Source organism: Pontibacter ruber, from assembly GCF_023630205.1.
Lineage (GTDB): Bacteria > Bacteroidota > Bacteroidia > Cytophagales > Hymenobacteraceae > Pontibacter > Pontibacter ruber.
Genome location: NZ_JALPRR010000002.1, coordinates 113432 through 1036177 on the forward strand (window position 1 = coordinate 113432; position 922746 = coordinate 1036177).

782 protein-coding genes, 7 tRNA genes and 1 pseudogene (2 of these 790 only partly in view) are annotated in these 922746 nt (G+C 48.4%); 419 read left to right on the top strand and 371 right to left on the bottom strand.

Going from position 1 to position 922746, the window contains the following annotated elements; all coding sequences use genetic code 11:
- Window positions 1–383 carry the 3' portion of a DUF2461 domain-containing protein gene (locus MJ611_RS07350; RefSeq protein WP_250428997.1) on the top strand. Its footprint begins 298 nt before the window's first position, so only the last 383 of its 681 coding nucleotides appear in the window; its start codon lies beyond the left edge, outside the window; it ends in the stop codon at window positions 381–383.
- A gap of 98 nt (window positions 384–481) precedes the next feature.
- Here the strand turns inward: MJ611_RS07350 and MJ611_RS07355 are convergent, their stop codons facing one another.
- The 8 genes from MJ611_RS07355 to MJ611_RS07390 all read right to left on the bottom strand — a co-directional run bounded on the left by MJ611_RS07355 (window position 482) and on the right by MJ611_RS07390 (window position 7722).
- Entirely contained in the window at window positions 482–1153 is a 672-nt protein-coding gene (locus MJ611_RS07355) for a hypothetical protein (RefSeq protein ID WP_250428999.1), read from the bottom strand.
- A gap of 296 nt (window positions 1154–1449) precedes the next feature.
- Window positions 1450–1977, bottom strand: coding sequence for a DinB family protein (locus MJ611_RS07360; protein ID WP_250429000.1), 528 nt, complete (start codon window positions 1975–1977; stop codon window positions 1450–1452).
- A 218-nt stretch (window positions 1978–2195) separates the two neighbouring features.
- Window positions 2196–2975 (bottom strand): LolA-like protein, encoded by a 780-nt coding sequence (locus tag MJ611_RS07365; protein ID WP_250429001.1) that lies wholly within the window; start codon window positions 2973–2975, stop codon window positions 2196–2198.
- Between the two features lie 63 nt (window positions 2976–3038).
- The gene (locus MJ611_RS07370; protein ID WP_250429003.1) at window positions 3039–3365 is read right to left on the bottom strand and encodes a hypothetical protein; all 327 of its coding nucleotides are present in this window, start codon (window positions 3363–3365) and stop codon (window positions 3039–3041) included.
- A gap of 203 nt (window positions 3366–3568) precedes the next feature.
- Window positions 3569–4012, bottom strand: a complete 444-nt coding sequence (locus MJ611_RS07375) for a nuclear transport factor 2 family protein (protein ID WP_250429005.1) — start codon at window positions 4010–4012, stop codon at window positions 3569–3571.
- 164 nt (window positions 4013–4176) lie between these two features.
- Complete coding sequence (locus MJ611_RS07380) at window positions 4177–5508, bottom strand: hypothetical protein (RefSeq protein WP_250429006.1); 1332 nt, start codon at window positions 5506–5508, stop codon at window positions 4177–4179.
- Between the two features lie 2 nt (window positions 5509–5510).
- A complete protein-coding gene (locus MJ611_RS07385) occupies window positions 5511–6989 on the bottom strand; it encodes a cellulose synthase family protein (RefSeq protein ID WP_250429008.1) in 1479 nt (492 codons plus the stop codon).
- Window positions 6990–7014: 25 nt separating this feature from the next.
- Window positions 7015–7722: a glycosyltransferase family 2 protein gene (locus MJ611_RS07390; RefSeq protein ID WP_394802160.1), complete on the bottom strand. Its 708-nt coding sequence runs from the start codon at window positions 7720–7722 to the stop codon at window positions 7015–7017.
- Window positions 7723–7867: 145 nt separating this feature from the next.
- On the opposite strand from MJ611_RS07390, the gene MJ611_RS07395 reads away from it, so the two are divergent.
- Window positions 7868–8344: a peroxiredoxin gene (locus MJ611_RS07395; protein ID WP_250429009.1), complete on the top strand. Its 477-nt coding sequence runs from the start codon at window positions 7868–7870 to the stop codon at window positions 8342–8344.
- Between the two features lie 625 nt (window positions 8345–8969).
- Here MJ611_RS07395 and MJ611_RS07400 read toward each other — a convergent pair.
- From MJ611_RS07400 to MJ611_RS07415, 4 genes are all read right to left on the bottom strand, one after another.
- Complete coding sequence (locus tag MJ611_RS07400) at window positions 8970–9893, bottom strand: alpha/beta hydrolase family protein (protein WP_250429010.1); 924 nt, start codon at window positions 9891–9893, stop codon at window positions 8970–8972.
- A 187-nt stretch (window positions 9894–10080) separates the two neighbouring features.
- The gene (locus tag MJ611_RS07405) at window positions 10081–12582 is read right to left on the bottom strand and encodes a cation-translocating P-type ATPase (protein WP_250429013.1); all 2502 of its coding nucleotides are present in this window, start codon (window positions 12580–12582) and stop codon (window positions 10081–10083) included.
- A 155-nt stretch (window positions 12583–12737) separates the two neighbouring features.
- On the bottom strand, window positions 12738–16382 hold the full coding sequence (locus MJ611_RS07410) for a T9SS-dependent M36 family metallopeptidase (RefSeq protein WP_250429015.1): 3645 nt from the start codon (window positions 16380–16382) through the stop codon (window positions 12738–12740).
- A 581-nt stretch (window positions 16383–16963) separates the two neighbouring features.
- Window positions 16964–18313, bottom strand: coding sequence for a neutral/alkaline non-lysosomal ceramidase N-terminal domain-containing protein (locus tag MJ611_RS07415; protein ID WP_250429016.1), 1350 nt, complete (start codon window positions 18311–18313; stop codon window positions 16964–16966).
- 265 nt (window positions 18314–18578) lie between these two features.
- On the opposite strand from MJ611_RS07415, the gene MJ611_RS07420 reads away from it, so the two are divergent.
- The 5 genes from MJ611_RS07420 (at window position 18579) to MJ611_RS07440 (ending at window position 24245) form a co-directional block, all read left to right on the top strand.
- Window positions 18579–20834: a Tex family protein gene (locus MJ611_RS07420; protein WP_250429018.1), complete on the top strand. Its 2256-nt coding sequence runs from the start codon at window positions 18579–18581 to the stop codon at window positions 20832–20834.
- A 313-nt stretch (window positions 20835–21147) separates the two neighbouring features.
- Window positions 21148–21717, top strand: a complete 570-nt coding sequence (locus MJ611_RS07425; protein WP_250429020.1) for an outer membrane protein — start codon at window positions 21148–21150, stop codon at window positions 21715–21717.
- A gap of 200 nt (window positions 21718–21917) precedes the next feature.
- On the top strand, window positions 21918–22559 hold the full coding sequence (locus tag MJ611_RS07430) for a porin family protein (protein WP_250429022.1): 642 nt from the start codon (window positions 21918–21920) through the stop codon (window positions 22557–22559).
- A 145-nt stretch (window positions 22560–22704) separates the two neighbouring features.
- Window positions 22705–23454, top strand: a complete 750-nt coding sequence (locus MJ611_RS07435; protein WP_250429024.1) for a YgaP-like transmembrane domain — start codon at window positions 22705–22707, stop codon at window positions 23452–23454.
- Between the two features lie 188 nt (window positions 23455–23642).
- Complete coding sequence (locus tag MJ611_RS07440) at window positions 23643–24245, top strand: hypothetical protein (protein ID WP_250429026.1); 603 nt, start codon at window positions 23643–23645, stop codon at window positions 24243–24245.
- 85 nt (window positions 24246–24330) lie between these two features.
- Here the strand turns inward: MJ611_RS07440 and MJ611_RS07445 are convergent, their stop codons facing one another.
- Window positions 24331–25767, bottom strand: a complete 1437-nt coding sequence (locus MJ611_RS07445; protein ID WP_250429028.1) for an FAD/NAD(P)-binding protein — start codon at window positions 25765–25767, stop codon at window positions 24331–24333.
- Window positions 25768–26327: 560 nt separating this feature from the next.
- Here MJ611_RS07445 and MJ611_RS07450 point away from each other — a divergent pair.
- From MJ611_RS07450 to MJ611_RS07485, 8 genes are all read left to right on the top strand, one after another.
- Window positions 26328–27215 (top strand): membrane-binding protein, encoded by an 888-nt coding sequence (locus tag MJ611_RS07450; protein WP_250429030.1) that lies wholly within the window; start codon window positions 26328–26330, stop codon window positions 27213–27215.
- Window positions 27216–27331: 116 nt separating this feature from the next.
- Window positions 27332–28054: a head GIN domain-containing protein gene (locus MJ611_RS07455; RefSeq protein ID WP_250429031.1), complete on the top strand. Its 723-nt coding sequence runs from the start codon at window positions 27332–27334 to the stop codon at window positions 28052–28054.
- Window positions 28055–28074: 20 nt separating this feature from the next.
- Entirely contained in the window at window positions 28075–28662 is a 588-nt protein-coding gene (locus MJ611_RS07460) for a hypothetical protein (RefSeq protein ID WP_250429033.1), read from the top strand.
- Window positions 28663–28819: 157 nt separating this feature from the next.
- Complete coding sequence (locus MJ611_RS07465) at window positions 28820–29032, top strand: hypothetical protein (protein WP_250429035.1); 213 nt, start codon at window positions 28820–28822, stop codon at window positions 29030–29032.
- 61 nt (window positions 29033–29093) lie between these two features.
- Complete coding sequence (locus MJ611_RS07470; protein WP_250429037.1) at window positions 29094–30002, top strand: M20/M25/M40 family metallo-hydrolase; 909 nt, start codon at window positions 29094–29096, stop codon at window positions 30000–30002.
- Between the two features lie 703 nt (window positions 30003–30705).
- The gene (locus MJ611_RS07475; protein WP_250429038.1) at window positions 30706–31464 is read left to right on the top strand and encodes an outer membrane beta-barrel protein; all 759 of its coding nucleotides are present in this window, start codon (window positions 30706–30708) and stop codon (window positions 31462–31464) included.
- 127 nt (window positions 31465–31591) lie between these two features.
- Window positions 31592–32614, top strand: coding sequence for an SDR family NAD(P)-dependent oxidoreductase (locus tag MJ611_RS07480; RefSeq protein ID WP_250429040.1), 1023 nt, complete (start codon window positions 31592–31594; stop codon window positions 32612–32614).
- 59 nt (window positions 32615–32673) lie between these two features.
- Complete coding sequence (locus MJ611_RS07485; protein ID WP_250429042.1) at window positions 32674–33210, top strand: NUDIX domain-containing protein; 537 nt, start codon at window positions 32674–32676, stop codon at window positions 33208–33210.
- An 83-nt stretch (window positions 33211–33293) separates the two neighbouring features.
- Here MJ611_RS07485 and MJ611_RS07490 read toward each other — a convergent pair whose 3' ends face one another.
- The gene (locus tag MJ611_RS07490; RefSeq protein ID WP_250429044.1) at window positions 33294–34010 is read right to left on the bottom strand and encodes a hypothetical protein; all 717 of its coding nucleotides are present in this window, start codon (window positions 34008–34010) and stop codon (window positions 33294–33296) included.
- A 71-nt stretch (window positions 34011–34081) separates the two neighbouring features.
- A complete protein-coding gene (locus MJ611_RS07495; protein WP_250429046.1) occupies window positions 34082–35923 on the bottom strand; it encodes a glycoside hydrolase family 3 protein in 1842 nt (613 codons plus the stop codon).
- A 195-nt stretch (window positions 35924–36118) separates the two neighbouring features.
- Here MJ611_RS07495 and MJ611_RS07500 point away from each other — a divergent pair, with 195 nt between their 5' ends.
- The 5 genes from MJ611_RS07500 (at window position 36119) to MJ611_RS07520 (ending at window position 40048) form a co-directional block, all read left to right on the top strand.
- Window positions 36119–36937: a rhomboid family intramembrane serine protease gene (locus MJ611_RS07500; protein WP_250429048.1), complete on the top strand. Its 819-nt coding sequence runs from the start codon at window positions 36119–36121 to the stop codon at window positions 36935–36937.
- A 24-nt stretch (window positions 36938–36961) separates the two neighbouring features.
- Window positions 36962–37693: a TVP38/TMEM64 family protein gene (locus MJ611_RS07505; RefSeq protein ID WP_250429049.1), complete on the top strand. Its 732-nt coding sequence runs from the start codon at window positions 36962–36964 to the stop codon at window positions 37691–37693.
- A 312-nt stretch (window positions 37694–38005) separates the two neighbouring features.
- Window positions 38006–38509, top strand: a complete 504-nt coding sequence (locus MJ611_RS07510) for an RlpA-like double-psi beta-barrel domain-containing protein (RefSeq protein WP_250429050.1) — start codon at window positions 38006–38008, stop codon at window positions 38507–38509.
- A 64-nt stretch (window positions 38510–38573) separates the two neighbouring features.
- Complete coding sequence (locus MJ611_RS07515) at window positions 38574–39407, top strand: ion channel (RefSeq protein WP_250429051.1); 834 nt, start codon at window positions 38574–38576, stop codon at window positions 39405–39407.
- A gap of 77 nt (window positions 39408–39484) precedes the next feature.
- Window positions 39485–40048, top strand: coding sequence for an HD domain-containing protein (locus tag MJ611_RS07520; protein WP_250429052.1), 564 nt, complete (start codon window positions 39485–39487; stop codon window positions 40046–40048).
- Between the two features lie 76 nt (window positions 40049–40124).
- On the opposite strand, the gene MJ611_RS07525 is transcribed toward MJ611_RS07520, so the two are convergent.
- Window positions 40125–40316 (bottom strand): hypothetical protein, encoded by a 192-nt coding sequence (locus MJ611_RS07525; protein ID WP_250429053.1) that lies wholly within the window; start codon window positions 40314–40316, stop codon window positions 40125–40127.
- A gap of 247 nt (window positions 40317–40563) precedes the next feature.
- Between MJ611_RS07525 and MJ611_RS07530 the strand changes: the two genes are divergently transcribed.
- Entirely contained in the window at window positions 40564–41520 is a 957-nt protein-coding gene (locus MJ611_RS07530) for a sterol desaturase family protein (protein ID WP_250429054.1), read from the top strand.
- A 66-nt stretch (window positions 41521–41586) separates the two neighbouring features.
- On the opposite strand, the gene MJ611_RS07535 is transcribed toward MJ611_RS07530, so the two are convergent.
- The gene (locus tag MJ611_RS07535) at window positions 41587–42015 is read right to left on the bottom strand and encodes a hypothetical protein (RefSeq protein ID WP_250429055.1); all 429 of its coding nucleotides are present in this window, start codon (window positions 42013–42015) and stop codon (window positions 41587–41589) included.
- A 119-nt stretch (window positions 42016–42134) separates the two neighbouring features.
- Entirely contained in the window at window positions 42135–43184 is a 1050-nt protein-coding gene (locus MJ611_RS07540) for a nucleoid-associated protein (protein ID WP_250429056.1), read from the bottom strand.
- Between the two features lie 287 nt (window positions 43185–43471).
- Between MJ611_RS07540 and MJ611_RS07545 the strand changes: the two genes are divergently transcribed.
- Complete coding sequence (locus MJ611_RS07545; protein WP_250429057.1) at window positions 43472–44149, top strand: porin family protein; 678 nt, start codon at window positions 43472–43474, stop codon at window positions 44147–44149.
- A 108-nt stretch (window positions 44150–44257) separates the two neighbouring features.
- On the opposite strand, the gene MJ611_RS07550 is transcribed toward MJ611_RS07545, so the two are convergent.
- Entirely contained in the window at window positions 44258–44974 is a 717-nt protein-coding gene (locus tag MJ611_RS07550) for a response regulator transcription factor (RefSeq protein WP_250429058.1), read from the bottom strand.
- Window positions 44975–45040: 66 nt separating this feature from the next.
- Window positions 45041–47131, bottom strand: coding sequence for a sensor histidine kinase (locus MJ611_RS07555; RefSeq protein WP_250429059.1), 2091 nt, complete (start codon window positions 47129–47131; stop codon window positions 45041–45043).
- Between the two features lie 389 nt (window positions 47132–47520).
- On the opposite strand from MJ611_RS07555, the gene MJ611_RS07560 reads away from it, so the two are divergent.
- Window positions 47521–48471: a T9SS type A sorting domain-containing protein gene (locus MJ611_RS07560; protein WP_250429060.1), complete on the top strand. Its 951-nt coding sequence runs from the start codon at window positions 47521–47523 to the stop codon at window positions 48469–48471.
- Window positions 48472–48586: 115 nt separating this feature from the next.
- A complete protein-coding gene (locus MJ611_RS07565) occupies window positions 48587–49594 on the top strand; it encodes an alpha/beta fold hydrolase (RefSeq protein WP_250429061.1) in 1008 nt (335 codons plus the stop codon).
- A gap of 10 nt (window positions 49595–49604) precedes the next feature.
- On the opposite strand, the gene MJ611_RS07570 is transcribed toward MJ611_RS07565, so the two are convergent.
- On the bottom strand, window positions 49605–49838 hold the full coding sequence (locus tag MJ611_RS07570) for a hypothetical protein (RefSeq protein ID WP_250429062.1): 234 nt from the start codon (window positions 49836–49838) through the stop codon (window positions 49605–49607).
- A 169-nt stretch (window positions 49839–50007) separates the two neighbouring features.
- Between MJ611_RS07570 and MJ611_RS07575 the strand changes: the two genes are divergently transcribed.
- Window positions 50008–50775, top strand: coding sequence for a DUF547 domain-containing protein (locus MJ611_RS07575; protein WP_250429063.1), 768 nt, complete (start codon window positions 50008–50010; stop codon window positions 50773–50775).
- A 101-nt stretch (window positions 50776–50876) separates the two neighbouring features.
- A complete protein-coding gene (locus MJ611_RS07580) occupies window positions 50877–51248 on the top strand; it encodes a hypothetical protein (protein ID WP_250429064.1) in 372 nt (123 codons plus the stop codon).
- An 84-nt stretch (window positions 51249–51332) separates the two neighbouring features.
- Here the strand turns inward: MJ611_RS07580 and MJ611_RS07585 are convergent, their stop codons facing one another.
- From MJ611_RS07585 to MJ611_RS07600, 4 genes are all read right to left on the bottom strand, one after another.
- On the bottom strand, window positions 51333–51710 hold the full coding sequence (locus tag MJ611_RS07585) for a hypothetical protein (protein WP_250429065.1): 378 nt from the start codon (window positions 51708–51710) through the stop codon (window positions 51333–51335).
- A 385-nt stretch (window positions 51711–52095) separates the two neighbouring features.
- On the bottom strand, window positions 52096–53394 hold the full coding sequence (locus tag MJ611_RS07590; RefSeq protein WP_250429066.1) for a DEAD/DEAH box helicase: 1299 nt from the start codon (window positions 53392–53394) through the stop codon (window positions 52096–52098).
- Window positions 53395–53704: 310 nt separating this feature from the next.
- Window positions 53705–54115, bottom strand: a complete 411-nt coding sequence (locus MJ611_RS07595; RefSeq protein WP_250429067.1) for a response regulator — start codon at window positions 54113–54115, stop codon at window positions 53705–53707.
- Window positions 54116–57463, bottom strand: coding sequence for a PAS domain S-box protein (locus MJ611_RS07600; protein ID WP_250429068.1), 3348 nt, complete (start codon window positions 57461–57463; stop codon window positions 54116–54118). It abuts the gene before it with no gap.
- 392 nt (window positions 57464–57855) lie between these two features.
- Between MJ611_RS07600 and MJ611_RS07605 the strand changes: the two genes are divergently transcribed.
- Both MJ611_RS07605 and MJ611_RS07610 read left to right on the top strand, forming a co-directional pair.
- Entirely contained in the window at window positions 57856–60093 is a 2238-nt protein-coding gene (locus MJ611_RS07605) for a heavy metal translocating P-type ATPase (protein ID WP_250429069.1), read from the top strand.
- A gap of 37 nt (window positions 60094–60130) precedes the next feature.
- Window positions 60131–60340, top strand: a complete 210-nt coding sequence (locus MJ611_RS07610; protein WP_250429070.1) for a heavy-metal-associated domain-containing protein — start codon at window positions 60131–60133, stop codon at window positions 60338–60340.
- A gap of 218 nt (window positions 60341–60558) precedes the next feature.
- Here MJ611_RS07610 and MJ611_RS07615 read toward each other — a convergent pair whose 3' ends face one another.
- The 3 genes from MJ611_RS07615 to MJ611_RS07625 all read right to left on the bottom strand — a co-directional run bounded on the left by MJ611_RS07615 (window position 60559) and on the right by MJ611_RS07625 (window position 68473).
- On the bottom strand, window positions 60559–60756 hold the full coding sequence (locus MJ611_RS07615; protein ID WP_250429071.1) for a transmembrane 220 family protein: 198 nt from the start codon (window positions 60754–60756) through the stop codon (window positions 60559–60561).
- Between the two features lie 157 nt (window positions 60757–60913).
- The gene (locus MJ611_RS07620) at window positions 60914–61924 is read right to left on the bottom strand and encodes a PorP/SprF family type IX secretion system membrane protein (RefSeq protein WP_250429072.1); all 1011 of its coding nucleotides are present in this window, start codon (window positions 61922–61924) and stop codon (window positions 60914–60916) included.
- Between the two features lie 6 nt (window positions 61925–61930).
- Complete coding sequence (locus tag MJ611_RS07625; RefSeq protein ID WP_250429073.1) at window positions 61931–68473, bottom strand: Ig-like domain-containing protein; 6543 nt, start codon at window positions 68471–68473, stop codon at window positions 61931–61933.
- 1060 nt (window positions 68474–69533) lie between these two features.
- Here MJ611_RS07625 and MJ611_RS07630 point away from each other — a divergent pair.
- From MJ611_RS07630 to MJ611_RS07670, 9 genes are all read left to right on the top strand, one after another.
- Window positions 69534–70928, top strand: coding sequence for an undecaprenyl-phosphate glucose phosphotransferase (locus MJ611_RS07630; protein ID WP_250429074.1), 1395 nt, complete (start codon window positions 69534–69536; stop codon window positions 70926–70928).
- Entirely contained in the window at window positions 70918–71739 is an 822-nt protein-coding gene (locus MJ611_RS07635; protein ID WP_250429075.1) for a WecB/TagA/CpsF family glycosyltransferase, read from the top strand. Before MJ611_RS07630 ends, MJ611_RS07635 begins: the two co-directional genes overlap by 11 nt.
- Window positions 71740–71770: 31 nt before the next feature.
- Complete coding sequence (locus tag MJ611_RS07640) at window positions 71771–72019, top strand: hypothetical protein (RefSeq protein ID WP_250429076.1); 249 nt, start codon at window positions 71771–71773, stop codon at window positions 72017–72019.
- Between the two features lie 141 nt (window positions 72020–72160).
- Window positions 72161–72964 carry a glucose-1-phosphate cytidylyltransferase gene (gene rfbF, locus MJ611_RS07645; protein WP_250429077.1) on the top strand — a complete coding sequence of 268 codons (804 nt, stop codon included), beginning with the start codon at window positions 72161–72163 and terminating at the stop codon, window positions 72962–72964.
- Between the two features lie 47 nt (window positions 72965–73011).
- Entirely contained in the window at window positions 73012–74103 is a 1092-nt protein-coding gene (locus MJ611_RS07650) for an NAD-dependent epimerase/dehydratase family protein (RefSeq protein WP_250429078.1), read from the top strand.
- 10 nt (window positions 74104–74113) lie between these two features.
- The gene (rfbC, locus tag MJ611_RS07655; protein ID WP_250429079.1) at window positions 74114–74677 is read left to right on the top strand and encodes a dTDP-4-dehydrorhamnose 3,5-epimerase; all 564 of its coding nucleotides are present in this window, start codon (window positions 74114–74116) and stop codon (window positions 74675–74677) included.
- Between the two features lie 39 nt (window positions 74678–74716).
- Window positions 74717–76039, top strand: coding sequence for an NAD(P)H-dependent oxidoreductase (locus tag MJ611_RS07660; RefSeq protein ID WP_250429080.1), 1323 nt, complete (start codon window positions 74717–74719; stop codon window positions 76037–76039).
- Between the two features lie 68 nt (window positions 76040–76107).
- Complete coding sequence (locus MJ611_RS07665; RefSeq protein ID WP_250429081.1) at window positions 76108–76896, top strand: nucleotidyltransferase family protein; 789 nt, start codon at window positions 76108–76110, stop codon at window positions 76894–76896.
- A gap of 14 nt (window positions 76897–76910) precedes the next feature.
- Window positions 76911–78107, top strand: a complete 1197-nt coding sequence (locus tag MJ611_RS07670; RefSeq protein ID WP_250429082.1) for a glycosyltransferase family 4 protein — start codon at window positions 76911–76913, stop codon at window positions 78105–78107.
- 82 nt (window positions 78108–78189) lie between these two features.
- Here MJ611_RS07670 and MJ611_RS07675 read toward each other — a convergent pair whose 3' ends face one another.
- Genes MJ611_RS07675 through MJ611_RS07685 form a run of 3 tightly spaced genes read right to left on the bottom strand, consistent with a single transcriptional unit; the run spans window position 78190 to window position 82119 of the window.
- A complete protein-coding gene (locus MJ611_RS07675; RefSeq protein ID WP_250429083.1) occupies window positions 78190–79431 on the bottom strand; it encodes a glycosyltransferase family 61 protein in 1242 nt (413 codons plus the stop codon).
- Between the two features lie 36 nt (window positions 79432–79467).
- On the bottom strand, window positions 79468–80631 hold the full coding sequence (locus tag MJ611_RS07680) for an alginate O-acetyltransferase AlgX-related protein (protein WP_250429084.1): 1164 nt from the start codon (window positions 80629–80631) through the stop codon (window positions 79468–79470).
- Window positions 80632–80643: 12 nt separating this feature from the next.
- Entirely contained in the window at window positions 80644–82119 is a 1476-nt protein-coding gene (locus tag MJ611_RS07685; RefSeq protein WP_250429085.1) for an MBOAT family O-acyltransferase, read from the bottom strand.
- A 351-nt stretch (window positions 82120–82470) separates the two neighbouring features.
- Here MJ611_RS07685 and MJ611_RS07690 point away from each other — a divergent pair, with 351 nt between their 5' ends.
- Window positions 82471–84153 carry an SGNH/GDSL hydrolase family protein gene (locus MJ611_RS07690; protein ID WP_250429086.1) on the top strand — a complete coding sequence of 561 codons (1683 nt, stop codon included), beginning with the start codon at window positions 82471–82473 and terminating at the stop codon, window positions 84151–84153.
- 296 nt (window positions 84154–84449) lie between these two features.
- Window positions 84450–86834, top strand: a complete 2385-nt coding sequence (locus MJ611_RS07695) for a LamG-like jellyroll fold domain-containing protein (RefSeq protein ID WP_250429087.1) — start codon at window positions 84450–84452, stop codon at window positions 86832–86834.
- Between the two features lie 133 nt (window positions 86835–86967).
- Here the strand turns inward: MJ611_RS07695 and MJ611_RS07700 are convergent, their stop codons facing one another.
- The 10 genes from MJ611_RS07700 to MJ611_RS07745 all read right to left on the bottom strand — a co-directional run bounded on the left by MJ611_RS07700 (window position 86968) and on the right by MJ611_RS07745 (window position 102243).
- Window positions 86968–89727 carry a PA14 domain-containing protein gene (locus MJ611_RS07700; RefSeq protein WP_250429088.1) on the bottom strand — a complete coding sequence of 920 codons (2760 nt, stop codon included), beginning with the start codon at window positions 89725–89727 and terminating at the stop codon, window positions 86968–86970.
- Window positions 89728–90462: 735 nt separating this feature from the next.
- Window positions 90463–91737, bottom strand: a complete 1275-nt coding sequence (locus MJ611_RS07705; RefSeq protein WP_250429089.1) for a glycosyl hydrolase — start codon at window positions 91735–91737, stop codon at window positions 90463–90465.
- 6 nt (window positions 91738–91743) lie between these two features.
- Window positions 91744–92583 carry a glycosyltransferase family 2 protein gene (locus tag MJ611_RS07710; RefSeq protein WP_250429090.1) on the bottom strand — a complete coding sequence of 280 codons (840 nt, stop codon included), beginning with the start codon at window positions 92581–92583 and terminating at the stop codon, window positions 91744–91746.
- Window positions 92584–92595: 12 nt separating this feature from the next.
- Window positions 92596–93843: a glycosyltransferase family 4 protein gene (locus tag MJ611_RS07715; protein WP_250429091.1), complete on the bottom strand. Its 1248-nt coding sequence runs from the start codon at window positions 93841–93843 to the stop codon at window positions 92596–92598.
- A gap of 11 nt (window positions 93844–93854) precedes the next feature.
- Window positions 93855–94790, bottom strand: coding sequence for a nucleotide-diphospho-sugar transferase (locus MJ611_RS07720; protein WP_250429092.1), 936 nt, complete (start codon window positions 94788–94790; stop codon window positions 93855–93857).
- 60 nt (window positions 94791–94850) lie between these two features.
- Window positions 94851–96149, bottom strand: a complete 1299-nt coding sequence (locus tag MJ611_RS07725; protein WP_250429093.1) for an O-antigen ligase family protein — start codon at window positions 96147–96149, stop codon at window positions 94851–94853.
- A gap of 16 nt (window positions 96150–96165) precedes the next feature.
- The gene (locus MJ611_RS07730) at window positions 96166–97410 is read right to left on the bottom strand and encodes a glycosyltransferase family 4 protein (RefSeq protein WP_250429094.1); all 1245 of its coding nucleotides are present in this window, start codon (window positions 97408–97410) and stop codon (window positions 96166–96168) included.
- A 45-nt stretch (window positions 97411–97455) separates the two neighbouring features.
- Window positions 97456–98982, bottom strand: a complete 1527-nt coding sequence (locus MJ611_RS07735) for a lipopolysaccharide biosynthesis protein (RefSeq protein WP_250429095.1) — start codon at window positions 98980–98982, stop codon at window positions 97456–97458.
- A gap of 107 nt (window positions 98983–99089) precedes the next feature.
- A complete protein-coding gene (locus MJ611_RS07740) occupies window positions 99090–101465 on the bottom strand; it encodes a polysaccharide biosynthesis tyrosine autokinase (protein WP_250429096.1) in 2376 nt (791 codons plus the stop codon).
- Between the two features lie 4 nt (window positions 101466–101469).
- A complete protein-coding gene (locus MJ611_RS07745; protein WP_250429097.1) occupies window positions 101470–102243 on the bottom strand; it encodes a polysaccharide biosynthesis/export family protein in 774 nt (257 codons plus the stop codon).
- Window positions 102244–102658: 415 nt separating this feature from the next.
- On the opposite strand from MJ611_RS07745, the gene MJ611_RS07750 reads away from it, so the two are divergent.
- Window positions 102659–103654, top strand: coding sequence for a polysaccharide deacetylase family protein (locus MJ611_RS07750; RefSeq protein ID WP_250429098.1), 996 nt, complete (start codon window positions 102659–102661; stop codon window positions 103652–103654).
- A 62-nt stretch (window positions 103655–103716) separates the two neighbouring features.
- Here the strand turns inward: MJ611_RS07750 and MJ611_RS07755 are convergent, their stop codons facing one another.
- Entirely contained in the window at window positions 103717–104364 is a 648-nt protein-coding gene (locus MJ611_RS07755) for a class I SAM-dependent methyltransferase (RefSeq protein WP_250429099.1), read from the bottom strand.
- A 152-nt stretch (window positions 104365–104516) separates the two neighbouring features.
- Here MJ611_RS07755 and MJ611_RS07760 point away from each other — a divergent pair, with 152 nt between their 5' ends.
- On the top strand, window positions 104517–104654 hold the full coding sequence (locus MJ611_RS07760) for a hypothetical protein (RefSeq protein WP_250429100.1): 138 nt from the start codon (window positions 104517–104519) through the stop codon (window positions 104652–104654).
- 18 nt (window positions 104655–104672) lie between these two features.
- On the opposite strand, the gene MJ611_RS07765 is transcribed toward MJ611_RS07760, so the two are convergent.
- The 8 genes from MJ611_RS07765 to MJ611_RS07800 all read right to left on the bottom strand — a co-directional run bounded on the left by MJ611_RS07765 (window position 104673) and on the right by MJ611_RS07800 (window position 114074).
- Window positions 104673–104888, bottom strand: a complete 216-nt coding sequence (locus MJ611_RS07765) for a hypothetical protein (protein ID WP_250429101.1) — start codon at window positions 104886–104888, stop codon at window positions 104673–104675.
- 283 nt (window positions 104889–105171) lie between these two features.
- Window positions 105172–106473 carry a sensor histidine kinase gene (locus MJ611_RS07770; RefSeq protein WP_250429102.1) on the bottom strand — a complete coding sequence of 434 codons (1302 nt, stop codon included), beginning with the start codon at window positions 106471–106473 and terminating at the stop codon, window positions 105172–105174.
- The gene (locus MJ611_RS07775) at window positions 106457–107836 is read right to left on the bottom strand and encodes a sigma-54-dependent transcriptional regulator (RefSeq protein ID WP_250429103.1); all 1380 of its coding nucleotides are present in this window, start codon (window positions 107834–107836) and stop codon (window positions 106457–106459) included. Before MJ611_RS07775 ends, MJ611_RS07770 begins: the two co-directional genes overlap by 17 nt.
- 57 nt (window positions 107837–107893) lie before the next feature.
- The gene (locus MJ611_RS07780; RefSeq protein ID WP_250429104.1) at window positions 107894–109075 is read right to left on the bottom strand and encodes an ABC transporter permease; all 1182 of its coding nucleotides are present in this window, start codon (window positions 109073–109075) and stop codon (window positions 107894–107896) included.
- Window positions 109072–110313 (bottom strand): ABC transporter permease, encoded by a 1242-nt coding sequence (locus tag MJ611_RS07785; protein ID WP_250429105.1) that lies wholly within the window; start codon window positions 110311–110313, stop codon window positions 109072–109074. The genes MJ611_RS07780 and MJ611_RS07785 overlap by 4 nt, the downstream gene beginning before the upstream one ends.
- Before the next feature lie 2 nt (window positions 110314–110315).
- Window positions 110316–111020 carry an ABC transporter ATP-binding protein gene (locus MJ611_RS07790; protein WP_250429106.1) on the bottom strand — a complete coding sequence of 235 codons (705 nt, stop codon included), beginning with the start codon at window positions 111018–111020 and terminating at the stop codon, window positions 110316–110318.
- 276 nt (window positions 111021–111296) lie between these two features.
- Window positions 111297–112763, bottom strand: coding sequence for a TolC family protein (locus MJ611_RS07795; RefSeq protein ID WP_250429107.1), 1467 nt, complete (start codon window positions 112761–112763; stop codon window positions 111297–111299).
- A gap of 66 nt (window positions 112764–112829) precedes the next feature.
- Window positions 112830–114074, bottom strand: a complete 1245-nt coding sequence (locus MJ611_RS07800) for an efflux RND transporter periplasmic adaptor subunit (protein WP_250429108.1) — start codon at window positions 114072–114074, stop codon at window positions 112830–112832.
- A 291-nt stretch (window positions 114075–114365) separates the two neighbouring features.
- Here MJ611_RS07800 and MJ611_RS07805 point away from each other — a divergent pair, with 291 nt between their 5' ends.
- The 4 genes from MJ611_RS07805 (at window position 114366) to lepB (ending at window position 117753) form a co-directional block, all read left to right on the top strand.
- A complete protein-coding gene (locus MJ611_RS07805; protein ID WP_250429109.1) occupies window positions 114366–114812 on the top strand; it encodes an Imm51 family immunity protein in 447 nt (148 codons plus the stop codon).
- A 126-nt stretch (window positions 114813–114938) separates the two neighbouring features.
- Window positions 114939–115727: a DUF4261 domain-containing protein gene (locus MJ611_RS07810; protein ID WP_250429110.1), complete on the top strand. Its 789-nt coding sequence runs from the start codon at window positions 114939–114941 to the stop codon at window positions 115725–115727.
- Window positions 115728–115825: 98 nt separating this feature from the next.
- A complete protein-coding gene (locus tag MJ611_RS07815; RefSeq protein ID WP_250429111.1) occupies window positions 115826–116512 on the top strand; it encodes a DUF4272 domain-containing protein in 687 nt (228 codons plus the stop codon).
- Between the two features lie 140 nt (window positions 116513–116652).
- Entirely contained in the window at window positions 116653–117753 is a 1101-nt protein-coding gene (lepB, locus tag MJ611_RS07820) for a signal peptidase I (protein WP_250429112.1), read from the top strand.
- Window positions 117754–117963: 210 nt separating this feature from the next.
- On the opposite strand, the gene MJ611_RS07825 is transcribed toward lepB, so the two are convergent.
- Window positions 117964–118395, bottom strand: coding sequence for a lipocalin-like domain-containing protein (locus MJ611_RS07825; RefSeq protein WP_250429113.1), 432 nt, complete (start codon window positions 118393–118395; stop codon window positions 117964–117966).
- A gap of 564 nt (window positions 118396–118959) precedes the next feature.
- Between MJ611_RS07825 and MJ611_RS07830 the strand changes: the two genes are divergently transcribed.
- Window positions 118960–119562, top strand: a complete 603-nt coding sequence (locus tag MJ611_RS07830; RefSeq protein WP_250429114.1) for a short chain dehydrogenase — start codon at window positions 118960–118962, stop codon at window positions 119560–119562.
- Between the two features lie 171 nt (window positions 119563–119733).
- Here MJ611_RS07830 and MJ611_RS07835 read toward each other — a convergent pair whose 3' ends face one another.
- Both MJ611_RS07835 and MJ611_RS07840 read right to left on the bottom strand, forming a co-directional pair.
- Complete coding sequence (locus tag MJ611_RS07835; RefSeq protein WP_250429115.1) at window positions 119734–121320, bottom strand: amidohydrolase family protein; 1587 nt, start codon at window positions 121318–121320, stop codon at window positions 119734–119736.
- A 192-nt stretch (window positions 121321–121512) separates the two neighbouring features.
- Window positions 121513–122433, bottom strand: coding sequence for a bestrophin family protein (locus MJ611_RS07840; protein WP_250429116.1), 921 nt, complete (start codon window positions 122431–122433; stop codon window positions 121513–121515).
- Window positions 122434–122691: 258 nt separating this feature from the next.
- Between MJ611_RS07840 and MJ611_RS07845 the strand changes: the two genes are divergently transcribed.
- A complete protein-coding gene (locus MJ611_RS07845; protein ID WP_250429117.1) occupies window positions 122692–124470 on the top strand; it encodes an aminopeptidase P family protein in 1779 nt (592 codons plus the stop codon).
- Between the two features lie 256 nt (window positions 124471–124726).
- Here the strand turns inward: MJ611_RS07845 and MJ611_RS07850 are convergent, their stop codons facing one another.
- On the bottom strand, window positions 124727–126811 hold the full coding sequence (locus MJ611_RS07850) for a T9SS type A sorting domain-containing protein (protein ID WP_250429118.1): 2085 nt from the start codon (window positions 126809–126811) through the stop codon (window positions 124727–124729).
- 470 nt (window positions 126812–127281) lie between these two features.
- Here MJ611_RS07850 and ctlX point away from each other — a divergent pair, with 470 nt between their 5' ends.
- From ctlX to rluF, 3 genes are all read left to right on the top strand, one after another.
- Window positions 127282–128214, top strand: coding sequence for a citrulline utilization hydrolase CtlX (gene ctlX, locus MJ611_RS07855; RefSeq protein WP_250429119.1), 933 nt, complete (start codon window positions 127282–127284; stop codon window positions 128212–128214).
- Window positions 128215–128341: 127 nt separating this feature from the next.
- Window positions 128342–129253: an AEC family transporter gene (locus MJ611_RS07860; RefSeq protein WP_250429120.1), complete on the top strand. Its 912-nt coding sequence runs from the start codon at window positions 128342–128344 to the stop codon at window positions 129251–129253.
- A 155-nt stretch (window positions 129254–129408) separates the two neighbouring features.
- A complete protein-coding gene (rluF, locus tag MJ611_RS07865; RefSeq protein ID WP_250429121.1) occupies window positions 129409–130431 on the top strand; it encodes a 23S rRNA pseudouridine(2604) synthase RluF in 1023 nt (340 codons plus the stop codon).
- 64 nt (window positions 130432–130495) lie between these two features.
- On the opposite strand, the gene MJ611_RS07870 is transcribed toward rluF, so the two are convergent.
- From MJ611_RS07870 to hemN, 3 genes are all read right to left on the bottom strand, one after another.
- Window positions 130496–131140: a hypothetical protein gene (locus tag MJ611_RS07870; RefSeq protein WP_250429122.1), complete on the bottom strand. Its 645-nt coding sequence runs from the start codon at window positions 131138–131140 to the stop codon at window positions 130496–130498.
- A 58-nt stretch (window positions 131141–131198) separates the two neighbouring features.
- Entirely contained in the window at window positions 131199–131738 is a 540-nt protein-coding gene (locus MJ611_RS07875) for a CopD family protein (RefSeq protein ID WP_250429123.1), read from the bottom strand.
- A gap of 732 nt (window positions 131739–132470) precedes the next feature.
- A complete protein-coding gene (gene hemN / locus MJ611_RS07880; RefSeq protein ID WP_250429124.1) occupies window positions 132471–133850 on the bottom strand; it encodes an oxygen-independent coproporphyrinogen III oxidase in 1380 nt (459 codons plus the stop codon).
- 211 nt (window positions 133851–134061) lie between these two features.
- Here hemN and MJ611_RS07885 point away from each other — a divergent pair, with 211 nt between their 5' ends.
- Window positions 134062–135171 carry an alanine racemase gene (locus tag MJ611_RS07885; RefSeq protein WP_250429125.1) on the top strand — a complete coding sequence of 370 codons (1110 nt, stop codon included), beginning with the start codon at window positions 134062–134064 and terminating at the stop codon, window positions 135169–135171.
- Between the two features lie 161 nt (window positions 135172–135332).
- On the opposite strand, the gene MJ611_RS07890 is transcribed toward MJ611_RS07885, so the two are convergent.
- Window positions 135333–136193, bottom strand: coding sequence for a M28 family peptidase (locus tag MJ611_RS07890; RefSeq protein WP_250429126.1), 861 nt, complete (start codon window positions 136191–136193; stop codon window positions 135333–135335).
- 172 nt (window positions 136194–136365) lie between these two features.
- On the opposite strand from MJ611_RS07890, the gene MJ611_RS07895 reads away from it, so the two are divergent.
- Window positions 136366–137193 (top strand): glycoside hydrolase family 25 protein, encoded by an 828-nt coding sequence (locus tag MJ611_RS07895; protein ID WP_250429127.1) that lies wholly within the window; start codon window positions 136366–136368, stop codon window positions 137191–137193.
- 56 nt (window positions 137194–137249) lie between these two features.
- Here the strand turns inward: MJ611_RS07895 and MJ611_RS07900 are convergent, their stop codons facing one another.
- Window positions 137250–138047: a hypothetical protein gene (locus tag MJ611_RS07900; protein WP_250429128.1), complete on the bottom strand. Its 798-nt coding sequence runs from the start codon at window positions 138045–138047 to the stop codon at window positions 137250–137252.
- Window positions 138048–138422: 375 nt separating this feature from the next.
- Window positions 138423–140234, bottom strand: a complete 1812-nt coding sequence (locus MJ611_RS07905) for a glycosyltransferase family 2 protein (protein WP_250429129.1) — start codon at window positions 140232–140234, stop codon at window positions 138423–138425.
- A 225-nt stretch (window positions 140235–140459) separates the two neighbouring features.
- Between MJ611_RS07905 and MJ611_RS07910 the strand changes: the two genes are divergently transcribed.
- The 3 genes from MJ611_RS07910 to MJ611_RS07920 all read left to right on the top strand — a co-directional run bounded on the left by MJ611_RS07910 (window position 140460) and on the right by MJ611_RS07920 (window position 143534).
- On the top strand, window positions 140460–141797 hold the full coding sequence (locus MJ611_RS07910; protein WP_250429130.1) for a glycoside hydrolase family 2 TIM barrel-domain containing protein: 1338 nt from the start codon (window positions 140460–140462) through the stop codon (window positions 141795–141797).
- A gap of 228 nt (window positions 141798–142025) precedes the next feature.
- Window positions 142026–142781, top strand: coding sequence for a nucleotidyltransferase (locus MJ611_RS07915; RefSeq protein WP_250429131.1), 756 nt, complete (start codon window positions 142026–142028; stop codon window positions 142779–142781).
- Between the two features lie 3 nt (window positions 142782–142784).
- Window positions 142785–143534, top strand: coding sequence for a metallophosphoesterase family protein (locus tag MJ611_RS07920; protein WP_250429132.1), 750 nt, complete (start codon window positions 142785–142787; stop codon window positions 143532–143534).
- 641 nt (window positions 143535–144175) lie between these two features.
- Here MJ611_RS07920 and MJ611_RS07925 read toward each other — a convergent pair.
- On the bottom strand, window positions 144176–145576 hold the full coding sequence (locus tag MJ611_RS07925; protein WP_250429133.1) for an alkaline phosphatase family protein: 1401 nt from the start codon (window positions 145574–145576) through the stop codon (window positions 144176–144178).
- A 561-nt stretch (window positions 145577–146137) separates the two neighbouring features.
- Here MJ611_RS07925 and arsC point away from each other — a divergent pair.
- The gene (gene arsC / locus MJ611_RS07930) at window positions 146138–146479 is read left to right on the top strand and encodes an arsenate reductase (glutaredoxin) (protein WP_250429134.1); all 342 of its coding nucleotides are present in this window, start codon (window positions 146138–146140) and stop codon (window positions 146477–146479) included.
- 84 nt (window positions 146480–146563) lie between these two features.
- On the opposite strand, the gene MJ611_RS07935 is transcribed toward arsC, so the two are convergent.
- The 8 genes from MJ611_RS07935 to gluP all read right to left on the bottom strand — a co-directional run bounded on the left by MJ611_RS07935 (window position 146564) and on the right by gluP (window position 152666).
- Window positions 146564–147205, bottom strand: a complete 642-nt coding sequence (locus MJ611_RS07935; protein ID WP_250429135.1) for a hypothetical protein — start codon at window positions 147203–147205, stop codon at window positions 146564–146566.
- Between the two features lie 173 nt (window positions 147206–147378).
- On the bottom strand, window positions 147379–147738 hold the full coding sequence (locus MJ611_RS07940) for a DUF4180 domain-containing protein (protein ID WP_250429136.1): 360 nt from the start codon (window positions 147736–147738) through the stop codon (window positions 147379–147381).
- 122 nt (window positions 147739–147860) lie between these two features.
- The gene (locus MJ611_RS07945) at window positions 147861–148400 is read right to left on the bottom strand and encodes a HEAT repeat domain-containing protein (RefSeq protein ID WP_250429137.1); all 540 of its coding nucleotides are present in this window, start codon (window positions 148398–148400) and stop codon (window positions 147861–147863) included.
- Window positions 148401–148484: 84 nt separating this feature from the next.
- On the bottom strand, window positions 148485–148991 hold the full coding sequence (locus tag MJ611_RS07950) for a hypothetical protein (RefSeq protein ID WP_250429138.1): 507 nt from the start codon (window positions 148989–148991) through the stop codon (window positions 148485–148487).
- Window positions 148992–149371: 380 nt separating this feature from the next.
- The gene (gene bla / locus MJ611_RS07955; protein ID WP_250429139.1) at window positions 149372–150466 is read right to left on the bottom strand and encodes a subclass B3 metallo-beta-lactamase; all 1095 of its coding nucleotides are present in this window, start codon (window positions 150464–150466) and stop codon (window positions 149372–149374) included.
- 168 nt (window positions 150467–150634) lie between these two features.
- Complete coding sequence (locus MJ611_RS07960) at window positions 150635–150991, bottom strand: methylglyoxal synthase (RefSeq protein WP_250429140.1); 357 nt, start codon at window positions 150989–150991, stop codon at window positions 150635–150637.
- A gap of 241 nt (window positions 150992–151232) precedes the next feature.
- A complete protein-coding gene (locus MJ611_RS07965; RefSeq protein ID WP_250429141.1) occupies window positions 151233–151481 on the bottom strand; it encodes a hypothetical protein in 249 nt (82 codons plus the stop codon).
- A 51-nt stretch (window positions 151482–151532) separates the two neighbouring features.
- Entirely contained in the window at window positions 151533–152666 is a 1134-nt protein-coding gene (gene gluP, locus MJ611_RS07970; protein ID WP_250429142.1) for a glucose/galactose MFS transporter, read from the bottom strand.
- A 397-nt stretch (window positions 152667–153063) separates the two neighbouring features.
- Here gluP and MJ611_RS07975 point away from each other — a divergent pair, with 397 nt between their 5' ends.
- From MJ611_RS07975 to MJ611_RS08005, 7 genes are all read left to right on the top strand, one after another.
- On the top strand, window positions 153064–155868 hold the full coding sequence (locus MJ611_RS07975; protein WP_250429143.1) for an alpha-amylase family glycosyl hydrolase: 2805 nt from the start codon (window positions 153064–153066) through the stop codon (window positions 155866–155868).
- 1031 nt (window positions 155869–156899) lie between these two features.
- A complete protein-coding gene (locus tag MJ611_RS07980; protein ID WP_250429144.1) occupies window positions 156900–159914 on the top strand; it encodes a SusC/RagA family TonB-linked outer membrane protein in 3015 nt (1004 codons plus the stop codon).
- A gap of 19 nt (window positions 159915–159933) precedes the next feature.
- Complete coding sequence (locus MJ611_RS07985) at window positions 159934–161529, top strand: RagB/SusD family nutrient uptake outer membrane protein (protein ID WP_250429145.1); 1596 nt, start codon at window positions 159934–159936, stop codon at window positions 161527–161529.
- A 112-nt stretch (window positions 161530–161641) separates the two neighbouring features.
- On the top strand, window positions 161642–162658 hold the full coding sequence (locus MJ611_RS07990) for a SusE domain-containing protein (protein WP_250429146.1): 1017 nt from the start codon (window positions 161642–161644) through the stop codon (window positions 162656–162658).
- Between the two features lie 120 nt (window positions 162659–162778).
- The gene (locus MJ611_RS07995) at window positions 162779–165247 is read left to right on the top strand and encodes a glycoside hydrolase family 31 protein (RefSeq protein ID WP_250429147.1); all 2469 of its coding nucleotides are present in this window, start codon (window positions 162779–162781) and stop codon (window positions 165245–165247) included.
- Window positions 165248–165333: 86 nt separating this feature from the next.
- Window positions 165334–166908: an alpha-amylase family glycosyl hydrolase gene (locus tag MJ611_RS08000; RefSeq protein ID WP_250429148.1), complete on the top strand. Its 1575-nt coding sequence runs from the start codon at window positions 165334–165336 to the stop codon at window positions 166906–166908.
- 48 nt (window positions 166909–166956) lie between these two features.
- Entirely contained in the window at window positions 166957–168141 is a 1185-nt protein-coding gene (locus MJ611_RS08005) for an aldose epimerase family protein (RefSeq protein WP_250429149.1), read from the top strand.
- 325 nt (window positions 168142–168466) lie between these two features.
- Here the strand turns inward: MJ611_RS08005 and MJ611_RS08010 are convergent, their stop codons facing one another.
- From MJ611_RS08010 to MJ611_RS08025, 4 genes are all read right to left on the bottom strand, one after another.
- Entirely contained in the window at window positions 168467–168811 is a 345-nt protein-coding gene (locus tag MJ611_RS08010) for a hypothetical protein (RefSeq protein ID WP_250429150.1), read from the bottom strand.
- Between the two features lie 6 nt (window positions 168812–168817).
- Entirely contained in the window at window positions 168818–170416 is a 1599-nt protein-coding gene (locus tag MJ611_RS08015) for an FAD-dependent oxidoreductase (protein WP_250429151.1), read from the bottom strand.
- A 193-nt stretch (window positions 170417–170609) separates the two neighbouring features.
- Window positions 170610–171464, bottom strand: a complete 855-nt coding sequence (locus tag MJ611_RS08020) for a cyanophycinase (RefSeq protein ID WP_250429152.1) — start codon at window positions 171462–171464, stop codon at window positions 170610–170612.
- Between the two features lie 105 nt (window positions 171465–171569).
- A complete protein-coding gene (locus MJ611_RS08025) occupies window positions 171570–172796 on the bottom strand; it encodes an alpha/beta hydrolase-fold protein (RefSeq protein WP_250429153.1) in 1227 nt (408 codons plus the stop codon).
- 163 nt (window positions 172797–172959) lie between these two features.
- On the opposite strand from MJ611_RS08025, the gene MJ611_RS08030 reads away from it, so the two are divergent.
- Window positions 172960–173496, top strand: a complete 537-nt coding sequence (locus MJ611_RS08030) for a YceI family protein (protein ID WP_250429154.1) — start codon at window positions 172960–172962, stop codon at window positions 173494–173496.
- 106 nt (window positions 173497–173602) lie between these two features.
- On the opposite strand, the gene MJ611_RS08035 is transcribed toward MJ611_RS08030, so the two are convergent.
- A complete protein-coding gene (locus MJ611_RS08035; protein ID WP_250429155.1) occupies window positions 173603–175906 on the bottom strand; it encodes a nitric-oxide reductase large subunit in 2304 nt (767 codons plus the stop codon).
- Between the two features lie 251 nt (window positions 175907–176157).
- On the opposite strand from MJ611_RS08035, the gene nadA reads away from it, so the two are divergent.
- The 9 genes from nadA to MJ611_RS08080 all read left to right on the top strand — a co-directional run bounded on the left by nadA (window position 176158) and on the right by MJ611_RS08080 (window position 187646).
- Window positions 176158–177201, top strand: a complete 1044-nt coding sequence (nadA, locus tag MJ611_RS08040; RefSeq protein WP_250429156.1) for a quinolinate synthase NadA — start codon at window positions 176158–176160, stop codon at window positions 177199–177201.
- Window positions 177202–177218: 17 nt separating this feature from the next.
- Window positions 177219–178754, top strand: a complete 1536-nt coding sequence (nadB, locus tag MJ611_RS08045; RefSeq protein WP_250429157.1) for an L-aspartate oxidase — start codon at window positions 177219–177221, stop codon at window positions 178752–178754.
- Window positions 178755–178950: 196 nt separating this feature from the next.
- Window positions 178951–180495 (top strand): sensor histidine kinase, encoded by a 1545-nt coding sequence (locus MJ611_RS08050; RefSeq protein ID WP_250429158.1) that lies wholly within the window; start codon window positions 178951–178953, stop codon window positions 180493–180495.
- A gap of 10 nt (window positions 180496–180505) precedes the next feature.
- Window positions 180506–180955: a response regulator gene (locus tag MJ611_RS08055; RefSeq protein WP_250429159.1), complete on the top strand. Its 450-nt coding sequence runs from the start codon at window positions 180506–180508 to the stop codon at window positions 180953–180955.
- A 190-nt stretch (window positions 180956–181145) separates the two neighbouring features.
- On the top strand, window positions 181146–182372 hold the full coding sequence (locus MJ611_RS08060; RefSeq protein ID WP_250429160.1) for a hybrid sensor histidine kinase/response regulator: 1227 nt from the start codon (window positions 181146–181148) through the stop codon (window positions 182370–182372).
- A 2-nt stretch (window positions 182373–182374) separates the two neighbouring features.
- The gene (locus tag MJ611_RS08065; RefSeq protein ID WP_250429161.1) at window positions 182375–183436 is read left to right on the top strand and encodes a response regulator; all 1062 of its coding nucleotides are present in this window, start codon (window positions 182375–182377) and stop codon (window positions 183434–183436) included.
- A gap of 641 nt (window positions 183437–184077) precedes the next feature.
- Window positions 184078–185346: a glutamyl-tRNA reductase gene (gene hemA / locus MJ611_RS08070; protein ID WP_250429162.1), complete on the top strand. Its 1269-nt coding sequence runs from the start codon at window positions 184078–184080 to the stop codon at window positions 185344–185346.
- A gap of 186 nt (window positions 185347–185532) precedes the next feature.
- Window positions 185533–186606: a ribosome small subunit-dependent GTPase A gene (gene rsgA / locus MJ611_RS08075; protein ID WP_250429163.1), complete on the top strand. Its 1074-nt coding sequence runs from the start codon at window positions 185533–185535 to the stop codon at window positions 186604–186606.
- 32 nt (window positions 186607–186638) lie between these two features.
- On the top strand, window positions 186639–187646 hold the full coding sequence (locus tag MJ611_RS08080; protein WP_250429164.1) for a zinc-dependent alcohol dehydrogenase family protein: 1008 nt from the start codon (window positions 186639–186641) through the stop codon (window positions 187644–187646).
- A 16-nt stretch (window positions 187647–187662) separates the two neighbouring features.
- Here the strand turns inward: MJ611_RS08080 and MJ611_RS08085 are convergent, their stop codons facing one another.
- From MJ611_RS08085 to MJ611_RS08095, 3 genes are all read right to left on the bottom strand, one after another.
- Window positions 187663–188352: a hypothetical protein gene (locus tag MJ611_RS08085; RefSeq protein WP_250429165.1), complete on the bottom strand. Its 690-nt coding sequence runs from the start codon at window positions 188350–188352 to the stop codon at window positions 187663–187665.
- Window positions 188353–188544: 192 nt separating this feature from the next.
- The gene (locus MJ611_RS08090; protein WP_250429166.1) at window positions 188545–189021 is read right to left on the bottom strand and encodes a GyrI-like domain-containing protein; all 477 of its coding nucleotides are present in this window, start codon (window positions 189019–189021) and stop codon (window positions 188545–188547) included.
- Between the two features lie 104 nt (window positions 189022–189125).
- Window positions 189126–190130 (bottom strand): hypothetical protein, encoded by a 1005-nt coding sequence (locus MJ611_RS08095; protein WP_250429167.1) that lies wholly within the window; start codon window positions 190128–190130, stop codon window positions 189126–189128.
- Window positions 190131–190427: 297 nt separating this feature from the next.
- Between MJ611_RS08095 and MJ611_RS08100 the strand changes: the two genes are divergently transcribed.
- Window positions 190428–191156 carry a Mut7-C ubiquitin/RNAse domain-containing protein gene (locus MJ611_RS08100; RefSeq protein ID WP_250429168.1) on the top strand — a complete coding sequence of 243 codons (729 nt, stop codon included), beginning with the start codon at window positions 190428–190430 and terminating at the stop codon, window positions 191154–191156.
- Window positions 191157–191205: 49 nt separating this feature from the next.
- Here MJ611_RS08100 and MJ611_RS08105 read toward each other — a convergent pair whose 3' ends face one another.
- Together MJ611_RS08105 and MJ611_RS08110 are read right to left on the bottom strand one after the other, a co-directional pair.
- Window positions 191206–192000 (bottom strand): DUF6544 family protein, encoded by a 795-nt coding sequence (locus tag MJ611_RS08105; RefSeq protein WP_250429169.1) that lies wholly within the window; start codon window positions 191998–192000, stop codon window positions 191206–191208.
- Window positions 192001–192119: 119 nt separating this feature from the next.
- Window positions 192120–193421: an NCS2 family permease gene (locus MJ611_RS08110; protein WP_250429170.1), complete on the bottom strand. Its 1302-nt coding sequence runs from the start codon at window positions 193419–193421 to the stop codon at window positions 192120–192122.
- A gap of 462 nt (window positions 193422–193883) precedes the next feature.
- Here MJ611_RS08110 and MJ611_RS08115 point away from each other — a divergent pair, with 462 nt between their 5' ends.
- The 9 genes from MJ611_RS08115 (at window position 193884) to MJ611_RS08155 (ending at window position 210449) form a co-directional block, all read left to right on the top strand.
- Complete coding sequence (locus MJ611_RS08115) at window positions 193884–196859, top strand: SusC/RagA family TonB-linked outer membrane protein (protein WP_250429171.1); 2976 nt, start codon at window positions 193884–193886, stop codon at window positions 196857–196859.
- Window positions 196860–196882: 23 nt separating this feature from the next.
- Window positions 196883–198352 carry a RagB/SusD family nutrient uptake outer membrane protein gene (locus tag MJ611_RS08120; RefSeq protein ID WP_250429172.1) on the top strand — a complete coding sequence of 490 codons (1470 nt, stop codon included), beginning with the start codon at window positions 196883–196885 and terminating at the stop codon, window positions 198350–198352.
- Between the two features lie 26 nt (window positions 198353–198378).
- On the top strand, window positions 198379–200025 hold the full coding sequence (locus MJ611_RS08125; RefSeq protein WP_250429173.1) for a glucoamylase family protein: 1647 nt from the start codon (window positions 198379–198381) through the stop codon (window positions 200023–200025).
- 10 nt (window positions 200026–200035) lie between these two features.
- Entirely contained in the window at window positions 200036–201469 is a 1434-nt protein-coding gene (locus MJ611_RS08130; RefSeq protein ID WP_250429174.1) for a glucoamylase family protein, read from the top strand.
- 42 nt (window positions 201470–201511) lie between these two features.
- The gene (locus MJ611_RS08135; protein ID WP_250429175.1) at window positions 201512–203257 is read left to right on the top strand and encodes a family 43 glycosylhydrolase; all 1746 of its coding nucleotides are present in this window, start codon (window positions 201512–201514) and stop codon (window positions 203255–203257) included.
- Between the two features lie 54 nt (window positions 203258–203311).
- Complete coding sequence (locus tag MJ611_RS08140; protein WP_250429176.1) at window positions 203312–205495, top strand: glucoamylase family protein; 2184 nt, start codon at window positions 203312–203314, stop codon at window positions 205493–205495.
- A 67-nt stretch (window positions 205496–205562) separates the two neighbouring features.
- Window positions 205563–207902 carry a beta-glucosidase BglX gene (gene bglX / locus MJ611_RS08145; protein WP_250429177.1) on the top strand — a complete coding sequence of 780 codons (2340 nt, stop codon included), beginning with the start codon at window positions 205563–205565 and terminating at the stop codon, window positions 207900–207902.
- 87 nt (window positions 207903–207989) lie between these two features.
- Window positions 207990–208787: a carboxylesterase family protein gene (locus tag MJ611_RS08150; protein ID WP_250429178.1), complete on the top strand. Its 798-nt coding sequence runs from the start codon at window positions 207990–207992 to the stop codon at window positions 208785–208787.
- Between the two features lie 144 nt (window positions 208788–208931).
- A complete protein-coding gene (locus tag MJ611_RS08155) occupies window positions 208932–210449 on the top strand; it encodes a malate:quinone oxidoreductase (protein WP_250429179.1) in 1518 nt (505 codons plus the stop codon).
- 130 nt (window positions 210450–210579) lie between these two features.
- Here the strand turns inward: MJ611_RS08155 and MJ611_RS08160 are convergent, their stop codons facing one another.
- Both MJ611_RS08160 and MJ611_RS08165 read right to left on the bottom strand, forming a co-directional pair.
- Window positions 210580–210963 carry a DUF3037 domain-containing protein gene (locus MJ611_RS08160; RefSeq protein WP_250429180.1) on the bottom strand — a complete coding sequence of 128 codons (384 nt, stop codon included), beginning with the start codon at window positions 210961–210963 and terminating at the stop codon, window positions 210580–210582.
- Window positions 210941–211741, bottom strand: coding sequence for a HipA family kinase (locus tag MJ611_RS08165; protein ID WP_250429181.1), 801 nt, complete (start codon window positions 211739–211741; stop codon window positions 210941–210943). Before MJ611_RS08165 ends, MJ611_RS08160 begins: the two co-directional genes overlap by 23 nt.
- A gap of 296 nt (window positions 211742–212037) precedes the next feature.
- On the opposite strand from MJ611_RS08165, the gene MJ611_RS08170 reads away from it, so the two are divergent.
- Window positions 212038–213483, top strand: a complete 1446-nt coding sequence (locus tag MJ611_RS08170) for a M16 family metallopeptidase (protein WP_250429182.1) — start codon at window positions 212038–212040, stop codon at window positions 213481–213483.
- 3 nt (window positions 213484–213486) lie between these two features.
- Window positions 213487–214896 carry a M16 family metallopeptidase gene (locus MJ611_RS08175; protein WP_250429183.1) on the top strand — a complete coding sequence of 470 codons (1410 nt, stop codon included), beginning with the start codon at window positions 213487–213489 and terminating at the stop codon, window positions 214894–214896.
- A 116-nt stretch (window positions 214897–215012) separates the two neighbouring features.
- Here the strand turns inward: MJ611_RS08175 and MJ611_RS08180 are convergent, their stop codons facing one another.
- The 3 genes from MJ611_RS08180 to MJ611_RS08190 form a co-directional block, all read right to left on the bottom strand.
- Entirely contained in the window at window positions 215013–215492 is a 480-nt protein-coding gene (locus tag MJ611_RS08180; protein ID WP_250429184.1) for a phospholipase D-like domain-containing protein, read from the bottom strand.
- 209 nt (window positions 215493–215701) lie between these two features.
- The gene (locus tag MJ611_RS08185) at window positions 215702–216775 is read right to left on the bottom strand and encodes a 3-oxoacyl-ACP synthase III family protein (RefSeq protein ID WP_250429185.1); all 1074 of its coding nucleotides are present in this window, start codon (window positions 216773–216775) and stop codon (window positions 215702–215704) included.
- A 169-nt stretch (window positions 216776–216944) separates the two neighbouring features.
- Window positions 216945–217595 (bottom strand): CatA-like O-acetyltransferase, encoded by a 651-nt coding sequence (locus MJ611_RS08190; RefSeq protein ID WP_250429186.1) that lies wholly within the window; start codon window positions 217593–217595, stop codon window positions 216945–216947.
- A 172-nt stretch (window positions 217596–217767) separates the two neighbouring features.
- Here MJ611_RS08190 and MJ611_RS08195 point away from each other — a divergent pair, with 172 nt between their 5' ends.
- The 4 genes from MJ611_RS08195 (at window position 217768) to MJ611_RS08210 (ending at window position 226346) form a co-directional block, all read left to right on the top strand.
- Window positions 217768–218394 carry an OB-fold-containig protein gene (locus MJ611_RS08195; protein WP_250429187.1) on the top strand — a complete coding sequence of 209 codons (627 nt, stop codon included), beginning with the start codon at window positions 217768–217770 and terminating at the stop codon, window positions 218392–218394.
- A 5-nt stretch (window positions 218395–218399) separates the two neighbouring features.
- Window positions 218400–220535, top strand: coding sequence for a flotillin family protein (locus tag MJ611_RS08200; RefSeq protein WP_250429188.1), 2136 nt, complete (start codon window positions 218400–218402; stop codon window positions 220533–220535).
- A 204-nt stretch (window positions 220536–220739) separates the two neighbouring features.
- Window positions 220740–221282: a DMP19 family protein gene (locus MJ611_RS08205; protein WP_250429189.1), complete on the top strand. Its 543-nt coding sequence runs from the start codon at window positions 220740–220742 to the stop codon at window positions 221280–221282.
- Between the two features lie 96 nt (window positions 221283–221378).
- Entirely contained in the window at window positions 221379–226346 is a 4968-nt protein-coding gene (locus MJ611_RS08210) for a DNA repair ATPase (protein WP_250429190.1), read from the top strand.
- Between the two features lie 82 nt (window positions 226347–226428).
- Here the strand turns inward: MJ611_RS08210 and MJ611_RS08215 are convergent, their stop codons facing one another.
- The 6 genes from MJ611_RS08215 to hrpB form a co-directional block, all read right to left on the bottom strand.
- Entirely contained in the window at window positions 226429–227064 is a 636-nt protein-coding gene (locus MJ611_RS08215) for a hypothetical protein (RefSeq protein WP_250429191.1), read from the bottom strand.
- A 152-nt stretch (window positions 227065–227216) separates the two neighbouring features.
- Window positions 227217–227714 carry a DinB family protein gene (locus MJ611_RS08220; RefSeq protein ID WP_250429192.1) on the bottom strand — a complete coding sequence of 166 codons (498 nt, stop codon included), beginning with the start codon at window positions 227712–227714 and terminating at the stop codon, window positions 227217–227219.
- Between the two features lie 142 nt (window positions 227715–227856).
- Window positions 227857–228294 carry a GerW family sporulation protein gene (locus tag MJ611_RS08225; RefSeq protein WP_250429193.1) on the bottom strand — a complete coding sequence of 146 codons (438 nt, stop codon included), beginning with the start codon at window positions 228292–228294 and terminating at the stop codon, window positions 227857–227859.
- Window positions 228295–228624: 330 nt separating this feature from the next.
- A complete protein-coding gene (locus MJ611_RS08230; protein ID WP_250429194.1) occupies window positions 228625–229314 on the bottom strand; it encodes a helix-turn-helix transcriptional regulator in 690 nt (229 codons plus the stop codon).
- A gap of 98 nt (window positions 229315–229412) precedes the next feature.
- Window positions 229413–230846 carry an APC family permease gene (locus tag MJ611_RS08235; protein WP_250429195.1) on the bottom strand — a complete coding sequence of 478 codons (1434 nt, stop codon included), beginning with the start codon at window positions 230844–230846 and terminating at the stop codon, window positions 229413–229415.
- A gap of 401 nt (window positions 230847–231247) precedes the next feature.
- Window positions 231248–233794: an ATP-dependent helicase HrpB gene (gene hrpB, locus MJ611_RS08240; protein WP_250429196.1), complete on the bottom strand. Its 2547-nt coding sequence runs from the start codon at window positions 233792–233794 to the stop codon at window positions 231248–231250.
- Between the two features lie 328 nt (window positions 233795–234122).
- On the opposite strand from hrpB, the gene MJ611_RS08245 reads away from it, so the two are divergent.
- Both MJ611_RS08245 and MJ611_RS08250 read left to right on the top strand, forming a co-directional pair.
- Complete coding sequence (locus MJ611_RS08245; protein WP_250429197.1) at window positions 234123–234656, top strand: glycine zipper domain-containing protein; 534 nt, start codon at window positions 234123–234125, stop codon at window positions 234654–234656.
- A 122-nt stretch (window positions 234657–234778) separates the two neighbouring features.
- Complete coding sequence (locus MJ611_RS08250; RefSeq protein WP_250429198.1) at window positions 234779–235237, top strand: YybH family protein; 459 nt, start codon at window positions 234779–234781, stop codon at window positions 235235–235237.
- A 95-nt stretch (window positions 235238–235332) separates the two neighbouring features.
- Here the strand turns inward: MJ611_RS08250 and MJ611_RS08255 are convergent, their stop codons facing one another.
- Together MJ611_RS08255 and MJ611_RS08260 are read right to left on the bottom strand one after the other, a co-directional pair.
- Complete coding sequence (locus MJ611_RS08255) at window positions 235333–235920, bottom strand: pseudouridine synthase (RefSeq protein ID WP_250429199.1); 588 nt, start codon at window positions 235918–235920, stop codon at window positions 235333–235335.
- 107 nt (window positions 235921–236027) lie between these two features.
- Window positions 236028–236615, bottom strand: coding sequence for an NADPH-dependent FMN reductase (locus MJ611_RS08260; RefSeq protein ID WP_250429200.1), 588 nt, complete (start codon window positions 236613–236615; stop codon window positions 236028–236030).
- 378 nt (window positions 236616–236993) lie between these two features.
- On the opposite strand from MJ611_RS08260, the gene MJ611_RS08265 reads away from it, so the two are divergent.
- Complete coding sequence (locus MJ611_RS08265) at window positions 236994–237230, top strand: hypothetical protein (RefSeq protein WP_250429201.1); 237 nt, start codon at window positions 236994–236996, stop codon at window positions 237228–237230.
- Window positions 237231–237369: 139 nt separating this feature from the next.
- Here the strand turns inward: MJ611_RS08265 and MJ611_RS08270 are convergent, their stop codons facing one another.
- Both MJ611_RS08270 and MJ611_RS08275 read right to left on the bottom strand, forming a co-directional pair.
- Window positions 237370–237921, bottom strand: coding sequence for an SAM-dependent methyltransferase (locus tag MJ611_RS08270; RefSeq protein WP_250429202.1), 552 nt, complete (start codon window positions 237919–237921; stop codon window positions 237370–237372).
- Window positions 237922–238013: 92 nt separating this feature from the next.
- Window positions 238014–239420, bottom strand: coding sequence for an APC family permease (locus tag MJ611_RS08275; protein WP_250429203.1), 1407 nt, complete (start codon window positions 239418–239420; stop codon window positions 238014–238016).
- A 512-nt stretch (window positions 239421–239932) separates the two neighbouring features.
- Here MJ611_RS08275 and MJ611_RS08280 point away from each other — a divergent pair.
- The 6 genes from MJ611_RS08280 to MJ611_RS08305 all read left to right on the top strand — a co-directional run bounded on the left by MJ611_RS08280 (window position 239933) and on the right by MJ611_RS08305 (window position 246309).
- Complete coding sequence (locus MJ611_RS08280; RefSeq protein ID WP_250429204.1) at window positions 239933–242143, top strand: acylase; 2211 nt, start codon at window positions 239933–239935, stop codon at window positions 242141–242143.
- 262 nt (window positions 242144–242405) lie between these two features.
- Entirely contained in the window at window positions 242406–243008 is a 603-nt protein-coding gene (locus tag MJ611_RS08285) for a DedA family protein (protein ID WP_250429205.1), read from the top strand.
- Between the two features lie 137 nt (window positions 243009–243145).
- Window positions 243146–243952: a carbon-nitrogen hydrolase family protein gene (locus MJ611_RS08290; protein WP_250429206.1), complete on the top strand. Its 807-nt coding sequence runs from the start codon at window positions 243146–243148 to the stop codon at window positions 243950–243952.
- 117 nt (window positions 243953–244069) lie between these two features.
- Entirely contained in the window at window positions 244070–244960 is an 891-nt protein-coding gene (locus MJ611_RS08295; RefSeq protein WP_250429207.1) for a polysaccharide deacetylase family protein, read from the top strand.
- Window positions 244961–244970: 10 nt separating this feature from the next.
- Window positions 244971–245300 (top strand): hypothetical protein, encoded by a 330-nt coding sequence (locus tag MJ611_RS08300; RefSeq protein WP_250429208.1) that lies wholly within the window; start codon window positions 244971–244973, stop codon window positions 245298–245300.
- The gene (locus tag MJ611_RS08305) at window positions 245293–246309 is read left to right on the top strand and encodes a CobW family GTP-binding protein (RefSeq protein WP_250429209.1); all 1017 of its coding nucleotides are present in this window, start codon (window positions 245293–245295) and stop codon (window positions 246307–246309) included. Before MJ611_RS08300 ends, MJ611_RS08305 begins: the two co-directional genes overlap by 8 nt.
- A 14-nt stretch (window positions 246310–246323) precedes the next feature.
- On the opposite strand, the gene MJ611_RS08310 is transcribed toward MJ611_RS08305, so the two are convergent.
- The 3 genes from MJ611_RS08310 to MJ611_RS08320 form a co-directional block, all read right to left on the bottom strand.
- The gene (locus MJ611_RS08310) at window positions 246324–247148 is read right to left on the bottom strand and encodes a Cof-type HAD-IIB family hydrolase (RefSeq protein WP_250429210.1); all 825 of its coding nucleotides are present in this window, start codon (window positions 247146–247148) and stop codon (window positions 246324–246326) included.
- A gap of 270 nt (window positions 247149–247418) precedes the next feature.
- Complete coding sequence (locus MJ611_RS08315) at window positions 247419–248744, bottom strand: inositol-3-phosphate synthase (protein WP_250429211.1); 1326 nt, start codon at window positions 248742–248744, stop codon at window positions 247419–247421.
- A 279-nt stretch (window positions 248745–249023) separates the two neighbouring features.
- Entirely contained in the window at window positions 249024–249626 is a 603-nt protein-coding gene (locus tag MJ611_RS08320; RefSeq protein WP_250429212.1) for a histidine phosphatase family protein, read from the bottom strand.
- Window positions 249627–250012: 386 nt separating this feature from the next.
- Between MJ611_RS08320 and MJ611_RS08325 the strand changes: the two genes are divergently transcribed.
- Window positions 250013–251122: a polysaccharide pyruvyl transferase family protein gene (locus MJ611_RS08325; protein WP_250429213.1), complete on the top strand. Its 1110-nt coding sequence runs from the start codon at window positions 250013–250015 to the stop codon at window positions 251120–251122.
- On the top strand, window positions 251119–252504 hold the full coding sequence (locus tag MJ611_RS08330) for a Coenzyme F420 hydrogenase/dehydrogenase, beta subunit C-terminal domain (RefSeq protein ID WP_250429214.1): 1386 nt from the start codon (window positions 251119–251121) through the stop codon (window positions 252502–252504). Before MJ611_RS08325 ends, MJ611_RS08330 begins: the two co-directional genes overlap by 4 nt.
- Window positions 252505–252604: 100 nt before the next feature.
- Here MJ611_RS08330 and MJ611_RS08335 read toward each other — a convergent pair whose 3' ends face one another.
- The 4 genes from MJ611_RS08335 to MJ611_RS08350 form a co-directional block, all read right to left on the bottom strand.
- Entirely contained in the window at window positions 252605–253525 is a 921-nt protein-coding gene (locus MJ611_RS08335; protein ID WP_250429215.1) for a glycosyltransferase family 9 protein, read from the bottom strand.
- A 56-nt stretch (window positions 253526–253581) separates the two neighbouring features.
- Window positions 253582–254466, bottom strand: a complete 885-nt coding sequence (locus MJ611_RS08340) for a glycosyl hydrolase (protein WP_250429216.1) — start codon at window positions 254464–254466, stop codon at window positions 253582–253584.
- 769 nt (window positions 254467–255235) lie between these two features.
- Window positions 255236–255667 (bottom strand): hypothetical protein, encoded by a 432-nt coding sequence (locus tag MJ611_RS08345; protein WP_250429217.1) that lies wholly within the window; start codon window positions 255665–255667, stop codon window positions 255236–255238.
- A 221-nt stretch (window positions 255668–255888) separates the two neighbouring features.
- Window positions 255889–256821: a DUF808 domain-containing protein gene (locus MJ611_RS08350; protein ID WP_250429218.1), complete on the bottom strand. Its 933-nt coding sequence runs from the start codon at window positions 256819–256821 to the stop codon at window positions 255889–255891.
- A 914-nt stretch (window positions 256822–257735) separates the two neighbouring features.
- On the opposite strand from MJ611_RS08350, the gene MJ611_RS08355 reads away from it, so the two are divergent.
- The 4 genes from MJ611_RS08355 to MJ611_RS08370 all read left to right on the top strand — a co-directional run bounded on the left by MJ611_RS08355 (window position 257736) and on the right by MJ611_RS08370 (window position 267933).
- Complete coding sequence (locus MJ611_RS08355) at window positions 257736–263051, top strand: carboxypeptidase-like regulatory domain-containing protein (protein ID WP_250429219.1); 5316 nt, start codon at window positions 257736–257738, stop codon at window positions 263049–263051.
- A 348-nt stretch (window positions 263052–263399) separates the two neighbouring features.
- Window positions 263400–265832, top strand: coding sequence for a TonB-dependent receptor family protein (locus MJ611_RS08360; protein WP_250429220.1), 2433 nt, complete (start codon window positions 263400–263402; stop codon window positions 265830–265832).
- Between the two features lie 240 nt (window positions 265833–266072).
- Window positions 266073–267188: a sensor histidine kinase gene (locus tag MJ611_RS08365; protein ID WP_250429221.1), complete on the top strand. Its 1116-nt coding sequence runs from the start codon at window positions 266073–266075 to the stop codon at window positions 267186–267188.
- A gap of 16 nt (window positions 267189–267204) precedes the next feature.
- On the top strand, window positions 267205–267933 hold the full coding sequence (locus MJ611_RS08370; RefSeq protein WP_250429222.1) for a LytR/AlgR family response regulator transcription factor: 729 nt from the start codon (window positions 267205–267207) through the stop codon (window positions 267931–267933).
- Between the two features lie 149 nt (window positions 267934–268082).
- On the opposite strand, the gene MJ611_RS08375 is transcribed toward MJ611_RS08370, so the two are convergent.
- Window positions 268083–268409 carry a plastocyanin/azurin family copper-binding protein gene (locus MJ611_RS08375; protein WP_250429223.1) on the bottom strand — a complete coding sequence of 109 codons (327 nt, stop codon included), beginning with the start codon at window positions 268407–268409 and terminating at the stop codon, window positions 268083–268085.
- Window positions 268406–268954 carry a DUF4142 domain-containing protein gene (locus MJ611_RS08380; protein ID WP_250429224.1) on the bottom strand — a complete coding sequence of 183 codons (549 nt, stop codon included), beginning with the start codon at window positions 268952–268954 and terminating at the stop codon, window positions 268406–268408. Before MJ611_RS08380 ends, MJ611_RS08375 begins: the two co-directional genes overlap by 4 nt.
- A 190-nt stretch (window positions 268955–269144) precedes the next feature.
- Here MJ611_RS08380 and MJ611_RS08385 point away from each other — a divergent pair, with 190 nt between their 5' ends.
- The 4 genes from MJ611_RS08385 to MJ611_RS08400 all read left to right on the top strand — a co-directional run bounded on the left by MJ611_RS08385 (window position 269145) and on the right by MJ611_RS08400 (window position 274572).
- A complete protein-coding gene (locus MJ611_RS08385) occupies window positions 269145–271571 on the top strand; it encodes a TonB-dependent receptor (RefSeq protein ID WP_250429225.1) in 2427 nt (808 codons plus the stop codon).
- Window positions 271572–271610: 39 nt separating this feature from the next.
- Window positions 271611–272429 (top strand): hypothetical protein, encoded by an 819-nt coding sequence (locus MJ611_RS08390; RefSeq protein ID WP_250429226.1) that lies wholly within the window; start codon window positions 271611–271613, stop codon window positions 272427–272429.
- A 977-nt stretch (window positions 272430–273406) separates the two neighbouring features.
- Window positions 273407–274327: a lytic transglycosylase domain-containing protein gene (locus MJ611_RS08395; protein WP_250429227.1), complete on the top strand. Its 921-nt coding sequence runs from the start codon at window positions 273407–273409 to the stop codon at window positions 274325–274327.
- A gap of 62 nt (window positions 274328–274389) precedes the next feature.
- Window positions 274390–274572, top strand: coding sequence for a hypothetical protein (locus tag MJ611_RS08400; RefSeq protein ID WP_250429228.1), 183 nt, complete (start codon window positions 274390–274392; stop codon window positions 274570–274572).
- Window positions 274573–274634: 62 nt separating this feature from the next.
- Here MJ611_RS08400 and MJ611_RS08405 read toward each other — a convergent pair whose 3' ends face one another.
- The gene (locus MJ611_RS08405; RefSeq protein ID WP_250429229.1) at window positions 274635–275348 is read right to left on the bottom strand and encodes a LytR/AlgR family response regulator transcription factor; all 714 of its coding nucleotides are present in this window, start codon (window positions 275346–275348) and stop codon (window positions 274635–274637) included.
- Window positions 275335–276408: a sensor histidine kinase gene (locus MJ611_RS08410; protein WP_250429230.1), complete on the bottom strand. Its 1074-nt coding sequence runs from the start codon at window positions 276406–276408 to the stop codon at window positions 275335–275337. Before MJ611_RS08410 ends, MJ611_RS08405 begins: the two co-directional genes overlap by 14 nt.
- A 211-nt stretch (window positions 276409–276619) precedes the next feature.
- Between MJ611_RS08410 and MJ611_RS08415 the strand changes: the two genes are divergently transcribed.
- Complete coding sequence (locus MJ611_RS08415; protein ID WP_250429231.1) at window positions 276620–278485, top strand: alpha-amylase family glycosyl hydrolase; 1866 nt, start codon at window positions 276620–276622, stop codon at window positions 278483–278485.
- 38 nt (window positions 278486–278523) lie between these two features.
- Window positions 278524–279663, top strand: coding sequence for an acyltransferase family protein (locus tag MJ611_RS08420; protein ID WP_250429232.1), 1140 nt, complete (start codon window positions 278524–278526; stop codon window positions 279661–279663).
- Between the two features lie 139 nt (window positions 279664–279802).
- Here MJ611_RS08420 and MJ611_RS08425 read toward each other — a convergent pair.
- Window positions 279803–279874, bottom strand: a tRNA-Glu gene (locus MJ611_RS08425).
- 202 nt (window positions 279875–280076) lie between these two features.
- On the opposite strand from MJ611_RS08425, the gene gap reads away from it, so the two are divergent.
- From gap to MJ611_RS08445, 4 genes are all read left to right on the top strand, one after another.
- Complete coding sequence (gap, locus tag MJ611_RS08430) at window positions 280077–281075, top strand: type I glyceraldehyde-3-phosphate dehydrogenase (RefSeq protein ID WP_250429233.1); 999 nt, start codon at window positions 280077–280079, stop codon at window positions 281073–281075.
- Between the two features lie 187 nt (window positions 281076–281262).
- Window positions 281263–282108, top strand: a complete 846-nt coding sequence (locus MJ611_RS08435; protein WP_250429234.1) for a universal stress protein — start codon at window positions 281263–281265, stop codon at window positions 282106–282108.
- 154 nt (window positions 282109–282262) lie between these two features.
- Entirely contained in the window at window positions 282263–283153 is an 891-nt protein-coding gene (locus tag MJ611_RS08440) for a diacylglycerol/lipid kinase family protein (protein WP_250429235.1), read from the top strand.
- Window positions 283150–283497 carry a translation initiation factor gene (locus tag MJ611_RS08445; protein WP_250429236.1) on the top strand — a complete coding sequence of 116 codons (348 nt, stop codon included), beginning with the start codon at window positions 283150–283152 and terminating at the stop codon, window positions 283495–283497. The genes MJ611_RS08440 and MJ611_RS08445 overlap by 4 nt, the downstream gene beginning before the upstream one ends.
- Before the next feature lie 87 nt (window positions 283498–283584).
- Here MJ611_RS08445 and MJ611_RS08450 read toward each other — a convergent pair whose 3' ends face one another.
- From MJ611_RS08450 to MJ611_RS08470, 5 genes are all read right to left on the bottom strand, one after another.
- Complete coding sequence (locus MJ611_RS08450) at window positions 283585–284010, bottom strand: hypothetical protein (RefSeq protein ID WP_250429237.1); 426 nt, start codon at window positions 284008–284010, stop codon at window positions 283585–283587.
- A gap of 270 nt (window positions 284011–284280) precedes the next feature.
- Entirely contained in the window at window positions 284281–285018 is a 738-nt protein-coding gene (kdsB, locus tag MJ611_RS08455) for a 3-deoxy-manno-octulosonate cytidylyltransferase (RefSeq protein ID WP_250429238.1), read from the bottom strand.
- Window positions 285019–285164: 146 nt separating this feature from the next.
- Window positions 285165–285434, bottom strand: coding sequence for a hypothetical protein (locus tag MJ611_RS08460; protein WP_250429239.1), 270 nt, complete (start codon window positions 285432–285434; stop codon window positions 285165–285167).
- 128 nt (window positions 285435–285562) lie between these two features.
- Window positions 285563–285901 (bottom strand): hypothetical protein, encoded by a 339-nt coding sequence (locus MJ611_RS08465; RefSeq protein WP_250429240.1) that lies wholly within the window; start codon window positions 285899–285901, stop codon window positions 285563–285565.
- An 80-nt stretch (window positions 285902–285981) separates the two neighbouring features.
- A complete protein-coding gene (locus MJ611_RS08470; RefSeq protein WP_250429241.1) occupies window positions 285982–287328 on the bottom strand; it encodes an NfeD family protein in 1347 nt (448 codons plus the stop codon).
- A gap of 103 nt (window positions 287329–287431) precedes the next feature.
- Between MJ611_RS08470 and MJ611_RS08475 the strand changes: the two genes are divergently transcribed.
- From MJ611_RS08475 to MJ611_RS08485, 3 genes are all read left to right on the top strand, one after another.
- Entirely contained in the window at window positions 287432–288208 is a 777-nt protein-coding gene (locus MJ611_RS08475) for a DUF4905 domain-containing protein (RefSeq protein WP_250429242.1), read from the top strand.
- 15 nt (window positions 288209–288223) lie between these two features.
- Complete coding sequence (locus MJ611_RS08480; RefSeq protein ID WP_250429243.1) at window positions 288224–289273, top strand: septal ring lytic transglycosylase RlpA family protein; 1050 nt, start codon at window positions 288224–288226, stop codon at window positions 289271–289273.
- 877 nt (window positions 289274–290150) lie between these two features.
- Window positions 290151–290927 carry a TIGR02757 family protein gene (locus MJ611_RS08485; RefSeq protein ID WP_250429244.1) on the top strand — a complete coding sequence of 259 codons (777 nt, stop codon included), beginning with the start codon at window positions 290151–290153 and terminating at the stop codon, window positions 290925–290927.
- 513 nt (window positions 290928–291440) lie between these two features.
- Here the strand turns inward: MJ611_RS08485 and MJ611_RS08490 are convergent.
- Window positions 291441–292121, bottom strand: a complete 681-nt coding sequence (locus tag MJ611_RS08490; protein ID WP_250429245.1) for a hypothetical protein — start codon at window positions 292119–292121, stop codon at window positions 291441–291443.
- A gap of 61 nt (window positions 292122–292182) precedes the next feature.
- The gene (locus tag MJ611_RS08495) at window positions 292183–292638 is read right to left on the bottom strand and encodes a YhcH/YjgK/YiaL family protein (protein ID WP_250429246.1); all 456 of its coding nucleotides are present in this window, start codon (window positions 292636–292638) and stop codon (window positions 292183–292185) included.
- Between the two features lie 166 nt (window positions 292639–292804).
- Here MJ611_RS08495 and MJ611_RS08500 point away from each other — a divergent pair, with 166 nt between their 5' ends.
- Window positions 292805–295216, top strand: a complete 2412-nt coding sequence (locus MJ611_RS08500) for an endonuclease MutS2 (protein ID WP_250429247.1) — start codon at window positions 292805–292807, stop codon at window positions 295214–295216.
- A 64-nt stretch (window positions 295217–295280) separates the two neighbouring features.
- Here MJ611_RS08500 and MJ611_RS08505 read toward each other — a convergent pair whose 3' ends face one another.
- From MJ611_RS08505 to murB, 5 genes are all read right to left on the bottom strand, one after another.
- On the bottom strand, window positions 295281–295718 hold the full coding sequence (locus MJ611_RS08505) for a hypothetical protein (protein ID WP_250429248.1): 438 nt from the start codon (window positions 295716–295718) through the stop codon (window positions 295281–295283).
- A 155-nt stretch (window positions 295719–295873) separates the two neighbouring features.
- The gene (locus MJ611_RS08510; RefSeq protein WP_250429249.1) at window positions 295874–296311 is read right to left on the bottom strand and encodes a hypothetical protein; all 438 of its coding nucleotides are present in this window, start codon (window positions 296309–296311) and stop codon (window positions 295874–295876) included.
- Between the two features lie 370 nt (window positions 296312–296681).
- Window positions 296682–297101, bottom strand: a complete 420-nt coding sequence (locus MJ611_RS08515; protein WP_250429250.1) for a hypothetical protein — start codon at window positions 297099–297101, stop codon at window positions 296682–296684.
- Between the two features lie 213 nt (window positions 297102–297314).
- Complete coding sequence (locus tag MJ611_RS08520) at window positions 297315–297752, bottom strand: hypothetical protein (RefSeq protein ID WP_250429251.1); 438 nt, start codon at window positions 297750–297752, stop codon at window positions 297315–297317.
- A 99-nt stretch (window positions 297753–297851) separates the two neighbouring features.
- Window positions 297852–298868 carry a UDP-N-acetylmuramate dehydrogenase gene (gene murB, locus MJ611_RS08525; protein ID WP_250429252.1) on the bottom strand — a complete coding sequence of 339 codons (1017 nt, stop codon included), beginning with the start codon at window positions 298866–298868 and terminating at the stop codon, window positions 297852–297854.
- A 331-nt stretch (window positions 298869–299199) separates the two neighbouring features.
- Here murB and MJ611_RS08530 point away from each other — a divergent pair, with 331 nt between their 5' ends.
- Window positions 299200–300393 carry a THUMP domain-containing class I SAM-dependent RNA methyltransferase gene (locus MJ611_RS08530; protein WP_250429253.1) on the top strand — a complete coding sequence of 398 codons (1194 nt, stop codon included), beginning with the start codon at window positions 299200–299202 and terminating at the stop codon, window positions 300391–300393.
- Between the two features lie 5 nt (window positions 300394–300398).
- Here the strand turns inward: MJ611_RS08530 and MJ611_RS08535 are convergent, their stop codons facing one another.
- The 6 genes from MJ611_RS08535 to MJ611_RS08560 form a co-directional block, all read right to left on the bottom strand.
- Window positions 300399–301034, bottom strand: coding sequence for a DUF4349 domain-containing protein (locus tag MJ611_RS08535; RefSeq protein WP_317233141.1), 636 nt, complete (start codon window positions 301032–301034; stop codon window positions 300399–300401).
- A 230-nt stretch (window positions 301035–301264) separates the two neighbouring features.
- Window positions 301265–301429, bottom strand: coding sequence for a hypothetical protein (locus tag MJ611_RS08540; RefSeq protein WP_250429254.1), 165 nt, complete (start codon window positions 301427–301429; stop codon window positions 301265–301267).
- 35 nt (window positions 301430–301464) lie between these two features.
- Window positions 301465–302061: a hypothetical protein gene (locus MJ611_RS08545; RefSeq protein WP_250429255.1), complete on the bottom strand. Its 597-nt coding sequence runs from the start codon at window positions 302059–302061 to the stop codon at window positions 301465–301467.
- Window positions 302062–302309: 248 nt separating this feature from the next.
- The gene (gene murA, locus MJ611_RS08550; protein WP_250429256.1) at window positions 302310–303614 is read right to left on the bottom strand and encodes a UDP-N-acetylglucosamine 1-carboxyvinyltransferase; all 1305 of its coding nucleotides are present in this window, start codon (window positions 303612–303614) and stop codon (window positions 302310–302312) included.
- A gap of 3 nt (window positions 303615–303617) precedes the next feature.
- The gene (locus MJ611_RS08555) at window positions 303618–304298 is read right to left on the bottom strand and encodes a DUF4290 domain-containing protein (RefSeq protein ID WP_250429257.1); all 681 of its coding nucleotides are present in this window, start codon (window positions 304296–304298) and stop codon (window positions 303618–303620) included.
- A gap of 148 nt (window positions 304299–304446) precedes the next feature.
- Window positions 304447–306687 carry an ATP-dependent helicase gene (locus MJ611_RS08560; RefSeq protein ID WP_250429258.1) on the bottom strand — a complete coding sequence of 747 codons (2241 nt, stop codon included), beginning with the start codon at window positions 306685–306687 and terminating at the stop codon, window positions 304447–304449.
- A gap of 279 nt (window positions 306688–306966) precedes the next feature.
- Here MJ611_RS08560 and MJ611_RS08565 point away from each other — a divergent pair, with 279 nt between their 5' ends.
- Both MJ611_RS08565 and MJ611_RS08570 read left to right on the top strand, forming a co-directional pair.
- Window positions 306967–308676 carry an ankyrin repeat domain-containing protein gene (locus MJ611_RS08565; RefSeq protein ID WP_250429259.1) on the top strand — a complete coding sequence of 570 codons (1710 nt, stop codon included), beginning with the start codon at window positions 306967–306969 and terminating at the stop codon, window positions 308674–308676.
- A gap of 553 nt (window positions 308677–309229) precedes the next feature.
- Window positions 309230–309817 carry a DUF3109 family protein gene (locus MJ611_RS08570; RefSeq protein ID WP_250429260.1) on the top strand — a complete coding sequence of 196 codons (588 nt, stop codon included), beginning with the start codon at window positions 309230–309232 and terminating at the stop codon, window positions 309815–309817.
- A gap of 77 nt (window positions 309818–309894) precedes the next feature.
- Here the strand turns inward: MJ611_RS08570 and MJ611_RS08575 are convergent, their stop codons facing one another.
- The 10 genes and pseudogenes from MJ611_RS08575 to MJ611_RS08620 all read right to left on the bottom strand — a co-directional run bounded on the left by MJ611_RS08575 (window position 309895) and on the right by MJ611_RS08620 (window position 316937).
- On the bottom strand, window positions 309895–310782 hold the full coding sequence (locus MJ611_RS08575) for a dienelactone hydrolase family protein (RefSeq protein ID WP_250429261.1): 888 nt from the start codon (window positions 310780–310782) through the stop codon (window positions 309895–309897).
- 137 nt (window positions 310783–310919) lie between these two features.
- Window positions 310920–311057 carry a hypothetical protein gene (locus MJ611_RS08580; protein WP_250429262.1) on the bottom strand — a complete coding sequence of 46 codons (138 nt, stop codon included), beginning with the start codon at window positions 311055–311057 and terminating at the stop codon, window positions 310920–310922.
- A 171-nt stretch (window positions 311058–311228) separates the two neighbouring features.
- Window positions 311229–311507: a hypothetical protein gene (locus MJ611_RS08585; protein ID WP_250429263.1), complete on the bottom strand. Its 279-nt coding sequence runs from the start codon at window positions 311505–311507 to the stop codon at window positions 311229–311231.
- A 79-nt stretch (window positions 311508–311586) separates the two neighbouring features.
- Window positions 311587–312114: a DUF6252 family protein gene (locus tag MJ611_RS08590; RefSeq protein WP_250429264.1), complete on the bottom strand. Its 528-nt coding sequence runs from the start codon at window positions 312112–312114 to the stop codon at window positions 311587–311589.
- A 177-nt stretch (window positions 312115–312291) separates the two neighbouring features.
- Window positions 312292–312990: pseudogene (locus MJ611_RS08595) on the bottom strand (DUF6340 family protein); the annotation flags it as partial.
- Window positions 312991–313011: 21 nt separating this feature from the next.
- Window positions 313012–313224: a hypothetical protein gene (locus MJ611_RS08600; protein ID WP_250429265.1), complete on the bottom strand. Its 213-nt coding sequence runs from the start codon at window positions 313222–313224 to the stop codon at window positions 313012–313014.
- A gap of 93 nt (window positions 313225–313317) precedes the next feature.
- A complete protein-coding gene (gene accC, locus MJ611_RS08605; RefSeq protein ID WP_250429266.1) occupies window positions 313318–314661 on the bottom strand; it encodes an acetyl-CoA carboxylase biotin carboxylase subunit in 1344 nt (447 codons plus the stop codon).
- 124 nt (window positions 314662–314785) lie between these two features.
- A complete protein-coding gene (gene accB, locus MJ611_RS08610) occupies window positions 314786–315286 on the bottom strand; it encodes an acetyl-CoA carboxylase biotin carboxyl carrier protein (protein ID WP_250429267.1) in 501 nt (166 codons plus the stop codon).
- Between the two features lie 3 nt (window positions 315287–315289).
- On the bottom strand, window positions 315290–315853 hold the full coding sequence (efp, locus tag MJ611_RS08615; protein WP_250429268.1) for an elongation factor P: 564 nt from the start codon (window positions 315851–315853) through the stop codon (window positions 315290–315292).
- A gap of 406 nt (window positions 315854–316259) precedes the next feature.
- Entirely contained in the window at window positions 316260–316937 is a 678-nt protein-coding gene (locus MJ611_RS08620) for an RNA polymerase sigma factor (protein WP_250429269.1), read from the bottom strand.
- A gap of 116 nt (window positions 316938–317053) precedes the next feature.
- Here MJ611_RS08620 and MJ611_RS08625 point away from each other — a divergent pair, with 116 nt between their 5' ends.
- A complete protein-coding gene (locus MJ611_RS08625) occupies window positions 317054–317497 on the top strand; it encodes a hypothetical protein (protein WP_250429270.1) in 444 nt (147 codons plus the stop codon).
- Between the two features lie 180 nt (window positions 317498–317677).
- On the opposite strand, the gene MJ611_RS08630 is transcribed toward MJ611_RS08625, so the two are convergent.
- From MJ611_RS08630 to MJ611_RS08655, 6 genes are all read right to left on the bottom strand, one after another.
- Window positions 317678–318676 (bottom strand): beta-ketoacyl-ACP synthase III, encoded by a 999-nt coding sequence (locus MJ611_RS08630; RefSeq protein WP_250429271.1) that lies wholly within the window; start codon window positions 318674–318676, stop codon window positions 317678–317680.
- Between the two features lie 140 nt (window positions 318677–318816).
- Window positions 318817–319758 carry a phosphate acyltransferase PlsX gene (gene plsX / locus MJ611_RS08635; RefSeq protein WP_250429272.1) on the bottom strand — a complete coding sequence of 314 codons (942 nt, stop codon included), beginning with the start codon at window positions 319756–319758 and terminating at the stop codon, window positions 318817–318819.
- A gap of 49 nt (window positions 319759–319807) precedes the next feature.
- Window positions 319808–320005, bottom strand: coding sequence for a 50S ribosomal protein L32 (gene rpmF, locus MJ611_RS08640; protein ID WP_250429273.1), 198 nt, complete (start codon window positions 320003–320005; stop codon window positions 319808–319810).
- Window positions 320006–320060: 55 nt separating this feature from the next.
- Window positions 320061–320612, bottom strand: coding sequence for a YceD family protein (locus MJ611_RS08645; RefSeq protein WP_250429274.1), 552 nt, complete (start codon window positions 320610–320612; stop codon window positions 320061–320063).
- A gap of 65 nt (window positions 320613–320677) precedes the next feature.
- Complete coding sequence (pdxA, locus tag MJ611_RS08650) at window positions 320678–321700, bottom strand: 4-hydroxythreonine-4-phosphate dehydrogenase PdxA (protein ID WP_250429275.1); 1023 nt, start codon at window positions 321698–321700, stop codon at window positions 320678–320680.
- Window positions 321701–321706: 6 nt separating this feature from the next.
- Window positions 321707–323140, bottom strand: a complete 1434-nt coding sequence (locus MJ611_RS08655) for a leucyl aminopeptidase family protein (protein ID WP_250429276.1) — start codon at window positions 323138–323140, stop codon at window positions 321707–321709.
- A gap of 158 nt (window positions 323141–323298) precedes the next feature.
- On the opposite strand from MJ611_RS08655, the gene rsmA reads away from it, so the two are divergent.
- The 5 genes from rsmA (at window position 323299) to MJ611_RS08680 (ending at window position 327754) form a co-directional block, all read left to right on the top strand.
- The gene (gene rsmA, locus MJ611_RS08660) at window positions 323299–324078 is read left to right on the top strand and encodes a 16S rRNA (adenine(1518)-N(6)/adenine(1519)-N(6))-dimethyltransferase RsmA (protein WP_250429277.1); all 780 of its coding nucleotides are present in this window, start codon (window positions 323299–323301) and stop codon (window positions 324076–324078) included.
- A gap of 2 nt (window positions 324079–324080) precedes the next feature.
- Window positions 324081–325433: a magnesium transporter gene (gene mgtE, locus MJ611_RS08665; RefSeq protein WP_250429278.1), complete on the top strand. Its 1353-nt coding sequence runs from the start codon at window positions 324081–324083 to the stop codon at window positions 325431–325433.
- A 131-nt stretch (window positions 325434–325564) separates the two neighbouring features.
- On the top strand, window positions 325565–326524 hold the full coding sequence (locus MJ611_RS08670) for an NAD(P)-dependent oxidoreductase (protein WP_250429279.1): 960 nt from the start codon (window positions 325565–325567) through the stop codon (window positions 326522–326524).
- A gap of 351 nt (window positions 326525–326875) precedes the next feature.
- Complete coding sequence (gene greA, locus MJ611_RS08675; RefSeq protein ID WP_250429280.1) at window positions 326876–327349, top strand: transcription elongation factor GreA; 474 nt, start codon at window positions 326876–326878, stop codon at window positions 327347–327349.
- Window positions 327350–327352: 3 nt separating this feature from the next.
- Complete coding sequence (locus MJ611_RS08680; RefSeq protein ID WP_250429281.1) at window positions 327353–327754, top strand: HIT family protein; 402 nt, start codon at window positions 327353–327355, stop codon at window positions 327752–327754.
- Between the two features lie 82 nt (window positions 327755–327836).
- Here MJ611_RS08680 and MJ611_RS08685 read toward each other — a convergent pair whose 3' ends face one another.
- The 4 genes from MJ611_RS08685 to ruvC form a co-directional block, all read right to left on the bottom strand.
- Window positions 327837–328862, bottom strand: coding sequence for an MlaD family protein (locus MJ611_RS08685; protein WP_250429282.1), 1026 nt, complete (start codon window positions 328860–328862; stop codon window positions 327837–327839).
- The gene (locus MJ611_RS08690; protein ID WP_250429283.1) at window positions 328863–329636 is read right to left on the bottom strand and encodes an ABC transporter ATP-binding protein; all 774 of its coding nucleotides are present in this window, start codon (window positions 329634–329636) and stop codon (window positions 328863–328865) included.
- Window positions 329637–329642: 6 nt separating this feature from the next.
- A complete protein-coding gene (locus tag MJ611_RS08695; protein ID WP_250429284.1) occupies window positions 329643–330461 on the bottom strand; it encodes an MlaE family ABC transporter permease in 819 nt (272 codons plus the stop codon).
- Window positions 330462–330695: 234 nt separating this feature from the next.
- Entirely contained in the window at window positions 330696–331268 is a 573-nt protein-coding gene (ruvC, locus tag MJ611_RS08700; protein WP_262921633.1) for a crossover junction endodeoxyribonuclease RuvC, read from the bottom strand.
- 25 nt (window positions 331269–331293) lie between these two features.
- Between ruvC and MJ611_RS08705 the strand changes: the two genes are divergently transcribed.
- The 12 genes from MJ611_RS08705 to MJ611_RS08760 all read left to right on the top strand — a co-directional run bounded on the left by MJ611_RS08705 (window position 331294) and on the right by MJ611_RS08760 (window position 342815).
- Window positions 331294–332283 carry a lysylphosphatidylglycerol synthase domain-containing protein gene (locus tag MJ611_RS08705; protein ID WP_250429285.1) on the top strand — a complete coding sequence of 330 codons (990 nt, stop codon included), beginning with the start codon at window positions 331294–331296 and terminating at the stop codon, window positions 332281–332283.
- Entirely contained in the window at window positions 332196–333410 is a 1215-nt protein-coding gene (locus MJ611_RS08710; protein ID WP_250429286.1) for a glycosyltransferase family 2 protein, read from the top strand. The genes MJ611_RS08705 and MJ611_RS08710 overlap by 88 nt, the downstream gene beginning before the upstream one ends.
- On the top strand, window positions 333410–333667 hold the full coding sequence (locus MJ611_RS08715) for a hypothetical protein (RefSeq protein WP_250429287.1): 258 nt from the start codon (window positions 333410–333412) through the stop codon (window positions 333665–333667). Before MJ611_RS08710 ends, MJ611_RS08715 begins: the two co-directional genes overlap by 1 nt.
- On the top strand, window positions 333668–334840 hold the full coding sequence (locus MJ611_RS08720) for an ABC transporter permease (protein WP_250429288.1): 1173 nt from the start codon (window positions 333668–333670) through the stop codon (window positions 334838–334840).
- Window positions 334833–336056, top strand: coding sequence for a PP2C family protein-serine/threonine phosphatase (locus tag MJ611_RS08725; protein ID WP_250429289.1), 1224 nt, complete (start codon window positions 334833–334835; stop codon window positions 336054–336056). The genes MJ611_RS08720 and MJ611_RS08725 overlap by 8 nt, the downstream gene beginning before the upstream one ends.
- Before the next feature lie 94 nt (window positions 336057–336150).
- A complete protein-coding gene (locus MJ611_RS08730) occupies window positions 336151–336783 on the top strand; it encodes a polysaccharide deacetylase family protein (RefSeq protein ID WP_250429290.1) in 633 nt (210 codons plus the stop codon).
- Window positions 336780–337871, top strand: a complete 1092-nt coding sequence (locus tag MJ611_RS08735; protein ID WP_250429291.1) for a glycosyltransferase — start codon at window positions 336780–336782, stop codon at window positions 337869–337871. The genes MJ611_RS08730 and MJ611_RS08735 overlap by 4 nt, the downstream gene beginning before the upstream one ends.
- 595 nt (window positions 337872–338466) lie before the next feature.
- A complete protein-coding gene (locus tag MJ611_RS08740) occupies window positions 338467–339231 on the top strand; it encodes a TatD family hydrolase (RefSeq protein ID WP_250429292.1) in 765 nt (254 codons plus the stop codon).
- Between the two features lie 2 nt (window positions 339232–339233).
- A complete protein-coding gene (locus tag MJ611_RS08745; protein WP_250429293.1) occupies window positions 339234–340301 on the top strand; it encodes an asparaginase in 1068 nt (355 codons plus the stop codon).
- Window positions 340302–340371: 70 nt separating this feature from the next.
- Window positions 340372–340459: transfer RNA gene (locus tag MJ611_RS08750), tRNA-Ser, on the top strand.
- A 731-nt stretch (window positions 340460–341190) separates the two neighbouring features.
- Window positions 341191–342090, top strand: coding sequence for a KPN_02809 family neutral zinc metallopeptidase (gene ypfJ / locus MJ611_RS08755; RefSeq protein ID WP_250429294.1), 900 nt, complete (start codon window positions 341191–341193; stop codon window positions 342088–342090).
- 197 nt (window positions 342091–342287) lie between these two features.
- Complete coding sequence (locus tag MJ611_RS08760) at window positions 342288–342815, top strand: YcxB family protein (protein ID WP_250429295.1); 528 nt, start codon at window positions 342288–342290, stop codon at window positions 342813–342815.
- 600 nt (window positions 342816–343415) lie between these two features.
- Here the strand turns inward: MJ611_RS08760 and MJ611_RS08765 are convergent.
- Window positions 343416–343850, bottom strand: coding sequence for a hypothetical protein (locus MJ611_RS08765; RefSeq protein ID WP_250429296.1), 435 nt, complete (start codon window positions 343848–343850; stop codon window positions 343416–343418).
- Window positions 343851–344141: 291 nt separating this feature from the next.
- Here MJ611_RS08765 and MJ611_RS08770 point away from each other — a divergent pair, with 291 nt between their 5' ends.
- Window positions 344142–344693, top strand: a complete 552-nt coding sequence (locus MJ611_RS08770) for a TetR/AcrR family transcriptional regulator (RefSeq protein ID WP_250429297.1) — start codon at window positions 344142–344144, stop codon at window positions 344691–344693.
- Window positions 344694–344759: 66 nt separating this feature from the next.
- Here MJ611_RS08770 and MJ611_RS08775 read toward each other — a convergent pair whose 3' ends face one another.
- Both MJ611_RS08775 and MJ611_RS08780 read right to left on the bottom strand, forming a co-directional pair.
- Window positions 344760–345803, bottom strand: coding sequence for an LLM class flavin-dependent oxidoreductase (locus tag MJ611_RS08775; RefSeq protein WP_250429298.1), 1044 nt, complete (start codon window positions 345801–345803; stop codon window positions 344760–344762).
- Between the two features lie 31 nt (window positions 345804–345834).
- Entirely contained in the window at window positions 345835–346482 is a 648-nt protein-coding gene (locus MJ611_RS08780; protein ID WP_250429299.1) for a DsbA family oxidoreductase, read from the bottom strand.
- Between the two features lie 443 nt (window positions 346483–346925).
- Here MJ611_RS08780 and MJ611_RS08785 point away from each other — a divergent pair, with 443 nt between their 5' ends.
- The 4 genes from MJ611_RS08785 to MJ611_RS08800 all read left to right on the top strand — a co-directional run bounded on the left by MJ611_RS08785 (window position 346926) and on the right by MJ611_RS08800 (window position 350758).
- A complete protein-coding gene (locus MJ611_RS08785; protein ID WP_250429300.1) occupies window positions 346926–348203 on the top strand; it encodes an acetyl-CoA hydrolase/transferase family protein in 1278 nt (425 codons plus the stop codon).
- Window positions 348204–348512: 309 nt separating this feature from the next.
- Entirely contained in the window at window positions 348513–349049 is a 537-nt protein-coding gene (locus tag MJ611_RS08790; RefSeq protein WP_250429301.1) for a YceI family protein, read from the top strand.
- A 144-nt stretch (window positions 349050–349193) separates the two neighbouring features.
- On the top strand, window positions 349194–350129 hold the full coding sequence (locus tag MJ611_RS08795; RefSeq protein ID WP_250429302.1) for a ring-cleaving dioxygenase: 936 nt from the start codon (window positions 349194–349196) through the stop codon (window positions 350127–350129).
- 2 nt (window positions 350130–350131) lie between these two features.
- Window positions 350132–350758 carry an alpha/beta hydrolase gene (locus tag MJ611_RS08800; protein WP_250429303.1) on the top strand — a complete coding sequence of 209 codons (627 nt, stop codon included), beginning with the start codon at window positions 350132–350134 and terminating at the stop codon, window positions 350756–350758.
- 133 nt (window positions 350759–350891) lie between these two features.
- On the opposite strand, the gene MJ611_RS08805 is transcribed toward MJ611_RS08800, so the two are convergent.
- Entirely contained in the window at window positions 350892–351122 is a 231-nt protein-coding gene (locus tag MJ611_RS08805; RefSeq protein WP_250429304.1) for a hypothetical protein, read from the bottom strand.
- 510 nt (window positions 351123–351632) lie between these two features.
- Between MJ611_RS08805 and MJ611_RS08810 the strand changes: the two genes are divergently transcribed.
- The gene (locus tag MJ611_RS08810; protein WP_250429305.1) at window positions 351633–352043 is read left to right on the top strand and encodes a SpoIIAA family protein; all 411 of its coding nucleotides are present in this window, start codon (window positions 351633–351635) and stop codon (window positions 352041–352043) included.
- Between the two features lie 148 nt (window positions 352044–352191).
- On the opposite strand, the gene MJ611_RS08815 is transcribed toward MJ611_RS08810, so the two are convergent.
- The 5 genes from MJ611_RS08815 to MJ611_RS08835 form a co-directional block, all read right to left on the bottom strand.
- Window positions 352192–352452, bottom strand: coding sequence for a hypothetical protein (locus MJ611_RS08815; protein ID WP_250429306.1), 261 nt, complete (start codon window positions 352450–352452; stop codon window positions 352192–352194).
- 236 nt (window positions 352453–352688) lie between these two features.
- Window positions 352689–353780 (bottom strand): ABC transporter permease, encoded by a 1092-nt coding sequence (locus MJ611_RS08820; protein WP_250429307.1) that lies wholly within the window; start codon window positions 353778–353780, stop codon window positions 352689–352691.
- Window positions 353777–355150, bottom strand: coding sequence for an ABC transporter permease (locus MJ611_RS08825; protein WP_250429308.1), 1374 nt, complete (start codon window positions 355148–355150; stop codon window positions 353777–353779). Before MJ611_RS08825 ends, MJ611_RS08820 begins: the two co-directional genes overlap by 4 nt.
- Window positions 355151–355159: 9 nt before the next feature.
- Window positions 355160–356812 carry an ABC transporter substrate-binding protein gene (locus MJ611_RS08830; RefSeq protein ID WP_250429309.1) on the bottom strand — a complete coding sequence of 551 codons (1653 nt, stop codon included), beginning with the start codon at window positions 356810–356812 and terminating at the stop codon, window positions 355160–355162.
- A gap of 146 nt (window positions 356813–356958) precedes the next feature.
- Window positions 356959–357117, bottom strand: coding sequence for a hypothetical protein (locus MJ611_RS08835; RefSeq protein ID WP_250429310.1), 159 nt, complete (start codon window positions 357115–357117; stop codon window positions 356959–356961).
- Window positions 357118–357461: 344 nt separating this feature from the next.
- On the opposite strand from MJ611_RS08835, the gene MJ611_RS08840 reads away from it, so the two are divergent.
- Genes MJ611_RS08840 through MJ611_RS08850 form a run of 3 tightly spaced genes read left to right on the top strand, consistent with a single transcriptional unit; the run spans window position 357462 to window position 361863 of the window.
- Window positions 357462–358952 carry a hypothetical protein gene (locus tag MJ611_RS08840; protein WP_250429311.1) on the top strand — a complete coding sequence of 497 codons (1491 nt, stop codon included), beginning with the start codon at window positions 357462–357464 and terminating at the stop codon, window positions 358950–358952.
- Window positions 358953–358986: 34 nt separating this feature from the next.
- Window positions 358987–360492: a hypothetical protein gene (locus tag MJ611_RS08845; RefSeq protein WP_250429312.1), complete on the top strand. Its 1506-nt coding sequence runs from the start codon at window positions 358987–358989 to the stop codon at window positions 360490–360492.
- A gap of 54 nt (window positions 360493–360546) precedes the next feature.
- Entirely contained in the window at window positions 360547–361863 is a 1317-nt protein-coding gene (locus MJ611_RS08850) for an MFS transporter (RefSeq protein ID WP_250429313.1), read from the top strand.
- A gap of 115 nt (window positions 361864–361978) precedes the next feature.
- On the opposite strand, the gene MJ611_RS08855 is transcribed toward MJ611_RS08850, so the two are convergent.
- Window positions 361979–363643 (bottom strand): amidohydrolase, encoded by a 1665-nt coding sequence (locus MJ611_RS08855; RefSeq protein ID WP_250429314.1) that lies wholly within the window; start codon window positions 363641–363643, stop codon window positions 361979–361981.
- Between the two features lie 9 nt (window positions 363644–363652).
- Complete coding sequence (locus tag MJ611_RS08860) at window positions 363653–364426, bottom strand: AMP nucleosidase (protein ID WP_250429315.1); 774 nt, start codon at window positions 364424–364426, stop codon at window positions 363653–363655.
- Between the two features lie 69 nt (window positions 364427–364495).
- On the opposite strand from MJ611_RS08860, the gene MJ611_RS08865 reads away from it, so the two are divergent.
- Complete coding sequence (locus tag MJ611_RS08865) at window positions 364496–364957, top strand: type I restriction enzyme HsdR N-terminal domain-containing protein (protein WP_250429316.1); 462 nt, start codon at window positions 364496–364498, stop codon at window positions 364955–364957.
- A 602-nt stretch (window positions 364958–365559) separates the two neighbouring features.
- Here MJ611_RS08865 and MJ611_RS08870 read toward each other — a convergent pair.
- From MJ611_RS08870 to MJ611_RS08880, 3 genes are all read right to left on the bottom strand, one after another.
- On the bottom strand, window positions 365560–367425 hold the full coding sequence (locus tag MJ611_RS08870) for an LTA synthase family protein (protein ID WP_250429317.1): 1866 nt from the start codon (window positions 367423–367425) through the stop codon (window positions 365560–365562).
- Window positions 367426–367662: 237 nt separating this feature from the next.
- Window positions 367663–368775 carry an alanine dehydrogenase gene (gene ald / locus MJ611_RS08875; RefSeq protein ID WP_250429318.1) on the bottom strand — a complete coding sequence of 371 codons (1113 nt, stop codon included), beginning with the start codon at window positions 368773–368775 and terminating at the stop codon, window positions 367663–367665.
- Window positions 368776–369111: 336 nt separating this feature from the next.
- Window positions 369112–369894 carry a DUF1573 domain-containing protein gene (locus MJ611_RS08880; RefSeq protein WP_250429319.1) on the bottom strand — a complete coding sequence of 261 codons (783 nt, stop codon included), beginning with the start codon at window positions 369892–369894 and terminating at the stop codon, window positions 369112–369114.
- Window positions 369895–370087: 193 nt separating this feature from the next.
- Between MJ611_RS08880 and MJ611_RS08885 the strand changes: the two genes are divergently transcribed.
- Window positions 370088–372496, top strand: a complete 2409-nt coding sequence (locus tag MJ611_RS08885) for an alpha-ketoacid dehydrogenase subunit alpha/beta (protein ID WP_250429320.1) — start codon at window positions 370088–370090, stop codon at window positions 372494–372496.
- Between the two features lie 81 nt (window positions 372497–372577).
- Here the strand turns inward: MJ611_RS08885 and MJ611_RS08890 are convergent, their stop codons facing one another.
- Window positions 372578–373147: a hypothetical protein gene (locus tag MJ611_RS08890; RefSeq protein WP_250429321.1), complete on the bottom strand. Its 570-nt coding sequence runs from the start codon at window positions 373145–373147 to the stop codon at window positions 372578–372580.
- Between the two features lie 75 nt (window positions 373148–373222).
- Between MJ611_RS08890 and MJ611_RS08895 the strand changes: the two genes are divergently transcribed.
- The 3 genes from MJ611_RS08895 (at window position 373223) to MJ611_RS08905 (ending at window position 375331) form a co-directional block, all read left to right on the top strand.
- Window positions 373223–374218 (top strand): acyl-CoA synthetase family protein, encoded by a 996-nt coding sequence (locus tag MJ611_RS08895; RefSeq protein WP_250429322.1) that lies wholly within the window; start codon window positions 373223–373225, stop codon window positions 374216–374218.
- Between the two features lie 70 nt (window positions 374219–374288).
- Window positions 374289–375179, top strand: a complete 891-nt coding sequence (locus MJ611_RS08900) for a zinc-dependent peptidase (protein WP_250429323.1) — start codon at window positions 374289–374291, stop codon at window positions 375177–375179.
- Window positions 375143–375331 carry a hypothetical protein gene (locus MJ611_RS08905; protein WP_250429324.1) on the top strand — a complete coding sequence of 63 codons (189 nt, stop codon included), beginning with the start codon at window positions 375143–375145 and terminating at the stop codon, window positions 375329–375331. The genes MJ611_RS08900 and MJ611_RS08905 overlap by 37 nt, the downstream gene beginning before the upstream one ends.
- Before the next feature lie 136 nt (window positions 375332–375467).
- Here MJ611_RS08905 and MJ611_RS08910 read toward each other — a convergent pair whose 3' ends face one another.
- Window positions 375468–376634, bottom strand: a complete 1167-nt coding sequence (locus MJ611_RS08910) for a sigma-54-dependent transcriptional regulator (protein ID WP_250429325.1) — start codon at window positions 376632–376634, stop codon at window positions 375468–375470.
- A gap of 113 nt (window positions 376635–376747) precedes the next feature.
- Window positions 376748–377641: a transglutaminase gene (locus MJ611_RS08915; RefSeq protein WP_250429326.1), complete on the bottom strand. Its 894-nt coding sequence runs from the start codon at window positions 377639–377641 to the stop codon at window positions 376748–376750.
- A gap of 387 nt (window positions 377642–378028) precedes the next feature.
- On the opposite strand from MJ611_RS08915, the gene MJ611_RS08920 reads away from it, so the two are divergent.
- Window positions 378029–379396, top strand: coding sequence for an alpha/beta hydrolase family protein (locus tag MJ611_RS08920; protein ID WP_250429327.1), 1368 nt, complete (start codon window positions 378029–378031; stop codon window positions 379394–379396).
- Window positions 379397–379529: 133 nt separating this feature from the next.
- Here MJ611_RS08920 and MJ611_RS08925 read toward each other — a convergent pair whose 3' ends face one another.
- The 5 genes from MJ611_RS08925 to MJ611_RS08945 all read right to left on the bottom strand — a co-directional run bounded on the left by MJ611_RS08925 (window position 379530) and on the right by MJ611_RS08945 (window position 385358).
- The gene (locus tag MJ611_RS08925) at window positions 379530–380663 is read right to left on the bottom strand and encodes a hypothetical protein (protein ID WP_250429328.1); all 1134 of its coding nucleotides are present in this window, start codon (window positions 380661–380663) and stop codon (window positions 379530–379532) included.
- Between the two features lie 96 nt (window positions 380664–380759).
- Window positions 380760–381551, bottom strand: coding sequence for an FRG domain-containing protein (locus MJ611_RS08930; protein ID WP_250429329.1), 792 nt, complete (start codon window positions 381549–381551; stop codon window positions 380760–380762).
- Window positions 381552–381990: 439 nt separating this feature from the next.
- Window positions 381991–383052, bottom strand: a complete 1062-nt coding sequence (locus MJ611_RS08935) for a PA0069 family radical SAM protein (protein WP_250429330.1) — start codon at window positions 383050–383052, stop codon at window positions 381991–381993.
- Between the two features lie 576 nt (window positions 383053–383628).
- Window positions 383629–384900: a Y-family DNA polymerase gene (locus MJ611_RS08940; protein WP_250429331.1), complete on the bottom strand. Its 1272-nt coding sequence runs from the start codon at window positions 384898–384900 to the stop codon at window positions 383629–383631.
- Window positions 384897–385358 carry a LexA family protein gene (locus MJ611_RS08945; RefSeq protein WP_250429332.1) on the bottom strand — a complete coding sequence of 154 codons (462 nt, stop codon included), beginning with the start codon at window positions 385356–385358 and terminating at the stop codon, window positions 384897–384899. Before MJ611_RS08945 ends, MJ611_RS08940 begins: the two co-directional genes overlap by 4 nt.
- Before the next feature lie 153 nt (window positions 385359–385511).
- On the opposite strand from MJ611_RS08945, the gene MJ611_RS08950 reads away from it, so the two are divergent.
- Together MJ611_RS08950 and MJ611_RS08955 are read left to right on the top strand one after the other, a co-directional pair.
- Window positions 385512–386015, top strand: coding sequence for an AAA family ATPase (locus MJ611_RS08950; protein ID WP_250429333.1), 504 nt, complete (start codon window positions 385512–385514; stop codon window positions 386013–386015).
- A gap of 199 nt (window positions 386016–386214) precedes the next feature.
- Complete coding sequence (locus MJ611_RS08955; protein WP_250429334.1) at window positions 386215–386745, top strand: DUF4142 domain-containing protein; 531 nt, start codon at window positions 386215–386217, stop codon at window positions 386743–386745.
- 80 nt (window positions 386746–386825) lie between these two features.
- On the opposite strand, the gene MJ611_RS08960 is transcribed toward MJ611_RS08955, so the two are convergent.
- Window positions 386826–387002, bottom strand: coding sequence for a hypothetical protein (locus MJ611_RS08960; RefSeq protein ID WP_250429335.1), 177 nt, complete (start codon window positions 387000–387002; stop codon window positions 386826–386828).
- Between the two features lie 6 nt (window positions 387003–387008).
- On the opposite strand from MJ611_RS08960, the gene MJ611_RS08965 reads away from it, so the two are divergent.
- From MJ611_RS08965 to MJ611_RS08990, 6 genes are all read left to right on the top strand, one after another.
- Window positions 387009–388250: a pyridoxal phosphate-dependent aminotransferase gene (locus tag MJ611_RS08965; protein WP_250429336.1), complete on the top strand. Its 1242-nt coding sequence runs from the start codon at window positions 387009–387011 to the stop codon at window positions 388248–388250.
- 99 nt (window positions 388251–388349) lie between these two features.
- Window positions 388350–389459 (top strand): efflux RND transporter periplasmic adaptor subunit, encoded by a 1110-nt coding sequence (locus MJ611_RS08970; RefSeq protein ID WP_250429337.1) that lies wholly within the window; start codon window positions 388350–388352, stop codon window positions 389457–389459.
- On the top strand, window positions 389456–390715 hold the full coding sequence (locus MJ611_RS08975; protein WP_250429338.1) for an ABC transporter permease: 1260 nt from the start codon (window positions 389456–389458) through the stop codon (window positions 390713–390715). The genes MJ611_RS08970 and MJ611_RS08975 overlap by 4 nt, the downstream gene beginning before the upstream one ends.
- Before the next feature lies 1 nt (window position 390716).
- Window positions 390717–391397, top strand: a complete 681-nt coding sequence (locus MJ611_RS08980) for an ABC transporter ATP-binding protein (protein WP_250429339.1) — start codon at window positions 390717–390719, stop codon at window positions 391395–391397.
- 509 nt (window positions 391398–391906) lie between these two features.
- A complete protein-coding gene (locus tag MJ611_RS08985; RefSeq protein WP_250429340.1) occupies window positions 391907–392929 on the top strand; it encodes an NADP-dependent oxidoreductase in 1023 nt (340 codons plus the stop codon).
- A gap of 69 nt (window positions 392930–392998) precedes the next feature.
- Window positions 392999–394156 carry an iron-containing alcohol dehydrogenase gene (locus tag MJ611_RS08990; RefSeq protein ID WP_250429341.1) on the top strand — a complete coding sequence of 386 codons (1158 nt, stop codon included), beginning with the start codon at window positions 392999–393001 and terminating at the stop codon, window positions 394154–394156.
- Between the two features lie 208 nt (window positions 394157–394364).
- Here MJ611_RS08990 and MJ611_RS08995 read toward each other — a convergent pair whose 3' ends face one another.
- Both MJ611_RS08995 and MJ611_RS09000 read right to left on the bottom strand, forming a co-directional pair.
- Window positions 394365–394511 (bottom strand): hypothetical protein, encoded by a 147-nt coding sequence (locus MJ611_RS08995; protein ID WP_250429342.1) that lies wholly within the window; start codon window positions 394509–394511, stop codon window positions 394365–394367.
- Window positions 394512–394551: 40 nt separating this feature from the next.
- The gene (locus MJ611_RS09000; RefSeq protein WP_250429343.1) at window positions 394552–394920 is read right to left on the bottom strand and encodes an STAS domain-containing protein; all 369 of its coding nucleotides are present in this window, start codon (window positions 394918–394920) and stop codon (window positions 394552–394554) included.
- 567 nt (window positions 394921–395487) lie between these two features.
- On the opposite strand from MJ611_RS09000, the gene MJ611_RS09005 reads away from it, so the two are divergent.
- The gene (locus MJ611_RS09005; protein WP_250429344.1) at window positions 395488–396024 is read left to right on the top strand and encodes a DUF4142 domain-containing protein; all 537 of its coding nucleotides are present in this window, start codon (window positions 395488–395490) and stop codon (window positions 396022–396024) included.
- A gap of 124 nt (window positions 396025–396148) precedes the next feature.
- Here the strand turns inward: MJ611_RS09005 and MJ611_RS09010 are convergent, their stop codons facing one another.
- Window positions 396149–396754 carry a TetR/AcrR family transcriptional regulator gene (locus MJ611_RS09010; RefSeq protein ID WP_250429345.1) on the bottom strand — a complete coding sequence of 202 codons (606 nt, stop codon included), beginning with the start codon at window positions 396752–396754 and terminating at the stop codon, window positions 396149–396151.
- A gap of 459 nt (window positions 396755–397213) precedes the next feature.
- Between MJ611_RS09010 and MJ611_RS09015 the strand changes: the two genes are divergently transcribed.
- On the top strand, window positions 397214–397459 hold the full coding sequence (locus MJ611_RS09015) for a hypothetical protein (RefSeq protein ID WP_250429346.1): 246 nt from the start codon (window positions 397214–397216) through the stop codon (window positions 397457–397459).
- A gap of 116 nt (window positions 397460–397575) precedes the next feature.
- Here the strand turns inward: MJ611_RS09015 and MJ611_RS09020 are convergent, their stop codons facing one another.
- The gene (locus MJ611_RS09020) at window positions 397576–398925 is read right to left on the bottom strand and encodes a 4Fe-4S binding protein (RefSeq protein WP_250429347.1); all 1350 of its coding nucleotides are present in this window, start codon (window positions 398923–398925) and stop codon (window positions 397576–397578) included.
- A gap of 8 nt (window positions 398926–398933) precedes the next feature.
- Window positions 398934–400310: an NAD(P)/FAD-dependent oxidoreductase gene (locus tag MJ611_RS09025; RefSeq protein WP_250429348.1), complete on the bottom strand. Its 1377-nt coding sequence runs from the start codon at window positions 400308–400310 to the stop codon at window positions 398934–398936.
- 424 nt (window positions 400311–400734) lie between these two features.
- On the opposite strand from MJ611_RS09025, the gene MJ611_RS09030 reads away from it, so the two are divergent.
- Complete coding sequence (locus tag MJ611_RS09030; RefSeq protein ID WP_250429349.1) at window positions 400735–401199, top strand: hypothetical protein; 465 nt, start codon at window positions 400735–400737, stop codon at window positions 401197–401199.
- A gap of 141 nt (window positions 401200–401340) precedes the next feature.
- On the opposite strand, the gene MJ611_RS09035 is transcribed toward MJ611_RS09030, so the two are convergent.
- Complete coding sequence (locus MJ611_RS09035; protein WP_250429350.1) at window positions 401341–401574, bottom strand: hypothetical protein; 234 nt, start codon at window positions 401572–401574, stop codon at window positions 401341–401343.
- A 64-nt stretch (window positions 401575–401638) separates the two neighbouring features.
- Entirely contained in the window at window positions 401639–402334 is a 696-nt protein-coding gene (locus MJ611_RS09040) for a hypothetical protein (protein WP_250429351.1), read from the bottom strand.
- 80 nt (window positions 402335–402414) lie between these two features.
- On the opposite strand from MJ611_RS09040, the gene MJ611_RS09045 reads away from it, so the two are divergent.
- The 3 genes from MJ611_RS09045 to MJ611_RS09055 all read left to right on the top strand — a co-directional run bounded on the left by MJ611_RS09045 (window position 402415) and on the right by MJ611_RS09055 (window position 404555).
- Entirely contained in the window at window positions 402415–403119 is a 705-nt protein-coding gene (locus MJ611_RS09045) for a hypothetical protein (RefSeq protein ID WP_250429353.1), read from the top strand.
- A 102-nt stretch (window positions 403120–403221) separates the two neighbouring features.
- On the top strand, window positions 403222–403779 hold the full coding sequence (locus MJ611_RS09050) for a hypothetical protein (protein ID WP_250429355.1): 558 nt from the start codon (window positions 403222–403224) through the stop codon (window positions 403777–403779).
- Between the two features lie 206 nt (window positions 403780–403985).
- A complete protein-coding gene (locus tag MJ611_RS09055; RefSeq protein ID WP_250429356.1) occupies window positions 403986–404555 on the top strand; it encodes an SRPBCC family protein in 570 nt (189 codons plus the stop codon).
- Window positions 404556–404584: 29 nt separating this feature from the next.
- On the opposite strand, the gene MJ611_RS09060 is transcribed toward MJ611_RS09055, so the two are convergent.
- The 10 genes from MJ611_RS09060 to MJ611_RS09105 form a co-directional block, all read right to left on the bottom strand.
- Window positions 404585–405034 carry a DUF421 domain-containing protein gene (locus MJ611_RS09060; protein WP_250429358.1) on the bottom strand — a complete coding sequence of 150 codons (450 nt, stop codon included), beginning with the start codon at window positions 405032–405034 and terminating at the stop codon, window positions 404585–404587.
- A gap of 10 nt (window positions 405035–405044) precedes the next feature.
- Window positions 405045–405545 (bottom strand): hypothetical protein, encoded by a 501-nt coding sequence (locus MJ611_RS09065; RefSeq protein ID WP_250429359.1) that lies wholly within the window; start codon window positions 405543–405545, stop codon window positions 405045–405047.
- 239 nt (window positions 405546–405784) lie between these two features.
- The gene (gene dapA / locus MJ611_RS09070) at window positions 405785–406654 is read right to left on the bottom strand and encodes a 4-hydroxy-tetrahydrodipicolinate synthase (protein WP_250429361.1); all 870 of its coding nucleotides are present in this window, start codon (window positions 406652–406654) and stop codon (window positions 405785–405787) included.
- Window positions 406655–406839: 185 nt separating this feature from the next.
- Entirely contained in the window at window positions 406840–407505 is a 666-nt protein-coding gene (locus tag MJ611_RS09075; RefSeq protein WP_250429363.1) for a DUF6624 domain-containing protein, read from the bottom strand.
- Between the two features lie 153 nt (window positions 407506–407658).
- A complete protein-coding gene (locus tag MJ611_RS09080) occupies window positions 407659–408384 on the bottom strand; it encodes a LytR/AlgR family response regulator transcription factor (RefSeq protein ID WP_250429365.1) in 726 nt (241 codons plus the stop codon).
- A 4-nt stretch (window positions 408385–408388) separates the two neighbouring features.
- Window positions 408389–409408, bottom strand: coding sequence for a sensor histidine kinase (locus MJ611_RS09085; protein WP_250429367.1), 1020 nt, complete (start codon window positions 409406–409408; stop codon window positions 408389–408391).
- Between the two features lie 580 nt (window positions 409409–409988).
- Window positions 409989–411998, bottom strand: a complete 2010-nt coding sequence (gene ligA, locus MJ611_RS09090) for an NAD-dependent DNA ligase LigA (protein ID WP_250429368.1) — start codon at window positions 411996–411998, stop codon at window positions 409989–409991.
- Window positions 411999–412143: 145 nt separating this feature from the next.
- Window positions 412144–412644: a DUF4920 domain-containing protein gene (locus MJ611_RS09095; protein WP_250429370.1), complete on the bottom strand. Its 501-nt coding sequence runs from the start codon at window positions 412642–412644 to the stop codon at window positions 412144–412146.
- Between the two features lie 92 nt (window positions 412645–412736).
- The gene (locus MJ611_RS09100) at window positions 412737–415118 is read right to left on the bottom strand and encodes a patatin-like phospholipase family protein (RefSeq protein ID WP_250429372.1); all 2382 of its coding nucleotides are present in this window, start codon (window positions 415116–415118) and stop codon (window positions 412737–412739) included.
- Complete coding sequence (locus MJ611_RS09105; RefSeq protein WP_250429373.1) at window positions 415097–415663, bottom strand: hypothetical protein; 567 nt, start codon at window positions 415661–415663, stop codon at window positions 415097–415099. Before MJ611_RS09105 ends, MJ611_RS09100 begins: the two co-directional genes overlap by 22 nt.
- A 255-nt stretch (window positions 415664–415918) precedes the next feature.
- Here MJ611_RS09105 and MJ611_RS09110 point away from each other — a divergent pair, with 255 nt between their 5' ends.
- Window positions 415919–416569 (top strand): cytochrome c oxidase subunit 3, encoded by a 651-nt coding sequence (locus MJ611_RS09110; protein ID WP_250429375.1) that lies wholly within the window; start codon window positions 415919–415921, stop codon window positions 416567–416569.
- 2 nt (window positions 416570–416571) lie between these two features.
- On the opposite strand, the gene MJ611_RS09115 is transcribed toward MJ611_RS09110, so the two are convergent.
- Window positions 416572–418764 carry a gliding motility-associated C-terminal domain-containing protein gene (locus MJ611_RS09115; protein ID WP_250429377.1) on the bottom strand — a complete coding sequence of 731 codons (2193 nt, stop codon included), beginning with the start codon at window positions 418762–418764 and terminating at the stop codon, window positions 416572–416574.
- Between the two features lie 130 nt (window positions 418765–418894).
- Complete coding sequence (locus MJ611_RS09120; RefSeq protein ID WP_250429379.1) at window positions 418895–419503, bottom strand: hypothetical protein; 609 nt, start codon at window positions 419501–419503, stop codon at window positions 418895–418897.
- A 197-nt stretch (window positions 419504–419700) separates the two neighbouring features.
- Here MJ611_RS09120 and MJ611_RS09125 point away from each other — a divergent pair, with 197 nt between their 5' ends.
- A complete protein-coding gene (locus MJ611_RS09125) occupies window positions 419701–420177 on the top strand; it encodes a GreA/GreB family elongation factor (RefSeq protein WP_250429381.1) in 477 nt (158 codons plus the stop codon).
- A 158-nt stretch (window positions 420178–420335) separates the two neighbouring features.
- Here the strand turns inward: MJ611_RS09125 and MJ611_RS09130 are convergent, their stop codons facing one another.
- The 3 genes from MJ611_RS09130 to MJ611_RS09140 all read right to left on the bottom strand — a co-directional run bounded on the left by MJ611_RS09130 (window position 420336) and on the right by MJ611_RS09140 (window position 422511).
- Window positions 420336–420767: a DUF2147 domain-containing protein gene (locus MJ611_RS09130; protein ID WP_250429382.1), complete on the bottom strand. Its 432-nt coding sequence runs from the start codon at window positions 420765–420767 to the stop codon at window positions 420336–420338.
- Window positions 420768–421450: 683 nt separating this feature from the next.
- Entirely contained in the window at window positions 421451–421825 is a 375-nt protein-coding gene (locus MJ611_RS09135; protein ID WP_250429383.1) for a hypothetical protein, read from the bottom strand.
- Between the two features lie 125 nt (window positions 421826–421950).
- Window positions 421951–422511 (bottom strand): C40 family peptidase, encoded by a 561-nt coding sequence (locus MJ611_RS09140; protein WP_250429385.1) that lies wholly within the window; start codon window positions 422509–422511, stop codon window positions 421951–421953.
- A gap of 292 nt (window positions 422512–422803) precedes the next feature.
- On the opposite strand from MJ611_RS09140, the gene MJ611_RS09145 reads away from it, so the two are divergent.
- Complete coding sequence (locus tag MJ611_RS09145) at window positions 422804–423223, top strand: hypothetical protein (protein WP_250429387.1); 420 nt, start codon at window positions 422804–422806, stop codon at window positions 423221–423223.
- A gap of 103 nt (window positions 423224–423326) precedes the next feature.
- On the top strand, window positions 423327–425135 hold the full coding sequence (locus tag MJ611_RS09150; protein WP_250429388.1) for a M61 family metallopeptidase: 1809 nt from the start codon (window positions 423327–423329) through the stop codon (window positions 425133–425135).
- Window positions 425136–425225: 90 nt separating this feature from the next.
- On the opposite strand, the gene MJ611_RS09155 is transcribed toward MJ611_RS09150, so the two are convergent.
- On the bottom strand, window positions 425226–425957 hold the full coding sequence (locus MJ611_RS09155; protein ID WP_250429389.1) for an SIMPL domain-containing protein: 732 nt from the start codon (window positions 425955–425957) through the stop codon (window positions 425226–425228).
- 250 nt (window positions 425958–426207) lie between these two features.
- Between MJ611_RS09155 and MJ611_RS09160 the strand changes: the two genes are divergently transcribed.
- Window positions 426208–426654 (top strand): hypothetical protein, encoded by a 447-nt coding sequence (locus tag MJ611_RS09160; protein WP_250429390.1) that lies wholly within the window; start codon window positions 426208–426210, stop codon window positions 426652–426654.
- 28 nt (window positions 426655–426682) lie between these two features.
- Here MJ611_RS09160 and MJ611_RS09165 read toward each other — a convergent pair whose 3' ends face one another.
- A complete protein-coding gene (locus MJ611_RS09165; protein ID WP_250429391.1) occupies window positions 426683–428107 on the bottom strand; it encodes a Glu/Leu/Phe/Val family dehydrogenase in 1425 nt (474 codons plus the stop codon).
- Between the two features lie 272 nt (window positions 428108–428379).
- On the opposite strand from MJ611_RS09165, the gene MJ611_RS09170 reads away from it, so the two are divergent.
- A complete protein-coding gene (locus MJ611_RS09170; protein WP_250429392.1) occupies window positions 428380–428877 on the top strand; it encodes a hypothetical protein in 498 nt (165 codons plus the stop codon).
- Between the two features lie 74 nt (window positions 428878–428951).
- Here MJ611_RS09170 and MJ611_RS09175 read toward each other — a convergent pair whose 3' ends face one another.
- Window positions 428952–429554 (bottom strand): FKBP-type peptidyl-prolyl cis-trans isomerase, encoded by a 603-nt coding sequence (locus MJ611_RS09175; protein WP_250429393.1) that lies wholly within the window; start codon window positions 429552–429554, stop codon window positions 428952–428954.
- 142 nt (window positions 429555–429696) lie between these two features.
- Window positions 429697–429828: a hypothetical protein gene (locus MJ611_RS20555; RefSeq protein WP_262921635.1), complete on the bottom strand. Its 132-nt coding sequence runs from the start codon at window positions 429826–429828 to the stop codon at window positions 429697–429699.
- A gap of 490 nt (window positions 429829–430318) precedes the next feature.
- On the opposite strand from MJ611_RS20555, the gene MJ611_RS09180 reads away from it, so the two are divergent.
- Complete coding sequence (locus MJ611_RS09180) at window positions 430319–431875, top strand: FMN-binding glutamate synthase family protein (protein WP_250429394.1); 1557 nt, start codon at window positions 430319–430321, stop codon at window positions 431873–431875.
- A gap of 6 nt (window positions 431876–431881) precedes the next feature.
- Window positions 431882–432292, top strand: coding sequence for a nucleoside diphosphate kinase regulator (gene rnk / locus MJ611_RS09185; RefSeq protein ID WP_250429395.1), 411 nt, complete (start codon window positions 431882–431884; stop codon window positions 432290–432292).
- Window positions 432293–432376: 84 nt separating this feature from the next.
- On the opposite strand, the gene MJ611_RS09190 is transcribed toward rnk, so the two are convergent.
- The 3 genes from MJ611_RS09190 to MJ611_RS09200 form a co-directional block, all read right to left on the bottom strand.
- Complete coding sequence (locus MJ611_RS09190) at window positions 432377–432532, bottom strand: hypothetical protein (RefSeq protein ID WP_250429397.1); 156 nt, start codon at window positions 432530–432532, stop codon at window positions 432377–432379.
- A gap of 138 nt (window positions 432533–432670) precedes the next feature.
- A complete protein-coding gene (locus MJ611_RS09195; RefSeq protein WP_250429399.1) occupies window positions 432671–436057 on the bottom strand; it encodes a methylmalonyl-CoA mutase family protein in 3387 nt (1128 codons plus the stop codon).
- 155 nt (window positions 436058–436212) lie between these two features.
- A complete protein-coding gene (locus MJ611_RS09200; protein ID WP_250429400.1) occupies window positions 436213–436773 on the bottom strand; it encodes a DUF1003 domain-containing protein in 561 nt (186 codons plus the stop codon).
- A 236-nt stretch (window positions 436774–437009) separates the two neighbouring features.
- Between MJ611_RS09200 and lepA the strand changes: the two genes are divergently transcribed.
- From lepA to MJ611_RS09225, 5 genes are all read left to right on the top strand, one after another.
- Window positions 437010–438794 (top strand): translation elongation factor 4, encoded by a 1785-nt coding sequence (gene lepA, locus MJ611_RS09205; protein ID WP_250429402.1) that lies wholly within the window; start codon window positions 437010–437012, stop codon window positions 438792–438794.
- A gap of 167 nt (window positions 438795–438961) precedes the next feature.
- Entirely contained in the window at window positions 438962–439474 is a 513-nt protein-coding gene (locus MJ611_RS09210) for a class IV adenylate cyclase (protein WP_250429404.1), read from the top strand.
- A 28-nt stretch (window positions 439475–439502) separates the two neighbouring features.
- The gene (locus tag MJ611_RS09215; protein WP_250429405.1) at window positions 439503–440384 is read left to right on the top strand and encodes a bifunctional 5,10-methylenetetrahydrofolate dehydrogenase/5,10-methenyltetrahydrofolate cyclohydrolase; all 882 of its coding nucleotides are present in this window, start codon (window positions 439503–439505) and stop codon (window positions 440382–440384) included.
- 784 nt (window positions 440385–441168) lie between these two features.
- Complete coding sequence (locus MJ611_RS09220; protein WP_250429407.1) at window positions 441169–441822, top strand: 7-carboxy-7-deazaguanine synthase QueE; 654 nt, start codon at window positions 441169–441171, stop codon at window positions 441820–441822.
- 6 nt (window positions 441823–441828) lie between these two features.
- A complete protein-coding gene (locus tag MJ611_RS09225; RefSeq protein ID WP_250429408.1) occupies window positions 441829–443757 on the top strand; it encodes an OmpA family protein in 1929 nt (642 codons plus the stop codon).
- 76 nt (window positions 443758–443833) lie between these two features.
- Here the strand turns inward: MJ611_RS09225 and MJ611_RS09230 are convergent, their stop codons facing one another.
- Window positions 443834–444298, bottom strand: coding sequence for a hypothetical protein (locus MJ611_RS09230; RefSeq protein WP_250429410.1), 465 nt, complete (start codon window positions 444296–444298; stop codon window positions 443834–443836).
- A gap of 279 nt (window positions 444299–444577) precedes the next feature.
- Here MJ611_RS09230 and MJ611_RS09235 point away from each other — a divergent pair, with 279 nt between their 5' ends.
- The 7 genes from MJ611_RS09235 (at window position 444578) to MJ611_RS09265 (ending at window position 451102) form a co-directional block, all read left to right on the top strand.
- Window positions 444578–445093: a c-type cytochrome gene (locus tag MJ611_RS09235; RefSeq protein ID WP_250429412.1), complete on the top strand. Its 516-nt coding sequence runs from the start codon at window positions 444578–444580 to the stop codon at window positions 445091–445093.
- Window positions 445094–445120: 27 nt separating this feature from the next.
- A complete protein-coding gene (nosZ, locus tag MJ611_RS09240; protein ID WP_250429414.1) occupies window positions 445121–447166 on the top strand; it encodes a Sec-dependent nitrous-oxide reductase in 2046 nt (681 codons plus the stop codon).
- 146 nt (window positions 447167–447312) lie between these two features.
- Complete coding sequence (locus tag MJ611_RS09245) at window positions 447313–447924, top strand: hypothetical protein (RefSeq protein WP_250429416.1); 612 nt, start codon at window positions 447313–447315, stop codon at window positions 447922–447924.
- Complete coding sequence (locus MJ611_RS09250) at window positions 447921–448382, top strand: nitrous oxide reductase accessory protein NosL (RefSeq protein ID WP_250429418.1); 462 nt, start codon at window positions 447921–447923, stop codon at window positions 448380–448382. The genes MJ611_RS09245 and MJ611_RS09250 overlap by 4 nt, the downstream gene beginning before the upstream one ends.
- Window positions 448366–449661, top strand: a complete 1296-nt coding sequence (locus tag MJ611_RS09255; RefSeq protein ID WP_250429420.1) for a nitrous oxide reductase family maturation protein NosD — start codon at window positions 448366–448368, stop codon at window positions 449659–449661. The genes MJ611_RS09250 and MJ611_RS09255 overlap by 17 nt, the downstream gene beginning before the upstream one ends.
- Window positions 449624–450331 carry an ABC transporter ATP-binding protein gene (locus MJ611_RS09260; RefSeq protein ID WP_250429422.1) on the top strand — a complete coding sequence of 236 codons (708 nt, stop codon included), beginning with the start codon at window positions 449624–449626 and terminating at the stop codon, window positions 450329–450331. Before MJ611_RS09255 ends, MJ611_RS09260 begins: the two co-directional genes overlap by 38 nt.
- A gap of 3 nt (window positions 450332–450334) precedes the next feature.
- The gene (locus tag MJ611_RS09265) at window positions 450335–451102 is read left to right on the top strand and encodes an ABC transporter permease subunit (RefSeq protein ID WP_250429423.1); all 768 of its coding nucleotides are present in this window, start codon (window positions 450335–450337) and stop codon (window positions 451100–451102) included.
- Between the two features lie 103 nt (window positions 451103–451205).
- Here MJ611_RS09265 and MJ611_RS09270 read toward each other — a convergent pair whose 3' ends face one another.
- The 4 genes from MJ611_RS09270 to MJ611_RS09285 form a co-directional block, all read right to left on the bottom strand.
- A complete protein-coding gene (locus tag MJ611_RS09270) occupies window positions 451206–452375 on the bottom strand; it encodes a proline dehydrogenase family protein (RefSeq protein WP_250429424.1) in 1170 nt (389 codons plus the stop codon).
- Between the two features lie 349 nt (window positions 452376–452724).
- On the bottom strand, window positions 452725–453174 hold the full coding sequence (locus MJ611_RS09275) for a 6-pyruvoyl trahydropterin synthase family protein (protein ID WP_250429425.1): 450 nt from the start codon (window positions 453172–453174) through the stop codon (window positions 452725–452727).
- On the bottom strand, window positions 453171–454991 hold the full coding sequence (locus MJ611_RS09280; protein ID WP_250429426.1) for a nitronate monooxygenase family protein: 1821 nt from the start codon (window positions 454989–454991) through the stop codon (window positions 453171–453173). The genes MJ611_RS09275 and MJ611_RS09280 overlap by 4 nt, the downstream gene beginning before the upstream one ends.
- 41 nt (window positions 454992–455032) lie before the next feature.
- Entirely contained in the window at window positions 455033–456223 is a 1191-nt protein-coding gene (locus MJ611_RS09285) for a proline dehydrogenase family protein (protein WP_250429427.1), read from the bottom strand.
- A gap of 326 nt (window positions 456224–456549) precedes the next feature.
- Here MJ611_RS09285 and MJ611_RS09290 point away from each other — a divergent pair, with 326 nt between their 5' ends.
- From MJ611_RS09290 to MJ611_RS09300, 3 genes are all read left to right on the top strand, one after another.
- Window positions 456550–457185: a thioredoxin family protein gene (locus MJ611_RS09290; protein WP_250429429.1), complete on the top strand. Its 636-nt coding sequence runs from the start codon at window positions 456550–456552 to the stop codon at window positions 457183–457185.
- 93 nt (window positions 457186–457278) lie between these two features.
- Window positions 457279–457722, top strand: coding sequence for a hypothetical protein (locus MJ611_RS09295; RefSeq protein WP_250429431.1), 444 nt, complete (start codon window positions 457279–457281; stop codon window positions 457720–457722).
- Between the two features lie 5 nt (window positions 457723–457727).
- Complete coding sequence (locus MJ611_RS09300; protein ID WP_250429433.1) at window positions 457728–459047, top strand: hypothetical protein; 1320 nt, start codon at window positions 457728–457730, stop codon at window positions 459045–459047.
- Window positions 459048–459069: 22 nt separating this feature from the next.
- Here MJ611_RS09300 and MJ611_RS09305 read toward each other — a convergent pair whose 3' ends face one another.
- On the bottom strand, window positions 459070–459462 hold the full coding sequence (locus MJ611_RS09305) for a group III truncated hemoglobin (RefSeq protein ID WP_250429434.1): 393 nt from the start codon (window positions 459460–459462) through the stop codon (window positions 459070–459072).
- A gap of 222 nt (window positions 459463–459684) precedes the next feature.
- On the bottom strand, window positions 459685–462978 hold the full coding sequence (locus MJ611_RS09310; protein ID WP_250429436.1) for a vitamin B12-dependent ribonucleotide reductase: 3294 nt from the start codon (window positions 462976–462978) through the stop codon (window positions 459685–459687).
- Window positions 462979–463201: 223 nt separating this feature from the next.
- On the opposite strand from MJ611_RS09310, the gene ric reads away from it, so the two are divergent.
- The 6 genes from ric to MJ611_RS09340 all read left to right on the top strand — a co-directional run bounded on the left by ric (window position 463202) and on the right by MJ611_RS09340 (window position 467794).
- On the top strand, window positions 463202–464155 hold the full coding sequence (gene ric, locus MJ611_RS09315) for an iron-sulfur cluster repair di-iron protein (protein ID WP_250429438.1): 954 nt from the start codon (window positions 463202–463204) through the stop codon (window positions 464153–464155).
- 208 nt (window positions 464156–464363) lie between these two features.
- Entirely contained in the window at window positions 464364–464867 is a 504-nt protein-coding gene (locus MJ611_RS09320) for a hemerythrin domain-containing protein (RefSeq protein WP_250429440.1), read from the top strand.
- 3 nt (window positions 464868–464870) lie between these two features.
- Window positions 464871–465692 (top strand): DUF2249 domain-containing protein, encoded by an 822-nt coding sequence (locus MJ611_RS09325; RefSeq protein WP_250429442.1) that lies wholly within the window; start codon window positions 464871–464873, stop codon window positions 465690–465692.
- A 2-nt stretch (window positions 465693–465694) separates the two neighbouring features.
- Window positions 465695–467011, top strand: a complete 1317-nt coding sequence (locus MJ611_RS09330) for a hypothetical protein (RefSeq protein ID WP_250429444.1) — start codon at window positions 465695–465697, stop codon at window positions 467009–467011.
- A complete protein-coding gene (locus MJ611_RS09335) occupies window positions 466980–467300 on the top strand; it encodes a metal-sulfur cluster assembly factor (RefSeq protein WP_250429445.1) in 321 nt (106 codons plus the stop codon). The genes MJ611_RS09330 and MJ611_RS09335 overlap by 32 nt, the downstream gene beginning before the upstream one ends.
- A gap of 38 nt (window positions 467301–467338) precedes the next feature.
- Complete coding sequence (locus MJ611_RS09340; protein WP_250429447.1) at window positions 467339–467794, top strand: RrF2 family transcriptional regulator; 456 nt, start codon at window positions 467339–467341, stop codon at window positions 467792–467794.
- A 162-nt stretch (window positions 467795–467956) separates the two neighbouring features.
- On the opposite strand, the gene MJ611_RS09345 is transcribed toward MJ611_RS09340, so the two are convergent.
- Entirely contained in the window at window positions 467957–469243 is a 1287-nt protein-coding gene (locus tag MJ611_RS09345) for a citrate synthase (RefSeq protein ID WP_250429449.1), read from the bottom strand.
- A gap of 495 nt (window positions 469244–469738) precedes the next feature.
- Here MJ611_RS09345 and yjjX point away from each other — a divergent pair, with 495 nt between their 5' ends.
- A complete protein-coding gene (gene yjjX, locus MJ611_RS09350) occupies window positions 469739–470302 on the top strand; it encodes an inosine/xanthosine triphosphatase (protein WP_250429451.1) in 564 nt (187 codons plus the stop codon).
- A 49-nt stretch (window positions 470303–470351) separates the two neighbouring features.
- Here yjjX and MJ611_RS09355 read toward each other — a convergent pair whose 3' ends face one another.
- The 3 genes from MJ611_RS09355 to MJ611_RS09365 all read right to left on the bottom strand — a co-directional run bounded on the left by MJ611_RS09355 (window position 470352) and on the right by MJ611_RS09365 (window position 473224).
- Window positions 470352–470723, bottom strand: a complete 372-nt coding sequence (locus MJ611_RS09355; RefSeq protein ID WP_250429453.1) for a hypothetical protein — start codon at window positions 470721–470723, stop codon at window positions 470352–470354.
- 504 nt (window positions 470724–471227) lie between these two features.
- Window positions 471228–472406, bottom strand: coding sequence for an amidohydrolase (locus tag MJ611_RS09360; RefSeq protein WP_250429455.1), 1179 nt, complete (start codon window positions 472404–472406; stop codon window positions 471228–471230).
- 155 nt (window positions 472407–472561) lie between these two features.
- Window positions 472562–473224: a transmembrane-type terpene cyclase gene (locus MJ611_RS09365; RefSeq protein ID WP_250429457.1), complete on the bottom strand. Its 663-nt coding sequence runs from the start codon at window positions 473222–473224 to the stop codon at window positions 472562–472564.
- 644 nt (window positions 473225–473868) lie between these two features.
- Between MJ611_RS09365 and MJ611_RS09370 the strand changes: the two genes are divergently transcribed.
- From MJ611_RS09370 to MJ611_RS09380, 3 genes are all read left to right on the top strand, one after another.
- Entirely contained in the window at window positions 473869–475797 is a 1929-nt protein-coding gene (locus MJ611_RS09370) for a PrkA family serine protein kinase (protein ID WP_250429459.1), read from the top strand.
- Between the two features lie 131 nt (window positions 475798–475928).
- Entirely contained in the window at window positions 475929–477194 is a 1266-nt protein-coding gene (locus tag MJ611_RS09375) for a YeaH/YhbH family protein (protein WP_250429461.1), read from the top strand.
- A 250-nt stretch (window positions 477195–477444) separates the two neighbouring features.
- Window positions 477445–478959 (top strand): SpoVR family protein, encoded by a 1515-nt coding sequence (locus MJ611_RS09380; RefSeq protein WP_250429464.1) that lies wholly within the window; start codon window positions 477445–477447, stop codon window positions 478957–478959.
- A 450-nt stretch (window positions 478960–479409) separates the two neighbouring features.
- Here MJ611_RS09380 and MJ611_RS09385 read toward each other — a convergent pair whose 3' ends face one another.
- A complete protein-coding gene (locus tag MJ611_RS09385; RefSeq protein WP_250429466.1) occupies window positions 479410–480660 on the bottom strand; it encodes a cysteine desulfurase-like protein in 1251 nt (416 codons plus the stop codon).
- Between the two features lie 881 nt (window positions 480661–481541).
- Window positions 481542–482009 (bottom strand): MaoC family dehydratase, encoded by a 468-nt coding sequence (locus MJ611_RS09390; RefSeq protein ID WP_250429467.1) that lies wholly within the window; start codon window positions 482007–482009, stop codon window positions 481542–481544.
- A gap of 292 nt (window positions 482010–482301) precedes the next feature.
- Here MJ611_RS09390 and MJ611_RS09395 point away from each other — a divergent pair, with 292 nt between their 5' ends.
- Window positions 482302–483198 (top strand): aldo/keto reductase, encoded by an 897-nt coding sequence (locus tag MJ611_RS09395; RefSeq protein WP_250429469.1) that lies wholly within the window; start codon window positions 482302–482304, stop codon window positions 483196–483198.
- Between the two features lie 68 nt (window positions 483199–483266).
- Here the strand turns inward: MJ611_RS09395 and MJ611_RS09400 are convergent, their stop codons facing one another.
- From MJ611_RS09400 to MJ611_RS09420, 5 genes are all read right to left on the bottom strand, one after another.
- The gene (locus tag MJ611_RS09400) at window positions 483267–483569 is read right to left on the bottom strand and encodes a hypothetical protein (RefSeq protein ID WP_250429471.1); all 303 of its coding nucleotides are present in this window, start codon (window positions 483567–483569) and stop codon (window positions 483267–483269) included.
- A 47-nt stretch (window positions 483570–483616) separates the two neighbouring features.
- Complete coding sequence (locus MJ611_RS09405) at window positions 483617–484510, bottom strand: phosphorothioated DNA-binding restriction endonuclease (RefSeq protein WP_250429473.1); 894 nt, start codon at window positions 484508–484510, stop codon at window positions 483617–483619.
- A 6-nt stretch (window positions 484511–484516) separates the two neighbouring features.
- Window positions 484517–485551 (bottom strand): competence protein CoiA family protein, encoded by a 1035-nt coding sequence (locus MJ611_RS09410; RefSeq protein WP_250429474.1) that lies wholly within the window; start codon window positions 485549–485551, stop codon window positions 484517–484519.
- Window positions 485552–486088: 537 nt separating this feature from the next.
- A complete protein-coding gene (locus MJ611_RS09415; RefSeq protein WP_250429475.1) occupies window positions 486089–487228 on the bottom strand; it encodes an MBL fold metallo-hydrolase in 1140 nt (379 codons plus the stop codon).
- A gap of 364 nt (window positions 487229–487592) precedes the next feature.
- Complete coding sequence (locus MJ611_RS09420) at window positions 487593–488984, bottom strand: undecaprenyl-phosphate glucose phosphotransferase (RefSeq protein WP_250429476.1); 1392 nt, start codon at window positions 488982–488984, stop codon at window positions 487593–487595.
- A 745-nt stretch (window positions 488985–489729) separates the two neighbouring features.
- Here MJ611_RS09420 and MJ611_RS09425 point away from each other — a divergent pair.
- Both MJ611_RS09425 and MJ611_RS09430 read left to right on the top strand, forming a co-directional pair.
- A complete protein-coding gene (locus MJ611_RS09425) occupies window positions 489730–492174 on the top strand; it encodes a LamG-like jellyroll fold domain-containing protein (RefSeq protein ID WP_250429477.1) in 2445 nt (814 codons plus the stop codon).
- Window positions 492175–492210: 36 nt separating this feature from the next.
- Window positions 492211–494964 carry a right-handed parallel beta-helix repeat-containing protein gene (locus tag MJ611_RS09430; protein WP_250429479.1) on the top strand — a complete coding sequence of 918 codons (2754 nt, stop codon included), beginning with the start codon at window positions 492211–492213 and terminating at the stop codon, window positions 494962–494964.
- A 65-nt stretch (window positions 494965–495029) separates the two neighbouring features.
- Here the strand turns inward: MJ611_RS09430 and MJ611_RS09435 are convergent, their stop codons facing one another.
- The 16 genes from MJ611_RS09435 to MJ611_RS09510 all read right to left on the bottom strand — a co-directional run bounded on the left by MJ611_RS09435 (window position 495030) and on the right by MJ611_RS09510 (window position 514523).
- Window positions 495030–495842, bottom strand: a complete 813-nt coding sequence (locus MJ611_RS09435; protein WP_250429480.1) for a hypothetical protein — start codon at window positions 495840–495842, stop codon at window positions 495030–495032.
- A complete protein-coding gene (locus MJ611_RS09440; protein ID WP_250429482.1) occupies window positions 495832–497226 on the bottom strand; it encodes a purple acid phosphatase family protein in 1395 nt (464 codons plus the stop codon). The genes MJ611_RS09435 and MJ611_RS09440 overlap by 11 nt, the downstream gene beginning before the upstream one ends.
- Window positions 497227–497675: 449 nt before the next feature.
- Window positions 497676–498563 (bottom strand): aldo-keto reductase family protein, encoded by an 888-nt coding sequence (locus tag MJ611_RS09445; protein WP_250429484.1) that lies wholly within the window; start codon window positions 498561–498563, stop codon window positions 497676–497678.
- 2 nt (window positions 498564–498565) lie between these two features.
- A complete protein-coding gene (locus tag MJ611_RS09450; protein WP_250429485.1) occupies window positions 498566–499579 on the bottom strand; it encodes a Gfo/Idh/MocA family protein in 1014 nt (337 codons plus the stop codon).
- A gap of 1 nt (window position 499580) precedes the next feature.
- On the bottom strand, window positions 499581–500267 hold the full coding sequence (locus tag MJ611_RS09455; protein ID WP_250429486.1) for a WecB/TagA/CpsF family glycosyltransferase: 687 nt from the start codon (window positions 500265–500267) through the stop codon (window positions 499581–499583).
- Window positions 500268–500666: 399 nt separating this feature from the next.
- Window positions 500667–501254 (bottom strand): acyltransferase, encoded by a 588-nt coding sequence (locus MJ611_RS09460; protein ID WP_250429487.1) that lies wholly within the window; start codon window positions 501252–501254, stop codon window positions 500667–500669.
- A 4-nt stretch (window positions 501255–501258) separates the two neighbouring features.
- The gene (locus MJ611_RS09465) at window positions 501259–502173 is read right to left on the bottom strand and encodes a glycosyltransferase (RefSeq protein ID WP_250429488.1); all 915 of its coding nucleotides are present in this window, start codon (window positions 502171–502173) and stop codon (window positions 501259–501261) included.
- Window positions 502160–503437, bottom strand: coding sequence for an O-antigen ligase family protein (locus tag MJ611_RS09470; RefSeq protein WP_250429490.1), 1278 nt, complete (start codon window positions 503435–503437; stop codon window positions 502160–502162). Before MJ611_RS09470 ends, MJ611_RS09465 begins: the two co-directional genes overlap by 14 nt.
- Window positions 503438–503451: 14 nt before the next feature.
- Window positions 503452–504558 carry a glycosyltransferase gene (locus MJ611_RS09475; protein WP_250429492.1) on the bottom strand — a complete coding sequence of 369 codons (1107 nt, stop codon included), beginning with the start codon at window positions 504556–504558 and terminating at the stop codon, window positions 503452–503454.
- A gap of 246 nt (window positions 504559–504804) precedes the next feature.
- Complete coding sequence (locus MJ611_RS09480; protein WP_250429493.1) at window positions 504805–505713, bottom strand: glycosyltransferase family 2 protein; 909 nt, start codon at window positions 505711–505713, stop codon at window positions 504805–504807.
- Window positions 505710–506609: a glycosyltransferase gene (locus tag MJ611_RS09485; RefSeq protein WP_250429494.1), complete on the bottom strand. Its 900-nt coding sequence runs from the start codon at window positions 506607–506609 to the stop codon at window positions 505710–505712. The genes MJ611_RS09480 and MJ611_RS09485 overlap by 4 nt, the downstream gene beginning before the upstream one ends.
- A gap of 95 nt (window positions 506610–506704) precedes the next feature.
- Window positions 506705–507517 (bottom strand): AAA family ATPase, encoded by an 813-nt coding sequence (locus tag MJ611_RS09490; protein WP_250429495.1) that lies wholly within the window; start codon window positions 507515–507517, stop codon window positions 506705–506707.
- Window positions 507518–507523: 6 nt separating this feature from the next.
- On the bottom strand, window positions 507524–509014 hold the full coding sequence (locus MJ611_RS09495) for an oligosaccharide flippase family protein (protein WP_250429496.1): 1491 nt from the start codon (window positions 509012–509014) through the stop codon (window positions 507524–507526).
- Window positions 509015–509023: 9 nt separating this feature from the next.
- Window positions 509024–510853 carry a hypothetical protein gene (locus MJ611_RS09500; RefSeq protein ID WP_250429497.1) on the bottom strand — a complete coding sequence of 610 codons (1830 nt, stop codon included), beginning with the start codon at window positions 510851–510853 and terminating at the stop codon, window positions 509024–509026.
- 170 nt (window positions 510854–511023) lie between these two features.
- Window positions 511024–511917, bottom strand: a complete 894-nt coding sequence (locus MJ611_RS09505) for a ParB N-terminal domain-containing protein (protein ID WP_250429499.1) — start codon at window positions 511915–511917, stop codon at window positions 511024–511026.
- 275 nt (window positions 511918–512192) lie between these two features.
- Complete coding sequence (locus tag MJ611_RS09510; RefSeq protein ID WP_250429501.1) at window positions 512193–514523, bottom strand: GumC family protein; 2331 nt, start codon at window positions 514521–514523, stop codon at window positions 512193–512195.
- Window positions 514524–516408: 1885 nt separating this feature from the next.
- Here MJ611_RS09510 and MJ611_RS09515 point away from each other — a divergent pair.
- The 5 genes from MJ611_RS09515 (at window position 516409) to MJ611_RS09530 (ending at window position 523250) form a co-directional block, all read left to right on the top strand.
- Entirely contained in the window at window positions 516409–519582 is a 3174-nt protein-coding gene (locus tag MJ611_RS09515) for a transglycosylase domain-containing protein (protein WP_250429502.1), read from the top strand.
- 223 nt (window positions 519583–519805) lie between these two features.
- Window positions 519806–519997: a hypothetical protein gene (locus tag MJ611_RS09520; RefSeq protein WP_250429504.1), complete on the top strand. Its 192-nt coding sequence runs from the start codon at window positions 519806–519808 to the stop codon at window positions 519995–519997.
- A gap of 3 nt (window positions 519998–520000) precedes the next feature.
- Window positions 520001–520144, top strand: a complete 144-nt coding sequence (locus tag MJ611_RS09525) for a hypothetical protein (protein WP_250429506.1) — start codon at window positions 520001–520003, stop codon at window positions 520142–520144.
- Window positions 520135–520326, top strand: coding sequence for a GNAT family N-acetyltransferase (locus MJ611_RS20675; protein ID WP_394802161.1), 192 nt, complete (start codon window positions 520135–520137; stop codon window positions 520324–520326). Before MJ611_RS09525 ends, MJ611_RS20675 begins: the two co-directional genes overlap by 10 nt.
- A 332-nt stretch (window positions 520327–520658) precedes the next feature.
- Window positions 520659–523250: a phosphoenolpyruvate carboxylase gene (locus MJ611_RS09530; RefSeq protein WP_250429508.1), complete on the top strand. Its 2592-nt coding sequence runs from the start codon at window positions 520659–520661 to the stop codon at window positions 523248–523250.
- Between the two features lie 92 nt (window positions 523251–523342).
- On the opposite strand, the gene mnmE is transcribed toward MJ611_RS09530, so the two are convergent.
- The 9 genes from mnmE to MJ611_RS09575 form a co-directional block, all read right to left on the bottom strand.
- On the bottom strand, window positions 523343–524722 hold the full coding sequence (gene mnmE, locus MJ611_RS09535) for a tRNA uridine-5-carboxymethylaminomethyl(34) synthesis GTPase MnmE (protein WP_250429509.1): 1380 nt from the start codon (window positions 524720–524722) through the stop codon (window positions 523343–523345).
- An 859-nt stretch (window positions 524723–525581) separates the two neighbouring features.
- Window positions 525582–526127, bottom strand: a complete 546-nt coding sequence (locus tag MJ611_RS09540) for a thioredoxin family protein (protein WP_250429511.1) — start codon at window positions 526125–526127, stop codon at window positions 525582–525584.
- A 76-nt stretch (window positions 526128–526203) separates the two neighbouring features.
- A complete protein-coding gene (locus MJ611_RS09545; protein ID WP_250429513.1) occupies window positions 526204–527100 on the bottom strand; it encodes a metal ABC transporter permease in 897 nt (298 codons plus the stop codon).
- Window positions 527101–527189: 89 nt separating this feature from the next.
- Window positions 527190–528473 carry a metal ABC transporter permease gene (locus MJ611_RS09550; protein ID WP_250429514.1) on the bottom strand — a complete coding sequence of 428 codons (1284 nt, stop codon included), beginning with the start codon at window positions 528471–528473 and terminating at the stop codon, window positions 527190–527192.
- Window positions 528474–528601: 128 nt separating this feature from the next.
- Window positions 528602–529396, bottom strand: coding sequence for a metal ABC transporter ATP-binding protein (locus tag MJ611_RS09555; RefSeq protein WP_250429515.1), 795 nt, complete (start codon window positions 529394–529396; stop codon window positions 528602–528604).
- A 12-nt stretch (window positions 529397–529408) separates the two neighbouring features.
- Window positions 529409–530341: a metal ABC transporter solute-binding protein, Zn/Mn family gene (locus tag MJ611_RS09560; RefSeq protein ID WP_250429516.1), complete on the bottom strand. Its 933-nt coding sequence runs from the start codon at window positions 530339–530341 to the stop codon at window positions 529409–529411.
- A 12-nt stretch (window positions 530342–530353) separates the two neighbouring features.
- Window positions 530354–531010: a metal-dependent transcriptional regulator gene (locus MJ611_RS09565; protein WP_250429517.1), complete on the bottom strand. Its 657-nt coding sequence runs from the start codon at window positions 531008–531010 to the stop codon at window positions 530354–530356.
- A gap of 110 nt (window positions 531011–531120) precedes the next feature.
- Window positions 531121–532119, bottom strand: coding sequence for a 3-oxoacyl-ACP synthase III family protein (locus tag MJ611_RS09570; protein ID WP_250429519.1), 999 nt, complete (start codon window positions 532117–532119; stop codon window positions 531121–531123).
- Between the two features lie 96 nt (window positions 532120–532215).
- Window positions 532216–533343, bottom strand: coding sequence for a glycosyltransferase (locus tag MJ611_RS09575; RefSeq protein WP_250429521.1), 1128 nt, complete (start codon window positions 533341–533343; stop codon window positions 532216–532218).
- A 50-nt stretch (window positions 533344–533393) separates the two neighbouring features.
- Between MJ611_RS09575 and MJ611_RS09580 the strand changes: the two genes are divergently transcribed.
- Entirely contained in the window at window positions 533394–534206 is an 813-nt protein-coding gene (locus tag MJ611_RS09580) for a 2,3,4,5-tetrahydropyridine-2,6-dicarboxylate N-succinyltransferase (RefSeq protein WP_250429523.1), read from the top strand.
- A 269-nt stretch (window positions 534207–534475) separates the two neighbouring features.
- On the opposite strand, the gene MJ611_RS09585 is transcribed toward MJ611_RS09580, so the two are convergent.
- Window positions 534476–535381, bottom strand: a complete 906-nt coding sequence (locus tag MJ611_RS09585) for a 3-hydroxybutyryl-CoA dehydrogenase (protein WP_250429525.1) — start codon at window positions 535379–535381, stop codon at window positions 534476–534478.
- 444 nt (window positions 535382–535825) lie between these two features.
- Here MJ611_RS09585 and MJ611_RS09590 point away from each other — a divergent pair, with 444 nt between their 5' ends.
- Complete coding sequence (locus MJ611_RS09590) at window positions 535826–535978, top strand: lmo0937 family membrane protein (RefSeq protein WP_250429527.1); 153 nt, start codon at window positions 535826–535828, stop codon at window positions 535976–535978.
- Between the two features lie 72 nt (window positions 535979–536050).
- Entirely contained in the window at window positions 536051–536200 is a 150-nt protein-coding gene (locus MJ611_RS09595; protein ID WP_250429529.1) for a lmo0937 family membrane protein, read from the top strand.
- A 78-nt stretch (window positions 536201–536278) separates the two neighbouring features.
- On the opposite strand, the gene MJ611_RS09600 is transcribed toward MJ611_RS09595, so the two are convergent.
- Both MJ611_RS09600 and MJ611_RS09605 read right to left on the bottom strand, forming a co-directional pair.
- Complete coding sequence (locus MJ611_RS09600) at window positions 536279–536947, bottom strand: outer membrane protein transport protein (protein ID WP_250429530.1); 669 nt, start codon at window positions 536945–536947, stop codon at window positions 536279–536281.
- A 63-nt stretch (window positions 536948–537010) separates the two neighbouring features.
- The gene (locus tag MJ611_RS09605) at window positions 537011–538639 is read right to left on the bottom strand and encodes an ABC-F family ATP-binding cassette domain-containing protein (RefSeq protein ID WP_250429531.1); all 1629 of its coding nucleotides are present in this window, start codon (window positions 538637–538639) and stop codon (window positions 537011–537013) included.
- A gap of 317 nt (window positions 538640–538956) precedes the next feature.
- On the opposite strand from MJ611_RS09605, the gene MJ611_RS09610 reads away from it, so the two are divergent.
- Window positions 538957–539430, top strand: a complete 474-nt coding sequence (locus MJ611_RS09610; protein ID WP_250429532.1) for a DUF4199 domain-containing protein — start codon at window positions 538957–538959, stop codon at window positions 539428–539430.
- A 38-nt stretch (window positions 539431–539468) separates the two neighbouring features.
- On the top strand, window positions 539469–539927 hold the full coding sequence (locus MJ611_RS09615) for a DUF4199 domain-containing protein (RefSeq protein ID WP_250429533.1): 459 nt from the start codon (window positions 539469–539471) through the stop codon (window positions 539925–539927).
- 82 nt (window positions 539928–540009) lie between these two features.
- On the opposite strand, the gene MJ611_RS09620 is transcribed toward MJ611_RS09615, so the two are convergent.
- Complete coding sequence (locus MJ611_RS09620; RefSeq protein WP_250429535.1) at window positions 540010–540240, bottom strand: hypothetical protein; 231 nt, start codon at window positions 540238–540240, stop codon at window positions 540010–540012.
- Window positions 540241–540562: 322 nt separating this feature from the next.
- On the opposite strand from MJ611_RS09620, the gene MJ611_RS09625 reads away from it, so the two are divergent.
- Window positions 540563–540964: a hypothetical protein gene (locus MJ611_RS09625; RefSeq protein ID WP_250429537.1), complete on the top strand. Its 402-nt coding sequence runs from the start codon at window positions 540563–540565 to the stop codon at window positions 540962–540964.
- 51 nt (window positions 540965–541015) lie between these two features.
- On the opposite strand, the gene MJ611_RS09630 is transcribed toward MJ611_RS09625, so the two are convergent.
- Window positions 541016–541405, bottom strand: a complete 390-nt coding sequence (locus tag MJ611_RS09630) for a hypothetical protein (RefSeq protein WP_250429538.1) — start codon at window positions 541403–541405, stop codon at window positions 541016–541018.
- 265 nt (window positions 541406–541670) lie between these two features.
- Here MJ611_RS09630 and MJ611_RS09635 point away from each other — a divergent pair, with 265 nt between their 5' ends.
- Window positions 541671–542486: a murein L,D-transpeptidase catalytic domain family protein gene (locus tag MJ611_RS09635; protein ID WP_250429540.1), complete on the top strand. Its 816-nt coding sequence runs from the start codon at window positions 541671–541673 to the stop codon at window positions 542484–542486.
- Between the two features lie 89 nt (window positions 542487–542575).
- On the opposite strand, the gene MJ611_RS09640 is transcribed toward MJ611_RS09635, so the two are convergent.
- A complete protein-coding gene (locus MJ611_RS09640) occupies window positions 542576–542767 on the bottom strand; it encodes a hypothetical protein (protein WP_250429541.1) in 192 nt (63 codons plus the stop codon).
- Between the two features lie 306 nt (window positions 542768–543073).
- Here MJ611_RS09640 and MJ611_RS09645 point away from each other — a divergent pair, with 306 nt between their 5' ends.
- Window positions 543074–543883 (top strand): M48 family metalloprotease, encoded by an 810-nt coding sequence (locus tag MJ611_RS09645; RefSeq protein WP_250429543.1) that lies wholly within the window; start codon window positions 543074–543076, stop codon window positions 543881–543883.
- 150 nt (window positions 543884–544033) lie between these two features.
- Here MJ611_RS09645 and MJ611_RS09650 read toward each other — a convergent pair whose 3' ends face one another.
- On the bottom strand, window positions 544034–544219 hold the full coding sequence (locus tag MJ611_RS09650) for a hypothetical protein (RefSeq protein ID WP_250429545.1): 186 nt from the start codon (window positions 544217–544219) through the stop codon (window positions 544034–544036).
- Window positions 544220–544399: 180 nt separating this feature from the next.
- Between MJ611_RS09650 and MJ611_RS09655 the strand changes: the two genes are divergently transcribed.
- On the top strand, window positions 544400–545326 hold the full coding sequence (locus tag MJ611_RS09655; protein WP_250429546.1) for a diacylglycerol/lipid kinase family protein: 927 nt from the start codon (window positions 544400–544402) through the stop codon (window positions 545324–545326).
- Here MJ611_RS09655 and MJ611_RS09660 read toward each other — a convergent pair.
- Both MJ611_RS09660 and MJ611_RS09665 read right to left on the bottom strand, forming a co-directional pair.
- Window positions 545319–546551, bottom strand: coding sequence for a metallophosphoesterase (locus tag MJ611_RS09660; RefSeq protein WP_250429548.1), 1233 nt, complete (start codon window positions 546549–546551; stop codon window positions 545319–545321). The two genes, MJ611_RS09655 and MJ611_RS09660, sit on opposite strands and share 8 nt — an antisense overlap.
- Before the next feature lie 30 nt (window positions 546552–546581).
- Window positions 546582–547217, bottom strand: a complete 636-nt coding sequence (locus tag MJ611_RS09665) for an LON peptidase substrate-binding domain-containing protein (protein ID WP_250429550.1) — start codon at window positions 547215–547217, stop codon at window positions 546582–546584.
- Between the two features lie 198 nt (window positions 547218–547415).
- Between MJ611_RS09665 and mtgA the strand changes: the two genes are divergently transcribed.
- Both mtgA and MJ611_RS09675 read left to right on the top strand, forming a co-directional pair.
- Entirely contained in the window at window positions 547416–548150 is a 735-nt protein-coding gene (gene mtgA / locus MJ611_RS09670) for a monofunctional biosynthetic peptidoglycan transglycosylase (protein WP_250429552.1), read from the top strand.
- Entirely contained in the window at window positions 548140–548595 is a 456-nt protein-coding gene (locus MJ611_RS09675) for a YybH family protein (RefSeq protein ID WP_250429554.1), read from the top strand. The genes mtgA and MJ611_RS09675 overlap by 11 nt, the downstream gene beginning before the upstream one ends.
- 270 nt (window positions 548596–548865) lie before the next feature.
- On the opposite strand, the gene MJ611_RS09680 is transcribed toward MJ611_RS09675, so the two are convergent.
- From MJ611_RS09680 to MJ611_RS09690, 3 genes are all read right to left on the bottom strand, one after another.
- Window positions 548866–550005 carry an App1 family protein gene (locus tag MJ611_RS09680; RefSeq protein WP_250429556.1) on the bottom strand — a complete coding sequence of 380 codons (1140 nt, stop codon included), beginning with the start codon at window positions 550003–550005 and terminating at the stop codon, window positions 548866–548868.
- Between the two features lie 43 nt (window positions 550006–550048).
- Complete coding sequence (locus tag MJ611_RS09685; RefSeq protein WP_250429558.1) at window positions 550049–550873, bottom strand: M48 family metalloprotease; 825 nt, start codon at window positions 550871–550873, stop codon at window positions 550049–550051.
- 285 nt (window positions 550874–551158) lie between these two features.
- Complete coding sequence (locus tag MJ611_RS09690; protein WP_250429560.1) at window positions 551159–551572, bottom strand: hypothetical protein; 414 nt, start codon at window positions 551570–551572, stop codon at window positions 551159–551161.
- A 145-nt stretch (window positions 551573–551717) separates the two neighbouring features.
- On the opposite strand from MJ611_RS09690, the gene MJ611_RS09695 reads away from it, so the two are divergent.
- Entirely contained in the window at window positions 551718–552800 is a 1083-nt protein-coding gene (locus MJ611_RS09695; protein ID WP_250429561.1) for a DNA topoisomerase IB, read from the top strand.
- A 165-nt stretch (window positions 552801–552965) separates the two neighbouring features.
- Here the strand turns inward: MJ611_RS09695 and MJ611_RS09700 are convergent, their stop codons facing one another.
- Window positions 552966–554561: a hypothetical protein gene (locus MJ611_RS09700; protein ID WP_250429563.1), complete on the bottom strand. Its 1596-nt coding sequence runs from the start codon at window positions 554559–554561 to the stop codon at window positions 552966–552968.
- A 48-nt stretch (window positions 554562–554609) separates the two neighbouring features.
- On the bottom strand, window positions 554610–556262 hold the full coding sequence (pgi, locus tag MJ611_RS09705) for a glucose-6-phosphate isomerase (RefSeq protein WP_250429565.1): 1653 nt from the start codon (window positions 556260–556262) through the stop codon (window positions 554610–554612).
- Window positions 556263–556568: 306 nt separating this feature from the next.
- On the opposite strand from pgi, the gene ppsA reads away from it, so the two are divergent.
- The 6 genes from ppsA to MJ611_RS09735 all read left to right on the top strand — a co-directional run bounded on the left by ppsA (window position 556569) and on the right by MJ611_RS09735 (window position 565541).
- Window positions 556569–558980, top strand: a complete 2412-nt coding sequence (gene ppsA, locus MJ611_RS09710; protein ID WP_250429566.1) for a phosphoenolpyruvate synthase — start codon at window positions 556569–556571, stop codon at window positions 558978–558980.
- A gap of 44 nt (window positions 558981–559024) precedes the next feature.
- Window positions 559025–559204, top strand: coding sequence for a hypothetical protein (locus MJ611_RS09715; protein WP_250429568.1), 180 nt, complete (start codon window positions 559025–559027; stop codon window positions 559202–559204).
- 340 nt (window positions 559205–559544) lie between these two features.
- Entirely contained in the window at window positions 559545–560324 is a 780-nt protein-coding gene (locus MJ611_RS09720) for an HAD family hydrolase (RefSeq protein ID WP_250429570.1), read from the top strand.
- A gap of 142 nt (window positions 560325–560466) precedes the next feature.
- The gene (gene otsB / locus MJ611_RS09725) at window positions 560467–562077 is read left to right on the top strand and encodes a trehalose-phosphatase (RefSeq protein ID WP_250429571.1); all 1611 of its coding nucleotides are present in this window, start codon (window positions 560467–560469) and stop codon (window positions 562075–562077) included.
- Window positions 562070–564475, top strand: coding sequence for a glycoside hydrolase family 65 protein (locus tag MJ611_RS09730; RefSeq protein ID WP_250429573.1), 2406 nt, complete (start codon window positions 562070–562072; stop codon window positions 564473–564475). Before otsB ends, MJ611_RS09730 begins: the two co-directional genes overlap by 8 nt.
- Window positions 564476–564602: 127 nt before the next feature.
- Window positions 564603–565541: a 1-phosphofructokinase family hexose kinase gene (locus MJ611_RS09735; protein ID WP_250429575.1), complete on the top strand. Its 939-nt coding sequence runs from the start codon at window positions 564603–564605 to the stop codon at window positions 565539–565541.
- A 59-nt stretch (window positions 565542–565600) separates the two neighbouring features.
- On the opposite strand, the gene ygiD is transcribed toward MJ611_RS09735, so the two are convergent.
- The 5 genes from ygiD to MJ611_RS09760 form a co-directional block, all read right to left on the bottom strand.
- On the bottom strand, window positions 565601–566434 hold the full coding sequence (gene ygiD / locus MJ611_RS09740; RefSeq protein WP_250430040.1) for a 4,5-DOPA-extradiol-dioxygenase: 834 nt from the start codon (window positions 566432–566434) through the stop codon (window positions 565601–565603).
- Window positions 566435–566580: 146 nt separating this feature from the next.
- Window positions 566581–567174 carry a Crp/Fnr family transcriptional regulator gene (locus MJ611_RS09745; RefSeq protein ID WP_250429577.1) on the bottom strand — a complete coding sequence of 198 codons (594 nt, stop codon included), beginning with the start codon at window positions 567172–567174 and terminating at the stop codon, window positions 566581–566583.
- A 101-nt stretch (window positions 567175–567275) separates the two neighbouring features.
- On the bottom strand, window positions 567276–568346 hold the full coding sequence (fbaA, locus tag MJ611_RS09750) for a class II fructose-bisphosphate aldolase (RefSeq protein ID WP_250429579.1): 1071 nt from the start codon (window positions 568344–568346) through the stop codon (window positions 567276–567278).
- A gap of 134 nt (window positions 568347–568480) precedes the next feature.
- Window positions 568481–569890: an exonuclease domain-containing protein gene (locus tag MJ611_RS09755; RefSeq protein WP_250429581.1), complete on the bottom strand. Its 1410-nt coding sequence runs from the start codon at window positions 569888–569890 to the stop codon at window positions 568481–568483.
- A gap of 131 nt (window positions 569891–570021) precedes the next feature.
- Entirely contained in the window at window positions 570022–571194 is a 1173-nt protein-coding gene (locus MJ611_RS09760; protein WP_250429583.1) for an AI-2E family transporter, read from the bottom strand.
- Between the two features lie 358 nt (window positions 571195–571552).
- Between MJ611_RS09760 and MJ611_RS09765 the strand changes: the two genes are divergently transcribed.
- The 8 genes from MJ611_RS09765 (at window position 571553) to rplT (ending at window position 581509) form a co-directional block, all read left to right on the top strand.
- Window positions 571553–573415, top strand: a complete 1863-nt coding sequence (locus MJ611_RS09765) for a DNA topoisomerase IV subunit B (protein ID WP_187029796.1) — start codon at window positions 571553–571555, stop codon at window positions 573413–573415.
- Window positions 573408–576155, top strand: coding sequence for a DNA gyrase/topoisomerase IV subunit A (locus MJ611_RS09770; protein ID WP_250429585.1), 2748 nt, complete (start codon window positions 573408–573410; stop codon window positions 576153–576155). Before MJ611_RS09765 ends, MJ611_RS09770 begins: the two co-directional genes overlap by 8 nt.
- A 64-nt stretch (window positions 576156–576219) precedes the next feature.
- Window positions 576220–577002 (top strand): tetratricopeptide repeat protein, encoded by a 783-nt coding sequence (locus tag MJ611_RS09775; RefSeq protein WP_250429586.1) that lies wholly within the window; start codon window positions 576220–576222, stop codon window positions 577000–577002.
- 159 nt (window positions 577003–577161) lie between these two features.
- Complete coding sequence (locus tag MJ611_RS09780) at window positions 577162–578229, top strand: tetratricopeptide repeat protein (RefSeq protein ID WP_250429587.1); 1068 nt, start codon at window positions 577162–577164, stop codon at window positions 578227–578229.
- 41 nt (window positions 578230–578270) lie between these two features.
- Window positions 578271–580208 carry a threonine--tRNA ligase gene (gene thrS / locus MJ611_RS09785; RefSeq protein WP_250429588.1) on the top strand — a complete coding sequence of 646 codons (1938 nt, stop codon included), beginning with the start codon at window positions 578271–578273 and terminating at the stop codon, window positions 580206–580208.
- A gap of 118 nt (window positions 580209–580326) precedes the next feature.
- Window positions 580327–580851 carry a translation initiation factor IF-3 gene (gene infC, locus MJ611_RS09790; RefSeq protein WP_250429589.1) on the top strand — a complete coding sequence of 175 codons (525 nt, stop codon included), beginning with the start codon at window positions 580327–580329 and terminating at the stop codon, window positions 580849–580851.
- Window positions 580852–580874: 23 nt separating this feature from the next.
- Entirely contained in the window at window positions 580875–581069 is a 195-nt protein-coding gene (gene rpmI / locus MJ611_RS09795) for a 50S ribosomal protein L35 (protein ID WP_250429590.1), read from the top strand.
- 95 nt (window positions 581070–581164) lie between these two features.
- Window positions 581165–581509, top strand: coding sequence for a 50S ribosomal protein L20 (gene rplT / locus MJ611_RS09800; RefSeq protein WP_250429591.1), 345 nt, complete (start codon window positions 581165–581167; stop codon window positions 581507–581509).
- Window positions 581510–581586: 77 nt separating this feature from the next.
- On the opposite strand, the gene MJ611_RS09805 is transcribed toward rplT, so the two are convergent.
- Together MJ611_RS09805 and MJ611_RS09810 are read right to left on the bottom strand one after the other, a co-directional pair.
- Window positions 581587–582855 carry a pyridoxal phosphate-dependent decarboxylase family protein gene (locus tag MJ611_RS09805; protein ID WP_250429592.1) on the bottom strand — a complete coding sequence of 423 codons (1269 nt, stop codon included), beginning with the start codon at window positions 582853–582855 and terminating at the stop codon, window positions 581587–581589.
- Window positions 582856–583050: 195 nt separating this feature from the next.
- Entirely contained in the window at window positions 583051–583332 is a 282-nt protein-coding gene (locus MJ611_RS09810) for a hypothetical protein (RefSeq protein WP_250429593.1), read from the bottom strand.
- 361 nt (window positions 583333–583693) lie between these two features.
- Between MJ611_RS09810 and MJ611_RS09815 the strand changes: the two genes are divergently transcribed.
- Both MJ611_RS09815 and MJ611_RS09820 read left to right on the top strand, forming a co-directional pair.
- Entirely contained in the window at window positions 583694–584596 is a 903-nt protein-coding gene (locus tag MJ611_RS09815; RefSeq protein WP_250429594.1) for a cyanophycinase, read from the top strand.
- A gap of 315 nt (window positions 584597–584911) precedes the next feature.
- Complete coding sequence (locus MJ611_RS09820; protein ID WP_250429595.1) at window positions 584912–589867, top strand: PAS domain-containing sensor histidine kinase; 4956 nt, start codon at window positions 584912–584914, stop codon at window positions 589865–589867.
- A 195-nt stretch (window positions 589868–590062) separates the two neighbouring features.
- On the opposite strand, the gene MJ611_RS09825 is transcribed toward MJ611_RS09820, so the two are convergent.
- The 4 genes from MJ611_RS09825 to MJ611_RS09840 all read right to left on the bottom strand — a co-directional run bounded on the left by MJ611_RS09825 (window position 590063) and on the right by MJ611_RS09840 (window position 591841).
- Window positions 590063–590497: an STAS/SEC14 domain-containing protein gene (locus MJ611_RS09825; protein WP_250429596.1), complete on the bottom strand. Its 435-nt coding sequence runs from the start codon at window positions 590495–590497 to the stop codon at window positions 590063–590065.
- A gap of 239 nt (window positions 590498–590736) precedes the next feature.
- Entirely contained in the window at window positions 590737–591015 is a 279-nt protein-coding gene (locus MJ611_RS09830; RefSeq protein WP_250429597.1) for a hypothetical protein, read from the bottom strand.
- Between the two features lie 162 nt (window positions 591016–591177).
- Window positions 591178–591483: a hypothetical protein gene (locus MJ611_RS09835; RefSeq protein ID WP_250429598.1), complete on the bottom strand. Its 306-nt coding sequence runs from the start codon at window positions 591481–591483 to the stop codon at window positions 591178–591180.
- Between the two features lie 284 nt (window positions 591484–591767).
- Window positions 591768–591841 (bottom strand) — tRNA-Met (locus MJ611_RS09840).
- Between the two features lie 136 nt (window positions 591842–591977).
- Between MJ611_RS09840 and MJ611_RS09845 the strand changes: the two genes are divergently transcribed.
- From MJ611_RS09845 to bshB1, 8 genes are all read left to right on the top strand, one after another.
- Window positions 591978–592382: an START-like domain-containing protein gene (locus tag MJ611_RS09845; protein WP_250429599.1), complete on the top strand. Its 405-nt coding sequence runs from the start codon at window positions 591978–591980 to the stop codon at window positions 592380–592382.
- Between the two features lie 104 nt (window positions 592383–592486).
- A complete protein-coding gene (locus tag MJ611_RS09850; RefSeq protein ID WP_250429600.1) occupies window positions 592487–593905 on the top strand; it encodes an LptF/LptG family permease in 1419 nt (472 codons plus the stop codon).
- 116 nt (window positions 593906–594021) lie between these two features.
- Complete coding sequence (gene rpsO / locus MJ611_RS09855; RefSeq protein WP_250429601.1) at window positions 594022–594297, top strand: 30S ribosomal protein S15; 276 nt, start codon at window positions 594022–594024, stop codon at window positions 594295–594297.
- A 136-nt stretch (window positions 594298–594433) separates the two neighbouring features.
- Window positions 594434–596575 (top strand): polyribonucleotide nucleotidyltransferase, encoded by a 2142-nt coding sequence (gene pnp, locus MJ611_RS09860; protein WP_250429602.1) that lies wholly within the window; start codon window positions 594434–594436, stop codon window positions 596573–596575.
- A gap of 188 nt (window positions 596576–596763) precedes the next feature.
- On the top strand, window positions 596764–597627 hold the full coding sequence (locus MJ611_RS09865; RefSeq protein WP_007656436.1) for a sigma-70 family RNA polymerase sigma factor: 864 nt from the start codon (window positions 596764–596766) through the stop codon (window positions 597625–597627).
- Window positions 597628–597775: 148 nt separating this feature from the next.
- Window positions 597776–598714, top strand: a complete 939-nt coding sequence (gene trxB / locus MJ611_RS09870) for a thioredoxin-disulfide reductase (protein WP_250429603.1) — start codon at window positions 597776–597778, stop codon at window positions 598712–598714.
- 145 nt (window positions 598715–598859) lie between these two features.
- Entirely contained in the window at window positions 598860–599909 is a 1050-nt protein-coding gene (locus MJ611_RS09875) for a peptidoglycan DD-metalloendopeptidase family protein (RefSeq protein WP_250429604.1), read from the top strand.
- A 10-nt stretch (window positions 599910–599919) separates the two neighbouring features.
- Window positions 599920–600639, top strand: coding sequence for a bacillithiol biosynthesis deacetylase BshB1 (bshB1, locus tag MJ611_RS09880; protein ID WP_250429605.1), 720 nt, complete (start codon window positions 599920–599922; stop codon window positions 600637–600639).
- Window positions 600640–600717: 78 nt separating this feature from the next.
- Here bshB1 and accC (MJ611_RS09885) read toward each other — a convergent pair whose 3' ends face one another.
- On the bottom strand, window positions 600718–602226 hold the full coding sequence (gene accC / locus MJ611_RS09885) for an acetyl-CoA carboxylase biotin carboxylase subunit (RefSeq protein ID WP_250429606.1): 1509 nt from the start codon (window positions 602224–602226) through the stop codon (window positions 600718–600720).
- A 214-nt stretch (window positions 602227–602440) separates the two neighbouring features.
- Between accC (MJ611_RS09885) and MJ611_RS09890 the strand changes: the two genes are divergently transcribed.
- Window positions 602441–603679: an aminotransferase class I/II-fold pyridoxal phosphate-dependent enzyme gene (locus MJ611_RS09890; protein ID WP_250429607.1), complete on the top strand. Its 1239-nt coding sequence runs from the start codon at window positions 602441–602443 to the stop codon at window positions 603677–603679.
- Window positions 603680–603785: 106 nt separating this feature from the next.
- Complete coding sequence (locus tag MJ611_RS09895; protein ID WP_250429608.1) at window positions 603786–603983, top strand: histone H1; 198 nt, start codon at window positions 603786–603788, stop codon at window positions 603981–603983.
- A gap of 84 nt (window positions 603984–604067) precedes the next feature.
- Here the strand turns inward: MJ611_RS09895 and tyrS are convergent, their stop codons facing one another.
- The gene (tyrS, locus tag MJ611_RS09900) at window positions 604068–605372 is read right to left on the bottom strand and encodes a tyrosine--tRNA ligase (RefSeq protein WP_250429609.1); all 1305 of its coding nucleotides are present in this window, start codon (window positions 605370–605372) and stop codon (window positions 604068–604070) included.
- Window positions 605373–605836: 464 nt separating this feature from the next.
- On the opposite strand from tyrS, the gene MJ611_RS09905 reads away from it, so the two are divergent.
- The 11 genes from MJ611_RS09905 (at window position 605837) to trmB (ending at window position 619133) form a co-directional block, all read left to right on the top strand.
- Window positions 605837–606946 carry a phytase gene (locus tag MJ611_RS09905; RefSeq protein WP_377494909.1) on the top strand — a complete coding sequence of 370 codons (1110 nt, stop codon included), beginning with the start codon at window positions 605837–605839 and terminating at the stop codon, window positions 606944–606946.
- 169 nt (window positions 606947–607115) lie between these two features.
- On the top strand, window positions 607116–607490 hold the full coding sequence (locus MJ611_RS09910; RefSeq protein ID WP_250429610.1) for a hypothetical protein: 375 nt from the start codon (window positions 607116–607118) through the stop codon (window positions 607488–607490).
- Between the two features lie 364 nt (window positions 607491–607854).
- The gene (holA, locus tag MJ611_RS09915) at window positions 607855–608901 is read left to right on the top strand and encodes a DNA polymerase III subunit delta (protein ID WP_250429611.1); all 1047 of its coding nucleotides are present in this window, start codon (window positions 607855–607857) and stop codon (window positions 608899–608901) included.
- Between the two features lie 245 nt (window positions 608902–609146).
- Window positions 609147–612230: a tetratricopeptide repeat protein gene (locus MJ611_RS09920; protein ID WP_250429612.1), complete on the top strand. Its 3084-nt coding sequence runs from the start codon at window positions 609147–609149 to the stop codon at window positions 612228–612230.
- A gap of 54 nt (window positions 612231–612284) precedes the next feature.
- The gene (locus MJ611_RS09925) at window positions 612285–613976 is read left to right on the top strand and encodes a TonB-dependent receptor (protein ID WP_250429613.1); all 1692 of its coding nucleotides are present in this window, start codon (window positions 612285–612287) and stop codon (window positions 613974–613976) included.
- 9 nt (window positions 613977–613985) lie between these two features.
- Entirely contained in the window at window positions 613986–615164 is a 1179-nt protein-coding gene (locus tag MJ611_RS09930) for an HU domain-containing protein (protein WP_250429614.1), read from the top strand.
- Window position 615165: 1 nt separating this feature from the next.
- Window positions 615166–615876: a MotA/TolQ/ExbB proton channel family protein gene (locus MJ611_RS09935; protein ID WP_250429615.1), complete on the top strand. Its 711-nt coding sequence runs from the start codon at window positions 615166–615168 to the stop codon at window positions 615874–615876.
- 2 nt (window positions 615877–615878) lie between these two features.
- On the top strand, window positions 615879–616280 hold the full coding sequence (locus tag MJ611_RS09940) for an ExbD/TolR family protein (protein WP_250429616.1): 402 nt from the start codon (window positions 615879–615881) through the stop codon (window positions 616278–616280).
- Between the two features lie 13 nt (window positions 616281–616293).
- Window positions 616294–617169 carry a hypothetical protein gene (locus MJ611_RS09945; protein WP_250429617.1) on the top strand — a complete coding sequence of 292 codons (876 nt, stop codon included), beginning with the start codon at window positions 616294–616296 and terminating at the stop codon, window positions 617167–617169.
- 11 nt (window positions 617170–617180) lie between these two features.
- Complete coding sequence (locus MJ611_RS09950; protein ID WP_250429618.1) at window positions 617181–618473, top strand: bifunctional folylpolyglutamate synthase/dihydrofolate synthase; 1293 nt, start codon at window positions 617181–617183, stop codon at window positions 618471–618473.
- Window positions 618474–618479: 6 nt separating this feature from the next.
- Entirely contained in the window at window positions 618480–619133 is a 654-nt protein-coding gene (gene trmB / locus MJ611_RS09955) for a tRNA (guanosine(46)-N7)-methyltransferase TrmB (protein WP_250429619.1), read from the top strand.
- A gap of 142 nt (window positions 619134–619275) precedes the next feature.
- On the opposite strand, the gene MJ611_RS09960 is transcribed toward trmB, so the two are convergent.
- Window positions 619276–619896 (bottom strand): phosphoribosylanthranilate isomerase, encoded by a 621-nt coding sequence (locus tag MJ611_RS09960; RefSeq protein ID WP_250429620.1) that lies wholly within the window; start codon window positions 619894–619896, stop codon window positions 619276–619278.
- 238 nt (window positions 619897–620134) lie between these two features.
- On the opposite strand from MJ611_RS09960, the gene mnmA reads away from it, so the two are divergent.
- From mnmA to MJ611_RS09985, 5 genes are all read left to right on the top strand, one after another.
- Window positions 620135–621280 carry a tRNA 2-thiouridine(34) synthase MnmA gene (gene mnmA, locus MJ611_RS09965; protein ID WP_250429621.1) on the top strand — a complete coding sequence of 382 codons (1146 nt, stop codon included), beginning with the start codon at window positions 620135–620137 and terminating at the stop codon, window positions 621278–621280.
- Window positions 621281–621286: 6 nt separating this feature from the next.
- On the top strand, window positions 621287–622015 hold the full coding sequence (locus MJ611_RS09970; protein WP_250429622.1) for a hypothetical protein: 729 nt from the start codon (window positions 621287–621289) through the stop codon (window positions 622013–622015).
- A 1-nt stretch (window position 622016) separates the two neighbouring features.
- Window positions 622017–623675 carry a S8 family serine peptidase gene (locus tag MJ611_RS09975; RefSeq protein ID WP_250429623.1) on the top strand — a complete coding sequence of 553 codons (1659 nt, stop codon included), beginning with the start codon at window positions 622017–622019 and terminating at the stop codon, window positions 623673–623675.
- A gap of 64 nt (window positions 623676–623739) precedes the next feature.
- Window positions 623740–624396: a ribulose-phosphate 3-epimerase gene (gene rpe / locus MJ611_RS09980; RefSeq protein ID WP_250429624.1), complete on the top strand. Its 657-nt coding sequence runs from the start codon at window positions 623740–623742 to the stop codon at window positions 624394–624396.
- Window positions 624397–624411: 15 nt separating this feature from the next.
- The gene (locus MJ611_RS09985; RefSeq protein WP_250429625.1) at window positions 624412–626850 is read left to right on the top strand and encodes a TonB-dependent receptor; all 2439 of its coding nucleotides are present in this window, start codon (window positions 624412–624414) and stop codon (window positions 626848–626850) included.
- Between the two features lie 81 nt (window positions 626851–626931).
- Here the strand turns inward: MJ611_RS09985 and MJ611_RS09990 are convergent, their stop codons facing one another.
- Window positions 626932–627804, bottom strand: a complete 873-nt coding sequence (locus MJ611_RS09990) for a DUF2911 domain-containing protein (RefSeq protein WP_250429626.1) — start codon at window positions 627802–627804, stop codon at window positions 626932–626934.
- A gap of 1744 nt (window positions 627805–629548) precedes the next feature.
- On the opposite strand from MJ611_RS09990, the gene MJ611_RS09995 reads away from it, so the two are divergent.
- From MJ611_RS09995 to hisB, 5 genes are all read left to right on the top strand, one after another.
- Entirely contained in the window at window positions 629549–632224 is a 2676-nt protein-coding gene (locus tag MJ611_RS09995; RefSeq protein WP_250429627.1) for an HYR domain-containing protein, read from the top strand.
- 355 nt (window positions 632225–632579) lie between these two features.
- Window positions 632580–633431: an ATP phosphoribosyltransferase gene (gene hisG / locus MJ611_RS10000; RefSeq protein ID WP_250429628.1), complete on the top strand. Its 852-nt coding sequence runs from the start codon at window positions 632580–632582 to the stop codon at window positions 633429–633431.
- Complete coding sequence (gene hisD, locus MJ611_RS10005) at window positions 633431–634723, top strand: histidinol dehydrogenase (protein WP_250430042.1); 1293 nt, start codon at window positions 633431–633433, stop codon at window positions 634721–634723. The genes hisG and hisD overlap by 1 nt, the downstream gene beginning before the upstream one ends.
- Entirely contained in the window at window positions 634716–635780 is a 1065-nt protein-coding gene (gene hisC, locus MJ611_RS10010) for a histidinol-phosphate transaminase (RefSeq protein WP_250429629.1), read from the top strand. Before hisD ends, hisC begins: the two co-directional genes overlap by 8 nt.
- 88 nt (window positions 635781–635868) lie before the next feature.
- Complete coding sequence (gene hisB, locus MJ611_RS10015) at window positions 635869–636963, top strand: bifunctional histidinol-phosphatase/imidazoleglycerol-phosphate dehydratase HisB (RefSeq protein WP_250429630.1); 1095 nt, start codon at window positions 635869–635871, stop codon at window positions 636961–636963.
- Window positions 636964–637030: 67 nt separating this feature from the next.
- Here the strand turns inward: hisB and MJ611_RS10020 are convergent, their stop codons facing one another.
- Window positions 637031–637438, bottom strand: a complete 408-nt coding sequence (locus tag MJ611_RS10020; RefSeq protein ID WP_250429631.1) for a hypothetical protein — start codon at window positions 637436–637438, stop codon at window positions 637031–637033.
- A 654-nt stretch (window positions 637439–638092) separates the two neighbouring features.
- Here MJ611_RS10020 and MJ611_RS10025 point away from each other — a divergent pair.
- From MJ611_RS10025 to MJ611_RS10060, 8 genes are all read left to right on the top strand, one after another.
- Complete coding sequence (locus MJ611_RS10025) at window positions 638093–639502, top strand: anthranilate synthase component I family protein (protein ID WP_250429632.1); 1410 nt, start codon at window positions 638093–638095, stop codon at window positions 639500–639502.
- A 1-nt stretch (window position 639503) separates the two neighbouring features.
- Complete coding sequence (locus MJ611_RS10030) at window positions 639504–640067, top strand: anthranilate synthase component II (protein WP_250429633.1); 564 nt, start codon at window positions 639504–639506, stop codon at window positions 640065–640067.
- Window positions 640068–640156: 89 nt separating this feature from the next.
- A complete protein-coding gene (trpD, locus tag MJ611_RS10035; RefSeq protein WP_250429634.1) occupies window positions 640157–641167 on the top strand; it encodes an anthranilate phosphoribosyltransferase in 1011 nt (336 codons plus the stop codon).
- Window positions 641168–641211: 44 nt separating this feature from the next.
- A complete protein-coding gene (trpC, locus tag MJ611_RS10040) occupies window positions 641212–642027 on the top strand; it encodes an indole-3-glycerol phosphate synthase TrpC (protein ID WP_250429635.1) in 816 nt (271 codons plus the stop codon).
- Window positions 642024–642656 (top strand): phosphoribosylanthranilate isomerase, encoded by a 633-nt coding sequence (locus MJ611_RS10045; RefSeq protein WP_250429636.1) that lies wholly within the window; start codon window positions 642024–642026, stop codon window positions 642654–642656. Before trpC ends, MJ611_RS10045 begins: the two co-directional genes overlap by 4 nt.
- Before the next feature lies 1 nt (window position 642657).
- Window positions 642658–643851: a tryptophan synthase subunit beta gene (gene trpB, locus MJ611_RS10050; RefSeq protein WP_250429637.1), complete on the top strand. Its 1194-nt coding sequence runs from the start codon at window positions 642658–642660 to the stop codon at window positions 643849–643851.
- Window positions 643841–644623, top strand: coding sequence for a tryptophan synthase subunit alpha (gene trpA, locus MJ611_RS10055; protein ID WP_250429638.1), 783 nt, complete (start codon window positions 643841–643843; stop codon window positions 644621–644623). Before trpB ends, trpA begins: the two co-directional genes overlap by 11 nt.
- Window positions 644620–645630: a bifunctional 3-deoxy-7-phosphoheptulonate synthase/chorismate mutase gene (locus MJ611_RS10060; protein WP_250429639.1), complete on the top strand. Its 1011-nt coding sequence runs from the start codon at window positions 644620–644622 to the stop codon at window positions 645628–645630. Before trpA ends, MJ611_RS10060 begins: the two co-directional genes overlap by 4 nt.
- Before the next feature lie 368 nt (window positions 645631–645998).
- Here the strand turns inward: MJ611_RS10060 and MJ611_RS10065 are convergent, their stop codons facing one another.
- Entirely contained in the window at window positions 645999–648047 is a 2049-nt protein-coding gene (locus MJ611_RS10065) for a S9 family peptidase (protein WP_250429640.1), read from the bottom strand.
- Window positions 648048–648385: 338 nt separating this feature from the next.
- Between MJ611_RS10065 and hisH the strand changes: the two genes are divergently transcribed.
- The 4 genes from hisH to hisIE are packed head-to-tail and all read left to right on the top strand — an operon-like array spanning window position 648386 to window position 651118.
- Window positions 648386–648967 carry an imidazole glycerol phosphate synthase subunit HisH gene (hisH, locus tag MJ611_RS10070; RefSeq protein ID WP_250429641.1) on the top strand — a complete coding sequence of 194 codons (582 nt, stop codon included), beginning with the start codon at window positions 648386–648388 and terminating at the stop codon, window positions 648965–648967.
- Window positions 648964–649686 carry a 1-(5-phosphoribosyl)-5-[(5-phosphoribosylamino)methylideneamino]imidazole-4-carboxamide isomerase gene (hisA, locus tag MJ611_RS10075; protein WP_250429642.1) on the top strand — a complete coding sequence of 241 codons (723 nt, stop codon included), beginning with the start codon at window positions 648964–648966 and terminating at the stop codon, window positions 649684–649686. Before hisH ends, hisA begins: the two co-directional genes overlap by 4 nt.
- On the top strand, window positions 649680–650438 hold the full coding sequence (hisF, locus tag MJ611_RS10080; protein ID WP_250429643.1) for an imidazole glycerol phosphate synthase subunit HisF: 759 nt from the start codon (window positions 649680–649682) through the stop codon (window positions 650436–650438). The genes hisA and hisF overlap by 7 nt, the downstream gene beginning before the upstream one ends.
- Window positions 650439–650470: 32 nt before the next feature.
- Window positions 650471–651118: a bifunctional phosphoribosyl-AMP cyclohydrolase/phosphoribosyl-ATP diphosphatase HisIE gene (gene hisIE, locus MJ611_RS10085; protein WP_317233142.1), complete on the top strand. Its 648-nt coding sequence runs from the start codon at window positions 650471–650473 to the stop codon at window positions 651116–651118.
- 127 nt (window positions 651119–651245) lie between these two features.
- Here hisIE and smc read toward each other — a convergent pair whose 3' ends face one another.
- From smc to MJ611_RS10100, 3 genes are all read right to left on the bottom strand, one after another.
- Window positions 651246–654782 carry a chromosome segregation protein SMC gene (gene smc, locus MJ611_RS10090; RefSeq protein ID WP_250429645.1) on the bottom strand — a complete coding sequence of 1179 codons (3537 nt, stop codon included), beginning with the start codon at window positions 654780–654782 and terminating at the stop codon, window positions 651246–651248.
- Between the two features lie 88 nt (window positions 654783–654870).
- Complete coding sequence (locus MJ611_RS10095) at window positions 654871–655023, bottom strand: hypothetical protein (protein WP_250429646.1); 153 nt, start codon at window positions 655021–655023, stop codon at window positions 654871–654873.
- A gap of 7 nt (window positions 655024–655030) precedes the next feature.
- Entirely contained in the window at window positions 655031–655621 is a 591-nt protein-coding gene (locus tag MJ611_RS10100) for a hypothetical protein (RefSeq protein ID WP_250429647.1), read from the bottom strand.
- Window positions 655622–655819: 198 nt separating this feature from the next.
- On the opposite strand from MJ611_RS10100, the gene MJ611_RS10105 reads away from it, so the two are divergent.
- Complete coding sequence (locus tag MJ611_RS10105) at window positions 655820–656332, top strand: hypothetical protein (protein WP_250429648.1); 513 nt, start codon at window positions 655820–655822, stop codon at window positions 656330–656332.
- 83 nt (window positions 656333–656415) lie between these two features.
- On the opposite strand, the gene MJ611_RS10110 is transcribed toward MJ611_RS10105, so the two are convergent.
- From MJ611_RS10110 to pckA, 3 genes are all read right to left on the bottom strand, one after another.
- On the bottom strand, window positions 656416–657078 hold the full coding sequence (locus tag MJ611_RS10110; RefSeq protein ID WP_250429649.1) for a DUF4159 domain-containing protein: 663 nt from the start codon (window positions 657076–657078) through the stop codon (window positions 656416–656418).
- Between the two features lie 60 nt (window positions 657079–657138).
- Window positions 657139–657855, bottom strand: a complete 717-nt coding sequence (locus tag MJ611_RS10115; protein ID WP_250429650.1) for a 16S rRNA (uracil(1498)-N(3))-methyltransferase — start codon at window positions 657853–657855, stop codon at window positions 657139–657141.
- A gap of 176 nt (window positions 657856–658031) precedes the next feature.
- Window positions 658032–659648, bottom strand: coding sequence for a phosphoenolpyruvate carboxykinase (ATP) (gene pckA, locus MJ611_RS10120; RefSeq protein ID WP_250429651.1), 1617 nt, complete (start codon window positions 659646–659648; stop codon window positions 658032–658034).
- Window positions 659649–659866: 218 nt separating this feature from the next.
- Between pckA and MJ611_RS10125 the strand changes: the two genes are divergently transcribed.
- The 7 genes from MJ611_RS10125 to MJ611_RS10155 all read left to right on the top strand — a co-directional run bounded on the left by MJ611_RS10125 (window position 659867) and on the right by MJ611_RS10155 (window position 666672).
- Entirely contained in the window at window positions 659867–661312 is a 1446-nt protein-coding gene (locus MJ611_RS10125) for a peptide MFS transporter (protein ID WP_250429652.1), read from the top strand.
- A gap of 265 nt (window positions 661313–661577) precedes the next feature.
- On the top strand, window positions 661578–662750 hold the full coding sequence (locus MJ611_RS10130) for an HlyD family secretion protein (RefSeq protein WP_250429653.1): 1173 nt from the start codon (window positions 661578–661580) through the stop codon (window positions 662748–662750).
- 8 nt (window positions 662751–662758) lie between these two features.
- Window positions 662759–664912, top strand: a complete 2154-nt coding sequence (locus MJ611_RS10135; RefSeq protein WP_250429654.1) for a peptidase domain-containing ABC transporter — start codon at window positions 662759–662761, stop codon at window positions 664910–664912.
- A 12-nt stretch (window positions 664913–664924) separates the two neighbouring features.
- On the top strand, window positions 664925–665245 hold the full coding sequence (locus MJ611_RS10140; RefSeq protein ID WP_250429655.1) for an HTH domain-containing protein: 321 nt from the start codon (window positions 664925–664927) through the stop codon (window positions 665243–665245).
- Between the two features lie 72 nt (window positions 665246–665317).
- Window positions 665318–665530 carry a hypothetical protein gene (locus MJ611_RS10145; protein ID WP_250429656.1) on the top strand — a complete coding sequence of 71 codons (213 nt, stop codon included), beginning with the start codon at window positions 665318–665320 and terminating at the stop codon, window positions 665528–665530.
- 78 nt (window positions 665531–665608) lie between these two features.
- Complete coding sequence (locus MJ611_RS10150) at window positions 665609–665809, top strand: hypothetical protein (protein ID WP_250429657.1); 201 nt, start codon at window positions 665609–665611, stop codon at window positions 665807–665809.
- Between the two features lie 290 nt (window positions 665810–666099).
- Window positions 666100–666672, top strand: coding sequence for a hypothetical protein (locus tag MJ611_RS10155; RefSeq protein ID WP_250429658.1), 573 nt, complete (start codon window positions 666100–666102; stop codon window positions 666670–666672).
- 114 nt (window positions 666673–666786) lie between these two features.
- On the opposite strand, the gene groL is transcribed toward MJ611_RS10155, so the two are convergent.
- The 8 genes from groL to MJ611_RS10195 all read right to left on the bottom strand — a co-directional run bounded on the left by groL (window position 666787) and on the right by MJ611_RS10195 (window position 674694).
- The gene (groL, locus tag MJ611_RS10160; RefSeq protein WP_250429659.1) at window positions 666787–668421 is read right to left on the bottom strand and encodes a chaperonin GroEL; all 1635 of its coding nucleotides are present in this window, start codon (window positions 668419–668421) and stop codon (window positions 666787–666789) included.
- 37 nt (window positions 668422–668458) lie between these two features.
- A complete protein-coding gene (gene groES, locus MJ611_RS10165; RefSeq protein ID WP_211214327.1) occupies window positions 668459–668749 on the bottom strand; it encodes a co-chaperone GroES in 291 nt (96 codons plus the stop codon).
- Between the two features lie 260 nt (window positions 668750–669009).
- On the bottom strand, window positions 669010–669399 hold the full coding sequence (gene secG / locus MJ611_RS10170) for a preprotein translocase subunit SecG (protein WP_250429660.1): 390 nt from the start codon (window positions 669397–669399) through the stop codon (window positions 669010–669012).
- 1 nt (window position 669400) lies between these two features.
- Entirely contained in the window at window positions 669401–670714 is a 1314-nt protein-coding gene (locus MJ611_RS10175) for a hypothetical protein (RefSeq protein WP_250429661.1), read from the bottom strand.
- Window positions 670715–670743: 29 nt separating this feature from the next.
- Entirely contained in the window at window positions 670744–671271 is a 528-nt protein-coding gene (lptE, locus tag MJ611_RS10180; protein ID WP_250429662.1) for an LPS assembly lipoprotein LptE, read from the bottom strand.
- Window positions 671255–672526 (bottom strand): sigma-54 interaction domain-containing protein, encoded by a 1272-nt coding sequence (locus tag MJ611_RS10185; RefSeq protein ID WP_250429663.1) that lies wholly within the window; start codon window positions 672524–672526, stop codon window positions 671255–671257. The genes lptE and MJ611_RS10185 overlap by 17 nt, the downstream gene beginning before the upstream one ends.
- 96 nt (window positions 672527–672622) lie before the next feature.
- Entirely contained in the window at window positions 672623–674065 is a 1443-nt protein-coding gene (miaB, locus tag MJ611_RS10190; protein WP_250429664.1) for a tRNA (N6-isopentenyl adenosine(37)-C2)-methylthiotransferase MiaB, read from the bottom strand.
- Between the two features lie 179 nt (window positions 674066–674244).
- Complete coding sequence (locus MJ611_RS10195) at window positions 674245–674694, bottom strand: YkvA family protein (protein ID WP_250429665.1); 450 nt, start codon at window positions 674692–674694, stop codon at window positions 674245–674247.
- A 208-nt stretch (window positions 674695–674902) separates the two neighbouring features.
- Here MJ611_RS10195 and MJ611_RS10200 point away from each other — a divergent pair, with 208 nt between their 5' ends.
- Window positions 674903–675484 (top strand): SRPBCC family protein, encoded by a 582-nt coding sequence (locus MJ611_RS10200; RefSeq protein WP_250429666.1) that lies wholly within the window; start codon window positions 674903–674905, stop codon window positions 675482–675484.
- A gap of 87 nt (window positions 675485–675571) precedes the next feature.
- On the opposite strand, the gene MJ611_RS10205 is transcribed toward MJ611_RS10200, so the two are convergent.
- Entirely contained in the window at window positions 675572–677002 is a 1431-nt protein-coding gene (locus MJ611_RS10205; RefSeq protein ID WP_250429667.1) for a PhoH family protein, read from the bottom strand.
- A gap of 313 nt (window positions 677003–677315) precedes the next feature.
- Here MJ611_RS10205 and MJ611_RS10210 point away from each other — a divergent pair, with 313 nt between their 5' ends.
- The gene (locus MJ611_RS10210) at window positions 677316–677759 is read left to right on the top strand and encodes a toxin-antitoxin system YwqK family antitoxin (RefSeq protein WP_250429668.1); all 444 of its coding nucleotides are present in this window, start codon (window positions 677316–677318) and stop codon (window positions 677757–677759) included.
- A gap of 54 nt (window positions 677760–677813) precedes the next feature.
- Here MJ611_RS10210 and MJ611_RS10215 read toward each other — a convergent pair whose 3' ends face one another.
- Entirely contained in the window at window positions 677814–678434 is a 621-nt protein-coding gene (locus MJ611_RS10215; protein WP_250429669.1) for an AlbA family DNA-binding domain-containing protein, read from the bottom strand.
- Between the two features lie 285 nt (window positions 678435–678719).
- Window positions 678720–679097, bottom strand: coding sequence for a DUF3127 domain-containing protein (locus MJ611_RS10220; protein WP_250429670.1), 378 nt, complete (start codon window positions 679095–679097; stop codon window positions 678720–678722).
- Window positions 679098–679277: 180 nt separating this feature from the next.
- Between MJ611_RS10220 and MJ611_RS10225 the strand changes: the two genes are divergently transcribed.
- Window positions 679278–680207 carry an isoaspartyl peptidase/L-asparaginase family protein gene (locus MJ611_RS10225; RefSeq protein WP_250429671.1) on the top strand — a complete coding sequence of 310 codons (930 nt, stop codon included), beginning with the start codon at window positions 679278–679280 and terminating at the stop codon, window positions 680205–680207.
- Between the two features lie 55 nt (window positions 680208–680262).
- Here the strand turns inward: MJ611_RS10225 and MJ611_RS10230 are convergent, their stop codons facing one another.
- The gene (locus tag MJ611_RS10230; RefSeq protein ID WP_250429672.1) at window positions 680263–681153 is read right to left on the bottom strand and encodes a cyanophycinase; all 891 of its coding nucleotides are present in this window, start codon (window positions 681151–681153) and stop codon (window positions 680263–680265) included.
- A 350-nt stretch (window positions 681154–681503) separates the two neighbouring features.
- Here MJ611_RS10230 and MJ611_RS10235 point away from each other — a divergent pair, with 350 nt between their 5' ends.
- Window positions 681504–681995: a YciE/YciF ferroxidase family protein gene (locus tag MJ611_RS10235; RefSeq protein WP_250429673.1), complete on the top strand. Its 492-nt coding sequence runs from the start codon at window positions 681504–681506 to the stop codon at window positions 681993–681995.
- Window positions 681996–682160: 165 nt separating this feature from the next.
- Here MJ611_RS10235 and MJ611_RS10240 read toward each other — a convergent pair whose 3' ends face one another.
- On the bottom strand, window positions 682161–684062 hold the full coding sequence (locus tag MJ611_RS10240; RefSeq protein WP_250429674.1) for a M1 family metallopeptidase: 1902 nt from the start codon (window positions 684060–684062) through the stop codon (window positions 682161–682163).
- A gap of 339 nt (window positions 684063–684401) precedes the next feature.
- Here MJ611_RS10240 and MJ611_RS10245 point away from each other — a divergent pair, with 339 nt between their 5' ends.
- From MJ611_RS10245 to MJ611_RS10315, 15 genes are all read left to right on the top strand, one after another.
- Complete coding sequence (locus MJ611_RS10245) at window positions 684402–686135, top strand: L,D-transpeptidase family protein (RefSeq protein WP_250429675.1); 1734 nt, start codon at window positions 684402–684404, stop codon at window positions 686133–686135.
- Between the two features lie 42 nt (window positions 686136–686177).
- Complete coding sequence (locus MJ611_RS10250; RefSeq protein ID WP_250429676.1) at window positions 686178–686717, top strand: cupredoxin domain-containing protein; 540 nt, start codon at window positions 686178–686180, stop codon at window positions 686715–686717.
- Between the two features lie 637 nt (window positions 686718–687354).
- Entirely contained in the window at window positions 687355–687789 is a 435-nt protein-coding gene (locus MJ611_RS10255) for a helix-turn-helix domain-containing protein (RefSeq protein WP_250429677.1), read from the top strand.
- A gap of 178 nt (window positions 687790–687967) precedes the next feature.
- Window positions 687968–688672: a Crp/Fnr family transcriptional regulator gene (locus tag MJ611_RS10260; RefSeq protein WP_250429678.1), complete on the top strand. Its 705-nt coding sequence runs from the start codon at window positions 687968–687970 to the stop codon at window positions 688670–688672.
- A gap of 416 nt (window positions 688673–689088) precedes the next feature.
- Entirely contained in the window at window positions 689089–691494 is a 2406-nt protein-coding gene (locus MJ611_RS10265) for a heavy metal translocating P-type ATPase (RefSeq protein WP_250429679.1), read from the top strand.
- 86 nt (window positions 691495–691580) lie between these two features.
- Window positions 691581–691772 carry a cbb3-type cytochrome oxidase assembly protein CcoS gene (gene ccoS, locus MJ611_RS10270; protein ID WP_250429680.1) on the top strand — a complete coding sequence of 64 codons (192 nt, stop codon included), beginning with the start codon at window positions 691581–691583 and terminating at the stop codon, window positions 691770–691772.
- A 146-nt stretch (window positions 691773–691918) separates the two neighbouring features.
- On the top strand, window positions 691919–694111 hold the full coding sequence (gene ccoN / locus MJ611_RS10275) for a cytochrome-c oxidase, cbb3-type subunit I (RefSeq protein WP_250429681.1): 2193 nt from the start codon (window positions 691919–691921) through the stop codon (window positions 694109–694111).
- An 89-nt stretch (window positions 694112–694200) separates the two neighbouring features.
- Window positions 694201–694398 (top strand): hypothetical protein, encoded by a 198-nt coding sequence (locus MJ611_RS10280; RefSeq protein WP_250429682.1) that lies wholly within the window; start codon window positions 694201–694203, stop codon window positions 694396–694398.
- Window positions 694395–695618, top strand: a complete 1224-nt coding sequence (locus MJ611_RS10285) for a c-type cytochrome (protein ID WP_250429683.1) — start codon at window positions 694395–694397, stop codon at window positions 695616–695618. Before MJ611_RS10280 ends, MJ611_RS10285 begins: the two co-directional genes overlap by 4 nt.
- A gap of 290 nt (window positions 695619–695908) precedes the next feature.
- A complete protein-coding gene (gene ccoG, locus MJ611_RS10290; protein ID WP_250429684.1) occupies window positions 695909–697312 on the top strand; it encodes a cytochrome c oxidase accessory protein CcoG in 1404 nt (467 codons plus the stop codon).
- An 89-nt stretch (window positions 697313–697401) separates the two neighbouring features.
- Window positions 697402–697872, top strand: a complete 471-nt coding sequence (locus MJ611_RS10295; RefSeq protein ID WP_250429685.1) for a FixH family protein — start codon at window positions 697402–697404, stop codon at window positions 697870–697872.
- A gap of 4 nt (window positions 697873–697876) precedes the next feature.
- A complete protein-coding gene (locus MJ611_RS10300) occupies window positions 697877–698590 on the top strand; it encodes a sulfite exporter TauE/SafE family protein (RefSeq protein WP_262921637.1) in 714 nt (237 codons plus the stop codon).
- A 112-nt stretch (window positions 698591–698702) separates the two neighbouring features.
- Complete coding sequence (locus tag MJ611_RS10305) at window positions 698703–699620, top strand: universal stress protein (protein ID WP_250429687.1); 918 nt, start codon at window positions 698703–698705, stop codon at window positions 699618–699620.
- A gap of 59 nt (window positions 699621–699679) precedes the next feature.
- Window positions 699680–700048: a cyclic nucleotide-binding domain-containing protein gene (locus tag MJ611_RS10310; protein ID WP_250429688.1), complete on the top strand. Its 369-nt coding sequence runs from the start codon at window positions 699680–699682 to the stop codon at window positions 700046–700048.
- A 195-nt stretch (window positions 700049–700243) separates the two neighbouring features.
- Entirely contained in the window at window positions 700244–701077 is an 834-nt protein-coding gene (locus MJ611_RS10315) for an ion transporter (RefSeq protein WP_250429689.1), read from the top strand.
- 45 nt (window positions 701078–701122) lie between these two features.
- Here MJ611_RS10315 and MJ611_RS10320 read toward each other — a convergent pair whose 3' ends face one another.
- The 3 genes from MJ611_RS10320 to MJ611_RS10330 form a co-directional block, all read right to left on the bottom strand.
- Complete coding sequence (locus MJ611_RS10320; RefSeq protein ID WP_250429690.1) at window positions 701123–705469, bottom strand: PAS domain-containing hybrid sensor histidine kinase/response regulator; 4347 nt, start codon at window positions 705467–705469, stop codon at window positions 701123–701125.
- 193 nt (window positions 705470–705662) lie between these two features.
- Window positions 705663–707021 (bottom strand): sigma-54-dependent transcriptional regulator, encoded by a 1359-nt coding sequence (locus MJ611_RS10325; protein ID WP_250429691.1) that lies wholly within the window; start codon window positions 707019–707021, stop codon window positions 705663–705665.
- Window positions 707022–707447: 426 nt separating this feature from the next.
- A complete protein-coding gene (locus MJ611_RS10330; protein WP_250429692.1) occupies window positions 707448–708278 on the bottom strand; it encodes a DUF1206 domain-containing protein in 831 nt (276 codons plus the stop codon).
- Window positions 708279–708483: 205 nt separating this feature from the next.
- Here MJ611_RS10330 and MJ611_RS10335 point away from each other — a divergent pair, with 205 nt between their 5' ends.
- Window positions 708484–709092 carry a DUF4136 domain-containing protein gene (locus MJ611_RS10335; RefSeq protein ID WP_250429693.1) on the top strand — a complete coding sequence of 203 codons (609 nt, stop codon included), beginning with the start codon at window positions 708484–708486 and terminating at the stop codon, window positions 709090–709092.
- Window positions 709093–709119: 27 nt separating this feature from the next.
- On the opposite strand, the gene MJ611_RS10340 is transcribed toward MJ611_RS10335, so the two are convergent.
- The 3 genes from MJ611_RS10340 to MJ611_RS10350 form a co-directional block, all read right to left on the bottom strand.
- The gene (locus MJ611_RS10340) at window positions 709120–711114 is read right to left on the bottom strand and encodes a cation:proton antiporter domain-containing protein (RefSeq protein ID WP_250429694.1); all 1995 of its coding nucleotides are present in this window, start codon (window positions 711112–711114) and stop codon (window positions 709120–709122) included.
- 176 nt (window positions 711115–711290) lie between these two features.
- Window positions 711291–711944 carry an HD domain-containing protein gene (locus MJ611_RS10345; RefSeq protein ID WP_250429695.1) on the bottom strand — a complete coding sequence of 218 codons (654 nt, stop codon included), beginning with the start codon at window positions 711942–711944 and terminating at the stop codon, window positions 711291–711293.
- A 107-nt stretch (window positions 711945–712051) separates the two neighbouring features.
- Window positions 712052–712543, bottom strand: coding sequence for a hypothetical protein (locus tag MJ611_RS10350; RefSeq protein ID WP_250429696.1), 492 nt, complete (start codon window positions 712541–712543; stop codon window positions 712052–712054).
- Window positions 712544–712756: 213 nt separating this feature from the next.
- Between MJ611_RS10350 and MJ611_RS10355 the strand changes: the two genes are divergently transcribed.
- From MJ611_RS10355 to MJ611_RS10490, 28 genes are all read left to right on the top strand, one after another.
- Window positions 712757–713593, top strand: a complete 837-nt coding sequence (locus MJ611_RS10355) for a DUF481 domain-containing protein (protein WP_250429697.1) — start codon at window positions 712757–712759, stop codon at window positions 713591–713593.
- Window positions 713594–713728: 135 nt separating this feature from the next.
- On the top strand, window positions 713729–714511 hold the full coding sequence (locus MJ611_RS10360; protein WP_250429698.1) for a polysaccharide biosynthesis/export family protein: 783 nt from the start codon (window positions 713729–713731) through the stop codon (window positions 714509–714511).
- Window positions 714512–714755: 244 nt separating this feature from the next.
- A complete protein-coding gene (locus MJ611_RS20625; RefSeq protein ID WP_250429699.1) occupies window positions 714756–716948 on the top strand; it encodes a polysaccharide biosynthesis tyrosine autokinase in 2193 nt (730 codons plus the stop codon).
- Between the two features lie 102 nt (window positions 716949–717050).
- Window positions 717051–717995 carry a GDP-L-fucose synthase gene (gene fcl / locus MJ611_RS10370; RefSeq protein WP_250429700.1) on the top strand — a complete coding sequence of 315 codons (945 nt, stop codon included), beginning with the start codon at window positions 717051–717053 and terminating at the stop codon, window positions 717993–717995.
- A gap of 96 nt (window positions 717996–718091) precedes the next feature.
- The gene (gene gmd / locus MJ611_RS10375; RefSeq protein WP_250429701.1) at window positions 718092–719204 is read left to right on the top strand and encodes a GDP-mannose 4,6-dehydratase; all 1113 of its coding nucleotides are present in this window, start codon (window positions 718092–718094) and stop codon (window positions 719202–719204) included.
- 113 nt (window positions 719205–719317) lie between these two features.
- Window positions 719318–720169: an ABC transporter permease gene (locus MJ611_RS10380; protein ID WP_250429702.1), complete on the top strand. Its 852-nt coding sequence runs from the start codon at window positions 719318–719320 to the stop codon at window positions 720167–720169.
- Between the two features lies 1 nt (window position 720170).
- Complete coding sequence (locus MJ611_RS10385) at window positions 720171–721460, top strand: ABC transporter ATP-binding protein (RefSeq protein WP_250429703.1); 1290 nt, start codon at window positions 720171–720173, stop codon at window positions 721458–721460.
- Window positions 721461–721472: 12 nt separating this feature from the next.
- Entirely contained in the window at window positions 721473–722558 is a 1086-nt protein-coding gene (locus MJ611_RS10390) for a DegT/DnrJ/EryC1/StrS family aminotransferase (protein ID WP_250429704.1), read from the top strand.
- 3 nt (window positions 722559–722561) lie between these two features.
- Window positions 722562–723272, top strand: coding sequence for a WbqC family protein (locus tag MJ611_RS10395; RefSeq protein ID WP_250429705.1), 711 nt, complete (start codon window positions 722562–722564; stop codon window positions 723270–723272).
- The gene (locus MJ611_RS10400; RefSeq protein ID WP_250429706.1) at window positions 723259–724239 is read left to right on the top strand and encodes a hypothetical protein; all 981 of its coding nucleotides are present in this window, start codon (window positions 723259–723261) and stop codon (window positions 724237–724239) included. Before MJ611_RS10395 ends, MJ611_RS10400 begins: the two co-directional genes overlap by 14 nt.
- Window positions 724217–724765, top strand: coding sequence for a GNAT family N-acetyltransferase (locus tag MJ611_RS10405; protein WP_250429707.1), 549 nt, complete (start codon window positions 724217–724219; stop codon window positions 724763–724765). Before MJ611_RS10400 ends, MJ611_RS10405 begins: the two co-directional genes overlap by 23 nt.
- 108 nt (window positions 724766–724873) lie before the next feature.
- The gene (locus MJ611_RS10410; RefSeq protein ID WP_250429708.1) at window positions 724874–725902 is read left to right on the top strand and encodes a hypothetical protein; all 1029 of its coding nucleotides are present in this window, start codon (window positions 724874–724876) and stop codon (window positions 725900–725902) included.
- Window positions 725903–725953: 51 nt separating this feature from the next.
- Window positions 725954–726829 (top strand): glycosyltransferase, encoded by an 876-nt coding sequence (locus MJ611_RS10415; RefSeq protein ID WP_250429709.1) that lies wholly within the window; start codon window positions 725954–725956, stop codon window positions 726827–726829.
- Window positions 726795–727508, top strand: coding sequence for a DUF1919 domain-containing protein (locus MJ611_RS10420; protein ID WP_250429710.1), 714 nt, complete (start codon window positions 726795–726797; stop codon window positions 727506–727508). Before MJ611_RS10415 ends, MJ611_RS10420 begins: the two co-directional genes overlap by 35 nt.
- Before the next feature lie 340 nt (window positions 727509–727848).
- A complete protein-coding gene (locus MJ611_RS10425; protein WP_250429711.1) occupies window positions 727849–729036 on the top strand; it encodes a glycosyltransferase family 4 protein in 1188 nt (395 codons plus the stop codon).
- 9 nt (window positions 729037–729045) lie between these two features.
- Window positions 729046–730773, top strand: a complete 1728-nt coding sequence (locus MJ611_RS10430) for an asparagine synthetase B family protein (RefSeq protein ID WP_250429712.1) — start codon at window positions 729046–729048, stop codon at window positions 730771–730773.
- A gap of 31 nt (window positions 730774–730804) precedes the next feature.
- The gene (locus MJ611_RS10435; protein WP_250429713.1) at window positions 730805–731839 is read left to right on the top strand and encodes an NAD-dependent epimerase/dehydratase family protein; all 1035 of its coding nucleotides are present in this window, start codon (window positions 730805–730807) and stop codon (window positions 731837–731839) included.
- Entirely contained in the window at window positions 731823–732710 is an 888-nt protein-coding gene (locus tag MJ611_RS10440; RefSeq protein ID WP_250429714.1) for a glycosyltransferase family 2 protein, read from the top strand. Before MJ611_RS10435 ends, MJ611_RS10440 begins: the two co-directional genes overlap by 17 nt.
- Window positions 732711–732744: 34 nt before the next feature.
- Complete coding sequence (locus tag MJ611_RS10445) at window positions 732745–733911, top strand: glycosyltransferase (RefSeq protein WP_250429715.1); 1167 nt, start codon at window positions 732745–732747, stop codon at window positions 733909–733911.
- A gap of 7 nt (window positions 733912–733918) precedes the next feature.
- Complete coding sequence (locus MJ611_RS10450; RefSeq protein ID WP_250429716.1) at window positions 733919–734890, top strand: glycosyltransferase family 2 protein; 972 nt, start codon at window positions 733919–733921, stop codon at window positions 734888–734890.
- 11 nt (window positions 734891–734901) lie between these two features.
- Window positions 734902–736023 (top strand): glycosyltransferase, encoded by a 1122-nt coding sequence (locus MJ611_RS10455; RefSeq protein ID WP_250429717.1) that lies wholly within the window; start codon window positions 734902–734904, stop codon window positions 736021–736023.
- Window positions 736024–736047: 24 nt separating this feature from the next.
- On the top strand, window positions 736048–737055 hold the full coding sequence (locus MJ611_RS10460; RefSeq protein ID WP_250429718.1) for a CgeB family protein: 1008 nt from the start codon (window positions 736048–736050) through the stop codon (window positions 737053–737055).
- Window positions 737056–738180, top strand: a complete 1125-nt coding sequence (locus MJ611_RS10465; RefSeq protein WP_250429719.1) for a glycosyltransferase family protein — start codon at window positions 737056–737058, stop codon at window positions 738178–738180.
- A 12-nt stretch (window positions 738181–738192) separates the two neighbouring features.
- On the top strand, window positions 738193–739578 hold the full coding sequence (locus MJ611_RS10470; RefSeq protein WP_250429720.1) for a hypothetical protein: 1386 nt from the start codon (window positions 738193–738195) through the stop codon (window positions 739576–739578).
- Between the two features lie 9 nt (window positions 739579–739587).
- On the top strand, window positions 739588–740568 hold the full coding sequence (locus MJ611_RS10475; RefSeq protein WP_250429721.1) for a glycosyltransferase family 4 protein: 981 nt from the start codon (window positions 739588–739590) through the stop codon (window positions 740566–740568).
- Entirely contained in the window at window positions 740568–741737 is a 1170-nt protein-coding gene (locus MJ611_RS10480) for a glycosyltransferase family 4 protein (protein ID WP_250429722.1), read from the top strand. The genes MJ611_RS10475 and MJ611_RS10480 overlap by 1 nt, the downstream gene beginning before the upstream one ends.
- Window positions 741734–742300, top strand: coding sequence for a WcaF family extracellular polysaccharide biosynthesis acetyltransferase (locus MJ611_RS10485; RefSeq protein WP_250429723.1), 567 nt, complete (start codon window positions 741734–741736; stop codon window positions 742298–742300). The genes MJ611_RS10480 and MJ611_RS10485 overlap by 4 nt, the downstream gene beginning before the upstream one ends.
- Before the next feature lie 41 nt (window positions 742301–742341).
- Window positions 742342–743085, top strand: coding sequence for a glycosyltransferase family 2 protein (locus MJ611_RS10490; protein WP_250429724.1), 744 nt, complete (start codon window positions 742342–742344; stop codon window positions 743083–743085).
- Between the two features lie 73 nt (window positions 743086–743158).
- Here MJ611_RS10490 and MJ611_RS10495 read toward each other — a convergent pair whose 3' ends face one another.
- The 4 genes from MJ611_RS10495 to MJ611_RS10510 form a co-directional block, all read right to left on the bottom strand.
- The gene (locus MJ611_RS10495; RefSeq protein ID WP_250429725.1) at window positions 743159–744145 is read right to left on the bottom strand and encodes an SDR family oxidoreductase; all 987 of its coding nucleotides are present in this window, start codon (window positions 744143–744145) and stop codon (window positions 743159–743161) included.
- 71 nt (window positions 744146–744216) lie between these two features.
- Window positions 744217–745524: a nucleotide sugar dehydrogenase gene (locus tag MJ611_RS10500; RefSeq protein ID WP_250429726.1), complete on the bottom strand. Its 1308-nt coding sequence runs from the start codon at window positions 745522–745524 to the stop codon at window positions 744217–744219.
- Between the two features lie 346 nt (window positions 745525–745870).
- A tRNA-Asp gene (locus MJ611_RS10505) sits at window positions 745871–745944 on the bottom strand.
- A gap of 48 nt (window positions 745945–745992) precedes the next feature.
- Window positions 745993–746066: transfer RNA gene (locus MJ611_RS10510), tRNA-Asp, on the bottom strand.
- Window positions 746067–746287: 221 nt separating this feature from the next.
- Between MJ611_RS10510 and MJ611_RS10515 the strand changes: the two genes are divergently transcribed.
- The 5 genes from MJ611_RS10515 (at window position 746288) to MJ611_RS10535 (ending at window position 750420) form a co-directional block, all read left to right on the top strand.
- Window positions 746288–747238, top strand: coding sequence for an acetyl-CoA carboxylase carboxyltransferase subunit alpha (locus tag MJ611_RS10515; RefSeq protein ID WP_250429727.1), 951 nt, complete (start codon window positions 746288–746290; stop codon window positions 747236–747238).
- A 233-nt stretch (window positions 747239–747471) separates the two neighbouring features.
- Window positions 747472–748314, top strand: a complete 843-nt coding sequence (locus MJ611_RS10520; protein ID WP_250429728.1) for an MBL fold metallo-hydrolase — start codon at window positions 747472–747474, stop codon at window positions 748312–748314.
- 4 nt (window positions 748315–748318) lie between these two features.
- Complete coding sequence (locus MJ611_RS10525) at window positions 748319–749098, top strand: patatin-like phospholipase family protein (protein WP_250429729.1); 780 nt, start codon at window positions 748319–748321, stop codon at window positions 749096–749098.
- A 142-nt stretch (window positions 749099–749240) separates the two neighbouring features.
- Window positions 749241–749789, top strand: coding sequence for a hypothetical protein (locus MJ611_RS10530; protein ID WP_250429730.1), 549 nt, complete (start codon window positions 749241–749243; stop codon window positions 749787–749789).
- A gap of 79 nt (window positions 749790–749868) precedes the next feature.
- Window positions 749869–750420 (top strand): 1-acyl-sn-glycerol-3-phosphate acyltransferase, encoded by a 552-nt coding sequence (locus tag MJ611_RS10535; RefSeq protein WP_250429731.1) that lies wholly within the window; start codon window positions 749869–749871, stop codon window positions 750418–750420.
- Between the two features lie 181 nt (window positions 750421–750601).
- Here MJ611_RS10535 and MJ611_RS10540 read toward each other — a convergent pair whose 3' ends face one another.
- A complete protein-coding gene (locus MJ611_RS10540) occupies window positions 750602–751462 on the bottom strand; it encodes an alpha/beta fold hydrolase (protein ID WP_250429732.1) in 861 nt (286 codons plus the stop codon).
- 4 nt (window positions 751463–751466) lie between these two features.
- Window positions 751467–752036, bottom strand: a complete 570-nt coding sequence (locus MJ611_RS10545) for a TetR/AcrR family transcriptional regulator (RefSeq protein ID WP_250429733.1) — start codon at window positions 752034–752036, stop codon at window positions 751467–751469.
- 146 nt (window positions 752037–752182) lie between these two features.
- Between MJ611_RS10545 and MJ611_RS10550 the strand changes: the two genes are divergently transcribed.
- The gene (locus MJ611_RS10550; RefSeq protein ID WP_250429734.1) at window positions 752183–753886 is read left to right on the top strand and encodes an AsmA family protein; all 1704 of its coding nucleotides are present in this window, start codon (window positions 752183–752185) and stop codon (window positions 753884–753886) included.
- Between the two features lie 25 nt (window positions 753887–753911).
- Here MJ611_RS10550 and MJ611_RS10555 read toward each other — a convergent pair whose 3' ends face one another.
- On the bottom strand, window positions 753912–755690 hold the full coding sequence (locus MJ611_RS10555) for a chloride channel protein (protein WP_250429735.1): 1779 nt from the start codon (window positions 755688–755690) through the stop codon (window positions 753912–753914).
- A 194-nt stretch (window positions 755691–755884) separates the two neighbouring features.
- Between MJ611_RS10555 and MJ611_RS10560 the strand changes: the two genes are divergently transcribed.
- Window positions 755885–756691: a metallophosphoesterase gene (locus MJ611_RS10560; protein ID WP_250429736.1), complete on the top strand. Its 807-nt coding sequence runs from the start codon at window positions 755885–755887 to the stop codon at window positions 756689–756691.
- On the opposite strand, the gene mnhG is transcribed toward MJ611_RS10560, so the two are convergent.
- From mnhG to mbhE, 7 genes are read right to left on the bottom strand one after another with little or no spacing between them, the layout of a single operon-like run.
- Complete coding sequence (gene mnhG / locus MJ611_RS10565) at window positions 756688–757095, bottom strand: monovalent cation/H(+) antiporter subunit G (protein WP_250429737.1); 408 nt, start codon at window positions 757093–757095, stop codon at window positions 756688–756690. The two genes, MJ611_RS10560 and mnhG, sit on opposite strands and share 4 nt — an antisense overlap.
- A 3-nt stretch (window positions 757096–757098) precedes the next feature.
- The gene (locus tag MJ611_RS10570) at window positions 757099–757368 is read right to left on the bottom strand and encodes a monovalent cation/H+ antiporter complex subunit F (protein ID WP_250429738.1); all 270 of its coding nucleotides are present in this window, start codon (window positions 757366–757368) and stop codon (window positions 757099–757101) included.
- Window positions 757365–757862 carry a Na+/H+ antiporter subunit E gene (locus MJ611_RS10575; protein WP_250429739.1) on the bottom strand — a complete coding sequence of 166 codons (498 nt, stop codon included), beginning with the start codon at window positions 757860–757862 and terminating at the stop codon, window positions 757365–757367. The genes MJ611_RS10570 and MJ611_RS10575 overlap by 4 nt, the downstream gene beginning before the upstream one ends.
- A gap of 1 nt (window position 757863) precedes the next feature.
- Window positions 757864–759360 carry a proton-conducting transporter transmembrane domain-containing protein gene (locus MJ611_RS10580; protein WP_250429740.1) on the bottom strand — a complete coding sequence of 499 codons (1497 nt, stop codon included), beginning with the start codon at window positions 759358–759360 and terminating at the stop codon, window positions 757864–757866.
- The gene (locus tag MJ611_RS10585; protein ID WP_250429741.1) at window positions 759357–759731 is read right to left on the bottom strand and encodes a Na+/H+ antiporter subunit C; all 375 of its coding nucleotides are present in this window, start codon (window positions 759729–759731) and stop codon (window positions 759357–759359) included. Before MJ611_RS10585 ends, MJ611_RS10580 begins: the two co-directional genes overlap by 4 nt.
- 4 nt (window positions 759732–759735) lie before the next feature.
- On the bottom strand, window positions 759736–760284 hold the full coding sequence (locus MJ611_RS10590; protein WP_250429742.1) for an MnhB domain-containing protein: 549 nt from the start codon (window positions 760282–760284) through the stop codon (window positions 759736–759738).
- Window positions 760281–762596: a hydrogen gas-evolving membrane-bound hydrogenase subunit E gene (mbhE, locus tag MJ611_RS10595; protein ID WP_250429743.1), complete on the bottom strand. Its 2316-nt coding sequence runs from the start codon at window positions 762594–762596 to the stop codon at window positions 760281–760283. Before mbhE ends, MJ611_RS10590 begins: the two co-directional genes overlap by 4 nt.
- A gap of 194 nt (window positions 762597–762790) precedes the next feature.
- Between mbhE and MJ611_RS10600 the strand changes: the two genes are divergently transcribed.
- Window positions 762791–763714, top strand: a complete 924-nt coding sequence (locus tag MJ611_RS10600) for a universal stress protein (RefSeq protein ID WP_250429744.1) — start codon at window positions 762791–762793, stop codon at window positions 763712–763714.
- Window positions 763715–763716: 2 nt separating this feature from the next.
- On the opposite strand, the gene nhaA is transcribed toward MJ611_RS10600, so the two are convergent.
- The 4 genes from nhaA to MJ611_RS10620 form a co-directional block, all read right to left on the bottom strand.
- Window positions 763717–765093, bottom strand: coding sequence for a Na+/H+ antiporter NhaA (gene nhaA / locus MJ611_RS10605; RefSeq protein WP_250429745.1), 1377 nt, complete (start codon window positions 765091–765093; stop codon window positions 763717–763719).
- A 102-nt stretch (window positions 765094–765195) separates the two neighbouring features.
- Window positions 765196–765822, bottom strand: coding sequence for a carbonic anhydrase (locus tag MJ611_RS10610; protein ID WP_250429746.1), 627 nt, complete (start codon window positions 765820–765822; stop codon window positions 765196–765198).
- 93 nt (window positions 765823–765915) lie between these two features.
- A complete protein-coding gene (locus tag MJ611_RS10615; RefSeq protein WP_250429747.1) occupies window positions 765916–766989 on the bottom strand; it encodes an alanine racemase in 1074 nt (357 codons plus the stop codon).
- A gap of 3 nt (window positions 766990–766992) precedes the next feature.
- Entirely contained in the window at window positions 766993–767445 is a 453-nt protein-coding gene (locus tag MJ611_RS10620; RefSeq protein ID WP_250429748.1) for a GNAT family N-acetyltransferase, read from the bottom strand.
- Window positions 767446–768172: 727 nt separating this feature from the next.
- Between MJ611_RS10620 and MJ611_RS10625 the strand changes: the two genes are divergently transcribed.
- Window positions 768173–769423, top strand: a complete 1251-nt coding sequence (locus MJ611_RS10625; RefSeq protein ID WP_250429749.1) for an aspartyl protease family protein — start codon at window positions 768173–768175, stop codon at window positions 769421–769423.
- Between the two features lie 13 nt (window positions 769424–769436).
- Here the strand turns inward: MJ611_RS10625 and MJ611_RS10630 are convergent, their stop codons facing one another.
- Entirely contained in the window at window positions 769437–769658 is a 222-nt protein-coding gene (locus MJ611_RS10630; protein ID WP_250429750.1) for a hypothetical protein, read from the bottom strand.
- Window positions 769659–770314: 656 nt separating this feature from the next.
- Here MJ611_RS10630 and MJ611_RS10635 point away from each other — a divergent pair.
- The 8 genes from MJ611_RS10635 (at window position 770315) to argH (ending at window position 778801) form a co-directional block, all read left to right on the top strand.
- Window positions 770315–770980, top strand: a complete 666-nt coding sequence (locus MJ611_RS10635; protein WP_377496525.1) for a GNAT family N-acetyltransferase — start codon at window positions 770315–770317, stop codon at window positions 770978–770980.
- Between the two features lie 6 nt (window positions 770981–770986).
- Window positions 770987–772183, top strand: a complete 1197-nt coding sequence (locus MJ611_RS10640) for an argininosuccinate synthase (protein ID WP_250429752.1) — start codon at window positions 770987–770989, stop codon at window positions 772181–772183.
- Complete coding sequence (argC, locus tag MJ611_RS10645; RefSeq protein WP_250429753.1) at window positions 772183–773184, top strand: N-acetyl-gamma-glutamyl-phosphate reductase; 1002 nt, start codon at window positions 772183–772185, stop codon at window positions 773182–773184. The genes MJ611_RS10640 and argC overlap by 1 nt, the downstream gene beginning before the upstream one ends.
- A gap of 179 nt (window positions 773185–773363) precedes the next feature.
- Complete coding sequence (locus tag MJ611_RS10650; protein WP_250429754.1) at window positions 773364–774512, top strand: aspartate aminotransferase family protein; 1149 nt, start codon at window positions 773364–773366, stop codon at window positions 774510–774512.
- Complete coding sequence (locus tag MJ611_RS10655; RefSeq protein WP_250429755.1) at window positions 774512–775465, top strand: Rossmann-fold NAD(P)-binding domain-containing protein; 954 nt, start codon at window positions 774512–774514, stop codon at window positions 775463–775465. The genes MJ611_RS10650 and MJ611_RS10655 overlap by 1 nt, the downstream gene beginning before the upstream one ends.
- A gap of 6 nt (window positions 775466–775471) precedes the next feature.
- Window positions 775472–776278 (top strand): acetylglutamate kinase, encoded by an 807-nt coding sequence (gene argB / locus MJ611_RS10660; protein ID WP_250429756.1) that lies wholly within the window; start codon window positions 775472–775474, stop codon window positions 776276–776278.
- Entirely contained in the window at window positions 776271–777332 is a 1062-nt protein-coding gene (locus tag MJ611_RS10665) for a M20 family metallo-hydrolase (RefSeq protein WP_250429757.1), read from the top strand. Before argB ends, MJ611_RS10665 begins: the two co-directional genes overlap by 8 nt.
- 137 nt (window positions 777333–777469) lie before the next feature.
- Window positions 777470–778801, top strand: a complete 1332-nt coding sequence (gene argH, locus MJ611_RS10670; RefSeq protein ID WP_250429758.1) for an argininosuccinate lyase — start codon at window positions 777470–777472, stop codon at window positions 778799–778801.
- A 57-nt stretch (window positions 778802–778858) separates the two neighbouring features.
- Here the strand turns inward: argH and MJ611_RS10675 are convergent, their stop codons facing one another.
- The gene (locus MJ611_RS10675) at window positions 778859–779545 is read right to left on the bottom strand and encodes an MCP four helix bundle domain-containing protein (RefSeq protein WP_250429759.1); all 687 of its coding nucleotides are present in this window, start codon (window positions 779543–779545) and stop codon (window positions 778859–778861) included.
- A gap of 193 nt (window positions 779546–779738) precedes the next feature.
- Between MJ611_RS10675 and MJ611_RS10680 the strand changes: the two genes are divergently transcribed.
- The 7 genes from MJ611_RS10680 to MJ611_RS10710 all read left to right on the top strand — a co-directional run bounded on the left by MJ611_RS10680 (window position 779739) and on the right by MJ611_RS10710 (window position 786166).
- Window positions 779739–780464 (top strand): C39 family peptidase, encoded by a 726-nt coding sequence (locus tag MJ611_RS10680; RefSeq protein ID WP_250429760.1) that lies wholly within the window; start codon window positions 779739–779741, stop codon window positions 780462–780464.
- 3 nt (window positions 780465–780467) lie between these two features.
- A complete protein-coding gene (locus MJ611_RS10685) occupies window positions 780468–781937 on the top strand; it encodes a RimK family protein (RefSeq protein ID WP_250429761.1) in 1470 nt (489 codons plus the stop codon).
- Window positions 781930–783186: a carboxylate-amine ligase gene (locus tag MJ611_RS10690; protein ID WP_250429762.1), complete on the top strand. Its 1257-nt coding sequence runs from the start codon at window positions 781930–781932 to the stop codon at window positions 783184–783186. Before MJ611_RS10685 ends, MJ611_RS10690 begins: the two co-directional genes overlap by 8 nt.
- A complete protein-coding gene (locus tag MJ611_RS10695; RefSeq protein ID WP_250429763.1) occupies window positions 783180–783878 on the top strand; it encodes an N-formylglutamate amidohydrolase in 699 nt (232 codons plus the stop codon). The genes MJ611_RS10690 and MJ611_RS10695 overlap by 7 nt, the downstream gene beginning before the upstream one ends.
- Window positions 783879–784054: 176 nt before the next feature.
- Window positions 784055–784651, top strand: a complete 597-nt coding sequence (locus tag MJ611_RS20715) for a YqaE/Pmp3 family membrane protein (RefSeq protein WP_317233138.1) — start codon at window positions 784055–784057, stop codon at window positions 784649–784651.
- A gap of 182 nt (window positions 784652–784833) precedes the next feature.
- On the top strand, window positions 784834–785784 hold the full coding sequence (locus MJ611_RS10705; protein ID WP_250429764.1) for a DnaJ C-terminal domain-containing protein: 951 nt from the start codon (window positions 784834–784836) through the stop codon (window positions 785782–785784).
- A gap of 28 nt (window positions 785785–785812) precedes the next feature.
- Window positions 785813–786166 carry a hypothetical protein gene (locus MJ611_RS10710; protein ID WP_250429765.1) on the top strand — a complete coding sequence of 118 codons (354 nt, stop codon included), beginning with the start codon at window positions 785813–785815 and terminating at the stop codon, window positions 786164–786166.
- Here the strand turns inward: MJ611_RS10710 and MJ611_RS10715 are convergent.
- Window positions 786163–786906, bottom strand: coding sequence for a pseudouridine synthase (locus MJ611_RS10715; RefSeq protein WP_250429766.1), 744 nt, complete (start codon window positions 786904–786906; stop codon window positions 786163–786165). The two genes, MJ611_RS10710 and MJ611_RS10715, sit on opposite strands and share 4 nt — an antisense overlap.
- A gap of 120 nt (window positions 786907–787026) precedes the next feature.
- Between MJ611_RS10715 and MJ611_RS10720 the strand changes: the two genes are divergently transcribed.
- Window positions 787027–787296 carry a hypothetical protein gene (locus MJ611_RS10720; RefSeq protein WP_250429767.1) on the top strand — a complete coding sequence of 90 codons (270 nt, stop codon included), beginning with the start codon at window positions 787027–787029 and terminating at the stop codon, window positions 787294–787296.
- 15 nt (window positions 787297–787311) lie between these two features.
- On the opposite strand, the gene MJ611_RS10725 is transcribed toward MJ611_RS10720, so the two are convergent.
- The gene (locus MJ611_RS10725; RefSeq protein WP_250429768.1) at window positions 787312–787575 is read right to left on the bottom strand and encodes a hypothetical protein; all 264 of its coding nucleotides are present in this window, start codon (window positions 787573–787575) and stop codon (window positions 787312–787314) included.
- Between the two features lie 96 nt (window positions 787576–787671).
- Entirely contained in the window at window positions 787672–788094 is a 423-nt protein-coding gene (locus tag MJ611_RS10730; RefSeq protein WP_250429769.1) for a hypothetical protein, read from the bottom strand.
- A 194-nt stretch (window positions 788095–788288) separates the two neighbouring features.
- Here MJ611_RS10730 and MJ611_RS10735 point away from each other — a divergent pair, with 194 nt between their 5' ends.
- From MJ611_RS10735 to MJ611_RS10755, 5 genes are all read left to right on the top strand, one after another.
- Window positions 788289–788702, top strand: coding sequence for a hypothetical protein (locus tag MJ611_RS10735; protein ID WP_250429770.1), 414 nt, complete (start codon window positions 788289–788291; stop codon window positions 788700–788702).
- 140 nt (window positions 788703–788842) lie between these two features.
- A complete protein-coding gene (locus tag MJ611_RS10740; protein WP_250429771.1) occupies window positions 788843–789115 on the top strand; it encodes a GIY-YIG nuclease family protein in 273 nt (90 codons plus the stop codon).
- Window positions 789116–789314: 199 nt separating this feature from the next.
- Entirely contained in the window at window positions 789315–790310 is a 996-nt protein-coding gene (locus MJ611_RS10745; protein WP_250429772.1) for a cation diffusion facilitator family transporter, read from the top strand.
- A 185-nt stretch (window positions 790311–790495) separates the two neighbouring features.
- Window positions 790496–791179 (top strand): peptide-methionine (S)-S-oxide reductase MsrA, encoded by a 684-nt coding sequence (msrA, locus tag MJ611_RS10750; RefSeq protein ID WP_250429773.1) that lies wholly within the window; start codon window positions 790496–790498, stop codon window positions 791177–791179.
- 137 nt (window positions 791180–791316) lie between these two features.
- The gene (locus MJ611_RS10755) at window positions 791317–791724 is read left to right on the top strand and encodes a phage holin family protein (RefSeq protein WP_250429774.1); all 408 of its coding nucleotides are present in this window, start codon (window positions 791317–791319) and stop codon (window positions 791722–791724) included.
- Between the two features lie 80 nt (window positions 791725–791804).
- Here MJ611_RS10755 and MJ611_RS10760 read toward each other — a convergent pair whose 3' ends face one another.
- Together MJ611_RS10760 and MJ611_RS10765 are read right to left on the bottom strand one after the other, a co-directional pair.
- On the bottom strand, window positions 791805–792167 hold the full coding sequence (locus MJ611_RS10760) for a DUF779 domain-containing protein (RefSeq protein WP_250429775.1): 363 nt from the start codon (window positions 792165–792167) through the stop codon (window positions 791805–791807).
- A gap of 63 nt (window positions 792168–792230) precedes the next feature.
- On the bottom strand, window positions 792231–793763 hold the full coding sequence (locus tag MJ611_RS10765) for an aldehyde dehydrogenase family protein (protein ID WP_250429776.1): 1533 nt from the start codon (window positions 793761–793763) through the stop codon (window positions 792231–792233).
- A 127-nt stretch (window positions 793764–793890) separates the two neighbouring features.
- Between MJ611_RS10765 and MJ611_RS10770 the strand changes: the two genes are divergently transcribed.
- Entirely contained in the window at window positions 793891–794817 is a 927-nt protein-coding gene (locus MJ611_RS10770) for an AraC family transcriptional regulator (protein WP_250429777.1), read from the top strand.
- Window positions 794818–794819: 2 nt separating this feature from the next.
- On the opposite strand, the gene MJ611_RS10775 is transcribed toward MJ611_RS10770, so the two are convergent.
- From MJ611_RS10775 to MJ611_RS10800, 6 genes are all read right to left on the bottom strand, one after another.
- Window positions 794820–795881, bottom strand: coding sequence for an oxidoreductase (locus MJ611_RS10775; RefSeq protein ID WP_250429778.1), 1062 nt, complete (start codon window positions 795879–795881; stop codon window positions 794820–794822).
- Window positions 795882–795997: 116 nt separating this feature from the next.
- Window positions 795998–796648 carry an NADPH-dependent F420 reductase gene (locus MJ611_RS10780; RefSeq protein WP_250429779.1) on the bottom strand — a complete coding sequence of 217 codons (651 nt, stop codon included), beginning with the start codon at window positions 796646–796648 and terminating at the stop codon, window positions 795998–796000.
- A gap of 378 nt (window positions 796649–797026) precedes the next feature.
- Window positions 797027–798160, bottom strand: coding sequence for a tetratricopeptide repeat protein (locus MJ611_RS10785; protein WP_250429780.1), 1134 nt, complete (start codon window positions 798158–798160; stop codon window positions 797027–797029).
- 71 nt (window positions 798161–798231) lie between these two features.
- A complete protein-coding gene (gyrA, locus tag MJ611_RS10790; protein ID WP_250430044.1) occupies window positions 798232–800778 on the bottom strand; it encodes a DNA gyrase subunit A in 2547 nt (848 codons plus the stop codon).
- Between the two features lie 72 nt (window positions 800779–800850).
- Window positions 800851–801096, bottom strand: coding sequence for a hypothetical protein (locus MJ611_RS10795; protein ID WP_250429781.1), 246 nt, complete (start codon window positions 801094–801096; stop codon window positions 800851–800853).
- Window positions 801097–801239: 143 nt separating this feature from the next.
- Window positions 801240–802010 carry an SDR family oxidoreductase gene (locus tag MJ611_RS10800; protein WP_250429782.1) on the bottom strand — a complete coding sequence of 257 codons (771 nt, stop codon included), beginning with the start codon at window positions 802008–802010 and terminating at the stop codon, window positions 801240–801242.
- A 190-nt stretch (window positions 802011–802200) separates the two neighbouring features.
- Here MJ611_RS10800 and MJ611_RS10805 point away from each other — a divergent pair, with 190 nt between their 5' ends.
- Window positions 802201–802932, top strand: coding sequence for a hypothetical protein (locus MJ611_RS10805; protein ID WP_250429783.1), 732 nt, complete (start codon window positions 802201–802203; stop codon window positions 802930–802932).
- Between the two features lie 57 nt (window positions 802933–802989).
- Here MJ611_RS10805 and MJ611_RS10810 read toward each other — a convergent pair whose 3' ends face one another.
- The 6 genes from MJ611_RS10810 to MJ611_RS10835 all read right to left on the bottom strand — a co-directional run bounded on the left by MJ611_RS10810 (window position 802990) and on the right by MJ611_RS10835 (window position 808715).
- Window positions 802990–804006 (bottom strand): metal-dependent hydrolase, encoded by a 1017-nt coding sequence (locus tag MJ611_RS10810; protein WP_250429784.1) that lies wholly within the window; start codon window positions 804004–804006, stop codon window positions 802990–802992.
- A 253-nt stretch (window positions 804007–804259) separates the two neighbouring features.
- Window positions 804260–805426 carry a hypothetical protein gene (locus MJ611_RS10815; protein WP_250429785.1) on the bottom strand — a complete coding sequence of 389 codons (1167 nt, stop codon included), beginning with the start codon at window positions 805424–805426 and terminating at the stop codon, window positions 804260–804262.
- A gap of 180 nt (window positions 805427–805606) precedes the next feature.
- A tRNA-Thr gene (locus MJ611_RS10820) sits at window positions 805607–805679 on the bottom strand.
- Between the two features lie 58 nt (window positions 805680–805737).
- Window positions 805738–805810 (bottom strand) — tRNA-Thr (locus MJ611_RS10825).
- Window positions 805811–805938: 128 nt separating this feature from the next.
- On the bottom strand, window positions 805939–808113 hold the full coding sequence (locus tag MJ611_RS10830; protein ID WP_250429786.1) for a DUF349 domain-containing protein: 2175 nt from the start codon (window positions 808111–808113) through the stop codon (window positions 805939–805941).
- A 32-nt stretch (window positions 808114–808145) separates the two neighbouring features.
- Window positions 808146–808715, bottom strand: a complete 570-nt coding sequence (locus MJ611_RS10835; RefSeq protein ID WP_250429787.1) for a YqgE/AlgH family protein — start codon at window positions 808713–808715, stop codon at window positions 808146–808148.
- A gap of 312 nt (window positions 808716–809027) precedes the next feature.
- On the opposite strand from MJ611_RS10835, the gene pdxH reads away from it, so the two are divergent.
- From pdxH to MJ611_RS10855, 4 genes are all read left to right on the top strand, one after another.
- The gene (gene pdxH / locus MJ611_RS10840) at window positions 809028–809684 is read left to right on the top strand and encodes a pyridoxamine 5'-phosphate oxidase (protein ID WP_250429788.1); all 657 of its coding nucleotides are present in this window, start codon (window positions 809028–809030) and stop codon (window positions 809682–809684) included.
- Window positions 809685–809733: 49 nt separating this feature from the next.
- On the top strand, window positions 809734–811032 hold the full coding sequence (locus MJ611_RS10845) for a DUF1015 domain-containing protein (RefSeq protein ID WP_250429789.1): 1299 nt from the start codon (window positions 809734–809736) through the stop codon (window positions 811030–811032).
- On the top strand, window positions 810998–811570 hold the full coding sequence (locus MJ611_RS10850; protein WP_250429790.1) for a Maf-like protein: 573 nt from the start codon (window positions 810998–811000) through the stop codon (window positions 811568–811570). Before MJ611_RS10845 ends, MJ611_RS10850 begins: the two co-directional genes overlap by 35 nt.
- Before the next feature lie 105 nt (window positions 811571–811675).
- On the top strand, window positions 811676–812860 hold the full coding sequence (locus MJ611_RS10855) for a class I SAM-dependent rRNA methyltransferase (protein WP_250429791.1): 1185 nt from the start codon (window positions 811676–811678) through the stop codon (window positions 812858–812860).
- Window positions 812861–813431: 571 nt separating this feature from the next.
- Here MJ611_RS10855 and MJ611_RS10860 read toward each other — a convergent pair.
- The 7 genes from MJ611_RS10860 to sdaAB all read right to left on the bottom strand — a co-directional run bounded on the left by MJ611_RS10860 (window position 813432) and on the right by sdaAB (window position 820995).
- Complete coding sequence (locus tag MJ611_RS10860; protein WP_250429792.1) at window positions 813432–814841, bottom strand: methyltransferase RsmF C-terminal domain-like protein; 1410 nt, start codon at window positions 814839–814841, stop codon at window positions 813432–813434.
- 87 nt (window positions 814842–814928) lie between these two features.
- Window positions 814929–815324: a (deoxy)nucleoside triphosphate pyrophosphohydrolase gene (locus MJ611_RS10865; protein ID WP_250429793.1), complete on the bottom strand. Its 396-nt coding sequence runs from the start codon at window positions 815322–815324 to the stop codon at window positions 814929–814931.
- Window positions 815325–815329: 5 nt separating this feature from the next.
- Window positions 815330–816358, bottom strand: coding sequence for an acyltransferase family protein (locus MJ611_RS10870; protein WP_250429794.1), 1029 nt, complete (start codon window positions 816356–816358; stop codon window positions 815330–815332).
- Between the two features lie 79 nt (window positions 816359–816437).
- Entirely contained in the window at window positions 816438–817427 is a 990-nt protein-coding gene (locus MJ611_RS10875) for an NAD(P)H-dependent glycerol-3-phosphate dehydrogenase (protein WP_250429795.1), read from the bottom strand.
- A 15-nt stretch (window positions 817428–817442) separates the two neighbouring features.
- On the bottom strand, window positions 817443–818834 hold the full coding sequence (locus MJ611_RS10880; protein ID WP_250429796.1) for an efflux RND transporter periplasmic adaptor subunit: 1392 nt from the start codon (window positions 818832–818834) through the stop codon (window positions 817443–817445).
- A gap of 6 nt (window positions 818835–818840) precedes the next feature.
- The gene (locus MJ611_RS10885) at window positions 818841–820295 is read right to left on the bottom strand and encodes a TolC family protein (RefSeq protein ID WP_250429797.1); all 1455 of its coding nucleotides are present in this window, start codon (window positions 820293–820295) and stop codon (window positions 818841–818843) included.
- A gap of 22 nt (window positions 820296–820317) precedes the next feature.
- The gene (gene sdaAB / locus MJ611_RS10890; RefSeq protein ID WP_250429798.1) at window positions 820318–820995 is read right to left on the bottom strand and encodes an L-serine ammonia-lyase, iron-sulfur-dependent subunit beta; all 678 of its coding nucleotides are present in this window, start codon (window positions 820993–820995) and stop codon (window positions 820318–820320) included.
- A gap of 347 nt (window positions 820996–821342) precedes the next feature.
- On the opposite strand from sdaAB, the gene MJ611_RS10895 reads away from it, so the two are divergent.
- From MJ611_RS10895 to MJ611_RS10905, 3 genes are all read left to right on the top strand, one after another.
- Window positions 821343–822308 carry a tryptophan 2,3-dioxygenase family protein gene (locus MJ611_RS10895; protein WP_250429799.1) on the top strand — a complete coding sequence of 322 codons (966 nt, stop codon included), beginning with the start codon at window positions 821343–821345 and terminating at the stop codon, window positions 822306–822308.
- A 173-nt stretch (window positions 822309–822481) separates the two neighbouring features.
- Window positions 822482–824059 (top strand): NAD(P)/FAD-dependent oxidoreductase, encoded by a 1578-nt coding sequence (locus tag MJ611_RS10900; protein WP_250429800.1) that lies wholly within the window; start codon window positions 822482–822484, stop codon window positions 824057–824059.
- 104 nt (window positions 824060–824163) lie between these two features.
- Window positions 824164–824526, top strand: a complete 363-nt coding sequence (locus tag MJ611_RS10905; RefSeq protein ID WP_250429801.1) for a CoA-binding protein — start codon at window positions 824164–824166, stop codon at window positions 824524–824526.
- 158 nt (window positions 824527–824684) lie between these two features.
- Here the strand turns inward: MJ611_RS10905 and MJ611_RS10910 are convergent, their stop codons facing one another.
- Entirely contained in the window at window positions 824685–827195 is a 2511-nt protein-coding gene (locus MJ611_RS10910; protein WP_250430045.1) for an ABC transporter permease, read from the bottom strand.
- A gap of 147 nt (window positions 827196–827342) precedes the next feature.
- Window positions 827343–828056 (bottom strand): ABC transporter ATP-binding protein, encoded by a 714-nt coding sequence (locus MJ611_RS10915; protein ID WP_250429802.1) that lies wholly within the window; start codon window positions 828054–828056, stop codon window positions 827343–827345.
- A 148-nt stretch (window positions 828057–828204) separates the two neighbouring features.
- Between MJ611_RS10915 and MJ611_RS10920 the strand changes: the two genes are divergently transcribed.
- Entirely contained in the window at window positions 828205–828927 is a 723-nt protein-coding gene (locus MJ611_RS10920; protein ID WP_250429803.1) for an arylesterase, read from the top strand.
- A 183-nt stretch (window positions 828928–829110) separates the two neighbouring features.
- Here the strand turns inward: MJ611_RS10920 and MJ611_RS10925 are convergent, their stop codons facing one another.
- From MJ611_RS10925 to MJ611_RS10935, 3 genes are all read right to left on the bottom strand, one after another.
- Entirely contained in the window at window positions 829111–830283 is a 1173-nt protein-coding gene (locus MJ611_RS10925; RefSeq protein WP_250429804.1) for an efflux RND transporter periplasmic adaptor subunit, read from the bottom strand.
- A gap of 1 nt (window position 830284) precedes the next feature.
- Entirely contained in the window at window positions 830285–834676 is a 4392-nt protein-coding gene (locus MJ611_RS10930; protein WP_250429805.1) for a CusA/CzcA family heavy metal efflux RND transporter, read from the bottom strand.
- A 119-nt stretch (window positions 834677–834795) separates the two neighbouring features.
- A complete protein-coding gene (locus tag MJ611_RS10935; protein WP_250429806.1) occupies window positions 834796–835110 on the bottom strand; it encodes a hypothetical protein in 315 nt (104 codons plus the stop codon).
- Window positions 835111–835382: 272 nt separating this feature from the next.
- On the opposite strand from MJ611_RS10935, the gene MJ611_RS10940 reads away from it, so the two are divergent.
- The 3 genes from MJ611_RS10940 to MJ611_RS10950 are packed head-to-tail and all read left to right on the top strand — an operon-like array spanning window position 835383 to window position 837931.
- Window positions 835383–835916 carry an RNA polymerase sigma factor gene (locus MJ611_RS10940; protein ID WP_250429807.1) on the top strand — a complete coding sequence of 178 codons (534 nt, stop codon included), beginning with the start codon at window positions 835383–835385 and terminating at the stop codon, window positions 835914–835916.
- Window positions 835917–835929: 13 nt separating this feature from the next.
- The gene (locus MJ611_RS10945) at window positions 835930–836787 is read left to right on the top strand and encodes a hypothetical protein (protein WP_250429808.1); all 858 of its coding nucleotides are present in this window, start codon (window positions 835930–835932) and stop codon (window positions 836785–836787) included.
- A gap of 10 nt (window positions 836788–836797) precedes the next feature.
- Entirely contained in the window at window positions 836798–837931 is a 1134-nt protein-coding gene (locus MJ611_RS10950) for an outer membrane beta-barrel protein (protein ID WP_250429809.1), read from the top strand.
- A gap of 56 nt (window positions 837932–837987) precedes the next feature.
- Here the strand turns inward: MJ611_RS10950 and MJ611_RS10955 are convergent, their stop codons facing one another.
- Window positions 837988–838740, bottom strand: coding sequence for a TrmH family RNA methyltransferase (locus MJ611_RS10955; RefSeq protein ID WP_250429810.1), 753 nt, complete (start codon window positions 838738–838740; stop codon window positions 837988–837990).
- A 13-nt stretch (window positions 838741–838753) separates the two neighbouring features.
- On the opposite strand from MJ611_RS10955, the gene tamL reads away from it, so the two are divergent.
- The gene (tamL, locus tag MJ611_RS10960) at window positions 838754–841195 is read left to right on the top strand and encodes a translocation and assembly module lipoprotein TamL (protein WP_449580847.1); all 2442 of its coding nucleotides are present in this window, start codon (window positions 838754–838756) and stop codon (window positions 841193–841195) included.
- Between the two features lie 167 nt (window positions 841196–841362).
- Here the strand turns inward: tamL and MJ611_RS10965 are convergent, their stop codons facing one another.
- Window positions 841363–843441, bottom strand: a complete 2079-nt coding sequence (locus MJ611_RS10965; RefSeq protein ID WP_250429812.1) for an alpha-ketoacid dehydrogenase subunit alpha/beta — start codon at window positions 843439–843441, stop codon at window positions 841363–841365.
- A gap of 276 nt (window positions 843442–843717) precedes the next feature.
- Here MJ611_RS10965 and hemF point away from each other — a divergent pair, with 276 nt between their 5' ends.
- The 4 genes from hemF to MJ611_RS10985 are packed head-to-tail and all read left to right on the top strand — an operon-like array spanning window position 843718 to window position 848558.
- Window positions 843718–844620 (top strand): oxygen-dependent coproporphyrinogen oxidase, encoded by a 903-nt coding sequence (hemF, locus tag MJ611_RS10970; protein WP_250429813.1) that lies wholly within the window; start codon window positions 843718–843720, stop codon window positions 844618–844620.
- The gene (locus MJ611_RS10975; RefSeq protein WP_250429814.1) at window positions 844621–845196 is read left to right on the top strand and encodes a phosphatase PAP2 family protein; all 576 of its coding nucleotides are present in this window, start codon (window positions 844621–844623) and stop codon (window positions 845194–845196) included. It abuts the gene before it with no gap.
- A gap of 54 nt (window positions 845197–845250) precedes the next feature.
- A complete protein-coding gene (locus MJ611_RS10980) occupies window positions 845251–847623 on the top strand; it encodes a TonB-dependent receptor (protein ID WP_250429815.1) in 2373 nt (790 codons plus the stop codon).
- Between the two features lie 2 nt (window positions 847624–847625).
- On the top strand, window positions 847626–848558 hold the full coding sequence (locus MJ611_RS10985; protein WP_250429816.1) for a DUF4249 domain-containing protein: 933 nt from the start codon (window positions 847626–847628) through the stop codon (window positions 848556–848558).
- A 159-nt stretch (window positions 848559–848717) separates the two neighbouring features.
- Here MJ611_RS10985 and MJ611_RS10990 read toward each other — a convergent pair whose 3' ends face one another.
- A complete protein-coding gene (locus MJ611_RS10990; protein ID WP_250429817.1) occupies window positions 848718–849305 on the bottom strand; it encodes a riboflavin synthase in 588 nt (195 codons plus the stop codon).
- 242 nt (window positions 849306–849547) lie between these two features.
- Between MJ611_RS10990 and MJ611_RS10995 the strand changes: the two genes are divergently transcribed.
- The 3 genes from MJ611_RS10995 to MJ611_RS11005 all read left to right on the top strand — a co-directional run bounded on the left by MJ611_RS10995 (window position 849548) and on the right by MJ611_RS11005 (window position 851821).
- Complete coding sequence (locus tag MJ611_RS10995) at window positions 849548–850210, top strand: protein-L-isoaspartate(D-aspartate) O-methyltransferase (protein WP_250430046.1); 663 nt, start codon at window positions 849548–849550, stop codon at window positions 850208–850210.
- Between the two features lie 435 nt (window positions 850211–850645).
- Entirely contained in the window at window positions 850646–851176 is a 531-nt protein-coding gene (locus MJ611_RS11000; RefSeq protein WP_250429818.1) for an acyl-CoA thioesterase, read from the top strand.
- 9 nt (window positions 851177–851185) lie between these two features.
- Window positions 851186–851821, top strand: a complete 636-nt coding sequence (locus tag MJ611_RS11005) for a hypothetical protein (RefSeq protein ID WP_250429819.1) — start codon at window positions 851186–851188, stop codon at window positions 851819–851821.
- A 77-nt stretch (window positions 851822–851898) separates the two neighbouring features.
- On the opposite strand, the gene MJ611_RS11010 is transcribed toward MJ611_RS11005, so the two are convergent.
- From MJ611_RS11010 to alaS, 3 genes are all read right to left on the bottom strand, one after another.
- Window positions 851899–853011, bottom strand: coding sequence for a TlpA disulfide reductase family protein (locus MJ611_RS11010; protein ID WP_250429820.1), 1113 nt, complete (start codon window positions 853009–853011; stop codon window positions 851899–851901).
- 10 nt (window positions 853012–853021) lie between these two features.
- A complete protein-coding gene (gene gatB, locus MJ611_RS11015; RefSeq protein WP_250429821.1) occupies window positions 853022–854479 on the bottom strand; it encodes an Asp-tRNA(Asn)/Glu-tRNA(Gln) amidotransferase subunit GatB in 1458 nt (485 codons plus the stop codon).
- A 74-nt stretch (window positions 854480–854553) separates the two neighbouring features.
- Window positions 854554–857190, bottom strand: a complete 2637-nt coding sequence (alaS, locus tag MJ611_RS11020) for an alanine--tRNA ligase (RefSeq protein WP_250429822.1) — start codon at window positions 857188–857190, stop codon at window positions 854554–854556.
- A gap of 202 nt (window positions 857191–857392) precedes the next feature.
- Here alaS and MJ611_RS11025 point away from each other — a divergent pair, with 202 nt between their 5' ends.
- The 3 genes from MJ611_RS11025 (at window position 857393) to MJ611_RS11035 (ending at window position 859834) form a co-directional block, all read left to right on the top strand.
- Window positions 857393–857740, top strand: a complete 348-nt coding sequence (locus tag MJ611_RS11025; protein WP_250429823.1) for a MerR family transcriptional regulator — start codon at window positions 857393–857395, stop codon at window positions 857738–857740.
- Window positions 857741–857758: 18 nt separating this feature from the next.
- A complete protein-coding gene (gene dprA / locus MJ611_RS11030) occupies window positions 857759–858880 on the top strand; it encodes a DNA-processing protein DprA (protein WP_250429824.1) in 1122 nt (373 codons plus the stop codon).
- Between the two features lie 126 nt (window positions 858881–859006).
- Entirely contained in the window at window positions 859007–859834 is an 828-nt protein-coding gene (locus MJ611_RS11035; RefSeq protein WP_250429825.1) for an aminotransferase class IV, read from the top strand.
- 92 nt (window positions 859835–859926) lie between these two features.
- Here MJ611_RS11035 and MJ611_RS11040 read toward each other — a convergent pair whose 3' ends face one another.
- The gene (locus MJ611_RS11040; protein WP_250429826.1) at window positions 859927–862527 is read right to left on the bottom strand and encodes a SusC/RagA family TonB-linked outer membrane protein; all 2601 of its coding nucleotides are present in this window, start codon (window positions 862525–862527) and stop codon (window positions 859927–859929) included.
- 455 nt (window positions 862528–862982) lie between these two features.
- On the opposite strand from MJ611_RS11040, the gene MJ611_RS11045 reads away from it, so the two are divergent.
- Window positions 862983–866099, top strand: coding sequence for a M4 family metallopeptidase (locus MJ611_RS11045; RefSeq protein WP_250429827.1), 3117 nt, complete (start codon window positions 862983–862985; stop codon window positions 866097–866099).
- Between the two features lie 119 nt (window positions 866100–866218).
- Here MJ611_RS11045 and MJ611_RS11050 read toward each other — a convergent pair whose 3' ends face one another.
- The 5 genes from MJ611_RS11050 to MJ611_RS11070 form a co-directional block, all read right to left on the bottom strand.
- Window positions 866219–867418: an MFS transporter gene (locus MJ611_RS11050; RefSeq protein WP_250429828.1), complete on the bottom strand. Its 1200-nt coding sequence runs from the start codon at window positions 867416–867418 to the stop codon at window positions 866219–866221.
- 159 nt (window positions 867419–867577) lie between these two features.
- On the bottom strand, window positions 867578–868342 hold the full coding sequence (locus MJ611_RS11055) for an MBL fold metallo-hydrolase (protein ID WP_250429829.1): 765 nt from the start codon (window positions 868340–868342) through the stop codon (window positions 867578–867580).
- A 189-nt stretch (window positions 868343–868531) separates the two neighbouring features.
- Complete coding sequence (locus MJ611_RS11060) at window positions 868532–868894, bottom strand: hypothetical protein (RefSeq protein WP_250429830.1); 363 nt, start codon at window positions 868892–868894, stop codon at window positions 868532–868534.
- A gap of 8 nt (window positions 868895–868902) precedes the next feature.
- Window positions 868903–869697: a thymidylate synthase gene (locus MJ611_RS11065; protein WP_250429831.1), complete on the bottom strand. Its 795-nt coding sequence runs from the start codon at window positions 869695–869697 to the stop codon at window positions 868903–868905.
- Between the two features lie 122 nt (window positions 869698–869819).
- Window positions 869820–870098, bottom strand: coding sequence for a hypothetical protein (locus MJ611_RS11070; RefSeq protein ID WP_250429832.1), 279 nt, complete (start codon window positions 870096–870098; stop codon window positions 869820–869822).
- Window positions 870099–870205: 107 nt separating this feature from the next.
- Between MJ611_RS11070 and MJ611_RS11075 the strand changes: the two genes are divergently transcribed.
- The 4 genes from MJ611_RS11075 (at window position 870206) to MJ611_RS11090 (ending at window position 875873) form a co-directional block, all read left to right on the top strand.
- Window positions 870206–872461: an efflux RND transporter permease subunit gene (locus MJ611_RS11075; RefSeq protein WP_250429833.1), complete on the top strand. Its 2256-nt coding sequence runs from the start codon at window positions 870206–870208 to the stop codon at window positions 872459–872461.
- A 64-nt stretch (window positions 872462–872525) separates the two neighbouring features.
- Window positions 872526–873137 (top strand): hypothetical protein, encoded by a 612-nt coding sequence (locus MJ611_RS11080; protein WP_250429834.1) that lies wholly within the window; start codon window positions 872526–872528, stop codon window positions 873135–873137.
- Window positions 873138–873312: 175 nt separating this feature from the next.
- Entirely contained in the window at window positions 873313–875253 is a 1941-nt protein-coding gene (locus MJ611_RS11085) for an AAA domain-containing protein (protein ID WP_250429835.1), read from the top strand.
- Between the two features lie 107 nt (window positions 875254–875360).
- Window positions 875361–875873, top strand: coding sequence for an FKBP-type peptidyl-prolyl cis-trans isomerase (locus MJ611_RS11090; RefSeq protein ID WP_250429836.1), 513 nt, complete (start codon window positions 875361–875363; stop codon window positions 875871–875873).
- A gap of 166 nt (window positions 875874–876039) precedes the next feature.
- Here MJ611_RS11090 and MJ611_RS11095 read toward each other — a convergent pair whose 3' ends face one another.
- On the bottom strand, window positions 876040–876624 hold the full coding sequence (locus MJ611_RS11095) for an acyl carrier protein phosphodiesterase (RefSeq protein WP_250429837.1): 585 nt from the start codon (window positions 876622–876624) through the stop codon (window positions 876040–876042).
- Window positions 876625–876768: 144 nt separating this feature from the next.
- Here MJ611_RS11095 and MJ611_RS11100 point away from each other — a divergent pair, with 144 nt between their 5' ends.
- Window positions 876769–877269 (top strand): pyridoxamine 5'-phosphate oxidase family protein, encoded by a 501-nt coding sequence (locus MJ611_RS11100; protein ID WP_250429838.1) that lies wholly within the window; start codon window positions 876769–876771, stop codon window positions 877267–877269.
- Window positions 877270–877397: 128 nt separating this feature from the next.
- Window positions 877398–878153 carry a spheroidene monooxygenase gene (locus MJ611_RS11105; RefSeq protein ID WP_250429839.1) on the top strand — a complete coding sequence of 252 codons (756 nt, stop codon included), beginning with the start codon at window positions 877398–877400 and terminating at the stop codon, window positions 878151–878153.
- Here the strand turns inward: MJ611_RS11105 and MJ611_RS11110 are convergent.
- The 3 genes from MJ611_RS11110 to MJ611_RS11120 all read right to left on the bottom strand — a co-directional run bounded on the left by MJ611_RS11110 (window position 878150) and on the right by MJ611_RS11120 (window position 880288).
- Window positions 878150–878764, bottom strand: coding sequence for a LysE family translocator (locus tag MJ611_RS11110; protein WP_250429840.1), 615 nt, complete (start codon window positions 878762–878764; stop codon window positions 878150–878152). The genes MJ611_RS11105 and MJ611_RS11110 overlap by 4 nt on opposite strands.
- A gap of 63 nt (window positions 878765–878827) precedes the next feature.
- On the bottom strand, window positions 878828–879538 hold the full coding sequence (locus tag MJ611_RS11115; protein WP_250429841.1) for a DUF1003 domain-containing protein: 711 nt from the start codon (window positions 879536–879538) through the stop codon (window positions 878828–878830).
- Window positions 879539–879637: 99 nt separating this feature from the next.
- Entirely contained in the window at window positions 879638–880288 is a 651-nt protein-coding gene (locus tag MJ611_RS11120) for a DsbA family protein (protein WP_250429842.1), read from the bottom strand.
- A gap of 729 nt (window positions 880289–881017) precedes the next feature.
- Here MJ611_RS11120 and leuS point away from each other — a divergent pair.
- Window positions 881018–883783, top strand: a complete 2766-nt coding sequence (leuS, locus tag MJ611_RS11125; protein WP_250429843.1) for a leucine--tRNA ligase — start codon at window positions 881018–881020, stop codon at window positions 883781–883783.
- Between the two features lie 122 nt (window positions 883784–883905).
- Complete coding sequence (locus MJ611_RS11130; RefSeq protein ID WP_250429844.1) at window positions 883906–884754, top strand: universal stress protein; 849 nt, start codon at window positions 883906–883908, stop codon at window positions 884752–884754.
- Window positions 884755–884994: 240 nt separating this feature from the next.
- On the opposite strand, the gene MJ611_RS11135 is transcribed toward MJ611_RS11130, so the two are convergent.
- From MJ611_RS11135 to ispG, 5 genes are all read right to left on the bottom strand, one after another.
- The gene (locus MJ611_RS11135) at window positions 884995–885501 is read right to left on the bottom strand and encodes a MarR family winged helix-turn-helix transcriptional regulator (protein ID WP_250429845.1); all 507 of its coding nucleotides are present in this window, start codon (window positions 885499–885501) and stop codon (window positions 884995–884997) included.
- A gap of 242 nt (window positions 885502–885743) precedes the next feature.
- Entirely contained in the window at window positions 885744–886097 is a 354-nt protein-coding gene (locus MJ611_RS11140; protein WP_250429846.1) for an MmcQ/YjbR family DNA-binding protein, read from the bottom strand.
- A gap of 3 nt (window positions 886098–886100) precedes the next feature.
- A complete protein-coding gene (locus MJ611_RS11145) occupies window positions 886101–886265 on the bottom strand; it encodes a DUF6728 family protein (protein WP_250429847.1) in 165 nt (54 codons plus the stop codon).
- Between the two features lie 95 nt (window positions 886266–886360).
- Window positions 886361–887422, bottom strand: coding sequence for an acyltransferase (locus MJ611_RS11150; protein WP_250429848.1), 1062 nt, complete (start codon window positions 887420–887422; stop codon window positions 886361–886363).
- 3 nt (window positions 887423–887425) lie between these two features.
- A complete protein-coding gene (gene ispG, locus MJ611_RS11155) occupies window positions 887426–889399 on the bottom strand; it encodes a (E)-4-hydroxy-3-methylbut-2-enyl-diphosphate synthase (RefSeq protein WP_250429849.1) in 1974 nt (657 codons plus the stop codon).
- A 245-nt stretch (window positions 889400–889644) separates the two neighbouring features.
- Here ispG and MJ611_RS11160 point away from each other — a divergent pair, with 245 nt between their 5' ends.
- Window positions 889645–890004, top strand: a complete 360-nt coding sequence (locus MJ611_RS11160; RefSeq protein ID WP_250429850.1) for a hypothetical protein — start codon at window positions 889645–889647, stop codon at window positions 890002–890004.
- Between the two features lie 118 nt (window positions 890005–890122).
- On the opposite strand, the gene MJ611_RS11165 is transcribed toward MJ611_RS11160, so the two are convergent.
- A complete protein-coding gene (locus tag MJ611_RS11165; protein WP_250429851.1) occupies window positions 890123–892315 on the bottom strand; it encodes a glutamine synthetase III family protein in 2193 nt (730 codons plus the stop codon).
- A 257-nt stretch (window positions 892316–892572) separates the two neighbouring features.
- Here MJ611_RS11165 and MJ611_RS20635 point away from each other — a divergent pair, with 257 nt between their 5' ends.
- From MJ611_RS20635 to MJ611_RS11180, 3 genes are all read left to right on the top strand, one after another.
- Window positions 892573–894414 (top strand): LTA synthase family protein, encoded by a 1842-nt coding sequence (locus MJ611_RS20635; protein ID WP_250429852.1) that lies wholly within the window; start codon window positions 892573–892575, stop codon window positions 894412–894414.
- Between the two features lie 195 nt (window positions 894415–894609).
- The gene (mtaB, locus tag MJ611_RS11175; protein ID WP_250429853.1) at window positions 894610–895929 is read left to right on the top strand and encodes a tRNA (N(6)-L-threonylcarbamoyladenosine(37)-C(2))-methylthiotransferase MtaB; all 1320 of its coding nucleotides are present in this window, start codon (window positions 894610–894612) and stop codon (window positions 895927–895929) included.
- 84 nt (window positions 895930–896013) lie between these two features.
- A complete protein-coding gene (locus MJ611_RS11180; RefSeq protein ID WP_250429854.1) occupies window positions 896014–896643 on the top strand; it encodes an OmpH family outer membrane protein in 630 nt (209 codons plus the stop codon).
- A 172-nt stretch (window positions 896644–896815) separates the two neighbouring features.
- Here the strand turns inward: MJ611_RS11180 and MJ611_RS11185 are convergent, their stop codons facing one another.
- Window positions 896816–898060 (bottom strand): ABC transporter permease, encoded by a 1245-nt coding sequence (locus MJ611_RS11185; RefSeq protein ID WP_250429855.1) that lies wholly within the window; start codon window positions 898058–898060, stop codon window positions 896816–896818.
- 131 nt (window positions 898061–898191) lie between these two features.
- On the opposite strand from MJ611_RS11185, the gene MJ611_RS11190 reads away from it, so the two are divergent.
- On the top strand, window positions 898192–899457 hold the full coding sequence (locus MJ611_RS11190; protein ID WP_250429856.1) for an asparagine synthetase B: 1266 nt from the start codon (window positions 898192–898194) through the stop codon (window positions 899455–899457).
- 144 nt (window positions 899458–899601) lie between these two features.
- On the opposite strand, the gene miaE is transcribed toward MJ611_RS11190, so the two are convergent.
- The 3 genes from miaE to lpxK form a co-directional block, all read right to left on the bottom strand.
- Window positions 899602–900207: a tRNA-(ms[2]io[6]A)-hydroxylase gene (gene miaE, locus MJ611_RS11195; RefSeq protein WP_250429857.1), complete on the bottom strand. Its 606-nt coding sequence runs from the start codon at window positions 900205–900207 to the stop codon at window positions 899602–899604.
- An 18-nt stretch (window positions 900208–900225) separates the two neighbouring features.
- Window positions 900226–902112, bottom strand: a complete 1887-nt coding sequence (locus MJ611_RS11200) for a putative porin (protein WP_250429858.1) — start codon at window positions 902110–902112, stop codon at window positions 900226–900228.
- Between the two features lie 89 nt (window positions 902113–902201).
- Complete coding sequence (lpxK, locus tag MJ611_RS11205) at window positions 902202–903251, bottom strand: tetraacyldisaccharide 4'-kinase (RefSeq protein WP_250429859.1); 1050 nt, start codon at window positions 903249–903251, stop codon at window positions 902202–902204.
- Between the two features lie 132 nt (window positions 903252–903383).
- On the opposite strand from lpxK, the gene MJ611_RS11210 reads away from it, so the two are divergent.
- The 15 genes from MJ611_RS11210 to MJ611_RS11280 all read left to right on the top strand — a co-directional run bounded on the left by MJ611_RS11210 (window position 903384) and on the right by MJ611_RS11280 (window position 921696).
- A complete protein-coding gene (locus MJ611_RS11210) occupies window positions 903384–903851 on the top strand; it encodes a hypothetical protein (RefSeq protein WP_250429860.1) in 468 nt (155 codons plus the stop codon).
- A 99-nt stretch (window positions 903852–903950) separates the two neighbouring features.
- Window positions 903951–905063, top strand: a complete 1113-nt coding sequence (locus MJ611_RS11215; protein ID WP_250429861.1) for a Nif3-like dinuclear metal center hexameric protein — start codon at window positions 903951–903953, stop codon at window positions 905061–905063.
- A 3-nt stretch (window positions 905064–905066) separates the two neighbouring features.
- On the top strand, window positions 905067–905798 hold the full coding sequence (locus MJ611_RS11220) for a zinc ribbon domain-containing protein (protein WP_250429862.1): 732 nt from the start codon (window positions 905067–905069) through the stop codon (window positions 905796–905798).
- A 47-nt stretch (window positions 905799–905845) separates the two neighbouring features.
- The gene (locus MJ611_RS11225) at window positions 905846–907324 is read left to right on the top strand and encodes a tetratricopeptide repeat protein (RefSeq protein WP_250429863.1); all 1479 of its coding nucleotides are present in this window, start codon (window positions 905846–905848) and stop codon (window positions 907322–907324) included.
- 16 nt (window positions 907325–907340) lie between these two features.
- Window positions 907341–908642, top strand: a complete 1302-nt coding sequence (locus tag MJ611_RS11230) for an anthranilate synthase component I family protein (protein WP_250429864.1) — start codon at window positions 907341–907343, stop codon at window positions 908640–908642.
- Window positions 908643–908730: 88 nt separating this feature from the next.
- Window positions 908731–911037, top strand: coding sequence for a S46 family peptidase (locus tag MJ611_RS11235; RefSeq protein ID WP_250429865.1), 2307 nt, complete (start codon window positions 908731–908733; stop codon window positions 911035–911037).
- A 494-nt stretch (window positions 911038–911531) separates the two neighbouring features.
- Window positions 911532–913367 carry a cache domain-containing protein gene (locus MJ611_RS11240; RefSeq protein ID WP_250429866.1) on the top strand — a complete coding sequence of 612 codons (1836 nt, stop codon included), beginning with the start codon at window positions 911532–911534 and terminating at the stop codon, window positions 913365–913367.
- Between the two features lie 131 nt (window positions 913368–913498).
- Window positions 913499–915571: a cache domain-containing protein gene (locus tag MJ611_RS11245; protein ID WP_250429867.1), complete on the top strand. Its 2073-nt coding sequence runs from the start codon at window positions 913499–913501 to the stop codon at window positions 915569–915571.
- Between the two features lie 331 nt (window positions 915572–915902).
- Window positions 915903–916409: a hypothetical protein gene (locus MJ611_RS11250; protein ID WP_250429868.1), complete on the top strand. Its 507-nt coding sequence runs from the start codon at window positions 915903–915905 to the stop codon at window positions 916407–916409.
- Between the two features lie 110 nt (window positions 916410–916519).
- Window positions 916520–917056, top strand: coding sequence for a hypothetical protein (locus MJ611_RS11255; RefSeq protein WP_250429869.1), 537 nt, complete (start codon window positions 916520–916522; stop codon window positions 917054–917056).
- A 13-nt stretch (window positions 917057–917069) separates the two neighbouring features.
- Window positions 917070–917552, top strand: coding sequence for a YxiG-like protein (locus MJ611_RS11260; RefSeq protein WP_250429870.1), 483 nt, complete (start codon window positions 917070–917072; stop codon window positions 917550–917552).
- 73 nt (window positions 917553–917625) lie between these two features.
- Complete coding sequence (locus MJ611_RS11265; protein WP_250429871.1) at window positions 917626–918129, top strand: DUF695 domain-containing protein; 504 nt, start codon at window positions 917626–917628, stop codon at window positions 918127–918129.
- A 265-nt stretch (window positions 918130–918394) separates the two neighbouring features.
- Window positions 918395–919912 carry a trypsin-like peptidase domain-containing protein gene (locus tag MJ611_RS11270; protein WP_250429872.1) on the top strand — a complete coding sequence of 506 codons (1518 nt, stop codon included), beginning with the start codon at window positions 918395–918397 and terminating at the stop codon, window positions 919910–919912.
- 193 nt (window positions 919913–920105) lie between these two features.
- Window positions 920106–920843, top strand: coding sequence for a hypothetical protein (locus MJ611_RS11275; protein WP_250429873.1), 738 nt, complete (start codon window positions 920106–920108; stop codon window positions 920841–920843).
- A 106-nt stretch (window positions 920844–920949) separates the two neighbouring features.
- Window positions 920950–921696: a DUF72 domain-containing protein gene (locus tag MJ611_RS11280; protein WP_250429875.1), complete on the top strand. Its 747-nt coding sequence runs from the start codon at window positions 920950–920952 to the stop codon at window positions 921694–921696.
- Window positions 921697–921768: 72 nt separating this feature from the next.
- Here the strand turns inward: MJ611_RS11280 and MJ611_RS11285 are convergent, their stop codons facing one another.
- Window positions 921769–922746: the 3' end of a DUF5686 and carboxypeptidase-like regulatory domain-containing protein gene (locus MJ611_RS11285; protein WP_250429877.1), read on the bottom strand. Its footprint extends 1521 nt past the window's final position; the window shows 978 of its 2499 coding nt (coding positions 1522–2499); its start codon lies beyond the right edge, outside the window; its stop codon occupies window positions 921769–921771.

The following is a 922746-nucleotide window of genomic DNA, read 5'->3' on the forward strand; positions in this document are numbered from 1 at the left end:
CAGGCTATTACCTGCACCTGGCCGGCAACGATAATTCGTTTGTAGCCGGCGGCCTCTGGATGCCACCTGCCGATTACCTGAAAGCCGTTCGGCAGGAGATCGACTATAACCTGGAGGAGCTGGAAAGTATACTGCAGGAGCCTGCCTTTAAAGAGCGTTTTGGCAACATACAAGGCGAGCAGCTGAAAACCACTCCCAAAGGCTACGACAAAGAGAACCCGGCCATCGAATACCTGCGCTTTAAAAGCTGGAATGCAGTAATGCCGCTACCCGACAAAGTGGTTTTAGGAAAGGATTTTAAAGATGTGGTGCTGGAAGCGTTCAAGGCCGTGAAGCCTTTCAACGATTTCCTGATGGCGCCGCTGAAGGATGTGGGAGAGTAGGGAGATATTGAGTTGAAGGTGTAACGGGCTGAGCTTTGCGGTGGCATAGCTACCGTAAAGGTGTTGTTGTGCAACGTACTATTTCTATAAGCTATAGACTAAAATTTAAACCAAACAATTTTCAGTCCTTCTTTGGTATCCTTCAGCTCCATTTGGAATAAATCCAGCACCTCGTTCTCTGTGTAAACTCCACCAAAAATAAAGTACCCATCCTTAGTTGCCTCGTAAGAAACAATTCTGGTATCAACATACCCTTCATCAAGCCCACTCTTGATTTCATCAAACACAGCGTTAAACTGTTCTTGGTCTACGTCATTGGCTACCAAGCTATAGGCTGCTTGACTGTTGTCGGCGTAAACGTGTTCAACAAAGGGTCTTACTAATTCTGATATCTCAGAGAATTTAGGTGCTAATTGGGCTAGTTCTGCATGAGAATATTCGAAGGAAGTCGCATGGCTCTTTCCATTTTCCTTATCGCTAACTAATTTAATCTTGATGCTAGATAGTGAATCAACCTCCAGTCTCTGCTTTATCTGTAAGGCAGAACCTCTCGCAAAGTCTTCTTTAGGCACCCCATAGCTAAACAATGGGCTGTTAGTAAAAGAGAACTCTTTCGTTCGGTTATCTTCGTCATTTGTACTAGCTGTATAAGTTGCCGTGAAAACGCACAAACAGTTAATAGAGAAATATTGCATTTTGTCAGAAGAGCATGACAGCAGGAGTGTATTGAAAGTTAAGGCGATAAGAGCGTATCTAGAAGTCTTTTTCATTTTGTAATCTGGATGCTGCACAACTAGCTGCTAAACGGAAGTTTATTCGGCTTATCTGTCAAATCCGGCGGATAAACGGAGTAAACTTCCTGTTAATATAGTAAAATATAGTTTCTTTCTCTTCAGCCAGGCTTCGAAACCAGGCAAAGTATAACCGTATTGGAGATGGAAAACACCACGGGATAAGGTATGAAATGCGATAAAGTCAGACAGTGTTTCTATAGCTACATCAGCCTTAACCTTCCTGTAAGTATAAGCGCAGAATGAAAATGATAGCTACTAGGCTGTACTGTATTCTAAGTCAACCTGCCTCTGATCCATTTAATTTGCCCGTTGTGGTTGGATTCGTGCTCGCACACATGAAACCACTTGCAGAAGTTGTTGGTAGGGCCCCAGGGCCACTTCCTGTCCACGGCCATTAGCCAGGCATCGTCACGTTTCCTGAATTCGGTTAAGGTCTTTTCGCGCGTTTCTTCAAGTATGTTCTGGTAATAGTTAAGGCTGTTGCCTTTAATGTGCTTTCTGGCCGCAGCGCCCAGGTTCAGGGGTATGTCCCACTGCCTGTTTTCTGCTCTTTCCCAGGGCTTGCCTTCAAATGTATTTACCTGGTAAAACCTTTCAGTGGCTGCAAGGTGCAGCAGCATGGCGCCGATGGTATTTGCCTTCGCATCGTGCAGGTAGTCCAGTTCCTCTACCGTCATCTGCTGCACGGAGCCAAGCACCACCATGCGCATCCAGTTCATCATGGAAACCAATGTCCCGATCTGCGGCGAAAATCCCTGTCGTGGGCCTATGATATTGATGCCTTCCTCTATGCTGTTCATACCTGCCCCTGTTTGTGGTAAAAGACAAAATCCAGCGAATCCGGCAGTAAAGGTAGCTGTCGTCCTGATAAAGCACCTGCGGTCGATGAGTTGGGATTTGGCACTCATAAGTATAGGTTTGGCAGGAGCTAATAATAGAAAAGCCGTACACAAACTAATGTTGTATACGGCTTTTATAATTTGGAAGCAGTGCCCGTAAAGGCTTACAGGTTATACTTTTACCAGCGGGCTGAGCTGAACTGCTTGGGGTCGAACCAGCTTTTATCCGTTCTCTCCGGGAAGGAAATATTGAAGTATTCTTCGTACAGTGTTTTCTTGCCGTTTGTCTTGAAGACGATCTCGGTGGCCACCCAATTGTTGTTGATCTGCTTGTAGTTGTTGATCTCTACATCGCGTACGGCACCGTTGGAATTGATAATAGACCTGACGGTATAGAGCCGCTCTTTGTCAACCCAGAACTGCGTGGTGGTAGTGTCTGCGGCATTGCTTGTGCCAACTACATAAACCGGACGGCCCTGCCAGGTAGACTCAGTCATTTGCTGTAAGTTAAAGCCGAGCTGCTGCAGTTTTTCTGCTGTAACCGCCGGCTGCAGAAAGTATACATCAAAGCTCAGCAGCACGAGGTTGTGCACCATCGGGCGCTTGCTCTTTAGCTCGCCGTTGGCAAAGTTGTAAACGGAATCCTGGGCAAACAGAACGCCATTGCCTGTTTCGAAGCCATTAAAGCGAATGTGCAGGTTGCCCGGCTGGCTGTAGATCTCCTGCCATACTTCTTCTTTCGTTACCTGGTCGTTCTCGTAAAAAATGGCTTTCTGCTCGAAGGCAAAGTTCGGGTACCATTTGTCTTTCCACTTCTGGTACATGGCATTTACTACTTCGGTGCCATCGTTGAGGCGGGCGCTCTCCGGGCTCATCTTACGGGTACAGGAGGCGGCAAACAGCAGGAGAGGAGATAGGAGAACTAAAAGCAATTTGCGTGTAAAAAGGGTTTTTCTCATAGTTGTATAGGGTGTAAAATAAAATTGCGGCAATATACTTACCTGAGTTGAAGAAGCAGCTAATTAAACGTTCTCCGGATTTTTAGCAAGAGCTAAGCGCAGGCTAAACATTGCCAGCAGGATCGTTACAGGCGTGAAGAGCATCTTCTCCAGGTCGTTGTTGGAAAGAGCATTACCGGCTGTGTTGAAAAGGAACAGCACGAACATTACCCAAAGAGCAACAGAAGTTATCTTTCTGCTGATTCCGGTTTTCAGCATGCCGGCATGCTGGGCTACAATGGCTAGCATTACCAGGTTTATTGCCACGGATATGCCCTCAAAACGGAGCATCTGCGACGTGTTCTCCAATCTGCCTCCCCACACTGCGTCGAAAGGCACAACCCCCGTCATGATCAGCAAATGGAAAAGTATGAAGAGCGATAACAGAGATAGTAAGCCGTAGGTGGGGCTATGGGTTTTGTGTCGAAGGTGTGCATAGAAAGATCTGTAGAGTTTGGAGGAGTAAAGGATACTGCCTGCTTATTAGGCGGTATGTTGGTAAAGCTTCTTTTCTGTACTTCACCGTTGCTGCTATACTTGGCTCAGCCGGCGTTTTACTCCCCGAAATTATCGTAGTAAGTGAAGTCTTTTGTGATGAGTCCATCCTCAATTGTAAAGATCGTACAGATTGGCAATTCAAATTTGGATCCGTCCGGTGCAGTTCCGCGGGATACAAATTCCACAACAACATGCTTATCCCCGGAAGGATAGATCTGGACAACCTCGTCTTGTATGTCGGGGAACATGGTGCTGAGCTCGCTATACTTCTGAATTGTCTGCTCACGCGTCTGCTTTACAATTCCCTGTTCGAGTGAGGGGTCTTTAAAGTCTGCCGTTACCGTGTACATTCCGGCCATTTTCTTCCAATTGTGGTTATTGAAATGGCTATAGTATTGCTTTACGATCTCCATGTTTTCAGCACTCATCGATTGTTGGTTTTGGTTAGTACAGGAAGTAAGTATTACCAGGGCAGATAAGAATATCAGGATCTTTTTCACCGGTTGATCAGCTTAAATCAAAAGTATAGAAATCTGTTTCTGGCTTGTCATCGCTTCAGTGTATATAAGCAACCAGCGACAATACTGAAGTTATGATACTTCGGGTTAAATATAGGATAATCCTATTATTTAAATGCTATCCTTTTGTAAAATATTCCCAGAGATTACTTGGCCAGGTTTGCATACTTTTTCTGCTGCCGGTATAGGTATAACTCCACCCAAAGCCACAGGAAGACCAGGGTGTACTCTACTGCTACCAGCCAGAGGTTTTCGGTGTAGGCGCTGGTGCGGTAGGCGGAATAGCTGAAAATGGCCAGCCCTGACCAGACGGCTGCGTAGCGGAAGTGGCTCATGGCGGTGAGAGCCACCAGCGTGGTGATGTACCAGGGGTGTACCGTAGTGGAAAGGAACAGGTATACCGTAAGCGCTGCGGCCATGTAGCCAGCCAGCCTTCTTACAGAACCCAGGTATTTAACGGCAGCCAGCGCCAGCACCGTAGCAAGTATAGCCAGCGATAAAAGCGGCCCGATCACTGCGATCTGGTTATAGCCTGTCAGGCGGAAGCCTACCCAACGCAACAGGTAGTATACACTTGCATTAAACTCAAAGCGCTGGAAGTATAAATCTATACTTTGGAAAAAGTTGCCGAGCACCTCCGGAGTTAGCAGCGGAAAAAACAGCAGGACCAGCATTGCCAACAGCACCAAACCAAAAGCAAGGAAGCGGCCCGCACCAAGTTTGCGCAACACGAACGGCAGAAACATGAGCGGCAATAGTTTTGCGCCAATAGCCAGTGCGAAAGGAACTGCTGCAATCCGGTAGCGCTGGTAATGCAACTGGTACAAAGCTAATAAGAGGAAAAAGATCAGTAGCGCTTCAAAATGCAGGTTGCCTGTCAGCTCCAGTATAACGAGCGGGTTCAGGGCATAAAGCAGCATGTACCGGTCGGGCAGGCCCATGCGGCGCACCAACCGCAGCAGCAGGAAAACAGAACCAGCCTCAGCCAGAAGTATAACTACCCGCAATACGATCACACTTCCCAACATGCTGTTCGGGAAGAGCGCTGCAGCCAGCCAGAACACCGCCTGCAACACCGGCGGATAGACAGAGTAGTACTCCTTGGAGTTTAGCTGCTGAAACAACTCCTGTGTAATACCCGGCAGTGCGGGGGCAGCGTTGCTCAGGTAGTAAGAAGGCAGGTGCAGGTAAGGGTTTTCTCCGTTCAGCAGCAACCGGCCGTCCCACACAAACCGGAAATAATCGTCGGAAAGTGCAGGTATGGAAAAGAGGAACAGCAACCTGAAGAACAGGGCGGCCGCTATACCGTGCCAGACGTTAACTTTCTGGGTGGTAACATAGGCATACGCTCCAAAGGCAAGCAGCACCAACACCAGCAGTTGTGTAAAATTTTCTCGCGGCGTGGCATACCCCAGTGCCAGGTAGGCAAGGGCAGAAATTACCAAAGCAATGTAGGGCACCACATTTTTCCGGACCATACTTATGCGCGTCTGCTATGGAAAAGGGAATAAAAGGAAACGGAGCCAAAGCCTAGTGTCAACATCACATGGAAAGGCACCAGCCCGAAATCCTGCAGCCGGAAAGCCGTTACTATCCCATACCCGAAATATAGTGATAGTAGACCTTCCAGCAATGTTACCGCATTTATACTTGCCACAGTATAAGCATGTTGCCTCCAGGTGCCCCGGCACTGCACCAGGTTGTGTTTCGGGGTCCGGATGAAAGGTGTTTTTTTACCTGAATAGCCTTCCAGTACCGCTACACTGTTGTGCAGCGAAAGCCCCATCGACATGGAGAGGAACAGGAAGAACTCCGGTACAAAGCGTTTGGTGGTTAGCCACGCGGAGCGGGTTTCCTGGTAAAGGGCAGTCCAGTAAAAGGCCAGCAGCGAAAACAGGCTAAGTATGAGCAGCGATCCGAGTTTAAAAAGAAGCTCCAGCCCCGGCTCGTTGTGCTTGAGGTAAAGTATGGGTATGCTAAGTATAGCTGTGATCAACACACACACAAACACGCTGCTGTTGAGCAGGTGGAAGGTAGCGTGCAACTTGGTAAGAAAAGGTACAGGAGAGCGAAGAACCTGCAGCAGGTGTTTGCGGGCAGTTTCGGCGGCGCCTTTGGTCCAGCGGAACTGCTGCGATTTCAGGGCGCCCATGGCAGCCGGAAGCTCTGCCGGTGCTTCCACCTCTTCCAGGTACGAGAACTGCCAGCCCCGCAATTGGGCACGGTAGCTCAGGTCCAGGTCTTCGGTAAGGGTGTCGGGTTGCCAGCCGCCGGCATCTATAATGCAGTTTTTGCGCCACACGCCGGCCGTGCCGTTAAAGTTGATAAAATGCCCCCCGCTGTTGCGGCCGCTTTGTTCAATGGTAAAGTGCGCGTTCAGCCCGAAGGCCTGTAGTCTGGTCAGTAAAGAATATTCACTGTTCAGGTGTCCCCAGCGCGTTTGCACCACGCCGATGCGCTCGTGCGTGAAGGCAGGAATCGTACGCTGCAGAAAATCGGGAGCCGGTACAAAATCAGCATCAAAAATAGCGATGAAAGTGCCTGTTGCGCGCTCCAGCCCATACTGCAGCGCGCCGGCTTTGTAACCGGTACGCTCCGGCCGACGGATGTGCTCGAAGCGAATGCCGCTCTCGCTGTAGTCGCTTATTTTCTGCTGGATAAGGCTGCTGGTATCGTCGGTAGAGTCGTCGAGGAGCTGGATCTGCAGGAGGTGGCGTGGGTAGTCCAGGGCCGCAACCGCATCGATCAGCCGCTCCACTACATAGCGCTCGTTGTAGAGGGGCAGTTGCACTGTTACGGTCGGCCACTTCTGCGAGGCAGCAGGTGTTAATGGAGGTTTTTGCTTCTTCTTGCGGGTCCAGTACAGGTAGGTGAGGTGCAGCTGTACCAAGCTGTAGCAGAAAATAAAAGCCAGGCAGATGCCGTACACGGAGACAAGAAAAAGCTGAAAGATGTTCATGCCGGGCTGCTGGTATTATGTTTTGCTACAGGTATTTAAAAATAGTAAACAGGATCTTATAGCCTGCCATAACAGAGCCTTTCACCGTGCCCGATACTTTGGACACGCCGATGCGCTTGCGGTAGCTTACCGGCACCTCCGTAAACCGGATCTTCTGTTTGGCAGCCTTGGCCTGCATTTCCACGGTCCAGCCATAGTTGCGGTCGCGCATGCCAAGCTGCTGCAAGGCATCAAACCGAATAGCCCGGAAAGGCCCCAGGTCGGTGAAAGAAGCGCCGTACAGCCAGCGCAGCAGGGTAGTAGCCAGCCAGTTGCCGAAGATCTGCTGCGGCATCATGGAGCCGCCTTCGCGATCTCCCAGTGCCCGCGAGCCGATCACCATGTCAGTATGTCCATCCAGTATGGGTTGCACCAACAGCGGCATCTCTTCCGGGTAATCCGAGTAATCGCCATCTAAAAACACCAGTATAACAGGCCGCGTGGTGGTTGGTTTGGCAGCTGCATACGCAATGCCTTTCAGGCAGGCGTTGCCGTAGCCGGGGTTGGGTTCATCCAGTACGGTGGCTCCAGCAGCCCGGGCATTTGCTGCTGTCTGATCCGTCGAATTATTGTTCACTACAATTACCTCCTGCACCAGCCCCGAAGGTATGGCGGCAATCACTTTGGCTATGGATTCCTCTTCGTTAAAGGCAGGTATGACAACGTCGATAAGGGGCATGGCAGGTAGTTGCATGCGCAAAGATGCCTAATTTATACTTACGGAACTAAAACAGTGCGCCCATGATTTAGAATAAGGCCAGGTAGTACCTTTGCAGCAACTTTTTGAGAGAGCGAGGGTTATACTTAAGTAAGAAGTACACTTAACAGTTGAATTTAAGATGGAATTACAAGTAGGAGAAAAAGCGCCGGATTTCGAATTGCAGCGGCAGGATGGAGGCTTGTTTCGCCTTTATGATACGCTGAAGGAGAAGAATGTGGTGCTGTACTTTTATCCGAAAGATAATACACCCGGCTGTACAAAGCAGGCTTGTGAGTTTCGGGACCAGTACGAGATTTTCCGGGAGCAGGGGGCCGAAGTTGTAGGCGTCAGCTCCGACAGCCCGGATTCTCATAAGAAGTTTGAGAAGCAGTTCCGTTTGCCGTTCATACTACTGAGCGACAAAGGGGGTGGCGTTCGCAAACTTTTCGGTGTATCCCGCAAGTTCGGTATTGTGCCGGGACGTGTAACCTTCATCATCGACAGGACGGGTACAGTACAGTATGTGTTCAACTCGCTTACCAAACCGCTGGAGCACGTAGACAGGGCGCTTGACGTGCTGCGGGCACTGAACAAGCAACAAATGCAGAGCGCATAAAGGGTATGTAGGTATGTAAAACGCAAGCCGCAGGGGGTAAACCACTGCGGCTTTTTTGTTTAAACCTTTTTGTCATTTAGAATGCAATGAGAAGTCTAATACTTATAGCTGAGGTTTATACTTGATATCTGGCAAGCCTTCTCTTTGTAGCTACCTTCCTTTCTCAGTTTTACTTGCTTATACTTCCATAGCTGTCAATGGTGCGCTCAAGGCCGCGGGGCCTCATCCTCGGGCATCGCGCTGCTTTCGCTTCCTTTGCTCCTACGTCGCAATGCCTCGCTTGCGCTCGTCACCAGAACCTCTCGAGGCGCTCAACCCAAGGACTGCAAACGATACTTCTTCGTAAGCGACTATGCAACAGGAACAGTTAAGGAAACAAAAGCAAAATTCCCCTCTTGAGAGGGGTGCAGGGGTGTGTTTATACAGCAGCTATGAAAGATATACTTTAAAGTATGGAAAAAGCCGTAAAGCTCCCCTCCTTAGACAAGGAGGGGTTAGGGGTGATTGGAACATTATGAAAGTATAACTCCAGCTACACCAAAGGCTCATTCCCTCCTCGGAGGGGTGCAGGGGTGGGTTTATACTTTGTATGGAGCGTATGAGAATTGCATAGCCTGACCAAACCTTACACCTCCTCCACCGGCTTATGCTTTTCGAGCCAGCGGAGTATAGCCGGAAAATGATCGTGTGTGGCATCAGGGTGCGTCAGGATGTCGATGTGGCCGTAGTTGTGGAGGTTGCCACTGGCTTTACTGAGCACCCTGAATTCGCTTCGGTCGCAACCGGTTTCCAGCATCAGTTTCTCTACGTCTACCGGGTGGCCCAGCACATCGTCGGCAATGCCGGTCAGGTAGAGAGTAGGGGGTAACTGCGTGCGCTGCAGGGCTGCAGCATAGTCAAACTTATCTTCCCAGTCCAGCCAGCGGCGTTGCACCACCCACTCGTGCGTTTGCCGGTGCGTCAGCTTGGTCTCGCTGTCAGAGCCGATGCGCATGGCCTTTGCCGGCAGCGATCCCGCTACCGATACTACTGCTTTGGACAGCCAGTTCCACACCACATCCACCATCAGAAACTTCTTGAGGCTGCGGATACTGATGCGACGCTTGCTGCCAAAAAAGAACATGGCTTGCACCTTTACCGGAACCACCTGCCGGGCCAGGTAGGCCAGCATCAGCACCCCTCCCCACGAGTGTGCACCCCAGTACTGGGGCACGTCGCCTTTCAGCTCTTTTATCTTGTCTATAATGGCCGGAAAGTCCTCCCGCAAGGTATGCGTAAGGCCAAACGTGGAGCGGCGCGTGATACGGGGCGTACTCTTGCCGCGCCCGCGCAGGTCGGCCACAAACACATCGTAGCCGTGCCTGGCCAGGTAAGGCGCAAATCCTTTCTCTGACTTCGAATAAAAAATACGACCGTTCTCGATGGAGCCGTGCACCAGCAACACAGGCGCACCTTTGCCATCGCGACTGAAGCGCTTCAGGTGCAGTTGGTCTGTATCGGTAACCGGAATGTAGATCGACTCTTTTTGTAAAACTGCGTGGTGCGACATAAAGCAATTAAAGTATAGCTACCGGAATCATAATCCCGGACCTTATACGAAGGTACGTTGCCCGGGCTATACTTGCTCATTGCGTTTGATTTGCGTAACCGGCTAAACAGTGCGATCGTGGGCGGGAACGTCTTTCCATACTTAGTTATGCCTGAAGTATAACTGCACAAGTATAAAAGCCGGCTTATCACCGGATCTGCCTTCGGATAAGCTTATAAAACTCAACCCAGATCACCGACAGAAAAGCAGCGCCAGTCGCGTAAAGCACCAGATGGTATGGCACGTGCTCCACCTGAAACAGGTTTTGCAGCAGGGGGGTACGGTAAATCAGCACGGTCAGCACCAGCGTGAGGCCGATGACTAGGGGAATAAGGATGTTGTGGTAGCGCAGCGTTGTAAAGATGGTGTAGGTAAAAGACCGGTTAACCAGCGTCAGGAAGATGTTGGAAAGCAGCAGCGTCAGGAACGTAAGGGAGCGGGTGAGGGTCTCGCTGTAACCGGATGAAACTGCAAAGTAATACATGCCCAGCACGCCTGCCGCGATCAGCAGCCCTTGCACAAAGCTGATGGCCAGCTCCCGGAACGAAAGAAACGTGCTTTGCGGGTGCCGTGGGTCGCGGTTCATGACGTCTTTTTCCATCGGCTCGTTCTCGTAAATAATAGAGCAGGTAGGCCCCATGAGCAGCTCCAGGAAAATGACATGCACCGGCGTGAAGATATTCGGATACTTCCAGCCCAGCACCAGCGGGATGGTTACAGTAAGTATGATCGGGATGTGGATGGAGATGATGTAGCGTACCGCTTTTTTCAGGTTAGAGTAAATTTTCCGTCCGAGGCCTACGGCAAGCACCATCTTCTCCAGGTCGTCGTCGAGCAGGATCAGGGCGCCTGCCCGTTTGGCAATTTCGGTTCCGCGCTGCCCCATTACCACGCCAATGTGCGCTGCTTTCAGGGCCGGTCCGTCGTTTACGCCATCGCCGGTCATGGCTACTATTTCGCCGTTGTTTTGCAGAGCATGGATCAGGCGCAGCTTTGCCTCTGGAAACATGCGGGCAAACAGCTCCTTTTCCGATACCTGGCGTTGTAATTCCTCCTCAGGCATTTTCATCACGTCATTACCAGTCAAGTACGAACCGCAGTCCCGGAAGCCACTTTCCCGGGCAATGGCGCTGGCTGTTTCCGGGTAGTCCCCCGTTACCATTTTTACTTTAATGCCAGCCTGGTAGAACTGCTGCAGTACGTTTGCAATATTCTTTTTAGGCGGGTCGTAGAGGGCCACCAGTCCTAAAAATTCCCAGTCGAACTCTGATTGATCTTTGGGGTAATCATCTGCCTTAAAAGGGGTTTTTGCTACGCCTAATACACGATAACCCTCTGCTGCCAGCGCATGAATGGTGGCCTCCAACTGAGCTCTTGCAGCTGCTGGCAGGGCACATACCTCGATGATGCGTTCGGCGGCCCCTTTGCTGGCTACAATGCCTGCTCCGGCGCTGTTCTGGTACAGGTGCGTCATCATGGGCGGCTTGCCTGCCAGCGGGTATTCGTGCACCATGGTATAGTTGGGTCGCTCATCTGTGGGAATGGCGGCTGCATAGGCCTGGTGCAGGGCCTGTTCCATCGGGTCGAAGGGCGTTGGTTCGCTCGCCCACATGGCGTATTCCAGCACCTGGTGGCAGGCAGCAGAGGTGCATGCTTCCGTATTCAGAAGCTGGGCGGAGGCGTAATCGTATACTTTGGCCAGCTGCATGGAATTTTCAGTGATGGTGCCGGTTTTGTCGAGGCAGATGACGGTAGCGGAGCCAAGCGTTTCCACCGTTCTCAGGCTTTTGGTCAGGATGTTGTGCCGGATCATGCGCCAGGCCCCGATCGCCATGAATGTCGAAAAAGCAACCGGTATTTCTTCGGGCAGCACCGACATGGCCAGCGTAAGGCCAAAAAGCAAGCCCTGCAGCACATTTCCCGACTCGATATAATTCAGGAGCCACACCAGCAGGAAAGCCATAAAGCCAAACAGGGCCATGCGCCGCACAAATTGTGCTATCTGCAGCTGCAGTGGTGTTTCTGCTTCTTTCTCTGTTTCCAATGATTTTCCCAGTTTGCCGAGCTGCGTCTTCATGCCCACGGTTGTAACCTGAACGGTAGCCTGTCCCGAGGCCACAGTCGTGCCCATGGCCAGCTGGTTGTTATCTTCCTGGTTGTTTCGCACTACGGCATATGACTCACCGGTCAGCACAGATTCATCTACCGAAAAATCATGCGATTGGAGGATGAAGCCGTCAGCTGGGATCTGTTCGCCTTCGCGTACCAGCATCACGTCGTCTACTACAAGCTCTTCTGTAGGTATTTCCTGCTCCTTGCCATTGCGCACCACAGTTGCTCTTGGCTGCGAGAGCTTGCGCAGGGCATCAAGGGCATTCTTGCTGCGCACCTCCTGGAAAAACGAAATGCTTGACACCAGCAGAATAGCCACCAGCATCATGATTCCTTCGGCGTACTCGGCAAGTATAAAGTATAAGCTGCAGGCCACCACCAGCAGAATAAACATGGGCTCGGTAACAATGTGCCGGAGCATCGTGAGCAGGGGATGATGCCCCCCGCTAGTTAGCTTGTTTAGCCCATGCTGCTGCCTGCTTTGCTGCACTTCTGCATCGGTAAGGCCGGTAAAGTGGTTGTTGGTAGGAGCAGCCATAAGGTATTTCTCTGTTAGCCTCCTAAAGTATACGTATCGGCGAAAATAGGCTGATATAAAGTTGGTTATCGTATGATGCCTGCACAGTTGTTGTGTAAAAAAGAAAGCCACCCCGAACCTCGGGATGGCTTTGCATTAGGGTTTATAGTACTTGTTTACTTTCTGACAATTACTTTATGCGTTTCGGTCTTGTCTCCGGCCCTTATCGTGAAGAAGTATACTCCTGAGGACAAGCCATCTAATGACAAGTCTGTACCTGTTCCGGCTTCTTCAGCTGTCAGCTGCTTTTGCATCAGTTGCTGGCCGAAAGCGTTGGTTACTGTTATCATTACCGGACCTGTTGCTGGTTTTGCCAGTTTCAGGTGAATTCTGTCCTGGGCCGGGTTCGGATAAAGTATAGCGCTGGCTTGTTCCGGAGCAAGTACTGCTGAGGTGAGGGACTGGCTCAGGCTCGCGTTCTTCAATACCAGCGTTTCTACAGTAGCCTGTGCGTCTCCGCCAAAGCGTGAAGTAACGTAGGCAGTGTTGATCACAGAAACCGGGTTGCTCACAACATCCACATTGTCGACATACCAGCCGGTGGCGCCGGTCAGTACATCAGAACCCATGCGGAAGCGGATGAGCGCCTTTTGCCCTTTGTAACTGCTCAGGTCCACGATCGTCTGGATGTAGCCGTTGCTGCCGCCTGTAAAGGCTGGCCCTACGATGGTAGATGCGTTTGCCAGTGGAATTTCTCCGTTATAACCGTTCTGGATCATTTTGCTGCCCAGGTTGCTCCAGGTCAGGCCGCTGTTGGTACTGATCTCGACCACTCCGCCATCAAAACCTGCCTCGGTAGCAAAGCTGTGCCAGAAACGCAGCAACGCATTTTCTCCGATTGTTACCGGCTGCGCTGTTACCAGGTACTGATCGCTATAGGCATCCGGGTCTACAGCAAACCAGGAGGTGGTGCCGCTGAACGGGTTTTTCGTGCTGAGCTGCCAGTCGCTCAGGCCAAGGCCGTGCGAGGTTTTCCATTTTCCACCGCCATTTTCCATGTCATCCTGGAAGTACACGGTGGTGCCGCTGCCCTTGTTCACGCGTACTTTGAACGTGCGGTTGATGGTCTCGCCCTGGGTCATTTTCACCGACTTGAAGGTTACCACGCCGTTCGAAAGTTTTGGCGCATCTGCTGTAGACTCCTGTACAAAGACAGTACCCTCCGGAAGCGGGTTAGTTATACTTACTCCGTTCACAGAACTTGCTGTCTCGTTCTTTACGCTGATGTTGTAGGTCAGCACCTCGCCGTCCACTACAGGAGAAGGAGTTGCTTGTACTTTGATTGCCAGTTTCGGATTGCAGGAAGGCGGCATATCGAAAGCCTCAACACCATCCGTCAGGTCGTCGTTACTGCCCTGCTTGGCACTGTAGCCCAAACCTCGTTTGGCGAAGGCCCGCCAGATGTAGCACTGGTTCGCTCCGCCGTTGTTGATGCGGTCGGCAGCAAGTATGGCATCGCGGGCGTCGATAAAGCCAGGGCTGCAAGGCTGTAGTTTCAGGCCATCTATGATCAGCTGCAGGGCTAGGTTGTTGCCGCCTTTGCCGCTGTAAATGTTCGGATCGTAGCCGTACTCATCGATCAGGTTCCAGGTCATGTCCCACAGCATGGTTGCCCAGATAAAGCCTACCCCATGAGGTACAGAGATTTCGGGATTAGAAATATCCCCATAAGTATAAGGGTTTATGCCCATGTCGGTGCTGTAAGGTGCCGGACGAATACCGCCGCCATCGGTTGCTTCAGAAAGTACATAAGTGCCAATGCCACGGCGCTGCGGGCCTGTGTCGCCTGCTTTCATGGTCATGTACAGGGCAAAGAAGTCGCTCCAGCCTTCGCCGCCCTGCTCAGCGCCGGATAAGCACTGCGTGCTTGGGCCTCCGGTAAGTCGGGTAGAGATGCCATGGCCGTATTCGTGGGCGATGATGCCGTTGTCCAGGTCGCCGTCTTTCAGCGGAGGAACACCGCCTTCGCGCCGAACAGCTCCTGTGAGCCCCTGTGCCAGGGCAGCTTTCAGTTTATCGCCATCTGCCTTGCTGATCATGATAGCCGGAATGAGCACGGCGGTGCCTGTTTCATCACCACCCATCGATGCTGCAGGGCCATCTACGTTATTCACCACGATAACCGCTGTGGCACCCGAAGCCTGTGCATTCAGGGCCTTCTCAATAAAAGAACAATCGCCGCGGTCTACCATAGCAATATTGCCTGTGATGGCACTTTGGTTGGCAAATGGAACCGGTACCGAACCTTTTGGTAGAGTCGTGGTACCGCTGCAGCCTTTGCTTGGGTCTGCAAGTACGATCTTACCACTTACACCTGTTTCGTTGATGTCTGGGCCAAAGGCGGCCTGCACGCCGGTATAAGAACCTGCCACAGAAGACGGTGCCGAAATGTGCAGCAGCTTGGCTGGCAGCGAGGAGGTCCAGAGGTACATCTGCATACGACCCGGCACACCATCCTGCAGCGTCAGGAAGTTGGCATTGTTGGTGCCGCCGCCGTCCTGTGCCTCGGCCATTACACCGTCCAGCCCCTGACCTGTGCCGGAGAAGTTGGTCTGCTGAAAGTTGCCGCTTACTTCGTCAAAACCATACTGGTAGAAAACGTCGTGCATCAGGTTGTTCCAGTAGAACAGGTTGGTGGTAGCAGCCTGAACATACGTTGCCGGCTCCTGTGTGAAATCTATCGGGAAGTCGAATTTCAGGTCGAAACCGCCATCCGGGCTAATGCCGGCGTTGGCACCTGCACGGTCTTCGTAGGCATGTACGTTGTTGCCTTTGGTGATCGTATAGGAGAGGGTACCGTCGTTGTGCCATCCCAGTGGAGATGCTGCGGTATTTTCCTTTCCGGTAACCAGTGTTCTTTCGCCGTGGTTGGGTGTTTCGTAGGGTACATCAAATATGCGGTAGGTGCCACTGCTAGCGATCAGTTCGGCGGCACTGCTGGCTGTAGCTCGTGGGGCAAGCAATTGGGTATAAAAATCCTGCCTGGCTTTCTGCTGCGTCAGTTTTATACTTCCGGCTTCCTTTGAAGCCCGGTTCATACTTGCCTTTTCTGCTCCTGCCGGCTGGTCTGTTACTACTTCGGCACCCCATCGGTCGTGCACTACCAGGTCCTCCTGCTTCAGTACGTTGCCAGTGGCGGCATCCACGCGCGTGTTCCAGTAGTGCTGCGCATCCAGGTTGTAAATAGCCACTTCCCATGCCAGGCGTACCTCTCCATTCTTCATAGGCTGGTACACCAGTTTGGCCGGAATAGGCGATAACGAAATGCCGCCATCGCTCAGCACCACTGCTTTGGCTGCTGCCGTTACTTTGTCGGTAGGCTTTTTGTGCTCCTTTACCTCGATCGGCTTCTTGGTATTGAGCTTGAGGTGACGTGCTGCTGCCTGTGCTGCCTGGGGGGCAGATAAAGAGGCATTGCTGCTTTTGATAGTGCTCCGCAGGTTAGGAATAAAGCGGTTGCCCATGTTGATGACGTTACCCTCGCGATCGATGTTGATGTTGAGGTTGGCGTCCACCACCTCGATGCCCTGGAAACGCTGGCGCAGGTAAATGTGCGTTACACCGCTTTTCTTGCTTACATACTGGTCAGTTATTACATAATCCGAGAGGTCAGCAGTAGTTAGTTTATACTCAGCCTTGGTCTGGTCTATGTGTCGGAGGGCAATGTCTAGTGCCGATTGTGCATTTGCTGTACTTGTTAAGAGCATGAAGAGCATCATACCCAGCAGGCACAGCAAATTGTGCGTAGTTTTTAGTCTCATAAGCGGTGTCGTTTGTTTTAAAGGTGTTACATATGGTACTGTTTGGTAAGCGGATATTATCTGTTTCAATAGAAGGTATTTGTACTCTCAGGGTGAAGCCATCACTGGTTGGGTAAATAATGTTCTTTGAAAAGTGCAGTGATGTAAAGCCTGTTGCTTCGGGTTTTTTGTTCGCGATGAGATATTTACGAGGCCTGAAACATGTTGGATTCTGGCGTTATAACAATGGAATTATTGAAATAGTACTTTTCCAGAAAGATAAGACGTGTATTAAGAGCGAAAAAGAGCAATGGGAGGAGTGAAGTCATAAAATCTGCTAATCAGGCGGGAGAGGCATAGGGAATGCAATAACTGCAGCAGCAGTAGGGGAATGCAATTAAAAGATGTGGGGTGTTGGTAGTAATTTGTTTAATATTATAATTTTTTCAATAATGTATATAATCAATATTCAGGAGCTTTAGTACCCTTATTACAGGAGCGGAAGCAAGGTAATGGTAGTAGGAATTATACTTTTTTAGAAGAAAAATTTTTAGAACTGTTTTTTTAAAAACTGTTGCTCCGGATGGTTACTGCACCTCGCTTTAGGGTCTGTACAGCCCGATCATCCTACGGAGCACCTCCTGCAGGTAACTGCCGCTATGCGGACCGTAAAAGTTCATCGCCCTCGCCTCGTACTTCTTCAACTTGTAGTGTTCATCCGGAATGATGTAGCCCAGGTAGCCGCCGTTGAACCCTGTCACCAGCAGGTGCTGCTCTTGCTCTTTTGCCTGCTGCTCCAGTTCCGACATGAACTCCCCGGAATAATCAGCAGGCATACCCAGCATGATCGTGTTGCCGAGCTGCAGGCTGCTCAGGTAAGCCGGATATCTGCCAAACAAAGTATAAAACAGGCCAGGCGCAAAGCGGTGGTTGTCGCCGATGCGCCACTGGGGCTCAGGTAAGTAGAGCGGCAGGCGTGAGGAGCCGAGCCTGGACGTATAAGCTGTTTTTACTGCAGGAACTGCTGCCAGTATAAGCTGTGCCAGTGCCTGCCCTGTTTCCTGCACGCTTTCAAAGCTGTCGCCGTGGTGGTAGACGGCCCGGTGGCTGGCAACAGCCCCGGCCGAGAAAGCAGCAAAATCATACTTCTGTTCCAGAGCATATACCAGTGCGCCCGGGTAGTCGCGGGAAAGGATAGGCTGCATAGAGGGAAGTATGGTCGGGTGTGCGGCGAAAGTGCAAAGTATGGCAGTGCTGCCGGAGGCTTGCTCAAATTTCAGGAAGCGCAGCAGCGTGTCGCGGGCAGCCTCGGAGCCGGTGAGGCGGTTGCTAACCCATGAGGCGGCGTTTATACTTCCGTAGCCGAAGCGGGTGGGTTGCAGGTTAGCCTGCGCCAGTTTTATACTTTGCAGGATCTTCTCCGTCGTCTGTTGCACCACACGTTTTTTATACTTGCCTGCCATGATACGGCCCGCGAGCTTTTTGCCCCAGCCGCCAAAGCTGGTGTGGGTGTGCGTGGCAGTTAAGTATACCTGCTCCGGCCTTAGCCCATGTGCAGCATACTTTTGCTCCAGGGCAGCTGTTATTTCCATCGGCGCGATCAGCATGTCCAGCGCTACAAAGTATGTCTGGCTCTTGCCGTTATCAAAAGCAAAGGTGCGCACCCACACCGAATCGTGCACCTGGTTATACTTCATGCCGCGGCGTTTGCCGTAGCCGGCCATCGGTGTTCCAACTTCAGGTGTGATATTCACTTTTGCCCAGCCAGCCTGCAGGGTATCGGCCATGGTGGCTGGCTGCTGCTCCTGTAATCCTTTTAAGGTTTGGGTATAGTAGCTGGTCTGCTGGTACGGGGTGCGGTCCAGGCGCTGCACCACACAGGACGGTGCTACAAAGAGCAACAGCAGCCAGCAGAGGCTGAACAAGGAGGATTTAGGATAATTCGGGCGCATCAATCCGACTAAGATACGAAATTAAAGCAGCTGTGGCCTGAGCAGCAGAAGTTTAGCGTGCCGGTTAATTTACCCGGGCCAGTTGTTTCCGGTTTCAGGCAATATCCCTTAAATTTGGCGTTTCTATAATCCGGAATTATACTTCCGGACCTGTAAAAAAGAGCGGGCGGAGCAGCGGTGATAGGCTCATAATCAAGCATTCTATACTTTCCTGCACCTGCTTCAGTCCCTTTTTAAAGAGATTTTTGCGTCATTCCCAATACTTATGGAACCGAATATCGACCACTTATTAAAGATTGCCACCGAGCTCAGCATCACCATCAAACAGGTGGAGGCCACGGCCACCCTGCTGGACGAGGGAGCTACTGTACCGTTTATTTCGCGCTACCGCAAAGAAGCGACCGGCTCGCTGGACGAGGTACAGATCGCTGCTATCCGCGACCGTATGGAGCAGCTGCGCGAGCTCGATAAGCGCCGCGAAAGCATCCTCAAATCTATCAAAGACCAGGAGAAGCTGACGCCGGAACTGGAGGCGCAGATCCTTGCTGCCGAAACCATGGCTGCCTTGGAAGACATTTACCTTCCTTACAAGCCGAAGCGGCGCACCAAAGCCACCATTGCCCGCGAAAAAGGACTAGAGCCACTGGCACAGCGCCTGTTCGAGCAGGAAAACTTTGACGTAACGGCAGAAGCAGCCAACTATATCTCGGAAGAGAAAGAAGTAAAAGATACTGCTGAAGCGCTCGCCGGTGCCCGCGACATCATGGCCGAGTGGATGAACGAGAACGCCGAAGCGCGTGCCACCATGCGCCAGATCTTCGAGAAAAAGGGCGTGTTCAAGAGCCGCGTAATGATGGGCAAGGAAGAAGAAGGCCAGAAGTTCAAAGACTATTTTGAGTGGGAAGAGCCGATCGAGAAAGCCCCTTCGCACCGCATTTTGGCCATGCGCCGCGGTGAGACCGAAATGGTGCTCATGCTGAGTGCGCAGCCCGATGAAGAAGAAGCAATTGCAAAGCTGGAGTCGATGTTCGTGAAAGGCCACAACGCTGCTTCCGAGCAGGTGAAGCTGGCTGCCAAAGATTGCTACAAGCGTTTGCTAAAGCTGAGTATGGAAACCGAAGTGCGCCTGAGCTCAAAGAAGCGTGCCGATGAAGAAGCCATCCGTGTATTTGCCGATAACCTGCGCCAGCTGCTGTTGTCTTCGCCACTCGGGCAGAAAACTGTGCTGGCCCTGGACCCAGGTTTCCGGACCGGTGTGAAGTCGGTGGTGCTCGACAAGCAGGGCAAGCTGCTGCACAACGAAACCATTTATGCCCACTCTGGCCAGCGCCAGCAGGAAGAAGCAGCGCAGGCTGTCCGTTACATGGTTACCCGCTTCGAAGTAGAAGCCATTGCCATCGGCAACGGTACGGCCAGCCGCGAAACGGAAGCTTTTGTGAAGAGTCTGAAATTGCCGGCTTCGGTGCAGGTGGTGATGGTGAACGAAAGCGGTGCCTCAATTTACTCAGCCTCCGAAGTAGCCCGTGAGGAATTCCCGGATCAGGACGTGACGGTGCGTGGTGCCGTTTCCATCGGCCGCCGTCTGATGGACCCGCTGGCCGAATTGGTAAAGATCGATCCAAAAAGTATCGGTGTAGGCCAGTACCAGCACGACGTGGATCAAACTGCCCTGAAGCACTCGTTAGACGATGTGGTGATGAGCTGCGTGAACGCCGTGGGCGTGGAAGTGAACACGGCCAGCAAGCAGTTGCTGACCTACGTTTCCGGCCTGGGACCATCCTTAGCCCAGAACATTGTAGAATATCGCAACCAGAACGGGCCTTTCCGTACGCGCACCGAGCTAAAGAAAGTACCGCGCCTGGGAGATAAAGCTTTTGAACAGGCAGCAGGCTTCCTGCGCATCCGCAACGCTGCCAACCCGCTCGACTCTTCGGCGGTGCACCCGGAAAGCTACCCGATTGTGGAGCAGATGGCCAAAGACCTGGGCGTAACGGTGCAGGACCTGATCCAGAAAGAAGAGCTGCGCAAGCAGATCAACCTGAAAAAATACGTAACCGAAACGGTAGGTCTGCCGACCTTGCAGGACATCGTAAGCGAACTGGCCAAGCCAGGCCGCGACCCGCGCCAGACCTTTGAGGCGTTCAGCTTTACCGAAGGCGTGAACGAGATCAAAGACCTGCGCGAAGGCATGAAGCTACCGGGCATCGTGACAAACGTGGCAGCCTTCGGTGCCTTTGTGGACGTTGGGGTGCACCAGGATGGCCTGGTACACGTGAGCCATTTGTCAGACCGCTTTGTAAGCAACCCGCACGACGTGGTGAAAGTAGGGCAGAAGGTAGAAGTGACCGTGCTGGAAGTGGATGTGAACCGCAAACGCATCTCCTTAAGTATGAAAGGCGACCCTGCGGCACCTAAGCCAGCCGGCGGCGGTAACCGCAGCAAAGGCGGCAACAAGAAAGAAGAAGAGCCGATGAATGACTTCCAGGCGAAACTTGCCCAGCTGAAAGGTAGGTTCAAGTAAGCTTCTAGAGTATACTAAATATGGCTTTAAGCCCCGGTACTGCACAGGTACCGGGGCTTTTTTGTTTGGTAGTTACTAATAATTAAAGGAGGAGTGCAGGCAGGCGCTGAAATGGTGCAATTGGTTTTTTAGATATTTCGGGTATAAGGTGTTGTGATGTGTAACAAGCTGAAATTCAATTATCCGGTATTTTTTATGTTTAAGTGCGATAGAAAAGACATTATGGCATGGGAAAATTATATATATGGAATGCTTAATATTTAAAGTTTGATTTAGTATGTTTACCACATCAAATTCAACCAATCTACATTTTATGAAAAAATTATTACTATTATTTACAGTTATGTTGGCTTCTGCCGGGGCAGCTATGGCTCAGGGAGCAGCTCAGGATTCAACTCAAAATACAGTACAGGAGCAGAGCAAGATCAGGCTGAATGCTGGACTTATCTTCGGTTCTAAATCGGGTATGGACGACGACGGATCTGAAAAAGGCGGAATCGGTCTTAACGTTGGCGGAGAATATTTCTTTACAGATAAAATTGCAGCGGCTCCGAGCTTTGATTATTTCTTTAAATCAAGTGTAGAAAAAACATGGGTAAGAGTAAGCTCCCTGAACCTGGATGGCAGGTATTACTTTGCTGAAAATGGAGGAGCAAACTTTTATGGTATAGCCGGTATTTCGGTAGCTTTTGCAAAAGTTGGATACGATTACGGCGATTACGGCAAAGGCTCCGCCTCAGACAGTGAAACAGGCCTGAACATTGGTGCAGGTTTGGTTTATCCGCTGGAAAGCTTTGATTTCAACGCTCAGGTTAAGTACAATACGCCACTGGAACAGTTTGTTTTACAGGCAGGCGTATCTTTCCCGTTGAACCTTAAATAAGACACTCGCTGTAGTGCTACAGCTAAAAGTGTAAAGTATAAAAAGCCCCTGCTATACATTAGCAGGGGCTTTTTCTTTTCATTTAAATTAAAATCTGCCAAAGCCTCAAGTATAGCTATACTTTTGGTAATATAGACTTTATTCTATGTTCTGATTCTTTTTCAGATATTTGCCCCATCAATCACTTATCAAACCTTTTTATGAAAATCAAAATTTTACTATCCCTGCTGTTTGTAGTTGCTTTCGGGTATACTTCCTCGGCTCAGTCTGTTTCTGTTGGTCCTCGAGTAGGCGCAACGTTTGCAAAGATCAGTGTATCGGATGATGAAAACGGTATATCAAACGATGATATCAAGTATAACCCAGGCATACAGTTTGGTGCTGTGGCAAATTTCATGATCAACGACATGTTGTCTATTCAGCCTGAACTTCTTTACATTCAGAAAGGCTACAAGATCGGCGAAGACGAAGCTTACCTGAAAGGCAGAGCAAACTACATCGAGCTCCCTATACTGGCTAAAGTAGCTTTCGGAACAGAGCAGCTGCATGGTTTTGCAACTGGCGGTCCAACTGCCGGTTACTGGGCAAGCGGCAAAGCTTCTATGGAGTTTGATGGCACAAAAGCAAGTGAAGAGTATGAATTTGATGATGAGGATAACCGCTTTGAGCTTGGCGCCAGTTTTGGTGTAGGTATTGCCTACAAAGTTGGTCCTGGCGAGCTGAACCTGGACCTGCGCTACGGCCTTGGATTCACGAATCTGTACGATACAGAAGGCGACGGAAGCAAAACAAGAAACAATGTGCTTGGCATTTCGCTGGCTTACCTGTTCGGCGCTAAATAAGCTTTTAGCAAGTATAAAAAGGAAGCGGCTCCTGCTAATAGCAGGAGCCGCTTCCTTTTTATACTTGCTTGTACTCAACTAATCAGTATTTTACAGTAACTATACCAACTGTTTAAAACGTATCCTTAGAAAAACTATAAAAGCTATGGATACATACAATCCCAATCTTTCAAGAGCGCTGCACACGGAACATATCTCGCCGCCGGCAACAGGTTCTAGCCACATCAACGTGAGCACACCAGAGCGAATCGTATCGACAATAGGCGGTGCTGCCTTGTCTGTGCTCGGGCTCAAAAAGCCGGGTGCGCTTGGTATGGCAATGGCCACGGCAGGAGGCATATTGCTGTTCAGAGGAGCAACCGGCTATTGCCCGATGAACCAGTTGATGGGCCGTGACACCGCCGACGGGCACGACATCTCGATGGAGGTCGTGAAGACTATAACCGTGATGAGGCCACGCCACGAAGTATACCAGTTCTGGCGCCTGCTCGAAAACCTGCCGAAGTTTATGGAGCATCTGGAAGATGTGCGCCAGCTGGGGCCGCAACGTTCGCATTGGATCGCCAAAGTACCCGGAGGTTTGGGCAAAATAGAATGGGACGCAGACATAATCCAGGAAAAGGAAAATGAACTGCTTGCCTGGAGATCATTGCCCGAATCTGACATAGACAATGCCGGTGAGGTACGTTTCTCGGACGCGCCGGAGGGGCATGGCACCATTATACAGGCTGTGATTTCGTATAGTCCGCCGGCAGGCTCGGTAGGGGGGCTGGCTGCCAAATTGCTGAACCCGATGTTCAAAACAATGGTGGAGCGGGATCTTAGGTACTTTAAACGCTACATGGAAACCGGCGAGGCGCATCCAAAGCACAAGCAACCGCTAGGCAGCGCCTAATCAGAGTATAGCTCTACCTGAAAAGGAGCCATTTACAAGTATAAAGCCAGGTATAGCCGAACTATACCTGGCTTTTTTATGGTTAGAGTATACAGGGTGACGAGCAATCTGGCTATACTTGCCGGATGTAACGCAGGAGCATAGCTGGTGCGTTTTTTGCTTGTAAAAGAGGAAAAAGAAGAAATAAAATGAAAGATATAATTGCTTATGGTTTGCTGCTGTTGCTGGTACTGGCAACTTTTTCGTGCAAACAGGCGCAGGATATAAAAGCATTTACAGAGGCAAAGTATAGCCTGCAGGGTGTTTCGGATGTGAAGGTAAACGACATTGACGTGGAAGAACGATTGCAGGCGCAGCAAGGCCTGTCTTTTGGTGAGCGCGACAGCCTGTTGGCTGCCGTTACCAGTAACTCGTTGCAGGTAAGCTCTACGCTTGCCCTGCACGTAGAGCTGCAGGACTCTGTTGAAGACAGAAGCCTGACCGTAACCAAGCTGGAATGGCTGTTGCTGGTAGATGAGGAAGAGGCCCTGACCGGTACTATAAACGAAACCATTGTACTACAGGAAGGGCTCAACACAATCCCGATCAAAACACCGGTTGGGATTGCCGTATCAGAAAACCAGCAAAACTACGCCGGACTTAACCGCCTGATCAGCCTGGTAAGTAAAAAGAGCGATATCCGGCAGCACATCACCCTCAAAATAAAACCAACCATACAAACACCTGTAGGAGCTATTGAATCGCCCCGGTTTATTACCGTTTCTAAGCCGGCTGCACTGGCAAGTTTGTAAGGTCTGAAAAGTAAAAACCACTGCCGCAACAAGTAGAGCCTGTTGCGGCAGTGGATTTTTTATGTCCTGCTTTGTCAAATTCACATCAGGCGACTTGTACCGCTCTTTGGCTGGAGAAACTTTCCTGCACCAACTCCTGGGCCAGATTCTTTGCCTGTTGTCTGATTTCGCGGAGGGCAGTAGATTCGTACAGCATACTTTTGCGGGGTGGGCCCAATGTATACAAATTACTGATCGGTTGCCCGCTTTTGCGCAGCAACGTGCCATTGGCTGCTGTCATCAGGCCCAGGTAGAGCGGGTCTGGGGTGATCAGTTCATCCTGCAGGAGCTGCTGTACCAGCGGGTGGCTTACCTTCCGGAAGTCGGAGGTGGGGCCGGTACAGTTTATAACACGGGCTACTTCCAACGCTTCAACTTGCCGGGTTCCTCTTGGCCGAAAGTATACTTTGGCGCCTGTGGCCGTAGTTGCTGCATCAACCAGGTCAGCAGCTATGATCTTTAATTGCCCCTTGTCCTGCAGCTGCTGTAGCAGCTCTGCGGAGCGGGGCGGCATGCGGTGCCGGTGCGTTTCCCAGTAGGGCCGCAGGTGCCGCAGAAAGCGTTTCTTTTCTGAGAGAGGTAGCGCCTGCCAGATGGCAGGAATATGCTCGCGCAAGCCATCGAGCACGCTCCTCCAGCTATACCCCAGTACCTCCGCTTCCCGTATCTCCTGCCGCACAAACCGGAACAGGTCAAGTATGCTTAGGTGCGGATGTAGCGGCAAAGCCGGAAGCTGGTAGGGCCTGGTTTGTGTATCGAAAACCTGTGGCAGCATGCCGTGGCGGGACAGCACGTATACTTTACCCCGGTGGCCCATCTTGTCCAGCGTGCCTACCAGGTCGATCATGGTCAGGCTGGAGCCAATAAGCAGCACGGGAGCTTCTTTGGGTAGATCGGCCAAAGCCTCTTCAGACCAGGGCAGGGCAGCATATGCTTTGCTCTGGTAAAACGGCATGTTAGGTATGGGTACATCAGACGGGGCAAAGTTGCCCAGGGCCAGTACTACGTGATCGCTTTCTATACTCCTGCCATCGGCAAGGGTAACGAGTAATTTCTCTTGTGTTGTAATTTCCCGTTCTACAGCTATTGCTTCAGCCTGCAGTATGCTGAACTCTATCCCCTTTGCTGCACTTTGCCTGCCTTCCTGCAGGCGGGCATGCAGGTAATCGCCGAAAATGTAGCGCGGAATAAAATCGTTTTCTGAAACCGGTATACTTAATTGGGGTGTATAACGCTGCTGGTGCTGCTGCAGCCAGTCAACAAAATCCAAAGGCTTGTCGGGAAACAGGCTCATTGCCTTTGCAGGAACGTTAAGCGGCTGATAGGCTAGCTGGCTTGAGTAAGCCACTCCCCGAAAACACTGCTTTTCTACTTGCTCAAGGAGGTAAATTGTCATGGGGCTTTTGGCCTTCAGCAGCAACTGGATGGCAGTTAAAGTTCCGCTCAGACCGCCGCCGATAATGGTGACTGTTTTCGAAGACATAGATACAGCAGGCTTGATTAGATGTTATTACAAGTTCAAAACAGACAAGCTTATGCTAAGCGCCTGTAACTGGAGCAGTGTTGTAGTGGTAACTACCTGCTAGCTATGTAGATGAGCAATAACGGGAATTACGTCCGGCCGGCAAATAGGTTTTTACCTGAACCTAAATTATTCTTCTTTTCTGTATCGATTTGTGCCGTGACCTAACAGTACTGCTCTGGATAAAAGCTGTCCATAAAACCCTGTCTATACTTGCTCCAAGGCTATACAGCCTCGGGTGGATAGCACCTCTCTGAAGTTGAAGTGCAGGTAAAGCAGCACAAACATACTGAGTCTACTGCGTGATCTTTTGCAGCAGGATGAAAACAGTGATTTGGGAGCGGGAAAGGCAGAATGTTAAACTATAGTTAAAGTAGCCTGCATCGTGGCATAATGCTAAAATAAGTATGTTGTTGCGCCGTTGAAGAAATAGGCGCGGTGCCTGTGTTTTTGGCAAAATACTTGCTTCTGTATACGCAGCAGGTCAAACTTTCCTGTTACCACTTAAGCAACTACGAAGTATGAAAATAAACGCAAAGTACTCTTTTTATCTCCTGTTGTGGGCTATTGTGGCATTGCCAGTAGTCAGCCAGGCGGCTGCACCTGCGTCGGCCACTGCCACTGCACCAGCCGGTGCCCGCGACATCATCACCGAGATTATCGATGTAGTGGGGCTGAAGCCACGTTTTGAGATACGTTCGGCCAACATCGAGAATGCCGCAGCTGTTATTTACAACGGCAAGCGCTACATCCTCTACAACGAACGTTTTCTGGACGCGATCAACAATGCCGTGCACACCGACTGGGCCGGCGTAAGTATACTTGCCCATGAAATCGGCCATCACCTGAACGGCCATACATTGTCCCGCTCCGGCAGCAACCATGCCGATGAACTGGAGGCAGATGAGTTCTCAGGTTTTGTGCTGCGCAAGATGGGGGCAAGCCTTGATGAAGCGCAGGCAGCGATCAACCTGTTGTCGGAGGAGGAGCATACCCCAACGCACCCGGGCAGAAGCTACCGCCTGGCTGCCATCAGCAAAGGTTGGGGTAATGCCGACGAGCAGCTACTGGCCAGCAACAACAACGCACGGCCCGTGCAACCGGTAACCCGCACCGAGGCGCCGGCAAAAGCACAGCCAGCCACCCGGGCTGCTGCTACCCTCGACAGCCGCAATGTGTTGCGCAAAGTTACCTTTGCGGCAGCGCCGGATGAGGAGTTTTACCTGACACGAAGCATGCAGCTGGTACACCTTACCGAAGCAGGACCGAAGGTGATCGGCAAACTGGCCCGTACCAATAGCCGGCAGTATCCGTTTTACTTCGAAAGCAATTACATACAGCCGCTCTTTGTAACAGAAGAAGGCGTTGTGGTAAACAGGAGAGGGCAGGAGGTAGGATATTTCAGTTAAGCCGGACTTATTTTTGGTAACACGGCGATATTATTGAGTGAACAGCCGGAAAGCGTTTAGGTAGGCAAAAAGGGATTGGGTAATTTGCAGGCCTATCTACTTATTTACCTACAACTATGAAATTGATTAAACCCATCTTAAAAGGCTGCAGCCTGCTGCTGGCTGCAGCCCTCATTTTTTCCTGCGACGATGACGACCTCTGTATACGGGGCGAGGGGGATGTGGAAACACGCGTCGTGAACCTTGATTCTTTTGAAGGCGTTAAGGTAAACGGCGACAGCAAAGTATACGTCCGGAAAGGAGCCCAGCAGTTGGTGGAAGTAAAAGGTCAGCCAAACGTGCTCGACGAGCTGGAAACAGAAGTAAGCAACGGCATCTGGCAGCTTGAAATCGATCGCTGCCTGCGAAGCCACAAGACGGTGGAAGTATTTATTACCGTACCTGAGTTCAGGCATGCTGAGATAAATGGAGACGGCAGTATTGAGCTGGAAGAAAACTTTGAGGCTGCAGAATTTCAGGCGCTGTTGAATGGCTCCGGAAGTATAAAAGCGCTTACTGTGGCAGATAAAGTGATCAGCCGCGTGAACGGATCCGGTTACATTGATTTGGGTGGAGAAGCCCTGCAGCATGATGCTTTTATTTCGGGCTCCGGCAACATCCGGGCGTTTGATCTGCCTACCAAAACGACTACGGTGCAGATCTCTGCCTCCGGCAATGCCGAAGTAACAGTCTCTGAAACACTGGACGTAAACATCAGCGGAAGCGGTAATGTATACTACAAGGGAGATCCAACTATAACAACCCAAATATCCGGCTCCGGCAAAGTAATAAAACGCTAAAGGCCAAAGTATAAGAAAGTATGAAGTTGATAAAAAATATAAACTACCTGCTGGTATTCTGTGTGCTCGCACTGAGTATCAGCTGCAAAACACGAGATGACCTGCAGGCTTTTAAAGATGCTAAGTATAGCCTGGCAGGTATCGATCAGCTGCACCTTAACGGCGTAAGCCTGCTCGACAAGAAGCGCCCAGAGGACTTTAATTTTGCAGAGGCAGCCATGCTCTTTTCGGCAGTATCCGATAATAAACTGGCTGCCAATTCTACGCTCGGGCTGAATGTGGAGCTGGAAGATGGAAGCAAAGAGCGCAGCATGACGGTTACCCAGCTCAAATGGCAGTTACTGCTGAATGGAAAACAAACCCTGAGCGGCCTGGTAAACGAGCCTGTGGAGCTGCGTAACGGTTTGAACACGCTCTCCATTAAAACGCCTGTGCTGCTGGCCGAGGAGAACGGAAGGCCGGACTTCAATAACCTACTGGGTTTGTTAGGGTTGCTGAACAATCAGGATAAATCCAAGCGTCCGGAAGTTGTACTTCAGATAAAACCAACCATTCAAACTTCGGTCGGACCTGTCGAATTTCCCTCATTTATAAATATTCGGCAGTAAAAGAGGAGTAAAAGACGAACTTGCGAAAAAGGCGGCAAACGGAAACGATTGCCGCCTTTTTTGTGTTTTTCTCTTATCTGCAACTAAAACCAGAGAAGCTCCGTAGCGCGGGGCTTGCTATTTTAAATATCGTCTTTTAGCCAAAGAGATTAAAACAATGAAGTACGAAGTAACCACCACAAAAGACTTACAACAGCCTACTCAATCTGTAAAATCTTTACCTCAGAACCGCTGGGTGATGAGTGGCAATGTAGTGGAGCTGAACCGAAAGATTGTTCAATCGGAAGAAGCTGACACAGTAACCAAAACTACCTCATCTAACGAGCTGCCGCTGCGCCGTAAAAGCTGGATTCCGTGGCCTAAATTTTAATTGGCAGAAGCTATAGTTTGTGACAATATCCGGTGCTAACTTGGGTGTTTAAACACTTGCTATGTTAAAACAAATCGCCCTGGTTGCAGCCTTTGCCCTGTGCACGGCTGTGCCCGGATTGTCGCAAAAAGCTGTACTGGATAAGCAACAACTGCTACGAGATCTTAAAGTGCTCGCTGCCGATTCTATGGGGGGTAGGCTCAGCGGCACGCCCGGCAACAAAATGGCGCAGGAGTATATCTCGAAGCGTTTCAGCCAGATCGGATTACAGCCTTACAACAACACTTACAATCAGCATTTCCGGCTGGAGTCGCGGCGGATTGTGGTAGAGCAGGCTACCAACCTGGTGGGCTACATTCCGGGAAAATCCGGCAAGACCATTGTTATAACAGCGCACTACGACCATGTAGGCGAACGCGAAGGGCAGATCTATAATGGCACCGACGATAATGCGTCAGGCGTGGCAGCATTGCTGGCTGCCGCTACTTATTTCAAGAAACACAAGCCAAAGCATACCTTGATCTTTGTTGCCCTTGATGGCGAGGAGCTTGGTTTGCAGGGAGCAAATGCTTTCCTTAACAACCTGCCGGTTCCGAAGAAGGACATGTTGCTTAATGTGAACATGGACATGCTGAGCATCAACAACAAAGGCGAACTGTACGCCAGCGGCACTTTCCATAACCCGGCCCTGAAGCCTTACCTGGAGCAGGTTGATCCACGCCCGGAAGCAAAATTACTGCTCGGGCACGACCGTCCCGAGCAAGGGCAGGACGACTGGACCAAGCAGTCGGACCACTACCAGTTTCATAAGCGCGGCATACCTTATGTATACTTTGGCGTAGAGGATCACCCGCACTACCATAAACCAACTGACGATTTCAGCAACGTAAATACCGCTTTCTATCCGGACGCAGCCTCGCTGGTGATCGACTTCCTGAAAGTGGCGGACAAGAAGCTGGGGAAGAAATAAGGTAAAGTATAGTTGCTCTTGTCCAACAGCCAAACTCCCCTCCTTGTCTAAGGAGGGGAGTTTGGCTGTTGCTATACTTGGAAGTATGAATTTCATCGAGCAAGTATAAACACACCCCTACCCCTCTCAAGAGGGGAATCCTTCAATAGCCATAGTTGAAGTATAAGCTTTATAGCTGCAGGTATAGCACGGACAGGTCGCGACCTGTCCCTACAATAGGTTAAAGTTGCATAGCAGCTCACGAAGCAGAGTCATTTCCAGTCCTTGGGTTGAGCTTCTTTGATTTGTTGCGGTGCTGAGCTTGCTCAGCAGCCCGCAGCGTAAGCGAGGAGCAGCTTCAAATCAACAGCGCGATACCCCAGACGAGGCCCCGCGGCCCTGAGCGCACCAAAGTATAAAATGAAACAATAGGTGAGTTAGACTGAGGAAGGCAAGTAGCTACGAAGCAAAGGCTTGTTAGCTACAAGTACAAACCTCAGCTATAAGTATAGATTCCATACTACATTCTAAGTATAAATTTTGTTTATACTTTGTATTATCTCTATATAATGATGTAATTATTGTAAAAGCTTCATCCTTTTCGTATACTGGTCGTAGAAGCTAAATGAGTCACAAGGCTTCGTTATACTTGTCTCTGTTGTGCCGCACCAGGCAATCACTTCGACCAATAACCGTACTTGAAACACCTTACCCTACGCGGGATATGAACAGGAGCTCTTACCTTTTTATACTTTTCTTTCTGATTTCATCGCTGGCTGCTTTCCGGGCCGAAGCACAGAAACGTTTCCTGGGGATTGACCCGCGAAGCAAGGTGCCGGAGCGAGGCATTGTCATTCAGCTGACAACCGGCCTGGCCGCTGTTAAAAGCGACATCTGTGGCAGTATACCCTGCAACGACATCGGGCTGAATATCGGGGTAGGGGCCATGTATAAATTTACCCCCATGGTAGCGGCAAGTATAGAACTACAGCGCCTTAAACTGGGTGCCGAAGAAAAAACGCCTACAAAAGACCTGGCTTTCCGCTCAGAGGTACTGGAGCTGTCTACAACGTTTGTTGTGAACCTGCTCGACAGCTACAGTGGCTCCAACCTTTACCGCTCTTCGCGCAAGCGCTTTATCGTACCTTATGCTAAGGCGGGTATAGGTGCCGTGTACTACAAGCCTACGTCGTATCCTGCCTCACAGGGCAGCCTGGACGATTCTCAGACCACCTACGATCCGGAACGCAATTACCCTGCTGTTGCCGCTGTTATACCGTTTGGGGGCGGCATGCGCTTCCGCCTCAACGACCAGTTCAGCGTTGCCCCGGAAATACTGTATCATATTACCACAACCGACTACCTGGATAACATAGGGCCACGGCTGGGCAATGCGTCTAACAAAGATCATTATCTCACCGCTACTGTGAAGCTGCTCTATACGCCTTCCATCAAAAGCAGCATCTTCTCAAAGAAAAAATAACGCCTGATCACTTAGGCCGGCAGCATTCTTTTAACTCCTACCTGTACTTCCCGTAGAGAAAACGTCGGAGCAGTGGCAATTGCGTTGCTACAAAGCCGATTTTACTATCACTAACCAACCTACAACTATGGAAGCACAGCAAAAAAAGAATTTATGGTGGTTGGCCGCAGGAGCCGGAGCGTTGCTCGCCGCCAGGGCCATCGGTCGAAAACTGAATGCCTACGATTTCAGGAACAAAGTAGTGCTGATCACGGGCGGCGCAAGAGGGCTGGGGCTGGTTATGGCCCGGCAGTTGGCCGAAGAAGGTGCCCGCCTGGTGCTGTGTTCCCGCGACAGAACGCAGCTCGAAAATGCACGCATGGAGTTAGCCGGAAGCGGAGCCGATGTGCTGGTCGTAGAGTGCGACGTTACGGACCAGGACCAGGTAAACGGGATGATTGACGATGTACAGAACAACTTCGGACCGATCGATGTGCTGATCAACAACGCAGGCATCATCAGTGCAGGACCTGTGACTGAGATGACCGTACAGGAGTTTGACGAAGCAATGAAGGTGCACTTCTGGGGACCTTTGTATACAACGCTGGCAGTACTGCCTGCCATGCGGGCGCGTGGCGGAGGGCGCATTCTGAACATTTCTTCGATAGGCGGAAAGCTGGGAGTGCCGCACCTGGTACCCTACAGCGCCAGCAAGTTTGCGCTCAGAGGTTTTTCCGAAGCACTTCGTGCCGAACTGAAGAAATACAACATTATTGTTACCACAGCTACGCCAGGCCTGATGCAAACCGGCAGCCCCCGCCATGCTACTGTTAAAGGGCAGCACAAGAAAGAGTACGCCCTGTTTAAACTAATGGACTCAAGCCCGCTTACGTCTATCACGGCAGAACAATCGGCGCGCGAAATACTGGACGCCTGCCGCCACGGCGATGCCGAAGTGACCACCTCATTACCTGCTAAGTTCGGCTCCTTGCTACACAGCCTGACGCCGGAACTGACAACCGAGTTCTTTGCTTTGATAAACAGGCTGCTTCCTGGTGAAGGTGGAATTGGAAAAGGCAGGGCCAAAGGCTATGAGAGCGAAACGCCACTTTCCCAATCGGGGTGGACAGAGCGTACCCGGAAAGCAGAAATTCGAAACAACGAACTATAAACCTGATTATACTTTCTATCTTGCCACAAGAGAAAAGTGGCAGCTATACATTTCCCTTTATGAAGATAAAGAACAGAGAAAAAGCCTACGACGGCTATTTTAAAATATACAAATTAACCGTAGAACAGCACGGCCATACATTTGTGCGGGAGCAGTTTGACCGCGGCGATGCAGTGGCTGCCCTGGTATTTGATACGGAGCAGGGGAAGTACATACTTACCCGTCAGCAGCGCATCGGGCCGGAGTCGGAACTGGTGGAAGTGGTAGCCGGCATGGTAGACGAAGGGGAAGAGCCGGAAACAAGTATAAAACGTGAGATAGAGGAGGAGATCGGCTACCACGTGAATCACTTGGAGCACCTGCATACCTTTTACTCTTCGCCCGGAGGCTGCACGGAGCGCGTGTTTTTATATTATGCTGAAGTATCGGAGCAGCACGCCGATGGTGGCGGCAAAAAGGACGAGCACGAGCACATCGAGGTGGTGGCTCTTACCCCACAGGAGCTTGATAAGCTCGTTACGCCGGATGCCAAAACCATCATTGCCCAGCAATGGGTTCGCCTGCACCGCAAAAAGAAGTCAGAAGGTATCCATTAACGACACCTGAAATGCAATAACACAACAAAAGCTGGCCCTACAAGTCAGCTTTTGTTGTGTTAGGTCTTAGGAGTGAATACCTGCTATTTCCGCAGATCGCGCATCAGGCTTCCGGCATCGGCTGAGCCCTCCAGGGTCAGGTATTCTGCCTGCAATGACCTGATCTTCAGGTTATCTCCGCTTGCAATCTGGCCTTCAATTTCGCCTCTGCGCTGGTTTAGCTGTCCGTACACATAGTCAACGTAGTCCCAATCGCTCTGGGTCCATTTCTGGCGCTTTGCCCGCACCACACCCATAAAGGTAAGGTAAGCCTCGCGTATGTTCTGTGGCGAAATCTTGTTTATATCTTTGTATTCCCGCAGCAGTTGTTCCTGCCACTGGGTTAGCTTCGCTTTGTCGAGCGGCGTTTGCTGGCGGCGCTCCTGGCGCTCTTCCCATCGCTGGTAGCGGGATTTCAGTTGGTTGTATTCTTCTTTCGATTCTGCTGAAAGGCTGTCAATGTCCTCGTCGAGTTCGGCAGTGCGCTGTCTGAATTTCTCTTTTACCTCCGGCCAGTCTCTGCGTATGGCTGTGTCGGCACTGCCTGATTTTTCGTTCATCCAGCCCCGCAGTTCCTCCAGCCTGTCCTCGGCGGTTTTGCCTGTCCTGACTACGCGCGCGGTATCTTCGCGCTCGGCTGTATCCACGGTAATTTCTTCTGTGTCTTCCACGGTTCGGTTGCGCTCGCAGCTCAGCAATGCCAGGCAAAGGCAGAGTGCAGCTGCATACCGCATGGCATTATGAATAGGGTTTATTTTCATGGTTTTATTTTGGTTAAGGCTGATTTAGCGCCTGTTGGTCATACTTACGAAAACAGGCTGTTCAGGATACTTCAGAGTCCGGCAAGCAACGGTTTATCCTTGCTGATGCCGTCGCCATAGCGGAAATGTTTGTTAACCGTAACCGGTAGGATGCCCCGGGCCGGCAACCTTCCGAAAAGTAGCTGCGCAGCGGCACGCTGTGCCTGGGCTTGTGGCTGGTAGGCAAGCAACAGGCCCCGTGCTTTGTGTATGCCCTCGAACTGCGCTAAGGTATAAGCATTATCGAAAAAGGTGATAATGGACTTGTCGGAGGAGGCCAGTTCCCGCACAAATTCGGTAGCTTCCTCGGAGTAGCCAAGTTTGTTGCTGGGGTTTATACTTGGTCCGTACATACTTACCAGCACAATGTCAAAGCGCCTAAGCTGGCGTTTCAGCTTTCGTACCTCCTTCTCGTCTGCTTTCCTCGAGAGCACAAAATCCGTAGTATGGCGGGCATATTTTTTCACTTCCCGCTGAAAAATGGTTGGCTGTCTTGCCCCGATGGAAACTGTTGCTATTCTGTCCTTTCTTCTCTGGCGCACCGGTACTACCCGGTGGCGGTTCCGGAGCAAGGTTAACGCTGCTTCTGCAAGTGCCTGGTTGGTGCTGTCGGCCACCGCAGGGTTCAGGTCCTGGTAAAGGTTGTGCAGCTCTATCGGTTTATACTTATCCAGCCCAACCCATTGCTTTGCTGCCAGCATGCGTTTGCATCGGCGGTCTATGTCTGCCTGTTTGAGCTCGCCGCGGGCAATGGCCTCTTTAATGGCCTGTATGGCTTTGGGCACGCTGTTCATGCGTTCCAGCACGTCGTTACCCGCCATCAGGGCACGTGCTTCGGCTTCGCCCGGCGGAAAGTATTTGGTCACACCCTTCATCACCATGGCATCCGTAAAGATCAGCCCTTTGAAGTTAAGCTGCTGTTTCAGTAGTCCACTCACGATAGGCTTGGACAAAGTGGAGGGCAGGTTTTGTGTGGCATCGAGGTGCGGAATGTGCATGTGTGCCACCATGATGCCACCTACTCCGTGTTCAACCAGCTCTTTGAACGGGTACAGTTCCAGCGAATCGAGGCGATGCCGTTTGTGGTTGATGACCGGCAGGTCGTAATGCGAGTCGATGTCGGTGTCGCCATGGCCAGGGAAATGCTTGGCAGTGGCAATGATGCCGTGTGATTGCATGCCCCGCATGTAAGCCAGGCACTTGGCCGTAACATCCAGCCGGTTCTCGCCAAAAGCGCGGTAGCCAATAATGGGGTTGGCAGAGTTGTTGTTGATGTCGGCAACCGGAGCAAAGTTAACGTGCATGCCCAGGCGTTTGAATTCTTCGGCCACCTCTTCGCCCATGCGGTAGATGAGCCCGTTATCTTCAATAGCTCCCAGCATCTGCTGGAAGGGGTATTGTACTGTACTATCCAGGCGCATGCCGACGCCGGTTTCTGCATCCATCGAGATCAGCAGGGGCACTTTGGACGCAGCCTGGTAGCGGTTGGTAAGCTTTGCCTGGCGCACGGGTCCGCCCTGGAAAAAGATGATCCCTCCGATCTTATACTTCTGGATCAGGCGCATCACGTCGGCTTCATACTTTGGCCCCTTGTTCGAGAAAGCCTCTACTATCATGAGCTGGGCAATGCGCTCATCGGGTGTCAGGGTATTGAAAACAGAGTCTACCCAGGGCGAAGGGTTCTCGAGGGCCTCCACAAAAGACGTGGGGGCTACGTACTCCGACGGGAAAAAAGCCTGTGTATCCTTGTAGCTCTGACGCTGGGTGTCGGAGCCCTCGCAACCTCCCAAAAGCAATACCAAGAGGAACAGCAAAGGATAAAGCAGCCTTATGCGGGCTGGCAAAAGAGCAGGACAAGTAGGTTTTGTGCGCATGGTACCATATGGCTGCCCTCTGTTTTACTTACGTTTACGGGTACAGGTTTTGCATTTGCATAACCTGCTGTCCGGGGCAGCCGGAAAGGTTGATTACGGAAAAACAGCCAAAAAGGTGATTTTTAGGCTGTAGTTTTACCCGAACAAAGTATATTTAGCAGTAGACGCTGCCACAAACCCTAACAGATATACCCGATGCCACAGCATTTTTCAGGTAACGTATCGCCGGAACTGCAGGAAGAAAACAGCCGGTTTGCGCATAGCTTTCTGCCCGGAGCTTTGTTTGTAGCACTGCTGTGGCTCATAAGTTTACTGGAATACCTGACGGATGCAAACCTTTCCTGGCTGGGCATACTGCCCCGCAACTTTTTCGGATTGATCGGGCTGGTTACGGCGCCGCTCATACACGGTGGCCTGGTGCACCTGCTTTCTAACTCGTTCCCGCTGGTACTGCTCTCCGGTTTTATACTTTTCATGCACCGGCACATAGCTTTGCGTGTTATTGCCTTCGTGTATTTTTCCAGCGGGATACTGACGTGGTTTATCGGGAGGCCGGCTTACCATGTAGGCGCGAGCGGAGTAATTTACGGTTTGGCTGGTTTTCTGCTCTTCAATGGCCTGCTGCGCCGCGACCGGGCAGCCATGGCGGTGTCGCTGGCGATGCTGTTTTTGTATGGAGGTTTGTTCTACGGGCTGTTTCCGGAAGAAGAGCGGATTTCCTGGGAGGGGCACCTGGGAGGCTTGCTGTCAGGTTTGCTGGCCGCTGTCCTGTTTGTGGAAGATAAAGTTGCAGTACAAAAACCTGCTGACGAGGTACTGGAAGAAATAGCAACCCTTACTGTTTTGCAGCAACAACACTCGAGCAGCACCATCGGGAAAGATCTGTACAAGTATAAAATCAATTACCGGATCGCGCCTCCGGCAGAAAACCAGAAATTTCAACAACGATATGTTCTGAATAAACAAACGGGCATGGTAGAGCCGCCAACCCACGGGTATGGAGTTTCGTCTTGAGTAGGTGCACGTAAGCAGAATAGCATGAACTACGAACAGCAGGAGCTGAATAAAACCCAGATCAGGCAAAGCAGATTCCCCCTGATAATCACCTGCATTATCTTGGGCATACTTGTCGGGTTATACTTTATACTTCCCGGTTTTCAGGAAGGAGTTAAAACCGGCTGGGAGGTACTGAGCAGTGGCGAAGAAAAACGCATATCGGAATGGGTGAGCCAGTTTGGCTTCTGGGGTCCGTTGTTTATTGTACTGGCCATGGTTGCCCAGATGTTCCTGCTCGTAGTTAATGTGGTTGCCCTGATGCTGGTTGCCATCATTGCCTATGGGCCTGTGTGGGGCTCGGTTATAGCGGTGGTGGCCGTGCTGGTAGCCTCTACGGTTGGCTACCTGATCGGCCGCAGCATCGGGGAGGCGGGCATCAGCAAGCTGATCGGGGAGAAGGCGCAGCGAAAGGTAACCGGTTTTGTTGATGACTATGGCATCTGGGCTATCATCATCGCCCGTGTTTCTCCGCTGCTCTCCAACGATGCGGTTAGCTTTGTAGCTGGCCTTACCGGCATGGGTTTTATAAAATTCATGACAGCCACCTTCGCCGGAATCGTACCGCTTACCATCCTGCTGGCATGGCTCGGAGAGAGCAACGATCGCCTTAAGAACGGGCTGCTTTGGGTAGGCATCATTAGTCTTGTGGTCTTAATTGGCTACGTACTTTTCGACAAGTACCGGAACAAAAACCAGACTGGCCGGAACTTATGATCAACCTTCCCTTACCGCATCAAAGCTTCCCCGTCAGCAAGTATTTTCCGCCTACTTTTTTGTTTGGAAAGGCTGTTTTCCTCCCTTTTTCAGGACAGGAACAGGAGGCTGTTATTTATACTTAAATTGCTCATTGGGCAGCCCTTAAACAAGCACTAAAAAGGTGTGTTATTAGTAAAATTATAATGCAGATAAAATAAGTTAAAAATTAGGAATTTAAAGCGTTAGCCAAACATCGCAAAACCATTCTGTAAGTCCATCGTTTAAGCGGTTTATTGTTTTTAAAATGATGTTCAACGAAATGGATCGCTTATGTTTAGGGTAAAATTACTAGCAGCAGTATTCTCCATTTTTGTAGCGCTCGGAGAAGAATTCTCCCTCTTCGGAAAGGATATTTCAGAGCCCGAGAATGTAAAGGCCAAGCCGCTCGACTGGCCTCCGACACCTAAGACCTACACACCCGAAATTGACCCTCTTCCCGAGACTTTTACCGTTTCCGCTTCCGTATACTTCCCCGAGCCCGGCCAGACAGATTCCACCCCTTTTATTACTGCCGATGGCTCACGCATCAATCCTAAAAGCCCTGGTAAACACCGTTGGATCGCTATCTCCCGAGACCTGCATACCCGTTGGGGCGGAGACCTGGAGTTTGGCGATTCGCTCTGGGTCTCCGGTATTTCAGATGACCTGGACGGGCTTTACATTGTCCGTGATACCATGAACCGCCGCATCCGTAACCAGATCGACATTCTGGTAGGGCGCCACGAGAAGGTAATGGGCTTCTGGAACGACGTACAGATCGCCAGATTAGATTGACCTGCATCTTTCCGCGTGAACGAATCGGACCGGGTTGCGTACCAAAGCTGCAAACGCCTGAGGTATGCCCGAGGAGGATGAACTAAACGCAGAAAAAGAGCAACTGGAAAGTGAGCGGTATGAGCTCCTGAACCGCCTGCAGGATACCCTGGAAGGCCCGATGGTGGTGCTGGGCTTTGTATGGCTGGTGCTGCTGCTGATCGAATTGATCCGGGGACTCACGCCCATGCTGCAGCTGTTCAGTACCATTATCTGGGTCCTGTTTATACTTGATTTCCTGGTGAAATTCACACTTGCGCCGCATAAATCGGAGTTTATGCGGCGCAATGTGCTCACCACCATCTCGCTGCTGGTGCCTGCTTTGCGTGTGCTGCGGCTGGCCAGGCTCTTCCGCATACTTGGCACGCTGCGCGCAGCCAGAGGGTTACGGCTGGTAAAGGTACTGGGCTCGCTGAACAGAGGCATGCGGAGTTTGGGTGTGGCCATGCAACGACGTGCTTTTGGCTACGTACTGAGCTTAACGCTGGTGGTGCTGGTAACCGGAGCTGCCGGCATGTATGCCTTTGAGAATAATAGCGGCCTGAACACCTACGGCGAGGCCCTGTGGTGGACGGCTATGATGCTTACCTCGATCGGCAGCGACTATTTTCCGGAAACGGCTGAGGGCAGGTTCTTGTGCTTTGTGCTGGCCCTGTATGGATTTGCCGTATTCGGCTACTTTACGGCTACGCTTGCCACGTTCTTTATCGACCGTGATGCTGAGGCAACGGATGCAGAGGTAGCCGGTGCCCGCCAGGTAAAAGCCTTGCAGCAGGAAATACAGCTGCTCCGCGCTGAAGTACGGCAACTGCTGCAGGACAGGAATGCAAACGGCGACAGCCCTGATCCGGAAGTATAAATAACGTTGCCTGAGCCGGCGGTTTTTGCGTTCTGTGCAAAATGCCTATTTTAGTAGGCAAACCAATACCAAAGCGAATGACCAGAGAAGAAGCACTGACTATACTTCAGGAAATGACAAGCAGCGAAAGCCTGCTGCGCCACGCCCGCACCGTGGAGCTGGTAATGCGGGCCTATGCTAATAAGCTGGGCGAAAACGAAGAAGAATGGGGCGTTACCGGCCTGCTGCACGATGCCGATTACCAGGCCTACCCCGACCAGCACCCGAACGTGATCGTAAACCTGCTGCGCGAGCGTGGCGATGAAAAAATAGCCCATGCCATATCGGCTCACTATACCAAATGGGGTGTTTCTTACGACACTACCCTGGATAAAGGGTTGCTGGCCTGCGATGAAATAACCGGCTTTATAGTTGCCTGCGCACAGGTACGTCCGCAGCGACTGGAGGGGCTGGAAGCAAAATCAGTGATCAAGAAACTGGGCCAGAAAAGCTTTGCCGCATCCGTAGACCGCGACGAGGTGAGGATAGGAGCAGAGCAGTTCGGCGTAGACATGAAAGAACACATCGACTTTATCATACAGGTGCTCCAGCAACACCAGGACGAACTGCAGCTACAGCCGCAGGCCAGCTCGCAAGTATAAAGTAAGAAAGTATAAACTGAGGCAGTTGCAGTACAGACATAAAGTATGCTGTGCTGCAGCTGCTGCTTTTTTAAGTTCAGGCAGTGTAATGCTGCAGGACCTCGATTCCTTCGGCATCATTTTCTGCTTCTACCACTTCATTTATCACATACTGTATTTCCTGCTCGCTCCACTTTTCTTTTTCAGCTGCTTTTACAAAAATATCGAGGGCCACAAACCGTGAGGCTTCCACAGGGAGGATTGCTTTTACTTTTTTGGTGATGCGCATTTGAGTTGATCGTTAACGTTCAAAGGTACAAAGAAGTAGGTTCTCCGGAAGCAGTTCTGCCTTTGAGCGCTCAGTTTAAGCAATATTGCTGGCGGAACATTTGCCAGGACTGGGCTCTGCTGTACTTCCGAAAGTATGATTTCTGCTTTTGCAGTAGTTGAATTACGGCTTCTATTGCTCTCTGTTTTTTAACTCTGTTCCGATCCCTTCGTTCATAACAATACGCATGCAGCAAACGGGACAGAGTATGACGAAAGAGACTTTTACGCTTGAACAACTACAACAGCTCGATAACCTGACCATCCTGCACTATGCTACTCCGATCATAGTAGCCTCGGTGCTGCTGGAGTGGCTGGTGGGCGTTTATAAGAAAAGAGATTACTACGAAGGCAAGGATTTTCTGGCTGCCCTGGCTATTGGCGGTGGAAGTGCGGCGCTGGGAGCATTGTTGAAGGTATCGCTGTTCTCCATTGCCCTGGTAGTGTATAATATGGTGCCCTGGGCAATTCCACGGTCCTGGTGGGGATTTGTTGTATGCTTCGTGGTTATTGATTTTTGCCGCTACTGGGCGCACCGGCTGGCGCACGAGCAGCGCTTCTGGTGGGCCACGCATGTAACGCACCACTCCTCTACTAAAATGAATTTTGCCGTGTCCTTCCGTACCGGCTGGACCAACCACATCAAGTTTGTGTTCTTTTTTCCGGTGCCTTTACTGGGTATTGATCCGTTCACTTTTTTTGTCTGCCACCAGGTAGCGGTGCTCTACCAGTTCTGGGTACATACCGAACTCATCGGCAGGTTGCCGACACCCGTAGAGTATGTTTTTGTGACGCCCTCGCACCACCGGGTGCACCACGGCTCCAATGCCAAGTATATTGATAAGAACTATGGTTCCTCCCTTATTATCTGGGATCGTATGTTTGGTACCTTTCAGCAGGAGGAGGAGAAGCCGGTTTACGGCCTGACCACGCCGGTTACGTCCTACAATCCTTTTTACCTGGTTTTTCACGAGTGGGTGGCCATCTGGCAGGACCTGCGGCATGTAAGGTCTGTAAAGGAAGCATACCAGGTGCTTTTTAAGCCCCCCGGCGCTATCGTGACCGAGTACCAGCGAAAGGTTGCCACGCAGCAGGAACAGGATGAAGCAGAAGAGCAAGCAACTACAGAAAACGCCTCTGTTGCCCCTGCTACAGGAGTTGTTTAAGCAGTATAAAAACAGAAAGCATGGCCGAACGCCATGCTTTCTGTTTTTATACTATCCGGGTTATACTTAATAGCTTTGGTCTGGTTGTCGGTTGGCCGGGTTAGTCTGGGCTTCACGCGGCACACCCATTTTCTCTTCGCGTCGCTGCTGGTATTGTGCAAACTGCTGCGGCGTCAGGATGTCCTTGATCCGGGATAACCTTGTCTGGCTGATGACATCCATCTGCTGGGCAGCCTGTCTCGGGTCTGATTTATACTTCTCGCGGGCCTTTTCAGCGCTGCGCATGCTGTATAGGTTAATCTCTTTCAGCTTTTTGGCCTGATCCGGTGTAAGGCGCAGGTGCTTTACCATACCGGCCGTCATTTCGTCGGCGCGCTGCTCCAGGGTTTTAGGGGCACTCTGCGTTGTTTGCGGCGTCTGCTTCTTCGCAGCATTCTGCGCAAAAGTGGCGGTGGCAACAAATGCAAAAATCAGGGCGAGCGTGATTCTTTTCATATAGCTATTCATGTTTCGGGTTATAGGTGCAAAAACTGTTCCGATTAAACTATTACCTGCATGTTTTTCAACAAAGCCTGTGCGGCTATAGTTTCTGAGCCGGTGCAAGCGGTACAACGTCAGGACTCCGAGTGGAAGTATACTTTGTAGAAGTGCATGCCGCGTTCCTGGTCAAATCCGCGTTCTACGTACTGCTCGCTCTGCTCCGGGTTATAGCCGCTGAACTTGATCTCGATCTGCGTATCCAGCTTGATAAAGTTACGGAACTTGCGCTTCATGTTGCGCACCGTGTTCTTGTTGATGGCAAAATCGGTAAAACCCTCGATGTCGCGTTCTTCGGCAAATGCCTGGGTGTAGCTTTTAAAACGCTCGGCTGTTTCCGGCTCATCGATCACGCTGCTAGTGAATTCTTCCAGGTCAAACATTTCGCTTTTGGAAAAATAATCTACCGAGCGGCTGATGAAATCGACCTGCGCCTTTTTGCTTTCGGTTTTGGCAAACACCTCTTCCGAGAAATCCTTGCACAGGTTCAAAGCTGTCTTGGTATTAAAGTTGGTGTCCTTCAGCTCAGTTACATTCAGGAAATCCTCTTTCCAGAACAGGGCGTCGGTGCTGTTGGCGTCAACCAGCTTTACGCGGTAACCATCTTCTACTTCGGTGTTAAAGATGATGCAGCCTTTGTCCACGCTCTTCAGGTTAACGCCGGCGTGGTAGTCTACACTCAGGTCATTATCGCTGTCCTGGAAAGTAAGGAAGGTGTCCTTGTTTTCTGACTTAAAGATACCGATCGCATCTACGTATTCCTCCTCCATCAGACATCCTGAAAAATACGCCACGTACAGTTCGCCGCTCTTCACCTTCGGGTGGTCCGACTGCTCGTAGAGGTGGTTGAGGATGTGCACCGTGTACGCGTAATACTTTTCCGGCTCGTTAAACATGAGCGTGGCGTAAGCAAACAACTCGTTCAGGGTCAGGTCGGAAGTATGGGTAAAACGAAAGAACTCTTCCTGCTTGAAAGGGGAGAGGAAATAATTGCGCAGCAGGTCGTGCAACTCTTCGTCGCGCAGGTCCACCAGCTCTTTTGCTATTACCACGCCTTCCTCTTTGGCCTTGTTGCCTACCCGGTGTACCGCCAGTTTATTAAGGCGCACCTGTGTCTTCTCACTCATACTGCTGTTCTCTTTTACCAGCCGCGGATGCGGCCTTTAGGGCTGCAAAGGTACGCGTACGAGCGGCCCCTCCAAAGTACAGTTTCATAAAATCCCAGCAGGTAGAAGACTTTTATTGCAGGGGTATAACAGGAGTGTTAAATTTTATTTTATTGTAAATCAATGGTTTGTATGTGGTTGATGCATTTTTTAATGCCAAACATTCTTTTCTGGCACAGTTTTTCCATTCGGAGATTCTGAGCAGCGCAGCTTATTAATTTTTACAGGGAATTAAAATTTAGAAGATCATGAAGAGGATTTTTTTACTCATAGCTGTGGTGCTCGGCTTTATAGCCACCAAAGTAAATGCACAACAGCAGCCCGTGCGCTTTGGAGTGAAGGCGGGCGTTAACCTTGCAGAGTGGCAGGGCGAAACAGTGAACAGCGCACAGGATCTGATCGAATTATCGGATGGCTCGGTGAGCAGAAAAATGCGAGAAGGCTTCCATGTTGGTGGTTACATCGCCATACCTGTAGGTCCGGGGTTTGAGATAGAGCCTGGTCTGCAATACTCTCAGAAAGGTACCCAGCTAACCGGTAAGCTGCCTTTTAAGGAGACTGAATTCCTGAATGCCACAGCTACCATTACCAACAAAGCAGAATACCTTGACCTGCCGGTAGTTGCGAAACTTTACGTAGGCGAGGGGTTCCATATATATGCTGGTCCGCAGGTGTCTTACCTGCTTTCCAACAAGGTACAGGCACAGGCCGGTGCACTGGGCTTTAATGCCCTGAACCGGGAGTGGGACATGAAAGATGGTATCCGGGAATTTGACTTTGCAGTAACAGGTGGCCTTGGTTACAGGTTTGCCAATGGTTTTAACATCGGGGCCGGCTACGACTATGGCCTGGAGACCATCGACGACAAAGGAAATTTCGAAACGTACAACCGGGTGATCAAAGCCTCTGTCGGTTTTACTTTCTAAGAAGAGTTTATTAGTTTATGTTTAGTGTTTAGGTAAGATAAAAAAGCCCCTGTTTCAGGGGCTTTTTTCATGTCGTACAGGGACGGGAGCATGGGTGCCTGTTTATACTTACTGAAGCACTGCATGATCGTGCACGCACAGCCGGTAGCCCTGCCCGTGTATGTTGATGATCTCGACTGTAGGGTCTTCTTTCAGGTACTTGCGCAGCTTGGCAATGTATACATCCATGCTACGGGCTGTGAAGTAGGTATCTTCGCGCCAGATGCGTTGCAGGGCTATTTCGCGGGGCAGCACATCGTTCAGGTGCTGGCATAGCATCAGCAGCAGGTCGGCCTCTTTAGGCGACAGCTTCTGCTCGTGCCCCTGGTGGTGCAGCAGGCGCAGCTTTGGTTGCAGCACGTAGCTGCCGATGGTATACTCGGTTGGCTCCGCTTTTTCGGGTGTAACACCTCCTTTGCGGTTCAGCACCGCCTTTATCTTGTAAAGCAGCACTTCCGAATCGAAGGGTTTGGTGATGTAATCATCGGCCCCGATCTTAAAACCCTCCAGCATATCTTCCTTCAGCGTTTTGGCTGTCAGGAAAATGATCGGAACATTAGTGTCGAGTTTCTTGATCTCGCGGGCAAGCGTAAAACCGTCTTTCTCCGGCATCATCACATCCAGTATGCACAGGTCATACTTGCCTTTCCGGAATGCGGTGCTGCCCTGGTTACCATCTTTGCAGAGTGTTACCTCGTAGTCGTGCATTTCCAGGTAATCCTTCAGCACAATGCCAAAGTTCGGATCGTCTTCAGCCAACAGGATGTGTATTGCAGTATCTGCCATGGTAAAAAATTATTGTCTTACAGGTATTGACAAAGTTTATACTTTTAGAAGATGGGCAAGCGTGCTTTACGAAGCAAAAGGTAGAAACACCTCAAAACGGCTGCCTTTGCCCAATTCACTTTTCAGACGGATGTTGCCATGGTGTGCCTGTACGATCGCTTTGACGTAGCTCAGACCCAGACCAAAGCCTTTCACGTTATGCACATTGCCGGTTGGCACGCGGTAAAACTTCTCGAAAACGCGTTGCTGTGCCTCCCGGCTCATGCCCAGGCCTTTGTCTTCCACCGATAACACCAACCCTGTTTCGGTACTGTACGTGGTAAGGGTGATGTCGGGGCTGGCAGGGGAGTACTTGTTGGCGTTATCAAGCAGGTTGCAGATTACATTGAAGAGGTGTACCTCATCGGCCTGCAGCTCGTGCTCTGTAGCCAGCAAATTGGCAGTAATCTGCCCATTGCGCTGCTCCACCTGCAGGCGTATACTTTCCACAGCCCGTAGTGCCAGCGCATGTACATCCACCGGCTGGAGGGTCATCTTAAACTCATTCTTCTCCAGCAGCGCAATCTGCAGTACGCTCTCTACCTGCGCGTTCATGCGCTTGTTTTCTTCTTTAATGATGTTGGTATAGTAGCGGATCTTCTCCGGGCGTTCGTATACTTTCGGGTTTGAGATGGAGTCGGTGGCCAGCGAAATGGTAGCAATCGGCGTTTTGAACTCGTGCGTCATGTTGTTGATGAAGTCGTTCTTCATATCCGACAGCTTCTTCTGCTTGAAGATGATGTGGATGGTAGTGCCGAACGTAGCCACGATAACCAGGGTGAAGAGCGCAGAACAAAGCAGCATAAACCACAGCGACTGTATGGCATAGGCCTGGCTGTTGGGGAAGTATACGGCCAGGTAATCGGGCTTTTCGAAAATATCGTTCGGGAAGAGGCTCACTTTGTAATTGGAGAAAGGCACCAGGCCGGCCTGCACCACGTCGTAGGATGCCACGGTATCGCTCTTGCCAGATACTACCCAGTAACCGAAATCAGTACAGATGCCTTTATCGGCTAGCTCTGCCTGCAGCAGTGGCTTCAGGTTGCCCAGGTCGAGGCGCTTTTGCAGCGGCACGTCTTTGGCGACGTATTCCACCACCATTTTCTCCACCACGTCGTTGAGCTTCTCTTTTTTAACTTCCAGCTTATCTGGCCTTTGCTGTGCCTGTTCAGGTGCGACTGCGGAAATGGCAGGCTGCTGCTTTTTTACAGGCTTTGCTTTTCGGACAGGTCTTTCCTGAGGCTCGTTCTGCAGCATCATTTCCTGCATCGGAGTATTCCCCATGGGTTCTGTTCTGTACTGCGCCGCTCTCCTGTGATCATAAAAGAAAACGCTATCCGGGCGTATTGCGCTGACATGCAAGTTGGCAGGACGTAGTACAACAGCCGGGCGACTCATGCGCCGCAGACTATCCAGGTGCATGGCCAGTAGCTGAAGCTCTTCGATCGGGAACCGCATGGGCATTACCTGTTGCCGCATCAGGTATAACATGCTGTCCTGCATGCGCTCGGCGTAGCGCAATGCATCTTGTTGCTGCGCAGATAGCCACAGTGTATCGAAGCGGGTAACGGAACTGAAACTATGGAACGATGCCCGGTCTACCTGCGAGGTAACGGTGTTCCAGAAAGTCTGTGAAAACTGCTGGCCTCCGTTGTGTATTATTATAGAGTCGTAAGGAGAAAGTCGGATGAGGAGATCATCTTTCCTGTAACCTAACCGTGCTTTTGCCTGTTGTGCCGGCCAGGTGGGTTGTTTTGCACGGCCAGACTCCTGCGCCCGTACATTGTTTTGATCCGCTTGCCGGGGCGAGGAAGTATAGGATGTTTCAGGTATGCTTGCTGCCACCGCAGGACCAGCTTCCGGATATGGCGTTACAGGCTGTAGTTCCGGAAGAGCCGGCGGTTCGCTCAGGGTTGCAATCTGGTCTGTTACCACCGAAACGGCTTCCTGCGTTTCCAGCTTTTCAACTACTTTGGCCAATGCCTCGTGCACGCTGCGGTCAAACTGCTCCTGTTTTACCTTTATGGCATCCGTAATCCAGTACCACTGCAGGCCAACTACGCCCAGCAGCGAGATGCTCATCAGCACGATTACTCCTATGATTGTTCGTTTGCTCACAAAACAAATTTACATCATTGCAAACTGATATGCATTTATTTAACTTTTCTTTAACGGATTTTAACGGAACAGTGAGCTCGGTTGCCTCTGTACTTTGATATCTGATTTAGTATACTGTTAATCAATTGTATAAGTGCCAGGGCGAAGTTATACTTTAACTTTCCTTTAACACTCTTTAACCTCCCTTTAACTAAAGCCGATTTAGTTGGACCGTACATTTGTAATGTAGCTGACGGGCTATACCTGCTCTTATAAAACTATGAAAAAGCCTCCTGGAAAGGACCTCTGCGGCGCTAGCTAATACCTGGTGCCGCAGGCTAAAGGAGAAATAGCTCATAGTTGTATACCTGAAACGATACTTAACAGCGAGATCCAAAACCTGTAAAACTATGAGCATACCTTCTGTATTCCGCTTAATTGCCATGCTGGCTTTGTCGCTGCTGCTTACCTTATTGTCATACTTTAACGTGCAGGCTCAGGATAAAACAAAGGAGCCAAAGCAAATGCGCGTTAAGATTATCTGGGAGGCAGACGGTAAAAACGTGGTGACAGACACGGTGCTGACCGTTCCGGACCTGCAGGAATTACGCGCCACGCTGAAAGACCTGGAGTTAGACACTGCTGTCTTCAGAAGGCTACAGGAAAATGAACTCCGCATGCTGGATAAACTCGAAACTCTGCAGGATGGCGATACAGTGCACTTCAGGAAAATTGAACCGGATAGGCTTCATTTCGCAGATTCTGTTCGAAGCAGAGCGGGAGAAATACGTCGACGCCACGCTTCCGATGCACCGCGCATTATCATAGAAAGGCTAAACGGTAAGGTGGATTCGGCGCTGGCAAGAGGCCTTGAAAACCGCCTTAAAGTGATCACGGATGCGAAAACAGGGGAGAAGAAAGTATACCGGATTGATGAGAATGGCAAAGAAGAGGAACTAACCCGGATAATGCCAAAGAACAAAAGTGGCCGTAATAGGGCGGTCATTGTTGTGAGGAAGATGAACGTGCAGAACATTACCGCAGCGGATAAGCAAGCACTTAAAGATGCCGGAGCCCCGGTTGAAGTCAAACCTAAAGAAGAACTGAAGGTAGAGGAGATCAGCTTTTACCCTAACCCTAACAACGGCCGGTTTACACTCAACTTTGCCCTTGATAAAAAAGCTACTACTGTCGTCCGGATCATGGATAGCAAAGGAAACGAGGTGTTTGTGGATACAGTAGAAAAGTTGTCCGGAGAGTATAACCGCGAAATTGATCTCGGGCCGTTTGGTCCCGGCATATATTACCTGCAGGTGGCGCAGGGCAAACGTTATCATACCAAAAAGATAGTGGTTCAGTAAGCTTGAGTTGTGTTGTTTTTCAGGAGCCTGTGCCGTCGGTCATGGGCTCCTTTTTTTATCTCCCAACTATAAAAGCCATGAGCCAGTAAAAAGAGCTAGTTTAAAAGCGTTACCTATGAAAGCATCAAAATTTATACTTCTCTTTTTAAGTTACTGCGCCCTGCTAAGTATAACTGCACTGGCGCAGCAACAGCAAACTACCTACAATGCCACCCTCGACAAGTATAAATACCCTTACCCGGTAAAGCATTTCCCGGTAGGGATAGAAGGAAACAACTACAAGATGGCGTACATGGACGTGGCGCCTGCTAAAAAGGTGCCGAGCCCGCAGACGGTGGTATTGTTTCACGGCAAGAACTTTATGGGCGCCTACTGGGGCAAAACCATCAAATACCTTTCTGAGAACGGCTACCGGGTAGTGGTGCCTGATCAGATCGGTTTTGGTAAATCAGACAAACCGGACATCCACTATAGTTTTCACCAGCTGGCCTACAACACCCGAAAGCTGCTCGATACCCTGAAAGTAACTAATGCCGTTGTGGTGGGGCACTCCATGGGCGGTATGCTGGCCACCCGTTTTGCCCTGATGTACCCGGACTTTGTACAGAAGCTGGTGCTGGAAAATCCGATCGGGCTGGAAGACTACAAACGCTTTGTTCCTTACAAAACTATAGAAGAGCTGGAAAAGGAGGAGTTAGGCCGCACCGGAGCCTCGATCCGGGCGTACCACAAAACCTATTATCCTGTCTGGAAACCTGAATATGACGAATGGGTGCGCGTGCCGGCAGCCCAACTCAAAAGCAAAGACTACCCGCAGGTAGCCAAATCAGCGGCTCTTACTTATGCCATGATTTATGAACAACCGGTGGTGTATGAGTTCAGCGAACTGAAAATGCCTGTGCTATTGGTAATAGGGCAGGAAGACAGAACAATCGTGGGCAAGGGCTACATCAAAGACGAGCAGACGAAAAAGGAACACGGAAAATACCCGCAACTAGGGAAACAGACGGCCGAAGCCATTCCCAACGCTAAGTTATTGGAGCTACCTAAGATCGGGCATATTCCGCACCTGGAGGCTACGGAGCAGTTTCACAAAACGCTGTTGGAGTTCCTGAAGCAATAAAAGCAGACCCTTAGTGGTGGTGATGGTGGTGGTGATCGTCATCGCCCGGTTTGCTGTTGTAGTTGGCAACCGTACCGGCGCTAAAAAATACCAGCCAGCAAAGGTAAAGCGCGTCGAAGTTTTCGACCGTTTTGCCGATAATGGCAAGTATAAGATGCGCTACAAGCGTCATGATCAGGCCGGTTGCGGCCACAAACTGGTAGGAGTTCATCTCCCGTGGATCGTAAATTTTGGAAAGCTTCATGTACGCCTGGTTTCTTATACTTACCTCTAACACAAACAGAGGGGGAGTGGTGCCTTTCGTATTAAAAATTGTGGCAAAGATAGCAGAACGGTGCAGTATTTGTCTTTGGCTTCCTGCACATCAGGTTTTATTTTTCTATTTTTCCGGTCGCTATACTTATTATACTATTATGTCCAGACGCATTGCGGTTACGCTTAAAATTGTTGCATTACTTTTACTATTACAAGGGCGGCCTGCGGGCATTGCCAGGGCAAGTGCGCCGGTAGCAGAGATACAAGTAACGGGCTTTTATACGTTACTCGGTTCTTTCCTGCAAAAGCATGTGGAGGGTGGGCAGGTAAACTACAGCGCCATCAGCAAAGACCGGAAAGCGCTGCAACAGCTTGTGCAGCATGTTGCGGCCTACGACCTGCGAAAGGTCACCCCATCCGAAAAGAAGGCTTTTTACATCAATGCCTATAATGTGCTGGTCATACAAGGCGTGATGGACAGTTATCCCCTAAAATCCGTGATGGAGGTCTCCGGCTTCTTCGACAAGACAAAGTATAACGTAGCAGGCGAGCACCTGACGCTCAACGAGCTGGAAAACAAAAAGCTGCGGGAAGTATACAAAGACGCCCGCATCCACTTTGCGCTGGTATGCGCCGCAAAATCGTGCCCTCCTTTGCTGGGCAAACCTTACCTCCCGGCCACGCTGGAGCAGCAACTCGAAAAGCAAACAACACAGGCGCTGCAAGACCCGCAGTTTATACAAGTAAAGCCAAAAGAGGGGCAGGTGCTGGTATCGGAAATCTTTAAGTGGTATGAGCAGGATTTCCTGCAGGAGGCTCCCTCTATAGTGGCTTACATCAACCGTTACCGGCAGAACAAGATCAACCCGAAGTATAAAGTAGGGTACTATACTTACAGCTGGGATCTGAACCAGGTTAACAGGTAAGTACAGATGTTTTATGGTTGTTTTATTATGTAAAATAAAACAGGCGATTCCAACTACCGGTACTTCTGCGCGTATACCAATGCGAACTAAGTACTAGAATTATGGCAATTAGAGAAGAAGATCAGCAGAATACGCCGGATAAACCGGAAAATATATTTGATAAGAACCGTCAGAGCCAAACAAATAAAAACTACCCGGATCCATCGGCTAAACGAAATGTGGGCTATGGAGGCGACCTGGAGCGAAAGGGACAAAAAGATAAACTGGAAAACCTCCACATCGGGGGCAATGAGGTTACCGGCTACGGCGACAACAACCCGGATAGCGTTGAGGAGTTTGCTCAGGGACCGGGCTTTGAATACGAAGGCAGCGATACTGCCATGGACGACAGCATGAACGGAATCCGGAGCACGGACCAGCCGCTGGACAGCGACCATACCGAACCGAACGACGCAGACTACAGCAGAAGCTAGGAAAACAACACCTATTAGGCTATAAAACAGGATGGCCCGGTGCATTGCACCGGGCCATCCTGTTTTACCAGGTATAGCTTCGTATTACTCAGTGATTGCTACAATGTAGCGCACATTAGCAGTCTGTTTGTACTTGAAGTAAGCCTGCATCTGAGTAGGAGTTAAAAACTTACGGATTCTCTTGGTGAAAGCCTTTTCTACTTCCTCTGTTTTAGCCTCGCGGGAAATCACATCGTTGCTAAACGTTTGGGCAATTTCATCCAGTTTCAGCATTCGCTCGCGGTTCAACTTTTTAAGCTGAATGTATTCCGCTTCGTTCAAAAGAAGTTTGTTCGCCAGTGCACGCGTCGATTCAGTACATTTCTTTTCGATTTCAATCGAAATGTTTGATAAAGAAGCAGCAGAAGCAGAAGAGATAATAACGAAAAGAGAAACTGTGATAAAAAGTAGAAGTTTTTTCATCTTGGTTCTAAGGTTTTTTGATGTTGTTTGGTTTAGGTTTATAAAAGGATTATAAGTTCAAAGTAAGCTTTAAAGCATCCTCTTCCTGCCGCACAAATCTTATTAACATCTCTTGAGGTTTTGTACCTTATCCGATAAAAATTATGCTTTAATCGGGTGGTATGCTTTTGAGATGTGCAAATGTAATATAAATGTTTTAGAATATAAAAGTATCTCTATAAAATAATTTATACATTTTTTCAAAAACGTTCTATACTGCGTTTAAACCCATTTTTTAGGATAAAATAAGTATAAAATTGTTTGAACATCGGTGCTTTTTACAAAGCACAAAGCCCCAGTTATTTAAGTATAACCGGGGCTTTGAAGAAGAGATTGGTATTATCTTTTAGCTAGCTGGGTTTGGCTTTTGGCCAGTACCTTTGCGGCTGTTTGAATTCTTGTTTCGCCAGAACCCGCTTCGGCTTTTGCTGCGCTGCCCGTTTTGTGGTTTGTTGCCAGTATTACTGTTTGCCTGGGCTGGTTTGGCAGCCGCCGCCAACGTTACAGGAGCAGCAGCGGTAGATACGTAAGGATGATCTGTGTGCACCGCCAGTTCTTTTCGGATCAGCTTCTGAATGTCGCGCAGGTAAGGGCGCTCGTCCAGGTCGCAGAAGGAGAGGGCAGTGCCCACGTTACCTGCCCGGCCTGTACGGCCAATGCGGTGTACGTAGGTTTCCGGTTCGTTCGGCAGCTCAAAGTTTATCACATGCGACAGCTCTTCCACGTCGATACCGCGGGCAGCAATGTCAGTAGCAACCAGCACGCGGGTAGTGCCTGCCTTAAAGTTACTTAATGCGCGCTGGCGGGCATTCTGCGATTTATTGCCATGGATGGCCTCGGCCTGTATTTCGGCACGGTTCAGGTCTTTGGCAACCCGGTCGGCACCGTGCTTGGTACGGGTAAATACCAGCACACGCCCGATGTCAGAGGTTACAAGCAGGTGGCGTAACAGGTGGCGCTTATCGCTTTTCTCCACCATAAACACGGCCTGCTCTACTTTCTCGGCAGTAGAAGAAACAGGCGTTACCTCTACCTTCACCGGGTTTTTAAGTATGGTATCAGCCAATTTTTGAATTTCAGCAGGCATGGTAGCCGAAAAGAACAGCGACTGGCGCTGCTGTGGCAGCTGCGGAATGATTTTTTTAATGTCGTGGATAAAGCCCATGTCCAGCATGCGGTCTGCTTCGTCCAACACAAAGAACTCCACCTTTTTCAGGTTTATGAAGCCTTGCCCCATCAGGTCGAGCAGGCGGCCCGGTGTCGCAATGAGTACATCGATACCGCGGCGCAATGCATCGGTTTGCGGGTGCTGCGAAACACCACCAAAAATTACAGTATGCCGGATGTTGGTATACTTGCCATAGGCCTGAAAGCTCTCTCCGATCTGGATGGCCAGTTCACGGGTTGGCGTAAGTATAAGTGCTTTTATGCCTGAAGCAGGGCTTTTACGGCCCTGTAACAACTGAAGTATAGGTATGGTGAAAGCAGCTGTTTTGCCTGTTCCGGTTTGAGCGCAACCCAGCAGGTCCTGGCCTTGCAGCACGTAAGGAATGGCTTGTGCCTGTATCGGTGTTGGATTGGTATAGCCTTCTGCCTGCAAAGCGCGCAGAATAGGCTCAATTAATTGAAGATTGTTGAATGTCATGTGGATTTTGTAAACCAGTGTCAAAGGTAAGTTTATAATTTGGCTTCCGTCTTATTATTTATAGAGGCCTTTGGAAAGGATATAAACTTCTGTTACTGGAGGTCTGATTAGAACAGAGCCGGCTGCTTAATGATTCAATTTGGCTTTAAACAGCAGCTGTGGCGAGTATAGATCAGACTTAAACTGTTGCAGAGAAGTATAACTGTAGGTGTTAGAGCGGCGCGCCACGTAAAGGAAAGTATAAAAGCCAGAAAACAGATCGCCCTCAGTGTTGGCTGAGGGCGATCTGTTTTGTAAATGTATCAGGAGATCAGTTCACGAAGAACTCTTCCCGGATAAAATGAAGTATCTCGATCGAGAGCGGTTTTGAAAAGAAGTCTTTTACTTCTTCGTGGCTTTTGGCGCAGATAATGTCTTTTCTGTCGACAGCTGAAGACAGCATAAACAGGCAGCAGCGCTTGGTTACCTCACCGGGTAATTTGCGGTATTCATCTATAAAGCTCCAGCCATCCATGCCCGGCATGTTGATGTCGAGGAAGATCAGGTCCGGAAAAACAACTGGGCTGTTATGCGCCGCACTTCTTAAATGAGCCAATGCCTCCTCTGCACACTGAAAACTTACTACCTCTTCAGCAAAATTTTCATTCTTGATAATACTCTCGCAAACAAAATTATTCACCTCGTCGTCGTCAATCAGAACGACTTTTCGTAAAGGGCTCATCTATACTTTCTCTTTAAAATATATGCTAAAAGTTGTTCCTACGTTAACCTGGCTTTCGATCTCTACCCTGCCCCCAAGCAGTTCGGCCTGTGTTTTAACCAGGTGCAGGCCTAATCCTTTTCCTTCGGTTTTGGGGTGAAATCGTTTGTAGAGTCCGAAGACTTTATCTTTTTCCTTGTTGAGGTCAATGCCAAGGCCATTGTCGCTTACGCTTAGACAAATATAATTAGGAACTGAATAAGTTCTAAGCTGTAGTCGTAATTTTCTGTCAGGCGACCGGTACTTAAGCGCATTCGTTACCAGGTTCAGCATAATGCTGTGCACATAGCTCCGGACGGTAACCACGCTCGGTGCGTCTTCAAAATCGTGCTCCAGGGATACAGTAGAGGCGTCCACTTCACCGGAGAGGCTCTCCATGATATGGTGCAGCACGGTGGTAAAACATACTTCTTCCTGCACTTTGCCCAACTCACTGCGGATGGTCAGGATATCATTCAGGTCGCGGATGGTTGAATCCAGCAGCCGGGCTGATTTTACCAGGTTCTCGATCACGCGCTGGTTCATTGGAGCCTCGGGGCGTTCTTTGTCGTAAATGGAGCCCAGCCCAAGTATGTTGGCTATGGGCGCGCGCAGGTTGTGCGACACAATATAGGCAAATTGCTGCAGGTTTTGGTTTTGCTTCAGCAGTTGCTCGGTTAGTTCGGCCCGCTTGGCTTCTGCCATTTTATACTGCGTTATATCAGAAGCAGAGCCGTCGATGCGGTAAATAAGCCCATCTTCGTTTACCATAGGCGAGAGGCGGAACTGGATCCATTTCTGTTCCTGGTTACGATGTACTACGCGCAGCTCGAATTGCTGCCGCTTTCCTGCTCTCAGAGCCGGAAGTACCTGCTCTTTCAGGATGTGCCGGTCTTCTTCGTAAATAGATTGCACCCACAGGGTAGGATCCGCCAGGAAATCCTCCTCCGAGTAGCCGGTAAGTTCCTGACATTGCGGGCTAACGTAGGTGATGGTAAAATGCTGGTCGGCAGAGAAAATAACCTCAGGTATGTTCTCCAGGGTAGACTGCAGCAGGTTTTTTGCCTCCAGCACTTCGCGCTCGTTTTGTTTGCGTTTGGTAATGTCCTGAACCGATCCGGTAGCCCGTACCGGCTTTCCATGCTCATCAAACTCAATCTCACCGATTTCTACAACCATCCGCTCAGATCCATCCGGCATCAGAATGCGGTGTTCTATAGAGATGATGTCCTGTTCCCGGGCAGCCCTTTTGTAGCACTCCAGAACCATACTTCTTTCTTCCTGCGGAATGCGCAGCAGGGTATTCTGGAGGGTAGGCCTGAATTCATACTTCCGCACGCCGTAGATATCATACACACTGTCGGACCAGGTGAGCTGATCGGTAATAATTTCATACTCCCAGTTACCCAGGTGTGCCAGTTGCTGTGCCCGTGCCAGTTGCGACTCACTGCGCTTTATGGTTTCCAGGGCCTGCTTTTGCTCTGAGATGTTCAGCGTACTGAGCGAAACAGCCAGCACCTCGTTATCGGGGCCATGCACCGGCCGGTAAGCTACCTCATACCAATAGCCACCGTGGCCGCTTTCGTATATCATCGGGTTCCCCTGCATGGCCTTTGCGTGGTTTTCTACCAGGGTTTCTGCAAAAGATGGGTCAACGTACTCCAGTATGCTTTGCCCGATGCGCAGCTGCTTCAGTAAGTATGTTTTTACATCGTTTTCAGCTACTGCATTGTAAAGCAGCAGGTTCAGGTCTTTGTCGAGGAGGTAGATGGCCTGCGGTGAGCTGTTAAGGAGGGCGCGTAGATTTGCCTCACTTTTTATCAGCTGCTCCTGCGCTTCCTTCTGGCTTGTAATGTCGATCATGGTGCCATTCCAGGTAATGATGGAATCCTGCTTGAGGGTAGGCAGGCCATGTCCCCGCACCCAGGTCCACTTCTGCTGGCCGGGCTGGCGCAGTCTGAATTCGGTAACGAGCGGTTTCAGGCTGTGGTAAGAAACCTGAGTTGCTTTCCGGATCATCTTCAGATCATCCGGGTGGATGTATTTGTGCAATACCGTTGGGTCTGCGTATACTTCGGCAGGCGTAACCTTGTACAGGTCGCGGATACCCTCGCTGACAAATGGAAAGCTATACTTGTAGCTGGCATCCATCTGAAACTGGAAAACGGCTCCGGGAAGGCTGGAGCTGACCTCGCGCAGCTGCTGCTCGCTTTTCTGTACCATCTGCATGGCCTGCACCCGGTCCTCGATGTTCACGGTTACCACCACACGCGGATGGTATTCACCTATCTCCGGCAACGCCTCGGATCTTGTCTCGACGGTAAAGGTGCTGCCGTCTTTGCGCATGTGCTGCCAGTTCCCGCCTATCGAATCATGTTTGCCGGAGGATCCGAGCCGCTTTAGTAGCCTTTCTTTGTCTGCAGGAGGGCAGATTTCCAGTATAGAAGAAGCGAGAAATTCATCGCGGGTAAAGCCATATTCCTTCTCAGCGGCCTCGTTCACTTCCAGGAAGCGAAGCGAGTGCTGGTCGAACAACCACATGGGCAGGGGGTTGTTGTCGAAGAGCATTTTGTACTGCCGCTGGCTTTCGCTTAGGTCAAGTTCCAGTTTAAGCCGCTCTTTAATCTCTGCATTCAGCACCTGGTTATCACGCCGCAATTGCATGAAGATACGCCTAATGATCACCCCTGATGCAACTGTAAGCACCATTGCCAGCACCAAAAGCAGGTTATAGTTGCGGACGGTAGTCGTAATGGTGCTGAAAACGTCATCGCCGTTTTCGCGGGTTGTCTGCCGGATACTGTCGCTAAGCTGGAGCAGCAGCCGCTGGTGCGTATAGGAGGCGGGCGCCAGCGTGTGCTTGTTCAGAAGCTCTGCTTTGGGCTGCATGCTGCTGCGGCTGCGTTCCAGCAGGCGCTGTACGTATTCGTGGTAGGCCTGCCGTTCTTTGATAAATTCATTCAGAATAATGCGGCGCCCGTCGTTTTGGAGCAATTTGCTCAGCTGGTTGGTGTAAGTGATGTGGCGGGCATACCCTGCTTGTATCTGTTCCTCCGATCGGGCCTTTAGCTTAGGGTCGCCTGTGGAAAGGTGCCGCAGTACAGCCGTTTCGACCATATCCTCGTTGTCGTGCAGACTGCTGATAAGCTGTAGCTTGGTAAGGGCGTCAGATACAAGGGAATTGTATTGTTGCTGCACGTGGCGGGCACCTATAAACGACAAAGCACTCACCACCAGCAGCACCGCCAGCAAGGTGGAGAAGGCCAGAACCACATACTGTTCCGTATTGCCATTGTGTGAAACAATGTTATACTTCTTCTTAAAGATCATGCCTGGGTGCTAAGCCTGAGAGATAAAATTACGCAAATAGTAAGATTGAAAGGATTAAGTATAAAGATAGTCTCTGCAATTAACAAGTCATATCTTAAAAATACCTTCTTTAGTTCCGTTGCTGTTTTCTCTGTCTGACCAAAATTGAACCTGATCAGAAAGGGAAAACTGTTGCTTCAGCCATACTTGCTAGCAGATACTGGTTGTTTTGTTTTTTTGTGTATAGTATTGATGGTGTGTTATTTACCCTGTTATGAAAGAGCATGGATGCCATGCCGGACAGGATAGGGGAAAATCTGTAACTCTTTCCGGTAATTCTGTAACACCCCGGGGCTGCGGATGCTGTACCTTTGTAACATAAGATTTACTTTCAGGTAAACAGGAAAGATAAAATGGAAACGACAGCGACTATAAAGAATAAAAAGAAGGCGACCTTCCCCGTAGAAGGAATGACCTGTGCCTCCTGCGCGTCGAGCATAGAAAGTATGCTGCGGACCAGGGAAGGTGTACAGGAGGCCAATGTGAATTTTGCCGGTAAAACGCTGCAGGTGGCCTATGCGCCTGACCTTGTAACCCCGGCACAACTACGCGAAACAGTACAGGAAATCGGCTTTGACCTGCTGATCGAAAAGCAAACGGAAGAAGAACTGGAAGCGCGGCAGGCAGCTGCCTTAGCTAATCTGAAGCGGAAGACGATCGTTGCCGGCATTCTGGCTGTTCCGGTGTTTGTACTGGGCATGTTCTTCCATGATACTTTTAGCTGGGGAAACTGGGCCATGCTGCTCCTGACAGCTCCGATCCTGCTGTGGGCCGGACAGCGCTTTTTTGTAGGTGCCTGGCTGCAGGCCAAACACCTGCGCGCCAATATGGATACACTGGTGGCCCTCAGCACAGGTATCGCTTTTATCTTCAGCGTGTTCAACACTATATACCCCGAGTTTTTCCTGAGCCGGGGCCTGATGCCGCACGTGTACTATGAGGCAGTGGCCGTGATCATTGCCTTTATCCTGCTGGGCAAGTACCTGGAAGAAGGAGCCAAAGACAGAAGCTCAGCTGCTATTAAAAAGCTGATGGGCCTGCAGCCGAAAACGGTGCGGGTACTGCGCGAGAACGGCGAAGCCGAGATCAAAATTGAGGAAGTACAAGTGGGCGATAGGGTGCTGGTATTGCCCGGCGACCGCGTGCCGGTGGACGGCGAAGTAGCGTTGGGTGCCTCGTATGTGGATGAAAGTATGCTGAGTGGGGAGCCTTTGCCGGTGCAGAAACAGGCAGGCGACATGCTGTATGCCGGTACCATCAACCAGAAAGGCAGCCTGCAACTCATCGCCCGCAAAACCGGTGGCGAAACCATGCTGGCCCACATCATCAAAATGGTGCAGGAAGCGCAGGGCAGCAAAGCGCCCGTACAGAAGCTGGTCGATAAAATAGCAGGTATCTTTGTGCCGGTGGTGCTGGTTATCGCGGTACTTACCCTGGTGGCTTGGTTGGTGTTTGGCGGACAAGCTTACCTGACAGAGGCGCTGCTGTCGATGATCTCGGTGCTGGTGATTGCCTGCCCGTGTGCGCTGGGATTGGCTACGCCAACGGCCATCATGGTGGGAGTAGGCCGTGGCGCTGAGAGCGGCATTCTGATAAAAGATGCCGAAAGCCTGGAGCACGCACACCGTGTCAATGCCGTGATCCTGGATAAAACAGGTACCATCACGGCCGGCAAGCCAGCTGTTACGGACGTAGTTTGGGTAACGGCAGCCACCGACAGAGAGCACCTGGAGCAATTGTTCTTCTCCATGGAGGGGCAGTCAGAACACCCGATTGCGCAGGCGATTTATACGTTCTACCGCGAGGCAGGTGTCAAGTCGGTGCAGCCGGCGTACTTCAACAGCCTGACCGGTTTAGGCATTGAGGCGGAGTTTGCAGGCGAGCGCTACCTGGCCGGAAATGAAAAGCTGCTGCGCCAGCACAACGTAACCCTACCTGCCGAGTTAGTAGAAGCAGCCCAACAACTGCAGCAGGACGCGAAAACAGTGATCTTCTTCAGCAATGCGGAGCAGGCGCTGGCGGTATTCGCAGTAAGCGATCCGATCAAACCGACTGCTGCTGAAGGTATAAAAGCCATGCAGGAGGCCGGCCTGGAAGTATACATGCTGACAGGCGACAATGCCCAAACCGCCGCCGCTGTAGCGCGTCAGGTAGGGGTAAACCACTACCAGGCAGAACTGCTGCCACAGGATAAGGCTACCTTTGTGAAGCAATTGCAGGCCGAGGGCAAATCGGTAGCGATGGTGGGAGACGGTATAAACGACGCGCAGGCGCTTGCTACCGCCGATGTAAGTATAGCCATGGGCCAGGGCACGGATGTGGCGATGGATGTGGCCGGTATCACGCTCATGCGCTCCGACCTGACGCAGGTAGCAACAGCAGTGCGCTTGTCGCGGGCTACCGTGCAGACGATCCGCCAGAACCTGTTCTGGGCCTTCTTTTACAACGTGATCTGTATTCCGGTAGCCGCCGGTCTGCTGTATCCGTTCACGGGCTTCCTGCTCAATCCAATGATTGCCGGCGCCGCCATGGCTTTGAGCTCGGTATCGGTGGTAAGCAACAGCCTACGCCTGAGAGGCCGCAAACTATAAAGTATAAAATGTGTTTAGTTAATTAATTATGTTAAATATGAAAACCTATAAATTTAAAACAACCATCAACTGCGGAAGCTGCGTGCGTGCCGTAACGCCTCACCTGAACAACCTGGCAGGGGTAGAAGAGTGGAAAGTAGATACTGAGAATCCGAACAAGGTGCTGGAGGTGTCTACCGAATCATTGGACGCGCAAACCATCAGAAGCACCGTAGAGAAAGCGGGCTTCAAAGCAGAGCAGTTGTAAAATAAATCTGATATAAGTGTGCAGGAGGGCAGGTTGACTGATGTCAGCCTGCCTTTTTGTTAAAGAAAAGTATGGATCCTCTTAGAAGGTTTATCAGACAAAGCAAAGCCAGCCATTGACGCACTGACTATTCCCAGGCCCAGCGACTCCCGGGCTTCTTCAATGTTTTTAATATTACCTCTGCCTACTGTTAGCCCCTCATACTTTGCCTGCCATTGTTACACAGCTCCGGCGGCAGCTACAACGCAGGCAATAATTAAAAGTGGTCGACTAGCTTTACCATAAGCTGCCAGAAAGCAAAACGCTGCTGCAATCAGGTAAACAGCCACCCAAACTGCTGCGTCTGGGTCATTGTATTGCAGGGCGGCAAACACAATAAAGCAGAGGCCAAGTATAAAACCGATCACTCGTTTCATAAAATATCTATTGTTTATTATAGATATAGTTATACTTTAATTAAACAGTTATGGTTGTGGCTATGCGTTGAGAATCAGCCACAAATAAAAAAGGCAGCTAGAAGCTGCCCCTTTGATATAACATTCAACACAAAACTATACTTTACTATTTTAAACATTACCAGGCCCATTGCGGGCAAAGTACTCTGCTCGTATTCCGTAATTTGAAACCCAATACTACCTCGTGGCTGCCGGCGTTGCTGGTGCCCAGTGGCGAGGTGCCCGCGTCATAGGCGTAAGCTACATCCAGTAAATGACTCACGTTCAATCCTGCCATCGCCGAAAGCGACTCTTTGTGACGGTATGACATGCCCACCCACAACCTGTTTGCATAAATAGCCTTTACCGATGCATCTACCGAAACCGGGCTGGGTTGGGCCATTTTCACCATCACTGATGGAATAACCGCCATTTCCGGTGCCACATCGATGCGGTAGCCACCTGTTACGAAGTAGTGTTTCTGCAGGCTTCCCTCGTTATCGTCGCCGCTGCCGGTTGTGATCAGCTCGCGTTTGCTTGGCACCAGCTGTGCACCAGCCACACCAACATAAAACTGCTGCGAGTACAGCCAAAGTCCCATGTTCAAGTCAAACTTCAGCTCGTTTACACGTCCATCCATCAGTGCCGGATCGTTCTTGTCGATCACCCGGATAGAAGTAGGATCCAGGCTATACTGGATCAGGCCGGGAGCCACACCGGCCGAAAGGCGCAGCGTACGGCTAAGCGGCTGGTGGTAGGCATAGTTGAAGCTCACGCTGCTACGCTTCAAAGGACCTGTCCTGGTTGTCATGGCCGAAGCGCCGATGCCGTGGTGTGGCCGCACGCGGCGGTGCACGTTCTTTTTCGTAGGGGTTTCCTTGGCCGGCTTGCCTGCATAACCATACCTTACCGGTGTCACATCCTTCATAACAGGCATGTGGAAGGTGAGGTAATAAGACTGCGGCGCACCCTCCAGCCCCGACCACTGGTGCCGGGTACCCAGCTTCAGGTCACCGTAGTCCTCGATGCCTGCAATGGCAGGGTTCAGGAGGTAGTTGTTGAGCGTGTACTGCGAGTACTGCGGCTTCTGCTGGGCCAGTGCCTGACCGGCCAGTAGCAGCACAAAAACAAAGGCTAAAAGTTTTTGCATAGACGGTTATTTAACAATGGTGACGCTTCCTGTCAGCGGCTTTTCTGTTTTATCTAAATGAATGATGTAGTAGTATGTAGCCAATGGCAGTTCCTGCCCGTTCTGGCGTCCGTCCCATGGAGCCTTGTAGCCTTGCGAGCTGAATACCTCGTTGCCCCACTGGTTGAATACCTGCACTTTGCAGTTCGGGTAGCTTTCCAGGTTCAGGATCTCCCAGGTATCGTTCACACCGTCGCGGTTCGGGGTAAAGGTGTTCGGTACAAACACATGCTCCAGCACCGTTACCGTCACCTGGTCGGTGAACACGCAGCCTGTTTCCGTGGTCACGGTTACCGTATAGGTGGTGGTCTTCTCCGGCTTTACCAGCGGGTTAGCCACGTTGGCATCGCTCATACCCACAGCCGGTGACCAGGAGTAGCTCATGCCGCCGCTTGCCTCCAGCGTGGTGCTTCTGCCCCGGATGATGGTCACGTCTTCGCCGGCATTGGCGCTTGGAGCTGTAACCGTTACCGTTACCGCTTTGCGCTCGCTGGCACAGGATAAGGATACTTCCTGCACATAATAAGTAGTGGTACTGATCAGGATTGGTGTGGTGAAGCTGTCGCCCACTTTTACCGGATTGCCGCCTGTTGCTGACGTATACCACTCGAGCCTGCCGCCTTTTCCGGTGGCGGTAAGGGTGGTGCTGGTGCCGGAGCAGATGGTGATACCTTTGGCAATCGGTGATGCTGGCAATGGCGTGATGGTAACGGCTACTACTTCGCTTACCAGCCTGTCGCAGGACTCAGATGTTACCACACGGCGGAACCAGGTGGTTTGCGTCAGGGTGCCCGGGCTGTAGTGCTGCTGGTTAGAGGCACCTGCTGCTGTCATAAAACCTTTGTCCGGCCCAGCCGTGCTGCTCTCCCACAAATACGTATAGTTGCCGCTGCCGCCGGTTGGCAGGGTACCTGTCAGGGTAGTAGGGGCAGTGCCGTAGCAGATGGTCTGGCTGGTGCTGATCTTGTTGTTGGCCATCGGCGGCTTCACTGTAATCAGTACTGCTGCGCTGGTATCCGGATTAGGACCTGAAACCACCACACGACGGAACCATGTTGACTGCGTGAGGGCAGCCGGGCTGTAGTTCTGGCCGCTGCTGTTGCCAGGCGCCGTTACAAAACCAGTGTTCGGGCCTTTGGTGCTGGCAATCCACAAGTATAAATTATCGCCATCGCCGCCTTTTGGCACCGAACCGTTCAGCGGAGCCGGTTTGTTGCCCGCGCAGATGGTTTGGTCGGCATAGATATTATTGTTCGTAATGCCCAGGATCACATCGATTAGCACCGGCTCGGAAACCTGCTCGCAACCACCGGAGAACACGCGGCGACGAAACCACATCGGCTCCTGCAGCGGCTGTGGGCTGTAGTTGCGGCCATTGTTCAGGCCAGCGGCTGGCTGGTAATTGCCGTCCTTGGTCTTGCTGCTTTCCCAGGCATATGTATAGCTGTTCGGGCCGGCGCCTCCAGTTGGCAGGGTGCCGGTGAGCGGAGCCGGTGTCTGGCCGGCATAGATGCTCTGCTTCAGGCCGATGCTGTTGTTGGCAATGGCCGGCGAAACCGTGATGGTTACCACATTTGATACCTGCGAGCAGGCGCCTGATGTTACTACGCGACGGTACTGGGTAGTCGAGGTCAGTACACCTGGTGTCAGACTTGCAGAAGTGGCGTTGCTGATCTTGCGGAACACGCCGTCAGCACCTGCTGCTTCCCAGTAGAAAGTATACTTGGTGCCATCGCCGCCTGTCGGAGTTGAGCTGGTTATGGTAGCAGGTGCATTGCCGGTACAGATGGTCTGGTCGGAGGAGATGGTGTTGTTGGCAATTACCGGGTTTACCACCACACGCACTGGCTCGGACATGTTAAAGCACTCGCCGGCTGTTACCTTGCGGCGGAACCATGTGGTCTGTGTCAGCGCGCCCGGCTGGTAATTCATGCCGTTGTTTACGCCTGCTGCCGGTTCAAAATCGCGGCCGGAGCCTTCGGTACGGCTTTCCCACAGGTATACTGGCTGGTCGTTGCCGCCGGCAGGGCGTGCCGCCAGCAGCTGCGCCGGTTGCTCCCCTGCACAAAAGGTCTGCTCTTTCGTGGTGATGGTGTTGTTCGTGATAGCAGGTTGCACCACCACTTTAATGGCCATACTTACCGACTGCGCGCAAGGAGCGGAGTACACGGTACGTCTGTACCAGGTGGTGGTGCTAAGCGCAGCAGGAGCAGTATAATCCTTTTGGTTGTTCGTGCCGGCAGCTGAAGTATAGTTCACGCCGTCTGTGCTGCTTTCCCACAGGTAGGTATAAGAGCCTTGGCCGCTGCCACCTGCCGGAGCTGCCCCCGTAATCGTGTTCGGTACATCGCCTGCGCAGATGGTTGCCTTGGCAAGTATAAGCGTGTTGTTGCTGATGGCAGGCAATACTTCCACCTTCACCGCTGCACTTATACTTTCAGCACATGGACCGGAAGTTACCGCTCTTCTGAACCAGGTTGGCTTATCCAGCGCGCCCGGCTGGTAAGAAATACCTGTTGCGCCTGCTACAGGGCTAAATCCTGTCTCCGGACCTTTCTCACTGCTTTCCCAACGGTACGTATAAGTACCACTGCCATTTTCCGGCTGAGAACCAGTAATTAAGGCTGGCTGCTGACCGGCACAAACCGGGGCAGTGACGGTGGTAATGGAGTTGCTGCTGATGTTCTTGTTAACCGTTACCACAACGGCCTTGCGCTCGCTGCTGCCGCAACCGTTTACGTTCACCGCCTCCACATAATAAGTAGTAGTGGCATGGAGCGCAGGAGTCTTAAAGCTATAGCCTTCGTACAGGTGCGTATCGGCTGTGGCCGAAGCATACCAGCGGAAGGTGTTGGTCGAGTTGCTGTTCACGGTATGCGTGGCAGGGCTGCCTTCGCAAACCGTAACAGGTGCTACCACAGGCGTTGCTGGCAAGTCCACAACCGTTACTTCCACCACAGCAGAGTAGCTGATACACTCACCTGATACCACTTCGCGCCTGTACCAGGTAGTATTGGTAAGGACAGCCGGGCTGGTGTAGCTGGCTGCGGTATTGGCCCCCGGTGCCGGCTCGAAGGTAGCGTTAGGCCCGGCCGTGCTGTAGAGCCAGCGGTAGGTATAAGAGCCGCTGCCACCTTCCGGAGTCGCTCCGGTAAGTGTAGCTTTCGCCATGCCTTTACAGATGATCTGCTGACCTGCGATCTCGATGGTATTATTTTCGATAGCCGGCTGTACCGTGATCTGTACTTCGTTGCTGATGCTCTCGCCGCACGGGCCTCCGGTTACCACACGACGGTACCACATGGTTTTGTCGTTGATCTGCGGGGTGTAGTTCAGGCCGTTGTTGGTTCCTCTGGCCGGCTCGTAAGCGCCGCCTTGGGTACGCATTTCCCAGCGGTATACGTTGCTGTCGGTGCCACCCTCTGGGGGGCTGCCAACCAATACGGCCGGAGAAGAACCTTTGCAAATGGTCTGGCTGGAAGAAATGGTGTTGTTGGTGATCGGCTTGATCGTTTTCACTTCCACCACCGCGCTCACGATTTCAGCACATGGGCCTGAGGTTACCTTACGGCGGAACCAGGTAGTGGTGCTTAGCGTGCCCGGGCTATAGTTCTGAGCTGTGTTGTTGCCGGCTGCAGTCGTAAAGCTGCCGTTAGCGCCCGTTGTACTGCTCTCCCAGGTATATTCGTATACTTTGTTACCTCCGATAGGCATGCTGCCGATCAGTTCGCCGGCGGTGCCGCCCACACAGACAGGAGCCGTGGCGGTGATGGTGTTATTGGTAAGTGCCGGCGTAACGGTTACTTCCACGGCTGCAGAAGTATGGGAGCAGGAGGCCGAGACCACTACTCTTCTGTACCAAGTAGTTCGGGTAAGGGTGCTTGGCTTGTAGTCTTTGCCGGTTGCGCCGGTAATCTTTTCAAAGCCGGTTGTCGGGCTGGTGATGCTGGCCTCCCAGTAGTACGTATACTTGCCGTCGCCGCCCTGAGGAGTAGATCCGGTAATAGTAGCCGGTGCTTGGCCGTTGCAAATAGTTGGCACACCGGTCAGCGTGTTTTTATCCAGTGCCGAAAGTATGGTTACTTCTGCAGCTATCAAGGGGCTGTAGCAACCGTTCGTAACACCGCGTACATAGTAGGTGGTTTTGCCTTCCGGCAGAATCTCTGTCGTAAAAGCCTTGCCAATAGCCAGCAGTCTGGTGGCAGCGGCATCTTCATACCACTCATACTTGCCGGCGTTGCCTTCGGCTACCAAGGTAGCCTTGTTGCCGGTGCCGCAAAGGATAACAGGAGCTACCACCGGGGCCGGTGTGGCAGGGTATACATCTACTGTCACCGCGGTGCGGGTACTGGTACAGCCGCCGGCTATACTTGTCTGCACGTAAAATGTGGTGGTTTTCTCCAGTGCCGGCGTCGGGAATTCAGCACCTGTAAACAACAGGTTGCCACCTGTTGGCGCATCGTACCAGGCAATTTCACCCTTTGGGCTTAGAACACGAAGTATAGCACTGCTGCCCGGACACATAATAGTGACTGGCTCGGCCTTTGGTGGTTCCGGAAGAGTGTTTACCGTAACCGCCATCTGATCCGAAATTTCGCAGGTGCCGGCTTTATAAGTATAGGTTAGGGTAAAGGTGCCGGCAGCAGCCGGGTTAAAGGTGCCGTCGGCCTGCACGTGCGCAGAGCCGCTCCAGGTGCCGCCTGCCGGTAAGCCTTCCAGTTTAAAAGTGCCGCTGTTCAGGCAGACAATACGGTCGTCGCCGGCATTGACGACCGGAACCGGATCGATGGTAACCACCTGCGTAGCCGGTTCGGATTCGCCGCAGCTGTTGATGGCAACAACAGATACCTCGTAGGTGCCAGGCGTGGTGAATTCTATACTTGGATGGGCCGACGTGCTGCTGGTTCCCGAAGCAAATACCGCCTCCGCAGGGCCTTTTACAGACCAGCGGTAGCCGGTGATCTCGCCCGACTGCGCGTCGTAAACAGGCTGGTGATCCTTGTTAGCTTCCGAAAAAGAGATGGTTTGCGGACCGCAATAGGTATTTGGCTCCGGTAATTTTACAATCGGCTGGTCTGCTATAACAAGGGTTGTATCCTTGGTGCTGGTAATGCTGCAGTTGTTGCTCGTGATAAGCGATACTTTATACTTGCCAGCCTTTGTGAAGTTGAAAACCGGATTGGCCGAAGAAGCCTGGGAACCCGGCGCAAAGGCCCAGCCATCGGTAGCGTCTACCTGCCACAGGTACTGCAGGTCCTGCCCGGTGGATTTGTTAGTTGCCGCAAAGCTGGCAGGGGCACAAGTACCATTAAAGCTCAACGAGAAGTCTGCTTTCGGGATATCGTTTACGATGATGGTGCGCTCTTTGGTGCTGGGCATACAGGTAGAGTTCTGGTCCAGCGGCGTAGCGGTCAGGATAAGCTTGTACTCGCCTGGTACATCGAACCGAACGGTAGGGGAAGGCGTGGTGCTGTTGCTGGCTATGTAGGTCCAGCCGGTTGCCGGTTGTATTTCCCACTGTACTTTATACTTGTCGGTTCTGGAAGAAGCGTCGTAGCCGCTCTTTGTCTGGTCCTGTATCTTGATCGGAACGCCGATACACACCTTGTTTGAAACTGCAAAATCAGCCACAGGACCTTTGGAAATACGGATACCTGTAAAGGTGGCAATGGAGTTGTTACAAGGGTTGGTAGCGGTGCCGCGCAGCGTGAAGCCGTTTGGTTTGTCTTTCGACGACTCAGTAAAGGTATGGCGCAGAATTCGGTCGGCAGGCAGTTCGGAGTGCTTGTAGGTGATGGCCGGGGTGCCGTCGTCGAACTGGAACGTATAAACTGTGAGCGGAGAGTTGCCTTCCACACCCGTGATCTTGAACTCAAACGTTGCTGGTGCACAGTTGGTATTGTTGCCATCGCTGGTGATACCCAAACCAGGGTTACTGCCGATAAACACCTGTTCTGTGGAAGTGCCGGTGCAGCCATCTTCTCCGGTAGCAGTCACGATTATCTTAAAAGAGCCGGCCGAAGTATAGGTGTGACTGGCTGTCTCAAAATCTTTGTCGTAGGTGCTGATTTTGCCATCGCCCCAGTTGATGGTGTAGCTCTTGTTGGTGGCTTTGGTCTTCGAAGTATTCTGTACTTCCAAGTTAAACGAGGCTGCGCTGCCGGAGTAGCTACAGTAGGTGAAGAAGAAATTCGGGTCCTCGATGCTGGCGTCGGGGGTGCCGGCCACGGTAAAAGGCGCAGAGGTGCCTACGCAGCCCTCTGCTGTTGTGGTGGTAACGCTGTAATCGCCAGGTTTAGTGACGGTGATGGACTGGGAAGTGGCGCCGTTAGACCATTTGTAACTGGCGGCCGGGCTGGCCATAAGCACTACCTGTTCGTTCTGGCAAAGCGAAGCGTTGCCAGTAGCAGATATAACAGGGGTGCAGCTTTGCGCCAGGAGCTTGCCTGGGCAGAGCAGATAAAACAGGACGAGCACAGGCAGGAACATGCTCTTCTTTATCAGCTGCATATTAAGTTTTGGTAGTAGTTGGCTATAGTTAAATGTTGTATAGTCCTTTCGGAGCACAGTAAATCAGGCACGCAAAGTCTGTTCCTGGTTACCGTAGCCATGAAGCGGGCATAATAACCTGAAATAAACTATAGTGGGCTCAGTTCATGCAGCTCAGGACTGTAAAAAAGAAGTTAGGAGCGGGTGTATATCCTGCTTTCCTGGCTAAAAATATTAACCTTGAGATCGGGATACCGTATTGTGCAAATCAGAAATGGTGTATAGTTTATTCATAAATTGTACTTTAATAATATTTTAAATAAAAGTATTAATTAAGATGAGGCTCGCCTATAAAGGCATTGTGCATTTATATAGACTGACAAAGCACTAAATGATTGAATAAGTTCAATAACTAAAACTTTTTTTTGGTGCTATTCTTAGAGGGGTGAATTTGTACTTAGTTGTCTTTGTAGTTAGTTGTTGCTCAGGAGTGTAGGGCTTAGGTGAAAGGTAATGACAGGCTTGGGAGAATTGTACTCAAAAGATGAGGTAGGTGTACCTATTAAGTATAGGTTGGTAGAAAAAGTGCTATTTATTAAATTGCTTAATATCAGTAGCTTCCACTAAAATATTGCGTACGGCCACCCAGTATATCCTCCAGCCACTAAAAATGCTCTCCACCGCATAGATCATATTTGTTTCAGAACATCTTCTATATGTAGAAAAAATAATAGTGATTTTCTTATATATTGTCCTATTAAAATTTATTAATAAATGTCTTACTTTTTATAAACCTTCCCTTGTAGCAGCACGTATTTGAGGGTATGAATCTAGCTAATTAGATAAAGTTATATAAGAAATTAATATAACCATATACATTAAGAATAGTGTATTTTGAATATATAAAAGTTGCATGTGGTGTGTTAATACAAGGTTTGCCTCTTTCAACAAAAGCCGGAAACGCCTCCAACCTGTCCTGATATAATTTTTCTAATGTGATGCTAGAAACGCAGGGTTCCTCCTGTAGAAAAGGATTCTTAAATTATTTGCGGACATGATTAAAAAATTACAATAATAAGCTATGAACAGATACCGCCACTACTCTAATATCAATAGAATTTTTCTGCTGATACTAGATATCACACTTATAGCTTTTGCTTTCAAGATATCAAACCTCTTCCGATACGGTAACCTGGAGCTCGAACACCAATACAGCATCTTCTTTGTAATGTTTGGACTGATGTGGTGGATCGTATCCGGTTTCAAAAACTTCGTATTCCGGGTGGATGGGTTTGTGCCTTTAGAGAAAAAGTTTGCTAACCTGCTGAACGCTTTTATACTGCATGCTTTCCTGCTGGCCAGCTGCATCGTAATATTCAACTTAGAACAGTTGTCTCGTTTGCTGCTGTTGTATACTTACCTGTCAACAGCGCTCCTTATCGGCTTTAGCCGCCTGGTACTAGCGCAGGTAAATAAGTACTTCACGCGTTCGGATATGGCTTACTCGCGCTTCGTGATCGTAGGCACAGGACCTGCAGCGATAGCGCTGTACCAGACATTCAACAACAACGACAATCCGGGAACAAAATTCATGGGCTTTTTCGACGATGAGCCCGATATGAACAGCCCGTACAGCAACCTGGTAAAAGGAAGCGTGGATGATCTGAAAGAGTTTTGCCTGCAGAACAGCATTGATGAAGTATACTATACCTTGCCGCTCAACAACAAGGAGCAGATCGATGAGCTATCTGCCTTTGCAGATGACAACTTCCTGTACCTTAGAATAGTGCCTGATTTCAGTGCGATCGTGCAGCGGGATGTTAACATGTATTTCTACAATAACATCCCTATGATCAGCATCCGTAAGGAGCCGCTCGAAATGATCACAAACCGTTTGGTAAAGCGTGCCTTTGATATTGTGTTCTCGCTTGGGGTAATCCTGTTTATGTTCCCGATCCTGCTGCCAATCATTGCGCTGGCAATACGTATCAGCTCACCTGGACCAATTTTCTTCAAGCAATTGCGACCAGGTAAGAAAAACAGGCTGTTTGTGTGCTACAAATTCAGAACGATGCGCGTAAACAACCAGACTGAACTGCAGGCTACCAAGAATGATCCGCGTATTACGCGAGTGGGGGCTTTCCTGCGCAAAACAAACTTGGATGAGTTACCGCAGTTCTTCAATGTGCTACTGGGCGATATGTCGGTTGTAGGACCACGTCCTAACCTGGTGTCTCAGCTGGACCACTATTCAAAAGTGATTACCAAGTATAAAATAAGACACTTTGTAACACCAGGCATCACCGGGTACGCTCAGGTTAGCGGGTTCCGTGGCGAAACCAAGGAAGTGCATTTGATGGAGAAGCGCGTGGAGTATGATGTTAAATACATGGAAAACTGGAGTTTTATGATGGACATGAGAATAATTTTCCTGACTGTTTGGAATATGATTAAGGGCGAAAAAAATGCTTACTAATTCACCTGATATACTTACTGCCGAGGCAGCGCCTCCTTTAAAAGAGAAAAGGAGGCTGCTGACCTCCCTTATCTCGGCAGGTACTTTTAATAATTTCCTGGAGCATATTTTCTGGCTCACTGAAAACCGATCGTCCTCTTATGTATGTTTTGCCAATGTACACATGCTCGTAGAGTCGTATCGTGACAAGCATTTTAACGAGCTGCTTAACAAAGCCGATGTGGCCACTCCGGATGGAAGCCCGGTATCGAAAATAATGCACCTTTTCTACGGCCAGCAGCAAGACCGTGTAGCCGGTATGGACCTGCTGCCCCGATTGTTGCAGGAAGCAGCAGTACGTGGCAAATCGGTATACTTCTACGGCTCTACAGACCAGGTGCTGGAAACGGTAGTTGCCAAAGCCAGAGAGCAATATCCGGAGCTGCGCATTGCCGGTTACTACTCGCCTCCTTTCCGTCAGCTGACAAAAGAGGAAGATGAATCGATCACGCAGATGATCAATGATGCAAAGCCTGACCTTGTGTTTGTAGCACTGGGTTGTCCGAAGCAGGAACGCTGGATGGCCGACCATAAGGGAAGGGTGCAGGCGTGCATGCTGGGTGTAGGGCAGGCTTTCCTGACCTTTGCCGGGCTTGAGAAGCGACTTCCGAAATGGGCACGCGATCTGTCGCTGGAGTGGACGTACAGGCTGTACCTGGAGCCCAAACGGCTATGGAAGCGCTACCTGGTAACCAACAGCCTGTTTGTATTCCTGACGATGAAAGAGCTGCTGCAGCAGAAGCTGAAGCGAAGTTACCGCACCACCGGGTAACCAGAAACGGACAACTAGGGTAAAACCAGTAATGAGATGGCGGAAATACATAGAACACTATTATCGTTTCAGGTTGCCCTACAGCCATTACCGCGAGTGTGTGCGGCAGCACTATACCAATGCCAGGCTCACCAATAGAAGAAACCGCATCCCCTGCGAAGCCATGTTGCAAAGCCGTGGTTATACCAACTGTTTTGCCTGCAGCAACGGCCCTCAACTGTTCCCATCACCTACATCACACCTCCGCCCTTCTGTGGGTATCCGGGTGCTGACAAAATAAAACTAAAAAATAAAATTTAGTTACATCAAAATATAGCAATTGACGTATCAACTACAGTCTGTGTTAAAACATACCATTTCGTAATGCATAACACAGCCTGAAGTGTATAAACCAATTTGAAAACCTAAAACCCTTATAGAAATGAAAGCAGTTATACTGGCAGGTGGCTACGGAACCAGAATAAGTGAGGAAAGTGGCGTAAGACCAAAGCCTATGGTAGAGATCGGAGGCAAGCCGATACTCTGGCACATCATGAAAATATATTCATCACACGGCATAAACGAATTTGTTATCTGCTGTGGCTACAAAGGCCACATGATCAAAGAGTACTTTGCCAACTATTGCCTCTATAACTCCGACGTGACTTTTGACATGCGCAAAAACAGCATGGAAGTGCACCGCAACAACACCGAATCGTGGAAGGTAACACTGGTTGACACGGGCGAAGGCACCATGACCGGTGGCCGTCTGAAGCGCGTGAAAGACTACATCGGAGACGAAACCTTCTGCCTGACCTATGGCGACGGTGTAAGCGATGTGGATGTTACTGCCGCCATCAATTACCACAAAGAGCAAGGTACACTGGCTACACTTACAGCCGTACAGCAACCAGGCCGTTTCGGAGCCTTCACGCTCTCTAACGAAGCCAAGCAGGTGAGCCACTTCCAGGAAAAACCAGAAGGCGGCGACATGCCATGGATCAACGGTGGTTTCTTTGTATTGGAGCCCGGCGTGATCGACTATATAGAAGATGACAGTACGATCTGGGAGCGCGGACCTATGGAACGCCTGGCACAAGAGGGCGAGCTTTCTGCTTACCGCCACACCGGCTTCTGGCAGCCAATGGATACCCTGCGCGACAAGCACGTGCTGGAAGAGCTATGGCAAAGCGGTAAAGCGCCGTGGAATGTATGGCACAAAATGTTGTCAAACGCTATCAACTAATACCTCCCTTTTTATAAACCCCCTTTGTTGAAATATACCCGTAACGTATGAAAATCCTGATAACCGGAAATATGGGTTACGTTGGCCCTGGCGTTGTTAGCCAGCTGCGCGCTACGTACCCGCAAGCAACTATTATCGGCTATGATATGGCCTATTTTGCCTCCTGCCTTACAAATGCCCAATTCTTACCGGAAGCCAAGCTCGATCAGCAGCTGTTTGGAGATGTGCGCACCATGCCGGCAGAGGTACTGAATGGAGTGGACGCTGTAGTGCACCTGGCTGCCATTTCCAACGACCCGATGGGTACTAAATTCGAAGACATAACACTGGATGTTAACTATAGATCATCTATCCGTATAGCCGAAATGGCGAAAGCGGCCGGTGTGAAGAACTATGTGTTTGCATCGAGCTGCAGCATGTATGGCGCAGCTTCCGAGCAGGCGAAGACCGAAGATTCGGAGCTGAACCCGCTGACGGCGTATGCCCGCTCTAAGGTAGCATCTGAGAAGGAACTGGCGCCACTGGCAGGCGATGGTTTTACCGTAACCTGCCTGCGTTTTGCTACGGCCTGCGGCATGAGCGACCGTCTGCGCCTGGACTTGGTACTCAACGACTTCGTAGCTGGTGCAGTATCAACCGGTAAGATCAACATCCTGAGCGACGGCAGCCCTTGGCGTCCGCTGATCCACGTAAAAGACATGGCTCGTGCCATTGAGTGGGCGATCACGCGTGAACCTTCTAACGGTGGCGAGTTCCTGGCGGTGAATGCCGGCAGCAACGAGTGGAACTACCAGGTTAAAGAACTCGCAGAAGCTGTAGCTGAAGTAATTCCGGGTACGGAAGTAAGCGTGAACCTGGAGGCTGCTCCGGATAAGCGATCGTACCGCGTGAACTTCGACCTGTTCAAGTCTCTGGCACCTAACTACCAGCCACAGGTTACGTTAATACAGGCCATTCAGGAGCTCCGCGATGGTTTAACAACTATGGGTTTCAAAGACGGCAACTTCCGCAACTCGCAGTACATGCGCCTGATGGTGCTTACCAGCCTGCAGGAGTCGGAAGCGATTAACCAGCAGTTGCAGTGGAACCACAGCATCTCCAAAGTATCGGAGCAGGAAACAAAATTAGAAACAGCCTAACACCCAGCACATGATCTTTACAGAAACCAAATTAAAAGGTGCTTTTATCATAGATGTGAAGCGCCTGGAAGACGAGCGTGGCTTTTTTGGCCGCTCGTTCTGCCAGAAAGAGTTTGAAGAATTTGGACTAACCAATGACATTCGCCAGGCCAATGTATCTTATAACAAGAAGAAAGGTACCCTGCGCGGCATGCACATGCAATTAGCTCCGAATGAGGAGACCAAGCTGGTACGCTGCACACGTGGTGCAATTTATGATGTGATCATTGACATGCGTCCGGACTCTGAAACTTACAAACAGTGGATAGGCGTGGAGCTTACCGCCGACAACTATAGAATGCTGTTTGTGCCGGAAGGCTTTGCACACGGTTTCATTACGCTGGAAGATAACACCGATGTAACCTATAATGTTACTGAGTTCTATACGCCGGGTGCTGAACGCGGCATTCGTTGGAATGATCCTGCCTTTAACATCCAGTGGCCAATCGAGCCGGTTGTGATCTCTGAGAAAGATCAGGCACATCCTGATTTTGAAGAAGTATCCAAAGAAACTGAGGGAAAGCTGCTGGTTTAGTCCGGCAGCTTTTCTATATCCACCCTTAGCAAAACAAACATGATATTAGTAGATACCGCCCTGGCCAAGCGTCAGGCAGAAAACAATCCGATCCGGGTAGCCATGGTTGGCGCCGGGTTCATGGGCCGCGGCATTGCCCTGCAGATCTGCAACTATGTGCCGGGTATGGAGCTGGTGGCCATCGCCAACCGCGACATCGAGAAAGCAAAAAGAGCCTACACCGAAGCCGGTGTAGCAGACGTACAGGAGGCCAACAGCCTTTCCAAGCTAGAAGAAAACATCCGCAACGGCAAGTATAGCATCACCGACGATGCCATGCTGCTGTGCGACGCAGAAGGCATTGATGCCATCATTGAAGTAACCGGTGCTGTAGAATTCGGTACCAACGTAGCTATGCGCGCTATTCAGGGAGGCAAGCACATCATCATGATGAATGCCGAAGTAGATGGCACCGTAGGTCCTATTCTGAAAGTATACGCTGACAAAGCAGGCGTGGTGTTCACGAATGCCGACGGCGACCAGCCGGGTGTGATCATGAACCTGTACCGTTTTGTGAAGGGCCTTGGCGTGAAGCCGGTGCTTTGTGGTAACATCAAAGGCCTGCACGACCCGTACCGCAACCCAACTACCCAGAAAGGGTTTGCCGAGAAATGGGGACAGAACCCGTCGATGGTGACCTCGTTTGCCGATGGCAGCAAAATCTCGTTTGAGCAGGCCATTGTAGCCAACGGTACCGGAATGCGCGTAGGCAAACGCGGCATGCACGGGCCAACTGTTCCATCGGGTACGCCGCTGAAAGATGTGGTGCACAACCTGTACCCACTGGAGGAACTGCTGGAAGGACCGGGTATTGTGGATTACATCGTAGGCGCAGAGCCAGGACCGGGCGTGTTCGTACTGGGCACACACGACCACCCGACACAGCAGCATTACCTGAACCTCTACAAGCTGGGCGAAGGTCCGCTGTACTTGTTCTACACGCCGTACCACCTGTGCCACTTCGAAGTGCCAAGTACTGTAGCGCGTGCCGTGCTGTTTAACGACGCAGCCCTTACGCCAACGTACGGCCCATGTGTAGAAGTGGTAGCAGCCGCTAAAATCGACCTGAAAGCAGGCGAAATAATCGATCCGATCGGGCACTACATGACCTACGGCCTGTGCGAGAACGCTGACACTACGCAGCAGGAAAACCTGTTGCCAATTGGTGTGGCAGAAGGCTGTATCCTGAAGCACGATGTGCCAAAAGACCGCGTGCTGACGTATGACGATGTAATTTTGCCGGAAGGACGACTTGTAGACAAACTGCGTAAAGAGCAGGTAGCTTATTTCAGCAAAGAAGCTGCTAACGTAGAAGCTGTTTAAAGTATAACAAGCGCAAGTATAAGCAGGGACTCTTGCTTATACTTTGCATAAACGCCCCTGATTAAGGTATGGCGCAATGTATAAACCAGAGAGAAGTGGTGGGAATCGTGCCGGCCGGAGGAATGGCTACACGGATCTCACCACTTCCTTGTAGTAAGGAGCTGTTCCCGATCGGCTTTCGCGAAGGACAGGAAGGAACGCGGCCGATGGTTGTGAGCCAGTACCTGCTGGAGCAATACCGCACTGCCGGCGTAGAGAAAACATACATTTTGTTACGGAGCGGGAAATGGGATATTGCAAATTATTACGGCGACGGCACGATGGTTGGTCAGCGGTTGGCTTATCTGCTGTTGCACCAGACGCCCAGCGTGCCGTATACCATTGATCAGGCGTATCCTTTTGTAAAAGATGCCACGGTGATTTTCGGTTTTCCGGATATCATCGTGCAGCAGGCAAATGTATTTCAATCGCTGCTGCAGCGGCTGGAGGAGCGTAAAGCCGACCTGGTGCTGGGGTTGTTTCCGGTAGCGGAGCCGCATAAATGGGATATGGTATACCTCTCAGAAGGGCAGACGCGCGTACAACAGATCATACCCAAACCGGGACCTGTGGATGCCCGCTACTCCTGGACAGTAGCAGCCTGGTCACCAAAATTTACAGCGTTTCTGCACACGTACCTGGCAAGTATAAAAGATCATACTTCAGGAAGCGAACTGAGCCTGGGAGAGGTGATGCAGGCAAGTATAAACGCAGGTCTTGTGGTAGAAAGCGTGGTGTTTGAAAAAGGCACTTGCCTCGATATCGGCACGCCGGAAGACCTGCAGCGGGCAGTGCAGCAATACAGTGGCACTCCCTAGTAACAACATCGTACATGAGAATCTTATTCATACATAACAAGTACAAGGAGCGAGGGGGCGAAGACAGCGTTTTTGAAGCGGAAACTGAACTCCTGCAGGCGCACGGCCACGAGGTACGCTCACTGATATTCGACAACAGTGGCATTGATTCGCTGGCATCGGTACTGAAGCTGTCGTACAAGATGTTTTACAACTCGGATGCGGCTAAAGCGCTGGAAGCAGAGATTACTGCCTTCCGTCCGGAGGTGATCCACGTGCACAACTTCTTTTATGTAGCTTCTCCGGCTGTGTTCTTCGTGGCTAACAAGTATAAAATTCCGGTGTTTTTCACGGTGCACAATTTCCGGCTGATCTGCTCCGGGGCCCTGCTGCTGCGAGATGGTAAAGTATGCGAACAATGCGTACAAAGTATACTTCCGCTGCAGGGTATCATCCATGGCTGCCATCGCGGGTCAAAACTGCAGACGGCCCAGCTTACTTTCATGACCTCGTTCCACAAGTTGGTGGGCACCTGGCGGAACAAAGTTACCCGCTACGTAGTGCTGACAGAATTTGCCAAGCAAAAGCTCCTGAACTCCAGCCTGGGGCTGAAGCCGGAGCAGATTGTGGTAAAGCCCAATTGCGTGGACGACAAAGGCTACACTGGCCCGGAACAGCGCCAGGATTATTTCCTGTTCATCGGCCGCCTGACGGAAGAGAAGGGAATTGATGTGCTGCTGAAGGCACGCGATCTGGCTGATTTCCCAATCAAAATTATAGGTACAGGACCGCTGGCTCCTTTAGCAGAAGAGTATGCTGCCAAGTATGAAAACGTAGAATACCTGGGCTTCCGTGACAGCGGGTTCATCATGCAGATGCTGAAAGGAAGCCGAGCACTGGTATTTCCATCCATCTGGTACGAAGGCATGCCGCGCACCATACTGGAAGCCTACAGCACCGGCACACCGGTTATCGCTTCCGATATCGAAAACATCAACGAACTTGTAGCCGACAAGTATAACGGGCTGCATTTTAAAACCGGAAGTCCTGAGGCCTTGGCCGGGGTGCTGCAGAAGTATAACCCGGAAGCAAACGCCGAGCAGGCAGCGCTGTATGAGCAGGCAAGACAGACATTCCTGGAGAAGTATACCTACGAGGGCAACTATAACCAGCTGATCGGCTTGTACCGTAGCCTGGCGAAACAGGAAGAAGCACTGGAGCTGCATACTTAATCAGCCAACCTATCAGCTACTAAACAAGAGCGCCTCTGCATTTAACTTGCAGAGGCGCTCTTGTTATTTAGTGTGATGTTGGCTAGGCTACTTTGATGCGGCGTGTCTCTTTTTTCTCTTCTACAGCAACCCGTTGGAAGACGTCGAGCACTTTATCTACATCCACTTTCAGGTGCTGGCGCTGGCCCTGTGTTACATTTCGTACCTTCCCTGTGCTCTTACAGATAATGTACTCATAATCCAGGTCAACCTTATCGGCTATATCATAGAAAGGCTCTACAACAAAACCTTCGTTAAAGATCTCCAGTACCTTTGTGCCCGGTTTGCAGAACATCATACTGATCAGGCCTGCACCGGTGGCAGATACAACCAGTTTTGCTTTTGAAAAAAGTTTGATCTTCTCTTTCACCGACAGCTGGCTCGATACAATGGTTTTTACACCGTACGGTTCCAGTTTCTCCAGCAGCTCTTTCTCATTGAGTACATTCCTGATCTTGGAGTCGCTGCGGCTGATGTAGATGTAGGGGTCTTTTTCATCTTTACTTGTTGACTCCTCGTCCTCAACAAGCGGCAGGAAGGCGTCCCGGAGATATTGGCAGAGCCATACAGGCACCAGTGTATGGCTGCCGCGCGGCGCCGTGGAGGCCACTACACAATCGGCTGCAATATGCGTGTGCTGGTCGCCGGCAATAATTTTTTCGCGCGGGATGCCCAGCATGTCGAGCGTTTCAGTCTGGTAGTCGTAGTTGAGGCTCGGCACCAGGAACCAGTCTATCGTATCGTACAATCCGCTTTTGCGCAGCAAATGCAGGCGTGGCAGCACATCCAGGAACCAGTGGCTGATGTTGTTGATGCCTGCCCCGCCGGAAAGCAGGGAGAAGACGGTACCTTCATACTTTTCAGGGATCGTAAAGTAGCGTTGCTCAAAAATATTGTTGAGGTTTGGCTCCGTTACAATACCATAAGTCAGGTTCAGTGATACGTTTTCCACTACACGGTTGTACTGGCTGATGATGGCTACGCTGCTCTCGTTGTCCGTATAAACGCGCCCGTTGGGTACCTCCACGATCATGTAGTCGGTTTCGACACTGCGCTTGGGCTTCCAGTAATCAGAACAGGCCTGGTAGAGGTCCTCTGAAATATTGAGGGTGGTAACGTGGCTGGGGTATATGTTGTGTACGTTCACCTCCCGTTTGTTGATGATCGACAGGTCATTAAGGGTGATTCTGCACACTCCGCTGGGCTTGTAGCGTGTGTTATAGGGTACGAATTTGCCAAAGATCTTCTTCAGCTTTCGGGTGCCTTTCTTATACAAGGTTCTCATATTCATTTTTTCCGGTTTGTTAAGCTATACAACCTTTTATTCTGCAGGTTGATAGGTAGTTAAGTTGTTTTCAGTTTTATCTTTCCCGGTGTATCCTACCAGGTATTTCTCTTCTTTTTGTTCTGTGTTATACTTTGGGCTGTTGTTTAACTGCTGAGCCACCAGATTCGCCGCCTGTTTTACGGCGATATCGTTCCAGTGGCCATCGTCGTTGGGAAACAAAAACGTATTCTCGGCATGGTACATGTGTTCAAAAGTGCTCTGGGTGTCTACCACATCAATGTTGCGCTGGCGCAGTTCCGCGATCAGCCGTGGCAGGAAATCCGGTTTCCGGCGCGAAGGCAGCATCTGGTAGTAAATGTTTTCTTTGTTTGGTATCGGCAGGAATAAAAACCGCATGCCTTTTGCCTGAAGCACATTGCGGTAGCCTTCCAGCACATCTGCAATCTGATTTACTTCTTCCTGGCTGTAGGTCCGGTTGGCTGTATCGCCCTGTATAAAAAACTGGTTGTCGTAGGCAATGTATTCTTTCTTGCCCAGGGCACGGTCTATACTTGCCAGGGTGCGGCGGTAAAGCGCGAGTTTGGAAATGCGGTCGGCTGTAACGGCCAGGTGCGTAAGTACAGGCGATGAGCCAATAAGATTACCTGTGAAATCCCTTACTTTAGACTGAAAACCATTGGAGCCTACAGCTGGCAGGGCTGGTATACGGCGCTCGATGCTGGATACGATCACCACTTCCGGCGGATTTTGCTGAAAACGGCTGGTAGCCAGAAAGCGGTTCACGGTGGCAGGAGCAAAGGAGTATACTTCCTTGTTGAGCTGACGCTCCAATACCTCGGCCAGTGTTTCTTCCTGTGTCAGTTTTACTCCGGTGATGTTCGAATCCCCGATCAGCAGCACATCGCATTTCGAGTCGCGGTTGCGGTAGCCGTATGCATCGGTATACCACTCCACCACCTTCTTTTTAGCAAAAGAGGTGTGCGGGGCCAGTTCTCCCTCTTCTTCCATTTTGATGTACATGTTCGGGTAAAAGGGACCAGACATGATCTGCATCTCGTTTACGGCAAGCGTCTCCCATACTCTGAACGTAAAGAAATTAATGGGCAGCACAGCAGCCTCGATAAGCGGCCAGACTGCGAAGGGAAGTAGCAGCAAGGTTAGTTTCAGCAGCAGCTTTTTTACGCCAGTGTTTTGCATAACCTTATCTCTTTAAAACTGAAAGTATATAAACTCCTGATGTCCGAACTGCCCGAAGAGCAGTAGGACGATGATGGCCAGGTAGTACACGCTCCACCTCACCCAGGCCGGCCGCTGCAGGATGAGCTGCGATACGCTGCCGTTGCGCTGTATGAGATGCACTGTTTCCATCAGGATGATGGAGAGTACCGATACTGTAAATACTTTCACTCCCTGGTCTAAAAATAGAATATGGTTAATATTTACTGTATTCAGCTGTGTAATGTTACCTAATCCGGTAATGCTGTTGCGGATAATGTAATAAGCATCGCCGATGTTGTTGGCTCTGAAGAAAATCCAGGAGAAGCATACCAGTGCAAACACGGTCAGCACCTGCACCCATTTGTATACTTGCGGGTAGCTGGTAAGGCCGATCTGTTGTACCAAACGGTTGCGCTGTTCTTTTGTGATCATACCAAACACTTGGTACATGCCGTGCAGGGCACCCCATACTACGAAGGTCCAGTTTGCCCCGTGCCACAGGCCGCTTACCAGAAACACGATGAACAGGTTGTAGTACCAGCGCCACTTTACCACGCGGTTACCACCCAATGGAATGTAGAGGTAGTCGCGGAACCAGGTAGATAAGGAGATGTGCCAGCGGCTCCAGAACTCGGGTATGGATTTGGCAAAGTATGGGCTGCGGAAGTTCTCCATCAACCGGAAACCCATTACCTGGGCGGCACCGATGGCAATATCAGAGTAGCCCGAAAAATCGCAGTAGATTTGAAAGGCAAAGAACACGGTAGCGATAACGAGCGAAATGCCTTCAAAATCAACGGGGTTGTTGTATACCTGGTTTACCATCAGGGCAAGGTTATCGGCAATCATGATCTTTTTGAAAAAGCCCCAGGCCATTCTCCGCAGACCTGCCACTACCCGGCTGTATTCAAAGCTATGGTACTCGTGCAACTGCCCCAGCAAATTGCCCGCCCGCTCGATCGGGCCTGCCACCAGCTGCGGAAAGAACGTGACAAAGAGCGCAAAAATGCCCAGGTGCCGCTCTGGTTTTATACGACCATGATACACGTCTATCGTGTAGCTCATCGTCTGGAAAGTATAAAAAGAGATGCCCATGGGCAGGAGCAGCTCAAAGGCAGGCATGGCATAGGGCACATGCAGTGCCTGAGCGAGCTCGTGTGCGCTGTCATTAAAAAAGTTATAATACTTGAACAGGAGCAGAGTGGCCAGATTGGCAAACAAACTGATGCAGAGGTAAGGCTTTCGCTTTTCTTTCTCGCTGTCATCATACCTGCCCATTGCCCGGCTGCACAGGTAATCCACCATGGTTGAGAAGATCAGTATAACAGCGTAAGCCGGCTTCCAGGACATGTAAAAGTAGTAGCTGGCAAGAAGCAGAATCAGCCACCTTCTGTTAAAAGGAGTCAGGAAGTATAGCGTAACTACTACCGGAAAGAAAATAAAGAATTCAGTAGAGTTAAATAGCATACAAACAGTCTTAGGGTGTTAATAAAGCACAAATCGTTTCAGGCCAGCCATGCTGAAATAACAGGGTTTGCACTGATCTGAGTTGGGTGTTGGTCAGTATGATTTAAGTATATTATATAGTTGTTTGGCTAAAAGGTTGGGCTTTTGAAGCTATATTTTTTGTTTAAAATATAATTTAAGTATAATATATTGATTGTTAGTGGATTGCGTGTTGTATTTGATGGGGTATGTTGTAACACTAATTTATTATCCACTTAAAAAAGTGCAAAAAGTACTATGTAAATAAGAATAACCAACAGCGGAAACGGCCGTTTGAATACAGGCATTTCGACTATTACGTAATCTTGCAATATGCTCTACAATTACCCGGTGCGGAGCCATACAGTGCTGCTGTTGTTATCCTTGCTTTTTATCACCTTCCCTGCCCGTTCTGCTTTTGCAGCAAATGCTGTAAGGGTTGCGCCCTCTCTCAGGGGTGCGCTCAGCATCCGGTGGAACGCTGTAGAAGGTGCTTCACACTATGTTATAGAGCAGGCTGCAGCACCGGACGGTACGTTTACCAAGCTAACCACAGTTAATGCTCCGCTCACTACCTACCGCCATGCCGGACTTGGGTACAACCAGACAGTTTACTACAGAATACAGTATTACAACAGCGGGGCTCTGCTGGGTACCAGCGAGATCGTGAGTGGCACCACACATCCCGAAAACTATGTATACAGGATTATGCCCTTGGGCGATTCCAACACCTTCGGTACCAAAATTGGAGACGACGATAATAATGGTAATCCCATCACCCCCTACTCGGAACGTGTTGCCTACCGGGGTGAATTGTACAAGCTACTTGAAACTGCTGCCATACCTTTCGATTTTGTAGGGAGCCAGCATTCGGGTAGCACGTATGTGGCAGATGATGACAATGCCGGTTTTTCGGGTGCACGCGACGAAGATATTGCCAGTCTTCTGGAGCAGGGTTCTTATACTTCCACCGGTGGAAAACTGATAATAGGATCAAGTGGGCCCTACCTGGATGCCTACCAGCCGGATATTGTTTTGTTGCATGTCGGCACTAATTGGGTAGATGGAAGCGAGAACAACATGAACGACGTAAACCGTATCCTGGACCAGGTGGATGCCTACGAGGAAAAGACAGGCAGGGAAGTAACCGTGATTTTGGCTAAGATCCTGCAGCGGGTATGCTACACTGAAAATGGCGCCGACTATTGCCCGACACCAGATGAAACACAGGATACCTTCAAGTATAACCACAGCTTGCAGGCACTGGCAGAGAACCGGATAGCCTCCGGCGACAGGCTAAAACTGGTAGACATGGAAAAAGGGGCCGGAGTTATCTATAAGTATCCCGAACATGGAGGCGAAATGGCAGATTTCCTGCACCCGACAGCAAGTGGTTACCAGAAAATGGCCAGAGTATGGTTTGATGGCCTGGTTGAGGAATTGCAGGTTGCACCCTTGCCGGTGGAACTGATCTCCTTTAAGGCGCAGGTTGCGCAGGACAATGTGCTGCTGAAGTGGGAGACTGCGTCAGAAAAAGATAACAGCCGCTTTGTAGTAGAGCGCATGCAGGAGGGAGGACGCTTTACAGAGGTAGGGTCTGTGCCGGGCGCCGGTGACAGCCAGGTAAAGCTGAAGTATACTTATACGGATAACAGCGCACCAACAGGCACGCTCTATTACCGCCTCAGGCAGGTAGATGTCGATGGTAAATACGAATACTCCAACGTAGTGGCTCTGACAAGAAAAACTAGGTCTGATGTTAAAAAAGTATATCCGAACCCGGGCGACGGAAGGAGCATTTCGCTGCAAGTATCTGGTTTTGTAGCCAATGAGCTTTTAACGGTTCAGGTTGTGGATGGCATGGGTAGAAATGTATACACAGCTTCTCTTTCTGCCGACGCGCTTGGTACGGTTAACACAAGTATAAATTTTTCAACTCCGCTGCCCAAAGGGTTTTACATTATGCAGGTGGTAGCGCCCGGAAAAACAGAAAAGCTCAAGCTTGTTGTAGAGTAGCAGGCCTGCAGCTGTGTGCTTTAGGAGCAAACGAGCATAGCTTTTGTGCTACGTTGTTAAAGTATAAACAGCCTTAATTGGCAGGTTAACAGCATGATAAGTCTCTTTTATAACCTGTTTTGGGAATAGGCGTAATATAAAAGAATCCAAATAAATAAAAGTCCTTATATCTGTTTCCGGTAGCTAAACCACCCCTGTGCCGGCGATAGTATGTACTTGTTTAGCAATAACCCGTAAGCTTTCAGGAAGCCTGAATGAAAGTATTCACAGCTTGCAAAGCACATTGTATCAAACACATGGAGCATAACTACAGAACGTCCTGCCACTCGGTCCGGCGCAGGAGTTTGATAACTAAAATACGATCCTGCTCAAGGCTATTCCAACTCCTGAAATGCCAAAAGCACCAACTCCTGTTTCTCTCAGCACTCATCTTCCTGCTCAACATCTTTTCTGTTATCCCGGTAGCTGCTGCGGCGAGTGCACCGACTAATGGCCTGGAAGCGAAGGCAGCGCAGGCCGAATGCCCATCAGGGCTGGTGCACTACTTTGGTATGGACGAAACTGCCAGCGGCACTTACAAAGATTATACTTCTGAAGCAACTGCCACCTGTACTTCCTGCCCCGAACCTGCAGCAGGTATGTTCGGCGGAGCCCAGCGTTTCGATGGCGTTAATGATGGATTGGACTTGAATGAAGTAACCAACTTTCAATGGGGGCCTAACAGCAGTTTCACGATCGAGGTATGGATGCAAACCACTGGTAGCTCCTCTGATAACCGTGTGATAATCGGACGGAACGCGACAGACTCTAACATGATCTGGTGGCTGGGCGTTGATACGGATGGCTATGCCGTATTTGAGCTTCGGGACCGGAAAAGGGAGGGGCACAAGATCGGAGCTAGCGGTAAAAAAGTGAACGATGGCAAATGGCATCATGTGGCTGTGGTACGCGACGGCATACAGCGGCAGAACCGGGTGTACGTAGATGGTTTTGCAATCGCAGATTTTCCCTATACCTACACCGATAATTTTGAAAGCACAGTGCCTGTAAACATCGGTTATCTGGCGCTTAATAATGGCTATCGCTTTTCAGGATTGCTGGACGAACTAATGGTTTACAACAGGCCCTTAACTGAAAGCGAAATGCGCTCACGCTATAACAGCGGTGCCGGTAATTACTGCGGACCGCAGCAGGTTGCTCCATCCATTGTTTCCGAAGCCATTACGTACGGCGTAGCAGGGCAGCCTTATATTTACGATGTAAACGCCACCGGTACTCCAGCGCCAGCTTATACATTGGTTTCCGGCCCGGCAGGTATGACGATCAACGCTGCTTCGGGAGAGCTGACCTGGACACCTGCTGCAGCAGGTAAATTCAGCGTAACAGTACAGGCTGCAAACAGCACAGGGCAGGATAAGCAGTCCTTTGAGATCACAGTGAAGAAAGATATCGGGGAAACGGCCGGCCTGGTGCACCACTGGATGCTGCACGAAATCACCGGTACCCGCTACAAAGATTACTATACTCCCTACGATGCCACCGCTGACGCTGCTTCCAAACCTACTCCTGTAGCAGGGGTTATCTCTGGCGGCCAGCGCTTTGATGGCAAAATCAATGGACTGGATGTGATGCAGGGCAGAAACTTTGATTGGGAGCCGAATGATAACTTCACAATCGAACTATGGATGCGCAGCACCGCCAGTAAATCCGAGAACCAGGTGCTGATCGGGCGTTCTGCCAAAGAGTCGGCGGTGCACTGGTGGGTTGGCGTGGGTACAGATGGGACAGCAGGCTTTCAGTTACTGGACCTGGAATGGCAGGGAATTTTTGTTGGCGGCAGCGGTCCTAAGCTAAACGATGGAAAATGGCACCAGGTGGTAGCGGTACGAAATGCAGCGGCAGGTTCTACCAAAGTGTATGTTGATGGCAATAAAGTAGCGGAGGGAAGCTTTGCGCATAAGTATGGTTTTGCAAGCCTTGCGCCTGTAAACATGGGTTACCTGAATGAAGATTCGCGTTATCGTTACGAAGGCGATCTGGATGAGGTAAAATTATTCGGAAGAGCGCTCAGCGATGCGGAGATCAAAACACGGTACACACAGGTTTATAACGCGATTGTAGAGCTGATCCGGTTTGAGGGTAAGTATGCTGGTGGTGTAGTAGAACTGGATTGGGAAACTATCGCAGAAATAGAAACCGTAAGCTTTGGCATCGAGCGTTCCGCCAATACAGAGGATTTTACCCCGATCGGCGAAGTGCCGGCAACCGGCTCCAGGTCAACAGAAAATGTGCTGTACGATTACACCGATAAGGCGCCACTCAAAGGGAAGAGCTATTACAGGCTGAAGATCAACAAAAAGAACGGCTCTTCTACTTACTCCAACATTGTGATGGTAGAGTATGGTGGCGCGATTGCTTCCTCGTTTCAGGTGTATCCGAACCCGATAGCCAGGGGAGGGGAAGTTTCGGTGGAGGTAACTAACCTTGGCGAGAGCGAAGAAGTAACCTTTATGGTTACCGATATGGCCGGTAAAACCATACTGCAGGAAAAAGTGGTAGCCGATGAGCAGGGGCTTTTGACGCTTAAAGTGCCTGTTTCCGGAAACCTGCAGCCAGGCATATTTAATCTGACGGTCGTTACAAAAAACAAAACGATAAGCAGGAAGCTCGTGGCCTTGTAAGGACGGGTGTGGAGCAATACGCCATACTTCCGGCAAGCAAGGTTATACTTTATGCAGAGCTTGCAGGAAGTATAAAAACAAAAAGGCCCGTGAGATCACGGGCCTTTTTGTTTTTGGAGGGGGAGTATTATGTTTACTCCTTGATAATTTTGATGCTGCTGCTCTTTCCTTGGGTATCGGTGTACTTCAGGATGTACAAGCCAGCCTTTAGTCCTGCGCTGGCCAGGTTCAGTTCCAGCTTGTTGTTTACCAGGGCCAGGTCTTTGCGCTCTGTGTAGATCACTTTACCGGTCTGGTCAAGTATAACTACTTCCTGCAGCTTCACTTCCTGTGTACCGAAGTTCAGCGTGATCACGTCTTTGAACGGATTTGGATAAGCTGATACCTGGGTAAAGAACGGCTCGGTGTATTCTGCTTCTGATACAGACATAGCAGAGAGTGTTGAAATGCTTCCTTCGAAAGGAGACAATCTGCTGCCAGCGATCGGACGCTCATAGGCGCCGCTTGGCAACTGCCAGCCTACGGCCAGGTTGTCACCACCTTCTTCTTCTTTCTGCAGGGCCTCGATGTAGTAGCGCTTGCCTGCTTCCAGGTTCACCTTCACCGACTGCTGGGTAGAATATTTGGCCCACTCACGCGGGTTGGTCCAGCCGTTTACCGAAGCGATCTTCACTTTCTTGGCAGGATCTTCCGACGTACTCAGGTACAGCTCGGCGCTGTTGTCACCCGAGATCCAGAAAGTATAAGCGCCTGTTGCAGGAGCCGTTACGTAGCCACGGATACGCTGGCCGTAGTTGTCGGCAAAGTCACTTGGTGCTTCAAATAAGGTCAGCTCGTTGGTGCTGGTTGGTTTGTTGCTCACCGGGATGGTAGCAATGCCTTCTCCTGTTACATTGCTCCACAGGTCGCGGGTGATCTTGCCCATTACATAAGTTGGTACAGTAACTGCTACCGTTGCAGTGCTGCCCATAACAGACAGTCTGTTTCCGGCGATCGGACGCTCGTAGGTGCCGCTTGGCAGCTGCCAGCCCACGGCCAGGTTGTCACCGCCTTCTTCTTCTTTCTGCAGGGCCTCGATGTAGTAGCGCTTGCCTGCTTCCAGGTTCACCTTCACCGACTGCTGGGTAGAATATTTGGCCCACTCACGCGGGTTGGTCCAGCCGTTTACCGAAGCGATCTTCACTTTCTTGGCAGGATCTTCCGACGTACTCAGGTACAGCTCGGCGCTGTTGTCACCCGAGATCCAGAAAGTATAAGCGCCTGTTGCAGGAGCCGTTACGTAGCCACGGATACGCTGGCCGTAGTTGTCGGCAAAGTCGCTTGGCGCTTCAAACAAGGTCAGCTGCGTGCTGCTGGTAGGGTTGTTGTTTACCGGGATGGTAGCAATGCCTTCTCCTGTTACATTGCTCCACAGGTCGCGGGTAATTTTGCCAGTGCCTGTTGTAGTGGTTGTTGTGGTTGTAAGGCTTGGTGCAGTTGCTGTAGTAGCGGTTACACTGATGCCCACTGCTGCAGAAGTTTTAGTAGCACCTTTGTCGTCAGTTGCCTTTGCCGTTAAGCTGTAGCTGCCTGCCGGCACGTTGCTCCAGGTAAAGCTGTAAGGGCTTGCAGTAGCTTCGCCTAATTTGGTAGTACCCTGGAAGAACTCAACTCTTGCAACTTTGCCATCAGCATCTGTAGCAGAAGCGGTAAGTGTTACGGCAGCACCTTGTGTAAAGGTAGCACCTGCTGAAGGAGATGTTAACGTTACAGCCGGAGCCTGATTTGCAACAGCAGTTGCAGAGCCATTAGGGCCTAATACAATGCCATTCTGCTGAAGCTTCTGGTTCCAGCGGGTAAATTCGTCTGCTTCATGCTGGCGTGTAATCGGGTTTGGAAGCGCAGTGTTCGATGTGAAGCTGGCAAATTCCTGTACCGAGATATCATTGCGGTTATCATCCCAGCCCCAGGCTACAATACCCATTACGTTGTTGTCGATCGAGTTTGCGAACGTAGTGTTCTGCTTATAGTAGTCGTTGCTCCAGTAACCGGAAGTATACATGGCATACTTGCTGCCGTCCGGGAAAGTGGCTGCGTTAACGGCGCGGTTGTGGTGGTAGCGCAGGTTATTGCCACCGGCCATGCCCATAGAGTAGTTACCAAGGCCCACCAGGTGGTTTTCGAATGCTTCTACATAGGCTGGGCACACGTTGATGTCGCCGTCACCGTCTGTAATGATACCGCCACCGGAATAGGTAGAAGAGGTAGCCGGCACGGGGAAAGCCCCCTGGATGTAGTTGTTGTGGATCTTGATCGGTGAGTCCGAGGTACCACGCGTGTTGTAGATGTTGATGTTGTCTTCCACGGCCGAGTTGCCCGGCTCGTTGATGATCTGGTTCCAGGCAACTTCTACGTGACGGATGGCGCCTTTGAAGTTGAACTGCACAAACTGCACCAAATCTTTGCCCCCTTGTACACGGCCGTCGATGTTCTTGGCCTTGTTGTAGCGGATCTTGATGGTTTCCGAAGTGGTGCCGTTGCCGCGGTAGCTTTCCGCTACCGAAATGCCGGCTGTGCCTTCCATGTAGCAGTTCTCTACCACTACGTTCTTGAACACGTCCACGGTGAGGAAGCGGCGCGACTTCATGTAGCTGTTCCAGCTAGTAGGCGTCAGGCCGTAGCCGTTGGTGTGGCGCACGGTGATGTTGGCTTCATAGCCCCAGGATTTGATCAGGTAACCCGCCCCACGGATGTTGGAGTTGACAATGACTACCGGCTCAGACGTACGTACGTCCACGGCCGGTACTTCCGAGTCTCTCGACTCCCAGTTGCCTGTGTAGGTGCCGCCCTTGGTAATCACCAACGGACCGCTATAGGTCTGGGCAAAAATTTGTAACGGGGTTAATGCATACACAATGAGGGTAAGTAAAAGAACAGACAAGACCCTGCCTGCCCTCTTATTTGTGTAAGAGGTAATTGTATTCATCTTCTTTGGCTAAAAGTTGAAAAATTAATAAATTCTAATATACTCTTCTTGCTTCTGTTCCTTTGTGACTGTTGGCGCAATCACTTTTAGTAGGGTTGAAGCTGCTTTGCTTACATATCTGTTTTGATGGCTATCTTTAAAATGTTCATATATAAGTTGTTGCAAATATAGTAAGGAAAATTTTAGAAAAACTAACCTTTCCTTTAAAAAATCTTTATAAAATTATACGTACTTGACATATTTATATCTTTTAGTTGGTCTTGAAAGTGCCATACGTGTATGCTATAGCAATTTTTGAGCTGATATAGGGTTTCAAAAAAATGTAATATTTAGGAAAAATCACATTTAAATTTTATAATAATATAAAGTTTTTATATGGTAATTTGCTTTTGCTTGGTGCGAGTTCGCAAGAGGAGTGCTTTGTAAATTACAAATTTTAAACAGTTGAGTTTATATATAGATTAATATGAATATTTGTATAATGAGGCTGCTGTTGTCTTCCTGATTCACAGAGTTCCTGACAGCGTCAGCAGGTTCAAGGCTCCTGATCTCAGGATTACTCCGTCACTTTAAAGCCATATTTTACTACTAACAACAGAACATGACTCAACTAAAGTATGAAGCAGTAAAGTATAGGAGGGAACGAGGGGGAAAGCAATGTACTTAAAGCTGACTTGATAAAGCATTGTGCTTCTGTTTGTACTTAGATGGTGCCGGGCCAAGGCTGATCCCATGCATGGACAGTTTCTCCTGCCATTTCAGAAATTCTTTACGCTCGGTTTCTCTGGTTGCCTTATCCGGAAGTATAATGTTAGAAAAAGTACGGGCAAACACAGCCGTACTGTCTACTATTTCGTTGCGCCAGGTGCCGGACTGGCCTGTAACTGCAAGCGTGTTCCGGTAGATACGGTTGTTGAAGGTCGCGTTCTTCTTGTAGAAATCCCGGGCCCAGATGCCGCTGGTCCAGAATGGATATGCCTTGTTATCCTCAAACACGGCAGCTACAATTACCCGGTTTTCATAAATCTCGATGTTATTACCACCGGCAATGCCGACGCCATAGTTACCAAGGCCCACCAGGTGGTTTTCGAACGCTTCTACATAGGCTGGGCACACGTTGATGTCGCCGTCACCGTCCGTTATGATGCCACCACCGGAATAGGTAGAAGAGGTAGCTGGCACCGGGAAAGCCCCCTGGATGTAGTTGTTGTGGATCTTGATGGGAGAATCCGACGTACCACGCGTGTTATAGATGTTGATGTTGTCTTCTACGGCCGAGTTGCCCGGCTCGTTGATGATCTGGTTCCAGGCTACCTCTACGTGGCGGATGGCGCCTTTGAAGTTGAACTGCACAAACTGCACCAGGTCCTTGCCCCCTTGTACACGGCCGTCGATGTTCTTGGCCTTGTTGTAGCGGATCTTGATGGTTTCAGAAGTAGTGCCGTTGCCGCGGTAGCTTTCGGCTACCGAGATGCCGGCTGTGCCTTCCATGTAGCAGTTCTCCACCACTACGTTCTTGAACACGTCCACGGTGAGGAAGCGGCGCGACTTCATGTAGCTGTTCCAGCTAGTAGGGGTCAGGCCGTAGCCGTTGGTGTGGCGTACGGTGATGTTGGCTTCATAGCCCCAGCTCTTGATCAGGTAACCCGCTCCGCGGATGTTGGAATTGACGATCACCACCGGCTCGGAGGTGCGCACTTCCACGGCCGGTACTTCCGAGTCTCTCGACTCCCAGTTGCCTGTGTAGGTGCCGCCCCTGGTAATTACCAACGGACCGCTGTAACGTATAGGACCTGCTTGCTTTATACTTTCTTTAGCAGCAGGCGAGGGGAGAGGCGGCTGCTTAAAAAAGTAAACCATACTTACTGCAATGGCAGCAAGTATGGCTATGGTAAACAGCAGTAAATAAAGTCGCTTGTATTTCTTTTGCTTCGTCAAGTATACTTAGTGTATGATATACCCAAAGATCCTGCGGGCATAGCCGTTGGCCAGGTAATACGGGATGTAAGGCTTCGGACAGTTTTTCAGCGTAAAGCGGGTAAAGTCGCGCAGGTTGCCGCCACCTTTGATGTCGAACAAGTGGTTATAGAAGTTTTTGATGCTCTTTTTCTTGCGGTTCTTGCGCTCGCCGCTCTCCTCGGGGTAAGTATAAAGCTTGGCATCGAAGTTACAGTAGAGCTCAAACCCGGCGCGGGCGGCTGTATGCGTAAAATCGTAGTCGGCAACGTAGTGCGGGAAGTTGTTCTGGTCGAACAAGCCAATCCTGTCAAACACCACGCGCGGGATCAGCAGGCCACGGCCCGGCAACTGTGACACGCGGTGGATGCCGTGCTGTTGTTCTTTTGGCAGTTCCTGCAGCATGTGGCGTACCTTGTTCAGCTTGAAATCAATGATCTCGCCGCCGTAGATCGGCTCGCGTGTTTCCGCGTCCATTTCCAGGGCACCGATAACTGCTTCCGGTTTCACCTTAGCCCATTTGTAGGCATTCTCGATAAAATCAGGCGCTGTTTCTACGTCGTTGTTCAAGGTCATCACGAGTTCAGCTCCCAGTTTCAGGGCATGCTTGATGCCTTCGTTCACGCTGGCTGTCCAGAACAGGTTGCCGTCGCCGAACAGCACGTCTACTTCCGGAAATTCTTCGCGCAGCATATCAGCGGTGCCGTCGGTAGAGCCGTCGTCTACTACAATAGCTTTATAATTCTGGTTGGTTTGCTTGCGCAGCGAAAGCAGGCAGGCTTTGGTAAAGTGTTTTCGGTTGAATACGGGTATAACTATATAAATCATGTTGGGTAATGCTTAAGGATGAACGATTTCCATAGCAGCAGGCTGGCTAAACTTACTGTAAAAGCCTGCAATATGTTGTGTTTTTAGGGTCCAGGTTTGCGTTTTGGAGAAGGTATAGCCCTGGCGGCCCATCTCTTCGCGCAGCGCCGGGTTATCGTAAAGTTGCTCTACGGCCGTAGCCAGTGCTTTTACCGTTTGCTCCGGCGTGGTGACAGGCACTTTGATGCCGGCATTGTCCGGTACCAGGTTTTTACCGCCGTGCAGGTCCAGGGTGATGATGGGCAGACCATACGCCATGGCTTCCAGAAACTGGGCAGCAGAAGAGTCGCGGAGGCTGCAGAACATGAACAGGTCGCTTTCGGTGTAGGCTTGTTTCACCTCCTGCCACGGCACCTGTCCTTTCCATTCTACTTTTTCTTCCAGGTTACACTGTTTGATCCACTGCGGCACGAACTCATTCATGGGTCCTTCGCCCAGTATGGTCAGCTTGAACTTCACATCCGGCCGTACGCGGCCGAGTGCTTCCATTACCAGCGGCAATCCTTTGCGGGCAAACAGTCGACCTACCCACAGTATTTTCAGCTCCTGTGCAGGTGGCCTTACCGGGTATACTTCCGGGTAAAACTCCTCGGGCAAGCTGGTGTCCAGGAACATCTTGGCATTCAGTGCCCCGTTGGCACGGGCCATGTTATAGGTGTCTTCGTTGGTGGTAAGCACGAGCGAAGCGTGGCGCATGGCCTTCTTTACATTCGGGTTAAAGGCCTGCAGCAGCTTGCTCACGCCGGTGCGGAACAGCTCCATTTTCCACCAGCGGTAGAAATAGCTTTTGAAGGCGCGCGGTGCTTCCTGTCCGCCGCCGGTCGGGCCGAAGATCAGCGGCTTGTTCAGGCGCCAGAGGGCCGTACTCATCTGCAGGCTGCCTAGTGTTACGTGGTGCACCAGGTCAAAATTTACCTGCTTGTCCAGCTCTTTGGCCGCTTTATAGGCATTTTGCTGCCATACCATGTAGTGCAGGTACACACCCGGTTGGTATTTGTATACATCATCCACCCACTTAGGCACGGCTACAAACACCATGTGCAGGTTGGTCAGGCCCAGCTTTTCTACTTCCTGCTCAATTTTCTCTTTGCCCTCCACGGTGGTGAGGCACCATACCTCATATCCCATGCGGGCGGTGCTTACGGCCCAGTTCCAGCCGTTGCCGGGCTCGGAGCCACGGTGCGGTTCGCAGGCATAAGCCGATAAAAGTAATTTCATCATGGGGAAGTATACTATAAACTGAAGCTGAATAGGTTCTTGATTTTAGCACTTACCTTATCGCGCATCATGTAGTTGAAGTGCTTTTTGTCAGACTCTATGTCGCGGATAACAAAGCGCGGGTGGCGTAGCGGAAACTGTATCTCCTGTTCTTCTATCTGTGCCTTCTTATCGTGCAGGTTGAACGTATGGGTGGCATCGGTACCAAAGCCAATGTTGCGCACCAAGTTTACTTCCGGTACAATGCACAGGCCTGAGTTGCTGAAAACGGTGAACTCCCACTGGTAATCCCACACGTCGCCTTTCTGGATGTTGGCGTAGGTCTCGTCCATCTTGCTCAGGCGGTAGGCTGCTTCCAGCTTGTTCAAAAACAGGTCTTCCAAGTAGCCTTTTTGTTTGAGCTCCGGGTAAGAGGGCATGTTGTAGTCGTAGAGCTGCCAGGCTCTGCGCCAGGTGGCCCAGCCCCAGCTGTTCATCTTGTCAGAGAAGTAGTAGGAGTAGTCATTGTCCTTGCGCCAGCCGTGCAGGTAGTTGTTGCCGCTGATGTGCATCACACGGGTATCCTGTTTATACTTCTCCAGCAGCTCCTGGCAAAACCAGAAGAAGCTCTTCGATGGCAGGCAGTCGTCTTCAAGTATAATGCCTGTTTCTTCGTTTTCGAACAGCCAGCTAATGGCCCTGGAAGGAGCAACACCGCAGCGCAGGTTCTGCTCATGGAACAGCGTTTTCACTTCGCAATCCCAGTCTACCTGCTCTACGATCCTGCGTGTTTCAGCACAGCGCTCGGCATCGGTTTCTACATGCGGGCGCGGGCCGTCGGCAGCCACGTACAGGCGCTTGGGTTTTACTTCTCTTATGCGGTTAAATACCTGTTGGGTGGTGTGTGGTCGGTTAAATATGATCAGCAACACCGGAGTGTGCAAAGGGTCCTGAGAATTAGAAAATTGCATAGCAAAGGGTAAATAGCACGTTTGGTATATAGTACTGTTAATCTGAGGAGCAGGTTATACCTAAGGAATAATTAAATTGTTTCGGAGCGCCTGAAGCCTGTATTTTCTACGATGTGCAGCCTCCACCAGGAAGTTCGAGCGCTCCACCTTGTCTACTTCCAGGGTTGCAATGGCCCAGCCAAGTACGGCATAGAAAAACACCGGCAGCACATAGGAGATACCGAAAATAAAACCGCTCATGATAAAAGAAAGCAGCATGATCTGGTTTACTGTCAGGCTCTTTTTGCGCAGGCCGTTTACGGTGGCATACACCGCCTGCAGGCAATAAAGCACCAGGCCAGCCAAACCAGTATAGAAAAGTACGTCTACGTAAAAGCTGTGGAAGAAGTGACCATGCCCGTCTTCAAATACAGGTTTATCCAGGTCTTCGCGGTAAAATTGGATCGGCAGCTCAAATCCTTCGAAGCGCATGCCAAAGAAAAAGTTCTCCTGGATAAAAGGCAGGTACGAGAGCCATTGCTTGTAGCGCCATCCGCCTGTACCTTGCGAATCGAAGTTCTCCATATCCGAAAAACTCTCCTGGATCTTTTCGATGATCTCCGGGTGAATCGAAAAAATAAAGGCACTGCTCGCCAGGCCGGCAATCACCAATACGGTAATAATGGGCAGTATTTTACTAAGGTCAAGCGGAGTGTTGGTCTTGAACTTGAAAAGCAGGTAATAAATAACGAGCACCACGGCAGTCGAGATCCAGACGGTGCGGTGCTGGAAAAAGAAAATGGTAACCAGCACAAAAAAGGCCAGCAGCAGGCTCATGAGCTTTCCTTTAAAAAAGTAGTTGCTCAGGAAGTATAAAAACGGCAGCACCAGCATGTAAACGGATGTGGAGTGCACGCCCCGCTCGTGGTTGGTGAAGGACGATACGCTCAACGTATGCGGATTTACGATGAGTACATTCAGCCAGAAGCCGATCAAAGCAAACCATGCAATGTGCGAGAACTCGACGTAAAACGATCCTTTGTAGTAAGTATAAATCGCAAAGGAGTAATACAGCAGGAGTACCTTCAGAAACACGTGCGGGTATACCATCGGGGTATTATACTTGTAGTATGACTCAAACACCATCCCCAGCACATACAGGGTTGTAAAAAAGAAAGCAATACGCATGGGCGGCGACATGCGCATGAAGTATACCGCACTGTAAAGAAAAGAAATACCGGCCAGCGCTTTTACCATCATGTTGTTCAGGGCTCCCTGCGCCTCCAGGTTGTGGGGTGCGGCAAGCTCCGTAAACATGTTATCTGTTACAAAAAACAGGATAAGCGGAATGGCGAAAAGAAAATTATACTTTAGTTTCATGGGTTAGCTTGTATACCTATGGTATCAGCAAAGACGATACGTACGCCATTAGCGACCAGGATGTTCCGGTGATGTTAACACGGGTGGGCGCTGCTGAAACAGGTGATGGCTCTAGTTCTTTGCCCAAGATCTTGCTGTAAAAGGCCAGGTGCTTGTCTATCACTACCGGTTCCGAAAAGTTAGACTGGGCGTGTGTTCGGGCATTCTGTACGATTTCTTCCCGCAGCGACCTGTCGGAAAGCAGCTTGGCTACAGAACCGGCCATGGAATCAGGCGATTTGATGTCGCAGAGCAGACCGGCTTTGCCGTAGTTGAGCAGGTGTGGTACAAAGCCGCTGTTCTTGCCTCCTACAACAGGCGTACCTGCTACCATTGCTTCCAGCACGGCCATTCCAAACGATTCTTCATAGGAGGGGTGCAGCAATACCTTGGCGCCCGCTATGTGCTGGAATACTTCGTTAAAAGGCAATACACCGATAAATCGCACGCCGGCATCCAGGTTGTGCTTGCGGGCGAACTGGTGCGCCAGCCCGTTCTCTTCCATCTCCAGACCTACCAGGTGGTATTCTAGATCAGGGTAGCGCTCCCGCAACTTAGCGAACGCAAAGAGCGCGCCGTGCACGTTTTTACGCTTGGTAAAGCCCTGAATAGCCGACACAATATAATTGCCCTTTTCTGCATTCCGGTTTAGGCTGCTCTCCAGGTCGCTGGCGTAGAAGTTGTTGATGGTAACGGCTTTTGCTTTTTGTTTTCTGCCAAGTAGGCTGTACGTATAAGCAGAGTTGGCCATCAGGTGATCTGCTTTTTTCAGCACGATCTTATTCATGATCCAGCGGACAAACCGGAACATGTCCGGTTGCTGAAACAGGATCTTATGGGCATTGTCGTGTATACTTACAGCTGTGGGTATGCCGGTTTTCAGGGCTGCCCAGGCAAATTCGTAGGTCCAGAATGCACTGATAAAGTCAGCCGGGTGGGCCAGCATCAAGTTTTTGAGGTCTTCTATTTCGAAGTTGAAAAAGCGGCGGCCTGGTTGAGGTCTTTGTCTGCCTACGCATACTTTCAGGTTACCGCTCTCCAGCACCAGTGGCTCTTCAAGCTCTGTGGAGTTGGTATAGGCAATAACTTTATAGCCACGGCGTAGCAGGCCGTTTATAAAATGGGAGGTAAGTGGAAACGCATTGGTTGCGGGTAAATTAGTTTCTTTCAGATCCCACTCGAGTAGTCTTAGATCTACCGGCCCGCTAACTCCTATTATCATCTTGGTCTCTTTAATATTTTAAGAAGAATTATGCATGAGCTGGTTTCAGGCTCCTTTTACGATGTAGTTCCTGTACTTGCTTATAATTCTGTTGTAAAACGTATCGGCTCCTCCTGAAATACCGAGCTTTTCCAGCATAAGTTGCAGCTCTACCTTCAGTAGCTTGTGCGGGAAGAGCAACGTGAGTATAAGCAGCATAACAGCCCCTGTTACCATTTGTGCACCCAGGATCAGCCAGAACGGCATGTCGGCACCGCGTAGCAACGAGCTGACCAGGTAAATGCCAAGGGCGATGACCAACCCGTTGATAATGCCCGGCAGATAAATCGATATCTGTTGTCGGTACGAAAGATCCAGCACCCGGTTCATCACCCGCTGGTATAAAACAATGCGTACCAGTTCTCCCATAAAGACAGCCAGGGCAAAACCAATCAGGCCATAGTCACGCATCAGGTAAAAGAACCCGATGATAATGAGTATGAATGATACGTTCAGCAGGATCTTCATGTTAAGAACGGCTTTGGCATCGCAGACAATACCTGCAAACATGGTAATAAAGCTCAGCGGAATGGCCAGGCAAAGCACCTGCAGTACCGGTACCGACTCGGTCCACTGCGGGCCGAGCAACAGGTAAATAACCTCGGGAGCAGCCACCATCAGGCCCAGGCACACGGGTATAACCACGGCAGCCAGCAGCGTGATGCTCGAAAGGTACACCTTACCAAGCCGCTCGTTATCGGACTGCATTTTACTGAAAGAAGGAAACACCACTTTAACAAGGGTACGGGTGAGCATGTACATGGGCAGGTTTACCAGCATGTAGGCCCGGTTGTAGATACCCAGCTTGTGCGAGCCCAGTGTGCGGCCGATCAGGATCGTAGGCAGCTCGGAGCTCAGGAACTCAAGGAAGCTGATAACCGACATCTTGCTGCCATACTCCAGAAGCGATCTATATGCTTCCCATTTAAAGATTAGCACAATGTTGTGCCGCACCACGGCATACGAACCGATAGATACCAGTGCCAACTGCGCCAGCGATGCCAGCACCAGGCTCCATACGCCATAGTCCAGGTAAGCCAAAAGAACGCCAATGCCCAGGTAAGACACCACGTACGAGGCTGTTTCTAAAATGCTGATGACCTTGAACTGCATGTTGCGCTCCAGCAGGCTGGAGGCAGTGGCAGAGGCGCCGCTGATCAGAAAGGCCAGGCCCATTACCTGCACCACCGGTGCAGCCTCCGGGTTTTTGAAAAGCTGTGCCGCATATGGGCCCAGTAGCCAGGTCAGTACTGTAAAGAAAAGGCCAAGCAGAAACGAGGAGGTGAAAGCTGCCCGGATGTGTTCCTGGGTTAGGTCTTCTTTCTGGACCACTGCCTTATTCAGACCCAGGTTGGCAAAATAGTATCCGAAGCGCACGATAACGGCCGATATCGCTACCAAACCAAAAGCTTCCGGAGCCAGCAGCCTCGCCATTACGGAAGTATAGCCGATCTGCATGACCGCGTTTGCAATGGTTGCGGCCGTTCCCCACTTAAGTCCGTTTACTGCCTTCGAAGCTAAATCTTTACTCATCCCCTCTGCTCTGTATGATATTGTTCAGGAAACCGGTACAGACCATAGCATGGCCTGTACCGGTATTCTCTTTATAAATTTTATTGAAATGGCCTTGTGCAGCCAAGTTATACATAGTAATAGCTTGCCTTTTTCTTGTAGCCATACTCGTATGTATTGCTGTAGTCCAGGTCGTTGATCACCATGTAAATGTTCTTGATCTTTCTGGACAAGTATAGCTCGTTTACCTGGTCAAGGAGGTCTTTGGTGGTATACTTGTGCTTCACTACATAGATGTTTGTATCCATGTGCTTCATCAAAATAAAGTACTCGGATACAAAGCCGATCGGCGGTGTATCGATCACCACGTAATCGTACTCCTGCTTCAGCCTTTCGATCAGTTCGGTCATCTTAGAGAGCTCCAGCAACTGGATGGCATTATCCGGAATCGGGCCGCAGGAAATCACGTCCAGGTTCTCGATCTCTGTTTTCTGGATCACCTCATCAAGCGGCAGCCCCTGTGTCAGGTAAGAGGAGAGGCCGGCAGCGTTGTGCGTGTTAAAATACTTGCCGAACGTAGGCTTGCGCATATCCGATTCGATGAGCACCGTGCGTTTGCCAGACATGGCCAGCTCGCTGCTGAGGTTGACAGAAGTAAACGTTTTGCCTTCCCCGGAAATAGACGAGGTTATACCAATTACCTTGAAGTTCGACTCCGCCATCAGGTACTGCAGGTTGATACGAACAGACCGGAAAGATTCGGCTATGGCCGAGCGAGGGTTGTTCTTCACAGCCAGCTTATCTGATTTGCTGCCGTGCGCAATCACACCCAGGAACGGGATCTTGGTAATGGTAGCCAGATCGCTCTTGCCTTTGATGGTATCGTCTGCCTTGTCCATCAGCACGATCATGGCAGCCGGAATGATCAGGCCGATGATGAGCGCCAGCATGTAGATCATGTTTGGCTTCACGTTAACTGGGCCGGCGCTGCTCAGGGTAGCACGGTCCACCACTTTTTTGTCGGTGGTGTTGGTAGCCAGCGCGATAGCGGCGTCAGCACGTTTCTCGAGCAGGAACGAGTATTTCTTGTCGATAAATTCAGATTGGCTCTGCAGGTCGGTCAGGCGGCGTTCCTGTTCCGGTTGTTTGGCCAGATCGCCTTCTATACGGGCAATTCTTCTGTCTACATCCTGCAGCGAAATATCAGACGAACGGATCTGGTTTTTCAGGTTTGCTACAATGGCATTGCGTGTGCTGTTGATCTTTCCTTCCAGCACCTGCAGCATCGGGTTGTCTGACGTAGCATTCACTTTATACCCTGCCTTTTGCTTGTTCAGCTCCGACAATTCCAGGAACAGGCTGTTCAGGATCGGGTTTTGAATGCCGGCCACAGTCGGTGATACTGCCTGAGTCAGCTCGCTGCCGTTCTGGATCTGGTCCAGGATGTTTTCATAGTATATTCTATCGGTGCTGATTTTAGACTTCTCCGCTTCCAGTTGCGAGAGCTTCTCAAAGCTGATGTTGGACTGCATGCCAATATCTGAGATCCTGTTAGCCGAGCGGTAAGAGGACAGCGCCTGCTTACTCTGCTTCAGCGAGTCGGTCAGTGTGGCAATCTGCTTGTCGATAAAATCCAGTGTCTTGCGTCCGTTCTGGTTCTTTTCTTCCAGGTCGTTGGCTACATAGGCATCCATCAGGGCGTTGAGGAACAGGATCTGCTTTTCGGGTATGCTGCCCTTGCTCGATAGTGCCAGTACCCTCGATTCACGCTGCAAAGGCTGTACCCACAAAGAAGACTGTTGCTGGCCTACCTGGCTGTCCATGCTGTTGATTACAAAGTAGAACTTTTTCGCTGGGGTCTCATCAAATTCCTTTGCGCGCTCCAGTGTAAAGCTCATGTACTTGTCCTGGTATGGCTTGCCAAACTCCAGCACTTTCTTAAACTCCATCTCCGGCAGGTACTCCAGCGTGGTGTGGTTTTTAAAGTTGTAGCGGGCTACATCTTTTGCTTTCAGCGTCAGCTCATACTTGTTGTCCGGGAGGATGCGTATCTCAAAGGGGGCATCTACCAGCTGCTGATGGGAAGTGTCCAGCTTCACGATGTAGGGGGCACTTTTATACTGCTCCTCCACGATCAGGTCGGTTGCCTTGTTCAGCCAATGGTCGTTCACACGGTAGTATGATACAGAGAAGTCAACGTTCTGCAACGCTTTCTTTACCATGTCTGCGGACATCAGCAGGCCGATCTCGTCCTCTACCTTAATACCTTTTGGCTGGGAGCCTTCCAGCAGGTTCAGCAGTTCCTGCGCTTTTTTGGAGCCGGTATGCTGGTCGCCTAATAAAAGTGTAGCACTGAATTCGTAGACACGGTTAGAGCTTTTTACATATACATAAGCAGCAGCTAAGGAGATCAATGAGAATGCCAGGAAAAGGTACCATTTGGACCGAAACTTGAACAACCAGCTCTTGATGTCTATCTCATGCTCTTTATTTTGCTTTTTCATTATCTTATTCGAAATAATTTAATAGTAATACAGCTGTCGAGATGGCTGTTAACGCCACAGTAGCCACGCTTAAGCCAACCAGGTTGTCTCTCCTTACCTGTTTTTTTGATGGCTCTACATATAGTACGTCTCCAGGCATCAGGTAGTAGTAAGGAGATTGTACGATTTTGGGATCGGTAAGGTCCAGTAGCACCACTTCAGAGCCTTCCGGTTTCTGACGTATCAGCTTTACGTTCTGTCGGCTGCCACCAGTGGTCAGGTCGCCGGCCAAACTAAGGCCTTCCAGAAGGTTGGCACGCTCGTTATACACGAAAAAATGGCCAGGGTTACGCACTTCGCCCAGTACACTGATCCGGAAACTGATCAGCTTCACAATAACAGTGGCATTGCTCACATACTTGTCGAGGTTGCGCTGGATGAGGTCCTGCGTCTGGGCAGTGGTCATGCCGGCAACTTTCAGTTTGCCCACGGTCGGAAGTGTAATATTTCCTTCCTGATCGACAGAATAACCGCTCAGGTACATGCTGCCCGGATCGGAGATACCAAAGGCATTTGCGGGATCAATGATGTTAAAGATGTTCGACATTTCAGGCTGCACACTCTGCACCTTCACCGACAGAACATCGTTTGGCTGTAGCGTATAGGATTTGTACGTATTGGTGATCTGAGTAGGTACCTGGTCTTTAAAGTTTCTGTTCTGGAGGTAGACCAACTCTCTTTTAGACATACAGGATGTGGCGCTAATAATGATTATTAGAAAGTAGAGTAGCTTTCTCATGTTCTCTGGTTAAGGGTGGTAAGTCAGACCGAAGCTGGTCTTTGGTGGATTGTGTTTTTGTCCTAAATTTTACTTTTTCCTTTATATAGTAATAGGAATAGCTATAAACTAATTTCACCATATATACTTGGAGGTCCGGAAAAAGATTCTGATTTGAAATAATATTCTTAAAATTTAATGCAGGTATTCCCCTGTGAGCAAACAGAGGCGGTTTATAATGAGGAACTTACCACAGGCTCAAAATAAAAAATTGCATTAAAAACGGGTATGTAAAAGTTGGGAGAGTATAGAACTGAAGCCGTTTTGCTTTAAGAGCAGCAACCAACGGGTCGGGCTGTAAGTATAAGTAGCCGTGCAATGTTACACACACGCCTGCCTTCGGGCGGCGCACCCTGTCTTTATACTTTGTTATTGAATGAAAACATCTATACGAAAGGCAATACACCAGGTAGACGTGCTGCTGGCGCCTTTTATGTTATCGGCATTTAAAGAGCAGAATGCCTTTACTAGCTTTTTATTTCATGCCCTCTTCCAAAACAAGGAGGAACTGGCCCTGAACCTGGCAGACCCGCAACAACAGGTAACAGTAGACGTTTTCCGCCGCTTTGTGGAGTACCACCTGGAGAAGGGGTATACTTTTGTTTCGCCTACGGACGTACTCAAAGGCCTGGACCCGGACAAGAAATCTATTCTGATCACCTTCGATGACGGCTACTACAACAACCTCAGGGCGCTTCCTGTTATGGAAGAGTTCCAGGTGCCGGCCTTGTTCTTTATTTCGGCCAACCATGTGCTGAAAGGAAAAGCTTTCTGGTGGGATGTGGTATACCGCGAAGGGAAAAAGGCAGGCCGCTCCGATGAAGCCATCCTGGAAGAAAAAGCGCACCTGCTCACACTGACCGATGAAGAAGTTGACAAACACCTGATCCGCACCTACGGTGAGCATTGCCTGAAACCGGTAAGTGATACGGACCGGCCGCTTACGTCTGCAGAACTGCGCACGTTTTCGGAGCACCCGCTCGTGTACATCGGCAACCATACCTGCGACCACGCCGTGCTGACAAATTATACTTCAGCAGGTATGCGGGAGCAGATCGCCCAGGCACAGGATATACTGGAAGATATGATAGGCTACCGGCCTGCAAGTATAGCCTACCCGTGCGGCGAGTACAACGAAGATGTGTTGAGGGCTACGCAGGAGGAGGGGATTGTGCTGGGCATCACAACCAATCATGCCAAAAATGCCTACCCGAGCCTCAGCGACCCGAAAACCATGCTTACGCTGAACCGGTTTACCATCTGGGGAACAGAAGACCTGCAGGGCCAGTGCGACTTCTACCGTTCTGATTACCACCTGCTGGACAGCATGCGCGGTATCTACCACAAGCTGAAGCCTTCTGCTAAAGTGTAAACAAGTACAATCACTAGTATAAAAAGAGGGCCTCTGCTGTTGGCAGAGGCCCTCTTTTTATACTAGGCTACCGTCATGACGGGCCTGGCCCGCAGGAAATCGAAGATATGGGTGGACTCTGCAAAGGTCATGCGTTGTGGCAGGTTCTCGTAGGAATCCTTGTAGTATAAACGCTCGCATGTTGGTAAGCCGGTCGGGTCCTGGATTAGGTCGTGGTTCCAGCCAACAAGCAGCAACCCATCCGGCTTCATGATGCGATGAAGCACGTTATAAGTAGCTTCCTGCGCCTCTTTTGCGTCTACGCCATGGCCAAACACACCGTTTAGCAGCACAATGTCGCAGCTTGCAGGTTCCAGGTACTGGTCAATTTTAAGGATATCGGCCGTCAGGTGTTTGTCTGCTCCCCAGATGTCGTTTCGTTCATCAATATCAACCGTGATTATTTCTACACCTTTGTTAAAATGTTTGGGATAATCGCAGGTATACGGAGCGCATCCTACCATCAGTATTCTTCCCTGTTTAATGCGTCTTAATTTTGGCAAAAGCTGTTTTTCAAGCCAGACGCGGTCAGGCTGCCTGGTAAAGTAGCTGGTATCGATGTAATAATGCAGCAAAAGCCATCGCTTTACTGGCATGATCAGCTGCCTTCTGATCAGAGCACTGATATCAGCAGGTGGGTTTTGAAGTTGGTTTATAGAAGCTTGCATCATATTCGAGTACTTTTAACATGAAAAAAGAAGTACAAGTGGGTATAAGCTATACTCTATATCATTTACAGGGTTATTACTTTTTTAGGTTGATATCGATATACCTAAAGAATAAACGTGTAACGTGATAGCAGTTTGAGCCAACCCCTGCAGTGATGCAGCAATCGGAAGAGTCGTACTATTTTAACTTGTGGGGAATAACAGGTGATGACCCTGGAGGAGAGATCCCGAAAAAGAAAAGAGCCACCCCCGTAACCATGCGATGGTGCTGGGAGTGGCTCACCTTTGGCTAAAGGTTGAAACAAGCAATATTATTCAATCCACTTGGTTCTTCTCTGAGTTTGTCTTACTACAGGCTGCTGTTTCAGCATGCGCAGGCTATCAGAAGGCTTACGCACAAGTTGCTGTGCAAATCCTTCTGAGTGTTCCAGTATACCACCTTTCAGTCTCCATCCTTTAGGTAGAAAAATGGCAACCTCTGTTGCCAGAGCCTCCAGATCAGAGGCAACGATAATATTGTATTCCATCGTACTTATTACTAACTATAGAGACAATATACTAGCTTATAACATAGGTTGTATCGTCGCGCTACGAATTTTTTTGCTGTTGGTTTACATTCCTAAAAAATTTTAGCAATGCCTTACAATTGTTCAATTTAAAGCGCCTTTTATTGAGATTTATCTGGCAAACGCAGGTAAGGACTATATGAAAATTTAAAGAACGCATCCAGACTTAGATCAGCAATAACTTTGTTTGAAGTAATTGCCTGCTCCAATATGCCTTTATACCTGACTTGGAATAAAGTATAAATTATAACAGGTTGATAGTAAATAAGGTGAGGCCTTTTTGGTTTGTTTCCAGCGAGAAAGTATAACCATGACTTAAAAGTATTTCGCGGATCATCGTTAATCCTATACCTTGCCCGGTCTCTTTGGTGCTGAAAAACGGGGTGAAAAGCTGTGGGCGCACATGCTCGGGTATGCCTTCTCCATCATCTGTTATAATAAGCTGTAAAGGCTGCTGCTGCAACTCCACCCAAATATGGCCATCCTGCTTTACAGCTTCCATGGCATTTTTGAGAATGTTAAGCAGGGCCTGTTCCATCTGCTGTTCGTCCATAGGTATAAGTAGGGGTTCAGCTGGTGCTTTGAGACAAAAGGAAATGTGGCGAAGCTCCAGTTGCGACTGCATCAGGCGCTCGAGCCGTTGCAGCAGGTCCTGCACATTTACTGGCTTCTTGTTCGGAGCGGGCAGGCGTACCACATCGGCAAAGTTGGCCATAAACCTGCTCAGGTTTTTGTTGCGGTCGATGGCTACCTGCAGGGCATAGGTAAAGTCCTCGCGGTGTTCCTCGTCTATCTGCGGGGTATAGTATTGTACCGAGTCAAGTATGGAGTTGATGGCGCCTGTTGAATTGTTCACTTCATGCGACATCATCCGGATCACCTTCTCGTAAGCCTGCCGTTCGTTTTTGATGATGGCTTCCGTTAGCTCTTCTATAAGTATAAAATAGCGTTGAAAGCCGCGATCTATAAACTGGGCGCGATGGGCGCGGTAAGTGCGGATGCCGTTCATCCGGAAGGTATGCGGTTGCCCTGTCTGCACCTGGGTCAGCTCCTGTGCCCAGGCGTCAGGCAGGGCAGCCAGTGGTTTACCGGTCAGCTCTTTTGCAGGCAGGTTCAGGTAACGCTCGGCAGCCGGGTTTATACTTGCGATGTAGTTGTCGAAGTCCAGCAGGATGATGCCGGCAGGGGAGGCCTGGGTTATCTTCTCGAGTAAATAATGTTTCTCGGCCTGCGCCACCCGTTCCTGCCGCAGTTGGTCTATCATGCGGTTGTATACATCCACCAACTCGTCGAGCTCCGGCTGCCCCACGCGCACAAACTTGGTCGAGAAATCCTTGTCGCGGATGGACTCTATACCTGCCCGTATCAGGTTGAGCGGTTTGAAAAATGCACTGTACAGTTGCACCGTTATGATAATGGAGCCAAGCACCAGCAACTCCATGCCCAGGAACAGGATCTTGTTCTGCTGCAGCAGGAAGTAGGCCATGGCAGCCAGCAACCCGTGTACCACCACCGCAAAAAGAATGAACTTAGTCCTGAGACTCATACGGGATGCCGAATTTATCGAGGCGACGGTACAGGGCGGCACGGCTTACGCCCAGTGCCCGGGCCACTTTGCTGATATTGTTGTGGTAGTAGGCCATGGATTTCCGGATCATCGATGCTTCCATTTCGTCGAGCGTCATGGCGCCAACGGCTGGCAGGGTTTTGTCGCCGGCTTTTACGATGCCTTTCTGCGCCTGCCCCTGGAAGTCTTCCGGTATCAGCACTTCGTTTTCTGCTACCAATACGGTTCGCTCCACCAGGTTCTTCAGCTCGCGGATGTTACCCGGAAAAGGCAATTCCTTCAGCCACTGCAAAGCCTTCGGGCTCACTTCCAGCTCCGGACGGTGGTACGTCTGCTTCAGGTTGTTTACAAAGAACTGCACCAACAGCGGAATGTCGTCGGGGCGCTCGCGCAGGGCAGGCAGCCGTACTTTGATCAGGTTGATGCGGTAGAACAGGTCTTCGCGGAATTTACCTTCCTCTACCATCTGCTCCAGATTGCGGTTGGTGGCGCACACCACCCGGATGTCCAGTTTTCGGGAACGGCTGTCGCCTAATACCTCGTAGGTGCGGTCCTGCAGCACGCGCAGCAGCTTTACCTGGCTGTTCATGTCCAGCTCGCCGATCTCATCGAGGAAAATAGTACCCTTGTTGGCCATCTCGAAGCGGCCCACGCGGTCGGCTTTGGCATCGGTAAAGGCACCGCGTTTGTGTCCAAACATTTCGCTCTCAAACAGGCTGGAAGAAATGCCGCCCAGGTTTACTTTTATAAATGGCTGGGATTTGCGGAGGCTGTTGCGGTGAACAGCCTCCGCGATCAGTTCCTTACCCGTACCGCTTTCGCCTTCGATCAGTACCGAGGCGTCGGTCGGAGCGATCTGGCCAATCCTCTTTAAGATCTGCAGCAAGTGAGCGTCTTGCCCTACAATGTTGCCAAAGTTATATTGCAGATCCAGCTTTTTGCGCGTCAGGTTTACCTCGCTGGCTGTAGGTTGCTGCGACAGGCTCAGGGCCGTACGCACCGACTGCAGCAGGTACTCATTGCTCCAGGGCTTGGTAATAAAGTCGGCGGCACCCAGGCGCATTCCTTCCACGGCCAGGCTGATAGAGCCCCAGCCCGTGATGAGGATAACCGGCACCTGTGGCATCCGTTGCTTGAACTGGCCCAGCAGCTGCAGCCCGTCATGGCCTGTGGTGTCGATGGAGAAGTTCATGTCCATGATCACCAGTTCGAACGAATGCTGCTGCGCCAGCTCAAGCGCCTCTTTGGGCGAGGCTGCTTCTTTGGTCTTGAAGCCATGCTGTTTCAGCAATATGCTGAGCGAGGCACGAACGGCACTGTCATCGTCTATAATCAGGATCATGAAATCTGGAGCTGCTAAATCAGGTATAAAGATAAATTTTTTAAGTATAAATTGCTATTACTCTTCGTGCAGGGCAACGGCCGGATGGATGGCAGCGGCCTGCCGGCTAGGGTAGAAGGCACAAATTACCGTAAGCAGGTAGATGATTGCGACAGCACCCACTATAGCAATCGTGTACACCACCGATTCTATTTCGAATACCTGTAGCAAGGGAAGTTGCACGGCAAACACCACGCCCAGCAGCAGGCCTAACGTTGCCAGCACCAGCACCTCGCCTATGAACTGCCGGTAAATCTGACCGGAGGCGGCACCCAACGCCCGGCGCAGGCCTATCTCGCCGTGGCGACTGTTGATGTTGTACCACAGCACCCCGAACAGCCCAAGGGCCACATTCAGGATCAGGAAAGCACACACAAGACCCAGCGCAATCATCGGTACCAGGGTAAGTTTGGCTTTGTTCTGGCGCATTTTCTCCAGCGTGGATACTTCCATAGCCCAGTCCTTGCCGATTGCTGAAAGCTGCTTTACCATTTTTTCTTCAAAGTCTATACCTGTGCCTGGTTTTACCCGGATCAGCACTTCATTCCAGAAAGAATTGGGGTTCTTTTGCAGGTTAATGCGGGTAAAGAAGGCCGGTCCTTCGGCGGCGAACTCACTGCCGGCACGGAAATAGTCTGTGATGCCTACCACCTGGTAGTTTGTGGAGTCATTTACAGGAATAACTTTACCCAGTGCGTCCTCTTCGCCAAACAGTTGCTGTTGGAGCGCCTTGTTGATCACGATGGGCTCGTGGTGAGAGGCATTGTCCTGCGGTGCAAACCAACGGCCTTCACGCACCTGCAGCTGCATCACTTCATCATAATCATCCTCTACTTCATAAAAGTCTGCCATCAGATCTTTTACATTGCCATAAGACAGGTTATTGTTCATCTGGCTAAAAGCAAAAGGGGCATTGCTGCTGGAAAGGGAAACATGCTCTATTTCCGGGAAAGCGTGCAGCCGCTGCAGCACCTGCTCCAGGTTCTGGTGGTTGAGGGCGGAGGAGTCGGTAGAGGGCCGCATGGTGAGCAGCCACACATTTTCATGCTCAAAACCAAGCGGTTTGGTATAGTTGCGCACATTGTACACCACCAGGCTGAGCACCCCAAACAGCACCAGGAAGCAAATGAAAATTTCAGTGATCAGCAGGAAGTTGCTCTTCTTCCGGTTCCAGATCAGTTTAAACAGATGGCGTATCATTTCGAACCTCCTTTCAGCGCCTCTACGGCATGTAAGCGTGACATTTTATAAGCCGGGAATACTCCGGAAATCAAACCAAAAACAAGGCAAAGCAGCAGGCCGATCGCGAACACGCGCAAGTTGAGCCCCAGGTCTGCATACACAATGATGCCGCTGTTGTTGATATACCACAGCACCAGCGCTGACAGCACAAAGCCTAGCAAACCACCCAGCAGCGTCAGGAAAATATTCTCAATGATGAACTGCCCGATGATGGTGGAAGAAGTGGCGCCGAACGCTTTGCGTACCCCGATCTCAGAGGTGCGCTCCATGATGCGGCTGATGTTGATGTTGACCAGGTTGATGGTAGGCAACAGCATGAACAGAAATGCCAGGCCAGCCAGTATACCGTACAGTATACCAACACCGGGTTCTTTTCCATTGCCTAAAAAGGTGCGGGCAATGCTCTCCAGAAAAGTGTCCGGGAAGGAGAAGAGTTTGGTGCCTTTCTCCGGTTGCTGGCGTTCTACTTCCTGCATCATAGCCGCATACTCCGCTTTTATTTTAGGTATGTCCGCAGCCTGCCGTGCTTTGATGGTGGCAAAGTAAGTGCCTCTCAGACCGGGTTTACTAAACTCCTGGCTTTTAAGCGAAATGGGTACCCACACGTCGGCATAAGATTGAACGCGCAGCACCGGTACGTTTTCGACTACGCCTACCACTTTATACTTCACCTGGTCTACTACAATGTATTGCCCGATGGCCTGCGCTTCTCCAAAATACTGCTGGCGGGTATTCTCGTTGATCACAGCTACTCGGCTGGCACTCTGCACGTCCTGCTGCGTGAAAGCATTTCCCTCCAGGAAGTTAAAGTCCAAGATGTCCCAGAATTCCCGGTCGGTATACTTGATATCGAGCGCCAGCTTGCGGTTATTGATGTAGCTGTTCACCTGGAAAAACATAGAGTTTACCGATACCATTTCCGGTGTCTTCAGGGGGCGTATGTGGCGGTCAAAGAAGTGATAGCTGAGCGGACTGCTGCTGTTATACCCCTCCTTTACCTGCTCCCGCATCATATTTACAAAAAGCAGCTTATCTGTTTCGCGCTCTGGCATCTGCGGCCCGAAAGTATGGTCAAAAAGAGAAGTGGCCACCATCAGCACCATCAAGGTAAAGCTGATGCCGAAGAGGCTGATGAAGGTAAAGAACTTGCGCCGCAAGAGCACCTTCAAGGCTATTTTAAGGTAATTCTTCAGCATGGCTATACTTGTTGAAAGTTGTAGGTGGCTGTTTTGGCATCAGATACCTGCTGTCCGTCGAAGAAGCGGATGAGGCGCCCGGTCTTGTGGGCCATGTTCTCGTCGTGCGTTACCATCACGATGGTGGTACCATCTATGCGGTTCAGGTTGAGCAGAATGTTCATGATCTCTTCGCCCATTACCGAGTCGAGGTTACCGGTAGGTTCGTCAGCCAGTATGATTTCAGGCTGGCCGATCAGGGCGCGTGCAATGGCCACGCGCTGGCGCTGTCCACCGGAAAGCTGGCTGGGGAAGTGCTTGGTACGGGCGCTGAGACCTACTTTCTCGAGTGCGGTCAGAGCTAGTCTCCGGGTCTCGGACGCTGATGTGCCGCTGCGGTAGAGCAGGGGCAGCTCTACGTTGTCGAGCACGCTCAGGTCGTTGATGAGGTGGTAGCTCTGAAACACAAACCCCAGCTTCTGGTTGCGCAGGCGCGCCAGTTGTTTGTCCCTGTAGTTGCTGATGGGTGTGCCGTCGATCTCTACCAGGCCATTGGTAGGCTCATCGAGCAGGCCCATGATGTTGAGCAGTGTAGATTTGCCGCAGCCCGATGGTCCCATAATAGACACAAACTCACCCTTTGGTATCTCAAGGTTAACGTTGTGCAAGGCTACCGTCTCGATGGACTTTGTCTGGTAGACTTTTTCGATGTTCTTTAACGTGATCATAGTTTTATACTTGGTTCTGATATTGTTTTAATTGTTGATTGCTGCAGTGCTAAATTGTTGGTTTGCGAAACCGGGTCCAACCACCCCTGCCCCTCCTTAACCAAGGAGGGGAGCTTTTTCTTACTCTTTCTCCTTTCTTCCATTGTTCAAGTGCTTTTCCATTAATTGCTTTTTCTTTAGCTATAGTCATCACCGTCAAAAGTGGTAGTCCAAAGCTCCCCTCCTTGGTTAAGGAGGGGCAGGGGTGGTTCGTATATTCAGTTATTCAAAATTCACTCATTCAAAATTCGCCATAATCGCCTGCTGCTGTTCAAAATCATAGAGGGTGAGCTGGCGTAGGTTGTAATGTGCTTTCCAGAACTCGCTGAGCGAGGTGATGTGGGCGCGGCGGGCCTGGTCTTTTTCGGATAAGGCGATGTTTAAATCGGTGATGCTGATGCGCCCGATAACGAAGGTGTTCTTGGCGATGTCGTAACGCTCCTGGGCAATGGCGTCGGCTTCGGCAGTAGTGGTAATACGGGCCTTCAGGGTATTGTACTGGTTGACCTGCGTCAGCACGGCCTGCTCAAAGGTAGCCTCGTCCTGGTCCACGGTGTACTGTACCAACTGGCGGTTCATTTCAGCTACTTTATAGATCGAGCGTTGGCGCCCCCAGTCCATGATCGGCATGCTGAAGCCCAGGCGTGCCCGTTGCTGGTTATCAGGGGTTCTGTAGATATCAGTGAAGTTAGAACCGCGGTCGGTAAGGCCGAAGGTGGCGAACAAGTTAGCGTTTAAACCATTGTCGCCTTTTGCTTTTGCCACTTCACTCTCTGCTTCTAATAGCCTTCTTCTGAAATTGATGTCTTCTTTGCGGTTCTTCCTGGCTTCAGCTAGGGCTATATCAGGCGTAACGATCGTTGCCGGTACTTCTTCAGGAGTTTTGAGCTGGAGTTGGTCTGTGTCTTTCATGCCAATGTATGTTTTGAGGGCAAGGGCCGCGGTTTGCTGATCGAGGGCGGCCTGTGCCATGGCCAGTTCGGCATTCAGTACTGCCAGGCGCAGTTGCAGCAGGTCGTTTTTGGAGAGGCGGCCCAGCTTATACTTCTCATCCGCGATCTGGTAGAGGGTATCGTTGTTTGCCAGGTTCTTGCTGGCTATACTTTGGTTGGTTTGTGCCAGCAGCAGGTCGAAGTATAGTTTAGTGGCGGTAACGGCTATTTTTTCGCGCTCCTCCAGGTACTGGCGCTGCGACTCCTGGTAGCGGAGCGGCTCGATCTTTTTGGCCCAGGCCAGGTCGTTGTAGGCAAACAAAGGCTGTTCTATACCTATAATAGCCGGATTGCCGTTGTAGCGGGTCTGGTTGCTGTTAAAATCGTCGAAGCGTTGCATCACGGAGTTTACAAAGATGGTACCGCCCGTAGCGCTGATCACCTGGCTCATGCTCAAGCCCAGTTCGGCGTTGTTAATCGAAACCGGTTTGAATTCGGTAGTGCCGTCAGGTTGTGTGACCGGGTTAATGGTGCGGCTGAAATCAGGAAGTATGCCTGCCAGTTTTAGCTGCGGTTTGTAGTCAGATTTGAAGCTGCGCCACTGCCAGTAGCTATTCTCGCGGCTGGTCTCCACCTGGTGCGCTACCGCCGACTGCTCCTGCGCCAGGGCAATCACTTCCTGCAGCCCTAATTGGCGCGTGGCAGGCTGTGCTATACCCTGCACGCAAGGCAGAAGCAGTATCACAAACAACAAACAAAATTTAGTAGACATAAGACATAGGACTTAAGACACAAGACTTTTATTTCAACTCGAGACTCAGAACTCAGAACCCGCGACTCATTTCACTTTTATGCGGTCCATGTGCTGGTAATCTGCCATATCGGAGATCACTATTTCCTCGCCGGGCTGCACGCCGCTTTCCAGCTCTACAAAGTCCACGTTGCTGACACCGATCTTTGCGTCGCGGCGTATGAGTTCACCTTCCTGCAGCACGTATACCTGTGGCTTGCCCGTGTTTTTGAAGTAAGGGCCGTTCTGCACACGCAGGGTCTTGTTTCGGGCGGCGGTGCTCACGTACACATCCACGCGCAGGCTGGGGCGCAGCAGTTGGTGCGCTTTCTCATCCAGGGCCACAAAAAAAGTGACCGTGCCATTCTCTACAGTAGGTTTAATGGATGCGATGGTGCCCTTCAGGTCGGTATCGTTCACCCGAACGATGGCGCTGCCGCCGGGGCTAAGCTGTTCAGCGAAGGCATCCGAAATGGTGGCCTGTACTTTATAGCTGCTCAGGTCGGCGAGGCGGGCAATGATGTCGCCGGCATTCACATTGCTGCCGATCTCATTCTTCACCCATGTGATCACGCCGGGCTGTGTGGCGCGTACCTCGGCCTGTTCCATCTTGCGCTGCAGTTCTTCGATGGAGCGGCTCTGCATGGCCAGGGTGTACTTTAGCTCCTGCTCGTCGGCTTTCAGTAACTGGCGCTCGGTTATCATGTCGCGCTCAATCTGGGCCAGTTCCTGCTGCGCGATCTTCAGGTTAAGGTCGGCCTGTTTCACGCTTTCCTGCGTGCCGCCGCCTATTTTGAGTAGGTATTTTTCATCTTCGAGCTGCGCCTGCAGACTCTTGACGTTCATGCGCTTTATCTCCAGTTGAGAATTGAGTGCGTTGAGCTTCTTCTGCAGGTTGAGGTTCAGCTGCACCGTTTTGTGCTTGCTTTGTTCCTGTTCATCTTTCAGCTTATCGTAGGCCAGCTGGGTGAAGGCCCGGTCGAGGAGCAGGATCTGGTCGCCGGGTTGCACCTGCTCACCGGTGTTGTGCACCACCTGCTCAATGCGTGCCTGGATAGGGCTGGTGATCACCTGCTCATGCTCCGGCACCACCGTACCTGAAGCGGTGATGGTTGCTACTACCGGGCCTTCCTCTACCCGGGCAGTTCGAAGGCTGGCCCTTTCTATACTTGGGGTAATCAGGCCGCGAAAGCCAAAGATAGCTGCCACCACCAGGGCAACTGCTATACTTAGTTGCCAGATGCGTTTGCGCTTCCGGGCTTGTTGTGTGGTGGCTGATAATTCACGATCCATAGTTTTATTTTATACTTGCTCGTGAGAGTATAGCCAATTAAGGTGCCAGTTATGTAATTAATTGATTTACAGCTAATTGTGATGTAAAAAGTTGATTTTAAGGCTTTTGCAGGTGTTCAATACTGAACAGTTTGTGCGGTTTTGGGAGGGGAAAGATTGTCTTGGGTTATTTAAGATTTTAAGAAGTATATATGAAGAATTATATGTATTTTGAGAGGTTGTTATTTCTGTTAGCTGACGGATTGGGTGTATAGCAGGAGTAGCTAGTTAAAGTATGAATTTGAAAACTATATGAAACTTCTTTACACCTTTCTTTTTCTTATCCTTATGAGTTGCAGCGGAAACGGTCAAACAGCCAAAAATGATAAATTAGTAAAAGCTCTGAATAATTCAACATTAGAAACGAGAGGAAAACTTGTTGAAATCAGCCCCAATGAATATCGTCTTGACTACTATGATGTGCATGAAGAGGACAGTCATTTTGAATACTTGAGTGAAAAAGGATATCAGGGAGGAGGCCCAAGTTGGCTTGGAATCATATATGGAGCTATCCAAATGTCGGACCCAGCTATTCATTCTGAAATTAGTTTTGACGATGAAGCCGAAGGACTAGCAATCTGGAGCTCTGATAAAGAAAGTTTAGAAAAAATAGGGAGGTTAATCTATGTGGTTAAATCTGATGAGAACATCATGATGGAAGCCATAAAGGTAGCTGAGCAAGCTGGAGAAATGGAATAGGAGACAGTGTACAACAAAGTTCATAACATAGGTTTCGGTTATGCCTCCCCACATTATGCACGAGTATGTTAAGCAGTAAATAAACTAAAACAAACAATTACTTTACTAATTACTGGAAACTTTATCATGGGATTATTTAGCTTTTTTAAAAGAGAGAAAAGTAACGAATCGAACAAAAGTTCATTGATCTTGGGAATGGTGCTTTTAGAAGAAGCTGATTCACTTAATATAAAAGGAGTTGTTTCTGAGTTGAGAGGCAACTGGAAATTAGAAGTGGATGACAGTGAATCAAGTGATGAGTCATCTGTACTTGTGGTTGATGGTTATAGAGTAGCAATCGGAAACATGCCTGTCCCTATTCCTGGAGTTGAAATAGAGGAAACAGCTGCCTATAACTATCTGTGGCCAAATGGTGAAAAAGAAGCCACCAAGCATAAAGGCCATATTATATTGTCTTTGATGAATGGAGGAAAAGATCCTGTAGCTGAAAATCTACTTTTCAATAAAGTTGCCTCAGCAGTTTTGAAAAATAGTAAATCTTTAGGGGTGTATATAGGTGGACGATCCCTCTTAATAAGTAAAGATTTCTATTTAGGTAATACTGAAATAATGTCAGAAGAAGACTTGCCGCTGTATAACTGGGTTTACTTTGGGTTAAGACAAGAAAATGGAAAGCAGTCTATCTATACTTATGGTCTTGCCGAGTTTAATAAGAAGGAAATGGAGATCATCAACTCATCACGTACGCTGGAAGAACTGAATGAAATAATGTTTAATATGGCTCATTATGTCATAGCTCAAGATGTAAAGTTGAAAGATGGTGAAACTATTGGTATCTCAGCAGAACAAAAATTAAAGATCAAAGAGTCAAAAGGTAAGTTCCTAGAAGGTAATACCTTGAAAATAATATACTAAAATACAGCTTAGAACAAGGTGCAGCCATTATGCTCGGCTATACGAGTCTGCTGTATATACAAGTCGTTATAGCACATCTAATATCAAACTATAAGGAATTGAACTTTCTCAATTTATTCGGCACCAGTAAGCACAAAACAGCTGAGCAGCGAAAACAGCAGACAGAGAAAAACCTGAGAGAGTTGGGCGTGCCAGTTAACCCACACTTGCCTTTTGTTGAAGATTATGCTACAGCCAAGATAAGAAACAGCCAGGAAGTGGTCAGAAGGTTAATTATTCTATCTGTGATGGTAGACTGCGTGCATGCCTATGATGAGCTGACAAGAGAGAGTACAGTCGAATACTTCAAGCGCATGGGTTTGTGGGAATATGTCTCTGAAAATGAAAAAGTATACCTGCAGTCGAAGAAAGCCAATAAACAGTTTGAGAACGAATTAAGCTGGAGAACAGAAGCCATGAAAGTGCTGTTCTGGGCTTTGGGCTTTATTGAGAAACTGGACTTGCCTACAGAACAGGCTGATGTGTATAACGCGCATCAGGCGACACAAAGAAAGTATAAGTCACTAAAGGAGTTTATCGGAAAAGCCAAACTCAGAAGTACAGAAGAAATACTGGATGAGACGGACTTTATCTACAGAGCGCATTGGGCAGTCAGGAATGCAGAACTGCAAGGGCAGGAAGTGCCGGCTAACTTCAGCAGCGATATTGTCTACGAACGGCACTATGCCTTCAATTGGCTTACCTGTTATGCCGAAGACTGGGATGATATTACTTGTGATACATAAAAGAGAAAACTATACCTCATACACACCTTTGCGGTAGCATACCACCGAAAAGCCGGGTGCACGTTAGACAAAAAAGAAAACTACCTTAAACATACTTATGGCGTGAAGTCATGCCGGAACAGTGATTAAAGCCTATTCACATGCAAGTAAAGATCTGGGAGAAGAATCTGACTCAAACGAAATCTAAAAAGAAGAAAGGGTTTTTACGAGAATGGGGCGATGCCATACTTTTCGCTGTGGTGGCGGCCAGCCTGATTCGCTGGGCTACGTTCGAGGCTTATACCATTCCGACGCCTTCCATGGAAAAATCGTTGCTTGTAGGCGACTTTCTGTTTGTAAGCAAGCTGCACTACGGGCCGCGCACCCCCATGACACCGCTGCAGGTGCCGCTCACGCACCAGACCATCTGGGGTACCAACCTTTCTTCTTATTCAGACGCTATACAGCTGAAATCATACCGGCTGCCGGGGTTTTCAGAAGTAAAGCGCAATGATGTGGTGGTATTTAACTTCCCGCCGGAAGAGCAGCACCCTGCCGACCTGCGCACTAACTACATCAAGCGCTGCATCGGCATAGCCGGCGACTCCATCACGATCCGCGACAGGCAGGTATACATTAACGGAAAGGCCTTTGGAGAACCTGAGCAGGCGCAGTACAAGTACAACATCATAACAGATCAGCGGCTGAGCGAGAAGTTTTTCTTGGACCGGGGCATTCGCCTGCATGATGTGGTGTTCTCGGAAAAGGGCTATTTGCTGGATCTCATGCCAGAGCAGGCAACAGCGTTAAAGGCGATGAGCTTCATCAAGGATGTTGTCCTGTGGGAGCAGCCTGAGGCTGCTGACGCGGTTTTCCCGCATGTGCCGAGCAAGTACGCCTGGAACCGCGACAACTACGGTCCGCTGTACATACCAAAAGAAGGTGCTACGGTAGCCATCACACCGGAAACACTGCCGCTCTACGAGAAAGTAATACTTTCGTACGAGCACAACGAAAATGCCCAGGTACGCGACGGCAAGCTCTACATCGACGGCAAAGAAGCCAAGCAGTATACTTTTAAGCAGGACTACTACTTTATGATGGGCGATAACCGCCACAACTCGCTCGACTCCCGCTACTGGGGCTTTGTGCCAGCCGACCACATCGTTGGCAAAGCCGTGATGATCTGGATGTCTACCTATGAGTATGGGAGCTTTTTTGATAAAATTCGTTGGAGCCGCCTGTTTAACCCGATCGACTAGTTAAGCTTATAGATAGACCAGGAGCAGCTTTTCTTAATGGTTAAAGTGCATCGGGTCAAAAAGGAAGGAAGTATAATTTTATCTAATCAAACACATAAACCAATCAGCGGCTACGGCTAGCGCGCTTTTTGTACCAGCCATTACGAGCAATCGGAAATATATTAGTGTAAGAAAACTACTATACTTACAGGCTTCCCAGCATCAAAATCACTACTGCTTCCTTTGCCAGAGAAACTCATGTTGGGTTGTGCCAATGACAGGTGTACTCAATCTTAACTGCCCATCAGAGAAAGTATAATACCTGATCTGGTCATGGCCTACCCAGTTCGGGAAATGGGAAATTTGGATGTGGTGTGTGACCGCCTTTGCCGAAGTGTCTATCGTGTAAGTACCGCTATAGGCAAAAAAACCGTTGTAAGCAGATAAGATTTCTTCCGTAGTGCCCTGCAGGAAGTTACCGGAAGCGAACAGTTTTCGTTCCCGCTTCATCAACTCGACCATCATGTTTCCGTTAGGGTCATACAAAATCTGGCCAATGGCATCTTCTCCAAAAGGATGCGATTCCCGGCCATCTGCTTCCCGGGCTGTCCATTTTACAAGACTCCAAACGCCTATAAATTCCTTTGCTATATCCATATTCATGTTTTTAAAGATGTTAAGCGGCTGTTAAACTTTGATGTTTGTACAGAAGGGAAACGGAAGCACTTTCTTCCGCTAGAAGTGGGGCTTTCTTATGTCTGTTACTTGAGTAAAGCAAGCCTGTTGGGAGGCTCTTTCTTCAATTAACTAAACACAGAGTAAATGAGGGTGAGCGGGATGACTTACAAGTGCTGAGACCAAAGTCTGCTAACATAAGAACAGGTTTAACGCTGAGGACCTTTGCTAATTAATTACTCTGCAGATTAAGTTTTTGTTATCTGATTTATAGTCTAATTTATTGATAATAAGCAAATAACAGCTTTTTTGTCTCTGCAGCTAAGTAAGCCTGTTGTACTTTGAAAGCCCGATTGATAACCTACTTAGCCAGAAGTTGTGTATCGAGTAAAATGATCTGAAAATCTGCTTGATCAATATAAAGAGCAGTAGTTGCACGAGTGCAGATTTGGTGCAAATGCTGCATCAACAAATTCTCTTTAAACCATACTTGCTAAAATAATCTGCCGCATACCGTATACTCTAAAAACTTACTTAAAATCCACAGAAACTATGAAGATTCTATTAGTAGGCGGCACCGGCACCATCGGCAAAAGAATTTACTGGAGGCTACAAAACAAGCACGAACTGGTGACGGTTGGCACCAAAAGCGGCGATGTGCATATGGACATGACAGACCCCCATTCCATCGAAGAATTGTTTAACTCCGTCGGTAAGATCGATGCCTTGGTCGTGGCAGCAGGGGGTGCCCCAATGGCTTCATTAAAAGAGCTTACCCAGGAACATTTTTATGAAGGTATCCGCAGTAAAATGATGGGGCAGATCAACCTGGCACTTATCGGGCAGCGCTACATCAATGCCGGCGGAAGTATAACGCTCACCTCCGGAATACTTGCCGATGATCCGATCGCTATGGGAGTTATACTCAGTACGGTAAACGGTGCGGTAAATGGTTTTGTGGTGGGAGCCGCTGGTGAATTGTTCCGGCAAGGCATCCGCATCAATGTCGTAAGTCCGGGTGTAGTAGAAGATTCGATGGAGGCAATAGGCGGTTACTTTCCGGGGCATAACCCGGTACCGATGGAACGGGTGGTCAACGCCTATGTGAAAAGTATAGAAGGCGTACGCACAGGCGAGATCATCCGGGTATTCTAGGATCATACAGAAACCTTTTTATTTCTCGTTCTGCTGTACGATCCTGCAGATACAGCCTGCTTAAGAGTATGGCCGGTAAGTATAAAAGCCTCCTGAAGAAATGAGCATCTTCTGGAGGCTTTTTTAACGTTTTACCACTGCAACTGAACTACAGCAAGTATAGATTTATACTTACATACCCGGCTGCGTTACCTGGTAATTTGCCTTAGCTTTTTCAGCATCCACCATGCTCTTCACATCTGCCAAGAGCTGTTTGGCGTCGTACACAATGCCGTCTTTTACAGTATACTTCACGCCGCCGGCACGAATTACTTTTCCGTCTTTGGCCAGCTGAATGGCGCCTGTTCCGTAAAGTACCTGCAGGTTTTTCAGCGGATTCTCTTCCACAATAACAAAATCTGCCAGCTTGCCTATTTCTACGCTGCCGATCTCTTTCTCCATACCCAGAGCTGTGGCACCGTTAAGCGAAGCAGCCCTAATGATCTCCAGCGGGTGGAAGCCGGCTTCGCGGAGCAGCTCCATTTCGCGCACATACGCAAAGCCATACAGCTCGTAGATAAAGCCGGAGTCGGTACCCACGGTTACGCGGCCGCCGCGGTTTTTATACTCGTTCACGAAGGTCATCCAGAGGCGGTAGTTTTCTTTCCATTGCACTTCCTGCTCGGTGCCCCATGAATGCCAGTACGAGCCGTGCGAATGGCGGCTGGGCGCGTAAAAATCCCAGAGTTTGGGCATGGTGTAATCCTTGTGCCACTCGGCCGTACGCGCTCGCATCAGGTCGCGGTTGGCCTCGTAAATATTAAAGGTCGGACTTAGGGTAAAATCCAGCGAGATGAGTTCGTCCATTACTTTGCTCCAGCGCTCCGAGTGTGGGGCAGCAGCCTGTTTCCATAGCTTGCCTGCCTCGCTGAAACGGTCCTGCTCGTTCTGGTAGTTGTAATCCAGCGAGTAATCCTGCACGGTACGATCGGTGAACATAGCTTCTGGCAAACCATACCAGTGCTCCATGGAGGTCATGCCGGCGCGGGCGCTGTTCAGCACATTCCAACGGCTCACATCGGTCTGTGCATGGTGGGCCGTAGAACGCAGTCCTAATTTTTTATTTTCTTCTATGGCTGCCTGCATAATTTCGGGAGCAGCACCAAAAAACTTAATGCCATCTGCGCCAAGCTTTGCATTAGACCGCACCCATTCGCGTGCCTGTTTAGGAGTAGCAATTGGTTCTTTGCTACCCTGCCCAAAGGTGGTAAAAGCGATGATTCTGGGAGCCGTAATGCTGTTTTTGGCGCTTTGGGTTTTTAGCTCCAGCACTGTTTTTATACCCTCCATCGAGCCCGGTTCGCGGATGGTGGTAACGCCGTGTGCCATCCATAGTTTGAACACGTACTCCGGGCTGGCGCCTTTGTCTTTACCTCCGATATGAGCGTGTGTATCTACAAAGCCGGGCAAGAGGTACATGCCCTCCGCCTGCAGCTCTTTGCCGCCCGATTTCAGTTGCGGACGTCGGGCCGGGTCGATGGGGGTGCCTGGGGCGCCTACGTTCCGGATGGCTACAATGCGGTTGTTCTCCACTACGATGTCTACCGGGCCGGTAGGCGGGGAGCCGGTGCTGTTGATCAGGGTAACCCCCCGGATAATGAGTTGTGGCCAGGGGCCTTCGCCTTCTTTTTGCACGCCTGTTGCCGGGCTTTGGGCAAAGAGCTTAAACTGCACGAACAGGCTGAGCAGGACAAGGTAACCGGCTTTTTTGTACTTCATAAGATAACGGTTATAAGGGTGATAGTTCCGGTGGTAGCTGCTGCCGAAGTGCTGGGAACAAGCGCTTTGCAGTACTTCAGCCATACATACCGAATGCTTCATCAATATACAAAGTATATCTCATTTCCAATATACAGAGCTCTTATAAGTATAGCCGGGCAGGTATAGCTGAAGAGTAAATTCGCCTTTATCTTAATCTGAGATGTAGGCTTCTTTGTTCTGTGGGAAGGTGAGTGCCGGTTTACCAATAATTTCGAGGAGCGTGGTTTCGATCATTCTGCTCATCGTGTTCAGGGGCAGGTCGTTTGCTTCGGTGCCAAAAGGCTCTTCTATCTCGTTGATGATGGCATCGAGCGCCATAAAAGTATAACTTACAAAAACCACGAACAAAGGCGTCATCCAGCCGATACTGTCTACAAGGCCAAACGGCAGCAGGAAACAGTAAATGTACACCGTGCGGTGCAGCAGAATGCTGTAAGGATAGGGGATAGGAGTGCTGGCAATGCGCTCACAACCCCCTACAATGTTAGACAGCTCGTTGAAGTTCTGGTCAAAGGCTGTGAAAGTGATGGAATCCAACGCACCTGCTGCTCTGCGTTGCTGTACCCAGCTTGCCATTTCCTGTAAGATCATAATGGGTTTATACTTCACAGCAAGTAAAGCCTGCACCAGGTCCGGGGGAAGCAGGCGCTTCAGGTCGGGTGTCGGGTCCGTTTTGCGTAGCTGGTGGTTTAGGGAATAGGTAAAAGCAATCAGCAACTGCACAAAGTAGGCTACCTGTTCCGAGTCAGCCGGAAGTCCGCTCATGGTGGTTACCTGCCGCGCCAGCGAACGGGTATAATTGAGCAAAGCACCCCAGAGCCGGCGCCCTTCCCAGAAACGCTCGTAGCTGGCGCTGTTCCGGAACCCCAGGAATATAGCCAGCGCCACCCCGATCAGGGTAAAAGGAGCCGGGTTGAGCGGAATCTTATAGTTAAAGAACTCCCCATGAAAAACCACTACGATCAGCGACATCAGCCCAAGCAACAACAACCGGGGAAAGATCTGCTGTAATACAGAACCTCTCCAGACAAAAAGCATCCGGAGCCAATTATGTCTGGGCCTGATGATCATCTGCTGATCGTTATTTCAGGATGGAAATTATGTAGAAGATAGCGGAATAGCACGGGCGTTATTTTCAGAATGTATACGTTGCTTTAACTATGATTCCATTTGCATACTGCTTATAGCCTGCGTTCGTTTCGGCATGCTGCAAAAGCGATACCTGGCACGTATAAGTTTACCGAAGAGAACGTGCGAGTTTTAAAGAAGTCTGCTGCGCATTTTTCATCAGCTTTCCTTAATTTGCTCCTTCACAGACAAACTGAACCTATGAGCTATAAAGAAAGATTAGCGGGTATCCGTCAGCAGATGAAAGAGCAGGGCGTAAGCGCCTACATCATCCCATCGGCTGACCCGCATATAAGTGAATACCTGCCCGACCGATACAAGTGCATCTACTTTGCCTCCGGCTTTACCGGCTCGGCCGGCACGCTGGTAATTACTGAAGATTTTGCAGGCCTCTGGACAGATGCCCGTTATTTTGTGCAGGCCGAAGAGCAACTGGCAGGCAGCGGCTTTGAGCTGGTGAAACTGCAGGTGCAGCATGCCCCGGAATACATCGGCTGGCTGGCAGAGCGTCTGGACAAAGGGGCTGTGGTGGCTTATGACGCCAAGCTGATCTCGGTAGGTCTGGCGCAGTTACTGGAGCAGCAACTGGCTCCGCTGGGTATAGAACTGGCTACCGACCGCGATTACCTCGACCCGATCTGGGAAGGCAGACCGGAACTGCCAACAGCTCCGGCTTACCTGATAGGAGAGGAGATCACGGGCAAAGCAACCACAGCAAAACTGGAAGACCTGCGCGCAGCCCTGAAAAAGTACAGAGCCGATTACCACCTGATCTCGTCTTTGGACGATATGGCCTGGCTGTTTAACATGCGCGGCTCAGATGTGAAGTGCAACCCGGTGGTGCTGAGCTTTGCGCTCATCAGCCAGGACAATACCATCCTGTTCATCGACCAGGTGAAGCTAAACGAAGCAGATAAAAAGCAACTGATGGCCGACGGCGTGGAGCTGCAACCATATGAAATGGTAGAGCGCGTATTGGCAGAACTGCCAGCTGGTTCTTCCATCTTCATCGACCCGAAGCGCAACTGCTACGCGCTATACAAGCAGCTACCGAAAGGAGTGCGGGTGATACAGGATACCAACCCAACTACTTTCTTCAAGGCTGTTAAAAATGAGGTTGAGGTGAAAAACACCCGCGATGCCATGGTGAAAGACGGGGTAGCTTTAACGCGTTTCTTTAAATGGTTGGAGGAGAATGTGGCGAATGGCGGCATTACTGAAATGTCGGTAGCTGATAAAGTGCGTGATTTCCGTGCCGAGCAGGAAGGTTTTGTGGGCGAGAGTTTCGATACCATTGCCGGCTACAAAGCACACGGTGCCTTGCCACACTATAAAGCTACGCCGGAAAGTGATGTGGAGCTGAAAGCAGACGGCCTGTTCCTGCTGGATTCGGGCGGACAGTACCGCACCGGTACGACTGATATTACGCGTGTGGTATCGCTGGGCAACCTGACAGAAGAAGAGAAGATAGACTATACATTAGTGTTGAAAGGCATGATCGACGGAGCTACGGCCCGCTTCCCGAAAGGCACGCGCGGTTACCAGATCGACGCCATCACGCGTAAGCCGCTCTGGGACTATGCCCGCAACTATGGCCACGGCACCGGTCACGGCGTAGGCTTTTTCCTGAACGTGCACGAAGGCCCGCACGTGTTCAACCCGACACCAACACCTGTTGATATCGAGCTGGGTATGATCACCTCCGTTGAGCCCGGCATTTACCGTCCGGAACAGTACGGCATCCGTATCGAAAACCTGGTACTCACCATTCCGGATGAGACCAACGATTTCGGAGAATTCTATACGTTCGAGCACCTGACTGTAGCGCTGATCGACACAACACCGGTGAAAAAAGAGCTGCTGGAAGAGCGCCAGATCAAGTGGCTCAACAGCTACAACCAGATGGTAGTAGACCGCGTTGGCCCGCACCTGAACGAGGATGAACTGAACTGGCTGAAAGAGAAAGCAAAAGCGATCTAGAGAGTTCTGAGTCTCGAGTTGATTGAAGTAAACAGGCTATACTTGCTGGGGCAGGTATAGCCTGTTCTTTTCGTTAAGGTATTTTTTAAAAACCTCGCAGCGTGCGCAGCTCCTGCGAGTGTTTGATGTTGATACTGGAGGTTTGTTATAAAAAAATAAACAGCCACTTTACAGAACCTGTAAAGTGGCTGTTTAGCTAATGAAGCAATGTTTGCTATACTTGCTTCAGATTTTAAGTCAAGCTTACATCCGTTTTTTACTTTTCAAGTATCAGTCGTACCGTCTGTACCTTGTCCGGGGTAGTGAGGCGGAGGTAATACACACCCTCTCTGAGCTGCTCTCCTTTAAGTTCAAGTTGCACCAGTTGGCCTTCCTGTCCCTGACCCTGGGCCACCACGCCCAGCATTTTGCCGTTGGAGTTGTACAGCTCGAGGCGGTAGTCTCCTTCCAGTGGTAAACTAAACTCCACATCGGCCCAATCCCGGATAGGGTTGGGTTTCACTCTCAGCGGAATGGTCACAGTAACATTGTCTTCTGCTACCATACTGTTGCTGCAGTTACCCAGCCTATCTTGCTTGTGGTTGCGCAGGTGCGCGGCCACAGCCGAAGTAGAGATACAGAGCTGCTTGCCTTTGTGGCAAACCTGTACTTTGCCTTTACCGCAGTGAATATCCACTACCGTGATGGTAACCGAAGCCGTGGCCGAGCAGGCGCCGTTGTAAGCGGTAACGGTAATGGTATAGGTGCCGGCGGCGGTAGGGGTAAAGACCGGATCAGCTACCGTTGTGCTGCTTAAGCCAGTGGAAGGGCTCCATTCATAACTTTCTGCGCCACTTGCCACTAGCTGCACACTTTGCGCCCCGTAGCCCAGGTAAATGGTAGAAGGATCACCTCCAGTGTAAACGTCAGATGTTGGGATGACAGTGATGTATGGGGTAGGTGGGGTGCATGATTCTGGGCTTAGCTTTATGACCCAGTAGTCAGGGTCATCCCAGTCATCTCTACCGCGCCTCGCTTCGCTTTTGTCCCCACTAATGCCGGAACTAGAATGTCCACCTAGTATGTAACCTTCATCATTAGTTTGCATCAAAGAATAAAGTACATCAGACCTCTCACCTCCTAATGTTTTGTCCCACTCCCTTCCGCCATCTTTGTTTAGTTTTACTATCCAATAGTCAAAACTCCCTTTAGATGCTTCTGTCTTATACTTACTAATTCCAGATTCAGAGCCTCCACCTAAAATATAACCGCCATCAGATGTATGATAAAGAGAATAGAGCCAGTCATGTCCCTCACCGCCTATAGTCTTGTCCCATTTTATGTTGCCGCTTGCATCAACCTTTATCACCCAATAATCATCAAATCCTAAATTCATCTCTGTCTTGTCGCCGCTGATTCCGGAGGAAGAGAAACCTCCCAGGATGTAGCCCATATCATCAGTTTGCTGAAGAGACTGCAGTTGATCTGTACTGTTACCTCCATAAGCACGGTTCCATTGCTGCTCGCCTTGAGCATCTAGTTTTAATATCCAATAATCACTAATGAAAGTAAAAGAAGATGAAGAACCGCCTACAATATAACCACCATCCTCTGTCTGTTGAAGTGATGAAAAATGCTCTATATCATCGCCTCCAAATGTCTTATTCCACTCTATTTTACCGCTTGCGTCAGTCTTTACTACCCAATAATCTCCGTATCCAAAATGAATATCAGTCTTATCTCCACCAATCCCGGATAAGGAAGTTCCACCCATAATGTACCCACCATCATCAGTCTGTTGAAGTGCGGAGAGAGCATCACCTTCCTGCCCGCCGATTGTTTTATCCCACTCAATGTTGCCGCTGTGGTCGAGCTTAACGATCCAATAATCAGTACTTCCACGAGAGGCTTCACTTTTGTCCTCACTTATGTCTGAATCCGAAAATCCGCCTAGTATGTACCCTCCATCTTGCGTTTGTTGTACAGACATCAGCTGATCGTCCTTATTGCCACCAATAGTCTGCTCCCACTGCTTATTGCCTGTTGCATCAGTTTTCACTACCCAATAATCGCTGAAACATTCATCAGGGTCATCTGAATCACAAACCGTTTTGTTATCTTCACTTTTATCAACGCTTCGGTTGGAGTAAGACAGTCCCCCGAGTATATAACCTCCGTCCTTAGTTTGTTGTACAGACCTAAGCACATCATAACCAGTTCCTCCAAAAGTACGATCCCACTCCTTTACCGGTACCTGCGCCTGGAGTGTAAAGGACACTAGAAGTATAAAGGGAGACCATAAACATGTGAAGAATAAGAATTTTCGCCCCCTGGCAACTGAGTTAAAGTAAAATGTTTTCATAGTAGCGAATCCTGATAATTGAATAATTAAGGAAAAGACATATGCCTTGAGAAGGACTTTTTGACTGCCTTGGCAGTAGTAGCGAGCAGGAATAGCTTAATTATAGTTAGCAGGTAAGTTGGCCTGCTTCCTGTCATAGATTTGTGAAAGGATAGCACAGGTCGTTTGGTATGCGGGTGCTATGGCCGTTGGGCTGTATTACCGAAACAAAGGGTGAGTAGGATTGATATTTTAAAGTATACTTGTCAAAATTATTATTTGTTTATTTATATTGTAAAGAGGCAAATCAATGAAGTAACCGGTAAGGAAACTGCCGCTAAGGAGAAGAGATTTGTAAGCCTGCACGTTGTGTGCCAGGAGCAGGCAAAAATTATACTTGTTTGTTAGGCCACTTACTAAGCGTTCGAAGCTGAGTTATGTAAGTGGTCACGTTTTAGAATTAAGAACATTTATAGACATTACCAATTGCTATGAAACAAACCACCAGCACCATCCTGATGGTCGAGCCGGCCAGTTTTGGCTTTAACGAGGAGGCCGCCAAAACCAACGCTTTCCAGCGGAGGTTACCCGATTTTACACCCGGTCAGATACAGGATATAGCCCTGCTCGAGTTCCGCAATGCTGTGAATGAGTTGCAGGGGCTGGGAGTGGAGGTGCTTGTGATACGGGACCCTGAAAATGCAGTGACGCCTGATTCTGTTTTCCCCAACAACTGGTTCTCCACGCATGCAGAAGGCAAACTGATCACTTACCCGATGACAACGGCCGTCAGACGGATGGAGCGCCGCACAGACATCATACAACAACTGAAAGAAGCCTGTAAATGCAACGAGCATGTGGCGCTGGAGTACTTTGAATCGCAGGAAGAGCCGCTTTTCCTGGAAGGTACCGGTAGTATGGTGCTGGACCGGGTAAATAAGATAGCGTATGCCGCAGTCTCGCCCAGAACGGCCTTGGAACCGCTGCAGAAATTCTGCGATACCCTCGGCTACAGCGCTGTTACTTTCGAAGCCTATGGCCCGGCAGGTGAACTGATCTATCATACCAACGTGATGATGTGCATCGGTGCTACGTTTGCCGTGGTCGCCATGGATACGGTGGACGAGCAGGACCGCGAGAAACTGTACACGCACCTGACAACCAGCGGAAAAGAGATCATCGAGATCACGAAAGAACAAACTTACCACAGCTTTGCCGGCAACATGCTGCAGATCGAGAATAAGCAGGGCGAGCTTATCCTGGTTCTGTCGAAAGCTGCTTATGAGAGCCTCACAGAGCAGCAATTAGATCAGTTGAGAGCCCATAACGAACACCTGCTGGCCTTGCCCATCCACATGATCGAGAAAATAGGGGGCGGCAGCATCCGCTGTATGATCGCGGAAGTGTTTGTTCCAACGGCTTAATCCCATTCCACAACTATAACCGTATGCCTACAGGTATTTGGAGTGGGCTGCCTATGCTTGAAGTATAAACTTATGTGGCAGTCTGCTTCTTTATTTCCTGTATCTTGTTGCCGTTTGGCTGACCTGCATGAGTAGCATTATTTTACTTTTCCTGTGCCTGATCGTCGGGGTGTTGCTGCGCCGTGTGCCGGCGTTTCCCGCGAACACGCCTGTCGTACTGAACCAGTTTATCATTTATATTTCGCTGCCGGCACTGGCACTTTATGCTATTCCGGAGGTGGAACTCGATAACTCGGTTCTGCTGCCGGTGGGGGTAGCCTGGATTTGCTTTGCCGGTGCTGCGGCTTTCTTCTATTTTCTTGGGCGGCTGTATGGCTGGTCTAAAAAGCTGGTAGGCTGCCTTATACTTACCGCGGGGCTTGGCAATACTTCCTTTGTTGGCTTTCCTATTATTGAAGCGCTCTATGGCAAAGAGGGGTTACAAACAGCAATTCTGGTAGATCTGCCGGGCACTTTCGTGGTGGTCTCGACGCTGGGCATTGCATTGGCAGCTTATTTTTCCAAAGGCAAGCCCGACCTGAAAGCCATATCTCAAAAGATACTTACTTTTCCGCCTTTTCTTACGTTTGCGCTGGCCTTCGCCCTAAATGTGGCCAACCTGCATTTCCCGGATGAACTGAAAGATGTCTTCAACCGATTGGGCAGTACCGTGACGCCGATCGCACTGGTTTCAGTGGGTTTTCAGTTACGTATTGAGCGGCGCAGCAAGCATTGGCGTTTTCTGGCCTTGGGCTTGCTGTACCAGCTGATCCTAGCGCCACTACTCATTTTTATACTTTACGTGCTGGTGCTCGGGGAGCGGGGCAGGGTAGTGCAGATCAGTATCATGGAGGCAGGCATGGCCCCCATGATCACGGCCTCTATTGTGGCGATCTCTTACGGATTAAAGCCTAGGCTGGCATCCATGATGGTAGGCTTTGGCATTCCGCTTTCCTTCCTTACGTTGGCAATCTGGTATCTGCTGATAAGGGGTTTGTAGCACCGGATTCTATACTTGCTGATGCGCGTTACTAGGACTTTAACAACACAAGCCCCTTCGTGAAATAGCTATTTCTGAAGTTTTATCGTTATTTTGTAAGCGATACTTATACAGCCGGCTGGTGTTTATACTTGCCGGCTTTGGCAATACAGCACATGGCACAGCACTCATCTGACGGAACCCGTTTAAATAAATTCATCAGCGAAACCGGTACTTGCTCCAGGCGCGAAGCCGACAAGTTAATTGAGCAGGGGAGGGTGACCGTGAACGGAAAGCTGCCCGAAGTCGGAACAAAAGTTACAGCAAAAGACAAGGTGCGGATAGATGGCCGGCTGCTGGAGGTAGACCAGGTGGAGCCCGTATACCTTGCCCTGAACAAACCACCCGGCATCGAGACTACTACCGATACTTCCCAGAAAGACAACATCATCAGCTTTGTTAATTACCCCGAGCGCATCTTTCCAATCGGCCGCCTCGACAAGGATTCGGAAGGGCTGATTTTCCTGACTAATGACGGTGATATCGTGAACAAGATCCTGCGTGCCGGCAACAAACACGAGAAGGAGTACATCGTGACGGTAGACAAGCCCATTACGCCTGAGTTCATTTCCAACATGAGCAGCGGGGTATCCATACTTGGTGTAAATACGAAAAAGTGCTTTGTAGCGCAGGAGGGGCCGCAAAAGTTCCGGATCATCCTTACGCAGGGCATGAACCGCCAGATCCGGAGGATGTGCGAAGCCTTAGGCTACGAAGTGCAAACACTGCAACGCACCCGCATCATGAACATCACGTTGGCGAAGCTTCCGCTGGGCCAGTGGCGCGAACTCACCGAGTCGGAAGTAGCCATGCTCCAACGTATGGTTGCGGATTCCACTAAGACAGAAGAGGGCTCCGTAAGCAGGAAAAAAGCAGCTGCGCAACAGTCGCAAACTACCCAACCTGCTCAGAAGAGAACCCCAGCCGGCAGCAGACCGGCAAGAAAGGAAGGAGGGGCTGGCAAAAAAAGCAGCTTTGGCAGAAGTGAGGCAAGGGGAAATAGAGGGAAGAGCGGAGCTGCTAAAGGCGAATCAAAGGCAGGCGGATCCAGGAAATCCGGCGGAAAGAGCAGCGCCGGTTCGCGGGGAGCCAGCCGGAACAGCCCGGCAGCAAAGGGCAGTGGCAGAAAAAGACGCTAAGCAAAAGCCGGTGCACAGGGTATAAAAATCTACCTCATGCACCGGCTTTTGCTAAAATATACTTTTATTCTTCCTCAGAATCTCCCGGGTACGTATCCAGTTTTATTTTCTCGATCAGGAGGTAATTTTTGAACTGGTGGATAAGCCGGTCCATTTCTTTTTCTTTCTCCTCCAGGGCATCCACTTCCTCATCCGAGGTTTGCAGGACCGGGCGCAGGCGATCCAGACTATCGTTCATCTGCGCTATAGAAGACTCAACATGCTCAATCACTTCCGGGTTTTGCTCGTTCTCCAGTCCCAGCTGTAGTTCCTGTATGTACATCTCCAGGAACTCCACCATATGCCAGGGGTTGTTGGGCCTGTTCCAGGTGAAGGCGATGTTGCAGCGGCGGCACTTGTAGGTGTTGCATCGCCAGCCGTGGTCGTTGGTAGTGGTGCCGGTGCGCTTCAGCATATCGGCCTTCTGGCACTTCGGGCACTGGGCATTATCTTCAATAATGTTTTTCAGCCGCTCCCGCTTATCGAGTATGGCACTGCGGTTATGAGCGTGTGTGTAGAGTTGAGTTTCCAGGTTCTGGCAGGCGCTGGTCAGTTGCGTGTGCTCCGGACTCAGTTCACCTTCCGCCATCATTCTTTCCGCACGCTTACTGAAAAATCGGATCAACTTGATCAGTTCGCGCTCGTTTGCCTTCAGGTCCGGTTGCTTCATAGGTCGTTGTTTTTCTCAAAGGTAAGCATTCTGATGCTGGCACAAAACAGGCAAATGCTTAACCCTTGGTACCTGATTCGCGCACCCTTTTGTAAATACGGATGGCCAACATGAGCATAGCTGAAAACAGGATGAGGCCCAGTATGCCCCACAACATGCTAAGCGAGCTTTTGAGCACCACCAAAAATACAATGCTGATGAGAAAGAGCGTAGCCACCTCGTTCCAGATGCGCAGTTGCGTGGAAGTATACTTAAGGATACCCTGCTGTTGCTGTTTGAAGATACCATGGCAAAGGAAGTGGTACACGTACAAGCCCACCACAAACGCCAGTTTCCAGACAAGCCAGCCGGGGATGGAGCCGTACAGGTACAACATGGTCAGCCCGAAGATAAGCGTAAGTACAGCCGACGGCCACGTAATGCCATACCACAAGCGCTTCTGCATGATCCTGAACTGGTTTTGAAGTATACTCTTCTCGGGCTCCGGCTTCTCTGCGGCCTCGGCGTAGTAGATGAATAACCGCACGATGTAGAATAAACCTGCAAACCATGTAACCACAAAAATGATGTGCAGGGCCTTGATATAGAAAAAGCTCATGTGCTTATACTTGCGTTGTTGCTGACTGCAAAGGTAGTGGGAATTGTTATACTTGCTGTAAAGAACTATACTGTCATTTCGAGTGTAACGAGAAATCTGATTCTGTAACTTGGAACACTGCCAGATATCTGATACAGTTCTATAGCTGAGGTTTATACTTGTAGCAAACAAGCCTGCTGCTTCATAGCTACCTTTCTTCCCCAGTCCTACTTGCCTATACTTTCATCGTTAGCTTTGGTGCGCTCACGGCCGCGGGGCCTCGTCCTCGGGCATCGCGCTGTTGATTTGAAGCTGCTCCTCGCTTGCGCTGCGGGCTGCCCTTACGGGCACCGCAACAAATCAAAGGCGCTCAACCCGAGGACTGGGAACTACACTGCTTGGTAAGCGGCTTTGCAACTGGAACCCATGTGTAGGGACAGGTCGCGACCTGTCCGCGCTGTAGCTATGAAAGCATAATATCAAATATAGCAACAGGCCGTGAAACTCCCCTCCTTAGACAAGGAGGGGCAGGGGTGGTTGGATCACAGCAACTATAAAACTTATACTTGCAAAGAGGCATCAGGCAAAAATTACCCTCCTCGGAGGGGCTAGGGGTTGGTTTGTACTTTAGCTGATCCAGATTTCTCCTTTTGTCGAAATGACAAGAAGAGTGAACAATTGGGCAAGCCAAAACAAAAAACGGAAGACCAGGTAACTGATCCTCCGCTTCTGCTCCACCTTATACTTTTATACTTAAACCGATTTACTAAACACCGGTGTAGTAGGCTGGCTGGCCCAGAGGCGGGCATCAAGGCACATGGCAATGTTGCGCACGAATGGCTTGCCGGCTGGCAGCACCTGTATGCTCTTGTCCGTGTATTCTACCAAGCCATCTTCCGCAAGGGACTGCAGGCGGATGAGGGCATCTACAAAGTATGGCAGCTCTGTTGAGTCCCAGCTGGTAAAGTCGCGGCACATCAGGTTCTGGATGTGTTTTCGCAGCAGCATGTCTTCTTCGGTCAGCTCGTGGCCTTTCAGAATAGGCAGGTGCCCGGAGAACACAGCCTCCTCATACGCCTCTACTTCTTTCACGTTCTGCATAAAGGCAGTGCCGGTATCCGAAATGCTGGAGGCTCCTAAACCGATCAGCAACTCAGTGTGGCGTGGCGTGTAGCCCATGAAGTTACGGTGCAGGGTGCCTTTCGCGGAGGCAATGCAAAGCTCATCTTCCGGCAGGGCAAAGTGGTCCATGCCAGTTTCGATATAGCCGGCCTCCTGCAGCATTTCCCGGCCAAGCTCGTAGAGGCCACGCTTCACTTCCGGAACAGGCAGGTCGGCTTCGGAGTAGCGGCGCTGGGCTTTGCTCTTCCAGGGCACGTGTGCATAGCTGTAAAAAGCAATCCGCTCGGGGCGCAGCTCTTTCACTTTCTCGATGGTGTTGCGAACGCTGTCGGCCGTCTGGTGTGGCAGGCCGTAGATAATGTCGCCGTTAATGGAAGTATAACCAATGGTGCGGGCGGCATCAAAGATCTCTTTTGTCTTCTCAAATGTCTGGATGCGGTTGATCACGAACTGTACCCTCGGATCGAAGTCCTGGATACCCACGCTCAGCCTGCGGAAGCCCAGATCATACAGCACCTGCAGTTGCTCGGCATTGGTGGCATTGGGGTGTACCTCCACGCTGAAAGCGGCATCCGGTGTTGCTTCTGTTTTCTCCAGCAGCTTCTCCAGCAATGTTTTCAGGTTCTGCGCGCTGAAGAAGGTAGGCGTACCGCCCCCTAAATGCAGCTCCGTGATGCGGGGCTTTTCGTCGAACAGGGTCAGGTATTGCTCCCACTCCTGCAGCAGGGCGGCCATGTAAGGCTCCTCTACGGCATGGTTCTTCGTGATGCGCTTGTTACAGCCGCAGTAGGTGCACAACTGCTCGCAAAAGGGCAGGTGCAGGTACAAACTGATGCCTTCCTTAGAATTGGTTTTGCGGAAAGCCTGTTGCACATGTAGTTTCCAACGCTCCTCTGTCAGTGGCTTCTCGTCCCAGAAGGGAACCGTCGGGTAGCTGGTGTAGCGCGGCGATGGCACATCGTACTTTGCCAGCAACTCGGCAGGGGTAGGTATTGAAACAGGCGTAACCATATATTTTCCAGTTTGATTATTATGTAAAGTATAGAAGATTCCTTAACTGGTCTCCTCAACTGGTACAAAGGTCGGGAGTGAAAGGCCCGTAAGAAATGACATTTATCAGTACCAGTAGATGATTATTATCAATACTGGCTAATTCAACAGAAATTTATACTTTGCAGCACCCTGAGGTACAAAACACAGCAAACCCTAAGAAGATACAGCCATGGATATCGCCACGCCAACCTTACTGCTTGATGAAAAGAAGTGCAGACAGAACATTGCCATGATGGTGGAGAAGGCAGCACGCAACCAGGTCCGCCTGCGCCCACATTTTAAAACGCATCAGTCGGCGCAGGTAGGGGAGTGGTTTCGGGAGCAGGGCATCACGGCCATCACCGTGTCTTCGCTGCGGATGGCACAGTACTTTGCTGCCCATGGCTGGAACGATATCATGGTGGCCATTCCAATGAACATCCGGGAGATGGGCCTGGTAAACGAACTGGCTTCGCGGATACAACTGCATGTGGTGGCCGTAAACCCTGAGACGGTGGAAGCGTTGATTGGGCAGCTGCAATACCCGGTAAACCTGTGGGTGAAGATCGACACCGGCTATCACCGCACCGGCGTAACGCCGCACAGCCACCAGGAACTGGACCACATCCTGAATCTCACCACCAGGAGCGAACTGCTACGCTTCGCCGGTTTCCTGGCCCACGACGGCCATACCTATAAACAGACAGAGAAAGAAGAGATTCAAACCATCCATAACACCACGGTTTACCTGCTTAACCTGGTGCGCGATCGTTACAAAAACCACTTTCCGGGCCTGCAGCTTTCTTTGGGCGATACGCCTTCCTGCAGTGTGCTGGAAGAGCTGAGAGGGGTAGACGAGATCAGGCCCGGCAATTACGTGTTTTACGACCTGACGCAGCAGCACATCGGCTCCTGTACCTACGAGCAGATAGCAGTATGCATGGCCTGCCCGGTAGTAGCCAAACACCCGGACCGCAACGAGATCATCCTGTACGGGGGCAGCGTGCACTTTTCTAAAGACAACCTGCTCCAGGAAGACGGTTCTGTAATCTTCGGGCGCGTGGTAGAGTTTACGCCGCAAGGATGGTCTGCGCCCTTGGCTGATGCGGCAGTGGTTTCCTTGTCGCAGGAGCACGGGGTGGTGCGCATTCACAACAAGGCCCTGTTCGACCACTACAGGATCGGTGACGTAATGGGTATACTTCCCATTCATTCCTGCCTTACCGCCGATGTGATGAAAAGCTACCTGACACTGGACGGCAGGCGCCTGGAGCACTTGTCAGGTGTGCCACAATGGTGACAGGAAGTATAAAGCAGCTGTTTATACTTTGGAAGGCAATGATATGGCGCGAGCGTCCTCGCTCGTGACTTGCTATAGTGGGGCATCCGGCCCAGTTGGGTATGAAGTCCAAGTATAGCTAGTACACAACGAACTCAAAACCTCGGGCCACAAATTTATACTTACAGCCGGATAATGGCCTCGTAAGCTCCTTTTACCACGGCGGCCATTTTATCAAAATTCAGCGTGTCGATGGTATCGCTCGTCTGGTGGTAGTGCGGGTTGCGCAGGAAAGAAGAATCGTTGATCATGACGGCGTTGATGTCATACTTCCAGTAGTTGCGGTGATCGGAGAGGCCCACCAGGCCAAAGCCTTCCGGCAGGTTTACCGACTGCACATCAACGGTGGTTTGCTGCCGCATCAGGTCACGGACGTGTTCTGTGTACTTCTCCTGTCCGGTTTTGCCTACCACCACTATAAAATTGCCGGTATTGGGGTAGTATTTTGCCAGTTGGGGGGCCGGGAATTGCTGGGAGTTGGGCTCATCTGAAAAGTAGCCGATCATTTCATAACACACCATGGCCTTCACTTTTACGCCCTGCTTATGCAGCGACCGGGCATGGAAAGCGCTGCCCATGTCCTCGCTGGCAAAGAAGGGAGGCTCTTCCAGGCAATAGGCTACCAACTCGATGGGGTGGCGCAGGGCAGGCTTGTTCTGGTGCAGCAAGCGGGCAGTTTCGAGCATGCCGGCTACGCCACTGGCGTTATCGTCGGCACCCGGCTGGTTGCCGCACACATCGTAGTGGGCACCTACTACCAACCGCTCCTCTGCACTGTTGCCATCAAAATAGGCAATGATGTTCTTGTAGGTCCGGCCATCCACCTCATAAGGTTGCTCTTTCACCTGGCAATCAAGTTTCTCCAGTTCCGTTCTGATATAGGCAGCTGCCTCGTTCAGCGAATCCATGTTCATGTAATTTCTGGCCGGTGTAAGAGACGTCAGCGCGAGCACATCCTGGTATAATCTTTCCTTGCTGTTCATGAGTTTATTTTCACAAAATATGCTACCTCTTACGGCGAAGCTTATTGTTGCTGACGAATCCTTTACAAAAATCTGTAATCAGAAGTATGAAACTATACAGCTGATGTTATAAACCATTTGATTGGCGGCTTGGGTTTTCTCCTAAAATTATACCTTTGCAGTGGAGGTATACATGCAAACATCCAAGGCTCCTGTCAAAAAAGCACCTGTTAAGAAAGCACCCGTAAAGCGGGCACCTGCAAAGCGCAAAAAGCAGCAAAAAAAGCAGTCGCCTGTATTTTTCTGGGGAGGCATTGCTGTGCTGACCGCTATTGCCTTGCTGGTGCTGTACGTGGAGTTCTTCGTGGACAGAAAGGAGCCTACTGTCTGGCCGCAGGGGCTTAACGTACGGGGGATAGATGTATCCAAGTATCAGCGGGACATAGACTGGGTTAAGGTTCGGGAGAGCGAAGTAGGCTTTGCATTTTTAAAAGCCACGGAAGGGGCCCGGTTAAAGGACAGCCACTTTGCCCGCAACTGGGAACAGACGTACCAGGCAGGCATCATCCGGGGAGCCTATCATTTTTATGTGCCGCACCAGAAGCCGGAAAAACAGGCAAAGAATTTTATCAATACCGTAAAGCTGGAGCCAGGCGATCTGCCACCCGTGCTGGATGTGGAGGTAAGAGGGCGTAAACCGATCAAGGAGTTTCGCAGCGACCTGAAAGAGTGGTTGGTGCTGGTCGAGCGGGCGTATGGTGTTAAGCCGATCCTGTACACAGGCTATAGTTTTTACAAAGACCACCTGGAAGGCTATTTTGACGAATACCACCTCTGGATAGCCCACTACAAAGTGCCTGAACTGGCATTGAAACGAAACGACAAGACCCGGCTCGCGTTCTGGCAACACACCGATAACGGCGAAATTGACGGAATAGAAGGCACCGTAGACTGCAACATTTTTTACGGAAGCAGCCAGGAACTTCGCAACATTTGCCTTAAGCCTACAGCAGGCAAATAACAGAAAAGGCGCAGCTTCGTGCTGCGCCTTTTCTGCCTGTTCATACTTACGTCGTATTAGTAGCGTTCAAAATCTCTGATATCGCGGTTGTGGCTGTTGCCATAATCCTGTGGGCCGTAGCCGCCGCTGTAATAGCCACTCATGCCATACGGCATACCGGCGCTGCCTCTTTCTACTATACCATGGGTGCCGTAGTTGCCTATACTTGGGCCGTAGTCGCCCTGGGTGTAGCGGTCGTAGCCGCTGCCGATGTACTGGCCACGGTCGCCGCCGTAACTGGGCGAAGTATATTCGTCGCGCTCAAAATCATAGCGGCCCTGGCGTTGGCCCTGGAACTCTCTGTTCGCATACGAACCGTACAGGTCACGGTCTGAGCCTGATCTCTGGCCGGATACCCAGCCTTGGTTGCGCTGTTCCGAAGAAGACCTGTTCTGGTAAGCCGGGTGTCCGGCCGGGCTGTAGTGGTGCGAGCGGGCCTCTCGGGGCGAGCCCATGCCGCTGTCAAACTTATAGTTGGTATCGGAGTCGTAGTGCCGCTGAGACGAGTAGCCACCGCGTACATCTCCGAAGCCCTGTGCTCCGCCGTAGCTGCCCATGTTGCCGTAGTTGCGGGATGTGCTGTAGGTGTCATCGTCTGTGATGTTCACGCGCGAAAAGTTGCGCGAGCCACTCATCTGATTGCCCTGATTGCTGTAGGTATTCCTGTTCCCCTCATTGCCATAGCCGCCCCGTGCAGACGAGCCGTAATCTTCCATGTGGTGCCCGGAGTGCATTTCCGGGTGGCGGTACTCTTCAGAACGTCTTGTTCTGTAGCCGCCCTGCTGCTGGTTGTAATCTGATTCGTGTCTGTTCATAGCTTTCAGGTTTATGGTTTTACATAAGTACTGTAGCTATTGTAAACGGCAGGGAGCGGGAGGGGTTTATATTATATGGAACATGCCTGTGCGTAACCAGGGGCAGTATCGCTATACTTTTATACTTGAAAATGCCTGAAAAGCAGCTGCGTTTGGGTTGTTATCAGCTTCTGGCGGGTTTATACTTTAGTTCGGAGGCAGGGTAGTTTCATTTCAGAAAATGAAGCTGTAAAATCACTGTCATTCTGTTGAGAAACTTGGTAGAAGAGTGGTTAAGCTTACGCTACAGGCCCCACAAGATCCTTTCAGGATGACAAAAAAGAGAATGAAATGACCCAGAGTTCGGAGGGGCAGACAGAATGCGCAGAGCAGAATTTAATCCTTAAACTTTCGCAAGGCATCCTGCCATGTGCCGGATTTAAGGGTAACTGCTTTTTTGCCGGGCTCTTCAGTCTTTGTGGCTTTATCAGCCAGGAAGCGGGCCTTGATCTCATCGCCAAAGAACAGGTAACTGAGTGAGGCGCACGCAACCAGCAGCGTTATCACAAACGCCACCTGCCGGATACCGGAGTAGAAGCCATGCCGTGTGCGCCAGATCATGAGGCGAAGCGGCTGTAACACCGGTTGCAGTATGGCTGCATGTAAAATATGACGGCGCACCCAGTCAATCGCTTTTTCCTGCCCGATCACCACCACGCTGCCAAGTATGGCTACGTTCACCAAAGCAAACATTGCCATCATCTGCACATACGGGTTGTTGTACAGGTGCCCGTAAATGTGCTGGCTATAGAAAATTGCCCAGATGCTTACAGCAATTATAAGTATGTTTGGCAGGCTAAGTAACCAGTTGTTTTTCGGCTTATCGTCCTTCGGGGTTGGTATGTAAGGCACTTTAACGCGGAAGATGGAGTACACCAGGCCGAGGCAGAAAACCCACCAGGTACCGGTACGAAGTATACCGCCGAACATGTGGAAGCCGTTCTCATTTTTCTCGTGCAGCCAGCGCTGCGCATACTGCCGGATACTGATCGACATCAGGAAAAAAGGAGCGAACATGAGCAGAAACTCGCGCAGCGATACGTACCACGGAAACTCTGCCAGCACCAGCGACAATACTGGAATAGAAAAATCGATCAGGTTAAATACCCCGAACAGGTAGTACATGGGCAGCGTGAAATAATGTATGCGCTGGCGCCAGGTAAAGTTTTTGAACAGGAACGGGAACACAGCAAAAAGCAGCTCGAAAGTGCCTCGTGCCCATTTTATCTGCTGTTTGTAGTAGGCAGCCAGTGTGCCGGGCACCAGCCCGCGGGTCAGGATCTTAGGCACGTACACCGATTTCCAGCCTTTGGCATGCAGCCGCATGGCCGTGTGCATGTCTTCGGCCAAGCCGGGGGCATGGCCGCCAATGCTGTCAAGGGCCTTTCTGCGGAATGTACAGTTGGCACCAATGGCCTGTACGGTGCCGTGGCTGTTCATGCCCATCATCATGGGGCCATAGAAGCTATAGGTCTGTTCGGCAGCGCCGTAAGCCACCAGGCTTTCTTTTTGGTTATAATACGCCTGCACGCACTGTACATAGCCTATCTCCGGGTCCTCAAAGTACGGCAGCACTTCATCCAAAAATTCCGGTGCCGGCACGTGGTCCGGGTCCAGGATCAGGCAGATGTCGCCATCGGCCTGCTGCAGCGCATTGTTTACGTTACCAGCCTTGGCATCCACTTTTACCGTTCGCGTCACGTGCTTTACACCTAGGCGTGCACACACGGATTTCAGGTAAGGGTCATCTCCTTCGTCGCACAGGTAGGTGGTGTGCGGGTAGCGGATACGCTGAATGGCTTCCAGGGTATTCACGATCATGCTGTGTGGTTCGCCCGGGCAGGAAGTGGTAAATACGTCTACTTTATATTTTGTGCGCAGGGCAGGCTTCAGGGGCGTGCTCACGGAGTAATAATGATACCACTCGTGCAGGGTACGCAGCATCTTAAATCCTAATGCGGTGGTCAGGAGCCAGTAAAGCGGGGCATAGCCAATATGATCGTCATCGATGAACCAGTACAGGAACATCGCCATCGTGAGCAGGCCGACGAAAATCATCAGCCGTATGGTACGGACATCCTTAGGGTTAGGAGAAGCTTCCGGAATAACTGCTTGCTTTTCGCTCTTATGAGTAAAAGTGTCCAGCATGGTTTATGAGAATAATCTTGTAAAGGGCCACATATAAGTCCAACGGCACATGTTATCCTCGGTGGTTCGATTTAGGCGAGTCGAAGAACATATGCTTCCGTATACTCGTAGTTAGCTTCAAAAGTTCTTGTTAAAAGTATAATTATCTTTTTCTGATCTACCCCTTTTCCACTTTGCTAAATGTCTGAGTTTCGAACCCTTGGCCTAAAGGTTTGGCTATCAATTTTGTATATTTTTCCCTTCCTCTTATTTTCCTGTGGTGGCAATAACGCCGACAGAGAGAGTGCTTACCAGTCAAAAGGCAGGAAGGTGGAGATATTGGCGCACAACGGCGAGTACACCCTTTACCGCGATGGAGAGCCTTATTTTATAAAAGGAGCTGCCGGTTACGAGCATTTCGACCGGGTAAAAGCGTATGGGGGCAACTCGGTGCGTGTGTGGCACACAGAAGATGCGCAGAAAGTGCTGGACAGGGCGCAGGCGCATGGCCTCACGGTAACACTGGGGCTATGGATGGCCCGCGAGCGCGAAGGCTTTAACTACTACGACAAGGAAGAAGTACAAAAGCAGCTGCAGGAGCTCAAGCAGATTGTGTTACGCTTTAAAGACCATCCGGCACTGCTGATGTGGGGCGTAGGCAACGAGCTGTATGCCGACGGAGCCAATGTTAAAGTATGGAATGCCGTGAACGAGGTGGCAGTAATGATACACGAAGTCGACCCTGACCACCCCACAACTACTACCGTTATGAACGTGCCGCATAAGGTGGTCAACCTGATCAATGCGCGGTGCCCGGCCATTGATGTGCTGTCGATCAACTCGTTCGGGGCCATGGTAAACCTGCGCCAGGAGCTGGAACAAACCGACTGGAAAGGACCTTACATTATCTCGGAATTTGGCGGACGCGGCTATTGGGAGGCGTACACGACGTGGTGGTATGCACCCATTGAGCAGACCAGTTCTGAAAAGGCAGCTTTTGCCAGAGAGCGCTACCTGAGCACGGTGGCCGCTGATACGGGCAGGTGCCTGGGCTCTTATGTGTTTTTATGGGGCTACAAGTATGAAACCACTCCCACCTGGTTTAGCCTGGTATCGGAAGGAGGCGAAGAAACCGAGCTGATGGGTGTTATGCGGGAATTATGGACAGGCAAACCGAAACAGAACAAAGCCCCCTACATTGCTTACCTGCAGGTAGACAGTGCGTTTGCCTCCGATAACGTGTACCTGAAGCCCTCCGGAGAGTATACCAGCAATGTTTATACATTCGACCCGGAGGGCGATTCGCTGAACTTACGGTGGGAACTGCTCCCTGAAACGGTAAGTGAAGATGGCAACAGCATTAAAGAAGAAAAACCGGCCCCGTTGCCGGATGCGTTTCAGCAGGCTTCGGGCAGCACCGTGCGGCTGAAGGCGCCCGGCAAAAAAGGACCTTACAGGCTGTATGTGTACGTGTACGATGGCCAGGGCAACGTTTCTACGGCTAACTTCCCGTTCTATGTCGGCGACCGGCCAACCAAGCCCTTCGAGAAGAAGAAGACCGGACTTTTGTCGTTATTTCCCTAGATCGTACAATTTTTTTAGCTGCAGCATTCGTAAGCCAACGTATGTAATGGCTGCTTTTCCACTTCAATAGCACATTCCATAACAAATAATTAAGTAAATAAGTAAATGCTTCTACTCCGGCAGCAGGGCTGAGAAGTGCAAACTCTGGTTTGTCATACTTCGTGGGCAACCATCGTGGCCACTGCTTTGAGCGGTTTACAAGCTTTATTGTGTTAAATAGGAGCAACAATGTCGAAAGAAACAATTCAAAAAATAGATAAAAAAGAGCTGGCTGCACAGGACTTTTACCGTGAGGCACTGGAGCTTCTGGAGAAAGCAGACGCGCCTTTTCTGGTGGGTGGTGGATTTGCTCTGAAAGTATATACTGGTATCGATCGTGTCACAAAAGACCTGGATATATTTTGCAAGGCCGGTGAGTGCCCGCGCATCTTAAAGGTGTTATCGGAAGCAGGATATGAAACCGAAATAACAGATGCACGCTGGCTGGCCAAAGCTAAAAAAGGCGACCATCTCATCGACCTGATCTTTAATAATCCGGGCAATTTCTGCCCTGTAACCGATGTGTGGTTTCAGAAGGCAGTGAAAGGGGAACTATACGGGGTGCCGGTAAAGTATGTAGCGGCTGAAGAGCTGATCTGGTGCAAGACCTATGTGCAGAACCGGGAGCGCTTCGATGGCGCTGATATCAACCACATAATCCTACGTTATGGCAATAAGCTGGACTGGAAACGCGTGCTGCAGCACCTGGAGCAGCACTGGCACCTGCTGCTGGCTCAGTTCCTGAATTTCCAGTTCGTATATCCTTCTGAGCGCGATATCATTCCGCGCTGGCTTTTTGATGAGCTGCTGGCACGGGCGCAGGAACAATACGATTTGCCGGCACCACTGGAAAAAATTTGCAGAGGCCCTTTCTTCGACCAGACCCAGTACGGGCACGACATTACGGAGTGGGACTTTAAAGTTATGACCATAAGAACGATCTAACGCATGGACAATGAAGCAACCGAACCTGTTGTAAGAAGAATTGCAGCCGTAGGCGACATCCACATACGTGAAACCGACCGTGGCAAATGGTCCGACTATTTCCGGGATATCTCGGAGCAGGCGGACGTGTTGCTGCTGTGCGGCGACCTGACCGACACCGGAAGGGTAGAGGAAGCAGAAATTCTGGCAAAGGAGCTACGGACCTGTACCATACCTGTAATTGCTGTGTTAGGCAACCATGATTTTGACCGCGATCAGCAAAAAGGCATCCGCAAGACCCTGATCAAAGAAGGAGTGCAGGTACTTGATGGCGACTCGGTGGTGATCGGGAATGTAGGTTTTGCCGGCATCAAAGGATTTGGTGGTGGCTTTGACCAGGGCATGCTGGGCATGTTTGGCGAGAAGATGATGAAGGACTTCGTGCAGGAGGCCGTAGACGAAGCCCTGAAACTGGACGCAGCCCTTTCACGCCTGGACAGCGAGCACACTGGCCTGAAGAAGATTGTAGTGATGCACTATGCACCTATTAAGGCAACGGTGGTAGGCGAGCCTGAGCAGATCTTCCCCTTCCTGGGATCTTCGCGCCTTGCCGAACCAATCAACCGTCGGGATGTGGTTGCTGCCTTTCACGGGCACGCCCACATAGGAACGCTGGAAGGAGAGACCTCGCGGGGCGTAAAGATATTCAATGTATCGAAGCCAATACTTACCAAAGCCGGCTACCTGCTGCCGTTCTACATCTTTGAAGTATAAAGTATAAAATCAATAAACAAGAACAGCCGCTGAGTTATTAGCGGCTGTTACTTTTTATTGTAGCAGGTAAGGGGTGTGTTGTCTTTTGCTTCGTAGCTTTCTTTCTTCCTCAGTCTTACTTGCTACTAGTTTCATTTTACACTTTTGGTGCGCTCAGGGCCGCGGGGCCTCGTCCTCGGGCATCGCGCTGTCTAGCTTTCCTGCCTAACGGCTGCCACTATCGTGGCACCGGAAACCCAGAATGCGCTCAACCCAAGGACTGGAAACAGGTTCGATAGCAGAAGGCAGTGGCAATGCAACTGGAGCTATATGTAGAGACAGGTCGTGACCTGTCCGCACTATACCTGCAGCAATGAAACTCATACTTCAAAGAATAGCTACAGCCGTAAAGCTCCCCTCCTTAGACAAGGAGGGGTTAGGGGTGGTTGGACCACAGCAACCATGAAACTTATACTTGCAAAGGCAGATATTTCCCGCTAGGGAGGGGTAGGGATGTGTTTATACTTCGAAGTATAGCAAACCTTATGCTATTCCCTGTCTTTTCGGGCCAGTTGAGTCAGAGGCGTAACACCATTGTTAGGACAAGCCCGACTAACTAAAGAGCTACCCGATGAGGTGGATTTTGCCATTTGTTGCAGTGCCTACGCTGGCACTGCCTCCTGTTTCTGCAGTACGTTCAGGTGGTCGAGTATCAGGTGAAACACATCGGTGGCTTGTATAGTGGAGGGCAGCGAAACTTTGCTGTTTCGGGTAAGCAGCACCGGCCATTTCTGCTTATCCTCCGGAATCCGGCCATAAGAGCCTTTCACCAGGGTGGCGTCCAGCGGGGTGATGTCCATAAGCGTGCGGAAGCCCAGTTTCTTCTTGAGCAGCTTTCCGGCCACTAAAGGCATCAGGAATCTGATATTCGGGTCGGTGAACAGCTCTGCCGGATCGTAGCCCGGCTTTTTGTGGATCTCTACAGTTCGTGCAAAGTCAGGCGCTTTTATATCATCGAGCCAGTAGTAGTAGGTGAACCAGGAGTTTGTATCCGCTATGGCTACCAGGTCGCCGCAACGGTCATGGGCCAGGCTATACTTGTTGCGTTCATCTCCATCCAATACTTCCTCCACGCCGGGCACCTGCTCCAGAAGGCGTTTCACTTCTGCAAGTTCTGCCTTGTCTTTTACATAGATGTGTGCCACCTGGTGGTCGGCCACGGCAAAAGCCCTGCTTATACCGGCGTCTAAAAGCTCGGTGCCTCGCTCTTCGCGTACCGCAAGGTAGCCGGACTTCCGAAGTACCCGGTTCAGGTGCACAGGGTTGTTTACGTCCGATATACTATACTCTGAGAGCACGATCACCTGAGCGCTTCTTGCTTCATAAAAGCTGATCAGGTCGGCACATAGGGCATCAATCTCCTGCAGGTCGGTGGCAATGCGCGGATCAGAAGGACCCAGGCGCTGCAGGTTATAGTCGAGGTGCGGGAGGTAAATGAGCGTGAGGGTAGGGTTGTACAGATCATCAGTTATTTTGGAGGCTTCGGCTATCCAGCGGCTCGATTCAATGGAGGTTTTTGGTCCCCAGTAGCTGCACAGGGGGAAAGTGTTCAGCCTTTGTTGCAACATATCGCGCAGCCCGGCAGGGTAGGTATAGCAGTCGGGAAGTTGGCAGCCATCGGCCAGGTACTGCGGGCGGGGCGTCAGCGTGTAATCCGCAGACGAGTACATGTTGTACCACCAACACATGTTGGAGCAGGTAAAGCCGGGGTCAGCAGCTTTGGCAACCTCCCATACTTTCGGTGCCTGCACCAGCCTGTTCGATTGCCGCCAGAACCTGATCTCGCATTCGTCTTTAAAGTACCAGCCGTTGCCTACAATGCCATGCTCTTCCGGTAACTTGCCCGTAAGGTAGGTAGCCTGTGCGGTACAGGTAACGGCCGGCACTACCGGTTGAATGCTGGCGCTCTGTGCACGAGCAGCCCACTCGGCCAGGAAAGGCGTGTTCTCACCGATCAGCGATTGCGTAAGGCCTACTACGTTCAGTACTACCGTTTTCTGCATGGTTTGTCTGGTTTATAGTTTTTATAACCCTGTCCAGCTCCCGTTGTATCAGCAAACTCCGGCTGTTGTGTCAGCCAGTACAATGCTTCCGGGGAAGTTGCCCTTTGCAGAGGCTCCAGCAGAAATTGACGTGTCTGTTTTAGATCAGCCTGATAAACCGTCATGTTAAGCCGTGTAAAAGTGTTTCGATCTGATTCCGTTTTTTGTTTTGAACTGCAACAACTCTACTGTGTACTTATCCTGTAATTGTAACCAAGCCAGGTAGTTAGGTGTTGTTGCTGCTTTGATTTTAGATTCTAGAGAATACGGGATGTGCTGAAGCAGAGTTTAAAAGTTCTATAGAGTCTTTCTAATGTATAATTAACCTGTGCTAAAAGGCATTGTGGAAGGTTTAATTGCAAGTGCAAAGCGAGACGTAAAGGACGTATGCCTTTGAGTAGAGTTAGGGCAGCGGCAAGCGATAGCAGAACTGCATGCAAACAGGACAACGATTTATACTTGCCAGAGCAGGCATAGCGAAGAATTTTATACTTTTATACTTGGAACAAACCGGTTAAGACTATGCTGAAAATATATCATAACAACATGTGCAGCAAAAGCCGCCAGACGCTGCAACTCCTCCGTGAGAGCGGCCAGGAAGTAGAAGTGGTGGAGTACCTGAAGCATGCACCCACGGAGGAGGAGCTAAAGGAGGTGCTGCAAAAGCTGCAGCTCAGACCAGAGCAGCTGCTGCGAAAAGGGGAGAAGCTCTACAAAGAGCAGTTCGCCGGCAAACAGTTCTCCGACGCAGAATGGATCCGGATCATGTCGGAAAATCCGGTGCTGATCGAGCGGCCGATTGTGGTGAAGGGCGACAAAGCCGTGATTGGCAGGCCACCGGAAAATGTGCAGGCTTTGCTGTAAAGTATAGCTGAGATACTAGATATCAAAAACAGCAGCGGAGGAAGGTATACTTTCTCCGCTGCTGTTTTTGTTAAAAACTTACCTCTAGTTTATAGTATAGCTTAAGGTTATTTTCTGCAGGCCCGGCTGCAGGTGCCTTTCCAGCGTGTAGTTTCTGTCAGTTAATGTCTCTTCCGAAAAACTAATCACATCCGTACCTGTCTCCTCATACCTGCTGAAGTTGATTCTGTTTGCTTCAATATCCGACTTGAGCTCTTCATAGTTAAACTCATGATCGAGCACTTTCGCGATCCAGAGTGCTTTTGAGAAAACGTTACTCCACTTCGTGTAATCGGTTTTGTCGTTGCGGAGCCTGAACTCTACGGATACGGTAAAATGCTCGCACCCGCCACGGGAAATTAAGAGTGTATCGCCCTGGGGCAGGAGAAAGCTAGCCGTTCGCGTTTCCTGGTTCCACTTATATCCCTTCAGCGCAGCCACAACTCTTAAAAATTCATCTGTTTGTGTCGCCTGATCGAAGATACAGTCTTCTGCCTCAGCATCTTTTGGAGTAGCCTTCCCCGTGTTAACCTGTGCCGTGGCGTTTGGAGTGACCGGACTTACGGGAATGTCTGATGTTACGCCTGTGCTTTCCTCTGCTGGCTGCTCCGGTTTATTGTCCTGAGTAGCGTTGGAGCAGGAAGATAGAAACGCTATGAAGAGGAAGTAGAGTAAAAGCTTTCGCATAGATCAAGCTAACAGTTGTTTATGAAACTTTGGGGATTGCGGGATTCATAACTATTCGTCGACAAAAGTGCTGATGCGGAAAATGGATTTTGCTTAACCACTAATACCCGTTGTTTTATACACGATATCAGCGGGGCGTTGTACTCTTGTCTTTCTGTTCCCTATTCTTTCGATTAATGGGAGAGTATGTGTAATCCTTCTGTAACAGAGCTCACAAAATTGACTTGTTTGCCTTTATTGCTTTCGTAAATGAAGTCGGTAATGCTTTTGCCGGTATATTTTTTAAAATCACCCACAATAGCCAAACGAACACGATAATTGGAAAACTTTTGAAGTATTTCTCCCGCTACTCCGTTTTTCAGGTCAAAAAAATCAGGTGTGATATTCCTTTCGTGAATAATAAGTTTATCGAAGTCCTGGAAGTACAAATTCCCTAATAGGTTTACTCCATCTTCAATGTTATTAATCTCGGTGGCGTCCGAAATCACTTCGGCAATCTTTGTATTGTTGATATGGTGAACTTCAATTTCCATTTTGTCTGTCCATCAATTTGTATACCACCGCTTTTAAAAACGTCCGCTAACGGTATTCGTGCAGCTGATGGGCGAGGCATAGCCAAGCATATAGGCTGCACCTTGTTAGCGGTTAGTTCTTTTTAATTTTCCCCCTGTAAATAACTCATATAACCATCCACTGCATTTTGTATCATGTTTGGTACTTCTTCATACTCATAGTTCGGGCATTTTTTAGGGTGTAGTTTTATGTCTGCCCACATTTGATTTATTTCATGCAAATCTTCTTCTGAGAACTCAAACTCCTGTTCAGACAGAATTTCATAAGCACTGATTTTTGCTTCATAGCTTTCGTAGAAGAGTATTTTAAAAATCTCTTTTAAATTTTGGCTACAATCTAAGCCTTCCAATGCAAAGACCATAGTGCCATTATATTTATGGTTTTCTCTCTTGAATATAGATTCCAACAATGGCTCAACCGCTCTATTGTCTTTCATATCTTTTAGAGCCAGAGCTGCACAATTTCTTAGTATTGGGTCTTTAGATTTGAGCAGAGACAATAGAAATCCTAAAACTTCGTCTCCCCCAATTTCTCCAAGGCGATAAGCAGCAGTTCTCATTCTTTCCCATTCCTGTGAAAGAATATCTTGTTTTAACTGGTCAATTTCTTCTTGCTGTGTCAACTGTTCAATTTATAGTTGGTATTGCCGCTAACGGTCTGGGCTATGAGATGGCGAAGCTTCCTCATAGGTGTGGTTGGGGAGTAGTTATTCTTTTGCGAACTCAGAAATAAGAAGTGTATTATGCAACCCAATAGATGAGTGCTCATTTAGAAACATGCAGTAAAGTAATGCTCCTTTTCCCTTTTTTACTTCTTTATTGAATGGCTTTTCCAATTGCTGTTGTATTGGAGCCCAAAATTTCACTTCTCCTATTTGGAAGAGATACTCATTCTCAACAAGTCCGTCTAATTGTTCAGAGTTACCACCAAACAGTTTAAAAACGTTTTTCATTGACTTCATCACTTGTGCGTCCACTTTCCTTTTCTCGCCTAAGTATGTGGCGCTAAAACGGTATTTGTCAACTCTGGTGTAATATGCAGCTTTTCCTGAATTCGCTTCTATACTGTCAGCATATTGCTGTTCAAACTTTAAGACTTCTTCCAGATTCACCTTAGGATAATTTCTATTCCATTCTTCAAATCCGGTTTGGGGAAAACCTTTACCTGCAAAGGCGATAGTAATGATGAAAATTATAAGTACCTGTCTTATCATTTCTTTATTTGTAATTTACCCCAACGGGTAGTGTAAACAGCGTGCTAGGCCGTCGGCCGAAGCATGATGTATACACAATGTTATAGTGTTGTTTTATTCTTTTAAACAAAGGTAATATTCCAAGTTTCAGGTCTGTTTATTTTATCTCCTCACCCATACAGGTCGTATTTTATTTTTCTTTATTATCACACACATTCTTATTAGAGAATTAAAGCCCTGCGGTTTTATGCAACTTGTGTTTAGACTAAAAGTTTAAAAGCAAATTATCATTACGGTAGTTGAATTGATTAATTCAATAATATTTGCGAAATACTGATGTTAAGGCCTTTGTAGAGAGTACCATAGTTATCAAAACTTTATATCTTTTTAGACACAAGCTGTTATTTATCTAAGAGAGCTTTTCTAAATTTTTCCTCAGACTTATCAATATATTTTGAATAACCTTCCCTATCTATGAACGGTGCCACTGGGTCAGCAACTGTGTCCCTTTGTTTCAGCTTAGCAGCCATATCAAAAAAGCTCGCATGAGGCCCTAAGAAAATGTCAGTGGGGATACTTCTCAATTTTTTAAAGCTCAGTTTAAATTCCCTTTGAAGTTCAGCATCATACTTTTCTCCAAATAATGAACTTGGGATTACAGTAAGGCTGCTGGTGTTTACGGCAAGTAATTTTCGGTTACCATCTGTAACGGGGAAAGTCCAGGTGGTGCTTCCAGGCGTGTGGCCTGGTGTTATATGTGCCGTCAGTTCAATGGGACCCAGTACGATTTTGGTGCCATCTTTGAATTGATGGTCAATGTGAGGTGCAGGGTATTTGGCTAGTCCGGTGTATATTAGAAAATTCATCAAACCAATATTGCGTTTCCCAGCACCACCGGATTCAATTAATTCTGCGTCTGGTTCACTTATCCAAAGCTCTGCCCCCGAGGCTTCCTGTAGAGCAGCCAATCCGCCTGCGTGGTCTACGTGAGCATGTGAGTTAAGTAATATTTTTACATCAGTGATCTTAAAGCCGAGTATGCCAATATTTTTAATTATCATTTCGGTGTTACCTGGATAACCACCATCAATTAAAACATGTCCTTGGGAGCTAGTCAACAGAAAGGAAGTCATTTCTTTCGTGCCGACATAATAAAGGTTGCCGGCAATGCGAAACGGTTCTTGCCTTATCTCTCCGCCTTTATCAGAAACGGCTTTCCATTGAATTGAAAGAAATACCAATAATGCTGAAAATAATGTCAGAAACCCTAACCAAATTTTATGCTTAAGGCTTCTATGGCTTTTAAACGCATAAATGAAACGTGCCAATACTGCCCCTGATAATGAAGTTAGACACAGCACCAATATGATTCTCATACCCGGCGCTGAAAGAATCCAAGACAAAGCAACGACTAATAATATGGCAAGTAAGGCACCGACTAAAGTCCACTTTGGCAATGAGTTCTTATTTAAAAGACCTGATAGCGAGGTATTCATAGCTTTAAGGTTTAAATATAAAAGTACTTTGTCTGGCAAAGCTAAATATTTAGACCAGAAATCAAATTAATATTCACCTAAAGAATTATATTTAGATGCCCTATAACTACTGTATAAACGACAACATACGCTTATCTGCACTATGTACGTAAGTACTCTATCTCTAACCTACAGCACAATCTGATCAGCAGAGGCCCGGTTCAGCGCGATTGGAATGTTGTTGAGCACTGCCGTGCGGATGAGCGTTTGGATGTCGTGCTCGTGGCCGTGCGGTGTTTCCACATCGATAAAGAAAACAACCTTGTCGATCTGGCCCTGCAGGATCTGGGCTGCCAGCAATATGTCGCCGCCGCTTGGTCCGTGTCCGAACGCCTCTACGTTCATGTCCAGCAGGTCGTTGATCATTTTAGAGGTATTGGTGGTACCGATCAGGCGGTAAGTGCGCAGCGCATCCTGGTTGTTCTTTACCCAGTTCAGGAGTTCGGTCTTCTTGTTGTTATGGGCGATCAGTGCGAGTGTCTTCATCGTTAAGTTTTTTAAAGTTATAAGTATGCCCGACTTTACCCGGCAACTGTACCTGCAGTAAAAGTATAGGCACAAGCAAGTTACCAATTCAGTTGTATTAAGTATAGCACTGGCCAAATATTTTAGATGTTTTGCAGAGCGCCCGAAGTATAAACAAGGGAGCCGAATGATCTGAAGTATAAAACAAAAGCCCCGGCGTTGGTATACGCCGGGGCTTTTGTTTTATACGTTCTGCGTTAGCTTATTCTGTTGTCAGATCGGCCTCTACGTGCTTTGGCTTAGAGCCGAAGAAACCATAGTACATAATATACAGGTAGCAAGCCAGCGGCACCAGGAAGGACAGCTGCAGGTTGCCGGAAACATCTGCAATGTAACCTTGCAGTGGCGGAATAATAGCACCACCCACAATGGCCATTACCAGCAGCGAAGAACCCTGGCTGGTGTGTACACCCAGTCCGTGGATCGCCAGCGTAAAGATGGTCGGGAACATGATCGAGTTGAACAGACCGATTGCTACGACGGCCCACAGCGCTGTAGTGCCCTAAGCAAAGCTGGTTATTAGCAGCAGCACCATTACCGCACCTGCAAAGAAGCCCAGTGTTCTGTTTGGCAGGAAGCGACCCATCAGCAGTACAACAAAGTTCAGGACAATCAGGCCCAGCGTAATAAGTGCCTCGTTCAGGCCATACACGCTGAACATGGTTACGAACACAACCGCAGCGATCAGGCCCATTACAATGTATTTGGTGTTGCTGTTTCGGAACTGTGCCAGCGCCACCGCGCCAAAGAAACGGCCGATCATGGCACCACCCCAGTAAAAGGCCAGGTAGTGTTTGCCTTCCGCCTCGTCCAGGCCGGCAATTTCAGGAAGCTTAAAGAAGTTGATCAGCGTACTTCCGATGGCAACTTCACCACCCACATACATAAAGATACAGATGATACCCAGCACCAGGTGGCGGTATTTTAACGCTCCGGCGTCTGCAACGATCTTGCCTTCGCCGGAAATATGAGGCAGCCTGGATACTTTGATGAACACGGCCAGCAGCAGGAGCGCACCGGCAAGGCCCAGATACGGCATCTTTACCGAGTCGGCATTTGCTTCTGCCACGGCTTCGGCACCCTCAAAAATCAGGTAACCACCAATAAGCGGCGCTACCGTAGTGCCCAGCGAGTTAAGCGCCTGCGTCATGTTCAGGCGGCTGGCAGCTGTTTCGGGTGTGCCAAGTATGGTAACGTATGGGTTGGCGGCAATCTGCAGGATGGTGATACCGGAGGCCAGTACAAACAGGGCCAGCAGGAAGAAACCGTAGCTCTGCGTATCAGCAGCAGGGTAGAAGAGCACGCAGCCAGTGGCAGCCACCGTTAGCCCCACAATGATACCGTTCTTATACCCGATGCGCATGATCGGGTCGCCTTTTGTTACGGAGAAAATAAAGTAGAAGAGCGAGATGATAAAGTACGCTCCAAAGAAAGCCGTCTGGATCAGCATGGCCTGCCAGTTCTGCAAGGTAAATACCTGCTGCAGTTTCGGGATCAGGATGTCATTCAGACAAGTAATGAAGCCCCACATAAAGAAGAGCAGCGTTACGGTTACCAGGGGGCCTGTGTAGCTCTTGGTGGTGTCGTGGCCTGTTGCTGCCACGTTGGGTTTAGTTTGGGGTGAGGTTCCAGCCATTAGATTGTAGTTATGTTTGGGCTAAAAAGGGTCTTAAATTAAAGATTTTGTGAAGATATATCTATCGAAACGCATATTTTTATTCTGAAGCTACAGTATAGTGGTAACAAATCGGCAGGTATTGCTGCTTTTTAAAGTATACGTTTTTGTCTTTGTGTCTGATTATCAATTACAAATAACAACATGTCAACAGCATGCTCCTAAGCCATACTTTATTTTGAAATTTTTGTTCTGCATACCGTGCCGTACCGCATCCTCTCTTCGTACGTGTTCAGCCTGAAAGACCTGTTTGTCATTCACTAAATAAGTATAGTTAGCAGATGATAAATAATACTACATATAAATATTATACCTACTTTTAACGTGGTTTACTACACCTAAGCCCTATCATTTTACTATGCGGAAACTATACTTTTTATTCTTTCTTTTCCTTGTTGTTCATGTACAGGTAGTTGCCCAGGCTGTTACTACCAAGCCTTATTTCCCGTCAGCAGACCAGGAAGTTACTCTCATTTTTGACGTAACGCAGGCCAAAGACGCCCGTGCCAAAGGCTTGCTCGGCAAGACCACCGATGTATACTTGTGGTCAGGGGCTGGTTCTACGGCAACCGGCGACGCTTTCCAGTACCAGCCCGCGGGCCAGACCGACTTCTCGAAGCCTTTTAACCCGGGCAAGATGACGTACCTGGGCAACAACCGCTGGCAGATAAAGCTGGTGCCCCGCCAGTACTATGGTGTGCCTGCGGGTACGCCCATCCGTAAGCTCGGGGTGCTGCTCAAGAGCGGCGACGGCAAAGCCCAGACCGAAGACTTTTTTGTGACGATCTACGACGGAAGTATGAACGTAGCGCTCCGCACACCTGCGGAAAAAGACTTCTATGTAGATGCTAACACCCTGATCCCTGTAAAAGCGTACGTTTCGAAGAATTCGGATATCACCCTTAAAGTAGACGGAGCGGTTGTAACAACGGTACAGGACAAAGACTCCATTACCTATCAACTGAACGCGGGCAACCAGGCTGGTGTCAGAAAAACCGTTGTGCTGGAGGCCGTGGCTGGTTCAGAGAGCGCATCGGCAACTTTCAACTACACGGTGAAGCCGCAGCCGGCTGTTGCTGCACTTCCTGCAGGCATAAAAGACGGCATCAACTATACGGGTGGCAGCAGCGCGGTACTGTCGTTGTTTGCCCCGGAGAAAAGCTTTGTGTACGTGATCGGGGAGTTCAACAATTGGCAGCCTTCGCCCCAATACCTGATGAAGCGTACCCCGGACGGCACCCGTTACTGGCTGGAACTGACTAACCTGCCGGCAGGGCAGGAGGTAGCCTTTCAATACCTTGTGGATGGTACCATAGCCGTAGCCGATCCTTACGCTGAAAAGATCCTCGACCCGAACAACGACAAGTACCTGACCGCTGCCAATTACCCGAACCTGAAGCCTTACCCGCAGGGGGCTAATGGCATCGTATCGGTGCTGCAGACAAACCAGACTCCTTATAACTGGAAGGTAAAGAACTTCGAGCGGCCGGACCCCAAGAACATGGTGGTGTACGAGCTGCTGGTGCGCGATTTTGTGGCTACCCAGAACTATAAAACCCTTGCCGATACGCTCACTTACCTGAAAAAACTGGGCGTAAATGCCATCGAGCTGATGCCGATCATGGAATTCTCAGGGAACAACTCTTGGGGCTATAACCCGATCTTCTACTTCGCTCCGGACAAAGCCTACGGTACCGAAAACGATCTGAAAGCCTTTATTGACAAGTGCCACGAAAACGGCATGGCCGTGATCCTGGACATGGTGCTGAACCAGGCCGATTACGAATTTCCGTATGTGAAAATGTACTGGGACGGATCTAAGCCTGCTGCCAACAACCCATATTTTAACCAGCAGGCCACGCACCCTTACAGCGTGTTCTTCGATTTTAACCACGAAAGTGCCGCTACAAAAGCTTTTGTGGAGCGGGTGAATCGCTATTGGCTGGAAGAGTATAAATTCGACGGCTTCCGGTTTGACCTATCCAAAGGATTTACCCAGAAAAACACCGGCAACGACGTAGGTGCCTGGAGTGCCTACGATGCGACGCGTGTTGCTACCTGGAAGCGCATTTACGATGAGATCCGCAGCTACGACCCGACGGCTTACGTTATGCTGGAGCACCTGTCTGAGAACAGGGAGGAAAAAGAACTGGCTGACTATGGCATGCTGTTCTGGGGCAACCTGAACTACGACTACCGCAACGCGGCAAAAGGAAATGCTTCTAATTTCGAATGGATCTCTTATAAGCAGCGCACCTGGCAGCAGCCCTACGTGGTGGGCTACATGGAGAGCCACGACGAAGAGCGCCTGATCTACGATGTGGTGAAGAACGGCCGCTCGGAGGGTACCTACAACACCCGCAACCTGACCACTGCCCTGAACCGTGCAAAGCTGGATGCTGCTTTCTTTTTCCCGGTGCCTGGCCCGAAACTGATCTGGCAGTTTGGTGAACTTGGCTACGACGTATCCATCGACTATATTGGCCGCACCGACCCGAAGCCTATTCGCTGGGAGTATCAGCAAAATACAGAGCGTCAGAAGTTATACAAAGTATACGCCGAACTGATCAAGCTCAAGCAGACCTATCCTGTTTTCAAGACAACCGATTTTAACCTGCAGAGCAGTACAACCGTGAAGCGGCTTATCATGAAAGACGAAACGATGGATGTGTTCATCATCGGCAACTTCGACGTGAAGATACAGAGCCCGGAAGCCGGTTTCCCGATGGCAGGTAAATGGATCGACTATTTTACCGGTGAAGAGGTAAACGTTACAAACCCGTTGGAGCAGATCGTGCTGCAGCCGGGTGAGTTCCGCCTATATACTTCTGTGAAGCTTCCGACCCCGGAAAGCGGCCTGGTGCCATGGCAGGGAGTGGTGCTGGCAGCCGAAGACGAGTTGCCGGAAAGCCACACCGTACAGGTGTACCCGAACCCGGTAGAGCACACAACCGTGGTAGAGCTATCGGATGATTACCGTGGTGAGGTAGAGCTGCAGTTAAGCGACCTGAGCGGACGAGTGCTGAGAACAACGAAAACTGTAAAACACCAGCAACGCCTGCAGTACCCGTTGGAGCTACGCCAGGTAAAAGCTGGCACCTACCTGCTGCAGGTAAAGAAAGGTGAGCAAAGAGTTACAAAGAAGCTGCTGAAACTGAATTGATCAATTTCAGGGAAGTATAGCCTGAGCCTTCAAACGCCCGGTGCTATACTTTCCTGATTTCAATGCTCACTCAAAATATGGCTGAAACTTCTGCTTATACTTAGTAAGTGGATATGAGCATAAGTTCCCTTTGATTCGTTTATCGCTTGAATTACTTTTAATAAAAGGAAAGCATAAGTGAGGAGCGGTATTGGTATTGTTCTATTTAAATAACATTTTAAACAAAAATAAGCAAAGGCTGTACTATAGTTGTACGCTTTAGCTTAAGCTATAAAGGCAAGGTGTAACATAAGTTGATGTGATACCATTGATGGTATATTTATCATTGAATCAGCCTTTCTGTAAGCATGTAGTACAACAATAGCTTTACCTGAAATACCTGACGGAGTGATGATTGTGTAAGATGCTCAATAAATACCTTGAAGTAAATTTTTTAGTTTCGATTGGATAGACTATATTTAGTCATTTAAATATTGAACTTTTAAGCTTTAATCCAGTATAAAGCGGGGTTTATTGGTTTAAAACAGGGTGTGCCAGCATGAAAAGGGTTCTATAATAGCTTAGATGAAGGCTATATTTTTTTGTCAAATCGGTATGTACGTAAACCAACTTTTTTGTGGTTGGGGTGCACAGCTTTTTATTTTAGGACACATCTTATTCCAGAACCTTTCCAGGCATTTTTCCTTGCCTGCCCAATACCTGTTTAAGCATCACCCCAGTTTTTTAACAAGACCTTCCCAGTTATACATGTCTTTTACTATTGCCCTTACAGGATGCTTGATCAGCAGGAAGGGAGGCAGGTATTTTTCTCAAGATCTTACATGCATCTTTAAGAATAGTAACAACAGGTGTGCTTCGCAACTCAGGTTCTCGGAAGCCACATACATAGATTACCCTTACCCGTTCTTTCCTGCTACACCCAGGAGAAACGGGATTTTTTATACATCCTAAATGAGAGAATTAAACAGACTATTAATCAAAAATCTATGCGAAAAAAGTCTACAAAACGGCTAGGCAAATTTAGCTTAACTGTGGCGCTATGTTGCTTCTACATGGCTGGCAATGCCCAGAGCAGTAACAGCAACGGTGATATACTTGCGACAAATTATAAGATCGAGAAGACGAATCGGGCTTCCTTCCAGGAGGTAGCGGTGCGTGGTAGAGTAACGGATGAGAACGGTGGAGGCTTGCCAGGTGTAACCGTGGTGCTGAAAGGCACTACGAAGGGCACATCTACCGACGCAGACGGTAACTATACCATATCGGTGCCAGCGTCCGGTGGTACACTGGTGTTTTCCTTCATCGGCTATACTACGCAGGAGCAGGCCATCGGCAACCGTGCCACAGTAAACGTAAGCATGCAAACCGATACCAAAGCCCTGCAGGAAGTAGTGGTGGTTGGTTACGGTACCCAGAAAAAGAGTGATGTGACCGGATCGGTAACTTCCGTAACATCCGAGGACTTTGTAAAGGGCCAGGTAACCACTCCGGAGCAGCTCATCCAGGGCAAGGTAGCCGGTGTGCAGATTACTTCTAACGGCGGCGATCCAGGATCAGGAGGTCGTATTCGTATCCGCGGTGGTGCTTCCCTTAAAGGTAGCAACGATCCACTGATCGTGATAGACGGAGTACCGGTAGATAACAGTACGGTTGCCGGATCAGGTAACCCGCTTAACTTCATCAATCCGGATGATATCGAGTCGTTCAACGTATTGAAAGATGCATCGGCAACGGCTATCTACGGTTCGCGTGCATCGAACGGCGTTATCATCATCACTACCAAAAAAGGTAAAGCTGGTGATAAGCTTAAAGTAAACTTTACAACACAGAATTCTGTCTCTGACGTGACCAAAACAGTTGATGTACTTTCAGCTGATGAGTTCCGCAGGGTTGTGAACGAACGTGGATCGGAGTCTCAGAAAGCTTTGCTGGGTACTGCTAACACCAAATGGCAGGACCTGATCTTCCAGAAAGGTTTTACTACAGATAACAACCTAAGCCTTTCAGGTGCTTATAAGTCGTTGCCATACCGTATATCGCTTGGCTATCTCAACCAGGAAGGTATCCTGAAGACATCAGAGTTTCAGCGTACATCTGCTGCTGTTAGCCTGAACCCAAGCTTCCTGGACGACCACCTGAAAGTAAACCTGAACGTGAAAGGTGCTCTTACCGACAGCCGTTTCGCCGACAAAGGTGCTATAGGTGCCGCCATTGCTTTTGACCCAACTCAGCCCGTTTATCAGGAGAACAAGTTTGGTGGCTACTACCAGTGGACGAACGCAGACGGAAGCTTTAACCCATTGGCTACACGTAACCCATTGAGCTTACTGGAGCAGCGCAACGACCAGGGCGATGTGAAAAGAAGCATTGGCAACCTGCAGCTGGATTATAAGTTTCACTTCCTTCCGGAGCTGCGTGCTAACCTGAACCTGGGTTACGATGTAACCGACAGCGATGGCTCTACAAGCTTCCCGGCTACGTTTGCTCCAAACTTTGCCGAGGGTGGACGTGTAAGTTCTTTTGCACAAAAGAAAACCAACACGCTTACTGATTTTTACCTGAATTATGTAAAAGAACTGGGTTTCCTCCAGAGCAGAATTGACGCGACAGCCGGTTACGGCTTCCAGGAATTTGTGACCGAGAACCCACAGTTCCCGGTACTTAATGCAAAAGGTGATCTGATTACCGAAGCAGGCAGACCACAGGAAATACCTTATCGTCTGAAGTCTTACTTTGGTAGAATCAACTACTCTGTGATGGATCGTTACCTGTTAACAGCTACCATCCGCCGAGACGGTTCTTCCCGTTTCAGCGAGAACAATCGTTGGGGTACGTTCCCTGCGCTGGCTGTTGCCTGGAGAATCAACGAAGAGGCGTTCCTGAAAAACTCCGGTACCGTGTCTGAATTGAAACTGCGCTTGGGTTATGGTAAAACAGGACAGCAGGATATAGGTTCTTCGTCTAGCAGCGATGTATTCCCATATCTGTCCCGTTACACCTTGGGCGACAACACTGCGCAATACCAATTAGGCTTTGATGCACAGGGGCGTCCGGTTTACTATGCTACTTTCCGCCCTGAAGGGTATGATGAGAACATCAAGTGGGAGGAAACACAGACCTATAACGCCGGTCTGGACTTTGGCTTCCTGAATGGCAGAATCAACGGTAGCCTGGATTATTTCTTCAAGGATACCGAAGATCTTCTTGCTACTATTTCGGTTCCGGCAGGTACTAACCTGATCAATGAGCTGACCACCAACGTTGGCAACATGGAGACCAGAGGTCTGGAAGCAGCCCTGAATTTCGGTATCATTTCCAATGAGAAGTTAAATTGGGACTTTGGTGTTAACGGTACTTACATCAACCGTGAAATCACAAACCTGAGTAAGGTAAAGGATGAAAACTCGATTGGTTACCTGGTAGGTGGCATTGCTGGTGGTACTGGTAACAACATCCAGGTGAACACAGTGGGGTATGCGCCAAACGCCTTCTATGTATACAAGCAAGTGTATGACCAGAACGGAAAGCCGGTTGAAGGACTTTATGCTGACCTGAACGGTGATGGTATTGTAAACGAAAGCGACAAGTACCGCTACAAGAATCCGGAGCCAAAAGTATTCATGGGCTTTAATTCAGATCTGAATTACGGCAACTGGAACTTCAACTTTGTGATGCGCGGCAGCTTTGGCAACTACATGTACAACAACATCTACTCAAACAACGGTGCGTACAGAGCCTTCTCATTCTCCAATTACCTGACCAACGTGTCGCCAAACGTACTGGAGACTGACTTTGAGAACTTCCAGCTGTTTTCGGACTACTATGTAGAGAATGCCTCGTTCCTGCGCATGGAGAGTGCCAACCTGAGCTACAATTTCGGCCGCATCCTGAATGAAAAAGTGGGTGTGCGCCTGAATGCCGGTTTGCAGAATGCTTTTGTGATAACGAAGTATAAAGGCCTTGATCCGGAGATTGCAGGTGGTATCGATAACAACTTCTATCCAAGACCACGCATGTATACACTTGGCCTGAACATCGAACTTTAATTTTTAAGGAACAGAACCCATGAATAAGAGATTCATAAGAAATATTTTGATGGCAGGTGCGGTTACCATGATGGCAGCATCATGCGATCATAGCCTGGATATTGAGCCGAAGTATGATGTTGTGTCGGCTAACGTTTACAAAGATTTCAATAACTATAAACCGATACTGGCTAAGCTGTATGCAGGCTATGCCGTTACCGGGCAACAAGGCCCTACGGGTAAGCCAGACATTTTAGGTGGTGACGAGGGTGCTTCCAACTACCTGCGCCAGTACTGGCAGGCTCAGGAGCTGTCTACCGACGAGGCGGTAATTGCCTGGAACGACGGCAACCTCCGCGACCTGCACGAGATGGACTGGACGCCGGCAAACGAATTTTTACGTGCCCTTTATGACCGTATCTACTACCAGGTAGCCCTTACCAACGAGTTTATCCGCGAGTTATCCGATGATAAACTAGGCGAGCGCGGCATTACCGGCGCTAACCTGGAAGAAGCGAAATTTTTCCGTGCTGAAGCCCGCTTTCTGCGTGCCCTTAGCTACTGGCATGCACTGGACCTGTATGGCAACGTGCCGTTTGTAACAGAAAAAGAGAAAGTTGGGGCATTCTTCCCGGAGCAGACAAACCGCCAAGCGCTGTTTACTTACGTCGAGAAAGAACTGCTGGAGTTACAGAACGAGTTGATGCAACCTGCTCCGGGTAACATGACCAATTATGGCCGTGCTAACCAGGCTGCTGCCTGGATGCTGCTTGCTAAGCTGTACCTGAATGCGGAAGTATACACGGGCACTGCCCGTTATGCAGATGCTGCCAGCTATGCTAAGAAAGTGATCGATGCCGGCTATCAACTGGAGGAAGAATACGATAACCTGTTCCTGACTGACAACAACAAGTCGAGAGAGATTATTTTCCCGATTACGTTTGATGGTTTAAGAACAACGACTTGGGGTGGTATGACATACCTGGTACACGCACCGGTTGGTGGTAGCATGCCGGCAGCGGCATTTGGCATCAACGGTGGCTGGGCTGGTTTACGCACCACTAAAAACATCGTAAACCTTTTCTCTGACATCACCGGCGACACAGACGAGCGCGCCAATTTCTGGACTAACGGTCAGAGCCTTGAGATTAACGATATCTTCACGTTTACAGATGGTTATGCGATAACCAAGTATAAAAACGTAAGCTCTACCGGGCAGGTAGGCTCCGACCCAACAGGTAACCACCCGGATACAGATTTCCCGATGTTCCGACTGGCAGATGCATACCTGATGTATGCTGAAGCATTGTTGCGAAGCGGCAACAATGCTGCTGAGGCACTGCCGTATATCAATGCACTGCGCACAAGAGCCTATAATGGAACTGGCGGTAACATTACTCAGTCGCAGCTGACGCTGGATTTTATCCTGGATGAAAGAGCACGCGAACTGAAGTGGGAAGGACACCGTCGTACGGACCTGATCCGCTACAAGCGCTTTACAGAAGGCTCTTACCTGTGGCCTTGGAAAGGTGGTGTGAAAGACGGACGTGCAGTGGAAAGTTTCCGCACACTGTACCCACTGCCGACTTCAGACATCACAGCTAACCCTAACCTGAAGCAGAACACCGGATATTAACATGTGAATAAGTATGGCGCGGTGATAGAAGCCGCTCCATACTTTATACATCCATCATTATAGAAATGTATTTATGAAAACCTGGTACAATAGATTATTTATACTCAGTATCATGTCTTTATTGCTCTTCTCTTGCGAGAAAGATGAAGACCGTATAACCATCAGTACAGAAGGGGCACCGGCTCTGACCGCATCAGCCACAACCTTAGTGCTGACTCAAGAAAATGGGGGAGAGGAGGCCGTAAAGTTTTCCTGGTCGCCACTCAACCTGAAATGGAGTCAATCAGATGTTGCTTACAACGCTGTAAAATATACATTGCAGCTATCTCCTAAGGGAAGCAATTTTGCCACGCTTACCGAAGTATTGGCCGATACAGTAGAAAAGACTTTTACTGAATCGGAATTAAACGCTGTTCTTACCAAACTGGAGCTGCCTGCAGAAGCTGCAGCACAAGTAGATGTAAGGGTAAAAGCCACTTATGGAGGTAATGTGGAGGCAGTATATTCGGCTCCTGTTACACTAACTGTTACACCATACAAAGATATCCCTGTTTATCCGTCGCTTTATGTTCCGGGAGGTTACCAGGGCTGGAGCCCGGATGTGGCACCACGCATTTCTTCGGCTAAAGATGACCAGAAATACGAGGGATTTGTTAATTTTCAGGAGGCATCAGAATTCAAATTTACCAGTGCGCCAAATTGGAACAACACCAACTACGGAACCGGTGGAGCAGGTAAATTAAGCACTACTGGTGATAACCTGAAAGTTGAGGAGCCTGGATACTACCTGTTAAAGGCTGATACAAAAGGGTTAACCTGGGAGGCAATCAAAACTGCCTGGGGTGTTGTTGGCGATGCAACCGGCAGCTGGGATGTAGACAAAGACCTAACCTACGATGCAACGGAGAAAGTATGGAAAGCTACGCTACCGCTTACTGCAGGTGAGATCAAGTTCAGAGCAAACGATAAGTGGGATATCAACCTGGGCGATGAAAAAGATGACAGACCAGCAGATGGTGTTCTGGAGTTTGGCTCTGACAACATCAAAATTGAAGAAGCGGGTACTTACGAAATCACGCTTGACCTGAGCAATCCAGCTTACTACTTGTATAAGTTAAAGAAACAATAAAGCAAATACTGTTCGTTATTGGCAGTACTTATCAGATATATAAACCCGGCAACCTCAACTTGCCGGGTTTATTTTTAAATTAGTATTCCAGTATATCCTAATGAAAGAAAACCCGAAAGCATGAAGATTTCCTGCAAATCACTTTTCACCCTTGCTCTTTTATCCTCTTTTATCTTCCCGGCTTCGGCACAAAACAGCCCTGTAAAAGGGGTAGGCGCCATTAGCTCGGTAAACATACAGGGGCAGAAAGTAAACATCACCACCAATCAGAATGCGCATGTGGAGGTTACTGTTTACAGCCCGACCATCGTGCGCGTGCGCATGGACAAGCAACCCCTGGCCGCTGATTTCTCTTACGCTGTCATTGCACAACCAAAACAAACCAAAGCCAACATCACGCAGTCTGCCAACGAAGTAACCATTGTTACCGACTCGCTGCAGGCGCGTATTACCAAAAATCCGTTCGCCGTGGCCTTTTATACCCGCGATGGCAAAGTAATTAACCAGGACGAAGCCGGCCTGACTACTTCCTGGATAGGGGAAGAAGTAACCACCTACAAAAAAATGCAGGAAGGTGAGCGCTTCATTGGTCTGGGCGAGAAGACCGGCGGCCTCGACCGTAGAGGCAGTGGCTATACCAACTGGAACACCGATGCGTATGGCTACACGGTGGGGCAGGACCCGCTTTATGCTACCATTCCTTTTTACATCGGCATACACAGCGGCCTGAACTACGGCATCTTCCTAGATAACTCGTACCAAAGCGATTTTAATTTCGGTGCCAGCAACAACCGCTTCTCTTCTTTCGGGGCGCAGGGCGGTGAAATGGATTACTACTTCATCCACCACAAGAAAGTAGCCGACATCATTACTTCGTACACCGACCTGACCGGCCGCATGAACATGCCGCCGCTCTGGAGCCTGGGTTATCAGCAGAACCGCTACTCCTACTATCCGGACACTGAAGTATACCGCATTGCGCAGACGCTACGGGAGAAAAAGATACCGGCAGACGGCATCACCCTGGACATCCACTACATGGATGCCTATAAGCTTTTCACCTGGAACAAGGAGCGCTTCCCGAACCCGCGCCAGATGACGGACAAACTGCGCCAGATGGGTTTCCGTACGACTGTGATTGTGGATCCGGGCATTAAAGTGGAGGATGGCTACGCTGCTTATGAAAGCGGTAAGAAAGCTGACATCTTCCTGAAGTATGTGGATGGGCAGAATTACTCCGGGCAAGTATGGCCGGGCTGGACCCACTTCCCGGATTTTACGAGCGAGAAAGGCCGTGCCTGGTGGCGCAATGAAGTGAAGCTGTATGCCAACGATGGCGTGGACGGCTTGTGGAACGACATGAACGAAATCGCTACCTGGGGGCAGAAAATGCCGAACAACGTGCTCTTTGATTACGATGGCCACACCACAACGCACAAGGAAGGGCACAATGTATATGGCCTGCAGATGGCCCGTGCCAGCTATGAAGGCGCCCGGGAGCACATGGGCAACCGCCGTCCGTTCCTGCTTACACGTGCAGGCTTTTCAGGTACGCAACGCTATGCTGCCATGTGGACAGGCGACAACCGCGCCGAAGACAACCACATGCTGTTGGGTATCCGCCTGCTGAACAGTATGGGGGTTAGCGGCATGCCATTTACAGCCATGGATATAGGTGGCTTTACCGGCAATCCTTCGGTAGGCCTCTATGCCCGCTGGATACAGTTGGGAGCCTTTACGCCATACTTCCGTAATCACACCGGCGTTAACACCAAATCAGCGGAGCCTTGGGCCTTTGGCGAAGAGGTGACCGAGATTGCCCGTAACTTCATCAGCCTGCGCTACAAGCTGCTGCCTTACATTTACTCATCTTTCTACGAGGCTACCCAGAATGGCCGTCCGCTCATGCGTACTTTGGCTATTGACTATACACACGATGCCAAAGTATACAACAGCGAGTTTGACACGCAGTACCAGTTTGGCGAGGCATTCCTGATCATGCCTTTCGAAAGCGGCAAGAACTATGGCAAAGTATACTTCCCGAAAGGAAAGTGGTACAACCTGTACACAGGCGAGGTAGAGACGGGTAACCGGGAAGAGATGATCCCGATCGCTTTCAACAAGCTGCCGGTTTATGTGAAAGAAAGCAGCATAGTTCCGATGCAGTCGCTGATCCAGTCGACGATGGAGAAGCCGACCGATACCTTGACCGTGCATGTGTACAAAGGCGATGTGGCCAACTCGTTTGTATACTACGAGGACGACGGCGAAACCTACGATTACGAAAAAGACGCCTACTACAAGCGCACCATCAGCTACGATCCGAAGAAAAAGACCATCACGTTCGACAAAACAGATGGCTCCTTCAAATCGAAGTTCAATAATGTGAAGGTGGTGCTGCACGGCTTCGATGCCAAAACTAAGTATAAATTCAACGGCAGAAAAGCCGATGTTCAGGATGATCTTGCTTCCTTCCTGGCGCCGATCTCCCGGTTCGATCCGCAGGGTACATCTAACCCGGTAGAAGGCTACAAAGTGAAAAATGTTGTGGTGAAAAACAGCAACGATACATTTACCATCAGCTATTAATATCTTTGAAAGCATCCGCATCACTTGTTTTTGCGGATGCTTTTCTTTTATACTTTTAAAACAACATTTACAGGTTCCTCGAACTCATGAAAAAACTAAAATTACACCATTTCTTACCCTTAGCCGCTTTAGCCCTTACTACAGGCTGTAGTACGCCGGCCAAACTAGGTACAGACGCCGATAAGAAGGCAAGCGAATGGCCAAAAGGTGTTTCCTACGAGATATTTGTGCAGTCTTTCTGCGACTCCGATAAAAACGGCATAGGCGATATCAAAGGCATGACCTCAAAGCTCGATTACCTGGATGATCTGGGGATTGAAGCTGTCTGGCTGATGCCGATCAACCCTTCGCCATCTTACCACAAGTATGATGTAACCGACTACTATGGCATCCATCCGGACTATGGTACCATGGATGATTTCAAAGAGTTTGTGAAGGAAGCGCACAAGCGGGATATCAAGGTAGTGATGGACCTGGTGCTCAACCACTCCGGCAACGGGCATCCGTGGTTTAAAGAGGCCGCCAAAGATCCGAAAAGCCCCTACCGGGACTATTATGTGTGGGCGCACAAAGATGACCCGCAGACAAAAGGAGAGGGCAAAACCACCGGGGCCGACTCGTTTAACGTGAATCACTGGCACAGCGTAGAGGGCAGCGACTACAAGTACTTTGGTTACTTCTGGGGCGGCATGCCGGACCTCAACTTCGACAACCCGAAACTACGCGAAGAAACCTACAAGATAGGCAGGTACTGGCTGAAGGACGTTGGTGTAGACGGTTTCCGTCTGGATGCTGCACGCCACATTTACCCGGACGATCGTGAGAAAGACAACCACCAGTTCTGGGAAGAATTCAGAAGCGAAATGCAGAAAGTGAAGAAGGATGTGTACCTGGTAGGCGAAGTATGGGCTGAAGCCGAGACGGTAGCCCCTTATACCAAAGGCCTTCCTGCTTTGTTCAATTTCGAAATGAGCTGGGCCATTCTTAAGGCCCTGAACACAGGTCGAGGTGATTCGCTGGCCATAAAGCACGCCCAGATCATAGATATTTATGACGATGTTAACCCGGATTTTATAGATGCGACCATCCTGAGCAACCACGACCAGAACAGGATCATGAGCGAAATGAACGGCGACATGAACAAAGCGAAACTTGCGGCTGCGCTGCTACTTACGCTGCCGGGCTCTCCGTACATCTACTATGGCGAGGAGATTGGTATGAAAGGCAAAAAGCCGGATGAGGAGATCCGCGAGCCTTTCCTGTGGGATGTGAAAAGCAAGGATGATTGCCGTACTACCTGGATGACGCCGAAAAACAACACAGAACAAACCGTAACGCCGGCAGCCGTGCAGGCAGCAGATAAAGCTTCGATCCTGAACCACTATAAAACGCTCATCAGGCTGCGCAATAACAGCAAAGCGCTTACTTATGGTGCCATTGAGCCGATTCGTTTAGAAAACAAGGCGATCAGTGCCTTCTTACGGACAAATGAAGACGAGTCGGTGCTGGTGCTACATAACCTTTCCGGAGCAGCTACAAGTATAGAATTGCCGGCAAGCCTGAAGGAGCATAAATCTGTAGTTTTCCAGAATAATAATGCAAAGCTGTCGAGAAGCGCCGTTCAGTTGCCGGCTTACAGCACATTGATTCTGAAGAAATAAGTAGTTCTTTCAGCCACATCAAAATAAAACCATTGCTAAACAGCATTTATGAAAAAGTTTAAATCCAGTAATACACTTCTCCTGCTGGCTCTTTTCGGGAGCCTGAGCGTAAGTGGTTTAACAGGCTGCAACAGCCAGGAAACAAAAACCGAAACGGAAAACACTGCTGCCACTACAGAAGAGCAAGGTACCATGAAGATCAAAAAAGAACCTTTTGGCACTACACCAACCGGGCAGGAAGTAAGCCTGTATACCTTAACTAACAAGAACGGTGTAACGGTGAAGATCACCAACTATGGTGCTATTGTTACCTCCCTTACAACCCCTGACAAAGACGGGAAGATGGGCGATGTGGTACTTGGTTTTAACGACGTAAGCGGCTACATCCCGAACGATCCGCACATCGGCGGTATAATCGGGCGCTTTGCCAACCGCATTGCCAAAGGCAGGTTTACCGTTGATGGCCAGGAGTATAAACTGGCTACCAACAACGGCCCGAACCACCTGCACGGCGGCAACATCGGCTTCGACAGGGTAGTATGGCAGGCAGAAGAAATGCCGGATCAGAACGCCATCAAGCTGACCTATGTGAGCAAGGACATGGAAGAAGGTTACCCGGGCAACTTAGCGGCCACCGTAACTTATACGTTGACGGAAGACAACAGCCTGAAGATCGACTATACCGCCACCACCGACAAGGCTACACCGGTTAACCTGACCAACCACAGCTACTTTAACCTGAGCGCAGGGGCAGACAAGGACATCCTGAACGATGTGGTGCAGATCAACGCAGACAAGTATACAGCTTCGGATAAAGACCTGATCCCGACTGGCGAGCTTGTTCCTGTAAAAGGCACACCGTACGATTTTACCACACCGCAGCCGGTGGGCACGCGCATAAACAACCTACAGGGCTACGGGTATGACCTGAACTATGTGATCAACAACGGAAACGATAAGTTAACGAAAGCAGCTACAGTGTATGACCCTACCACTGGCCGGGAAATGGAAGTGCTTACAACACAACCGGGCATACAGCTCTACACGGCTTACCACCTCGACGGCAGCCTGACCGGGAAGAACAATACAAAGTATGAGCGTTACGCCGGTCTTTGCCTGGAAGCGCAGCACTACCCGGATTCTCCGAACCAACCGAAGTTCCCAAACACTGTGATCAAGCCGGGCGAGACGTACCAGGAAACAACCATCTACAAGTTCTCTGTTCGTAAGTAAGTATAAAGTATAATAGGTTTATACTTTTGAAAGCCGCTTCTCAGCTTGGGGAGCGGCTTTTTTGTCTTCTTATACTCAGCGCCCCCGCTCGCCTCTGGAGAGTGTGAGCTATTCAGAGGCCTTCTGCCCCATCTAAGAGAATAAAGTTGTTGCTACACTGCTTATACTTCTTAATTGGCTATGAGCGAAAAGTCCCCCTTTGAAGGGGGCAGGGGGGATGACAAGCATGCACACGTGGCGGGACGCCATTTAATAGCGCACACTCGCCAGAGGCGAGCGAGGGCTATTGTATAAGTACAGCTGTGACTATAGCATTACGAGTATGCTAGCTCCCAAAAGCAAACACCAGCAGCAGTACAAAGCCGGTGACAGCCAGCAAACCGTGCCCTACTGCCAGTAAAGGTGGAATAGGCCTGCCGGTCAGGTCCCGGAATAACATGTAAGCGCCACCCAAGGCAGCCAGCACAAACAAGATCAGGCTGTCCCAGGGGTTGGGGCCTCCCTTCAGAATATACACGATCAGCAGGATGATACCTACGGCAGCTAAGGGGCCATGCGTGAACACGATCGCCTTTGGCGTTTCTTTGCCTCTAAGCACAAACGTTAGCAGGTACATCCCGAGCAGGGCTGCCAAAGCGAAAAATTCGATTGCTATAAATAGGGTTGCCATGGCTGCTTAGGTTATCGGGTTGTTAATATCGCGCTGACCGGAGCGATGTTTTTCGCCTTCGATAAGGTGTTCGCCGGAAACGTCGATCTGCTTTTGCTCCAGGTTTGCAATGGCGGGTCCCTCGATCACGCTGCCATCGATCATGAAGCGGCTGCCATGGCAGGGGCAGTCCCAGGTGTTTTCAGCGTTGTTCCAGTGCACAATGCACTTCATGTGCGTACAGACCGCGGAGCAGGCGTGCAGCTGGTTGTTGGGGTTGCGGTACACAGCCACCTTTTCCCCGTCTATCTCCATGGTTTTGCCTTCTCCTGGCGCAATCTCAGAGAGGTGTTTTACATCGGCGCTAAAAGGCGTGTCCTTCAGGTATTGGGCTGCTACGTTTACATTCTCTTTCACAAAAGTCTTTGCTGTCGCCAGGTTGGTGCCCCGGGTCGCGTCGAATGCCTTTAACCAATTATTGTCTTTCCCTACGATCATATCCGATAGCAGCATGCCGGCCACGGTGCCGTAGATCAGGCCATCGGCATAAAAACCGGTAGCGATGTAGGTACGTTTGGCATCCTTGTGCGTTAGCCCGATGTAAGGTACCCCGTCGCCTGACCTGTAATGCTGGGCCGACCAACGGTACTCCACCGATGCCACATCAAAGTGCTTGCGGGCGTAGTCTTCCAGTTCGTTAAAATAATGCTGGTATTCCTGATGAGAGGCCTGGCCGGTTTTATGGTGGTTGCCGGCCACCATCAGCATGTCCAGTTTCATCGAATCGGTGCTGTGGGTGGTAATGGCCTTGTGCATGGTGTCGTTCTGCCAGAAATAAGCATCCGGGTAATCATCGTTCCGCAGCCTGACGGCCACCACATAGCTGCGGTGCGGTGCCGCTACGGTTTGCACCGTATGAATGCCAATGGGAATGTGTGTGGCAATGACGATCTGGCGGCAGGTTACAGTGCCGTGTTGCGTTTTAAGTAGGCAATGGTCTTTCTCTTCTTTCAGGTCGAAGACGGTGGTGTGCTCGTAGATCTGGCAGCCGCGTGCGGCAATATCCGTGGCAAGGCCCAGCACATAGCGAAGCGGATGAAACCGCGCCTGCCCGTGCATCCGGGCGGCTATCCGGATACCATCCTGGTTCAGGTACGGAACATTCTCTGTAAACTCGATGGGCATACCTGCCCGCTGCAATGCGTCTACTTCTTTCTCGATGGTGGACACCATGTTTTCTTCTTCCGTAAAAAAGTACCAGGGGCGGCGGGCGAAATGGCAGTCGATTTGTTTTTGCAGCGTTTGATGTTCAATAAAGTCCAGGGCAGCGGCGCGGGCGTATGCAACCGAGCTCATGGTTTCCTTATCCCGGCTATCGAGAATCTTGTGATAGTAAGCGCCTGTGGGTACATACAGGTTGCCGGTAGACCAGCCGGTGGTGCCTCCTCCAACTCTTCTGGCTTCCAGCACGGCTACGCTTTTGCCGGCATCCGTTAACTGCAGCGCCGTCGTGATTCCTGTAATGCCACCCCCGATGATGGCGACATCTACATCCAGATTGCCCTCCAGGGGCGGGAACTCAGGACGTTGGGGCGTGGTAGCCTCCCAGAACGATTGTGTTTTCATAGCCGTGATTTAAGTTCGTTAGCTATACATTAAAGTATAGCCTATACTTTGAATGTGATCTTCTTATTTGATGCTGCTTCAGGATGAAAGTTACAGCGGGTGCCTTCTTATTTTAGCGCTTACAGCAAGGCAAGTAGATAGGGGTGAAGCAATGGGTGATAGGAGGGGAGGGAACTGTGTAGTGGAAGTGAAACTATTCACCGATCTCACCTGAGTCGATCCAGAACTCCCTGCCTTTGGGTAATACATGCATGGTCAGGTTCTCCAGGCAAAGCGCCTCCCCTTCGCCAGCCTGTGCATAGTTGTTCGCCGTCAGCTTGCGTCCGTCGATCAGAATCACCAGTCCGGAGCCGATGGTCTCGACGCAATTCCCTTCCGTAATCAGGATACCGGTGTCTTCGCCCAGACCAATCCCAATATGGCTGGGGTTTGCTGCTATGGTTTCGATCAGTCGGGGAATCCGGCGGCGGTTTACAAAGTGCGTGTCAATTACGATCTGATCCAGAAGACCGAGCCCTTCCCTCAGGCTCACCATGCCTTTGATGAGCGGGATCGATTCCCTGGATCGTCCTATCATCGTATTTGCCAGGGCCATGGCTCCCGCACTGGTGCCGGAAATCAGGAACTTTTCTTCCTGTAAGTACCGGTTCCTGAGAAGTTGCAGCGCCTGCGATCCATGAAAAGCTTCTGCTATGCGCAGCTGATCTCCGCCCGTAAACATCACCCCGTTTGCTTTGGATAAACGGTCCAGGTACCCGCGGTTGTTCGCATCTTCTGTACTTTTAATGTGTAACACGCCCACGTTATCGCAGCCAAGCAGCAGGAACGCATCCATATAAGCCTGGCCAACTTCTTCCGGGATCAGGGAGGCCGTGGTTATTACTTCGATGCGGGTGCCAAGGCCGTAGAGTTCGTCGTGTATCCGGCGCAGTATGCCATGCTCGAAAAAGCGGATGCGGCTACCCAGTTCCTCATCCGCTGGCCTCGGAACAGATCCTTTGTCTTCGTTCCCCCCGATGGCCACTATCTTTCCTTTTGGAGCTTCCATTTGCTGATCCGATTTATACGTTAAACGTTGGATTTTGCAAATTTGATCTTGTATTTAAGGAGAAGTATGGGAGTGGATAGGAAGCCGGATTTATACTTTAGCAACTTACCTGCGGCGCGGCAGGCACAGTTTCAGGGCAGCAGGCATACGCCTGGCCCAGGCAGCTTCGTTGTGTTTGTCTTCAGGCGCTTTTACCCACACAAAGTCTCTGTTTTCTTTGTAGCCTTTCTGACGTAGCGCCGCCAACATATCGTCTATGCCGGGCTGCAGTCTTTCTTCCAGCTCAATGCCGCCGTTGTCGATGTAGAAGTATAGCTTTTTCTTTTTGCCGTTATAAGCAAGTACATCCTTTACATAATCGATGTGCTGAATTTTAAAGGCTGGCGACATGCAGATCGCTTTGGAAAAGACCTGTGGATACTCCCAAGTGAGCATGAATGCCATGATGCCCCCGGCGGAGGAGCCACCCACCAGGGTATGTTTCCGGTCCGGTTTGGTACGGTAGGTCTGGTCGATAAGCGGTTTAACCTCGTTCACGACAAAGTCCATGTAAGCGCTGCCTTTATCGCCGGGAATGTACTCTTCCATTCTGTCGGGCGTGTTGTAAATGCCGACTACAATTACCGGCTCTATGGCCTTTGCCCGGATCAGGCTGTCGCTGATCTCATCAATCCGCCAGTCTACGCCGTAGGAACTCGTGGCCGGATCGAAGACATTCTGTCCGTCGTGCATGTATAGTACCGGGTAGCGCTTGCTATTCTTTTCATTATACCCCGGTGGCAGCCATACCACCAGGTCGCGCTTGGGCAGACTACCACCGGCAAGATCTCTGTGGTATTTCAGGGTACCCGTAATGCCTCCTGTAAATGTTTTTTTCGCGTTGCTTTTGCTCCAGTGCTTTACTTCATCTTGTATGATCGTGTCGCCACTTACCCGGATGCTGAAATTAGGGAGCGGCTGTCCGCTAACGTTGGTGGCCTCAAGTTCCCAGGAGCCTAAGGTATACTTGTACTCTATTAACTGCGGCTCCTGCAACTGTACTTTTTTGCTCCAGGTATGATCGCCCTGGTATTCCATACTTACCTTTCCCGGATCCCAGCTTCCCAGTTGGCTGGTATTGCCGGTTATGTACACCGTGCTGCTGTCAGCAAGCTCCGGGGCATGAAGTATAAAGGTGATTTTAGGTGCTGTGTTTACACCAGCTGTCGCCTGTGCAAAAGCAAAAGAGATAAATAACTTAAAAAGTATGGAAAGTATAGCGATCCGCATGAGATGGTTTTTGTCAGGTATGGTACGGTGGGCGGAAGATACGAAAGGTATAAATATTACCATCAAACGAGCGTATCATCATTTCCGGTTAATTGAACAGGAGCAATATTGGTGTAGGTACAACGATTCTACATCGTATTCGTTAAGAACGGAACCTATAGATTTAAGTCCGCCTGCCTTAACTAATTGCAGGCCTTTAACTTGTGATACTAAAACATAAAAGTATATGGCAAAAGTAAAGTGGAAAACCGATCCGGCGCACAGCGAAATTCAGTTCAAGGTAAAGCACCTCATGATCACAACCGTTACAGGCTACTTCAGCAAATTTGACCTGGAGGTGGAAACAGAAGATGAAGATTTTACCAAAGCTTCCAGCATTGTGTTCACAGCCGATGTGAACTCGATCAACACCAACAACGAGCAGCGCGACACGCACCTGCGCTCGGCAGACTTTTTTGACGCCGAAAACCATGGCGAACTCCGCTTTGTAGGTAAAAACTACGAGGAAACAGGGGAGGGCAGAGCCAGGCTGCACGGCGACCTTACCATCCGGGGCACCACCAAGCCGGTTACGGTGGAGGTAGAGTACCATGGCATTGTGGTAGACCCCTACGGACAAACCAAGGCAGGTTTTGAAGTAAACGGCAAGATCAGCCGCAAAGAGTTTGGCCTGATGTGGGATGCCGTGACCGAAGCCGGCAGCGTGGTAGTAAGCGATGAGATCAGGCTGCACTGCGAAATTCAGCTGGTAAAGCAGGCGTAGGTTGTAAGCTTTACAAGTATAGCTTCAGAAACTATACTTGCCAAAACAAATAAAAAGCCGTCCGGATCATTCCCGGACGGCTTTTATACTTAGCGGCTAACCTGGCTTAGGCCTTTGCTTGTTTCTCTTGCTTCACGCTTGGGTACTGATCCGGCGTTACGTCAAAGTCCTCTTCCAAAGACCAGCCGGTTTTCAAGCCGATCACGAACCAGGCCAGCGCCAGCACGCCACCCGCAAAGATCGTATCACCTACTACGCGCAGCCAGCGCAACACTTCCATGGTATCGGTTTGCATGAACTCCATGGAGCGGGCGTACCACAAGCCGTACTCCACGCTGGCCCAGGTTTGCAGCAGACCGATCGGCAGCACACTGATCAGCACCATCAGCATCAGACCGATGTTAATGGACCAGAACGCGAAACTGATTACGCCGTCTTTCCAGCGTCTGCGGGCCGATAAGCCTTTCAGCACGAACAGCATCAGGCCGATACCCAGCATGCCGTACACCCCGAACAATGCGGTGTGGCCGTGCACCGGTGTGGTGTTGAGCCCCTGCATGTAATAGAGCGCAATCGGAGGGTTGATCACGAAGCCGAACACACCCGCACCTACGAGGTTCCAGAAAGCCACCGCTATGAAACTATAGATCGGCCATTTGTATGCCTTCATCCATTGAGTAGCACGGCTGATCTCCAGGTTGTGGTACGCTTCGAAGCCGATGAGTACCAGCGGTACTACTTCCAGCGCGCTAAAGGTTGCGCCCAGGGCCATCACCGAAGTCGGCGTGCCGCTGAAGTATAAGTGGTGGAACGTACCGATGATACCGCCAAAGAGGAAGATGATGGTAGAGAACAGCACGGTAGCTGTGGCCAGTTTGGTATCGAGCAGGCCCATGCGCACGAACAGGAACGCAATCACCACGGTAGCAAATACCTCGAAGAAGCCTTCAACCCACAGGTGCACTACCCACCAGCGCCAGTACTCGGCAATGGCCAGGTTGGTATGCTGTCCCCACATCAGGCCGGAAGCATAGAAGATGGCAATGGCAGCCGAAGAGATCAGGAACATGCCCAGCAGGTGGCGTCCTTCCACATCGTTTCTAAAAGCAGGTATGATAGCGCGTACCATCAGGCCCAGCCACAGGAACAAGCCCACCAGCAGGAAGATCTGCCAGAAGCGGCCTAAGTCTACATATTCATAGCCCTGGTGACCGAACCAGAAGTTCTCGCCGTAGCCCAGTTTCTGCATTACGCCGTACCACTGACCGGCCAGCGAACCAGCCACGATGATCAGCAGGCAGATGAAGAGGAAGTTAACCCCCAACTTCTGGAACTTAGGCTCGTAACCCGACACAGCCGGGGCAATGTATAAACCAGTGGCCAGCCAGGAGGTTGCGATCCAGAAAATAGCCAGCTGCACGTGCCAGGTACGGGTAATGGAATACGGCAGGTAATCAGCCAATGGGAAGCCGTAAAGTGCCTGTCCTTCTACGCCGTAGTGCGCTGTTACCACCCCCAGCGTTACCTGCACCAGTATCAGGGCGGTCACGATCCAGAAGTACTTCAGCGTCGCTTTCATGGATGGGGTTGCCTTCAAACCCAGCAAGGGATCCTGCTTTGGCAGTTTGGAAGTGTCGATGCCTTCCTCATGATTAGAAGCATAGTAGTAAGCCAGCAAACCAACGCCCGCGATCAGGATGATCACGCTGAAACCGGTCCAGATGATGAGGTCAGAGCTTGGCTCGTTGGCTACCAGTTTTTCGGAAGGCCAGTTGTTGGTGTAGGTGATCTTCATGCCGGGGCGCTCGGTTACGCAGGCCCAGGAGGTCCAGAAGAAGAAGGCGTTCATTTTGCGCATACGCTCCGGATCCTTTACGGTATTGTCAGCCATGGCATAGGCATCGCGGTGCTTGGCCAGTGCCGGATCGTTCATGAACAAACCAGTGTAATGTTTGCTTACATCAGCAATGGCTTCTGCACGCAGGTCTGAGATAGTCAGCACGCCAGTTTCCGGGTCGTAGGTGTTGGCGCGGATCTGCTTTTGCAGGCGGGCCTGCAGCATGGCCTGTAGTTCTGAATCCAGTTCGTCGTGTTTTACGCCTTTCTCCTGTTGTGCCCAGCTGTCGAGGAAGAACATGGCTTCTTTGTGCAGCCACTCAGCGCTCCAGTCAGGCGCTACATAAGCGCCGTGGCCCCAGATAGAACCCAGTTCCTGGCCACCAATCGACTGCCACACGTTTTGCCCGTCTTTGATGTCCTGTTCGGTGAAGAGCACCTTCCCGGAAGTGGTTACAACTTGCTTCGGAATAGGAGGGGCCTGTCGGTAGATCTCGGATCCGTAGTACCCGAGTACGGCAAAGGAGCCCACGATCACGGCAATGAACCCCAGCCATAGCTTTTTATACTTCATAAGAGTAAAAATTAATAGTTATCAGTGTAAGTTTTGTTTTCATCCTGAAGGGAGGCATTGATTGGGTTCGTTGATCACCCACCAAGCGCTTCCTTGTTTTCGGGTCAAAGGTCAGGAGGGAATGGCTCCGGAAAAATGACAAAAATCATTAATAAAAGATTTTAGGGTCTTTTAATATTGATCTTTGTCGCTTTACCTTTGTGAGGCAGGTAGCAGGTGTGTTGCCTATAGATAAAACCTACTTTTTAGTTATGCCTATCACACAAGTAAAGAGCAACTTTCTGGAGAAATTCATGATCATGAACCCGTATGCCGATCCGGCAGAGGAGGCGTCGGTGCAACAAATGGTGGAAGAAATACGCGAGCTGAAGCGGGAGAAGAACGCTGTCATCCTTTCGCACTTTTACATGGCGCCCGAGCTGCAGGTAAAGCACACGGACGGCGGCATTGCCGATTTTGTAGGCGACTCGCTGGGCCTGAGTGTGGCTGCTAAAAGCGTGGAGGCAGCCAACATTGTTTTCTGTGGCGTCAGGTTCATGGCAGAGACGGCCAAGATCCTGAACCCAGGCAAACAGGTGCTGCTGCCCAGTTTTGAGGCCGGTTGCTCGCTTGCCGAAAGTATAACCGGAGCCGATGTGCGCAAACTGAAAGCGCAGTACCCGGGCGTGCCGGTGGTGGCCTATATCAACACCTACGCCGAGACCAAAGCCGAAGCCGACATCTGCTGCACCTCCCGCAACGCCCTCGACATTGCCCGCTCGTTCGAAGGCGACCGGCTGATCTTTTTGCCGGACCTGTTTATGGGCCGAAACCTGCAAACCCGCATCAAAGCCGAAACAGGCAAGGAGCTTATACTTTGGGAGGGCAAATGCGAGGTACACGAGCAGTTCACATCGCAGCGCATCAATGGCCTGAAGATGATGTACCCCGAGGCGCAGGTGCTTGTGCACTGGGAGGTACCGGACAATACCGTAGCCGACGCCCTGACCGGAACAGGCGGCGTAGTGGGCAGCACATCCGACATCATCCGGTTTGTGGGCGAGAGCCAGACTAGGCAGTTTATACTTGGTTCGGAGTGCGACCTTGGCGCTACGCTGCGCGGGCTGTATCCGGAGAAAGAGTTTGTGGTGCCCTGCATCAAATGCCCGCACATGAAGCAGATTTCGCTGCAACGTACCCTGGAGGCACTGCGCGCAATCGGTACGGAAGCGGAGCGTAATTTTGAAATGACAATAGAGGAAGAAATACGCCGGAAAGCGCTGGTGCCCATTGAGCGCATGCTGGCCTTTGCTTAACGTATAAACTGCCAGGTATGACGCTGAAGTATGACTTCGTTGTTTTAGGCAGCGGCATTGCCGGTCTAACTTTTGCCCTGCATGCCGCTACGTACGGTACGGTGGCCGTGGTGTGCAAAGCCGGTGCCACAGAAACCAACACCGCCTACGCCCAGGGAGGTATAGCCGCCGTGCTGGGCGCTTACGACTCGTTTGAACAGCACGTGCAGGATACCCTGACAGCCGGTGCCGGACTGTGCAACGAAGCGGCTGTCCGCTACATGGTAGAGCAGGCGCCACAAGCCATCGGGTGGTTGCAGGCGCAGGGTGTTTTGTTTGACAAAAGCGACAGCCGGCAACTGGCATTGGGCCTGGAAGGCGGCCACAGCCGGCACCGCATTGCCCACGTGAAAGACCATACCGGCCTGAGCATACAACAGGTGCTGGTGCAGGCAGCGCGGCATCAACCTAACATTACCTTACTGGAGCACCACCTAGGAATTGACCTGCTCACAGAAAACCAGGTATGTTATGGGGTGGAGGTGTTGGATTTGAAAAATGGCGCCATCAAAACCATACTTGCCGGAGCTGTTGCATTGGCCACAGGCGGATCGGGCAGGGTATACCAGCACACCACCAACCCGGCCATCGCCACCGGCGACGGACTGGCCATGGCCTGCCGGGCAGATGCGGAGGTGACTAACATGGAATTCTTCCAGTTCCATCCAACAGCCCTTTACGAGCCTGGCGCAAAAGATACGTTTCTGGTCAGCGAAGCCTTGCGCGGAGCCGGCGCTGAACTGGTACTACCAGACGGCAACCGATTTATGCACCGCCATCACCCCCTAGGCTCCCTGGCTCCCCGCGATGTAGTGGCCCGTGCTGTGTACGAGCAAATGCAGCTGCTTAACAGCCCCTGTCTATACCTGGATGCACGCCACCTGCCAAAAGGTAAGGTGCAAAAGCAATTTCCGTTTATTACTACCAAGTGCAAAAGTATAGGCATCGATCCTGTTAATGACTTGATCCCAGTGGTTCCTGCAGCGCATTACCAGTGCGGCGGCCTTCAGACAGACCTGCACGGGCAGACCTCCCTAGCACGGTTGTATGCCATCGGGGAAGTAGCCTGCACCGGCGTGCACGGCGCCAACCGGCTGGCCAGCAATTCACTGCTGGAAGGTGTGGTGTTTGGCAAAAGTGCTGCAGTACATGCGGTTAGATTGCCAAAAGGTGTATCATACTTGCCAGACAATCAGGAAAGTATAACGAGTGAAAGTATACCTGCTGCAATGCGAACAGCAGCAAGTATAAAACAGCAGTTGCAGCACCTGATGTGGGAACATGCCGGAATTGTGCGTACCGTACAGGGGCTGCAACAGGCCATCAGACGGGTAGAAGCGCTTAAGCAGCAACTGCAACCCACCCATAATTTGGCCCCTACGTGCCAAGGTAGGATAGAAACCAAAAACCTGCTCACGGTGGCTGAGATCATCCTGAAGGCCTGCCTGAGCAGAACTGAAAGTATAGGCGGCCACTACATGGAACAGGTCCCTGAGCTTACCTTGTCGCATTAGCACACTCACAGACAAAGCTTTTTGCCGGAAGTAGCCGTTTTTATACTTCTTCGTATAGAGAGAAAAACTTTTTTACAGCGATACAGCCATTCGTATACTTTTCAGATACAGGCTGTTCAGGAGCCGGCCGGCCATTTCATCCGTCGATTCTTTGCCTGTAATCTAAAGGTAACTATCTTTATAAAAAACATTGCCCTTGAAAGAACACTCCCACAACCCAAACCATACCGTTGACGAAAAGTCGCTGCTGCAGGCCATTATCGAAACCGCACTGGATGGTATCATCACCATCGACCGCTATGGCATCATTGAAACCGTAAACCCGGCTGCTGCAAAGATCTTTGGCTACTCTCCAGAAGAGATGATCGGCAACAACGTGAACATGCTCATGCCGGAGCCTGACCACAGCCTGCACGATACCTACATCCACAACTATCATCGTACGGGCGTCGGGCAGATCATCGGGAAAGGGCGTGAAGTGCTTGGCAAAAAGAAGGACGGCACTGTTTTCCCGTTCATGCTTGGTGTCAGCGAAGCTACCGTGCAGGGGAAGCAGATCTTCACCGGACTTGTGCACGATATTTCGGAGCTGAAGAAGACGGAGGCCGCCCTGCGCGAAAGTGAGAGCCAGATCAATTCCATCATCCAGACCGCAGTAGACGGCATCATCACCATCGATATGCGGGGCATCATTGAGATGGTGAATCCCTCGGCTGCAAAGTTGTTCGGCTACACAGAAGATGAGCTGCTCGGTCAGAAGATCAACCTGCTGATGCCAGAGCCGGACCGCAGCCTGCACGACAACTACATGCACCACTACCACGAGACTGGCGAAAAACGCATCATCGGGATCGGGCGTGAAGTAACGGGCCTGAAAAAGGACGGCACTATTTTTCCGCTTTTCCTGAGCATAAGCGAAGTGTTGCTGGCAAAACGCAAAGTATACACCGGCTTTATACACGACATTACCCAGCAGAAGCTGAGCGAGGAGCGCCTGCGCCGCTATGCTGCCGAACTGGAGCGCAGCAACCGCGAGTTGCAGGACTTTGCTTATGTATCGTCGCACGATTTGCAGGAGCCGCTACGCAAGATACAGGCCTTCGGCGACAGGCTCAAAACCAAGGAGTACGAGCACCTGAGCGAACAAGGCAAGGATTACGTGGACCGTATGCTGAATGCTGCCTCCCGTATGCAGAACCTCATCAACGATCTGCTGGAGTTTTCGCGCGTTACTTCCAAGTCCAAGCCGTTCGTAAAAGTTGATCTGAACAACATCCTGAAGGAAGTGCTGTCGGACCTGGAGATCATGATCGAGAAAACAGGTGCTGAGATCAAGCACTCTGAGCTGCCGGTAATCGATGCGGAACCAACCCAGATGCGCCAACTGTTTCAGAATCTGATCAGTAATGCCATTAAGTTCCGGAAGGAAAATGAGAAGCCGGTGATCAATATTTTTGCAAAACACCTGCAGTTAAAAGCGCACCTGACCGGCACGCCGGGCGATGAACTGATCGAGCTGCACTTTGAAGACAACGGCATAGGTTTCGACGAAAAGTACCTGGACCGTATCTTCAACATCTTCCAAAGGCTGGAAGGTCAGAAGTATGAAGGCTCCGGCATCGGCCTTGCCATCTGCCGGAAAATTGCCATCCGCCACGGCGGCGACATTACGGCCAGAAGCCAGACGGGCATAGGCACCCGTTTTATCGTAACATTAGCAACAAAGCACATTCAGGAGTAAACATTAGATCATGACCCAAAATAAAAGACCCATTGTCATACTTATTGCCGATGACGATGCAGAGGACCGGATGCTGGTAAAAGAGGCGCTGCAGGAAAGCAGGCTTACCAACCATATACAGTTTGTAGAGAACGGGGAAGAACTGGTAGACTACCTACATAACCGCGGCAAATTTGCGGATAAAGAACAGTATCCGACTCCAGGCCTGATCCTGCTGGACCTGAACATGCCTAAAAAAGATGGCCGCGAGGCCCTGAAGGAAATAAAGTCAGACGATCACCTGCGAGTAATTCCGGTAGTGGTACTGACCACGTCCAAAGCCGAAGAAGACATACTCCGCACCTACGACCTGGGTGTAAGCTCTTTCATCACCAAGCCGGTTACGTTCGCATCGCTGGTAGACGTGATGAAGACCCTGAGCAAATACTGGTTCGAAATAGTAGAACTTCCAAAACCTTGAATGTTAGATAGGTAGAGAGTTAGAGAAGTAAAGAGTTAAACATTGAAAAGTGGTGCAGGAAACAGTAGCTATACTTTCTTCTAAAGTATAAAACCCTCTTTTTGAATCCCTCTCTAACCCCCAAACTCTTTACCTTTTTACTTTTCTAACTTTCTAACTTTCTAACTCCCAAACTCTCTAACTCCCCAATATGGCCGATAAGATACGAGTACTTCTGGTCGATGACGATGAGGATGATTACATCATCACAAAAGATATCATGCACGATATCACCGGGCGGAATTATATTCTGGACTGGACCTCGTCGTTTAACGAAGCACTGGAGCTTATCCGGCAAATGAAGCATGACGTGTACCTGGTCGACTTCCGGCTGGGTGCACACGATGGCCTGGAGTTGATCGCACAGGCAGTGGCAGAAGGCTATACGGCCCCTTTTATACTTTTAACCGGTCAGAGCGACCGGGAAACAGACGAAAAAGCCATGCGCGTTGGGGCCATGGATTACCTGGTAAAAGGTACTTTCACGCCCTTCGATCTGGAACGCTCTATCCGCTACAGCCTGGAGCATGCCAAAAGCCTGACCGAGATCCAGAAGCTGAACGAGGAACTGGAAGCACGCGTGCAGGAGCGTACCCGGGAGCTGGGCGAGGCCATCCGCAAGCTCGAACATTCCAACAAAAGCCTGAAAGCCGCTCAGCGCGAAATACAAAAGGCCCTGAGCAAGGAGAAGGAACTGCACGAGCTCAAATCCCGTTTCGTTACCATTGCCTCGCACGAGTTTCGTACGCCGCTGAGCACGGTGCTTTCTTCGGCCTCGCTTATCGGCAAGTATAAATCTGCTGAGGATGATGATAAACGGCTGAAACACGTTGACCGTATAAAGTCTGCTGTCAGCAACCTGACCTCCATCCTGAATGATTTTCTTTCCATCAGCCGTATGGAAGAGGGTAAGATCTATAACGTGCCGACCACGTTTGATCTGGTAACGTTTGCCGAAGAAGTCACCGATGAACTGCAGGGCTTTTTGAAAGATGGCCAGCAGATCAGGTACCGGCACATCGGCGATCAGGTAACAGTAAACCTGGACAAGCAGCTCCTGAAGAATATACTTTTTAACCTGCTCTCTAACAGCAGCAAATACTCGGGCGAGGACAAAACCATCTCCTTTACCACAGAGATTACAGAAGAAATTATTAACATTACTGTTCAGGACGAAGGCATCGGCATACCGAAAGCCGATCAGGGGCATTTGTTTTCGCCATTTTTCCGGGCTCAGAACGTAACCAACATTCAGGGTACAGGCCTGGGACTGAACATCGTTAAAAGATACGTCGAGATCATGGGTGGTACAATAAGCTACCAGAGTGAGCTCGGCGAAGGCACCACATTCACCATTACTTTTCCTAAAACAGTTTAGGCATGAAAAAGATACTGCTGATCGAAGATAATCAGGAAATACGGGAGAACACCGCGGAGATACTCTCGCTTGCAAACTACCAGGTGGTAGAAGCCGAGAATGGAAAAGTAGGAGTGGAGCTGGCCAAAGCAGAGCAGCCGGACCTGATCATCTGCGACATTATGATGCCGCAGCTCGATGGCTATGGCGTACTGCACATGCTTGGCAAGAACCCGGCAACCTCTAGCATTCCGTTCATCTTCCTGACTGCGAAATCAGAGAAAGACGATTTCCGTAAAGGCATGAACCTGGGCGCCGACGATTACCTAACCAAGCCGTTCGACGACCTGGAGCTGCTGGACGCGGTGGAAATGCGCCTGAAAAAGAACGAGATCCTGAAGGCCGAATTCAGCAAGACCGTGGAGGGATTGGATAACTTTATCCAGGAGGCAAAGGGGATGGAAGACCTCAACAAGCTTATCTCGGATAACCGCAAAGTGACGGTTTTTAAAAAGAAGCATAACCTGTTTCTGGAAGGCAATTACCCTAACGCGTTATACTTCCTGAGCAAAGGCAAGATCAAAACGTTCAAGTCGAATGAGGAGGGGCGGGAGTATATTACCGGCCTGTACAAAGACGGTGACTTTATCGGGTACCTGGATCTGATGGAGGAGAAACAATACCGCGAATCGGCGCAGGCCCTGGAAGATTCGGAAGTATACATCATCCCGAAGGACGACTTTTTCTCGCTGCTCTACTACAACCGCGATATTGCCAACAAATTCATCAAGATCCTGTCGGATAACCTGGCCGACCGCGAAGAGCGCCTGCTGAAACTGGCCTACAACTCGGTGCGCAAACGTGTAGCCGAAGCCCTGCTGCTAGTAGAAAAGCAGTTTAAGCAGACCGAAGGCGGCAAGCCTCAGATCTCCATTTCCCGCGAAGACCTGGCAAGTATAGTGGGCTCTTCCAAAGAAGCCGTGATCCGTACCCTGGCCGACTTTAAAGACGAAAAGCTGATCGACTCCAAAGGCAGCAAGATCACTATCCTGAACCTGGACAAGCTCGCCCGCATGCGGAATTAAGGTTGTCAGAATCAGGATCTACAGGATTAAAAGATTGGCAGGATTTTACTCACCCAGTACCAAAGCTACTGGCGCGAATATCTGATTCGTGACAAGCCTATAAGGTTGAGTCTCTGACTCAACTGGCCCGGAGGGCCTACACTATAGCTCGTTACGAGCGAGGACGCTCGCGCCATCTGAAAGTATATCCAGCTACTGCAAAAGAAGAAATTCCCCTCTCGGGAGGGATAGGGGTGTGTTTATACTTTAGTTGAAACAAATATCTCCTTTTGTAGCAACGCCGTATCATGCCGCAAGTTTAGCGTCAGCGCAACTTGTGGCTGCACATGAGGCCAGTTTGTAACTGGCGTGTTTCTCACAATTCTACTTTCGCCAGTTACAAACTGGCGCCATTCTCAACCACCAGTTACCGCTACGCTCAAACTGGCGGTATGTAAGGGGTATAGCTCCCTCTCCTGTTTTAGGGGTAGGGTCCTCTTTAAGAGGAGAGGGTTGGGGTGAGGTCATATCAACTCGTAACTCAGAACCCACGACTCAGAGACTCCTGTAGTTAGTGATATTAATCCTGAGCGAAAGTGACAATAGTCATATTTTCGAGTCGCAGATTTTGAGAACTTTGCATTGTAACCTGAGAGAAGAAAATGCAAAGCCAGTTCAAAGCACTTACTTTATCCTACAAGCATGCACCTATTGCTGTTCGCGAGGCAGTAGCCCTGAATGAGATCGCCTGTAAAAACCTGCTCGACAAGATAAAAGAATTTACCGGCGCACAGGACGTGTTGGTGCTTTCTACCTGCAACCGTACCGAAGTATACTACGCCTCCGCGCAAGACTACTCCAAAGAGATCATCAAATTGATCGCCATGGAGAAAGGCTTTATTGCAACGAAAGAGATTACGCCATACTTCAGGCACATCACCCGGCACGAGGACGCGGTAAAGCACCTGTTTTACGTAGCGCTTGGCCTCGAGTCGCAGGTAGTGGGCGATATGCAGATCCTGAACCAGGTGAAGAAAGCTTACCAGTGGGCCGCTGATGCCGACATGGCAGGTTCGTTCCTGCACCGCTTGCTGCACACCATCTTCTTTACTAATAAGCAGGTGTTTAACGAGACCAGTTTCTTCGACGGCGCTGCTTCGGTATCGTATGCGACGGTAGAACTGGTAGAAGAACTGACCAAACGCATGACAGACCCGCGCGTTCTCATGATCGGCGTAGGAGAGATCGGCGCTAATGTTTGCGATAACTTCCAGAAATCTAAGGTGAACAACGTGATCATTGCCAACCGCACGCACCACAAAGCCCTGGAGCTGGCCGAAAAAACCAACGCTACGGCTGTGTACTGGGAAAACGTATGGGAAGAGATCAAGCTGGCCGATGTGGTGATCTCCTCTGTGCCGGGCGACTGCTTCTTTATCAGCAAAGAAGAAGTAGAAAAGCAGGGAGAAGTAAACACCAGGTTTTTCATTGACCTGTCTATGCCGCGCAGTATCGACAGCGAACTGGCAACACTGCCGGACACACAAGTATACAACGTCGACAACATCCGCAACCGTGCTACCGAGGCCTTGGAGAAGCGCATGGCTGCCATACCGCAGGTGCAGGCAATTATTGCAGAGGCCATGGCCGAGTTCCAGTCGTGGACGCGCGAGATGGTGATGTCGCCGGCGATACAGCAATTTAAGAGCCGCCTGGAGCAGATACGCCAGCAGGAAATTGCCCGCCACCTGAAAAACCTGGGTGCCGAAGAGCGCGAGCTGGTAGAAGGCATTACCAAAAACATCCTGAACAAGATCGTAAAACTACCGGTGCTGGAGCTGAAAGCTGCCTGTCAGCGTGGCGAATCAGAAGCGTTGCTAGAGGGCCTGAGCGCCCTGTTCAACCTGGAAAAGCAGGAAGCAAAAGTATAAACTATAATAACGGACGCATGACAGCCTCCCGGCCATTTGGTTGGGAGGCTGTTGTGTTTTAGGCCAGAGCAGTTTGTACTTCCTGAATGGCCTCGTTTTCGTAAACTAAAGAAACACAGTATACTACACCGTCTACTTCAGGATGTACTATAGTTCGAGTGTGCCTGGTAATTTTTTACATGAAAAATGGAAATGAAGCTGGAGGATTTGGGATATAGCGACGCGCTGGAGAGGTTCAGGATCGAGCACCATCTCCGAGACTTTGAGATCGGAAGGGTTATCGCAGAGCATAAAGAACGCTACACGGTTAAGACAGCTCAAGGAGAATACGACGCCGAAATTACGGGCAACATGCGGTTTGCTGCCCGGGGCCGCGAAGATTATCCTGCTGTCGGGGATTGGGTGGCAGTGGCAACCTATGATCCGGACCTGGCCATTATTCACGCGATCCTGCCCAGGTTTTCCGTCCTAAAAAGGCAGGCAGTCGGGCAGTTCGGCGAAGTGCAGCTCATCGCTACCAACATTGACTACGCCTTGATTGTGCAGGCCCTCGACCGGGATTTCAACATCAACCGGCTTGAACGGTACCTTACCATCTGCCATGCTTCAAAAGTTGAGCCTATTATCATACTTACCAAAGCTGATTTACTGGATGAAAAACAGATCAAAGAGATTGTAGAAAGTATAAAAGCACGTGTTAAAGATGTTCCGGTAATAGCCATAAGCAATGAGACACGGCGCGGGTATGAGGAGCTGACCAGGTTAATAAGGAAGGGCAAGACCTACTGCCTGCTTGGCTCATCGGGTGTCGGAAAGTCTTCTTTGCTGAATGCTCTCTCCGGCGACACCGTGATGAAAACCGGTGCCATCAGCCAGAGCACGCACAAAGGCAGGCACGTTACGAGTCATCGGGAGCTGATCGTGCTGGAAAATGGTGGCATCGTGATCGACAACCCCGGCATGCGGGAAGTAGGTATTGCGGATGCAGCAGGCGGCCTGCAAACAACATTCGACAAGATCGTGAGCCTGGCAAAAGGCTGTAAGTTCAAAGACTGTACCCATACTTCTGAAGCTGGGTGCCGCGTGCTGGAAGCGGTTGGAAGAGGAGAGATAGACAAAGCCGCATACGAGAACTACCTGAAAATGGAACGGGAGAAAGCGCACTTTACATCAACGGTTGCAGAGCGCAGGAAAAAGGAAAAGGGGTTCGGGAAAATGATGAAGGATTACAAAAAGACCATCAGGAAGAATAACCTCTGAAACGACTCACAGCAATTTATACTTTGTAGCAGATGAACTTACCGGAACAAATGCAGGCCATGGTACTGGAGGAACAGGGAAAGCCGCTGGTGTATAAAGCAGTTCCCATACCTGTTCCCGCTGAGCAGCAGGTGCTGGTGAAGGTGATTGCCTGTGGCGTTTGCCGCACCGATCTGCACATCCTGGACAGGGAGCTTACCCAGCCCAAGCTGCCGCTCATCATGGGGCATGAGATCATCGGGCAAGTAGTACGTGTGGGAAGTGCCGTGACCAGGCTGCAGGAGGGAGAATACGTGGGTATCCCCTGGTTGGGCTATACCTGCGGCAAGTGCCGTTACTGCCAGAAAGACAAAGAGAACCTCTGCGAAAATGCCCGTTTCACCGGCTATACTTTGGATGGGGGCTATGCAGAGTATACTGTCGCCTATGCTAACTACTGCTTTCCGTTGGGTTCGCTTCCTGCCAGTCCTGCGTCGGCGCCCTTGCTTTGCGCCGGCCTGATCGGCTACCGCTCTTACCGTATGATGGGCGAGCATGTAGAGCGCTTTGGCATTTACGGCTTTGGTGCGGCAGCGCACATCATTATTCAAATGGCAGTTTTCCAAAAAAAGCAAGTATACGCCTTCACCCGCCCCGGCGACAAGGAAACACAAGCTTTTGCGCTTCGGTTGGGCGCTGTGTGGGCCGGGGATGCGAGCGAAGCGCCACCCGAAAAGCTCGATGCCTCCATCATTTTTGCGCCTGCCGGTGAGCTCGTTCCCAAAGCCCTGACCGACACCGACAAGGGAGGCGTGGTGGTGTGCGGCGGCATCCACATGAGCGACATTCCTTCGTTTCCTTACCGCATACTTTGGGAAGAACGGGTGCTGCGTTCTGTAGCCAATCTTACCCGCCGGGACGGAGAGGAGTTCCTGCAACTGGCACCCCAGATCCCGGTTAAAACAGAGACACAGCTGTTCCTCCTGCGCCAGGCCAACGAGGCGCTGGCCGCCCTGAAGCAGGGCCGGATACAGGGGGCAGCTGTGCTGGTGATGTCGTAATGGCTTTATTCTTTGGTCAGAAGTTGATGGTAAAGGTGGTGGTATCCTGCAGTTTCAGGTTCACAGTTTCCTCATACTTCCTGATATCCTTATCCTGTACAACGCTCCATCTTAAACGTACCTGCGGATGCTGCGCGTAAATGAACGCGTTGGTAATGGCAGTATCTGCTAAACTATACAAGCGGTTATTGATGATATGAAGCGTTGTGGGCGAGGTAGGGGCTGGGTTTGATTGGTCGGGCTTTGTATTCCATTCGATCTGCAGGAAAGGCTCTTCGGACCTGTTTGTGGCTGTGCTCTTAAAGTTCAGTTTCAGGTACGCCGATTTGCCCAACACGATCGTATCCTGGTTTGTTTTGGCGTAATCGATCAGAGAAGCAAGCGTTATGGGATCGTTGCTCTCCTGGTAGCCAGGCTTGCGGGCGTTTACACGGTAAACCACCATCTTCTGATCGATTGGGGTGGTAAATTTATACCGGCCACTCTGGTCGGTGACGGTGCTGTCCGCGATGGCGCCTTCAAATTTTGCCTTGTCATCGATCAGGATACCTGTGCCGCGGGTAAAAATTATCTTGGTGTTCGGGAGGGGCATACGGGATTCGTAATCCAGCACCACGCCCTCAAAAGTGGCCTTTTCCACTTCGTCTTTCTTACAAGACAAAAGCGATAGAAGGCCCATTAAGTATAAAGGGTAAAGTTTTTTCATATATGTTTAGCTTTATACTACCTCTACGAAATGCAGGCGTCGAAGTGATATTGAAATGGAGAGTTTAGGTAAAATATTTATGAGGCGAGGTTTTGTGTCCTTTTCAGCACTACGTGTTTTGCCAACCTATTGCTGAAAAGCGAAAGAGGCGCTGTTGCATACACCTCCTGTTAAATGCCATTACTATTACCATTATTTCAATCTGATAGGTATCCAGATTTCCTCTTCCGAGTCGGGGCTGCCGTTTTTATACTTTTCGCCAAGTACTTCGAAATGAGGCCGGTTGTCTAACAGGTAATCGGAGTTTGGCAGCCAGGAAGAATAAATGTAGTCGAAGATTCCGGTGTCGGTGCCGGAGCCTTTGTAGTGGAATACCGCATACAGGCCGGCCGGCAAAGTATACGTTTCCATCTCATCAGGTACGGTATTAAAGTTTGTCACCTCAAGCTCCGCCCATTTCTCAAATGGATTGCTTGGGCTAAAACTTTCAAAATACAGAGGGCCATACACATTCATCGAGTAGAGCTCCGGCCCCATGCTGTTCTGAATCTCCTTTCTCCGTGGCATAAATCCTTTCCAGAGTTCGCCTGTCCTGTTATCCGTCAAAGACATGGTTATCTTTTTACCGATAAGTTTCTTTTCAGCTAGTGTTTCGATCCGGGGTTCCATGGTTTTGATGTTTTGGCCGAGGTGGGGCTATATGCGCTAACGTGTTCGTGTAGCAGAGGCACAGCGTCAGCAATCCTTGCTGCTATACCTTGTTGGGCAATGAATTATTTCTTTACAAGCCATTCCTTCCAGTCCTGTGCCACCCCATCCCAACCAAAGTCGTCATAGTTCACCTTTCCACTTTCGTCAAAGCCAAAGAAGTTATGCTCCCTGCCTACATATGGCATGAAAGTGAAGTTCTTCTTTTTATTTCGAATAGTCTCTAGGTGCATGTAATCAAAAAAAGGCGCAACGATGTCTTTTGTGCCGTAAGCAATCAATACTGGTATTTTCAGCTTGCGCAATGAATCTATAGGTGGCTTGGAGAAGCTGTAAATGGATTTGAATGTAGTCTCTCCCTGAACCTGATTATTCTCTTGGTCGTTGATCAGTTCTTGCCACAATTCAAACTGCTTCTCTGTTGCCGTTCCCAATGAGTCGTCTTGTTGCCTCATCTGTGAAATGATGGTCATCATTCTCCCGAAAGGGTTGGTGCTTGCGAAAATGAGGCGCGTAACGTCCTTTGACAGCTCCGCTAGCTTAGCCGCTACGGCAGCGCCCTCTGAGTGACCAGCAACAACTACTTCTTCTTCACTAATCCACGTTTGCTTCTGTAAGAATTTTATCACTTCCTTGTTTCTGCTGGCATAGTAGTCTAGATTATCCCGCTTGACGTATTTCTCAGGGAAGTTGTTGGTTTCAGGGTTCACGTAAGCCATATCTCTCCGCAACTCGCTCGCCTCACGGATAAGCGGCACGTATGGTTTGCTGATGATGGCAAGGTGGTAATCATTCAATAGTATTCCCGCTTCAAAAGGGAACACCATGTATGGCTTTCCATTCTCCTGAAGCTTGATGAGCGGCTTTGGGAGCGACCCTTGGATGAAGAGGAACAGCGGCTTCTCCATTTCTTCTTCACCTCTTTTCGACAGCACCAGAATGTCCACCGTATCCTGCTTGTAAAGAGTTTGCAGGTGTCTGAAGCCGAAGTCCTCTGGTTTCTTAGCTTGGGCTGCGACATGAAAGCAAAACAGTAATGGAAGGAAAAAGAGCAGTAATGTTTGTTTCATTTATCTTGATGATTTTTTGCCCAACTATATAAACGTCACTATGACTGTTATCTGCATTATATGCGAAGATGCACCTCTAAAAATAAATATACTATTAAGCTAATGTATAATTATGTTCAGACAAATTAATCTTACTCCCGAAACTTTAAATTTAGATTTAATATCACCTGCCTGATCTACAAGCCATATGTAATCAACATCTCAGTTACAGATAGCTATACTTTGACTCACCTATAACAACTGCTTTTGTACTTCAGAGTACATACTCTATAACCGAACCTGAAAGTATAAAAGCAGATGATGAAGCAGACGGCCAGTTTCCGTTTCTTTGGGGCACTGAACGATTTCCTGAGACCTTACCAAAAAGAAGTATGGATAACCTACCACTTCGACGGGACACCGGCGGTAAAGGACGCGATTGAAGCTATCGGCGTGCCCCACCCGGAAGTGCAAAAGATCCGGATAAACGAGGAAGTTGCTGCCTTTTATACGCGCCTGCACCCGGACGATCGGGTGGAAGTATATCCTGCTGAATCAGGAAAAAAGCAGCCTGTAAAGCCAGCAGACGCAACGTTTATACTGGATGTGCACCTGGGCAAGCTGGCCAGAGGCATGCGCATGCTGGGCTTCGACACAACGTATGAGAACAGCTTCTCCGACAAAACCATTGTAGAAATAGCTGTAACCGAAAACCGCATTGTGCTGACGCGGGATGTTGACCTGCTCAAAAACAAAGCCATTGAACGTGGCTACTGGCTGCGCTCACAGCATGCAGAGGAGCAGTTAACAGAGGTGATCCGATATTTTGGGCTGGCAGGTAAGTTGCGGCCGTTTGCACGTTGCATTGTTTGCAACGGCAGCATCGCGGCAGTGCCCAAGGAGGAAGTATGGGATGTGTTGCCGCCTAAAACAAAACTATACTTTGATGAATTTTTTAAGTGTACCTCCTGCAGCCGCGTTTACTGGAAAGGGTCGCATTACGAACACATGCTGCAGTTCATAGAGCGCATGGAGCAACAGCAATAAGCCCGGGTGTGCATAATAACGAAACATAGGCAACTGCAACAGTGCGCTTCTACGGTGCAAGGTTAAACTGCACCTCATCCACCGTACCTTTAAAGTAGTCGTAATCGCCCTCTGGTAAGTGCCAGGTTGCTGTCGCATAGCTTGGGTATTTCAGCGCATCGATCTCCTGGTAACAGCTCACCGTAACCGACCAGGGCACTTTCTTATACGCTGAGCCTTCCAGGGCAAGGTACCTGTCGTTCGTTTCGAAGCGTTCAAAAAGGCCTTCGTTGCTGAAGTAGAAAGTGCCTTCTACGGTTATATTATTGTAGTGCAGCTGCCCTCGCGCGGCCTGGCCTATAACCGTTTTCCAGGACACATAAGCCTGTAGCGCATAAGCCGGCAAAAATGCACATTCCGATAAAACAGTTACCAGGGCAGAAGCGTCCATTTCAGGCCCCGAGTAGTCGGCTACCTGTAGCAGCTTCAGGAGCCGGATCTGCATACTTCCGTGGCCATCTTTATACTTGTCGTATCCCTCAAAAGGCAGCACTCCCATCATGGCGCTGTGGATGTAAGCCATCCGGACAGGCTCGGGCACCGCGTTGAATTGCTCGTAATCGACATGCATCCAGTTTTGCTCAGGGCCAGTCCGGAACATCACATCTTTCCATTTTATACTTGCGCTGACATGCCTCTCCCTGCCAAGGTAGCCACAGTAGGTAATGTATTTCCGGAACGGCTCGGGCAGGTAGGCTATGTGTTCAGGTAAAAGCAGCGATTCTGGTTGGCCGGCATACTTTTCCAGCTCAGCCCTTGTCTCGGCCTGATAGATTTTCCTGAGCGATCGGAGCGCAATAGCCATAGCCTGTAACGTGAGGTAAAACTGCTGAAGGGCATCATGCGAGGTCGGAGCCGAGTGGTTACTAATGTCTTACGTACAGGATAAAAAGATGTGCGGGTTACAGGTTGGAAAGTATGCGTTTAAAAAATGAGCGCCATGATAGCAAAGAAATCGATCACCCATAAGGCAAGGCTGATCTCCTTGCGCTTACCTGTAACCAGCTTCAGGGCCGTCCAGCTCAGAAACCCCCAGATGATACCCTGCGTGATGGAGTAGGTGAAGGGAATCAGTACCATGGCCAGGAAAGCAGGTATGGCCTCGTCCAGCTCGCTCCAGTTGATCTTGATGACAGGACGCACCATAAACGCACCGACCAGCACCAGGGCAGGAGCAGTAGCAATAGCCGGTATGATCGAGAGCAGCGGTGCCATAAACAGGAAAGGCAGGAACAGCAAGCCACCCACAACGGCGGTAAGCCCGGTACGGCCACCTGCCTCGATACCCACCGCCGACTCTACATAGGCTGTGCCCGGGCTGGAGCCCACCAGACCTGCCAGCGTGGTTGCCACCGCGTCGGTTGTCAGGGCTTGTTTCACGTTACGGGGTTCGCCGTGCTCATCCATCAGGTTGGCAGCCTCCGCCAAACCTACAAACGTAGATATACTATCAAACATATCGGTGAACACAAAGGCGAAGATCACCGGCACAATAGACAGTTTCAGTGAGTTAACCAGGTCCAGTTGCAGCAGCAGGCTGAAATCGGGAGCAGAAAAAACACCATTGAAATTTATCAGCGGGTCCAAGTCCGTAGCCCACCAGCGGCCCAGCGGGTAGGCGGCCAGCGTGGTAAATATGATACCGATCAGCATGCCACCCCGCACATTCTTTACCAGCAAAATCGCCGTCAGCAGCAAGCCTGCCAGGAACGTAAGCAGAGCCGGGTTCATGGGGCCTAGGCCAATGATGGTAGCCGGGTTTGCAACGATAAACTTGGCGTTGGCAAAGCCGATCAGGGTAATGAAAAGACCTATACCTGCTGCAATGGCAAATCGCAACGGACGCGGGATAGCCCGCAAAATGAGGGTACGAACGTTAAAAACAGAGAGAATAAGAAACACGATACCTGACCAGAATACTGCCCCGAGCGCCACCTGCCAGCTCACCCCCATGCCCAGCACAGCCGAGTAGGTGAAAAAAGCATTCAGTCCCATGCCGGGCGCCACCAAGATCGGGTTGCGGGCATACAGCCCCATCATCACGCTGCTGAAGAAGGACACCAGCACCGTGGCAGTTAAAACGCCCGAGAAAGGCATGCCTGCCTGGCTAAGTATGCTGGGGTTTACTACAATGATATAGGCCGTCGCCAGAAAGGAAGAGATCCCGGCAATGATCTCGGTCTGTATCGTGGTTCCGTTTTTCTTCAGCTCGAAGTATGATTCCATCTGGAGTATGTATAGAAAAGTAGAAAAGCCCGCTCATCAGCAGGTTAAAGGGAAGCATCAAAAGTAAGAAAAATCCGCTATAGTGAAAGCGGCCCCGGCAGCTAATTGCATTAAATGATACCTGGAAAGGACTGCGTTTTTGCATCACGTCCTGTAGGTTTTACTCGTCAGTCATACTTTTTTGTACCCTGTTTGAGGGGTTGAATTTTCTTACCACAGCAATTTTTAGCGCATTAAATGTAACTCTCACAGCTTATCGAGTACAGCTCGTAATTAAATTGTGTTGCACCAATTACCTTCCTACTACAACCCCGTATATATTAATTCCTTAATAGCCCCCTATACAACTGAGTTTTTGTAAGTATAAATATCCTGATAGCAGAAATGCTGTTGGGCATTACTCAGGTAAGTAGGCGTGCATGGAATTGAGAAACACAACTGTAAATATCTAACGATGAACCTATGAAACGAAAATTTTTACTCTTTCTTTGCCTGTTTTGGGTACACCTTGTTTTCGCACAGGAAAACATAACCGTAACAGGTAAAGTAACAGACGCTACAAACGGACAGCCACTGATCGGGGCCGGCGTTCAGGTAAAAGGAACAACCACCGGTGTGCAGGCTGACGCAGAGGGTAATTTTACGCTGAGTGCTCCTGCAAACGGTACCCTTGTTGTTGATTACCTGGGGTATGAACGGCAAGAAGTTCCCATCAATAACCAGACAACCCTGAATATCCAGTTATCTCCTTCGGCTACAAAACTGACGGAAGTGGTGGTAACAGGTTATGGTACACAGGAAAAAAGAGACGTAACCGGCTCCATCAGCTCTGTAAAGAGCGAGGAACTGACAAGGCAGGCATCCCAGAACCCTGTAAGTTCTATACAAGGCAAAGTGGCAGGTGTACAGATATCGAACACGGGTCAGCCGGGTGCATCCCCAACGGTACGTATCAGAGGTACGGGCTCTATTTTGGGCAGGGCAGAGCCATTGTACGTTGTAGATGGTACTATCGTGGATAACCTTAGCTTCCTGAACCCGGCAGACATCGAATCCATGGAGATCCTGAAGGACGCCTCCAGTGCCTCAATTTATGGGTTGCGCGCAGCTAACGGTGTAATTCTGGTTACTACCAAGCGCGGACGTACCGGTGAGCCACGTATAAATTACAATGGCTTTGTAGGCGTGCAGCGGGTAACAAACCAGGTAGAGATGGCCAATGCCAATGAATACGCCGAGCTTATCAACCAGAAAGAAGGCACGGAACTGGTAGAACCCAACCAACCTTCTACCGACTGGTACGATGAAATCCTGCGTTCTGCCCTGATCACCAACCACCAGTTAAGCTTCTCAGGCGGTACCGATCGGCTTTCCTACAGCCTTAGTGGCGGTTACCTGAACCAGGAAGGTATTGTAGATGGTAATAAGTATGAACGCGTTACTGCCAGGCTGCAGACAGATTTTAATGTTTCAGATCATGTTAAGATAGGCTATAATGGTATATTCTACGATTATAATTCCGATGATGTGCCGACTGGTGTGGTTTACCAGGCATACGTGATGCCTCCGGTTATACCTGTTTTCAAGGAAGATGGTAACTATGGCGATCCAATTGATTATGGCTTGGGTACTTTCGGTAACCCACGTGCCGCCCTGGATTGGTATAACCAGAAATCTGATGGACAGAGCCTGACCGGTAATGCTTTTGGTGAAGTTAAATTCCTTGAGAACTTTACCTTCCGTACCAGTTTTGGATTGAACTATGCTATAAATGAATTCCGAAACTATGTTGCGGAAGACTCGCTTACCTCTACACAAGTTGCCCGACGAAGTACCTTAACCAGATCTAAAAGCAAGGCAACACGCTGGCTCTTCGAAAACACTTTAACTTTTGATAAACAATTCGGGGATCATGAACTGACAGTGTTATTAGGTACCTCTTCTCAGGAAGATAGAAATGAAACATTGGCAGGATCGGCCAACGATGTGCCATTTGAGTCGGAGGGTTCCTTGTACCTGAACCTGGGTGATCCTGAAACCTTCCTGATCACCAACTCAGCAGGTAAGTCTACTTTGTTGTCTTACTTTGGTCGTGTCAACTACAGCTTCCTTAACCGCTATTTGCTCACCGCTACGCTGCGCCGGGATGGTTCTTCCAAATTTCCGGAAGACGAGCGCTTCGATTATTTCCCGGCTGTGGGTTTAGGTTGGGTTGTGTCCGATGAGCCCTTTATGGAAGGCCAGCAAATCTTCGACTATTTCAAGTTGCGCGGCAGCTGGGGCAAGCTGGGTAACAGCGATATCCCGGCTAACATCACTGTAAGAGTACCCGACCTGGACAACCCAATTTACATTGCCATATTGGGTGGTATACCTTATCCGGGTGGTACTTACAACCTGGCTGTACCTCCTACACTTTTTTGGGAAGTAGTTAAGGAAACAGATATTGGGGCGGAATTTGCTTTCTTCAACAACAAACTGACAGTGGAGGCAGACTGGTATAACAGGGCCACAGAAGACGCAGTTTTCAGCACCCCACTGCTCGGGTCCCAAGGTACGCTCTCAAGTGAGGTGCTGGGTAACTTTGCTGACTTCCGGAACCGGGGCTTTGAATTTGTAGCTTCCTGGAATTCGGACAATGACACAGACTTCAGCTATACCATAAGTGGTAACTTCTCAACCAACAACAATGAAGTAACTGCAATTGCAACCGACCTTCCTCAGTTTAGTGGTGGCTTGCCGGTTGGCCGCATCTTTACAAGCGTTACCCGTGTGGGCGATCCGATTGGCTCTTTTTATGGCTATATCGTAGACGGTATTTTCCAGGATGAGCAGGAGATCGCAGGGTCGGCACAGGCTGATGTTACGGGTGTAGCGCCTGGTGATTTCCGTTACCGTGACCTTAACGGTGATAACATCATTGATGCAAGAGATAAGACTATCATAGGTAATCCGAACCCGGGCTTCTACTATGGTCTCAATACCAATTTCCGATATAAGAGCTGGGATTTTCAGTTAGACCTGCAGGGTGTAGGCGATGTGGATATATACAATGCGAATAAAGGCGTTCGTTTTGGTAACGAGAACTACACGAAAGATTTTTATGACAACCGCTGGAATGGTCCAGGCACCTCCAACGAGTATCCGGGTCCTAACCTGAAAGATGCCAATATTCAATCCAATAGCTGGTTTGTGGAAGATGGCAGTTACATACGCATACGTAATATCCAGTTAGGATATGCCTTGCCGACAGACCTTACAAAACGCTGGAAAATGGAAGGTATCCGTTTCTTCGTTAACGCCCAGAATCCGGTAACCTGGTTTGATTACACTGGCTTTACACCGGAGGTGGGCGGTCCACCAAACAGTGCCGGCGTAGACCTGAACGTGTATCCGCTTTCTGCTACATACAATTTTGGTGTAGATGTAAACTTCTAGAAATGAAAACAGGAACAGAACATATGGAAAAGATTTTTAAAAAGGTGAAAAGGAAAGTACCTGTATTAGCCTTTGCTCTTGCACTTGGCGCCCTTTATGCGTGTGACAAAGATTTTTTGGATGTAGAGCCGCAGGCTGCCACTGAAGAGACCTTTTTTGAGACAGAAGAGGATGCCATCAGATCAGTTAACGCCATTTATGGTAACCTCCGAGAATGGAAGGTAGCGGCTTTTGCGCACCTGGCACTTACACATGTTGCCTCCGATAATGCTGAAAAAGGTAGCGACCCGGGTGATGCCGCTTTTATGAATGACTTTGATAACTTCACTGCTTCCCCAACCCAGTTCATTCTTGATGATTACTGGACAGGGCAATACCAGGCAATTAACCTGACCAACCAGGCTATCACCAATATTCCGCCTATCCCGATGGACGAGAACCTGAAGAACAGGTTGATAGCAGAAGCTAAGTTCCTGCGGGCGCACCACTACTTTAACCTGGTAAGGGCTTTCGGCGATGTGCCTTTGATTACCAAAATATCCAAGGAGCCGACGGCTGAAGAACTTAATCCAGGTAGAACTCCGAAAGAGCAGGTGTATGCCCAGATCATAACTGACCTGGACTCTGCAGCCATGATCCTGCCTGTAAGGTATGGTGCTGCCGATGTAGGACGTGCTACGAAGGGAGCCGCTCTATCACTGCTGGCCAAAGTAGAAATGTACCAGAAGAACTGGCAGCAGGTGTTTGATCTTACGCAGCAGGTAATGGGGCTTGGCTATTCGCTTACTCCAAAATATTATGATATTTTCCGAATTTCCGGGGAAAATAATAGTGAGTCTATTTTCGAAGTGCAGGCTCAAACAATCCCGGGTAACTGTGGTGCCTCTAATTCTCAGTGGGCAGAAACTCAGGGAGTTCGCGGGCAGTTTGGATGGGGCTTTTTCATCCCAACCACTGACCTGGAAAATGCCTACGAACCTGGCGATGAACGCAAAGACGCAACTATACTTTACCGGGGCGAGGTAACACCGGAAGGAGACAAGATCAATGACAACGCCCCTAATCCACGCTACAACCAGAAGGCTTATGTGCCTGCTTCAGTTACACAGGAATGCGGCTATGCCAAAGATCAGAATATCCGCATTCTGCGTTATGCGGAAGTATTGCTGATGCACGCTGAGGCAGCCAATGAGTTGGGTAATACACAAGCTGCGTTGGATGCTCTGAACCAGGTGCGAAACCGTGCGGGTTTATCCGATGTAACGGTAACTGACAAAGATGAATTGCGCAACATTATCTGGCATGAGCGCCGGGTAGAACTGGCACTGGAAAGCGGCGATCGCTTCTTCGACCTGGTGCGCCAGGGCAGGGCTGCTGAGGTGTTCCAGGCACAGGGTAAAAACTTTATTGCAGGAAAGCATGAGGTTTTTCCTATACCACAGCGCCAGATCGACCTGAGCGCCGGCAAATTAACCCAAAACCCAGGTTATTAATCAATGATAAAAGTATAGAGCCGCCAATGCGCGGCTCTATACTTTTTATACTTTCTTTAGATTTCACCAACGGCATGCAATACATCTGGCTATGCTTCTTCGTGCTTTTATTTCTGTCTTGTAATGAGAAAAAGGAAGAACCGGTAAAAAAGCCGGTTGATCCGGTACAGCCTCCTGTTTCGACAGTATCTGATAAAGAACTGCTGGACAAGGTACAGGAGGCAACATTCCGTTATTTCTGGGATTTTGCCCATCCGGTTTCCGGCATGGCACGCGAGCGTTCCAGCTCGGGCGATGTGGTTACCAGTGGCGGTACAGGCTTTGGCGTGCAGGCGATTGTCGTTGGGGTAAGCAGAGGCTGGATCACAAGGCAGGAAGCGGTTGAGCGTCTGAACAAGCTGTGTGATTTTCTTTCCAAAGCAGAACGCTTCCACGGCGCCTGGCCCCACTGGCTAAACGGCAGCACGGGAGCGGTTATACCTTTCAGCGCAAAAGATAACGGGGGAGACCTGGTAGAGACTTCCTACCTCATAAATGGCTTGCTTACTGCCCGCGCATACTTTAACGGAGCCGATGCCCGGGAAACGGAGTTGCGCGATAAGATCACCCAACTATGGGAAACAGTAGAATGGAGTTGGTACGCTTCCCGCGGCGACGGCCTCTTGTACTGGCACTGGAGCCGGAGCTTTGGGTGGGAGATGAACATGCCCATACGTGGCTGGAACGAAGCCCTTATAACCTACATCCTGGCACTTGGCTCACCCACACACCCGATCACTCCCGAAGTATACCAGCGCACCTGGGTTAACCGGAACGAAGGTACTTACGAAGGTTACCGGCTCAGCATGGGGCCGGGGTATGGCGGTCCATTGTTCTTTGCTCACTATTCCTTCCTGAGCCTCGACCCGAAACAAATGGAAGACCAGTATACCCATTACTGGATGCACAATCTCAAACATACACTCATCAACCGGGCCTGGAGTATTTACAGCGCAACTAAAAGTTATGGCTACTCGACCGGCAACTGGGGGCTCACCGCCTCCGACGATCCGGAAGGATACAAGGCGCACCAGCCAACCAACGACAACGGTACCATCGCGCCGACGGCTGCCCTGTCCTCTTTTCCTTATACCCCGTACTACTCCATGCAGGCGCTGCGCCATTTCGAAAGTATGGGCGCACAGCTTTGGGGCACGTATGGCTTTAAGGATGCTTTTAACAAATCGCGCAACTGGGTGGCAAAAGATTATCTGGCCATTGACCAGGGGCCAATCGTCGCGATGATCGAGAATTACAGGAGCGGCCTGCTGTGGTCTTTGTTTACCGATCTGCCGGAGGTGCAGGCAGGGCTTGCGAAAGCAGGCATCCGGAAGCCGGTGTACGACACAGGTTTTCCTTTGGCAATACCGGATGTAAGAACGAGCACAGTCGATCTGCTGAAACACCCGGACAAAGGGGCGTACCAGGTAGAAGTAGCGGTGAAAAATGCCGATCCTTTCGTGCTGACTTTGGAAAAACCAGACGGAAGTATAGCCGAGACGATCTGGAATAATGAAACCAAAACCAATGGACTACACCAGGTTAATTTTGGTGCCAGCCTGCAGCCCGGAGCGTATAAACTACGGCTAAAAGGAGGCACTATCGATAAAGAACTTTCTGTATACCTGCATTAAATCTATACCTATGAAACAACTATACCGCTACTTTACAGGCAGCTGCAGCTTCAAAAAGTACCTGTTCTTGCCTCTGGGCATGCTGCTGCTTTTTAGCTGCCGGCAAACTGCCGAAACAGGTCAAACTACTCAGACCGAAGAAACCGCACAGGCCGCAGATACTGTCGCAACAGCAGCAACCAGCAACCAAAAGCTCAACGACGAAGAACTGCTTAACCTGCTGCAGCAGCAGACCTTCCAGTATTTCTGGGAAGGAGCAGAGCCAACTTCGGGTGCGGCCCGTGAGCGCATTCATTTGGATGGTGAGTACCCGGAGAACGACCAGAACGTGGTAACCACAGGCGCCACCGGCTTTGGCGTGATGGCCATACTTGTCGGTATCGAGCGGGGCTTTATTACCCGTGAAGAAGGAGTGGAGCGGCTCGAGAAGATCGTAAGTTTTCTGGAAAAGGCCGACCGTTTCCATGGAGCCTGGCCGCACTGGCTGCAGGGCGAAACCGGTAAAGTAAAGCCGTTCAGTCCCAAAGACGATGGCGGCGACCTGGTAGAAACGTCCTTTCTGGTGCAGGGCTTGTTAACGGTACGGCAATACCTGACAGGGGAAAACGAAGCTGAAAAAGCCCTGGCTAACCGCATCAACAAACTATGGCAGGACGTGGAGTGGGACTGGTACCGCAACAAGCAAAATGTACTGTACTGGCACTGGTCGCCAAAGTATGCCTGGCAGATGAACTTTCCGGTAAAGGGCTATAACGAGTGCCTCATTATGTACGTGCTGGCAGCCTCTTCGCCTACGCACACCATACCGGCTGCCGTATACCACGAAGGCTGGGCTCAAAACGGGGCAATCAAAGATAACGTGGACATGTATGGCTATAAGATAGGATTGTTTCACCAGGGCCAGAAAGGCAGCGTAGGCCCCTTGTTCTGGGCGCATTACTCCTACTTAGGCCTCGATCCGCGCGGGCTCAAAGACAAGTATGCCGATTACTGGGAGCACAATAAAAACCACACGCTCATCAACTATGCTTACTGTGTCGATAACCCGAAAAACTACAAAGGCTACGGCGAAAATGCCTGGGGGCTTACCTCCAGCTACTCGCCCAGAGGCTATGCCGGCCACTGCCCCAACGAAGACCTGGGGGTGATCACGCCGACGGCGGCCTTGTCCTCTTTTCCTTACGCACCCGAAGAATCCATGAAAGTGATCCGCCATCTGTATGAAGACTTGGGTGAAAAGGTTGTCGGGAAGTATGGCCCTTACGATGCTTACAGCGAGCAGGAGAACTGGTTTCCGCAGCGCTACCTGGGCATCGATCAGGGCCCGATCGTGGTGATGGTGGAAAACCAGCGCAGCGGTTTGTTGTGGGACCTGTTCATGAGTGCACCCGAAGTACAGGCCGGCCTGAAGAAGCTGGGTTTCGAGAGCCCTCACCTGAAGTAATCAGGAAAAAAACTTTAAGTTACACTTTCATACTTAGACAACATGATGAAGCCATCAAATAATAAGATTCTCTTGTTATTGATCCCTGTGATCATGGTAGTAAGCTGCCTCTCCAGTGTACAGGCGCAGTCGAAAGGACCAACCACCTATTGTAATCCGCTTAACCTGGATTATACTTACATGATCTACAACGCGCACCAGGACCTCTCGTATCGTTCCGGCGCTGACCCGGCTGTCGTAGAGTTCCGGGATGAGTATTACATGTTTGTGACCCGCTCCATGGGCTACTGGCACTCGACGGACCTGACCAACTGGACCTTTATCAACCCCGAAAAATGGTACTTCCAGGGATCCAATGCGCCCGCAGCTTTCAACTACAAAGATTCGGTACTGTACGTGGCAGGCGATCCATCCGGATCCATGAGTATACTTTACACCGACAACCCCAAAAAAGGAGACTGGAAAGCTACGCCAGCCATTCTAAACGACCTGCAGGACCCGGCCCTGTTTATAGACGATGACGGCAAAACCTACATGTACTGGGGCTCATCCAACGTATTTCCTATCCGGGTAAAGACCCTAGACCGCAGCAAGCGTTTCCGTCCTTCCGAAAAAACCTGGGAGCTGTTTAAGCTGGATATGAGCAAACACGGCTGGGAGCGCTTCGGTGAAAACCACGCCGACACCGCCCGTGGTTACATGGAAGGTGCCTGGATGACCAAGCACAACGGCACATACTACCTACAGTATGCAGCCCCGGGCACGGAGTTCAATGTTTATGCCGATGGCGTGTACACCAGCGACTCACCATTAGGACCTTTCAAGTATGCGCCCAATAACCCCATATCTTACAAGCCGGGCGGGTTTGCCAATGGTGCGGGGCACGGCAGCACTGTGCTGGGTCCACAAAACCAGTGGTGGCATTTTGCCTCGGCTTCGGTTTCTGTAAACGTGAACTGGGAGCGCCGCCTGAACATGTTCCCGACCTTTTTCGACAAGGATGGCCTGATGTACATGAATACCTCCTTTGGTGACTATCCACACTTTGCGCCTTCGGTGCCAGGCAAGATGGGGCAGTTTGCCGGCTGGATGCTGCTCTCTTACAACAAGCCGGTAAAAGTCTCTTCTACGCTCGAAAAATTTGGAGCCGAAAACATCGTGGATGAAAACATCCGCTCCTTCTGGGTAGCGCAGAAAAACGACGACCAGCAGTGGATCGAGATCGACCTGCAAAAGCCGGGCAAAGTATACGCCATCCAGCTGAACTACCACGATTACAAGTCAGATCTTTACGGCAAAATTCCGGGCCTCAAGCACCAGTATACCATCGAAGGTTCTACAGACGGAAAGAGCTGGAAGATGCTGGTTGATAAAAAGAATAACGACAAAGATGTGCCCAACGATTATGTAGAGTTGCCAACGCCGGAAACGGTGCGATACGTGCGTTTCAGAAGCTACCATGCGCCAACGCCTAACCTGGCGATCTCCGGTTTGCGCGTATTTGGTAAAGGCAGTGGTAAAGCACCGGACAGGGTTAAAAGTTTTACTGTAAAGCGCCAGCAGGATAGAAGGGATGCACAGATCAATTGGGCTGCAATACCGGGTGCGCAAGGCTATAACATACGCTGGGGCATCGCCCCCGACAAGCTCTACAGTTCGTGGATGGTGTACGGCGAAAACTCCCTTTACATGAGAAGCCTGACAGTAGACCAGACCTATTATTTTACGATCGAAGCATTTAACGAGAACGGAGTTTCGAAGCAGGTAAAGGTGGTAAAGGTAAACTAAGCCACCGTTCAGGACTAACGAAGTATAGGTTGCACTGAAGAAAGCAAACCAAGTATGAAACACGGTATCCTCTTCTTTCTTTTCTTGTTTTGCCAGTTAGTCGTTTTCGGTCAGGAAACGCCCTACACGCAGGTGTTCTTTGAGAACAGCCTGATGAGCAGGGATCACTACTACTCGACGGCAACCTATACTGCGCCTGGTTGGGTGAAGAACAGCCAAAACAAACTGCCGGTAAGCGAGGAGGTGTTTTTTACGCCGGGCAATTCGCTGGAGCTCCGGTATGTGTCGGCACCCAAAGGCAGTTGGCAGGCGCAGGTGCTCTACCACCCTATCCGGGGTATCGATTTCCTGAAGCCTGCTACCATGCTCACCTTTAGGTTGCTTGTCAAGTCTGAAACGGCCGCCCCGGAGCTGCCTGCCGTGGCCATTGGTAAGCGGGAGGCAAAGGAATTATCCGCTTTCGTACTGCTTCAGAACTTTGTCAAAGAGTATAAAACCAACGCCTGGCTAACGGTGCAGGTGCCGCTCAACAGCTTCAAGGATTTGAGCTACAAGGAGAGTAAGGAGATCGATGTGATCGCTTTTCGGCAGCAGGGCAGCGACGGCAAAGAGCATGTTTTATACTTGGACCAACTGGAACTGACACCTGCTCCGGCCAGTCAGAAAATAACTGCTGCCCCCAAACTTACCGCCGCAACCGGCTATGAGAAACATGTAAGTATAGCCTGGGAAAAGATCACCGATCCGGCAGTGCGCTATGTGCAGGTATACCGTTCATCAGACAACAAAAACTTTACACCTGTGGCAATAGAGTCGCCAGTGTTAAGCCGCTACGACGATTTTGTAGGCACTACAGGCCAAACGTTCCATTACAAGATCAGTTTCCTCGACGACAACTATACTGAAACGGCTCAGTCTAACATAGTCAATGCCTCCACACGCCCCATGACGGATGAAGAACTGCTGACGATGGTGCAGGAGGCGCACTTCCGTTATTACTGGGACGGTGCGGAACCAAACAGCGGGCTGGCGCTTGAGAACATTCCCGGGCGCAGAACCATGGTGGCTTCCGGTGCTTCCGGCTTTGGCATGATGGCGTTGCTGGCAGGTATAGAACGCAAGTTTATTACGCGGGAGCAGGGCGTGGAGCGGTTTGTACAGATCGTGAACTACCTGGACAAAGCGGAGAAATTCCATGGTGCTTTCTCGCATTTTCTGGATGGCAATACGGGTAAGGTGGTACCTTTCTTTGGCCCGAAAGATAATGGTGGCGACCTGGTCGAAACAGCTTTCCTGGCGCAGGGCCTGCTTGCTGCACGGGCCTACTTCAACGGCAATAACCAGCAGGAAAAACTCATCCGCGATAAGATCACCGGCATCTGGCGCGGCATCGAGTGGAGTTGGTACCGGCGCGAAAAGAATAACCCGTACCTGCTCTGGCACTGGTCGCCGGACCAGGCCTGGGTGATCAACCACAAGCTCATCGGCTGGAACGAAACCATGATCGTGTACCTGCTCGGCATTTCGTCGCCTTCGCATAGCATACCGGCCAACATGTACTACACCGGCTGGGCAAGCCAGGATGCGGAAGCACAGAAATACCGCTCCGACTGGGGCCAGACAAAGGAGGGAAGCAAGTATACCAATGGCAACTCTTACTATGGCATTCCGCTAAAAGTGGGCGTCTCCAACGGAGGTCCCTTGTTTTTTATCCACTATTCTTACTTAGGGCCGGATCCGAAAAAGATACAGGACAAGTATACCGACTACTTCAGCAACAACCGCAACATTGCCCTTATCAACTACCGTTACTGCGTGGAGAACCCGGAAAAGCACCAGGGCTACGGCGAAGGTGCCTGGGGACTTACTGCCAGCGATGGCCCCTGGGAGTATTCAGCCAGCGAGCCGGTCCCACGGGCGGATGAGGGCAAAATGACACCAACGGGCGCCCTTGCTTCTTTTCCGTACACACCCGAAGAGTCGATGCAGGCACTGAAGAATTATTACCGCAACTACGGTCATTTTTTGTGGGGAGCCTATGGTTTCCGGGATGCCTATAACCTGAACGAGAACTGGGTGTCGCCGCTGTACATGGGGCTAAACCAGGCACCGATCGTGGTCATGATCGAGAACTACCGCAGTGGCCTGCTCTGGAACCTGTTTATGAGCAACAAGGAAGTGCAGGAAGGCTTACGGAAGATAAAGGCTGCAGGCAGTATCTCCACGAAAAAGAGATAGAACAAATATCCAAAGTATAAACGAATTGCAACAGAACCGTATCAGTAACAAAACAAACACAGCGATAATGAAAACAACATCTACGATACTCATGCTGCTCCTCTGCATGGGTTGCGCACAGACAACTACGCCACCCCAGGAATCAACTACAACACAAACCGAAACAGCACCTGCTACAACGCCTTCCACGCGTTCCTCAGATCCGGAAATGGACAAGTTTATAGATGACCTGATGGCCAAAATGACGCTGGAAGAAAAGATCGGGCAGTTGAACCTGGTGTCGGTAGGCTTTGACGTGACCGGGCCCGTAGTAAGCGAGAACGTTGATGAAAACATCCGCAAAGGAAATGTGGGCGGTGTATTTAACACCTTCACGCCAATAGCAGTCCGCAAGCTGCAGGACATGGCCATGAACAACACGCGCCTCAAAATTCCGCTGATCTTTGGCTACGATGTCATCCACGGCCACCGTACCATTTTCCCGATTCCCTTGGGGCTGGCTTCCAGCTGGGACCTGAATGCCATTGAGCGCAGCGCCCGTATAGCTGCCGAAGAAGCCACTGCCGATGGTTTGAACTGGGTTTTCTCCCCAATGGTGGATATTGCCCGCGATCCGCGCTGGGGCCGTATTTCGGAAGGTGCTGGCGAAGATCCCTGGCTGGGCTCCAGAGTTGGGGAAGCAATGGTGCGTGGGTATCAGGGCGAAGACATGAAAGCAAATAATACGGTAATGGCCTGTGTGAAGCACTTTGCGCTTTACGGAGCTGCCGAAGCCGGCCGCGATTACAACACCGTAGACATGAGCCTGCAGCGTATGTATAACGAATACCTGCCTCCTTATAAAGCCGCCATCGATGCCGGAGCAGGCAGCGTGATGTCTTCATTCAACGAGATCAACGGCGTACCAGCTACCGGTAACAAATGGCTGATGACTGACCTGCTGCGCAAGCAGTGGGGCTTTGATGGTTTTGTGGTAACGGATTATACTGCGATTAACGAGATGATACCGCACGGTGTGGGTAACGAGGCCGAAGTAGCCGCCCTGGCACTAAAAGCCGGCGTTGACATGGACATGGTGGGTGAGCTTTTCCTGAAGGAACTCGGGCCTATGGTAAAAAGCGGAAAGGTAACCGAAGAAGAGATCAACACGGCCTGTCGCCGTGTGCTGGAGGCAAAGTATAAACTGGGGCTTTTCCAGGACCCATACCGTTACATCAACGACGAGCGTGCCAAAAGTACTATGATGAAAAAAGAGTATGTTGATGCCTCGCGCGACATTGCCCGCAGAAGTATGGTACTGCTCAAGAACGAGAAAAATGCACTGCCCCTGAAGCAGTCCGGTTCTATCGCCCTGATCGGGCCGCTTGCCCGTAACCAGCGCGACCTGATCGGTAACTGGAGCGGCGCCGGCGACTGGAAAAAAGCCGTATCGGTAGAGCAGGGCATACGCAACGTGGTAGGCAACAAGGTGAAGATCAACTACGCCAAAGGAGCCAACCTGACAGACGACGCCCAGATGATCCGCAGGCTGAATGCGCACGGAGGCGACCTGGAGTTGGATAAGCGCTCTTCCGAAGCCATGATTCGCGAAGCGGTGCAGGTTGCACGCAAATCAGACGTGATCGTAGCTGTGGTAGGTGAGTCGCAGGGCATGACCGGGGAGGCAGCCAGCCGTGCTGATATCACCTTGCCAGGGCAGCAACTGGCCTTGCTCAAAGCCCTGAAAGCAACCGGCAAACCGCTGGTGATCGTGCTGATGAACGGCCGTCCGCTTGCACTTGCCTGGGAGCATGAAAACGCCAACGCCATACTCGAAACCTGGTTTGCAGGTACCGAAGCCGGAAACGCTATCGCAGATGTACTTTACGGCAACTATAACCCGTCAGGCAAGCTGACAGTTACTTTCCCGGTGGAGGTAGGGCAGGTGCCGATCTACTACAATGCCAAGAACACGGGCCGGCCCTACGGCGGAGACGAACTGGACAAGTATAAATCACGCTACATGGATGTGCCGAATGAACCGCTTTATCCGTTTGGTTATGGCCTGAGCTATACCACGTTCAGCTATTCTAAGCCGCAACTGAGCGCAACAACGCTGCAGGGAACACAGCCGCTGGAAGTGCGGGTAGACGTGCGAAACACCGGTAACTACGATGGCGAGGAAGTGGTGCAGCTCTATGTGCAGGATGTGGTAGGCTCGATAACCCGCCCGGTAAAAGAACTGAAAGGTTTCCAGAAGATCGCCCTGAAAAAAGGCGAAAGCAAGACCGTCACCTTCCGGATTTCGGCTGATGACCTGAAATTTTATAACAACGAGCTGCAGTATGTGAACGAGCCCGGCGAGTACAGGGTGTATGTAGGCACCAACAGCCGCGATGTGCAGGCAGCCTCTTTCCGCTTGCAGTAGCTGGTATGATTTAAATTCAGCCACCCCTGCTAACAGCAATTTTGGCTGTTAGCAGGGGTGGCTTCTTATTAACAGACATCCTTATCTATGAAGTATAAACACCTAATCACGCTCCTAATACTGGCCTGGTTTGTCACTTTTTCAGCCTCTGCCCAGGATGAACTGGAGGCTTACGAGCGCCGGCAGTTTGTGCACGGAAACGATACCCTGCCATACCGCATACTTTACCCGGAAAACTATAAACCCGATCAAAAATATCCGCTGATCCTGGTGCTGCACGGGGCAGGAGAGCGAGGCCGCAATAACGAGTCGCAGTTGGTGCATGGGGCAAAATTGTTTTTAAAGCCGGAGTACCGGCAGCAATACCCAGCCATCGTAGTGTTCCCGCAGTGCCCGCCAGAGGATTACTGGAGCAACGTAAACATCGTGTACAGTGCCGATAGCAGTAGCCGTACCTTCAACTACCGTAAGGGTGGCAGTCCAACCCGATCGCTGAAGGCTGTTATGGAGTTGGTAGAAGAACTTGAAAAATTCGGAAGTATAGACAAGCGCCGGATGTACCTGGGCGGACTTTCGATGGGAGGTATGGGCACCTTTGAATTGCTGCGCCGCAAGCCCGACACGTTTGCAGCTGCCTTCCCGATCTGCGGAGGAGGCCACCCGGCCGGTGCCCGAAAGTATGCAAAGAAGGTTAGCCTCTGGGTATTTCATGGTGAGGAGGATGGTGTCGTACCTGTGGAGAAATCTACGGTAATGGTAGAAGCCATCCGGAAGGCTGGGGGAGATGTGAAGTATACGGTGTACCCTGGCGTTAACCACAACAGCTGGGATTATGCCTTCGCGGAGCCGGAGCTTCTTTCCTGGCTTTTTTCACACCGGAAGTAACCTGCGCCCTTTGCTTCCGAAGCTGCTGCTGGCCTTGATTTTTGCTGTCTTTCCGGCCGATGCAACGAGCGTGCGTATAACCCTAAGCTGCCATTACGGTATATACCTGTACAGTACAGGCACCCTTACTAAAACTTAAGAACTATGTTTTTTAGAAAGAATCATACAGAAACAGGCCCGGATGTGGTTTTGATCGGAGCAGGAATTATGAGCGCTACGCTTGGCATGATGTTGAAAGAACTGCAGCCTGAACTTACGATAGAAATTTTTGAGCGACTGGATGTAGCAGCAGCCGAAAGCTCCGATGCCTGGAACAACGCCGGGACTGGTCATTCTGCCTTCTGCGAACTGAACTATACCCCCGAGCGGGAAGACGGCACGGTGGATACCTCCAAAGCCGTGAAAATTGCGGAGTCCTTTGAAGTGTCCAAACAGTTCTGGGCTTACCTGATTCAGCAGGATCATATCACATTACCCGAGAATTTTATCCGAAGCATTCCGCACATGAGTTTTGTATGGGGCGATAACAACGTTAATTTCCTGAAGAAGCGACACGAGGCGCTTACCAAATGCCACCTGTTCAAAGGAATGGAGTATGCCGAGGATCCGGGGCAGTTGAGGGAATGGATGCCGCTCGTGATGGAGGGCCGTGACCCTGCACAGCCGGTAGCTGCCACACGCATGGAGATCGGTACGGATGTGAACTTCGGAGCACTGACGCGTTGCATGTTCGATCAACTGAAGAAGATGGACGGTGTGACCATCCACTTCAACCACAATGTGCGCAAGCTGCGCCGCATGCCGGATGGACGCTGGCGCATAAAAGTGAAAGAAAGAGCAAGCGGCGATAAACGCAAAGTATACACCCGGTTTGTGTTCATCGGTGCCGGTGGTGGTTCGCTGCCGCTGCTCATGAAGTCGGATATCCCGGAAGGAAAAGGCTACGGCGGTTTCCCAGTAGGCGGGCAGTGGCTCAAGTGCGTGAACCCGGCAGTTATTGAGCAGCACCAGGCCAAAGTATACGGAAAAGCTTCTGTCGGCTCACCGCCCATGTCGGTACCGCACCTCGATACCCGCTTTATCAACGGCAAGAAAGAACTTCTTTTCGGGCCATATGCCGGTTTCTCAACCCGCTTCCTGAAAAACGGATCGTTGCTGGACCTGCCCCTTTCCATCAGTCCGACGAACCTGCGCCCGATGGTGGCAGCCGGTATCAAGAACATCCCGCTCACCGAGTACCTCATCAACCAGGTGCGCCAGTCAGAAGAAGACCGCCTGGCTGCGCTCCGCGATTATTACCCGAATGCAAGGGCCGAAGACTGGCAACTGGAGAATGCGGGACAGCGTGTGCAGGTGATCAAAAAAGACCCGCGGCATGGTGGGGTGCTGGAGTTTGGTACTGAGATGGTGAGTGCTGCCGACGGCTCGCTGGCCGCATTGCTTGGTGCTTCTCCGGGTGCTTCCACGGTGGTTTCCATTATGTTGAGCTTGCTAGAGCGTTGCTTTCCGGATAAGCTGAATTCAGCGGAGTGGCAGGCCAAGATCAAGGAAATGGTGCCTTCCTACGGGCAGTCATTGGGAGAGGACGGGCAACTGCTGGAAGAGGTAAGGGCCTGGACAAGCGAAGTGCTGGGCCTGCGCCACATCGAAATGCTGCGCTAATGCGCTGAGAAGTACAACCAAAGTATAAACCCGCTGCACAGACCAGAATTAGGTCAGGTGAAGCGGGTTTATACTTTACAATGCATGGTGTACTTGCCTGGTTATACTTGCGGATAGATGCCGAAGCGCTTTACAGCACCAACTGTGCATGCAGTTTCTCGAGTGTGGCTGAGGCGTCCAAACACAGGCCCGGATGTACCGGCGACGTCTGCACCACCGTGCTGCGGGTGGCCGTAAGCCAGCGGAAACGCTCGGCTATACCTAGCTGTCCGATCGTTCCGCCTTCTTTGCGGCCCGCACAAATTTTCTCAAACGCACGAAGTCGTTCCTGTAGCTCTTCCAAGTCTACATCACCAGCAAACGCACGAAGCCGTTCCTCGTTCAAAGCAAAACGGGTCTGCAAAAAGCCAAGGCTCCTGCAGTAAAGTATAACCCCGACATTCAGAAACTCTTCGCGCTCCACGCGTGGCACCACGCGGATAACGGCGTACTCAAATAAGTGCTTTTCTTGCATACTGCGCTTCTTTGACAAAAATTTCTGAATGGGCAATTCGTATTTCTAAAAAATGAGCATAAGCCTGCCGGTGTTCCTCGGCTGTTTCAAAAGGCGACTCAGCACCTTTAAGCCACGCGTCCGGGATAACGGACACAATGGATCGGATGAGCTCAGGCGTAAGTATGGCGCGGAATTCGGTATCCACCGTGTCGAGCTCGCCTGCTTTGGAGAGCAGCACGTGGTCTTTGATCTGGGCAAACGGGCGTTTTGCCTGTTCCTCCCAGTTCTGCCACGAGTGATGAAAGTACAGCGAGGCGCCGTGGTCGATTAGCCAGAGTTCCTTGTGCCACATCAGCATGTTGGTGTTGCGGGCGGTGCGGTCTACGTTTATCAGCAGCGAATCAAGCCACACGATTTGCGAAGCAAGCTGTGGGTCGATTGTGGTAACCAGCGCATCGAAGGTAATGGCACCCGAAAGGTAATGCAAGCCTAAATTCATTCCTTCACTGGCCCGAAGCAGGTCCTGTATCTCCTCGTCAGGTTCGGTGCGGCCAAAGGCTTCGTCGAGGTAACTAAAAACGATTTCCGGAACCCGGAAGCCAAGCGCACGTGCAATTTCGCCGCCGATGAGCTCTGCAATAAGCGCCTTTACGCCCTGGCCCGCACCCCGAAACTTGAGTACGTACAAAAACTCATCGTCCGCCTCTACAAGTGCAGGAAGCGAACCGCCCTCACGCAGCGGCGTGACATAGCGGGTAACCTGGACGGATCTGATTTCAGGTGGATTATACTTCATAAGTGCAAAATTCGGAATTTATTTCTCCAATGCCTAATGAGGAGAACTACCTGATACGTGCAGCAATGGTGGTGGGTAATAGATAGAATTGCTGCAGAACGCATTTCAGGAGGATGTGTAACAGCATACTTTATACTTGAAGATCCAATACATAAAGTATAAAGGTCAGTAGAGGGCACTTTTTATACTTTAATAGTATGATTTAATCAAGTGTAAATTATATTTATTATTGTAATCACCGTATAAGGCTCTGAGTTTATGCTCAACCATAGTAAGCAAACTTAAACCCCTGTCTTATGTCTCAAAAACCAACCCGCTTAAAATCTTTACGTTACCCGCTCCTGGTGTTGGGCCTGGGGGTGGCGCTGGCTTCCTGCAGTCAGAAAACTACTGCCCCGGTAGCTGAAACAACGCCCGCAACCGAAACAGCGGAACCCGCCACGCCGGCAACCCCGACCTACAAGGTGCCGGTAGATTATTATACTTTAGACAACGGTCTGAAAGTAGTGCTGTCGCCGGACAAAACCTCGCCGATCGCTACCGTGGCCGTGTATTACAACATCGGTTTCCGGATCGAGCCGAAAGACCGTACCGGCTTTGCGCACCTGTTCGAGCACATGATGTTCCAGGGCTCGGAGAACCTGGGCAAGATGGAGTTCATCCAGCTGGTGCAGAAAAACGGCGGCATCCTGAACGGCAGTACCCGTTTTGATTTTACCAATTATTTCGAGATCGTACCGGCGCATAAACTCGAGACCATGCTTTGGGCCGAGGCCGACCGCATGAAGGGCCTCAACATCACACAGGAGAACCTGACCAATCAACAGGGTGTGGTCAAAAACGAGGTAAAAGTGAACGTGCTCAACCAGCCGTACGGCGGTTTCCCGTGGCTCGACATGCCGCAGTATGCCAACAAGAACTGGTACAATGCCCACAACTTTTACGGCGACCTGAAAGACCTTGATGCCGCCACGTTGGAGGATGTGAAGTCCTTCTTCAAGACCTATTATGCTCCCAATAACGCTGCCCTTGTCGTAGTCGGCGATTTTGAACCGGAGCAGGCAAAAACCTGGATCAAGCAGTACTTCGGCAACCTTCCTTCAGCTACATTACCTCCTAAAGCAGACCTGACGGAGCCGCGCCAGGAGAAGGAACAGCGCTTTACTAAAGATGATAAACTGGCCAACAAACCGGCGCTTGCTTTTGCATACCACATGCCCGAGCGCAACTCACCTGAATATTATGCCATGGGCCTGCTCGACCAGATCCTGCTGCAGGGCAACGACAGCCGCTTGTACCAGGCGCTGGTGCAGGACCGGGGCTACACCGGCTCGGTAGAGGGTGGCATCAACTACCTGGGCAACATGTTCAATTACAACGGTCCAATGCTCTGGATGGGCAACCTCGTGTACGACAAGAATGTGGCAACCGACTCCATCGTTTCTGTATTGGATGAAGAGATACAAAAGCTGCAGCAGAATGGCATTACGCAGGAAGTGCTGGACCTGGCAATTGTAAAAATGCGCTCGTCGCTCTACGATCAGTTAAGCCAGATGTATGGTTTCAGCAAAGCCGACCTGCTGGCCACCTTTGCGCTGTTCGATGATAATCCCGGCCGCATCAACGAACTCGAATCGGAGTTCAGGAAAGTGACACCGGAAGTGATGCAGCGCACCATCCAGGAGTACCTGCGGCCTACCAACCGCACCGTTTTAGTTGTTAACCCTCAGGCAAAGATTTAAAGTATGGCTACGAACAAAATACTCTCCTTGGCGCTAAGCGCTGTGCTGGCCTTCAGCACGACCATTGCCAGCGCGCAGAAACAAACACCTCCGGCAGGTGGGGCACCTAAAGACTTCACGCTGCCGGAAAAACAGGAATTCGAGCTGCCTAATGGCCTTTCAGCTACCATGGTTCCGTTTGGCGAAATTCCGAAGGTAACCGTGCAGATGGTGGTGCAGGCAGGAAATGTGCACGAAACGGAAAAAGAGAATGGCCTGGCTGATATCGTGGGCCACCTGATGGAGGAAGGGACTACTACCCGCTCTGCAAAACAAATTGCCGAGGAAGTGGCACGTATGGGCGGTAATCTGAACATCAGCATAGGCCCGAATCAGACAATTATTTACGGATCAGCGCTAACAGAATATGGCCCGGATCTGGTAAGGCTGATGGCAGATGTGCTGCAGAATCCTTCGTTTCCGGAGTCGGAGCTGGAGCGTATAAAAAATGATTTTAAACGGCAGATGAACCTGGCCCGTTCGCAGCCAGGCACGCAGGCGCAGACAAAATTCCAAAGCCTGTTGTACCCCAACCATCCTTATGGCCGCAACCTTCCTACGGATGCCGAGATCAACAGCTTTAGCCTGGAGCAGGTGCGCAACTTTTACCAACAGCAGTTCGGGGCCGACCGCACAGCAGTATACGTGGCCGGAAGGTACGAAGCAGGTGCCATGGAAGATGCCCTTAAATCTTCGCTCAGCAACTGGGTGAAAGGACCGGAACCTAACATCCCGATTGCCAAGCCGGTTACGAAGAGCACTATGGCTGTCATCGATCGGCCAGGCGCACCTCAGTCAACCATCGTGATCGGTTTGCCGGTTGTGGACCCATCGCACCAGGATTATATCCCTTTAAGAGTGACCAACTCGCTGTTGGGCGGCTCGTTCGGTTCGCGCATCACCCGCAACATACGTGAGAACAAAGGTTATACTTACTCACCGTCCAGCTCCCTGTCGGCACGTTACCGCGTTGGCGATTGGTATGAATTTGCAGACGTTACAACCGAGCATACCGGCAATTCGCTCAAAGAGATCGTAAATGAGATAAACCGACTGGGCAAGGAGCCACCGGCAGCCGATGAACTGGAAGGTATCAAGAACTATGAGGCAGGCCTGTTCGTGCTGCGCAATTCCACGCCGGACGGCATCATCAGCCAGCTCAACTTCCTGGACCTGCACGGGTTGCCTGAAACATTCCTGACAAACCAGGTGCAGAACATTCTTGCGGTTACGCCACAGCAGGTGCAGTCTTTAACCCAGAAGTATATCCGTCCGAAAGATATGACGCTGGTGGTAGTAGGAGATAAAAAGCAGATCGATAAACAGCTGAAGAAGTTTCAGGCAGACCTGAAAAAGACAACGGTGCCGCAATAATCAGGGATCAGTTAGCAGTTATCAGTAAACAGTAATCAATCGTTTTAACAAGTATGGTTACTGTTTACTGATTTACACTACCTGTTCAGGAAGTATAAAGTACAGCTAAAACATTGCTAACGCTCATTCCCTGCATCTTCAAAAACGACCATTTCCTTCCACAGCCGGTCAAACTCCACCAGGTAGGCCGTAACAAGGTCGCGCTGGTTGGTAACGAGCAGGTTTTCGTGGTTATAATTGGCGGCGCTGCGGGTCCAGTTGTAGCTGCCGGTCAGCAGGGCCTCGTTGTCGATGAGGGCGAACTTGTGGTGCATGTGGTTTTGTGTCACGTCTACCCGCGTCTCGATGCCTGCTGCTGCCAGCTCCCGGATATCCGATCCTTTGTCGAAGAGCTTTTCGTTATCGGTCAGGAGCTTTACCTCAATTCCGGATGCATGTGCCTGTTTTATAGCAGCCGTGATGCGGTCGTCGCTGATGGTAAACACGCAGATCTTGAGCGAGTACTCGGCAGTTGTGATGCTGTCGAGTATGGCGTTGAGGCAGTCGTTGCCCGGGCTGAAGCAGGCACGGTTGATTTGTTTGTTTAGTTCTTTCAAAGGAAGAGAGATTATGTTCAGGGAATATACGCTTACGGTCTATTGCTGCAAGGCCAGTTCCGGACGGGCGCAGTGCTTTTAAAGGTATTGTGCTGAACCCACTTCCACCCGGAATCCGGCCATACTTACAGCAGTTTTGCCCGTAGAGTACTTACCGACGCTTTAACAGGAAAACCGGCACCAGGAGCGGAGGGAAGCAGGCTTACCTATTATACCTTGTAGCAGACCGCGTTGATGTTCATACCGGCACCCACGGAAGCAAACAGGATAATATCACCCTGGTTGAGCTCGTGCTTCTCGTCGCGGCCTTTGCGCACAATGTCGTACAGGGTAGGTACGGTGGCAACAGAGCTATTGCCCAGGTAGTGGATGCTCATCGGCATAATGTCTTCCGGAATATCGCGTCTGCCATAGAGCTTGTAGAGCGCCTGGATCATACCCTCGTCCATTTTCTCGTTGGCCTGGTGGATGAACACTTTTTTTACGTCGCTGATGTCCACGCCGCACTTGTCGAGGCAGGCCTTCATGGCTTCCGGCACGAGTTTGATGGCATACTCGTATACCTTACGGCCTTTCATTTTGATGTAGCGCACGCGCGGGTCACCGTCCGGCATGTACGACTTGTTCATGTTGATGTAATACGCCTCGTCCACGCTGTGGCTTAAGGCACAACTGGCCAGTATGCCGCTGCCTCCGTCGGGTATCTCCTGGTATTCCAGTACTGAGGCACCGGCCCCGTCGCTGAAGATCATGCTATCGCGGTCATACAGGTCAATTACGCGCGAGAGGGTTTCTGCACCGATTACGAGCGCCTTCCTGGCCATACCGGCTTTAAAGAAAGCATCTGCCTGAATCATGCCCTGCACCCACCCCGGACAGCCGAACAGAATATCGTAGGCTACGCAGTGCGGGCTTTTTATTTTGAGATTATGCTTTACGCGGCTTGCCAGAGCAGGTACGGCATCAGATTGTATCGTTCCCTCGATGACATTGCCAAAGTTATGCGCCACGATGATCATGTCCAGTGTCTCCGGATCGATGCCACTGTCGCGGATGGCTTCTTCGGCTGCCAGCGTGGCAATATCGGAGGTGGTGAGGTGCGGGGCTACATAGCGGCGTTCGGCAATACCGGTTATCTTCTTAAACTTCTCCACCACCACCTGGGGGCAAACATTGATCGGGTTGTTGTCTTCGGTGTAAAAATTATGTTCGGTAAAATCCTGGTTGGTTTTGACCTCGGTAGGGATGTAACTGCCTGTTCCTGTAATAACGGTTTGCCGCATGATGTCTGGGTGCTAAATTGAAAGATAGTAAAGAGCCTGGTGTGAAATCACTTCTTCAACCATCAATATATTGAGTATGAAAATACATATCAAGTGAAAAGCGTAAGTATATGTTTATACACCAGTTTTATGATATCCCTTGTTAGCACAAGATAATAATGCAGGGCTCTCAGGTGGTATAGCTGCCGATCACTTTTGCCAGCTCCTGCAAAAACAGGTGAATATGATAGCCATCCGCCAGTGCGTGATGCAGGCCGATGCTGATAGGAAGATATACCTGTTCACCACGCATTTCAATTTTTCCATACCCGATCTTCGGCACGCCCGGGTCCTGCCGGTTCGCAGCGGAAGCATGCTCCATCCCTTTAAAAGTAAACCAGGGCAAGGAAGTCATGTGCAACAGGTCATTGCCCTGGTAGCCGTTAAACAACTTCCTGCTCTTTTTTACTTCTGCTATAACCTGTGCGCCGTTCCCGCAAAAATCTTCCAGCTTTTCTATAAAAGGAAAGTGGGTGAAGGCAATCTGCATGTCATCTTTTAGGATGGTCGTAGACATGTCCAGTCCGCTGTAGCGGATCACCTGGCCGTTCTCAATGCGTAGCAGGAAGTTCCCGGTGTTGCGGGCAGCCTGGGTGGTAGCATGCATATAGCCAAGCGACACCGGCAGGCCCTGCCGCTTACAATAACGGTAAAGCGGCGTGATGTCTGCTTCGGTATGAACATTAAAAAAAGGCTGTGTGAAGGTGCTGAAAAAGCGATATGTCTCCTCCCGTTCCCAGCCTTCGATAGGTATAATTTCTTTGGTGTAGCGTGTCTGCATAAGTATAAAAGCAGGTATAACCTGTAGCCAGCCTGTACGTGGCGGCTTTGAGGCGGCAAAGATAGTTGATTGTTGCAACTTAATTTTTCGCTCAGGCAAGTGTCATATATGCTTTGTTATAGATATTTTATTATATTTAAAGCAGATAATACATTTTGTACCACCTTTGCCTATGAACGAACTTCTACAAGCTGCTATTTCTTCCGTTAACATCATTCCCACCGCCCTTTTGGTCTTTGTGCTGCTGTATTGGGTGGCGGTCATCTTTGGCTTCCTGGACCTCGATTTCTTTGATGTAGAGGTGGAGACCGGAGTAGATGCGGATGGCGTTTCTTCTGTTTCCTGGCTTAACTCCGTGCTGGCTTTCTTCAACCTGGGCAAGGTGCCGTTCATGGTGTTTCTGACTTTTCTGGCGCTTCCGTTCTGGGTAATTTCTATACTTGCCAACTACTACCTGAACAGCAATTACGAGCTGCTGGGTTTGCTATACTTACTGCCTTCTTTTTTGGCGGCGCTTTTTGTGTCCAGGTTCCTCACCATGCCTTTTATCAGGCTTTTTGCCGCTATGGAAAAAGAGCACGAACCTGCTGCCAGCATCATTGGCCAGCTGTGTACCGTTACGCTGCCGGCTAACCCTACCGAGCTGGGACAGGCTGCCATTAAGACCTCGGGTGCTCCGCTTTTGCTGAACGTGAAAACCACCGAAGGCGCTGCCGTGCAGAAAGGCGAGACCGCGCTCGTAGTCGAGTACAATGCTGAAAACAAATTTTACCTCATACAACCTTACCAAACCATTTAATTCACATGCTAGCATCTTTATCCTGGTCTATCGTCATCATCATGGCGGTAGTCGTGATTGGCTTGATTGCCATTGTTGTCAAAATGTACCAGAAGGCTATCCAGGGCGAGGCGCTGGTGCGTACCGGTCTGGGCGATACGAAAGTGTCCTTCTCAGGTATCTTCGTGATCCCGATCATCCACAAACTGGAGGTCATGGACATCACCCTCAAAACGATTGTGATCTCCAGAACAGGTTCCGAAGGCCTGATCTGTAAGGATAACCTGCGTGCCGATATCAAGGTGAACTTCTTTCTGCGCGTAAACAAAACGCCGGAAGACGTGATCCAGGTAGCACAGTCGATTGGCTGTAAGCGTGCATCCGACCACTCGGCACTGGAAAGCCTCTTCGATGCCAAATTCTCTGAGGCCCTGAAGACCGTAGGCAAGCATTTCGACTTTGTGGACCTGTACCAGAGCCGCGACGACTTCAAGCGCCAGATCCTGCAGACCATTGGCACCGACCTGAACGGCTACATCCTCGACGACTGCGCCATCGATTACCTGGAGCAGACGCCTATCCAGAACCTGAATGAGAACAACATCCTCGACGCCGAAGGTATCAAGAAGATCATCGACCTGACCGCCAAGCAGAAGATACAGGCCAACCTGATCGAGCGCGAGAAGCAGAAGACCATCAAGAAGCAGGACGTAGAGGCGCAGGAGACCATCCTGGAGCTTGAGAAGCAATTGGCCGAAAACGAAGAAAAGCAGAAGCGTGAGATTGCTAACATCAAGTCGCGTGAGTTTGCCGAGATGGAGAAAGTACGTCACGAAGAGCGCCTGAAGGCCGAGAAGGCAAGAATTGCCACGGACGAGGAAGTGAAGATCGCCGAGCAGAACAAAGATCGCCAGATCCTGGTGGCCGAGCGCAGCAAACAGCGTACCGACGCCATCGAAACAGAGCGCGTAGAGCAGGCAAGGTTACTGGAGGCTAATGAGAAAGAGCGTATCGTGTCGCTGGCGCAGATCGAGAAGGAGAAAGCCATCGAAGAAGAGCGCAAAAACATACAGGGTATCATCCGTGAGCGCGTGACCGTGGAGAAAGCCGTAGTGGAAGAGGAAGAGAAGATCAAGGACACCAAGGCTTTTGCTGAGGCAGAACGAACGAAGGCTGTTGCAATTAAGAATGCGGAGCGTGAAGCGGAAGAATCACTGGTAAAAGAAATTAAAAGTGCTGAGGCAGCGCGTCAGGCAGCGGAGTTCCGTGCCAAGCAAATGCTGATTGATGCCGAGGCAGAGCAGGTGTCTTCGAACAACCGGGCGCAGGCCATCAAGACCATGGCAGAGGCTGAGGCAGCACAAGCGGCAGCGATCGGTTTGTCCGAGGCACAGGTGATGGAGGCCAAAGCCCATGCCCGTCAGAAAGAAGGGGAAGCGGAGGCGCTGGTGATCAAAGCCAAAGCCAACGCACAGGCCGAAGCCGACGAGAAACTGGGTATGGTAACCGCCAAAGTGACCAAAGAGAAAGGTATAGCCGAAGCGACTGTGGTAGAGAACATGGCATCAGCCGAGGAGAAGCGTGGTCTGGCAGAGGCCCGTGTGATCGGAGAGAAGTTCACGGTAGACGCCAAAGGTATAGAGGAGAAAGCGGAAGCCATGCGCAAACTCGATGGCGTGGGCAAAGAGCACGAGGAGTTCAAGTTGCGCCTGGAGAAAGACAAAGCCATCGAACTGGCCCAGATCAACATCCAGAAGGATATTGCCGGTGCCCAGGCCGAGGTGATCTCCGAGGCCCTGAAGGCAGCGAAGATCGACATCGTGGGCGGCGAGACCATGTTCTTCGACCAGATCGTGGGCTCCATCACCAAAGGCAAGCAGGTGGACCGACTGGTAAGCAACAGTGAAGTGCTGAACACCGTGAAGGATACCTTCTTCCAGCCAAATGGCGACGGCCACGTGGATTTCCGCGAGAACCTGCAGCGCTTCGTTAATCAGTTCGGTTTGAAAACAGAAGATGTGCGTAACCTGAGCGTATCAGCCCTACTTTTCAAGATGATGCAGAGCGGCACGGATGAAAGCACGCTGAATACCCTGAAGCAGCTGACCTCTACGGCCACTGCCATGGGGATTGCGGACAAGCCGTTCATTTCCCTGAACTAACCTCACCCCAAACCCCTCTCCTAAGAACAGGAGAGGGGTTTTTTATACTTGCGCCAGCCATTAGTACAGAATAAGCTATGGAAACAGTTAAGGTTGGAATAGTGTAGTTGGAAGTGATTTAAAATAATATTTACAGTGACTCTAAAGATTTTAGGAATATCGTCACTAGGTAGTTGTAATTGCCAAGATAAAAAAGACTCAGTAATGGATGATATGCTCAAATTTTTTGAAGATTTTCAAAACAGAACTATCTACAAAAAACTGACACCGGAGATATTAAAAGATATACCTAATGACCAGTTAGAGCAAACGATTTACGATAACATCTATGAAATCATTGGATACGACTATGAAAATGAATTCCAAAATGTCCAGAAATTAACAAAAGGACAACAGGCATTTGTATCCACTTGGTTAGTAGAGGTAGAAGTCAACAATGGAGGGTTCAATCAGTTCTACTTCAATTCCAGCGGACAGTACGCATATATGGCGGTTGATGGATTTGAAACTGTTGGTGCTTTAAAGTTTGCTGAACTTATGAAAGAAGCAAATAAAATATACGCCTCTATCAAAAGCGATCTCGAAAAATTTGATGATAGCACGCTGGAGAGCTTTAGCGAATCCTACAAAGAAAACCCTCTAAATAACCTCGATGACCAATTTTATGATCAAGACAAAGCAGAGCCTTTGTGGAAATTTAGAGTGAAGTATATTAGAGAGAATATTGATCAATTTATTACGAAGTAAAACTACTGTTGTCAGTTAGGCATAGTTATACCTCGCCAAGTGAGCACATAAGCACACAGACTTTTACCCATCATTAATTCCTAATCCTCCACCCACATGGAAGATACCAATACCGCTACTACCACAGCTGCCGAGAACGTGCAGTTGGAGGGGGGCACTTATGAAATCTTACGGAACCGTCTGCAGAAGAGCGGGGCAGAACTGCGTACGCAACTGGAGCAGCTAAACCAGGAGCGGAAGAGCGTGTTCGGAGCGATCGAGACGAAGCTGATCACCACCGAGCGCATTACCACCGAGAACAACTGCGTGCCTTGGGACATGGTGCCCGTGGGCTATACCTTGCTCTTTGGCTACAACGTATACCTGGGCCTGAAGTCGGAGGTGGAGCTGTCGGATGTGTTTGGCGTCTATACCTACGAGGGCCACAGCTTCCACCAACAGCCGCTCGATTTGCTGCAGGACAAGACCTTTAAGGACGACTTTCAGAAGCTCTACAAATACTACAAGAACACCCAGTTCGTCAAGTTTGCGCACATCGGCAACTACCTGTACATGGTGTTCCGGGTGGGCAAGGGCGTCAACGATATAAAGACCTTTAAGTGGTTGCTCAAAGGCGACACGATCACCTACATCGACAACCGCAGCGACCACGAGTATGTGTTCCCCAACCAGCACGATTTCAGCTGGAAGCGCACCACCCGCGAGGCACAGCGCAAAGGCAAACACCCGCACGTGTCCATCGAGGACAAGGTGTTCGTGGAGACGGTCGGTGGTGACCTCACCATCAAGGTAGAGGACAACACCGACTCGGGGCGTGGTATTTACTCGGAAGAGGTGGAGGACAAGGACCAGACGCTCGACGACTCGGAGATTTACTACGCCGTGGTGGGCAACATCATCGTCCTGAAGATACGTCCCTACCGCGAGAACAACTACCGCTACTTCGTCTACAATGTGAAGCTGCAGGAGGCCCGCCGCATTGACGCGCTGGAGCACAGTTGTGTGCTGTTGCCGGACGGGCAGGGCATTATCTACGCCTATGGGTATTACCTGCAGACGGGCGAGTTCAAGCAATTTGACAACAACCTGCAGGACATGCTGTTTGAGAAGCGCATCACTTCCCCGAACGGCGAGGATTTCCTGTATGTGTTCTACAACAAGGAGTCGGGCATCTACCAGTTGCTGTCCTATAACCTGATCACGCAGCAAATCGAGACTCCGATTATCTGCCACGGCTACGCCATTTACGAGAACGGCGAGTTGTGCTATTTCCGGGCCGACGAAGAGGCGCAGAAGCACCATGCCATCCAGATCTGGCAGACGCCTTACATCGGGCCGAACTTTGTGATACCGGTTACGCAGGAGTCCTACCTCTACAAGATCGGCAACAAGGACATTGTGCGGGCCATGGCCGAGAGCAACGAGGTGCTGTCTCTCTTGCACAAGGACGATTCCTATGCCAACCTATACCTCGACCTGATCAAGAAAACCACCGATGTACTGGATTCTTACCACTGGCTGAACCGGGCGGAGACCTACAATCTGGCGGGGCCGGTTGCGGCGATCCGGCAGACGGCCACGGCGGCGGTGGAGGAGTACGAGAAGGTGCTCAGCATTAAGAAAAATACGCAGGCACAGATAGGTCAGGTGCTGGGGCAGGCCGATACGCTGATCCAGACGCTGAAGCACAAGAAGGCCGAGAGCATCAACGACTATGTGAAGTATCTGGCCGATTTGCGGGGTATACGCGGCGAGGTGATCTCGCTGAAGGAGCTGCGCTATACCGACCTGCCGACCATTGAAAAATACGAAGCGCAGCTGCAGCAATTTGCGCAGGATACCGCCAACGGAGCCGTAGAATTCCTGTTGCAGCCGAACGCGCTGGCGCCTTACGAGAAGAAGGTAAAGGAGATCAACACCGCCATTGTAGGTATAGCCAAAGTGGTGGAAGCCGACGCAACCGACAAGGAAATTGCGGCGGTGTCATCGGAACTGGAAATGCTGATCGATGTGGTGAGCAACCTCAAGATCGAAGACGCCACCCAGACCACCCGCATCATCGATACGATCTCGGCTATTTACGCCACCTTCAACCAGACCAAAGCCACCCTGCGCCGCAAGCGTAAAGAGTTGTTGAGTCAGGAAGGCAAGGCTGAATTCAACTCCCAGATCAAGCTGATCAGCCAGAGTGTGGTCAACTACCTCGACGTGTCGGACTCGCCGCAGAAGTGCGAAGAGTACCTGGCCAAGCTGATGGTACAGTTGGAGGAACTCGAGGGCCGCTTCCCAGATTTTGACGAGTTCATTGAGCAGCTCACGGTCAAGCGGGAGGAGATCTACAGCGCTTTTGAATCGAAGAAAGTGCAGCTGCAGGAAGCGCAGAACAAGCGTGCCAACAGCCTGCAACAGGCAGCAGACCGCATCCTGAAAGCGGTGCAGAACCGGGCCAGCAAGCTGACTTCGGTGAGCGAGATCAACGGCTACTTCGCCTCTGATCTGATGATCGAGAAGGTGCGGAGCACGGTGGAGGAGTTGCTCAAGATCGGTGATACGGTAAAAGCCGATACCATCCAGAGTCGCCTCAAAACCCTGAAGGAAGACGCCGTGCGCCAGCTGAAGGACAAGCAGGAGCTGTTTGTGGACGGCGCCAACATCCTGAAGTTTGGCAAGCACCAGTTCACGGTCAACACCCAACCGCTGGAGCTGAGCGTAGTGCACCGCGATGACGCCATGTATTATCACCTCACCGGCACCAGTTTTTTCGAGAAGATCACCGATGACCAGTTTCTGAGCTACCGCCCCGTATGGGAGCAGACGCTGGTATCGGAGAACCATCAGGTATACCGTGCCGAGTATCTGGCTTTTAAAGTGCTGGAAGCAGCGCAGGATAAAGGTATAGCCACGCAGCAAAACGAGAACAGCCTGCGCTACCTGAGCATCGACGAACTGCACAAGCTCACCGAGGCCGAGCTGACCGACTACATGAACAAGTTCATGGCCGCGCGCTTCAACGAGGGCTACATGAAAGGCGTGCATGACCACGACGCGGCTCTGATCTTAGGTGCACTGATCCGCTTGATTAAAACGGCCGACTTGCTTCGCTATACCTCCACAGACAGGGCTTGCGCGCAGCTGTACTGGAAGGTGTTCGCACCAGAGTTGAAAAAGAAAGTGCTCCAACATCAACTTCAAGGTATAAGCGCCATCCTGCAGGTCTTCCCCGACACGCACGAGTTTGACGACGTAAAAGCAGATCTGCAGCAGGAGCTCTATATTTTCCAGCAAGAGACCGGGCTGTGCAAAGAAGCCGGTACAGCCGAGGCAGGCGCGTACCTGTTCTACGAATTAACAAGAGGCAACACCTTTGTGATCGACAGCCAGGCTGATGTTTTGTACAACGGCTTTAAAAACTTTCTGACAGAGCGGCGTGTGCTGGAGCGTTTTAAGGAATCAGTAAAAGCGCTGCAGGGGAATATGGCGCACCAATTCGAGCTGATACAGCACTGGCTGAAGGCCTACATCGCGCAGGCCGGGCAGCACGACAAAACCGAATTTGTGGCCGAGGTGGCGGTACTGTTGCTTACCGATAGCTATAACACGCAGCAGGTAGTGCACACGGTGCTGAAGGAGAGTCTACAAGGTATGCAGGGCGCACACCAGCAGGTGCAGGGCCAGCAATACCAGCTGCACTACCACGGCTTCATGCGCCGCCTCCGCAACTATACTTCCAGCACGGCTACGGCCTTTACAGCTTTCACGGAGCTTAAAAAGAACCTGACGCAGCAGGCCGAGCAACAGCTTCGCCTGAACGAATTCAAGCCGCGGGTGCTGTCTTCGTTTGTGCGCAACAAACTGATCGACCAGGTATACCTGCCGCTGATTGGCGCCAATCTGGCCAAGCAGATCGGCACGGCAGGGGAGGCCAAACGCACCGACCTGATGGGCATGCTTTTGCTGATCTCACCTCCGGGCTATGGCAAGACCACCATCATGGAGTACATCGCCAACCGCCTGGGCATTATTTTCATGAAGATCAACGGTCCCGCTATCGGGCACCAGGTCACGGCGCTGGACCCGAAAGAGGCACCTAATGCCGCTGCTCGTGAGGAGCTGGAGAAGCTGAACCTGTCCTTTGAGATGGGCGATAACGTGATGATCTACCTTGACGACATCCAGCACTGTAATCCCGAGTTTTTGCAGAAGTTCATCTCCCTTTGCGACGCGCAGCGTAAGATCGAAGGCGTGTACAAAGGCCGCAGCAAGACTTATGATTTCCGTGGCAAAAAGGTATGTGTAGTAATGGCCGGTAACCCCTATACCGAAACAGGCGAGAAGTTCCGCATTCCGGACATGCTCGCCAACCGCGCCGACATCTACAACCTCGGCGACATCATCGACGACACCGAAGACGTGTTCAAACTGAGCTACATTGAAAACTCCCTCACCTTCAACACTGTGCTGGCCAAGCTGGCGGCGAAGAGTCAGAAAGACATTTATGCACTCATCCATCTGGCCGAAACAGGCAACAGCGAAGGGCTGGAGTTTGAGGGCAACCACTCGGCAGCCGAACTCAACGAGTATGTGCTGGTGCTGAAGAAATTGCTTAAGATCCAGGACGTGATCCTGAAAGTGAACCTGGAGTATATCCGCTCGGCGGCGCAGGCTGACGAGTACCGCACCGAGCCGGCCTTTAAGCTGCAGGGCTCTTACCGCAACATGAACAAGCTGGCTGAGAAGGTCATGCCAATTATGAACGACCAGGAACTGCAAACGCTCATCCTGTCACACTACGAGGCCGAGTCGCAGACGCTCACTTCCGGTGCCGAAGCCAACATGCTCAAATTCAAGCAGCTCATCGGCATCATGACCGAGGCTGAGGCACAGCGCTGGGAAGACATCAAAGCCACCTTCGTGCGCAACAACAAGCTCAAAGGCTTCGGCGGCAACAACCAGGTAGGGCAGGTACTCACTCAAATGGAAAACATATCCAGCGGACTTGAAGGTATAAAACAGGTGCTAAGCCAATTCAAGCCAAGCAGGCTGGAAGCGGCGGAGGAGATTTAAAGTATAGCTGAAAGTATAAAAAGCCCCTGCAAGTATAAACCAGCAGGGGCTTTTTATACTTTCGTGATTTTCAGCTTTATACTTACCTCAGGAATTTAACGGAAAGTAAGATAACATACATCCAGGAGGAGTAGAGCAAGGTATAACCAAGGCCGTAGAAAGCAGCCTTTGAGAACCTGCCTCTGCACCTTGGGCTGTTCTTTAGCACCAGCCGTACGGCTCTGAAGAAGACCCAGTACAGCATAGCCGCTAGCAACAGAACAAAGGCCCAGATCACTGTTTCGAATAAGAACAGGAAGGCAATAAACGCAAGGGTTACTGCTATCCAGGCAAAAACAGCTGCTGCAAATTCATCTGCGCCATCTCCAAGATCTAAATCAGGTAACATACTTCCTTTACCTCCTGATTTTCCAGCTATATCAGGTACATCCGCTACGGCCTCCGTGGCCGTATTATTCAGCCATTTTATTTTCCTGGTAAGATCTCCAACATCATCCTTTAACTTTATGCCATAGTAAAGGCTAGAGGTCAGGAAGCCAAAGAATATAGTACAAAGTATAGAGAGTGAAATGGTAGCGTTATCCAGAATACTTCTGCTGGAGGTAAATCCCGTCAGGTAAACTGTAAGGATCGTGCCGGTCATGATCAGTAGGGCGCTGATGAAGATCCATTTAGCAGGTATAAGCTTAATCCCGGGCCTTGGCAGAGTTGGCATCATCAGGCAAATCAAGAGTCAGAAAAGAGGAAATTATGCTGATGAATATACTGAATCTTATATATTATTGAAAGTATAAATGAGATAAAAGTGAAAGAACAAAAAAGGCTGGATCTTTACCAGAGCCAGCCTTTTATTATCCTTTGTGTTATACTTTAAAATCCCGTTTCGTCGGCGCTTGGGCCGTAGCTGCCGGGTATTGGAATATCGAGGAGGCGGAGGTACACGCCCAGTTGGGCACGGTGGTGGATGATCTGCGACAGCGCCATCCGGATCACTTCGGCTTTGGTATAGGTGTTATAGATCTGGTCGCCATTCCGTAATACCCATGGTTGTTCCAGCTGATCTTCTGTGGCTCGGGCTAATCCGGATTTGCCATCGGCATACGTCCTCTCAAAATAAGCTACCAGTTCTTTGGTGTTGGCAATTTTCTCTGGCTGGTAAGGGTTTTGCGCAAAGTCCAGCTCGTCGGTGGTGAGCGCCATACTTACCCAGGAAGGCAGCTCCGCCACGTGCGTTACCAGGCGGATCATGGTCATACTTTTCTGGTGAGGTTGCCAGTCATACTTGTCGTCAGGTACACGCTCCAGCATTTTACGGGTAGTCTGGGCTTCCTGCTCCAGCTCTTTTGAGAACATTTCGATTACCGTCATAGTTTTAAGCTTTAGTTTAAGACAAAGAAACCAGGACCCACTGACAACCCTATGGCAGTGTAACTTTGTATGACAAAATTTTTTCAGTGATCTATACTCAGTTTATTTTTTCACCAGAGGAGGTATAGAAATGTATGGCCTCTTAAAATGACTGTCTTTGTGCCTCTGCATCAGCTAAGTTATTTCTGCGGCGCAAAAGTTTGCCTATACTCCTGATCGAAAGCAGGGCAACTATGCCACCAACGGCAATAGTTTTCACCAGATTCTGCGGATCGTGTATCGAACGGAACCTGGTTTGTCCGTCTTTGATTTCGATGTATCCAACTGGCTTGATGGCCACACCGCCACCGCCTCCTGTTCCTTCTTCGCCGGCTTTGCTGCCTGTACCTCCACCGAACCCATACATGGCCTTAGCGGCTGGTATAACAGTTACCCCACCTCGCTCCACTGGCTCACCATAAATAGTGGCAGCATTTGCTGAAATACCTAATCTTTGTGCCAGCTGCTCAATAAAGGAAGCTCTTTTGTTACTTTCCTGCATGTCCATCTTGCCTGTTTTTTTATATGGTTTTACTTTCAAATCATCAACGCTTCTCTACATTTCAGGAGAAAACCTTTTTGATAAGCTCAAAATTTAATTAGTACTATTTAAATATTTTGTACGAATAAAGATGTTCAACGTGTACGAAAAGCTACGAAGAGATAGGTATGGGAGGAGAAATCGCTGTCAATCAACTAAAGTAACAAGTGAAAAGTGGGGGAGGTGCTGTTGTATACTTGCTTTGGTTGTTCCTGCGCGTGGAGTAACCTGAATTTATACTTGATGTAACATGATTAAAGCTAAAGAACGTGCACGTATGTTCAGGATGTTTCCCTTCTTTGCAGCAAGTGCTTTATTTATATAAACGAACTAATACTCCACCGGCAGTAGCTTCATATACTCGCTCAACTCGACGTGATCAGTCTTTGTAAAGGGCTTGTCTGTACTCCTGATCTTCAGGATACGCGACACCCGGAAGTCGCGGTACTCTTTCCGCAGGTGGCACCAGGCGATCAGGTGCCAGTTTAAGGCATAGAAAACAAGGCCGATCGGCTCTACCAGCCGTGCGCTCACTTCCTCTTTGTTGTTCTTGTAAGCAAGCTCCAGCATCACTTTCGTAGAAATGGCATTCTGGAGCGTTGCCAGGTAATCGGAGTTCAGTTGAAAGCAAGCGGGAATTTGTAACCGGATGTTGCTTGTGAGCGCCTCCAGCTTTTCCTTCTGCGAAGTTTTTAAAACGTTCTTTACTTTGGTCAGGGCGTTGGAGTAATGCGTCTGTATGGACTTGTCCGCAAATCCATAAACCATGGCTTCCATCAGGAGCAGTGCATTTGCCTCTTCCGAGCTAAAGGAAACGGGCGGCAGGAAATACCCCTGCACAATAAAGTAGCCTTTGTGCTGCTCAAAACTCACCGGAATGCCCTGCTCTCCCAGCGCTTTCACATCGCGGTACACGGTGCGCACGCTTATCCCGAACTTCTCAGCGATCTGCTCTGCCGTTACATACTTCTTCGACTGCAGCAAGGCCATAATACCAAACAAGCGGTCAATTCTGTTCATACTTTCATCTTTCAGGTAAGAAGGCGGCCATAGCTTTAATACGGGCGCCGACGGAATCACGAGAGGTAATCGAAAAGATTCCGTCCGAAAGCCGGCTTTTATACTGTGTGCTTACTTGCTGGAAGCTCCTCTTCGGTCAGAACCCTGTTTTTTCGTTTGGTAAACCACCAGTACATCGGGATGCCGGTTAGCATCAGGACCATGCCGATGGCTGCCTCGCGGGGACGTACTGCAATGGTGTTCACGAACAGGGCGGCGCAGAAAAGAACCATGATGCCCGGTATCACAGGGTAGCCCCATACTTTGTAGGGACGTGGCGCGTCCGGCATTTTTCGCCGCAGCACAAACACGCCAAAGGTGGTAGCCCCATAGAAAATAAATACCGCAAAAATGATCATGTCCGTAAGCTGATCGAAGGTGCCGGAAAGCACCAGCAGGCACGCCCAAATGCATTGGTACAGCAGTGAGCTCGCCGGCGCCTGACGCTCGTTAAGCTCAGCAGCTTTCTGGAAAAACATACCTTCGCGCGCCATGGCAAAGTATGTGCGGGAACTGGCAAGTATCGTTGCATTGGTACAGCCCAGCGTCGTTACCAGGATCAGGACCGAAATGAACAGGCTGCCGTAGTACCCCCAGAAGCTTTTAACAGCCTCTACGGCCGCAATCTTATTACCTGCCTCGTGTACCTGTACCAGTTCAGGTATGGGCAACAAAGACAGGTACGTCATGTTAACCAGGATGTAAATAGCTATAACCGTTACGACACCAAAGGCGATACCCCGCGGAATATTGCGATGGGCATCTTTGATCTCACCGCCTAGGTAACCAATCGCAGCCCAGCCCTGGTAAGCCCAGAAGGCCGAAAGCATGGCTGCGAAAACAGCGCTGAAAGTTACCGGGGTAGAAGTTGAGGTGGTCATAACAAAGCTTTTTGCTATGTTGCCGTGGCTACTGGCAAGGCCGGAAATAACAATGGTAGCAATACCAGCAAAGACCAGCAGCAGAATAGCCGTGCTCAGCCCTGCCCCTGTTTTAACTCCTTTTGCATTTACCCAAGTGAGTAAAATAATAAGCAGGATGGCCGTCAGCTTTACGTTAAAATCAGCGAAGGGAAAAAAGACGCCGCCGATGGAAAAATCTGCCAGGGAACTGAGAACAGGGGGCAGAGGCACGATGCTTTGGAACGATTGCGCAAAAACATAAGCCAGCGATGAAATGGCCGCTGTTTGTATGACCGTGAACAAAGACCAGCCAAAGATAAAAGCAAAAAAGCGGTTGTAGATGCGCTTGTAGTACGCGTATTCGCCGCCCGTATCGGCCAGCAGGCCCGCGACCTCAGCATTGCACAAAGCCCCAAATAACGAGATAATGCCTGCCAGCAGCCAGCACAGGAGCACCCATCCGGGCGACTGAAGCTCTGCAGCCATAGGCGCAACTTTCTTGTAAACGCCTGAACCTATGATGTTCCCGATAACTACCACGATGACGAGGCGTAAACCTAATGACCTGTTGAGTTGGCTGCTTTTACTCATAAAACAATGCGACGGTGGTTAATAAATTGATGATGGAGCTGAAAATAGTTGAGAAGATAAAGTTTTATTATTAAAAATCATACACCTACGGTCACTACCTGTTGAGCCAATTTATTTTTGACTTGTTTTCTGTTTGCCGCTACCACTTCCTGCAGCTCAGGTACACTGCCTGAATGCCTGTACTATACCTGCCGCATCCGGTGTGCCTCTGCTGCGGGATGTTGTGCAAAGCATGCTGTTCATCACTCTGTATAGGTCTTACCGGTACTACTCTGTGCTGGTAGGTATATGGTATCCATGTGCCTAAGAGCCTCCGCAAGCAAACTCCCAATGATTTATACTTCCCTATCAGAAGGTAAGTATAAACTTTGATTCAGAATCAGAGCCAGAAACAAGGGCAGTTACAGGGGCCTTTTCTTTGTGCCACGGGTTGGTGGCGCAGAGAGTGGATCTTCCGGCCAGTGGTGTTTGGGATAACGACCACGGAGATCTTTGCGCACATCAAAATAGCCGGTGCTCCAGAAACTGCGCAGGTCGCGGGTTACCTGTACCGGGCGCGAAGCCGGGGAAAGCAGGTGCAGAAGCAGCGGTACTTTTCCGCCACCGATTTTTGGGGTATCCAGCATGCCGAAAACTTCTTGCAAGCGCACGGCAAGTACAGGTGTGGTAGCTTCTGAATAATCCAGTGAAATGCGCGAGCCGCTGGGCACCTGCAGGTGGGTGGGCGCCAGCCGGTCCATTTCCTGGCGTAGTTCCCACGAAAGATCGCCAAGTATAAGCTCGTTAAAATTTAGCCGGGATACCTGCTCCAGCGAGCGCAAACCGGAAAGGTGCGGCCGGAGCCATACTTCTATACTTGCCTCCAGGGCTTCGTCTGAAACATCCGGCCAGCGGTCCGGCTCCAGTTGATGCAGGAAGGCAAGGCGCTGGCGCGAACGGAGGGCTTCCTCTGACCATGGCAGCCGGTCAATTCCTTTTTCAACCAGCGCCTGTAGCAAAGCATCGGCCACCAATTCCGGGTCAGGTTTGGCCTGTGCGGCTTCCTCCAGGGTCAGGGCACCAAGCCTTGTGATCTGCCGGGCCACCACACGGCCAGCAGCTGCATCCCAGCGCACATCCTGCACTTCTTCCAACTGGTCGGCGAAGTGTTCCAGGATCTCATCTTTTGCTACTGGTGCCGCCAGCAGCACGCGGGGCTGATTTCCCAGGTCGAGATGTGCCACGCCGTAAAACTCGGCCTCGCCAAACAGCTCTGTCGCTATACTTGCCCTTTGGCCGGTTACCAGGCGCACGCGCCCGGATGCTTCGCGCTGTGCCAGTCGGTCTGGGTAGGCAAGGGCTGCGAGCAAACCAGCAGCGTCGGGATGTATGTTGCTGCCGGGCTCACGCATTTTCTGGCGGAGGTTCTGGGCCTGTTCGCGTACCCGACGCAATGCGTTTTCGTCTATAACAAATCCGGGCGTCTGTGGTCGTTTCCCGGCAAGGATCTCCAGGCGAAGCTGCAGGTCAGGCAGAGTATTGCCCCAGCTCATTTCCACTGGCTTCAGGATGTCTTTTTCAGAAAGCAAGGCTGCCAGTGCGCAGGCAGTAGCGCCGTGCCCTATTTTATGACCTATGACCACCAGGTGACCCAGGCGGGGAGGCAGCCCCAACGGAGCGAGCTGCTTGCCGTGATGGGTAGGTTTGCCATTTTTATCCAGTGCCTCCAACCGTTGCAACAGGTCGCGGGCAAGCGACAGGGCAGGAGCAGGCGGCGTATCCAGCCATTTTAAAGAGGCGGCGTCTTTCACGCCCCAGATAGCCAGTTCCAGCGCAAGTCCGGTCAGATCTGCCTCACAGATCTCCGGTGCTTGTCGTTCTGGTAGCTGTAACTGGTCGGCTGTAGACCAGAGGCGGTAACAGATACCGGGGCCCAAACGACCGGCGCGGCCACGTCGTTGATCGGCGGAAGCTTTCGAAACAGGTATGGTGGCCAGTGTTGTAAGGCCGGTGCGGGGCACAAATTTCGGAACCCGTGCAAACCCGCCGTCTACTACAATTTTTACCCCTTCAATGGTTAAGCTGGTTTCGGCTATACTTGTTGCCAGTACTACTTTGCGCCTCCCTTGCGGCGCTGGCTGAATGGCAGCAAGCTGTTTGGATAAAGTAAGGTCGCCGTGCAGGAGGTGTAGGTCAGTGGCAGCGGCTAGCCTTCCCTCGAGTTGCTGGGCCACTCTTCGCATCTCGCCCATGCCGGGCAGAAAAGCAAGTATATCGCCTTCGGTATGTGCTGCCAGGGCCTGGCGAATCGCTTTAGGCATCAGGTTCGCTAACCTTTCAGCCGGACGCGTGCCGGCAGCAGCTACTTCTGCCGGTGTCAGGTAATGGGTGTCTACCGGGTACTGGCGGCCTTCGCTGCGGATAACGGGTGCCTCCAGCCAACTGCCAACCGCCGCGGCATCCAGGGTGGCGCTCATCACCAGCAGGCGCAGGTCAGGGCGAAGTACCGCCTGTGTGTCCAGCGCCAGGGCCAATCCGAGGTCTGCCTGCAGGCTGCGCTCGTGAAATTCATCAAAAATAATGGCAGCGATGCCTTCCAGTGTCGGGTCGTCCTGCAGCAGGCGCGTCAGGATGCCTTCGGTCACTACTTCGATGCGGGTTCTGGCAGAGACCACGTGCTCCATCCGTACCCAATAACCTACCGTTTCTCCTACTTTCTCTCCAAGCAGGTCGGCCATGCGCTCGGCGGCAGCACGGGTAGCCAGCCTGCGGGGCTCCAGCACCAGTATCTTTCCATCGTTTCGCCAGGCAGCATCCAGCAGTGCCAGCGGCACCAGCGTGGTTTTACCGGCACCGGGAGGTGCCTCCAGCACGGCACGCGACGATTGTTCTAAAGCGCTGAGTAACCGCGGAAGCGCTTCCTTAACGGGTAGGTCGGGTAACGTATAAAGTGTATCAGCAGACTGCATGGTGCAAAGGTCTGAAATCTGGCCGACAATTTTACGTGTGAAGGAAATGAGGTATTTGCACAGCTATAGTATGAAATCAAATGATTTCGGCTAGCAGTTAATGCAAGAACTATACTTCTGTGAGTTGATCAACATCAGCTTTTTTATTTTTTGTAAATTTTTTATTTAAAATAAACTTGCTGCTAGTCAGTGAGTTGTGGTTGATTATGGGAAAAATAAGGTTGACTGTGCTGAAAAATCATACTTGCTTTTCAGGAATTGTGGCATGGTAATTGAAAACTGTTCCAATACAAAACGTATAAGTTTTCTTAACAAAAAAGACATCGTTATGAAGAAGGTAAGTTTATTATTGAGTCTGGTATTATTCGTTGCATTTACCTTTAATGCTTCAGCACAGACAGAAGAAAGAAGAGGTTGGAGCCCACAGGCTAAAGGTGCCGTAATTGGTGGCGCTACAGGTGCTGCTGCAGGTGCTATCATCCACAAACGTAACCGCGTAGTAGGTGGTGTTGTAGGTGGTGTAGTTGGTGGTGCTGCTGGTTATGGTGTTGGTAAAGTTATCGACAACAAACAAAAGAAAAGACAAGCCGAAGAGGCCGCCCGAGTAGCTGCTGCTAACCGTGCTGCTGAAAGAGCTGCTGCAAGATCGGTTGCCAACAGAAGTACATCCAGCAGAAATTCTGTAGCCAAAAAATCTGCTGCACCTGCTAAACAGGAAGTTGTTGCTCCAACTGCAATGGCCTACAACAGCTATAACGCGACACAGGATCCGATCATGGGCTTAGCCTTGTTGCCAAACGCTGACTATGGTGATCCGACCAAACCTTACTATACATCAGAGTACAGGAGAAAAAGCTGGTAATCAGAAATTATACTAATACTGAAAAACCCAAGCCTCCGGGCTTGGGTTTTTGCTAACAAATCCTTTTACAGCAAGTATAAAGCAGATTAATAGGATTTATACACAAACCAAACGACTGTATCATGAAAACGATCATTTATATACTCGCATTTGCAGCAATCTTTACATCATGTTCAAAAATAGAGGAGGGTCCGAACATACAGGAGCTAAACAAAGAGTTTATTGGGGCCTGGAACAACCGCGACTCCGACAAGGTCATCTCCATGCTGGCAGATGATGTAGATTTCGTGCAGGGCGAGATCCACTTTAATGGAAAATCCGAAGTAGCCGATAAGTGGGTAAACGAAACACTCGGCACCATTTCCGACCTGAAAACGAATGTGGTAAGCTCCGGCGTAGACGAAACAATGGCTTACGAAGCAGGTACTTTCTCAGTAGATGTGCTGCCTTCAGGACCCAATGAGCCCCATGGCGTAGGAGAGGGCAACTTTATCCTGCTCTGGAAAAAAGGCGAAGATGGAAAATGGAAGTTAAGCTACGCACAGCTGGAAGACATGCCTGTGCAAGCCAAAGGTATGTAAGCGAAAGTTTACGCATACTTAGCTTTAAATAATAAATAAAAAGCCGCCTTGGTAAAAGCTAGAGCGGCTTTTTTTATTTAAACTGATTGAGGCAGCTAAATATCACTTTCAGCTAAGGCAAGCGAGAAATCCGGAACCTCCTTTACGGCGCCAGCAGGCAGCTCACGCAGGTAAATAGAGCCAACACGCACCCGGATCAATCGCAGGGTAGGAAAGCCCACAGCTGCGGTCATTTTCCTGACCTGCCTGTTTTTGCCTTCGGTCAGTGTGATGGATACCCAACTGGTAGGGCCGTGCCGTTCGTCGCGTATTTTGCGGGTGCGTTCAGCAAAGTCAGGGGAAGTTTCCAGCCGGTGTGCCTTGCAGGTATTGGTTTCATACTTTTCGCCGTAAAGTCCGATCGCCACGCCCTGCTGCAGATGTTCGATCGCCTCGTCTGTAATAAGCCCGTCTACCTGCGCATAGTACTCTTTTTCCACGTCTTTCCGGCGTACCTGCTCGCTCATTTTTCCGTCGGTTGTGAGCAGCAGCAAGCCTTCGCTTTTTTCATCCAGGCGGCCGATGGCCATGGTGCCTTCCGGGAACTCGTACAGCTCGCCCAGCAGTTTCTTTTTGCGATGGTTTGTTACAAACTGACTGATGTAGCCAAAAGGTTTGTGAATGATAAAATGCCGGTGTGCCATGTACAAACAAAATAATGTAGTGCAAAAATAGCCACAATTATCCCGTCGTAAAAATTAAACAGCAAAGCGCCGGCACTCCATTTCAGGTTGGTTATACTTTGCTGCGCTTACTTGGTTTGTTGTTCATGCTTCTCGTCAGCTTCCATTTTCTGTTTTGCCTCTATGCACCACAGCATTTCATGCATAAACCGATGCGCATGTTTATAGGACGCTTCTTTGTTTGTGGGATTGCCTTCTTCGTCGTAGGCTTCCTGCACTTTGGGTACCGGGAACATGGCAGGGACTACCCAAGCCCGTATCTTCCAGAGCGTGAACTGAAGTGCCCGCATCACCTGGGTGCCGCCAAAAGGGCCATTTGAAACAGTAACCAGGCCTATTGGCTTCCGGTACCATTCATCATACAGCAGGTCTACAACATTTTTGATGCTGGCTGGGTAGCCGCCGTTATACTCCGGCGTAGCGATAATCACACCGTCAGCGTTCCGGATCTTCTCAGCAAATTCCAGCACCTGCTCCGACGGATCTTCCTGGTACTTGAGTCGCTCCTCAAAAACAGGGAAGTTGTATGCCTTCAGGTCAAGTATCTCCACAGTAGCCAGGTTGTGCGCTGTTATGTACTTTTCAAAAAACAGTGCGACACGGTGGGTATTGCGGCCAGTACGCACGCTCGATGAAATAATGGCAATGTGTGGCATAGGTGTGGTTGTTTGATACGCGTTTAAAGGACTGATTTTCTACCAGGTACAACTGCTTTGGTTTAACCCTGTTTTAAAGGTACCTGCTTCCGGCAAAGCGATTATAGCCCTCATTTACGCGAACGGTTCAGCCTTGTTAATACCTCATCAAAAATGAGTTTAAAGCAAGTGCTGCAAGCTAACTTTTCGGATGTATTGCAACCCAATTATGCTGGTTACACCTGCTGTTGTTTTCTGCTTGAGGCTTGTAAAGTATAGAGGTGCTGTTATTTAGCTTGATTTTAAATTACCCAGAAAACGACCGGATGGTGTAACAAAGCTTTTGCAAAGGCAAGTATAACCTAACTATGTGAAGTAGAAACTAAATTGAATGAAATTATGGAAGCAACATGCAATCAATGCACCCACTGGGAGCAGGACAAAAGCAAAGTGCAACTTCAGAGCAACGACTTTGGGGTATGTGATGAACTAACCGGCCAGCATGCCATGGAGCCTTCTTATGTGCTGCCACTGGTGCATGAAGGACCTCAGGATATGAAGCCAAAGCAATTTGAAATGATCACGGGCGCCATGTTCGGCTGCAACCATTTCAGCGAGCGCAAACGCTGGGTATAGTATTCTTTCCGGCCTTTAATCAAGAGACAAAAGGCTGCAGATAAATTTTGAAATAAGATCATGTATATAACAGAAACCCCCTGCTGTTTTACAGCAGGGGGTTTCTGTTTATGCCGATCATCAGCAGTGAGGGTTATACTTACTTCTTCTTGGCAGGTACAGTCCAGAAGTAGATCGTAGAGCCGTCTACATTGATTGTCTGATCCGGCTTCCAATCGCCCATATCAAACGAGTGCGACACGATGCGGCTGCCGGGTTTAAGCTGCTCGAGCAGGATAGGACGTAATTTCATGTTTACAGTAGGAAGCAAGTATAACGTTACTACGGTCGCTTTGCTGAAGTCCGTCTCAAACAGATCGCCTTCTACAAACTTTACTTTATCGGTTACATTGGCCTTTTGAGCATTTGCGTTGGCTTCCTTTATCCGCTCCGGGTTGATGTCGATGCCCGTACCGGTGGCACCATACTCTTTTGCGGCCGTGATCACAATGCGGCCATCCCCACAACCCAGGTCATATACCACATCATCTTTGGTAACCTTCGCCAGTTTCAGCATGGCATCTACCACCACCTGCCGGGTCGGAACATAAGGCACATCCGGCGTGCGGGTAGCAGTTTCCTGTGCGTGAACAAAACCTGTTGCACAAAGTAGCAGCAGAAGTGAGCCAAGTAAATTTGTGATAGTTCTCATCCTATAGGTCTTTAGTTATACATTATACGATTCACTTAATTTGGGGGATTACCAGCAAGGGTGATGGTTCCTGAATAAGTTTGTAACCAGGCTTACAATGATTTCGGAACGGCCTCTTTGGCTTTATCGGACCTTGCTGCAATTTTCCTGTCGATAGCCGGCAGCACCAGCAGCAGTATAACGCCCACGGCCAGCACACCTACGCCTACAAGCGCTCCCAGACCAGTATAAACCAGGCTGGAGTACAACAGGTAAGCACTTGATAAACAAAATATCAGGGGCGTGACAGGGTACAACGGAACACGGAACGGCCGCTCTCGGTCGGGCTCCTTTCGGCGTAAAATGAACAGGGCAACTCCAACCAGCAAAAAGAAAAACCAGAAAACAGGGGCCGTATACTCGATCATGGTGGCAAAACCATTGCGGGTCAGAAGCCCCAGGCTGATAAGCGCAAGTGAGATAAACCCCTGCACGATAAAGGCATTTACTGGCGAAGAGGTCTGCTCGTTCCACTTACCTAGTATGCCGAACAGCGGAAAGTCTCTGCCCAGGGCATAATTGGTGCGGGCACCCGTGAAGATAGTGGCGTTGGCAGAGGTCAGCGCCGAAACAGCGACCAGCACCCCGATCAGTAGCACGCCCCCCTCGCCGAAGGTGATTCGCATCAGATCGCCTGCCACGGCATCAGACTGCGCCATGCCGCTCAGCCCAAGCACGTTCAGGTAAGCCAGGTTAATGAGCAGGTATATTATTGTAATGAGGATGATGCCCGCGACCAACGCTATCGCCATGCCCTTTCGCCCGGACCTGAGCTCCCCGGAAATGTAAGCTGCTTCGTTCCAGCCGCCAAAAGTGAGGAGAACAAAAACCATGGCAAGCCCCAGGGAGTTTGTCTGCCCTGAAGTATCAGAAGCTATACTTGATGCGCCGGCCTGTTCCGGCGCAAAGAAGAAACCAGCACCGGTGATGATCAGAATTCCCAGTACTTCCACCGTTGTAAGCACTTTCTGGGTGCCTGTACCGACTTTAACGCCAACTATGTTGATGCCCGTCAGAACGATCACAACCAGAGACGCATAGATGACAGGCGAAAATTCACCCAACGTATAGATCTGCGTCAGGTAATCGCCTATGATGAAGGAGAGCAGCGCAATAGAGCCTGTCTGGATGACACTCATCCGCGCCCAGGCAAACAGGAAAGCAAGTCGCTTGCCGTAGGCCCGCCTCAGGAAGTAATAATCTCCGCCGGTGTTTGGAAAAGTAGTGGTAAGTTCAGCGTAAGAAAGCGCACCGATCAGCGAGACAACGCCACCCAACACCCAGGTCAGCAGAAATATGCCGACACTCCCGCTATTTGCTGCCACCAGCGAAGGTGTCCTGAAAATACCGGCACCGATCACAATGCCTACGATCACGGCAATGGCATCTGTTAGCCCCAAAGCAGGTTTTGGCTCGGCTTCTGTTCCAATACGCAAATTGCCCTGGGTTTTCTCCTTCATACTGCGTCGCGTTCCTGTTATCCTCGGTAAAGCTCTACTGATCCATCTGCAAGGCAAAGTATAAAAGCCCAGCCATTGGGTGATCAGCGGGTAAAAACATAAAGTATTTTACGTCAGGAACAGGGCACGGCACAAGGGGCAGCGGAAAAGCTAAGTTAAAGAAGCTATTGCTGCTGTAAGGGCACCATAAGTGTTAGTTAATGTATGGCTATGTTTTTTTCTAAATAGTGTAAAACCAAGAACGAGGTATGTTGCTACTCATAGCAATGGGTTATACTTAACCAGTGAACATAGGATCGGCAGAAGTAGGTATTCTTTCCCGCTTCCGCCCAAAAGGCTTTGATAAAGTATGACCATCAGTAGCCTGCCAGCTGATATGGAAAAGCATTTTATACTTGTATTACAAGTATATAGAGGACCGGAAACACAGCAAAAATCACTGCTAAAATTTTGTATACATATTAGGCCAAAACTCTCTAAATTGTAAGGTCGAAATTCACCTCATACTGCCAATGAAACACTTCACAAAAAGTATTGCTCCGTTACTGCTTTTCGTTACCATCCTTTTCTCCTGCTCGGTAAATCAGAAAGTTGCCTCATCAAAAGAGGTGGCGAATTGGAAAGAACAGGCTGCGCGCGTTACCATTATCCGCGATGATTTTGGCGTGCCGCACGTGTACGGGAAATCTGATGCAGATGCTGTGTTCGGATTGTTGTACGCCCAATGCGAAGACGATTTTAACCGCGTAGAGCGCAATTACCTGTGGGCGATAGGCCGGCTGGCAGAAGTAGAAGGAGAGGAGATGCTCTATAGCGATTTGCGTGCTAAACTGTACATGAGCAAAGAGGAAGCTATCCAGAACTATGAAAAGAGCCCGGAATGGCTGAAGGCGCTTTGCCAGGCCTATGCCGATGGCATTAACTATTACCTGCACACGCACCCGGAAGTAAAGCCGAAGCTGCTTACACGTTTTGAACCCTGGATGCCGATGTATTTTACCGAGGGCTCAATTGGCGGCGACATCGAAAGTATATCTACCGAAAGGATCAAGGCTTTTTATGGAAGCAACAAATCGTTGGGCTACAACAACTATAAAACAGGGCTGGTAAAACCAGGTATACTTGACGAACCAAAAGGGTCCAACGGGTTCTCGATCTCCGGAAAACATACAGCTTCAGGCAATGCTATGCTGCTCATCAACCCGCATACTTCTTTCTTCTTCCGTGGCGAAGTGCATGCCGTGAGCGAGGAAGGACTGAATGCGTATGGCGCCGTTACCTGGGGGCAGTTTTTCGTGTACCAGGGTTTTAACGAAAAGCTTGGCTGGATGCATACTTCTGCTTATTCTGATGTAATCGATGAGTTTGAAGAAACCATCGTGAAGCAGGATGGCAAGCTGTTTTACAAGTATGGCGAAGCGCTTCGCCCGGTCTCTACTTCTGAAGTAACACTGTCGTACAAATCCGGCAACGAAGTAAAGCAGAAGACCTTTGCCACCTACCGCACACACCACGGCCCGATCACGCACCAGAACGGCGACAAGTGGGTAGCCACCGCCCTGATGTGGAAACCGGTAGAGGCGCTGACGCAGTCGTATATCCGCACCAAGCAGACCAACCTGCAGGAGTTCAACGAGATGATGAAGATGCGTACCAACTCCTCGAACGCCACTGTATATGCCGATGCTGATGGCAACATTGCCTACTACCACGGCAACTTTTTCCCGCGCCGCGATACCTCGTTCGACTACTCCAAACCCGTTGATGGCAGCAACCCGAAAACCGACTGGAACGGCCTGCATACGCTGGAGGAGACCATTCGCCTGATAAACCCGCCGAATGGCTGGATACAAAACTGTAACTCAACGCCGTTTACAAGCGCCGGAGAGTATAGCCCCAAAAAAGAAGATTACCCGGTTTACATGGCACCGGCACCGGAGAACTTCCGTGGCGTGCACGCTATTCGCCTGCTCAAAAAAGCAAACAACCTGACGCTCGACAAGCTGATCGAACTGGCTTACGACCCCTACCTGCCGGGCTTTGAAATGCTGATACCGGGGCTTGTGAAAGCCTACGACAAGCAGAAGCCAAACGACCCGAAACTGAAGGAAGCCATTGACGTGATGCGCAAGTGGGACTATGCAGTGTCAAAGGAATCAGTGGCGATGTCGCTGGCTCATTTTTATGCTACTAATTTAACCAAGAACGGCAGCGCACCTAAAAACATGGGCCTGATGGAGCGCTTTGATTATTATACCAACACAGCCCCAGAGCAGGAACGCCTGGAAATTTTCAGCCAGACGATTGCGCAACTGGAGAAAGACTTTGGCAAGTGGAACACCCCGTGGGGCGAGATCAACCGCTACCAGCGTCTTAACGGCGATATCAAGCAGGTGTTTGATGACAGCAAGCCGAGTTTGCCAATTGGGATGGCTTCCGGAAACTGGGGAGCACTAGCCTCTTACGGAGCAAACTCTTACAACACCAAACGCCTTTACGGTACATCGGGCAACAGCTTTGTGGCCGTAGTGGAGTTTGGCGATAAGGTAAAGGCAAAGAGTATGCTGGCCGGCGGCCAGAGCGGCGACCCGAATTCACCGCACTTCGACGACCAGGCGCAGCGTTACGCCGATGTGAAGTTCAAAGATGTAGCCTACTACCGCGAGGATGTAGAGAAGCGCGCAAAAGCAACCTACCACCCGGGCGAGGAAGTGAAAAAGTAAAGTATAAACAAAGTATAAAAAGCGGCTTAAACTATGGTTTAAGCCGCTTTTCGCTTTACTGATAGATAGTTCTTTGTTGTGGACCCTTCTCGAAAGTTCTACCTGAACTTAACCATAAGAACTATGTGATCAAAGTTTATCATCTTTAAGGAAAGGATGTGTTGCATGCCGGAAACAGGAAGTTCTGAAAATAGAGCGTGCGTAACAAAAGCAGCAATAGGAGAGTTTTACCCTTGTTGTCAATTTTGAAATCTTATTATAAATGGATACTGCTAGCCTTATTGAATGGGGAGGCTTCCTCATTATTGCGATACTGATTTTTGCTGAGACAGGATTACTGATCGGGTTGGTAGTGCCTGGGGGAGAAACATTGGTTTTCACGGCTGGTCTGCTGGTTAGTACCGATTCATTAAGTGTTCCTGTAACCATACTACTGATCTCCCTGATCGTGGCAGGAATCGTGGGGGACACTTCGGGATATTATATCGGCAAGAAATTCGGAAGAAAACTCTATGACAAGAGAGATACCTGGTACTTCAAAAAGAAGTATCTGTACTTGGCTGCAGACTACTTTGCTAAGCACCGGAAAGCTGCCATAATCTTTGGTAAATATTTGCCTATTATCCGACCCTTCAGCCCTGTGATTTCCGGAACAACGAACATGAAGTTTTCTGTATTTATATTCCTGACTGTCGTGGCAAGTATACTTTATATGAGCACCTATGTGCTGGCAGGATATTTTCTTGGGAATCAATTCCCTGAAATAAAAGAGTACCTGGGCTGGATTGTGCCCATCAGTATCGTAGTGGCTCTTATTCCTGTATTTAAACAGTTAAGGAAAGCAAAGAGCAATGCACAGGTTTAGAGCTTTGGTGAGATCTCTCTTTTCGTATTTAACTGCGGGATCTACTTCCGGGGTATTGCTGTAATCGCAGCTCTGCCTCCCTCCATACTTACCGCTGTTTCGTACAACCCAAGGTATAGCTCAGAGAAGTATAAAGTATGAAGTTAGGAAAGATAAAAGTGGCGGCCGTGCAGATGGGCTGCATACTGGGTGACCGGGAAGCCAATTTACGCAAGGCAGAAACGCTGATGGGAGAGGCGATAAAGGCAGGGGCAAAGCTGGTTGTGTTGCCGGAACTGTTTAATACCGGTTACCGCGTAGAGGAGCGGGACGTGGAGCTGGCAGAAACGATACCCGGCCCTACCGTGGAGTGGATGCAGGTACTTGCCCGCCGGCACAATTTATACCTGGTGGCGGCCATCCTGGAGCATGGGCTAACGAAAGGCATTGTGTACGATACAGCCGTTATCGTAGGCCCGGATGGACTGCTGGGTACGTACCGGAAAACGCACCTGTGGGATGTAGAAAGTATACGCTTCACCAAAGGCGAGGAGTTCCCGGTTTTCCAGACGGAGTTCGGTACCATCGGTCTTCAGATCTGCTATGAAGTTGGTTTTCCGGAAGGCGCCCGCGTGCTTACCCTGAAAGGTGCCGACATCATTTTATACCCTTCTGCTTTCGGCAAAGCCCGTGAGTATGCCTGGAAGATTGCCACCCGCTCCCGTGCCCTGGAGAACGGCGCATACGTAATTGCGGCAAACCGTACCGGCACCGAAAAGGAGGTAACCGAGTTTGGCGGCGGCAGCTGCATTGTAAACCCCTGGGGCGAAGTTATCGACGAGGCCAGCCAGGAAGACGAGGTGATCGTGTCGGAAATAGATCTGCAGGAAGTGATCGATCAGCGTCGCCGGCTCCCATACCTCCGGGATATGAACAAGTCGCTTTTCGCCAAGGAGTACCGCTAATTTAACCCTTTCGCCAGCAGCTGTTTTAAGAACCAGGCTCAGCTACCGTGCGTACCTCCTTTAACATTGCTGCCTGATCTTCAGGCTGATTTTATACAAGTATAAAAATCAAATGACATGGCTAAGAAAGAAATTCTCGTTGCGTATGGTATTGATGTAGATGCGGTAGCCGGCTGGCTTGGCTCTTATGGCGGTGAAGATTCCCCGGACGATATCTCCCGGGGTTTGTTTGCCGGTGAGATCGGCACGCCACGCCTGCTCAAGCTCTTCGACAAGTATAACATCAAAACCTCCTGGTTCATACCGGGCCATTCCATTGAGACTTTTCCGGAACAGACACGCATGGTAGTGGATGCCGGCCATGAAATAGGCGTACACGGCTACTCGCACGAGAACCCGATTGCCATGACAGCACAGCAGGAAGAAGACGTGCTGCTCCGATGCATTGACCTGATCACGAAAGTGTCAGGCAGAAGGCCTACCGGCTATGTGGCCCCCTGGTGGGAGTTCTCCAACATCACCAACGAGCTGCTGCTCAAGAACGGCATCAAATATGATCACAGCCTGATGCACAACGATTTCCAGCCATACTATGTACGCGTGGGCGACAAATGGACCAAGATCGACTACAACCAGCCCGCCTCCTCCTGGATGAAGCCTTTGGAGCGTGGCCATGAAACCGACCTGATCGAGATTCCGGCTAACTGGTACCTGGACGACCTTCCTCCGATGATGTTCATCAAGAAGTCGCCAAACAGCCATGGCTTTGTAAACCCGCGCGACATCGAACAGATGTGGAAAGACCAGTTCGACTGGGTGTACCGCGAGTACGATTATGCCGTGTTCCCGATGACGATACACCCCGATGTGAGTGGCCGCCCGCAGGTGCTGCTCATGCACGAACGACTGATCGAGTACATCAACAGCCACGAAGGCGTGCGCTGGGTAACCTGCGATGAAATGGCTGATGATTTTGCCCGCCGTTTCCCAAGAAACAAGCAAAGCTAAGTAGAAGCCTATGTGCGTATTATGTACAGGAGCCATCCTGCAGGTGCACTGGACTGATCGGAGAACTGCCGAGGGCGCTGCTGTACCTGGCGAAGACCAGCTGCGGTTCTATAGAAGAGGGCGCCTGCACCGGGCGGGCCTTGCCAATAAGATCCTGTGCCACTACGGTCTGAAAGTAGAGGATTGGAACGGAAGTAAGTTTGTGCTGAGCGATAGAAAAGGAAGGCAGGAGATCATAGAAGATCTGGGTGGGCTGTGGCCGGCTGCCGAAAAACTGGTTGGCTACAAACTCAACCCGCTGGATTCTGTGCTGATCGGGAAATTGAAACATAATGTCTAAACAGAACAAGCTTCCTATAACGGTTGTCACAGGTTTCCTGGGGAGTGGCAAAACTACTTTGTTGCAGCAGGTACTCCGGCAGCCTGGCATGCAGGACACGGCCGTATTGGTAAACGAGTTCGGCAAAGTAGGCCTGGACCATCACCTGCTGCAGGTGATGGAAGAAAGCACCATTCTGCTGGGAGGAGGCTGCGTGTGCTGCAGTACCCGCGATGATCTGGTGGAGGGCTTAAGCCAGCTGTTGAACAGGGTAGAGCGGGGAGAGCGTGCCAGCATACGGAAGGTTGTAATTGAAACGACCGGACTTGCCGATCCGGCGCCGATCGTGTTCACAGTTTTATCGCACCCGGTATTGCAGCACCATTTCTACATCGAAAACGTGATCGTGACGGTGGATGCCGTGAACGGGCTCTTCCATTTGCACAACCAACCAGAATCTGTGAAACAGGTCCTGGTGGCAGATAAACTCATCATTACCAAAACAGATCTTGCTAAGGCCAACGAGGTGGAGCAACTGGTACAGGAGCTGCAGGCCATTAATCCGTCCTCAGAAGTACATACTGCAGTGTACGGCGCTGCAGACGCAGCTATACTTTTCACTCCTGCAGCAGCATCTGGTAGAAAATCCGAACGTATGGTAGCGGCAAGTATGGCCTCGGGTGCGCATACGCAGGATGTCAGCTCCGTTTCCATCACCTTTGAAAAGCCATTGGACTGGACAGCTTTTGGTCTGTGGCTGAGTATGCTGCTGCACGCCAAAGGCGAAGACATCATGCGTGTGAAGGGCCTGCTGGACATCGGCGGACCGGGACCTGTGGTACTGAATGGGGTTCAGCACATCATTCACCCGCCCGATCACCTGGAAGAATGGCCAACCGAAGAGCGCATTTCAAGCCTTGTCTTTATCATGCGGCGAGTAGACCCGCAGGACATACTCGCCTCGTTAGAGGCTTTCCAACAGACCTTTGATGTAGAGCACAACCTGCCCCGCATGGAGGTGCTGCTGTAGCGCTTTATACTTCCTTACAGAAAATACTTTTCGATCGCTACCGCCACGCCATCCTCTATACTATTGAGTGTGATCTCATCTGCGACTGCTTTTACTTCTTCGCGGGCGTTACCCACAGCAATGCCTAAGCCTGCCGCACGCAGCATGTCAATGTCGTTGTAGTTATCCCCGAAGGCCACTACTTCCGAGATATCGATGTTAAACTGATGCCGGAGAACCAGCTCGAGTGCGGTTGCCTTTGAGATTGCTTTAGGCGCAATTTCGAGGTAGGTGGATTTGGACCGGTAGATATGGATCTGGTCTGCAAATTGCGCTTCGAGTTTGGTTGCCATTTCAAAGATCTCCTCTTCAGGACCCATGCACATAACCTTGTGTGCACCCGTACCCGCCATCTGCCAATTGTCCAGGATGGGGTGAAGTTCTGTTACTTGGGCGGATACTTTGGTCACGCGCTGCTCTTTTTCAGTCCATTGATCCATTTGGGGAGCATGCCAGTCGTCGTTAGCATACAAACTTACGTGGATGGAGGTGCCATGCGCCAGCGCAACAATAGCAAGGCAAAGCGTTGCGGGTATCTGGATGGTATTGATGACAGCAGGCGTAATGGAGCCGCTTTCAAAACTGAGCACATAACCCCCGTTAAAACAGATAAGCGGGTGATGCAAGATATTCAGTTCCTGTTGCAAATGGCGCATTGCACTGGGCATGCGCGACGAGGCAAGTATAACGGGTGTTTGCTTATCCAGATTCCGGATGGCCTTGATGGTTCTTTCGGATAATTCCCTGCGGCTATCCAGAAGGGTGCCGTCTATATCAGTACAAAGAGCGCGGTAATTCATTGATTGTAAAATATTGTGTATCAGGAGTGTTTTGCATAATCCTGATTTCTAAAAGTGTAAAGGTACTATAAAATGACTACACGGCTGGCATTGGAGTGAAGTACGTTAAATCATAAGGCCTCACAAAATAGGAGAGGAGCCGCTTCGAGAAGAGGAAGACATCTTATTAACAAAGCTAAAACACCAGAAACAAAAAAGACTTTGCTCTTCTGCAGGACTGGTAACCAATCCTGCAGAAGAGCAAAGCCAGTAAATTCTTATAGCAAAATATTACATTGCCTCCACCAGATCTTGGTTGTAATCAAGTCCAAGGTGCGTGATCAGGTCTTCGCCCATCATATGGCGCAACGTGTTCTGCAATTTTATCAGTTGCTTGAAGATGTCGTGCTCAGGGGTGAGGCCCGGCGCTGTCTGCGGAGATTTAAAATAGAACGACAACCACTCCTGAATACCGGACATACCCGCTCTTTTAGCCAGATCGCTGAACAAGGCCAGATCGAGTACAATAGGGGCAGCTAAAATAGAATCACGGCACAGGAAGTTGATCTTGATCTGCATGGAGTAACCCAGCCAGCCAAAGATGTCGATGTTGTCCCAGCTTTCTTTGTTATCGCCATGAGGCGGATAATAGTTGATCCGTACCTTGTGGTAGAGCTCGCCATACAATTCAGGGTTGATATCGGGCTGAAGGATATCTTCCAGCACGCTTAGCTTGGAGACTTCTTTGGTTTTAAAATTGTCCGGATGGTCCAGCACATACCCATCGCGGTTGCCCAGAATGTTGGAAGAAAACCACCCTTTTATTCCCAACGCTCTGGCAGCCAGCCCCGGCGCCAGAATGGTTTTCATCAGGGTCTGGCCTGTCTTGAAATCTTTCCCTCCAATCGGTGTACCGGTCTGCTTGGCCAGTTCGATCAGCGCCGGAATATCGCAGGTCAGGTTAGGAGCACCGTTCATGAAAGGCACACCCAGTTTGATGGCTGCATAGGCATAGATCATCGAAGGCGAGATGGCAGGATCGTTGTTCAGCAAGCCCTCCTCAAAGCTTTCTATGGTCTCGTGTACCGCAGAAACTTCGATGTATTTTTCTGTAGAGCCGCACCATACCATTACAATTCTGGAGCAATCATTGGCCTCCTTGAAGTTCTCTATATCATCCATCACGGCCTTGGCCAGCTCGGCTTTTGTAGCAGCCTGCTTCACATGATCGCCGTCCAGGTTAGAGATGTACGATCGGTCAAACACCGCTTTCATCGGCTTGATGGCTTCAAGCTCCGCCTTTACTGCATGCAGCATCATCGGTTCCAGCACCTTTGCTTTCATGGCAGCCTCAAACACGTTGTCGCTGTAAACATCCCAGCCGCCAAAAACAATATCGTGCAGGTCGGCAAGCGGTACAAAATCTTTTATTTTAGGATAGCGGTTCTCCGTTCTTTTTCCTAAGCGGATGTTTCCCATTTGTGTGAGGGAGCCCACCGGCTGGGCCAGGTTCTTTTTTATAGCTTCGACACCGGCTATGAGCGTAGTGGCGACAGCACCCAGACCTGGTGTTAATATACCAAGCTTTCCTTCTGCTTTTTCTATGGTATTATGCATGTGACTTGTGTTTATGAGTAGTAAATACCAAGTATGTTAGACGGTTGAAATACTGGTTACAGGTAATGCAATGATCAAAGAGGATCTTTAAAGTGCGCTGCATCTTAGCAGGTTCAGTTGTGTTACTTACCAAAATGGCAGCAAAACACAGTGCTGTTTAAGTTTAACTGCTGATAGCTACGTTGTTATCACTTGTTTGCAGGCCAAAGCATGCGCTCGCTTGTACAGGTAAATCCGTTGATATGAATACAACTATACTGCAATACTCATTATGTACTGTCAAGGTTTTATCTCACCTGTATCATTGATCAAAAGTAACCTGGCGTTCTCGTCGTAAACATCGATTATACTTACCGAGGCAGGACTTATCTCAATGCGCTGGAACATATCCAGGTGTACTCCTGCATAGTATGCGACAGCTGCTTTGATAATGTCGGCGTGGCTTACGACGGCTATGGTTTCGTGCGGATGCCTTTCACAGAGTTTGTGCAGCCCTGTAACGATGCGCGTCTGGGCCTCAAGCATTAGCTCGCCACCCGGAATGCGGGTATGACTTCTGAATGAATTAAAGCGCTGAAAAAGGGGATCACCGGAGAGCTCTTCGAAGGTACGGTTGGTCCATTCGCCGAAGTTCAATTCCAGAAAGTCTTCATCAATAGTGGTCGGGATATTCAGCTGCCTTGCAAGAGGCTCGGCGGTTTCGACTGTGCGTTCCAGGGGGCTGCTGTAAATAGCTTTTACAGGCATGTGGGCGAGCCGCTGTGCTAATTTTTCTGCCTGGGCTTTTCCTTCCTCATTTAAATGCACAGACCCGGTTCGACCGGAAAAGCGTTTGCCAACAGAATCAGTAGTGGCGTGTCGGATAAGCATAAGTTTAGTCATGTAGATCGGGCTGTTTAAGTCTGGTTCATGATCATATATCAAAATTCCAGACAGCGTAATGGTAGTTGAAAATTAACCGTGCCTTTAAACGGAGCATCAGCACAAACCGTTATCGGGTTCCGCCACATTGTACTTTGGTAAATACTCTCAGGCAACATGTCTGAAGATCTGGTAAAATTATGCTGCTGCGCTTACTGAATCTGGCAATAGGACAACAATAAGAAACTGGCCGGGAGCTTAAATATAAAGTTTAGCTAAATAACCTAAAGCGTATTTATATCGTTGGCATGAACCAGCAGTACGCATGCTTTTGCCTTTCCTCTTCCGGGATTCTCGCCTTCATGCATGTAAGGCCACAATAAGAATTAAACTTAATCAGAATTAAATTGGAGCAGCCGAAATACAAGCCTGTTTTAAAGATTGGTGTCCTTACATTTCACCGCTGTATCAATTTTGGCAGTTACTGGCAGGCGCGTTGCTTGGTGGAAGGCTTGCAGGCGCGCGGGCATGATGCCGTTATACTAGACCACGACTCGAACCGCGTGAACCTGGCCGAATGGAAATGTGCTTTCCGGCCTGTTCTGCCTACGCCCGTTCCTCCCGCAGACCATTCCCTCTACCGTGAGAAGATTCAAAAGTTCTTTCGTGTGTTTGATACCTTGCCGCTTTCGCCGCGCTTCCAGGTAGTTGATCCGAAAGAAATGGAAGCCTATGATACGGTGGTTGTGGGCAGCGATGAAGTATGGAATTTGTCTCACCCGTGGTACGGCGGTTACCCTCTGTTTTATGGGGAGGGCGTACAGGCAAATCACCTGATCTCCTATGCAGCCAGCTTCGGTAATTACGATGCATCCTGGGGAATGGAGCAAAGCTGGGCAGAAAGACTCCGCAATTTTGGGATGATCTCCGTGCGGGATGAAAACTCGCAGGCCATCATCCGGAACGCCTTAGGGTATGAACCCGAAATGGTGCTGGATCCGTGCCTGCAGTTTCCGATAGTGCCGGAAGAAAGAGAGCTGGAAAACTTAGAGGAGCCTTATGTAGCCGTTTACGGGCACAATTTTTCTGAATTTTTCATTCGTGAAATCCGTAATTGGGCAACAGAGAAAGAGCTTCGGCTGATAAGCATCGGTTACCGGAATGATTGGGCCGATGAACAATGGATTGCCGCAGACCCGCATGATTTTGCGCATTTTATGGCCAGGTCTGAAGCTGTGGCAACTAACTTTTTCCATGGCTGTGTCTTTGCTCTTCGCAATGCGAAGCCGTTTGCCTGTGAAGCGTCGCCCTACAGAAGGCATAAACTACAAGGCCTGATGTCAAAAATTGGCGGCGAGAAACACCTTGTTTCCGAAGACACACCGGCTGCAGTTTACAACATCCTGTTAAGCGAACCATTAGATACTACTATACTTCAGAAGATCAGCCATCTGCGACAAACATCTAATGCGTACCTGGATAAAGCACTGGTTCTTCAACAAATTCAATATGCATGAAAGATTTGCTTAGCCCAAAAGATATTGTCCGCTCCGGATTGTGTATAGGTTGTGGGAGTTGTGTAGCGCAGGCAGCCTCGAACGGCACAGCAATGGATTTTGACTGGTACGGACAACTTAAGCCGAAAGGCCCTGAGGAGTGGTACAGAAGCGACTCTGAAAGCTTTACCCGAACCTGTCCGTTCTCGCCTGCAGCAAAAAATGAAGACCACCTGGCAGCCGAGCTTTACCCAACAGCCCGGCAGGCCCACCTGGCAACAGGGCGCTTTGAGACTGCATATGTGGGGCACGTTTCGGAAGAAGATTTCCGTTTGCAGGGAAGCTCGGGAGGCATGGTCACCTGGGTTGCGACAGAGTTGCTGCGAAGAGGTTTGATTGATGGTGTAGCGCATGTGGTGGCATCCCAAAATCCTCAGGAAGAAGGGCGCTACTTCCGATACAGAATTTCAAGAACCGAAGCCGAGGTTCGTCAAGGAGCAAAGTCCCGGTACTATCCTATAGAGTTATCTGAAATTCTGCAAATGATCCGGGAGGTCCCCGGCCGCTATGCCGTTGTCGGTATCCCGTGTTTTATCAAAGCTGTACAGCTGCTGCGACGTGAGGACCCGATCTTCCGGGAACGAATCCGGTTCACGTTAGGGCTATTTTGCGGACACATGAAAAGTGCGCGCTTTGTCGAAAGTTTTGCCTGGCAGATGCAAGTTCCTGCAGAGCAGATCGAGCAGGTAGAGTATCGGCACAAAGACCCGAACCGACCGGCAAACTGGTATAACGCCCGGCTTACGTTGCGTGACGGGCAAGTGGTAAACAGAGACTGGTGGCACCTGGCAGACGGCGATTGGGGAGCTGGTTTTTATATGAATTCGGCCTGCAACTTTTGTGATGATGTGATTGCGGAAACGGCGGATATCTCATTTGGGGATGCCTGGGTAGAGCCTTATTCATCAGACGGAATGGGAACGAATGTGGTGGTAGTTCGCTCGCCTCTGATACAAGAGCTTGTTGCCAATGCAGTAAACGAAAACAGGCTGATGTTGGAAGAAGTGGATGCCAAATTTGTAGAGCAGACGCAGGCTGCCGGCTTTCGGCAACGTCGCGAAGGGCTGGCGTATAGGCTGACATGGAGCCGTACGGGTGTGCAGCCGCGCAAGCGCGTTGCCCCTGATTCGAAGTCGGCTACAAGGCAGCGCAAGCTGATCTACCGGATACGGTATTACATTTCGGCCGGAAGCCATAATGTGTTCAAGCTGGCCCGAAGTATAAAAAAGCCGCAACTCTACATCCGTTGGGCACGCATGGCAGCAGCTGTCTACCATGGGCTGGCCTACCATCAGGGTAAACTGGGTGAAATGCTGAAGCGCTTTGCTGAGCTGAGAGGATAAGCAAGTATAAAAAGTAGCTTTATACTTTATATAAACAGTTGAATCAGCCTCTGATTTGACAAAGCTTTCCGGTAGTAAAAACAGCTGAGCAACGTATACTTTATACGTTGCTCAGCTGTTTTAATTCGGCCGTTATACGCTCGATAACAGGTTCCCATTCATCGAGTTGCTCTTGCCTGAAGAGGCGCATGGTCGGGTACCAGGGGCTGTCATCCCGGTTCTCCATCCATCTCCAATCCGCCTCGGCATGCAACAGCGTCCAGACGGGTACACCGAGTGCTCCGGCAAGGTGTGCGGGCATGGAATCAACCGTAATCAACAGATCAAGGCCACGGACAACGCGTGCATACTCGGCCAGGTTAAACTTCCCGGGATGTATTCCAGTGCCTTCCTGCCACCCCGCAGCAGCTGCATCCGCCTGAAGTATGTAGAGTTTTATTCCCTGTACCTGTGCTAGTGGAGAGAGGAGTGAAAATGGAATAGAACGGCGACTATCCCAATCTCCGGCTTTCCAAACCAGCCCGACAGCCAGTTGCTTTTTGTCTGATGCAAGTGGTTTTGGCTCCACATGCAGGTAGGGGATCTTTGTGGGTATCGTGGGCAAGGTCGTGCGGAAGATGTGCGGCATTTCCATTACCTCAACATCGATGTCATACTCTGCGTCGGGGCTGCCGTCGTGCAAGGGTAACAGCTCATCTATACCTGCAGTTGTTTCCAGAAGCGGGAGGAGCGGTGGCTGCGCCCAGACAATTACCTTTGCGGCAATCGCTTTTAAAAGAGGGGCGTACCGGATAAACTGAATCGTGTCGCCAAGCCCATGATAGCAGCGCACCAGCACACGTTTCCCTTCTAAAGATTTACCATTCCAGATGTACTGCAGGTGCCGGGGCAAATGCCAGCAGGGCGCGCCTGCCCGGGACCTGAGTACCAGATCGCTGTGTTTCCACGCCTCTTCAAAAGCACCGCGGCGCATGTGCTGCATCCAAATGTCTGGTGTAACTTCCTGCGTATCGTGGCTCATGTGTTCTTGTTGAGCAGCGTTTTTATACTTTGTTTGTGAGTCTGTTTATACTTTGCTTAAGCATAACGGCGCATCATCTCCACGCAGAAATCAGAAAATTCTTCCACGTTTTGTGGCGGGCTGGTGTGGTGCGGCTGCACGCCCTTGGCTTCAGGGGTAAAGCAGAACGTGATGGTCAGGTCAAATTCATCCAACTTTGTCATCATGCGGTCAAACCATTTGTCGGCGTCCGGGCGCAGGTAATCTGCCCAGCTTAAACCGGTACGCAGGCGCTTCACACCTAATCTTCGCAGCCATTCTACTGCATCATCCAGGCGATGGTCTTCGAAGTGAAACCACTGGCAGATGCCCATTTCAGGCGTGTAGTCTGAGAATTGTTTCAGGGCAAGTTTTGGAGAACCGTCTTCGCGCAACAGCCCCATATGAAAGTGGCGGTAGTAAGAAGAGCCTTCGGCCTCCTTGTGGCGTGTGGTTGCTTCCCAGGCCTGCGGCAAATCGTAAAGGCTATACCAGAAAACCCGGTCTACGCGGCCCAATAACAACTCGGCTGTTTTGGCCAGACCGAACTCCTGTACTTCTTCCGCACCAAAAGTAGAAATGCCCACTTCCGTTACCCATACAGGCAAATTGGTAACAGCTTCAATCTCGGCAACCTTGTTGGGCCACTCGTGAATCTTCCAGAGATTCCAGTCAAGCGGGAAACCGTGCACAGCAATTGCATCCAGATCTTCGAGGGCGCCGTGGCGTTCCAGTGTTTTAATGAAATGCGGGTCAATCGGGGATATGCCACCCAAAACTCTGAGCACATCTGGCTTTTCTGCTTTCACAGCTTGAGCAGCTGTCTTTACCATTTCAGAATAGATCTTCCATTCAGGGTCAATCTCGAAAGCCCAGTGAGACTTGTTATTTGGTTCGTTCCAGAATTTAACTGCTTCTATCATAGTTTTATACGTTGCATATTTTAGCCGGTAAACGGCTCACGATCGGTGTTATAATCGAGTTGTGGTAAGTGAATTATTCTTTACAGGGAATGCACCACAGGTTCTTTGCAGTGACGCGTCACAATTAAGCATATCAGGTTATGTCTCTCTACCTTGTTGGAAACACTATCTCTTAATTACATCCGGGAAATCGTTTGGTAAACAGTTCGCAGGCTCCCGAATCATACGTTGAAATTAAAGGTTCAACATACATGCTGCTGACCAGCAGTAATGGAAAAGTAAAGTGTTACGGATAACATTTCGCGATTTTAAAAGCGGGTAACTTACGCATAGCAGTACGCCAGAACCTGTGTGGTAAGAGGTGCTTTGGTAAGTCACGTTTCCATTGAATCAATGCCTACTACGCACCCCAAACCGTGCCGTTGCATTTAAATTAAAAAAAGCAGATATTTTATACTTGCCAGACACTGCTTTGCCGGTTTGAAGAGTATAATAGTAACACCCGGCTAAGGGGGAATTTGACTTGAACTATGGTGCATCGGCTGTGAAGCCTCTGAACGCTTTCTGGGTGGTTGGCAAAAAGGCTGAAGGAGTCGTAGCAGGCTTTAGTTTAGGATAGACCTGATGGGTATGCCTTAGCAAGTATAAAATGGAGAAGCCTTGCTATACTTGTTGCTATGCCTCCTTAAAGCGCGTAAGGCATGACTGCAAACAAGTGCAACGTAAATGGTGGGTGTTGCAACTGCACCTTTAGTATCTGCCTAAGGGTTTATTCTGAGGGCATCAGGAGCCATTCCATGGCTTCAGCCGTGCTGGGGAAGTTTCTGAACTCCAGAGGCAACTCCACAGCTTTCCGGATCGCATCATACGTTGCTTCTACCTTGAGCTCCCGAAGCGTATCTGATGTTGCTATTCGTGCAACTTTTTTGATATGAGTTGGCATAAGCCCCACCGTTAGTTGTGCAATCACGTTTTTGTACTCTGCCTCGTTCATTTCGATAATATTCCGGCTGAAATCAAGCAGCAGCCTTTTGATATCGTGTTCTCTTGTACAGGCAACCGTAGACATAAAGGCCTTCCTGATCTCTGAAACGCCAAATTTGCTTTGGTTTTGAGGCGCCACAAGAAGTATATCCTGTTGAGTAGTAAATTCAAGCTTAATTAGCTCGTCTTCATAGAGTATCTCGGTAACATTATTCATTCTGCTGCAAGTGTCTTGTTAATAAAATACAATTCTGGTACATACGTAAAAAGAAACGTAACAGGTACTGAGTTACAATCTTATCGGTGCTCATGGGGCATAAAAAAAGCCTCTCAGTTAGACTGAAAGGCTTTTGAGTCATATACAAAAATTGTGTTGCCGCTTTTTATAAGTGGAATGAATTTATTTTTTTGGTTTTCTGCTGTCGTTGTAAGTATAAATTAGGCGCTTTGTTTAGCTTTTGGCTTAAAAGCCTTGCGTATAAGCGACACGATCTTTTCAATGATACCTCCAAGGATCAATCCGCCAATTGCGCAGGATACAGCTTTTGCCAGCCAGGCAAGGGCAGGTACGTCGGCCAAGGCATGTTCTAAATTGTGCAGCGCATGGCTTGTGAAAGGTATACCGTGTGCAATAATTTCAGCACCAACCCACAACATGGCTGCTGTGCCCACATAGCTCAGTATTTTCAGAAAATGAGGCATAAACCGTACAATGCCCGTTCCGATGCTACGCACCGTGCCATGGTTCTTTTCTTTGGCCATGTGCAGCCCGATATCATCCGCCTTCACTATCAGGCCTACAAACCCGTAAACGGCAATGGTAATAACTATAGCAACGGCCAGCATCACAGCGATCTGAGTTGCAAGCGGCTTGTCTGCCACAGTGGAGTACGTTATAGCAACGATCTCTGCAGAAAGGATCATATCGGTGCGCACGGCGCTCTGTATCCTCGTCTTTTCCAGCTCTTCAGGCGTGATCACATTCAGCTCCTCTTCCTTGCCGGTATCATGGTGCTTGCTGAACATGGAGTGCACTTTTTCATACCCTTCGAAGCACAGAAAGGCACCGCCTAACATGAGGATAGGAGTGATGGCCCAAGGTGCAAAAATGCCCAGGAGCAGTGCTGCCGGGCTAAGCAGGAGTACCTTATTGATAAGTGATTTTTTAGCGATATGGTAGATGATGGAAAGCTCGCGTGAGGGATCAAGGCCCACTACATACTTAGGCGTAACGGCAGTGTCGTCTATGACAATGCCGGATACTTTACCTGTCGTTTTTGATACCTGAGCCGGAACATCATCCAGGCTTGCCGCACTCACTTTCACAAGGGCCGATACGTCATCTAAAAGAGCAAGAAGTCCTGAAGCCATTAATAGTTAATTATTTTAAAATACATCGTGTAATTAGTCGCATGCTACAGGGCATCTGCTGCTGACTGTAACATATTATCGTAAATATAAGGTTTTCCTTATAGTAAATAAGGCTCCGCCTGTGCAAATTGAATTTGAATGCTTGTACGTAGGGGACTTAATTATCTGGAAAAAAAATTTTGAACTTACCTGTTAGCATTTTCTTTCTGCGTGCGAATGTATACGGGCATCTTTTCTCAGGGCTAAACGGGAAGTTTTTTAAATGTGAAATGCTTTATCAACTTAAGTATCTGCAATTTTTGATAATTAAATACTTAGCGAGCTGTACTTGCAACAGTTTGAGCATGAAATGATGCATTAAATATATGGATTTGTATATTTAATGTATATTCTTGCAAGCTATGTTGAAACGGCTTTTAATTTCTATCTCCCTCGTACTGTTTTTGATTGGTTTATGCCAGGCTCAAGGTAAACTTGAGAAATCAATTCTAAGAAGCCCTTATACTTATATCTACCAGCTTACAAAAGACGAAGCTCACTCCATACATAAGTCAGGGCCAAAGGTGGTTGATCAAACGTATTTTCATACCCTGATTGATTCCTTTGCCATACGTACCCGTTATAACAGGCATTTACCGCAGGGACATTACCTGTACATGCACAGCAGCGGTCCTGATCTTGTTTACAACCTCAACTCAGTCACTTCCTTTTCTTTGAAACTGCTGCAGGTAAGGCCTGCACTTGCCGTGCTGGTACATGATAGCCTTGGAAATACTATATCGAATGCTGAGGTACGGGTTAATAGTAAGAAAGCAAAGTTTGATCTTGCTACGCAAACTTACCAACTGAGAAATACGCCTAAAAAAGCAATACTTGCTGTCAGCGTAAACGGGCACACTCATTTTGAGCAGCTTATGGAAGATGACAGTCACCATACCTATTACAGGAGAAGTATCCTCGGTAAGCTAATTTATACTAGGCCTGTTTACTACCTGTGGCGCCCCTTTTATGATTTCTATAAATCTGTCAGATGGCTTCATCCGCAGGGATGGGTGCGGAGCGTATTTTCTTTGTTCGATGAGGATTACCGCCGTTCGGAAAATACAAACCAATATACAGGCTTTTTCATAACCAATAAGCCTAAGTACCAGCCCGGAGACACAGTAAAGTATAAAGCATTTATAGTTGACAAGAAGGGCAGGCCAGTTAAAGGAAACGCGATCTTATACTTGAATAAGTATGGGGCGAAGGCCAGAGATCTGGGTACAATACAGCCTTACAAACAAGGTGCATACGAAGGTTATTTTATCCTGCACGATAGCCTTAAACTACAGCTGGATCAGCAATACAATCTGGTTTTAAGTAAACCGGGAAAGAAAAAAGAAACATACATCACCCAGAACTTCAGGTACGAAGATTACGAGCTAAAGGAGAATAGCTACAAACTGGCACTCAACCACAAGGAACACCAGTCTGGCCAAAGCAATAGCATTACAGTACGGGGAACAGATGCAAATGGAATGAACCTCCTGGATGCCCGTGTGGAAATTGTAGTGCGAACCAACCGGATTGGCAAAAGCGAACTGCCCCTGGTGTTTATAACTGACACGCTCTGGGTACATCAGCAGCCTTTGGATGCCGCCGGCGAAACCAGCATTACAATTCCGGAAAGTATATTCCCAGAGGCAAGTATATATTACTCGGTAACAGCTACTTTCCTGAATTCCAGTAACGAACGGTTTGTAGACACCAAAGAGGCTCGCTACCATTATACCCTAGGCCGTATCAGTTTTAGCTTGCTCCAGGATAGTGTGCTCGTGCAGTACCTAGAAGGGAACCAGCCAAAACCCAAGGAAGCAGTACTTACTGCCTATAATGCCGACTATGATGCCCTGACAGTAAGTAAAGTAACTTTGCCGATCCTCGTTCCGCTTAATGCGTATGCAGCAGGGTACAAAGTCGAGTCTGGCAAAATTAGTGAAGACCTGGACCTGACGGAGAAAGAAGCCCTGCTAACGCTGCAAACCTCCAGGTCAGACGATTCCCTGATTGTAGCCATTCAGAACCCAAGACGGTTGCCTTACTGGTACTATGTTTATCGGGGCGAAAAGCTTGTTGCACGCGGCAAAGGAAACAATGCTGATGAATTGACCCGGTACCAGGCAACAGGCGACAAGCCATACTTTGTTAACGTTCACTACATGTGGGCAGGCGAAATGCACAAGCTGCAGGATGACGCTCCTTTGCAGAAATATTTGCTTTCAATTGACCTCCAATCGCCAATGGTGGTGTACCCGGGGCAGCAAGCAAACCTGAAAGTTAAAGTAAAAGATTTTGCTGGTAAGCCCGTGCCTGATGTAGACCTGACGGCTTACGCCCTTACCTCAAAATTCAAACACCAGAATGTGCCGGGCCTGCCTAACTGGAACAAGTATAAAAAGCAGAAGCCTACGCGTGAGCTGGCCATCAAAGATGATTTTAACAGTGGCAGTAAGCTGATGGACTGGGCATACTGGAGCCGCCGTATGGGCCTGGATAGCATAGCATATTATCACTTCCTGTACCCAAAGAAAGGCTTTTTTACAGATTACTCCGGCACGATGGATAGTATCACACAGGTTTCTCCATTTGTGGTAGATTCGGGAAGGGTGGTGCCGGTGCACGTGGTTTACCTGGATAATGTTCCGGTTTATTTTTCTCAAACGGACGTATTGCCAGCCTATGCCTTCGCTGCTGATAGCGGTTATCACAACATCAAGCTCAGAACAGCAGACAAACTCATCACCCTGGACAGCGTCTATCTCAAGCACAAGTATAAACTGGTACTGAGTGCCGATATAACCGGCGCACAAAACCCGATTGCAAAAGCTGCAGAAAAATACAGGTTATCCGACCAGGAGCGCAGCAACCTTTACAGGTACCTTTTTTATGTAGAGCACAAACCACGCGACTATTCGGCTTACCTGAAACAAGGTAATAGAGTGTCGTTATTAGCGGAGAAATTTACTGACCACCCGGTCTATCATCCGGAAGGCGCCCTGCTGGTAGGGCCTTACAGCCCCAATTGGATGCAGTACGTACGGCTGAACAGGTTTACCACCAACTTTATGATGGAGCCTGCCTACACCTACTACTTTGGGCCCAGTCTCCTGAAGATGCGGCAGATGGAAGTGCTTAAATATATAGCAACGCTGCCTTTGTGGGATAAGCGGGAGAGAAAACCTGAACTGATAAAAATGGAGGCGATGACTGAAAGAAAAGTGCAGGAAAGTTGGGAGGAGGCACAAAACGAACGCCTGTTAAGCAAACTTTATACCTCTAATACCAGCCATAGAAGCAGTACCGGCACAGGCAGGATAGGTTGGAGTCTTCAGCCATCTCCGGAGCAGAAAATAAAGCTGGTGTTGCTGCATAAAACCGGAAAACCAGATTCACTGCTGATTTACCCGAGAGAGAGTACCATCTTATTCAATCTGAAACCAGCAACCTACACCCTTACCTTATCTTTTGAAAGCGGGCTCTTTGCGTCGGCTGATGTAAAAGTTAAGCCATTCGGGCAAACACAGGTATACTTCGACTCAGTTGCTGTGAAGCAGGCATCCGGGCAAAGTAAGCACCTGCTTCAGTTGATCGAAGACAGGATTCAGTCACTCAAAAAAGGAGAAACTGCCACTGCTGTAGAGCAGCAGCAGTTTCTGCAACTGACACAGCAAACCACTTATAGCTACAACACTGGTTATGAGCAGTACAGTCACGAAGTATCCGGGGTGGTAGTAGATAAGAATACCGGTGAGTCACTGCCTGGCGTAGCAGTAATACTGAAAGGTACCACCACAGGGGCAGCCACCGATGCTAATGGTCGTTACAAGCTGCATGTGCCTGCAAATGGGGTATTGGTATACCGGTTTATCGGGTATGTTTCTGAAGAAGTAGCCGTAAATGGCCGTGAAAGTATAGATGTTGCGTTGGAAGCAGACGCCAGACAATTGCAGGAAGTTGTGGTAGTTGGCTACGGTATGGAAAGACGAAGTAAAGCTGTCTCATTTTCTGTGTCTAATGCCTTAGCAGGACAAGTGGCAGGTGTGCAGATCAGAGGAGCAGCAAGTATAAAAGCTGAAGATGCAAAGCCACTTATTATTGTAGATGGTGTGCCATATAATGGCTCTCAGGCAGATCTGAAGAATATAACCTCAACTAAAACCTTAAAAGGCGATGAAGCTACTGCTTTATATGGCAGCTTAGGTGCAGCGGGGGTTATCATTATCACAACTAAGAATGGCGGAGCGTTAGGTACTGAATCACCGGAGAACGTGCACTCCATCCGAAACAATTTCTCCGATTATGCTTTCTGGCAGCCCCGCCTAACTACGAATAAACAGGGCGAAGCATCTTTTAACGTAACCTTCCCGGATGATATCACCAGCTGGAACGCGTACGTGCTGGGTATGAACAACAGGAAGTACAGCGGCTCTCATGCATCAAGTATCAAATCATTTAAGGCAATGATGGCTACCTTGCACTTGCCCCGTTTTATGGTGGAAGGCGATAAGGCTCATGTGGTAGGCAAAGCGCTCAACTACCTGCCTGATTCTGCTCAGGTAACTACTTATTTCGAAGTGAATGGGGAAAGGCGGAATGCCCGGCAACGGTTACTTCAAAAAAGCTTTACCGATACGCTGCACATTACTGCACCTGGCTTAGCGCCTGACTCTGTTGAAGTACTTTATACTTTACAAAAAGAAGGTAGCGTTGCAGATGGAGAAAAGCGATTCGTGAGTATCTATCCGAAGGGTGTAGCCGAAACAACAGGTAACTTTTTATCGCTTCATGCTGATACTACTTTCTCCCTCAGTTTTGATTTGGCCAAAGGTCCCGTTACCATGCGCACGCAAGGCGATCTGTTAGAAGTAATGCTTGATGAAATAGACTACCTGCACAAGTATGAATACTGGTGCAGCGAGCAGGCCGCTTCCAAGCTAAAAGGATTGCTGCTGGAGAAACGCATCAGACAGTATCTGAGCCAGCCGTTTGAGCATGACCACATGACCCAAAAATTGATAAAGCACCTGGAGAAGTCGCAGCAAAAGAATGGCGCATGGGCATGGTGGCAGGAAGGCCCGGCTTATGCCTGGATCACGAACCAAGTTTCCGAAGCGCTTGTACTGGCTAAAAAAGAAGGGTATACTGTAAAAGTAGAAGAGCAGAAGTTAAAAGATTACCTTGTTTATACTTTGGAAAGCGAGCTTTATACAGATAAACTTACGGCTCTGGAAACACTCCATCAACTGAAGGCTGAAGTGGATTACAGCCGGTACGTGCAGGAATTGGCAAAGAAAAGAAAGCTAACACTGGAAGATCAGCTGCGCCTTAGCCGAATGCGCCAGAGTTTAGGAATACCGGTGCAACTGGATACACTACAGAAGTATAAAAAACAAACCATGTTGGGCGGTTTGTACTGGGGGCAGGAGAAGTACAGCTTATTCAATAATAACATCACCAATACCCTGCTGGCTTATCAAATACTGAGTGCTGCCGGCAATAAAGAAAAGGAACTGGCTCAGATCAGAGCATACCTGGTAAATGAACGTAGAGCCGGCCACTGGCGCAATACGTATGAGTCTGCCAGAATATTGGAAACCTTGCTGCCTGATCTGCTGCAGCCTGAAAATGGGAGTCGAAAAGGAGCGATCAGCAACATACGCTTTTCAGGCGCAGTTAATTTTGAGTCTAAATCAAATGTAACCGATACAACTTTTACTGCCACTAAACCGCTGGTGGTAAAGAAAGAAGGAAAGCTACCTTTATTTTTCACAGCCTACCAAACCACCTGGAACAGTGCACCGGAACCAATCAACAAAGATTTTACAATAACCACCTCGTTGAAAGGACTAAAAGGAGATGCTGTTTTGCAGGCTGGTACCCCCGTAGAAATGTTGGTGGAAGTAGAAGTAAAAGCTGATGCCGATTACGTGATGATAGAAGTTCCGATCCCTGCCAGCTGCTCTTACGACTCTAAAACAGGTAAAGGTCCGTTTGAAGTCCACCGAGAATACTTTCGGAACAAAGTAAGTATCTTCTGTGACAGGCTCCCTAAAGGAAAGTATACCTATTCCATCAAGTTGCTGCCGCGATACACAGGTAGTTATACGCTTAACCCTGCAAAGGCGGAGCTTATGTATTTTCCAACCTTCTTTGGCCGGAATAAGATCAAGAAAGTAGTAGTTAAATAAGTTTACTCTGTAAATCTACCACAGGTGAAATTTATAACTAAAAAGCCGCTCCATCTTAGGACGGCTTTTTAGTTAATCAAAGGAATGGCTTATCCAGCTTTAACTACAGGAGTTCGTCTGCCTAAAAAGAATACCTGAAAACAGCTGTGGAGTAATCTCCTAACAGGCAGTTAACAGGCAGGTATTTCCTAAGTCAATCCTCTTTTGCAGGTCAGGTTCAGGAAGAATTTTATAGAGTAAAAGACGCTAATCTCCGGGTTCGTACCTGGAAAAAGCCTGTTGGTGTATCTCTTTTCTGAAGGTAAAGCACCTTGTATAAGTTTGGTCATCACTTAAAGATGAAGCCAGATGAACACAAACCTACTCAAAACACTGGGAGCTGCTATACTCAGCCTGAGCGCATTCACATCCTTCGCTCAAACAAATCAGGGCCACGTAGCCGGCACGGTGCAGGACAGCCTGAAACAACAGGCTGTTCCGTTTGCTACCATCGTTCTGAAAAAGTATGCAGACGCCGCTTTTGTGCAGGCTACCGTAACCGACGAAAAAGGAAACTTTAAGTTTGAAGCCTTGCCGCAGGGCTTATACTTTGTAACCGCCGATTTCCTGGGATATAAGAAAAAGCAGGTAGATTCTGTGCAGGTCGAAGCTGCAGGCAAGTTGCCTGCTTTGCATATTGCACTGGCAGAAGACACACCCCTGCTGAAAGAAGTAACCGTAGTTGGCCACAAACCTTTTATTGAGCAGCAGGCAGATAAACTGGTGCTGAACGTAGCCGAAAGCCCCATTGCAGCCGGAGGCACTACTGATGAAGTGATCTCCAGGGCGCCCGGTGTGGTAGAACAGAACGGAGGCTACCAGATCCGGGGAAAACAGGCACTGGTGTTGATCGATGGCAAAACGACGAACCTGAAAGGTGCCGACCTGAAAACCTTTTTAAGCTCCATGCCCACCAACGGCATAGCGAAAGTGGAAGTGATCGCAAACCCTTCGGCAAAGTATGACGCGGATGGTGGTGCTGTCATCAACATCGTAACCACAAAAAGCAAAAACTTTGGTGCCAACGGCACCCTCACGCTCGGAGCCGGAGCCGGACAGAAAGCCCGCTACAACACTGGCCTGAGCCTGAACCACCGCACCCAGAAACTAAACGTGTACGGAAGCTACGACTATCAGCACAGCCAGCCCTACACCACCCTATATTCCAATCGCTTTCTGAACCAGGAAAGCCGGATACAGGAGCAAAGCCATGAACTGCGCACCATCAACACGCAGTCTTTCAAAGCCGGCCTGGACTATGACCTGAGCGCCAAAACATCTTTTGGTATTCTTATGAAAGGTATCGTTACGAACCGCAACCGAAAGGGGGATAACACTTCTGTTCTAACGAATGCAAATGGAGCTGCCGGATCTTCTTCTATAGTTGCCACAGATGGAAAGTCGGAAGTGGTGAGCCCAAGTATAAATCTGTTCTATAAAACGGTGTTGGATCCTGCAGGCACCGAGCTGCGAATAGGAGCCGACTACTTCCAGTACAACAAATCCTGGCAGAACCAATTTGTTACCCATTACTTCAATGCAGCAGGAGAGGAGAATCTGGAAGCCTCTTACCTGAGAGACAATTCTCCGGCAGATAATACCATCAAAACAGCCACCATCGACCTGGTACGCCCTGTAAAAAATGGCACATTGGAAGCAGGTGTAAAAAGCACTTTTACCAAAACCGATAACGATATTCTTTGGGAGGGCCGTACTGCCGGAAGCAACTGGAACACAGATCTGGGAAAAACAAACCATTTCATTTACCAGGAGAACATCCATGCTGCCTATGCTGTCTACCGCACGAGGTTCGGTAAATTTGATCTGCAGGCAGGTTTGCGTGCAGAACAGACAAATACCACAGGCACTTCGGTAACCTTGGACCAGACCGACAAGGATAGCTATTTCAACCTGTTCCCGACTGTATCGGTGCAGCATAGTGTAACAGAGAAGCAGCAGGTGGGCTTCGCGTACCGCAAAAAGATCGACCGCTTCCGTTTTGATATTGTGAATCCCTTTGTTACCTACATCAGCCAGTATGCCTACGCACAGGGTAACCCGCATGTAAAGCCTTCTATCTCGCACAATTTTGAGGCGTCTTATACTTTCGACAACCAGTTGTTTGCAGCATTGAATTACGCCTACCACACCAATGTACTGACCGAAGTTGTACGTCTGTTGCCGGGCAGCCAGGCTGTTGTAAACTCCTATGATAATTTCAAAAGTGCCGATGAATGGAGTGGTACCCTAACACACGTGAAAAGCCTTTTCGCAGATAAGTGGAGCACCACCAACACCGTAGGTTTTATGTATGCCAACGTGCATGCCGGCCAAGGAGCTCAGTTTAACAAAGGCAGGATGGCCGCCATGCTCATGAGCAACAACATTTTCCAGTTAAGAAATGGTTTTAGAGGAGAGATCTTGGGTTCTTATTCGTCTCCGATGACCTTTGGTGCTTATGCTTTCAAAGCCAGATACAGTGCCAGCCTGGGCCTGAGCAAAAGTGTGCTGAAAAAAGCAGGTACCCTTACCCTGAATGTGACGGATGTGTTTAACACCAGCACCAACCGCTATGAAGCGAATTCTTTCGGTGTGATGTCCGTGAATGAAACGAAAGCAGAGAGCCAGTTTGTGCGCCTTAATTTCACCTACAAGTTCGGCAACAAGAACGTGAAAGCCAGCAAGAATCGCAGAGCCGGCAACGAGGAGGAGAAGAAAAGAATGGAAGGGAATGCGCAGTAATCGCTAAGGCACAAATTTCCCGACACAGTCTAAACTATACTTCATAACTGCTTCATTCCTTGTACGATGAGATCTGGTATACATCAAACCAAGCACACAGCTCCTGTTGCAGTAAAAAGCCACTCCTGGTTGCTTAGAAATCTTAAATCAGGTTTTTGTTTTTCAGGATTTGAGAGTATGTTTAGGGAAGAGCAAGTGGGGAAAACCGGGCTGCTCTTTCCTCTCAGGCAACAAGCAGAAATGGCACTAGTGCAGTTCATCAAAAAACATCGCGTAGTATTTTCGCACGTAGGAGTGTGGCTCGGATTTCTGACCCTGTGGGCACTTACAATCGTCCACGATGGCACCAAACCGGAGAACATCTTTAAGATGCTGGTTACCTTTATGCCGGCAGCTTATACTTTTTACGGGAGCAATTTTATTTTCTTCCGTTTCCTCCCCAAGCGAAAAGTAGCCACTTTTGTTATCGCCGAGATACTGTTCTTTATCTCCTGCTTTGTAGTTATATCACTTGAGATTTTTGTGCTGCAACCTATAGCGTATGGCACTGAAATAGGAATCCCAACTACTGTTACTCCATGGGTAGAAATTCTGATGAATGAGGCCTTATGGATGTACCTGATCCTTTCGACACTATCCTTAGGTTATTATCACTTGCGTCAATCATTGAAGCGGGCGCGGGAACTGAAGATATCGCAGAAGCTGAAACTGGAGGCAGAAAAAGGGAAGTTGGAGGCGGAGTATGCTTTTCTTCGGGCACAGATCAATCCCCATTTCCTGCACAACACCCTCAATTTCTTTTACGCCAAATCGCTTGGGCATTCAGAAGAGCTCTCCGACGGTATCCTTACCCTTTGTAACATCATGCGCTACTCACTCGAAAGCGACGAAGACGAGAACGGGACCGTACTGCTGATGAAGGAAGTAGAACACCTCTGGAACGTGATCAAAATAAACCAGCTCCGGTTCAGCAACCGCCTGCAGATCGATTTCCAGATCCGGGGGGAACTGGAGGGAGTCCGGATCATTCCGCTGGTGCTGATCACGCTGGTGGAGAATGCCTTTAAGCACGGCGAGCTTTCGAATAAAGAATACCCGATTCGGTTTGTGCTGGAGGTAAACGAAGAGGATTTCACGTTTTCCGCTTTCAACAAAAAGCGTAAGGGACCAAAAGAGACGTCGCATGGCATAGGGCTGGACAATACCAGAAAGCGCCTGGCTGCTGCCTACCCCGAAAAACATACCTTAACGGTACAGGACGAGGAAGACTTTTACACCATCTCGCTCAGTATAAAGTTAGCCCAAAGCAAGTATAAGTATACGCCCAAAAGTATAGAAGCCGCTCAGCCTTTTTAACCCTTAACAAACACGCATGACCATTAACTGCCTGATCGTAGACGATGAGGAGCACGCGCTGGAAGTGATAAAGCATCACCTGAAGCAGGTTCCTTACATCAACCTGGTGGCGGCCACCACAAATCCACTGGAGGCTTTGCAAATTCTGAATAGTCAGCCCATACAACTGGTTTTCCTGGATATACAAATGCCGGAACTGTCGGGACTGGATGTGGTGCGGGCCATCAACGGCAAAAGCAAAGTAATACTTACCACAGCTTACAGCGAGTTTGCTGCCGAAGGCTTTGACCTGGAAGTGATAGATTATTTACTAAAACCGATTTCACTTCCCCGTTTCCTGAGGGCGGTACAGCGGGCAACGCAGGCACTGCAACCAACTCCATTACCTGTACAGCCAGAAGAGGCGCCGGAGCAGGATTACATTTTTGTGAAAACGGAACAGAAAGGGAAAATGCTCAAGATCAACATCCAGGACATTGATTTTGTGGAAGGGATGAAGAACTATGTATGCATTCACCACGCGGGCCAACGGACGCTGGCACTTCTGAACATGAAAGACCTGGAGAGCAGGTTGCCTGCAAAACAATTCATGCGGGTGCACAAATCGTTTATCATAGCGGTGAATAAGATCACATTCATCGAGGGCAACCAGATCTTCTTAAAGAACATCAAAGCCGACATCACGCTGGGGGAGACGTACCGTACAGCTTTTCACGAGATGATGCGAAAGAAGCTCATGCAATAGTGATAGGTATGTGCAGCCTATCTACCCGATCAAAACTACTGCAAGTACAAACCGATAGTGTCCGCAACGCAAAAAGCCTCCAGTTATAACTGAAGGCTTTTCGAATAAAGGGTTCTGTTATCTAATCATACTTCAGGTTTGTGCCTGGTTTACTGCACGATGATTTCCCCTTTCATGACAGGGTGTAAGCTGCAGTAGTATTTTGCGCTCCTGCTGATAGCCATGCGGCAGCTATCGCCGGAAGCCAGGTCGGGTGACTTCCACGACTTACCAGTGATTTCTGTGGCATTATGCGTTACCAGGTCTTTGTTAATAAAAACAAGGGTGTCTCCTTTACCCACCGTTAATGTAGCCGGGTTAAATTTCATCTGGCGGATCTCGATGACGTGTACCCTGGGCTGCACCCTAGCTACAGGCGTGAAGGCAATGCCGAGCAGCAGCTGACCCAGGAACAACAGATGGATTATGCTTGTCATTTGGTGGTAAGTTGCTTCTGTAGCATTTGTGCATGTTCCAGGTGCGCATTAAGGGCCGGAACTATATTTTGCAGCAGGTTTCTCAGTTCCTCGTTCTCTGACTCGGGTATCAGCAGGTCTTCCACCGCCGAGATCACCGCTTTGTGGTAGGCCACTTCGTTATCTACATACGCTTTATCAAACGTACTTCCCGATAAACTGCGTAGCTTTTTGCTTGTCTTTTCAGCGTCTGTCTGCAGTTGCTTGCCCACGGCATTCTCCTGCGGTGTTACACCCAATTTCTGCACCAGGTCGGTAGCCTGTTTCATGACAGCCTGGTGATCGTTGATCATGGTTTGAGCAAACTGCAGCACGTCTTCATTCTTTGATTTTTTCAGGGCCAGTTGCGCCTGATCGATGTCGATCTGGTTGGCAATAACAGCTACCGAGGCCACTTCGGCATCCGAGAGTTTGGGATTATCCTGCGCTGCGGCAGGGGCAACCAGCAAGGTGAAGTATAAAAGCATACCCAATGCCCCTGATATTGATGATCGGAAAGTTTTCATAGTGCTTCGATTTTGGTTTATACTTATTAGAGAAAGATGCAGGCGGGGAGTTACAAAATAGGCTGAATTTATTTGCTGATGGAAGTACTAACTGCGCCGATACTATTGCAAATACTATATTTTAGTCGCAGCTCTAAACAATTTAGCACACTGGCTGTAATGTGAGCAACAACCGAAACCACCCTGCTCCATGAGATCTATACTTCTCTTCTTTTTTCTGCTCCCAACCCTCGTCTTTGCCCAGACAGGCATCATTACCGGTACGGTTCGGGATCGAAATACCCAGGAACCCTTGATTGGCGTATCGGTGCAGCTGGCAGGTACGCAGCTGGGTACGGTGAGCAACGAGCAGGGAGCGTTCAGGATAGAAAGTATACCAGTGGGCAGCTATACCGTGCAGAGTACTTATATTGGGTATCAGTCGCAAACAAGGTATAATGTGAACGTAACGGCGGGTAATGTGCAGATACTGAATTTTGAAATGGTGCCCGCTGCCAGCGAGCTGCAACAGGTAGAGGTGGTAGCCAACCGCAGGCAAAGTGCCGCCGTAGCCGACCTGATAACCCCGCTCTCGGTGCAGAGCCTTACGACAGAGGAGATCCGCAGCAACCCGGGTGGCAATTTCGATATTTCAAAAGTAGTGCAGGTGCTGCCGGGCGTAGCTACAAACGGAACCAGCGGAGGTCGAAACGACCTGATCATACGCGGAGGTGCCCCGAGCGAAAACGTGTACTACCTCGATGGCATTGAGATCCCGCTCATCAACCACTTCACCACGCAGGGCAGTGCCGGCGGAGCCACAGGTATACTTAATGTATCATTTATCGAAGACCTGAAGCTTAGCTCCTCGGCTTTTGATGCGCGTTACGACAATGCCCTGGCCTCGGTGTTTGAATTTAAGCAGCGCTACGGCAACCCCGAGCGTTTTTCGGGCAACGTGCGCCTGAGTGGCTCGGAGTTTGCCACCACCCTGGAAGGACCTGTTGGTACAAAAACAACATATCTTGTGTCGGCGCGCAGGTCATACCTGCAGTTCCTGTTCAAGCTGCTCGATCTGCCCATCCGGCCGAATTACTGGGATTTTCAGTACAAAGTAGAGCATAAGCTGAATGATAAAACCTCTGTTTCCTTCCTCGGAGTAGGCGCCATTGATGAGTTCTCGTTTGGCGTGCCGCGCGAAAGCACACCGGAAAATGAGTACATCCTGCGCTCGGTGCCTTACATCAACCAGTGGAACTACACGACTGGGGTGGCCCTGAAAAGGCTGGTGAACGACGGCTATGTGAACCTGGCGCTGAGCCGAAACGAATTCGACAATTCGCTGGTCAAGTATGAAGCGGCCGAAGAAGGGGAGAACCAAGCGCTTACGCTGAACACCAGCTCCCGCGAAACAGAAAACAAGCTGCGGCTGGACGTGAACAAGTATAAAAACGGTTGGCGTTATGCCTATGGTGTGTCGGGACAGTACGTGCAGTTTAGGAATGATATCTTCAGCGTGATCCGCAAAGAGCTGCGCGACGAGCAGAACAACCTGGTGCAGCCGGGCGTGACACTGGATTACGACACTAACCTGGACTTCTCTCGCTACGGGGCATTCGGGCAGGTGTCCAGGTCGGTGCTGGATAACAAACTGGGCTTGTCGCTGGGTATACGCACCGATATGAATTCCTTTACCGAGGAAGGCAACAACCCGCTGAAAACGCTGTCGCCGCGTCTGGCCATCTCCTACCTGCTCCACGATAAATGGACGGTAAATGCCTCCTCTGGTATTTACTACAAACTGCCCACTTATACGGTGCTGGGTTACCAGGAAGAGGGCAGGTATAAGAACAAACAGGCCGAATACATCAGATCGACCCATTACGTACTGGGCACCGAATTTCTACCGCGTCCGGACCTACGCTTTACCGTGGAAGGTTTCTACAAAGACTACAGCAACTACCCGGTATCGATCAGGGATGGTATTTCGCTGGCAAACCAGGGCGGAGACTTTGGCGCTATCGGCAACGAGGCGGTAGTAACAAACGGAAAGGGCAGGGCCTACGGGGCTGAGTTTTACCTTCAGAAAAAGCTGACAGGCACGGTGTTCTCGGTGCTGTCTTATACTTATGTGGTAAGTGAGTTTGCCGGACTGGATGGTCGTTACGTTTCCAGCGCCTGGGATTACCGCCATTTGGTGTCGGGCTTGCTGGGCAAAAAGCTGCCGCGCAACTGGGAACTTGGGGCCAAGTATAGGTATGCCGGCGGAGCTCCTGCCACGCCATTCGACCTGGAGGCTTCCCGCAGAAACTACGCTTCGCTGGGGGTAGGCGTGCTGGACTACAGCAGACTCAACTCCGAACGATTGCAACCCTTCAGCCAGTTGGACGTGCGTATCGACAAGAAGTGGAACTTCAACCGCATTACCTTAGACCTGTTCCTGGATATTGCCAACGTGCTGAGCAGCAATACCCCGGGCTTCGACCGCTATACGTTCCAGCGCAACGAAGAGAACACCGGTTTTGCTACCACCGACGGTAACCCGCTGCGCACTGACGGCAGCAATGCTATCCCGGTTATACTTGAAAACAACGACGGCAACCTGGTGCCAACCATCGGGTTTATAGTTGAATTCTAATCGTTTGCGTAAAGTATAAACCTGAAACGCACCTATACTATGAAAAATGTAAAAGCACTGGCCATAGGGAATGCCCTGTTTTTCCTGGTGCACCTGGTGCCCTCGCAGCTTACGCAACTAAAACTTTTTAATGACCAGACCATTGGCGATGTGTCGGCTAAGTACCCAACGCTGTTCACGCCGGCAGGCATCACTTTCTCGATCTGGGGTATCATTTACCTGGCGCTGACAGCTTTCTGTGTCTATCATTTAATAAAAGCCTACAAGGAACCCGCCGGGCACGAGGCAAACGAAGACCTGCAGCGGTTAGGCTACTTATTTATACTTAACAACCTGGCCACCGGACTCTGGACAATTGCCTGGGTAAACGAGTGGCTGGTAGTCTCAGTGGTGCTTATACTTATACAACTGGTAACGCTGCTGGCGATGCACCTGCGGTTGGACATTTTTGATGCGGGCCGGTCTGCTGCCTCACGGTGGTTTACGCAGGTGCCGCTTAGTTTATACTTCGGCTGGATCATCATTGCCACGGTGGCCAACATCAGCGCTGCCTTAGTGGGTCTGGGATGGGATGGCTTTGGAATAAGCGAAGGGCTCTGGACTGTCCTCATGATCGTGGCTGCTACGCTGATTGTAGTGTTCGTAGTTTTTGTCCTAACAAACCCTTTTGTTGGTTTGGTAGGCATGTGGGCACTTTACGGCATTGTACTGAAGCACCGTGCGCTTGACCTTGAAGAAAGTTCGCAGATCATAACTTCAGCATGGATCGGTTTTGCAGTGGTGGCCTTGGTAGTTGCGGTGGTCTTTTACAGAAATGCAAACAGGCTTAAAAGTATGCAGCAACAGGCTAACGTTTAAGTGCTAACGTGCTACTATAGAAAGGATAGCTTATGAGCTCGTATAATTTTATGTTCTCGCATTAAATTGATAATAAATTCCTTAGAATTCGTTTCGATTTGCCAGATCAATCTTAGCTGTCTGCGCATGTACCTTGTACACAATAAGACCAAACCAAGTGAAGAACCATCAGTCTTGGCTAGGTGAGATCCCGTAAATTAGCTTTCTATCTGGTGTGGTCTGTACCAGTTTTCCAAACAAGTCATACATATCAACTTTTGGCTCGGCAGCCCTTGGCAATTCAAATATAACTTTAGTGGAGGAGTTAAAGGAGCTAGGATAAGTCTCCCTGATTATAATCCTTTAAGAGAGATCAGATTCAGTGTTAGTCGGGCTGTTCTCTTCCGAACCTGCTGCCAACGTAGCCATCTATTCCAGCGCACTGCCAACAGTCGTGACACTATCTGAAAGAGGCACAGCGAGTAAGTTTCTGTAGGCTGCCAGGATCTCTTTCATCATCCCATTTAAAAGTAGGTGAGGCATCCTGGGCTGCTTTATATTGCAGGTTTCAATCATTATACCAGGTGATCGTATCGGGTGAATTGAAGATAGCTACAGCCGTTTGGTTGGCCAGGTTGGAGTAGTATGTGAGCAGCTGCAGTTCCTTAGGATGGGTATAAAGAAGGAAGCGAGTGTGAGTAGCAGCCGAGCAAAAATTTTTGCTACTTTATTGTTACTCTGAAAAATAAAAAAACGTTTTTAGGGTTTGCAATGTAGATGAAAGAAATGAGTTATCGAACTTTAGCCTAAGTATCTAAAGCATCTGATAGCCCCTGATAGCTGCCTGAAGGATGCCATGGTGCTGTTTTTTTATTTCCTCAATACTACTACCGTTAAAGCTGATTCTTATGTTGCGAGCTTTGAAGCTTGTGTATTTATCTCTATTTTGAAGTATAAGTTTATACAGGTCTATTTAAAAACTGAAGGAAAAGAGAGCTATGGAACAGCAAAAATGGAAATACACTGCTTTGGCCTTACTGGTAGTGGTGGCCTTGCAGTTGTTTAGTCAACAGCGAAACATAACGGCAGGGAGCGCATCCGCAACTTCAGGAACAAATGTAAATGCTATAAAACCGACATTCAGTTCACCACCTGTGCCGCCTGCACTTAGTTTTGCTGGCGAACCGGTGCCGCTACACGTCCAGGATGTGGCAGAGCGTCTGGACCGCGAACTGCTGGTCAATTCCTACCTCCATGCAACCACGCTGCTGGGCTTAAAACGAATGCAGCGTTACGTGCCTGAGATAAAAAGTATACTACAGGAAAACCAGGTACCTGAAGACTTTATTTACCTGGCGCTGGCTGAGAGCTTGTTTGGCCATGTTACCTCGCCGGCGGGGGCTGCAGGCTTTTGGCAGCTGATGCCCGATACAGCCAGGGGCTATGGTTTGCTTGTGAACGGAGAAGTGGACGAGCGCTTTCATGTGCGCAAAGCCACACTCGCTGCCATAAAATACCTGAAGAGAGCCAAAGAACGCTTCGGCTCCTGGACCAATGCCGCAGCTTCCTACAACAGAGGTATGGCAGGCTTAGCCCAGGCACTGGAGCGGCAGGGGGTAAACTCCTATTATGACCTCTACCTCAACGACGAGACCTCGAGGTACATGTTCCGCATACTGGCTTTGAAAGAAGTGTTAGGTAACCCCCAAAAGTATGGTTTTGAATTGCCTGTGGAGCAGGGATACCATCCGATGCATTCCCGTATGGTTAAGGTTTCCTCTACACTTTCTGATCTGCCTGCCTTTGCTCTGGAGCAAGGTACAAATTACAAAACCTTACGATTGTATAACCCATGGATAAAGGGCTATAAGCTTGTTGTGCCGCAAGGCAAGGAGTTTGAGCTAATGTTGCCTCAGTAAAAATATCCTGTAAAAATACAGGTCATTTCATAGTTATAGGGAGCTACTACTTTTATACTTCATTGCAAAACGGGATTACCCAAAGGGCAATCCTGGTAACGTATGACCGCTATTTTCAAGCTGAAGCCGCTACCTTAGCCTGTGCCGATGTGGCCATGGCCTTAAACCGGGAGGCGCAGCACAAGCTTGGCCTGCACCTGCGCATCATGGGGATGTCGGCCACCCTGAATATGCCCCAACCCTAAAGTATGGGATAGGCTGCTGTGAGCAATCATTCTTAGAGTGTAATAGTAAAGCAACATTTTAACTACAAAATACCAAGTATAGCAGAACTATACATCCTTCCGATGGGAATTTGCTTATCCCGTATTACCACATAGCTACTGTTATAGGCTTTTACTTTATTTAAAGCAATAATGAAAGACCGGTGTACCCGGACAAACAAAGTATCCGGTAATTTTTCTTCCATTTCTGAAATGGCTTGGTAAGAACGGTATACTTCACTTTCAGTATAGATTAGTAAACAGTTACGTTGCGCTTCCAGGTATAAAATATCATCCAGAAAGATCTTTACCGTTTTACGGTCACACTTAACGAAAATAAATGGCCTTGCATCAATTTTATCTACTGTTGGTAAAACAAAGCTATTGCGCTGGTAAAGGGTCAGGTAGCGGTTTATAGCTTTTGAAAATCGCTCAAGGGAGATAGGTTTCAGGAGGTAATCCACTGCGTTTAACTCGAAGCCCTGAACAGCATAGTCGCTATAAGCGGTCGTGAAAATTATGCCTGTGGAAGCTTTGATTGTACTGGCAAACTGATTACCCGGCACGCCAGGTAAATTTATGTCTAAAAATACAAGGTCGATCTTTTCCGAATTCAGAACTGTCAGGGCTTTCGTACCACTGCTGAAAATCCCCTGTAATTTGAGAAAAGGGAACCGGGCAATGTGCATTTGCAGTACGGTAGCTGCCGGTGATTCATCTTCTATGATAATGCAGTTAATGTCTTCACGCGGCTGCATAGAGTTTTATTTTTAAGGAGATAAAATAACTGTCCTCCTGTTCTGAGACTTGCAGAAAATGAGTTTCAGGGTATAAAAGTGCAAGTCGTTTTTTTACGTTTACGATCCCGAATCCGCTTTGTCCTTCCAGCGCATCAGCAATAGCTTTTTTCTGTGGGATACTGTTTTCTACTTTCAGTGTGAGCCAATCTTCTTTTACAGAAATATAGATGGTGATCCAACCACTTTCCCCTTCATCGTTCATGCAATGTTTAAAGCTGTTTTCAATAAAGGGCAGCAGCAGGAAAGGCTCTATCATCCTGTTTTCTACTTCACCTGCTACCGTAAAGCTCAGTTCAAGACGGTGATCGAAGCGCATCTGTTGCAGCGCAATGTAATTGCTGATGTACCGGATCTCTTTTTCAAGCGAAATAATTTTATCATTTGCTTCATACACCGAAAAGCGCAGCAGCGAAGAAATCTGTAGCAGCATATCGCCTGCATCATCCGATTTAGCCAGTATTCTGGAGTAGAGGCTGTTCAGCACATTGAACATAAAATGAGGGTGAAACTGGTTACGCAGCGAATGCAGCTCGGCCTGCATTTTTTCTGCCTCTATAGTCTGCGCTTTGTTCTTTTCCTTGGCCCAGTAATAGAAAAGCTTAATGGAAAAAGGCACTGTTACCACAAACTGCAGTTTTATAACATTGTACAGGTATGGCGCTGTGCTCAGCAAAGGTTCTTTTGTCCAGTTGGTCAGGAAATAACTTATAATGATGTGGTTGTCAATCAGCCTTTGAATGAAAGCGAATAGCAACAGGAAGCAAGTATAAATGAGTAGAAAGCTTCCGATTTTATTTTTGAAGAACATGGCTTCCATCAGCCACTCCATTACCAGCAGAACAAAAACTACTTTTGGTAGAAGACTGAATAACTCGTTGTAAAAAGCAGTTGATATATCCCGTGCAGCAAAGCCCTGCGCAAGGCTAAAAAGCAATACGTAGCCTGCCCAATACAGTATATACCAGTTGCGTTTGCCTGCCCCGGTGGGTGTGAAAATCTCTGTTTTAATCTGGGGCATAGGTAGGTAATGAGTGCAGTGATGTCTATGCAAAATAATGACATCATCTTATTTAAATCACCTTTTATCAAAGATTACTTTAGTAAGAAGCTGGCTGAACGGGCTGCCATGTTGTTTGTATCGGGAAACCTGTTTTATGTATAGGATAATTTTAAAATTTTAAGATCAAAATTATATTGATCTCAATTTCAGAGCTTAAAATCAATCCTATATGAAAAAAGGTAAGGTAGTGTTATTGCTTCTTCTGATTGTTGTTGGGATTTCCTCATTAAGCACACAGGCTGCTACGGAAGTATACCCAACCAACTGGTGGACAGATATGAAGATGAACCAGATCCAGCTGCTAATCCGAAGTACAGATGAGGAACTGGCCGGTAAAAAAATAAACATTTCGCATCCGGGCATTACCATCCTTAAAACCCACCACTTTGAGAATGCCAGGTATGTTGCTGTAGATATTGCCATTGCATCCACAGCTAAACCAGGTATTGTAACTATAGAGCTGAAGGGAAAGGGGAAAACACAAAAGTTAAAGTGGCGGCTGGATAAAAAGCGGGAGGGGAATGGCACTGTGTATGCTCAGGGAGTTACTTCATCCGATTTTATCGACCTGTTGATAACAGACAGGTTCAGCAACGGCGATACCTCCAACGACCGCATTGCCAGCATGCGCGATCAGTCTCTGAACAGGGATTCTATCTACGACAGACATGGTGGCGATTTTCAAGGTATAATCAATCATATCGATTATTTCAAAAGCCTGGGTGTTACCGCTTTGTGGCTGCTGCCTGTTTTGGAAAACGACCGCCCCTACCGAACAGAACATGGTTATGCAATTACCAACCATTATAAAATAGACCCACGCTTTGGTGGCGCTGCCAAGTATAAGGAGCTGAGCGATGCCCTGCACAAAAACGGCATGAAGCTGATCATGGATGCGGTATACAACCACACCGGTTTGCAACACTTTTTAGAACAGGACCCACCTGCCAAAGACTGGATGCACCGCTGGCCTAGCTTTACGCAGACAACTTACCGCGAACAGACCTTGTTTGACCCCTATGCTGCACCATCTGATAAGAAAAGGATGAGTGATGGCTGGTTTGATAATGGCATGCCCGACATCAACCACGACAATCCGTTCATGGCTAATTTTATCATTCAGAACATGATCTGGTACATCCAGGAGTTTGGCATTGACGGCATCCGCATTGATACCTATACTTACAGTGATCTTGAGTTTGCCAACCGCTGCAACAAAGCTATTATGGATGAATATCCCAAAATCACCCTGTTTGGCGAAACCCGTGTTTTCGGGACAGCTAACCAGGCATATTTCAATGCGAATAATCTGGACTTACCTTATAAAAGTAACCTACAGTCTTCCGTAGACTTTCAGTGTCTTTACTATGGTATAATACCAGCCCTAACAGAACCTATCAACTGGACGAACGGCGTAAACAAACTTTATAATACTGCCAGCAATGATTTCCTGAATAAGAACCCCATGCAAAATGTGTTGCTACTGGATAACCATGATGAACCCAGGTTTTTCTCGGTAGTAGGCGAGGATGTGGAGAAGCAAAAGATTGGCTACCAGTGGCTGCTTACCTACCGTGGCATTCCGCAGTTATACTATGGGTCAGAAGTTTTAATGAAAGGCTTTACAAACCCTTTTGATGGGTTGGTGAGAAAAGATTTTCCGGGGGGATGGAGTGGCGACACTAAAAATGCCTTTACCGGCAAAGGGCTCACAAAGGACGAACGCGAAATTCAGGACCTGGTCAGAAAGCTGGGCAATTTCAGGAAAAGCTCATCGGCCTTAAAGACGGGGAAGATGATGCATTATGTTCCGGTTGACGGAGTATATGTATACTTCCGCTATGACGATGATCAAACTATAATGTGCGTGATGAATACGGATAGCAAAGCCCATGTGCTGGATTTTAAGAAGTACGCTGAAAGAACAGGCACCTTCTCTGAAGCAGTGAATATCATCAGCAACGATAAACTAAAAACCTCAGAGAAAGCTACCATCCCGGCGATGCAGATGTGGGTTTTGGAATTAAAGAAATAAGAACAAAAACTTCAGCACTTTATACTTTACAAAGCCAGATGGATCAGCAACCAAACTACATCACATCTCTAACCTCTTTGCGTGGTTTAGCTGCCCTTTGGGTCATGCTGTTTCACCTGGATGTGATTTTCTTTTACAGGGATTTTGGACCTTTCATTCCGCACGAACTAACCGGCATAATTACAAAAGGATACCGATGGGTTGACTTTTTCTTTTTACTCAGTGGCTTTGTCATAAGCCATGTATACGGTGCAGCATTTGCAAGTTCCACAGATAAAGTGAATCTGATCAAATCCTTTTTATGGGCACGCTTTACCCGGATTTACCCGCTGCATCTTTTTATACTTGTGTTATTGATCCCGTTTGCTGCCATTGTACCAGTATTGTTTCCCGCTGTTGTAGACGGCAGCTGGGAAACATTTATGGCTTGGCCTGCGCTTCTGGACAACCTGCTCCTGATCAATGCCATGAATCAGCATGTTTACCTTTCGTGGAATATCGTTTCCTGGTCTATTGGTGCGGAATGGTGGGCTTATGTTTGCGCTTGTTTTATACTTCCGTTTGTGTTTAAGAGTAACCTTACCTATAAAAGTATAGCCCTGGTCGTGTCAAGTGCAGTACTTTTCGGCATGTTCTCAATTCGTGGCCACCTGGACATTACGTTTGATTATGGTTGGTTAAGGTGTCTGGCCGAGTTCACGGTTGGAACTATAGTTTACCAGGTCTTCGTGCATCGAGTAGGGGAAGCATGGCTTTCAAAAAACACCAGCTTTTTAATTACAGCGCTATTGATTGTAATAGCTTTTCATTTTGGTCTAAGCGATATACTCCTGATTCCGTTATTTATAGCATTGTTGCTTTGTGCTGCTTATAATAATGAGATCATTAAAATGGTTCTGGAAAAGAAAACCTTACGCTACCTGGGAGATATATCTTACTCCATTTATATGATGCACGGATTCTGGTTCTTAGTATTCTGGTTTTCCCTGACCTATCTTAAAAGTGAATTAAAGATCACCTTACTTGCCGTTCCACTAAAACTTGGCCTTGGGGTTTCTTTTGTAAGTTCAACGATCATCAGTGCTCATTATACTTACCATTATATAGAGATCAGGGCGCGGCAACTTTTAAGAAACGCCTGGTTTTTGAAAAATGAGAAAAGTACAGTAAACGGCTAATCAGGAAGTGCGATGCAACTACATATGGTTTGAGATTTGATTGCCCAAAAAAATTGATTAGGTAAAATTTGAAATTAAGGGGAAATTAATTGAACAAAAAAGCCGCTCCAGTTTATCTGAAGCGGCTTTTTTGATGAAGTAGTCCGTAGGGGAATCGAACCCCTGTTGCCAGAATGAAAATCTGAAGTCCTAACCCCTAGACGAACGGACCAGCATGTTTACTTAACTGCGTCTTTCTGTGTGATTGACGGTGCAAAGATACTGCTCTTTTATTACGTGTCAAATATTTAGTGCGGAATTTTTCTCTTAAAACTGTAACAGACTGTGTATCAAAGGGGAAAAAAATATTGGTTTTCCATTAGGGTAATTGTAACTTCGCACTGGATTTTAAAAACATCTCAAACCTAGATACCATGTCTAAAATAAAAGTTGCAATCAACGGCTTTGGCCGTATCGGCAGACTTACTTTTAAGGCTCTGCTCGAGAAGGACAATGTAGAAGTAGTAGCTATCAATGACCTGACCAATACCAAGACGCTGGCCCACCTGCTGAAGTATGACTCAGTGCATGGCCGCTTTAATGGTACTGTAGAGGCTACCGAAACCGGTATTGTTGTTAATGGTAAAGAAATCAGAATTACTGCTGAGCGCGAGCCTAAAAACCTGCCTTGGGGACAGCTTGGTGTAGACGTAGTATTGGAGTCTACTGGCCGTTTCGTTGATGAGCAGGGTGCCGGAGGCCACCTGGAAGCCGGTGCTAAGAAAGTTGTTATCTCTGCTCCTGCAAAAGGCAACATCCCAACGGTAGTACTGGGTGTAAACGAAGATATCCTGACTGGCGATGAGCGAATCGTTTCCAATGCTTCCTGCACAACAAACTGCCTTGCTCCAATGGCGAAAGTACTGGACGACACTTTCGGCATCGAGAAGGGCTATATCACGACTGTACACGCTTATACTGCTGACCAGAACCTGCAGGATGCACCACACAGCGATCTGAGAAGAGCCCGTGCTGCTGCTTACTCTATCGTACCTACCTCAACTGGTGCTGCTAAGGCTGTTGGCCTGGTATTGCCTCACCTGAAAGGTAAACTGGATGGCGTTGCAATGCGCGTTCCTATTCCGGATGGCTCTCTGACCGACCTTACCTGTATCCTGAAGAGACCAGCTACAAAAGAAGAGATCAACGCAGCCATGAAGAAAGCTGCTGAAGGCGATATGAAAGGCATTCTGGAGTATACCGAAGACCCGATCGTTTCTATCGACATCGTAGGCAACACGCATTCCTGCATTTTCGATGCGGAGATGACGTCTGCTAACGAAACGCTGGTAAAAGTGGTTGGCTGGTACGACAACGAGGCTGGCTATTCTAACAGAGCAGCTGACCTGATCTCCAGAATTGCAAACTTGTAAGCATTACCATACATGCTGATAAAACAAAAGCCCGCCCGCAAGGTGGGCTTTTGTTTTATAGTCTACGTATAGTTTTTAGCACCTGATCAAGAAGTGAAAGTGATATATATCATAGTTAATATAGATACGGTCGCTTATCTTTAGGTCAGTTAAAAGTTCAACATCCTATTTAATGCTGAGACATCCCATGAAAAGAATTCTGGTTCCGACTGATTTTTCTGAACAGGCCCTGTATGCCTTTGAAGTTGCTGTTGCAATAGCCCGTAAAACCGGTGCGGCTATCAAACTGCTGCATGTAGTAGAAATGCCCTACGCCCCAAGCTTTAGCGCTACCGGCGACCTGGTATCCAGAGACAGCATAGAGCAGGTGTACGTGCTGAAACTGCTTGAATCCAGCAGAGATGAAATGCAGGAACTGTTGCGAACTGTAGAACATAATGGGGTAGAGGTAGTGCAGGAAGTGGATGTTGACCGCGTAAACAGCAAGATCAGAAGGGTTGTCAGAGAAGATCAGGTTGATCTGGTGGTGATGGGATCGAAGGGAAGCAGCGGCATGGATGAGTTCCTCATCGGGTCGAATACAGAGAAAGTAGTGCGCACTGCCGATTGCCCTGTGCTGACAGTAAAACGCCGCCAGCCAAACTTTGATATCAAGAACATTGTACTTGCCTCTGATTTCAAACGCGAGATCAGGACTGCAATAGACAAAGTAAAGATGTTCCAGGACATTTTTGATGCTACACTTCACCTGGTGTACATCAATACCCCGGGTGCATTCGAGTCGAGCAACAACATCAGAAACACGATGGAAACGGCAGCGCAACGTTATGGTCTGAAGAATTATACTATAAATGTGTACAACGATGTGATCGAGGAAGACGGTATCATGCATTTTGCCCAGGATATTGATGCAGACATGATCATGATGCCTACGCACGGCAGAACCGGTTTCTCGCATTTGTTAAGCGGAAGTATAGCCGAGGACCTGGTGAATCATACCAGCAGACCGGTGCTGACCTTTCACCTGCGCTAAGCAATAGCTCCCTGAAGTGGCTTGATTGCCTGAACCTATTCAGACATCATACTATAAAGTATAAAAGACCGGCCATGGCATCCCGTGGTCGGTCTTTTTATTATACTTCAGAAAGCCTTACTTTTGCTTTACGGCCATTTTAGTCACCCCAAGTATGGATACAAAACCACACATACGGTTCATTATAAACCCAAAGTCTGGCCCTAAAAGCAAGGTAGATGTTGCGGCACGCATCAAACTGCACCTCGACCACAGCAAGTATAGCCACGAGATTGTGTATACGGCTCATGCTGGGCATGCCACAGAACTGGCGCAAACTGCAGCCGGACAGGGTGCTGCAATGGTGGTAGCCGTGGGAGGTGATGGTACGGTCAGCGAAGTGGCGCGGGGGCTGTTAGGCACAGAAACTGCTCTGGCCATTTTGCCTCGGGGCTCCGGTAACGGGCTGGCACGGCACCTGCAGGTTCCTATGAATATTGATGGTGCTTTGCGCGTGATCAACCAGGGGCAGTCTACCCGTATCGACAGCGGAACTATAAACGGCCATCCGTTCTTTACGACCGCCGGAATTGGGTTCGATGCCTACATCAGCTCGGTGTTTGCCGGCAACAAAAAGCGTGGCCTTAAGACCTACGTGGAGCTTGTGTTGAAAGAGGTGCGCTATTACAAACACCTTCCCGTAAAAGTATCTATCAACGGAAATACGCTGGATACCGATTGCTTTGTGCTGGCTTTTGCCAACGCAGCACAGTATGGCAACAACGCCTACATTGCCCCTTTGGCAGATATACGGGACGGATTACTGGATGTGTGCCTGGTGCGGCAGCTGGACATGTTCAAAGCGTTGAACCTGAGCTACTGCATGCTGACCAAACAGGTTGCCAGTCCTGACAGTGCCGAGTATTTCAAGACGGATAGCGTTGATGTAGAGACAGACCACCGCATCATGTACCATGCCGATGGTGAGTTTATAGGGCACGACTCCAAGTTTAGTGTGCGGTTGCTGCCGTTGTCGTTAAAAGTAATAACATTAGAGAAACCATGAGTGATAAGAACAAGAAGGGCAGGCAGGGTGTTGTGTACTCTACCAATCCGGATTTTAGTTACGAATACGAGCAGGGCAACGAAGCGGAAACGCTGCCCCCGCAACAGCAAAACCTGAAGGTAATGCTCGACAAGAAAGCCCGCGGCGGCAAGCAGGTGACGCTGGTGGCTGGTTTTGTCGGCTCCGACGACGACCTGAAAGAACTTGGCAAATTGCTCAAAAACAAGTGCGGTGTGGGTGGATCAGCCAAAGATGGCGAGATCCTGATTCAGGGCGATTTCCGCGACAAAGTGCTGCAAACATTGGTTGCTGCCGGCTACAAAGCCAAAAAAGCGGGAGGTTGATTTGAGTTAGAAAGGTAGAAAGTGATTTGAGTTAGAAAGGTAGAAAGTTAGAGAGTTAGAAAGTTGATCTTCTCCTTCTTTACCTTTTTACTTTTTTACTTTTCTAACGTATTTCTCCGGTCCTTCCACGAGGTAGAAGTTGGCAGTTTTCCGGACAAAGACTTTGCCGGCCAGGGCAGAGGCACGGGGAGGTGTTGCTTTGTATACCTGATACTCCTGCGTTTTGGACTGCTTCACAGGTGTAAATCCTATCTCCTCAAGTTGCTGCTGCAATGTTTTCACACTTAGTTTCTGCACCGGAATGCGCGCTTCTGTACGTCTGTACAGTACCAGTATCAGCAAACTGAACATCAGCGAGAAGATCGCGGCGTTCAATAAAATTTCAGCAATAAGTATACTTGTATCTCCCGAAAACCTGCCGGTTATTCCATACCAGATTGCGGTAAGCAAGCTATACATCAGAAAGAAGTATAGGTTCAACCTCAGGAAACGCAGCAAAGTATAGTTTTTCATTTTTGCTCTGACATAACATACTTGTTGGTGAAAACACCAACAAGGACGTAAATAACAATCCAAGGCGCGAGCGCCTCGCTCGTGAATGGCTATAGATTGGGCATCTGGCTCAGTCAAATCATAGATTCTACTCTATAGGAAGACAAGGGAAAGATTCCCGCGCCAGATTAAGAGAATGAAAAGGCCCTGCTCCCTGGAGGGGAATCTGCTCTCAAATTCAAAACTTCCAGTTCACACCAATCAACTGATATTTAGATATTACCTCGAAACTCAGAACTCGTAATTTGTAACTCTCAACAGGTCTTCCGGTGTGTCGATGCCAATGGTTTCGAACTCGGTTACAGCCGTGGCGATGCGGAAACCGTTCTCCAGCCAGCGCAGTTGCTCCAGCGACTCAGCAAGTTCCAGTGCTGATGGTGGCAGCTGTGTGATCTGCTCCAGGATATCAGCCCGGTACCCATAAATGCCGATGTGCTTGTAGTAGGTATGTTGCTTGTGCCAGATGTCGTTGGGTACGTTGCGGCAATAGGGGATAGGCTGGCGGCTAAAGTAGAGCGCTTCTCCGGCTTTGTTGATGACTACCTTCGGAGCGTTCACATTGAAAAGCTCTTCCGGGGATTGTACCTTTTTGATGAGCGTAGCCAGCTGTGTCTGCGGGTTCTGAAAACACTGCGCCACCAAGTCGATCTGCTCGGGACGGATAAAAGGCTCGTCGCCCTGTATGTTGATGATGTATTCGAAAGGCACATTGTTGAGCTGGTAGGCCTCGAAGCAACGGTCGGTACCGCTCTGGTGATGCTCGCCCGTCATTACGGCTTTGCCGCCAAAAGCCTGTACGTGCTCAAGTATGCGGTGGTCGTCGGTGGCTACCACAACCTCTGTAAGGTCTGATTTTTTAGCCTGCTCGTATACACGCTGTATCATGGTTTTGCCACCAATGTTGGTAAGGGGTTTGCCGGGAAAGCGGGTAGAAGCAAAACGTGCCGGGATGATGCCGAGAATCTCCATAGTTGAGGGTTGTTTTATACCTTGTTCTTACGGGTGCAACAAGTTTGCAACCGCCTCAAAGTTACGGAAGTGACGGAAGTATATCAGCAGGAGGGAGGCAAAATTAGCTTTTCTTTCCTCCTGACTTACATCATTTGAGTTTATACTTACTTCCGCTTCACCGAAACAACCCGGATCGCGTCCATCGCTCTGCTTTGGGTGGAGAGGCCGCATCGGATATCGAGTTGAGTACCTAGCCGCACAAACTCAATCACAACAGGCGTATTGCCTTCTACCTTGAAGGCCCCATCAATGTCCTGCTCATTTTCCGGTTTATACTTCTTATCGTTTATCAGCACCTCAAACCCGCAACCGTCTACCATGTATTCGCCCGACCATACAAGTATGGCATTGGCCGTTTCAGTTTCCTGTTGCATCGTATCCTGGCAGGATGTTAAAAATAGAGTTGTGATACACAGAAGCGTAGCAAGTAGCATTGTTTTCATAGGGTATGTCGTTAGGGTGAATGATCAATAAACAGGTAAGTCAATACAGCAGGAGAGCACTACTTTATTTCTTTTACAGATAAAACTATTATACTTTCAGCCTGTCGCCTGGCCATGCCGCAGACGTACTCTGCCTGTTTTCCGGGTAGCACATACTTTACCTCTACTGTCATTGGTTCCTCCTTTTTAAAAGCTGCATCAATGTCGCCTTCATTTTTCGGTTTATACTTTTTCTCATCTATGTAAATGACAAAACCGCAGCCATCTACGGCATAATCACCAGTCCAGTAAAGTGTAGCCGTGGCCTCCTGCACCTCCAGGTCGTCCTCTTTATCGCAGGAGAAGGCCGTTAAGGTTAAGGCAAGCAGGGCAGCAAAGTATAATTTTAGGGGTTTCATAAAGTGTGGCTTAAAGTTCTACCTGATAGACCCCAAACAAGGCAGAAGCGTTGCAAGCCCCAGTACCACATTCGTAATTATCAGGATACTTTTTTCACGCGGAGCGAGAACGTGCTCTGGTCGATTACCTGCACTATGTCGCCTTTTTCAATAAAGCCTTCACGGGCCTGGGCATCGTAGAGCATATCATCAATCATTACGCGGCCGGTTGGAGCCATGCGGGTGTGGGCCACGCCGGTTCTGCCGATCAGGTGTTCGGCAGCGTTGGCCGACCGGTATCCTTCTTTGCTGGTAAATGTGTTGTTAAGTACCAGGCGCTGCATGGCCTTGCTGCCAACAAGCCGGTTCCAGGTAAGGGCAATTACAACAACGGCTCCCACCATGCCAACTACTACGGAAATAAGGCTTTTCATCAGCTCCTGAGAGGGCACAAAAGTAAAATCGAAGTTTTGGTTATTGACCATGATAAGCACCAGCGACAGGAATACCAGCACAATACCGCTGATGCCAGCCACGCCAAACCCTGGAATTACCAGCACTTCCAGCCCGATGAGGACCAGGCCAAGTATGAACAGCAGGATCTCCCAGTTTTCGGCCAGGCCGTTGAGGTAGTAAGGCGTTAAGTATAAAATGCCGGCCACTACAGCCGCTACCAGCGGAAAACCAATGCCGGGCGTCTGCAGCTCGAACCAAAGCCCGCCCAGAATAATGAGCAGCAGGATACCACTGATAAAAGGGTTCAGGAAAAAAGAGATGACTTTGTTGGTGGTGCTCAGCTGGTAACGCACTACTTCGGCATTTTGCAGGTTAAGTTGTTTCAGCACGTCGTTTATACTACTGGCCTGCCCTTCGCAGTACCCGTTCCGGATCGCTTCGGATGTGGTGAAAGTGATGACCTGACCTGCCGACAGAGTGCTGTCTACGCTGGCATCTACCATCGACTCGGCCAGGCGCGGGTCGCGGCCGTTGGCCTCGGCAGTGGAGCGCATAATAGAGCGCATGTAGCTCTGGTATTTGCCCGGAGCGGCCTGTCCGTCGGCTGTTACCACGGTGGCTGCTCCGATATTGGCACCCGGAGCCATGTAAATGCTATCGCAGGCAATAGAAATAAGGGCACCTGCCGAAGCTGCATTTTTGTTGATGAACACATAGATCGGCTTGGGATACTCGAGCAGGCGCGTCCGGATCTCGTCTGCATCGTTAACGGCACCCCCATACGTATCCAGCTCAAGCAGCACATGATCGGCACCAATGCGGGTTGCCTCCTCCAGTGCCAGTTCGGTGTAGCGGTTGGTGCGCGGATCAATTGCATCTTTGATCTCCATTACAAAAACCTTTGGTCGCGAAGCCTGTGCCGGTGCCATCAGGGGCAGCAGCAGGAAGTATAACAAAGTACAAAGGGGCTTCCAATGCCAATGTTTTGCCATAGATTTCATAATTTAGAGGGCTGATGTGCTAGCAAACCTTAAGGTACTAAAAAAATAACAGGTTATACTTTCCCTACTTTATAAATATGATTTCGGTGCCCCCGTGTGGCGGATCCGGCTCGATACCCTTGCCGGCAGGCTGGCTGTGGAGGTGCGCGATGCGGACCTTCTGATCGCTTCTTTTTATACGTTCGACTGCCAGGCCCATGCGTTGCAGGAGCTGAAACTACCCGGGCAATTGACCTGGTGGCAGGGGCTGGAAGACGCACACAAGAACCTGCTCTTCATCCACGGGTACGGCGACCGCAAAGTAGGACAGCACAAAGGCATCACGGCCCTTGCAGCCGAAACAGGAGCGGTGCAGTGGCAGGAGCCGGACCTTACCTTTTATGGTGTAATAGCGGAAGGAGTGCTGGCCTACCCGGCAGCTACCCCTGAATCAGGTTTTATACTTTTACAGACCCAGTCAGGAGCAGTTTTACAGCAAAATATAACGCAGCAGGAAGCAGTTGAAAAAGTAAATAATTATAACATAGCGCGTTACAATGCCTGCACCTATCCGATGCTGTACCTGGAGGGGGAAGTATATTTTCTGGAAGTAAGCCGGTTTCTGGCGGAACAGGGAGCAGGGGAAGCGCTTAAGGCAATAGAGTATGCTGAGACAGAGCAGTTTATGATAATAAGCTATTACTGTTTGGCTGATGAGGATAAATTAGATAATTTCGTGGCAGTATTTGATTTAGAAGGAGATTTGCATTTAAAAGAGAAAGTAGCCGGCAACTTGCATGGCATAGGTTCAGATACTTTTTTTATCTTTAAGCACGAATTATACTTCGTTCAGAATTCAGACACCTTACAGGTATATAACCTTACTTTATAGTTATTTCAAAGAGCCATGGTTCGACCTTTATTCTTCACCCTTCTTGTAGTTTCTCTACTTCCATTTTCTGCTTCTGCCTTTGACGTAACAGCCGTGCGCGACTCGGTTGGCGTGCAGCACAAAAATGGAAAGCTGTTTGTGCAGCACAAAGTAGAGCCCAAAGAAACCCTGTATGCCCTTTCGAGGAAGTATGGCGTATCTGTAGCCCAGATCGTGGACGCTAACCCAAGTGTGCAGAAATCTATTTCGATAGGGCAGACCGTGCTGATCCCGCGCAAAACGCCTGTTACGAATGCAGTTGCCTCTGCAGCCAAAACAACACCTGCTGTAAAAACACCTGCTGCTGCGGCACCGGCAACTCCTGCCACTTCTGCCACAGCAACTACTGCCAGCAACCGCACCTATACGGTAAACAGCAAAGGCGAGAAGATCCACGTAGTAGAGCCCTCTCAGACACTTTTTTCTATTTCCCGCATACATAAGGTAAGCGTCGACAACATCAAGCGCTGGAACAATCTTGCTGATAACAACATCAGTGTAGGTTCAGAGCTGATCGTGGGCAAAGGCCTGGCTGCTACAGCATCTAAAAAGCCGATTTATGTGCCTGAGCCTGATGATGAAATTGCTGTACCAGCAAAACCAACGGAAACTGCAGCGCCAGTAACACCTGCACCATCTGGTCCGGTAGCTACTACAACACCAACTGCTCCTGCGCCAACTCCGGCTAAACCTGAACCGGTTGCAGTTCCTGATGAGCGAGTAGAGAAGGACGAAGTCGAAAATGCTACAGGCATCAAGAAGATTGTGGAAAGCGGTATGGCTGAAATGATTGATCCTAAAACGGATACAAACAAATACCTGGCTCTCCATAAATCAGCGCCGGTAGGCACCATCATGCAGGTAAAAAACAGCATGAACGGCCAGGTGGTGTATGTACGCGTGATCGGTAAACTGCCTGAAACCGGAGCAAACGACAAAGTAGTGGTTCGCCTTTCCAAAAAAGCTTACCAGAAGCTCGGTGCTGTTGACCAGAAGTTCAGAGTGGAATTATCTTATATGCCGTAATTAGGCTGATAAAGAATATAAGAGAGGGCCTAAGTTTATACTTAGGCCCTCTCTTTTTGCAGACCTCTCCATTGTTATTTCGAACAGCAATGAGAAATCTGATTCAGCTGAGGTCTATACTTGAGACAAGCTGGCCTTGCTTCGTAGCAGCCTTACTTCCTCAGTCCTAAAAAAAGTTATTGTTTCATTCTATACTTTGGTGCGCTCACGGCCGCGTGGCCTCGTCCTCGGGTTGAGCGCTGTCTATTGAAGCTGCCATCGGCTGCGCCTGCAGGCTGCCCTGCGGGCACCGCAACAATAGAAGGCGCTCAACCCAAGGACTGGGAACAGATCGATAGCAGAGTGCTATGCAACCGGAACCATTTGTAGGGACAGGTCGCGACTTGCCCGTGGGATAGCTGTAGCAATGAAATTTATACTTGAACAATAGCAGTAGGAGAAACTCCCTCCTTGAGGAGGGCAGGGAGGTGTTAATGCAAAGGCTTCTGCTGCCGCAAACAAGATCCTTTCAGGATGACAAAATAAAGAGAAGGGCAGTAGCAAAAGTCCCCCTTTGAAGGGGGTAGGGGGATGACCTGCAGCAACTATGAAACTTCTACTTGAAGTGTAGCAACAGCCAGTAAAGCTCCCCGCCTTAGACAAGGAGGGGCAGGGGTGGTTGGACCCGGTGTAGCACAAAAGCGAGCCTGGATACGCGTATCCTTCCCACATCACAGGAGTGATTCCCGCACCAGTGACAAGAAATTCCTCTCCTGTTATTTGTAGAAGATATGCTAATAAAAAAGGAAGCAGGAAAACTGAACCAACAAAAGCCCATCTACAGAAGAATACAGAACTTTCTTTAACTTGTACTACTCAGTTTACCGTACTTTACCCCATGAAACAAGACATTGCCGCTATCAAAGCCCTGCTCGACGACCGCGTGGAGAAGTATAACCAGCCCAGCTTCATCCCAAACGATCCGGTCTCTATCCCGCACCGTTTCACCAAGAAGCAGGACATTGAGATCAGCGGATTTTTTGCAGCCATACTTGCCTGGGGGCAGCGCAAGACCATCATCAACAACTGCATCAAACTGATGGACCTGATGGACAACGCACCGCATGATTTTATACTTCACCACCAGGAGCAGGACTTGCCGCGTTTTCTAGGCTTTAAGCATCGCACCTTTAACGACACCGATCTGCTGTACCTGCTACACTTTTTCCAGTGGTACTATAGCCGGCACGAGAGCCTGGAAACAGCTTTTACCGGGGAGCAGAACCAATACCATACCCAGAAAGGGCGATTGATGCATTTTCACGACCTGGTGTTCAGCCTGGAGGATGCGCCGCAGCGCACGCGCAAACACATTGCCACGCCTGCACGAAAATCGGCCTGCAAGCGCCTGAACATGTACCTTCGCTGGATGGTGCGCCAAGACAACAACGGCGTAGATTTTGGCCTCTGGCACACTATGAAGCCAGCGGACTTGGTTTGCCCCTGTGATGTGCACGTAGAGCGGGTAGCCCGAAAACTGGGCCTGATCACGCGCAAAGGCATGGACTGGGATACAGCCGAAGAGTTGACCGACCACCTCCGGGCTTTCGACCCGACAGACCCGGTGAAGTACGATTACGCGCTGTTTGGGCTAGGGATAGAGGAGAAGTTTTAGAAGAGATAACGGACTTACCTACAATGTGGCGAAGTTATATTATAGGTGTGGTTGGCAGCGGGTGTTTTTTTACAATTACAAATTATCTTAATACTAATGTACAATTAATGGAAACAGAATTACCCACATCCCGATATAGGCAATTGCTAAAAGAGTCAAAATTTGAAAGTATGTCTTTTTCCAACCTGAAAGAGTTTTCCTAAACACGATATAAGTGATAATACCACTCCCTATGTAAGCTAGTATAAGATTCAAGGCTAAATCATTGAAGAAAGGCTTCCTCAAGAAAAACAGATAAGATATGACAACTAAGCAACCCGCAATTACATGAATTACACTTAGTAGTCTCTGTATATAAAATTTAACTTCCAATTTCTCCTTCTTTAATGATTTGGACTCTAGTCACTTCTTAATCAACCCTATTGACAAATCTTTTTTCATACTTAAACTTACTGCCAACGTCTGGGCTAAAGTACGTTTATGCGCTTTAGCTTTTGTTGGCAAAGGTTATTTTTACTTTATATCAGTTTCAAAAGCTTCAGTCTGGACTCTTGTATATCTGTCAGGTTCTAAAGTAAGAACTAGGGCTGTATCAATTAATGCTGTCAAATCTTTAGAGTAGTATTGCATTTCGCCTACCTTCTCCGATGGCACAACTTCAAAATTTAAAGTATGAATTTCCTTCCCCTGAAGACAGCATACCTTGCCTTTACCCCAAAAAGCTGAGTGGTTAAAACCGACTAGCCGTTCTTTGATATCGTTACCGTCACTATCGAATACAACTGGCTCTGTATAAGTCTTTTCAAAAGTCCATTGGTTTATATAACCGATTCCATTGCTATCAATATTTAAAATATTTTCATCAACGTTTGCCAAAACAAGGGTAACTTTTCCAGTAAAGCCTTTGGGTACTATAATCTCCAAAGTCGGAGAGTACAATTTGTAATGAAACACCAAGAATGAAATTATTGTAGCAACTGAAAACAGAGTAAAAAAGGAATACTTTTTAGTTACTAATCTCAAAATGCCAGCAACAACCAAACACCCGAGGACTATGGCAACCAAAAGCATACTTCCTAAAAACAAACCAGATAAAATCATTCCGCCTGGTACATAGCATAACTTCACAAGCAAGCTGATTGCCAGAAAAGCGGCTAGAAGTCCAGTAATAATTTTTAGTTTTCTGTCATTCATAATCATTGCCAACTACTGTATAGCAGTAAACCTACGTTTATCCGCACTATATAAAGTATAACTAGGCTTCCACTGCAATCTTCAGTACTACTTTTCTTACCACGCGATCACCTGTCACCATTGCAGCATGGGCATCGTCGGGGTAGAAGATGGTGAAGGAACCCGCCGGTACATCAAACCAGTTGCTGGTCTTGTCAGGAAAGAAAGCGGCTTCGCGTTCTTCGTTGTAAGGGTCGTTGGGTTCAGCGCATAAAGCCAGGTCTTTCCAGCCCATGTGGTCGGTGCCGGAAATCACGTATTGGATATCGATGTACTTGCGGTGCACCTCCAGTTTATACGCGTCTTTCGCTACGCCAGCACCTTCCGAAATAATAGCAAACAGCTTTCTGTCTTCAATTTCGTGTACACCGGTTTCTATAGTTGCCAGGTTAGTTTCCTGTAAGAACTTAAAAGCTTGTGCAAAAAGCGGGTGCAGGCAAGTATAGCGGCTGGCGTTGCTGAGTTTATCGAGAACCATGGGAGTTAAAGAGTTAGAGAGTTTGGGAGTTAGAAAGTTAGAGAGGTTAATGGTTCTTTGTCTTTTGTCAAAAATTCCTTTGTCAAGAAGTGGATTTCAGCGAACGAAACACCTGCTCAAACTTGTTTAAATATGTTAATTTTGCCTTAAATCTAAGAGATAAGAATTGATCTATCCAGAAAACTTTGAAATAAAAATAGGGTTTGCACAAGTGCGCGAGATGCTCTCGGAGCTGTGCCTGAGTCCGCTGGGTCGCCAGTTTGTAAACCGCATGCAGTTCCTGAACCGGCACGACCTGGTGCAGCGACTGCTGGAACAAACAAACGAATTTAAACAACTACTGGAGTCTGACGCCGAGATTCCGCTGAGCCACTATTTCGACGTAACCGCTTACCTTGACCGTGCTGCACTCGAAGGGACTTTCCTTGATGTGATTCAGTTCTTCGAGATCAAGATGTCGTTGCGTACTATTCGCGACTCCCTGCGCTTTATATCGGGTGCCGAAGAAGGTAAGTATGAAGCCCTGAAAGCACTGGGTGCCAACGTAACGGTAGAGCGCTCGCTGATCGCTGCCCTGGATAAGGTGGTAGACGATGCCGGTGCCGTTCGCGACGATGCCACACCGGAACTACAGCGCCTGAAGCGTGACCTGATCGCGCAGCAGGGCGTGCTTCGCAAAACGATCAGCTCCATCATCCGACATGCCAAAAACGAGGGCTGGACACCGGGCGATGCCGAGCCAACCATCCGTGGCGGCCGTCTGGTTATACCTGTAATTGCCGAGCACAAGCGCCGTATCAAAGGTCTGATTCACGACGAGTCGAACACCGGCCAGACAGTATACATTGAGCCGGAGTCTATTTTCGAACTCAACAACGATATCAAGGACCTGGACAATGCATATCATCGCGAGCTCATCCGTATCCTGACCGGCCTGACAAATATGTTGCGTCACCACATACCGGAGCTGCGCAAGGCGTACCAGTACCTGGGCCTGCTGGACTTTATCCGGGCCAAGGCGGCCTTTGCGCGTCGTGTGGAGGCAACTATGCCGAAACTGCAGAAGTTTCCGCACATCAACTGGAAACAAGCCATACACCCGCTGCTGTACTTATCTCACAGGCAGATGGGCAAACCAACTGTGCCGATGGACCTGGAGCTGAGCCGCGACCAGCGTATACTTCTGATTTCTGGTCCGAACGCCGGTGGTAAATCGGTAAGCTTAAAAACTGTAGGCCTGGTGCAGTACATGCTGCAAACGGGTATGCTGATTCCGGTAGCCGATGGATCGGAGGCAGGCATCTTCCACGACATCTTTATCGATATCGGGGATGAGCAGTCGATCGAGAACGACCTGAGTACCTATAGCTCGCACCTGACCAACATGAAAAAGTTTGTGACGGTGGCCGATAACAAAAGCCTGGTGCTGATAGACGAATTTGGTACGGGTACTGAGCCGGTGCTGGGTGGCGCTATTGCCGAGGCTGTGCTGCAGAACCTGAACGACAGCAAGGTGTTTGGCGTAATCACGACGCACTATACCAACCTGAAGAACTTTGCCGAGCGTACGCCGGGCATTGTGAACGGAGCCATGCGCTACGACCACAAGAACCTGGCCCCGTTGTATCAACTGGAGATCGGTAAGCCGGGCTCCTCGTTTGCCATCGAGATTGCCCGTAAGATCGGTTTGCCGAAGCACATCGTGGACAAAGCCAGCAGCCTGGTAGGTAAGGACAAGATCCGCTACGACCGATTGCTGGAAGAGCTGGAAACCGAAAAGCAGGAGCTGGAGAAGAAACTGGCTGAGGCAACCAAACTGGAGCAGAAGCTGAAGCGCAACGTGAAAGAGTACAACGACCTGAAGAACTTCCTGGAGGAGAGCAAGCAGGACATCATGCGCGAAGCCAAAGGCAAAGCCAAGCTGTTGCTGAAAGACGCGAACCAGAAGATCGAGTCTACCATTCAGCAGATCAAGCAGAGCCAGGCCGAGAAGGAGCAGACCAAGCAGGCGCGCCGCGAACTGGAAACGTTTGCTACAGATGTAATCCGTAAAGAAGAGCCACGCCCGGCCTACAAACGCGCCGCCGCCGCTGCCGGAGGTCCGTTAAAAGAAGGCGATAACGTGTCGCTGATCGGGCAGGATTCGGTAGGGCAGATCGTAGGTCTGAAAGGCAAAACCGCTGAAGTAATGTTTGGTGGCCTGAAGACCATTGTGAAGGTGGATAACCTGGAGCGCGTGGATGCACAGGCGGCAAAGCAGAAAAAAGCCGCTGCCAAAGTTGACGCCGCAGAAGGCTATACCCGCGGCATGAACATCACGCAACGCATGGCTGACTTTGGCAGCACCTTGGATATCCGCGGAGAGTATGCCGAAGACGCCCTGACCAAGGTGATGAACTTTACCGACGAAGCGATCATGCTGGGTATACCGGAGATCAAGATCATTCACGGCCGTGGCAATGGTATACTTCGCCAGGTAGTTAGAGACTACTTATACTCGGTGCCGGAAGTTGCCAGCCTGAGCAGCGAAGCCGAAGAGCGGGGAGGCGACGGTGCTACCCTGGCCGTACTAAAGTAAAGTATTAAGTATACCAATAAAAAAGGCTCCCGGTCAGGGAGCCTTTTTTATTGGTATCGTTCTCTTACTTAATAAATCTCATCTCGATCGTGATCTTTTCACCATCTTCTTCAAAAGTAGCAGCTATATCTAGGTTGTCTTTGGTCAATCGTTTGATGTCAGTATCCTGGCTTAGGAAAGCGAAAGCAATCTGCTGGTCGTTGTTCTTTAGATCCCAGGTACCAGATTCGGTCTCTTTCTCATCGCCTACTGTATAGATGGCAGTATACGTTCTATCCTTCTCAAATTTTAACGTGGTGCCTTTAATATCTATGAAATAGTCTATCACATAAGGGTTATTGGTAGCCTCAACGCCATCTATGTAGAGTTTGTCGCCGCGCCAGGTCTGGGCCGTTAGCAAGTCTCTTTTGCTTGGCTCCGCGTCATCGTCTTTACCACAGCTAGCAAGCGTAAGCAACATAAAAGCAGCAAACAGGAAAGAGAGCAGTCTAAATTTGTTCATCAGAAAAATATAAATTTGGATTAAATAGTTCGAACACTATATAGAACCAAATTTATGTAAACATTGCACTCTTACAAAGTTAATAGCAAAAAGATTGAAATCTGAAAAAGAAAAGGCTCCTTGTAAAGGAGCCTTTTTTGTCGGAGCTGTAGTTTTTAGCGCCTGAATCGGATTTCGCCTTCCATCGTTCCATTATCAGTTTCTATCTCTCCTTCCAGAAAGAGCTCGCTGTTATCAAGTTTATTGATTACTGCCGTCAACTCGTTATCCTGATCACCTTTGTCAAAGAGGATAGCCTGTTCGTTGTTGGTAAACTCCCATGTCCCTGAATCCTGGCTGCCATCAACAGCAGTGGCGGTATAAGTACCGTCATCTTTAAAGGTGATTTTCATATCACTTATGTTGAGACCAGCTGCGACAAGTAATGGTGTCATATCCTGGTTGCCCTGGTAAAGACCAAAAGCAGTCCACTGTCCTGAAGTTAATAGCTCCCTTCTGGATGGTTCAGCATCGTCATCATCGTCGTCGCAGCTTACAAGTGGAACTATCAGAACAGAAAGAAAAAGAAAAAATAGTAATCGTAGATTTTTCATAATGCTAAAATTTTAAGTGGGGAAAGAGTTAAAAGGAGTTTTATGCAAGTCAGATGCTTATATTTTATATAAGTATAGTTACAAAAATTAACGCTGTAGCTCAGTTTATGTTGCTGATTATGTATATCTAAAAAAATGATACTTTGCAGTTTTAAGTGTAGATAATTATAGGAGAGTAGAACGCAGACAGTAAAGAGAAGTTTATGTAATTAAGTGTAAGTATAAAAGTACAGGGGCGGATACTTCAGAGTTGTAAAGCAGAATAGATTGATTATTGGATGATCGCTTAAACATACTACCGGTTCAGGTCTTGGGTATACTTTAAAACAAGAGGGGCTCTCGATTGAGAGCCCCTCTTGTTCTTGCGTCATCAGCGTAGGAACCGGAATTCAAGAATCGTCCCTTGAAAATCCTGCTCATAATAAAACTCGGTTGCTGTGAGTCTTGTTACATTAACAGTCAACTCATTATTAGTGCCTTTATCAAATATAATATCCTGCTCATTATTGGCAAACTCCCAAGTGCCCACTATCGTGCGCCCCAAGGTTTCTCTGTACTCCCCGTTTTTGTCGAACCGGGTGGTCAGATCCTTGATTTCAAATTGAGCAGAGTCTCGCAGAAATTGTGAGACGTCCTGGCCCTGGTAATAAACGCTATTGCCCGTCCACAATCCGGCAGTCAGTAGGTCGGTTCTGCTCGGGTCCTTATCCTCGTCATCATCATCGCAGCTTGCCAAGGTTACTACAAAAAACGACAGGAACAGCAAGGTGATTAGTCTTAGGTTTTTCATAGGAAGTATCTGTTTAAAATGAGATTAGGTATGTATACGGAAAAAGAAGGGGATGTACAGATTTATCTTAAAACATTTCAATATCCGGCATATGCCTGTGAGATAGGCTCTGTTAGGATACAAGCAGATACTTTCCTGCAACGATGACTATCAAAACAAAAGGCTACCCGTTTAAGTAGGTAGCCTTTGTATTATTCATCTCATCAGAGTGCTTTACTTTACAAGCCGAACTTCTCCCTGGTAGGTCCTGCCACTCTGCTCAACAGAGGCAGTCATTTCGAAGGAGTCTGAAGATAAGGTCTTGATATCCAGTTCTCCAATGCCTTCGAAGTTAATCTTTGCTTCATCGTTGCTGAGCGACCATTTGCCGGTAGTAGTCTGTGCTTTGCCTCCCTGTATATAGTTGGCTGTAAAAGATCCGTCCTTTTTGAGTTGCAGCCGCAGCGACTTGATGTCGAGGAACATGTCGATGATCTCGCTGCGTTGCGATACGTCTAACCCGTTGAGCAACACACGGTCTCCGTGCCACTCCTGTGCAGACAGGATATCCGTTTTAGTAAGTGTCGGCTCGTCTTTATCGTCCTTGCAGGAGGTTAGCAGGATAAGCGAAAAAAAGAAAGCAAAAAGATAACGTAGTCTATGTGTATTCATATGCGAAATATTAAAGGGTTTATACCTTCCTATATCGCAGCCGCGGCTATTTAGTTTATGAATACGGGTGTTATTTTCAGGGTTTTTGTAAGATTTTAATTATAAGATATTTACCTCTGGCTGCAGAGAGATTCCGAACTTTTCTTCCACCGAATGGATGATGTCGAAAGCCAGTTGGCGCACCTGTTCGCCTGAGGCTCCGCCATAGTTTACGAGCACCAGCGCCTGGTTTTTATGCACACCGTAGTTGCCTATCACTTTGCCTTTCCAGCCACACTGCTCGATCAGCCAGCCGGCAGGTACTTTCACCGTGCTATCCGAAACTGGGTATGCCGGCATGTCCGGGTGCTTCTCTTTCAGTACATCGTACAGGGCAATGGGTATCTCAGGGTTTTTAAAGAAGCTGCCTGCGTTTCCGATCTGGGCAGGGTCTGGCAGCTTGCTGCGGCGTATGGCGCACACAGCAGCACTTACATCCTGTATGGTAGGCTGTGTTATGTTCATCTCCTCCAGCGTGCTCTTAATGGCTCCGTAGGACGTGTTAAGCGTATGGTTCTTGTGCAGCCGAAGTATAACCGACGTTACCACATACTGCCCTTTTGCTGCGTGCTTGAACACACTTTCGCGGTAACCAAAATTGCAGGCCTGGTGATCGAAGGTATGTAGCTCACCTGTCTGCAGGTGTACTGCCTCCAGTTCATGGAACACATCCTTCAGTTCCACGCCATAGGCACCGATGTTCTGCAGGGGAGCGGCTCCCACCGTGCCCGGAATCAGCGACATGTTCTCCACACCGCCCAGGTTGTGCTCCAGGCAGAACAGTACCAGGTCGTGCCAGATCTCGCCACCACCCGCCTGTACATAAGCGTACTCGTCATCTTCGCGCAGGATGCGTATGCCTTTGATGCCGTTTTGTAGTACCACGCCGTTAAAGTCCTGGGTGAACAGCAGGTTGCTGCCGCCTCCAAGTATGAGTTTTGGCTCCGGCTTGATCTCGGGCATTTGCAGCAGTTGCTGCAGTTCTTCTATGCTGTCGAAACGCACATAGAGCTTGGCTTTTACATCGATGCCAAAGGTGTTGTAAGACTTTAGCGAAAAATCGGGCTGCAGTTTCATAAAAGGATATTTGCTGCAAAAATACGAATTCGGTGAACAGTATGTAGCTGTCTGTTGATATTCCTGTAGCTCCCCGTTTAAGTATAGCTGAAACTCTATGTATTTAAACATCTGAGTTAGAGTGTTTGGGAGTCTGGAAGTTAGAGGGGGAGAGTTAGAAAAGTAGAAAGTGGGTGGTATGGAGTAACTGCTTACTTAGAAGCTTTCCAACAATTTAACAATCAACCTTCAACAATTTAACAATTCAGTACAAGCATGGCCAGGCCCAACTCGCTACGCGTAGTTCTGAATTCGTAACGCTTAAACCTGTATCTTTGCAGCATTACAAAGTATGACGATGGCGAAACAGAAACAGAACGACAATTTTAACATCATAGCCACCACAATGGCCGGCCTGGAAGAGGTGCTGGCAGAGGAGCTGCGGGCTTTGGACATGGACTATGTTAAGGTAGGCAACCGCGCCGTGTCCTGCTCCGGAAACCTGCGCCAGCTCTACGAAGCCAATCTCTGGTGCCGTACTGCCATCCGTATACTTAAACCGTTCCGTACGTTCAAGGCCCGAAACGAGAAGGACCTCTACGAGCAGGTACAGAAGACCGATTGGTCCGAGTTCCTCAGCCTGGAACAGACGTTCGCCATCGATGTGTCTCTAAGCTACTCTACCTTCGAGCATTCGTTGTTCGTGGCCCAGCTGACCAAGGATGCCATCGTGGACCAGTTCCGTGCCAAGACAGGCGAGCGCCCTTCTGTGGACCGTATACGCCCGGATCTGCGCCTGAACCTGCACATGCACGAGAACATCGTAACGCTCTCCCTCGACTCGTCCGGCGACTCGCTGCACCGCCGTGGATATCGCCTGCAAACCAACGTAGCCCCCCTAAATGAGGTGCTGGCTGCGGGCATCATCGCCCTGACCGGCTGGGATAAGAAGTCTACTTTCGTGGACCCCATGTGTGGCTCGGGTACTTTCCTGATTGAGGCTGCCATGATGGCGCAGAACATAGCCCCAGGCCTTTACCGCCGCGACCCATACGGGTTTGAAAGCTGGAAAGACTACGACGAGGCACTGTTCGAAATGGTCTGGAGGACTGCAGAGGCCAAAGAGCGCCGTGAACCACAGGCAACGATCATTGGCTACGACATCGACCCGGACTACGTTAACGCCGCCTGGAACAACATCGAGAATGCCGGGCTGGAGAAAATAATTAAGGTGGAGGAAGCAGACTTCTTTAAAACAACTGCACCTGCTGAACAAGGGGTTTTAGTAATGAACCCGCCTTATAATGAGCGTATTGTCTCAGAAGACATAAACCTTTTATACAAGCAGATCGGCGACACGCTGAAGAACAATTACCAGGGCTTTGATGCCTTTGTGTTTACCGGTAACCTGGATGCATCCAAAAGCATCGGCCTGCGTACCTCGCGGCGTGTGCCGCTGTTTAACGGCTCCATCGACTGCCGCCTGCTCAAGTATGAGCTTTACAGAGGCAGCCGCAAGAGTGGAGGAGAAGCGGAAGGGGCTTAAAGGTATCAAGCCATACTTCGTGCCCTTCGTCGCTTCCGCAAGCGGATAGTAAGTATAATTAGCGATACCAGGATCAATACAGGCCACAAGTATAGCAGGCCAACTACCAGGTCTTTGGAAAGTTGCCAGCCTCCGCTTAGTGCAGAGGCTACCCGGCTCGAGAAGCTGGTTCTATCGGCGTAGGAAGCAGGTACCAGCTGGTACATGGTAAGGTTAATGGTGCTGTAGCTGGTCTGCTGCTGCAGCGCCTTTAGCTGTGCCTGCACCGACTCAAGCTCTTCCTGCACCTTTTGCAGCTCCCGCTCAATGGCCAGCACGTCCTCAACTTTGGTTGCCTTCTTCATCAGCTCCAGGTAGCGTTGCTGCGCGGTTCGCTTGGCGTTAAGGCGGGCCTCCACATCAACATACTGCCTGGTCACATCCTCAGCAGTTATGGTTTTGTCATCCAGGTAAACACTCTCTCCCTCGATAGCTTTTACCAGTTCGAAAAGCTTTTCCGGTACCACTTTAATGGTATAAGCGGCCTCTATACTTTCTTCGCTGTTGTAGTTGCGGCTGCTGGTGATGGTGGCGTTATACTTCCTGGAAAGCGCTTCTATCCGGGTTGTGCTCTCCCGCAGGTTCTCTACTTGGAAGCGGATGTTGGCCTACCGTATGATTTTCCTGTCCGGGCGCGGTGCGGAAGGTTCAGAAGCAGGTGTAACCAGTAATTGTTCTCTCGCTGCAGAGGCATCAGCCTCTTCAGACTCCATAGCGGACTGACAGCTGGATATGCCCAGCCATAGCAGGACAAGAAGAAGGGGTAAACTAGGGCGCATAGGGCAGGAGGGTTTGTTTTACCTTTATGCCGCAAAACCTACTAAAGTAACCCTTAAAACATACCCAGTCCTGTGCTTACGCCTAAGCCAAACCATGGCTTATGATGGTAAATCCATTGCGAAGAGTTCTTGCCTATACTTGCATCAAACCCAAACGAGAACGTAAAGCCAAAATTATTCCTTCCCAGCACCGTGCTGACCCCATAGGAGTACGCCACATTATTCTGTTCCCTTGAAAGCAGCGCAGGATTCTTTACCGTTTCACTTGTGAGGTTGGCAGACGTAATGCCAGCAAACGGGCCAATGGTGGCATAAAAGTGCGTAATGCTTCGTGGTTAACTTTTGCATAGCCAAATGTATAGCCATAAATAACTGAAATGAGCATGGAAGCAGGGTCGCTTACTGCAAAAACAGGGTTGCCATGCTGAGCGGTGCGGATCTTAAAAAGCGTAAGCGAAGCGTTCCAGGTTATAGCATGGAAAGGTATCCTGGCAACAACAGTAGGGTCCCCGATTATTCTTTTTCCTACATCCACTTCGAACCGGCCTAAGGGGGTGCTGTTTGATATACAATCTGGGACAGAGTCGTATGTAGAAGCAGGTATACGCTCGAAGTGAAAAACAGGCACCCCGTCTTCCATGTGCAAGTCCTCTGCTTTTAGTTTAGGATAACACATCCGTAGAGACCGGATAGAGTCGTCATGATCCCGGTAAATGAGTTTTAGCCTTCCGCTATCGATGTCCTTCTTTTTGATAATGTAGTAAAAGTGCGCAATGTTCTGTGCGTAAACTGAAACGGCAGGCAGCGTGTACAGTGCGGATGCCAAAAGAAGGATAAAAGCCTGTTTCATGTTGCTGACAATTCTACCGGCAGTGGCCTAAAAGCTAAATCCTGTTGTAAGGTATACGAAATACAGCGCGCTTCACGCTGCCTCTGTAGCAGGCTTTGAGTATGTATCAGGTAAAGTGGTGCCAAAGAGATTATACTTCGGGCATAACAATGCAGGAGCGAGTGGGTAAACCCAAGACAACGTATAAAATAAGAAGAGCACACCTACAGCAGGTGTGCTCTTCTTATACTTGGAAGTATGTTTATACTTTAGATTCTTCTGATCTGCGCACCAAGGGCGTTCAGGCGGCCGTCGATGTTCTGGTAGCCACGGTCGATCTGCTCCACGTTGTCGATCACGCTGCGGCCTTCGGCGGAGAGGGCTGCAATAAGCAACGCTACACCGGCACGAATGTCAGGGGAGGCCATGCGGATGCCACGGAGCGGGATCTGCTTGTTCAGACCAATAATGGTAGCACGGTGCGGGTCGCAGAGGATGATCTGTGCACCCATGTCGATGAGCTTGTCCACGAAAAACAGGCGGCTCTCAAACATCTTCTGGTGGATGAGCACGGTGCCTTTGGCTTGAGTTGCCACTACCAGCGCCACGCTCAGCAGGTCCGGGGTCAGGCCGGGCCAGGTATGGTCTGATACGTTTAGGATGCTGCCGTCGATGTAGGTGGCCACCTCATACTTATCCTGTGCCGGAATGTAGATGTCATCGCCCCGGAACTCCATTTTAATGCCCAGGTTCTGGAACGTGTCCGGGATCAGGCCAAGCTCCGGAATCCGGCAGTTCTTGATCGTGATCTCAGAGCCCGTCATACCGGCCAAGCCGATAAACGAACCGATCTCGATCATGTCCGGGAGCATAGCGTGCTCGGTGCCGTGCAGCTTCTCCACCCCTTCAATGGTTAGCAGGTTAGAGCCTACACCGCTGATCTTGGCACCCATGCGGTTGAGCATGCGGCAAAGCTGTTGCACGTACGGTTCGCAGGCAGCATTATAGATGGTGGTAGTACCTTCTGCCATCACGGCTGCCATTACCAGGTTAGCCGTTCCGGTTACAGAGGCCTCGTCCAGCAGAATGTAAGAACCGCGCAGGTTGTCGGCTGTTACGCTGTAAAAGCTGTCCTGGGTGTCGTAGTTAAACTTGGCGCCTAATTTTTCGAATCCGATAAAGTGCGTATCCAGGCGTCGGCGTCCAATCTTATCGCCGCCCGGTTTTGGCATTTTTGCCTTGCCGTAGCGGGCCAGCATCGGGCCTACGATCATCACAGAACCACGAATGGCGCGGCCCTGCTCTACAAACTGCTCTGTATCGAGGTAATCGAGGTTGATGTTCTCGGCACGGAAAGTATAGGTATCCGGTGCCTGCTGCTCTACCGAAACGCCAAGGTCACGGATCAGTTCGATCAGCTTGTTGACGTCGCGAATATTGGGTACGTTGGTGATAGTGACCGGTTCAGAGGTCAGAAGTACGGCACACAGCACCTGCAGCGCTTCGTTTTTTGCCCCTTGCGGGTAGATGTCGCCTTGTAGCTTGTTGCCGCCTATTACTTCAAAAGAAGCCATTTATTACTTATTTCTGGTGTTAGATGAGGTTCTGATATTTTTTCGGTTGCGGTTTGCGTCGCCGCCTCCGCGGTTTTGCTGCTGCTGCTGCTGGCTGCGCACATTTTCCTGAGACGATGCAGCCTTCACATTGCTATCAAACAGGTTGTTGCGCTCGATGGTAGCAAGGTCCATATTCAGCCTGCCTTTCGACATCTGGCGGATATCGTCCAGAATCACATCGTCGGTGATGTTGTCTTTGTTGTAAGACCGGTAAAGGGTCTTCATCAGCTTGCCAAGGGAAATGATGGCGGCATCGCGTTCAGCAGGATCTTCAAGCTCGGTTGCGCGCTCGATCAGCAGCTCCACGTTTTTACCGTAATGCTTGAAGCGGGGCGTCTGCAACTGGTAGTCCATGCGCTGCGGCTTGTCGTTGAGGTACTCCATGGCGCTGAGCGGGTAAGGGGCATCCACATCGAGTTTGGAGCCGGACATCACGTACAGGTGGTTCCAGAGTTTCTGCTGAAAGTCCAGGGTATCGCGCAACTGCGGGTTGAGTTTGGCCATCAGGTTTACCAGCAATTGCGAAAGGCGGGTGCGCTCGGCTCTGTCTTCAATCGAAAGTATATGATTAACAAGGTCCTGCACATTTCTGCCATACTCGCGCAGCAGCAAATCCTGTTTAAATGAGGTACTAGCTTCCATTTATTAATTACGAATTAAGAATCACGAATTACGAATTAAAAATTAAGATTTACGAATTTTAATAAGTATAACTGCTTTAACGCGTGTCGCGGTAAAAACGGTTTAAGAAATAGAATTCATCATTCATAATTCTTAATTCGTAATTCCTTTAGTTGTGTATGCGCAGCTTGGCAAAGCTCAGGAGCAGCGTTTTCTCGCCTACTTCATCGAAGTTGATGATGGCCTTGGTGCTGTTGCCCTGCGTGTCGAGCTTGGTTACAGTGCCGAAGCCGAATTTCGGGTGCTCCACCTTCATACCGGCGGTCAGTTGCGAAGTATCGCTCGGTTTGAAATCGGCAGGGGCGGTATAGGCGGTAGCAGCCTGCTTACGCGGTGCCGGCGCTACCAGGTTGCTGACGCTGCTCTTGCGCTGCAATACCTTCTCGAACATGCTCTGGCCTTCGGAGCCATACTTGAAGTTGAGGAAGCGGGAGTCGATCTCGTCGAGGAAACGGCTCTTTTCGCAGGCCCTTAGGTTGCCCCACTGGTAACGGCTGGTGGCGTAGGTCAAGTACAACTTCTTCTCGGCTCGCGTAATGGCCACATAAAACAAGCGGCGCTCTTCCTCCAGGTCGGCGCGGGAGTTGAGCATCATCTGGCTCGGAAAGAGGTTCTCCTCCATACCCACGATAAACACGTTCTTGAACTCCAAACCTTTGGCCGAGTGGATGGTCATTAATGTAACAAATTCGCCATCCAGGTCGGCTTTGGTATCGGCATCGGTGATCAGAGCAATGTCCTGCAGGAAAGCCGAGAGGCTCTTGTCTTCCTTCTCCGGATCATCCACGTACTCTTTGATACCGTTCAGCAATTCCTGGATGTTCTCGTAGCGGGCCAGGCCTTCCACAGTTTTGTCCTGGTAGAGGTCATCAACAATACCGGAGCGCTTGGCTACATGCTTGGCTACTTCAAAGGCATCGTTATTCTCAGCCATGCGGGCAAAATCGCGGATCAGCAGGGAGAAATTCTCGATGGCAGCCCCGACGCGGTTGCCCATAAATTCGGTCGCGTTCTGCACCACTTCCCACACCGAATGGTTAGCTTCTTCCGCCGTCACGAAGATTCTGGCCTCCGTTGTTTCACCGATACCGCGCTTCGGGTAGTTGATCACGCGGCGCAGGGCCTGCTCGTCGTTCGGGTTCACCGTCAGGCGCAGGTAGGCGATCAGATCTTTGATCTCTTTGCGCTGGTAGAAGGAGAGGCCCCCGACAATTTTATACTTGATGTTCATACGGCGCAGCGCTTCCTCCATGGCACGCGACTGCGCGTTAGTGCGGTAAAGTATAGCAAAGTCGTCGTAGGAGAAGTGATTGTTCATCTTCTCTTCGAAGATTGTGGTGGCCACCAGTTTACCTTCCTCGTTGTCGGAGTTGGCCTTGATCACTTCGATGAGCGGACCTTCTTCGTTGTCAGTGAAGACATCTTTACGCAGCTGCGCCTGGTTATGCTTGATCACGGAGTTGGCCGCATGCACAATGGTTTTGGTGGAGCGGTAGTTCTGCTCCAGCTTGAACACCTCCAGTTCCGGGTAGTCGCGCTCGAAGTTGAGGATGTTCTGGATATCAGCCCCGCGGAAAGCGTAGATCGACTGCGCATCGTCGCCCACTACCACAATGTTGCGGTTTTGGGCAGCCAGCTTACGCGTGATCAGGTACTGCGAGTAGTTCGTATCCTGGTACTCGTCCACCATCACAAATTTGAAGATGTTCTGGTACTTGTTCAGCGCGTCCGGATGGTCGCGGAACAGCACGTTGGTGTTGAACAGCAGGTCGTCGAAGTCCATGGCACCAGCCTTGAAGCAACGGTTCTGGTACTGTTCGAAGATCTTGCCGATCTTGGGTCGCATGGCGGCCTCGTCGTCGGCCTGGATCACCGGGTCGCTCAGGTACTGCTTGTGCGAGATCAGCTTGTTTTTAGCAGACGAGATACGGCCCAGCACCACGTTGGGCTTGTAGAGCTTGTCATCCAGGTTCATCTCCTTCACAATGTTGCGAATGAGCGTCTTGGAGTCGTCGGTATCGTAAATGGTAAAGCTCTTCGGATAACCGATCTTGTCGGCCTCGGCGCGAAGTATACGCGAGAACACCGAGTGGAACGTTCCCATCCAGATGTTCTTGGCCTCATTGCCGATCACCTTCTCGATACGGTGGCGCATTTCTTTGGCCGCCTTGTTGGTAAAGGTAAGGGCCAGTATGTTAAACGGATCGATACCTAAACTGATCAGGTGGGCGATCCGGTACGTAAGCACTCTTGTTTTGCCTGAGCCGGCACCCGCAATGATCATGGCCGGACCTTCGGTATGAAGTACCGCCCTGCGTTGCGACTCGTTCAGTAAACTAATATAATCCATTTCGTCTCTTCCGCGTGCGTCTTTAAAATCCTTGCAAGTTACAAATATACGAATCTGTATGCAGAACCTGGTGCACACTTTTACAGAACCCTTGCGAGCCATACTTTAGTTTCTGGCGGATAAGTAGAAGTATAAAGTATAGGCGACTGGCCGTGCAACTATAGCGATCGCGCGGCTGTTTTTGATTAGAGCTGCAGGATTAGTTACTTTGTGGTTCGATTTTGGCTAGGAAAATGGCCAGAATAACATGTTAAAACCCGACTCTATACTTATACTGCCATGAAAAAAATCTTTTTGTTACTCGTATTGCTCCCGCTCTTGCAGGGAGGAATGGCCCAGACAAAAACACAAAAACCCCATGGCACCACCAAAAGCACGCAGGTAACTAAAAAGAAAGCTACTGCTACAAAGCCAGCGGCTAAACCTAAAACTGCTTCCAAGTCTGCTGCAACTAAACCAGCAGCTGCCAAGCCGGCCAGCGCTCCAGCCAAAGCAGCGCCGGCACAACAGCCCGCAGCAGCTCCTTCTAAGCCTAAAGTGCAGCACTGGAGCTCGCCTGAGTTGCAGGAAGCCGTAGACCTGTACACCAGCCTGAAGTTTGATTCGGCTTATGTTAAGTTTAAAGAAGCTGCCGCCAAAGGTCAGGCGGACGCTTTATACTTTATGGGCCGCCTGCACCAGTACCGCGAACTGGATCCGGATTCGGTGCAGAGCGATACGCTGCGGCTTCAGGACCCGGAGAAGTATGCCAAAGCTTACAACGATTCTGCCCGTTACTACTATGAGCAGGCTGTGGATAACAACAGCTACCTGGGCAACTTAGGCATTGCCGAACTGATGATCCTGCGCACACCCGAAGACAAACAGAAATTTCTGAAGCTCATGCGCACCGCTGCCGTGGACATTCGCGACAAAGCTGTAGCGGGTGATGCCTTTTGTAACCGTATCCTGGGCAGTATGTACTACACCGGTTATGGCGAAATGATGGATAAGGAGTTGGCGTTTAACTATATCCGGAAGGCGGCTAATAAAGGGGATGTAGTGTCGTATGTGTCGCTGGCTAACCTGTACCTGGAAGGAGAGGGCGTAGAGAAGGATAACGACAAAGCCGTATTTTGGCTGAAGAAGGGCGTAGAAGCCGGCGAGCGCGAAGCTATCTATACGTTGGGCTTGCTGCACGAAGAAGGAACCATTGGGGAGCCGGACCTGAACGAGGCGCGCCGATTGTATAAATTGGCCATTGCCAAAGGCAGTCAGAATGCTTACTACCAGCTCAAGTACATCAATCAGACGCCGGACCAGAAACTGGTGATCGCTTCCATTACCCGGAACACAGAAATGCTGAAGCGCGCCCTTAACGCCGGTGCGGATGTGAACACCCTGGCTGTTCCGGACGATTTCAGTGACATGGACCTGCGTGGACGTACCCCGCTGATGCACGTGCTTTACATCCCGATGCTGCTGGAAGAGTATGGCGTGATCTACGAACCGGAGGTGCGCCCTGCTGCCGTAAGCCAGCTGCTGGCAAAAGGCGCTAAAGTAAATGCCACCGACAAAGACGGCAAAACAGCCCTGCATTATATTGTTGCCAGTTCCCGTGTTAACAGCCGGCTTTACGAGATAGAGCAGGTACAGCTGCTCGACACCTTGCTTCAGCGCGGCGCCGACCCCAACCACGCGGACGTAGAAGGAAACGCGGTGCTGGCGCAGGCGCTTACTTCCACCATCGGCCAGCACATCGGCATTATGGAGCTGGAAAAACTGCTGGCGGCCAAAGCCAACCCGAACCAGCAGAACAAGGAAGGAAAAACCCCGCTGATGCTGGCCTGCGAGATAAATGCCAGTTCCGAGATCATCATGGCGCTCCTCAATGCCGGTGCCGATCCGAAGCTGCGTGATGCCGCTGGCAAGGCTGCCATCGATTACACCAAACAGGAGAACGTGCAGAACATCCTCATGGCTGCCGGCTCACCAGAGCGCAAGATCTAAATTCATACTTTATACTTGGTCGTAGGAGGGAGGTGCTTTTCGTTCACTTTAGTTTGTCATTCAGAAAGGACCTTGTGGGCCTGTAGCGAAAGCTTAACTATTGCCCTCGCTCGCGTCCCGCGAGTGTGCGTTATCAGGTGGCGTCCCGCCACGTGATAACGCACACTCGCGGGACGCGAGCGAGGGCTTAGAATTTATACTTGCATGAATAGCAGCAGCCAAAGTCCCCTTTGAAGGGGGTAGGGTGATGAACTGCAGCAGCTATAGAACTCATACTTCAAGGTATACCGACAGGCAGTAAAGCTCCCCTCCTTTGATAAGGAGAAGTTAGGGGTGGTTGGACCAGGTTTAGTGGGCAAAACTAATCTCATAAAACCTTACCTGGCCAGAAGCCCACACGAAAGTCCGTCGCGAGCGAGGACGCTCGCGCCATCAATATAATTGGAGCAAGCATTTATACTTTATACTTTGATAAGGAGGAGGATAAGTCCGAAGCAGGAATTCGTGTAAACTATTTTCTCCGTAACTTTGTCTCCCTTTTAAATCTGCTTACATGATAGTTTTACAAAATACCGTTATCAGCGACGACATCCGCGACCAGTTCTTTGTGTGCAATCTGGAAAAATGCAAAGGTGCCTGCTGCGTGGAAGGTGATCTGGGTGCCCCTCTGGAAAAAGATGAACTAGCTATCCTGGAGCAGCACTACGACAAGATCAAACCTTACCTTACCGGTGCCGGCAAGGCGGCCATCGAGGAGCAGGGCCTGTATATAAAAGATTTTGAAGGAGATTACTCCACACCAACCATCGACAACCGAGAGTGCGCTTATGCCCTGTATGACGAGAAAGGCGTGCTGAAATGCGCCATCGAGCAGGCGTATTATGACGGTGTGATCGACTGGAAAAAACCGATCTCGTGCCACCTGTACCCGATCCGCATCACTAAGTACGACGACTTCGAAGCACTGAACTACGACCGCTGGGGCATCTGCAGCGCCGCTTGCAGCTTTGGCCAGGACTTAGGCGTACGCGTGTACCAGTTCCTGAAAGAACCGCTCATCCGCAAGTATGGCGAGGCCTGGTATAGCGAACTGGAGCAGCTGATGGAAGAAGAGGAAAAGAATGCTGCTGCTGCTAAGTAACAGCTTTATACTTTTAAAAGAGAAGCCTAACCCGAGAGGGTTAGGCTTTTTTATTGGGGCTTGAAGTAACTGCCTGCTTACTTTAATTCCTTCTTAAAGAAATCGATGGTACGCTTCCAGGCAAGCTCTGCCGCCGCTTTGTCGTAACGCGGCGTGGTGTCGTTATGGAAGCCGTGGTTGGTGTTGGCATATATATAAGCCCTGTACTCTTTTTTATGCTCTTTCAAAGCTGCCTCATACGCCGGCCAGCCTTCATTCACGCGCGTGTCCAGCTCTGCATAGTGCAGCTGGAGGGGAGCCTTTATTTTCGGAACATCCTCAACCGGCGGCTGACCTCCATAAAAGGGAACAGCTGCTGCTAAATCCGGAATCCGTACGGCCATCATGTTCGAGATCCAGCCTCCAAAGCAGAAGCCCACCACACCCACTTTGCCGTTGCAGTCTTTGTGGTTTTTGAGGTAGTTGTAGGCAGCTATAAAATCTTCCAGCATCTCGTTGCGATCGCGCTTGCTGTGCAGTTCACGGCCTTCGTCGTCGTTGCCGGGGTAGCCGCCAAGTGGGGTCAAGGCATCCGGAGCAAGCGAAATAAAACCTGCCAAGGCGGCTCTTCTGGCCACATCTTCGATGTGCGGGTTCAGGCCCCTGTTTTCGTGCACCACGATAATGCCTCCAAGCTTCTTCTTCGCATCAGCCGGCTTCGACAGCAAGGCCTTTATACTTCCGCCACCTTTCGGGGAATCATACTGGACGTAATCAGATTTCAGACGTGAATCATCTGGCTTAACCTGTATACTGCCTTTGTAGTCGGGCATAAGGAAGCTCATCAGCGACGTTACCGTAAGCCCGCCCACAGCATAGATGGACAGCTTCTGGATAAACTCCCGCCTGTTAACCCGGTTATGGGCATAGTCGTCATACAGGTCAAATACTTCCTGGCTGATGTCTTCTTTTTTGATTTCGTCCATGTTGGTGTGCGTTCGGATTTGCGTTATACTTTATGCAATCTTTGTATATCCATTTCTATGGAATAGCTATTAACAGTGATTGTTCCCTTTGTGTTTATTTCTGTATTAAAGGCTTGGCTATAAGTGCTTTTGTAATTTTAATTTTTGTTACCCAAAGTTATTCTTTCAAAATCTAGCACCTTGATTACTGTCTTTTCTGTTTTTCCTTTAACCTGATGGTCAATTGTTAATTCAGGCTGCTCTTTTGTTCCACCCCATTTACTAAATTTAGGCATAAAGAAAGGTCCTACCTTGAATAGTCTGTAATCATTGGGCAAGTCATAAGTACCAGTAGTTACATAAGCATAGTGAGAACAATTACATTCATCTATATCTGGGTCAGCTGGTCCATTACAAGCTAAGTAGACTCTGACTTCATAATCATTTGAGCCGAATGCAGTATCCGCTTACGCTATAGCGAGTACTTCAGCAAATTCAAAATCTTTAATTTCTGAAAAACCTATTTTATCATAAAGTTTGGCCGTAACAGGAAAAGAAGAAAAGCTCTCCTGTTCGTCTGATTCTGTAACTCTCATTTCAGCACCTGCTAATACTTTCTGCAGGCTGTCAATGGTGGCTGCTTTGTTCACATTAGCTCTTTCAAGTTCCTGTACCTTGTCTTGGCTGGTAGTACAGCTAGCCAGGCAGCTAATAACAAGTATGAAATACCAATTTTTCATTAGCATTATGGGTAACGGATTAGGACAGGCTGCTGACGAGGCAAAGCCGAGTATGGAGCCTGTGCAGGGTTAGCAAAGGATATTTTTAGAATAGTTTCTTATCAAACCTGCCCTCAGTGACACGAATGGTATCACAATCTGTTTTTGTAAGCGTAAACTCAAACTTACCAGCAATGATGCCATTTTGCATATCGAGCTTTGTTATTTCCAGATAGCCTTCTACTTTGTCCTCCCGCTCGTAAAAGCATCCTTCTGATTCATATCTGACAGTGCCAATTTGAGGGTCTCCTAAGGTATACACTCCAGTTTGATTCACATTAAGCATGTAAATATAGAAATGCTCGAAAAATTCTGAGCTTTTCTTTCGAAATACCCTTATGTCAAACGATCCGCCTTTATAACCTGGATCATAAACTATCTGGTAGCTTGGTTGGAAAGTATGAGGTCTACCTTTCGGTACCCAAACCTGCCCATTAACTAAGGCACCAAAAGTATTTTTGCCTTCCATAGTAGCGGCAGGAAGCACCTCTTTGGGAGTTGTATCCTTCTTTTTACAAGATCCGATGGACAGAATAGCAGATAGGAGAAGAAAGGGTAAAACTCGTGCTTTCATATGGCAATGGTTATGACTATATTTTTTGCTAACTTCTGGATAACAGTAAACATACGGTTATCTGCACTATAACTATAGTTTTTCCATGCACTTTCGCTCATTGTCAGATAAAGCATAGCAGTTAACTAATATATCTGCATTAGAGTCCTTTTCAAAGTATAAGCTATACTTTCAACGCTACTGATTCTGCAGAACAGGGAGCAACTGAGCAGCCATTTTACTCTTTTTCTGAGCGGCCTCGCCTGCCCAGTGGAGGGCTTCCTGCTTTTGGCCCAGTGCTTCATAAATAACTGCCAGGTTATAAGCCGCTTTGCCTGCTAATTTTTTATTCTCAGCAGTAGTAAAAGGCTTCAGAGCAGCAATTGCCTTTTGCCAGTTTTGCTGGTGCATCAATACGACAGCGTCTACAAAATCCTGGGGGGCATACACGAGGCGAGCGTAAACGTTACGTCGTGTTTGAAAGCGTTGCCAGTAGCTCTGCCCCGTTTCATAGGCAAGTGTTTCAATCATTGGCGTTACATCGACATGGGAAGGATTGGTTGCCAGTAAATGACCAATGATGCTTCCGGAACTGAAGTGGGCTTTATTCGGAAGCCTGACCTGGTCCAAAACAACGCCAGTGCTGTCGTAAAGTGACCAGTGGGTATTGGTATACAGCGTGAAGTGAGCTATATTCTCGCCGTATTCGTTTTGCGCGGTTCCTTGTTCAAAAAAGGCCTCAAAGTTGTCAAGGGCCAGCAACAGGTGGTGCGGGTATTGGTCATAAACTTGCTTTAACTGCTCCCGGTTCAGTACGTTCCAGGAAGTGGAACCGGGGCGATGAAAAGCGCTGTCGACATGAACAAGTACAAACGTAGAATCATCCAGAACAGCGTTTACGACACCATTAAAAGCTGTCTACGTGCCCAGGTGCAAGATTTCTGCTTTGCCACCTGCTGTGTCAGGTAACTGACTGGCATCAAAGGTATTGACTACGACTACTTTCCATTGTTCCGGCGGAACAATTATAAGCGGAGGCTTGGTAGTTTCGATCTGCACTACAGAAGTACAGCCCAGCAGGAGAGAGGTAAGTATAAAGTATAAACGTGGGAGCAATGTTCTTACAGGCATAGTGTGTCGGATGGAAAGTATAAGTTATGCATTTTCCGGAAAAGAAAAAGCCCGGCTGTTATAGCCGGGCTTTATACTTGGTATTTTTACTTCTTACAAGGTGCTGAAGTCAAAATTTTCCAGGTAAGCTGTCGTGAAGTTACCTTCCTTAAAGCCAGGGTCATCCATCAGCTTCAGGTGGAACGGCACCGTTGTCTTGATACCTTCGATCACGAACTCGCTCAGGGCACGCTTCATTTTAACCAGGGCCTCTTCTCGCGTCTGCGCGCTCACGATCAGTTTCGCGATCATGGAGTCGTAGTTAGACGGGATGGTATAGCCAGAATAAACGTGCGAGTCTACGCGCACACCGTGGCCGCCTGGCACGTGCAGGTTCGTAATTTTACCTGGGCTCGGACGGAAGTTGTTCTTTGGATCCTCTGCGTTGATGCGGCATTCGATGGCGTGCATCTTCGGGTAGTAGTTCTTGCCCGTGATCTTCTCACCGGCAGCCACTTTGATCTGCTCCTTGATCAGGTCGTAGTCAATTACTTCTTCCGTGATCGGGTGCTCCACCTGGATACGCGTGTTCATTTCCATAAAGTAGAAGTCGCGGTTCTTGTCTACCAGGAACTCGATCGTACCCACACCTTCGTAGTTGATGGCCTTGGCACCTGCAATGGCAGCCTGGCCCATCTGGTCGCGAAGCTCGTCGGTAATGAACGGAGATGGCGTCTCTTCCACGAGTTTCTGGTGACGGCGCTGGATAGAGCAGTCACGCTCAGAAAGGTGGGCTACGTTGCCGTGCTGGTCACCGATGAGCTGTATCTCGATGTGGCGAGGCTCTTCAATGAACTTCTCTAAGTATAAACCGTCGTTTCCGAAAGCGGCTTTGGCTTCGGCACGGGCGTCGTTCCAGGCTTTCTCGAACTCCATATCGTTTTTCACGATACGCATACCACGGCCACCGCCACCGGCAGTCGCTTTCAGGATAACCGGGTATTTGATCTTGTGGGCCAGTTTTACACCTTCTTCACAAGTCTTCAGCAAGCCTTCAGAGCCAGGTATGGTTGGTACGCCGGCTTTTTTCATAGTTGCCTTCGCCGACGACTTGTCTCCCATGGAGTTGATCATATCTGGCGTGGCACCGATAAACTTGATGTTGTTTTCAGCGCAGATGCGTGAAAACTCCGCATTTTCAGAAAGGAAGCCATAACCCGGGTGAATCGCGTCGGCGTTGGTGATCTCGGCGGCTGCGATCAGGTTTGGTATGTTCAGGTAAGACTGGGCGCTTGGCGGCGGGCCAATGCAAACCGCTTCGTCGGCAAAACGTACGTGCAGGCTTTCTTTATCGGCAGTAGAGTATACGGCTACCGTTTTGATGCCCATTTCTTTACAGGTACGGATGATGCGCAGTGCAATCTCGCCCCTGTTGGCAATCAGTATCTTTTTAAACATTGTATCAGATTTGGAGATTTGAAGATTTGTAGATTTGAAAATTGTAAACAATGAAAATGGAGACGTTTATCACACCATCTCCATTTTCAAATTTTCTCATTTTCAAATTTTCAAATTTGAACTATTAGCTTGGGTCTACCAGGAAAAGCGGCTGGTCATACTCTACCGGAGAAGAGTTATCTACCAATACTTTCACAATCTTGCCCGATACTTCTGATTCAATCTCGTTGAACAGTTTCATGGCTTCGATAATGCAGATAACCTGCCCTTTTTTCACTTCATCGCCTACGTTAACAAAAGAAGGCTTGTCCGGGCTGGAAGCACGGTAGAAGGTACCGATCATCGGTGCTTTGATGGCTACATAACGGCTCTCGTCGGAGGCTGGAGCGGCAGCAGGAGCGGCTGGCGCAGGCGCTGCGGCTACTGGCTGTGATGCCGGGGCCGGAGCAGCAGGGGCAGCAGGTAAAGCAGCAGGAGCAACCTGAGCGGCCTCCTGGATGTACTTCACTTTCTGGTCCGGCTCGCGCGTTACCGATATCTTAAACTCTTCTGTCTCAATGTTAACTTTGTTCAGCCCTGATTTGGCGATAAAGTCGATAAGGTCCTGGATTTCTTTAGCTTTCATGTGTTATTTTACTCTTTCTGCGTAAGAATAAGTACGAGTGTCTACTTTTATTTTTTCGTCCTGGCCTATGAACAGCGGTACCTGAATGGTAGCACCGGTCTCCACGATGGCTGGTTTAGAAGCGTTTGTTGCGGTGTCCCCTTTCAGGCCCGGCTCTGTATACGTAATGGTAAGCTCAACAAAAGGAGGGATCTCGCAGGTTAGCGGCGTTTCCGTCTCGGCATGGAACAGGATGGTTACCTCCTGGCCTTCTTTCATCAGGTCAGCAAACGGCACCATTTCTTCCGGCAGGGTTACCTGCTCAAAAGTGTTCATGTCCATAAAGTTAAAGCCCATGTCGTCTTTGTAGATGAACTGGTGCGGGCGCTGCTCAACGCGGGCAGTTGTGATTTTATGACCTGCGGAGAAAGTGTTGTCTAATACTTTACCACTTCTGATATTTCTTAGTTTGGTTCTTACAAACGCAGGGCCTTTGCCTGGCTTAACGTGCTGGAATTCAATTACCTGGTACAGGTCGTTGTTGTACTCAATTACAACGCCATTTCTAATATCAGCTGTGGTTGCCATAGTTTATAATCTGAGTAAATAGAATGAAACGATAAAAGTATAGTTCAAATCGCTGTCTTGCAAACAAAGTTAGCTAATCTGCTGAAAAAGTGCTGAAAAAAGAGTTTGTTGCTGATCTGATCAGGGGAGCAAAAGCTTAAACTCCGGATTGCAGCTAGCTGAAACCGAGGCGTTATGGTTTATACCTGCGAAGAACTCTATACTTTGAACATCTGCTGCTTGTACTTGTATGCTAAACAATCCACCCGTTTGCTACTCAGATGAACAACCTTTTGCTCCTGTAGATAAGGAACCTGGGTTGTGCATTAGAACGCGGGATAAAAGAAATTTTAAGAAAGGAATAATAGCAGCCGCTAAAGCTACCTGCCAGCGTAGCTTTAGCGGATAAACTGCGGCTATGCCAAGGTCATGAAGGCAAGGCACCCATCACTTTTTCTACCATCCGGTCGCAGCGTCTCGAGCCGAATTCAAATACTTCGCTGTTGACAGACATTTCGTACAGTCTTTCTTTCAGGAGCAGCCGTGCCCGGTGCTGGCGCACTTTTACGTTGCTTTCTGATAGGTTCAGGCAGGCGGCTACTTCTGTTACACTCATTTCTTCTACTTCGCGGAGCATGTAAATGGTCTTGTATGCTGCCGGCAGCTTATCAATTGCCTTCTCAAGCAGTTGTTTCACCTCTTTCTGGATAGCCTTGTGTTCCGGATTCATATTTTTTGTATCAGGAAGCTGTAACAGGGTAAGCTCCGATAAATTATCTTTCTGGTCGTGAAAAGCGGCAAGTTTTTTCTGCTGCCTGAGTCTGCCGAGCGCCTCGTTTATACCTATCCGGATGAGCCATGTGGAGAACTGTGCTTTAAAACTGAACTGGCTCAGGTTCTTATAAGCCTTCAGGTACGTATCCTGCATGGCGTCCTCCACCTCTTCCTCGTCGTGCAGGTAGCTCCTGATGATTCGGTATAGTTTCTGATTATGGCGCCTCATGAGTATTTCATAAAACTCCTTCTCGCCAGCCAACACCCGTTCTACCACTTCGGTATCGGATACCCGGTGTGCCTGGTTGATATGGCTAAGCAGTGTTTTCATACTTTGTTTTTATTGGTTAGATGCAGCGGGTACAAAGAAGTTACAGATGTTTGTAACTATTTGATTTATACTTCATCTAACTCATAAAACGAGATTTAAAAAAGGAGGTCTTGATCATGAAAACAGCAGCAATTAACACCCAGTCTCTGAAGACTGTACAAACACTTTTAATGTATACTTATGCGGTTGTTCCGATCGTAGCCGGTGCAGATAAATTCACGCATCTGCTTACCGATTGGGATAAATACCTGAACCCGGCACTGGCCGATCTGTTGCCATTCGCGCCGCACACCTTTATGCTGGTGGTGGGTGTGATAGAAATCGCAGCAGGTATCATGGTGCTGCTCAGGCCGCGAATAGGAGGCTATGTTGTAACGGCCTGGCTAATTGCAATAGCGCTGAGCCTGGTTGCAGGCGGACAATACCTGGATGTTGCCGTGCGGGATCTGGTGATGGCGATCGGAGCCTTTTCGATGGCGAAGTTGACCGAGGCTGTTCACTCAAACGATGATTTCCCGGGATTGCATGAGCCAACAGCACAACAAGCCTTTGCAAAATGAGTGAGAGCAGGAGAGTAGGGAACAGTACGTCCACAAAGTATAAACTGAACTTTTCGTTTGTTCTGGTCCTTGCTTTAACAGCTGAGTGGGATATACTACTGAAAAGTCAGGTTTATACTTTCTGTGAAACTATACCATACCTATGAGCATAAAAAAACGGCCCGAAGGCCGTTTTCTTTTTTATTTAGGATCGTAAGCCCACTTCAGGTAAATGGCACCCCAAGTGAAACCGCCACCGAAGGCAGCTATGATCAGGTTATCACCTTTCTTCAGCTGGTTCTCATACTCCCACAGGCAAAGCGGTATAGTACCGTTGGTGGTGTTGCCATACTTGTGGATATTAAGCATTACCTTATCGCTGCTTACGCCACAACGGTTAGCCGTAGCTTCAATAATACGCTTGTTGGCCTGGTGAGGCACCAGCCAGGCAATGTCATCAGATGTCAGGTTGTTGCGCTCCATTACTTCGGCAGCCACATCGGCCATACCTTTCACGGCGAATTTAAACACGGCTTGTCCTTCCTGGTACACAAAGTGTTCTTTGGCCTGAACAGTTTCTATAGAGGCTGGTTTGCGGCTACCGCCCGCTTTCTGGTGCAGGAACTGCGCGCCGGTACCGTCTGATTTCAGAATCTCGTCCTGCAAGCCGAGGCCTTCGGTGTTTGGTTCCAGCAATACGGCACCGCCGCCATCGCCGAAAATAATACAGGTTGCGCGGTCTTCGTAGTTGATAATGGAAGACATTTTATCGGCACCCACCACCACTACTTTCTTATACCTGCCAGATTCGATGAATTTAGCTCCTGTAGCCAGGGCATACATAAAACCGGAACAGGCTGCCTGCAGGTCATAGCCAAACGCGTTAACCGCGCCAACTTCAGCCGTGATCAGGTTGGCTGTTGCCGGGAACTGCATGTCTGGCGTGGTGGTAGCGCAGATCAGAAGCTCAATTTCTTCAGGCTTTGTGTTCGTTTTTCTCAGCAATTCATTTACCGCCTTTACCCCAATGTAGGAAGTGCCCAGGCCTTCACCTTTTAAGATATGCCTTTCTTTGATACCGGTGCGGGACATTATCCACTCGTCGTTGGTATCTACCATCGTCTCCAACTCTTTGTTGGTGAGAATGTAATCGGGAACATAGCCACTCACACCTGTGATGGCGGCGGTAACTTTACTCATGTAAAAATGATCTTGCGTTGAAAGAATTAACCGGGGCAAGTTAATAAAAAAAAATTGGCATAACCTGTCAGTTCTTCTAAAAAAGATACTGCTTAAGGTTATGCCAAACTAATATTCTGTCAGTGGCCGGTAGCCACTGATTACGCACTGTAATTTCTCTTAAATCGCTCTGAAAGTTTAGAGGCGACCATTTTCTGGGCCTGCTTTACCATGTTGCAAATGGCCAGCGGGCTCGATACGCCATGTCCGATTACGGCATTGCCGTTAATGCCCAGGATAGGGCTGCCTCCTTCGGCTTCGTAGTTAAACTTGTCGAAGAAAGGATCGTGCATGTTCTTCTCGTTGAGAATGTCGTAGATCGACTCGGCCAGTTTCAGGATAATATTACCCGTGTAGCCGTCACAAACAATTACATCGGCTTTATCATTGAACATGTCGCGTCCTTCGATGTTTCCGATGAAATTGATGTTTGTATTAGCCTTGAGGCGCTGGTGGGCTGCCTGTGTAACCACAGTGCCTTTGCCTTCCTCTTCCCCAAGGTTCATGAGGCCTACTTTAGGGTTCTCTATTTCCAGCACATACTTGGCGTAAATAGAGCCAAGCTCACCGAATTGCTCCAGTACTTCCGGTTTGCAGTCGGCATTAGCGCCTACATCCAGAATAAGGCCATAGCCGCCTTTCAGTTTTGGTACCAGGCCGGCTATAGATGGTCTTAAAATGCCTTCTATAGCTTTAACGCTGAACATAGCTCCAACCAACATGGCACCTGTGTTGCCGGCGCTGCAGAAAGCATCTGCTTTGCCGGCTTTCAGTAAGCCGTAGCCAACAGCAATGCTGGAGTCAGGCTTCTGGGTAAGCGCCTTTGTCGGGTGCTCGCCCATTTCTACTACCTGCGTGGCATTAACTATTTTGATGTTAGAGCCTGTATACCCGTACTCTTGTAACAGTGACTGAATGATATCCTCTTTACCAATGAGCAGGATTTCATCTTCTTTGTCAAGCTTTGGAGCAGCGAGCAATGCACCCTTAACGATTGCTTCGGGTGCGTAATCGCCGCCCATAGCGTCCAAGGCGATCCTCATGTACTGGATGAAGTTAAATTATACAGAACTTATTTAAAGCAGGTGTCGCTTACTGGGCGTTCGTTGTATAATTTTTGATAGCCAGTTTGCCTTTGTGATACAGGTCACCTTCTACCACGTAAGCATGGTGGAACAGGTGTGTTGTATCTGTAGTAGGGCAGATTGCAATGGCTTTCTCAGAAAGTTTTTGGTGAGTTCTTCTCTTATCTCTTCTGGTCTTCGAAATCTTACGTTTAGGATGTGCCATTTTTTGTTAAAAATTTACTTGCTGTTTATACTTGGTTGTTTCTTAAAATTTTTTTCTAGTTCAGGTTTCTGAGCGCGTCCCAGCGAGGATCAATGTCCTCATCATCGTCGCCCTCATCGGTTCCTTTGTCGTCGCCTGCCTTGCCAGATGAGTAGATCAGGATGTCTTCGTCGTTATCCTCATCTTCTTCAAGCTCCTCCACAAAGCGTGGGTGCAGCTTTTTCATTGGCAAAGAAAGCACTACAAAGTCATACAGGTGCTGCGCTACATTAATAGACTGGGTCTCGTATGTGATCTGCCACAAATCTTCATCCAGTTCCATGTTCTCAGGACCGAAACGCATACGGAAAACCTCCTGCACATCTACCGGATGATCAAATTCCTCCAGGCTTCGGTCGCAGGTAAGGCGTACATGACCTTTTATGTCAAAATGAAGCGTAAGCAGAGTTTCTGACTTATCCAGCTCCACCTTTGCATGTAGGTTCCCGCCCAATATGATCTCTTTTCCGAACAAGTCGAAGAAAGAGTCGTCCATGTCAAACTCGTACAAGTGCTTCTTGTTGGGGAGTTTGGCTATGCCGATTTCATAATCTTTTAGCTTCTTCACAACCTACTTTTTATTGAAAGATGCAAAATTAGAATATTATTCTGACAAATAAAATACCTCATCGATTAAACAACGGGCATTTGTTCCATTGTGCGTTTTTTAATGATGTCGCAGGCAAGAAACAGTGCTTCCCGGAAAGAGGTTTCGTCTGCGATGTGCTTGCCGGCAATATCGTAGGCGGTACCATGGTCCGGAGAGGTACGCACCACCGGAAGGCCAGCCGTATAATTCACCCCGTTCTCAAAAGCGAGTGTTTTAAAAGGGATCAGCCCCTGGTCGTGGTACATGGACAGCACCGCATCTACCTGGTGGTACTGGCGCATGCCAAAGTAGCCATCGGCAGGGTAGGGGCCGAACACCAGGTGTCCGCGATCTTTCAGCTGCATAATAGCCGGCCGGATGATCTCTATTTCCTCGGTGCCGAGCAGCCCCTTTTCTCCTGCGTGCGGGTTCAGGCCCAGTACCGCAATGCGGGGCTTCAGGATACCAAAGTCCTGGCGAAGCGACTCCAGCAGGATGGTGATCTTGCGGATGATAAGCTCCGGGGTGAGCCGATTGGCTACCTCCTTGAGCGGCATATGCCCGGTAACGGTTGCCACGCGCAGGGCGCCGCTCACAAGCAGCATCAGGCTGTCGGCCGCATCGAAGTAGGAGGTCAGGAACTCGGTGTGCCCCGGAAAGCGGAACTCCTCTGCCTGAATGTTGTCTTTATCGATCGGAGCGGTTACCAGTCCGTCGAGTTTGCCTGCTTTGAGATCGGCGCTGGCAGCCATCAGCGATGCTAGGGATGCCTTTCCGGATGCCGGGGTCGGATTGCCAGGCGTCAGTTCAATATCCTCCTGCCAAACACTGATCAGGTTTACTTTCCGCGGCACTAGTGCATCGGCATGGTCTACCTGCTGGTAGTTAAAATGCTCGGCACTCAGGGCTTTGCGTACCTTGTTAAGAAGGGACGCTGAGGCGTAAATAACAGGCGTACAGAAATTTAGGATGCGCTGGTCCGAAAGTGTTTTGATCACAACTTCCGGCCCAATGCCATTGATGTCTCCGATGCTGATGCCCAGCTTGGCTTTATACTTGTTGTCCATGTTTGCTTATTGTGCCAGTGAGCGAAGGTAGTTGTACACCAGGCGAACACCTGAACCGGTTGCCATTTTGCCGCGGTAAGAGTCTTCGCCGAGCAGGTATGCTGTACCCGCAATATCGAAGTGCACCCAAGGGTAGTTGGTAAAGCACTCCAGGAACTTACCTGCAGAGATAGCACCTGCTTCAGCACCACCAAGGTTTTTAATATCGGCAATATCAGACTCGATGTGCTTGCGGTACTCTTCCCAAAGCGGAAACTCCACAATGCGCTCGTGTACTTCTTCGCCAACTTTTTTCAAGGCACCCATCACTTCGTCTCCGGCATTGCTCATGGCTACCAGGCCTTCTTTGCCAATCGCACGGGCGGCAGCACCGGTCAGCGTAGCCATATCGATTACCAGTTCCGGGTGGTATTTCTGGGCAAAGCTCAGGGCGTCGGCAAGTATAAGCCGGCCCTCCGCATCGGTGTTCAGTACTTCCACGGTCATGCCGTTGTGCATGGTCAGTACGTCGCCGGGCGCGTAGGCTTTGCCACCAGGGCGGTTGTCGGTAGCTGGGATTAACGCGATCACGTGCAGCGGCACGTTGTTTTTTGCCAGCGCATACATCACGCCGGTTACTGCTGCAGCACCCGCCATGTCCGATTTCATGTAGTCCATCGACTGCGGGGTTGGCTTCAGGCTCAGGCCGCCGGTGTCGTATACCACGCCTTTGCCCACCAGGATGTATGGCTTTTTGTTGGCAGCGCCTTTCGGGCTCCACTCCATAATAGTGAAGGTAGGTGGCTCTTCGCTGCCCATGTTCACGGCAAGCAGTCCACCCATTTTCAGGGTCTGGATCTTGATCTCATCCAGCACCTCGGTTTTAAAACCCGCTGTGCGGCCGATCTCTTCCAAATGCTCGCTGAACTGTGTGGCCGACTGGTTGTTGGGCGTTTCGTTCACCAGGTCACGCGTAAGGGTTACAGCGTCCAGCAGATTCTGCTGCTCCTGCACTGTTTGCTCACTCAGGCGCTCGCCTGTTAAAATTATTGTTTGAAGGGTGCTCGGTTTGGCATCCTTTGTTTTATACTTCTGGAACTGGTAGTTGCTCAGGTACAAACCTTCGGCCAAGTATAAACCGGCCTCTGTATCGGTTTTATCAACCAGTGCTACTTCTTTAATTTTATCCGCTTTGAGTTGCTTCAGCAGCGTATAGCCTGCCTGGCGCAAGGCTTCCTGATAAGCCGGACGCGTTTTTGCTGCCGGAGCTACCACAACGTATACATGGTGTGTGTAGCGGTTCAGCGCAATGATCTTTGTATCCTGCTCTGCCTGCTGTTTCACATAGCCGGCTTCCTCTGCCGAAAATTCTTCCAGCGAGGGCACCTGTTCTGCCTGCACGATCAAGACCAGATCACTATTTTTGCCTAATGTTGTGCTGTATTTAAGTTGTGTTGGCATCTTCCTTCGTATCTTTGGGTTTGCAATATAGTAAGTATAAAACGTAATGCGAAAATCAGCGCGGGCAGTAAGCCTACGCCGGATTACGGATCATCAATAAGTATAACGGCTTTGGGCAGGAAAGTATAGTTTTTAGCTTAAAGTATAAAACACATAAAGTGAGTAAAGTAAGTCCGAAAAAGCACCTGGGGCAGCACTTCCTGACCGATCAGAATATCGCCATAAAAATTGTGGAGCAGCTTACGCAGCACCTGGGCTGGCACGATGTGCTGGAAATCGGCCCTGGCATGGGCGTGCTGACGCAGTACCTGTTGCAGCACCAGGAGTACCAGACCACTGTGGTGGATATTGACCGGGAATCAATTGCTTACCTGAAGGAGCATTTCCCACAGCTCCAGGACCGCATTATTTCGGCTGACTTCCTGAGAACAGACCTGAGCAAGCTGTTCCCCGGTAAGTTTGCCGTAATCGGAAACTTTCCTTACAACATCTCCAGCCAGATATTTTTTAAAGTGCTGGAGCACCGCGACCGCATTCCGGAAGTAGTATGTATGATACAGAAGGAAGTGGCCGAGCGTTTGGCAGCGCCTCCGGGCTCTAAAACCTATGGCATTCTGAGCGTGCTGTTGCAGGCTTTTTATACGATAGAGTATAAATTCACGGTGCACGAGCATGTGTTTCACCCGCCTCCCAAGGTAAAGTCCGGTGTGATCCGGCTGCTGCGCAACGACAGGGAGAGCCTGCCCTGCGACGAGAAGCTTTTCTTTTCAGTGGTGAAGCTTGCTTTCGGAACCCGCCGCAAAACGCTTCGTAATTCGCTCCGTACGTTTAACCTGCCGCCCGAAGTAAAGGCCCAGCCTGTGTTCGATAGGCGGGCAGAGCAGCTTTCGGTGCAGCAATTTATAGAACTAACCCAACTGATTGAGCAAAACAGTTAGCCATGCAGGTAGAGATCACACGTGAATATATTGACCAGGTAGAGGAGGCCATCGAGCGTAAGGACACGGGATTTATCCTGGAGACCATGGCTGAAATGTATCCGGCAGATATCACCACGGTGCTGTATGAACTGGATACCATAGAATCGAAGTATGTGCTGGACCTGCTGCCTCCGGAAGTGGGTGCCGAGATACTCAGTGACCTTGACTACGACATCCGCAACGACTTTCTGAGCAACTTCACCAGCCAGGAAATAGCCCGTTATGTGAACCTGATGGATTCAGATGACGCGGTGGATATTCTGAACGAGCTTTCGGTGCAGACGCGTGAGGAAGTGATCGCCCTAATTGACAACGAGGAGAAAGCTGCCGCCATCCTGGACCTGCTGCACTACGAAGAGGATTGTGCCGGCGGTTTGATGGCGAAGGAACTGATCAAAGTGAACCTGAACTGGCGCGTTCGGCAGTGTATCGAGGAGATACGCAGGCAGGCCGAAGATGTAGAGCGCATCTATACGGTGTATGTAGTGGATAATAAAGACATACTGGTAGGTCGTGTGAGTGTGAAAACACTGCTGCTTGCAAAGGACGATAAGCTGGTAAAGGACATCTACAACCCGGATGTGATCTCAATTGAATCGTTCCGTGACGAGAGCGAGGTGGTGAGCGTCATGCAGAAGTATGACCTGGAGGCCATACCGGTTGTGAACATACAGGGCCGGTTGCTGGGCCGCATTACCATCGACGACGTGGTAGACGTAATGCAGGAGCAGGCAGAACTTAGCCGTCAGCTCATGACCGGTATTTCCGAGAATGTGGAAGAAGACGACAGTGTATTCCGTATCTCGCGTTCGCGTATTCCGTGGCTGGTAATTGGAATGGTGGGCGGCTTGTTGGCAGCCAAGTTTATGGGCCTGTTCGAGAGCGACATTGCCATACTTCCGGCGCTGGCGCTTTTTGTGCCGCTCATAACTGCAACTGGCGGCAACGTGGGTATCCAGTCTTCATCCATCATCATCCAGACACTGTCCTCAAATGCCGTGGTATTCGAGAACTTTGCCCAGCGTATTTTTAAGCTGATCATGGTGGCGCTGCTGAATGCGCTGATTATTTCTACATTGGTGTTTGCCTTTACGTACCTGTTCTGGCACGACTTCAGACTGGCGATGGTGGTATCGTTGGCGTTGTTTTCAGTGGTTATGCTGGCATCGATGATGGGTACCCTTACCCCAATGCTCCTGGATAAAATCGGCATCAATCCGGCAGTTGCAGCAGGTCCTTTTATTACGACCGCAAACGACCTGTTAGGACTGGCCATTTACTTTGGGGTGGCACATCTGCTGTATAACCTGTAAAAGAATTACGAATTACATTTTCTTAAACAACTATAGACATGTCTCATGTGTTGTTTTTCGTGTTTCGAGGTTACATAACCTTCTAACTTTTTAACTCTCTAACCTTCTAACTCCCAAACTCTCTTACTGTTGTGACTCATAAATCAGAACTCAAATCTTCCCAACCCCGTGTCCTGATCATCGACGAAGTACACCCGAGTATTTTCCCGATGCTGCAACGTATAGGCGTTGAGGCAGACTACAGGCCCGAAATAAAGCCGGAGGAAGTAAGAGAGGCGCTTAGCGGGTTCGATGGATTGATTGTGCGTAGCAAAATGCGCATTACGGCCGATACCATTCAGCTGGCTGATAAGCTCAGATTCGTAGCAAGGGCAGGGGCAGGGCTGGACAATATTGACGCCGAGGCCCTGGAGGAGCGGGGGATCGCCTTGATAGGCGCAAACGAGGGCAACCGGCAGGCAGTAGGGGAGCATGCTTTGGGCATGCTACTGGCGCTTATGCGCAACATCGCCCGTGGCGACCGGCAGGTGCGCGACAAAGTATGGCTGCGGGAAGAAAACCGCGGTGAAGAGATCAGTGGAAAAACAGTAGGCATCATTGGGTACGGGAACATGGGGCAAAGCTTTGCCCGGGTGCTGAGTGGGTTTGGCTGCCGCATACTGGCCTACGATCGTTTTGCTCCTGAAAAGGTTTCAGCTCCGGCCGAGCGGGTTTCCCTGGAGGAACTACAGGCCCAAGCCGATATCGTAAGCCTGCACATCCCATACCTTAAGGAGAACCGCGCCTTTGCAGGCGAGCCTTTTTTCCGGGCCTTCAAAAAACGTATCTGGTTCATGAACACATCGAGGGGCGAAGTGGTGGACCAGCCTGCGCTGGTACAATGCCTGAAGGCCGGAATACTGAAAGGGGCGGCGCTGGATGTGCTGGAAAATGAGAAATTAAAGACACTCAGCGCACAGCAGCAGGCAGATTTTGACTACCTGGCAGCCTCCGAAAACGTAGTGCTCACACCGCACATTGCCGGCTGGACGCACGAATCGTACGTAAAAATAAACGAGGTATTGGTAGATAAGATCAAACAGCTGATTTGAAAAGTTGGGATCGTTCCTTTATAAGGATAACAGAACAAAAGGGCTTTTAGATGACGTTTATACTTTAACAGATCTATTTTACAGGCATTTCGGCGCGGCGATAAATAAGTGTTTCAAGTTCTGCTTGTATATAAAAAATTAGTATATTTGCCTCAACAGAAACCCAATGGGGGTAGCCCGGGTTGAACTAAAAACCAGAAATAAATGGCTGGGAAGGGGTAGCTGAACTAACTTGAAGAGCTGCCTATTAGAATAGACTAAATATATCATTTACATATTTGGCAAAAAGAACGGTTATGCACGCCATAACCGTTCTTTTTGTTTTTGTGTTTTAAACGTGAGAACCGAATTATGAGCAATCTTTCTTATTACACTGCAGAAGGCTTACAGAAGCTGAAAGACGAACTGGCAGAGCTCAAAACAAAAGGCCGTGCCGAAGTAGCACGCCAACTGGCCGAGGCACGCGACAAAGGCGACCTAAGCGAGAACGCTGAATACGACGCTGCCAAAGATGCGCAGGGACACCTGGAACTGAAGATCGCCAAACTGGAAGAGATCGTAGGTAACGCCCGCCTGATCGATGAATCGAACCTTGACATGAGCAAGGCGTTGATCCTTTCGAAGGTGAAGATCAAAAACCTTAAGAACAATATGGTAGTAGACTATACTTTGGTGGCAGAAGAAGAGGCAGACCTGGCTTCAGGCAAGATCTCTGTTAAGTCGCCAATCGGTAAAGGGCTGCTGGGTAAATCCGTAGGTGATGTTGCCGAGATCACAGTTCCTGCCGGTAAAATTCAGTTCGAGATCCTGGAAATAAGTCGCTAAACTATGCAAGAAGCTTCGATATTCACAAAGATTGTAAAAGGAGAGATCCCGGCTTATAAAATAGCAGAGGACAATCGTTTCCTGGCTTTCCTGGATGTGTTTCCTACAACCAAGGGCCACACGCTGGTAATACCGAAGCAGCAGATCGACTATATTTTCGACCTGGATGATGAACTGTACCTGGGCCTGATGGAGTTCGCCAAAAAAGTAGCCAAAGCTGTTGAAAAAGCAGTACCCTGCAAGCGTATCGGTATAGCTGTGGTTGGCCTGGAGGTGCCGCACGCACACGTACACCTGATACCGCTCAATAGCATGCAGGACATGAACTTCGCTAACAAACAGCAATTCAGCAAAGAAGAAATGGAGGAGGTAGCCGAAAAGATCCGCATGGAATACCACGGCTAAGCTATCTTACAAAGTATAAGTATAAAAAAGAAGCGGGGCAGCTAAATCAGTTTAGCTGCCCCGCTTCTTTTTTATACTTTAATTACTGCTGTTTGGTCGTGTCGGGTTGCTGGGGCTGGCTTTTCAGTTGCTCCTGCTTCTTGGTCTCTTCCTTCTCCTGCTTTTTAAAGTATCCTCTCAGCAGGAAATTGCTCTGCAGCGCTTCCATGTTCTGGTCAAACTTCTGGGTACTGGTCTCCAGGTTCTGCATGGTGCCTTTAAGCTGGCGGGCAAACTCTTCGTCGGCCAGCAGCACGCCTACTGCATTGTTGTTGTTGTTCAGTTTGGCGCTGGTGGCGTTCAGGTTGTTGGTTAGCTCGGCAGCCGAGGTTGTCGCCTGTTTTAGTTGTGCCATAGAAGTACGCAGTTCGCTGTAAACCGTGGTATCGGTCAGCAATTCATTGGCAAGCGCCCCTTCTGTATTCAATTTCGAAGTGAAGTTGGTGAGTGCGTTGGATGCACGTACCGTATTCTGGGAGGCCTGCTGCAGGTTGGCTACCATTGCCCTGAAGTTATTTGCCAGCATGGAGTCTGTAAGTATGGCACCTACGGTTCCTTCGCCCTGCACTACTTTCGCGCTTAGTACTTTGAAGTCGTCGGTAATAGCTGCCAGGTTTTTGTTGTTCCGCTGCAGGGTCTCCATCATATCGTCGGTGTTCAAAGGGCTCACCGATTTGATAATGTCCCCATCTTCAACAGGGGCCGCTTTCTGCGAGCCGCCGTCTATCACAATATTTTTGTTCCCGATAAAGCTCTCGGAGCTGATGCGGGCCACGGCATCCTTGCGGATATACTCCTGCACACGCTCTTCTATGTTCATCGTGATCTCGACCTGCGAATCGCCGAGAAGTCTTATGTTTTTGATGGTGCCGATCTTCACGCCTGAAAACCAGACATTGTTCCCGGTTTTAAGGCCAGCGACATCATTAAAAACAGCCCGCACTGCGATGCTCTCAATGAACCGCTTCTGCTGGCCGCCCAATGTAAAAATACCGGCTATCAGAATTACAATGGCCAGAAATACAAATATCCCAACTATAATGGAGCGTTTATTATCAGATGTACTCATCTAGTCTATAAAGTTGTAGTTGTAAAATGCTTTAACGCGTTCGTCATTCGTATCGAACACTTCGTCAAACGTACCTTGTCGCTGAAACTGCCCGTCCAGCAGCATCACCACACGGTCGCCTACGGCTTTGGCGCAGGTCAGGTCGTGCGTAATGATGATGGAAGATGTGTTAAACCGGCGCTGTACCTCGTTTATCAGCCTGTTGATCTCGATACTGGTAATTGGGTCAAGGCCTGCAGTTGGCTCGTCGTAGAGCATGATCTCCGGTTTCAGGATCAGCGTACGGGCGATACCGATACGTTTCCTCTGTCCGCCGGATAGCTCGGAAGGCATCTGGTTCATCGCCTGAGAAAGCCCTACAGCCTCCAGTACCACACTTATGATCCGGTCCCGGTCTTTCTGAGTAAGGTCTTTGGCATGGCGGATTAGCGGGAACTCCAGGTTCTCTTTCACCGTCATACTATCGTAAAGGGCACTGTTCTGGAAAGAGAAGCCGATCTTCAGGCGCAGGGCGTCGAGTTCTTTAGGCGTGAGTCTGTCTACTTCCTCTCCCAGCACGTTCACGTATCCTTCGTCTGGTTTTAACAGGCCGGATATGATCTTGATCAACACAGACTTGCCCGTGCCCGAACGGCCCAGCACCACCAGGTTTTCGCCCTGGTACAGGTCCAGGTCCACGCCTTTCAGTACCTCAAAATCATCGAACGCTTTTTTCAGCCCTCTGATCTCGATAACCTTTCTACTTCTGTCTATTCTCGGGTTAATTTCTTTCATAGCCTGTTAGAACGAACGTAAGGCGTTAATAACCTGCATAATCAGCAGTTCTTCGATAAAGATCAGGAACATAGCCGTTACCACGGACGAGTTGGCGGCCTTGCCCACACCTTCTGTCCCTTTAGAGGAGTTGTAGCCTTTGTAGCAACCCACCATGCCAATGGTAAAACCAAATATCACGGACTTAACGGACGAGGCTGCAAGATCCAGGAAGGTGATGGCTTCGAACACCTGGTAAAAGAAAGTGGTAAGCGACGTCTGCTCGTTCTGGCGGATGTTCAGATAACCTCCCAGCAGCGATACCAGTGTGGTGTACATGGTAAGGGCCGGGATCATGAGGGTGGAAGCCAGCACCCGGCTCACAACCAGGAACTTGTACGGGTTGGTGGCCGAAACTTCCATGGCATCGATCTGTTCGGTTACGCGCATTGAGCCCAGCTCGGCTCCAATGCCTGAGGCTACACGACCAGCCGCAATCAGGGCAGTTACCAAAGGGCCAATCGCCCGGATGATCGCCACGGAGATCAGGGCAGGCAGCAGGGCTGCAGCGCCGAAATCAGCCAACGACGGGCGCGACTGGTTGGTAAATACGATACCGATGATAAAGCCAGTAAGAGAAATAAGCGGGAGCGACCGAACCCCGATCTCATAACACTGATTGATGATCTCCTTTAACTCGTAAGGAGGGAACCACAGTTCCTTAAAAAATCGGGCTATAAAAGCGTAGACATCGCCTAGTTCCAGAAAAATTCTGTCCAGCCTTTTGGATACAACATATCTGCGGCGCGAGCGTGTACTTTCTGTATTCTTATTGCTTAAATCCATTTCGACGGGCTGAAATCCGGTTACACTTCAACTTTAACCGGCAGCAGGAAAATCCATTGTTAAATTTACCTCATCATACGGCTTTCAGGAAGGTTCAGGTTATTGCAGCTACCTTTCTTTACCTTTTCTAAGGCGTACGAAAAGTCAAAGGTAATAATTGTAAGAGTATTTCACAGACCCAAAGCACGGAAGCTTTAAATTACTGCAGGTACAAAGTGCCCTAGCTGATTTTTCTTACTTGATAATCAGTCTGTCCGGATTGTCGGTCAGGAAGCCTTTCCAGGATTTACCCCCCTGTTTGGCGTTGTTACCTTTCTGGTAATGGTGGCAAAGGGCTACACCCAGGGCGTCGGTCGCGTCAAAAAGCTTCGGATCGGGCTGAATTTTCAGGATCTGGGCCAGCATGCTGGCCACCTGCTCCTTAGAGGCGTTACCGTTGCCTGTAACCGATTGCTTTACTTTTTTAGGCGCATACTCTACGTATGGGATGTCGCGGGACAGGGCAGCGGCAATGGCTACCCCCTGGGCGCGGCCCAGTTTCAGCATACTTTGCACGTTCACGCCAAAGAAAGGCGACTCGATGGCCAGCTCGTCGGGCAGGTACTCGTCGATGAGCTGTATCATGCGGTCAAAAATTTTCTTTAACTTGATGGCGTGGTTGGAGTAACTTTTCAGGTGGATAACGCCATATTGGATCACTTGCACCTTAGAACCAGTAACTTCGATAAGACCATAGCCCATAACCTGCGTGCCGGGGTCTATACCAAGTATTAATTTATTAGGCGGAAGTGCGGAAGTGAAAACCATAAGGCTACAAAATTAAGACAATATCTTGAACATTACTTCTAACAGAAGGTTCCTTTTATTTTTTGGCAAAGCCGCCGTGCTTTTGCTGACGCTATACTTTCTGTACACTGCCATTTTTACCTCTCCCAATACCCTCCTGAGCTGGGGCGGCATTCTGCGCAGCGCATCCGAAAGCCCTTACCGCTTTTTGCTTATACTTACTGCCATACTTATTCCTGTAAACTGGGGCTTTGAAGCCAGCAAGTGGCAGTTGCTGGGCAGCAAGATCGAGAAGATATCCTTTTTACGCGCTTACCGCGCCGTGATGGTGGGGCTGACGCTGGGCTTCATTACACCCAACCGCCTGGGCGACTACGCCGGCCGTGTGCTGGAACTGCACAGCAGCCAGCGCCTGGAAGCAATCGGGGCGGTGTTTATCGGAAGGTTCTGCCAACTGGTAGCCACGGTGGCAGCCGGCACGCTGGGGCTTTTATACTTTATGGTGCGCTTTTTCTGGATGCAGTACCCGGGCATCTGTACCAGTATACTTTTGCTGCTGCTGGCTTTAAACGTGGCCATCTTTGTGTTGCTGTACAATGCACGGGCCATGGTGGCGCTGGTAGAGGCGGTACGGCCTTTGCGTAGGCTAGTGCACTATGTAGCGATCATGGCCAGTTATACTTCCGCTGAGATCACGCGTTTGCTGGTGCTATCACTGGGGCGCTACGCGGTGTTCCTGCTCCAGTTTGTGTTGCTTTTGTTCCTGTTCCGGGTGCGCCTGCATCCGCTGGAGTACCTGAGCGGCGTATCGGGCACTTTTTTCCTCAAATCGGTGGTGCCATCGGTTACCCTGTTGTCTGACCTTGGGGTGCGCGAGCTGTCGGCCATGTACCTATTCGGGCTGCTGGGCCAGGAAAGGCTGCAGGTGCTCAGCGCCAGTTTAAGCCTGTGGCTCCTGAACATTGCAGTGCCCAGTGCCATTGGGTTGGTTTTCGTGTTTCGCTTGAAGTTCTTCAGGAAGGGAGTGCCGGCGTGAGTATCCTGCTGTTTCTATCCATTGCCGTGTATGGCTACCTCATCATCCGGCGCTGGATTGCCTGGAAGCGATTGCCTGTAGTGGAAACAGGAGCCGATCGCGCTCCATCAACTAGGCTCTCTGTTATCATTCCTGTTCGTAACGAGGCGCGCCATATCCTCAACCTGCTACAGGACCTGGAACAGCAAACCTATCCGAAAGCGCTATTTGAAGTACTGGTGGTAGATGATCATTCGGATGACAGCACAGCAACCATAGTTGAGGAATACAGGAAAACGTCAGAGCTGAACCTGCACCTGGTGCAACTGGCAGCGTATGAGGGGCTGACGCAGAAGAAAGCAGCTGTAAGAAAAGGAGTGGAGCTATCGGCAGGCGAGTTACTGGTGCTGACCGACGGCGACTGCCGGGTACAACCGGAGTGGCTGCAACTGTATGCCCAGGTTTATACTTCCCGTAAGCCATACTTTATCAGCGGGCCTGTCAGTTTTCACAACACCCATACATTGTTTGAGCGCATGCAGCTGGTGGAGTTTGCCTCACTGATCGGGGTAGGGGCAGCCTCCATCGGCATGGGGAAGCCCAACATGTGCAACGGTGCTAACCTGGCCTATGCTAAAGAGGCTTTCGAAAAAGTAGGAGGGTTTAGCGGCAACGAGCACCTGGCATCCGGCGACGACGAATTTCTGCTGCACAAGATCCATCAGAAATATCCCGGCCGTATCGCCTTCCTCAAAGACAGCAGGGCCATCGTGCACACAGAAGCACGCAAGACTATCCGCAGCTTTATTGCGCAGCGCGTGCGCTGGGCCAGCAAATGGAAATCGTACCAGCAACGGCATGTGCAACTGGTAGCACTAAGTGTGTTTCTGGTCAACCTGTTACTGTTTGCAGCCATCCCGATGGTGCTGACAGGTATGATCTCCTGGTTTGTTTTTGCAGCAGCTTATATTACCAAGTTTGCGATAGATTTCTTATTTTTAATGCGTATACTTACCTTTTTTGGCAGGAAGCAGTACCTGTTTTACATGCTTCCGTTGCAGTTAGTATATATACCATACGTACTTTTTACAGCTGTTTGCGGCTTATTCGGACGCTACAGCTGGAAGGGAAGGATAATCCGGAACTGATGACTGATAACGAATTTTCAATTTTAGACGAGTTATACTTTGTCGCGTCGTACCCCGACTTGCGCAGTACGCTGTCGCTAACCGATGACGAGCTTTGTGCGGGACTTAAAAACCTGCTGGAGAAAGGCTATATCAGGATACTATATCCAGATCAGGATACTGAGCACGACTACGATCCGGCTGTTTTCAGCAAGCATTGCCACGACTATTATTTTCTGGCTACGAAAGCTGGCCTGGTAGTACATAATTCCATTTAAATGGCTCCTCTTACCAAAGCGCCTGTGGTTTCAAGGCCTCCTTCCTACTATATCCGGCAGCGATTGCTGCAGAACAAGCCGGCTATGTTTGGGCTGCTAGTAATTTTACTATCGGTGCTGGTGGCGCTAGGCGGATATGTATTTATGCCCGACAGTACGCCTAATGCAAACAACGGCCTGGTGCAGATCCAGAAAAAATCGCCGGGCTTCTCTACCCAGCTTTTAAAGATCAACCGCACGAAAGGGGCTGAAGAGGACGTTAACTTTCTTGAATTTATACTTTCCGGGAGACCGGCCGCCTACGCTGAGATTCCGATAGAGAGCTATACTTTCGCCGGCGACAGCCTGTTTGTGCAGCCGCTGCGCAGCAACAACGCCATGGCAGACCAGGTAAGGGCGTTCGCGCTGAAGGATGTAGTGGCGCAGCCTGCGGGCAAAGAGGCCATGGTGCAACGTATAAAAGACGAACAGATTACGAACCGCACCTACTGGCTGGGCACCGACAAAGCCGGGCGCGACGTGCTGAGCCGGCTTATTCTTGGCACCCGCATTTCGCTGGGTATTGGCTTTGTGGCCGTGCTCATCTCGCTGCTGGTTGGCATTACCATAGGTGCTCTGGGCGGCTATTTTGGCGGCTGGGTAGACAAACTGATGCTTTTCCTGATGACGGTGGTATGGTCGGTGCCGAGCATCATGCTGGTAATCGCTATCAGCCTTGCCCTGGACAGCAAAGGCGTTTGGGTTGCTTTTGTGGCCGTAGGTCTTACCATGTGGGTGGAGGTAGCACGCGTGGTGCGGGGCCAGATACTGAGCCTGAAAGAGAAAACGTATGTAGAGGCAGCCAACGTGTTGGGGGTGCCTCAATATAAAATCATATACAGGCATCTTTTGCCTAACATGATTGGCCCGCTTATCGTTATTGCTACATCAAACTTTGCTTCTGCCATTCTGGTAGAGGCAGGTCTGAGTTTCTTGGGGCTTGGTGTGCAGCCGCCTGCACCGTCGTGGGGCATGATGGTGAACGAAGGTTTTCAGTTGATAGGTGCCAAGGCTGGTCTTTTTTTAGTAGTTTTACCTAGTATATGCATCAGCTTACTGGTGCTGGCCTTCAACCTGTTAGGTAACGGCCTGCGCGATGCATACGACCCTAAAATCCCGATTTCGAATGCCTGAAATAATCGTTCCGAACACGCAGCAAGAGCTTAATCTCAAAAAGCTAGAGTTATCCGCTTTGCTTGAGATTACGCAGGCTATCAATGAAAACTTACCTGAGGCGGCGCTTTACAAGATCTACCGATTCACGCTGCTGGCGCAGTTGCAGATCAGCCGTCTGACGCTGTTTGTGCACGATGAGCAGTGGGAGTGCAAAGTATGTTTTGGCACGGAGCAGGACTTTACCAAACAGGAGCTTCCGGAAGAGATCATCTCCCTGACCGAGATCACCAACACGTCTAAACTGCGTGTAGACCGTAAATGGCGTTGTTTTGAGATCGTGATCCCGATCCTGCACAACGGCAAAGTGCTGGCTTTCGTGATGATCGGCAAAATTCAGCCATACTATACCAACATGGAGGCGCTGAACTTTGTGCAGACGGTTTCCAATATCATGCTCGTAGCCATCGAGAACCACAAAATGGCTCGCCAGCGACTGGCACAGGAGTCCATCCGCCGCGAGATTGAGATTGCCCGGGAAGTACAGTCGATGCTGTTCCCGAAGGCGCTGCCCAACGACAAAGACGTAGCCATACACGCCAGCTATATCCCGCACTCCTCTATCGGTGGCGACTATTACGACTTTATCGAGATCGACCAGGATCAGTTTCTGTTCTGCGTAGCCGACGTGTCGGGCAAAGGGGTGCCGGCTTCGTTGCTGATGTCTAACTTCCAGGCGGGCCTGCGCACCATTCTGCGCCAGACGTCCGACCTGAACACGGTAGTAGCCGAACTGAACCACCTGATCTACCGCAACGCGATCGCTGAAAAGTTTATCACGACGTTCCTGGCCATTTACAACCGCAAAACGCGCGAGCTTAGCTATGTTAATGCCGGGCACAACTCACCGATCCTGCTGCACGAAGACAACACGCACCTGCTGCTAAACGAAGGCTGTACCATGCTGGGCGTATTCGATGTGCTGCCGTTTATGTCGGTTACAAGAATACCTATACCACATAATTCTGTGCTGTTGTGCTATACCGATGGCCTGACCGAGGTATTTGATGAGGATGAAGCAGAGTTCGGCATAGAAGGCACCATCAAGTTCCTGCAGAAGAACAGGTTCCTGAGTTCGCGCATGCTGCACCTGCAGCTGCTGCGCGAAATAAACCTTTACAACGAAGAGGCCACCTTCAGCGATGACATCACGCTACTCTCGTGCCGGTTTAAGTAATAAATTGCTAATTGTTGATTGCTGATTGTTTTTAATCGCGATCACATTTTTAGGGTTCAACCAAACGATCGACAATTAACAATCAACAATCTACGTGTTTCGCCTCTACAAAACGCCCCGTTTGCTGAAGACGCTGATGCCCGGCTATACCTGGCATAAGGAATTACAGGATGAAAAGCTATACCTGACCTTCGACGATGGGCCTATTCCGGAGGTGACACCGTTTGTGCTGGAGCAATTGGCAAAGTATAACGCGAAGGCAACTTTCTTCTGTGTGGGCGATAACCTGAGAAAGCATCCGGAAGTTGCCCTGCAGGCTCTGCAACAAGGGCATGTGCTTGCTAACCATACTTTCAACCATCTGAAGGGTTGGCAGACCACGCTGCAGGACTACCTTCATAATACAGAACAGTGCGAGCAGGAGCTGGAAAAGATACAGCCTGCACGTTCCAATCGTTTGTTTCGTCCACCCTACGGGCGCATTACCGGCAAGCAGGCGGCACAGCTTCGCGGCCATTATGAGCTTATTATGTGGGATGTGCTCACCAACGACTACGACAACTCCCTCTCGCCGGAGGTTTGCCTGCAGAAATCGATTAAGTATACCCAAAGCGGCAGCATCATCGTATTCCACGACAGTCTGAAAGCACAACGGAACATGATGTACGCTCTGCCTCGTTTCTTAGAACACTTTACTTCGCTGGGCTGTACTTTCGAAACCCTATGATCGCATCGGTAACCTATTTTATACTTTATTTTTTCCTTTTCCTGACGCTGCTCGCCTTGCTGGCCTTTAACCGGAAGCACTATAGTTTATACCTGCCCTCACAACCCCGCGTCAGCATCCTGATCGCCGCCCGAAACGAAGAACATACCATCCTGCGCTGCCTCAAAGCACTCGAGCAACTGCACTACCCGAAAGATAAGCTGGAAATACTGATCGGCAACGATGGCTCCACGGATAATACCCGGGCTGTGATAGAGGCCTTTATTCAGGATAAGCCATACTATACATGTATAAGTATAACTGATACAATCGGGCAGGCGCGCGGCAAAGCGAACGTGCTGGCACAACTGGCGCACCATGCCACCACCGATTATTTCCTGTATACCGATGCCGACATTGCTGTGCCGCCGAACTGGGTGCAGGCCATGCTTTCCGAAGTAAAAGTTAATGTAGGAGTCGTAACAGGCATCACCACAATTGAAGGAAACAGCTTTTTCGCCCGCCTCCAGGCCATGGATTGGCTATATGCACTGGGGCTGATGCAGGTAGTGTCCGACCTGAAGCTGCCGGTCTCCACCATGGGCAACAACATGCTGCTGACCCGGAAAGCCTACGAAGCCGTAGGCGGATTTGAGAACATCAGGTTTTCGCTCACGGAAGACGTTGCCATTTTCAACCAGGTACTCAAACAGGGCTTTAGTTTCCGGAACATCTACGACCGCAGCGTGCTTGCCCTTTCTACACCTGCTCTAACGTTCTCCGATTTCCTGCACCAGCGCAAACGCTGGATGCGCGGTTCCATGCACCTGCCGTTTTACATGGTCCTGATCCTGGTGCTGCACTCGGCTTACTACCCCGTGCTGCTGCCCTTCTTTGCTTATACTTCGGTAGGCGTGATGCTCACCATCTTTGTTTTCAAACTGCTGCTGCAAAGCTTATACATCAACATCTGCCTCAGGCGCGTTGGCCAACCCGTACCCTGGTGGCTGTACATCGCCTTCGAATTCTATATGGTCATCTCCTCCATCATCCTGATCGTGTACTTTTTCCTGCCGTCTAAGATACGCTGGAAGGGAAGAAAATATTAGGAGTTAGAGAGTTGGGAAGTTAGAGGGTTAAAGAGTTAAAAAGTTAGAAGGTTAGAAAGTTAAAAAGGTAGAGAAGTAGAGAAGAGGTGGTGGTATCGTTCTGATAAATTCATACTGTAAAATGCCCTCGCTCGCGTCCCGCGAGTGTGAGTTATCCAGTGGCGTCCCGCCACGTTTGAGCAATCCAAACTGCTCTTTCGGATTTGTAATCCGAAAGTATTCTATTTCAGGATTTACAATTCGGTTTTATACTTTGCCAGCTGCTGAGCTAAGGCTAAAAGTCGGATTGAAAATCCTTTAGTAAGTGCTTCTGGATTACAAATCTGAAAGAGCAAAGGGGATAAGCAGCAGTATAATGTGTAGCGACCGGAGGCCGTGGAATAGCGCACACTCGCCGGAGGCGAGCGAAGGCAAACGTTATTGTGCAATCAGCTTTGAAAGAAGGGGAAATGTGAAGTTATACTTTCACTTATGTTCCAGAGTAAGTATAAACCCTACTTATACTTCAAAAACCGGTTTTACTTGCACGCCTCATCCATACTTAGGACCTTTGCCCATCCTGAAAACTGATAACTGTTAACTGATTACTGAAAACATGCTTGTTGATTCGCACGCACATATATATTCTGAAAAGTTTAAAGAAGACCGCGACGGGGCCATTGCCAGAGCTGTAGGCGAGGGAGTAGGAAAGATCTACATGCCCAATATTGACCATACTTCCATTGATGTAATGCTCGAGACCGAAGCCAAGCACCCGGAAGTATGCCTGCCAATGATGGGCCTGCACCCGACCTCGGTTGACAAGAACTTCGAAAAGGAGCTATACCTGGTAGAGGAGTGGCTGGGCAAACGCAGCTTTGCAGCCGTAGGGGAGTGCGGCATTGACCTGTACTGGGACAAGAACTTTCTGCCGGAACAGCAGGAAGCACTTAAGGTGCAGGTAGCGCTGGCCAAAAAGTATAAACTGCCGATTGTGTTGCACACCCGCGACTCGTTTGACGAGACCTACGAGATCATAGCAGCGGCACAGGATGGCAGTCTGCGGGGCATTTTCCATTGCTTTTCGGGTAGCGTGGAGCAGGCAGCTAAAGTAAAAGAAATTAATTTCCTGATGGGTATTGGCGGTGTGGCTACCTTTAAGAACGGCGGACTGGACCTGGTGTTGCCGCACGTGCAGCTCGAAGATCTCGTGCTGGAAACCGACTGCCCGTACCTGGCGCCGGTGCCGCATCGGGGCAAACGCAACGAGCCGGTCTACCTTCCCCTTATTGCCCGTCGAGTAGCCGAACTGATGAACAAGACAGAGGATGAAGTAGCCGCTGTTACTACTAAAAACGCACTCGACCTCTTCAAACTATAACCATGCAGGTAGTTAAAGTAGACATCGACACCGCTGCGCCGGCGCACCCGGAGGCATCCATACTTATTATATATACCGGTGGCACTGTGGGCATGGTGTACGACGAGGAGAACCAGCACCTGGTACCTTTCAACTTCAGCCAGATCATAGACAAAGTGCCGGAACTCCGCCAGTTCAACTTCCTGCTCACGGTGGTAAGCCTGGAGCCGGCCATCGATTCTTCCAACGTTTCGATCCAGGACTGGCTGATGCTGGCTCGCCTGATTGAGGAAAACTACGAGGCCTACGATGGCTTCGTGATCCTGCACGGCACCGATACCATGGCCTACAGTGCTTCGGCGCTGAGCTACCTGCTGGAGAACCTGCAGAAGCCGGTCATCTTCACAGGGGCACAGGTGCCGATTGGCATGATCCGGACTGATGCCCGCGAAAACCTGATCACGGCGCTGCAGATAGCGGCTACCAAAGTAAACGGCAAAAGCAGGGTGCCGGAAGTATGCGTATACTTCCATAACCTGCTGCTGCGCGGCAACCGGGCCAAAAAAGTAGAGAGCAGCCATTTCGACGCTTTCAAGTCCGAGAACTACCCGCCGCTGGCCGAGGCCGGCATCACCATCGACTATACCCCTGAAACCATACTTTCACATCCTGAGCAGCCTTTTCGTGTGCATCACCAGCTTGATGAGCACGTGGCTATACTTAAGCTGTTCCCGGGCATCACGCCGCAGGTGGTAAAAAGTATGCTGCAGGCACCAGGCGTTAAAGGCGTAGTGCTGGAGACCTATGGTTCAGGCAATGCGCCTACCGTGACCTGGTTCCTGGAGCTGTTGCAGGAGGCAATTGCCAGCGGTGTGTACGTGCTGAATGTGTCGCAATGCGACGAAGGCAGGGTAGACCAGGGACGTTATGAAACGAGCAAATACCTGCTGAACATGGGCGTGATAGGCGGCGCGGACATTACCACCGAAGCAGCTGTTACCAAACTGATGTATGTGCTGGGACTAAACTTGCCTGCTCAGCAAACCCGCTGCATGCTGGAGAGCAACCTGCGGGGTGAGATAACATTATAAGATTAGTTGAAGTATAAGGAGCCTGTGCTTGCAAAGAACAAAAAATAACGCTTATATTTGCACCACAAAAAGAGAGCTGTCCGAGTGGTCGAAGGAGCACGCCTGGAAAGTGTGTATACCCCAAAAGGGTATCAAGGGTTCGAATCCCTTGCTCTCTGCAAAAGCCTGTAAACGAAAGTTTACGGGCTTTTTTATTGCCGTAAGGTATACCTTGATATAGCACCTGCCGGAAGTTTTGTAGTGGTAGGGCGCTTCGTGTACGGAAACATTATCTGAATCAGGATTTTCAGGATTAAAAAGACTGGATCGTATTGTTATACCTTGTACATGGCTGGCTTCAGACCTGTGAGCGTCTTGTCAGCTACAAGGCAACGGCCTTTCCCCAGACACTCACAGGTTTTAGAAACGCTGTGAGGTCTTTAGAGTAGCGCCTTCTTCAGTAACAGCTGCTCTTACTTAGAACAGCCGTCGAGGGACAGGTCGCGACCTGTCCCAATGAAGGTGGTTATGCCACAGACTCTCTGCTCTGGCTTCGATCTGTTCCAATCCCTCATCCATTATCTCCCGCAATTCAACTTTACTTTAAGCCGAAGCACCTTTTAACAGCTTTGCCTTAGCGTCATCTTTTGATACCAGTCGACTGGCAGCTACATCGGTAAATTTTCGTCCTGTCGATTTCCGGTGATGGTGCAAGCACGGTATTGGAAACAGGCAAAACAAAAGGCGCAGAAAGTTCACCTGCACAGCGGTACAGGCATGCTGCATGAATTTCGGGCATCCAAGAGAAGCTGCTCACCGTTATACTGCTCGTATATAGGTAATAACCTTCCATTGCAAGATGGAAAACATGCAAATCAACAATCATTCACTTCATTGAAAAAATATTTTTATGAAATGGCAAGGCAGAAGAAAAAGCAGCAATATAGAAGACCGTAGAGGACAATCAGCAGGCGGTTTCGGAGGTGGCAGAGGCATAAGCCCCATGCTGCTTGTACCGTTGTTCCGGCTCCTTTTCTCGAGAGTAGGACTGATCATTGTGGCGGTGCTGGTGGCAGTTATGTTTTTGACAGGAACCAACCCCATCGAGCTCCTGCAGCGTTTTGTGGGAGGGGAAGCGCAGTATGCGCAGTCAACCAACTACCAGCCAAGCCCGGAAGAACAGGCGCTGGCCGATCAGACGGCCGTGGTGCTGGCAGATACCGAAGATGTCTGGAACAAGATTATACAAGGGTACAGAGAACCTACCTTGGTGCTGTTTTCGGGGCAGGTAAACTCGGCCTGTGGGCTTGCGTCCTCCGCCACAGGTCCATTTTATTGTCCCGGCGATGAAAAACTGTACATTGATCTGAGCTTTTTCGGCGAAATGGAAAACAAGTTTGGCGCTGCAGGAGACTTTGCGCAGGCCTATGTAGTGGGCCATGAGGTGGGGCACCACATTCAGAAACTTACAGGAACCATGGACCAGGTAAATGCCATGCGGGGCAAGCTATCCGAAACAGAATTTAACAAGCTTATGGTAAGAGTAGAGCTACAGGCTGATTTCTATGCCGGTGTGTGGGCGAATCATACCCAACGGTCAACAGGATTTATGGAGCCCGGCGATTTGGAAGAAGCCCTGAATGCAGCCAGTGCCATCGGCGATGACCGTCTTCAAAAGCAAGCCACCGGTAGAGTGGTGCCAGACTCCTTTACACACGGCACCTCTGCCCAACGGGTACGTTGGTTCAGAAAAGGCTTCGAGACAGGCGATGTGAACCAGGGCGATACCTTTAACGCCACCGTGTTATAGACCAACAGCTGAACCAATAGCAAAACAAAAAGCCTCTCCGGAAATGGAGAGGCTTTTTTTATATGACTCATAAATTTTTGCTAGTAGGGACAGGTCACGACCTGTCTGCGCAACAGACCAAACCATGCAACAGCAAAAGTGATAGAAGATTTCCTGATTATTATAAAACAACTATATTAGAACGTAAATTCTATAACATGGTACAGGTCAACACGCAACTCACACGACAGGATTTCTTGAGGTTCAACTTCAGTCACTTTTTCAGCAATCTGTTTATTAAAATCCTGCTGGGTATTTTCGGTTTTGTAGCTTTTATGTCACTCTTCGGCTTCATTATGATCATCTTAACTGACAATGACAATGCCAGCCCTTTTGAGCAGCTAATGCCTGTGTTGATCATCCTGGCCATATTTGGGCTTATCTGTGGGTCTGTTTATTCCCAAAGTAACCGCAATTATACTTCTACAAGCACAGTGCATGAGCCTATCGTCTATACCTTTTCAGACACAGGCATGCATATCAAAGGGAAGAGCTTCGAATCAGACCTTAACTGGAATATCATTCACAAGGTCAAGGAAACTAAGGAGTTATTCCTTTTCTACCAGAACAACATGGCTGCCAACCTGGTGCCCAAATCGGCTTTTACGTCGCAAGAGCAGATAAGTGCTTTAAGGGAATTGATCGCCTCTCAACCTAATCTGAAACATAAGCTCAGAAAAGACTAAGGCAGGGTAGAGATCCTCAGGGCTACTTGCGCAGCCTTTTTCCCGCCCTTGTTGGTGTTCTCACCAGCAACTTATACTTCAGCAGCCTTTAATTGATAGACAGGGTCTCCCCACCCTGCCCCTCCAGAGAGGGGAGTTTCTGTAACTGCCTGCTGAAGTATAAGTTTCATTGCTGTGGCCGTTCCGTCACGCTCGTACTGTAGTACTCCTTATATCTGGCCTCTGCCTGCTCTATAAACTCATCCAGTATCTCTTGCAGCTCAGTCTTTTTTGCCGTTGTTGGTGTTTTTACCAACAACTAAGCTAGAACACCAAGTGCAAACCCCTCTAGATTCTTCCTGGTCTGCATCTCCAGCAGAGTACTTTCCTCAAACCAACGGCTACTTCGGCTACAGCGCCGCGCAGTTCGTAGGCGGCACTCCAGAGTTCGTTATCAAACTACATATCCTCCACGGAGGCAGCGGCAGGGATATTATGAACACTAAAGTAGGTTTGAGCTGGTCTCGAGACAGTAGTACAAGTAATAGAAAAGTTGTAGAGTATTTAACAAGGGGTATGTCACAACCTGAAAATGTTGTATTCTTCCGCCTGTACCTTTTTTTAATCTCCGCAGAAGAGCCAGTCGATGGCAGTTTCCGGGTCCAGAAACACCTGTATCTGTGTTTTTATGCCTGCCAGCTCAGGGGCCGCCTCTATGCTGTCGCAGATACGTTGCACATCGAACATCGCCAGGCTTTCCTGTGTGGTGATGCGGGCATATTTGAGCAGGGGGGAGGTAATGAGGCGGGGTACCAGTTCGCGCAGCAACCAGTTCTGATCAGCAAATTCCAGGAAATGGAGTGCCCGGGCATCGCTAAGCCAATACCTGCACTTATGCTCGTGGGCAAGATCAGCAGCCTGCTTGTATAAATGCCTGAAATCCTGGCTGGAAGGATGGCTGTGCCATTTTAAGTAGATGCAGCTGAGCTCTTTGTTCAGTTCAATGTGCAGGATCTCATCTTTTAAAACTGGCTCAGGAAAAATATCTGGAAGCATAAGGGTGGCTTTGGCTCAAGTTAATGCACCAATATACAATAATAATTCTTAGAATATTCATTAATATTTATTTTTATATATTCTTAACGTTGGTAGCTGCCCGGTTCTGCGGGTAAAGGGCAGGTGTACTTTATCCTGGAAAAGCAATCTGAGAAAGGGTACATCTGCAGGATACCTGCTGTTAAGGCAAATTTTATACGTAACTTGCAGCCTCCGTTTAATGGTCGCAGCCATACTCTATAATCATACTTTACAGGAAGAGGGGAGGCTGTTGTTATGCTTGTAATGCACATGAAAAGTCAGAAGAAAATAGAGGTAACAGCACTTCGCCTGTTTGCTGAACGGGGTTTTACGCAAACGCCAACCGCCCTGATCGCCAAAGAGGCCGGCTTTTCGGAGCCGCTGATCTTTAAGTATTACAAGAGCAAAGACCAGTTGCTGGAGTACCTGATCAAGACAGGCTACCGCAGGATAACGGAACAGAACCGGGGCATGCTAACGGAAGAAGATCCAAGGGCATTGATAGAAAAAGTGATCGACCTGCCTTACAAGCTGGTAGAAGACGAGCGCGATTTCTGGAGGCTCCAGGCGCAGCTCATGGACAAGGAGCTGATCAGTAAAAATTACCAGAAGTTTATTCATCCGGTGTTCGAATTGCTTGCGAAGGCGTTTACCCGTTTAGGGTATTCGCAGCCGGAGTTGGAGACCTACCATTTGCTGCTGCTGATCGAGGGACTCTGGAAGAAGCTGATACAGGTGCCGGAGCAGGACCACTACCTTTTGGAAATGAAGAACTACATGAAGAGCAAGTATAACCTGGCACCAATGCTCTCTAAACCTTAAACAGAACGGCCGGTAAAGTATGTTTTGCCATACTTTACCGGCCGTTTAACCAATAGCCTAACAGCGTCAGGCGGATTGTTTTATACTTTCGCTTTCCACGCGCTTAAAAAAGTCAGCTAAGATCTCGTAAGAATGCAGTCGGGCATTGTGGTCGAATATGTGGGAGGTGACCATGATCTCATCTACCTGCGTATCGTCCAGGAACGACTGCAGGCCGGTTTTCACCGTTTCCGGTGCCCCGATAAATGAATACTGCAGCATCTGGTGCACGGCATACTTTTCGGAGCCATCCCAAAAATCATCCATACTTTCGACAGGCGGCTGCATTTGCCGGGCTGTCCCCCGGATCACGTTCAGGAACGACTGGTACAGCGAAGTAGCCAAGTGGTTTGCTTCCGTATCGGTATCTGCTGCCACCACGTTTACACAGGCTATGGCATAAGGCTCTTGCAGGGTACCGGACGGGGTGAAGCTCTCGCGATATACTTTCAGGGCGGCGTGCAGCATAGCCGGGGCAAAATGGCTGGCGAAGGCATACGGCAAGCCAAGCATACCAGCCAGTTGTGCCCCATACGTACTCGAGCCAAGCAGCCACACCGGTATGTTGAGGCCCTCACCCGGCACTGCCCGAACACGGGCACCTGGAGTGGCCGGTGCAAAATAGCCCATGATCTCCTGCACGTTCTGAGGGAAATCTTCCACCGAACCCCGCAGGTCGCGCCGCAAGGCCATGGCTGTGAGCTGGTCTGTTCCGGGTGCGCGGCCAAGGCCTAAATCTATGCGGCCCGGGTACAAAGACTCCAGCGTTCCGAACTGCTCTGCTACCACCAGCGGCGCATGGTTGGGCAGCATGATGCCGCCGGAGCCAACCCTGATGGTAGACGTGCCTCCTGCGATATGGCCGATCAGGATGGCGGTTGCCGAACTGGCAATGCCGGGCATGTTGTGGTGCTCAGCCATCCAGAAGCGTTGGTAACCCCAACGCTCCACGTGCTGCGCCAGGTCGAGGCTGGTTTTAAACGCATCGGCAGGGGTTTTGCCAGCCAGCACCGGTACCAGGTCCAGCACCGAAACGGGTATGTCGGATAATTTTTTATCTGTGTTGCTCATCGTTGTCTCTTTACTCCGTCAATGTACTCTGTTAGCTTCCAATCTGCTCTTCCTGCCATACCTGCTCCAGGGCGCTCAGGAAAACCTCGCTGGGTTGCGCGCCCGAAATGCCATACTTGTTGTTGATCACGAAGAACGGCACGCCGTTAATACCGATAGTCTGCGCAGTACGGATATCTTTGTTTACTTCTTCTCTTAGATCCCCCGACTGCAGCATGGAACGTACTTCTTCTTCGGCAAGCCCGATTTCTTTGCCCAGCTGCACCAGCGTTTCGGGGTCCTGCACGTTTTTCCCTTCTGTAAAATGCGCGGCAAACAAGCGCTCTTCTGCTGCGTCCTGCAGGCCGTGTTTTGCGGCCAGGTGCGTGAAGCGGTGCGCGTCGAAAGTGTTGGCCACCTGTACCTTGTCAAAGTCATAGTGCAGGCCTTCGGCTTCTGCCATCGTAGCCACGCGATCGTTCATTTGCTTGGCCTGCTCCCGGCTGATGCCTTTTATCTCTGCAAGGAAATCGTATGTGCTTTTGCCCGGCACATGTTGCGCGTCGGGCTGCAACTGGTAGCTGTGCCACTGTACTTCCACCTGCTCTTTGTTGGCAAACTGGGCCAATGCCTTTTCAAATTTGCGCTTCCCGATGTAGCAAAACGGGCACATGATATCGGACCAAATATCTATTTTCATCATTTATACTCTTTTCTTCTGTAATTACTATGTTGTTAAACAGTGTTTTACGGCTGCAGGTGATCAAAGTCATTTTCTTTTACCGGATGATCAGCAACCTTCGGCCTGACAAGTTGTGCTGTTCCTGGTAACGGGCAGTAGCTGAGCTTGCCTTGGTAACGTCACCAATATGCTTTTATGCACAAGTGTCAGTTTGTTAGCTTCAGGCCGGTGCATTGAGCAGAGGCTGTAAAATGAACCTGCGTGATCTGTGTAAGTATACTTAATCATGCGTGTAAATTTAATGTATAAACATTAATTGTAGTGAAAAAGTTTTTGGATGAGCTGTGAAGTAAACGCAGTGAGAGGGAGCAAAACGCAATTTAATAGTGACACAAGTATACTTTATCCGTAAAGGGGAGGGGTAAAACAAAAATAAGTACCATCATCAACAAAGAGACAGTATGGCCAACTATAAGACCGCCGAAGAAGCACTAAGTATCATTAAGTCCGGTGATCGGGTGTTTGTACAAGGCAGCGCCGCCACTCCGCAATACCTGGTGCGGAAACTGGCTGAGCGGGCACCCGAACTGCGTAACGTGGAGATCGTCAGCATCAGTACCTTCGGCGAGTTTCCGCTGGCCGATGAGCAGTACAAAGACTCGTTCTTCATTAACTCACTCTTTGTTTCGGCTAACGTGCGCGATGCGGTAAACAGCGGCCGCGGCGATTACGTGCCTGTGTTTCTGAGCGAAATTCCGCACCTTTTCCGTTCGGGCATCCTGCCGATTGATGTTGCCATTGTGCACGTGTCGCCACCGGATAAACACGGTTTCTGCTCGCTGGGTGTATCCGTGGATATTGCCCGCGAAGCGGTGATCAGCGCCAAACATGTGATTGCACAGGTAAACCCGCAAATGCCGCGCACCCACGGCGACGGCCTGATCCAGGCCAAACGCTTTGATGTGATGGTGGAGGTAGACGAACCGATACCGGAGGTAGACTACAGCCTGCGCCTCACGAGCAAAGAACAAACTATTGGTCGTTTAATTGCCGAACTGATCGACGATGGTGCCACCCTTCAAATGGGTATAGGAGGCATACCCGATGCGGTGCTTAGCTGCCTTACTAACCACAAAGAGCTGGGCATCCATACAGAGATGTTTTCGAATGGCGTGATGCCGCTGATAGAGCAGGGGGTGATTACGAATGAGCACAAATACCGGCATCCGGGGCGTGTGGCAACCGGCTTTATAGTGGGTAACCGCAAACTGTACGATTTTGTGGATGACAACCCGCTGATCCTGATGCAGCGCACCGATTATGTGAACGACGTGCACATCATCCGTTCCAATCCGAAAGTAACCGCCATCAACAGCGCAATCCAGATCGACCTGACCGGGCAGGTAGTGGCCGATACACTTGGCATGATACAGTATTCGGGCATCGGCGGGCAGATGGACTTTATGCGCGGAGCGGCACTTTCGAAAGGTGGCAAACCCATTATAGCGTTACCTTCGACTACGAACAAAGGCATTTCCAGGATCACTCCGATCATAAACGAAGGGGCGGCCGTAACCACCACCCGAGCGCATGTGCATTATGTGGTAACCGAATACGGCGTAGCATACCTATATGGCAAAAATCTCCGCCAGAGGGCCAAATCGCTGATCGACATCGCGCACCCCGACCACCGCGAGCACCTGGAGGCAGAAGCCTTTAAGCGATACCGACACCTATAGTATAAAGTATAACCTGTTACCTGGCAGGTAAAATTTAAAGAAGCTGGTTTTATCAGGATAAAGCACTGGTAAGACCAGCTTGTTTTTTTATACTTCTTAAGTGGGCTTATTCCTTCTGCACTCCCTTCCAAAGTATAGCTTTTATACTTTCTCACCTCCCAAAGTATACTTTTAACCTGCGTTCCGGAAGTTTGATTGAGAAGATAAAACACATAAATGAAACAATTTTGTAAAATTGTATGTATATACATTAAATGTTTATACATTTGAATCGAATAAAATATCTGATCACAACTAAAGAAAAAAGAAATGGCAAATGTAAGATGGGTGGCTGACCCGATGCACAGCGAAGTTCAGTTCAAGGTTAAGCACCTGATGATCACGACCGTAACCGGCTACTTTAACCAGTTTACCGTAGAAGCAGAGAGTGAAGACGAGCAGTTTACCGGTGCCCGCAACATTGTGTTCACAGCCGATGTGAACTCGATCAGCACCAACAACGAGCAGCGCGACACACACCTGAAGTCACCGGACTTTTTTGATGTGGAGCAGCACAGTGAGATCCGTTTTGTTGGTACAAAGTATGAGCATGTGGGAGGTGATAGATTTAAACTGCACGGTGACCTGACCATTCGCGACATTACCAAGCCGGTAACCGTTGATGTGGAGTTTGGCGGCATCGTGGTGGACCCGTACGGACAGACAAAAGCAGGTTTTACGGTTAATGGCAAGATCAGCCGCAAAGAGTTTGGTCTTACCTGGAATGCTGTAACCGAGGCAGGCAGCGTGGTAGTAAGCGACGAGATCAAGCTGCAGGCAGAAGTTCAGCTGGTAAAACAGGCGTAATAAAGTATAAGCACTAACGGCCTTTACCGCTTATAAATCAGGAGCCTGCCCGAAGATCAGGCGCATAGATAAGTATAAAGTATAATTTTAACGGAGAGCCAGCCTGCTATACATGGCTGCCTTTCCCTTATCAAAACTGTAGTTATGGAAGATAGGATTTTAGGCCTTCATCATATCACGGCCATTGCCGACTCGGCTAAGAAAAATCTGGATTTTTACACCAAAGTATTAGGGCTCCGCCTGCTCAAGAAAACGGTGAATTTCGACGATCCGGGTACCTACCACTTATACTATGGCGATGAAGTGGGAAGTGCAGGCACCATCCTGACCTTTTTCCCTTACGAGGGGGCACGCCATGGCAGGGCCGGTACGGGCATGGCGACACACATTGGCTATGCAGTGCCCGAAGGCAGCTTTGATTTCTGGATCAACCGCTTCAAAGAGCACCAGGTAGAGCACGGGCAGCCATCCGAAAAGTTTGGCGAGCAGTATATTCCATTCAAAGATCCCGACGGTCTGCAACTGGAACTCGTGATACCGAAAAATACAGACTCCCGCAAACCCTGGGAAACGGCTGAGGTAAAAGCGGATGTGGCAACACGCGGCTTTCACAGCGTCACCCTGACGCTGCGGAACGCAGATAAAACAGCACGTATCCTAACCGATATCTTTGGCTACAAACTGCAGGAGCAAAGCGGGAGCCACTACCGCTACCTAACCAATGCTGTAGATACCGCTGCTATTATCGACCTGGTTGAGGAACCAAATGCAAACCGTGGCGATGGCGGTGCCGGCACAAACCACCACATTGCTTTCCGGGTGAAGGATGACAAGGTGCTCATGCAGTTCCGGGAGAAGATCGCCAGCAGTGGCCTGAACATTACCGAGAAGATCGACCGCAATTATTTCTATTCTTTATACTTCCGGGAGCCGGGCGGCGTGCTGTTCGAGATCGCTTCCGATAACCCGGGCTTCCTCATCGACGAGCCTTTGGCTGAACTGGGCACGCACCTGCTGTTGCCGCCGCAGTACGAACCGCACCGCGCCAAGATAGAAGCTGTTTTACCTAAGCTGGACTAAGTATGTACACACACGAGAAAAATATACTTACAGCAGGCAAGCCGCTGGAGCAAACCGGCAAAGCCTTGGTGATGGTGCACGGCAGGGGAGCCACTGCGGAAAGTATCCTGGAGCTGAGCGATTACCTGGATGTGACGGATTTTACGCTTAATGCGCCGCAGGCTACCAACCACAGCTGGTATCCTTATAGTTTTATGGCACCCGTTTCCCAGAACCAACCTGCCCTGGATTCGGCCCTTGCTTTGCTTGATGAGACGGTAAAAAGTATAAAAGCACAGGGGGTGGACAGCCGACACATTTACCTGCTTGGCTTTTCGCAGGGCGCCTGCCTGACGGCGGAATATGCTACCAGACATGCGCAACGCTTTGGCGGACTGCTGCTCTTTACCGGCGGCCTGATCGGGCAACAGATCGATACAGGCAACTATAAAGGTAGCTTTGAGGGTACGCCGGTACTGATTACGACAGGCGATCCGGACCCGCATGTGCCGGTAAGCAGGGTAGAGGAGACGGTTAAGATCATGGAGGAAATGGGAGCGGAGGTAACTAAACAGATCTACAAAGGAAGGCCGCATACTATACTTCAGGAGGAGCTCAGCCTGGCTAAAACTATACTTTCCGCTTCTTAAGCCAGCTTAAAGTATAAAGTCATACCCTTAATCCATCATCTGACTGTAAAAAAGAAAAGCTGCCCGTTGCACTAACAGGCAGCTTTTCTTTTTACCACTAGTTCCTGTTACAGAACCTGGTCAGAAGTATAAATTAATCTTTCTCACGATCGTCTTTATCCTTATCGTCTTTGTCCCTGTCAGCTTCCACTGTCTTGGTTCGTTTGGTGGTATCATATTCTACTACCGTTTCGGTTACTTCGTACTCAGTTGGTACTGAATCGCGTTCTACAACAACACCTTCGTCTTCTTTATTTGTAGTTTGGTTGGTACGCTCACATGCAGAAAGGCTGAGCGAACCCAGCACAACAGCTCCTGCAATCATTATCTTTTTCATGTTCTATCTTGTTAAGTTGTACATCGAACAATACAATATCTGATGTTCAATAGCTTACCTGCTATATTTTCTTTTTACGAGGTTATCAGAATAAAGGGTTTGCAGGTATGGGGTTCCGGACGATAGGTAAAACAGGAAATGTACAATGTCCTGAACAGAAGCAGAAGCAAAACCGGGCGTTACTTTTTAACGAGACAGTGCAGATGAAGTATAAAATATTGAGGCGAGCTCAGGTTTATACTTACTACATTTTAAAATGAAGTGCAGTGGCCGCTAAGAAAGTTATCACGATCGAGTCTGTAGGAGAGCAACCGGTGAAGGTGCGGGAATGATAAACCATACACAACTCTGCCTGCTTTGCCTTTAGCTATAGTCTCTTTTCAAAATATTTTCTGATTGCACGCTTTTCTCTCTTTTCTGGACTAAAAATTGTATACTTTTTTTGGGTACTGCGTACTTTCCTAACTTGTAGTTATTCATCAGCTTAATAACACGCGAATGCTTTACAATGAAAAGGTTCCTTACGTAATCCGGTACAGCGACCCGCTTGGCTATGTAGAAGTGATCTGGAACGGGAGTTTAACAGTTGAACAGCTCAATACCGGCCTGGACCAGTTGCTGAACGTGCTGAAGGCAAAACAAGCGAAACTGCTGCTGGTGGACATCAGTAATTTCAGTTCTACGGGGCCGGAGGCGCAGGCATGGGTTAAAGACTTTTACCTGCAGGGGTTACAGAACCATTCTATTGAAAGAATTGCCCGTGTTGTTGATCCTCACGCTTTCGGACAAGCGCTTCTGAACAATATGCTTCTTCTCCTGCAATCGCAGTCGAGCTTTTCTTTCTGTCTAAGTAACTTTACTGACAGGGGGGAGGCCCTGGAATGGCTTTTAAGAGAAGTACCTGCCTGAAAGGCAAATGCCCTGTAGCGGAGACTACAGGGCAACTTGCTTAATCTAAACACAAACAACCAACACTACTTTAATCCAATATACTTCATTCTTATTTTACACGTACTCGTCTTTAGCGGCAGGCTGCTTAAACCCGCACAAACATTCTTTAATATCGCACGAAAGGCGCCTGTATCGATGTATGACTGTCTGTAAGGCCTACAAAATAGTCACCGATAAAGATGCCTGAGCCGCTGCTTACCGCAAGCGTACCATCATTGTAAGTTATCACGTCGCCATCGATGGTGGAGAACTCAAGTGTCTCTTCTTCTTGTAAGCCAACCCTTTTACAAGAAAAAGCAGGTACATAAGGGCAGGATAAGCCACTGTCTGTATAGCCTGTTGTGGGGGAGTTTCCATAGATGTTCATGTGGCGATGGTTTTAGGTTCTAATACATTACAATGTTACAGACTGATGGTTTGAGGAAACAGGAAATTTTTGAGCCAAAAGTAACATCAGAGCACGATGTGTTTTTTGGTGAATTGATAAATTACGGAAGTGCAGCTGTTGTTGTATGTGCCTGTCTGGTAGTGCTAAGCAGGTGAAAAGGGCGTATTGAAGCTTTTTGTATATAGTGAAAATTATATAAAAGGTAACATGTGTTGTTATGGAGAATGATGTTGCATCGCATTTAAGATATAGTAGCTGCAGGTTTGTAGCGCTAACACCGTAAGAGCCAGAAACCCGCCCGGGAAAACTACCAGCCACCAGGCAGACGTGTTCGCTCTGATTCCGGCAATTGTTCTGCCCCAGCTAACAAGCTCAGCCGGCACCCCAATACCTAAAAAAGAAAGTGTGGATTCGAGCGCCAGCAAACCGGCCAGTCCGAATATAAAAGATACTATCACCGGCGCAAGTATGTTGGGAAGCGCATGCCGCATAAGAAGGCCTCCTGTCGAAGCCCCGGCACTGACAGCAGCCTCGAAATAGGGCAACTGCTTTACCCGAAGCGTTTCAGCACGTGTAAGCCGGGCTGTATCGGTCCAATACGTAAGCACTAAAATAAAAGAAAGTAACACTACGGATGGCGGCATAAAAGAAGCCAGCACAAGGATGATAACAAGCCTTGGTATACTTGTAAATACCTCTATCAGGCGCAGCACCACCTGATCAGCAGGAAACGGAACCTGTTTAGTGAAGAAGGTTGCCCGTTTCAGGGCAGGCACCAGCACCTTCATCAGGATAAACGGGGCAAGTATGGCTATGCCCATACTTAGCAAAAGCACGGCAGGGGGTAGTTTGAGCAGAAAAGCCTGGGAGGGCACATACATACCGAAGTATAAAAATACAGGTACGGATAAAAGTATACCTGAAAAGCTGGCTCTGCTGATCTTGCCAGACGAGTCAGCATAAAAGCCGGCGGCAGTACCCAGTACCAATCCAATTACAGTAGTAGCAAGCATAACAGGCAGGCTTATCAATACGGCAGTTCGGGCACCAAACAATGTATTCGACAGCACATCCCGGCCCAACGCATCGGTGCCCAACCAATGCAACGGCGTTGCGGAGGTAACGTTGGCCCACTGAAAAGGAGGCTGAAATGCCTGCCCCAGGTCCAGGTCGTTTGGCTGGAAGGAGAGAGGCAGCCACGGAAGTAGTATTACCAGCAGCAGGAACAGGAACAGGTAAATCAGCGCCAGCCTGAAAGCCCAGCGCAGCTGCCAGATACGCACGATATCGGAGAGAAATCTGTTCATGAGGAGGTATAACGAATGCGCGGATCTGCCAGGCTATACAACGCATCAGCCACCAAATGCGAAAGCATTTTAAACAAAGCCACTATTACTACAATGCCCATCATCACCGGATAATCCCGGGCCTGCACAGCTGTCAGCAACAAACGTCCAACTCCAGGTATAGCAAAGATGGTCTCGATGATCAGTGCCCCGGCTACCAAGGCAGGCAGAAAATCTGATAGCAAGGTGATAATCGGTAACCAGGCATTGCGAAGCATGTGCTTTCTGATGATGCGCGTTTCGGATAAACCTTTGGCACGGGCTGTTCGGGTGTAATCTTCGTTACCGGTAGTAGCCAGCGATCTGTACACCTGGTTGGTAAGGTAGGGCAGGTTTGCCAGCGTGAGGCACAGAACCGGCAAGGCCATGAACTGTACTTGCCGGGCCAATGACTCGTGCCAGGGAAGTCCTGCGGGAGAATAATAACCCATACCGTAAACAGGGAAGAGCTGAAGAAATGCAGGGCTGGCAAGAAGTACAAGCAGGAGCAGGGCCAGCACAAAGGTAGGTATACTATCCGTTAGAAACAGGACAGGCAGGAACAGCCGGCGCCATTTTCTGCCTTTTTGCCTTACCATCAGTATGCTGAGTTCAAAAGCCAGCACTACTGATATCGCCATACTTAGTATCAATAACCAGAAAGTATTGCCGATTGCTTCTGCAAGTATAGCCGGCACCGCTCTGTGGTCGCGGTACGAAGTGCCAAAATTTCCCTGAAGCACTTCAGTCAACCAGTTGTGGTATTGATTTTTGCTGCCATTCCAGCTTAGCGTGGGCAGCAGCCCCAGATAATCCTGCCGATGCTCTACCATTCGCTTTGCATTACGAAGAAGTATAGCTGTCTGGAATGCGTTCTCCTGATCGGCCTCAGCGATAGACGAGGCCGCTGCAAGTATAGCCGGGGCAACGGTTGAAGTGTGAAGCGCCTCAAAGTGAGGCTGCAGCTGATCCTGTTGCGCAGCTAAAGTGTGTGCTTGCTTTACGCCGGAATAATAAGCTGAAACCAGAGGCCAGTTGCCATACTTCCATGCTAGGCGACGAAGGTGCAATCGCTCACTTTCCGGATATACACGGTACAGCGTGTCTGGCTCTGCCCTGGCATGTATACTGAAGTAAAATAAGGGTAGATCCTGCTGTGTTTTGTGCAGGTATTGCCTGTAGCTGCGCTCGCGGCTCTCCTTACTTCCTTTGCTGTATTGCTCATCTCCTTTGAGAATGTTCCCGGCGCCCAGCCCCTGCGGCAACAACCTGCTCAACAGGAAAAAGAGGGAGGCGATAAGCCAAAGCATGGGCAAGACCAGCACCAGTCGTTTAAACAGGTATCCAGGCATGAGGCTGTATTAGTTTTTCAGCAGGAAGGCGCTAACGTCATAGTTTGGCTCCAAACCTGATACCTTCGTGTTGGTGAATCGTTTGTGAATTGCTATCCGTTCTTTCAGATAATAAAGCGGGATGAGGGTAGCCTCTTCCTGCATGATCTGCTGAAGCTTTTTCAGGTGCAGGGCTTTCTCTTCATCGGTGCGGGCAGCATTGATCGCATCCAGGAGTTTGTCTGTTTGGGCGTTGCCAAAGCCTGTGGTGTTAAAGCCGTCCAGGCCTGCAGCAGACGTATGAAGCAGGGGCTTGAAGTTGAACGCAAAAGGATTTCCGGAAAGGGCGCGGAAGAACATGTCAAATTCATGGCTCCCGATGCGCTGGCTCAGGTAGCTGCCATCCAGGGCCTGTATGGTAACAGGAATGCCTGCCTTTGCTGCACTTTGCTGAAAAATAAGAGCCGAGTTCTGATAACCCGTACTTCCGGCGCGGTGTACGATATCTATGGTAAGTTTCTCTTTAGTTCCGCTGATATTCTTGTACCAGCCATCTTTTTCCTGCTTCCAGCCGGCAGCTGCAAGCAGTTGCTTTGCTTTCTGTACATTATGCTTGTAGGGAGTTAGCTCAGAATTGTAGAATTTCTTTACGGAGGGAGGCACAATGCCTACAGTAGGGGTGGCTTGCGATTGTTGTACGACGCTGATCAGGCTGTTTACATCCAGCAGATGTGCTATTGCCTGACGGGTACGTTTATCCGAAAACTTAGGAAGGCGGCTGTTGAGGCCTGCATATACAAATTCGTACCCGTTAGGAGTATGCAGGGTATACTCTTCCAGAAACGATTTATCCTGCTGCAGCTGTCTGAACTCTGCTACAGCAATATTTTCCAGTACATCCAATTGGTGGTTTTTAAGCGCGAGCAGTGCTGTAGTATTATCAGGTATGATCTGAAAACTGATACGTGCCGGGTTAGCAGTTAAATGCGCTGCTTCATTGCCGAGTTCTTTACCCCACCAACTCTCTTTTCGCTTCAGGGTGATGTATTGTCCCGGCACCCAGCTGTCCAGCAGATAGCCTCCGGAGCCTTGCAGCATTTCTTTGCTTTTGGCTGACTCGGTGCTGTTAAAGCGTTCTGCAAAAGCTTTGATACGCCCGTTGTTATCCGGTTCTGCCGAACCCGAGGAAAGGGTACGCACAGAGACAGATTTCAGCAAACCTGCCGGATCGAATAAGTACGCCGGAAGTATAAAAAAGTCTCCTGTCAGGAGTTCCATTTCAGGGGCATATCCCTTGCATAGAAGCGTAAATTTCCGCGGGTCTTCCTTGTCAAGTATGATATCCTGTATAAACTCTACCTGAGGTTTGATGGACTCGTTATTTACCAAAGGCGCCTTCAGCACCTTTAAGGTAAAGGCCACATCTTCTGCTGTTACAGGAGCCCCGCTAGCCCATTCCGCTTCTTTTCTTAAAGTATAAGTAAAGTAAGTAAGCGAATCTTTTCGCTCTACCTGCGGCATGCTGGCTGCCAATGCCGGCTTTAACCCGTCACTCTCCAGATCAACAGACAGCAGACTATGGAACAACAGATTTATGATCTGTATCGCTCCAGCATCGGAATAGTTAACAGGGTTTAACGTTTCCGGGTCTGCGGAAAAGCGTACGCGTACCTCATCAGGCACCCGCTGTGGCTGACTGCAGAAACTTAAAAGTAAAAGTAAACCAAATAGTAAAGTAGATATTTTCCTCATCCTGTTTTATGACCTTTGGCTAGTAAGGAAGCAAAGGCAAGATAAGGAAAATGAAGATAGTAACTTCAGAAAGTAGCTTAGTTGCCACCGCTTTTCTCAACATTGCTCCAAGCACCTGAGCCACCCATCGTGGTAATTGTTTGCTCTTCTGTGTTTGTAGTAGTTGTTGTAGATTGATCGCCAGTTGGTGCGCCTAGTAACAAGTTGAGAATGATGGAGATGATGATCGTTATCATGATTTAATTTTTTAGCTTTTAAAGATCTGTTACAAAATTCTATTTTGAATTAGTGTATTTAAAGGAATATTTTGAAAGAAAAGTAACTAACAATTATGTAATTAAATTTTTACACTTTTTAATTTTGTTTTCAATTAATAGCCCTTAGCTTCTTAATTATTGCTTTTCTTTTGATGTTATAGATAAAAAGTAACAAGCACTTCTTTTTTGACATTAGAAAATTAAACAACTATATATTGAAAGTAAATGAATATATTAGCTGAAAAGTAACATAAGCTTTTTGTTATTTTTATTTTAATTTATTAATAACAAACCTTCTGATATACTTCTATTGACATCCTTATATGGAAGAACTAATTAAATTATCAAAATTAGTAACAGCTTATCTTAGTAATAATGGTCTTATTACTCAAGAAAAAAAGCAGAACAGTAAAGAAGGTCTCTTTATAACTAATTTAAAGAATGGAAAATATCTTTCAGACACTGAAGCTGCAAAAGATTTATATAATTCTGATGCAAATGATGTTCGTTACAAGATGTTGAAACATCGCCTTAAACGAAAGCTTTATAGTAGTCTATATTTTATTGATTACAACAAAGTAAAATGGCCTGATCACTTACAGAAAGAGCAGGAATGCATCAGTTTGATTCATCATGCTCATATTCTTAAGAATGAGTTCGAGTATAACCTAGTAGAAAATCTAGCAAATAAGATTTTAGCAATAGCTTTACAATACAGTTTTACTGATTTACAGATAACCGCACTGGAACTAAAAGCGCTTAGCTATTCGGAACTTGGCTTGGTTAAGAAGTACTATAAAGTGGTTGATGAGTTAGAAGAAGCACTTATTAAGAAACAATATGAAAGAGAAGCTCTAACGTTATTCCAGACTTTTAACCTAAAGTTGAAAAAATCAGTGAAGACAAGAAGAGAGTTTCTCCCGGAACTACTTAAAATCATTGATAGACTTGAGGAGTTGTGGAGTTTAGGTAAAACTTTTTCTTTGTTTCAGTCTTACTATAGAGTTTATATCGGATACCATGAGCAACAGGGAAATTTTTCAAAGCTTGTAGATATTACACTGGATGCGGTCAAGTTAGTAGAGGAAGGAGTTATCAATCCCAACCGATTCAATCTTAGTTTTAATAACTACATATTGGTATACGCTCACTTAAGAGCGAGCAATCTGCAGAACGGGTTAAAATATGCAGAAATGTACTTGCCACTGTATCCGCAAAGTTCTCCGAATTGGTTCGCATACATGGAAAATTATTTCCTGCTCGCCGTGCACGCTAAACAGTATGAATTAGGCCAGTTATTGTTACAGAAAGTCTTTGATAATACGTCCTTTAGTCGAATCTTAACAACTGCAAAGGAGCGTTGGAAACTGTATCAACTATACTTTAGATTAGTTGCTCCAAATAAATCGTTTTACAAGGATAGGAATAACCCTTACCTGCTATCACTTCCAGAGTATAGCAAAGACAAGCAGGGATTTAACGTTGCAATCCTAATCCTGCAGTTTATTTATTTTCTAGAGAATGGGGATGCGGAAGCCCTTCTATACCGCATCGAGAGTCTTAAGAAGTATATTCTGACGCACCTTAAAGATGTTTTCAGCTTAAGAAGTAAGTTATTCTTAAAGCTGCTTATGTTAACGGTAACAGAGGACTTTAATCCTAAGAGTTGTGAAATAAAAGGAGCAAAAATACTTGAGAAATTACAGGAGGCGCCAACCCCCGGTGATGCTTTTGCCGAGATTGAAATTATCCCTTATGAACACCTGTGGGAGATTATTTTGCGCATTTTGCATGAGAGAGAGAACAAAGTATAAAGCATAACTTAATTAATGACCAAATTCTACTCTAATGGATCGTATTAAAAGGCTCATCACTTTGCTGGAGCAAAGGGGAATGCAACCAAACTTTTTAATAAATCTTGAAGATACCTCTAGCCATGAATCACGGCTTTATTTTATGGTAAGAGATGAAGCGATATTATCTGACAAAGATGCTGTTCAGGAGCTGTATGGGAAGCAGCTAAATGCTGTACCTACCAGTTATAGAATGCTAAAATCCAGAGTAAAGAAAAAACTTTTCAACCAGCTTCATTTGCTCAATTTACACGATAAAAACTTTGGGGAAAGGAAGCAAATGCGACTGGAAGCCGAGTCGCTGCAGTATAGGGCTAGCATCCTGTTTAATTTGGATGAGTATGATTTAGTGATAGAATTAGTAGAAAAGGTATTGCAAATAGCAAAAGAATATGATTTTTATGACCTCCAATTAAATGCTACGGATCTTCTGAAGGGAGTTTATTACTATAAAAAAGACATAAAGAAGCTAAGCTTCTATACAGATGTAGCAGAGAGGCTTAAAGATATAGTTCTTGCGGAAAGAGAAGCTCAGAGCATATCTAGGAAGTTTCGTCTGGAATCTGGCTACTTTGTAGATAACAGGTATGAGCTACTAAGCAAAATAGAGGAAGCTATCTCTAGACTGAAAGAATTATGGGAAAGAAACAGGACTTATAGAACATTTGAGTATTACTACCTTGTGCAAATACAATTATACGAACAGCAGGGGGATTTTACTTCAGTTATAGAATTTACAAAGTATGCAGACAAATTAGTAGCTGATGGGATGGTAAATAAAAATATATTCGATCGGAGCATGAATATATTTCTTTGTGTTTATGCACATCTCCGTGCAGAGCTGTATGATAAAGGTTTAGAACTTGCTGCTCAAGCATTACCCCTATATGATAAGCATAGCGGTAATTGGTTTGCCCATATGGAGAATTATATTCTGTTGGCTTTATATAAGCAAGATTATACTTTGGCATCTAATCTTATAGAGCAGGTTAACAAGAATAAGTTTTCTCAAAGTTTACCAGAACTTGTAAAAGAAAGGTGGTGTCTAATCAACGCGTTCATTGACCTGGTCACCAAACATACTGTCTCATCCAAATTGTTAGATGAACTGAAAGAAGCCAGCTACATCTCTAAAGACAAACAGGGTTTTTACGTGTATGTGAATGTGCTGGAGTTTATGTATCTGCTCTTTAACCATCAAACGAGTGATGTATTTGAGACCTACATTGATCGCTACCGGAAGTATGCTGCCAGGTACCTGAAAAATGATAAAGTAGAGCGCATTAAGATATTTTATAAACTGATGACGCTGGCGCTCCGGGAAGCGTTCGATTATGAAAAATGCGCTGCTAAAGGAGAGGCGTTATTTCAGAAGTTAAAGGTGACGAAAGCGCCTGGCGAAGCCTATGCCGAAGTCGAGATTGTACCGTACGAACACCTTTGGGAACTGGCGCTTGACATTATGAAGCAACGGCATCAGGATTCTGTTGCAGAAGCATAAAACTTCGTTTGCAGCTACCGGTTACAGTATTATTTTTTTGCATATATTTCTGCTATGCAAAAAAATAACCCCACCGTTACCCGGGCCTGGTGCTTTTATGATTGGGCCAACTCTGTTTACTCGCTTGTTATTACGTCCACCATTTTCCCGATCTATTACAGCGCAGTGGCCAAGCACCCTGCATCCGGGTCTACTGTGGTCAGCTTCCTGGGTTACGAACTGCAGAGCTCTGTTTTGTTTTCGTATGCTGTTTCTGCCTCGTTCCTGATCATCGCATCTTTAAGCCCTTTCCTGACATCCATTGCAGATTACAGCGGGCGCAAAAAGCTTTTCATGCAGTTGTTCTGCTACCTGGGCTCCATTTCCTGTGCCGGGTTATACTTCTTTACCAGAGAGACTTTCACCTTTTCCGTTATACTTTTTGTGCTGGCTTCTATCGGGTTTAGTGGCAGTATTGTATTCTATAACTCTTACCTGCCCGAAATTGCTACCGAGGACCAGTACGATAAGCTGAGCGCCCGAGGCTTTGCCATGGGATACTTTGGCAGCGTGCTCCTGCTCATTTTTAACCTGGCCATGATCCTGAAACCAGAGATTTTTGGCATAGCACCGGATAACAAGAGCCTGCCACCGCGCATTGCTTTTTTGACCACAGGTTTGTGGTGGTTTGGCTTTGCCCAGTATACCTTTTATCATTTGCCGGGCAATGTATATAAGCGCACCCCGCGAGGCAGCTGGATACTGAACGGCTTTAAAGAGCTGCAGAAGGTGCTGGCACAGGTAAAGGAGCTGCCGCTTTTAAAACGGTTTCTGCTGGCCTATTTTTTCTACAACATGGGGGTCCAAACGGTCATGTATGTGGCCACAATCTTCGGTATCGAGGAGCTTAGCCTGCCGGACGATGCCCTGATCATGACCATTCTTATTATTCAGTTAGTGGCAATTGCAGGGGCGTATGCTTTCGCTTTTCTCTCCAATAAGTTCGGTAACATCTGGGCGCTGATCCTGGCGGTGATCATCTGGATCGGCATCTGCATTGGGGCATACTTTATTCAAGGAGCTTTTGATTTTTATGTGCTGGCAGCCGTGGTAGGTACTGTGATGGGCGGAGTGCAGTCGTTATCGCGCTCCACTTATTCAAAGTTGATCCCAGCCAACACTACCGACCACGCATCTTACTTCAGCTTTTATGATGTGACAGAAAAGGTTTCCATTGTATTGGGTACGCTGGCTTACGGGGCCATCGCACAGGCAACCGGCTCCATGCGGAACAGCATCTTAGCGTTGATCATCTTTTTTGCAGTTGGACTGCTGTTCTTAGCCCTGGTCAGAGGGAAGAAATCCCTGACACCTCAAAAGATTGTAAACTAAACCTGGCAAATTGGGCGATCATATTTTTGATTGCTTTTGCAAGTATAACAAGTATAAAATAAGAGCGGCTGCCAACATTGGCAGCCGCTCTTATTTTATAAAGTGAATGAGCTGTTTACTTCTTCTGGTAAACCAGCTTACCGTTTACATAAGTGCGTAGAATTTGTACACCCCGCATTTGTTCTGGTGCTACGTTCATCAGATCTTTATCTACAAGTATAAAATCGGCGAACTTTTCCTTTTCTATACTTCCTTTCTCGTTCTCCTCAAAATTTGATTTGGCCGCCCAGATCGTCATGCCACGCAGCGCGTCTTCCCGGCTCAGCGCATTATCCATCTGGAAACCACCTGAGGGGTAGTTTTTAGCGTCTTGGCGGGCTACTGCTGCATGGAAGCCGAACAACGGGTTGATATCTTCTACCGGAAAATCGCTGCCCAGCGGGATATAACCGTTTTGCTGCATCAGTTCTTTAAACGGATAAGCATGCTTGATGCGCTCCTTGCCTAGTCTGTCGCCGGCCCAGTACATGTCGGATGTAGCATGTGTTGGCTGCACCGATGGCACAATGCTATACTTGCCAAACTTGGCCATATCGGCAGGGTTGATGATCTGTGCATGCTCAATGCGCCAGCGCTTGTCGTTCTTTTCTTTCAGCACTTCGCCGTAAATGTCGAGCAGCAAACGGTTTGCAGAGTCGCCGATGGCGTGCGTGTTCATCTGGAAACCGTGCTGGTTAAGTTCTGCGGCAACATCCCGAAACTCTTTTTCAGAAGCCAGCAGGAAGCCGTAATGGTTATGCTTGTCGGCATAGGGTTTCAGCAGGTTCGCACCTCTGGAGCCTAGCGCGCCGTCTGAATAAATTTTAAACGAGCGAACGTTTAGCCTGTCTGTTTTATAAGGGCCGTTCTTAAAGTAATGGTCCTTGTTTTCTTTGGTAGGGTTCAGCATGGCATACACACGCATCTGCAATTCGCCTTTCTGCTGCATGTCGTCGATCAGGTCAACGGTCTGCTTGTCTAGCCCAGCGTCGTCTACAGTGGTAAGGCCTACAGCAAAGCAGTTTGCTTCAGCATTTTTCAGTGCCTGACGTTTCTCTGCCTCATCGGCCTCCGGTATTTTGTTTGTTACCAGGTCCACGGCGTTATCGATCAGAATACCTGTCATGCGGCCGTTCTTTACCTCTACAAGCCCGCCCACCATTTTGGCTTGCGGCGTTACCCCAGCCAGATCCAGTGCTTTCTGGTTCGCCAGCGCAGCATGGCCGTCTACGCGGGTAAGTATAACCGGCGTGTCAGGAAAGAGCTTATCCAGTGTGTCTTTTGCCGGAAACTCCTTCACGGCCCAGTCGTTCTGGTCCCAGCCACGGCCCGTGATCCACTCGGTGTCGGGGTATTTCTTACGCTGCTCTACCACAAGCTGCACTACCTCTTTGAAGGATTCGGTACCTACCAGGTCAGCCGACTGCAGGGCAAGGCCGTAGCGGTAAAAGTGCGAGTGCGCGTCGATCAGTCCAGGGTAAATGGCCTTACCTTCTGCATCAAGCTCTTCTGAGGCGTTATACTTCTGGCGGATATCGGCTGTGGAGCCAACTTCCAGGATCTTGCCATCCTTTACGGCGAAGGCTTCGGCTTTTTCAAAATTGTCATTAACCGTATACACTGTGCCGTTGTACACGATCAGGTCGGCTGCCTCGGAACCGGTTTTGGTGCCGGAGCAGCTGCTTAGCAAGGTGCCGCCCAATAGTAGGGCAGCGGTAAGGGTGCGAAGGGTGTTGGTCATAGGGTCAGGTTATTCAAAGCGCATGTGTTTTACAGACTCCCCGGAGTTGATCAGTTCCAACAGCGAGTCGATGCCGATGCTCAGGTGTTTCTCCACATAGTTAGAGGTAACCAGTTTATCGCTTTCAGAGGTTTTCACACCTTCCGGTATCATTGGGTTATCAGAAACTAGCAGCAGGGCGCCGTGCGGAATTTCGTTAATGAAGCCTACTGTAAAGATAGTGGCCGTTTCCATATCGATGCCCATGGCACGGATCTGGCGCAGGTAATCTTTAAAGTCTTCGTCGTGCTCCCAAACGCGGCGGTTGGTCGTATAAACGGTACCGGTCCAGTAGTCCATTTCGTGTTTCTTGATCATAGAGGAAACAGCACGCTGCAAACGGAAAGACGGAAGCGCGGGAATTTCAGGTGGCAGGTAGTCGTCGGAAGTACCTTCGCCACGAATAGCAGCGATCGGAAGAATCAAGTCGCCCAGTTGGGTTTTCCTTTTCAGGCCGCCGCACTTGCCCAGAAACAAAGCTGCCTTGGGCTTGATAGCCGAGAGCAGGTCCATAACCGTAGCTGCCATGGCACTGCCCATACCAAAGTTGATGATGGTGATGTTGTTAGCCGTGGCCGTCTGCATGGGTTTGTCCAGTCCCCTGATCTCAACCCCGAAGCGGTCGGCAAACATGCGGACATAGTTTATAAAGTTAGTCAGCAGGATGTATTCTCCAAATTCGTTCAGTTCCACACCCGTGTAGCGCGGAAGCCAGTTTTTAACAATCTCGTCTTTCTCTTTCATAGTCAATCTAATTAAAATGACACCTGCCGGGCCATACGGCTGCAAGTATAAATGATGTAAATTAGCGTTATGAAAACGCTCAATCTTCCGCCGTTTGAATACAAACTTAAACAATCTGGCGCTAATATGTTGATTTTTGACGTACTGCGCCGGAAATACGTTTTACTGACGCCTGAAGAATGGGTGCGCCAGCACTTCATCCATTACCTGGTTAATTCGCTCGCTTACCCCAAAAGCCTGATCAGTGTGGAGCGCGGCACCACGTACAATAAGCTGCAGAAACGTACCGATATTTGTATCTATACTAACACGGGCAGTCCCTTTTTGCTGGTGGAGTGCAAAGCGGCGCATGTGCCTATTACGCAGGAGGTGGTAAAACAGGTATCTACTTACAACCAGGTGTTGCAGGCACCATACGTGGTTATCACAAACGGGTTGGAGCACTACTGTTGGGAAGTTGATTTTGCCACCCGCAAGTTTATGCCGTTGCAGGACATTCCTAAGTATGGTTTTGAACAAGGGTTTGAGTAATCAATGTGACTGTCATTTCGAGTGGTAACGAGAAATCTGCTGTTGTTTAATTTTATACTTTACGCCGCCAAGCCTTAGCTATTGTAGCTGCTGTTCTTCCTTAGTTTTACTTGCTTATACTTTCATAGTTTCCATTGGTGCGCTCACGGTCGCGGGGCCTCGTCCTCGGGCATCGCGCTGTCTGGCTTTCCTTTGCTACCCTTCGGTCGCAATGCCCTCGCGGGCACCGGAAACCCAGAAGGCGCTCAACCCAAGGACTGGAAATGACACGACTTAGCTTCTGGCTATGCAACTAGAACCAAGTCCCCCTTTGAAGGGGGTAGGGGGATGACTGCAGCAGCTATGAAACTTATACTTTCAAGTATAGTCAAAGACAGAACTCCCATCCTTAGACAAGGAGGGGCAGGGGTGGTTGGACCACAGAAACTAGGGAGGTATAAACTCAACTACACCAAAGGCAGAAGTTCCTCTCCTCAGCGAGGTGCAGGGGTGGATTTATACATCAGCTGCCGTCATGCTTGCTGGTGAAAACACGCAGCAAGGGCACAACAGCAAGTGGCAGTATACTATACAAGATGAAACCCACATTCAATCCTTCAAAATTACTTCAGGTATAACCTGTTGCTGACCATCCCGCTACGAAAGTACTGCACGTAAGCCTTGAGTTGCAGCGCGTTTTTCTCAGCAGGAGGGGCAGGAGCAAGATCCGGGAAAGTATAGAATTGCGTCTTGTCGTCTACTGTAAGCTCTGTTACACCGGATGGCTGCACCAGAAAATAGGAGTTGCCGTTGTAGAACAAGGCTCTGCCGGAACTGCTGCTATCCAGTACCGATTGTCCAAAGGGCGGCAGTTTTCGGGTCGGCAGGTTCAGGTAATCCACTACGGTCGGGAAGATGTCCGCCTGCTGCGTTACTTTTTCCGGATCTATACTTTCAAACTTCTGCCCCGGACGGAAGAGCAGGAGCGGTACCCGGTAGTGGCCCAGTTCGTTCTGGTAAGCCGGGTTGATACTTTCCTGTGTGTGATCGGCGGTAAGTATAAACAAAGTGTTCTGGTACCAGGGTTGTAGGGAGGCATTCTTAAAGAACTCCCGCAAGGCATGGTCCGCGTAGCCAATGGACTCGTGAATCTCTAATTCTCCTTTTGGAAACTGACCTTTATACTTGGCCGGTACGGTGTAAGGCTGGTGCGAGCTAAGTGTGAACAGGGTAGCCAGGAAGGGCTGTTTAAATCCGGTTAGCTGTCGCGATACATACTGCAGGTAGGGCTCATCGAAAATACCCCACTGCCCGTCGAAATCCTGCTTGCTAAGATCAGAAGGGTACTCATCCAGGCCGTAATACTCGCTCATGCCTGCCAGCTTGCTGAAGTTATTGAAGCCCATGGTACCGTTTGCCGCTCCATGGAAGAAAGCAGTTTTGTACCCGTGCTCCTGCAGTACAGCACCCAAACCATACAGTGTGTTGCCCTGATAGGCAGAAGTAATATAAGGCTCCTGCATCAGCGAAGGCAAGCCGGCCAGCACTGATGGAAGTGCTTCGATGGACTTACGGCCGTTGGCAAAGTTGTTTTTGAACAGCAATCCCTGCGTTGCCAGCGAATCTAGGAAAGGTGTATAGCCTTTGCCTCCGTTCAAAGCGCCCACATATTCCGAGGCAAAACTCTCCAGTATGATAATGACCACGTTTTCTTTCTTAGGCAAGCCCGACAGATTTTTATACTTATCAGCATCAAAAGGCAGGGCTGCCAGCAAGGCATCCTCAGAAGAAAAATAGTGCTTCTCCTCCAGTTTGTTCTGGCCTATGCTTTTAATAAAGGTAAACGGACTGTTCAACGTCAGGTGACCCAAAGCGGCAGGCTGAAGTATAAAAGCATGGCTGGTGCGCAGCGGCTTCAGTTGCACTCCGCCCCGAATGGCCAGTATAGCCAGCGCTATTACCAGCAACAGGCGCAGGTAGCGTAGAGGGTAGGGGTGCTGCTGTACTGCCTGCTCATTACTTCTGGGGTATACCCGCACTAGCCCGACAATCACAAGTAGAAACCCAAGCCCCAGGTACCAGTAGTTCAAGGCCAGTTGCCCCAGTTGGTTGAGTATATCGCCGGTTATGGTAAATATTTCGTTGCTGGAGCGCCTGCCGATAAACTTGAAAAACTCCAGGTCGATGAGCGCCAGCGCCAGGAAAGGTACATTTAGCAGAACGAACAACCCAAGCAAAAAGCGTTGCCAGGAGCGGCTATGCGTAGGGCCATGCGGCCACAGCGAAAGCAGTATAAAAGGCGCGTTAATGGCCGTAAGCGCTGCCAGATCAAAGCGCAGGCCGTGCAGAAAAGCCAGCAGCGTAGCACTTACATCGGCTCCGGAAAAGGTGCTATAGTTGAAAAAATAAAAGAACAGCCGCAGTAGCATGTACAGCACAAGCATCAGGCCGAGCCTTCGCAGCAGCAGTTTCAGTGTATGATCAAACATGTATTCGTTCTGTTTACAGATCTTTTAAAGCAGACAGCGTGCAAAGATACCTAATCATAGCTCGTTAGGAAATGCCGTTATACCTTCCAATCTTCAAACAGAACAACAGCAGCTTGCAGGATTGTTCGAAAGTAGACTTTGTTATACCTTCAGGCAGCAGCTCCTGCTTCCTCCTAAAACAAAAGCGCCTTTCCGGATGTACCGGAAAGGCGCTTTTTATGTCAATGTAAGTTATACTTACAGAACAGACTCAACAGGAGTGTAGTCCAGGTTGAAGGCTTCTGCCACACCTTTGTAAACTACCTTGCCGTTCACTACGTTCAAGCCAAGCTTCAGTTCGTTGCTGTCAGCGCACGCTTGCTTCCAGCCTTTGTTAGCCAGCTGCACTGCGTAAGGCAATGTAGCATTAGTAAGTGCCTGAGTAGAAGTATAAGGCACAGCACCCGGCATGTTAGCCACGCAGTAGTGAACCACATCGTCGATGATGTAAGTTGGGTTCTCGTGCGTTGTCGGCTTGCAGGTTTCGATGCAACCACCCTGGTCAACGGCTACGTCTACCAGTACCGTACCTGGTTTCATTGTAGCAAGCATGTCGCGCGTGATCAGGTGCGGAGCTTTAGCACCCGGGATCAATACAGCACCAATGATCAGGTCATGCGTTTGTACCAGCTCACGGATTACATAACCGTTCGACATTTGTGTTTTAACGTTCGCAGGAAGAACATCATCTAGGTAACGCAGACGGGCAAGGTTCGTGTCCAGGATGGTCACATCAGCACCCATACCAGCCGCCATTTTAGCAGCATTCGTACCAACCACACCACCGCCAAGTACAAGTACTTTAGCAGGCTGAACACCTGGCACGCCACCCAACAGGATACCACGTCCTTTCAGTGGTTTCTCCAGGTATTTTGCACCTTCCTGAATCGACATACGGCCAGCAACTTCTGACATAGGCACCAGCAAAGGCAGGCTTCTGTCAGGTCTTTCTACTGTTTCGTAAGCAAGGCAAACTGCTTTACGCTCGATCATGGCGTGTGTAAGCGGCTCGTAAGAAGCAAAGTGGAAGTAAGTGAACAGCAACTGGTCTTCCTTGATCAGGTTGTACTCAGACTCAATCGGCTCTTTTACTTTGATGATCATTTCAGCGATGCCGTATACTTCTTCAATGCTTGGAAGGATGGTAGCACCTGCTCTAACGTAATCTTCGTCGGCAAAACCGCTGCCTTCGCCGGCAGTAGCCTGCACATAAACGGTGTGGCCGTTACGCACCAGCTCGTTTACACCGGCAGGGGTTGCACCTACACGGTTTTCGTTATTCTTGATTTCCTTAGGAACACCAATAATCATGTCGTTCTATATTATATTATTAGAGTTGTGTAAAGCTGCGCAAATATACCATATCTAAACATAAATAAAAGGCTAATTAAGAAACCAAACCGATTAAGTTTTACCTGAGGCTGAAGCAGGGAGAAGTGCTTCATTATAAGGTATAAGCATGCTGTTTTTGGTTTGGAGATAAGTGGTTTATACTTTGGCTCTAGAAGGCTAAGGCTGACAAGGCAGTTAATGACATCTGAAATTGCACCGGATTGGGAGCGAATTTGAGGAAATGGAAAGGTATAAAATGAAAAAAGGCAGTGATAAGATCACTGCCATTAGTACAAAATAAAACTATGAAAAAAACTATCTGAAAGGTACCGGCTGTGAGCCCTCCCTTAACATATTCTTTGTTGCCAGGTTCTCCACTACATTGGCTTTCAATGTTAATTTGAGATCTGGCATTATTATATCGTTAGAAATAATGTGTACTACCTCGTTTTGCTCCTTTAACATAGAAGGAACATACGTTAGTTCCAAAAATGCTTGCTGTCCTGCTTTTAATGCCGGCTCAGAAACTTTGTAGCTCACACAGTTGCAGCTGCTCTTTATGCCCTGCACCACCAGGTCCTGCCGACCCGTGTTTTTAATTTTGAATTTAGCTACTGCTTTTTGTCCTTTTTCAAGTTTTCCAAAGTTGTAGCTGGTGGTTCCAACTGCCAAACGCGGGGAGTTTGCCTTTTGTTCCTGAGTATAACTGGTTTTTACATCTTTTGGCCCAACTTCTCCTTTGATATAAATAACCTGGCTCGGAGTAGCTGCATTAGATGTTACCGTGATGGACTTGTGGAACGGCCCCGGACGACCTGTGCTGTTGTACATGGCCTTGATCACGCCTGTTTTGCCAGGCAAAATAGGATCTTTTGTCCAGTCGGGGGTGGTGCAGCCGCAGGATGGTTGCACATTAGCAATAACCACGGGTTGGTTGCCCACGTTTTTTACTTTAAACTCGTAAGTAGCCTGTACACCTTCGGCAATGGTGCCAAAATCATGGGTTTCCTTTTCAAATTTAAGCTCGCCCTGCGCATTGGCGCTGAAGCTGGTTAAAAGGAGGCTAAGTACAATTAAAGAGTAAAGCTTTCTGATCATAAGCGAAAATATAAGTATAAATTTTTAAATCTGATCCTAAAAACAGAGCAAAACAAAGATAGAAAAGTTTTTACAAAAAAACAGCACCCAATTTTAATGCCAAGATGTTCAGAAACAGCCCTGGATTTGTATTTAGGCTAAGTTTCTGTACTTTTGATTGAAAAACATACTTAAGATTTTATATTCAGAAGACATGCAAACTGCTGAAGTATCTATAAATCAAAGACTAAGCACGCAGGAAATACTGAACGATTACCGCATCGCATGGGAGAGCCGCCAGGCCAGCCTTGCCGGTCGTAAGGAGGTGTTCATGGGCAAAGCCAAGTTCGGTATTTTCGGCGACGGCAAGGAAGTAGCCCAACTGGCCATGGCTAAGTTTTTCCAGCCCGGCGATTTTCGTTCCGGTTACTACCGCGACCAGACCTTTATGTTTGCCATTGGCGAACTGACGCTCCAGCAATATTTTGCACAATTATATGCGCATACCGATGTGGAGGCAGAGCCTGCCACCGCCGGTCGCGCCATGAACGGACACTTCGGCACCCGCCTGCTGGACGAGGAAGGCAAGTGGAAAGAGCTGAGCAAACTCAAAAACTCCAGTGCTGACATCTCGCCTACAGCCGGCCAGATGCCGCGCCTGGTGGGCTTGGCATACGCTTCAAAACTATACCGCCAGAACCCAGCCCTGCACAACATGCAGCAGTTCTCCGTGAACGGAAACGAAGTGGCTTTTGGCACCATTGGTAATGCATCTACTTCCGAAGGTATGTTCTTTGAGGCCATTAACGCTGCCGGTGTGCTGCAGGTGCCGATGCTGATGTCGGTGTGGGACGATGGCTATGGTATATCCGTACCAGCCGAGTACCAGACCACCAAAGGCAGCATTTCTGAAATATTGGCTGGTTTCCAGCGCAACAGCAAAGACGAGCAGGGCTTTGAAGTATTCAAGGTAAAAGGCTGGGACTACGCTGCCCTTTGCGAGACATACGAAGCTGCCGTGCGCGTTTGCCGCGAGGAACACGTGCCGGTACTGATACACGTTGAAGAAGTAACACAGCCGCAGGGCCACTCCACGTCAGGTTCGCACGAACGCTACAAATCAAAAGAGCGCCTGGCCTGGGAAGCAGACTACGACTGCCTGAAGAAAATGCGCGAGTGGATCATCGATTCCGGCATTGCATCACAGGAAGACCTGGATCAGATCGAGGCAGAAGCAAAGGAGGCCGTACGTATTGCACGAACCAACGCCTGGAATGCCTTTGCTGGAGCCATCAAAACAGACCACGAGGAAGCGCTGAAGTTGCTCGATAACCTGGCTGCTGCCAGCGAGCACATCACTGAAATTGCAACCATTACAGAAGAGCTTCGCAGAACCGTTGCCCCAATCCGTAGCGATGCTGTGCGGGTAGTGCGCCGTGCCCTGCGTTATGTGCGCGACGAGCGCAACCAGGCCAAGCGTGAGCTGATCGGCTGGCTGGAGCAGACGATGGGCGAGAATGCGGATCGCTTCAATTCATACTTGTACAGCCAGTCCGATGAGTCGGCACTGCTGGTAGAGGAAATAAAACCTGAATTTGATGAGCAGGCCCCGCATGTAGACGGACGTGAAGTGCTGCAGGCATGCTTTGATGCCATACTTGCCCGCGACCCGCGTGTGTTTGCCATTGGCGAAGACGTAGGTAAGATCGGGGACGTGAACCAGGCTTTTGCAGGTTTGCAGGAAAAGCACGGCGAGCTGCGTGTAACAGACACCGGTATCCGGGAGTGTACGATTGTAGGGCAGGGCATAGGCGCTGCATTACGTGGTCTGCGCCCAATCACGGAGATACAGTACCTTGATTATTTATTATATGCTATCCAGATCCTGTCGGATGACTTGGCTTGCTTGCAGTACCGTACCAAAGGCGGGCAGAAAGCACCAATGATCATCCGTACACGTGGCCACCGCCTCGAAGGTATCTGGCATTCCGGCTCCCCAATTGGTATGATACTGCACAGCATACGTGGTATACACGTGCTCGTGCCGCGCGACATGACGCAGGCAGCTGGTTTCTACAATACCATGCTTAAGTCTGATGAGCCGGCCCTGATTATTGAGTGCCTGAACGGGTACCGTCTGAAAGAGCGCATCCCGAGCAATATAGCAGAGTTTACAGTGCCGCTCGGCAAGCCGGAGATCCTGAGAGAGGGTACAGATATTACCATCGTTACCTATGGCTCTATGTGCCGTATTGTGATGGAAGCAGCCAAGCAGTTGGAAGATTTTGGCATATCTGCCGAGGTGATCGACGTGCAGACCTTGCTGCCATTCGACATCGAGCATACCATTACCGACTCTATCCGCAAGACCAACCGTGTGTTGTTTGCTGACGAGGATGTGCCAGGCGGTGCAACCGCTTACATGATGCAGCAGGTAGTGGACGAGCAGGGAGCATGGCGTTACCTCGATTCGAAGCCACAATGCCTGTCAGCACACGCGCACCGCCCTCCATACTCATCAGACGGGGATTACTTCTCCAAACCAAATACAGAAGATGTATTTGAGGCAGTGTATGAGATACTGAACGAAGCAGATCCGGAAGCTTACCCGGAGATTTTCTAAGACATAAACAAAAGTCCCCGAAGTACTTACTCCGGGGACTTTTCATTTTTATACTTCTGTAGCTATACTTTAAGCGCAGTCTTAATCCTGGAACAGCGTGATTTCGTCGGTCGTGATCACGTTGCTCTTATTAGGTATAGGGCGGGTGCGGTCATAGATGAAAATGTCAAACTTTATCACGTCTCCCGGCAGGAAAAGGTCGGCGTCTATTTTAAAGCTATACTTGATCTCTCCTTCCAGCGGTTCTTCCCGGTCATCGGCCGACAGGCGGGTAAAGCGCCCGCTGTAATCAAAGCCTGCTACCGGAAACTGGTACTCCATGAATTTAAACTGACCAGGGTTCATTTCATCGGGCACCCGGATGTATAGTTTCGTAACAAAATTGTTGTGGTAAACAGAGCCCCTGTCAAAAGGAGGTTGCCAGTCTGAGGAGGCAGTGTCGGATAAAAGACCCAGGTTGCCATCTCCATCTTCGTAATGAATTACCAGCACCAGTGAATCTGTTTTCAGTCGGTTTCTTTCAAAGTGATATTGTTCCACCCGTCTGAACTCAATTTTAGGTTCATCCGGGTAGTTGGGCTCTTTCCGACAGGAACTAAAGGCCAGCATCAGCAGAAGCAATACGGCACTATACTTTAGCATGGATTTCATGTGGGATATCAGAAAATGAAGCTAAATTTACTAAACTAAACGAACAGATATAGGAATTGTTATAACTTTATTTGGATGGAATTTAAGGACCGCCACATACAGCAACTGCACCGGAACCAGTCTTTCGACTTTACGGAACTGGCATTGCAGCTCTTTCAGTACCAGGCCCAACACAACGAAGTATACAAAGCGTATATTTCGCACCTGCACGTGGCACCTCAGCAGGTAACGCAACTGGAGCACATTCCTTTTCTGCCCATCGAGTTTTTCAAGACACACGACGTAAAGACCGGTACGTTTGAGCCGGAAGTTACCTTTTACAGCAGCGGCACCACCCAGATGACGCGCAGCCGCCATTTTGTTTCGCACCTGAACTGGTATACCTATACTACCAGGCTGATATTTGAGCAGTACTACGGCTCCCTGCAGGATTACGTGGTGCTGGCCTTGCTGCCTTCGTACCTGGAGCAGGGCGGCTCTTCGCTCGTCGCCATGGTCGATTATTTTATTCAGCAGACCGGGCAGGAGGAGAAGGGATTTTACCTGCACGAGCATGGCAAGTTGCTGCAGGCTATGCAACACGCGCGGCAGCGCGGTAAAAAGGTGTTGCTGATAGGCGTTTCCTATGCCCTGCTGGACTGGGCAGCGCGCCTGCACGGGAAAGAGGATTTCTCAGGCGTTACCATCATGGAAACGGGTGGTATGAAAGGCAGGCGCCGCGAAATGATCCGGGAAGAACTGCACGCCCACCTCAAGCAGGGCTTTGGAGTGGATGCCATCCACTCCGAGTACGGTATGACCGAACTGCTCTCGCAGGCATATTCGCTGGGCGACAGCATTTTCAGGCCCGGCTATACCATGCGCGTGCTGTTGCGCGACCTCAACGATCCGTTTGATGTGAACCACAACCTGCGTTCGGGCGGTATCAACGTCATCGACCTGGCCAACGTCGACTCCTGTGCTTTCATCGAGACCAAAGACATCGGGCGCTCCCATGATAACGGAGGCTTTGAGGTACTCGGCCGTTTCGACAACTCTGACATACGGGGTTGTAACCTGATGGTAGTATAAGAATCTTTCCTTCTCCTGTTCCGTTTAGTTGCCCATGGGTTATTTGTTTTTTATTGCTTTGGTGGCAGGCATGGTCCTGCTTTTTTACAGATGGGCTACACGCAAAGATCGCAGGCGCAAACAGGTACTTGCGCAGGAGTTTCCGGTAGAATGGCGTAAAATCCTGCAGGACCGGGTAGGTTTTTATCATACGTTGAAAGAAGAGGAGCAGAAGCAATTTGAGAAAATGGTGCAGCTCTTCCTTTCGGAGAAGCGCATCACCGGCATTCAGACCGAAATAGACGATACCACCAAGGTACTGGTCGCTTCCAGCGCCATCATACCCATCTTCGGCTTCCGCGACTGGGAGTACCATAACTTAGGAGAAGTAATTGTGTTCCCGGGCCGCATCAAGCGCTTCCAGGACAAAGACAACGAGGCGGTCACGGAAGTGCTCGGGCGGGTGAATCCGTTCCAGAACGATCATTACGTTACCCTTTCCAAACCTGCGCTGGAGCAGGGCTTCAACGAGATGGGCGACCGCAAGAACGTAGGCATTCACGAATTTGCGCACATGCTGGACCAGGCCGACGGCGAGATTGACGGGGTTCCGAAAGCCTACATGCCGGAAGAACTGGTAAAGCCGTGGCAGGAACTGATGTACCGCAAGATCAAAGCCATTAATAAGGGAGAGTCGGATATCAATCCGTACGGGGCTACCAGCGAGGCGGAGTTCTTTGCCGTCGTTACCGAGTACTTTTTCGAAAAGCCCGGACAGTTGGCAGAAAAACATCCCAGATTGTACGAGTTGCTGACGAAGGTCTTTCACCAGAACCCCAAACGCCGTTTCCGTATCGACTTCCGAAGCCTGCTGAACCCCTACGGCAAACGCCTGGGCCGCAACGAACCCTGCCCCTGCGGCAGCGGCGAAAAGTATAAAAACTGTTGCTGGCTGAAACAAGGAGCTGCGGCGGCGGCCTGAGGTATGACCTTATACTTATACTTATACTTATACTTATACCAGGCGACTGGTTAAAATACAAGCTCATGGCGCGAGCGTCCTCGCTCGTGATTGCTATCGTGGGGCCTCTGGCCCTGCTTTCTATACTTATTGGCCGGAGGCCTTCCATATAGTAAGCACGAGCGAGGACGCTCGCGCTATAAAAAAAGCACTCAATGAAGGATATTATTCTTCCCATCATTCCATAACAAGAAAGCCCTTGTCGCTAAACGGCAAGGGCTTTCTTGTTTATAGTATAGTATTGCCCTATCAGGCTACCACCGGACGGGCATAGGCTTTGGCATCCTCAGCGGTAATCTCGTTCCCGCTCATGATCACCAGGCGCTCTACTACATTGCGTAGCTCCCGCACATTACCGCGCCAGTCTAAGCCCTGCAGGTATTGCATGGCATCCGGGGTAATGGTTTTAGGTTTGTTGCCGTAGTCGTTGGCGATGTCCTGCAAAAACTTCTGCACCAGGTCAGGAATGTCTTCGCGGCGCTCGTTCAGCGGCGGCACGTGTATCAGAATCACCCCAAGGCGGTGGTAAAGGTCTTCACGGAAGTTCTTGGCTTCGATCTCTTCCAGCAGGTTTTTATTCGTAGCCGCGATCACCCGCACATCCACCTGTATGTCCTTGTCGCCGCCCACGCGCGTAATCTTGTGCTCCTGCAGCGCGCGCAGCACTTTGGCCTGCGCCGACAGGCTCATGTCGCCTACCTCGTCCAGGAACAAGGTGCCGCCGTTCGCCTGCTCAAACTTACCGATGCGTTGCTTTACAGCCGAGGTAAAGGAGCCTTTCTCGTGTCCGAACAGTTCGCTTTCTATCAGCTCGCTCGGGATGGCGGCGCAGTTCACCTCGATCAGCGGACCAGAGGCACGGTTGCTTTGCTCGTGTATGGCCCGGGCCACCAGTTCCTTGCCGGAGCCGTTCGGGCCCGTAATCAGCACGCGGGCATCGGTAGGCGCTACTTTTTCGATCGCCTGTTTCACCCGGCCCAGCGCTGCCGAAGCACCCACCATCTCGTAGGTTTTTGATATCTTCTTCTTCAGGATCTTCGTCTCTGTTACCAGGTTCGATTTGTCCAGTGCGTTCCGTACCGTAACCAGCAAACGGTTCAGGTCCGGTGGTTTCTGCAGGAAATCGTAGGCTCCTTTTTTGGTGGCTTCCACGGCCGTATCGATGGTGCCGTGGGCCGAAATCATGATAAACGGGGTGTCCGGGGCTATTTCCATAGCTTTTTCCAGCACCTCAAGGCCATCCATGTTAGGCATTTTGATGTCGCAGAGCACGACATCATACTTGCTCTTGCTCAGGTTTTGCAGGCCTTTTACGCCATCCTCCGCTTCGTCCACCGTGTAGTTCTCGAACTCGAGGATCTCCTTCAGGGTGCTGCGGATGGCCCGTTCATCATCTATTATTAAGATCTTGGGCATAGTGCGTTCTATAGTTTTTGCTAAGTATAAAAAAATAACAGCCACCAGTCAAGGTGGCTGCTGCACTTGTACGTTTTAATCAGCTTAAAAGCTGTACTTGTCTTACGTTTGGGTTATTCGGTAAAGGTGATCACGCTGTATAGTTCCGGCTCCAGGAACGGACCTCCGGGGTAGTTGGCTGTATAATCGAAGTTGATCCAGAGATCGCCGTTTGTTTCGTGCAGGTGTATCTTGCCTCCGTTCACTTCATCCGGGAACAGGGTGCGCACGGCATAACTTACAGCTTCCAGATCGTCTGTGGTGCCTACCTTTACCTCGGTATACATATGGCTGGTAGAAATCACAACACGTGCCTCGCCGCCAATGGCCATCACCGAAGAAGCCATCAGAATAGAATAGTCGTCGCAGTCGCCGGCCAGCAGACCTATGCTTTCGGTAGGGGGGGAGTAGTAATCCAGGCCAACCGGGTCGTTCACGTATTTCCAGTTCAGGCAGATGTGTTTGAACAGCGAAAAGTAACGCGCTATTTTTCCATACTTGCGGTAATACTCGTCGTGGAAGTAGCGGGTTGAGTTTTCTACGGCAAACGCCCGTACGGCTGGGTGCGTGGGCTGCATGGCACTTTTTACGCGGCGCTCCTGGAAGTAAGTGCCTTTCACCGGCTTAAAGTAAGACACCTTGTGCGGGTTGCTGGTCATGTTCACCAGCATGGCGTTATAGTCAGAATACAGGTTGTCAGAGCCGTAGCCAGCAAACGTGCTGTTGAAGAACATTACCCCCAGAATTGCCACAAACATGGCCACAATGAGCTTACGGCTGATTTTAGTAACGATCACCGAGATGGTGGCAGCCAGCATCACGCACAGCAGGAAGTTCAGTTCGTAATCGATGAAACTGATGCGTTGCGTGTAAAAACTGATGAGTACGGCCAGCGGAAAAACGATAATGATCTGTATAAACCGTACTACAAAATTGACAATGTGTGAAGACTGTAACATTCGCGTCATGATTTCCCATCTTATGGTTAGGCGCTTCGGACCTTCGGCCGGAATGCATTTTGGCAAGTATCGCTGCGATACTTTAACTGCCTAACACAATTACCGGACCTTTTTACTCCAACCAGGCTCATATTTTTAAATTCTTTTGAGATATCCTGATTGCTAATAAGTTAGGGATATTTTTTATATTTAGAAAGGTTTTATTTTAAATATTCAGATAATTTTTCTCTGTAGGACTTAAATTATACCCTTGCGCCCTAAATTATCTCTTTTGTACCCTGCTATAAAGTTGCCCGACGAAAGACTGCTCGTCAGCTACAACATCTACATTTAGGCAGCTTTATACTTGATGATGTATTGTAACTATTTGGATATTTGACCTTTAACTACAAAACTATGAGAAGCATTACAACCTTTATTTTCCTGTGGATAGGCATACTGTCCTGCGGCTTTGCGCAAAACCTGAAGCGGAGGCCTTTCCTGGGCGTACAATTATCGCCTGTATCCGATTCGCTGGCCTCGGCTGGCAACCTCAAATCTACGGAGGGAGCGCTTGTGGTGCAGGTGATCCCTAAAAGTACGGCTGCCACGCTGAGGGTGCAGCCCAACGATGTGATTGTGCGTGTTAACCAGGCACCTGTCAAGACCTATACCGATGTAGTAGACAGGGCGCGCCAGTTTAAAACAGGCGAGAACGTGACGCTCGAGCTGATCCGGAAAGGGAAGAGGATGACGTTGAAAGGCAAAGTGCAGCCCATGCCGTTTGAGACGGATCCGAATGCTGATGTGCTCTACGATGAGGTAGCACTCGGTAATAATGCTTATGCCCGCTCTATTATCAAGAAGCCGAAAGGCAAAGGGAAATACCCAGCCGTTTTCTTTATACAAGGCTATGGCTGCAACAGCATCGATAACTTGCCTGCCGATAATCCGCAACGTTTGTTACTGGATGGCCTGGTAGCCAAAGGGTATGCTGTTTACCGGATGGAAAAACCCGGCATGGGCGACAGCCAGGGCACGCAGCCTTGTACCGAGATCAGCTACACCGAAGAGCTTGCAGCCTTTGCTGCCGGCCTGAAAGAGCTGAAGCAGTACGATTTCGTGGATACAGAAAACATTTTCCTGTTCGGCCATTCGCTCGGTGGTAACACAGCTCCGCTTATTGCTGCAGATGAAAAGGTAAAAGGTATTATTGTGTATGGCATCACGGGAAAGCCCTGGGGAGAATACCTGATCGAGCTGTTCCGGGAGCAGAGCCCCATGAACGGAACAGACTATGTGCAGGTAGAAGAAGATATGAAAACGCTTCTGCCGCTGGTTTATGAACTGATGGTTCTGAAAAAATCGCCGGGAGAACTGGCGCAGAATGCTGTGTACAAGCCTTACCTGGAGCGGAGATTCGATTATGACGGACGCGGCCATCTGTTTGGCCGGCACTATACTTTCCTGCAGCAACTCAACGACATCCCTTTAAACAAAGCCTGGAAGGCAGCCAATGCGCACACGCTTGCCATTTACGGCGAGGCCGACATCCCGGCCCTGAACCCGGACGGTGCCAAACTTGTGGTGGATGTGGTGAACAGCTATTATCCGGGCAAGGCAACCTACCAGTTTCTGCCCCGCACCGACCACGGTTTTATGGAAGTGGGTACCAAGGAAGATTACCGCCGCCTGCAGTCCGGTGCTGCTGTGCCTGCCCGCTTCAACCAAAAGCTCGTGGACCTGGTCGATTCCTGGATAAAGGAAAGACTCCGAAAAGCATAAAGTTTACGGCGACAAGTATGGATTTGCCTGCTTCTGCAAAGTAAACGGAGCCGATAGTATGATATTAAAGTATAAAAGCGGGTGAGGACACCGATTCCTCACCCGCTTTTATACTTTATACTTCTATTTATACTTACTGATACTGAATGTACAGTGGCCTCGGGTCAAGATTCAGGATCTCGTCCGGTGTCATGAGGCGCGGGCTGTTGCGCAGGTCGTTTTTGTAGAAGAGCTTGAACCCTGTGAACTGCACCGGCTCGCGCTGTATGTAGCGGCGGTAGGTATCTTTTTTGAGCGCCGGGTGTCCCCAGCCGTCCATGTGCATCACCACTTGTACTTCTGGCCTTAAGGCGATGTTCCGGTAATTGGTGATCATGCGCTGGGTAAAGCGGTGCACCACAAAGATCTTAGGAGGCAGCTGATGTTCTTTCACCAGGTCCGCTAGCAAGCCGGAGGCATAGTTCAGGTCCTCGGCATCGAAGCTGCCAACTTTCTTGCCCGGTACTTCTCCTTCTTTCATGGCAAACTCTGCGTCCACACCCAAATGCACGTTGGGCAATTTCAGGTAAGATACAAGCCGGGGCAATTCTTCCTGCAGGGTGCTTTGGCCTACCTGCACATCCAGAAACACAATCGCATCGCGTTTCTTCGCCATCTCCAGCACATTGTCGATCATTTTGTCTGTCATGCGCAGGCGGTACTTGTTGCCTCTGCCCGGTTTGCCCTGGGCTGTTACCACAATGGCATGCAAAGCGGGCTGCACCGGCGTTTGCGGGTCTGCCTTCGACCATCGGGCAACTTCCTCATCTAACTTCTGTAGCATTTTCTCCGGAGACAGCTCACCCAATATGCCCATGCGCTTCGAGAGTGGGTTGCCGTAAAACGCCAGTATGCGCTTGTTGGGAAGTATGGCACCCGGCAAGGCCGCAGGCCCAGGGTATTTGTACGTGCTGACAGAGTCATGGGCAAGCGTGTCAACTGCCAGGGGAGCAGCCGTAGTAGCCGTATCTGTAGTAGCGGTTAACAGGGTATCGCTGTTAGCCGTAACAGGGGCTTCTGTACTTGCAACCGTTTCATGCAGTTCTTCATTCTGCAGCAATTCCCGCTCCTGTGTGCAGGCTGCTGAAGACAACAGCAGGGCCGTGGCAGCCACGCTGGCTTTAAAGCCTGAAAGGGTACGAGCGGAAAACAGGGCAGGTATGGTTTTAGTGGCTGCACGCGCTGGTAGTGCATGCTTAAGGGTATGTGGCAGCCGAAGCAGATTCATTCGTAAGCTAATTAAGATAAAGCACCTAAAGTAGAAAGATTTTAAGTACCATACCTGCTTTCGGGTCATTTTTTAGGAAAAAAGTTTTGCCTGATTTTACCTCTGAGTGTAATGCCTTTTAAGCCACTGGCTTAGCCCTGTAAGACCCGGAAAAAGTACCCGCTCCGTGATGTTGGCCTGGTCGAGTTTATCGCGAATTTCCCATTTGAGCTGCGCCGGGATGATGATTCGGAAGTATAGCTCCGGATGTTGCTTCAGCCATTGGGTCAGTTCCGACGTCACGTTCGACATCATGGAAAAAAGCGCATACTGGTGCATGATGCGGGCATCCAGCGACGGTGGCTCCAGGAACAGCACAAATTCCTCTTCCTGCATTTTTCCAAGGTCCTTCAGCGATGGGCATACCGACTGCAGCACTTCTGCCGTGAATACATTCGACCCTTCTTCCTGGATTGCCTTCTTCAGTTGGGTAGGCAGGTGTTCTGTCGACTTAACATAATTAATGCACCATACTACACCGTCTTCATCGTACTTCGACAAATCTTGTGTGGCAAAGTGCAGGGCAACGTAAGGGGAGTAGGTCCAGTCCAGCAGGCGGGTAGGAAGGCCGTGGTGTTGTGCTACTGCCAGCCAGTTCCAGACGCTGTCGCCCGGAGAGGCGTTGTTATGGGCATACTTTCTGAAATTGCGCAGAATGTGTTGTTCCAGTTCGCTATACCGGTTGCCCAGGCGCGTAATGCTGGTGCTCAGGTCGAAGTTTTTACTCCAGGTGCCCCGGTATACATACGATGACCGGAAACGTGAGAGGTCGTCATTCCAGCTATGGTCAAACAAAGCAGACTGTAGTTCCAGCCAGCTTTCTGCTACAATGTCTTTTCCGTTGTTCATACAGGCTCTGTAAGGGCGATTGCAGGGATGATTTACCCGTTCCGTATACTTGCTGCAACGCGAAATGTTGTACGTGCTTCTGCTTTGTATAACGTTGCATTTAGACTCGTGCGAATTACAAAATTTGCTTGCCGGCCTTTTGAGGTAGTAAATAGCTGTACAGCTATACCTTTATACTTCTATATTATTGCATTTAAACAATTTTAAATATTGGTTTATTGAATAACATGAACTAACTTGACCCGTAGGACTTAAGTATGCTTTACGGGCGGATAACAACCTGGCGGGGCTGAGGATGATATACTTCTTAGGGTCAACTTAGATAAGCCATTCTCCAAAAGCAGTGATTAACAGGTTTTTCAGTAGGGTCAAAGATAGTTTAGTGTTTGTGTAAATTGCTGAGACGGGTGCAGGCGCAGGGCTTGCACCCGTTTCTCTTTTAGAAGAGGCCCAGTTGCTTGCCGGCGCGGGTGCAGAAGTGGGTATAGTTATAAGGCTTCATGCTGCGCCCCTGCATGTATTTCTGGCGGCTCATTCTGAACAGCTTGTTTATCGTGCTGGCAAACTGCCCTTCGCCGTGCATGCGCACGCCAAATCGGCTGTCGTTAAGGCTGCCGCCGTGGCAATCTGCAATCTGGCTGAGTACCTTCTCAGCCCGGTCGGGGTACGCCTGCCGTATCCAGTCTTCGAAAATAGGGCCAATATTTCCGTTCAAGCGAACAATAGTATAAGCTGCGTTGCTGGCACCTGCTTCGGCTACTCGTTTAATGATCTCCGGAATCTCGTAGTCATTCAGGCCGGGTATAACGGGCGCTACCATGACATTCACCGGAATGCCGGCATCTGTTAATTGCTTTACTACCTGCAGCCGTTTAGCGCCGGAGGCGGTACGAGGCTCCAGTTTCTGCCGCAGCTTTTCATCCAAGGTGGTAATGCTGATGTTAACGTGCACCAGGTCGAGTTTATTGAGTTCCTGCAGCAGGTCCAGGTCGCGGAGGATGAGGGCGTTTTTGGTGATGATACTGACCGGGTGACGGTACTGCAGCAATACTTCCAGCATACGCCTGGTAAGCTGTTTCTTTGCTTCAATAGGTTGGTAGCAGTCGGTGTTGCCGGCCAGCATGATGGGCATTACCTGCCACTTGGGGTGCTCTAGCTGTGCCGCCAGCACTTCCGGCGCATTCTCTTTGATGATGATCTTACGCTCAAAATCCAGTCCGGCGCCATAGCCCCAGTACTGGTGCGTGTTACGGGCATAACAGTAAATGCAGCCGTGCTCGCAGCCCTGGTAGGGGTTCATGGAGTAGGAGAGGCCCAGGTCTGGGCTGTCGATCCGGTTCACAATCTTTTTCGGGTTCTCTGTAAAGTATTCTGTCTTGGAGTTGGAGAGCATGGGCTCGTCCAGCCCTTCGATGTGGTCTGCTACGTATTCTTGTTTCAGGTAGGGGTTCGCAGGGTTATACTGTGCGCCTCGTCCTTTCAAATATTCTTCTGCTTTCATGGTTATAATTTTTGTCATTTCGAGCACAGCGGGAAATCTTATAAAACTTCAAGCTGGCTTTTTATACTTGTAGCTGATAAGCCTTCGCTTTGTAGTTTCCTGTTTTCCTCAGTCTTACTTGCCTAAATTTTCATTTTATACTTTGGTGCCCTCCTAGGCCGGGCGGCCTCGTCCTTGGTTTGAGCGCCTATGCGAGCTTTTCCTTTGCTCCTACGTCGCAATATCGCTCGCGCGATACCGGAAAAACTCGCATAGGCGCTCAACCCAAGGACTGGAAACAATACTGCTTCGTAAGCTGCTATGCAACTTCAACAAGTAGTGTTCCCTTGAGGGGACTATAGGGGCATTAAGGCAATAGTTACAGAGCAAAGGCTACAGCCATGTGCCCTACTGACGATTTTTTGTTTGAGCGTTCAGCGAGTTCAAAATCGTCTTGATTCTTTTGCTTACTTTTCTCATCAAGGAGAAAAGTAAGGCCTAGCCGGCGAGGCGAAAGCCAACAAAGAGCAAAGGAATTATAAAGTTTAGAAGCAGCTGTTAAAAGTTTATAGACCGCCCTGATGGCCGAATAATGCTTCACCCTACCCCAACATACAGCAACTGCCCTAACCTCGTAGTATAACACGGCGACTTCTTCTCGCACTTGAGTTGCCAGGGACGGGTGGTGCCCTGGGCGGCGCAGGTTACTTTGTCGCGGCCCCAGGCGCTGTTGAGCTTGTCCAAGGCTTGCATCAGGCGCTGGTGCTTGTCGCGGTCTACGGTGTCGAGCAGGGAGGCCTGTACCTGGTTCTGCGGCCGCAGCTCCGACACGATCACACCACTCTTTTTATACTTGTAGCCTTCGCGGTAAAGGGCCTGCAAAGCGAGGTTGGCGTAGTGCAGCAATTCCAGCGTGCTGTTGCTGGCGGTGGGCAGCGCAATGGTTTTGCTGTTGAAATACTGTGGCTCGTCCCGAAACTGGTTGGTCTGCAGAAACACCGTAATGGCACCGGCGCAGCTTTTCTGCCTGCGCAGCTTAGCCGCACAGCGCGAGGCATAGTTGGCCGTTGCCTCCTGCAACTCCGACAAACTGCTAACCGACTGGCCGAAAGAGCGGGAAGTACAGATGTTCTGCTTGTTAGGCGCCACCAGTTCGAGGTCCAGGCAGGCCTCGCCGCGCAACTCCCGCACCGTGCGCAGCCCTACCACCGTCATGTTCTTCTTTACAAATGCATCAGAAGCGTTGCGCAAATCCAGGGCCGTATGAATACCAAAGCCGGCAAGCTTCTGGGCATAGCGCCGCCCGATGCCCCACACATCGCCTACTTCGGTACGCCGCAGTGCCTCTTCTATATGCCGCTCGTCTGTCAGCACCAATACACCATCTGCCTTCTTCGACTTCTTGGACAGCCGGTTAGCCAGCTTAGCCAGCGTTTTGGTCGGTGCTATGCCCACCGACACCGGTATACCTGTCCAGGTTTTTACCGTATTGCGCATTTCCTGCGCATAATGGTTCAGGTCACGGCCATAGAAGTTGCCCAGGTCCAGAAAGGCTTCGTCGATAGAGTATACTTCCAGGTTAGGCGTAAACTGTGCCAGCGTCTGCATCACCCGCGCCGACATATCGCCATACAACGTATAGTTGCTGCTGAATACCTGCACATCGTGCTGCTCTATCACGTCTTTTGCCTTAAAAGCAGGTTCTCCCATCTGTATGCCCAATGCCTTGGCTTCGTTTGATCGGGCAATGATGCAGCCATCGTTATTGGAGAGCACCACAATAGGCTTGCCTTCCAGCTTCGGATCGAACACCCGCTCGCAGGAAGCATAAAAGTTATTGCAGTCTACTAAAGCAAACAGGCTGGTCATGGCTGTCCGTTAATTTTGTGCAGCGACCAAACCACAACGCCCCACGGTTTAAAATCCATTTCGTCTGTGATCTCGATAGGCGGATACGCTTCGTTGGCCGGTTGCAGGAACATGCGCGTGCCTTTGCACAGGAGCCGTTTTACGGTAAACTCGCCGTCTACTACGCCTATAATAATGTGTCCGTCGGATGGCTTCAGCGAGCGGTCTACTACCAGTATGTCGCCATCGTGCAGGCGGGCGTCGCGCATCGACTCGCCCCGCACCCGCACCAGGTACGTGGCCGTAGGGTTCCGGATGAGCACGTGCTGCAGGTTTACTTTATCTTCCAGGTAATCATCGGCAGGCGACGGAAAACCGGCGGCTACGTAGTCGCGGCTGAGAGGCAGCTCCAGTAATTCGGGCAGCGGCAATAACTCCAAAGTGTAGGGTAGGGTGAAGGGTGTATGTATTTTTTCCATAGTTGATTTTCTTTCGTCTCTTGTGACACACGGCTCAAATATATAGGTTTTGCTAATATAGTTGGTATTTTATACTAATAATTTTAGTATTTTGTTCAAGTTGAAACGAAACAGCCTGTGTAACAGGTAATAAAATCAAAACAGAGCAAGTGCATGCAGGCAGTTATATTTTGTGGGATACAGGCCAGCGGGAAATCTACTTTCTACAAGGAGCATTTCTTTAACACGCACGTGCGCATCAGCCTGGATCTGCTGCGCACCCGTAACCGCGAGAACCTCCTGCTGGAAGCCTGCTTGAGCACCCAAATGCGCTTTGTAGTAGACAATACCAACCCCACTGCAGCGGAACGGCAGAAGTACATCGGGCTGGCTAAAGCGGCCAGGTATGAGGTAGTAGGTTATTTCTTCGAGACAAGCGTAAAGGAGGCACTGGTACGCAACAGCCGGCGTAGCGGCAGATTTGTAGTTCCGGACAAAGGGGTTTTCGGTACGCTTAAAAGGTTGCAGAAGCCAGCTTTAGCCGAAGGATTTGATGTGCTGTACCTGGTTCGGTTGCAACAGGATGGCAGCTACATCATTAAACAGGTAGAGCCTGAAACAGGACACCGATTCCCCGATAGCGCTGATGGTCCGGACGGATCCGAGCCCGAAGTATAAATTTGCTTTTGTCTTATAGCCGCTGATCATCAATATATCTTGATTTAACAATTGGGTGTTTATGCGGAGGTGGTATCCGTATTGGCTTTTTATCTGCAAAGCCTGGCAATCCGTTAAAGTAACCGAGGTAACGAGGGCAGAGCGCCTGTGACCTCTGATACTGTTTTTTATCCACTTTAAAGATGAAGCTATGAGAGAAATGAAATTACAAGGTTGGAAACTTCTGCTGCTGTTAGTGCCATTCATTGGCTTTTCAGCCTGCGATGACGACGACGATGATGATCAGATAGATGTGATGACTTCGGCAGAATTTGTGGAGCAGGCTGCTACCAGCGACACCTTTGAGATCGAGACTGCTAACCTTGCTCTGCAGAAATCTACCATGCGGGAGGTGCAGGAGTTTGCCCAGGAACTGCTGAACGACCATACTGCATCCCGTACGCAGTTGAGAACACTGGCCCGGCAGAAAGGGATTGAGGAACCAACCACCCTGCCTCAGGACAGAGCTCTTATCCTGGACAAACTTGCCGGCAGAACCGGCGTTGCCTTTGATAAGGACTTTGCCAACATACAGCTGCAGGCACACGAAGATGCCATAAACCTGTACGAAAAAGCTGCCGACCAGCTCGAAGACCAGAACCTGAGGGCCTTTGCTGAGCAGCAACTGCCAATACTGCGCAGGCACCTGGACCACGCGCAGGTCCTTAAAGCCAAAACAGACCAGCTGTAGTACTTAAAACATGGCCTGAAAAAAGCACCTGCTACACGGCAGGTGCTTTTTTTATACTTTGCTGCAAGCAGTGGCTCTGTTTATACTTCAGGGGTGAGTACTTTATCTTTTCCCGGAGCAAAACAAAAACTTGTTGAGACAGGCGGAATTAAAAGAAGAATATCCTGTGTTCGCACTAGGTAAATATGTTTTGAAGCAGAAGCCTGAACAGCTTGGTTTTGGTGATGCCAAAGCATTACTTTTGAGAAGAAATTCATACTTAGATGATACAACGCAGCACCCGGCTCGATGCGGTTCATTACGAACTATGCGGGCCAATATACGAGCAGGCAAAGCAACTGGAACTGCAGGGCCACCGCATTACAAAACTGAATATTGGTAACCCGACACCTTTTGGCTTTACCGCTTCTGAAGAGGTAATACAAAGCGTAGTGGCCAACCTGCACCCAGCTCAAGGCTACTCCGACCACAAAGGCATACTGGCAGCCCGCGAGGCCATCCGGAATTACTATATCGGCAAAGGCATACACGGCATCCATACCGACGATATTTCGATTGGAAACGGTGTAAGCGAACTTATACTTCATGCGGTGCAGGGTTTGCTGAACGATGGCGACGAAGTGCTGGTGCCCTCGCCGGATTACCCGCTCTGGACGGCAGCCGTGCGCTTTTCGGGAGGCAAAGCCGTGCATTACCTCTGCGACGAAGCATCGGACTGGAACCCGGATCTGAAAGATATCCGCAGCAAGATCACGAGCCGCACCCGGGCTATTGTCATCATCAACCCAAACAACCCGACGGGTGCCGTTTACACCCCGGAACTGCTGCAGGAACTGGTGCAGCTGGCGGCGCAGCATAACCTGGTCGTGTTTTCGGATGAGATCTACGACAAGATACTGTACGACGATACCAAGCATTACCCGACTGCCACGTTCTCTGATGAGACCCTGACCGTTACGTTTAGCGGCTTGTCTAAAAATTACCTGGCGGCAGGCTTCCGGGCCGGCTGGATGGTCGTGAGTGGCAACAAGGCAAAGGCTGCCTCTTACATCGACGGCCTGAACACGCTGGCCAGCTTGCGGGTGTGCAGCAACGTGCCGGCGCAGTATGCCATAAAAGTAGCGTTGGAAGGACACCAAAGTATAAACGACCTGGTGCTGCCAACTGGCCGCCTGCGCCAGCAGCGCGACATCTGCTACGAAAAGCTTACCTCCATACCCGGTATTACCTGCGTAAAGCCGAAAGGTGCTTTTTACCTCTTCCCGAAGATCGATGTAAGGAAGTATAACATACAGGACGACCAGCAGTTTGTACTTGATTTCCTGCGCGAGCAGCACGTATTGCTGGTGCAGGGCAGCGGCTTTAACTGGCAGCAGCCCGACCACTTCCGGATTGTGTACCTGCCGGAGTTGCAGGAGCTAAGCCAAACCATGGATAAGCTAAGCTTGTTCCTGAGTACGTACCAGCAGAACGTGCCAATGCTTCAGGAGCTGGCGAAAGTATAGGTATAGCTGCCTGCTACCCCTCCAGGGATTCCCCTCCCTGGAGGGGCAGGGGTGGGTAAAAATCACACCTCATACTTAAAATCAAAAGTATAAGTATACTTGCTCGAGCTACACAAGAACCGACAGATGAAACTATACTTCCGATTTGCCTTTATACTTCTTGTACTGGCTGCCTGCACTGGAAAGCAGGAGAAAACGCAGCCAACAGTGGAGGATATTTCGGAATCGGTGTATGCCTCGGGAGTGGTGAAGAGCCGTGATCAGTACCAGCTTTTTCCGAAAGTGAGTGGCAACATACAACAGATTTTTGTTACAGAAGGCGATGTGGTGAAGAAAGGGCAGCCGTTGATGAAAGTGGAAAATGAAGAGGCCCGCTTAAGCACCGAAAATGCCCGCATAGCTGCCGAATACGCCCGCGTCAGCGCCAATGCCGAAAAACTGAACGAACTGAAGGAAGCCATAGAACTGGCCCGGATCAAAAAGCAGAACGACTCGCTGCTGCTGGTAAGGCAGCGTAATTTGTGGGCCAAACAGATCGGCACCCGCGTAGAACTGGAACAGCGGGAGCTCAATTATGAAAATTCTGTTACAAGCTACCGCTCGGCCATACTTCGGTACAACGACCTTAAAAAGCAGCTGAACTTTGCCGCCCGGCAATCGCAGAAAAGCCTGCAGATAAGCGAGACCATGGCTGAGGACTATACCGTTAAAAGCGAAACCAACGGCAAAGTATACAGTGTTCTGAAGGAGAAAGGAGAGATGGTGAGCCCGCAGATACCGGTAGCGGTAATCGGAGATGCGAACGAATTTATACTTGAGCTGCAGGTAGATGAATACGACATTGCACGTGTAAAGATCGGGCAGAAAGTGCTGCTGAACCTGGACAGCTACAAAGGGCAGGTGTTCGAGGGCAAAGTATACAAGATCAACCCGGCAATGAACGAGCGTACGCGCTCCTTTACCGTGGAAGCCAGTTTTGTTACCAAACCACCTGCGCTTTACCCGAACCTTACCACCGAAGCCAACATCATCATACAGGCTAAAAAGAACGCGCTTCTTATCCCGCGCGAGTACCTGCTAGACGGCTCGTATGTGATGACGGAAGATGGCAAAAGAGTGCAGGTGAAAACCGGTCTGAAAGACTATAAAAAGGTAGAAATACTGGATGGACTGACGAAGGATGATGTGATCGTAAAACCGGCAGAATGAATACAAAACTCATTTTCGGGATAGCAAAGTCGCTGCTGCTGGCCCGGCTGGGGCAGACGCTGGTAGCGGCTGTTGGTGTTACGTTCAGTATTGCCATGTTCATTACGCTGCTCAGCTTCATGAACGGCCTCAACGACCTGCTCGATGGCCTCATCCTGAACCGCACACCCCACGTGCGCCTCTACAACGAAATAAAGCCAAGCGAAAACCAGCCCGTTAACGAATCTCCCGAGTATGCAAACTCCTACAACTTCATCAGCTCCGTAAAATCAGGCATTTCCCGGCAGGAGATCTACAACAGCGGGCCTATCATACAGGCGGTTAAAACCGACCCACGGGTAGTAGGCGTAGCGCCAAAGCTAACTACGCAGGTATTCTTCAACGAAGGCACCATCGATATCACGGGCGTTATCAATGGGGTGGATGTAGAAGAAGAGATGCGGCTTTTCAATTTCCAGGATTACGTAACGGCCGGCTCCGCCATCGATGCCAAAAACGTGGCCAACAGCATTATACTGGGCAAGGGACTGGCCGACATCCTGGTGGCCGACATTGGCGATGTGGTGCAGGTAACCACAGTGGAAGGCGAGCGCTTCCCGCTGAAGGTGGTCGGCTATTTTCAGTCGGGTATCCAGGAAATAGATAAAGTACAGAGCTATGCCTCTATCGTTACCACGCAGAAACTGGAGGGCAAGCCGGCCAATTACATTACCGATATCCAGGTAAAACTGCAGGACCTGAAAATGGCGCCGGCAGTAGCACAGGAGTACAGGCAAAAGTTCGATATAGATGCCGAAGACATACAGACCGCTAACGCGCAGTTCGAAACAGGCAGTAATATCCGGACGATAATTTCGTATGCGGTGGGCGTTACGTTGCTTGTAGTGGCAGGCTTCGGTATCTTCAACATCCTCAACATGATGATCTACGAGAAGATGGATTCTATTGCAATCCTGAAAGCCACCGGTTTTTCGGGCCGGGATGTAAACCGGGTGTTCCTGCTGATCTCGATGAGCATTGGTTTCTTTGGCGGCATGGTGGGCCTGGTGTTTGGCTTTATCTTTTCCGTGATCATCGATAACATACCGTTTAACACGGCGGCACTGCCAACCATCAAAACCTATCCGGTCGATTATAGCCCTGTTTTTTATTTTATAGGCGGCACTTTTTCCCTGATCACCACGTACCTGGCAGGCTTCTTCCCGGCCCGAAAAGCCAGCAGGGTAGACCCTGTAGAGATCATTAGAGGCAAGTAACATGCAGGACATCATACTGGAGGCACGGCACATCAACAAAGAGTTTCACGACCCGGTAACGGTGCAGGTACTTACGGACATTACGTTTTCCGTGAACAAGGGGGAGTTTGTGTCGGTCATCGGCAAGTCGGGTTGTGGCAAGTCTACGCTGCTCTACATCCTGTCTACCATGGATACCGATTACGAAGGAGAGTTGCTGATAGACCAGGAGCTGATGACGGGCAGGAGCGATGCAGAACTGGCGCGCGTTCGTAACGAGAAGATCGGGTTCGTGTTCCAGTTCCACTACCTGCTCAACGAGTTTACAGTGCTCCGGAACGTGATGCTGCCCGGCTTAAAGCTGAACAGGTACAGCGAAGAGGAAGTGGAGCACCGGGCCATGGAACGGCTAAAGATGCTGGGCATTGAGCACCTGGCAGTGCAGAAGGCCTACCGCATTTCCGGCGGCGAAAAGCAGCGGGTAGCCATTGCGCGCGCCCTCATCAACGATCCGCACATTATCATGGGCGATGAACCTACCGGCAACCTGGATACTAAAAACAGCGAGCACGTTTTCGAGATTTTCAAGGAACTGGCCGAACTGCACAACCAAACCCTGCTCATCGTTACCCACGACCAAAGCTTTGCCGAACGCAGCGGCCGCATCATCGAGATGGAAGACGGTCGGATTATTCGGCATTAGATATTGTATACTTGAAATCACCCCGGAATATCACTTCAAGTTAGTGAGTAAGTATACTTTTTATCCTTCCTATTGAAAGAAGAGCTTTTCAGGTTTTCCCATGAGGCGCCTCGTCATTGAAGCTATGAAAGTATAAAAGCATAAAACTGAGAATGAAGGGGAGCAACGAAGCGAAGGCCAAGTATAGAGTGTGTCGGGCTGTACTTAAAAGTATAAATGAAGCCAAAATATACTTCAGCCTTGGGTATACCTTGCCCGTAGCAAAAGCTTAATCTCCCTTCTCACAAGATCCTTGCAGGATGACAAAATGAGGCTAAGTTCTGTTACTTATACTTGAAAGGATGGTTGTCGCTAAGGTATAGCTATAGAAGTAGTACGAGCTGCAAGCTCGCACCAGCACCGATTTGGTGAAGCATAAAGTTATACTTACATTATTAGTTGCTGCTGCTAAACAATAACTCCCGCCTCCTGTTCTCCGTGTAAATAATCTGTACCTGATCAGATTTACTATGAGAGCAAGAACCATTTTACTGAACAATCGCCCGCAGGGCATGCCCACCGACGATACCTTTAAATTCACGGAAATAGACCTCCCCGCATTGCAGGAAGGGCAGGTGCTCCTGAAAGCCCTGTATATTTCCGTTGACCCTTACATGCGGGGGCGTATGAGTGAGGCAAAGTCGTATGTGGCGCCCTACAAGCTGAACGAGCCCATTACGGGAGGTGTCGTAGCCGAGGTAGTGGAAAGCCGGAACGGCCGGCTTCCGCAAGGTGCCGTGGTGTTGGGCAACCTGCCCTGGCAGACGTACTCCCTCTCCGATGGTACAGGCCTGACCCCTGTAGACCCGAACCTGGCACCGCTGAGCTACCACCTTGGTATATTGGGTATGCCGGGTCTTACAGCTTATTGCGGCCTGCTTTTTATAGGCGATCCAAAGCCAGGCGAGACCGTGGTAGTATCCGGAGCGGCGGGTGCTGTGGGTACGGTGGTAGGGCAGATCGCAAAAATAAAAGGTTGCCGCGTGGTTGGCATTGCCGGCTCCGACGAAAAGATCAGTTACCTGAAGCAGGACCTGGGCTTTGACGAAGCCATCAACTATAAAACCGCCGGCAACATACAGCAGGCATTAGCTGCCGCCTGCCCGAAGGGCGTGGACGTATACTTTGACAATGTAGGCGGTGAGATTTCAGATGCCGTTTACAGTTTGCTCAACAACTTTGCGCGCATTGCCATCTGCGGACAAATATCTTTTTACAACGCCACGTCGCCCCCAACAGGCCCGCGTGTAGAGCCCATCCTGCTGAAAACCAAATCGCTGATGAAAGGCTTTATCGTTGGTGATTACGTGGACAGGTTCGGTGAGGCAGCCAGCGGTCTGGCATCCTGGCTAAAAGAAGGTAAATTGCAGTACGAAGAGAATGTTCTGGAAGGATTTGATCAGTTGCCGCATGCTTTCCTGGGCCTGTTCAAAGGCGAGAACATTGGCAAACAGCTCGTAAAAGTGGCTGACTACAGCGCAGCAGGGCGCTAACTTATACTTGAGTACAAGCTCTTCGGATTTACAGTTAAAAAGTAACACATCATTAGTATTCTTAATTACATGAACAATTTCACATTCTATAATCCGGTTAAGATCATTTTCGGCAAAGGCGAGATCAAAGCTGTTGCCAAAGAAATACCAGCCGATGCCCGCGTTATGATGACGTATGGCGGAGGCAGCATCAAAAAGAACAAGGTATACGACCAGGTGATGGACGCGCTGAAAGGCCATAAGGTAATCGAGTTCAGCGGCATTGAGCCAAACCCGCGCTACGAAACACTGATGAAAGCAGTAGAGCTGGCAAGGGCAGAACAGATCGATTTCTTGCTGGCAGTAGGTGGGGGATCGGTTATAGACGGCACCAAACTGATAGCGGCAGCCATACCGTTTCAGGGAGAAGAACCCTGGGACATTCTCTCCAAAAAGACACCGGTAACGCATGCCGTACCTTTTGGCGTGGTGCTTACCTTGCCTGCCACCGGTTCCGAAATGAATTCCGGCTCTGTGATCACGCGCGAAGAGACAAAAGAAAAGTTCTCGTTCGGTAGCCCGTTCACGTTCCCGAAGTTCTCCATACTTGATCCGGAGACCTGCTATACGTTGCCGCCGCGCCAGCTGAGCAACGGTGTTGTAGATGCTTTTACCCATGTGCTGGAGCAGTACCTGACCTACCCGGTAAACGCGCCGCTGCAGGATCGTATGGCTGAATCCATACTTATTACCCTGAAAGAGGAAGGCCCGAAAGTGTTGGCTAACCCAACCGATTATGATGCCATGGCTAACTTCATGTGGAGCGCTACCATGGCCCTGAATGGTGTGATCCGGGTAGGTGTGCCAACCGACTGGGCTACGCACATGATCGGCCACGAACTTACCGCCCTGCACGGCATCGACCATGCCCGTACGCTGGCCATTGTACTGCCGTCGCTGCTGCGTTATAAAAAGGAAACCAAGCGGGAGAAACTACTGCAGTACGGCGAGCGCGTTTGGGGAGTAACCGCAGGCAGTGAAGAGGAGAGGATAGAAGCAACCGTACAGGCCACCGTTAACTTCTTCGAGTCGCTCGACATCCGCACGAAACTGAAAGACTACGATGTGGACCAGGAAACCATCCGTGAGATTGTGCGCAGGTTTGAACAGCGTGGCGTGAAAAACCTTGGGGAGCGCGCCGATATCCAGGTGAGCGACGTGGAGCAGATCCTGACCATGAGCCTGTAAGTATAGCACTATCATTCAAACGCAGCAAAGGGAGCCCGGAAGCTCCCTTTGCTGTTTCTATAAAACAAACTACGAAACTATGAATTCATACTAACACTTTAAGTGCCTGTTACTGGAGCGGATATCCCCAACGTGAGGGTTGTGCTCCTATGCAATAATCTTGGTTTCCGCGCCATCCTGCTGCCTTGCAGCATAGCCATACCAAAGGTTATACTATCTTCCAAGATTCTGTGCCGCTTCTGCCCGCGATCCGGCAACAGCGTTCCGCATTCTGGGCTACTCTTACATTTTGCAGGGCATTGAAAGCGGCTCCTTTATCTGCTATACTTGCCTGCACGCGCTGCAGTGCTTGCATTGGTACAGGCAGAGCAGGTATGGGGCTTGTTTTCTAACACTTAGTCAGCCACAGCCATTTTCTCGCGCTCATTTATCAGCAGGTAAGCATCGGCCAGTGTAGGCACTTGTCTGAACACATTTTCCAATTTTAGCAGCTTAAACAAGCGATCTGTAAAGGAGCTCATGCCGAAGAGAATGATCTCTGCATCTTCTTTCCGAAGCTCCAGCAGCTTGCCAACAAATGTGCTGACGCTCATATTGGACAAACCGATTTTCTGTAAATGGGAGCAGTCGATCCAGAGCTGTTTTGATTTACCTGCGGGTACTTTGTTTAGCGCTTCCCTGATAGAGGCAAAAGCCTCCTGCTTGATCAAGCCTTCTACAATGAGGACCTGTAAGCCGATGTATGATTGATTCGTGATTTCCATATAAGTAAAGAGTATAATAAAAGAGCAGCGTTTATACTTGCACAGAGGCCATGATCAGGTATTTGATTAAGACCATCCTCCGGCAGACGCCACCCCATTAAAAGGTTAAGTATAAATTGAACTGTTACAGCTAAAAGCATACGTTTTATAATGTCTGCTGATTTGTACTATTTAAACGCGGTTGAATTGGGGAAGGGGCTGCTGAAATGTATAAACAGTGTTTATTGGACGCAATTACGGGTATATACGGAGTATGTAAATGTAGTATAGAGGATTATTTCAGAAGAATATAGAAAGGTTAATTTGTACTTTATTGTGAATACAACAAGACGGGGGAGTAATGGATAAGCATAACGCACATTAAGGCAATACATCCCTGAAAAGTAAGTATGAATTTGTACGTAGGCTTATTCGTATTTAAATCATTGTCTTCGAGTCAAAGAACCCGTTTAAAAGATCGTGGCGGAACAGAAAGTGTGGAGGCTTTATAGGAAGGTAGGCTCTGCCAGTTTATACTTCATTGCATGGTTATTTCTTCAGTTACATACACCAGTTTAAGAAACTAAAATGAGTAAACGATTGATACAGAACTGCAGGCTGCTTGCTTTACTGCTAGTGCTTGTGACAGCTGCTGGTTGCGAAGATGATGCTGAAAATGAACTGGACAGGGTGTCAAACACGCTGTTTGTGCAACAGGCTGCCAGCAGCGATGTGTTTGAAATACAGGTGAGCACGAGCGCGGCAAACAAGGCAAGTACAGCCGAAGTGAGGCAGTATGCACAGCAAATGGTAAGCGACCACACCCAGGCCCGCATCGAGCTCAAATCAATAGCTGCCCAAAAGAATATTACAGTGCCTGATTCTATGGCCCCGGAGAAGCAAGCGCTCCGCGACCGACTGAGCAGCAGAAATGGTGTTGCGTTTGATAAAGAATACATGGACATACAGGTGCAGGTACACGAAGAAAATGTTACGATGTTTGAGTCCGCCGCCGAGCAGGTGCCGGATGCTGATCTCAGGGCCTACGCCCGCAGCCAGTTACCTATTTTGCGTATGCACCTGAACCAAGCTCGCCAGCTTAAAGCTGCAACAGACCAGCTCTAGAGAGTTGTCGGAAATTTTAACAATAAAAAAGTCCCTGTACCATCTGATACAGGGACTTTTAAGTATAGCTTAAACCTCGGTTACAGTCTTTCAGCAACACCTTAAGTTGATCAGGAGGGGAGGGCTAATCTTTCAATACACCGTTGAAAATCACTTTCAGTAACCCGTCGAAAATGGCGGCAGGAGCATCGGGCATCTCTGCAAGAAGGCTGCCGGGCACCTGACGTGTAAGATCCGGGTTAAAGATCGTTTCCAGCGCACCGGCGTAAAGTATTACCGCCAGCGCACGGTTTACATCCTGACGAATATGACCCTGCTGCACGCCCTCTTCCAGCAACGAATTGAAGCGCAGAAAAGCGGCATCGGTTTTATATTTCTGGAGCAGTTGCCAGCTGTCAGGTGCGTTCTTTTTGATATCGGCAATAAAGGAGGCGTTAATGGCGTGTAGCCTGGTGCCGACATAGCTGAAGATACGGCTTAGCTTTTCGGGGAAATCGGCCGTGTCGTCCTGCAGCATCAGCTCAACGTTCTGCTGTGTTTCTGCCAGGTACCCGGACATGATCACCTGTAAGAGATGCTCCTTGCCGGAGAAGTACTGGTAAAGCGTTTTTTTGCTCATGCCCAGCCGTCGTGCCAGATCAGCCATCAGCACCTTGCTATAGCCGTGTGCAAAAAAGAGGCTCCGGGCTTCATCAAGGATGTTAGCCCTAATATCTGTTTGAGTTTCCATAGGAGGTAGTAGGTTTCGTGCGTTGTTCGGGCTTATAATACTCTGCTTTTTGCAGGGTTACTCACAAAAGATTGCAAATATACGCATCTTGTGCACATGATGGAAGTATACCGGAAAGGCTGCGTCTAAAATAGTGCAATAACTGAAATTTATTTAGTGCTCCTGGTAATTGAACTTATTTCCTCCCAAAACTATTTGACATAACAACAATGATAAAATAATAACAAGCATGCTGCTTGCAGCTTAATTGTTAAATTTTTGTTAATTTTTTTAGATGGTGCTCTTGCTTTTATAATATATACATTCTAAATTGCACTATCACTTATCAGAATTATCTGTTTAAACATAAGTTTTAATTGGGTTTTTAAAGGAAAGCAATTTCAGAAAAGACGCAGCATACGCACTCAGCCTGAATAGCCTACCAGTTACTAAGCATCAAAAAGATTTAACTTTTAGCCAATGTTAGATATTATCAACTTCGTAGCCCTATCTGGTATTTTCAACATCCTGTTCTTTTGGTATGCCTCTACCAAGATGAAGTCAAAGCCAGATCCGGTGAAAACCCTAATCGTTTCTTTTGTTTTCTCTATTCCCCTAAGCTTTCTGTTGATCGGCGTGTACACAACCATGTTGGTCTATGCAGCTAAAAGCGGCCTGAACGAGGACGCTATGTGGGAATATATGGAGCAGGAAGAACTTCAGTAGCAGATCGCCCGGTTTCGGGCAAGGTTTACTGTAAAAAAAGCGCGCAACTACCAATGGGTATAGTTGCGCGCTTTTTTGTTTGTTCTAAAGTATAAACTAAGCATAACTTTCAAAGTTTAGCTCAGCAGGTTTAAATCTTCGCGTTTAATCAGCGGCGAGGCTGCATAGCGCCCTTCACGCGGGCCGTTCTCCAGCTTCAGCACGCCTCTTGGGCATACATGTGCACAAATGCCACAACCAACACAAGAGGCGCGGATTATAGGCTGTCCCTGTTGCGCATACCCGCGTACATCAATTCCCATTTCGCAATAAGTAGAGCAGTTGCCGCAGGAGATGCACTGCCCGCCGTTGGTGGTGATCCGGAACCTGGAGAAGTGCTTTTGCAGCAGCCCCAGGTAGGCCGCCATCGGGCAGCCGAAGCGGCACCACACCCGGTTACCCATGATCGGGTAAAAGCCAACACCAATAACGCCTGAAAAAATCGCACCGATAAAGAAACCGTAGGTACTCGAAAATCCACCGGAGAGTTCGCCCAGAAGCCTGCCTTCGCTCCATGAATTGATCCAGAGCAGCAAGGTAGTGATGATAATAAAGCCAAGTATAGGGTAAATGATGGCTACTTCCCAGCGCCAGGCCACCCGGCGCTTGTCGGATAGATGGCGGTAAGGGTCACCGGCAGTCTCTGCCAGGCCACCGCAACCGCATACCCACGAACAATACCAGCGCTTGCCATAAAAATAAGTAAGTACAGGCGTGGCCAGAAAAGAAAGTACAGCACCCCAGAAAATCATGAACACGCCCAATGCCTGGCCGTTCTGAACCAGGTAGCTAACCGTGCCTGGGAAAAGGTAATCATACTTTAGGGGCCAGAAGTAGCTGAAGTAAAACTCCGGCTGATTCAGGTAAAGCAGCAGGGCTGGGAGCAGAAATGCAAAGCCAAGTTGAAAGAACATGACTGAAAGTGTGCGGATGATGTGGTAGCGGTTGTTCCTGTACTTCAGCAATGCATGTACGCCCATCACCAGCACAGCCAACGTATAAAATGTGCCATACAGGAACCACTGGTCCGCAGGCCTGTTGCGCAGCCATTGGCTGAGTGGCTCCATAGCGCGAGTTAGCCCCTGCAACGAGTCCGGAAACCAGTAGAGCAAAATGTAAAAGCCGGTCAGCACAATGCCGACAACCCAGGCAATAGCTCCGCGCGATGTAGCACTCTCCGTCCAGGCGCCGTTGTTCTGGTGGGCTTCAGAGAGCTCCGTGCGCCGCTGCCAGATATAGATCAAGCCTCCGATCGTAAGTGCTGTGATGCCGCCCAATCCGGTAAGCACCGGATCAATTACACCGGATCCGAAAGCAGCGACGAGTAGGCCTAGCAGACCAAAGCCGATCAATGTTAAACCGGCTGTTTTGCCCAGGCTGCTATCAGCTGCTTGTTCGGGGTAGGGGAGAGCTATCGTTTTGTTCATACTTGGGGTTAATGCTTTTTGCTGCCTGTTGCCAGTTTAAATTTGCTGCGCAGGTTCCACCAATTGTTCTGCTGTTGCTTTTCGGGAAGCGGCTGATCAGGAAAGCGCTGCTGGTACTGTGCCATAATTTCGTGCTCAAACTTTCTGAAGAACTCCGGATCAAAGTTGGCAGCCGGCAATTCTGCCAGTGCTTCTTTTAACGTATAGCCTTGCCGTAGCCAGTGGTGGCACAGGTCGTGCCGGTAACGTACGCCCAGCAGGTTAAGTCCGGTTAATTTCTGCGTGTTGCGTTCGTACACCAGCCGGATCGCTTTTCTGCCCGACTTGTGCTGCCAGTACAGCGAGTCGAGCTCGGGTGGCAGTTGGTTGGGTACGTAGCCATAGGTCTGGTACTCAATGTCCATGAACTTAGCGGAGTTGAACCAGGGGCCGCGGTCGTAGGCAGTACGTGTGCCGAGTAGCGTGGAAGCTAGCGTTTCGCCGTGCTGCCGGCCGGTATACCAGAGTTGTTCTACAGCCGGGGCAGGAGGCGTCGGGTTGCGGAATTGCGCACAGTCGCCAATGGCGTATACATCTGCTATACTCGTTTCGAAATACTCGTTCACCAATATGCCTCTGTCCAGTTCCAACACCGAGTTTTGTAGAAAAGCCACATTGGGTAGTACACCGGTGGCAATGCCTACAAACTGGCAAGCAATCTCTTTGCCTTTGATGGTCCGGACAGCCCGTGCGTTTCCCTGCTCGTCCTGCAGTATTTCCTCCAGTTCATCTTCTAGTAACAGCTCTATGCCATGCGCCTGAAGGTGGCGGGAAACCAGCAGCGCCTCCTCCCAGGGAAGTATGTTTTGCCAGTTTAGTTTTTCGCGCACCAGCATGGTGACGGCAATGCCGCGGCTCTGCAACATCTCCGCCATCTCTATCCCGATCAGACCGCCGCCAACTACAACAGCTCTGTTTATACCTTGCGTCTGCTGTTGCATTAGCTCCAGGTCCTGCAGCGAGTTGAGGCCCTGAACACCTTTGAGCTGCTGGCCGGGCCAGTTAAAGAAAGCGGGCACAGAGCCCGTAGCCAGTACCAGGGTGTCATACTTCAGCGGCTGGCCTTGCCTCAGGTGCAGCAGCTTTTGCCCGAAATCAATCTGCTCTACATAATCGTGCACCAGTTCCAGGTTGTGCTCGCGCCAGTACCAGTCTTCGTAGGGTGTGATATCCTGCAGGCGCATGTGGCCCATGTAAACATACATCAGCGCCGTGCGCGAGAAATGCACTGCAGACTCAGCGGATATGATCGTGATGCGCATGCTGCTGTGCCGGCGCACGTGCTGCGCCAGCGTTATGCCTGCAATGCCATTGCCAATAATAACCAAGTGCCTGTCCTGTTGCATGTGCTGATCTGTTCATCCAATTTTTTTGCGTTGGCGATACTTCTAAAGGTATCATGCCGCCCTCACAGGTGAACTGATCGAAGATACGCGAAACTTTCGGGATGTGCAGAATGAACCCCAATATTGTTAACGGAGGCTTTAAACATGATATTTCTGCTTCAGGTATCACCAGAATTATAGCTGCATTTGAAGGGAACTAGCAAAGAGTTATCGTATTGCCTGCAGAAGTTGATTTGTATTATAATAGCTGAATGTGGCTTGTTTGGTGGGGTTGTAATATGATTTATACTTGTATTTATGATTGTTAAAGGGTGATTGTTAAGTATTTGTATTGTGAAAATAAGTATTTATTCGGGGTTGGTAGTTTGAGTGTTTATATAAAATTACCGTAAAAGGTATGTTGTATTAATTTAAATTGAAAGCTATGAAAAAGAATTGGATAAGTATGCTGGCAACAGCTTTTTTAGGCTCATCGCTGCTCCTGACAGCCTGTGGCGGTAAAGAACAAACAGAGACACAGGGAACAGAAACTGAAGACGAAGCAACGGGAGTAACAACTTCCGGCATGGATACAACTACTGGTACAGACACCACAGGCATGATGGATACAACTGGTACCACTACAATGGGAACAACAAGTGGAACAACCACTACAGGTACAACAGCCGGTACTACAACGACAGGTACTACAGCCGGAACGACCACCATGGGTACTACCAGTGGCACCACCTCCGGCACTACAGCAGGTACTACCAGTGGCACAACTTCCGGAACAACAACCGGAACAACAAGTGGTACTACAAGTGGTACTACAAGTGGAACAACCAGCGGTACAACCTCAGGTACTACAGCCGGTGGCACAACAGGCGGTACTACAACCGGCAAATAACAAATTATATTTTGACTTACTTAAAAAGAGGCAGCCTGCAAGCTGCCTCTTTTAGTAGGAGTATGCCTGTAATTATCTGCAGGCAATAAAAAAAGCCAGGTGAAAACACCTGGCTTTTTTTATTTTATACTTTACCTGATGTTAATGACTGCCGGCGCTGCTGCCCATGTCCTGGCCGCCATCCTGCACATCAGAGCTTCCTCTGCTGCCGCTTTTCTGTGACGGAGCACCACCAACATCACCTCGCATCATTTTATCGTTGTTTACGTCTTCACCTTGCACCGGATGAATGTTAGGTACTTTGTTTCCTTTATTCACGGTCTTGTTGGTGTCTTCGTTCTTTAGTTTATCCTTATCTCTTTGGTCCTGATTCATAGTATATAATTTAATGGTTAAACAAATGTAAATGCGGCGTAAAGCCACTTCCGATGACCGCTTCTTAGTAGCGGTCATCGTCCTGATTGTCGTTGTATCTGTTACGGCGAGGTTCGTCGTAATCGCTGTACCGCTGGCGAATGCGTCCGCTAAATGGGTCGAAGCGGCGGTCATAATCTGGGTTGGAAGCATCGCCTCCGTCGTAGCCCCAGCTTAAAGAGCCGGCTGTGTTGCCACTGTATTCGTCACGGCCCCTGTAGCGGTCCGGGCCATATTCATCATGGAATTTATCCCATACACTCTCGCCGGAACGGGTGCCGTATCCGCCACTGGTAGGTCTGTATTGCTCATCCCTATCCCTATTGCGTTCTGTTCTGCCGGTATCCTGTCTTCCCTCGTCGCGGTCGTTAGGATAGTAGCCGCTCCAGTCGCGTTCGTAATCGTGCTGGCGGTTTTGCTGGTAAGGCACATTAGCTGCTTGGTTCCTGTCTTTGGTGCGGTGCATGCCTCCAACGTTCCAGTCATAGGTCGATACATTGTGATGATCGCTGGTATTATCGAAGCGGTAAGCACCCCGATAAGCATCCTCCTCATCCTTTGCTCCAAACACATTCTGGTTCAGGTGGCGGTCATCGCCGCGGTAATGATTGCGGTAATCTGTATAGCCGGTTCTGTTATACCAATCGTTTCCTTCCATGTCTGTTTTCAATTTTGGTTCTTGTTTTTTAACGCGTGAATGCGTCTGAGGTTTAGCTGCCATGATTTAGTAAAGCTAACCTAATGTAGGGCTGCCACCGTAGAAAAGGAAGTATAAGTAATAAAACGTTAATACTTTAAGCTATGAGACACGACAGAAATAACAACCGCGATGAGCGTAACAGGAACCGTGATGAAGAACCTCGCTGGCTGCACGAGCAGCGACATGGTCACAATTCTGATCGCGGAAATTATACGATAGATTCAAACTTTAACCTCGGCTACGGAGGCGCTGCCGACAAAGACTACGGCGATCAGCGTACCTTTAACACCAATGCCGATCAAGGCTATACTTACCCGCAGGGCCGCTACCAGGTGGGTGGTGCGCAGTACAGCGGCGATGACTACACCCGGAACAGCCGCAGCAGCGAAGACAACCCGTACGGCGTGACCTATGTGCCACAGGATCGCCACAACTCTTACCGCCACTACGAGGCAAACGCCGATTACAGCAATAAAGATTACGATGACCTGCGTCGCAAAGGCCGTTCGCATGAACGTTACGGTATGGCAGACGAACGTTTCGGGCATGATGTGCGACACGGGCGCGACAGACAAAATGAATACATGGGCCATTCCAGCCCCGGCGATTACGAGTCTTACCGCCGCTATGAGTATGGCAACCGCATGTATGACAACGATTACAGCGGCGGTTTTGCAGGCCGTAACCACACAGAAGGCAAACCGCATTTTGGAGAAGACACCTACTACAGCAACCTGGAAAGGTGGCAGGGCCAGAGCAACCAGCGCCACGACCGCACCGATCGCGACAGGGCACGTCGTTCGTAAAGCAGAAAAGCTGAGCGAAAGTATAAGTTATAAATAGATCTGAGAACACCGCTGCAGCAGGTTGCTACCAGGCAGCCTGCTGCAGCCAAAAGTATAAACACTATGATGAGAGGCAACAGAGATAACAGAAAGTATAACGACGAAGGAGATTACGGCAGACGTCACTGGCGACATGAGCAGCAGGAGGTACACCAACGGCACAGAGGAGAGTACGAAGGCGAGCGCGGCTATCTGAACGATGGCGACCAGATGGAGCGACGCTTCCGTATGGAACCAAACTATCAGCCGCAGGGCAGGAGAGATGACCGTGGAGGTACCCGCGAAGATTATTACAACACGACCTACGAGAGCAGCAACGTGTATGGCATCCCGCGCTCCGAAGACTATGGCCTGCCGCATGGCGCCGAAAACGATACCGACAGGGTGCACTTGTATCCGTTGAACGAAGGCCCATACGGCCACCAGCGGTCGCATTATCATTACAACCTGGGCTATAACCCTAACTTCGACAACCCGGAGGAAGGGGATATGTACCGTAACTTTGACAGCCGCGGAAACTTTGGCTACCGACACGACGCTTCTTACGGCAATACCGATGATTTCCGCGATTTCGGAGATGATCACTACGGCCAACAAGATACTACCGGGCATGTCTGGTAAAGCCAAACGAAAGGAAACACCCGGGTAGGCGTATAACTATTTCCGATTGTTCCGTATAAAGGCCTATACATTAGTATTAATTTCCATCTGAGAAAAGCCGTAATTCGATTAGAGTTACGGCTTTTTTCGTGGCTGCTGCTTGCTATAATCTAAAAATGTGATTATATTTATTGTGAATATAACTTTAAATATAGATATAGTTGTATATGCAGCCGGTAAACAAGCTCCTCTCATTCTTTGTAACTGCAATTATAATTCTGGGTGTTATATCGCTCTTTTTGCCAACGGAAGTGCATGTAGAGCGGTCTATGGTTATAAATGCGCCTGCCTGGCTCACGTACGAGCAGGTAAATAATTTAAAGAACTGGGAAAAATGGTCGCCCTGGAAGCAGGCAGATCCGGAAATTAGGCTCGATTACCAGGGCCCTGCGGCAGGCAACGGCGCACAGTATAGCTGGAAAAGCCGGCGCCGTGTTCTTGGCACAGGCAAACTGACCATTGCCGACACAGAACCGAACAAGCGCATCGTAACTGAAATGTATTTTGTGCACAAGGGCAGAGGCATTGCTACCCATACTTTTGAAGAAACACCGGAAGGCACTCTTGTTACATGGGCAGTTGATTCGAAGCTTGGCCATAATCCGGTTAAAAAATATGCGGGTTTGTTCTGGGGAAGCTTGATAGGCCCTGACTTTGAACGGGGGCTTTCCAACCTGAAAATTGTAGCAGAAGAATCAGAGAAAAGCAGAAGAAGCCAGAGTTACAACCAGAAATAAGCCGCTGCAGAACGTAGCTCAAGTATAGATCAGGTTTCCTCTTTCGGGATGATCGTGATCTTACCGTCCTTTTCCAGGATCGCATACTTGATCTGGTCCAGGCGCTGCAAGCCCTGCAGTTCCCGCGCCGATTCCAGAATATCATCCTCATCTACACGGGCTTTGCGCATACGTTCGTGCAGCAACTCTCCATTGTCCATCAGCACGAGCGGCAATCCCTCAATTATATGTCCAAGCCTTTTAAATCGTTGCTTGAGCAAAGACAGGCCAATATCAGTACCAAGCAGCGTTACGATCAGCACAAGACCGTTCGTAACCGAAAAGTCTTCGCCTAACAGCGCCTGCTGTGTCGTTTCGGCAATGATTAGGAGCAGTACAAAGTCAAAAACAGTTGCCTCGTATAGAGTGCGCTTGCCGCTTATCCGGAAGATGAGCATCAAGAATACATATACAATAAGGCCACGAATAACGGTTTCCATATGCTACTTGTTAAGGGTATACAAACTGCGACAAGGTAATTTTCTTCCTGCCATTGTCTACAGCTACTTGCAACTGTCCGGGCTGTTGCGGTTTCAGGTAAAAGATCATGCGTGCTTCGTCGCCTTCCGAGTTAAAAGTATAAGTAATGTAATCCTTTCCTACCTGTACTTCTTTCGGTTCCGGCACCACCTGTTCTACCTGCAACTTCTCGTAAAAGTCTTTGCTGAAACGCAGTTGTTGTTCCGGGGCCTGCACATCAAACAAGGTCACCTTGAACTCAGCAGGAGCTTCCCACCTCAGGAAGCGCTCGTACTCGAGTTGCATGCCTTCTGCCTCTCCACCCACTTTCATGTTGTTTATGCCAGCCACTCCGCCACCACCGGTAAAGCCCAGAACTGCGGAGATCACGATCAAAAGCATAACAACCCAGCCAATCCGCTGAAGCGTCCAGGTTTTGGAAGCCAGGTTGATGTCCTCTTGAATTTCAAGGCCTTCGTATTTATTTGTCATTCTTCCTTGCTATAAAACTGCACATTTAACGTGCTTTCCAGGTATATAGTTATATGTTAATGCTTAGGAGACGGAGCGTAGATTCTCTTAAAAAACTGAAGGGAAGTAGGCTATTGGCCAAAGACAGAGCAGTAGATAATGAGCCTTAAGACGAAGGGCTGCGGAAGGGATTTATACCTGATGAAAAACAAAAGGCCGGAAACAGCTCCGGCCTTTTGTTTTATACTTTATACTTCTGGTTAGAGAAGCTTGTAAATCTTGTCTTTTAATCCGGCTGAGGCCTCTACGAGTGGAAGTCTGACAGTGGCAGCGCATACGCCGAAACGCTCCAGCACGGCCTTAACGCCAACCGGGTTACTTTCCTCGTACATCAGCGGGTTGATGTCTACGAAACCATACAGCAGGTTTTGCGCTTCTTTAAAGTTATAGTCCAGGCCAAGCTGCACCATGCGGCTGAACTTTTCGGGGAAGGCATTGGCCAGCACCGAGATCACACCCACAGCACCAAACGTGATCATAGGCAGCGTCAGCAGGTCGTCACCGCTGATCAGCAGGAAATCGGCTGGTTTGTGCTTGGCAATGTGCATGCACTGCTCCAGGTTGCCGGACGCTTCCTTGATGCCGATAATGTTCGGATGCGCTGCCAGCTTCAGGGTAGTCTCAGCAGAAACGTTGCTGCCGGTTCGGCCGGGCACGTTGTACAGGATTACGGGCACCGGGCAGGCGTTGGCAATTTGAAGGTAGTGCTGGTAAATGCCCTGCTGCGACGGCTTGTTGTAGTAAGGGCTTACCGAAAGTATAGCCGTGATGCCATCCAGATCGGTGTTGCTGATGGTCTCCAGCACCTCCTGTGTGTTGTTGCCACCGATACCGTACACCAGCGGCACACGTCCGTTTACGTGCTGCTTGATGAACTGCAGTATCTCTGCTTTTTCGGCTTTGGTGGTAGTCACCGATTCGGCGGTAGTACCGTTTACCACCAGGTAATTAACACCGCCCTCTATATTAAAATCCAGGAGCTTGCGCAGGCCTTCGTAATCGACTGCAAAGTCCTGGGTAAATGGAGTTACCAGGGCAACGCCTGTTCCTCTTAATGTATCTTGTATCATGTTAAATCTAAAAATGAAGCGCGAATTTCGAACTAAGCAACGTCATCTGCAAATATCGTATCAGGTATCTGTTTGTACGGTGTGGGAAGTATAAGTTGCTGTAGTTTGAATAGAGTAAAGTATAAAGCCTTTGTTTGTGGAGGTTTTAACGGCTTGGGCTTTGCATTAGCACAGCTACCGTGAAGCTATAGTTTAGTATTGTTGTTCTTATTTGGCAACTTTTCATTCGGGTCATATTCAGCGCTAAGCCTTTCAGCGTTTTCTTCAACTGTTGTCGTGAAACCCACTTCTTTTCTGCGCTTGTTCACGTTCTCTACGTCTTCAATAGGCCAGATAACCTGCCCTCCTTCTGGTCGTACCCAACCCGCTGCCTGGGTGCCGTAAATCTGCTTCTTCCCTTGGAACATCAGTAGCCTGTCACGCATCTTTGCCGCATCAGTAGCACTTGCTTCTCCTTTCTTCGCCAGCGCTTCCATCTGGGGGAGGTATTTTTCTATTGTTTCTGTGTTAGAATGCTGTACCACATAAAATATGGCACTTGCAGCTTTTTCTCCAATTTTACTTTTAGGCAGCCATCCATACTGCTCAATAATAGGTATAACACTTGTCTGATTGACTGAGTCAACAGCCATCATTTTCTTAGAGTAAGCTATACTGGCTTCAGGACTGCTTATAGTATCCCAGTCAATGTTGCGGATACTTTGGTCTATATCGTACACTTCTTCCAGTTCCCTTCTTAGCGCTGCATAATCTGGCTGCTGCTCTTTAATTGAAGTATCGGAGGCGCTATCAACTGAGGACTGGCAACCAGCCAAGAGAAACAAAATAATGATAGATTGTTTTAACTTCATTGTTATCAATATTATTCAACCAGACGCTCGCAGGAGCTGCGCACGCTGCGAGGTCTACTTTGCTGACTCAGACACTCACAGGTCTGAAAGACACTGTGAGGTCCTAAACCTTCTAACTTTCTAACTCCTCAACCCTCTACCTCCTAAACTCCTCTACTGGATGTTGTTTTCTTCCACCCATTTCAGGAAATGGTCTTTGTATACTTCGCCGATCGGGATCTCTTTATTGCCGATGCGGATGCGGCTTTTCTCGATGCTGTCGATCTTTTGCAGGGCGACGATAAAGGAACGGTGCACGCGGAGGAACTTCGACTCGGGTAGTTTCTCCATCATCTTGTTCATCGACAGCAGTGTGATGATTTTCTGGTCTTTGGTCTGGATGATGATGTAGTCCTTCAGGCCCTCGATCCAGAGTATGTCCTTGAAGTCGACGCGAATGGTTTTATAATCTGCCTTTACAAACATAAAGTCGTGCTCGGCTGGAGCGGCGACTGTCGGTTGCTCTTTTGGGGCTTTGCCGTGTTGCAATCGTTCCTGGGCCTTGTTCACGGCTTTCACAAACCTGTCGAAGGGGATAGGCTTGAGCAGGTAATCCACGGCATCCTGGTTAAAGCCTTCCAGGGCATAATCAGGGTAAGCAGTGGTGAAGATGATGAGCGGATGGTGCTTGAGGATGTTGAGGAACTGGATGCCGGTGAGCTCGGGCATTTCGATGTCAAGAAACATCAGATCTATTTGCTCTTCCTGCAATACCTGCATGGCCTCGGTGGCACTGGAGCAGGTTTTTACCAGTTGCAGAAACGGCAGCTTGCTGATGTAGCTTTCGATAATATCCAGGGCAAGGGGTTCGTCGTCAACGGCAAGGCAACGGATGGTCATAGTTTTATTTGTTAACAGGTTGGAAGTATAACTTCAGGGCAGCATAAAAAGTACCTTCTTTCTCCTCGAACGTAAGTTCGTGGCGGTTGGGGTACAACAAGTTAAGGCGTTGCTTCAGGTTTTGCAAGCCGATGCCGCCAAACTCACGCTTCTTGTGCGAACTCGTGTTATTGATGGTGCTAAAGAGCAGGTAATTGTCGTGCACCTCCAGGTTCAGGATAATGCCTACCTCGTTCTTGCTGACCAACCCGTGCTTGAAGGCGTTTTCCACCAGCGTCATCAGCATCATCGGAGCGATCTGCTTTCCGGCAAGCTCTCCCTCCACGTTAAACCGGATACTCGTTTGCTCACGCAGGCGCAGTTTCTGCAGGTCAATAAAATTCTGGATGTGGTCAACCTCTTTCTGCAGGCTCACTAAGGTGTCGTTGCTTTCATACAGCATGTAGCGCATCAGCAGCGACAGCTTCATGATAGCGTCCGGCGTTTCGGGCGACTGCTTGTAGGCAAGCGAGTAAATGTTGTTGAGGGTGTTAAACAGAAAATGCGGATTTACCTGCGATTTGAGAAAGTTTAGCTCAGCCGACAGTTTCTGATTTTCCAGCTCCTTGTTACGCCGCTCGTTGCGGATATAATTGCCCGTGACCTTTATGGCCGAACTGATAAAGACCGTAACCAATCCGCCCAGCACATACTGCAGCAGGCGCTCAGAGTTGTACAGGCTCTTCATGCCGGGGTTAAACTCGCGGAACACGTAAAAATCAAGCGGCGAGCGGAAGATCGCAATGGCCGTGAGGGTAGCCAGTACGGATGCAATGTATAGCAGGATGTGGTTCTTGGCCAGGTACTTCGGGATCAGTACGTACCAGTTAAAATAGAAGATCAGCAGCTGAAAACCCAGGCCTACGGCAACGTCGAATACTTTAGCCAGCGAGAGCGCACGGTTAGCCTGCAGGAAATAAAAGATCCAGGCGCCAAAGATCAGCCATCCGATTACATGGAGGGCAATCTGGTAGCGCTTTTTCATGGGTACCTCTGGTAAGGTAAAATTGGTCGAGCTCAAGTATAAACTGTTGAGGTGATTGCAAGTATAAGCTTAGAAGCTGCGCGCAAGTATAGCTTTGGGCAGCTTCTATTATACATTAAAGATAAAGTATTTAACACATTTTTCTGCCTCCTTAGGCGAAGTCTATACCAAAGCAGTTTTTGTGCCTACCAAGTATGGCTTTTACCGGATAAATGGCTCCCGCGCTTTTTACCGGTGTTTGTATAGACTTTGATCAGGTTAGTATTATTGATTTTCAGATGATTAAGTTTTTGGTTCTATTTGTTGTACAACCAAGGTATAAGCCACTGCAATGGCAAACATAAGTTGTTTTGGGTAGTTGATATTACGGCAGATGGTGGCGTCGCCGGAGTGCTGCAAGGAGGGCTACTATACCTGGTTCCCTGGATATCTCCAGAGATCTTTTTGAGTTTAAACGTTTGTTGTTTGTTAACAGGTGTAGCGCCAGCTGCTTTGCAGTCTGGCGCTCCTGTTTTATGCCAAAAGGGAATTCTGTAGTAACAGAATTCCCTTCTAGTTTATACTTTAAGTGATAGCTTCTCTACCTTACCATCGCCAGAAACTGATCTTCCGAAAGTATGGTAATGCCCAGCTTCGTGGCTTTTTCCAGCTTGGATGGACCCATCTTGTCGCCAGCCACTAAATAGGAGAGCTTGCCTGAGATGGAGCTTACTACTTTGCCACCATGACTGATGATGAGTTGCTGCAGTTCCTCACGACTCATGCTGTTAAACACACCCGAAATCACGAACGTCTTCCCATCCAGCTTATCGCTCTCCAGTACCGTTTCAACGCGTTCGGTCCTGAACTGAAGACCTGCAGCTTTCAGGCGTTCTACCAGTTCTAGATGCTCCGGGTCGCGGAAATACTCAAGTATAGAATGGGCAATGCGGTCGCCGATCTCATTTACCGCTACCAGCTCTTCGTACAGTGCACCACGCAGGGCTTCCACGTCCGGGAAGTGCTCGGCCAGTTTTTTAGCCACCGTGCTACCTACAAAGCGAATGCCCAGGGCAAACAATACCCGGTCAAAAGGTACTTCTTTTGATCTTTCAAGGCTCTTTAAAATGTTGCCGGCCGATTTTTCGCCCATGCGCTCCAGACCTGCCAGCTGCTCCAGCTTCAGGTCGTAAAGGTCGGCGGCGTTGCGTACCAGGTTAGCTCTGTACAGCTGGTCAATGGTTTTAGGGCCCAACTCATCGATGTTCATGGCCTTGCGGCTGATAAAGTGCTCCAGTTTGGCTTGTATCTGCGGAGTACAGCCTTTCTCGTTCGGGCAGTAGAAGTTTGCTTCGCCTTCGGAGCGTACCAGTTCCGTACCGCAGGCCGGGCAATGAGTAGGGTAGAAGATGGGCTGGCTGTCGGCAGGGCGTTTGCGGAAATCCACCCCGGTAATTTTCGGGATGATCTCGCCGCCTTTTTCTACAAACACGGTATCGCCCAGGCGGAGGTCGAGGCGCTGAATTTCGTTGGCGTTGTGCACCGAGGCGCGTTTTACCACCGTACCAGCCAGCAGCACCGGCTGCAGCAGCGCCACCGGCGTAACGGCTCCCGTGCGGCCTACCTGGTACTGAATGCCCAGCAGCTGCGTAGCAGCGCTCATGGCCGGGTATTTATAGGCAATAGCCCAGCGCGGGCTCTTGGCCGTAAAGCCCAGTTCATCCTGCTGCGCGTAGCTGTTCACTTTCACCACCACACCGTCGGTAGCTACCGGCAGCTCGTGGCGCTTGGCTTCCCACTCGTGTATGTAGGCCAGTACTTCTTCCACGTTGCTGCACTTGCGCCAGGTATCCGATACCTTGAACCCCCATTTCTGGATAGCCTGCAGGCTTTCAGAGTGCGTGTCAAAGGGGCTGGGAGAGGCCGCGAAGCCATAGGAGAAACAGCCCAGCCGGCGGCTGGCCACAATCGAGGAGTCCTGCTGTTTTAAAGTGCCAGAGGCTGCATTTCTAGGGTTAGCCAGCAGCTGCTCGCCACTTTCTTCGCGGTCAGCGTTGAGTTGCTCAAATACCGAAAGCGGCATAAACACCTCGCCTCTTACCTCGAACAGTCCAGGATAATTTTCGCCGTGTACCTGCAAGGGGATGTCGCGGATGGTGCGTACGTTAGGCGTGATGTCGTCGCCGCGTGTGCCGTCGCCGCGGGTGGCTCCCTGCACCAACTGGCCGTTTTCGTAAGTGAGGCTGATGGCTACTCCATCAAACTTCTGTTCGCACACATACTCCACCTCATCGCCCACGACTTTGCGCACGCGGTTATCAAACTCGCGCAGCTCCTCGGCAGAGTAGGTATTGCTCAGCGAAAGCATCGGGTAACGGTGGAAAACGGTTTTGAAGCTTTTGGTAATGGTGCCGCCCACCCGCTGCGTTGGCGAGTTTGGCTGCCGAAGTTCCGGGTGCTGCTCCTCCAGGTTGTGCAGGCGCTGGAGCATCATATCAAAGTCGTAATCAGAAACTTCGGAAATGCTGTTCTGGTAATATTGGTAGTTCAGGTAATTTATGCGGTGGGTGAGCTCCTGGATCTCGGTAGCAGGATCTTTCTCTATGGCCATAGTCTATGTGCTTGTAACTCCGTAAAAATATCAAAACATGGGGTGCCGGCAAAGTATAGTTTGCTACTTCTGCGGCAACCAGGCAAAGTATAACGAAAAAAGGCTGCTTGTGAGGCAGCCTTTGCTATATGTAAAGTATAAACTGTTACTTCAGGATAACGCCATCGGCTACGAAGCGAAGTTCTTCTTTTGGAGCCGTGATAGCAGCAATCTCTGCCTCTGATTTGCCGGCATCCTGTGCGTAATGGCGCTGATCGTCTACCGACACCACCTCGCGTTTAGCAGTGCCTGTAAATACCACGGTTCTGCCTTTCAGGTCCTCTACCGGCAAAAAGAAACCATAGTCCCGGAAAGTTACTTTCATGTTGCTTCCGTCGGTGAGCTTTACGTCCATCCAGCAGCCCTTGGACTGGCAGCTTTCCACCACTTCGGCACTTACGGTAGCAAGCAAAGAGTCCTGGTTGGCTGCTTTCTGCTGCAGCTCTGAAGCCGGAATTACATTTTCTTCGGCAAAGGTTGCCCCATACGTTGTGGCGGAAGTAGCTTCTGTTGGAGTATTTGCATCCACAGCTTCTGTGGCCGGCTTGGATTGGTTGCAGCCGTACAGTGCCGCAGCCGCAAGTAACATGATGAACGTTTTCTTCATAAACAGTCCGGGATGAGGTTGATGTGGGTAAATATAGCAAAAACCTTTATTTAACAGCAGGAAATTACGTGCTGGTTTATACTTTGTGGCGATCAGTCAAGGGCCCGATCCTGGAAGAGCAGGTAGCCCAGGTGGAAGAGCACACCCCAGCGCTTGGAATCGTCGCTGTAGTAGTTAAGGTTGAGCGCCACGGGCCCCAGCAAGCTATGGTAAACCACGCTGGCGTTGCCAATAAGACCGGTGCCGGTAAAAGTGGAGCCATAGTAGGGCCGTTGGTCGGCATCCTGTTGCAGGGGCTTGTAGGGCTGAAACACATATCCTTCGGTACGCACCTCGAAACGGTTGCTGAGCAGGTAAATGTACCTGAGGCCGCCAGCCGCATACTGGTGGCTGCGGAAGTTGTCTAGGAACAAGGTTTTGCTGTCGGAGAGGGGCGTAAAGGCTGGAGCCGCTATAACGGAGGCCCGGTAGTTCTGGAAGAAGGGTTGAGAAGAAACAACACCCTCCAGCAGATAGCCGAAACGGTGCGCCCCTTCTCCAATGTAGCGCTCATAGCTCAGCTTCAGGCGCAGCCATTCGTGCTCCTGCATGGTTTTGCGCTGGCTGAAGGCGGTGGAACCGGGCTCATACTTTTCGGTACCGTTAATATAACGCACAGAAGAAGAAAACTCACGCCCTGCCGATGCATATTGTTTGCGATTCAGGTTACCACGCCGGAAGGTAAGGGCAGAGGTAAACGCATTAAAGTAGGTTTTATCGAGGGTGTCGGTGTTCACGATGGTAAAGCGGTTGCTGTAGCGGTCGATAGTCTGGGCAAAAGCTGTGCTGAGCACCAGCTTGTCTTTGTAGGAGTTGGTGATCCCCAGGTTCAGGGCATAGCTGCGGTCGGTTTGTTCAATAAAAGGCAGCTTGTTGCGCTCCAGCAGAAAACCGGTAGTAGAAAGGTAATTCCAGTTGTTGTAGGTAAAGGCAGGCTCCAGGTAAAAAGGGTGCCGGGCGGGCACATCCACCCGCGTGCGCACGTTGGCAGCCTGGTAAAAACGGCCTGTGTTAAAACTTGCCGATAAGGTATAAAGCCTGCGCCCCAGCAGGTTGTATTCCAGCCCGGCAAAAATGTTGTCGATGGGCCTGGAGGCAAGCACACCGCCTACCGACAGCTTCAGGTCTTCTTCCTTCTGCAGGTCCAGTAACAGTTTATACTTCTGGGTTGCGGCATTGTACTGGAAAGTAGGGTAGAGGTTCCGGAAATTATTAGCCGAAGCCAGGCGGAAATACCCTGTTTTTACCTCCTGTATGGAGTAATCGGTGTTCTCCTTACGGAAGAACTTCCGGACGTAGCTCTTTTCATTTTCTTTGGCAAGTCCTCTGATCTCGATGTCTTCGAAGGCAAGGTTTTTGAAGCCATTTCGGAACTGCTCCCGCTTGCGGGTAAGGCCTTCGGGGCTGGAGCGCCTTTGGATTCGTTGCCGGATCAGCTCCATTTTCTTCATGGCCTCGTCGTAACCGGCAGTAAACAGCTCCTCCACGTTCTTGAAGTCCAGCGAGGTAAGGTTACCAATATCGGGCTGAAGGTAGATGCCGTTCTTGCCCAGAGCCGACGAGTCAGAGTTGGACATCATCGCATACATGAGCGTGTGTGCCAGATCAAACTCATCTTCGCCATACGGGTACTCTTTGTATACTTTAGACGAAACGTTCACGCCTATGATAATGTCGGGGTCGAACTCGCGTTGCGCCACATCTACCGGGAAGTTATTGTAGAGTCCCCCGTCATAAAGTAAGCGCCTGTTGATCCGGATGGCCCTGAAGAAGAGCGGCACTGTCAGGGTGGCCCGCACGGCGTCTGCCAGCTGGCCTTCGCGCAGGATAACCTGTTGCTGGGTATAAATATCGGCGGCCACACAACGAAACGGCACCATCAGTTTGTCGAAGTTATAGTTGGCGCGTGCGGCGGGCTGCGCCATCAGCTGGGCCAGCGCGAAGTTAAGGGAGGCATCGTTTACGATGTTGGAGGTAAGGCGGGCCTGCAGCGTAGAGTCGATGGCAACATGCAGTTTCAGAAGCGAAGGGTTGGTATCCGGGGCAGCAAAGTTATACAGGTAGTTCTGCTCTGGTTTGCCGGCTGCCCACAGCTGGAAAGCTTCTGTGTTCACCAGGTACTCGATCTCGGCAGGGGAGTATCCGGCTGCGTACAGCGAGCCTACTATGCCACCCATGGAAGTACCTACAATGTAGTCAATGGGGATGTTGTGCTCTTCCAGAGCCCGCAGCACGCCAACATGCGCAATGCCTTTTGCTCCGCCTCCACTAAGCACCACGGCAACTTTCTGCGCACTGGCATCAAGGCTGCCGATCAGCAGGAGAAAGGTTAGCAGGTATAAGCGTACGGTGTGAAAGGTAGCCCTTACCTGGCTAACAGCTGTATAAGGTGAAAGGGATTCTGAAACAGCTTTCATTTCTGCATGTCCATCCATCGGGCATTGCTGATGGTGAAAAAAATGCGGCCAGTGAGCCTCGGAATGTACTTTGCAGGCAGACTGAGCCGGTATCTTTCCATCAGCACATCAAAACTGGTGCTGAAGGTAATGGCTTGCTCCTCGGGCGTATACTGGACGGGTACGGTCATTTCGAGGGGTACCCCCTGTAGTGACATAACGAACCGGCTGTTCTTTGTGTTAACGGCCATATTTCTGGCGTTGATCTGCTCCACGGGAGCCTCAATTTCGATGTACAGTTCCGGGTACCGGGAAGTATAAAAAAGGTCCTGTGCCATCACAATCGGGGTAGAGTCGTTGGCGGCGATCAGGCTGCTGAAGGCCAGCAGGCACTCCAGCTTCTTTGTGTCTTTGTTGTAACGTACCAACAGGTTTTTAGAAGCAAAATCGTAATTGCTTTTAAAGCCTTCGATGGTAATGAAAATGGTGTTGTTGCTGGTAAAGGGTTCCCTTGATTGTGAGAAGGCAAAAGGAGAGGTGGCCATCAGCAGAAACAGCAGGCAGAAGAGTAGCTTTTTTACCATAGGAGGCATGAGTTGAAGTATAATTATCTAACGCAAAAACCAACAGAAAGATAGCTGTACGTGTGGCCTGACAACACAGGACATTCTGCTCTCTTTCAGAAGAAACAATAGTACGGCTGGCTTGTTTACAGAAGTATAAAAGGTGTGTTTATTATGAATTTAGTGGGTTGAATCCAAAACTATACCGCGGCTATAATGGTATACAGATATAGTTACAGAAAGTGTAAAAATTGATCAGAGCACCGGCCCTAAAGCATGAGCCGGCAAGCGAGTGAACGAATGGATCCGGATAAAAAAAATAAAGTAGACGCGAGGGAACGGTCGGCTTTTAGCAGGATTGAGCACATGCACCCGATACGCATGTTGCTTTACCTCAGTATGACCGGTATCGGCGTGCTCTTTTTTATTCTGGTCATCGCCTTCATCAGGACCGGCGGCTTAGACTACGAAAACTTTAAACTACCCCGCTTTTTTAGTATCAGCACCGTACTGCTGCTCTTCAGCAGTTATACCTTAAGCCGGGTGCCCGGCATCTACAAAAAAGACAAGCTGAACAAAATGACCCGCTATTTGGGTCTCACATTAGGCCTGGGCATCGCATTTATAGGTGCGCAGCTGATCGGGTGGCGTGAGATGGCTGCGACTGACATCCATTTTACCGGCAAAACGTCCGGCACTTATTTATACCTTATCACAGCGCTGCACCTGTTGCACCTGCTCGGAGGCATCATCTTTCTGGCATTTCTTTTCTTTAAGACCGCCCATGTGGCAGCAGACAGTGTCCGCAGCCTTATCTACATCCGTGACCCGTACAGGCGCCTGCAGTTAAACATGCTCCGCAGTTACTGGAACTTCATGGATTTCCTGTGGCTTGGCCTTTACCTGGTGTTCCTGTTCATGGCCTGAGATTACCGGACCAGCGTAACGGCTCCCCTGAATTTTTCGGACCGGTAGTCGATCACGTAATAGTAAACGCCATCGTTTACACCCTGCCCATCCCAGCGAAATGCGTTCCTGTTGCTCGAGTATACTTCCTTCCCCCAGCGGTTGAATATCTTTATACTTTCAAAAGTGCCGGTACATGTTGTTTCGGGTAGCGTTGGCATTTCAAAAAAGTCGTTGAGCCCATCGCCATTCGGCGTGAAGATGTTTGCCGGGAGAAAAGCCTGCAGGTCGGGTGCCTTTACCTTAAACTCCATCGTCAGTGTCTGGTCCGGAGACGAAACGCAGGCTGTCTCCTTCAGTGCAAATGTTACCCGCACATCCCCCTTCAGGAAAGCATCGCAATTGGCTGTCCATTTAAAAAGTCCTTCGGCGCTGCCCTTGCCACCCGTTGAGGTAAAGCTCATACCCAGTTCTTCCAGCGTAAACCCGTTGCCGCTGGCAAGTAGGTCTATCTGGTGCGGGTCCAGGTCTTTGCCAAACAGCTTAGCCTCAAAAGGCTCGTTCAGGTCCAGCTCAAAGGTCAATACTTGCTTGTCAGAAGAGATTTCTGGGATCTGGTTCGGGTATTCTGTCCGTACTTCTATCAGTTCTGTCCGGGTCACAGGCTTGTCACAAACAATGGACGTGACCTGGAATTCGATCAGGTATACTTTCTGCCGCATGGCTTCGCAATCGATCTGCCAGTTAAAAGGGGAGGTTACCCTACCAATACCACGGTTGTTGGGAAAGGTAATTTTACGGGTAGCAAGATCAAAGTCTTTCCCCACTGCTGAGAGCGTCACTTCTTCGTTGTCGGCATCTGTACCGATCACATCAAAGTTAAGCACATCTCCTTCTCGTACCGTGAAGATGCGGTCAGGGGTGGTAAGGCTGATAGCCGGAGGATTGTTAGGAAGTGGGTCTATCACAAAGCTGACCCGGAGCGTGTCCTGCCGGGGCAGGCTGCACCCGTTGTCCCGCGCAATAAGATCGATCTGGTATACTTTTCCTTCGGTATCAAAACATTTCGGAAAGCAGAGGGAGGCCGTTAACACATTGTTGCCGCCGCCCGTGTTTACAGTGCCGCTGGTAGTGCCGCTGAACGTGAACGTAGTGTTCGAGAAGTTTACCGGCCGTGCCGTAAGTACGAGCGGCTCGTCAGGGTCCGGGTCTGTGTACTGGATATCGATGCAGCGTGTACCGTTGGGGTCAATGCGCAACACTTCGCCTTCTTTGTAGCTGGAGCCTATGCCGCGTTCCTGAGCCTTTACAACGGGGCTTTCGTTGCGCGGGCAGTCGAGTACCAGCAGTTGGAAATCGCGCCGTACTTCGCCTATTTTTACGCCATTCCGGTATTCCTGGCAGCGTACCCCAAACACAAAGAGCCCGGTAGTGGCCGGTTTTACCGTTAGCCTGCCGGTTTGGGCTTCGATGCTCATCGGGGGCGATCCATTTATCTGGTTGCCCCGGCCATAGCTATTTCCCCACCTGATCTCAGGGTAGGGCGCCGGGCGCGGCACCTGGTTGGTGATGACGGGTACAAAACGGTCTGTATAGCCATTTAAAGGGGTTACCATGTCGTAAACCAGCGAATCCCGGTCGGGGTCGGTACCGCTGAAATCGTAGTAGAAAAGCTCGTTTACGCAGGCATAATCGCTCAGGGGCGGAAACAGAACAGGAGAGGAGTTAATAAAAGGGCTGCCTCCTTTCACAACCGGTGGAAATTCCATGTAAAAAGCCTGCGCAGCATCCTCCGGCTGCACAATGTTACTGATCGTTCTGTTGCGGCAACAGCGCTCCCACACCACATAGTAGCCCAGCTGGTTATTGAACACATTCGAAGGCAACACAATGTCTTCGTAGTAGACGATCTTACGCGTTACCAGCTTATCGCTTGTACAATCGATGCTGGTATACTTTACCAGTTCCTGCGACCGGATCGTCATTTCCTGGGACATCATTAGGCGGTTGGTGCCTTTATCAAAAAAGTTAACCGTAATGAAACGATCGAGTGCACCCGGGTCGCCATTCACCACATCAAAGTATAAATTAAGCGTGAGTCTGTAGTTGGCTCCTGCAATATGGCGCATTTCAAATTCACCGCCCACTATATGAGTAGCATTTACATGAGTAGCAAGAAGTATAAGGAGAGAAAGAAGAAGTAAACGTAGCCTCATCAGATGTAACTTTGGGTGATATAAACAGAAAACTACCTCAACATATCAGTTTCTGCTGATATTTAAAACAGATAAAGCAATATAAGCTTTGTTACATTCTTCTGCAGTAAAAGTTGTTGTTTGATCGTAATTATTTTTGATCGGGCACAGGAGGGGCTTCATCCGGCTGCAATACTTTTTCCAGCAGCTCGTTGAAGGGGAGTGGCTCACTGAAAAAGGCATCGGCGTAAGCATTTGCTACAAAGCGGATGTACCCCGGTCGCCCGTTCACTTTTACCTGGTCGAGCAATATATTTCCGTACAGTTGGTTGCAGAGGTTGGTACCGGCTACATCAGCGGCCGGAGGAGTCAGGAAGTACTTTTCGATCAGTTCGGTATAGCGTTGATGCCGGGTCACATGCTGGTCAGAACTGTGCAACGTATAACCTACTTGCAGCAACCGGTCTTTCAGCAATTCAAAAAGATAAGTAAAATTTTCCGCGCCTATAGTTGGGTCAAAGAAAATAACAACGCCATTCAGGTTATGCTCCTCTACTAGTTGCACCCGCAACTTACCTGTTATACCGGCTTTCTGGTAGTGGTACGCTTTGTAAAACAACGGGGTCCAGTTGAGATAAGTTTTTGCATTCACCCACTGCTGATAGGCATTTACAAACGCTGTTTGGCGCGTTAGCTTTTTACAGGTAGGAGACGTGCTTCCCCATCCCAACAATTGCTTTAAATATTCGTTAAACGGCATCTGAAATTTACTCCTAAAACATACAGGTCATAAAATAGTTTATCACTTACCTGCACGATTTCTCGTATCAAAATTTATTTAGTGCAGAAAAAAATAATTTAATGTATATTCAGTTCTATAATGTAACTATTAGCCCTGCCTGAGTAAGTATGGCCTGGGAGGCATGGCATACTGTAAACTATGTAAAGAAAAGATTTATGTCCTTAAACGTAATGCTGACACAAGAACTCGAAGTAAAGAAAAAGCTGCTGCAGGAATGCTCCAGATTGCTGAATCTGCAGATAAAAGCAGCCAAAGACGCCATGGACGAAGCACAGGAGAGTGCTAACGAGCACCAGGGCGCAATTGAAGATAAGTTCGAATCTTTTCGCGAAGCCTGCCAGATACAACGCGACATGTATGCCAGGCAGCTCGACGAACTTATGACTACGATGGGGGTTTTGCGTCGCATCAATGCTACCAAGCTCAACAGTGAAGTGTCGCCGGGAGCCGTGGTGCAGACTGATTTGCAGAACTACTTTATTGGGGTAAGCTTAGGTGAGATTAAAGTAGACGGCGATTCGTTCTATGCCATCTCCGGTATGTCGCCTTTGTACAAGGCCATGGAAGGCAAAACCACAGGCGATACCTTCACTTTCCGGGACAAAGAGTATAAAATATTGCAGGTATTTTAAACTATCCCTGTAAAAACTTATAAGAAAACAGGTTTCTTTTGAAACCCTATAACCTTTTGTCTGTTAACGGAGTTTATTAGACTGTAAAGGGTTAGAAAAACAAAGGTTAGCGATTTTGCTAACCTTTGTTTGTTTTATACTACTGGTAGTAGGAGTTACTAATTCACCCGGGTCCAGTTCTGAGACCTTCCGATCAGGGAAATACCGATATACCCTTTTACCTCCATCTGGTCTTTGCCTTTCATCTTCATGTAGCAGCTATAGGTCTTGCCACTTTCAGGATCGTAGATAGTGCCATCATCCCACTTGTGATCTCCTTCGTACTCAAACCCTTTAAGGAACTCAAGGCCCAGAAGCGGCTGGTTGCGCAGCTTTTTATCCGGGTTGTTGTCATCTTTCTTAGGTTTTCCGTTGCGAAGCGGCTCTTTAAGCGAAACAATTTTACCACATAACTTGTCGCCGCACTTGTAGATCTCAAATTTGGCTTTGCCATCTTCATTGGTCCAAATGCCAACAGGCGACATTTTCTGAGCCCAGGCTGCTGTAGAAAACAGCACGAGCACAACAAGGGATAGGAGGAACTTTCTCATGGTTGGTTTGATGTGTTAATATGCGCAACTAAATATAAGAAAAATAATTCATTCTTGTGCAATTGTCATGCGCGTGCAACCTGCACTTTTTAATGCTGTGCAAGCGTGTTTAACTCTAAACCCGGCAGCTGAAATAATTTTTTCACAAAAGTTACTTTTCTTCTTTGCGGTTTTAATTCATGGCTACGCGTTGTTAGCTACTATTATCAGCTATCGTGCCAAGGTATGTGTTTGGTTATGATGTTGTTGCATGTTGCGACATGGTTGGAGGTGCAGGTGCCAGGAAAAATGCGGCAACAGAAAGCAGGAACGCACAAAAATATGTGCTAAACTTTGTGAACTATTAAGCGTTAAATTACCTTAGTAAAAAGGTAGCGAGTGCTACGGCTCTGGTCCGAACCGCCCACATTGAGGTAGGGGCCCAGGGTGTATGTCGGACTAAAGAGAAAGGAGGTGCTATGTCTAATCCATCAGTCGTCTTAGTAAGCCCAGGTAATAGTATTCACTCTAACGGTGAGCTGGCTTAGTAGACAGTAGTATCTGCTGTTTGCAAATACAGCAATATTGCCCTTTGGTCTTTCTGATGGTGCTCCTGAACAACAGGACGCCGCTTATTAAGATTTTGAAGGATTCTAAAGCGTCTGATGTAACTTGACGGGCTACATCAGGCGCTTTTTCTTTTCCTATAAGTCCTCTTTATAGATTTCGTTGTTACGAAGTCTGCGCTCCTGAATAAAGGTGCCGATATAAAAAGCCGCTGCTATAAAACAGCTGGCTCCCATCAGCAGGTATAGTATGTGCCGGCGGTCCCATTCAAAATTTGCAGGATCGATTCGTGCCACTACCACAAATCCGACTAACAGCGTAAGCGCAGTAACGGTGTTGAACACAAACCGGTTGTGCCTACGCAGGTGGTGCGTGCAGGCCAGCAGCAATACTCCGAATGCAGGCGCTGCAAGTGCTGTTACCGGCTTGTCCGGGCTGGCAAAATAGCCGATAAGTCCTGCACCGATCAGTACAAGCGCATTGATGGTGTTGATGATGTAGGGATGAACCATGATCTTGTCCGTTTTTTGAAACAAAAACACCTATAGCCATACCCTGGCCGGAGCCGGATAGTATAACTATAGGTGCATACGTGAAAACGGAAGATTTGAAGCCGAAGCTCCTCGTTCTGATGAGTTTACAGTACCCGGCGCACTTCCAGGAAGCGCTGATCGTACCCGGTACCTTCCACTTTACTTATCTTAACCCCTCCGTTGGAAGAGGAGTGTACAAACGAAACCGTATCGCCGGGAGAGGAAATGACAATGCCCACATGGCCCGGCTCCCGTACAGATTTGTCAGTGCCCGTAAAAATGACCAGATCACCGGGGCGCGCCTCAGATCGGTCTACTTCTATGCCTTCTTCAGACTGCATAGCCGATGAATGTGGAAGGTCTACATTAAATTTATCGTACACGTGCGTGATAAAACCGGAGCAATCAAAGCCGTCGGGGCTGGTGCCGGCATACACATAAGGGCTGCCCTGTAGCGAAAGCGCATAATCAACGATCGCATTTAAGTCGCCTTTTCTGTACCAGCTGCCTTCCTCAGCACTTTCCTTCTGAGCAGATGTTTTCAGCACAACCTGCTGTACCTTCGGAACTTCATAGGAAGAAACAACCTCCGGAGTGGGTTCCTGCAACAATGTATAGGCCAGAAGCGGCATAGGCGAAAGTATAAGCAACAGTATCTTTTTCATAGGTCAGGTTCTGGTTTAGGTACTTTATCAATTAAATATCGTGCCAAACGAACTTTTAAGCGCTCTTATTGGTCATCTAATTAGAATAACCCGCTATAATCCAGCAGATTGTTCAGATCTCTATAACAATGGCAACTGCCTGAATAGTTTACTTAAAAGAAAAAGTTATTGGAACCCGGAAATAGGTTGCTCGCCAATTTTACAGCACACATGTAAACTATTTAACAGAAAAGATAAAATTTTTATAAGATAAGGTATATATTTGTAGCACGTAGATAAGCCGCTGGTAAGGATGGAAGTTTACAAGACAGATTCGTTTGAGGTTGATTATGATCCGCAGGAGCGGCTATTCCTGCAGTGCCATGCCATGCCGGATTCCCAGGAGTTCAGGCGGGGGTTACTGGTGGCGCTGGAGTTTGCTAAAAGCCATCAGGTAAAGCAGTGGCTGCTTGATTTCAGAGAGATAGGGGAGCTCAATGAACAGGAGGAAACCTGGATACAGGTACAGCTCTTCCCCCAGATCATGATGTCATTGGGCATGGATAACTACATGGCCGTGGTGGTGTCGGAGAAGTGCTATGATTACCTGCTGAAAGAAGCCGGGTTGCTGGGACTTAAAAGCTATAACTCCTTTATCATCATCAACTATTTCTTTGATCTTGCCGAGGCTTCTGCCTGGCTCGATAGCTGCCCCGTTGCCAAGGCAGGATAAGCTTAATCATACTTCAGGGTACTGCTGCAGGCGTAGCGGATTTTGAAAAGCAGGGTAATTGTCGTAAAATGCAATTGCTTTAACTAAAATCCACTAAAACAACATGCTTAAAAAACAGCGGTTTATACCTGCCCTTTTCCTGCTCGCATTTTTATACTTTGGCAATGCGGCTGCTGCCCTGGCAGCTGAGCTGAAGTATACTTTATCCATGCCAGAGCCTCAAACTCACTACTTTGAGGTAGAAATGGAGCTGTCCGGCGCCCGCAAAAAATACATCGACTACACGATGCCGGTATGGGCTCCGGGATCTTACCTGGTGCGGGAGTTCGCTAAGAACGTTGAAAGCTTTTCAGCCACAGATAAAGCCGGCAAAAGCCTGCGCTCCGAAAAGATAGATAAGAACACCTGGCGCGTGTACAGCAACAGAGCGGATGCCGTGCGTGTGAAGTATAAAGTATACGCTTTTGAGCTTACCGTGCGCACCAGCTTTATCGATGCCTCGCATGGCTATGTGAACGGAACCAGCATGTTTATGTATCCGGAAGGGTACCAGAAAGAAGACGGTACGCTGGTAGTAAAGCCTTACAAGGAGTGGAGCAAAGTTTCCACGGGCCTGAAAAGTACCGGCAACTTCACCTATACTTTTCCGAACTATGATGTTCTGGCTGACTCTCCGCTGGAGATCGGTAACCACGAAGTACTGCAGTTTACGGCCGGCGGCGTGCCGCACGAAGTAGCCATGTACGGCGAAGGAAACTATGATCCGGATCGCTTGGTGGCAGATATGAAGAAAGTAACCGAAGAAGCTATCTCTGTTATCGGCGAATTGCCTGTAGACCGCTATGTATTTATCGTGCACAACCTGCAGCGTGGCGGCGGTGGCCTGGAGCACCTGAACTCTACCACGCTGCAAACAACCCGTACAAGCTACGGCACCGAAAGCGGCTATACAGGTTTCATGAGCCTGGTGGCACACGAGTACTTCCACCTCTGGAATGTGAAACGCCTGCGCCCGGCTCCGCTGGGCCCCTTCAACTACAACGAAGAAAACTATACTACACTGCTGTGGGTGTCGGAAGGCATCACCAGTTATTACGATGACCTGATCACGCGACGAGCCGGCCTAATGACGCCGCAACGCTACCTGGATGTGGTGGCCGGCAGCATCAACTCTGTAGAGAATACACCAGGCAATAAAATCCAGCCGGTAAGCGAGTCGAGCATGGATGCCTGGATCAAGTATTACCGCCGTAACGAGAACTCCAACAATGCCGAAGTATCCTACTATACCAAAGGCGGGGTGCTGGGTCACCTGCTTAACATGGAGATCATGAAGGCGACAGCCGGTGAAAAAAGCCTGGACGATGTTTTCCGTTACATGTACGACCGCTACTACAAAAAACTGAACCGCGGCTTTACGGAGGCAGAGTTTCAGGAGGCGGTAGAGCGTTTTGCCGGTAAAAAGATGGACGCTTTCTTCCGCGACTATGTAAACGGCACAAAAACCCCTGACTACAACAGCTACTTCGAGGCTGCCGGCCTGCAACTGGTAAATACCAACGAGGGCAGCAACAACATAAACTGGGGAGCCGCTACTGCCACAGAAGGCGGTCGCCTGATCGTTAAAAGCGTATCGCGCGGAAGCAGTGCCTGGGACGGTGGCCTGAACGTAAACGATGAGCTGATCGCCATTGACGGCTACCGTGTGGCTGATGATGTGAAGAGCTTTATCAACGGACGCAAAGTAGGGGAGAAGGTGCAGGTACTGGTGAGCCGCGATGGCAAACTTGTTCAGCTGGAGATCCCGATGGTGAAGGATGAAAGTGTACGCTACCAGTTCCAGCGCGTACAGAACCCAACTGAGCAGCAGGAGAAGATTTACAGAAAGTGGCTGAAGGTAAACAACGCCTAACAGCAACCTTTAAGTATAAAAACAGGAAAGGCTGCCTTAAAGGCAGCCTTTCCTGTTTTTATACTTTGTATTTATACATTCCCCCGGGTTTTAATCCAGCCGGAACGATGCATTGACCACAGCTGTGATCTCTTTCTCGATCGAAGAAACGTCGTTTATACCATAATCTGAGACCATGTTGGAGTTGACCGGGGTGATCTGCAATACTCCCATCCGTGCGTTTGAGATCGGCCCCAGTGTGCTGCCAGTGGCTTCTGCTATTTTCTGAGCCCGGTTGAGGGCATCTTTAGCGGCATCTGCCTGTATTTCTATCTTGAGGTCGGCCAACTTGGTGTAGTAATACTCCGGCGGCATCACCGAAAAGCTGATGCCCTGGTTTACAAGCGATGTAATGTCGAGCGATATGCTTTTGATCTTCTTCACGTCCCGCGACTTGACCTCGATCATCTGGTTGCCGTTGTATTCGAGCACGCGGTTTGTCGGAAAGCCTTGGTTGTTGAGTTCATATACAGGGTTCAGGTTAATGGTCATCAGGTTGATGTCAGCTTCTTGGAAACCCTGCTGCTTCAGGTAGTTGATTACTACCGGGCGCTGGCGTTGCAGGCTCTTGTAAGCCTCTTCAGCAGTAGCGGCAGTGGCCTGTATTGTGCCGCGCAGAATACCCAGATCCGAAGTTATCTCTCTTTTTGCAGAGCCCGTAACGGTTATGGTCTGGTTTTCCTTGTAACGCTGGCTCCAGAAGCTGGCAAAAATAAGGGTGCTTAGCATCAGGCTGATGCCAAGTATAAGTGTAGGTATGATCAGGTTATTAGAATCACTCATAGCAAAGACCTGCCTGTTTTTCCATCTTTTAGCGGAAAATGCACAGAATAGTTCAAGTATTTGTGAGAATATTTAGAAGTGATTTATGACCAACAGGCAGCGTGTGGAGGTTAATGTGCAGATAAGTGCAATAAAATAGAATTAAAATTATTGTATTGTTTAAGCCTAATTTTCACTTGTCTTGTATTTGAAAATTAATACAAAAATTTATATATTTCGATTGCTTTGTAAAACAAAAGCGTGTTGCAAGATGGTGATCTACCAAACACAAATCATAAACATAGTTTATACTGCAGAAACGCAGATTTTGCAGATCGAATGGAAGGCAAAGCCCTCGATGGCAGCTTTCAAGGAAGCCTACCTGAAGGCACTGCAGTTTGTGGAAGAGCAACAGCACACACGTTTTTATTGCACCGATCTTACAAGCTGTGGCCCTTTTGACCGGGAGCAGGAGGCTTGGTTAAATACCGAATATTATCCAAAAGTATACAAAAGCATTGGCAGCGATATTTATGCTGCGGTAGTGTTTACAGAAGATCATTTTAAAGCCATTGTGAGCAATTACGAGCCGTCTCAGCTATCGCTTAATTACAGCTTTATACTGTTCAATTACTTTACAGTGCTGCATGAGGCGCAGGATTGGCTTGCGCAGGTACAAAAAGGTCAGGAGACCCACCTGGTACCGGCGACCTCCTGACCCTGAAATTTATACTTATAATACTGTATCAAGGGAAAATACCCAATGCCTCGTAGCTTACCCCGATTTTCTCAATTGCCGATAAAAACGCAGCCGTTCTCAGGTCCGGAATGTTCTTCTGCTTCATTACTTCTCTGATCTCGTGGTAGGCATTGATCATGGTATCCTCTAGTCCGGAGCGTACTAGGCTGATTTCGTCCGCCCCCTGGATCAGAAGTGCCTTCTCTGCAGTAGTCAGGCTTTTGCCGGACGATGATTCGATGGCACTAACCAAACGGCGATGGCTGGCTTCTTCGGCACGCTTGCCCATTCGTCCGAAACGTACGTTTGACAGGTTCTTCAGCCACTCGAAATAAGATACCGTAACACCGCCTGCATTCAGGTACAGATCCGGCAGAATCACGATTCCATTCCCCAGCAGGATCTTTTCCGCATCGCGGGTAACCGGGCCATTGGCACCTTCGGCTATGATCCGCGCTTTGATGCGCTCCGCGTTCCCGATATGGATCTGGTTCTCCAAGGCCGCAGGAATCAGCACATCGCAGGGTTCCTCCAGCAGGAGGGCTGAGTCTTCGAAATTACGCGCGTTCTTATAGTTCAGGATGGATCCTGTCTCGTTTCGGTGGCGGAATACATCTTCTACGTCAAGGCCATTCTCATCGTAAATACCTCCTTCACGCTCGGCAATGCCAATAATAATGGCTCCATCTTTCTGGCAATAGTTTGCCGAGTGGAAGCCCACATTGCCCAGGCCCTGCACAATCATGCGCTTGCCCTGCATAGAGGAACCCTCAAGCCCTGCCATTTTCAGCAGCTCTGTATCCTGCAAGGCTTCCCGCAAACCAAAGTATACCCCAAGGCCGGTTGCATCGGCCCGCCCCCTGATGCCACCCTGGCCTACAGGCTTGCCGGTTACACAGCCCATAGCGTTGGTTTCGCCATATTTCATGGCCTGGTAGGTATCGGCAATCCAGGCCATTTCGCGGCTGCCGGTCCCGTAATCAGGGGCTGGTACATCCATTCCAGGGCCAATCAGGTTTTTTTTGATCAGTTCGGCTGCATAGCGGCGTGTTACTTTTTCCAGAGTTTTAACAGAAGTTGTGCGCGGGTTTATCTTTACGCCACCTTTAGCTCCACCAAACGGAACATCCACAACGGCACACTTAAAGGTCATCAGGGTAGCCAGCGCTTTTACCTCATCCTCGTCTACCTGCATGCTAAATCGAATACCTCCTTTGGATGGGAGTTTATGGTGGCTGTGCTGTACGCGTATCCCTTCATAAACTTCTATCTTACCGTCTACTTCTACCGGAAAAGAAACTTTATACACGCTGTTGCATACTTTGATCTGGGCAAGTATACCCGGATCCAGGCGCGAAAAGCTAGCTGCATAATCAAACGTTTGAAGCACACTGTTGAGGAATTTGGTGCCTTCGTTGTGGTTGTTTGCCATAATTGAAGCTGTTTTTAAAGTGCATCGAATGTTTTAAGAACGGCTTACAACAGGATTTGTTCCGGCCGCTTACCCGAGGTAAACGGGCGGGTATGTACAGGAGTAGATTATCCGGAAGGGGAGGTAGAGTATAGTATACTTATATATAATAACTTTTATTTTTTCTTGCTTTAGATCTATTAGTTTCTAATTTTGTCACACTGTCGTTGTAATTACAACTGATGAACTTACAAAACAGTTAACTTTTAGCGCCCTATATTAAACATTAAGCTATGTCTACAGATAAATTGATTGCTACTGATTATGCAGCAAACTTCCAGTTCCCGCTGGAAACGAGCGGTGCGATCATTGAGGGAAAACTGGAAGCCTCTTATGACCAGGATTCTGAAACGCTTAATATTCGTTGGAAAGGAGAGGTCCGGTCTGAAGAGATCAAAAGAGGGTATGCCAGCATCATGCAGATGGTGCGGCATTACAAGCCCCGCAAATGGGTGCTGAACCTGCAGGAGCGGGACGGCGTGAAACGGGACGACCAGCGATGGGTTTTCAAGTATGTTTTTCCGAGAGCATTGCGCGCGGTAAACGATGATATTTTCCTGGCAGTGATCTTGCCGGTGCATGCCTACCACAGCGTGTTAACCGATATTGACGGCGACGAACTGATCGTGGAGGACAAGTTCCTTGTTTTACAGCATTTCCTGTATCCGGAAGAGGGGAAGCGCTGGCTGGAGAGTATGGTAGAGATGAAAGAAGCCGGAGCAGAAGTATAGATCCGGTAGCATACAAAAAACAGGGGCAGCTTCCAGAAGCTGCCCCTGTTTTTTGTATGCGGATAGTGCGTGTATTATTTGTTTACGGAGATCAGCTCTACGTCAAAAATAAGTGTGGCATTCGGGCCAATGGCATCGCCTGCTCCCTGTGAGCCGTAAGCCAGGTTAGAAGGTATAAACAGTCTCCACTTGGCGCCTTCTTTCATCAGTTGCAAGGCTTCTGTCCAACCTGCAATTACACCGTTTACCGGGAACGTAGCCGGCTGGCCGCGCTCATAGCTCGAGTCGAACACAGTGCCGTCGATGAGTGTGCCGTGGTAGTGCGTAGTTACCCTGTCGGTGCTGGAAGGTGTTTTGCCGGTACCTTCGTTCAGTACCTGGTATTGCAGGCCGCTTGGCAGCGTATTTACACCTTCTTTGTTTTTGTTGGAAGCCAGGAACTCTTCGCCTTCTTTCTTGTTTTCGGCTGCCTGGGCACCCTGTTTCTGGCCCATTTCCTGCTGCAGGGCCATCATGGCCTGCTGTACCTCGTTTGCTGAAAGGGAGGATGGCTGGCCAGCCAAGGCCTCTTTCATACCTTTCAAAAAGGCTTCTGCTTCAATGCTTATACCTTGTTTGGTCAGGTTGGCAGCCATGTCGCGGCCAATGATGTAGCTTATTTTTTCTTGTTGCGTCATGAATGAAATGATAAATATATATTGTATCTGGACTATAAAGGTATCGGTTCAGGCTTTAAGAACCTAATGGATAGGTATACGCTGAAAACATAAAGGCGAACCTGCCGGCCCGCCTTTAATCTGTTTTTTTAGTGTGTAGGAGTTACAAATACAGGTGTACTTCTTCGTCCTGAAGGTCGAAGTTCAGGTCGCCTGGTGTAAGCCATCCTTTCATAAGGAAGCCAAAGGTAGTTCCTAAAATAAACAGTGACGATAACGTAGATATATGTTTCATGACGATTGATGTAAGGAGGTGATGGTACTTTTCTAACGCTATATAGCTATGAAAGTTACCCTAAATTTCAACCTAACTGTCTGCTTTTTATCCAGCCGACATGGATAGGACGAGGTATAAACAATAAGATCGTTTTCCAGTTATAAAACAGTGGCAGAAACGGTGTAAGGGCACTTTTGGAATAATAATATTCCGGGATGAGTAGCTTATTTAAAGAACTTTGTCCTACCTTTGTGTGAAATATTGATTATGAAGCCATTCAGCTATACTTGTTTGTCTCTGTTAGCGCCAGCTAGCGCAGGCCTTGTTGTTGCTTCTCATCACGTATCCCTAAGTGATGAACTGAATGGTTATTGCCTTCACTTTTTTACTACTCCCAAGGCCTTTAACAGCTAAGCCGGAGTTACCCTACGTTTAAGCTGCAACTAATGGGTAGTTCCGGATCGGTGGAGACAGCAAGTTAAACGAATCTTTTTATCACTTTTATTTCATGGCAACAAAATTCAGCGTCAGACAAACGTTTGTGTATGTCTTTGTTTCGCTTTATCTGGTTACGCTCCTGTTATCAGTTTTCGATCGGCAGGCACTTTGGTCTTTACTGGCTATTGTACCACTGCACCTTGTTTACCTGAACAACATCCGTCAGGGCAAACATAGTATACTGCGCAACTACCCGCTGCTGGGCTACCTCCGTTACTTTTTCGAAAGTATACGCCCGGAGCTGCGCCAGTATTTTTTTGAATCGGACCTGGACGGGAAACCGTTCAGCCGCCGCCAGCGCTCCATCGTTTACCAGCGAGCCAAAAACGTGCGCCAGACAGTGCCGTTTGGTATGCAGGCAAACAGCCAGGAAGTAGGTTTTGAATGGATCGCCCACACGATGTTTCCGGTGCACGTGAAAGAGGAGAACCTGCGCGTGACGGTTGGCAGCAGCAGTTGCAACCAACCCTACAGCGCCAGCATTTACAACATCTCGGCCATGAGCTACGGCTCTCTGAGCAAAACAGCTGTTACGGCCCTCAGCGCCGGTGCCAAACTGGGCGGCTTTGCCCACAACACCGGAGAGGGTGGTGTTAGTCCGTTCCATATAGAAGGAGGCGGGGACCTGATCTGGCAGATCGGTACCGGTTACTTTGGCTGCCGCGACAAAGACGGCAACTTCTCTGAAAGATTATTCCAGGAGCAGGTGGCACACCCGAATATCAAGATGGTGGAGATCAAGCTGTCGCAGGGAGCTAAGCCTGGGCACGGCGGTATACTTCCTGCTGCCAAAAACACTCCTGAGATTGCGGCCATCCGTAAAGTGGAGCCTTTTACGACGGTAGCGTCACCGCCGGCACATTCGGCTTTCAACGATCAGTTTACCATGCTGCTCTTTATACAGAAACTGCGGGTGCTATCGGAAGGTAAACCTATTGGTATAAAGTTGTGTATTGGTAATAAACAGGAGTTCGAACAGCTGTGCCGGGAAATGATGCACAACCGGATCTACCCTGATTTTATTACGATCGACGGGGCTGAAGGCGGTACCGGTGCTGCTCCGCTGGAGTTTACTGACAGTCTGGGCATGCCGCTCTACGATGCCCTGGCCTTTGTACAGAATATGCTGAAGAAGTATGGCCTCCGCGACGAGATCAAGCTGATGGCAGCCGGTAAGATCATCACCGGAGTTGATATCCTGAAGGCTGTGTCGTTGGGAGCGGATATTTGCTACAGTGCCCGTGGTATGATGTTCGCGCTGGGTTGTATACAGGCGCTGCAATGCGACTCCGGACGTTGCCCTGTAGGTATTGCTACGCAGGATAAAAACCTGTACAGCGGCCTGGATGTAACAGATAAACGTGTGCGCGTTGCCAACTTCCACGGCAACACCATCAAGTCTACCATCGAGGTGATGGAAGCCTGTGGGTTCAGCTCGTTGAGCCATGTAACGCCGGATAAGATCTTCAGAAGAGTGGAGCAGGGGAATACGCTGAGCTTTAAAGATATTTATTTCGCAAAAAATGCGTCGGCCAGCGAAATCAGCAGAAACTATGTATTAAACTGAGTTGATATGAACAACACCATCTATTTAACCGAGCAGGACTATAAACGCCTGATCGACCTGATACAAGTGCAGCGTCAGAGCAACGGTGCAGCTGTGAACATTGGCAAGTTAGGTGAAGAACTGAAACGGGCAACCATCGTAGCCTCGGAAGAAATTCCTGCTAACGTGATCACGATGAACTCAAAGGTGCAGCTAAAGGATCTGGTTAGTGGCAAGGAGATCGAGATCACGCTGGTGTATCCGAAGGATGCTGATATCAGTACCCGTAAAATTTCGATTTTCGCGCCTGTAGGCACAGCGATTATAGGCTGCAAGGAAGGAGATGTGGTGGAGTGGCCGGTACCCTCCGGTACGATCAACTATAAAATAGAAAAGGTGATCTACCAGCCGGAAGCAACCGGCGATTACCATTTGTAACAAGTATAAAATGGCAGTATATGCCGCAAAACAAAGCCCCTGGCATGCTGCATGCCAGGGGCTTTGTTTTATACTTTACAGGTACTAATAATAGATATTTGAATCTTCATCGTATAGGTCGAAATCCATGTCTTCATCTTCCAGGCGGGTACTTTTATACACGTAGGCGGCTGCACCCACTAACAGCAATGTAACCGCAAACAGGAGCACAGGAAAATCAGTCTTTCTTTTCTTTCTCATAATTCTTTGATTTGAGTCTTACTTATACGGTTGAGTCGTAGCTTTAAGTTGTAAGCTTGTTGATAATGAGCACATAAAAGAAAAAGGAGCCGGTTTTCACGGGCTCCTTTTTTACTAGTTTATACTTTAAAATATAACTTACATGTTTCTGCGGTACTGTCCGCCTACCTCAAATAAGGCATTCGTGATCTGGCCAAGTGAGCAGTATTTCACCGTCTCCATCATCTCTTCGAAGATGTTGCCGTTGTTTATGGCCACCTGCTGTATACGTTTCAGCATTTCGGTTGACTTATCCGCATTGCGCTCCTGCAAGGCACGCACCATTTTGATCTGGTATTGTTTCTCATCTTCGGTAGCACGGATAACCTCCTGCGGAATAACCGTTGGAGAGCCCTGCGAAGAAAGGAAGGTGTTCACGCCAATGATCGGATACTCGCCGGTATGCTTCAGGGTCTCGTAGTATAAACTTTCCTCCTGAATCTTGCCGCGCTGGTACATCGTTTCCATCGCACCCAGTACACCGCCACGCTCTGTTATGCGGTCGAACTCTGCCAATACAGCTTCTTCCACCAGGTCCGTCAGCTCTTCGATGATGAATGAGCCTTGCAGCGGGTTCTCGTTTTTGGCAAGTCCCAGCTCGCGGTTGATGATCAGCTGAATGGCCATTGCGCGACGAACAGAAGCTTCTGTAGGCGTTGTGATGGCCTCATCGTAAGCGTTGGTGTGCAGTGAGTTACAATTGTCGTAGATCGCGTAAAGCGCCTGCAGCGTGGTACGGATATCGTTGAAATCGATCTCCTGTGCGTGCAGCGAACGGCCGGACGTCTGGATGTGGTACTTCAACATCTGAGAACGGGCATCTGCGCCATACTTGTGCTTCATCGCTTTGGCCCAGATTCTTCTAGCTACACGGCCAATTACCGCATACTCCGGATCGATGCCGTTGGAGAAGAAGAAGCTCAGGTTAGGCGCAAACTTGTTGATATCCATGCCGCGGCTCACATAGTACTCCACAAACGTGAAGCCATTTGCCAGCGTAAAGGCTAACTGCGAGATCGGGTTTGCACCAGCTTCTGCAATATGGTAGCCGGAAATAGACACCGAATAGAAGTTACGCACGTTCCTGTTGATGAAGTACTGCTGTACGTCACCCATCAAACGAAGCGAGAACTCAGTAGAGAAAATACAGGTGTTCTGTGCCTGGTCTTCTTTCAGGATATCTGCTTGTACCGTGCCACGAACTGCTGCCAGCGTACGGGTTTTGATCGGCTCGTATACTTCGGCAGGTAGTACCTGGTCGCCGGTTACACCCAGCAACATCAAACCTAAACCATCGTTACCTTTTGGTAGCTCACCCTGGTATCTTGGGCGCTCAACACCTTTCTCTTTATAGATGGCTTCGATCTTGGCATTTACTTCTTCTTCCAGACCATGCTCTTTAATGTATAGCTCGCATTGCTGGTCGATGGCAGCATTCATAAAGAAGCCGGTAAGTATAGCAGCCGGACCGTTGATGGTCATCGAAACCGAGGTCATCGGATCAGCCAGATTGAAGCCGGAGTATAGTTTCTTGGCATCGTCGAGGCAGCAAATGCTCACGCCCGAGTTACCAATCTTACCATAAATATCCGGTCTGAAATCAGGGTCTTCGCCGTAAAGGGTTACGGAGTCGAATGCTGTAGACAGACGCTTGGCTGGCATGCCTAAACTCACGTAATGGAAGCGACGGTTGGTACGCTCCGGACCACCTTCGCCGGCAAACATACGGGTAGGGTCTTCGCCTTCGCGCTTGAACGGGAATACACCTGCTGTGTATGGGAATTCACCCGGCACGTTCTCCTGCAGGTTCCACTTCAATAGATCACCCCATGCTTCGTAGCGTGGCGTAGCAACCTTAGGGATCTGCAGGTGCGAGAGCGATTCGGTATGGGTCTTTATCTTCAGCTCCTTGTCACGTACCTTGAACACATAGAACTCGTTCTTGTAGGCCTGTACTTTCTCTTTCCAGTTCTCGAGTATTTTCTTGTTCTGGCCGTCTAAGCTTAAAGCAACTTCCGCATACGCTTCTTCCAACTGTTTTACCAAACGGTCTTTATCAGCAATTTCTATACTTTGAACTGCTTCGATAGACTTTTTGATACCGTATAGTTTCTGCGCTACTTCCGCCTGGTCTTTGCTCCACTTATCGTAGTTGCGGATGGTTTCTGCGATCTCAGACAGGTAACGTGTGCGGGCAGGAGGGATGATGTATACTTTCTCCGACATCTCCTGCGACGTATGCAGGTTAGAAGCGAATTCCACACCGGTTTTTTCCGTGATCTTGGCCATTACCGCACGGTACAGGCGGTTCATGCCCGGGTCATTGAACTGGGAAGCGATGGTACCGAATACCGGAATTTCCTCGTCGTTCACATCCCACAGCTGGTGGTTGCGCTTGTATTGTTTCTTCACATCACGCAGGGCGTCTAGGGCACCACGCTTGTCGAATTTGTTCAGGGCAATAACATCAGCAAAGTCGAGCATGTCGATCTTCTCGAGCTGCGTGGCGGCACCGTACTCCGGCGTCATCACATACAGGCTCATGTCAGAGTGCTCGATGATCTCGGTGTCCGATTGTCCAATACCAGATGTTTCCAGGATGATCAGGTCGAAATCAGCTGCTTTCACGATGTCCACGGCGTCCTGTACATACTTGCTCAGGGCCAGGTTGCTCTGGCGGGTTGCCAGCGAACGCATGTAAACTCTGTCGTTAGAGATGGAGTTCATGCGGATTCTATCACCCAGCAAAGCACCACCAGTCTTACGTTTCGACGGGTCTACAGAGATGATAGCGATCTTCTTATCCGGGAAATCCAGCAGGAAGCGGCGCACCAGTTCATCTACCAACGACGACTTACCTGCACCACCTGTACCGGTGATACCCAGCACTGGCGTTTTAACTTCTTTTGCCTGCTCTTTTACAGCGTCAAGTATAGAACGGGCTTCTTCCGGGAAGTTCTCGGCAGCCGAGATAAGACGGGCAATGGCTTTTGGATCTTTGTCTCTTAAATGCTTCGCTTCTCCGTTCAGGTCTTTGCCTGTGGGGAAGTCGCACTTCTCGAGCATGTCGTTGATCATACCCTGCAATCCCATCGCACGTCCGTCGTCAGGAGAATAGATACGGGCTATGCCGTAACCGTGCAGTTCTTCGATCTCGGTAGGAAGTATAACGCCACCACCGCCACCGAAAATACGGATATGGCTGCAGCCGCGCTCGTTGAGCAGGTCGTACATGTACTTGAAGTACTCCAGGTGGCCGCCCTGGTAAGAGGTAATGGCAATGGCCTGAGCGTCCTCCTGAATCGCACAATCCACGATTTCCTGCACCGAGCGGTTGTGGCCCAGGTGTATCACTTCAGCGCCTGAAGCCTGAATAATACGACGCATGATGTTAATCGACGCGTCGTGTCCATCGAACAACGAAGCGGCTGTCACGATCCGGATATGGTTGACAGGCTTATATGGTTCTACTGTAGTAAGTTGCATAGTTTACTAACAAGAGTTTTCAAAAAATCATGCGAATATAGCAAAATTTAGGGTATGATTTTCAGATGTATAAAGTCCTTACAACATGCGTACTTGCCATATAGGAAGCACTTAGTAATCAATAAGTACTCTGAATGGAGCTATTGAATTAATTATCAGCTGCCGGTTTCTCTGTTAATATCCTGTTGGTGCTTTTCCATTCTGTCCATCACCTTCTCCGGGGCAACATTTTTGGTTAATTCATCAAATTCGGGATTATGTGCCTCTTCTATGTCCATTTTATGAGCGATAGCTCTTACCAGTTTTATCAGGTTAGTAACCTCATGCTCCGATAAAAGGCTTACCTGCAGGTCAAGTTCGGCACGCTTATCGGCTTGGGCTGCCATACGGTTTTGGCTGATCAGTACAAACGTGGAAAGGAAAATGGCTTCAACCGACGCGATCATGGCCAATACCACAAAGGATTCATCAAAAGGTTTCAGGCCCAACCAACCCAGGTTCCAGATCACCCAGATGCCATACACAGCCAGGTGAATGTATACATACGCCATACTTCCGGCAAACCGGGTGATGGCATCGGCTACTTTGTCCTGAGCTGGCCTTTCCTGGTCTTCCTGCTGTTTGCGTTCGAGTAAAGCTTTTATGTTGCGTTCTACTACCTGCGTCATTCTACCCGACGGGTCAGGAGCAGTATTTTTATCTTCGTATTTGTTCATACAGTAGTAATAGTATAGCTGTTGTATACGGGCCAGTAGGGTAGTACGAAGGTGCTGTTCTGGTTAGTTGCTGCGTTTTCAGCCCCGGTTACATCTTGTACGGTCGGCTCATCGGAATTAATTTGCCTAAAAAGCCCTGATTTAAGTCTGCTGTTTACTTGTATTCTATAAATCTTGGCCTCAGAAGCTGAAACAAAGCCACTTTCTTCTTAACTTTGTTATTCGTATAGATATTTATGAAGAACATTCGCAATTTCTGCATCATCGCCCATATCGACCATGGTAAGAGTACTCTGGCCGACCGTCTGCTGGAATTCACCCAGACAGTAGCAGAGCGTGAAATGCAAAACCAGCTGCTCGACAACATGGACCTGGAGCGTGAGCGCGGCATTACCATCAAGAGCCACGCTATCCAGATGAACTATAATTACAAAGGAGAAGATTACGTACTGAACCTGATCGATACGCCAGGCCACGTAGATTTTTCTTATGAAGTATCCCGTTCCATTGCTGCCTGCGAGGGCGCACTGCTGATCGTGGATTCTTCGCAGGGGATTGAGGCGCAGACCATTTCTAACTTATACTTAGCCATCGGCTCTGACCTGGAGATCATTCCTGTACTGAACAAGATCGACCTGCCGCACGCCATGCCCGAAGAAGTATCGGACCAGATCATCGACCTGATCGGCTGCGACAAAGAAGATATCATCCATGCTTCGGGTAAGGCAGGTATCGGTATCGAAGATATCCTGAATGCTATTTGCGAGCGTATTCCGGCACCAAAAGGAGACCCGGAGGCACCCCTGCAGGCCCTGATCTTTGACTCTGTATTTAACTCCTACAGAGGCATTGAAGTATACTTCCGGATTTACAACGGCACGCTTCGTAAAGGCGATAAGGTAAAGTTCATAAACACGGGCAAAACCTACGAGGCCGACGAAATCGGCGTACTGAAACTGAACCAGGAGCCACGCCAGGAAATGGCAGCCGGCAACGTGGGTTACCTGATCTCGGGTATCAAAAATGCTAAAGAAGTAAAAGTAGGTGATACCATTACGCATGTGGATCGTCCGGCTCAGGGTATACAGGGCTTTGAGGACGTGAAGCCGATGGTGTTTGCCGGTATTTACCCGGTAGAGACCAGCGAGTACGAAGAATTGCGTGCCTCCATGGAGAAGCTGCAGCTCAACGATGCTTCCCTTGTATGGGAGCCGGAGACTTCTGCTGCCCTTGGCTTCGGTTTCCGTTGCGGATTCTTAGGCATGCTGCACATGGAAATTGTGCAGGAGCGTTTGGAGCGTGAGTTCGATATGACGGTAATCACGACCGTTCCGTCGGTGCAGTTCAATGTGCATACTACCAAAGGCCAGTTGCTGAAAGTAAGTGCGCCTTCTGAGATGCCGGAGCCAAACTACATCGACCACATCGAGGAGCCGTTCATCAAGGCGCAGATCATTTCAAAGGCAGAGTATGTTGGCCCGATCATCACGCTTTGTATGGAAAAGCGCGGTATACTTAAAAACCAGACGTACCTGACCAGCGACCGCGTAGAGCTTTCGTTTGAAATGCCGCTTGCCGAGATCGTATTCGACTTCTTTGATAAACTGAAGACCATTTCGCGTGGATATGCCTCGCTTGACTACGAGCTGATCGGTTTCCGCCAGTCGAACATGGTGAAGCTGGATGTGATGCTGAACGGAGAGCCTGTGGATGCCTTGTCGGCCATCGTGCACCGCGACAAAGCCTACGAGTGGGGCAAGCGCCTGTGCGAGAAGCTGCGTGAGCTGTTGCCTCGCCAGATGTTCGAGATCGCGATCCAGGCTGCTATTGGTCAGAAGATCATCGCCCGCGAAACGGTGAAGGCCCTGCGCAAGAACGTATTGGCCAAGTGCTACGGCGGTGACATTTCGCGTAAGCGTAAGCTCCTCGAGAAACAGAAGAAAGGTAAGAAACGCATGCGCCAGGTAGGCAACGTGGAAATTCCGCAAGAAGCCTTCTTAGCCGTGCTCAAACTCGACTAACCTATAACAAGCCCCGACGTGCCCCTCCGCGCCGGGGCTTGTCGCTTATATACATTTTGACAGGAGAATTTGTGACAAAGGACAAAAGACATAAAGTATAAACTTTTAGTGGGCCTTCAATCCAATAGTTCTTTGCCAGGAAGTCTGATAATAAACTTGCTAAAGCCTTGTACCTCGATATAACTATAAAAGCCCGTTGCTACAACCCCGCCAAAGTTGAAAGTATACTTCTGGAACATGGGGCTCAGTATGTGGGGCTGGATGTGCAGACGGATACCTACTACGAAGCAGATTATGGTAAACTGAAGCACCGCCAGGGAAATATTGAGAATGTGCTTATACATTATAACAGGAAATCAGGCGGGGGAACAAAACAAACCGAAGTACTTCTTTATCTTAAGCACCCAGGAGCTGAAACGATTAACCAGATCTGCGGCAGCCAGAAAGTTCTGGCGCAGGTAAAGAAGCTCCGAAAGATTTTCTTTATCGGGAATGTGAAGTTCCACATTGATTACCTGGAGGAACTTGGCCACTTTGTTGAAATAGAAGCAATTGATCTTGATGGCTCGCTAGGCTTGGATATGCTGAATCAGCAATGCCATTATTACAAAGAACTTCTCCAGATTGAAGAGGACGATTTAGTTACAAGTGCCTATACTGATTTAATACAGCATTCATAATTCATAATTCATAATTATAAAGTAAACTATGATCCTGCTCGACGGCAAAAAGACATCCGAAGCCATACAGAATGAAATAGCTGCAGAAGTAGCTGAGATTAAAGCCCATGGTGGTAAAATACCGCACCTGGCGGCTGTGCTTGTTGGTAATGATGGTGGCTCGGTTACGTATGTTACCAACAAAGTGCTGGCCTGCGAGAAAGTTGGCTTTGGCTCTTCGCTTATCCGCTACGAAGACGATGTGACCGAAGAAGAGCTTTTGAACAAAATACAGGAGCTGAACGAGGATGATGAGATCGATGGGTTTATCGTGCAGCTTCCACTGCCAAAGCATATCAATACACAGAAAGTGCTGGAGGCTGTAGACCCGAGAAAAGATGTAGATGGTTTCCATCCGGCTAATGTGGGCCGAATGGTGGCTGGATTGTCTTCGTTCCTGCCGGCTACACCGTATGGCATTCTGCAGTTAATCGAGCGTTATCAGATCGAAACGAACGGCAAGCACTGCGTCGTGATCGGCCGCAGCAATATAGTAGGGTCGCCGATGAGTATCCTGATGTCGAAGGCGGCTTACCCGGGCAATGCCACCGTTACGCTCTGCCACCGCAACACAATTGATCTGGCTTATTACACCCGTCAAGCTGATATCATTATTGCCGCCGTAGGTATACCCGGGCTGATAACAGAAGACATGGTAAAAGAAGGCGCCGTAGTCATAGACGTGGGTACAACCCGCGTTCCGGATGCCACCCGCAAATCTGGCTACAGATTGCGTGGCGATGTGGACTTTGACAACGTAGCACCTAAGTGCAGCTACATCACCCCTGTACCAGGTGGTGTTGGCCCACTTACAATTGCCATGCTGTTGAAGAATACCCTGAAAGCTGCCAAGCGCGAAGTATACGCGTAAGCAAGTATAAATTCTACCAAAGCCTCTCAGTATCCTCAGGATGTTGGGAGGCTTTTTTGTGTCTGATTCTAGTTGATTCTCCTGTCATCTCGACGCAAGGAGAGATCTGTGTTAGCACAGGTATAGCTCTTCTTAAATCTTTATCATGCTTTCTCTTTCCTTGTTCTTTGCAAGCTTTTCGCCTCGCCGGCTGGGCCCTACTTTTCTCCTTGATGAGAAAAGTAGGCAAAAGAATCAAGACGATTTTGTTTCTCGAGGGCCCCTACCCCCACTCGCTGACCGCTCAAACAAAAAATCGTCATCTGTGCACCTGGCTAGTTTCTTTGCCCCGTAACTTCTGTTTTATTGTTCCTGTTGCATAGCAGCTCACGAAGCAGTGTCATTTTTAATCCTTGGGTTGAGCGCCTATGCGAGTTTTTCCGGTGTTGCGCGAGCAACATTGCGACCGAAGGGTAGCAAAGGAAAAGCTCCCAGCGCGATGCCCCAGGACGAGGCCCCGCGGCCCTGAGCGCACCAAAAGCAGCTATAAAACAAAAGGTGAGTAAGACTAAGGATGAAGGGTAGCTACGAAGCAAAGACTTGTTAGCACAATGAATAAGTTTCTCTCTGTACACTAAATAAAAACACATCTATACTTCTTCTATAACCAAACGGAACAGAAGACACTGCATACCTTGTTGCAATTTTAGCTAACTTTGCAAGTTCTGCGCGGTTTATACCTAGGAAAGTATAAATCAGCATATTTATCAAATACTGGCTCATGCAGGGCCGAAGCATTACAATTTTGGAATCAATAAAAGCATTTAAGACAGCCTCTATCCATACGGTGCCGAAAGATGGCAGCCAGTTACCTCTGATGGAGGCTTTTTATACGATACAGGGTGAGGGTGGCAACACCGGAACAGCTGCTTATTTTATCCGGTTGGGCGGCTGCGACGTGGGCTGCCACTGGTGCGATGTAAAGGAGTCGTGGGATGCGGAACTGCACCCGCTAACACCAGTAGAAGAGATTGTGAAAATGGCCGAACCATTTCCGGGCAAAACAGTTGTAATAACCGGGGGAGAGCCGCTGCTTTACAACCTCAACCCGCTTACGTCGCTGCTGCAGGAGCAAGGCATTAAAACCATGATCGAGACTTCCGGTGCATATCCGATCAGCGGCTATTGGGATTGGGTGTGTTTGTCTCCCAAAAAGTTTAAAGCTCCGGATGCATCTGTGTATCCTTTTGCAGATGAGCTAAAAGTGATTATCTTTAACAAAAGTGATTTTGCGTGGGCAGAGGAGCATGCAGCAAGGGTAGGGGAGAAAACAAGATTATACCTGCAACCCGAGTGGAGTAAGGCCAACCAATTGACGCCGCTTATAGTAGAGTACGTAAAGAACAATCCGAAATGGCGTGTGTCGCTGCAGACGCACAAGTACATGGATATCCCATAACCTTATATGTATAAACAACTGCTTTTTACTCTTCTCCTGATATTGGGTGTAAGCGTAACTGGTTTTGCGCAAAACCAACCGTTACGTACAAAATCTAAAAAGGCAGAAAATTTATACTACAAGGCAGACGATTATGTAAAAGCCCGTGATTTTGAACGGGCGCTACAAACGCTCGACGAAGCGATAGAAAAAGATCCGAAGTTTGGTGAAGCATACTTGAAGGCAGCCCACCTGCACAAGATGATGGGCAACAAGGCAGCCACTTTCGATTACCTCGACAAAGGGCTTTCGGTGCTGCCGTACAATGCTGGCCTTGCCAACAGCTACTTCGACCTGGCCGATCTATACTTTGATAAGGGCGATTACAAGAAGTCTAAAAATTTCTTTCAGGCATTTCTTAAATCCAACCCTAAAAATGCAAAGCTGATCGATTATGCGCGGCAACAGGTAAAAACAGCCGACTACGCCTTAAAGGCGATGCAGAAACCGATCGATTTCAACCCGGTGCGCCTCTCTGATGCCATTAACCAGTTCGGGCTACAATACTTTCCTTCCACCACCGCCGACCAGCGTTACTTTATTTACACGGCCCGTGCAGGCGCGCGCCCAGACCAGGACGAAAACATCTATGTAAGCCAGCAGAAAGACGGGGAGTGGCAGGCGCCGGTTTCCATCTCTGATGCGATCAATTCTACTGCCAACGAAGGGGCCGCCACCATTTCAGGCGATGGCAAAACGCTCGTTTTTACCTCCTGCAACCGCCCCGATAGCCAGGGCGATTGTGATCTGTACATCTCTTTCAGAACAGGCAACGAATGGAGCAAGCCCCGGAACATGGGCACCGATGTCAATTCCAAAGCCTGGGACTCTCAGCCAAGCTTATCTGCCGACGGCCGCACGTTATACTTCACGTCTACACGAGGTGGTGGTATAGGCAAAGAGGACATCTGGGTGACCAGCCTGGTAGAAGATGGCTCCTGGCGAAAGCCCCGCAACCTGGGCGAACCGGTTAACTCGAAAGGGCGCGACATGGCTCCGTTCATTCATGTAAGCGGTTCTACGCTATACTTTGTAAGCGACGGGCACATCGGCATGGGCGGTTTGGATGTCTTCAAAACTTCCCTGGAACATACCAAAAAGTGGACGGTGCCAGAGAACATGGGCTATCCGCTTAACACGCATACCGACGAAGGCTCCATGTTTGTGACGCCGGATAACAAAACCGGCTATTACTCACGCCAATTAGTAACAGAGTCAGGCATACCCACCATACAGCTTTATAGTTTTGATGTGCCGGAAGTATGGAGAAGCAAGATGAACAGTACCTATGCACAGGGGCGTGTGTTTGATGCAGATACCAAGAAGCCGCTGGCTGCCGTGGTGCAACTATACGATGTGGCCTCTGACTCGCTGGTGCAGCAGGTGAATTCCGATAAAGTATCCGGCGAATACACCGTAGTGCTGACAGATGGCAAGCAGTATGCCTTGTATGTAAATGCCCCGAAATACCTGATGAACAGTTTGAGTTTTGATTATACCTTGTCACAGGCACTGAAACCACTGGCACTCGATGTTTACCTGAAACCTATTAAAACAGGGGCGGCCTCCGTGCTCAACAATCTGTTCTTCGATACGGGCAAGTATACCCTGGAACGAAAGTCGCGCACGGAGCTAAATAAGTTGATTTCCTTCCTGCAGCAGAACAAGGGAGTGCAGATCGAGATCTCCGGCCATACCGACGACGTTGGCTCTGACCAGGCCAATCAACTTCTTTCGGAAAAAAGGGCCAAAGCCGTCGCCGATTACCTCAGCAGCAACGGCGTAAACAGGCAGCGCATCCGGTCTAAAGGCTACGGCGAGACCAAACCTGTTAAGCCAAATACATCGGAAGAGAACCGAAGCCAGAACCGCCGCATCGAAATGCGGGTTCTCTAAAAGATCAAAGTATAAAGTAAAAGGGCAGCCCTGATCATCAGGGCTGCCCTTTTACTTTATAACGCTTTACCCGACGTTAAAACATGTAGGTCAGGTTGAGCATGGTTCTGTCATTGACTTTGTTGGCATGGTGGTCGCTGTTGCTTAGCGATTTTTGCAGGGTAGCGCCCAACGCCAGGTTACTGATGTAGACGTTCACCCCCAGGTTGGCATAGTAATTTTCCCCGCCGATCTGGATATGCTCCTCATCCCCGAATTCGTCTGCTTTTGCATTCTCGTAGTACTCGCCTGCGCTTGGCAGCAAGGTAATGCCTTCCATGTTTTGCCAGTTAATCAGGTTGGAGATAGCGCTCACTCTGTTGCCATACTTGTACCCGTTGTTATCTGTGGTGTTCATCCGGTAGGTAAGATTATTGCTGAGCCAGAGTTTGCCATAGCGCAGGGTATAGATACTGTTGAGCTGGTAATCATAAAGCAGGGTTCTGCTCAGGGCAGGAAACAGCATCACTGCTATACTTATTATAGATAACACACTTTTCATGCTGTCCGGCTTCTTGTCTGATTCCGAATCAGATGTATGTAGAGCAGGGTGCTGAAAAAATGATAAATATCACCTATAAAAGAGATGTAAGTCTTTTATTCAGCTATGCTTTTCTTATACTTTTGAATTGTAAATGAAAGCCAAAACATACTTGTTAACCTTTGAATAGTTATAATAAATCGGCCGGTATTGGATTATGCACGTAGGAAATAAGATAATTCAACCGGAACTACTAAACATTTAAAGACAATGAAAATCAACAAAAAACAATCATTTAAAATGAAACCGCTAAAACCTTTTGCTATGCTCATGCTAGGCGCCATGATGTTGTACAGTTGCTCATCCGGCGATAACGAAACCGCCGGTGGTGAAACTGAACAGGAGTCCGGTTTGGCACACCAGGAGGAAGCTGCCGGGGAATCAGCTGCTGCAACAGAAACAGCCGCCGCTGACGAGGGCAAAGGTGTAGGCCCTGTCAAAACTGTAGAAATAGGCGCCACCATCGACGAGGCTCTGGCCAATCAGGGTAAGAGTATATTCGAAGGCAAATGTTCTGCCTGCCACCAGTTATCTGATCAGAAAGTAGTAGGCCCTGGCCTGGCGGGTGTAACCGAGCGCCGCAAACCGGAGTGGATCATGAACATGATCGTGAACCCGGAAGAGATGACCAAGCAGGATCCAACAGCTAAAAAACTGCTGGCTGAGCACTTAACCCAGATGACCAACCAGAACGTGACGGAGCAGGATGCAAGAGCCATTCTCGAATACCTGAGACAGAACGACAAGGCTAGCTAAAGAAACTAAACACAAACCCATAATTTTATGGAAACTTTAATCAACAAATTAAGAAACGTTGCACCGAAGGCGGCTCTGCTGATGGCAGTAGCAGCCGGTGCTGCACTGCAGGGATGTAGCCGCTCGGAAAGCGGTGATAGGGGTGGGGCAACAGCCTCCGCCCTGTCTTCGGACGCTGCTTCTGCAGTGTACGTAGCACCCGGCAAGCACGATGAGCTTTACTCTTTCCTTTCAGGGGGCTTTAACGGACAGGTGTCTGTGTACGGTCTTCCTTCAGGCAGGCTGCTGAAGATCATCCCTGTGTTCTCGCAGCACGCTGAGAACGGCTACGGCTACAACGAGGAAACGAAGGCTATGCTGCAGACCTCGCACGGCTTTGTGCCATGGGACGACCTGCACCACCCGAAACTGTCGCGGTCTAACGGTACAACAGACGGTCGCTGGTTGTTCGTGAACGGTAACAACACCCCGCGCGTAGCCCGAGTGGACCTGACCACCTTCGAGACCGTAGAGATTATGGAGATCCCGAACTCGGCTGGTAACCACTGTTCTCCTTACCCAACCAACAACAACGAGTACGTAATTGCAGGTACCCGCTTCTCTGTTCCGCTGGACATGAAAGGTGGTACAAGCGACGTGTCGCTGGAAGATTACGAAAAAGAATTCCGTGGCTCTATCTCCTTTATCAAAATAGACCAGGAGAAAGGCGATATGGACCTGGACTTCCAGATACTGGTACCTGGCTTTGACTATGACCTTGCCAACGGCGGCAAAGGCCCTTCTGAAGACTGGGTATTCTTTACAACCTATAACTCTGAAAAATCCGGTACTCTGAAAGAGATCGGTGCTTCTCAGAACGATAAAGATTACCTGGCTGCTATTAACTGGAAACTGGCTGCCAAGTATGCCAAAGAAGGTAAAGCACGTGAGATGCCTGCCAACTACTACCACAACAAGATGGATAAAGGCACACACACTGCTAAATCTACTGTTAAGAAGAAAGTGCGCTACCTGTTGCCGGAAGATTGCCCAGGCATGATGTACCTACTGCCTGCTCCTAAATCACCACACGGTATCGACGTAGACCCAAGCGGTGAGTTCATGGTAGTAAGTGGTAAACTGGCATCGGCTATCCCTGTGTTCTCTTTCGCTAAAATGCAGGATGCGATCAAAAACAAGAAGTTTGATGGCGAGAAGAACGGCATTCCAGTACTGCAGTATGAGTCTGTGCTGAAAGGTGAAGTGAAAGAGCCGGGCTTAGGACCATTGCACACTGAGTTTGACGGCAAAGGCAACGCGTATACTTCTATGTTCGTGTCTTCTGAAGTTGTGAAATGGAAACTGAACGACCTGAAGGTGATGGACAGAATTCCCGTATACTATTCCGTTGGTCACTTAATGATACCTGGTGGCGATACAAAAGAACCGTATGGCAAGTACCTGGTAGCCATGAACAAGATCACCAAAGACCGTTACCTGCCAACCGGCCCAGAACTGGCCCACTCTGCGCAGCTGATCGATATCTCTGGCGATAAAATGAAACTGTTGCTTGACTTCCCGACTGTAGCGGAACCACACTACGCACAGGCCATCAAGGCAGACCTGGTTGCACCTAAGAGTGTGAAATTCCACAAGCTGGATGAAAACAAGCACCCGCAGGCTGCTAAGAAGGAAAGCGAAGCCAGTGTTACCCGCAAAGGCAATGTGGTACACGCGAAGATGACCTCTATCCGAAGCCACTTTACACCGGATAACATTGAAGGTGTGCAGGTGGGTGATACCGTATACTTCCACGTAACTAACTTAGAGCAGGACTGGGATGTACCGCACGGATTTGCGGTGATGGGAGCTAACACCTCTGAAACCCTAATCATGCCGGGTGCGACACAAACCCTGAAATGGGTACCGAAGAAAGCAGGTGTTTACCCGATGTACTGTACCGACTTCTGCTCTGCGCTGCACCAAGAAATGCAGGGATATGTGAGGGTATCTCCAAAAGGATCCAACGTGCCGATCAAGTTCTCGACCGGTAAAAAGAAACAGAACATTCCAGGGGTAGCATCAACAAAATAATGCTTTAACTGGGCAAATCAGCGGAGGTTGCCCCGGTAGCCTCCGCTGAATTTTTTAACCTGAGTCGCGGGTTATTTCTGAGGTCTTACACTAAGACTCATACTTACCACACGACTCAATTCTATTTCACCTTAAACTATAAAAGGATGAAAGCTTTACATAGAGTGCTGATGATTTTTGCGGCACTATCACTTGGCTTGCTGTTTATGTTCCCGATGTGGAAGATCTACCTCAAAGCCCCACAATACCCTGAAGGCCTGGAGATGCATATCTGGGTGAATAAGATCGCCGGAAGCTCCGAAGGTATCCTTCAAAACTTCAATATCCTCAACCACTACATTGGCATGGCGCCTATACACGCCGACTCGTTTGCCGAGCTCAAATTCATGCCTTATGTAGTTATCTTCTTTATGATCACCGGTGTTATAGTTGCCCTGATCGGCAAGCGTAATTTAGCAGGTGCCTGGGCAGGTTTGCTAATGGGTGCCGGTGCAGCCGGTATACTTGACTTTTATTTATGGCTGGTAAAGTTCGGTACCAACCTGAGCCCTGAAGCTCCCATCAAAGTGCCGGGCATGACATATATTCCGCCCTTGCTGGGCCACAAAACATTGCTCAACTTCGAGGCGCTTTCGTTGCCTGCTTTAGGCAGTGCCGGTATCATGCTGGCCATCGTTTTCAGCGTACTTGCCTTTTACCTGAGCTACCGGGCAAGCAAAAAAGAATTAGTTAACAAACCCGTACATACCGCCGCATGAGACCTGTTGTAACCATAGTTGCGTTGCTTTTTATACTTTGTTTTGCCTTTAGTTGCAAGCCAGAGCAGAAACCCATACCCTACGGAGCAGCCAACTGTGCCCATTGCAACATGACCGTGGCCGACAACCGCTACGGTGCCGAACTGGTAAACGACAAAGGCAAAGCGTTCTTTTTCGACTCCTCGGAATGTATGATGGCGTACGTGAACGAACAACCCGAACTGGGTAAGAATGCTGCCTTTTTGCTGGTGAGCGATTTTACAAAACCCGGGGAACTGATCGATGCCCGGAGGGCGCACTTTCTGCAGTCGAAGCAGCTGCCAAGCCCGATGGGATTTTATTTAACAGCTATAGGTGAGAGCGCTGCAGCTACCAACATGCAACAGGAATTTGGCGGACGTTTGCTGACCTGGGACGAAGCGGTTTTAACCGTGAAGAATAATGAAAAACCTGAGTAAACATACTTTTATACTTTGCACTTTGGTGTTGCTGCTGCTGGCTGATGTGGCCTTTGGCAGTACACTTAAGGTGTGCAAAACCTGTACCTATACTTCCGTAAAACAGGCTGTGAAAAAGGCCAAGGCCGGCGACACCGTGCTGATACAGGGAGGCGTGTACCAGGAACATGGAATTGTAATCGACAAGCCCCTGACCATATTGGGCCAGAACAAATCGGTACTGGACGGTAACTTTCAAGGCCAGATCATTACGGTTTTGGCAGATAATGTGACCATAGAAGGCCTTACGCTTAAAAACATAAAAACCAGCTACCGCCAGGACGATGCCGCCATTCGCGTAGTGGAGCGCAGCAATATCCGGATACTGAACAACACCATACTTAACACCTACTTCGGCATTTACCTGCAGAACTCAGACAACTGCGTGATAAAAGGCAATGTCGTTTCCGGCAGGGATGTAACTGGCCTGAACGAATCGGCTTTGGGCAACGCGATACACTTGTGGTACTGCAACAACGCCGACATCAGCAACAACAAAGTAAGCGGCCACCGCGACGGCATTTACCTGGAATTTGTAAAGGAAAGCGAGATCAAGAACAACCTGAGTCAGCACAACCTGCGCTACGGCTTGCACTTCATGTTTTCGGATGGCAACGTGTACACGCACAATACCTTCCGTAAAAACGGCGCCGGCGTGGCCGTCATGTACACCCACAACATCCGGATGGAGCACAACACGTTTGAAGGGAACTGGGGCGCCGCTGCCTATGGCTTGCTTTTGAAAGAGATCACCAACAGTGTGATCAAAAGCAATACCTTCCGCAGAAACACCACCGGCATTTACATGGAAAGCTCCAGCCGGTTGGACATACAGAAAAACCAATTTGACAAGAACGGCTGGGCCATCCGGTTGCTGAGCAGCTGCATACAGGATACCTTTAGACTGAACAATTTTACAGGTAACTCTTTTGATGTAAGCACGAACGGTACCCCTACCATGAACCTGTTCGAGAACAACTACTGGGACAAGTATAACGGCTACGACCTGGATAAGAACAGGGTAGGAGACGTGCCCTACCGCCCGGTAAGTTTATACTCGATGCTGGTAGAAAAAGTACCGCCTTCGGTTATGTTTATGCGCAGCTTTCTGGTTGATTTGATGGACAACATCGAGAAAGTGATGCCAAGCTTTATACCGGAGACCTTGATTGATGAACAGCCTTTGATGAGGAAAATGAATTATGATAACGATACAAAACTTACGCAAGTCATACGGTAAGTTAAACGTACTGAAAGATGTGAGCGTCGTATTCGATGCGGGCAGGATCGTGTCTGTGATCGGGCCGAACGGATCGGGTAAAACCACCATGATCAAATGCATCCTGGGCATGGTATTGCCAGATGGCGGCGATATTAAAATAGGTGGCGAAAGTATCCTTAAGAAACACGCCTACCGCAGCCAGATCGGCTACATGCCCCAGATCGGACGTTACCCTGAAAACATGAAAATACGCCAGGTGATCGGGATGATCCGCGACATCCGCAAAGATGTGAAGCAGGTGGATGAAGAGCTGATCGGCTTGTATGGCCTGAAGGAAATGTATGAGAAGCGCATGGGCGCACTGTCGGGTGGTACCAAGCAGAAAGTGAGCGCTGCGCTGGCTTTTATGTTCAACCCCAAGATTCTGATACTCGATGAGCCCACCGCCGGCCTGGATCCCATTTCGGCCGAGATCCTGAAGTGCAAGATCCTGAAAGAGAAAAAGAAAGGCAAACTTATACTTATCACTTCGCACATCATGAGCGAGGTAGAAGAAGTAGCCGACGAAGTAATGTGCCTGATGGATGGGCAACTGAAGTTCCATGAAACCATTGAATCCATCAAAGCCCAGACAAATGAAGAACGCCTGAGCCGGGCCATTGCCAAAATAATGAACGAGGAGGACTAAGGTATGAACAAGATCATCAAATACGTTTTTTATGACATCATCCGGAGCAAGATCATGATTGCTTATACCTTGTTCCTGCTGCTGCTTACCATTGGGTTGTTTAACCTGGGCGGCAACCCCGACAAAGCGATCCTGAGCCTGCTCAACATCGTGCTGCTGACAGTGCCGCTGATCAGTATCGTTTTTGCCACGACGCACTTTTACAACTCCTATGAGTTTATGGAGCTGCTGGTGGCACAACCCATTAACCGTACGAGGATCTTTATGAGCGAGTACCTGGGCGTGGCGTGTTCTCTTTCCGGTGCTTTCATACTTGGTGTGGGCCTACCGGTACTGCTTTTCGGTGCCAGCCTCACCGGTTTATACCTGCTGCTGACCGGTGTGTTCATTACGTTCATTTTTGTGGCGCTGGCTTTCCTGGCTTCGGTGCTCACCCGCGACAAGGCGAAAGGCATAGGCATTGCCCTGCTGGTATGGTTCTACTTTGCCCTGATCTACGACGGCATCGTGTTGTTTATACTTTACTACTTCAGCGATTACCCACTGGAGAATGCAACCCTGGCCATGACGGCGCTGAACCCGGTAGACCTGGGAAGAATAATAGTGCTGCTAAACCTGGATGTGTCGGCGCTGATGGGCTATACCGGCGCTTTGTATAAAAGTATACTTGGCAGTGTGTGGGGCATCGGTCTTGCCTTTGGCCTGCTGCTGCTGTGGATTCTGGTTCCGATACTGAGCTCGAGAAGAATCTTTTCAAGACGCGATATTTAAAGGCTTATTTGCCGTATATAAGATAGTGTTTAGTGGTTTCGATTAAAAAAGCGCAGGTGTTGGCCTGCGCTTTTTGTTTTAGAGAGTTATACTTTACTTACTGCTACAGGAGGCTTCTGCGGCGCAGTTCTCCTTCCAGCAAATGTAATTCTCTGCCTGTTTGCCCGGATACAGAAGCGCTTTCCTCCACCCGACGGATAATGTGTGGCAGGGCCTTTTTTGCTTCGCCGTAAGGGAGGTATTTGGATGCCTGGAAACCCGCCTGCGCCAGGTTGAAGGTCAGGTGGTCGCTCATACCATACAGCTGTGCGAAGTGTACCCGGTGCCTGAGCAACTTAAGCTCGCCTTCTGCCATACGTTCCGTTAAATAGCGGGTACTTTCCTGGTTGTGCGTGGCAGCGCAAAGCTCCAAGCGGTGCAGGTTATAGAGGCAAATATCTAGGCCCTGGTTAAAGCTTTTGTCGGTAGCAACCTTCTCTGTGAAAACTGCAGGGGCATGATCGTATACTCTCGCCCGCTCCAGTTCCTTTTCGTGAAAAGCCCCGCGAACCAGTTTTATACCTAAAAGTGCTTGTTTTCCCGCAAACCTTTCCAGGCAGGCCTTCAGGTAATCAACACGATCGGTGCGGTACATCTGCACCGTATTGAGCACAACTGCCCGCTGGCTGTTGTAGCGGAGCATCATTTTCTCGGCTAATGCATCCACGGGTACTTGCTGCCAGCTTTCTTCGGCATCTATGTGCATGCACATGCCGGCATTGGCCACAGCTTTACAGACAGAATCAAGGCGCGCCTCTGTTCTGTCAAATGCCTGCTGCTCTTCAGTGGTCAGTTGTTCCTGGGCAGTTATTTTTTCAAAGATGGATTTTGGTCCTAATTTGCTCAGCCTGATGCTCAGCGAAATAGATGCCCCGGATTTTGCTGCCCGCCTGATATCATGCAAAAGTTCCTGTTGTACCTGGTCATACCCGGCTTCGGTTTGTTGGGCTTCGGCAGCATAGTCCAGCACAGCGCGTACGTTGGCGCCAGCTAATTTTTCCATCACCCGCTTTGCGTCTTCAACTGTTTCGCCCCCGCTGAAATGGCTGTACACCGATTTCTTGAGTTGTTCTTTGATGGGCAAGCCCCGCTTCAGGGCCCAGATAAAGGCAGGCTTTAAGGCCATGCTGAACAGGTGGTGTGCCTGTTGCAGCTCTTCGTTGGTTTTGATACAGAAGGCTACGAGTAAATTGTCCGGTTCAAAAGTGATTGCACCTGGAGATTTCTTATCCATAACAAGAAAGCTGTAAATGTGTAAGATCTGTTACAGTTACCGCTTTCTGTAAGGCTGGTAGCGGTGGGCCCAGAGTGGGAGCGCCTGTGCAGAGCGAGCAAAAAGTATAAGCCAAGCCGCTTAAATGGCAGGTCGGATTGCCCGAACTATAACCACCAAGGTAATCAGAAGGGGAGAGGGCAAAAATGCAGTTCGTCAACTTAAAAGATGATAAATGTCAACTTCCAAGCTGCATTCTGACCGGCATGCGTGTTGCCGTAGATCTAGTATTAAACTTATTTATACCTGCTGAAAGAGTAAAACGCTACCGGCTCATGATCTTATCAGCCGGTAGCGTTATTTATGTTACTTACCTGTTATCAGAGGCATACCACTCGGCAAAGGAATTCTGCGTTTCCCAGAGCTTCAGGCTGTGCAGCTCAACACCTGCCGGCAGGCTTCCGGAAAGGCGCGTTTTCATGTCGATGAGCATGTTCTCGCAGGTAGGCTGGTAAGGCACCAGCACCAGCTTGTGGTGCAGCGCCCGCAGCACATCGACCAGTTCCGCCGGGCTGTCCTGGCGCAGCAGGAGCGCATGGTCCATCTGCTCAAGTATAAGCTCCTGCACTAGCTTTTTAAGGTCGCCGAAGTCCACCACCATGCCATTTTTCGGGTGAAATTCATCTACCAGGGGCGTTCCGATAACGGTAACCTGCAGCTTGTACGAATGGCCGTGAATATTGCGGCAGGGACCGTTGTAGTTCTGCAAAGCGTGCGCCGCTTCAAAGGTAAAAAGTCGTGTCAGTCTTATCCGGGTCATGCCACTGCTATACTTGTAGGTTTATCCTGTTGTAGCTGGTCTTCTGCTTCCAAGAGTTCATCCAGCATAAGTACCTGTTGCTCCAGCTCTTGTTCTGCATCGAACAGCGCAGGCAACAGCTGCTTGTAATAAGCTATCCCCTGCAGCAGGTTCTGCCGGAAAGCCTGGATATACTTCTGCTGTTTTTCGTTTGGCTGCGCCATCTGCTCCTTCACCAGGTTTTGCCAGTAGGCCACGTACATGCCCAACTCGTTGATGAACATGTGCGGCCGGTATGTAGTATTTAATACGTTAGCGCGGCCATAGATGTGGCCTACCATCTGCTGCAAAGTGAACGTGCCGGAGAAAAATGCCAGGTTAGGTCCCGGGCAGATAGCAACTGCCTTATGGATGGGCTTTTGGCTGATGTTGAGCTGCAGCAGCGCTGTGTTTGCCAATCCTTCGCACAGGCACTCTTTGGCCAGCACTTTGGCCTCTTCGGCTTTATAGGTTGCTTCGGGCAGGTTCAGCGATTGCAGCTGCACGAGTTTGTTACGCTGGTATTTGCGGGAGGCGGTACAGATGGGCTGGTCGGTAAAGTCGGAGTTAGATACCAGGTGTTTTTTTACGCAGGGGCTGCCGGGCTTTCCTTTCTCAGCACGGGCAATCTTAAGGGCTTCGCTGCTGGTGCCGCGGAGCGCATTGAACGGAACGCCCAGTGGCGAGATCGGGCTCAGGTTCAGGTCTTCTTTTCGGGCATCTATAAGTTTCTGCAGGGTCTCTTCGTCTACAGTAGTAGCCTCCGGTACCAGCAGGAACGGGGTGCCCCAGCCGGTTGCGTCTACGCCGTAGTGCTGAAGCAGGAACTCATTCTCAGCAGCCGTACCAATACCGCCCTGCACGGTAATACGCATGTCAGGAGCAGCCGTAAGTACAGGAAGCTCTTTGGCAGCGAGCGCAGTGCTTACCATGCCGAAAAGCTCGGCCTGTAGCGCCTCGCGGTTCTGCTTAAATTCTTCCAGGATCGGCCCCATCAGGAAACCATCGGTCGCAAAGGCATGACCGCCACAGTTCAAACCCGACTCGATCCGGAACTCTGACACCCATAAGCCTTTTTTTGCCAGGATCTTGCCCTGCACATACGCCGAGCGGTAGTCGCTCACCTTTATCACGATCTTCTTCTGCAATTCTCCCTGCTCGTTCGGGAAGAACACCGGGAATTGCTCCAGGTAACTGTAAAGGCGCATGTTCATGCCCGCAGAAAATACCACCGATGACGAAACCGTGCTGTTGGCAAAGCCGCGCAGTGCAGCCAGGGCATCGGAATACTCCTGCGGCAGGGGTTCTCCGTTCTTGGTATAGTTGGTCTTGTCCAGCTTGGTCATGATGTTTACATCAATGCCACCCGGAACAACAGCCATGCGAAGTTCCTGTTGCAACTGCTCTTTTTGCTGTGGATCTATACTTTCCAGCATGTGCTGGTATTTTGCTTTTAAAGGTGAACTGTCAGGAAGCAACTGAAAGTATTTGGTTAGCTCAGTACCTTCTGCAAAAGCCTCCTGCCGCATTTGTTGTACTTGCTGCTTTACTACTTTGTCGATCAGGTTAAGGTAACCGGTAATGCGTCGGGCGCGGTAATCTTCCTGGTCCGTGGTAATGGGTTCGTAAGGCTCGTTGTAGTACCGGCTGTAGTATTCGCGCATTTGCTCGATCAGGGTATCGTCGCTGAGCGAGATAACGGACGAGATGCCATAGCGCGCTACTTTCAGCGGCGAATCAATGGAAAAGGCAAGCCCCATGACAGGGATATGGAAAGTATGAGGTGTGTTCTGTTGCATGAATTGGAGGTGATGTAATCGTTTTGATTGGTTCTTTTCTTTTACAGTAATTTTCGGCGCTGCATTTCCTCTTTCAGCAGCGTGAGTTCTCTGCCAGATTGCCCGGCAATGGAGGTGTTCTCTTCGGCACGCCGGATCAGGTAGGGCACAGCGGTCTGCACAGCCCCGTAAGGCAGGTATTTAGAGGCATTAAAGCCGGCATGGGCCAGGTTGAAGGTCAGATTGTCGCTCATGCCGTAGAGCTGCGAGAAGTGGATGCGTTGCCTATGGTCCCCGATGCCATCGTTGAGGATGCGTTGCGCCAGATAGCGGGTGCTCGACTCGTTATGGGTGGCGGCGCATAGCTCCACGCGGTGCAGGTTAGCCAGGCAAATGTCTATTGCCTCATTGAAGCTGTTGTCGGTATCGGATTTCTGGGTGAAAACTGGGCAGGCGTATCCTTTTTCAGTAGCCCTTTCCTGCTCCTTCTCCAGGTAAGCACCCCGCACGATCTTTACGCCTAAGTTTACCTGGCTGTGTTCTGTCCGCTTGAGCCAGGATTTAAGGTAATCGATCCGGTCGGTGCGGTACATTTGCAGGGTGTTGAAGACCACTGCCCGGCGGTTGTTGTAACGAAGCGTCATCTTCTCTGCCAGCTCATCGATGGGAGTTTGCAGCCAGGTTTCTTCTGCGTCGATGTACAAGGTAATCCCTGCTTCGGAAACTGCCTGGCAGATCATGTCGAGGCGTGCTTCTGTTCGGGCGTAGGAGCTTTTTTCTTTTTCTGTCAGCGGCTGTCGCTCGCTTATTTTCTGAAATACATCCCGTTCACCAATGCCGGTCAGCTTAACGCTGATGTAGGCTATTTCTCCGGTTGCTTTGGCAAGGCGCACATTCCTTAGGATCTCATCACAGACAAAGTCAAATCCGTTTTCATCTTTTTCTGCTTCGGCGGCATAGTCCAGCACCGTGGCTACATGCCTGGTAGCCAGCTTGCGGATGGCGCGTTGTGCTTCCTGCACGGTCTCACCGCCGCAAAAGTGACGGTAAATGGTACTGCGAATCAGGCCTTTTATGGGGAGCTTCAGCCGCAGGGCCCAAATGGTGGCGATGCCTCCCAGTTTTACCAAGGATGGTCTTCCCATTACCCGGAACAGCAGGTGTGCCAGCCGCAGCTCCTCATCGGTTTTGGTGCTGAAAGCCACCTTCAGATCATCCGGATCAAAGGGTTTTACAGTTATTGTTTCTTTCATCTCATTATCAGCAAGTGTTCTATAGAATCTGAACTTGTTTTCATGTAAGGCTAAATGGTATACCTGGCCCGTGGCCTGCATGCGGCTCCTGTGTTTCCGTTGCCGGTGTTGCAGCAGTGCACAGCGTTTACTTTTTGCCGACACAAGATAGGATTCACTTTACCGGCTAAAAATGAGTTGTGTCAGGCTAAAAAATGACATAGATCATTGCCTATATTTATTTATTTGCTCCTGTATAAGTGGGTGTAGAGAACTAGAACTGAGTGACTTTTGTCATTTTATAGTAGAAGGGTACCGGGTATACTTGCAGAAAAAAGAGATATCCTATGGTTACTACTACAGAGCAGATACAGCAACTGGTAAATCCGCTTACTTATCAGGCATACCGCGACCTGGTAGAGCGGCTGGTGGAAGAGAATGCCACTACTGGCGAGGAGCAGTCGGAGCAGCGTGTGGCTTATACCAAACTCAACCTGCAGCGCATGAAGCGGGTTGAGAAGCAGTTTAAACTAGCGCCCGCACTTCAGGAGGCACTTGCCGAGGCGCAGCCAAACTGGCAATGGCTGGTGCTGGTAGAGTCCTGGTGCGGCGACGGTGCGCAGCTTTTACCAGCCATTGCCGGCATTGCGGCCGAGTTTCCTTCTATTGAACTTACGGTGCTGCTGCGCGACCAGAACCCGCAGCTGATGGATACCTGCCTGACCAATGGTAGCCGCTCGATCCCAAAACTTATCTGTGTTAATAGGGAGACAGGGGATCGGGTTTTTACCTGGGGACCACGCCCGGCTGCTATTCAGGAGCAGTTCCTGAAGTATAAAGCTCAAAATCCGCAGGCCGAAGACGCGGCAGTGCAGCTGCACACCTGGTATGCCAAAGACCGGAGCGAAGCCCTGCAGCAAGACCTGCTGCAACTGGTACTGAAGTCAACAGCTACAGCAGGTAGTGAAATTGATCTATCTTAGGTTTTATACTTTTGTTCAGGTACTTTTTATATGTTGATATTTGTTAGTATAATAGTATAAGAATCAGAATCTTCTGTACCTAAATTACACAGTATGAAAATAGTAGCAGCCGCCATTCTGTTAGCCAGCCTCGTATCTACCTGCGGACACGAAGATGCCGACCAGGAGACCACGCACCAGGAAGAAGTACAGATTACCCAGACTTTGGCACTTAACAACGGGGAGCGTTGGCAGGCAGATGACGCAACAAATCAGAACATGCAGGCTTTGCAGCAGCTGCTTCAGGATTTTGCAAAGCAGTCCGAAACACAATCGCTGGATGCCTACAATGATTTGGGCAGCGCCATGCGAAGCGGATTGCAGCAACTGTTTACTGATTGCACCATGAAAGGCCCTGCGCACGACATGCTGCATACGTTCCTGCTACCTATTGCTGAAGACATAGCCCTGCTGGAGGGTAAAGACGAAACAGAGGCCATGGCTGCCCATAGCCGCATCAATGGCCGGTTGGCTCAGTACAGCGCCTATTTCCAATAGTACAGATGTTGCAGGCAGCGGAGAGGAGTGTTGAGGTGGATCGTACGGCGGCGGTACGGGCGCGCTTAGCGCTCGGCTACTTTGCCCTGGTAGGTGTGCTGGGGCTGCTGCTGCGCTGGTTGCTGGTGCAGCCCATCAACGGGATCAACTATAAATTTCTGCTGCACGGGCACTCGCATGTGGCGCTGCTGGGTTGGTTATACTGTGCCTTTTTTGCGGCACTGCTTTACGCTTTTCCGCCCCAATCAATAGCTGCTCAGAAATCCTTCAAGCGCCAGTTTCTCCTGACGCAGGTATCGGTAGCCGGCATGCTGGTTACCTTTCCAATACAGGGCTACGCGCTGTTTTCCATTACCTTCTCTACCCTGCACATCCTGCTGAGCTATTGGTTTGGCTGGAGCTTTTGGAAACACTTGAAAGGGTATGTGCAGCAGGAGGGCAGGTACCAGGTGCCGGTGAAGTATATCGGAGCCAGTTTGCTGTTCCTGGTGCTCTCCACCATAGGCCCCTGGTCCTTGGGACCTATTATGGCCAAAGGCTTATCCGGAAGTGAGCTATACTACTCGGCCATTTATTTTTACCTGCATTTCCAGTACAATGGCTGGTTTACGTTTGCTGTTTTAGGGCTGTTTTTGTGGTGGCTGGAGCACAACAATTTATACTTTAACAAACAGCTTGCTACCCGCGCTTTCTGGTTTCTGGCCCTGGCCTGCGTTCCGGCTTTTGCCTTGTCGGTGCTCTGGACAAAACCTGCTGTTTGGGTGTATGTAACAGGCGGAGTGGCAGGCCTAATGCAGCTGGCAGGTTTATACTTTATACTTCGTTCAATTCTCGAAGTATGGCCGGAGCTGGTAGCGTTGCTGAAGCCCTGGGTGCGGCGCTTGCTGGGGCTTGCCTTAGTGGCCCTTGTCCTGAAGTTGGTATTACAGGCGGCCTCTGCCTTGCCATTTGTAGCTGATCTGGCGTATCAGTTTCGCTACTTTATCATCGGGTACCTGCACTTGTCGCTGATCGGGTTTGTGTCACTGTTCATGCTGGGCTTCTTCCTGCAGCAGGATCTGTTTCGCTTCGGGAAGTATGGCAAAGGTGGTTTATCACTGCTGCTGGCCGGTTTCTTTCTGAGCGAATCGCTGTTGTTTCTGCAGGGAACGTTTCTTTGGCTGAACTTGCCGGCAATTCCATCCTTTAATCAGCTGATGTTCTGGGTAAGCATACCTATGCCTGTAGGCTTGCTGCTGCTGTTCTTCAGCCAGCGCGGTTTATACTTGTCCCGTAGCAACACCTCGAAGGCTGCGGTCAAAACGCTCTCACCAGCGGAAAATTAGCTCTGTTTTTTCCCAAGTGCTGTTATAAAATAGCACCTCTGTTCTTTTTAAAATGCGCTATCTTATCTGAGAACATTTCGGCCATCCGTTCGGCCCGCCATTTGGCTTCAGCTGCTTTTTCGCCGGTAAACAGTTCGTCCACCGTTTTGTAAAAAATGCTGAGCCACCTCTCAAAATGCTCTTCGCCAACGGGCAGTGTAATATGCTTCATCCCCGGGCTGCCCTGGTAGGTGCGCTCGCCGAGCAACACCGTTTGCCAGAAGTTGTACATGATGTTCAGGTGCCTCTCCCAATTTTCTTTAATCCTCTCTTCGAATATCGGCCCTAGCAGTTCGTCTGCTCTTACACGGGTGTAAAAAGAGTCGACCAGTTGCTTGATGTCGTCGAGGGTGAGGATGTCTTGTTTTTGAGTCATCTTGTAAAGTTATGCTATAAAAATCAGCTGGATCAGGTTTTCACCTCCCCAATACCCCAATGCTATCAACTCAAGGGTTTGGCTGTCATTTCGAACGCCAGTGAGAAATCTGGAATTTTGCGGGGCAGTGATAACATCCAGATTTCTCCCGATGGTCGAAATGACAAGGTTGCTGTTGTTCTTGCTCAAGTCAACGGCATTGGGGCAGGTAGGAGTAATAAATTAACTACAGCCCAGGCTATTGCCGCAGTTCAGGCACTTATAGCACGTGCCGGAGCGGATGGTGATGTGGCCGCATACGTTGCAGATCGGCGCATCGCCCATCATGCTGGCCAGCACCTGTTGCGTTTGCTCCATCAGCACGGTTCTGCTCTGGGTAACCAAGGTATAGCCGTTGGCTTTTACATCTGCACCGTTTGTTGCTGTTACGCTTGTGGCATTTACATTTGCTGATAATTCCACGGTAGGAGCAGGCTCATCCTGCTGAACCTGTAGCTCCTCCGGCTTCACATGCACCAGGTCGGTACGGTTCAGGTATTCGTAGCCCAGCAGGCGGAACAGGTAGTCGAACACAGAGGTTGCCTGTTTGATGTTGGGGTGCTCTACGCGGCCGGCCGGCTCGAAGCGGGTAAACGTAAAGCGGCTTACATACTCCTCCAGCGGCACCCCATACTGCAGTCCCAGCGATACGGAAATGGCGAAACAATTGAGGATGGAGCGGAACGAAGCACCTTCCTTGTACATATCGATGAAGATCTCGCCCAGGCTGCCGTCGGCATACTCGCCGGTTCGGATGTAAACGGTGTGGCCGTCAATCTTTGCTTTTTGTGTAAAGCCGTTGCGCTTGTCGGGCAGTTTGCGGCGGTCTACGATGTTGCTCAGCTGCTGGCGGAAGGCCTTGTTGCTGCTGTCGGAAAGTATGGATTTGGCCGCTTCCAGTATCTTTTCTGCCGTTAGCTTTTCCTGCTCGGTTGCGGCAGGTTCTTTTTCCTGTTTGCTGCTTTTCGAGGAGAGCGGTTGCGAGAGCTTGCTGCCATCCCGGTAAATAGAGCAGGCTTTCAGGCCCAGTTCCCAGGCCATTTCATAACAGCGGGCCACTTCCGCTACCGAGGTTTCGTTGGGCAGGTTGATGGTTTTGGAGATGGCGCCCGAAATGAAGGGCTGTACGGCAGCCATCATCCGCAGGTGGCCTTCCGGTTTGATGAAGCGGGTGCCTTTGTTGCCGCAGCGGTTGGCGCAGTCGAATACGGCGTAATGCTCCGGTTTCAGGTAAGGGGCTCCCTCCACAGTCATGGTGCCGCAGATATACTCGTTGGCTTCTTCTATTTGTTTTATAGTATAGCCCAGTTCCTGCAGCAGGTTAAATTCTGGTTGCTTATATTGAGCAGGCGTAAAGCCAAGTCGCTGCAGACATTGTTCGCTCAGCAGCCCCACCTGGAACACACCGGAAATATCATAAGCCGTACGCATCTGCTCTTCCAGTTTCGCTACATCGGCCTGACTAAAGCATAGCTTCAGGAGTGCCTCCGGATACAGGTGCGGAGCGCCTTTTAAGGTGCCATGCCCTTTGGCGTAGGCCACAATGGCATCAACCTGATCAGGAGTATAGCCGAGCTTTTGCAGTGCTACCGGTATACTTTGGTTGATGATCTTGAAGTAGCCGCCGCCGGAAAGCTTCTTATACTTTACCAGCGCAAAGTCAGGTTCTACGCCTGTGGTGTCGCAGTCCATCAGCAGGCCGATGGTGCCGGTCGGGGCGATGACCGAGGCCTGTGCATTGCGGTAGCCATACTTTTCGCCCAGCTGCAGGGCTTCGTCCCAGCTCCGTACGGCAGCCTGCAGCAAATCTTCCGGACAGGTTGCCGGGTTTAGACCTTGGGGCTTGATGGAAAGACCTTCGTAGCTGCCTGTAGTATTGTGAGCGGCATAGCGGTGGTTGCGGATCACGCGCAGCATGCTTTCCCGGTTAAGGTTATACTTTGGAAAGGGCCCTAACACGGAAGCCATCTCAGCGGAAGCTTTATAGGCAATCCCGGTCATCAGCGATGTAATGCCGGCTGCCAGGCCCCGTGCTTCGGGACTGTCGTAGGGGAGGCCCTGCACCATGAGCAGCGCCCCCAAGTTGGCATAACCCAGACCGATGGTGCGGTAGTCGTACGAGCGCTGCGCCACCACTTCGGAAGGGAACTGCGCCATCAGTACAGATATTTCCAGCACGATGGTCCAGAGGCGGCAGGCATGCTCGAAAGCCTCCAGGTTAAACTGCTGTGTTTCTGTATCGAAAAAGCGGAGCAGGTTAAGCGAGGCCAGATTGCAGGCCGTGTTGTCGAGGAACATGTACTCGGAGCAGGGATTAGAAGCCCGTATCGGCCCCTCGGCCGGACAGGTATGCCACTCGTTGATGGTGGTATCATACTGCACACCCGGATCGGCACAGGCCCAGGCTGCTTCCGCTATCTGGCGCCACAGCTCCCGCGCCGGAATGGCCCGCAGCACACGCCCGTCGGTACGTGCCTTCAGCTCCCAGTTGCCGTTTTCGTGCAGCCGTTTAAAGAACCTGTTGGGCACCCGCACCGAGTTGTTTGAATTTTGCCCTGATACGGTCTGGTAAGCTTCCCCTTCAAACTCCCCCGAATAGCCCGCCTTGATGAGCGCCGCTACCTTTTTTTCCTCCTCTTTTTTCCAGTTGATAAACTCCACGATCTCCGGGTGGTCCAGGTCGAGGCACACCATTTTGGCGGCCCGGCGAGTGGTACCCCCTGACTTGATAGCACCGGCTGCCCGGTCGCTGATCTTCAGAAAGGACATGAGGCCCGAAGAGCTGCCGCCGCCGCCCAATGGCTCATCTTTGCCGCGGATGTTCGAAAAGTTGGTGCCAGAGCCGGAGCCATACTTAAAAACGCGCGCCTCCTGCACCAGCAGGTCCATGATGCCGCCTTTGCTGGCTAGGTTATCATCCACGGAAAGTATAAAGCAGGCATGCGGTTGCGGGCGCTCGTAGGCAGAATCTGTTTCCTGTAGCTGCTCTGTTTCCGGATCTACATAAAAGTGGCCCTGCGCTTTGCCTTTCAGCCCATAAGAAGTATACAGCCCGGTGTTAAACCATTGCGGGGAATTAGGCGCAGCATACTGCCCCAGCAGCATGTACACCAGCTCATCGTAAAAAGCCTGCGCGTCCTCATCCGAGGCAAAGTAATGGTAGCGGCTACCCCAGTCTCTCCAGCAATTGGCCAGGCGGTGTACTACCTGTTTGATGGAACGCTCTGCTCCGCTAGAGCCATCCGGCTGCGGCACGCCGGCCCGGCGCAGGTACTTCTGAGCCAGGATGTCGGTGGAGATCTGCGACCATGCGGCCGGCACTTCCACATCGTTCATTTCCGAAACCACATCGCCCAACGGCGTGCGGATGGTGGAAGTCCGCTTCTCATAGCGGAACTGCTCGTAAGGGCTGCTGTCCTGGCTGGTGAAGAAGCGGCGGATGGTGAGCCCTTTGCTGGCTGTCTTATCTTTTTTCATGAGTAGTGGAGTGTAAAGCGTTTAGAGTGAAGCTGATATATGTCATGTCTAAAGTATGATATCGGTCATTTCTGGCAGGAGGCGGGTACTCTATATTTGTACGAGTAAAGGTAACAGAGAATATTTGAGATAAAAATACCTTTATATCTTTTATTTTTAAAAGCCCGTACATACATTTACAGCGGCAATCATTTACAACTAACTCTTTAAAAAAAGTAATATCATGGAAACGATAGAAACACTGGATGTAACCGTACTGGAACCCCGCCTGAAGCACCCCACCATCTTTAACTGGTTCGATAACCTGACCGGAGGGGAGTCTTTCATCATTCACAACGACCACGACCCAAAACCGCTTTACTACCAGCTGCTGGGCGAACGGGGCAATACCTTTAAGTGGGAATACCTGGAGCAGGGGCCTGAAGTATGGGAAGTAAAGATATCGAAGCTGACGCCTGCCGAAGGCGACACCGTAGGCGAGCTGGTCGCCAAAGATTACCGCAAGGCGCAGGTGTTCAAAAAGTATGGCATCGACTTCTGTTGCGGCGGCAAAAAATCGCTGGCGCAGGTGTGTGAAGAAAAGAACATCGACCAGGATAAACTGGAGCAGGAGCTGAACGGCTTAACTGACCAGGCGACGGCAGGTCGCGAGAACGAGTACGAGAAATGGGACCCCGCTTTCCTGGCAGATTACATTGTGAACGTGCACCATACTTATGTGCGCGAGGCGATACCGGCACTGTACGAATACACCGCTAAAATTGCCCGTGTACATGGGGCGCGTCATCCGGAGCTGCTGCAGATAGCGAAGCATTTTGTAAACGTGGCCAACGAACTGGAAGTGCACATGCCAAAAGAAGAACGCGTGCTGTTCCCTTACATCAAGCAGTTGGTAGAGGCGAAGAAAAACGGTCAGAAAGTAGAGCGCCCGGCCTTTGGCACCATCCAGAACCCGATCAACATGATGGAGATGGAACACGAGTCTGCCGGTAACGAAATGGAGTCTATCCGCGAGCTGAGCGACAACTATACCGTGCCTGCCGATGGCTGTGCTACCTACCGTGTTGCATTTTCCAAGCTGAAAGAGTTTGAAGAAGACCTGCACCGCCACATTCACCTGGAGAACAACATCCTGTTCAAGAAAGCGCTGGAGCTGGAGAAAGAGGTGCTTGTCTGAATCAGGATTTTCAGGATTAAAAAGGATGGGCAGGATTTATATAGTTTATAGTCTAAAATAAGTGCTGTTCTAATTGAGGAGAAAGTCCCCCTTGGGGGTAGGGGCCCTCGACAAAGAAGGGGGCAGGGGGATGACAATCGTTCCCCACTCTTCTCCTGACACCTACAGACATCTACCCAAATTACAACGGGCAAAGCCCACCATTGTCATGGAAACGACACTAAAACCACAGAAACGCGACAAGAGCCTGGTGCCCTTTTCAAAAGATCATCATTACGGCTTGCTCTTTACCTGGAAACTACGGCAGGGGCTGGCGAACGGAACCCCAATAGAAGTGCTCAGCCGCTACGTCCGTTACTTCTGGGAAACAATACTGAAGAATCATTGCAAGGAGGAGGAAATAGTTCTGCGCCGGTTGGTAAAAGACAATCACCCGATGCGCATCCGCATGGAAGAGGAACATCACCTGCTCCATGCGATTATTGACAAGGTATTGGCTGGCCAGCGCCTGACACCGGAGCTGCTGAACGTGCTACAGCAGGACCTGGTAGACCACATCCGCTGGGAAGAGCGGGAATTGTTCCCATACATCCAGCAGGTTGCCGACCCCGACGAATTGCAGCTGATCGGAAAGCTGCTGGAACAAAAGTGGCAAAAGCCAGTGGAAGCATTTGAGCCGGAATTCTGGGTTGTACAAAAAGAAACCGCCTGAGCCATGGAACTAGCGGCCACTACCAGGATCTCGGCCATCATCAAGGAAAACCCGGCGGCTATTGAGGCCATTGTTTCGATCAACAAACATTTTGAAAAGCTCCGGAACCCTTTGCTGCGCAAAATACTGGCCTCCCGGGTAACGATAGCCGATGCAGCCCGAATCGGCAATTGCCAGGTAACGGATTTTTATGAGAAGCTGGCTCCGCTTGGTTTCAGCACGCCGGCAAACGAATCAAATGATAAGAAGTCAAACGCAATGAATACTGTAGAGAAACCAGCCTTTATGAAGCGGCAGATTGAAGCTAACACGGTGGTGCTGGATGTGCGCCAGACCATTGCTTCAGGGCGCGACCCTTTCCTGGAGATCATGGCCGCCGTGGATGCGCTGAAAACAGGAGAGGTGCTGTGCATTGTAAATACCTTTGAGCCGACGCCGCTCATTGCCATACTTCAGAAAAAAGGTTTTGCCTACTACACCGAAACGCTGGCGCCAGACCTGATCCATACATACTTCAGCAAAGAAGAAAGTATGGAGGAGCCTGACAAAGCTGTTGCAGCAAAAGACGAATCTGATTTTGATGCGCTGGTGCAGGCGTATGACGGGCTGATGCAGCAGGTGGACGTGCGCGAACTGGAAATGCCACAGCCGATGGTGACCATACTTTCCGCGCTTGAAAAGCTGCCTGAAGCGGAGGCACTGTACGTGGTGCACCGCCGGGTACCGCAGTTCCTGATCCCGCAATTGCAGGAGCGGGGCTTTAGCCTGTGCTACAAAGAAAAAGGACCTGCCCGGGTCGACCTGCTCATATACAAAGAGACCTAGCCATGCAAACAACTATAACCAACTCACCGGGGAAATGGGTAGTGCTGCCGCATTACGGCTTTGCAGCCGTTGCCCTGGTAGTGCTGAGTCTGTTGCTGCTCTTCTCGACAGATGCCTTTGGCGGCCATTACTTTCACCCGAAGCTGTTAACGCTGACGCACGTAGCGGCTTTGGGCTGGGCCACCATGGTCATTTTCGGAGCGCTGTACCAGCTGCTGCCGGTGGTGCTGGAAGTGCGCCTGTACAGCGAAAAACTTGCGTACTATGCCTTTGGCTTGCTCAGCTCCGGCACCATCCTTTTGGCCTGTGCCTTCTGGCATTTCTGGGTGGGTACCATCATGCAGGTGGCGGCCCTTTTTCTGTTTCTGTCCTTTGGTTTGTTTGCCCTGAACGTGGTGCAGACGGCGCGTACAGCTGCCAAATGGACCATCGAGGCTGACTTTATTGTTACCTCGACGGTGTGGCTGCTGGCAACAGGCTTTGTGGGGCTGCTGATGGTGTTCAACTTTACCTATCCGTTCCTGCCGCAGGAGCACGTGCACTACCTGAAGCTGCACGCGCACCTGGGGATGGTGGGCTGGTTTTTGCTGCTCATCATTGGGGTAGGGGCAAAGCTTATCCCGATGTTTATGCTTGCGCATACCGAAAGTACCCGTAATTTGAGTATTGCCTATTACTGCATTAACGGTGGGCTTATACTTTTCGCAGCCGATCACCTGTTCTTTCATACAGCCTTTCTACCGGTTTATGCGGGGCTCGTAATGCTTGGCATTACGTTCTTCCTGCTGTTCCTACGCCAGGCAAAGCAAGTGCAAAAACGGCAGGAAGCGGACCTGGGCATGAAACAGACATTTGTAGCCTTGGGTCTGCTTCTGTTGCCGGTTATGCTGGTGTTCCTGGTAACTACAAATCTGGGTTTGCCGCAGGGGTTGCTCTCTTCGCTGTACCTGGTCTATGGTTTGTCGGTGTTTCTGGGTTTTGTGACGGCGCTCATACTTGGGCAAACATTTAAAACACTGCCGTTCATTATCTGGATGCACCGCTACCAGGACCACGTAGGCCGCTTCAAAACACCACTGCCAAAAGACCTCTACAGCAACGACCTGCTCCGCTGGCAAAACATCGCTTACCTGGCGGCGCTGCTTGTATTGCTGACAGGTGTGCTGGTTGCACAGCAGGCAGTTATACTTGGAGGAGCCATGTTATTTGTGGTCGCAGCGGTATTGTATGCGGCCAATGTGTTTAAAGTGTTGCTGCACCGTGTACACGATTTAAAACCGATCAACTATGGAAGCGCAAGAACAACAACAGCTGTCTGAAAAAGTATACGAAAGCCTCAAATACATCATCGATCCGGAGATCGGGATAAACATCGTGGACCTGGGGCTGGTTTACAAGGTAGCGCTGCAGGAGGAGCAGAAGCTGTACGTGGAGCTGACGCTGACCACACCCGGCTGCCCCATGAGCAGTACAATTATCAAAGCAACCGAACAGCTGCTGGCGCTGCACTATCCCGAGTACCAGGCACATGTAGAACTGGTCTGGCTGCCGCAGTGGACGCCCGAGATGATATCAGAAGAGGGTATGCGATTACTCGGGAATGACTGATATATTTGTATCAACGCTTAAACTTAGTACCCGAACAGATGCTTTCGAAAACGACAGAATACGCTCTTCGCTCCATTGTATACATTGCCATGATGGATGCGGAAGGGAAACGAGCCGGCTTGAAGGAGATTGCCAACGAACTGGAGTTGCCTTCCCCTTTTATCGGTAAAATACTGCAGGACCTGGTGCGCAAAGGTGTTATCTCGTCGGTTAAAGGTCCGCATGGCGGTTTTTTCATGCACCGGCCTTCAGGCGATATCAGCATCATGGAGGTGGTGCGCCATATCGACGGGCTGGAGGCTTTCAAAAAGTGCGGCATGGGCATGAAGCAGTGTTCTGATAAACATCCCTGCCCGCTGCACAACGAGATAAAAGCGTACCGGGACAACATGCTGCGCACCTTCAGCAACAAAACCATCAAAGATCTGGTGGATGGGGTGAACTCCGGAAAGTTCTTTATTAAAAACGAGCCTGAGGAGGTAACAGAAAGCTAAACCCTTTATATCATCTGGTAAGATAGAAGCCGGCCAGGCTGTGCCATTCTGGTGCAACCGGCCGGCTTTCTTTTTCTGCAAAGTATAAACAACAGCTGCCTAAAAGTATAAAACAGGAAAGGCCGGTTCATCACCGGCCTTTCCTGTTTTAGTAAGTTATACTTAGCGTTGTTCCATCGGAACGTAGTTGCGCTCTCTTTCGCCAGTGTAGATCTGACGCGGACGACCGATCGGCTCTTTCTGCTCGCGCATTTCTTTCCACTGCGCGATCCAGCCTGGCAGACGGCCAAGGGCAAACATTACGGTGAACATATCGGTTGGAATACCCAGGGCGCGGTAGATGATACCGGAGTAGAAGTCTACGTTCGGGTACAGCTTGCGATCTACAAAGTATGGATCGTTCAGTGCCGCTTCTTCCAGTTCTTTTGCAATGTCCAGGATAGGGTCCTGTACGCCAAGTGCAGTCAGTACTTCGTCAGCAGCTTTCTTAATGATCTTCGCACGCGGGTCGAAGTTCTTGTAAACGCGGTGACCAAAGCCCATCAGACGGAAAGGATCGTCTTTGTCTTTCGCCTTCGCGATGTATTTCTTAGAATCGCCGCCGTCCGCTTTGATGGCTTCCAGCATCTCGATCACGGCCTGGTTAGCGCCACCGTGCAGCGGGCCCCACAGCGCGCTGATACCAGCAGATACAGAAGAGTACAGGCTGGCGTTGGCAGAACCTACCAGACGCACGGTAGAGGTAGAGCAGTTCTGCTCGTGGTCAGCGTGCAGGATCAGCAGTTTGTTCAGGGCATCCACAACAACCGGGTTGATCTCGTAATCCTCAGTCGGGAAGGCGAACATCATGTGCAGGAAGTTCGAGCAGTAGTCCAGTTTGTTTTTAGGATAGTTAACCGGATGGCCTACAGAGTTCTTGTAAGACCAGGCAGCAATGGTAGGCAGCTTCGCCATCAGACGAATGATCGAAAGGTCTACCTCTTCTTTTGTCTGGTTCGGGTTAAGCGACTCCGGATAAAAAGCAGTCAGTGAGCTGATCAGCGCAGAAAGAATACCCATTGGGTGTGCTGCAGACGGGAAACCGTCCAGGATCTTACGCATATCTTCGTTTACGAGCGTATGCATTTTGATCTTGTTGCTGAAATCATCCAGTTCCTGCTTAGTAGGCAGCGTACCGTAGATCAACAGGTAAGCAACTTCGATAAAGTTTGATTTTTCGGCCAGTTGCTCAATTGGATAGCCTCTGTAGCTCAATATGCCCTGCTCACCATCCAGGAACGTGATAGCGCTGGTAGTAGCACCTGTATTTTTATAACCAGAGTCTAGCGTGATATAACCGCTTTCAGCGCGGAGATTAGAAATATCAATTGCTTTCTCATCTTCAGTACCTGTTACTACAGGCAATCTGTAAGATTTACCCTCTAAGATTATTTCAGCGAAATCTGACATGCGTATGTTTTTTATATGTCCGTTGTTGTGTCTCTTAACGAAGCGAAATTATACAAAAATGTAAAAAAAAGAAATCAGACAGTCTTTAATATCTTAAAATATAAATGTCTTGATTTAATAATCACTTCTTGCCTTATCTATTAACGGCTGTGCATTAAAAGGTTGCAGGCAGTACCTTTTTAGTATATCAAACGTCGGATAATAAATTGATATTATACTATTTATATTCCTGTAGCTCTTGCATCGGTTTAGAATAAGAACAGGCATTGCTTGTCTTTGTTATGGAATAACAGCAGCTAACATCAAAGCAAATTCACACGATAACCAGATAGCATTTTGTGGCTTTTCTCTTCTCCGAACTTACAACATGCTGATGTATACTTCAAGACAGCAACGCTGCAGGCGCATGTACAAAGTCGGCGATTTATACTTCACAAAAGCAGGCTGTTACCATTGGCTAAAAATGAGTAATCTTGCAGAGAAAAGCATACGAGTATGGAGCAAGCGATACAAACAGTGGTGGTGGCATCTGGTAACCCGGTTAAGGTTCAGGCGGCAATGGAAGGTTTCCGGTTGATGTTTCCGCAGGTCCATTTCGGGCAGGTATCGGTTGCTGTGCCGTCCGGTGTGTCAGACCAGCCCATGTCAGATGCCGAGACCCTGACAGGAGCACTGAACCGGGTAAACAATGCCTGCACTGTGCACCCAGAAGCTGACTACTGGATTGGTATTGAGGGAGGCGTGGAAAGGCTGAACGGGGAACTGGCTGCCTTTGCCTGGATTGTGGTACGATCCGGAAGTATGGTCGGGAAAGCCCGCTCCGGTACCTTCTTTCTGCCACGCGCTGTTGCCGACCTGGTGGAACAGGGCATTGAACTGGGCACTGCCGACGACATGGTCTTCAGCCGTAACAACTCCAAACAGCAGGGAGGCGCCATCGGTATCCTGACAGAAAATGTAGTAGACCGAAAACAGCTGTACGAGCAGGCAGTTATACTTGCCCTTGTGCCTTTCCGGAATGAGCAGCTCTATTCGGGTACTTTCACAACCGAAGTATAGAACCCCGGCTTCAAAGTATAAAAAAGGTAAGAAGCGGCAGCGGTGCCGCTTACCAGAGCGGGGTATCGTCTTCGGAATCGGAAAGCTTGTTTCCGAAGCCGGTCTGCGGATTGTAGGGAGTGCCCCGGCCTTCCAGGTGGTCACGCATGTCCATGTGCAGCTTAATCTGGTCAAGCTCGATAAATTCCTTCCACAGTCCCTGGTCTTTAACAGACATGCGGTCGATCAGGTCGCTCAGCTGCAGGTTCTTGTCTGTCTCGATCAGTTCTTTTATGTAAGGGTCCGAATCTACCATACCCTGGATCCGTACCCGGAAATAGGTATTGAGTTCTTTATACCTTTCTTCGTCCCACTTGCTAAGATCAATTTGCTTCATAAGGTCTTTTACGGCAACAGGTGCTGCCTGTGGTAGTTTATCCATCCGAAAGTAACAGAATATTTAGCTTTATTATACTGCCGCGCTGCAGCTTACCAGCTTATACTCTATAAAACAAAAGCAGTAAACCTCAGTGGTCTACTGCTTGTAAGGAGTGCACTCAGTTTATAGTTGCACGCCCGGATGGCGTATAGCCGCACTGTTACTAATCGTAACTGTTCTTCTTCTTTTCCTGTTTTGCAGCCTTCTTTTCCTTGGTTGTTTTAGCAGGCTTTTTCTTAGCCTCTTTCTTTGCGTCCTGTGACTTTGCCATGGGTATAGAATTTAGTGTTTTACCTAAAGATACGGGATTTTTGGAATTGGTTTAAAGCAAATTTATGCCTGATCAAAAAAGCAGGTTGCCTGTGCCAGGCCGGCTGTCGTTTACAATCACCTTTTCAGACGATTAGCATACGGCACGTACCTGCCATTAAAATTATAAAGTATAGGAAGAGCGGATCTACTTTTAGACCAAAAGCCAATGCCAGGTACTTAAGGCACAAGCAAATTTTACTGAATAGCTTCTTTTTCTTTGTTCAGAATTTGCTGCGCAATGGTATAGAACAACACTGCGCCAGTAGGTATAAGCGCATCAGGAAAATCATAATTGGAGTGATGCAGCTGAGGTTGCTCCAGCCCTGAGCCCAGCCCGAATAAGGCACCATTATACTTGTTGGTAAAATGCCCGAAGTCTTCTGACCACCGGAACGGTTGCTGTGCTTCCTGTACCTCAAGCTGTAACTTTTCTGCTGCACGCCGCACCAGCTGCACACTTGAAGTATGGTTTACAGTGGCCGGAAATTCCTCCGTATACCGGATGCTGTAGGTTAGCTTATGTTTCTCTGCCTCCACTTTGACGGCCTTTTCGGTAAGGTGCTTCAGCAGGTCGAAATCAGCTGGCTGGTATGCTCGTAGCGTAGCCATGACGGTAGCAAAGCCCGGGTTTGTACCAAAAGCCACTTCACCAAGGCGCGCATGAATCACCGTCAGCAGTGTCAGGTTCCTGAACTGATCTTTTTGCTGTGCAAGTTGGTTAAGTGCCAGCACGAGTTCTGCCATGGCTACCCCGGGGTTGTGTCCTATTTCAGGTTCGGCAGCATGCGAGGAGCTGCCCTGAAACTCTACGATCAGGCCGGTGGAAGCGGCAGCAAATACCTCGTTGCGTAAAACTACCTGGTGCAGCGGCGCGCCGGGTATGTTGTGCAGCGCAAAAACATAGTCAGGAGCCAGTTCTGCAAATCCGCTTTCTGCGAGTACCGCCCGGGCTCCGGCACCGGTTTCTTCTGCCGGTTGGAAAAGAAGTATGACTTTGCCTCTCGCTACTCTTTGTTGCTCTAAAAGGCTTGCCAATCCTACCAGAATAGCCATGTGCCCGTCGTGTCCGCACAAATGGGCGACTCCTGTGCGCCGCGATCTATAGGCTTTTGTACCTGTTTCCGGTATGGGCAACGCGTCGAGTTCGGCTCTGAAAAGAACGGTAGGCCCTTCCGGGTCTTCACCTTCATAAACAGCAGCAACTCCGGTTCCTCCAAGGTGCGTCAGGATCTGATCGGGCTGAAATGCCTGCAGGTGTTCCACTATCTTATGGGCTGTTTCCTGCTCAAGCCCTGAGAGTTCCGGTTGCTGGTGCAACTGGTGGCGCAGCTGGATCAGATAATTAAGGTGCGGCAAGTCTTTTTCAGTTATCATGGAGCAGGTCAGGGTTAGCGGTAAAACAGTTATTTAAGGTACGCTTTATCCATGGAAAGTGCCAGCAGTTGTTTTAGTACAACGGCTTTTGCTATACTCGTTGAATGATTTGCCGGTAGCAGCAGTATTCTACGTCTTGTTTATACCTTCTCGTTCTATACCCTGGTCCAGGGAGAAAGCCTGGCCGCTTTTATCTTAAAGTATAAAAGTATAAAGTAAAGCAAATCAAAGATGAAAATGCTGATGTACAGCAAGATCAGCAGGTAAGAGTTTGGGAAGTATAAGTAGAGCAGAACGGAAGGGAACAAAGTACCGATCATCTTGCTCAGAGCGATGTAAAGCGACTGCCCCTGCGGGCTGTTCCGTTTCAGCAGCATGTGGATGAACAGGACAGACATGAGCAGGTTCTGGCTAAAGGCCGCATATACCCCGTTAAAATCCTTAAGCTCCCGCGAGAGCAGCATAACAAATAAAGCTCCCAAAACCAGCGTGAGCAAAAAAGTAGGGTAGAAGAGGCTGCGCGGCAGCTGTTCCGGAAATTCCTTTTTCCCATACTTCAGGTATTGCACCAAAATGCCGGCATCAAAAGCAAGCCATACATAATCGATGTATAACTGTGGCGTGCTGTGCGGGTAGACAAAGGAAAAGATGAACTCCCAGGAGAGGTTGGCACACAGCGCCACCATTGGCATTCCATAGGCTTTATCGATAAATCCCCGCCTGAGGATGAGCAGGTACGTTATCGTCCAGAAGATGCCGCTACAGATCTTAAACAGGATATCTACGATCGGTGATACAGCTGACGGGTTTTCCAACATGGTTTCTTCTTAATTACAGCTTTATCTTCCTTTTGGTATTGCGTATAAAGTATAAGGTTAAGGCGTAATCATTGGGATGCTTCACCCTTCCTTCCTAAGCATTATCCTCCTGATTACCTGTCCGTATAAACATTTAACTATAAAATATAACCGATTTTGAATTTAAAATTTGGAACTGCTGTTCCAATAATAGTTCCCTCTTAGTACTTAAAAAGATAAATATTTGCTTTTTAGATAGTTAAGGTGGCGAACTTCAAAAATAAACGTATTAATAACATAGGGTAGATAACAGCTGATTTTTAGTTCAGAATCTGTGCTTATGTACTCAGTAACAAGCGAATCGGAAGACGGAGCTGTAGCCTCTTCCAAAAGCCTTTATCGCAGCTGTTGCAGCTAAGCAGCAGCAGTTATTTTCAACAGACACCGAGTAACAGAAACCTTGGAAGAAGGTAAGTAAGATCGCCTGAAATAAGGGGCATCTTGTTCTGTTTTATAAAATGATCATCAACTATAAACATACTACATCCGCTATGACCAGATTAGTTGCTTAGCAGTAGCTCGCACTCCGACAACATAGGTTGAGAAACTGCTCATTGCTCTATGGTTTAAAATGATTCTGACTCTGTTACAAAGACATAAAACACATGAACATTTTAGAAAAGATCAAGACAAATTACAGTGCCTCAATGAATGAGATGACAGTAGCTGCCTATCTCGAGGAGTGTAAGAAAGACCCGAAAGTGTATGCCAAACCTGCAGAAAGAATTCTGGACGCAATCGGAGAGCCGGAAGTCCTGGACACCCGACAGGATCCCGTGCTAAGCAGAATCTTCTCTAACAAGAAGATCAAAATTTACCCGGCCTTCAAGGACTTCTATGGTATGGAAAGTACCATCGAGCAGATCGTTTCGTATTTCCGCCACTCGGCACAGGGGCTGGAAGAAAAGAAACAGATCCTGTACCTGATGGGCCCGGTAGGCGGAGGTAAAAGCTCGCTGGCCGAAAAGCTGAAGCACCTGATGCAGCAAAACCCCATTTACGTGCTGAAGGCAGGCGACCAGGTAAGTCCGGTATTCGAAAGCCCGTTGGGTTTGTTCGCCGACTATACCGAGGAACTGGAAGAAGAGTATAACATTCCGGCCCGCTACGTACCGAGTTGCATGAGCCCCTGGGCTTCTAAACGACTCCGCGAGTTCGACGGCGACATCAATCGTTTCAAAGTGATCCGCTTGTTCCCTTCCATTCAGGAGCAGATCGCTATTTCCAAAACAGAGCCGGGCGATGAGAACAACCAGGACATCTCCACGCTGGTAGGTAAAGTAGACATTCGGAAGCTGGCCGAGTACCAGCAAAGCGACCCGGATGCTTATTCCTACACCGGTGGCCTGTGCCTGGCCAACCAGGGGCTGCTGGAGTTCGTGGAGATGTTCAAGGCGCCGATCAAAGTGCTTAACCCGCTCCTGACCGCCACCCAGGAAAAGAACTACAAAGGTACAGAGCCGATCGGCGCCATTCCTTTCGACGGAATAATACTTGCGCACTCCAACGAATCGGAGTGGGCCAAGTTCCTGAACGACAAGAAGAACGAGGCCTTCCTGGACCGTATCTACAAAGTGCAGGTACCTTACTGCCTGCGCGTCAGCGAGGAGATCAAGATTTACGAAAAGCTGATCCGGGAAAGCTCTCTGAAAGATGCGCCCTGCGCTCCGAAAACCATTGAGTTGCTGGCCGAGTTTTCGGTGATGTCGCGCCTGAAGGAACCGGAGAACTCCACCATGTATTCAAAAATGCGGGTGTACAACGGCGAAACCCTGCGCGAAACTGACCCGAATGCGAAGTCTATACAGGAGTACCGCGACGATGCCGGTATTAACGAAGGCATGCAGGGTATCTCTACCCGCTTTGCCTTCAAGATCTTATCTAAAGTGTTCAACTTCGACAGCGAAGAGATTGCCGCCAACCCGGTGCACTTGCTGTATGTGCTGGAGCAGGAAGTGATCAAGATGATGCTTCCGCCGGAAACAGAATCCAGGTACCTGCACCTGATTAAATCGGTACTGGCCAGCAAGTATGCCGAGTTTATTGCCGACGAAATCCAGAAAGCCTACATCGAATCCTACAGCTCGTATGGCCAGAACATCTTCGAGAAGTATGTGATCTATGCCGACCACTGGATGCAGAACAACGATTACCGCGATCCGGACTCAGGCGAGATCTTCGACCGAAGCATTTTGAACGAAGAGTTGGAGAAGATCGAGAAGCCGGCCGGGATTGCCAATCCGAAAGATTTCCGTGCCGAGGTTACCAACTTCTTCCTGCGCTACAAGGCCAACCATGCGGGCAAGAGCCCACGCTGGGATTCTTATGAGAAGATCAAAACCGTGATCGAGAAGAAGATCTTCACCAACACCGAAGACCTGTTACCGGTTGTATCCTTCAATGTGAAGAGCAACGAGGAAGACGAGAAGAAGCACCGTGACTTCACCAGAAGAATGCGGGAACGCGGCTATACCGATAAGCAGATCCGCATACTGGTAGACTGGTTCATGCGCGTACGAAAAACGATGGCGTGATGTTAATGAGTGAGTTTTGAATGAGTGAATGAGTGAATGTTCAAAAGAGAATAATATGCGCTCATTCACTCACCCACTCATTCAAAATTGAATATTCACTCATTCACTTATTCACTCATTCAAAATTAAGTATGAGCCATATCGTAGACAGAAGAAAGAATGATAAAGGGAAGTCAACCGGTAACCGGCAGAAATTCCTGAAGCGGGTCGAGAGCCAGATCCGGAAGGCCATACCTGATATCATCAGCCAGGAAAGCATCAAAGACAGCAACACGGGGGGCAGTGTGAAGGTGCCCGTGCGCGGACTGGATGAGCCCGCTTTCCGGCACGACCCTAAAACAGGCAGAAAGCAGGTGGTGCGGCCTGGAAACGACCGGTATAACGAGGGCGACCGGATTCCCAAACCAAAAGGCGGCTCAGGCAGCGGTGGCGGAAAGGGATCGAACAGCCCGGAGGTAACAGAGGATGAATTTACCGTCGTTTTGTCGCGCGAGGAATTCCTGAAGTATTTCTTCGATGACCTGGAACTGCCCAACATGGTGAAAAAGCTCATGGAGAGCACCGAAAGCTTTGAGATGAAACGTGCCGGCTACACCCGTGACAGCGTTCCTTCCCGGCTCAACATCAAGACCAGCTACCAGCAGTCGCTGGGCAGGCAACTGGCTTTGAAGGGTGCCTTCGAAAAGAAGCTGCAGAACCTGCAGGAGCAACTTGCCAAAACCAAAAAAAAGGACGAGCGGGCGGCGCTGGAAGTAGAGATCGAAAAAGCAAAACGACAGGCCAATACCATTCCTTTTTTCGAAGACATTGACCTGCGCTACAACAACTTTGAGCGGGTGCCCATACCTGTAACATCGGCTGTCATGTTCTGCATCATGGACGTTTCGGCATCCATGGGCCACCACGAAAAAGACATAGCCAAACGGTTCTTTACGCTGCTGTACATCTTCCTGACCAGGCAGTATAAAAATGTGGAGCTTGTATTCATCCGCCATCATACCGAGGCCAAGGAGGTAGACGAAGAGGAATTTTTTAACTCACGGGAAAGCGGGGGTACGGTGGTGGCTCCATCCCTGAAGCTGATGGACAAGATCATGCGCGAAAGGTATGATGAGAGCTGGAACGTGTACTGTTGCCAGGCATCGGACGGCGACGTGTGGTCGAAGCAGGATGCCCTGGAGTGCAAGAACCTGCTGCTGGAAACCATACTTCCGTGCATACAATACATGGCCTACATCGAGATCAACAACAAGAGCAAGGAAAGCGACCTCTGGCAAGCCTATAACCGGATCAGCAACGACGAGGAATTTTCGATCCGCCATATTTACGAAGTATACGAGATATGGCCTGTCTTCCAGGGGCTGTTCCGGAAAAGGAAAGAAGCAGCTGTTTCCTAGACTTTGTAACAAAGGACAATGTGACAAAAGATAAATGCTTCTTCCATGCCGCCAGTTTAAGCGCAGCGGTAACTGGTGGTGCAGCATGACAGCAAGTTTGCAACTTGCGGAAGTAGAAATGCGGGAAATGAAGTGTGCCAGTTACAAACTGGCCCCATAAACTGCCACAAGTTATGCTGACGCTAAACTTGCGGCATGGCCGGAACGATTCGGACAGGTCGTGATCTGTCCCTACAATACACCAATCACCATGACCGACAAAGATAAATACAGGGCCATGTTCTGTAACCCCAACTGGGACTACAACACACTGGAGGCAGCCGATGAAGTGATTAGCAGGATAGGGCGTGAGTACCTGAAGCTGAAAACTTATCCCAACCAGATCGAGATCGTTACCTCGGAGCAAATGCTGGATGCTTACGCACTTACCGGGCTGCCGACTTCCTACCCGCACTGGAAGTTTGGGAAAGACTTTGTCCTGAACCAGAACAACTATACCAAGGGCCGCATGGGGCTTTCTTACGAGCTGGTGATCAACTCCAACCCCTGCATCAGCTACAACATGGAGAACAACTCTACCTGCATGATGCTGCTCGTGATTGCCCATGCCTGCCAGGGCCACAACGCCTTTTTTGCCAACAACTACATGTTCCTCGACTGGACCTCTGCCGAATCCATTGTAGACTATATGGTGTTTGCCCGCGACTATATTTTAAGGTGCGAGGAAGAGTACGGCGAAGAGGAAGTAGAGCGGGTGCTGGATGCTGCCCATGCGCTGATGAACCATGGGGTTGATAAGTATAAAAAGCCATCTAAATTATCGGCCATTGAGGAGAAAGAACGGCTGAAGAAGCTGACGCTGATCAAAAGGGAGAACTATAACGAGATTTGGAAAACCTTGCCGGCAGCGCCTGTTATACTTGATGCAGGTATAGGAGAGGAGCAGCGGTTTCCGAAAGAGCCGGAAGAGAACATTTTATACTTTATCGAAAAGTATGCGCCAGCCCTGCCGCAGTGGAAACGGGAAATCATCCGTATCGTGCGGAAGGTGTCGCAATATTTTTACCCGCAGGGTGCTACCAAAGTAATGAACGAGGGCTTTGCCACCTTCACCCACTACCACATCATCAACAAGATGTTTGAAGAAGGCTATGTGAACGATGGGTTTATGCTGGAGTTTTTGAAAAGCCACAGTGGGGTATTGTACCAGCCGGAATACAACAGCAAGTACTACTCCGGCCTGAACCCTTATACGCTTGGGTTCAATATTTTCATGGACATCAAGCGCATCTGCCTCAATCCTACCGCAGAAGATAAACAGTGGTTCCCGGACCTGATCGGCAAGAACTGGCTGGAGCAGGTGCACTATATAATGGAGAATTTCCGCGACGACAGCTTTATACTGCAGTACCTGTCCCCGAAAGTAATTCGCGACATGAAGCTGTTTACTATCGTGGACAATGAGCATGAGACCGAGTATGAGATCGGGGCGATCCACAACGAGCGCGGATACAGAAAAGTAAGGGAGCAGCTGAGCAGCCAATACGACCGTGCCTCCATGGTGCCCAACATCCAGGTAACAAAAGTAGACCTTCACCAGACCAGCAAATTATACCTGACGCATGCTATCCAGAAGGAGCGCAGGCTGGACGCCGAGAGTGCCAAAGCTACCCTGGAGCACATCCGCTACCTGTGGGGATTTCCGGTAGAATTACATTCCAAAAACAAGCTGGGTATAAACGAGAGCTCGTTTGAAATGAAGTAGGGGGATTCGTTTCTTGGTTCTCTGCCTTTGCTTTAGCAGGAGTTATACTTGCATAGCTACAGTTGTCCAACCATCCCTGCCCCTCCTTATCCAAGGAGGGGAGCTTTTACCTGCTTTTTCAAGCTTCTTAGCTTATCGCAAGTTACCTACTCTTAAAGTATAAGTATAAACAATAACTATAGAACAGTAGGTTAGCTAAAGTAATAGCAGGCTCCCCTCCTTAGACAAGGAGGGGTTAGGGGTGGTTGGATTTAGCAGTTGAGAATAAGTGCCAGCCTGATTCACCCGCTCTGTCTTCTTTTGATCAGGTAATTACGCAGCACCTTTGCGCCCACAAATCCCAGCAGAAAGTAGGATATACATAAGGCAATATCAATAAACTCGCTCATTATAGTTTAAGCTGATCCAGGATAAAAGATTTAATAGAAACCGAACAGCTGCACGCTTGAATTATACCTGCTGCTTTTTTACATGTGTTGAAATAAACTCCTGCAGACCTTGTTCAAACAGCTTCACTTCCTCCATGGTATTGTAAGGTGCCAGGCCAATTCTGATCCAGCCGCCCATCGGGTTTACACCCAGCTTGTCGGCCATGGTAGAGGCGTAGAAGTGCCCATCGGCAATGCACATGTGGTAGTTTTTGGCAAACCAGCTGGTCACCTCGCGGGCCTTTATGCCATTCAGGGTAAAGGCGAAGGTTGGCGTCTTTTTTGTGCCTTCCGGTGCCCGGTACAGGTGTACTTCCGGTATCTGCTTTAAGAACTTTTCGATGCGATCGGTCAGCTGCTGCTCGTGTGCTTCTATGCGCTGCATACCCGATTGCAGCCGCTCTCTGCGCGTTTTGCCTTCGCCCTGGTCTTCAATAAACTTTATGGCCCCGATCAGACCGGCTATGGCTTCGTGGTTCTGGGTGCCGGTTTCGAGTTTATCCGGAATCTCCTGTGGGGCTGGTGCCAGCTTGTAAACAGGCAGCTTCTCGAAAAGCGATTTCGCGATAACAGCTATGCCCAGGTGCGGCCCGAAAAACTTGTACGCCGAGCAGAGCAGCACATCGCAACCCAGCTTTTTAAAATCAATAGCCAGGTGCGGCACCGCATGCACCGCATCTATAATTACTATTGCGTTCACAGCTTTTGCACGGGCTATAATTTTACCGATGTCTGTAACAGTGCCCGTCACGTTCGACGACATACCCACGGCAACCAGCTTTGTTTTTTCGGTGATGAGCTCGTCCAGGTTGTCCAGCTCGAGGGTATAGGTTTCCGGGTTAACAGGTATAAACTTAACCGTCGCGCCTTTGTCTTTGGCTAAGGTAACCCAAGGGTCTACGTTGGCGCGGTGGTCCTGCTCCGTTACCACGATCTCGTCTGTTTCTGTTATAAAAGGACCCAGGCTTCGTGCTATGGAAAAGGCATGCGAGGTCATGTTCTGCCCGAAAGCTACTTCCTCAGGTTCACAGTTCAGCAGGTCAGCCACAGCTTTTCTGCCTTCCAGCAGCAAGTTATCGGTGCTGACGCTGGTCAGGAAAGCGCCATGTAGGTTCGCCATACCGCCCGTGATATAGGCCATCATTCCGTCTATGGCTGGTTGCGCCATCTGCGTGCCACCCGGTCCATCGAAAAAGATGAATGGCTTTTTGTTGGCTGCTTCTCTTAAAGCAGGAAACTCAGCGCGTAGCTGCTCTACTGAAAACTGGCTCATAGGTTATGATGATTTATGCCTTACAAAGTATGAATTAGGAGTGGCGTTAGCAAGAGTTGTTATAATTTACCTGATAAGCTTTTTCATCTGTCATTTCGAGTTCAGCGAGAAATCTGCTTCAGTTTTATAGCTGAGGTTTATACTTGCAGTTGGCAAGCATAGCTATAGTAGCTGGCTTTGTTCCCCAGACTTACTTGCCTATAGTTTCATTTTATACATTGGTGCGCTCAAGGCCGCGGGGCCTCGTCCTTGGGCATCGCGCTGGGAGCTTTTCCTTTGCTCCTATCGTCACAATATCGCTGTCGCGATACCGGAAAAACTCGCATAGGCGCTCAACCCAAGGACTGGAAACAAATTCGATAGCTGCTAGCTATGCAACTAGAACCAGGTCCCCCTTTGAAGGGGGTAGGGGGATGATCTGCAGCAGCTATAGAACTTATACTTTGAAGCATTGCAGTAGCAGAAACTCCCCTTTTGAGAGGGGTGCAGGGGTGTGTATATACTTGGGCGATGAAACTTATACTATCAGGTATAGCAACAGCCAAGCTCCCCTCCTTAGACTAGCAAGAAGGCGAGTTCGAAGCTAGCGAGCGTAGCTTTGAGGGGCAGGGGTGGTTGGACAACGGCTTCAATGAAAGTATAATCTTAAGTGTACCAAACGCAGAAATTCCCCACTTGGGAGGGCTGGGTAAAAATCCTGTTCATCTTTAAATCCCACAAATCCTGATTCAGACCATTCTCTGTCCCTGCGGGCCAATTGAGTCAGAGACTCGGGTACCACCACTAGTCACGAATCAGAAGATTCGCGCCAGAAATAGTTGAAAAAAAATACCCCCTCCTGTTATTAGGAGGGGGCAGGGGGAGGTAAAAGTTTCTCAATACTACTCATTAAAATGATACAGGAACGTAATAACGCCGGTATAAGCCGGCTTTTTGCTGTTCTCGATCTCCAGCGTTACTTCTATTTGTGTTTTGGCGATGCCGCGCAGGTTCTTTACCGAGAGAAGCTTTGCGCGGAGGCGTACACGGCTGTTTACGGTTACGGCCTGGTTAAAGCGGAGGCTCTCGATCTCGTAGTTTACCTGCATCTTCAGGTTCTCGATGGTAGCGATCTGCGACCACAGGTAGGGCAGGAGCGACACCGTCAGGTAGCCGTGCGCAATGGTAGCCCCGAAAGGTGTTTCCGTTTTGGCGCGCTCCGCATCCAGGTGAATCCACTGGTGGTCGACGGTGGCGTCTGCAAATTTGTTTATCTGTTCCTGCGTAATGGTATGGTAGTCAGATATTCCCATTTCCTTGCCTTCGTACTGCTCAAGCTCCTGCAGGCTCTTAATGATCAATTTGCTCATGGTGTTGTAGGTGTTTGTGTTGGTTGTGGTGGTGAAGGTGTCAAATATATAATTTATTCTTTCGGAATTGTGAGGTTAACAGGCTAAGAATTTTGCCTGAGTATAGCTGCCTGAGGGCTAGCCACTACAGGCATAAGCTTTTATAATCCCCGTGCAGATATAATATGCTCTGGCGGATTAACCACATACAAACCGGAGAAAGTGTCGAAATAGAACCGTAACCAATGCAGATGATAAGAGTAGTTTATACTTTCAGGACGTCACCAACAAAGCCTGATTTAACAGCATAGCTATGAAGTATAACAAACTCGGTAAGTCAGACCTGAACATCAGCGAAGTAAGCTTCGGGTGCATGTCGCTTGGTACGGACCACGCGGAAAATGCAAGGCTGCTGCACCATGCACTGGACAGGGGAATCAACTACTTCGATACCGCCGATCTGTATGACAAGGGAGAAAACGAGGTAACGGTAGGAAAGGCCTTCAACGGCATGCGCGACAAGGTAAACATCGCGACCAAGGTAGGCAACCAGTGGCGGCCAGATGGCAGCGGCTGGGACTGGAACCCCACAAAGGCCTACATCCTGCAGGCGGTAGAAGCCAGCCTGCAGCGGCTGCAGACCGATTACATCGACTTGTACCAGCTGCACGGCGGCACCATCAACGATCCGATAGACGAGACCATCGAGGCATTTGAACTGCTGAAGCAGCAAGGCAAGATCCGGTACTACGGCATTTCGTCCATACGCCCCAACGTGATCCGGGAGTATGTGCAGCGCTCTAACATCGTGAGTATAATGATGCAGTACAGCCTGCTGGACCGGCGGCCGGAAGAGTCGGTGCTGGACCTGTTGCATGAGCACCAGATTGGCGTACTGGCACGCGGCAGCCTGGCACAGGGGCTGCTGGCCGGAAAACCTGCCAAACCATACCTGGGCTATACGTTGGAAGAAGTGCAGAAAGCCGCAGCTGCTGTAAAAGCAGTAGCCGGTGCTTCTCGGATGCTCGCCGAAACTGCCGTTCGGTTTGTACTTCATCACCCTGCCGTAACCGCCGCCGTACTGGGCATCCGGACTGCCGAACAACTGAACGAAGCACTGCAGATTGCCGCTGCTGCGCCCCTTAAAGAGGGAGAAGTAAAAACGTTGCAGGCACTATTGCCGCCAAATAAGTATGAGGAGCACCGGTAGGGATTACCCCACTACTTATAAACCTTTTTGTTTAGCCGATCTGGTAAGTGTAATTGTTGCCAGGCGAGTTAAGAACAATGCACTTCCAGTTCGCCGGACTGAAGGCCAAAAGCTATGCCCTGGATCAGGATCCGATAGCCGGGGTGTGTAGGATCGCTCAGGTCTTTTTCAATTTCGCTGATGGTTGTTTGCAGCGAATCGCCTTCGAAAAAGCGAAGCCATACTTCTTTTCCGGTTTCCTCTTCTTCCGACAGTGCCTGCAGCTCCATATACCGCAGCCGTTCGATCAGGGTATCCAGGTCGATCTTATTATCCAGGTAATTGCTGAAGGCTTCCCGGGCCATGGGGGTATACTGAGCTAGCTTTGTCATAAGAGGATAGAAGTATAAACTACAGCATGCAAGATAGAAAGTATAGCCTACACATCTCTGTACCCACCCTTGAAAACTTCGTTCACGTGCCAGCTAGTAAACTCCGGATCAGGATAGAAAGCTTTCTTTTGAGGAGGTGTTATGGACTTGCCGTGGTGCTGCAGGAGCCATTCTTTTGAGCCGATGCCGTTTACTTCATCAGAAACTAGTAATTTCAGTTCTGCATTTACGGTGAATGCTCCCAGATCGAAAAGTTTGTGGTGGGTAGCACATAAGGCCAAGCCATTTACTTCTCTATCCGGTCCACCTGCCTGATGCCACATGATATGCGCTGCCTCCAAAGCTAACACCTTGTGCTTTAACCGAACGCCAAAGCCACAGACGGCGCACTGGTATTCGTACGCTTTCAGTATCCTTTCTCTGAACTCAGGATCACGCTTTTTGGCAGTCCTCACTTTGTTGCCTGTTGGAGTTGCTGTTAAATCTAAACCCACCGCATCAAGTATATCTTGGTGTAGCGTGTCAGGAAAGTTCTGCTCCAGTATCAGTTCGGCTATACTTCGTAAAAGCTCGGGACTTTGCTTAAGCTGTTGCGTCACCTCATCCGGGAACTTGCCCTGCAGGTCGTGGTCGCGAAGAAACTTGGAAGTATAATCCTGCTTTGTATCGAGTAGCTCAGGCTTGTTGAACTGCCAAAGCTTGTCATTCGCCAGTTTCGTGAAAGGGAAGTTGGGGTATAGCGTTTTCCGCTGCGGACCAAAATCAAGCAATAAATCTTTAAGTCTTGGTTCTATACTTGTATTAGGTATAAAACCAGTGTTACCTCTCTGAATCTCTCCCAAAGCCAGCAACATCAGCAAGGGCTTGTGCGGCGCACGGATGCCTTTGCTTTTCCAGGTGTTGATGTTTTGGAAGTGGGAGAGGAGGTTAAAATTCATCATAAAGAATTAGCTAAATTTCTCCACATATTCTTGGCTAACCTTGAAATAGCTACATACAGCAGCTTCGTTCGATGTACATTTTATTTTTCTAAATTTGCAGAAAATCGCTTTATCACCATCATCATCCCATAAAATGCTCCGATATTCATTTAAAGTATGATATCTACATATGAAGCAGTTCCTAACTTTTAACCCCTTCTTCGCTGCTTGTCCAATAAGTCTGAAAAAGCCTTCTTGACTACCATAATCAGCTTTATCTAGCTTGTGGTATTGTATCTCGTTCTTTAATTTATTGATATAATTATGTGCGTGTGTAAGTGTCATGTTGGGCCGGAGTAAACATCTACCATCATTAAACACTACACCTAATTGAAATCCTTTATGAGAACAGGATCCGCTACACAGATTCTTTATGTTGTCTTTAAAGTTAAAATTATAGAAGCTTAACTTTTCATTTTGTGAAAGTTTGTGATTTATTATTATACTTAAATCAGATTCATCAGCTATAGTTAGCTCGATAACTCTAAAAGAGGAGTTCAGTTTTTTTTCAGATGAGAGGTGAGTTACAGCAATTTCTATAAAAATCTTTTCATTTTTTTCTTCACTAACCAGCAAAAGATCCGGTATAAATTCATCCACGCGCTTTTCTACTACAATTTTATTGAAGCTTTTTGTAAGGTCGAATTGAAATATCTCTTCTCCTGTATGGCACTGAAATCCATACTTACTTTGTAAGCTATCACAAAAGATTTGTCTTGTAAATACTAAATAAAATGGTTTACCATGTTGCAAACACTTGTTGTACTCATTAAAAAAAACCTGTTTCCCCAAAATATGAAGGTAGGTTTCTTTGGAACAGGTAACTTCCTCTTTATGTGCAAAATGTTTCTTTCTTATTTCACCCAGTTTAGGGACAATTCTCTTCTCACATGAGATGCATGTGTATTGTTCGAAAGTCTGTGTAGTCTCTCTATCTAAGGTATTAACATCTATCAACTCTTTTTGAAGATTATAAGCATACCTGTAATGGATTTTACTCATACTTTAAATCTTGGTTAAAGGCTATTTTAGTGAAGTGACTGATTTTTTAAAGAATCTAATTTACGCAACACTCCTGTTATAATCTTTATTCCTGACTTTGGCTCCTTCACCTCATCCAGAATCTTCTGAAGGTCCTGTTTGCGTATCTTAAATTGCCCGGAAACGTACTTCAAAAACAGCAGTAAAAACATTTAGTCTTTGTACTGGCTCTCAGCTACCGTGTCGCGAAGTTCGTTGGCGTCATTCCAGAGTTCGCTTTAAAATATATACCTGTTCATGCTTAACTAGAGATATTCTTAACGCTTATGTATGCTTGTACTCGGTGTTAAAGCAAATAGTACAAGATATGGATTTTAATAAAGTTTATAGTGTAAAATATATACGTTTTGTTAAATATTTCCCATTGTAGAAACAGGTTGCTACCTGGCCGCACAATGGCAACTGCTTTCCCGCGTCAGGTTAAAAGAATAATATGAATCTGAAGTAAGAGGCTTTCCTCAATAAAATCCAGAGCTGGGTAGTCAATCCGAGGGACGGTTACTGCATAGCCTGTTCTCCCCTCCACCAAACCTTCCCCGGCGCTTTCTTGCCTAAAACAACCGATTCCCCGATCAGCGGCGTAGTCATAGGCACTTTCAAGCGATCAGCTTCTTTGGTTACCCGTTCAATCGGGTCGGTCCAGGTGTGCATGGCCAAGGCGAAGGCGCCCCAGTGGATGGGCATCAGCAGCTTGCCTTTCAGGTCGAGGTGGGCCTGCACGGTTTGCTCGGGCATCATGTGGATGTTGGGCCACAGCTCGTTGTACTGGCCGCACTCCATCAGGGTAATGTCAAAAGGGCCATACTTACTGCCGATCTCGGCAAAGCCGTTGAAGTAACCGGAGTCGCCGCTGAAAAAGATCCTGTCTTTGCGGCCCAGGATCACCCACGAGGTCCAGAGGGTACTCATTCTGTCGGTAAGGCCGCGGCCCGAGAAATGCCGCGATGGGGTAGCGGCAAAGGTCAGCCCCTGGAATGAAGCCTCCTGCCACCAGTCCATTTCGGTTATCTTTTCGGCCGGTATGCCCCAGCGCTCCAGGTGCGCGCCCACACCCAGGGCCACATAAAAGTGCCCGGTCTTCTCATTTAGTTTCTTGATGGAGCCATAGTCGAGGTGGTCGTAGTGGTCGTGCGAGATCAGCACGGCATCTATATTGGGCAGTTCCTCCACGGTAATGGGCAGCGCCGAAAAACGTTTCGGGCCCATGAAGCTGATGGGCGAGGCAATGTCGCCCAGCATGGGGTCCAGCAGCAACCGCTTGCCGTCCATCTCCACCATAAAGGCCGAGTGCCCGAGCCAGGTAACCACCGTAGCCGTATCCTGCACGCTGTTAAATTGTTTCGCATCAATCCTGTTCACCGGTATCTCCCAATCAGGCACCTGGTCGTCGGAGTTACCGAAAATACGGGCAGAGAATAGCCTCACAAAGCCTTTAAAGCCGATGTCCATGTTGGTCTCCACGGGGTTCTGAAACTTGCCATACTTGTAGTTGGGCGATTTTAGGATCGCCTCCAGGCGGGCACCATTTGCTTCGGCGCCAAACTGGGGAGACAGCTTCAGGAACGAGCACCCTGCCACCGTTACCAGCAGTAGTATAAAACCGAGTACATACAGGGTGATTCTGATCTTTTTCTTCATCAGGTAAACAGGTTTGTTTGCTAAGCGTTGCACGTACGGGCGGAGGTGCCCAACATTCCGCTGGCCTTGCTTCAGGTAAGTATAACGCCGCTGCTATGCGCCACAAAGATAGATTGAGAAAAACCTCTTTGAAAATCCGTAGGTTAAAGGAAAGGTCATTACATATTTGTTTTCAATTTTGCGCCTTGCACAAGTATACTACTTTACAACAGGCAAGGGTAGGGTTATCATCTGCTGGAGATAGCGCAGAGGTAAATTGGAGCGTGGGTATTAAGTAGGTATAAAACAAAATAGCTGCCCTAAATGGGGCAGCTATAAGGCTGATAGATGTAGCTTATGTGTATCCTAAGCTTAGTCTTTCAATTCAGAAAGCATTTTCGTCGCCTTTAAATACCTGGCGTACCGTCATGAGAACTATTTTAAGGTCAAGGACCAGAGACCAGTTCTCTAAATACCAGATATCAGCCTGAACGCGGTTCAGCATAGCGGTTGTTTCTTTTGTTTCACCTCTGTAGCCCAGCACCTGGGCCCAGCCCGTAATACCAGGAGTTAGAAAATGCCGCACCATGTAGTTATTGATTAGCTGCGAGTAGTCCTGGGTATGCTTTAACATGTGGGGGCGAGGACCCACAACAGACATATCCCCCATTAAGACATTAAAGAACTGTGGTAACTCATCAATGCTGGTTTTCCTTATAAATTTACCTACTCTCGTAATTCTCATGTCTCCTTTGCAGGCTTGTTTACTGTCACAATTTATATTTACTGACATGCTCCTGAACTTGATGCAGTAAAAAGGCTTATTATTTTTTCCAGAACGCAATTGCTTGAAAAACACGGGCCCCTTAGAGTCTGCTTTTATAATGATTGCTAAAAGTGGAACAAGCCAGCTAAGAAGGAAGAGTATAATAAGCGAAGAAAAGAGAATGTCAAATGCTCTTTTAAGAATCTCGTTGGCTTTATTTTCTAATGGCTCTTGCCTAGGTACCAACACTGGCATATATCCAAATAACTCGACTTTCAAGTTCTGATCAAAAGCGCCTTTGACATCAGGAACTAATCTAAATCTTATAAAATTATTGTCTGCCAGCTGCATAAGCATACTGATTTTACTTCTTTCAGTATTTGGTAACGTACAGTATATTTCATGCACATTATTTTCTTTTGCATAATCTATACAATCATCAACTCTACCTAGAATCTTAAGATCAAAAGCGTGGTTAAAGTTATCATCTGTAAAAAGGCCTAATACATTTTCTCCAAGTTGAGGCTTAGAAGCAAGTAACTTATAAAGTTCTACACCTGCAGAGCCTGCTCCCACTATGATAATGTTGTTTGTGTTAAACCAGACCTTTTTTTTATATTTTCTTACTGCTAGAAAGGAAAGCCTGCATATAATAATAGAAATAGTGAAGGCAAAAAGGAAAATCAATAACGGAGTAGCATATATATGAATGTTAGGTAGTATGATTTTGATATTAATAGTGAAAATATAAAATAAACCCAGTGAGGCTACATTTGCGGTAAGAACAGGCACTGCTTCGTGCTTCAGAATACTTTTATAAATCCCAAAAACATTGGAGCAATAAAACCACGATAAATTAAAGAGTACTAAAATAAGCCTGTAGTCATACACGCTCATGATACTGTTATAAGGGTATACAACTCTAAGGGATATAAAAAGAATCAAATTTAAAAGACAATGATCTGCGATTACATTTATCCACTTAAACAATGTTGTATATTTATGTGACATAAAAATGGGCTTATTGATAATGTCTCTTTTCTTTTGACAATTTTACTTAAAGCACATTATGAGGTAACATAATGCAGTCGTGGAGTGTAGGGGAAGTTATAAATCGGATTTTGTCGATAAACTACAGAAGTATTAAGAGATCTACCTCACGTTTATTGTAAATAGTAAATTAAATAATAAAATAGTAATACAAATGTAACATTGATTTATACTCGTGTCATTAAGGCAGGATACATGTAATTGTATTTCTTTAGGTAAGGTGGTGTAAGTGAAGGTAAAGGTCGTATTTTAACATACCAGTAATAAATTGAAATACGTTAATTTATTTGGATATGCAATGTTGTAAAAGTAATATTGAAAGCTTAAATATTTATTAAAACTACGTTCCTGAATTAATTAGCAGCTCTATATTTATAAACTTATTTAAGTAGTAATATATTGAACTTTTATGATATGCGTTGCAGAGTCTATTTGCAGTAAAATTTAAATAGAAAAACGAGCCTTCTGCATAATAAAAATGGTGTTTAACCATTTTTTTATTTTGATATTTTGGAAATAAGTAAATTAGTGTAAACTTGTAAAAGTGATTGACATATAATATCTATAAACTATAGTTTTAGTTTTTTTCTATCATTTATTGATATCGCTTCCGCCCCAAAAAGAATATCTCGTTATAGATTGAGATATTGTATATGCCCTAAATCTCCTTTGTTGACTTGTAAAAAATCTTTACTCCAAGTATTTTATGGGAAAATTTACAATAATTGCCGCTATACTTGTTTTAATTTTTTTCAACATTGTTGTTCACCCAGCTCTTGGTACTGTAAATAATATATCAAAAAATAGAGTAGAAGCAGCTTCAGCAGGGTTTTCTTCTATAATAAACTTAAGCGCCATAGCTATTACTGAAGATACCGGAGAAAAGCCGCAGGCAAAGGTATGGACATATGCAGGAAAGCATTGGGCAGTCTTGGCTAGCTCTGATGGTACCAATCTTTGGCGATTAGATGGAACCACCTGGACGAATGTATTAAAACTTTCTCCTAAAACTTCCTCTAAAGCTGATTGTAAGTTGGTTGGAAATATAACACACATTTTCTTGTACCAAGGGCGCTCATCTCAACTAGTATCAGTAGAATATAATTCATCTACAGGTAGTTACCAACTTTGGTCAAGAAGAACCAATACTGTTGGTATATCTCTGGATAATGGTGTTGAAACAGCTACAATTGATATAGATAGTAAGGGAAGAATGTGGCTGACCTCCGCGGGGACTACCAGTGCTTATGTACGTTGGAGCGATGCTCCTTATAATAATTGGAGCGAGCCTATTACAGTAACCACAGGTATAACTGATGATGACATTTGCGCTGTTGTAGCTCTTAGTGGAAAAATAGGAGTATTTTGGTCGAATCAGAACACTCAAAGGTTTGGGTTTAAAACCCATATTGATGGTGCGGATCCTGCTACATGGTCCGCAGATGAGGTGCCTGCGTCTCAGTCTGCGATAGCAATCGGCAATGGTATGTCAGATGATCACATGAATATAGTAGCAGCAAATGATGGTGTCTTGTACTGTGCTATTAAAACTAGTTATAATACCGTAGGTTATCCAACTATAGCTCTTTTAGTCCGGAGGCCAGCAGGAACATGGGATAGATTATATGATGTTACACAATATACTGGAACAAGGCCGATTATAGTTTTAAATGAATCGATGAGCAAAGTTAGAGTTGTTTATACTACTTCTACTTCTGCCGGGGATATAGTTTATAAGGAGTCTTCTACTTCCAGTGTTTCTTTTGGTTCTCAATATACTTTAATCAAAGGTGCGTATAATGATGCTACTAGTACTAAGATCGGGTTCAATGGCGAAACCGTGGTGATGGCATCAAATACAGAACAAGCAGTAAGTGTATTAGTAAGTGATAATACCTTGCCAACCGTGCCATCGGCACCGGTTCTAGCTTCTCCAAGCAATGGTGCTACCGATGTTACGACTTCGATTGCGCTCAGCTGGAACGCATCTGCCGGAGCCGACTCCTATCAAGTACAGGTGTCCACCTCGTCTAGCTTTTCCAGCACCGTTTTTGACTACAGTGGCATTACCACCACCTCCACCGCCGTCTCCGACCTAGCTAACAGCACCACCTACTACTGGCGGGCCAGGGCAACCAACTCTGCCGGCAGCAGCAGTTGGTCTACCGTGTGGAGCATAACTACTATTTCGGCAAGCTCGCCTACTAATCCGTTGGTGGGGCACTGGAAGTTGGACGAGGGAAGCGGTATGGCGCTGGCTGATGCATCTGAGTATAAAAACAATGCGACTGCAGTGGGAGGGGCTACTTGGGTGGCAGGAGTTACAGGTCAGGCGCTGAGGTTTAACGGCTCCAGCCAATACGCCACTGTCGCCGACAACGCCTCGCTTGATATAACAGGGGCTATAACGCTGACAGCTTGGATAAAGCCAGAAAAAATAGCAACACAGTATGTTTTTAAGAAGGCAGAACAGAACTCAGTAGATGGTTATGAGCTGTCACTTTCAAGCGGAGGATTGATTTTCTTCCGCTTCAATCAAGTTACTTCTGGTGACACCTACCGAATCAACTCTACTACTATCCATCCCTCCAACGGTACTACTTGGATTCATGTGGCTGTCACTTATGGTGGGGGTGTGATGCGGCTTTATATTAACGGAGATCAAAATAATTCCAAAACCTTCAGTTCCCCACCACCAATAAAGCTAAACGGTCTGGCGCTCACCATCGGAGCAGGAAATAATGGGTACAGGGGATTCCAAGGTGCTATGGACGATGTGCGTATCTACAACACCGCACTTAGCGCCTCTGAAGTAAAAGAGATAGCTACAGTTACATCTTCAATAGCCGTGTCTTCAGCAGTTCTTGCCTCACCGCAGGGTGTAAGTGAGCAGGAGAAATTGATAGCTTATCCAAATCCGTTTACAACGACGGCTACTGTAAACTTTACTCTTTCAGAGAATGGAGATTACACGGTTAAGCTTTATGACAGCAGGGGGGCTCTTATTGCTGATCTCAAGCAGGGCATGGCTGAAGCAGGTAAAGAGAATAAAATAGAAATTGATAGTAATGGACTTACAAGAGGACTCTACATTATCAGATTACAGGCTGATGGAGTTTTTAAATCCGCTAAACTCGTGCTTGATCGGTGATTAAGGGTTGATAAAAGGTAGCTTAAGTGAAAGAATATGATAAGATTGTTCTTCATAATATTGGTATGTTCCTTGTTTTGCGGTTCTGCAAGGGCTAACAGCTACTACATTTCAACTACTCTTGGTAATGATTCCAGAACTTTAACACAAGCACAAAACCCAGCAACCCCATGGAAGACAATAAATAAACTTAACTCTGTTTTTGACTCTCTTCAGCCAGGCGATTCAGTCTTTTTTAAATGCGGTGATACTTTTTATGGAACAATAAAAGTGAGCAAATCTGGTACCTCAGGCCGTCCCATAGTTTTTACATCATACGGAACAGGTAATAAACCTGTAATCACCTCGATGATCAAGCTTTCGAAATGGGTGCCCTTGGGAAATGGTGTTTGGGAAAGTAACCATGCTGCCTTAGGGCCGGAAGTTAGCACAGTGCTTATAAATAGCACTGCCCAAGAGATGGGACGTTTTCCTAACAGTAATACAGGCGACAAAGGGTACCTCACAATCGATGATTTCGAAAGTAATACCTCTATTATAGATCATGCCCTTCCAATCTTACCTAATTGGAAAGGTGCAGAAGTGGTTATAAGAAAAAAACGTTGGGCAATTGATAGGCATAAGATTATATCTCATAAAGGTACAACAATTTATTATGCCTCCTCTTCCCAGTATAACGCGAAAGTGGGTTTTGGTTATTTTATTCAAAATCATATAAAGACTTTGGATCGGTTCGGTGAGTGGTACTATGATCCAATAATGAAAAAGTTGTATGTCCACTTAGGGGTTAGTTCACCTTCAGAAAATAATATAGAGGTAGCAACTTTAGACAACTTGGTTTATTTATCTAACATCAGCCATATAACTTTAAGTAACATTAGTTTTACTGGAGGAAACAAAGACTTACTTAGAATCAAAAATGGAGGCAATTTAACTATAAGTAACTGCACAATTAAGTTTTCAGGAGGAGACGGAGTTAGAGTTACTAATCATACTAACTTCAGAATAGAAAATAGTATGATTTCAGATGTTAATGGTGCAGGCATTAATTTATCTAGGGGTAACCTTAATCCTGTTATATGTGCAAATACAGTGGATAATACTGGACTTTTTCCAGGTATGGGAAGAAACTCAATATTAAGCGGGATTGGCATATTATGTTATGGGGAGGGTGCTCTTATTGAATTAAATAAGGTGCTAAACAGTGGCTATAATGGTATTGCTATAAAACTAGATGAGATAATTGTTAAAAACAATTTTATCAGTAATTTCTGTTCAGTAAAAGATGATGGAGGAGGAATATACACTAGTAATAATTCTAATAAAGAGCTTAAAGGAGCTAAAATTATTGGCAATATAATTTTGAATGGAATCGGAGCATATCAGGGAACAGATGCAGACGTTTCTAAAGCGGAGGGAATTTATATGGACGATGACTCTCATAAAGCTGAAATCAAAGAAAATACTGTTGCTAACTGTAACAGAGGTATGTTTCTTCATAATGCGAGAATGATATCAGCCAGTTATAATACCTTCTTTAACAATGAGGTTCAATTTGCTGCTAAGCATGATGATCTTGGCGAACCAATAAGAAATTTATTAGTAGAGAAAAATATCTTCTTCTCAAGGTTACCTACTCAGCTGGCATCTCATATAGAAACCAGACTTGATGATATCAGCAGTATGGGTAGGTTTGATTATAACTATTATGTAAGGCCTTTAGACGATGAAATAGTACTTTACAGTGTGTACAGGAATTTAGGGGAAAAAATTAATGAACACTTAGCTTTAGAAGACTGGAAGCAGAGATATGGGAAAGACGCACATTCCCAAAAGTCTCCTATACAGATTCCTGCGTATTCCCTAAATAAAATTGTGAGTTCAAACAAATTTAGGGCTGGCTCTTTTACTGAAAATGATGTGAAAGTATGGGGGAATAAAAGTACGTTGAAGTGGAAAAATGACGGATTGTTAGATGGGGGATACCTGGAAGTTATGCCGACAAGTAAGACCTCTTCTATAACAATGAACATTGGTGAGCTAGATTCAAATAAAAAATATATTCTAAGATATACTGCTATAGCTGAAAGATCTACGTCAATAGGGGCATACTTAAGGTATGGCGGAACCCCTTTTAGTGCTATTACTCCAATCATATATAAGAATATTTCTAAAACGCGCAGGGATTACGAAGTACTTTTAACGCCTTCAGTAAGCCAAAGTCCCGGAACTTTGGTTTTTACTGTTGATAACACTCACACATACTATCTTGATAACATTCAGCTCTTTGAGGCTAATGCAGATCTTATCAATCCTGATGATTATATCCTGTTTGCGTATAATAATAGAAGTAAGCCAATGAAATTAACCTTGAATGGTGATTATATAGATGTTAAAAATAATAAACATTCGAAAGTAATAGAGCTTGCTCCATTTTCATCAGTAGTTTTGATTCAACAATCTGGTAATCTAGAACAAAAGGCTGCTACAGTGTCTCCTATTAGCTTATCTGAAGAATCAGTTACAAAATCAGATAGTTTTAATTTGTTCCCCAACCCTACCACTGAAGTATTACATATCAGTTATAATCTTCCGGAAAGCAGTAAAGCCAATAGAGCAAGTTTATTGATAGTGTCAGTAAAAGGTCAACTAATTAAACGAGTTCCTCTTCAGGTACAGGCAAATGCAATCAAAGCTTCTGTGGATGTCTCGCAATTACTTGGAGGTACTTACATAGCAAGGCTTGTGTGGAGAAACAGGATACTAGGTAAGACATTTGTAAAAGAATAGGATAAGATAGCAGAGGCAGGTCGATATATTAGTTTGACTGTTTAGGTAATTTAGTAAGTAAGAGCCTATTGGGCTATGGGGGCGTATATAGAGTTGTGTTTCTGCTCTTTTTCAAAGTATAGCAGCAGTACAAGAGGTAGAGTGAAATGTGCTATGCGTATCAAAAATTCTCCATACATATCAATACCCAATTCAGTAATTCTGGCAAAGGCAGTAATAAATCCCCAAAAGATCATCCAATAAAAAATTCTTTTGTACGGGTAAACTAGTATTGCAAGTGCACAGATAATATCTAATAGCCCTATACCCGCAAGCAATATTTCTGCTGCAGATTGACAGATTTCCAAACCTGTTAAGTTAGAACCTGAAGTTATAATATAATCAATAAAATTCGGATGGAACAATAAGGCCTTAATTCCATGTGTAGCAAAAGTAAGGCATAAACCTAAAGTGGCTACCCAATAAGATAGGTGTATTTTATTGCAATTAAGCGCGAAAATCAATGCTAGAGGTGCAGCGTAACGTGAAGCGGTTGCCGGTATTGCCCAAGAGCTAAAGGGGAAGCCTCCTTGCTCAATTTGTATGTAAGCTGACAAGAAGGTTAAAACTGAAATAAGAACTAGAAGCAGTTTTACAGGATGAATAAATATGGCTATACCCAGCGCTAGTACTACCCATGCAAACATATTCTCAACTGCAGTAGCTTGTTGGTAGGTGAATGAGTGATTGACAAAAAGGAAGTCAGTGAAGAACCCTATTGAGCTACTATGCAGGAAGATACCTATACACTGTACCATAACTGTAAGCTGTAAGACTTTGGTCACAGCAATAGAGCAATCATGTATTAAACTGTATTTTATACAGGTCTTATCTGACATGCTTTGGTGAAGTTGGAGGAGTTGAAACCTTTGCACGTGGTTGCCTGATAAAATTATCAATTACTTCACCATCTATACCGATAGCCTGTACATGTAAGTTGTCTTTATTAAAGTTTATTACATGTACATGATGAGAGCTTATTGCATACCCTGGTGACTGTACATACCATCGCGTCGAATCAGTAACAGGTCTTTGAGGCACCCCCAAACCGCCTTCACCAATGTAGACGATGCCAGATTTATCATGTTTGCCGTTACGTATGGGTAAAGTCCGTTTAAGCACATGACCATCTGACTCAGCAACAAGATCAACATTATGTTTTTCAAACAAAGGAACGAAAGCGTTTCGCACTCTGGTAAATGTTTGGCCTTTAAATGCTTTCACTGCAGGATATGCTGGCCTGTGATAATGAACAACTACCCATCTTTTTTTACCTCTGATTAGAGATAAAGTTTTATTTAACCAAACTCTTTGCTCACCGGTAACACTGATTTCTGTATTAAGTGTAATCAACGATGCGTGTGCTGATAAGTTTGATGTATAATAAAATGTATCAAGGGTACGGCCTTCAATACTGTTACCTAACCAGAAATTTTCCTTAAAACCAATTTCTGTGTCATGGTTGCCTCTGGAGATAATTAATGGTAGGAGTCGATTGTCTCCCGCAACAATTGCCTGCTGATCTTCAAGCCACCAATACAGATGCCGCCATTGCGCAGTCAAGCCATAGTCAGCTCCATGTGTAAAGGCAATTACATTTTTGTTATCTTCAAAAATTTGAGTAATAACCTCATTCATACGCTGTCTAGCCTCATGGCCTTTAATTTCATGAAGGGCAGTGTTTTCTATGATGTCCGGTAATAACTTAGAAAATGTAGGAGAAAATTCTCTTTCTCCGCCTGCTCGTGAGTCACTTCCCCAAATTATACTAACGGGCCTGTCATCATCAGGCGCAGTTATAAAATAATATTCTTCTGATATTACTCCACTGCTCTCTACTACAAAATAATATGCTGTCGCAGCCTTGAGATTACTTATTTCTGAATGGTGGTAGTAACCAGGGGGTACTCCTTTTTCCCTGTCTTCTTCAACCATTGTAATTTGCCCATTTACCTTGGCTTTTCTCTTATAGGTGTATGCTTTCAGATTACCACGATGGCTTATGGTATCATAATAAACATAGTGAGGACCTCCGTTGGCATGAAGCGTAGTCCAGGAGATTATTGCATGATTAGAAGGGTTCTCTGTCCAAATTACCCTTACATGTATAGGCTCTACTTTCTCCTTGCTGTTTATTGTTGATTGGTTACAGGAAGTGCTACAAAGGATTATTGTTATTATAAAGAAATAAGAACAACAATGCTTGAAGCTATTATTAAACATATTATAGAGATATAATATTAAGAAAAATGATACTGCTCGTGTATCAGGAAGCTGTTACTGAAAATTCAGCCGCTTGTATTCAAGAAAAGAGTAATAGTGGAAGCCTTGCCTTTAAAGCAACCACTTCTCTGAGCAGCAAGGTTTCGCTCAAATAGATTTGCTAGTTTTCTATATACGGATGATAAATCATGCAATAATATTGGTATCACCTTCTAGTTTTTATGTCAGCTTCATGACATAGAAAAGTTCAGCGCCTAAGGCAAACCGCATTGATAAGATAACTTCTTGTTATTAGCTGAACTAATTAATAGAGACTACTGTGTAGATGATTTCTTTATGCTTTTATACCTTTTGAAGTGCGTTCTTAACCAGATTTACCAGTAAGTAAAGTTTCCAATATTTTATCGAAGTAGAATTTATTGCTGATAGTTTATATCCTATACTAAATGCTAAAAATTAGAAAGTATATCGTATTGGTACTGCTTGTCAAATTCATGTATAAGCGAAACCGTTTCATTGATATTGCCTCTTGAGGAAGCACCGAAAAGTATGGATTCTATGTTAGGCAGGCTGCAGATGTATTTGATTGCATCTTTCGGAGGGATGGCGCCACCTGCTAAAACCTGCATGGCTATCACTCGGACCTTTCTGGTTTTAAGCACTGTTTCATACAACTCTTTGCCACCAGACATTCTAAAGCCGGCTTTGTTAATAGATGTACAGATGATAGGGTTCTCAACGCCTGCTTTTTCCAGCAGGTCCAGCAGCTTTGGCATGTTCATGGTAATAAAACCGGCCTCTGTATCATACTTTTTTCGAATGTACTTATGGAATGCGACCAGTACTTCGGTCATTCCCAGGCCTAATAACAGGTCAGTTATTACATTCTGAAGGAAAATAACAGGTGTTTTGATGTTCCTGAACATTTTCATTTCGGCATCGATCATCAGCTCCATGATCGACAAGTAATCTTTTGACATAATGGCCACACCACCCTTAAAGAGTGAGCCCATAAAATTGTTGGGTACATACTCTTTGATGGTGCCAACAATGCCAAGCTCCGTTACTGCGTTGGCATACTTATGAGCATAAGGCATACAAGGGTATATCTTGTAGTCCTCGTATTTAGCAGGATGACTTCTGATGTAATCGCAGATAGTTGCGATGCGGTCATGTGTAGTACACATAAAAGTATGCACTCCCGCATCGATAGAATAATCAAGGGTTTTTATGATTTCGACATCGTTCTGAAATTTAATTGCCTGTGCCCTGGACTTCTCATCCGATATATGATTTACAGCGAAAAACTGATTGTCGCCAAATAAGATTCTTTCCATGATCAGTTATTTATACTTTGTTTAATCATTGAGATAACTTTGTCGGTGTGCCAGGCACTCTGAAAAGTATTGATGTTGTTAGGTACTTTCTTCTGGATCGCTTTGATGAAATAATCTACCTGGGCTGAATACTCTTCGCCTCTTAGGTAAAAATCTACATTGTCGGTAAAATCTGTGATGTATTTTACATTCCAGCCTTTTGAGTAGCCCTGCGGACAGTCCGTTGTTTTGAAATGTACTTTAAGCTCGTTGGCATCGCATACGATCTTGCCCTTACTGCCAATGATGGTCAAAGTAGTAGACATTTTTCTGTAGGTCTCGTCACTCCAATTAACTGACAATACGCCAGATACCTCGGAAGAAACCTCCAGCAGGGAGAACACAGAATCCTCTACATTTTTAGAGTAAAATGATTTTAAAATGGACCCCTTAATCTTAGTGATCGGACCTACCACGTAGTTGATTAGGTCGATCACATGCGAAGCATAATCAAGCAGGCAGCCGCCGCCTTCTGCCGGGTTAGAGCGCCAGTTGTTCTGTTTCTGCCGCACAACTACAGGGCCGTAAGCCTCACCAACAAAATGGAAAATATCGCCCAAGTAGCCATTCTCAACTAGCCTTTTAACTTCCCGGAAGGTCCCGATAAACTTATTGTGGTAGCCCACCTGATTTACCAGGTTTTTTCTGGTAGCTATCTCCACCAGTTTCTGGCCGTCAAGCACTGTTAAACAAAGAGGCTTTTCTGCGAAAATATGGGCGTCTCTTTCCATAGCATTTTGAACCATGTCTGCATGAAACCTGGTGGGTACGGCTACAAAAACAGCATCCGGTTTTGCTTTCCTGAGCATTTCCTCATAGTCTGTGTAGCATGGAAAAGAAGTATACTTCTTCAGCGCATCCAGCACCATTTTCGAAGTATCGCTAACTCCTGCAACTTCAACATCAGGGTGAGCACCTAAAAGAGACAAATGAGATATTCCCATTTTACCAGCTCCGATCAATCCAACTTTTATCATATTAACTTATCTTTTTTATACCTATTAGATGTACCATCAGGTCTCTTAAGTATAAGAGTTGATTTTTAGTGTTTCTTCTGAAAATTTCCGGGCGCAGGAAGATTCTTACCAGCCATTCAAGCCGTAGCTTGATCCATATTTTAGCTGGCCTTTTGCTGTTGCCGGCGTACCAGTCAAACACGTTCCCGATTGTGCTAATTATTCTGGCGTTTACCTTATTTTTATGCTGGTAGGCCCACTTTTCCTGCTTCGGGGCCGTCATTCCGACAAAAAGTATATCCGGATGAAAAGCATTGATTGCATTCACCATCATGTCGTTATCCTCATCGGTGAATTCCTGGCGAAAAGGAGGGGAGAAAGTGCCCACTTTCACATTCGGGTATTCCTGGTTCACTCTGCTGGTTATTTTGGCCAGTGTTGCTTCTGTTGATCCCAGAAAGAAAACATTCCAGTGATGCTTGTTCGCTTTATCTATCAGGAAGTCAAAGCAATCCTGGCCCGCAATTTTCTTGATATCCTTACCATTAAGCAGAATCGAACCTAGAGCGATGCCCACACCGTCCAGCACCAACATATCAGTGTTTTTGAGTGCTTTCTCAAATTCTTTATCTTTAAGCGCTATGCCGTAGGAGTTAGGGCTGAAGGTATTGATGAGCAGGTTCTGTGTATTTTCATCAATAATGTCCAAAGAGGAAGAGAACACCTTATAACCAAGAACATCTGTACATTTAAAACTACTCTGCTTCATAGAATCAAATGATAACTACTGTATAAACTTTATTCAATGGAGGCTAAACAAGTACACCCTGTTGTTATCAACTTACACTTGCAGTGACCCAATACACTAATGATTTCACATCTGTATTCATTACCTTCTGTAATTTTTAGCAGATTATATAACCTAGATCTTTGCTATGATGCCTGCTGTAGTATAAATAATTCTATTGTACTTGTATAAGTACAAATATTTAATAGCTGTGATTGCTATTCGAGCAGAAGGAAGGGTTATTTAACTAATTTTGTTGGGTTCGCGGCTGAATCAGCTTAATCTATAAAAGAGTGAATTTATTTTTTCAAGTATTTAAAGCTAAGCCTGTATACTTTCTACCCCCTTATAGTCTTTGTAGATTTCTAAATAGACTTTCTCCAGTCTAATATGTTCCTCTAATTCAACTTCAGAGTCGAAACGGGGCTTGATTTTACGGGCTGGGTTACCAGCATATATAGCATAGGGTTCCGTATCTTTTGTTACAACAGATCCGGCAGCTATTATGCATCCTTTTCTGATTCTTACACCACTCATAACGATAGAGCCGTACCCGACCCAGACGTCGTCTTCGATAATGGTGGTTTGGTCTAGTCCTTTCCAGTTATAGTGTTTGTCCATTATTCTTGGAGCAAGGCGTATAGGAAAGCCTACTTTCTGGAAGTGGTGATCATATTTGCCTACGACTGCCACTTTGTTTCCAAACATTACATTATCGCCAATGATGCAGTTTGCCTGTATCTGCGAATCTCTTCCAATAAAGAAGTTATTCCCGATCTCCAGAACATCTTTTGCCCATAAATAAACCCTTTCGCCAGCGTAGATATTCTTCCCAATTTTATACTTCCTCCATTTAACATTAACAAGGTAAAAGAAGCGAACCTGTTTTAGTAGCTGGATAATATTCATAGTTTTAGAATAGTTTTAAAAGTATACCTTCTAGTTTCGATTTCAAACGCGCACTAACTCCCATTCTTCTGATAAATTCTTTGTAGTAGATGGGGTGTGTTTTGATTGTATCCGGAAAGGAGAATTCTGTTTTTTGGCTGCAGTCAATAAGGGGCTTATAGCGTTTGTTGGACCCAACAGTATGGGTGGCATAAGCATCAAAACCCTTGTTGTCGATTTTGGAGGTTACCGGATAAAGCGTCAGGCCGCCTGTCCGGAACTGGTGGTAGAACCAGCGGATAGCCCAGGAATCCAGCTTCCCCTCCATTTGTTGGCGGAGCATCCGGTTAAGGTCGGAGCCGCCTTTCGAAAATGCTTTCCGCGATGCTTTATCTTTTAGAAACGCTGCGTAATCACTTACCTGCCAGTCTACCTTACGCCACCTGTCTATCCATGTAGCCCACCCCCATGACCAGCCCCTGTTCAGGAAGTAAGCGTCCGAATTTCCAGGAAACGAGTTTGCCAGGTCAAAAGAGTAGCCGGATATAGAAAATACAGAAGGCGAATTGCTGTAGTGGCGCAATGCCTTGTTCATAAAACATAGGAAATTGGGCGTTGAAATTAGGTCATCTTCCAGCACAATGGCTCTGTCATACTTCTCAATAACTTCGGAAACGCCTGAAATGATAGAGTTGGCGAGGCCTTTGTTTCTGGGAGCTTCTATGATGGTTACTTGGTTGAAGCCATCGATTGTCTTTAAATAATCTCTTACAGAAGCTATGAGCGGTGCATCAGTTTCATGCTTGGCTGCATCCGAGTAAATAAATAACCGGCTGTCTTCCGCCAGGTAATTTTTTCTGAGTGCATTAACTGTTTGCTGCAAGGTGTCCAGACGCTTGTAAGTAAACAGAATAACAGGGGCAAGTTCAGTATTTTGCATAGCTCTTTTTATTTAGCACAAGCGACCTTTCTATACTTCTTAAATTATGCTTAACAAGAGGAGTGGGCCCTTTAACTGCTACATATTTAAGGGAAACAATAAAGAACAGCATAGTCCAGAAGTCTTGCGATGAGTAGAGGCTGGTGGAGAACATACCGTACACTATAATTTGTAAGTAAATGATTACCATCCAACTCGATTCGTGTTTATCCTTCAGCAGGTTGAAGGATTTAATCAGGCTTTTACAAACAAGTATGATAAATGGTATGGCACCTAACAGACCGGTTGCCAGCAGTACCTCCAGGAAGAAATTGTGCGGGTAACTTTTAAAGCCCATTCCGGAAGGTATGACATAATATACCCCAACCAGCGGCGACTCTTTTATCAGGTCTATGGTTTCGTTGTATAAAATCTCTCTTCCACTTGTGTCACCTTCTACCAGAATGTTAACAATTCGTGTTCCTAGCGAACTACCCATGCTTTCAAGAAGGGCCGCAATGTTTTCCAGATTGAGTAGCAGGAGCGTGATGATTAACCCGAAATAGATAAGACCCTTAACTGCTCCTAACCTTGCCAGGAAATAGAAAACGCCGATAACAAACAGTACTACTACAGGAGATCTTGAGCCGGCTTTAGCAATAGAAACCAGCCCGAAGAAGAAGGTTAGGAGAAACAGGACCTTAAGGACCTTGTTTTTTTTATCAACCATGCCAAATACAGACACCAGAGCCAGCGCGCAGCCAGCCTGCCCATACAAAATAGTATTAATAGTTGAATTGGCGTCGTATCGGACGTTATTGGCATCAATGCTTAGGTTTTCAATTGCAAAGAAGTAAGCCAGAACCAAGCCTGCGGTTAGGGTTATCCAAAAGAAGAAGAAGGATTTGCTTGAATGAAAAGCAGGGTCGTATCGAAAGGAGTAGGCGATTAGAATACCTAAACAAAATCCTGCAAAATCTAAATTGCCGTCGGCGGTTGTGATAAAGTATAGCGGGTCTAGGTAAATATCTATGTATAAGTTTGCTATATAGACAAATGCCAGGATGAAGAACAGCACTTCTTCTGACCTCAGACTCGTGTGCTCAAACGCCCGTCTGTAGATTACCCAGCAAGCCAGCAATATCTTTAGTCCCCAGAAGAAATTCTTAATTAATGAGTTATCAACATAAAAGAGATCAGGAATAAATGTTGCTATCAGGAAAAGGGAGTAGAAGTTGATTGAGAAGTGCAGCGTCTCCTTATAATATTTCAGGTCTAAGGTCATACTTGAGAAATCTTTTATTCCAACAACAATGTCTGGCTGAAGTAAATAGGGTTATACTTTTTCAGGATCTTTGCCCCGTTGTACTGGTAAGATTTTTCTGTCTTCAGGATCTGAAGTATAGCATCTCTGATGTCATGTTTATTGTAGGGGTCTACGGTTAATCCCAGCTGGTTCTCAATGACTAACCTGGATACAAGTCCTGTATTAGAAGCAACCACACGTTTGTTGTGTTTGATGGTGTGACCTAGTATGCCGCTCGAACCGAAGAAGTTTGTATAAGGCATCAGTACAACATCGCTGTGCTTAAAAAGTACTTCACGTTCCTCATCGCTGATAAATTCGTCATAGTAGCACAGGCTTACATTGTTCTTATGCTTTTGTATGTGCTGCAGGTACTTCTCTTTTATGTCTGGATGAAATTTACCAGCAATGATCAGGTTTATGTTCTTGCGGACAGACAACGGCATCAGGAGCAAAGAATTGATGATATTGATCAGGTTCTTTCTGTAGTCGATGGAGCCAAACAACAGCAGGTTTTTGCAACCGGGCCTTATGTTATACTTGGTTTTGATGGCTTCTTCATTTACAGAATCTACCACTTTTACTTCGTCATTGATTGGGTCCGGGAGAAAACTGAATATGTTTTTTATGGTGCTATTCATGTTCTCTATACATTTTTCATCGTTCAGGATGAAGAGTTTTTTGATCCTTGGATTCAGGATGGTGGAATATTTCTGGAAGAAGTAGCTTCTGATGATGTGCCTTATGTAGAACCAGGGGCCGCTGTTTGCCTCTTTGAAGTGATAGTAAGGTGCAAATAAAATTCCTTTTACAGCCAGGTTAAAGCGCTTGAACTGCCTAGTGGCAACTAGGTGCAGAAAGGGATCTATGTCCAGGAAAATGATCTCTGTATAGTTGGCTTCTGCTTCAATTACTTTGGTTACTTCTTTCCATTCCGAAATACCTCTTTCTATGGAGTTTCTATACTTCTTCTTTACCTGGATGTACTTTATATCATAGGCATCAGACTCATTCAGACATGCCAGCCTGCATTTCAGATTTTCATTGAGCACGAAAGTATAAATGCCATGCAACTCCGGTTTTGAGTTGATGAATCTCATGATGTGGGTGATATATTCCTGCCTGTGTCCAGTTTCGCCAGACTCGTATATGATACTTCGGTTTCTATCTCTAAAGCTGTACATGAGCAAATACGGGTTATACTTTAAAATAGAAGATCATCCGGATCTGGAAAACTACTATGATGAGGACATCTTGCTGTGGCTTTTATTATGCTCTCCAGGAACTGATCAATGTATTTTACAGGTAGGTGGAGAGTGATTTTCTGCTGACAGCAAATGTGTAGATCAACTCATAGCCGAAAATGGGCTCTTTAGCTTCTGGATCAGGAACATTGAAACAATCCCAAAAAAGCTGCTGACTGATTTAACACTTATTACCTCTCTGCTGAAGAGTTTCAAGCCTTTTCGGATGGCAAACAATCCCTGTCCGGCCATTAAAGCGTTAAATGAGTTTTTGTAATACATGTTCCGTGTGTAAAGCCTCGTAAACTTTTCTGTATCTATTTCACTTCCCCACTTTTTACATATCTGTCGGATACCGGCTTGCCGCTTGTGTTCATTCTGGGATGTTCTGTCAATCAGGTGCTGGTTAAAATGCACCAGCACAACAGGGATGTAAACAAAACTGAAATGATGGGCTATCCTAAACCAGTAATCCCAGTCCTGAAAGCTGATCAAACCAACATCAAAAAGGCCGCATTTTTCGAGGCACTGCCTATTGATGGTTACCATACTTGACGTGGCCGGACAGAATTTTGCCTGTGCCATACTTTCCAGCACGTTGCCAATAGTATGGTATGAAGTGCTGTGATTCTTCTTAAAGGGATTATTGTATACATATAAGCAATCTGAGAAGACCAGACCGGCATCTGGGTGCTTTTGATGTACTTTCAGATGTGTCTGTAACTTCGCTGGTAACCAGTGGTCGTCATCATCCAGAAAGGCAATTAAATCACCTGTAGCGCTAAGTATGCCGGAGTTCCTGGCTGCATTTCCACCTCTTGCTTCGCTATGATGGATGACTTTGGTTTTCAGGACTCCGGAGAAGCAACTGTCAATCGCTTCTTTATCATCCGGGTTGTCGTTAACGATGATGATCTCAAAATGCTGGTACGTTTGTTTGTGCACAGAGTCAACAGCTGCTTTTAGTAAGTCAAGCCGCTTGTAAGTAGGAATTATAACAGAGAACTTCATGATACCACCTGGTTTGGACTGAACATTTGCGCCTTGAACTTTTCAATGGCTCGTAACCCGAGCAAGTAATGCCTGATGAGCAGAATAACCACTTTGTTGTAAGGGCTTAAGAACTGCTGGGAAAAAACTATCCTGAACTCTTTTAAGCGTGGCCTTACTTCATTTAACAGATTGATGAACTCTATCAACGAGTTATTTTTTTGCGTAAAACCGGCCTGGCCGGTAGCCACCCGCTTCTCCTTTTTTATCAGTTCAGACAGGCTTAGCCTGGCAGGATGATTAACAATGACATTCTCAGCGTATTCAATTTCAAAGCCCTTCTGATAGGCAACTACTCCCCAGGTAAAGTCTCCGCCGGAAAGTAGCTGATCATTGAAAAGACCAACCTCCTCGAACACATACTTATAGGTAAAGGAGTTGGCGGTAACGCAGGTTCCTGAGTTAGTTACATAGCTCTTCTGGTTAAAGGCGTAGATTTTATCGTATAGCTCTGCTTTGGTTGGGTTATCTGTTTGGAAAAAGATGTTGATCGCCCCGCCAATTCTGGTGCAGGCGTTGTTGTTGGAGAAAACATCGACCGCATTCCTTATCCAGTGCTGGTCTGGTATACAATCAGAATCCGTGAAACCGATTATTTCTCCTTTTGCAGCTTTTATGGCAGTATTCCTTGCGGCGTAAGAGCCAAGCTTTCTTTCATGCAGTAACCGTACATTATCCGGAGCAAAAAAATCAGCAGGCATCATTCCTGCAGGATCGTTATTGACAACTAGTACCTCATACAGGTCTTTAGCATAACTCTGGTCTGCCAGTGCGTGCAGGCACAGCGAAAGTCGCTCCCAATCCTTGTATACTGGTATTATTACTGAAACATACTTCTTCATGGGGTCACTTTTCATCAGTAAAGCAATCTATCTGGGCGTTCTTTCAACTCACATTTCTCAGTAACAGGCCTGCTGGCAGGGAGCTTAAGAAGCTTTACTTTGGTCGAACCCTAATAAACTAGCTTAAGCTGCTTGTTATACTTCAGATCATCAGGCGTTACAGGCTTGCTGATAAAATCGATTATGCGATCAGCGTTTTCATCTATCGGGTTTTTGGAATCGACGTGCAGCATAGGCACCTTTTTTTCTTCCAGGTAATCGATCGCTGCGTTCAGCCTTTCCTGCCATTTCACGGTGCATTGTATCAACTCTTCTGTATTCAAAGATCTATGGTAGTCACGTACTTCACGGCGCATAAGCAACCGGCGGGCATTTTCCGCAGCATCTGTTTGTATATACACGACGGCATCAGGCAGGGGCATCACATCCAGCAACCTGCGGATCTCCAATCGTTCTTCACTGGCGGTCGTGCTTTTGTACAAGCCTCTTTCTACTATATTCACCAAGCCCATGTCTATCAGAACAGTCTTGTTATTAGGGCTTTCTCTGAGTAACTGCACTTTCTGTATCATCCTGTTCAGAAAGGCAGTTTTCTCAAATCTCAGGTCCAGCCTGTTGTTGCTACTTCGCTGCCTGTGGTATAGGTTGTTCCAGCAGGCATCAATATACTCCGAGTACTGTGCTACAAACCGGTCGCTGGCTTCCTTCGCTTGCTTAAGCTTCACAGCGTCTACATACCCTTTGCCGTACATTACAAGTTCAAACAGTATTTTAAGCTTCCCTATGACACCGGCTTCTGGCTGTTGCATCGGTTCAAGGGCAGTCTCCCAGTTAAAGGAACTCTTACTTTTAGCCTGTATTGCCTTGAATATTGTCGATTTACCAACTCCCGGGGAGCCCACCATTTCTACTATTCTCGCCATGTTGTGTTAGCTAAACTTGACCTTGTTAAACAGATAGTTAAAAGGGTCGATGATCCTGATAGGGGAGACCGTATTTAAAACCTTGTAATAATCAGTTGAGATGGTCCTGTTGATCAGGAACAGGAACACAGACATCGAGAAAATAAAGCTAAGCCCCAGGTATAGGTAGCTCGTTATGAAGTATTGCGACAGCAGGAGCAGTACGCAAAGTATAACACAATGCATGGTAAGAGTTGTGATAACTTTAAAATCGATGTTAATGGAAACACTGTCTTTGATGTAGTGATAAGCACTGATGCCTGCCAGTGATGTAGAAAGCAGCCGGGCTGCTACTATTCCCATTAACCCTACCAGGTTACCCAAGGCCAGGATAAGTCCGAACAAGGATATGGTTTCTATTAACGTAACCTTGAACCTACCCATGGATGACTTCAGTATGAAAAGTGATTTGCCTAACGCAGTTTTCCATGACACCTGGATGATAAGCCAGACAAGCAGAGCAATAGATGGGATTGTTGCAGCTTCGTAGCCTTCGCCTGCAATGACAGTTATCAGTAGGGGAGTTAAACCGATAGCTATAAAGATTGCCGGAAACAGGATGAAGCTGTTGAGGGTGATAATACTGTTTACCTTATGGTTAAAAAGGTTAATGTCGTCCTTTATCTTTGCCAGCGAAGTAGTAAGAATTTTATCCAGGGAGTGGGTAAAGGAGATCAGGAGATCATGCGGTTTTTTTGCTATGTAGTAGATAGCCATGGCTTCCGGCCCCAATATACCTGCTACAAACATTTGATCCCCTTCAGCCCTAAAGTAAATTAGGAAGTTCTCTAAATAAAATGGAATCGACTCCTTGATCAGCTTCTTGACTGGGTACAGCTTAAAATTAGAGGTAAAAAGAACGTCTTTTAAATTAGAAGTATAAATCAGGAAGTTTATAAAGTTGCTTATTACATAAGATATTATTAGCCCAATAGCACCCCATAAAAGCACAAAGATGATACCTGCAACGATTCGGATAACCCCGACAAAAAGCATACGAGCAGATTCCTGCTGGTATCGAGATAAGGACCAATACACATACCCAAAGCTTTGGTTTACCCCCCCGAAAAAGAAGCCCACTGCCATCAGCTTGATATGGAAGGAGTAATCTCTAGTTTCGAAGAAATAGAGCGAAAACCAATTAGAAAAACTGTAACACAGAATAGAGTAAAGCAATATGCCTGGTATAACAATAAACAAACTTGTTATAATGTAAGATTTGGCAAGTTCTTGCTTGTTCTTCTCCATCATGTTGGGAATATCACGAACCAGAGTTGGCAGAATCCCAAGACTAAAAATGATGAGAGAAAGTTTTTCCATCATAATGTAAAATGGAATTAGGGCAATCTCTTCTTTCACTAAATACCTCGTATAGATCATGACTGATACAATACCTAGTATTCTAATAATAGCATTAGAAGAAACCTGATGTGCTAAATCTTTTAAAGCTTTACTCATGAGGAAGTTTTACTCTATGGTAAGATTAGCAGGATGGGCCTGAACCAAGCTAAGCGGGATACTGTCCCATTTACCTATATAAGTTCCCCATACGCTGTTAAATGAACTGCTACTGATTTTAAAACTTTCTGGCAGGTCACCTTTGAACTCTTTGGGCACACCTGCTATTTCGAAGGCAGCCTCAAGACTGGCTGGTACAACCTGGTAAGACTGCAGGTACTCAAACCCCGTACAGAACAGTCTGTTATCAGGAGTTATGATGATGCTATCTGGATTGAAGTTAATATAAGCCAAGCCCCTGCAATACATCGAGTTTATGATCCCGATTATCTCCTCGTACCTGGAAGACAATACCTTTTTTTTCTCGTATTCAGATAAATGATCTAATATGTTTTCCAGATAAGGAGTAACAATATAACCATCGCCCTCTTCCAGTAACGGAGGTATGAATTCTAACTTTTTTGATAATTCTTTAGCTGCATAGAGTTCTCTTTCAAAGTAACGCTCTTTACCTGGCCTAAATGTCTTTTTTACAGCGTTAGATGTGCCATACTTGATCAATTCTACTTTTGAGATCTTATTGATTGAAAGCACCTTTTGTACTGGCCAGATCCTGCGGTAGCGCGATCTTCTTGTCTCTACTTGCTGCGCAATTAGATCTCGGTAGTCTTTCCCAAGTATATCTATATAAGACCATGCATCACGTTCATTATCTGCTGAATGTACCCCATTATAATCGCTTTTGAATAAGATTAAACTTTTGGTTTTGGCACGATAAGCATACTTTGCTTCCATGTTGTTTAAGTTGGTCATCCTGATCTGATTTTGATGAATGGCAGGATCAGGAGGCCTTGGGTGAAAATCATAAGCTACTATGAGCGCTTCAGGTTTACCGCCCGAATATTTGAAAGGACCTTTATCCCATTTGCCTCCCCGGATACGTATACTACACTCTTCTTTTTCTGCAGTATCTAACTGCCTGATGTCAAGAATGTCCATGTTATATTGATCTTCCAAAAATGACTTAAAATCATGTAGCAGACCATCTTCTACTAATTTTTCGCGGGCAACAAAAACCAGCATCTCACCACCTCTTGCATCAGAAGCCAGCGGAGTTTCTAATATAGAAAGCTCGGGTCTGTGCTCAATAAGTTTCGTCAGTGTATCGTCTGCTGGGGCATATCCTTCCTGCTTAAGCCACTCATACAAACCCGAGACAGATAGATCTACTTCTACTCTATTTTTTTGTGCCAATTCTTCTAATATGGCAGTATAACTATGCTCTACTCCACATGTTGCTGCTACACCTGTTGCAAAGCCTGATAAACCGGATCTATAACCTTTATGAAATACAGCATGATAAGCGAGTGAGGCAAAATAATGGAGGGGAGAAGGGACAAAAGCTCCTCTATACATTACCCTGGTTTTTAACAAAGTATGTGCAAGGTTTGGCTGGAAGTATGGAATGTTTCTTCGGCAGCCATTCTTGACACCACTGACTGTATATATGTCACACATGATATCGCTACCATTGTTATGGAATGTTACCAAGTCGTCTATAAGGTCTCGGTGTTCATCACTAACCAATATGTCCATATCTTCCCCTGGCGGTATTTCCGGTAAATTTTGCCACCAGCGCAAAAGCACGTAGTTCACTTTCCTTTGATGAAGAATTGAGAGGAATTCCATTCTTGTAATTCCTCTCTTTACATATACTCTTGGACTACGGTCTGAGGCAAGAAACCTGGTATGAATATAGGTATACAGCTTACTTTGGGTAATGCCTTGTTTAGTAGAACTTGGTAAATATCTGTAAGCAACAATCAAGATTCTTTTCAAGTATCTGGTAGTACTTCTGCTAAAAGTGAAGGCGCTATTTATGTTGTAAATAAGTGTCTGTTTTAGTTGCATAAAGAATGCTTTGTTTTTGGATCTAGGCATATTAGTTTTAGCGGTATTTTGCTCATTCCCATGCACCTGATATGATGAATAGCAGTATATGCCTGTTGCTACATTAGATCTAAACGCCGGGCTTTCTGTAAGCCTAGTTCTGTAAATAGAGTATCAAAAAGATGTTCTGTGAGAGTTGAAGTATAAATACCTCCACTACCTTCAGTCCACCTTTGAAGGTTACTTTTATCTATTACAGCCGGATGCCCTGGTCTGATTAGCACATCAACATTGGAGTATCCTAAAACCTTCAGCGCAGATACGCGATGGTTACCTTGAAGCAGTACAAATCTAATTCGGTCTTCATCTTTCAGGATATACCCATTTATTGGATCTGTACTTGATACTTTCGGTATGTATCCGGTCCTCTTTATGGACTCATATACCGCTATCAGACGATTAAACTCCTTTCTTCCATACTCTACTGCATGAGGGCCAAAAAGAATCCAGCCATTATGTTTTGTATTTTGCTGCAGCTGTTTTAAGCGATGCTGTACACTGTATTTATTGAGGGTCCAGACCCAGCTTACTAGCTCGTAACTGGGAGGCCAGCTACAAAAAGGGGGCAGTGGTGTTCGTACCTGATCTAGAAGTACCTCCTGTACGTTCTGAGGGGTATATTTACCGTACACCCGTGCAAGAGTAGATTCCTCATATCTCAAGACCGGATTTTCCTCATATTCCCTAAGAGTCTGGACAAACGGATGCCAGCCATCCTCTGAGTAAGAGAAACAGACCCTTGAGGTGATGGAGGTAATAGGAACGCTGAAAGGTGTAAAGTAAGGGTCGCTCTTGCTATTGCTAAAACCACTTGGCAGCCTGCGCTTGAATAATTTATATTCTTTAGCATGGCTCCAGCTGTTGCCTTCACCAACTAACTCATAGCCTAATATACGAGCCGCAAAGCGTGCATAAGGCCTCAATTTGAAGAGTGATGCTGAGGAGTTATACATAAATATGTCATATATTATGCCCTGATATTCTGAATAATTTCATTAATAAACATAAGAGTAAGGCTTCGCCCTCCTCAGTCACATTCAATAACTGGGATTAAGATTTTTTAAGAATAGTTTAGCAGGTGAGCTAAAGAACTACAGCTTTCCTCCTAAACTGGATAGTTCACATTTACTAAAGATTTGATATGAATACTTAATCTATATTAGAAAAGCTTTATAGATATTGCTGGTTACTGTCGGGATTCTTCTGTAAAATACACTTATTCAGGCACTTATCTGGTGCTTGCGTTTATACTTCTTGCTCTATATGTTTCATCTCTATACACACTAGCATGGCCATATCCATATCCGTACCCAAACTGACCACTTACAAAACCTCTAGGCTTGATTCCATTGAACACTATAGCTACATTATGTAAGGATTTTAAAACGTCATTTTGCGATAGATCCCGAACCAAGTTTTTAGGTGTATGCGCATGTCTCATCACCAAAAGTGTGACATCGCAATATTCAGAGAGTACATAAGCATCTGAGACCAAATCTATAGGTGGGGTATCTACTACTATGTAATCATAATTCTCCTCCAGGTATCCAAAAAGAGTTTTAAAATTTCCATTTAAGATTAAATCAGTGTGGTCGCCTATAGCTATGCCTGCTGGTATGACATTCAGATTCATGAATTGGGTATTTCTTATTATTGCTTCAGGTGTTTTTTCACCAAAAAGATACTCTATTATACCCTCCTGTTTGTACATATCGAAAAGCACAGAGGTGTTGGGATTTCTTACGTCAAAATCAACAAGTACCACTTTTTTTCCTGAACAAGCCAGATTATAAGCTAAGTTTGAACTTACAAAGCTCTTTCCTTCGCCAGGAATACTTGAGGTTACCATGATCTTCTTTCTGTTATCTTTACCGTAAAGCCCCATGGTAATTCTTAGCTTTCGGAATTGCTCCAAAACAGGTGTTTCTGTAGGTTCTTTAAATAAGCTTCCTTTTGCTTTTTTCGTAAGAGATAATTCGGCAACAATAGGTGCACTTACATTAGCTTCAATTTCTGATCTGAATAAAACTTTTCTGTTAGATTGTTCTTTAATTGTAACAATACAAACTCCTAAAACTAATGAAAAGATAGTAGCAAGCAGATAAAAGGTTTTAGGCTTAGGATTGGCCGGTATAGATGAGGATTCTGCCATGTCTACGATTCTGCTAACGCCCGCACTAGGGGCGTAAGAAAGTACAGTTTCTTCCCTTTTTTGTAAAAGAAAGCTATACGCGTTATTTTTAATTGTTTGTTGTCTGCTTATCTCCATTAGGTCTCTTTCCTGTTGAGGTATAGAGTTTAATACAGCCCGGTATTGGTTATTTGTAGAGATAAGGTTAGATCGGCTTGCTTGCAGAGTCGCTCTTTGGTTACGTATATTTTCTAATATACTTGGACGGATATTTTCTATCTCTTCAGTTAAAGTTATTAATAGCGGGTTGTTAGCAGCAGTTGTTAATTTTAGTTTCTGATACTCTATTTCTGAGTTGTAAAGCTTCTGCAAAAGCTGCGATAGTACTGGATCGTTTATACCTAAGGTAGAAGGTACAATGCCGGAGGTCTTATTTTTTGAAATAACATATTTTTCTACTTTGTCAAGAACTGCCAACTGTAAGTTAATTTGACTTATTTTTTGATCGTTGTTGCCGACGTTCTCTAGATATAGTTTTCCCTGCTCGCTAAGATTCACTGCACCTTTATTGGATCTGTATTCTACCACTTGACTCTCCAAATCCTCTAATTCTCTTTCAACAAGTTTTATCCGATCTTCCACAAACTCAAGGGTGTTAGTCGCTAATATATTTCTATCTTTCACAGATACCTCATTATACATTTGTATTAATGTATTTAGTATATCTTCACCCCGCTTGGGTTCCTGATCGTATAGCTTGATGTTAACAACAGTGGCGTTTTTATTTTCTGCCTTGATATTTATTTTATCCAATAATTTATTAGTTACTTTCTTAGGCTCAACTAAAGAAAAGTAGAGAACAGTTGTATTTTGGCTTGTTCTTAGCTTATTATTTACTCTTTTTTTATTAATTGTAAATTTCAGTTTACCATAAGGTGTGTTTACCCACTTACCAGTAGGATATACATTTTTGCCAACTTTGATTGTATTATAATCTTCTTCGATTGTGAAGTATAATTTTGATACTTCTTTAAGCTTATCTGGATCCTTTGCTTTAATTTTAATTGGTGATGATGTATAAGCTGAGATAGCCTTAAATTTTCCCTCTTCAAACACAGGTGCATACAGGTGCAAGTTGTGGACGACTTTCTTCATCAAGGCCCGTGAGTAAAGCACTTTTATTTCGTTTTCCACAATGTTGTTAGAAGTAAAGGCGTCTATAGATTCTGTCATCTTTGAATCATTAACTCCTTTCTTTTCATCTTTTATAATCAAAGAAGCAGACACCTCATATGAAGGAATCGCGAAGAAATGAAGATATCCCCATGTGGCAATGAAAGACATTGTCAACAATAATGCAAACAGTGGCCAAAAAGGCAGGTATTTGTATATTAAGGATAAAAAAGGATTATTTTCATGGCTTGTCATACTATATAAAGGTATATGTTATAATTCATCCAACTGATTGCAACAACTATTCTTGATCTCAGATGCCTCCCATAACTAGTATTGTTGATTTATCTTCCAATAAAGCTGTTTTTAACAGTATGGTATTTGTATCAAATCTTAGAAGTATAGACAAACCTGTTCCCTTGCCAGAAATAAAGGAATAGGTATTCAGGTATAAGTGATGGAAGTGAATATAAGGTGTAGCGAGAGCCCTAGCCTTTATGAATATGCTTAATCTACTATAAATGGAAGTACGTCTAATATGCGTTTTGATTTGTTTCAAAAATAAATAGAATAATCTGCTTAGCTGGATGGTTAATAGTTTGTGCCTGAGCATGGCAAGCTGTAGCTTTTTGATATCACATGTAGTTAAATGCCTGATGTAAGATTGGGAATCAATAGTGGTGTTGTAATTATTTGAATTTTTTGGTATAAAATTTATAAATATTATAAACTTTAAGCAAGTCTTATGTAATGGTGTCATACAATAAAATATAGGGTGGTTATAAATTATCTTATAGTGTAATTAAAATATTGTAAATAAAAATTAGATAAGTATAATTATTTGGTCTGTAAGTACAATACGCTTCTTTGACAGGAGCAGTTTCTGGAGTTAAACATTTGCTTGCTAAAGTTGTCAAAAACCGTGTGAAAAGGTGTGTGTTGATGGGTGAAGGAGTTTAAGCGATATTGTATAAAAGTACTTGTTTGAGAAAGTGCTAAGGAGTTAGTGACAGCTTTGGCAGCTCTTATTTTGAATATTTCTGTCGGATTGGTTAGTTATTTTAACTTTATATGTCTACGAATGCTAGCAATGGTTTATAACAGAATATAGGATATAAGGTAAGGTGAAAGATAAGTAGAGAAGATAGATGTGTAGTGATGCTCTGAGGTTTTCAAATAACCTGTAATATAATTGTAAGATGTAAGGATGGTAATTTTAATATTGTATGGTCATGGTTAGATGACATATGTTATAATGAGGCCTAAAGTCTCAACATGTATCATGATAATCTAACACTTCTCAGTTGTTTTAATCATCTGTATGTTCTGTCTGCTCTAAGATTATTAAGATAGCACAGCGACTACTTAGCTTTCAACTATAAAAAAGCATAATATCAAAAATTTATAGAATACTGAAATTTAGTTGCTCATATTAGTTGTTCGCGTTTAGACTACACTATGGATATGACAATCAGTGACTTTTAAATCAGATTCTTGTAGGAGGGCATGGCTTCTAATTTTCATATCATCTTTATAGCTAAGTACATTTTTTAAAGCAAAGGTAGATGTGTTCTCTTATACCAATGTATTTTCACACCAATTAAGATCTATCAATTTAATTATTCTTAAGTAATCTGCACTGTCTAATGGTAAGCTTTCTGGCTCATCAATATTGCTTTGGATAAATGAGCAAAGAAACATTGCAACATGTCGAGACTATAATTAAGGTGTAAACTAGACTTGGTTATAAATTAAGGTAAACTTAGTAAACGTACGGGTATGGTATGTCAGCAATTGATCTTTGGTGTTAAACTGACTTTTACAACATAAGTTGATGTGATGTCAGGTAAGTGCTTGTGTATGAATTAACTATCTGTAATAAAGAGTATGCCCAGAGGTATAATATTCTGAGTCTATATTAGATATATATTTGGTCTGGCCAAAAATATTTCTTTATTCTTATCCTGTATTTATCTCTGTTTCAGTCACTTTTGTCTCTGAAAAAACGTAAATAAGCTTACAAAATAATCTTATTATAGCACAAATTTACCCGGCGATGGTAGTCATTAAGTACCGTCCCACCCACACGGTCAGGAAAGAGAGAAATCGTGGGACCATCCTAAAATGGATGCTCTTTGGAATGCTCCTTCTACTACTAGGAGCTGCCATCGCTGCCGTGATCCATGAAGCCCGAACCTCAGAGTGGCAGGCACGGAAAATTTCGCGCTACGCCGCTACCTTAACCTATCAACTGGATGCCGGACCGAGCGATGCGATCGTCTTCCCTGCGCAAGGGCCTTTCGACAAGCGGCTGGGGTATGTACAGCTGCCGCAGCTACTGGCCCGGGTGCAGTCCAGGGGTATGGAAGTGGTGCAACAGTCGAAGTTTTCTCCGGCCCTGATGGCGTATACTTCCCGCGGGCTCTTTGCCCCATACCCGGAGAAAACACAGGCCGGCCTTCAGATAACGGATTACCAGGGCAACCCGGTCTACCAGTTCAGTTACCCCGGTCGCGTGTATGCCAGTTATGATGCAGTGCCCTCGCTTATAATACAAGCGCTCCTGTTTATCGAGAACCGCCAGCTGCTGGCGCCGGACAGGCCTTACATGAACCCCGCTATCGACTGGGTTCGTTTCAGCAGGGCCGCCATGCACCAGCTGGCAAAGTCCATGGGTATGCAATACCCGACAATCGGGGGCAGCACTCTGGCCACCCAGATCGAGAAGTTCCGTCATTCTCCGGAAGGCATTACCACCAGTCCGCGTGCAAAGCTGCAGCAGATGGCATCGGCCAGTGTGCGTACCTACCTGGCAGGACCGCAAACCTTGGCAACCCGGCAGGAACTGGTACTTTCTTACATCAACACCTTGCCGCTGTATGGAGCGCCGGGCTATGGGGAGGTGCACGGACTGGGAGACGGCCTGTGGGTGTGGTTTGGTTCGGAGTTTGAACAGGTAAATCATTTGTTGAGTTTGCCTGCCGCCACCGGCGATACGTTGCTGGCGCAGGGGCAGGCATTGCGGCAGGTGCTTTCGTTGTACATCGCCCAGCGCAGGCCATCTTATTTCCTGAGCGATAGGGGCCGTGCCGAGCTGAATGCATTGACGGGAAGTTACCTTCGCCTGCTGGCAGCCAATGGCCAGATCAGCCCGACTTTGCGGGATGCAGGTCTGGCACGGGAGGTAGCCTTCCGTAACTTCAGCAACAACCCGGTACTTGCACCTTCGGAAACTGACAAGGGAGCGCTGATGGTCCGCACGCACCTTTCCGGGATGCTGGGTAAGTCGCTCTACGACCTCGACCGCATGGACCTGGCCGCTACCACCAGCCTGCAGCACGACCTGCAGGAACAGGTCACGTCTTATCTTAAGCGACTGAACGATCCGAAGTATGCCCAAAAGGTAGGTCTCTTCGGAGACAAACTGCTCTCGCCAAGCCGCACAAAGCAGGTACGCTACAGCTTTACCTTGTATGAGCGCACGCCGCAGGGCAACCTGGTGCGGGTGCAGACAGATAACACCGATCAGCCCTTCGACCTGAACGAAGGCAGTAAACTGGAACTGGGCTCCACTGCCAAACTGCGGGTATTGGTAACGTACCTGGAAGTGATCGCCGAAATACACGAGCGCTATGCCGGTAAGGCAGCACCGGTTTTGCGCAGGGCACTGGCTGAGCCGCAGGACAACCTGACCCGCTGGGTGCTGCGCTACCTGCTGCAGGCAAAGGACAAAAGCCTGCCGGCTACCCTCAAGGCAGCCCTGGAGCGCCGTTACTCAGCTAATCAGAACGAACTGTTTTTTACAGGAGGCGGCATGCATACGTTCCGTAACTACGAGTATGAAGTATACGATCACAGCCCAACCGTGCACGAGGCATTTCTGAAATCGATCAACCTGCCCTTCATCCGCCTGACCCGTGACCTGGTACGCTACAGCATTCGCCAGCGCGTGGGCAATCCGGCCAGCCTGCTCGGAAACACCCACGACCCGCGCCGCCGCCAATACCTGAGCCGGTTTGCCGACCGCGAGGGACGGATGTATTTACAGCGTTTCTGGCACAAGTATAAGAACAAGACCGATAAGGAACGCCTGCATACGTTGCTGAGAAGTATGCGCCTGAACCCGGTACGGCTGGCCACCGTGCACCGCTTCCTTTACCCCGAAACAGACTCTGTGAGCTTTGAAAAGATGATGCGCAGACGTTTGCCCCATGTGCAGAAGCTTACGCACAAACGCATCATGGAGCTATACCACCAGCTAGGCCCTGGTGCCTTCAATTTGTCTGACCAGGGTTACCTGTCGCGTGTCCACCCGCTGGAACTTTGGCTGCTGGACTATACGCTGCACCACCCGAGCGCTACCTGGGCTGATGTGATCAAGGACAGCCAGAAAACCCGGCAGGAAGTATACGCCTGGCTCTACCGCACCCGCTTTAAACATGCCCGTGACTCCCGCATACGCACCATGCTCGAGCTGGACGCCTTTGCCGATATTCAGCAGCGCTGGGAGCGGCTCGGCTATCCATTTGAACAACTGGTGCCTTCGCTGGCTACAGCACTGGGCTCTTCCGGCGATCGTCCGGAAGCCCTGGCAGAGCTGATGGGCATTGTCGTGAACAATGGGGTGCGCCAGCGTACGCTCCGCATAGAGGGGCTACACTTTGCAGCACAGACACCCTACGAAACCGACTTGAAGTGGCAACCTGTGGCAGGCGAGCAGGTACTCGCTCCGGAAGTAGCTGCCCTTGTAAGGGAAACATTGCAGGAGGTGGTGGACGCCGGAACCGCTCGCCGCATACGGGGTGGCATGATCGGATCTGACGGAAAGGTGCTGCGTATGGGTGGCAAAACCGGCACCGGCGATAACCGGACTGTAACCCTGAGCACCAGGGGCCACCGCCTGGCTTCGCGTGCTGAAAACCGCACGGCTACCTTTGTGTTCTATCTCGGGGACCGACACTTTGGTACGGTGACAGCCTTTGTGCCCGGTCGAAAAGCAGCGGATTTCCATTTCACTTCCTCGCTGCCGGTTCAGGTGCTTCGAGGTATGGCACCTCTACTTATACCTTATCTGGAGCAGGAGAACGATACGCCAAAGGTTAATGTAGCAAAAGATTCCCCGGCAGGTATGCAGTACGTAGCCGCAGAAAGATCGAAGTGTCTGTACTGCCCACCAGGTATACACAACACGCCTGTGGCTCCTAAACATGTTGGAGCTTTTGGAGTTGGATCAGGGGGATTTTACAATGAGAAGAAATATACGTTGCATACCCGGGTAACATTACTTTCCGGGAAAGGCGAGCACTCAAATTGAGCAGGGCTGCTTAACTACGGATGCATTGCAAAAGAGCCCCTTTTACCCCGGAGAGTTGTACAAGTCATTCTACTTAAAAGTATCGATAGCGTAGAGCTTTCCTTGAATTTCATTGATACGTATTTAGTAATGTACGCTGGCTTCTGGACAGGGAGAACAGACCTGATCATGCTTGACGTTTTAACTGCTAATACGTGAGGGTAATATGGATAAAAAGAAGTTTTTGTGCAGGTGGGGAGACTGGGACGATCGAGCCATCAACTCCTATGAAACAAGGGAAGAGGAAGTATCAGAAGACTATTTTTCTGACCGAAACGGGTATGATACGGAAGACATTGAAGCGATTGACACCTTAGACGTTGGAGAGGAGTACGACGTATCTTCTGGAAATCAAACCATCATTCGAATAAAATAAAGAATGGATTTTAACCTGAGGCCCAAGGCTCCGGAGGACCTGGATAGCCTGGTAAAGTATGCCAACAACTACAACGTTGCCAGGAACATGGCAGATGTTTTATCCATCCTTATACCAAGGAAAATGGGAGGAACTTCATTGCCATAGCTAATCAATCAACTCCTCCACATATACTTGCAATAGAAGTTAATGGCGAGGCAGCAGGCGGTATCGGCCTACACCCGCAGCCGGACATCTACCGGAAGAATGCCGAACTGGGCTACTGGCTTGCAGAACCATACTGGGGGAACGGCATCATCTCCAGGGCTATTCCTCAGATGGTGGAGTAAGGTTTCAGTAACTGGGATGTCAGCCGCATCTTTGCCCGGCCCTTCGGGAGCAACAAAGGCTCCCAACGTGCTCTGGAAAAAGCAGGCTTTACGCTGGAAGCGCGGCTTAGCCAAACGTTTTACAAAAACGGTGAATACCAGGACGAGCTGATTTACGCCATCCGGCGCCCTGCCTGAGGCGGTGCCAGTGAGAAGGACTTTTACATGCTATAAAACGTGACTCTTTCCATCCCCTAAATTGCAATCACTCATCAACTAAATAGCCTCAGGTACTGTATAAAACAGGTTACTTCTCGTTAGCCTGAAGGTCGTTTTAATTTATACTTGAGCCTATGACTACTCCTGGTGCCTTGCGTGCTGATACCACTCTGGATGCATTCCGCATTCTGGTAGGTACGCGCTATGAAATGTATAACAGCCTGTTCTCGTCGTTGCCGTTTCATCGGGTCGAGAAAACAGGGGTGCTGCTCTCGCTGCTGGTGCTGCACTGCGAAGAAGGCTATCAGCGCCACCAGAGTCCGCAGGAGATCATCCAAAGCTTCTTCGCCCAGTACACCCACTACCGCACCGAACAGGAGCAGAACGATCTGCTTTTCCGTTTTGTGCAGTATGCAGAACGGCAGGTGGTGTTGTTTGACGCGCTAGAGGAGGCAGCCTTCCGGGAGACCCACGATATGCACGGTATGGGCACGCTGAAACAGCTTAGCGCCATGGTGCTGCAGGAGAAGGCAGAAGCGCAACTGGCTGGGAAACTGCAGGATTTTGCAGTGAGACTGGTACTAACGGCTCACCCGACGCAGTTTTACCCGAGTAATGTGCTGGGCATTATCAACGACCTCTCGCAGGCCTTAGCTACAGACAATACTTCTTTAGCACATTCTTACCTGCGGCAGCTAGGCAAAACGCCTTTTTTCAAAAAAGAAAAGCCTACCCCTTACGAGGAAGCAGTCAGCCTGATCTGGTTCCTGGAAAATATATTTTACCATGCTGCCGGCAACGTGATCTCTTACTTGACGGCGCAGTTTCCGGAGGCAATTCGCCCGGGCTTCAAGGTGATCCGGATGGGCTTCTGGCCCGGAGGGGACCGGGACGGCAACCCCTTTGTGAAGGCAGGCACCACACTACAGGTGGCAGACGCTTTGCGGAGCGCGCTAATCCGGGCCTACTACCAGGATGTGCGCACGCTCAGGCGACGGCTGACTTTTAAAGGAGTAGAGAATTTAGTCAAAGAGCTGGAGACGAGGCTGTACAACAACCTGTTTGTGCCTGGCTACAAGCTGGACCTCAAACAGGAGGATATCCTAAACCCGCTGCGGGAAATAAGAAGGCTGCTGCTGGAAGAACATAACAGCCTGTTCTTAAACCTGGTAGAGGCACTGATCCTGAAAGTAGAGCTCTTCGGGCTGTTCTTCGCTTCCTTGGATGTCCGGCAGGATTCTTCGGTACACACGCAACTATACGAGGAGTTATCGCAGCGAACGGATCTGCTGCCAAAGGACTATGCGCAACTGCCGGAAAGTGAGAAGATAAATGCCCTGCTCAGTCTCAGGCAAAGTATAAATCCGGAGTTGTTCAAAGATGACGAACTGCTGCAGGATACGATACAAACAGTAGCAGCTATCCGGACAATACAGGAGCGTAATGGCGAGGAGGGCTGCCACCGCTACATTATCAGCCACTGCACCAGCGCCCTGAATGTGCTGGAAGTTTATACGTTGTTCCGGCTGGGAGGCTGGCAAAATGAAGCAGTAAGTATCGATATTGTTCCTCTGTTTGAAACCATTACGGACCTGCAAAATGCGGCGGATGTGATGCGGGAGCTTTATGAGCTTCAGGTGTACAGAGACCACCTGAACCAGCGCAGCAATATGCAGACGATCATGCTCGGCTTCTCGGATGGCACCAAAGACGGTGGCTACCTGATGGCGAACTGGAGTATCTACAAAGCGAAAGAGGCGCTGACGAAGGTAAGCCAAGAGTATGGCATAGAAGTGATCTTTTTTGACGGCAGGGGAGGTCCACCGGCACGTGGTGGAGGCAAAACGCAGCAATTTTACGCCTCGCTTGGCAACAACATTGCCAACAAGGAAATTCAGCTCACCATTCAGGGGCAGACGGTCAGCTCTAATTTCGGCTCCGTGGACGCTGCCCAATTCAACCTGGAGCAACTACTGCACGCCGGCCTCGGCAACACGTTGTTCGACCGCAAAGTACCCACCTTGACAGAGGATGAAAATCAACTGCTGCAGGAACTGGCCGAGGAAAGCTACACCGCCTATACCGAGCTGAAGAACCACCCGGTTTTCCTGGAATACCTGAATTATGTGAGTCCACTGCGCTACTACGGGGAAGCTAATATCGGCAGCCGCCCTTCCAAGCGCAAAGCCGGCAAACTGAACCTGGACGACCTGCGTGCCGTGCCCTACGTGGGCTCCTGGAGTCAGCTGAAACAGAACCTGCCCGGCTACTATGGCGTGGGCAAAGCGCTGGAGACACTTCATCAGAGAGGCCGGTGGCCAGAGTTGCAGGAACTCTACAAGCGCTCACTATACTTTAAAACTTTGCTGGATAATTGTGAAATGGCCATGAAAAAGTGCTTCTTCCCGGTAACGGCCTATTTGGCAGATCATCCGAAGTATGGTTCGCTCTGGAAGCAGATCTATGAAGAGTTTGAACGGACCAAGAAGTATGTTTTGCTGCTCGCAGAGGCGACGAGCTTAATGGCAGATAAGCCGCTGGACGAGCTCTCCATTAATTTGCGGCAGCGCATCGAGTTGCCCCTGATCACGATCCAGCAATACGCCCTTGCCCGTATCCGGAGTCTGGAAGAGCAGGACCCGCAGCACCCGGGCAAGCAGGTATACGAAAAAATGGTAGTGCGCTGCTCCTTCGGTATCATCAATGCGGAAAGGAATTCGGCGTAGAGAGATGGAGGTAGATAAGTAGAGAGATGGAGGTAGATAATGAAATAAGCCGCCTCAGGTGGATGCGGCTTATTTCATTATCTATCTAATTTTTACTTTCCGATGCAGAACTTCGTAAAAATATTATCCAGCAGATCATCCGTAGTGATCTCGCCTGTAATTTCACCCAAGCTATAAAGCGCGCGGCGGATATCGGCGGCAACTAAATCGCCGCTCATACCCAGGCCGAGGCCGTTGAGCACATCATCCAGCGCTGCGTAGGTCTTGTTCAGGCTGTCGACGTGGCGCAGATTCGTCACGATGGTCTGCTGCTGGGTGTTGAGTTTGCCCAAGTTCACTTTTTCTACCAACGCCTGCTTCAGGTCATCCAGGTTAGCGCCTTCGGCTGCAGCGATCTGCACCATCCCATCTATACTTGCAAAGGCAGCAAGTACTGCAGGAGAGGCCTGATCTATCTTATTTGCCACCGGCAGTAGCGGCAGCTTCTTCGGGTTTAATCTTTCTAGCTCTGCCTGTACTTCTTCCGGGGTGGCGTCGGTTACATCAAACAGGTAGATAATGAGAGACGACTGGCTCAGCTTCTGCATGGTTCGTTCCACACCAATGGCCTCTACCTTGTCGGTGGTCTCGCGCAGACCTGCCGTGTCGATGAAGCGGAAGGTAATGCCTTCTATGTTAATCTCGTCCTCAATAAAATCGCGCGTGGTACCCGGCACATCCGATACGATGGCTTTCTCTTCGTTTAGTAACTGGTTGAGTAGGGTAGACTTACCTGCATTCGGCTTACCTACAATCACCGTTGGCACGCCGTTCTTGATCACGTTGCCTAGTTCAAACGACTTCAGCAGGTCGCGGATAATGCGCTGTATGTTCAAAATGAGGGTGCGTAGTTGGTCACGGTCGGCAAACTCTACGTCTTCTTCGCCAAAGTCCAGTTCCAGTTCGATCATAGAGGCAAAGTGCACCAGTTCGGCCCGAAGTCGCTTGATATCCTTTGAAAAGCCGCCGCGCATTTGTTTCATGGCCACTTCATGGGAGAGAGCTGAATCGGAGGCGATCAGATCGGCTACGGCCTCGGCCTGTGCCAGGTCGAACTGACCGTTCAGGAAAGCGCGCTTTGTAAACTCACCGGCATTAGCCAGACGGGTCCCCTTTTGCAGGAGCAGCCTGATAATTTGCTGCACAATAAAGTCGGAGCCGTGGCAGGAGATCTCCACCACATTCTCCTTGGTGTAAGAATGTGGCGCTATGAACAGCGACACCAGTACCTCGTCAATGATCTTTCCTTCGTCGCGGATGGTGCCGAAGTGTATGGTATGGCTGGCTTGCTTTGTCAGGTCCTTGCCCCTGAAGACTGTATTGGTAATGCTTATTGCCTCCGGACCGGACAAGCGGATGACAGCAATGGCTCCTACTCCAGGTGCAGTGGCTACTGCTACAATCGTATCGTTTGTGGTGAGGTTATGTATCAAGGTAATAAAGGCTTATTTTCAATCCGAGTACAAAGGTACAATAAGTTAGGGAGGTTTTGAAGGAGAGGCTTTTAGTAGCAAGTTTTGATATGATTGTTTCTTGAGAGTATGTAAACAACTGCCTTTGCTGCGTAGTTGCTTCTGTTCCTCAGTCTTACTCACCTATAGCTTCATATTTACTTTTGGAGCGCTCACGGCCGCGGGGCCTCGTCCTCGGGCATCGCGCTGTCTAGCTTTCCTGCCTAACGGCTGCCACTGTCGTGGCACCGGAAACCCAGAAGGCGCTCAACCCAAGGACTGGAAACGATACTACTTAGCTTGCCTATATGCAACTAGCACCATTGTAGGGACAGGTCGCGACCTGTCCGCACTATACCAGCAGCAATGAAACTCATACTTCAAAGTATAGTAACAGCCAGTAAAGCTCCCCTCCTTAGTTAAGGAGGGGCAGGGGTGGTTTGTACTTGGTATACGACTGTCATAGCATGAGCCTCTTTGCTCGTGATGGGCTCATGTGGGCCTCCGGCCCAGTCGAGTCACAAACTCGACTTTATTGTAAGAAACGGGTTGCAAACCCGCGCCTGTAAAAGGAGAATGAAACGGCCCCACTTCTTAGGAAGGGGTGCTTGGAAAGCGAGGAAAGTATAACTCCAGCTATAACAAAGGGGGGTATTCCTCTCCTAGGATGGGCTCAAGAATGTTTATACTTTAGCTGATCCATGTTGCACCCGCTAGTAGAAATAACAGTGGAAAGAAGCAAGTATAAAACACCCTCCTGTTTTGGGGTGTTCCCTCTATAAAAGGAGGGGCAGGGGTAAAACTAGCTCGGAACTCAGCACTCGTGACTCAGAACTCGTTTTTACTTCTTCTCAAATTCCTGCCAGGTCATTCTTTTGTGATGGTTTTCGCCGAAGTATGTAAGGATTTTGGTAATGGTAGGTGCATCAATGTATCCGGGAACCGGCGTCAGCATCTTCATTTCCTCGTCCAGGTATACCGTGGATGGATAACTCATCTGACCGTTCAATAAGGCTACTGCTAATTCGTGCGCTCTGTACTGCGGGTTATATTTATAGGTCTGGCCGTTCAGGGTAATTGGCTCTTTTCCTTCTGCATCCAGTTTTACAGCATAATAGTGCTTGTTTACCGTAGCAGCCACCTTAGGGTCGGTAAAGGTAGATTTATCCATTTTCTTGCACCAGCCGCACCAGTCGGTATACACATCGATCAGAATCTTTTTAGGCTTCTGCTTCATCTTGGCAGCAGCCTCTTCTATTGTCAGCCATTTTATACTTTCTGCCGGGGTCTTGTCCGTTACGGGGGCAGGTATGGAAGTATAAAAAGTAAATCCGGAGATGGTGAAGTATAAAGCCAGCAGCGGCAGAAGAAGCAGTTTTCGGATCATGACGGTTATGGATAGAAGTATAAATCTATAGTTTATGCGATTCTGTAACAATCTGTTTAACGCATAAGATTCCGTTTTATGCGAGGGCCTCTTCCGGTTGCCGTGCAGGAGCCACCTGCCTGCGCCGGAGCAGTTGCCCTTTGGTTGGGGAGAACAGGAATACCAGCGTAAACTCAATACCTGCAACGGTAGCAATGGCACCCGCTATGGAGCCATCCATCCAAACGGCCAGGAAGTAGCCGGCTGCTGAAGCAAGTATACCCAGCATAACTGAAAGTATAAGCATCACCTTAAAGTTATCGGTGAGCAGGTAAGCCGTGGCAGGTGGGGCTACCAGGAAGGCTACCACAAGTATGGCGCCCACCGATTCGAAAGAGGCTACCGTTGTGAGCGATACAGCCGTCATGAGCAGGTAATACCAGAGACTGGTCGAAAAACCAATAGCTGCTGCAAAGGCAGGATCGAAGGTGGTCAGGAAAAGCTCTTTGTAGCCAATCGTGATAAACAGTATAATGAGCAAGGTAACAAAGCCAAGTGTCCAGACGGTGCGTGGGCCATAGTTAAGGTTGCCTTCGGTGATCCAGAGGTCGAGTGGCACGTAGGCGATTTCACCATAAAGCACACAATCCTGATCCAGGTCTACCTGGCCGGCAAACACCGAGATCAGAATAATGCCGATGGCAAAGAGCCAGGTGAAGGTAACCCCGATAGAGGCATCTGCCTGCACACGGGCATAGCGGTGAAAGAATTCGATCAGGAATGTTGTGATAACCCCGAGCAAACCGGCACCTATCAGCATCGGCATAGAGTCCCGGGAGCCTGTAACCAAAAAAGCAATCACGATGCCAGGCAGCACGGCATGTGATATCGCGTCGCCCACCATGGCCATTCGACGCAGTATAAGATAGCAGCCCAGCAGGCTACAGCAAGTAGCCACCAACGAGCCGGTTAATATGATCCAGAAGGCGTTCAAGACTTATTTGTTAAATTGTTATACTGCTTACTGTTGATCAACGTTCCACTACTTTTCTAACTTTCTACCTTTCTAACTTTCTAACTCCCTCATGGGATTCTCGCGCTGTGCGGGTCAAGTTCCGGGTAGTTGAGCTCCTCCATCAGGCGCTTCTCCAGTTCGGGGGTGATGATGTGCTCGATCGTTTCTGCATCCTCGTGTACATGATCAGAAGCCAGGTGCAGGTATTGTGTCAGGTAAAGTTCCCAGAGGCGATGCAGGCGAACCACGCGTCTTCCTCTTTTCTCGCCCTCTATAGTCAGTATCCAGCGCTTTTTCTTTTTCTTGACATAGCCCTGCTGCTTCAGTTTTTTTAAACCATGTATGGCCTGCCTTTTGGGTATACTTCGGCGCTCCAACAGGTCCGACAAACTGCGGGACGTTTCAAAATCCTGCTTTAATTCACCCAGTTGGAAGAGCAACTTCAACAGGTTCTCTTCCAGGATCAGGGCCCTGTTGCGGCGCTGGCGCATTAGTCGGGCTACCCAGCCGCGTTTCGGGGCAAAGGCAAAAGAAAGTATGGCGATCATCGAAATGATCAGCACGATCCAGGGACCGGTTGGCATCGCAGGCGCTGTATAGGAAACAAAGGCCCCGGTAATACCTGAGAAGGCACCCATGAGCGCGGCTAGAACAAGCATTACTTTCAGGTTCTCCGTCCAGAAGCGGGCAGCCGCTGCCGGCGTAATCAGCATGGCGGCCATCAGCACCACGCCTACTGCCTGTATGCCTACCACCACAGCCAAAACAGTTAAGGTTGTAAGCAGCAGTTCCAGCGCCCTGACAGGAAAACCGATGGTGCGTGCAAAAGCCTGATCGAAGCAAAGCAGCATCAGCTCTTTGTAAAAGAGGATAGTAGTGAACAGCAGTAGCACGGCTACAATCCCGAAAACGATCAGGTCTTCCCCTACCAGGGAGGCAGCTTTCCCGAAGAGAAACTTATCCAGTCCGCTCTGGGCTGCATTGCCTGAATGCTGTATGGAAGTAAGGAGCAGAATGCCGATACCAAAAAACACCGACAGCACCAGCCCAATGGCCGTGTCTTCTTTGATGCGGGAGCGGGAGGTGATGTAATCGATGACAATGAGCGAGATCCAGCCGGTAATGAAAGCACCCAGCAACAAGATGAGGGGATTCTTGGTTCCGGAAAGTATAAATGCCAGGCAAACACCGGGCAACACGGAATGCGCCACAGCATCGCCAACCAAAGCACGCTTACGGAGCAGCGTAAAGCAGCCTACCACCGCCGAGCTTCCGGCTAACAGCACCGAGCCCAGCGTAACGTAACGTATGTTGGCATCCGCAAACGAGAAAAACTCCCAGAACTGCTGCATGTATTAATTGTTAAATGCTAATTGTTGATTGTTAAATTGTTGATTGTTTGCTACTCGATTCGAACAGGTCGCGACCTGTCCCTACAGGCTACACTTTCTAACTTTCTAACTCTTCCCTCTCTAACTCCCTATACTTTCGTCTCTCTTGCAGGGAACTCCTGCTTGCGCAGCAGGTCACCCACCTTGGAAAGTACGGTCAGCTTGCCACCGTAAGTCTGCTCCAGAAGTTCCTGCGTCAGTACTTTTTCTGTAGGGCCGGAGGCCACCAGGCGCATGTTCAGCAGCACTACCCAGTCAAAGTAATCAGCAGCCGACTGCAGGTCGTGGTGCACTACTATTACAGTTTTGCCTTGTGCACGCATCTGGCGCAGGAGTTCGATGATGGCTGTTTCGGTAGCGATGTCAACCCCGGCAAAAGGCTCGTCCATGAAGTAGACATCCGCATTTTGTGCGAGTGCCCGGGCAAGAAACACGCGCTGCTGCTGCCCGCCCGAGAGCTGCGAGATCTGCCGGTTGGCAAAAGATTGCATGTTCACTTTTTCCAGAGCCTCCATGGCTGCATCCTTGTCGGCTTTGCGTGGACCTCTGAAGAGCCCCAGGTTGCCATAGCGTCCCATCAGTACCACATCAAATACCGAAGCCGGAAAGTCCCAGTCAACGGATTCGCGCTGGGGTACGTAACTGATGCGTTTGTGTACCTGCTTTATCGGCTCGTTGAAGATCCTGACGTAACCGCTGCTGGTAGGCAGCAGGTCCATCATGGCCTTGATCAGGGTAGATTTGCCAGCCCCATTCGGACCAATTACGCCTACCAGGGCACCAGCTGGTAGTGTCAGGTCAATATCCCAAAGCACGGGCTTTCGGTCATAACTTACTGTCAGGTCGTGTACCTCAACTACCGGATTATCTACTTGAACTATCATGGTGTAACCTGATCATTTTAAAGAAGTAACAATGTTGCGAACGTTGTAGCGGACCATACCTTCGTAGGTGCCTTCCGGTGTTCCGTCTGCGCCGAGCGCATCCGAAAAGAGGGTGCCGCCTATCCGTACCTCGTGGCCTTTTTGCCTGCTGCCCTGTACCACCGCTTCGATGGCTTTCGGGGATACTGATGATTCAACAAACACGGCTTTTATCTTGTTTTTAACTATAAAGTTCACCAACCCCGACACATCCTGAAGTCCGAACTCCGATACCGTAGAGATGCCCTGGAGCCCGCGCACCTGTATGTTGTAAGCGTCGCCGAAGTATCCGAAGGCATCGTGCGCGGTGATCAGTATGCGCTGGTTTTCTGGTATCGACCTAATCTCAGCTTTTGTGTAGGCATCCAGAGCTGTCAGCTGCTGCAGGTATGCTGCGGTGTTCTTTTGGTACAGCTCCGCATGTTGCGGGTCTTTTTTCTGTAGTTCCTGGCTCAGGTGCGCTACCACTGCTTGCCAGAGCGCCACATCGAACCATACATGCGGGTCAAAACTATCCTGGAACTGCGGAGAGCGGCGGAGTTTGTCTTGCGGTATGCCCTCAGTAGCGGCAACTACTGTTTTAAGGCGGCTAAGCTTCTCCAGTACTTCGCCCATCTTGCCCTCCAGGTGCAGGCCATTGTAGATGATGATGTCTGCTTCGGTCAGCTTGTTCAGGTCTCCCTGCGTTGCCTTATACAGGTGCGGGTCTACACCACTGCCCATAATGGCCTCCACATCCGCAGCGTCACCTATAATATGCTGCACCGCATCTTTCAGGATACCTGTGGTGGTAACCACTTTCATGCGCTTCCCTGCGGCAACCGGCGCTTTGGTATCTTCCAATTTGCAGCCGCTGAGCAGGGCAGAGGTCAGCAGGCAGATAAGCAGTAAATAAGCGTACTTCATAGCTGTGCTTACCTAAGCTGATAAAAAGATATTGCGGGATACTTCGCTTGAAACAACCAGGTTTTTCTTGTTTTCCAGGTTTATTTCCAGTGAGTTATCGTACGCTATCCTGTCTATTACTTTAACTTTGGCTCCGAGGAAAATGCCCATCTTGTCGAGGTACTGCAGGAAGAGCGGCTGCGTATCGTTCACGCCCACTACAATGCCGGAATCATTCACCTCCATCTCGGCCAGGAGCTTCTGCTGCTTGAGGTTCATCTCTCCATTTTCAGAAGGGATCGGGTCGCCATGCGGGTCAAATTTCGGGTAGCCCAGGAACTCGTCCAATCGCTTGATGAGCAGGTCAGAGTTGATATGCTCCAGTTCTTCGGCAACCTCGTGCACTTCGTCCCAGTTAAACTTGAGCTTGTCTACCAGGAAAACCTCCCAAAGCCGGTGCTTCCGGATGACCTGCAAAGCCGTGCGCTCGCCCTGTTCCGAGAGGGTTACCCCGCGGTACTTGACATAATGCACAATCCCCTTGTTGCTCAGTTTGCGCAGCATATCGGTAACAGAGGCAGCCTTCGTGTCGAGGGCCTCGGCAATTGAATTGGTGTTTACCTCCTGCGTGCCGTTAGCCGAAAGCTTGTAAATGGCCTTGATGTAGTTCTCTTCTGTAAAGCTGTACAACTCTTTGGATCAATTATGAATTATGAATTATAAATTATGATTGAGTACTCGAAATGGTATCACATCCACAATTCATAATTCATAATTCAGCATTCATAATTTATTCAAAACTACCAGCGGATTAGTGCTGAAGCCCAGGTAAAGCCACTGCCGAAGGCGGCAAGGCATACCAGATCGCCTTCCTTGATGCGGCCTTCTTCTACTGCTTCGCTCAAAGCCAGAGGCACCGAAGCTGCTGTGGTGTTGCCATACTTATGGATGTTGCTCATCACTTTTTCCGTAGGCAGTCCCATTTTCTGTTGGATGTAGGAGGTGATGCGCAGGTTTGCCTGGTGCGGTATAAGCATGTCGATATCAGAAGCTTGGTACCCGTTCTTCTGAAGTGCTTCTTCAATCACTTCCGGGAAGCGGGTTACCGCATGCTTGAACACCATGTTGCCGTTCATATAAGGGTAAATGGTGCCTTCGTCGATCATCTGATGGGTAAGACGCTCTTTTTTATTGCTGCCCGGATCAATGGTAGCAAGCTCTTCGGCAAACTCTCCGTCAGAATGCAGGTGTGTAGACAGGATACCTCTTTCGTTGCTTTCAGAAGGCGTAAGCACTACGGCACCGGCGCCATCCCCGAAGATCACCGATACGCCACGGCCTCTTGTGCTGAAGTCAAGGCCGCTCGAGTGGATCTCGGAGCCTACTACAAGCACGTTGTTGTACATGCCTGTTTTGATGAACTGATCAGCTACGGATAATGCATAGACAAAGCCGGAACACTGGTTACGCACATCCAGGGCAGGTATCTCCTTTATGCCAAGCTCGCGCTGCAACAGTACGCCCGAGCCTGGGAATACATAATCCGGGCTGAGGGTAGCAAACACAATCATGTCCAGGTCTGACGGCTCCAGGTTAGCCATTTTTAGGGCGTTGCGGCCCGCATTGGCACCCATGTTAGAGGTAGTGTCCACACCTTCCTGGAAGTACCGGCGCTCTACTATCCCTGTTCTTTCCCGGATCCACTCATCGGTGGTGTCCATCAGTTTTTCTAGATCTTTGTTGGTAACTATATTCTCTGGAACATAATGGCCAACACCTGCTATTTTTGAATTGCGCATACGTATGAAGGTTAATGATTCGAATATACTTAATTTTTATGAATTTAGATTCGTCTAAAAATAAATTTTATTTCTGTTGAAAGGATTAACCGGCAACTAAAGCAATCGCTGAACCACCTGAGTCAGTTTTTCTTCTTCTGTGTTCCAGAACACGAATTCAGGGATGCCCATCCCGTAGAATGGGTTTTGCCGGAAAAGCTGCAGTAATTCGGCAGCATGTACGGATCTGAAATCAATTGAATAACCTGCCTGATTCTCTTCTACTATGGGTTGCCACAACGGGTTCTCCTGCACCAGTACCGGCAAGCCGTGCGCCATGTATTCATAGAGCTTAGTAGGGATGCAGCGGAAGGTACTTTCATTCGGTCTGTAGGGGAGAAGCCCTACATGGCTGCGGTTTATCTCTTCTATGATCTGCTGGTGCGGCACCAGGCTGTCGCCGCCAATCAGCTTGATATAGGGCTTGTCCTTTATACTTTCCCGAAGCTGCGCCAGTGTTTGCCCCTTTGCACAATAGCCGATAATGGTCAGCTGTACCTGTGGGTGAATCTGGTGGAGCTGACCGGCAAATTCGATTGCTTCGAACACGCCGTACGTTTCTGAAATGGTACCGGAGTATAACAGGCGAAGTGGCTGGTCTGGTGAAAGCCGCACCGGCGTAGCAGGTAAGGTATAACGTGTGCCTGGTTTATACTTGTTCTCGAGCAAAGTATAGCGCTCATCCAGAAAAGGTAATTCCTGAAGGTAACTTTGCTCTGCTACCAGGAAATGCGCCACAGCTGATGAAACAAGCTGCTCTATACTTCTGACGCCGAAAGCCAGCAGGTGCTTTACCGGTGCAGCATAATGGTGCTGAGCAGTCAGGTTCAGGCTATAGTTCTCCTGTATGTCGTATACAATCTTACCGCCATGTAGCTTCTGGTACAAATAGCTAACCAGCAGTAATTCATGTGTCGCAACTATGATCAGGTCAGGCTTTACTTGAAGTAGTAGTTTGTAGAAACTGCGTTGCGCAGAAAGGCGGCCTATACTCAGGCGCGGAAAAGAGAAGATCGGATAGAAGGCTATATTAGCGGGCGCCTCAGCAGGAACCGGAGCCTGATAACCACAGATACTGATGCTGACGTTCCGAAGCTTACTCAGCGACAAACCCAGTTTTTCGTACATACGGGTGTCGTTAATCGGCTTTAATAAGGAAGCAAGCAGGATTCTCTTTTCTGACATCGGCTAAATTTAATACTTTTACGCTTTAATCTTAATCCTATACTTTATATATGGCGCTTCAGGAAATTATAGAAGGAGCCTGGGAAAACCGGGAATTATTGAAAGAACATACTACGATCGAGGCAATACGTGCTGTGATCGAGGAACTTGATAAAGGAACATTACGCGTAGCAGAACCGGCCGGCGATAACTGGAAGGTAAATGAGTGGGTAAAGAAAGCTGTGCTGCTATACTTCCCGATTCAGCAGATGCATACTATTAATGTAGGCCCGTTCGAATTTCATGATAAGATGGCGCTGAAGCAGAACTATGCACAGCTGGGTGTACGCGTGGTGCCTCATGCCGTGGCGCGTTATGGTGCTTTCCTGGCCAGAGGCGTGGTAATGATGCCTTCTTATGTGAACATTGGTGCTTACGTGGACGAAGGTACCATGGTGGATACCTGGGCTACGGTAGGTAGCTGCGCGCAGGTAGGTAAGAACGTGCACCTGAGCGGTGGCGTAGGCCTAGGCGGCGTGCTGGAGCCAGTACAGGCTGCACCTGTTATTGTTGAGGATGGCGCTTTCATCGGCTCCAGAAGTATACTTGTAGAAGGCTGCCGCATTGGCAAAGAAGCCGTGATCGGGGCAGGTGTAACCATTACCGGTAGCTCTAAGATTATCGACGTGACAGGAGCGGAGCCGATAGAGTACAAAGGCTATGTGCCGCCGCGCTCCGTAGTTATTCCTGGCTCTTACACCAAGAAGTTCCCAGCGGGTGAGTTCCAGGTGCCGTGCGCGCTCATCATCGGCCAGCGTAAGGCAAGCACGGATCTGAAAACCTCTCTGAACGACGTGCTGCGCGATCACGCAGTAGCTGTGTAAACTCGTTTTTCGTTGATAGAGATGAAAAAGAAGCGCCTCTGCTGTTACAGCAGAGGCGCTTCTTTTTATTATAAAGTATACCTGTGCCATTGTTGGTGTTCTCACCCGCAATCTATACTTCATCGACCTTGATATGCGCTAAAGAGTAGATGTGGCAAGTAGCTCTATAAATAAAAAAGGTCCCACTATCTAAGCGGGACCTTTCTATACCTTATACTATAGAGTATATTTATACTTACTATCTGAAACGGAAGGCCATTGGCTCGTTGCTACTGCACGAAATGTCGCTTCTTAAAGCGATCCGCTACCACAAGCTCTTTGGTACCGTGTGTCCAGGAGTAGAAGCCCTGGCCGGATTTAACACCTTTGTGGCCGGCCTGTACCATGTTTACCAGCAGCGGGCACGGCGCATACTTCGGATTGCCAAACCCGTCATGCAGTACATTCAGGATCGAAAGGCAAACATCCAGACCGATAAAGTCTGCCAGTTGCAGCGGTCCCATCGGGTGAGCCATTCCCAGCTTCATGATCGTGTCGATCTCCTCAACACCTGCTACGCCTTCATATAAAGAGTAAATCGCCTCGTTGATCATCGGCATCAGGATGCGGTTTGCCACAAAGCCCGGGTAGTCGTTGCACTCGGTCGGTACTTTGCCCAGCTGCAGCGAAATATCCATGATCTGGCTGGTTACTTCATCCGAAGTAGAGTAGCCGCGGATGATCTCTACCAGCTTCATTACCGGTACCGGGTTCATAAAGTGCATGCCGATCACCTTATCCGGACGGTTGGTAACCGAAGCAATTTTGGTGATGGAGATAGAGGAGGTGTTGCTGGCAAGTATAGCCTCTGGTTTTGTAAAAGCCGAAAGGTCTTTAAAGATCTTCAGTTTCAGGTCCACGTTTTCTGTGGCAGCCTCAACTACCAGGTCCGCCTCACGCACGCCTTCTTCCATATTGGTATAAGTATGGATGTTCTTAAGCGTATGCTCTTTCTGCTCTTCCGTCAGGTGGCCTTTTGCTATTATGCGGTCAAGATTTTTTGAGATAGTGCCTAGTGCTTTCTGAAGAGCTTCTTCTGAGATATCGACAAGAGCGACCGGAAACCCATTTTGTGCGAACACATGAGCGATGCCATTGCCCATGGTGCCGGAACCAATAACTGCTACTTTTTTCATAGATACAAAGCGTATGGTTTTGATAATGCTTTACAAAGCTAAGTTAATTTCTAATAATCTGTTCTATTATCCTGTTTCTCTTAGAAGACTTCAATTTTAAAATGAGGCATTCTATACAGGAGATTTCTTTGAGGCTGTTGATGCCTTGAAACGAAATGCAATATCAGGGTGAAATTATTTTATACTGTAAAGACAGAAGACAGTTGATTATCAGATGGGTTAGGAGGTGGGTTTTTGCTCTGAAATGTATCGGATTGTTAAAATATAGACAATCTCATACAAAAAAATGCTTTTATATAAATCTTTTGAAATATAGCTGCGTAAAAGCTAAAACAAAAAAATACAACTGTAATCTGAAATAACAGTTGCTTGATCAAGTTTGTTTGTAGCACGTTATTCTGATTTAGAGTTGTATTAAGAACACATAACAAATACTAAAAAACTATGGGAAATTTATTGTATATAATAGCTGTAATCCTTGTTATTTTCTGGTTGATCGGGTTCCTCGGGTTCCCTGATGCAGTAGGTGGTATCATCCACGTATTGCTGGTACTGGCTGTGATCGCTGTTTTGCTGCGATTGATACGAAGAGCCTAACCTGCACGCCGGAAAATCGTTAATTATGTAGATACTGTTCAACTTATTCGAAAATATTAAAGACTAAAAACTATGGGAAATTTATTGTATATAATCGCGGTGGTTCTTGTAATCCTGTGGCTGATCGGTTTCCTCGGATTCCCTGACGCAGTAGGTGGTCTGATCCACATCCTGCTTGTTATTGCAGTAATCATGGTGCTGTTGCGCCTGATACGTGGCTAACGACAGATAGAACTTGAAGATAAAAGGGCTGCTATACAAGTATAGCAGCCCTTTTATTTTAGGTATTGGCTTACAAACTTACCGCCCGACAAAAGCAAAATTAAAGTTCACCCTGATGACGGGATTTGAATAAGGGTTTGGAAACTCATCATTGAAGTTATAAAGCACCAGGATGTCTGATGAAACCTTATTGCTGAGGAACTGCCTGTAGCCCAGCCCAGCCATCGGTAAACTCATTACCTCCCGGTCTTTTTCATAATAGCCGTTGTAGTAGGAGGTCAGGTACTCAACACTCAGTACTTCATATTCTGCATGAACCAGGAAGTTTCTGTACACTTCCTGCTGGGCATATACTTTGCCGCCCACATTCTGCAGGCTTATGCCTTCTCCACCCTGGTACTGATACGTTACGCCACCTCCTAACCAGAACTTTTCAGTGACCCTGTAGCCAACGAGCGGAGATAGGGAAACGGCGGTGTAAGTACCAAACTGTAATCCAAAACCACCACCCCAGTATAACCGATGCATAAGTGGCACCTTCTCCTTAAACTCATCTTCCTGCTTCTCAACTACCGGAGGCTGTTCCTGCACAGGAGGCATTTCAATAACCCGTGGAGGGGGCAAAGGTTGCTGTTGCTGTTGCCTTTGGGTAGGAGTGGGGCCGGTAGGCAAAGTCGGTTTCCGACGAACAGTATCCGGTTCAGTCTGAGCAAGCAATCTGGTGCTCGTACCAAGCACTAGCAGCACACTTAATGTTAAAACATATCGACAGAACGGTTTCATAGTCAGGCTGCAGTAAAAAGGCTGTGGTTATACCACAGCCTTGTCATACATCTTTTTACGTAACTCTTTGATGTTCTCGTCTGAGAGGTATTCCTCATATGACATACGTTTGTCAATGATACCAGTTGGCGTAAGCTCAATGATTCGGTTAGCGATAGTGTCTACGAACTGAAGGTCATGAGAAGAGAACAGTATGGTGCCGTCAAAATCGCGTAGCGAGTTGTTCAGCGCCTGAATCGACTCCAGGTCCAGGTGGTTGGTTGGCTCATCGAACACCAGCACGTTACCAGACTGCAACATCATTCTGGAGAACATGCAACGCACTTTTTCACCACCTGACAGTACATTAGCCTTCTTCAGCGACTCTTCGCCGGAGAACAGCATACGGCCCAGGAACCCGCGGATAAAGCTTTCATCTTTCTCCACAGAATACTGGCGCAGCCAGTCTACCAGGTTAAGGCTACCATCTGCGAAGAACTCCTGGTTATCTTTCGGGAAGAAAGACGACGTAATGGTCGTGCCCCACTTGAATTCCCCGCTATCCGCCTTTTCCTCATCGAACAGGATCTTGAAGAAAGTAGAGGCAGCCAAGTCATTACGGCCAATAACCGCGATCTTATCACCTTTATCAACCATGAAGGTAATATCCGTGAAGATCGGCTGGCCGTCAACAGACTTGCTCAGGTTCTCCACATTCAGGATCTGGTTACCTGCTTCGCGCTCAGGTTTGAAGGCGATGTAAGGGTATTTTCTGGAAGAAGGCTTAATGTCTTCTACAGTCAGTTTCTCGAGCAACTTGGCACGCGAAGTAGCCTGCTTCGATTTGGAAGCGTTGGCGCTGAAACGGCGGATGAATTCTTCCAGTTCCTTGCGCTTGTCTTCGGTTTTCTTGTTGGCGTCGGAACGCTGGCGCAGGGCCAGCTGGCTCGATTGGTACCAGAAGCTGTAGTTACCGGCAAACATCTGGATCTTGCCAAAGTCGATGTCGGCTACGTGCGTACAAACGGCATCCAGGAAGTGGCGGTCGTGCGATACCACAATCACCGTGTTCTGGAAGTTATCCAGGAAATTCTCCAGCCACATGATCGACTCAGCGTCCAGGTGGTTGGTAGGTTCGTCCAGCAGCAGGATATCCGGGTTGCCAAACAGCGCTTGTGCCAAAAGCACACGTACTTTCTCGCTACCGCTCAGCACCTTCATCAGGGCATAATGCAGGTTCTCGGTGATGCCAAGGCCGCTCAGGAGTTCGGCCGCCTCGTATTCGGCGTTCCAGCCTTCCATGTCAGCAAATTCACCTTCCAGCTCGGCGGCACGCTCGCCATCGGCTTCTGTAAAGTCAGCTTTGGCATAAATAGCATCCTTCTCCTGCATGATGTCATATAGGCGCTTGTGGCCCATAATAACCGTCTGCAGCACCGGGTACTCGTCAAATTCGAAATGGTTCTGCTTAAGTACGGCCAGGCGTGCATTGGCAGGTATATCCACAGTACCGGTGTTCGGATCTATCTCGCCTGCTAATATTTTCAGAAAAGTAGACTTACCTGCACCGTTGGCCCCAATCAGGCCATAGCAGTTGCCAGGTACAAACTTTATGGTTACATCTTCAAAAAGGGTACGCTTGCCATAAGACAGACTAACGTTGGAGGTACTGATCATAGATTGCTTTGATTGTGATATAATGGAAGTATAGGTGCAAAATTACAAATAAATGTCGGGATTGGTAAAGGCCTGTCAATCAGAAGACAGGTAAAGTGGCTGCTATAGTATAACTTTTTGTTATAGAGCTGCTTAACTCCGATTTGGAAAAATTATATAGCGCAAACCACAACGCCGCCCCGCATTCTTTAGTATATAATTTCAATAATATACAACGGAAAGCACAGGCTGGCTCTTTGCCATCGCCTATCTTCTAACCAAACGGGCAGTTAATCTGTTCAATTTAAAGAACATTGACTCAATAAAACTTGATTGATATGGCATTTACAAACGTTTCTTACCAGAAGGTATCCTTAAAGTATGGAATTTTCGTGGGGCTGGCCCACATCGTGTTCTTCCTGATCATGCGGATATTCGGACTTTTACACATCGTGGAGCTTTCTTTTTTCAGCTCTATTTTCCTCATCATCGGTATAGTAGTAGCGATCGCTAATTTTAAGCGGGCCAGAAACGGGGACATCAATTATTTTCAGGGACTGGCAATAGGCGTTACGGTAGGTGTGGTATCATCAACGTTGCTAGCATTGTTCCTGGTCTTCTACATCAGCCTGTTCGACGCGACGTACTTGTCTAACCTGCAGGCGAGCTCGCTCTTCCCACGTGGTTTGTCAATGATCGCCCTGTTTGCTCTCACCATTGTGTATGGCACCTGGCCTGGTTTTATCATCGCCTTTGTAGCCATGCAGTGGTATAAGCGCGCAGATCATACCATGCCGGAACGGATTCGGTAAACAAAGTAACTAAAAGCTAAAGCGTCGCCCTCTAAGCTATGGAAAAGATCGGCATCAAGTATGGTCTCTTTACTGCGGCAGGCCTGATCGTTTATTTCCTGTTGATGAAGTTGGTCGGGCTCTCGCATATTGTTGAGTTGCGCTTTGTCAATGGCGTTATCATGGCCATTGGCATCAGCATAGCGATAAAAGCTTACAAAGACAGCGTGAAGGGAATGATCGGCTACTTTAAAGGGCTGGGCGTGGGGATTATCACATCTATCGTGGCGACGGTGTTGTTTGCGGCTTTTATGCTCGTATTCATCAAGGTGTTTGATGATTCGCTGCTGGAAGTACTCTCAGCAGACCGCTACTTTGGAGAACGGATGGATGTAACGCCCGGTATTGTGATTTTCACGGTGTTGATACTCGAAGGCGTGATCTCCGGGTTTATGATATCTTTCATTGCCATGCAGTGGTTCAGGCGCCGCGAATACAAAGTTCCGGGCAGCCCGTGAGCTTACTGATGACACATACAACAAAGGCCGGTTGCAGAGAAGCAGCCGGCCTTTGTTTTTATACTTAGGCTCCTGGTATAGTTCAGATCACCAGGCTGTCAGGGCGCTGAATGATCTGCACTACTATTTCATGAAGATCACCTTCCTTGTCTTCCATTTTATAGATGACGATGGGATTGTCAATATCGTGCTTAGATGTGATATCAATTACTTTTCCGGCTCCTAACTTACTTTCCAGTTGCGGTGCGAGTTCTTTGAATGCCCGGGCAAAATCAACCTCCAGCGGGCTTGGGTTGTACTGTGTTGTTCTCATAGCTTCCTTGGTTTTCAGGGCTTTGGTCAGCGTTCCTGCCAAAAGGGCCTGTGCTTTTAAAAATACTATTGTGTGCCTCTTTCCCTTATACCTGCATTAACCCCAGTGGTTGCCTAACATTAAGTATTGTAAGTATATGTAAACTATATTCTTTATAAAGTTTTATTATGTTTTGGAATAGAAACAAAGTTGCAAAAGAAGTCCTGCTGGCATATATCGGAAAAATATAAAATATAATTGCTCTAATATCTAACCTGGAAATAAATATTACGTTCATAATAGGGGAGTTAAATAACAGGATAGTAGAGAAGAAAATACAAAAATGAAGAAAGTTATACTTAGCATAGTTTCATGTCTGTTCGTGCTGGGGGTGCAGGCGCAAAGCTCTAAAGTGACAGACGATAAACTGGATAAGCTAGTATTGGCCAGCAATTTGACCGGTGCCGAAATGATATCGCTCGAGATGAAGCAGGAGCTGAACCTGACAGAAGAGCAATACAAACAAATAGAGTTGCTGAACAAACAACGATATGAGAAACTGATGGAGGTTGAGGCTACCTATGCGCACAGCCCGTCCGAACGTACTCGCAAATTCCGGGATGTACATCTGCAGAACGACAAAGCCCTGACAGGTGTGCTGTCGGAGCAGCAACTAAAGCAGTACCTCGAACTGGAAGGCCGGCAGAATGTACGCTACATCAGCACCAACGACGAAGGTAAATAAGACTTGTGATTGAGTGTTTAACTGGAAAGCCCGGCTTTGCGCCGGGCTTTCTTATTTTTTGAGTATGTCCTTGTAGGTGATTTCGCTTACCTTATGCAAAGCATTGAAACGTACCTCGGCACGGTTAGCCTCTGACAATTTGCCCTTTACCGTACATTGAGTACCCGGCTCCAGGTAATAGTAAAACACACGTTGTCCCCGCCTCATCAGCTGTTCACCATCGGGCTTTCCTAGTATGTCCTTTATGTCGTTTTCAGTTCTGCCGTACAGGCTGCGGCGAATATCCTCAAACTTTTCAACCATTTGCTGGCGGTTGCCTTTGCAGGCGAACTTGTCGCTTTTCCAGGTATCACTGTCAAATCCTTCTATTCTGGCGGGCTCAGAGCAGGAAACGAGTAGTAAGATCAGCAGTGCAGGAGAAACAAGGAATCGCTTTAGCATGGTTTGGTATAATTGATTTCAAAATTGCGAGATAAGCTGTAACCACACAAGCAGTAATGCCGAAATTATGTTTAAAAGTACAGGTTTAAATTTTTTCTGTGTTTTTACATACTAAAGGTGCGCACCACAATCGTTTTGCATTTAACAAGTGAAACTGCTACTTTAGATGGGCCCGTTCTGGTATTTTTACAACGCGACGGAACAATTTTAATGTCAATACCTGTTGTTTTTGCTGACTCCAAAAAAAGAAGCTGAAAAGAAACTTATGCTAAGAACAGTTTTATCTTCTCTCGCACTCTGCCTATTTTCATTTACCACGCCTGGTGCCGATAACGGACTGTACCAGATGCCTGCACCGGAAACAGAAGAAAATGTAGCGGGTTTTACATCGGGCGTTTCGCTTACTTTTGCTGAAAAACAGCTCTTTTTTGAAAAGCATCTTGAAGATGTGTACGACGAAGCGGACCTGAAAAAAACAGGCTTATCCTTCGACGTGTTCCGTAAAGCCGTTATTGGTTTTCATAACTTCAAACAGAAGCAACTGGTATCCCCATCCAAATCAATTATCACAGTTGTTGATTTCACCAAATCCAGCCGCGACAAACGCATGTGGATCATTGACCTGAAGTCGAAGAAGCTGTTGTTCAACAACCTGGTAGCGCATGGCCGCAATACCGGCGAAGACAAGGCCCTGAACTTTTCAAACAAAGCCAACTCCAACATGAGCAGCATTGGTTTTTACCTGACCGGCAAAACCTATTTTGGCAAACACGGGCTTTCGTTAAAACTGGATGGAATGGATGAGAAGTATAACTCAAATGCGCGGGACCGTGCTATTGTTGTACACGGCGCAGATTATGCTACTGAAAAATTTGTGAAGCAGTATGGCCGCCTGGGCAGAAGCCTCGGATGCCCGGCTGTACCTCGCGAGATCTCAAAAGAGGTGATTGAGCATATCAAAGACAATACGGTTATGTACATCCATTCGGCAGATAAGAACTACAACTCATCTTACCTGAACCCAGCTACAGCAGTGGAGGTATTTGCACTAGAGGCGGTTGCCCAGGGGCAGACTGTTTGAAGAGAAAGAAATAATGCAGCGGATGCTGCTAAAGTATAAAAACCACTTTTAGAGCGAATCTAAAAGTGGTTTTCTTTTTTAAAGGACGTTTACGCTTCGTCTTTCGTGGTCTTTACCAGGTTTATTCCGGAAAAGAAGAAGATCAGGCCAACTACAAAAGGCACTGCAGCTGTAAATTTACCAACAGCCACGCCGTCTCCTCCCATCAGAAAAGCATATGCTCCCCAAATGATGCCAATAATACCTAAAATGGTAAGTATGGCACCGAATGTTCGTTTCATATTCATAGTTCTATCATTTAAATGTTTGCTGCCTTGGCAGTAAGTATAACAGTTCTACGAAAATGGAATAAAATAGTATAGCTATACTTTGTTTAAACCACTAGAGCATGCTTCAACTATCAAAGTATGGAACTGGAATTCGACTGATTTTGATGACCGCATCGACTTTGATTAAATTTTTGCACCGGTTTCTCAATTTTCCTATCCGTTTTATGTAAGTGGAAGTATATGCAGGTAATTGCCCGCTGTGGTTGAGACATAAAAATACAGCCCGGCAATGCTTTAGATCAACTATAACTGTATAGGATGAGAGCTATTATAAAGTTTATCATTGCCTTGCTGGTAGCAGGTGTTTCGCTGATTTCTTATTGGTGTAACCGGCAGGAAAATGAATTTACCGGTGAGTCGCAGCACGTGGACATATCTGTAGAGCAGGAAATTGCACTGGGCTTACAGGCGGCACCCGAAATGGCATCGCAGTACGGTGGTTTGCACCCGGACAAGCAGGCTGCCGCCGAAGTGAAAGCTATCGGTCAGCGGCTGGTGGCTAACACCAACGTCAGCGAGACTCCCTATAAGTTTGATTTTCACTTGCTGGCAGATGAGAACACCGTAAATGCCTTTGCACTGCCGGGTGGCCAGGTGTTCATCACGGCAGGTTTGCTGCGCAAGCTGAGCTCAAAGGGGCAGCTGGCAGGTGTGCTGGGGCATGAGATAGGACATGTGGTAGCGCGGCACTCGGCACAGCAACTGGCTAAAGCAAAGCTTACGCAAGGGTTAACCGGTGCAGCCGCCATTGCTACGTACGACCCGGACAACCCGGCCAGCCAGACGGGTGCCATTGCCGCTGCCATGATCGGTAAATTGGTGAACATGCGCTACGGCCGTGAAGATGAACTGGAGTCAGACAGGCTGGCGGTGCGCCTGACGGGGCAGGCAGGTTACGATCCGCGTGCCATGATAGAGGTGATGCGCGTACTGGAAGAAGCCAGCGGGGGTGCTCGTGGCCCTGAATTTGCCCAAACCCACCCGAACCCGGGCAACCGCATCGCAGAGATCGAGCAGGCCATCCGGCAGGAGTATCCGGAGGGACTTCCGAAAGGTTTAGTACAATAATTTCAATTTTATCTTGCTGTAAAGCAACTTTAGTAAAAAGTCTCTGTATAAATCAATATAAAAATATACAGGGTATTTTGAATAACCTTTATATTTTTCTGACACCGCACTGTGCTATGTTTCATCATGGCGTTTGATGTATACAGATTATTATAAACTGAAAACGAACTGAGTTATGCCAACTAGCAAGAGCCAGGGTTCAAAAGGAGAAACTAGTAAGTCTACTACTTCCAAGTCTTCTTCAACCTCCGGCAAAACAGAAGCAAACAAATCCACTACATCAAAGAGCAGCAGCTCTACCAGTGGATCTTCTAAATCCTCCGGATCAGGATCCAAATCTTCCGGATCAGGATCAAAGTCATCTACTAAATAATAAAGATCTGACGAAAGCCGGTTATGCTTCCGGCCATGGAAAACTAACCTTTACAAAGAGGTTAGTTTTCTTTTTATATAGCTACCTAAACGGCTGTTTCACGTATCAGAGGCTTGTAGCACCCTGTAGTAAAGTATAACCCAATGCACAAAGACACCAAGCACCACAACCTGCTGTTCGTAATCAACCCCATTGCCGGAGACATAGACAAGGAGGAACTGGAGGAGGAGATCCAGACGCTTTGCCACGCGGATGGAATAAACTACAATATCTATAAAACGACCGGTGAGGAAGATAAAAAAAAGATAAAAGAACTACTGGCCGAGCACAAGTATGATGCCGTGTACGCGGTGGGCGGAGACGGTACCGTAAACCTGGTATCCTGCCTGCTGATCGGTACTACAACCCCGCTTGGTATCATACCTTTGGGGTCAGGCAATGGCCTCTCCAAAGACCTGAACATACCGCAAGATACCGAAGAGGCGCTCCAGCTCATCCATTCCCATGTGGTTCGTAACATCGATACCATCGATGTGAACGGCCACCCGTCTGTACACCTGAGCGATCTTGGGTTTAATGCGCTGGTGGTGAAAAATTTTAGTGAAGGAGATCGGCGCGGGCCGGGAGCGTACGCCTGGATTGCCCTGCAGGAGTACCTGAACTACGTGCCCAAGTTCTACCGGATCGAAACCGATACGGAAACATTCGAGGGGGAGGCCTTCATGGTAACCATTGCCAACGCTAATGCCTTTGGCAGCAACGCGAACATCAACCCAAACGGCATCCTGAACGACGGCCGTTTCGAGATCTGCCTGATAGAGCCTTTCCCGAAGCCTGCCGGTCTGGGCATACTTTATAAACTATACACCGGCGGCATCGACAGCTCTGTTTATACCCGCATCCTCAGTTGCAAGACAGCAACCATCTACAACATCGACAACGAAGTAGTGCACGTGGACGGCGAACCGGTAGAAATGGAGCAGGAGATAAAGGTTACCATACACCCCAAAAGCCTGAAAGTGATACTGCCTGTACCGGAAGAGCAGCAGGACGAACCACCACTCAACTGATCTGCTGAGCAAAAGCAGGCTGCAGAATTGATTTGAGTTCTTTCCGGAAAACGACAGAACCGATGGTGGGAGCAACTTCGTTATCGCCTACGGCAACTGTTTCCATCCAGATCTCGCCGTTACTGTAGTAGTTCAGCACAAAGAACCCCCGTTGCTCCAGTGTAAAGGTGGCTTTTCCTCCTTTTTTTACAAAGGATGTTTTGCTTCCTGAGCCGCTCACGATGTAATGATTGTTATGCCGCTCGAAGTGCTGCAGGTTGTGGTCGTGGCCCGCAACGTATACGATGTTGCTGTAGCGGTTGAAGATGCGGAGCAGCCGCTTTCGCATTTTTCTGTAGCGCCGGTGCGACATGTCTTCGCGTGCACCGAATAGCTGCCGGTAAAACGGGTATAATGAGCCGAAAATAGGCAGTGGTATCAGAAAGCGCTTATTAGCAGCTGTGAGCGGAAAAATATGCTGCTTGATCGTGAACTTGCCCCCGTGCAGCGCATTGCTGTAGAGCGGGTGATGCGCCGCCACCAACACACGCTGGTGCCTGTTCTGCCGCAGCATGGCATTGAGCTCCTGGAAAAAGCCTTCGATGTCTTCGTAGGGGCAGCCATACTTGCTGCCGAGTGGTTTCTCGCCCCGCTGCACAAACCATTGCGTGTTAATGACCAGCAGCAGCAGGCCTTCCGCCAGTTGGATTGCTACCGGGCCCGGACAGCCTGTACGGGGTAGGTAAGCGTCTTCATCCTGCAAACCTTCTACAATATACTGCTCCTGCAGCAGCATCCGCTGGTAGCCATCTGCACGGCCTTTGTTCCAGTCGTGGTTGCCGCTCAGAAATATACTCCGGCCTGCCCTCTCTTTCAGAATACCCATCAGTAAGTCGAGCCGTTCGACAGCTTTGGCCCGGTGCCGGTGCCCTTCGGGTGGGAGGCCCACCGGGTAAAGGTTATCACCCAGGAAAAGCGCTGTTCCTTTAGCACCGTAGGTCTGGTGCCATTCCTCCAGTAGGTGCAGGATCGGGTCTGTACCATCGGTAGCAAACGCACCAACATCGCCCAGAAAAGCAACGCTATGCACCACTTGCGCATCAGCAGCCGGGCCAAAGTTGCGCCATCCAATATCGGTAAGCCTGTAATAGGGTTTGTTGCGGTATTTACGCTCCTGCAGGTAACTGAACAGCAGGAATGGAACGGCTAAGGCTGGTATGATGATGAGGAAGTAGTATAGCAGCATAATTTATACTTTCGTTCGGGGGCAGCTGGGTTAAAAGTGAGGAGAGGTTAAGTTCTTGAAATGGCCGTTCATTTTAACACGCTCTTTCAGGCGCTCTGTTTCCAGTACAATGGGCACCACCTGGTTAAGGTGTTGCAGTATCATTTCCTGCCGGTCGGCTTCGCTGGCATTTTGCAGTACCAGGTATTCCTGCTCGGTGCTCAGGCCCAGGTGGTGTGCAATGTCATAAGACGTAAAATTTTCCGGTAGATCGATAAACAGCTTTTCAACTCCCAATGCTTTGTACAGTAGCGTGAGTTGCTCCTTAATCTTTAGTTTTGTCACAAAATCTTCATCGTTGATTATCTCAACAGCTTCCACCTGGCCGCCGGCATAGAGTCGCCCGGGAGCCTGTTTGTCAAACTCCAGGATTTTGAAAATGCTGAGGCCCTTTGTGCTGAGGTCCATTTCACCGTTGTCATACTTTTTCACCACATCCAGGATTTTGATCTCTGTGCCGTAAAGTCCTACGCTATTGTTGATGAAGGTGGGGATGCCAAAGTTTTTCCCTTCGTGCAGGCAATCGTGCACCAGCTGCTTATAGCGTGGCTCAAAAATGTGCAGGTTAAGCTTTTCACCCGGAAAAACCACTAGGTTAAGCGGGAAAAGCGGAAGGTACTTTGCCATAAAGTAGAGCAATGTTTAAAGTATAACAGGCAGCGTTTCGTTTTGTGTCGGTAGCCTCCGGAAGCCGGATTTTACTTTTAATCTGCTTACGCGGTATGCAGGGCACGTGTTGATGAATAACAGGGGTTAGAAGACGCTTGTTACATAAAATCTGCAGTGAATGTTGTAGTTTTGCAGGCTTTAAATAGAATTGTCCCGATGAAGAAAAGCCGCTTGAACCTGCGACAGGTAAAGCTGATTTTTGTGAAGCTCGTACTGAGCCTTTTCCTGCTGAGTGTGGTGTGGGTGCTGTTGTACCGGTGGGTGTCGCCGCCGGCTACCCTGCACATGATACAGCGCCGTGCACAGGCGTCTGCCGCTGATAATTCTGATCCGCAGATCCGCTACAAGTTTGTAAGCCTGGAAGAGATGTCGGATCAGTTGCCGCTGGCGGTGGTTGCTTCAGAGGATCAGTTGTTTCTGCAACACAGCGGCTTTGATGTGGATGCTATTGTAGATGCCTTTAAGCGCAACCGGAAAGGGAAGAACATCCGGGGCGGAAGTACGATCAGCCAGCAGGTTGCCAAAAATGTATTCTTATGGCATGGACGCAGTTACCTGCGAAAGGCAGTAGAGGCGTATTTTACAGTGCTGATCGAGGTGCTCTGGGGAAAAGAACGCATCCTGGAAGTATACCTGAACATAGCCGAAATGGGAGATAGGGTTTTTGGAGTAGAGGCGGCCTCACAGAAGTACTTTCATACGTCAGCCATCAACGTGAAAAGACAACAGGCAGCTTTGCTGGCAGCCGTTCTGCCTAACCCGATAAAATACTCGGCTAAGAACCCATCGGGTTACGTGCTTGGCCGACGCAGGCGCATAGCGCGTGCTATGGGGCGACTGGGCGGAGCTACCTACATCAAAACCATACTTCCTGAACAAGATGAAAAATAGGTTTATACTTGCAGCCGCCACTTGCCTGCTGCTGGCAACGGGCTGCACCCGCAAAAGCAACGCATACAACTCTGCCAGCGAAACGGCAGCTGTTAAAGAAGTGCTTGCGCAACAAGCAGAATGCTGGAGCAAAGGCGACCTGGAGTGCTACATGCAAGGTTACTGGAGGTCGGATTCGCTGTTGTTTATTGGCAAGAACGGCCTGACCTATGGCTGGCAGCAAACCCTGGATAACTATAAACGCAGCTACCCCGACGTAGCAGCGATGGGCAAATTGGCTTTTGACCTGAAAGAGATCCGTACGCTCTCGCCTGAGACCATGCTGGTGGTAGGAAAATGGCACCTGCAGCGCGAAGCTTCAAAAGGCGATCTACAAGGGCACTTCTCTGTTATCTTCAAACGTTTCCCGGAAGGCTGGAAGATCATCGCCGACCACTCCAGCTAAGTTAGAGAGAGTTTGGGAGTTAGAGAGGTAAAGAGTTAGAAAGTTGAATATTAAAAAGTTAGAAAGTAGGGGAACATTTTATCAGCTGCTTTTCTGTACTATAAAATCTGCGTGTGCCCTTGCTGTGTGTTTTCACCAGCAAGCACTAAGGCCGCAGCGGTATCAGGTAAGCGCTAAGATCGTAAGTTATTGATCATAAAGTATAAAATCGTTTTATACTTATTGTAATCGCCCAAGCTAAATACTTTCTACCTCTCAACCTCATAAACTTCACTTGTCTCCCTCGTTGTCTATTTTGGTTTCTCTGGCGATTTCAGGGAGCTCTTCGGTGAAGATGTAGCCGCATTTGGCGGCGTGTTCGGCTGCTTCCAAGGTTTGCTTTACCAGCACCATTTCTACTTTCCCGTCTGCTTTCAGCTCATCCACGATCTTCTCCACTTTTTGGGTATGTTTTTCAATGTTCACGTCCCGGATGTAGATGGACATGATGCGACCCGGATGTTTCTTCACAACCTCGCGGTAAATAGCAGCATCCTGCTGTCCGCTGTCGCCGATGAGAATGAAGTTGAGCTTAGGATAGGTGATGAGGATGTTCTCGATCTCTTTATACTTATGGCTCATGTGGTCGGAGTGGCCGAGTTTACTTTCGTCTATACCAAAGTCGCGGAGCAGGAGCGGGCCCTGCGGAATCTCGTTCAGTTCCAGAAAATGATACAGCAGGTCGTAGTTGTTCCAGGGGCTGCTGGAAACATAAAAGAACGGGTTGTTGCGCTTGCCATTACGCCCCAGCTGCAAGGACTTGTAGAACGACGATACCCCGTGAAAAGGAATGCGTGAGTGCGCGTTGTTCAACAACACATTGCGTCCGGTCTCGAGCATGCTGGTAGCACCTGTGCGCACAATGGTATCGTCGATGTCGCTGATGATGCCGTATTCGGCGTCGGGAGGAGGTACCAGTACGTGTGCTTTCGCTGTAATTTCTCCATCATATTCCAAGGGGGCATCCACCAGCTTCACATCGATGGTGTGCCAGATATCTTCCAGTACGAGTGGCTTCTTGGGTTCGAGGTTCAGCACAAAATAGCCTTCCACATCGGTCGTGATCTCGTGTACCTGGTTTTCCAGGCACAGCTGCACGCGGGCATTGGGTATTTCGCTGCTCTGGAAACGGCGGTACATATTCAGCAGGTTTTCCCAAAGCGTGTCGTTCTCCTCCGAAACGGTGATGCCTTTATCTTCCAGTACCCGGCCTTTTACATAAAGGCGGTTTGGGGTGCCGTAACTTCGGTAAGTAACAATATGAAGCGGGCCGATCATACCGAGCTTCCGCCGCAGTTTAAAGGAGAGGGTGTCGAATTTCTCCTCGGCCTTCAGGACGCCCTTTATGGCCTTGTCTTTGATTTTTTTCATAGTCAAACAAAAATGCCTGTAGTGTTAGTACAGGCATTTGCATTTATAGGTTAAGGCTGCGCTTTAATTCTGAGAAGTCGGTGTCAGGAGCAGTCGTGGTTTTACAGCCTTGCTGCTGTGCCTGTTGCTGGATGTTCTGGACGCGGTTTTCCGGGTTCGGGTGCGTGCTCAGGAACTCTGGCGGATCAGCCTGGTTCGCTTCCTGGTTCATCTTGATGAAGAAGCCGGCCGCTCCGTCGCAGGCATAGTAGTTGGTGCCACCCAGGTAGGTTACCGAAGTATTATCTGCCTCGGTTTCAGCGTCGCGGCTGAACTTGAGCCCGCCTAACGTGCCCGCCAGCTGTCCTGCGATCTGTTGCAGCGTGCCCGGGTTATTGCCTAAGGCTACCGAAAGCAGGATCGCGATGCCGTAGTCGCGCTGCAGCTGTCGTACGCTGTGGCGTTTATCGGCGTGGGCAATCTCGTGGGCAAGTACACCGGCAAAATGGTCTTCATCTTCCAGAAACTTGATCAGCCCGGTATAAACATAGATGTAGCCGCCGGGTGTGGCAAACGCGTTGAGCGTATTCGGATCGTTGATGATCTTGATGGTCCAAGGGAACTCGTTTCTATACTTTACCTGGCCGGAATTAAGCACGCGGTTCACGATGCGGTCGAGGCGGGAATAGGCTTCTGCATTGCTGCTATTTCGCTCCAGCAGCTGGCCTTTTGCCTTGTAAGTAGAGTCTACCTGTTGCGACACCTGCGCGCCCAGTTTTTTATCATCTTCAATAGAGAAAATAACGCCTTCGTTGTCTTTGCAACTGCTAAAACCTAGCGTGATGAACAGCGCCATCAGCCAGAGTGGGGATAGGTTGAATTTTTTCATGTAAGCGTAAGCTGGTAAAAGTTAGATGTACCGTCGATCAGGGTAATTATTCCAGGGAACGGTAAAAATGTGAAAACTGATATATTGTACCAAGCCACTACGGGCGTTTCAGTACGATTGTTTGCAGGCAGATGGAATTATAAATAATGCCTGCCATTGTAAAATAAAGAAGCCTCTGAATGCCAGAGGCTTCTTTTAAAAAATATTTTAGGGCTGATTATACTTGTCTAAATTGTAAGTATAGCTAATAGCCCTGCTGATCTGTAGCAAGTATACTTTACTGTATTACTTTGTTTCGGAGAGCACCTGTTTGGCGAACATCACCGATACGGCCAATGTGAGCAGGGCTACTACCAGCATAGCCGTTGTAAGCAGGAACGCCATACCTGCCGTTTGCGTTGTTTCGGCTCCCTGGCCGCCCTGCTGCACCATCTCCAGCAAGCGGATGAAATAGGTACCCGTACGCCAGAACAAAAGTATGGTAAGTATACCCGCTTCAATGGCTCCCATCAGAAACGACCAGCGTTTGCCCCTGTTCAGAAAATGGCCTGCTACCAGGGCGATAAGGCCGCCAATGCCACCGGTCAGCAGGGCTGTTTTGGCCTGCACACCGGCCACATCAATAGCCACCGCGCCACAGGCAATCAGGAAAATTCCGAAGAAGGCGTAGAGGTAAGAAATCTGTTTATGTATGGTCATGGTAAGTTTTGGTTTGAACAGGACAAAGATAGGAGAGTTTATGGTATTGGCTCGGACTTGGTGGAGGGAAGTATTTCCCGCGTTATAACTTTTGGGAAGAACTCTAGTATGTAGGGCAGGGGCTACGTATAAAATGCCCCTCAGTATGGCAAACAAGAAACACGAATTACACGAATTATATGCAGATCCGGCCAAGTCGGCAGAGCAGGCAGGCTTACGGTATACTACAGACGAACAACCCGGTATCCGGCGCAAAAAAGCGGGCAACGGTTTCGTCTACACCGATACCAAAGGCGAGCGCATAACAGATGAGAAAGTACTCGAGCGGATTAATAAGCTGGTGATCCCACCGGCCTGGACTGAAGTATGGATATCCCCGATCGCGAAAGGTCACCTGCAGGCAACCGGTCGTGACGCCAAGGGGCGCAAGCAATACGTGTATCATCCGGAGTGGCAGCACGCACGCAACCTTACCAAATTCGGCCGCATGATCCTGTTCGGTAAAACCCTGCCAAAACTGCGGCAGCGCATCGAGGAAGACATCAATTCCAAAAAGCTGGACAAACGCAAAGTAACCGCCCTGGTGCTCTCCCTGATCGACAATGCTTTGATCCGGGTGGGTAACCGCCACTACGCGAAGAACAACAAATCCTATGGCCTTACGACCCTCCGCGACCGGCACGTGCAGATAAACGGCAGCCAGCTGAAGTTTACCTTTAAAGGCAAGAAGGGAGTGGAGCACGAGATCGATCTGAAAGACCGCCGGCTTGCCCAGCTCGTGAAGAAATGTAAGGATATACCCGGGTACGATCTGTTCCAGTACTATGACGAAGACGGACAGCGGCAGACGCTGGAATCCGGGGACGTAAACGAATACCTGCGCGAAGAAACTGAGCACGACTTCACGGCAAAGGATTTCCGGACCTGGGGCGGTAGTGTGCGCATGGTAGAGTGCCTGGAGCAGGTGCTGGACAATGAACCTGAAATGGAAAAGGAAAAAAGTATAAAAGAAGCTGTAAAGATGGTGGCCAAAGGGTTAGGCAACACCCCGAGCGTGTGCAGCAAGTACTACATCCATCCGGAAGTGGTAAACCTGTTCCGGGAAGACAAGCTGTTGCAGTACCTCAAAAAGCACGATGCCAGCACCTCTAAAAACGAGCAAATGACGGGCATGGAGGAGTTTGTACTGAAAATGCTGGAACGGGTGGCAAAGGAGAAAGCTCAATAGAGTTCTGAGTGCCGAGTCACGAGTTCCGAGTTTTACTCTTGCATATACATGGTTCTAAAATGTAGAAGAGATGCAACAGAGAGTTTATACTTTCATTTACTACTCAGTTTATAAAACAACTCGGAACTCGTGACTCAGAACTCGGAACTGCCCCGCTTTGCGGGGCTAATTTCCTTCGCGGTCGAAGGCGTGCACGCGTACATCGCGGGTGGTATGGTCCCGGGCTTCGGTGCCGAAATCTAGCTCGTTGCCGCGCTCGGTGTCGTAGATGCGTGTCATCTTGCCAAATCCTTGTACCGATGATCTGTCTGTGATCTCATCCTCGCCCAAGCCGCCGTATACGTCTATTTTTATACTTTCTTTTGTTTCCCCCTCAATTGTAAAAACATCATCGTCCGCTAGCCCGTGCAGTATTATCCGCTCGGTTTCTTTTGGGTTGAACACCCTGTGGTAAAGGGTCTTTTCTGGTGCTGCTCCTGAGGCCGGACGTGTTATCGTCACTTCTACTTGTCCTTCCAACAGTCGTTTTACAAGGAATTGCTCCACCAGGTCAGAGCCGGCAATCGTTACTTCCTGCGCCAGAATTTTATACATCTTTTTAGCGGCTTCCGGCAGTTCATCACGGCGGTTTTTAAGCGCTTGTGTGACATCCTTGCCGATCAGGTTATAAACCGCTCTTGGAAATTGTCGGACCGCCCGCTCAATTACCTGATCTGTAAGCGCTGCCTGCATTTGCCTGGCAATGCGTTGCCAATCGTCCCGGCTCAGCTCGTTCAACAGTCGCTCATCGATAAATTCAGCATTGATCATGTATGCTTTTACATCCTTGAACCTGTTATCAAAGGAATGGAGCTTACGGGCCATAAGCTTGCTGGTGGCAATAGACGGAACAATCCCGTCATCCATTTTCAGAAACACCTGGTCCCGGTCCTTTGGAATCGGTTTAAAAAGGGTGTCCTGCCCCTGATTTGAAACTGCCCAGTCCCACTGCCCCTTGTGCCGGTCCCAATCGCCGATGAGCAGGTCCAGGAGCCGTGCCCGTGCAAAAGCTTTCTGATCGAAGTGGTAGTGGTTGGAGCTGAAGCGCAGGCGCAAGGCATCGTCAGAATTTAGGAAGGCATGCGCATCTCCGAACTGTTGGTTCAGATCCGCAGGGACTTTAAATTTATCTTCCAGTAAGAAGAGCCGCCCCTGCACCCTGCTGGCATACTCACCAAAAGTTGTGTCGTTGTAGCTTACATAGTAAATAGCCGGGTTAGAATGCGGAACGCCAACTGCCTGCGCCAGTACAGGCACCACCAGCGCTCCGTAGGGATTGGAAGCTGACGTCTGGTCGCGCACAATGCCCGCTACGAAAGTATGGTGCCAGAACTTGGGCAACACCTCCACCGGGTCTTTGTCGATGGAGCGGAAGGCATAGCGGCGGCCGGTGCTGTCCTGCAACTCAAAACTGGTCGTCTGAAAGCCGCCTCCTAAACTGAGTACTTTTAACCCTCCCTTTGTTTTGTTCAGGTCAAAAACAGGCACCTGTACAGGAGTGGTCCAGATGGCGCGGTTGTGGTTGCCCCAGAACAGGCGGAAAAAGGCACTCCGGTCGTAATGCCTTCCTGCAATTACCCATACGCTGTCGGGGCCAGCCGGAGCCGCTCCTGCTACTTCCTCTTTTGTGGCCAGTGCGTCCTTCTGAAAAAAGTTATCATCGGCGCAGCTGCTCAGCAACAGGCTTAGGAAAAGGAGCGGCACCAATGGTTTTAGCGTCATGCGTAAGGGTATTCAAAGTATAGGTCAGGTGCCTGCGTGTTTGCCGGATTAGCTACGGTTTTGATTATAGTAAGCGATGAGTCCGTTGGTCGAGCTGTCGTGTTTGCCCGCTGCGCCTTCGAGTATTTCTTTTTCGATGGTACCGGCCAGCTGCTTGCCCAGTTCCACGCCCCACTGATCAAAGCTGTAGATATTCCAGATCACACCCTGTACAAATACCTTGTGCTCATACATGGCAATCAGGCTGCCCAACGTATACGGTGTCAGCTTTTTGAACATGATGGACGTGGATGGCTTGTTGCCTTCGAAAACCTTGTGCTGAACCAGTTGCTCCTGCTCTTCTGTTACAGTTCCGCTCTTCTGCCGGAACTCTTCGCGTACTTCTTCTGCCGTCTTGCCTTTCATCAGAGCTTCAGTCTGGGCAAAGAAGTTGGAAAGCAGCATCAGGTGGTGCTGCCCGATTGGGTTGTGGCTTTGTGCCGGAGCGATAAAGTCGCAGGGAATCAGGTAAGTGCCCTGGTGGATGAGCTGGAAGAACGAGTGCTGACTGTTGGTGCCGGCTGCCCCCCAGATCACCGGTTGCGTCTGGTAATTTACTGTATCGCCGTTGCGGCTTGCGCTCTTGCCGTTACTCTCCATCAGCAGCTGCTGCAGGTACTCGGGCAGCAGGCGCAGGTATTGATCGTACGGAAGTATGGCATGGGTCTGGGCTCCGAAAAGATCAGTATACCAGGTGCTCAGCAGGCCCATCAGTACGGGTATGTTCTGGCGCAGTGGCGTCTGGCGGAAATGCTTGTCCATGGCTTCGGCACCGCGCAACAGCTCTTCAAAACGATCATAGCCCAGCGCACAGGCAACAGACAGGCCAATAGCCGACCACAACGAGAAACGGCCGCCTACCCAATCCCAGAAGCGGAAGGTGTTTTCCGGGGCAATGCCAAAAGCTGCAACCGCTTCGGTATTTGTCGACAGCGCCACAAAATGTTTCTTGATGTGTTCTTTGTCCTTGGCCTGCTCCAGGAACCAGTCGCGAGCCGTATGGGCATTGGCCAAAGTTTCCTTTGTAGTGAAGGTTTTGGATGCAATGATGAAAAGCGTTGTCTCCGGATCCAGCCGGCGCAGTGTTTCAGCTGCGTCGGTGCCATCTACATTCGAAACAAAGTATACTTCCAGCTCAGGCTTCTGGTATTTCTTGAGGGCTTCCACCACCATTTTAGGTCCCAGGTCAGAGCCGCCAATCCCGATATTTACGATGCTTTGGATGCGCTTGCCGGTGTAGCCGGTCCACTCGCCGGAGTGTAGTTTGCTGCAGAACGCTTTCATCTGCTGTTGTACATCGCGTACCTCCTGAAGTGCGTTTTCTCCGTCAACCTCCAGTTGCTGGTCCGTAAAATTACGCAGCGCGGTATGCAGCACTACACGGCCTTCGGTCGCATTGATCTTTTCCCCGCTGAACATACTTTCGATCGCCGCTTTTACTTCCATTTCCTCGGCCAGTTCCGTCAGCAGGTCAAGCGTCTCTTCGGTAATGCGGTTCTTGGATAGGTCGAAAAGCGTATCCTCGAAATGGAATGCAAACTTCTCGAAGCGCTGCGGGTCGTTTGCAAAAAGATCACGGAGGTGCTGTGGCTGCACTTCAGCAAAGTGTGCTTCCAGTTTTTTCCAGGCGTTGGTTTGGGTAGGAGCGTAATTTTTTAACATAGCAAAGTTGTGTGGGACGTTGTTGTATGTGGGCAAAATTACTGCATTTTTCTTTATAAGGTTGCTTGTATTTAGAGTTACAGGATATTCTCCGGCAGCTAATAGCAGGATATGCTTTGTGCCTGATGTACCTCTCTGAAGTATAAAAGCAAAGTATGGCAGCAGGTAAGTATAAATGCTTTCTTATAACAGCCAGTTTACCAGCTTCTACTTAACCCTACTTCCAGGTTTAGCCCGAAACATCCAAATGAAGTATGATTCGTAGAAAAATCAAAACGGTTTAGTGTTAAATTATATACGCAAGTCATGCTGCCATACATCCTCCCGTTCAGACAGATATCAAACAGCGACACCGCTATAGTAGGAGGTAAGAACGCCTCTCTTGGTGAAATGATCCAGCAGCTGAGCCCCAAAGGAATCAACATTCCCGATGGTTTTGCCACTACAGTAGCTGCTTTTAACATGTTTCTGGACCAGAATCAGCTGCGGCAACCCTTGCACGACCTGCTCGACTCCCTCGATACAAAAGACTTTCATAACCTGCACGAAGTAGGCTCTAAATGCCGCGCACTGGTACTGCAGGCACAGATGCCACCTGAAGTTGCCCTGGCGATAAAGGAGGCTTACCGGCAGCTCGAACTGCAGGAGCAAGGTATGACCGGAGTGGCCGTACGCAGCAGCGCCACCGCCGAAGACCTGCCGGAAGCAAGCTTTGCGGGGCAACATGAGTCGTTTCTGAATATTACCGGAGCCGATGCGGTGGTGGAGGCCTGCCAGCGATGTTTTGCCTCGCTTTTCAACGACCGGGCCATCAAGTACCGCGTCGACAATGGCTTTGAGCACATGAAAGTGGCGCTGTCGGCGGGCGTGCAGCGGATGGTACGATCCGATAAAGCAAGTGCCGGCGTATGCTTTACCCTTGCGCCGGACAGTGGTGTAGCTACCGTGATTTTTATCACCGGCAGTTGGGGACTCGGCGAAAACGTGGTACAGGGAGCTGTGATTGGAGACGAATTTTACGTATTTAAGGAAGCACTGCGGCAAGGAAAGCAGGCTGTCATCTCCAGGAAAATGGGAACCAAGGAAAAGACAATGGTCTATGCTGAAGCAGCAGGGTTGCAAACCGATAGGCAGCAGACAACTACCCAAAACATCCCTACGCCGTCAGAAATGCAGCACCAGTGGGTACTCAGCAACGAGGAGCTCCTGCAGTTGGGCCAGTGGGCGCTCCTGATAGAAGAGCACTACGGCAAATCCATGGATATCGAGTGGGCAAAAGATGGCATCACCGGTGCGTTGTTTATCGTGCAGGCACGCCCCGAAACTGTGCATGGCAGGAGGAAAAAAGGCACGCTTAAAAGATACCGCCTCCTCGAAAAAGGAAAAGTGATCACCACCGGCAACGGCATTGGCGACAAAATAACAGCGGGAAAGGCACGGCTGCTGCATTCTCCGAAAGAAATTGATAAACTCAAAGAGGGCGATGTACTGGTAACCGGCATTACCAACCCCGATTGGGACCCGGTACTGAAGATGGCCTCTGCTATTGTTACCGACAGTGGCGGTCGCACCAGCCATGCAGCAATTGTGGCCCGCGAATTAGGGGCTGTGGCCGTGGTGGGTACCGGCAACGCCACAAAAAAAATACAGGACGGGCAGGAGGTCACCGTATCGTGTGCCGAGGGTGAGGAAGGTAAAATTTACGCCGGAATGCTCGCCTGGGAAGAAGAAGAGATCGATCTGAATGAATTGGGCAAGCCCGAAACAGAGCCCATGCTGATCTTAGGAGATCCGGAGCTCGCTTTTCAGTACGCCATGTACCCGGTGGCAGGAGTAGGGCTGATGCGCCTGGAATTCATCATCACCAACAGCATCAAAGCACACCCGATGGCATTGCTATACTTTGATGAGCTGAAAGACCAGCAGGCAAAAGAACAGATCCGGGAGCTGACACAGGGCTTCGACACGCCCAAAGCATATTTTGTAGAAAAACTCTCGCAGGCCGTGGCAACCATTGCAGCTGCCTTTTACCCGCGCGACGTGGTTGTACGGATGAGTGATTTCAAGACGAATGAGTATGCCAACCTGCTGGGAGGAGCACAGTTCGAACCGCACGAAGAAAATCCAATGCTGGGCTTCCGTGGGGCCTCCCGCTACTACCATCCTGCATACCGCGACGGTTTTAAGCTCGAATGCGAGGCCATGCGCGTGGTGCGGGACGAGATGGGCCTTACCAACGTCAAGCTTATGATCCCGTTCTGCCGTACACTCGAGGAGGGCCGCAAAGTGGTGGCGCAAATGGCCGAGGCCGGGCTGAAGCAGGCCGAGAACGGCCTGCAGATCTACATGATGGTAGAAATACCAAGCAACGTGATCCTTGCCGAAGAATTTGCTGAGATCTTTGATGGGTTTTCCATTGGCTCCAACGACCTGACACAGCTCACGCTAGGCATCGACCGCGACTCCGCCACCATCAGCAGGTTGTTTAACGAACGGAATCCGGCCGCCGAGAAAATGATTGCCCTGGCCATCGAGCGGGGGCATAGCAAAGGTATAAAAGTTGGGCTGTGCGGGCAGGCACCCAGCGACTACCCGGAAGTTACGCGCTTCCTAGTTGAGCGGGGTATAGATAGTATTTCGTTTAACCCGGACGCTATCGCCCATGGTATAAAGAATATTCTGGAGGCAGAGCATCACCTGCATGCCCGCATCTCGTAAAATGCCGGTAAGCTATGCCAGCTAAAGTATAAAGTATAACAAGTATGAAAGGAAAACCAGAAGAGGATCAGGGGAAAAAGAAAAAACGAATTTTAGAGGAAGATTTAGGCAAAACCACGCCACCCTCGGATCCCTGTCATGATACAAAACCATGTACGCATCCGCCTCGTCCGGAACAGGGGCCTGATGTTCCACCCCAGGAGCAAACCCGGGGCATTCCCTAGGCTTATTACGTAACTGCGGTGCATCCATCAGCAATTGTTAGTGTCTACAGCATTAATATTCTCATCGGTAATCATTTTTAGTCCCCGATGAAGATAAAATACCGTATACATTTACAATTAATAATCGTACATGCTGTGACTATGGTGGCATGTGCCTATATTTGAAGGCCCGTAAGAGGCTGCTCCGCCTGCTATCTGAAGTATAATATACATACAACTGCAATTGCTTTTGCAAGACAGCGGGCAATATGCTAAGCCTGTGGCGTTATCCTAAACGGGCGTCTGACGTTCGCAGCTTCTTTTAAAAAGTAACAGAAACCTATCAAGCATACCTTATCTTATGAGTAATCTGAGTGATCTTTTACAAGAGAGAAATATAAAAGCCCTGATACTGGACATGGATGGGGTGCTTACAAACACGGCCGGTCTGCATGCGCAGGCATGGAAAACGCTGTGTGACTCGTTCCTGCGCATGCGCAAAGAACAGGATGGCAAAGCCTACGAGCCGTTCGACCTGAAGAGGGACTACCAGACCTATGTGCACGATGTGCCCCGCCTGGATGCCATGCGCAATTTTATGGCCTCTCGCGGAATTACGCTGCCCGAAGGTAACCCTACCGACAGCATAGGTGACAACACACTTGTAGGACTGGGTGAACGCAAAGATTATTATTTCCACGAACTGTTGAAGCATAACGGTGTGGATGTATTTGATGATGCCGTAAAGTATGTGAAAGAGCAGCAGCAGGCAGGTATGAAAACCGCCATTGTTTCGGGTAGCCGCAACTGCCTTACCATTCTGCGTCGTGCCGGATTAGACAGGCTGTTTGAGGTACGGGTAGACAAAGTGGTGGCAAACGAACTGAAGTTGAGCAGCAAACCAGCGCCGGACATTTACCTGGAGGCCGCCCGCCGTTTAGGCGTGGATTCGAAAGAGGCAGCTGTTTTCGAGGATACCGCAGCAGGTATTAAAGGTGCGAAAGCAGGAGGCTTCGGCCTGATCGTAGGCGTAGACCGCAGCTTCGCTCAGGAAATGCTGGAGTCGAAAGGTGCCGACACCGTGATCAAAGGATTTGCGGCCGAGCTGAAGCCGAAAGCAGCCACAACACAGAACTCTTAAACAGAATTTATACTTCTGATAAGCAAAAGCGCCTCCTGTACAAACAGGGGGCACTTTTGCTTTATAGCTAACCTCGATTGTAAGAACATTAAACACCAAAGACAAGTATGATTTTGCAGGAAGCCTACTGAAAGTATAACCCGTGCAAGTACCCTACAACATGCCGCAACACAACCTGCTTCAGTTACTGGAGAACAAACACATCAAGGCGCTCATCTTAGACCTGGACGGGGTAATCACACAGACAGCCAGAGTACATGCACAAGCCTGGAAGCGTATGTTTGACGATTACCTCAGAAAACGCGGACAACAGGAAGGCAGGCAATATGAGCCGCTAAGTATAGAAACCGACTACCGGAAGTACATCGATGGCATTCCGCGTTACGATGGGGTGCGTAATTTTCTGGAATCACGCAATATCCTGTTGCCGGAGGGTACTCCGGAAGATGCACCCGGTAAAGAAACGGTGGCCGGACTGGGAAACCTGAAGAATGTATACTTTCAGGAGTTGGTGCAGAAAGGGGGAGTGGAAGCATACCCCGACACCGTTGCCTGGCTGAAACAACAGCGCAGGCGTGGTTTGCGTACCGCAGTTATATCTGCAAGTAAAAACTGCCGAGCTATACTTGCCGCAGCAGGTCTGGAAAACCTCTTTGAGGTACGGGTAGATGGGATTGTGTCGGCAAAGCTGGGCTTGAAAGGGAAACCTGCACCCGATATTTTTCTGGAGGCTGCCCGGCAGTTGGGTGTACAAACGCAGGAAGCTGCCGTATTTGAAGATGCGCTGGCAGGTGTGCAGGCAGGCAGGGCTGGCGGCTTTGCGCTGGTAGTAGGAGTAGACCGTACGGGTGATGCCGCAGCACTAAAAGAACAAGGCGCCGACCTTGTGATACAGAAATTTCCAACCGAAGAAGATACCATGACAAACCAACCGCAAACGCAGGTGCAGAAACGGGAAGCAGCAGAATTGCCGTCGGTGCTGGACCACCTGAACGAATTGCTGGACAGCAAGCAACCCGCCGTTTTCCTGGATTATGATGGCTGCCTGACCCCCATCGTAAAGCAACCCGAAATGGCTGTACTTAGCCCGGAAATGAAGGAAGTACTTCGGCAACTGGCGGAAGTATGCCCCGTGGCCGTAGTAAGTGGCCGTGACCGTCAGAACGTACAAAACCTGGTGCAGCTTGATAATTTATACTTTGCCGGCTCGCACGGCTTCGATATTTCAGGACCCGATGGCAAGCATTCCGAGCCCGGTGGGGCGGCAGCGGCATTGCCAGCCCTGGATGCAGCCGATGCGATCCTTAAAGAAAAACTTCAGCACGTACAGGGCGCACTGGTAGAGCGAAAGAAGTATGCCATAGCCGTGCACTTCCGCAACGTAGCCGAAGAGCAGGTAAAAGAGGTAGAGCAGGCTGTAGACCAGGTCTTGGCACAGTGCCCGCAGCTCAAGAAAGGGCTGGGCAAAAAGATTTACGAGCTCAAGCCAAACCTGGACTGGCACAAAGGAAAAGCGGTGCTCTGGCTGCTGGAAGAACTGCACCTGAACAAGCCCGATATCCTGCCTATTTATATCGGGGATGACATTACAGACGAAGATGCCTTTGCTTCGCTGCAAGAGCATGGGATCGGTATACTGGTAGGCGCCCATGACGAGAAAACAGCTGCCCGGTACAAGTTAGAGGATGTGTCGGAGGTGCAGGCTTTCCTGCAAAAGCTTACAGCGATCATCAAGCAGCGGCGCCATGAGTGAATGGAGCATCGTTTATGAGCATTGGTCTCCGAAGGAGCACCCCCTGCGGGAAGCACTTTGCACCTTAGGCAACGGCTACTTTGCCACCCGGGGCGCCTTCGAGGAAACAAAAGCCGAAGCAGATCTTTTCTACCCCGGTACTTACCTGGCCGGGGGCTACAACCGCCTTATATCCGAAATTGCAGGTAAGAAGATTGAGAACGAAGACCTGGTGAACTGGCCAAACTGGCTGCCCATCACCTTCCGCCACCCGAAAGAGGAATGGTTTCACACGAGCGGCGTAGAGATACTCAGTTTCCGGCAGGAACTGAACATGCAGGAAGGTGTGCTGATCAGGCAGATGCATTTTCGGGATAACCAGGGACGCGAGTCGCAGCTGCAGAGCAGGCGCTTTGTAAGTATGATCAACCAGCACTTGGCCGCCATCGAATGGGAGCTGACGCCGCTGAACTGGTCCGGAGATATTGAGCTTTTAGTAGCACTGGACGGACGCGTGATCAACAGCGGAATAGCCCGTTACCGGGCACTTGCAAGCCAGCACCTGGAGACACTGGAGCAGGGCCATACAAACGAAGAAACCATGTACTTGGTGGTGCAGTCGGTACAGTCTAAGATCCGAATGGCACAGGTAGCGCGCACCCGCGTGGTTGCAGGTGCTGCCGGTAACAACATCACCCGGCAACAGCAAAGCCAAAAAGGCTATGCGGCACAAAAACTGCAGCTTGGGGTAACACAAGGGCAACCGCTGCGGCTCGAAAAAGTCGTGCTGCTGTATACTTCCCGCGATTGGGCCATCTCGGAGCCTATGCTCGATGCCTGCACCAACATGGAGCGGCAGGGCAGTTTCGGAGAGCTGTTCGAAGGGCAGAAACAGGCCTGGAAACGACTCTGGAGTCGTTGCGATCTCAAACTATCCGCTTCTAATACAAAGGCCCAGTCCATCCTTCGGTTGCACATTTTTCACTTGCTGCAGACTGTATCCAGTCATACGGCCGATCTCGATGTTGGCGTACCGGCCAGGGGCTGGCATGGGGAGGCGTACCGGGGCCACATTTTCTGGGATGAGCTGTTCATTTTTCCGTTCCTGAACCTGCGCATGCCCGAAATTACCCGTGAGCTTTTGATGTACCGTTTCCGACGCTTGCCGGAGGCACGTTACGCAGCAAGGGCAGCCGGTTACCGGGGCGCTATGTTTCCCTGGCAGAGCGGCAGCAACGGCCGCGAAGAAAGCCAGCTCATTCACCTGAATCCGCAATCGGGGCGCTGGCTTCCAGATAATACCTATCTGCAGCGCCACATCAGCGCGGCAATTGCCTACAATGTATGGCAGTATTACCAGACCACGGATGATAAAAAATTCCTCATCTTCTATGGTGCCGAACTCATCCTCGATATTGCCCAGTTCTGGTCTACCATCGCCACCTTCAACGAAAGCACAGGCCGTTACGAGATCCGGCATGTAGTTGGCCCCGACGAGTACCATACTTCTTACCCCGATTCAGGTGAAATCGGGCTGAACAACAATGCCTACACCAACCTAATGGCCACTTGGACCATCCAGTGCGCACTCGATCTGTTTCAGGTGCTGGACGAATCCAGGGTACAGGAATTGCTCCACAAACTCAGCATTTCAGAAGAGGACCTGGAACGTTGGCGTGACATCAGCAAACGCATGTACGTTCCTTTTATCGGTGACAGCAGTATAATTGCACAATTCGACGGCTATGACCAGCTTAAAGAGTTTGACTGGGAATCGTATCGGGCTAAGTATGGGGATGCTATCCGGCTTGATCGCATTCTGGAAAGCGAAGGCGACAACGTGAACAAGTATAAAGCCAGCAAGCAGGCCGATGTGCTCATGCTGTTTTACCTGTTCTCTTCCGAAGGACTATTGCAGATTTTCCAGCGCCTGGGCTACGATTTCAAGCCCGAAAGTATACCTGCAAATATAGCCTACTATGAGCAGCGCACCTCGCACGGCTCTACCCTGAGTAAGATTGTGCACGCATGGGTGCTGGCGCGCTCTGACCGGAAGCGGGCCTGGTCTAATTTTGAAGTTGCGCTGGTAAGCGACTTTGAAGACATACAGGGCGGAACAACAGCAGAGGGGGTACACCTGGGGGCAATGGCCGGTACTGTTGACCTGGTGCAGCGCGCGTTTACAGGGATCGAAAACCGGGAGGATGTGTTATGGCTCAACCCCGTGTTACCGGATGAAATGTCCAGCCTGAGCCTGCAGGTACGCTACCGCGGACACTGGATCTCTCTGCTGATCTCAAAGGAGAAAATGACGGTGAGCTTTGACAAAGGTTTATCTAAAGAAGTACAGATCGGGTATCGAAACAAGGTTTATACTTTCCAGACGGGCGAAAAGCGTGAGTTTGATATCAGGCGTTAGCTTTCAGGAGCATCAGGACGTAAGACATACTATCCTGTAGCATTGAATCATAGTTCAGGCCTGTCCTGCAAACGGGGTTTACCTGAACCGGAACCTGATCTGAAACCTGGAGTGTAAGTATAGCAGCATGCATAAAATCCTCACCATCACACTAAATCCTGCTTTAGACAAAAGCACGCACATAAACCGGGTGCTTCCTGAGAAAAAATTGCGCTGTGCCGAGCCGGTGTATGAGCCCGGCGGAGGCGGCATCAATGTGTCGCGGGCGGTAAAAAAGCTTGGTGGTGAGTCCTGTGCCTGGCTGCTGGCCGGTGGTCCGGCAGGCGAACGGCTTTGCGAATTACTCCGGAAGGAGGGAGTAGAGTACTGGGCTGGCCAGACCAAAAGCTGGACCCGCGAAAACCTGATGGTGAAGGAAGACAGCACAGGCGACCAGTTCAGGTTCGGTATGCCCGGCCAGCAAACGGAGGAGCAGGAGTGGAAGCAGGTAATCGAAAAGCTGGAGCAATTAAAGGAGCTACCGGAGTATGTGGTTGCCAGCGGCAGCCTTCCGCCCGGCGTACCCGATGACTTTTACCTGCAGCTGGCAGTTATCGCTCACAAGCGTGGATTCCGGCTGATTGTAGATACATCGGGGGAGGCACTTATAAAAGCAGCCGGAGAAGGTTTGTACCTGATCAAACCGAACCTGGGGGAACTGGCGAAGCTGGCGGGCAAAGAACATATCTCGGCACTGGAGCAGGAAAAGATTGCCATGCAGGTACTCGACGAAGGCAAGTGCAAGGTACTGGTAGTTTCGCTTGGCCCGCGCGGTGCGATGCTTGCCTCGAAGGAAACAGGCATACTATACGTGGCGCCGCCTACTGTAAAGCAGGAGAGTGCAGTAGGTGCCGGGGATAGTATGGTTGCCGGTATGGTAATGAGTCTGCTGAAAGGGTGGCCGCTGGAAGACGTTATTCGCTACGGTGTAGCGGCCGGTACGGCCGCAACCATGACGCCAGGCTCGGAGCTCTGCCGCAAAGAAGACACAGAAGAGATTTACAAATGGCTTCAGGAGCATAAATAGACTTATTACCGCATACGAAAGCCTGTATACCTTCCTTTACTCCGACACCAGCTAAGCAACTACCCAAATTTAACGGAAGTCATGGTCAGGGAGCCGGCGACAGCTTTGTCGTTGAAAAAAGAAACAGGATCGCTTTCCCCCTTCAGGCCCAGCGTGTACAGCAACGGCAGGTAATGCTCCGGCGTCGGAATCGCCAGCAAGGCTTCCTTCCCAAGACTTTCATACCTGATCAGCGACTGGTGCTCACCTGCCGAAATCAGTTCCTTGAACTTGGTATTCATCTGCAGTGCCCAGTCGTACCCGTAGGCATCGGCCGTAAGCTTGTCCCAGGCTACCATGCGCAGGTTGTGTACCATGTTGCCGCTTCCTACAATCAGCACCCCTTTTTTCCGGAGGTTGTATAATTCTTTTGCCAGGTCGTAATGATACTGCGGCCCTTTGGTATAATCTATACTTAGCTGCAGCACCGGAATGGTTGCTTCCGGGTACATGTGCCGGATGATGGTCCAGGTGCCGTGGTCCAGCCCCCAGTCGTGGTCCTGCTCTACTTGGGTAGACGTAATAAGAGAGGCTGTTTCTCTGGCCAGCGCCGGATCACCGGGTGCCGGGTACTGTACCTCAAACAGGGCATTGGGAAAGCCTCCGAAATCATGGATGGTTTGCGGGAAGTCCATGGCAGTGATTCGGGTTCCCTTGCTGAGCCAGTGGGCTGAAACTACAAGCACCGCCTTAGGCACCGGTATTTCAGCAGCCATTTGCTTCCAGCGCTGCGTCAGGTCATTGTCTTCGATTCCGTTCATAGGCGAGCCATGCCCGATGAACAACACCGGCATAAGTTGCCCTTCTTCCTTTAACGTACCGGTAAATTTGTTAAATGCGGATAAGCCTGTCATACCTACTGCTCCTAGTGCTACTGTTCTGATAAAATGTTTTCGGTTCATGTGCTGTGATCCAAGTCTACAACCTTTGCACAAAGGTAAAGCATACAATCTGGCAGCGCCTTGACCTGCATCAAGAAATGGCCTTGAAGTATAAGAAACTACCTGGAAGTAAGTTGTTTTCGGATGCGGCTCAGTGTTTCGGGCTTAATACCAAGATAGGAGGCGATCTGGTGCTGGGGCACCCGCTGCGCGATGTCGGGGTAGGTTCTGATCAGGTTGGTATACTTTTCTTCAGCCGTGTAGCTCAGAGAGCCGACAAGGCGGCGTTGCAGCGCAACCAGGCTGTTTTGCATCAGTATCCGGAAATAGCGCTCCATGGCGGGTACTTTCAGCAGCAGTTCGTCCATGGCAGGGCGGCTCAGCAACAGCAGCTCGGCATCTTCAAGGGCATCAATGTTGTAGGTAGATGGTTCTCCGGTCAGAAAGCTGTAGTTGTCCGAAATCCACCAGCCTTCCAACGCAAACTGCACTACATGCTCATTTCCTTTAGCATCTACTGTATAGGAGCGAAGTATGCCCTGCACTACAAACGCAATGAAATGGCAAACCTCCTGATGTTGCAGGAGAAGTTGTTTTTTCAGGAGCTTTTTAGGAGTAAAGAAGCTTTTGCATACCTGCATCTCTGTTTCGGTTAAGCGTACTTTTTCGTTGATGCTTGATAGCAATAGTTGGAACGTCGTATCCTCCTTCATGTACGGGGCGCTTTGCTGCAATTTATCAATACTGCCTTTAAACGATAAAGGGTGAAGCTGTGGCCTCACCCTTATCGTTGAAATTATTTTCGATCTGTTACCTAAGCATTTCTGTCCAGGCAGTTCAGGTCTGCAAATGCTTCCTTCAGGCGTGCGATGAAGTTCTTTTCTCCTTCGCGCAACCATACTCTTGGGTCGTAATACTTCTTGTTCGGAGAATCGGCACCTTCCGGGTTGCCCAACTGGCCCTGCAGGTAATCGCGCTTGCCTTCGTAGTAGTTTTTCACGCCATCCCAGAACGCCCACTGCATGTCGGTATCGATGTTCATTTTGATAGCGCCATAACCCAAGGCCTCAGTGATTTTTGCTTTCTCGGAGCCGGAACCACCATGGAATACAAAATCTACCGGGTTAGCTCCTGTGCCATACTTCTGCTGGATGTAGTCCTGCGAGTTTTTCAGGATTTCCGGGCGAAGCTCCACGTTACCGGGCTTGTACACGCCGTGCACGTTGCCAAAAGCTGCCGCAATGGTAAAGCGGTGGCTCACTTTTTTCAGTTCTTCGTAGGCAAAAGCCACTTCTTCGGGCTGGGTATACAAGCGGGAGCTGTCCACACCGGTGTTGTCTACTCCGTCTTCCTCACCGCCGGTTACGCCCAGTTCTATCTCTACGGTCATGCCCATGCGGTCCATACGTTTCAGGTAGCTTGCGCAGGTTTCGATGTTCTCTTTTATCTCTTCTTCGGATAGGTCGAGCATGTGCGAGCTGTACAAGGGCTTACCATTCTGCTCAAAGAATTTCTCACCGGCATCCAGCAGGCCGTCTATCCAGGGAAGTAATTTCTTGGCAGCATGGTCGGTGTGAAGTATAACCGGAACGCCGTAGGCTTCGGCCATCAGGTGCACGTGCTGCGCGCCTGAGATAGCACCGGCAATGGCTGCTTTCTGTTCATCATTCGACAATCCTTTTCCGGCAAAGAACTGTGCCCCGCCATGCGAGAACTGGATGATAACCGGGGAGTTAACGGCTTTTGCTGTTTCCAGCACGGCATTCACTGAATTAGTGCCGATCACGTTTACTGCCGGCAGTGCAAATTTATTTTCGTTAGCGTAGCGGAACAGCTCACTTACTTCGTCGCCGAACAGTACGCCCGATCTGAATCTTTTTTCCATGTTTTATAAGTATATTTTAAGTATAATTTCTCTAAACCATAATCAGAACGAGATTAAGGATTTATGAGTGAAGAAGCAAATAAGGAGGTGGTATTCGCCGAAAAGTATAATCAAGCAGGTAATAGTTGCTGAAATTAGTCAAACACGATTACCTTTTCCTTGTGCTTGCCGCGCATGTGGCCCCGGATGATCTGCTGTATATCCTTGTTGTCGTTGTAGCGCGTAATGGCGCCTTTAAAGTCGTCTATACTTTGTGCAGAGAAATACTCGTCTACAAAGCCGAAGCCAAGATACGTGCCGTGCTCCACCACCACAACGGATTTCTCACCATGCTCCCTGCCTTTGCCCACCAATACAAACGTGTTGTGCTCGTACGTAATCGAGTCGATGGCGGCATCCACGCGGGCATTATACTCCTCCGGGCTCTCCTTGCCGATGCAGGCACCATTGCACTGGTGCACCTGGTAATCGAAGCAGGCGCCGTTGGTTTTGTAGAGGTCGCACAACTTTTGGCAGAGGTTATACTTGGCTACCTTGTGAAACAGGAATCCCTTTGCTTTGTAGTGGTTGGATAGGGCCACCAGTGGCGTCATGCTGATGTTGTCGGCTTTGTTCACGGTGCCAAAGGTAAGGCGCTTGTAGCCGTTGGCGTCTTCGTATACAAAGATACCGGTGTTGAACACGCTGCGGCGTTGCTGCCGGTTGTAATGTGGCTTCATGCGCTTGATCTCAGCCGACTCAAACAATAATGCTACCAGTTCGTTGCCCATCAGCTCGTAAGTGATGTCGGCGATCTGGTTTTTAAAGTCCAGCGACTTGCGGCTCTTGTAGTCGATGTTGAAGTGCTGCACAATGCGCTTGCGGATGTTCTTACTCTTGCCCACGTAGATGATCTCGCCTGCTTCGTTGTGGAAGTAGTAAACACCTGGCTCGGTAGGCAGGGCATCCACCTGCTCTTTTTTGATGGCAGGAGGCAGCAACGATGTTTTGATCTCATGCTTGAGCTGTTCCGCAGGATCTGCCATGTGGTAAGAACCATCGATTACCGGGCGGTTGATCTTGATGAGCTTGTCAAACAACTTGGCAGTAGCCTCAGCGTCGCCGATGGCGCGGTGGCGCATCTGCAGGTCGATGTCGATACTTTTGCAAAGCTTGCCTAAACTATAGGAAGGCAGCCCCGGAATAAGCGAACGGCTCAGGCGCACGGTGCACAGGGTCTTGCGCTGGAACATGTAACCCAGGTCAGCAAACTCTTTTTTGATGAAAGAATAGTCGAAACGCACGTTGTGGGCCACAAACACTTTGCCTTCCGTAAACTCCACGATCTCCTTGGCCACCTCGTAGAATTTAGGTGCATCCTTTACCATCTCGTCGGAAATGCCGGTAAGCTGGGTAATGAAATAGGGGATAGGGCGCTGCGGATTGATGAGCGTACTATACTTGTCAACGATCTGCTGACCGTCGTGTATGAAAATGGCAATCTCGGTGATCTTGTCTTGAGCAGGCTGGCTGCCTGTGGTCTCAATATCGATGATGGCGTACAAGCTGAATCAGATTTATACTTTGTAGCTGCTGCCGGCACTGTGCCTGCCGCTTATTTGTAAACCAATATTTTTAGTAATACGTTTCAAAACGCATTCCTGCGGCTTTTGCTGCAAAGTATGTTAGCAAAGGGTTATTGTTCCTGCTCCTGTTTTTCTTCGAGTTTTTCCTCCAGTTCCTCTTCACGCCGCTTTCGCCGTGCCTTTTCCCGTAGCTTGTCGAATAGCTGCTTAAACTGCCCCGACTTCTGCGTTTTAACTTCATCGATGTCGGCCAGCAGGAAGCCAAACGGCTGCAGGGGTTCATAGGCGTCAAAGATCACTTTCAGGGTAGCGATCAGCGGGATAGAAAGAATCATACCAGCTGCGCCCCAGATCTCGCCGCCCAGCAGCAGGGCAATAATAGCAGCAAACGGGTTTATACTTACTTTAGAACCCACCACATACGGCGTGATAAAATTGCCCTCCAGGAACTGCACAAACATAAACACCAGCACCACCAGTACCGCGTCTATCAGGTGGCCTGTTGTCGCCAGGGTAAAGAGCGCCGGCAGGGTTGCCCCGATCATGATGCCGATGTACGGGATGATGGTCAGGATGGAAGCGAACACTCCAAAGAAGATCGCATACTTGACGCCCAGCAACAGCAATCCCGCCGAGTTTAGCATCGATACAATCACGATCACGATCATCAGTCCGGAGATGTAGCTTTGCACCACGCTCTGGATGTTGTCCACGGTGTGCATCACATAGGCGCGGCGGTCTTTGGCCACAAACTTGAACAGGAACTGCTGCAGGTGGTCGCGGTAGTAGAGAAAGCAGAAGACAAAGATCGGTACAACGGTGAAAGCAGCCAGTGCACCTGTTGTCATGGAGATGGTGCTGCCCAGGAAGGTAGTGGATACTTCGCGCAGGCTGCCAAACGTGTTCTGAATGAACTCACTTTTGTTGGAGCGCCTGATGCCAAACTTGTCGTGCAGAAAGTCCTGTACTTTTATCAGCAGTTTATCGAAGTTATTGCCGATGGTATCCAGTTCGGAGGTAAGGCTCGCCAGCTGCATGGAAATAAACCAGATCACGAGTCCCAGCACTACAATTACTACCACCAGGCTGCAGATAATAGCCAAAGCCCTGGGCACACGCCACTTTTCCATGTCGCGCGTCATGGGCAGTAGCAGCAGCGCAAACAAAAGGGCGAAGGCCAGCGGCATCAGGATAGCCTTAAAGGTCTGCAGCAACCAGATCAGCAGGATCAGGCCCAGCAGGATGACTACATACTTAAAGTAGCCGGGTAGTTTTATTTCCATTGTAGTGTATGTACGCTGTTATACTTTGCTTGTGCAGGCAATGTTCGGCTCGCTAAAATAAGCAATGTTCAGCGGTAAGTATAGAAGTATGGCTATATTAATTTGCTAAAAATGTTGGCTAAAATTAATGTATAAAAAACTTAATCTTAATGAACCAGAAGTAATTTTTAGTAGTTTTATATCCTATAGGATAAGCAGTAACTATTAGTAACAGGAATAAAAACTAAAATATTTAGCAAAAATATTTCTTTTATTTGCAAATCCGTTGGGCGCTGGAACTAATTGTTGCGTCTGAACACTTTTATTTTTCTATATTTCCGAGTATTTCTACCCAATCAACTACACTTACGCTTACAGAATGGCAGAGTTAGAGCACAATTATAACGAAGACAGCATTCGCTCGCTGGAGCCGCGCGAGCACATCAGGTTACGCCCTGGTATGTACATCGGCAAGCTTGGAGACGGTTCTTCGGCCGATGACGGTATTTACATTTTGGTGAAAGAGGTGATCGACAACTCCATCGACGAACACGTGATGGGCTTCGGTAAAACCATCGACATCAAGATCTCAGACCACAAGGTACAGGTGCGCGACTATGGCCGTGGTATTCCGCTGGGTAAAGTGATCGACTGCGTGAGCAAGATCAACACCGGTGGTAAGTACGACAGCAAAGCCTTCCAGAAATCAGTAGGTCTGAACGGTGTGGGTACGAAAGCGGTAAACGCCCTTTCCAGTCACTTCCGCATTCAATCGGTTCGTGATGGACAGATGAAGGCAGCTGAGTTTGAGCGTGGCGTTTTAACAAACGACCTGCCACTGGAACAGACTTCACAGCGCAACGGTACCCTTACTACGTTCACGCCGGACGATACCATCTTCAAGAACTACCAGTTTAACCTGGAATACCTGGAGAACCAGATCTGGAACTATGTATACCTGAACGCTGGCTTAACTATAAACTTCAACGGCAAAAAGTTCTACTCAGAAAATGGCCTTCTGGACCTGCTGCGTAACAAAGCCGATGAAGAAACCATGCGCTACCCGATTATTCACCTGAAAGGGCCGGATATTGAGCTGGCGCTGACGCACGGTAACGACTACGGTGAAGAATACTATAGCTTCGTGAACGGTCAGTATACCACGATGGGTGGTACGCACCTGGCTGCTTTCCGTGAGGCGGTGGTTAAAACAGTGCGTGATTTTTTTAAGAAAGATTACGATGCGGCGGATATCCGTGGTTCTATTATAGGTGCTGTATCGCTACGTGTGCAGGAGCCTGTATTCGAATCGCAGACGAAGACGAAGCTCGGTTCAATTGAAATGGGGCCGGATGGTCCTGCAGTTCGTGCGTACATCAACGACTTTGTAAAAGAAGCTCTTGATAACTACCTGCACAAGAACCCGGCAACGGCAGAAGCCCTGAAGAAACGAATTGAGCAGAGCGAGCGCGAGCGTAAGGACATGGCCGGTGTTAAAAAACTGGCGAACCAGCGTGCGAAAAAAGCGAACCTGCACAACCGCAAGCTCCGTGATTGCCGCCTGCACTTTAACGAAGACAAGCACGAAAATTCATTGCTGTCTACGCTCTTTATAACAGAGGGTGACTCTGCCAGTGGTTCTATTACCAAATCCCGCAACGTGGATACAGAGGCTGTATTCAGCTTAAGAGGTAAGCCCCTGAACTGCTTTGGCATGAAGAAGAAAATCGTTTACGAAAACGAAGAACTGAACCTGCTGCAACATGCCTTGAACATTGAAGAAGGATTGGATGGCTTACGCTACAACCGCGTGGTAATCGCAACCGATGCCGACGTGGATGGTATGCACATTCGTTTGCTATTACTTACGTTCTTCCTGCAGTTCTTCCCGGACCTTGTGCGTAACGGTCACGTGTTTATATTGGAGACGCCGCTTTTCCGGGTGCGCAACAAGAAAGAAACGATCTATTGCTACAACGAAACCGAAAAGCAGGAAGCAATACAAAAACTGGGCAAACGCCCTGAAATTACCCGATTTAAAGGGTTGGGAGAGATCTCTCCGGATGAATTTGGTAAGTTCATTGGCGACAACATTAAACTGAAGCCGGTGATTTTGCAGAAGGATACCACGATCCAGAAAATGCTGAACTACTACATGGGCAAGAACACGCCGGAGCGTCAGCAGTTCATCATCGAGAATTTGAAGATTGAGAAAGACATAGTTGAAGAAATTTATGCATAACGAGGATATAAACGAAGAATTGCACAGCCACGAAGAAGAGGAACTGGAAGTTGCGTTTACAGATGGAGAAGAAGAAGTCATCCATAACGTAACCCCTGTTTCTGGTCTGTATGAAAACTGGTTCTTGGACTATGCTTCTTATGTAATTCTGGAGCGTGCAGTACCAGCCATAGAAGATGGCTTAAAGCCGGTGCAGCGCCGTATTCTACACGCTATGAAGGAGATGGACGATGGTCGCTTTAACAAAGTGGCTAACGTTATTGGTCAGACCATGCAGTACCACCCGCACGGTGATGCCTCCATTGGCGATGCGATGGTAAACCTGGGCCAGAAAGACCTTTTAATTGAAACACAAGGTAACTGGGGTGATGTACGCACGGGCGATAGCGCGGCTGCACCACGTTACATCGAAGCACGCTTATCTAAGTTTGCGCTGGATGTGGTATTTAACCCGCAGACAACACTTTGGCAGCTTAGCTACGACGGCCGTAAAAACGAGCCGGTAACACTGCCTGTGAAGTTCCCGCTTTTGTTAGCACAAGGAGTTGAAGGTATAGCTGTTGGTCTTTCGACCAAGATTATGCCGCACAACTTTAAGGAGCTGATCAAAGGTTCTATAGATGTGCTGAAAGGCCGTAGCACTACGCTGCTGCCGGACTTCCCGAACGGAGGTATGGTAGACGTAACCAACTATAACAATGGTATGCGCGGCGGCAAGATCCGTGTGCGTGCTACCATTGAGAAGGTTGATAAGACCATGCTCATCATTCGTGATGTGCCTTATGGTGTTACCACTACTGGTTTGATGGAATCGATCGTGAAAGCGAGCGAGAACAACAAGATCAAGATCAAGAAGGTGATCGATAACACGGCTGCTGATGTAGAGATACAAGTACAATTGCCGCCGGGCGTTTCGCCTGACCTGACAATGGACGCGCTGTACGCTTTCACGGATTGCGAAGTGTCTATCTCACCGAACACCTGCGTGATCATCGATGACAAGCCGCACTTCCTGAGCGTGGATGAGTTGCTGCGTATTTCTACTTTTAAAACGGTAGATCTGCTCAAGCGTGAGTTGGAGATCCGTAAAGGTGAGCTTGAAGACAAGTGGCACTATTCATCTCTGGAAAAGATCTTTATCGAGAACCGTATTTACCGCGACATCGAAGAATGCGAAACCTGGGAAGCAGTTCTGCAGGCAATCGATAAAGGCTTAGATCCGTTTAAGAAGCTGCTTCGCCGCGAGGTTACGGAAGACGATATCATTCGCCTGACAGAGATCAAGATCAAACGCATCTCCAAGTATGACTCTTTCAAAGCCGATGAGTACATCAAGAAGCTGGAAGAGGAAATGGCTGAGGTGGATGATAACCTGGCTAACCTGATCCGTTATGCGATTGCATACTTTGAAGGCCTGCTGAAGAAGTATGGCCAAGGGCGTGAGCGTAAGACACAGGTAAAAACCTTTGATGTGATCACTGCTCAGAAAGTGGCTATCGCGAACCAGAAGTTATACATGAACGCCAAAGACGGCTTTATCGGTACCAGCCTGCGCAAAGACGAGTTTGTGTGCGACTGCTCTGATATGGACGACATCATCGTGTTCCGTAAAGACGGTAAGTTTATGGTGACTAAAGTGGCGGATAAGACCTTCGTGGGCAAAGACATCATCATGGCCGGCGTTTACAACAAGAACGACGAGCACATGGTCTACAACATGATCTACGTGGATGGTAAATCCGGTATTTCATTTGCCAAGCGCTTTGCCGTTAAGTCCATCACCCGCGATAAAGAGTATGACCTGACGAAAGGAGAGAAGGGCTCCAAGGTACATTACCTGACCGCCAATCCTAACTCTGAATCAGAAGTGGTAAGTATAACGCTTGCTCCACAGGCGAGTGCGCGCAACAAGCAATTCGACTTCGACTTTGCCGAACTGATGATCAAAGGCAAAGGCTCGAACGGTAATATCGTAACGAAGTACCCGATCAAGAAAGTGGTGCAGAAGAGCCTGGGCGATTCTACGCTGGGTGGTCGCGAGATATTCTACGACGAAGTGATTGGTCGTCTGAACACGGAAGGGCGTGGTCGTTACCTGGGTTCGTTCAACACCGACGATACGATCTTGGTGATTTTCGAGGACGGTACCTACGAGCAGACCTCGTTTGATCTGGCTAACCACTACACGGTAGAGAAGATCAAGGTGCTGCAGAAGTATGATCCGGAACTGGTTGTTTCAGCTATTTATTATGAAGGAGACAATAAAACTTACTATGTGAAGCGTTTCAAAATAGAGACTTCAACGGTAGGTAAGAAATTTACCTTCATTTCAGAAAGCAAGAATTCCAGACTCGAGGCGGTATCTACCCATCCGGAGCCACTTGCAACGATCGCCTTCAAACGTGGCCTGCGTGGTGAGAAAGAAACAGAGAAGCTGTTGCTGAGCGAATTTATCGATGTGAAAGGCTGGAAGGCCATGGGCAACAAGCTCAACTACTATAAAATTCTTGATGTGCTGGTGCCTAAGCAGGCAGAAGCTGAGCAGGAAGAAAAACCAAAAGCAAAGAAAGCTGCTGCAAAGCGTGAACCTGTTACGTTACCTTCTGAATTGCTGGTACTTGCGGAGGAGGCGGCGAAAGCCAGCGGCACTCAACCTGTTGCGGCTGCAGACGTAGAAATAGAGGATAAAGAAAGTGAGAAAGCAGCACTTAAAAAGAAGAAGCAACTGAACCTGTTCTGATTTTAGTGCAATTTTTGTAAAAGTCTTCTTTATTCACTACTTTGAAAGGTGTATTAGCATCCAAATGAAGAGACTTTTTAAAGCAATAACATTTATACTTATACTTGGTTTGTCAGCCCCTGCTGTGAAAGCAGGGGCTGCCGAGTCAGGTTATGACAAGTTGTTGCAGCGGGCAGAGCAGCTTCTTAGCAATTACAAAGACAGCGAGGCGCTCACCGTATACGAAGAGGTTCTTGCAGCAGCACCGGACAATTACGAGGCACTTTGTAAAGCAAGTTTTCTGCACAGCCGCATCGGCGATCGCTACAACGACGACTCCCGGAAGATGGAGCACTTCAGCAAAGCAAAAGCTTACGCCTCGCACGCCTACGAAATCAACCCGACAGACGATGAGTCCAACTACGTGATGGCACTTTCTCTTAGTTGCATCGCTATGATCTCAGGTCCTAAGCAACGCCTGTCGGTTACCAATCAGATCAAATCTTTTCTGGATGCGGCCCTTGCCGATAATCAGGAAAATGCCGCTGCCTGGCATCTTCTTGGACGCTGGTATTACAAAATGGCAAATCTCAATTTTGCTGAAATCGCTGCTTCCAAAATGCTTTTTGGCGGAGTATGCGAAAAAGCCAGTAACGAGGATGCTGTAAAAGCCCTGCAAATGGCTATCAAGTATAATCCGCAGAACATTCGTTATTACTATGATCTGGCAAATGTTTTACAAGACATGAACGATCATAAGGCCTGCATCAGCACGTTGGAACAAGCCCTTACGCTTCACCTGGAAACGAGGGAGGAATTGGAGTTGAGCAGGCGCTGTAAAATAATGCTGCAGGAGCAAGTGAGATAAGAAATTTACAGAAAACTGAAGTATAAGCCTGCTTCCCTACCGGTAGCAGGCTTTTTGTTTTTAGGGTTTGCTCTTGATCTGGCAAGGTGGATTTCGCTATTTATGCAAAATATCTATAATTTAGCGCAGTAAATGAAAGCTGGTGTATTCTTTAGACTTTTGAGGGGGCGGTTAACTTCTGCGTTCTGGCTGATGTTGCTGGTGTTTGGTAACGCCTGCAGCCCGGAGGAGAGTAACAGGGAGCAGATGGTGAACCTGAAGGTAATAAAGGATGACCCGGAAGCGCAGCTGGCAAATCTTAACAACGCCATCGAACGCTCAAAGAAAGACGGAAGCCTTTACGGCCGGAGGGCGATGGTGCTGTTGCGGAAAGGAGAACTGGAAAAAGCCCTTGCAGATGCGAACCAGGCTGTTCAGCTCTCGAGGGACAATCCGGCTAACCTGTTTGTGAAAGCGCAGGTACTGCGGGCCATGCAAAAGCCCGAGCAGGCTTTGCCGTTGGCACTTCAGGCAGAGCGGAACTCGTACCAGAGTAGTTCGCTGTACGTGTTGCTAAGCGAATTGTACCTGCAGAAGCAGGACTTCGAGCAGGCAAGGGAGTATGTGCGCAAAGCATTGCAGTTGTCACCCGCTGACGAGTATGCCTTTTATTACCAGGGCCGCATAGCAGCTGCGTCAGGCGATACGGCACAAGCTATAAAGAGCTATAAATTTGCCATAGAGCATGCGCCGGAGTTTATGGAGCCTAAGCGCGAACTGGCTGGCGTGTTGCTGCACCATCACGACTATGAAAGGGCATTGCCTTACGTGGAGGCAGCCCGGCAACTGGCCCCGCGCGACGGGCAGATTTTATACTTTAAAGGCGTACTGGCGCAGGTCGCTCAGAAGACCGATTCAGCTTTTCAGCTGTTTAGCCAGGCCGTTGCTGTAAGCGATACATTGCAGCAGGCGCATTACAGAATGGGGCTTATCCTGTACGGGCGGGGCGATAACGAAGGAGCCATCGAACACCTTGTTAAAGCTGCCGGCGCTTTCAGGAATCTTCCCAGGTATATGGCCGTGCTCGCCAGCGCCTACGAACGCACAGGCCAGAGCCTGATGGCATTGGAGCAGTACCAGCGACTGGTTGCCCTGGACCCAACGTATACGTACGCGTACCAGCGGATCAGTTATTTAAAATACAGATTGCAACGGCCTGTAGTTGTAAAAGACACAACAGAGTTTTAGCAAAAAGAAAGAATAAAGGCATTAGTAAAATAAAACTATACATGATCAACATCACACTGCCAGACGGCTCTGTTCGCCAGTATTCAGAGGGCGTAACAAGCCTTGAGATCGCATCGAGCATCAGTGAGGGACTTGCCCGTAACGTGCTTGTCGCAAAAGTAAACGACACTGTTTGGGACCTTTCGCGTCCGATCAACGAAGATGCGACTGTGCAGTTGCTCACCTGGAATGATGACCTGGGCAAGAACGCTTTCTGGCATTCTTCTGCACACTTGCTGGCAGAGGCGCTGGAAGAGCTTTACCCGGGTGTAAAATTTGGTATCGGCCCACCGGTAGAAAATGGTTTTTATTACGACGTGGACCTTGGCGGCCGCCACTTCTCTCAGGAAGAATTTGCCAAAGTAGAGCAGAAAATGTTGGAACTGGCCCGCAACAAGAGCGAGTATGTGCGCCGCGAAGTATCCAAAGCAGAGGCTGCCGAATACTTCACTCAAAAAGGAGATGAGTATAAGCTGGACCTGATCAAGGACCTGGAGGATGGCTCCATCACGTTCTATACGCAAGGCAACTTCGTAGACCTTTGCCGCGGACCACACATTCCGAATACAGGCTTTATTAAGGCTGCCAAGATCATGAACGTTGCCGGCGCCTACTGGCGCGGCGATGAAAAGAACAAGCAGCTGACCCGTATCTATGGCGTTACTTTCCCGAAACAGAAGGAGCTGACCGAGTACCTGGAACGCCTGGAGGAAGCCAAGAAGCGCGACCACCGCAAGCTGGGCAAGGAACTGGAGCTGTTCGCTTTCTCTGAGAAAGTAGGCATGGGCCTGCCGCTGTGGTTGCCGAAAGGCACACTGCTGCGCGAGCGCCTGGAGCAGTTCATGCGCAAGGCACAGGTGAAAGCCGGTTACCAGCCGGTTGTTACGCCACACATTGGCAGCAAAGAGCTTTATGTTACCTCCGGCCACTACGAAAAGTATGGCGCCGATTCGTTCCAGCCGATCAAGACGCCGAACGAGAACGAGGAGTTTTTGCTCAAGCCGATGAACTGTCCGCACCACTGCGAGATCTATAAAACACGCCCACGCTCTTACAAAGAGCTGCCGGTACGTCTGGCGGAGTTTGGTACCGTTTACCGGTACGAGCAAAGTGGCGAGCTGCACGGCCTGACCCGTGTGCGAGGCTTTACACAGGACGATGCCCATATTTTCTGCCGCCCGGACCAGGTAAAAGAAGAATTCATTAAGGTAATTGACCTGGTGCTTTATGTATTCAAGGCCCTTGGCTTTGAAGATTATACTGCCCAGATTTCCCTGCGCGACCCGGAGAACAAAACCAAGTATATCGGTACCGACGAAGTATGGGAGAAGGCTGAAAGCGCTATCATAGAAGCCGCTGCCGAGAAAGGATTACGCACTGTTACCGAATTGGGTGAGGCTGCGTTTTACGGACCTAAACTCGACTTTATGGTGCGCGATGCCTTGGGCCGCAAGTGGCAGCTTGGAACTATTCAGGTAGATTATAACTTACCTGAGAGATTCCAGCTGGAGTACATCGGTGCTGATAACCAGAAACATCGCCCTGTAATGATCCACCGTGCACCGTTTGGTTCGCTGGAGCGTTTCGTGGCGGTACTGATCGAGCACTGTGGCGGCAACTTCCCGCTGTGGCTCAGCCCGGACCAGTTTGCCATACTTCCGATTTCTGAGAAGTACCACGACTTTGCCCTGCAGGTGCAGGCGCAGCTGGAGCAGGAGGACATCCGTGGCTTCCTGGATAACCGTGATGAGAAGATCGGCCGTAAAATCCGCGATGCAGAAGTGAGCAAGGTACCGTACATGCTGATCGTAGGAGAGAAGGAGCAGGAAGGCAATGCCGTATCGGTGCGCCGCCACGGCGAAGGCGATCTGGGTACCATGCCGGTGGAAGAATTCATCAGCATGTTTAAGACCAAAATAGCCGAAATATTAAACAATTAAGAGAAGATACTTTTTTCTTGATATATTATTTGCGATATTCGCAGCCTAATTGTATAAACTAAACTAAGGAGGTAAAACTATAGCTACGCCAAACAAGCGCTACATCCCACGCGGAAAGGTGGAGGAGCCGTACAAAGTCAATGATAAGATAACTGCCCGAGAGGTAAGGCTGGTTGGAGACAATGTAGAGCAGGGAGTATACCAGACAAGAGATGCTCAGAAAATAGCAAACGAGCAGAATCTTGACCTGGTAGAGATTTCGCCAACAGCAAATCCTCCAGTTTGCCGTGTAATCGACTACTCGAAATTCAAGTACGAGCAGAAGAAAAAGACGCGCGAAATGAAGGCGAAGGCGCAGAAAGTGGTCATCAAAGAGATCCGTTTCGGTCCGAATACCGATGATCACGATTTCGAGTTCAAGCTCAAGCATGCGAAAGCATTCCTGGAGAGTGGGTTTAAGATCAAGTCTTACGTGCACTTTGTGGGTAGAACGATCGTGTTCAAGGAGCGGGGAGAGATCCTGCTGCTGAAATTTGCGCAGGCACTCGAAGACATTGCTAAAGTTGAGCAGCTTCCGAAGCTGGAAGGAAAGCGCATGTTCCTGATCCTGGCTCCGAAAGTAGCGGCTCCTGCTAAAAAGTAATTTGTTCAATCAATTTTATACACATGCCAAAAGTTAAAACAAAATCTGGTGCAAAGAAGCGTTTTTCTTTGACAGGTACTGGCAAGATCAAGCGTAAGCACGCTTACAAAAGCCACATCCTGACCAAGAAAACGACGAAGCAGAAGCGTAATCTGACGCACGTTGGCCTTGTTAGCGCAGCTGACACGGACAGAGTGAAACTGATGCTTCAGATCTAATTCCAGGAATTAGAAGGTTTAATTATTTAGTACGAACCCAGTGTCTGGTTTAATCAAGATTTAACAAAATCACCAGCCGCTAAAACTTTTAAAAAATGCCTAGATCGGTAAACGTCGTAGCAGCACGACACAGAAGAAAAAAAATGATGAAAATGGCCAAAGGTTACTTTGGCCGTCGCAAGAATGTCTGGACAGTTGCGAAAAACGCAATTGAAAAAGGTTTGGTGTATGCCTACCGCGACAGAAAAGCGAAAAAGAGAGATTTCAGAGCACTGTGGATCCAGCGTATCAACGCCGGTGCACGCGAGCACGGCATGTCTTACTCTCAATTAATGGGTGCCCTTAAAAAGGCGAACATCGACCTGAACCGCAAAGTACTTGCTGACCTGGCGATGAACCACCCAGAGGCTTTCAGAAGCATCGTTGAGAAAGTAAAGTAATTTACTTTTCCTGATAATACGAGAAGGGCTTAGCATTTGCTAAGCCCTTTTTGATTTTATACTTCCTGCAGTAAGGTCTACCGATTTATGGTATTTGTTTCTGCAAGGCGACGCTCCCATTGATACTGCTTCAGATCTTCCAGCAGGGGCAGCAGACGCTCTATCAGTACGTGTTCCATCACCACAACCTTATACCACTTTGGGCTATGGTGGCTGTCCGGCACCAGGCCATACTTTGCCGCGATCTCCTCCGGCACGTGCGCACTCCTTATCGTTACGATGTTTGAAAAAGGATTGCGGAAGTACTGGATGTTGAGCTTGTCCAGTTCGCTTGCCAGCCAGGAGGTGCGCTGCAGCAGGATCGTGGTCTTCTCGTTCCAGCCATACTTGCCGTACGTCATCAGGATCATCCAGACGGCAATAGCGTTGGCACCGGACCGGCTTCCGATCAAAGTATAATCTTCGCCTTCTACATAACTTGCCTCTTTGGTATTAGCGTGCTGCATCAATCCTTTCCGGATAAGGAAGATCCCGGTGCCATAAGGCGCCTGCACCATTTTGTGCGCATCGAGCGTTACCGAAGTAATGTATTTGTTCCGGAAATCGAGGGTGTTGGCAGGGTTGGTGAACGGGTAAATAAATCCGCCGAAGGCACCATCAGCGTGGATCATGAACCGGCTGCCGCTGGCCTCCAGTGCCCTGGCATACACATCGGCATTGTCTACAGAGCCAAACATGGTGGTCATCATGTTTGCAACTACTATAAAACAGCTTTTGCCTTTGGCGCGCTGCTCCCGGATAATGTTCTCCAGTTCGTCCTGCTTTATCTCTCTGGTATGCTCGTCTACCGGTACCAGTGCCATGTCCAGATCAAAAACGTTGGCGGCTTTGCTCATGGAATAATGGCTGTCGGTGGAGCAAAGGATGCAGATGGCGCTGTTTTTAACGTTAAACTCATTTCTGAAATAATTGCGATAGATCCAGATCGCCTGCAGGTTTGCCTCCGTGCCGCCGGCAGCTACATAACCGTCGAAGGCACCTTCTTCTCCGTTCAGGATGTTCTCAGCGCATAGCCCAATCAGCTCCCGCTCTATTTCGTGCGTTCCCCTGAAAAAGGATTCTGACTTGCCCAGGGTATGGCAGCCGATGTGATTTGGATTATGGATGAGGGCTGTAAGAAAGGGAGCATCTTTCAGGAAAGGAGCATCCTGGTAAAACAATTTGCTGTCGAGGTGGGAGCCCGGCACGCCCAGGATGTTCTCTTCGTAAAAATCGATGTTATTCGACAGGGCTCCGAATACGCGGGCGTGAATTGCTTCTTTGCTTAGTTTATTCCAGTGTTTCATTTTATGTATGCCTGGCTTACCTACCGGTTTTTATACTTTGCTGTCGGTGCAGTTTGCCGGGTGCTGTTTCGGTGCCAAATATACCAAAACCATACTTTGTTTAGGAATATTGTAGCGCAGCAGGATTTTATACTTGCAGTAAAAGAAAAGAGGAAGCCGAAGCTTCCTCTTTTCTTTTACTGGCAGAAAGTCAGATTATTTATCAGCCTCATAGCCGGCCAGCTTGATCATCTTATTGTAGTTACCTAAAAGTAAGAAGGACGGAGCCCACTGTCCTACAAACAGCGCTTCCTCATCTTTTCTCATGATCTTTAAAGTAGCAGAAATGGCCATAGAGCCAAGTGCCGCCCATAAGAACACATCAGATGGTAACTTTGAAGTATATTTCTCAATTGCTGCCGCTACCGGTCCTTCTTTGTGCTGTGGATTTACTTGGTCAGCTTTTCTTTTCAGGTCTTTCAAATCATTAGTTTCCATAGGTCTATTTTTTATTAGTAAGTGTTACACTCCCTACAAAACGTTTTAATCTTCCTATTGTTTTCAAAAATTGAATTTTAACGACAGAGGCCGTTTTATTTCGGTTGGGAAACGCATTGTTTTCGTTGTGATTTTACTCAGACCATGAACTGTTGCCTGGCATTCCTCTTTGTGCAGAGCCTGAAAGTATAACATGCTTTTGTTTTGATACGCAGCTGATTACTTAACATATTCAAGAACAGGTTAACCAGATTGCATACTCCTGGACCCAGGGTTTCACGTACGGTATACTTCAACATCCGAAGCCGATATTGGCCCGTATTAAGCATGGCACCTTTCACTAACTAGGGTTTATTGAAGTATGGCTGTAAAACAAAAAACTGAAAAGAAAAGCAAGCAACATTTAGGACTCCCCATACCTAAGGGCAAACTGCTGGTTATTGGCGGCAAAGAGAGCAAAAGCGAAGAGGGGGATGAGCGCTCGGAGGCGCAGGAAGAAAATGAAAACTTCATAAGCGAACAGATCCTGAAGCGGTTTGTAAAAGAACTCAAAGGGAGAAATCCACTGATTGTGATCATCCCGGCTGCCTCAAGCCAGCCGGAAAAAACCTCTAGAGAATACGAGAAGGTATTCAAACAATTGGGCGTTGAAAACCTGAAAGTCGTAGACATCAGAACCCGTGATGACGCCAAGAACCCTGAATACACAGACATCATCAAGAAGGCATCCGGCGTTATGTTTACCGGGGGCGACCAGCTTCGTCTGACAGCTATCCTGGGAGGCAGCCCTTTTCTGGAATCTATAAAAGAGCGCTATACCAACGAACAGTTAATAGTTGCGGGTACCAGTGCCGGAGCTATGGCCATGTCTACAAGTATGATCTATGCGGGCGAATCGCAGGGTGGCATGCTGAAGGGGCAGATGAGTGCCACTGCCGGACTGGACCTGCTCAAAAACGTAGCTATTGATACGCACTTTATTGATCGTGGCCGCATTATCCGTATGGCCCAGGCGGTAGCACAAAATCCGGGTTGTATTGGCATTGGCCTGGAAGAAGACACGGCTATACTTGTAAAAGAGGGAAACGAGATGGAAGTGATAGGCAGCGGACTGGTTACGATTCTGGATGGTATGGACATCAGCAGCACAAACATCTACGAGATAAAAGCTGGTGAGCCCTTTACTATCCGCGGTCTGAAGATGCACCTGCTGGGTGATGGTGAAACCTATACCATACCTTCCTCTAAGGGCACGGTTACCTGATCAATCCCGAACTGGTACAGGTATTAAAGCCCGCATCAAAACTGGTTTGTCTGTTTTAAAGAAAGGCGAAGAGTTTATACCATGCCTGCCAGGTAATTAACTGCACTTGTGAGTCTTTGGGTATCCATCAGCTGTAGTGTCATTGCTTACCGGAAGCAGCATGCTGGTCTGGCAGCAACAGGCCGTTTCCGGTTAAGGTATGTCTGCAGCATGGCCTAAGTATAAGTAACCATTATACGCAACAGGTTTCCGTAGTTTACCCTGGTTTCTATTTCCTGGTCTGGTAAAACTAAAAGTAAACCGTATACTTGGTATATGAAGACGACCACCATACTTTCCCGGGAGGTATTAGGGGCTTATGAGCAGGTGCCGGACCCTTACCTGATCCTTTCTCCGGGCCTGGTAATACTTACTGCCTCCGATGCCTACCTGAAGGCCACGTTCACGCGGCGGGAGGAAATAGTAGGACGTTATATCTTTGATGTTTTCCCGGATAACCCAGAAACCCCCGACGTACATGCAGTAGAAAACCTGCTAGCCTCCCTGCAGCAGGTGCTTTCTTCCGGACAACCGCACCGCATGGAGGTGCATCACTACGATGTGCCCCATCCGGAGGCAGGAAATGGTTTTGTGAAAAAATACTGGCTCACTACCAATACACCGGTGCTGGATGTGAGGGGAGAAGTGAGTTACATCATTCATAAAGTAGAGGATGTGACGGAACAAAAAGCCGCGAAGGCCAATCTGAAGGCGGAACACAGGCGGTTGAGAGATGCGCAGGCCATCGGGCATGTAGGCAGCTTTGAGTGGAATATTATCACAGATAAGATCTACTGGTCTGATGAAATGTACCGCATCCACGGCCTGGAACCGCAAAGCGAAACCATTACACTGAAACGGCTGCTCTCGTTCGTACATCCCGATGACCTGGCGAAAGTGAAGGAGTTATTTATGGATTGCCGCCGGAAACCACAGACCATTGAAATCGAGCATCGTGTGCTGAAGGGGAACGATCAGATCGGGTTTGTGTGCCGCAAAGTGCAGTCGTTTGCTGATGCACATGGCAACGTAACGCACTTGTCCGGCACGGTGCAGGACATCACAAATAAAGAAATAGCAGAGCAGGAGCTAAAGGATAGCAAGGCGTTATTGCAGACTGTGCTGGAAAATACGCCCAGCAGCATCATAGCCCTGAAAGCCGTCAGAAATGAGTTCGGTGAGATAACAGATTTTGAGTATCAGTTCACTAACAGGCAGGCACTTGAATCTGTCGGCCGGAGCTCGCTGGAAGGTAAAAGATTTAACGAAGAATTTCCGGGTGCCTTAACAACCGGTTTGTTCCAAGCCTATAAAAATGTGGTAGAAACAGGCCTGGACTGGTCCGACGAAGTTCATATAGATTTTGATGGCTTTGATGTATGGGCGTTTGTGCTGGCCAAGAAGTTGAAGGACGGTGTGCTGGTAAATTATTACGACATCTCCTGGAAAAAGAAAGCAGAGGAAACAGTCCGGCAAATGCTGAATGGCTCCATGGCTGGTATCGCTCTCCTGGATTCGGTGCGCGACAAAGAGGGCAGGATCATGGAGTTCGTATACCGGGAAATAAATACAGCTGCGGAGTCTATTTTCATGCTTCCGGCAGAGCGTATAGCAGGCAAAGGCTTACTGGAATTATACCCACATGCCAAAGACAATATTTTTGAGGAGTATGTACAGGTTGTAGAAACAGGCATATCCAGCAGAGCTGTATTCAACGCTTCGCGCAATGGGTTTACGGGTTGGTACGATGTTTCGGCTGTAAAGAACGGCGATGGCCTGATCCTGACCTTGCAGGATATTACTGCACAGAAACAAGCCGAAGAAGCTTTAAAGGAAAACCACAAGCTCTTACTGGCAACCCTGAGCAGTTCTCTCGACATGATACAGGTGTTCAAAGCTGTCAGAGATGAAAACGGTAAAATCATCGACTTTACCTGGCTGCTCAATAACCCAAAAGCAGAGAACCTGTACGGCAATGTAGTTGGTAAAAGCCTGTTGAAGCTAAACCCAGGCGTGGTGAACGCAGGCATTTTCGACAGTTTTGTGCAGGTAACCGAAACAGGAGTGCCGCAACAATACGAACAGCATTATGTGCACGAACAGTTTGATGGCTGGTTCAACCAGTCGGTCGTAAAGCTGGAGGATGGCGTAGCAACCACAACAACAGATATTTCCGATCGCAAAGAAAAAGAACAGGAAATCCTTCGGCTTAAAGATGAGGTTGCCCTAAGAGCAACGGATAAATACTATGCTTTGTTCGACACCATCGAAGAAGGGCTTGCCATCTGTAGCGTGGTTCGGAATGATGAAGGGAAAGTTGTTGACCTGCGCTTTCTGGAATTGAATCGCGCACTGGAGCAGCAGATTGGTCTTGACCGGTACACAATTATAGGTAAGAAACTATCTGAGGTGCTCCCGAAGTCGGATGCAAAACGATGGATTCCTCTTTACATTAAGGTAGCGAATAGTGGCAAACCGGTAACTTTTGAAGAACATACAGACCTGCTTAACCGTTGGTATGCAGTCAGTGTGTATCCAAAGGGGGAAGAGCTATCCATATTTTACCGCGACATCACTGAACGGAAGAACGCTGAAGAAGCTTTGCGCGCTTCGGAAGAGAAATACCGCACCTTGTTCAATTCCATGGACGAAGGCTACTGCATCATTCAGCTACTGTATGATGAAGCCGGCAGAGCCACCGACTTCCGTTACCTGCAGGTTAACAAGGCCTTCGAGCACAATACAGACTTGCATAATGTAGAGGGCAAAACCATCCGCGAATTGGCACCTGACATCGAGCCAAAATGGATGGAGATATACGACCAAGTGGCCCAAACCGGGATTCCGCTTCGTTTTGAGGAAGCCTCGGATGCATTGCAACATGTTTTCTCGCTCTATGCCTTCCGTATCGGGGAGCCTTCCGAGCACAAAATTGCCGTTATTTTCTCTGACATTACAGAACGCAGGAAAACCGAAAAAGCCCTGCGCGAAAGCGAAGAACGCTTCCGCAACCTGGTAGAGTCGTATGCGCAGGCTATTTGGGAAACTTCTGCGACTGGCGAAGTAATTGTTGACAGCCCATCGTGGCGAGCTTATACAGGGCAGACCATAGAAGAATGGCTTGGCTATGGCTGGGTGAATGCTATACACCCCGATGACCAGGCCTATGCCGGGCGCCAGTGGCGCAAAGCAGTTGCCGCTAAAAGCCTTGTTGATGCCTGGTTCCGGATGCAACATGCGGCCAGTGGCGGTTACCGCTGGACCAATGTGAGAGCAACACCTATCCTGGATGATGCCGGCAACATTACTAAGTGGGTCGGGATGAACATTGATGTGCATGAACAGAAAAAAGCGGAAGAAGTGCTGGCCAACTACAACGCCCGGCTCGAGCAGGAAGTATCTGAGCGTACCAATGCCCTAAAAGAGAGCAACGAGCGTTTCGAGGCAGCAATCAACGTTTCGCCGGTTGTATTGGGTATTCTGAAAGGCATTCGGGATGAGCAACAAAAGCTGACCGACTTTAAAGTGGAATGGATCAGTAAGAGCGGAGAGGCAATGTATGGCAGGGACATAACCGGGCTTCGTTTATCCGAATATTTTCCTCATCTCTGGAATGTGGGCGTATTCCAGAAGTTTGTAAAGACTGTTGAAACCGGCAGCTCTACCGATTATGAAAATTTTTATAAAGGAGACGGGTTAGAAATGTGGGTTCACTGGAGGGCTATACAGCTGGAGGATGGCTTGTTTATTTCGGTAGAAGATGTTACCAAGCGCAAAAAAGCAGAGCTGGAATTGAAAGAAAGTAAACTCTTTGTCGATCAGGTAATGGAGGCTACGCCAGATTTTATCATGGTTTTTAACCTCGAAACCAATACAGTAGAATATGTCAACCGGCGGGCGTACCTCGACAACGAAGCCCGTTATAACGAGACTCTGCAAATAGATTATGAGCACCTGCTGGACAGAGCACACCCGGATGACAGGAAGGCGCTGGATAGCTTTATTCAGCGTTTCAGAACCGCTGCCGACAATGCCATACATTCCCTGGACTACCGTGTACTAAATGGCGATAATGTGGTCTGGTACAGAGCTACAGGAAAGGTATTCAAGCGCAACCATAAAGGAGTAGCGACCAAGTACATCAGTGTGGTGCAGGATATTACAGAACGCAGGAAAGCTGAGCAGGAACTTGTAACACAATACCAGGTGCTGAAGCAGGCAGAAGAAATAGCCCACATAGGCAGCTGGGAGTACGACCCCGGTACTGGCCAGATGACTTGGTCGGAGGGTATGTACCGCCTCTTTGGCTTACCACCCGGCAGCCCTGTAAGCCCGCAATCCTACCTGGAGTTTGTTATAGAAGAAGACAGGCCTGTTGCCGAAAAAATCATACAGCACTTAGTAAAAGCCAGAAAGCCTTTAGAGGAGACCCTGCGCATCAGGGTAAATGAGCAGGTGAGCACGATAAAGACCAAGGTTATTGTGGTGCGCAACAAGCAAGGGAAATCTGTAAAGTTGCTGGGTATGGACCTGGACATTTCTGAAATAAAGCGGCTCGAAGAAGAGAACCTTACACTGCGGCTGAACCAGCAGAAAGCTTTGCTGCTGGCTATACTCGAAGCACAGGAAGAGGAAAAAAGAGAGATAGCAGAAGCCTTGCATAATGGCGTGGGGCAGCTCCTGTATGCTACCAAGCTCAACCTGGAACGACTAGCCGAAACTGTACAGCACCAGTCACACGGAGGGGACGAAGCCATACAGACCACGCAGGAGTTGCTCACCGAAGCCATTGATGAAACACGCAGGGTGTCACATGAGCTTACCCCGGCACTTCTGCGGGACTTTGGTCTGAGCAAGGCACTGGGTAATTTCTGTAGAATGTATAACAGGAGCTCCCTGCAGCTAAAGTGCCAGGTCGAGGGCTTGCCGAACCATTTAGAACCTTACCTGGAGCTATCGTTGTACCGTATCTGCCAGGAGCTGATCAACAACATTATCAGGCACGCCCAGGCAACAAAGGCAAGTGTGAAGCTCAGCAGGAAGGGAGCATACTTTCTGCTGCAGGTCCGCGACAATGGCATTGGCTTCAGCCGTGAGCAGGGCAAAATTAAAGGGATGGGGCTGAAATCTGTTGAAGACCGGCTGAAGTTTCTGAACGGAACACTTAGCATCAGCACACCAAAAACAGGGAAGGGTACCTGGGTCTCTATCCGCATTCCTGTTGGGGACTGATCACTGGCAGCATGAATGCTTTACTTTATATCGCCTACTCTCCCGAAAGTATAGAAGTATAGAAGTATAGAGAGCCTATCCGAAAGGGTTCTCTATACTTCTATACCGGGATGATTGCATCTAAATGTTTTGCTTGCTCCTCTGCCCAGGCCAGAATAACCTACAGGAAAGGATTCAGAGACTAAAGTACCAGTTTTATACTGCTGCTTTAAGGCGGGTTATGCTTTTCTGGCAGTGCTGTTTCAGCCATTTTTTACCTTCGCCCATGTGGGTGAAAACCGCTGAATCAAAGTAAGTCTGCCTGTTATGGAAGTTATCGACATCAGTTGCTGCAATAGCGTCAGGGGCATTGACTATGGCCATGTACTTCAGGCCTGCTTTGGCTACTACAGGAGCCCATTCCGTTGCAGCCCACTCAGTAGAGCGGATCGGACCAAATACAAGCTGCATATCGTTCAGTACGCAATTTAAACCGGAGGCAACAACAGCATCGGTCAAAGCGAGTGCGCCAGCCTTCACGTTAGCCTCAGTCAGGTAGCCTTCCCAGATGACGTGGACCCATTGATTATCCTTGTCTATTTCAATAGTCAAGTATACTTTCCCAAAGGCATTTGTAAGCTTTTGATTCATAAGGGCTGTCGGCAGTTCGATTCTTTCGCTGTTAACAGCTTTATAGTTGCCCTTGGTTCCAAATGGTAGCACAGATGTAGCCTCTTTCCGCAATGACACGAAGTAGTCGGCTTACGGTAAAGTATAGCTTAGCACATGTAAAACATTGGCCAACTACTTAATACCGATACAGTCTGCTGGATTTTTTGAGAGCTGAAAGCGCTGTACTAAAAGTATGAAAGTGGGTCCGAGATGTGGTTTTACTCGGTTAATGAAGTGTCTTCCTGTACAATCCCATTATTTACAGCCAGAAACAGTTGCTTTAACTTTGCAATGCCGGCTGCGTCAACTTCTTCTCCTTCTTCGCTGGTTTTCTTCAGTGGGTCAAGTTCAGCAAGTATGATTGCATCCGTTACGTACATTCTGTCCAGGTACAGGCCGTCCCGGAAAAAACGGCAATACGTACGCTCTTCGCTGTCAGTAAGCACAATTCGGTCGCAGGAGTTAAGTTTAGTCAGGAACTCTGTTAATTCAATCATATGCATAGCCTATAATTCTGGCTTTCACTTTAAACTGCATTTGTAAAGATAGGTTCTGCTAAAAACTTTGAAAAAGTTGCACAATTTTACTGAATTGCACCTGCTGCAGCGCAGTAATAGTAAAAGAATTGTTTTCCGGATCTGGAAACCTGAGCCTGCTAACTACAAAATTGAGCTGATAATTAACTTGTCGCCGCCTTCTTTGCCGATGGTATTCAGTTTTACCTCCGGTGTATCCTGCGCTGGTTCTTTGTACAGGTCCGCCAGCCATTGCTCCAGTTCCTCGCGTGTTTCAAATGCAGCCAGTACATCGCCCGGGCTTTGGCTGAGCGTGCGGCAAAGGGTTGGGTTGTTTAAGTTGTAGAGTTTCCAGCCCTTTATCCTGCCGGTTATAAAGCCTATGTCGTAGCGCACTGCGGCATAACATTCTGTGTCCAGGTTAATGTCATAAGGGTTAATTTGTGCCATGGCATTTCAGGGTAGTGTAGAGTGAGTACTTGTTTAGCGTATCAGCTGTAACCGATAGAAAGGATTATGTCTATCAATATAGAAACTTCAGGATGAACTTTTGAAGAAAATTTTCCTGAAAAGGTAATCAGGTATTTCAAGAGGTAGGAGGGAAGGGCACAGGAGCGAAATCTTCGCAGCTTTTAGCAATCCGGTTTATACCTGAATTCGAGCGGGCAAACTGCCTCTTTCAGGCACCTGTAAAACAAAAAAGCCTGCTGGTGTTAACCAACAGGCTTTTATTGTAGCGGGGAGCAGAATCGAACTGCCGACCTTAGGGTTATGAATCCTACGCTCTAACCATCTGAGCTACCCCGCCGGATTGTGGTGCAAATGTAGGCAAAAGTTTTTTAATCACACAAGAGGTAGCCATCAAAAAAAATATTTTATTTTTCAGATGTTTATCTAATCGAAAAATAATACTATACTTACTCAAACTCTTACATTTCGCTCTTATGACAAGAACGACGAAAACTAAATTTGTGCGTGAATACCCAATAAATGCATCTGCTAAGCTCCTTTATCCTTACCTGAGCACTGCCAGTGGCTTGTCCCAGTGGTTTTGCGATGATGTGGTGGTAGATCCGAATAAAGTTTACAATTTTATCTGGGATGGCCGCAGCCACTACGCCGAAATGACCGGCCACCGTACCAACCGCTCTGTGCGTTTCCTTTTCCTGGATGACAGCAAACAACATACTTCTGATGCTTCGTACATCGACTTTTCGATCGAATCGAGTGAGCTGACCCAGGAGCAGTTTCTGAAGATAGTAGATTATACCGATGAGGAAGACGTGGAGGAGTTGTCGGAGCTTTGGGAGCACCTGCTGCAAAATTTACGCGAAATAGTAGGCGGATAGGCAGCCTTCTGCTGTAACTGCTTATCTTTGCACGTTTTTTGGAATACCTGTGTTCCTATACAGATACAGGTGTGCCACTACGCCCTAATGCCTTTCTGGCTCGCATGAAGAAATTAGATAAGCTTATACTCAGGTCGTTCTTCGGCCCATTCTTTCTCACCTTTGCTGTTGTAGAGTTTATCCTGCTCACACAGTACATGCTCAAGTACCTCGATGAACTGGTGGGTAAAGATCTTGGTGCTGCCGTATTCGGCGAACTTCTCTTTTATTTTAGCCTGAACATGGCTCCGGTAGCCATGCCACTGGCCGTGCTGCTCTCCTCGCTGATGACGTTTGGCACGCTGGGCGAGCACCACGAGCTTACGGCTATCAAAACTTCCGGCATAGCGCTTCCGCGTATTCTGCGCCCTGTGTTCTTTGTAGTGACGGTGCTTTCGGTAGGTGCCTTTTTCTTCAACAACAACATCGTACCCAAAGCCAACCTCAAGGCCTACAGCCTGCTCTGGGATATTCGCCAGAAGAAGCCTACCATGAACTTTAAAGAGGGGGCTTTTTACAACGGCCTTCCCGGTTACAGCATCAAGATCAACGAGAAGCTCGGCGATGGCAAATCGCTGCGCGATATCATGATCTACGACCACTCCAAGGGCGGCTCCAACACAACCGTTATACTTGCCGATTCGGGCCAGATGTACACGCAGTACAACGACAATTACCTGGTGCTCGAGCTCTTTGATGGCAATATGTACGTCGACCAGGACGATGCCTCGTTCCGCAACAACAGCAACGAGCAGTTTGTAAGGCAACGGTTCGATGCCAGCAAGATCGTCTTCAGCCTGGCCTCCTTTAACCTGGACCGAACGCGCGAGGAGCTTTTCTCTGATAACAAGATGATGAAAAGTATAAACCAGCTGGAACAGGTTACCGATTCGCTTCGTGATTACAGCCGCCGCGAAAAAGACCTGTATGCGCCAAGTGTGGATCCCTTTTATATGTACTTCAAGGCCGATACCAGCAAGGTTAAGAACGGCATGAAACTGCAGCAGGGCAAAAAGGTGGAACGCAAACTGCCCGACCCCAATGCTGAAACGCTGATGATCGCAACCAATAAAGCCCGTAACATCAAAAGCTTTACCGAGAGTTATGTGGAGCGTATTACAAATACTGCCCGGGATGCCAACAACTATGAAATCGAGATCTGGCGTAAATATACCCAGTCGGCAGCTATACTTATCATGTTCCTGATTGGTGCTCCGCTCGGCGCCATCATCAAAAAAGGTGGACTTGGGGTGCCGGTAATTATCTCCATTATCTTTTTTATCATCATGTATGTGATGGCCATACTTGGTGAAAAGTGGGCGCGGGAGGGACTTATACCAGTGGGTATGGGCATGTGGGGTGCCAACGTGATTCTGCTGCCTATCGGCTTGTTTTTCCTGTACCAGGCCCGCAACGATTCCAGTTTACTGGAGGTTGATTTCTGGCGCAAACTGATGACCCGACTGCGGCGCAACAAGCTATAAACGTTGCTTAAAAACAACTGGACGAAAATATTTTTATTAAATGGAAATTTGTATAACTTTGCGGCTTATACAGGTAGCTATTCCTCGAAAAACAGATTGATATTTTATTATACGCAATGAAATTAACTACTGAAGCGAAACAAGAAATTTTTGAAAAGTATAGCCTTAGCAAATCTAAGACTGACACTGGTTCTGCAGAAGCTCAGATCGCGCTGTTCACAACACGCATCGCTGACCTTACAGAGCACCTGAAGATCCACAAGAAGGACTTCGGTACCCGCCTGGGCCTTCTGAAACTGGTTGGTAAAAGAAGAAGACTTCTTAACTACCTGCAGAAAAACGATATTGCAAGATACAGAGCGATTATCAGCGAGCTAGGTATCAGAAAATAAGCTTATGGTGTTAGGGAATTTCGTTCAGGGATTCCCTAATCTTTTTCTAATGCCCCCTTCTCTTCCTCCTTTGCCAGTACCGACAGTGGCCGCAATGGGCAGCCCTGTCATTTTTGATGCTAAAAATTAATAGAAGATGTCTTATACTGCGATAAACAAAACAATCATTCTTCCGGATGGCCGGGAGATCCAAATCGAGACTGGTAAATTAGCCAAGCAGGCTGACGGATCTGTAGTAGTGAAAATGGGAAATACCATGCTATTGGCAGCCGTTGTATCCAATAAAGAAGCCCGTGAGGGAGTAGACTTTTTGCCTCTTTCCGTAGATTATCAGGAAAAATTCGCCTCTTCCGGTAAAATTCCGGGTGGCTTCCTGAAAAGAGAAGCAAGATTGTCTGATTACGAAATCCTTGTATCGCGCCTGGTAGACCGCATCCTGCGTCCAATGTTCCCGGGAGACTACCACGCCGAAACGCAAATGACAATACACATGATCTCTGCTGACCCGGAGGTTATGCCGGATGCCCTGGCAGCTCTGGCCGCTTCAGCCGCCCTGGCTGTTTCGGACATTCCGTTCAACGGACCGATTTCTGAAGTTCGTGTGGCCCGTATCGACGGACAGTTGGTGATCAACCCGAAAGTATCTGACCTGCAGCGTGCTGACATCGACATGATCGTAGGTGCTTCTATCGACAGCGTAGCGATGGTAGAAGGTGAGCTGAACGAAGTATCAGAAGAAGAGATGCTGGAAGCAATTGCTTTCGCTCACGAAGCGATCAAAGTACAGTGCCAGGCGCAGATGGAGCTTGCCGAAATGGTAGGCAAGCTGCAGAAGCGCGAGTACTCGCACGAAACACACGACGAAGAACTTCGCCAGAAAGTATACGATGCGACTTATCAGAAGGCGTACGAAGTTGCTAAAAGAGGCAGAGCAAACAAATCAGAGCGTAAAGAAGGTTTTGCTGCCGTTCTGAATGAGTTTGTTGAATCGCTGGGAGAGGAGCATGGCTACGATCTTGGCCTGATCAAAACCTACTACCACGATGTAGAGAAGGACGCAGTACGCGACATGATCCTGAACGACCGCGTACGTCTGGATGGCCGCCAACTGAACGAGATCCGCCCGATCTGGTCAGAGGTAAACTACCTGCCGGCAACGCACGGTTCTGCGATCTTCACCCGTGGCGAAACACAATCACTGACAACTGTAACATTGGGTACCAAGCTGGACGAGCAGATGATCGACAGCGCGATGGTATCTGGTTCAAATAAATTCTTATTACACTATAACTTCCCTGCTTTCTCAACAGGCGAGGTGAAGCCAAATAGAGGTCCCGGACGTCGTGAGATCGGTCACGGTAACCTGGCGCTGCGTGCCCTGAAGAAAGTGCTTCCGCCGGATGCAGAAAACCCATACACCATCCGTATTGTTTCTGATATCCTGGAGTCGAACGGTTCTTCGTCTATGGCGACCGTATGTGCCGGTTCTTTGGCGCTGATGGATGCCGGTGTTCCTGTAAAGGATGCTGTTTCCGGTATCGCTATGGGCCTTATCACAGATGTAGCTACTGGTAAATTTGCCGTACTTTCCGATATCCTGGGTGATGAAGACCACTTAGGTGATATGGACTTTAAAGTTACCGGTACTTCTAAAGGTATCACAGCCTGCCAGATGGACATCAAGGTACAAGGTCTTTCTCACGAAGTACTTAGCCAGGCACTTGCTCAGGCAAGAGAAGGTCGTCTGCACATCCTGGGCGAGATGTCGAAGACCATCGCTGCTCCAAACCCGGATTATAAGCCGCATACTCCGCGTTCATTCAACATGGTGATCGACAAAGAGTTTATCGGTGCCGTGATCGGACCAGGTGGTAAAGTGATCCAGCAGATCCAGAAAGATACGGGTGCTACGATCATCATCGAAGAGAAGAACGAGAAAGGCCACGTGAACATCTTCGCCAGCGACCAGGATTCTATGAGCGCTGCTGTAAGCAAGATCAGAGGAATTGTGGCTCAGCCGGAGATCGGTGAGGTATACATTGGTAAAGTGAAGTCTATCCAGCCTTACGGTGCATTCGTTGAGTTTATGCCGGGCAAAGATGGTTTGCTGCACATCTCTGAGATCAAGCACGAACGCCTCGAAACAATGGACGGCGTGCTCGAAATTGGTGAGGAAGTGAAGGTGAAACTTATCGATGTTGATAAGAAAACAGGCAAGTTCAAGCTTTCCCGTAAAGCTGCCCTGCCTAAGCCGGAAGCTCCACAGCAGAATCAGTAAATAATATCATAGTACTCCTGGTGCCGCCCTGTAAAGGATGTCGCGGCACCAGGAGTTTTTTATTTTGGCTCCTGACGCCCAGGTTCTTGATTTTATTCTGAAGAAGTAAGAACTTTGCGCGATTTTCTGTTGTTACCACACCGAGCCCAGAACCATATTTTTACATTTTTGCATAATAAGATAATCTGATGAGACAACTCAAGATAAGCAAACAGATCACGAACCGCGAAAGCCAGTCGCTTGATAAATACTTACAGGAGATTGGTAAAGTTGATTTGCTTACTCCGGATGAAGAGGTGTCGTTAGCACAGAGAATTAAAGAGGGAGATCAGTTTGCGCTTGAGAAATTAACAAAAGCCAACCTGCGCTTCGTGGTTTCAGTAGCCAAGCAGTACCAGAACCAGGGCCTTTCACTGGGCGACCTTATCAACGAAGGTAACCTGGGTCTGATCAAAGCTGCGAAGCGTTTCGACGAAACAAGGGGTTTTAAATTTATCTCATATGCCGTTTGGTGGATTCGTCAGTCCATTTTGCAGGCGTTGGCCGAGCAGTCGCGTATTGTGCGCCTGCCGCTCAACCGTGTTGGATCCCTGAACAAGATTTCCAAGTCATTCTCCGAGCTGGAACAAAAGTTTGAGCGTGAGCCGTCTCCGGAAGAGATTGCCGAAGTACTCGAACTGACCACTGCCGAGGTAGTAGACACATTGAAGATTTCCGGCCGCCACGTGTCGGTTGATGCGCCTTTCGTACAGGGCGAAGAAAACCGCCTGCTGGACGTGCTGGAGAACGAAGACGAGGAGTCGCCGGACACTGGCCTGATGAACGACTCGCTTCGCAAAGAAGTACAGCGTGCCCTCTCAACCCTTACCAAGCGTGAGGCCGATGTGATTACGTTATACTTTGGCCTGAACGGCGAGCACTCTTTAACGCTGGAGGAGATCGGGGAGAAGTTTAACCTGACACGCGAGCGTGTAAGACAGATCAAAGAAAAAGCGATCAGAAGACTTCGCCATACATCCAGAAGCAAAGCATTGAAGCCATACTTAGGCTAATACCTGATTTACTGTACAAAGCCCCGGCCCAAAAGCCGGGGCTTTGTGTTTTATAGCCCCTGCCTCTAGGCAATTATGCAGGATAGTATGCAGGCAGAGGATGAGAAATTTTGTATACTTGCAGCAAATTTGATTGCAACCAACCACAATGGAAATAGAAAGAGTAAAGTGCCTGATCATCGGATCGGGACCTGCCGGCTATACGGCTGCCATTTATGCCTCCAGAGCTGGCCTTAATCCTGTACTATACCAGGGCCTGCAGCCAGGCGGGCAGCTGACCATCACCAACGACGTAGAGAATTATCCGGGTTATCCAGATGGAGTTAACGGCCCGCAGATGATGGAAGACTTCAAGAAGCAGGCCGAGCGTTTCGGTACGGATGTACGTTATGGCATTGCTACTGCCGTTGATTTTTCTTCGCAGCCACACAAAGTAACAATAGATGACCAGAAGGTGATCGAAGCCCATACGGTAATCATTTCTACGGGCGCTTCCGCAAAATGGCTCGGAATGGAGTCGGAAGCAAGGCTGAACGGAAATGGTGTAAGCGCCTGCGCCGTTTGCGACGGTTTCTTTTACAGAGGACAGGACGTGGCCATAGTAGGCGCCGGTGATACGGCTGCAGAGGAAGCGACTTACCTGGCCAATCTCTGTAACAAGGTATACATGATCGTGCGCCGTGAGGAAATGCGTGCCTCTATCATCATGCAGGAGCGTGTGAAGAAGACCAAGAACATCGAAATCCTTTGGAACTCAGTTACAGATGAAATTCTGGGAAATGATGTAGTAGACGGAGTGCGCGTGCGCAATGTGCTGACAGACGAACTGCGGGAGATTCCGATCAGCGGATTCTTCGTTGCCATCGGCCACCAGCCGAATTCTGCCATCTTTGCTGATTACCTGAATCTGGATGAGAACGGTTACATCCGCACCATACCGGGTACTTCCAAAACCAACATCGACGGGGTATTTGCCTGCGGCGACGTACAGGACTTCACCTACAGGCAAGCTGTAACAGCAGCCGGATCAGGCTGTATGGCTGCTCTGGATGCCGAGCGCTACCTGGCTGCCCGTGATTTGCATTAATTTACAGATGCGAAAGCCTTCATCCCTTTTTGGTGCTGGGTTGTACCAAAACGGTTGAGGGTATTACAATAAAATGGCTTAGCTGTAGTTAAAGATTGCGTGCAGAGAATATAGAGATACTGCAGTGCCGCCTAAATCAATACGAATGTCAACATTAAAAGCACCCTTTTCAGTTGTACTGTTTTTGCTGTGCGCACTCTGTTGTGCCAACGGCGCTTTCGCACAGGGTAAAGTAAAGGATCTCTTCAAGATGAAGTCGCCGAAGATACAGTATGTACGGCCTGACACAACCATCCTGATCAAGTATGAGGAGTTTCCGGAAGAAGGTTCGGACGCTGGGAAGTCAATCTACTTCAACCCGAAGAAAGAACTCTCCATCGTAAGCGAAGACACCTCGGAACTGGACCTGGGAGAGCAGCACATTGTAGAGGTATCCGAGGAAGTACTCATCGACTCCTCCTGGATAAAGATTGCAGGTTATTACGCCATCTGGGACACACGCAACATCAACCCGTACCGCATGGATGGCCGCCAGCTGAAGGACTCAGTAGATATCACACTGTACGATCCGCAGTTGAAGCGCCAGTACAAAATGCCGCTGGAGAAAACGCCGGTAACAAGCCACTTCGGTCACAGAGGGTACCGCTGGCATTATGGCACCGATATCGACCTGAATACCGGCGATTCTATTTTTGCAGCCTTCGACGGGGTTGTGCGCATCAACAAGTGGGATGGCGGTGGCTACGGTAATTATATTGTAGTACGCCATTACAATGGCCTTGAAACACTTTACGGCCACATGAGCAAGGCCATCGCTCAGTCCGGTCAGTTTGTAAAAGCAGGCGAACTGCTGGGATTAGGAGGTAGTACCGGACGCAGCTCAGGTCCGCACCTGCATTACGAAGTGCGCTACCAGGGCAACCCGATCGACCCGGAACTGATGTATGATTTTCCGGATTACCTGCTGAAGGGACAGAACTTTGTGATTACGTCAGCCTTGTTCAATTACTACAACCGGGCAAAATCATCTTCAAAAACCACTACCCGCAAATCCATGTACCACAGGGTGAGGAGCGGCGACACACTTTCAGGTATAGCCAAGCGCTACGGAGTATCAGTTAGCCAGATTGCACGTCTGAATGGTATCAGTTCACGTACTACTCTGAAACTAGGGAGGTCCTTACGTATCAAGTAAATTTATACTTATGAAATTAGATATTCTTGCTTTCTCCGCCCATCCGGATGATGTGGAACTTGGTTGCTCCGGTACCATCATCTCGCACATCGCAGCCGGGCTTAAGGTAGGTATAATCGACCTGACAAAGGGAGAACTGGGTAGCAGGGGTACACCGGAAATGCGTGCTGCCGAGGCAGAGGAATCAGCCCGGATCATGGGCTTGCAGATACGCGACAACTTGGGTTTTGCCGATGGCTTTTTTGCTAATGACCGGGAGCACCAGCTTAAAGTGGTAGAGAAGATCCGGCAATACCAGCCGGAGATCGTATTGATGAACGCCATACACGACCGCCACCCGGACCACGGAAGAGGATCGGCAGTAGTATCAGAGGCCTGTTTCCTGGCAGGATTGCGTATGATTCCAACCGTAACAGGTATAGGTGAGGCGCAACAGCCTTGGCGGCCTAAAGCGGTGTACCATTACATACAGGACCGCTATATCGTTCCTGACCTGGTGGTAGACATAACACCTTTCTGGGACAAGAAAATGGAAACGATCCGGGCATTCAAATCACAGTTCTACAACCCGGACGATACCTCTCCGAATACCTACATTTCTTCTCCGGAGTTCCTGGAATTTATCGAGGCGCGCGCCAAAGAGTATGGCCATGCCATTGGAGTTACCTACGGCGAAGGCTTTACCAAAGAACGGCACATCGGCGTAAGAAACCTTTTCGATTTGATTTAGTCTGTCAAATATAAGTATAAAAGAAAGAGGCGCTGCAGGTTATGCAGCGCCTCTTTCTTTTATACGTTGGCTGTTATACTATTTTAACCTGTTCTTGCGCCAGTTTGAAGTAGCAGCGGCAGTCGTAACAGCTTGTTCAGAGCCATGATCGACATGGGCTTTGCTTTTGCCCAGCAGCATCGAAGCCAGAACAGCAGCTATTTCTGCTTCTTCTCCTTCGGTTTTTTGTGCCAGCTTATCCGGAGAGAAGTAGCGCTCAATAAACTTGGTATCGAAGTTACCGGAAACAAAGGCCTCGTGCTGCAGTACAAACTTGCCAAACGGAAGCGTTGTCTCAATTCCGGTGATTTCATACTCATCAATGGCACGGATCATTTTCTCGATGGCTTCCTTACGGTCTTTCCCGAAGGTAACCAGTTTGGCGATCATCGGGTCGTAGTAGATCGGAATGCCCATGCCTTGCTCGAAGCCATCGTCTACACGTACTCCCAAGCCCTGCGGACGCTTGTAGGTTTCGAGTCTTCCGATATCCGGCAGGAAGTTGTTTACCGGGTCTTCGGCATACACACGAAGCTCCAGGGCATGGCCGTAGATGTGCAACTGTTCCTGGCGGAAGCTCAGGGCTTTTCCTTCTGCGATCAGGATCTGCTCTTTCACCAGGTCAAGTCCCGTGATCTGCTCTGTAACCGGGTGCTCTACCTGCAGGCGCGTGTTCATTTCCAGGAAGTAGAAGTTCAGGTTCTCGTCTACCAGGAATTCAACGGTACCGGCTCCTACGTAATCACAGGCTTTGGCCACGTTTACCGCGCAACGGCCCATTTCTTCGCGTAGGGCAGGGGTGAGCACTGCCGAAGGAGCTTCCTCGATCACTTTCTGGTGACGGCGCTGGATAGAACACTCACGCTCGAACAGGTGCACAATGTTGCCGTGGGTATCGCCCAGCACCTGAATTTCGATATGACGTGGCGAACCGATATATTTTTCAATAAAAACAGAACCATCGCCAAAGGCCGAAGTAGCCTCGCTTACGGCAAGCTTCATCTGCTCTTCAAACATATCAATATGATCGACTACACGCATGCCTTTACCGCCACCGCCGGCACTGGCTTTGATCAGGATCGGAAAACCCACATGGTGCGCGATCTGCTTGGCTTCTTCCACATCGGTGATGGCGTGCTCCGTACCCGGCACCATCGGGATGTTATACTTGGCTACGGCAGCCTTGGCGGCCAGCTTGCTTCCCATCAGCTGAATTGCCTCCGGAGAAGGGCCAATGAAGATAAGGCCTGCTTCCTGTACTGCCTGTGCAAAGGCTGCATTTTCAGATAAAAAACCATAGCCCGGATGAATGGCATCTACCTGCAGGCGTTTGCAGACATCAATGATCACATCGCCCCGCAGGTACGACTCGGCAGATTTCGGGCCACCAACGCAAACGGCTTCGTCGGCATAGCGTACGTGCAGTGCATTCCGGTCGGCTTCGCTGTAGATGGCAACTGTTTTTATACCCATCTCTTTGGCCGAGCGCATTACCCGCAGCGCGATTTCACCCCTGTTTGCAACCAGTATCTTGTTTATTTTTCTCATGCAGAAGCTATGGTTTTATTTGTCTTCAAAGAAAATGCATTGAGGCGAGACTTAAAAGCAAGCCAAAGAAAAAGGTTCCGGTACGAAGACTATAAATTGTTTATGATATAGTAAAAACTTAAATTTGCCTCTCATTATATACGTAATTGTATACTAGTGTAAAAAGCAAAACAGAAGTATTCAAATTATCCCGATAACTTAATCATTACACAAGGTGGATTTATTCGAAAAGTTGTTGACCAACAGAGGTCCGTTAGGCAGCCACTCACACTATGCGCATGGCTATTTCACATTTCCGAAGCTTGAAGGGGAGATTGCTCCGCGCATGAAGTTCAGGGGCAAGGAAGTGCTGACCTGGAGCCTGAACAACTACCTGGGCCTGGCCAACCATCCCGAAGTTCGTAAAGCTGATGCCGATGCCGCTGCAGAGTGGGGGATGGCTACGCCGATGGGTGCGCGCATCATGTCCGGTAATACAAACTATCATGAGCAGCTGGAGTCTGAGTTGGCTGACTTCGTGCAGAAGCCGGATGCACTGTTGCTTAACTTCGGTTACCAAGGGGTTGTTTCTATTATCGATGCATTGGTAGACCGCCACGACGTGATCGTGTACGACGCGGAATCGCATGCTTGTATTATTGATGGTGTTCGTCTGCACCAGGGCAAGCGCTTTGTGTATTCGCACAACGACATGGCCAGCCTGGAAAAACAGCTGGAGCGTGCCACACGCTGGGCTGAGAACACCGGTGGTGCTATCCTGGTGATCACGGAAGGTGTATTCGGTATGTCTGGTAACCTGGGCAAGCTGGATGAAGTGGTGAAGCTGAAGGAGAAATTCAACTTCCGTTTGTTTGTTGACGATGCACATGGATTCGGTACAATGGGTAAAACCGGTGCCGGTACAGGTGAGCACCTGGGCTGCCAGGATGGTATCGATGTATACTTCTCTACGTTTGCCAAGTCAATGGCTAGCATCGGAGCATTTGTTGCTTCTAACGAACAAGTAGTAGAGTACCTGCGCTACAACATGCGCTCGCAGATCTTCGCCAAGTCACTGCCGATGCCGCTTACAATTGGTGCTTTGAAGCGCCTGGAGCTGCTGCGCACCAAGCCTGAACTGAAAGACAAGCTGTGGGAGGTAGTAAATGCCCTGCAAAGTGGTCTGCGTGAGAAAGGCTTTAACATTGGTACGACAGAGTCGCCGGTAACGCCTGTGTTCCTGAACGGCCAGATTCCGGATGCTACCCAGCTGACACTGGACCTGCGCGAAAACTACAGCATCTTCTGCTCGATCGTGGTGTACCCGGTTGTGCCAAAAGACGTGATCATGCTGCGCCTGATCCCGACAGCTGCTCATACTTTGGATGATGTAAAAGAGACAATTGCGGCTTTCGAAAAAATTGCAGCAAAATTGGACAAAGGCTTGTATTCACCTTCGCAGGTTACCGCTTAACTCAGTTAAAACGCATTATATTTAGATTCCTTAATTTTTGCATGTTATCTTTTAATTAGTATATTAGAGCGATAAAACTAAATGTTTCACTATAACAGTAGCTCTAATGAACAACAATTTTAACAAACTGAAGGACCTGGTAATGTCACTTGAGGGTGATTTCGAGAAGTTCTATGACAAGAATAATGCAGCCGCTGGTACTCGTGTTCGTAAAGGCATGCAGGACCTGAAGAACATGGCTCAGGACATCCGTAAGGAGGTTCAGGACATGAAAAACACTTCTGAGAAGAAAGCAGCTAAATAAGCGAATCTGATTATTGATCAGTATAAATAAAAAGAGCGATCCGGTCTGGATCGCTCTTTTTATTTAGTAAACGTTATAAATCAATTAGTTAACAGTGATCAAGTAGTAGTTCTTTTTACCTTTCTGTACCACCAGGTATTTCTGTTGCAGCAGGTCATACTTCACTTCCTCATCGGGACCCTGCACCTTCTGGCGATTTATACTTACGCCTCCGTTCTTGATCATACGCTTGGCTTCGCCTTTCGAATCGAAGATTTGGCCGCCTGTAATTTCCGATAGCAGATCGCTCACGGTGGCAGCTTCCTGGAAGCTGGTTCTGGATACTTCTATCTGAGGCACTCCCTCGAAAACCGAGAGCAAAATATCTTCTCGCAGGCTGCGTAGCGTCTCTAAATCTCCTTTTCCAAATAAAATTTCTGAGGCTTCTACAGCCGAAATATAGTCATCTTCGGAGTGTACACGAATAGTAACATCTTTAGCCAGCGCTTTCTGTAAAATGCGTAAATGTGGGGCCTGACGGTGCTCTTCTGTAAGTGCGTCGATCTCTTCTTTTGGCAGCAAAGTATACACCTTAATCAGTTTTTCTGCTTCCTCATCCGACAGGTTGAGCCAGAACTGATAGAACTTGTAAGGGGAGGTCAGGGTAGCGTCAAGCCATACGTTGCCGCCTTCTGATTTACCAAACTTGGTACCATCTGATTTCGTCACCAGTTTGCCTACCAAGGCAAAAGCTTTGCCTCCGTCGATGCGGCGGATCAGTTCAGTGCCTGTCGTGATATTGCCCCATTGGTCAGATGCACCCATCTGCAGGCGCACGCCTTTGTTCTTATACAAGTGGTAGAAGTCGTACCCTTGTATGAGCTGGTACGAGAACTCAGTGAAGGAAAGGCCTTCGGCACGATCGCCTTCCTCGTCGGCGCTGATGCGCTTCTTTACCGAGTCTTTGGCCATCATGTAATTTACCGTCAGGTGCTTGCCCACTTCACGCAGGAAACCCAGGAAGCTGAACTCCTTGAACCAGTCGTAGTTGTTCACGATTTCGGCTGAGTTGGCACCGCAGTTAAAGTCCAGGAATTTCTCCAGCTGTTTGCGGATGCCCTCCTGGTTGGCTCTCAGGGTCTCTTCGTCCAGCAGGTTACGCTCAGCAGATTTACCGGAAGGGTCGCCGATCATACCGGTGGCACCACCTACCAAGGCCAGGGGTTTATGGCCGGCGCGCTGTAACTGCACCAGCAGCATGATGGTAGCCAGGTTGCCGATGTGCAGCGAGGAGGCAGTAGGGTCAAAACCGATATAGCCAGCAGTCATACCGGAAGCAAGTTGTTCCTCTGTACCCGGCATGAAATCGTGGAGCATGCCCCTCCATCTTAGTTCTTCTATAAGATTCATGTAAACTATAATCGTCTGTTCCCGGCAAATATAAAAAAGAGTTGGCAGTTCGCAGCAGCGAATAGGCAGAAGTGCCTGCAACAGGAGCTTTTCTATTACAATTGGCAGCGATGCCTTCTGTGCCGATACTAAGCATACCCTTGTATAGACAAGTGCATTAAATTTAAGCTGCAAGTTTGCACCAGATTTTCAAGTATAGACAAATCCTATTTTGTAGGGCAGCTACCCTGTAAAATTTTAACCCTTACTTATTGGGGCTCTACTGCAAGTATAGGTTGCATTCACCATTTAGCGTGTAACATAAAGCCATGGTGCTTAGTTAGAATGGTAGCGATAGGTTTGTATCATTTTTAAAAAGATTTTGCCTCCCGTTTGCTCCGGATTTTATACTTCTGTGCTACTATCGTTCATACATCCTGGGCTTCTTTTTCTCCTCTTTTTTACCATAAACTAATTTTTTGCCCATGAGAATTAAATTTGAACTTCTTTTTGCAGTTGTTTTAGTTACTGCCCAAGCATGCGATAAGCAGGAGCCCGAAAGCGAGGTACAACCCCAAATGGCCACTACACAGGTCTCGATCGAGTCGGTAGACCCTGAAATTGTAACCGACAAGGTGGAGCATGATACAGACGATCCTGCTATATGGATAAATCCGGAAGATCCTTCTGAAAGCCTGATTTTGGGTACAGACAAAGATTCTGACGGCGCCTTGTACGTGTTTGATCTCAAGGGGAATATTATAGAAGACAAAGTAGTAGATGACTTGGAGCGCCCCAATAACGTGGACGTTGAGTATGGGTTGAAGCTGGAGGGGCGACCTGTAGACATTGCAGTAGTTACCGAACGCTACACACGTAAGCTTCGCATTTACTCTTTGCCTGATATGAAGCCAATTGATAACGGTGGCATAGCGGTTTTTAAAGGAGAAAGCGGCTCCGGCTACCGCGACCCAATGGGTATCTCGCTGTACAAGAGCCCCAATTCAGGTTCTATCTATGTAGTAGTTGGGCGTAAGGACGGGCCAACAAACGGCACTTACTTATGGCAATATTTGCTGGAAGACGATGGGGATGGTGAAGTGAAAGCAACGCTGGTGCGTAAGTTTGGTGATTTTAGTGGCAAGCAGGAAATTGAGTCAATTGCCGTGGATGATGAACTGGGCTATGTGTACTACTCTGATGAAGGTATAGGAGTAAGAAAGTATCACGCTGAACCAAGCAGGGGAAATAAACAATTAGCCTTGTTTGCTAACGATGATTTTGAACAAGATCAGGAAGGTATCTCCATCTATAAAGTTGACAAGAATACCGGCTACATTCTGGTATCGGATCAGCAAAACAACCGGTTCCATATTTTCCCCCGAGAAGGCGACAACGGTGACCCGCATGAGCACGAACTGATCAAAATAGTGAAGGTTGAAGCCGATGACAGTGATGGCTCTGAGATTACGAATGTGCCACTGAACGATACCTTCCGCTCCGGTCTTTTCGTGGCGATGTCAACGAACAGGACCTTCCATTATTATTCCTGGAATGATATCGCCGGGGATGATTTACAAAAAGCAGTTTATTAGAACCTTTTGATTTGCTATTGAGGAACAAAATCCTTCCATTTTGCAGATGTTGAAGCAAAATGGAAGGATTTTGGCTTTTCTAGTGTTTTTAGCTATCTTTTGACATCAGTTAAACAGCATTTACCAACTTTACTGATTCTGCTTCTAGATAAAAAACGATAAACCCTATATGAAAATCGCTCCATACATTGCTTTATCCGCTTCGTTGCTGTTCCTGATCAGCTGTTCGGAAGATAAAAAAACTACTCCGGTTCAAAACAACGCCGGTAACGCGCCTGCTGCAGGTGCAACCGTAACCCAACCAACTGGCCAAGGTACGCCTGCAGGCAATGTAGCTTTGAATCCTGCACACGGCCAGCCGGGCCACCGTTGCGATATTGAGGTTGGGGCTCCTCTGAACCTGCCGGCACGCCCGAACCTGAATCCGCCGACAACGGTAGCACCAAGTACCAGTCAGCCGCAGGTGGCTCCCGGCACCAACCCGCCACACGGCTATCCAGGCCACGACTGTAGTGTTGCGGTTGGCGCGCCGCTAAATAAGTAACCGTGCTTTTGTTGATTATACTAAGTTGCAGTTTGATTTTTTTTGAAAGCCATACCCATAGCTGTTCAGCCAGTTATCGATTTAAAGTATAAGTATAAGTATAAGTATAGGTATAAGTATAAGTATAAGTATAAGTATAAGTGCCGGCCTTCTTCCGAAGGCCGGCACTTATACTTCAGGCAAGTAGCAAAGGGATAGAGTTGCCGTAGTTCATGCTGCCATCAGCAAGCTAAGGCAGTATGGTGTAATGCGCCCTTTCTTTCAGTTTTATTTAAAAACTTTGCTGCTGATGCCTTAAATTTGCAGAGGGGGCAAATCGTATGTGCTCCTGTTTTCAATACCCATACCGCCACTACTTTTTATTATGTCGCATACACCCGAAGGCATTCTGGAACAGCTAAAGAAGCGCCAGTTTGCACCTGTCTACTTTCTGCAAGGAGAGGAGCCTTATTACATCGACCTCATTGCTGACTATATAGAAGCCAACGCGCTGCAGGAGCATGAAAAAGGATTTAATCAGGTGGTAATTTATGGCAAAGACGTGGATGTGGCTACTGTTTTGTTGCAGGCAAAGCGCTTCCCGATGATGTCGGAGCGGCAGGTAGTGATCGTAAAAGAGGCGCAAAGTATACAGGATCTGGAAAGGGAGGAAAGTGTAAAGCAACTGGAAGCTTACCTGCAAAACCCGTTGCCTTCTACCATACTTGTGTTTTGCCACAAGCATAAATCGCTGGATGGGCGCAAGGCCTTGGGCAAAGCTGTAGCGAAGCATGCGGTGCTGCTTACGACCAAAAAGTTGTACGACAACCAGGTGCCTGCCTGGGTAAACCAATACTTGAAGACGAAAGGCGTACAGGCTTCGCCTCAGGCAGTTGTGATGCTAAGCGAGTTCATCGGTGCTGACCTGTCCCGCCTCTCCAACGAGATTGACAAGCTGCTTATCAACCTGAAGCCCGGTCAGGCAATAGACGAACGGGTGGTGCAGGAAAATGTCGGCATCAGCAAGGAGTACAATATATTTGAGTTGCAGTCGGCCCTGATCGCTCAGGATCCCCTGAAGGCGAATCGCATCATCCATTACTTTGAAGCGAATCCTAAAAACAACCCGCTCATCCCGAATTTATACTTGTTGTTCTCCTTTTTTACAAAGCTCCTGTGCCTGCATCAGCAAGCCGATAAGTCGGAGGCAGGGCTTCGGAAAAGTTTAGGAGCGCAGGCCTGGAAAGTAAAAGATTACATGCATGCCCTGCGCGCGTACCCGTTACACCGTGTGGTCGATATCATTCACTACATCCGGGTGGCCGACCTGCAGGTGAAAGGTATAACGGGAGGCGATATGTCCGAAGCCGAGATCCTGAGGGAGTTGGTCTTCAAGATATTGCATCCGGTTCCGCGTGCTCTTGCTTCGTAAGCGCTGTTTATTTCCGAAGCCATACAATATTTCGACTTTCCTATACATTGTATAAGTATCGAAAGACCCATTGCCGTCTGAAGGCGAAGAAAATGGTAAAGACAGCAGCAGGTTATCAATTTTTATTAACTTTGAAAATGGCAGCATCTGACCGGGGCAGTATTGCCGGAAAATTTGCTGTAGTTGCACTTTATCTGTGTTAAGAATCATCTCATTGCCGAATAAACAGGCAGATTGAATAAATTATGAAAATAGCTTTAAAAGTAGCGCTTGCATCGGTACTGGTAAGCGGGGCGCACCTGGCGGAGGCGCAGCATACACAGGTCTTCAATGCGAAGGATAAGTACTTCCATGAAGGCGTGGAGTTGTTTGACCGTGCCAAGTATGGCTCCGCTCAGGAGGCTTTCCGCAAGTATATCCAACTGATCGGCGACGATGCCAAGACGGCAGATGCCCAGTATTACTATGCACTGAGTGGCTTGTACCTGTTGCACCCGGACGCAGAGCAACTTATACTTAACTTCACGAAGAAGTTTCCGACACACCCGAAAACTGCCTTGGCCAATTACGAGCTGGGCTTGTACTACTTCGAGCAAAAGGACTATAAAAATGCGGTAGAGAAGCTGAAACAGGCTCCTGCACACCTGCTCAGCATCAAGCAGAACAAGGAGCTGGAGTTCAAGCTGGGCTATTCCTACTTTGCCACAAAGGATTTTGCCAACGCCAAGATCTATTTCGATAAGAACAAGACAACCGGTTTCCGGGAAGATGAGCATCGCTTTGCCTATGCTTCCAACTACTATGCCGGCTACATAGCCTACCGCAACGGCGACTACGCAGCCGCCAAAGCCGACCTGCTGATTGCTGAAAAGAACGAGGCGTATGCCAATATTGTGCCTTACATGATCACAGAGATCCTGTACAAGGAGAACGATATTTTTGAGGTAATCCGTTACGGCGAAGCAGCCCTGGCAAAAACGCCAAAAGTACAGCAGGCCGATGAGATTGCATTGCTTGTCGGGGATGCGTATTACCAGCGGGGCGAATTCAAATCAGCTGCCAAGTACTTCGACCAGTTTGCCAAAGGCAAGCGCAAACTGGAGCCGGTGGTGCAGTACAAGATCGCTTATACAGACTATAAGAACGATAACTTCAAGAATGCCATTGCCAACTTTAAAGAGGTGGCGCTTAAAAAAGATGCACTTGGGCAGAATGCGGCTTATTACCTAGGTCTGAGCTACCTGCGCGATGGCAACAAGCAGTTTGCCCTGACCGCCTTTGACCAGGCCCGCAAAAATGACCAGGACAAAGACATCACCGAAGCGGCTACCATCAAGTATGCACAAGTGAGTTACGAGCTGGGCAATTTCCGTGAGGTTTTCAATTCGTTGGCCAACTTCAACAAAGATTTCCCTAACTCAGAGCAGGCCGCAGAAGTGGACAACCTGCTGAGCGAGGCATACTTCAACTCGAACAACTATCCGGAAGCGATACGCCACATTGAGAGTATGCCGAAGAAAAGTTACCGCATACTGCAGACGTACCAGCGCGTAACCTACTACCATGCGGTGAACCTGTTCAACGATGCCAAATTCCCGGCTGCTGTGAATATGCTGGATAAATCGCTGCAGTACCCGTACGACAAGGAAATAACGGCTTCGAGCCACTTTGTAAAGGGGGAGGCCTATTCTATCGGGCAGCGCTATGAAGATGCGATCAACAGTTATGCCGCCGTGTTCCGCAACAGTGGTGCCGGCAAGTCGGATCATTATGTTAAGTCACGATATGGCATCGGCTACGCTTACTACAACACCAAGCAGTACGACAAAGCACTGACGCATTTCCGCGCCTATTTGGATGCCGTGCCGAAAAGCGATGCGAACTACTACGATGCCACCCTGCGTCTTGCCGATTGCTACTATGTAAACAAGAACTATGGCGAGGCCCTGAACCTGTACGACCGCGTAATTGCTTCCAATTCAGTGGACAAGGATTATGCTTACTTCCAGAAAGGGGTGATCCTGAACATCAACGGCAAGGATGAACAGGCAAACCAAAACCTTCAGACAGTATTAGCGCAGTATCCGAAATCGCGCTATGCAGATGATGCGCAGTACCAGCGTGCCCTGATCGATTTTGAAGCCGGTAAGTACCAGCCGGCCATCACAGGCTTTACCTCACTGATCCAGAACCAGACCGACAGTAAGTTGTTGCCGAATGCCCTGCACAAGCGGGGTATTGCCTATGCCAACCTGCAGCGCTACAACGAGGCGATCAACGACTACAAGCGTGTGCTCGACGAGTTCCCATCTTCCAAAGTAGCCAGCGGTACGCTCATCAGCTTACAGGAGGCACTTGCAAACCAGAACAGAAGCGAAGAATTTGATACTTACCTGGCAAAGTATAAAACGTCTAACCCGGACAACAATGCTTTGGAAAGCATTGAGTACGAAGCAGCTAAGACGCTATACTTCAATGAAAAGTATAGCCAGGCCATTACAAAATTAGAAGCCTACCTGACGAATTATCCGAAGAGCCCGTTCAACAGCGATGCCCGTTACTTCCTTGCCGATTCTTACCTGCGTGAGAAAAACAGGGAAGCCGGTATGCAGCGCCTGCGAGAGGTGATCACGGAGAATAAGTCAGAATATGTGAACCGTGCTATACAGAAAATGGCCGATCTGGAGTTTGAAGCGAAAAACTACAGCGAGGCAGTTAACTTCTATGGCAGACTGCGCGATGTGGCTACCAACCGAAAAGAGCAATCTACCGCTCTTAATGGTCTGATGATGAGCTATTACCTGATGAAAGATTACGCTTCGTCTAAACGCATTGCCGAAGAATTGATCAGCCAGGGAAGTGCTGCATCTCCTAACACACTGCACGCAGCCATGCTCTACAAAGGCAAGAACACTTATGCGCAAGGCAATCTAGAGCAGGCCCTGACGGAGTTCCGCGAAACAGCCAAAGCAGCTTCTGATGTGAATGGTGCCGAAGCCCAGTACCTGGTGTCGGAGATTCTGTTCAAGCAGAAAAAGTATAAAGAGTCGGTTGAAGTTGCCTATGAGTTCAACAACAAGTTCTCTAACTACGATTACTGGCTGGGCAAATCGTTCCTGATCATTGCCGAAAACTATGCGGCTCAGAACGAAATGTTCCAGGCGCGTGCAACGCTCAACTCCATTATAGAAAACTCTCCTGTTAAGGAGATCGTGGAGGAGGCAAAGCAAAAGCTGGCCAAAATGGGCGGAAACACCGGAGCACAGGATTCTGTGGCTGCCCCTCAGGACACGAGCGCAGCGCCGCAGGATACTACCGGAAACAAGTAGTTGCACGGCAAAAAGTAATTCATCAGAAGTATAGCACAACTGAGAAACATCATCATGAAGAAGAGATTAAAGTTAGCCTCGCTGGCAATCGTACTAAGTGTAGGTTATAGTTATATGAATACGGCCCAGGCGCAGAATACCGGCGGCTGGGGAGAAGGCGCAAAGCTGGAGGACGCGGAGATCGTGGTGGAAAAGAACCGTGTGATCGAACTGCCACAGGCTGCCCGGAACTTTGAGAAGTTTAAGGTCAATCCGCCAGAGGCTGGTGCACGGAACGTGCGCTACCGCTTTATGGACTACAAGCTGCCTTCTCAGGACATCGAACTGCAGTTACGCGTGCTGACCATCAAGCAGGACGAGCTGAACAAATTGTATGGTAATTACCTGAAGGCCGGGCTTGGTAACTACGGTACCCTTTACCTGAAAGGATACTTCCACAACAAACGCAGCAAAGACTCATCTTATGGGGCTGAGGTAAGCCATGTTTCTTCCTCACGTGGCCCTGTAGACCGTGCCAATTCCGGCACCGGCAACTCTTCGCTGGGCGTGCACGGCGAGGGCTACCTGCAGGGCCTGACCGTTGGCGGCCGTCTGAACTATGGGCGTGATAAATACCATTTCTATGGTTATTCTCCTGACCTGCAGGGGTTAGTGGATAAAGATACGATCCGGCAAGTGTTCAACCGCGTTTCTGCGGACGGGTATCTTCACAATCATTCTGCCGGAACTCCCTTCCTGTACAAGGCTGGCGTTAAAGTTGATTACCTGAAAGACCGCTACGACATGAGCGAGGCAAACCTTGCCTTTAAACTCAACAGCGAGTATGGCATCGATACGCTGTCTGGATTTAAGGTAGACGCAGACCTGTCAGTTGTTTCGCATAAAGATTCTGCCAATGTTAACCGCACGCTGTTTAAGCTGGCACCAAGCTATGAGCGCCAGTTGGGTGCTCTGAAGTTATCATTGGGTGCTAATATTGCCTACACCGGCGACACGGTGAACGATGCGCGTAAGTTTAACATCTACCCAGCCGTTCGTGTAGGAGTGGAGCCAATCAAAAATAACCTGTTGATTTACGCAGGTTTAGGCGGAGATCTGCAAAGGGTTACTTTATACCAGCTGACGCAGGAGAATCCTTTCCTGGCACCAAATGTTCGTGTAGCCGATATCAACAAAGGCATGGAGATCTATGCCGGTATGTCGGCTAACCTGGCCAACTATGTGCACCTGACAGGCCGTGTAGCCTACCAGAACTTCCGCAACTTATACTTCTACAACAACTCCAAAGACGATGTGTCGAAGTTTGAGCTGGTATATGATGACGGCGTAACAAATGTTTTAAATATTTACGGCGAGGCAGTATTCAATTATTCTGATGAGATCCGGCTTGGTTTAAAGGCTGATTATAACAAGTATAACACCGCCAGTTTAGAGCAACCGTTTCACCGTCCGGAGCTGATGGCCAGCGTTTTTGGTACCTACAACTTCTTCGACAAGATTCTGTTTAATTCAGAACTTTACTATATTGGGAGTTCTTTCGGGCGCATTTATAATCCGAACGGTACATTTGAACTGCGGGAAACCGACAACATCGTGGACCTGAATCTGAAGGCGGATTATAGATTCTCGAATAAATTCACAACATTTGTGATGGCCAATAATTTGTTTGGCAAGAAGTACGAAAGGTTTGTAAATTACCCGAGCAAAAGTATAAATCTGATAGGAGGTATCTCTTATTCATTCTAAAAGTGCCCTATGGTTGACAAGCACATTAAGTCACTGCTCTATGATCATGATTGCGTCATCATACCGGATTTTGGCGGGCTGATCGCGCGTTATGTGTCTGCACGGATAAATCCGGTAAAGCATACGCTTGCACCCCCATCCAAAAGAATCGCTTTTAACGAAAAACTCGTTCTGAGCGATGGCCTGCTGATCAGCACGTTTGCCCACGCAAAAGGTGTTTCGCACGAGGAGGCCCAGCGGCTGGTGGCGGAGTTTGTGCATCAGGCCAAAGTAAAACTGGATACCGAAAACCGCTTTGAGCTGCAAGGCATCGGTCTTTTCAAGTATAATGCGGAACGTCGCATTGAATTTGAATACGTAGAGGCCGATAACCTGCTGGAGGATAGTTTTGGGTTACCGGAGCTGGTGGCCCGTCCGCTGCGTGTAGAGGAGCCTGCCGTGCTGCGTACGCTGATCAAGGAACGTCATCAGCAGGAACCGGTACCGGTTAAAATGCTGTTGCGCCGTCGCCTGAAGCGCATTTACAATGTTACTGCCGGGTTGGTGCTGGGAGGTATTGCCGTAACGGGCGTATACCTGCTCTCGCTGCAGACAGATTATAATTTAAGCAGCCTCAACCCGATATCGCTGTTCAACGCCGGGCAACCCTACAACAGCCAGCTTACTTCAAAGTATGCTACCGACTACGAGCCTTTTTCTGAAGAAGACCGCGCGACTGCTTACGAGCGTATCATACCTGCCTATACAGTTGCAGCCTTAGATGAGATTGAGGCTGAAGTACCAACTACGGATGTAGAAGACAGCACAGCGCTACTGGCTGCCCAGGAGGAAGTAGTAGAAAGTATAGCTGCAAGTAACGAAGCGCAAGCAGAAGTAAATCAGGAGGTTACGCTAGAGGAAAAGGTAACTGAAGCACCTGCCGAGACAAAAGCTCCTGTCCTGACAATTAACAGAAAAACAGGTCGTTTTTATGTTATTACAGGTGGGTATTCACGTCTGAAGAATGCCGAGGAAAATCGCGACGAAATTGGCCAGAAAGGCTTTGCTGCCAAAGTACTTGTACCAGGTCGCGGAAGCAGGTTATACAGAGTATCCGTAGCAGACTTTGCAACGGCAGAAGAAGCGCAGGCAGCTGTACCAGCATTAAGAAAAACTTTCGGAGAAACTATTTGGGTATTTAACAACTAACATGAATTCTATTTTATTACAGATCACTACCGGTGTACCTGCCGATACAACCGTTGCTCTTGCGGAAGGAGGAGCTGAAGCTGCCGATACATCCGTATCATTGATAGACCTGGCCCTGGCTGGCGGATGGGCGATGTACCCGCTCGCGCTGCTATCCTTAGCTGCAGTTTATATTTTTGTAGAGCGCTACCTTACGCTTAAAAAAGCTGCTAAAAATCCGGAAGGCTTTACAGACCGCATCAAGCGCATGGTACTTGCCGGCGATATCACAGGAGCTAAAATGCTCTGCTCTCAGGCCAACACACCTGTGTCACGCATGCTGGAGAAGGGTATCAGCCGTATTGGTAATCCGCTGAAGAACATCGAGACATCTATTGAGAACGTTGGTAAGATCGAGATCAGCCGTCTGGAGCGTGGTCTGTCTGGTCTGGCTACGATTGCAGGTGCTGCTCCCATGCTGGGCTTCCTTGGTACCGTAACAGGTATGATCCAGGCGTTCATTGCCATCGCGCAGGCAGAAGGCTCTATCAGCCCGAAACTTTTGTCTGGTGGTATTTACGAAGCGATGGTAACAACAGCTGCCGGTCTGATCATTGGTCTTCCTGCTTATGTTGGTTACAACTACCTGGTAGGTAAGATCGACAGCATCGTACATTCTATGGAATATTCATCTATCGAATTCCTTGATCTTTTACAAGAACCACAGCTTTAAGAATGAATCTTCGCTCGAAAAACAGGATAAATGCTGAATTCAGTATGTCGTCTATGACAGACATCATTTTCCTGTTGCTTATCTTTTTCATGCTTACCTCTAACTTTGTTACGCCTTCGGGCTTGCCTGTTAGCTTGCCATCCAGCAAAACATCGAACATCGTAATGCAAAAGATCAGCGTGACCATTACACCTGACCTTAAGTATTACCTAAATGAGAAACCGGTAGCTTTTGCAGATATCGAGCCGCAACTGGCAGCACTTTTGCAGGACACACAGGAAGGAGAGGGCGTAGTAGTACTGCATGTTGACAAAACCGTGCCGGTAGAGCACCTGGTTAAAGTGGCGGGCATTGCTACAGACCTTAAAGCGAAAGTAACCTTGGCCACCGTGCCAACCGAATAAGTATAAGTTTCCTATGTCAGTAGCTTTATCAAGAGAAGAGGAGAAGAATAAACGTGTTGCAGCCGGCATCAGTGTGGCAGTGCATATTATTCTGCTGTTGCTTCTGATTTATGTGATGGCGTGGCGGGCCCCTGATCCGCCTGCCGAAGAACTTGGCATTGAGCTTAACTTTGGTATGGATGCTGTCGGAAGCGGAGAAACGCAGACTACAGCAACGCCTAACGAGTCCAAAAAGGTTGAGGATAGCAAACCAGCGCCAACACAGCCTGATCCTTTGCCAGAGCCGGAGCCGGTTGTAAAGCCTACACCGCCGCAGCCTGTTGAGACACCAAAAGTACAGACAACGACTGCTGAAGCACCTGTAGCTGTTAAGGAGGAGGTTAAACCGCAGCCTAAACCGCAGCCAAAAGAGGAAGTGGTGAAAAAGGAGCCTGAAAAGCCTAAATCGCTTTACCCGGGTAAGCCAAATACCAGTACTGCCGGCACCGGCAAAAACGGAACCTCTAACGAAGCTACAGGCAACAACAACGGTGACGACGCCAACAAAGTAGGCGATAAAGGCTCACCGGAAGGCAAGCTGGATGCAAAAGCGCTTTATGGCAAAGCCGGAGGAGGAGCAGGAGGTTCATTGGATATGCCAGGCTGGCGCTACGATATTGAACCGAAAAGCGACCCTTACGACAACGAGACGGGTGTGATCAAATTCCGCATCAAGATCGATGAGAACGGTGAGATCGTATCCATCAGCACTATTGAGAGCAACGTTTCGCCGCATGTTAAAAAGTGGTACGAGGACCAGTTAAGAAAAACATCCTTTAGCCGTACCGGCGGAAACGGAAACAGCTCCGGAGCAACCGGTACTGTTACCTTCGTGATCAAATCACGCTAATACCTTTCCAAATGACCTATCAGGAGTGCCTTGATTACTTATACCAGCAATTGCCGATGTTTCAACGCATCGGCAATGCTGCTTTTAAGAAGAGCCTCGACAACATCATTGCACTTTGCGACGCGCTGGGGCAGCCACAGCATCGGTTTAAAACCATACACGTGGCGGGTACCAACGGCAAAGGCAGCAGCTCGCACATGCTGGCAGCTGTTTTGCAAAGTGCAGGCTATAAAACTGGGCTTTATACTTCGCCACATCTCAAATCTTTCACCGAACGTGTCCGCATCAATGGTGCGGAACTGCCACAGCAGTACCTTGTTGAGTTCGTTGAGCAGAACAAACAGCTTTTTGAAAGTGTAAAGCCATCTTTTTTCGAGATGACGGTGGCCCTGGCTTTCAAATACTTTGCCGACGAGCAGGTAGATGTTGCCGTTATTGAGGTCGGTTTGGGAGGCAGGCTGGACTCAACCAACATCATCAACCCGGAAGTATCGCTTATCACCAATATCGGGTACGACCACCAGGCACTGCTTGGAGACACGCTGGAAGCCATTGCAGGTGAGAAGGCAGGTATCATCAAGCTCCAGACGCCGGTAATTATCAGTACAAAGCAACCGGACATAGCGCATGTGTTCGAGCAAAAGGCAGCTCAGGAACATGCATCTTTATACTTTGCTACAGATCATGTACAGGTACAACTACAGGAAGGTGATCTGGAGAAGCAGGTTTTCCAAGTGTACAAGGAAGGCAAGTTATACTTCGATCGTTTGATGATCGACCTCACGGGGCAGTACCAGAAGTATAACCTGCCGGGTGTGTTGCAAACCATCGCTATACTGCAGGAGCGTGGCTTTTCAATTTCAGAAGAAGCAATTCGAGAAGGACTAAGCCATACAAAATTGATCACAGGGCTGAAGGGCCGCTGGCAGGTCTTGAGCCATAACCCCTTAACTATTTGCGATACAGGCCATAATGTGGATGGTATTAAACAAATACTTTCGCAGTTGCAAGCCTTACACCCCAAACAGGTACACATGGTTTTCGGTGCTGTAAACGATAAAGACGTCACCACGATACTACAACTCTTGCCCAAGCAATACAGCTATTACTTCTGCCAGGCAAATATTCCAAGGGCTTTGCCGGTAGGTGAGTTAGCCGCTAAGGCAGCCGCCATTGGATTAGCAGGGGAGGCTTATACTACAGTGGCAGAAGCCGTTAAGGCTGCAAAAGCAAAAGCTGCGCCGGATGAGGTTATTTTTATCGGAGGTAGTACCTTTGTGGTTGCAGAGATTGAAGAACTATAAACCTAAATGGGAAGATCAAAATTAGAGAAGTTTGCCGTGATTGCCGAACGTGAGAACGTGGTGCAGGAAGGAGATGAACGATACGGTAAGTTAGCCGGAAAGTGGCGCGAAGAGCTTTTTGGGAACACCAACCCCCTGATACTGGAAATAGGCTGCGGACGTGGTGAATATACCGTTGGTATGGCACGCCTGTATCCGGACAAGAACTTTATTGGTATCGATATCAAAGGAGCCCGTATCTGGAAAGGCAGCTCTATGGCTTTGGAAGAAGAATTATACAATGTAGCTTTCCTGCGTACCTATGTAGAAGGTATAACCGAGCATTTTGCTGCAGGTGAGGTTGACGAGATCTGGATTACGTTTCCGGACCCAAGACCACGCGACCGTGACATCAAACGCCGCTTAACGGCGCCCCGCTTTCTGGATGCATACAGACATATTCTGAAGCTGGGCGGTAAGGTGCATCTTAAAACGGATAACCTGCCCCTTTACGAATTCACCCTGGAGGTGCTGCAGGAGCAACCTGTGAAGGATCTTGTTTATACTTCCGACCTATACCAGTCTGACCTGCAGGAGCACACCATGGGCATTTACACGACCTATGAAAAGCGTTACCTGGAAGAAAACATTCCGATCAAGTACGTACAGTTTAAGGTGTAGAAAGTTTGAAAGTTAAATATTTAACATACATAAAAATGCCTGCTGAAGTGATTCAGCAGGCATTTTCTATTTAGCAGTTATTTTCAATATTGGGCTTAAATAACCCTCTAACTCTTTAACTCTCTAACTTTCTAACTTCAAATTATTCTTCTATCACTTCAAAGATTTCCTGCAGCTCATCAAAGTCTTTTAGGCCGGGTTTGATCTCGTGCCCGCCTCTCAATCCGATACCAGCTGGTTTAACTGTTTTCATGATCTGGTTCACATTGTCTTTGTTAATGCCAAAACCCAGGTATATGGAGTACTTCTTTGCGATGCTTTTTAGCAGGTTTGTGTTGGTGCTGTCGATTGTGTCAAAGTCAGTAGAGTAGATGAGGAAGTGCTCTACCACCGGGCTGTAAAGCTCCATCATCTCCAGCAACTCGCTTTCTACAGTATCCTTATTTATATAAACCTTCTGTATTACCGGGCGGCTGATCTCCTCAATTTCATCGATAAGGTACGGGGTATCCAGCTGAATGTAGTTCAGGTTAAACTCTTCTGCGTACTCGTTGATCACGTCCGGCTTTGCCCGTTCAAACTCACCTATCAGCTGCACCCCGGAAATCCACCCTACAATTTCTTTCAGTTTTTCAGACGAAACACGGTCAGGAGAATCAAGCTTGAGGTTAAAACCAATCATGTCCACGCCCATGCCGGCACAATAACGCGCATCACTCAGGTTGTTTATTCCGTTCACTATCACGGAAGTACGTAAGCCCATATTATTTTATACTTTAATAGAAGTTAAGACAAACTGTAAACTAATGAAATCCAAAGTAAACCCCAAAAGCCAAACAATGCTACCTTTTCCCTGATTTTTTTGAAAGCATTTCGGTGTCGGGCTTTAGGGTTAACGCAGCCAGGTAAGTAATATTTGACCACCTGAATCTTTATTAGTGCGATGTTGTTGCTATCTTTGTAAAAAATTATATTAAATAGCATTTACGTTTTCATTATAGATGAGTAAGTTAGGAAGGGTATTGGTGGCTATGAGCGGCGGCATCGACAGTTCGGTGGCGGCTGTGATGCTCCATGAGCAAGGCTATGAGGTAATTGGCATGACCATGAAAACATGGGACTACGCTTCCAGCGGCGGTAATAAAAAAGAAACCGGTTGCTGCAGCCTCGATTCCATCAACGATGCCCGTGATATTGCTGTTAAGTTAGGCTTCCCGCATTATATTATTGATATCCGTGAAGAGTTTGGTGATTATGTGATCAATCACTTTACGGAGGAATACATGGCCGGGCGTACGCCTAACCCGTGCGTGTTGTGTAATACGCACATCAAATGGGACGCGCTGCTTCGCCGTGCCGACCAGCTGGGCTGTGACTTTATTGCAACCGGCCACTATGCCAACGTACGCGAAGAAAACGGCCGCTACGTGATCTCCAAAGGTCTGGACGAGCACAAAGACCAGTCGTATGCGCTGTGGGGTATTTCACAGGAGAGCCTTGCCCGCACCATTTTCCCGTTGGGTAAGCTGCGCAAGACAGAGATCCGCCAGATGGCCATGGACCGCGGTTTTACGGCGCTGGTGAACAAGCCGGAGTCTTACGAGATCTGTTTTATTCCCGATAACGACTACCGCAACTTCCTGAAGCGCAGGGTAGAAGGTCTGGAAGAAAAAGTGGCGGGCGGCGAATTTGTACTGGAAGATGGTACGGTTGTGGGCAAGCACGAAGGTTATCCGTTCTATACAATAGGACAGCGCAAGGGACTTGGTATAGCTTTAGGCTTCCCGGCGTATGTAACCCGCATCGATAAAGATCAGAACCGTGTGGTGTTGGGCAACTTCGAAGATCTGGCTAAAAACGCCATGACGGTGGGCAAACTTAGCATGGGCAAGTATGAGAGCCTGATCGATCGACCGATCCCAACTGTGACCAAGGTGCGTTACAACGATCCGGGTACAGAGGCCATTATCGAGCAGGAGGGAGACAAGATGAAAGTACACTTCCTGCGTGGTGTGCATGCCATTGCCCCGGGCCAGGCTGCTGTGTTCTACGAAGGAAATGATGTTGTTGGAGGAGGCTGGATCGAGTCGAATTATAACCTGGATACGGACTATAATCTGGAGTTTAAGCTTAATGTTCTCCAATAACAAAGAATGAAAAGAACGCTGTTGTTTCTGGTCCTCCTGGCTGGCTTTGTAGTTGGCTGTGACACAAAAACCGTAGAGCCTGATTTACATGCTGCCGGGTACGACTATTATCCTCTGAATGTTGGTGACTTTCGTATCTACGATGTCACCAACATTTTCTATAGAAACAATGTGGGTGATACGACACGCTTCCAGCTACGGGAGCGCGTTGACACTACCTTTACAGACCAGACCAATACGCTGAACTACAAGATCATCCGATCCATCCGTCCGAATGCCAACAGCAGCTGGCGCGATGACTCTGTTATTGTTGTGACCAAGTCAGTAACCAACGTTATACTTTCAAAGGATAACACCAAGTGGGTAAAACTGGTATTCCCGGTTGTAAGTGGAAAAACCTGGAAGGGAGATGCTTATAACTCCAACCAGATTGAAAACAAGGAGGAACCGAAGGAAAATTACAGGTTTTCTAATGTAGGGGAGCCATTTACCGCTGGCAACGAAACCTACCCGGAGACTGCTACTGTTATTCAAGGCACTCCATCGAAAAACCCGGTGCAGCTCGATGATCGAAAAGAAGTTTATGCCCATGGCATCGGCATGGTATACCGGCTTTTTAACCGGGTGGTATACTGCCGTGACACAGAATCGGTGCAATGCCCATACGATGCTGGATACAAACTGAACGGCCACGAACGTATTGAAGTGCTAAGCTCTTACGGTACAATGAAATAGTATGAAGCACCTGCTGGTTCTCTTTAGCGCCCTCTTGTTCTTTCTGTCTGCTGCCCAGGCACAACAGACAGGCGGAGGTACTACAGAAGAGAAAAAGCACCTCATCTATTTCAAAGACAAAGCCAACACCCCTTATTCGCTACAGGAGCCGCAGCGTTTCCTTTCCCAAAAAGCACTGGATCGACGGAACAGGCAGGGTATAAGCCTTACTGTACGTGACCTCCCCGTAAACCCGGCTTATGTTGACCGGCTAAAGCAGGAGGGGGTAGCCGTGTGGTATATTTCCCGTTGGTTTAATGCTGCCGTGGTGCAATGCACACCCGAGAAACTGGCAACGCTTGAAGCGCTTCCTTTTGTGAAATCTACACAAACCGTAAACAGAGTAGCATCGCCTCAACAGGTTCTTGATTCCAAAATCACTGTAGTAAAACACGCCAGTTCCGCAGACGCTACCCTGGAGAGCAAGGACTATGGACTTGCCTATCATCAGGCAGATATGCTGGGTGCTGATGAACTGCACAAGGCAGGCTTCAGGGGCGAAGGCGTCACCATTGCCGTACTGGACGCCGGCTTTCCGGGAGTTAACACCAATGCAGCTTTTGCCCATCTTTTCCAGGATCAGCAGCTGAAAGGCACCTATGATTTTGTAAGCCGGAAAGCGGATGTGTTTGGGAATGACTCCCACGGCACGTCTGTTTTGTCAACCATGGCGGCGTATGCACCGGGTAAACTGGTAGGTACTGCCTATAAAGCAAACTATTACCTGTTCCGGACAGAAGAGGCGGCATCCGAACACAACATCGAGGAGATCAACTGGCTGCTGGCTGCTGAGTTTGCCGACAGTGCCGGTGCCGATATCATCAATTCTTCGCTGGGCTACACTACGTTTGATGCGCCCTCCGAAAGCTATACTTACAACCAACTCAACGGCAATACCACGCTTGTGACAAAGGCTGCAGACTTTGCTGCGGCAACCGGTATGCTGGTAGTGGTGAGTGCCGGCAACGAAGGCAACAAGCCCTGGCGCTATATTTCTGCACCCGCTGACGCTGATTCGGTGCTGACGGTTGGTGCAGTGGACTCGCTTTACCGGCAGGCTTCCTTCAGCTCTTTCGGCCCGACAGCCGACGGAAGAATAAAGCCGGATGTGGCAGCACTAGGGCAGCGGGCCTACTTTTTAAGAGCGGACGGTACGTTGGTGCGTGGTAACGGAACATCCTTTTCAGCACCTATCCTGGCAGGGATGGCAGCTTGCTTGTGGCAGGCAGACTATAGCAAAACCAACCTGGAAATGATCGGGCTTTTGCGCAGGCTTGGCAGAAATGCCAGCAGTCCGAATAATGCCATAGGCTATGGCGTACCTCAATATAATAGCACTGTTACCGCGTTGCCCGGAAGTATAACCGGTGATGGCCTGAGCTTATCCAACCCGGTATCGGGCAACGAGCTTATACTTACTGTTGGCGATAACTGGGCTAAGCAAAGCAGCGTGGTGCATGTGCTTGATGTTACCGGTAAGCTCTTGCTGCGACAGGTACTGCCGGCAAGCCAGAGCAGGCACGAAATTGTACTTCCGCCACAGCTTTTCCCGCAGGGGCTGTATCTTTGCCGGGTTAGCTCGGGCAGCAGGAACAGTACGTTGCGGTTTGTTAAACTATAGTTTGCTGCGCCTGTACCCGTTACAGGTATGAAGCGTATTCTTTCTTATTCCTTATATTTGTTTCATGAAACCTATCATTGCCCCTTCTGTACTTGCCTCAGACTTTGCTAACCTGCAATCGGAGGTAGAAATGCTTAACAACAGCCAGGCCGATTGGCTGCACATAGACATCATGGACGGCCGTTTTGTGCCGAACATCTCGTTTGGTTTTCCGGTACTGCAGGCCATTCAGCGTCATGCTAAAAAGCCACTGGATGTGCACCTGATGATCGTGGAGCCGGAGCTATACATCGAACAGTTCCGAAGTGCCGGAGCTGACACCATTTCAGTACACTACGAAGCGTGCAACCACCTGCACCGCACCATCCAGCAGATCAAAGCCACGGGTGCCAAAGCCGGTGTAGCCCTGAACCCCCATACGTCGGTACAATTGCTGGACGATATCATTGCTGATGTTGACCTGGTTTGCCTAATGTCTGTGAACCCGGGCTTTGGAGGACAGAAGTTTATCGAGAACACGTACCGCAAGATCGAGGCGATGAAGGACCTGATCATTGCACGTAACTCCAGTGCCCTGATCGAAATTGACGGTGGCGTGAACCAGCAGAATGCTCCATTACTTTTGGATAAAGGGGCAGATGTGCTGGTAGCCGGTAGCTTCGTATTCACGGCTGACGATCCTATCCAGACGATTGCCAATCTGAAAACAGTTTCTGTTTAATTTATACCTGCCCGGATGCAAAGATATCTATCGGTATGGTTGCTGATACTGATGCCGCTGGGTGTCTTTGCACAACGGGCTGTTGTTTCTGGCACCGTACAGGATCCGGACAGGTTACCGCTGGAACTGGCTACGGTGGGAGTAAAAGGCACTACCCTAGCTACCCAAACCGATGCGCAGGGCAAGTATACCTTGAAGGTGCCGGCTGAGGAGGACCTGGTGCTGGTGGTACGATACCTGGGTTTTAAAGAGCAGGAGCGAAGCCTCCGCCTGAAGCCGGGCGAAAGTATAAGTATAGATTTTGTGCTTGCGCCGGACCCGCAGCAGCTGCGTATGATAGACGTGCGCGGCAAAAACGGCAACGACACCCGCGAACAGGTCAGTGTAACCAAACTGGACCCACGCCTGACCAAAGAACTTCCCTCTGCTTACGGCGATTTCAATAAAATACTGGTGACGCTGCCCGGCGTGAGCAGCAACAACGAGCTATCCTCCACCTATTCTGTACGGGGCGGCAATTACGACGAAAACCTGGTGTACGTGAACGGCATCGAGATTTACCGTCCTTTCCTGATCACCAATGCGCAGCAGGAGGGGCTCAGCTTTGTAAACCCGGACCTGGTAGGCAACATCGAGTTTTCTTCCGGTGGGTGGCAGCCTAAGTATGGCGACAAGTTGTCCTCGGTGCTGGACATCAAGTATAAACGACCTACCGAATTTGCAGGGTCTGTAACGGGTAGCTTAACAGGAGGCGCCCTGCACCTGGAGTCGGCTTCTAAAAACAGGAAAGTATCTTACCTGCTGGGTTTGCGGCATAAAACCGGCGCTTATCTGCTGCAGGGGCTGCAGGTAGACGGCGAATACCGTCCCAACTTTTCTGACGCACAGGCTTACATTTCCTTCGATCTCACAAAAGATTCGCTGAAGCGCGAGCGAACTACCTTAGGTATACTGGGCAGCTATGCCCGGAACGATTTCCTGGTTATACCTGAGACAAGAGAAACCACTTTTGGTACGCGCCAGGCCCCGCTGCGCCTTACCGTAGGGTATGACGGCCGGGAGAAGATGGCGTATGAAACATACCAGTTGGGGGCTAACCTGAGTCATAAGGTATCGGATAATCTGTTGACAGAATTTATACTTTCCGGTGTGCACTCGCTGGAGCGGGAGTTCCGTGACATTGAAGCCCTTTACCGGCTGTGCGATGTGAACATGCTCGGGAAGAACAACATGGGCGAGTGCCTGCGTGAAAGAGGAGTAGGCAGCCAGTTCGACCATGCCCGAAATAAATTAAAGGCGCTTGTGCTGGCCGCCGAAAGCCGCAACACCTGGCGCTTAAGCTCCCGCAGTACCGTATTGGCAGGAGCCAAGGTTAGCCTCGAGCGTATAGAAGACCAACTGGCCGAGTATGGCTTCCGGGACTCTTCGGATTTTGTAACACCGGCCTATTACCTGAACACAGCGCTGAGCCTGAACAGCATGCGCTACAATGCCTACGTGCAACATACCTACGAGCTCGACTCACTGAAGACGATAACATACGGTATCCGGGCCAACCACTGGGACTATAACGGCGAAACCACCATTACCCCACGGGTGCAGTATTCTTTTATAACGCGCCATAATCCTGATCTTTCCTTTAAAGCAGCTGTTGGGTTTTACTACCAGCCGCCTTTTTACCGGGAGCTGCGCGATTTTGAAGGAAGGCTGAATCCGGAAATTAAGGCGCAGCGGTCTATCCACTACATCATCGGCAGCGATTACCTGTTCAAAGCTTGGGATCGTGATTTTAAACTAACCGCTGAAGCCTACTACAAGCGCATGTCGCGCGTGATACCCTACGACCTAGACAACGTGCGCCTTCGCTATTATGCCAAGAACAATGCCAAAGCCTATGCAGCCGGTTTCGATGTGCGCGTAAACGGTGAGTTCATAAAAGGAGCGGAGTCGTGGCTGAGTTTGGGGGTACTGACAACGAAGGAAGATTTGCAGGGAGATTCCGCTTTTGTGTATAATGACCAGGGAGAGATAACCGGGAAGACAGGCCGCGGCTACATGCGCCGGCCAACTGATCAGTTGTTGAATGTAGGGGTGTTCTTCCAGGATCACCTGCCGGATAACCCGACCATCCGGATGTACCTGAACCTGGTGTATGGCAGCGGCCTTCCCTTTGGACCACCGAACAGGCCAGAGTACCGCAACGCTTTTTCCGGTAAGTCTTACAAGCGCATCGATATTGGTTTCTCCAAGCTGATTGTTTTAGGGCACGACTACGCTGAAGACAGGAAAGTATCGCTGGAAAGCCTGTGGCTGGGGTTGGAGGTCCTGAACCTGATCGATGCCAAGAACCGTGTTTCGTATAGTTATGTGAGCGATGTAAACGGCTTAACGTATGCGGTACCGAACTTTCTGACGGGCAGGAGACTTAACCTCCGCTTTATTGCCCGGTTCTAATGTAAGCAAAGTATAAATTACAGTATAAATAAAAAGAGGAGCGCTTCAGGTGACTCCTCTTTTTATTTATACTATACCTGATCAGAACTTACGCTTCTTCCAGTCGTTGTAGGCTGACTGTATTTCTTTCGCATAGGTTTTAAAGGATTCTGGTTCCTTGTCGCCTAATTGTATTGCTTTTGCCGTGAGGGATGCAGCCATCTGGTATTCGTTATTTAAAGCGTATAGACGCGCTTTTACCCAGTTATTGAAAAAGGTCTCTTTGATGGCAATGGACTTGTTGATCCACTCCAAAGCCTGCTCGTGGTATTCCTTGCGACTCACCATATAGTCCGCGCACTGGGCCCAAACATACCAGTCGTCCGGTTTCGCCTCTGCCAGCGCTTTCTTGATATTTGCCAGCGCTTTCTTTTCCACTTCAGTTTCGATCCGGATGGATACCTGTGTTTCTTCCCAGTTCATGTGCAGGTAGCCTGTGTTTGTACCAATGTCGCTGAAGGAGAATTGCATTGTTTCGTGGAATGGCGCTTTCTTTGGCGTGACACGCAGGTAAGCGACGTCATTCAACTCGTTGTATCCTTCCAAGCCCCACAGCGTGGTGTCCTTATTCAGTACAATATTCCATACAGAGTCACTCTCCGGTAGTATGAAAAAGGAATACGTGCCGGCAGGCACCCGTTCGTGGTTCAGAAACAACTCGTCCTGGAACGTGATGAGCGTAGCCTCGTTTGCACCGGCTCGCCATAGTTTGCCGTAGGGCACCAACGATCCGAAAATTTTACGCCCTTTAACACCTGGTGCATGGTACCGGAGTGTGATGTCGGTCAGCCCAATTGTTTGTTTTATAAATGCCTCCGGACTGGGCTGGGGCAATCTGACCTGTGCAGTTGCGGCACCTACCCCGATCAGGAAGAGTATGAAGATGATCAGTATGCTTAGTAGTGGCTTGCTCATGATGTTTTTTCAATTGACGTCGTCATTTCAGAAACAGAAAAAACTATGCCAGAGAGTACTTCTTGAAATATAAGTTTTGTGCAAAGGTAGTAAATCTTTGGTATCGAAAACTCCAGTAGCTACCGCTATTCCTCAGTTTATACTATCTCTCTTTAAGTATACTACTGCTCTTGCGAAAGGATAAATACAATAACAAATTGTTTATTAAAATTAAAATAATTTATTGCATTATGAAACATATAATTCAATTTAATGTATAAGTAGGTCAACGTTCTATGCGTACATAGATAGAACAGCTCCCAATTCACATCATGCTATGAAAATTCAAAAAGACTTGATGGCACAACTCTGTGCTTATAGGAGCCTTTTTGCTCTCTAACTATGCTTGCTAAAACCTGTTCGGGCAAAAATGAGACTTTTTAAATCAAGGATTATCTTATTTTAAATAAACATAGCCTATATGAATGTAAAACTTTTACTAAAACGAACGGCAAAATGGAGAGTGCTCTACGTCGCAGCCCTGCTTGCTTCTTTATCTTTTATCGGGGTGTACGCCTTTGATAATTATACACCCACTGTTACGTCTGATAAAGATGACTACGCTCCTGGTGAAATTGCAACTATAACTGGTTATGGCTGGACACAGGATAGTATGGTTCATGTTGAATTTAAAGAAGAACCTGATTATCCCGATTATCACGTCTATGATGTGAAAGTTGATGCTGATGGTAGATGGAATATTGATTATCCCATTGAATCAAGACATTTAGGTGTTAAATTCACTGTGACGGCTGTTGGAAAACAAAGTGGGGTAAAGGCAATTCATATTTTTACCGATGCGATAAATTATTATCCAAGTGGTATCAATATAACTCCAACTGCTACCCAAACTGTTTGTCAGGGTCAAACTTCTACTCCTCTTGTCGCAAACATTACTCGTTGTCAAACTGGTAGTGGTGATGCAAATCATAATAATATTAGATACACTTGGTATTATAATACTACTAATACTAATGCTATCACAAGTTCAACAACCCTTGTTAGAACTATAAATACAACAACAGCCACAATTTCAGATTCTTATACTCCTTCAACTACAGAAGTAGGAACAAGGTATTACTTTAGCCAGGTACAATTAGTTAATCCGAATGGTAATGGTACAGGTTGCGGGGGAGGTAGAGCGTCAACATTTGTTACGGCTCCGGTACAAGTAACGGTTAATGAAACTCCAGCTGCTCCAGTAGTTACAGTAGTTGATAACTGTGACGGGACATCCACATTATCAACGAACGCTACGGGTACCCTTCTTTGGAGTACAGGGGAAAGCACTTCATCTATCACGGTATCAGCTGCAGGCATCTACTCTGTAACAACTACAGTAAACGGCTGTACGAGCGCTGCTGGCTCAGGTACTGCAGCTCCTAAGAAAACTCCAGCTACACCTACCATTAGTGCCGCTTCAAAAACTACAGTTTGCCCGGGTAGCTCAGTGGTATTATCATCTTCATCAGCAAGTGGTAATCAATGGTACAGGGATGGAGTAGCAATCAATGGGGCTATAGACCAAAATTATACTTCATCTGAAAGTGGAGCCTACACTGTTATTGTGACAAATGATGGATGTCCTTCAGCTGTATCAAATACAATAACTGTAAGGATAATTGATGAGACAGCTCCTACGATTACGGCCCCAGCGTCGGTTCAGGTAGCAGCCAATGCACAGTGCCAAGCCTCTGGCGTAGATTTGGGCACACCAACCACAGCCGACAACTGCTCGGTAGCCTCCGTGACCAATAATGCCCCAGCTACATACCCGCTAGGAACTACAGAAGTGATTTGGACCGTAACAGACGGTGCCGGCCTGACAGCAACTGCTACTCAAGTGGTGACGGTAGTAGATGAGACGGCCCCGGTTGCACCGACAATTGCTGCAGCCACAGGCGAATGTTTTGTAACTGTAACAGAAGTTCCAACTGCTGAAGACTATTGTGGCGGAACCATCACCGGTACCACTCAAGATCCGCTGACTTATACGCAGCAGGGCGAGTATCAAATTACCTGGTCTTTTAACGATGGAAACGGCAATACCTCGACTGCTGTTCAACAGGTGATCGTAGATGACGTAACGGCGCCTGTGATCGCAGCTGCAGAGCCTGTAACTGCTTCGGCAGATCCGGGTCAATGCGGAACTACACTTGAAATTACTACCCCGGAAGTTACGGACAATTGCGCAGCAAATCCTGCTACCAGAACACGTAGCGACGGAGCAGCCTTGGACGCACAGTATCCGGTTGGTACCACCACCATTACCTGGAATGCAACGGACGCCAATGGCAACCAAGCCGTAGCAGTGACGCAAACAGTAACTGTTACTGATACGCAGGCACCAACTATAACGGCTCCGGCTGCAGTTGAAGTAAGCGCAGACGCTTCCTGCCAGGCTTCTAATGTTGCACTAGGCACACCAACTACAGCCGACAACTGCTCGGTAGCATCAGTGACCAACAACGCTCCTTCAACTTTCCAATTAGGTGAAACAACCGTTACCTGGACAGTGACTGACGCAGCAGGTTTGACAGCTACAGCTACGCAGGTAGTAACAGTAGTGGACGAAACCGCTCCTGTCTTGACAGCGGCTGACGATCAGGAAGTAACGGTGGGTGCTGAATGCACAGTAACCATACCAGATGTAAGAGGCACAGCTGCTGATAACTGTTCCGCTGTAACCATCACACAATCTCCTGCTGCAGGAACAGCCGTAGCAGCCACCGATGGTGAGGCCATCACAGTTCTGGTAACAGCAACCGACGCTGCCGGCAACACCGCCACTGATGAAGTAGTGCTGACAGCTCAGGACTTAACGGCTCCGGTTCTGACGGCTGCTGCCGATCAAACATCGGGCACTGACAACGCAACATGCTCTGCTAGAATCGCCATACCTGATGCTACTTTCAGCGACAACTGTGCTGGTAGCCAGTTAAGCTGGATAATGACTGGCGCAACGACAGATAATGGTAAGGGCCAGGTAGGAACGTATACTTTCAACCAGGGCGTAACCACCATTACGTATACTGCAACAGACGCAGCTGGCAACACAGCCACTGACCAACTGCTGGTAACCGTTGCAGATGATGATGCGCCGGTAGTAACCGTTCCTGCTAACATTGTTGTTCAAACAGATCGGGATAAGTGTGGTGCCGTAGTAAGCTATGCTGTATCTGCCACAGACAACTGCTCAACTGTTACGCCGGAAATGACTGCGGGGCTTGCCTCTGGTGCTACATTCCCAGTGGGAACTACAACCGTAACCTACAAGGCCACCGATGAAGCTGGAAATACAACAACTCAGAGTTTCACTGTGACTGTTGAAAATGCTGCGCCATCCAACCTGGTAATTTCCGGACCGACTTCGCCGGTTCAGCTTGGCTCAGACGTAACCTTAACTGCAACTTTTGATGATGAAAACATTGCAACAGCAGTTTGGGATTGGGGTAACGGAAGCACAACTACACAACCTATCAGTGGCTCTCCGATTTCAGCTACGTACAAGTACTCTCTACCCGGCGTATATTCTGTAGGATTGATGATAACAGACCGTTGTGGCCAAAGCACTACTACAATGTTTAACTATGTGGTTGTTTATGACCCTAACGGCGGGTTTGTAACTGGCGGTGGTTGGATCGATTCTCCTCCGGGAGCTTATGTGGCCAATCCTGCGCTTGTTGGTAAAGCTAACTTTGGTTTCAACGCCAAGTATAAGAAAGGCTCCAACGAAGTGGATGGCAACACTGAGTTCCAGTTTAAAGCCGGTGATCTGCATTTCAAGAGCTCTGCACATGATGCGATGTCGCTGGTTGTGACTGGTTACAAGGCCATCTACAAGGGTGTCGGAAGTATAAACGGCAGAGATGATTATGCCTTTATGGTTTCGGTAGTGGATGGTAATCTGAAAGAACAGGCTGAAGCTGACAGATTCAGAATCAAGATCTGGGACAGAAGAAGTGGTGCAATGGTGTATGACAACCAGTTGGGTGCTGCAGACAATGCAGACGCAACCACCAGCATTGGCGGAGGGTCCATTGTGATCCACGAGAGCAAGTCTGTCTCTACTGGTCCATCTGTGAAGAAATTAGACGCGGAGTCTGTCTCAGAGCCTGTAGTAAGTAACTTCGACAACTATCCGAATCCATTCTCTGGTAGAACCACAATCCGGTTCTCCTTCGAGACAGAGCAGAAATATGCTCTGGAGGTGTATGACCTCAAAGGTGCTCTGATCAGGAAAGTAGATGTGGGAGTGGCAGAAGCAGGCAGGGTGTATGAGTTTGATCTGGAAGGCCAGAATATGGCAGAAGGCATCTACTTTGCCCGACTGACATCTAATGCTGGGGTTAAGACCATTAAGTTGCTGCTAAAAAAGTAGCAAGGTTTTAATCCTGATCTGAAACAGAAAGAGCCGGCCCCTGTTGGAGCCGGCTCTTTTATTTGATGTTGTTTCTTGTGGTAGTGGCATAAAACTTTTTACTCATTTATTAGTTTAATCAAAAATCCCTGTTACTTTTGCAACGCAGAATGAGCATAACCACGCTACATATCACACTTTCTACTTCGGCAGCGCCTGTTGCCTGTGGTTCTGCTGTGCATTTCCATCATATCCATCATTCCTCTTAAGAGGAATAAGATCACCATATAGCCCCCGAGGGTGTTGCACCCGTTTATACTTTGCCAGTGGCAAAGCCGTATCTCATTTTATACTTTCTATTTTATAACAAAGACATATGCTACGTTTAGCAATCCAGAAGTCCGGCCGATTGAGCGAAGACTCGCTTAAACTCATCCGTGAATGTGGTATTTCCTTTATTACCAGCTCCCTTAAGCTTAAAACTGAATCAACCAACTTCCCGCTCGAGATCCTGTACCTGCGCGATGATGATATTCCGGGTTACGTGGCCGATGGTGTGGCGGATATTGGTATTGTGGGAGAGAACGTGCTGGTGGAAGAAGGCTACCAGGCACTGGCCGTAGAAAAGCTGGGTTTTTCCAAGTGCCGCCTGTCGCTGGCTGTACCTAAAGCCGATGATTACGAGAGCGTGCAAGACCTGAACGGCAAAAACATTGCTACTTCATACCCAAACCTGCTGCAAGCTTTCCTTTCCGAACGGGGCGTGCAGGTGAACATCCATACCATTAGCGGCTCCGTAGAGATTGCGCCAAGTATAGGCCTGGCCGATGCCATCTGCGATATCGTGAGTTCAGGCAGTACGCTTATCAGCAACGGGCTTCGGGAAGTGGAGCGTGTGTTTAACTCCCAGGCTGTTCTGATTGCCAACGACGGATTGACCGCTGAAAAAAGAGAGTTGTTGGATAAACTGCTTTTCAGGATCCATGCAGTACAGCGCGCCAGCCGAGCCAAGTATATCCTGCTCAACGCGCCAAACGACCGCATCCAGCAGATCAGCCAGCTGCTGCCGGGCATAAAATCACCCACTGTGCTGCCGCTGGCTGAAGAAGGCTGGAGCTCGCTGCACTCCGTGGTAAACGAAGATGATTTCTGGGAGATCATCGAAAAAATCAAAGAGGCCGGAGCACAAGGCATATTGGTAGTACCTATCGAGAAGATGATCATATGATGCGCATTATAAAATATCCTGAACTGGCCGCCTGGCCGGAGCTGGTAAAGCGGCCTACTAAAAGCTTTGAGGACCTGGAAGCTGGCATACTGGAAACATTCCGGCTGGTGCAGGAGCAGGGAGACGCTGCCTTGCTCGAATTAGCCCATAAGTATGATGGCGTAAAGCTGGAAAGCTTGCTGGCAACGGAAACAGAGATCGCGGCCGCAGAAACGCAACTTACGGTAGAACTGAAAGAGGCCATACTTCAGGCATACAGCAACATACAGCTGTTCCATACGCAACAGGCAGAGCCGGTAAAGCAAGTGGAAACGATGGCGGGTGTTACCTGCTGGCGCAAAAGCGTAGGCATCGATAAAGTTGGCCTGTACATACCAGGTGGCACGGCACCTCTGTTTTCTACCTTACTGATGCTTGGGGTGCCGGCCCGTATTGCAGGATGCCATGACGTTATACTTTGCACACCTCCTTCTAAAGACGGCAGCATTCACCCGGCTATCCTTTACACGGCTAATCTGCTGGGTATAAAACAGGTGGTGAAAGCAGGCGGTGCACAGGCCATCGCTGCCATGGCCTACGGTACGCAAAGCGTGCCTGCCGTTGATAAGATATTCGGACCGGGTAACCAGTACGTGACCGTAGCCAAGCAACTGGTAAACAAAGCCGGCGTAGCCATCGACCTGCCCGCTGGTCCATCAGAAGTATTGGTGATCGCCGATGGTTCGGCTAATCCTGCCTTTGTAGCATCCGACCTCTTATCGCAGGCGGAGCACGGCGCCGACTCGCAGGTGGTACTGTTGACCAACTCTGAAACGCTGTTGCAACAAGTGGCAGCTGAACTGCAAGCGCAGCTTGATGTGTTACCACGTAAAGCGTTTGCTGCAAAAGCATTGCAGAATAGCCTGGGTATACTTTTAAGTGATGTGGAAGAGATGCTGCGCTTCTCCAACCTGTACGCGCCGGAGCACCTGATCCTGTCAGTGGCAGGCTTTGAGCAAGTGCTGGACCAGATTACCAATGCCGGTTCGGTGTTCCTGGGCAACTACAGCCCGGAGTCTGCCGGCGATTACGCTTCCGGTACCAACCACACTTTGCCAACCAACGGCTACGCCCGCGCTTACAGCGGCGTATCGCTGGATAGCTTCGTTAAGAAAATTACATTCCAGTACATTACCCCGCAGGGTTTGCAGAACATCGGCAGAACCATAGAAGTGATGGCGGAGGCTGAAGGCCTGGAGGCACACAAAAATGCTGTAAGTATAAGATTAAAAGAGATCTCCAAGAATGTTTAACCTCGAAAGTATAGTACGCCCCAATGTGCTTAAGATGAAGCCCTACTCTTCGGCACGCGACGAATTTAAAGGCACCGCCAGCATTTTTATAGATGCCAACGAAAATAACCTCGGCAGCCTGGCCGGTGAAAATTACAACCGTTACCCCGACCCACACCAAAAGCAGCTCAAGCAGCTGATCGCTGAAATAAAAGGAGTGAAGCCATCGCAGATCTTCCTGGGCAATGGCTCCGACGAAGCGATCGACCTCTTGTTCCGGATGGTGTGTCGCCCGGGCGTGGACAGCATGCTGCACCTGCCGCCTACCTATGGCATGTACGAAGTATCCGCTAACCTGAACGAAGTACAGCTGGAGGCCGTGCAGCTGACACCTGACTTCCAGGTGCCGGTGCTGGAGTTGCTGCGTAGTATAAAAGAAACGACCAAGCTCATTTTCATCTGCTCGCCCAATAACCCGACCGGTAACCTCATCGAGCCGGAAAGTATAGAAACGATCCTGGACAACTTCGACGGGCTTGTGGTCGTGGATGAGGCGTATATTGATTTTGCCGATGCGCCGAGCTGGACCACGCGGCTGGACGAGTTCCCGAACCTGGTCGTGCTGCAAACTTTCTCCAAAGCCTGGGGTATGGCCGGTCTGCGTCTTGGCCTGGCGTTTGCCTCTGAGGAAATCATCTCCTTACTGGATAAAATAAAGCCGCCCTACAACATCAACGAAGCAACGCAGCAGCTGGCAATACAAGCTCTTTCCAGAACAGAAGCCTTGTCGGATATGATCGAAGAGATCGTGCAGGAGCGCGAGTTGCTCAAGCAGGCGCTGCCGAATCTGAAGCCGGTACTGAAAGTGTACCCTTCTGACGCTAATTTTATACTTGTTAAAGTAACCGATGCAAATGGCTTGTATAACTATTTGTTGGATAAAGGTATAGTGGTTCGCAATAGATCCAGTCTGCCTGGCTGCGAAGGCTGCCTGCGCATCTCAGTAGGTACCCTTGAAGAGAACCAGAAACTGTTGCAGACGATAGCTGCTTTTGAGACAAAAGACAATAGACAATAGAAGTAAGACCTATTTCTGGAGAGATGGCAACTGTTCGCATTGCCGTCTTTTGTCCTTTGTCAAATAATCCAATGTCAAGAATTTAGAAATGAAAAAAGCATTATTTATAGACCGCGACGGCACCATACTGGTAGAGCCGAAGACGGATTTTCAGGTAGATTCTTTTGAAAAATTTGAGTTTCTGCCAAAGGTGATCCGCAACCTGTACAAGATTTACACTGAGCTGGATTACGAATTTGTGATGGTAACGAACCAGGATGGATTGGGAACCGACTCGTATCCGGAGCATACCTTCTGGCCTTACCAGAACAAAATGCTCGACATCCTGCGAGGTGAAGGCATTGAGTTTGCCGATATCCTGATCGATCGCAGCTTTGAGCACGAAGGACTGGAGACACGCAAGCCTGGTATCGGCATGATGAAAAAGTACCTGGCCGGTGAATACGACCTGGCTAATTCCTATGTGATTGGCGACAGGCTGACGGATGTGCAACTAGCGAAAAACCTGGGAGCGAAAGCTATTTTCATTGGCGATACACACGCCGATGGAGCTGCTTTCAGCGCAAACGACTGGGACGAGATCTACAATTTCCTGAAGCTGCCACAGCGTACGGCCAGTATTCGTCGCCAGACATCTGAAACAGATATTTCCATTGATCTTAATCTGGATGGCACAGGGCAAATGAACATCCATACTGGTCTTGGCTTTTTCGACCACATGCTGGAGCAACTGGCCAAGCACGGCAAACTGGACCTGAACATCCAGGTAAAAGGCGACCTGCACATAGATGAGCACCATACCATTGAAGATACCGGATTGGCTTTAGGCGAAGCTTTCCTGGCTGCGCTAGGCGATAAAAAAGGTATAAGTCGTTATGGGTTCCTGCTGCCGATGGACGATGTGCTTGCGCAGGTGGCGATCGACTTCAGCGGCCGTCCGTGGATTGTGTGGGATGCTGAGTTCAAACGCGAGAAGGTAGGAGATATGCCTACGGAAATGTTCTTTCACTTCTTCAAATCATTCAGCGATACGTCTAAGAGCAACCTGAACATAAAGGCGGAAGGGCAGAACGAACACCATAAAATCGAGGCTATTTATAAAGCATTTGCGCGCGCTATCCGGATGGCGGTGCAGCGTAATCCGCAGGATACTACTATACCGAGCACAAAAGGAAGTTTATAGGACAGCAGCCTGAAAAAATAAGAGGCGTTGGTTAGTTGCCAACGCCTCTTATTTTTAAAGTTATGTTTTAGCAGGTACGAAGCCAGGCTTGTGCGTGCTCCATATCGTCAAAGGTTTCAATATAACTTAGGTCTAACGTATGTTTCAGGGCTTTATCTGCAGAGAGGCGACTAAAGGTGCTGGGAGAGTATACCCAGGCAAAACATTTTAAGCCAGCCACCTGCATGCGCGGAAACCAGTCTCTGCCCACCCATTTCGAAGCACCCGACCAGATTCCTTCTACGTTCGTGTTGTCATTCAGCACTTTTGTGCACTGCGTCTCTTTCAGAAAGTATAAGATTTTTTCACATCCACTTACAATGGAATCGTAGTTCTGGTATCCACGCCAATTAACATATAACCATTCATCGGCATGGTTGTACTCAATCAAAATGTTACTCTCTCTATACAGTATCTCGTTTCTTAACAACTTCATACTTGGTAATCTACGACTATGTAAGGTGTGCTAAATTACTACTCAAACTTATAAGAAGCAATTGAATTATATTTTGCCCTTAAACTATATGCTTTTTTCTTTGTATGTGGCTTGTTTGTGGCATCAAATTGCGGTTGCGGTAAAACATCCACAACAATTACTCCTGATTTAAATTTGAAGGCCAAATTGTTAATATAGAGCTCACAATGTATGATTTTTGATATGGCAAGAATATAGATTGGTTTTGTTTATTTTCCCGAGGATGGAAATAGCAGTCTTGTAAATTCCCAAACTAACAGTTCAAAGCAGTTGGGCGGTATGCCACACTTAGTTTTGTATATGCTGGTTCTTTCGGCTTGAGTCCCGTTTGGCTCGGTGCTACTTTTGGTTGATAGAAATTATTCCAAGGAAAAGTTTGTTATTAAAATTGCTTCCCATACTTTTGTGAACAGGCTGGGCTTTGGCCCGTCCAATACTAAAGACATGAATCAGAATCTTCATCTTACTGCATGGTGGTGGCACGTTACAATAAGTATCGTGAACAGCCTTGCTATGTATAAGATGAGATAAAAGATATAGCACAATCAAAGGTATAAAAGCCTGCTGTTCACCCCGAACAGCAGGCTTTTTGTTTTTACATCCATCAACAGAACGATGAGCAAGTATAAAATTACCACAACCTACAAGCGCCTTTTGGCTGATACGCTTACCCCGGTAAGTGTGTACCTGAAGCTGCGCGACCGTTACCCGAACAGCATTTTGCTGGAGAGCTCTGATTACCACGGTGCCGAAAACAGTTTCTCATATATCTGCTGCAGCCCGATGGCAAGTATAAAAGCGGAGAATGAGGTACTGCAAGAAGCTTTCCCGGATGGAAGTATAAAGCAAACTGCAATTACAAAGGATGTAAATGTACCGTCGCAACTTGCTGCTTTTGCGCAGAGCTTTGAGGTGGAGCAGAGAGGGTTTAACTTCATCAACAACGGCCTGTTCGGGTACATGAATTACGATGCGGTGCGCTACTACGAAGACATTGAGCTGAACCTGCGCTCTGATCGCCAACAGTTGCCAGATTTATACTATGCGGTGTACCGTTATATCATTGCCATCAACCACTTCACCAACGAAGCTTACATTTTCTCGCACAATTATAATTCTAGGGGAGAAGATGGCATTGCACAACTGGAGGCGCTTCTCAACAGCCGAAACATCCCAAGCTATACTTTTAAAACTGCTGATGAGGAAGCCTATAACATCAGCAGCGAGGGATTTTTGAAAAACATTCAGAAGGCAAAGGAGCATTGCTTTAGAGGTGATGTGTTCCAGTTGGTGCTTTCCAGAAGGTTTGAGCAGGCCTTTCAGGGAGATGAGTTTAATGTGTATCGGGCGTTGAGATCTGTTAACCCTTCTCCCTACCTGTTCTATTTCGATTACGGCAGCTTCAAGATCTTCGGATCTTCGCCGGAAGCGCAGTTGGTAATTAAAGACGGCAAAGCCAGTATCTTCCCGATTGCAGGCACTTTCCGGAGAACCGGCGACGACGCAGCCGACGCAGCATTGGCTGAGAAACTGCTGGCCGACCCGAAAGAAAACGCTGAGCACGTAATGTTGGTAGACCTTGCCCGAAACGATCTGAGCCGTAACGGCCACAGCGTGGAAGTAGAGACCTTCCGCGAGATTCAATACTACTCGCACGTCATTCACCTGGTATCCAAAGTATCGGGGCAACTGCACAACCAGGAAGATTCGCTGCAGATGGTGGCTAGTACGTTTCCGGCGGGTACGCTTTCGGGTGCTCCTAAGCATAAGGCCATGCAGCTCATCGACAAGTATGAAACCACCAACCGAGCCTTTTATGGCGGTTGCATTGGCTTCCTGGACTTCAACGGCAACTTCAACAGTGCTATCATGATCCGCTCGTTCCTGAGCAAAGATTACAAGCTGTTTTACCAGGCTGGGGCCGGCATTGTGGCGGCTTCTAACCCGGAGAGTGAACTGCAGGAGGTAGATAATAAGTTAATGGCTTTAAGACGTGCGCTTCAACTGGCACAGGAGATCAATTAATATGAACGTTCTGGTAATCGACAATTACGATTCATTTACTTATAACCTGGTGCACCTGCTGCAGGAACTAGGCGCTACTGTAACGGTGCGTCGCAACGACAAGACGACTTTGGAAGAAGTAGCAGGTTTTGACAAGATCATGCTTTCTCCCGGTCCGGGAATACCCGACGAAGCTGGTATGTTGAAAGAGATTATCCGCAAGTTCGGACCAACGAAAAGCCTGTTCGGTGTGTGTTTAGGACATCAGGCAATAGGTGAAGTATACGGTGGCAAGTTGTTTAACAGCAACGAGGTATGGCATGGTGTTGCTACACCAATTCGGGTGGTGTGCGAGAAGGAGCCACTATTCGTAAACCTGCCAAATCAGTTTAACACCGGTCGCTATCACTCTTGGTTAGTAGAGCATGAATTACCCGAATGCCTGGTCCCAACGGCAGTAGATGAAAACGGAAACATCATGGCGCTGCGTCATAAGGAGTATAATGTTCGCGGTGTGCAGTTCCATCCGGAATCAGTGCTGACCGAGCACGGAAAGGAAATGATTAAGAACTGGTTAGCAAAGTAGTCATCCCGAGCGAAGCCGAGGGATCTTATGTGTCCTGAAATGTATAAGATTTCTCGACTGCGCTCGAAATGACATAAGGATATGCAAACATGAAAGAAATACTAAACCACTTATTTGAACATAAAACGCTGAGCAAGGAGCAGGCGCGGGAAGTGCTGGTGAATATTGCGGGCGGCAAATATAACCAGAACCAGATTTCGAGCTTCCTGACGGTGTTTATGATGCGCAGCATTACTGTGGAGGAACTGGAAGGCTTCCGGAACGCGCTGCTGGAGCTTTGCCACCGCGTAGACCTGTCCTCTTATAACCCTATTGATCTGTGCGGTACGGGTGGCGACGGCAAGGATACCTTTAACATCTCTACGCTGTCTTCTTTTGTAGTGGCGGCCAACGGCATTCCGGTTGCCAAGCATGGTAACTATGGCGTGTCTTCGTCCTGCGGTTCTTCTAATGTTTTGGAAGCATTGGGTATAAAGTTTACCACTGATACCGATAAGCTGGAACGAAGTATCGACAAGTATAACATCTGCTTTCTGCACGCGCCGCTGTTTCACCCGGCTATGAAAAGTGTTGGTTCGATCCGGAAAGACCTGGCAGTGAAAACTTTCTTCAACATGCTTGGCCCGATGGTGAACCCGGCTTTCCCAAAATTGCAGATGGTGGGGGTTTACAGCCTGGAACTCGCCCGCATGTACAGTTACCTGTACCAGCAGCAACCCGATGTAAAGTATAGCATTATCCATACCCTCGACGGCTACGACGAAATTTCCCTGACAAGCCCATTCAAAGTTATTTCTGATAACCAGGAATCCTTGCTGGACGCAGAAGCACTTGGCTTGCCGCGCCTGCAGCACGAGCAGATCAAAGGGGGAGAAGGTATTGCCGAATCAGCTGAGATCTTTGTAAGGGTACTGAAAGGGGAAGGTACAGCTGCCCAGACTGCCGTAGTTGCCGCCAATGCCGGTATGGCCATCCAATGTGCCCGACCGGAACTCAATACCGCAGACGCTGTTGTACTAGCTAAAGAAACACTGGAATCAGGAAAAGCTTACGCGCTATTTACCAAACTTATAAATGATTCTAAACTGGTAGAAGTATAGACATCTTCAAACCTCCACATCTCCAAATTTACAAATCAAAAGACATGAACATACTCGACGAAATCATCGCCCATAAATACAAAGAAGTAGCCGAGCGCAAAGAGCTATACCCGGTAAAGCTGCTAGAGAAGAGTTTATACTTTGAAACACCGTGCCTGTCGCTGGAGCGTTACCTGCTGCGCCCGGACAAGAGTGGAATCATTGCCGAAATCAAGCGCAAGTCCCCATCCAAAGGCGATATCAATCCTTATGTGTCGGTGGAGCGCACCTCTATTGGCTACATGCAGGCAGGCGCTTCGGCTTTGTCTATCCTTACCGATACCAACTACTTTGGCGGCAAGAACGAAGACCTTGTAACGGCCCGCAAGTATAATTTCTGCCCGATCCTGCGCAAAGATTTTATGGTGGATGAGTACCAGATCGTGGAAGCGAAGTCTATCGGTGCCGACGCTATACTTCTTATAGCAGCTGCTCTTGAGCCTGTCCGTTTGAAAGAACTTGCTGCTTTTGCACGCTCGTTTGGCCTGGAAGTACTTCTGGAGGTACATAATAAAGAAGAATTGGACAAGACGCTGAACGAATTGGTAACAGTAGTTGGCGTCAACAACCGCAACCTGAAAACATTTAAGACGGATGTAGGCTTATCGTTTGAGCTGGCGCAGTACATTCCGGCTGGTATTACCAAAGTTTCGGAGAGTGGCCTGAGCCAGGCGCAAACACTGGTTGAGCTGCAGCAGGCAGGCTACAACGGCTTCCTGATCGGCGAGACCTTTATGACGGATAGCCGTCCTGAGCGCGCTGCCGCTGCTTTTGTAAAAGAACTGCGCCAGTTACAGGAGCTTAAAGCACAGGTAGTATGAAGGTAAAAGTATGCGGCATGCGCGAACCCGATAACCTGAAGCAAATAGCCGCACTTCAGCCGGATTATATGGGCTTCATCTTTTATGAAGGATCCAAACGCTATTGTGAAGGTATTATAACACCAGAGCTATTAGACGAATTGCCGGCAAGTATAAAAAAGGTAGGTGTGTTCGTGAATGAATCCACTGAAGTTATACTTGGCACAGCCCGAAAGTATAAACTGGATGTGGTACAGCTGCACGGCCGTGAAACTCCAAGACAATGCAAAGAACTACAAGAAGCTGGCTTAGAAGTAATAAAGGCCTTTTCGGTAGATGATAGCTTTGTCTTTGAAAATGTGCTGCTCTACGAAAGGTACTGCGACTTTTTCCTGTTCGACACCCGTGGCAACAACTACGGTGGTAACGGAACTGTCTTCGATTGGGAAATACTGAAAGGTTATCTTTCTGACAAACCATACTTCCTGAGCGGAGGCCTGAATCTGGAAAACCTGAAAAGCCGGGAATTTAAAAAGATCTGGCCGAAACCGTTTGCCCTTGATGTAAACAGCGGCTTTGAGCTAGAGCCGGGGCTGAAGGATGTAAAGAAGGTGAAGGAGCTGATCAATTATATTAAAGAGAAGAAATAAGATGATAAACTATAACGTTGACGAAAACGGCTTCTACGGCAAATTCGGTGGTGCTTACATACCAGAAATGCTCTACCCGAACGTGGAGGAGCTGCGCCAGAATTACCTGAAGATCATGGCGGAGCCGGATTTCCAGGAAGAACTGCAGGCTTTGCTGAAAGATTATGTAGGTCGCCCGACACCGCTATACTTTGCCAAACGCTTGTCCGAGAAGTATAACACCAACATCTACCTGAAACGCGAAGACCTGAACCATACTGGCGCGCACAAGATCAACAACACCGTGGGGCAGGTACTGATGGCAAAGCGGCTTGGCAAAAAACGCATTATAGCCGAAACGGGTGCCGGTCAGCATGGTGTGGCTACGGCTACGGTTTGTGCGCTGATGGGGCTGGAGTGTATCGTGTATATGGGTGAAGTAGACATTCAACGCCAGGCACCTAATGTAGCCAGGATGAAAATGTTAGGTGCTACTGTAGTGCCTGCTACAAGCGGAAGCAAAACTTTGAAAGACGCCACCAACGAAGCTATCCGCGACTGGATCAACAACCCCGAAGACACTTATTACATCATTGGTTCAGTAGTAGGTCCACACCCTTACCCTGACATGGTGGCGCGTTTCCAATCTGTGATCTCAGAAGAGATAAAAGCACAGCTTAAGGAGAAAACCGGCAACGAGAACCCGGATTATGTAGTGGCTTGTGTGGGTGGTGGCAGCAACGCAGCAGGCGCTTTCTATCATTACCTGGATACGCCGGAAGTGAAACTGGTAGCCGTTGAAGCAGCAGGTTTAGGCGTAGATTCCGGTGAATCGGCAGCTACGTCGGTGCTTGGCAGAGAAGGCATTATACACGGCAGTCGTACTTTACTTATGCAGACAGAAGACGGACAGGTAACAGAGCCTTACTCTATCTCGGCAGGTCTCGATTATCCTGGCGTAGGTCCTTTGCATGCGCACCTGCACCAGTCCGGCCGCGCTATTTTTGAAAGTATAACCGACGACGAGGCGTTGCAGGCGGTGCTCGAACTGACAAGACTGGAAGGTATAATCCCTGCTTTGGAAAGCGCGCACGCTTTGGCAGCTCTTGGAAGAATCGGTGCGAAGCCGGACGAAACTATAGTCGTAAACCTTTCCGGCCGTGGCGACAAAGATTTAACCACCTACTTAGACAGATTTGATCTCCATGGAAAATAGAATAAAGACACTCTTTGAACAGAAGCCACAGGGGCTGCTGTCGGTATACTTTACGGCTGGTTATCCGAACCTGGAAGATACTGTTCCGATCATTCTAGAGCTGGAAAAGAATGGTGTAGACCTGATCGAGGTAGGTATGCCTTTTTCAGATCCTCTGGCTGACGGACCTACCATACAACAGAGCAGCGAAATTGCCTTACGTAATGGCATGACCATTCCGAAGCTGTTTGAGCAGTTAAAAAACATCCGCAAGCACACCCAGATCCCGCTGGTGCTGATGGGCTACCTGAACCCGGTTATGCAGTACGGTGTGGAACGTTTCTGCCAGAAAGCCAGAGAAATTGGTATAGACGGCATTATACTTCCGGACCTGCCGCTTTCAGATTATGTGCGGGAGTATACGGAGTTGTTTGAGCAGAATAACCTGAGCAAGATCTTCCTGATTACGCCACAAACGCCGGAGCAGCGTATCCGTGAGATCGACAGCCACACCAATGGTTTTGTATACATGGTTTCTTCGGCTTCGGTAACAGGTAGCACGAATGGCCAAGCGGTTGCTAATACAGATTATTTTCAGCGGGTAGGGCAGATGGGGCTTCGGAACCCGGGCATGATCGGCTTTGGTATTCACAACCGCGATACGTTTTCACAAGCCTGTAACCACGCACGGGGTGCCATCATAGGCAGTGCTTTTATCAAAGCATTGGCGCAGGAAGGTAGCCTTGAGCAAAACATCCAGACATTCATCCAAGGTATTAAACAAGAAGTATGATCATACAATTGCAGCAAGGTATACCTGCTGAACTAAAAGAAAATATCCTGCAGCAGATTAAGGCTGTCGGCTTTAAGGGCAACGAAGTACTGACGCAGGAAGGCCATTACATCGTAGGCATTGGCAAGAAAGATTTTGATATTCGTACTATTGGCCAGTTGCCTGGCGTAGCAGACATTCACCGCGTGTCGGATGAATATAAACTGATCTCTCGCAAATGGAAAGTTGAACCTACCCGCATTGACCTAGGTGATGGCGTGGTGATTGGCGAAGGTCAGTTCAGTATTATGGCCGGCCCGTGCTCTATCGAAAGTGAAAAGCAGATAGAGCTGGTAGTGCAGCACCTGGTAGAAAACAACGTGAAGATCATGCGTGGCGGGGTGTTCAAGCCGCGCAGTTCGCCGTATGCTTTCCGTGGTTTGGGTTTAGAAGGATTGCAGATGTTCCACCGCATTTGCCGCGAGAACGGTATCAAGATTATTACCGAGGTCATGCAGGTATCGCAGATCGAAGACATGATCGATTATGTGGATGTGTTCCAGGTAGGAGCGCGAAACAGCCAGAACTTTAACCTGCTGGATTCCTTAGGAGCAGCGCAAAAGCCGGTGTTGTTAAAGCGCGGTATTTCCGGTACACTCGAAGAATTGCTACAGGCTGCTGAATACATCTTCTCTAACGGAAACGAAAAGATCATGCTGTGCGAGCGCGGTATCCGCTCTTATGAAAACTCCTATCGGAATGTGTTGGATTTAAATGCAGTACCAGTGCTGAAAGCTAAAACACACCTGCCAGTTATAGTTGATCCATCGCATGGTATCGGCTTGCGCGATTATGTAGAAGAAATGTCGTTGGCAGCTGTAATGGCAGGGGCTGATGGCGTGATCTACGAAACGCACCAGAAGCCGGAAGAAGCTTTCTCAGATGGTCAGCAGACGTTAAATTTTAAGGAATCAGAAAGGCTGATTAGACGCATGCGCCAGGCTTATGCTTTAAGGGAGAGTTTTTAGATAATCTATGGCGCGAGTGTCCTCGCTCGTGATGAACTATAGTTGGGTCTCTGGCCCAATCGGATTACAAATCCGACATATAACAAGTCACGGATCACAGATCCGCGCCAGCGAATAGAGTTTTTAATTCTGAAGAAAATTCTTCCCTTGAGGGGAGTTAGAGGGGTGTTGTATTCTTAAATCTTATGACCAAATATACTGTCATTCTGTTAAGAAACTTGGTGGAAGGGAGGTCAAGCTTTCGCTACTGGCACACAAGAACCTTTCAGGATGACAGAAAAAAGAGTGAAATGACCCTGCCCTCAAAGGGGCAGTTTCATACATAGAATAAAAAAGCCCGGTACTTAACTGCACCGGGCTTTTATACTTTAGTTGTTTTTAGTTTTCAGCGTTTCGTCTAACCATTTAAAGAACTCACGCTGCCATACGATCGCGTTTTGCGGTTGCAGTACCCAGTGGTTCTCGTCTGGTAAGTATAACAGGCGGCTCTTAATGCCTTTGAGCTGTGCCAACTGGAAAGCCTGCAAGCCCTGTTCAATACCCACCCGGAAGTCCTGGCCTCCCTGAACGATCAGGATTGGCGTGTTCCATTTGTTAGCATGCTCGATCGGGTTAAACTCCTTATAAGCTTGCGGAGTTTTGGTATCCCAGTAAGGGCCTTTTAGTTCGTTGTTGGCAAAGAAAAGCTCTTCGGTAGTGCCATACCAGCTCCGCATATCAAACAAGCCATCGTGGGCAATAAAGGTTTTGAAACGGCCTTCGTGCAGACCCGCCAGCATAAACACCGAGTAACCGCCATAGCTGGCACCTACAGCGCCCAGTCTGTCTTTGTCCACGTACTTTTCTTTGGCTACATCATCAATGGCAGTCAGGTAATCGCGGATGGCTTGTCCGCCCCAGTCGCCACTGATCTGGCGATTCCATTCGTCGCCGTGGCCCGGCATGCCGCGTCTGTTTGGCGCTACTACAATATAACCATTAGCAGCAATCAGCTGCATGTTCCAGCGGTAAGAGTAATACTGTGTTAAGGCTGATTGCGGACCACCCTGGCAGTAAAGCAGTGTTGGGTATTTCTTGTTTGGGTCGAAATCAGGCGGATAAACTACCCACGAGAACAGGTCTTGGCCGTCTGTAGCTTTGGTAACGCGCGGCTCAACTTTGCTCAGCGATAGCTTGCTGTAGATTGCGTCGTTCACGTTGGTCAGCTGCGTCAGTTTACCGTTTTTCAGGTCTACACGGAAAAGCTCAGCTGCGTGGTTCATGTCGGCGCGCGAAACGATCAGGCTGTTGCCTGCCTGGCCTGCAATGCCATTGATATCGAACTGGCCTTTGGTAACCTGCTTTATATTTTTAGCCGAGAACTTGCCCAGGTTTTTCGGTAGCGACACCTCAAACAGCTGGATTGTACCTTTGGTAGGCGCTACAAACCAGATCTTGCTGCCATCTTTGCTCCAGGTAAAGGAATTTATAGTTTCATCCCAGTCTTTGGTCAGGTTATACTTCTGGCCGGTCTTTGTATCGAGAACAATCAGTTCATTCTGATCAGCTTCGTTACCATCTTCGTCCATCGCCAACCAAGCCATTTTAGTAGCGTCTTCCGAAAATTCTGGATGGGTGTCGTAACCCATGTTGCCCTCCGTAAAGTTGGTTGTTTTGCCTGAAGCTATGTCGTAGCGGTAAATGTCGGTGTTGGTGCTAACAGCATACTCTTTTCCGAACTTCTTCTTGCTCACATAAAGTATGGCTTTGCTGTCCGGGCTCCAGATCATGTCTTCCAAGCCACCAAACGGCATTTGAGGCGTATCAAATGGCTCATCTTTCATGATGTCGGTTGCCGTACCGATCTTGCCATCGTTGTAAGGGGCGAAGAAAATGTGCTGAAACTTACCATCTTCCCAGGTATCCCAGTGGCGGTAATTCAGGTCGTCGTACACGTAAGCGTTCGATTTCTTCAGCTCAGGGTAAATATCAGTGCTGTGCACATTTTTCACTTCCACTTCGCGCGAGAACAACACATACTTTCCATCAGGCGAGAAACGCACATTGCTCAGGCCACCTTCAAAGTTGGTCAGTTGCTTTGGCTCACCTTTGCCGCCTGTTAGCAGCCACAGCTGGCCTTTGTGCAGGTACATGATATTGCCAGTAGCTTTATCAACTTTAACTACACTTTCGCCACCTTTTGTAGCTGTTATTTGGGTAGGTTGTCCGCCAGAAACAGGAATACGGTAGAGATTGCGCTCGCTGCTGTTTTCTTCCATATTCACATAGCCAAGGCCGTAGATAACCGATTTGCCGTCGGGCGTTACCGTTTCAGCCGAAACGCGCCCCAACTTCCAGAGCAATTCCGGAGTCATGCGCTGTTGTGCCTGCGCTATACTTACAGCAAACACGCCAGCCAGTATCAATGTCTTTTTCATACTTCAAATGTAATTTAATTGGCGGTATTCTGAAATGCTTGTGAAGCAAAGAGATTGCAAGATTTTGTAGTTCCTGAACTATACTTGTCTTATATTTGCAGCAATGAAAGGCACAATGGCTCATATGCACCATCATCATGCACGAAGCAACAGTTTCGGAGCCGCTTGCCTATGGATTTGCTAGAAGTATAAACTTATATATCCAAAAGCCTGACTCCGACCAGAGTCAGGCTTTTTTGTTTTTATCTGAATCAGGATTTACAGAATTTAAGGATGAACAGGATTGATACTTTAGAAATCTTTCGTAATTCATAATTATTAATTCGTAATTAATTAACATGGACTTAGTTATAGTTGATTACAAGGCAGGTAACGTGCAGTCGGTGATGTTTGCACTGGAGCGGCTAGGTATAAATGCCACCCTGAGCTGCGACTTCGAAACCATCAAGTCGGCGGACAAGGTGATCTTCCCGGGCGTAGGCGAAGCTTCCTCGGCGATGGCTCAGCTGAAAGCCCGCAACCTGGATAAACTCCTGCCAACACTGGAGCAGCCGTTTTTTGGCGTGTGCCTGGGCATGCAGCTGCTTTGCCAGCACTCCGAAGAAGGCGATACTGAGCTGCTGGGCATTATTCCATTGCCGGTAAAACGATTCGAAACAGAGCTGAAGGTGCCGCACATGGGCTGGAACCAACTCGAGAAGCTGCAATCGCCCCTTTTTGCAGGTATAAACGAAGGCGATTATGCCTACTATGTGCATAGTTATTACGTGCCTCTTTCAGAGTATACCATCGCCCAGACCTCGTACCCGGAGCCTTTTTCGGCTGCTTTACACTATAAAAACTTTTACGCTGCGCAGTTCCACCCGGAAAAAAGCGGACCTGCCGGCTCTCAAATATTAAAAAACTTTTTAGCCTTATGATGGAGATCATTCCAGCGATAGACATAATCGGCGGCCAGTGCGTGCGCCTGACCGAAGGCGATTTTGCCCAGCAAACCACCTACGACAGCAACCCCCTGGAAGTAGCCAAACGCTTCGAAGCACATGGCATCAAGCGCCTGCATTTGGTGGACCTGGATGGTGCCCGTGCCAAGAAACCGGTAAACCTGGCGGTGCTGGAAAGTATAGCTACCAATACAGGCTTAACCATAGATTTTGGCGGTGGCTTGCAGTCGGATGAAGCCGTAAAACAGGCTTTTGACTCTGGCGCTGCCCAGATCACGGCCGGAAGTATAGCGGTGCGCGAACCGGAAACGGTGAAGAACTGGCTGATAAAGTATAGCCCAGAGAAGATCATCATCGGGGCAGATTTTAAAGGCATCAACATCGCCATCAGTGCCTGGACCGAAGAGAGCAAATACCCGCTGCAGGACTTTATTTCGGGATATGTTAAAACAGGAGCGAAGCTGTTCATCTGTACCGATGTGAGCAAAGACGGCAAACTGCAGGGCCCATCTATCAATACCTACCGTCATTTGAAATTGACGCTACCGGAAGCTGGCATTATTGCCAGCGGCGGTGTTACCACTGTAGAAGACCTGGAGCAACTGCAGGAGATCGGGGTTAAAGGCGCTATTATTGGAAAAGCCATTTACGAAGGCACCATTTCATTAAAAGATTTAGAGAGATTCCTATGTTAACCAAACGCATTATTCCTTGCCTTGATATAAAGGATGGCCGCACCGTAAAAGGCATACGTTTTGAGAACATCCGCGACGCGGGCGACCCGGTGGAACTGGCAAAATGGTACGCAGAACAGGGCGCCGACGAACTGGTGTTCCTTGACATCACCGCTACCAACGAAGAACGCAAAACCTTTGCCGAGCTCGTTCGCGATATTGCCCGCCACATCGATATTCCTTTCACGGTGGGTGGTGGCATTAGCGCTGTTGCCGATGTAGAACTGCTGTTGCAGGCCGGTGCTGATAAAGTATCCATCAATTCAGCTGCCATCAAAAATCCGCAGTTGGTAAAGGATCTTGCGAGCCGCTTTGGTAGCCAATGCGTTACTGTTGCCATCGACACCAAGTATACCGAGGCCACCGGCTGGAAAGTATACACCCGCGCCGGCACCGTAGAAACGGAGTGGGCAACTGTAGATTGGGCAAAGAAAGTAGTAGAACTGGGCGCCGGTGAGATTTTGCTGACAAGTATGAACAACGACGGTACCAAAGCAGGCTTTGCGTTGGATATAACCAAGGCGATATCGGAAGCTGTATCTGTTCCGGTTATTGCTTCGGGAGGCGCAGGTAACATGCAGCACTTTGCAGACGCTTTTAACAAAGCACACGCCGACGCCGCTCTGGCAGCCAGCCTGTTCCACTTCCGCGAACTGGAAATCCCGGACCTGAAGCGTTTCCTGAAAGAACAGGGCGTGGAGGTGAGGATATAATTTTGAATGAGTGACTGAGCGAATGAGTGATTATAAACTCAAATCTCAGTACTCGAGACTCAGAACTTATGAAATTAGATTTTGACAAAATGGGCGGATTGGTGCCCGCTGTGATACAGGACGAGCAGACAAGCCAAGTGCTTATGCTCGGCTATATGAACCAGGAAGCCTTGGACAAAACGCAGCAGGAGGGACTGGTAACGTTCTTCTCCCGTTCCAAAAACCGCCTCTGGACCAAAGGTGAAACCTCTGGCAACACGCTGCAGGTGGTAAGTATAGCCGAAGACTGTGATAATGATTCGCTCCTGATAAAAGTGAAGCCGAACGGCCCAACCTGCCATACCGGAGCTACCAGCTGCTTTGGAGAAGAAAACGCCTCCAGAAGAGCAAAGGCTATTCAATTTATAGCGCAGTTGGAAGAAGTGATTCAGCATCGCAAAGCCAATCCGGCGGAGGGTTCTTATACCAATTTCCTTTTTGAGAAAGGCGTGAACAAAATAGCCCAGAAAGTAGGAGAGGAAGCCGTAGAAACTGTGATCGACGCTGTGGCCGGTAAACTGGATACCATGAAAGGCGAAGCAGCTGATTTGTTATACCACCTGCTGGTGTTGTTGGCTGCTACTGGTTTAGAACTGGCAGATGTGGTGGCTGTGCTGCAGGAGCGGCATCAGAAGAAGTAAATAGTAAGTTTATTATGTAAAGTATAGGTGCTCATACTTTACACTTCATTTAGTATTAAAACAGAAAAGCCGCTCCTGCGATAGGAGCGGCTTTTCTGTTTTGACTAATTTTTATACTTTAAATGAGTTAAGCTATCTGCCTTAAATCTACAGGGATAACCCGTGATATACCGGCTTCGATCATCGTGATGCCATACATTACGTCCGTAGAGGCCATGGTACGCTTGTTGTGCGTTACCACGATAAACTGCGAGTCGTTGGAGAACTTACGGATGATGTTGTTGAACTTGTCGATGTTGGCGTCGTCCAGCGGCGCATCCACCTCGTCGAAGATACAGAACGGCGCCGGCTTAAGCAGATAGATGGAAAACAGCAGCGAAATAGCTGTTAAGGTCTTCTCGCCACCAGACAACTGGTTGATCGTGAGCGGGCGCTTGCCTTTTGGCTGTGCCATAATCTCGATCTTCGATTCCAGCGGGTTCTTTGGGTCTGATATCACCAGGTCGCAGTTGTCTTCATCGGTAAAGAGGCTACGGAACACCAGGATAAAGTTCCTCTTGATCTGCTCAAACGCATCCATGAACTTCTCCTTCGCCACCGTATCGATCTCGTTGATCGTGTCGATCAGCGCATTCTTGGCATTTACCAGGTCGTTGCGCTGCTCGGTAATAAAGCGGTTACGCTCTTCTATTTCGGTATAAGCTTCGGCTGCCATGGCATTAACCGGGCCCATTTTGTCCAGAGCTGTTTTTGCTTCGGCAATGTGCTTGGTCAGCTCTTCTATACTTAGCTCAATCAGCAGGTCACTTTCCGGAGCTGATTGGAGCAGGTCTTCTTCCGTAAAATTAAACTCAGCGGCCATTCGCTCCTGCACCGACACCAGTTTGATCCTGGTATCGTTGATGGTCTGCTGCATACGCATCAAGAGCTCGTCAGAGTTCTGGCGTTTGCGCTGCAGCTCACGTATGGTTTTTTCTTTCTCATCGAGCTCACCACGCAGGCTGAAGTACTTCTTCTCGATCTCTTCCAGTTCGTAGCTGAACTCGCGGCGAGCCGAAGTCATGGCTTCTACTACAGCCTCGTTCTCTTCTATGAACTGGTCGGCCTGCGCGATCTCCTCTTCAGCCTTACTGAATTCCTGGCGCAGTCCCTCAATCCGCTCCTGGTTGGTCTCCACCGTCTTTTGCTTATAGCTGATTTCCTGCTGCAGGCTGGCGTAGCGGTTTTTAAGCTGGTGAAACTGGATGTTCTGGTTGTTGTACATGCCGGAGATAACGACAATCTGCTCATGCTGACGGTTCAGCTGCGAGGCATACACCGCCAGCTCTTCCTCCAGACGCTTCAGTTCCTGCTGGTCGGCCTCCGCCTGTGGCGATACTTCGCGGCTTTGTACCCGAAGCTCTTCCAGGCGCTGCTGTAGCTCCGCCTGTTTCAGGTCGAAGTTCTTGCGGTTCTGCTGGTGCTGCTCGTGCTTGATGCGGATCGTGAGCAGGTCCTGCTGCTGTTTGGATACTTCCTTCTCCAACTGCTTGATCGCCTCTTTCTGTGACTCGGCTCTGTAATTGAGCAGGATCTGGTTCTGGGTATTAATGCGGCTTTGCAGCAGGTCCACCTGGTGGGTCAGTTCCTCTACTTCCTTTGCCAGGTTGTCCAGGTTCTGCTTGCGGCCCAAACGGTTGCCGTCGAATAAACCTACCGAACCACCAGAAAGGCTCAGCGGTTTTTTAATGGCAGAACCATCTTTCAGGATGATGGTGCGGTAATCTTCTGAAGAGAAATCTTCTTCCGACTCGTCGCTAATGTACACGTTGTTGAGCATGTACTTTAGCAGGCTGCTGTACTTCTTATCTGCCGAAACCACCTCGTAGGCCGCTTTCATACTTCCTTCGCTGAAGGTAGCCGTAGGCTCCATTTCTTCGATCTCGGAAAGAATGATAAAGTTAGCGCGACCCTTGTTTTCGCTCTTCAGCAAGGCAATGGCGTCTATGGCATCCTGAAGCTCTTCTACTACAAAGAAGTTCATGTAAGGCTCGAGGTAGCTTTCGATAAGCGGTTTATACTCAGGCTCACTAACAATGATGTCGGACAGGAGAGGAGCCGGCTTGTTCCAGCTCTCGGACTGGCACAGGAACTTGATCGCTTCCGGAAAACCTTCCATGTTCTCTACCAGCGATTTGGTCAGGTTGTACTGGTTCTGGCGCGAGTCAAGCGTACGGTTCAGCTCCACGAGCTGTGCTTTCAGCTGATCGATATCCGCTTCGGTTTTCTCGATCTGCTGCAGCAGGTTTTCCTCTTTGGCCTGCAGGCGCACCAGTTCAGCGGTTCGCTCTTCCAGTATTTCCTGCGCTTCCTGCAGTTGTTCTTCCAGCACGCGGCCGTCTTCATCGGCTGTTAGTTGCTGCTGCTGCAGGCGCTCCAGTTCAGTATTTATACTTTGTATCTGTACCTCACTTATCTCCAGCGATTTGTGGAGCTGGAATACGGCGTTCTGCTTTTCGCGCTGCTGCTGCGAGAGTTCGTGGTGCGCCTCCTGCAAGGTTTGTTTCTGCTCGTTGGCTTCCTGTACTTGCTCTTTCAGGGCATTTACCTGTTCTTCGGCTTCTGCAAACTGATCCTGCACGGCATCCAGCTCTTCGCGTAGCTGCGTTATACTTTCCTTGGTATATTCGAGGTTGGCTGTGTCCTGGCTGATCTGCTGGCGCAACTGCAGCATACGCTCGTTCAGCATAAAGCTGCGCTCAGACTTCAGCTTGATATCGTTCTCTAACTGACGCAGTTTTGCTGTTTGTACCTGCATGGTGCGCTGGCTCTCGCTAAGCGCCTCCTGTGTCACGTTCAGCTCTTCTTTCTGGTCGGCTATGGCGTCTTCTGCTTCCGTTACGGCAGCTACATACCCTTCTTTCAGGGCTGTTTCCTGCTGTACGTCCTGCTCCAGGCGCTGCAGCGTGTTCTGGAACTGCGAGATATTGCGCCGCGCAAACTCGACGCTGTGTTTTTTATAGTCTTCTTTTAGCTGAAAATACCGGATGGCCTGCTTTGCCTGGCGCTCCAGCGTTTTCATGTTCTTGCCGATCTCGAAAAGTACGTCCTCCACACGCTCCAGGTCGGCGTCGGTTTCCTCCAGCTTCTTCAGCGTCTGCTTCTTGCGGACTTTGAACTTGGAGATACCGGCTGCCTCTTCGAACAGCAGGCGGCGCGAGTTTTCCTTGTCGTTGAGGATCTCGTCCACCATTTTCAGCTCGATAATAGCATAGCTGTCGGAGCCGATACCGGTGTCCAGGAAGAGTTCGTTGATATCCTTCAGACGGCAGGTGACGCCGTTGAGCATGTACTCGCTGTCGCCGTTGCGGTAGTATTTGCGGGTGACAGTAACCTGCGAGTACTCCGTTGGCAGAATGCCCCGGTTATTGTCGAAGGTGATGGATACTTCGGCCATCTGCACCGGCTTCCGGGTTTTGGAGCCGTTAAAGATCACGTTCTCCATCTTGTCGGAGCGGAGATTTCGGGTGCGCTGCTCGCCCAGCACCCAGCGGATGGCATCCACAATGTTTGATTTACCACAGCCGTTCGGGCCAACTATACCCGTAATGCCCTCATCAAAATTGATGACGACCCGGTCGCCAAAACTCTTGAATCCTTTGATTTCTAATCTTGAAACTTGCATTCGCGTTCGCGGAAACTCTTAATTCTAAATTCAAAAATAAGATTAATTTGATTAGGAACCGCAGTTCTTTCTGCTTGCAAATCCGGAATTATTTTAGCTTGTACAGCCTGATCGGGCCAAATTGCTCCACCAGCACTTTGTTTGGATAAAGCACCTGCAGGGAATCGGAGGGAAGTGTACCGGCAAAAGAAGGCTGGTCAGTGATGCCGGTGTTTTCGATCAGGTAAACCTGTTTATACAAAGTTGGGTCATACTCCCAACCATAGGAAGGTAACCTGAGTTACAGGCTTATAGCCATAGTAGACAGGAATGGCATCGTATAAGTATACCGGCGCAAGTACGAGTGCTGAGCCTGTGTGGCTGTTGTTATGTAGGGCATTCAAAGCTGCCTGATGCTCCTTGTAGTATAATGCTTTCGGCTTGAGCATGAAGTACACCGGTCGGATAGCAAATACGGCAGCCAGCACAAGTGCTACGATCTTATAGGAAATGTTTCTGCCGTACAGAAGCAGCGCAATATGGCCCGCAAAGTATAAGCCCAGCAGTCCGTAAAGCAGACTTCGGTTATTCCGGTGCAAGAGTGCCAGCAATAGAAATGCTACCGAGTAAAGTAAAGTATAGCGCCAGTTGTGAAGTTTTTCCATAAAGCCCCATGCCGCTGCTAGAGCTAATGGTGGCAACAGCAGGTTAAACATGCGCCCATCCAGGGAGATAGGGTTATAGCTAGTGTAAGACGTGCTCATGAACCAGAAAGTGGCCAGAGAAGTCAGGAAAAGCATTACCCAGAAGCCTTTGCCTTTCAGTTGCCAGAGTTCCCGCCTGCTAACACCTCCCCACATAAACAGCACTAACGGAAAGGTGCCGGATCCTTTCAGAATCAGGACAGGCTCCAGCGTTAACCGGTGGCCTTAGCGGTTAATTGGTCTTTTGGGAGCAGAGTTTCCGGCACTACAGTTCGGATTATTGTTCTGCAAATATCTCTATATATTTTAAAAGGTGGTACTATTTCCTATATTTGATTTAACACGACCTCGCACATGGAAGACTTCAAGATCATACTTTATATACTTGCTGCGGTTGCTTATTTCCTGTTCAATGCCTGGCGTAAAGCTTTTAAAGGAAATAATGAAGCTGCCCCGCCTGCAGAACAGCGCCCCCGGCAAAGGTCTGTGGCTCAGCAACCAGTAAGACCTGTACCGCAAAGGCCTGCCGTACCTCCGACATCTTTTGAAGATATTTTGCGCGAGCTGCAGCCTAAATTGGAGCGTGCCCGGGAAGAAGCCAGAACGATAACAGAAAGTCCAGTCAGGGAAGCAAAGCCAGAGCCTATACTATCGAAATATGAGATTCCGCAACGGACCTTGTCATTGGAGAACCCCGTGGAAGCGAAGGAGGCAACAAAACGAGCGCAGCTACGCCGTATTCCTGAGTTTGAAGCCTATGTGCAAAAGCCGGTAGTTGCCGAAAACAAGTATGCTGCCCTGTTGCGAAACCCGGCTACTGTTAGAGACGCTGTGATACTTTCTGAGATACTTAAACCAAAGTTTTAACCACAACAGCAGAAAAGTATAAATGCGAAAGGCCGCTTGTACAGCGGCCTTTCGCATTTATACTTTTGAGAGTACTTCTGGACTTACATAAACTGTGTGAGGGCATAGGCAAGTATGTTAGCACCCATACGCAATGCCTGCTGCCGTTTATCCTCCGGATCGTTGTATACCTCCTGATCTTCCCAGCCGTTGCCCAAGTCGGTTTCATAAGTATAAAAGCACACCAGGTGACCTTCGTGTATAATGCCAAAGCCTTGTGGCGGTTTGTTGTCATGCTCGTGTATCTTGGGCAATCCATTCTTGAAAGGATATTTCTGGTGGTAGATCGGGTGCGTAAAAGGCAACTCTACAAACTCGTATTCCGGAAAAACCTTCTTCATCTCTTTGCGGATGTACTTGTCGAGGCCATAGTTGTCGTCAATGTGCAGAAAGCCCCCGCTGATGAGGTAGTTGCGCAGGTTCTGCGCCTCGGCATCCGAAAAAACTACGTTCCCGTGGCCCGTCATGTGCACGAACGGGTAGCTGAATAATTCCGGGCTACCTACTTCAACCACGGCCTCTTCCGGGGCAATGTTCATGCTCAGGTTCTGGTTGCAGAACCGGATCAGGTTCGGGAGTGAGGTTTTGTTGGCATACCAGTCGCCACCCCCGTTATACTTCAGTTTGGCTATTTTAAAACTATACTTCTGAGCATACAGACCACTGCAGATCAAAAGCAGGCAGAAAATAAAAGAAATACGCTTCATAAGAGGGAGACTGGGGTTCGGTTCCTGAAGTATACCTGCAAAAATAAACTATGGTTACTACTATAACGGCGCGTAGATGTCGTGGAGTACGTGCAGTGTATGGCAGGCTACCAGGGCAGCTGTTTCGGTGCGCAGGCGGCTTTGGCCTAGTGTTACCGGGCGTATGCCTGCTTTGTAGGCTGTAGCTATTTCCTTCTCTGAAAAATCACCTTCCGGTCCGATCAGGATACAGTGCTGTAGCCCCGGTTTGTAGTAATCCTTTATACTTTTCATGGCATCTTCCTCAAGGTGAGCGATAAACGTGTCTTTCGGTATACAGGTCTGAACAAAACGCTGAAAAGGTACCATTTCGTGCAGCAAGGGGAGGTAGCCCTTTTTCGACTGTTTCATGGCACTAACTGCTATTTTCTCAAGGCGATCGAGGCGTAGCTCGCGTCGTTCCGAATGCTCGCACAGCAGAAAACTGATCTCACTCACCCCGATCTCTACGGCTTTCTCTACAAACCACTCCATACGGTCTATGTTTTTAGTCGGCGCCACTGCAATGTGAACGTAGTAGGGCAGCTTGCCATATTCTATCTGCCTGTCAATTACCTGCAGCTGGCAGCGTTTGACATGCGAATCCTGGATAATGGCCGTGAAAAGTGAGCCTTTGCCGTCGATCAGGTACACCGTGTCGCCTTGCTGCAACCGAAGCACACGCGTGCAATGCTTCGACTCTTCTTCCGGAAGGGTATAAATTTCGCTGTTGAGATCTGGAGTATAAAACAGGTGCACTTTTTTAAATTAAAAATTATGAATTATTAACTACGAATTCAGGTAGAATAAAAATATGGAGATCCTTCTTCTAAAGTATACGAAAGTATAGCTTTTGTGCCTGTCCTGAAACAATGGCAAAGAAAAAGCCTTCCTGTTATTGGCAGGAAGGCTTTCTGAAGGTATACTAAAGATAATTAGTCGATCGCAACCTCTACCTGAGGAGCACCGGCCATGATCTCGTCGTTGGCGTACTCAGCATACTTCTGGAAGTTCTTCACGAACTTGGTTGCCAGGTCGTGTGCTTTATGGTCGTACTGTTCTTTGTTTGCCCAGGTGTTACGTGGGTTCAGTACTTCAGAAGGTACGTTCGGGCATGTTTCCGGCATTTCAACGCCAAATATAGGGTGCTTCACAAACTTCACGTCGTTCAGTTCGCCGTTCAGGGCTGCTGTGATCATAGCACGGGTGTAAGGCAGTTTCATGCGTGAACCAACACCGTAAGGACCGCCTGTCCAGCCGGTGTTCACCAACCATACGTTCACGTGGTTTTCTTCCATTTTCTTGCCCAGCATTTCAGCATATTTGGTTGGGTGCAGTGGCAGGAATGCGGCGCCAAAGCAGGCAGAGAATGTTGTCTGCGGCTCTGTTACACCAACCTCAGTACCGGCAACTTTGGCAGTGTAACCAGAAATGAAGTGGTACATGGCCTGGCTGGCGTTCAGTTTAGAGATCGGAGGCAGCACACCGAAGGCATCTGCTGTCAGGAAGAAGATGTTCTTTGGAATATCTGCTCTGGATGGCTCCACCGCGTTGTCGATGTGGTTGATCGGGTAAGCGGTACGCGTATTCTCCGTTACAGAGTTGTTGGTATAGTCTACAGTGCGGGTACCTTCTACAAAGCGGGTGTTCTCTACAATAGCACCGAATTTGATAGCGTCCCAGATCTGCGGTTCTTTTTCGCGTGTCAGGTCGATTACTTTAGCATAGCAACCGCCTTCGAAGTTGAATACGCTGTCTTCTGCCCAGCCGTGCTCGTCGTCACCGATCAGGCCACGGTTAGGATCGGCAGATAGTGTGGTTTTACCTGTACCGGAAAGACCGAAGAAGATGGCTGTATCACCGTCTTTGCCTACGTTGGCAGAGCAGTGCATGGAAAGCGTGTTCTTCTCGTGCGGCAGGAGGTAGTTGAGTACACCAAAAATGCCTTTTTTCATTTCGCCGGCATAACCAGTGCCACCGATCAGGATCATGTTACGGGTGAAGTTGATGATCGCAAAGTTTGACTGACGGGTGCCATCTACTTCCGGATCAGCCTGGAACTCAGGAGCGCAGATGATGGTAAATTCCGGGTTGTGATTTTGAAGTTCCTCTGGCGTCAGGCGCAGGAACATGTTGTTGCAGAAAAGGTTCTGCCATGCCTGTGTATTTACAATACGCAGGTTCAAACGATAATCTGGGTGTGCACCGGCATAGGCGTCGCGCACATACAGTTTACGGTCCTTCAGAAAGTCGATCATCTTGTTATACAGATTGTCGAATTTCTCCGGATCAAAAGCAATGTTAATGTCGCCCCACCATACGGTATTCTCTGTTTTGGCGTCTTTTACTACAAAGCGGTCCTTTGGTGAGCGGCCTGTGAACTTACCTGTGTCACACATCAGAGCGCCGGTGTCAGTCAGCACGCCTTCGCCGTTCATAATGGCTTCCTCTACCAACTCAGCCGGGCTCAGGTTCCAGAGCACCTCTTTCGCCTCTCTTATGCCTAAGCTGTCCAGGCCTACTGCATTTGATTTGATACCAGATTCTTTCATTTGAAATATAATAGGTTTTTAAGGTATAAAGGTTTGTTTCACAACTATGGTACAAAAATATAAAAAATAGGATATGTATATAGATAACGGTATAAATAATAAATTGGTCGGGTTAATTCGGCTACTGAGGCGCAATTATTTTGCCTTATGCCGCAAAACAGATATATTTACCTTCTGTGTGTGCTAAACTAATCTAAAACATCAACATTTAAACATTTATGTCTGTAAATCAACCACGCTCTGCTGATGCGGTAAATGAAACCTACCCCCAGCATGATGCAGCAGCGAAAGAAAATCTAAAGCATCCGAAAGGGCTGTATCTCTTATTCTTTACCGAGTTATGGGAGCGTTTCAGCTATTACGGTATGCGCGGCCTCTTAATGTTGTACCTAACTAAAACAGCGCTGGAAGGCGGTTTAGGCTATAGCGTAGCCGATGCTGCGTTGATTTACGGGTACTTTACCGGTTTCGTTTATTTTACGCCTATTATAGGTGGTTGGTTGGCTGATAAATACCTGGGCCACCGCCGTGCAATCCTTATTGGTGGTGTGCTGATGGCGCTGGGCCAGTTCAGTCTGTTCTCTACACCTTATGTAGGAGTTGAAATGACATACCTGGGGCTTTTGCTCCTTATCATTGGTAACGGCTTCTTCAAACCGAATATTTCTTCAATAGTTGGTAATCTTTATGCGCAGGGCGACCCACGCCGCGATTCAGCGTTTACAATCTTCTACATGGGTATCAACATAGGTGCCTTCCTGGCACCCCTTGTGTGCGGTTACCTGGCAGAAGATTACTTTGCTACCAAAGCGGTAGTAGACGGCGTTGAGAGAGTAACCAACTATGGCTTCCAGTACGGCTTCCTTGCTGCCGGTATCGGTATGGTGATCGGTCAGATCGTGTTCAACACGCTAGGTCCACGTTTACTGGGTGATTTAGGTCTGAAGCCGGTTAAAACTGAAAACGATGCTGTAACAGGCAAGCCTGCAAAGTCTGCCAAGCTTACTAAAGAGGAAATCGATCGCGTATCTGTTATTTTTATCATCTCCTTATTCGTAATCCTGTTCTGGGCTGGCTTTGAGCAGGCTGGTAGCTCCCTAACCGTTTATACCGATAAGTATATCGACCGTGAGGTTTTTGGCTTCCTGATCCCGACTTCCTGGTTCCAGTCTGTAAACCCACTGTTCATCGTACTGTTTGCTCCGCTTACTGCAAACCTGTGGTTGTTCCTGGCTAAGCGCGGCAAAGACCTGAGCATCCCTACTAAAATGGGCCTGGGTATGATCCTGTTGGGCATCGGCTTCTTCTTTATGGTGGGTGCCGTAATGGAGCGCGGTGGCGTGGAAGATGAAACGGTGAAAGCCAGCATCGCCTGGTTGCTTGCTACTTATTTCTTCCATACCATTGGTGAGCTTTGCCTTTCTCCGATTGGTCTTTCGATGGTAACGCGTCTTGCGCCGGTTACACTGGTATCCATGCTGATGGGGGTATGGTTCTTAGCCCCAGGTATTGCTCAGATAGCTGGTGGTTATATTGCTTCATATGTTGAAGAACTTGGCCCATTAGCTATCTTCGCTGCAATTGGGGGATTTGTGATTGTAGCTGGTTTAATCCTTGTGTTGCTAACCCGTAAACTGATGTTCATGATGCACGGACGCGGTTAGCTGTTATAGTATTTCTATTCATTAAAAAGCCCCTGTTGAGAACTCAACAGGGGCTTTTTAATGAATAGAAATATAGTCTTATACATCTGTTGATGTTACAATAGGTTACTAAAATGCCTATAAAATTGGCTCTATAGGCTAACTCTTTGGGTTTATTTACATAAAGTATTAACTATGTAGTGTTACACATACATATATTATTTCCTTGATATATATTATTTTTCCGATTATACTTGTGGGATCTCTGTTATTAACCACAACCTAAATGAAAACAATCTTCCCCGCCGCTATTATCGAGCAGTGTGCAGAAAGCTACCAAAGCAGAATTTCTGTACGCTCAAAAACAATATATTTAACTACGATAGCTTTTTTATTTATAGCTTTTTTAAGCTTACCTTTTATATATATTGACTTATCTATTCAGGCAAGGGGCACTTTTCAAAGTTCAATTGAGAGAAATGAGATTTTTGTGCCTGTAGCCGGAAGAGTTAATAACATAAGATACAAAGAGAATGAGAAAATTCGTAAAGGCGATTTAATTGCTGAAATAGAAACAGAGCAGTTAGATTTAGAAATTCAGGGTTACCGCCAAAAAATTGATTTACTTAATAATTTAATTTCTGACCTAAATAGCTTAAACAGGATCAGATTATTTGATATAGACCAAAACTTCTCTATTTATTTAGGGACGGAAATTTATTCAGCGTCCTATTTTGAATTCTATTCAGCCTTTAAAAGTTTAAAAGCAACACTTGAAAAAGCAACCAGAGACTATGAAAGGAACACTCTTCTTTACGAAGCAAAAGCAATTTCTTTTGTTGAGTATGATGAGTCAAAACTAAAATATAACCAGGCAATGTCTAACCTGGAATTGCATATCAAGAAGCAAAAGGCCCTGTGGAATCGCGAGATTAATTCTTATACAAATGAACTAAACCAGCTAAAGAATAAAGTTAAATTAGTACAAGATCAGAAAACACGTCATAAAATAATAGCAGGTGTAAACGGCACATTGCAGAATTTAAAAAACATTAAGGAAGGTGATTTTGTTTTCCCCAACCAGAAAATAGCTGAAATATCCCCTGATTCCACATTGTTAGCAATTGCTTACGTCTCTCCCAAAGATATAGGCTTTATAAAGGCTGGTCAGCCTGTTTCACTCCAGGTAGATGCTTTTAATTATAATGATTGGGGCCTGGCAAAAGGTAAAATAATAGATATAGCGGATGACCTGTCTATGGTCTCTGAACAGCAGGTTGCTTTTAGAGTTATCTGTTCCTTGGATCAGTTGCACCTAAAACTAAAAAATGGCTACAAAGGTGAGCTGAGAAAAGGCATGTCTTTTAACGGAAGGTTTTTAGTAACACGCAGAAGCCTGTTTCAACTGCTCTACGATAAAGTAGACAACTGGATGAATCCCACAGTATCCACAATATAAGTATAAGTATGAGTATTAAAATTAAGCAACGCGATCTTACTGATTGTGGTGCAGCCTGTTTGTCTTCTGTTGCTAATTATTACAAACTTAAGTTACCTGTATCAAAGATTCGGCAGATGGCCTCAACCGACCAGAAGGGCACAAATGTACTTGGACTAGTTGAGGCTGCTCAGAAGATGGGGTTTTCTGCCAAAGGTGTAAGGGGTGAATTTGAAAGCCTGTTTAAAATTCCTACTCCCACAATTGCACATGTTATCATTAAAGGAGTATTGCACCACTATGTAGTAATTTATAAAGTAACTAAGAAGCACATCCATTTAATGGATCCTGCTGATGGACACATCCACAAAATGTCACATGAAGAGTTCAAATCCTTGTGGAGCGGCGTATTAGTTTTATTGATGCCAAATGAAGATTTTAAGGCCTTTAACCAGACCGTTTCTGTTTACCAGCGCTTCTGGTTTTTGATAAAGCCGCACAAATCAGTGATGTTACAGGCATTGGTCGGCGCCGTGATTTATACTGTATTAGGTTTATCTACGGCTATTTATGTGCAGAAGATAGTTGATAATGTTTTTGGAGATGGCAACAAGAACCTGCTAAACTTAATGAGTGTGATTATGCTGCTGCTGCTCGCATTTCAAGTACTAATCGGGTTGTATAAAGCTCTCTTTGTATTAAAAACTGGCCAGAAGATTGATTCACGTCTTATATTAGGCTATTACAAACACCTGCTCACACTTCCGCAGCAGTTCTTCGATACCATGCGCGTAGGTGAAATCATAAGCAGAATAAACGATGCAGTAAAAATCAGGACTTTTATTAATGATGTTTCCATTAACCTGATGGTAAATGTATTTATCGTGCTGTTTGCATTTGCTTTAATGTTCACCTATTATTGGAAATTGGCACTTGTTATACTCTTAATTATTCCATTCTATACATTAGTTTACTTTATTACCAATAAACTGAATAGAAAAGCTGAAAGACAGTTAATGGAAGATTCAGCTGAGCTTGAATCCCAATTAGTAGAGTCTATTACAGCGGCTGGTACCATCAAACGTTTCGGCATGGAAGATCATGCCAATATGAAATCAGAAGTACGCTTTGTTAAGTTATTAGGTTCAGTATATAAATCTAGTATAAACAACATATCTATAAGTACCACCTCTGAAACAATCTCTAAAGTATTTACCATAGTGCTGCTTTGGATAGGCGCGGGATATGTACTCGATAACCTAATAACACCAGGTGAACTAATGTCTTTCTATGCAGTCATCGGTTATTTTACAGGACCTATAAGTACATTGATAGGCATGAATAAAACCATCCAAAATGCTATGATTGCGGCTGATCGTTTATTTGAAATTATGGATCTGGAGGTAGAAAGCAATGAGCATAAATTTGAGCTAAAAAAAGAACTTATTGGTGACATATACCTGAAGGATATATATTTCCGATATGGCTCCCGCAAAAGTGTATTTGAAGGTTTGACCCTAACTATTCCTAAGGGCAAAATTACTGGTATTATTGGGGAGAGCGGCTCCGGTAAGTCCACGTTAATATCCATACTTCAAAATCTATATCCATTGCAATCCGGGAGCGTTCATATTGGAGATTATGATTTGAAGTATATTGAAAATAAAAGTCTCCGACAATTTGTGACAGTAGTGCCGCAAAAAGTAGACCTATTTGCTGGTAACGTAATCGAAAATATTGCTTTAAATGATTATCAGCCTGATATCCAACGTATCGTCAGCATATGCGGCCAACTGGGTATGATGGAGTTTATAGAAGGCTTGCCTAATGGCTTTGCTACTTATCTCGGAGAAAATGGTGCTTCCTTGTCAGGAGGTCAAAAACAGCGCATTGCTATTGCAAGAGCCTTGTATAAAAATCCAGAAGTTTTAATAATGGACGAAGCTACATCTTCGCTAGATCCTAAATCAGAAGAGTTTGTGCAGATAACCATTAGAAAATTGACTGAAGCAGGCAAGTCAGTAATTTTTATTACCCATCGCCTCGCTGCTGTAAAAGACTTTGATCTTCTCTTTGTGTTGGAAAATGGAAAACTAATAGAGCAGGGTACACACTCTGAGCTATTAATAAAACGTGAACGCTATTTTGAGATGCTTAATAAGCAACTTATAATTTTAAACTAAGGGAGTGATAGTATGAACTTCAGAAAGTACATCGAAAGAATCAAGTATTTGGACGAACTGATTCGAAAAGAGAAAACCGGTACACCGGAAGAACTGGCTAGTCGACTTGGAATTAGCAGGGCTCAACTATACAATATCATTGATGAAATGAAGGCAGAAGGACTCGTAATTAACTACACCAGGAAGCGAGGAACCTTCTACTATACATCTAATAAGAAACTAGAGATAGCATTTTCAATGAGAGTAGTTTCAGAAGAAGAAAACCTCAAAATTTTTGGAGGAATTATTTATTCCAGTCCAATTTTTATAGATGGAAGAAAACTAGTTTTATAACATAGTTAACCGGTTAATGAAAGGTGTTATCAGCAGCCTAAAAGTGTTGGCAAAATAATATTCCTGAACAAAATGAACAATTTTAATAAAGCCTTAAATAAGGCAAATTCTAAATCCTTACATGAGCTTAAAAAAGAAGAGCTTATAGACATTAAAGGTGGTGATCTAATTGGTGATGGCTTATCATATATCGGTGAAAAGCTATTAGATTGGTATTTTTCAGAGGACACTATGCGTAGAGCTGGAGAATTAAATTTAACATACAAGCAAAGATGGGAGTATTAATTTTCCTATTATAAATTCCATTAAAATATATAGACTTATTTTGTGAAAATTTATCTTAAACTTTAATTAAACAAAAGCATGAAAAATTTAAACCTTACTTCTGCAAGATTATCTAATTTAGAAGGAAATGAACTAATTCAGATTAGTGGTGGCGAGATTGTTACCTCTTTTATTATATCATATGCTATTGGTAAAGCAATAGATTGGTATTTTTCAGAGGACACTATGCGAAGCGCTGGAGAATTAAATTTAACAGATAAGCAAAGATGGGAATATTAACTATAATATATTAATCAATATTTCCATCTATTGTTATAGCTATTTGCAAGCTGATTCACATGATGCACGGTCGCGGTTAATAGCTTTAATCATAAATAAAAAGGCCCCTGCTGAGCTCTCAGCAGGGGCCTTTTTATTTATTTTATTATACTTTAAACATTCTTTAGTATGTTTGTAGCCTTCTCAACATCAGGCAATTGCAATAACATGTTTTCCTGGTACAGGAGGGGTTTTTGTTTTTATAATCATACTTTTAGCCAATGTTATTTATTACCCAGAGTTGCAGGCAGTTGGCTGCACTTTCAGTGCTTTGCTTTGCCATGTTGTCCTGCGAAGTAGATTCTGTTACGCATGTTGATGCCAACCCCGAACCTTCTTCCGTTACCTACACCATTCCTAAAGGAGCACATTCTGCTACTAACAACCCATTTAAACTGGTAAGTGCCTCCAAGATCCGCTTTCAGGCAGTATTTGACAGCTCTGCTGTTTATACTACTACCGATCCGGTCAACCAGGGCGACATCAACAAACTATACGGCTTATCCGACTGCAGTTCCGATCACCAGACCAACAGTGCTCGCTTTGGCTGGAGATGGTATAACAACCGCCTGGAAGTACACGCTTATACCTATTATAACAAGAGCCGTAAGTCTGAACTCGTGAGTACAATTGAGATTGGCAAGCCTTATACTTTTGAGCTAAGGCTGGAAGATAATAAGTTTGTATTCGAGCTGAACGGCAAGACCGTGAGCCTGCCCAGAGCCTGCACCGGAAAAGGGGAGGGCTATCAGCTTTATCCATACTTTGGAGGCGATGAGGTAGCCCCGCACGAGATCAAAATTGAAATCAAAGAGCTGTTGTAGGAGCTGTTCATTAGAAAAGTATAGGTTTTAACTTGCTTTGAACTGCTATAAAAACAAAACAGCCTGAGCTATACTTAGCTCAGGCTGTTTTTATATGTCAACTATGGGAGCCGATTACATCATGCCGCCCATACCGCCCATGCCACCTGGCATAGCCGGAGCAGCACCTTCTTCAGCAGGCTCTTCTGATACTACGCATTCGGTAGTAAGCAGCAGACCAGCAATAGAAGCAGCGTTCTCCAGAGCAAGACGCGTTACTTTAGTTGGGTCGATGATACCAGCTGCGAACATGTTCTCATAGCGGTCATCGCGGGCGTTGTAGCCGAAGTCAGCTTTGCCTTCGCGTACAGCCTGTACCACTACAGAACCTTCGCCACCAGCGTTAGATACGATTGTTCTCAACGGCGCCTCCAATGCAGTTCTGATGATCTGAACACCAGTTTGCTCGTCAGCGTTGTAAGTGTCGATGTTGCCTAGGGCATCCAGTGCACGGATCAGGGCAACGCCACCACCCGCTACGATACCTTCCTCAACAGCAGCACGAGTAGCGTGCAAGGCATCATCTACACGGTCTTTCTTCTCTTTCATCTCAACTTCAGTAGAAGCACCGATGTAAAGGATAGCCACACCGCCAGAAAGCTTAGCCAAACGCTCCTGAAGTTTTTCTTTATCGTAGTCAGATGTTGTAGTCTCCATCTGCGCTTTGATCTGGTTGATGCGAGCCGTGATATCATCTTTAGAACCAGCACCGTTTACTACGGTAGTGTTGTCTTTGTCGATGATCACTTTCTCAGCTTTGCCCAGGTACTCCAGGGTAGCGTTCTCCAGTTTGTAACCACGCTCTTCAGATATTACAGTACCGCCAGTCAGGATAGCGATATCTTCCAGCATTGCTTTTCTTCTGTCGCCAAAACCAGGAGCTTTTACAGCAGCAATTTTCAGCGATCCACGCAGTTTGTTTACTACCAGTGTAGCCAGGGCTTCGCCGTCTACATCTTCAGCAATGATCACAAGGCCTCTGCCAGTCTGAACTACCTGCTCCAGTACAGGAAGCAGTTCTTTCATGGTAGAAACTTTCTTGTCGTAGATCAGGATGAAAGGATTATCGAACTCAGCTTCCATTTTCTCGGCGTTTGTAACGAAGTATGGAGACAGGTAGCCGCGGTCGAACTGCATACCTTCTACAGTTTTTACCTCCGTTTCAGTACCTTTTGCTTCTTCTACAGTGATCACACCGTCCTTACCAACTTTGTCCATCGCGTCAGCAATCATCTTACCGATTTCAGCGTCGTTGTTGGCAGAGATAGTACCTACCTGAGAGATCTCAGAAGAGTTCTCAATTTTCTTAGACTGCGCGCGCAGGTTCTCCACTACAGCATGAACTGCTTTGTCGATACCACGCTTCAGGTCCATTGGGTTAGCACCAGCCGCTACGTTTTTGATACCGGCAGTGTAGATTGCCTGAGCAAGTACAGTAGCAGTTGTAGTACCGTCACCAGCCTGGTCAGCCGTTTTAGAGGCAACCTCTTTCACCAGTTGGGCACCCATGTTCTCGATCGCGTCTTTCAGCTCGATTTCTTTCGCCACTGAAACACCGTCTTTTGTAATAGTAGGAGCACCGAATTTTTTATCGATGATCACGTTACGACCTTTAGGGCCTAACGTAACTTTTACAGCATTAGCCAGTTTATCAACGCCAGCTTTAATTTTGCCGCGAGCGTCTGCATCAAATGTGATGTTTTTAGCCATAGTTATATTGCTTTCTTTAGTTTGAAAATACGATTAATTACAGGATAGCCAGAATATCAGACTCACGCATGATCAGGTAATCGCTACCATCTACGGAGATCTCAGTTCCTGCATACTTGCCATACAACACCTGGTCGCCCACCTGTACCTGTGGCTTCATCAGGGCGCCCTGCTCAGACACTTTGCCTTCGCCAACGGCTACTACCTCACCACGCTGTGGTTTTTCTTTAGCAGTATCAGGGATAATGATACCAGACTTGGTTTTTTCTTCTGCTGCAGCAGGAGCTACAATTACTCTGTCTGCTAATGGTTTAATGCTGATTGACATAGTTTGTTATGTTGTTAAGTTTATGTGGTTGATATTTTAGCTTAAGAACCATAGGGGTACTATCATTTCTTATGCCAAGGCGTTGTTTTTGCCAGTTTAAGTCAATTTTTCAGGAACTCTGCCTGTCGTACCTGACAAGTTTGTCATTTTGTGTCATGCCGGTGGAACTTTTTTGGCAAACAACCTGACAGAGGTGGCAGAAACTGCAAATAAAAAAGCCGGCTTCACTAGAAGCCGGCTTCCCTGTAAGTATGTTCAGCTTACTGCTTTTGAGCAGTATCTACCATTTCCGGTATTTCACCTGCGCCAGGTATAGCAGCCGTTGTGTCAGTAACGGCAGGAGTAGCAGCTGGTGCCGCTGGCAACTGCGACTGACGCGCACGCTCTTCGTTTACGCTACGGTTCATCATAGATGAATCCTGAGATGTGTCAAGCATCATGTGCGTTCCGAGCGTAAGTACAACCAGTGCAATTGCAAATCCCCAAGTAAGTTTTTCCAATAAATCGCCTGTGCGCTTAACGCCCATCAATTGACTTGTGCTGCCGCCAAACTGGCTGGATAATCCGCCTCCCTTAGGGTTTTGGGCCAGCACTACTAAGATAAGCAGCACGCAAATGAAAACAATAATACTGATTAGGGCGATGTACATATTAGTTTATAGTTTGTAATTTTTCTATCTGTTCGGCAAAGTAAGCTTTTTTTTCCGGATTTTTCAAAATCAGAAGTTCATATATTTTGATGGCCTTCTTAGTTTTTCCCTGCTTCAGGAAGATGTTGGCCAGGCTTTCAGAAGCCATGCCTTTCTTGATCTTCGAGCTTTTCAGCGACAGGTCTTCCTGTGGCTCCGGTTTTAGCTTCACATTCACCATGGTTTTTAACCGTGGGTTCAGCTTCAGGAACTGATCGATGATGTCGAGCTGCTCGCTTAGCGCATTGCTGGTGGGTTGTATGGCTTTCTCCAGTTCATGGGTTTTGCTATACTCCAGTATCAGTTCCGGGTGGAAGCTATGCGGCCGCGGCCGGGTGTATTCATCTTTCAGTTGCAGCACTTCGCCCATACGGCTCGAGCCCATCCAGTAACCCAGGGCATCCTCCATGTAAAGTCGATCGATCTCACTATAAGTATAGTGGACCTCCGCATCTTCAAAAGAAGTCTCTTGCTCTTGCTGTACCGGTGTTTCCTCATCTAAGAAAGCCTCTGTGGTAAATGCCTTAAATTCCTGAACAACCAAAGGAGCAGACGCTAAAGCCTCCGGGATAGCCTCAATTGAATCAGTCTCTAAAGCATTGTATGCCTCATCAAACTCTATTTCAGCCAGTGCTTCTTCGGTTTCCTGCAGGTAGGCAGTATACTCCTGTGCTTCTACATCTTCTGACATAGTTATGGAACGGGAGATCGCAAGCAGATCGGTAGAGGAGGAGCTTAAGCTGTTGAAGGTAAGCAACATGGAAAGTTCCGAGTAAACTGTTTCTTCAGGGCTTGGAGCTTCCTCGGTTTCTTCAAGTATAGTATACTCAGCCAGCACTTCTTCCGCTTCTGCCTCAGCTAACTCCTCGTCAACTGCCAGGGGTGTTGCTTCACGTTCTTCTACGGACTCAGTTGTAGGCTGTATTTCTTCTGTTGCAGGTAGTGCCTGAGAAGTATGCTGTGTTTGCTCAGAAACCCTTACCAGTGTTGTGTCATGAACCGCTTCTTCTGCTACAGCAGGTTCGAAAACAGGCTCAGGTGCCGGCGAAGTATAAATAACACGTTTCAACAGCTGCCGGTTGGTAGCATAGGAAGAAGCCTTGCGCAGGCGCTGTGTAGACAGCATACTCCCTTTGTCATAAGCTGACTTGGCAAGCAGCAAATGAGCGGTCTGGCAATAGGGGAAGGTAGCCGCTACCTTCTCCAATTCCTCCGTCTGCTGGTCCGAGATGTTCGATACCTGTTGTATCAGATTTAAAAAAGCTGATTTATTCATGCAGGGCAAGAAGTCTTGTCGGTTATGCGTTACCAGTTTGCTACTGATTTATTGAAAACATCTGTTACCAGGCGATCTGCCATCTGCTCAATAGAAGCAGGAGGGATCTGCGTTACGTCCACGTTCTGCCCAAAGTCCTGCGTGATCGTAAAAAGCTGATCAAAGTTCTGCTCCGGATTTTTGGTATTGGTGAAGCGTACCTGCACGCCCAAAGTCAGACGGTTCAGGGAGGCCTGGTCGTTCTGGCCCTCACGCTGGATGGCGGCAGGTGCTAAGGTAAAATTAACGATCTGTCCTTCTAATTGCAAATCTCCGTCGCGCTGAAGTATGGTAAGATTGGTATTGCGGCGGTAATAATTCTTGAAATTGGTCGTTACAATAGACGTCAGGCTGGCAGGACCCTGTCCTGAGCTGTTTTCGATGTTCTGTATCGAAATGGTCTTTATTTCCGGAGCGATCGACGTACCGGTAAAAGAGTAAATGCCGCAGCCGCTCAATACCGTAACCAGCAGCAAAAGGGCATAAGTGAGGCCTTGAATTTTATTCTTCAATATCATACTGCTTCAGTTTTCGGTAAAGTGTTCGTTCGGATATACCCAGGTCGTTTGCGGCATACTTGCGCTTGTTGTTATGCTTCTTAAGGGCCTTCAGGATCAGCTCTTTTTCTTTGTCTTCCAGCGAAAGGCTTTCTTCCTCAGTTTCGTGCGTAATGTCCTCCACTTTCTGATCCTCATACTCGCTTACCTGCGCCTGTTTTACAGGCAGGTAAAAGGCTTCAGCGGTATCTGCCGGCTGGTAACCGCGGGCAGGCGCGAAATGGTGATCAAGGTTCTCAAACAAATGACTGTGCTCTTTCAGGAGGTCGCGTTCAGGAGACTGATGAGTAAGCAACTCGAATACCAGCTTCTTAAGTTCCGAAACATCGCGCCGCATGTCAAAAAGAACTTTGTACAGCAAGTCGCGCTCCGAAAAAGCCTGCTCTGATTTAGGCTCTTTCCCGATAAGTGTGGGAAGGCTGCTTTGTTCTTTTGGCAGGTAATGGCGAAGCTTGTCAGCATCAATTTCCCGGTCGTACTCCAGCACAGAGATCTGCTCCACAATATTTTTAAGTTGACGGATGTTACCCGGAAATCGGAAATTCAGCAATTCCTGTATGGCATCAGGGGTTAAGCTGATGGGTTTTACTTTATACTTCTCGGAAAAATCGCTGGCGAACTTACGGAAGAGCAGGTAAATGTCATCTCCGCGATCGCGTAAAGGTGGCACCGTAATCGGCACAGTATTCAGACGGTAGTACAGGTCCTCGCGGAATTCACCTTTTTCCACCGCATCCAGCAGGTTTACGTTGGTTGCTGCCACAACGCGTACATCCGTTTTCTGTACTTTGGAAGAACCCACCTTGATGAATTCGCCGTTTTCCAGCACGCGCAGCAGGCGGGCCTGAGTGCCCAGCGGCATTTCCCCGATCTCGTCGAGAAAGATGGTGCCTCCGTCCGTTACTTCAAAGTAACCTTTCCGGGTATCCAAAGCACCGGTAAAAGAGCCTTTCTCATGGCCAAACAGTTCTGAATCGATGGTGCCTTCCGGTATGGCGCCGCAGTTGATGGCGATGAACTGTCCGTGCTTGCGAGGGCTCAACTGGTGGATGATCTTGGAAAAAGATTCCTTGCCACTGCCGCTTTCGCCGCTGATCAGCACGGTCATATCGGTAGGAGCCACCTGCACTGCCACCTGGATGGCATAATTGAGCAGAGGCGAGTTTCCTATGATCCCGAACCGCTGTTTTATACTTTGAATATCTACGTTGCGCATTTTGATGATTTGAAGATTGGAAGATTTGGAAATTTGAAGCTGAGGTGATGTGAAGATTTAATTATTTTAAATCTTCACATTTCCAAATCTCCAAATCTAATCAACTGCTTCGCCAAACAGGGTACCTACGCTGCAATCGTGCACAAACACGTTCACGTAGTCGCCTTTTTTGTAGTGCTTCTTGTCGAAGATCACCACTTTGTTCTGGTCGTTACGGCCGCTTAGCTGCTGGTCAGACTTCTTGGAGAAGTTCTCTACCAGCACGCGGTGCACCTTGCCAATGTCACGCTTATTGCGCGCCAGCGAGGTCTCGCGCTGCTTGTTGATGATTTCATCTAATCGACGTTTTTTCACCTCCAGCGGAATGTCATCTTCCAGTTTGCGGGCAGCCAGTGTGCCCGGGCGTTCGGAGTAAAAGAACATGTAGGAGTAATCGTACTGCACGTACTCCATCAGCGACAGCGTATCCTGGTGCTCTTCTTCGGTTTCGGTGCAGAATCCCGCGATCATGTCAGAAGAGATGCCACAGTCTTCGCCAAGTATACTTCTGATCGCATCTACGCGGTTAATGTACCAGGCACGGTCGTAAGTACGGTTCATCAGCTCCAGTATGCGGGAGTTACCGCTTTGCACCGGCAGGTGAATGTACTTGCAGATATTGTCATACTTCTTCATGGTATACAACACCTCGTCGGTGATGTCTTTCGGATGCGAAGTAGAGAAGCGTACGCGTAGGTCTGGAGAGAGCAGGGCTACACGCTCCAGCAACTGAGCAAAGTTTACGCTTTCAGTTCCATCCTCAGAAGCCCACTTGTAAGAGTCCACGTTCTGGCCCAGCAGCGTAACTTCTTTATAGCCTTGTGCCACCAGTGCCTCGGCTTCACGGACGATGGAGTGTGCATCGCGCGAGCGCTCACGCCCGCGGGTAAATGGCACCACGCAGAAAGAGCACATGTTGTCGCAACCACGCATGATCGAGATAAAAGCGCTCACCCCATTGCTGTTCAGGCGGATCGGGTTGATGTCGGCGTAGGTTTCTTCGCGGGAAAGCAGCACGTTCACGGCTTTCTGACCGCCATCCACTTCGTTGATCAGGTTCGGCAGGTCGCGGTAAGCGTCCGGGCCTACAACCAAGTCCACGATCTTTTCTTCTTCCAAAAGCGATTTCTTCAGGCGCTCAGCCATACAGCCCAGGATCCCGATTACCATACCCGGCTTTTTGCGCTTGTGGTAGTTGATCTGGCCCAAGCGGTTGCGTACCGTTTGCTCGGCTTTTTCCCGGATCGAGCACGTGTTCAGGAAAACAACGTCAGCTTGCGCGATATCGGAAGTCGTATCGAAGCCCTGCTCAAACATGATCGAAGACACGATCTCACTATCCGAGAAGTTCATGGCGCAGCCATAACTTTCGATATATAATTTGCGTGATTTTCCGGTGTTATTATCCTTGGTAACGTGCGTGTCGCAGGCAGCAGCAGAAGCGGTAGCTTGCTCAGGCGTGCGGTTATCTATGAAATCTAAATCTACTATCGGATCCATGGTAATACGGTTAAGGGTGCAAATATACTACAATCCACTTAAAAACGTGACAGAATGGCAGAGGAATTAGTTCTAAAAGTTTGATGGAGGAGTTGCGCAACTCTAGAGAAGGTTATTAAAAGAAAAAGGCTGACGCATTCCTGCTGTCAGCCTTTTATACTTAAGGAGTGTTTTCTCAATTACAATGTTCCCGGAGTAGGCTCAAAGCGTGTGCCCGTTTCCCAGGCAGCAAACTTGGTGATCTCTTTCTGGAAGGCATCAATAAACCAGGCGATCAGGCTGATGTCATCCATCAGGCCCAGTACAGGTATAAAGTCCGGGATAAGATCAAGAGGAGATACCAGGTATAACAACACCGCCACGCCGATCAGCATGGATTTTTTCGATACATCGCGGTAGGAGCCGTTCGAGTAGGCTTTCACCATCCGCATGAACGTATACATTACTTCTTTCACCTGTTCAAACCCGCTCTTGGTACTGTTGGCGTCTATCAGCTTTCCGTAAGCCGTGGAGAGTAGCATACCTATTTTAGCAGGCTTGCCCAACACACCGCCGGCTTTGCCCAGGAAGCGTTGAAAGAGGGCACTCTTCGATAACTGCAGCCCTTTATTTATTAAATCATTCAGCATTTCTATATAGAATTTGTTTATCGCTTATACGGTGCACCCGCGCAAATAGGTATGGCAGCTGTACTTATGCGGCATGTAGCTATAGTATATTTATAAAATAAAATATTTATATCATAATACTTGACAACGGGCTACAGAGTACCTAAACTTGCTATAGTTAGTGGGTGCTCTAACACAACCAACCAATTACCTGTTTTCAGTATAACTTATGAAGCCGTTCGTGATAGTGCTTATGTCGCTGCTGACCGTAGTGGCGGCTTTATTTTCTGCCTCTTATCTGCTTCCGGTGCAGTGCGATGTGGTGCGGAGCAGGGTAATGAATGCTTCTCCCGATCAGGTATACCCGTACCTGAACAACCCGACGGAGTGGGAAAAGTGGAGTGTCTGGAACAAAAGCTATGACCCAAGCATGATCCACATGTACGGCGGCCCGCTGACCGGCAAAGGCGCACGGCTAAACTGGAGCGGCGACAAGATAGGCGACGGACAGATAGAGTTTACTGAGAGCGTTAGCCCTACGCTGTTGCGCTACCAGCAGACCATAGAGGGCGACCATCATGAAACGCAGGGGTATTTCAGCCTGGAGAAAGTGAATGGCGGTACGCGCGTGATCTGGCAGAAACACACAGCGCTTGAAGACAACCCCATTGCACGGATAGAAGGCTTCCTGCGAAAGAAAAAGCTTGAAGTAGAACTGGAGCAGAGCCTGGCCGGGCTGGACAGTGTGGTTACGGCTAAAACCGGCAAAAAAGGGGCAGGAGCAAAACGCTACGCTTCTAACCGCAGATAAATCACTGATATTAATAAGTATAAAGTATAAAAAAGCCGCTGCCAGTTATAGCAGCGGCTTTTTTATACTTTATACTTAATGGCTATACTACAGCAGCTCGTTTGCCAGGTTAGCCAGCTCGGAGCGCTCGCCTTTCAATAATGTGATATGAGCGTACAGCGGGTGGTTCTTGGCCCTATCGATCAGGTAAGACAAACCATTACTTTGTGAGTCGAGGTATGGCGTGTCGATTTGGTAAATGTCTCCTGTAAAGACGATCTTGGTATTTTCGCCGGCCCGCGAGATGATCGTCTTGACCTCATGCGGCGTCAGGTTCTGCGCCTCGTCCACAATAAAAAAGATGTTGGATAAGCTGCGCCCGCGGATGTAAGCCAGTGGTGTGATCACCAGTTTTTCCAGGTCTACCAGCTCTCGTATCTTCTGATACTCCTTGCTAGTTTCTGAAAACTGGTTCTGGATATACTTCAGGTTGTCCCAGAGGGGCTCCATGTAGGGGTTCAGCTTTGATTTGATATCGCCGGGCAGGTAGCCAATATCTTTGTTGCTGAGCGGCACAACCGGGCGGGCCAGGTATATCTGTTTATACTCGCGGCGTTGTTCCAGTGCACTGGCCAGGGCCAGCAGGGTTTTGCCTGTACCCGCCACGCCTTGTACCGACACCAGTTTTATACTTGGGTTCATCAGGGCATGTAGGGCAAAGGCCTGTTCCGCGTTACGGGGTTTAATGCCATAGGCAGTGGCTTTGTCTACCCGCTCCAGTTGTCCTTCTGTGGAGTTATGGTAGGCCAGTACCGAGTTTTTAAAGCTTTTGAGTACGTAGTAATGGTTGTCGGCCGGGTTTGATTTAAGCACCTTGCTGCTTTCGCAGTAGCCTTGCTCGTAAAGATCGTTTATAGCATTGGCTGGTACATCCTCCAGGGTATCGTTTCCGGTGTAAAGTCCGGCTACGTCCTGTATCTTGCCTGTCTCGTAATCTTCGGCAATCAGATTAAGGGCCCGTGCTTTCAGGCGCAGGTTTATATCCTTTGTTACCAGCACCACGTGGTTGTCGGGCTGTTCCTGTTGCAGCTGCAAAGCGGAGTTCAGTATCCAGTGGTCGTTCTTGTCTCCAAATATCTTGGTGGCGTCCAGGGTCTGGCTTTCGTTCATCAGTACCTTGAACTTGCCTTTTGTGGGGCCGTTCAGCGGCAGCCAATCCTGCAGCTTGTGTTCTGCCGATAGTTTATCTATAAAGCGGATAAATTCACGGGCTTCGAAGTTTTTGATGTCATTGCCTTTCTTGAAGTTATCCAGCTCTTCCAGTACCGTTATGGGTATGGCCACATCGTGCTCCTGAAAATTTTGCGCGGCACTGTGGTCGTAAAGTATAACCGAGGTGTCCAGTACAAATATTTTCCGGTTAGTGGCCTGGCCGTTAGAACTGATCTTCTCTTTGACTTTGGCTGTTCTCGCGCCCTTGTTTTCGGCAGAGGCGGATTCAGCCTTTGGATTAGGGGTTGCTTTAGAAGCTTTGGGCATATACGTTTGGCTAAGGGTGAAACTGATAGAACAGTTGGTAAACGTGCTGCTGTGTTAGTGAACCGACCTCGTTTTGGCTGGTTCTTATATAGTCTTTTTACGTGATAAAGAGAGTGCCGGACGTCTGCTTTCTGGAATTGGGCAGGTTGATTTTCAGAGTCGGTAATAGGAAGTATACTGTTTTTCTAATACTTGCTTGAGTATGAAAACTTTATGAACTAAAATAAGTATAACTAAATGTTTAGTTGATTGAAAAAAAGTTTAAATTGCTTTCAGAAAATATCTTGTGACCAGACCAAAATACAGATCAGGTATGAAGCTATTTATAGTAGTGATGCTGCTGCTATTGCCTTTGTTGGTGGCAGCAGAACCGGACAAGCAGCGAGCAGGGTTATTCAGGATCAACCGCTTTGACAAGGAAGGACAGTTCCACGGCAAATGGAAAGTATACATCAACAACGGGACGATACTCGTGCGGCAGGGCAGGTTCCGGCATGGTAAGGAAGTAGGGAAGTGGCGCTATTATTACCAGGATGGCCAGCGGCTGATGGAAGAGAAGTATAAACCCCGCAAGAACTACATACAGGTAAAGCGCTACCATGAGAACGGACAGCTTGCCAAAGAGGGGCAGGCCCGCATGATCGAGAGCGGCAACATCTTACGCTACTTCTGGTTTGGGGAGTGGAAGGTGTACGATAAGTCCGGGCAGTTCAGCCACACAGAGTACTACGAACAGGGAAACCTGGTTAAAAGGTAAAGTATAGAAGGAAATAACAAGGGGCAAGTATAGCTATACTTGCCCCTTGTTATTTCAGCTTAGCGTGTAGTAATCTTCCTTCTCCTTGTCGTGGAGCCGAAGATAGCCATGTATGACCAGCTTAACCAGGGTACGGTACGCCCGGCGCTCCGAAATATTAACCAGTTTCATGTACTGCTTCTGGGTTATGCGGGGGTGCGTCTGAAGGTACTCCAGTACGGCATTTTCGTGCCACTCCAGGGGCAGGCGCTCAAACAAAGGTTCTTCCTGCTGCAGTACTTTGTTTACCATTTTGCTCGTCTGCACACTCGTATCTTTTACCCGGATATACCCGCGCCAGTCGTCTTCCTTTACCCTGGCAAAATGGGGCTTGTTCTTGCTTTCAGGGATGATGACTTTCAGAATCGTGTCGCCGTCAACCTCTTCTTCTTCATACATGAGTTCAACCGGAGGATCGCAGTACAGGTCGGCGGCCAGTTGAAGGGTATGTTTCTCTTCTTCCGGATCAATGCCTACTATGGTGCCGTCATCTTTCACCCCGATCAGCACAATACCGCCGCGGGTATTGGCAAACGAAACAAGGGTGCGGGCTATTTTTTCAGGTTGTGTTACGCGTTGCTTAAAATCTACTCTATCGTTTTCGCCTAGCAGGATGAGGCGTTGCAGTTCTTCCATATAAGTTAAAGGGGCGCTTTAAAAAACAACAAGTAATGGGGAGTATGGGTTCTACAATAAAGGCAATGCAAACGTAAGCCGCAGCAAATAAAAAAGTAAGTATACTTGCAGGTTTATACTTCAGATTTCCTGAACCCGGCTGCTTTCGCAGTATACGGAGATTATGATATTAAGCTTTTGAAAAGGATAGCAGCGCTGCTGCAGAACAAACGCAGTACTAAAGTATAGAAAATAAAAAAGCGAGCTGTGAGGCTCGCTTTCTGGTATAAGTATGAGTGCGTTTCGTTAGAAAGGCAGATCGTTGTCAACGTCGCTGCTGTAGAAAGAAGGCGCTGATGAAGCTGCCTGTGCAGGCGCTCCGGCAGGGGCACCGCCAAAGTTGTTAGAGGCGCTTTCAATTCTCCAGGCCTGCAGGTTGGTGAAGTATAACGTCTCTCCGTTCTTTACAAACGGTTTGCCTGATAAGTTGAACGTTACCTTTACTTCCTGACCTTTCTGGAACTGGTCAAGCAGGTTGCACTTATCCTGTGTCAGCTGGAACTTAGCATACTGGGTATAAGAACCATCCGGGATCTCAAGTACGAATTCACGCTTTTTGAATTTATCACTTACCTGGGTGGTCTCAAACACTTCGTACAGCTTTCCTTGGATATCAAACGACATATTCTCTTTGTTTTAATTATGTTTACAAGAGTACAAATATACAAAATTCCGTCCGAATCCGAGGGCTCTGCACCTAATCATTTGACGGATTTTTTTAGTCCATTGGGGCGGGTTATAACAGCCGGGGCCGCGCAGGCGTACAGGTAGCAGATATTGTTTTTACATTGAAAGACGCATAACATGACAGACATTGCCATAGCCATACACGGAGGGGCGGGTACCATCACACCCGCTTCCATGACACCCGAACTGGAGCAAGCCTATAAAAATGCCCTGGAAACAGCCGTGGAAGCCGGGCACAAGATCTTAGCCAATGGTGGTACAGCCCTCGATGCCGTGGAGCATGCCGTAGTGCTGCTGGAAGACAGCCCTTTGTTTAATGCCGGAAAAGGATCTGTGTTTACAAAAGATGGCAAGCACGAAATGGATGCAGCCATTATGTGCGGCAAAACGCTGGCCGCCGGTGCCGTGGCAGGGGTGCGCAGCATCCGCAACCCTGTTGCCCTCTCCCGGGCTATACTGGAGTACTCCGACCACGTGTTCATGAGCGGCTATGGAGCGGAGGAGTTTGCGCGCAAGTATGGCATCGCCTTCGAGCCGGAAGATTATTTTTTTGATGCGCTCCGTTACAAGCAGTGGCGCGATGTGCGGGATACGGACATGTTTATACTTGACCATACCGTTGACAGGAAATTCGGGACAGTAGGAGCAGTGGCCTTAGACATGGAGGGCAATGTTGCAGCTGCTACCTCAACCGGCGGTATGACAAACAAGAACTATAACCGTATCGGCGATACTCCTATAATAGGTGCCGGTACTTATGCGAATAATAAAACGTGCGCCATCTCCTGTACCGGCCACGGGGAGTATTTTATACGGGCAGTGGTTGCCTACGACATCTCCTGCCTGATGGAATACAAAGGATACAGCCTGCAACAGGCCTGCGAGCACGTGGTGATGGATAAACTGGTGCACTTTGGCGGAGAAGGAGGCTTGGTTGCTGTGGATGCTGCTGGCAATGTAGCACTGCCTTTTAATTCGGTAGGCATGTACCGGGCCAGCAAACAGCGCAACGAAACAGCCTTTGTAGGCATTTACAAGAGCGAGTAAAGTATAAAGGCCAGTATGTACTGGCCTTTATACTTTAACTTATCTTTCTAAGTACCTATTTATCCTCCTGCACCTGCGCATACTTTAGCTCTTCCTGGTCGCGGTAAAATTCGCGGGTTTCCATGTCGTAGATGTTGCCTTTGGCCAGCACGTGCATGGTCAGGTTCTCAATGGCTACAGGCTTGCCGCGCTCTACCTCCTCAATGTTGGTATAGCCAATGTTGTGCCCATCCATGATCACCACCAGGTTAGAACCAATCGTCTCAATCATATGACCTTCGGTTATGAGTATGCCGGTATCTTCGCCTAAACCGATCCCAATGGTTTTCGGGTGCGTTACGACTGCTTCCATCAGCCTTCCAAAACGCCCACGTATCACAAAGTGAGTATCGATGATAACGCCTTCGATAAAACCCAGGCCTTGACCGATTTTTATAGCGCCCCGCAAAAGTGAGTGTGTGGCACTGCCTCCTTTGATCATGATCTCAGACATTGCCATGGCACCGGCGCTGGTGCCTGCCAGAACAAAATCCTCGTTCCAGTAACGCAGCTTGAGTATCTCCTGAAATTCGGTGTTGCCGAAAATGCGCGTCAGCCTCGACTGGTCGCCGCCGCTAAACATTACGCCGTCTGCTTTGCGCACACGCTCCAGGTACTCCGGGATTAGCGCATCTGCCTCTTCCCGGATGTGCATCAGGTTTACGTTCTCAACACCTAATATGCCAAATGCACTCAGATAGCGTTCACCTACTTCTTCCGGGATCATGGAGGCAGTCGTGATCACTTCAATGTGCGGATTTTGTGCAGGAATTTCTTTTAAGAAACGCTTTAGTATCCCCAGTTCAAAAAAATCGAGGTAATATTTTTTCTTCGATGACGGGTTCGGATAAGTTCCTTTATCTTCATTTCCACCTATCGCAAAAAGCTTTCCTTTAGGTCTATTCACTGGCTTTCAGGGTTTTAAAGTAAACTAAAAACAGAGGCATTCGCACCTGCAAAATAATACGGCATTCTGAGACAGAAATGCTACCTACAAGAGTACAGTTTCTGTAGAAAAACGTTCCAAAGGTTGTGCCAAATTCTAACACAAGGCTATACCTGCAACTGCAAGCATAGAAGTGTACGAATAGTTTGATGGAAGTATATATAAAATCATATATTAAATACTTATTTATTTGAAAATATAACGCTTTGGCTAATTTAAGTTATATTTTATCTAACCCTCAAAGGTAGCTGCCGTATAGTAAGCACACAAGCACTTGCTTGTATATGTTACACGCTAAACCTTTCCAAGCTATGAAACTTAATAATTTGAATGACCTATTTATCATGGAACTGAAAGATCTGTACAACGCAGAAAATCAGATCATGAAAGCGTTGCCAAAAATGATGGAAAAATGTTCTTCGGATATGCTGAGAACTGCTTTCGAAAACCATATGCGCGAAACAGAAACTCAGATAGATCGTTTGGAGCAGATTTTCAAAATGTTAGGAGAGAAGCCTACCGGTGAGAAGTGCGAAGCCATGGAAGGTATCATCCGTGAAGCTCAGGAAATGATGAAAGAAAAAGCAGAGCCACACGTAATGGATGCCGCCCTGATTGCTTCGGCACAGCGCGTTGAGCACTATGAGATTGCCGGATACGGAACTGTTTGCGCTTATGCCAAGCAACTTGGTATGACAGATGCTGCCAGGCTGCTTCACATGACACTTGAAGAAGAAAAGAAAACCGACATCAAACTAACTGACCTGGCCGAGCGTACCATTAACGTTCAGGCTGAAAGATAAAAGAAAGTAATCTTTTAAGGCATACTGTAAAAACTCTGTACTTCCCCGGCTACCCAGCAGGTCAGAAGTTTACAGAGTTTTTCATTTTATTGGAAGTATAAAAGAGAAGCCCCTGTTACATGTAGCAGGGGCTTCTCTTTTACAGGTAATTGCTTGCTAAGCAGTTTATTTCAGCAGTTCATCCAGCGTAACAGTAGATACGGCGTGGTAATTCGGACGGGCCTTGGCGTAAATAGCCAAGGCTTTTTTCTTGCCTTCCGGCGTTGCGTTCAGCGCCTTGTAAATCGGTAACAGGAACTTACGACGACCAACGTTGGTCAGGAATGTTTCCATTGCCTGATCGGCTGTCGTATAGTTGTTGCGGATAGCGTGCAGGAACCAGGCAGCCAAAACTTCTGAGTTGCCGGAGTTTGTAAAGTTAAATGCTTTGTCGAGCTCGGCCATTTGCTTTGGTGTCATCTGCTCGGGCAGCATCCGGATAAAGTGCAGCCACTCATGGCTCGACCAGTCTTTAGTATTGAGTTCCGACGCCGGTTTCCCGTTCTTCCACGAAGTATAGGCTTCCTCTACACGAGCAAAACGGCTGGAAGTTGGCTTCACATGGTTTTCCGGTAATCCGGGCGAGTATACCCATCCTTCGATATCGATCTTTTCGGCCAGTTGCTCATCGTCTTTGATCAGCTCAGATCGCAGAAAGTTGAGGAAAAGATCTGTGTTGGTGCTCTTAAAGGCAAACGTCTGAAAGTATTTGTTTACGAACTGATCAAAGCGCTCCCTGCCAACGGCACGCTCAATGTTCTGCAGAAAGGCATTCCCTTTTTCATACGCAATGTCTGTTAAGCCTTCGTCCGGATCGCGGCCTTCCAGGTCCAGCTTCAGGCGGGTGTCTTCGCTATCGGCACCTTTCTCGGCAATCGTGTTCTGCAGGTCCTGGTAGCCCAGCACGTTCAGCATGTCAGCGTACTCTTCGCCATAAAGCTCCTCCATGATGCGGCGCTCGAAGTATACGGTAAAGCCTTCGTTCAGCCAGAAGTCGTTCCAGGTGGCGTTGGTAACCAGATTGCCGCTCCAGCTGTGGGCCAGCTCGTGTGCGATCAGGCTGGTAAGGGAGCGGTCCTTGGCCAGCACGGTAGGGGTAACAAACGTGAGGCGCGGGTTTTCCATACCTCCGAAAGGGAAGGAGGGCGGCAGCACCAACAGGTCGTAGCGTTCCCAGCGATACTTACCGTAGAGTTTTTCGGCAGCTACCAGCATTTTGTCCATCTCGGCAAACTCGTACACAGCGGCATCAATGGTGGCGGGCTCGGCATAAATACCGGTCTGGGCGCCAATGGGCCTGAACACCAGATCACCAACCGACAAAGCCATCAGGTAAGACGGGATCGGTTGCTTCATGCTGAAAGTATACTCGCCGGTGTTGTTCTTTTGCTGCGGGTTGTCGGCACTCATTACAGCCAGCAGTTCTTTCGGTACTTTTACTTTGGCATTGTAGGTAATGCGGATGCCCGGGCTATCCTGGATAGGTATCCAGGTGCGGGCAAGTATGGCCTGGGACTGCGTGAACAGGAACGGGTATTTTTTGCCAGCTGTCTGCTGCGGGTTCAGCCACTGCAGGGCAGCAGCGTTAGGCGACGTCTTGTATTGTATAGTTAGCGTTTTTGTCTCCGGCTTTATCTCAACAATCAGGGGCTGACCCAGGAACTTGTCGTTGTCACCAAGCCGGAAGGTGGCCTCTGCCTGGGTGCCGTCCAGGTATACTTTCTCGATGTTCAGGCCACGCGTATCAAAGACGATCTGTTTTGCCTGCGTCAGGTTCTCGATCTGGTAAGTGGCGCTGCCGCCAAGTGTCTTATCCTCAAAATTAACAGCTATATCCAGGTCAAGGTGTCTGGCTACGGCTTCTGCCGGTTTTGCATAGCTGTGCACATCGGCTGAGGCGTGTGCTACATCCTGTTGTTCTGTTGTCATAGTTTGATCTGTTTTCTGTGGTTTGGTACTGCTGCAGGAGGCCAGTTGCAGGCAACTGGCCACACCCAGGCCCCAAAGGCATTGCTTGTATACTTTCATAGGTGGTGTTAATGCTTTGGGTGTAAGTTAAACTATTTACGATGATTATGAAAAAACACCCGACGCTGGAAATGGTTCTGATAAGGCAAGTTCTGCTCCGGCTGGCAGGTATAAATCAGGGTACAAAGCAACAGAAAGAAAGGCCGGGATGTTATGATAAAAGGGGTGCTGAGCGGGAAGCTATAACCATTTGCTCTTTTTAGGAGTACATAAAGGTGCATCGCCTGAACCGTACAATCTGTAATGTTTATTTTGTATTATTCCAATATTGAATCACTGCATTATATAGTTCGTAATCGTTAAATCAGAGCGGCACAATCAACCAAACCAATAACCAACATGAACCCTTACACATTTAACATACTGGTACGCATCGGCCTGGCTGTTTTCTGGCTTTTTGCTGCTGCCAGTTGTAATAATAAATCTGAAGACGGAAAATCCGGAACAGGTTTGCTCGGCCTGGGCGAACTGCCACAAGCCACCACCGATAGTGTGTTTATCCAGAAGTATATCAACCAGGTACCTGCATTCAAAGCACAGTCAGATCTTATGTATCAGTTTTACGGCGAGCGCGATTACAAGCTGGCCTGGTTCCGCGATAATAAGGTCATACCGGAAGCGCAGAAACTGATTGAAGTGCTTGACAATGCATCGGCAGAAGGGCTTGATCCTAAAAAGTATAAACTGGTAAACTTCGACGAGAAGTTTAAGCAGTATGAAGACATCGGGCGCAGAGACTCGGCTCGACTGCAGTTGCAGCAGGAAATAGACCTGGCCCTGACGGCTTCTTACTTTAACTATGCCTCTGATTTCTACAGAGGCCGCGTAAACCCGAAAGAAGTTTCTCAGATAGACTGGAACATCAAGAACAACAAGATCAAGCTACACAAAGCGCTGCAAACCATTCTGAAAGAGCGCGAAAGTACTTACCCATACTATGAGTTTGAAGCCCTGCATGCTGGCTATGTAAACCTGCGGGAAGCACTGAAAAAGTATAGAGAACAGCAGGAAAAAGGCGGCTGGGCAAAAGTAACCCTTGGCAAGCTTAAATCCCTAAAACCCGGCGATACGGCCACGGCGGTATTGACTTTGCGTAAGCGTCTGAATCCAAGCCAGCCGATTGATACCCTGAACCCTGCCATGCGCAAGTATGACGGCGCACTGGTGCAGCAGGTAAAGAAGTTTCAGGAACTGAATGGATTGAAGGCAGACGGTGTAGTGGGAGGCACTACATTAAAGACGCTGAACGTGCCGATCGAAGACCGTATTGAGCAGATCATGATCAATATGGAGCGCTGGCGCTGGATACCGAAACGCATGGTGCCGAAAAGCCTTGATCAGAAGTATATCTGGGTAAATATTCCGGAGTACAAGATGTATATCTACGAAGACCCGGATGACAGCCCCGATGCCGAAAGGCAATACAAAAAGGTAATGGAAATGAATGTGGTAGTGGGGAAAGTGCTGAATTCAACGCCTATTTTCAGCGATAAGCTGGAGTATGTGGTGATGGCCCCGTACTGGAATGTGCCCAACAGCATCGTTGAAAAAGAGATCAAACCGAACATGCTGCGTAACCCCGATTGGCTGGAAACCCAGGATATGGAAATTGTGACGAAAGAGAAGGAACCAAAGCCTATCTCGCCTTACACTATTGACTGGTCGAGCGTAACGGAGAAAAACTTCCCGTACATGGTGCGCCAGCGCCCGGGTCCTAAGAACTCGCTTGGTTCGCTGAAATTCCTGTTCCCGAACGAGTACTCCATTTACCTGCACGACACACCGGCTACATCGCTCTTCAGTTTGAACGAACGTGGGTTTAGCCATGGTTGTGTGCGTCTGGAGAAGCCCATGGATCTTGCCAAATACCTGCTCCGCGATATGCCGGAATGGAATGAATCAGCAATCCGGGAGACCATTGAAGCAGGCGAAGAAACTTGGGTAACCCTGCCGAAAAAGATACAGGTATACCTGGTATACTTTACCAGCTGGGTTGACAGTGAAGGCAACGTTCATTTCCGGAATGATATTTATGGACATGACAAAAAGCTTAAAGCAGAATACTTTGGCTAATCAGGATAATAACTTAAAGTATAGATGCTTAGGTATAATATTATGAAGAAGCTGTTGATATGCATGATGCTTGGCAGCAGCCTTATGGCAGCCTGTGACGGGGCGGACAACGCTAACAGGTTGGAAGAAGAAACTGTTGCCACAGAAGATACTGTGGGAGCCGGATCTCAGGCAGCAGCAGTGGACACGATCTTGCAGAAGGTAAATACTGTGACGCTGAGAGCCGTTGGCAACAGCATACAGGAAGTGGCTTTTGAGCCGGATACCATTGAGGTAGCAGCTGGCGCGCTTGTTAAACTGACGCTGGTGAATGAGGGCTCCGAACAGCCCATGGTCCACAACGTTATCTTTACTTACCGCGACAAGTATAGACTGGTAGCAACCGAGGGGGCCAGGATCGGCTCGTCCGGAAACTATACGCCTCAGGATACTTCGCTTGTAATTGCAGCGTCGCCTATGGCAAAGCCCGGACAAACTGTGGAAATGGATTTTGAGGCACCGCTAAAACCTGGTGAGTACGATTTTGTCTGCTCCTACCCAGGCCATTACGAAAGAATGCACGGTACCCTGATCGTGAAGTAAACTTATAATTTAGATTGACCTACAAGAGAAAAGGCTTGCTATACTTTATAGCAAGCCTTTTTTATGCTATGTGTTAAAGCGATGGCTTACTTGTTAAAGGTAAAGTGCAATTCCATGTAATCTTGGTTGTGGTTGATTTTGTCACATAGCTATTCTACAGCTAAGTATAAAGCAGGTGGTTTATGGCAGATTGAAACAAGTAAGGAGTAAGGTATAAGTATAGGTTTGAGTTGATGTGGTAAACTGCTGTGGAACATAATTTTAAACTTTTGTGGAAAACTCGAATTATCCACAATGCCCTGCTTTGTAGCTGACAAGGTGTCATAATGTTGTTAAGCAGCAAGATGTTGTGTGATAGATGTTTATTCTTCCTACTGATCATCTTAGGCGGTCAGAAGGGTTAATGCCTTTACGGATTTACAGTTGTGCTGCAGTTTACGATTGTTTATACATTTGTAAACTTAAATATTTATATATTTTTGTTGACAATGTAATTGCTTGTAAAACATTGTTTTGTATATTGTTCTGGAATGGTTTCTTTAATGCATGGGCTCCTCATTTCATACTTGTAAAAGCAGGGAATAGGCAGCATTTTTAAAGAGCATTTACAATTGTTTAAGCCCTATTTCTATGCTTTATGGTAGAACGTATACGAAAGTTGATGGAGTACAAGGGGCTTTCTGCCTCTCAGTTTGCGGACGGTGTTGAGGTACCCCGTGCCGTGATCAGCCATATTCTCAGTGCCCGGAACAAGCCCAGCCTCGAAGTAGTGCAGAAAATACTGGCTGTGCATCAGGATATTAGCATCAGCTGGTTGTTGATGGGGCAAGGAGATATGCTAACTGCATTAGCAGTGCCAGTCGGTGGCCAGAAGCTTCTTTCCGAAGCAATAACCCGGGAGAAAGACGTTCCGGATGTTGCGGGCCTGAGTACAGAGAGAGATGGAAATATACAAAACAGCACTTCTGCTTCAGGTATTGTAGCTAAAGCTTTGGCTCTGGACAAAACCATAGAACAGGTGATGATCTTTTATTCAGATAAAACGTTTATTTCCTATAACCCGGCACAGTAACAAGCCCTGTATAAGTAGCATGCAGGAACCAGGGAGAAGTGATTACTACTTTTGCTATACCCTTTAGGTTGGAGCTGCTACACTAACCACCCGAACGAAATTTTAAAAAAGCCTGTTACTGAATTTAGTTTATACTATGCTATTGCGTAGTTTTACACCCATATTTACTTTTTCAGGTATGAAATTTTCTCCTCCGGATTGCCAGAACTGCGCCAGCCGACACGGCTCGTTGCTGGGATGTTGCAAGGGCAGTGAACTCGATGAGGTCTCTGCCTCCAAATCCTGCTTTGTCTACAAAAAGGGGCAGATGGTTTTCCATGAAGGAGGAAAGCCGTCTGGGCTGTACTGCATCAACTCTGGCAAAATAAAGATAACCAAGATGGGCAGCGACGGCAAAGACCAGATCGTGCGTCTTGCCAAACCCGGCGATGTGATCGGTTACCGTGCTCTGATGGCCGATACCAATTACTCTGCTTCAGCCGTGGCCCTGGATGAGGCGGTTGTCTGCTTTATTCCTAAATCGCAGTTCCTGGAGCTGATCAGCCACAACATGGAATTCTCGGCTGGCCTGATGAAGCTTTTATCGCAGGCTTTGGGGGAGGCCGAAGAGCGCATGGTGCAGATGGCTTACAAGCCGGTTCGCGAGCGTCTGGCAGAAGCGCTCCTGCTGTTGCAGAAGACGTATAATAAGGAAGAAGGGCAGGACAATTTTACCATTTCCATTTCCCGGGAAGATCTGGCCTCGATCGTAGGTACAGCTAAGGAAACGACCATCCGGTTGCTGTCTGAGTTCAAAGACGAAAACATCATCTCCGCCAAAGGCAGTAACATTACCATTCTGGACTCAGACAAGCTCTATAAGATCTGTCATTTATATGATTAGTTACCAGTAAGGTATGTCTGGTGCAAAAGTATAGAGTTTAACAAGTATAAAATAAGAACGGCAGGCGCACAAACGCCTGCCGTTTCTTTTGCCGGTGCTCACCAACACCGTTTAACACCTAAAAACTAAACTTTAAAACTTCTTACCTTTAACTGCCTGTACCACTTAATCAGCTTGCTGCCATTGGCCTGCACAGGCGGTTGTTTCTCTTTCAACAAACCCCGAGACGTATTGTTTATACTTTTTAAACTATCGCCTCTCTTTATTTTCTGTCAGAGTTTATCATTTTCTTTTACAAATTTCGCTCCTTTTATAAACTCATGCACTGACATCAATCACTTACTGAAGTGACATTCATCATCTTTTAAGGCAATGGCTCCATCTACCTTTGTATTGGAAAAATATAAGAAATTGAGATGGAAGCCGCACTCCAAACCAATATTCAGACATGCTACCACTGCGGGGATACCTGCAAAGAGGAGCCCATTGTAGCGCACGATAAAACGTTCTGCTGCGATGGCTGTAAAGCTGTTTATGAACTGCTGGAGGAAAATAACCTCTGTACCTACTATAACCTGGATGAAAATCCGGGCATTTCAAGCAAGCAACCCGTTGTAGAAGCCCGATTTGCTTACCTTGATGATGCTGGCGTGGAAGCACAGCTCATCAACTTCCGCAACGATTCGATCTGCAAGCTCACGTTTTACATTCCGCAAATGCACTGCAGCTCCTGTATCTGGCTGCTGGAAAACCTCTTTAAGCTGAACCCGGGCGTAGCAGAGTCTACTGTAAACTTCCTTCGCAAAGAAGTATCGCTGACCTATTTTCACCAGAAAACAACGCTGCGAGAAGTGGTGCAGCTGCTGGCGCGCATCGGCTACGAGCCTGCCATTACGCTGGCTGACACCGATGGCAAGAAAACCACGAAGCAGAGCCGCACCATCATCTACAAATTAGGCGTAGCCGGATTTGCTTTCGGCAACGTGATGTTGCTGGCCTTCCCGGATTACCTGGCGGTAACGGAGGGGCTGCAGCGCACGTTTGGCTCGTTCTTCGGCTACCTGAGCATTCTGCTTTCGCTGCCGGTGTTCTTCTACAGTGCCCGTGGGTTCTTTACCTCGGCCATTGAAGGTATCAGGCAGCGCATGGTCAACATCGACCTGCCGATTGCTACCGGTTTGCTGGCCTTGTTCTGCGTGAGCTTCTATGAGATTATTTCCGGCAACGGTCCTGGTTACCTGGATTCCTTTACCGGCCTGGTGTTCTTTATGCTGATCGGCAAGTATTTTCAGCAGAAGACCTACGACACCCTGTCTTTCGACCGTGACTATACTTCTTATTTTCCTGTTTCAATTGCTGTATTAAAGGAGAATGGCGAAGAAGAGTCAGTAGCGGTACGAAACCTTAAAGTGGGCAACCGTATCCGCATACGTAACCAGGAACTTATACCTGCTGATACCCTACTTTTAAGAGGCACCGCCATGATCGACTACAGCTTTGTGTCCGGCGAATCGGAGCCGGTGGAGAAAGTGGTGGGCGAGGTGATCTATGCCGGCGGCCGCCAGGTAGGAGAGAGCGTGGAGCTGGAAGTAGTAAAAGAAGTATCGCAAGGTTACCTGACGCAGCTCTGGAACGACAGCGTGTTCTCCAAAAACGAAGAGCAGTCGGTGGCGACCTATGCCAACGTAGCAGGCAAATGGTTCATCATCGTGACCTTGTTTGTAGCCGCTGGTTCGCTGTTCTACTGGGTGCCCCGCGACATGGACATGGCCATGAAAGCCTTCACCTCGGTGCTCATCATTGCCTGCCCTTGTGCTTTGTCGCTGGCGACGCCGTTTGTGCACGGCCATACCTTGCGCGTGTTCGGCAAGAACAAGTTCTACCTCAAAAATACCTCGGTAGTAGAAACACTGGCCAAAATCGATACAGTGGTTTTCGATAAAACCGGAACGCTCACAGAGCCTAACGCAGCTGAAGTAACCTACACAGGAAAAGCACTTTTACCAGAGCAGGAGAAAGCGATACTTTCAGTGCTGCGCCACTCCACGCACCCGCTTAGCCAGCGCATCAGCCAGAACCTGAAAGGAGAGGCGGCTGAAGTGCAGAACTTCCAGGAGTTTGCCGGTAAGGGACTGGCAGGCGAAGTGAATGGCCAAATGGTGCGCGTAGGGTCCGCCTCCTACTTAGGTGTACCCACCGATAAAGTAAAAGACGCACTCAAGACCACAGTGTATGTATCGCTGGACGGCGTGGTGCTGGGCTACTATACTTTTTTTAATGTGTACCGCGACGGGCTGAAAGATATCCTGAGCGATCTGAACGATAAGAAGATCGCCGTGCTTTCCGGTGACAACAACCACGAAGAAGCGCGCCTGAAAGAACTGCTGGGCGAGGGGGCTGAACTGAGCTTTAATCAGTCGCCGGTGCAGAAGCTGGAGTATATCCAGGGGCTAAAAGAGCACCACCACCAGGTATTGATGGTAGGCGACGGCCTGAACGATGCCGGTGCCCTGAAGCAAAGCGACGCCGGTATTGCCCTGACAAACAGCGTGACCAATTTTTCACCTTCCTGCGACGCCATACTGGATGCCACTGCCTTTGGTAAGCTGAGCAAGTTTCTGGCTTTCTCTAAGAAAACCATGAAGATCATACTTGCCACTTTTGCTGTGTCGCTGGTCTACAACGTGATCGGTCTGTCATTGGCCGTGCAGGGGCTGTTTTCACCCATTGCCTCTGCCATACTTATGCCGATAAGCTCGCTTAGTGTGATCATCTTCGCCACCCTTTCCGTGAAGATCGCTGCCAAACGCGCAGGTTTATAATATAAGCAGGCCCATGTAGAAGCTATGCACCCTGCATGGACCTATAATTCATCATTCATAATTTCTAATTCATAATTAGTAAGGCCATGTTCATCATCTTTTTGCTAATCGGTATCAGCGTTACGGTGGCTGGTTGCTTCCTGGGCGCTTTCCTGTGGGCGGTTCGCTCCGGGCAGTACGACGACGACTATACGCCGGCCGTGCGCATGCTCTTTGAAAATGAGCCAGGCAAGGCGGCTGCCAATAAGCCTGTTAAAAGCGAACCCGCAAAAGCATAAAGTCAGCAGCTGATTACAATCACCTTCATAGATGACTTAGGTCATCTTTTTACCGCCGCATCTTTCAGAATTTTGAATTCTAAATCGAAGGGATTTAAAACCAACAATAACACATAGAACACTTAAACAAATGGAGGACACCGCACATGTCAACTAATGTAGCTGAAGTCTTAGAACACACCCCGGAACCGAAAGCGCCATCGAAAGGCGGGGGGCCGGGAGTAACCGAAACGTTCTTTTATGACAACAAGATCGTTCGGGATTTTGGTATAGCCACTGTATTCTGGGGTATTGCCGGTATGCTGATCGGGGTGATCATCGCCTTCCAGCTGGCGAACCCGGATGTAAACATGGGCACGCAGTATACCACGTTCGGTCGTGTAAGGCCGCTGCACACAAACGCAGTTATTTTCGCTTTCGTGGGTAACGCCATCTTTATGGGTGTGTACTACTCGCTGCAGCGCCTCTGCAAAACCCGCATGTACAATGATCTGCTAAGCAAGATCCACTTCTGGGGCTGGCAGCTAATCATTGTCTCCGCAGTTATCACCCTTCCGCTGGGTATCACTACATCTAAAGAGTATGCCGAGCTGGAGTGGCCAATCGATATTGCCATTACACTGATCTGGGTTGTATTTGGCTGGAACATGTTTGGAACCATTGCCAAGCGCCGTGAGCGCCACATGTACGTGGCCATCTGGTTCTACATTGCCACTTTCCTGACAGTTGCCGTGCTGCACATCGTGAACTCTTACGAGATGCCGGTTAACTTCTTCAAGAGCTACTCTGGTTATGCAGGTGTTCAGGATGCGCTGGTGCAGTGGTGGTATGGCCACAACGCGGTTGCATTCTTCTTAACAACACCGTTCCTGGGCCTGATGTACTACTTCCTGCCTAAGGCTGCTAACCGCCCAGTATACTCTTACCGTCTGTCTATCATTCACTTCTGGTCGCTGATCTTCATCTATATCTGGGCTGGTCCGCACCACTTGCTTTATACTGCCCTGCCAGACTGGGCGCAGTCACTGGGTGTGGTATTCTCTGTTATGCTGATCGCTCCAAGCTGGGGTGGTATGATCAACGGTCTTTTGACACTGCGTGGCGCCTGGGACAAAGTACGTGAAGAACCGGTGCTGAAGTTTATGGTGGTTGCCATCACGGCTTACGGTATGGCTACGTTCGAAGGACCGATGCTGTCGCTGAAAAACGTGAACGCCATTGCCCACTTTACCGACTGGATCGTAGCACACGTGCACGTGGGTGCCCTTGGCTGGAACGGCTTCCTGACCTTTGCCATGCTGTACTGGTTGTTCCCACGCCTGTATAACACACAATTACACTCTAAGAAGCTGGCGAACGCGCACTTCTGGTTAGGTACGCTGGGTATCCTGTTTTACGCCATCCCGATGTACTGGGCAGGTTTCACACAGGGTCTGATGTGGAAACAATTCACTGCAGAAGGTACCCTGCAGTACTCTAACTTCCTGGAAACAGTGCTTCAGATCGTGCCAATGTATTACCTGCGTGGTATTGGTGGTGTGTTCTACCTGAGCGGCGTGTTCCTGATGGTATATAACCTGTACAAAACTGCCAAGTCTGGTGCGCTTATCTCTAACGAGGCTACTGTAGCTCCTGCAAGAGTAACGGAGCAGAGCCACAACGCCGGCCACTGGCACTCCTGGATCGAGAAGCGTCCGACGCAAATGGCGATTTGGGCAACCGTTGCTATCCTGATCGGTGGTCTGGTAGAGTTCATACCTGCTTTCGTGATTAAGTCGAACGTTCCGACCATTGCCAGTGTGAAGCCTTATACTTCGCTGGAGCTGCAGGGCCGTGACCTGTACATCAAAGAGGGTTGCGTTAACTGCCACACGCAAATGGTTCGTCCGTTCCGCTCTGAAACCGAGCGTTACGGTGAGTACTCCAAAGCTGGCGAGTTCGTGTACGATCACAACTTCCTGTGGGGCTCTAAGCGTACCGGCCCGGACTTGCACCGGGTAGGAGGTAAGTATCCGCACTCATGGCACTACCACCACATGCTCGACCCAACTTCTATGTCACCAGGCTCTATCATGCCATCTTACCCATGGTTGTTTGAGCAGGAGATCGATCTGAGCACAACACAGGATAAGCTGAAGACCCTGAAACAGCTGGGTGTTCCTTACGAAGAGGGGTACATCGAGAATGCGAATGCAGAGCTCATGAAGCAGGCAGAAGGAATTACCGCTGAGCTGGCGAAAGAAGGCCTGGAGGTAAAACCTCAGTCCGAAATCGTAGCACTGATCGCCTACCTGCAGCGCCTGGGTACGGATATTAAAGTGAAAGAAACACAGGAGTAACCTGACAAAGGACGATATGACAAAAGACAAAGGAGCTAAAATGCAAGTGTCTTTTGTCATAGAGTCTCCAAGTCACAAAGTCTAAGAAAATGTACAAGAATGTTTTGCAAGCCATAGACGGCATAGAAATATATCCGCTCATCTCGTTCACGATCTTCTTTGTATTCTTTATCGGGCTGCTACTATATGTAGCGCTCATGGATAAGAAGCATGTGCAGTTTATGAGCAGCTTTGCCTGCTCTTCAGAAGACGAAGTGGACGCAACGGTAGGAGGCAACAAGCAATGATCTCTTTAAGCAACAAATTCAGAAAAGGTGGTCTGGCCCTAGCGGCCGGCCTGCTCCTGATGGGCACTACGGCAGTGCAGGCTCAGGACGCGGTAGAAGGTAAAAAGATTTTTGAAGGAAACTGTACCGCCTGTCATAGCCTGGACGCAGATGTGGTGGGGCCTGCCTTGAAAGACGCCCACAAGCGCCGCGGGGAAGAGTGGCTGGTAAAGTTCATCAAAAATTCTCAGGAACTGGTAAAAGCAGGCGATAAGGATGCCGTAGCCCTGTTCGAGAAGTTCAACAAAGTGCCAATGCCGGCTTTCTCCGGCTCTTTGTCAGACGATGACATCAAGAATGTGATCGCCTACATAAAAGAGGCCAGCGAGAAGCCAGCCGATGTGGCTGCCGCGCCAGCTACGGGTGCTCCAACAGAAGGTGACAAACCAGCCGTGCAAGCCGAGCCGAAGGAAGTAGCCTTTATGGATCTTCCTCCGATCATGCACATTACCATTGCTTTAACGGGTGTGATCCTGCTTCTGATCGTGGCAACGCTGATCATGCTGGTTCGCTTGTTTGTACCTATGCTCGGCGACTCTATCTACGACGAGGACTTCCGTAACTCCTTTGCTGGTCGTCTGCTGTTCCTGCTGCGTGGTGATGCTAGTGTGGTAACCGGTAAGGCCAAGGACGTGATCCACTCCAGCCACGATTTTGATGGTATTCAGGAGTACGACAACGACCTGCCGCCTTGGTGGAAGTATATGTTCTACGTGTCGATCGTGTTCGCTATTGGTTATATGCTGCACTTCCACGTGTTCCGCTCCGGCGCGCTTCAGACAGAAGAGTATGAAATGGAAATGGAACAGGCTGCCATCTTTGCTGCCAAGAATGCAGACGATCCGAATGCGATTACCGACTACAAAGTACTGACCGACGCAGCTGCCCTGGAATCGGGTAAGTCGATTTTCAGCACCAACTGTGCGGCCTGCCACGGACCGGAAGGACAAGGTACCGTAGGTCCTAACCTGACCGACGAATACTGGCTGCACGGCGGCGATGTGAACGACATCTTCAAGACAGTTAAATTTGGTGTACCAGCCAAAGGCATGGTGCCTTGGCAAGGCAAGCTGACTAAAGACCAGATCCTGGAAGTGTCCAGCTACATCCTGAGCCTGCAGGGCTCTAACCCAGCCAACGCGAAAGAGCCGCAAGGCGAAAAGTACGAGGCAAAGAAATAAGCTCTACTATCCGGAACACTGGAGATGAGATCTCTACAAAAGCTGCAGGCGCTTAAGTATAAGTGCCTGCAGCTTTTTAGTTTATACCTGTGTCTGTCGAAATTCATTTTGAAGCTAAGGTTTCAACAAACAGGTATTACTGATGACAATCACTTCGCAAAATGACTTAGGTCATGTTTTGGGAGAGGCCAAATTCGGAATTTTGTAGAAGCAGATTAAAGCAATCGCTACGTTCTGATTTTCAACTTTTAATATCAGGCAGGATTAATATCCGCACAAATTAAACTGCCATGGCAACTAAAACTAAACCAACCGATGAATTTCGGGACCACATCTCTACTGTAGATGAACAGGGGAAACGCGTTTGGGTGTACCCTAAAAAGCCGAAAGGCAAACTATACGACTACCGCAAGTACGTTAGCTACCTGTTGCTGACGCTGCTATTTGCCGGTCCATTCATTAAAATAAACGGCTTGCCACTGCTCATGCTGAACGTGGTAGAGCGCAAGTTCGTGATCTTTGGCGTACTGTTCTGGCCACAGGACTTCTTTATTCTGGTTCTGGCCTTCCTGGCAATGGTGGTGTTCATCATACTTTTCACCGTTGTGTATGGCAGGATTTTTTGTGGCTGGATATGTCCCCAGACGATCTTCCTTGAGATGGTGTTCCGCCGCATCGAATACCTGATCGAAGGGGATTATACCAAACAGAAGGCGCTGGACAAAATGCCCTGGAATACGGAGAAGATCCTGAAGAAGGGCGCCAAGACTGTTGTTTTCCTGCTGATCTCTTTTGTGATTTCAAACCTCTTTCTGGCTTATGTCATCGGCATTGATGAACTGCAGAAAGTTACAGCGGAAGGACCGCTGAACCACAAGGCCGGATTCGGCGCGCTGCTCGCCTTTACAGGTGTTTTCTATTGGGTGTTCGCTTACTTCCGCGAGCAGGTTTGTACCATTGTTTGCCCTTACGGCCGTTTGCAGGGCGTTATGCAGGACAAGAAAACAGTAGTAGTAGCCTACGACTACGGCCGGGGTGAACCGCGTGGCAAACTGCGCAAAAACCAGGAGCGCACCGAAGGCGACTGCATCGACTGCAACCAGTGTGTACAGGTTTGCCCAACCGGTATCGATATTCGCAACGGAGCGCAGCAATTGGAGTGTATTAACTGTACGGCCTGCATCGATGCCTGCAACGCCATCATGCGCATGATCGAAAAGCCGGAAGGCCTGATCCGCTACGACTCAGAGGAAGCCATAGCCGAAGGCAAGCAATGGAAGTTGTTTACGCCGCGCATAATGGGCTACTCTGCCGTATTGCTTCTTTTACTGACGGCTTTAACTACGCTGCTCTTGACCCGCGACGAGGCAGAGGCAACCATACTTCGTACGCCGGGCCAGCTGTACCAGAAAACCGAAGAGGGGCATATCAAGAACCTCTACAATATCTCGGTCATCAACAAGACCAACCATGATATGCCGCTTACGCTTAAACTGCTCGACAAAGAGGGCACAATCAAGGTAGTAGGAAGCGAACTGGTATTACCGGCACAGGGCATAGCCGAAGGGGTGTTCTTCACCGAGATTGCGAAAGAGCAACTGACAGGTATGAACTCAGAAATCGAAATCGGGGTGTACCATGGCGATGAACTGATTACCAGTACAGATACCAAGTTCCTGGCGCCAGCAAAGTAAGCTTTAGGCTTAAATTAAGAATGAAGAATTATTAATGATGAATTGAGGTGCTGAAGTAAACAATCAGCAACCAACAATCAACAATCAATATGAAATCAACAGATAAAAATAAAAGCTTCACCTTATGGCCTTATGCCATCATCGCGGCGATGGTGCTGTTCATGGGCTACATTGCCATGTTCGTGTACAAAGCCATGAACCAGGACGTGGACCTGGTGAGCAAGAATTACTACGAGCAGGAGATCCAGTACCAGGACCACATTGAGAAGGTAGGACGCACAGTGGCTGCCGGTGATGTGGCCGTAAACTACAACGCCGAAGCCCATACGATACTTCTGCAGTTGCCGGAGAGCTTCAAAGGCCAGCCGATCAACGGCAAGATCAACCTGTTCCGTCCTTCAGATGACCAACTGGACCAGGAAATACCGCTGCAGCTGGGTCGTGACCTGAGCCAGCTGATCGAAACCCAAAAGCTGGAAAAAGGACTCTGGAAAGTACGCGTGAACTTCAGCGCGGGCAACGAGACATACTATAACGAGAAAACCATCCAAATAAAATAAAGCCATGATCTGGGCAGGATTCTTATTTGGTTTACTAGGCAGTTTCCATTGTGTCGGGATGTGCGGCCCTATAGCAATGGCCTTACCATTTGGCGGGAGCAGCGGCTGGCGTTACTACGCAGGCCGCCTCCTGTACAATGGGGGGCGTATTGCCACCTACGCATCACTGGGCGCACTGGCAGGAGCTTTCGGGCAATCGCTGCAAATGGCGGGGCTGCAACAGACGGTCTCTATCGTTTCAGGTATACTTATACTTCTATTGCTGGTATTGCCTGCTGCCTCCAAAGGCAAGGCGGCCAGCATCCTGGGCACCGATAAAGTGATGGCCTGGGTGCGCCGGAAACTGGGTTACTTCTTTCAGAAAAACTCGCTGGGCTCGCTGTTTATGGTGGGTATGCTGAACGGACTGCTGCCTTGCGGCTTTGTGTACATCGCGCTGGCAGGTGCTATCAGTGCGCCGGGCTTGGGTGGGGCAATGGGCTACATGGCCTTGTTCGGCCTGGGTACTTTCCCGCTGATGTTCCTGGTATCGCTATCCGGTAAGCTCATCAGCCTGAAAGTAAGAGGGATGTTCAACAAAGCGGTGCCCTATGTAGGCATGACGCTGGCCATACTTTTTATTGTTCGCGGCCTTGGTCTGGGTATACCATACCTAAGCCCCAAAGTGGTGCAGACAGCACAGCATACAACCGAAATGAGCTGCTGCAAAAAGCCTTAAAGCCATACTTGCTTTCACATCAAACAAAAGAAACATAAGTCATTTTTGAAGCTGACCTTGCTCACTGACTTATACTTACAGGAAACATACCTTTACATCAAATAAAGAAACTATGAGCAAGCCATCATTAGTGAAGCGCATTTTGGTGCCACTGGAGTTAAACAAGGCCGGAGAAGACTTGCTAAGTTACGCAGGACAACTGGCACAGGCCTGTGGTGCAGAGCTGCTGTTGTTTCATGCCTGCAAAACCGCAAGCCTTACATTCACACAGCAGAGCAGCTGCATTCAGAAGCTTCGCACGTTCGGCGAACGCATTCTAAGCGACCCAAAACAAGGCAAGGCCACCGCACCTTTCGATTGCGTGGTGCGCCCGGGTGTGATCCGGGACGGCATACAAGCTGTTGTACAGGACTATAGTATAGACCTGGTGCTGATGGAAGCAAGCACGATACGGGAAGAAGGAGGAGCAGGAGAGTCGGCTAACCATGCAGCTGCCATCATGGAACTGGTACGCTGCCCGGTAATGGTGATTCCGGGAGAGGCCCGGTACAAGAAACTAAAACACCTGGTCTTTGCCACTGACTTTACCGACCAGCAACCGCAGGTACTGCTGCAGATAGCAGATTTTGCGCAGCAACTGAATACGAAGCTGACCCTGGTGCAGGTATACAGCGCAGAAGAGCGCCCGCAGCTGTGTGCTTACAAAGCAGCGATGCTGGAACTTGAGCGCAAGCTGCAAGGCCGGAAGGTTACTTTTAAGCTGCTGGAAGAAGAAGATGTGCTTGAAGGAGTAAGCGAGTTTGCTGAATTAGCTGCTGCCGATATGCTGATCCTTGCCACGCAGGACAACTACCTGATGCAGCGCCTGTTTAGCAGTAACTATGTGAAAACCATGGCTTACCATACCCGCATACCGCTCGTAACCTACAGGCAACAGAAAAATAAACCTTGTTCGGGTTGCTGTGCCAACTGCGCCAGTAAGCAACGTGAGCAGCAGGCAGTTGAGGTGCTGCGTGTGTTGAACGAATAATTTTCTATTTTTGCCGCCTCTGGCAGCGGAATGTAGTCGCAACCAAAAGGTATCAGGAGATGATGATCAGACAGTTGATTGATGAAGGAGTAGTAGAAGGGGAGCGGGAGCAACGTGAAGCCGGCAACTGTCTTTTTCGTGCCGGCGACCCCTTGGAAGCATATTACTACCTATTATCAGGGAGCGTATGCCTTACCACAGCGCCTCTTGCAGCTCCTCAGATTCTGAAGCCAAACACGCTGATCGGCCTTCAGGACCTGATGCACGACACCTACAGCCAGACAGCCCTGTTACTCGCCGATTCAGAAATTCTGCGAATCAAAAAAGAAGCTTTTCTGCAGGCGCTGCAGTCGCACACCAGCCTTCGGCTGCACCTGATCCAGCAGATGAGTAAGCAGACTACGTTGACGCAGGCATCTTACGAGTGATCTGCATACTTTAACAATACTGAAAAGCCACCCAAAAGAGGTGGCTTTTTCTTTTAATACCTAATGCAGTACCGATGCAGACCTGTTGGAGCATTAATTTATACCTGAGCGTGAGTAAGTCTGTGGCAAGTATGACGTAATTAATGCTCCAACTTTTTGCGTATAAGGCAGAGATAACCCTATAAGGGCAACAATATGGATCATCAAAAAGTGAAGACGCTAAGGCAGAAACTTTACACGATTGTTTTTGAGGCAGAAACGGTAGAAGGAAGAACCTTTGACATCATACTTCTTTTCCTGATTGCCTTAAGTGTGCTTGTCGTTTCGCTGGAGAGCGTGGTGAGCCTGAGGAAAATGTACCTGCCTTTGTTTCAGGCTGCCGAATGGACTTTTACCATTCTCTTTACGATCGAGTACCTGCTTCGTATTTATAGCTCTCCGCGCCCTCTCCGGTACATTTTTTCGTTTTTCGGCATTGTAGACCTGATGTCGATCATTCCTACTTACCTGAGCTTATTTATACTTGGTTCTCAGTACCTGCTCGTAATTCGGGTGCTGCGCCTACTGCGGGCAGCGCGTATTTTTAAATTAACCAGCTTTGTTAACGAAGGGCACATGCTGTCGCGGGCATTGCGTGCCAGCCTTAACAAAATTGTTGTATTTATAGGCGTTGTACTGATGATGGTAGTGGTAATCGGCTCCATGATGTACGTGATCGAAGGAGCTGCCAGCGGTTTTACAAGTATACCGACGGGCATTTACTGGGCGATTGTGACGCTGACTACAGTTGGCTACGGCGACATTGCTCCAGCAACCGGCCTGGGGCAGGTATTGGCCAGTTGCGTCATGATCATGGGCTATGGGATCATTGCGGTGCCTACGGGAATAGTTACGGTAGAGCTCAGTAACATTGAACGGCAAAGTCTGAATACGCGCGTATGCCCGAACTGCCACAAAGAGGGCCATGCACCGGAGGCAAACTTCTGCAGCAATTGTGGCTTTGCCCTGCCCTCGAACCACGGCACATAAGAGGGCAAGGCAAAGCCACAGTGCCCTTTTCATTTATACCTATACTTACTTCAGTTCGTCCTGAAGTTGTGCTACCACCTTCTCCATCACATCGCTTACCAACCGTACCGATGAGCTGACCTGCGGCAGGTCTTCCTGCGCTTTGGCAGCTACCTCGACATAACGGATCACCTCTTTAAGTTTTTCGATCCGCATCGTATCGATTGTAGATTTCAGCTTGTGTGCTACGGCACTCACTCCCACCCAGTCTGAAGCCTGTTCTTTCAATATCAGGTCTTTAACAGTAACAGGTACTGTATCAACGAAGAGCTGCTTTGAGCGTTTTAAAAATGCCTCATTTCCCCGTGACATTTTATAGAGCAGGGAAAGGTCATAAAGTGGCTGTTCTTTCTCAACCAAACCAGTTGTGGCTTGTAACGCTTTATTACCTGAGGCAATTTTATGCGGGAGCAATGCTTCTATTTTACGGAAAAGCTTTTCTTCGTCAAATGGCTTCGAAATATAGTCGTTCATACCTGCACTAAGGTATTTTTCAGCGTCGCCTTTCAGGGCATTGGCTGTTAAGGCAATAATAGGTATGGAGGCTTTTGTTCTGTCTGCATGGCTTCGGATCATATGCGTGGCGTCTATTCCGCTGAGTTCCGGCATTTGTATGTCCATCAGCACGATATCATAGTTGTTCTTGTCGAACAACTTGACAGCCTCTTTGCCATCCAGTGCCACATCCACTTTCAGCCCCCAGCCTTCAAGTATGGATTGTGCCAAGAACACGTTAACCTCGTTGTCTTCTGCCAGCAGCACCTGCACGTTACCCAGGCTCTGGTAGTTTATTTTTTCTTTTGGCGCCTCAGCAGGTACAACTACCGTTGATTTAGAATAGGTAAGTACAAATTTGAACACACTTCCTTTGTTCTCCTGGCTTTCTACCCAAATGCGTCCGCCCTGTTTTTCTACCAGGCTCTTGCATATACTTAGCCCCAGACCGGTGCCGCCGTATTTGCGCGTTGTGCTGGAGTATGCCTGCGTGAAACCTTCGAAGATGATTTCTTTTTTATCGGCGGGTATGCCAATGCCTGTGTCAGCCACGGCAAACTCGATGGTAACGTTCTCTTCATTTTCGCCCAGTACCCGCGTACTTAAACTAACGCTTCCTTCTTCCGTGAATTTGATGGCATTGTTGAGCAGGTTGAGCAATATCTGGTTCAGGCGGTAAGGATCGCCGATCATATAAGGCTGGGGCAAACCCGGCACGTTGATGCGGTAAGCGATTTCCTTTTCTTCTGCTTTATACTTGAGCGTCTGGAAAGTGGTCCGGACGGTGTCGCAGATATTAAAAGGGATGGACTCCAGTTCCAGTTTGCCGGCTTCAATTTTAGCAATATCCAGGATGTCATTGATCACGACCAGCAGGTTGTCTGCTGACTGGCGGATGATGTTCAGAAGATTCTGCTGTGAGTCGTCCAGCTTTGTTTTACCAAGCAGGCCAGCCATGCCCAGAATGCCGTTCATTGGGGTCCGGATCTCGTGGCTCATGTTAGCCAGGAAATGTTCCTTTACCCGGGCGGATTCTTCTGCCGCTTCCTTCGCTTTTTTCAGTTCGCGCTCGGTAAGCATTCGATCTGTGATATCCTGCGCAATGCCGATGATGTAAGGCGCAGCACCTGTTTCTTCTACTTTATAGTTTCGGTAATACAGGTAGCGCTCTTCCTGGTCTTTATTGAGGATACAAAGTATACCATCCAACACATTCTTATACTCAAACTGCTGCAGGTATAGCGGGAAATTTTCACGGTGTGCAACCGGGAAAAAGTCTTTCAGCTCACGTCCGATCATTTCCTGCTCCTGATAACCCAGCCTGTTGAGCAAGTATGGGTTTACTGAAAGCAGACGCCCCTGCATGTCGTGCGTTACGATATACGCTTGGCTGTAATTGATCAGGTCGCGGTATTTCTTTTCGCTGTTCTTCAGGGCTTCATCAGCCTTACGCCGTTCCGTAATGTCGCGGGAAGCAGACTGGAGTTTCACCACTTTTTCGTTCTCATCCAGAATGGGCTTCATACTTGTTTCTACCCAAATCACGGTTCCATCCTTCCGAATCACCCGGTGCTCCAGCGTGGCATTTACTTTATTGTTAAGTGCCAGGTTGAAAGCTTTTTCGCGCAGCATTTCCAGGTCATCCGGGTAAATGACTGCGGAAGGGAAGGTGCCGATCAATTCTTCCGGATGGTAGCCCAGCAGATCATAAGCGGCTTTGGATACATAATTGTACACGCCATCCACTTCGTGCAGGCTTATCAGATCCTTGGAGTTTTCAGAAAGCAGGCGGTGCAGCTCCTCACTCTTCTCGAGTAAATTGCTGGCCTCGCGCTGCTGCGTGATGTCGGTAGAGATGCCGAGCACGTGTACTTGCCCGTCGCTGGTGACAAGTGGCTTCTTAATCGTATTAAACCAAATAACTTCACCGTTAGGCTTTGTGAAATGCTCCTGTAATTTAATTTCCCGGCCTTCTGCTATAACACTCTGATCAACGGTCCGGTACATGGCTGCTTCCTCTTTGTTCTGGTGGAGGACGCTAATGTTTTCGTTGATGATCTTGGATAAGGGCTTTCCGTAAATCTTTTCAAACTCCTGATTTACAAGCACGAAGTTGCCATCGCCGTCTTTTACATAAATCAGGCTTGGGCTGGTATCGATGACGAGTTTAATGAACTCGTTTTTCTCTTTTACCTCCTGGGCTGCCTTGCGCTCTTCCGTCGTGTCTCTGACGATGGCAAGTACATTCTCCGTGTTATACTTTATAATGCGGCCTTCGTAATGCCGGACGCCGTCCGGGAAGGGCAGTTCATACTCGACACGCTCAAGACTGCCTTTATCAAGTACCTGGTTAATCAGCTTGTGCAAAGTATGGCTGACTGGCTCCGGGAGCAATCCGATGATATTCTTGCCAATGGCTTCTTCTTTCGGAACGAGCAGGTGCTGCTGGTCCACATTGGTCATATCCAGGCAAATACCATCCCGGTCGATGATGAAGATTAGGTCGGGTATGGCGGCGAGTATAGCCCGGTTCCTTGCCTCGCTTTGGATGATCTCTTCCTGCGCATTGCGCAGATCCGTGATGTTGAGGCCGTGCCCGATGATGAGTTTGACGTTTCCTTGTTCATCCAGCACAGGATTTAACCTCCGGAGGTGGTGCGAGGGATTGCCATCTCGGTCTACAAGGGTTTCTTCGAAGGCAACTTTCCTTTTTTCATCTAAAACCCTTCGGAGCTGATCGCCTCTGCTTTTTATGCGCTCCAGGGGCACATTGCGGTAAGCGCAATACTCTTCGTTTGTTTTACCCACGATCCACTGGCGCAATTCAGGATCCGATACGGCAGCAGGGTTCACAAACAGGTAATGCAGGTCGCTGTTATAAACCGCCACATCCGAAGGAATGTGGTTTAAGATGTCTTCGTAAAATGTTTTCTGGCGGGCGAGCTCCTGGGTTTTCTGTCGCAGCAGGGTTACGTCCTCTGCCGAGCCGATCACCTGCAAGGTTTGCCCGTTCTTCTTTCGCTTGAAGATCGTTTCGCGGCAGTGGATGGTTTTTATACTTCCGTCTTTGGCCGTTACATCGTATTCCACTGAAACAATCTCACCGTCTTTAGCAGACAACATGCGATACACATGGTTGTAAAGTTTAGGCAGATCTTCGGGTACGACCAGCGTCAGGAAAAAATGACCTTCCATGGCTTCCAGATCGCTGGCGTTGTAGCCGAGCGCCGTCTGGATGTGTTGGTTTAAGTAAATACTCTTATCTTGTTCCAGGTCATAGATGTATACAATGTCCGGAACAGTATGCGTAATGTTTTTAACGAAGTTTTGGCTCTCCAGCAGCGCCTGCTCAGCCGCCTTACGTTCTGTAATATCGGTCAGGTAAATATTAACGTAGCCTTTGTTGGGCAAAGGTACCACGAAGAGCAGGTAGTATTTAGATAGGATATAGGCTTCATGGTACTCGGGCGTGGTTCTGGAGCCAAGATGGTGGAGCTTTCTTTGCAGCAGGCGCTGAAGTATGGCAATACGTTCCTGCGGCAGCGTGTTAAGCAGCTGTTTGCCTGATGCGTTTGCTAAAAGAACTTCTCCTTTATAGTTAACCCGCATCAGTGGGTTTGGGTACTCTTCCACAAACTCTGCCTGTGTTGCCTGCTTTTTAGCGATCCGATCCTCACCCGGCAAGGAATGCAGAAGCAGTTGCTCCGCTCCGGAAGCTACAACAGAATGGAGGTGTGCCTTTAGTTTATCTATTTCACTGCTCTGCAGGGCAGCAACTCTTTCCGCCTCTTTACGCGCCCTCCGCTCCAACTCAAGTTCCTGGCGAAGCAGGTCTACCTCGTTTACAATCTCCTCCATACCTGGCTTTTTATAACCTGCACAAGTTACATCATTTGCAGATTATTGTATTTATACTTGCTTACAAACAGGTGAAAATGCTGCTTAGTTCTTTTACAATTGGTTTAATCTTCTAAAGCTAAGCAGCGGGGCATTGGCCAACCGATACAAAACAGTACCGCCGCTGTTGTGGCAGCGGCGGTGCGGAAAGGTTTTATTTGATGTACAGCTCCTTGCTCTGGATCATGCGGTAGATGGTGGACTTGCCGATGTCCAGTTTATCGGCCACCAGCAGCACGTTGTGGTCGTACTTGTTCAAAAAGCGCTGGATGATCTCGGTGGTATATTCTTTCAGCGAGCGTTCCTGCGCAAGAAAGTCTTTCTCGGTATGGTTTGCGTTGAAGTTCAGGTCATATTCCTGTATCACGTCTTCGTCGGCAAGTACCACGGCAAGCTCAACCAAAGCCCGTAGCTCGCGCACATTGCCCGGGAAAGAGTAGGAGAGCAGCTTTTCCTGGGCACCGGCTGAGAGTGTTCTGCGCCCCAGGCCGTTCTCTTTGGCAAAATTGTCGATGAAGTGCTTGGCAAGCACCAGAATATCGCTTCCTCTGTCTCGGAGCGGCGGCAGGTTAATGGGCAGGCCGAGCAGGCGATAGTATAAATCTTCCCGGAAGTTGCCCTTCTTTACCTCATCTGCCAGGTTCTTATGCGTGGCCACGATGATGCGCACATCAACCGGCACGACAGAGTTGCCGCCTACACGGCTGATCTCTTTCTCCTGCAACACGCGCAGGAGCTTGGCCTGCAGCGTAATATCCAGTTCGCCTATCTCATCCAGGAAAATGGTGCCTTTGTTGGCTTCTTCAAATTTCCCAAGGCGACGGGCTACTGCGCCTGTAAAAGCACCTTTCTCATGGCCGAAGAGCTCACTCTCGATAAGTTCTTTGGGTATGGCAGCTACGTTTACAGCGATGTAGGGGTGTTTTTTTCGAGGACCGTTATAGTGTATGGCCTTGGCTACGAGCTCTTTGCCGGTTCCGGTTTCGCCGGTTATAGATACGGTGATGTTGGTTTTAGCAGCTTTGTCCATCATCGTGAACACGCGCCGGATCGGTTCGCTGTTGCCGATGATAACTTTGCTGAAATCATACTTCTGACCGATCTCTTCCTTCAGTTGTTTGATCTCTTCCCGGAGCGAAACATTCTCCCTTACCTTGTTGATCGTGTTCCAGAGGCGCTCAGGCGTGTCTTCGTCTTTCACAATGTAATCGTAAGCGCCTTTTTTGAGCAGGTCGACGGCAGTTGCCACATCTTCCTGACCGGAGATAATGATTACCTGCGTATCAGGGTTCTGTTCCTTTATTTTCTGGAGTACTTCTGCGCCACTTTTATCAGGAAGCGAATAATCAAGCGTTACCACATTGGGGCGCTCGTACATGGAAGAGAGGCAGTCTTTGGCCGAATGGAATTTCTTGAGTTCGTAGTCAGGGTTAAGCGAGAGATGATATTCCAGTAATTCGCTGTACCAAACATCATCATCAAGTATAAAAATTTTAAAAGGGGTGTTATTCATGAATGTTTTCAAGTAGACTCAGTACGGATTCTTCAAAGATAGTACATATTGTGCTGACTTGAAAAAAAATATAACTAACAGAGGAACCCTGAAGTTGAGGGGATATAATGAACTCGTTAGGTTGCTGTTATAAGAATATACTTGAAGAAAATGATTAACACCTAAAACGAGTAATACAGGCAGAATTCCAGCTTCGCCAGGTATAGCGGCATTACTTTTTAACAATGCTTTTTCCGGCACGAAAAGCCCTTTGTAGAGCACGTTCCAAAGTATAAAAGTATAGATGAAGCAGACTTGCAGGTATAGTTGACATGCTATTTTGGGGTAGCAGGAGCTGCGGCAAGTATGTAAATTATAAAGCCTTCAGACTAAAGAGGGTAATCACTTTTGCCTGAAGGCTTTATAGTAAAAAAGCATAACTTACTTTTACGTGTTAATGGCCTGGTACTTGGCTCGCATAAACATAAACACACCGTAGCAGATCAGGCCAAGTGCAACTGCCCCAAGCAGGAAAGAGCCATAGGAAGAATCTTCCAGAAATTTGAAGGCGCTGCTGCTTCCGCCTGCCTCCTGCGGATTAGACGCTAGGGCTGCTTTCAGAAACAAATAACCGATGATGATCCATACAATGCCACGGGCAATATACCCTATTTTACCTGCCCGGATCATCATGCCTTCTATGTCGTGGTTCAGACCGGCATGCTGCACCTGCTTTTTATACTTGTCTGATACTCCTCTGTAGATCTGATAAAGGCCTACCAGCATGGTGCTGATGGCAACAATACCTACCAGCCACTGCCCGAACGGCTGCTGCAGCAGCTCTGAAGCCAGCGTCTGGCGGGAATCGCCGCCGCCACTGCCGCCGCCGTTACTTAGTACCATTTTGCCTGCCAGTACCGCAAGAGCGCCATATACCAGCCCGCTGAAAGCATAGCCAATTCGCCGGCCGATGCCTTTTGCACCCGAGCCTTTGTCTTCTGTGTCGTAACCAGCCTCTATAAAACGCCAGATGCTGTAGCAAAGTAACCCCAGGGCTACTATGCCCAGCAGCACCCTGCCAAATGGCTGGTCCAGTATAAACTGGAAAACCCCTGTTTTGCCGGCTTCCTGCTCTGAAGAGCCGCTCAGTTCGAAAGCAGCCATAAAGGCCAGTATGCCAACCAGGCAGTAAACGATTCCTTTTGCTACCAGCCCGAATCTGGCAAAATTTTCTACCCATCTGGGTGGCGGTGCGGGTACGTGCGATGAGATGTCCATGATATTCAAGATCTAGTTTTCTCCCATACACGCAGAATTATATAGGATGGTTCTGATACTTAAGGCTTATCCTTGTGCTGAATTGAAAATATCCGATTGCATAATTTTTTAGTACTGCTTTATCGTAAGATAACTATACTTTACATTTGGGAGTAGATAACACATAGTCTTACTCTAGTAAATTGTATTTGTAACTCTAGCAACTATGAAACAAGCGTTTTACCCTAACTTCCTTTTATTTATACTTACAAGTGTGCTGTTCTCGTCCTGCGTGAGCTCGTCCGCAGTTCTTAAATCCAACGCCATTTCTGCACCCGGAACAAACGTGCGCAGCTATCAAACCTTTGGCTGGTACCAGGAAAAACCACAGGCACCGCAAGCATTTGACAAAGGCTTCAATCCCAATACAGACAAGTACATCAGGCAGGCAGTAGAGGAGGACCTGGAACGAAAAGGCCTGCGCAAAGTAACGGAGAACCCGGACGTACTGCTTGCTTACGATATCAGCGTTTCAGTGCCGGCAGAAAAAGACAGACCAGAGCTTTATACCGATGGGTTTGGATATAGTTATGCGCATATGGCCGGCTACCGTTACCGCTACGGCGATGGCGGACTTGCCTCTTACCGACCGGTGGACCTGTTTAAGCAGGGAACCCTGATCATTGACATGATAGACCCTAAATCGAACGAACTGGTATGGCGCGGCTGGAGAGAGGGGATCTTCACCAATTTCAACGCCGGCTATAAAAAAGTATCTTCTTACGTGCAGGATATTCTGGAGAAGTATCCGAGCCACCATGCGTTGAGCAAGTAACAAGTATAGCAGGAGAAAGGCCGCATGCTAGTCGGGGCGGATAAAATTGTTAAAGCGCATGACGTCGTGCGGTTTACCTACCACGTAAACAATATCGCCCTGCTTTAATTCCGTCCTGGCATTTATATCTAATATGGTCTGATCTTCTCTTTTGATGGCTACTATCGTGATGTTGAATCGGTTACGTATGTCCGATTTAAGTAAGGATATATCTGTTATACTATCGTCGCTGGTGTAGATACGCAAGCTGGCTATCTCGATATCCGGTAGTTCCAGGCCGAAGTTCCTGAGGGCTCCTTTTCTTCCATCCATGCTGCGGAGCATGTCGTAGTTATCTGCCCGGATGCTGTTGGTGAATTCTTCAATTTCATCGCGTGGCATCAGGTACCGCGAAAGCACCCGTGTGAAAATTTCGATGGATGTTTCAAACTCTTCCGGTATTACTTCGTCTGCTCCAAGTTTGTAGTTTTCCTCCATCTCCTGCAAAAAACGGGTCCGGACGATGATGTGTACTTTGTCGGAAATCTGGCGAATGGTGGAAATGATGATTTTGGTGGCCTCCGGGTCGGAAATGGCAATTACCACCACGCGTGCCTTATGTATGTTAACATGCGATAGTATAGTGCCATGTACGGCGTCGCCGTAATAGATTGGCTCGCCTTTCTGACGCTCTGTTTTAACTGTAACGGCATTCAGCTCAACGATCACATACGGAATGTTCGCGTGCCTTGCTGCTTTTGCCACGTTATGACCGTTTATACCAAAGCCGATGATCACGATGTGATCACTCAGATCGTGCAGTTCCTCATGTTGGGTTTGTTTTTCCTCGGCTACAGGTCGTTGGTTTTGGTCCGGTGCCAACCTTAAACTGATGCTTGAAGCTATCTTATGCGCATTGTCTATAATAAAAGGGGTTATTGCCATGGTAAGCAGTGATACCGACAGGAAGTACTGGTATACTTCGTTTGTTAGTAAACCATGGGAAAGGCCGGATTTGGAAAGGATAAAGGCAAACTCACCTACCTGAAATATTGAAAAACCAACCAGCAGCGACGTACGCAACGGGTACTGAAGTACCTTTGCCGCAGTAGTAGCTACAATGCCTTTTAAAAGGAAGGTAGCAGCCGTTAAGAGCAAAACAATGGGCAGGTGCTGCACCATAAAGCTAAAATCGAGCAGCATGCCAATGGAGACAAAGAAAAAGCTGGTGAAAATCTCGCGGAAAGGCAGAATGTTGCTGGTCGCCTGGTGGCTGTATTCCGATTCTGAAATGATCAAACCTGCCATAAAGGCACCCAGCGCCAACGATAAACCAAGGCTGGAGGTGAGCCAAGCCACAGCAAAGCAGATCACAACAATGCATAAAATGAAAAGCTCTTTGCTTTTGGTGCGGGCTACCGCATACAATAATCTCGGTACCAGGTAGCGGGCGCTGATAAGAACGAAAACAATAACAAAGGCCCCCTTCAGAACCATCATCAGCAAAGAAGTAAAAAGGTTTTCAGTACCACCTGCCATAAGCGGCGTTACCAGCATCATGGGCACTACGATGATGTCCTGGAAAATAAGTATGGCCAGCACGATTCTGCCATGCGGGCTGTTGATTTCCCCTTTGTCCTGCAAAAGCTTGAGTACAATGGCCGTACTGCTCAGCGAGAAAAGAAAACCCATGAAAAAGGCGTCACCTGCTCTGAACCCGAAAAGCATCAGTATGGCACCGACAAAAAGAATGGTAGCTGCTACCTGTGTTGCGCCACCCACCAGTACCGTGTTTTTGATCATGGACAGGCTTCGCAGCGAGAACTCCATACCTATAATAAAGAGCAGAAGTATGACACCGATCTCAGCCAGTATCTCAATGTTGTGGACATCTGTTACCAGACTGAAACCGTGTGGTCCGGCAATAACGCCTGTGGCCAGAAAGCCAAGTATGGTAGGCAATCGGAACCGCAGGAAAAGCAGGATAACGATCACTGCCAGCCCAAGAATGATTACTACATCATATAATAAAGGTATCTCCATGCGCTCGAAAAGAAAGTGCAGCCTTATTTTACCGTATTCGTGGTTTGAATTGCAGAAGTTCTATAGCAAAGGTATAGGATGAGCTTCTATCACTATAGAGTTATACTTCTTTTCGGCGAGAGGCGTCCCTTTGTCTAAGTATAAATTGAGCCCAATCGTGCTGCTATATATAAGGTTTATCTTTTCCCTTCCCATTCAGCAAAGAACTGATCCAGGAATTGCTCCATGTATTGATGCCTTTCCTGAGCAATGGCTTTTGCCGAATCCGTGTGCAGCCGGTCTTTTAGGAGCAGCAGTTTTTCATAAAAGTGGTTGATGGTCGGTGCTGTACTTGACTTATACGCTTCGAAAGAATCATGAAGCACAGGGGCAACCGCAGGGTTATAAAGCTCGCGCCCTTTATGTCCGCCGTAGGCAAATGTACGGGCAATGCCAATCGCTCCGATAGCATCCAGCCGGTCTGCGTCCTGCACAATACGCCCTTCTATCGTTGGCATGGCAGAAGAAGTGCCCGCGCCTTTAAAAGACAAGTCTTTGATGATGGCGCAGATATGGTTGATGACTTGCTCTTCAACTTGAAGTGAGTTTAGCCACTCTTCCGCCATTTTGGGACCTATGGTCTCATCGCCATTATGAAACTTATGATCACCTATATCATGCAGCAGTGCCGTTAGTTCTACAACGAAGAGGTCAGCTTGCTCTGTAGCGGCTATGTGCTTAGCATTGTTCCAGACGCGGTAAATATGCCACCAGTCGTGGCCGGAGCCTTCGCCGCTTAATAAACCTTGTACATGCTGGGCTGTGACGGCTATTATTTCTTCTTTACTCATAGCAGGTGCGGAATACATTTACAGCCACAAAGCTGAATATTATTAGCATAACCCGCAAATACAGGAATTACTAAATCGATAAGTATAAAGTAACCTTGGGAAATACTTTAATAAACAGAGATGCTGTAAAGATCTTCTATTGATTTGCCTATCAGCGTTTGTGGTTCCAGCTTTACCTTCGATAAAAACTCATCTTGCAGCATATTTGCCCATGTTTGCAGGTATAACACTACATCATCCCGTATGTTATGTCTTAAGTTACGCTCCTCTATTGGCAGCCTGGCAAGTACAAGAGGATGGGAGAGGCGCTCCAGGTGTGTCAGTTCGTCTCTGGTAAAACCAAAATCCAGCATCTGGTCAATGATCTGGTCGAGCGGTAATCCGCTTTGAGGGCAGTAATCGCGCAGTTGTTCTCGCCAGTCACCGTAGCGCCACATGGCTGCACCGTGTATTTCACCTTTGCTATGCTGCGTGATGGTTTGGGCCAGGTGCCCGCAGTTGCAGCTTCCCATATGCCCCCACTGATAAGTATCGCCTTTAGCTAAACGCAAGGCTGTCTGGCGCAACGCCTCGATCAATTCTACTGAAATCCTGGCCATAGCTGTAATAGATTTAATAATTGGGAAGATGATGGTATAAGCAGCAACTCTTTCTATCAATCCTACTCTTTTTGCAATTACCCTGTTGTGTACCTTTGTGTTTATACTATAAGCGTTCTAAATGCATTTATGTTTTACGTAGCTGCTAAATTTGCTTTCTCTTAAGTGGGTCTGTACAACCTAAACCTTAGAATTTTATTATAAATCAATATCATGCCTTTCAGATTTAATCATTCTTTACTTATCATATTACTGTTTAAGCTATTTCTGGCTACGCCAGCTGCAAAGGCCCAGATCCTGAATATAGAGCGGGCGAGGGTAGAGCGGGATGATACAATCAACTATTTTACAGGAAAGGGTGGATTAAATTTTTCGATGTTCAACCGCAATGCTGGTAAGAATAACCCGAACAACTTTCTACAGCTAACCTTAACAGGCGATGTGGCCTTTATAACCGCAAAGCATAGTTACCTGCTGCTTAATTACTACAACTACCTGCTCATTAATTACGACAACAGGGAGCAACGTAATACAATCGCCAGCAATGGTTATTCCCACCTCAGGGTAAATTTTTATCGTAAGCGGAAGCTTTCTTATGAACTGTTCACCCAATTTCAGGCTGACCTGGCGCGGGGACTGGAACGGCGTGTACTAACCGGAGGTGGTTTACGTTATGCTCTTTTACGCCGAGAGAAGGCAACCATTTTTGCCGGAACAGGTTTAATGCACGAGCATGAGAGATGGAACGATCCGGAGCAGGAGGGGGCAAAGCGCGTTTCTGACCTCCCAAAATCGACTAACTACCTTAGCCTGAAAGCAAAACTTACAGAGCAGGTAGAGACAAACAGCATAGCCTATTACCAGACAGGCTATGACAAAAGTATAGATCGTTTCCGTAACCGGGTAAGTGGCGATGTGGGATTAAATGTAAAATTAAGCGACCATGTCTCTCTTCGTACAAACTTCAGCTGCACCTATGAGGATAGACCAATTATACCAATTACCCGGTTTATTTACGCTATTACTAATGGAATTCAGGTTGGATTGTAAAGATCATGTACTATTTTTTTAATGTAAAAGCAGTGCATCCGCAATATTTTTCATAATTTCACCATTTGAATCATAGTTTCGGCCACTGTTTTAGAAGTAGCTAAACTTAAAGTAAGTGTAGAAAAAACACCTGAAATGCGTAACACCCTTATTGTTGTATGGATACTACTTGGCGCCACCCTGCTTGGTTCCTGTGTACCCCAAAAGAAACTGATTCTGCTCCAGGACAAAGCCGATGTTGAAGACCAGGGCAAAGCGGATGAACTGCTGAAGACATTTGCGCTGAAACAGCCGGTTTATACTTTGAAACCTGGTGATGTTTTATCGCTAAGGGTGTTAAGTACGACTCCCACAGAATACAACTTTTTAAGTACTCCTGCAGCAGTAACAGGTACAGAAGATCCGGTTTTGAGCGGTTATACGTTGGATGCGGAGGGTAATATGCTATTGCCAGTGGTTGGCAAGATAACTCTGGCAGGCTTAACAATGCCGGAAGCGCGTACGAAAGTAACAGAGGCTCTACGTCCTTTCCTTTCAGACCCAACGGTGAACTTAAGGCTGCTCACGTTTCGTTATAGCGTTTTAGGAGAGGTTTCGGATCAAGGCCAATTTACCACCTACCAGGATAACATTAACTTGATGGAAGCGCTTGCTAATGCCGGTGGCTTTGCACCCTATGCAAACAGAGGTAAAGTGAAACTTATACGGTCCGAGGCTGGTCAGGCAAAACTTTATACCTTCAGCTTACTGGAGAATGAGACGATCGCAAAAAATAATTTCTTTTTGCAGCCTAATGATGTAATTGTAGTAGACCCTCTTCCGGCAAAGAATATAAGAGAAAACTTATTAACAAACGTTACCTTTACGCTTTCATTAGTTAGTTCATTAAGTCTTTTAATCTGGAGGTTTACACAGTGATTAATTTTTTACTTTACTGACCTTAATCGAAGAAATTTAAGCATTTACTCAATATAAATTGGAAGCAAATAGATTACAAACACAGGAAAGCGGGTTAGATATTAACAAGTTGCTGTCAAAAATTCTACAGCATAGGTACCTTATTTTATTCTCTGTATTCATAGCTCTCCTGTTAGCCTATCTGATAAACAGATATACTGTTCCCCTTTACGAGGTGAGGTCTTCTGTCATGATTATTAAACCTGTGGAACAGGGAGCATCTGCAGCTGCTCTGCTCTATGGTGCAGAAGTGTTTCAGGGCACACGGGATCTAACTAATGAGTCAGTCCTTTTGAAGACAAAAGCGCTCGTAAAAGAGACACTAAAGAAGCTTGATTTTAATTTATCTTATTATCAGCAGGGAAATGTCAAGCTGACAGAGGCTTATAAGTCGGCAATACCATTCTCTGTTACTATTGATACAGTATCTTCTAAATTGCCTTATGGTGTTTTATTTCAGGTGTTACCTCAGGAAAATCAAACCTACCAATTAATTTCAGACAATCCTGGCTGGAAGAACAAACTGAGTGGTAAAGTATTTAAATCTGGCCAAAGCTATATAATTGATGGCTTTCAATTTCTAATTAATTTAAAAAGCGAAAATAGCGGAGAAACTCCAAATGAATTGCTATTTAAAATCAATGATTTAGATCAGTTAGCAAAGCAGTATGCATCCAGATTAGATGTTTCACCCATGCCAGGTGGCGCCTCTGCTCTTGTGCTTAAGGTTTCTGGCCCAACGCCTGCAAAAGACATTGATTTTCTGAATGCGCATATGCAAACGTATCGTCAGAATAATCTTTTAATTAAAAATACCAATGCCTCCAATACTTTAAATTTTATTGACGACCAATTACAGCAAATAAGTGATTCTCTCTATTTTATTGAAAATAGACTAGAGATTTTTAAAAAAGGAAATTCAAGGCTTAGCATCAGTGATCAAGGTGGTAGTATCGCTCTAGGTATTCAAGATTTGGAAAGTCAGAAAGCTATTTTATTGGTAAATGATAAATATTTTAAATACCTCAGATCCTACTTGCACAGTGAAGCTGGGAAAGAGAATATAGCTGTTCCTGCAACACTTGGTATACAGGATCCTATTTTAAATCAATTGGTTGGTAATCTTGTACAGTTACAGAATGAGGTTGATGCATTAAGTAAAGCTGAAATTCGATCTAATCCGATAATACTAAATGAATTGAAGGTTAAAAGCCAACAGCTTAAGGACTTAAGAATAAATATCTTGGAAAACCTTCGCACCATTGAAGATGCCAATATGATCGCGATGAATGAGCTTAACAGGCGAATAAATCAGGCATCAGGCCAATTACAGCAATTACCAACGGCAGAGCGGAAGTTGATTAATATCCAGAGGTTGTATAATCTAAGCGAAAACCTTTATGTATTCCTGATGGAAAAGCGTGCGGAGGCGGGCATTGCCAAAGCTGCTAATACTTCTGATGTGACTATTTTAAAGGAGGCTGAAAGAGGGGCTATGATTGCTCCGACAAGTACTAAAAATTATATCACTGCACTTTTACTAGGTTTAGCAATACCAATAGGGCTTATTTTTTTGAAAGATTTTCTGAATACGAAAGTTAGCTCTATTGAAGACATTGAAAAGTACACCACACTTCCTTTGTTAGGTATGGTGGGGCACAATAAAAAAGAAAATGTAAATCTTATTAACCAAAGCCCGAGGTCTGCTCTATCTGAAGCGTTCCGAACCGTCAGATCAAACCTCCGCTTCATGCTGAACAGGCAAGAGAGTGAAGGGAAAATCATCGTTATTACTTCTTCAATAAGCGGTGAGGGCAAAACCTTTTCAGCTAAAAACCTTGCCTATATACTCTCTATTTCAGGTGAGCGAACTATCCTGATCAATGCTGATATGCGTAAGCCTAACAATAACACTGATTATGGTGTTAGTAGTAGCGTAGGCTTGAGTAACTACTTGGCAGGGTTCGCAACTATGGATGATGTTATTCACCATTCTATCCAGGAAGGGCTGTACATTTTGCCTTCAGGCGATATTCCACCCAATCCTTCAGAATTACTTTTGAATCAACGGATGAATGAACTTGTGTCTGAACTTAAACACCAGTTTGATTATATAGTGATCGATACTCCGCCAGTTGGTATACTTTCTGATGGATTAGAACTAATGCAAATTGCTGATGCCAGCATATATATGGTGAGGCAAAACTATAGCCATAAGGCATTCCTAAATACAATCCAGCATCATTATGAAACAGGAAAAGTAAAGAATATTGCTGTACTGTTCAATGATGTTGATTACAAGAAGTTAAATTATGGTTATGGCTACGGCTACGGGTATGGTTATGGTTACTATGCAGAGGATACGGAAACAAAGGCATGGTGGAAAAAGTTTGTGTAATTCAGTAAAGTTGAAGCAACTGCTCTGCAGTAAAGCCGTATGTAGTTTCCAATATATAACTACTTAGTGCATGCAATCCCTTTTTATTATTAATCTTGTTTGATGGAAACAACATCATCTGTTTATATTGCCGGCCATAGAGGAATGGTCGGCTCAGCTATTCTTAGGAATCTTCAGAGTTCAGGGTTCACTAATATTATTACCAAAACATCTTCAGAACTAGATCTTAGAAATCAGCAGGCTGTTTTTGATTTTTTTGAGGAGCAAAAACTTGAATATGTATTTCTTGCTGCTGCTAAAGTAGGTGGTATATTAGCTAACAATACCTACAGGGCAGAGTTTATCTATGATAATCTCATGATGGAAGCTAATGTAATCCATGCAGCTTATCAAGCGGGAGTTAAGAAACTATTATTTTTAGGCTCTTCCTGTATCTACCCCAAATTAGCTGCTCAGCCACTAAAAGAAGAGTATTTGCTAACAGGTTTGCTGGAGCCAACAAACGAGCCTTATGCTATTGCCAAAATTGCTGGCATAAAATTATGTGAGGCTTACAGAGACCAGTATGGCTGTGACTTTATCAGTGTAATGCCTACTAACCTGTATGGTTACAATGATAATTACGACTTAAATAATTCTCATGTACTACCTGCCTTGATACGTAAATTTCATGAAGCAAAAGACAACGGATATTCTACTGTTAACGTATGGGGCACAGGAAGCCCGCGACGTGAGTTTCTATTTGCAGATGATCTCGCTGAAGCTTGTGTGTATCTGATGCATAATTATAGTGGACGAGAACTTGTCAATATTGGTACAGGGGAAGACATCACCATCAAAGAACTGGCTCTGTTGATTAAAGAAGTTGTTGGTTTTGAAGGAGAACTCGTGTTTGATGCCTCAAAGCCAGACGGTACGCCACGTAAATTGATGGATGTAACTAAACTTCATAGCCTCGGCTTTAAACATAACATTGAATTACGTGAAGGTATTACACTTGCTTACCAAGACTTTAAGGAGAAATACGTAAAAAAACAAGTATCATAAATTATACTCCCCGCCTTAGACAAGGAGGGGCTAGGGGTAGTTGGAAGTTTTACCCCCTCCTTTTTAATAATCAAATATCATAATATTACCTATAACATGAAAACAGCCCTTATAACTGGCGTTACCGGACAGGACGGAGCATATTTAGCTGAACTACTTCTTAGCAAAGGATATAAAGTACATGGATTAAAGCGTCGTAGTTCTTTATTTAACACAGACCGTATTGATCATCTTTACCAAGACCCGCACGAGAAGAATATCAATTTCAAACTTCACTACGGCGACTTAACAGACTCCACTAACCTGATCCGCATCATCCAGGAAACACAGCCAGATGAGATCTATAACTTGGCTGCTATGAGTCATGTGAAGGTAAGTTTTGATACACCGGAATATACAGCCAATGCAGATGGAATAGGCACTCTTCGTATTTTGGAGGCAATCAGGATTTTAGGTTTAACAGAGAAAACCAGAGTATATCAAGCCTCTACCTCAGAACTTTACGGTTTGGTGCAAGCTGTACCGCAGTCAGAAACAACTCCATTCTACCCACGTTCTCCTTACGCGGTAGCTAAACTTTATGGTTATTGGATTACTGTCAATTATCGTGAAGCGTATGGTATGTATGCATGCAATGGTATTTTGTTTAATCATGAATCGCCATTACGTGGTGAAACTTTTGTTACCCGTAAAATCACCCGGGCGGCTTCCAGAATTGCATTAGGCCTGCAGGAAAAACTTTATTTAGGTAACCTGGATGCTAAACGAGATTGGGGCCATGCTAAAGATTATGTAGAAGCCATGTGGCTGATACTTCAGCAAGATAAGCCTGAAGATTTTGTAATCGCTACAGGAGTTACGACTACAGTTCGTGATTTTGTAAAAATGTCTTTTGCTGAGGTAGGAATCCAAATCGAATTCAAAGGCGAAGGCGTTGACGAAAGAGGATATATTGCAGCATGCAAAAATCCTGAATACCAGGTTGAAATAGGCCGGGAAATTGTATGTGTTGATCCAAATTATTTCAGACCTACGGAAGTAGATCTGCTAATTGGTGATCCTACAAAGTCAAAAACTAAACTAGGGTGGGAACCAAAATATGATTTAGCAGCTTTGATTAAAGACATGATGCAGTCTGATATTGAGCTATTTAAAAGAGATACTTACCTGATGGAAGGTGGGCATCGCATTCTTAATTACCACGAATAAACGCTATAGTAGAGAGTACAACTTAAATTTAAGTATATTTGCATTGCTTCTTATACCTGTGCTCAGGTTTTAGAAGCAATGCAATTTTTTTGTTCCTGTAAAGCATTTAACTGATGAAAACACAAGAAGAAGACTGGACACTGGTCATAAAACCTAGTTCTGGACTCTTTGATTTACAACTTAAGGAAGTTTGGCGTTACCGCGACCTGTTACAAATGTTTGTGCGGCGCGATTTTGTTGCGGTTTACAAGCAAACTATCCTTGGTCCAATCTGGTTTTTCCTGCAGCCACTGTTTACTACTATCACATTTACGATAGTGTTTGGCAATATAGCAGGCATTTCCACAGATGGTGTTCCTCCTTTATTGTTTTATATGGCGGGTATAGTAGGATGGAATTATTTTGCCGAATGTTTAAATGCAACTTCCACAACCTTTATACAAAATGCAAATATCTTTGGTAAGGTTTATTTTCCCAGGCTAATTATGCCTCTATCTATTGTTGTTTCAAACTTGCTAAAGTTTGGCGTACAGTTTATCTTATTTTTAGTGCTTCTAGGCTATTACATTTTATCTGGGGCATATATTCAGCCAAATTTGACAATATTATTAGTACCATTTCTAATAATATTAATGGCTTTACTTGGATTAGGCTTCGGTATGCTCATCTCTGCTATGACCACAAAGTATCGGGATCTCAAATTTTTAATTACATTCGGAGTTCAACTTGCAATGTATGCTTCTCCTGTAATATACCCTTTATCTACTCTTCCCGAAAAATATAAAGTTTATATTTTAGCAAATCCTATGTCAAGTGTAATTGAGACATTCAGATATGCCTTTTTAGGAGAAGGCACATTTAGCTGGATGTATTTGGGGTATTCTACTTTATTTGCGATGTTGGTTTTTACCTTAGGTGTACTTATTTTCAATAAGGTAGAAAAGTCTTTTATGGATACTGTTTAAAATGAATACTGTAATAAAAGTTGAAAACCTGTCGAAACAGTACAGGCTAGGTGAATTGGGAACAGGTACTTTATCACATGACCTGAACCGCTGGTGGCATAAGATTAGAGGTAAAGAAGACCCTTACCTAAAAGTTGGTGATTTAAACGACCGTACTACAAAAGGAAGTAGCGAATATGTTTGGGCTTTGAGAGACATAAATTTTGAAGTAAAGCAGGGAGAAGTCTTAGGCATTATTGGTAAAAATGGAGCCGGAAAATCTACTTTGTTGAAGTTACTTTCGAGAGTAACTGCTCCAACTACAGGAGCAATAAAAGCAAAAGGTCGTATCGCTTCATTATTGGAAGTTGGTACAGGTTTCCATGAGGAACTAACCGGACGTGAAAATATTTTCCTGAATGGAGCAATTCTTGGTATGACTAAAGCTGAGATACGTTCTAAATTGGATGAGATAATTTCTTTTTCTGGTACTGAAAGATATATAGATACCCCTGTAAAAAGGTACTCATCAGGCATGCGCGTTAGGCTTGCTTTTGCTGTGGCTGCTCACCTAGATCCAGAAATATTGATAGTAGATGAAGTTCTTGCCGTTGGTGATGCTGAGTTTCAAAAGAAAGCGATAGGTAAAATGCAGGAAGTGAGTAAAGGTGGTGGTAAAACTGTTTTGTTCGTTAGTCATAATATGGAAGCAGTACAAAATCTTTGCACCCGTGGCATTGTGTTGAGCAATGGAGGGTTGCAATTAGATAGTACCATTGAAGAATGTTTTAAAGCATACTTAGGAAATACTAAGCAAGGTGGTGAACTATCGAAATCATATACTTTAGATAACGCTCCAGGAAACTTTAACGCAAAGTTATTGAGCGCTAAAGTTATAAATGAGCATGATCCTGGTAGCTTTTTTACAACTGGTACCGGTTTTTCTTTTGAATTCGATATCTATAATCAAATTGGTGGCATTCAACAGCTTGACATTACTTATCATCTTTTTGATGAAAGAGGGATACTTATTTATGTAGGTTCTACGGCAGTATCACATGAGCCTCAAAAATATGGGAGTGGTTTTCTGAATATCAAAACTAGTTTTCCCCCTAATATATTAAATGAAGGTATTTATACAATTGGTAGGTTATTATTAGTTAAAAATCGGGGTCATATAATGACTGAGTGGAAAGATGTTTTGTCTTTTGAGATTCTACCTTTATCTAACGGCTATATAGGCGCATCAGGAGGTAAAGAAGGCGTACTTAAAATATATAACCTTCCTTGGGATATTTCTTATACTAACTAAGTTAAATTTAACATGATACCCGTTACTAAGCCATTTTTACCATTGATAGAAGAATACCAATCCTATACAAAAAGTATTTTTCAAAGAGGTTGGCTAACAAATAATGGTCCATTAGTAAATGAGCTTGAGTTAAAGCTAAAAAGTTATCTTGACATACCACATTTACTTTTTCTTAACAATGGAACAGTAGCAATTCAAATTGCAATCAAGGCACTAGAATTGACAGGGGAAATAATAACAACTCCTTTCTCTTATGTTGCTACTACTTCCTCAATTGTCTGGGAGCAATGTAAACCCATATTTGTTGATATAGATCCTGGATCATTTAATATAGATCCTCTTAAAATAGAGGAAGCCATAACTCCTTCAACATCTGCTATATTAGCTACTCATGTTTTCGGTAATCCTTGTGAAATTGATTCAATTAGAGCTATTGCAGACAAACATGGGCTAAAAATTATTTATGATGCAGCTCACTGCTTTGGTACGACCTATAAAGGCCAATCTATTTTTATGTATGGTGATATAAGCACCACTAGCTTTCATGCTACTAAGCTTTTCCATACTACTGAAGGTGGAGCTGTTTTTACCCAAAGGCCTGAACTACTTAGAAAAATGGCTTTACTTCGAAATTTTGGACATACTTCTCCTGTAAGTTTCGATGGGGTGGGAATAAATGCTAAGAATTCTGAGTTTCATGCTGCCATGGGACTTTGTGTGCTTCATTATATTGAAGAAATTCGTGCAAAACGAGAAAAGCAATGGCTGGTATACAAGAATACTTTATCAGGTAAACAGCAAATTAAGTTAATGAAAATAACAGAAGGTACAGATAATTATAACTTTTCTTATTTTCCGGTTGTTTTTGAAACTGAAAAACAGCTTCTTACTACTCTTGAAGCTCTTAATTTGCAAGGGGTTTATCCAAGGAGGTATTTTTATCCATCTCTGAATACGCTTAATTATGTTGCTAAGAAAAATTGCCCTGTATCAGAAAGCATTTCAGAAAGAGTTTTGTGCCTTCCTCTTTATCATGATTTAACTACCGAGGATCAAGATATGATCTGTAGGGTGATACTTAGAGCTTTAAATTATTAGGATATGAGAAGTATTGGCATAATGCAGCCATATTTATTTCCTTACTTAGGTTATTTCCAGTTGATTAATTTAGTCAATAAGTTTATAATTTATGATGATGTTACGTTTATAAAGCAAGGGTGGATTAATAGAAATAATATACTTGTAAATAATCAACCATTTCTATTTACAGTCCCGCTTGAAAATGCTAGTTCGTTCTGTTTAATTAGAGATACTAAATTAAATAATAAGTTTTACTTTATTTGGTCAGAAAAATTTATAAAAACACTTATTCAGAATTACAGGAAAGCACCTTATTTTACTAATTCAATTGAGTTGGTATCTGAAGTGCTAAATAAAGGAGCCGGAACAGTTTCAGAGTTAGCACTAAATAGCTTGACAGCAGTCATGGATTACTTAGATATACGAACAGAAATCGTCCCATCTTCTGTTGTGTATCAAAACAGTCATCTTAAGGGGCAGACACGAGTTTTAGATATCTGTAATAAAGAGCAAGCGCACCACTATATAAATCCTTTAGGTGGGCAAGAATTGTATTCTAAGGAAGTATTTCAAAACGACGGTATCCTACTTGATTTCATAAATCCCACTGTAGTACCTTACACACAATTTGATAAAGATAATTTTGTATCTCGTTTGTCAGTTATAGATGTGCTTATGTTCAATGACCCGGCGTCCATTAGAGAAATGCTAAATAAGTATGAGCTTGTCTGAAGCAATAGGTGGATATTTAGGCCTACACATAAATCCTGGGAAGGCATATTATAGTGATCTAGTTGAGTTAAATACAGGACGTAACGCTTTTGAGTATATTCTTTTAGCTCGTAAGTATAAAAAGGTTTATATTCCATACTTTACATGTGATGCTGTACTTGAGCCAATTCATAAGCACAATATAGAATATTCTTTTTACAGAATTGATTCAAGATTGGAGCCTGTAGATGTACCAATTCTTGAGCAGCACGAAGCTTTTTTATATACTAATTATTTTGGACTTAAAACTCAATTTATTTCAAGTAGTAGCCATCGTATATGTAATTTAATTATAGACAATGCTCAAGCTTTTTTTAGTAGACCACTTGTAGGAGTAGATACTTTTTATTCACCTAGGAAGTTCTTTGGTTTACCAGACGGAGGATACGCTTCAACAACAGCTTTGCTTCATCAAGCCTTTCCTCAGGATATTTCTGCAGGACGATGTTCCCACTTGCTTCTCCGCCTCGATACTGAGCCTGAAATTGGTTTTGAATCTTATAAAAATAATGAGAATGATCTAGCGGATAAGCCTATCATGCAAATGTCTAAGCTTACGAAGAGTATTTTAAATGGAATAACATATGATTGGGCTCTTGAAAGGAGGAATAATAATTTTGCATTTCTACATAACATATTAAGAAACTATAATAAATTTCAGTGGCTTGACGAGATACATATTGAGGGCCCTTTGGTTTATCCTTTCTACACAGATAATGATAAACTTCGCGATTGGTTAGCTACTAAGAAAATATATACCGCAACTTACTGGCCTAATGTTTTCAAGACTGCCGGTAAGAATACTTTAGAATATGCTTTGGCCTCAAATGTTGTATACTTACCTGTTGACCAAAGATACAATGAAGAGTCAATGACGCACATAATAAACCACATTTTATACTACTATGGAATTCAGAATAAAATTTAGACCTTTTAAATTAGAAGACGCTATTTTTATAAATAAGCTAAGGCAAGAGGAGGAAATGGAACAACTTATCGGCGGTTCTAAGCGCCCAGTTTCCTATGAACGTGATTTAAAATGGGTTGAGCAAATAATTTTAGGTGATAGCCAGACGAGCATATATTTCGCTATTACTTTTATGGATAGTGACGAAATTATAGGTTATGCTTCTATAACTGATATTGATTTCCGAAATGGAAGTTGTTTCTGGAGCGGTATAAAAATTGATAAGACTAAATCTGGCAAAGGAGTAGGAACAGAGGTAGCATTAAAAATACTAAAATATGCGTTCGAAGAATTAAGAATGGAGCGTTGTACAGGAGAGTGTTTAGAGAATCATGAGGCAGTTCTGCGGATGTTACTTAAAGTAGGGTTTAAGAAAGAAGGTCTTATGCGTAATAGACTGTATAAAAATGGGAAGTACAACAGTCAATGGCTTTTAAGTGTAATTAGAGAAGAGTATTTTGAAATAAAGCAGAATTACGGGTTATAGAAGTACACTGTTTTCATTAACTCTTATACTGGTTTTAATTTTTATATTTGATTCAATTTGAGGATGTTAAATAAGTTTAAACGTAAATTCAACTTCGCTTACAAATTTTTGAAATATAGAGTACAACATTCTAGGTTTGAAGAAATGAGTGCTGGCGAAAATGATTTTATACTCTTCTTTTTGCATCCGCATTTCAATATACGATCAGGAGGGATATTGTCTATTTATTTTCTTTTGGAACAGACCAAAAGCATGTTCCCCACTAAGAATGTTTATCCGGTAACTATAGCAAAACTGCCTTCATACACCAAAGCAGACTGGTTTCCGAATGATTATAATATATTAAACCTTTATTTAATAAAGAATAAAATTAGTAAGAATAGCAAAGTCATTGTTCATGTTCCTGAATGCTATTTTGAATTCTTTTGCCAGGAAATAATCAACTCTAATCTTTTTGATTTTGCAAGTCAGGTAACATTGAACATTCTTAATCAAAATCAATCGTTAATGCCTGTTGAAGCTACAGTTATAAAATATAAGTACTTATTCAACAGAATTACAATGACATTATGTTTCGAAGCCAACACTAATATTTCATATTCATACTTGGCTTATCCACCCTTTTTCATCAGCTCCTGGTTTTATAATTATCCCATAGATAAGCTATCTTTCGATACAAAGGAAGACATTTGTATCATATCCCCTGATCCGAATCCTTTGAAAGGAAAGGTTGTTGAGTTATTAGAAAAGAAGTTAGATATAAAGTGTGTCGAAATTCGGAATATGGCTTTTCATGATTTTCAGAATATACAAAGAAGAGCGAAATGGAGTATATCTTTTGGTGAGGGATTTGACAATTACTTCGCAGGAGCTTTCATGAAATCTGGTATAGGTTTTAGTGTGTATGATCCATTATTCTTTCCTCGTGAATTTAATTCTAACGAATTACCGCAAACCGTATTTACCTCCTACCAAGAATTACTGAATAATATTGAGTCAAGAATTAAAGGGCTTGATTGCAAAGATGCCTATGAGAATTATGCTAATAATATTCAACAACTAATTTTGTGTCATAACTCACCTGAAAAAGTCGTGAAAAACCTAGAAGGTTTTTACAATATGGTTATAAATGGCTAGTTGTTTATGTTAGTGCGAAAACAGACATTTTTCAAAAGTTTACTATAGTTAATGATTTCAATTATTATTTGTTCAGTTAGACCTTCTCTTTTAGAATCCCTAGTGGAAAATATACATGCAACTATAGGCGTGCCTCATGAAATCATATCGATAGATAACAGAGGAACTAATGATGGCATTTGTAAAGTCTACAATAATGGTGCGTCTAAAGCAAAATTTGAGGTTCTTTGTTTTGCTCACGAAGATATTCAATTTCACACAAAGAATTGGGGCAGACACATTATTGATGCCTTCAACGATAAGAACGTTGGATTGGTAGGTGCCTGTGGCGCTAAATATAAATCTGCTATTCCATCCATGTGGACAGATGTACCAAGTAGCTACTATGTAAGTCAAGCCTTCTTCCCCGAGGATTCAGCTCGTAAAGAAGTATTATCTGAGAATGGCAACATCAGCCCTGAAGTTGCTGTGTTAGATGGTATGTTGTTAATAACTCGAAAATCAATTTGGGAAAAATTTTTATTTAATGAGGAAATTTTAGGTTTTCATTTCTATGATATTGACTTTAGTTTAAGGCTAGGACAATGCTATAAAATTGTGGTTTCAAAGGACATTGTTGTAGAACATTATTCACGTGGTAAAAGAAATAAGGACTGGCTTGTAAGCTCATTATCTTATCATGTAAAATATCGCCATCTATTACCAAGGTATATAGGTAACTTTTCAAAAAAAGAAAAAGCTTTAATAGACTTTCGTTGTTATTTAGTTTTAAATGATTTAATGATTAAGTACAATTTTCCTACAAGTATAATTGTAGAATATTTTTTTAAATCAGTTATAATCAGACCCTTTAGCAGAAAACATATTAATAATTTTATTAAAATAGTTAGCTATGGATTCCTTAAATCCTCCTTTTCTTCTTTCTAAATTGTACAATAAATTAAAATATAAATTTGATTGGGAAATCAAGAAAAAGGTAGTTGATATTATATTACAAAAAAGACTGAAAAATAAAGATTTTGCAATAGTTTCTAATAATTGTTGGGGAGGAGGGGTTTATCAAGTTCTTAGATTACCTTATAATACACCTTTTGTAGGGCTTTACATCAATGCACCATGCTATATAAAGCTATTAAAGAATTTTGAGTTCTACCTGAATTGTGAACTTGAATTTACTAACGCTTCGAGATATGGTCAACATCAAAGTAAAAAGTACCCAGTAGGTTTTTTGAATAATGAAGTAGAAATACATTTTCTTCATTATAAGTCTGAGAAAGAGGCATTTGAGAAGTGGAATAGAAGGAAGAAAAAGTTGCCTAAAGATATAAATTCTATATTTTTTAAATTTGATGATAGAGATCACTGTACTCCTGAGTTGATAAAGGACTTTCATGCTTTACCATACAAAAATTTAATATCGTTTACTAAAACAAAATATAATTATCAAAATAATTTCAAGCTTAAAGATCCAGCGGATCTAATACTTTTCGATACAACTCACAACTTAGTAGATATTGTCGAATGGTTGAATATGAAACAGGCCACTACTGGTTCTGCGATATTTAAGAGTTTAAGATTTATAGGATATCCTAAAAAATTTAACTAGTAAAGTTAACTTTTATTTTTACAAAAGGCGGTAGTGTAGGTGGTAGCGAGATCCTTGCTTTGAAGATTATCGAAGAAGCTATCGAAGCAGGATATGTTGTACAGTTGTCGATAAATGGTGCGGGTTATCTAAATCATCCTGCAATAAAGTCATTACTTAACAAAGGGCTGGTGATACTAAAACTATTACATTTTAGATAAGGCAAATTGTAATGAAAATGTTAAATCTGTCCCGGATAAATAGCAGAGAGATTTATCTCTATTAGGTTAATCGTTTCCATACTACACTAATTAAATTTTAGTAGTCAAATTTTATTTTATACAAATTCATAGTGATTTTCATGAGTAAAAGACCTATATATTTTCTTTTGAATGATGACTATAGCGGAGTTTCTATAATAGTCACCTATATTGTTATGTTTCTTAATAAAGATTTATTTGATGTTACAATAATAATGCATCATCAAGTAGATGTAGATAAAAAAATAGAGCGGCATCCAAATATTATGGCAGGACTTCCTGTTATTAAAATATTTTATTCTAAATATGAAAACCTGTATTCTGTTGCCAGACGGTTGGCGAAACTAGCTAAATTTGATAATAAAGAAACATTTCTTTTTACTAATGATAGCCATTCGCTAGCACTTCTTGCTCTTTTGAAAGTTCAGAATCCTATTGCTTTTATGTTGCATGGTGATATGAACTACTATTACTCTACTGCTTTAAAATTTCAAAATAATATTAATTTATATTTTACGTACAGTAACAAAGTTTACACCAAGCTAAAGAGTTTATTGCCAGGCCAACTTAATAATATTCATAAAGTTTATTATCCTTATCCTCATTCTAATTTTAAAAGATTTAAAAATACTAATAAACGGCTAAGGGTCTTATATGCAGGAAGATTAGATAATGGGCATAAAGGAATTTTTGATCTGCCTAAGATAGATCAAATGCTAAAGCAAAATGGTGTGCTTGTAAAGTGGCATATAATAGGTTTTGGTAGAGATGAGGATGAACTAAAAGAACGCTGGAATAGTGCTGAGAATGTTGAATGGATAGGTAAAGTAGATAATAAAAATGTGTTAAAACTATGTTCAGCTAATGACTTGATTGTTTTACCTTCACGAGTAGAGGGACTTCCTGTTGTTTTAGTTGAAGCAATGAAAGTTGGTCTTATACCCTTAGTTACTGACATAGACAGTGGTTATCCTGATGTAATAACAGATGGAGAAAATGGATTTATATTACCTGTAGGAGATATAAAAGCCTTTTCTGACAAAATTACTTTATTACATGTAAATAGAGAAAAACTTGAAGAGATGTCGATTAATTCATTGAACAGTATAACTCTAATGTTTAATCCACAAAAAAATATAAATGAATTTGAGAGGCTAATAAATGGCCTGCCTTATAATAATTTTTCAAAAAAACCTTACATCAAAATAGGATCAAAACTGGATTCAAAATATTTGCCTAATTTTTTAGTAAAAGCGATTAGGAAAGTAATAGGTAAGATTATTTCTTAATTATAAGCTGTGTCAAAATTTTTTGGAATATATCACTTAAATCAAAAAAGTAGTAACAATACTTTCGATTATTTTAATAAATACTATAAAAACTTTAAAAATAAAAGTTTTTATCAAAATGGTAATTTATCAATATCATCAGCAAGTATCAGTGAAACTATACCAACATATTGGTCGGATGTAATTTTTGATAAAAACGGAACTGTATTTATTTCTGTTTATGGAAATATAATTGATTTAGAAAAAAATAAAAATTATAATGACAAACTATCTAAATGTGAAAACATTTATAATATTATAAAGACTGAAGGTTACAATGCCATAAAAAATTTGTCAGGACTTTTTTCTTTGGTTGTCTATAATTCTTTCCTTGATGAATTAACTATTATTTCAGATAGAGGTGGATTTTTCCCAATATTCTATATAACGACTAATGAGTATATAGCATTTTCGACAGAAGTTAAATTTCTTAACCAACTTAATAATGTTCCAGAAATTAACAAAGTAGCTTTACATGAACGATTATTTTTTGGATATGTTCTTGGCAACCATACATTGATTACTAATATATGTAGACTACCTGTCGGGACTTATTTGAAGGTAAAAGAGCGTAAAGTACAATTGATTAATTTTTGGTCTTGGAATGATATTTCTAAAACTATTATATATGATTATAATATAGCTTTAGAACAAGGAGCAAAAATAATTCCAACTTCTTTAACAAAATATTACGACTATAGAAAGAAATATCAATTACTACTGTCGGGTGGTTTCGATTCTCGATTTATTGCTTCTGAAATATCCAAATTCAATGAGGGAGAAAATATCAAAGGTATAAGTATACACAAACCCAATTCCACTAAAGATGTAAAAATAGCTTCTGTATTAGCCAAAACGCTTCGTGTACCTTTTAAGACTATTACATACAAGAAAAGCAAAATGTATGATGATTTTGTTCTTAAGTGCTGGATGGTAGATGGATTAAGTAATGAGCATTTATGGGCTGTACCTTTAATAGATCAATTAGATCAGGACTCGATTATCCTTGATGGATTTGCAGGAGACGGATTTTTATCAGGAAGCTATGAAATAGAAACAAAATTTGGATTTAATAAATTAGATGGTGATATACATCTGATAAAATCATTGGAAGAAGAATATGCTACTTTTTTTACAGAGCGTTACTTGAGCGATAAGATTATAAAAACATCTATAAATATAGAATTAGGGAACAAAGGCATAAACTCAAACCTCATTTTTGGTCTTAAAAATCGCTTGCGTAATGCAATGATTCTAATGGCAAAAAATATTTGGGAAAATGGAGGGATTATCTTATATCCTCTTGCAGATAACAATATTCAGGAATACTCTTTCAGTATAGATCCAGATATTAGAAGGCGTAAAACACTTAATAAAGATATACAAGCATATTTATATCCTAATTTAGTATTTTTAAATAACTTATCTCAACCTACTTATCTAGAAAAATTAAAGCATCTTCTTAAACAAAAATTTGATTTAGGTAATTCCTTACCAAAAGAGGGAACCAAAGAAATAGAAAGATTACTAAACATTCTCAATATCGAAGAACCATTTAAAGCTGATGAAGTCAAAAGGCTTTTCTATAATATGAAAAGCTATAATGATTTTAAAAAAATGCTAAATATTTTAGATGTTATTGTTTGGCATAATTTATATATACTAAAAAGAAATATTAATGACTTCTTAGGGTCTTAATTGCTTTGAGCTTTCAACATACTTAAACGTAATGAATAATTATATTTTAATAACTGGAAGTGCTGGCTTTATTGGGCATCATTTAACAGTTAAATTAATCAAATTAGGTTTCCAAGTAGTCGGTCTTGATTCCATCAATGATTATTATGATGTTAACCTTAAGCTTGAGAGGCTGAAATTACAAGGATTTACAATAGGTGAAATTTCTTATAACAAAATTATTCAGAATGATAAGGGTGCATATTTTGTTCAGCTTGATCTAGCTGATCAAGAAAATTTAGATAAGTTATTTAAACGCTTTTCAATTAGTATAGTTATTAATTTAGCCGCTCAAGCAGGTGTTAGGTATAGCTTAGAGGCACCAGAATCTTATATTAAAAGTAATATAGTAGGGTTTACTAATCTACTTGAGTGCTGTCGGAATTATGCAATAAAACATCTATTGTTTGCATCTTCAAGTTCTGTCTATGGCATTAGTGAGTCTGTTCCTTTCAAAACAACTGATCGGACTGATAGTCCGGTCTCATTATATGCTGCAACCAAAAAAGCTAATGAAGTAATTGCGTATAGTTATGCTCATTTATATGGTATACCTTGTACAGGGTTAAGATTCTTTACAGTTTATGGGCCTTTAGGTCGACCAGACATGGCTTATTTTTCTTTTACTAAAGCCATTTTAGAAGCCAAGCCAATTAGAGTTTTCAATCAAGGCAATATGCTTCGTGATTTTACTTATATAGATGATATAGTAGAGAGTATAATAAGATTGATGGATATAGTACCAGCTAATATAGTTACAAGCGCACGTTATAAAATATACAATATTGGCAATAGTAAACCAGTTAATCTGCTAGATTTTATTACAACACTTGGTAATCTTCTTAGTATAAAGCCAAATATGATTTATACTGAAATGCAGCTAGGCGATGTGCCTGTTACTTTTGCGGATACGTCAGACCTAAACGAGGTCATAAATTTTAAACCTAATACTTCTCTTAAAGATGGTTTAGCTAACTTTGTAAGATGGTACAAAGATTATTATTTATCAGATGAAAATGGTTGTTAATGCTCCAACCTTAAGTGTTATAACTACACTTTATAATAGGGAAAAATATATAGCAGAAACTATAGAAAGCGTTTTATCGTCAAGCTTTACAGATTTTGAATATATAATTCTAGATGATCGATCTTCGGATAATTCTTTTGAGATCGCTAAAACCTATGAGAAAATTGATCCTAGAGTTAAGGTTGTAAAAAACGATATAAATCTTGGAGATTATCCAAATCGAAATAAGGCAGCCTCACTAGCGAAAGGTAAATATTTAAAGTTTTTAGATGCGGATGATGTTCTTTACAACCATGGTTTACAAGTAATGGTCGAATCTATGCAGGCATTTCCTCAGGCAGGCTATGGAATATGTACTAAGCATAGCCATTATGAAAAGTATCCAATCCAAGTAAATTCTTATGAAGCTCTAAAACAACATTTTATAACAAATGGTCCATTGACCCTTAGCTGTTCACCTGGGTCAGCGATAATTTTAAAAGAAGCATTTGACAAAGTAGGTGGATTTAGAATAAATAGACATATTAGTGACGCTTTATTGTGGAGAACACTTTCCTTACATTATCCTGTAGTTAAGATGATCACAGGCTTATACTGGTGGAGAGGACATGAGCAACAGGAATCAAAAATAAGATTAAAAAACAGAACTCCTATAATTGAAGAATACCTTGCCAATACTGAAATTATCACAAATATTGATAGCCCACTCTCCAAAGATGAACAGAGTTTAGCAATTGCTAAATTAAAGCATAAATTAGCTAGAAAGATATTGGTTATACTTATTAAAGAAAAAGACTTTAGGGGTGCTTATAAACTATTGCAAGATGCAAATTTAGATTTATCTAATGTATTAAGCGGATTTAAAGGTTAAGGTATTCATCTTAATAAATAGAAAAGTATTTTGAATGAGAGAAGAAGCTAACCTTAAAAATATTAAAGTTGGTTATTTTACCCAAAGCGTAGCCGTCTCAGAAACTTTTATATCTGATCTAATTTTAGGTTTATCAGAAATTTTTAGCATAGAAACTTATACAAATTCTGAATTAGGAAAAAATTTAGGGATAAAATATACTAAAATTAGTATCGATTATTATCCAAATTGGTTTGTTAATAAATTGTTTTTATTAGCAGGTGGCAGGTTAAGATTATTGTTTAAGAAGAAGTTTGCTTATTATAATCTTGATAAGAAACTTAAAAATAAATATTTAGATGTAGCCTTTATTGAATATGGTACAACTTCAGTTCTTATTCAAGATTTTTTGGTAAGTAGAAAGATACCATTTATTGTCCATTTTCATGGATTTGACATTACTTCATCACTAAATGATTTTTACTATAGAACTGAATTAAAAAAAGTTTTTGCTGTAGCCATTTATGTAATTGCTGCTTCTAATCACATTAAGCGTTTATTAATACTCCAGGGTTGTCCTTCCAGCAAGATTAAAGTCATAAAACTTGGTATAGATGCAGCAATATATGAACCATTACCTTGGGACCAAAGATTCAAATTAAATCCATCAATCGCGTTTTTGGGAAGACTTACCCCTAAGAAAAACCCCATAGCATTATTACATGCTTTCAAACTAGTAGTAGATAAGTTGCCAAATACAACTTTATCTATCATTGGAGATGGGCCTCTACGAAAAGAAGTAGAACTAACTATCAATTCTCTGGGGTTAGCTAAGAGTACTACATTGTATGGAGCCCTTTCTCGTGATAAATCTTTGCCCATCTTAAATAGGCACTGGATTTATGCTCAACATAGTGTTACTTCGTATCAAGGTGATCAAGAAGGATTCGCTATAAGTATTGCAGAAGCAGCAGCACTTAATATACCAGTCGTATCAACTTTACATAATGGAATTCCTGAAAATGTTATAGACGGAGAAACAGGATTCCTTGTTAAAGAATATGATTATGAAGAAATGGCCAATAAGATCATATTATTATTAGAAGATGTAGAGTTAATCAAAAGATTTGGTGAGGCTGGAAGGACGAATGTAATAAAAGAGCTTAATCCTTTGAGAAGGATCAAAGCCATTTCAAATCTATTAAGTGAGATAAAAAACTGATAACATCGTGATTCCCAAAGTATCGATTCTTATACCATTATTTAACTCTGAGAATTTTATAACAGAAGCAATTAAATCCGTTTTTAATCAAACTTGGAAAAACATTGAAATTATTATAGTTGATGATGGTTCTACTGATAACTCTTTTTCTATAGCAAAATCTTTTGAATCAGAAAAAGTCAAAGTTTTTTCAATTCAAAATGGTGGAGCTTGCAAAGCTCGTAATTTTGCCTTTGCTAAATCAACAGGAGACTATATTCAATATTTAGATGCAGATGATATCCTTTCTAAAAATAAAATAGAAAATCAACTTTTATTATTAATGACAAACGGTCCTGAGACTATAGCTTCATGCGCTTGGGGACGATTTCATAAAAATATTACTGATTGGAAAGTTGAACTACAGAGAATAAATAAAAGTTACGACTTCCCATTGAATTGGTTAATTGATTCATGGAGCGGCAGAGGTGTAGGTCAGACTTCAATCTGGTTAACACCAAGAAAATTGATCGAAACTGCTGGGCCATGGAACGAAAAATTGACAGTAAATCAAGATGGTGAATTTTTTTCAAGAGTTATAACAAGATCTAAAAGTATAATTTACTGCTCTAATTCATTCGTATACTATAGATCTTCAAGTAACAATAGTATCTCAAGAGCTCCGTTTTCTAAAGATAAAGCTCAATCACTTTTAAAAAGCTATAAATTATACATGGATAATATCCCTGTAACACACTTTAACTTAGAAGTAAAAAAGGCTTTAGCTCGAAATTTTGCGGAATTTATATATAGGTTTGAAGATAAATATCCAGAACTAAGTAAAGAGGCATGGATAGAGTTATATAAACTGGGAGTTGTTTATTTTGAACCTGTTGGTGGGGGAACTCTATCAAGGCTAACGAGAATGGTAGGTTTCAACAAAGCTTTAAAACTAAGGAAGCTTTTTAATTTTATAAAAAATAAATTTCAGAATTATTGAGATCGATAACAATGAAAATAAACTTTATTTCTACAGAGGATTTAAAAAGCATAAGCGGTGGTTGGAATGGTACTAACAGCAAAATATTTGAGCAGCTATCAAAAGTTTTTAATTTAAATTATATCGGCCCTGTTAATCCCAAAAGTATAGCATCTGAAAAGCTGTTTTCCAAAATTAAAAGAATACTAGGCCTTAGAGGGAATTTTCACTTTCTATCCGATAAGAGGTTATTCCATATCAAAGATATTGTATCTGAACAGCTAGATCCTTTAGCTGATTATAATTTCTTTTTCGGACAGATGGTCTGGACTAAGTGTTATTTCAATAAGCCCTACGGAGTTTATTTGGATGCATGTTTTCCTACTTATCTAAGTATTTATTCTTCTCCAGAATCCTTTGACATAAAAGATGTTGAAAGGATTAAAACTTTGGAAAAAGAATTTCTTCTTAATGCTACTAATTTATTCTTTGGTTCATATTGGGCCTTACATGAGGCTGAAAAACATTATAGTTGTAAATTTCACAATGCAGAGATAGTTTGGGTTGGTGGTAACATTCCTATTCCACAAGTTGATGCATATGAAGGTGGAAAAGATTTCCTCTTTATTTCTCTAAACTTTGAAAAAAAAGGTGGATATATATGTGTTGAAGCCTTTCAAAAAATTAAATCTGCTTATCCTGAGTCTACTTTGACAATAATAGGACAGAAACCTCCGGCTTCGGTATTAGGTATTAATGGTATAGTTTATGCAGGTTTACTTAAGAAAACTAACTTAAAAGATTTCGAAAAATTTAAAGAGTTGCTTGGAAAAGCTTTTTTCCTCATTCACCCTACTATTATGGACACCATGGGGGCTGTACTAATTGAATCAGGTTATTATGGTTGTCCTTCAATAGTACCCAAAAGTTTTGGAATACCCGAATTCGTTTTAGATCAAGTTACTGGTATAGTTGTAGATACACCATTTAATGCGGAGGATTTCAGTCAGCCATTGTTGGATATAATTAAAGACAAAAAGAGATATTTTTCATTAAGATCTGAAGCGAGAAAGTATACGACTTCAAAACTGACATGGGAGGTAATTGGTCAAAAGATTACAGATAGTGTAAAGGCAACAAATCTTGTCAAGTAAAAAAGATAAACTAATTATTTATTAATGAGAGTTCTCTATATAGGACAAAACTCTGAAGGAACTACCTCTAGGATGAGAGCTGAAAAAATTCGGAATCTTATTGGTAATCAGGCAACCTTTGAAATCATTGATACACATATTCCCTATTTCAAATCATCAAATTTAGAAAGAAGTATTGGTTTTAGATATAAATTAGGACCATTGATTGGTAAAATCAACAAATATATATTAAACCATGTTAGCCGCTACGAATATGATTTAATTTGGGTAGATAAAGGTATATTTATAACAAAAACTACGACTTCTATTTTAAGAAGCTTGACACGAAAGTTAGTACATTTCACTCCCGATCCAGCTTTTGTTTTCCATTACTCAACACACTTTAAAAATTCTTGCCATTTATATGACTATTTAGTCACAACGAAATTATATGAGATAAAGGAATATAAGCGTAACTGCAGAGGTGAAATAATTTACTGCACACAAGGTTATGACAAATATTTACATTATCCTCGCCATAAGTTTGAAGAAAAGGAAGGTGTAGTTTTCGTTGGGCACTTTGAAAGAGAAAGAGGAGATCTTATAAAGTTTCTATTGGAAGAAGGTTTAAAAGTAAAGCTAGCTGGTATAAAATGGGAAAATTTTGCTAAGGCAAATAGAAAAAATGACAATCTTACTTACATAGGTAAAGGTATTTATGGTGAAGAATATGCAAATGTTATATCATCAGCGCTCTTTGCATTAGGGTCAGTTTCAAAATGGGTTCCTGAACTTCACACTACCCGCACCTTTGAGATTCCTGCTTGTGGTACCGCTCTTCTGACTGAAGAGAATTTTGAGATAAGCTCTTTTTATAAATCAGATGAGGTGATATATTATTCAAATCATTTGGAGTTAATCGATAAGATTAACTATTATATGAAACATAAGGATGAACTCAAAGAATTAACCACCAAAGGCACTCAAAAAGTTGAAGTTGGTGGGTTTGAATATGAAGAAATAATTAAAAGAATTTTAAATAAAATTTTGTAATTGAAAAAGATAGCTATTATACATTTTCAACCTCTTGAATATTATCCGCCTATCATTAATACGATTAATTTCTTAGACAAAAAAAATGATGATAAATTACGAATTACTGTTTATTCATCATTAAATGTCAAAGGGAGGAGAAAATTTATTTCAGAGAATATTTCTATTAAAAGAACTTCTTTCCCTAAAGAATCAGATAGCTCCTTTTTAAGTTTTATTAAACAATTGTGGTTTAATTTCTACACTATTTCTTGTTTATTATTTTCTAGACCTGATACAATCTTATATTATGAGTCTTACTCTGCTTTCCCAGCTTTTATTTACTTAAAATACATTAATCCTCAGGCTAAGCTTATTATTCATTTTCATGAATACTTTACTAAAGACTGGTATATCCATGGAATGAAGCTCGTAAAGTTTTACCATAAGTTAGAAGTAAAGTATTTATTTAAAAAGTCAAACGTTATTTCTCATACAAACGAAGATAGAGTTCTTCTTTTCCTACACGACTACCCCTTTATTGAGAAGAACAAAATGAAAATACTTCCTAACTATCCTCCTTCAGAATGGTCAAGACCCGTAGATCTAAATAAGGGCAGAATAATTAAACCTGTAAGGGTTGTTTATATTGGTTCTCTATCGTTGGCTACTACTTATATTAAGGAATTTTGCAATTGGGTTTTAGCCCATAAAGGCGAATTAACTTTTGATATTTACTGTTATAATCTTGACAAAGAAACAGAAGGTTATTTAACTTCCTGCCAAAATGAAATTATAAGGTTCTACCCGAACGGAGTTGATTACAAAGAAATACCTTCTTTATTAAGAGGGTATGATGCAGGAGTTATACTATATAAAGGACTTTCATATAACTTCATTTATAATGCTCCGAATAAATTATTCGAATACTTAGCATGTGGATTAGACGTTTGGTTTTCAGATAAAATGATTGGTATTCTACCATATATTAAAGAAGATACCTTTCCTAAAGTTATCAAAGTCGATTTTGAAAATCTTTTCGATTTCCAAGTAGATAAAGCTATATCAAAGGAAGGATTACATCCTTTTGTGCACAATTATTTTTCCGAAAACGTTAATAGTATTTTACTGCACGAACTGATATAAATTCAAATGCTATTGAACCAATCATATAAAATAAACTATTTCGGATTACCTTATTGGAGTATTCCAATTCTTTCATTCATATTATTTGCTATTCTTTTAGCTGTATATACTGATCTTCAATATTACAATGTTTTTGCTACCGGCTTAAGTATAGCTATTCTGTTATCTCTATTGGGTGAGTTAAATAATGATATTGCCATTCGAGGGATTATTTCTTTCATTTATTCTTTACAGTTATTGTTAGGTCCAGCATTAAGTTATACTTATCTAGACACTATAGACTATTATCATCTACCTATTCCAGAGGAAAACTATTTCACTTACGCTATACCTGGTATTATTGCATTAGTATTAGGGCTCTATTTACCGGTATATAAAGGAAGAAAAGATACTCCTCAATTGCTGTCTTCACTTGAAATCTATCTTAAGCATAAAGAGAATGCAGCTCTTATCTTGATTGTTATAGGTTTCATTACTTCTTTTTTAAGATCGCTTGCCCCGGGCGGACTTGCATTCTTCTTCTTCTTGCTTAGCAACTTGAAATTTATAGGGGTATTCTATTTGTTCTATTCTGATTCCAAAAAGAAGTTAATACTTTCCTTTATTGTATTTGGAATGCTAGCATTAGATGCTATTGCCGGCGCTATGTTTCATGATTTAATTTTGTGGATAACTTTCGCAATACTCCTTATAACTGTTAAAAAGAAGTATAGTTTTTTTATAAAATCAATAGTTACAGTATTAGGGTTATTTTTACTCTTTCTAGTGCAATCTGTAAAAGGTGAGTATAGAAATGCATTATGGTATGGAGAAGTTCCAATTGAAAATAAAACGAATTACTTTCAAAGCTTAATCGAGAAAAGATTAGAGGATCCTGATTTGCTTTTCTCTGAACTAAGCATTAATGGTTTTATCTACCGTATCAACCAAGGTTGGATTGTAGGCCACATTCTTTACTATACTCCAGAAGTAGAACCTTATGCAGAAGGAGAAACAATTTTTAAAGGTATATCTGCTAGTTTATTGCCTAGATTTTTAAATCCCGAAAAATATGTAGCTGGAGGAACAGAATATTTTGAACGGTTTTCTGGTCTTACTCTGACGGAAGGTACTAGTATGAATATAAGTCCGCTTGGAGAATTTTATGCAAACTTTGGTAAGTACGGTGGAATTCTTTTTATGTTTTTATTTGGGTTGCTTTTTAATTTTGGAATTGTTGCTATATATTATTTTGCAAAAACGTACCCTTCACTTATCCTATGGATACCTTTAATCTTTTTACAGGTAGTAAAGGCTGAAACAGATTTTACTACTGTTTTTAACCACTTGGTAAAAGCTGCTTTTATTACGTGGCTGCTCTACTGGTCTTTTCAAAAGTTTTTCGGTATTCGGTTATAAGTAAAACTCGTGCAAATCACTTACTTCTTTAGAAAATCCCGACCGGGTGCTTTTAGTATTGAGAATTTGTTTTTAAATGTGCAAAAACAGTTTCCTAAATCCGTTATAATCAACAATCATTATCTTTCAAAGCCAAGTGCAGGTATATTTAATCGCCTGCTACTTTGCTTTGAAGCATACAAGACTCAAAAAGGAATCAATCATATTACTGGCGATGTAAATTTTATCGCAGCATTTTTAAATAAAAACAACACAATCCTTACAATCCATGACATTGAATCACTTTTACGGCAAAATACTCTAGCTAACATTCTCCTTAAATATTTTTGGCTTCAGATGCCTGTTGCCAGAGTAAAGTGGATTACAGTTGTGTCCGAGACTACAAAGCAAAAGTTATTACATCATGTTTCGATTGATCCCGAAAAAGTGGTAGTAATTCCTAATGTCATTTCTCAGGAGTTTACTTACGTTCCTAATAACTTCAATAAAATAAAGCCCACAATCTTACAAGTGGGGACAAAATATAATAAAAACCTTGAACGAACTATAGAAGCATTAAATGCTATACCATGTACTTTGATGATTGTTGGCAAGTTGAGTGATGAACAAGTAAAGCGCCTGAAAAGAAACAATATAGAATATATCAACAAAATAGGTCTCACTGATGAACAACTAAGAGAGGCTTATGCTGAATCAGATATTGTTACCTTTGTGTCCTTATTTGAAGGCTTTGGTATGCCTATTCTAGAGGCTAATGCTACAGGTAGGCCTGTCGTAACGAGTAGTTGTAGCTCAATGCCAGAAGTAGCTGGGGATGCGGCTCTCTTAGTTAACCCTTTGGATGTATCGGAAATAAGAAGTGCTTTTCTATCGTTAATAGAAAATGATGTATTGAGAGAAAAGTTAGTTGTTCGAGGACTAGAGAACGTGAAGCGTTTCAGCAACAAAGCAGTGGCACAAATGTACCTGGATCTATATAAAAAGATGTGATGAGTAAAGGAAAATCCAGAGTACTTATTTTCATTGACTGGTTTTTACCAGGTTATAAAGCAGGCGGACCAATTCAATCTTGTGCTAATCTAATTGCTCACCTGAAGGATGAGTTTGATTTTTGGGTGATTACGCGCGACACAGATTACTGTGAAAAGAAGCCATATCCTGCAGTAAGATCGAACGAGTGGAATCAGCTCGAAGAAAATGTACAGGTTTATTACATATCAGAAGATAAGCTCTGCTACAGTGAATTAGCTAAGGCTGTGGCTGAAGCGAATCCGGATACTGCATTTATAAATGGTATCTACTCGTTTTACTTCTCAATTCTACCTCTGGTAATCTTAAGGAGTATGGGGCATGTTCATACCATTGTCTCTGCACGTGGTATGCTGGCGCCCAGCGCCGTAAATGTAAAGGGAAATAAAAAGAAGCTGTTTCTTAAGGTTGCGAAGTCCTTGGGTCTTTATCGTAACGTTCGGTTTCACGCGACCAATGATATTGAAAAGCAACATATACAAGATATATTTGGCAAAACACAGCCTGTAATTGTTGCTCCAAACTTACCAAAGCCCGCAAAAACAGGAAGTATAGTAAAACGAGATAAACTAAAAGGCGAACTGAAGCTGGTTAGTATAGCAAGAATTTCTCCGGAGAAGAACACCAAGTATGCATTAGAAGCTTTGGAGGACTGTAGATTCGATGGTAGCATACTTTTTGATATCTACGGACCTATCTATAATGAGGCTTATTGGGAAGAGTGTCAGGAGGTAATAAAGCGGCTTCCGGACAATATTTCTGTTAACTATAAAGGAAGTTTAGATAGCTCAAAAGTAGTAGAAACACTTTGTAGATATCATGCCATGTTCATGCCCACTCGCGGTGAAAATTTTGGACATATTATTTTGGAAAGTTTTTCATCAGGCTGTCCTGTATTGATCAGCGATCAGACGCCCTGGAAAGGGCTTTCGGCTTTAAAAGTTGGATATGATCTTCCGCTTTCGAATACGGAAGGCTTTGTTCAGACTATACAAACGTTATTGTTGAAAGAGCAGGATGTTTTTGATATGTGGTCTGAGCAGGCATTTAATTATGCGCAGCAATTTATTCACAACAAAGAAGCTGTTGAGCAAAATCATCAGATGTTCTCTAAATCTTCTAACCTGTGATCGTTGAAAATAACCGTAAAGTAGATCTCGCCTCTTTTAACAACGACTGGTATAACCCCGGTGCAGGTACTATAAAAAGGACTTTATGGTATTTCGTTAATGTCCTCCTCTTCCTGAATCCACTTATCCCTGTTGGTTCTATTAAAGTGTGGTTGTTGCGCCTTTTTGGGGCTAAGGTTGGACAGGGCGTTGTTATTAAACCATCTGTAAACATCAAATATCCCTGGCTGTTACATATTGGCAATCATGTATGGATAGGGGAGAACGTCTGGATTGATAATCTTACCCATGTCCGACTGGAAGATCATGTAACGGTGTCGCAGGGAGCTATGCTATTAACGGGTAGCCATAATTATAAAAGAACAACCTTTGATCTGCAGGTAGGGGAGATCTTACTTCAGGAAGGAAGTTGGGTAGGGGCAAAAGCTGTTGTATGTCCTGGCGTTACCTGTGGCTCGCATAGCGTGTTGGCTGCTGGCTCTGTTGCAACACTCAATTTAGAACCTTATACTATTTATCAAGGTAATCCGGCAGAGCCGAAGCGAAGACGTGAGATACTATAGCCCTTCTTCTTATATTTGCAGCTTCACTTACAAATAATAGCGTGAAAGTATCCATCATCACCATCGTCTATAATAACCGTGAAACTATAGCGGACGCTATCGAGTCTGTATTGGGACAGACGTATCCTGACATTGAATATATTGTAGTAGATGGCCTGTCCACTGACGGTACCGTAGATGTGATAAGGAGCTATGGTGACTGCATCACTAAATTTGTTTCTGAGAAAGACAAAGGGTTGTATGATGCAATCAACAAAGGCATTGGTATGGCCACTGGTGATGTGATTGGCTTATTACACTCGGATGATATTTTCAACAGCTCGGAGGCCCTAGCTGCAGTAGCAAAAGCTTTTCAAAAACATAATACGGATAGTGTTTATGCGGATTTGGTATATGTAGATCGGGAGCAACCGCAGAAAGTGATCCGCAACTGGAAATCTGGGAACTATGACCGGCAAAGTTTTTTGTATGGCTGGATGCCGCCGCATCCTACCTTTTATGTAAAACGCGAAATATATCAGAAGTTAGGTTTGTACAACACGTTGTTTAAGAGTGCAGCTGATTATGAACTGATGTTACGCTACCTCTACAAGCACGGTGTCAGTACGCATTATATCCCAGAAATTTTAGTAAGGATGAGAGTGGGGGGAAAGAGTAATGTAACGCTTATAAATCGAATCCGGGCAAACAACGAAGACTACAACGCTTGGATTATGAATGGTCTGAAACCAAAGTTCTACACCCGTTATCTAAAGCCTCTGAGAAAAATAACCCAATTTATATAATACCATCAAAACAAACAGCCCTACTACGCATTGTAATAGGGCTGTTTGTTTTATAAAAATTTATACTGATTTCTTATACCTTAATATTTCTATACCAGTCTATCGTTAGATCAAGCCCGTCTAACACTGAAAACTCAGGTTGGTAGCCGAAAGACTCTTTTGCTTTAGTAATATCAGCTAAACTGTGTTTTACATCGCCTTTTCGTTCCTCTCTGTATTGTGGCGTCAAGTCTTTACCTACAGTATTACTAATTCGTTCCCATAGTTGGTTCAGGGTTGTCCGATCACCAAATGCAATGTTCACGACTTCATGCTGAACTATATTTTCAGCTAGCAAAACTTTAATGTTTGCTTGAACAGCATTTTCTACAAAGGTAAAATCTCTGCTAGTTTCTCCGTCTCCATTTATAAAGGGTGCTTCTCCGTTCAGTGCTGATTGAATAAAGATAGGAATTACGGCTGCATACGGACCTTTAGGATTTTGGCGGGGACCGAATACATTGAAGTAGCGTAGCCCTATCGTATGGAAGTCGTATGCTTTAGAGAAAACTCCTGCGTATAGTTCGTTTACATACTTGGTCACTGCATAAGGGGATAGAGGATTGCCGATGTTGTCTTCAACTTTTGGCAGGGCAGGATGATCGCCATACGTGCTGGAGCTGGCTGCATATACCATTCGTTTAATTCCTGCATCACGAGCTGCTACCAGTATGTTCAGAAATCCACTGACATTTACTTCGTTGCTGGTAATAGGATCATTGATGGAACGTGGCACAGAACCAAGTGCTGCCTGGTGCGAGACATAATCTATACCTTCTAGTGCCTTTCTGCATGTTTCCAGATCGCGAATATCCCCTTCGAGTAACTCAAAGGCGGGGTTATTGCGAAAGCTCTCGATGTTTGCAGGAGAGCCGGTAGAGAAGTTATCAAGCACGCGAACTCTTTTGGCTCCATACTTTAGTAGATACTCTACGATATTGGAGCCTATAAAGCCAGCGCCTCCGGTAACCAGAAAGCTATTGTTACTTATATCTTTGGTATGATAAGCTAATTCATACATAAGCTGTTATGCTATAAAAGGTGAATAAAGAAAAAGGTCTGCTTCCGTAACAGAAGCAGACCTTCATATGCTTAAAGCCTTGCGTCAGCTAGATCTTTTGGCAGCAATCCTTTCACATCATAGATTACTGCATTTTCTTTACAAAGCTTCTTTAGATCCAAGCCTGTGAATTCCTGATGAGATACTGCAAGAATAACAGCGTCATACTGTTTATCATGCTCTAAAGTATTTACAGAGTCCCAGCCATATTCATGCGCCACCTCTGCAGGTACTGCCCAAGGATCATAGATCGTTATGTTAGTTTGATACTCATTAAGTGTTTGTAGAATATCTACGACCTTTGTATTGCGCACATCCGGGCAATTCTCTTTGAACGTAATTCCTAAAACCAGTATGCTTGAGTCTTTAACCGGAATATCCTTCTTCACCATTAGTTTCACAACTTCATGAGCTACATATTCTCCCATGCCGTCATTTAATCGGCGACCGGCCAGTATAATTTCCGGATGATACCCTACTTCCTGTGCTTTTTGGGCCAGGTAATAAGGATCTACTCCAATGCAGTGTCCGCCAACAAGACCTGGTTTGAATTTAAGGAAGTTCCATTTTGTACCGGCAGCTTCCAGTACTTCATCTGTATCAATTCCGAGTCGATTAAAAATCTTGGCCAGCTCATTCACAAACGCAATGTTGATGTCACGCTGTGCGTTTTCGATAACCTTAGCGGCCTCGGCTACTTTGATAGAAGGAGCTTTGTGGGTTCCTGCAATGATGACAGATCTGTATAACTGATCTACCTTTTCGGCAGCCTCAGGAGTTGAGCCGGATGTTATTTTCAGAATTTTAGCAACGGTATGCTCTTTATCGCCTGGGTTGATTCTTTCTGGGGAATAGCCTGCAAAAAAGTCTTCGTTAAATTTCAAGCCTGATGTTTTCTCCAGGACAGGAACACATTCATCTTCGGTTACGCCCGGGTAAACAGTAGATTCATAAATAACGATATCTCCTTTTTTTAACACACGGCCAACCGTTTCACTTGCTTTGTAGAGCGGGGTGAGGTCAGGACGATTATACTTATCTACCGGAGTAGGTACAGTAATGATGTAGAAATTGCAGGATCGGATTTCATTCAGGCTATTTGTACAATACAGGCCTTTGCTGGAAGTGCAGGTATCTGTTAATACTTCTTTTAATTTATTCTCTTCAACTTCAAGCGTGCGGTCTAAGCCCTTGTTTAACTCGGCTACCCGTGTTGAATTGATGTCGAAGCCAAAGGTTTTGTATTGTTTAGCAAATTCAACAGCTAGCGGAAGCCCGACATATCCAAGTCCAATAACTGCGATTTTAATATTTTCTAATCCTGTTGCGTCTGAAAACATAGGTAAAAGAGTTAGTCGTAGTTAGTACGTAAATATTTTCTTTTTGTCAATCAATATAACTAATCAAATAAACTTATTGATATAATAACTAAAAAGAAAAGGTTAATTAGAAAGACAAAGTAAAATGAATCGCAAAGGTCGAAAAAAGCAGAGAAAAACATTCATCTAATCTGCAGAAAGATTTAGGTTGCGACAACAATAGAAACAGAGTTCAGCTACACCTTATCGTTATACTTGTAAGAAGAAAACCTGCACAAGTAAACTAGCCTGCTATATATTCTATACTTCTGAGCAGCATTATCCTTAAAGCAAAAAAGCCCGAAGATTTCTCTTCAGGCTTTTTATGCGGTCCGGACGGGACTCGAACCCGCGACCTCCGCCGTGACAGGGCGGCATTCTAACCAACTGAACTACCGGACCAATACTTTTCAGAACCTTCTGTTCTGTTTGCTTTACCGCAATTTCTTGCGGTCTGGACGGGACTCGAACCCGCGACCTCCGCCGTGACAGGGCGGCATTCTAACCAACTGAACTACCAGACCTTTTGTCTTCTCTAGCGCCGTTTGCTAAAGTGATACAAAAGTAGAGGGTAAATTTTAATTGTGCAAGCCCTCTCCCTCTTTTTGAAGGTATATTTTTGAACTAAAAACGTAAGGTGCTCAGAACCAAATATATTATTTTTGTAATGCATGATAAATTTTTCAGAAACATACTAGCATTTAAGTAATCTGCTAAATTTGTAGCTGTAATAGCGATTTAGGATATGCTTTTGGATTTTGAACAGCCTATAGCCGCCCTGGAAGGTAAACTGCAGGAGATGAAAAAACTGGCCGAAGAGAGCCAGGTTGACGTTTCTGAAGCAGTAAAGGCACTGGAAGAGAAAATAAAGACCCTCAAGAAGGAAACGTACGCCAACTTAACCCGTTGGCAGCGCGTGCAGCTTTCGCGTCATCCGGACAGACCTTATACTTTAGATTATATTGAAGGTATAACGGATAAGTTTGTAGAACTGCACGGCGACCGTACGGTGGGCGATGACAAAGCCATGGTTGGTGGCTTTGGTGAAGTTGACGGACGCAGCATCATGTTCATCGGTCAGCAGAAAGGCAGAAATACCAAGCAACGCCAGTTGCGTAATTTTGGCATGGCCAACCCGGAAGGTTACCGTAAGGCACTGCGCCTGATGAAAATGGCAGAGAAGTTCGGCAGGCCCATTGTTACTTTTATCGACACGCCGGGCGCTTTTCCTGGATTGGAAGCAGAAGAACGCGGGCAGGGAGAAGCAATCGCCCGAAACCTCAAAGAGATGTTCATGCTGAAAGTGCCTGTTATCTGCATTATCATAGGGGAGGGTGCCTCTGGTGGTGCACTGGGCATAGCAATCGGCGACCGCGTAATGATGCTCGAGAATACCTGGTATTCGGTTATCTCTCCGGAATCCTGCTCTTCTATACTTTGGCGCAGCTGGAACTACAAGGAGCAGGCAGCCGAGGCACTAAAACTGACAGCAACTGATATGTTGCAGCACAAGTTGATCGATGGTATCATCAAGGAGCCTCTTGGCGGTGCACACACGGAGCCTGAAAAAATGATGCGCGTGCTCAAAAAAGAAATCAATAAGCTTCTGGATGAACTGGAAGAGATTGAGCCAGAAGAACGCATCATGCAGCGCATTGAAAAATTCTCGGCCATGGGCGTGGTGCAGGAAAACTAACAGAGTTTAAGATTTAAAGAATTTAGGAGTTAAAGAGTATTAGTTCTCTAAACATAACTGAGTTTTTATGAAAGAGGTGGCTGCCATTTAGGCTTTGCCACCTCTTTTTGTTTTTATATCTTTAGGTGAAGTATAGATGCTTATAAATGCGTTTAAGAGAAAGCATGCTTCTATCAGATCATTTATACATTAGGCCACTTTCTAACTTTTTAACTCTCTAACTCCAAAAGACTATGAAGCTACATGTGATCAATACCGGATTTTTTAAGCTGGACGGAGGTGCTATGTTTGGGGTAGTACCGAAAACGATATGGCAACGCACAAACCCTGCTGATGAGAACAATCTCTGCACCTGGGCCATGCGCTGCTTGCTGATCGAAGACGGTGACCGGTTGATCCTTATTGATAATGGAATTGGCGACAAGCAGGATGCCAAATTCTTCAGCCATTATTATCTGCACGGAGATGATACCTTGGAAAAGTCTCTGAAAGCAGCTGGCTTTTCTTTTAATGATATTACCGACATTTTCCTGACACACCTGCATTTTGACCATTGTGGGGGTGGTGTAAAGTATAAAAACAGCGATGGCGCGCTGGAGCTTGTTTTTCCTAATGCTACGTACTGGTCTAACCAGGATCACTGGCAATGGGCTACTATTCCGAATCCGAGAGAGAAGGCATCTTTCCTGAAAGAAAATATACTTCCCATGCAGGAGAGCGGTCACCTGCAGTTCATTGATCCGAATGCCCCGTCTCCGTTTCCGCAGTTTGAAATTTTTTATGCGGATGGCCATACCGATAAGATGATGGTGCCGATCATCTCCTATAAGGGCACGAAAGTAGCCTTTGCAGCTGATCTGCTGCCATCAGCGGGGCATATTCCGCTGCCTTATGTAATGGGCTACGACACACGCCCATTACTTACGATGGAGGAGAAAGCGGTATTCCTGAACAGGGCTGCTGACGAAAGAATTGTACTGTTTTTCGAGCACGATCCGGTGAACGAATGTGGTACGGTGCAACACACCGAGAAAGGAGTTCGTTTAGAAAGGACATTCTCACTAAACGAATTGTAACAGTATGCAGGTAGGTCTGGCACTGTCGGGGGGGGCTGCCAGAGGTATCGCCCACTTAGGTGTTCTCAAAGCTTTCGAGCAACTTAGCATCAAAGTATGCATGATCTCTGGCGTCAGCTCAGGAGCTATTGCTGGCATATTCTACGCGGCTGGTTATAGTCCGGAGGAGATCCTGAAGCTGATAAAAGAGCTAAAAGTTACTAATATCGCCAGGCCTGCATTTCGCAGAATGGGGCTCATGCACCTGGATGAAGTAGAGAAGCTCTACAACAAATACCTCGGAGAAGAAGCTACATTCGAACAACTAAACCTGCCGGTAACTGTGTGTGCTACCGAGATGAACGAAGGGGTAATTGTATACTACTCGAGTGGTAAACTTGTACGGCCGCTGCTTGCTTCGTCAGCAGTGCCTATACTTTATAAACCGGTAGAGCATGAAGGAAAGCTCCTTGTAGATGGTGGCTTGCTGAACAACATGCCGGTAGAGCCGCTGCTGGGCAACTGCGATTTCAAAATAGGTGTACACGTAAATCCCATCAACCACCAGGCAACCATTACCTCCATCCGGGGAGTAATGGAGCGCACAGCCCATTTAGCCATAAACAACAACGTACAACTCCGGATGCCTCTTTGTGACCTGCTGTTGGAGCCACCGGAGTTAAAATATTACAGATTAACAAGTTTTGCTAAAGCAGATGAAATATTTGAGATAGGTTACCGTTATACATTGCAAATGGCACCCCATTTACGCGATGTAATTCGAGCTATTGAAAAAGGAGAATAAAAACTCTGATTTTTTATAGCTATATTTTATTTTTAACGTATATAGTCAAAACTATATACAATTGTTTATGAAAAAACTTTTACCTCTATTTATCTTGCTCTTTCCCACTCTTCTGCTTGCCCAGGAAAATGAAAGTTGGATAATGCGCGCCAAAGTGAAACAAGGCTCCATTATGATTGGTGGTAGTCTGAATGCTTCCGCTTACAAGGTAGAAGATGAGTTTACCACAAATACCAGACAGGAAGCCAACAGGATCATGGCGAACCTACGGGCGAAGAATGGTTACTTTGTGCTGCATGACTTTGCTGTGGGCCTGGATGTGACAATGAACCACGAAAGTGTTGATGTAACAACTGATGAAGACGACAAGGCCAGGCGCCTGACATATTTGCTGGCCGGACCTTTTGTCCGTTATTTCCTGGATAATGGTGTTTTTGGTGAACTATCCGTCAATATGGGCCTGCTGAACCTGTCATCGGGGAGCAAGAGTAACCTGGTAGAAGGCGCTATAGGTATAGGATACGCCCATTTCATAAACGAGAAATTCTCTATCGAACCGCTGCTGACGTTCCGGTACTTCAACCAGAAAGATGGCGATAGACGCTATACTACTTATGGCCCGATGCTGGGCGTAGGCATACAGGCATACCTGCTCCGCAAGAAAGCGCATGTGATCAAAAAAACTTTGTAAAGAGCGAAATTGTATGTAATTATACATTTTGGTCGCTTAGCCTGCGCAATGCAGGTTTAGTCTTTTCGCATCTTCACACATGTTCGCTAAGTTTTTATCAAAACTATTGTTTAAAGTTTCCGGCTGGAAACTAGTAGGAAACCTTACGCCTGAAAACCGCCGTTGCGTGATGGTGGCAGCCCCACATACCAGCAACTGGGATTTTATTTATGCCAGGGCAGCCTTTTACCTGATGGAGGCGCCTATCCGGTTCACGATCAAAAAAGAATTCATGCGGTTTCCTTTCGGCGGACTGCTCAAATCAATGGGAGCCTTGCCTGTAGACCGTTCCAAAAATACACGCATGGTAGATGCCATGATCAGCATCATCAAACAAACCAAGGGCGATATGTGTGTGCTGGTTACCCCGGAAGGTACACGCAAATACCAACCGCGTTGGCGCATGGGTTTTTACCATGTAGCAGTAGGAGCAGGCGTGCCCATTGTGCTGGGCTATTTGGATTATGCCAAAAAAGAAGCAGGTATAGGACCAACCATCTACCCAACCGGCGACATTGATGCTGACATGGAAAAGATACTGGCTTTTTACCGCACGAAAACAGCCAAGTACCCGGAACAGGGCGTTCGGTAGTTTATCAGTAGCTCTCGAAATACCAGAAATACGATCCGCTATACTTTACAGGAAGGTATAGCGGATTTTTATTGTCAGAAGATTATACTTTACAGTATACTTTTATTCTTTCAGGCATCCTTATGCCCAGAAATCATACTTGTAACAAACTTTTCGAGCTACAGCCATAAATATAAACCGCTTAGCCCAGGAAACTTTTGATATGATCGGCTACTTCACCGCCACTTTCTTCCTGAAGGAAATGCCCTGCTTTAAGGCGAATAACTTTCGCCTCCGGAAAAGTTTGGCTCCACTTCTCCAGCAGGTGCACAGGTAACAAGGCGTCCTTTTCTCCCCAAAGTATGAGTTTGTTTATACTTCGTAGTTTTTCGCGCTGCTCCCATAACTGATTAAACCAGGGGTTGGAGTTTTTTAGAGCCACTGCAAAGTGCCAGGAAGCTTGCCTGTCGGATGCAGTAGCAAGTGGTTTAAGGTAGTGCCGGTGTACATCTTTTGTCAGGTGCTTCCTTTCATGATAACCCTTCGGGAGCAGTATTCTGGGCGAAAAGGCTAGTTGCGTGTACAGAAATCTTCCTAGCCCGCCACTCATAAAATCACTCGCCTTCTGTATTTTCTTCTCATCCTCCAGGCTCCACATCCAAGTATTCAGGATGATTATGTTTTTGACGTTATCCGGGTGGCGCAGCGCATAACTCAGCCCTATTGGTCCACCAAAGTCATGTACGACCAGGGTGATGTTTTTTAGTTGCAGGTGCTCGATCAGTCGCTCCAGATTGAGTGCATGCGCTTCAGGAGTATAACTATAGTTCACGGGTTTGTTAGATAAACCGAAGCCCAAGTGATCCGGGGCGATGCAGCGGTAGGACCTGCTGAGCGGTTTTATCTGCTGTCGCCACAAAAAAGACCAGGTAGGCGTGCCGTGGACAAATACAATCGGGTCGCCCTGACCCTCGTCTATGTAGTGCATTTGCCCCGCCTCCAGTTGCAACGTGTGGTGTGCAAAGGGATACAAAATACGGTCGAGCCACTTTGGTGAGTTCATGAACTTATGGATTTAGTGGTTTATACTTCTGTAGGAGAACGTTTGCTACTTCGTCGATTGGGTAATTTTCGTAGAGCAGAAAATGCTGTGCCATGCCATCAATGGCAGCAAACAAAAGCTTTGCCTCCAGTTCCGGCTCCTTAAATCCGATCTCCTGCAGATTCTCTTTGATATGCTGTTCGATAAAGGCAGTTTGTTGCTGCACTTCCGTTGCAACCTGCGCCAGTACCTGGTTTTGCAACCTCAGTCCGTGCAGCAGGCGCCAGAATTCCCGCTTCTCTTTCAGTATCCGGACCGTCTGCCGGATGTGCTGCTCAATGCCACTTTGGTTTTGTGGCGCTTCTGTCGGTTTAATAAAAGAAGCGGCAATATCGGCATTGCCCCGCCGGAATATCTCCAGCAGGAGCTCCTCTTTGCTGCGGAAGTAATTATACATCAGCCCCAGCGATACCCCAGCTTCCCTGGCTATGCTTCGAATAGAAGTTGCCTCATACCCTTGCTCCGAGAACAGCTTCAGGCCTGCCTCAACAAGCTGATTTATACTTTGACTCCGCTTATCCTGGAATCGTACCATGTAATTATTGAACAATCGTTCATAAATATACGTGCTTCCTATCAGAAGTATGCTTTAGCGGTCTATTTTTTCTGATGGAGGGTCATATGCTACTTTAAAATCAGTTTTTCCGGCTTGCTTTCCGTAAGGAGGAGAAAAAATAGCCGATGAACCCGCTCACCCAACTCGAAAAGCCATTCAGAACACGCTGGTGGTTTTGGATACTGCTTGCCCTGTGCCTGTTTATACTTGCCGTTCTTGTAGTTAGCGTGGTATACCTGCAGCCGTGGTTACAGCAAAAGATAGAGACATCGGTAAAAGAGCAAACAAAGGGGCTGTATACCCTACAGGTAAAGGAACTCCATACTTCCATACTGACAGGCAGCATCACGCTTGACAGTGTGCAGCTGGTTCCTAACGAGAAGCTATGGGAGCAAAAGCAAAAGAGCGGACAGGATAGCCTGCCGACTACGCTTGTAACCATCAACGCAAAACAGCTGCACCTGAGTGGCATAGGCATTGGCAGCTTGCTTTTCAAAAAGAAGCCCTTAGCACTCCGTACTTTTAAATTGGAGAAACTACGTGTGGAGGTCAGGCAGATGCGTAAGGATACCAGCACCCGCAAACCGCTGCACCAACTCCTGAAAGGCAGGCTAGAGCACCTCCGCATTGCGCAACTTCACGTAAGCGACGGCTATTTCATCTACACTCAGGCATACAAGAGCAAATACCATAAACTGAAGCTGGAGGGGCTACACCTGGATGTGCAGGATATCAGGCTTGATAGTACTTCGCTGCAGAATCCGGAGCGTGCCTTCTATGCCGGAGGTTTTTCTTTCAGTGCTAAAAAGACACATACTCTGTTGCCCGATGAGCAGCATATTGTTACAACCGGTGCAGTAGAGATCACTTCTCAAACAGGTGAAATTTCTATAAGTAACCTGAAATATAAACCGCGCTACAAACCCGGTACGCTGGCCCGTATCAAAGGCGCAGCTACTACCTGGCTAACGATCGACGTGCCACACATCAGGCTATTGCAGGTAAATTTTCCGGCGCTTTCCCGCTACAACAACATCGATATACAAACCATAACGCTCTCTCAACCGAAACTTAATGCCTTTCTGGACCGCAAGCATTTCCGGTTAAAAGGGGAAAAGCCCCTGCCGCATGATCTTGTGCAGGAGCTTAAAACCGGCCTGGCCATAGACAAAGTAGAGGTGAAAGGTATGAGCATCCGTTACGAAGAACTGGCACCCGAGGCTTCGGAAACTGGCTATATTACTTTTGAGAATTGCCATGCAACTTTCACCAACATCACCAATGATAAAAACCGCATGTCGGCGAAAAATCCTGCGGTGCTAAAAGCTGAATTCTCCATCATGGGCAAGGCCCCTGTTCAAACCACCATTCGCCTGAACCTTCTAGACCCTCAAGGCTCGCATACTTTAAATGGCTCAATAGGCGCTACCGACCCGCAGATACTGAACCCCATCCTGGAGCCAACTGCCTTTGTCAGTATAAAAAGCGGAACACTCCGAAAAACAGATTTCCAGGTAAGGCTAAACCGCCAACGTGCTACCGGCACACTCCGCTCACGCTACAACGGCTTCAAGATTGACATACTTTCGAAAGACGAAGATACACGCCAGACCTTCCGTAAAAAACTGCTCTCAAAGGTTGCAAATAAAGTGGCCATCAAATCAGGTAACCCGGATGACGGGGAGGAAAGGGTAGGCGAAGTACGGGTTGCACGAGCGGCTCATAAATCACTCTTCAACTACTGGAAAGACTGTTTGGTGAGCGGTTTCAAAAGCCTGCTGGATGTAAATGGGGTGGGCGCCGACCTGCAGGACCCGAACCGAATGTAAATGAGCAGGCATCCAGGTATAAACTTTAAAGCTCAGTGGTCTTGATCAGCAGTTTCCGATACTTGGTGAAGATACTCGACTTGGAAACAAAACCGATGTACTGCTTTCCATCCAGCACGGGAAGGTTCCATGCACCGGTTTCGTCGAATTTATTCATCACGTCGGCCATGCTGTCGTTGTACTGAACGGCAGCAGGAGGCTGTGCCATCAGTTCTTTTACCTGAACCGTATCATACTTCTCTGTCCGGAACATTACTTCGCGTACATTCTCCAGCAGTATGATGCCTTCCAGTTGCTGCTCTTTGTTTACGACCGGGAACAAGTTGCGGCGTGAGTGGGCAATTACCTGAACGAGTTCTCCCAGAGTAGCCTCCGGAGCCACCTGCTGGAAATCTGTTTCTATCAGGTGGCGGATCTTCATGATGCGCAGAACGGTCTGGTCTTTATCGCGGGTAAGCAGCTCGCCTTTCTGTGCCAGCTTTTTTGTGTCGAGCGAGTAGGGTTCAAAGTATTTGACCATAGCAAAAGACGTAGCCGAAACGATCATAAGCGGTATCATCAAAGTATAACCGCCGGTTATCTCAGCAATCAAAAAGATGGCTGTAAGCGGCGCGTGCATGACACCACTCAGGATACCCGCCATACCTACCAGCGTAAAACTGCTTTCGGGGAGGTTGCCGATGTTGAGCATGTTGAGAGTCCTGGAAAAGAAAAAGCCCAGGTGCGCGCCCACAAACATAGAAGGTGCAAAGTTGCCGCCATTGCCTCCGGACGCGATCGTTAGGGTGGTTGCCACAACTTTTACCAGGGCCAATGCCCCTACAAAAGCAAGCACGAACCACGGGTTGGTACCAAAAAAAGAAAGCCAGCTGTTCTGGAGCAAACCGGCCGGGTCGCCACTTTCCAGTATTTTTATACTTTGGTAACCCTCGCCAAATAGTGGCGGGAACAGCATGATGAGCAGGCCAAGCAGCAATCCGCCCACCAACGCCCGTCGGAAGACCTGGTTCTGATACGGTTCAAAAACTTCTTCTATGCGCAGGGCCATTCGGGTATAGTACACCGATACCAGGCCAGCCATAATGCCCAGAAAAACATAGTATAAAACGTTAGATGCCGCAAAGGGGCTGATCTGGTCGAAGGAGAATAGGATGTCTTCGCGCAGAATAATTTTGGAACAAAGCGCACCCACCACAGCAGACATGATAAGCGGAATGAAAGCGGCAATGCTGATGTCGGTGAGCAGTACTTCGATGGCAAAAAGTACGCCGGCAACAGGCGCATTAAAGACTGCAGCAATGCCTGCAGCCGCGCCACATGCCAGCAGCAATGTCCTGTCTCGGTAGTTAAGGTGGTATTCGCGACCGAAATTGGAGCCAATGGCAGAACCCGTTACTACAATAGGCGACTCCAGACCGGCAGAGCCACCGAAGCCTGCGGTAATCCCACTCGTAAGTACGTGCGAGTACATCTTATGCCGCTCCACCATACTTGACTTTTGCGCTATGCTATAAAGTATACTGGCCGTGCCTCTGCCAAGCTTTCCTCTGAAAAAGACCACTGCGATAAAAACTGTAAGCAGTATGCCGATGATCGGGAAAACCACCAGCCATACCGGCTGATCCAGAAAACGGTTGCCCCAGGCAAGCAGCACCTGTATGTAATGAACGAAAGTTTTCAGGGCGACAGCGGCAAGGCCAGCCGTAAAGCCCACCAGCACACTCGAGATAAGCACAAAATTGCGGTCGGAGGTGTGGCGGCGGAGCCACAGCAGCGGTATTTTGGTTTTTTTGAAAGCAGGCATACCCGGACGATACGCATTAAAGGAAACATCTTTTCCAGACTAAAGCAAAATTTAAACCTTTCGGAGGGCTTTAAATGTTACCAAACAGGCAGGAGCAGCTGCAGGTGCAACATAAAATTAACATGCGTTGCCTTAACCTAATGGCTGTTTTGGCAGTTATATCTAAGGTTATACTTTAGCCAAAGCTTGAATTTATGTCGAATACGAAAGATCATGCAAGCAATCTTATACTTCTCGAGGAGCACGGTCCCTTTCACATCATCGGCGATGTGCATGGTTGCTTCGAGGAGTTGCTGGCGTTGCTGCGCAAATTAAATTATACAATAGAGGATGATCACCAATCAAAGCGCTATGTTGTAATCCCACCACAAGGCTATAAAGTAGTTTTCGTGGGTGACCTGGTGGACCGCGGGCCCAACTCGCCGGAGGTGCTGCGCCTGGTAATGGACATGGTAGAACAGGGAATCGCTTACTGTGTCAGTGGCAACCACGATGATAAGTTGTACCGCAAGCTGATCGGTAAAAATGTACAGGTACGCCATGGGCTGGAACTAACTGTTGCACAACTCGAGAAGTATGATCAGGCTTTTCTGGACCGGGTGCGCAAGTTCCTGAAAGAGCTGCCCCATCATATCGTGCTGGACGACGGCAGGCTGGTCGTAGCGCATGCGGGCCTAGCCGAGCATTTGCACGGTCGTTGCAGCAATTCCATCCGGAACCTGTGCCTGTATGGCCCGACTACCGGCGAGGTGGACGAGCGCGGTTTGCCTGTCAGGCTCGATTGGGCTGCCGATTATTCAGGTGTTGCGGTGGTGGTATACGGCCACACGCCGGTGATGGAGCCCCGCTGGCGCAATAATACCATCAACATAGACACCGGATGTGTATTTGGCGGCAAATTAACTGCACTTACCTACCCTGACAACGTTCTCACAGTAGTAGATTCCTACGAAGTATACGCCGAGTCTGTAAGGCCCTTCCTGCACCATCACAGCCACTAAGCCTTAGGAGCAGGCTCCTCTTTCTTTGCTTCTTTATCTTCCTGGTGTTTTTTGCGGAGGTACTCCTTAAACTCCGTCAGGTTAGTTTTGTACCAGAAGGGCACCTTGTTGCGAACAGCAGTGCGTGCCATTACGTGTGCGGCGACGGGTGCGGTTACAAAAGTAAAACTGATGATGAGCGTTACTTTAAGCGCCATATCGGGCTGGTTAAAGTAAATGCCCATTCCACTCACAATCAGCCCCAGCCCTAACGTAGATCCCTTTGTAATGGCAGACATGCGGCAGTAAAAGTCAGGGAAACGGAGCAGGCCGATCGAGGCGATCAGCATAAAGGCTATGCCCAGCAGTATAAAAACAGAGCTGATGATCTCGCGGAGTTTTAACAGATCAATTTCTTCCCACATAGGTTATCGGTACGCTTTCATGAGGTAATAAGCAAAAGAGATAGATCCCAGAAAACCGAAGACAGAAAGTATGATGGCCACATCTATAAAGTTTTCGTGCCCGGTCAGTTCGGTATAAATGGCGATGATGCCAATCGTGTTGGCTACAAACAGGTCGAAGGCTGTGATCCGGTCGGGTAATGTGGGGCCCAAAATAAATCTGATAGAGACCAGCACCAGGCAAAAGCTCAGTACTGAAATGGCTATCAGCAGGGTTGTCGTAAAAATACTCATCGGGTTAACTCTAATAATCGACGCTCAAAACCGTCTTTGATACTGCTTTTTAATTCTTCCATCGAATGATCATCCAGGTAAAGCGCATGGATGTACAGCAGGTGCTTTTCCTCGTCAGCATCTACACTAAGGGTACCGGGGGTTAGCGCAATGATCACTGTCAGCAGCGTGATCTCCAGGTTATTACGCACTGCCAGCGGCAGTACCAGCACCGTAGGAGAGATGCGGTAGCGCGGCGAAAGTATGTCAAGGGCAATTTTGAGATTGGCTTTGATCATTTCCTTGATGAAATAGATAAAGAAACTGACAGCCTTGGGGAGCTTCCTGAAGTATGACCGATCGTAGAACCTGGAGGTCAGCCATAGCAGAAAAAATAAAATGAGAAAAAGCAGCAGTGCTGTTGTCGCATTGTAATGCACAACGGTATTCACATACTTGAAAAAGAGAATGGCAGCCAGAAAAGCCACCGAGGCATGTATAAAAAATGTTCTCATCCTACTGGTATAATACGGCTCTGATATAAATGTCGCTGTCCAGCAGTTGGATGGCTGCCCGGTAGGCCAGATGCACCAGCGGTTCGGCATACAGGCTGATGAAGAGTATAAACAGCACCAGCATCACAACCGGCATATGCAACATCCGGTTAGTTATTGGGGAAAGCAACGCAACTTCGGTCTCATCCGGCTTTTTCTTCCAGAATACCTCATTCCAGATTTTTGTCATCGAGAAAAGAGTCAGCAGACTTACCAGAAGCGATACCCCAACCAGGGCATACGCTTTTAACTCCAGGCCTGCTTTGGCCAGCATGTACTTGCCCCAGAACCCGGAGAGAGGCGGTATGCCCGCCAGCGAAAACGCAGAAATGGCAAAGAGCAGGGCCAGAAACGGCTGCTTGAGGTACACACCGCCCAGGTCCTTGAGGGCAAATGAGTTGTAGTGGCGTGCTACCACTCCGCTGATCAGGAAGAGGTTGGTTTTTACCAGGATATTGTGCACCATAAAGAAGATAAGGCCCGCAATTGCATAAGGTGTGAAAAAAGCCAGGCCCATGATCATGTAACCGATCTGGCTGACGATGTGAAAAGAAAGGATCTTGCGAAAATCTGTTTGTGCAGCCGCACCCACCACACCTATAAACATGGTTAGCCCTGCTATCACAGACAGGAGCAGCTGTGTGAGTTCTGTATCGAGCACAAAGATTAACGTAAACAACCGTACCAGCGCGTATACCCCCACTTTGGTAACCAGCCCGGCCAAGAAGGCAGAAATAGCAATAGGAGGTGTATGATAGGAGGCAGGCAACCAGAAAAAGAGCGGGAACACAGCAGCTTTTACCCCAAGCGCTACAAGAAAGAACATGCCTGCCATGGTGATCAGGCTTTCATGACCCTCCAGTATACGGACAAGTAATGCCATCTCTGCCAGATTAAGGGTGCCCACCAGCCCATACATGATGCCGATACCGGCCAGCAAAAAACTGGAAGCAAGAAAGTTGATGGTCACATACTTGATGGATCCTTCCAGCTGCGGCCTGCTGCCACCCAATGTAATAAGCACAAAGCAACAGATAAGCAGTACCTCGAACCATACAAACATATTGAACAGGTCGCCGGCCAGGCAGGCACCGCTAACACCAAGCTGCAGGAACAGCATGAGAGGGTAATAACCATATGCCTGTCGCGGAAAGTCGAGCCCCTGCAGGGAGAACATAAAGACAGCAAAGCCTGTAACAGAACCCGCCAGCAAAATGATGCAACTGAACATATCGGCTACCAGCGAAATGCCATAAGGGGCAGGCCAGTTGCCTACCTGCGTCGTCAGGATACCTTTGTCTTCGACGGCCATGAACAGCAAAATGCAGGAAACCAGTGTTGCCACCTGCGACTGTAAGGCAAATACCTTTTGCAGCTCCACATTCCGCCAGAAAAACAGGCTGAATATGGCGCCATACAGGGGCATGAGCAGCGGCAAGAGCAGCAATAAGTGGTTCATTCGTGCGGGTAAATGGGCTGTTCGATTTTATCTGTCTCATTCAGGTTATCCATATCGTTTGTATGTAGCACCTGATATACACGCCTGATAAGCACGATGGCAAAGGCCAGAATGCCAAAGCCGATGACAATGGCAGTAAGCAGGAGGGACTGGGGCACAGGATCAGAAAAGGGCTCAACTGCTTCTTCTGATCCTTCCTCTATGATGGCAGTACCGCCACGCGTCAGCTGGCCGACCACGAAAATAAACAGGTTGGTAGCCAGGCTGAAGAACATTAGCCCCAGAATGAGTTTAAAAAAGTGCCGGTGCAGGATCAGGTACAGTCCAGCCCCAAACAAGATGCCTACCATAACCGGAAGCAGTATTTCCATAAGCTTATTCTTCAGCCATCACAAACGTTATCTTCAGCACAATTCCCATTACAAGCAGGTATACTCCGGTGTCAAACAGCAGCGGGGTTCCGAGGCGGCCCAGGAAAGGCAGGTAAAAAGACACCCACCGGGCCGTCATAAAGGGCTCCTGCAAAAAGAGCCCGAGCATGCCACTGGTGGTGGCAACAAACAGCCCGGCTGCGATCAAATCGATCGGTTCTATGTGGAGCAGGCCCCTGTTCCTGTTGCGGCGTTCGAGGTAGTGCCTTTTTCGTTTTCGCCACCGGTTTACGCGCATCATCCGCATCAGGTAAATGGAGCGGCTCTGCGTAGGCTGGTGCTGATATCCGTAAAAATTGATCCTGAAAAAAGTATTTACCGTGTGTTGCGGCCCGTGCACCATGGCATGAAAGATAAAGCCGATAGAGCCGATCAGCCCGCCGATAAAGCCGCCACCGGGGTGGTTGTGTCCGCGAAACAGGATGTAAAGCGAAAAGAACAGGAAAAGCGGAATCAGCAGCCGTATGGCGATTGACAGGATAATGGTTCTCATAGTTTACCTCCTTTCTCTGCCCGAAGCCGGAGCAGCGCCATAATACCTAAAGCAGTTACTGCCAGAACCGTTATTTCTCCCAGAGTATCCAGCGCACGGAAGTCCACGATGATCACGTTCACAAGATTTCGTCCGCGCCCCAGCATGTAGCCGTGCTCTCCGTAGTATGCTTTCAGTTCTGATTGAAGCGGGAATTGCTTTACCAGCAGCAGCACGTACGTCATCATGCCGCCAAACAGTGCAGAGAGGATAATATACTTGTACCGCCTGTACCTGTGACTCAGAAAGCGAAACGGAGGCAATCTATGGAGTACCAGCACAAACAGCACGACTGTCAGTGTTTCGATCAGAAACTGTGTTGCCGATACATCAGGAGCTCCGAAGAGCAGGTAAAGCAACGCCACTGAAAAACCGATGATGCCCATTGTCGCAATGGACGTAAGACGGGAGCGCGTACGAAACAGAAAGAAGACCGACCCAACCATCAGTACCAGCAGTACCAACTCATATACTTTTACATCCAGTAGCTGATCCAAACGGGTGCTGATATTCAGTGCGGGACCTTCTCCCCACAAAGAAAGTATAACCAGGCCTACATGCACAAGCACAATGGCCGCAATGTAGCTCCTCAGGTAGCCGCTCTGTATCATGGAGGTAAGTTTTACAGAACCTTTAAGCAAACCCGTAATAGCCTGTTGGTACCAGCTTTCAGGGCCTGTGTTATAAAGCGGCAAGAGCCGGGGAGCAACGTTGAGCAACCGGTTGTGCTGGGCATACGCCAGGTAGCCAACTATAAACGTAAAGATCGTGTTGAGCAGCGCCATGGAGAACTTCGGCAACAGATGAAGGTCCACTTGTATTCCCCTGCTCAGCACCGCACCGGACGCACTGTTGAGCAGGGGAGTGGCCAGCTGGCTTGGCAGCAGCCCGAAGAGCAAAGACAGGAAAACCAGGACCAAAGGTGGCATGTACAGTTTTCTGCCGCAGGGGTGGCGTACTACGGTTGGTGCAGTGCTTGTGCGCCAGAAAAGGCGATACCCCAACACAAACGCAATTACGACAGATGCTACTTTGGATACAAAGACAATGATAAAAGAAACAGGCGCATTCGACTCTGCCTCCAGGGTAGCCTCGTACAGCAGCTCTTTTGAAATAAAGCCAAAAAAAGGAAAGACACCGGCATAGGATAAAGAAACCAGCGAAGCAGCTATGGCAATAGGGCGCATACTTTTACCAAGCCCCTGCAGCAGTTTAACATCCCGGGTGCCCGTGGCATGGTCTATACTTCCGGCTATCAGAAACAAGGTACACTTGTTTAAGGCATGCAGCAGCAGGAAGGCCAGCATTGCTGCAAGCGCCTTATCGGTTCCGATCCCGATCATCAGCACCAAAATACCAAGGGCGCTTATTGTAGAGTAGGCAAGTATGGCCTTCAGGTCTGTTTGCTGCAGCGCAAGCCAAGCTCCCGCTACTGCGGATATACTTCCTGCTATCAGCAAAGGGAGCTGCCACTCCGGAGTGCCACCCATAATCGGGTTAAACCTGGCAAGCAAGTATATCCCGGCTTTTACCATGGTGGCTGAGTGTAGAAAAGCGCTGACGGGTGTGGGAGCTGCCATGGCATTAGGGAGCCAGAAATGAAACGGAAACTGGGCAGACTTTGTGAAGGCTGCCAACAGGATCAGCAAAAGCGCCGGCAAGTATAAAGCATCTGACTGAATGAGCTCCTGGCGGGTAAGCAGGGTGCTGAGGCTGTAGCTGTTTCCTGCGTTTCCGATCAGGATCAGTCCTGCCATCAGGGCCAGCCCGCCCATGCCGGTAACCAGCAAGGCCTGCAGCGCAGCGTAGCGTGAGGCAGCGTTTTCGTGCCCGAACCCGATGAGCATGTACGAGCTTATACTTGTCAGCTCCCAGAAAATAAACATGCAGAAGATGTTACCGGATAGCACAAGCCCCAGCATGGACATCATGAAAAAAGAAAGGTACAGGTAGAAACGCCCCAGCAACGGATGGCCAGTGAGGTAGCCTCCGGCATACACCATGACCAGGGTACCGATAGCCGTAATGAGCAAAGCAAAGAAAATACTTAGGCCGTCGAGGTAAAAATGCAGGTTGATGTACAGCGAAGGTACCCACCTGTACTCCGAAGTGAAGGTATGGCCTTGCAGCACAGAAGGTAAGAAAGCGCAGAAGTAAATGAAGAGGGTAAACGGCAGCAGCGCCATCGGGACAAACAGCCACTTGCCTAGCATTTTGTAAAGTGCGGGTGAAGAAAGAGAAACAATTAGCCCGGCAAGTATAGCCACCAGCATAAAAATGCGTATTTGAAAATATTACATAGTTTGTCCCGTATGTTGTTTATAAATACTGCCCGTATGTTGTTTATATATACTATGTACATGCCTGCGCGCAATTAGTTTCGTTTTTCTGCTATGCAGGTTATAATAGTTTTTTGACTTCATTACCAGTGCTTTACAACAGCTATATCCAACTATATCTATAGATCATGAACACGCTGAAACGCATTATGGTAGGCCTGGACCTATCAGAAATGGATGACACCTTGATCCGGTATGCTGCTTTTCTCTGCACCCTTATACCGATCGAAAAAGTATACTTTATACACGTGGAAAGGAGCCTGGATCTGCCGCAGGAGTTGATGCAGGACCTGCAGCGGAGCGGATTGCCTGTCGATGAATCGCTGTGCCAGATGCTGGAGGCGAAAGTGCTTCCTTACTTTGAGCAAATGCCGCAGGTGAAAGCTGAGGTGCAGGTGGCAGAAGGCGACCCGCTGCGGACACTGCTGCACTGGGATAAGGTAAAGCAAATTGATGTGGTGCTGGTAGGGCGCAAACTGCGGCTCCGTGGTTCGGGTGTATTGTCACAGAAGCTGCTCCGGACCGGTAAAGAAAGCGTGCTGTTTGTGCCGGAGAATGCCGAGCCTGTCATGCGCCGCATTGTAGTGAGCATTGATTTCTCGGAGTACTCTATGATGGCGCTGGACCATGTGCTGCACTCAGTGGTAAACACACCCGGAATCGAAATCATATGCCTGCACCTTTATCAGGTGCCTACAGGGTACATCACGCTGGGCATTCCGCACGACGAGTTTGAAGAGCGCATGAAAGGCTTTGCTTACGAGAAGTTTGACAGGGTGCTGGAACAGTTTCCTGAACTAGGAAGCAGGGCCTGCCTTAAACTGGTGAAAGAAGAAAGCGGGAGCGATATAGGCGAACAGATTGTGCTGGAGGCTAAAAGAGCCCGTGCTGACATGCTGGCTATCGGTGCAAAAGGCAAAACTGCAGCTGCGCTGTTCGTGATAGGTAGTGTCACGGAAAAGATACTCCGCTACGACAGCGACATCCCGCTTTTGGTATTTAAGAAGGAAGAAGAACAACTTGGCCTGATTGATGCCATTATCGGAGCGTAGATTTAAGGTTGCTTATGCGCCAGCTCTTTCGGGGCTGGCGTTTTCTTTGTAGCGAATACCAACAACAGGTAACCGAGCAAACCGGCAATAAGGGAAGCCGAAAGTATGCCCAGCTTGGCAGTGGCCAGGTAAACGGAGTCCTCAAAAGCCAGGTTGGCAATAAAAATAGACATCGTAAAGCCAATGCCGCCGAGCAAACCTGCACCTGTCACCTGCCCCCAACTGATAGAGGCGGGCTTTGCCGCCAGACCAGTGACACTGGCCAGCCAGGTGAAAAGTATGATTCCGATTGGTTTGCCCAGTACGAGCCCAAGTATAATGCCCAGCACTACAGGGTTATTAAATTCGTTGAGCAGGTCCGCATCAATTAAAAGCCCCGCGTTGGAGAGTGCAAACACAGGCATGATCAGGTAGGCAACCCAGGGGTGCATGCTGTGTTCCAGCCGGCGCAGGGGCGAAAGGGCTTCTTCGCAGTTGGCCTCTATCGTATGCACAGCCGCCTGGAAATCTTCTTCCGTAGCTTCTTCCTCCTCTGAAAGGTCCGGATTTTTGATCATGTGCACTGCATGCAATTCGCCCAGCACGTTGTCGGTTGAGGTAATGAACTCCTGCTCGGTAGTTTTGGAGCGTGCAGGTATGGTAAGGGCCAGCAGGATACCGGCTATCGTGGCATGTACCCCCGACTTCAGAAACGCTACCCAAAGTATAATACCGAGCAGCACATAGATCCAGATCGAGCGCACGCCCAGCGCATTCAGCACCAGCAGCACACCAAAAACGAGCGTGCCGATGTACAAGGCCAGGAAGTTAACTTCGGAAGTATAAAAAATGGCGATGACCAGCACTGCGCCAATGTCATCTACAATGGCAAAAGCCAGAAGGAACAATTTGAGGGGCAGCGGTACCCGGTTACCGAGCAGCGTAAGGATACCCAGCGCAAAGGCAATGTCGGTGGCCATTGGTATGCCCCAGCCCCCGGCGCTGCCCGTGTTCTGGTTGAGAAGATAGTAAATGCCTGCCGGCACCAGCATACCGCCAATAGCTGCCACAACAGGAAAAGCCGCATTACGGAAAGATGCCAGTTCACCGGTAAGGATCTCGCGCTTGATCTCCAGGCCCACCACAAAAAAGAAGATGGCCATCAGGCCGTCGTTGATCCAGAGTATAGCCGGTTTGGATAAGCCGTGCTCGCCAAAGGCAATGGTAAAGTAGGTATTCCAGGTGTTGATGTAAGATTCGCCCCAGGGAGAGTTGGCCCAGGCCAGTGCTGCCACCGTTACAGCCATCAGCAGGATGCCGCTAAAAGCCTCTGCTTCCACAAACTCCTGGAGAGGGTGTATGATCTTCCTGACTAGCAAGGACTTTGTAGAGCTGCTCAATGTCTTTCCCTTTATAGTGAAACAACTATTTTCAGGTTAAGACGCAACAGGTATTATAAAAGTTATAGCACCCGGTTTTTGGGTGCTATACTTAGCTGATGTTTAAGGAATGATTCCCTCTGATTTCCATTCTTCCTGTGGAAGCTGCAGGTCCTTGATACGGCCGCACTTGATGTCGAGTACCCATCCATGCACCTGCGGGTACTGGTTGGTTTTATAAGCGCGGTGCATCACCGAGGTATTGCAGATGTTCTTAACCTGCGCCAGCACATTTAGCTCTGACAGGCGGTTAAGGCGTTGCTCTTCGGTTTCAAGGCTGTCAATTTCCTGGCGGTGTATCAGGTACAGTTCCCGGATCGGGTTTACCCAGCTTTCTACCACACCGGTGGCCATACCTTTGTAGGCTGCTTCTACACCGCCACAGCAGTAGTGCCCGCAAACAACAATGTGCTGCACGCCCAGCGACTCCACGGCATACTCTAGCACAGCAAGCAGGTTCATGTCTGTAAGCGATACCTGGTTGGCCACGTTGCGGTGGATGAACAACTCGCCAGGTTCTGTTTTAGTGAAGCTGTTCAGCGGCATGCGGCTGTCCGAGCACCCGATAAAAAGGAAGGGCGGGCGCTGGCCTCTCGACAGTTTCTTGAAATAATCCGGATCCTGGTCCAGCTTTTCCGCTGCCCATTCAAGGTTGTTTTGTATCAGGTCTTCGTAATTGTGGTAGTGCATAGGTGTCGGAATTAAATATGTAGTGGCTGATCTTGTTATATTTTGGCCTCCGGTTCAAATATATGTAAATATGCTTAAAGCAGCAGAAGGCCGCTAGCTTACAACTTCCTTCGAAATGTAGCGGGAGTTAAGTATACTTAACGCACCCATATACCTGAGGTTGAACTTCAGCTCGTTGCCTACTTTATAGTTTTGCTCGTTAGCACCTAGCTCCACGATCAGCATATCCGAACTGGCGCCAATTATGTTCAGGCTGCTGTCCTGGGGTATCAGGTATTTCGGGTTAATATCAAGCAGGCCAACATCCAGTATGGCTCTGTGGGATGTTTTCCCGTAGAGGCTCTCGTCAATTTCAAAGCTTTCGCCGCTGGGGTTCGCTGCCAGCATACCGGTCGGTATCATGGGTTTTTCGTTCAGCTCGATGATCTCCGCAGAAAATTCAAACACGTTTGGATCCATGCCGTCCAGTGTTTCGCCGGTGAAGAGGTTGAGCCCAAAGTATAACGCTTCGCCAATGCGGAAGTGGTTGATACCTTTGGGCATCTGGTGCGTGAAGAGCAAGGGAATGGTAACGGACGTGCCGCCCGAAACCCAGGGTATTTCGATGTTAAACCTTGCCTTGATCACCTGCTTGTATAGGCTGAGCTGGATGAGTTTGTCCTGCGTAGGCATAACCCCGTGCAGGCAGTTAAAATTAGCCCCCAGCCCGATAACGGATATGCCCGGCAGTTCGAACACCTGCTCGTAAAAGTCTACCAGGTCGTCGCCCATCACGCCTTCCCGCAAGTCACCCATTTCGATCATGATGATGATCTTGTGTACTTTATGCTGTCGCTCCGCCTCCTCTGACAGCAGGCGGATGATGTCGATCTCGGTCTGGAAGCTGACATCAGCAAACTCAATGATCTCAGGTATACTTTGTTTGGGCGCAGGCTTGATGTATACGGTCTGCACATCTGGCGCCAAACTTTTTATGATCTTCAGATTTGTAACCCGTGAATCGTGTATCTCTTTTATGCCTAGGGAAAGTACTTCTTTCAGGAAAAGTTCTTCGCCGCAAAGCAGCTTGGTTACGATCCCCCAGTGTATACTTTTTTCCTCGAAAACAGAGTTGAGGTGGTTGTAATTGTGTCTGAGCCTGTCGCGGTACAGTTTTAATACTGCCATTCTTTATTTTTGTAATCTGTATTCCAAATACTTGTTCGTGAAACCGAGCTTCTCGTACAGGTGCCGTGCCGGGTTTTGCGGCTCTACGTGCAATGCAATACTGCCGCTTGTGTTTTCAATTGCCAGCTGTACCAGCCTTTTACCTACGCCTTTCCCACGCTGGCTGTTGTGCACGGCTACATATACCAATATATTCTCGGGTATGTAGCCGCTCATTCCGGTGTTGTTCAATATCAATGCACCTACAACCTTGTCGTGTTCACGGGCAACCAGCACAGTGCCTCCTTTGCCCTCGGCATCAGACAGCGCATACTCCATGCATTTGGCAATGTCTTCGCGGGCATCGCCGTATTCGTCCAGGTGGTTAAAGAGGAAGTCCAGCACCTCGTCACGGTTCAGGTGTGCGTGGTTAGCGGGTGCAAAAATCTCATACTGTACGGAGTTGTTTTCCTTCATTTTGTATCAGTAGTTTATTGGGTATACGGATGTTAACGTGACATAAACCAACAGGGCAGCAGTAAGGACAAATAAATCAGGCTTCGGCCCGTGGGAAATACAGCCCATAACAAAACCAAGTCCGTCAAAAATTATAGTTGAGCCTTGCCAACGTAAGTGGCTGCTCCCGAAAGGCCGATATGCCCATTGCCTATTTCCCAATTACCTCCTTCGAAATCCGCGGAAACCAAAGTTTTAGTAGGAAATCAAAATTCAACACCAGGCATTTACAACATATAAAGGACGAAAACAGCAATGCAGGGTAGGTGCAGGTATTGGGAAAGTATAAGTTTAATTTTGGTTGATGTAGAAGTATAAAATTGAAGATACTTAAAATTTGCCTAAAAAGCATGTTTCTGATCGGAATAGCTGTCAGGCGCAGAGTGTGTGCTAAAACATACTGTTGTTTTTGTACAAATGAGCTGAATACTTACCCGTGCTCGGGCGATGGCAGATGTAGCCGCAGCAACGGGATTTGTTAAGATATTCCTATTTGCAAAGTATAGCCGGGGAAGGAGCAGAAAAGGGATGAATGACATATCAGGCAGTAAGTATGAAGCTTGGAGCTAGGGTGATCTTTAAATATAAATTTTCGCAGATACAACATTATTACATTGATTTTAAATTAGCATTTGCGTATATTATGTAGCTGAGTAACTTCCTTACAATCATTTAATTAACCCGGGCTATGACAATCGCAGGTATTCGCTCTTTGCTTTGTCTGTTTATAGCCTTTCTGCTGGTGGCAGAAGGACAGGGACAAGCACTCTCAAAGGACACGGTATACTTTACCAGCAAGCGCAAAAGCATCAATATTCCCTTCAAACTTGTTCATAACCTGATCATCATTCCGCTCCGGATCAACGATTCCGGGGAGCTGAATTTTATACTTGATACCGGGGTGAAAAACACGCTGATAACCCGCCTGTACTATTCCGATTCGCTCAATCTTAACGAAGCAAGCAAGGTTACCATCCAGGGGCTCGGCAGCGGCTATTCCATCGAAGCGCTGTTCTCCAACGGCAACAATCTTTTTATGAATGGTATTAAAGGGGACAACCACCAGGTGTATGTGCTGCTAGAGGATGTTTTTAACCTCTCGCTGCGCATGGGCATGCCGGTGCACGGCATCATCGGGTGCGATATCTTTAAAAACTTTATAGTCAAGATAAACTACAGCAACAAAGTACTGACGCTGTACCGGCCGGATACGGTACTTAAAAAACCTAAAAGGGGAGAAGAATACCCGCTGACCATTGAAAACGACAAGGCTTACCTGCAGGCGCAGGTGCGCCAGTACAACGGCGATCCGCTGGATGTAAAACTGGTGATTGATACAGGAGCAAGCCATTCGTTGTCGCTCTACCTGCCATCCGACCAGCGGCTGGCACTGCCTCCTAAGGTGATGGAAGCCTATCTTGGACGTGGCCTGAGCGGGGATATCAGCGGCAAAATCGGTCGTATCAACAGCTTTGTGCTGGGCCGCTACGAGCTGCAGGACCTGCCTACTTCGTACCCCGATGAAGAGGCCATTAAGGTAGCCCTCAGCCTATCGAACCGGAACGGTAATCTGGGCTCGGAAATCCTCAAGCGCTTTACGGTTATCTTTGATTATCCGCACCAGCGCATGACGCTCATCCCGAACAGGAAGTATAAAGAGCCGTTCCACTACAACATGGCCGGGTTTGAATTAAGTACCCCGCTGCCGGGCACCAATTTCTATGTCATTTCTTATGTGGTGAAAGACTCGCCGGCACAGAGCATCGGCGTAAAAGCCGGTGACCAGCTGCTCAACATAAACGGACGGGATTGCAAGGAGTATACCCTAAACGAATTACTGGAGCTGTTCGAGAGCAAGCCAGGGCGCAAACTCAAAATGAAGCTGCGACGCGACACCGAAACCTACGAGGTTGACCTGGTGCTGCAAAGCAAGATTTAACAAGTATGCCTGCTTAACCGGCAATATCGCTGTAGATTTGCAGGCCTAACAGCAACACCGCTAGTACGATCAGTGCTATACCTGCATAGTACCTGACATTCGGCACAGGTACGGCCTCCACGTTCCCTCTGCTGTCCTCTCTTCGGAACTGCAGGTTGGCAAGCAAAAGTCCGTTGCCGAAGCTAAGCCAAATAGCTGCCATCAGAACATCTCGGGTGATAAAAAGAGTAGCCATGCCTATGGCAGAAAATAGAATACCTGTTATAACGCTTAATGAGTATCTTTTCATGCAGCTATACTTCCGCTTTGCAACGTAATTTATGTACTGTTATAAATAGGGCAGCAAGTTAAGCAATAAGTAGAAGGCTCGGTACAAAACCTCATCCTGAAGTATAAATGCGTTGCTTTTCATCAACTTATACAGTATGAAACTGTAGGATCTCCTTGTGAAACATTACAAAGAGATTGTATAAATTTTAGTAGATTTTAAAACTTAATCTTGTATATATCGCTATTTATTCCAAATCTTTGTTCCAGTCTCGGAATAAAGAACGGGACCGGATTTTTAGCACACAATTACAAAATGAAAAAAAAGCCGTTTTTATCATCCAGTATGATAAATCACTCTTCGCTGAAGGGTGCGTCTTTTTCTATCCTTACAGCAAGGGTAGTTTTGAGGGCAATTAACGCCATAGTCCGCTACAGGCCCTAGGCCGACGTGCATACCGATTGCCTACGTGGTAGTCATTCTTCCCCCTTTAATTTTTCTGAATAAGCATTTAAGCAAGGACATACGCTAAACGTATTGCCTGCCGCTGCTGTATTCCTGTTTTTTTACTTGTAAAAATTGGCCGTGCACAAGTATGGCCCGGGTATATATTATCTAGAATGATCAACCAATCTCCTTTTATTATTACGGTAGCCGATAAGCAACATACTTCTTATGCCGCACAGATCTGCGATGAGATGGAGTCGTCGGCGAAAGCCAGGGGCACAGGTATAGCCAAACGTACGCCCGAATACATTGCACAGAAAATGCTGGAAGGCAAAGCCGTAATCGCACTTGATGTGAATGGCACCTGGGCAGGTTTCTGCTACATCGAGACCTGGAGCCACGGCAAGTATGTGGCCAATTCCGGCCTGATCGTGTCGCCGGAGTTGCGCAAGAGCGGCCTGGCCAAGCTCATCAAGCAAAAGATATTCGAACTATCACGTACCAAGTATCCGGAGGCCAAGATCTTCGGGTTGACTACTGGTCTGGCTGTGATGAAGATCAATTCGGATCTGGGGTATCGTCCGGTAACCTACTCGGAGCTGACCGATGATGACGCTTTCTGGGAAGGCTGCAAAAGCTGCGTGAACTACGAGATACTGACAATGAAGGGCCGCAGCAATTGCCTTTGCACGGCCATGCTCTACGACCCGGCCCGCGAACAAAAGCCGATTGCCCGTGAGCAGCTGCAGATACTGACTCCAATTGAACAACCTAAAACTGCTGTGTATAGCAGCTATACCAAAGGCTCCGGTAGCCAGAGCCCTAACCCGAAAAGCATTTAAAAAAACATGAAGAAGAAAGTTGTTTTAGCCTTCAGCGGCGGCCTTGATACCTCTTATTGTGTTAAATACCTGAAAGAAGAAAAGGGACTGGAAGTGCATTCCGTGCTGGTAAATACCGGTGGCTTTTCGGAAGAAGAACTGCAGCAGACCGAGCAGCGCGCCTATGACCTGGGCGTGGCGCAGCACACGAATCTGGACGAGACCGAGTACTACTACCAGAGCTGCATCAAGTACCTGATTTTTGGCAATGTGCTGAAGAACAACACGTATCCATTGTCGGTAAGTGCCGAGCGCGTGACACAGGCCATGGCCATTGCACGCCATGCCAAAGCGTTGGGTGCTGATTACGTGGCACACGGCAGCACCGGCGCCGGTAACGACCAGGTACGTTTCGATATGATCTTTCATGTAATGATCCCGGAGATCGGAATCCTGACGCCAATCCGCGACATGAAGCTTTCGCGTGAAGAAGAGATCGAGTACCTGAAAAAGCACGGCGTGGAGTATGACTTTGTAAAAGCGCAGTATTCCATCAACAAAGGTATCTGGGGCACGTCGGTAGGAGGCAAAGAGACGCTGACCTCGCACCTGCCCTTGCCGGAAACCGCTTACCCCACGCAGCTTACAAAAGAGCAGCCGGAGCGCGTGACGTTGCATTTTGAGAAAGGCGAGCTGACAGGTATAAACGGCACTACTTATAATTCTCCGGTACAGGCCATTCAGGCGCTGCAGAGTATAGCCGCACCTTTCGCCATTGGCCGCGACATCCATGTGGGCGATACCATCATTGGCATCAAAGGCCGTGTTGGTTTTGAGGCAGCCGCTCCGATGGTGATCATCAAAGCACACCATACCCTGGAGAAGCACGTGCTCACCAAATGGCAGCTATACTGGAAAGACCAGCTGGCAACCTGGTACGGCAACTGGCTGCACGAGGGACAGTTCATTGATCCAACCATGCGCAACATCGAGTCTTTCCTGCAAGAGACGCAGGAGAACGTAACCGGTAAAGTACACGTGCTGCTGGCACCGTACCGCTTCCAGGTAGAAGGTATCGAATCGGAGCACGACCTGATGTCTTCTAAGTTTGGCAGCTACGGCGAGATGAACAATGCCTGGTCAGGAGAGGATGTGAAAGGCTTCTCTAAAATATTTGGCAACCAGGCCATGATGTACCACAAGATCAACAACACCACGCTCTAATGGCAGCAACTATAAAAGCGGGCATCGTAGGCGGGGCAGGGTATGCCGGTGGTGAACTGCTGCGCCTGCTATTTCTGCACCCGCATGTGGAGCTTGCCTTTGTGCAGAGCCGCAGCCAGGCCGGTAAACTGGTTTCTTCTTCGCACCCTGATTTATTGGGCGAGACGGAACTGACGTTTTCTGCTGGCGCTGATGCTCCGGTAGATGTTCTTTTCCTGTGTGCCGGTCATGGCGAAGCCGCCAAATTTCTGGCTGAAAATAAGGTACTGGCAGCGACAAAAATCATCGACCTGAGCCAGGACTTCCGCTGGAACGAAGGTACGAACACTGCCACCGTAGAGGTAGACGGCAGAAGCTTTGTGTACGGCTTGCCTGAGTTGCAGCGAGAGCGCATAAAGGGAGCACAGCACATTGCCAACCCGGGCTGCTTTGCCACAGGTATTCAGCTGGCCTTGCTGCCGCTTGCACAGCAGAATATACTGACTTCGGAAGTACATGTAAGCGGCATCACGGGGTCTACGGGTGCCGGGCAAAGCCTGAGTGCTACCTCGCATTTCAGCTGGAGAACTGAAAATGTCTCTACCTATAAAGTGATGGAGCACCAGCACCTGCGCGAGATTAAGCGCAGCCTGCTGAGCCTGCAGCCGGATAATCAACCGGACATTCACTTTATACCTTACCGGGGCCCTTTTGCGCGTGGCATTTTCATAACAGCCTATCTGAAATCGGAGCTTTCGCTGGAGGAGGCACAGGCGCTGTACAGCGACTATTACAAAGACCATCCTTTCACCATCGTGACGGAGCAGAATCCGGACCTAAAGCAAGTTGTGAACACCAACAAATGCGTGCTGCATCTGCAGAAGCATGGGGAAATGCTGGTGATAACAAGTATAATTGACAACCTGCTGAAAGGCGCCGCCGGACAGGCCGTTCAGAACATGAACCTTGTCTTCGGTCTGGACGAGAGCACCGGTTTGAAGCTAAAGGCGGCAGCGTTTTAACAGGGACCAATTAACAGTAAGCAGTTAACATTTACTCTTAACTGGTCACTGATAACTGTTATTTGATTACTAATTACTGATTACTAATTACTGATTACTGATTACTGAAATATGCTTAAGTACCCCAATACACTCTTTTACATCTATTTTCTAACCTCCTATATCTAATTCATATAGCCATGAACCTCTTTGACGTATACCCGCTCTTCGACATCGAGCCAGTAAGAGCCGCCGGACTTTCCGTTTGGGATAAAGAAGGCAAAAAGTACCTCGACCTGTACGGCGGCCACGCTGTTATTTCCATTGGTCACTCTCACCCGCATTACCTTAAGCGCGTAGCCCGCCAGCTGTACGATATTGGTTTTTACTCCAATGCAGTTCAGATGCCGCTTCAGCAGGAGCTGGCAGAAAAGCTTGGCAAACTCAGCGGCTACGAAGATTACAGCCTCTTCTTGTGCAACTCCGGTGCCGAGGCAAACGAAAATGCCCTGAAGCTGGCATCCTTCCATACAGGTCGTAAAAAGGTAATTGCCTTCAAAAGCTCTTTCCATGGCCGCACTTCTGCTGCTGTAGCGGCCACCGATGATCCAAGTATAGTTGCCCCGATCAACCAGACAGAAAACATCCTTTTCCTGCCGTTCAATGATGTGGCTGAATTTGAGCAGGCATTGCAGGAGTATGGTCAGGAACTGGCGGCTGTGATTATAGAAGGCATACAAGGTGTTGGCGGCGTAAACATTCCGGACCCGGTGTTTCTGCAAACAGTGGCTGCCGGTTGTGCAGGTGTAGGAGCTTTGCTGATACTGGATGAAGTGCAGTCCGGCTACGGACGGTCGGGTAAATTCTTTGCGCATCAGCATGCCGGCATCAAACCGGACCTGATCACGGTGGCCAAAGGAATGGGCAACGGCTTCCCTGTTGGAGGTGTGCTGATCAGCCCTGAAATAGAAGCACGCCATGGCATGCTGGGTACGACGTTTGGGGGGAATTACCTGGCCTGCGCAGCTGCTATTGCTGTGCTGGAAGTGATCGAGAAAGAAGAGCTTTTGGAGAATGCTACCATCATGGGCCATTACCTGAAGGAGCAGATGGAAAGTATACCGGGCGTAAAAGAGGTGCGTGGGCAAGGACTGATGATCGGCATCGAGCTGCACGAGCCTTGTGCTGCCATTCGCAAAGAGCTGCTGAACCACCACTGCATTTTTACAGGCAGTTCATCGAATAAAAACACACTGCGGCTGTTGCCGGCACTGACCATCAGCAAAGCCGAGGCCGACCAGTTTTTGAAGGCATTTACATCCGTACTCTCTAAAAAAGTAACAGCATAATGAAGCAATTCACTTCCGTACACGATGTGCAGGACGTAGCTGCCCTGGTAAACGAAGCCTTACAACTGAAACAAACTCCACTGGCACACAAAGCCTTGGGACAGGACAAGACACTGGGCCTGATTTTCATGAATCCGAGCCTGCGAACGCGCCTCAGCACGCAGAAAGCAGGTATGAACCTGGGCATGAACGTAATGGTGATGAACCTGGATAAAGAAGGTTGGGCGCTCGAGACGCAGGACGGCGTGGTGATGAACGGCACCACGGTAGAGCACATCCGGGAGGCGGCAGCGGTCATGGGGCAGTACTGCGACATCATCGGGATTCGCTCGTTTCCGAAACTGCAGGATAGGGAAGAAGACTACAGCGAGGACCTGCTTAACAAGTTTATTAAGCTGGCTGGCGTACCGGTAGTGAGCCTCGAATCGGCTACACGACACCCGCTACAGAGCCTGGCAGACCTGGTAACTATAAAAGAGCAGGCAGCTGCAGGCAAGCGCCCGAAAGTGGTGCTGACCTGGGCACCGCATGTAAAAGCCATTCCGCATTGTGTGGCCAACTCGTTTGCCGAATGGATGCAGCAGGCTGATGTGGATCTGGTGATCACGAACCCGGAAGGCTACGACCTGGCAGATAAATTTACCAAAGGGTCGCAGGTACTGCACAACCAGGACGAAGCATTAAAGGGTGCAGACTTTGTGTACGTGAAGAACTGGTCGAGCTACGAAGAGTATGGAAAGGTGCTGACAGACGGTGAAGGCTGGATGATGACCAATGAGAAGCTGGCGCTGACGAACAATGCCAAAGTCATGCATTGCCTTCCGGTGCGCCGCGGTCTGGAACTTAGCCAAGAGATACTCGATGGGCCGAACTCATTGGTGATCGAACAGGCTAATAACCGTACTTACGCAGCGCAGGCCGTGCTGAAGCGCATGCTCGAAAGAATAGCTTAAGTATACATGCAGAAAGTTCATATCATTAAAATCGGCGGCAATATTCTGGATAACCCTGAGCGGCTGCAGCGTTTCCTGATTGATTTTGCGCAACTGCCTGTTCCAAAACTACTGGTGCATGGTGGTGGTAAAATTGCCTCTACCATCGGGCTGCAGTTGGGCATAGAGCCGCAGTATGTGGAAGGTCGTCGCCTTACCGATGCGGAAACCCTGCGTGTGGTAACGATGGTGTACGCCGGGCTCATCAACAAAAATGTAGTAGCACAATTGCAGGCGCTCGGCTGCAACGCAATCGGCCTGACCGGTGCTGACGCCAATACCATACCTGCTACTAAACGCCCGGTCAAAACGATCGACTATGGCTTTGTCGGAGATGTGGCAGGTCCGGAAACGATTAATGCGGCTGCCATTCAGGCGCTGCTGCAGGCAGGGCTTACGCCCGTGTTTGCGCCGCTGACACATGATGGGCAAGGCACTTTGCTCAATACCAATGCGGATACCATAGCCTCCGTGCTGGCAACTGCGTTGGCACCATACTATGAGGTGAAGCTGGTGTATTGCTTTGAGAAGAAAGGCGTACTGGCCGATGCGGAAGACGATGACTCAGTGATCCAACGTATCGATCAGGACAAGTATAAAATGTTGAAGCAAGACGGCGTGGTGACACAAGGTATGATCCCGAAACTGGACAATGCCTTTGCTGCACTTCAGCAGGGCGTCAGTGCTGTACTTATCGGGGAGGCGGATGCATTAGCAAGTCTTGCCACGGATGAAGCTTTTTCAGGTACCACACTACAACTGCAACATGGATAAGAACCAGCTTTACCAGGAGGCACTGGATTTGCTGCAGCAGCTCATTGCTATACCTTCTTACAGCAGTGAAGAGGACAAAACGGCGGATCTAATAGCCTCCTTTCTAGAAGCAAAAGGAGTGCAGGTGCAGCGTAAACTAAACAACGTGTGGGCGCGCAACAAGCATTATAATCCTGCTTTGCCTACGCTGCTGCTCAACTCGCACCACGATACGGTAAAACCGAATACCGGCTATACCCGCGATCCCTTTGCTGCTACTCTAGAAGAAGGCAAACTATACGGATTAGGAAGCAACGATGCAGGTGGCTGCCTGGTGTCGCTGCTGGCGACGTTTTTATACTTCTATGAGCAGGAGGGATTGGAGTATAACCTGGTATATGCTGCTACGGCAGAGGAAGAGATATCGGGGAGAAATGGCTTGGAGCTGCTGCTGCCGGACTTAGGCGAACTGGAGGCAGCCATTGTAGGCGAGCCTACGCTCATGCATCTGGCCGTAGCAGAAAAAGGGCTGCTGGTGCTGGATTGCGTAGCTGCAGGTCGGTCCGGGCACGCTGCCCGTGAGGAAGGCCTTAATGCCATTTACGAAGCGCTGCCTGATATCCACTGGTTTCAGTCGTATCGCTTCCCGAAGGAGTCGGTGCACCTGGGGCCGGTGAAAATGTCCGTTACCATGATACAGTCCGGTACGCAGCACAACGTGGTACCTGACAAGTGCCAGTTCACGGTGGATGTGCGCCTGACAGACGCCTATACCATGGAGGAAGTGCTGGAAACAATTCAGCAGCATGTTAGGGCAGAAGTTAAGCCACGTTCCATGCGCCTGAAGCCCTCTTCCATACCTTTGGATCACCCGTTGGTGCAGGCGGGAATGCAGCTTGGCCGCAGCACTTACGGCTCGCCCACTACATCCGATCAGGCATTGCTTTCCATACCATCTCTCAAGCTGGGTCCCGGCGACTCGGCCCGTTCGCACATGGCAGATGAGTTTATTTACCTGCATGAAATTGAGGAAGGAATCAGTCTGTACATTGACATTTTGCAGCAGGTCATGTAGTAGCCTCCTTGCTTTTGTCATTTCAACCATCGGAAGAAATCTAAGGATCCGGATTCTAACTCCAGATTTCTCACTTCATTCGAAATGACAAAATGAACATTCTCTTAATTACTCATTCACTCATTCAAAATTACCTCATGAAACTCTGGCAAAAGAACACTGACGTTAAAAAGGAAATCGAGCAGTTTACCGTTGGGCGCGACCCGGAATTCGATATGCAGCTGGCTGCTTTTGATGTGCTGGGTTCGCTGGCGCACACGCGCATGCTGGAGCAGGTGGGCTTGCTGGAGAAAGAAGACCTGGAGGCACTGCAACGGGAGATGAAAAGTATCTACCATAGTATAGTTGCCAGGGAGTTCGGCATTGAACCGGGCGTGGAGGACATCCACTCGCAGGTAGAGCTGGAGCTGACAAGACGGCTTGGCGAAGCGGGCAAAAAGATACACAGCGGCCGCTCCCGAAACGACCAGGTGCTGGTAGACCTGAAGTTATACCTACGCCACGAACTGCAGCAGATAGTAGGAGAGGTGAAGGCATTGTTCGATGTGCTGCAGGAGCAGAGCGAGCGACACAAAGACAAGTTGTTGCCAGGCTATACCCACCTGCAGGTAGCGATGCCCTCGTCTTTCGGTCTGTGGTTTGGGGCGTATGCCGAAAGCCTGGTGGATGATGTGCTGCTGCTACAATCGGCGTATAAAATTGCAGACAAAAACCCGCTGGGATCTGCCGCTGGCTATGGCTCTTCGTTCCCGCTCAATCGACAGATGACAACCGAGTTACTGGGCTTTGAAACCATGAACTACAATGTGGTGTATGCACAGATGGGACGGGGCAAAACGGAGCGCGTGGTAAGTACGGCTATTGCTTCGGTAGCGGCTACACTGGCGCGCATGGCCATGGACCTGTGCTTGTACATGAGCCAGAACTTTGCATTCATAAGCCTGCCGGATAACCTGACCACGGGTTCGAGCATCATGCCGCATAAAAAGAACCCGGATGTGTTCGAGATCATGCGGGGCAAGTGCAACAAACTGCAGGCGCTGCCAACCGAGATCTCCATGCTCCTGATCAACCTGCCATCGGGCTACCACCGCGAGCTGCAGCTGCTGAAGGAGTCGCTGTTCCCGGCGTTCGGGGAGCTGAAAGACTGCCTGCAGATGATGGCCTTTATGCTTCCGCAATTGCAGGTGCGCGACAGCATCATGGAAGAAGAAAAGTATAAGTATGCCTTCAGCGTGGACGCAGTAAATGCAGCTGTACTAGAGGGTTTGCCATTCCGGGATGCTTACAAAAAAGTAGGCGAAAGTATAGAACAAGGCACCTTTACTGTGCCGGCTTCGGTGGAGCATACGCACGAAGGAAGTATAGGCAACCTCTGCAACAAAGAGATTGCTTCGTTGATGGAAAAAGCGATTGCCGCTTTCCATTTCGAGCGTGCCGAGCAGGCGCTGCAGGCACTGGTAAAATAGCTTCTGCTAATCATATAAAGTATAAAGCCTCTTAGTAAATCTAAGAGGCTTTATACTTTAGTTCATGTGGTAATTCTGTGGCTTTATTTCCTTCAGCTTTCGCGAGCCTTGCAGCAGCGTACCGACAATAAGCGCCAGCAGCACGGCCAAACCAATTACCAGGTAGGAAAGTATTTTTAAGGTTTTCACGTTCCGCTCCGCCGACTCGTACAGTTCCTGCCCGACCTCACCCTGTACTTCTATAAGGTTGTGTAGCGGCACCAGCAAATTCTGGAAGGCTGCATGTCCTTTGGTATGGCTCAACTGCAGGGCAGCAGGATGGTTGCCCGCACGGCTCAGTTGCATTACCTGCTCCTGTATTCTCACAAGTGCTGCAAACTGTACTTTATAGTTGGCCAGGTCGGTACTTTCCTGTTCGATCAGGTAAGTGCTTTCAAATTTCTGTACCAGCGAATCGATGGCCCTGGTGTTCGAGCTCAGCAACTGACGGATGCTGTCCTTTTCTGCTATACTTCCAGTCAGTACGTGTTCTTCGAGGTACATCCTGTTCTGGTAGTATCGCTCCAGCATCTGCGAAATATCAAGCGAAGGCACCAGTCGGTCCTGGTAAACCGACCGGAACTGTTTGTTCACTTCCCCGATGCTGTAGCTTACGAACCAATTGGCCAGAATAATGATAACAAAGACGCTTCCCAGCGCAAGCGCCAGCTTTTCACGTTGCCTGATCCTGAATACCCAGTTCATCTATCATACTCTCATGGTTTATTAAATATAAGGAATTATACTTAAAATAAAACAATAGCCGCTGATAAGCTCACTAACTGGCTATCAATCCCATAATCAATGCAATTTAATTCTTGAAAACGTAACATTAACTTCACACAGCAACAGCGTATAAGGGGCAAACTGATGTACTCAGCAACAAAAGAGAACGCCCGTGATACCGATCAAGATCCATACGCAACCAGATGATTCTACATGCGGCCCAACCAGCCTGCATGCCGTGTACCGGTACTTCAAAGACACGATTTCCTTAAGTGAGGTTATTCGCGAGGTACCGTATCTGGACGAAGGCGGAACACTGGAGGTATTACTAGCCTGCCATGCCTTGCAACGCGGGTATAGAGCCCGCATTTATACGTATAACCTGCACATTTTTGACCCGACCTGGATCGGCCTCAGCAACGATGAAATTATTGTGAAGCTGGAGCAGCAGATGGCGGTAAAAAACGGCAGCAGCAAGTTTCACAGGGCTACACTGGCTTACATTGAATTCCTCAAACTTGGGGGTGAGCTGAGCAGCCATGATTTGAACAAAAAGCTGCTGCGCCAGTACTTTGACCAGGGCATTCCGCTCCTGACCGGCCTGAGTTCTACGTACCTTTATTTAAGCGCACGCGAATACTCCGACGAAGAAGGCAATTCTGTTTACGACGATGTACGTGGCTACCCAATGGGGCATTTTGTGGTGCTCTGCGGTTTTGCTGACGACCAGCAGAAGATCGTAGTGGCAGACCCATATCCGGACAATCCATACTTTAAAGACAATTACTACGAGGTAAGCGTCTCCCGCCTGCTCAACGCGATCATGTTGGGGATGACTACCTTCGATGCCAACCTGCTGGCCATACAGCCAGCCGACTTTGAATTCCACCAAGAATAAGACATGCGAAAGATTGTTGTAGTGGACTATCCCAAAGACTGGGATGTAGCCATTGAAGACGTAGAGGTGGTGGATGTACAATCGTACCTGACCGATACCACCTATACCGATATAAAAAATGCGCGCATTTTTAACCTGTGCCGCTCTTACAAATACCAGAGTGCAGGTTACTATGTGTCGCTGCTTGCCGAGGCAAGAGGCCATAAGCCGATCCCGAGTGTTACCACCATGCAGGACCTCAAAAGCCCTACCATTGTACGCGCCATCACCGTCGAACTGGAAGAGCTCATCAAGAAGAGTCTGGCAGGGTTAAAATCCAAGACCTTTACCCTGAGTATTTACTTTGGGCAGAACGTGGCGGTAAAGTATGAAAAGCTTTGCAAGCAGCTGCACGATTTGTTCCAGGCTCCCTTGCTGCGGGCGCAGTTCGTGTACAAAGACGATTGGGTGCTGCAAAGTATAAGCGCCATCCCGATCAACGAAGTGCCCGATCATCACTGGCGCTACCTGGTACGTTTTGCCAAAGCCTATTTTGCCCGCCACCGCTTCTCCGGAGCCCGCATCACACGCAAGATTTATGACCTGGCTATATTGGTAGACCCCGATGAGAAAGAGCCGCCGTCCGATAAAAGGGCTATTCAGCACTTTATGGATGCCGCCGATTCGCTGGGTTTTTATGTGGAACTCATCACCAAAGACGACTACCGCCGGTTGCCTGAGTTCGACGCCCTGTTTATCCGGGAAACCACTTCGGTAAACCACCACACCTACAAGTTTGCCCGCAAAGCATTTGCCGATGGGCTGGTGGTGATCGATGATCCGGAGTCTATACTTCGGTGCACGAACAAAGTATACCTGGCAGAATTGCTGGCCAAAGCCAAGGTGCCAACGCCCAAAACCATGATCATCCACAAAGACAACCGCAACCAGGTGGAGCAGGAACTGGGACTGCCCTGCGTGCTGAAAAAACCGGATAGTTCTTTTTCGCAGGGGGTGGTGAAGGCAAAGACACAGGAATGTCTCAAAAAGGAGCTCGACGAGATGCTGTCGGATTCGGAGCTGATCATCGGGCAGGAATTTACACCTACGGATTTCGACTGGCGCATTGGCATCCTGGACAAGCAGCCGCTTTATGCCTGCAAGTACTACATGGCCAAAGGACACTGGCAAATCTATAACTGGAACGGTAAAAAGCAGGATACAGAGGGGGATGCTGATACCATCCCGTTCGAAGAGGTACCATTTACCGTGCTGCACACGGCCCTGAAAGCTGCCAACCTGATTGGCAACGGCCTGTACGGCGTGGACCTGAAAGAAATAGACGGCAAAGCCTACGTAATAGAAGTAAACGATAACCCAAGTATAGACTCTGGTTGCGAAGACAGGATCCTTAAAAAGGAGCTGTACCTCTCCATCCTCAAATCGATCAAAAAACGCATCGACAACCACAAAAACTTTAGAACCGATGAGTAGCAAGCATGAACCATTACACCTGTTCGAAGGGTATGGCGTTGAAATGGAGTACATGATCGTGCAAAAAGACAGCCTGCAGGTAAGCCCGATCACGGATAAACTGATCTATGACGAAGTGGGTGCTTATGTGTCGGATGTGGAGTTCGGAGAGATTGCCTGGTCGAATGAACTGGTGCTACACGTAGTGGAACTGAAAACCCAGGGACCTGTAAAGTCGCTGGTCGGACTGCAGAACAAGTTTTACGAACACGTACAGAAGATAAATCAAATGCTGGAGCGGCATAATGCCTGCCTGTTGCCTACAGGCGCCCACCCGCTCATGAACCCGCATACCGATACCCGGCTGTGGCCGCACGAGTACAATGCCATTTACGAAGCTTACAACCGCATTTTCGATTGCCGCGGGCATGGCTGGGCAAACCTGCAGAGCACGCACCTTAACCTGCCTTTCGGCAACGACGAGGAATTCGGGAAGCTGCATGCCGCCATCCGGATGGTACTGCCGATCATACCGGCGCTGTCGGCTTCCTCCCCAATACTGGATGGCAAGGTAACCGGCCTGCAGGACACGCGCCTGGAAGTATACCGCCACAACCAAGACAAGATACCTGCCATAGCAGGCAAGGTAATTCCCGAAGCAGTGTTCAGCAAAGCAGATTACGAAGCGCAAATCCTGCAGAAGATCTATGACGCTGTAGCGCCTTATGACCAGGAACAGGTACTGCAGGAGGAATTCCTGAACTCACGGGGAGCCATCGCCCGCTTTGAGCGCAACGCCATCGAGATTCGCCTGATCGACATACAGGAAAGCCCGCTGGCCGATGTGGCCGTGCTGCATGCGGTGGTATCGGTGCTGAAAGCGCTTGTTTCAGAGCGTTGGGTAAGTATAAACGAACTGCAGCGCTGGAGCGAAGATACCCTGGCCGAGCTGCTGCACAACACCATCCGGAACGGACAGCAGGCTATACTTACTGATCAGAATTTCATGAAGTGCTTTGGCTTTGAAGGTACGGAGAACAGCACCGTAGGTGAGTTGTGGCAGCACCTTATCAGCGAAACTTCCGAAACAACAGATCAACCGGAAATAGCTCATACTCTTAATGTTATACTTTCGCGCGGAAATTTGTCCAAACGAATTTTAGAAGCAACAGGAGAAAATCCGTCTGAAGACCGTATAAGGCAGGTTTACAGGCAGCTGGCAATTTGCCTGCAGCAAAACGGAATTTTTCTACCTGATAAACTATGCTAAAACTACTTATAACGTGTGAACACGGCGGCAACCAGGTACCACCTGAATACGCTTCTCTTTTCGACGGTCAGGAAGAAGTGCTTGCATCGCACCAGGGCTATGATATAGGAGCCCTGGACCTTTTTCATACTTTAAAGGAACTGGCAGATGTGAGCTTTTATGCTGAAACCAGCCGGCTCCTGGTTGAGCTGAACCGTTCGCAGCGTCACCCAAAGCTTTTCTCGGCAATTACCAAAGCGTTACCTGAAACAGAGAAGAAGAAAATTCTAAAGGTTCATTACCATCCGTACCGCGAACGTGTGGAGCACATGATCCAGGACCTGGTATCAGCCGGAAGACAGGTGCTGCACATTGCTGTTCATTCGTTCACGCCGGTGCTGGACGGGCAGGAACGCCAGGCGGATATTGGCCTTCTCTATGACCCGAAGCGCAGCCTGGAGCAGAACTTTTGTAAAACCTGGAAAGATAAGCTGCTGCAACAGCGCGATAAACTTCTGGTTCGGTTCAATTATCCTTACCTGGGTATTTCAGATGGTTTCCCTACGTACCTGCGTCGTAAATTTGATGCAGGAAGTTATGCCGGAATAGAGCTGGAGGTGAATCAGAAGTACCCGGCAGGCAACAACGAAGGTTGGCAACAACTGAAGCACACACTAAAGGAGTCGCTTCGGGAAGCAGTAGAAAAACAGTGAACTGCTCACAATGCTGCATAAAAGCATCCGTTGTTCAAACAAAACAATAACTTAATATTTGTATATTAAGTATTGTAAGGGTTAAATTGAATTGTTTACGATCTCCTATAGGAAGTTTTTTGATCGTATCAGAAGCAGAATTAATAATTGAATACTTACATATAAATCACACAACTATGAAGATCAAAAGTTTACTTCACCTGGTTATGGTATTGGTAGCAACACAGTTTATTTTTTCCTGCAGCTCTGCCAAGTATTATGAGTTTGCAGCAAACAAGCAGGCGCCATACCATCAACTGAAACAAAAAGCGGCTTCTGAAGCAGCGCCAAGTGTAATGGAAGTAGCTATCGCCGCTGCCGAACAAAAAGCTTCCGAAAAACAGGCAGAGCCGGTTTTAGAAGCCAGCACAGCCCCTGTTGCCAGAAAAGCTACACCAAAAGCTGTAAGTATAAAAGCGCCAGCAGAAGCCAGCAAAGTAGCTCCAACTGTTACAGAAGCTGAAGCATTGGTAATGGCAAAAGATCGACTTGCTTCGATGACCAAAGCGGAGAAAAAAGAGCTGAAAAAAGAATTCCGTGAGGCACTTCGCCAGGAAAGAGGCGGCAGCAGAACAAACATTGTAGAAGTTATCCTGGCCATTTTGTTGCCACCGTTGGCTGTGTTCCTGCACGATGGTCTCGGCACATCTTTCTGGATCAATATCATTCTAACCCTGCTGTTCTTTATTCCAGGTGTTATACATGCCTTGCTGGTAGTAACAGACACGATCTAAACGGCATACGAAGTACGCCATTACAAAAGCACCGCTCCACAGCGGTGCTTTTGTGGTTTAAAGACCCGGCTGCTCAGGAGTCTGGCTCAACCTCAGATTGCCTGTTGCGTTTTATACTTGAATAGCTTTTTGCACAGGAGGTATACCTCATTGCAAAAGATAAACAGCAAACACATAGCCCCATGGAGTACAAGGACTACTACAAAATACTGGGAGTAGAGAAGAGCGCCTCGCAGGCTGACATCAAAAAAGCCTACCGGGCGCTTGCCAAAAAATATCACCCGGATAAAACGAAAGGCGACAAAGCTGCAGAAGAGAAATTTAAAGACATCAGCGAAGCATACGAGGTACTAGGCGACGAAGCCAAACGCAAGCAATACGACGAGTTGGGGTCTAACTGGCGCCAGTTTCAGCAAGGCGGCTACGGAGGAAGTGGCCGCCAGTACCAGAGGCAGCCGGGCGGTGGCTTCGGTGGTGGTTACTACGAAGGCGACATGGGCGATATGTTTGGCGGCGCAGGCGGTGGCTTTTCCGATTTCTTTCAGCAGTTCTTTGGGGGCGGCGGTTTTGGTGGCCAGCGGGCTGGCGGTGGTGGCAGGGCCGCCAAAGGGCAGGATTACGAAGCCGAGATGGAAATATCGCTGGAAGAAGCCTACAGCGGCACCTCGCGTTTGCTAAACCTGCACGGGCAGCAGCTGCGCATTACAACCAAGCCCGGTGTAGCCGACGGGCAGGTGCTTAAGATCAAAGGAAAAGGAGGACCTGCCGGAGCAGGCGGTACAGCCGGAGATCTTTACATGCGGGTGCTCGTGCGCAAGCATCCGGATTTTGAGCGCAAAGGCAATGACCTATACACAAAGCTGCCGCTGGATATGTACACCGCCATACTTGGAGGCGAAGCCCAGGTGCAGACGCTTACCGGACAGTTGAAGCTTAAGATTCCAGCAGGCACACAGAATGGCAAAGCCCTGCGCCTGAGAGGCAAAGGCATGCCGGTGTACGGCAAAACTGACCAGCACGGCGACCTGTACGTAGATATAGAGGTGAAACTGCCTACGCACTTGTCTGCAGAAGAGAGAGAGTTACTGCAGCGGCTCAGGGAACTGCACCAGGGCAAGGCAGCTAATGTATAAATGAACCGATACCTTAAACAGCGTAACTATGTTAATGACCATCGAACCGATCACGGCACATACACCCCTCAATGATTTTGTCGATAACCTGGCAGAAAGCCATCTGACCTGTTATGCCAGCGATCTGATCAGGTGCGAAGGATGCCGCAATTTCGAGGAGTTAAGCCAGGCTGTAAAACGAGCCACCGAAGTATGCAATTGCATGCACATGCCCCTGCAGGAAAACTTTAAGGTTGTTTACCGCTCGCAGAACGGAGAGGTGGTGCAGGACTGGAAACTCTCTCCTGTAGCCTATATGCTTACCATGCTGAATGCGGATGCCCGCAGCAATGTAGTTGCCAGGCTTCAGGTAGAAATGGTTAAACGCATGATGAATGCTTAACTGGATAACTCCGGTAAAGGTATAGGTACGCCAGCATGTTGCAGTGCTTCTTGCCAGTTAAACTGCTGGCATAACCGGAGCATGTTCTTTGGTATGGCTGCCTCCAGCACCATAGCCTCTCCGGTATACGGGTGCTTAAATCCAAGCTGCGCCGAGTGCAGTAACATAGATGGGCTGTCCATTTCCTCTAAGAACATCTTGTTATGGCGCCAGTCGCCGTGGCGCTTGTCGCCTACAATGTAATGTCGGATATGGGCAAAGTGCTTCCGGATCTGGTGCATGCGGCCGGTTTCCGGCTGTACCTGCACCAGCGAGTAACGGGCACTGGCATAACGACCAACCGGTATAGGCAATTCTACGGTTGCCAGGCGCGTAAAATGGGTAAGGGCTTCCTGCGGTGCTTTGTGTTTGTGATCTTTATCTGGCCGGATGGGGCTGTCGATGCTTCCTTGCTCAGGGGCATAGCCGCGAACGATGGCGTAGTATACTTTGCTTACCTGGCGCTCTTCAAAGGCTTTTACCAGGTGTGTGGTTGCCTCAGCATTTTTAGCAAACAGCAGCACTCCCGAGGTACCCCGGTCCAACCGGTGGACGGCATACACCGGATACCCCAGTTGATCTCGCAACAGCTGTAATGCAAACTCTTTTTTCTCTTCAGCAATTCGGGTACGGTGTACGAGCAGGCCATTCGGCTTGTTTACTGCCACATACTGCGCGTCTTCATAAATAATCTCTAACACAACAGGCTGTTTCTGGTAAAGCTGCAAAGATAACGATAAACCAGCCTTGCTACAGCTTTTTGTTGGTGCTCCTTCTCCGAAACCCCTTACTTAAAGCTTTTACCTGCGTAAAGCTTTTGAATGGCAGAAAAGGCTGGTATACTTGCTGCCTCAAAGTATAAAAGTATAAAATCGAGAGAAGGCGCTATGGCATTATCGTTTGATAACCTGAGAAGAGGAAAAAAGTATGGGTTGCAGAACTACGGGGAGGTATTCGAATTCCAGGTGGTGGACATGCCGGAAGAAGGCGCCTACAAAGTTAAGGACCTCAACACCCTGGAAACATTCCTGCTGCACGACCTGGTAAAGTATGGCCGAGGCAAAGATTTCGACTTATTCGAGCTCGACTAATGTACGTTTATACTTTCAGGTACTGCGGCTTACCTTTCCTTTCAACTCCCAGTGGCTGCGTTGTATATCGTTGCTGTTAGGTTTGCGGATAATGCGCCGAACGTAGCGCTCGCCGGCAATGGCACCATCCTCCCGGCGTTTCCCGATAAACAGGGTCACCGGTTCTCCAAGCTCATTGGTGATAAAGGTTAAGTCTTTGCCGTGGTATATCTGGTCGATGCGGGCGTCGGGCGCATACGTTTTGCTCAGTATATCTTCCAGTTTCGCGTTTAGTGCCATAGCAGGTTTTTACCAATCACATACGCAAAACAAAAGATGGGGTAATTCTTATCTTGTTTGATCACGGATTTAGTTGCGGCTTAACAGCAGAACACCCTATGCCGAAGCAGACATGCTCTGGTCCTGAAAAAGCCAGGACAAGGCAAGGTCAACATTACCGAAAATTTCAAAATCGATGGTATGGGACGTAATGCTGTTGAACCGATCCAAAACTTTGCGAAAAACGACTTCCTGGAACACGTCCAGGGGTACTACTTTGGCAAAGCGCACAATTCTGGTATTGTACAGGTAACGGGCACCGGCTTCTGTTGCAAAACGTTGCATGGCCATGTCCATGTTGGTGCCTGTGCTGTTATCGGATAGCCAATGTGTAACTTTATACTGAACTGCAAGCTCCAGCCCGATAGTAAAGCAATCTTTAAAACTCTGATAATCAGGTTGGGTTAGCCAGGTAAGTTTAAGCAGGCTTTTGTCCTGAAACACCTCAATGGTGCAGTTCGCGTCATGAAAGAAGAGCATATCCTTTAAAGCTGTTAGGGTATGGGCATGCGGGCTAAGTGCCTCGCATTTTGTAGAGGTATAACAACCATACCAGGATATAATTCAATGATTTAATATTAAATAAGAAAATTACAACTTTTTACCCCTGCTCCCGATAATATAATTAGAAAAGTACTTTACTTTTTAGTAGGGGTGCAATGTATAACCTGGAGATGGGAAAGAGAACAGATACTCTTTATACGAGTGAGTATCTAACTATAAAGTGGCACGAAGAAAAAGGCTACCTGTTGGCAGACTGGTCAGGTATACTGGATGCCAACCGGGCCAGGGCTGGTTGTACCCAGGTTTTGCAATGCCTTAACCAGCAGCCTGCATCCAAGATCCTTAATAACAACACCAAAGTTACCGGCCATTACCCTGGTGCCATAGACTGGGTAGGCAGAGTATGGTTTCCCTCTATGCATAGTTTAGGAGTGAAGTATTTTGCCTGGGTGTACTCACCGGATTTTTATACCCAGCTTAATATAGATGAGATCGTACGGTTAAGTTCTAAAGTAAAGATACAGACTTTCTATGATCTGGAGTCTGCGGAGCTGTGGCTGTTGCATTTGGAAAACAGTGCCTGAGCCATTCGTTTAAACTATTGTATTAAACTTATATCAAATGATGTACTGCAATACAATAGGCAGTAGCTTATACCGTTCTGAGTTTATCACGATTCCTTGTACGCAGCACCTATTGTGTGTAAGTTTTAAAGAAGAGCATCATGGAAATACAACAAGCCCATTACTTTGTTTACATATTTGGTAATCAATCGCGTTCAGATTTACAAATAGGAATAGCAGACAACCTGCACCAGCACGTGAAAGCGCAGCGCGAGACTTCAGGTGGTCATGCCCTTGTTTACTATGAGCATTACGACATTAAAGAGGTAGCCCAGAATCGGGAGCGGCAGATAAAGGGCGGTTCTTACGAAGCAACGTTTCGCCTGGTGGAATCGATGAACCCAAACTGGCTCGACCTGAGCGATATGCTCTAATCAACCCGAAATTCTTTCTTTTTCAGGTAAATCAAGGCTAATAAAGTAGCGCCAGCTTAAAAATTAGCCGAGAACAGCTATTTATACTTTTGTAAAAGCGCTTTTCAAACTAATTCTTTCCCTGCCGCGTTTTGAGTATCTTTGAAAACAGTTTTGCCCGGCTAAAGTAACGGGTATTATTTTCAACGGATACCTCTCCATGATCAATGTGAACAGGCAAAGGGAAGCAATCAGGCTGCAGATTTTTGTGGTACTGGTAGGTGTACTGTTGCTGATTGCCAAGTTTGTTGCCTTCTTCGTTACCAACTCCAACGCTATCCTCACCGATGCGCTGGAATCCATTATCAACGTGGTGGCCGGGCTGTTTTCTCTCTACAGCCTGGTATTGTCTTCAAGGCCCAAGGACCTGAACCATCCTTACGGGCACGGTAAGATCGAATTCGTGGCAGCTACCCTGGAGGGATCTCTTATCCTGGTAGCGGGCGGCGCCATCATCTTCAAGTCTTTTTATAACCTTTTCGAGCCGGTGGTGCTACATAAGCTGGACTATGGTATTTACCTGACCGCAGCTGCCGGTATCATCAACTATGTAGTTGGCTACCTGACCGAACGTAAAGGAAACCACACCAAATCGATGGTGCTGGTAGCAGGAGGGAAGCACCTGAAAACGGACGCCTACTCCACGGCGGGCATTCTGGTAGGCCTTCTGCTCATTTATCTTACCGGGCAGGTATGGCTCGATAGCGTGGTCGCCATTATTTTCGGCGCGCTCATTTGCTTTACCGGATACCGCATTCTGAGGGCCTCTCTGGCTGGCATCATGGATGAGGCAGATTATGAGCTCCTGCAGCGGATTGTAAAAGTACTCAACGAGAACCGGCGCGAGAACTGGATTGACATCCACAACCTGCGAGTCATCAAGTATGGCGCAACCTTGCACATCGACTGCCACCTGACTGTGCCCTGGTACCTGACAGTACTCGAAGCCCACGACGAGGTGGAACAACTTGCCTTGCTTATCCGTGAGAAAATTGATCCGGCCATTGAGCTATTTATCCATACCGACCCGTGTGTTGTGGAATCCTGCAGCATCTGTTCCAAAGAGGGATGTGATGTGCGACGCCAACCGTTCCAGCAGCGGATTGAATGGGACTTCGATAAAGTAATAGCCGATAAAAAACACGGTTTGTATTAATGTATTCGTACAAGCTGTACTCCGTGCTAAACACCAGAAAACTACTGATTTGCTTTATGATAGAAGTATAGTTCTCTGTTTTGCCTGAGGCTGGCTTTTGCGTAAATTTTCAAACTATACTTAATAAAGTATAACTATATCGGCAGAGGAAGGTTTACGTAGGTAAGAAAGGAGGATTAGGCAGTATGGCAGTACGTATTACACAAATTTTATTCTTATCCATTCTCGCCATGTGGGCCTGTACCGATGGCACATCAGGGCGCCTGCAAGCAGAGGAAAGCAGCTTTTCCTATGGTTTAAGTGAGGACACAGCGAGTCGGGCGAAGGCAACTTTTGCCGGAGGTTGCTTCTGGTGCACGGAAGCATACTTTGAGCGTTTGCAGGGAGTGTCGGCTGTTGTATCGGGGTATGCCGGCGGAAAAGAGAAAAACCCTACTTACCAGGAGGTAAGTGCGGGCAGAACAGGGCATGCAGAGGCAGTGCAGGTATACTACAATCCTGCTGTTATTTCGTACGAAGAGCTGCTGGAGGTATTTTTCGCCACCCATGACCCCACTACCCTGAACCGCCAGGGACCTGATTACGGCAAACAATACCGCTCCGTAGTTTTTTACCGAGACGACCAGGAGAAAAAGCAGGTACAGAAGTATATCAGGGAGTTGGAAGAGGCGGGCACCTATCGTAATAAAATCGTAACGCAAGTGGTGCCTTTTACCAAGTTCTACAAAGCCGAAGAATACCACCAGGACTATTACCGCCGTAACCCGGATGACCCTTACGTGGTTCAGGTGGCTCGCCCGAAAGTGCTCAAGTTCGAAGATGCCTTCCGTAACCGGCTCAAGTCAGATCTGCAGGAGGCCAGCCAGTAATCCTTGTGCTGGCAAGATCAAGCTCATTACTGCTTTAATCATAACCAGAACCTGTTTTTCTATACTTATCCTACCAATTTACAGGTAGCCACGTATGTAGCTTACAATTAATATGTGCAACCTAACTAAATAAAACTATGGACTTTATCATTAACCTGTTGGTAAGTGCAGGTGTACTGTTGCTGATGGCTTATATTCTGCCGCAAGTGCATGTTAAAAGCTTTATGACAGCGCTGTGGGTGGCTTTTCTGATAGCCTTGCTGAATGCTACCGTAGGCTTTCTAATCCGTCTGCCGCTTAACCTGGTAACTTTCTTTCTGCTGAGCTTTCTTGTGCGATTAGTGGTAACTACCATCATCATCAAATTGGTAGATAAGCTGGTCGGAAATTTCAGAGTGGATGGCTGGTGGCCGGCTTTGCTCATTGCCATAGCCCTTGCCATTGCCAGCACGCTCGTAGACCGCAGCACACGCGAAGAGGAAATTGAAGAGCTTGAAAGTTTTAATATAGAAATGCCGATCGAGCAGCTTTACGCTCAGAAATAAGCAAACAATTGCCAAACAGAAAAGCCTGCTACAAATAGTGGCAGGCTTTTCTGTTTCATGTATACTTGAAAAGTGCTGGCTTACAGCACAGGCATGTTTTTCATTTCTTCTTCTGTGAAGATTCTGGAACGGATGATGAAGCGTAAGCCAAGCGGGATCTCAAGTGAAAAGCTGGAGCCTCTTCCGGGTGTAATATCCAGGGTGAGCTGCGTGTGCTTCCAGTATTCGTACTGGTCGCGGCTCATGTAGAAGGGGCACCCGTGCACATACCCCAACAGCACATCGCTGCCGCCAATCTTAAATTCGCCTTCCTCGAAGCACATCGGCTGCGAGCCGTCGCAGCAGCCGCCACTCTGATGAAACATCAGCGGGCCATACTTCTCCCGTAACTGGTCGATTACTTTGGCTGCCTCTTCGGTTACTTTTACGCGTTCTGTTTCCATACGTCAGGTATAAAAGAATCCCTGCCTAAAGTATAGGCAGGGATTCGTAGCAAACAACTAATCTTAAAAGAAGCCCAGCTTGTTCTTGCTGTAAGAAATAAGCATGTTCTTGGTCTGGCGATAATGGTTGAGCATCATCTTATGCGTTTCGCGGCCAAAACCTGACTTCTTGTATCCGCCGAATGGAGCGTGTGCCGGGTAGGCATGGTAGCAGTTCACCCACACACGGCCTGCCTGTATGGCTCTTGGTATCTGGTAAATTTCATGGGCATCACGGGTCCAGAGGCCGGCACCTAAACCGTACAGCGTATCGTTAGCGATAGATACGGCTTCTTCCGGCGTTTTAAAGGTTGTAGCCGATACAACCGGGCCGAAGATCTCTTCCTGGAACACGCGCATCTTGTTATTACCCTTGAAGATGGTTGGCTGTATGTAGTAGCCATTCTCAAGCCCGTTGTTCAGCCGGGCCACGCCGCCGCCGCACAATACTTCTGCACCTTCCTGCTTGCCTATGTCCATGTACGACAGGATCTTCTCGAACTGGTCGTTAGAGGCTTGCGCACCCATGGTGGTATCTTCCGCAAGCGGATTACCTACTTTAATGGCTTTGGTGCGCTGCACTACGCGTTCCATGAAGCGGTCGAATATACTTTCGTGTATGATCAAACGCGATGGACAGGTACAAATCTCTCCCTGATTAAGGGCAAACATCACGGCACCTTCCACGCACTTATCAAAAAACTCATCATCTGCCTGTGCTATACTTGGCATAAAGATATTTGGCGACTTGCCACCAAGCTCCATCGTAACCGGAATCAGGTTCTCAGAAGCATATTGCATAATAAGTCGGCCTGTGGTTGTTTCGCCGGTAAAGGCAACTTTGACCACGCGAGGAGAGGAGGCAAGCGGCTTGCCGGCCTCAGGTCCGAAACCAGTTACTACGTTCAGTACACCCGGTGGCAGCAGGTCCTGTATGAGTTCCATCAGCACCATAATGCTGGTTGGGGTTTGCTCGGCGGGTTTGAGCACCACGCAACAACCAGCCGCCAGGGCTGGGGCCATTTTCCAGGTAGCCATCAGCAGCGGGAAGTTCCACGGGATGATCTGGCCTACCACACCAATCGGTTCCTGCAGGTTTATACTTACCGTATTCTCATCTAATTCAGACATCGTACTTTCATCCGCACGAATAACGCCGGCAAAGTAACGGAAGTGGTCAATGGCAAGCGGAATGTCCGCAGCACGGGTCTCACGGATTGCCTTGCCGTTGTCTACTGTCTCCACACGGGCCAGGAGTTCAAGGTTTTTCTCCATGCGGTCGGCAATGTCGAGCAGGATCTTGCTGCGTGTGCCGGCTGAAGTCTTCGACCAGGAAGGGAAGGCACGATGGGCAGCGTCCAAAGCACGGTCTATGTCTTCTTTGGTACCTCGGGCAGCCTTTGTAAAGGCTTTTCCATCAATAGGAGAGATGTTGTCGAAGTATTCGCCGGTAGCAGGAGCTATCCATTCACCGCCGATAAAATGCTCGTATCGTTCTTTAAAAGTTGGCCGCTCCAACACAGGGGAGGCTTGCTTTGTTACATCTAAGGTTTCCATAGGGTACAGTTTAGTTTGTTTTAACAGAACGAATCTCCTGATAAATGAAATCTAAAACTTATCCTATTGTATCAAAAAATATATCTATAATATCAGAATAGAAAATGTGTTTATCCGTTTAAGGTGTATGCAGGAGAAATTTCAGCTTCAATCCATTCCCGTAAAAAGCGAGCGATCGTTGCAGACGCTCGTAGAAAATCGTTCAGCTTATACGTTAGAGAATTGCGAGCTCAACGTTTTCGAAACGCACCAGAAAGCATCAAACGTGCGCCTCGTTTTTGAGGATCTGGTGCTTACAAGTATGCTGCGGGGCAAAAAAGTGATGCACCTGTTCGGCAACGAGGGCTTTGATTACCTGCCGGGCGAGTCGGTAGTTGTGCCGCCCAATGAAGAGATGGCGATCGATTTTCCGGAAGCAGGGGCCGGAAACCCAACCCAGTGCATTGCGCTGGCTATAGCCGGAGAGCAGATACAGGCAACGATTGATCTGTTGAACGAGCGCTATCCGAAAGAAGATGCTCAGGCAGGCTGGCAAATCGATAAGGATATGTTTCATCTGGTTAACAACCAGGAACTGGCCGAGATCATAAACCGGCTTATCCGCATCAGCATCAATGACAAAACAAGAGAAAAGGATATACTGGCGAGCCTGGCTCTGCGTGAGCTGCTGGTGCGGCTCATGCAGACGCAGGCACGGGAGCTCATTGAGGCCAACTATAAGCGGCTCTCCAACAGCAACCGGTTTGCGCACATCATACAGTACATCAAAGAAAGTATACGCGAAAAGATTGACGTGGAAAAGCTCAGCGACAAAGCTTGTATGAGCCGGGCCAACTTTTTCCGTAAGTTTAAAGAGGAGTTCGGCTACACACCTGCCGACTACATCCTAAAAGAGCGAATTCGACTAGCCAAGCAGTACTTGCAAAACCCGCTGAACTCTGTTACGCAAGCCTGCTACATGGCCGGTTTCCAGAACCTGAACTACTTTATCCGGGCTTTTAAAAAGGAGGTGGGCACCACGCCAAAGGCTTTCCAGCTCGCACTGCATAATTAGTCTTAGCTGTACTTAATTCTTTGCCTTTCCTGGCTGCTCTGCATGGCAAGCTCAATAATCCGAATGGTATTGCGTGCCTGCTCCGGCTTTACTTCCAGTTCTTCCTGACCAAGTATGGCCTGGTACACGTTGCGGTACAAACCCGTATAATCACCTGCTTCACTGGCTATGGATCCTCTGAAAGCAAGGCCATGGAATTCAGTGTTCAGTAGTCCCCACAAGCTTTCCGGCTCCACGCCCCAAGTTGGGGTAAGGGTAGGGAAGAGGCCCGCTTTCAAAGCAGCTTCCTGCACATCCATGCCATACTTAACAAAAGAGCCTTTATCGCCGTGAAGTATAAAATGCGATCCATTTTCACGGACCAGCATGCCTGCTTTCAGGATGGTTTTCATACTTTGGTAGTAGAGCACCACTTCAAAATAATCCGGTACCTGAGAACCTTGCCGTTGCGTTTGGATATCGGCGTATACTTCGAGTGGCTCGCCGAAGAGTACCAGTGCCTGGTCGATCAGGTGTGCGCCAAGATCGTAAAGGATACCCGCGCCCGGAAGGTTTTCTTCTTTCCAGGTGTTGGGTTTTATGGCATTGCGGAAGCGGTCGAAGTGAGCTTCATATTCCACTAAGTTTCCCAGTAGCTGAGTATCCAACACCTTTTTTATCGTTTTAAAGTCGCTGTCCCAGCGGCGGTTCTGGTATACCGTGAGTACTCTTTGCTTTTCCTTAGCCAGCGCGATCAGTTCATCGGCCTCAGTGCTGGTGATGGTGAAGGGCTTGTCGACCAGCACATGCTTACCGGCCTGCAAGGCTGCTTTTGCCAACGCATAGTGGGTCGGATTGGCTGTGGCTACTACCACCAGGTCAATATCTGAATCCTCGAAAATAGCTTGCTCTGTTGAAACCACCTGAGCCTCCGGGTACTGCTGATTGGCCAGGCTTATACTTTCCGGTCTATTGGCCTTGATCTTGGTAAGCTTCAGGCCGGGTGCATTGGCGATAAACGGCGCATGAAATAGTCTTCCGGCCATGCCAAAGCCTAGTAAGCCAACATGTATAGGCTGTGTCATTGTAGTTCTGTATTATGTTCAGCAAGACTGATGGCAGCAGCATATAACGGCTGATACGCTTGCATTTGTGCTAAAATACAGTTTTTACCTTACTTTATACATTGGACTAACTTTCTTCAGGCTCTCAACAATCTAAAAGCATGGCTCCATTCGTTTTGCAGAAAGCCGGGAATACACCATAGCATACACAGCGGTTCGATGGCTCTTGCAGCTTCCACGCCGCCCATATCGGCTACATCGTGGCCAAACTGCTGGAGCACCTGTGTCACATCGTGCTTCGCCTGTGTACTATTGCCACAGATGAACATGGTTGGCTGCTGGCCCTGAAAATCAGGATTCACCATATACGCATTGCCGATGCTGTTAAAAGCTTTCACAAAATGAGCATCGGGGAAAGCAGCCTGCAGTTGTTCCATCAGAGAATGATCCAGGTCGGTAAAGAAATGGAGTACACCATTATCCGGAGCCATGTCTGCAATAGGGTTGGTCGTATCAATAATTGTTTTTCCGTTCAGGTTGTTTGCTCCGGCCATTTCCAAGGCATTTTTGGCAGCACTGCCTTTTACAGCGAGCACCAGCAACTCACCGAAGGCTGCCACGTCTTCAAAAGTACCTGATTGCGCTTTGCCGCCCGTATTTTGCTGCCATTCCTGCAGTTTACTTGGTTCCCGCGAACCAATCATTACGTCATAACCATGTCTTAAAAAGCCTTCGGCCAGTACACGGCCGACCGGACCAGAGCCTATGATGCCAATTTTCCTGCTCATAATGTAAAAGGTAAAAAGTTGAAGTATAAACTGAGACTAATTGTCTGCGGGTGAATACAGGCTGATTAGGTAGGTAAGTATAAACTGATAATCTTCAGCGTATTAAAATTACGTTGCAGCACAAGCATTGGATTCTTGTAAGTTGTTTGAAGTCAACGCTAAATTAATGATGAAGGAATTTAAAGTATAAAGTTGTTGATCCAGTTTATACTTGCTGCTACTTAACATAAAGTATATTATCAGTGACACTTAAAATAGATGTTTTACATCGTATATTATAAGTCTTATAATTTATATTATGTTAAGTAAAAGATGTAACAATAAGAAAGGGAGGCTAAACTAACCTCCCTTGTCTTTTACTTTCTATTTCTAATCAGCTTATTGCTTGATCTGTTTTGCAACACGGTCAGCGTCTGCTGTACGGCCAAGTCTGGTGTATACGCGCTGCAGGTTCTGCAACGTAGCACGGTCTTCTGGCTGTGCTTTAAGAGCTGCCTCAAAGTATGGCAATGCTGCTTCGTAGTGCTTTTTAGCCTGTGCTTCTAAGCCTTTGCCTTTCTTCTGGTATGTGGCATAGTCCATTTTAGCAGCTTTGTTGTTGAACTCGCTGCCTTTGTTGTACTCCAGTACACCCAGGTTATAGTGCGCATCGAAGTTGTTCGGATCTATCTCGATCGCTTTTTTGTAGCTGGCATAAGCACCATCGATGTCCTTCTTGCGCTCCTGCAGGTTACCTTTTACTGCGTAAAGGCTGGCGTTCTTCGGATCTGCTGCGATAGCTTTGTCCAGTCTTGCCATTGCCTCGTCAGCACGGTCGTTCTTCAGATAGTACTTCAGCTCTTCCTGCATCAGGTATACGCTGTTCGGATGTACTTTCAAGCCTTCCTGTACTGTAGCGAACAACGCGTCGTCTGAAGCCTGTGTCTCCTGCATCAGCTGGATTTTGGCTTTGTAAACGTCTTCCGTGTTGTGGCCAATGCTGATCAATTTATCATAATATTTGATAGCACCAGGATAATCCTGCTTTGCTGTAGAAGCATAAGCTGCGTAAAGTACTGCAGTTGTGTCAGTTGGGTTAACTCTGGAAGCAAGATCATACTTTGCAATGGCCTGGTCCCAGTTCTGGCTGTTGTGGAATTCTACTGCCTGGTTCAGCACTTGTCCGTACAGCATCTGCAGACGCTCAGGTACCTGCTTTCCAAACTGACCGTCCTTGCCATCGATCTCAACCGTCTTGTTGAAAGACTCCAATACAACTTCAGGGGTTTTGTCGTCCACTAGTTTACCATAGATCGGGTTACCGATCATGTCCTGGTAAATAACGCCACGGTAGAACCATGTTTTTGCCTTATCCTTTGTTTTTGGGTGCTCAATTGCCTTGTTGATGTCAGCCTGTGCTTTGTCTAAAGTACCATTCTTATGGTTTAGAACCGCACTGTTAACGGCTGAGTTCTGGGCTGTAGCAACCGAAATACTTGCGGCGGCCAAGGCTGTCAAAAGTACTTTTTTCATACTTGTCTTTTGAAAGGTTTGTGTTTGTTTGTCTAAACGTTTATTAAGTGCACTAAAATTCCCTAATAGTTTTACTCAGCCTCCTCCGTTGTTTCTGCGGCGTCTACCATATCCTCAGGCTGAAGCGAATCTTCCGCTTTCAGTTCTGACTCGAGCATCACCACTTCTTCCTCGCTCTCCATTTCGATCTTGGCTACCGAAGATATCTGGTCTCCTTCGTTAAGCTTGATCAGGCGTACGCCCTGTGTAGCACGACCAATAACTCTGATGTCTGCTACACGCAAACGTATTGTTATACCTGAGCGGTTGATGATCATCAGGTCATCGGAATCCACCACACCTTTGATGGCTACCAGCTTACCTGTTTTATCTGTCACGTTAAGGGTTTTAACTCCTTTACCGCCACGGTTTGTTATACGGTATTCGTCTAATAACGAGCGCTTTCCGAAGCCGTTCTCTGAAACAACGAGTAGCTCAGTTTCCGAGTTCTCTACACAAACCATACCAACTACTTTGTCGTCTGGTCCGGCCAGTGTTACACCGCGTACACCAGCTGCATTACGACCCATTGGGCGTACCTGCGCTTCGTTGAAGCGGATGGCTCTCCCCGACCCCAGCGCGATCACAATTTCGCTGTTACCGGTGGTCAGCTGCACGTCCAGCAGGCGGTCTCCTTCATTGATCGTGATGGCGTTGATGCCATTCGTTCTCGGGCGGGAATACGCTTCCAGCACCGTCTTTTTGATCGTGCCCTGCTCGGTACAGAATACCAGGTTATGATTCAGTACAAAGTCCTGGTTTTTCAGGTCGTGTACATTGATCACCGCACGTACTTTGTCGTCACGCTCGATCTGGATCAGGTTCTGAATCGCACGTCCTTTTGCCGTTTTACCGCCTTCCGGTATCTCGTATACTTTCAGCCAGAATACGCGACCGAACTCCGTAAAGAACATCATGTGGTGGTGCGTGCTGGCAATGAACAGGTGCTCGGTAAAATCGCTGTCTTTGGAAGCTGCTACACCTCTGGAGCCTATACCGCCACGGCTCTGGCTGCGGTACTCGCTCAGGGACGTACGCTTGATATACCCTTCGTGAGAGATGGTGATCACCATGTTCTCTTCCGGTATCATGTCCTCGTAAGAAATATCGCCTGTAGAAGCTTCAATGCTGGTGCGGCGCTCATCTCCGTAGCGTTCTCTTATCTCAGAGAGCTCATCTTTGATGATCTGCATACGCAGGCCTTCATCGTTCAGTACCGAAGTTAAGTAATCGATCAGTTTCATGATCTCCTGGTACTCTGCCTGAATCTTGTCACGTTCCAGGCCGGTAAGGCGCTGCAGACGCATGTCCAGAATGGCACGCGCCTGTATTTCAGTAAGGCTGAAACGCTCCATCAAACCGGTACGGGCAATTTCCGGATCGCGCGACGAACGGATCAGGTTGATCACTTCATCCAAGTTGTCGAGCGCAATCAGCAGGCCTTCCAGAATGTGGGCGCGTTTTCTGGCCTCATCCAGCTCAAACTGAGTTCTGCGGATAACCACCTCATGTCTGTGTTCCACAAAATGAACAATCAGATCTTTCAGGTTCAGGGTCATCGGACGACCTTTTACCAGGGCCACGTTGTTTACGCCAAATGATGACTGCAGCGCTGTATACTTGTATAAGTTGTTGAGCACCACATTTGGTATGGCGTCACGCTTCAAGTCATACACAATGCGCAAACCATCACGGTCCGATTCGTCACGCAGGTCAGAAATGCCTTCTATTTTCTTTTCATTGATGAGCGCAGCGGTTTTCTCGATCATCGAGGCTTTGTTCACCATGTAAGGGATCTCCGTTACGATGATCTGCTCCTTACCGGATGGCGTTGTCTCGAATGTGGCACGCCCGCGCATAAGTACGCGGCCACGACCGGTCTCAAATGCAGCTTTTACGCCGTCGTACCCGTAGATGATGCCACCTGTCGGGAAGTCTGGCGCTGTGATGTACTGCATCAGCTCAGCAATGGTAATGTCTTTGTTATCGATGTAAGCAATAATGCCGTTTATAGCCTCGGTGAGGTTGTGGGGTGCCATGTTGGTGGCCATACCTACCGCAATACCCGAAGTACCGTTTACCAGGAGGTTCGGGAACTTGGCAGGCATTACGCTTGGCTCCTTCAGGGAGTCGTCAAAGTTAGGTACAAAGTCTACCGTGTTCTTTTCCAGATCGGCCAGCAGCTCGTCTGCAATACGCTTGAGGCGTGCCTCGGTGTAACGCATGGCAGCCGGCGAGTCGCCGTCAATGGAGCCGTAGTTACCCTGGCCATCTACCAGCGGGTAGCGCAGCGACCATTCCTGGGCCATACGCACCATGGTGTCGTATACAGAGGTGTCGCCATGCGGGTGGTATTTACCAAGCACTTCTCCTACGATCCTGGCAGATTTCTTATAGGCTTTGTTATAGGATACCCCCAGTTCAGACATACCGTACAGCACGCGGCGGTGCACAGGCTTCAGGCCGTCTCGTACATCGGGTAAGGCTCTGGAAATGATAACAGACATTGAATAGTCGATGTATGCACCACGCATCTCATCTTCAATGTTGATCGGTATTATTCGTTCGCCTTCGTTCATGTTCAAGGTCTAAAATAATATAGTATAATAGTTTGTGTATAAAGCTAACTGTGCGATTGCCCGCACACCCGTTTAATTTTTATGCGTGCTTTTGTCGTTGGCTCTTTTCTTTGGAACCTCCCCTTTTTGTTTAGGTAGCTCCTGCCCCATTTTCAGGTGTTGTTTCCGGTAAAAAGGCATGCCTCGATATTCCTGCTCGCCGTGCCGATGCATCATGCGCACCTCACAGGAGTAGATGGGACAGGCAGGTTTACAGGAAGTCACAGAAAGGGAAAGCAGCAAGATGCTGAGTAACAAAAGCAGTCGGGTTGTTGCCATGTATCATTGGTTAGGAAAGGTGCCTTTAAAACGCTGGCACCTTCACATCCTTATCATACAAAAGTACGAAATTTTGCATTAAAATCCCATACCTTTTCCGGATACTTTATCAGCACTGAACTAAGGTAAAAAGGCTTTTTATGCTACATCGGGTGGAATCCGTTGATCGTGAAACCACCATCCACAGCCAGGCACTGTCCGGTGATGTAAGAAGCCGCCGGCATGCACAGGAAGGCCACGGCAGCAGAGACATCTTCCGGCTTACCAATCTGGCGCATTGGGGTGCGACTGATCACGGCATCGTAAAACTCCGGGTTCTGAAGTACGGTTTCAGCAAGCGGTGTACTGATGTACCAGGGAGCTACTGCATTTACGCGTATGCCGTCGGGAGCCCACTCTGCTGCCAGGTTTCGCGTAAGCTGCACCAGGGCTGCTTTGGTCATGCCGTAAACAGAACCTGTGCGCACATGTATAAGGCCGGCCACCGAGGTTATGTTGATCACATTACCCTGTGTTGCCTGTTGTAGCATCGGGTGCAGCAGGCGGCACAATTCGAAGGCTGAACGCAGGTTGGTGTTAAGTATAAAGTCAAACTCTTCGGGTGTGTAGGAGGTGGTAGGTTTTCGGATGTTAGTGCCTACGTTGTTGATGAGCATGTCGAGCGTTCCCCAGTTTTCCTGTACGTACTGTACCAGGGCACCACGGCCGTCTTCGGTGCTAACATCGGCTACCAGGATGTGCACCTGGTCCGGGAAACGATGTTTCAAAGGTAATAAGTCGGCCTCTTTCCGGGCAACGGCCAGCACATCCGCTCCAAGGCTTACAAATTCTTCTACAATTGCCTGTCCGATCCCTTTGGAGCCGCCTGTAACAACTGCTTTCTTACCGTTTAGTGTCCACCTGTTCTGTTGCATAGTATAAGTTATGTATGGTGTTTTTAGTAAATAGCTTGATTTTAGATTCTTACGAAATGCCTGATTCTGCGTCGTGAAAAGTATAAGATTGCCGTCTGAAATATAAACATTCCTGTTATATTGCGGTATAAATTACTACCCTATCCCTGATCCCGATACTTTTAACCTACTACTCTTACACCATCTGCACATGAAAAAGTTAATGCTCTTCCTGGCCCTTACAGCTTCCGGTACGGTAGCGATGGCACAGTCGACCAAACTCACAGGAAACGGCGCACAGCAAAACCTGGACATACTTGGCTCAACCAACATGTCTACCACTGTGCAAACCTTCGACGAACGTTACAAAGGTGTTAAAGGGACGCCGTTTTTCCTAGCACAATGGGGCAAGGCTAATCTGTTGGTGCAAGATAAATACGAGTACCAGCAGGTGGACCTGAAGTATAATGTGTTTGATAATAACCTGCTGTACCGAAAACCGAATGGAAATCTGATCATTCTGGACTTGCACCAGGTAAATTCGTTTACCCTGACAGATACGCTGGGGCTTAAAACATACAGCTTTAAGCGCCTGAAAGATGTAAGCGGGCACGATGCCAAAACTGTTAACCAGTTCTTTGCCATACTCCACGAAGGCACGAAATCGCAATTGGCATTGCTGCCCGTGAAAAGTATGGTAAAAGCAGACTACCAGGGTAGCTACAGTGCAAACAGGGCTTATGATGAGCTGGTAGATGAGCCTGTGTACTTTTTTGTGGATGCCAATAAGGTGATGCAGCGGGTAAAACTGAATAAGAAAACACTTCTGAAACTCCTTTCTGATAAGCAGGCACAGATCAATACTTACATCACAAGCCAGCGCATCGACGCCTCGAAAGAAGAAGGCTGGGTAAAGACGCTGGCTTACTACGAAAGCCTGTAAACCGCAGGATTAACATCGTTTGATAACAGAAAAGGCGCTGCTTAAGCGCCTTTTCTGTTATTTGTTCCCCATGATCCGGTTCAGGTAAGTTGTTAAGTATGCCTTATCGGCCTTGGGCCGGTAATTGATTTCTTTGAAATGCGGATTGCCCTGCGAATCCTGCCACACATGGTACACAAACACATACGTGCCGCCGTCTTTGCGCCAGCCATCAAACTGCCCAAACCGCAGGTCATTGATGTAAATGCCTGTATCAGCTTTTTCCACTGCAAAATAGCCTTTGGTGATCTCGAGCAGGCGTTCAGTTTTAGGATGCCCCCGATAAGGGGCAAGCAGCTCCTGTTGGCGCGGCTCAAACTGGTAGCTTATACTTTTGTCTTTGTCGAGCAGCGAATAAAAACCCGTGTAGTAGCCTTCTTTGCTTTCGGTCGTGACCGTCCAGAGCAGCGTGTTCAGTGGTGTTGGTTTGCTGATGTACGAAGTATAGGTGATGCCTTGCTCCTTCATACTTGCTTCAAAAGCCCTGTCTGCAATGCCTTTGGCAACAAACGAAAAGCCCAGGTAGGCTGTGCTGATCGCAATACCTGACCAGTTAAGTATCCGGCGTTTTTTGCTTTCCCGGCTGTAAAAAGCAGCGGCAGTTACCAGTATCAGAAACGGCAACGTATATAAAGGGTCTACGACAAAGATATTGTAGAACGCTACGCCATAGTTGCTGAAGGGCCAGAAAAGCTGCGTACCCCAGGTGGTGCAGCTATCCAGGAGAATGTGTGTGATAAAGCCCAGGAAAAAAAGCAAGGTCCAGTCACGGAAGCCTGCCTCTTTATGCTTGTAAAAGCGCCACAGTAACCATCCCAACAGCGGCGACATGACAAAAGCAAACAGAAAGGAATGCGTGGCAGACCGGTGGTAGCTAAGCTGCTGCACCATATCGAGCCAGGGAGAAGTCAGCACATCCAGGTCTGGAATAGTGCCGGCAATTGCTCCCCACAACATGGCTTTGTTCCCGATCTTTTTGCCGCAAACAGCCTCTCCTACCGCGGCACCCAATACTATCTGAGTCAGTGAATCCATACTTGTACAAAGGTATAAAAAGCCAGTCGGGAAATGCAGGCTTTATCTGTTTAGAACAATTGGATTACAATGGATGGTAGAGCTTCTTGGTACACCCCCTCACATACTTTGAAGTATGAACTACTATCTGTTTCTTCCGGAATAGCACTGGAGTTGCCCGTAGTCTCTGATATTAAAAAAAATAAAACGCCGGCTGGAAATGGGATGACATTTACCAACAGGCGTTTAACTTCGTTGCGGGTATTAACCTATATTATCTGATTATAGGTGCCCGTTTAAACTCCTTGGTTCTGTCGAAAAGGAAACGATAGGTAACGTACGTTTTGTAGATGCGGCCGCCTACCTGCTCCACAACGCGCATCATTTTTGGGTTAAAATCACCGATCCAGTTCATTTGTAAATCTTCATACGGCATATTTGGGTTATCCTGTACCACCTTTGCTGCTGCTACTACCATGGCTGCTTCCACGCCTCTGCCCTGGCACTCCGGTATGATGCCAAACACGATGCCATACATCGTTTTAACGGCGCCACGCCAGCGGTGGAACACGATCTTCAGCTTACCCCAAAGGTCCATTTTGCCATTGGTATACTTGAACAGCTGGTTAAGCTCCGGAATTGCAATAAAAAAGCCGGCAGGCTCGCCTTTGTGATAGGCAAACCACAGCAACCGCTCATCCAGCACAGGCCGCAACGATTTCATGATGGATTTGGCCTGTGCCTCGCTCATCGCCTGCACGCCTTCATGCTTTACCCAGCCTTTATTATAGATGGTTCTGAAGTCTTCGGTATACTTGTCCAGGTTATTTTTATTCAGGTGCTCGAAGTGGTAATCAGGATCCCTCAGAATACGGTGCGCCTTTTCATGATACTCCGGAGGTAGCGGATCGTCTACTTTACGGTAGTATACATACTGTTTGAAGTATAACTGAAAACCGTAATTCTCGAACAGCTGCTTGTAATAGGGGAAGTTGTAGTTCATGGTGTAGGTTGGCGGGTAAAAACCGTCTACCAAAAGACCCCACCACTTGTCGCGCTCGCCAAAATTGATCGGGCCATCCATCGCCTCCATACCCCGCTCCTGCAGCCAGTTTTTGCACGCGTCAAAAAGCATATTGGCCGCCTCCTGGTTATCGATACAATCAAAAAAGCCCATGCCGCCGGTTGGCTGCTCAAAGGTTTTGGCCGTTTTCCGGTTGATGAAAGCAGCCACACGCCCGATTGATTTATCCGCGTCATCTTTCAGGATCCAGCGAATGGCCTCTCCGTCGCGAAGCAACTTGTTTTTCTTCGGGTCGAAAATGTTGTCAATATCGCGGTCCAGCGGGCGGATGTAGTTCGGATCTTTCTTGTATAGTCTGACCTGCAGCATCAGGAATTCTTTGGCGAGCTCAGGTGTGGTAACTTCTATCAGTTGCATGGTATGGATACCCTTTGATTACGACACCAAAATAAACGATAATACCAGATAAAACCAATGTGCTGAAAAGCGTAGGTACCACGTAACTTTTACAGAAGTAGTAAGGCTGGGATTGTTTGGGAGAAGTGCAGTGTTAAAACAAAAAAAGCCTTTTGATTTCTCTAAAGGCTTTCCTTTTTGAGCCCCCAGTCGGAATCGAACCAACGACCTACTGATTACAAGTCAGTTGCTCTACCAGCTGAGCTATGGAGGCTTGTACTTATGTTTGAATTAAAAAGCACATGCAGTACAAACATGTGCTTTTTGAAATGAGCCCCCAGTCGGAATCGAACCAACGACCTACTGATTACAAGTCAGTTGCTCTACCAGCTGAGCTATGGAGGCTTACTCTTTTGATGTGCTTTATCGTTCTAAAGCGTTGCAAAGGTATATTCTAATTTTTAATCTGCAAATACCTCCTGCAACTTTTTTTGCCTCTTCAGGTTAAACTTTTGAAAGTCAGAGATAAAATTTTATCCTCTGAAAGCAACCAACTGGCGGTTGAGCAATTCCATGCGCCGCTGTGCATCCGCGATGCGGCCTTCATACTCCTCACGCAGTTTATCGGCATTCCTGGACCGGGCAAAAAACTCGATGTTCGTGCGCAGGGTCTGTATGTCGTTCTGCAGTTGGGCGATCTCACGACGGATCGTTTGTTCGCGTTGATGCAACTTATTGGAAGCATCCGGGCTGCTCTTCATGCGTTCTACCTGCAGCTTTACCAGCATGTTCGTACGCTCCTCATAACTAAGGTCCGGAACCCGCTCCAGGTAGCGTTCCATCAGGGCAAGGAATTTATCCTCCAGTTTTGGATTGATGTGTCTTGAGTTTTGCTCAAGTGCACGCCACTGCTCCACAACCTGGTTGTATTCCTCTACCGAGGTAGTGGTGTTGGGTTGGGAAAGCTGTTCCGTTACGCGGTCGTATAGCTCCATTTTCTCAGAGGAGAGCTTTTCCATCTCTGCTCCTTTTTGCTGCTCCTGTGCCTGCTTCCTATCGAAGAACTCGTTACAGGCAGCCCGGAAGCGCTGCCAGATCTTATCCGAATACTTATCCGGAACTCTACCAATCGTTTTCCATTTCTTCTGAAGCTGGATCAGTTTTTCTTTTGTCGCATTCCAGTCTGTGCTGTCCTTGAGTTGTTCTGCTTCTTCGCAAAGCTCGGTCTTGAGGCGCAGGTTCTGCATTTTCTGCTCATCCAGCCCTTTAAAGAACATGTTCTTGTGCTGGAAGAATGCTTTGTAGCTGCTCCAGAAGCTCTTGTTTATCTCTTCGGCGTACTCTTTTGGTACCAGACCGGCTGCGTCCCACTCTTCTTTGAGCTTTTGGATTTCGTCGGTTTTATCGCGCCACTCGTTAATGCGGTCGGTTGTAAAGCCCTGAAAAGCCTGCAGTCTTGCCAGCAGCTCACGCTTGCGCGTAAGGTTTTCCATCTCCTTGCCTTTACGCTCTTCCTGGTACGTACGACGGCGATCGTGTACCCTCTCCGAAGCTTGGATAAACCGTTCCCAAATCGCATCACGCTGCTCGTTAGGTACTGGGCCTATGTTTTTCCATTCTTCGTGCAGGTGGCGCAGTTCCTGCAGCGCTTTGTTAATGCTTTGTTCGTTTTGAAGCGCTTCGGCACGATCAATAAGTTGCAGCTTGGCATCCAGGTTCCGCTTGCGGTCCAGTTCTTTCATTTCGAAGAACATGCTGCGGTTGTTGTAGAAAATGTCGAGCAGCGCATGGTAAGAATCCCACAGCTCCTGGGCTTCCCCGGCCGGCACAGGCCCAGTAGATTTCCATTCTGCCTGTAATCTCTTCAGTTCGTCGCTGCTGTTTTTTGTCTCGGCCGATTCTACCAGCTGGCGCAGCCTTGTAAGCAGCTCGCGTTTGCGATGCAGGTTTTGCTGGCGCTGTTCTTCTGTTTGCCTACGCTCCTGGAAGCGGGCATCACGGTAAGCGGCAAGAAGTTTCTCCAGGTCCTGATGCTCCTGTGGCGCATGGTATTCGAACCCTTCATCGGTTCCAACCTCTTGTTTAAAACGCTCGAGTGCTTCTGTTTTCTCTGCCTGGAATTTTAATTCGTAATGGCGCTGCAGCTCGTTGATGGCACGGTGTCTTCTGCCAGCGTCTGCTCCACGCAGGTTCGTTAACAGAAGTTTGCGTAACTCATCTATCGGTAGCTGACTGTAGTCTGTTGTATCTTCTTCCTCGTAGCCTTCCTCTTCATCATGATGCTCCGTCGGATTTGCTTCGCCTACCGGTTTTGGGGCGGCAGCTACCGCTGTTGCATCCGCAGGTGCTGCAGCAGCCGGGTTTGGTGCAGGTATAGCCGGAGTTTCAACTTCTGACATCGGATCTGTTGTAGCCTCGTCTTTCGCAGACGCAAAGGCATCTGCAAAAACTTCAGTAGCTGCTTCAGACGTTTTTGCTTCCTGTTCTGTTTTCAGCTCAGGCTGTATCTCAGGCTGCTCTTCCTTGGGCACTTCAGGCGCCGGATCGGCCGGAGCAGCCTGCTGATTTTTAGCATTGATCTCAGCCAGTCTTTTTTCCAGAATGCTCATGGGAGATTCACCCTGCTCCTTACCAGAAGTAGCATTCATATTCTCAGGCTTGTTTGCCTCAGCACCACCGGTGTCAGTATGTTTGTTGTCGGTTGTCATGTCTTCAGAATTAGTTACAACGTCAGAAGCGTTCAGTTCAAGCGTGGGTCTACCGGGTAGTTAGACAGCACCTTGTACTTCCCTCCCATCTCGCGCAGGATGTCGCGCCAGAGACTATCTGCCTCCAAATTAAATAATTTATTTGCAGCATTGTTATTAACAATCCAAACATTTTTATCAATTTCCTCCTGTAGCTGCCCCGGCGTCCAGCCCGAATAGCCCAGGTAGAACTTAATATCAGAGGCAGTGACCAGGCCAGCACCGATCATCGTGCGAAGCATTTCAAAATCGCCGCCCCAGTACAAGCCCTCTCCTAGTTGTACGGCCTGCGGGAGTTGTGACAGGCGATGAACGTAATGCAACGTATTATACTGCACAGGACCTCCTATGCCAAGTTCCATGTCAAACGAGTCGTTGTATACATCGATTACATCTGACAGCTTCAGGTTCGACATTCGGTTAAGCACCAGCCCAAATGTGCCTTCTTCCTCATTATGACTGCAAAGCAACACCACTGTACGCTCGAAATTCGGGTCGCCCAGAAAAGGCTCCGAAATAAGTATGCTTCCACTCTGCGGCTTGGTTAACTTTGCTTCTTCCATCTATAGCTTTCCGTCTTTTTAAGTTTCACGTAATGCAACTACACCATTCGCGCGCGAATGGTTATAAGATTACTATTACTTCTTACGCAAAGAAGCAAAAATTGTATCATCCTGATAGGTTTTGGCACTTAATCCTATCTCAATTACACAGATAACCTTGCTGCAGTTGCTTTGTTTATATTTTATTTTTCACTTTTTAGGTATAAAAAGGCAGGAACAGTGCAAAGTATAACCTGGAAGCAGTGAGCGCAGGAAGGAAAAAATTTAGCTGCAGCAGATTATTTTATAATTTTGAATAAAATCTGGTATACGATGGCACTGACACATAATATTGCGGATATCCGAAAAAACTACTCCAGGCAGGCGTTGTCTGAAGATGCTGTATTACCTGATCCTGTTCATCAGTTTAAAGTATGGCTTACCGAAGCCATTCAGTCGGAGGTGCTGGAACCTACCGCGCTGACCCTTTCTACCGTGAACGCAGCCGGCAGACCATCTGCCCGCGTGGTGTTGCTGAAGGACGTGTCGGAAAACGGCTTTACCTTCTTTACCAACTACGAAAGCCGGAAAGGACAGGAACTGGCACAGCATCCGTATGCCGCTATGACCTTTTTCTGGCCGGAGTTGGAGCGCCAGGTGCGCGTGGAAGGACATGTCGTGCAGGTGCCTGCCCAGGTATCAGACGATTATTTCCATAGCAGGCCTAAAGCAAGCCAGGTGGGCGCCTGGGCATCTCCGCAAAGCAGGGAAATAGAAAGCCGTGACGTGCTCGAAAAAGCGGAGCGAAATTATACTGAGGAATTTGCCAGCATGCACGAAATACCAAGACCAAAACACTGGGGCGGATTTGTGCTGCAGCCCGACCGAATCGAGTTCTGGCAGGGGCGCCCCAGCCGCCTGCATGACCGCATCCTATATGAGCTTGCTCCTGAGGGCCAAAGCTGGCATCTGAAACGCCTTGCCCCATAACATTCCTGCTTAGATTTATTCTTCCCGATCGATCACTAGAAAAAGACTGATGGCTGAGATACTCCCCTTAAAGCCCTGGCGCTACAACGCAAACCTTGAGCAAAACATAGACGAACTGACCTCCCCTTTGTTTGATGTGGTATCCCAAAAGCAACGGGAAGCCTTGTATCGTAACCACCTCAACAGTATCCATCTATCGGTGCCACGGGGCGAAAATCCAGCAGAAGAAGCGTCCTTCCTGCTCGATGACTGGAAGGAAAAAGGGATACTGGAGCAGGACCCGCTTCCTGGCATTTATGTTTACTACCAATATTACAGGTTGCCCGGCAGCGACCGGGAATATTGCCGCAAGGGGTTTGTGTGCCACATCAAAGCCTACGACTGGAATGAGAAAGTACTGCTGCGGCACGAGAATACCATTCCGACTGCGGTAAACGACCGTATTGCGCTGCTTGAAAAAACACTGCTGAACACCAGCCCTACGCACGGCCTCTACACCGACCCGGATCACGAACTGGAACCCTACATGGACGAAAGTATAAAGTCGCCTATCTACGTGACAGAAGACTACCAGGGCGTGCGGGATGTATTGGCCGTGATCCATGACCATGAGATCATCAAACTGTTTGTAAACAAGCTACGCGATAAGCAAGTGCTGCTGGCAGACGGACATCACCGCTACGAAGGCTCGCTGGAATACCGCAAGCGGATGATGGCAGAGAACCCAAACCACACGGGTTTTGAGGCTTACAATTACCACCTCATGTATCTGACCAATACCGAGTCGGATGACCTGCGCATTTTGCCTACGCACCGCGTGCTGGAGAACATCAAAATGACGGATGAGGAGTTTCTGGAGCGGCTCAGCCCATACTTTGTGATCACGCCGAAAGAAGACCCCTACGAACTCAACGAAGTGATCATTGGCAAACCCTGGGCTTTCGGTCTATACTTGTCTGGCAATGCCTACAAGCTCCGCTTGAAACCGGAAGTACACCAGCAGATCGACTGGAATTTTCCGCAGGAAGTAAAGGACCTGGACCTGACTGTAATGCACTACTTTGTATTTGAGAAGGTGTTGGGCATTTACCGTCAGCAGCAGCGCGATTACAAAGGCCTGAGCTACGAACGTAACTTTACGGCCTGCATCAGCAAGGTGGATTCCGGTCAGGCACGGCTAGCACTCATCACCAACGAGGTGACCATGGAACAGGTAAAGCGTGTGTGCTACAGTGGCGCTATCATGCCCCAGAAGTCCACGTTCTTCTACCCGAAAGTTATCTGCGGATTTTTATTTAGCTCTATCAAAGAAGATGAATTTGTCTCAGCCCATATTGCTTGCCTCTAACTCTCCGCGCCGCAAGGAACTGCTGGCGGGGCTGGGCTTAACGTTTACAGTGCGGGTAAAGGAAGTGCACGAAGACTTTCCGGAGCACCTGTACCGCGAAGAAGTAGCCGAGTTCCTGGCATCGCACAAGGCAGACGCTTACCAGCACGAGCTGACAAATGAACTGCTTATTACTGCCGATACGATCGTTTGCCTGGAGGACCGGATCCTGAACAAACCAGCGGACTACGAAGAAGCATTTCAGATGCTACGCGCTTTGTCGGGCACCGCGCATGAAGTAATAACTGGTGTTTGCCTGCTCACAAAGGAAAAGAAAACAGTTTTCCATGATGTAACCAAAGTATACTTCAAGGAGCTGACCGACGCGGAAATCGACTACTACATAACCCATTACAAACCCTTCGACAAAGCCGGTGCTTATGGCATTCAGGAGTGGATCGGGATGATCGGTATAAAGAAGATCGAAGGATCATACTTTAACGTGGTGGGCTTGCCTGTACAGAAGCTGTATGATCACCTGGCAGAATTTATTTTATAGTTTTGCCTGGCAGTTAATGCCTATACTTGAATTATTCGTTTTATCCTGCCGTTACACCATATCAGTAGCGCAGATACTTATCATTTTTAGCACATAAAATTTAGAATGTCATTAACTAAATTATACCTGGCAACAGGCAAAGAGCATTCGCTCAAACGTTTTCACCCGTGGGTATTTTCCGGAGCGATCAAAAACATAGACGGTAACCCGGCAGAAGGCGATGTTGTGGAGGTTTATTCCAGCAGACAAGAGTTTCTGGGCATGGGGCATTATGCGCCCGGGTCCATTGCAGTGCGCGTTTTCTCATTTGAGCAGGTAGAGCCCGATTATACTTTCTGGAAAGGCAAAGTACAGCAGGCTTATGATTTCCGCAAAAGGCTCGGCTTCATTGATAATCCGCACACCGATGTTTACCGATTGCTTTATGCAGAGGGAGACGGTGTACCTGGCCTGATTGTGGATGTGTACAAAGATACGGCGGTGCTTCAGGCGCACTCTGTGGGTATGCACCAGGTACGCGAACATATAGCAAAGGCGCTGCAGGAAGTATACGGCGGCATGTTGAAGGCTGTGTACGACAAGAGTGCAGAGTCGCTGCCTGCAAACTCGAAGGTAGATGTACAGAACGGTTATCTTTTCGGAACCTCTTCTGCCGGCACGGTAGTAACTGAAAATGAAAACCAGTTTTTTGTAGACTGGGAGAGCGGTCAGAAAACAGGTTTCTTTATAGACCAGCGCGAGAACCGATCGCTGCTGGCGCATTATGTAAAGGATAAATCGGTGCTTAACACCTTCTGCTATACCGGAGGCTTCTCGGTTTATGCCCTGAATGCCGGAGCCAAAGAAGTACACTCCGTGGACAGCTCGAAAAAAGCCATTGAGCTGACCATACAAAATGCAGAGCTTAGCCAGGCTCCTGACCGTCACGAGGCTTTTGCGGTAGATACTTTTGAGTTTTTGCGTGGCAAAGAAGACCGCTACGATGTGATCATCCTGGACCCGCCTGCCTTTGCCAAAAGCCAGAAAGTACGCCATAACGCTTTGATGGGCTACAAGCGCCTGAATGCTGAGGCGATGAAGAAGATCAAACCAGGAGGTATCCTGTTCACCTTCTCCTGCTCTCAGGTGGTAGATAAGTATTTGTTCAATAACACGGTAATGGCTGCAGCCATAGAGGCTGGTCGCAACATCAAGATCATGCACCACCTCTCCCAGCCCGCCGACCACCCGATCTCCATCTTCCACCCGGAAGGAGAATACCTTAAAGGGTTGGTGTTGTTTGTAGAGTAGTGAGAGGAATAGTACAAACAGCAGGGGCCGGTACATTTAGTACCGGCCCCTGCTGTTTGTACTATCTAAGACATAGATGACGCTCTGTCATTTCGAGCATTGCGAGAAATCTGTACTAGTTGAAGTTTATACTTGTTGCTAACAAGCCTTCGCTTCGTAGCTGGCTGTATTCCTCAGTCTTACTAGCTACACTTTCATTTTATACTTAGGTGCGCTCACGGCCGCGGGGCCTCGTCCTCGGGCATCGCGCTGGGAGCTTTTCCTTTGCTCCTATCGTCGCAATATCGCTGTCGCGATACCGGAAAAACTCGCATAGGCGCTCAACCCAAGGACTGGAAATGGTTCTGCTTCGTAAGCCGCTATGCAACTGGAACCCATTGTAGGGACAGGTCGCGACCTGTCCGAGCTATAGTTGAAGTAATGAAACTCATACTTCAACTATAGCAATAACAGGCTCCCCTCCTTAGACTACCGAGAACACGAGTTCGAAGGTAGCGAGCGTAGCTCTGAGGGGCAGGGGTGCTTGGATAACTTGTCAAACAAGCGAAGTGACATGATAGTTGAAAAACTACTATACCAAATACCTCCCCAATGAAAACAACTCCTCTCCTATTTCTGCAGGCAATTCCATGCGGATGCGCCACTCTTTAGGGTAGTAATTGTTGATGCGGTTGCCTACCTGTTTTGCCCAGCCAAGTGGCAGACCCTTGTACAACATCAGTACCCAGTCCGAGCCGCTGCTACCCAGGCTGATATCTTCTTTGCGCAGGAACCGTAATGCTTCTTCCAGATTTAAATCAACCGTTTGGAAAGCTTTTTTATTCAGGTACTGAGACATCGCCAGTCCATGCATAGGCTTAAGCTTTTTGCCCTTTACTTCTGCCACCTCGGTGCCGGCATATACAACGTAGAGCTTTTGGTATACCTGGTCAGCAGCCTCAAAAATCGGAGCCGGTATTGCCGAAATTACTTCGCCATACTGCACCCATTCAAAGCGCTCCGGATCCTGGACCCAGTTTTCGACCAGTGCCCGCTCTTTTTTGCCTGCAATGGTCAATTTATACTTCTTCTTTCTTCCGCCACTTTCGTAACTATCCGCTGCTACGCCTGCTTTGCGCACTACGGCCATAAAAAAGCCTTCGCCCTGTACTTTATGCGGATAGAAACGATAGCCTTCCACACCCTGCTGCTGGGTAGGCACAATGCCCCAGGTAGGGTCAAGCTGCAGCTTGATCGGCTCAGCATCCTGTTGTTCTGCCAGCCATGCGATGTTTTGCTCATTCTCTGCCTCGTTCCAGGTGCAGGTGCTGTACACAAGTATGCCGCCAGGGCGTAAAGCTTCCCATACATCCATCAGAATACGCTGCTGCCGCTGCGCACATAGTTTTACATTTTCTTCGGACCACTCCTGCACTGCCTGTGCGTCTTTCCGGAACATGCCTTCGCCGCTGCAGGGGGCATCCACCACCATCAGGTCAAAAAACTCGGGCAGCTTTCCAAAATCTCTCGGGTCGTTGCTGGTGACCAGTACATTTCCGCTGCCCCATTTGGCGATGTTTTCTGCCAGTATAGAAGCACGGCTGCGGATCACTTCATTAGATACAAGTAAACTGTCCGGAGAAAGCAAGCTTGCCAAGTGCGTTGATTTGCCTCCCGGTGCACCACACAGGTCCAGCACCTGCAAGGGTCTATCAAGGTCCACTGCCTGCCTGAGCGCCTGCTCCAGGAACATCGAGCTGGCTTCCTGCACATAGTAAGCACCGGCATGGATCATGGGGTCTAAAGTAAACAGCGGGCGCTCGGGCAGGTAATAACCCGTGGTTGTCCATGGCACCGGCGGCAAACCTTCAGGTATGGTTATTTTTGCGGAATTGATGCGGATACTCACAGGTGGCGTACCCTGCAGCGCCTGCTCAAAAGCGGGGTATTCAGCACCCAGCAACCGCTGCATGCGCTCGACAAAAGTTACAGGTAAATCCATGCTACGAAGGTACGGCTATTTTATACTATCAGCCAAGTTACCTGTGCCGGCGTTAGTATGGCAAAATACAAAAGGCTTCTTTTAAGGTCAGATAGCAGATGAATGCAGCAGGTACTCCTCTACTATCGGAACGTCAGCAGGGCACCAGGTATACTTCATCAGATCCGATGGTTCCGCCCACTGGTATGAGCGATGCTCTGCCAGTTGTACGACACCACTCAGGTATCTGCAGGTGTACGGGATGAGCATGATCTCTTTGTCGCTATACCGGTGTACGACAGGCGTAAGGCGCGTAATAGGCCGCACCACAAGGTTGATCTCCTCTTTTATCTCCCGCACGAGTGATTCTTCTTCGGTTTCGCCGGGCTCTACTTTACCTCCCGGAAACTCCCAAAGCAAAGGTTGTGGCATGTGCTGGCTCCGTTGCGTCACCAATATGCGTCCATGTTGTTCCAGAATAGCGCAAACTACTTTTATTGCCATAGCTCTTATACCGTTTTACCAGCGTCAGCGGATACTTTTGGCTTGTTTACCAAACCGATAAGCGGTAGTTCGATACGGAAAAAGAGGTACCCAAGTGTCAGGCAGAGCAATTGATTTTGCAGCAGTGAATCTTCCTGCGGGAAAAGGCCAAAGTATAACACCTGCACCAGGAAGATATGGTAAGAGGCTTTTCCGAGTTCCGCTATACTTCTGAGCAGGATGTTATTTGATTGCTGCGGGAACAACTTTATAACAGTAAAAATGAGGAGCGCAGCATACGGAAAACCCAGAAAGTTCTGTAACTGCCACTCTCTACGGAAGTAGCTGATATAATACCCTTTATACTGCACCAGGTAAAGGTATACTATACTTGCAGCTGCCATCAGTAAGAGCAGCTGCATCTGCTTTATGGAAGTATGTTGCGTGATTTTCGACAGCCACAACCCCAGTGCAATAGCCGAGAAATAGCGGGGAAGTGCCGCATCGTAGAGGTAATTATCCTTGTCAAAAAAAGCAATGTTTTTACTTAATAGCAGGAAAGAGATTTCGAGTAGCAGCAGTACAAGGCCCGTTAGCAAGGGCTTTTTTTTGAAACCATAACTTACCAGCGGCAACAGGAGCACCGATTGCAACAGCATCGTGATAAAGTAGTTGCCTTTGCCGGAAACAGGCAGAACGCCAACTAAGGTGTACCAGCCGAAAGTATAAATGTTCCTGTCGAATAGCAGCAGCCACAACAAGCCGAGCAGCAGCGCTACAATGAAAATAATAACAAAGGGCTGCAGGATTCGGGAGCCCTTTTTTTGAAAATAGCTTCTGCTGTAAAGATGGTTAAACGAGACCGGCCGGCCTGCACCTGAAAGTCCGAGGTTATAGCCCATCAGCACCAGAAACACAGGTACTGCCTGCCAGATGTGGTACACGGCGTATGTTTGAATAAGCGTGGCCTTGGTAAAGGTATGCAGCGCGATAACAGCAACGATAGCGAGGCCTTTCAATACATCGATCTGCTGGTAGTGCTGTTTTTCTTTCAAAGTATAATCTGCTATCTGCCTGGCTGCTGTAGTACATAAAAAAAGCATACTGTAGTATGCCTTTCTGGTAATCTGCTAATTATTTAAGCTTATCCTTCAGTATCTCAAATTCTACTGCAGGCGATATCTTCTCATACAGGATCAGGTATACGGCTGAGGTTATCGGCATTTCCACGTTCAGTTTCTTGTTCAGCTCATAGATGCTTTTAACCGCATAGTACCCTTCTGCTACCATGTTCATTTCCATCTGCGCCGACTTTACTGTATACCCCCGTCCGATCATGTTACCAAACGTTCGGTTACGGCTGAATTGAGAATAAGCTGTTACCAGCAGGTCCCCGAGATAAGCCGATCCTGTCAGGGAACGGTGCATCGGCATTACCTTGTCCAGAAAACGCTCGATTTCGAACATGGCATTGGAAACCAGTACCGCCTGGAAATTGTCGCCATAGTTTAGGCCCCGTGCTATGCCACAGGCTAGAGCGATGATGTTTTTTATCACAGCACAGTACTCCACGCCATCCAGATCGTCCAGCGGGTTTGCTTTTACGTAACGGTTGCGCAGCAGTTCGCAGAAGTGCTCGGCTTTGGCAAGGTCATGTGAGCCGATCGTAAGGTAAGATTGCTTCTCCAGCGCCACCTCCTCGGCATGGCAAGGGCCTGCAATAACAAGCTGGTGGCTGTTTGGTACATGAAAGTGATGTCCCACGTAATCTGTAACTAGGATATTCTCCTGCGGGATCATGCCCTTGATGGCAGAGATCACTACCTTATCTTTCAGCGCACCTTCCGGCAGTTCGGCAAGAGCATCTTTAACGAAAGCGGCTGGCACGGCAAGTATAACCCAGTCAGCTGTAGCCACCACCGATCTGATGTCGTTGGATGGTTTTACATAGTTGAGGTCAAACGAGACGCCGCTCAGGTAGCGGGGATTGTGCTTGTAATTGATCAGGTGCTGCACATCGTTTTGGTTGCGCATCCACCAATGTATCTGTGATCTATTCTCAGAAAGTATTTTAACCAGTGCTGTAGCCCAGCTACCTCCTCCTATTACAGCTATTTTTTCCAATTCTAATGATATTCGTTATTCTTCGTCAGTATTATCAGCAGCGAGAGCCGACTTGTCCAGCGACTTGGCGTCTTTTACTGCTACCTTTGCTCCATCTTTCAGGGTTTTCGATACAGCTCTGAATGGCCCTGAAACTACTTTTTCACCTTCTTTCAGGCCGTCTAAAATCTCAATGTTATCAAAATCGCTGATGCCGGTTTTTACTTTTACCGCTTTTACGGTATTGTTGGCATCGTATACAAAAACCACTTCCTCTACCTTTGCTGGTGCGGCTGCCTTTTGTTCTTCGCCTGCGTTCTCCTCTTCGTCCCTGCCTTTTATATCTTCTGTGTCTGAATCCTTTTCGGTAGAGCGTGTCGTTACTGCCGACAAAGGTACAGATAAAACGTTGTTTTTTCGCTCTGTGATAATGTCAACCGATGCGGTCATGCCAGGGCGGAAAGGACGGGCTCTCTTTTGTGACAGGTGGCTGTAAGATTCGTTGAGCAGGCGAATACGCACTTCAAATTCTGTAACGGCCTCTAGCGTAGTTGCATCCTTTGCCGTGTTAGCAATAGCAGTCACCACGCCTTTGAACTTTTCATCCTTGGTAATGTAGGAGTCTACCTCAACGTCAACAGAGTCTCCGAGGCCAACACGGATGATGTCGTTCTCATTCACGTTCACGCGTACTTCCATGTTGTTGAGGTTGGCAATGCGCATGATCTCTGTACCCGCCATCTGCGATGTACCCACCACGCGTTCGCCGCGCTCTACATTCAGTTTTGATACGGTGCCACTCACCGGTGCATAAATAGTGGTCTTGTTCAGGTTCTCGCGGGCTTCTTTCAGGGAGGCGAGTGCATTCTGCACGTTGAATTCTGATGCACGCACACTCTGGCGCAGCGATTCCACTTCCTGTTTTCCGCCTTCGTAAGCAGCTTTGGTTTGCTGGAATTCTGCTTCCGATATGACTTTCTGGTCGAAAAGCTGCTTGTTGCGGTTATAGTTCTGGGTTACCTGCACATTGTTTGCCTGCGCCTGTGCCAGTCTGGCTTTCGCCTGTGACAGGTTAGCGCGGGCAGCATTTACCGCAGCCTGCTGGGCATCTACAAACGACTGATAGTTATCCGGGCGTATGCGCAGCAATAACTGGCCTTTCACCACGGAGTCACCTTCTTCCACGTTCAGCTCAATGATCTCACCGGATACATCCGGGCTGATCTTTACTTCGGTTTCCGGCTGTACTTTGCCTGAGGCGCTCACTTTTTCTACAATCTGATTTCTTTTTACTTCCGAAAGCACCACTTCCGTTCCTTCGTCTTTACCGATCCAGCCGGCCTTTTTAGCGACAAGGGCGCCAACCAGCACCAGTACAAGAACACCGATAAGTATAGGAATGAGTTTGCCTGATTTTTTAGCAGCCATAGTTTTTTATAAAGTGATTTCCTTACCCTGGTAAAAGTCCAGAACCTTAAGTTTGAAGGTATATTCGTATTTAGCCTGAATTACATTTGACTGCGCCGTGCGATAGTTATTCGTGATCACGTAGAAATCAACCGTATTGATCACGCCACTGTTCAGGCGTAGTTCTGCATTCTTATAGTTTTTCTCCAACGCAGTAAGTTGTTGTTTCGCAGCTGTAAACTTCCGTTGTGACGCCATGGCATCTACATAAGCCTGCTCAATGGTTTGGCGAAGCTGGTTGCGCTGAATATCGGCATTTAGTTTTGCGTTAAGCTGACTTATCTTAGCGCGCTGTATATTATTTCGTACTAAAAACCCGTTAAATATCGGTATGTTTAAAGATAAGCCAATCTGCTCACCGATACCGTCTTTTAATTGATCGTTAAAAGGGTAGTCGCGGGGTGTCAGACCTGGAGTGTATATAACCAGCTCTTCTGTACCATTCTCATTTGTAAAGCCAAGGGTTCTTTTCTCTAACTCTCCGCTTGGATCAAACAACTGGCCTTGGCTATTATAAAACGTATTTATACCCGCATTCAATGTAAGTCTTGGGTAGTAGGCACCCCGGGCTACATCAAGTGCTTTTGTCGAACTAAGAACGCGTAAATCAGCTGCTTTCACTCCCGGGCGTGTCTGATTTGCCACATCGTATACCATTCCTGGATTTACTAACACAGGGTTAGCATCGGGCTCCGGTATTTCAGGTATGATGATTTCAAACTCTTTTGCCTGTTCATCTTCCAAGTTCAGGAGTTGAATAAGAGCCAGGCGAGAAATATCGCGCTGATTTTGAGCATTGATGATATCAAGCTCATCTGTCGATAATTGTGACTCAAGATCCAAAACAGCGTTTTCCGCAACACTACCGGCTTTGAACAAGATCCTGGTTCGGTCCAGCTGTTGCTGTGTAGTGTTTCGTTGCAACTCAGCCGTTTTAGTTAGCTCTTCCGCAAACAGGATATTCAGATAAGAGGTGATTATCTGAAGTGTTATGTCGTCCTGAATTGCTAAAATATCTTGTTCGCTGGCCTGCAGATCTAATCCAAACTGTTTAATACGGTTGATTTGCTGAAAGCCCATGAACAGAGGTACTGAAGCACCTGCCTGTAATCCTAAAGAAGTATAATCAACCCTTCTTAATTCCTGTACGGTGGGGTCAACGGTTGTTCCAGAACTGAAGGTGCTGGTGGCTGCGCCATTTAAGCTCGGCAATCGATCAAGGCGTGCCTGATTCAACGAAACAGCATCCAAATCGCGGTTGGCGCGGGTTTGTTTTACCTGTAAGTTGTTCTTTTTAGCATATTCAATGGCTTCCAATAAAGTCCAGCCACCCTCACCGGGATTTTCCTGTGCTGTAGCAGGAGCTGACAACAGCATCGTACCTAGCACAAGAGTTAGCATTAATTTGGTTGATTTTTTCATAGTTTTAGGTATATCAAGTTACCTATAGGTCGATGTTTGGGATGTACACCACGTGCTTCACCCAGCTAAGCTGTTTCAGGTATTCTAAAGTGATTGGCTTGATGCCAGAGTCCATTTCTATGAACTGGCGGGCCATCTCGTTTCGACCTTTTCTGGAAACGTTCATGGTGGCGATGTTGCAGTCGTCGTGCGCAATAACGGAGGCAATAAAGGCGATGCTTCCTTTCACGTCGGCTGCGTCGATGATGAGCGTGTGCAGGTTCGCAGAAAAATTGGCCGTAAAGCCATCCACTTCCACGATCTTGATCACACCACCGCCACGGCTCTGCCCAATTACCTCTACCTCACGGTCGCCGGCTTTCAGGTTTAATTTGATGGTATTGGGGTGCATGGTAGATGCATTGCCTACCGATTTGAAGGTATACTTCAGGCCGCGCTCCTTTGCATGGTCGAATGCTTCTTTGATGCGCTTGTCGTCGGTTTTAAAATCAAGCAAGCCAGCCACAATAGCCCGGTCGCTGCCGTGGCCTTCGTAAGTGCGGGCAAAAGAATTATAAAAGGTAATAACCGCCTCTTCCGGCGCAGCACCTAACACTCTGATGGCAGCACGGGCAATACGTACCACCCCTGCTGTATGCGAACTCGATGGCCCGATCATTACAGGCCCGATCATATCAAAAACACTACTTTTTTCTGCCATTGTAAAAATATTCTGGGTAATATCGTAAAAACCAAATTTAGCAATTTAGCGCTAGTTTTACATGTTTCCGCAACATAAATAACCGTATTTATACTAACAGCGCCTTTTGCTCTACTAATCAGACACCTGCCCCTACCAATTTGTCATTGGGCCTGTTGTTGAGCAGGTGTTGGGGTATTTGTCTGATGCTGAGAAGTATGATATGGTTGCCTGAAAATACATCATTTGTTCTTGCCTTTCGCCTACTATCAGCAGGTATGACAGAAAATTCGGCAGTTCGTCTGTCTATTGCAATAGTTTAGTTACTTTGTACCGATTTTGCTTGTCTCGCCTAAAAACTGAAAACTATGGATCAGATCTTCAAACCTGAAGTGCTAGAACAGCTCAAGCGGCTGGAGGAGAAATACGTGCCCCTCGGCCAGGACCTGGCTGCCTACCTCGAGGGCCTGTACCACACTGATTTTCTTAACTACTGGGATTACATCCACCTTGACACGCTGCTGAGTCTTCAGAACCCTCGTACCACCATTCCGGATGAGAAGATCTTCATCATGTACCACCAGATCACGGAGCTATACTTTAAGCTTTGCCTGGAGGAGTACCGACAAATGGGTGAAGACAAGCAGATTACGTCTGAAGTGCTAACAAAACGCTTGAAGCGCATCAACCGCTACTTTGAGAACCTGATCGACTCGTTTGATGTGATGGTCGATGGCATGGACCCCAAGCAGTTCCTGCAGTTTAGGATGGCGCTCATGCCTGCCAGTGGTTTTCAGTCGGTGCAGTACCGCATGATTGAGATTGCCTCTACAGAGCTTCGTAACCTTACCGACAAGGAGAAGCGGAAAGCCTTGGGCCTGCAAAGCACCCAGGAAGAACTGATGGGCTGCATTTACTGGAAGGAAGGCGCCACAGAAGTATCTTCCGGTGCCAAAACCCTTACCCTGATCCGGTTTGAGGAAAAGTATACCAACCACCTGATCCAGTTTGCCAGAGAGTATGAGCACAAGAACGTGTGGGCCGTGTACAAGCAATTGCCGGAGCAGGAGCAGCAAAATCCAAAGCTCATCCGGCAGATGCGCGAGCTCGACAGCAACGTGAACGTGAATTGGCCGCTAATGCACTATAAGTCTGCTGTACGTTACCTGCAGCGCGACCCGGAAGTAATTGCCGCAACCGGCGGTACGAACTGGCAAAAGTACCTGCCTCCAAAATTTCAGAAACGCATTTTCTTCCCGGAACTATGGACGGAGGAAGAACTGGGCAACTGGGGCAAAGGCTGGGTTGAGAAAGTGCTGAACGGAGATATATAGGAATTGTGAATTTTGAATGAGTGATTGAGCGAATATTGAATGTTTTTGCAACAAATTCTGTCATAATTTTGCAGTGATTGAAGGATTGTACTTCTAACTTATTCACACAATCACTCATTCAGTCATTCAAAATTGAATTTTAAGTTTAAGGTTAACTACCTTACCTGTTGTACATGAGGAAGAAAGAAATTGAAGTGGTGTTGTCGCCGGAGGTGGCGTACGACAACCAGCTACTGGAGCGCGAGCTCCTGAAGAGTGCAGGCGTAAAGTCTGAGGATGTTAAATTCATCCACCGCATCAAGCGTTCCATCGATGCGCGTGGCCGTAGTGTTCAGCTTCGCGTTCGTGCCGATCTATACTTAGACAACCCTCCTGCGGATGTTATCAGCCCTACTTACAGCTACTCTAATGTAAGCAATGCCCCGAAAGTGATCATTGTGGGTGCTGGCCCAGCCGGTTTGTTTGCTGCCCTTCGTGCCATTGAGCTTGGTTTAAAACCCATTGTGCTGGAGCGTGGTAAGGACGTACGCGCCCGCCGCCGTGACCTGGCAGCCATCAACAAAGAGCATGTGGTTAATCCTGACTCCAATTATTGTTTTGGCGAAGGTGGTGCCGGTACTTATTCGGACGGCAAACTTTATACCCGATCCAAAAAGCGGGGCGACCTGCAGCGTATCCTTCAGATTTTAGTACAGCACGGTGCTACATCCGATATCCTTTTCGATGCGCACCCACACATCGGTACGAACAAGTTGCCCGTGATCATCTCCAATATCCGGGAGTCTATTATAGCTGCCGGTGGCGAAGTGCTGTTCGATAAGCGCGTAGCAGATTTTATTGTGGAGCAGGGCGAGATGAAAGGTGTTGTAACGCAGGATGGTCAGGAGTATACAGGCGAATCGGTTATACTTGCTACCGGCCACAGTGCCCGCGACATTTTCGAGTTGCTGCATCAGAAAGGTATCACGATCGAGGCCAAGCCATTTGCTATGGGCGTACGCGCAGAGCACCAACAGCGCCTGATTGACAAGATACAGTATAAGTGCGAAGACCGCGGAGGTTGGCTGCCAGCTTCCTCCTATGCGCTCGTGCACCAGACAGTCTACAACAACAAGCAGCGGGGCATTTTCTCGTTCTGCATGTGTCCGGGGGGCTTTATTGTGCCTTCTGCCACGGCACCCGGCGAGGTGGTGGTAAATGGTATGTCGCCAAGCCGCCGCGACTCCCGTTATGCTAACTCGGGCATTGTGGTGGCCATCGAGCTGGAAGATATGGATCTGAAGCAGTATGGCCCGCTTGCAGGTTTGCGCATGCAGCAGGCCCTGGAGCAGAAAGCCTGTGAAATGGCAGGAGGCACCCAGAAAGCACCTGCTCAGCTACTCGAAGATTTTACCAGGCAAAAAACCGGCGGAGCACTGCTGGAAACGTCGTACCAGCCCGGATTAACGCCTGTGGATATGAACCAGTTGTTCTCGCCGGACATGGCCTATCGCCTGCGGGAAGGATTCAAAGCCTTTGGCGGTAAAATGCGCGGGTACCTCAGCAACGAGGCGCAGATCATCGGGGTTGAAAGCCGCACCTCCTCTCCTGTCCGCATTCCGCGCGACCGAGAAACACTGGAGCATGTGCAGATAAAGAATCTCTACCCTTGTGGTGAGGGAGCCGGTTATGCAGGAGGAATCGTGTCGGCGGCAATGGACGGGGAGCGCTGTGCAGAGATGGTGGCTGCAAAGGTAAAAAGGGTTATATAGCAGCTGTTGCCTTTGTATCTACCTTAGAGTGTGTTGATTTATAACGATCTGAAGACAAGCTCGGTAAACTATAGGAATTGATTGGATTTTATAACGCTGATACTATGAAAAAGACAGTTGTTCTGGGTGCTACTGATAATCCGTCCCGCTATGCTTACCTGGCCGTTAACCGGCTGCAGAAGCATGGGCATGAGGTAGTACCTGTTGGAATACGGAAAGGTGAAGTGGGTGGTATGCCTATCATTACCGATAAAAACGCAGAGGTAAAAGATGTGGACACGGTAACTCTGTATGTGGGGCCGCAAAACCAACCTTCGTGGTACGATTACATCCTGTCGCTGAAGCCGAAGCGCATTATCTTTAACCCGGGCACAGAGAACCGGGAGCTCGAGCAGATGGCTGCAGATGCCAATATCGAAACGCTCCACCACTGTACGCTGGTGATGTTGGCTTCCGACACGTACTAATATTTTTTTAAAAATTTATACTTTGAGTATAACCTAGCTTGGAGCAAGGGCGTATAAAGAGTATCAAACAAGCAGATGGCATTTGTTGTCTTATGCTTGTTGAGAAAAAGGGATCTTTCAAGAGATCCCTTTTTTGTTTTTATACTTTATCCTAACTCCTACGCTTCCCGGCGCAGCACTTCCAGCGGCGGCCTCACCAGAATACCTCTGCTGTTTAGCAAACCTACGATAACTGTCAGCAACGTTACGAGCACAAAAATCACTGCCAAGGGCCACAGTACCGGCGCAAAATCAACTTTGAAGCTGTAAACTGATAACGCCCAGGCTGCTCCGATGGAAATGATCAAACCGGTAGCTGCTGCCAGAGCACCTAACAGCAGGTACTCTAAGGAGGTGATCGAAAAGATCTGCCGGCGGCTGGCCCCTAAGGTTCTGAGCAGTACGCTCTCCTGCACCCGCTGAAATTTGCTCACATTCACCGATCCGATCAGTACCAGCAAACCGGTAGCGATGCTGAACAAAGCCATGAACTGGATCACAAAAGAGATCTGGCTGACCACTTCGTCCAGTGTTTGAAGTATAAGATCAAGGCCGATGGCGGAGATGTTGGGGAAACGGTCCACAATCCGGCGCTGGAAACGGGCTGCCTGCGCATCGTCTTTGGAGCGTGTCATCAGCACATGGAATTGTGGAGCTTCTTCCAGCACGCCCTCCGGAAATACTACCAGGAAATTACTCTGTACCCGGTTCCACTCCACCGTGCGCAAGTGCGCCACCCGAGTCGATACCGGTGCTCCCTGTACGTTGAACACCAGTGTATCTCCCAGCTTTACTTTAATGCGTTCGGCGTAACGATCTTCCAGTGAGATAGGTATCAGCGCCTGAATGCCGTCATACTTACCTTTCCACTCGCCTGCAGCCGTTTCTTCTCCGTTGATCAGCTTGCTGCGGTAGGTGATGCGGTACTCCCGCGTAAACAGCCAGGGTGGTATGCCCAGCGTGGTATCCTTGCGCACATCCGCTCCGGTAAGTTGATTTACTTTATCCAGTCGTACCGATACAATTGGCGCAATCTGAAGCACCGGCAGACTATCCTGTTTGGTGATTTGTAGTACCTCCTCCTTTTGTGAATTCTGGATGTCGAAAAGCACCAGGTTTGGCTGGTTGGCGCTACCTGCAATGGCTACATCGCTCAGGAGCGTTCGTTGCACCAGGTATAAAGTCCCGATCAGGGCAGTGCCCAAACCGATAGAAACTGTCAGCAGCAGTGTCTGGTTATTCGGGCGGTACAGGTTAGCCAGTCCTTGCCGCCACACGTAGCCCCAATGGCTTGGGAAGAAACGGCGTACCACCCAGGTAAGGCCTACCGCCAGCACTGCCAGTATAGCAAATGCAGCCACAACGCCACCTGCAAAAGCGAGCGCCTGCCACCACGTGCCCAGCTGCCAGCGCGAAAACAGAAGTATAAACAGGAAAAGCAGCGCGTATACTCCCCAGCGCAACGGGTCTTTCTGGCTGGTCAGGTGTTCGACAGAAGCGCGCAGTGTGATCAGTGGAGATACCTGCCGGATGGAAAGCAGCGGCAACAGCGCAAACAGCACCGATACCACACCGCCCAGCAAAATACCCTGCAAAGCAGCCAGCCACGAGAAAGATGCTTCCACATCAACCGGCAAAAATGACTTGAACAGCTCCGGCAGCACCAGTTGCACAATGCTACCCAGTACAGCACCAGCCAGGCCTCCCAACAAGCCCATCCCCAGCACCTGGAAAAGGTAGATCAGGAAGGCCTGTTTGCCGCTCATGCCCAGGCAGCGAAGTATACCGATGGTGGCCAGCTTCTCCCGGATGTACACATGCACAGCACTGGCAACCCCCACGCAGCCCAAGAGCAGGGCCACAAAACCAACCAGCCCCAGAAATCGGGCCAGATCGTCGTAAGCACGGCCCATACTTTTTTTACGAGTCTCTACGGTGTCGTAGAACATGCCATACTCTTCCAGGCGCGGGTCCAGGCGCTTACCCAGCGTATCGGGGTTTACCGTTGGTGGTAAGCTATAGTAATAGTAGTAAGACACGCGGCTGCCACGTTGCATCAGGCCGGTTTCGGGCAGGTACTGGCGTGGGATGTACACAGCCGGTGCTACTGTGGCCGTCAGTGCCGACTGCCCCGGGATCTTGTGCAGAGCGCCTGCTATCTCAAAACTCATCTCTCCTACCCGGATAGAGTCGCCGGGCTGGGCATTGTACTGCAGCATCAGGTTGTGGTCTACCAGCGCCCGGCGCCCCTGCCGGAACGTACGGCTGGCTTCTTTGGGCTCTGTTTCGATAGACCCAAAGTATGGAAAGCTTCCCTCCAGCGCCCGTACCTGCACCAGGCGGGTGTCATCGGTGCGTTTAAAGTATACCATGGAAAGCAGGCGGTTCTCATCCGAGCGCACCCCCAAATTCTTCACAGAATCTACCAGCGCCAGGGCCAGCGAGTCGGGCTCCTTGTTCATGCCTATCACCATATCAGCCCCAATCAGAGTGCGGGCTTTGGAATCGATGGCATCATGAAGGCTTTCGCGGAAAGAATTAATGGCCACCAGCGCGGCAATACCCAGCACGATGGACGAAAGGAAAAGCAGCAGTTTGCCCCGGTTACGACGTGTATCGCGCCAGGCCATTTTCAGGAGCCATCTGAGGCGTAGCTTCGGTTTGTCTTCCGGTTTTATTTTTATATCAGGCACAGAGGCGGGTTGATTTTTGAATGAGTAAATAACTGAATGAGTGAATGCTGGATGAGGTATGAACTCTTTGATTCCAGCGAATCCTTATTGTTCTGCGTCCCGGGTGGCAATAATTTCCGGAGCACCTGTGTCGGATACCACATGGCCGCCTTTGATGCGGATGATGCGCTGCGTCTTTTCGGCAAGTTCCAGGTCGTGGGTAACCAGTACCAGCGTAGTGCCTGCCTCTCGGTTCAGATCGAAAAGCAGTTGCTCCACGTGCTCGCCCGTTTCCTCATCCAGGTTACCAGTGGGCTCATCGGCAAAAAGTATGGTGGGTCTGTTCGAAAAGGCCCTTGCCAGCGACACGCGCTGCTGCTCCCCACCCGATAGCTGTGTCGGGTAATGGTCGTGGCGCTCAGCAAGACCCACACGTCCCAGCAATTCCATCGCCTGCTTCTGCACATTGCGCTCGCCCCGCAGTTCCAGCGGCACCATCACATTCTCCAGCGCGGTCAGCGTCGGGATCAGCTGAAAGTTCTGGAAAACAAAACCTACATACTGGTTGCGCACCTGCGCCCGCTCATCCTCCGATAGGTTATCGAGTTTTATCCCGTTTAGTATAACAGAGCCGGTGCTGGCGCGGTCGAGGCCGGCACACAGGCCCAGCAGGGTTGTTTTGCCACTTCCCGACGGGCCCACAATGGAGCAGGTATCACCGGCGTTTAAGGTAAAGTTTATACCTTCCAGCACGGTCAGGTGGCGGTCGCCACTTTTATAGGTCTTGGCCAGGTTTTTTATTTCAAGTATCGTGGACACGCTTTATCGGTTATTTTGTTCTAAGAAAAGGAACAGGCGCCTGCAAGGAGCATCAGGTGCCGGAATTTATATCCTAAACCCAATAACTGTTTAGACCCGTTATAGGTTTTTGATACACAAAGATTAAATTTAAGAAAAAAACGCATATATGGTAATGAAGAGCAAGTTTTTAACCCTTTACTTACTCGGACTGATGTTCTTTTACAGTTGCGGTCAGGCAGAGCAAACAGACAGTGTAGAAGCCAGCCAAGCAACTGCCACGACCCAAACGAAGAAAGAAGAAAATACAGCAACTGCTGAGAAAACGAAGACGATTGTGTTCTTTGGCAACAGTTTGACAGCGGGTTATGGCCTGGAGCCGGATCAGGCCTTCCCTGCCCTGATACAGCAGCACATTGATTCGTTGGGATTGCCTTACAAGGCCGTAAATGCCGGGGTAAGCGGCGAAACCTCGGCGGGCGGCAAAAGCCGGGTAGACTGGATACTGAAGCAGCCGGTAGATGTTTTTGTGCTGGAACTCGGTGCGAACGATGGCTTGCGAGGTATTAACCCGAAAGAAACCTACCGCAACCTGGGTACTATCATAGATAAGGTACGGGCAAAAAATCCGGAGGCGCAGATCATACTTGCAGGCATGCAGATTCCGCCAAGTATGGGACAGCAGTTTGCATCGGAGTTTCGGGAAGTATACGCCCGCCTGGCAAAGGACAAGGATGTCGCGCTGATTCCTTTCTTATTGGAAGGCGTGGCTGGGGAGCGTGAACTGAACCAGGGCGATGGCATACACCCGACTGTGGAGGGGCAGAAAATATTGGCTCAAAATACCTGGCAGGTACTGGAGCCTATTTTGAAAGAGCAGGCAAGCAGCTAAAACCTTTATTTTCGCGTTAAAACGACGGGCTCTGAAATATATTTTAAAATTTTTTAATAAAGTTGAAACATTAACAACCCATGCCTGCGTATAAAAGCATGGCTAAAAGTTGAAAAATAAACAGCGGCGGTTCCTCTTTGCGAGGGCCGCCGCTGTTTTTGTATAGGTTGCTTCCGATCTCGGTTAATCTTCCGCTACTTCAGACTTCATCTTCTCGGCAAGTATAAAGTAGGAGCCTTTGGTTACGATCTGCGCCTTGTCAGGCAATTGTTTAACAGGCTTTACTTCTACAAATCCGTTTTCCGCTACGCCAGTCTCCACTTCCGCCATTCTAAAAGCTGTTGGCGCATCTTTCAGGAAAATGTAGTGCTTGTTTTTGTATCGTACCACAGCTTCTTCAGGCAAGGCAGGCAGTTCCTGCTTTCCTGCCAGGATCTGCGCGTTCACGTACATGCCTGGCAGCAGGTTCTTGTTTTCGTTGTTCACAAGCTCGGCGTGTACTGTTGCCATGCGCGAGTCGCCTTCAAAAGCTTTACCTAAGGAGAATACTTTAGCTTCAAGAGGCGCTCCGGCAACATTAGGCATTGTAAACTCCACCTTCTGCCCTACTGCCATTTTGCTAAAATCTTTTTCAAACACGTTCAGGATAAGGTGCAGGTGGTGGTTGTCTACAATCTCGAACATATCCTGACCCGGCTGCGCATAAGTGCCTATATTAACAGCAATCTCGTTTACAAAACCGCTGATTGGTGCTGTGATGGCAACAGTAGACGTTATCTGGCCTGCTTCTACCCGCTTTGGCGAAATACCCATGGTTGTAAGGTGCGTAGCCAAGGCTTTCTGACGGGCACGTTGTACCTGTACATCGGTTTGTGCCTGCTCAAACTTTTTGCGAGATCCCACCTGCTCTTTGTTCAGTGTGTTCTGGCGCTCGTAGTCCTGCTCAGCATATGCTAGTTGGTTACGGGTAGTCAGGTACTCCTGCTGAAGCTTTATCAGCTCCGGGTTTTCTATAGTTGCCAGTACTTTGCCTTTCTGCACATACTCGCCTTCTTTCACGTTTATACTTCTCACCACCCCACCCATTAAAGGGTTGATACTTGCCTTGTTATGAGGTGGCAGCTCAAGCTGTCCGTTAGCTACGACACGCGCCGAAAGGCTTATATTTTTGATATTGCCCAGCTTGATGCCGCTTACCTGCTGCTGTTGTTCAGAGAAAGTAACCAGATCTGGCGAAGTGGAGGCTACAGGCTCTGCAGTGGCTGCCGGAGACTGCTCGGTTTGCTCCTGCTGCGAGCAGGAGGTCAGGCTGATAAAGCCGCAAAGTATAAGTATAGTTAGGTTTGATGATTTCATGTTATTCGATTCCTGCTGTAAACTCTAGGCTGATAATAGTTTGATTGTAGTCGCGGAGGGCGTTGAGATGATTGCTCTTAAGCTGATAAGCCTGATCCAGTGCCTGCACATACTCTATATAGTCGATGTCGCCGGTGCGGAAGCTCAGTTCGGCGGCTTTTGTCATCTGCTCTGCCTGACGCAATGCGCCCTGCTCAAAGTATGCAAGTGTGGTTATATGCTTCTGTAGTTCCTGCGCCAGGTTCTGCAACTCGGTAAGTATAAGCTGCTGCTGGTACGCTACCTGGCTCTTAACCGCCTCCTCGTTTAGTTTGGCTGCTTTTACACGCGATTTCTGCGCTCCAAACCAGAGGGGCAAAGCTATACCTGCTTCAAAGCCAGTAAAGCGGTCGCCGGAAGTATACATGCGGTTCGGGTTTTCAGCCGGGGTTTCGCCTATAAAGGTTTGGTTGAAGTAGCCTACTGTAACGTCTGGCAGCATACGAGATTGCTCTAATTTTGTCTGACGGGAGGCAATTTGCAGTTCGCTCTTCAGGTAGGCAGCATAGGGGTTAGTATTAGCCCCTGTTGTATCGGTTAAAGCAGCTGTCTGGCGCTTATTCAGCTGCTCTACTGCAAAAGTTACAGGCTCCTGTGCCTGAAGCAATTGCTGCAAACGGCGTTTGGCTATTTGTACATCGGTCTGTGCCTGCTGCAGTTCGGTGCGCAGGGCCAGACTTCTGGTTTCAGCAGTGGCTTGTTCCAGGTAACTTGTTTCGCCTGTCTTAAAACGAACATTGGCAGCTTTGGTGAAGCGGCCGTACAGCGTATCCTGCTGTTGCAACAGTTTCAGGCGGGCGTTCTGGAATTGCAGCTGGTAATAAGCCTGCTTTACGTCACGCACCAGTTCCCGTTCCACAACCAGTTTTCTTGCTTCGGCCTGCTGTATGGTAGCGTCAGCCAGTTTAGCCTGGTCGCGGTACACGGTCGGGAAAGCGAACTGCTGTGAAATCGAGATATTCTCATCTTTATTCGCCGTGCTGATCTGGCCCCAGCTATAGTTGAGGTTGGTTTTTGGCAGATCGGTTGCTGCTCCGCGCAAGGCCTGCTCCCGCTCTAAACCATAACCTGCACTTTTCAGACTGAGGTTATTTTCCTTCGCATATTGTATACTTTCCTGCAGGTTCAGCGGCTGCTGGTTTGATTGCGCTTGTGCAGTTGATACTGATCCTGCGTCAAGTATAAAGCAAATTATAAGGGCAGCCGGAATAGCTTCAGGTATGGATTTTTTCTTCGTTGGCTTTTCTTTAGACGTGAAGATGTAATAGAGTACCGGCAGCACTACCAGCGTCAGTAAGGTAGATGTGAACAAGCCTCCTATCACAACTGTTGCCAGCGGACGTTGTACTTCGGCTCCGGCAGAACCTGACAACGCCATCGGCAGAAAGCCTAGTGCAGCCACGGAAGCTGTCATGATAACTGGCCGCAGACGTACGCTGGTACCTTTGATTACGCGCTCGTATACATCTTTCATGCCTTCCTCTTTAAGCTGGTTAAAGTACCCGATCAGTACAATACCGTTAAGTACAGCCACGCCAAACAAAGCAATAAAGCCTACCCCAGCCGAGATACTAAAAGGCATATCACGCAGCCAAAGTGCGAAGATCCCTCCGATAGCTGATAAAGGTATAGCCGTGAAAATGAGCAGACTTTGCTTTACGGAGTTAAAGGTTAAGTATAAGAGGAAAAGTATAAGCAACAGAGCTGCTGGTACAGCAATAGAAAGACGATCTTTTGCAGCAACAAGGTTCTCGAACTGACCGCCGTAAGTAATGAAGTAGCCAGCTGGCAGCGGCAGTTGCTGAGCCAGTTTCGCCTGAATCTCAGAAACGATAGACTCCACATCACGCTCACGCACGTTAAAGCCAACCACAATGCGGCGGCGACCTTCTTCGCGGGAAATCTGCATAGGGCCTTCTTCAAAGCGGATAGCAGCAACCTGTTGTACCGGCACCTGCCCACCCTGCGGAAGCGGGATGTACAGATTTTCGATGTCCTGCAGGTCCTGGCGCGAACCGCCTTCCATGCGCACTACCAAGTCAAAACGCTTGTCGCCTTCGTACACAGCGCCGGCAGCCTGACCAGCAAAAGCTGTCCGGAGCACCGTATTCACATCGGCTACCTGCAAACCATACTGCGACATTTTAGAGCGGTTATACTCCACTACTATCTGCGGCAGGCCAGTTACTTCTTCTACAAACACATCCTGTACCCCTGCCACCGGCGATATCAGTTTGTCTACTTGTGCAGCCAGTTCGGAAAGCTGGTCCAGGTCTTCGCCATAAATTTTAATGGCAACATCCTGGCGGGCACCAGTCATCAGCTCGTTAAAGCGTAGCTGCATAGGCTGCTGGAAACCATAGTTGACTCCCGGCAACACTTTCAGCGCTTCGTTCATTTTGGCGGCTAGTTCCTGGCGATTGCTGGCGCTGGTCCACTCGTCTTTCTCTTTTAGCAGGATCATGACGTCTGCGGCTTCAATGGGCATAGGGTCGGTAGGGATCTCGGCTGTACCTATTTTACCGATCACTTCGGTTACTTCCGGGAACTGCTTTAAAAGGATTTCGCTGGCTTTGGTAGTGGTTTCTATCGTTTGCGTTAAAGAAGCACCGGGCACCAGGCGCAGGTCCATGGCAAAGTCGCCTTCTTCCAGATCCGGCAAAAACTCGCCTCCCATACGGCTGAACACAAACAAACTGAAAGCGAAAAGCAGAACTGCTGCTCCTACCACTAGTTTTCTGCTATGCAATGCAAAGCGAATCACCGGCATGTAGACACGCTCTATAGCAGCCATGATCTTATCGGAGATATTCTCTTTGTGCTTCGTCTTTTTGCTCAGCAGCAAAGTGGAAACCATAGGCACATAAGTCAGGGAAAGTATAAAGGCTCCAAGTATGGCAAAGCTTACCGTCTGCGCCATTGGCTTGAACATTTTACCTTCAATGCCTACCAGCGCCATAATAGGCAGGTACACGATCAGGATGATGAGCATACCAAAAGCAGCAGAATTCATGATGTTAGAGGCCGCTCCTTTCACTTCTTCGTCCATTTCGCGTTGCGTGAGCTTGCGGAGCGGCAGGTTTCTGTTCTTCACAACTATAAAGTGGAGCACACCTTCCACTATAATCACAGCCCCATCCACGATCAAACCAAAGTCGATAGCACCTAGGCTCATCAGGTTACCCGAAACACCAAACAGGTCCATCATGCCCAGCGCAAACAGCATGGAAAGCGGGATAACAGACGCCACTACAAGACCTGCACGCAGGTTGCCCAGCAACAGCACCAGCACAAAAATCACGATAAGGCCACCTTCTATGAGGTTTTTAGCTACGGTGTTGATGGCCTTGTCTACCAGTTCGCTGCGGTCGAGGTACGCTTCAATGGCCAGACCTTTCGGTAAAGTACTTTGTATGCTGGCTACTTTATCCTGTACATTCTGAATTACTTCAGAAGAATTAGCCCCTTTCAGCATAAGCACAATGCCGCCTACTACCTCGCCTTCTGTGTTTCGGGTAAGTGCGCCGTAACGCACCGGGTGTCCGTACTGTACCTGGGCAACATCGCTTACCAGAACCGGTACACCATTGCGGTTGCTTACCACGACTTTTTCGATGTCTTCCAGCGTATTTACCAGACCCAATCCACGGATAAAGAAAGCATTCTGATTTTTCTCAATGTAGGCAGCGCCTGTGTTCTCGTTGTTCTGTTCCAGCGCCGATACCACTTCGGTTACCGTCAGGTTCATACTTCGGAGCTTGTCCGGGCTCAGGGCCACCTCATATTCTTTCAGGAAACCACCGAAGCTGCTCACATCGGCTACGCCTGGGGTGCCCAGCAACTGGCGGCGCACGATCCAGTCCTGAATGGTGCGGAGTTCGGTTGGGCTATACTTCTTCGGGCTGTCGGGTTTGCTTACCAGCACGTACTGGAAAATTTCGCCCAGGCCGGTTGTAACAGGTGCCAGTTCCGGCTTGCCCATCTGTTCCGGTATCAGCTCTTCCGCCTCGCCCAGCCGCTCGGTTATCATTTGCCGGGCCAGGTATTGGTCTACTTCCTCCTTAAAAACTACGGTAATAACAGAAAGGCCAAAACGTGATACCGAGCGCATTTCCACTACATCAGGCACATTGGCCAGCGACATTTCTATAGGTGTGGTAATAAAGCGCTCCACCTCCTGCGCAGCCAGCGTAGGCGATGAGGTTACAATTTGCACCTGGTTGTTGGTGATGTCGGGTACGGCGTCGACGGGCAGCCGGGAGAGCGCAAAAGAGCCCCATACTACCAATGCCAGCACCATAAGCCCCACCACCAGTTTATTATCTATCGAAAACTCGATGATCTTCTTAAACATGGTTAGCTATAGTTTACTTAATCAAAAATTAGAATAAACTGCCTTTCAGAAGTGGTAATGAGAAGCTGAGGCTATACTTGTGGTATAGTCAGAGCAGGCTGAAAGGCAGGGAAAGCAGATTAAACTATAGCCCGCGGCGGGTGCCACCAGGTAAAGGCCACGCGGGTTTCTTCCAGTTCCGGGTAAACCAGTGGCTTGGTTTGAGGAATAATGAAAAAGCGGAACACGATCAACTCCGACTCTACTGTAGTGGTAAAGGTGGCGCAACAGCCACATCCGCAAAAAACCGGACAGGTGTCGTCGTGAAAAGCAGAATCGCCTGTGGTATGCGCTGCATCTACCAGGTTGGGAATGTGCTCATGGCTGTCCATTACCTTATCCGTGCAGGGCAGACACGCCATGCAGCACAGGTATAAGCTAAATAAGATCGCCATAAATTTCATGCGGGCAAATATAAAGTATAATTCGCTAAGCTGAAGCCCAGCCTCTTAATTCAGAACAGTTTTTGTAAAGTGTAAAAGATTTTATAGTTGAGGGTCAGTTATTTATAGTATAGGGAAAGTGAATATTTCAAAAAAAGTAAGAAATTTATTCTACCTCAGGCAACCTCCGCCCGGGGTACTTGCATCTAAAGGATAAAGAGGCTGAAAAAGCTCTTGAACCAAAGCCCGAAAAGAAATCAATATTTGAAAAACCTTTACCCAGCGTGACGGAACAGGAATTAATAGCAGGATGCCAGCGGGCTGACAGTAAAGCGCAGAAATGCCTTTACGAGCGTTACGCATCGCCCATGTACGGGGTATGCCTGCGTTACCTGAAAAACCAGATGGACGCTGAGGAAGCACTGCTGAACGGATTTATGAAGATCTATAAAAACATAGGGCAGTACGAAGGCAAAGGAAGCTTTGAGGGTTGGGTAAGACGCGTTATGGTAAACGAGGCGCTCGGATTTTTACGAAAGAAGGAGCCTTTGCACCTGGCCATCGAAGACAGCCATGTACAGGTAGCCGGCGTAAGCGGCGCCGACCACGACCTAGCGGAAGGAGAACTGATGGAACTGCTGCGCACCTTACCTGCCGGTTACAGAGCGGTATTCAACCTCTACGCCATTGAAGGTTATTCCCATAAAGAAATAGCGGATATGCTGGGCATTACGGAAGGTACTTCCAAGTCGCAGTTGAGCAAGGCACGGGCCATGCTGCAGCGCAGGCTGACCGGCGAAGAAGCTATAGCAAGTTAAGAAAGGAGGAAAAATGAGACCAGAAGACATAGATAAACTCTTTAAAGAGCGCCTGGGGAACAGCTCCCCCACGCCCCCTACCGACCTTTGGAGCAAACTGCAGGAACGCATTGAAGACGAAATGCCTGCTGCAGCGCCACAAAAAGAAGAGAAGCAACGCTTTATGTGGGTATACCAGGCTGCGGCCGCAGTTGTAGCTATACTTTTAACTGTAGGAATTCTCTTCAACAATCTGAAGCAGGAGCCTGCCGCTACCGGTACCATAGCGCAGCAAACGCCTGCTGCACAAACCCAGCAGCCAGCTCCGGCTGAAGAGCCAGCAACTGAACAGGCAATTGCCAGTACCGAAACTCAGGATAAAGTTATACTTCAGGAAGAAGCTGCCAAAGAGACTGTGACAGAGCTAAAAAAACCTGAGATGATAGCCAAGGCAGAGCTGAAAACGCAAATCAAATCTCCTGCTGTTAAGAGAACAGAACGCCAACAAACTTTAACGGATCGTGCCCTAGCTGCTGCACCAAAGTATAAAAAGCCAGGCCGTGAAGAAAGCAAGCCTGAACCTGCCGTTACCACTATGCCTGAGGCACCTGTAGTGCTGGCAGCAGCAAATACAAACGAAGACCTCAACGCGCAGCCGGTGGAAATTACGTTTAAGTTCGCCAATGCCCGCACCGAAGAACCTGCCCCGCAGCAAGAGGAACCGAGTGATCTGAAGAAGAAAGGACGTCTGGCAAAGAACATCTTCAAGCAGGTGCGCAACCTGTCTAACGGCGAGCCGGTGGAGCTGTCCGCCCTGGGTATAAACGCCGATAGAGTTGCCTTAGAAACAAAAATCGGAAAACAGAAAATCTCAAAAGTCATCAATCTTTAACCTTAAAATCATGAAACGATTACTACTACTCGTAACGGCCATTATAATGGCTGCAGCTACCGGTGTGTCCGCTAAGGGCGGCCCAACCGTGGCGGAGCGCTTTGGAAAGCAGGATACTATTGTGGTGAAAATGGCCAACGGCGCTAAAATGGTGCTTTACCTGGAGAACATGCAGCAACTGCAGGCTTTTCAGAACTACAGCCTCGACTCGCTGATGCGCGTGCTCAACAAGTATGCACAGCAGGTAGAGAAAATGGAAAACACCGGCGAACTGAAATCAAATGAAATGACGGTTACCATGTCGCCTTCCGCTACAGGTGATACTACAAAAACCGAAAAAATAACCATTACGGTACAGGAAACCACCAAAGACGGAAAAACCACCAAGGAGCGCCATGAAGTCCGCATCAACAAGAATTTTAAGATTGATGTAGAGATCGAAGAAGATGGAGAAAACACCAAAGTGGATGTAAATGTGCCCGACAAAGCCGAACGCAACAGCACCCGTGCCGCCAACGAGGAAAAGCACTACAAGGCAACCAAGTTTAATTTTGACGTAGACCTGGGCCTCAATAACTTCGTGAATGCGGATGATAACGAGGTCCCTGACCTGAAGACAACCGGTTCAAAGTATGTAAGCCTGAACATGCACCTGAACTCCCAGATAGGTGGCCGTAAAAGCCCTTTTTACCTTACTTCGGGTTTCGAGTTTGCCTTCAACAACTACATGTTTGACGATAACATTAGGGTGCAGGATATAAACGGAGTTACCAGTTTTGTGGAAGAGACAGAGCTGAACTACGAAAAATCAAAGCTGACGCATTCTTCTGTAAACATCCCACTTATGGCTGTGCTGAAGTATAAGCGTGAGAACGGAAAGGACGGTTTTAAGATTGGCGCGGGTGGTTTTGGTGGCTACCGGCTGGGCAGCCACACCAAACTAAAGTATGAACTGGATGGAAATACTGAAAAAGATAAGACCAAGGATAATTTTAACCTGAGTGATTTCCAGTACGGCCTGGAAGGTGTAATCGGATATGGCGGACTGGACCTGTTTGTAAAATATAACATGAACGACCTGTTCAAGGATAACCGTGGTCCCAAGGTAAACGTGATCAGCTTTGGCCTGAGGCTGCTAAACTAAATTTAGTTGTTTGTTTAAGTGAGACAAAAGAGGGGCTTTCCAGCTCCTCTTTTGCTTTAGCGGGTACTGTTGCGCATAAAGTTATCGATGATGATGGCAGTTGCCGTAGCCACATTCAGCGACTCTGCTTTGCCAAAAGCCGGTATTTTGATGAGGTGTGTGATATGGCTGGCAACTTCCGGTCGTATGCCGTTGGCTTCATTGCCCATCACAACAATGCCTTTCGGCTCCAATTGCATGCGGTGCAGGTTTTCGCCTTCCAGTGACGCTCCGTAGATTGCGTGGGTTGACTGCTGTTTCTCCAGCCATTGTGCCAGATCAAGGTAATATGCCTGAACGCGGGTAAAAGAACCCATGGTGGCAGAGATGACCTTTGGGTTGTAAAAATCGGCGCAGGTTTCGGAGCAGACCACTTTGCTGATGCCATACCAGTCGGCAATGCGGATAATGGTGCCCAGGTTACCCGGATCCCGTATGTCATCCAGGGCAAGTATAAAATCATTGGGCTCTAGCTGTAGCGGGGGCAACCGACGCATATGGGCAACGGCCAGGGCGGCATTATTGGTCGCAAAAGTGCCGGCTTTTACCAGGTCCTCTTCCGTAACAATTTCGTACTGAAAACCTTTCGCCAGCGTTTTTGTATGTTCCCTGTAAAATGCTTCGGTTACGTACAGGTGTTGCAGTTCAAAATCGGAGTGCAGTAACTCTTGCACACTTTTTGCGCCCTCCACTACAAAAGCTTGGTGTTGGCTGCGGTATTTTTTTACTTGCAACGATTTTATATACTTTATAACTGCTTTGGACAACATAGCTGGCAACAATTTGAGGTCACGATTTTACATATTCGGTCTGGTAATTACAATTTTATGTTTGTCAGCCTGTGTGCCTACCAAAAATCTGGGTGAGGACGAGCAGTTGCTTGTAAGTATAAAACCGGAAGGTTTGAAAAGCATAGATCCCATTGCTATTCAGGGGCTTTACCAGCAGGAACCTAACCGTTTGCTCTTTGGCTCTACCCCTTACCTGGCACTTTACAACTTCGGTAAAAAGTTTTACAACCCCGAGAAAATAGACCAGCGCATGCAGCGCCTGCAGGCAAAGCGAGATGAAAAAATTAAGAATGCCACAACGGAGCCCGCTAAAATAGCCCGAATTCGCGATCGCTTTAATAATCGTCTGGAGCGCCTGCAGAAAAAGAAAGAAAAAGGAAACTTTGTGATGCAGCTTGGTGAGCCTCCGGCCATTTACGACTCTACCCTGATGGAGCGAACGATGGACCAGATCGACATTTACCTGAACTCGAAAGGCTACTTCAAACATACAGCGGAGTATGAGAAGCAGGAAAAGGGAAAACGCGTCTACATCACGCTCAACATCACCGAGAACGAACCTTACCGCTATACCATCCTGGATTATGGTATTCGCGACGAGGCGGTGCTGGACGTGGTAAAGAGGGCATCGGTGCGATCACTACTTAAGCCGGGCGATATCTATGATGAGCAGGTGCTTTCAGAGGAACGCGACCGCCTGTACAACGTGCTGCGTAACAACGGCTACTACGACTTTGCACGTGCGTACCTCGAATTCGAGCCGGATACCAGTTTCGGAGGGAATACTGTACGGCTACGAACCATTGTGCAGAATCCGGAAAACGACTCCCTGCACCGGGTGTACACCATCAAAAATGTATACTTTAAAACGGATGCCGACCGCTTTGGCATACCGCGCGACACCATAGTTTATAATGGCGTTAAGTATGTCGCCTACGATCACAAGTACTCCACCAAAATTCTGGATAAAAAGGTAGATATTCTTCCAAGTCAGCCCTACAGCCAGTTGCGAACCTCCACCACGCAACGTAAGCTTGCTGACCTGGATGTGTTCCAGTTTAACAACGTACTCTATAACAAAGTAAACAACCCGATAGACTCGACAGGTAATTACCAGTTGAATGCCTTCGTCAATGCAGTTCCGTCCAAGCGGTACCAGGAAACAACAGAATTCGGACTCACTTACACAGAGCGCCGGCCTGGCCCCTTTTCAAGTATAAGGTTACGGATACGGAATATATTTGGCGGTGCCGAGAATCTGGACCTGGGTTTGAGAGGAAGCGTTGAGGGGCAGGTGAACCTGGCAGATGTGAATCAGACAACCATGATACGGGAGATTGGCGGAGATATCGCCCTTTCTTTTCCGGTGATCCTGGCCCCCTTCACCAATAAAAAACTATTGACCGACTACAGTCCGCGAACCCGTATCTATACCGGTTATACAGATGAAAGAAGGCAGGAATACGAGCGCAGGCTGTACGAATTATCGCTGAATTATATTTGGCAAAAGTCATCCCGGCCGTTGCAGCCTCCTACGCTTCAATATATATTTTCCCCTGTAAACCTGGATATTTCGCGGGTAAAAGAAACAGAGTTTTCCCCGGAGTTCTTTAATAGCCTAATCGAACTAAGCAGGGGCGATTCTGCTTTGCTGGCTAGTTTCAGGAGCGGCATCACACCTTATATGTCCTTCAATGTTATCTACAATACCAATGATTTTAAACAAACGCGCAATGCCCATTACTTCAGAACGTTGGCAGAAGTTGGCGGACTGACAAAGGAACTGGGGCTGGATTTAAGCATCGGGGATCTGCAAACATTTCAGTTTGCCCGTATTAACCCGGATTACAGGCGTTACATACCACTCGGTAACAATAGATATTTTGCGTACAGGTTTAATGCCGGTATCGGCTCCCCTATTTTAAGTTCTAATGTGATGCCCTATGAAAAGTATTTCTTTGCCGGAGGAGCTTCCAGTGTGCGCGCCTGGAGAACCCGTCGCTTAGGCCCCGGCTCATACCCTACTTTCAAAACCGATACGTTGAATAATACAACCGAACGTAGTTTCGACTCAGAGCAGCCCGGCGAAGTATTACTGGAGGGAAGCGCGGAATACCGTTTCAATATTTTCAGCTTCCTGAACGGCGCTTTTTTTGTAGATGCTGGCAACGTATGGTTGTTGAAGGAGGACACATCAAGGCCCGGCGCTGATTTTAAATTAAACCGTTTTTATAACGAGATTGCTGTCGGTACCGGTTTTGGGCTTCGTTTAGATTTTTCAGTTATGATCCTGCGCTTTGATTTTGCTACCAAAGTATACGATCCGGCAGGGCTACCGGGCGAGCGGTTTATTATCAATGACTTCAGGTTCTCAGATTTCTTTAAGCAAAGCAACCAAAGCAATCTAAGTATAGGTATCGGATATCCGTTCTAAGATCAGGATTTACAGGATTTGTAAAGATGAGCAGGATCGCAAAAGCGGTTTTATAACTCATATTTGATCTAAATCCACCTGATCATCTGATTCAGACAGATAATATAAAAAAGAAGGCCCAGCCATACTTGGCTGGGCCTTCTTTTTTATACTTGTTGAGGTTATACTTAGTAATTCAGCAATTCCTCCATGGAGGAGGCTACTTTATCCGGGTTCGGCAGCATCATCTTTTCCAGCTCCACGTTCAGCGGAATGGCAGGCAGGTTAGCGGCACCCAACGTATAAACCGGCGCATCCAGTTGCTGGAAACATTCTTTGGAGATACGGCCTGCCAGCGACTCGGCAAACGAGTTCATAAGCGGCTCTTCGGTTAGCACAAGTGCCTTTCCATGGCGGCGAACCGAAGCCAGTACAGCCTCAAAGTCCAGCGGGTTGAGTGTGCGCAGATCCAGGATTTCTATACTTCCCGGGAACTGCTTGGAAGCTGTTTTAGCCCAGTAAACGCCCATACCATAGGTGATCACCGTCATGCTGTTGCCCAGCCTGATCTGCTCTTGATCTGCATACTGCACCACATTGGCTTTGCCCAGCGGCAGGATATAGTTCTCGTCCGGCTCCGTAGTTTTAGCGTCTTCGGTGCCGGCTACTTTAGACCAGTACAGGCCTTTGTGCTCCAGCATGATAACGGGGTTCGGATCCAGGAATGCTGCTTTCATCACTCCTTTCATATCGGCAGCGTTGCTTGGGTACACCACTTTTATACCACGTATCGTCAGCAGTGTGGATTCGACGCTGCCGGAGTGATAAGGACCGCCACCGCCATAAGCACCGATCGGTACGCGTATCACCGACTGGATCGGGAATTTACCCATGGACAGATAGCAGCTCTTGGAAAGCTCTTCTACCAGCTGGTTCATACCCGGCCAGATGTAATCGGCAAACTGTATCTCCACAATCGCTTTGGCACCCACTGCCGACATACCGGCTGTAGAGCCTACAATGTACGCTTCCTGAATCGGGGTGTTGAATACACGGGCATCGCCATACTTCTTGGCCAGCAAAGCCGCTTCGCGGAACACACCGCCCAGTTCGCCGCCCACGTCCTGTCCGTAGAACAGCGCCTCCGGGTAAGTGCGCAGAATATCATCCACAGCGTGCAAGGCAGCGTCCACCATTATAGCTTTTTCGGCACCGGCAGGGCTTCTTTCGCCTTTCTCTTCTGTAACTGGCGTAGGTGCAAACTCATGCTGATCAAAAGTGGCCGGCTCCGGATTGGGTGCTTCCAGCGCACGGTGGTAATCTGCTGCTACGTGGCTTACTGCCTCTGTTTCCAGCTCATCAATCACGTCCTGCGACACACCGGCTTCCAATAGTGCATGGCGAAGCTTCGGGATCGGGTCGTTTACACTGTGCTCCTGCAGGTTATTGCCCCGGTACCACTCGCGGCGTACGCCGGACGTATGATGGCCCAGCAGCGGCACCTTGGCATGTACCAGCACCGGCTTGCGTACCTGGCGCACATACTCAAACGCCACCCGCATGCCTTCATATGATTCGGCAAAATCAGAACCGTTTACGCGCAGACGTTCCATCCCTTTAAATCCGGCAGCATACTCGTATGCATCCATGGCGCGCATTTCCTTGCCTGTAGCCGATATGCCCCAGTCGTTGTCCTGCACCAGGTACACGATCGGCAGGTTTTTGAGTACCGCCATCTGGAACGCTTCCGCCACTTCGCCTTCAGTTACCGAGCCATCGCCCAGTGAGCAAAGCACCACCGGCCGCTTCTCTCCGTTCAGCAGCCCCTGCGACTCCAGGTAAGCAATGCCGTGTGCCATGCCTGTAGCTGGGATGGCCTGCATACCGGTTGCAGAGCTCTGGTGCGGAATGGTCGGAAACCCTTCGCGCTTCAGGGACGGGTGCCCGTAGTACGTACGGCCACCGGAAAACGGATCATCGGCCTTTGCCATGAGCTGCAGCATGAGCTCGTAAGGCTGCATGCCAATGCCCAGCAACACCGAATCATCGCGGTAGTAGAGCGAGGCGTAGTCGTAAGACTTTAATTGGAAAGCAGCAGCCAGCTGTATGGCTTCGTGCCCACGCGAGGTGCTGTGTACGTACTTGCTGCAAATCGATTTATTCTCTTCATAGGTATCTGCCAAAGTTTTGGCAGTTATCATCAGGCGGTAAGCTTTCTTCAGTAGGCTAACATCTACCTTCAGAGCTTCCAGAGTATCTTTTGACATAGGTTAGGTCTTGTATTTGCCCGAAGTTACATAATTCTGCATTCTTTCTAAAATATCAGGCGCTGCTGGGTATAACGCACATTATTCGGTAATTTTGCGTCTCCTTGACAAAAGACTCTTTGACAAAGGACAAAAGAAAAGTGCAGTTTAAATATGATCAAATAATATAAATTATATACTGTCCTTTGAAGGATGTCATCTGATGAATTCATCCTTTTAAAAAGTCTATTGTCAAATAATCCTTTGTCTAAATGTCTAAGTAAATACTACGAAACTATGTTCAGAGAAGAAGTTGAAGCGTTCATGCGCCAGTTCCAGAACGAACTTGTCGAGGCCCTTGAAACCTGTGACGGCGGTGCCACTTTCCTGCGGGATGAGTGGACGCACGAGCAGGGCGGCGGCGGTATTTCGCGTGTAATCGAGAACGGCAATGTGCTGGAAAAAGGCGGCGTTAACTTTTCTGCTGTGCATGGGGAGCTGTCGCCCCAGTTCCTTAAGATGCTGGAGATGCCTGATCCGCGCTATTTCGCGACCGGTGTATCGGTGGTGATGCACCCGAAAAGTCCCATGGTTCCCATCACGCACATGAACGTGCGCTACTTCGAAGCGGGCAACGGTACGGCATGGTTTGGCGGTGGCATTGATCTCACTCCGATCTATATCGACCTAAAGCAGGCGCGCGAGTTTCATGAGGCAATGAAAGCTGTATGCGATAAACACCACCCGTCATATTACCCGGAGTTCAAGAAATGGGCCGATGATTACTTCTTCAACGTGCACCGCAACGAAACCCGTGGCGTAGGCGGCATTTTCTTCGACAGGCTGATGGCTACAGAGGAGTTTACGCTGGAGCAGCGCTTTGCCTTTGTGAGAGATGTGGCCCGTGCCTTTGCCCCGTTTTATACTTCCATCATCAACCAGAACCGCAATCTGCCTTACGGCGAGCGCGAAAAGCAGTGGCAGCTGATCCGCCGGGGCCGCTACGTGGAGTTTAACCTGGTGTACGACCGCGGTACCAAGTTTGGCTTGCTGACCAACGGGCGCATCGAATCTATACTTATGAGCTTACCGACCCATGCCTCCTGGGTGTATAACTTTCAACCGGAGCCGGGCAGCGCGGAGGAAAAAACGCAGCAATATTTGAAAAAGGACATCGACTGGCTTAACGTGCAGGAGTAAATGGTGCAGATGTTAGAGAAGCTCGACCAGGAGCTGTTTGTTTACCTCAACAATCAGCAAAGTCCGTTCTGGGATGCCATCATGGTGTTTGCCTCGGATAAGTATGTCTGGATACCCTTTTACCTGCTGCTGGTGGGCTACCTGGTGTACCGTTACAAACGGCAGAGCATTCCGATGCTGCTGATGGCAATTGCAGCCATCGGTCTCGCAGATTTTGTAGCATCGGGGTTGTTCAAGCCATACTTTGCGCGTCTCCGCCCCTGCCACGATCCTGAAATTTCTGAGATGGTGAACCTGGTGAGGGGCTGCGGCGGGAAATTTGGGTTTATGTCGTCGCATGCGGCGACGAGCTTTGCTTTTGCCGTTTTCTTTAACCTGATCCTCTCCGACCGCTATTTGATTTTCAAAGTAATACTGGTGGCCTGGGCCGTCATCGTTTCCTATAGCCGAATTTACCTTGGTGTGCATTACCCGGGTGATATCATTGGAGGTGCCTTACTGGGCTCTACATTGGCCTTATTAAGCTCTTTGGGCTATACTTTTCTGTTGAACAAATACCCCGCCCTCGTTCGTTAAACCTTTCGTACAGACTGTTGTTTCTGACGTAACTCTTACAACAGCATTTCGGGTTTGCGCACACTTTTTTATACTTATTTATACTTTGTGCTCCTGTTGCTGCCGGCTTTTCCGCTGGCGGCACAGCAACCGTTTACCGTAAGCGGTCGTGTACTGGATGCCCAGAATGGACAGCCGCTGGCCGGCGCAACAGTTTTTCTGAAGGAGCGTGCTTCTGTCGGCGGCGTATCGGATCAGGAGGGGCGCTATACGTTGTCGGCTCCGGCCGGTAATTATACCTTGGCTGCCAAATACATAGGGTATGAGCAGCAGGAAATCTCCTTACAGCTGTTCCAGAACAGAACAGTAGATATCCGCCTCAGCCCTTCAACGTACCAGGTACAGGAAGTGGAAATTATCGGTGCCCGGCAGCCAACGGTAACGGAAACACCTGCCATGGGGCAGATCGATCTCCCGATGGAAAGTATAAAAGCGCTGCCGGTACTTTTCGGAGAGGCTGATATCATAAAAACGGTACAGCTGCTGCCGGGCGTTAAATCGGGTGGTGAGGGCAACACCGGGTTTTATGTGCGCGGCGGCGGTGCCGACCAGAACCTGGTGCTGCTGGATGATGCCGTGGTGTACAACCCCGGCCACCTGTTCAACTTTTTCTCTGTGTTCAACAGCGATGCCATCCGCAACACCACTCTTCTGAAGGGCAACATGCCTGCCCGTTACGGAGGTCGCCTCTCATCGGTACTGGACATCGAGATAAAGCAGGGCGACATGACAAAAACAAAAGCCGAAGGCGGTATCGGGCTGATCGCTTCCCGGCTTACGGTACAGGGGCCGCTTGTTAAGGAAAAAGCTTCGTATATGGTTTCCGGACGGCGGACGTATGTGGATGCCTTGTTCAGTCCCTTCCTGCGTGATACCGAACAAGGCGGAGTACCCTACTTTTTCTATGACCTCAACGGTAAAATAACTTACCAGCTCACAGAAAAGGACCGCTTATACTTCAGTGGCTACTACGGCAAAGACGTTGGCTCCTTAAAGCTTTCCTCCGGCCGTTTTGTGGCTGATTTTCACTGGGGCAATGCCACGGCTACCGCCCGCTGGAATCACCTGTTCAACAACCGACATTTTGTAAACGTAACGGGAGCACTAAGCGACTATAACTTCCTGTTCGGCTGGGACTATGGAGGCATCAGCACGGCCGTAGAAACAGGTGTTCGCAATTATACTTTTAAAGTTGACTTTGACTATACCCCTTCTGTGCGTCACCAGCTGCAGTATGGAGCTATTTATACCTACCACAGCCTGCGCCCCCGTACCGGAAGTGCTGAAACGCAGGAAGGCGAGACTTTTTCTACCGGCCGTGTCCGCACCAAGTTTGCGCATGAAACGGCTCTGTATGTATCGGATGACTGGAACGTGACGGACAGGTTGCTGCTGAGCCTGGGGCTGCGAAGTAGTTATTTCTTACAAGTAGGGCCTTTTAACCTGTACCACTACGACGAAAACGAGCTGGCTGTTGACTCAGTAAAGTATGGGGATGGTGAGAAGGTGAAAGATTTCCATGCCTGGGAACCCCGTATTGCAGCCAGGTATAAGCTCAGTGAGCAGGCCTCTGTTAAAGCAGGTTATACACGGTCGGCGCAGTACCTGCACCTGGTGTCGAATGCCTATACTACCCTGCCGTTGGATGTGTGGGTGCCAAGTTCGGCGCTGGTGGAGCCGCAACGTGCAACGCAGTATGCACTGGGCTATTTCCATACTTTTAAAAAGAACCAGTACGAAGGCTCGGTGGAAGTATACTATAAGGAGATGGAGAACCAGCTGGAATACCGCGAAGGCTATGCCGCAGGCCCCAGTAACCGTGATCTGGAGTATGAATTTGTGACGGGCAGCGGGGAGTCTTACGGAGTCGAGCTCTTCCTGCGAAAGAACTATGGCGACCTGCAGGGTTGGGTCGGCTACACCCTCTCCTATACCAACCGCACGTTCCCGGATCTGAACCAGGGCAAAACCTTTCCGGCCCGCTTCGACAGGCGCCACGACGGATCCCTGGTGCTCACCTACAAGTATAATCCGCGCTGGACCTTTGGTTCTACTTTTGTTTACGGCACCGGGCAGGCCACTACGCTACCCGTGCGCAGGTACATTATTGAAGGCACCGTGAACTACCAGTATGGCGAGCGCAACAGCTTCCGGATGGAGCCTTTTCACCGGCTAGATCTTTCGGCAACACTGGCCGGAAATCCAGGCAAAAAGATCAGCTCCAGCTGGACCTTTGCCATTTACAACGTATACGGTCGCCGCAACCCGTTCCTGTACTACATCGACAGCGAAGGCACCCCTTACGGCAACGACACCAACGTGCAGGCAAAGAAAGTGTCGATCATCCCGTTCCCGCTGCCATCTGTCACCTGGAATTTTAACCTGTAGCTATGCTGAGAAGATTTTATATACTGTTTTTTCTGCTTCTTTTGCTAGTTGGCTGTGAGGAAAACCTGACGATTGATGTGCCGGAGGGAGAAGAGAAACTGGTGGTGGAAGGGCATATCGAGCAGGGAGCGCCGCCGGTTGTGGTGCTCACCCGCAGCGTTCCGGTATTCAGTGGCTTTGCTCCTGCCGACCTGGAGAAAAGCTTTGTACACAACGCACAGGTGGTCGTTACGACCGGCGACAGAAGTTATACTTTGAAAGAAGTGCCTTCCGCTGCCTTTACACCTGAGCTAAGAAAAGTAGTGTCGGAACAGTATGGCATATCGGATGAACAATTAACTGGCAATGCGAACTTTGTGTTCTATGTCTATACTTCGGAAGAGCTACAAGGGGAAACGGGCAAACGTTACCTGCTCCGGATAAGCCACGAAGGTAAAGTGCTTACTTCTTCCACTACGATTCCGTACCTCAACCCGCTAGATTCACTGTGGGTGGTGCCACACCCCGACCCAGCCAAAGACAGCCTGGTAACGCTCTACTACCGTTACAGCGACCCCGATACCCTGGGCAACAGTGTGCGCTATTTTACCAAGCGCAACAGCGAGCCATTTTACCCGGGGGTATTTAATTCTGTTTTCACCGATGAGCTCATTAACGGCGTTGCAGTTATCGATTACCCCCTGGACCGCGGCGAGCCTAAAGGAAAGGACCCGGATCTGGACACCTACAGCTACTTTGGCAGAGGCGATACCATTACCGTGCGCTGGGCAGCCATCGATCTGCCGCATTACCGCTTCTGGATTACCTTGGAAAGCGAACAGAACGGCAACGGCAGCCCCATCGGATCACCCAACACCACCCGCTCCAATATCAACGGCGGCCTGGGCATCTGGGGCGGCTATGCTGTCACGTACCATACTATAGTTGTGGAATGAGTGAATGTGTGAATGAGTGGATGAGCGAAATTGGCTGTTCAACTGTCTGAATCAGGATTTTAATGATTAGTAAAACAAAAAGAACAAGATTCTATACTTCTTTACCTCTCTACTTTTCTACTTCTCTTCACCTGATTCACACAATCGCTCATTCAAAATTTAATTCTTCCCCAGCAGCCGTGCTACGTACTTGCCGATGATGTCGAATTCCAAATTAACTGTGTCGCCGGGTTTTACCTGGTGCAGGTTGGTGTGCTCGTAGGTATAAGGTATGATAGCTACAGAGAAACGATCTTCCTGTGAGTTTACTACCGTCAGGCTGATGCCATTTACGCAGATGGAGCCTTTTTCTACGGTTACATTACCCAGTGTTGGATCATACTTAAAGGTGAACAGCCAGCTTCCGTTCTGGTCCTCCACCGATTCGCAAACAGCTACCTGGTCTACGTGACCCTGCACGATGTGCCCGTCAAAGCGGCCGTTGGCGCTCATGCAACGCTCCAGGTTTACTTTATCTCCTGTTTTAAGCGAATTGAGGTTGGTTTTCTTTAGCGTTTCATCAATAGCAGTAACCGTGTAGCTGTTGCCATTAATGGCTACTACCGTCAGGCAAACGCCGTTGTGTGCCACACTCTGATCTATTTTCAGCTCGTGCGTAAACGGGGAGCTAAGTATAAAATGCTTGTTGGTGCCCTCCTCGCGGATCGTCTCTACCTGACCCAGTGTTTCGATTATACCTGTAAACATGTTTTTTTCTCTGTTGTGCTACTGCCTCAAAGGTAGATAGCTTTTCATTATTTCTGCAAAAGTGGCCGTGTTAAATAGGCTGCCGCTGCTAAAAGTATAAAAACGGTACGGGATTTAGCGCCTCGTTCCGTATTTTCGCATTGCCCAACCCCGCCGGATGCTATGCTGTATGTATAGGTATGATTATAGCCGGAGGCGGTGGTAAATGCTTTGGTAACAGTATAAACGATCAGGAAAGAATAATGCAGACAGACTTGTATAGGCACAAAGGCATGCGCCGCACTTTGGTAAAGCAGCTGAGAGACAAAGGCATACGCGATGAACGGGTATTGGCAGCTATTGAGACGGTTCCCCGTCATTTCTTCTTCGAAAAAGCTTTTCTCGAGCAGGCCTATCAGGACAAAGCCTTCCCGATCGGCGAAGGTCAGACCATCTCGCAGCCCTACACAGTAGCCTTCCAGACCGAATTGCTGAAGTTAAAGTCAACCGATAAAGTGCTGGAGATTGGCACCGGTTCTGGCTACCAATGCAGCGTGCTGCTGCAGATAACGCCCCACGTTTATACCATTGAATACAACAAACCCCTCTACGACAAGGCAGTAAAGTTTTTCAAAACCTATGGCCTGTTTCCGCAAACCTTTCATGGCGATGGTTCTGAAGGACTGCCGCAATACGCTCCTTTCGACAAAATTATTGTTACAGCAGGTGCTCCCGGCGTGCCCAAAAGCCTGATCCGCCAACTTAACATCGGAGGCATACTTGTGATCCCAGTAGGCGGCGAGTCGAGCCAGAAAATGCTGCGCATCACACGTACCTCAGAAACTGAATTCACCAAAGAAGAATTCGACACGTTCAAGTTCGTGCCGCTGCTGGGCAAATCCGGCTGGGATGCGGAGACCATGTAAGCTTTACAACACTTATACATACTTAAGTGCCTTAAGCTTACCGGATTATACCAACCCTTTCCTGTGCAAGAAGTATAAAAGCGGGTAACTTTACTTAGAAGCTATGAAAAAGTATATTTGGTTAATGGGACTGGCCGCCAGTCCGTTTGCTTTCCCTGCCTGTCAATAAAGAGACAATGATTGATCCTCTGAAGGGTATAAAAAGGAAAATACTGCAAATGAGAATGAAAGTGATGAAGAGGGAGCTGAAGATCAGGGTGTAGGTGAAGAGGGGAATACCAGAAATCAATAGTGTTAATCTTATAAAGAAACCGACCACAGATTATACTTCTGTGGTCGGTTTCTTTATATACCCTTTGCTGCACAGGAGCCAAAGTATTTTTTATGGTTTGCACACCGCGGTGTATCTTTGTACCAGGTTTAAACATACCCTAAATGCGTAAACAGAAAAAAGTACAGGATTCTTACGTTATCATGACGGAGCTGGTGTTACCGAACGACACCAACACACTGCACAACCTAATGGGCGGCCGTATGATGCATTGGATGGATATTGTGTCTGCCATTGCAGCACAAAAACATTCCAACCGCATTGTAGTAACCGCGTCTGTCGATAACGTTTCCTTCTCGGAAAGTATAAAATTAGGCAATGTGGTAACGCTGGAGGCCAAGGTGACCCGTGCTTTCAATTCCTCTATGGAAGTACACATTGTCGTGTATGCCGAGGATATTCCATCTGGCAAGAAAGTGAAGTCGAACCAGGCGTTTTTCACCTTTGTGGCCGTTGACCAGCTGGGTAACCCGATTGATGTGCCGGAGGCTATACCTGAAACAGAAGAAGAGATCAAATTATACGATGGAGCGCTGCGCCGCCGACAGCTGCGCCTTGTACTTGCCGGCCGTATGAAGCCGAGCGAGGCCAATGAGCTCCGATCTATTTTCGACATCAAAGAGACACAGGAATAAGCGAATAGCATGGGACACTTAGCTGCAGAAGACTTAAATCCGGAATTTCTGAAAAACTTTTTATCGGAAACACTTTACCTGTTACCGGATGAAGAAGTATCTGCTTCTGTTCAGCAAGAAGCTGTGCCTTTGCCAATAGCTGAAGTTGAGGCACCTGCGGTAGAAGTACAACCCGTTACACCTGCGGCCCAGAATGTTCCTGCAGCGGCTGCTATCCCGAAGCTGCCAAAACTGGAAGCTCCTGTTGCAGTCCCGAAAAAGTTCGAAGTGATCGGAGAAAACCAGAAAGGTGTGGTGGTGCTGGTTACTTTACCTGCTGCTGAGTTCCAGGCGCTGCCGCAGCTGCAATTCCTGCAGAAGATTTTGTTCGCGATCGGCCTGACTCCTGCTGATGTGGCGTTTGTAAATAACGTGTCCGGCGCTATTGCCCGTTTTGAAGAACTAGTGAAGGCAACGCAGGTGAACTACATCATCAGCTTCGCCAGCCGCGTTGACACCGATCTGCCACACGATAAATTTACCCTGTACAATCCGGTTGTGGTTGGCCAGGTGCCGATCGTGTTCTCTCAGTCGCTGGCTGTGCTGGACAAAGACCAGGAACATAAAAAGCTCCTATGGAATGCACTCAAGCAGGTATTTCATTAAGCGCTAAAGTATAAGTATAAACAAGAAAGCCCTTCCTGATCAGGAAGGGCTTTCTTGTTATGTATAAGTAAGTATGATTACTTCAGCAGGGAGGCCAGCTTTGCTTCCAGCTCCGCTCCTCTCAGGTTTTTTGCAATGATCTTGCCTTCTTTGTCCAGCAGGATCGTTTGCGGGATAGCATCTACGCCATACAACTGTGCGGCAGCACTTTCCCAACCTTTCAGGTCCGATACGTGCGGCCAGGTCAGCTTGTCGTCTGCAATGGCTTTCACCCACTTCTCTTTCGATTGGTCCAGCGATACACCGAAGATCTCAAAGCCTTTGTCTTTGTACTCGTTGTACATGCGCACCACGTTCGGGTTCTCCTTACGGCATGGTCCGCACCAGCTGGCCCAGAAATCGATCAGCACATACTTGCCACGCAGCGATGACAGCGCAACGCTACCGCCATCCGGGGTTGGCAGGGAAATATCAGGAGCTACTGCGCCTACAGCTGTCGTTCTGAAACCTTTCAGGCGCTCGTTCAGGGCAGTGGTATATTTCGAGTTCGGAAGTTTAGCAGCGTACAGGTTCGCCATGCTGTCGGCAAAAGCAAAGTCTGTCTGCGGGTTAATCAGGTTCAGGGTACCAAAGGCCGAAACAACAGACTCCGGGTGCTGTGCCAGGAACTTCTTCAGATCCTTCTGCATGTTCATGTACTCCTGACGGATGGCTTCTGCTTCCTGGGTTTTGCCTTCCGACATTGCCTGGTTAAATTTCTGTCCCAGTTCCTGCTCCTTCTGGCGCGATTCTGTTACCAGCTTGTTCAGTTGCTGGAACAGCTCCGAATCTTCCGAGCCCTGAATCTTAACAGTACCATTCAGGTCCTTGGCATCGGCCTCTACCTTGATATTGTCGTTTTTGTCCAGCACCAGCATCATTCCGTTCTGCTGGTCCAAACCTACACGGTAGAGCGTTGGCTCCGATACTTTTCCTTCGAATTTAAAGGAGCCTTCCTGCGTGATCTCTGCTGTATCGCGGGCTACAAACTGCTGTTCGCCCAGCTCAAACAAGTATATTTTACCTGGCGTGGCGTTTTGCAATTTGCCCTGTATGGTGTAGGTCTCACCATTGGAAGCAGATTTGTTTCCCTGGCATCCGGCTAAGAGCGCTACCGAAAAAGCCAGTGCTGCAAATTTGTTGTACTTCATATCAGTTCTTTTAGGCGTTTAAGGCATCACGAAGTAATTGATTGGCTACTTTAGGATCTGCCTTTCCCTTCGTTTTCTTCATGATGTCTCCCATAAACATGCCAATCAGTGATTGTTTACCGGCTTTATACTCTGCTACTTTCTGAGGGTTGGCAGCCAGCACTTCCGAAATAATTCCCTGCAGCGAATCGCTGTCCGATTCCTGCATCAGGTTCTGCTCTTCGGCCACCTGGTGGGCAGACATGCCTGGGTACTCCAGCATGTAAGGGAAGATCTTCTTGGCTGCTACCGAGTGGCTCACCTTGTTCTCATCTACCAGCGCAATAAGCTCGGCAATGCTAGCTGGCTGCAACGGGAAATCCTTGATGTGCAGCTGCAGTTCGTTCAGGTACGATTTAACAGGACCCATTACCCAGTTAGAAGCTGCCTTGTAGTTGGTCGTGTGCTTGCACAGCTCCTCAAAGTATAAAGCAACTTCTTTAGCGTCAGTCAGTACGGCAGCATCGTATTCCGGCAGACCAAATTCGCCCACGAAACGCTTGTAGAGCTCCTGTGGCAGGCTTGGCATCTGTGCATGGATCTTGTCAAGCCACTCCTGCTCGATCACCAGCGGTGGTAGGTCCGGCTCCGGGAAGTAACGGTAGTCGTTGAGCGTTTCCTTGGAGCGCATGGCGGTCGTAGTGCCGGTATTGGCATCGAAGTTCCGGGTTTCAGAATCTACCTTGCCTCCGTTCTCGATGATCTCGATCTGACGCTCGATCTCGTGCTCGATGGCGCGCTGCACATTACGGAAGGAGTTCATGTTCTTCACCTCCACTTTGGTACCCCAAAGCGGCGAATCCTTCAGCATCACGGAGATGTTGGCATCGCAGCGCAGCGAACCTTCTTCCATGTTGCCGTCGCAGATATCGAGGTATTTTACCAGGCGTTTGATCTCAGTAAGGTAATTATAAGCCTCTTCCGAATCGCGGATGTCAGGCTCGGACACGATCTCGATCAGCGGCACACCGGCACGGTTGAAGTCAACGAGTGTTTCCGTTTCGCCTGGTAAGTGCATGGATTTACCCGCGTCCTCTTCCATGTGAATGCGGGTGATGCCAATGCGCTTGTCGTTGCCTGCGGCATCCTTCACCACCAGGTGGCCGTTAGTACACACCGGTGTTTTATCCTGCGTTATCTGGTAGCCTTTCGGAAGATCCGGATAGAAATAGTTTTTACGGGCATACAGGTTATAGCGCGTAATATCGCTGTTGGTAGCCAAGCCCATTTTCACGGCCATTTCCACTACATTCTTGTTCACGCGTGGCAGCGTGCCCGGGTGCCCCAGCGTGATTACGCTCAGGTTGGTGTTTGGCATAGCGCCATACTCGGTAGAGTCAGCAGAGTAGGCTTTGCTCTCCGTCAGCAGCTGCGCGTGTACTTCCAGACCAATAATTGCCTGGTATTTATCTCTTATCTCTTTATCCATTGTTTTAATGATTAATGAATAATGATGTAATGACTAAGTATAAATGAAGTTGAGCCATTACTCATTAATCATCATTAATTGTTCATTAACGCCTTTACTAATTCCAATGCCTTGGCTGGTACGGCCTGCAGACCTGCCGTTTCTTTACCGCCTGCTGTTGCATAGAACGGCTGTCCACCGCCACCGCCTTTGATCTCTTTGGCCAGTTCGCGCACCATCTGGCTTGCGTTCAGCTTTTTGTCAGAAACCAGGTTGTCAGAGAGCATCACCGCGATCTGTGGTTTGCCTTCGATCTCAGCAGCAAGTATAAGCACAAGGTTGTCTACTGCCTGGCGCATATCAAATGCCAGTTTTTTCAGGTAATCGGAATTGCTTACGTTCACCTGCTCTGCTACGAAGTTAACTCCATCCAGCGACTGTGCTTTCTGTACAAGGCTTTCCTTCAGGCTGGTCAGCTGCTTCAGTTCAAACTGCTCCAGTTGCTTTTGCAAAGCTTTGTTTTCTTCCTGCAGCTTTTCTACAGCTCCGGATACATTGCTTTGGGTGCCCAGCACTTCGCGCACCGCATTCAGCTCGTTCAGTTGCTGCTGCATAAAGTCTTCAGCGGCAGCGGCTGTCAGGGCCTCAATACGGCGAACACCAGCCGCTACGGAACTTTCTGATATAATCTTAAAGTAACCGATCTCGCCGGTGTTGTACACGTGCGTACCGCCGCAAAGCTCTACAGAGTGCTCCCGGTCAAAGGCAATTACGCGTACAAAGTCGCCATACTTCTCGCCGAACAGCGCCATCGCACCCATACCTTTTGCATCAGCAATCGGAATGTTACGCTGCTCTTCCAACGGTATCGACTGGCGCACGCGCTCGTTTACGATATGCTCTATTTCGCGCAGCTGTGCATCTTCTATCTTGGCAAAGTGCGAGAAGTCGAAGCGGAGCAGTTTCTCGCTTACCAAAGAGCCTTTCTGCTGCACGTGTTCTCCTAAAACTTTTCTTAAAGCAGCATGCAGTAAGTGCGTAGCAGAGTGGTTTTTACGGATCAGGTTACGGCGCTCCACATCGATCTGGCTCCTGAAAGCAGCCTCCGCGTTCTGTGGCAGCTTAGACGTAATATGAAGTATAAGATCGTTCTCTTTCTTTGTATCCAGCACCTCTACCTGTTCGGTATCAGAGATAAGGTAACCGATGTCGCCTACCTGTCCGCCACTTTCGGCATAGAAAGGCGTTTTGTCCAGCACGATATGGTACTCGGTCTTGTTTTTGGTCTTTACCTGGCGGTAACGCACAATATGTGACTCGGTGGTATCCACGTCATAGCCAATAAACTCGTTTACCACGTCCGGCTGAAGTATAACCCAGTCGGTCTGCTCGGAGGCAGAAGCGTTGCGGGAACGGTTTTTTTGCTGCTCCATCTCCACGCCAAAGCCAGCCTCGTCTACCGTTAGGCCTTTCTCACGGGCGATCAGGGCAGTAAGGTCCAGCGGGAAACCGAAGGTGTCGTATAGTTCGAAAGCTGTTTTGCCGTCGATGGTGTTGTTGTTCTCTCTGAATTTTTCTTCCAGGGCATCAAGGCGCTTCAATCCGTTCTCCAGCGTTCTTAAGAAAGCATTCTCTTCCTCTTCGATCACGCGCTGCACAAAGCTCAGCTGTGCTTTGAGTTCAGGGAACACGTTCTCCATCTGGTCGGCTAGTACGGCAGCCAGTTTGTATAGGAACGGTTTCTTGAAGTCCAGGAAAGTAAAGGCGTAACGCACAGCACGACGCAGGATACGTCTAATCACATAACCCGCTTTGTTGTTCGATGGCAGCTGGCCATCGGCAATGGCAAAGGCAATGGCGCGGATGTGGTCAGCCATTACGCGGATAGCGATATCAACTTTCTCGTTCTCGCCATACTTCACACCAGCTTCCTGCGCAATGAACTGGATCAGCGGCTGGAATACGTCGGTATCGTAGTTGGAGCGCTTGCCCTGGATGGCCATGCATAAACGCTCGAAGCCCATACCGGTATCTACGTGCTGGGCAGGCAGTTTTACGAGCGAGCCATCGGCCAGGCGGTTGAACTCCATGAATACGTTGTTCCAGATCTCGACTACCTGCGGGTGGTCGTTGTTCACCAGCGATTTGCCGTCTACCTGCGCTCTTTCTTCTTCAGAGCGTAAGTCCACGTGGATCTCAGAGCACGGACCGCACGGTCCGGTGTCACCCATTTCCCAGAAGTTATCTTTCTTGGTACCCATCAGAATACGATCCTCAGCGATCATGGTCTTCCAGATGTTAAAGGCATCCTGGTCCATCGGCAGGTTGTCTTTTTCATCGCCCTGGAAAACAGAAACATAAAGCCTGTCTTTTGGCAGCCCGTATACTTCTGTCAGCAGCTCCCACGACCAGGTCAGCGCCTCTTTCTTGAAGTAATCGCCAAAAGACCAGTTGCCCAGCATTTCAAACATGGTGTGGTGGTAGGTATCATAGCCTACTTCTTCCAGGTCGTTGTGCTTGCCGCTTACGCGAAGGCATTTCTGGGTGTCGGCAATACGCTTGTAAGGTGCAGGTTTATTGCCCAGAAAGTAATCCTTAAAGGGAGCCATGCCCGAGTTGATAAACATCAACGTTGGGTCATCTTTCACCACAATCGGGGCTGAAGGCACGATCTGGTGCTGCTTGGAAGCAAAGAAGTCGAGAAACTTCTGTCTAATCTCAGCTGAGTTCATGTATGAGTATTAAGACTTTAGATACTATCTGCTATACTTGTTGTTTAATAACAAAAAATATAGAATTTTTGCCTTGCAAAGACACCGTTTCCGGGCGGCTTCTGCCGAGCTTATACTTGGCAAAAGTAGCATATTTTAGCTGTATTCAGTAATACTGGCCCGAAAATCTGTCTGTTTCTGCCCATACTTTAGCGATTACCACATGCCTTATAAAGAAAAAGAAATAGAGAAACAGTATTACACGATCGGCGAAGTAGCCGCCATTTTCGAGGTTGCTCCTTCCCTCATCCGCTTCTGGGAAACAGAATTTGAACAGCTTCGGCCTAAAAAGAGCAAAAAAGGCAACCGCCAGTATACAGCTAAGGATATTGAAAACCTGCGCTCGGTTTATCACCTGGTAAAGGAACGCGGCTTCACGATACAGGGTGCCAAAGAGGTGCTGAAGAATAAATCAGTACAGACGAAGGACAAGATCGACATGATCCAGTCGCTGGAGAAAGTGCGCTCTTTCCTGGTAGGCATCAAAGATCAGCTGAACACCAAAGCCTAGGCTATCGTATTCTGAGGCATGTCTGAAAACAGCCTCTACGAAGTAGCCCTCACTTTTTTGCCAAACGTCGGGACGCAGCTCACGCGCCTCCTGGTTAGCTATTGCGGATCTCCGAAAGAGGTGTTTGCCGCGCCTCCCGGCAAGCTGCTGAAGATACCAGGCATTGGCGATAAACTGGTGCGTAACATTACCGATAATGCACGCCATGCGCTGCTGGAGGCCGAACAGGTGGTGAAACAGGCAGAGGCGCAAGAGGTAAAGCTGCTTTTTTATACTTCGCCGGATTACCCGAACCGCCTGAAGCAGATCGCAGACGCTCCTGTGCTGTTATACTTCCGTGGCAGCGGCAACCTCAACCAGAAACGCATTATTAGCATTGTGGGTACCCGCAAACCCACTGCTTACGGACAGGCTGTGACGGAGCGCATTGTGGAAGGGTTAAAATCTTATAATGTGCTGGTGGTAAGCGGATTGGCCTATGGCGTTGATATTATTTCTCACAGGGCAGCGCTGCAGGCAGGTTTGCCAACTGTTGGCGTGATGGCATCGGGACCAGACATTGTTTACCCGGCCGTGCACCGCAAATATGCCGAGAAAATGCTGGAGCAGGGCGGCCTGCTCACCGAAGGCACGTTTGGCACCAAGCCGGACGCGCCGCGTTTCCCGGCCCGTAACCGCATCATTGCCGGCATGTCTGATTGTACGATTGTGGTAGAAGCTGCTTTTAAAAGCGGCACCCTGATTACCGCCGACATAGCCCATAGTTATGACAAAGAAGTGATGGCTGTACCCGGCAACATCAACTCGCCTGTTTCAGAAGGTACCAACCACCTGATCAAGTCCCTTAAGGCAGCAGTTTATACTTCTCCCCAGGATCTGATCGAGCTGCTAAACTGGGATTTGGAGGAAGAAGCCGCTGCTAAAAAAGCCGCAGCTGCCCCTGCCTTTGATCCGGCTGATTTTACAGCGGATGAATTGAAAGTGCTGATGGTGCTGCAGCAAACCCGCGAAGAGCACATGGACAACCTGAGCTGGAAAGCACAGTTGTCGGTAAGCCTGCTGGCTTCTGTTCTGCTGGGGCTTGAGTTTAAAGGTATGGTGAAAGCCTTGCCCGGTAAACGCTTTATGCTAATCGGATAAGAGTTCTGAGTCTCGGGTTCTGAGTTTTATCAGGTTAGTGCCGAAGAGTAGCAGCGTATTATTTTAATTGAGTTCTTCTTTGAGTTTAATTCGTAATTCTTCATTCGTAATTCGTAATTATAAAAGGTGCACCTGCTTTACAACGGACATATCATACTGGAAGATGAGCTGCAGCTGCCGCTTAGCAACAGGGCGTTTCAGTACAACGACGGCTTCTTCGAAACATTGATGATGCGAAATGGTAAGTTGCTGTTCTGGCAGGACCATGTGGCCCGTATGAAGGAAGCGGCTAAAGTCCTTAAATTAGAATTACCCCCTTTGTTTTCGCAGGCAGGCCTGGAAGAAGAACTTCAGACACTAGCCCATTGCAACAACACAAGTGAGTATGGGCGCATCAAGCTGAAAGTATGGCGGGCTGGCGGCGGTCTTTACACCCCTGAAACAAATGCAGTGGATTGGTATGCTACCGTCATTCCGGCTGCGCCTGTAGCCACAGAACCTTTGCAAATCGGTATCTGCAAGAATGTGCGTACCATACCTTCCTCCCTCTCCCATTTTAAAGGGCCTAATGCGCTGCTTTACGTTTTAGCTGGTATAGAAAAACAGGAACGCCAGTTTAATGACATGCTGCTGCTCGATCAGCAGGACAACGTGTCGGAGCTTATCTCCTCTAACATCTTTTGGATCAAAGATGCTATACTTTATACTCCTGCCCTCACTGCAGGCTGTGTGAATGGCATTGTGCGCCGCAATATCCTGCGCTGGTGCCAGGCTCAACGCATAAATCTTCAGGAAGGTAAGTATAGTAAAGACAGTCTCCTGCAGGCAGACACTGTCTTCTGTTCAAACGTGACGGGAGTCAGACCTATTGCTGCTGTTGAGGATGTTAAGTTTGAGCCAGTGCATCCGTTACTGACACAACTGCAGCAGCACTGTTTCCCATCAGAAGTATAGCTTATGGATTTTATCCATACTACAGATCCTAGCAAAGATAAAGGTTGCCCTGGATACAGAGCAGCCTTTTTAGGAAGTATAACAAGTGTAGTTTAAATGCTGAGATTCAGGCCTACAGAGAAGGTGCGTGGCTGTGGGTATTGTCCTCGGTCAATTCCACCTGTTACTTCAGGGTCCTGACCTTTATACTTAGTGATTACAAAAGCATTCTGAACAGTAGCATTCAGTTTAAGTGCAGCACGATCGCGCCAGATATTGCCAACGTTATAACCTAGCTGAAGGTACTCAAGGCGAGCAAAGGATGCTTTTTCAAGAAAGTAGTTCGAGTGCAGTTGCGGTATATTAAACCCGCTTTCTGTATACTTGCCGGAAATATTTTCCATGTAACCTCCATTAGAGGCCATGTAAAGTGCATTTCGGTAAGCTTCTGCATAGTTGAATACATTGTTGCCTAATGAGCCTCTCAATAAAAAGTCAGCACTTAATTTTCTATAGTTTATTTCAGAATTCAGACCGAATACTAAAGAAGGATCAACCGTTCTCATTACCTGTTTTTCGTCATAGCCTCTGACATCTTTTTTATAGCCCTTCTCTATTGGCTTACCATGAGAATCGTACAACTGCTCATATAGGTAAAAAGAGTTTATCGGCTTGCCAGGGCTTAACACCAATTCATCACCATAATGATAAAGTTGTGAACCTTTCCTAAAGTCTGATACTTCTGATTTTAGGTAATTTAAATTAGTACCAATACTCCAATTCAGATCTGGTCTTGAAATAAGTTGGTAGCGCAGGTTTGTCTCTAATCCGGAAGTTAGAAAGCCGCCGTTGTTAGCCTTAAGCGTATTGGAGTTCGGGAAACCATTAATAGGTGGCAAGGTTATTATGATTAACATATCCTTTGTACTGGTTCTATAGTAATTTAAATCTCCGGATAGCCTATTGCCCCGGATGCCCCAGGTTAAACCTGCGTTCCACTTATTAGTTCTCTCAACCTTTAGTTCGCTGTTAAACATTGAAGTCATCACAAGCGAGCTATTATCCGGTTTGCCATAGCTGCTGTAGTTGGCGTATAGTTTGAGCTGTGATAGATTAGATTTACCAGCCAGAAAAGACTCCTTTAGCAAGTTCCAGGAAACGCCTCCTGAGCCCATCACGAACGTACGGTCTGTAGCAGGCAATAAAGAGCTTTGTTCTCTCGTCAGGGCTGCTTCCAACAGGTACTTGCCTTTTACAGAAAAAGCAGCTTGACCGAATACAGAAGTATAGTTGTTGCTGATCATGTAGTAGAATTCACTAAAGCTACCACGGCCGGAAGAGCTAAGGTTGTATTGCTCCTGTTCATGATCTTTAACCGATGCCCCCAGCACCACCTGTAGTTTGCTTTGTAACATCCCAAGCGGCTGATCCAGCGAAAGAAAGGCTTCTTTCTTCTTCCAGTTTATACTTCTGTCACGTGTTTGCAACCAACCCTTCAGCCAAGCTACAGATGCCATTTCAGCAGGACGCTGTAAGGTGAAATCGTTTTGCTGATCCTGAAAGGCATAACGGATATTGACGCTCAGTGAAGGCAGGAAATGTAGCTTATACTGCAGGTGTACCTGCCCCAAAAGGTTGCTAGTTTCATCTTCGTGCAAGCCTTGTTCCAGCAGGCTTAGGGGGTTAGTTGTGGCGTTATCATTGGGCTCTCCGTTTGGTCTCAGATACGTAAAATAGCCACCATACCTGTTATCCTGGTAAACAGGTTGTGTAGGATCAAAAGCCCAGGCCTGAGTAATGGCATATTTATCTGCGATACGGGTATACTCGTCTGCTTTTCGCAAGTATACATTCAGGCGCAGGTGATCCTGCAAAAAGCTTGGGTTTAGCGACAGTGCCAGCGAGTTGCGTTTCGCCTGTGAGGTTTTCAGGATGCCATTCTGGTTCAGATAACCATAAGATACGCGGAAAGGTACAGCTTTAAAAAGTGCCCCACTCAGGCTTAGGTTCTGGTCGTGGCTGAAGGCGTTGCGGAAGATCACGTCCTGCCAATCGGTGTCATACTTGCCAAGCAAATGCTCCTGTTCCGGAAAATCTCTCTGCACCATCTCCCGAAACTCACCTGAAGATAAGACATCTGCTTTTTTGCGAAGTACCGATATACCTGCTGTAGTGGTGTAGTCGAGCTTTAGGTTAGAAGTCTTATTTGCCTGCTTCGTTGTTATGAGCAGTACGCCATTAGCTGCCCTTCCGCCATAAATAGCCATTGAAGCAGCGTCCTTCAACAGCGTTATAGTAGCAATGTCGTTAGGATTAAGGAAGCTGAAGGAACTGTTATGATCCGAGGCCGACGTGGGCTCCAGCGGCACACCATCGAGCACTACCAAGGGTGCAATACTACCGAAAATAGATGTGCCGGATCGAAGGATCATCTGAGCGCCTGCTCCCGGTGCGCCTGCGTTCGGAATAACCCGAAGCCCTGCCACCTGCCCAGCAAGTAGTTGCTCTGTTGTTGAGATCAAGCCTTTGTTCAGGTTTTCGGGCTTTAGCTGCATGGTGTTCTCTGTAATCTCTGTAAGAAGTCTTCTGCCATAGCCTGTTTGCAAGGTATCTACTGGAGGCTGGGCAAAAGCTGTAAAAGAGACAAGAGCAAAGCTAAAAGCGGCAACTCCTGAACGAACGGAACCGTTTTTGGAGCGTAAAAATTGTTTCAAATTATAAGGGCTAAAAGGTGTGGTAAATTCGGCTTCTAAAATACTGTAATTTTTTAAGGACGAAAATAGAAACAGCCAAGCAGTTCATTTTATCTACTTCATAAAATACTAAACCTAGCACCTCATCCCCTACCATTATTAAGTGGCTTACCCTCTCCTGCTCTGGTACATACGGATTGCACTAAACCTTCTGTGTTTTCAAATAAAAAAGTAAGTGGTAACATCGGCTGTGCAACATTAAAGTGCAAAAGCAAATATTTTTAATAGTATTTATAAAGTTCTTTATTAAAGCATATTTTGTTGTGAATCAGTTATATAACAATATTTGAATTTTGAAGTATAACCTTTACCTTACCAGGCTCCTATTGATAAAGTAAAATGTTTAGTGCCAAATTTTGAAGCTCTTTTCTAGCTATAGATAGTACTTATTTCTCACCTTAAACTTTTTACACTTTATGAAACACCTTTACATTGTGGGCTCGCTCCTGGCGAGTAGCTTGTTGTTTGCGCCTGCGGCGAATGCGCAGTCTCAGGACAACGTGCGGCAGCGAATCGAGGCTGCAGACGGTACGCCGGCGTTTATCGCTTTCAAAACGAATGCCGAGGCTTACCGTGCTGAGCAGGCCTTGCAGATCTTAAAAACCCACCTGAACCTGTCGCAGGATGATGACATGAGGCAGGCTAAAACTGAAAATGATGCCTTGGGATTCATGCATCAGCGCTTCGAACAGTATTACAAAGGCATCAAAGTGGAGCACGGTACCTACATGGTGCACAGCAAAAATGGTGTTGTGGAGTCTATCAACGGGGAGTTCAAAAAACTCAAAGACGTAAGCACGCAGGCTGCTTTGTCGGAAGGTGCTGCTTTGGGCAAAGCCTTATCCTTTATCAGGGCCAAAACTTATATGTGGCAGTTGCCTGATCAGGAAGCCTGGATTAAAGAACTGAAGAACGACCGCAAAGCTACTTTTTACCCGAAAGGTGAACTGGTGATCGTGAACAATTACCTGTCACGCGACAAGGACAAGATCGGGCAGCCTGTACTTGCCTGGAAGTTTGATGTGTACGCACAGGCCCCGCTTAGCCGTGATTATGTGTATGTAGATGCCCGTACTGGCGAGGTGGTTTTCAAAGATGCGATCATCAAGCATGCTGCTGCAACAGCCTCAGCTGCTACCCGCTACAGCGGTACCATCAGTACAACCACTGACAGCTACAGCGGAACGTACCGCCTGCGCGACTACACCCGTGGCACTGGTATCGAAACCTACAACTGCAAGACCGGTACCAGCTATACGGCAGCCGTAGATTTTACCGATGCAGATAACAACTGGACAGCTGCAGAGTTTAACAACACGGCCAAAGACAACGCCGCGCTGGATGCGCATTGGGCTGCCCAGATGACCTACGATTACTTCAAAGGCAAGCACAACCGTAACAGCTACGACAACGCAGGAGCTAAAATCAAAAGTTATGTGCACTACGACGTGAACTACGAGAATGCTTTCTGGAATGGCTCTGTAATGACGTATGGCGATGGTGCCACGCGTTTTGATGCCCTGACCAGCCTGGATGTGGGAGCGCACGAAATTGGTCATGCGGTTTGTTCCAGCACCGCCAACCTGGTGTACAGCAACGAGTCCGGTGCCATGAACGAAGGCTTCTCGGATATCTGGGCAGCTGCCGTAGAGCAGTATGCCGCGCCAACCAAATCTACGTGGCTTATTGGCGAGGATATTGACAACCAGCGTCCTTCGCTCCGCTCTATGAGCGACCCGAATGCCGAAGGACAGCCTGATACCTACAAAGGTACAAACTGGTACACCGGCACCGGCGATAACGGTGGCGTGCATACTAACAGCGGCGTACTGAATCACTGGTTCTATATCCTGTCGGTAGGCAAATCGGGCACCAACGACATTGGCGTAAGCTTCAATGTAACAGGTATTGGCATTACGGATGCAGCCAAAATCGCTTACCGTATGGAATCAGTATACTTAACCTCCAACTCAGTGTATGCCGATGCGCGTACGTATGCCATCCAGTCTGCGACCGACCTGTTCGGAGCTGGTTCTAACCAGGTAATCCAGACAACCAATGCCTGGAATGCAGTAGGTGTTGGCGGTAAGTATGGCGAGATATCGTACTGTGCTTCCAAAGGAAATAACGCTGCTTCTGAGTGGATTGCCGGCGTTAAAATCGGAAGCTTTACCAAAACTTCAGGGGCGGCAGGCTATTCGGACTTTACCGCGACAACGGTTACAATGGCCGCAGGCAGCTCGAATGCGATCACGCTGACGCCGGGTTTTGCAAGCTCTTCTTACAACGAGTACTGGAAGATCTGGATCGACTACAACAAAGACGGTGACTTTGATGATGCCGGTGAACTTGCCTTTGACGCCGGAGCACTTAGCAAAACGGCTGTTTCAGGTAACATCACCATTCCTGCTACTGCTACCGGTTCAACGCGCATGCGTGTATCCATGAAGTATAATGCGGCACAGACTGCCTGCGAAACCTTCAGCTACGGTGAGGTGGAAGATTATACCATCAGCTTCTCGGGTGCTGCTGCTACCTGTGCTGTGCCTGCTGGTTTAGCCTCTTCTAACATTGGCGCTACTTCAGCTACGTTATCATGGGGTGCTGTTTCAGGAGCTGCAAGCTACAACGTACGCTTCAGACCGGTTGGTGCCACTACCTGGACTACCAGCAGCGCTACAGGTACTTCGTACAACGCGACAGGCCTTACTGCAAGCACGCAGTATGAATTCCAGGTGAGCACGGTTTGCTCCGGCAGCAGCTCTGCCTACTCTTCGTCAGCTACCTTTACAACAACAGCGGCTACTACAGTTAGCTACTGTACTTCTAAAGGAAGCAACTCGAGCTACGAGTGGATCGATCTGGTGCAGTTTGCAGGCATAAACAACACCTCAGGCAACGATGGCGGCTACAAGGATAATACCAGCCTGACAGCAAGCGTGGCACGTGGCAGCAGCAACACCATCTACTTCAGTACCGGTTTCTCAGGCACTGCTTATACCGAGTACTGGAAAGTATGGATCGACTTTAACCAGGATGGTGACTTTGATGATGCGGGTGAGCAGGTAGTGAGCGGTTCTTCTTCAAGCAGCGGCACACTGAGCTCTACAGTTGCTGTACCGTCTACTGCCCTTCTGGGTAAAACGCGCATGCGTGTATCGATGAAGTATAATGCTGCGCAGACCTCCTGCGAAACCTTCAGCTACGGCGAAGTAGAAGATTACAGCGTAAACATTGGTAGCGCCTTAACAGCAGTTGCTTCCAGCAACGTGGTGACTTCTGAAACGCTGGGTGATGCAGCTGGCCAGGACGTGATGGTATACCCTAACCCGGCAAGCTCTTACGTACGCATTAACGCTTCTGCTAAGAATGCAGTAGTGAGAGTGCTTAGCATAACAGGTGCTGAAATGATGCGCGTAACAATGAAAGACAACGCACAGCAACTGGATGTATCTAAACTGCCTGCTGGTATTTACATGATCAGCATCCACGATGGGCAGAAAGAAATGCACCAGAAACTTGTAAAAGAATAGACTTGTAATCTATAGCAAAAAGCCCGGTCAGGTATGTTGACCGGGCTTTTTTATTTTTTTGATAATTCCCGTGGTTGGTTGAATGTATAAAGTGGCAAAGTATTCTATTTTGCTGCGGTTTACCTTTTTGCAGCACTCCGCCTTAAAAAACGCAGGTGGATGAGCAGTGCCAGAACAGATAAGACTAGCCCGATGCCTACCACACCGTTCCATTTCCAGAGTTGCCAGGCCTGGCTGGCTAAATAAGTACCTGTTGCACCTCCAATAAAGTATGTAACCATATACACCGTGTTCAGGCGGTTGCGTGCTTCTGGGTTCAGCGAAAAGATTAGCGTTTGGTTGGAGATGTGCGTGGCCTGCACGCCAAGGTCCATTAGGATCACACCAATTACAAGACCGATCATACTGTGGCTTGAAAGGCCGAATACTATATAAGACACCACGATCAGAAGTATGGTAATGGTGGTAATTCTAAAGGAATCTCCTTTATCGGTCAGTCGGCCCATAAAGGATGCAGCCAGTGCGCCAAATGCCCCTATCAATCCGAACGCTCCTGCTACATCGCTGCCGGCATTGAACTGCGGCTCTTCGAGCAGGAAAACAAGGGTTGTCCAGAAAGCTCCGAAACAGGCATAGCACAACGCTCCCCGAATTGAGGCCAAACGCAGCAAAGGCTCTTCCTTTGTAAGATGGATCAAGGATTTCATCAGGTTTTTATAGCTGCCTTTGTAGCTGGGGTGCACTTCGGGCAGCAGGAAGTATAACGCCAGCCAAAGTATAGCCATTATACCGGCTGCAATAATAAACATGGCACGCCAACCCAGGTGCGCACCTACAAACCCGCTCACAGTACGGGATAATAAAATTCCGATCAGCAGGCCACTCATTACAAAGCCTACGGTGCGGCCCCGCTCTTCGGGTTTTGCCAGGTGTGCCGCCATGGGTACGAGCAGTTGCGGAACTACGGAGGTCGCTCCAATCAGGAAGCTGGCAATTAAAAGCAGTTGTATGTTCGGAGCAAAAGCGGCAAGCAGCAGTGCGGCAATGATGAGTATAAAATCCAGCATGATGAGCCTTTTGCGCCGGAACATGTCCCCGAGCGGGATGATAAAGAACATGCCCACCGTATACCCGATCTGGGTAAGCATGGAAATGGAGCCTGCTTTTGCTTCGGTAGTGCCTAGATCAGCAGAAATTTCGCCCAGCAAAGGCTGGTTATAGTATAAATTGGCCACCACCATGCCGGTCGCAATGGTCATCACCCAAAGGTTTAACCGGGTAAGTTGTGGCTGTTGTGCAGCGGATGTTGTATGATGCATGCTAAGTAATTACTGTCAAAAGAAAATGTACAGATGCAGCAAAGGTACGCATCTGTTCTGGTTGTGTCTGGCTTGGATCAACTTATCAGAGAGTTGCTTTGCCGTAAAAAATAAAAGCACAGGCAATTGGCCTGTGCTTTTATACTTTTATAGATTTTTTTACTGATTCGGATACCAGTTCCGCTGGCGAACCTCTATCTTCTTGTTCTTGGCATTTACCTGTTTTTTGAAGGATTCCACATCACTTAAACCGTTCTGCCCGCGGTAGTGGTACGGATAAACGACTTTGGGTTTAAAGGCCAGCACACCGCTTGCAGCCTGGTCAACATCCATGGTATAGGGCAGGTTCATGCTGACAAAAGCCACATCGATATTTTTAAGTGCCCGCATTTCAGGAACATCTTCTGTATCGCCGGAGATGTAAATGTGCTTGCCGCCCAGGTTCAGCACATACCCGTTGCCCCTGCCCCTGGGGTGTTTGGAGTCTGCCGTTTCCGGGAGGTTATACATCGGCACAGCGGCGATGGCTATCCCTGATTGGGTGGTGCTCTGCCCGTTTGCAAGTATAACCAGTTGTTGTTTATACTTTTCCGGAAGCTGATCTGCAACAGCCTTGGGCACTACCATCTTAACCCCATTGGTTTCCAGCGAGTCAAGTGTTTTCAGGTCCAGGTGGTCCGGGTGGATGTCTGTGATAAGAACAAGGTCCGGCTTGGAAAGGCCGTTGTACAGCTTAGCCCCTCCGTAGGGGTCCACGTAGATAGTTTTGCCGTTCCAGGTCAGCACCAATGACCCGTGTGTGACAGGCTGAACTGTAAGCATCCCGCTGTCGGTTTTGATCTGATCTGGGGCAGCTACCTGCTGCGCTCTTGTCTGTAGCAGTGCCAGGCAGCAAACAAATGCAAGTATGATTTTCAATTTCATAGTAGATAAAGTTATGGGTTGAAGCTAGTAAACAGTAGTACGGAATTTTAGTTTAACTTTTTGACTTCAGCCCGCAAGCAAACCGGTGCAGATCAGGTTTGCATTCTAATTGAGTTTGTTCTCTTCCGACTAACTAGTCAGGCGAGCTAATGCTTTTTACCCTGTAAATGTTGACGGTATCGATGGGAGCTATCGACAAGGCCAGGGCGCAACCAGGTAATCCGAAGTATAAAAAGAAGCAAACAGACCTGTAGAAAAGTAGGTAAGTGGAGTAGCGGGAGGAACGATCCTCTGCACTTCTTCTAACGCAAGCTTTTCGTTGACTACCTGCAGCGGAATGTGCTTAGGCGCAACAATGTAATCGTTCACTCTTACCCTGGAGGAATCTGTTTCATACTCCTGCATGCCGGCATCTTTGCTATACCACTGCCACCCCCAGTGCCCTGCTGACCAAACCGTGACATTTGCCGGAAGCTTGCTTTTTACCTCATAAGGCATTTGTCTGTAAAAGTCTGCATACACCCAATCGGATATGCCCAGCAATATGCCCAAAGCAGCAGTTACACCGCAACCGGTGCCTTGATGGCAGGATGCGGATTATAGTTCAGCAGTTCAAAATCTTCGAACCGGAAGCCGAAAATGTCTTTCACATCAGAGTTCAGCTTCATGACCGGCAGCTCGCGTGGCTCGCGGGTTAACTGCAGCCTTGCCTGCTCCAGGTGGTTAGTATAGAGGTGCGTGTCGCCGCCGGTCCAGATAAACTCTCCCGGCTCCAGTCCAGTAACCTGTGCCATCATCAGCACAAGCAAAGCATAGGACGTAATATTGAACGGAACACCTAGGAACACGTCCGCAGAACGCTGGTACAACTGGCAGGATAGTTTGCCCTCGGCAACATAAAACTGGAAAAAGGCATGGCAGGGCGGCAGCTTCATGTGCTCGATCTCGGCAACGTTCCAGGCACTCACAATAATGCGTCGGGAATCGGGGTTGTTTTTAAGCTGATTTACTACCTGCGTGATCTGGTCGATGTGGCGGCCATCCGGTGTTGGCCAATTACGCCACTGCGAGCCATACACAGGCCCCAGGTTGCCATGCTCATCCGCCCACTCGTCCCAGATCGATACGCCGTTCTCTTTGAGGTAGGCAATGTTGGTATCGCCTTTCAGGAACCACAATAACTCATGAATGATCGACTTGAGGTGCACTTTTTTGGTTGTTACCAACGGAAAGCCATCTGCCAGGTTGAAGCGCATCTGGTATCCGAAAATACTTAAAGTGCCCGTTCCTGTTCTGTCTTCCTTCTTCACCCCGTTGTCGAGGATGTGCTGCATCAGGTCTAAATATTGCTTCATGGTTGTGTAGGTATAAACGGAAGCTTAAATATAGGCAGAAATCTCTTTACATGTAGTAGCCTAAAAAGTATAAAGGCCACCTGTTGCAGCAAGCGGCCTTTATACTTTAAGGAGCTAATGGATTATTGCTGTGCTTTTGTCTCTTTGGCAGCCTCTGTTTTAGGCGCATCTTTTTTGGCACAGCAGGATTTGCCAGCCATACCTGCAGAAGCAGTAGCAGCGGTAGTTTCTGTGCTATGGCAACTTTCTGCCTTTGCCGTAGCTTTCTTTCCTTTTTTAGCCTTGGAGTCTTTGTTTGTGTGCTCCATTTTACACTTGCCGCCTTCGCAGGCAAGAACTGGCGTTGCAATGCCGGCAGCTACAAAGCCAGCCAGGGCTAATGTCAGTACATATTTCTTCATGGGATTCAGGTTAAATTATTGAACAAAAAAGCATACGTATAGTTGTTCTGACAGTAAAGATAACATCTACAGGCAATGCCTGAAATGACAATAATCATTTTACTCCCTTGAATTACAAAAAATACAGTTACCTGGTGCTGCTGCTCATTGCAGTGCTTACTGTCGCGAGCGTGTACTTTGTAGCACGGCTGCGCTTTGACTATAATTTCGATAACTTCTTCCCGAAAGGCGATCCGGACCTGGAGTATTACTTTACTTACCGTGCTAAGTTCGGTAACGACAACGACTACCTGCTGATCGGGCTGGAAAACAATAAAGGGATTTTTGACCGGACATTCCTGACGCGGGTAGACAGCCTCACCCGCTTTTTGCAGCGACAGCCCCATGTAGAGAACGTGCTCTCCCCTACTACTGTGAAGAATCCTGTGATAGAGCAGTTTGGCTACTTTGAGATACCCTACCTGCACGTAAGCGAGCCGGAACGTTATTCGCAGGACTCCGCTAACATCTACAACACCCGTGAGTTGATCGGCACCCTTTTTTCAGAAGATGCCAGGTCTGTATCGCTGTTCGTGCAAACGACCGATGACCTGGCCAAAGGCCCCAGCGACACGCTGATAGCCGCACTGTACGATAAATTGGCAGAGCTGCAACTGACGGATCATCACATTGCCGGCAAAGCACTCGCGCAGTCTGTTTTTATCGAGAAGATGAAGGTAGAGCTGGCTATTTTCATGTCTGCTTCTATCCTGCTGGTCGTCTTTTTTCTCTGGATCACTTTCCGCACGGCGTGGGGCGTGCTGGTGCCGCTGGTGGTTGTGTTGCTGTCGGTGTTGTGGGGTTTGGGTGTAATGGGGTTGTTCAACAAGCCTATCGACGTGATGACGGTGCTGCTGCCTACGATCATGTTCGTGGTAGGCATGTCAGATGTGATCCACATTCTGACGCGCTACGTTACGGAGGTGAGCCAAGGAACAGAAAAGCTCCGGGCACTTAAGGTAACCTTGCGTGAAGTAGGAATGGCAACCTTTCTTACCTCGCTTACCACGGCTGTAGGCTTTCTTACGCTGCTTACCACAGCCATTGTGCCTATCCGCAACTTTGGTCTCTATACTGCCATCGCCATCGCATTGGCGTATGTACTGGCATTTACCGTATTGCCTGCCATCCTGCTGCTCATCAAAAGACCCAACCCAGTGCGGGCAAGGCGGGTAGATCTGAACTGGCCGATTTTGCTTCGCCGTATGCTGCGCTTTATACTTCGGAACCCCAAAGCCATACTTGGGTCCAGTGCCGCCATCGTTATACTTTCGCTCGTTGGCATTAGCCAGATACGGGTAGATACTACCCTGCTGGAAGACCTCGGCGATAAGGACCCGATCGTGCTGGACTTTCGGTATTTTGAAGAGCATTTCTCTGGCGTTCGTCCGTTTGAAATGCACCTGGTCGCGGCACCTGGCTACAGTATGTATGATAAGGAAGTGCTGCAGGAAATCGAAAAAATAGAGCAATACCTGTACTCCAGCTATGGACTGAATTTCATCTCTTCGCCTGCTACGGTGGTTAAAACGCTGAGTCGTGCGCAGAACGGAGGCTTGCAGGATTATTTTATACTTCCTGTTAGCGAACGTGAGCTACAGCAGGTGACCCGAAGGCTGCAGGCGTTGAGAAAACGGAGTGAATTGCGGGCCGTGGTAACTACAGACCAGCGGGAAGGGCGCCTGACAGGCAAGATGTCGGACATAGGCAGTGCCCGGGCCTCCATTCTCAACGACTCGCTCCGCACCTTCATTCATCGGAATATAAACCCCGATATCCTGCAGACACGCCTTACCGGAAGCGCCATGCTGCTCGATAAGAACAACGAGTATGTAACCAACAACATGATGCAGGGCCTGCTGATTGCCTTTCTTGTTATCGCTGTTATTGTCGGCCTGATCTATAGGTCTGTGCCTATGGTCATCATCTCATTAATCCCCAACATCATCCCGCTGCTCATGATCGGCGGAATCATTGGCTTTATGGGCATTAACCTGAATGTTTCCATCTCCATCATTTTCACCATTGCCTTTGGCATAGCCGTAGACGACACCATCCACTTCCTCAGCAAACTAAAGCTGGAGTTGATGAAAGGTAAATCGCTCCCCTACGCTGTGAAACGTACCTTTATATCCACCGGAAAGGCCATCATCATTACTTCCTGCATATTGGTGGGCGGCTTTCTTACACTTGTCTTCTCTACTTTCGATGCCACGTTTTATGTAGGTGTGTTTATAAGCATCACGCTGTTGTTTGCCGTCATAGCCGACCTCTACCTGCTGCCCGTCCTGATCCTGTTGTTTTACAGGCGGGGCAAAAAATAAATGGCGGCTAATCCAATAAGGTTGGCCATATTTGCGTGTTGTTTTATACTAAACAGAAGAAGAGATGAAGAAAAAACTACTTGTTTTAACCATGGTCTGTCTTGGTTTTGCAGGGGTGCAGGCGCAGGACAACAAGCAGGCACAGGAGAGCACAAAACAGGTGCAGGCAGTACAGGACACCCGGCTGGCCCAACTCATGAACGAGCGCGAACAGCTGGTGATGGAATACCAGTTCTACAACCAGCAAAACAGCAACTTCTGGGGCAAAAAGTCGAAAAGCGACCTGATCAACATCATCGAAACACTCAAGAAGATCATCAACACCGATTCTGAACTGATCGGGGTAATAAAAGCGGCAAGTATAAAAAAAGTAGCGGAGAGCACCGTGGAAACCCAGCGGGAAGGGAAAATAACCGTTGAGGACCAGCGCCTGATCAAGGCCCGGATGAGCGATCTGCAAAGCCAGATCAATACGCTGCAGAGTCAGATCAAAAAACGGGAGCGCTCTATCAAAGATTTACAGGACCAATTGAAGGCCACGGATGAAGTGCGCTATGGCAAAGACAGGGTGATTGCCATACTGGCCGTTGCCGCGTTTATACTGCTGCTGTACGCCGTGTTCCTGCAGGTGCGCCTGGGCAACGCCGGTAAAAAGAAGCGTAAGAAGGCTGCCTGATCTTTTGTACACCATCCTGGCTTTCAGTTAAATAATAAACTGGAAAGGGAGCAAAAACTGCACAGTATTTGTTATGATAGCCGGTGCCGGAACATCTGGCACGTATAATAACGTACAACACAGACAAACAATAAAAGGGCTGGCGCACGTACTCCAGCCCTTCTTTTTGGTATACATGATCGATATTTTAGAAGAACTGAAGCAGGTACAGGAACTGCTTAAAATTGAACAGGAAGAAGACCGTCAGCAATACAAGGCCAAAAGCCTGAAGAGCTCTATTTCAGAGCGCAAAGCAATGGGCTTCTGCTGGTATCCGGTGGTGATCTCGAAAGAGGAGATCGGTTTTGGCAACAAAGTGGTGCTGGAACTGGAGCGTACGTCCGGCCGTGACCAACTGCACCTCTTCCAGACAGGCAAAACAGCCGCCCTTTTCAGCAACAGCGGTGAGAAAAACAGCCTGAACGGTGTTATTGTGGGCCTGAAGCGCAACAAAGTGCTGCTGGCCACCAACAAAGAAGACCTGCCGGATTGGGTAGACGATGGCAAACTAGGCATTGATCTGACCTTCGATGAGATGAGCTACCGCGAGATGGAAATTGCCATGAAAAAGGTGATGGACGCGCACGGCTCCCGGCTGGCAGAACTCCGTGATATTTTGCTGGGGGTAAAAGCTCCTTCTTTTACCGATGTGCAGATTCCTTCGATTCCGGCACTGAACGCGTCGCAGAACGAGGCTGTGCTGAAAATTGCTCAGGCCAAGGATGTGGCAATCATTCACGGCCCTCCGGGCACGGGCAAGACCACTACGCTGGTGCAGTCCATTCTGCAGACACTTAAAACGCAGAAGCGCCTGCTCGTTACGGCTCCTTCCAACACCGCTGTGGACCTGTTGACAGAGAAGCTGGCCAATGAAGGGGTGAACGTGATCCGCATAGGCAATCCATCGCGCGTTTCGGATGTGCTGCTGGAGCATACGCTGGATGCACAGGTAATGGCGCACAAGGCCTACAAAGACCTGAAAGAGCTCCGTAAAGTAGCCGAAGAGTATAAGCGCATGGCCTACCAGTTCAAGCGAAAGTTTGGCTACCAGGAACGTGCCCAGCGCGAACTCTACAAGCAGGAAAGCCACCGCATGCTGGAGCAGGCCGATAGCATTGAGCACTACATTACGGAAGATCTGCTGGATAACGTGCAGGTGATCACCTGCACGCTGGTAGGTGCGGCCAACAAATCGATCCGCCACCTGCAGTACGACACCGTGTTCATCGACGAGGCGGCACAGGCACTGGAACCCGCCTGCTGGATTCCGATCTCGCGGGCAAACCGCGTGGTGTTGGCCGGCGACCATTGCCAGCTGCCCCCTACCGTTAAATCGTTTGAAGCAGATAAAGGCGGCTTGAGCAATACCTTGTTTGAGAAATGTATTGAGCGCCAGCCGCAGGTATCGGTGATGCTGAAGACACAGTACCGCATGCACCACCACATCATGCAGTTTTCGAACCAGCAGTTTTATGGGGGTGAGCTCGTAGCGCATGAGAGCGTTCACAGCAGCGACCTGCACCAGTTCGATCCGCACTTCCCGCAAGGGCTTGCGGTAGAGTTTATCGATACTGCCGGCTGTGGATTCAATGAAACCGATATGGCGGAGTCGCAGAGCTCTGCTAACCCGGAGGAGGCTGATCTGCTGCTGAACCACCTGGTGCAGCTGCTGAAGAATTATAAGCCGGCAGAAGAAGCGGAAAATTTACGCATTGGTGTGATTGCGCCGTACCGTGCTCAGATCAATTACCTGCAGGACAAAGTAGAGCATACGCCGCTGCTGCACGACCTGCATACAAAGCGGCATTTATCCATCGGAACGGTGGATAGTTTCCAGGGGCAGGAGCGCGACATCATTTACATGAGCATGGTGCGCAGCAACGAACGGGGTGAGATCGGCTTTTTGAGCGACATCCGCCGCCTGAACGTAGGCATGACCCGTGCCAAGAAAAAGCTGGTGATCGTGGGTGATAGTGCTACGCTGACACAACATCCGTTCTTTGCTGCGCTGATAGCATACGTGGAATCAATTAACGCGTATAGAAGTGCATGGGAGCTGACCGAGTGCATGCCCTGAACTAATTAGTACTTAGAAATGAGAAGAATAAAGAAGAGTTACTGCAAACATTTCAGTGTAGTATCTTAATTCCGTACCTTTCCGTTTCTTCAATAAAAAGATTGTATATGAAAATCGAAAAAGACAGAGTGGTTTCGCTCACCTACGAGCTTCGCATAAAAGACGAAAAAGGAGAGCAAACGCTTGTGGAAACAGCTACCAAAGAACATCCGATGGTGTTCCTGTTCGGCGTAAGTGGTTTGCCAGATCAGTTTGAAGAAAACCTGGACGGCCTGAATGAAGGCGATACCTTCAACTTTACGCTGGGCGCTGAAGCGGGCTATGGCGACTTCGACCAGAACGCGGTAGTTGAACTTCCAAAGCAGGTTTTCGAGATTGAAGGCAGCGTGCCGGATAACATGCTGGAAGAAGGCAACTTTATTCCGATGGCAGACAGCGAAGGCAACCAGCTGCAGGGTCGTGTTGCGAAAGTGACTGACACCACCGTAACCATGGACTTCAATCACCCGCTAGCCGGCAAAGAGCTCCACTTTAATGGTAAGGTAGAAAACGTTCGCGAAGCTACCCAGGAAGAGCTGGATCACGGACACGTGCACGGCGAAGGCGGTCATCACCACTAAGATTTTATACTTATTGATTACGAAAAAGAGCACCTTTATCGGGTGCTCTTTTTTATATTTTATACTTTGCAGAAATGTGTTTATGTCCTCTCCTGCTGCTATCGTTATACTTTTCTAACTATAAAATATCAGGTAATAGTATTACACAGTTTAGTTTAAGGTATACTTATAACTCCCCTTTTACCTGCTCCACGTACTGCCTCAGTTCCGGGAAAAATGCGTCGAACTCATGCCCATAACGATGGTAATTTTTGCGCAGTTCTTCCGCTGCGGTTTCCATGCCGGACGTAAAAGTAGTGCGTCTGCTCATGCCTCCCAATGCCTGTGCTATACCTTCAATTTCAGCATAGGAAAGCAGCCAGTTCTGCCGCATCATGTACGGAAAAAAATACTGCACCCGCTCCGGAAGCAGATCAAACTGCTGGTTGATTAACGTATAAATGCGTGAAGTATAAACCTCCAAAGTTTCCTCTGAAAAGTTGCTGAAACGGCTGGCCAGGAAATGGTCGTAGTACATATCAGCGATTACCGGTGCATACTTTTTATACTTTGGCCGGAGGCGCTCTTTGGTTTGCAGCACCACAGGGTGCGCATCGGTATAGGCATCGATGAGGCGGTGCAGCCGGATGCCCTTCGCCACACCGGCCGTATATTGCTCCACCTGCCTGCCTTTTACTGCATCTGCTATAAAGTTGCCGAGCAGCAGCTCCTCATCATCACCAGACAAAAATACGTGGGCCAGGTAGTTCAACTGTTGTTTTGTTAATTAAAATATAAACACTTACGCGGGTTAGCTGTTCAGGTACATAACGGCATACGGCTCGGGTTTTATACTTATAAACCCAATGCAGAGTAGCCGCGTAATCAAAACACATACCATACAAAGTATAAAGCTATGAACAACGATCAAAACACCAAGGAAAACCTGCAGAAGCTTATAGATAAGATCAAAGATATTGACATTGCCATGATGACCACCCTGGAAGATGACGGTTGCCTTCGCAGTCGCCCGATGCGAACCAGCCAGGTAAAGGATGACGGCGTACTGTGGTTTTTTACCGGGTATGAATCGGGCAAGTCGCACGAAATTGCAAACGATTCGCACGTGAACCTGAGCTATGCCAAGCCAGGTGATAACCTGTATGTATCTGTTTCTGGAAGGGCTTCACTTACAAAGGATCAAGCCAAGATCGACGAGCTTTGGAATCCGGCACTGAAAGCGTGGTTCCCGGGCGGAAAAGAGGATCCGAATGTAGGCCTGATCAAGGTAATAATCGAAAAAGCAGAGTACTGGGATTCGCCAAACAGCGCCGTGGTGCACCTGATCGGAATGGCTAAAGCTGCCGTAACCGGCGAAAGCTACAAACCCGGTGAAAATAAAAAGATAAACCTGTAAAACAGGCAGTTTGCCGGCTCCGGCATACTGATAAAAGTAGTTGAATAAAAACACCTGCAAACCTACTATGGCAGCAGGTGTTTTTGTTTAAAATGATGTTTATATTGCATTACCTTTAGCTTAATCTCTTGCAGACGAATCAACCCAATACTCCCCGGTTTACAACCCTTACCCTGTTTGGTATCCGAAAAGGTTACCTGCGCTGGGGACTTGCCCAAATGGGCACCTCCGTACCCCACCTGAAAAAAGTGCCCGGCCTATTGTTTTATAAGCTGCTGGGAAGCGGACATGGCAAAGGCTTCAGCATAAAACCAAATTTTTACCGGTATGGCCTGCTGTGCACCTGGGAAAGCGAAGAGGCTGCCGATAATTTTCTCTACCGCTCTGAGTTGATGCAGGAATACCGCCACAACTCCTACGAAGTATGGACCGTACGCCTGCATCCGCTTCAATCGCATGGAAAGTGGGACGAACAGGAACCCTTTGCACCTTCGTTGCAGCAAGCCTACAGCATCGGACCCATTGCCGTACTGACAAGGGCATCCATCAACTGGCGCGCCTTGCCTGGTTTCTGGAAGTTTGTGCCCCGCACCAGCAAAGCGCTGGATGAGGCGGAAGGCCTGCTTTGCTCTATTGGCCTGGGCGAGTTGCCCTTAGTGCGGCAAGCCACTTTCAGCATCTGGAATTCGGCGGAGGACATGAAAAACTATGCCTACCGAAACCCGCTGCACCAGGAAGTGATGCGCCGTACCCGATCCGAGAAGTGGTACAGCGAAGAATTGTTCGCGCGGTTTATACCTGTAACCAGCGAAGGAACCTGGAACGGAACAGACCCGTTGCGGGAAGTACTGGAAACAAAGGCTTCCGATACAAACAAATTTTAGACCTGAAACAAGCCTGCCGCACCAAAGCCAATTATACTCAGGCTGCTGCCGATGTTCAGCACGCGTACCACGCCTGGATTATGGAAGATGCGCCCCAAAGTAGCTCCGAAGCAAGCGAGCGCCGACTGCACCAGTATACTTCCTGCAAAAATGGAAAGAGATAAAAAAAGCACTTGGTACAAAGGCATTACCGGAGATACGAGTTGCCCGGAAAATCCCAGGAAAGCCACAATTGTAAGCGGATTAACAACAGTAAGCAGGTAAGTAGAAAGCAGGTAGTTTGTTCCAGGCTTTTGTACCGTCTCTGAGTTCTTTGACACATTCTCACCTAATCTTAGGCTTCCTTTCAGCATCCATAGCCCGAAAAGGATCAGGACAAAGGATGTTGAAAGGGCAAAATATTGCTGGTTCAGGTTCAGGAAACTTACGAGCAATGTGCCCACTGTAAAAGCGAGTATACTATAGGTTAGGTCGGCGAACGCTGCGCCCAGGCCACTCATCAGGCCATTCTTCAGCCCACTGCTTAACCCGGTGTTGATGATCAGAATGGCGATTGGTCCGATTGATATCGCAAGTGTAAGACCGAATAAAAATGCTTTGATCGTTTCCATGATATTATACCTTATACATCCGTCCGGAAGACGGCGAAGTACAGGAAAAAGACGCAGAAGAATTTATTTTTTCATCCGGTTCAGGATGTCTTCCATCAGGTCCACCTGAATTTCCTGTATCTCAACCAGGCGCTGGTTCTGGTGCACGATCAGGTGATCTATTTTCTCATGCAGCAAACGAATTTCAAGTTCCGCCTTCAGGTTTACTTTATAGTCGTGCATGGAGCGTTTCCGGTCTTTGGCTTCTTTCCGGTTCTGGCTCATCATGATGATCGGTGCTTGTATGGCTGCCAGGCAGGAAAGTATGAGGTTGAGAAGTATGAATGGGTACGGGTCAAAGGGTTGGGTAACCAGTAAATACACGTTGGTAGCCATCCAGAGAAGTATAAAAGAGAAGAAAAACAGGATAAAGGTCCAGCTTCCTCCAAAAGACGCTACTCTGTCCGCAATGCGATCCCCCAGTTTTAACTCCTCTTCCAGTTCCTCCTCGATGTTAGAAGAGAGCACTTCGTTCTGCTCGATGCTTTCTATCACCTCTTGTTCCAACTGGCTGAGTTCTCCCACCTCACTTTTCATGATCATCTCGAGGTAGCGCTTCCGGTACCTGTTCAGCTCGCGCACCCAGATGTAACTCTCCTCCGTGAACTCGGGGTTATCGGATTTGATCAGGTCGAATACACTTTTCCGGATGGTGGATCCAAGCACCAGGTCGCGCATGGGAAAGTGCTTTTTGGTAATGCTGCACAGACCAACTTTGTTATTGCGGATATGCATAAATAAAACAGGTTTAGGTAAGCCGCAAGCATGAGGTTTATACGTTGAAATGCCTCTTTGACAGGTGAACGGGTATAAAGGTGAGGAAAAATTTTAAGTTTAGATATCGTTGATTTTAAGTGCCTCTTCTAAACGGCTGGTTACAGCTTCGTACGAGCGGTAGCCTCTGTTAAGTAGGTGCAGATCCGTACCGTTGAGCAGGTACACGCTTGGAAATGCATTGGCCTGCAGGTGGCGCGCGATCAGGAAATCCTGCATGGTCTTTTCTTTCATCGCTTCGGAGTTAAACTTTTCCTGAAAAGTTTCTTCCTCTATGCCCAGGTTTGCAGCGATTGCTGTAAGTACTTCTGCTTTGGTTACGTCGTTGTTTTTGGCGTAAAATGCCCGCTGCACTTCTTCAGCCATTTCCATTTCTTTTTGCGGGTTCAGATAGCGCATGGTTACTACCGCGCGGCAGGCTGGTTCCGTGTCATAAACAAAGCCAGTGCGGTCAAAAAAGCTAAGGTCGAAAGCCTGCCCGGTTACTTTCTCCACATCTTCCCAGTGCTGCTTGAGCGTATCCTTCATGTTTTCTGCCATCGGCTCTGTTGTTCCCGGGCGCAGCCCTCCCAGCACCAGCTTAAATTTGAGTTTACCTTCCTGCTCTTCCTTTACCTTTTTGATGATGGGTGCAAAGCCGTAGCACCACGAGCACATTGGGTCCATTACGTAAATGATGTGCGGTATATCCAGCAGATCGTTATTGTCCATTTCCTTTAACTTAAATTAAACTGCCGCGAAAATAAGTAATTTATACTTGCCTCCTCTCTATAGGTACGGCTTCTGTAAAGTTGGGTGAATTAGTTGGAAGGGGGAATTTTGGATTAGAAGAGAGTAGATTTTTATTTCATTAAATATCTCGAAGGAAAGGGGTTCTGAAGAAGGGAAAGTATAACCCACCCCTGCACGCCCCGGGGAGATGATATTTATATAGCTAGCTAGACTTCAAAGTATAAGTTTTATAGCTGCTATTTGTCATCCCCCTAACCCCTTCAAAGGGGGACTTGTCTGAAGTTGCACAGAAGCTCACGAAGCAGTGTCAACAGCAGTCCTTGGGTTGAGCGCCTTCTGGGTTTCCGGTGCCCGGTAGGGCATTGCGACCGAAGGGTAGCAACGGAAAGCTAGACAGCGCGATGCCCGAGGACGAGGCCTGCGGCCGTGAGCGCACCAAATTATAAAATGAAACAGTAGCTGTTGTAAAACTGAGGATGAAAGGTTGATACGAAGCAGAGGCTTGTTAGAAACAAGTATAAACCTCAGCTATAAGTATAAATTGGTTGCTCAGTTACACCCAAAAGTATTTAGCTCAAAAGGAAAAGCAGGTAGTAACAACCCCTAAATAACCTCCCTTCATCAACAATCCGCAAGAAGCAGCAAACAATTAACAAGTATGTGTTAAATTGCAGCTTAGAAAAATTACGAGCGTTACACTTATATCAGATGTCAGAGTATAATTTCAACCAGATTGAGAAGAAATGGCAGCGTTACTGGGAAGAAAACCAGACGTTTAAAGCCAGCGAAGGAAACAACAAGCCTAAGTATTACTCCCTCGACATGTTCCCTTACCCGTCGGGAGCAGGACTGCACGTAGGTCACCCGCTGGGCTACATCGCCTCTGACATCGTGAGCCGTTACAAGCGCTCCAAAGGCTTCAACGTGCTGCACCCGATGGGCTTCGATTCATTTGGTTTGCCTGCCGAGCAATATGCTATTCAGACGGGCCAGCACCCGGCCATTACCACGGAGCAAAACATCCAGCGTTATGTAGAGCAGCTGAAGAACATTGGCTTTTCCTTCGACTGGGAGCGTGAAGTGCGTACTTCTGACCCGAGCTACTACAAGTGGACGCAGTGGATCTTCATGCAGCTCTTCAATAGCTACTATGACTATACTTCCGATAAAGCTGAAAGTATAGAGAAGCTGATAGCTGAGTTTGAGACTAACGGCAATGCGAACGTAAATGCTGCTGCAGATGAGGATACGCCTGCTTTCACTGCTGAAGACTGGAAGCAGATGAACGAGCAGCAGCAGGCAGAAATGTTGCTCAAGTATAGACTGACCTACGTAGCTGAAGCGGTTGTGAACTGGTGCCCTGCCCTGGGTACGGTACTGGCTAACGACGAAGTGGTTGGTGGTGTATCGGAGCGTGGCGGCTATCTGGTAGAGCGCAAGAAAATGCGCCAGTGGATGATGCGCATCACGGCCTATGCCGAGCGCCTGCTGCAGGGCCTGGAAGAGATCGACTGGCCGGAACCGGTAAAGGAAATGCAGCGCAACTGGATCGGTAAATCCGTTGGTGCCGAGCTGGACTTTGCCATTGAAGGTGATGGTCATATCAAAGTATTCACCACCCGTATCGATACTATCTTTGGAGCCACCTTCGTGGTACTAGCACCGGAGCACGAGCTAGTAGCGCAGATTACCACGCCAGAGCAGCGCGAGCAGGTAGAGGCTTACGTGAATGTAGCCAAAAACCGCTCGGAGCGTGAGCGTATGACGGACGTGAAAACCGTGAGTGGTGTGTTTACGGGGGCTTACGCCATCAACCCGATCTCAGAAGAACGTGTGCCGATCTGGATTGCCGATTACGTACTGGCCGGCTATGGTACCGGCGCTGTTATGGCCGTTCCTGGCCACGACTCCCGCGACTACGCTTTTGCCAAGCACTTCAACCTGCCGATCAGGCAAGTTGTGGAAGGCGGTAACCTGGAAGAGGAAGCACACTCTGCTAAAGAAGGTAAGATCATCAACTCCGGTTTTCTGAACGGACTGGAAGTAAAAGATGCCATCAAAGCAGGTATAGCCAAGGCCGAAGAACTGGGTGTAGGCAAAGGCCGCGTGCAGTTCCGCATGCGCGATGCCGTGTTCAGCCGCCAGCGTTACTGGGGCGAGCCTGTGCCGGTGTACTTTAAAGATGGTATCCCGCACCTGCTGGACGAAAGCGAACTGCCGCTGGAGTTGCCAAAGATCGATGCCTACCTGCCAACAGAAACAGGCGAGCCGCCGCTTGGCCGTGCTGTGGACTGGAAGTATAAGGGGCAGTATGAGTATGAGCTGAGCACCATGCCGGGTTGGGCTGGCAGCAGCTGGTACTGGTACCGCTACATGGATCCTCAGAACAACGAAGCATTTGCTGATAAAGACAAGGTTGCTTACTGGCGCAGCGTAGATCTGTACATTGGCGGATCGGAGCACGCAACCGGTCACCTGCTGTACTCTCGCTTCTGGAACAGGTTCATGTACGATCTGGGGCTTGTGGTGGAACAGGAGCCGTTCAAAAAGCTCATCAACCAGGGCATGATCCAGGGCCGCTCCAATTTTGTGTACCGTATCAACGGCACGAACAAGTATGTTTCATATGGTCTGAAAGAGCAGTATGAGGTAACGCCGCTGCACGTGGACGTGAACATCGTAGAGAACGACGTGCTGGACCTGGAAGCCTTCCAAAAGTGGAGACCGGAGAACGCAGACTCAGAGTTTATACTGGAAGACGGAAAGTATAATGTTGGTGTCGAGATCGAAAAGATGTCGAAGCGTTACTATAATGTTGTTAATCCAGATGATGTAGTTAACCGTGTTGGCGCTGATACGTTGCGTATGTACGAGATGTTCCTGGGGCCGCTGGAGCAGTTCAAACCGTGGAATACCAATGGAATTGATGGTGTTAGTAAATTCCTGAAGAAATTCTGGAGACTCTTCCACGATAACGAAGGCAACTTTGTTGTTTCCGACGAAGAACCAACTGCTGCAGAGCTGAAATCGCTGCACAAAACAATCCGAAAAGTAGAGGAAGACATCGAACGCTTCTCGTTCAATACGTCCGTGTCTACGTTCATGATCTGCGTGAACGAGCTGACGCAGCTCAAAACAAACAAGCGCGCCATACTTGAGCCACTGACCATTATACTTGCGCCTTATGCGCCGCACATCGCCGAAGAGCTTTGGGAGAAACTGGGCCACAGCGAAAGTATAACCTTTGCCTCCTTCCCTGCCTGGGACGAAAAATACCTGGTGGAGAACACGTTTGACTACCCGGTATCAGTAAATGGTAAGATGCGGGCTAAGATTACCTTTGCCGTAGATACTCCGCGTGAGGAGATGGAGCAGGCTGTTTTGCAGGACGAGCAGGTTACGAAGTTTTTTGATGGAAAAGCACCAAAGAAAATAATTATTGTCCCTAACAAAATTATCAACGTGGTAGTATAAAGATTTCCATCTTACCAACTAACTATTACTGGAGGCCGCCGGACGCAAGTTTGGCGGCTTCTGGTTTTTAGGTGCAGCCGGATAGCAACTTTTTACCGTATAGTTGAGAAAGTATTCTTGCCATGTTCCGGATCCTCACTCCTACGGATTTTTCTACGGATGCCTTTAATGCGACGCTTGTTGCCATGAAGTTAGCACAGCGATTCGGAGGCGAACTTATACTTACCCATGTTTTGGCAAATCCTCCTGTGCCGGCTTCTGCTCCGAGCAACTTGTTCGCATCCCTTTATGAGGAAGAAGAAAGACAAGTAAAAAAGAGGCTGCACGAGGAGTATAAACACCTGCTGACCATACTTGACATCCGCTTCAAGGAGGTACGTTTTAATTCGGTAATAGTGCCCTATCCGTTCGCAGAGTCGATTCTACAGGTAATAAGGCAGTATGATATAAACCTGGTGGTAATGGGGAGTAGCGGGGCTGGTACCTATAAACGTGTGCTACTTGGCAGCAATACGCTTGAGCTATTGCGCGTAGTAACAAAGCCCCTGCTCATCATGCCCACTATGTATGAGTTTGACGGTTTCAAAAATATAACGATTCTGTTACATGCCGAAGATACAACTTATCGATCCGGAATAGAGTTATTGGTACGCTTCGCCATCAGTTATAATGCCAGGATCAGTATTCTTTTTATTAGCGCAGATCCGGAAAACATACCTGACCACACAAAGCAATTACATCTTCAGGAAGAATGGCAAACGCTGCTGAAACTACCTGTACAAACAGATGCTTTTGATGGCAATGATACGGTGCAGCTGCTGGAGCAACATGTAAAACGCAACCACACAGACCTGCTGGTGGTGTTGCCGAGGCGTAAAAGCTTTTGGGAGGAGCTGTTTACAAACAGCGTTACAGAAGAGTTGGCAGCACAGGCAAGGCTACCAATGCTGGTATTGCCTGTAGAGGATTGAGTGCCGGGAAGAAGACTTTACTAAACCCATTACTCGGGTAATCTGCTGTTCTATTGATCACAGCAACGGCAGGTGCACTGGTGTTATACTTTCCTTCTGCACATTTAACTGATAGAATACCAAACATACTGCGGAAACTATATTACTAGGTATTAACTTACTCTGTCCTTAAACACAAAAGAGCAGCTTCTTTCAAAGGCTGCTCTTTTGTTTAGGTTAGTTCGTTTAGTAAAGGTTTTGTTAAGCTGATTTTACCAGCTCTACAGGAGTAGAAGTTCTTTCATGCACAGTCTTTATAGATTTACGAACTTTATCCAAAAGATCGTTTAACTGAATTATTTCTTCATCGGTAAGTCCCTGCATCAGCATATCCAGCTTGTAGATCTCATCTTCAATTTTATTGAGCAGCACCTGCCCTTTCGCTGATATGAGAATATTTACCAGGCGCTTGTCCGTCGAATTGCGGGTTACTTCAACCAGCCCTTTTGCATGCAGTCTGCTAACCAAGCGCGACGCATCAGACATTTTATCCAGCATACGTTCGCGCAAAACGGAGGTAGAAACCGGCTTTGGAAACTGTTCCTTTAATATCCGGAGAATGTTGAATTGTTGTGCTGTCAGGTCAAAAGACTTGAAGAATGCTTCATGGGAGTTAAGCACAAAACCATGCGTGTATAAAATATTCAAACTAGCCCGCTGCCAGTCGTTCCTGAAGGAATTAAGTCCAACTTCTTTCTCGAAATGCATAATTGTTTAAGGTGAGTTTCTCAATTATATCAAAAAAAAACTATTTATGGAAGCGCTAACGCATATTTTTTTATTTAGTTGCCGGCAAAAGCTCTAACTGGGTTTCCAATAAGGGCATGTTTTTGTGCAATATGTAGGCTATGTTATCTATACTGTAGATTCAGAGTGGCTTACATAAAAAAAGCCGTTACCAAACAATGTGTCTGGTTACGGCTTTCATATGTTAAAACAGGTTATACTTTCTAAACTCCGATAGCAAGCCTTTGCACTTTTGGCAATTTATCAGCTACCAATTGATAAGAGGCGTCTACCCATTGGAGCAAGAGCGCATCCGGTACACAGCTGTTCGGAAGCACGGTGTTCCAATGTTTTTTGCTCATGTGGTAGCCTGGTAAAACACAGCTGTAACGCTCACGTAATTCTTCCGCCAGTTCAGGATCGCATTTCAGGTTGATGCCTGCTTCAAAGCTGTTGATGTTGGTTAATGCGAACATTTTACCGCCTACCTTAAACACCAGCGTCTCCTCATCAAACGGTGTATCTTCGGTGGTGCCGGGTTTAGCCAGGCAATATTCCCTGAAAGCTTCTATATCCATTTGTTAGATATGGGTAAGTATAAAATAGATAGCACCTGCCAGAAACATCAGGATCGAAATCTTATTGATCGTGTGCATGGTGCGCAGGTTAAAATTGCTCTTGCGGTTTGGGTCTTTTTTGCGAAAGAAATATGTAGCAACCTCCGTAAAATCAAATAATCCCTTCATGTTTAGTCAGTTATCAGTTATCAATCATCAGCAAAGTGCAGCTAAAAAGTGTGTGCAGCTATGCTTAAACATTTAATATAAAGAAAAGATTTTTATCAATAGCTATATTTTCCAAAAGGAAGCCTGCTCAGCAAATAAATGAGCAGGTACGATATACCTAAACCTAAAAAGGAGGATAAAAATATGCCGACAATCGGGTGCATGTAGCTCGTTGTAATTCCTAACCTGCTAACAAGTATGTGATCGAGCACGAGCGGATGTACCATAAAAACACCAAAACTATACTTGCTCATCCAGTTAACCAGTTTTGCTGCTTTGGCAGATAGTAGTACAGCCAGGTCAAATAAGAGCACAAAAGTACCCACTGCTTTTAAAAAGATATGTGGCATTGTACTCTCATAAAAAGTTGTAATCAGCCTTCCTTCCTTTAACGAAAGAAAATGAGTGCCAGCAAATGTTAGCAGGGTTCCGCCTGCAAAAGCTGCATAAGCTATTATTCTTTGCTTTCCGGTTAATCGCTTTTTCCTGAGAAAATCGGAAAGTATATAACCAGTTGCTACGTACCCGCTGTAAAGGATGAATTGGTTTGTGGTGAGCACGATCCCTTCTTTTATAAAAAAGGGTATTGTAAAGCAGGTTAGCCAGATAACAAAGAGCCATTTGAGTAAACCCGGATCCGTTTTCTCTAAAAAGGGCTTTATAAAAGGCATTAACAGGTAAATACCAGCCACTACGTAGACATACCAGAACTGGTACGAGGCGCCGTAGAGTAATACATTAGCAACATCCTGTATACGCAGTTCTTTTATCGGGAATTTGGCGACCAGGTAAACAGCTGACCAAAAGAAAAACGGTATAAATATTCTTTTATACCGTTTCGTGATAAAGGTTATGCCGGATTCTGCCTTTGGTAAGAGGAGTGCACCGGTTAGCATCAGAAACAACGGTATGCCTGTCCGGGCTATGGACTCAACCGCATTACCTACCAGCCAGAGCATACTTTTTCCGGGCACCCCGTTGATTACGGCAGTTATGGTTGCATGAACTACAACTACTGAAACTGTAGCAAAAACCCGGATAAGATTATAACTGACGAAATGGTCAGTGTTACTCAACTCCCTCTCCCGGACTACTAAAAGATAACCAGTGGACGGCACAAACTACTCCTCCAGTTTTACCGGCTCAATCCAGCGCTCATCTTCGCGTATCAATTCGATCAGTTCGTCTACAGCGCGGTCGGCCGGAACAGATTTTTTTACTACGTTCTGGCCACGGTACAGCGCAATTTTGTCTTTCCCTACGCCTACGTAGCCATAATCCGCGTCTGCCATTTCACCCGGCCCGTTCACGATACAACCCATGATGCCGATCTTCACGCCTTTCAGGTGGTCGGTGCGTTTGCGGATCATGGCAGTGGTCTCCTGCAGGTCGAACAGCGTTCGGCCGCAGCTTGGGCAGCTGATGTACTCGGTTTTGCTCATGCGGGTACGGGCCGCCTGCAGTATGCCAAAGCTCAGCGCGTTCAGCTTGTCGATGGTTTGCAGCCATGCTCCTTTTTCATGTTCCGGTAGCAGTTCTGTTCCCAGCATCACGCCATCGCCCAGTCCATCAATCAGCAGTCCACCCACGTCGGTAGCAGCATATAGTTGTACTTCATCGGCAGTAAGCTGGCCATACGAGCGTTTGATGATGCACGGGTTATGTACGCCGTTGTTCATTAGCCGGAAGAAGCACTTGCGCAGCTCCGGCATGGCGTGCTCGTTCTCTGTCTGCAGCATCAGCACAGCCGTTGTGTCCTGCTTCAGGCGCTCCATCAGCTCCGGCGTGATTTCGTGCACGCTTGCCTCTACAAAGTTCAGCTTCGAATGCAGCTGGTTTGCCCCCAGGTATTGCCTGACAGTAAGCAGCGGATGGCGGTGCTCCTGTTCCTGGTTCAGCTGCCACGGCACGTAGTTCACAATTTCTTTCAATCCGTTCGGCAGCATGAACGTTATCGGCGTATCGCCGGTGTAGATGTAGTCAGCGCCCAAGTCGTTCATGTTGAACTTGTCGAGCAGCATGGAGTATAAATGACCTACACATTTCAGATCGGCATATTTCACATCCGTTAGCCTGCTCAGGTCTGCTACCACACGCGGTACATTCAGCCCGCCCAGGTTCTCTACTTCTAAAGTTTCGCGGCGGTGGTACTGGAACGGGTCAATCGGAATATTGCACAAAGGCTGGATCGGCTGCGCTTTTTCTGCGCGATGGGTATAGCGATCAATGAGGGCTTTGGCTACCGGTGCCTCTGCCTCAGGTGCTTCGGTCAAGGAAACCCGCACCGTATCACCCAGGCCATCTTCCAGCAAGGTGCCTATACCTACCGCTGATTTAATGCGACCGTCTTCTGCCTCACCGGCTTCGGTTACGCCCAGGTGCAGCGGGTACGGCTTCAGCCCTTCCTCATCCAGCTTCTGCACCAGCAACCTATAAGCCTGCACCATCACCTGTGTGTTGGAGGCTTTCATGGAGATGACGATGTTGTAATACTGCTCGTCTTCGCAGATGCGCAGAAACTCCAGCGCGCTCTCCACCATGCCAAGCGGTGTATCGCCGTAGCGGCTCAGGATGCGGTCAGACAGCGAGCCGTGGTTGGTGCCGATGCGCATGGCGGTGCCATACTCCTTGCAGATGCGTACCAGTGGTACAAAGCGCTCACGGATACGGTCCAGTTCGGCCTGATACGTCTGGTTGTTATACTCAATTACCTCAAATTTCTTCTTGTCGGCATAGTTGCCGGGGTTGATACGTACCTTCTCCACGATACGGGCGGCCACTTCGGCAGCATTTGGGGTAAAGTGAATATCAGCCACCAGCGGCACGTTATAGCCGCGCCGGCGCAGTTCTTCGCGGATGTTACGCAGGTTTTCGGCCTCTTTTATACTTGGTGCTGTAATGCGGATGTACTCACAGCCCGCCTCGATCATGCGGATGCACTGTTCAACAGAGCCCATCGTGTCCATGGTATCCACGGTCGTCATCGACTGCACCCGGATCGGGTGATCGCCGCCCATCGGTACATCACCAATGTTCACGACGATGGTTTCTCTGCGTTTATACTCTGTGAGGCTGGGGCAATAAATTTTATTCATAAAGCGTACGCTTTTGCTTTCCTTGGCTTTGTTCTCTTAACTAAAGTTATGCCTGCTTTGTTCAACCGGCTAAACACGTAAAAATAGCACCATTATTTTAAACAGAGGCAAGTATAGCTGTATTTAAACTTCGATACCATCTTCCTGTGCTACCGGTACGGCATTCCATACGTTAAAGTATAAATGGTGCCGCCTGTATGTTAAATGGGCAGTTTTAAAGTATAAAAAAAGAAAATATGATTCACATGCGCGCATTTTTACCGGAACGTCCCGACCAGAAGTACATGCAACTGATGCGCTGGGGACAGCTGCGGCGGGAGCAGCTACACCAGGCTATACTTGTTACCAAAGATACGGTGCTCGGTTACCTGAAGCGGCAGATAGAGCGGGGCAACTGGCGCGAGGTGCAGGATGTACTCCGCGGCAAACCCATGACCAGGGCCGGTAAGTTTCTGCTGGAGGAGCTGCGGGGCCGAGTGGTCGGCAACCTGATAATGCGGCTGGGGCTGCGGAAGGTAATTGCGGTAGGTATCGCTTTTGCCCTGCTGCCGTTTATACTTGCCAAAGTATCGGGTGAGCTAATTGGCAAAGCCAGAAAAGATTAGTCCGAGGGTTCTGTACTTATACTTTAACTGGTTTTACACTTATTTCTTAAAGTATAAAGCCTGTAAAACAACAAAGGCACCTCTGTAGGTGCCTTTGTCAAAGTATAAAGTATAACGCTTAGTGACGGAACATCAGTTCGCGGTACTTCACCAGTGGCCAGTCCTCGTTGTCAACCATCAGTTCCAGTTTGTCTACGCTGGTGCGGATTACGTCGAAGAAGCTCAGTACTTTCTCGTTGTACATGATCGCTTTTTCTCGCACATCTTCCACCTTGTTAGCTACTTTACGGGTTCTGATCATTTCGAACACGTTGTTCTGGATGATGCTGATGTGGCGTGAAATTCTTCTGATCGATTCCAGTGTGGTTTCGGTGTACTCATCCTCCAGCCCCAGCTCTTTCAAACCACGGATGTTCTGGATAAGCTTGTTCTGGTAAGCCACAGCCGTAGGTACCACGTGGTTCATGGCCAGGTCACCCATGATGCGCGACTCGATCTGGATCTTCTTGATGTAGTCTTCCAGCAGGATCTCGTGGCGGGCGCAAAGCTCCAGTTCTGTGAAGATGCCGTGCTTGGTGAATACTTCTTTTGTCAGGTCGCTTTCGTACACGTCCAGAGCCAGCGGCGTAGACTTGATATTGGATAAACCGCGGGTGGCAGCTTCTTCTTCCCACTCTCTGGAATAACCGTTGCCTTCGAAGCGGATGGCTTTAGAGGCGGCCACATACTCGCGCAGTACCTGGATGATCGCCAGCTCCTTTTTCATGCCCTGCACTTCGATCAGCTCATCCACTGTTTTGCGGAACTCGATCAGCTGGTCGGCTACAATGGTGTTCAGTACCGTCATGGACGAAGACGAGTTAGCTGAAGAACCTACTGCTCTAAACTCAAACTTATTACCAGTAAAGGCAAACGGAGATGTACGGTTACGGTCGGTGTTGTCGCGCAGTACTTCCGGAATGCGGTCGATGCCCAGCTTCAGGTACATGTTGTCGCCTTTTTCCATCGGTACTTTGGCAGTGCGCTCCAGTTCGTCCAATACAGCTGAAAGTTGCTGGCCTACGAATACCGACATGATGGCCGGAGGTGCTTCGTTCGCGCCCAGTCGGTGGTCGTTGCTGGCAGAGGCGATGCTGGCACGCAGCAGGTCGGCGTGCTTGTACACGGCCATGATGGTGTTCACAAAGAAGGTCAGGAACTGCAGGTTCTCTTTTGGCTTTTTACCCGGAGACAACAGGTTAACGCCCGTATTGGTGCTAAGTGCCCAGTTGTTGTGCTTTCCGCTACCGTTTACACCTTTAAAAGGCTTCTCGTGAAGTAACACTTTAAGGTTGTGGCGCTGTGCTACACGGTCCATAATGTCCATGAGCAGCTGGTTGTGGTCCACGGCCAGGTTGGCGTCTTCAAAGGTTGGCGCACACTCAAACTGGTTCGGCGCTACTTCGTTATGGCGCGTACGCAGCGGAATACCCAGTTTCAGGGCTGTTTTTTCAAAATCCACCATGAAGGCGTGTGCGCGGCTTGGGATAGATCCGAAATAGTGGTCTTCCAGCTGCTGTCCTTTGGCCGGTGCGTGCCCGAACAGCGTGCGGCCGGTCATCACCAGGTCAGGGCGTGCCTCATAAAGCGATTTATCTACCAGGAAGTATTCTTGCTCAATACCTAAGGTAGTATATACTTTGGCTACATCTTTGTCGAAGTACTGGCAAACCGGCAGTGCAGCCTGGCTCAGCAGGTTGATCGACTTCAGCAAAGGGGTCTTGTAGTCCAGTGCCTCACCCGTGTAAGACACAAAGATAGTTGGAATACAAAGGGTGCGGGTGCCGGCGTTTTCGATCAGGAAAGCAGGCGAAGACGGATCCCAGGCGCTGTAACCGCGGGCTTCGAATGTATTGCGGATACCGCCGCTCGGGAAAGAGGATGCATCCGGCTCCTGCTGTACCAGGGCGCTTCCTTTAAAGTTCTCGATCGCTTCACCGTCGCTGGTCAGGTCAAAGAAGGAGTCGTGTTTTTCGGCGGTTGCACCGGTTAGCGGCTGGAACCAGTGGGTATAGTGGGTGGCACCCTTGCTCATGGCCCAGGTTTTCATAGCTGCGGCTACAGCATCAGCCAGATTGCGGTCTACTTTCTCGCCTGCGTCTATGGTACGGCGGAGACGTTTAAAATTTTCTGTAGACATGGTAGCACGCATGGCATTCATGCTAAAAACGTTTTCTCCAAAGTAGTCGGAGATCTTGTGCGATGGCAGCGATACCTCCAGTGGTTTACGCTGGCTAACTAATTCAAGCGCTTTAAATCTTAAAGTTGACATGGGTTATGGGGTTGAGGGTACTAAAGGATAGGCAAAGATAAAGATAAAGACAATAATTCCTATAAAGGGGGTTAAAAAATAAGGGGGTTCTTGATAAAACTCTCTATAAAATCATCTTTGCCCCTGTGTTTATATAGGGGGTGCTTTAATTGATCTTGTCATTTTATTGGGATGGCCTGGTAAAATGAAGGCCTTATTGGAATCATCTTCTTTTGCTGAAGGTTATCAGGAGCGTAGCATTTAGCTATATTTGCACCGTGAAACCAAATTTGCTTTACCAGCCCTTTTACTTCCTTTTCTGGGTGCTATACTTTGTGGTAGCCCGGGGGGTATTTATGGTGTATCATCTGCCACGCACTGAAAAACTCAGCGGCTCCGATATTCTGACCATTTTCCTGAAGGGTTTGCAACTGGATTTCTCGTTCACGGCCTACCTGAGCGTTATTCCCTTTCTGGCTATTAGTGTAGCTATGGTGCTGCCCAAAGCAAAGGTGGGTAAATTGATCCGGTATTATACGTATGGCATGCTGGCGCTCCTCTCCCTGCTCCTGTCTGCCGACTTAGAACTCTATTCGTTCTGGGGCTATCGTCTGGATGCTACACCGTTGCAATACCTCAGCACCCCTACCGAAATGGCCGCTTCTGCTGCTGCGGCTCCCCTGTTCCTGCTCACGATCGTAACAATAGCTATCAGTGGAGGTTTTATCCTATTGTACAGGTTTGTTTTTGATTACAGTCGTATTGCGCTGCCCGCCATACCAAAATTTCTCTTAGCAGGTCTGGCGGTTTTATACCTGGCGCTGCTGGTGTTGCCTCTTAGGGGTGGCGTGCAGCAGATACCCATCAACCAGAGTGTGGTATACTTCTCTGATAATCCGTATGCTAACCATGCCGGTTTAAACATGCCCTGGAACCTGATGCACGCGCTGCTCAAGTATAACAAGGAAAGCAACAACCCTTACCAATACATGGCTACTGAAGCGGCAGAAGCCAAAGTACAGGAGTTGTTGGCAGCACAAACCGATACAGTTCGAACCGTGTTAGCCGTTCAGAATCCCAACGTCCTCTTTATTATATTGGAGAGCTATACAGCCAAGTTCATCGGCAGCTTAGGTGGTGAGCAGGGCGTTACGCCTCACTTGGATGCGCTGGCGCAGGAAGGCATCAGCTTTACAAACTTCTACTCCAGCGGCGATCGCAGCGAAAAAGGCATGGTTGCCCTGCTGAGCGGTTACCCGGTTCAGACAGTAACCTCCATTATCAAAACGCCTAAAAAAACCGAGAAGCTGCCGCAACTGAGCAAAGTGTTCGAACAGCAGGGCTACAGCACGAGCTTTTACTACGGCGGCGAATTGGAGTTTGCCAACATCAAATCATACCTGCTCAACGGTGGCTATGACAAACTTATCGACAAGCATGCTTTTCCGGCGGAGAGCTACAATTCCAAGTGGGGTGCCCACGACCATGTGCTGTTCGAGCGGGTGTTGCAGGACCTGAACCATGAGAAAAAGCCCTTCTTTTCGACCATTTATACTCTCAGTAGCCACGAGCCTTTTGAAATTCCCATAGAGCCTAAGTTTCCGGGTTCGGATAATGCAGCGAAGTTCCGAAACTCAGTATACTACACCGACTGGGCTCTGGGCAGGTTTATAGAGAAAGCAAAGCAGCAACCCTGGTGGGCTAATACACTGGTGGTGCTGGTTGCTGACCACGGACATCCGCTTCCGGGCGATGATGCCAACTACCTGCCTTCTAAATTCCGGATTCCTTTTATACTTACGGGTGGTGCCTTATCTGTTAAAGGTACAGAAATAGCTACCGTAGGTGATCAAACTTCCGTAGCTCCCACGCTGCTGCACCAACTGGGCATGCCATATGAGGAGTTTAAATGGGGACAAAACCTGCTATCACCCAAAGCCAAGCCTTTTGCTTTTTATGTGTTTAACGACGGCTTTGGCTGTGTGACGCCGGATGGCGTCGTTACGTTTGATAACGTAGGCAGGAAGATAATCTTAAAAGACGAGAACGTGACCGACCAGCAACTGGAGTATGGCAAAGCGTTTATGCAGTATTCTTTCGAAGATTTTATAAGGAAGTGAGATTGATTTGAAGATGAGGAGATTCGTAGATTTAAAATGTGTTGATGAGAAGCAAAGCACAAAGTATAGTCTACGGCAACTTAGCCGCTTGCTATGAACTAGCACATTCTCATTAGACCGCAGAAACATGCGCTTATTTCCAGATCTTCAAATCCGCACATCTCCAAATTAATTTAGTAACTTTGCAGCCTGATTATGAAAAAAGTAGCATTTTATACATTAGGTTGTAAACTCAACTATTCAGAGACCAGTACCATCGGGCGCATGTTCCAGGAGCGTGGCTTTGAGAAAGTGGAGTTTACTGACAAGCCCGACATTTATGTCATCAATACTTGTTCTGTAACAGACAATGCTGACAAGAAATGTCGTAAGATCGTGAAGGAGGCGCAGAAGCACTCTCCGGATGCGTTTATTACCATAGTAGGCTGTTATGCGCAGCTCAAACCAAAAGAGATCAGTGAAATTCCGGGAGTGGATGCCGTTCTGGGTGCCGCCGAGAAATTCCAGTTGGTAGACATTCTGGATGGATTTGTAAAGCAAGACAAGCCCCAGGTACTGGCCAGCGCCATCTCAGAAGCAAATACCTTCCATAATTCTTACTCTTTTGGCGATCGTACCCGCACGTTCCTGAAAGTGCAGGACGGCTGCGATTACTCCTGTTCTTTCTGTACCATACCGCTGGCACGGGGAAACAGCCGCTCCGATACCATCGAAAATGTGGTGCGCTCTGCCAACGAGATTGCTGAGTCAGGTGTGAAGGAGATCGTGCTGACCGGTGTGAATACCGGTGATTTTGGCTTGCAGGAAGGCAAACGCGTGGAAACATTTTACCAACTGGTTCAGGAACTGGATAAGGTAGAAGGCATCAACCGTTTTCGTATCTCCTCTATCGAGCCCAACCTGCTGAGCAATGATATTATTGAGTTTGTGGCGAACAGCAACAAATTCATGCCGCACTTCCACATTCCATTGCAGTCAGGATCTAACAAGATTCTGAAGCTGATGCGCCGCCGCTACCTGCGGGAACTGTATGCTGATCGTGTGTCTACCATCAAATCGCTGATGCCACACTGCTGTATCGGGGTGGATGTGATTGTTGGTTTCCCGGGTGAGACGGAAGAGGACTTCCTGGAGACTTACAACTTTATTAACGGCCTGGATGTAAGTTACCTGCACGTGTTCCCGTACTCAGAGCGCGAAAACACCTTGGCTCCTGATATGCCGGGTAAAGTAAGTATAAAAGACCGCAATCGCCGTGCTGATATGCTGCGCATCCTTTCTGAAAAGAAAAAGCGCCACTTCTACGAGCAGAACATTGGCAAGGAGTTTCATGTGCTGTTCGAGGACGACGTGAAGGACGGCCTGATGGAAGGCTTTACAGAGAATTATGTGCGGGTTGTTGCCAAGTATGATCCGGTGCTGGTAAACGAGACCAAGCACGTGCGCCTGACAGGTATAAACAAAGAAAGCCTGATGGAAGCCGAGGAAGCCTACGCGGAGGTGCTGAAACATTAGAAGCCTGCTATATCTATACTTTCCGAAGTTGATTATTTATTACTTTGTTGTATATTCAGCCGACAGAAACCAATTAAACTACCTGTGAGACTATTTAAAAGTGTATTAGGCCTGGCTGTAGCTTCCCTGGCGATAGCTGCCTGTAATCAACAAAAGCCGGGAGCCGGCGCTACTACTGCAGCAACTGGTGAAGCAGCTGCTGCAACACCTGAAATTGCATACGTTAATTCTGATTCGCTGCTGACTAACTACGAGTACTTCAAGGATGTGCGTACACGCCTTCAAGGTAAGTCTCAGAAAGCCGAGCAGAACCTGAAGTCGCAGGCGCAGGCATTTGAGAAAGAAGTTGCCCGTTACCAGCAGTCTGCTGCCGGTATGTCTCCTCAGCAGCGTGCTACCACGGAGCAGCGCCTGGCCCAGAAACAGCAGCAACTGCAAAGCATCAGCCAGTCAGCCGGAAACGACCTGGCAGCCGAAGAAGGCGAAGAAATGAAGAAGATCTACGACCGTGTGGAAGCGTATCTGAAGCAGCTGAGCCAGGAAAAAGGCTACAAAATGGTGCTGACGTATTCACGTGGTAATAGCGCTATCCTTTACGGCGATTCTACACTGGACATCACTACAGAAGTGCTGGCAGGTCTGAATGAGAAGTATAAATCTGAGAAAGACACTGCAAAAGCAGACACTACTAAGAAAGAAGATAGCAAAAAGTAATTGCCTGGTTTATATGTTGGCGAGATAGGAACCCAAGTATAGATCTGTATAAACAAAAGAGGCTGGTTCATCACCAGCCTCTTTTTATTTGTTATCAGTTTACAAAAGTACCAGGAAGTATGATTTGCAGCTGCTACTTATGTTTTGAGTAGACACGTGCACTGTTCCTCTGTTATTCATACCTCAACGATTCGATTGGATCGAGCTTGGAGGCCTTGTAAGCTGGATAATAGCCTGAAATTACACCTACCACCACACAGATCGTGAGCCCCACGATTACCCATAACCAGGGAACAATAAAACCGCCTTCTCCGATCAGGGCTGCTATGCCGTTGCCCATGATAATGCCCAGGATTATACCTGTTATCCCACCAAGCAGACAGATCACAATAGCCTCGATAAGGAACTGCTGGCGTATCTGGAGCGAAGTGGCTCCGAGCGCTTTGCGTACACCGATCTCGCGTGTTCGCTCGTTTACCGACACCATCATGATGTTCATCAAGCCAACCGAAGCACCCAGCAGCGTGATAAACCCGATGACAAAGCCTCCTATTTTCAGGTAACCGGAAATTTCGTTCAGGCTCTGCATAAGCGAATCGCTGCGCCTGATCTCAAAGGATTCTTCCTTGCCTAATCCATCCTGGCGCACGTTGCGCATGATGCCGGTAGCCTCGCCCATCACATACGTCAGTTCTTCGGGCTTGCTGATCGCTGTTTTGATGTCGTAGGTAAGTACAGCGTTGTTTGTCTGTGGTATCTGCCGGCCCGTCTCAAGCGGTATGATTATCCGGCGATCGGCTCCGCCCCCGCCCATGCTGCTTCCCTGCTTTTCCAGCTGGCCAATGATCTTAAACCTGCGGCCTAAAAGCGAGATGTACTCCCCGACAGGATCTGTCTTCGGGAATAATTTTTCCGTAATTTCTTTGCCTACGATAGCCACGTTGCTGCCATTTTCGAGTTCAAAAGCTGAAAAGGCACGTCCTCTTTCGAGGTTCATGTTCTGGTTCTGCAGGTAAAATTCGTCCCCGGCTATTACGCTTATGTTCGGGTTTGTTTTATCTGTGGCGCTTTTTACAACGGTTGCCCCCGATACAAAGGCCGAAAGGCTCACCCGGGCGTCCTTCTCCATCAAACTTTTATACTGGCGGGCCTGATCATAGGTAATAGCAGGATAAACTTTTTCGACGCGCCCTCTTTGGCTACCACGGTTATTGCCACCTTTCTTCCTGATATCGAAAGAATTAGCGCCAAGACTGGAAAAAGTCTGATTCAACGAGTGCTTCATACTGTCTACCGCCGTAAGTATACCTACCAGCGACATGATACCGATGGAAATGATCAGGCCGGTAAGCACGGTGCGGAGCAGGTTACTCTTAATAGCTCTCAGTCCTTCGCGTATATTTTCGAGCAGGTTCATTCAGGTAATTGTGCGCTTTTTTGTATTTATTTCGTTAAGTATAGCAGTAATACACTGTTGCATCTAAGATAGCTTCATTTTCTGAAATCTGAGCCTGTTTTAATACATTTGTTCATACTAAGATATATTTCATGCTAGGCCGCTTCTTTATACTTGCCAGTTTTGCATTGCTTGTTGCCTTCAAGGGTATGGCCTCTACGGTACTGATACCGATGGACGAGACACAGAAGGATCACCTGAAATCTTATGGGGCAGCATACTGGGTACTCTCCCGGAATGTGCCCGTAGACTGGCTTCTGAATTACAAGGGAGGCAGCTTTGCTTTTCAGCATGCAACACAGCTTGAGAATGAGCTGGTAGTGCGTGGCATCAGCTATACTGTTATCTCTGATGCCGAGTATAACAGCATCCTGAACCAGATCAACAACCCGGAGGCGAACATGGACATCATGAAGCTGGAGAAAGTGCCGAAGGTGGCGGTGTATACACCCAAATCAAAAATGCCCTGGGATGATGCGGTAACTCTGGTGCTCACCTATGCCGAGATCCCTTACGATATCATCTACGATGAGGAAATCATGCGGGGCGACCTGCCCAAGTATGACTGGCTGCACCTGCACCACGAAGACTTTACTGGTCAGTACGGAAAATTCTATGCCAGTTACCGGCATTATCCCTGGTACCAGGAGCAGCAACGCGAAGCAGAAGAGTCGGCCCACAAGCTGGGCTTTAAAAAAGTATCGCAGCTCAAATCTGCTGTAGTGGGTAAGATAAAGGGCTTCTGTGCGGGCGGCGGCTTTTTGTTTGCCATGTGCTCTGCCACCGACACCTATGATATTGCACTGGCTGGTGAAGGTGTGGACATGGTGGATGTGATGTACGACGGCGATGGTGTGGACCCTCAGGCACAGGAAAAACTTGACTTCAGCAAGACCTTTGCTTTCAAGGATTTTAAGTTGATGCGCAACCCTCTGGAATACGAGTATTCAACGATCGACATGCAACCGCAGGAGCGCCCGGTTACAGAAGCGAACGACTATTTCCAGTTGTTCACGTTCTCTGCCAAATGGGACCCAATCCCGACCATGCTCACGCAGAACCATGCCAAAACCATAAAAGGGTTTATGGGCCAGACCACAGCTTTCCGCAAGAGTACGGTTAAACCGGAAGTAGTCGTAATGGGCGAGAACAAAGAGCTTAGTGAGATCCGCTACATGCACGGCACGTACGCCAAAGGTACCTGGACATTTTATGGCGGCCACGACCCGGAAGATTACCAGCACCTGGTAGGTGAAGACCCTACCGATCTTGCCCTGCACCCCAACTCTCCAGGCTATCGCCTTATCCTGAATAATATCCTGTTTCCGGCAGCGAAAAAGAAAAAGCAGAAAACGTGATTTCAGTTAGTAGAAAACAGTAATCAATAAACGTAAAAAAGGCCGGTGCATTTCTCACCGGCCTTTTTTACGTTTATACTTTATTTTGGAATGTTGACTGCTTACTGGTACCTGATAATTGTCTACTGATACCTGTTCTCTGTTCTAGTGCATCCGATCCGGCCGAGGCTCCAGATTCCGGATGATATCGGCTTCTATTTCCAGTAGTTCTTTCAGGCGGGCATCCACTTCCTCTACGGGCATGTATTCTTTGGCCAGCTTTACAAAGCTTACATAATGGCCGGCTTCGGAAACCATCAGTTCGTAGTAGAATTTCTGCAGGTCTTCGTCTTGGATGTTCTTCCAAAGCAGCTTGAAGCGCTCACAGCTACGCGCTTCGATAAGCGCATTCACCAGAAGGTGATCCATCAACTGGCGCTCCCGCTTCCCTCCTTTTCGGATGTGCTTTGCGAGCTCCACTACGTACTCATCGGGGCGGTTACGGCCAAGGCCCCAGCCACGTTTCTTCAGCTCCGCTAACACTCGCTCAAAATGGCTCCACTCCTCTGCCACCAGGTCGGTCATCTCTTCTACCAGCCTTGTTTTGTCCGGGTACTTCACGATCAGCGATATAGCGGAAGTGGCGGCTTTCTGCTCACAATACGCATGGTCAACCAGAATATCTTCAATATTCTTTTCAGCAATGTTCACCCAGCGCGGGTCGGTAAGCAGTTGTAAGCGAAGTATGGTTTTGGTTGATTGTGTAGACATGGTACAGGTTAACTGATTTTAATCGAAGAACATCCACTTGAGGCCAAAAACAAAGCTGCGGCGCATGCCTGTATAATAGGGCGTCACGAAGTAGCCTGGTGCAAATAGCTCATCCCCCACATTAGACATCTTCAGGAACACGTTCAGGCTTCTGATATCGGCTGCTATGAACACGTCCACAACCGGGTAGGTCTTTACCTGGAACCCGTTCTGAAGGTAAAATTGCTGTGTTACCGGCATGTAAGCGTCTGCTTTATACCCTGTTGGCAGGTACATCTCCGCGCCGATCTGCCCGAGCAGCGCCTTTTTAAAGATAAAGCCTTGAAAGTATAGTTTGGAGTCTACGAGCCACTCCGGTATGCGAATGGTTTCTGCTTTATCGGTGTTGGTATACGCTACAAAGTTCTCGAAGTGCAGCCCACCGAAACGGATGTGATGCGTCAATTCAGCGCCGTACAAGCGCTGGTTTCCAGATAATTGCTGCGGCAATGCCTCCTCGTTAAAGAAAATATGGCGCTTGATATTGGTGTAGTGGGCACCCAGGCGAAGGAATTGTCTCTCTCCTAGTTTGCTTTCGAAGCCGAACCTGCTCTGATCCGTTACTTCGGTGGTAAAGTCGTTACGCCACTCAAAATGATTGCTTAGCATGCGCTGCTCTACCAGGGAGGGCGAACGTTGCACGTGCTCCTGCGACAGCGTGAAAGGCCCCAGCTTACCTTGCGCCAGCACCCGGTAATCTCTCGTAAGCTGAAACTCACCGTCAACTAATATCAGTGCTTTTTTACCATAGTTTAGGCGCAGTTGCCCTCCTACCAGTATCTGGTTAAAGTTTGACTCCTCCGTACGTGTCTGGTTAATAACGGAGTCTTCCCCGATCGTAAGCGCTTGCAGTACGCTGTAGTTAATGCGTGCGTTTCGGTGCTTGATGTATGCTTGGTAAAAAGAGATGTCGGTGTTACCAGTAAAGCCAACGGCATTCTGTAATTCCCGGTAAGAGGTTTCGTCTTTTGTGCGAGTGGAATCAAACAGGTAGTTCTTGTAAAAAATATTCAGTTCATCACCAGTTGGAAACTGGCTGTCCTGGTACTCATTACTTTGTTTTTGCCAGTCAAGAGTATGGTATACTTTCAGGTTCTCGCCAGCCAGTTTGAGGATCTGCAGCGCATGTACCTTGTTGCGCATCTCCTGAGATGCAGCCTGGTTCAGGTATACTGTTTCCAGCTCGTAGCGGAAAAGACTGTCCTGGGTGTCTTCAGGTCCCGGCCGAATGCCGCCCTGTTCGATTTGCTCCTGATTTAAGTGTGTGAAGTTGGCAAAAAGATCGTAGCGTTTGTTTTTGGAGCGGTAGTGGGTAAAAGCTTTTACCGCCTGGTTATCTATCAGTCCGTCGTTGGAAGGCCCCAGCTGCTTGTTGGCAGTTAGGATCTGATAGGCAATCCCTGCATTCAGGCGGGGTGTGATGTTGCGGGCATACGTACCTTCGAACAAGGTTTCGCCACGCTGCCCCTGCACATAGTATAAATGCGAGTACGGGGAGCGGGTATCGAAGTAGTTTATGTTTTCTGCATCGTAGGCATAACGGTCGAAGGCGTTCTTGCCATAACGAACTCCAATATTGCGCTGCATACGGAAAAGGAGCGGCTGTGCTGCGGTGCCGACATTACCCAGGTGCTGGAAAAAGGTTGTGTCATGAAACCAGTAGCGCTCGTTGTACATGTTGTTGATCGAGGTATCGACCCGTTGCTCTATATACCGTCCCTGCAATACGTCCCGTTCGTAAAGTTGCAGGGTAGTTTTCGGGCTATAGAGAACACGGGTAGAGTCATCGATGACCTGGGCAGCGACCGGTGCGCTTACCACAAGGCCAAGTATCAGCAATATTCCTGCTAGTAGCTTTTCTTTCACAGTTCAAAATTAGTCATTTTCGCACAACAAGCACGTAGATTACAGTTGGAATAAGTAAACTGCCAAACCTTTGTTGCCGGTATCGCGCTTTATACTTTCCTGGCGCTTCGCTCCTGCACGTGCTGCAAAATCAGTCGGTCAAATTGTTCTACCTCATCTAAAAACCGCACTTCAATCGGAATATAAAATACGGGTAGCTGGTAAAGTATACTCCGTAGTTCTTCAGTAACAAGCTTTACGGCATCTTTGCGCGTGGTGAGAATGCTTATGTTCTCATTCCCTTTAACTAGTTGCTGCAGCTTCAGCAGGTCCTCAGAAGTATAGGCATAATGATCTGGGTACTCCAGGTGCTGTTTTATAGTATAACCTGCTCCCTGAAGGTACTCTACTAATGGTTTGGCGTTTGCAATGCCTGTTAGCAGCACGATTTCTTTGCCTGGTGCTTGCCTGCGTCCAAGACTTACCGGTGTGCCGTAGGTATAGGAAGTATAAAATACAGGGGTTTGCGCTCGCGTATATTTCCGGATTTTCTGCAGAATGGCTTTCTTTTCTGAATTGCTCAGGTCTGGCGGACATTTGCTCATGATCACGGCATCCGCACGACGGGCACCACTTTTTGGCTCACGCAGCAAACCAGCCGGCATTACCAGGTCATGGTAAAACGGGCGGTAATAATCTGAAATAAGCAGGTTAAGCGAAGGCTGCACAGGGCGGTGCTGCATGGCATCGTCGAGCACCACTACCTCCAGCTCTGGTTGCAGCTCTAGCAGGTTTTCGATACCCTTCACGCGATCCTCGCATACCGCCACGGTAACATGCGGGAAATCAGTGTAGTATTGGTAGGGTTCATCGCCCAATGTAGCGGCAGAATCTTTGGATCCGGCAAGTATAAATCCTCTTGTTTTACGTTTGTAGCCCCTGCTCAGCGTCGCAGTTTTATACTCATGTAACAAGCGCAGCAGGTACTCGACATGCGGCGTTTTACCAGTACCTCCCACCGTCAGGTTACCTACTGCGATCACCGGAAGTGTAAACTGTTTTGAGTGCATTACTCCCTTATCATAAAAGCTATTACGGAGCGCCATAATACTTCCATAGATCAAAGAGAAAGGCCACAAGAGCAGTTTAAGGTACGTCATGTTTTAGCTGATAGCAGAGGCAAAGTTAATGTAAATCATACGAAAACTTTCTTAGCAGTTTTTTTATGTATAACCAAAAGTTTATATATTTAGAGAATTATATATTCAAGCGCCCTATTTACCCTTGTTCACATGAAAGCAAACAATGTATTAGTACTATTACTGCTTTCCCTGCTTGCTTTGGCACAGGGCTGTAAGCAGTGCACCTCGGTGCAACCCGACCCGCCGGCCCCTGTAGTGTTCTATTTTGTAGATCAGCAGGGACAAAGTTTAACTTCTCTTCAAAATCCAATTCTGCATCCGGATTCTATTAGATTTACCCTGGAGCACGAGCCCTTCGATTACCTGTTCAAAACACCCGACGAGAGCCTGAACACGGTTTTGTATGAGACTTACCCGGTTCTGTACACAAAATCTACGGTAAACCTGCTGATCCATTACAGTAAGGAAGATACCGATACGCTTACAGTTGGCTACAAAGTAAACAAACAGGAATGCTATACAGATTTTACCTATACTTCCTACCGGTTTAACGGAGAAGAAGTCCGGCCTATTCCCGGCAGCGGCTACCTTAAACTGGTAAAGCATACCGGCAGTTAGCCATAACAGGGAAGCAGCAAAACGAATAAATAATTTTGCTGCTTCCCATCAACTTAATAAGTTTGGCAAGAGTAAAAATGCCAAACAATAGATCTTTTCATGAAGAATTCAGCTGCCACTATCGGCGATGTTATACAAGTGCTGGAGCAACTGGCTCCACTCTCCTACCAGGAAAGTTACGATAACTCCGGCCTGCAGACAGGCGACCGAAAGGATGAAGTGCGGGGGGTGCTTGTTGCGTTGGATTGTACCGAAGCCGTGCTGGACGATGCGATAGAAAAAGGCTGTAACCTGGTGGTAGCCCACCATCCGGTTATTTTCAAAGGTATAAAAAGCCTAACCGGCCGTACGTATGTGGAGCGTACCATCATAAAAGCAATCCGCAACAACATTGCCATCTATGCCTGCCACACCAACCTCGACAGCGTACACAACGGCGTAAATGCCAAAATTGCAGAAAAACTGCAGCTGCAGAACGTTCGCATACTTTCCGGAAAACCTCAGACGCTGATGCAACTCGTTACGTTTGTGCCGGTTGAAAATACGGAAGAAGTGCTGCAGGCCATGCACAAAGCAGGTGCCGGCCAGATCGGGGAATACAGCAACTGCAGTTTCCAGGTACAGGGTACCGGGCGCTTTCTGCCATCCGAAAATGCCGATCCAACCATAGGTACACCCGGCAAACCGGAACAGGTGCAGGAAAATCGCGTGGAAGTCATCTTCCCGTCTTTCCTGAAAAACAACATCATGCAGGCCCTGCTGCAGGCGCACCCCTACGAAGAAGTGGCTCATTACCTGACCTCCCTGGAAAACCAGAACCAGGAAGTAGGCATAGGCATGATCGGGGAACTGGAAGAAGCACTGTCTGAGCCAGATTTCCTGCGTTATCTGAAAGAGCACATGCAATTACAGGGGCTGCGGTATACGTCTGTGGGCAGCAAAAAAATAAAGCGTGTGGCAGTTTGCGGCGGTGCCGGAAGCTTTCTGATCAAAGACGCTATCCGGCAAGGTGCCGACGCGCTGGTAACCGGCGATGTTAAATACCATGAGTTCTTTGACGCGGAAGGCCGCCTGATGATCGCCGACATCGGGCATTATGAAAGCGAAGTGTTTACAAAGGAGATTTTTTATGACACTATTTCAAAAAACTTTCCTAATTTTGCAGTCTATTTAACCAATGTCAACACTAACCCTATCAGATACACTTTTTAATACATGGAAAGTACGGTAGCCAGTAAATTAGAAGCTTTGCTAAAGCTTCAGAGCATCGATTCGCAGCTTGATGAGATTAGACGCGTAAGAGGAGACCTGCCTGAAGAGGTAAGAGATCTTGAAGATGAGATTGAGGGCTATGAGGTACGGGTTCGTAAATTCGATGAGGAAGTAGCGGCTCTGAACGACTCGATCGCGCAGCGCAAGCAGTCGATAAAGGACGCCGAAAGCCTGATCAGAAAGTATGAAGATCAGCAGACCAATGTCCGCAACAACCGCGAGTACGATGCGATCACCAAGGAAATAGAACTTCAGAAACTGGAGATCCAGATCGCTGAGAAGAAGATCAAGGAAGCGCACTACCAGATCGATCAGAAGATCAACGAGATCGAGGGTACAAAACACCGCCTGGAAGAGCGTCGCAAAGACCTTGATAATAAAAAGCACGAACTTGACCAGATCGTATCGGAAAGCGAAGAAGAAGAAAACAAGCTCGAGCAGGAGCGTGTAGCAGCTTCTGAGCAGATCGAAGACCGCCTGCTGAGCGCTTACAGCAGAATCCGCAAGAACGTACGCAATGGCCTGGCTGTTGTGCAGGTGAAGCGTGATGCCTGTGGTGGTTGCTTCAACACCGTTCCTCCGCAGCGTCAGGCTGATATTGCAGCTCAGAAAAAAGTGATCGTTTGCGAGCACTGCGGCAGAATTCTGGCCGGTGTAGAGCAGCGTGTATACTAAAAGATGATGTTTTGAGCGTTTTTCGCTTCTACAGAACATACAAAAGGATGGCTAAACCCCATCCTTTTTTTTTGTTGTGGTGCCTGGCGTTTTTTATTGGCATCAGTGCCAATGCCTCTTCTACTTTTACCAGCGGCATTTCACGGTCTTATGCCGAAACGATAAAGCTCCGGCTTGGCAACGGGCGCAATCTGATCCGGGCGGAATTGCAGCGCGATCCGCAAAACGCGGTTGCGCTGCTGGTAGCCAATTACCAGGATTTCCTGACCTTGTGCGTGCAGCAGAACCCAAAACAGTTCGAGCAACTGGTCAAAGCACAGGAAAACCGTTTGGATCGGCTTACTTCCCTGAAAGAGCGCTCTGCATGGGTAGATTATAGCATAGCGGAGGTGCGCACCCATCTTGCCGTAAGCAAACTGCTGCTGGGCAACCGGCTGGCTTCTGCCTGGGAGTTCAGGCAGGCATACCTGCAGTACGAAGCCAATGCCAGGCGTTACCCCTCTTTTTTGCCCAACAAGAAAACACTGGGTGCCATGCAGGTGCTCATTGGCTCTGTGCCTGATACGTACCGCTGGTTCCTGAACATCATCGGAATGCGAGGCAGTGTTCCGGCAGGTATGGCGAACTTAAAAGCAGCTACATCCAACAGCAATCCGTTTCAGCAGGAAGCGCAGGTGATGTATGTGCTGCTGCAACAGTTGCTCGATCAGCAGCATGACCTAGACGCACAGCAACAGGTAAACAAACTGGTACAGGAGTCGCCGGATAACCTGCTGTATACATTTGTTGCCATGTACCTGCACAAAAAAACCAAGGTAAGTGAACAGGCCCTGCAGTTTTACCTGAAGCGCCCAACCGGCGCGCAGTACCTTGCCTTCCCTTATCTCCACCACATGGCCGCTGACCTGTACCTGTACCGCGGCGATTACAGCAGATCGATTCAGGAAAACAAACTTTTCCTGGAGACGCACAAAGGGGAACATTACCTCAAAGCAGCTCATTACAAACTATACCTGGCCAACTGGTTCGGGAATAACAAACAACAGGCAAGCTGGCATTACCGGGAGATAAACCGCGTAGGCTCCAAAGTAGTGGAGGAAGACATCTATGCAGCCCGCTTTGTAGAGCAGCAAACCCCTTTGAACAATCACCTGATGCTGGCCCGGCTGCGTTCGGATGGTGGCTATTACAAGGAGGCCCTTGCCGGTTTGAACAAGATGCGAATTACGGAAAATACCCCGTTGCCGGAAAAAGCGGAATATTATTACCGGAAAGCGCGTATTTACCACGGGCTGCACCAGGTAGCGGAGGCAAAACAGCATTACGAGTATACCATCCGGGTATGTGGATCGTCTGATTTATACTTTGCTCCCAATGCTGCGCTGCAGTTAGGCTACCTTTACCAGGAAGAAAAGAATTTTACAAAAGCGAAAGTCTGGTACCGCAAGGCCCTCAATTACAAAGGGCACGAGTACAAGAATAGCATCGACCACAAAGCAAAACTGGCACTCTCGTCGCTGGAGTAATAATTGAATAGCATACATGTATACATCTATCATTCAGGCAGCTACACTTCCAATATCCTTGCAGGAATTTAAGCTGCGGGCATCGGCCTGGGCTGATCGGTTTCCGCTGGTTGCCTGTTACGACTCCCATCAGATTCCTTACCCGCATAACAGCTTTGATAATCTTCTGGCTGTTTCCTCCGGAAGTATTATTGAACTGGACGAAGCGCATGCATTTGGCAGTCTGCGCCGGGAATTAAAGAATAGCCGCCGGCTCTTGTGCGGGTGTCTTACCTATGATCTCAAGAACCAAACCGAGCAGTTGCAAAGCATGCACCCGGATTTTGTAGGCTTTCCGGCAATCTTCTTTTTTGAACCTGAGGTGTATGTATACTTTAACGATGATAATATAAGTATAAACAGCTCAGAAGATAATGTTGAATTTATACTTGCAAGTATACTGGCTACACACGTTCCTGCGCCAGCCTCCCCGCTTGGTTTGGAAGTTAAGCAACGGGTAAGTCCGGAAGCTTATAAAGCCAATGTGGAGCGCATCCGGAATTACATACTGGAGGGCGAAGTATACGAACTGAACTACTGCATGGAGTTTTTTGCAGAGCAGGTGCAACTCGATCCGCTTGGGCTTTACCTGGCTTTGAGTGCAGCATCCCCTACTCCTTTTGGCGGCTACCTGAAGTATAGAGACAAGTACCTGCTTTGTGCCTCACCCGAGCGGTTCCTGAAAAAAGAAGGCCGCAAGCTTATCTCCCAGCCCATCAAAGGGACGATCAGGAGAGGAACCACATCAGCCGAAGATGAAGCTTTGCGACAGCAGCTGCGCAACGATGAAAAAGAGCTGGCAGAGAACATGATGATCGTTGACCTGGTGCGCAACGACCTGCGCCGATCTTGTGCTACCGGAAGTGTACAGGTAGAGGAAATGTTCGGCATCTACGCTTTCAGGCAGGTGCACCAGATGATCTCTACCATCAGCGGAGAACTCAGGCCGGAATGCGATCTGGTTGACGCGCTGTTGGGTGCTTTCCCGATGGGAAGTATGACCGGAGCACCCAAGATCAGGGCCATGCAGCTTATCGAAGCAACAGAAGAGACAAAGCGCGGCCTGTATTCCGGCTCCTTCGGCTACATCAGGCCCGATGGCGACTGCGATTTCAATGTTGTGATCCGCAGCCTGCAATACAATGCTGCTACCGGGTATCTGTCGTTCATGGTAGGCAGTGCCATCACCTATGATTCCGTACCCGAAAAAGAGTACGAAGAATGCCTCCTGAAAGCACAGGCCATGCTTAAGGTGCTCGGCTCGGTTGGTCAGTATTAATTCAATCCTGCACTCACTCGCTCATTTACTCATTCATAATTAAAATGCCTAACTTCAGGCATTCAATACATACAACGCTAACTATACCATGATCAGCAAACGCTTAGTAGCACTATTTGCAGCTGCTTGCCTGAGCCTGGGAATCACCACAGCACGTCCTGATGAAGGCATGTGGCTCCCTATGCTCCTGAAGCAGCTGAATGAGTCGGAAATGCAGAAAAAGGGAATGAAACTCACTGCAGACGACATCTACAGCATCAACCAGTCCAGCTTAAAGGATGCCATCGTATCTTTTGGTGGCTTCTGTACCGGCGAAATGATCTCTCCGGAAGGCTTGCTTCTGACCAATCACCATTGCGGGTACGGTCAGATCCAGCAGCACAGCTCCGTTGAGAAAGATTACCTGACCGATGGCTTCTGGGCTATGAACCGCGCGCAGGAACTGCCTAACCCTGGTCTTACTGCAACTTTTATCGTGCGCATGGAGGATGTGACCAAACAGATACTGGAAGGCATTCCGGCGAACGTAGCCGAGGCCGAGCGCGAAGCCATGATCCAGCGTAATATGGCAAACGTGCGCCGCGCATCTACTGCCGGCACCCACTACGATGCCGTGATCAAACCATACTTCTATGGCAACGAGTACTACATGTACATCACCGAAACTTTCCGGGACATTCGCCTGGTAGGTGCCCCTCCTTCTTCTATCGGCAAGTTTGGCGGCGACACTGACAACTGGATGTGGCCACGCCACACCGGCGACTTTTCCATGTTCAGAGTATATGCCGGCGCTGATAACAAGCCTGCCGATTACTCCCCGAACAACGTTCCTTACAAGCCAAAGCACCATCTCCCGATCTCGCTCAGCGGCATTAAAGAAGGCGATTTTACACTTGTATTTGGCTTTCCGGGCCGTACCAACGAGTACCTGACCTCGCACGCCATACAGGAGATCTACGAAGTTTCCAATCCTGCCAAGATCAAGATACGCGATACAAAGCTGGGCATTCTGGACAAGGACATGAAAGCTTCAGACGCGGTTCGCATTCAGTACGCGGCCAAGTATGCGAGCGTAGCCAATGCCTGGAAAAAGTGGATCGGCGAGAGCCGTGGGTTGCGCAAGGCCAATACCATCCAGAAGAAAAAGGCCCTGGAACAGCAGTTTAACCAATGGGTAGCCGCCGACGCCACGCGTCAGCAGAAGTATGGAAACCTGCTGGCACAATTCGAGCAGAATTACAAGAAACTTGACGGCATCACCATCTCCCGCGATTATTACATGGAAGCTGCCAACGGTGTAGAACTGATCAGGTATGCGTCAGATTATGTGAAGCTGAACGACCTGATCCAGGCCAAAGCGCCACAAGAGGCAATCAACGAGCAGATCACGAGGATGGAGAAAGGTATAGCCGGGTTCTATAAAGATTACAATGCCCCTACCGATAAGAAAGTGTTCGCGGCATTGCTGGGCATGTATTACAATGACATCGATCCAAAAATGCACCCGGAGGCATTTAAAACCGTTCGGCAGAAGTATAAAGGTGATTTCAGCAAGTATGCCGATGACGTATACAGCAAGTCTTTTTTGACGTCTGAGGCGGGCGCCCGCAAGGTTCTGCAGGAGGTGAAAACAGGCAAATCGCAGCGCCTGATAAACGACCCTGCTGTTCAGCTGGCAAGCAGTATCAACGCTTATTACAACGCAAAAGTATTGCCAACCTACACGCAGGTAAATGACAACCTGAATCTTCTGTACAGAACCTACATTACCGGCCTGCGCGTGATGCAGCAGGACAGAAAGTTCTACCCGGATGCCAACTCCACGCTACGTGTAGCCTATGGCAAAGTAGAGCCATACGACCCGGTAGATGGTGTAAAGTATAAATACTATACCACACTGGAAGGCATTATTGAGAAAGCCGCTTCGGGTGCTGCAGAAGATTACGCCATACCAGCCAGGCTGCAGGAACTATACGATAAGAAAGACTACGGACCTTATGGCGTGAACGGTGAATTGCCCGTTGCTTTTATTGCCTCCAACCACACTACTGGCGGTAACTCCGGCTCACCGGTTATCAATGCCAACGGCCAGCTGATCGGCACCAACTTCGACCGTAACTGGGAGGGTACTATGAGCGATTTGGCGTACAACCCGGATCAGGTGCGCAATATTTCGGTGGACGTACGTTACGTGCTGTTTATAGTAGACAAGTTTGCAGGTGCCGGCCACCTGGTAAAGGAAATGACGCTGGTGCAGGATGATACGTCTGGCCTGCCGCAGGTTGACTCCCGAAAGAAGGCGCCTGCTGTAGAAACCAAGCTTTCAAAAAAAGAAAAGAAGAAAGCCCGTAAAGAGGCCAAAAAGAAAGCCAAAGAAGCTGCCGAAGCGAACTAAGCTTTTAAATACTTCCCATAAAAAGCCCCGCCTGATATCCAGGTGGGGCTTTTTTCTTTAGCTGGAACACCGCTAGCATTTACAAGTATACTTTGTCAGCCTGTCGGAATAGCTTTTTCTTCTCGGATATATGAATACCGGAAGTATGGCGACGCTATATGCCTGATTAGTAGCTGGTTGAACTATAAACTACTGACTTCGTAAGAAAAAACATAATCTTAATTGAAATAAAGCAAAAACAGGTTGCTCTATTAAGGTTATACTTAGCACTGGCGATCCGAAGTACCAAACTTTGCAGGATGCTACAAGCCACACCCTTGGGTATACTTTTACCTTATTTGTAGCATAGACTTAAGACTCCAAAGCTGCTGAAAAGCAGAACTGAACCTCAGGAACCAACTATAACCTACACTACCCAAGGTTAATGTTGATAGAATCACAGACCTGTTCCAAGATTACGATTGCACCTCCCTTAAACATCAAACTTCCTCATTATGAAAAAAGGCTTCCTTTCCATGATTGTTGCCTGTGCATTGTTCTCTGTGTGCGAGGCGCAATTTTATAATGCTGATGGCGCAAGCAGCTTACCTAACGGCAAAGATGCTAAGGAGATTACTTCAGACAGAAATGCAACCCGCAATCTGCAAGGCCAGCAGCAAGCCGATACCCGCAAACTTGTGACTTTGGTAAAAGATGCGGCCGGTCTGGTTGCTACCAAAGGCGAGGCAGCTTTTAAGGAGCTGAGTGCTCCGGGCAGCCGCTGGCGCCAGGGCGAAAACTACGTCTTTGTGCTGGATACGGCAGGCAACATGCTCGTGCACCCCGATCCGGAGCTGCAGGGCAAGAATCAGCTTGGCCTACTGGACATCAACGGCAAGCCCATCATCCGGGGCCTGATTGCAGCGGCTACTGCCCTGCCCGACAAACCCGAAGGCTGGTACCACTACCAGTGGCCTGTGCCCGAAGGGCTGCTGCCCCGCTGGAAGAGCAGCTACGTTAGGCTGGTAAAAGCCCCTTCGGGCAAAAGCTACGTGGTGGGCTCGGGCGTCTACAACGACCGCATGGAGCGGGAATTTGTCGTCGATATGGTCAACAAAGCCGTGGCTGAAGTTGAAAAAAACGGTACTGCCTCCTTTGAGAATTTTCATGATCCGAAAAGCATTTTCATGGCTAAGGATGCCTACATTTTTGTGGTCGATACAAGTGGCGTAGAACATGTTAACCCCGCGTTCCCGAACCTGGAAGGGCGTAACCTGAAGGACCTGAAGGACACACAAGGCAAGCTGCTGGTGCAGGACATGTTTAAAGTAGTACGAAGCAAAGGCGCCGGTTGGGTAAATTATATGTGGCCTAAACCAGGCGAAAGTGTTTCCACCCAGAAGTCTACGTATGTGAGCAAAGCTAATCTAGGTGATTCGTGGGTAATGGTAGGCTGCGGCGTGTACCTGGCCGATGCTCCTAAAGCAGCCATATCAAAAATTAAACAACCTACAGCTCCGGAACTAATGGCCCTCGTGGACGATGCAGCCGCAGTGCTGGAGAAAACAGGTGAAAAAGCATTTCCCGATTTTCGTAAAAAAGGCTCCAAGTGGTTTCAGGGAGATACCTACATCTTTGTCTGGTCAATGGACGGCATTCGTGTCTTTAATGCGGCCACCCCTGAAACCGAAGGCCAGAATGAAACCGAATCCAAAGACATACTTGGGCGTCCTATGGGCAGGATGCTTCTGAATGCGGCTTCTTCCCCGGAGGGTGAGGGCTGGGTGCATTATATGAAGCCGGAGCCAGGAAGCATTTTTCCGGCCTGGAAGTCCAGTTACGTAAAGCGGATAAAGTTTCCTACCGGCAAAGAGTATCTGGTTGGCAGCGGCATCTACAACATGCAGATGAACAAAGCTTTTATTGAAGATGTAGTGAATCGTGCGGCAGCTTTAGTAGAGAAACAAGGCAAAGGCGCCTTCGACCAGCTGCGCGACAAAACAGGTCCTTTCTACTTCATGGATACCTATGTATTTGTTACCAGTCCTGATGGTACGGAACTGGTAAACCCCGCACATCCTAGCCTGGAAGGCAAAAACCTCAGTGAAGAGAAAGACCTAAAAGGAAAAATATTTGTTCGCAATTACATCGATGCTGCCATGAAAAATGGTACTGCCTGGGTTGATTACTACTGGTATAAGCCCGGAGAAAATACCCCTTCCCTGAAGCACTCCTACGTGCGCAAAGTACAGTCCGGAGACCAGACCTACATTGTTGGTTCCGGATATTATCAGGTGAGCAATGAAAATAAGACTGTTCAGGCCCGGAAGACCTCCTCAAAAGGTAAGTAAAGAAGAATAACAGACCTACTGCTAAGGCAGGCACCCTTTACTTCTGATTCACTCCGTAGCCATGCAGGCAATAACCTGGCTGGCGAACCTTCTGCATGTTTTATACTCTAAATAACTTAATCATCAACACGATGAAAAAGAATGGATCTGTCGCAGCGGTAACTGCGACCCCAAAAGCAGGATTAAAATACGAAGAGTACCGGTACAAAGAAACGCGGGAACTCGTGCAGCTTGTTAAGGAAGCTGCAGAACTTATTGCGGCCAAAGGCGAGGCTGCCTTTAAGGAGCTGAGCGCTCCGGGCAGCCGCTGGTGCCAGGGCGAAAACTACGTCTTTGTGCTGGATACAGCAGGCAACATGCTCGTGCACCCCGATCCGGAGCTGCAGGGCAAGAATCAGCTTAGCCTACTGGACATCAACGGCAAGCCCATCATCCGGGGCCTGATTGCAGCGGCTACTGCCCTGCCCGACAAACCCGATGGCTGGTACCACTACCAGTGGCCTGTGCCTGAAGGGCTGCTGCCCCGCTGGAAGAGCAGCTACGTCAGGCTGGTAAAAGCGCCTTCGGGCAAAAGCTACGTGGTGGGCTCGGGCGTCTACAACGACCGCATGGAACGGGAGTTTGTCGTCGATATGGTTAACAAAGCCGTGGCCGAAATTGAGCAGCACGGGGATAAGGCTTTTGACCTCTTACGCGACCCTACCGGCCCTTATATCGTCAAGGATACCTATGTCTATGTGATGGATATGAAGGGCTTAGAGATGGTTAACCCTGCTTTTCCGTACTTGGAGGGCCTCAATCTGCTGGACATGAAAGACGCACAGGGCAAGTTGCTCAACCAGGAAATGATCAGGATGGTGCAGGCGCAGGGAGCTGGCTGGCTCGATTACATGTGGCCTAAGCCGGGCGAGAGTGTCTCTACGCAAAAAACGGCATATGTGAGCAAGGCTAACCTGGGTGGTAAAACTGTGATAGTTGGCTGCGGCGTGTACCTGGCCGATGCGCCCAGAGCTGTTTCTGCTACACCTAAAATGACCGCAGCCGAACTGGTAGCACTTGTACGCGAGGCAGCAGCACTTCTCGAAAAAGAAGGAGAAAAAGCGTTCCCAGAGTTTAAGAAACAAGGCTCCAAGTGGCTCCACGATGATGTTTATTTTTTTATCTGGACGATGGATGGCGTCAGGGCATTACATCCGGAGATACATCCGCATAAACCGGAAGTAGAAGGAAAGGATGCCAGAGATGCGAAAGACGCCATCGGAAAGCCCTACGGAAAGCTGTTTCTTGAGACTGCCAGCACGCCGGAAGGCGAAGGCTGGATTCATTGTATGTGGCCGAAGCCTTTTGATGTTTTCCCTACCTGGAAGTCTTGTTTCCTGAAGCGGGTCACCTTCCCTTCCGGCAAACAGTACCTGGCTGGCAGTGGAATTTATGATATGCAAATGGACAAAGCGTTGATCGAGGACGTAGTGAACCGGGCGGCTGCCCTCGTTGAAAATCGTGGAAAAGAAGCTTTCGCGCTGCTCCGCGACAAAAAAGGCCCGTTCTATTTCATGGACACCTATGTGTTTGTTGCGAGCCCTGAAGGAATTGAATGGGTTAACGCTGCCCAGCCAAGCCTTGAAGGTAAAAACCTGATGGACCTAAGAGACCTGCAAGGGAAGACAGTGGTAAAGGACGAAATTGCGGCTGCCATGAGGGACGGCAATGCCTGGCTGGAATCCTACTGGTTCAAACCCGGTGATAACCTGCCTGCTTTGAAAAAGACCTTTGTGCGAAAGGTGCAGTATGGCAATGAGACCTATGTGGTAGGCTCAGGATATTACGTGACTGATGAAGAACAAACGTTGGGTAAGGTTCGGAAGTTAACCTGGGACAACATCGGTAAAGAGCAATTGAGTAATAGAACATCGCGCCAGCTTATTCTGGGAGAAAAGGCTACCCTGGCACAATTCACGGTAAAGCGCGGAGCCCAGATAGGACGCCATTCCCATGCAAATGAAGAGTATGTGATGATGGTGTCCGGTGCACTTAAATTCAGTTTTGATGGACAGGAAGTTGTGGTAAATGCCGGAGAAATACTGGTAATACCTCCGAGTGTGCCTCATTCCATTGATGTACTGGAAAATGCTGTTTTTGTTGACTTCTTCGCGCCGGCACGCGAAGACTGGCTTCGGGGTGAGGACCTGTATCTGCGTAGGTAAGGGCTTGCCTTAACTATAAAAAAGGTATAGTGTAACAGTTCTTTTTATACTTTAAATCTAAATGAAGTCCCCGTCTGTAAATTCAGGCGGGGACTTTATACTTATATCAGCTCATGTTTTCTGTCCCGGCAGATTTAATACAATCATACTTTCGATGAGTATTGTGTAGTAAAATGGTATATTAGCTAAAAGATATACACCCGCATGAAGCAACGCAACACACCAGTTCCAGGCAATACCAGTTCAAAAGAAGGTGCCAGAACTTACGTCCATAGTGCAAATAAACGTATGTTGTCGTTTATCTAGTAGTTGTGGTGCATTTAAAAGAATTATGAAAAGAAGACAAATATCGATAGTGTTAAATAGTCTGTTCTTGCTGGCGCTAACATTATTCCTTCTGGACGTATTATCTCTACTAGAAATAAAAAGCCAAGCTGTTAAGTCATTTGCTTATGTTGGAATACTTGTTCTCTCACCGATTTTGCTTGTCTGGAACCTGACGCACAGTAAAAACAGGAAAAGAAGAATCATTCAATCAATAATACCGACTCTCGCAATTGCTGGTGTTTTGGTTGTAGGGCCTTCCAAAGTTCTGGCCGCAACCTCATCTTGGAAGACACAATCGATTCTCTTCCAAAACACAGAATGGACCTCAAACAGGATTGAGTATCAAATCCAAGATGTGGGAGCATTGGGCTATAATGAACGGACAGTTGAGGTATTCTATTTGACAGGTGCCTTTATGATAATAAGTGAAGCTGACCAAAACCTAGCCAATAGTGGAAAATGGATAAAAGTTGACAAAGAAGTGAATGAAATGGGGCTAAAATACCCTTAAAAGAAAAACGCACCACAACATGGTATAAAAGTCAGCTACGCCCGACGGCCTCCGCCGTCTTTTTATACGAGGCCGTTGTGGTGCTTTTATACAAACAAATTGAAAGTATAATGAACATCAAAAAAGTTGATAGCTTTATCTTTTCTACTTCAATTGTTCTGTTTATCATTTCCCTGACGCAAGAAGCTTACTGTACTAATCAGTGTAAAGAGTCCTTAGGAGTTTTTCTTTCGGGCGGGCTCGGAGTGTTTTTAGAATTAGGAGCACTCATGGACAGGTTACTAAACATCAACACAGTTGGCAAAGTTGACTATAAGATAGGTGCGACTTTCAGTTGGTTAGCTAACCCAGCTTTAATCATAGCTTGGCTAACTTATAAAGAAAGTAAAACTACATCGCTCGTGTTCACTATACTTTCTTTAGCATTGATGTTATCATTCTTAATGTTCGATAAGGTGATTGACAATGAAGCTGGACATTACAACAAAATAATAAGCTACAAATCAGGTTACTGGCTTTGGTTGTGTTCATCTGGAGTATTAGCAGCTGGCGCTCTAGTTAAAAAAAACGAACCACAACAAAGTATAGTAGTACGGCTTGCTGACGCTTCGCCATTCTGCTACACGAGGCCGTTGTGTGTAAGCTGAACTATAAAAGAAAATGACGATTGACGATATAAAATTAGATGAAATCCACGATGTCGCCATTATAAGGCACGGTTTCACTGACTATGTTCGTGACTATCGCTTTGAAATAGAAGCTAACTGGATTGGGGGTTTAGCAGGCAGATATGTTCTAACTTTCACGCATTGTTACGAATTGACCTATAAAACTTTAGTTGATGATGATTCTATCAAGGAATCGTGGGATGATTTATTTACCGATTTTGAAACTTGGAAAAAGAATAATGAACCTGAAGGATTTGTTTGGGGAACAAATTGGTCTTTGGCTTATCCAGGCTTTAAAGAAGTAGCAGAGTCAGAAAGGGCTAATAATTGGAGCAAACGACTTAATAAAGAAATGCAAGAAGTAAATCTTCAGGCAAACTCATTTGAAATAAACCTCATTTACTCAACATGGCACTTGAAGAAAATAAATGACGATACTTCATTGATAAATCAAGTGATGATACCGCTTCAATAAAGCCTGCACACAGCAACACCTAAACCACACCAAGGCGTGCTTTAGCCAAGTACGCCGTTGGCAAATATTTAGAATGAATAAGATAATAGTATTAACGCTTATGTTATCAATTTTTGGATTCGGTAAAAGTATGGCTCAAAGCAATAACTCAGAAGAAGAACTTAAAGGTATAATCGGTGAGTATTATGAAGATGGCTTACCGGTTATAATGAAATTCGTCAATGAACTCCCTAACCAAAGTGTTATGGATAAATTACCAATTCTGGCAGTTATTTCTTGGAAATATGACGGTAGCCAAAACAATGGAATGCCTCTTAAAAAAATTAACAAACGAATGATTCTTCTTGAAGAAGCCTTGGAAGATTCTATGGAATCATCTAAGGTTTTTACTCACGCTTATAGTAGAACAGGCAATAATTTGAAGGAACTGGTTTATTATACTACCGATCAAGAAGCCTTTATAACCATGTTGAATCGAGCTCTGGGAAGCCACGATGAATATCCTATTGAAATAACCTTTTACAAAGACAAGGAATGGGCTGAGTTTAAAAATGTCCTCAAAGACTTTAGTGAATAAAACGATTGCTAACCAAACCTAAAAGTTAGCTACGCCACATCATAGCCCAGTCCGTTAACTTACTTCACTCTCCTATATCATCATATCCGATCAGATAAACCTTGCCCTGGCAAACAGCCTAATTGTTACTACCTGCTTTTCGAACGATTTCTCCCTTGCCTGCCAAGTATAAGCTGCTTTATACAAGCAAGATAGGTCAAAACATTCATTACGCCTTCCCGTTATTTTATATACCCGAATGTTGACCTTCAGAATAACCAGAAGCATGAGAAAAGCTGTACCGGTACTAATGATCACATTGCTCTCAGCAGCAATGACAATAGCAGGTGTAAGGTGTGTAGATAAAAGAAGCGACGTAGAGTTGCAGGCACCCGGTAATAAGGATAAGGACGTAAGTTTTGTTAAAGGATCAGCTACGTCTGTTACCTACTCCTCTGCTGGCAACCCTGATTTTGTTCGGGCAGCGTCTTTGGTAACCCCGGCCGTAGTGCACATCAAAACCTCCTATGAAAATGTCGCCTCGGAAGGAGATGAATTCTTTTACGATCTTTTCGGTTCTCCTCAGTCGCCCAGGGTGGCCACTGGCTCCGGATCCGGGGTCATAATTGCTTCAGACGGGTACATTGTAACGAATAACCATGTGATCGAAAGTACCTCAGCCATTGAAGTTGTATTGCCGGACAAGCGCAGTTTCAAGGCCAAACTGATTGGCGGCGACCCAAGTACAGACCTGGCCCTGCTGAAGATAGATGGAAAAAATTTCCCTGTCGTGAAGCTCGGTAACTCCGACAGCGTTCAGGTGGGCGAATGGGTGCTGGCGGTCGGGTATCCTTTGTCGCTTAATACAACCGTTACGGCTGGTATCATTAGCGCCAAAGGCAGGAGTATTGGTATACTTAACCGGCCAAGCCAGAACAACTATTCCGATCAGACACAGTCGGCCAACACTGCCATAGAATCTTTTATACAGACGGATGCTGCCATTAACCCGGGCAATAGCGGCGGTGCCCTGGTCAATACAGCAGGCCAGCTGATCGGCATCAACGCAGCCATTGCCTCTCAGACCGGAAGCTACATGGGCTATGGTTTTGCCATACCCGTAAACCTGATGCAGAAGGTGGTAACTGATTTTAAGAAGTATGGAGAAGTACGGCGCGGGTACCTGGGCGTGAGTTTCCCAGCGCCTGCCGTGGAAGAACAGATCTTGAGGGAGCGGGGAATTGATCCGGCATCGGTAAAGGGTGTTTACATAATTGGCGTGCAGCCTAAAAGCGGTGCAGCAGCAGCCGGCCTGAAAGAAGGTGATATTATCCAAAGTATAGATGGCGTAACGGTTACCTCATCGGCTGAGCTGTCTGAAAGAATAGCACGCCACAACCCGGGCGATAAAGTGAAGCTGTCGTACCTGCGCGATGGTCGTACGCGAGCAGCAAACGTTACCCTGAAAGGTGCAGAAACGGAGGCAGATGTTGCAGCAGCTAATGGCTCAGCCAAAGGCTTGCAGGCCAAACTGGGCGCCATCTTTGAGCCTTTGCCAGATCGTATCAAGCAACGCTACCGTTTAAGCTCAGGCGTGTATGTTAGCGAAGTACAAAGCGGCGGCTTTTTTGACCTGGCCGGCATACCGAAAGGTACCATCATTACGAGGGTAAACGGCAAGCCGGTAAATACCCTGGCCGATGTAAACAATGCGATCGGTTCGGCAAAGAGCAGAATGGTTCGCCTGGAAGGCATGACACCGGATGGCGCAAGTTTCATCTTCAACTTCCCGCTGGGCGCTTAGTTTGCCAAGGTAGCGTTTACATACGTCTGAAATGCACATCAGCATACTGCAAATTTATACTTTGAAAGCAAGTATACCTAAGGCTTTAGCAGCGCTGTATTGTTAGATGTATACTTTTGAAATAAACCCTGCTAATGCCAACTATGGCAGTGAAAGCATAGTATATGATATTGATAAGTAGCGTTTTGCATCTATGAAACTCGATGAGCTGGTTGCACGGCTCGACAGTGAGGCAACGCTGCCGAAAGGCACTGAAGAACGTTTTAACGGGTATGGCGTTATTGGGATCACTTTCCGGTCAGGGCATGTTTTGGCACTGCGTCATTTTGCCGCCTCTTCTGTGGGCCCAGGTTATACTTCCGTCTGGCACCGCGACCCGGAAGGCGGATGGGAGTTTTATGCAGATGCCCCCGCGCATCTGACCTGTGCCCGGTTTTTTGGCAGTGCAGTGGCAAGAGCCGTTCAAACCCCAATTCACATCAGCTGGAGCAACTCCTGTAACTTTCATGTTTCCGTAGAAGCAGATGCCCTGGAATGGGACGTTACCCTGAAAAGCACATCTACCACCAACACCATTAACCGTCTGAGCCGCTTACTACCCGAAACAGCCTGGAAAGAAGAAACCCTGCTGAAAGCGTTTGAACAGATGGCCGGCAACATTTTAAATGCAGGAAAGCTCAGCCTGACAGGCACCACGCCAAACGGGCAGCACTTCAAGGCTGTTCCGCGTTCAATTGAGATGGTCTCGGATACAAAGGCAAGTATAAATGGGGAAGACCTCGGACCGGCCGGCCCTTTAGATCAGCAAGCGCATATCGGAGAGTTCTGGATACCACAGAAAGGCTTCTTTGCCGTAGGGCAAGCTTATTTCGAGCCATTTAAGCCCACCCTGCACCACCTGATCACTCATATTCAGACCCGGCTAAATTAAGGGCACTCACTTCCTTTTCTTCGTTACTGAATAATCTGCTTTTTATACTTTATTCCAACCTAAACCCGGTACGTGCACGTAGTAAGCTGCAGCAATTGCACTACCTATGACGGTTATCCCAAACTTATACATTGGTACTTCCGGCTGGAGTTACCGCTGGCAGGAGATCCTGTACCCGCCGGAACTTAAATCGGCCGACTACCTCTCCTACTACGCCACCCGCTTTGATGCCACCGAGATCAACAGCAGCTTTTACCATTTCACGATGGCTAAAACCATTGAGAAGTGGCTGGCGACTACACCGGAGCATTTCCGGTTCGCGCCAAAGTTAAACCAGGAAATAACGCACAAGCGCCGGTTTACGGATATACACGAGCCATTGGAGAAATTCATGTCGCGTTACCTGCTCATGGGCAAACGGCTTGGCCCTGTGCTGATCCAGATCCCGGGTAGTTTCCGATACGACCGGCTGGTGGCAGAAACCTTTTACAGAACCCTACGAGAGAAGTATGAAACGCAAACCTATGCCCTGGAAGCAAGGCATGTTTCATGGTTCGGGGAGGAGTCGCTGGACTTGCTGCGTGAGTACAACATCACCACCGTTATTGCCAGTGCCGGAAAGCGCTTTCCCGGCACCGAAGTTACTACCACCGATACTGCCTACCTGCGCCTGCATGGCGATGAGCGCATGTATTCGTCAGCCTATTCCGATGAGAAACTGGAACGCTATGCCTATATGATAAAAGATTGGCTGGAAGATGGGAAAGAAGTATGGGTGTTCTTTAACAACACCATCCAGGGCAATGCGGTAACGGATGCAGATAAGCTGCGAAGTATGATCCTGGAGTTGTAGCAGATTTCAAGTATAAACGAAAAGAGCCGGGCTTATTACCCGGCTCTCTGTTTTTATGATCAAAGTATAAAACTACAACTTGAACTGCAGCGAAAACTTCAACCCGAATTTCTTAGCATCCGGTTTGTCGACGTAGGTTAGTCTATGGAAAGCATCCACACGCAGCACCTTGAAAATGTTCTCAATGCCGTAGCCTAGTTCCACGTAAGGCTTGCTTTGCAGGGTGCTGAAGCGCTCCAGCTCCGTTCCGTTTATACCTGTTGCCGGTATCAGGTTCAGGTTTTTCTCGCTCAGGCTGCCGTAAAGTATGTTCGAAGTAGCCAGCGTGCGCCATTTCAGTTTCTTGATCAGGGGCAGGTAATTCAGCAGCAGGCCTTCAAAGTACTGTTCGTAGTGCAACGAAGCGTAGGAGTCGCTGGCAAATTCAAATACGTTCATCAGCTGAAAGGTCTGGTCGTAGTAGAAAGGCGTTTCGTTGCCCAAGTGTACTTCCAGCAGCGGGTAAGGCACCGGCGAGAAGATCCTGCCTGCTTCCAGCCTGTAGTTGGCTTTTCCCAGTCGGCCCATCAGGAACTCCTGGCTCATGCCAACATCCGCCCGCTGGTAACTCACCGTTGATCCCACGGCGTCGTTCAGACCGAGCGTATACTTCATGGTAAACACAGGCCAGCTTCCATTGCCCAGGCTGATGCGGTCGTTATCGTTCTGCACGTATACTTCGTTGTTGGCGAAACGGGCATAGTAGGTCAGTTCTGTGGTGGTAAAGTCTTTTACCAGTTGCTGCGGCTCATTTCCCTGTTGCGCATAGTAGGCAAAGTCAAACTGTGGCAAAAACTCGCGGTTGCTCAGCGTGATGCGCTGGGTCATGCCCCGGAACAGGTCGCGCTGCACGTAAGCACTTGTTTCTTTTGTAAATACCGGCCGCTTAAGCTCCCCGAAACGTGAAAAGCCCATCAGGAACGGACTGGCCGCCAGCTTATCCGACATCAGTCCCACCTGCTGCAGGTCTTCCCGCCGCGAGATACCCACTTCGCTCCAGTGTTTGCGCGA

Bases quoted from the DNA above. Each gene is read 5' to 3' on its own strand.
- MJ611_RS07355 (WP_250428999.1), bottom strand. From the start codon at position 1,153: ATGAAAAAGACTTCTAGATACGCTCTTATCGCCTTAACTTTCAATACA.
- MJ611_RS07360 (WP_250429000.1), bottom strand. From the start codon at position 1,977: ATGAACAGCATAGAGGAAGGCATCAATATCATAGGCCCACGACAGGGA.
- MJ611_RS07365 (WP_250429001.1), bottom strand. From the start codon at position 2,975: ATGAGAAAAACCCTTTTTACACGCAAATTGCTTTTAGTTCTCCTATCT.
- MJ611_RS07370 (WP_250429003.1), bottom strand. From the start codon at position 3,365: ATGACGGGGGTTGTGCCTTTCGACGCAGTGTGGGGAGGCAGATTGGAG.
- MJ611_RS07380 (WP_250429006.1), bottom strand. From the start codon at position 5,508: ATGGTCCGGAAAAATGTGGTGCCCTACATTGCTTTGGTAATTTCTGCC.
- MJ611_RS07385 (WP_250429008.1), bottom strand. From the start codon at position 6,989: ATGAACATCTTTCAGCTTTTTCTTGTCTCCGTGTACGGCATCTGCCTG.
- MJ611_RS07390 (WP_394802160.1), bottom strand. From the start codon at position 7,722: ATGCAACTACCTGCCATGCCCCTTATCGACGTTGTCATACCTGCCTTT.
- MJ611_RS07395 (WP_250429009.1), top strand. From the start codon at position 7,868: ATGGAATTACAAGTAGGAGAAAAAGCGCCGGATTTCGAATTGCAGCGG.
- MJ611_RS07400 (WP_250429010.1), bottom strand. From the start codon at position 9,893: ATGTCGCACCACGCAGTTTTACAAAAAGAGTCGATCTACATTCCGGTT.
- MJ611_RS07405 (WP_250429013.1), bottom strand. From the start codon at position 12,582: ATGGCTGCTCCTACCAACAACCACTTTACCGGCCTTACCGATGCAGAA.
- MJ611_RS07410 (WP_250429015.1), bottom strand. From the start codon at position 16,382: ATGAGACTAAAAACTACGCACAATTTGCTGTGCCTGCTGGGTATGATG.
- MJ611_RS07415 (WP_250429016.1), bottom strand. From the start codon at position 18,313: ATGCGCCCGAATTATCCTAAATCCTCCTTGTTCAGCCTCTGCTGGCTG.
- MJ611_RS07420 (WP_250429018.1), top strand. From the start codon at position 18,579: ATGGAACCGAATATCGACCACTTATTAAAGATTGCCACCGAGCTCAGC.
- MJ611_RS07425 (WP_250429020.1), top strand. From the start codon at position 21,148: ATGAAAAAATTATTACTATTATTTACAGTTATGTTGGCTTCTGCCGGG.
- MJ611_RS07430 (WP_250429022.1), top strand. From the start codon at position 21,918: ATGAAAATCAAAATTTTACTATCCCTGCTGTTTGTAGTTGCTTTCGGG.
- MJ611_RS07435 (WP_250429024.1), top strand. From the start codon at position 22,705: ATGGATACATACAATCCCAATCTTTCAAGAGCGCTGCACACGGAACAT.
- MJ611_RS07440 (WP_250429026.1), top strand. From the start codon at position 23,643: ATGAAAGATATAATTGCTTATGGTTTGCTGCTGTTGCTGGTACTGGCA.
- MJ611_RS07445 (WP_250429028.1), bottom strand. From the start codon at position 25,767: ATGTCTTCGAAAACAGTCACCATTATCGGCGGCGGTCTGAGCGGAACT.
- MJ611_RS07450 (WP_250429030.1), top strand. From the start codon at position 26,328: ATGAAAATAAACGCAAAGTACTCTTTTTATCTCCTGTTGTGGGCTATT.
- MJ611_RS07455 (WP_250429031.1), top strand. From the start codon at position 27,332: ATGAAATTGATTAAACCCATCTTAAAAGGCTGCAGCCTGCTGCTGGCT.
- MJ611_RS07460 (WP_250429033.1), top strand. From the start codon at position 28,075: ATGAAGTTGATAAAAAATATAAACTACCTGCTGGTATTCTGTGTGCTC.
- MJ611_RS07465 (WP_250429035.1), top strand. From the start codon at position 28,820: ATGAAGTACGAAGTAACCACCACAAAAGACTTACAACAGCCTACTCAA.
- MJ611_RS07470 (WP_250429037.1), top strand. From the start codon at position 29,094: ATGTTAAAACAAATCGCCCTGGTTGCAGCCTTTGCCCTGTGCACGGCT.
- MJ611_RS07475 (WP_250429038.1), top strand. From the start codon at position 30,706: ATGAACAGGAGCTCTTACCTTTTTATACTTTTCTTTCTGATTTCATCG.
- MJ611_RS07480 (WP_250429040.1), top strand. From the start codon at position 31,592: ATGGAAGCACAGCAAAAAAAGAATTTATGGTGGTTGGCCGCAGGAGCC.
- MJ611_RS07485 (WP_250429042.1), top strand. From the start codon at position 32,674: ATGAAGATAAAGAACAGAGAAAAAGCCTACGACGGCTATTTTAAAATA.
- MJ611_RS07490 (WP_250429044.1), bottom strand. From the start codon at position 34,010: ATGAAAATAAACCCTATTCATAATGCCATGCGGTATGCAGCTGCACTC.
- MJ611_RS07495 (WP_250429046.1), bottom strand. From the start codon at position 35,923: ATGCGCACAAAACCTACTTGTCCTGCTCTTTTGCCAGCCCGCATAAGG.
- MJ611_RS07500 (WP_250429048.1), top strand. From the start codon at position 36,119: ATGCCACAGCATTTTTCAGGTAACGTATCGCCGGAACTGCAGGAAGAA.
- MJ611_RS07505 (WP_250429049.1), top strand. From the start codon at position 36,962: ATGAACTACGAACAGCAGGAGCTGAATAAAACCCAGATCAGGCAAAGC.
- MJ611_RS07510 (WP_250429050.1), top strand. From the start codon at position 38,006: ATGTTTAGGGTAAAATTACTAGCAGCAGTATTCTCCATTTTTGTAGCG.
- MJ611_RS07515 (WP_250429051.1), top strand. From the start codon at position 38,574: ATGCCCGAGGAGGATGAACTAAACGCAGAAAAAGAGCAACTGGAAAGT.
- MJ611_RS07520 (WP_250429052.1), top strand. From the start codon at position 39,485: ATGACCAGAGAAGAAGCACTGACTATACTTCAGGAAATGACAAGCAGC.
- MJ611_RS07525 (WP_250429053.1), bottom strand. From the start codon at position 40,316: ATGCGCATCACCAAAAAAGTAAAAGCAATCCTCCCTGTGGAAGCCTCA.
- MJ611_RS07530 (WP_250429054.1), top strand. From the start codon at position 40,564: ATGACGAAAGAGACTTTTACGCTTGAACAACTACAACAGCTCGATAAC.
- MJ611_RS07535 (WP_250429055.1), bottom strand. From the start codon at position 42,015: ATGAAAAGAATCACGCTCGCCCTGATTTTTGCATTTGTTGCCACCGCC.
- MJ611_RS07540 (WP_250429056.1), bottom strand. From the start codon at position 43,184: ATGAGTGAGAAGACACAGGTGCGCCTTAATAAACTGGCGGTACACCGG.
- MJ611_RS07545 (WP_250429057.1), top strand. From the start codon at position 43,472: ATGAAGAGGATTTTTTTACTCATAGCTGTGGTGCTCGGCTTTATAGCC.
- MJ611_RS07550 (WP_250429058.1), bottom strand. From the start codon at position 44,974: ATGGCAGATACTGCAATACACATCCTGTTGGCTGAAGACGATCCGAAC.
- MJ611_RS07560 (WP_250429060.1), top strand. From the start codon at position 47,521: ATGAGCATACCTTCTGTATTCCGCTTAATTGCCATGCTGGCTTTGTCG.
- MJ611_RS07565 (WP_250429061.1), top strand. From the start codon at position 48,587: ATGAAAGCATCAAAATTTATACTTCTCTTTTTAAGTTACTGCGCCCTG.
- MJ611_RS07570 (WP_250429062.1), bottom strand. From the start codon at position 49,838: ATGAAGCTTTCCAAAATTTACGATCCACGGGAGATGAACTCCTACCAG.
- MJ611_RS07575 (WP_250429063.1), top strand. From the start codon at position 50,008: ATGTCCAGACGCATTGCGGTTACGCTTAAAATTGTTGCATTACTTTTA.
- MJ611_RS07580 (WP_250429064.1), top strand. From the start codon at position 50,877: ATGGCAATTAGAGAAGAAGATCAGCAGAATACGCCGGATAAACCGGAA.
- MJ611_RS07585 (WP_250429065.1), bottom strand. From the start codon at position 51,710: ATGAAAAAACTTCTACTTTTTATCACAGTTTCTCTTTTCGTTATTATC.
- MJ611_RS07590 (WP_250429066.1), bottom strand. From the start codon at position 53,394: ATGACATTCAACAATCTTCAATTAATTGAGCCTATTCTGCGCGCTTTG.
- MJ611_RS07595 (WP_250429067.1), bottom strand. From the start codon at position 54,115: ATGAGCCCTTTACGAAAAGTCGTTCTGATTGACGACGACGAGGTGAAT.
- MJ611_RS07600 (WP_250429068.1), bottom strand. From the start codon at position 57,463: ATGATCTTTAAGAAGAAGTATAACATTGTTTCACACAATGGCAATACG.
- MJ611_RS07605 (WP_250429069.1), top strand. From the start codon at position 57,856: ATGGAAACGACAGCGACTATAAAGAATAAAAAGAAGGCGACCTTCCCC.
- MJ611_RS07610 (WP_250429070.1), top strand. From the start codon at position 60,131: ATGAAAACCTATAAATTTAAAACAACCATCAACTGCGGAAGCTGCGTG.
- MJ611_RS07615 (WP_250429071.1), bottom strand. From the start codon at position 60,756: ATGAAACGAGTGATCGGTTTTATACTTGGCCTCTGCTTTATTGTGTTT.
- MJ611_RS07620 (WP_250429072.1), bottom strand. From the start codon at position 61,924: ATGCAAAAACTTTTAGCCTTTGTTTTTGTGCTGCTACTGGCCGGTCAG.
- MJ611_RS07625 (WP_250429073.1), bottom strand. From the start codon at position 68,473: ATGCAGCTGATAAAGAAGAGCATGTTCCTGCCTGTGCTCGTCCTGTTT.
- MJ611_RS07630 (WP_250429074.1), top strand. From the start codon at position 69,534: ATGAACAGATACCGCCACTACTCTAATATCAATAGAATTTTTCTGCTG.
- MJ611_RS07635 (WP_250429075.1), top strand. From the start codon at position 70,918: ATGCTTACTAATTCACCTGATATACTTACTGCCGAGGCAGCGCCTCCT.
- MJ611_RS07640 (WP_250429076.1), top strand. From the start codon at position 71,771: ATGAGATGGCGGAAATACATAGAACACTATTATCGTTTCAGGTTGCCC.
- rfbF (WP_250429077.1), top strand. From the start codon at position 72,161: ATGAAAGCAGTTATACTGGCAGGTGGCTACGGAACCAGAATAAGTGAG.
- MJ611_RS07650 (WP_250429078.1), top strand. From the start codon at position 73,012: ATGAAAATCCTGATAACCGGAAATATGGGTTACGTTGGCCCTGGCGTT.
- rfbC (WP_250429079.1), top strand. From the start codon at position 74,114: ATGATCTTTACAGAAACCAAATTAAAAGGTGCTTTTATCATAGATGTG.
- MJ611_RS07660 (WP_250429080.1), top strand. From the start codon at position 74,717: ATGATATTAGTAGATACCGCCCTGGCCAAGCGTCAGGCAGAAAACAAT.
- MJ611_RS07665 (WP_250429081.1), top strand. From the start codon at position 76,108: ATGGCGCAATGTATAAACCAGAGAGAAGTGGTGGGAATCGTGCCGGCC.
- MJ611_RS07670 (WP_250429082.1), top strand. From the start codon at position 76,911: ATGAGAATCTTATTCATACATAACAAGTACAAGGAGCGAGGGGGCGAA.
- MJ611_RS07675 (WP_250429083.1), bottom strand. From the start codon at position 79,431: ATGAGAACCTTGTATAAGAAAGGCACCCGAAAGCTGAAGAAGATCTTT.
- MJ611_RS07680 (WP_250429084.1), bottom strand. From the start codon at position 80,631: ATGCAAAACACTGGCGTAAAAAAGCTGCTGCTGAAACTAACCTTGCTG.
- MJ611_RS07685 (WP_250429085.1), bottom strand. From the start codon at position 82,119: ATGCTATTTAACTCTACTGAATTCTTTATTTTCTTTCCGGTAGTAGTT.
- MJ611_RS07690 (WP_250429086.1), top strand. From the start codon at position 82,471: ATGCTCTACAATTACCCGGTGCGGAGCCATACAGTGCTGCTGTTGTTA.
- MJ611_RS07695 (WP_250429087.1), top strand. From the start codon at position 84,450: ATGGAGCATAACTACAGAACGTCCTGCCACTCGGTCCGGCGCAGGAGT.
- MJ611_RS07710 (WP_250429090.1), bottom strand. From the start codon at position 92,583: ATGATTTATATAGTTATACCCGTATTCAACCGAAAACACTTTACCAAA.
- MJ611_RS07715 (WP_250429091.1), bottom strand. From the start codon at position 93,843: ATGATGAAATTACTTTTATCGGCTTATGCCTGCGAACCGCACCGTGGC.
- MJ611_RS07720 (WP_250429092.1), bottom strand. From the start codon at position 94,790: ATGCAATTTTCTAATTCTCAGGACCCTTTGCACACTCCGGTGTTGCTG.
- MJ611_RS07725 (WP_250429093.1), bottom strand. From the start codon at position 96,149: ATGAAACTAAAGTATAATTTTCTTTTCGCCATTCCGCTTATCCTGTTT.
- MJ611_RS07730 (WP_250429094.1), bottom strand. From the start codon at position 97,410: ATGATAATAGGAGTTAGCGGGCCGGTAGATCTAAGACTACTCGAGTGG.
- MJ611_RS07735 (WP_250429095.1), bottom strand. From the start codon at position 98,982: ATGAGTAAAGATTTAGCTTCGAAGGCAGTAAACGGACTTAAGTGGGGA.
- MJ611_RS07740 (WP_250429096.1), bottom strand. From the start codon at position 101,465: ATGAAAAAGCAAAATAAAGAGCATGAGATAGACATCAAGAGCTGGTTG.
- MJ611_RS07745 (WP_250429097.1), bottom strand. From the start codon at position 102,243: ATGAGAAAGCTACTCTACTTTCTAATAATCATTATTAGCGCCACATCC.
- MJ611_RS07750 (WP_250429098.1), top strand. From the start codon at position 102,659: ATGAAAACATCTATACGAAAGGCAATACACCAGGTAGACGTGCTGCTG.
- MJ611_RS07755 (WP_250429099.1), bottom strand. From the start codon at position 104,364: ATGATGCAAGCTTCTATAAACCAACTTCAAAACCCACCTGCTGATATC.
- MJ611_RS07760 (WP_250429100.1), top strand. From the start codon at position 104,517: ATGCAGCAATCGGAAGAGTCGTACTATTTTAACTTGTGGGGAATAACA.
- MJ611_RS07765 (WP_250429101.1), bottom strand. From the start codon at position 104,888: ATGGAATACAATATTATCGTTGCCTCTGATCTGGAGGCTCTGGCAACA.
- MJ611_RS07770 (WP_250429102.1), bottom strand. From the start codon at position 106,473: ATGAGTCTCAGGACTAAGTTCATTCTTTTTGCGGTGGTGGTACACGGG.
- MJ611_RS07775 (WP_250429103.1), bottom strand. From the start codon at position 107,836: ATGATCCTGATTATAGACGATGACAGTGCCGTTCGTGCCTCGCTCAGC.
- MJ611_RS07780 (WP_250429104.1), bottom strand. From the start codon at position 109,075: ATGATACGCCATCTGTTTAAACTGATCTGGAACCGGAAGAAGAGCAAC.
- MJ611_RS07785 (WP_250429105.1), bottom strand. From the start codon at position 110,313: ATGCTGAAGAATTACCTTAAAATAGCCTTGAAGGTGCTCTTGCGGCGC.
- MJ611_RS07790 (WP_250429106.1), bottom strand. From the start codon at position 111,020: ATGATCACGTTAAAGAACATCGAAAAAGTCTACCAGACAAAGTCCATC.
- MJ611_RS07795 (WP_250429107.1), bottom strand. From the start codon at position 112,763: ATGTCTACTAAATTTTGTTTGTTGTTTGTGATACTGCTTCTGCCTTGC.
- MJ611_RS07800 (WP_250429108.1), bottom strand. From the start codon at position 114,074: ATGGATCGTGAATTATCAGCCACCACACAACAAGCCCGGAAGCGCAAA.
- MJ611_RS07805 (WP_250429109.1), top strand. From the start codon at position 114,366: ATGAAACTTCTTTACACCTTTCTTTTTCTTATCCTTATGAGTTGCAGC.
- MJ611_RS07810 (WP_250429110.1), top strand. From the start codon at position 114,939: ATGGGATTATTTAGCTTTTTTAAAAGAGAGAAAAGTAACGAATCGAAC.
- lepB (WP_250429112.1), top strand. From the start codon at position 116,653: ATGCAAGTAAAGATCTGGGAGAAGAATCTGACTCAAACGAAATCTAAA.
- MJ611_RS07825 (WP_250429113.1), bottom strand. From the start codon at position 118,395: ATGAATATGGATATAGCAAAGGAATTTATAGGCGTTTGGAGTCTTGTA.
- MJ611_RS07830 (WP_250429114.1), top strand. From the start codon at position 118,960: ATGAAGATTCTATTAGTAGGCGGCACCGGCACCATCGGCAAAAGAATT.
- MJ611_RS07835 (WP_250429115.1), bottom strand. From the start codon at position 121,320: ATGAAGTACAAAAAAGCCGGTTACCTTGTCCTGCTCAGCCTGTTCGTG.
- MJ611_RS07840 (WP_250429116.1), bottom strand. From the start codon at position 122,433: ATGATCATCAGGCCCAGACATAATTGGCTCCGGATGCTTTTTGTCTGG.
- MJ611_RS07845 (WP_250429117.1), top strand. From the start codon at position 122,692: ATGAGCTATAAAGAAAGATTAGCGGGTATCCGTCAGCAGATGAAAGAG.
- MJ611_RS07850 (WP_250429118.1), bottom strand. From the start codon at position 126,811: ATGAAAACATTTTACTTTAACTCAGTTGCCAGGGGGCGAAAATTCTTA.
- ctlX (WP_250429119.1), top strand. From the start codon at position 127,282: ATGAAACAAACCACCAGCACCATCCTGATGGTCGAGCCGGCCAGTTTT.
- MJ611_RS07860 (WP_250429120.1), top strand. From the start codon at position 128,342: ATGAGTAGCATTATTTTACTTTTCCTGTGCCTGATCGTCGGGGTGTTG.
- rluF (WP_250429121.1), top strand. From the start codon at position 129,409: ATGGCACAGCACTCATCTGACGGAACCCGTTTAAATAAATTCATCAGC.
- MJ611_RS07870 (WP_250429122.1), bottom strand. From the start codon at position 131,140: ATGAAGCAACCGGACCTGAAGGCAAACGAGCGCGAACTGATCAAGTTG.
- MJ611_RS07875 (WP_250429123.1), bottom strand. From the start codon at position 131,738: ATGAGCTTTTTCTATATCAAGGCCCTGCACATCATTTTTGTGGTTACA.
- hemN (WP_250429124.1), bottom strand. From the start codon at position 133,850: ATGGTTACGCCTGTTTCAATACCTACCCCTGCCGAGTTGCTGGCAAAG.
- MJ611_RS07885 (WP_250429125.1), top strand. From the start codon at position 134,062: ATGGATATCGCCACGCCAACCTTACTGCTTGATGAAAAGAAGTGCAGA.
- MJ611_RS07890 (WP_250429126.1), bottom strand. From the start codon at position 136,193: ATGAACAGCAAGGAAAGATTATACCAGGATGTGCTCGCGCTGACGTCT.
- MJ611_RS07895 (WP_250429127.1), top strand. From the start codon at position 136,366: ATGCAAACATCCAAGGCTCCTGTCAAAAAAGCACCTGTTAAGAAAGCA.
- MJ611_RS07900 (WP_250429128.1), bottom strand. From the start codon at position 138,047: ATGAACAGACACGAATCAGATTACAACCAGCAGCAGGGCGGCTACAGA.
- MJ611_RS07905 (WP_250429129.1), bottom strand. From the start codon at position 140,234: ATGCTGGACACTTTTACTCATAAGAGCGAAAAGCAAGCAGTTATTCCG.
- MJ611_RS07915 (WP_250429131.1), top strand. From the start codon at position 142,026: ATGTCGAAAGAAACAATTCAAAAAATAGATAAAAAAGAGCTGGCTGCA.
- MJ611_RS07920 (WP_250429132.1), top strand. From the start codon at position 142,785: ATGGACAATGAAGCAACCGAACCTGTTGTAAGAAGAATTGCAGCCGTA.
- MJ611_RS07925 (WP_250429133.1), bottom strand. From the start codon at position 145,576: ATGCAGAAAACGGTAGTACTGAACGTAGTAGGCCTTACGCAATCGCTG.
- arsC (WP_250429134.1), top strand. From the start codon at position 146,138: ATGCTGAAAATATATCATAACAACATGTGCAGCAAAAGCCGCCAGACG.
- MJ611_RS07935 (WP_250429135.1), bottom strand. From the start codon at position 147,205: ATGCGAAAGCTTTTACTCTACTTCCTCTTCATAGCGTTTCTATCTTCC.
- MJ611_RS07940 (WP_250429136.1), bottom strand. From the start codon at position 147,738: ATGGAAATTGAAGTTCACCATATCAACAATACAAAGATTGCCGAAGTG.
- MJ611_RS07950 (WP_250429138.1), bottom strand. From the start codon at position 148,991: ATGATAAGACAGGTACTTATAATTTTCATCATTACTATCGCCTTTGCA.
- bla (WP_250429139.1), bottom strand. From the start codon at position 150,466: ATGAATACCTCGCTATCAGGTCTTTTAAATAAGAACTCATTGCCAAAG.
- MJ611_RS07960 (WP_250429140.1), bottom strand. From the start codon at position 150,991: ATGAAGACACTCGCACTGATCGCCCATAACAACAAGAAGACCGAACTC.
- MJ611_RS07965 (WP_250429141.1), bottom strand. From the start codon at position 151,481: ATGTTCCCGACCATCTTTACGCTGGCGATCCACGGACTGGGTGTACAC.
- gluP (WP_250429142.1), bottom strand. From the start codon at position 152,666: ATGGCTGGAACCTCACCCCAAACTAAACCCAACGTGGCAGCAACAGGC.
- MJ611_RS07975 (WP_250429143.1), top strand. From the start codon at position 153,064: ATGCGGAAACTATACTTTTTATTCTTTCTTTTCCTTGTTGTTCATGTA.
- MJ611_RS07985 (WP_250429145.1), top strand. From the start codon at position 159,934: ATGAATAAGAGATTCATAAGAAATATTTTGATGGCAGGTGCGGTTACC.
- MJ611_RS07990 (WP_250429146.1), top strand. From the start codon at position 161,642: ATGTCTTTATTGCTCTTCTCTTGCGAGAAAGATGAAGACCGTATAACC.
- MJ611_RS07995 (WP_250429147.1), top strand. From the start codon at position 162,779: ATGAAGATTTCCTGCAAATCACTTTTCACCCTTGCTCTTTTATCCTCT.
- MJ611_RS08000 (WP_250429148.1), top strand. From the start codon at position 165,334: ATGAAAAAACTAAAATTACACCATTTCTTACCCTTAGCCGCTTTAGCC.
- MJ611_RS08005 (WP_250429149.1), top strand. From the start codon at position 166,957: ATGAAAAAGTTTAAATCCAGTAATACACTTCTCCTGCTGGCTCTTTTC.
- MJ611_RS08010 (WP_250429150.1), bottom strand. From the start codon at position 168,811: ATGGCAACCCTATTTATAGCAATCGAATTTTTCGCTTTGGCAGCCCTG.
- MJ611_RS08015 (WP_250429151.1), bottom strand. From the start codon at position 170,416: ATGAAAACACAATCGTTCTGGGAGGCTACCACGCCCCAACGTCCTGAG.
- MJ611_RS08020 (WP_250429152.1), bottom strand. From the start codon at position 171,464: ATGGAAGCTCCAAAAGGAAAGATAGTGGCCATCGGGGGGAACGAAGAC.
- MJ611_RS08025 (WP_250429153.1), bottom strand. From the start codon at position 172,796: ATGGTAATATTTATACCTTTCGTATCTTCCGCCCACCGTACCATACCT.
- MJ611_RS08030 (WP_250429154.1), top strand. From the start codon at position 172,960: ATGGCAAAAGTAAAGTGGAAAACCGATCCGGCGCACAGCGAAATTCAG.
- MJ611_RS08035 (WP_250429155.1), bottom strand. From the start codon at position 175,906: ATGAAGTATAAAAAGCTATGGCTGGGGTTCATTGCCGTGATCGTGGGC.
- nadA (WP_250429156.1), top strand. From the start codon at position 176,158: ATGCCTATCACACAAGTAAAGAGCAACTTTCTGGAGAAATTCATGATC.
- nadB (WP_250429157.1), top strand. From the start codon at position 177,219: ATGACGCTGAAGTATGACTTCGTTGTTTTAGGCAGCGGCATTGCCGGT.
- MJ611_RS08055 (WP_250429159.1), top strand. From the start codon at position 180,506: ATGACCCAAAATAAAAGACCCATTGTCATACTTATTGCCGATGACGAT.
- MJ611_RS08060 (WP_250429160.1), top strand. From the start codon at position 181,146: ATGGCCGATAAGATACGAGTACTTCTGGTCGATGACGATGAGGATGAT.
- MJ611_RS08065 (WP_250429161.1), top strand. From the start codon at position 182,375: ATGAAAAAGATACTGCTGATCGAAGATAATCAGGAAATACGGGAGAAC.
- hemA (WP_250429162.1), top strand. From the start codon at position 184,078: ATGCAAAGCCAGTTCAAAGCACTTACTTTATCCTACAAGCATGCACCT.
- rsgA (WP_250429163.1), top strand. From the start codon at position 185,533: ATGGAAATGAAGCTGGAGGATTTGGGATATAGCGACGCGCTGGAGAGG.
- MJ611_RS08080 (WP_250429164.1), top strand. From the start codon at position 186,639: ATGAACTTACCGGAACAAATGCAGGCCATGGTACTGGAGGAACAGGGA.
- MJ611_RS08085 (WP_250429165.1), bottom strand. From the start codon at position 188,352: ATGAAAAAACTTTACCCTTTATACTTAATGGGCCTTCTATCGCTTTTG.
- MJ611_RS08090 (WP_250429166.1), bottom strand. From the start codon at position 189,021: ATGGAACCCCGGATCGAAACACTAGCTGAAAAGAAACTTATCGGTAAA.
- MJ611_RS08095 (WP_250429167.1), bottom strand. From the start codon at position 190,130: ATGAAACAAACATTACTGCTCTTTTTCCTTCCATTACTGTTTTGCTTT.
- MJ611_RS08100 (WP_250429168.1), top strand. From the start codon at position 190,428: ATGATGAAGCAGACGGCCAGTTTCCGTTTCTTTGGGGCACTGAACGAT.
- MJ611_RS08105 (WP_250429169.1), bottom strand. From the start codon at position 192,000: ATGGCTATTGCGCTCCGATCGCTCAGGAAAATCTATCAGGCCGAGACA.
- MJ611_RS08110 (WP_250429170.1), bottom strand. From the start codon at position 193,421: ATGGAATCATACTTCGAGCTGAAGAAAAACGGAACCACGATACAGACC.
- MJ611_RS08115 (WP_250429171.1), top strand. From the start codon at position 193,884: ATGAAACGAAAATTTTTACTCTTTCTTTGCCTGTTTTGGGTACACCTT.
- MJ611_RS08120 (WP_250429172.1), top strand. From the start codon at position 196,883: ATGGAAAAGATTTTTAAAAAGGTGAAAAGGAAAGTACCTGTATTAGCC.
- MJ611_RS08125 (WP_250429173.1), top strand. From the start codon at position 198,379: ATGCGCGGCTCTATACTTTTTATACTTTCTTTAGATTTCACCAACGGC.
- MJ611_RS08130 (WP_250429174.1), top strand. From the start codon at position 200,036: ATGAAACAACTATACCGCTACTTTACAGGCAGCTGCAGCTTCAAAAAG.
- MJ611_RS08135 (WP_250429175.1), top strand. From the start codon at position 201,512: ATGATGAAGCCATCAAATAATAAGATTCTCTTGTTATTGATCCCTGTG.
- MJ611_RS08140 (WP_250429176.1), top strand. From the start codon at position 203,312: ATGAAACACGGTATCCTCTTCTTTCTTTTCTTGTTTTGCCAGTTAGTC.
- bglX (WP_250429177.1), top strand. From the start codon at position 205,563: ATGAAAACAACATCTACGATACTCATGCTGCTCCTCTGCATGGGTTGC.
- MJ611_RS08150 (WP_250429178.1), top strand. From the start codon at position 207,990: ATGAAGTATAAACACCTAATCACGCTCCTAATACTGGCCTGGTTTGTC.
- MJ611_RS08155 (WP_250429179.1), top strand. From the start codon at position 208,932: ATGTTTTTTAGAAAGAATCATACAGAAACAGGCCCGGATGTGGTTTTG.
- MJ611_RS08160 (WP_250429180.1), bottom strand. From the start codon at position 210,963: ATGCAAGAAAAGCACTTATTTGAGTACGCCGTTATCCGCGTGGTGCCA.
- MJ611_RS08165 (WP_250429181.1), bottom strand. From the start codon at position 211,741: ATGAAGTATAATCCACCTGAAATCAGATCCGTCCAGGTTACCCGCTAT.
- MJ611_RS08170 (WP_250429182.1), top strand. From the start codon at position 212,038: ATGTCTCAAAAACCAACCCGCTTAAAATCTTTACGTTACCCGCTCCTG.
- MJ611_RS08175 (WP_250429183.1), top strand. From the start codon at position 213,487: ATGGCTACGAACAAAATACTCTCCTTGGCGCTAAGCGCTGTGCTGGCC.
- MJ611_RS08185 (WP_250429185.1), bottom strand. From the start codon at position 216,775: ATGCGGCAAACCGTTATTACAGGAACAGGCAGTTACATCCCTACCGAG.
- MJ611_RS08190 (WP_250429186.1), bottom strand. From the start codon at position 217,595: ATGCAGACACGCTACACCAAAGAAATTATACCTATCGAAGGCTGGGAA.
- MJ611_RS08195 (WP_250429187.1), top strand. From the start codon at position 217,768: ATGAACGAACTTCTACAAGCTGCTATTTCTTCCGTTAACATCATTCCC.
- MJ611_RS08200 (WP_250429188.1), top strand. From the start codon at position 218,400: ATGCTAGCATCTTTATCCTGGTCTATCGTCATCATCATGGCGGTAGTC.
- MJ611_RS08205 (WP_250429189.1), top strand. From the start codon at position 220,740: ATGGATGATATGCTCAAATTTTTTGAAGATTTTCAAAACAGAACTATC.
- MJ611_RS08210 (WP_250429190.1), top strand. From the start codon at position 221,379: ATGGAAGATACCAATACCGCTACTACCACAGCTGCCGAGAACGTGCAG.
- MJ611_RS08215 (WP_250429191.1), bottom strand. From the start codon at position 227,064: ATGATGCCAACTCTGCCAAGGCCCGGGATTAAGCTTATACCTGCTAAA.
- MJ611_RS08220 (WP_250429192.1), bottom strand. From the start codon at position 227,714: ATGACGGTAATCGAAATGTTCTCAAAAGAGCTGGAGCAGGAAGCCCAG.
- MJ611_RS08230 (WP_250429194.1), bottom strand. From the start codon at position 229,314: ATGAACAGAATTGACCGCTTGTTTGGTATTATGGCCTTGCTGCAGTCG.
- MJ611_RS08235 (WP_250429195.1), bottom strand. From the start codon at position 230,846: ATGAGTAAAAGCAGCCAACTCAACAGGTCATTAGGTTTACGCCTCGTC.
- hrpB (WP_250429196.1), bottom strand. From the start codon at position 233,794: ATGCAGTCTGCTGATACACTTTATACGTTACCCGACCTACCCGTTAAG.
- MJ611_RS08245 (WP_250429197.1), top strand. From the start codon at position 234,123: ATGAAGAAGGTAAGTTTATTATTGAGTCTGGTATTATTCGTTGCATTT.
- MJ611_RS08250 (WP_250429198.1), top strand. From the start codon at position 234,779: ATGAAAACGATCATTTATATACTCGCATTTGCAGCAATCTTTACATCA.
- MJ611_RS08255 (WP_250429199.1), bottom strand. From the start codon at position 235,920: ATGGCACACCGGCATTTTATCATTCACAAACCTTTTGGCTACATCAGT.
- MJ611_RS08260 (WP_250429200.1), bottom strand. From the start codon at position 236,615: ATGCCACACATTGCCATTATTTCATCGAGCGTGCGTACTGGCCGCAAT.
- MJ611_RS08265 (WP_250429201.1), top strand. From the start codon at position 236,994: ATGGAAGCAACATGCAATCAATGCACCCACTGGGAGCAGGACAAAAGC.
- MJ611_RS08270 (WP_250429202.1), bottom strand. From the start codon at position 237,921: ATGAGAACTATCACAAATTTACTTGGCTCACTTCTGCTGCTACTTTGT.
- MJ611_RS08275 (WP_250429203.1), bottom strand. From the start codon at position 239,420: ATGAAGGAGAAAACCCAGGGCAATTTGCGTATTGGAACAGAAGCCGAG.
- MJ611_RS08280 (WP_250429204.1), top strand. From the start codon at position 239,933: ATGAAACACTTCACAAAAAGTATTGCTCCGTTACTGCTTTTCGTTACC.
- MJ611_RS08285 (WP_250429205.1), top strand. From the start codon at position 242,406: ATGGATACTGCTAGCCTTATTGAATGGGGAGGCTTCCTCATTATTGCG.
- MJ611_RS08290 (WP_250429206.1), top strand. From the start codon at position 243,146: ATGAAGTTAGGAAAGATAAAAGTGGCGGCCGTGCAGATGGGCTGCATA.
- MJ611_RS08295 (WP_250429207.1), top strand. From the start codon at position 244,070: ATGGCTAAGAAAGAAATTCTCGTTGCGTATGGTATTGATGTAGATGCG.
- MJ611_RS08300 (WP_250429208.1), top strand. From the start codon at position 244,971: ATGTGCGTATTATGTACAGGAGCCATCCTGCAGGTGCACTGGACTGAT.
- MJ611_RS08305 (WP_250429209.1), top strand. From the start codon at position 245,293: ATGTCTAAACAGAACAAGCTTCCTATAACGGTTGTCACAGGTTTCCTG.
- MJ611_RS08310 (WP_250429210.1), bottom strand. From the start codon at position 247,148: ATGAATTACCGCGCTCTTTGTACTGATATAGACGGCACCCTTCTGGAT.
- MJ611_RS08315 (WP_250429211.1), bottom strand. From the start codon at position 248,744: ATGCATAATACCATAGAAAAAGCAGAAGGAAAGCTTGGTATATTAACA.
- MJ611_RS08320 (WP_250429212.1), bottom strand. From the start codon at position 249,626: ATGACTAAACTTATGCTTATCCGACACGCCACTACTGATTCTGTTGGC.
- MJ611_RS08330 (WP_250429214.1), top strand. From the start codon at position 251,119: ATGAAAGATTTGCTTAGCCCAAAAGATATTGTCCGCTCCGGATTGTGT.
- MJ611_RS08335 (WP_250429215.1), bottom strand. From the start codon at position 253,525: ATGAGCCACGATACGCAGGAAGTTACACCAGACATTTGGATGCAGCAC.
- MJ611_RS08340 (WP_250429216.1), bottom strand. From the start codon at position 254,466: ATGATAGAAGCAGTTAAATTCTGGAACGAACCAAATAACAAGTCTCAC.
- MJ611_RS08345 (WP_250429217.1), bottom strand. From the start codon at position 255,667: ATGAATAATGTTACCGAGATACTCTATGAAGACGAGCTAATTAAGCTT.
- MJ611_RS08350 (WP_250429218.1), bottom strand. From the start codon at position 256,821: ATGGCTTCAGGACTTCTTGCTCTTTTAGATGACGTATCGGCCCTTGTG.
- MJ611_RS08355 (WP_250429219.1), top strand. From the start codon at position 257,736: ATGGAAGATGACAGTCACCATACCTATTACAGGAGAAGTATCCTCGGT.
- MJ611_RS08360 (WP_250429220.1), top strand. From the start codon at position 263,400: ATGAACACAAACCTACTCAAAACACTGGGAGCTGCTATACTCAGCCTG.
- MJ611_RS08365 (WP_250429221.1), top strand. From the start codon at position 266,073: ATGGCACTAGTGCAGTTCATCAAAAAACATCGCGTAGTATTTTCGCAC.
- MJ611_RS08370 (WP_250429222.1), top strand. From the start codon at position 267,205: ATGACCATTAACTGCCTGATCGTAGACGATGAGGAGCACGCGCTGGAA.
- MJ611_RS08375 (WP_250429223.1), bottom strand. From the start codon at position 268,409: ATGACAAGCATAATCCATCTGTTGTTCCTGGGTCAGCTGCTGCTCGGC.
- MJ611_RS08380 (WP_250429224.1), bottom strand. From the start codon at position 268,954: ATGAAAACTTTCCGATCATCAATATCAGGGGCATTGGGTATGCTTTTA.
- MJ611_RS08385 (WP_250429225.1), top strand. From the start codon at position 269,145: ATGAGATCTATACTTCTCTTCTTTTTTCTGCTCCCAACCCTCGTCTTT.
- MJ611_RS08390 (WP_250429226.1), top strand. From the start codon at position 271,611: ATGAAAAATGTAAAAGCACTGGCCATAGGGAATGCCCTGTTTTTCCTG.
- MJ611_RS08395 (WP_250429227.1), top strand. From the start codon at position 273,407: ATGGAACAGCAAAAATGGAAATACACTGCTTTGGCCTTACTGGTAGTG.
- MJ611_RS08405 (WP_250429229.1), bottom strand. From the start codon at position 275,348: ATGCAGCCGCGTGAAGACATTAACTGCATTATCATAGAAGATGAATCA.
- MJ611_RS08410 (WP_250429230.1), bottom strand. From the start codon at position 276,408: ATGCCCCAGATTAAAACAGAGATTTTCACACCCACCGGGGCAGGCAAA.
- MJ611_RS08415 (WP_250429231.1), top strand. From the start codon at position 276,620: ATGAAAAAAGGTAAGGTAGTGTTATTGCTTCTTCTGATTGTTGTTGGG.
- MJ611_RS08420 (WP_250429232.1), top strand. From the start codon at position 278,524: ATGGATCAGCAACCAAACTACATCACATCTCTAACCTCTTTGCGTGGT.
- gap (WP_250429233.1), top strand. From the start codon at position 280,077: ATGTCTAAAATAAAAGTTGCAATCAACGGCTTTGGCCGTATCGGCAGA.
- MJ611_RS08435 (WP_250429234.1), top strand. From the start codon at position 281,263: ATGAAAAGAATTCTGGTTCCGACTGATTTTTCTGAACAGGCCCTGTAT.
- MJ611_RS08440 (WP_250429235.1), top strand. From the start codon at position 282,263: ATGGATACAAAACCACACATACGGTTCATTATAAACCCAAAGTCTGGC.
- MJ611_RS08445 (WP_250429236.1), top strand. From the start codon at position 283,150: ATGAGTGATAAGAACAAGAAGGGCAGGCAGGGTGTTGTGTACTCTACC.
- MJ611_RS08450 (WP_250429237.1), bottom strand. From the start codon at position 284,010: ATGAAAAACTATACTTTGCTGCGTTTCCTGAGGTTGAACCTATACTTC.
- kdsB (WP_250429238.1), bottom strand. From the start codon at position 285,018: ATGGAGATTCTCGGCATCATCCCGGCACGTTTTGCTTCTACCCGCTTT.
- MJ611_RS08460 (WP_250429239.1), bottom strand. From the start codon at position 285,434: ATGCAACAGGAAACTGAAACGGCCAATGCCATACTTGTATGGTCGGGC.
- MJ611_RS08465 (WP_250429240.1), bottom strand. From the start codon at position 285,901: ATGAAACCCCTAAAATTATACTTTGCTGCCCTGCTTGCCTTAACCTTA.
- MJ611_RS08470 (WP_250429241.1), bottom strand. From the start codon at position 287,328: ATGGCAAAACATTGGCATTGGAAGCCCCTTTGTACTTTGTTATACTTC.
- MJ611_RS08480 (WP_250429243.1), top strand. From the start codon at position 288,224: ATGGTTCGACCTTTATTCTTCACCCTTCTTGTAGTTTCTCTACTTCCA.
- MJ611_RS08485 (WP_250429244.1), top strand. From the start codon at position 290,151: ATGAAACAAGACATTGCCGCTATCAAAGCCCTGCTCGACGACCGCGTG.
- MJ611_RS08490 (WP_250429245.1), bottom strand. From the start codon at position 292,121: ATGAATGACAGAAAACTAAAAATTATTACTGGACTTCTAGCCGCTTTT.
- MJ611_RS08495 (WP_250429246.1), bottom strand. From the start codon at position 292,638: ATGGTTCTCGATAAACTCAGCAACGCCAGCCGCTATACTTGCCTGCAC.
- MJ611_RS08505 (WP_250429248.1), bottom strand. From the start codon at position 295,718: ATGAACAAATTTAGACTGCTCTCTTTCCTGTTTGCTGCTTTTATGTTG.
- MJ611_RS08510 (WP_250429249.1), bottom strand. From the start codon at position 296,311: ATGAAAAATCTACGATTACTATTTTTTCTTTTTCTTTCTGTTCTGATA.
- MJ611_RS08515 (WP_250429250.1), bottom strand. From the start codon at position 297,101: ATGAAAAACCTAAGACTAATCACCTTGCTGTTCCTGTCGTTTTTTGTA.
- MJ611_RS08520 (WP_250429251.1), bottom strand. From the start codon at position 297,752: ATGAATACACATAGACTACGTTATCTTTTTGCTTTCTTTTTTTCGCTT.
- murB (WP_250429252.1), bottom strand. From the start codon at position 298,868: ATGAAACTGCAGCCCGATTTTTCGCTAAAGTCTTACAACACCTTTGGC.
- MJ611_RS08530 (WP_250429253.1), top strand. From the start codon at position 299,200: ATGACGATGGCGAAACAGAAACAGAACGACAATTTTAACATCATAGCC.
- MJ611_RS08545 (WP_250429255.1), bottom strand. From the start codon at position 302,061: ATGAAACAGGCTTTTATCCTTCTTTTGGCATCCGCACTGTACACGCTG.
- murA (WP_250429256.1), bottom strand. From the start codon at position 303,614: ATGGCTTCTTTTGAAGTAATAGGCGGCAACAAGCTACAAGGCGACATC.
- MJ611_RS08555 (WP_250429257.1), bottom strand. From the start codon at position 304,298: ATGGAAGCTAGTACCTCATTTAAACAGGATTTGCTGCTGCGCGAGTAT.
- MJ611_RS08560 (WP_250429258.1), bottom strand. From the start codon at position 306,687: ATGGATTATATTAGTTTACTGAACGAGTCGCAACGCAGGGCGGTACTT.
- MJ611_RS08565 (WP_250429259.1), top strand. From the start codon at position 306,967: ATGAAAAAAATCTTTTTGTTACTCGTATTGCTCCCGCTCTTGCAGGGA.
- MJ611_RS08570 (WP_250429260.1), top strand. From the start codon at position 309,230: ATGATAGTTTTACAAAATACCGTTATCAGCGACGACATCCGCGACCAG.
- MJ611_RS08575 (WP_250429261.1), bottom strand. From the start codon at position 310,782: ATGGACGAAATCAAAAAAGAAGACATCAGCCAGGAAGTATTTGACCTG.
- MJ611_RS08580 (WP_250429262.1), bottom strand. From the start codon at position 311,057: ATGCCTAAATTTAGTAAATGGGGTGGAACAAAAGAGCAGCCTGAATTA.
- MJ611_RS08585 (WP_250429263.1), bottom strand. From the start codon at position 311,507: ATGCTAATGAAAAATTGGTATTTCATACTTGTTATTAGCTGCCTGGCT.
- MJ611_RS08590 (WP_250429264.1), bottom strand. From the start codon at position 312,114: ATGAAAGCACGAGTTTTACCCTTTCTTCTCCTATCTGCTATTCTGTCC.
- MJ611_RS08600 (WP_250429265.1), bottom strand. From the start codon at position 313,224: ATGCCTGTAAGAACATTGCTCCCACGTTTATACTTTATACTTACCTCT.
- accC (WP_250429266.1), bottom strand. From the start codon at position 314,661: ATGTTTAAAAAGATACTGATTGCCAACAGGGGCGAGATTGCACTGCGC.
- accB (WP_250429267.1), bottom strand. From the start codon at position 315,286: ATGAAAGCTAAAGAAATCCAGGACCTTATCGACTTTATCGCCAAATCA.
- efp (WP_250429268.1), bottom strand. From the start codon at position 315,853: ATGGCAACCACAGCTGATATTAGAAATGGCGTTGTAATTGAGTACAAC.
- MJ611_RS08620 (WP_250429269.1), bottom strand. From the start codon at position 316,937: ATGAAAACACTGCTTAGCCATATCAACCAGGCACACCGGGTATCCGAT.
- MJ611_RS08625 (WP_250429270.1), top strand. From the start codon at position 317,054: ATGAAAACAGCAGCAATTAACACCCAGTCTCTGAAGACTGTACAAACA.
- MJ611_RS08630 (WP_250429271.1), bottom strand. From the start codon at position 318,676: ATGAGTAAAGTTACCGCCGCCATCACAGGTGTGAGTGGCTATGTTCCC.
- plsX (WP_250429272.1), bottom strand. From the start codon at position 319,758: ATGAGGATCGCCTTGGACGCTATGGGCGGCGATTACGCACCCGAAGCA.
- rpmF (WP_250429273.1), bottom strand. From the start codon at position 320,005: ATGGCACATCCTAAACGTAAGATTTCGAAGACCAGAAGAGATAAGAGA.
- pdxA (WP_250429275.1), bottom strand. From the start codon at position 321,700: ATGGACAACAAGTATAAAGCCAAGCTGGGCATCAGCATCGGAGACATC.
- MJ611_RS08655 (WP_250429276.1), bottom strand. From the start codon at position 323,140: ATGCCAACACAACTTAAATACAGCACAACATTAGGCAAAAATAGTGAT.
- mgtE (WP_250429278.1), top strand. From the start codon at position 324,081: ATGCAGGTAGAGATCACACGTGAATATATTGACCAGGTAGAGGAGGCC.
- greA (WP_250429280.1), top strand. From the start codon at position 326,876: ATGAGCAATCTTTCTTATTACACTGCAGAAGGCTTACAGAAGCTGAAA.
- MJ611_RS08680 (WP_250429281.1), top strand. From the start codon at position 327,353: ATGCAAGAAGCTTCGATATTCACAAAGATTGTAAAAGGAGAGATCCCG.
- MJ611_RS08685 (WP_250429282.1), bottom strand. From the start codon at position 328,862: ATGAGTACATCTGATAATAAACGCTCCATTATAGTTGGGATATTTGTA.
- MJ611_RS08690 (WP_250429283.1), bottom strand. From the start codon at position 329,636: ATGAAAGAAATTAACCCGAGAATAGACAGAAGTAGAAAGGTTATCGAG.
- MJ611_RS08695 (WP_250429284.1), bottom strand. From the start codon at position 330,461: ATGGATTTAAGCAATAAGAATACAGAAAGTACACGCTCGCGCCGCAGA.
- ruvC (WP_262921633.1), bottom strand. From the start codon at position 331,268: ATGGTTTTCACTTCCGCACTTCCGCCTAATAAATTAATACTTGGTATA.
- MJ611_RS08715 (WP_250429287.1), top strand. From the start codon at position 333,410: ATGACTGATAACGAATTTTCAATTTTAGACGAGTTATACTTTGTCGCG.
- MJ611_RS08720 (WP_250429288.1), top strand. From the start codon at position 333,668: ATGGCTCCTCTTACCAAAGCGCCTGTGGTTTCAAGGCCTCCTTCCTAC.
- MJ611_RS08725 (WP_250429289.1), top strand. From the start codon at position 334,833: ATGCCTGAAATAATCGTTCCGAACACGCAGCAAGAGCTTAATCTCAAA.
- MJ611_RS08735 (WP_250429291.1), top strand. From the start codon at position 336,780: ATGATCGCATCGGTAACCTATTTTATACTTTATTTTTTCCTTTTCCTG.
- MJ611_RS08740 (WP_250429292.1), top strand. From the start codon at position 338,467: ATGCTTGTTGATTCGCACGCACATATATATTCTGAAAAGTTTAAAGAA.
- MJ611_RS08745 (WP_250429293.1), top strand. From the start codon at position 339,234: ATGCAGGTAGTTAAAGTAGACATCGACACCGCTGCGCCGGCGCACCCG.
- ypfJ (WP_250429294.1), top strand. From the start codon at position 341,191: ATGAAATGGCAAGGCAGAAGAAAAAGCAGCAATATAGAAGACCGTAGA.
- MJ611_RS08760 (WP_250429295.1), top strand. From the start codon at position 342,288: ATGGTACAGGTCAACACGCAACTCACACGACAGGATTTCTTGAGGTTC.
- MJ611_RS08765 (WP_250429296.1), bottom strand. From the start codon at position 343,850: ATGCTTCCAGATATTTTTCCTGAGCCAGTTTTAAAAGATGAGATCCTG.
- MJ611_RS08770 (WP_250429297.1), top strand. From the start codon at position 344,142: ATGAAAAGTCAGAAGAAAATAGAGGTAACAGCACTTCGCCTGTTTGCT.
- MJ611_RS08775 (WP_250429298.1), bottom strand. From the start codon at position 345,803: ATGAGCAACACAGATAAAAAATTATCCGACATACCCGTTTCGGTGCTG.
- MJ611_RS08780 (WP_250429299.1), bottom strand. From the start codon at position 346,482: ATGAAAATAGATATTTGGTCCGATATCATGTGCCCGTTTTGCTACATC.
- MJ611_RS08785 (WP_250429300.1), top strand. From the start codon at position 346,926: ATGGCCAACTATAAGACCGCCGAAGAAGCACTAAGTATCATTAAGTCC.
- MJ611_RS08790 (WP_250429301.1), top strand. From the start codon at position 348,513: ATGGCAAATGTAAGATGGGTGGCTGACCCGATGCACAGCGAAGTTCAG.
- MJ611_RS08795 (WP_250429302.1), top strand. From the start codon at position 349,194: ATGGAAGATAGGATTTTAGGCCTTCATCATATCACGGCCATTGCCGAC.
- MJ611_RS08800 (WP_250429303.1), top strand. From the start codon at position 350,132: ATGTACACACACGAGAAAAATATACTTACAGCAGGCAAGCCGCTGGAG.
- MJ611_RS08805 (WP_250429304.1), bottom strand. From the start codon at position 351,122: ATGATTGCAGGAGCTGTTGTGCTGGGTTCGCTCAGCCTTTCTGCATGT.
- MJ611_RS08810 (WP_250429305.1), top strand. From the start codon at position 351,633: ATGCTTTACAATGAAAAGGTTCCTTACGTAATCCGGTACAGCGACCCG.
- MJ611_RS08815 (WP_250429306.1), bottom strand. From the start codon at position 352,452: ATGAACATCTATGGAAACTCCCCCACAACAGGCTATACAGACAGTGGC.
- MJ611_RS08820 (WP_250429307.1), bottom strand. From the start codon at position 353,780: ATGAACAGATTTCTCTCCGATATCGTGCGTATCTGGCAGCTGCGCTGG.
- MJ611_RS08825 (WP_250429308.1), bottom strand. From the start codon at position 355,150: ATGCCTGGATACCTGTTTAAACGACTGGTGCTGGTCTTGCCCATGCTT.
- MJ611_RS08835 (WP_250429310.1), bottom strand. From the start codon at position 357,117: ATGATAACGATCATCATCTCCATCATTCTCAACTTGTTACTAGGCGCA.
- MJ611_RS08840 (WP_250429311.1), top strand. From the start codon at position 357,462: ATGGAAGAACTAATTAAATTATCAAAATTAGTAACAGCTTATCTTAGT.
- MJ611_RS08845 (WP_250429312.1), top strand. From the start codon at position 358,987: ATGGATCGTATTAAAAGGCTCATCACTTTGCTGGAGCAAAGGGGAATG.
- MJ611_RS08850 (WP_250429313.1), top strand. From the start codon at position 360,547: ATGCAAAAAAATAACCCCACCGTTACCCGGGCCTGGTGCTTTTATGAT.
- MJ611_RS08855 (WP_250429314.1), bottom strand. From the start codon at position 363,643: ATGACCAACACCCTTCGCACCCTTACCGCTGCCCTACTATTGGGCGGC.
- MJ611_RS08860 (WP_250429315.1), bottom strand. From the start codon at position 364,426: ATGAAAGAGAAAGACGAGATTGTTAAAAACTGGCTTCCGCGCTACACG.
- MJ611_RS08865 (WP_250429316.1), top strand. From the start codon at position 364,496: ATGAAAACGCTCAATCTTCCGCCGTTTGAATACAAACTTAAACAATCT.
- MJ611_RS08870 (WP_250429317.1), bottom strand. From the start codon at position 367,425: ATGTTTGATCATACACTGAAACTGCTGCTGCGAAGGCTCGGCCTGATG.
- ald (WP_250429318.1), bottom strand. From the start codon at position 368,775: ATGATTATTGGTGTTCCTAAGGAAATCAAGAATAACGAAAACCGTGTA.
- MJ611_RS08880 (WP_250429319.1), bottom strand. From the start codon at position 369,894: ATGATCAGAAAGCTTTACTCTTTAATTGTACTTAGCCTCCTTTTAACC.
- MJ611_RS08885 (WP_250429320.1), top strand. From the start codon at position 370,088: ATGCAAACTGCTGAAGTATCTATAAATCAAAGACTAAGCACGCAGGAA.
- MJ611_RS08890 (WP_250429321.1), bottom strand. From the start codon at position 373,147: ATGAAATCCATGCTAAAGTATAGTGCCGTATTGCTTCTGCTGATGCTG.
- MJ611_RS08895 (WP_250429322.1), top strand. From the start codon at position 373,223: ATGGAATTTAAGGACCGCCACATACAGCAACTGCACCGGAACCAGTCT.
- MJ611_RS08900 (WP_250429323.1), top strand. From the start codon at position 374,289: ATGGTCCTGCTTTTTTACAGATGGGCTACACGCAAAGATCGCAGGCGC.
- MJ611_RS08910 (WP_250429325.1), bottom strand. From the start codon at position 376,634: ATGCCCAAGATCTTAATAATAGATGATGAACGGGCCATCCGCAGCACC.
- MJ611_RS08915 (WP_250429326.1), bottom strand. From the start codon at position 377,641: ATGACGCGAATGTTACAGTCTTCACACATTGTCAATTTTGTAGTACGG.
- MJ611_RS08920 (WP_250429327.1), top strand. From the start codon at position 378,029: ATGAGAAGCATTACAACCTTTATTTTCCTGTGGATAGGCATACTGTCC.
- MJ611_RS08925 (WP_250429328.1), bottom strand. From the start codon at position 380,663: ATGAATCTGCTTCGGCTGCCACATACCCTTAAGCATGCACTACCAGCG.
- MJ611_RS08930 (WP_250429329.1), bottom strand. From the start codon at position 381,551: ATGAACAACGGAAAAGACATTGTAGCAGAAAGCTGGCTGGAACTACAG.
- MJ611_RS08935 (WP_250429330.1), bottom strand. From the start codon at position 383,052: ATGAAAGCAGAAGAATATTTGAAAGGACGAGGCGCACAGTATAACCCT.
- MJ611_RS08940 (WP_250429331.1), bottom strand. From the start codon at position 384,900: ATGACCAGCCTGTTTGCTTTAGTAGACTGCAATAACTTTTATGCTTCC.
- MJ611_RS08945 (WP_250429332.1), bottom strand. From the start codon at position 385,358: ATGGAAAAAATACATACACCCTTCACCCTACCCTACACTTTGGAGTTA.
- MJ611_RS08950 (WP_250429333.1), top strand. From the start codon at position 385,512: ATGCAGGCAGTTATATTTTGTGGGATACAGGCCAGCGGGAAATCTACT.
- MJ611_RS08955 (WP_250429334.1), top strand. From the start codon at position 386,215: ATGAAATTACAAGGTTGGAAACTTCTGCTGCTGTTAGTGCCATTCATT.
- MJ611_RS08960 (WP_250429335.1), bottom strand. From the start codon at position 387,002: ATGAATTTCTTCTCAAAAGTAATGCTTTGGCATCACCAAAACCAAGCT.
- MJ611_RS08965 (WP_250429336.1), top strand. From the start codon at position 387,009: ATGATACAACGCAGCACCCGGCTCGATGCGGTTCATTACGAACTATGC.
- MJ611_RS08975 (WP_250429338.1), top strand. From the start codon at position 389,456: ATGAATACAAAACTCATTTTCGGGATAGCAAAGTCGCTGCTGCTGGCC.
- MJ611_RS08980 (WP_250429339.1), top strand. From the start codon at position 390,717: ATGCAGGACATCATACTGGAGGCACGGCACATCAACAAAGAGTTTCAC.
- MJ611_RS08985 (WP_250429340.1), top strand. From the start codon at position 391,907: ATGAGAGCAAGAACCATTTTACTGAACAATCGCCCGCAGGGCATGCCC.
- MJ611_RS08990 (WP_250429341.1), top strand. From the start codon at position 392,999: ATGAACAATTTCACATTCTATAATCCGGTTAAGATCATTTTCGGCAAA.
- MJ611_RS08995 (WP_250429342.1), bottom strand. From the start codon at position 394,511: ATGCAAGCACTGCAGCGCGTGCAGGCAAGTATAGCAGATAAAGGAGCC.
- MJ611_RS09000 (WP_250429343.1), bottom strand. From the start codon at position 394,920: ATGGAAATCACGAATCAATCATACATCGGCTTACAGGTCCTCATTGTA.
- MJ611_RS09005 (WP_250429344.1), top strand. From the start codon at position 395,488: ATGAGTAAACGATTGATACAGAACTGCAGGCTGCTTGCTTTACTGCTA.
- MJ611_RS09010 (WP_250429345.1), bottom strand. From the start codon at position 396,754: ATGGAAACTCAAACAGATATTAGGGCTAACATCCTTGATGAAGCCCGG.
- MJ611_RS09015 (WP_250429346.1), top strand. From the start codon at position 397,214: ATGTTAGATATTATCAACTTCGTAGCCCTATCTGGTATTTTCAACATC.
- MJ611_RS09020 (WP_250429347.1), bottom strand. From the start codon at position 398,925: ATGAACAAAACGATAGCTCTCCCCTACCCCGAACAAGCAGCTGATAGC.
- MJ611_RS09025 (WP_250429348.1), bottom strand. From the start codon at position 400,310: ATGCAACAGGACAGGCACTTGGTTATTATTGGCAATGGCATTGCAGGC.
- MJ611_RS09030 (WP_250429349.1), top strand. From the start codon at position 400,735: ATGAAAAAGAATTGGATAAGTATGCTGGCAACAGCTTTTTTAGGCTCA.
- MJ611_RS09035 (WP_250429350.1), bottom strand. From the start codon at position 401,574: ATGAATCAGGACCAAAGAGATAAGGATAAACTAAAGAACGAAGACACC.
- MJ611_RS09040 (WP_250429351.1), bottom strand. From the start codon at position 402,334: ATGGCAGCTAAACCTCAGACGCATTCACGCGTTAAAAAACAAGAACCA.
- MJ611_RS09045 (WP_250429353.1), top strand. From the start codon at position 402,415: ATGAGACACGACAGAAATAACAACCGCGATGAGCGTAACAGGAACCGT.
- MJ611_RS09050 (WP_250429355.1), top strand. From the start codon at position 403,222: ATGATGAGAGGCAACAGAGATAACAGAAAGTATAACGACGAAGGAGAT.
- MJ611_RS09055 (WP_250429356.1), top strand. From the start codon at position 403,986: ATGCAGCCGGTAAACAAGCTCCTCTCATTCTTTGTAACTGCAATTATA.
- MJ611_RS09060 (WP_250429358.1), bottom strand. From the start codon at position 405,034: ATGGAAACCGTTATTCGTGGCCTTATTGTATATGTATTCTTGATGCTC.
- MJ611_RS09065 (WP_250429359.1), bottom strand. From the start codon at position 405,545: ATGACAAATAAATACGAAGGCCTTGAAATTCAAGAGGACATCAACCTG.
- dapA (WP_250429361.1), bottom strand. From the start codon at position 406,654: ATGATACAAGATACATTAAGAGGAACAGGCGTTGCCCTGGTAACTCCA.
- MJ611_RS09075 (WP_250429363.1), bottom strand. From the start codon at position 407,505: ATGAAGTTAAAACAATCTATCATTATTTTGTTTCTCTTGGCTGGTTGC.
- MJ611_RS09080 (WP_250429365.1), bottom strand. From the start codon at position 408,384: ATGACCATCCGTTGCCTTGCCGTTGACGACGAACCCCTTGCCCTGGAT.
- MJ611_RS09085 (WP_250429367.1), bottom strand. From the start codon at position 409,408: ATGAAAAAGCGCTACCAGATTGCCCTCCATGTAATCGGATGGCTGATC.
- ligA (WP_250429368.1), bottom strand. From the start codon at position 411,998: ATGGCCATAGAGAAAGATCCTGCTACCGAGATCCAGGAGCTCACCCAC.
- MJ611_RS09095 (WP_250429370.1), bottom strand. From the start codon at position 412,644: ATGAAGAAAACGTTCATCATGTTACTTGCGGCTGCGGCACTGTACGGC.
- MJ611_RS09100 (WP_250429372.1), bottom strand. From the start codon at position 415,118: ATGGATGGACATGCAGAAATGAAAGCTGTTTCAGAATCCCTTTCACCT.
- MJ611_RS09105 (WP_250429373.1), bottom strand. From the start codon at position 415,663: ATGGTAAAAAAGCTACTCTTCTGCCTGCTGTTTCTGCTGATGGCCACC.
- MJ611_RS09110 (WP_250429375.1), top strand. From the start codon at position 415,919: ATGAGCCGGCAAGCGAGTGAACGAATGGATCCGGATAAAAAAAATAAA.
- MJ611_RS09115 (WP_250429377.1), bottom strand. From the start codon at position 418,764: ATGAGGCTACGTTTACTTCTTCTTTCTCTCCTTATACTTCTTGCTACT.
- MJ611_RS09120 (WP_250429379.1), bottom strand. From the start codon at position 419,503: ATGCCGTTTAACGAATATTTAAAGCAATTGTTGGGATGGGGAAGCACG.
- MJ611_RS09125 (WP_250429381.1), top strand. From the start codon at position 419,701: ATGTCCTTAAACGTAATGCTGACACAAGAACTCGAAGTAAAGAAAAAG.
- MJ611_RS09130 (WP_250429382.1), bottom strand. From the start codon at position 420,767: ATGAGAAAGTTCCTCCTATCCCTTGTTGTGCTCGTGCTGTTTTCTACA.
- MJ611_RS09135 (WP_250429383.1), bottom strand. From the start codon at position 421,825: ATGGTTCATCCCTACATCATCAACACCATCAATGCGCTTGTACTGATC.
- MJ611_RS09140 (WP_250429385.1), bottom strand. From the start codon at position 422,511: ATGAAAAAGATACTGTTGCTTATACTTTCGCCTATGCCGCTTCTGGCC.
- MJ611_RS09145 (WP_250429387.1), top strand. From the start codon at position 422,804: ATGGAAGTTTACAAGACAGATTCGTTTGAGGTTGATTATGATCCGCAG.
- MJ611_RS09150 (WP_250429388.1), top strand. From the start codon at position 423,327: ATGCTTAAAAAACAGCGGTTTATACCTGCCCTTTTCCTGCTCGCATTT.
- MJ611_RS09155 (WP_250429389.1), bottom strand. From the start codon at position 425,957: ATGAGTGATTCTAATAACCTGATCATACCTACACTTATACTTGGCATC.
- MJ611_RS09160 (WP_250429390.1), top strand. From the start codon at position 426,208: ATGGTGATCTACCAAACACAAATCATAAACATAGTTTATACTGCAGAA.
- MJ611_RS09165 (WP_250429391.1), bottom strand. From the start codon at position 428,107: ATGGCAAACAACCACAACGAAGGCACCAAATTCCTCAACAGTGTGCTT.
- MJ611_RS09170 (WP_250429392.1), top strand. From the start codon at position 428,380: ATGTCTACAGATAAATTGATTGCTACTGATTATGCAGCAAACTTCCAG.
- MJ611_RS09175 (WP_250429393.1), bottom strand. From the start codon at position 429,554: ATGACGCAACAAGAAAAAATAAGCTACATCATTGGCCGCGACATGGCT.
- MJ611_RS20555 (WP_262921635.1), bottom strand. From the start codon at position 429,828: ATGAAACATATATCTACGTTATCGTCACTGTTTATTTTAGGAACTACC.
- MJ611_RS09180 (WP_250429394.1), top strand. From the start codon at position 430,319: ATGGCAACAAAATTCAGCGTCAGACAAACGTTTGTGTATGTCTTTGTT.
- rnk (WP_250429395.1), top strand. From the start codon at position 431,882: ATGAACAACACCATCTATTTAACCGAGCAGGACTATAAACGCCTGATC.
- MJ611_RS09190 (WP_250429397.1), bottom strand. From the start codon at position 432,532: ATGAGAAAGAAAAGAAAGACTGATTTTCCTGTGCTCCTGTTTGCGGTT.
- MJ611_RS09195 (WP_250429399.1), bottom strand. From the start codon at position 436,057: ATGCAACTTACTACAGTAGAACCATATAAGCCTGTCAACCATATCCGG.
- MJ611_RS09200 (WP_250429400.1), bottom strand. From the start codon at position 436,773: ATGAACAAATACGAAGATAAAAATACTGCTCCTGACCCGTCGGGTAGA.
- lepA (WP_250429402.1), top strand. From the start codon at position 437,010: ATGAAGAACATTCGCAATTTCTGCATCATCGCCCATATCGACCATGGT.
- MJ611_RS09215 (WP_250429405.1), top strand. From the start codon at position 439,503: ATGATCCTGCTCGACGGCAAAAAGACATCCGAAGCCATACAGAATGAA.
- MJ611_RS09225 (WP_250429408.1), top strand. From the start codon at position 441,829: ATGTATAAACAACTGCTTTTTACTCTTCTCCTGATATTGGGTGTAAGC.
- MJ611_RS09230 (WP_250429410.1), bottom strand. From the start codon at position 444,298: ATGAAAAGTGTGTTATCTATAATAAGTATAGCAGTGATGCTGTTTCCT.
- MJ611_RS09235 (WP_250429412.1), top strand. From the start codon at position 444,578: ATGAAACCGCTAAAACCTTTTGCTATGCTCATGCTAGGCGCCATGATG.
- nosZ (WP_250429414.1), top strand. From the start codon at position 445,121: ATGGAAACTTTAATCAACAAATTAAGAAACGTTGCACCGAAGGCGGCT.
- MJ611_RS09245 (WP_250429416.1), top strand. From the start codon at position 447,313: ATGAAAGCTTTACATAGAGTGCTGATGATTTTTGCGGCACTATCACTT.
- MJ611_RS09250 (WP_250429418.1), top strand. From the start codon at position 447,921: ATGAGACCTGTTGTAACCATAGTTGCGTTGCTTTTTATACTTTGTTTT.
- MJ611_RS09255 (WP_250429420.1), top strand. From the start codon at position 448,366: ATGAAAAACCTGAGTAAACATACTTTTATACTTTGCACTTTGGTGTTG.
- MJ611_RS09260 (WP_250429422.1), top strand. From the start codon at position 449,624: ATGATAACGATACAAAACTTACGCAAGTCATACGGTAAGTTAAACGTA.
- MJ611_RS09265 (WP_250429423.1), top strand. From the start codon at position 450,335: ATGAACAAGATCATCAAATACGTTTTTTATGACATCATCCGGAGCAAG.
- MJ611_RS09270 (WP_250429424.1), bottom strand. From the start codon at position 452,375: ATGGATAAGAAATCTCCAGGTGCAATCACTTTTGAACCGGACAATTTA.
- MJ611_RS09275 (WP_250429425.1), bottom strand. From the start codon at position 453,174: ATGACCCGGATAAGACTGACACGACTTTTTACCTTTGAAGCGGCGCAC.
- MJ611_RS09280 (WP_250429426.1), bottom strand. From the start codon at position 454,991: ATGCAACAGAACACACCTCATACTTTCCATATCCCTGTCATGGGGCTT.
- MJ611_RS09285 (WP_250429427.1), bottom strand. From the start codon at position 456,223: ATGAAAGAAACAATAACTGTAAAACCCTTTGATCCGGATGATCTGAAG.
- MJ611_RS09290 (WP_250429429.1), top strand. From the start codon at position 456,550: ATGGTTACTACTACAGAGCAGATACAGCAACTGGTAAATCCGCTTACT.
- MJ611_RS09295 (WP_250429431.1), top strand. From the start codon at position 457,279: ATGAAAATAGTAGCAGCCGCCATTCTGTTAGCCAGCCTCGTATCTACC.
- MJ611_RS09300 (WP_250429433.1), top strand. From the start codon at position 457,728: ATGTTGCAGGCAGCGGAGAGGAGTGTTGAGGTGGATCGTACGGCGGCG.
- MJ611_RS09305 (WP_250429434.1), bottom strand. From the start codon at position 459,462: ATGACTCAAAAACAAGACATCCTCACCCTCGACGACATCAAGCAACTG.
- MJ611_RS09310 (WP_250429436.1), bottom strand. From the start codon at position 462,978: ATGAAAAAAGATAAGACAGCCAGCAAAGGGCTCACCATCCGCCGCTTC.
- ric (WP_250429438.1), top strand. From the start codon at position 463,202: ATGGAAACGATAGAAACACTGGATGTAACCGTACTGGAACCCCGCCTG.
- MJ611_RS09320 (WP_250429440.1), top strand. From the start codon at position 464,364: ATGGAAACGACACTAAAACCACAGAAACGCGACAAGAGCCTGGTGCCC.
- MJ611_RS09325 (WP_250429442.1), top strand. From the start codon at position 464,871: ATGGAACTAGCGGCCACTACCAGGATCTCGGCCATCATCAAGGAAAAC.
- MJ611_RS09330 (WP_250429444.1), top strand. From the start codon at position 465,695: ATGCAAACAACTATAACCAACTCACCGGGGAAATGGGTAGTGCTGCCG.
- MJ611_RS09335 (WP_250429445.1), top strand. From the start codon at position 466,980: ATGGAAGCGCAAGAACAACAACAGCTGTCTGAAAAAGTATACGAAAGC.
- MJ611_RS09340 (WP_250429447.1), top strand. From the start codon at position 467,339: ATGCTTTCGAAAACGACAGAATACGCTCTTCGCTCCATTGTATACATT.
- MJ611_RS09345 (WP_250429449.1), bottom strand. From the start codon at position 469,243: ATGTCAGATTTCGCTGAAATAATCTTAGAGGGTAAATCTTACAGATTG.
- yjjX (WP_250429451.1), top strand. From the start codon at position 469,739: ATGGAGCAAGCGATACAAACAGTGGTGGTGGCATCTGGTAACCCGGTT.
- MJ611_RS09355 (WP_250429453.1), bottom strand. From the start codon at position 470,723: ATGGATAAACTACCACAGGCAGCACCTGTTGCCGTAAAAGACCTTATG.
- MJ611_RS09360 (WP_250429455.1), bottom strand. From the start codon at position 472,406: ATGATAACTGAAAAAGACTTGCCGCACCTTAATTATCTGATCCAGCTG.
- MJ611_RS09365 (WP_250429457.1), bottom strand. From the start codon at position 473,224: ATGTTGGAAAACCCGTCAGCTGTATCACCGATCGTAGATATCCTGTTT.
- MJ611_RS09370 (WP_250429459.1), top strand. From the start codon at position 473,869: ATGAACATTTTAGAAAAGATCAAGACAAATTACAGTGCCTCAATGAAT.
- MJ611_RS09375 (WP_250429461.1), top strand. From the start codon at position 475,929: ATGAGCCATATCGTAGACAGAAGAAAGAATGATAAAGGGAAGTCAACC.
- MJ611_RS09380 (WP_250429464.1), top strand. From the start codon at position 477,445: ATGACCGACAAAGATAAATACAGGGCCATGTTCTGTAACCCCAACTGG.
- MJ611_RS09385 (WP_250429466.1), bottom strand. From the start codon at position 480,660: ATGAGCCAGTTTTCAGTAGAGCAGCTACGCGCTGAGTTTCCTGCTTTA.
- MJ611_RS09390 (WP_250429467.1), bottom strand. From the start codon at position 482,009: ATGAGCAAATTGATCATTAAGAGCCTGCAGGAGCTTGAGCAGTACGAA.
- MJ611_RS09395 (WP_250429469.1), top strand. From the start codon at position 482,302: ATGAAGTATAACAAACTCGGTAAGTCAGACCTGAACATCAGCGAAGTA.
- MJ611_RS09400 (WP_250429471.1), bottom strand. From the start codon at position 483,569: ATGACAAAGCTAGCTCAGTATACCCCCATGGCCCGGGAAGCCTTCAGC.
- MJ611_RS09405 (WP_250429473.1), bottom strand. From the start codon at position 484,510: ATGATGAATTTTAACCTCCTCTCCCACTTCCAAAACATCAACACCTGG.
- MJ611_RS09410 (WP_250429474.1), bottom strand. From the start codon at position 485,551: ATGAGTAAAATCCATTACAGGTATGCTTATAATCTTCAAAAAGAGTTG.
- MJ611_RS09415 (WP_250429475.1), bottom strand. From the start codon at position 487,228: ATGAAGAAAAAGATCAGAATCACCCTGTATGTACTCGGTTTTATACTA.
- MJ611_RS09420 (WP_250429476.1), bottom strand. From the start codon at position 488,984: ATGTCACATAAATATACAACATTGTTTAAGTGGATAAATGTAATCGCA.
- MJ611_RS09425 (WP_250429477.1), top strand. From the start codon at position 489,730: ATGGGAAAATTTACAATAATTGCCGCTATACTTGTTTTAATTTTTTTC.
- MJ611_RS09430 (WP_250429479.1), top strand. From the start codon at position 492,211: ATGATAAGATTGTTCTTCATAATATTGGTATGTTCCTTGTTTTGCGGT.
- MJ611_RS09435 (WP_250429480.1), bottom strand. From the start codon at position 495,842: ATGTCAGATAAGACCTGTATAAAATACAGTTTAATACATGATTGCTCT.
- MJ611_RS09440 (WP_250429482.1), bottom strand. From the start codon at position 497,226: ATGTTTAATAATAGCTTCAAGCATTGTTGTTCTTATTTCTTTATAATA.
- MJ611_RS09445 (WP_250429484.1), bottom strand. From the start codon at position 498,563: ATGGAAAGAATCTTATTTGGCGACAATCAGTTTTTCGCTGTAAATCAT.
- MJ611_RS09450 (WP_250429485.1), bottom strand. From the start codon at position 499,579: ATGATAAAAGTTGGATTGATCGGAGCTGGTAAAATGGGAATATCTCAT.
- MJ611_RS09460 (WP_250429487.1), bottom strand. From the start codon at position 501,254: ATGAATATTATCCAGCTACTAAAACAGGTTCGCTTCTTTTACCTTGTT.
- MJ611_RS09465 (WP_250429488.1), bottom strand. From the start codon at position 502,173: ATGCAAAATACTGAACTTGCCCCTGTTATTCTGTTTACTTACAAGCGT.
- MJ611_RS09470 (WP_250429490.1), bottom strand. From the start codon at position 503,437: ATGACCTTAGACCTGAAATATTATAAGGAGACGCTGCACTTCTCAATC.
- MJ611_RS09475 (WP_250429492.1), bottom strand. From the start codon at position 504,558: ATGAGATTCATCAACTCAAAACCGGAGTTGCATGGCATTTATACTTTC.
- MJ611_RS09480 (WP_250429493.1), bottom strand. From the start codon at position 505,713: ATGAAGTTCTCTGTTATAATTCCTACTTACAAGCGGCTTGACTTACTA.
- MJ611_RS09485 (WP_250429494.1), bottom strand. From the start codon at position 506,609: ATGAAAAGTGACCCCATGAAGAAGTATGTTTCAGTAATAATACCAGTA.
- MJ611_RS09490 (WP_250429495.1), bottom strand. From the start codon at position 507,517: ATGGCGAGAATAGTAGAAATGGTGGGCTCCCCGGGAGTTGGTAAATCG.
- MJ611_RS09495 (WP_250429496.1), bottom strand. From the start codon at position 509,014: ATGAGTAAAGCTTTAAAAGATTTAGCACATCAGGTTTCTTCTAATGCT.
- MJ611_RS09505 (WP_250429499.1), bottom strand. From the start codon at position 511,917: ATGTATAACTCCTCAGCATCACTCTTCAAATTGAGGCCTTATGCACGC.
- MJ611_RS09510 (WP_250429501.1), bottom strand. From the start codon at position 514,523: ATGACAAGCCATGAAAATAATCCTTTTTTATCCTTAATATACAAATAC.
- MJ611_RS09515 (WP_250429502.1), top strand. From the start codon at position 516,409: ATGCTCCTTCTACTACTAGGAGCTGCCATCGCTGCCGTGATCCATGAA.
- MJ611_RS09525 (WP_250429506.1), top strand. From the start codon at position 520,001: ATGGATTTTAACCTGAGGCCCAAGGCTCCGGAGGACCTGGATAGCCTG.
- MJ611_RS09530 (WP_250429508.1), top strand. From the start codon at position 520,659: ATGACTACTCCTGGTGCCTTGCGTGCTGATACCACTCTGGATGCATTC.
- MJ611_RS09540 (WP_250429511.1), bottom strand. From the start codon at position 526,127: ATGATCCGAAAACTGCTTCTTCTGCCGCTGCTGGCTTTATACTTCACC.
- MJ611_RS09550 (WP_250429514.1), bottom strand. From the start codon at position 528,473: ATGCAGCAGTTCTGGGAGTTTTTCTCGTTTGCGGATGCCAACATACGT.
- MJ611_RS09555 (WP_250429515.1), bottom strand. From the start codon at position 529,396: ATGATAGTTCAAGTAGATAATCCGGTAGTTGAGGTACACGACCTGACA.
- MJ611_RS09560 (WP_250429516.1), bottom strand. From the start codon at position 530,341: ATGAAGTACGCTTATTTACTGCTTATCTGCCTGCTGACCTCTGCCCTG.
- MJ611_RS09570 (WP_250429519.1), bottom strand. From the start codon at position 532,119: ATGCGCAATTCAAAAATAGCAGGTGTTGGCCATTATGTTCCAGAGAAT.
- MJ611_RS09575 (WP_250429521.1), bottom strand. From the start codon at position 533,343: ATGTCAGAAAAGAGAATCCTGCTTGCTTCCTTATTAAAGCCGATTAAC.
- MJ611_RS09580 (WP_250429523.1), top strand. From the start codon at position 533,394: ATGGCGCTTCAGGAAATTATAGAAGGAGCCTGGGAAAACCGGGAATTA.
- MJ611_RS09585 (WP_250429525.1), bottom strand. From the start codon at position 535,381: ATGAAAAAAGTAGCAGTTATTGGTTCCGGCACCATGGGCAATGGCATC.
- MJ611_RS09590 (WP_250429527.1), top strand. From the start codon at position 535,826: ATGGGAAATTTATTGTATATAATAGCTGTAATCCTTGTTATTTTCTGG.
- MJ611_RS09595 (WP_250429529.1), top strand. From the start codon at position 536,051: ATGGGAAATTTATTGTATATAATCGCGGTGGTTCTTGTAATCCTGTGG.
- MJ611_RS09605 (WP_250429531.1), bottom strand. From the start codon at position 538,639: ATGATCAGTACCTCCAACGTTAGTCTGTCTTATGGCAAGCGTACCCTT.
- MJ611_RS09610 (WP_250429532.1), top strand. From the start codon at position 538,957: ATGGCATTTACAAACGTTTCTTACCAGAAGGTATCCTTAAAGTATGGA.
- MJ611_RS09615 (WP_250429533.1), top strand. From the start codon at position 539,469: ATGGAAAAGATCGGCATCAAGTATGGTCTCTTTACTGCGGCAGGCCTG.
- MJ611_RS09620 (WP_250429535.1), bottom strand. From the start codon at position 540,240: ATGAGAACAACACAGTACAACCCAAGCCCGCTGGAGGTTGATTTTGCC.
- MJ611_RS09625 (WP_250429537.1), top strand. From the start codon at position 540,563: ATGAAGAAAGTTATACTTAGCATAGTTTCATGTCTGTTCGTGCTGGGG.
- MJ611_RS09630 (WP_250429538.1), bottom strand. From the start codon at position 541,405: ATGCTAAAGCGATTCCTTGTTTCTCCTGCACTGCTGATCTTACTACTC.
- MJ611_RS09635 (WP_250429540.1), top strand. From the start codon at position 541,671: ATGCTAAGAACAGTTTTATCTTCTCTCGCACTCTGCCTATTTTCATTT.
- MJ611_RS09640 (WP_250429541.1), bottom strand. From the start codon at position 542,767: ATGAAACGAACATTCGGTGCCATACTTACCATTTTAGGTATTATTGGC.
- MJ611_RS09645 (WP_250429543.1), top strand. From the start codon at position 543,074: ATGAGAGCTATTATAAAGTTTATCATTGCCTTGCTGGTAGCAGGTGTT.
- MJ611_RS09655 (WP_250429546.1), top strand. From the start codon at position 544,400: ATGCACAAAGACACCAAGCACCACAACCTGCTGTTCGTAATCAACCCC.
- MJ611_RS09660 (WP_250429548.1), bottom strand. From the start codon at position 546,551: ATGCTGCTATACTACTTCCTCATCATCATACCAGCCTTAGCCGTTCCA.
- MJ611_RS09665 (WP_250429550.1), bottom strand. From the start codon at position 547,217: ATGGCAAAGTACCTTCCGCTTTTCCCGCTTAACCTAGTGGTTTTTCCG.
- mtgA (WP_250429552.1), top strand. From the start codon at position 547,416: ATGAAGAAAAGCCGCTTGAACCTGCGACAGGTAAAGCTGATTTTTGTG.
- MJ611_RS09675 (WP_250429554.1), top strand. From the start codon at position 548,140: ATGAAAAATAGGTTTATACTTGCAGCCGCCACTTGCCTGCTGCTGGCA.
- MJ611_RS09680 (WP_250429556.1), bottom strand. From the start codon at position 550,005: ATGAAAAAAATCAAAGACAAGGCCATAAAGGGCGTCCTGAAGGCCGAG.
- MJ611_RS09685 (WP_250429558.1), bottom strand. From the start codon at position 550,873: ATGAAAAAATTCAACCTATCCCCACTCTGGCTGATGGCGCTGTTCATC.
- MJ611_RS09690 (WP_250429560.1), bottom strand. From the start codon at position 551,572: ATGACCATACATAAACAGATTTCTTACCTCTACGCCTTCTTCGGAATT.
- MJ611_RS09695 (WP_250429561.1), top strand. From the start codon at position 551,718: ATGGCAAACAAGAAACACGAATTACACGAATTATATGCAGATCCGGCC.
- MJ611_RS09700 (WP_250429563.1), bottom strand. From the start codon at position 554,561: ATGACGCTAAAACCATTGGTGCCGCTCCTTTTCCTAAGCCTGTTGCTG.
- pgi (WP_250429565.1), bottom strand. From the start codon at position 556,262: ATGTTAAAAAATTACGCTCCTACCCAAACCAACGCCTGGAAAAAACTG.
- ppsA (WP_250429566.1), top strand. From the start codon at position 556,569: ATGCTGCCATACATCCTCCCGTTCAGACAGATATCAAACAGCGACACC.
- MJ611_RS09715 (WP_250429568.1), top strand. From the start codon at position 559,025: ATGAAAGGAAAACCAGAAGAGGATCAGGGGAAAAAGAAAAAACGAATT.
- MJ611_RS09720 (WP_250429570.1), top strand. From the start codon at position 559,545: ATGAGTAATCTGAGTGATCTTTTACAAGAGAGAAATATAAAAGCCCTG.
- MJ611_RS09730 (WP_250429573.1), top strand. From the start codon at position 562,070: ATGAGTGAATGGAGCATCGTTTATGAGCATTGGTCTCCGAAGGAGCAC.
- MJ611_RS09735 (WP_250429575.1), top strand. From the start codon at position 564,603: ATGCATAAAATCCTCACCATCACACTAAATCCTGCTTTAGACAAAAGC.
- ygiD (WP_250430040.1), bottom strand. From the start codon at position 566,434: ATGACAGGCTTATCCGCATTTAACAAATTTACCGGTACGTTAAAGGAA.
- MJ611_RS09745 (WP_250429577.1), bottom strand. From the start codon at position 567,174: ATGAAGGAGGATACGACGTTCCAACTATTGCTATCAAGCATCAACGAA.
- fbaA (WP_250429579.1), bottom strand. From the start codon at position 568,346: ATGGAAAAAAGATTCAGATCGGGCGTACTGTTCGGCGACGAAGTAAGT.
- MJ611_RS09760 (WP_250429583.1), bottom strand. From the start codon at position 571,194: ATGGAAATAAAACTACCCGGCTACTTTAAGTATGTAGTCATCCTGCTG.
- MJ611_RS09765 (WP_187029796.1), top strand. From the start codon at position 571,553: ATGGCAGAGTTAGAGCACAATTATAACGAAGACAGCATTCGCTCGCTG.
- MJ611_RS09770 (WP_250429585.1), top strand. From the start codon at position 573,408: ATGCATAACGAGGATATAAACGAAGAATTGCACAGCCACGAAGAAGAG.
- MJ611_RS09775 (WP_250429586.1), top strand. From the start codon at position 576,220: ATGAAGAGACTTTTTAAAGCAATAACATTTATACTTATACTTGGTTTG.
- thrS (WP_250429588.1), top strand. From the start codon at position 578,271: ATGATCAACATCACACTGCCAGACGGCTCTGTTCGCCAGTATTCAGAG.
- rpmI (WP_250429590.1), top strand. From the start codon at position 580,875: ATGCCAAAAGTTAAAACAAAATCTGGTGCAAAGAAGCGTTTTTCTTTG.
- rplT (WP_250429591.1), top strand. From the start codon at position 581,165: ATGCCTAGATCGGTAAACGTCGTAGCAGCACGACACAGAAGAAAAAAA.
- MJ611_RS09805 (WP_250429592.1), bottom strand. From the start codon at position 582,855: ATGAAACACTGGAATAAACTAAGCAAAGAAGCAATTCACGCCCGCGTA.
- MJ611_RS09810 (WP_250429593.1), bottom strand. From the start codon at position 583,332: ATGGAAACTAATGATTTGAAAGACCTGAAAAGAAAAGCTGACCAAGTA.
- MJ611_RS09815 (WP_250429594.1), top strand. From the start codon at position 583,694: ATGGCTGTAAAACAAAAAACTGAAAAGAAAAGCAAGCAACATTTAGGA.
- MJ611_RS09820 (WP_250429595.1), top strand. From the start codon at position 584,912: ATGAAGACGACCACCATACTTTCCCGGGAGGTATTAGGGGCTTATGAG.
- MJ611_RS09825 (WP_250429596.1), bottom strand. From the start codon at position 590,497: ATGAATCAAAAGCTTACAAATGCCTTTGGGAAAGTATACTTGACTATT.
- MJ611_RS09830 (WP_250429597.1), bottom strand. From the start codon at position 591,015: ATGATTGAATTAACAGAGTTCCTGACTAAACTTAACTCCTGCGACCGA.
- MJ611_RS09835 (WP_250429598.1), bottom strand. From the start codon at position 591,483: ATGGCACAAATTAACCCTTATGACATTAACCTGGACACAGAATGTTAT.
- MJ611_RS09845 (WP_250429599.1), top strand. From the start codon at position 591,978: ATGACAAGAACGACGAAAACTAAATTTGTGCGTGAATACCCAATAAAT.
- MJ611_RS09850 (WP_250429600.1), top strand. From the start codon at position 592,487: ATGAAGAAATTAGATAAGCTTATACTCAGGTCGTTCTTCGGCCCATTC.
- rpsO (WP_250429601.1), top strand. From the start codon at position 594,022: ATGAAATTAACTACTGAAGCGAAACAAGAAATTTTTGAAAAGTATAGC.
- pnp (WP_250429602.1), top strand. From the start codon at position 594,434: ATGTCTTATACTGCGATAAACAAAACAATCATTCTTCCGGATGGCCGG.
- MJ611_RS09865 (WP_007656436.1), top strand. From the start codon at position 596,764: ATGAGACAACTCAAGATAAGCAAACAGATCACGAACCGCGAAAGCCAG.
- trxB (WP_250429603.1), top strand. From the start codon at position 597,776: ATGGAAATAGAAAGAGTAAAGTGCCTGATCATCGGATCGGGACCTGCC.
- MJ611_RS09875 (WP_250429604.1), top strand. From the start codon at position 598,860: ATGTCAACATTAAAAGCACCCTTTTCAGTTGTACTGTTTTTGCTGTGC.
- bshB1 (WP_250429605.1), top strand. From the start codon at position 599,920: ATGAAATTAGATATTCTTGCTTTCTCCGCCCATCCGGATGATGTGGAA.
- accC (WP_250429606.1), bottom strand. From the start codon at position 602,226: ATGAGAAAAATAAACAAGATACTGGTTGCAAACAGGGGTGAAATCGCG.
- MJ611_RS09895 (WP_250429608.1), top strand. From the start codon at position 603,786: ATGAACAACAATTTTAACAAACTGAAGGACCTGGTAATGTCACTTGAG.
- tyrS (WP_250429609.1), bottom strand. From the start codon at position 605,372: ATGAATCTTATAGAAGAACTAAGATGGAGGGGCATGCTCCACGATTTC.
- MJ611_RS09905 (WP_377494909.1), top strand. From the start codon at position 605,837: ATGAGAATTAAATTTGAACTTCTTTTTGCAGTTGTTTTAGTTACTGCC.
- MJ611_RS09910 (WP_250429610.1), top strand. From the start codon at position 607,116: ATGAAAATCGCTCCATACATTGCTTTATCCGCTTCGTTGCTGTTCCTG.
- holA (WP_250429611.1), top strand. From the start codon at position 607,855: ATGTCGCATACACCCGAAGGCATTCTGGAACAGCTAAAGAAGCGCCAG.
- MJ611_RS09920 (WP_250429612.1), top strand. From the start codon at position 609,147: ATGAAAATAGCTTTAAAAGTAGCGCTTGCATCGGTACTGGTAAGCGGG.
- MJ611_RS09925 (WP_250429613.1), top strand. From the start codon at position 612,285: ATGAAGAAGAGATTAAAGTTAGCCTCGCTGGCAATCGTACTAAGTGTA.
- MJ611_RS09930 (WP_250429614.1), top strand. From the start codon at position 613,986: ATGGTTGACAAGCACATTAAGTCACTGCTCTATGATCATGATTGCGTC.
- MJ611_RS09935 (WP_250429615.1), top strand. From the start codon at position 615,166: ATGAATTCTATTTTATTACAGATCACTACCGGTGTACCTGCCGATACA.
- MJ611_RS09940 (WP_250429616.1), top strand. From the start codon at position 615,879: ATGAATCTTCGCTCGAAAAACAGGATAAATGCTGAATTCAGTATGTCG.
- MJ611_RS09945 (WP_250429617.1), top strand. From the start codon at position 616,294: ATGTCAGTAGCTTTATCAAGAGAAGAGGAGAAGAATAAACGTGTTGCA.
- MJ611_RS09950 (WP_250429618.1), top strand. From the start codon at position 617,181: ATGACCTATCAGGAGTGCCTTGATTACTTATACCAGCAATTGCCGATG.
- trmB (WP_250429619.1), top strand. From the start codon at position 618,480: ATGGGAAGATCAAAATTAGAGAAGTTTGCCGTGATTGCCGAACGTGAG.
- MJ611_RS09960 (WP_250429620.1), bottom strand. From the start codon at position 619,896: ATGGGCTTACGTACTTCCGTGATAGTGAACGGAATAAACAACCTGAGT.
- mnmA (WP_250429621.1), top strand. From the start codon at position 620,135: ATGAGTAAGTTAGGAAGGGTATTGGTGGCTATGAGCGGCGGCATCGAC.
- MJ611_RS09970 (WP_250429622.1), top strand. From the start codon at position 621,287: ATGAAAAGAACGCTGTTGTTTCTGGTCCTCCTGGCTGGCTTTGTAGTT.
- MJ611_RS09975 (WP_250429623.1), top strand. From the start codon at position 622,017: ATGAAGCACCTGCTGGTTCTCTTTAGCGCCCTCTTGTTCTTTCTGTCT.
- rpe (WP_250429624.1), top strand. From the start codon at position 623,740: ATGAAACCTATCATTGCCCCTTCTGTACTTGCCTCAGACTTTGCTAAC.
- MJ611_RS09985 (WP_250429625.1), top strand. From the start codon at position 624,412: ATGCAAAGATATCTATCGGTATGGTTGCTGATACTGATGCCGCTGGGT.
- MJ611_RS09990 (WP_250429626.1), bottom strand. From the start codon at position 627,804: ATGAGCAAGCCACTACTAAGCATACTGATCATCTTCATACTCTTCCTG.
- hisG (WP_250429628.1), top strand. From the start codon at position 632,580: ATGCTACGTTTAGCAATCCAGAAGTCCGGCCGATTGAGCGAAGACTCG.
- hisD (WP_250430042.1), top strand. From the start codon at position 633,431: ATGCGCATTATAAAATATCCTGAACTGGCCGCCTGGCCGGAGCTGGTA.
- hisC (WP_250429629.1), top strand. From the start codon at position 634,716: ATGTTTAACCTCGAAAGTATAGTACGCCCCAATGTGCTTAAGATGAAG.
- hisB (WP_250429630.1), top strand. From the start codon at position 635,869: ATGAAAAAAGCATTATTTATAGACCGCGACGGCACCATACTGGTAGAG.
- MJ611_RS10020 (WP_250429631.1), bottom strand. From the start codon at position 637,438: ATGAAGTTGTTAAGAAACGAGATACTGTATAGAGAGAGTAACATTTTG.
- MJ611_RS10025 (WP_250429632.1), top strand. From the start codon at position 638,093: ATGAGCAAGTATAAAATTACCACAACCTACAAGCGCCTTTTGGCTGAT.
- MJ611_RS10030 (WP_250429633.1), top strand. From the start codon at position 639,504: ATGAACGTTCTGGTAATCGACAATTACGATTCATTTACTTATAACCTG.
- trpD (WP_250429634.1), top strand. From the start codon at position 640,157: ATGAAAGAAATACTAAACCACTTATTTGAACATAAAACGCTGAGCAAG.
- trpC (WP_250429635.1), top strand. From the start codon at position 641,212: ATGAACATACTCGACGAAATCATCGCCCATAAATACAAAGAAGTAGCC.
- MJ611_RS10045 (WP_250429636.1), top strand. From the start codon at position 642,024: ATGAAGGTAAAAGTATGCGGCATGCGCGAACCCGATAACCTGAAGCAA.
- trpB (WP_250429637.1), top strand. From the start codon at position 642,658: ATGATAAACTATAACGTTGACGAAAACGGCTTCTACGGCAAATTCGGT.
- trpA (WP_250429638.1), top strand. From the start codon at position 643,841: ATGGAAAATAGAATAAAGACACTCTTTGAACAGAAGCCACAGGGGCTG.
- MJ611_RS10060 (WP_250429639.1), top strand. From the start codon at position 644,620: ATGATCATACAATTGCAGCAAGGTATACCTGCTGAACTAAAAGAAAAT.
- MJ611_RS10065 (WP_250429640.1), bottom strand. From the start codon at position 648,047: ATGAAAAAGACATTGATACTGGCTGGCGTGTTTGCTGTAAGTATAGCG.
- hisH (WP_250429641.1), top strand. From the start codon at position 648,386: ATGGACTTAGTTATAGTTGATTACAAGGCAGGTAACGTGCAGTCGGTG.
- hisA (WP_250429642.1), top strand. From the start codon at position 648,964: ATGATGGAGATCATTCCAGCGATAGACATAATCGGCGGCCAGTGCGTG.
- hisF (WP_250429643.1), top strand. From the start codon at position 649,680: ATGTTAACCAAACGCATTATTCCTTGCCTTGATATAAAGGATGGCCGC.
- smc (WP_250429645.1), bottom strand. From the start codon at position 654,782: ATGCAAGTTTCAAGATTAGAAATCAAAGGATTCAAGAGTTTTGGCGAC.
- MJ611_RS10100 (WP_250429647.1), bottom strand. From the start codon at position 655,621: ATGTGGGGAGGTGTTAGCAGGCGGGAACTCTGGCAACTGAAAGGCAAA.
- MJ611_RS10105 (WP_250429648.1), top strand. From the start codon at position 655,820: ATGGAAGACTTCAAGATCATACTTTATATACTTGCTGCGGTTGCTTAT.
- MJ611_RS10110 (WP_250429649.1), bottom strand. From the start codon at position 657,078: ATGAAGCGTATTTCTTTTATTTTCTGCCTGCTTTTGATCTGCAGTGGT.
- pckA (WP_250429651.1), bottom strand. From the start codon at position 659,648: ATGAAAGAATCTGGTATCAAATCAAATGCAGTAGGCCTGGACAGCTTA.
- MJ611_RS10125 (WP_250429652.1), top strand. From the start codon at position 659,867: ATGTCTGTAAATCAACCACGCTCTGCTGATGCGGTAAATGAAACCTAC.
- MJ611_RS10130 (WP_250429653.1), top strand. From the start codon at position 661,578: ATGAAAACAATCTTCCCCGCCGCTATTATCGAGCAGTGTGCAGAAAGC.
- MJ611_RS10135 (WP_250429654.1), top strand. From the start codon at position 662,759: ATGAGTATTAAAATTAAGCAACGCGATCTTACTGATTGTGGTGCAGCC.
- MJ611_RS10140 (WP_250429655.1), top strand. From the start codon at position 664,925: ATGAACTTCAGAAAGTACATCGAAAGAATCAAGTATTTGGACGAACTG.
- MJ611_RS10145 (WP_250429656.1), top strand. From the start codon at position 665,318: ATGAACAATTTTAATAAAGCCTTAAATAAGGCAAATTCTAAATCCTTA.
- MJ611_RS10150 (WP_250429657.1), top strand. From the start codon at position 665,609: ATGAAAAATTTAAACCTTACTTCTGCAAGATTATCTAATTTAGAAGGA.
- groL (WP_250429659.1), bottom strand. From the start codon at position 668,421: ATGGCTAAAAACATCACATTTGATGCAGACGCTCGCGGCAAAATTAAA.
- groES (WP_211214327.1), bottom strand. From the start codon at position 668,749: ATGTCAATCAGCATTAAACCATTAGCAGACAGAGTAATTGTAGCTCCT.
- secG (WP_250429660.1), bottom strand. From the start codon at position 669,399: ATGTACATCGCCCTAATCAGTATTATTGTTTTCATTTGCGTGCTGCTT.
- MJ611_RS10175 (WP_250429661.1), bottom strand. From the start codon at position 670,714: ATGAATAAATCAGCTTTTTTAAATCTGATACAACAGGTATCGAACATC.
- lptE (WP_250429662.1), bottom strand. From the start codon at position 671,271: ATGATATTGAAGAATAAAATTCAAGGCCTCACTTATGCCCTTTTGCTG.
- MJ611_RS10185 (WP_250429663.1), bottom strand. From the start codon at position 672,526: ATGCGCAACGTAGATATTCAAAGTATAAAACAGCGGTTCGGGATCATA.
- miaB (WP_250429664.1), bottom strand. From the start codon at position 674,065: ATGGATCCGATAGTAGATTTAGATTTCATAGATAACCGCACGCCTGAG.
- MJ611_RS10195 (WP_250429665.1), bottom strand. From the start codon at position 674,694: ATGCTGAATGATTTAATAAATAAAGGGCTGCAGTTATCGAAGAGTGCC.
- MJ611_RS10200 (WP_250429666.1), top strand. From the start codon at position 674,903: ATGAAGCCGTTCGTGATAGTGCTTATGTCGCTGCTGACCGTAGTGGCG.
- MJ611_RS10205 (WP_250429667.1), bottom strand. From the start codon at position 677,002: ATGCCCAAAGCTTCTAAAGCAACCCCTAATCCAAAGGCTGAATCCGCC.
- MJ611_RS10210 (WP_250429668.1), top strand. From the start codon at position 677,316: ATGAAGCTATTTATAGTAGTGATGCTGCTGCTATTGCCTTTGTTGGTG.
- MJ611_RS10215 (WP_250429669.1), bottom strand. From the start codon at position 678,434: ATGGAAGAACTGCAACGCCTCATCCTGCTAGGCGAAAACGATAGAGTA.
- MJ611_RS10220 (WP_250429670.1), bottom strand. From the start codon at position 679,097: ATGTCGTTTGATATCCAAGGAAAGCTGTACGAAGTGTTTGAGACCACC.
- MJ611_RS10225 (WP_250429671.1), top strand. From the start codon at position 679,278: ATGACAGACATTGCCATAGCCATACACGGAGGGGCGGGTACCATCACA.
- MJ611_RS10235 (WP_250429673.1), top strand. From the start codon at position 681,504: ATGAAACTTAATAATTTGAATGACCTATTTATCATGGAACTGAAAGAT.
- MJ611_RS10240 (WP_250429674.1), bottom strand. From the start codon at position 684,062: ATGAAAGTATACAAGCAATGCCTTTGGGGCCTGGGTGTGGCCAGTTGC.
- MJ611_RS10245 (WP_250429675.1), top strand. From the start codon at position 684,402: ATGAACCCTTACACATTTAACATACTGGTACGCATCGGCCTGGCTGTT.
- MJ611_RS10250 (WP_250429676.1), top strand. From the start codon at position 686,178: ATGAAGAAGCTGTTGATATGCATGATGCTTGGCAGCAGCCTTATGGCA.
- MJ611_RS10255 (WP_250429677.1), top strand. From the start codon at position 687,355: ATGGTAGAACGTATACGAAAGTTGATGGAGTACAAGGGGCTTTCTGCC.
- MJ611_RS10260 (WP_250429678.1), top strand. From the start codon at position 687,968: ATGAAATTTTCTCCTCCGGATTGCCAGAACTGCGCCAGCCGACACGGC.
- MJ611_RS10265 (WP_250429679.1), top strand. From the start codon at position 689,089: ATGGAAGCCGCACTCCAAACCAATATTCAGACATGCTACCACTGCGGG.
- ccoS (WP_250429680.1), top strand. From the start codon at position 691,581: ATGTTCATCATCTTTTTGCTAATCGGTATCAGCGTTACGGTGGCTGGT.
- ccoN (WP_250429681.1), top strand. From the start codon at position 691,919: ATGTCAACTAATGTAGCTGAAGTCTTAGAACACACCCCGGAACCGAAA.
- MJ611_RS10280 (WP_250429682.1), top strand. From the start codon at position 694,201: ATGTACAAGAATGTTTTGCAAGCCATAGACGGCATAGAAATATATCCG.
- MJ611_RS10285 (WP_250429683.1), top strand. From the start codon at position 694,395: ATGATCTCTTTAAGCAACAAATTCAGAAAAGGTGGTCTGGCCCTAGCG.
- ccoG (WP_250429684.1), top strand. From the start codon at position 695,909: ATGGCAACTAAAACTAAACCAACCGATGAATTTCGGGACCACATCTCT.
- MJ611_RS10295 (WP_250429685.1), top strand. From the start codon at position 697,402: ATGAAATCAACAGATAAAAATAAAAGCTTCACCTTATGGCCTTATGCC.
- MJ611_RS10300 (WP_262921637.1), top strand. From the start codon at position 697,877: ATGATCTGGGCAGGATTCTTATTTGGTTTACTAGGCAGTTTCCATTGT.
- MJ611_RS10305 (WP_250429687.1), top strand. From the start codon at position 698,703: ATGAGCAAGCCATCATTAGTGAAGCGCATTTTGGTGCCACTGGAGTTA.
- MJ611_RS10310 (WP_250429688.1), top strand. From the start codon at position 699,680: ATGATGATCAGACAGTTGATTGATGAAGGAGTAGTAGAAGGGGAGCGG.
- MJ611_RS10315 (WP_250429689.1), top strand. From the start codon at position 700,244: ATGGATCATCAAAAAGTGAAGACGCTAAGGCAGAAACTTTACACGATT.
- MJ611_RS10320 (WP_250429690.1), bottom strand. From the start codon at position 705,469: ATGGAGGAGATTGTAAACGAGGTAGACCTGCTTCGCCAGGAACTTGAG.
- MJ611_RS10325 (WP_250429691.1), bottom strand. From the start codon at position 707,021: ATGAATAACACCCCTTTTAAAATTTTTATACTTGATGATGATGTTTGG.
- MJ611_RS10330 (WP_250429692.1), bottom strand. From the start codon at position 708,278: ATGGACATCTCATCGCACGTACCCGCACCGCCACCCAGATGGGTAGAA.
- MJ611_RS10335 (WP_250429693.1), top strand. From the start codon at position 708,484: ATGAAACAAGCGTTTTACCCTAACTTCCTTTTATTTATACTTACAAGT.
- MJ611_RS10340 (WP_250429694.1), bottom strand. From the start codon at position 711,114: ATGGAGATACCTTTATTATATGATGTAGTAATCATTCTTGGGCTGGCA.
- MJ611_RS10345 (WP_250429695.1), bottom strand. From the start codon at position 711,944: ATGAGTAAAGAAGAAATAATAGCCGTCACAGCCCAGCATGTACAAGGT.
- MJ611_RS10350 (WP_250429696.1), bottom strand. From the start codon at position 712,543: ATGGCCAGGATTTCAGTAGAATTGATCGAGGCGTTGCGCCAGACAGCC.
- MJ611_RS10355 (WP_250429697.1), top strand. From the start codon at position 712,757: ATGCCTTTCAGATTTAATCATTCTTTACTTATCATATTACTGTTTAAG.
- MJ611_RS10360 (WP_250429698.1), top strand. From the start codon at position 713,729: ATGCGTAACACCCTTATTGTTGTATGGATACTACTTGGCGCCACCCTG.
- fcl (WP_250429700.1), top strand. From the start codon at position 717,051: ATGGAAACAACATCATCTGTTTATATTGCCGGCCATAGAGGAATGGTC.
- gmd (WP_250429701.1), top strand. From the start codon at position 718,092: ATGAAAACAGCCCTTATAACTGGCGTTACCGGACAGGACGGAGCATAT.
- MJ611_RS10380 (WP_250429702.1), top strand. From the start codon at position 719,318: ATGAAAACACAAGAAGAAGACTGGACACTGGTCATAAAACCTAGTTCT.
- MJ611_RS10385 (WP_250429703.1), top strand. From the start codon at position 720,171: ATGAATACTGTAATAAAAGTTGAAAACCTGTCGAAACAGTACAGGCTA.
- MJ611_RS10390 (WP_250429704.1), top strand. From the start codon at position 721,473: ATGATACCCGTTACTAAGCCATTTTTACCATTGATAGAAGAATACCAA.
- MJ611_RS10395 (WP_250429705.1), top strand. From the start codon at position 722,562: ATGAGAAGTATTGGCATAATGCAGCCATATTTATTTCCTTACTTAGGT.
- MJ611_RS10400 (WP_250429706.1), top strand. From the start codon at position 723,259: ATGAGCTTGTCTGAAGCAATAGGTGGATATTTAGGCCTACACATAAAT.
- MJ611_RS10405 (WP_250429707.1), top strand. From the start codon at position 724,217: ATGGAATTCAGAATAAAATTTAGACCTTTTAAATTAGAAGACGCTATT.
- MJ611_RS10415 (WP_250429709.1), top strand. From the start codon at position 725,954: ATGATTTCAATTATTATTTGTTCAGTTAGACCTTCTCTTTTAGAATCC.
- MJ611_RS10420 (WP_250429710.1), top strand. From the start codon at position 726,795: ATGGATTCCTTAAATCCTCCTTTTCTTCTTTCTAAATTGTACAATAAA.
- MJ611_RS10425 (WP_250429711.1), top strand. From the start codon at position 727,849: ATGAGTAAAAGACCTATATATTTTCTTTTGAATGATGACTATAGCGGA.
- MJ611_RS10435 (WP_250429713.1), top strand. From the start codon at position 730,805: ATGAATAATTATATTTTAATAACTGGAAGTGCTGGCTTTATTGGGCAT.
- MJ611_RS10440 (WP_250429714.1), top strand. From the start codon at position 731,823: ATGAAAATGGTTGTTAATGCTCCAACCTTAAGTGTTATAACTACACTT.
- MJ611_RS10445 (WP_250429715.1), top strand. From the start codon at position 732,745: ATGAGAGAAGAAGCTAACCTTAAAAATATTAAAGTTGGTTATTTTACC.
- MJ611_RS10455 (WP_250429717.1), top strand. From the start codon at position 734,902: ATGAAAATAAACTTTATTTCTACAGAGGATTTAAAAAGCATAAGCGGT.
- MJ611_RS10460 (WP_250429718.1), top strand. From the start codon at position 736,048: ATGAGAGTTCTCTATATAGGACAAAACTCTGAAGGAACTACCTCTAGG.
- MJ611_RS10480 (WP_250429722.1), top strand. From the start codon at position 740,568: ATGAGTAAAGGAAAATCCAGAGTACTTATTTTCATTGACTGGTTTTTA.
- MJ611_RS10495 (WP_250429725.1), bottom strand. From the start codon at position 744,145: ATGTATGAATTAGCTTATCATACCAAAGATATAAGTAACAATAGCTTT.
- MJ611_RS10500 (WP_250429726.1), bottom strand. From the start codon at position 745,524: ATGTTTTCAGACGCAACAGGATTAGAAAATATTAAAATCGCAGTTATT.
- MJ611_RS10515 (WP_250429727.1), top strand. From the start codon at position 746,288: ATGCTTTTGGATTTTGAACAGCCTATAGCCGCCCTGGAAGGTAAACTG.
- MJ611_RS10520 (WP_250429728.1), top strand. From the start codon at position 747,472: ATGAAGCTACATGTGATCAATACCGGATTTTTTAAGCTGGACGGAGGT.
- MJ611_RS10525 (WP_250429729.1), top strand. From the start codon at position 748,319: ATGCAGGTAGGTCTGGCACTGTCGGGGGGGGCTGCCAGAGGTATCGCC.
- MJ611_RS10530 (WP_250429730.1), top strand. From the start codon at position 749,241: ATGCGCGCCAAAGTGAAACAAGGCTCCATTATGATTGGTGGTAGTCTG.
- MJ611_RS10535 (WP_250429731.1), top strand. From the start codon at position 749,869: ATGTTCGCTAAGTTTTTATCAAAACTATTGTTTAAAGTTTCCGGCTGG.
- MJ611_RS10540 (WP_250429732.1), bottom strand. From the start codon at position 751,462: ATGAACTCACCAAAGTGGCTCGACCGTATTTTGTATCCCTTTGCACAC.
- MJ611_RS10545 (WP_250429733.1), bottom strand. From the start codon at position 752,036: ATGGTACGATTCCAGGATAAGCGGAGTCAAAGTATAAATCAGCTTGTT.
- MJ611_RS10550 (WP_250429734.1), top strand. From the start codon at position 752,183: ATGAACCCGCTCACCCAACTCGAAAAGCCATTCAGAACACGCTGGTGG.
- MJ611_RS10555 (WP_250429735.1), bottom strand. From the start codon at position 755,690: ATGCCTGCTTTCAAAAAAACCAAAATACCGCTGCTGTGGCTCCGCCGC.
- MJ611_RS10560 (WP_250429736.1), top strand. From the start codon at position 755,885: ATGTCGAATACGAAAGATCATGCAAGCAATCTTATACTTCTCGAGGAG.
- mnhG (WP_250429737.1), bottom strand. From the start codon at position 757,095: ATGTGGGAAGAAATTGATCTGTTAAAACTCCGCGAGATCATCAGCTCT.
- MJ611_RS10570 (WP_250429738.1), bottom strand. From the start codon at position 757,368: ATGAGTATTTTTACGACAACCCTGCTGATAGCCATTTCAGTACTGAGC.
- MJ611_RS10575 (WP_250429739.1), bottom strand. From the start codon at position 757,862: ATGAGAACATTTTTTATACATGCCTCGGTGGCTTTTCTGGCTGCCATT.
- MJ611_RS10580 (WP_250429740.1), bottom strand. From the start codon at position 759,360: ATGAACCACTTATTGCTGCTCTTGCCGCTGCTCATGCCCCTGTATGGC.
- MJ611_RS10585 (WP_250429741.1), bottom strand. From the start codon at position 759,731: ATGGAAATACTGCTTCCGGTTATGGTAGGCATCTTGTTTGGGGCTGGA.
- MJ611_RS10590 (WP_250429742.1), bottom strand. From the start codon at position 760,284: ATGAGAACCATTATCCTGTCAATCGCCATACGGCTGCTGATTCCGCTT.
- mbhE (WP_250429743.1), bottom strand. From the start codon at position 762,596: ATGCTGGTGGCTATACTTGCCGGGCTAATTGTTTCTCTTTCTTCACCC.
- MJ611_RS10600 (WP_250429744.1), top strand. From the start codon at position 762,791: ATGAACACGCTGAAACGCATTATGGTAGGCCTGGACCTATCAGAAATG.
- MJ611_RS10610 (WP_250429746.1), bottom strand. From the start codon at position 765,822: ATGCACTACCACAATTACGAAGACCTGATACAAAACAACCTTGAATGG.
- MJ611_RS10615 (WP_250429747.1), bottom strand. From the start codon at position 766,989: ATGGCAGTATTAAAACTGTACCGCGACAGGCTCAGACACAATTACAAC.
- MJ611_RS10620 (WP_250429748.1), bottom strand. From the start codon at position 767,445: ATGAAGGAAAACAACTCCGTACAGTATGAGATTTTTGCACCCGCTAAC.
- MJ611_RS10625 (WP_250429749.1), top strand. From the start codon at position 768,173: ATGACAATCGCAGGTATTCGCTCTTTGCTTTGTCTGTTTATAGCCTTT.
- MJ611_RS10630 (WP_250429750.1), bottom strand. From the start codon at position 769,658: ATGGCTACTCTTTTTATCACCCGAGATGTTCTGATGGCAGCTATTTGG.
- MJ611_RS10640 (WP_250429752.1), top strand. From the start codon at position 770,987: ATGAAGAAGAAAGTTGTTTTAGCCTTCAGCGGCGGCCTTGATACCTCT.
- argC (WP_250429753.1), top strand. From the start codon at position 772,183: ATGGCAGCAACTATAAAAGCGGGCATCGTAGGCGGGGCAGGGTATGCC.
- MJ611_RS10650 (WP_250429754.1), top strand. From the start codon at position 773,364: ATGAACCTCTTTGACGTATACCCGCTCTTCGACATCGAGCCAGTAAGA.
- MJ611_RS10655 (WP_250429755.1), top strand. From the start codon at position 774,512: ATGAAGCAATTCACTTCCGTACACGATGTGCAGGACGTAGCTGCCCTG.
- argB (WP_250429756.1), top strand. From the start codon at position 775,472: ATGCAGAAAGTTCATATCATTAAAATCGGCGGCAATATTCTGGATAAC.
- MJ611_RS10665 (WP_250429757.1), top strand. From the start codon at position 776,271: ATGGATAAGAACCAGCTTTACCAGGAGGCACTGGATTTGCTGCAGCAG.
- argH (WP_250429758.1), top strand. From the start codon at position 777,470: ATGAAACTCTGGCAAAAGAACACTGACGTTAAAAAGGAAATCGAGCAG.
- MJ611_RS10675 (WP_250429759.1), bottom strand. From the start codon at position 779,545: ATGAACTGGGTATTCAGGATCAGGCAACGTGAAAAGCTGGCGCTTGCG.
- MJ611_RS10685 (WP_250429761.1), top strand. From the start codon at position 780,468: ATGCGAAAGATTGTTGTAGTGGACTATCCCAAAGACTGGGATGTAGCC.
- MJ611_RS10690 (WP_250429762.1), top strand. From the start codon at position 781,930: ATGAGTAGCAAGCATGAACCATTACACCTGTTCGAAGGGTATGGCGTT.
- MJ611_RS10695 (WP_250429763.1), top strand. From the start codon at position 783,180: ATGCTAAAACTACTTATAACGTGTGAACACGGCGGCAACCAGGTACCA.
- MJ611_RS20715 (WP_317233138.1), top strand. From the start codon at position 784,055: ATGAAGATCAAAAGTTTACTTCACCTGGTTATGGTATTGGTAGCAACA.
- MJ611_RS10705 (WP_250429764.1), top strand. From the start codon at position 784,834: ATGGAGTACAAGGACTACTACAAAATACTGGGAGTAGAGAAGAGCGCC.
- MJ611_RS10710 (WP_250429765.1), top strand. From the start codon at position 785,813: ATGTTAATGACCATCGAACCGATCACGGCACATACACCCCTCAATGAT.
- MJ611_RS10720 (WP_250429767.1), top strand. From the start codon at position 787,027: ATGGCAGAAAAGGCTGGTATACTTGCTGCCTCAAAGTATAAAAGTATA.
- MJ611_RS10725 (WP_250429768.1), bottom strand. From the start codon at position 787,575: ATGGCACTAAACGCGAAACTGGAAGATATACTGAGCAAAACGTATGCG.
- MJ611_RS10730 (WP_250429769.1), bottom strand. From the start codon at position 788,094: ATGCTCTTCTTTCATGACGCGAACTGCACCATTGAGGTGTTTCAGGAC.
- MJ611_RS10735 (WP_250429770.1), top strand. From the start codon at position 788,289: ATGGGAAAGAGAACAGATACTCTTTATACGAGTGAGTATCTAACTATA.
- MJ611_RS10740 (WP_250429771.1), top strand. From the start codon at position 788,843: ATGGAAATACAACAAGCCCATTACTTTGTTTACATATTTGGTAATCAA.
- MJ611_RS10745 (WP_250429772.1), top strand. From the start codon at position 789,315: ATGATCAATGTGAACAGGCAAAGGGAAGCAATCAGGCTGCAGATTTTT.
- msrA (WP_250429773.1), top strand. From the start codon at position 790,496: ATGGCAGTACGTATTACACAAATTTTATTCTTATCCATTCTCGCCATG.
- MJ611_RS10755 (WP_250429774.1), top strand. From the start codon at position 791,317: ATGGACTTTATCATTAACCTGTTGGTAAGTGCAGGTGTACTGTTGCTG.
- MJ611_RS10760 (WP_250429775.1), bottom strand. From the start codon at position 792,167: ATGGAAACAGAACGCGTAAAAGTAACCGAAGAGGCAGCCAAAGTAATC.
- MJ611_RS10765 (WP_250429776.1), bottom strand. From the start codon at position 793,763: ATGGAAACCTTAGATGTAACAAAGCAAGCCTCCCCTGTGTTGGAGCGG.
- MJ611_RS10770 (WP_250429777.1), top strand. From the start codon at position 793,891: ATGCAGGAGAAATTTCAGCTTCAATCCATTCCCGTAAAAAGCGAGCGA.
- MJ611_RS10775 (WP_250429778.1), bottom strand. From the start codon at position 795,881: ATGACACAGCCTATACATGTTGGCTTACTAGGCTTTGGCATGGCCGGA.
- MJ611_RS10780 (WP_250429779.1), bottom strand. From the start codon at position 796,648: ATGAGCAGGAAAATTGGCATCATAGGCTCTGGTCCGGTCGGCCGTGTA.
- MJ611_RS10785 (WP_250429780.1), bottom strand. From the start codon at position 798,160: ATGAAAAAAGTACTTTTGACAGCCTTGGCCGCCGCAAGTATTTCGGTT.
- gyrA (WP_250430044.1), bottom strand. From the start codon at position 800,778: ATGAACGAAGGCGAACGAATAATACCGATCAACATTGAAGATGAGATG.
- MJ611_RS10795 (WP_250429781.1), bottom strand. From the start codon at position 801,096: ATGGCAACAACCCGACTGCTTTTGTTACTCAGCATCTTGCTGCTTTCC.
- MJ611_RS10800 (WP_250429782.1), bottom strand. From the start codon at position 802,010: ATGCAACAGAACAGGTGGACACTAAACGGTAAGAAAGCAGTTGTTACA.
- MJ611_RS10805 (WP_250429783.1), top strand. From the start codon at position 802,201: ATGAAAAAGTTAATGCTCTTCCTGGCCCTTACAGCTTCCGGTACGGTA.
- MJ611_RS10810 (WP_250429784.1), bottom strand. From the start codon at position 804,006: ATGGATTCACTGACTCAGATAGTATTGGGTGCCGCGGTAGGAGAGGCT.
- MJ611_RS10815 (WP_250429785.1), bottom strand. From the start codon at position 805,426: ATGCAACTGATAGAAGTTACCACACCTGAGCTCGCCAAAGAATTCCTG.
- MJ611_RS10830 (WP_250429786.1), bottom strand. From the start codon at position 808,113: ATGACAACCGACAACAAACATACTGACACCGGTGGTGCTGAGGCAAAC.
- MJ611_RS10835 (WP_250429787.1), bottom strand. From the start codon at position 808,715: ATGGAAGAAGCAAAGTTAACCAAGCCGCAGAGTGGAAGCATACTTATT.
- pdxH (WP_250429788.1), top strand. From the start codon at position 809,028: ATGGCACTGACACATAATATTGCGGATATCCGAAAAAACTACTCCAGG.
- MJ611_RS10845 (WP_250429789.1), top strand. From the start codon at position 809,734: ATGGCTGAGATACTCCCCTTAAAGCCCTGGCGCTACAACGCAAACCTT.
- MJ611_RS10850 (WP_250429790.1), top strand. From the start codon at position 810,998: ATGAATTTGTCTCAGCCCATATTGCTTGCCTCTAACTCTCCGCGCCGC.
- MJ611_RS10855 (WP_250429791.1), top strand. From the start codon at position 811,676: ATGTCATTAACTAAATTATACCTGGCAACAGGCAAAGAGCATTCGCTC.
- MJ611_RS10860 (WP_250429792.1), bottom strand. From the start codon at position 814,841: ATGGATTTACCTGTAACTTTTGTCGAGCGCATGCAGCGGTTGCTGGGT.
- MJ611_RS10865 (WP_250429793.1), bottom strand. From the start codon at position 815,324: ATGGCAATAAAAGTAGTTTGCGCTATTCTGGAACAACATGGACGCATA.
- MJ611_RS10880 (WP_250429796.1), bottom strand. From the start codon at position 818,834: ATGGCTGCTAAAAAATCAGGCAAACTCATTCCTATACTTATCGGTGTT.
- MJ611_RS10885 (WP_250429797.1), bottom strand. From the start codon at position 820,295: ATGAAAAAATCAACCAAATTAATGCTAACTCTTGTGCTAGGTACGATG.
- sdaAB (WP_250429798.1), bottom strand. From the start codon at position 820,995: ATGGCAGAAAAAAGTAGTGTTTTTGATATGATCGGGCCTGTAATGATC.
- MJ611_RS10895 (WP_250429799.1), top strand. From the start codon at position 821,343: ATGGATCAGATCTTCAAACCTGAAGTGCTAGAACAGCTCAAGCGGCTG.
- MJ611_RS10900 (WP_250429800.1), top strand. From the start codon at position 822,482: ATGAGGAAGAAAGAAATTGAAGTGGTGTTGTCGCCGGAGGTGGCGTAC.
- MJ611_RS10905 (WP_250429801.1), top strand. From the start codon at position 824,164: ATGAAAAAGACAGTTGTTCTGGGTGCTACTGATAATCCGTCCCGCTAT.
- MJ611_RS10910 (WP_250430045.1), bottom strand. From the start codon at position 827,195: ATGGCCTGGCGCGATACACGTCGTAACCGGGGCAAACTGCTGCTTTTC.
- MJ611_RS10920 (WP_250429803.1), top strand. From the start codon at position 828,205: ATGGTAATGAAGAGCAAGTTTTTAACCCTTTACTTACTCGGACTGATG.
- MJ611_RS10925 (WP_250429804.1), bottom strand. From the start codon at position 830,283: ATGAAATCATCAAACCTAACTATACTTATACTTTGCGGCTTTATCAGC.
- MJ611_RS10930 (WP_250429805.1), bottom strand. From the start codon at position 834,676: ATGTTTAAGAAGATCATCGAGTTTTCGATAGATAATAAACTGGTGGTG.
- MJ611_RS10935 (WP_250429806.1), bottom strand. From the start codon at position 835,110: ATGGCGATCTTATTTAGCTTATACCTGTGCTGCATGGCGTGTCTGCCC.
- MJ611_RS10945 (WP_250429808.1), top strand. From the start codon at position 835,930: ATGAGACCAGAAGACATAGATAAACTCTTTAAAGAGCGCCTGGGGAAC.
- MJ611_RS10950 (WP_250429809.1), top strand. From the start codon at position 836,798: ATGAAACGATTACTACTACTCGTAACGGCCATTATAATGGCTGCAGCT.
- MJ611_RS10955 (WP_250429810.1), bottom strand. From the start codon at position 838,740: ATGTTGTCCAAAGCAGTTATAAAGTATATAAAATCGTTGCAAGTAAAA.
- MJ611_RS10965 (WP_250429812.1), bottom strand. From the start codon at position 843,441: ATGTCAAAAGATACTCTGGAAGCTCTGAAGGTAGATGTTAGCCTACTG.
- hemF (WP_250429813.1), top strand. From the start codon at position 843,718: ATGTTCAGAGAAGAAGTTGAAGCGTTCATGCGCCAGTTCCAGAACGAA.
- MJ611_RS10975 (WP_250429814.1), top strand. From the start codon at position 844,621: ATGGTGCAGATGTTAGAGAAGCTCGACCAGGAGCTGTTTGTTTACCTC.
- MJ611_RS10985 (WP_250429816.1), top strand. From the start codon at position 847,626: ATGCTGAGAAGATTTTATATACTGTTTTTTCTGCTTCTTTTGCTAGTT.
- MJ611_RS10990 (WP_250429817.1), bottom strand. From the start codon at position 849,305: ATGTTTACAGGTATAATCGAAACACTGGGTCAGGTAGAGACGATCCGC.
- MJ611_RS10995 (WP_250430046.1), top strand. From the start codon at position 849,548: ATGCAGACAGACTTGTATAGGCACAAAGGCATGCGCCGCACTTTGGTA.
- MJ611_RS11000 (WP_250429818.1), top strand. From the start codon at position 850,646: ATGCGTAAACAGAAAAAAGTACAGGATTCTTACGTTATCATGACGGAG.
- MJ611_RS11005 (WP_250429819.1), top strand. From the start codon at position 851,186: ATGGGACACTTAGCTGCAGAAGACTTAAATCCGGAATTTCTGAAAAAC.
- MJ611_RS11010 (WP_250429820.1), bottom strand. From the start codon at position 853,011: ATGAAGTACAACAAATTTGCAGCACTGGCTTTTTCGGTAGCGCTCTTA.
- gatB (WP_250429821.1), bottom strand. From the start codon at position 854,479: ATGGATAAAGAGATAAGAGATAAATACCAGGCAATTATTGGTCTGGAA.
- alaS (WP_250429822.1), bottom strand. From the start codon at position 857,190: ATGAACTCAGCTGAGATTAGACAGAAGTTTCTCGACTTCTTTGCTTCC.
- MJ611_RS11025 (WP_250429823.1), top strand. From the start codon at position 857,393: ATGCCTTATAAAGAAAAAGAAATAGAGAAACAGTATTACACGATCGGC.
- dprA (WP_250429824.1), top strand. From the start codon at position 857,759: ATGTCTGAAAACAGCCTCTACGAAGTAGCCCTCACTTTTTTGCCAAAC.
- MJ611_RS11045 (WP_250429827.1), top strand. From the start codon at position 862,983: ATGAAACACCTTTACATTGTGGGCTCGCTCCTGGCGAGTAGCTTGTTG.
- MJ611_RS11050 (WP_250429828.1), bottom strand. From the start codon at position 867,418: ATGCATCATACAACATCCGCTGCACAACAGCCACAACTTACCCGGTTA.
- MJ611_RS11055 (WP_250429829.1), bottom strand. From the start codon at position 868,342: ATGAAATTGAAAATCATACTTGCATTTGTTTGCTGCCTGGCACTGCTA.
- MJ611_RS11065 (WP_250429831.1), bottom strand. From the start codon at position 869,697: ATGAAGCAATATTTAGACCTGATGCAGCACATCCTCGACAACGGGGTG.
- MJ611_RS11070 (WP_250429832.1), bottom strand. From the start codon at position 870,098: ATGAAGAAATATGTACTGACATTAGCCCTGGCTGGCTTTGTAGCTGCC.
- MJ611_RS11080 (WP_250429834.1), top strand. From the start codon at position 872,526: ATGAAGAAAAAACTACTTGTTTTAACCATGGTCTGTCTTGGTTTTGCA.
- MJ611_RS11085 (WP_250429835.1), top strand. From the start codon at position 873,313: ATGATCGATATTTTAGAAGAACTGAAGCAGGTACAGGAACTGCTTAAA.
- MJ611_RS11090 (WP_250429836.1), top strand. From the start codon at position 875,361: ATGAAAATCGAAAAAGACAGAGTGGTTTCGCTCACCTACGAGCTTCGC.
- MJ611_RS11100 (WP_250429838.1), top strand. From the start codon at position 876,769: ATGAACAACGATCAAAACACCAAGGAAAACCTGCAGAAGCTTATAGAT.
- MJ611_RS11110 (WP_250429840.1), bottom strand. From the start codon at position 878,764: ATGGAAACGATCAAAGCATTTTTATTCGGTCTTACACTTGCGATATCA.
- MJ611_RS11115 (WP_250429841.1), bottom strand. From the start codon at position 879,538: ATGCATATCCGCAATAACAAAGTTGGTCTGTGCAGCATTACCAAAAAG.
- MJ611_RS11120 (WP_250429842.1), bottom strand. From the start codon at position 880,288: ATGGACAATAACGATCTGCTGGATATACCGCACATCATTTACGTAATG.
- leuS (WP_250429843.1), top strand. From the start codon at position 881,018: ATGTCAGAGTATAATTTCAACCAGATTGAGAAGAAATGGCAGCGTTAC.
- MJ611_RS11130 (WP_250429844.1), top strand. From the start codon at position 883,906: ATGTTCCGGATCCTCACTCCTACGGATTTTTCTACGGATGCCTTTAAT.
- MJ611_RS11135 (WP_250429845.1), bottom strand. From the start codon at position 885,501: ATGCATTTCGAGAAAGAAGTTGGACTTAATTCCTTCAGGAACGACTGG.
- MJ611_RS11140 (WP_250429846.1), bottom strand. From the start codon at position 886,097: ATGGATATAGAAGCTTTCAGGGAATATTGCCTGGCTAAACCCGGCACC.
- MJ611_RS11145 (WP_250429847.1), bottom strand. From the start codon at position 886,265: ATGAAGGGATTATTTGATTTTACGGAGGTTGCTACATATTTCTTTCGC.
- ispG (WP_250429849.1), bottom strand. From the start codon at position 889,399: ATGAATAAAATTTATTGCCCCAGCCTCACAGAGTATAAACGCAGAGAA.
- MJ611_RS11160 (WP_250429850.1), top strand. From the start codon at position 889,645: ATGCGCGCATTTTTACCGGAACGTCCCGACCAGAAGTACATGCAACTG.
- MJ611_RS11165 (WP_250429851.1), bottom strand. From the start codon at position 892,315: ATGTCAACTTTAAGATTTAAAGCGCTTGAATTAGTTAGCCAGCGTAAA.
- mtaB (WP_250429853.1), top strand. From the start codon at position 894,610: ATGAAAAAAGTAGCATTTTATACATTAGGTTGTAAACTCAACTATTCA.
- MJ611_RS11185 (WP_250429855.1), bottom strand. From the start codon at position 898,060: ATGAACCTGCTCGAAAATATACGCGAAGGACTGAGAGCTATTAAGAGT.
- MJ611_RS11190 (WP_250429856.1), top strand. From the start codon at position 898,192: ATGCTAGGCCGCTTCTTTATACTTGCCAGTTTTGCATTGCTTGTTGCC.
- miaE (WP_250429857.1), bottom strand. From the start codon at position 900,207: ATGTCTACACAATCAACCAAAACCATACTTCGCTTACAACTGCTTACC.
- lpxK (WP_250429859.1), bottom strand. From the start codon at position 903,251: ATGACGTACCTTAAACTGCTCTTGTGGCCTTTCTCTTTGATCTATGGA.
- MJ611_RS11210 (WP_250429860.1), top strand. From the start codon at position 903,384: ATGAAAGCAAACAATGTATTAGTACTATTACTGCTTTCCCTGCTTGCT.
- MJ611_RS11215 (WP_250429861.1), top strand. From the start codon at position 903,951: ATGAAGAATTCAGCTGCCACTATCGGCGATGTTATACAAGTGCTGGAG.
- MJ611_RS11220 (WP_250429862.1), top strand. From the start codon at position 905,067: ATGGAAAGTACGGTAGCCAGTAAATTAGAAGCTTTGCTAAAGCTTCAG.
- MJ611_RS11225 (WP_250429863.1), top strand. From the start codon at position 905,846: ATGGCTAAACCCCATCCTTTTTTTTTGTTGTGGTGCCTGGCGTTTTTT.
- MJ611_RS11230 (WP_250429864.1), top strand. From the start codon at position 907,341: ATGTATACATCTATCATTCAGGCAGCTACACTTCCAATATCCTTGCAG.
- MJ611_RS11235 (WP_250429865.1), top strand. From the start codon at position 908,731: ATGATCAGCAAACGCTTAGTAGCACTATTTGCAGCTGCTTGCCTGAGC.
- MJ611_RS11240 (WP_250429866.1), top strand. From the start codon at position 911,532: ATGAAAAAAGGCTTCCTTTCCATGATTGTTGCCTGTGCATTGTTCTCT.
- MJ611_RS11245 (WP_250429867.1), top strand. From the start codon at position 913,499: ATGAAAAAGAATGGATCTGTCGCAGCGGTAACTGCGACCCCAAAAGCA.
- MJ611_RS11250 (WP_250429868.1), top strand. From the start codon at position 915,903: ATGAAAAGAAGACAAATATCGATAGTGTTAAATAGTCTGTTCTTGCTG.
- MJ611_RS11255 (WP_250429869.1), top strand. From the start codon at position 916,520: ATGAACATCAAAAAAGTTGATAGCTTTATCTTTTCTACTTCAATTGTT.
- MJ611_RS11260 (WP_250429870.1), top strand. From the start codon at position 917,070: ATGACGATTGACGATATAAAATTAGATGAAATCCACGATGTCGCCATT.
- MJ611_RS11265 (WP_250429871.1), top strand. From the start codon at position 917,626: ATGAATAAGATAATAGTATTAACGCTTATGTTATCAATTTTTGGATTC.
- MJ611_RS11270 (WP_250429872.1), top strand. From the start codon at position 918,395: ATGAGAAAAGCTGTACCGGTACTAATGATCACATTGCTCTCAGCAGCA.
- MJ611_RS11275 (WP_250429873.1), top strand. From the start codon at position 920,106: ATGAAACTCGATGAGCTGGTTGCACGGCTCGACAGTGAGGCAACGCTG.
- MJ611_RS11280 (WP_250429875.1), top strand. From the start codon at position 920,950: ATGACGGTTATCCCAAACTTATACATTGGTACTTCCGGCTGGAGTTAC.